We start from the raw sequence: 922746 nt of genomic DNA, 5'->3' as shown, positions 1-922746 counted from the left end.
GCTGGACACCGTGCGCGACTTCGTCGACCTGCGCGACATCGCCGCCGCGGTCCGCGCCGCCGCGCTCGCCACCCGCCTGCCGCACCGGCTGTTCAACGTGGGCAGCGGGCGGCCGGTCGGGGTCCGGGACGCGGTCACCTGTCTGGCCCGGGCCGCTGGTCACAGCGGCGAACTCGGTACGGGGGAGTTTTCCCCGACGGTGAACCGGTCCGCCGCCGTCCCCTGGATGTGCGCGGACATCAGCCGTGCCCGGCAGGTGCTCGGCTGGTCACCCAGCTACGACCTGACGGACTCGGTGAAGGCCCTGCTTGCGGATCACCACGACGGTGGCCCCCACAGCCGCAGATAGCGGCTGACCATCGCGTTGGTCTGCCGCGGCACCTCGAACTGGAAGAAGTGGCCCGAGCCCACCACCTGGCCGATCACGGCCTCGGGCACGAGCTCCCGGAGCCGTCCGTAGTCGGCGAATGGTGCCGGGCCACCGATGTAGAGCAGCCGGCGTCCCCACGCGGTCAGCGCGGCGTCGCCACCGGCCTCGACGAAGTCGGCGAGACCGTCGAGGGTGGCGGCGGCGACGGTGTCACTCGGCCGCAGCATCTGGTCGATCGTCCAGTCGACCAGCCGGGGGTCCGACTCGGGAATGAAGAACGACCGGATGATGTCGATCCGGGCCTGGCGCGGGTCCGCGCCGCGGATGGACTCCGCCAGCGCGGCCACCTGCTCCGAGGTGCCGGGCGGCACGGCCACCGACGCGTCCAGCAGCAGCAGCGCCGCGACCCGGTCGGTCGCCTGCGCGGCCGCGGCCAACGACCAGACCCCGCCCATGCTGTGCCCGATCAGCACGACGTCGTCCATCTCGAGTTCGACCATCAGGTTCCGCAGGTCGGCACCGAGTTCGGGAACGCTGAAGCCGCGGTCTCCGGCGGGGCTTGCACCGTGTCCCCGCATGTCCACCGAGATGATCCGCCGCCGCCAGCTGGCCAGATGGGCGGCGAGTGGCTTCATGAACCGGTGGTTGCAGCACCATCCGTGTACGAGCAGAACGTCCTGTCGGCCGCGGCCGGTCTGCCAGTAGCGCATCCCGGCGGCCGTGCGGTCGTGACTCACGTTGGCCTCCTTCGCTTCGGCACATGCCGTGCCCCCGATACGGCCTGTAATCATTGTGCCTCATCTGGTTACTTTCGGCATCCGTGGTCTACCGTCCGTCTCCTGTCGGTCACGGATCACCCGCCCTGGGTGATCCCCTGCGGGTGGTGGACGGGTCATGCTGGCGCCAGGTGGACCGACGGAGGACGACTGAGGGGAGCGGCGATGACCGACGTGATCGGTCAGTTCTTCGACGGTCTCCAGGCGCGCGGCGACGGTCGACTGCCGCCGCCGGTCAGCGGCACGATCCGGTTCAACCTCACCGCCCCGGACGGCGGTATCCGCAGCTGGTCGGTGACGTATGGGGACGGCCATGCCGTGCTCGAGCACGACCCGGAGCAGGTCGACTGCACCATCGACACCTCGGAGGAGACCTTCCAGGCACTGATCGAGGGCCGGGAGAACAGCATCTCGTTGCTGCTGCGCAACGGCGTGTCGGTCCGGGGCGATCTGCCGCTGTTCCTGACCTTCCGCCGACTGCTGCCGCTGCACGCGGACAGCGCCGGGGCGATGTCGAGGGCCCGGCCGGTCGCCGAGCCGGTCGGCGCCCGGCCGGCCACCGCGAAGCCGGTCAGCATCCTCTACGGGAACCTGTTCATGGTCAGCGATCGCCGGGGCGACATCGAACCGGTGCCGTCCGCACCGTTCGGGTTGTTCTTCTACGACACCCGTTTCCTGTCCCACTGGCGGCTGACCGTCGACGGGCAACGGATGAACACCCTGTCCATCGACGACCTGCAGTACTTCGAGTCGCGGTTCTTCCAGGTGCCGGGCGAGCCGACGCACTACGTGGACGCCACCATCTCGGTGTTCCGGCACCGCTGGATCGGCGACGCGTTCACCGAGCAGATCGCCGTGTTCAACCACCGGGAGGAGCCCGTCCGGCTGAGCCTGCGCATCGACGCGGGGGCCGACTTCGCCGAGGTGCTGGAGGTCAAGGACGGTTACCACACCGAGCGCGAAATCGAGGTCACGGCCGAGCCCGACGCGCTGCGGTTCCGCTACGAGCGGGGCACCTATTTCCGTGAGACGATCCTGTCCAGCAGTGTGCCGGCCCGCATCGATCCCGGCGGCTTGACCTTCGAGTTGGCCCTCGACGCCCACGACACCTGGTGCACCGATCTGACGGTGAAGACCTTCGTCCGTGGGGCCGGGAACCGCGATCTGCGCGAGAGCCTGCGCAGCTACGCCGAGCGGCCCAAGCCCGAAGTGCACCGGGAACTCGACGAGTGGATGGCCCGAGCACCGAAACTGACCTGCGACCATGAACCGCTGCGGGAGGCGTACCGGCAGAGCGTCGTCGATCTGGCGGCGCTGCGCTACAAGGGCGTCAACTTCCGTGACATGCTGCCAGCGGCGGGAATGCCCTGGTTCATGACGTTCTTCGGCCGGGACAGCCTGATCAGCTGCCTGCAGGCGCTACCGTTCCTGCCCGCCACCACGGTGCCCGCGTTGGCGATCATGGCGTTGGCGCAGGGCACCCGCGAGGATCCGTTTCGGGCCGAACAGCCTGGCAAGATCCCCCAGGAGAGCCGGTACGCTGAGGCAGCGCTGTTCAACGAGGTCTCACACGCCGCGGACTTCTCCGCCGCCGACACCACACCGTTGTTCATCGTGCTGCTGGACGAGTACGAACGGTGGACCGGCGACACCGCGCTGGTGCGCGAGATGGAGTTCGAGGCCCGCGCGGCGCTGGACTGGATCGACCGGCACGCGGATCTGGTCGGCACCGGCTACGTCTGGTACGGGCCGCGGCCGACCCGTACCGGGGTGCTGAACCAGAGCTGGAAGTGCTCGCCGGGCGCGGTCAGCTTTCAAGACGGGCGGGAGGCGACCTTCCCCCAGGCGACCTGCGAGATCCAGGGCTACGTGTACGACGCGCGGTTGCGTGGCGCCCGGCTGGCCCGGACCTGCTGGGGTGACCACGCCTTCGCGGACCGGCTCGAACAGCAGGCGGCCGAGCTGCGGGACCGGTTCAACCGGGACTTCTGGATCGCCGACCGCGGCTACTACGCCCATGCGCTGCAGGCCGACGGCAGCCGGGTCGACGCGCTCACCTCCAACATCGGTCATCTGCTGTGGAGCGGCATCGCCGAACCCACCAAGGCACGGTCGGTCGTGCGGCATCTGATGAGTCCGCAACTGTTCGGCGGCTGGGGGATCCGCACCCTCGCCACCGAGGCGCGGCGGTTCAACCCGGTCGGCTACCACACCGGCTCGGTCTGGCCGTTCGACAACTCGCTGATCGCCTGGGGACTGTGGCGGTACGGCTACCGGGAGGAGGCAGCCCGGGTGGCCGGGGCGGTGCTGGAGGCGTCGCAGTACTTCGGGGCCCGGCTGCCCGAGTGCTTCGCCGGCTACGACCGGTCGTTGACCAAGTACCCCGTCCCGTACTCCGCCGCGGGCAGCCCGCACGCCACCTCGGCCGGCGCGACGCTGCTGTTCCTGCGGGTGCTGCTCGGTCTCGACCCGTACGACGGCGACCTGATCATCGACCCGGCCGTTCCGGAGGGGATGGGGCACATCGAGCTGCACGACATCCCGGGACGCTGGGGCCTGATCGACGCCTTGGGCCGGGGCCGGCGTGACCTGGCCCGGCCGCGTCGCCGCACCCGCCGTCCCGGTGATCCGCTGCGGGCAGCGCTGTGACCTCGCCGCCCGGCACCGCTACCACGACCTGGCGCAACTGGTCCGGTGGGTTGACCTTCGAGCCGGCCACGGTGGCCCGGCCGGAGTCGGTCGCCGCGCTGTGCCGCGTTCTGCGCGACGCCGCCGAGCAGGCGGTGACGGTACGGCCGGTTGGCGCCGGGCATTCGTCTGCGCCGCTCGTGCAGACCGGGGACGTCCTGCTCAGCCTGGACCGGCTGCCCGCCGGGGTACTCGAACCGCCGCACAACCGGCAGATCTGGGTCGGTGCCGGCACCCGGCTGCACGACCTGGGCCGCCAGTTGCGCCACCACGGACTCGCGATGCCGAACCTCGGCGACGTCGACACCCAGGCGTTCGCCGGTGCCGTCTCGACCGGCACCCACGGCAGCGGCCTGGGCCTGCCGAACCTGTCCGCCCAGGTGACCGGGGTCCGACTGGTCACCGCCGCCGGACAACCGGTGCAGATCGACGCCGACAGCGACCCCGACCTGTTGCCGGCCGCCCAGGTGTCGCTCGGCGTGCTGGGTGTGTTCACCGCGCTGCGGACCCGGCTGGTCCCCGCGTTCCAGGCCCGGCGGCGGGAGTGGGGCCTGCCGGTGGAGGCGTGCCTGACCACGTTCGACGAGCTGCTGAAGGTCAACCGCAACGTCGACTTCTACTGGTATCCGCGGCGTGACGACGCGCACCTGCGGACGGTGAACCCGGTTACCGACGATCCCGGCCCGGACAGGCTGCCCGGCAGCGGCTGCACCGAGGAACGGACCGGCTCCAGCGACGCCGCGCTGATCAAACGGCGGTCCCTGCGTTTCCACGAGATCGAGTACTTCGTTCCGGCCGCGGCCGGTCCGGCCTGCTTCCGCGAGGTCCGGCACCGGATCCGGACCCGGCACCGGAAGCACGCCGCCTGGCGGGTGCTCTACCGGTACGTGGCTGCCGATCAGGCGTTCCTCAGCCCGGCGTACGGTCGGGACAGCATCACCATCTCGGTGCACCAGAACGCGACGCTGCCGTACCGCGAGTTCTTCGCCGATGTGGAACCGATCTTCCTGGCCCATGATGGTCGGCCGCACTGGGCCAAGATCCACCGGCTGGAAGGCCGGGATCTGCTTGCCCGCTACCCGCAGGCGGACCGGTTCCTCGCCGTCCGTGAGCGACTCGATCCCGACGGGCGGTTCCTCACCGACTACCTGCGTCGGCTGCTGGGCCTGTGACCAAGCTGCTGATGGGCTGGTGACCGGGCTTGCGGGTCCGGCCCATCCGGCGGGCCTAAGATTGCCCCGTCCCGCAACCGGGTAGCAGGGGCACCGTCCGCCGCATCGACGGGCCACGAAACCCCGCCGCGCCACGGGCGGGCAGGAACTGGAGTGGGGAGCCGTGCGACCGACCGCAGCCAGCAACGAACCGTCCACCGACCTGCCGGGCGGCACACCACCCGGCACGCCACCCGGGACGTCGCGCCGGGCGTTGATCGCCGTCGCCGTCGTCGCCGCCCTGCTGGTGGCGGCGACGATCGTGGCGGTGGTGGTGAACGCAGTGGGCTCACGCCCGGCCACCGACGGCGACGTGGCGTGGACGGTGCAGACACCGCGCGAGGGGTGGACCGAGGCGCGGCTGGAGATCCCCGACGGTGCACCAGAGATTCAGGTGGTAGCCGCCGACCTCGGTGATCAGCTGCTGCGGGCGGAGACTCCGGTCGGCGGCGCGGCCGCGCCGGAGGTGACCACCTCCGACGGCGTGGTCCGGGTCGGACTGACCGATACCGGGTACGACGGTGCCGGCGAGCTGCGAGTCACCGTCCACAGCGATCTGCTCTGGTCGGTCCGGGTGTTGGGCGGGGCGACCAGCACCCGGGTCGATCTGACCGGTGCCCGGGTCTCCCAGGTGGACGTCGCAGGCGGCGCCAGCGCGTTGGACCTGGCGCTGCCCGAGCCGTCCGGCACGGTCGTCGTCCGGATGTCCGGCGGCGTCAGCACCTGGCGGATCGAGTTGCCGGAGCGGACGCCGGTGCGGATCCGGCTGGGCTCCGGCGCGGGCAGCGTCGACCTGGACGGCGAGCGGCGCGACGGGGTCGCTGGCGGCGAGTCGGTGATCTCGACGGACTGGGACGAGGCCACCGACCGCTACGACATCGACGCCGTCGCCGGGGTCGCCGACCTCACGGTGACCCGACGGTAACCAGGGTTCCCCGCCGGCCGGGGCGCCGCCTTGGTGAACGGCGCTGGCCGGCTCAGCGGCGCGTCGGAAGGTCCTGTCGTTCAGCGGCATGCGCGCCGAGCGTCGGTGCGCCGCCGTGCAGGAGCGCCTGAGCGGTGCGGACGGCAGTCTCCGGGGCCTCCTCCGGCGCGGGGAACGCCGGCAGGTGCCGGTCGGCCCGGCCGGCGAACAGCGCCACCTCGTAGGCCACCGAGTCCATGTCGGAGCCGGCGTCGAAGACGGCTGCGATGATGGCACCACCGGGTGTCGCGGCGATGAACAGGAACGCCGTACCCATCTGGACGACGATCTGCCGGACCCGGCCGGTGTCGGCGTGCTGACCGACCGCGACGGCGAGGGCGCGCAGACCCGCCACCAGGCCGGACAGCTGTTCGCCCAGCTCGTGGTCGACCCCTTTGGACCAGGCCAGAAGGATGCCGTCGGGGGAGAGCGCCACCGCCTGTTGCGCCTGCGGCACCCGGTCCACCAGGTCGTCCAGCAGCCGGGAGACGTCACCAGTGGTGACCACGGGGTATGCCATGGAGGGTCTCTCTTTCGGTCGGTGCGCGTTCCCGGCCAAACAGTACCCTCGACCCGACCCGTCAGTGCGTAACGGCACGAATCACCGGAATAGATTTCTGATCCATGGTGGAGGCGCGGGCCGCGCCTGCGGCGAGTGGGACGACGAGCGGGGTGCCGCTGGCCGGGTCCTCGATGACCATCACCCGCAGCCCGAACACCTCCCGGACCAGCTCTGGAGTCAGGATCTCGCCCGGTGCGCCGCTGGCCAGCACCTGTCCGTCCTTCATCGCGACCAGGTGTCGGGCGTAGCGCGCGGCGAGATTGAGATCGTGCAGCACCATCACCACGGTGCGGCCGCCCTCCCGGTGCAGCCGGTCCACCAGTTCGAGTACGTCGATCTGGTGCGCCAGGTCGAGATATGTGGTCGGCTCGTCGAGCAGCAGGATGTCGGTGCCCTGGGCGAGCGCCATGGAGATCCAGGCCCGTTGCCGCTGGCCGCCGGAGAGCGTGTCCACCGGATGTTCGGCCAGGTCGGTGAGGCCGGTCCAGGCCAGCGCCTGGGCGACGACCTCCTCATCGGTCCGGGACCACTGGCGCAGCCAGGTCTGGTGCGGCTGGCGGCCACGTGCGACCAGGTCGGCCACGGTGAGCCCGTCCGGCGCGGTCGGAGCCTGCGGCAGGATGCCGAGTCGGCGGGCGACCTCCCGGGTCGGCAACCGCTGGATCCGCTCGCCGTCGAGGAGTACCTCCCCGGCGGTAGGCCGCAGCAGCCGGCCAAGGGCGCGGAGCAGGGTCGATTTTCCGCAGCCGTTCGGCCCGACGATCGCGGTGACCGATCCGTCGACGATGTCCAGGTCCAGGTGCGGGACGACCACCTGGTGGCCGTACCCGAGCCGCAGGGCCCGGGTCCGTAGCCGGGGTGCATTTCCGGTAGGTCGGGTTTCGCGCGGTTCGGGTCCGGGCACAGTCACCGGCAGTTCTGCGAGGTCGGTCATGGGCTGCTCCTCGGCGTCGGTCGGCGAGTCCCGCGTTCCATGAAGGGTAGCCTTACCGAAGCTCCGGTTCCACATCGAGGCCGGGTGGTGCATCTCCACCGGCTAGGTACTTCTCGGTAATGGCGGTGGCGCGGTCGCCGACGTCACACCGCAGACGGTGATCACTACCGTGCCCGCTGGGCCGTCAGCCTGGGCGGTGGCCGGTACGCGCGGGTGAGCGCGACACCACGTTGCGGGGTCGTCGCATGACCGTCGCGGTACGGCAGGATGGGCGACGGAGACGCCCGTACCGCGACGACGACTGCCGGAGACGCCGTGACCACCGACACCCGCCCGCAGACCGCCACGCCGGACCTGTTCGCCGTACCGGCCGGCCTGGAGACTCCCAATCTGCTGCTCGACCTCGACGTCCTGGAGCGCAACCTCGATGAGATGGCCGCGCTGTGCCAACTGCATCAGGTGGGGTTGCGGCCGCACGCCAAGACCCACCGGGTGCCCCGGCTTGCGTCGATGCAGCTGGATCGTGGGGCGGACGGCATCTGTGTGGCGAAGCTCGGTGAGGCCGAGGCGTTCGCCTCGGCCGGGGTGACCCGGATGACAGTGGCCTATCCGCTGGTCGGCCGGGACAAGGCCGAACGCGCCGTACGGTTGGCGCAGCGCTGTGAGCTGACCGTCGGCGCGGACAGCGTCGCCGGTGCCCAGACGCTGGGGGAGGCGTTTGCCGCTGCCGGACGGCTGTTGGACGTACTGCTGATTGTCGATAGTGGTCTGGGCCGGTGTGGGGTGGCGCCGGCGGATGCGGCGCGGGTCGCCTGGGACATCGCCGAGCTGCCTGGCGTCCGGTTGACCGGGGTGATGACGTACGAGGGATCGGTGTACGCGGCGACTGACCGTGCGGATCTGACCCGGCGGTCACAGGAGGCGGCCGGTGTCATGGTGGATACCGCGGCCGCGATCCGGTCGGCCGGGCTGACCCTGTCGACGGTGTCGCTCGGTGCTTCCGCTTCCGCCCGGACCGTGGTGGCCGAGCCCGGGGTGACCGAGATCCGGCCCGGCATCTACGCCTTCAACGACCTGGGGCAGATCGCGCTCGGTAATGCCACCGTGGCGACCTGCGCGGTGCGGGTCCTCGCCACCGTGGTCAGTCATCCGGAGCCGCACCGTGCCTGCATCGACGCGGGGTCGAAGACGTTCGGCCAGGACGGCCTGCCGGCGTCGGCGCATCTCGATGCCTACGGCGGCCACGGGCTGCTGGTGGGGTTGCCCGGGTGGCGGATCGACCGGCTTTCCGAGGAGCACGGTTGGCTGCGGTGGGCCGGTCCGGGGCAGCCGAGTCCGCTCACGGTCGGGCAGCGGGTGCAGGTGGTTCCGAACCACGTCTGCATGGTGTTCGCCGGCCTTGGTGAGGTGACGGCGGTACGCGGCGGCGAGGTGGAGGCGGTCTGGCCGACGATCGGGCCGGGCGCCTCGAGGTGACCAGAGGTAGAAGCAATCGACATGTAGTTGCAAATCCCTTGCAATAACGCATACTGGTCCGGACCGCTGAGCCCGCGACCGGAGGGTGGACGATGGCTGTCTACACCTTGCCCGACATGCCGTACGACTACGGTGCCCTCGAACCCGCCATGTCGGGGGAGATCCTCGAGCTGCACCACGGCAAGCACCACGCCGCGTACGTCAAAGGCAGCAACGACGCTCTCGACCAGCTCGCCGAGGCGCGCGACAAGGGTGACTTCTCGACGTTGGTCGGCTTGGAGAAGACCTTCGCGTTCAACCTCTCCGGCCACGTACTGCACTCGATCTTCTGGAAGAACCTGTCGCCCGACGGCGGTGACCGTCCGGACGGCGAGTTGTCCGCCGCGATCGACGAGCACTTCGGCTCGTTCGAGGCGTTCGCCGGGCAGCTCTCCACGGCCACCAAGGGGGTGCAGGGCTCGGGCTGGGGCGTGCTCGCCTGGGAACCGATGAGCCGTCGGCTGATCGTCGAGCAGGTCTACGACCACCATGGCAACGTCGGCCAGGCCACTACTCCGGTCCTGGTCTTCGACGCCTGGGAACACGCCTACTACCTGCAGTACCGCAATGTCCGTCCGGACTACGTCGACCGCCTGTGGGATCTGGTCGACTGGAGCGACGTCGCGGCCCGATTCGCCGCCGCCAGCACGGCAGGCAGCCCGATCGATTTGCCATGAGCGGCGGCGACAGCCGGGCCTTCGCCGAGTCGGCGTTCGTGGCCGCGCAGCGCGCCGCCGGGTTCATCGCCGCCCGCCAGCGCGGCGATCACGACGGCGCGGCGGCGCTACTGGCGGAGTTCCCCGACGAGGCGACCCGGACCGGCGGCTTCTGCCTGCTGGCCGAGTTGGCGTTGGCGCTGGTCCGGGTGCAGACCGGGCAGAGCATGGACGACCTGGTGCAGGAACTGTCCCTGCACCTGGCAGCCACGGTGGCCGACCCACCGTCCGAGCCACCAGCGGCGGCCTGACCAGCCACCAGATCAGGTCAGACCGCCCCGGTGGACCCGTTGTTGCTGACGATCGGGGTGCCGGGCGGGTCGTCCGGCGAGGCGAGGCTGCCGTCGCTGTCTGCGGCGAGCAGGTCGGCCGGGGCAGCGCCACGCTGCCGACGCGCGCCGACCAGCGGCCGGTGCGGCTCGCAGAGCGCGGCCAGCTCGTCGACCAGATCGTCCGGCCGGCCGTACGGGTCGAGCAGGTGCACGTGCACCGGGTCCAGCGCCGGCACCGGGACCTGGGAGATCAGCGGGTGCAGTGGCCGGTTGTCCGGCTCGCCGGCACCGAGCAGGTCCTCGTGCAGCTTCTCGCCGGGCCGCAGCCCGGTGTAGATGATCCTGACCGGATTGTCGTACTGCTCGGCGATGCTGCGGGCGACGTCGGCGATCCGTACCGGATCACCCATGTCGAGCACCAGTGACTCGCCATCGCGGCCGATCGCGGCTGCCTGGATGACCAGTTGCACCGCTTCCTGGATGGTCATGAAGTACCGGGTCACGTCCGGGTCGGTGACGGTGATCGGCTTGCCGGCCGCAGCCTGGGCGAGGAACGCGTGCAGCACCGAGCCGCGGCTGCCGAGCACGTTGCCGAACCGGACACTGAGGAACGTACCCTGGTTGGCGCCGGCCGCGAAGGCGGTGAGCCGCTCGGTGATCCGCTTGGAGAAGCCGAGCACACTGGTCGGGTCGGCGGCCTTGTCGGTGGAGATGTTCACGAAACGCTCCACACCGGATGCGGCTTCCAACAGGGTCTGGGTGCCCCACACGTTGGTCTTCACGGCCTCACCCGGGTGACGTTCCAGCAGCGTGAGATGTTTGAGCGCGGCGGCGTGGAAGACCACCTCGGGGCGACGGGCGCGCATGATCTGCCGGATCGTGTCGCTGTCGCGCAGATCGGCGAGGATCAGGTCCGGGCTGTCCAGCAGTGCCCGGCCGCGCAACGACAGTTGTACGGCGTGCAGCGCGGACTCGTCGCGGTCGAGCATCATCAGCTCACCGGGCTGGAACCGCTGGATCTGTCGGCACAGCTCGGAGCCGATCGAGCCGCCGGCCCCGGTGACCAGCACCCGTTTGCCGGTCAGATAGCCGGCGATCGAGTCGAGGTCGGTGTCGATCTGGTGCCGACCGAGCAGGTCACTGAAGTCGGGGTCGCGCAGGTCGGTGACGGCCGGCTCGTTCTCCAGCAGTTCGCCGACCGACGGGACCACTTTGAACCGGGCACCGGCCTGGTTCGCGAGGTGGCGTACTTCCCGGATCAGCGCGGCGTCGGCGTTGGCGACCGCGGCGACGACGGTGGTGGCACCGGTACGGGCGGCGACGGCCGGGATGTCCTGCCGGCTACCCAGTACCGGTACCCCGCTGAGCCGTAGCTGCCGCTTCGCCGGGTCGTCGTCGAGCAGCCCCACCGGCAGGTACCGCCCGCTCGGCTCGTCCAGCATCGCCCGGAGCAGCGACTGCCCGGCGGCACCGGCACCGAACAGCAGCACCCGCTGGATGTCCCGGCCGGCGGGTCGGCGGCGGCGTTGCCGGTGCAGCCGGCGCAGGTACCGGACGCCGAGCATCTGGACGAGCGCCAGGCAGCCACCGACCAGCGGTGCGCTGGCCGGCACCGGCCGTTGCGGCGCGGCGAGATCGAGCAGCAGCAGCAGGGCCATGGTGGCCAGCACGCAGCGGGATACCACCCACACCTCGTCGAAGCTGCCCAGCCGGTACCGGTCCCGGTACAGGTAGTTGAGGTGACCGGCCACCGTGTGCAGCACGATCGCTGCCAGTGTGACCAGGAGCAGACCGTTGAGGTGTGTTCCGGCGAGGGCGAACTCGTAGCGGGTCCAGACGGCGACGATCAGGCCAGCGCACCAGGCGCCGAGGTCCACCAGCCACATCGGTGCGACGGCGCGTTCCCGGTTGCGGCGGGTGGTGGTGTCAGCGGGTCGGGTCGATGTCTGCATTCCAGCCCCGTTCAGTCGGTGTACGGGCATCCGCCGGGTGCGGCCGGCGGTGCCTGCGGTCTCGTTCACTCCGGATGGGTAGCGCGGCAATGCCACTATTTGACCAGAAAACCACTTTTGGCAGTGCAGATTGGTACAAGATGGTGCTGACCATGACGGAGCAGTATTTTTGGGAGGCCGTACCGATGGAACTGCGTGACTACTTCGACGCGGTGCGGAAGCGATGGTTCTGGGTACTCGCCGCCGTGACCGTCGCGGTCGGCGCCGCCGTGCTGATCAATGTCCGGACCACCCCGCAGTACGCCACCTCGGTCACCTTCTTCGTCTCCACCTCCAGCAGCCAGGGGGTGACCGACGCATACCAGGGCGGACTCTTCTCCCAGCAGCGGGTCAAGTCCTACAGCGGCCTGCTCACCAGCAGCCGGCTCGCCGAGACCGTGGTCGACCGGCACAGCCTCGGCCTGACCGCCGGGGAGGTGCAGTCGCGGGTCAGCGCCCGCCCGGTGCCGGATACGGTCCTGCTGCAGGCGACGGTGACCGACAGCTCACCGAACCGCTCGGAGCAGGTCGCCGAGGCGATCGTCGCTGAGTTCGTCCGCCTGGTAGAGCAGTTGGAGACATCCCCGGGTGCCGATCAACCGGCGATCAAGGTCGAGGTGATCGCCGGCCCGCTACTCAACCCGGCGCCGGTCTCGCCGCAACCGGTGCGCAACATCAGCCTGGGCCTGTTCCTCGGGCTGCTCAGCGGGGTCGGCCTGGCGCTGCTGCGCGGGATGCTCGACAACACCGTGCGCACGGTCGATCAGCTGCGCGACGTCACCGCGACCGGGGTGGTCGGCACGATCCCGTTGGACAACGCGGCCCGACGCGACCCGCTGATCATCGGCCGGCAGGCGCACTCGCCACGGGCCGAGGCGTTCCGCCAACTGCGGACCAACCTGCAGTTCGCCGACGTCGACAAGCCGGTGCGCAGCCTGGTGGTGACCAGTGCGATGCCCGAGGAGGGCAAGACCACCACCGCGACGAACCTGGCATTGACCTTCGCCGAGGCAGGCAACTCCGTGCTGCTGGTGGAGGCGGACCTGCGCCGGCCGCAGGCCACCTCCTACCTGAACATGGAGGGCGCGGTCGGGCTGACGAACGTGCTCGCTGGGCAGGCCGAGCTCGACGACGTACTGCAACCATGGGGGGACAGCGGCATGACGCTGCTGCCCAGTGGCTTCATCCCGCCGAATCCGAGCGAGCTGCTCGGCTCACAGCAGATGGCGGACCTGCTCGCCACGCTGCGCGCCCGGTTCGACGTGGTCATCGTGGACACCGCGCCGCTGGTGCCGGTCACCGACGCGGCGCCGATCGCCGCCCAGGTGGACGGCGTGATCGTGGTGGGACGGTGCGCCAAGACCACCGAGACGCACCTGCGGGCGGCGGTCGCCGCGCTACGCGCGGTGGACGCTCGGCTGCTCGGCTGCGTGTTGAACATGACGCCACACCGCAGTGGTGCCTACAACTACTACTACCACGAGCACGGCCGTCGGCGTCGGTCCGCGAACCCGGCCGGTCCGGCCCGGCAGCGTCAGGCGGTCGCGGTTCCCGACACCACGAAGGCCGCCGAGGATCAGGCGACGGCGGACGTTGGCGTACCGGTCAAGACTTCGTGATGACGTCCAGCAGGATGTCGATGGTCTGGTCGATCTGGCCGGCGCACATCCGGAAGTCCCCGACCGGCCGCAGCACCGGGTCGGCGAGGTCGTCCTGCTCGGCGGAGACCGGCTGTACCCGGCTGCGGGCGGCCGCCGCGGCGGCCACCAGCGACCTGGCCCGGCCGGCGGCGTCGGGTGCGGAGGTAGCCGGTGGCAGGAGTGCGGCCTGGGCCAACCGTCCGAACTGGCGGACGGTGAAGGTGCGGGTCAGCGCGGCCGGGGCCAGCGCGACGCAGTACGCCCGGTGCCGGCGGCTGGCGGTCAGCACCAGATCCGCGCGGGTCAGCATGGCGGCATCCACCTGCCGGCTGGCGAACCCGTCCGGATCAGCCTGGCGTTCTCGCAGAACCTGCTCGGTATACGGATGCATCGGCCGGCCGGTCAGCGCTTCGATGCCGGCGCTGTACGCGGCGACGTCGGCCCGGTCCGCGCCCAGCCGGGTCTGCACGGCATGCCGGGTCAGCCGTTCAGCAAGCGGCGAGCGGCAGATGTTCGCCCGGCACACGAACAGGATGGTGAACCGATCAGTGGTCATCAACGCCAGCCAATCCGATGTCTCCGCGACCGGCCGCCGGACCGCGCCGGCCAGTCGGTCGCAGCCACCGACCCGGCCACGACCTGGTCAGCCTAGCCCGCGACCAGGACATTTCTCCGGAGCCGCGCGATGACCCGGCAGATCTACCTGTCCCCGCCGGACGTCGGCGTGCTCGAAGAGGAGTTCCTGGTCCGGACGCTGCGCTCCGGCTGGGTCGCCCCGTCCGGCCCGGAGGTCGACGCCTTCGAACAGGAGATGGCCCGACGGGTCGGCGTCGCTCACGCGGTCGCGGTCAACTCGGCGACCGCCGGCCTGCACCTGGCCCTGCTGGCACTCGGGGTCGGGCCCGGACAGGCGGTGGCGGTCCCCACCCTGACCTTCGTCGCCACCGCAAACGCCATCGTCTACACCGGTGCCCAGCCGGTCTTCGTCGACTGCGACCCGCAAACCGGCAACATCGATGTCGATCTGCTGGCCGAGGTGCTGACCCGGCGGGAGCCCGGTCAGCCGCCGGTACGCGCGGTGGTGCCGGTCGACATGTTCGGCCGCTGCGCCGACTACGACGAGATCGTCCCGTTGTGCGCGGCGTACGGCCTGCCGGTCGTGGAGGACGCGGCGGAGGCGCTCGGTGCCGGCCTGCACGGTCGTCCCGCCGGCGGCTTCGGCCAGGCCGGGGTCTTCTCCTTCAACGGAAACAAGATCATGACGACCTCGGGGGGCGGGATGGTGGTCACCGACGACGAGGCGATCGCCCACCGGTGCCGCTACCTGGCCAGCCAGGCACGCCAGCCGGTGGCGCACTACGAACACACCGACATCGGCTACAACTACCGGCTGAGTAACCTGCTCGCCGCGCTGGGCCGGGCACAACTGCACCGTCTCGACTCGATGGTCGCCCACCGCCGGGAGACCCGCCAGCGGTACGCGAAGACCTTCGCCGGCGTTCCGGGGGTGCGCCTGCTCGGCGATCTCGGTGACGAGGCGGACCTCGGCGGCAACGCCTGGCTCACGGTGATCATCGTGGAGCCGGCCGAGGCCGGCTGGGACGCCGCCGAACTGGGCCGCTACCTCGCTGATCAGCGGATCGAGACCCGGCCGGTCTGGAAACCGATGCACCGGCAGCCGGTCTTCGCCGCCGCGCCGCGGATCCTCACCGGGGCGGCGGACCGGCTCTTCGCGACCGGACTGGCCCTGCCCAGCGGCTCGTCGTTGACCGACGAGCAGATCGGCCGGGTGCTCGCGGCGATCGAGGCGTTCCTCGACGGACACCGGATCGGCCGATGAGCGCCCGGGACCTGGTGATCGTCGGCTGCGGTGGGCACGGCCGTGAGGTGTTCGGCATCGTCGAGGCCGTCAACCGGGCCGGTCCGGCACCGGCGTGGCGGGTGATCGGATTCGTCGACGACGATCCCAGCCCGGCCAACAAGGACCGCCTCGACCGGCTCGGTGCCGTGCTGCTCGGCGCCGTGGACTGGCTGATTGGGCAGGGCGACCCGCCGGCGTACGTGATCGGGATCGGCCTGCCGGCGTACCGCCGGGCGGTAGGCCAGCGGATCGACGCCGCCCGGCCGGCGGCGGAACCGCTGGTTGCCGCCACCCTGATCCATCCCAGCGCCACGGTCGGTCTGGACAGCCGGATCGGCGCGGGTTCAGTGCTGTTCGCCGGTGCCCGAGTGACCACCAACGTGGCACTCGGCCGGCACGTGCACATCAACCAGAACGGCGTGGTCGGCCACGACACGACCGTCGCGGACTACGGCTCGGTCGGACCGCTGGCGGCTGTTTCCGGATCCTGCACGTTGGACGAGGCCGTCCTGGTGGGGACGACCGCGGCGGTTCTTCAGGGTCGCCGGGTCGGGGCCGCAGCCACGGTCGGTGCCGGCGCGTGCGTCGTGCGTGACGTGCTGCCCGGCGCGGTGGTCAAGGGGGTGCCCGCCCGATGAAGGTCCGTTGGCGGTCGCGACGGGTGCCGCCGGTATCGAGGGAGGTGTCAGGCATGCGGGTGGTCGTGATACTCAAGACAGCCGAGGGCGGCCGGTGGATCGTGCCCCAGGTCGAGGAGCTGCGTCGGCGCGGCAACGAGGTGACGGTCGTGCTGCCTGCCGGTCCGGGCCGGTTGCGCGAACAGTTGTACCGGGCCGGGGTGCCGATGATCGACTCGCCGTTCCGGTTTCGGTTCCGCCCGACGTTGGCCACGGCCATGCAGCTGTGGTCGCTGCGTCGGCTGCTGCGTCGGCTGAGGCCGGACGTGGTGCACTACCACCACTACCACGCGGCGCTGGCGGTCCGGTTGGGCCTGCTCGGGCTCGACGTCGCCAGGGTCTTCATGGTGCCGGGTCCGCTCTTTCTGGAGTCGACGCCGATCCGCGCTGCGGAGCGCCTCCTGGCCCGGCTGGACGACCTCGTGATCGCCGGCAGCACGCACACCGCCGACCTCTACCGGTCGATGGGCCGTCGTGGTGACGCGCTGGCGGCCGTGCCGTACGGGGTGGACACCCGGCTGTTCCGCCTGCCGGACGCCGCCACCCGGGCCGCCGCACGTCGCCGGCTGGGTCTACCGGCAGACGTCTTCGTGGCGGTCATGGTGGCGTACGTGTACGCACCCAAGTCGATGGTGCACCGGGGGACCGGTATCAAGGGTCACGACGTGCTACTCGCGGCGTGGCGGTCGTTCGCCCGGGACTGTCCCCGCTCCCGGCTGATCCTGGTCGGTGGGGGTTGGGACGCGTCCGGTGAGGAGCACCGGCGGGACCTGCTACGACGTTTCGACGTGACGGCCGATCCGACCGTCGACTGGTTCGCCGGCGTCATCGACGTACGGCAGTATTACGCTGCGGCTGATGTCAGTGTCAGCCCGTCGCGGTCGGAGAACCACGGAGCGGCGCTGGAAGCCGGAGCCTGCGGGGTGCCCTCTGTCGTGTCCGACGCCGGCGGACTGCCGGAGACAGTCAACCGGGACAGCGGTTGGGTGGTCCCGACCGGTGACGTCGAGGCACTCGCCGCCGCGCTGCGCGGCGCACACGCGGAGTTCCGGTCCGGTCGGCTCGCCCGGCGTTCACCGGCGGCACGGGAACACATCCAGCGGCGGTTCGACAGCGGTGACTGTGCCCGGGCGGTAGCCGACCTGGTCGAGACGATCGGCGGGCGCCAGCCGGTGTCTCGCCGCCGGTCGGCCGCAGCGCCGGTCGGGTGACCGGCGCGGACCGCTGCCGACCGGCGCCGCGCCGGCACCTGACTCTGACTACCGCCTTGTAGGGAGCACAGTGGAGAACTTGCCAGGTTCCGCGATGGGCACCGTCGCGGTCAGTACCCAGAACCGGTTCCAACGCACACCGGACGGTGCGGTGTGGACCGTGCTCGGGCCGACGCACGGCTTCTGGACCCGGTACCTGTCGGCCTTCGACCGGGTCCGACTGCTCGCTGAGGTCACCGACGTACCGCTACCGCCGACCGGCGCCGCCCGGGTGGACGGCGCGGGAGTGGAAGTCTGGCCGCTGCCGTGCGGTCGCGGGCCCCGCGGTCTGCTGCCGGGTCGTGCGGCGCTGCGCAGGTCGTTGCGGTACGGGGTAGACGACGTCGACGCCGTCATCCTGCGGAGCCCGTCACCAGCCGCCAACCTGCTCGCACCGATCCTGCGGCGCTCGCACCGTGGCTACGCGGTCGAGGTCGTGGCGGACCCGCAGGACATGTTCGACGGCCCGGTGGCGACGTACCTGGTGCGCCGCTGGCGCGCTCACCGGGCGGCGCGCCAGCTGCTGGAGCAGTGTGGGGACGCTACCGCCGTGGCCTACACCACCGGGACATCGCTGCAGCTGCGATGTCCGCCGGGTCCGCACACCGTCGCCGCCGACTACCCGGACGTCGACCTGCGGGCCGACGCGTTCGTCTGCGAGCCACGCGAACCGGCGGCGTCCGGCGGTCCGGTGACGCTGATCTCGGCCGGGACGCTCGACCGCTCCCGGCACGGCGTCGACGTCGTCCTGGCGGCGATGCGTCGGCTGGCAGATGACGGCATCCGGGCGGACCTGGTCCACCTGGGCGACGGCCGGTCCCGGCCGCAGCTCGAACGCCGCGCGGCCCGGCTGGGACTGACCGACCGGGTCGTCCTCGCCGGTGAGCGTCCCGCCACCGAGATCCGGTCCTGGCTGGACGCCGCCGACGTGTTCGTGTCGCCGACTCCCGCCGGCGCGTACTCCCCGGTAGTGGTCGAGGCGATGGCCCGGGGCCTGCCGGTGGTCGCCGTCGCGGCGGTGGGCCCGCCGGACCTGTTCGAGGCGGACTGTCTGGTCAGCACCGGTGATCCGGCGACGCTGGCCGAGGTGGTCCGGCGGCTGCTGACCCAGCCGCAGCGGATGGTCGAGGTGGCGGCGGCCGGTCTGGTCCGGTCCCGCGGCTACCGCACCGAGCTCGTGGCGCCCCGGCGGGCGATGTTCTACCGTGTCGTCCGGATGGCCGGTCGCCCGATGCCGGTGGCACCGGCGGCCCGGGCGCGGGAACACGCCCCGACGAGCTGACCGCGTCAGCGCCCCGCCGCCCAGGTAGGCGGCGGGCCGGTCACAGCAGTTCCGTGCCGGCGGTGGCGGCCAGCCTCCGGCGGGTGTCCAGCACCAGTGGCGCATCGCTGAGCAGGGAGTAGTCGATGCCGTCGTGGTCGGTCAGCACGACCACCGCGTCAGCGGCTTCGACCTGGTCGACGGTGAGCGGCACCGCCCGTACGAAGGCTGGCATCTGCTCCGGGCGCAGGTGTGGGTCGACGACATGCACCTGCGCGCCGGCCAGGTGCAGCAGTTCGGCGACGCGGACAGCCGGGGACTCGCGACAGTCGCCACTGTTGCGCTTGTACGCCAGCCCGATGAGCAGCACCCGCGCGCCCCGCAACGCCCGGCTGCGCCGGTTCATCGCGCTGGTCAACCGTTCCACGACGTACATCGGCATGTAGTTGTTCACGTCGTTGGCGAGTTCGACGAACCGGAAGTTGCGGCCGAGGGTCCGCTTGACCTCCCAGGACAGGTAGGACGGGTCGACCGGCAGGCAGTGTCCACCGACGCCCGGTCCGGGGGTGAACCGTAGGAAGCCGAACGGCTTGGTGCTGGCGGCGTCGATCGCCTCCCAGATGTCGATGCCCAGCATGTGCGCGTACACCGCCAGCTCATTGACCAGGGCGATGTTGACGTGTCGGAAGGTGTTCTCCAGCAGTTTGGTGGTCTCGGCCTCCCGGGTGCCGGCGACCGGCACGGTCCGGTCCACCAGACCGTCGTAGAAGGCCTGCACCGACCGCAACGACTCGGGGGTGGTCCCGGAGACCACCTTCGGAGTGTTGACGAAGGTCCATTCGCGGTTGCCCGGGTCGATGCGCTCCGGGCTGTACCCGAGGTGGAAGTCGAGCCCGGCCTGCAGACCGCTGCCTTTCTCCAACAGCGGCCGGAGAAACTCGTCGGTGGTGCCGGGGTAGGTCGTCGACTCCAGGATCACCGTCGCGCCGGGAGTGAGCTGCTCGGCGAGCGACCGGGCCGCCTGCTCGATGTACCGCAGGTCGGGTGCGCCGTCGTGCAACGGCGTCGGCACGGTGATCACCGCGGTGTCAAATCCTGCGGCTGCGGCGTAGTCGGTGGTCGCGGTGTAGCGGCCGCTGCCCAACGCGGCGTGCAGCTCGGCGTCGGTGACATCCTCGACGTACGAGATGCCCGCGCGCAGCATCCGGATCCGCTCGGCGTCGGTGTCCAGCCCGACGACCAGGTGTCCGACCGCTACGGCGCGCATCGCCACGGGCAGGCCGACGTACCCCTGGCCGACGATCACCACCGGTGTGTTCGCCATGTCTCCCACTTTCTGAAACTAATAACCGACATAAGCATTCAACCATCCCAAGTTGTCTCTATACCCCCAAATCCGGTTTTGCTGGGTCGGCTGAAATTCGCTCGTGCCGGCGTGGCGGCCCGCCCGACAATCGCCCGATGACAGCGACCACCGAGATTCCGTCACTTCCTGCTGGATACACCCAGCGGCCAGCCGGGCCCGATGACGCACCCGTCGTCTTCCAGTTGATCGCCACCTGCAACACCGCGGTCATCGGCCGACCCGACTACACCCTCGACGAAGTCGCTGACGAACTCGCCGAACCGGACTTCGACCCGACACGGGACGGTTGGCTGGTGCAGGACCCGGATGGCGTGACGGTCGGCTGGGGTTGGGCGTGCCGCAAGGGGAGTAGCGACACCGTCGACATCGATGCGTACCATCTCGACACCGAGCCGGCGGTCGGCGACTGGCTCTGGTACCAGGCCCAACGTCGCGCCGTCGCGATCGCCGCCGAACTGGGCCATTCCCGGGCCGTGCTGGACGTCGGCTGCTACCGGGAGGACACCGCCACGGCCGGACGGCTGGCCGAGCTCGGCTTCTCAGTGGCGACCGTGTTCAACCGACTGTTCGTCCCGCACGACGCGGCGAGCCCGAGGGCCGACCCCGGGGAACCCGACGGTGTGCGGATCCGCAGTACTGGTGACGATCCCGAGGTCCGTCACCAGGCATGGACGGTGCACCAGGCCGCCTTCGCCGACCACTTCGGTTTCGCGGCCAAGGCCTACCCCGACTGGGTCCGGCATCTCGAGTCGCACAGTGACCACGACTGGTCGCTGGGTGAGGTCGCATACCTGGACGGCGTCCCGGCCGCGATTGTGTTGCGGTCGCATGCCTTCGTGGCCGACGAGCAGAGCGGCTACATACGGCTGCTCGCGGTCCGACCTGAATGGCAGGGGCGTGGCCTGGGTCGCCTGCTGCTGCGCCGGGCGTTCGCCGCCGACGCCGCCGACCAGCGGCGGGGCACCTTCCTGCACGTCGATACCGACCCCCGGCGGCCGGCGTTGCGCCTGTACCTTTCCGAGGGCATGCGGCCGGTGCAGATCATCGACGCTTGGCGACGGACCGTCCCGGTGACGCCCTGACCGGGTGACGTACCCGACTCGACAGGCTGGACCCGTCGACAGGCTGGACCCGTCGACAGGCTGGACCCGGCTCACCGCTCGGCCACCAGCGCGGCCACCGTCCGCCGCATGGCCTGCTCGAACAGCTCCCCGTCGACGACGGCCAGCGACGCGGTCATCGACACCACGACCAGCGTGGTGTCGACCTGTATGACAGCCAGTGCGGTCGTCGCGGTGACCCGTCCGGCACCGCGGCCCAGCGTCCGTACCAGATCCATCCGCCAGGCGCGGTCGCCGACGGCCGGTGCCGCGCGGGGCAGCGACTGGACCCGTAGCCCGGATCGTCCGTCGGTGAACTCCCGACAGGCCGCGCCGGCCCGTTCGACTGCGGCGAAGACCATCTCCACCGGCCGCGTAGAGGACATCGCGTCCGGCCGGTACGACACGACGTCGATCTGCAGGGTGGTCCGGCCGAGCCCACCGCCGCCCGGTGCGGCAAGCGTCGCGTAGCGCGCCACGCCCCGCCCGGTACGTCCGGCGGCCGCCCGGCGCAGATAGTCGTTGACGATCGACGGCTGACAGCCGGCCGGTCGACTCCCAGCCGGTGGTGGTGCCGGGAGCGGATCCGCCCGCCACGCCGGGCCGAGCACGGGTTCGACGGCTCGGGCGGCCCGGTCCGCGGCGGTCGTGTCGATCGGGACGGGACCGGCGGCCCCCGGGCCATCCGGACGGGCACGGCGGGTGCGGTCCGGGTCGGATCCGCCGCGCGGGTCGGATCCGCTGTCCGGGACGGCGGGCGACGGCTGGACCAGCAGCGGCGCGGCGAGATTCGGCGCGGCCGCGGTGCCCACCGGGAAGGCGAGCAGACCGGCGACTACTCCGGCCAACATCGCCGGGACGGCAGCTGTGCCCCGCGATCCGGTCGCGCCGGGCCGTCCAGCGGTCAGCGCCGGCAGCAGGCCGGCCAGGACCAGTAGAGCGGGTGCCAGTGCGGCGCCGGCGACCAGCCGATCTCCCGCGGCGGGTGCCAGGTGCCACAGGACGGACGCCCCGGCCTGGCCCCCCGCACCGGCGATCACCCCGGCGGCTGGCACGGCGCACCAGGCCGCTGCCCGGGTGCCGCGCGTCCCGTCCGGGCCGCGGCGTAATCCGACAGTCAGGACGGCGACGGCGGCGGCCAGCAGCAGCACGCGGGTCGTCGATCCGGCAAGCGGGCCGGGCCCTGGTCCGGTGAACGCGGGTCCGGTGAACGCGGCCGCTGCGGCCAGTGCGGCGCTCACCGAGGCCAGTAGCCACGGCCAGCCGCGCAGCACGGCGCGGCGAGCGCTCTGGCCGGAGGCGATCCGGTCCAGTTCGGCGCGGACGAGCGGGTCGAACACCACCGGAACCAACGGCTGTCGGACCGCCGCCGCCGGCAGCACGACCGCCGCCCGCTGGCCGGGACCGGCGATGCTGTCCGTCCGATGGCCGCCGATCCGCAACCGGGGCCGGTGGGAACCGACCAAGCTGTGCTGCCGGCAGAGTTCCTCGAAACGCGCCTCGGCCATCGGACGGGCCGGGGGTAACCGGGCGATCCAGCGTTGGGCGCGCACCGTCGTGACCAGCGTCCCGGCCAGACCACTGCCGAGCGCGATCGCCGCACCGGAGGCCATCAGGGCACCGACGGCCCAGGTCACCTCGGTCAGGCACATCGTCTGGTCGCCGGCCGAGGGCGGGCAACGGGTCAGCACGTCCAGATACGCCAGCCCGATGGGACGGTACGCCAGGGCCAGCATCCCGCCGGTGGCCGCGCCGAGCGCGGCGAGTGCGACCGCGACCAACAGCAGCGGCCACGTCCTGCCACACCTGGGCGTCATGCCGACAGACCCCCGCACATAGCCATTCGTACCGGATCGTGTACCGAGCGTAGTCATGATGGGGGATTCCGGCCCGCTGGTCCAGCGTGACCTGCGGAGACCGTCAGATGGGGTAGCCTCGGAAACACTGTGGAAGGCGGCGACGGGGTCAGCAAGCGGGCCGGTGACGAGCGGGTCGGTGACGAGCGGGTCGGTGACGAGCGGGTCGGTGACGCGCAGCGCAACCACGTCGTCGAGCTGCTCGCCCAGGCGCTCGGTGAGGGCTATCTGGACCTCACCGAGTACGAGCGGCGGCTGGTCGAGGCGACCGCGGCGACAACGTCGGGGGAGCTCGTCGCGCAACTGGCCGATCTGCCGCGGCGGTTCGACTGGGACCCTGGTACGCCGGTCGTCGGTTCGTCCGTCGCCGATCGGGCCCGAGTCCGGCGTACCTCTGCTGCGTTGATCATGGCCGTCGCGTCGCTGCCGTTCGCCGCCTGCTACGGCGCTGGCGCGGTACCGGCTGTCGCGGCGATCGTTCTGGCGGGTCCGGGCCGACGGGTTCCAGACCAGCGGGGCAGGGCGCTGGCAGCGATCGTGATCGGCTCGGTCGGCGTGGTCGGGTCCGTCCTGAGTGTCCTCCTGCTGCTCGTCGTCGGCTGATCGCCCGGCCGTCTCCCGGTAAAGTGCCATCTATGGGCCGGCCGGGCCCGGTCGTCGCGGACAGATGTGATCGTCGATGGCATGCGCCCGTCACGAACGGCCCGACATGCCGGGGTCCTCCTTGTTCTGCTGCTGTGTCTGACTGCCTGCAGCGCGACCAGCGCGAAATGCCGAAACAACAGGAGGACTTCCCAATAGGCTTCGAGCCGATTGGCACCGAGGTTCGTCGATATTACGTGGGGTGACGGCCTGTGGTGTGACCAAGGTGGGCGTGTCGTTTGTGGAAACGGCGGCCGGCGACGTCTGGATCATCTGGGTTGTGTGGACTCAAACGATCGACGGCCGGCCGCCGCGCTGTGAGCGTATGACCGGACTGGACTCCGATCAACTGGACTGGCTGTACGAGCAGGTGGACGCGCTGGTCGACTGGGACCTGCCGGTGGGGCGCCCTCGGGCGTTGCCGCTGTACACGGCGTTGGTGCTGGTGTTGTTCGGGCTGCGGCACAATCTGGCGCCGGACGTGATCGGTGAGGTTTTCGGCTGCGGTTCGACGACCGTGGAGCGGTATCAGGAGGAGCTGGAGCCGCTGGTGGACGTGGTGTTGACCCCGCTGTACGAGCAGGTCCGTGACCAGGCCCGCCGGGACGCGGTCCTGGTCGATGGTCTGGTCGCGCCGGTCGGGGAACGCGACGACGTCGACGGGCTGTTCTCCGAGAAGAAGGGCTTCTGTGGGCAGAACGTGCAGGTGGTGGCCAATCTCGCCGGGCGGGTGGTCGATGTGGGTGACCCGTGTCCGGGTGGCATGCACGACCGGAAGGCGTTCGACGTGTCCGGGATCGCCGCCGGGTGGGCCGGCCACTACGCCCCCGGCGGGCCCGGGATGATCGGTGACAAGGGGTACCAGGGTGCCGGCATCGTGAGTCCGTACAAGAAGCCTCGGGGTCGGGAGTTGACCGGGGTCCGACGCGCGTGCAACACCGCACTCAACCGGCTCCGCGCCGCCGTCGAACGCGCGATCGCCCATCTGAAGTGTTGGAAGGTTCTCAAGACCGGGTTCCGCAGATCGTTGGAACACTTTCCTGCCACATTACGTACGGTAATGAAGTTGGAGATCTTTCGCGTTTACGGATTACGTTGAGAAAGCCCGGTAATAGTTTCGGGAAGTCCTCCAGTTGTACGGTCGCCGTCAAGACAACCGAAACTGCAAGCGTGGAGATTCTCGATCACCAGATGGAATTCCGGGATCTCGTCGCCGGATCGGTGACCGTGGTCTACGCCGGACAGCCCTATTACATCCCGGTCGGGCAGACGGCGGGGGTCGGTCCGCTGACCGTGACGGTGACCTCGGCGGAACCGGGTCGGGCGCAGCTGGTCATCGCCGCGGACCAGCACAGCGGCGCGGATGCCGCTCGTGGTCACCGTTGAATCCAGAGACGCAGTTCCTGTGGGTCGAGGCAGGCCAGTACCGCTTCATGCAGGATCATGCTGGCCGCCCGCGCCAAGGTGAGGTCGAACTGTCCGGTGCGGCCGTCGGGTAGCCGCAGCGCGACCGTGCCGGTACGCCGGTCCACGGCACAGCGCAGCGGTAGTTCGGCAGGCCGGCCACCCGGCGATCGGACCAGGACCCGCAGCTCGACCACGCCGTCGGAGACCCGTCGATCGACCATGGGCCCGCTGGCTGGTGGGGCGGGTCGACCGGCCGGCTGCGGCCGGACGCGTGCCGCCGGTTGGCGCTGGGGACGCCGGGGCGGATCGCGTTCCGGACGGCAGGTCGGTGTCGTGGTGCGTCCGTTCGGTGGGCCCGGCACGGTCGCGGGCCTCGCCGCTCGGGTGGCACGCACGGGTTCGGGTGGTGGCCGCCGGTCGGCGCGGGGTGCCAGTTCGGGGCGGCCGAGCACCACGGTGTCCACGCCGGTGCCCTCCGCGCCGGTGACCCGGTACCGGACGGTGACCGCGGTGTCGGACAAGTTGAGCACCACTCCGGGCCGCCAGGCCCCGGTACGGTGGATCCAGATCGGATCACCTCGTCGGTACGCCGTCACGGTACCCGCCGTACCGGCTGGTGGCGCGAGCTGCGGCCCGTGCCGCTCACCGGAACTCGTACCGCATTATTGGGAACTGCCTCTGATCGCCGGGACAGGTCGTGACGTTGCTCGGCCGACGATACTTCCCCGGTGACCGGGCGCGGCAGGGGTCGATGCCTGGTGCCTATTCGGATATTGCGGACCAGGAGGTGGGGGATGCCGAGTCGCGTCGTCTTCCCGACGATCAGGGAAGATGTCGGGCGCTCCGCCGGATATCGCAAGGCTCCTGCCGCGTTGCCGAGGACCGGATCGACATGACTCGGTGTGAACGCGCTTTCGAGGCTCATGCACTGTCGCGTTTCTCCGAACCGCTGTGACCTCGCCGGTGGCGTGCACCGATGTACCGGCCGATGGTTGATGGTGCGACCGGCACCGCCCCCGATGAAGTGGTCTGGCGACTCTCCGTGACGTTTCGTGGGTGGCTGACGCCGGTCAGGCGGGAGTTCGCTGGTCGCGCGGCGCCGAGGGGCGGCGCGTACGGCCTCGGCGGTCACGGGAATGTAACCCAGCCTCCTAGGAAGCAGTAGGGACTGTGTCGGCGGCCATCTCCATCGGACGTGAACGTCCATCAGCTACTCACCAAGGGAAGTGTCCGCAGTGGAACGTAAGAGCTGGATCGGCCGACCGGCGGCTGAGGTGCAGCGGCTGGGCGGGAGCGCTGCTCAACCACCCAGTAGACCGCGGTGCATCGCCGGGCCGGCCGTAGCGCCGCTGATCAGTGGCGTGCGGCGATGCCGTCCAGGAAGAGGGTGGTGCAGTCGGTGATGAGCCGGTTCAGCGAGTACTTGCCGCCCGGCCTGAACCATCGCACGGTGAGCCAAACCGCATCGCGGGTGAGCCGGTAGAAGGTTTTTGGGTCGATGTCGGAGCGCAGGGTGCCGTCCCGGCGTCCGGCGTCGATGACGGTGAGCCAGACGCTCTCCACCTCCTTGGCCACGCCCTTGAGATAGCCGAACCGGGGCAGGCCACGCAGGTAGTTCGCGTCGTTCTGGTAGATCTCGGTGGCGTGCGGGTGGCTGGCGGCGCACTCGAGCGAGGCCCGGATGAGTTGCCGCAGCTGGTCGTCCGGCCCGTCCGGCCCGTCGAGGATCTGCTGGTAGCGGGCGCGTAGGTCGGCGAGGTAGCTGGAGATGATCTCGTCGACCATCGCCTCTTTGGATTCGAAGTGGTGGTAGAGGCTACCGGACAGGATGCCCACGTCGTCGGCGATCTCGCGGACGGTCGTGCCGGCGACGCCTCGGCTGGCGAACAGCGCGCCAGCCCGGTGGAGTATGTGCTCTCGTCGGCTGCGGGAAGTCACCATTGTCTCCCTGGTCGTGTAGCGGTGAAGCGGACACTTGCTTGGCACCTTCCGCGACGAGCCAGCCTGGCGGATCCAGCCGGATTCGGCAGTCAACCATGGTGGCTCTCTGACCAATGTGATCGGTGACCGGGTGGTCATCTTGAGGGGCGGAGGAGGTACGTCCGTCAGTCTAGGACCCAGGCAAGACGATTAACCGTATGCGTCGCGACCTAGTCCAGTGTGTCCTGATCGGCGTTTGCGACGCTGTCCTGAGACTCAGGTGTACGGTCAGCATGGACGGTCGGATCCGGGCGGCGTCCGCCGCGACCGCGGATGGGCACGCCCGAGAAGTGCAGTCGCCGGTGCACGTAGCTGTACGACACGCCGAGCTCAGCGGCGATGCGCCGGATCGGCGCTCCGGCGAGGTACCGGCTGACGATCTGGGCGTTCGTCGGACGCTCGGCGGGCGGGGTGGCCGGCATAGCTGCTCCCTGGCCGGTTCTGGACGGTGTCGTCGTTGCGGATGCTCCCGGACGAAGCCGGAGGCTGGTCCGTCGTCACCATGTCCCGCCAGCGGGAGCGGAGGTTGACCGGCCGGGTTGTCAGATCAACGGCACCCGGGCCGACGGATCAGGCCGCCCGGTCCCGGCGGTGGCGGATGCTGGCCGCGCCGCCCCGGACCACCCGCAACCGTGTCGGGTTGGTCGCCGGTGGCTCGTCGTCGAGTTCGACGCGCCAGCGTGACCGGGTGCGGCCAGCGTCCCCCGGTGCCGTGTCCGGGTCGCCACCGCGTCGGCGCAGCGCCAGGATGAGCAGATATCCGGCGACGACCAGGCCGTGGCTGAGCAGCCGCGGATAGTCGACCCGCCCGGTGATCACGTCGTTGACCGACAGCAGTGCCAGCACCGCGACGAACGCGGTCAGGGTCGGCAGCATCCCGGCCGGCCGGGTGCGCCGGACGGCGATCCACACGAAGCCGGCGCCGAGTGCGACGTTCCAGGCCGCGGACTCGTGCCACAGGTGGTTGGGGGCGGTTCCACCGACCGGATCGGGCACATGCAGATGGCCGTCGGCGACGCCGCCGATCTGGGCGGCGCCGAGCAGGAACTGCGCGATTCCGAGTACGCCGAGGGCGTACCGCAGCAGCAGGGCGACCCGGGCTGCGGTCAGCCGTCGGGGTGGCGCGAGTGCGTCGAGCACCGACTCGTCGACGGTGCCGACCGGTTCCGGGCCGGTACGCCGGGCGAGGTTGGTGACCATGTCGGCGTCGGCGTACCAGGCCCGGCACCCGGCGCAGCCGGTCAGATGGTCCCGCGCCGCAGCCGACTCGGCGGCGTCGGTCTCCCCGTCGAGTTCGGCCGACAGCAGCTCACGAAAGTCCACGCACCCCACATGTCAATAGTCGGCCCGTCCGCCGGGACGGTTCCCACCGGGGTGGCGCCCGGCCGGGCAGGCGCCACCGGGCGGGTGGACTATGGCGGGGGAGGCTTCCCGGATACCCTTTCAGTCATGCCGCACGCCGCACCGGACGACGCCCAGATCACCCGTTGGGCCCTCGCGGCCCGCGACGGTGACCGGGCGGCCGCCACGTCGTTCGTCCGGGCCACCCAGGGTCAGGTGCAGAGGTTCCTCACCCATCTGGTGGACACCACCGAGGCGGAGGACCTCGCCCAGGAGACGTTCCTGCGGGCGATGCGGTCGTTGCCGCGCTTCGCTGGGCGCTCCAGCGCGCGTACCTGGCTGCTGTCCATCGCCCGGCGGGTCGCCGTCGACCATATCCGCGCCGTCGTGGTGCGGCCCCGGGTCGCCGACCTGGCCGACTGGCAGGCGGTGGCCGAGGCTGCGGTCGCCGGCCCACGCTTCGAAGAAGCTGTGGCGCTGCGTCAGTTGCTGGCCGGCCTGGCAGCCGACCGCCGGGAGGCGTTCGTGGCGACCCAGGTGCTCGGGTTGAGCTACGCCGAGGCCGCCGAGATCTGCGACTGCCCGGTCGGGACGATCCGGTCCCGGGTCGCTCGGGCCCGCGAGGACCTGGTCGCCGCAATGACGGAGTCGGGGCGGCAGTCCGGCCGGCAGCTACGAGCGATCAGCTGATCCCTCGTGCCCCTGTCCCGCGGGGCAGAGTCGGCGGCGACGTTCGTCCGCCAGTCCTGATGGTCTCGCGGCACCCGCCGGGCTGAACCCGGCGCGTTCGACCCCCGCCGGCCACCCCTGCGCGTCCGGGTCCTGCTGGCCCGGCCGTTCGTCGCGGGCTTGTTTCAGCGTCGACCTCTTGCGTTAACAAACGTGAAGTGCAAGGCTTCGTCAACACCAACGAAGACGTCGACGGAGGCCAGCATGCAGAAGGCCCACACCAGGTTGTGGCGTCACGCGGCGGTGATTGGCGTTGCGGTGATCCTGACTGCCGCCTGCTCGTCAGGCGGTGACACGGACCCGGACAGTAGTCCATCGGATGGCACTGCCAACCCCGACGCCACCTTCCGCTTCGCAGACACCCTGCCAATCGACACCCTTGACCCGCACAAATCACCCGGAGCCGGCAACAACGTCTGGCTCTTTCCCGTATATGACCGGCTCATCCACCTCAACTCGTCGGCCGAGCTCGTCCCCGGCCTGGCGACCGAATGGTCCTTCTCCGATGACGGCCGCACCCTGTCGCTGACCCTGCGGGAGAATGTCAGCTTCCACGACGGCACCGCGTTCGACGCCGCCGCCGTGCAAGCCAACATCGACCGGGCGAAGACGGTGGAAGGGTCGGCCGTCGCCAGCGAACTCGCCGTCATCGACTCGGTCGAGATCGTCGACGACACACACGTCGACCTCAAACTCAACGCCGTCAACAGTGCCCTGCCCTACATCCTGACCGACCGTGCCGGAGCCATCGCCAGCCCGGCGGCGTTCGACGCCGACCTGGCCCGCAACCCGGTGGGCACCGGGATGTACCGGGTCACCGAGTACCAGCCGAGCTCCAGCGCGACATACGAGCGCAACCCCGACTACTGGGACCCGGACGCGGCCGCCGCCGCCCGGATGGAGTTCACCAGCATCACCGACTCCCAGCAGCGGCTCAACGCGCTGCGGACCGACTCGATCGACGCCACCATCCTGGACGCGGCGAACGTCGCCGCGGCCGAGTCGGCCGGTCTGGTGGTGGACTCCGCCCCGGTGCTGCAGTTCTACCACCTGCAGCTCAACCTGTCCCGCGAGTACCTCGACGACGTGCGGGTACGGCAGGCGATCAACCATGCGATCAACCGTGAGGACCTGGTCAGCGGCCTGCTGTTCGACCTCGGCGAGCCGGCGGTCCAGCCGTTCCCGAGCGGGTACTTCGCCCACGACGAGTCTGTCGCCGACCTGTACCCCTACGATCCGCAGCGGGCCCGGCAGCTGCTCGACGAGGCCGGCGTACCCGAGGGCCACACCCTGGAGTTCATCAACCAGAACGCCCCCGCGTACACCCAGCTGACCGAGGCACTGCAGGCACAGCTGGCGGAGGTGGGTCTCAACGTCGAGATCACCCAGACGGTCAACTTCGCCAACTCGTTCTACGTCGAAGGCCAGGGCGACGCCGGAGCGATCAACTGGACCGGCCGGCCGGATCCGTCACAGACGGTCGGGCTGGTCTTCGCCGAGAACGGCTTCGCCAACCCGGGTAAGGTGACCACGCCCGAGGTGACCGCCCTCTACCAGGACCTGCTGGCCACCACGGACGAGACGCAGCGGCAGGAACTGGCCCGGCAACTGTCGGCCCAGATCACCACCGACGCCCTCGACGTCGTCCTCTACTTCCCGTACAGCAACGTCGCGTACAGCGACAAGGTGGTGGGCCTGGAGAACTGGCTCTCCGGCAAGCTGGAGTTCCCCGGCGTCGGCGTCGCCGACTGATCGTCGTCGTGCCGGGTGGGCGGCCGCGGCCGCCCACCCGGCACGACCCGGACCAGACATGGTGAGGACATGATCCGACTCGTCGGCCGGCGCCTGTTGACCATGGTGCCGCTGCTGCTGTTCGTCACGCTCGTGGTGCACGGCATCGCGATCTTCGTCCCCGGCGACCCGGCGGTCCGGATCGCCGGGGAGAACGCCACTCCCGAACAGATCGCTCTCACCCGGGACCGGCTCAACCTCGACGAGCCCTGGCCGGTGCGGTACTGGCGGTGGCTCACCGACGCGGTCCGGGGCGATCTCGGCAACTCGATCTTCAACAACGACTCGGTGACCCAGCTGATCCTGGAGCGGATGCCGGTGACCCTGGCGTTGACCCTTGCCGCGCTGGTCGTCGCGGTTCTGTTCGGCGTACCGGCCGGCATTCTCGCCGCCCTGCACCCGAACCGCTGGCCGGACAAGCTGGTCCGGGCCATCGCCACCGTCGGCATCGCTTTTCCCGGCTACTGGCTCGGCCTGCTGCTGATGCTGGCCTTCTCGATCCGGCTGGGCTGGTTCCCGACCATCGGCTACACGCCGATCAGCGAGGACCCGGCGGGCTGGCTGCGCCACATCACGCTGCCCGCCATCGCGTTGGGTGCCTCGGCCGGCGCGGAGGTGGCCCGGCAACTGCGCCGGTCGATGCTCGACACCCTGCACCGCGACTTCGTCCGTACCGCCACCGCCAAAGGGCTGCGCTACCGGGCGGTGCTCGGCAAACACGCCCTCAAACACGCCGCCGCGCCCGTGGTGACCGTACTCGCCACCCAGGTGGCGCTGCTGCTCGGCGCCGCCGTGATCATCGAGCAGACGTTCACCATCCCTGGGGTGGGGGCGCTCGCGGTCAGCTCGGTGATCGGCAACGACCTCACCGTCGTGCAGGGCATCGTGGTGGTCAGCACCGTCGCCATCGTGCTGGCCAACCTGCTCGCCGACGTCGCCCAGGCATGGCTCGCCCCGAAGACCCGGTGATCCGCACCCGCCCCGACCCACATCCTTCGGACCAACAGGAAGGGAGGCGACCGTGACCGCCACCGCGACGCCGGCCGTGGACACCTCGTCGACACCGTTGCAGCGCCGCCAGCGCGGGCGGTTCCTGCGCCGGTTCGCCGGGCACCCGGGTGCGCTGCTGGCCGCCGGATACCTGCTCGTCGTGGCACTGCTCGCCGTGTTCGGTGGCCGGCTGACGCCGCACGACCCGCTGGCGCAGAATCTCAGTGCGGTGCTGCAGCCACCCACCGGCGGGCACCTGCTCGGCACCGACGATCTGGGCCGGGACCTGCTGAGCCGGCTCATCGTCGGGGCCCGGCCGTCGCTGCTGGCCGTGCTGCAGTCCCTCGCGGTCGGGGTTGGCTTCGGAGTGCCGATCGGGCTGCTCGCGGTGCTGCTGCCGGCGTTGCCCGGCGGCCTGCTGATGCGGATCGTCGACGGGGTGATGGCGTTTCCGCCGCTGCTGCTGGCGATCGGCGTGATCGGCGTGCTCGGCCCGGGGCTCAGCCAGGCGATGATCGCCGTCGGTGTGGTGTTCGTGCCGCGGTTCGCCCGGCTGACCCGCACCAGCGTGCTGCAGGTCTACCACGAGACGTACATCGACGCCTCCCGGGTCATCGGCACCCCGCTGGGCCGGCTGGTCCGCTGGCACGTGCTGCCGAACATCACCGGCCCGGTCGTCGTGCAGGTGGCGGTGGCCAGCGGGTTCGCCATGCTCGCTGAGGCCGGTCTGAGCTTCCTCGGGCTCGGTGTCCAGCCGCCGGACGCGAGCTGGGGCGCGCTGCTCGGCCGGGCGCTGCCGTACATCGACACCGCCTGGTGGCTGGCGGTCGCCCCCGGCGCGGTGATCACCCTGACCGTGCTGGCCACGAACGTGCTCGCCGACGGTGTCGGTGACTCGCTCGGCCGCGAATCCAGGAGCCGGTGATGAACACACCCGCCAAAAGCACCGAGCCCGCCAAAAGCACCACCCAGCCGGTGCCGGCCACCGACGCCGTGCTGCAGGTCACCGACCTCACCGTCGCGGTGGGTACCGCCGTCGGTGGCTGGACCGACCTCGTCCACGAGGTGTCGTTCGAGGTGGCCGCAGGTGAGACCGTGGGGCTGGTCGGGGAGTCGGGTTGCGGCAAGAGCACCACCGCGCTGGCGTTGATGGGGCTGCTGCCGCCCCGGGACCTGCGGGTCGGCGGCGGCACGGTCCGGCTCGACGGGACCGACCTGTACCGGTTGTCCCGTCGGGGCTGGGAGGACGTCCGCGGCGACCAGATCTCCATGATCTTCCAGGAGCCGATGTCCAGCCTGCACCCGGCGTTCACCATCGGCGAGCAGATCGCCGAGTCGGTGCGCCGGCACCGGGGGCTGTCCCGCCGGGCGGCCGCCGACCGGGCGGTCGAACTGCTCGACCTGGTCGGTGTGCCGGACGCCCGGGCCCGGGCCCGGGCTTACCCGCACGAGTTCTCCGGCGGGATGCTGCAGCGGGTGTTGATCGCCATCGCGCTGGCCTGCGAGCCGAAACTGCTGGTCGCCGACGAACCGACGACGGCCCTGGACGTCACCGTACAGGCGCAGATCCTGGATCTGCTGCACGAGATGCGCGACCGGTTCGGGCTGGCCGTCCTGCTGGTCACCCACGACCTCGGGGTGGTCGCCGAGGTGTGCGACCGGGTGGTGGTGATGTACGCCGGCCAGGTCGTCGAGGAGTGCGACATCGACACCTTCCTCGCCGGTCCCCGCCATCCGTACAGCCGGGCATTGCTGGCCGCCGCGCCGGACGCCACCGTCGACGGCGAACTGACCTGGATCCCCGGTGCCCCGCCCGGCCCGGACGAACTGCCGTCCGGCTGCCGGTTCCAGCCGCGCTGCCGGTACGCCCACGACGCCTGCCGCAGCGGACCGATCGTGCTGCGCCGTACGGCCGACGGCCACGCGAGCCGTTGCCTGCTCGACCCGGAGGCGATGACCGATGAGTGACCTGCTGCGCCTTTCCGACCTGCACGTCACGTTCCCGGGCCGGTCGCTGCTCGGCCGCCGGGCCGCGCCGGTGCAGGCGGTACGCGGCGTGGACCTGACCGTGGCGCCGGGCGAGACGGTAGGACTGGTCGGCGAGTCCGGCTGCGGCAAGTCCACCCTCGGCCGTACCGCAGTCCGGCTGATCCGCCCCACCCGGGGTCAGGTGCTGTTCGAGGGCCGCGACATCGGGGCGATGTCCAGCCGTCAGCTGCGCCCGCTGCGGCCCCGGTTCCAGATGGTCTTCCAGGACCCGTACTCGTCGCTCGATCCGTCGATGAGTGTGCTGGACAGCCTCGCCGAACCACTGCGGGTGCACACCGGCGACGGGCACGCCGAGCGGGCCGCCCGGGTGGCCGCGGCGCTGCGTCAGGTCGGGTTGGACGAGCGGCACCTGTACCGCTACCCGCACGAGTTCTCCGGCGGGCAGCGGCAGCGGCTCGCGCTGGCCCGGGCGATGATCCTCGACCCCCGGCTGATCGTCGCCGACGAGGCGACCAGCGCGCTGGACGTGTCGACTCAGAACCAGATCCTCATGCTGTTGCGGGCGTTGCAGCGGGAACGGGGGGTGGCCCTGCTGTTCATCAGCCACAACCTGCTCGCCGTACGGCATGTCGCGGCCCGGGTGGCGGTCATGTACCTGGGTCGGGTGGTGGAGACCGGGCCGACCGCCCGGGTGTTCGCCGCACCGGCCCACCCGTACACCCGGGCGTTGCTCGCCGCCGTGCCGGGCGTGGCCCGGCGCCGCCAGCGCGGCGTGCGGGCCGCGTCGCCGGTCGGTGAGCTGCCCAGCCCGGTCGCGCCGCCGTCCGGCTGCCCGTTCCATACCCGCTGTCCGCTGGTGCTGGACCGCTGCCGGGTCGAGATGCCGGCGGCGGTGCCGGTGGACGACGGCGGTCACGTCTCGTGTCACCTGCAGACCGACGGTCCGACGCTCGGCGGCCGGCCGCTGCCGGCGTCGCTGGCGGCCGGCGTCGGACCCGCGACCGCGGCCGGGTGACGCGGCACCGGTCCGCCGACAGAGTCGGCGGACCGGACCGGTCGCGAAATGCCGGTCAGTGGCCGCGGGCGATCCACTCGTCGAGGTGCGGCCGTTCGGTGCCGATCGTGGTGCTGTCGCCGTGTCCGGTGTACACGATCGTGTCGTCCGGCAGGGTGAACAGCCGGTCGCGGATGGACGCGACGATCGTGCCGAAGTCGCTGTAGGAGCGGCCGGTGGCTCCCGGGCCGCCGGCGAACAGCGTGTCGCCGGTGAACACCACGCCCAGCTCGGGCGCGGACAGGCAGCAGGCACCGGGGCTGTGCCCCGGGGTGTGCAGGATCCGCAGCGTGGTGCCGCCGACGGTGAGCTGCTGACCGTCGGCCAGCGCGGCGTCCGGGGGCCGGTGCGGGTGGACCTGGTCCCAGAGCACCCGGTCGGCCGGATGCAGCAGCACCGGTGCGCCGGTCTCGTCGGCCAGGCGCGCCGCGACCCGTACGTGGTCGTCGTGGGCGTGGGTGGCGACGATCGCCCGGACGGTACGCGCGCCGACGACGGCGCGGATCGCCTCGACGTCGTGCGGGGCGTCGATCACCACGCATTCGGTGTCGTCGCCGACCACCCAGACGTTGTTGTCGACGTCGAAGGTCTGCCCGTCCAGGGAGAACGTCCCGGACGTGACGGTGTGGTCGATCCGGGTGGTCATCAGAACACCACGACCGAGCGGAGCACGTCGCCGTGGTGCATCTTGTCGAAGGCCTGCTCGACCTGGTCGAGCGGGATCTCCTCGGTGACGAAGGCGTCGAGGTCGAGGCGGCCCTGCCGGTACAGTTCGGTCAGCATCGGGAAGTCGCGCGACGGCAGGCAGTCGCCGTACCAGCTGGATTTGAGCGCGCCGCCGCGACCGAACACGTCCAGCAGCGGCAGTTCGACGCGCATCTGCGGGGTTGGTACGCCGACCAGGACGACGGTGCCGGCCAGGTCCCGGGCGTAGAACGCCTGTTTCCAGGTTTCCGGGCGGCCGACCGCGTCGATGACGACATCGGCGCCGAACCCGCCGGTGAGCTCCTGGATCCGTTCGACCACGTCGGTCTGCCGGGCGTCGACGGTGTGGGTGGCGCCGAAGCCGCGCGCCCAGTCGAGTTTCCGAGGGTCGGTGTCGACGGCGATGATGGTCGTCGCACCGGCCAGGGCGGCCCCGGCGATCGCGCCGTCGCCGACGCCGCCGCAGCCGATGACCGCGACGGAGTCGCCTCGGCCGACGCCGCCGGTGTTGATCGCGGCGCCCAGCCCGGCCATCACTCCGCAGCCGAGCAGGCCGACGGCGGCCGGCCGGGCCGCCGGGTCCACCTTGGTGCACTGGCCGGCGTGCACCAGGGTCTTCTCGGCGAAGGCGCCGATGCCCAGCGCGGGGGAGAGCACGGTGCCGTCGGTCAGTGTCATCTTCCGGGTGGCGTTGTGGGTGGCGAAGCAGTACCAGGGTCGGCCCCGGACGCAGGCCCGGCAGGTGCCGCAGACGGCGCGCCAGTTCAGCACCACGAAGTCGCCGGGGGCGACGTCGGTCACCCCGTCACCGACCTGTTCGACGATGCCGGCCGCCTCGTGGCCGAGCAGGAACGGGTAGTCGTCGCTGATGCCGCCGTCGCGGTAGTGCAGGTCGGTGTGGCAGACACCGCAGGCCTGCACCCGCACCACCGCCTCGCCCGGGCCGGGGTCCGGTACGACGATCGTGGCGACCTCGACCGGCGTACCGGTGCTCCGGGAGATCACACCCCGGACGTGTTGGCTCATCGGAACCCTCCTGAAACGTCGTCGTCACACAGGTTCGGTCCGAACCTACCGCCGGGCGGGCCGGCGCGGAACCGTCCCGCCCGGCGTATCCCCTGGTGGTGACGACTACCGCTGGTCGGCGGCCGATTCGACCAGGTGCCGGAGCCGGCCGAGGAAGGCGGCGCAGTACGCGCCGTCGAAGACCCGGTGGTCGAACGAGGCGGTCAGCACGGCGACCCGGCCGACGTCCAGTCGGGGCCGGCCGCCGTCGCGGACGACGACCGGCCGGTCGGCGACGCTGTCGAAGGACAGGATGGCGGCCTGCGGCTGGTTGATCACCGGGACGGTGAACAGGGTGCCGGACCGTCCCAGGCTGGAGAGGGTGAAGGTGCCGCCGGTCATGTCGGTGACGCCGAGCCGGCGCTGGTGGGCGCGGGCGGTGACGTCGGTGATCCGGTCGTGCAGGGTGGTCAGGTCGAGTTCGTTGGCGCGGTGTACGACCGGCACGACCAGGCCTTCGTGTCGCAGGTCGACCGCGATGCCGAGGTTGACCTGCTCGAAGACCCGGATTCCGGCCTCCTCCCAGCTGGCGTTCGCCATCGGGAACTCGGTCAACGCCTGCGCGGTGGCCCGGGCCAGGTAGGCGAGCATCCCTGGTGGTCGGTCGCCGCGGGTGGCCCGGTCGGCTTCGACGGCGTCGAAGCGGACCTCGACGGCCATCGCCGCGTGCGGGCTGGTCGCCAGGGACCTGACCATGTGAGCGGCGATCCGGCGGCGCAGCCCGTCCGGGCGGACCAGTTCGCCGGGCCCGCGGGGGTCGGCGGGCGCGGCTACCGTCGTCCCGGTCCCGGTCCCGGCCGCGGTGTTGGTTTCGCTCCCGGCGCCGGTCCGGCCGGGTGGGCTGGTCACGGCGTGTCGCCGACGATGACGCCGAGGACGGTACGGACCTCGACGACGTCGCCGGGCTGGGCGGTGATCCGCAGTGTGCCGCTGGCCGGTGCGGCGAGCACCTCGCGGGCCTTCTCCGCCTCCACCTCGACCAGGTCGGTGCCCTCCTCGACCCGGTCGCCGTCGGCGGCGTACCACTGCATCACCTCGGCCTCGGACATGCCCATGCCGAACTGCGGCAGACGCACCTCGGTCTCCATGTTCACCTCTCTCCGAGCGTGCGGCGTACCGCCGCGACGATCTTGTCTGTGGACGGGTAGATCTGCTTTTCCAGCGCCGGGCTGAACGGCACGTGGATGTCGTCGGTGGTGACCCGCCGCACCGGTGCGCGCAGCACGTCGAACGCCTCCTCGACCAGGTGGGCGGCGATCTCGCTGGCGGCGCTGCAGGTGCGGTTGGCCGGGTCGACGACGACGGCGCGGCCGGTTCTGGACACCGAGGCGACGATCGTCGACCAGTCCATCGGGACCAGGGTGCGCGGGTCGACGACCTCGACGGAGATGCCGTCGGCGGCGAGCTGGTCGGCAGCCTCCAGAGCGAGTTTCACCCCGCCGCCGATGCCGATCACGGTCACGTCGGTGCCGGCCCGGGGGACCGCGGCGACGCCGAACGGGACCAGATGTTCGTCGTCGGCCGGTGCCGGCCCTCGGCCGCGGCGGCCCCACAGGTTGGCGTCCTCGAAGCACAGCACCGGGTTGTCGTCCCGGATCGCCGTCTTGAGCAGGCCTTTGAGGTCCGGTCCGTTGCTCGGCACGATGATCTTCAGACCGGGCACGTTCATGAACATCGGGTAGGGGCGGTCAGCGTGGTGTGCCGCGGTGCCGCCGTGGTAATACAGTGCCTGCCGGTACACCACCGGGAGCCGGGCCTGCCCGCCGAACATGTAGCGGCTCTTGGCCACCTGGCTGATGAACTGGTCCATCGCGCCGAACATGAAGCTGGCCACGGTCAGATCGACGATCGGCCGTAGGCCGGCCATCGCGGCGCCGGCGGCCATCCCGACGCTGGCCGCCTCGGACAGCGGCAGGTCGCGTACCCGGGCCGGGCCGAACTCGGCGAGGAAGCCGGCGGCCGCGCCGAAGACGTTGGCCCGCAGGTCCTGGCCCATCAGGATGACCCGTTCGTCGCGGGCCATCTCCTCCTGCTGGGCCTGCTGGATGGCCTGCAGGAAGCCCAGTTCGGCGCTGCGGCGTCGGGTCGGTGCCGACGCGGTGCCCGCGCTCACGCGCCCGCTCCTTCCGGCTCGTGGTACAGGTCCCGGTACGCCTCGGCCGGCTCCGGGTAGGGGCTGCGCCGGGCGAACTCGACCGCTTCGGTGATCTCGGCGTCGACCTCGGCGCGTACCGCGTCGATCCGGGCCGGGTCGGTCCGCCCGTCGGCGAGCAGCCGGGCGGTGAACAGGCTGATCGGGTCGCGGTCGGCGCTCCACGTGCCGACCTCGGCGTCGTCGCGGTACGCCTCGCGCAGCTTCAGCCCGTACGCGTGTTCGTGGAACCGGTAGGTCTTGGTCTCCACGATGCTGGGTCCGTCGCCGGCGCGGGCCCGGGCGACCGCGGCGGCGACCGCCCGGTACGTGGCGGTGACGTCCTGGCCGTCGACCACCACCCCGGGGATGCCGTAGGCGAGCGCCCGGGTGGCGATGTCCGGTACCGAGGTGAGATCGTCGGCGCGCACGCTGACCGCGTACCCGTTGTTCTCACAGAGGTAGACGACCGGGAGCTTCCAGACGGCGGCCAGGTTGAGCGACTCGTGGAAGACGCCTTCGTTGGCGGCGCCGTCGCCGAAGAAGCACAGGCAGACCCGCCCGTCGCCGAGGACATCGGCGGCGAGGCCGGCGCCGGTGGCGACCGGGATGGCGGAGCCGACGATGCCGGACTCGCCGAGGCTGCCGACGGAGAAGTCGGCCAGGTGCATGCTGCCGCCCTTGCCTTTGCAGACGCCGTCGGCGCGGCCCAGCAGTTCGGCCATCAGCCGGTCCAGCCGGGCACCCTTGGCGATCGGGTGCCCGTGCGAGCGGTGGTTGCCGGTCATGTAGTCGTCGACGCCGGTGGCCAGGCAGGCGCCGACGATCGCGGCTTCCTGGCCGATGCTCAGGTGCACCATGGCGGGTAGTTCGCCGGCGTGGAACAGGTCGATGGTGGCTTCCTCGAACCGCCGCACCCGCAGCATCCGGCGCAGCATCTCCACCGCCAGGTCGGCATCGATGTCCGCCAGGTCGGGGTGGATGTCGGCCGGGTCAGGGTCCACGTCGACCGGGCCGGGGTGGATGCCCGCCGGGTCGGGTGCCCGCTGCGTTGCCAGCTCCATCTCGCTCTCCTCTGGGTTGGGTCGGCGGTCGCGGACCGCGGCGTCGCCGCAGGTCGGGTACGGACCGGGCATCGCGTAAACACTAGTGTTAACACAGTTGGCCGCCGTTCGGAACGCCCCGCCGGGGTTGAATTGGATTGTCAGCACTGCTGTTGACGCAGGGTCCGGTGCGATGCTAGCCTTCCGTCAACATCAGCGGTGACGTGCATGTCATCGAGTCCGCCTGACCGGGAACCCCGAGGATGTTGGAGGCGAGGTAGATGGTGGTCGACACCCCGATCCGCCCGGCCCGGATCAATCCATTCACCGCGGAGCGCTTCCGGCACGTGATGGGTCACGTGCCCACCGGCGTGACGGTGGTCACCGCGATGACCAGGCAGGGGCCGGTCGGTCTGACCGTCGGCTCGTTCGTCTCCGCGTCGCTCGACCCGCCCCTGGTGGGCTTCCTGCCGGCCCGCACCTCGAGCACCTGGCCGCTGATGGTCCCGGTCGGGACGTTCTGCGTCAACGTGCTCGGTGAGGAGCATGAGCAGTTGTGCCGCGGCTTCGCCCGATCCGGTGGTCGCAAGTTCGACGGCGTCGACTGGCGGCCCGCGGCCGAGACCGGATCCCCGGTGATCGACGGCGCGCTCGCCTGGTTCGACTGCGTCTTCGAGCGCTGCCACCCGGCCGGCGACCACCTGTTCGTACTGGGCCGGGTGCGCAACCTCGACGTCCGCGCCCAGGGCCGACCGCTGGTCTTCTGCCACGGCCGGTACCAGCAGCTCGCGGCACCCGACGCCGCCCCCGATCCGTCCACTGGAGGCTGAAGCCCGATGCGTGTAGGGATGACCTGCATCTTCGAAGGTCACGAGAACGCGACCGACGAGGAGATCTACCACAACGAGCTGCGGCTCGCCGACCTCGCCGAGCCGCTCGGGTTCGACGCCATCTGGGGCGTGGAGCACCACTTCACGTCGTACACCATGTGCCCCGACGTCCTGCAGTTCCTCACCTACCTGGCCGGGCGCACCGAACGGGTGCAGCTCGGTTCCGGCGCGGTGATCCTGCCTTGGCACGACCCGGTGCGGGTGGCCGAACAGGTCGCCGTGCTCGACATCATCTCCAACGGCCGGTTCGTCTTCGGCATGGGACGTGGCCTGGGCCGCATCGAGTTCGACGGGATGCGGGTGCCGATGGGCGAGTCGCGGGAGCGCTTCGTCGAGGCCGCGCAGATCATCATGCAGGCCCTCGAGACCGGCGTGCTGGAGTACGAGGGCAAGTACTACAACATTCCCCGGCGTGAGCTGCGGCCCCGCCCGACGCGCAGCTTCCGGGACCGGCTCTACGCCGCCGCCGTCTCCCCGGAGTCGGTACGGATCATGGCCGACGTCGGCGCCGGCATCCTGATCAACCCGCAGAAGGACTGGATGGAGGTGGCCGACGACCTGGACGCCTACCGGGCCACCTTCAAGGAACTCAAGGGCGTCGACGCGCCGGCCCCGCTGGTCACCGGCTGGGTCTGCTGTGACGAGGACCCGGTCAAGGCCCGCGACATGGCCCAGGAGTACATCGGCGGCTACTACGAGTACGTGCTCAACCACTACGAACTCGGCGGCCGGCACTTCGACACCACGATGGGCTACGAGTACTACCAGAAGCTGGCCCGGTCCATCCAGAAGCACGGCTCCGACCGGGTCGTCGACAACTTCATCGAACTGCAGATCTGGGGCACCCCGGAGCAGTGCTACGAGCGGATCGTCGACATCCGGTCCAAGGTCGGCAACGACGGGTTCAACGGGGTCTTCTCGTTCGCCGGCATGTCGCCGCAGACCGCCGAGCACAACCTGCGGCTGTTCGCCGCCGAGGTGATGCCCCGGCTCAAGGCGCTCGAGCCGGCGCAGGTGACGTCGTGACCTCCTGGACACCCCGGGTGGTCACCGGCGGCCTCGACTTCCCGGAGGGCCCCAGCCACCTCGGCGACGGCGCGGTCGCCGTGGTCGAGATGCAGGGCCAGCGGCTGACCCGGGTCGGCGCAGACGGGAGCCGGTCCACCCTCGGTGACCTCGGCGGCGGCCCCAACGGCAGCGCGCGGGGTGCCAGCGGCGCGGTGTACGTGGCCAACAACGGTGGCCTGTCGGCCACCCGGACCGGCGGATACTGGCACGCGCCCGAACCGTTCGACGGCCGCGTGCAGAAGGTCGCCGCCGACGGCACCGTCAGCACGGTCGTCGCCGACCTTCCCGGTCCGGCCCCGCACCGGCCCAACGACCTGTGCTTCGGCCCCGACGGTCGGCTGTACGTCACCGACTCGCACAACTGGGAGAACCTGCGCGACCTCAAGCCTGGCCGGATCGTCGCGGTGTCCGCCGACGGCACGGTGCAGCAGGTCGCCGAGGTCCCCGCGATGCCCAACGGCATCGCGTTCGGCCCGGACGGACGGCTGTACCTGGCCCAGTCGCTGACCCGGCGGATCCTGGTGTTCGACCACACGCCCGGTACCGGGCTCGGCGACCCGCAGGTCTTCGCCAAGCTGCCGGCCGGCTCACCGGACGGCTTCTGCTTCGACACCGACGGCAACCTGTACGTGTGCGGCAGCGTCGGGCATGTCGTCGTGGTCATCGGACCGGACGGCTCGGTCCGGGACACCATCGACACCCCACCCGGCGCCCAGCCCACCAACTGCTGCATCGGCGACGGTCAGCTGTACGTCACCTTCTCGATGACCGGCGAACTGGTCGCGTACGACCTGGGCGTGGCGGCGTACCCGTTGCACGAGGGAGACATCGGATGAAGTTCGCCCTGATGTACGAGATCGCGGTGCCCCGCCCGTGGGACGACCGCAGCGCCTACGTGGCGTTCCAGAACGTCCTCGACCAGATCGTGCTCGCCGACAAGCTCGGCTTCCACAGCGTCTGGACCGTCGAACACCACTTCCTCGACGAGTACTCGTTCTCGTCGGCGCCGGGCGTGCTCTACGGCGCGATCGCGGCGAAGACGAAGAACATCCGGATCGGGCACGGCGTACGGCTGCTGCCGTTCCCGTACAACCATCCGGTGCGCGCCGCCGAGGCGGCCGCCACCGTCGACGTGCTCTCCGGCGGCCGCCTGGAGTTCGGCACCGGCCGCTCCGGTACCCGTACCGAGCTGGAAGGGTTCGGCATCGACCCGACCGACACCCGGCCGATGTGGGAGGAGGCCCTGGAGGTCATCATGGGCTGCTGGACCCAGGAGGAGTTCTCCTGGGACGGCGAGCATTTCAAGCTGCCGCCGCGCGGGGTGGTGCCCAAGCCGATGCAGCGCCCGCACCCGCCGCTGTGGGGTGCCTCGTCCAGCGCCGACAGCCACGAGCTGATCGGCGAGAAAGGGCTGGGGCTGTTGTCGTTCTCGGTGGCCGCCGCACCGGAGACCCTGGTCAAACGGTTCAACCGGTACCGGGACGGAATCCGGCGCGCCAAACCGGTCGGGGCGTACGTCAACGAGCAGATCGCCACCTTCACCCAGGTGCACTGCGCCCAGACCACCGAGGAGGCGTACGCGGCGGCGCGGGACTGCTTCGGCTGGTACGTGCAGACGTCGCTGAAGTCCGTCGCCGAGCTCGGCGACTGGAAGGACGGCGCGCAGTTGGGCAGCTACGAGTACGCCAGGAAGCTGCTCGGCGGGATCGACCTGGACTCGCTGACCTTCGACTACCTGCTCGACAACGACGCGGTGATCGTCGGCAACCCCGATCAGTGTGTCGAGATGGCCAAACGGTACGAGGCGGTGGGGACCGATCTGCTGCTCTGCCTCGTCCAGCCGTACAACATCCCGCACGAGAAGGTCATGAAGTCGATCGAGCTGCTGGGCAAGCACGTGCTGCCCGAGTTCTCCTAGGTACCGAGGGGGTGGCTGATGTCCACGCAGCGCACCAGCCGGGCGGCGGACTGGGTCCGGCTGCATGCCCGGAACACGCCGGGTCGGGCCTGCTTTGTCACTGACACCGACTCGTACTCGTTCGCCCAGGTGAACAGCCGGGTCAACCGGGTCGCCAACGAACTGCGCCGGATGGGTGTCGGCAAGGGCGACCGGGTGGCGCTGTTCGCCACCGACTCGCACTGCTACATGGAGACCCTGCTGGCCTGCATGAAGCTCGGCGCGGTCTACGTGCCGCTGAACTTCCGGCTGGCCCAGCCGGAGCTGCAGATGCTGCTGCGTACCGCCGAGGCGAAGGTGCTGTTCTTCAGTGAGCGGTACGCCGCCATGGTCGAGTCGGTCGACGTGCCGACGCTGCGCTACACGGTGTCGTACGAGAAGACCGCGGCGGCCGACCGGGGGTACGAGGAGCTGGTGGCCGCCGGTGACGACGTCGAGATCGACACCCCGTTCGGCGACGATGAGATCATGTGCCTGGCGTTCACCAGCGGCACCACCGCCCTGCCCAAGGGCGTGATGCACCACCAGCGGATGACCAAGCATCTGGTGTTTCAGTGCATCCTCGAGCGGCGGCTGCCGGCGGACTCGTTCCACTACTCGCCGGCGCCGCTGTACCACGTCGCCGGGATGGGCTACGTGCTGGCCGGGGTGGCCCGCGGTTTCCCGTCGCTGATCCTGCCGGCGTTCGACCCGGTCACCGTCCTCAAGTGGCTGCGCCGCGATGTGCTCAACGGCGTCTTCCTGGTCCCGACGATGATCGACATGCTGCTGCAGCAGCCGGACGTGCGCGACGCCAGCTACGACCGGCTGCTGTCCATCGCGTACGGGGCGGCGCCGATGTCGCCGACCCTGCTGCGCCGGGCGATGGACACGTTCCGGTGCGACTTCATGAACATGTTCGGCGCCGGCACCGAGGCCGGTCTGCAGACCGTGCTGACCCCGCAGGACCACCGCCGTGCGGTGGCCGGCAACGAGCATCTGCTCGGCTCGATCGGCAAACCGGGCATGGGTGTCGACCTGCGGCTGTGCGACGACGACCTGAACGAGGTCCCGGACGGCACGGTCGGTGAGATCGTCACCCGGTCCGACGCGGTGATGGCCGGCTACCTCGGCATGCCGGACGAGACCGACCGGGTGCTGGTAGACGGCTGGTTCCGCGGCGGTGACATGGCCTGGCGCGATGACGAGGGCTACCTTTACCTGTCCGGCCGCAAGAAGGACATGATCATCAGAGGTGGGGAGAACATCTACCCGATCGAGATCGAGCAGGTGCTGTCGGAGCTTCCGACGGTGCAGGAGGTCTCGGTGGTCGGGGTGCCGGACGAGCGGTGGGGCGAGATCGTCCGGGCGCACCTGGTGCTCAACCCCGGTGGCGCCTTCGACGAGGACGCCGTCCGGGAGTACTGCCGGACCCGGCTCGCCGGGTACAAGATCCCGGCCGTGTTCCGGGTCGAGGAGGCGTTGCCCCGCAACGCCAGCGGCAAGGTCCTCAAGCGGACGCTGCGTACCCGATGACCACTGTCCGACGCGCTGCGCTATCATCAACGCTACTGTTCATAGATCGACTCTGGTCGGTCGTGCTGGAGGAGTGTGGCGCCCGTGGCGACCCGGGAACGCAACCGGACGGCAGCCAGCGACATCGCTCGTCGGCGGATGGAGCGCAGGCTGGCCAGCGGCCGCAAGTCCGACGCCCGCTGGCAGGAGGTCCTGGACGGGGCGGCCCGGGTGTTCCAGCGGCTCGGCTACGCCCAGACCACCCTGGAGGACGTGGCCACCGAGGTCGGCATCAACCGGGCCACGCTCTACTACTACGTCGGCACGAAGGAAGAGCTGCTCGTTTCGCTGCTGCATCAGCCGATCGAGCAGATGCGCGTGGAGCTGGAGCAGATCGTCGCCGAGCCGACGCCGCCCCGGGAGAAGCTCGCCCGAGGGCTACGGGCCTACGTACACGCGATGGAACGCCGCCCGGAACTGTTCATCTTCGTCGGCGAGAACATCCACAAGGTGATGACCGGCGACGAGGTGACCGACATCCAGCGCAACGCCGACCTGTGGGGCCGGCTGTTGACGAAGGTGATCACCGACGGCGCGGCCAGCGGCGAGTTCCGCTCCGACGTCGACCCGAATGTGGCAGTGCTCGGCATCGTCGGGATGTTCAACTGGACCTACCGCTGGTTCGACCCGGACGGGCCGCGCAGCCTGGCCGACTTCGGCGAGATCTTCATCGAGCTGGCCTTGTCCAGCCTGGCACCGAAGTCCTGACCGCCGGCCGGTGCCGCGCCGCGGCGTCCGGCAGCAGACCGCCCCGGGCGACCGGGGCCGGCCGGTGAGCCGGGCCGCACCGGCACCGGCCACCGGCGGTGGCCGTCCGACCGGTCCCGACCTGACCGACCGGGTGGCGCTGGTCACCGGCGGCGGGTCCGGAATCGGCGCGGCGACCGCGTACCGGCTGGCGGCGGCCGGTGCCCGGGTGCTGGTCGCCGACCGTGACCTGACGGCCGCCGAGTCCGTCGCGGCGGCGATCGGCCCGGCCGCCGTGGCGCATCCGGTCGACATCGCCGACGCCGACTCCGTCGCGGCGATGGTCGCCGCGGTGGTCCGCCGGTTCGGCCGGCTCGACGTCGCGCACAACAACGCCGGGGTGACCGGTGTGTTCGCCGACACCGCCGACTACCCGGCACACGTCTGGGAGCGGGTGCTGGCGGTGAACCTCACCGGCACCTTCCACTGCCTGCGCGTCGAGATCGCCCAGCTGCTGGCCCAGGGCGGCGGCGGGTCGATCGTCAACACCGCGTCCGGTGCCGCGTTGCGCGGGGTGCCGGCGTCGGCCGCGTACGTGGCCAGCAAACACGGCATCGCCGGACTGACCAGGACGGCTGCGATCGAGTACGCCGCCGCCGGTATCCGGGTCAACGCGGTCTGTCCCGGCCTGGTCCGCACGCCGATCGTCCGGTTCGACACCACCGCGCTGGAGGCGACACACCCGATCGGGCGGGCCGCCGAGCCGCAGGAGATCGCCGAGGTGGTCTGCTGGCTCGCCTCGGACGCCGCCAGCTACGTCACCGGGGCGTTGCTGCCGGTCGACGGCGGCCTGGTCGCCGGGCTGGCCCGGCCGTGACGGACGCCGATCCGCAGGTGCTGCGCACCGGTCTGCTCGCCGGCCGGACCGCGCTGGTCACCGGTGCCGGCACCGGTATCGGCCGGGCGGTCGCGCTGCGGCTGGCCGGCCTCGGTGCCCTGGTGGTCGGTGTCGGGCGGCGGCCGCAGCCACTGGCCGGCACCGCCGGGCTGGCCGCACCGGGCCGTTTCGTCGCCCGGCCGCTGGACGTGCGTCGTCCGGAGCAGGTCACCGACCTGATCGCCGAGGTCGGCCGCCGGTACGGCCTGGACATCCTGGTCAACAACGCGGGCGGGCAGTTCGTCGCCCCGGCCACCGGGATCTCCCCCCGGGGCTTCGCCGCGGTGGCCGACCTGAATCTGACGGCGGTCACCCGGCTGACTGGCGCGGCGCATCCGTGGCTCGCCGCGCGTGGCCACGGTCGGGTGGTGAACGTGTCGCTGTCCGTGCCGGAGGCCGGCATCGCGGGCCTGGCCCACTCGGCCGCCGCCCGCGCCGCAGTGCTGGGCCTGACCCGGTCACTGGCCGACCGCTGGTCCGCCGACGGGATCCGGCTCAACTGCCTGGCGCCGGGCACCGTGCTGACCGACGGGGTACGCCACGAACTCACCGACGCCGCGCTGGCGGAGGTGCTGCGCCGTACGCCGCTGGGCCGGGCCACCACCCCGGACGAGGTGGCCGAGCTGGTCGCCTTCCTGGCCGGACCGGCGGGGGAGTGGATCACCGGCCAGCTGATCGCCCTGGACGGCGGCGCCACGCTCGTCGGCGCCGCCGGTGCGCTGCTGCACCACGGCTGAGGTGTCGTCAAGCGCGCTATGGGCCACCGGCGCCGCTGGACTGACGCCGACCCGGCGGTGCCACCGTCAGATGACGCCGCCGGCCCGCAGCCGTGCGTACCGCTCGTCGGTCATCGCGAGCAGACCGCGGTAGATCTCGTCGTTGTGGGCGCCGAGTGCCGGGCCGGTGTGCCGGACCACGCCGGGGGTGCGGTCCAGCCGGGGGAACACGTTCTGCATCGGCACCGCGCCCAGCGCCGGATCGTCGACCGAGACGATGGTCCGGCGGGCCTGGAAGTGCGGGTCGGTGAGCATCTCCGGCGCCCGGTAGATCTTGCCGACCGGTACCGAATGGGCGATCAGCGTCTCGGTGAGGGCGTCCACGCTGAGGGTCCGGGTCCAGTCGGCGATCTGGGCGTCCAGCTCGGCCTGGTGCCGGCCCCGGGCGGTGTGGCTGGCGTACCGCTCGTCGGTGCCGAGCTGCGGGCGGCCCATCGCAGCGGCCAGCCGCCGGAAGACGGTGTCCTGGTTCGCGGCGATCAGCACCATCGCGCCGTCGCTGGTGGGGTAGACGTTCGACGGTGCCACGTTGGGCAGGATCGGTCCGCTGCGTTCGCGGACGAAGCCGGCCAGCCCGTACTCGGGCACCAGGGACTCCATCAGCGCGAGGACCGCTTCGTAGATCGCGGCGTCGACGACCTGGCCGGTGCCGGTGCGGTCCCGGGCGCGCAGCGCCAGCAGGGTGCCGAGGGTGGCGAATGTCGCGGCGAGGGAGTCGCCGAGGCTGATGCCGACCCGGCTGGGCGGGGTGGACGGATCGCCGACGACGTACCGCAGGCCGCCCATCGCCTCGGCGATCGCGCCGTAGCCGGGTCGCTCGGCGTACGGTCCGTGCTGGCCGAACCCGGAGACCCGGACCATGACCAACCCGGGGTTGATCCTGGTCAGCTGGTCGAAGCCGAGTCCCCACTTCTCCACGGTGCCGGGCCGGAAGTTTTCCAGCAGCACGTCCGCGTCGGCCAGCAGATCGCGGGCGATCTGCTGGCCGTCCCCGGTGCGCAGGTCGAGGGTGATCGACTTCTTGTTGCGGGCGATGATCGGCCACCACAGCGACCGTCCGTCGGACTTCTCCCGTCCCCATTCGCGCATCGGGTCGCCGACGCCCGGCGGCTCGATCTTGATCACCTCGGCGCCGTGGTCGGCGAGAAGCTGCCCGCAGAACGGGCCGGCGATCAGGGAGCCCATCTCGATGACCCGCACTCCGGCCAGTGGCGGTGCGGTGTCCGGGGTGCCGTCCGGCGGCGCGTGCGTCATGTCTGATGTTATACAGTCCACGTAAACGTTGACGCAACAGCAGGGAGTGGTCATGGTCGAGATCGTCGAGGTGGCGCCCCGGGACGGGCTGCAGAACGAGGCCACCCTGCTGCCGACCGGTGACAAGCTCGAACTGGTCCGCCGGGCGGTCCGCCACGGTGCACGGCGCATCGAGGTCACCGCCTTCGTCCGCCCGGACCGGGTACCGCAGATGGCCGACGCCGAGCAGGTGGCCGCCGGTCTGCCCGACCCCGGCCCCGGGGTGCGCTACACCGCCCTGGTGCTCAACGAGCGCGGCTACCTGCGGGCCCGCGACGCCGGTTTCACCGAGGTCAACATGGTGGTGCTCGCCACCGATACGTTCAGCGGACGGAACCAGGGGATGCCGGTGACGGCGGCGCTGCGGGCGATGACAGCCGTCCGCCGCCGGGCCGCCGCCGACGGGGTACGGGTCGCGGTGACGGTCGGGGCGGCGTTCGGCTGCCCGTTCGAGGGCGAGGTCCCGGTCGCACGCCTGGCGACCGTGCTGCGCGCGGTGCTCGCCGAATCACCGGACGAGCTGGTGCTGGCCGACACGATCGGGGTGGCGGTGCCGACGGACGTGGAGGAGCGCTTCGGCCTGGCCGCCGCGCTGGCCCCCGGCCTGCCGTTGCGGGCGCACTTCCACGACACCCGCAGCACCGGGGTGGCCAACGCGGTGGCGGCGGTGCGGTCCGGGGTCACCGCCCTGGACGCCAGCCTGGCCGGGATCGGCGGCTGCCCGTTCGCGCCGGCCGCCACCGGCAACGTGGCCACCGAGGACCTCACCTACACCCTGAGCCGGATGGGCGTCGACGTGGGCCTGGACCTGCCGACGGTGTTGGACGACGCCCGTTGGCTGGCCGCCGCGTTGGGCATCACCGCCCCGGGCCGGCTCAGTCGGGCGGGGCTGTTCCCGTCACCGGTCTGACCGGGTGTCCTCCGCCGGGGCCGGTGCGAGCAGTGGCAGCAGGTCACGGGCGTAGCCAGCGGCGTCGGCGGCGGGCAGCCGCTGCGCCGCGTCCAGGGCCCGCAGCGCCAGCCCGGCGCCCGGGGAGTCGGCCCAGGACCGGGCCAGCTCACCGGCCCGGTCGGCGCACTGCGGGTCGACCCCGGCGACCAGACCCCAGTCCAGTGCGGTGGCGGCGCCGAGGAACCGGCCGGTGAGCACCAACTGCCGGGCCCGTCCCGCCCCGACCCGCCGGGTCAGCAAGCCGGCCAGGTCGCTGGCGAGCAGTGCCCCGCTGTCCGGGTCGCCGGCGGTGAAGGTGCTGGTCGGTGCGGAAAGCACGACGTCGAAGTGCAGCAGCGCGGCCAGCCCGGCGCCGCCGACCGGGCCGGTCACCGCCAGGACGGTCGGTGCCGCCGCCCGGCGCAGCGCGGCGCGCAACCGGGCGGCGGCACCGCCGGCGGCGACCTGGTCGCCCCGCGGGTCCAGCGCCTCCCCGGCGACCTCCACCAGGACGGCGGCCAGCCCGGTCTGCCGCGCCGCGTCGCGTACGGCCGTGGCCAGGTCGGCCAGGTCGGCGCCGGCGCCGACCGCGACGGTGGCGATGTTCATCTCGGTCCCTTCGTCACGGATGCTCCGCACCCCGCGGATGGTGCTCACCGGCCCTGGAACCGGGGCGGGCGCTTGTCCAGGAACGCGGTGATCCCCTCGGTGCGGTCCGCGGTGCCGAGCAGCCCGGCCAGCATCGCGCGTTCCAGGTCCAGCCCGGCGCTGAGCGGGGTCTCCTCGGTCGCCCGGACTGCCGCGCGGGCCTGTCGGGTGGCGATCGGGCCGAACCCGGCCAGTTCCCGGGCGACCTCGACACCGACCTGCACCACCCGCTCGCGCGGCGCGACCCGGTGGACCAGGCCCAGGTCCCGGGCCCGCCAGGCGTCCACGGTGCGACCGAGCAGGACGACCTCGGCGGCGACGAACCGGCCGGCGACCCGGGCCCAGCGTTGGGTGCCGCCGGCGCCGGGCATGATGCCGAGCCGGATCTCCGGCTGGCCGAACACCGCGTTGTCCGCCGCCACGACCAGGTCGCAGGCGAGGGCCAGCTCGCAGCCGCCGCCGAGGACCGGTCCGGCGACGGCGGCGACCAGCGGGGTGCCGACCGACATGATCCGCCGCCACGCACCGACCCGGGGTGAGTCCAGGTACCGGGCGGTGTCGAGGGCGAGCAGTTCCCGCACGTCGGCACCGGAGGCGAAGGTGTGGCTGCCGCCGGTGAGCACGATCGCCCGGACCTGCGGGTCGGCGTCGGCCGCCGCCAGGGCGTCCACCAGGCCGTGCATCGTGTCGGTGGTGAGCGCGTTGCGCCGGTCCGGCCGGTTGAGCCGGACGACGGCGACGGCGTCCTCCCGCTCGGTGAGCACCGCCGGTGCCGGCGGCGGTTGTTCGGCTGCCGGCCCGGTCGGGTCTGCCACTGTCCCTGTCGGGTCTGCCACTGTGCGACCTCCTTGACACGTCGGACCCCGCTCGGCAAGCTGGTCGACATCTACGTTGACGTTATCAACGCGACCGGTGGTCGGGAAGTACCGGCGGAGACTTCGGAAAGGATCCGGGATGGGCGTGCTGTGGGAACCGGAACTCGACCAGGTCGGGGCCAGTTGGCTGGCCACCGCCCGGACCCTCGCCGCCGAGAAGTTCGCCCCGCTCGCCGCCGAACTCGACCGGGACCAGCGCTACCCCTGGGAAAACGTCGCCGCCTTCGTCGAATCCGGGTTGACCGGCATCTTCGTGCCGACCGAGTACGGCGGCGCCGGGCTGAGCATGCAGGCGGTGTGTGCGATCACCGAGGAGGTCTCCCGGGCCTGCGCCGCCACCGGCGCCATCCTGGCCGCGTACGAACTCGGCGCGGTACCGCTGCTGCTGGCCGGCACCGACGAGCAACGCCGACTGGTCCTCGGTGACCTGCTGCGCGGCCGGGCGGTCAGCTTCGCCCTCAGCGAGACCGGCGCCGGCAGCGACGCCGCCGCGATCACCACCACCGCACTGCCCGACGGCGACGGGTTCCGGCTGCGTGGCGAGAAGATCTACATCGGCAACGGCGGCGCCGCACAGCACTACGTGGTCTTCGCCAAGACCGATCCGGACGCCGGGGCGCGGGGCATCACCGCGTTCCTGATCGACAAGGACACCCCGGGCGCGGTCATCGACCGCTACGAGGACAAAATGGGCATCCGGGGCACCCGGACCAGCAACCTGAAACTCGACGCCCGGGTACCGGCCGACGCGATCCTCGGCGAACGTGGCCGCGGACTGCGGCTCGCGCTGCGCACCCTCGACCTGGGCCGGATCAGCGTCGCCGCACAGGGGCTCGGCATCGCGGCGGCCGCCTACCAGCTCGCCACCGCAGAGGCCGCCCGCCGCAGCCGGTTCGGCCGCCCCCTGCTGGAACACCAGGGGATCGGCTTCCGGCTCGCCGACCTCGCCACCGAGCTCACCGCCGCCCGGCTGCTCACCTACCAGGCCGCCCGCACCTACGACGACGGCGCGTCGGTGTCCACCATCGGCGCCATGGCCAAGCTCTACACCAGCGAGGTCGCCCATCGCGCCGTCGACCTCGCCGTTCAGGTGTACGGCGGGGAAGGCTACTGCAAGCCATGCCCGGCCGAGCGGCTCTACCGCGACCAGCGGGTGCTGGAAATCTACGAGGGCACCTCGGAGATCCAGCGGATCGTCATCGCCCGGGCCATCGGCGCCGACCAGGCGGAGCCGGTCCGGTGACCGCCACGCGGGCCAGCTGCCTGGCCGCCGGCGCGCTCACCGGCCGTACCGTCGGCTGGGTCGCCGGCACACCCACCCCGGCGCTGACCGCGGCCCTGGCCGGCCTCGGCACCCGACCGCCGGAGGCCGACGAGGCCGCGCCGGACCTGGTCGTCGCCGACCTGCGCGACGGCGTCGCCCCGACCACCGGCGACGCCGCAGCCACCCTCACCACCGTCTTCGCCGCCGCCCGCGCCGGATACGACCTGCTCACCGGCGCATCCGGCGGCGGCCTGCTGCTGATCGCCGCCGACGCACCCGGCCCGACCGGCGCGGCGCTGCACGCGGGCCTGACCTCGCTGACCCGGACCCTGGCCACCGAATGGGCGCCACAGCGCATCCGGGTGAACTGCCTGCTCACCCCGGCAGTACCGACGGCACCGCCGCTGGCCGACCTGATCGGCTACCTCGCCGGCCCGGCGGCCGCCCTGCTCACCGGGCAGCTGCTCACCCTGACCCCGGCGGCCGCCCGACCGGGGAGGACCGCATGATCGGGCACCGGCCGGTACGCCGCTGGTGGTCGGAGTGCGAGACCTTCCCCCGCGACCGGCTCGCCCAGCAGCAGCTCACCGCGCTGCGCCGCCAGCTCAGCTACGTCTACCAGGCGAGCACCCTGCACCGGCGGCGGATGCTCGACATCGGCTGGCACCCGGCCGACCTCACCGACCTGGACTCGTTGCGGAACCTGCCGATCATCGACAAGGCCGACTACCTGGACGGGCTGCGCGAGGACCCGCCGTGGGGGACCACCCGGGCGGCCGATCCGGAGGCGGTCCAGCGAGTCCACTTCTCCTCCGGCAGCACCGGCGACCCGGTACCGGTGCTGTGGACCGGCCCCGACCTGGACCGCTGGGCCGACCTTTACGCGCGGATGGCGTACGGGCAGGGCATCCGCGACCGGGACGTCTACCTGTGCCTGTTCAGCTATCCGTGGTTCGTCGGCGGGCTCGGCGCCACCGCCGGCTACCAGCGGATCGGCGCGACGGTCGTGCCGGGCGGATCCGCCGACACGCACCGGCAGATCGACACCATCTTCCGGTACGGCGTCACCGCAGTCGGCGGGACGCCGTCGTTTCTGCTGCACCTGGCCGAGGTCGCCGAGCAGAGCGGACGGCCACTGCGTGACTGCCCGGTACGCCGGGTCATGGTCGGCGGTGAACCCGGCGGCGCGGTGCCCGCCACCCGGGCCCTGATCGAGCAGGCCTGGGGTGCCCGCTGCTTCGACGGCTACGGCTGCCTGGAGTTCCAGCCGGTGGCCTGGGAATGCGAGGAACAGGCCGGCGGGCACCTCGCCGAGGACTTCGTCCACGCCGAGGTGCTGCACCCACGTACCCGCGAACCGGTGCCCGACGGCACGACCGGCGTCCTCGTCCTGACCCACCTGGACAAGCAGGCCACTCCGCTGGTCCGGTTCTGGACCGGTGACCTGGTGGTGCGTGACAGCACCGGGTGCGGCTGCGGCCGCACCCACGCCCGGTTGGCCGGCGGGGTGCTCGGCCGGGCCGACGACATGCTGGTGGTCCGGGGCGTCAACGTCTTCCCCAGCGCGGTGGAGCAGGTCCTGCGGGAACACCCGGCCGGCCGGGGCCAGTACCAGATCGTGCTGGACGCCGACGTCACCGACCGGCACAGCGGATATCTGACCGGGATCAAGGTCGAGATCGAGGTGCCCGACGGCACCGCGACCGCCACCGCCGAACTGACCGCGGCGCTGCGGCAGGTGCTGCGGGTCCGCGCCCAGGTGGTCGCGGTCGCGCCCGGCAGCCTGCCGCGCCACACCCACAAGGCCCGCCGCGTCGTGCGACGCGGCGGCGGGACGGAGCGAACGTGAACCGGCACGTGTATCTCATCGGCGCCGTGCGTACCCCGCACGGACGCTACGGCGGCTCGCTACGCGCGGTGCGGGCGGTGGACCTGGGCGCCGTCGCGGCGAGAGCTGCCCTGGACCGGGCCGGCCTGCCGGCCGACGCCGTCGGCGAGGTGGTCGCGTCCAACTGCCGCCAGGCCGGCAACGGCCCCAACCCGGGCCGGCAGATCACCCTGCGGGCCGGCCTGGCGCAGCGCACCCCGGCGCAGACCGTCAACATGGCCTGCGCCTCCGGGCTGAAGGCCATCCAGTTGGCCGCCCAGTCGGTCGCCGCCGGCGACACCGGGGCTGCCCTGGTCGTCGCCGTCGAGTCGATGAGCACGATGCCCTACCTGGCCGACTCCGGGCTGCGCTGGGACGGTGTGCGACGCGGCGACATCACCCTGGTCGACGGCTGGCGCGACGGCGGTACCGACCCGGTCTGCGGGCTCAACATGGGCCAGACCGCCGAACGGATCGCCGAGCGGTACGGCATCGGCCGCGTCGACCAGGACGCCTGGGCCGCCCGCAGCCACCAGCGGGCAGCCGCCGCCTGGGCGGACGGCCGGTTCACCGCCGAGACGGTGCCGGTACCCACCGCCGACGGCGCGTTCGAGCGTGATGAGACGTTCCGTACCGACAGTACGCCGCAGCGACTCGCCGGACTGAGGCCGGCGTTCGTCGACGGCGGCACGGTCACCGCCGGCAACGCCAGCCAGATGGCCGACGGCGCCGCCGCCGTGATCGTCGCCGACGCGGCCACCGTCGAGCGGTACGGCCTGACGCCCGCCGCCCGGCTGGTGTCGTTCGCGGCGGTCGGCGTCGATCCGACCGAAATGGGGGTGGGGCCGGTGCACGCCGTGCCCCGCGCGCTGGCCGGGGCCAACCGCTCGACGGCCGACGTGGACCTGTTCGAGATCAACGAGGCGTTCGCCGCGCAGATCGTGCACAACGTCCGCGAACTCGGCCTCGCCGAGGACCGGGTCAACGTCAACGGCGGCGGTATCGCGCTGGGCCACCCGACCGGGCAGAGCGGCACCCGGATCGTCGTGTCGCTGGTGCACGAACTCGCCCGCCGCGACGCCACCACCGCAGTGGCCAGCCTCTGCGTCGGCGGCGGCCAGGGGGTCGCCGCCGTACTGGAAAGGGTCAGCTGATGGCGACGGTGAACGAACTGTCGGTGGTGGTCGTCGGGCTCGGACCGATGGGCCGCGGCATCGCCCGGGTGTTCGCCCAGGCGGGTGCGCGGGTCAGCGTGGTCGACGCCGACGAGTCCAGCACCCGCGACAACGCCGAGCTGCTGCGGCGCGAGGCGCACCGCGACGACCGGCCGGTGCCGGTCACCGCCACCGCCGACCTGACCGCCGCGCTCGACGGTGCCGACCTGCTCGTCGAAGCTGTCGTGGAGGACCTGGCGGTCAAACGTGACCTGCTCGCCCGGGTCGCTGCGGCCGGGTCCGCCGACCTGGTCGTGGCCACCAACACGTCCTCGTTGAGCGTCGCCGAACTCGGCCGGGCCTTCGGCGACCCGACCCGCCTGGTCGGGTTGCATTTCTTCAACCCGGCGACCCGGATGCGGCTGGTCGAGGTGGTCGCCGGTCCACAGACCGCGCCGCAGGTCGTCGACCGGGCACAGCGGTGGGTCGCCGGCCTGGGCAAGACTGCGGTGCGCTGCGCCGACACCCCCAACTTCGTGGTGAACCGGGTCTGCCGGCCGCTGTACTACGAGGCCCAACTGCTGGTCACCCAGGGCGTGCCGGCCCCGGTGGTGGACGCGGTGGCCCGGGGCGCGCTCGGTCACCGGATGGGGCCGCTGGAGCTGCTCGACTTCACCGGGCTGCACACCCACCTGGCCTCCTCGGAGACCGCGCTGCGGGAGTTCGGCGATCCGCGCTACCGGCCGATCCCGCTGACCCGGGCGCTGGTCCGCGCCGGGCTCACCGGCCGGGGTGCCGGCCGCGGCTACTACGACTACGCGGCCGAACCACCCGCCGCCGCGCGAAAGCGGGTCGTCCGGCCGGCACCGGCCGGCGGCGGTCCGGTCGTGCTCACCGGGCCGGCCGCCGACCGGCTGCACGGCGTCGCCGGCCTGATCGGTGACACCGCCGACGCACCCGCCGACGCGGTCCTGCTGTACGCCTCCGCCGGTGATCCACGCCGGTGCGCCGCCGAGATCACCGACCTGGTGGCCGCCGGCCGGACCGTCGTGCTGGACAGCTCCAACGCCGGCTGGCTCGACGTCGCGCCGCCCGGGGTGGGCTGGCTGCGGCTGCACCCCACCGCCGACCGGGTCTTCGCCGAGGTGGTCCACGACGACGTCGCCGCGGTCACCGAGACCGCCGCGGTCACCGCCGTGCTCGCCGCCACCGGGGCCTCCTCGGTCCGGCTGCCCGCCCTGCCGGGCCTGGTCGCCGACCGGCTGATGTACACCATGGCGAACGAGGCCGTCACGGTGGTCGAGGAGGGCACCGCGACCGCGGCAGCGGTGGACACCGCGCTGCGACTCGGGATGAACCATCCGGTCGGACCGACGGAGTACGTCGACCAGGTCGGCGCGGACCGGGTGCTCGACGGTCTCGTCGCGCTGGCCCGGTTCACCGGCGACCCCCGGTACCGGCCCGGCCTGCTGCTGCGTCGACAGGCGGCCGGCGCCGCCCGCCGCCGGTCATGACGCGGCCCGCCGACCGGCTGCGCCGGCCCACCCTCACCCTGGCCGAGGCCGTCACCCGCTACGTCGCCGACGGCGACTGCGTCTACCTGGGAAACTTCGGCGCGCAGCTGTTCAGCGTCGGCCACGAACTGATCCGGCAGCGCCGCCGCCGGCTGCACGCGGTCGTCGCCTCCGGCGGCCTGCTGCTCGACCAGCTGATCGGCGCCGGGACGTTGGCCGCCGCGACGTTCGGGCACTGCTGGAGCCCGGTCGGGCCGGACCCGGCGTGGAACTTCCGCCGGCTGGTCGAATCGGGTGACCGGTCCGTCGCGCTGCGCGAGGTCAGCCTCGGCATGCTGAACGCGGCGTTGACCGCCGCTGCCTGGCGGGTGCCGTTCATGCCGGTGCCGTCGACGCCCGGCACCGGGTACACCGACGGCGGCTGGTCGGGTGGGCTGCTCGGCACCGCCGACGGCGACTTCGGCCCGGCCACCGTCGTGCGGGCGGTCACCCCCGACGTCGCATTCGTGCACGCCGACCTGGTCGACGAGCGAGGCAACGCGGTGATCCGTACCCCGCTCGGTGAGGTGCCCGCCGCCTGCCAGGCGGCGCGGCGGGTCGTCGTGGTCGCCGAGGCCGCCGCCAGCGTCGAGCAGGTACGCGCGGCCGGTGCCACCCTGCCCGGCCTGCTGGTGACGGCGGTGGTGGCGGCACCCGGCGCGGTACACCCGGACGGCGCACCGGGCCGTTATCCGCGCGACGTGGCCGCCTACCAGGCGTACCTGGCGGCGGCCCGGACCAGCGACGGGTTCGCCCGCTGGCTGGCCGACGAGGTGGCGGTGCCCCGGTGAGCGTCGTCGACTTCCTGGTCCGGGCGGCCGGTGAGTTCCGCCGTGGCGGTTACGTGTTCACCGGCTTCCACTGGCCGGTGCTCGCCGCCCGGCTGGCCCACCACCTGCCCGGGGAGCCGTTCGCCGAGGTGTACGAGGCGGGGGCGGTGTGCGACGGTCCGGCCACCACCGTCGCGACCAGTACCACCGACTACCACGCGTACGCTGACGCGGTGGGCTGGCGCGGCACCAGCGCCGACGTGCTGCTCTGTCTGGTCGCCCGCTGCGACCGGGTGGTGCTGGACGCGGCCAACGTGGACCTCGCGGGCCGGATCAACGCGAGCATGATCGGCGTCGGTCGGCCGCCGAAGGTCCGGCTGGCCGGCGGGGGCGGCGCGGCCGACGCCGCCGCTGCCGCCCGCGAACTGGTGCTGCTGCACGGCGGCGCCGATCCGGCCCGGCTGGCCGACCGCGTGCAGCACGTCACCGCCGCCCCGGGGCCGGCCACGTCGGTGCGGCTGCACACCCGCTGGGGAACCCTGCACCTCGGCACCCGACCCCGGCTGGTGGAACTGGTCGACACCGCCGGCACCGCCGAGTTCCTGCACCGGTTGACCGAACTCGGCGTGCCGGTCGACGGTGCCCGGCCGGCGGCACCGGTGGCGCCGGCCGCCCGCCGCGCCGCGCGGCGGACCCTGACCGAGGCGGCCCGCCGCGGCTACCGGGTGGCCCGGCAGGCGTCGACCGACCAGACAGGACCCGGCCACCCGGTAACCGACGACGGAGGGCAGCGTTGACCGACGATCTCCAGGAACTGCGCCGGCAGGTGCGCGACCTCGCCGACCGATGGCGGGCGGCCGGCCGCTTCCAGCCGGTCTGCGACGCCTGGCTGCGTGGGCACGACATCGAGTTCAGCAAGGAGATGGCCCGCCGCGGCTGGATCGGCATCACCTGGCCGGGCGAGTACGGCGGCGGTGGCCGGTCGAACCTTGCCCGGCTGGTGGTCACCGAGGAGTTGCTGCGGGCCGGTGCCCCGGTGGCCGCGCACTGGATCGCGGACCGGCAGATCGGCCCGGCGATCCTGCGGTACGGCACTGCGCAGCTGCGCCGGGAGTTCCTGCCCCGGATCGCCGCCGCCGAGGTGACGTTCTGCCTGGGGATGAGCGAGACCGAAGCCGGTTCCGATCTGGCGGCGGTGCGCACCACCGCCACCCGCGACGGTGCCGGCTGGCGGATCACCGGCGCCAAGGTGTGGACCAGCCACGCGCACCGCAGCAGCCACGCCTACGTCCTGGCCCGCACCGGCGGCGGTGCGCGCCGCCACGACGGGCTGACCGAGTTCGTCGTCGACCTCGCCGCTCCGGGCGTCACCGTCCGGCCGATCATCGACCTGCAGGGCGAGCACCACTTCAACGAGATGATCTTCGACGACGTGCCGGTCCCGGACCGCTGGGTGATCGGCGAGGTCGGCCAGGGCTGGCGGCAGGTGACCGAGCAGCTGTCGTTCGAACGCGGCGGACTGGAACGGGTGATGAGCACCTACCCGCTACTGGAGGCTCTGGCCCGGTCGGTGAGCGACGGAGCCGAGCCGGCCGCCGTCGAAGCGGTCGGCGAACTCGCCGCCCGGTTGTCGGTGCTGCGCCGGATCGCCTGGGAGATCGCCGCCGACCTGGACGCCGGCGCCGCCCCGGTGCATCGGGCGGCGCTGCTCAAACACCTCGGCACCACCTTCGAACGGGAAGTGACCGAGACCGCCCGTTGGGTCACCGGCGTCCGGCCGGATCCCACCGGCGACGGCCTGCCCGCGCTGCTCGCCCAGGGGATCCTCGCCGCTCCCGGGTTCTCCATCCGCGGCGGCACCACCGAGGTGCTGCTGACCCTGATCGCCCGAGGGGAGGCGGACCATGTCCGGTGACGAACCGACCGACGAGGTGATGCTGCGCCAGATCGTCGCCGAAGCGCTGACCGGTGTCGCGGCCGGGTCGCTGTGGGCCACCGCGCGGGACCTCGGCTGGCTGACCGTCGGCGTTGCGGAGCAGGCCGGCGGTTCCGGCGGCACCGTCCACGACGCGGCCGCCATCGTGCGGGCGGCTGCCGCCGTCGCCCCGGAGCTCACCCTGGTCGAGGCGATGCAGGCCAGCTGGCTGCTCGGCGAGGCCGGCTGGCTCGACCCGGACCGCGACGAGCGGTACGCCGTGGCGCTGCCCGACCCGGCGGAGGCGATCACCCTGCACACCGGGCTGACCGGCTCGGCCACCGGTGTGCCGGGGGCGCAGGCAGCATCCGCGCTGCTGGTCGGCGCCGTCGCGGCCGACGACGGCCGGCCGTTGCTGGCCCGGGTCGACCCGGCCGCCGACGGGCTGCACGTCACCCCGGGTACCAACCTCGCCGGCGAACCCCGGGACCGGGTCGCCCTGCGGGGCTGCGTACCGCTACGGGTGGCGATGACCGCACCGCACGTCGCCGACGTGCGGTGCCGGGAGTCGCTGCTGCGGGCCGCCGCGCTGCTCGGCGCCGTCGAACGGACCTGCCAGTTGACCATCGAACACGTCCGGGTCCGCACCCAGTTCGGTCGGCCGTTGCTGGCCCAGCAGGCGGTGGCGCACGCGGTGGCGACCATGGCGGGGGAGCGGGAGCAGAGCCGGGCGGCGCTGCGCGGCGCCCTGGACGCCTGGGACGGCGACCACGCGGCCAGCCGGGTCGCCGCCGCCCGGGTGGTCCTCGGCCGGGCCGCCACCACGGTGGCCCAGCTGGCGCACCAACTGCACGGCGCGGTGGGCATCACCCGGGAACACCCGCTGCACCGCAGCACCGGCCGGTTGCTCGCCTGGCGCGACGAGCCGGTCGCCACCCGCGTGGCGTCCCATACCCTGGGCATGGTGGTCGCCGACGGCGGCGACCTGTGGCAGTGGACCGTGACCGATCGGATCGGGAGCTGACGTGGAAACCCTTTCGTTGCGTACCGCCGACCATCCGGGCGTGCGGGTGCTGACCCTCGACGATCCCGACCGGCGCAACGCGATCGGCACCGTGATGAAGCGGGAACTGGCCGAGACGGTGTCCACCGTCGCCGCCGACCGCGACGCCCGGGTCCTGGTCGTCACCGGCGCCGGCACCGCGTTCTGCTCCGGTGCCCACCTCGACGAGATCTTCGGCGGCCCGGTCCGGCCGGTCAGCCAGACCCGCCGCGACCTGGAGGACATCTACCGCAGCTTCCTTGCGGTGCGCGACCTGGACCTGGTGACCATCGCCGCCGTGCAGGGACCTGCCGTGGGCGCCGGCCTCAACCTGGCGATGTGCTGCGACCAGCGGATCGCCGGCTCCCGGGCCCGGTTCGGGGCGACGTTCACCCGGATCGGCCTGCACCCCGGCGGCGGCTGCACCTATTTCCTGGTCGACGCGCTCGGCCCGCAGCGGGCCATGCAGATCCTGCTGGACGGCGCGATGCTCGACGCCGCCCAGGCCCACGAGCTGGGCCTGGTGCTCGACGTGGTCGACGATCCGCTGGCCGCCGCGTTGGCCGCCGCGCACCGCTACGCCGACCTGGACCCGCATCTGGTACGCCACGTCAAGCAGAGCGTCCGGATCGCCGCCTCGTCCGGCCTGGACGCCTCGGTGCAGTACGAGGCGTGGGCCCAGGCCGCGTCGGCCAGCGATCCGGCGGTCCTGGCCACGCTGCTCGGCGACCGGCGCTGAGGCGGACCGCCGCCCGGGGCGTCAGGCCACCCCGATCGGTCCTTCCCTGGGCCCCTCCTCCTGCGCCGGCTGCACCGCCAGCGACGGGAAGTCGGCCAGGTCGCCGTCCGGTTCGGCATCCCACTCCGGGAACACCAGCTCACTCTGCAAATAGAGGCAGAGCAGCTGGGTGAGGTGCCGCAGCCCCTCCAGGTGGGTGCGTTCGTGTCCGTGGGTGGCGTCCACCCCGAAGCCGAGCAGTGCCACCCGGGCGTGCGCCCCGGCCTCGACCGCCGCCGCCACGTCCGACCGGTAGTAGTCGAAGACGTCGCGGACCAGGTCCACGCCGTGATCGGCGGCAAGCCCGGCGAGCTTACGGGTCAGGTGGTAGTCGAACGGGCCGACACCGTCGCCCATCGCCAGGGTCGCGGCGTCCTCCCGGGACTGCTGGCCGGGGGCCACCACCGCGGCGTCGACCGAGACGATCTCGGCCACGTCCGGGTCGAGCCCGTGGCTGGCGCCGTGCCCGACCTCCTCGGTGCAGGTGATCAGCAGGTGGGCGGTGACCGGCGGCTGGCGGCCGGCGTCGACCATCGCCTTCACGGCGGTCAGCACCGCCGCCACCCCCGCCTTGTCGTCCAGGTGCCGGGACTTGACGTATCCGCTGGGCGTGATCGTCGGTGCCGGCAGCATCGCCACGAAGTCGCCGACGTCGATGCCGAGCGCGCGGAGCCCGGCGATGTCGGTGACCGGCTCGTCGACCCGCACCTCGACCTGCTCCCAGCCGACCCCCTGCAGGTCGACGTCCTCGTTGTAGCGGTGGCCGCTGGCCTTCAACGGCAGCACCTGGCCGGTGATCACCCGGTCCAGGCTGTCGGTGTAGACCCGCACGTGGGCGCCTTCGGCGAACCGGGCGCTGTGGGTGCCGATCTGCTTGAGCTCCAGCCGGCCGTTCTCCTTCAACCGTTTGACCATCCCGCCGATCGTGTCGGTGTGCACCACGATCGCCCGGTCCGCGCCGGTGGTCCGCGGCCCGCACAGCGAGGCGCTGAGCGCGCCCCGCCGGGTGACCGTGAACGGGATACCGAGAGCGGACAGCCGTTCCCCGACGTACTGCTGCACATGGTCGGTGCGACCGGACGGACTGGGGATGTCCAGCAGCTCCAGCATCACCTGCTGCAGGTAGTCGAGGTCCAGTTTCAGGGGGGCGGGGGGGTTCGGGTCGGCCGGCATGCCAAGACCGTACCGTCGCCGATCACGGCGTTGCCGGCGCCCCGCCGGGGCCGGGCGGGCTCCACCGCCGCTGCTGCGCGCTGGTGCCCGGGAACAGCAGGTCGATGAAGCGTTCCGCGGTCGGCTGCGGCTCGTGGTTGGCCAGTCCGGGCCGTTCGTTGGCTTCGACGAAGACATGGTCGGGCTGATCAGGAGCGGTCACCAGCAGGTCCATGCCGGCCACCGGGATGGCCAGCGCCCGGGTGGCGGCCACGCACGCCGCCGCCAGGTCGGCGTGCAGCCGGTCGGTGACGTCGTGGATCGTCCCGCCGGTGTGCAGGTTCGCGGTCCGCCGTACGGTCAGCACCTCGCCGGCCGGCAGCACGTCGTCCATCGTGTGCCCGGCCTCGGTGACCACCTCCCGGGTCAGGTCGTCCAGCGGGATCTTCGACTCGCCGCCGGTGGCCGCGGCCCGCCGCCGGCTGTGTCGCCGGATCAGCTCGGCCACCGTGTGTACGCCGTCGCCGGTCACCGCCGCCGGGCGGCGGACCGCAGCGGCCACCACCTCGTGGTCGATCACCAGGACCCGCAGGTCCTCCCCCTGGTGCCGCTGTTCGATCAGCACCTGCGGGCAGTGCCTGCGGGCCAGGTCGACGGCGGCCCGTAAGGCGGTCGGGTCGGTGACGCCGACGGTGATCCCGGTGCCCTGCTCGCCGCGGGCCGGCTTGACCACCACCTCACCGACCTTGGCGAGGAACGCCTCGTCGTCGGCGTCGCCGGTGGCGGTTCGGCCGTGCGGCACGGCCAGCCCGGCGTCGAGCAGCACCCGCCGGGTCACCCGCTTGTCGTCGCACCGGCTCATCGCCACCGCCGAGGTCAGCTCGGACAGCGACTCGCGGGTGACGATGCTGCGGGCACCGTTGGTCAGCCGTAGCTCGCCCCAGGACGCGTCGACCACCTCGACCCGGATGCCGCGGCGCATCGCCTCGTCGGCGACGATCCGGGCGTACGGGTTCAGCTCGTCGTAGCCGTCCGGCATGCTGGCCAGGAAGAGCCGTTCGTTGATCGGGTTCTTGCGTTTGACGCACAGCGTCGGCGTGCGTTCGAATCCGAGCCGTTCGTAGAGGCGGATCGCGCCGTCGTTCTCCGCCAGCACGGACAGGTCGACGTAGACCCGGCCGCGGTCGGCGAGCCGGCCGGCGAGCTCCAGCAGCAGCGCCTGACCGGTGCCGGGCGGTGCGTGCAGCGGGTCGACGGTCAGGCACCACAGGCTGGAGCCGTTGTCCGGGTCGTCGAAGACCGCCACATGGTCGATGCCGGTGATGGTGCCGACGACCTGCCCGGTGACGGACTCGGCGACCAGGTGCACGAAACGTTCGGTCGCGGCGTTGTCGACCAGGATGTCGACCGGGGCGGTGACCATCCCGTTGTGGGCGTATATCCGGTTGACCGCGTCGGCGTCGGAATCGTCGCGCAGCGGCCGGATCCGCAGCCCTGGTTCCGGCGGCTGCGGCTCGCGTACCTCGGTGAGGTCCAGCCGGAAGGTCAGCGACGGGTCGATGAACAACTCGTCCGGCAGCCGCGACACCAGCACGTGCGGATCGGGCAGGTAGATGCAGATGTCGCGGGAGCCAGCGGCTTCCGAACGCAGCACGTCGGCGACGTCGGAGGGGTCGGCGAACGTCTGACCGAAGACCAGCCGGCCCCAGCCGCACTCCAGGATGACGTCGGCGCTGTCGGTGGGTTTGGCCGGCGGATCGCCTGGGACGACCGGGTCGCCACCTGGGCCGATCCGTTCCCGCCGGGGGGCGGGGGAGTCGGGGCGGGGCAAGCTCGCGTCGTCAGTCAATGCCATGGTTCTGCAGCCACATCTCCAGCAGTCCGAGTTGCCACAACTTGTTGCCCCGCAGCGGGGTGAGTTCGGCGTTCGGGTCGCGCAGCAGCCCGTCGACGTACCCGTCGCGGAACAGCCCGCGCCGACGGGCCGGCGGCGCGTGCAGGGCGTCGCGCACCCGGTCGAGCAGCTTGCCCTCCAGGTGGGTCAGCCCGGGTACGGGGAAGTACCCCTTCGGCCGGTCGATCACCTCCCAGGGCAGCACCCGACGGCCGATCTCCTTGAGCACCCCCTTGCCGCCCTGGGCCAACTTGAGCTCGGGCGGGCAGGTGGCGGCGAGTTCGACGAACTCGTGGTCGAGGAACGGGACACGGGCCTCCAGCCCGTGCGCCATCGTCATGTTGTCGACCCGTTTCACCGGGTCGTCCACGAGCATCACCGTGGTGTCGATCCGCAGCCCCGCGTCGACCGCGTCCTGCGCGCCGGCGCGGCCCAGGTGGGCGGCGGCGAACTCGCGGGCGGGATCACCGGCGGCGAGGTACTCCGGGTTGAGCACCTGGGCGAGACCGGCGGCGTCGCGGTCGAAGAAGGCCGTGGCGTAGGTGTCCAGTGCCTGGTCACGGCCGACCCGGGCGAGTGGCGGGTACCAGTGGTACCCGCCGAGGATTTCGTCTGCGCCCTGGCCGGACTGCACCACCTTGAGGTGCTTGGCGACTTCCTGACTGAGCAGGTAGAACGCGACGCAGTCGTGACTGACCATGGGTTCGCTCATCGCCGCGACGGCGGCCTCCAGCGGCGGCACCAGGTCACGGGCGGCCACCCGGATCTGATGGTGGTCGGTGTCGAACCGCTGCGCCACCAGGTCGGAGTAGACGAACTCGTCGCCCTCCCGTCCACCGACCGCGTCGAAGCCGATCGAGAAGGTGGCCAGACCACGTTGGCCCTGCTCGGCCAGCAGCGCCACGACCAGCGAGGAGTCGAGCCCACCGGAGAGCAGGACGCCGACCGGCACGTCGGCGACCATCCGGCGCTGCACCGCAGTGGTCAACGATTCGAGCAGAGCGTCCTGCCAGTCCTGCTCCGACCAGTCGGCGCGGCGCGGGTCCCGGCCGAACGGCGGATCCCAGTAGCGGCGCTCGTCCACCCGGCCGTCGGGCTGGTAGACCCGCACGGTGGCCGGGGGCAGCTTACGGATGCCGTTGAGGATCGTCCGCGGCGCGGGGACCACACTGTGGAAGCTGAGGTAGTGGGCGAGGGACACCGGATCGATGCCGGTGTCCACACCGCCGCCGGCCAGTAGCGCCGGCAGGGTGCTGGCGAACCGGACCACGCCGGGGCGTTCGTCGACGTACAGCGGCTTGATGCCCAGCCGGTCGCGGGCCAGGACCAGCCGGCCGCTGTCGCGCTCGGTGATCGCGACGGCGAACATGCCGACCAGGTGGTCGACGAAGTCGACGCCCCACTCGGCGTAGGCCTTGACGACGACCTCGCTGTCGCCCGAGGAGAAGAACGTGTGACCCCGTGCCTGCAGCTGCTCGCGCAGCTCACGGTAGTTGTAGATGCAGCCGTTGAAGACGCCGGTCAGGCCGGCGGCGGAGTCGACGATCGGTTGGTTGCTGGCCGCCGACAGGTCGATGATCTTCAGGCGCCGGTGTCCGAAGGCCACACTTCCGTGTGACCAGGAACCCCCGTCGTCGGGCCCCCGGTCACTCATTGTCGCCGCCATCCGCTCCACCGCACCAATATCGGCGCGGGAACCGTCGCGGCGCAGCTCACCCGCAAGTCCGCACATGCGTACCCATCCTGCCAGACCGTTGCGGCATCGCCCAGTTGACGGCCGGATCCGGTGTCCCGACCAGTGCCCCGGAGCGCGTCCCGACCAGTGCCCCGGAGCACGGACGATCCCGCTCGGTGCCCTGTGCCGGGTCTCGCTACGCTGACCCGGCGACGGGGCGGTTGTGTGACTAATCAATCAAATAGTTGGTGGGTGCCGTGGTGGCCCCGGAGTTCGTTCCGACGTACGGTTCGCGGTAACGTTTGGTCGGTTTTGATGGCTGGACGGTGGATAGCTCCATCATCCGGCTGGCGTGGGTGCTCCGTCCCGGTTCGGGACGGATGCCGACCGGGGAGGGCTAGTTGCTGACCACGCTTGAGGGACACCACCTGCGGGCCTGCGTCCTTGGCCAGTTCTGGCTCATCCGTCAGTTGGAGCGCCGGGGCGCCGGCCTGGATCCGATCGCCCTGTTCGGGGTGGTCGAGGGGACCTTCGTGACGGTCGTCGACCAGTTGGGTCGTAGCGGGTTCCCACTGACCGAGCTGCGCTGCTTCGCCGACACCGCGGTACGGCTGACCGCCGCCGGCCGGGAACCGGTCTCCGCCGACGAGGTGATCCGCATCGTCGGCTACCAGTTCGGCGAGCACGTCGACGTCGCCGACATCGAGGCCCGCCGTGCCGTGCCGGTACGCCGGGCGGTGATCGGTACGGCGGTACGGCGGTTGCGGCTCACCCTGCACGATGTGGACAACCTCCTCCGTCGGGGGGAGAGTCTGGCCTCCCAGTGGGGGTTCGCCGCCACCACCTACCACCCGGGTCCGTTGACCGCCTGCTACCTGCGGGTCGCGGAGGCCCGGTGGGCGAGTCGGCAGTCGCGACGCAGCCGGCACACCCAACTGGGCCGGGTGCTGTGACCGTACGGTCAGCGCCCCACCGGCAGGTCGGACGGCGTCGCGTGGTCGGCGGGGAAGCCGAACAGCCCGAGTAGCCCGGTCGCCCACAGCTGCCGTCGGGTGAAGCTGCTGATGTTCTCCAGCTCGAGCCGGCTGCCGCTGACCCCGGCAGCCTGGTGACAGGCGACCAGGCTGCCGATCCCGGTCGAGTCGATGAAGCTGACGCACGTGAGGTCCAGCACGATCCGCTCGGGTGCGGACCGGGCGAGCAGCGCGGTGACCGCGTCGCGGACCTCGCCGGCTGTGGCGAGGTCGAGTTCACCGTGCAAGGCGAGTCGTACCGTGGTGCCCTGGTAGCTCCTGGTGATGACGAAATCCACGTCGTACCTCCGGTCGGGTGGCGACGGGTGCCGGGGAGGGAGGATCCTGAGGCATTGACATGTGCCGATATCCGCTGATGCGCGCGGTGTGTGAGCCGTCACGTTACGGTATGTGCGGCTGATGTGCCAGCCCCGTTTCGGACTGTGCACCAACCCGGTCGACCACTGTGAGCGATCATCTCGTCCGGGCCCGCCGGTGCGGTCGTCCCGGTCCGACCGCACCGGCGTAGGGCCACGGTCCGGGTCAGCTCTGCGCCGGCAGGGGCGTCTGCGGGCTGACCGTCGGCGACGGCAGGGTCGGGTTCACCGTCGGCTCGGGCGTGGCGGTGCCCGGCGTGGTCGGGTCAACCGTGGGGCTCACCCCGGGACTCGGCGAGGTCGGCAGCCCGAGCTGCGCCGCGAGGTTCTGCAACGCCGCGTACAGGTCCTCGAGCACCGGTCCGGCCTCCTGTGCCAGGTTCACCACCCGTTCGTCGGAGCCCTGCGCGATCTCGGCGTTGTTCACCTCGATCGCCTGGGCGTACCCCGCCAGCTGGCTCTCCACGAACGCCGTGTCGAACTCGGCACCGGACAACCCGTCCAGTCGGGTGACCACGTCCTGCTGCTCCTGGGTGGGCGAGTCGGGCAGGGTGACGTCGACCTCACCGGCCACCCGGGTGACCTCCTCGTCCAGCCGGGTGTGGTCGGCCACCATGTCACCGCCCAGGTCCTTCACCGCCTGGTCGGCATCCTGCTTGTCCTGCGCCAACTGGCCGATCTGCACAGCGGCCAGATTGACCTGGTGGATCGTACGCAGGTAATCGCTGTCCTGCTCGGACGGTGCCGTCGCGTGCGCGGCCGCCGGGATCAACGCGACGGCGGTCAGCCCCGCCAACAGACCCAGCCGGGTCACTACGGTCCTTCTCATCGTGGTTCCTCCTCGCTCAGCGCTCGTCGGGGCACCGAGATACCCGGCACCCCGGACGCCATGCCCGCCGGCCGGGATGAGCGCCGCCGGCCGACGGGCGGATGATCCGCCACCCTCGGTCGGGCTAGCCCGACCCGCCGCCGGCATACCGCCGCCCGTACCGGGTAACCGGACGATGACCGACCAGATCACCGGGAGGCATCGTGACCAACGTCCAGCAACCGGAGATGCGTCGCAGCGGGGACAACCCGCTGGTCCAGGAGAGCAAGGGTCCCGACGGAGCCGACCGCCGGCCCGGGCGCCGTGGCGGCGGCAACCGGCCCGTCCCGGCCGGCCAGGTCTCGCCGTACGGTCCTCACCCGCCGGTCGCCGACGACGACAGCGAATCCGACGACCAGCCGGACTGACCACTCCGGTCGGCCCCGGCACCATGCAGACGTTCCTGCCGTACCCGGACTTCGCGGCCAGCGCCGCCGTGCTCGACGCCCGACGACTCGGCAAACAGCGCGTCGAAGCGTTGCAGGTGCTGCGCGGCCTGACCGTGCCCGGGTACGGCTGGCGTCACCATCCGGCGGTCCGGATGTGGCACGGCCACCTGGAGGCACTGGTCCGGTACGGACTGACGGTCTGCGCCGAATGGACCCGGACTGGCCGGGCCGACACCGTCGCCGACACCCTGCGCCGTGAATTCACCGCCGCGACCGGCCGCACCCTGGTCCGCGACCAGGCCGAACTCGGCGCCGCCACCGCGCTGCCGGCCTGGCTCGGCCGAGCCGACCTGCACCTGTCGCACCGCGCCGCACTGGTACACAAGGACCCCGACCACTACCGTCCCCGGTTCGGCGACCTCGCCTCCGTACCGTACGTGTGGCCGTGCCCACCGGCGGTACCGCCGCCGATCGCCCCCGCCCCGTCCGGCGAAAAAGGTCCGTGGTCGGATTGAACCGTTCGGCCTCGTCCGCCGAACCCCTTACCGGTGGATCAGGATCCGGCGGCAGCGGCCGCCGACGTACGGGAGGCGAGGCTCATGGTCAACTGTCTGCGCGCGAACGCCGTCCGGATCGGCGCGGTGCTGTCCGGTCCGGTGCTGGCGGTCGCGCTGTCCGGGCCGGCGGTGGCCGCGGCCGGCATCGGCCTGGAACCGACCCAGGCACCTCGTGGGGCCGGCATCCAACTCACCTTCGAACTGCCGCAGGAACGGCCGGACGCACACACCACCGAGGTGCGCCTCGACCTGCCGGCGGACCTGCCCATCGCCGAGGTCTACCCGATGTCGGTCGACGACTGGGCACCCCGGATCATCAACCGGACCCTGCCGGAGCCGCTGCCCGGCCTGCACGGTGGCCTGATGACCGAGGCCACCGAGAGCATCATCTGGCAGTTGGTCGCCCCACCCGCCGCCGAACCGGCGCCGGTGCTGCTGACCGTGTCGGTCGGACCGCTGCCGGACGCGGACCGGATCGACTTCGCGGTGACCCAGACCTACTCCGACGGCACCGTGGTCCGCTGGGGCGGCTTGGACGCGCAGCGGCCCGGCCCGGTGCTGACCCTCGGGCCGGCCGACCCGGCAGCGGCCGGTCACGGAGCCCAGCACGGCGGCCCGGCACCGGCCGCCGCCCAGGATTCACCGGCGCAGGTCGCCGCCGCGGGCTCGGACGACGCCGCCGGCACTGGGATGGGACTGCTGCTGGCCGGCCTGGCCGGCGGAGCGGCGATCGGCGCGGCCGTCGTCTGGTGGCGCAGCCGCCGCCACCACCGCAGCGTCCCGGCGGACCCGACCGGGGCCGGCGCCGCCGACGACGAGGGTGAGGGCGAACTGGTCGTCACCGGCGGCACGACCCCCTGGCGGCTCACCGAACAGTGACCGCTGCCGTCCCCGGTCTCCCTACCGCAGACCGGCCCGCCGCCGCTCAGCGCACCGGCACGGTGGTACGCACCGTCGCTTGGTCGATGTCGGACAGCCGGATGGTGAAGCGCAGCTCCCACTCGCCCGGCACCGGGAACGCGACCGCGCCGACCGCGTGGTTGTCGTCCACCCCCAGCAGCAGGGTGGTCACCGGTTCGACGTCCTGTGCCGGCAGCGAGGTGGTCATCGTCCACTCCTCGACCCGTACCGGCGCGCCCTCCGGCGTGTACACGTAGGCATGCACCGTGTTGTGCTCGCCGAGCTGTACCGGGTAGATGTCGAACTGGAGGGTGTACAGCGAGCTGGTCAGCGTCTGGGCGAAGGTGTCCTGCCCGAGGGCCTGGGCCTCGACGACGGCGGTACGGGCCGGTGTCGTCTGCACCAGTACCGCGCTGGCCCCGAGCGCCACCACGGCCACCGCGACCTCGACACCGACCAGGCCGGTGAGTCGCCGCACGTGCGACGCCCGCCATCGCCCGACCAGCCGTCGCGCGTACCCGGCGGTCAGTAGCAGAACCGCCACCAGCGCGATCTTCACCAACACCAACCGCCCGTACGCGGTGCTGGCCAGTGCGGTCGTGCCGCCGGTCTCCATCAGCGCCTGGACGGCACCGGCCAGCAGCAGCCAGCAGACCGCCACCGTCGCCCACCGGGACCAGACCGGCAGGATCCGGCCCAGCACGCGGGGGTGGGTGCGGCGCAGCAGGACCGCGCCGAGGGTCACCAGCCCGCCGATCCACACCCCGACTGCGGCGATGTGCACGGTGTCGGCGGCGATACTGACCGGCGGCACCGGCGCAGCCACCGCGTGACCGGTCAGCGGCCAGGTGACCAGCCCGGCCAGGCCCAGCCCGACGAGGGCCAGCCCGCGACGGGTGCCGCCGATCCCGGCGAGGGCCGGTGACACCAGTGCCGCCACCGCGGCCAGGACCACCAGCCGGCCGAGCAGCGCCAGCCCGTACCCGCTGTCCACGACGGCGGCCAGGTCCCCGGCGGAGACCTCCAGCAGACCACTGCCGGTCGAGTACGGTGCCTGCAGGTACAGTCCGGCCACTGTGGCCAGGCCGATCAGCCCCAGCCCGGTGCCGACCATGAGCTTGCCGGGCCGGCGGCTCAGCCGGGGCGGCCACAGCAGCGCCAGCAGCAGCGCGGGCCCGACGGCGAGCAGCACCCCGGCGTAGCCGACGTACTTCGCGGTGGTCACGGCGATCGCGACCGGCAGTCGCTGTCCGCCGTCGCGCGGCTCGGGCACGGTCGCGGACGGCGCTCCCACCGAGTACGTGTAGCCGCTGCCCACCGGGTGACTGTCCGCCGAGATCACCCGGTAGCTGACCAGGTAGGTGCCGAGCGGGCGGTCGGCGACCCGGACCGGGACGGTGACTGTGGTCCCGTTGGTTCGTGGCGTTCCGTCGTCGATCCGTTTACCGTCCGGCGCCAGCACCTGCAGACGCCCGGTGACCGGGCGGACCGGTTCGCTGAACGTCAGCACCACTTCCCGGGGCGAGTTGCCCAGCACCGATCCGGGGGCTGGCTCCGCCGTGACCAGCACCGCGTGTGCGGCCGCCGGGCCGGCGGGGGCGACTATTACCAGCATGCCGCCGAGTAGCAGTGCCACGGCACCGGCTGCGGCGTGCCGGGCCCACCGGGCGGCTCGTCGTTGTCTCACCCCTGGTAGTTCGGTGCGGACGGGGCAACGGTTCATCGCGATCGACTCCGGGCGGGTCGTGGGCGTACCGACCGCCGGTGACGTCGGTCGTTTCGTGGGCCGAGCGCCAGGAACGGACGCGTGCGTGCCGGGAGGAATCGTGGTCGACCGGGCCGGACGTGTGCAAGCCGACCGCCGGTGGCCGTCCGGTCCGCCCCGGCCAGATCCGGATGGTCGTCGATCGGGCCCGACCCGCCGGGTCAGGGCAGCGGTGCCAGCGGGGTGCCGTCGGCGTCGCGGACCAGAATCGCCTCGACCGGGCATGATTCAGCAGCGTCGACGACGGTGTCAGCCGGGTCGATGTCGGACGCGGTCGGCCGCGACACCCCGTCGACCAGGCTGAAGTGTCCCGGGGCGGTACCGGCGCAGATGCCGGACCCGACGCACCGTTGCCCGTCGACGCTGACCTGCCAGGACCGCTGGTTCATCGCCACCTCCGGGGAACAGCCACGGCACGGGCTGCAGGGGACTGGGACGGCTCATCTCCGATGGACGGCACGGTCGGGACGGCGCGGCCCGCGTCGGGCCCGGGGAGGAGGATCACCCCCAGGTCACCGGCATCGCGCTCAGCCCGCGCACCAGCAGGCCGGTCTTCCACACCAGCTGATCCTCGGGTACGGCCAGCCGTAGCAGCGGCAGCCGCCGCACCACCGCCTCCACTGCCACCTGCAGCTCCATCCTGGCCAGTTGGGCGCCGAGACAGTGGTGTACGCCGTGACCGAAGCCGACGTGCGGGTTGCCGGTCCGGGTCAGGTCCAGCCGGTCCGGGTCGGTGAAGACCTCGGGGTCGCGGTTGGCTGCCGACAACGACCCGATGACGGGTTCACCGGCCCGAACGAGTACTCCGCCGACCTCGACGTCCACGGTGGCGTACCGAGCGAACGAGGAGGCGGCGCCGAGCGGGACGTACCGGGTCAGCTCCTCGACGGCGCCCGGTACCAGGGCCGGGTCGGCGCGCAGGGCGGCGAACTGGTCCGGCTGGGTGAGCAGGACGTAGACGAAGTTGGGGATCTGGGTCACGGTGGTCTCATGGCCTGCGGCCAGCAGCCCGGCGGCGAGCTGCACGAGTTCGGCCTCGGTGAGCCGGCTCGCGTCGGTGTCCCGGGCGTGGACCATGGCGCCGAGCAGGTCGTCGGTCGGGTGCCGGCGGCGCTGTTCGACCAGTCCGGCGATGTAGCCGTGCAGGTTTTCGAGATACCCCCGTACCTGGTCGGGGGAGAGCGACGTGGTGGAGACGACGGCTTCGCTCCAGGTGTGGAAGTGTTCCCGGTCGGCGTAGGGCACACCGAGGAGCTCGCAGATGACCCGGACCGGCAGCGGTGTGGCGAACCGTTCGACGAGGTCCGCCGGCGGCCCGTCGGCGACCATGTCGGTCAGCAGTTCGTCGGCGAACTGCCGGGTCTGTGGTCGGAGCTGTTCGACCCGCCGGGCGGTGAACGCCTTGGCGACCAGCCGCCGTAGCCGAGTGTGTTCCGGCGGGTCCATCGACAGGATTCCGCCCTCGATCTGTCGGGGAGTGATCCGTGGTTCGTCGCGGCCGACGCTGGCGGCGCGGGAGAACCGGGCGTCGCCGAGGACGAACCGGACGTCGGCGTGCCGGGTGGCCAGCCAGGCTGGTTCCCCGAACGGCAGCTGGACCCGGACCAGCGTCCGGTCCTGCTGCAGCTGCCGGTAGGTATCGTCGAGGTGGAGGCGGTCGGGCGCGGAGAAGGGGTAGCTGCGGGGTTCGGCGGCCCGGAGCTCGGACATGGTTTCACCTCCTGGCAGCCGGGCGCCCACCGAAGGCGACGACCGGCACGGGACATTCCGATACTAGAGAAGTCTCTCGATTGATCGCAGCTCCGGCGGCGTTTCCGGACGACTCAACCTAGCGTCCTAGCCTGCTCTAGGGAGTGTGCCGACCCCGCACACACGAAACAGCACCAACGACGTCACACAGACCGCAGCAGTACCTGGTCAGCTCCGCCCGGCGGCATCGTCGGGCTGGGCATGGGAGAACAGCACCGGGGTCACCGGTCGGGCCCGGGAAGGCTCGGGGGTCGTCGGCGGAAGGTTGCTCGCCCGGGACTCCGCCGGCTGGTGTTCGCCGGTGAGTACCAGCAGCTCGTAGGCCCGTTCAGCAGGCAGCCGGCCGGTGACGATCGCGATCCGCAACGGCACCGGCGGGGTTCCGGCGACGACGGCGACGGGCAGATCGAGCACCCTCGGGTCGACCTGCCGACCGGCGAGGTGCCCGGCGGCCGCCGGGGGCAGATCCCGCCAGGGGCGGACGGTCTGCTCGGTGAATCCGTGGCTGGCCCACTGGTCAGCCTCCGCGTTGACCCGGTCGGCGACGTGCTGTGGCACCACGTCACGACCGCCGAGGTCGTCGCTGAGCAGCGCTCGGGCGAGCGGGCTGAGCTGGTCGACCGGGTACCACCGGGTCCGCTGCGTACGACGGCGGGAGATCTCGCCGGGTGAGGCGTCGGCCGTGGACCGGTCACGCCGGGCGTCTGGGTCAAGGTGGGCCGGCATGTCCACCATCCAAGCATGATCGACTGCCGTCCCATGGCAAGGGGTCGCAGGTAGCGGGGATGTCGGACCGGGTGGGCCGGGGTTTGCCGGCGACCCGTGCGGGTAGCCGGGCCGGGTGGCCGAGCAGCGGCAGGCGGTGGCACCGACGGCGGGCGTCGGGGCACCGCTCGACGAACGTTGGGAGTACGGGTACCTGTACTTCGTGCAGACGGTGGCACCTGCCGAAGGGGGTAGGCAGCCGGCCGCCGGGCCGACGGTCACCGTGGTCGCTGACGGCGCGGGGCACCGGTGTCAGGTGTTGACCGGCCGACGGCTGGAGGTGCTCAACGAACTGGGTGGCCAGGGCTGGATCGTCAGCGACGGCCTGTGGAGCCCGGAGCGGGCCCGGTGGCTGGCTGAACTGGTGGACGGGGTGGACGGGGTGGAGCGGATGGTCGGTTACTGGCAGTCGTTCATGCGTCGCCGGGTGGCTGTCGGCAGGGACGGCCACGGTGAGTCGGCAGGTGGTGGGTGAGGGGCGCGTTATAGTGGCGCTCGCCAGGTGACAGTGCCCCTTGGGGGACCGTCGGGCTCGTTCGCCGCCGCTCGTTTCCGGTCCGGTGGGACAGGCCGGTCGGAGCGGGGGAGAGGAAGTGTCGGTGTCGCGTCCGTCCGCGCAGTCCGCGTCGACGCGGACCGATGTGGCGAGCCAGGTCTTCACCATTCCTAATCTGATCAGCTTTGTCCGTTTACTAGGTGTACCTCTGTTTCTGTACCTGTTTCTGGTGCATCGTGCTGATATAGCGGCGCTGCTGGTCCTGGCCGTCGGCGGGACCAGCGACTGGGTGGACGGGTTCGTCGCGCGCCGGATCCGTCAGGTGTCCCGGCTCGGTGAACTGCTGGATCCACTCGCCGACCGGCTGTACATCCTGGCGACGTTGCTGGCGTTCACCGCCCGCGAGGTGATGCCGTGGCAGTTCACGGTGGCGTTGCTCAGTCGCGAGGTGCTGCTGGCCGGCTGCCTTGTCGTGTTGCGCCGATTTGGCTACGGACCACCGCAGGTGCACTATGTAGGAAAGACCGCGACTTTCGTACTTTTGGCGGCGTTTCCCATTCTGTTGCTGTCGGCAGTGCTGGGATTCACCACGGCGGCGACGGTGGCGGCCGCGGTCGGATGGGGTCTGGCCTGGTGGGGTCTGGTGCTGTACTGGATCGCGGGCCTGCTGTACGTACGGCAGGCCGCAGCGTTGGTCCGGGCCGCCGGGGCAGAAACGGAGCGGGCATGAGCGAGGCGGACCGCAGCGGTTCCGGCCCGCACCGTGGATACGCGCCGGACTTTCTGACCGAACTGTTCCGGGCGCCGCTGGATCCCGGCTACACGGACGCGGCGGCCCGCCGGTCGGTGACCGGACCACCGCAGGGTTGGCGGCGGGTGACGGCACGGGCGGCGATGGCCCTGTCGATGGCCGCGGTCGGCTTCCTGGTGGTGCTCGCCTACCAGAAGACGGTGGCGGACGAACCGAGCCGGTCGCAGGCACGGGCCGGCCTGGTGGAGCAGGTGACCCAGCGCCAGACGGAGACCGACGAGCTGCAGAATCGCGTGGACGCGTTGCGGGACGAGGTGGCCCGGGAGCGCGACACGGTGCTGGACGGGGCCCGGGCGGCGGACCTGCGCGACCTGGAAGCCGCCGCCGGGCTGGCCCGGGTCACCGGGGACGGGGTGGTCGTCGAGTTGGCGGACGCGCCGGAAGTGGTGGATCCGGTGACCGGTGAGGGCTCGGTCAGTGAGTTGGGTCGGGTGTTGGACCGGGATCTGCAGGACGTGGCCAACGCCTTGTGGAGCGTCGGCGCCGAGGCGGTCGCGGTCAACGGCAGACGGCTGACCGCGACCTCGACGATCCGGGCGGCGGGCAGCGCCATCCTGGTCGATTTCCGGCCGGTTACCGGCCCGTACGAGGTGTCGGCGATCGGCCCGGAGTCGATGGTCGACGCGTTCAGGACCAGTCAGGCGGCCGCGGTGCTGCGGGCGGTCTCGGCTGATCACGGGTTGTCGTTCGGGGTCCGTTCGGCTGATGATCTGATGTTGCCGGCGGCGAGCGAGCCGCAGCTGCGGTACGCCCGCGCGCCGTCGGCGTCGGCCAGCCCGTCCGGGACGGGTGGCGCCGACCCGTCCGTGACCGCCTCGGGAGGAGGCCCTCGATGATCGCCGTGTTGGCGCTGCTCGCCGGAATGCTGCTGGGGATCTACTTCGACCCGGTGGTGCCGGCGGTGCTGCAGCCGTACCTGCCGATCGCGGTGGTGGCGGCGTTGGACGCGGTGTTCGGCGGGGTCCGGGCCAAGTTGGACGGGATCTTCGACGACAAGCAGTTCGTGATCTCGTTCATCTCGAATGTTCTGGTGGCCGGTCTGATCGTGTATCTGGGCGATCAGTTGGGGGTGGGCGGGCAGTTGTCCACCGGTGTGGTCGTGGTGCTCGGGGTGCGGATCTTCGGCAACGTGGCGGCGATCCGACGGCATCTGTTCCGGGCGTGAGGCGTGGCTGATGGTGGAACGTAGGAGTACCGGTACGGGCTGGCCGGACGCGGTGCCGACGCGGTCGCCGGGTGCGGGTGGGCGGGTTCCGGCCGGGTCCGGGGAGCATCTGGACACCGCCGGGGTGCCATCTCCGGACGGTCCGGACGGTTTGGGCGCTGGGGTCGACGGTGGGGTGGACGGGTCGTCGGGTGCCGGCGTGGGTCGGAGTTCCCGGCGGGTGTCCACTGCCGGGCTGATGATCGTGGGTCTGCTGGTGCTGCTCGGGTTCACCCTTGCCGTTCAGGTTCGCAGCACGTCGACGGATCCGACGTTGGCGGCGGCCCGCCAGGAGGATCTGGTGCGGATTCTGTCGGATCTGGAGGCCCGGGAGGAGCGGCTGCGGCAGGACATCGCGGAGTTGGAGGCGAGTCAGCGGCAGTTGACCTCTGGTGCCGAGGGCCGGGCGGCGGCGTTGGAGGAGGCGTCGCGTCGGGCGGACGAGCTGGGGGTGCTGGGCGGCAGTCTGCCGGCGCAGGGGCCGGGCCTGCGGGTGCGGTTCGTCGCCGGTCGGGAGCCGATCCGGGCGTCGGAGCTGTTGGACGCGGTGCAGGAGCTGCGGGGTGCGGGTGCCGAGGTGATGCAGATCAGCGGCGGGGACGGGCGGTCGGTGCGGATCGTGGCGAGCAGCTACCTGCTGGACGTCGACGGCGGTGTGGAGGTGGACGGCGTGCGGTTGACCGGCCCGTACGAGGTGCTGGCGATCGGGGAGCCGTCGACGATGCGGACGGCGTTGAACATTCCGGGTGGGGTGGTGGCTTCGGTGTCCGGTGACGGCGGTACGGTGATCGTCGAGGAGCGCGACGTGGTCGAGGTGTCGGCCTTGAGCGATCCGAGCCAGCTGCGGTACGCCCGCCCGGTCTCCTGATCGGACGGGGTGTCGTCGGTGGGCGGGTTGTCAGTGGTGGTGAGTGGTGCACAGACCGAAGGACCGGCCGTGATTCCAGAGGATCTGCGGTATACCGCGGAGCATGAGTGGGTGGCGGGCGACGCCGCCGGTCCTGTGCGGGTGGGTGTGACCCATTTCGCGCAGGAGGCGTTGGGCGACATCGTGTTCGTCGAGTTGCCTGCGGTCGGCGCCGAGGTGACGGCGGGCGAGCCGTGCGGTGAGATCGAGTCGACGAAGAGCGTGTCGGAGATCTACGCGCCGTTGACCGGCACGGTGGTGGCCCGTAACGAGGCGCTGGTGGACGCACCGGAGACGGTCAATGCCGACCCGTACGGTGCCGGTTGGCTGGTGCAGTTGGCGCCGGTTGATCCGCAGGCGGTGAGCGGGTTGCTCGACGCCGCGGCGTACCGGGAGCTCACCGAGCGCTGACCCGGCGGGGGCGGCGAGGTATCGTGTGCCCGCGAGTCTTGTTGACCCTTGTTTTCGGCGCTGGCTAGGCTCGCCCAGTCGACCGAGAAGCCAACAACAGTTGAGCGTTGCGGAATTTGCCGTCCTGGCACGGGGGAGCTTGCGCCTTGCGATCGTTCAAGGTCTGGTGGCCGACCCGACACACCCGACGCCGACCGAACAGATCCGTGAGGTGGTCCATGACGCGCCCAGACGACGAGTTCCCCCCGCTCGACGTCACGTCGACGTTGAACCTCGGTTCGCTCGACGAAGTGCTGGAGGGGCCGGACGCCGACGTGGTGCCGAGCCGGATGTCGGGTTCGTTGCCGCCGGGGATGGCGTTGCTGGTGGTGCGGCGGGGCCCGAACGCGGGGGCCCGGTTCCTGCTGGACCATGATGTGACGACGAGCGGCCGGCATCCGGACAGTGACATTTTCCTGGATGACGTGACGGTGTCGCGGCGGCATGCGGAGTTCCACCGTGACGGCGGTACCTTCACGGTGCGCGATGTGGGTAGCCTGAACGGCACCTATGTCAATCGTGAGCGGGTGGAGGCGGCGACCCTGAGCAACGGTGACGAGGTCCAGATCGGTAAGTTCCGGCTGGTCTTCATCGCCGGTCCGCGGCCGGACGAGGAGGCCGGCCGCGGTTGACGTCCGGGGCGCGGACGGAGGTGGCTTCGTGCGCGGTGTGTGGCTGACGCCGGTCGGTGAGCCGGGGGTGTCGTGGTGAGTGAGCAGGCGGCGGCCCGGGAGGACGTGGCCGGTTCGTCGTTGATGAGTATCGGCGAGGTGCTGGCCCAGCTCCGCCCGGAGTTTCCGGACACGACGATTTCGAAGTTGCGGTTCCTGGAGGCCGAGGGCCTGGTGGAGCCGCGGCGGACGCCGTCGGGTTACCGCAAGTACAGCTGGGACGATCTGGACCGGTTGCGTTTCGTCCTGACGGCGCAGCGGGACCAGTATCTTCCGCTGCGGGTGATTCGTGAGCAGCTGGCGGCGCGGGACGCCGAGTCGGCGGCGGGCCGGTCGCGTCCGACGTTGGTGGCGGTCGGTCCGTCCGGTGAGGTGCCGGGCCGGTCGCCGGTGCCGGCGCAGGGGCAGCCGGCGCAGTCCCGGTTGAGCCGTACGGAGCTGCTGTCCCGCAGTGGTCTCGAGTCGGTGACGTTGACCGAGGTGGAGCGGCTGGGTCTGGTGGTCGCGGTGGCGCCGGGCTGGTACGACGCCGATGCGCTGGTGATCGCCACGGCGGTGGCGGGGCTGCTGCGGCATGGCCTCGAGGTGCGTCATCTGCGGGCGGTACGGGCGGCGGCGGACCGCGAGTCGGGTCTGTTCGCCCAGTTGGTGGCGCCGTTGGCGCGGCAGAGTGATCCGGCTGCCCGGGCTCGGGCGGCGGAGACGGCGCGGGAGCTGATCGGGTTGTCGCAGCAGCTTCACGCGGCGCTGGTGCGGGCGGGTCTGCGGGGGGCGCTCGGCCGGTGAGGTGACTGGCGGCACCGGACGGTGGCGCTGTGGTCCGTGTACCGTGCAGGGAGGGCCGGAGCGGGTTTGGTGACGACGACACGGAGGCGGCGGTGCGTGAGCTGAGCGTGGTCGGGGTGCGGGTGGAGTTGCCCACCAACCAGCCGATCGTGCTGCTGCGTGAGGTGGACGGGGACCGTTACCTGCCGATCTGGATCGGTGCGGTGGAGGCCACGGCGATCGCGTACGAGCAGCAGGGCGTGAAGCCGGCACGGCCGTTGACGCATGATCTGTTGCGGGACGTGCTGGCCGCGGTGCGGGCGCCGCTGCAGGCGGTGGAGATCACCGAGTTGAAGGACAACGTCTTCTACGCGGACCTGGTCATCGGTGACAGTGTGCGGGTGTCGGCGCGGCCGAGCGATTCGATCGCGTTGGCGTTGCGGGTCGGTGCTCCGATTCGTTGTGCTGAGCAGGTGCTGTCCGAGGCGGGCATCCTGATTCCGGATGAGCAGGAGGACGAGGTCGAGAAGTTCCGGGAGTTCCTGGACCAGGTGCGTCCAGAGGATTTCGCGGGCTGACCGCTGCCGGCGGGTGTCATCCCGTGGCGTGGCAGCCCGTACGCGGCGTGTCGCGGCCCGGGTTGCCTGGTACGGCCCGCTGCCGGCGTTAGGCTGGTCCTGTCGATCGGCTCATGTTCCGTCCTGGTGTGGGCCGCCCTGACGGGGAGGTTTCCGTATGCCCGCACAGCGAGAGCCGGAGCCGGGGTCGTCTGATGATGTGGACGGTGCCGGTTCGGACGCCGACGCCGTCGGCTATCGCGGAGTGACCGCCTGCCACGCGGTGGGGATCAGTTACCGGCAGTTGGACTACTGGGCGCGGACGTCGCTGGTGGTGCCGAGCGTGCGTGACGCGACAGGTTCGGGTTCGCAGCGGCTGTACTCGTTCCGCGACCTGGTGGTGCTGAAGGTGGTCAAGCGGCTGCTGGACGCCGGTGTGTCGCTGCAGAACATCCGTAGGGCGATCGAGACGTTGCGGTCCCGCGGGGTCGGGGACCTGGCGGGGATCACCCTGATCTCGGACGGGACGACGGTGTACGAGTGCCGTTCCCCCGAGGAGGTCGTCGACCTGTTGCAGGGCGGCCAGGGGGTGTTCGGGATCGCGATCGGCGGGGCGTTCAAGGAGATCCAGGGATCGTTGTCGCAGCTTCCGGCGGAGCCGGCGGTGACTTCCGAGCCGGAGGTGGTGGCGCCGGTGGCCGGAGGCGACGAATTGGCGGCGCGCCGGGCGCGCCGCCGCGCCGGCTGAACGGCGGCGCTCGGGTCGACACGGCCGGAGCTGGCTTCGTGATCGACGTCACCGCCCCGCAGAGCAGGTGCTGCCGGTAGCGTGGAGACCGCCGTACATCCCGTGTGGGAGAGACCGTCCGCTACCCGGTGGGCGGCGCCGAAGGGGCAAATCCTCCCCGGAACCTCTCAGGCAGAAGGACCACACGGGTTGGCGACTCTGGAGGCGGCGGCGCCGACAGAGGGGGAGGTTGCCTGCCGACCTCGTCCCGGGAGCCGCCTGGTGAGTGCCTCGTCCCTGTTCGTCGACCGTCACGTCGGCGTCGATCCGGTCGCCCAGCAGCGGATGCTGGATGTCGTCGGGTACGCCAGCGTCGCTGATCTGATGGATGCCGCCATTCCCGAGGTGATCCGCTGGCGGGGCCGGCTGGATCTGCCGGAGCCGGTCAGTGAGCCGGAGGTGACGGCCGCGTTGCGGCGGCTGGCCGACGCGAACACGGCGGCGGTGTCGATGATCGGGGCTGGCTACCACGGCACTCACACGCCGGCGGTGATCCGCCGCAACGTGCTGGAGAATCCTGCCTGGTACACCGCTTACACCCCGTACCAGCCGGAGATCAGCCAGGGCCGGTTGGAGGCGCTGCTGACGTTCCAGACGATGGTGTCGGATCTGACCGGTCTGGCCACGGCGAACGCGTCGATGCTGGACGAGGCGACCGCTGCGGCGGAGGCGATGACGTTGACGCGGCGGGCGTCGAAGGCGCGCAGCGACGTGTACGTGGTGGACGCCGACACGTTGCCGCAGACGGTGGCGGTGCTGCGGACCCGGGCGGAGCCGCTGGGTGTGCAGGTGCGGGTGTGTGACGTGCGGGCCGGCCTGCCGGACGAGTTCTTCGGGCTGCACCTGCAGTTCCCGGGCGTGTCGGGGCGGCTGCGGGACGACGCCCCGCTGGTGGCGGCGGCGCACGCGGCCGGGGCGCTGGTGACGGTGGCGGCGGACCTGTTGGCGTTGACACTGCTGCGGCCACCGGGGGCGTACGGCGCGGACGTGGCGGTCGGCACCACGCAACGGTTCGGGGTGCCGATGGGGTTCGGTGGTCCGCACGCCGGTTACCTGGCGGTGCGGTCCGGTCTGGAACGGATGCTGCCGGGCCGGCTGGTCGGGGTGTCGCGGGACGTGGCCGGTGACCGGGCGTACCGGCTGGCGTTGCAGACCCGGGAGCAGCACATCCGCCGGGAGCGGGCGACCAGCAACATCTGCACGGCGCAGGTGCTGCTGGCGGTGATAGCCGCCATGTACGCGGTGTACCACGGCCCGCAGGGGTTGACGGCGATCGCGCAGCGTACCCATGCGATGGCGGCCCGGTTGCGGGCCGGTCTGGCCGCCGGCGGGGTCGCCGTGGCGGACGGGCCGTTGTTCGACACGGTGACCGCGGCGGTGCCGGGTGGGGCCGCCGCGGTGGTGGCGCGGGCGGCGGACCGGGGGGTGAACCTGCGGCTGGTGGACGCCGACACGGTGGCGGTGGCATGTGACGAGACCACCACCGGGGAGCATCTGGCGGTGGTGTGGGCGGCGTTCGGGGTGGCCGCGTACGCGGGGGAGACGCCGGCGCTGATTCCGGCCGGGTGGCGGCGCACCGGGGAGTTCCTCACCCACGAGGTGTTCCACGCGTACCGCAGCGAGACGGCGATGCTGCGGTATCTGCGGCGGCTCGCCGACGTCGACTACGCCCTGGACCGGGGGATGATCCCGTTGGGGTCGTGCACGATGAAGTTGAACGCGGCGGTGCAGATGGAGCCGGTCAGCTGGCCGGGGTTCGCCGACGTGCACCCGCTGGCGCCGGCCGGGCAGACGGCCGGCTACCGGCAGCTGATCGGCGAGTTGGAGCGTTGGCTGGCGGAGGTGACCGGCTACGACGCGGTCAGTGTGCAGCCCAACGCCGGGTCGCAGGGGGAGTTGGCCGGTTTGCTGGCGATCCGCGGCTTCCACCGGTCCCGGGGGCAGGCGCGGCGGGACGTGTGCCTGATCCCGTCGTCGGCGCACGGCACGAACGCGGCGAGCGCGGTGATGGCGGGCATGCGGGTGGTGGTGGTCGGCTGCGACGCCGACGGCAACGTCGACGTCGACGACGCGGCGCGGCTGATCGCCGTACACGGTGACGACCTGGCGGCGATGATGGTGACGTATCCGTCGACGCACGGCGTGTACGAGGACGGCATCGCCGAGTTGTGTGCCCGGGTGCACGACGCCGGCGGGCAGGTGTACGTCGACGGGGCGAACCTGAACGCGTTGCTGGGATTCGCCCGGCCGGGCCGGTTCGGGGCCGACGTGTCGCACCTGAACCTGCACAAGACGTTCTGCATTCCGCACGGCGGCGGCGGGCCGGGGGTGGGGCCGGTCGCGGTGCGGGCGCATCTGGCGCCGTTCCTGCCGGGTGATCCGGTCGGCGGCGACGATGCCGACCGGCCGGTGGTGTCGGGCGCCCGGTACGGTTCGGCCGGGATTCTGCCGATCCCGTGGGCGTATCTGCGGCTGATGGGTGTCGACGGGCTGGTGCGGGCGACCGGGGCGGCGGTGCTGGCGGCCAACTATGTGGCGGCGCGGCTGCGGCCGCATTTCCCGGTCCTGTACGCCGGCAACAAGGGCCTGGTGGCGCACGAGTGTGTGCTGGACCTGCGGGCGTTGACCCGGGCGACCGGGGTGACCGTCGAGGACGTGGCGAAACGGTTGATCGACTACGGGTTCCACGCGCCGACGATGTCGTTTCCGGTGTCCGGCACGCTGATGGTGGAGCCGACCGAGAGTGAGGACCTGGCCGAGCTGGACCGGTTCTGCGACGCGATGATCGCGATCCGGTCGGAGATCGACGACGTCGCGGCGGGCCGGTGGCCGGTGGCGGACAGCCCGCTGCGGCAGGCGCCGCACCCGGCGGCGCTGGTCACCGCCGACGAGTGGGCGCTGCCGTATCCGCGGTCGGTGGCGGCGTACCCGGCGGGGCCGGGGCAGCGGACCGGGAAGTACTGGCCGCCGGTACGGCGGGTCGACAGCGCCTACGGGGACCGGAATCTGCTGTGCGCGTGTCCTCCGCCGGAGGCGTTCGCCGCCGGCGGAGTACGGGTCGGGTCGGCTCGCCGGTGAGCCTGCGGTGGCCGCGGCCGGTCAGGCGGCGAGGGCGTGCCGGGCGGGGCCGCGGTGCGGGGCGATGCTGCTGCCGTCGGGAAGCAGCTCGCCGGTGTCCTCGAACACGATGACACCGTTGCAGAGCAGGCTCCAGCCCTGTTCGCGGAAGCAGGCGACGACGCGGGCCGCTTCCCGGTCGACGGCGTCAGCCGAGGGACAGATCGGTTGGTGCTGGCACATCGGGATCTCCGGGAACTGTGGGGGGGTGCTGTGTCATGGTTCACATGACCAGTGATGAACGTTACCAAGCCGAACGACACCGTTCCGGGCAGGTGACGGCCCGCGGGACCAAGAATCCTCCCTTCGGCCGAGGCATGTCCGACCGGTTGGCGTGGAAACGCTCCCACACATCCTAGGCCCCGGCCGCCACCCGCCGTCGGCTCCGACGAACGGTGCGGCCCCCGCCACCCGCACCAGGCCCCGCCCCCGGATCCCCGCCCCGGGTAGCCTGACCGCCATGACCATGCGCCCGATCCGGATCATCGGCGACGCCGCGCTGCGCACCCCCGCCGAACCGGTCACCGACTTCGACGACACCCTGCGCGCACTGGTCACCGACCTGATGGACACCCTGCTCGGCGCCCCCGGCCGCGCCGGCGTCGCCGCCCCGCAGATCGGCGTCAGCGCCCGCGTGTTCGTCTACGACGCCGACGGCCACCGCGGCCACGTCGTCAACCCCCGACTCGAACCCACCGGCGACCTGTCACCCGACGACACCGACACCGACGACGAAGGCTGCCTGTCCATCCCCGGCCTGTACTTCCCGACCACCCGGGCCCGCCGCGCCACCGTCCACGGCGTCGACCAGCACGGCCAACCCGTCACCGTCACCGGCAGCGGATTCCTCGCCCGCGCCCTGCAACACGAAACCGACCACCTCGACGGCCGCCTCTACGTCGACACCCTGCGCGGCGACACCCGCCGCCGGGCGCTACGTGAGATCCGCGCCGCCCGCTGGGCCCGGCGCTGACCTTCAGCCCGACCCCGGCACCGTCACAACCGGCCGGCACCGTCACACCACCACCATCCGCGGGTACGGATGCCGCAGAAAATCATGATGCGAAATGTCCCACCCGTACGCGCCGGCCCGGCCGAACACCACCACGTCACCCACCCGCAGCCGCCCCACCACCTGCCCCCGGCACAGCACGTCGCGCGGCGTACACAACTCACCCGCCACATCCACCGCCACCGCCGCCACCTGCGGCCGGGCGAACGGATACGGCCACCGGTCCACCGGCACCACCCCGAACGGATGGTCGTACCCCCACGCCGCCGGCAACCGGAAATGGTGCGTACCGCCCCGCACCACCGCGAACCACCGGCCCTGCGTCCGCTTCAGATCCACCACCTGCGCCACGTACCAGCCGGCGTCCGCCACCAGCAGCCGGCCCGGCTCGAACACCAGCCGCACCCCCGACGGCACCGCCAACCCCGCCAACCCGGCCCGAAACGCCGTCACATCGAACCGCCGCACACCCCGGTAGTCCACCCCGAACCCGCCGCCCACGTTCACATACTCCAACCCCACCCCCCACCGCCGCGCCGCCGCCACCGCCCAGCCCACCGCATCCACCACGAACCCCGCATGCGCCACCGCATCCACGTTGTTCGACACCGCGTGCAGACTGAACCCCACCAGCCGCACCCCCGGCAGCTCCGCCGCCACCTGCACCACCGCACCCAGATCGGCCTCGTCCACCCCGAACTGCGTCGCCGCACCCGCCATCCGGTGACTACCCGCCAACCCGCCACCCGGCCGGTTCACCCGCAGCGCCGCCACCGCCGGCACTCCCGCCGCCCGCGCCACCAGATCCAGCCGCCGCAACTCCAACACACTCTCCACGTTCACCACCGCACCCGCCGCCACCGCCGCCGCCAACTGCCCGTCCGTCTTCGCCGGCCCACCGAACACCAGCTGACCGGCACCCGCCGCCACCGCCGCCGCCAACTCGCCACCCGACGCCACCTCGACCCCGTCCACCGCCGCCGCCAGCTCCGCCACCACCGCCGGATGCCCGTTCGCCTTCATCGCGTACAGCAGCACCGAACCCGCCGGCAACGCCGCCCGCACCCGCGCCGCCACCGACCGCAACACCGCCCGGTCGTACACGTACGCACACACCGGCTCGTCACCGGCGGCCAACTCCGCCACCACCGCCGCCACCCGCGGCGGCACCACCACCGCCGGCACCGTCACCGAACCCCCACCGGCGGACCACCATCGAACCCGGCGTCACCGACCGGGTTCCGCACCGGCACGTACACGTCCCCGGCACCGGTCAACCGCATCCGCACCAACGCCTTGTGCGCCACCATCGGCGCCGTCCACGCCCGATGATCGTCGGCCGCCCACCCCGCGGCGACCCCACCAGCCGACCGCAACCCGTCGTACACCTCGTCCACCACCTCCCGCACCACCCGCCACGCCGCCGCCTCGTCGACCCCCCACCCGGACACCAGCCCCAGCACCACCTCACCCAGATGCGCCTGCAACGCCGTGTACCCCAACTTCGCCCGCATCACCGCCGCGTCGTCGGTACCCACCACCGAACCCGCCGCCAACCCCACCTCGACCCCCGCCCGCGCCAACCGCGGCAACAACAACCGCAGACCCGCGAAGTCCCGCACCACCAACCGGAACGGCACCCCGCCCCGGAACGTCGGCAGACAATTCTGCAGATGCGCCTCCAACGCCACCCCGAACCGGCTCGCCAACCGCAACAACGGCGGCAACACCACCCGCGCGTACGCCCCCAGGAACCCCAACCCGGCCGCCGCCCCCACCAGCCCCCGCACCCCACCGAAATCCGCCACCCGCCGCCCCAACTGCGCCGCCGTCACCAACGCCACCCCCGGCACCGCCACCTCACCCGGCACCAGCCGCCCCGCCAACCCGTCCCGCACGATCACCGACATGTCCCGCCCCGACCCCACCCGCACCGCCGACCCCGCCACCTCCGGCAACAACACCAGCCGCCGCGCCGCCACCTCGTCGGCCGCCACCAACGACGCCAACACCGTCGACAACGCCGGACCGTTGCGCACACTCGCCACCGAGATCGTCCGCCGCGTCGACGTCACCTGAATGTCCACCGACACCTTCAGATACCGCCGCGCACCGTCCCGCCCAGCCGGCAGCAGCACCGTACGCACCGCCGCCGTCGGCACCGCCGGCACCACCCCCGGCAACAACCGCACCAGCCCCCGGTCCACCAGATCCGCGTACCGCGACGACACCACCGACCGCTGCCACACATGCACCGGCTGCACCACCCAACCCGGCTGCGCCACCGGCACCTGCGGATACCAGCGCGCCAACTCCGCCGCCACATCCTCACCCACATGCAGATCCCGGCGCACCGCCACGAACCCGACCCCCGTCGCAGGCGACTCCACATCGTGCGCCACCACATCCGCCACCGACCACCCCAACCGGGTACGCCCGCACGGATGCAGGTTGTGCCCCGTCACCGCCAGCCGCTCGGCCCACACCCCCCACCCGTCCGGATCATCCGGACCCCGCGCCGGACCAGGCCGCGCCGCCGCCACCGCCAGATTCACCACCGCGTCGGTCAACTCCGCCGCCAACGCCCACCCCCGCCGCCGCGCCAACACCGACACCGGCAACACCGCCAACGGATCCGCCACCGACCCCGCGTCGGCCACGAATCGGTCGAACCCGTGCCACCGGCCCGCGCCCCGCCACGCCCGGCGCACCCCACCCACATCCTCCCGGCACAACGCGTCCACCAACCGCCCACCGACCACCCCCGCCGCCCACGGCACCGCCTCCCGGAACCCCGCCACCAGCTCCGGCGCCACCCGCCCCAACCCGGCCACCGCCGACGCCACCGCCGCGTCCACCCCGACCACACCCAACCCGCAACCACACGACCGGCCACCGGACAGCACCCCCACCGCCGACCCGACGCCGCTCACCACGCACCCGCCAACGGACTCGCCACCCACGCCCACCGCGGCGTCAACGGATCCGACGCCAACCGCATCGACAACATCGCCTTCACCGGCCACCGCCCACCCAGCACCGCCGACGCCACCGACCCCCGCACCGCCGCCGGCAACCCCGCCACCACGTCCCGCGCCACCACCGCCACCGCCCGCCACAACACCTGCGGCTCCACCCCGAACTCCCGGGCCAGCACCGCCACCGGCTCACCCAACGCCGTCCCCACCGCCGCCACCGCCGTCACCGCCACCTCCGCCGGATCCTCGGCCACCACATCGCCGTACACCGCCGGCACCGGCACCCCCGCCGCAGCCAGCCGCCGCACATCCAACCGCACCCCACCCACGTCCCGGTACCACACCCGCACCAGCCGACCGCCGCGCCACACCAGCAGAACGTTCTGCCCGTGCGCCTCCAGCCCCACCCCCCGACCCAGCAACTCCACCACCGGCCCCAGCACCACCCGCGCCAACCGCGACACGAACGCCACCGGATCACCGCCGTACCCCGCCCGCACCAGACCCGCCACCACCGACGGACCACCCGGCACCCCCACCGGCGCCGCCAACGCCGCCACCGGCATCACCTGCACCCCCGGGCCCACCCGCGGTACCCGCCGCCGTACCACCGCCAACGACCGACACAACCCCCCGTCGACCACCACCGCCCCCGCAGCCACCTCCGGTAACACCCACAACCCCGGCACCCGCCGCGCCAACCGCGCCACCAACGCCGTCACCACCGGACCGTTACGCACCGCCGCCTCCGACACCGTCCGCACCGCACTGGTCATCTGCACATCCACCGCCGTCTTCCACTGCCAGCCCCCGCCCGACGACACCGGCTCCACCGTCCGCAACGACAACAACGGCCGCACCCGCACCACCCGGCCGGTACGCCGCAACCACCCGTACCCGCCCAGCACATGATCCCGCTGCCACGGATGCACCGGCAGCAGCGGCGGCAACCCCGAACCCGAACTCACCCACCGGTCACCCGGCACCGCCACCAACTCAACCTCCACCACCGGCCGATGCTCCGGCGCGTACGCCAGCACCTCCTCCGTCGACATACCCACCCGGGTCCGGCACCCCGGATGCACCGGATGCCCATCCACGACCGCCTGCTCCCAGCCGAGCGCCGACCGGACCAGACCCCCGCCACCACCCGCCACCACCCGCGCACCCCGCGCCAACGCCAGATTCGCCACACTGTTCGCCAGCTCAGCGGCGACCGCCCCACCACCGGGCCACCCCAGCACCGACAACAACTCCGCCGGATCCGCCACCGCCCGGTCACCGGCCGGCCCCACCACCGACACCCCCAGCCCCGGGCCCGCCGCCGCGAACAACTCCGCCGCCTCCGCCGGCCCCACCACCCGCCGCCCGTCGACCAACCCCAGCACCAGCCGTCCGTCAACCACCCGACGGTCCGTCACCTCCGGCACCGGTTCACGGCCCAACGCACCCCACAACCGGGCCAGCACCGCCGCCCGTGCCCCCGGCACCGCCGCCGCCACCGCATCCACCAGCTCCGGCCGGCACCGCCGCACCGCCGCCACCGTCGCCGCCACGTCCGGACACTCCACCGACGACACCGCACCTCCCACGGACCTCGGCCTGCACCGCCCACAGCCAACCGGCACACCACCGGCACGGCCGGCACGCCTCACCGCCCCCGACGCCGCCGCAGCCACACCCCGCACCAGCCCACCGCCACGAACACCAGCGCGCTGCAGCACAACGCCTTCACCACCATCCCGCCACCCTGCCACACCACCCGCACCCCGTAAGGTGCCCGTGTGCGCATGGCCACCTACAACCTGCTGCACGGGCGGTCACCCCACGACGGGCACATCGACCCCGACCGGATCACCGCCACCATCGCCGACCTCGACGCCGACATCTGCGCCCTGCAGGAAGTCGACCACGCCCAACCCCGCAGCGGTCACCTGGACCTGACCGCGCTGGCCGCCGCCGCGCTCACCGCCGGCACCCACCGGTTCGCCGCCGCCCTCGTCGGCACCCCCGGCAGCACCTACCGGGTGCCCCGTCACGACCACGACGGACACGGCGAACCCCGCTACGGGGTCAGCCTGATCAGCCGGTACCCGGCCCGGCACTGGCGGACCATCCGGCTCGGCCCGGCCCCCGTACCCGCACCGGTCGCCGTCGGCGGCCCCGGCCCCCGGCTGCTGCTCCTACGCGACGAACCACGGGTGTTGCTCGCCGCCGTCCTCGACACCCCGCACGGCCCGGTCACCGTCGCTGCCACCCACCTGTCGTTCGTCCCCGGCTGGAACCTGCGTCAGCTGCGGATCGTCACCCGTGCCCTGCGGGCCATGCCGCCACCGCGGCTCCTCCTCGGCGACCTCAACATGCCGGCCGGGGTGGCCGCCGCGGCCACCGGCTGGCGGCCGCTGGGCCGGCTGCCCACCTACCCGGCCGCCCGGCCCCGGATCCAACTCGACCACATCCTGCTCGACCCGCGTGACGCGCCGCCCGTGCTGACTGCCGTGACCGCCGTCGCCGCACCGGACGTCCCCGTCTCCGACCACCGCCCACTGACCGTCACCGTCTCGACCGCCACCCGGTAGCCGCGCTGGCCCCGACCGGTTCGGGGCCAGCGCCGTCACCGCCGGTTCAGGCCGGCCCGACGACTTGGCGCAGCGACCGGTTCGACCGGTTGGCCCGCGCCGCCGCCCGCTGCTGGTCGGCCGTCACCTCGATGTAGTTCTGGCTGGCCGTGAGGCTCGCATGGCCCAGCAGCCGCATGATCTCGGCGGCGTTCGCCCCGTCCTCGGCCAACCGGGTGGCGAACGTGTGTCGCAGCGCGTGCAGCTGCGCACCCCGCGGCACCCGCTCGGTGATCCCGGCCCGCCGGAAACACGACCGCACCAGGTACTGCAGGCCGCCGCGTCGCAGGGCGGCACCGCGCCGGTCGACCAGCAGCGGGCCTCCGGGGCGTACCGACCGGGGGCCGAACCGTCGCCGCCGGCTGGCCAGGTAGCCGTCGACGACGACGTCGACGGCCGCTTCCACCGGGACGGTCCGCAGCCGACCGCCCTTGCCGGCCACCTCGATCCGGCGTTCACCGGGACGTCCCGCGACCGAGCCGACCCGCAGCCCCAGCAGCTCGCCGAGCCGCAGACCGGCGCACAGCGCCAGGGCGACCACCAGCAGGTCACGCTCCGGCCACGGGTCGCGCTGGCGGGGGTCGGTCCGCGCGGCGGCGGCCAGCAGCGTCTCCGGGGTCTCCTCGCCCCGCAGTGGCTTCGGTAGTGGCACCGGGGCCCGGGGGCGGCCCACGGCGGGCATCGGGTTTCCGGGGGCGACGCCGTCGGCGACCAGGAAGTTGAACCACGAGTTCCACGTCGACCAGGCCCGGTGCACCGACGCGGGGGAGCGGGGGGCCGCGAACCGGGCGAACGCGGCGCGGAGCCGTCGTTGGTCGAGCGCGTCCAGCGGTACGTCGGTCCAGGGCAGGGGAGTCGGTTCGGTGGAGTCGCCGATCAGGCGTAGGACGGCGACGAGGTCGCGGCGGTAGGCGTCCAGGGTGTGCGGGGAGGGTTTGCGGGAGGCGCGGTCGGCGAGGAAGTCCTCGACGAGCCGTACCGCCACCAGATCCACAAATTGGTGCATAAGGGATATTATGCATGTTTTTCGGATTGCCGCCAGAGCTGTTCGAGGGGGGCTGCGGCCGGCAAGGGGGGGGCGGCCAAAGGAGCGGATCGGCGTCCCAGCGTCCACCGGCGCCCGTACCGGTCCGATGACACCTCGGATGCGAGGCGGAAAGCGGACGTGTCACCGACGGCGCGCCGGTGGCGTCGCCGCCCGCAGGGAGTGACGGACGTCCGGTGACGGGGGGTGCGGGAAGGATGCACCCGACCCCGGCGAGGTCACTTCAGGCCGAACCGAGCCGGCCAGTCGCCTTCGTCCAAGCCTCTAGTTGACATAATGTATATTATCGACCTGATATCGGCGGTGTCCCGGAACAGCCGTCCCGGGCAGACCCGGTGTCCACGCGCGGACGCCGCCGCTCACAGTCCGCCGGCGACGCGGATCACCGTCCCGGTGGTGTACGACGCCTCGTCGCCGAACAGCCAGGCGACGGCGCCGGCGATCTCCTCGGGTCGCCCTGCCCGGCGCAACGGCACCGCCGGCGCGATCCGGGCCGGCCGGTCCGGTTCGCCGGACAGGGCGTGGATGTCGGTCCAGACCGTGCCCGGCGCGACGCCGTTGACCCGGATGCCACGCGGGCCGAGTTCCTTGGCCAGGCCGACGGTGAGCGTGTCGGTGGCGGCCTTGACCGCGGCGTAGTGCACGTACTCGCCGGGGCTGCCGAGGGTGGCGGCGGCGGACGACACGTTGACGATGGCACCGCCGCTGGTCATCCGGCGGGCGGCCTGCTGGGCACACAGGACGTAGCCGACCAGGTTGACGTCGACGACCCGGCGAAGGTCGTCGACGGTGAGGTCGACGAAGGGTCCGATCCGGCTGGTGACGCCGGCGTTGTTGACCAGCCCGGTGACCGGTCCGAGTTCGGCGGCCGTGTCGAACAGGGCGGTGACGGAGTCGGGGTCGGTGGTGTCGACGGCGACGGTGACGGCGCGGCGGCCGAGCGCTTCGACGTGGTCGCGTACCCCTTCGGCGGCGGCGACGTCGGTCCGGTAGCCGACGACGAGGTCGTGTCCGGCGGCGGCGAGGCGGCGTACGGTCGCGGCCCCGATTCCTCGGCTGCCGCCGGTGACCACGGTGACCGGTGTCATCCCGGCACTCCTCTCCCCTGCTGTCCGTGTCGGGTCTGGGCCCGCCGGTGACGTTACCGGCGGCGGTGGCGGGCAATAGACATGGTGTGGCGGGTACGCGGGCGTTGGTGCTGGGCAGCGGCGGGGTGACCGGGGTGGCCTGGCAGCTCGGGGTGTTGTCCGGGCTGGCGCGGCTGTACGCGGGGCAGCTGGTGCCGGCGTGGTCGTGGCCGCGGCGGCGGTTGTGGGTGACGGCGGTGGACGCGGACTCGGGGGATTTCGTGGTGTTCGGCGGTCCCGGGTGCGGGGCGGATCTGGTGGATGCGGTGTCGGCGAGTTGTGCGGTGCCGGGGGTGTGGCCGCCGGTGCGTATCGGTGGTCGGCGGTTCGTCGACGGTGGGATGCGGTCGGCGACGAACGCGGATCTGGCCGCCGGGTTCTCGTCGATGGTGGTGTCGCCGGACCGGGGGGCGCGGCGGGCGATCGGGCGGCGGCTGCTGGATCCGGCGCGGCGGCCGGGGGCGGCGCGGGCCGGGTACCGGCAGGGTCTGTTGGCGGCTGGCCGGGTGCGTGGGGTGTGGGGTGGTGCTGTCGGGTCGGGGTGATCGTGGGTGGTGGGGTCGCGGTCGACGGTGTCGGCGGCGGCTGGTAGGAAGGTCAGCACTCAAACAGGTGTACGGAAAGGGTGTCATGGCTGCCGCGGGTGCTGTTGCGGGTGGGTTGTCGGATGAGGAGCTGGGGGTGATCCGGGAGGCGGTGTCCGCCGGCCGTAAGCCGAAGGTGATGTTCACCGAGTCGGCGGGGCAGATCGCCGGTCAGGTCGGCCAGGTGGTGGGTCTGGGTGACCCGGCGGTGTCCGACGAGTGGGTGGTGGTGCGGTTCGGCCGTGACGAGTTGCCGTTCTCCCCCGGTGATCTGGTGGTGGCGCCGCGGGGCGCGGCGGGTCGGCGGGCGGAGTCGAAACCGGAGCCGGAGCCGGTGGAGCCGGTGGCGGAGCCGGAGTTCAAGTTGGGTGAGCCGCCGGTGGTGCCGGTGGCGCGTCGGGAGGACACGGAGGGGTCCACGGTGGATGCTGGTACGGAGAAGCCGGTGCGGCGGGCGGCGAAGGCGGCCAAGCCGAAGGCGCCGGCCGGGTTGACGGTGACGTTGGCGTACACCGACGGTGAGTGGACGGTGGCGGCGACGCAGGGGGCGAAGGCGTTGGCGAAGCCGTACGTGGTGCGGCCGGCCGAGGCGTTGAAGATGGTGGCGTTGGTGGACGTGCCGGGTGTCCATGAGGCGGTGGAGCAGATCCTGGCGGCGGAGCGGGCCGAGGCGCAGCGGCAGGCGGAGAAGTTGCGGGCGGAGCTGGCTGAGGTGGAGGCACGGTTGGCGGAGTTGCCGGAGGTCGGTTGACGTCGCCGCGCACCGTCGGCGCCCGGCGCGGGGTGGTTCACGGGTGTCGGCGGTGCGGCGGTGGCCTCGCCGGCCGGCTGCTGGGTGGTGGGGTCAGTGGCTGGGTTGGTCGGTGACGCTGACGCGGCGGCGGAAGATCCAGTAGGTCCAACCCTGGTAGAGCAGGACGACGGGGGTGAGCGCGGCGGCGACCCAGGTCATGATGGTCAGGGTGTAGGGGGTGGATGCGGCGTTGGTGGCGGTGAGGGTGCCGGCGGGGTCGGTGGTGGAGGGTAGGACGGTCGGGAACAGGGCGGCGAACAGGGCGGCGACGGCGAGGCCGATGGCGGCGGCGGTGCCGGTGAAGGCCCAGCCTTCGCGGCGTACCTGGTTGGCGGCCAGCCCGGCGGCGAGGGCGAGCGCCGCGGTGACGGCGAGCGCGACGGCGGTGGGGTTGGCGCGGATGGTGAGGGTCCAGGCGAGGAAGGCGCCGGCGAGGGCGACGGCGGCCAGCCCGGTCCAGCCGGCGACGCGGCGGGCGCGGTGGCGCAGGTCGTCGGTGGTCTTGAGGGCGAGGAAGACGGCGCCGTGGGTGATGAACAGGGCGGTGGTGGTGGCGCCGCCGAGCAGGGCGTACGGGTTGAGCAGGGTGGTCAGGGTGCCGGTGTATTCGTGGTCGGCGTCCAGCGGTACGCCGGCGACGATGTTGGCGAAGGCGACGCCCCAGAGTGCGGCGGGGATGACGGAGCCGGCGAGGATGGCGTTGTCCCAGCGGGTGCGCCACTGGGTTTCGGGGCGTTTGTCGCGGTATTCGAGGGCGACGCCGCGCAGGATGAGGGCGATGAGGATGAGCAGCAGCGGTAGGTAGAAGCCGGAGAAGAGGGTGGCGTACCACTCGGGGAAGGCGGCGAACATGGCGCCGCCGGCGGTGATGAGCCAGACCTCGTTGCCGTCCCAGACGGGTCCGATGGTGCTCAGCGCGGCGCGTCGTTCGGGTTCGGTGCGGCCGATGAGGCGGGCGAGGACGCCGACGCCGAAGTCGAATCCTTCGAGGATGAAGTATCCGGTGAACAGGATGGCGATGAGCCCGAACCAGACGGTGGTGAGTTCCACGAGGGGTCTCCGGTGGGTGGTCAGTGGGTGGCGGCTAGGGGCCGGTCAGTGGTGGTGTCGTCGGTGTCGTCCGGTGGTGGCGGGTCGGTGAGGTCGGGTAGGCCGTTTCGGGCGTAGCGGATGAGGAGTTTGACTTCGATGACGGCGAGGGTGGCGTAGGTGAGGGTGAAGGCGGTGAAGGAGGTGAGGACTTCGGTGAGGGAGACGCTGCGGCTGACGCCGTCGCGGGTGAGCATTTCGCCGAAGACGATCCAGGGTTGGCGGCCCATTTCGGTGAAGATCCAGCCGAAGGTGTTGGCGAGCAGGGGTAGGACGGGCAGGGTGAGGCTGGCGCGGAGCAGCCAGCGGCCGGTGGGGGTGCGGCCGCGGCGGGTGGCCCAGAGTGCCCAGAGGGCGATGGCGGCGGTGGCGAGGCCGAATCCGATCATGAAGCGGAAGCTCCAGTAGGTGACGGGGATGATCGGGGTGTAGCTGCCGGGGCCGTACTGGGCGGCGTACTGGGCCTGCAGGTCGTTGATGCCCTGGACTTCGCCGGTGGGGTCGCCGGTGGACAGCCAGGACAGCAGGTACGGGATCTTGAGGGTCCAGATCTCGCGGCTGCCGTCGAGGGTGCCGACGGTGACGACGGAGAAGGACGCGGGGCTTTCGGTGGTGTAGAGGGCTTCGGCGGCGGCCATTTTCATGGGCTGGACCTGGGTCATGATCTTGCCTTGGATGTCGCCGGTGCCGATGACGGCGGCGGTGGCGAGCAGGGTGGTCCAGGCGCCGAGTTTGGTGGCGGTGCGGAAGGCGGGGGTGTCGGGGCCGTCGGGGTGGCGGACGAGGTGCCAGATGGCGACGGCGAGGACGAGGGCGCCGGCGACCATGAAGCAGCCGGCGAGGGTGTGCGGGAAGGTGATGAGGGTGACCTTGTTGGTGAGTACGGCGATGAAGTCGGTGAGTTCGGCGCGGCCGGTGTCGGGGTTGATGCGGTAGCCGACGGGGTTCTGCATCCAGGAGTTGGCGGCGAGGATGAACCAGGCGCTGATGATGCTGCCGAACGAGGCGAGCCAGATGGTGGCGAGGTGCAGTGCCTTGGGGAGTCTCCCCCAGCCGAATATCCAGAGTCCGAGGAAGGTGGATTCGAGGAAGAAGGCGAGGAGGGCTTCGATGGCGAGTGGTACGCCGAAGATGTCGCCGACGAAGCGGGAGTAGTCGCTCCAGTTCATGCCGAACTGGAATTCCTGCACGATGCCGGTGACGATGCCCATGGCGAAGTTGATGAGGAAGAGTTTTCCGTAGAACTTGGTGAGTTTGAGGTAGCGGTCGTCGCCGGTGCGGTGCCAGGCGGTCTGCAGGATGGCGACGAGGAGGCTGAGCCCGATGGTGAGTGGGACGAACAGGAAGTGGTAGACGGTGGTGACACCGAACTGCCAGCGGGCTATGTCGAGCGCGTCCACGGCTCCCCCATCTAGATACTACGAAGCGTAGTAAATACTACAACCTGTCGTTCTGGCGGCCAGGGTCGGAGGTCCCCTCTCCCCCGGGACGTCCGACCCGGGCAGGCGTCCCGACGGTGGGATCCACCGACCGGCCCGGCTGTGCGACGATCGACGGTCGATGGACGACACCGCCGCCCCGCCGCCCCGCTGGCGGGCCCCGCTGCTGTGGCGGGCGCTGCAGGTCACCGCCCGGCTGGTCGTCGCACTGGTCGCCCGGCTACGGGTCAGCGGCGACGTGCCCGACGAGGTACGCGACGGCCCGCTGATCCTGGCCGCCAACCACATCAGCCCGTTCGACCCGGTCGTGCTGGCCGCCGCCTGCCAGGTGCGGCGGGTCGCGCCCCGGGTGCTGGCCACCGGTGGGTTGTTCCGGGCGCCGCTGGTCGGCGCGGTGATGCGCCGGGCCGGGCACATCCGGGTGGACCGGCGGACCAGCACGGTCGCCGAGGCGTTGGGGTCGGCCGCGCGGGCGGTGGCCGACGGCTCGGTGGTCCTGGTGTACCCGGAGGGGCGGATCGGGCTGGACCCGCAGATGTGGCCGGAGCGCGGCAAGACCGGCACTGCCCGGCTCGCGTTGGCCAGCGGCGCGGTGGTGGTGCCGGTGGCGCAGTGGGGGGCGCACGCGGTGCTGCCGTGGGCGGCGCCCCGTGGCCTGGTCCGGGCGGTGCTGCGGTCGATGCTGCGCCGTCCGGTGGTCACTGTCCGGTTCGGGCCGCCGGTGGACCTGTCCGGGATCGACCCGGCCCGCCCGGGTGCCGCGCAGCGGGCGACGGTGCGGATCGTGGACGCGATCACCGACACCCTGGCCGGGTTGCGGCCCGACGAGCCGGCGATGCCCCGGCATGTCGACCCGACCCGGCCGGTGGACCTGAGCCGGCGGCACCGGCGCGGCCGGGATGACGTGGTGCCGGACGGGGCGACCGCCGACGTGCTGGCCGACGACGACGCCGACCAGGCCGATCCGGCGCCGGACGCGACCTGACGCCGGACGCGACCGGCCACGAGTTGGTGGCGGCGGTGTCGGTGGTGGTTCAGCGTGCGGGTCGTTGCCGCAGGTAGGCGAGGACGGCTTCGCGGGTGGTGCGGACCCCGAGGGCGGCGCGGGCCTGGGCGATGCGCCGGTTCGCGGTACGCAGCGACAGGAACTCGGCCGCCGCGGCGGCGGCGATGGTCTCGCCGTTGGCGAGCCGTTCCAGCAGGGCCCGCTGCTCGGGTATGAGGGTGACGGTGTCGGTGGCCGCCGCGGCCGGTGGTTCGGCCTCGGCGTGGCGCAGCACCGGCCCGAGGCGGGACAGGTCGTCGAGCAGGGCACGGCCGAGATCACCGGCCGGGTCGCAGATGGCGACGACGGCGGCGCCCCGGGCGGCGGCGAGGAGCACCAGGGCGACGGTGTCGGTGTCCGGGACCCGCCCGTACAGGGCGAGCCGGGCGGTGGTGAGGTCCCAGGTGGGGTCGGTGACGGCGAACCCTTCCCGGGTGGTCCAGCCGTCGCGGGCCAGCCGGCGCAGCACCGTGGTGGCGTCGGCGGCGCTGTCGAGGACGTAGCGCGGCGGGTCGCTCATCGGTCGGGCTCCATCGCCAGGGCCGCAGCCTCGGTGCGGGTACGGGCACCGAGTTTACGCATCCCGGCGCGGACGTGGGTTTCCACGGTCTCGGTGGAGATGCCGAGCTGGTTGGCGATCCGGCGGGTGGGTTCGCCGCGGGCGACCAGCCGCAGCACGTCGCGTTCCCGCACGGTGAGCAGGTCGCCGCTGCGGGGGCCGCGTTCGTCGCGGCGTACCGCGTGCCGGCGCAGGGCGCGGCGGACCCGGCCGAGCAGGACGACCAGTCCGGCGTGCTCGGCGAGGGACTCGGCGGCGAGCAGGGCGGGTACGGCCCGAGCGGGGTCGGGTTCGTGCAGGCCGTGGGCGAGCAGGCAGCGGACCTGTTCGCGGACGGCGACGTCGCGCCAGGTGTCGGCGGCGTGGGCGAACAGTCGTGGATCGCCGGCGGTCCAGGCGGTGACGGTGGCGGCGGCCGGCGCCGGCAGCGTGACCGGTGTGGCGGCCGGCGGTGTGGCGGGGTGGGCGCCGTCGTGGGCGGCCCAGTGGGCGGTGATCCGCCGAAGTCCGTCGACCAGCGGCGGTACGGGGAGGTGGGGTGCCCCGGCGGTGGCCTGGTCCGGTTGGCCGTCGAGCCAGGCGGCTTCCCGGGCCACCCAGTCCAGTACGGCGGTGGCGGTGTTCGGGGTGCCGGGGGCACCGGTGAGCCGGGCACGGGCCGGGGCGAGCAGGCCGCTGTCGGCTTCGAGCAGGCCGGCGGCGGCGACGGCGTAGTCGTGGGCGGCGGCCGGCAGGGTGCGGTCGGTCAGGTCGGCGGCGGCGCGCAGCAGGGCGTCCCCGGCGGCGGGCAGCGGGTCGCTCTGGTCGGCGGTCTGCGCGCCAGTGCCGGCCGTGGCCGGGCCGGTCGGGTCGCCGCGCAGGGCCAGGCACCACAGCCGGGCGGCGGTGAACCGGACCTGCCAGCTGTAGGCGAGGTCGGCGGCGCAGGCGGTGGCGGCCGCCGCTGCGGCCTGCGCGGCCTCGGTGAGCCGTCCGTCGCCGGCGAGGGTCTGCACCAGATGCCAGGCCGTCCACCGGGCGGTGAGCAGGTCACCGGCGGCGCCGGCGGCCGCTGCGGTGCCGGCGAGGGCGTACTCCCAGCCGGGTCGGCGGCCGGCGGCGGCGGTGGCGGCGAGGGCGGCGCGCAGCCCCAGGTGGGCCGGTTCAGGTCCGTGCCGGCGGGCGATCGTGGTGGCGCGGACTGCGGCGGAGGTGGGGTCGGTGGCCAGGTCGGCGAGCAGCAGGACCCGGTCGCGGGCGGCGACCACCGGTGGTGGCGCGTCGTCGGGCACCGGTGCGGCGGCGGTGCGGGCGGCGGTCGGGTCGCCGGCCTGCAGCAGCGCCTCGGCGCGTAGCACGGCGGTGTCGGGGGTGGGCAGGGCGGTGCCGGTGAGCAGGTCGGCGGCGCGGCGGGGCCGTCCGGCGGTCAGCGCGGCGCGGGCGGCGGCGAGGCGGACCGGTTCGGTGGCGTCGGGTTGCGCGCTGGCGAACAGCAGCAACTCGGCGCGGGCGCCGCCGGTGGCGGCCGTGTCGGCGGCGGTGACCGCGCGCTGGTAGGCGGCGCTGGTGTCGCCGGCGGCGGCGAGGTGCCGGGCGGCGGCCAGCGGGTCGGTGACGAGGTCGGCGAGGCGGCGGTGCAGGGCGCGGCGGGCCGGGTCGTCGAGCAGGCCGGCGGCGACGGCGGCCTGGTACGGCGAGGTCGGGGTGACCAGTCCGTCGTCGCCGGTGTGGACCAGGTCAGCGGCGGTGAGTTCGGTGACGCCGTCGCCGAGCAGACTCGCCGGGGCGCCGTGGCCGAGCAGGCCGAGGGCCGCGAGTGCGGTGCGGGCGGGGCGGGTGAGGCTGGCCAGTGCGGCGGCGACGGCGTAGCCGACCTGGTCCAGTTCGGCACCGCCCGGGGTGCCGCCGACGGTGGGTGGGGTGCCGGTGCGGGCGGCGTGGCGGGCCAGCGCGGTGGCGGCGAGCGGGTTGCCGCCGGCGTGGCGGGCCACGGCGGCGACGGTCGCCGGGTCGAGCGTGGGTGCGGCGCGGCGGATCAGGCCGGCGAGGGTGTCCGGGTCGGGTGCCGGCACCGTCAGCCAGAGGCCGGTGTCGCCGCGCAGCGGGTCGAGGGCGGTGTCGGGCAGCTGGTGCGGGGTGCGCAGGGCGACGACGACCCGGCAGTGCCGGGCGATGCCGGGCAGGGCGGCGACGGTCGCCGGATCGGCCCACTGCAGGTCGTCGAGGACGAGCAGGCCGTGGCGGACCCGGGAGCGGACGGCTTCGGCGAGCAGCGCGGTGTCGTGGCCGGGCAGCCGTACCCGCAGGGCGTGGCTGAGGGGGAACGCCGGGACGTGGCCGAGGGCGGCGAGGCCGCCGCCGGCGTGGACGGGCCCGGTGGTGGCGGCGGCGACGCGGCGTAGCAGGGTGCTGCGTCCGCTGCCGGGTGGCCCGGTCAGTATGACGATCCCGGGGCGGGTCAGCCGTCGCGTGGCGGCTGCCACGGCGTCGGCGACGGTCCCGGTGGGGACGCTGCCGCTGGCGGTGGTGCCGTCGGGTCGGGTGCGGGCGGGGTGTCCGCCGGCTGGGTGCCGCACTTGTCCTCCTCCCCCGCTACGGCTCGTGGCCTCGCCGGGCGAGGTTGGCACGAACATGGGATCCTGCGCCGGTGAGGATATTCGTACGGTGGATGCCGGTGGTGGGCGCACCACCGGGTGCCGTGCTGTCGGGAGGACGACCAGCGAAATGAGTGTGTGCCGCCGTCGGATGCCCGTCGTCGCCGTTGACCGGGCGGCGGGGGGTCGGCTGTGAACGCCGGCCCGTTGAGTGGCCGGGTCGCCGCGTTGTGTGACGAGGTGGGTCCCCGGGTGGGCGCGGCCGCCGGCGGTGAGGTGCTGCGGGTGCGGCGGCGGTTGGACGAGCCGCTGCGGGTGGCGATCGCCGGCCGGTTGAAGGCCGGCAAGTCGACGCTGGTGAACGCGTTGATCGGGCGGCGGGTGGCGCCGACGGAGGTGGGTGAGTGCACCCGGGTGGTGACCCAGTTCCGGTACGGCACGGCCGACCGGGTCGACGTGGTACGCCGGGACGGCACCCGGGTGAGTCTGCCGCTGGATCCGACGGGGGTGATTCCGCAGCGGTTGGGGGTGCCGCGGGCGCAGGTCGCGTTCGTCGACGTCACGTTGACCAGTGACCGGCTGCGGGAGTTGACGGTGATCGACACGCCGGGGTTGTCGTCGACCAGCGTCGGGGTGAGTGAGTCGGCGCGGCGGTTCCTGTTCGCCGGGGCGGGCGCGCCGGCCGGTGCCGGGGGCGGCGGCCCGGTGGTGGACGACACGGCGCCGTTCGACGCCGGTATCGACGACGACTCGGTCGGCGCGGTGTCCGGGGCCGAGGCGATCGTGTACGTGTTCACCCAGGCGGTACGCGACGACGACGTGCGGGCCTTGGAGGCGTTCCGGTCGGTGTCGGCGCGGCTGTCGAGCAGTCCGATCAACTCGGTGGGGTTGTTCAACAAGGTCGACAAATTGGTGGCCGGTGGGGCGGATCCGTGGCCGGTGGCGGCGCCGTTGTCGGCCGACCAGACCCGGGTGCTGCGGCGGGTGGTGTCCGACGTGGTGCCGACGGTGGGGCTGTTGGCGGAGACGACCGAGGCGGGCCGGTTGACGGCGGCCGACTGTGAGGCGCTGCGGGCGTTGGCCGGGTTGCCGGCGGCGCAGCGGGCGGTGCTGCTGGCGTCGGTGGACCTGTTCGTGTCGCGGGAGGCTCCGGTGCCGCGCAAGCAGCGTGAGCGGCTGCTGGCGTTGCTGGACCTGTACGGGGTGGGGTTCGCGGTGGCGCAGCTGCAGGCGTCGCCGCAGTTGGCGTCGGGGGATCTGGTGCGGGCGTTGTACGCCGCGTCGGGTTTCGCGCGGCTGCGGCACACGTTGGACGAGGCGTTCCGGTGGCGTACCGACGCGATCAAGGCCGGGTGGGCGTTGTCGTGTCTGGAGAAGGTGGCCAGCCACACGGCGAATCCGGGTGACCGGGAGTTGTTGCGGGACGCGGTGGAGCGGCTGCTGCACCAGCCGGAGTACCACCGGCTGCGGCTGTTGGAGGTGGCGCAGCAGGTGACGACGGGCGCGGTGGAGCTGCCGGAGCCGATGGAGCGGGAGTTGACCCGGTTGGCGTTGTCGGCGGATCCGCGCTGGGTGCTGGAGTTGCCGGCGGCGTCGGCGCAGGAGTTGTCGGCGGCGGCGGTGGAGGCGGCGACCCGGTGGCGGGTGTTCGCGGTCGCCGGGGCGTCGCCGGCGCAGTCGCGGGTGGCGTTGGTCGCCCACCGTGGGTTTCATCTGCTGTCGCAGCAGGTGCGGGCGGTGTCTCGGTGAGCGGCGGCCCGGCGGCGTTGGGTGCGCTGCTGTCCGGGGCGGTCGACACGTGTCTCGGGTTCGTCCGCACCGTCGACGCGGAGGCGGCGGCGGAGATCGACGCGCAGCGGCGCCGGGAGGTGACCCGGCCGTCGGTGGTGGTCGTCGGTGAGACGAAGCGGGGCAAGAGTTCGCTGGTGAACGCGTTGATCGGGGTGACGGGTCTGTCGCCGGTGGACGCGGCGGTGGCGACGTCGGCGTACCTGGAGTTCGGTCACGGGGCGACGACGTCGGCGCAGGCGTTCGTGCCGGGCCGCGACGAGCCGGTGCCGGTGCCGGTGGACCGGTTGGCGGACTGGGCGACGGTGTCGGCGGCGCTGCCGGACGGGATGCGCCCGCCGCGACGGATCGCGGTGACCTGTCCGGCGCCGCTGCTGCAGTATCTGACGCTGGTGGACACCCCGGGTGCCGGCGGGTTGGATCCGGCGCACACCGAGATCGCGTTGGACGCGGTGTCGCGGGCGGCGGCCCTACTGTTCGTGGTGGACGCGTCGACGCCGTTGACCCGGCCGGAGCTGGACTTCCTCATCGAGGCGAGCAAACGGGTCGACGTGGTGGTGTTCGCGTTGACGAAGGTCGACGCCTATCCGGGGTGGCGGACGATCCTGGCTGACAACCGGGCGCAGTTGCAGGCACACGCGCCGAGGTTCGCGTCCGCCGCCTGGTTCCCGGTGTCGGCGCGGCTGGCCGAGTTGGCGTTGACGCTGCCGGCGGAGGCCGCCGGTGAGCTGGTCGGTGAGTCGCGGGTGGCGCCGCTGCAGCACGCGTTGGTGGGGTTGGCCGGCAACGGGCATCTGCTGGCCCAGGCGAACGTGCTGCGGACGGTGCGCAGCGAACTGGTCCGGCTGGATCTGGCCGCCGGTGAGCGGGTCGCCGCCTGTGACCCGGATCCGGCGGAGGTGGAGCGGGCGAAGCGGGACCGGGCCGGGTTGGCGGCGCGGAAACGGACCGAGGCGCGGCAGTGGTCGTTGGCGTTGAACACGGAGACGCAGCGGGCCCGGGTGGAGGCGACGGGGCGGCTGCGGACCGCGGTCGGCGGGTTGCAGGAGCAGTTCCTGACCCGGATCGACGCGGCCCGCGGGGACGCGTTGAAAGCGCTGCCGGGCGAGGTGGACCGGGCGTTGCACGCGTTGTCGCTGCAGCTGTCGCATGATCTGCGGTTCCGGTTCCACAAGGTCGCCGAGCGGACGTTGGCGCAGGTGTTCGGGCCGGCCGAGCTGCAGTTCGTGCTGCAGCGGATCAACGGCACGTTGCGGCACGCGTTGGCGACCCGGCCGCGGCGTGACGGCGGCGGCGGTGACAACGTGATGGTGGCGTTGTCGGCCGGTGGGATGGCGTTCATGGCCGGCCGGGGGGTCGCGGCGGGCGCGTCGGCGTTGGGTGCCGGGGCGCTGGTCGGTGGTGGGCTGCTGATCCCGGTCGCCGGTCTCGGTCTGGGGTTGGCCGCCGGCGCGTTCATCCTGTTCCGGCGGCGGGTCGCCAGCGACCGGCAGCAGGCCCGGGTGTGGCTGCGGGAGGTGCTCGGCGAGGCGCGGGCGGCGTTGACCGACGAGTTGGCGCAGCGGTTCACCGACCTGCAGTACGCGTTGACGGTGGCGTTGGACGACGCCGTGGAGCGGCGGTTGGCGCAGTTGGACGCGCACATCGCCGACATCGACGCGGCGTTGGCGCGGGACAAGGCGGACCGGGCGCGGCGGCGGTCGGCGGCGCAGGCCCGCCGCGACGCCGTCCGGGCGCGGGTGAAGCAGGTCGACGAGGTGCTGGCCCGGGCCCGGGTGTTGACCCCGACAGCGGAGGCGGTGCCGCGATGACCAGCGAGTTCGGTGACTGGACCGGGGACGACCCGACCGGTGACGACGCCGACACCGCCGACCTGGGTGGTCCGGTCGACGACGGGTCGGGCGGCCCGGCCGTGGAGGGGTTCGGCGCCGCCGACCCGGTGGAGGGGTTCGGGGCGGCCGACCCGCCGGCCGGCGACGACCTGACCGGCGACATCGCCGACGACGGCAAATACGGCGACGGCGGGTACGGCGGGGGTGACGCGGTGCCGGCGCTGGGCTACGGCGACGACCTGTCCGGCGCGGACCCGGCGGAGCCGGTGGACGCCGGGTTCGGGGCGGAGCCGGCGGCCGAGCAGGGGTTCGGGGCGGCGGACCCGGCGCCCGGGGTCGACCCGGACGTGCCGGCGGGGGCCGACGGGTGGCCGGAGGCAGAGTTCCCGCCGCTACTGGACCCGGCGGGGGTGCCGACGCCGGTCGACGGCTGGCCGTGGGCGGACCCGCAGCTGCTCGGCGACGGCGGCCCGGTCGGTGCTGTGTCGCCGCACGTCGACCCGGTCGACCCGGTCGACCTGGCCGGCTACGCGGGGGTGGACGCCGTCGGCGGTGACCTGTGGGCGGTGTTGCTGGGCAGCGACGACCCGGCGACCAGCGCGCTGGCCCGGTTCTGGTCCTCCGGAAGCTGACCAGGCGGGATCAGGGTGTCGCCCGGCCCGGTAGCTGCCCGGTTGGCCGGCGGGGCGGGGTCAGTGCGTCGGGGTCGGTGCCGCCGCCGGCGGCACGGCGCAGGCGGCGGTACCGCCGGGCAGCCGGTGCCGGTTGTCGGCGATCCACCGGTACACCGGCCAGGCCAGGGCGGTGACCGGGCGCAGCCCGAGGACGGCCCCGGCGGCCCGCCACAGCGGGTTGCTGGTGCGCAGCAGCGCGGCGATCGCCGCCGGCCCGGCGGCGGAGCGGCTCTTGTCGGCCGGCACCCATTGCACGGCGGTCACCGCCTGGTCACGGGTCAGGCCCAGCGCGGCCAGGTCGGTCCACTGCCAGGGCACGACGGTGGCGTCGTTGGGCACCCGACGTTCGATGAACCGGACGCACATGGTGCAGAACGCGCAGTCGCCGTCGTAGACGAAGGTGCCTGAGGGTGCGCTGGCGTCACTCATACGATCATTGTCCCGCGTCGGCGCCAGCCGGTGCCACCGGATGTGTCCGATCCCGCACAGCCGGCGCGTCGGGGCCGGCCCGACGCGCCGGGCCGCCGCCCGGCCCGCGATCGTGGCCACCGTCACCGTCCGGGCGGTCCGGGCCGGGGGCCCGGCGGCGGCCGGCCAGCCGCCGCGCCCACACGATCGGCCGGACCCTTTCCAGCGGCAGGAACGCGCCCATCGCCACCAGGTGCGGGGCGAACGAGATGGAGATCGTCGCGAACGACAGCAGATGGAACGAGTAGAAGAAGCCGATCACCGCGTACCGCAGCCGCCCACGGGTCAGGAAGACCAGCGGGCTGAGCGCCTCGAACACGACGATGCCGATCTGGGCGGCGATCAGCGCGTACGGCACGGCGGCGATCAGGTCGGCGAGCTCCGAGCCGCGACGCAGGAACGCGCGGGCCAGGACGCTGCCGGTCAACCAGCCCCAGCCGCCGAAGCGGATCTTCGCGTACGCGGAAAAGAAGTAGGTGCAGACGACGGCGATCTGGATCATCCGCAGTGACCAGCCGGCGGCCTGGCTGGGCCGGTGGTCGCCGTGGCGGGCGGCGCCGACGGTGGGCAGCACGGCGAGCGCGACGAGGAACGCGAACCGGTCGTGGTCGACCTTGCCGTAGCTCATCGCGACGACCATCCACGCGAAGTAGAACGTGAACACGGACCAGCCGAGTGTCCGCGGGAACCGGCCGGTCGCCGCCAGCGGCGCCAGTAGCAGCAACGACCACCAGATGAGGTCGACGGCGACACCGGTCGGTGCCGGCAGGTGCAGGAAACGGGCGAACGCCAGCGGCTCGTACAGGTCGGCCGGCACGTCACCGCGGGTACGCACCCACGACGAGTAGACCAGCAGATCGAACACGATGAACAGGTAGGTGACGGTCCGCAGCGCGGCGACCCGACCGAGCGGGGCGGCGGCGAACAACCAGCGGCTGATCACGGCCGCTGCCAGACGGCGCGGGTTTCGTCGTGCCACTGCCCGGTGAGGGAACTGTTGCGGATCTCGTGGAGCCGTACGATCACGGTGACCCGGACGATCGGCGGCGCGTCGGGGTTCATCCGCGCGTAGCTGTCGGCGATCAGTTCGAGCCGTCCCGGGTCGTCGACGTAGGCCGCTTCGAGTCCTTCCACCTCGGCGCGGCGTACCCCGGCGTTGTGTTCGTTGAGCACCAGGGTCCGTCCGGTGGCGTCGACGCCTTCGACCCGGGTGTCCGGCGCCGGGTCGTTCGGGCCGTTGACGCCGGCGTACATGCTGAACGGTCCAAACGGGAAATGGTCGTCGGTGCCCCACAGTGTGCCTGCGGTCAGCAGTGCGAACACCACGATGGTGGCCGACGCACGGACCAGACGGCCGGTCGCCGTCAGGGTGTCGGTCTGCACCGGCGCACTGTACCGGACCGGCCGGACCGGCCGGGGCCGCGCGGGCGGGGTGTCGGTCTGCCCGGAGGTGGGGGTTTCCAGCGTCCACATCGTGTCCGACGCCGCCGGAGCTGATCCGCGCGTGCGGGGAGAAGCGGTGGGGACGTCACCTGGCCGGCCAGTGGCCGGGGCGGGTCAGCGTCGACGGTAGCCGGGTGCGGGGGTCACCGGCGGCGGAGTCCAGCTGCGGCTGGGTCAGGAACAGCACGTCGGTCAGGTCGGCGCCGTCGAGCCGGGCCCCGCGCAGGTCGGCGCCGGCCAGGTCGGCCTGGGCGAGGACGACCCCGCGCAGGTCGGCGCCGATCAGGATCGCCCCGCGCAGGTTCGCGCCCCGCAGGTTCCGCTGACGCAGGTCCCGGCCGGCGAGGTCCACGCCGCTGTGGTCCCGGCCGGTTCGGCCGTGGCGGCGACGCAGGGCGGTGCTGGCCCGCCGCAGCAGCGCGGCCACCTGCCGCCAGTGTCCGGGCAGGTCCAGGCCGCGCAGCGCCGCCGGGTCGGCGGCGGTCAATGCGGTGGTGTGGTCGGCGGCGGCGCGCAGGTCGTCGCGCAGCGGTCCGGCCGGGCAGCGGACGGCTGCCTCGGTGAGATGCCACAGGGCTTCGTGGAGTTGGCGCTGCACCGCGAAGACCGCGAACATGTCGGCGGCGATGTCCGGGTGCTGTCGCCAGTCCCGGCCGCCGAAGGTGACCTGCACGGTCTGCTGCCCGGCGCCGAAGCAGTCGTACGTGGTGCAGCCGGCGAAGCCTCGGCGTCGCAGGTCACGGTGGATACCGCAGCGGAAGTCGGCGTGCAGGTTCGGGCATGGCCGGCCGGCGGGTTTGTCGATGGCGAAGTCGGCGGAGGCGGCGAACGCCGGCGCGGTGCAGCACAGCGCGGCGCAGCGTGCGCAGTCGGCGCGTAGCGCCGGCTGCCCGTCGGAGGGGTTCGTCATCGGTGTCCTCAGAGTCACAGCAGCAGCACGACCATGACGACGACGGCGATGCCGACCATGGTGGCCAGCGCGGCCACCAGGACCGGGCCGTGTTCGTCGTACCAGGGACGGCCCGGCGTCGTCGTCGGCTGCGCCGGCATCGGCATCAGGTGTGGTGACACCGGTGCCGGCGCCATGAACGGTGCCGGTGACGCCGGTGGCGGCATCGGCGGTGCGGCCGGCGAGGTCGGCCCGGCCGCGGGTGTCCCGGCGATGTGCGGCGGCGCGGTGGCGACACGCGGCATCGGGGCCGGGGGACGCGGGCCGGGCAGGCCGGTGCGGGCGGCGGCACCGACCCGTAACGCGCCGTCGGCGACGACGGTCTCCGGCTGCTCCAGGGTGGTCGGTGCCACCCCCAGTTCGGTGTGGATCAGCTGCGCGGCGAGCGGGATCCGGCTGGAACCGCCGACCAGGAACACGCCGACCAGGTCAGCCGGGGCCAGCCCGGCGGCAGCGACCGTCTGCGCCAGACACGTCACGGTACGGGCCAGATGGTCGCGGATCAGCGACTCCAGTTCGTCGCGGGTGACGTGGGCGGCGATGTCCAACGCCGGCAGGTGCACGTCAGCGCTGACCGTACGGGACAGCATCTCCTTCGCGCCGCGGACGTCGTCGTAGAGCAGGGCGCGGGCCCGCCGCGACCCGGTGTCGGACGGCGCGACCAGACCGTTCCACACGGTCGTGCGGCTGGGTGAGTAGACGCCGCCGAGATGTTCGACCAGCGCCTGGTCGAAGTCGAGGCCGCCGAGTTCGGCCAGGCCCTGCTCGGCGAGCACGTCGAACCCGGTGGCGGTGCGCCGGACCACGGCGGCGTCGAAGGTGCCGCCGCCCAGGTCGTAGACGGCCAACGCCCGGCCGGGCGGTACCGCCGCGCCCAGCGCCGACGTGTAGTAGGAGGCGGCGGCGACCGGTTCGGCGATCAGCGTCGGCCGGGGCAGCCCGGCGGCGTACGCGGCCTGGACGAGGACCATCCGCCGCCGCTCCCCCCACCGCACCGGATGGGTCAGCCGGACCTCGTCGACGCCGCCGAGTTGGCGGCGGGCCTCGGCGGCGACGTGCCGCAGCAGGGCGGCGACCAGCTGCGGTACCGGAACGTCGGCGTCGCCGAGCAGCACCGTGCCGTCGTCGACGCGGCGTTTCGGGTTGGGTTCGAACCCGGACGGGTCGATGCGGGCCCGGCGGTGCGCGTCCGCGCCGACGAGCAGCCGCCCGTCGGCGTCGCGGTACACCGCCGACGGCAGCAGCGGGGTGCCGTCGAACAGCAGCGGCCGGACCCGGCCGTCGCCGCCGCGTACCACCGCCACCGTGTTCGAGGTGCCGAAGTCGATGCCGAGTGCCCGCATGGGGGCACCCTACTGCCGGCGGCGCGGCGGCCCGCGCCGGCCGCCGGCCGGTGAGCGGTCGGCGTCGCGCAACCTGCCGTACGCCCGCAGGTTGCCGGCGGCGGGCATACTGCGCTGCGTGTCGCACCGGTTCGCGTACCTGGACTCGCCGGCTCCGATCGCGTTCGCGCACCGGGGCGGCGCGGCCCGCGGTGACGAGAACACCGCCGAGGCGTTCGGCCGCGCCGTCGGGCTCGGCTACCGGTACGTGGAAACCGACGTACACGGCACCGCCGATCAGGTGGCGGTGGTGTTCCACGATCCGACGCTGGACCGGGTGACCGGCGACCGGGGCAGCATCGCGCGGCTGCGCTGGGCGGACCTGGCCACGGTGCGGGTGGGTGGCGCGTCGGTGGTGCCGCGGCTCGACGATGTGCTCGACAGCTGGCCGCAGGTGCGGTTCAACATCGACGTGAAAGCCGACGGCGGGGTGGAGCCGACGCTGGCGGCGGTCGACCGGTGCGCCGCCGCCGACCGGGTGCTGCTGGCGTCGTTCTCCGATCGGCGGCTGCACCGGCTGCGGACGTCGACCGGCGGTCGGGTGGCGACGTCGCTGGGCATGCAGGCGGTGACCCGGCTGCGGGTCGGGTCGTTGACCGGCCGGCGGCTGCGGCTGCCGCCGTCGGTGGTGGCCGCGCAGGTGCCGGTGCGGTTCAACCGGGTACGGGTGGTCGACGCCCGGTTCGTGGCGTACTGCCACCGGCTCGGGTTGCAGGTGCATGTCTGGACGATCGACGAACCCGCCCAGATGCACGAGTTACTGGACCTCGGGGTGGATGGCATCATGACCGATCACGTCGAGGTGTTGCGTGACGTGTACCTCGCCCGTGGCCACTGGCCGCCCGACCGGCGGGTCGACGCGGACCGTACCGCCCGCTGACCGACAGTGAAGGATCCGATGGCCGACCCCACCGAGCCAACCAGCGGGCCACCTACCGGGCCCGCGCCCGTACCGCCCGCCGCGGCGCCGCCCGGTGCCGCACCGTCGAGCACCCGGCGGGAACGCACCGGCTGGTACTTCTACGACTGGGCGATGTCGGCGTTCTCCACCACCGTCATCACCGTGTTCCTCGGGCCGTTCCTGACCACGGTCACCAAGCAGGCGGCCGGCTGCGCGGCCGACGCCGACGAGTGCGCCGGGTCGGTGTACCCGCTGGGCATCGAGGTGGCGCCGGGGGCGTACTTCCCGTACCTGGTGTCGCTGTCGGTGGCGTTGACGGTGCTGGTGCTGCCGGTGATGGGCGCGCTGGCCGACCGGTCGATGCACAAGAAGCGGCTGCTGGCGGTGTCGGCGTTGCTCGGTGCCGGGGCGACCGTCGCGATGGTGTTCGTGACCGGGGACCGCTACCTGCTCGGCGGCGGGCTGTTCGTCCTGGCCAACATCGCGTTCGGCGCCAGCGTGGTGGTGTACAACTCGTTCCTGCCGCAGCTGGGCGGCCCCGACGACCGCGACCGGATCTCCAGCCGGGGCTGGGCGCTCGGCTACCTCGGGGGCGGGCTGCTGCTGGCCGTCAACCTGGTGGTGGTGCAGTCGTTCAGCGTCGACGGCGACGCGCAGCGCACCCTGGACCTGGCCCGCTGGTCGATCGTGTCGGCCGGGGTGTGGTGGGCGGTGTTCACCCTGGTGCCCCTCGCGTGGCTGCGGGAACATCCGGCGGTCGACGCCCGGCCGGGCGGCAACGTGCTCACCGACGGGTTCAAACAGCTGGGCCGTACGGTGCGCGGGCTGAAGACGTACCCGTTGACGTTGTTCTTCCTGCTGGCGTTCCTGGTCTACAACGACGGCATCCAGACGGTGATCGCGTTGGCCAGCCAGTACGGCACCGAGGAGCTGCGGCTGGGCCAGTCGACGCTGATCGTGACGATCCTGCTGGTGCAGTTCCTGGCGTTCGGTGGGGCGCTGCTGCTCGGGGCGGTCGCACAGCGCATCGGCGCGTGGAAGACGGTGCTGGGCAGCCTGGTGCTGTGGACCGGGGTGATCGTGGCGGCGTTCCGGCTGCCGGCCGAGGCGCCGGCGCAGTTCATGGCGCTCGGCGCGGCGATCGGGCTGGTGCTCGGCGGCTCTCAGGCGTTGAGCCGGTCACTGTTCAGCCAGCTGATCCCGGCCGGTAAGGAAGGCGAGTACTACGGCTTCTACGAGATCAGCGACAAGGGCACCAGCTGGTTGGGGCCGTTGGCGTTCGGGCTGGTGTTCCAGCTGACGAACTCGTACCGGGTCGGTCTGGTCTCGTTGTTGATCTTCTTTGTGGTCGGGTTCGTGCTGCTGCTGGCGGTGCCGATGCGCCGGGCGATCGTCGCCGCCGGCAACACCCCGCCCCGGGTGCTGTGACCCGAAGCGGGGCGGGGTGTCGCGGTGAGCGTCACAGGATCGGCTGCGTCGCCTCGATCTGCGTGATGGCGGTGCGGGTGGCCGCCACGAAGTCCCAGAACAGCGTGTTGGTGGTGTTCTTGCGCTGGGAACGGGTGTTGGTGCCGAACATCGCCGCCCGCAGCGGAGTGGTCAGCTCCAGCTGGGCGCCCATGCCGAGCAGCGTCCGGTTGACGATGTTGTCGGTCGACGTGCCGGCGATCGCCGGGATGCCGGTGGCGTCGAACGCGCTGATCCCGGCCGCGGTGTAGGCGGAGATCAGCGCGGCGCGGAACGCCGCGTTGCGTCCGCCGACGGCGACGGCCTGCGCGTTCGACGGCAGCCCGGCGGTGCCAGGGGTGCAGCCGTGCAGGGTGACGACGTTCAGCGCGCCGGCCGCCACCGACAACGCCGGGACGTCGTCGCAGTGGCTGGCGGTGACGTGCAGTTCGCTGTTGCCGGACGAGCGGATGCCCTCGAACATCCAGTAGTCGTACGTCGGGCCGGCCGGTGGGGTCGCCGCCAGGTTCGCCGGGTGGTAGCCGGCGATCGCCAGGCACAGCTCCGACGTGCCGCCTTCGATGCCGCCGCCGTGCGGGGCGATGATCGCGGTACGCGGCAGCGGCGTCGCGGTGGCGTCGGAGTTGTCGAGCAGCGGATGCCGGCGGTAGCGGCGGGCGTAGTCGACCCCTTCGGCCAGGTTCGGATCCGAGTACAGGTCGGTGTTCGAGGTGTAGATGTCGGCGGCGGCCGCCGGGGTGGCCGGCAGCGTCGCCAGGGGTCCGGCGACCGCCGCGGTGGCGAGCAGGCCGAGGACCGTCCTTCTGCTGGTGTTCACGAGGTGTCTCCTCAGATGTGGTTGCGGTTCGCCCTCCGGTGTCGGGCGAGGCACACCGTGTCACGACCGCCGACTGCACCGCGAACCATTTGCCGACCGGGTTTCCGTCCGCGCAGGCACCATTCGGCTGAAAAATGCAGCGGTACGGTGCCATTTGCACCGAAGAATCGTCGGATCAGCGACACATTCGGTGTTCGTGACCCGACATCGACAACAGGCCACCAGTCAGCGACTGGCCTTGCCGTACGGAGTGGTTCAGACGGTGAGCCCGCCCGGTCAGCCGGTGAGCCCGACCGCCAGGGCGACCACGCCCAGCAGCGGCGGCAGCCCCTGGATGAGCGCGGCGCCCAGCATCGCCGGCCGGGAGAGCACCAGGACCAGGCTGGCGGCGAGCATCGTGCCGGTGCCGGTGAACACCAGGGTCGCACCGACGGCGGTGGCCCCGGTCGCGACCACGACGATGCCGGCGCCGGCCGCGACCGCCAGGAACAGGTTGTAGAAGCCCTGGTTGAACGCCAGCGACCGGGTGGTCAGGGCGTCCTGTTCGCTGCGGATGCCGAACACCGCACGGGTACGCGGCGCGGTCCACACCACCGACTCGAGGTAGAAGATGTAGCCGTGGATCAGCGCCGCCACACCGGCGAGGACCAGCCCTGCGACAACCACGGTGTCCCCGCTCCCACGAGACGTGTACCGACCGGACGCAATCTATCGGACCTGCCACGTCGTAGGGTGGCGGCCATGGAACGCACGCCGGAACGACAGTGGCTCGACGCGCTCAGCGACGTGCTGCTGCGCTCCCACCTGTTCCAGCCCGACGAGCTCGGCGGCGCATTCGCCGACGTGATGGCCACCCTCGGCGTGCACGCCACCATCTACCTGGCCGACGAGGAGCAGCACACGCTGCGGCCCGTACCGGTGCCGGGCCGGGCCGACCCGCAGCCGCAACCGGTCGAGGGGTCCGTCGCCGGACGGGCCTTCACCCTGGTCGAGTCGATCCCGGCGCTGAACGCGCCGGCGTGGTGGATTCCGATGGTCGACGGCACCGACCGGCTCGGCGTCATCGAGTACGTCTTCGACGATGCGGCCGACGCTGCCGGCCCGCACACCCGCCGCCGCTGCGAAACCGTCGCCGGACTGATCGGGCATCTGATCACCGCTACCCGGCCGAAAGGCGACCATCTGCGACTGGTCGGCCGGTCCCGGTCGGCGACCGTCGCCGGGGAACTGCTGTCGCAGGTGCTGCCGCCGCTGACCGCCGCCACGCAGCGGATCACCGTCAGCGCCGTCCTCGAACCCTGCTACGACGTCGGCGGCGACGGCTTCGACTACGCCATCGACGGCGACCACGCCTTCCTGGCGATCTTCGACGCCGTCGGGCACAGCCTGAAAGCCGGCCTGGCCTGCACGACGGTGATCGCCGCCGTCCGGTCGGCCCGCCGCTGCGGCCACGACCTGGTCACCCAGGGCCGCACCGCCGACGCCTCACTGACCGACCAGTTCACCGACGCCCGGTTCGTCACCGCGTTCCTCGCCGATCTGGACCTGGAGACCGGGCTGCTGCGGTATGTCAACGCCGGGCACCCGAGGCCGCTGCTGCTGCGCGGCGGAAAAATGGTCCGCGAGCTGCGCGCCGGCCGCCGGCTGCCGCTGGGCATCCCGGACACCGCCGCCCGAGTCGGCGAGGAGATCCTCGAACCCGGCGACCAGCTGCTGCTGTTCACCGACGGCGTGCCCGAGGCCGGGGTGCGCACCGGTGAGCCGTTCGGTCTGCGCCGCCTGGTCGACTTCGCCGAACGGCAGGCCGCCACCGGGCTGCCGGCCCCCGAGGCGGTACGGCGGCTGGCCCGCGCCGTCGCCGACCACCGGGGCGGCCCACCCGACGACGACGCCACCCTGCTGCTGGCCGAGTGGTCCCGCACCGCCGCCGTCCGGGTCCTGCCCACCCCGCTGTGACACCTGCACCGTAAGGCATCCGACACCGCGCCGGTCCGACCCTTCTGGCGGTACGGCTCTACTGTGGTGCCCCGAGGATGGCTTTCGGCGGACGGCGGGACACCCGGGTGATCAGGCATTGGAAGGCGGCGACGCCGGCAGCGGCGGGCGCGGCGGCCCTGCTCGCCGCCGCCGTACTGCTGCTACCCGGTCGGGCGTGGTCAACGCTGGGGCGGCTGGTCGTCGGCCACTGGCTGGTGCTGCTGCTCGCCGTGGTCGGGGTGACTGGGCTGGCCGTCGGCGGGGTGCTGTGGCGGCGGTCGCGGCCGGCGGGCGAGTCGTCGGCGGCACCCGTACCGCCGCAGCGTCCACTGCGTCCGCTGCCGACCTGGATGATCGTGGCCGGCGCGCTGGTCGTCGCCGGCATCACCTGGGCGGCGGTGTGGGCGCTGCAGACCACCGTCCCGGCCGGTGTCGGGACGCCGCTGGAGGCGGCGCAGCTGCGGGTGGAGACGATCCGCACCGGCCTTTCAGTCGGCGCGGGTGCCGGTGCCGCCGCCGCGCTGCTGCTGGCGTTACGCCGCCAGCAGGTCACCGAACGGACCCAGCAGGCCACCGAGTACGACGCGGGCGAGAAACGGGTCACCGAGCTGTACGTCAAGGCCGCCGAGCAGCTCGGCTCCGACAAGGCACCGGTACGCCTGGCCGGCCTGTACGCCCTGGAACGCCTCGCGCAGGACAACCCGGTGCACCGGCAGAGCATCGTCGAGGTCATCTGCGCCTACCTGCGCATGCCGTACACCCCGCCGACCGAGGAGCAGTCAGATCGGAGCAGTGCCGAGCCCGACGCGGCGGAGGCCACGGACACCGCCGAGACGCCGAATCAGCCGACGCGACCTGACCCCCGCGAGGAACGCCAGGTACGGCTGGCCGCACAGCGCATCCTCGCCCGCCACTTGAGACCGAAGACGGCGGACCGCAAGCTGAGCCCGACCTACTGGAACGGAGTTGCCATCGATCTGACCGAGGCGACCCTCCTCGACGTCGACTTTAGCGACTGCGACCTGAACAATGCCCGGTTCAGCGGAGTGAAGTTCACAGGCACCGCTTGGTTTCGTCGCGCTGCCTTCACCCGACTTTCCTTATTCGCCGGCGCGACCTTCACCGGAGACGCCAGGTTCGACAGGGCGAAGTTCATGGGTGGCGCATGGTTTCACGGATCCACTTTCATTGGCGATGCGTACTTTGACGGTACCGGTTTTTCGGGTACCGCGTGGTTTCAGGGCGCGACTTTCGAGTCTCGGCAAACGTTCTTTCACGCTGTTGTCGGCGGGGGAGATCGGCTAGATGACCGGTGGCCCGCAGGCTGGCGGGTCGATCTCCGCACGCGGCGGGTGGTGCGCGTACCAGCGGGAGAGGAATGACGGCTGCCGCCGTCTCCCCAGCTGTAGCGGATCCGACAGAGCAGCGGTCTGATCCACTGGCGGTGCGGGTCTACTGTGGTTGCCAACTCGGACGGACGGAGTGGCGGCATAGTGGACATCGACCCGATCGCGGCGGCGACCGGTGCCGCGTTGATCCAGGCGATCGCGACGGACGCGTGGGAGAAGGCTCGTGACGGGACGGTCGCGCTGTGGCGGCGGGTACGCCCGCAGCAGGCCGACGCCGTCGACGCCGAGCTGGCCGAGGTACGCGAGGAGGTCATGGCCGCTCGCCGCGACGGTGACACTGACGCCGAGCGGGGCCTGGTCGACGACTGGCAGCGCAAACTGCAGCGGCTGATCCGCCAGGATCCGGCGTTCGCCGCCGAGCTGCGTCGCCTCCTCGACGACACCCTCACTCCCCTGCTGCCGCCTGCCAACCAGCAGCAGGCGGGCAGCATCACGATGACCGCCAACGCCAAAGACAACGCCCGCGTCTACCAGGCGGGCCGCGACCAGCACATCACCGAGCGGTGACCCGAACGGACATCCATCTGCGCGGCGAGGCCAGCGGCCACGGGCAGGTGTTCCAGGCCGCCGGTGACCAGCACATCACCATCTACGAGCAGCGGCCGGCGTACCGGGTGGAGCGGTGGCAGCCGCAGCGGCCACCGGACCCGCGTACGTTGGTCGACCAGCCGAGCATGTTGCTCGCCGCCAACAATCAGGTGGTGCCGTTCACCGCCCTGCGTGACGCCGACCGCGCCGAGTTGGCCGCCTGGCGCGACGACCCGGCGCGCGGGGTCGCTGTGCGGCTGCTGCACGGGCCGGGCGGGCAGGGCAAGACCCGGCTCGCGGCCCAGTTCGGCGCAGACAGCATCGCCGCCGGCTGGGCGGTCGCGGTCGCCCGGCACCGCAGCCAACTCGCCGCCGACGACCCGCCCGAGGCCACCGAGGCAACCGGGCGTGGCCTGCTGGTGATCGTCGACTACGCCGAACGCTGGCCCGCCGAAGACCTGCGGGATCTACTCAAGGACCGGCTGCTGCGCCAGGGTGTACCGACCCGGCTGCTGCTGCTCGCCCGCCCAGAGTCGACGCTGTGGCCGCATCAGCACGACCTGACGACGCTGGGGTACGCGGCCGACGTCGTGGCGCTGACCCCAGCCACCGACAGCCCCGCAAACCGACAGCGGATCTTCACCGAGGCCGCCAACCGGTTTGCGTACGCGTACGGCATCGACGGCCCCTCGATTCAGCCGCCGGCCGATCTGGCCACCGGGGAGGCGTACCGGCAGATCCTGGTGATCCACATGGCGGCGCTGGTCGCGGTCGACGCCGCCGCGCGTCAGCAGACCGCACCGACCGGCGATCGGGACCTGTCGGCCTACCTGCTGCGCCGAGAGGTCGACCACTGGCACAAGCTGTACGAACAGCGGGCCAGCTTCGTTACGACCCCGCAGGTGCTGAGCCGTACGGTGTGCACGGCGACGTTGACCCGGCCGCTCGACTACGACGGCGGTGTCACCGCGTTGACGACGGCCGGCGTGTGCGCGCTGGACGCCACCGACCAGGTCCTGACCGACCATGCGGTCTGCTACCCGCCGACGGAGCCGGACAAGGTGCTAGAGCCGCTGTATCCGGACCGGCTCGGCGAGGACTTCATCGCGCTACGACTTCCCGGCCACGGGGTGGCCGGTTCCCCGACCGACCCATCCTCCGACAGGGCAATCACCCGGCTGATCACCGGGATCGACTCTGACGGTGCTGGTCAGCCGCCTTGGTCGGCAGCGGCGTTGACGGTGCTGGTCGAGACCGCGATCCGCTGGCCGCACGTCGCGTCCCGGCTTCTCTCCCCGCTGTTGCGTGAGCGCCCCGAGTTGGCGGTCGCCGCCGGCGGCACCGTCCTGGCGCGGATCGTCGACATCGACACGCTCGACATCGCCGCGCTAGAAGCGATCGAGCCACATCTGCCGCAACAACTGCATGTCGGCCTGGCCATCGCCAAAGCCGCCATCACGAAGCGACTGACGTCGCATCGGCTCGCCTCCGCAGATGAGCCAACGCGGGCGAGGTTGCTTGGCACTCTCGGCACTCGGTTGTCGGAGGCAGGCCGGCGGGAGGAGGCCCTGACCGCCACCGACGAGGCCGTCACGATCCGCCGCCGCCTCGCCCGGACCAACCCCGCCGCCTACGAACCCGACCTCGCCACGTCGCTGAACAACCTCGGCAGGGATCTGTCGGGTGTGGGTCGGCGGGACGAAGCATTGACCGTCACCGACGAAGCCGTCACGATCCGCCGCCGCCTCGCGCAGGTCAACCCCGCCGCCTACGAACCCGACCTCGCGAAATCGTTGAACAGCCTTGGTGTCGATTTGTCCAGCGCGGGTCGGTGGGACGAAGCCCTGACCGCCACCACCGAAGCCGTCACGATCCGCCGCCGCCTCGCCCGGACCAACCCCGCCGCCTACGAACCCGACCTCGCCACGTCGCTGAACAACCTCGGCAGGGATCTGTCGGGTGTGGGTCGGCGGGACGAAGCGTTGACCGCCACCGTCGAAGCCGTCACGATCCGCCGCCGCCTCGCCCGGACCAACCCCGCCGCCTACGAACCCGACCTGGCCATGTCGCTGGACAACCTCGGCAGGGATCTGTCGGGTGTGGGTCGGCGGGACGAAGCGTTGACCGCCACCGTCGAAGCCGTCACGATCCGCCGCCGGCTCGCGCAGGTCAACCCCGCCGCCTACGAACCCGACCTCGCCACGTCGCTGAACAACCTCGGCATCCAGCTGTCGGGTGTGGGTCGGCGGGACGAAGCGTTGACCGCCACCGTCGAAGCCGCCGACATCTACCGCCGGCTCGCGCAGGTCAACCCCGCCGCCTACGAACCCGACCTCGCCATGTCACTGAACAACCTCTCCGTCGACCTGTCGAACCTGGGCCGACGTGACGAAGCGTTGACCGCCACCGTCGAAGCCGCCGACATCTACCGCCGGCTCGCGCAGGTCAACCCCGCCGCCTACGAACCCGACCTCGCCATGTCACTGAACAACCTCGGCATCCGGCTGTCGAACCTGGGCCGACGTGACGAAGCGTTGACCGCCACCGACGAAGCCGCCGACATCTACCGCCGGCTCGCGCAGGTCAACCCCGCCGCCTACGAACCCGACCTCGCCATGTCACTGAACAACCTCGGCATCCGGCTGTCGAACCTGGGCCGACGTGACGAAGCGTTGACCGCCACCGTCGAAGCCGCCGACATCTACCGCCGGCTCGCGCAGGTCAACCCCGCCGCCTACGAACCCGACCTCGCCATGTCACTGAACAACCTCTCCGTCGACCTGTCGAACCTGGGCCGACGTGACGAAGCGTTGACCGCCACCGTCGAAGCCGCCGACATCTACCGCCGGCTCGCGCAGGTCAACCCCGCCGCCTACGAACCCGACCTCGCCATGTCACTGAACAACCTCGGCATCCGGCTGTCGGGTGTGGGTCGGCGGGACGAAGCGTTGACCGCCACCGTCGAAGCCGCCGACATCTACCGCCGGCTCGCGCAGGTCAACCCCGCCGCCTACGAACCCGACCTCGCCATGTCACTGAACAACCTCGGCATCCGGCTGTCGAACCTGGGCCGACGTGACGAAGCGTTGACCGCCACCGACGAAGCCGTCACGATCCGCCGCCGGCTCGCGCAGGTCAACCCCGCCGCCTACGAACCCGACCTCGCCATGTCACTGAACAACCTCGGCATCCGGCTGTCGAACCTGGGCCGGCGCGACGAAGCCCTGACCGCCACCACCGAAGCCGTCACGATCCGCCGCCGGCTCGCCCAGGTCAACCCCGCCGCACACGAACCCGACCTCGCCGGGTCGCTCTGGACCGAAGCCTGGGTACGGGCAGCCCACCAGTACGAACTGCCTGAGGCGTTGACCGCCGCGACCGAGTCGGTCGAGCGCTACGAGAAGCTGTACCAGCAAATCCCAATGGCGTACGTCGGGGACCTGGTCGGGGCGTTGGGGACGTTGGCGGACGTACTCGACGGGCTTGGTCGCGGGGACGAGGCAATAGCGGTCAGGGCTCGCCGGGACGCGCTGACAGCCGAGCAATAGCTTCGGACTCGGCGACCTGGTCCGGCCAGCGGAGGAACCGGCGGTACAGGTCCGGTGGGCTGAGCTGCTCGGCGTCGCATTCCAGCAGGTCGTCGATCGCCTCGTACATCAGGGTGGCGAGGTAGACGCACATCCCGACCCGGTCGTTCGCCCAGTCGGCGGTGATCTCGATCTTGGCGCTTTCGCACGGCCATTCCGTACCGCACTCGCGACAATTCCAGTGGGGGCGGGACGCGATGTGCATCAGTGTGCCCCGTTCACTCGGGCACGCTGTCCGCGCGTCAACAGGCCGGCGACCCACACGTACGCGGTGGGTTGGTTCCATCGGGGGCCGCGATCCCACTGCGGCGACTGGTTTGGCGGCCGATCCGTCGGCTTCGGACGCGGGACCGGCGTGTTGTGCAGGTACGGGGCGATGGTCGACGGCAGGTACTTGTCGGGGCATGGCCAGCGTATTCCGCAGCGGCAGTACCGGCCGAGTCGCCGCCAGTTCCGGGCGTGTCGCGGTGCGAACCGTATCGCGCCGTCGCGTGTGGACCTCAACCGCATTTGTCAACCCTTCTCGCAACACATTTCCCATGATCACTGAACTCTTCCTTCACATCATGCTTATTCGCCATCTGGCTCAGCGCAATCTCGCACCGGTAGGTTCGGACCCAACATCCACCCACCATTACGCGACACGAGAGGACGGGGTTTCGTGGACGACGCCGGCAGCACTGTCCCGCGCAGGCAACTGGGTCGATATCTGAGAGAGCTTCGCGAAGACGCACATGTCACGGTCGCCGCAGCGGCCAAGGCACTCGAATGGTCGCCGCCGCGCATCTGGCGCTACGAGGGCGGCCAGGTGCCGATCCACCCGAACGACGCCGAGGCGATGTGCCGGCTCTACGGCGCGCCCCCGGAAACGATCACGACGATGCGTAATTTGGCCCGCGAGACCAAGTCACGCGGCTGGTACCACGCCTACGACCACGCCATCACAGAATGGTTCAAGCTGTACGTCGGCCTCGAAGCCGCCGCTTCGACGATCCGCAAGTACGAGCCGAATGTCATCCCCGGTCTGCTCCAGTCCCTGGAGTACATGACGGAGATCATCACCACCGGAAACCCCGACCTGAGCCAGGCCCAGCAGCAGGCACGCATCGAAGTGCGGTCCAAGCGGCAGAAGCTGCTCGCCCGCGTCGTCCCACAGGCCCCCGATCTCGACGTGGTGATCGGCGAGGCAGCCCTTCGCTGTCCGACGAAGGATCGGGCCGCGATGGCGCGCCAACTGCGGCACCTCGCCGCCGTCGCCACCCAACGCCACAACGTGACCGTCCGGGTCCTCCCCTTCGCCGCCGGACTTCCGAGCAGGCCAGAGGTCGGGTCGTTTTCCATCCTGACCTTCCCCAAGGTCAGCGTCCGCCCGCCCGAGCCGACCACCGTCTACTCCGACGGCCCGTGTGGTGCCGTCTACCTCGACAAACCCATCGAGATCGAGACCTATGAGGGCATCTGGTCGTCACTCAAGCAACACTGCCTCACCCCGCTAGAATCGACCGAGTTCATCACCCGGATCGCCAAGGAGTACGACGATGAAGGCTGACGGCGTCTGGCGTAAGTCCACCCGGTCCGGTGCCGACGGTGACTGTGTCGAGGTGGCCGGCCACCCGTACCGCGTCGCCGTCCGCGACAGCAAGGACCAGACCGGCCCGGTCCTCACCTTCGACACCGCCGCCTGGCAGCACTTCGTCGACACGGTGAAGACCCCACACTGACCCCGCACCACTCCCGATCAACGATGTAGCCCTGGTCCGCCGGCTGTCACGCAGCGGCGGACCAGGGCTACACACCGCTTAGATCAGCCCGCGAGTACAGCCAGCGAACGCGAGCAGCCGTAAGGAACGGTCAGGCGGAGGCCAGAGCTTCGTGCAGCTCGACCGCAGCAGGCAGGGTGGGCCAGCGGTGGGTCAGGATGCGGTCGAGGGTGTGCAACTCGGCGGAGATGCGGGCCGACCCGGTGTCGCGTGCGGTCGCCACGCAGCGCAACCCGAGTGCGGCGGCGCGTTCGGGTTCGGGCTCTGCGGTTGCCAGTACCGCGTTGGCAAGTTTTGCGAGCTGGTGGCCGGTATCTCGGTGCAGATGCGTCTGTGTTGCCGCGATCTGGCGTTCCAGGATGGCCACAGCGATCTCGGCCCGCCCGCACGCCCGGTAGCCGGAGGCGGACTGTTCCTCCAAGGTGGCCAGGTTGTAATGGTGCAGGTAAACGGGCGCGTCCTCGTTGACGTCGTCGGGATGCTCGCGTAGGAGCTCTGCGGCCAGGTCGAGGCGGTCTTGGAAGGCCTCGGCGTCGCGGCACAGCGCCCAGCCGCGGGCTTCCTGCTGCGCGGCCAGAGCGTGCAGCTTGGGGCTGACCGGGCCGGGTACCTTACGCGCGGCGGCAGCCAGATCCACGACGCCCACCGGGTCGGCGTCGGCCAGCGCGATGTTGGACTTGCGAATGAGCATGTAGGCAACCATCTGGTAGTCGCCGACGGCTTGAGCCCAGTCGCTGGCCCGATCCGACCACCACATCGCAGCGGAGGTGTCGCCAGCGTCCTGGTGGAGCCAGCCGGCGAACTCGGCGTACTGCGCGAGCAGCCGTAGCGTCGGCTCGGTAGTGCCAGGGCGGGTGTGGCGGCGCAGCTCGTCGAGGACCTGGATCTGCGCCATGACTGGGCCGAGCAGTTGGCGAGGGCCGAGCATCTTGTCGGCGGTGAAATGCTGCTCCAGCAAGGTGTGGAAGTAGTCGAGCACCTGGGGATCGACCCGGCGGGGAGCGCGCAGCACCTTCGACACCCGCTCTGCGGCGTCGACGTCAGCGACACCGGCAGGCACGACCGCGCGCAGCGCGCCGCTGGCGAGGAGCTTGCCGAGGTCGCGTCGGGACAGGCTCACTCGTACGGTCCTTCCGTCCGGTGTCTGCAGCTGCAAGGTCACGCTATCGCCATCATCGACGTGTAGCCCACCGGTCGGCAGGGTCAACCGACCTGTCGCCCGGACGGTTTCGGCGTCGGGGTTCAGCGAGTGCAGCAGGGCAAGCAGCCCACCCGTGCCGAGGGCGGCGTCAAGGGCGGGCACGTACTGCGCGTCGATGAGGTGTTCGCCGCGTTCGACGCGGCTGATGCGGCTGTAGTCGTAGTGCGTGGCCTGGCCGAGTGCCCGCAGCGACAGGCCAGCCTCGGTGCGCAGCTGGCGCAGCGCCATACCGAAAACCTGCCGGACGGCGTCGCCAGCGTCCATCCCCACCACCATCGGGTGCCAAGCGGATTTGTCGCTGCCGATGTTGCCGCAACACCGCAGGTGTTCACAACCCGGCACCCAATGGTGACGCTAAGCATCAGACCGGCGGCGGACACCGCGCCGCCAAGACGCTCTCGCCGTGCTCGCCCGTCTGTTAAGGAGTCCCTGCCGTGGAGACCTTTGAGACCGCCCGCCTGGACCGCTACTTCCGCGCCGTCACCCACACAGGCAACCCGGCGGGTGCCGACACCCGCTCGCTGGTGATCACACATCTGCTGGCGGACCGGCCGCCGTTCATCCGCGCGGTCGACCGAATCACGCCGGTGGCCGGGGTGCTGCCCAAACCCAAGAGCGTGCACCGCGCCGCAGCCCGTACGGTGGGCCTGGCCTACTCGGTCGATGAGCTGTCCCGAGACCGGTTCGCCGACCCGGATGCTGCGTGTGCCTATCTGGAACAGCGCGCCGCCGGCAAGGCAGTGATACTGCTCGACGTGGGCGGCTACTTCGCTCCGGTGCTGGCCGAGCTGTGCGATCGGTTCTCCGGTCGGATCCTCGGCGTGGTAGAGGACACCGAGAACGGCCATCGCCGCTACCTCGAACTGGGCAAGCCGCCGTGTGCGGTCTACTCGGTGGCACGCAGCCCGCTCAAGCAGTCCGAGGATCACCTGGTCGGTCAGTCCGTTGTGTTCTCCACCGAGGCGCTGATGCGCTCGCGCGGGGACATTCTCCCCGGTCGGGCCGCGACCGTCGTCGGCTTCGGCAAGCTGGGATCCAGCATCGCCCGCACCCTGCACGCCAAGGGTGTGCGGGTCACCGTCTACGACGCCGACCCGGTGCGCGCCACGCAAGCCCTCGCGCAAGGCTTCCATGTCGCGGCCAGCCGCCCGGCGGCGCTGGCGACGGCGGGAATGGTCATGTGCGCCACCGGCAACCTGGCGCTGCGTGGCGAGGACTTCACCGGCCTGGCCAACGGCGCCTACCTGGCCTCGGTCACCTCCAGCGAGGATGAACTCGAACTCGACACCCTGACCGGGGTGTACGAGCAAAGCGTGGTAGCCGAGCACGTCACCCGCTACACCACCGTCGGGCACTACTTCTACCTCCTCTCCGGCGGCAACGCGGTCAACTTCCTGCACGGTGCCTCGGTCGGAGCGTTCATCTTCCTGGTACAGGCCGAGATCCTCGCCGCTGCCACTCGGTGCGCCAGCGGCGAGGTCGAGCCTGGCTACCATGAGGTGCCCGAGGCCGACCGGCAGCGCATCGCCGGAATCTGGCTGGCCCACTTCAACCCTCCGGGGGCACACCGATGATCGACGCCGACCACATCGCCGCGACCGTCACCGGCTATCTGGATCGCCATCCCGACGAGGTCGGCCGGCTCGCCCCACTGACCGCCGCCCTGCGCAAGCCCGGCGACCTGACCTCCCGCGCGACGTTCACCGGGCACGTCACCTGCTCGGCGCTCGTCCTCGACGCGGACCGGCGGGTGCTACACATCCGGCACAACGTGCTCAACACCTGGCTGCGCCCCGGCGGACACCTCGAACCCGACGACCCGACCCTGGTCGGGGCCGCGCTGCGCGAGGTCGCCGAGGAAACCGGCATCAGCAGCACGGCGCTGACTCTGCTCGACGAGACGCCGATCGACATCGACGTCCACCCGATCCCGGCCAACCCGGCCAAGGGCGAACCCGACCACCAACACTTCGACCTGCGCTACGCCTTCGCCACCACCGCCCGGGACGTGACGTTGCAGGCCGAGGAGGTTCACGACTTCGCGTGGCTGCCCGCCACCGAGATCACCCCCGCCGTTTTGGCCGAGCGGATCGCCGCAGTCGACAACCCGTACTGATCGAGCGAATCCCGCCGTGCCCGGCCTGTCGTGCAGGCCGGGCACGGCGGCATCTGGCAGACTCCTTCGCGGCTCGATGATCGAAGACCGCGAGGGCGACAATGCAGCGAACCGATTGGGACCACCTGACGGCCCCGGTTCGCGCGGCGATCGAGCACCGCACCAGCACCGTCCGCGCCGCCCGTACCGCTGAGGCTGGCAAGAACTCCGCCATCGCCATCCTGCTGAGCACCACCGATGGGCCCATCTTCGTCAAGGGCCTGCGCACCGACGACCCCCGGGTCGCCAGCCAGGAGCGCGAAGCAGCGGTCAGCACATACGTCAGCCCGCTCTCCCCCGAACTGCTGTGGCAGACCGAGGTGGACGGCTGGAACCTGCTCGGCTTCCAGGGCGCCCCCGGCCGACACGCTGACTACGCACCCGGCTCCCCCGACCTGCCGAAGGTCGTCGACACGATGCAGCGCCTGGCGTTGCTCTGGTGTCCCGACCTGCCCCAGCTCAAACGGGCCGAGCGGCGATGGGCGGCGTACGTCGAGCCAGCCGATCTGTCCCTGCTGCGCGGTGACACCCTCCTGCACACCGACTACAGCCCGGACAACGTGCTCATCGACGGGGACGCGGCCCGCCTGGTCGACTGGGCATGGCCGACGCTCGGCGCCGGGTTCATCGACCCGAGCTGTCTGATCGTGCGCCTGGTCTTCGCCGGGCACACCCCGGAGCAGGCCGAAGCGTGCGTAAGCCCAGCGCCAGCTTGGACCAGCGCCCCGACCCGGGCCGTCGACGTCTTCGCGTCCGCCCTCGCCCGAATGTGGGCGCAGATCGCCGCCGCCGACCCGAACCCCTGGAAGAACGGCATGGCCAAGGCTGCCCTGGCATGGGAAGCGCACCGCCGCGCCAGGTTGCGAATGACAGAGAGTAGTGAGTCTTGACCATCGGGTGATTGGCCGGAATGATCTACCCATGCCGGCCGATCGTCATTTGTCGATGGGAAGACAATGAGGACTGTTATCCGCCGGCTTGGCCGGATGCTCGCCGCCTGCGCCCTCGTCGCCGCCACCGCCCTCGCGGGCGTTGTCGTAACAGGTGGCGCGGCCCACGCAGACGGCTGCTACACGTGGGGGCGCACCCTCTCCCAGGGGATGTCCGGCAACGACGTCAAGCAGCTGCAGATCCGCGTCTCGGGCTACCCGGGCTACGGCGCGGTGCTCGCCCTCGACGGCGTATACGGACCCGCCACCCGGTCCGCCGTGATCCGCTTCCAGCAGGCCTATGGTCTGTCCGCCGACGGCGTCGCCGGCCCGCAGACCTTCAACAAGATCTACGCGCTCCAGGACAACGACTGCACTCCGGCCAACTTCAGCTACGCCGAGATGAACAAGTGCAACAGCAGCTGGTCCGGTGGCGCGGTGTCCGCCAGCACCGCCAAGTTCAACGCCCTCGTGTCAATGTGGAAACTGCAGGCCATGCGGCGGGCGCTCGGCAACGTACCGCTCTATGTCAGCAGCGGCTTCCGCAGCTACTCCTGCAACAGCGCGGTCGGCGGCGCCTCCAACAGCCGGCACCTGTACGGCGACGGCGTCGACCTGGTCGGCTCGCCCTCGTTCTGTCGGATCGCCCAGCAGGCCCGCTACCACGGCTTCAGCAACATCCTCGGCCCCGGCTACCCCGGCCACAGTGACCACACTCACCTGGGTGCCACGTCGAGCCGGTCCTGGTCGGCGTCGAGCTGCGGCATCTGAGGGTCGCTACCCACGGGGACCGAGAACTCTCCGCGCGACGGGGAACCTGTTCCTGCCTGACCGCCGGTGGCCCGATCACCGGCGGTCAGGGCCGCCCGGTGCCGGGGCCGCGAATCACGCGCCGACCGGACACAATGAACAGATGGACACCGTCGCGCAACTGACCATCGTCCGCCACGGGCAGAGCACCGCGAACGCGGCCTTCGCCGACGCCCACGCCCGAGGTCTGGCCGACCACGGCCTCACCGGCCGCGACGCCGACATCGAGCTGACCGCGCTCGGCTGGCAGCAGGCCACCCACCTCGGCCGCTGGCTTGCCACCCGACCCGCCGACCAGCGGCCCGACGTGGTCGTCTGCTCCCCGTACCTGCGGGCCCGTCAGACCTGGACCCGGGTGGCCGGCACCGCCGCCGCGCTCGGCGCGCCCTGCCCGGAGGCGGTCATCGACGCACGGTTGTGCGACCGGCTGATGGGTGACCTCGAACTACTCACCCCACTGATGATCACCCAGCGGTTCCCGGCCGAAGCCGCCCGGCTCGCCGCAGACGGACCGTACGCCTACCGCCCGCCCGGCGGTGAAACGTTCGACGACGTCGTCGCGCGCGTCAAGGCCGTCCTGGCCGACCTGGACCGCGACCACGCCGGCCGGCGCGTCCTGGTCGTCGCCCACGACGCGGTGGTCATCGCGGCCCGCCATCTCCTCGACGGCCTGCCGTTCACCGAACTCGACGCGATCATCGCGAGCACGCCGGTCGCCAACGCGTCGATCACCCGCTACGTCGACACCGGCGACGGCCTCGAACTGGTCGAGTTCGCCACCACCGCCCACCTGCCGCCGTGACTTGTGCTGCCGCTCAGGCCGACCGGCGGCGCCAGCTGTCCAGCACGTGGCCGGGATGTTCGCGCAGGAACCGCCGCCGGACCTCGACGTACCGGGTCGGCGTGAGCCCGGTGAACGCCCGGAACTCATGGCCGAAATGCGCCTGGTAGAGGTAGCCGGCGCCGCTGGCGAGCTCGGCCCAGTCGACCGGCCCGGCCGGGTCGATCGCGAACACGGTGGCGGCGAAGCGGTAGGTGCGGGCCAGCCGCTTCGGCGTGCCGCCGACGAGATCCTTGAACCGCCGCGCCAGATGGGTGCTGCTGACACCGGCCGCCGTGCCCAGGTCGCCGATCGCCACCGCAGGTCAACGTCAGCTACGCCGAACTGGCCAACATGCAACAGAACCTGGTCCGGTGGCGTGATGTCCGCCAGCAGCGGCGAGTTCGGCCTCGATCAGATCAGCGGCCCGGTCAGCGCCCCCAGCCGACCGGGCCTGCTGCTTCAGGTCGGCGCTGCGGGCCGCCACGGCGAGGTCCGCTGTGAGGGCGAGCAGTGTCCCGCGTAGCTCCGCCGCGGTGACGGTGGCCGGGTCGACGACCCGGGCGACGCCCAGGCCGGCCAGTTGCTCCGCGTTCGTGAACTGGTCGACCGCCTGCGGTACGGCGATCATCGGGGTCCCGCAGTAGAGGCCTTCGCTGCTGCCGCCCATGCCGGCGTGAGTGACGAAGGCGTCGGCCTGCTCCAGTACGGCGAGCTGCGGCACCCACGGGTGAACCTCGACGCTGTCCGGGACAGGACCGAGCTCGGCGGGGTCGACGTGGCTGCCGATCTGCAGCACGGTGTGCCAGCCGGGCAGGTCACCGAAGGCGGCGACGCACCGGCGGTAGAACTCGGCCTGCCGGGTGAAGGCGGAGCCGAGGGAGACCAGCAGTACGTTGTCGACACCGTCCGGGCGGACCCAGGTCCCCTGGTGGGAGCGGTCGCCCAGGACCGGGCCGACGAAGCTGTAGACGGACCGGTCCACCCGGTCGGCGTTGGGCTGGAGCGCCTCCGGTGGCAGCACGAGGCTGCGCGTCGGCCGGCCCTGGAACGCCATGCTGTCGGTGACCGACGAACCCTCCGAGGCCAGCCACTGCTCGAACCGCCGGTAGTAGTCGGCGCCGCGCGGATCGGCCCGCATCGCGGCGACGGCGGGCGCCATCTCCTGTTCGTAGCCGTTCCAGGCCACGAACGTCGACGACAGCTGGACGGCCGGGATGCCCCACTGCTCGCCGAGCAGCCGGGCCGGTGCGCCGGCGATGTCGTAGAGGAACAGGTCGGGCCGGTCGTCGGCGTACGCGGCCCGCAGTTGCGGCAGCATGGCGATGGCGTCGTCGAGGAAGAGCGTGAGCTGCTCGATCGGGTCGTCGGTCCCGGAGCCGCCGTCGCTGGGCAGCGTCGTTTCGTACGGTTTCAGCTCGGCGCCGGTGCGCTCGATGATCTCGGCGAAGGCGGGGTCGTTGGCGTAGGTGACCCGGTGGCCGCGCCGCACGAGGGTGCGGATGATCTCCAGGCTCGGGTTGACGTGGCCGTGGAACGGGATGCTGACCATGGCGATGTGCGGCACGGGAACCTCCGGTGACCTGAGACGAGACGTTTCGTCTCGTGAAGAGAGAAGCACGGTGTCCCGAGCGCGTCAAGACGAGACGTACCGTCTCGCGATAGGCTGTCGTGGTGACCCCACAGCCCGCCCGGCGCAGCGAACAGTCCCGCCGCGCGATCCTCGCCGCCGCCCTGGCGCTGCTGACCGAGCAGGGCTACGCCGCCGTCACCGTCGAGGCCATTGCCGCCCGCGCTGGGGTCGGCAAGCAGACCATCTACCGCTGGTGGCGCGGCAAGGGCGGGGTCATCCTGGACGCCCTCACCGACAACTTGCCGGAGGTCCTCGCCCTGACCGACACCGGTGACCTGCGGGCCGACCTGCGCGAGATGTTCCGGGCCACCGTCGCCGAGTTCGCCGATCCACGGCTGTCCGCCACCACCCGCGCCATCACCATCGAGACACTCGCCGACGAGGAACTGGCCGACCAGGCGCGCGACCGGTTGCTCCGCCCCCAACTGGACATGGTCCACACTCGGCTGGAGGCCGCCCGCGACGCCGGCCAGGTCCGCTCCGACGCTCCCCTGGACCAGGTCGTGGAGCTGCTGTTCGGCCCGCTCTACCATCGTTGGCTGCTGCGCACCGGACCGCTGACCGACGAGTACGCCGACAGCATCGTCGACCTCGTCGTCGCCGCCGTCACCCCCGCCGGTGCCTCCACCGGCACCGCTGCCAGCACCCGCTGAGGAGTACGCCATGACCGATCCGTACGACACCGGGATGCTCGACGTCGGCGACGGCCACCAGGTCTACTGGGAGGTCTGCGGCAACCCCGACGGCGTACCCGTCGTCATGTTGCACGGCGGGCCGGGCAGCGGATGCACGCCCCGGCACCGCCGTACGCTCGACCCCGACCGCTTCCGCCTCGTCCTGTTCGACCAGCGTAACTGCGGACGCAGCACCCCGTCGGCGGCCGACCCGGCCACCGACCTGAGCGCCAACACCACCGCCCATCTCGTCGCCGACATCGAACGGCTGCGCGCGTATCTCGGTGTCGAGAGCTGGGTCGTGTACGGCGGCTCCTGGGGTGCGACGCTGGCGCTGGCGTACGCGACGAACCACCCCGACCGGGTACGCGGCATGATCCTCGTCGCGGTCACCATGACCCGCCGCTGCGAGGTCGACTGGCTGTACCGGGGTGCCGGCCGGTTCTTCCCCGAAGCGTGGCAGCGGTTCATCGCCCACGCCGGCCTGCCCGGCTACCGGCTGCCGACCGACAGCGAGCCGCCGATCGAACCGGTGCTGCTGCGCTACGGCCAACTGCTCGCCGACCCCGACCCGGCGGTACGCCAGCGGGCCGCCGACGAGTGGTGCGCCTGGGAGGACGCGCTGATCTCCGAGGAACACAACGGCAACCCGGGCGCGTACTCCGACCGGGAGCTGCGGCAGCGGCTCACGATGACCCGGATCTGCGCGCACTACTTCGGCAACGGTGCGTTCCTCGCCGACGGCGAGATCCTGCGCAACGTGCCGAAGCTGGCCGGAATCCCGGGGGTGCTGATCCACGGGCGTACCGACGTCAGCGGGCCGGCGATCACCCCGTGGGAGATCGCGCAGGCCTGGCCCGACGCGCGGCTGCACGTCATCGGCGACGCCGGCCACACCGGCACCGCCACGATGCGGCGCGTCCTGGCCGACGCCGCCGACACGATGGCCCGTCAGGCAGGGGGGCGGCTCAGTGAGTGAGGTTTCGGACCTCGGTCCCGCCACAGCGCGTCACCATCGGCGAGGAACTACCTGGAAGCGGCCGAAGATCGGAATCCCCTGGCAGACCAGGGTATGCGCCACTCTTCGTGCCCGAGTGATCACTATACGTAAATAGAACTCTTCCCCGCTGGCATCGACGTTTTCTAATATTCGACCCACTGGTGCCACGGACGGCACCGTCCGGTTTGCCCCGAGAGGCCAGGGGCAACCAAATCGGAAGATGGGTGAGCAAATGAGCGAATCGTACGGGCAGCGGCCATTGAGTCGACGCGACGTGGTGCGAGGTGCGGCGGTCGGCGGGGTCGCCGCCGCAGCGGCCGTCGGCAGCACCTTCCTCCCGGAATCCCCGGCGGCGGCGGCCCCGCCTGTCAAGCCGATGCCCGCGCCCCCCGCGCAGCCGGTGGCGGCGACGGCACCGACGACCGGGCTACTCGGTCTCGGCAGTTGGCTGGGCACAGCCTTGAAGGTCGCGAACGTCGCCGCGCAGGTGCTGCCCACCGCGCTCAGCACGCAGCAGGGCAACGCGATCCCGCCGCCTTTCCAGGTCGGGGACCTCCAGTTCGAATGGGGCAGCGTCGATGGCGGCAACCTCGAGCTGTACGTCAAGAACAACACCGACAACGACATCGGGCTGTCCTACTCGGTCACCCGAAGCGGCCAAGACGCCAGCCTGTCTCTTCACCAGCCGGTCAGGGCCCATCATGCATTCAGATGTCGGACCGAAATGAGCACCTTCATCAACGGACAGGTCGCTGCGGCGCCGACGCCGCTGGTTACCCTCTCCAACGCCGCCAGCGGCCGCAAATTGTGGGCCGTCGCCAGATCGGTGGGCATAGGGGTCGGCATCAACCTGCTGAGTGGCATGGTAGGGACGTTTGTCAAGGATTTGGGCAGTCACAACTTCAACTTCACGCTCGAGACGAACGACTCGGGAACTCCGGCTAGCGTGGAGGTCGCGGCGACCGACAAGAACGGCAACACCGTCAACGCCAAGCAAACGTCTTCGGGTCCGACGGCCGCCCCCGACTCGACGATTACCATCCCGCTTCCACCCGGGGTGGATCTCGACCCCGTAGTCGCGGAAATGCAGCTGATAGTCGAGCTCGAGGAGTCGGACTACCAACGGCTCGTCGCCGATCGGCTCGACCGACTGATCGCCATCTGACGATCCGGTGCGGGTGCACCTGACTTGCCGGATGTGGGTATCTCCGCCAGGTTTCCAGCAGAGTCGGGTGCACCTTTCTGGCGCGCGGCGGCGACGGATCGCAGAGTTCAGCCAGTGCGGCGGCCCGGGGGGGTCGGGCTGCGCAGCTTTGCGAGTCACTCTGGCGGACCGCCCGCCAGATGCGGCACGTCCGGATTCATGGGGATGAGCCGGGATTCGGCGACGTGAGTGAGGATTTGGCGGATTCCGCTCGTCGTCGCGTCCAGCGGAGCGGTGTTGCCGACGTCTGTCGTGAGGTGTTGACATCGATCGCGCACCCCGGCAGTCTTTTGCGCAACTACCTGAGGGTCGTCGATGTGTCCCTCAAGGATGGTGCCAATGCGTTGTGCCTCAGGACATCTGGATCCGGGGTCGGCCCGGCCGTCTGCTCTCTACGGATCGGAGATCTGATGCGTGTCGCCCTGCTCACCACCACGCAGCATGGCCACCTGAACCCGTACGTTCCCGTGGTCAACGCGCTTCAGGCCACCGGCTGTGACGTCGCGCTGCTGTTGTTGTCGGCTGATGGTGGCGTGCTCGACGAGCAGCGCGGCCAGGCCCTGGGCAAGGCGGAGGTGCACGCGGTCGGGCAGGTCGAGATGGCACCGTGGAGCGACGATCCGGCGAAGATCGGCCCGATGCTGCAGTCGTCGCCGGTGGCCGGGCAGACAGCCGACGTGCTGCGCGCGACGGCACCGGATTTCGTGCTCGTCGACTCGCTGCCGGTCACAGCGTCGGCCATGGTCGGCGCGCACGCATCCGGCGTGCCGTACGGAATGATCTGGGCCAATCTGGGCGGAGTGTGCCCGGCCGAGCATCGGCGGGGCCGCTGGCCGTACGACGAACAGGTCGGCGACTATCTGACCAGGCACGGGGTGTCGTGGTCGACCCGGACCCATTCGGCGCGTTCGCCGGTCCTCAATCTGATGCCGACGATTCCCGCCCTGGTCGGCGACGACGCGGTCACCGACGACGGGGTACAGCTGGTCGGACTACCCGGGGCGGCGGGCGCCCGCGGCGACGAGGTCACCTTCCCCGGCCTGGACCGGATCGACCCCGACCGTCCGCTGGTGTACGTCTCCTTCGGAACGATCTTCTACCGGCGGCCGGACCTGCTGCGTACGGTGATCACCGGGGCTGCGGCGACCGGCGCGCAGGTGGTCGCGTCGGTCGGGGACCTCGCCGAGGAGCTGGCACTGCCCGACGACGTGCTCACCGCCCCGTACCTGCCGCAACGTGAGGTGCTCGACCGCGCCGACGTGTTCATCACCCACGGCGGATACAACTCGGTGGCCGAGTCGATCCGGGCGCAGACCCCGATGCTGGTCATCCCGCTGGCCGTCGATCAGCCCATCCAGGCGTCCTTCGTGGGCAGCGCCGGTTTCGGGACGGCGCTGGAACCGGCCGGTGTCACCCGGCAGACGGTCGCCGACGCGGTCACCGACCTGCTCGACCCCGCCCGGGACTACCGGGCCCGGCTGCGCGCCGCGCAGCCGCAGTGCGGCGACTCCGCCGCACGCACCGCCGAGCTGGTCGTCGGCACTGTCGAGACGATGCGGAGCGAGGGCGAGCGGTGACGATCGAACTGCAGCGGCCGGTCGGCGACCCGATCGTGGTCGACGACCCCGAACGTCTGTCGTTCCGGGTGGATCGCCGCGCCTACACCGACGACGACCTGGCCGCACGGGAGATGACCAGGATCTTCGACCGCTGCTGGCTGTACGTCGGACACGAGTCGGAGGTGCCCGAGCCGGGCTCCTATGTGACACGTGACGTCGGCGGGCGGCCGGTGGTGATGGCGCGTGGTTCCGACGGGGTGCTCCGGGTGTTCGCCAACAGCTGCCCGCACCGTGGGGCGCTGGTCTGTTCGCAGCCGGCCGGGCAGGCCCGGTCGTTCCGCTGCCCGTACCACGACTGGACGTTCTCCAACCAGGGCGACCTGGTCGGCGTCCCGATTCCGGACGGGTACGGGCCCGGTTTCCGCAAGGCGGACTTCGGCCTGGCACGGCACCGCAGCGACAGCTACCGGGGTTTCGTGTTCGTCACCTTCGACCCGGAGCAGCCGCGCACCCTGACCGAGTACCTGGCGGGTGCGACGGAGTACCTCGACCTGATCGACGACCAGTCGGAGGTCGGGATGGAGGTCATCCAGGGTGCGCAGCTGCACGGCGCCCGGGCCAACTGGAAGCTGATGATGGAGAACAGCGTCGACATCTACCACTTCCGGGCCCTGCACAAGCGGTACGTCGGCTACATGGAGTCGCTGGGGTCGGTGCCGCCGCGACGCCGGGGCGGCTTCGGCCGCGCCCTCGGGCTGGGGCACGGCGCCAACGAGCTGCCACCGGCGGCGGCCCGCCCGCTCGCCTACTGGACGCCGATGTTCGCCGCCGACGTGCGGCCCCGGATCGAGGCGACGGCCGCCCGGTTCGTCGAGCGGTTCGGTGCGCAACGCGCCGAACGGATCACCGGCACCAACCGCGCGGTGCTGATCTTCCCCAACCTGATGATCATCGACGCGATCGCGATCACCATCCGCAAGATCGACCCGGTCGGCGCCGACCAGATGGCCATCACCTCGGTCGCCCTGGCCCCCCGCGACGAGGACCCCGACATCCGGGAACTGCGCAAGAGCCACTACCTGACGTTCCTCGGCCCCGCCGGCTTCGCCACCCCCGACGACATCGAGATCATCGAGTCGTGCCAGCGGGGGTACCTCAACCGCGCGGTCCGCTACTCGGACCTGTCCCGCGGCATGAACAAAGCGGTCCCGGAGACCACCGACGAGCTTCCCGCCCGCGAGTTCTGGCGGCAGTGGGACCGGCTGATGCAAGGGGCGTGACCACGATGATCACCGAGCTGACGGTCGACGACGCGGCCCAGGTGCGGCTGTGGCACCAGGTGAGCCAGTTCCTCTTCCGGGAGGCGCGGCTGCTCGACGAGTGGCGGCTACGCCAGTGGTACGACGAGATGCTGACCGCCGACATCCGCTACTCGGTGCCGGCCACCGACGTGCGCGGCGAGCCGGCCGACGCGCTCGGGCTCATCGACGACGACGCCGCCCGGCTGCGCCAGCGCATCGAACAGCTGCTCAACGGCGAGGTGTGGTGCGAGAACCCCCGGTCGCGGACCAACCGGATGATCACCAACGTGGAGATCCTGGCCGACCGGGGCACCCACCTCGACGTGGCGGCGAACGTCGTCGTGCACCGGTTCGGGCACGGGCGCTCCGACGCGTACGTCGGCAAGTACCGGTTCGAGCTCGTCGTCGACGGCGGGACGTTCCGGGTCCGCCGACGGCTCGTCGTGCTCGACCACGAGACGTTGTACGAGCACGGCAAGCTCAGCATCATCCTGTGACCGGACAGTGACGGCGGCCGCCCCGGGCAGCGCCCCACCCGTCGCCGCCACCGCGCCGCCGGGCCTGCCCCGCGAGGTCTACGTCCTCAGCGTCGTCGGTGGCTGCGTCATGCTGGGCCTTGGGCTGGTGCTGCCGGTGCTGCCGGTCTACGCGGCGACGTTCGGGGCCGGACCGGCCCAGATCGGCGTACTCGTCGCCCTGTTCGCGTTGCTGCGGCTGGCCGCCAGCCCGTTCTGCGGCCGGCTCGCCGCCCGGTTCGGGGAACGGCGGGTGCTCGTCGCCGGCCTGCTGCTGTGCGCGGTCTCCTCGGCCCTGACCGCGTTCGCCGGAACGTACGGGCAACTGCTCGTGTTCCGCGGCCTCGGCGGCGTCGGCTCGGTGCTGTTCTCGGTGTCCGCGCTGGCGACGCTGCTGGCGGTCGCCCCCGCCGACCAGCGGGGCCGGGCCAGCGCCGTGTTCGAGGCGGGCTTCCTGCTCGGCGGCATCTGCGGGCCGGCACTCGGCGGGCTGTTCGCGCTCATCACCCTGTCCGCGCCGTTCATCGCGTACGCCGTGCTGCTGCTGGCCGCCACGGTGCTGACCCTGGCGGTGCTGCGTACCGGTCCACGCGCCGGCACCCAACCGGGCCGTGCCGTGGTCCGACTGCCGGTCCTGCTGCGGGACCGGCGCTACCTGGTGGCCTGTACGGCGGCACTGGCGCAGGGCTGGGTCCTGTTCGGACTACGCAGCGCGCTGGTCCCCACCGTGGTCGTCGGGTGGGGACACGACGTGACCTGGGTCGGGTGGGCGTTCACCATCTCCGCCGTCGTCCAGGCGCTGCTGATCATGCCGGCCGGTCGGGTCGTCGACCGGGCCGGCCGGCGACCCGCCATGATCGCCGGCACCGGGCTGGCCGCCACGGCGATCACCGCCCTGGTGTTCGTGGACACCTACGCCTGGCTCGTCGTCGGACTCTGCGGGTATGCGGCGGGATCGGCGCTGCTCAACGCCGCACCGGCGGCGCTGATCGGGGACGTCGTCGCAGGCCGGGCCGGCAGCGGCGTCGCCGTCTTCTCAATGTGCACCGACATCGGTGCCGTCGTCGGACCGGTCGTCGTCGGGCTCGTCGCCGAGCAGGCGGGCGTCGCGGCCGCCTTCGGCAGCGGCGCGGCGCTGCTGGTCGTCGCCTTCGCGGCGGCGTGGACGTTGACCACGGTTCGACCGATGACCACTGTCCCACCGACCCGAAGGAGTTGACCGATGGATCAGCCGACTGCCCGACGTGACCGAGGCGAGGCCATGTTCCAGCAGGTCTTCGGGCGCGAACCACGCCCCGGTTCCTACCCGGAGTTCCTGCAGCTCACCGTCGACCACCTGTTCGGTGAGATCTGGACCCGCCCGCACCTGAGCGTCGAGGAACGTGAACTGGTCGCGTTGAGCGCGGTCACCCTGGCGCGCACCGACTGGGAGCTGCGCGGCCACATCGGCGCCGCCCTGCACCTCGGAATGTCGCGGGAGAAGATCATCGAAGTCATCATCCAACTGGCCTACTACGGCGGCTGGCCGGTCGCCAACAACGGGCTGCGGGTCGCTCAGGAGGTCTTCGCCGAACTTGACGCCGCTACCGGCAGGGACACCGACGTTGACCGGTGAACCGTCGCCCCTCGACCCGGCCGAGAAGGTCGACCTGTGGCGGCAGCGGTTCTTCGAAGCCCAGGCCGCCGCTGAGGAGTTCATCCTCGGAGAACACGGCGAAGAAGGCCTGGCCGCGTGGATCCAGGCGAACTCGCGCATCACCGCCGACCTGCTGCGGGCGCAACGGCCGGCCGGGGTGTCCGCCACCGACCACTTCATGACCCGGCTGCAACGTCAACTGCTGCTGTACGACTCGGCGGTGACCAGTGAGCCCCAGCCGTCCGGCACCGTGCTGCGCAACGCCGACTGCGGGATCCTCCGCTACCGCAGACGGGCCGCCCGCGCCGGCGTCGTGCTGACCTTCTCGTCACCGTGCCCGTACTGCCAGGAACTCAACACGGCGATCGCCGCCCGCTACGTGGAACCGGACGTCACAGTGTCGTGCGACCAGGCCGGCGACGGGTGCACCTGGCGCGCGGAGTCCGCTCACCCACCGGAAGACGACGACGCGGCCGGGTCGCCGCAGCGTGGCCGGACCGGCGACTGAACCACCGGCAACGCCGTCCGCGCGTGTGCCGGCGACCGGCTGACGTCGAGCGTCATGCCGAGCTGCCGGCCCACCGCCACACACAGGTCGACCGCGGCCGTACGGGTCAGGTCCTGATGCTCGCCCTGGGTGACGCACGCCGACGCCACGTTCCTGTTCCGTAGCCGCAGGTACCACGGGAACAACGAACCCAGCGCGGGCTCGGTCAGCATCGTGCGCGAATGCACGATCGTCCCCACCAGCAGGTTGCCGAACGGGCGCTGCCCGGCGTTCATGAAACTCTTCAACCGCTCCTGGAAGATCTTCAACACCGCCGGTACGTTGCCCGCGTACACGGGCATCGCGAGCAGCATCGCCTGCGCGCCCTCGGCCAGGTCGACGACCTGCGCGAAGTCGTCGTCGAGTGTGCACCGTCCCACCTCGGGGTCCAGGCAGGTGTCCTCGCCCTCGCACATCGCGATGCGATGGTCGATCAACCGGATCCGCTCGATCCGCGCGTCGCCCACCTCCCGGACGACACCGCTGATCGCCGCCTCGAGCAACGCGTCGGTCAGCGACGGCAGACGCTTCTGTGTGCAGGACAACGCGATGATCTTCACCCGAGGGGCCTCCCCTGTCCGCTCAGCGCCACGGTGGACCGGCCGCCTGACCATGCGTACGTGGCCGCTCACCGAGGCAGCCCCAACCTACCGGGCCGCCTGCCCGCGCGGGTCAGGGCGCAAACCTCGGCCAGGTGGAGAAGCCGTGGCGAATCTCGTTGACCTGTGTCGCGGTCAGCCCATAGATCTCGCGGAAGACGGCGTCGTCCATCCGGTCCAGCCGCTGCATGGCATCGGTGAAGTCCTCCTCGGTCAGACCAGAATCCGCCTGCCGGGCGAGCTCGATCAGCCGATCCCTGGAGTAGCGGGCGAGGGCGGCGGCAGTATCGATGTAATCGCGAGGGGCAGCCCGGGTAGCGAGTGCCACCACCTTTGTGGCAACCACGTCATCAAGGTGCAGCACCGGCCCGATCTGCATCATGACCGGCTGGTGATGCCGGTCAAACCGCACCATTTGCAGCCGCACCGTCTGGTCCCCGCGCCGCACCTCGCACTCGACGAGATCATGCTCGAAACCGTCGAAGACGTCGCCGAGGTCGGCTGAATCCGTGACCGCCTCGACGTGCAGTCCAGCACGACTCAGGGTCGACATCACCAGGTCGGCAGCTGCGGTGACCCCACCGGACTGGTCCGTGAACAGGTCGACGTCTTCGGTTGGCCGGTCCACCACGCCGTATGCGATCAGCGCGTGTCCGCCCGCTAACGCGAAGCCGTGTCGCTGGGCCACGGCGAGCGCCAGCCGTGCCACCTCGGCCTGGAACTCCTCTGATGTCACGCGGCGGCGGGCTGGTGGGCGCTGCGCAGCTGCGGGTGCCGTTGCTCCCAGGCCTGTCTGACGCCACGTGGAACCCACAGGTCCAGCCAGAGCCGGACCAGCGTCGGGCCGTGCAGCCAGGTGACCAGCTCGACCGGGGTGACCGCCTCGACCAGAACGGTTTCGTACATCCACCGCAGCAGTGCGGGGTTGTCGAGATTGACCCGGCGGTCGGGCTGCCAGTGCAGCCGATGCGGCAACTCGACGACGCCACTGACTGGTCCGCGCAGCTGCGCGAGGTCAGCAACGACTGCCGCGCGTCGACCCGGCCGAGCCAGGTACGGCACGATGCCACCCTCGGCTTCGCTGCGTCTCACGTCATCCAGGGTAGCGGGCGATCCCGCCGCGAGCCGGCCTTACGGTGTCGACACGGCGGACCTGGGCCGGTTGTCGGCGGTGCCGAACCAACGGGGCAGGTGGTGGAGCAGATCCTGCTGGTCGTCGCCGACCCACGCCACGTGGCCGTCGGGGCGCAGCAGGACGGCGGGTACGTCCAGTTCGTCGCTGGCGTCGACGACGTGGTCGACCCGGTCCGCCCAGCCGGTGACCGACAGCCGGCCGGCCTGGTCGAGCAGCAGCCCTCGGCCGCCGTGTGTCAGCTCGTAGAGGCGGCGGCCGCCGGTCAGCCGGATGTCGCGCAGCCGCCGGCCGAGCAGGTCATGGGCCGAGCCGCCACCGACGTCCCCGTCCTCGCCGCCGACGTCGTAGCGGATCCCGATGGCGGTGACCTTCTCGATCAGGCGACGGCTGACCTCCTCGATGTCCATCAGCTCGGCGAGCAGCCGGCGCACCGCCTGCGGGCCCGGCTCGGTGGACAGCAGCTCCATCTGCGCCCGGGTGTTGTCCAGCACGGCGGCGGCCACCGGGTTTCGTTCGGTGTGGTAGCTGTCGAGCAGCCCGTCGGGTGCCCAGCCGGCGACCTCCGCCGCGAGTTTCCAGCCCAGGTTGACCGCGTCCTGGATGCCGAGGTTGAGGCCCTGGCCGCCGAGCGGCGGGTGGATGTGCGCGGCGTCGCCGGCCAGCAGCACCCGGCCGACCCGGTAGCGCTGCGCCAGCCGGGTGGCGTCGCCGAACCGGGACAGCCAGCGCGGTGAGTGCACGCCGAAGTCGGTGCCGGCGGTCACCCGCAGTTGCCGGGCGAACTCCTCGATGGTCGGTGCGACGCTACGGTCGGCGGCCACCCCTGCGGCGGGCACCACCAGCCGGTACACGCCGTCGCCCAGCGGCGCGGCCCCGAACCGTTTCTCGGTGGCGCGGACCTCGGCGACCACGGCGGCGACGGTCTCCGGCGCTACGGCCACCGTCATCTCGCCCAGCAGGGTGTCGACCCGGGTCGGTTCGCCGGGAAAGGCGACGCCGAGCAGGTTGCGCACCGTGCTGCGGCCGCCGTCGCAGCCGACCAGGTAGCGCGAACGCAGCCGCGTCCCGTCGGCCAGTTCCGCGGTCACCTGACCGTCGTCCTGGCGCAGGCCGACCAGTTCGCAGCCGCGCCGGATCTCGGCACCGAGTTCGGCGGCGCGTTCGGTCAGCAGGCGGTCGGTGACGGGTTGCGGGATGGCGAGCACGTACCCGTGCGCGGTGTCCAGCCGGTCCGGCGCGGGTTTGTCGATGCCGGCGAAGCCGCCGAACGGATACCGCTGGCCGTACGCGAGGAACCGGTCCAGCAGGCCGCGCTGGTCCATGATCTCGATGCTGCGGACATGCAGGCCGCCCGCGCGGACGTGGCTGGTCGGCTCCGTGTCCTTTTCCACGACGAGTACGGATACGCCGTGCAGCCGTAACTCGCTGGCCAGCATCACACCGGTCGGCCCGCCGCCGGCAATGATGACGTCGAACATTCGGTTCCCCCATTTCTGCGATCAGCCATCCGGGCAGCGTCGATCAGCGGACACACGTACGTGAATCCGAGTTTTCGCAGCTGATGGCTTCGGTCGCACATTCTGCGCCGCGACCCGGGTCTTGCCGCAAGACCCCCGATGCGATATACGTTGAATACGGCGAGGAACGGTTGCTCTCAGCCAGGTCGAGATCCGGTGGCGACCCTCGTCAAATGCAGCGCCGCCAGCCAGACGGCGGTCACCGGCAGGGTGATCGGTAGGAGCAGCGGCAGCCACCAGCCGACCAGGACGGCCGCGACGGGCACCACCAGACAGACCGCCAGCACCACCGTCGTGGACGCCGGCCGGACGTAGGACGTGACCAGCGGAATCGCGACGAAGACGAGCACCGCGCAGACGACTGCCGCGACACCCCAGAAGGTCTGTCGCGTCGCCGAAGCGGTGAACGCCGCGCTGACCCATGCCAGCGCGGGCAGCGCCACCACCGCGACGGCCAGCCACAACGTATGCCGGGCGACACGGGCAACCGTGGACGCGTCGGCCCGCCGACTGATCAGCACCGACGCGACCGCCACGACGGCAACACCGCCGAGGCCCGCGAACACCAGCGCGGGAAGGACCTTGCCGGTGCCGTCGGGGCACTGCAGCGGCACGCCGGGCGACACGTCCCCACCGGCCGGGCGGCACCCGATCCGCAGCGCGGACAGCACCAGCAGTCCGACGCCGCCGGTGACGGCGCCGACCAGTACTGCGGCGACCCCGGTCGCGACGTACCAGACGGGCAACTGCTCCACACCGGACCGGAGCCGAGGCCGAGGGTGCGACATCCTGGTATTCTCCCAGTCCCGGTCCACTCAGGTGCCGGTCTGCCGGAGGTCGACTACGGTCGGCCGTCGAGGAACATCCGCAGCCGGGTCAGGGTCTGTTTGTCGTCGCCGGGCACGTGCCCGTTGACCGCACGGCACACCCAGCCCAGGCGCAGCGCCACCCGGGTCGCGGCCACCAGGTCGCCGGTGAACCGTTCGGCGTACGGCGCCAGGTAGGCGTCCCGGAACGGCGCGGTGTCGACCGAGTCCCGCACGTCGTCAAGTCCCCACGCCAGCCCGCCTTCGAGGGCGACCGACAGGGTGAAGAACGGGTGCGACACGCAGGCGTCACCCCAGTCCATGATGAGGTGGCGGCCTTCGCGGACGAAGACCTGCGCGTCGTGCAGGTCGTCGTGCTGCAGCAGCTCCGGCAGCCCGTACTGCGCCAGCTCGGCGCACAGCTCGGCCACCATCGGCGCCGCGTCGCGGAATCGTCGGCCCGCGCCGACCTCGTCGACGATCCGTTCGTACGCCTGCGGCAGGGTGGCCAGCCGCCGGTCGGGCACACCGAGGGCGAGCAGGTCGTCGACGTCGTCGGCCACGTCGAGCTGCACTGCGGCGTACAGCGGCAGGACGTCGTACCACCGGTCCAGACTCTGCTCGCGCTGCGTCACCACCCGCAGCGTCTGCCCGGCGTCGGCCATCAGCATCCACCCGGTGTCGAGGTCGGCGGCCAGCGGCGGCGGCACCGCGTCGGGGCGGCGGGCGGCGATCCGTGTCACGACGGCCGCTTCGTGGCGCAGCGAGTCGGCGTTGGCCTTGAACCAGACGTCACCGGCGGCGGTCGGCACGCGCAGCACCGTCGACCACGGGTAGACGTGCGGTTGCAGGACCGGGCCGGTCCGGGCCGTCCCGAGCTCGTCGAGCCGGCCGTCGATCCAGTCCCGCACCCGGGCCAGCCACTGCGGATCCCGCCACCGTCTGTCGTCCACAGCCGGTGATGCTAGTCAGCCGTCGATGCCGGCCGACACTCGTTTTGGCCGGCCGGGCCAGCCGGCAATGTGGGATCAGTCGTGGTCGGGGGCGCCGGTCAGGTGGTGGTCTGCGGCGCACAGGGCCTCGGTGACCAGGCTGCGAACGTGGCCGCCGCGCGCCCGGTAGAGCACCCGGCGGCCGTCGCGGCGGCTGGCGACCAGGCCGGCGAGCAGCAGTTTCGCCAGGTGCTGCGACACGGCGGGGCGGGCGGCGCCGACCGCCGCCGCGAGGGTGCCGACGTCGTGTTCACCGTCGCGTAGCTGCCACAGCAGGCGCAGCCGGGTCGGGTCGGCCAGCATCTTCAACGCGGTCACCGCCGTGTCGACCTGCGCGCCGGTCGGTGGCTGCTGCCCATCGGTGGCACCTGCAGCGTTGTCGCGTGCGTACATGAGCACGTATTCTGCCATCGCCATGGACCACGACCACCACCGTCACGACCACCACCGTCACGACCACCACCGTCACGACCACCACCGTCACGACCACCACCCGCACGGTCACCGGCATCCGGTGCGGCGGGCCTGGTGGCGACGGGCGCTGCACCGGCTCACCCCGCACACCCACGACACCGCCGCCAAGGTCGACGACTCCCTCGAAGCGTCCCGCGACGGACTCCGCGCCCTGTGGATCTCCCTGGCGGTCCTCGCCGCCACCGCCGCCGCCCAGGCCGTCATCGTCGCCGCCTCCGGCTCGGTGGCGCTGCTCGGCGACACCCTGCACAACGTCACCGACGCGCTCACCGCCGTACCGCTGGCCATCGCGTTCCTGATCGGCCGGCGCGCCGCCACCCGCGCCTACACGTACGGGTTCGGCCGCGCCGAGGACCTCGCCGGCATCGTCATCGTGGTCGTCATCGCCGGCTCGGCGATCGCCGCCGGCGCGACCGCCGTCGACCGGCTGATCCACCCGGCGCCGATGAGCCACGTGCCGTGGGTGGCCGCCGCCGGGGTCGTCGGGTTCGCCGGCAACGAGATCGTCGCCCGCTACCGGATCCGGGTCGGTCGGCGCATCGGTTCGGCCGCGCTGGTCGCCGACGGGCTGCACGCCCGTACCGACGGGTTCACCTCGCTGGCGGTCGTCGCCGCCGCCGGGGGCGCGGCGGTCGGCTGGCAGTGGGCCGACCCGCTGGTCGGCCTCGCCATCACCGTCGCGATCGGGTACGTGCTGCGCGACGCAGCCCGCGAGGTGTACCGGCGGCTGATGGACGCCGTCGACCCGGCCCTGGTCGACACCGCCGAAACGACCCTGCGCGCGGTGCCCGGCGTCCGCGACGTGACAGCGGTACGGCTGCGCTGGATCGGCCACCGGCTGCACGCCGAAGCCGACCTCGTCGTCGACGCCGACCTGAGTCTGCTCGCCGCGCACGAGGTGGCCGCCGACGCCGAACACCAGCTCACCCATGCCGTGCCCCGGCTGGTGTCGGCGACCGTGCACACCGACCCGGCCGGACACGCCGGTGCGCACCACCACGTCACGTTGTCGCACCGCCGCCGGGCCGCGATGCTGCGGTAGAAGCTGTCAGCCGGTCACCTTGGCGACGAACGCGGCGACGGCGGCCAGGGTCCGGGCGGTCTTCTCCTGCAGGGTCAGTGACTCCTGCAGTCTGGCCCCCGGGCCCGGGTCCTTCTTGCCACGCACGTACAGCGAGCAGGCGAGGTCGCTGTACAGGTAGGTGCCGACCGAGTCGCCCTGCTGGCCGGCCCGGCCCGCCTTCGGGGCGACCATCAACGACACCCCGGCCTGCGGCGCGGTCAGGCAGATCGAGCACATGTTGCGCCGCAGATGGCGGGCGGCCGCGTCGGGGCAGCGCAACGCGACCGCCGCGGGCCGGCCCGCCAGCTCGGTGACCAGGTAGGCGCGGGCCGGCGACTGCGGATCACGCCAGCCGAGGAAGTCCAGATCGTCCCACGGCCGGCCGGCGAGGTCACGCGGCACGTACAGGCGTTTCGTCTCCCCCTTGGTGCAGTTGACGAACGCGGCGCGGATCTCCTGCTCGGTCAGTGGTGTCATACCGGGCAGGCTAGTTTTGCCTAAAGGTATTAGGCAAACGCATAATCGGTGTCGGTTCGACGGAGGAGGCGGGTACGGGTGGCACGGGCCGGACTGAACGCGCAGCGGCTGACCACGGCCGGCGCGGAGCTGGCCGACGAGATCGGCTTCGACCAGGTGACCGTCTCCGCGCTGGCCCGCCGCGTCGGCGTCGCCGTGGCCAGCCTGTACGCGCACGTCCGGGGCTCCGACGACCTGAGGACCCGGATCGCCCTGCTCGCCCTGGCCGAGCTCGCCGACCGGGCCGCCGACGCCGTCGCCGGCCGGTCCGCCAGGGACGCGCTGGCCGGGCTCGCCGGCGCCTACCGCGACTACGCCCGCGAGCACCCGGGCCGCTACGCCGCCGCCCGGCTGCGGCTCGACCCGGCCACCGCCGCCGCCAGTGCCGGTGACCGGCACACCCGGCTGCTGCGCGCGGTGCTGCACGGCTACCGGCTGCCCGAACAGGAACAGACCCACGCGGTACGGCTGATCGGCGCCACCATTCACGGCTACCTCGACCTGGCGGCCGCCGGCGGGTTCAGCCACAGCGCACCCGACCCGCAGGACAGCTGGCCCCGCATCCTGGACGCCCTCGACGCGTCGCTGCGCCACTGGCCGGCCGACTGACTACGCCGGCCCGGCCGATGCCAGTTGCTCAGCCGCGGTCAGACCAGGTCGAACCGGCGGGCCCAACCGGTCAGGTCGGCGACGGTGACGTTGCCGCCGCAGACCACCAGGCCGAGCCGGACGTCCGGGCCGACCCGCTCGATCACCCGGCCGGCGGCCGGCAGCAGACACCCGGCCGCCGGTTCCGCCCACACCTTGGCGTGCTCGGCCAGGTCCAGGCTGCCGCGCACCGCCTCCGTGTCCGACACCACCAGCACGTCGGTGACCAGTTCGGTGACGTGGTCGTAGGTCAGCTGCGACACCGTCGGCGCGCTCAACGTCGACACGATCGACGACAGTTTCACCGGCACCGGACCGCCGTGCCCGCAGGCCTGCGCCATCGCCGAAGCGCCGTCGGTCTCCACCCCCCAGACCCGGACACCGGGCCGGTGGGCGCGCAGCGCGGCGGCCACCCCGGATATCAACGCGCCGCCACCGACGCTGACCAGCACGTCCGTCGGCGCCGTCCGCTCGTCGACGAACGCGTCGGCGGCCAACTCCAGCCCGACGGTGCCCTGCCCGGCGACCACCACCGGGTCGTCGAACGGATGCACCATCGCCAGCCCGTCGGCCTGCAACCGCGCCGTCAGGTCGAACGCCTCCGCCATCGTGTCGACCACCCGCACCGTCGCCCCTGCCGCGGAAGCGACCTCCACCGCCCGCTGCGGCGCGGAACGCGGCATCACCACCGTCGCCTTCACGTCCAGGGCCTGCGCCATCACCGCCACCGCGATGCCGTGGTTGCCGCCGCTGACCGCCACCACGCCGGCCGCCCGCTGCCCGTCGTCGAGGGTCAGCAGCTTCGCCGCCGCGCCCCGCGCCTTGAACGACCCGGTCCGCTGCAGCAGCTCCAGCTTCGCCGTCACCGGTACGCCGAGCAGCCCGGACAGGCCGGGGCTGGGCACCGTCGGTGTCCGCACCACATGGTCGGCGATCCGCCGCGCCGCCGCCTCGATCTGCGCAACGTCGATGATCATTCGGTCCTCCCCGCAGCGTCCGTCGACAACGCCCCAGTATGCCCGGCCGCGCCGACGCGGCCCCGCCAGACCGGAATCGGTGCGATCAGCCCGCCGGTGCCGCCCCGGCGTCCGGGTCACGCAGCTCCCAGCGGGTGTAGCTGAAGTGCAGGGTGCGAGCCAGGACGTCCGGCGGATGCTCGACGGTGATCATCGCGGCGGTCGTCCGGCCGCCGGTGAAGCAGATGTCGGTGCCGACCGGCAGCCCGTACAAGCCGTTGATCATGTCGTCCCAGGTCTGCGCTGCGGCGTCCAGGCAACGGCGTACGGTGTGCTCGCCGATCACGTCGAGCACCGCCAGCTCCCCGCCGTCGAGCGCGGTCACCCGGTCCGACCGCTGGGACAGGAACAGATCCCCACCCGGCAGGTGCTCCCCGCCGACCTGCCCGCTGTCCAGGTCGATGCTCTGATGGTCGCCGAGCACGACGCCGCTGCCGCTGCCGACCTCGACCCACCCCGGTGCGCCGTTCACCGTCGAGTTCATGTCGTGTAACGCCGACGCGGTCACCCCTACCGCTGCGGCGACCAGCAGCGCCGACAGGATCACCGGCAGCCGGACGGACCTACGGGCAGCCGGCTCGGCCACCGGTGCCGGTGCGTCGGTCGGCGCTGCTGCGTCGACGGCTGCACCGGCCGGCCACCGCGTCGACGACCACAGCCCCCAGACCTGCACCGTCAGCGCCGCCACACCGAGGAACATGGCCAGCACGCCGGCCCACTGGTCGGCCCGGTCGAGGCCCTGCGCGGCCAGGAACGCCACGAGACCGACCAGAACAGCAGCCAGAACACCGCCCACGGCGATCGGCACGGGGCCGGGACGGCGGGGCACCATGTCGCCATTGTGGCAGGTCCACTCGCCACGGCCCGGGGAGGCGGCACCGGTCAGCGTCGGGCACGTGGCCGGAAGTCGCCCACAAATGGGCAATGGCACGGTGTGCAGCGCCGCCGCCAGCGGCGATGATGATCGCCGTCCTGACCGGACATCTCACGTTCACCAGATCGCAGGAGGACTGTGTGAGGGATATATCCACGCCGATCAGACAGATCGGCTCCGTGCTGGCCGCCACCGCCGTACTGGTCGGTGGTCTGCTGGCGAGTCCGGCGGCCGCTGCCGCCGGGCCCGCTCCCGAGCTCGACGGTGAGGCGGCGCTGGCCCTGGCCGACCGGCTCGGTGACCGGTCCGCCGGGGCGTACCAGGACCAAGCCACCGGTGACCTGGTCGTGACCGTGACCGATGAGACGGCCGCCCGGGTGGTCCGGGCCGCCGGCGGGGTGGCCCGCACCGTCGAACGTGGTGCCGACGACCTGGCCCGGGTCACTGGTGCCCTGTCACGGTCGGCGGCTGTGCCGGGAACCAGTTGGTACGCCGACCCGGTCAGCAACCAGGTGGTGGTCTCGGTCGACGCGACTGTCACCGGGACGCGGCTGGCGTTGGTGGAGGCGGTCGCGGCCCGCTTCGGCGACGCGGTCCGCGTCGAACGCGTCGCCGGCACGGTGGAGACCACCGCCGCCGGCGGCGACCCGATCTACTCCAACGGCCGCTGCTCGCTCGGGTTCAACGTGTACGACACCGCCGGCCGGCCGGGTTTCCTCACCGCCGGGCACTGCACCGAATCGCGGACGCAGTGGATGGTCGACGGGGTCGCCGACGCCGGCACCACGGTGGCCAGCAACTTCCCCGGTGACGACTTTGGCCTGGTCCGCTGGGTCGACACCACGGTCAACCGGCCCGGGGCGGTCAACCTGCACGACGGGACGCTGCGGGACATCACCGGCGCCGGCAACCCGTACGTGGGGCAGACGGTCAGCAAGAGCGGCAGCACCACCGGGGTCACCACCGGCCCGGTCGTCGCGGTCAACGTCACCGTCAACTACTCGGCGGGTCCGGTGACCGGGCTGTTCCAGACCAGCCTGTGCGCGGACAAGGGCGACAGCGGGGGCGCGGTGTTCGCCGGCAGCACGGCGCTGGGTCTGCACTCGGGAAGCAACCGGGCCGAGTGCCGGGCCTACCACCAGCCGGTGGCCGAGGCGCTGTCGGCGTACGGGGTCAACGTCTACTGACCGTGGCCTGAGTGGGCGGCCCGACGGCCGCCCACTCAGCCGGGCCCGGTCACGGACAGCACCCGCACCTGATGGTCGGCGGTGACCACCGCGACGGTGTCGCCGCCGACCACCGCGTGCGTCACCCGGCTGGCCGCCAGGTCGACGCCGACGTCGACCGGCGCGGTCCGTCGACCGGTCGCCGCGTCCCACACGGACACCTGCGGCACCGCCGTGCTCGACGCCGTGTCGACCCGGTGGCTCAGCACCACCACCTGGCCGCCGGCCACCGCCGCCACCGACCGAGCGTCGTCGGCGGCGGTGATCTCCCCACCGGCCTCGTCGAGCAGGCAGAAACCGTCGACCGTACCGAACGACTGGTCACCGAAGACGAGCCCACCCGGCACCGCGTACCAGTTGTCGTCGTCGCCGAACTCGGTCGGGCGGTTCCATTTCTCATCGCCGGTGCCGATGTCGACCGCGATCGTGCGGTACGTGCCGCCGTCGACCGCCGCGCACACCAGTCGCGCCCCGCACGGCTTGACCAGTTCGATCGTGTCGCCGGCCGGTAGCGGCACCTCCCACGCGCGGGTGAACCCGTCGAGGTCGTACGCGGCCAGCGCAGCCCGGCCCGGCGACGCCTCGTCGGAGAGTTTGCCGATCGCGAGCCCTTCGTAGACGGTCCACGCGTCGTGGTCCAGCGGCAGGTCACCGCTGGCGATCGGGTCGCCGTCGCCGGTGTCCAGCACGAACCCCCGGCCGCTGCCCTCACTCAGCTCGACGACGCGACCCGGCTCGGCGTGCCGGTTGTCCCGCAGCCCGTACCCTGCGGTCGGCAGCACCCCGGCGTCCTCGGCACCTTCCGTGCCGGTCCACCGGGTCGCCGCCCGGATCCGGGACGCGTCGAGGACCAGCAGGTCGTCGTCGGGGGCCTCGCGCCGCCACCGCTGCTCGCCGGTGGTCAGGTCGATCCGGGCGACCGCGTTGTCGAAGATGCCGTCCTTGATCTCGACGATCACGTCGGTGCCCAGCCGGACCACGTCGGTACGGTCCTGCCAGCTGCGTTTCCACCGCACCGTGCCGTCGGCGGCGTCTAGCACGACCCGCATGTCGTTGCCGCCGTCGGTCGCCGAGTCGGCGGCGTCGACGACGAGCAGCCCACCGGCGGCGGTGAGCCGCACCTCGGTCGGTTCGACGTCCACGGTGGTGGTCCAGGCCGGGTCGCCGCCGCCGGCCGGTACCGCGGTGACGGTGGTGCCGCCGACGGCGACCGCCGCGTACACGGCGAGGTCACCGGCGACGGTGACCGTCGACCCGCCGGTGCCGGCGGGCAACGTCACCTGGTGGACCTCGGTCAGGTCGCCGGTGGTGTCACCGGTCCCGTCACCGTCGCTGAGCAGGCCGCCGAACAGGTTGGTGTCACGGGGCCCGCCGCCGTCGCCGGTGAACTGGTCGAGCAGCCAGCCGTTGGTCAGGCCGATCCCGACGGCAAGCGTCACCGCCACGGCGGCGGCGACCGCCGTGACCACCCGGCCGCGACGGCGCCGACGCGCTGGCGGCAGATCGCCGCCAGCCGCCGGTGTGGTGGGGCCGGGCACCGGTGGGCCCGGCTGCACGAGGTGCGGCGCGGTCGGGCCCGGCCCCGCCGGGGCGGCGGTCGACGGTGCCGCGCCATCCGCCGACGGCGTGTGGTGCAGCGCACCGAACGCCACCGGCAGCTCCGGCTGCTCCGGCACCGACGGGGCGACCCCGAGCCGGGCGTGCAACCGGCTGGCGACCAGCGGCATCCGGCTCGCCCCGCCGACCAGCAGCAGCCCGGCCAGCCGCGCCGGGTCGACCCCGGCCAGCTGCAGCACCCGGCGGGTCTCGTCGACCGCCCGGTCGACCAGCGGCCCGGCGATGCGGTCCAGCTCCTCCCGGGTCAGATGCATCGGGTCGTCGCGCCCGGGCACCGTCACCGGTGCCGCCGAGGCCCGCGACAGCATCTCCTTGGCGGCCCGTACCTCGGACCAGAAAGCGAGCCGGTCACGGCGGTCGGCGGCGGTCACCGGCCGGCTGAGCCGCTGCCACAGCTGCGGGTCGCGGACCGCGACCAGGTGACCGAGGTGGGCGACCAGCGCCTCGTCGACGTCGAGCCCGCCGAGGTCGTCGAGCCCTCCGGTGGCCAGCACCCGCAGCCCACCGGCGCCACCAACCGCAGATTCGTTGCGGACCACCGCCACGTCCAGGGTGCCGCCGCCGAAGTCGAACACGGCCAGCGTGCCGCCCGGCGGTACTTGGCGGCCCAGCACCCGGACACAGTAGGTGGCGGCCGCGATCGGCTCGTCGAGCAGCCGCACCGGGCCCAGTCCGGCCGCCGTGGCGGCCGCGCGCAGCAGATCCCGACGCGGGGTGCCCCAGTCGGCGGGGCAGGTCAGCACGGTGCCGCCGGCCGGATGCACGCCGGCGGTCGCGGCCTCGGCGGCGACCCGGCGCAGGGTCACCGCCAGCAGCTGGGCGACCGGCAGCTCCCGGTCACCCAGCAGCACCGAGCCGTCGTCGACGCGCCGTTTCGGGTGCGGCTCGAACCGGTGCGGCTCCCCGGCGGCCAACCGCTGCGCGTCACGTCCGCTGTGGACACCACCGGCGGCGTCGATACAGACCCCGGAGGCCAGCAGCGGAGTACCGTCGAACAGCAGCGGCCGAGGTGGCTCGTCGCCGCGGCGGACCACCGCGACGGTGTGCGTGGTGCCCAGGTCGACGGCGAGCCGTACCGGTCCGTTCACAGTCCTGATGTCCTCTCCCGGGATGGCGCCGACGTGCGTACGCCGCCGGCGGGGATGCTATCGGCCGGCCGCCACCGAGGTGTCGGCACCGAGCTGCTTCAACACCCGGGTACGCAGCGTCTCGTACTGTTCGCGGCAGCGGCGCGGCGGACCGTCCGGCCGGTCGACGACCGTCCCGCCGCTGATCCGCTCGTGCGGGCCGAACTGGTCGCGGGTCAGGTCGATCTCGACCACGCCGAGCCGGTTCCACCAGTGCCGGCCGGTCCGCCGCCCGCCGGCGCTGACCTCCCCGACCAGCAGCTCACCGCCGAGCAGGTCGTGCAGCACCAGCGCGGTGACCCCGCACTGGCCGCGGGCCGGGTTGCCGGTGTGCCAGTCGGCCAGGTCGGCCGGATCGCAGGTGTCGGCGGACCAGGCGGTACGGATGACACGTTCGATGTGGGTGAGGGTCCAGGTGCGGGGGAACATGGCGGCAGATCCTGCCACAGTGGTCCGACATCGCCGCCCGGCCCGGGCCCGACCCGGCATCGTCGCCTGACCCGCCATCGCGACCCGGGCCGCCGGTGCCGGCGGTAACGGCTAGTAAGCTGCCCGGTCGTGACCGACGACAGTCAGCCGAGGACAGCCGGGCCGGGTGGCGGCGACCAGTCCGCGTTGGCGACCGCCTGCCTGGCCGCCGGTGACGGGCGGCTGCGGCACGGGGCGGCGTTGAAGTTCTTCTGGGGTCCGATGGACTGCGGCAAGTCGACGCTGGCCCTGCAGATGGACCACAACCACGCCCGGCAGGGCCGCCGGGGTCTGGTGCTGACCCGCAACGACCGGTCGATGGGGCCGCAGGTGACCACCCGGATCGGGCTGGCCCACTCGGCGATCGAGGTCACCGACGACCTGGACCTGGTGGCGCTGGTGCGCGGCCGCTGGGCGGACGGCACCCGGGTCGACTACCTGATCTGCGACGAGGCGTGTTTCTACACGGTCGACCAGGTCGGGCAGATGGCCGACCTGGTCGACGGCTATGACGTCGACGTGTTCGCGTTCGGGCTGGCCAGCGACTTCCGGTCGGTGCTGTTCCCGGCCGCGCAGCGGCTGTTCGAGATCGCCGACGAGGTGTGCCGTATCCAGGTCGAGGTGCTCTGCTGGTGCGGCCGGCAGGGCCTACTCAACGCCCGTGTGGTCGACGGTGTGGTGGCCCGCCACGGCGAGCAGGTGGTGATCGGTGACACCGTCGACCACTCCGACGTGCGGTACCAGGTGCTGTGCCGGCGGCATCACCGCACCGGCGACCTCGGCCCTGGCTAGCCGACCGCGTCAGCCGGCGGCGGGTCCGGGTCGGCGGCGGCGAGCAGCGCGGCCTCCTGATCCGCGCCGAGCCCCAGCGGCGGCAGGTCGGTACGCAGCGCCGGACGGTGATCCACGCTGGCCAGCCAGGCCCAGGTGTCGGCGACGGTCTCGGCCACCGGCCGGCAGCGCAGCCCGGCGGACAGTGCCCGGGACACGTCGCCACGGTGCAGCGCGTCGTGCAGCTCGCCCGGGGGCAGCCAGACCGGCAGCTCGGTCCAGGGCGCGACCCCGGCGGCGGCCACCGCCGCCGGGTCGACCCAGCGCAGCCGGGCGGCCGAGCTGGTTACCCGTACACAGGCCGCCAGCAGCTCCCCGATCGTGGTGTGGCCGGGCCGGCTGACCACGTTGTACGGCCCGGACAGCCCGGCTGCGGCCGCGTCGAGCAGCCAGGCCGCCAGGTCCCGGGCGTCAACGTACTGCAGCGGCAGGTCGGGCGGCCCGGGTGCGGGCACGTCGCCGCCTCGGGCAACGCGGTGCAGCCACCACGGCAGCCGGCCGACGTCCTCGTACGGGCCGAGGATCAGCCCGGCACGCGCCAGCAGCGCCCGGTCGCCGAAGGCGGCGACCGCGGCGAGTTCACCGCCGCGTTTGGCGCGGGCGTAGGGGACGTCGCCGTCGTCGGCGGACCCGTCGACCACCGGCCCGGTTTCGTCGAGCCCGGCCGGCGGCGGGTACGCGTACACCGAGCGGCTCGACACGTACGTGTAGTGCCCGACCCGGTCGCGTAGCAGCCGGGCCGCGTCGCGGACCACCGACGGCGCGCCGGCCCAGGTGTCGACGGCCAGGTCCCAGTCACCGGTGCCCAGCGCGGCGAGGCCGGCGACGGCCGTCCGGTCGCCGACGACCACCTGCGCGCCGGCCGGCGCCGGCCGGTGGCCGCGGTGCAGCAGGGTGACCGCCCAGCCGCGGGCCAGCGCGTCCTCGACGACGCACCGGCCGACGAACCCGGTGCCGCCCAGCATCAGCAGTCGCATACCACCACTGTGCCGCCCGGCCCGACGACGCGGAAGACCGTCACGCTGCCAGCGAAACCCACCACAGGTTACTGTCGGGTAGTAACGGCTGTGCGTGGCGAGGAGGATCGATCATCGTGGACCGGTACGTCCAACCTGTGCCCGCCCCCGGCGACCCGTACCGCACCGACTGGCTGCTCGACCGGTGGCTGCGCCACCGGCTCGACCCGGCCACGCACACCGCCTCCCGGCCCCGGCTGGCCGCCCTCGCCGCCGACGTCACCGGCCCGCTGCGGGCCGCGCACACCGACGCCGAGCAGCACCCGCCCCGGCTGGTCCGCTACGACCCGTGGGGTCGGCGCGTCGACCGGGTCGACACCTGCGCCGGCTGGCAGCGGCTACGGGCCGCCGCCGCCCGGCACGGCCTGGTCGCGCTGCCGTACCGCGCCGACACCCGCGCCGCGTTCGGCCCGGACGTCCGGGTGGTGCAGCACGCCCTGCTGCACCTGTACGCGCCGGAGTCGGCGACGTTCTCCTGCCCGGTGGCGATGGCCGACGGGGCCGCCGCGCTGCTGCGCCACCCCGACGTCGACCCGGCGGTCCGCGACACCTGGCTGCCCCGCATCACCACCACCGACCCCGCCGCCGCGATCACCAGCGGGCAGTGGATGACCGAAGCCCAGGGCGGTTCCGACCTGTCCGGGTCGACCACCGTGGCGCGCCCCGCCGCCGACGGCGACGGTTGGCGGCTCACCGGCGAGAAGTGGTTCTGCTCCGCGGTCGACTCGGCGGTCGCGGTCGCCCTGGCCCGCCCGGTCGGCGCCGCCGACGGCAGCCGTACGCTCGTGCCGTTCCTGGTGCCCCGCTACGCCGCCGACTCGCCGCTTGCCGCCACCGGCACCGACCCGTACGCGCCCGCCCCCGGCGTTCGGGTGCACCGGCTCAAGGACAAGCTCGGCACCCGGGCGCTGCCCACCGCCGAGGTCGGCCTGCGCGACGCGTACGCGCTGCCCCTGGGCGACCCCACCCGGCCCGGCCTGGCCCGGGCGATGACCCTGGTGGTGGTGACCCGGCTGCACAACGCCTCCGCCGCGGCCAGCGGGATGCGCCGCGGTCTGGCGTACGCGCACGCCTACGCCACCGCCCGCCGGGTCGCCGGCGGCCGGCTGGTCGACTCCCCGGCGCACCGTGGCCTGCTCGGCGCCCTCGCCGTCGACGCCGCCGGCGCGTTCGTCCTCGCCGGCCACGTCTTCGACCTGCTCGGACAGGTCGAAGCTGGCGCCGACGGGCGGAGAACACCCGACGGACCGAATGCCACCGGGGCGGACCCGGCGGCCGAGCTGCGGCTGGCCGCGCCGCTGGCGAAGCTCGCCACCGGCCGGCTCGCGGTCGCCGCCGCCAGCGAGTACGTCGAATGTTTCGGCGGCGCCGGCTACGTCGAGGACACCGGGGTGCCCCGGCTGCTGCGTGACGCCCAGGTGCTGCCGATCTGGGAGGGCACCACCACGGTGCTGGCGTTGGACGCGCTGCGGGCGGTGACCCGCGAAAAGGCCGCCGGGCCGCTGCTGGCCCGGGTCGACCGGGCGGCCGCCACCGCCGCCGACCCCGAGGTTGCCGCGGCGCTCACCGACGCCGCCGGGCGGCTGCGCATGGACCTGGCCCGGGTCGCCGCCGACCCGCGCGGGGCCGACACGGCGGCCGGCGCGCGCCCGCTGGCGTTGCGGACGGCGTACACGCTGGCCGCCGCACTGCTCGTCGACCTGGCCGACGGGCCCAGCGCCGACAGATCCGGCCGCGACGCCGACGCGACGGACGCCGACGGCGGAGCGGCCGGTCGCGACGATGCCGACGCCGCCCGGGTGGCGGCCCGGCTGTGGACCCGACGCTGGCTGGTCGGCGCCGACATCGCCGCCGACGCCCACCGGCACTTGGAACTGCTCAGCCGGGGTTGAGTCCCGGCGACCGGGCATCGTAGCGCAACGTCCCGAATTGTCCACCAATGCCGTGTGTCGGCGCGCGCGGCGCCGCCGACGGGTGCACGATCTGTGACATGGGTTCGCTGGAGATCGGTCCGGGCGTGTGGGCCGTCACGATCGTCGTCATCATCGCGCTGCTCGCCCTCGACCTGGCGGTCGCGGCGATCCGACCGCACGCCGTCGGCTTCGGTGAGGCGGTCGCCTGGTCGGTGTTCTACGTCGCGGTCGCCGTCGTGTTCGGCCTGGTGTTCATGGCCTGGGCCGGCGGCGACTACGGCACCGAGTACTTCGCCGGCTACCTGGTGGAGAAGAGCCTGTCCGTCGACAACCTGTTCGTCTTCGTCATCATCATCAGCACCTTCGCCGTTCCCGAGGAACACCAGCACAAGGTGCTCACCTTTGGCATCATCGCCGCGCTGATCATGCGGGCGATCTTCATCGCCGCCGGCGCCACCCTGCTGAACCTGTTCTCCTTCATGTTCCTGGTCTTCGGCCTGCTGCTGATCTTCACCGCCGTGCAGCTGTTCCGGCACCGCAACGAGGACCCGCAGGTCGACGACAACGTGCTGGTCCGCGCCACCCGCCGGGTGCTGCCGGTGACACCTGACTACGTCGACGGGCGGCTCGTCACCCGCCTCGACGGTCGCCGCGTCGTCACCCCACTGTTCATCGTGCTCATCGCGATCGGCAGCACCGACCTGCTGTTCGCCCTCGACTCGATCCCCGCCGTGTTCGGCGTCACCCAGCAGCCGTACATCGTCTTCGTCGCCAACGCCTTCGCCCTGATCGGGCTGCGGGCCCTGTTCTTCCTGGTGAAAGGCCTGCTGGACCGGCTGGTCTACCTGTCCACCGGGCTGGCTCTGGTGCTCGCGCTGATCGGCGTCAAACTGGTGCTGCACTGGGGCCACACCCTCGACGACCGGGTCCCCGAGGTGCAGACGCCGGTGTCGCTGGGACTGATCCTGGTGATCCTCACCGTCACCGTCGTCGCCAGCCTGGTCAAGGTCCACCGGGACCCGACCGCCCGCGCCCACGCCGGTTCGCTGCGCGGCCACGACGACCAGCAGCGGCAACGGTGACCTGCCGGATCGGGTGAGACGCTCAGCCGGACGTGGCGGCGCGGGCGGTCCGCGCCGCCACGATCCGGTACGCCGGATCCCGGTCCAGGTTGTACCGGTCCCGGTCGTACCGGCGGGTGGTCCGCGGATCGGCGTGACCCATCGCGTCCTGCACGTCCTCCAGCGGCACCCCTTCGGCGCGGGCGGTGGTGGCGAACGCGTGCCGCAGCGAGTGCGGCGACAGCCGGTCCCACGCCGGCAGACCGGCGGCCCGGGCCAGCCGCCGGACCAGCCGGAACACGGCGTGCCGGTCCAGCCGCGCGCCGCTGGCGGTGGCCAGCAGCGGGCCGTCGAGGGCGTCGGCCGCGACACCGGCGGCCCGGGCCCGGACCGCCAGGTACGCGTCGAGCGCCGCCGCGGTGTCCGGCGCCAGCGCCCGGCGGCGGGCCCGGCCGCCCTTGCCGACGAACCGGACGCTGCGGTGCCCCCGCTCGTCGCCGACGTCGGCGACGTCCAGGCTGACCAGTTCACCGACCCGCAGCCCCAGGTCGGCCAGCAACGCCAGCACGGCGAGGTTGCGCGGACCGCTCGCCCCGGTGTCGGCGCGGGCCGCCGCGAACAACGCGTCGACCTGGTCGGGGCTCAACCCGACGGTCGCCGAATGGTCCCGGTCGATCCGCGGCCGGTCCGCGTCGGTGACCGGGTTGGCCGGCACCGCCCGCAGCCGCACCAGGAACGCGTACCAGCTGGACATGGCGGACAGTTTCCGGGCCACCGTCGCCGGGGTCAGCAGCCGGCCGCTGCGCGGATCGACGGTGGCCTCCAACGTCCGGGCGTAGGCGTTGACGTCCAGGAACGACGCCTGCAGCGGGTCGAGCCCGGTGGCGGTACACCACGACAACCAGCCGGTCACGTCCCGGCGGTAGGCGGCCCGGGTGTGCTCGGACAGCCGACGGTTACGCAGCCACGCCTCGGTGAAGTCGACCGGGGCGGTGGCGGCGGTCAGGCCGCGGTCGACCGGTCGGGGGACGAGACCGGGGGTGGTGGGGCGACGCATCGCAGCAGGATGCCAAAGCCGGCGCCGCCGACGACGCCGAAACGCCGTACGTGATCTTTCCGCGCTGTAGGTGACCTCGGCCGGCCGGCCTGCGGCGGCCGCGACCTGCGGTGCGGCGCGGTCAGGACATCCGGACGATCTGGCCGGTCACGTAACGGGCCTGGTGCGAGGCCAGCAGGGTGACGACCTCGGCGACGTCCTCCGGGCGGGCGATGCGGCTCAGCGGACTCGAACCGGTGATCTGCTTCTCCACCTCCGGCGTCACCCAGCCGGTGTCGGTGACCGGCGGCTGCACCATGTTCGCGGTCACCCCGTACGGGGCGAGTTCGGCGGCGGCCGACATGGTGTAGTTCTCCTGCGCGGCCTTGGCCGCCCCGTACGACACCTCCTCGGGGAAGCCGTGCGGGCCGCCGGAGGTCAACCCGACGATCCGCCCCCAGCTGGCCTTGCGGGCCAGGTGCCGGCGGGCGAACTCGGCGATCAGCAGCGCCGGGGCGCGGGCGTCGACGGCGAACTGGCGGTCGAAGGTGCCGGCGTCGACGTGGGTCAACGGCCGGCCGAACCGGTCCCGGCTGTCCGGCCGGAACGTGTCGCTGAGCCAGCCACTGGCGTTGTTGACCAGGATGTCGACCGGGCCGAACGAGGCCGCCGCCTCGTCGAACAGCCGGGCCGGGGTGGCCGGGTCCGCCAGGTCCGCCTCCACGGCCACCGCCTTGCCACCGGCGGCGACGATCCGGTCGACGACGCTGCGGGCGTCCTGGGCACGGACCCGCCCGTACTGGGCGGGAAAAGACGGATCGTCGGCGTAGGGGGACGGGTCCATCCGCAGGTACGCGGCGAGCACCGCGGCGCCCTGGGTGGCCAGGGCGAGCGCGATCGCCGCGCCGATGCCCTGGTTCGCGCCGGTCACGATCGCGACGTGCCCGGTCAACCGGGGGTCGATCATCTTCCCAGGATGCCCGGCCGGCGACACCGGCGCGAGGCGTTTCCCGGCTTGTCCCCCGCCGGGCACGACGAGTCCCCGCCCGGCGCCGGGCGGGGACTCGGTCAAATGGGTTTCAGTTGCTGAGCTGCCGGCGGCCGTCGTCGCCGACGCTGATCGAGACCCGGCGCGGCTTGGCGCGCTCCGCCACCGGGATCCGCAGGGTCAGCACGCCGGCCTCGTAGCCGGCCTCCAACTTGTCGGTGTCGAGGGTGTCACCGAGGAACAGCTGCCGGGTGAACGTGCCCATCGGTCGTTCGGCGGCGACGAGTTCGACCTTGTCGCCGGAGGGGCGGTGGCGCTGGGCGCGCACCGTCAGCACGTTGCGTTCCACGGTGCACTCGATGCTGTCCGGGTCGACGCCGGGCAGGTCGAACGCGGCGTAGAACCAGTCGCCGTCGCGGTAGGCGTCCAGGTGCATGACGGCCGGACGGGTGGTGGTGCCGAAGAACTGCTCGGCGATCCGGTCGATCTCCCGGAACGGGTCGGTGCGCATCAACATGGTCGGACCTCCTCACGGGTGCGGGCTTCTCGCAACTCGCTACCTCAAGTTGAGCCCCACAGACTCAACTTACTTATAGCTATAGCGCGCAACTCTGGCGCCCGTCAAGTTGTCCCGTACACGGGACAAACCGGTGGACCGGGTCGACGCCGGACGGCAGGATCACCCGCCGTGCCCACCCCCGCCGACACCCCACCCGAGCAGCCGTTGACCGGCGGCAACGTCGCCGCCGCCGTCGTCCGGGTCGGCGACACCGTCCGACGGCCCGCCGGCGCGTGGACCCCCGCCGTGCACGCCTTCCTCACCCACCTGCACGACGTCGGCTTCGACGGCGCGCCCCGACCGCTCGGCATCGACACCACCGGCCGCGAGGTGCTGACCTACCTGCCCGGTACGGTCCCCTGGCCGGACCGGTTCGACCTGCTCGGACCGGACGCGGCCCTGCGTCGGGTCGGCCGGCTCGTCCGCGACCTGCACGACGCAGCCGCCGGCTTCACCCCGCCGCCGGGCGCCGTCTGGCGACGGCTCATCCCACCCGACGGCACCGACCTCGTCGTCCACCACGACCTCGCACCCTGGAACCTCGTCGTCGGCGACCGGTGGGCCTTCATCGACTGGGACACCGCCGCGCCGGGCACCCGGCTGTGGGACCTCGCCTACGCGGCCAAGGCGTTCGTGCCGCTGACCGCCGACCCCGCCTGGCAGCGCCCCGACGCCGCCCGCCGGCTACGGACCCTCGTCGACGCGTACGGCCTCGACGAACGCCAGCGCCGTACGCTGGTGCCGCTGCTCGCCCACCGGGCCCGGTCGATGCACGACTTCCTCGCCGCACAGGCCGCCTCCGGCGCCATGCCGTGGACCCGGCTCTGGAACGAAGGCCACGGCGAGACCTGGCGTCGCGACGCCGCGTACATCCGGGCCCGCGAACGTCAATGGACCCGTGCCCTGCTCGGCTGATCCAGTGCAGGCTGACACATCGCAGTCACCGCCGGTACGCCCGCACCAGCACCCGCCGCGAGTACGCCACGAACACCCCCTCGGCGCAGATCCTGCGGTGCAGCGCCGCCAACCGGGCCCGGTAGCGGTCCACCGTGAAACCCGGCACCGTCCACACCACCTTCCGCAGGAACACGACCACCGCGGCGATGTCGAAGAACTCCACCCGCAGTGACTCCATCCGCAGGTCCACCACGTCCAGGCCGGCCGCCGTCGCCGCGTCCCGCACCCGGTCCGGACGCTGATCGGCACGCGGCGGCACCGACACCCCCAACGCCGCCCGCAGCTCACCGACCGAGTCCGGGCCGATCTGCTGGGACAGGTACGCCCCGCCCGGCACCAGCACCCGCGCCACCTCGGACCAGTCCACCACCGTCGGATGCCGGCTCACCACCAGGTCGAAACAACCGGACCGCAACGGCAGCCCGCCGTCCTGCGCGGCGCGCACGACATGCACACCCAGCGGCGCCAGCCGCCGCCGCGCCACGGCCACGTTCGGCGGCCAGCCCTCCGTCGCCACCAGCAGCGGCGGCACCGACTCGACGCCGGCCAGCACCTCGCCGCCACCGGTCTGCAAATCCACCGCCCGCCGGGCACCGGCCATCTGACGGCCCAGCAGCCGCGCGTACCCCCAGGACGGCCGCTGCTCGGTGGCCCGGCCCGCGAACCAGGAGAAATCCCAGCCCGCCACCGGCACCGCCGAAGCCTCGGCGATCAGATCGTCGAACGTCGACACCGGACGAGTCTGACCCGCACCGGGCGACCCGGGCCACCGAAAATCAGTCCGGCCCACCCGCAGCCGACCCGGCTGACGCCGCCCCGTCACGCAGATAGCCGTCCAGTTCGGCGGCACCGGCCAGCATCGCCCGACCCCGCGCGGACAACCGGTCCCGCCAGACACGCAGCGTCGACTCCAGCGGGGCGACGCCACCGGCCGCACGGACCTGGGTGATCAACGGCGCGATCTGCGCCAGCAGATGGCCACCCCGGCGCAGCTGGTGGATCAGCATCACGTCCCGCACGTCGGCGGCGTCGTAGACCCGGTACCCGGTCCGCCGGTCCCGGTCCGGCCGGACCAGACCGGCGGCCTCCCAGGCGCGCAGGGTGGCCGGGCGCAGACCGAGCCGGGCCGCCAACGGGCCGATGAACATCCCGCCACGCTCGGGCGCGACCGGCGCCAGATCACGCAGCGCTACCTCGACCGCCTGCACGGTACGCCGGTCGTCGACCAACTGGCCGTGACTGTCGTCGACGAGCCGCAGCGCGTCGTCGACCGCACCCCGGTTCACCGCCCGCATGATCGACGTCGCCGTGGCGTGACCGTGCCCGGCGACCAGCGCGACGAACGCCCGCAGTGCCCGCGCATGCACCGGCGTGTAGACCCGGTAACCCGCGGCGGTCCGCGCGGCCGCCGGCAGGACACCGGCCTGCTCGTAGTTGCGCACAGCCTGAGGGGACAGACCATGCTCCCGCGCCAGGTCCACCGGCCGCACAGCTACCCCACTGTTTGAGACTTGACGAAGCATCCCAGCGCCGAACGCACACAAACCTTACACCGTTGTTTCAACGATACCGTTGAAGGAATGGATATCACGGACACCGCCCGACCCGTTGACGGCACAGGCATCTCGGTGTTGCTGCGGTCGCTGCCCACCCGGCCCCTGCTGCTCGGCCTCGGCGAGGCCCGGCACTTCGTGGAGGAACTCGGCCAGCTACGCAACGACATCTTCCGACACCTCGTCGCACACGAGGGCTACCGGTCGATCGCCGTCGAAAGCGACTGCCTGATGGGCCTCGTGGTCGACGAGTACGTCACGACCGGCACCGGCACCCTCGACGACGTCATGCGCCACGGCTTCAGCCACCAGTTCGGCACCTCACCGGCCAACCGCGACCTGGTGAGCTGGATGCGGGCCTACAACGACGACCACGACGAAAAACTACGGTTCCACGGCTTCGACGGCCCCCTGGAGTACTGGGCGGCCAGCCCACGCCCGGCACTCACCGGCCTGCACGACCTGCTCGACGACCCGCCGCCCGGCACCCGCGACACCCTCGACTCGCTGCTCGGCCCGGACGACCGCTGGTCCGACCCGGCCACCGTCACCGACCCGTCCCGGTCGATCGGCCGGTCCACCGACGCCCAGCAGCTCCGGCTGATCACCGACGACCTGCTGGCCCTGCTCGACACCCAGGCGCCGCAGCTGGACGCCGCCGACCGCGAACGGGCCGAACTGTACGGGCGTACCGCCGTCGGCCTGCACCGCTACCACCACGCGATGGCCGACCCGTCCCCCGCCAGGATCGCCCGGCTGTCGGCGCTGCGGGACGCGATGATGGCCGCCAACCTACGGGCCGTCGCCGACCACGGCCCCGCCCTGGTCTTCGCCCACAACCTGCACCTGCAGCGCAACCGCAGCGTCATGTCGCTCGGCGACCAGCAGCTGCGGATGTGGGGCGCGGGCGCGATCCTCGCGGCCCGCCTCGGTGACCGCTACGCCTACCTGGCCTCCGCCCTCGGTACCCTCGGCGACGACACCCCACCGCCGGACACCGTCGAAGGCGCCCTCGCCACGCTGCCGTGGGACACCTGCCTCGTCGACGCCCGCCGACTGGCCCGGACCCTCACCGCAGCCGTACCCCGGGTCAGCACCGACTTCGCCTACTTCCCGCTCGACCCGGCGCAGCTCGACACGGTCGACAGCGTCGTGTTCGTCAACCACGTCCCGCGACCGGGCACACCGGCGTGACCACCCGCTAACTCCTGCCGTCCCGTCGTCGGTGGTGTGCGCCAGCGCGACGGTGTGCCGCGCGCAGCAGATCACGCACCACCGCGTCGGTGCGGGGGCCGGGGTCGACCACCGCCAGCCAGCCGCCGGCACCGTACACGGGATGGGCGAACAGGGTGTCGGCGGCGGCGGGATCGACCCCGGCCGGGGCGGCCCCGCGAGGCTCATGCCCGGCGTGCCGCAGGAAATCATCGCGTCCGGCGGCGATGTTGAGCCGGAACACACCCGGCCGGTCCAGGCGCGACATCGCGTCGCCCGGGTAGTCCTTGGTCACGATCGTGGCGAACGGCTGCCGCCTGGTCGGGACCGTGCCGTCGGGCGAGACGTAGAAGAACGTGTCGCCCCAGCTGATCGGCGGCGTGCCGTCGCCGGACGCCGGTCTGAGGGTCAGTACGTCGCCGAGGCCGGCGACGAACGCGATGATCTCGTCCTGGGTCATACCTGAAGCGTTACATTGCAGTGCTTATGGAGACTTCACGATCCCGAGAGCAGGTATCCGAAGCGGAAGGTCTCCACTCGCCTCGAATGCGCACCGTCGACGTCGCCCGGCGGGCCGGGTACGGCGTTCAGCAGATCCGCAACCTCGAACGCGACGGTGTCCTGCCGCCGGCGGCCCGTACCGCCACCGGCCACCGGGTCTTCGGGGAACTGCACCTGCGGTGCGCGCTGGCCTACCGGGCCCTGGCCGCGGCGACCGGACCGGCCGAGGCCCGCAGGATCGTCCAGGCCGCCCACCGCCGCCCAGCCGACGGGATGCTCGCCCTGCTCGACGCCGCCCACGCCCGGCTGCACACCGAACGCGCCGACCTGCGACAGGCCCAGCTGGCCGCCCGGGCCATCACCGCCGAACCCATCGACGACGTACGCGACTACGACGCGATGAGTATCTCCGAGCTGGCCGCGGCCCTCGGCGTACGCCCGTCGACGCTGCGGCACTGGCACGCCGAAGGACTCGTCGTGCCCGACCGCGACCGACCGGGCGGACCCCGCCGCTACACCCCGGCCCAGGTCCGCGACGCCCGCGTCGTGCACCAACTACGCCAGGCCGGCTACCGGGTCGCGCCGCTGCGGGCCCTGATGCCGCGACTGCGCTCCGCCGGCCGGTCGGCCGACATCACCGCCGCGTTGGCGGTCCGCGACGCCGACCTCACCACCCGGTCCCGGGCCCTGCTCGACGCCGCCGCCGCACTGGCCACCGTGCTCGCGCTCACCGCCGCCCCGGGCAACGCCCCCGCAGCCGACCGGTCGGTTCCGGCCGACCGACTACGATCGGTGTCGCCGCGACATGCACGTTCCGGGAGCAGCCGTTGACCGTCGACGCCACGCTCGCCCGCATCAACGACGGGGTGCAGCTGCACCACCAGCGTGGCCAACGGGACGCCGCCCGTGACCGGTTCGCGCGGATCTGGGACGAGATCGGCGGGCAGGACGGGGATCCGCTGCACGTCTGCGTTCTCGCCCACGCGATGGCCGACGTGCAGGACGACCTGCACCAGGAGCTGCTCTGGGACCAGCGGGCCCTGGCCGCTGCCGACCTGCTCACCGACGCCCGGGTGGCGCAGGCCGGGGTGACCCTGCCGGTTGCCGGCCTGTACCCGTCGCTGCACCTCAACCTCGGCGAGTGCCACCGCAGACTCGGTGACCTCGACCGGGCCCGGGAACACCTGCGGCACGCGCAGGCGGGCGTCGACGCCCTCGGCGACGACGAGTACGCCCGGCTGATCAGAGCCGGCCTGGACCGGCTGACGCAGCTGCTGGCGTCCGCGTAGGAGCATGCAGCTTACGGACGTCAATGAAGAACGTGACCGGATTACCGCTGAGCTCACTCCGCGCGCTGACCGATACGCAGGACGCTCAGCCTCGATCCACCGATGAAGGTTGGACCGGTAGGACCCCGGATGTAGAAAGTGCCCTCTGAACTGGAAGGATAGGAGTTCTGACGCTTCTATCACCCGGTTCGAGAGGGCACCTCGCAGGTGAGACTACGCCATGACGCGCCGGTGGCGCGCGCGACGTTCGACGACCCGAATCTGGTGTCGTGCGCCGGCCTTGTTCCGGTGATGCGCCTTGCCGAGCAGGCCGGCCTGCACGACGCGGTCGCAGACCGGGTCAGCCTGCCGACCGACAAAGGTGCCAACCCGGCCGGGAAGGTCGCCACGATCGTGGCCGGGATGCTCGCGGGCGCGGACAGCATCGACGACCTCGACGTCGCCCGACACGGCGGCATGCGCTCACTGTTCGGCGGCGTGTACGCGCCATCGACACTCGGCTCGTTCCTGCGCACCTTCACCCACGGCCACGTCCGGCAGTTGCAAGCAGCTGCCCGCGACACCCTGATCGGCCTCGCCGCCCGGGTGCCGATCCTGGCCGGCGCGGACGTGCTGACCTTCGTGGACATCGACTCGATGCTGCGCCGGGTCTACGGCAGACAGAAACAAGGCATCGGGTTCGGCCACACCAAGATCGGCGGCTACAACGTGCGGCTACGCGGCTACAACCCCCTGGTCGCGACGGTGTCGACACCACTGTCCGCGCCGGTCGTCGCGGCCACCCGGCTACGCGCCGGTAACGCCGGCTCCGGCCGGGGAGCCGCGAGCATGATCGCCGAAACGATCACCACCGCCCGATCCTGCGGCGCGACCGGCGAGATCGTGGTCCGGGCCGACTCCGCCTTCTACGCCAAGGCGGTCATCGCCACCTGCCGACGCCACAAGGTGCGGTTCTCGGTCACCGCCCGTGTCGACGCCAAGGTCCACACCGCATGCGACAGCATCGGCGACGACCAGTGGACCGACATCCGGTACCCGCAGGCCGTCTGGGACGAGGAAGAACAGCGGTGGATCTCCGACGCGCAGATCGCCGAAACCGAATACACCGCGTTCGCCGGCACCCGGCAGCAGGTGACCGCCCGGCTGATCGTGCGCCGCGTCCGCCGCGACGACCCCGCCCAAGCTCCCGGCCAGGAAGAGCTCCTGCCCATCTACCGCTACCACGCGGTACTCACCGACAGCCCGTACACCCTCGTGCGGGCCGAAGCCCAGCACCGCCAGCACGCGGTCATCGAGCAGATCAACGCGGACCTGATCGCCGGCCCTCTGGCGCACCTGCCGTCCGGCCGATTCTCAGCGAACGACGCCTGGCTGACCTGCACCGCCATCGCCCACAACCTCACCCGCGCCGCCGGGCACCTCGCCGCCGGCACCTGGACCACCGCCCGAACCGCGACCATCCGCACCCGCATCATCACCGTCGCCGCCCGCCTCGCGCACCGGGCCCGCACCATCCACCTGCACCTCCCCGAGTACTGGCCCTGGCAGGCAGCGTTCGACAACCTGTTCACCGCCGTCCGCCCGACACCCGGCTGACCACAGCCACACCGACGCCCGACCAGGCGGCCCGACCACAGGCCACGAACCCCCGCCCCAACCCCCGAACGACAACACCCGGAGCAAGCCGACCACGTAATCGGCGATTCGCCGCGCCCCGAAATCTCCCAATACCGAAACTATTCAACCGAGCTCAAGACAAACCGCGCCGGTGGATCGAGGCTCAGGTACCGGCGTGCCGCTCGGTCGCCCATGCGGGTGCGGATGCGCTCGGCGATGGCGTCGAGCAGCGGCTCGCGGACATCGCGATCGAGCCTGCGGTACGGCGACTGCGAGCGCAGGAGGTCGGCAAACCCGTCGCCGTCGAACCACTGAACGGTGGGGTACCAGCGCACGATCGTGGGGCCGAACAGGCCGCCAGGATCGTCGACCAGTCCCCAGCCCTCGTCGGTGCTGCGCACGTCGCCCTCAATCGGCGGACGGCCCCAGTCGGGATTCCCGGGGGAGAACCGCTCGTGGAGATCGGCGGTCTCGGCGTACACCTCCGGCTCGCCGGGCCGGCAGATGACGACGTGGCCGAGCAGCGCCATCCAGCCCCCGGGGTGGAGCACCTCGTGTGCCCGCCGCCAGCCGATCGCAGGATCGACCCAGTGCCACGCTGAAGCTGCCACGAGGAGGTCGAAGCGTCGACCGCGGTCGTCCCACTCCTCGAACGTCGACGACTCGACGGTGACGTTGCCGAAGGTGGCGAGCCGTTGGCGAGCAAGCGCGGCCATACCTGCGCCCGGCTCGATGGCGGTCACCGAACACCCGAGTGCCGCCAGCGAACGCGTCGCCTGACCGGTACCGCAGCCCACCTCAAGCACAGGCGACCTCTCGCGTATGCCGGTGATGGTGACGAGGTCGGCGAACAACGGGGCGGGGTACCCCGGCCGGACCCTGTCGTACAGCTCCGGCACCTCGTTGAACACTTGACCGAGGCCACGTCGATCCGCGCCTGCCACCGCACCACCCTCGCCGAGACCGTCGCCGACGTGCCGATTCTGACCGACGGGCGCCCGCCACACGAGCTGACGCCAGACCAGGGGCGCCCGGGCACCACATAACTGTCATTATGGTGTGCCGACTTCCGGCGCCCGAGCTTCGGCTCGGATTATTGAATAGCTGTTACCGGTAATCCAATAATCCGGCTGCGGGGTGCGGAGGAGCCCGGTGAGCGTGAACCGCCATACTGGTCCGCCATGGACCTGGACGACTACCAACGCGGCGCCCTGCGCACCGCCGCGCCGCGCGACAAGAAGAACGAACTGCTCCACCTGGTACTGGGACTCGTCGGCGAGTCCGGCGAAGTCGCCGAAAAGTTCAAGAAATGGGTCCGAGACCACGACAGCGACGAGTCCAGGCTCGACCGGGCCGACATCACCAAGGAACTCGGCGACGTCCTGTGGTACTTGGCGACCCTCGCCGCCTACCTCGACCTCTCACTGAACGACATCGCGACCGACAACCTGGCCAAGCTGGCCAGCCGCCAGAACCGTGGCGTACTCGGTGGCAGCGGCGACAACCGCTGACCCGGCCCGTCCACCGTACGGCCCGCGCCCAGGCCGTACGATCAGCGCATGGTCACCCGGCTGGCGTGGGTCTCCGCCCACGAGGCACGCGGACACGACGAGGACGAACCGCTGGCCCTGCCGGCGCTACGGCAGGCCGGCGTCGCCGTCGACGTGGTGGTGTGGAACGACCCCGCAGTGCGGTGGGCCGACTACGACCGGGTTGTCCTGCGCTCGACCTGGGACTACCCGCAACGGCTCGGACAGTTCCTCACCTGGCTGGAAACCGTCGAACAGGTGACGGATCTGCGTAACCCGCTACCGATGCTGCGGTGGAACCTGGACAAGCACTACCTCGCCGACCTCGACCGGGCCGGCGTACCCGTCACACCGACCACGTTCGTCGAGCCGGGACACCGTCCACACTTGCCCGCCGGCGACTTCGTGGTGAAACCGGCCGTCGGCGCGGGAAGCCGGCACGTCGCCTCGTACCGGCCGGCACAGCACGACGAGGCGTACGCCCACGTGCGCCGACTGCACGCCACCGGCACCAGCGTGCTGGTCCAACCACGACTCACCTCGGTGGCCGACGACGGAGAATGGCCCCTCGTCTTCTTCACCGGCAGGTACAGCCACGCCGCGAACAAACGGGTCGTGCTGCCGCACACCGACCCAGTCGACGACCTGTTCGCGCCGGAAACCAGCACGCCGCATGTCGCCGACCCGGAACAGATCGCCGTAGCGCGTAAGGCCGTCGACGCCGTCACCGACTCGTTCGGCGTCCCGCTCTACGCCCGGGTCGACCTCGTCCGCGACGACCACGGCCGACCATGCGTGCTGGAACTGGAACTGGTGGAGCCCTCCCTGTTCCTGCCCCAGACCACACCGGCCGCGCTCGAGCGTCTCGTCGCGGCCCTGCAGGCCGACTGACGCCCGCATCACCCTCCGCCGGTCCGGTCGCCCGGCAGATCCCGCACCACCCGCGCCGGGTTGCCGACCGCGAGCACCCCGGCCGGCAGGCTCCGGGTCACCACCGACCCCGCACCGACCACCGTGTCCCTGCCGATCTCCACCCCAGGCAGCACGATAACCCCGCTGCCCAGCCACACGTTGTCGCCGATCCGGACCGGCTCAGCGGACTCCCACTTGTCCCGGCGTGACCCGGCCGCGAGCGGATGTGACGGCGTCAACAACTGCACGTTGCAGCCGATCTGCACATCGTCACCGACGGTGATAGCCGCCGCATCCAACGCCACCAGACCGAAGTTGACGAAGGTACGCGACCCGACGCTGATATGAGCGCCGTAGTCGACCCGCAGCGGAGGCCGTACCTCGGTGCCCTCCCCCACCTCGGCGAACAGCTCGACGAGCAGCGCTCGGCGCCGCCCACCGTCACGCGCCGACGTGCGGTTGTACGCCTCGGTCAGATCCATCGCCCGCAGCGACATCTCGACCAGCTCCGGATCGTCAGCACGGTACAGGGCACCAGCGACCATCCGTTCCCGCATCGACCGCCCGTCACCGCCAGAGCCCACCAGCCGACCGTACGCCGCACAGCCGGAACACACCCGGCGAAGCAGCCGAAGGCACACCTGCGGCCACCACCACGGCGGTACGCGTCAGGCCGGCAACTACACTTCGGCGGCGATGGACACCCCGCCGCCGGACACCGAGACCACGACCCGGCCCTGCGCACACTGCGGCGCACCCGTACCGCAACGGGCAGCCGCCGGCCGCCCCTTCCGGTACTGCCGCGACAACGACGGAGCCTGCCAACGCGCCTCCCGCGCCAACCGGATGCGCCGCCGCGACGCCCCCGGCCTCGCCGGCCAGATCGCCCGCAGCTGGGAACTCGTCGACCGCCTCGACCAGATGGTCGGCACCCTCACCGAGACACTGCACGCCGAACTCTCCCCGGCCGGCGTCGACCGACGCGTCGCCGAAGTCCGGGCCGAAGCCGCCGCCACCCTCGCCGCCGCCCAGGCCGAACGCGACGACGCGCGGCAGACAGCCGAAGCCGCCACGACAGCCGCAACCCAGGCACAACAGATTGCCGCGCAGGCCGCCGCCCGAGCCGAAACCGCCGAGACGCGCGCCGAAACCGCGACCGCCGAAGCCGCGGCGGCCCGCCAGCAGGCCGCGCACGCACGGACGGAACAGGCCGCCGCGCAGCAACGGGCCGCCGCCGCCGACGCACTGCTGCGGCAGGCCGAACACGACCGCGACACCGTCCGCGAACAACTGGACCAACTGACCCGGCAACGCGACGACGACCGACGCGTCATCGACGAACTCACCCGGGAGGCCGCAGCGGCCACCGCCGCAGCAGTCGACGCCAGCGAAGCCGCGCGCACCGCCGACGACCACCGCCAGCAGGCCGACATCCGCGCCGACCGGGCCGACGCGCAAGCCGACGCCGCCCGGGCAGACGCCGCCCAGGCGCACGCAGAAACCGCCGCCGCGCGCGAGGCGCTACACCAGGCGCGCGCCGACATCGACCAGTGGCAGCGGCGGGCCGATGCGGCGCAGCACGATACCCACACCGCCCGCGCCGACGCCGACACCGCCCGCGCGGAGACCGCCGCCGCCGTCGCCCGCGCCGACCAAGCCCGACACACCGCGACAGAACTCGCCGCCGCGCTCGACACCGCCCGAGCCGAACGTGACAACGCCCAGGCCCGGGTCACGGAACTGTCCCGCCAAGTCAGCGACCTCGCCACGGCGCTGGCAGCGCTCAGCACCGCCCACCGGCCGGTCGACAACCACCCGGCGGCACCCGCACAGTGACCTACATCGCATCCACATCGTCACCGATGTGCCAGACTTCGTTAACGCCATGTTTCACCCCGGCGGCGACGGCGTCCGCGCACCGGTGACACGGCAACAGCGAGCATCGGCCGGATACGCTCGCACACGTCCGGGCGCGGGCCTGCCGCTACCAGGCAGCGCCCGTCGACAGCGGGAATCGCCCGCCCCGTACACATCGTTACACCTGAAGACCAGCACCACGACCGAGGGGATAGCCGATCATGGGCGAGCGCATGCTGCGCGGAAGCCGTCTGGGAGCAGTCAGCTACGAGTCCGACCGCAACACGGAACTCGCGCCGCGCCAGACCCGCGAGTACCTCTGCGCCAAAGGCCACCAGTTCGAGGTCCCGTTCGCCGTCGACGCAGAGGTGCCGGTGACCTGGGAATGCAAGTTCGACGGCAGCGTCGCCCGGCTGGTCGACGGCAGCGAACCGGAGCAGAAGAAGGCCAAGCCGCCACGCACCCACTGGGACATGCTCCTGGAACGGCGGTCGATCGCCGAACTGGAAGACATCCTGGCCGAACGTCTGCAGGAGGTCCGCAACCGGCGCGGCGGCGTCTGACCACCCGCCCCGCCCGACCGGTGGGCAGACCAGACACCGACGCCCCTGACGCCGCACCCCGGCGTCAGGGGCGTCGTCGCGCTCCCGGCCCGGCGTGCCCACTCACCGCGGCGGGTCGACGATCTCCCCTTCGATCGTCGGACCGGCCGCGGCAGCCCGCTGCGCGGAACCGTCCGCAGACCCCGCCGGTGGCCGGTCCGCCGCCGGCGGCGGATACACCCGCACCCGGCGCGGCCCGAACATCTCCCCGGCCGCCGCCGACGACATCCGCCGCTCCGCAGCGACCTGCACCCGCCGCCGCACCACCCGCCGCACCTGCGGCACCGCCAACACACCCCCGAACACGCCACTGACCAGCCCCGGCGTCGCCAACAACACACCAGCGACCAACCCGAGCAGACCGTCACTGACCTGCTCGCCCGGCGGACGACCGGACTGCGCCGCCGCCCGGAAACTCCGCCACGCACGCATTCCTTCCCGACGCAGCAGCGCCATACCCGCCAGGGAAGCGGCCAGCACCAGCAGCAACGCCCACCCGTAGCCGATCTGATGGGCGATCAGCAGGAAAACGGCGACCTCCAGAACCAGACCAGCCGCCAACGCCAACGGGATCAACCGCACTCCCCGGCGCATGTCACCTCCTGCGAACGTGGCGTCACGTCACCTGTCCAGCATGACACGCGCCGTCGTCACGGCCAGCGCGCCGAAGCCGTGTCGCGACGCCGGCCGGTCAACCCGTCCCGGCGGGCCCGAACCCCCCAGACGGTCACCCGCCACAACGCCTCCCGCACGATCGACGCGCTCATCTTGCTCGCGCCCTGCTCCCGCTCCGCGAACGTGATCGGCACCTCGACGATCCGGAACCCCTCACGGTGTGCCCGCCAGGTCAGCTCCACCTGGAACGAATAGCCCTGCGACGACACACTCGCGTAGTCGATCTTGTCGAGCACCGCGGTCCGGTACACCCGGTAACCACCGGTCGCGTCCCGCACCGGCATACCCAGCGCCAACCGCGTGTACAGGTTCGCCCCCTGCGACAGCACCCACCGGTGCCGGGGCCAGTTCACCACCTCACCGCCCGGCACCCACCGGGAACCGATCACCACGTCGGCGTCCCGCGCCGCGTCCAGCAGCTGCGGCAACTGCTCCGGAGCATGCGACCCGTCAGCGTCCATCTCGACCACCGCGTCGTAGCCACGCTCCCGCGCCCAGCCGAACCCGGCGACGTAGGCCGCGCCGAGACCCTGCTTACCCGGCCGGTGCAGCACATGCACCTGGCCGTCGGCCGCAGCCAGCTCATCGGCGACCGCCCCGGTACCGTCCGGCGAGTTGTCGTCGGCGATCAGCACGTCGACCTGGGGCACGGCGTCGCGGATCCGGGCGGTGATCAGGCGTACGTTCTCCGCCTCGTTGTAGGTGGGGACGACCACCAGCACCCGACCGACACCCGGGTAGCCCTCCGGGCCACCGCCCGCCGACACCGCCTCGCTCACCGTACCTCCGTATCCGAACTGACCACCCGCCGCCGCAGCCACACCGCGGCGACCAGCACCGCGCCGGCGAACACCACCAGCACCGCTTCGGGCCAGAAACCCATCCGAGTCGCAAGAGTACGCGTCGCCCCGAGCTCGAGCTCACTCACCACGGCGGCCGCCGTGTTGAACCGGGTCGGCTGCGACACCCGCCCATTCTGATCGACAAACGCTGATATGCCAACGGTCGACGCCATCAACCCGGCCCGACCATGCTCCACCGCCCGCAACCGCACCATCGCCAACTGCTGCGCCGCCTCGGCCTCATTGAACGTCGCGTTGTTCGTCTGCACCGCCAACACCTGCGCACCACCGGTCACCGTGTCACGGACCAACCCGTCGTAGGCCACCTCGAAACAGATGATGCCGCTGACCGCCACCGGACCCACCCGCAGCACACCCGGCTGCGAACCGGCCACGAAATCCGCCCGGACCAGATCCACCTGATCGGTGACCATCCGCGCCAACCGCCGAAACGGCACATACTCCGCGAACGGCACCGGATGCCGCTTCACGTACACCTGCTCGACGTCGCCACCGGAACCCGGCTCCCACACCAGACTCACGTTGCGCACCTCCCCGGCACCGGGCCCGTACGCCAACGCACCCACCAGGATCGGCACCCCGACAGCCGCCGCCGCCTCATCGATACTCGCCGCCGCCCGCGCGTCACGCATCGGATCCACGTCGCTGGCGTTCTCCGGCCACACCACCAGATCCGGCGCCGGCACCTCACCAGCCGCCACCCGCCGCGCCAACCCGACCGTGCCCTGCACATGGTTGTCCAACACAGCCCGCCGCTGAGCGTTGAAATCCAACCCCATCCGCGGCACGTTGCCCTGCACGACCGCCACCACCACCGAACCCGACGACCCGCCCCCCACCGGCACCAACCCACCCACCAGCAGCACCAGCACCGCCACCCCGAAACCCCCGGCCACCAGCGCCAAACCCCGCCACGAACGCCAGGAACGCCACACCCCCACCGCCACCGCCCCACCGGCCACCGCCACCACGAACGTCACCAACGGCGCCCCACCCACCGCCGCCCACGACAACACCGGCGAATCACCCTGACTGAACGCCAACCGCCCCCACGGGAACCCACCAAACGGCGTCCGACCCCGCAACGCCTCCTGCCCCACCCACAACAACCCGGTCACCACCGGCCACAGCACGCCCCGGCGACGATCCACCACCGGAGACACGAACGCCGCCACCGCACCCAGCAACGCCAGGTAACCGGCCTGCAAGCCCGACAACAACACCCACGGCAAACTGCCCGTGTGCAGATTCGTCCAACTCAGCAACGGGGCGAAGAACACCACCCCGGCCACGAACCCCAGACCCGCACCCGCCCGCAACCGACGCCGATGCACCGCCACCGACAACGCCGCCACCCCCACCGGGGCCGCCCACCACCAGCCGTACGGCGGAAAAGCCACCAACAGCGCCGCACCCGACAACACCGCCAGACCGATCGCCCACGGCAGCCCCAACGGGCCGTCCACCGCCGCGAGCGCCACCGGCCGCGACCGCTCCGGCACCACCGCCGCATCCACCATCGCCACGTCGAGTCCCACCCGCCAGGCCACCACCCGCGGCAGCCACCGAACCGTCCGACGAAGGCTACCGGCAATCCCGCCCATCCGACGACGACAGCGACAGCCACAGCCGGCGACGCACCGGCCGCCAAACGAGAAATCGGGGCGCGGCCGATCCGGCCGCGCCCCGCGCTCCCAGGCCCCTCCCCCGCCGATGCGGCAGGACGACCGTACGGTGACCTTCGGACCGGCCAACCGGGAACTGGCTGCCCCCGACGGACCGTTGTCTACTGGCCCCGCACGACCACCTGCCCGTACACCGGAAAGTCGCGGCCGGTTCGCGCCGCCTCGCCGACCCTCGCCCACTGGACCTGGCCGATGCGGACACCACCCGTGGCGATCCACGAGCGGCACAACCACACTGCGACAACAGTCGCTCGGCCAGCGGACGAAGAAACGAAGCGAACAACAGCCGCTTCCCGTGGTAGGACTCAAAGACGGTACGCGGGCCACCCCCGGTGCTGTCAACCCGGCCCAGGGACATCGACCACCGCCACCGGCGTGTCATCACCGGCGTGTCACCGGCCGCCCCCGCTCACCCCACACCGGCCGCCGCCCGATCCGCCGCCACGAAGATCTCCCGACCCCGCAGCACCGTCCGCAGACACCGCGGCAGCGGCGTCGGATCCGCCGGCCCGCGCAGCGCCGGATCCTCTGCCACCAGGACCGGCAGGCCGTCCACCGACACACCTGCCGGCGTCTCCCACACCGCGAACGTCGCCGCCGCCCCCAGCGCCAACGCCCCCTCCTGCGCGGTCTGCACCACACCCGGCGGCAACGCCCGCCAACCGCCCCTGGTGTGCGCGGCGAACGCCGACCGAACCGCCAACCGCGACGCCGGATTGAAATGCGAAACCGCGGCCCGCACAGCACCCCACGGATCCAGCGGCGTCACCGGCGAGTCCGAACCGAACGCCAACGTGACGCCCACCCCGTGCAACGCACCGAACGGATTCGACGCCAACGCCCGGTCCACGCCCAGCCGGGCCGCGTACATCTGACCCTCACCACCCCACAACCGGTCGAACGCCGGCTGCACGCTGGCCACCACCCCGAACTCGACGAACGCCCCGATCACCCGCTTGTCGACCAACTCGACGTGCTCCACCCGGTGCCGGCCGGCCCGCAACCGCTCCACCCCGACCTCGCCGGCCGCCACCGCGAAGCCGTCCACGACCGCCGCCACCGCCGCGTCACCGATCGCGTGGAACCCACCCTGCACCCCCGACCGGACACAGTCCACCAGATGCGCCGCGACCTGATCGGCGGCCAGGAAACAACTGCCGCAGCCGCCGCCGTCGACGTACGGCTGCGACAGGTACGCCGTCCGCGACCCCAACGCGCCGTCGGCGTACAGGTCACCACCGGCGGCCACCGCGCCCAACTCCCGTGCCCGGGCCGCCCCCAGAAACTCCCCCCAGTACCCGTACACCTCCGGCAGGCCGTCGCCCGACATCGCCAACACACCGACGAAGTCGGACTCCGACGACGTCTGCGGACCGCCGCACTCGTGCACCGCCGCGATACCCACCCCGGCCGCCGCAGCCAACGCGGCCCGCTGCGCCGAGGTGCGCTGCGCCGGCGTCAACGACCCGAACGCCAACGCCCGCACCCCGTGATGGTCGTCCTCCCGCACCCACCCTGGCGGATCGGAGCGTTCCGCCAGACCCGGCACCGCCGCCAACATCTCCGACGACACCAGCGCCGAATGGATCGACGCCTGGGACAGGTACACCCGCCGTCCGCCCGACGCCGCCGACAACTGCCGCGCGTCCGGCGGCACCGGCCGCTGCCACGTCGACTCGTCCCACCCGTGCCCCAGCACCACCGCGTCCGGCGGCAGCCCCGCCGCGAAGCCGGCCACCCGGTCGACCAGCTCGGCTGGCGAACGCACCGACGACAGATCCAGGCCGGAAAGCACCAGACCGGTGTCGGTCGCGTGCACGTGCGCGTCGACGAAGGCCGGGGTCACCAGCGCGCCGGCCAGGTCGACCACGACATCCGCCCGGGGCGCGTCCGCGTCCGTACCCAACCAGCCGATCCGGCCGTCACGCACCAGCAACGCCGTCGCTCCCGGCACCGCCGGGCAGTACAACCTGCCGCCCCGGTACAGCACCGCGGGCGTCCCGGCCTCCGAACCCACCGTACGAGTCGTCATCTGCTCAGTCTGCTCCCCACCTGCGCGGGAGACGACAGCTGCCCACCGGAGCCGCCGATCGGCAACCGAATCACCACCTCGCACCTAGCAAGACCGGAAGACTTACGGCAGACTAGTCAACACACAGGAAATTATCCAGGAGTGCGGTACGCCCCACCGGACGCACCGAGCCAGGAGGACCGATGCCGCAACCCACCTCGGCGGACAGCCCAGGAACCACCCCGACGCTGCCCCAGCCGTACGAATACCAACGCCGCGAACTCGTCGAACCCGACTGGACCCGACTACCCGGCTGGCGCGACGTCACCCCCGACCAGTGGCAGTCCGCCCAGTGGCAACGGGCCCACTGCGTCAAGACCGTCGCCCAACTGCACGCCGTCCTCGGCGACCTCGTCGGCGACGACTTCTACGCCGAACTCGACGCCGACCAGAGCCGACACGCCACCATGTCCATGCTGGTCACCCCGCAGATGATCAACACGATGGTGCCAGCCAGCGCACCCGACACCGACTCCCTGCGGGCCGACCCGATCCGGCGCTACATGCTGCCGCTGGCCAGCGACCGCCGGACCGACTGGCCGTCCCACCCGTACGCCAGCCGCGACTCCCTGCACGAACACGACATGTGGGTGGCGGAAGGACTGACCCACCGCTACCCGACCAAGGTCCTCGCCGAACTCCTCGCCACCTGCCCGCAGTACTGCGGGCACTGCACCCGGATGGACCTGGTCGGCAACTCCACCCCGACCATCGACAAACTCCGTCTGACCCTCAAGCCCACCAACCGCTACCAGGCACATCTCGACTACCTGCGCGGGCACCCCGGAGTCCGCGACGTCGTCGTCTCTGGCGGCGACGTGGCGAACCTCCCCTGGCGGCATCTCGAAAGCTACCTGCAGAGCCTGCTGGACATCGACAGCATCCGCGACATCCGGCTGGCCACCAAGGCACTCATGGGCCTACCCCAGCACTGGCTGCAGCCCGATGTCGTGACCGGCCTGGAACGCGTTGCCCGCACCGCCGCCAGCCGCGGCGTCAACCTCGCCATCCACACCCACGTCAACCACGTGCAGTCACTCACCCCGCTGGTCGCCCGAGCCGCCCAGACCGCGCTCGACGTGGGCATCCGCGACGTGCGCAACCAGGGTGTGCTGATGCGCGGGGTCAACGCCGACCTGCACAGTCTGCTCGACCTCTGCTTCGCGCTCCAGGGCGAAGCCGGCATCCTTCCGTACTACTTCTATCTCTGCGACATGATCCCCAACGCCGAGCACTGGCGGGTCCCGGTCTGGACCGCGCAGCAGCTGCAGCACGACCTGATGGGCTACCTGCCCGGCTACGCCACCCCCCGGATCGTGTGCGACGTGCCACTGGTCGGCAAGCGCTGGGTGCACATGCTGACCGAGTACGACCGGGAGCACGGCATCTCGTACTGGACCAAGAACTACCGCACCTCGCTCGACGGCACCGACGACGACCTGGGGCGGCGGTACCCGTACTACGACCCGATCGACACGCTTCCGGAGTCCGGACAGCGGTGGTGGTCCCGGCAACGGACGACCACCACCGGCTGATCCGGCCCGCTGCTCGTCAGCCGCTGAACGCGTCCCGTACGTTGCGGCCGGCGTCCTTCGCGTGCTCCCCCGCGTCCTTGGTCCGGGCCTTGCTCGCCTCGGCGGCGCCCTCGGCCCGCATCTGCTCGTTGTCGGTCGCCGCGCCGTAGCGCTCCTTCGCCTGGCCCTTGAGCTCCTCGGCCTTGTTGCGCGCCTTGTCGGTCATGCCCATGGTCGATCACTCCTATCGCGCTACTGACCGGACGGTTTCCGTCCGTGCTTCCTGCATGCCCGGCGTCGTGGGCTTCAAACGGTGCGGCAGTCAGAGTGGTCGCTGGGCCGTTGAGGTGCGGGATGGTGTTGATCACAACGCCTAATTCGTCCTAGGACGATAGGAAGTGGCATTCCGACAGGCGTGCCGAGAGGACGCCGGGCGACAGACTCAGACGAGTTTCGGCGGACGCGACTCGTACGGGGTGGACAGCACCACCGTCGTGCGAGTGGTGACGTTCGCCGCCGTGCGGATTTCCTGCAGCAGCCGTTCCAGATCCGCCGGGCTCGCCACCCGGACCAGCAACAGGTAGAAGTCCTCCCCCGCCACCGAATAACAGGAATCGATCTCGGCCAGATGCGACAGCCGTTCCGGGGCGTCGTCCGGCTGGGACGGGTCCAGCGGCCGGATCGCGACGAACGCGCTCAACGGCAGCCCCACCGCCTCGAACGACACCCGGGCGGTGTAGCCGTTGACCACCCCGCGCTGCTCCAGCCGGCGCACCCGCTGATGAACCGCCGACACCGACAGGCCCACCCGCTCGGCCAGCTCGGTGTACGACACCCGGCCGTCGGTGGTCAGCGCGGCGACGATAGCGCGATCGGTCTCTTCCACGGCGAGAAACCTACCGTCACCGGGCCAGCGCCCGGGAGATCACCACCCGCTGGATCTGGTTCGTCCCCTCCACGATCTGCAGCACCTTCGCCTCCCGCAGGTACCGCTCCACCGGATGGTCGGCCGCATAGCCGTACCCACCGAGTACCTGAACCGCGTCGACGGTGACCTTCATCGCGACGTCGGTGGCGAACAGTTTCGCCTTGGCCGCCTCGACGGCGTACGCCCGACCGGCGTCGCGCAACCGGGCCGCGGCCAGGGTCACCGCCCGAGCGGCCGACACCTGGGTGGCCATGTCCGCCAACAGGAACCCCAGGCCCTGCAGATCGATGATCGGCCGGCCGAACTGCTCCCGCTCCCGGGCGTAACCGACCGCGTGGTCGAGCGCTGCCTGGGCCAGCCCGACCGCACAGGCGGCGATCCCCAGCCGGCCGGCGGCCAGCGCGGACATCGCCACACCGAAGCCGGAGCCCGCCGCACCCACCAGGTGGTCCGTCGGCACCCGGGCCTGGTCGAACACCAGTTGGGCGACCGGGGAGGAGCGCAGGCCCATGGTGCGCTCCGCCGGCTGCGGCAGCACGCCGGTGGTGCCGGCCGGGACGAACAGACACGAGATGCCCCGCGTTCCAGGTCCGCCGGTGCGGCAGAAGACGTTGTAGAAATCGGCCACCGCCGCATGGGTGATCCACGCCTTCGTCCCGGTCACCACGTAGTCGTCCCCGTCGCGAACCGCCCGGGTGGTCAGCGCCGCCGCGTCCGACCCGCCCTGCGGCTCGCTGAGGCAGTACGCACCCAGCAGCTCACCGCCGAGCATCTCCGGCAACAGCTTCCGTTGCCGGTCGGTGCCGTACTCGGCCACCGGATAGCAGGACAACGTGTGCACGCTGACCGCCTCGGCGACCGCCAACCAACGGCTGGCCAGCACCTCCAGCACCTGCAGATACACCTCGTAGGGCTGGCCCGCACCGCCGTCGGACTCCGCGAACGGCAGGCCGAGCAGACCGGCCCGGCCGAGGGTGCGGACCACCTCCCGGGGGAACTCGGCCCGCGCCTCGAAATCGGCGGCCCGGCCGGCCAGCTCCCGGTCGGCGAGCTCGGTGGCCAACTCGATCAGGTCGTATGCCTCGGGCGTGGGCAGGACGCGTTCGACGGTCATGGTGGTGCGCTCCAGGGTGGTGAGCGGGCCGGCGCCGGCCCGCAGTGGCGGGCCGACGGTGCCGATCGACACCCAGCAAGCTTAACGTTCGTTTGGCCGCGTCCCGTCGTGGTCCAGCCCCAGGACGCAACCCATCACCGTGCGGGTCCGCGCGACATCGGTGAGCAGCGCGGTATGGTCAACGACCTGATCCACCGCCCCCAGCACCGGCAGCGCCCGCAGCTCGCGGTCACCGATCGCCGACCACAGGGCCCGAGCGAACCTGGCCGCGTCGAGTACCAGGAACGGCCGGTCCCGGAACGGCCGTACCGTCGGCTCCACCGGTGCGGCCAGCGCGAGCTGGTTGGTCCGCACCGCCAGCAGCTCGTACGCCTGGCACAGCCGCCGCTGCCGCACGCTCCACCCGGTCGCCGACAACGCCGCGGCCAACGTCGCGCACAGCCCGTCGTCGTCCGGCAGCCGGGCGAACGCGCTGCCCAGCCACTTGTGGTACGGCGGATAGCAGCGGCCGACCAGCAACGCCAGCCGCATCAGGTCCCGCACGATCCGGGCGGTCACCACCGCGCCGCCGATCTCGTCGCCGACCTCCCCGCACCGGCCGACGAACGGCTCCTCGCCGGCCACCCGGGCCCAGGCCGCGGCCAGCACGTACCGCCAGATGTCCGGTGGGTACCAGGCGAGAACCGCACGACGACCGGTAAGCCCACCGACCGGCCCGGCCGACCGGGCCACCACGTCCGGCAGAGCGTCGTGGAACACGTCCCCGGCGGTGAACTCGGCGAGCCGCTGAGTCGGGGTGGCGAGCCAGTCCAGCCGGCCCGGCCCGTCGGCCGGATCGAAGCCCAGCACCCGGTGGCACCAGGCAGCCACGTCCGTCACCGTCACCCCGTGCCGGGCACCGTCGAGCGCCGGCACCCCCAGACTGCGGTCGGCGTCCGGCGCGAACCTGGTCGGGAAACCCAGAAAGGTCGCCGGCATCTCCTCGGCGACGGCGGCGCACACCTGGTCGGCCAGGCCGGCGTCGGCGCGGTCGAGGAACACCTGTACCCGTGGGCCCCAGTCGTGGTCGCGGGAGCGTTCCGTGTCGAACCCGAACAGCTCCGAACCGGTGTCCATCCGGGCTGCGGCGTAGCGCAGCCGGGGGAACCGGGCGGCGATCGCCGGCGCCACCACCGCGTGGTGAAACCGGCGGCTCAGCTCCAGGCCGGGCAGGAAGCTCATGTCGGCAGCCTGCCGCACCGCCCCGCCGGCCGTGCCGGACAACCGGCGGTGTCACCGGGCTGTGCGAGGCTGTAGCGCGTGAACCGATCCGACCCCCTACTGGCCGTCGACGCCCCGAGCCTGTACTTCCGGGCGTACTTCGGGGTGCCCGAGTCCGCCGCCCGCACCGCCGATGGCGAACCGGTCAACGCCGTACGCGGCTTCCTCGACATGCTCGCCGCACTGATCACCCGGCGACGGCCGGGGCGACTGATCTGCGCCCTCGACCACGACTGGCGGCCCGCCTGGCGGGTGCGGTTGCTGCCGTCGTACAAGGCACACCGGGTGGCACCCAGCGGCGGGGAGATCGTCCCGGACACCCTGGTGCCGCAGCTGCCGGTACTGCTGGACGTGCTGTCCGCGCTGGGGGTGCCGGCCATCGGCGCGGCCGGCTACGAGGCCGACGACGTGCTCGGTACGCTCGCCACCCGCCAGGCCGGCCCGGTCGAGGTGGTCTCCGGCGACCGGGACCTGTTCCAGCTGGTCGACGACGACCACCCGGTCCGGCTGCTCTACGTCGGTCGGGGCGTGGCCAAGCTGGAGGACTGCGACGGCGCGGCCGTCGAGCAGCGCTTCGGGGTGCCGCCCGCCGGGTACGCCGACTTCGCCGCGCTGCGCGGCGACCCGAGCGACGGCCTGCCGGGAGTGCCGGGCGTCGGCGCCAAGACCGCCGCGCGGCTGCTGCAGCGGTACGGCGATCTTGCCGGGCTGGTCACGGCACTGGACGACCCACGGTCCGGGTTCGCTCCCGGTCTGCGGGCCCGGCTGGCCGCCGCCCGCGACTACCTGGCGGTCGCGCCGACCGTCGTGCGGGTGGCCAGGGACCTCGATCTGGCGGTCGAACCGGTGCGGCTGCCGGCCGCACCGGCCGATTCCGACCGGTTGATGGGTCTGGCCGCCCGGTGGAACCTCGCGGGCTCCTGCCGACGCCTGGTCGACGCGATGGCGCTGGGCGACGGTGGGTCCGGCGGCGCGGACGCTAGCGGGTCAGGCGTTGAACCCGTTGAACCCGCCTGACCCACTCGACGCGTTCTGCTCACCGCCGGTGTTCGGGCCGCTGGTGTTCGAGCCACTGCGCAGCGGGGTGAACCCGTTCGGTCGGGGCGGGGGCGGCGGTGGGGTGCTGCGCCGCTCGGCGATCCGCGCGTCGAGGTACGCCGCCGCAGCCCGGTCCTCCTCCGTCGGGGCCGACAGCACCGCGTACACCAGGCCGATCACCACCAGCAGCACCGCCACGCCGATCGGCACCAGCAGGGTGGCCGCGGTCGCCCCGTTGAGCACGCCGGTCGGTTCGTGCAGATGCACCGACATCGCCGTCATGCCGGTGAAGTGCATACCGTTGACCGCGACACCCATCAGCAGCGCGGACCCGGTCATCGCCAGCGGCCGGCGGACCGTGACCGCCAACCACAGCGCCACCGTCGCCGCGATCACCGCGATCACCACGGAAAGCGTCACCCGGCCCGAGGCGTAGCCGATGTCGCCGTTGAGCCGCATGGCGGCCATCCCGGTGTAGTGCATCGCGGCCACGCCCAGGCCGGTGATGACCCCGCCGAGCAGGATCTTCGCCAGCGACGGCCGGCCGAAGCCGACCAGGAACAGCCCGAAAGCGACCGCGGCGATCGCGATCACCGCGCTGGCGATGGTGATCGCGATGTCGTAGCGGATCTGGGTGCCGGCCACGCTGAAGCCGAGCATCGCCATGAAGTGCATGGTCCAGATGGCGGTGCCACCGATCGCGAAGGCCGACAGCGACAGCCACCAGGCGCGCCGGCCCGGGGTGTTCGACTCACGGACCCGCACGGCGCAGATCAGTCCGAGAAACGAACCGAGCACCGACAGTGCGTAACTCAGTGTGGGTGTGATGAAGCCGTACTCAAAATGATTGATCTCTGCCACGTCCGCCCCCTCAGGCCCAAGCCACAGGCTGGTACTCCCCGGACCGATGGTGAGCAGCCAAAAGGGTCTTCGCAAGCGATCGTTCGGTTGTTTTGCCAGGCCGTGTCGACATCGTGACACACCACCGGTACCAGCGACTACGTCACGCACCCCGACCATCGACCGGCAGTCACCCCGTCGCCTGGTAGGCCAGTACTCCGCGCTGCAGCGCGGACACCGCCTGCGCGGCCGTCCGCGCCAGCTGCGGCGACGCACCCCGGGCCTGGGCCAGCTGCCCGAGCATGTCGGCGACCTGCCGGGCCCACCGGACGAAGTCCCCGGCCGGCATCTCCCCGTCCAGGCTGTCCCCGCTGGCCAGCACCTTGGCCAGCGGCTCGCCCCGGGCCCACCGGTAGATCGGCCAGACAAAGCCGAGATCCGGCTCCCGGGTCGACTCCAGGCCGGCGGCCGCCTCGTCGGCCTCCAGTCTGGCCCAGATCGCGGTGGTGGCGTCCACCGCCGCGGCGACCGCCCCCCGCGGCAGCGCCGCCCGCTCGTCGACGTCGCGGCGGGCCTCGTACACCACCACCGACACCGCGGCGGCCAGCTCCGCCGGCGCCAGACCGTCCCAGACACCTCGGCGCAGGCACTCGGCGACCAGCAGGTCGGTCTCCGTCCAGATCCGGGCCAGCATCCGCCCGGCGTCGGTCACCGTACCGTCGGATGTCAGGTAGCCGCGGTCGGTCAGCAGACCGCAGACCCGGTCGAAGGTCCGGGTCAACGATCCGGTCCGGCCGGCCACCCGGGCCCGCAGCTCGTCGGTGTCGCGGGCCAGCCGGTGCCGTCGTTCCGCCCAGCGGGCATGCTCCTCCCGGTCCGGACAGCTGTGGCAGGGGTGCCGACGCAACTCGGCGCGCAACTGGGTGATCCGGTCGTCGTCCCGGTCACCGCGCGCACGCCCCCGGCGGCGAGCGCCGTGGCGGCCCAGGCCCGTCCCGGCCACCGCCGCCGCCAGATCCCGCCGGGCCGCCGGTGACCGGTGGTTGAAATGCTTCGGCACCCGGATCCGGGTCAGCACCTCCGCGGGGACGGTGAAGTCGCCGACCGACACCCGGCCCGCCCACCGGTCCTGGGTCAGCACCAGCGGGCGGGGCTCGCCGAACCCACCCGCCCCAGGATCCAGCACCACAGCCAACCCGGCCCGCCGACCCGACGGCACCCGGATGACGTCACCGACCCGCAGCCGCTCCAGCGAGTCGACCGCCGCGGTGCGCCGCTGCTGCTGACCCTGCCGGGCCAGCTCCCGCTCCCGGTCGGCGATCGCCACCCGCAGATCGAAGTACGCGTCGAAGTCGCCGAGGTCGCAGCGCGCCTCGACGCCGTACGCCTCGATGGTCTCGGTGTTGCGCTGCGCCTGCCGGGCCAGGCCGACCACCGATCGGTCCGCCTGGAACTGGGCGAAGGACGACTCGAGCAGTTCCCGGGCAGCGTCGAAACCGACGGTGCCGACCAGGTTGACCGCCATGTTGTAGGACGGTCGGAAACTCGACCGCAGCGGGTAGGTCCGGGTCGAGGCGAGCCCGGCGACGTGCCGTGGATCGACCTCCGGCGACCAGACCACCACCGCGTGGCCCTCCACGTCGATACCGCGCCGGCCGGCCCGACCGGTCAGCTGGGTGTACTCGCCCGGGGTCAGGTCGACGTGCGCCTCACCGTTGAACTTGACCAGCCGTTCCAGCACCACGCAGCGGGCCGGCATGTTGATTCCCAAGGCCAGCGTCTCGGTGGCGAACACGGCTTTGATCAGGCCTCGGACGAACAGCTCCTCGACGACCTCCTTGAAGGCCGGCAGCATGCCGGCGTGGTGCGCGGCGAGACCGCGTTCCAGCCCGTCCAGCCAGCCCCAGTAGCCGAGCACCGACAGGTCCTCGGCCGGCAGGCTGGACAGCCGTGACTCCACCAGCCGACGGATCTCAGCGCGCTCGTCCGGGGTGGTCAGCCGGAGCCCGGCGGCCAGACACTGGGCGACGGCGGCATCGCACCCGGCCCGGCTGAACACGAACAGGATCGCCGGCAGCAGGCCCTCCCGCTCCAGGCGTTCGATCACGTCCGCCCGCAGCGGCGGACGCCAACGCGGGCCGCGACCACCGGACCGGCCCCAGCCCGGCCCGTGGGTACGGCCGTCACCGAGTTCCAGCCGGCGCAGCATCTCCCGGCTGTAGCGCAGCAACTCCGGATGCACGTCGTGTTTGCGGGCCGCGTCGGCGTCGTGGAACAGGTCGAACATCCGCCGCCCCACCAGCATGTGCTGCCACAGCGGGACAGGACGGTGCTCGCTGACCACCACCTCGGTCTCACCGCGGACGGTGACCAGCCAGTCGGCGAACTCCTCGGCGTTGGACACCGTCGCGGACAACGACACCAGGACGACCGACGACGGCAGGTGAATGATCACCTCCTCCCAGACCGCGCCCCGGAACCGGTCGGCCAGGTAGTGCACCTCGTCCATCACCACGTAGGCCAGGCCGTCCAGAGTGGCCGAATTGGCGTACAGCATGTTGCGCAGCACCTCGGTGGTCATCACCACCACGGGCGCGTCGCCGTTGATCGCGTTGTCCCCGGTCAGCAGTCCCACCTGGGCGGCACCGTACCGGTCGACCAGGTCGTGGTACTTCTGGTTGGACAGTGCCTTGATCGGGGTGGTGTAGAAGCACTTGCGCGGCGGGCCGCCGGCCGGCGCGGCACCGGCGCGCAGCGCCAGGTGGACCGCGAACTCGCCGACCACCGTCTTGCCCGCCCCGGTCGGCGCGCAGACCAGCACCCCGCTGCCCCGTTCCAGGGCCTGGCAGGCGGCCCGTTGGAAGTCGTCCAGGTCGAAGCCGAGATCGAGGGTGAACTCCCCGAGCGCGGGAAAGGCGGCGGCCTGCGCGGCCCGGCGGCGCGCTGCGGCGTACCGCTCGGCGGGGCTCGACATACCGCAAGATTAATCGCAGCCGGCCGGTGGCGTCCCGGTCAGGGGTCTCGTCACTCCTGAGCGCCGAGGGTCGAGCAGCGGCTGCGTCCACGCGGGTTAGGGCAACCTACCGGGCCGCCGAGCCGGCTCGATAAGGTGCAGGCGTGCCGGATCATCCCGAACGCCCCCGCCCCGACGTATCCGCCGGTCCCGGGTACGAACCGGCCGACCGGCCACGACGCCGCCCGGTCGAGGCGGTCCTGTTCGACTTCCACGGCACACTGGCCCAGGTCGAGGACCCGGTCCGCTGGGTCACCCAGGGTGCCGAGGCGTGCGGGGTGACCCTGGACCGGGGGCGGGCTACCGTCCTCGCCGACCGGCTGCTGACCGCCGGCCGGGCCGGTGGGCCACTGCCCACCCGGGTGCCCGCGCAACTGGCCGAGGTGTGGGCCGACCGCGACCTGTACCCGCAGGCGCACCGGGCCGCGTACACCGGGCTGGCCGCGACGGTCGACAGCGGGGTGGACGGCCTGGCCGACGCCCTCTATCAGCGGCTGCTCGGCCCGGACGGGTGGCTGCCGTACGCGGACACCGCCGCGACGTTACGGGCCCTGCACGCCGCCGGGGTGCCGGTCGCCGTGGTCAGCAACATCGGCTTCGACATCCGCCCGCACTTCGCCGCCTGGGGCCTGGCCGACCTGATCGGCGCCTGGGCGTTGTCCTACGAGGTAGGCCGCTGCAAACCCGACCCGGCGATCTTCCTGCGGGCCTGCGGGATGCTGCGGGTCGATCCGGAGCGGACGCTGATGGTGGGCGACACCCCGGCCGACGCCGGCGCCGTACGGGCCGGCTGCGCGGCGCTGGTGCTGCCGGCGGCCGACCCGGGTCGGGCCAACGGACTCGCCGCCGTGCTCGACCTGGCCACCGGCGAACCGGACCGGTGATCACCGCAGCAGCCGCACCGCTCCCGGTACGGCGGTGACGGTCACCGGCAGCGGCCCGAGCCGTTCACCGTCGGCGTAGCAGACCAGATCCGGCGCGTCGATCGTCACCTGACGGGCCCGGAGGCTGCGCACCATCGGATGGTCGACGTGGCTGCCCCGACGGACCTGCGGTTTGATCCGGATCAACGTACGGCGGGAGACCGGCCCGGCCACCACCACGTCGAGCAGGCCGTCGGTCGGGTCGGCCGCCGGGCAGATCCGCATCCCGCCGCCGTAGCTGGCGCAGTTGCCGACCGCGACCAGCACCGCGTCGAACTCGTCCGGCTCGCCGTCGCACACCATCCGGTAACGGCGCGGCCGTAGCCGCGCCAACTCGACCAGGACCGCCAGGTCGTAGCGGCGCGGCCCGGACGGCCAGCGCATCCGGTTGGCCCGCTCGTTGACGACCGCGTCGAACCCGGCGGCCAGCACCGCGCCGAACCACCGGTCCGGCCGGCCGGGCACAGACACCCGGGCCAGGTCGACGGACCGGCTCCGGCCGGCGCGCAGGGCGGCGGCGATCACCGCCGCCGCCCGGGCCGGATCGGCGGGAAATCCGGTGCCGGCGGCGAAGTCGTTGCCGGTGCCGGTCGGCACCGGCCCCAGCGGGACACCGGTGCCGGCGAGCGCCTGCAGGGCGAGGTGCACGGTGCCGTCGCCGCCGACGGTCACCACCGCGGCCGCACCACCGTCCACCGCGGCCCGGCAGGCGCTCGCCGCCTGGTCGGCGGTGCCGGCGGTCAGCAGCCGCACCGGCCGGCCGGTCGCCGCCAGCAGGTCGCGGACCAGCGGCAGGACTGCCGCCTGCCGGCCGTGACCGGCCGCCGGGTTCGCCAGCACCGCGACCGCGCCGGGCACCTCGGCGGACGGACCGCCGGACGGACCGGTCACGTCATGTCGTCGTAGCGACGCTCGATCGGCAACGGTTTCGGCACCGGCTGGGTCGGCACGACCGGGGTGACCGTCTCGGTCCGCTCCGCGACCGCGACCGGCTGCGGGTCGTCGTCCAGCGGCGACGCCTCGTCGTCGTCCAACCCGGCGTACACCTCCTTGCCGCGACCGCGACGCTTGTCGTTGAGGAACGCCACCCCGACCGCGACGAAGTACAACAGCGCCAGGCACAACGCCAGCAGGGTCATCCCGAACGGGCCGGGGTCCGGGGTGGCGACCGCCGCGAACGCGAAGCAGACGAAGACCACCGCTCGCCACCAACTGAGCAGGCGTCGCGCACTGACCACACCGGTGAAGTTGAGCATCAGCAGCACCAGCGGGAACTCGAACGCGACCCCGAACAGCAGGATCATCGTGGTCACGAACGAGATGTACCGGGTCACCTCGAGCTGGGTGGACAGCCCGGTGACGCCGGCTTCCAGCAGGAACGCCAGGCCCTTGTCGACGACGAAGTAGGCGAGCATCGCACCGGCCAGGAACAGCGGTGCCGCGATCGAGACGAAGACGTACGCCCACTTGCGTTCGTGCCGGTGCAGACCAGGGGCGATGAAGGCCCAGAGCTGGTAGAGCCAGACCGGTCCGCCGACGATCAGCCCGATCCAGAGCGCCAGCTTCAGCTTCAGAACGAAGCCGTCGACCGGGGACAGCTGCAGGAAGTCCCGGCAGGAGCCGTCGGCGGTCACCTCTCCGGTGTCGGGCAGCTGGCAGTACGGCTGCTTGAGCAGCTGGAACGCCGGATCCGCGAGGAAGTAGCCGACGATCAGGCCGGCGACGACGGCCAGCGAGGCCCAGAACAGCCGGGTACGCAGCTCACGGAAGTGCTCGATCAGGGTCATCGAGCCGTCGGAGGCACGGTCGAACTTGCTCGGACCGCGCCGACGCAGGGCGAAGCCCACGGCAGGAGACCTTTCCGGTCAGTTGGCGTCGCGGACGCGCTGCGGCTGATCGGCCGCCGGGGCTGCCGGCGCCGGCGGCGGCTGGTAGCCCGGCTGATGCACGCTGGTCGGCTCGATCACCGGCTCGGCCTGGTACGGCGCGCGGCCGTGCTGGGCGTCGGCCTTCTCCGCGAGGTCCTTGTCGTCGTCGGCGAGGCTCTTGGTCTCAGCCTTGATGATCCGCAGGGAGCGGCCAAGCGACCGCGCCGCGTCCGGCAGTCGTTTGGCGCCGAAGAGCAGGATCAGCACGACCACAAGTACGGCGATGTGCCACGGCTTCAGGGCTTGCATGGCATAGCTCCAGTCGGTGCGTCGGGTGGTGATGAGCCCATCGTACGTGCGTTCGCGGGGTCCGCCACCTGCCAGACCGGGTCAATCTGGCCTGGTCGGTGAAGTCTCAACCACAATCAACTGACCCGTCAACCACAGCGGGCACAACGCTCGCCGGCACCGCGCGGGCAGTGGCCGAACAGCCAGATTGGCGTGTCCGGCTGGTCAGCCGGACCTGTCCGGCCGGTCCCCGGGCCGTTCGGGCCGTGGACCCGTCGCCAGGCTCTGCTCCAGCTGCGCCAGCCGCAGCTGCAACTGCTCGGCCTGCGCAGCCAACGCCTCCGCTTCGCCCTGGCGGCGCTGCAGGGCGAGCGCGGCACGGCGTAGCGCCGGCAACCGGGTCAGCACCGGACGGACCGCCCCGACGAGCACCAACAGCGCGCATCCCAGCACGGCGAGAACGATCCAGGTCAGCACCCGAGCAGACTAGCCGCTAGCGGACAGGTCCGCAGCCGGCGCAGCGCCGGGTACGGCGTACGCGGCAAGCGCGGCGGACGCTGCCGCGTGCACCTGCGCGACCAACTGTGCCGGGGCGACCACCGTGACGTCCGGGCCGAGCCCGAGCACGAACCGGCGGGCCCAGGCCAGGTCGGTGACCCGCATGGTGACCAGCCACTCGCCGTTCGATTCGACCCGGACGTCCTCGCACGGGTAGTACTCGGTGATCCACCGGCCGCACCGGCCGACCCGCAGGACCACCGACGGTAGGCCCGGCGTCGGTTGGAACGCGGCCTCCCGGGGTTCGTGCCGACCGGCCTGCGGCGGTACGGCGGCCGGCTGGTCGAGCTCGACCAGGGCGTCGACCCGGTCGGCCCGGAACAGCCGGACCGCCTCGGCCCGCCGGCACCAGGCCTCCAGATAGCCCCGACCGCCGATCATGAGCACCCGGATCGGGTCGACGACCCGGTCGGTGGTCTCGTCGCGGGCCGCCGTGTAGTAGGTGATCCGTACCGCCCGGCCGCTCTGTGCCGCCGACCGCAGCCGGTCCAGCCGGGCCGTGTCTCCGGGCAGGCGTACCGCGACCGGGGCGCCGGCCGACTCGCCCGCCGCGTCCTCGATCTTGGCCAGTGCCCGCTCGACGGCGTCCCGGTTGGCCAGCCCCGGCGTCTCGGCCAGCATCCGCAGCGCCACCACCAGGGCCAGGGCCTCGTCCGGCGTCAGCCGCAACGGTCGGTCGATGCCGGCGTCGTAGGTGATCGTCACCCGGTCGCCGTCGAACGCCATGTCGATCAGGTCGCCGGGGCCGTAGCCGGGCAGCCCGCACACCCACAGCAGCTCCAGGTCCTCCCGCAGTTGACGCGCGGTGGTGCCCAGGTCGGCGGCGGCCTGGGCGATCTCCACACCCGGCCGGGCCAGCAGGTAGGGCACCAGGTTGAGCAGCCGGGCGAGCCGGTCGGCTGAGGCCCGCGAGCCGGTCGGTCGGGACGTGGTCACCCCCGCACCTCCGCACCGGCCGGCTGGTGCGCCACCACGATCTCCTTCAGCCGCTGGATCACCAGCTCGCGCAGCTCCGGTGGATCGACCACCCGCACGTCGGCGCCGTACCTGGCCAGCTGGCCAGCGAGCGCCTCCGGCTCGGCGTAGCGCAGGGTCAGCCGGTCCCCGTCCGGGCCCGGGACGCAGGACTCCGCGCCGCGCCGCAGGCCGGCGGCCCGGCCCGGCCCGGCCAGCACGGTGGCCACCCCGGTACGTTCGACCGGGTCCGACCAACGGGCGACGTGACTGATCAGGTCGACGCCGGTCGGCGGGGAAAAACTGCCGGCCCGACCGGTGAGCCGCACCGCGCCCACCACCCGGGACAACCGGAAGCAGCGGGTAGCCTCGCGGTCCTGGTCGTGGCCGACCACGTACCAGCGACCCCGCCAGCAGACCACTCCCCAGGGCTGCAGCCGCCGCCGGGTGGGGGTGTCGCCGCTGGGCACCCGGTAGTCGAAGGTCACCGGACGCCGGTCGCGGGCCGCGGCGGTCAACGCGGCGAATGCCGGGTCGACCGTGACCACCGGTTCCACCCCGAGTGTGGCCTGCGGATCCACGTCGATGCCGGCGGCCCGCAACTTGGCCAGCCCGGACGAGGCGGCGGCGGCCAGCCCGGCGTGCTGCCACAGCCGGGCGGCGATGCCGACGGCGGCGGCCTCCTCCGGCTCCAGCGGGATCTCCGGCAGCGCGTACTCGCGGTGGGCGATCCGGTAGCCCGGTTCGCTGTCGAAGGCGCTGGCCGCACCGGTTTCCAGCGGCACGCCGAGGTCCCGCAGCTCCGCCTTGTCCCGCTCGAACTTGCGCTGGAAGGCCTCGTGGTCACGGACGTCGGACGGATCGTGTTCGTAGCCGGGTACGGTCGCGGCGATCTGCGCGGCGGTCAGGAAGCGCCGCGTCGACAACAGGCAGATCACGAGATTGACCAGGCGTTCGGTCCGGTTGCGGGACACGGCACGACGCTAGCAGTGTCGGCGGGGCAGCGACCGCCCCGCCCGGCCGCTGTACGGGGGTGCAGGTTAGCGTGCCCGGCATGGTGCGATGGCGTGACGGCAGGGTCACCGCGGTCCGGCGGCGGTGGCGCGGGGCGGTCGAACTGGACGTCGTGGTCGACGGGGAGCCGGTACGCGCGGTGGCCTATCCGGCGCTGGTCGGCGAACCCGAACCCGGCGACCGGGTGCTGCTGAACGTCTCGGCACTGCTGATGGGGCTCGGCACCGGCGGATACGCCCTGGTGGTGGCGGTGCCGGACCGGCTGCCGCCGGACCCGCCAGGCGGGCGGGACCGCTCCGACGGGCATCTGGTGAAGGCCCGCTACACCCCGCTGCAGGCGATCGTGTGCGGGGTCGACGAGGAGGCGTCACCGCACCGGCAGGTGCTGGCCGACGCCGAGGACCTGGCCGGGATGCCGGTGGTCACCGCCGACCTGCACTCGGCGCTGCCGGCGATCGTCGCCGGCGTCCTCGCCGACCGGCCCCGGCTGCGCGTCGGGTACGTGATGACCGACGGCGGGGCGCTGCCCGCCGGCTTCTCCCGGACCCTCGACGGGCTGTCCGCAACGCTGGCCGGCACGGTCACCGTGGGCCAGTGCTTCGGCGGCGATCTGGAGGCCACCACCGTGCACAGCGGGCTGCTGGCGGCCCGGCACGTGCTGGCCGCCGACGTGACGGTGGTCTGCCAGGGTCCGGGCAACCTCGGCACCGGCACCAGATGGGGCTTCTCCGGCGTCGGGGTGGGCGAGGCGGTCAACGCCGCCGCCGTACTCGGCGGGCGACCGGTCGGCGCGCTGCGCATCTCCGCCGACGACCCGCGGCCGCGCCATCGCGGCCTGTCGCACCACAGCGGCACCGCGTACGGCTGGGTGGCGCTTGCTCCGGCGGACCTGGTGGTCCCGGCGGACCTGCCGGCGGAGATCGCCGACGAGGTCACGGCCGCGCTGCGTCAGCTGGTCTCCCCTATCGGCCGGCACCGTGCGGTACGGGTCGCCACCGACGGTCTCGACGCGGCGTTGCGGGCCAGCCCGGTGCCGCTGCGCACCATGGGCCGGGACCTGGCCGGCGACCACGCGTACTTCCTGGCCTGCGCGGCCGCCGGCCGGCACGCGGCGGCGCTGGCCGGCGGCGACCAGTGACCCGACAGCGCTGGCCGGCGGCGACGGCTGACCCGGCGGCACCGGCTCAGCTGACGATGATCAGAACCGCCCAGACACCCAGGATGAGCGCCAACGCCGTGGCGAGCACCCAGGTGGGCACGGTGTACTCGCCGCGCCGGTTGCGGGCGATCTCCGCAGCGATCTTGTTGCGCCGCCGCTCGAGCCAGGTCTCGGTCCGGGGAAACGGACTCGGCCGGCCAGCGGCGGACGGCGGCGGCGGCGGCGGCGCGGGATCGTCGCGGGTGGGGTCAGCCATCGTCTGGGAGCCTACCGTCACATGCTCGCGATCAGCCGCTCCACCCGCTCGTCGTAGGCCCGGAACGGGTCCTTGCACAGCACGGTTCGCTGGGCCTGGTCGTTCAGCTTGAGGTGGACCCAGTCGACGGTGAAGTCCCGCCGCTTCTCCTGGGCGTGCCGGATGAACTCCCCGCGCAGCCGGGCCCGGGTGGTCTGCGGCGGTGTCTCCTTCGCCTCGAAGATCTCCGGATCGGTGGCCACCCGGTCGACCTGGCCGCGCCGCTCCAGCAGCGCGTACAGCCCGCGGCCACGGCGCAGGTCGTGGTACGCCAGATCCATCTGGGCGACCCGCGGGTGGGACAGCGGCAGATCGTGCTTGCGCTGGTAGCGCTCGATCAGCTTCAACTTGGTCACCCAGTCGATCTCCCGGGCGACCGGATCCAGGTCACCGGTCTCGACCGCCCGCAGTGCCCGGCCCCACAGCTCGACGACCCGTTTGGCGGTCTGGTCGCTGCCCCGGCGTTCGACGAACTCGGTCGCCCGGGCCAGGTACTCCTGCTGGATCTCCAGCGCGCTGACCTCCTTGTTGGAGGCGAGGCGGATCTTGCGCCGGCCGGTGATGTCGTGGGAGACCTCGCGGATCGCCCGGATCGGGTTCTCCAACGACAGGTCCCGCATGACGACGCCGGCTTCGATCATCCGCAGCACGATGTCCGCGCTGCCGACCTTGAGCAGCGTGGTCACCTCGTTCATGTTGGAGTCGCCGACGATGACGTGCAGCCGGCGGTACCGCTCGGCGTCGGCGTGCGGTTCGTCGCGGGTGTTGATGATCGGCCGGGACCGGGTGGTCGCCGAGGAGACGCCCTCCCAGATGTGCTCGGCCCGCTGGGACAGACAGTAGACCGCCCCGCGCGGCGTCTGCAGCACCTTGCCGGCGCCGCAGATGAGCTGCCGGGTGACCAGGAACGGGATGAGCACGTCGGCCAGCCGGCCGAACTCGCCGTGCCGGGACACGAGGTAGTTCTCGTGGCAGCCGTACGAGTTGCCGGCCGAGTCGGTGTTGTTCTTGAACAGGTAGATCTCGCCGGCGATGCCCTCGTCGTGCAGCCGCTTCTCAGCGTCCACCAGCAGCCCTTCGAGGATCCGCTCGCCGGCCCGGTCGTGCGCCACCAGGTCGGTAACCGAGTCACACTCCGGCGTGGCGTACTCCGGGTGGGATCCGACGTCGAGGTAGAGCCGGGCCCCGTTGCGGAGAAAGACGTTGCTGGACCGCCCCCAGGAGACCACCCGGCGGAACAGGTAGCGCGCCACCTCGTCCGGCGACAGCCGCCGCTGGCCGCGGTAGGTGCAGGTGACACCGTACTCGGTTTCGAGCCCGAAGATTCGCCGTTCCATGACCAGACATTAGCCGCCCCGAGGGCTCCGTGGTCAGTCTCGGGCGACCTGTCGGACGAACTACGCCCGACAGGTCGCTTTCGCGCAGAGTTATTGGCCAGATGCGTATGGCGACTCGGCGGCGGAGAGCCGGGCAGTGAACTCCCGACAGCGGCCGTAGTCCGGCAGCAGGCCGTCGGCGCGGGCCTGGGCCAGTGTCGGGGCCGCGTCGTCGCGGGCGGACAGCTGTGGCGCGGCGACCGGCCAGTCGATGGCCAGGTCGGCGTCAAGGGGATGCACACCGTGCTCGGCGCGCGGGTTGTAGGTGGTCGAGCAGAGATAGTTCAGGGTGGCGTCGTCGGACATCGCGCAGAACCCGTGCCCGAGTCCTTCGCTGAGGTAGACCGCGCGGCGGTCCACGTCGTCTAGCCGCACCGCCGTCCACCGGCCGAACGTCGGTGAACCGACCCGCAGGTCGACGATCACGTCGACCACCGCGCCCCGTACGCAGCTGATGTACTTGGCCTGACCGGGCGGCACATCGGCGAAGTGGATGCCCCGGACCACGCCGCGCGCCGAGACCGACAGGTTGCCCTGGGCCAGCCGCAGCGGATGCCCGACCGCCCCGGCCAGGTGATCGAAGCGGTACCACTCCATGAACAGCCCACGCGGGTCACCGTGCTGCTGCGGGGTGACCTCCCAGGCGCCCTCGATCTCGAGCTCCCGGATCTTCATCAGGCCTCCTCGGCCGGACCGGCATCGGACAACCGGTGGTCGTGGCGCTCCTCGAGCAGGCTCAGCAGGTAGCTGCCGTAACCGCTCTTGGTCAGCGGCTCGGCGAGTGCGCGCAGCTGACCGTCGTCGATCAGTCCGGCGCGCCAGGCGGACTCCTCGACGCAGCCGATCTTCATGCCCTGGCGCTCCTCGATCACCCGGACGAACTCAGCGGCCTGCATCATCGAATTGAACGTGCCGGTGTCCAGCCAGGCCGTTCCCCGGTCCAGCACGGTCACCGACAGCTGACCGGCCCGTCGGTACGCCTCGTTGACCGCAGTGATCTCCAGCTCGCCGCGGTCGCTCGGTTTCAGCCCCGCAGCGATCTCCACCACCTGGTTGTCGTAGAAGTACAGTCCGGGCACCGCGTAGCGCGACCGAGGCCGCTTCGGCTTCTCCTCGATCGACAGGACCCGGCCGGCGGCGTCGAAGTCGACCACGCCGTACGCCTCGGGGTTGGCCACCGGGTAGGCGAAGATCAGGCCGCCGGTCAGGTCGGCGTGGTCGGACAACTTCCGGCCCAGACCGATGCCGTGGAAGATGTTGTCGCCCAGGATCAGCGCGACGGACTCATCGCCGATGAAGTCCGCGCCGAGCACGAATGCCTGGGCGATGCCTTCCGGCCGGGGCTGCGCCCGGTAGCTCAGTCGCAGCCCGAACTGCGCGCCGTCGCCGAGCAGTCGTCGGAACTGTGGTTGATCCTCCGGTGTGGTCACGACCAGGATCTCCTGGATGCCGGACATGATCAGGGTGGCGAGCGGGTAGTAGATCATCGGCTTGTCGAAGACCGGCATGAGCTGTTTCGACACGGCGCGAGTGATCGGCCAGAGCCGAGATCCGGTACCGCCGGCGAGTAGGATTCCACGCACGGCGGGAGCCTACCGGCCTAACCACCCACAGCAACCGTCAACGGGCTCCCCGTACGGGCCGGCCACGGATGTCGGACCCTTCGTCCGACACCTGCTGGGCCGGTCGTGCACCAGTCCATTGCCGGTCCCGGCGGGGACATCGTCGGAAAGCCGTCACCGGCGATCCCCCGGTCGACGGTGCCGGTGTCCCGTAGACTCCCGGACCTGTGAGAGTCCTCGTCACCGGCGGTGCCGGCTTCATCGGTTCCGAATTCGTCCGGATGCTGCTCACCGATCCGAACGCCCCGGTCAGTCCGGCTACGGTCACCGTGCTGGACAAGTTGACCTACTCCGGCAATCTCGCCAACCTGGCCCCGGTCCGCGACGACCCACGGCTGACCTTCGTCCAAGCGGACATCTGCGACGCCGCCGCCGTCGACCGGGCACTCGCCGGACACGACATGGTGGTGCACTTCGCCGCCGAGTCGCACGTCGACCGGTCGATCACCGGTGCCGCGGAGTTCGTGACCACCAACGTGGTGGGCACCCAGACCCTGCTCGACGCGGCGCTGCGCCACGGGACGAACCGGTTCCTGCACGTCTCGACCGACGAGGTGTACGGGTCGATCGACGAAGGGTCGTGGACCGAGGACTGGCCGTTGGCGCCGAACTCGCCGTACTCCGCTTCCAAGGCCGGCTCCGACCTGCTGGCCCTGGCCTACCACCGAACACACGGCATGGACGTGGTGGTGACCCGCTGCTCCAACAACTACGGGCCGTACCAGTTCCCCGAGAAGGTGGTCCCGCTGTTCGTCACCAACCTGCTGGACGGCGGTACGGTGCCGCTGTACGGCGACGGCGGCAACATCCGGGACTGGCTGCACGTGCGGGACCACTGCGTGGGCATCGGGCTGGTCGCCGCCGGCGGGCGCGCCGGCGAGGTGTACCACATCGGCGGCGGGACCGAACTGACCAACAAGGAGCTCACCGCCCGGCTACTGGACGCCTGTGGGGTGGGGTGGGAACGGGTCGTCCCGGTCACCGACCGCAAGGGGCACGACCGGCGCTACTCGCTGGACATCAGCAAGATCTCCCGCGAGCTGGGCTACGCCCCGAGTGTCACGCTGGACGAAGGACTGGCCGACACGGTCCGCTGGTACCGGGAGAACCGGTCCTGGTGGGAGCCGCTGAAAAAGCCCGTGGCGTCGTCGTGACCGCGGCCGACCGGTGGCTGGTCACCGGTGCCGGTGGGATGCTGGGGCAGGACCTGCTGGCCGCATTGGCCGACCACCGGGATACCCGGTCGGTGACCGCGCTGACCCGTACCGATCTGGACATCACCGACCCGGCGGCGGTCGCTGCCGCAGTCGACGGGCACCAGGTAGTGATCAACGCCGCAGCGTGGACCGACGTGGACGGCGCGGAGGAGGCTGAAGACGCCGCCACCGCCGTCAACGGCACCGCCGTGGCGCATCTGGCCCGGGCCTGTGCCGACAGCGGTGCGCGCCTGGTGCACGTCTCCACCGACTACGTGTTCGCCGGCGACGGCACCTCCCCGTACCCGGAGGACGCCCCGACCTCGCCGGTCAACGGGTACGGCCGCAGCAAGCTCGTCGGCGAGCAGGCCGTCGCCCGACTGCTGCCGGAGCGCGGCTACGTGGTGCGGACCGCGTGGCTCTACGGAGCGCACGGACCGAACTTCGTCGCGACCATGCTGCGGCTGGCCGGTGAGCGCGAACACCTCGACGTCGTCGACGACCAGCATGGTCAGCCGACCTGGTCGTACGCCCTCGCCGACCAGATGGTCATGCTGGCCGGGGCAGCGGTCGCCGGCACCGCCCCGGCCGGGATCTACCACGCGACGGCGAGCGGGCAGACGACCTGGTGCGGGCTGGCCCGGGAGGCGTTCGCACTGCGCGGCCTCGACCCGGCGCGGATCCGCCCCACCACCAGTGCCAACTTCCACCGGCCCGCCGCCCGGCCGGCGTACTCGGTGCTCGGACATCGGCGTTGGGCGCTCGCCGGGCTACCGGTCATGGCAGACTGGCGGAGCATGCTCTCCACCGCGTTGCGCGACCCGGCGTTCGGCGGCTGACCTCCACGGGCCACCGGACCAGTCGGCAGGACAGGCACGCCGCGCCAGAGGCGGCCCGGATTTCCCAGGCCCAGGAGAGAAACCGAAATGTCGGAAATAAACCCTGAACCCAGTACGTCGTCCGGCCTGCCCCGGGTCAGCGCCGTCGTGTTGGCCTGGGGCGCGGAACCGCTGCTGCGCCGATCGGTGGAAGCCCTGCTCGCCTCGGTGAAGGTCGGCGTCGACGTGGTGTTGGTCGACAACGGATGCACCACCGACGATGTCACCGTGCTGCGGGAGGTTCCCGGCGTCACGGTGGTCGGCGACGGCAGCAACATCGGCTTCTCCGCCGGCTGCAACGTCGGCGTGGCCGCCGCCGACGGCGAGTACGTGGCGTTGGTCAACGGCGACGCGGTGGTCGAGCCGACCACCCTCGCCCGGCTGGTGGACGAGCTCGCCGACCCGGGCATCGGCATCGCCGCCGGCGCGGTGCGGCTGGCCGACGAGCCCGACCTGCTCAACTCCCGCGGCAACGAGGTACACGTGCTCGGGCTGAGTTGGATCGGCGGGTTCCGCGAGCGGGAGACCCGCACCGAGCCGACCGAGACCGCCGGTGCCATGGGCGCCTGCCTGGTGACGCGGCGGGCGCACTGGGAGCGGCTGGAGGGTTTCGACCCGCACTACTTCGCCTACCACGAGGACGCGGACCTGTCGATCAGAACCTGGCGAGTCGGTCTGCGAGTGGTCAACGTGCCGGACGCGGTGGCGCTGCACCGCTACGAGTTCAGCCGCAACAGCTTCAAGTTCTACCTTGTCGAACGCAATCGGGTGATGTTCGTGGCCACGACGTGGGGCGCCCGGTCGCTGGTGCTGCTCGGTCCGCCGCTGCTGGCCCTGGAGTTGGCGATGCTGGTGCTGGCGGCCCGGCAGGGCTGGCTGGCCGACAAGGTCCGCGGCTACCGGTGGCTGTGGCAGCACCGCAGCCACCTGCGGCGACGCCGGGCACGGCTGCAGGCCGAGCGGACCGTCCCGGACCGGGTCTGGATGCGGGTCCTCACCGACCGGCTGGACACCCCGCTGATCGACCCGCCGGGCAGGACGGTGTTCAACGCCGTGCTGTCCGCGTACTGGCGGACGGTGCGGCGCTGGGTGTGACGCAGCCGGGCCGAAACGCCGCCCTGGTGCGTCACACCCAGCGCCCGGTCAGTCCTGTTCGGTGGTGCCGGAGTCGCCGGCGGCGTCCTCCAAGTCGGCGGAGGCGGCCGAGGAGGTCGGTTTCTCCGGCGTCGACTCGGGCACCCGGGGACCGCCGGACCGGCCCGCCTCTGCCGACGAGGGCTCGTCCGCCGAGGCGGCGGCACCCCCGTCGAGCAGCGCGGTCAACGCGGCACCGGTGATTCGACGGAAGGTCCGGCCACGGCGGCGACGGTCGAGCACCGCCACCTCCAACTGGTCGGCGGCGATGCTGCGGGTCGCACCGTTCTCGCCGCCCACTTCGGCCAGGGCCCGCACCGCGAGCCCGACGGCGTCGGACAGCGACATGTCGGCCCGATGGTCGGTACGCAGCACACCGGCGATCGTCTCGGCGTGACCGCCCATCGCCATCCACCCCGGCTCGTCGGTGACCGAGCCGTCGTAGGTCAACCGGTAGATCTCGTCAGCGGCCGGCTCCAGCCCGACCTCAGCGACGCAGATCTCCACCTCGAACGGCTTCGACTGCTCGGTGAAGATCGACCCAAGGGTCTGCGCGTACGCGTTGGCCAACGCCCGCCCGGTCACGTCGCGACGGTCGTAGCTGAGGCCGTTCAGGTCGGCCATCCGCACCCCCGCCCGGCGCAGATTCTCAAACTCGTTGTACTTGCCGACGGCGGCGAACCCGATCCGGTCGTAGATCTCGCTCACCTTGTGCAGGGCGCTGGACAGGTTCTCGGCGACGAACAGCACACCGCCCTCGAAGCTCAGCACCAGCGCGCTACGGCCCCGGGCGATGCCCTTGCGGGCAAGCTCGGAACGGTCCCGCATGATCTGCTCGGGCGAGGCGTAGAACTGCATTGCCACGGCGGCGGCTCTCCTTCGACCAGGTGGTAACGACTACAGCGGACGAGACAAGTCGGCACTCGCGGGTTCAGCCGCCCGGATTCTCGGTACGCGCGGCGACGACCGCCTCGGCGATCTGGGCCGACTCGGCATCGGTGAGCCGGTGGGTGCCGGCCGCCGTCGCGGTCATCACCACCGGGAAGATCCGGCGGGTCAGGTCGGGGCCGCCGGTGGCGGTGTCGTCGTCGGCGGCGTCGTACAGCGCCTCCACCGCGAGGCGGACCGCGTCGGCGCTACTCAGCCCGGAACGGTACCGCTTCTTCAGAGCCGCTTTCGCGAACAGCGACCCGGAGCCGATCGCGTCGAAACCGGTGGTCTCGTACGGACCGCCGGTGACGTCGAAGCTGAAGATCCGGCCGGCCTCGGCCGGATCGGTAGCGGCCAGGTCGAACCCGGCGAACAGCGGTACCACGGCCAGCCCTTGCAGCGCGGCACCGAGGTTGTTGCGGATCATCGACGCGAGGCGGTTCGCCTTGCCGTCCAGGGAGAGGACGGCGCCCTCCATCTTCTCGTAGTGTTCCAGCTCGACCTGGAACAACCGCATCAGCTCGATGCCGATGCCGGCGGTGCCGGCGATGCCAATCAACGAGTAGGCGTCAGCGGGATGCACCTTCTCGATGTCCCGGTTGGCGATCAGGTTGCCCATCGTCGCCCGGCGGTCACCAGCCATCACCACGCCTTCGGCAGTGACGAGCGTGACGATCGTCGTGGCGTGCGGACCGACGTCCGCGGACAGCCCGGGCGGCAGTGGGCGGCGCCCCGGCAGCAGATCCGGTGCGGCCGACGCCAGGAACTGGGTGAAGGAGGACGTTCCCGCGTTGGTGAACACGTCCGGAAGGCGTCCGGATGGATCGAATCCCGCTGCCACGTGGTCCCTCTCTGCAGAACGTGATCGCCTGACCGGGCCGCCGTGCCGGCACGGCGCCGGTCGAGGCCACCGGTGTGTTGGAGCAGACTAGCGTGCGCACCCGCTGGGTGCGATCTTCACCGCCGGCGAGCTACTCGCCGCCCTTCTGTACGTAGCCGCGGACGAACTCCTCGGCGTTCTCTTCCAGCACCGAGTCGATCTCGTCGAGCAGGTCATCGACGTCCTCGGTGATCTCAGCGTGCCGCTGCGCGGCCTCCGGATCCGTCTCGGTGACCGTCTCGTCGACTTCCTCGGCCCGGCGGGACTTGCCGGACTGGGACTGACCGCCGCTGTCACGGGTAGCCATCAGGTGCCTCCTCCACACGATCGCCTAGGTGAAACTTACCTCGCGGTGGCGACGGAACCGGCCGGCGTCGGCCACGTTCGCGCCAAGCGAACCTGGCCGGCTCAACCGCCGGTGAGCACCTCCAGCAGGTCCTTGGCGCTGGCGCACCGGTCGAACAGGTCGCCCACGTGGGCCTGGGTCCCCCGCTCCGGCTCCATCATCGGCACCCGGACCAGCGACTCCCGGCCTACGTCGAAGATGACCGAGTCCCAGCTGGCGGCGACCACCTCGGAGGCGTACTGCGCCAGGCACCGGCCGCGGAAGTAGGCCCGGGTGTCCGGTGGCGGCTCGACCATCGCGGCGCGGGTGGCGCCGTCATCGAGCAGGGTACGCATCGCTCCCCGACCCACCAGGCGGTGGTAGAGGCCCTTCTCCGGCCTGACGTCGGCGTACTGCAGGTCGACCAGCTGCAGTTTCGGCGAGGCCCAGGTGAGCCCTTCCCGCTCCCGGTAGCCGTCGAGCAGCCGCAGTTTCGCGACCCAGTCCAACTCCTGCGCGCAGGACAGCACATCCCGTCCCAGCCGGTCGAGCACGTCCTCCCAGCGGTCCAGCACGTCAGCCGTGGCCTCGTCGAGGTCGGTGCCGTACCGGTCGTCGACGAACGCCCTGGCCCGTTCGTAGAACGCCCACTGCAGGTCGAGCGCGGTGAGCCGACGGCCGTCGCGCAGCCGCATCAAATGCGCCAGGGACGGATCGTGGCTCACCGCCTTGAGCTCGGCCACCGGGTCTGCGATGCCCAGATCGGCGCCGAGCGCCTTCTCCTCGATCATGGTCAGGATCAACGAGGTGGTGCCGACCTTCAGGTAGGTGGAGATCTCCGAGAGGTTGGCGTCGCCGATGATCACGTGCAGCCGGCGGTACTTGTCGGCGTCGGCGTGCGGTTCGTCCCGGGTGTTGATGATCGGCCGCTTCAGAGTGGTCTCCAGGCCCACCTCGACCTCGAAGAAGTCGGCCCGCTGGGAGATCTGGAACCCGGCCTGGGAGCCGTCCTGGCCGATACCGACCCGGCCCGCACCGCAGACGATCTGCCGGGTGACGAAGAACGGCGTCAGGTACGCCACGATGTCGGCGAACGGCGTCTGCCGACGCATCAGGTAGTTCTCGTGGGCGCCGTAGCTGGCGCCCTTGTTGTCGGTGTTGTTCTTGTACAGCTGAATGGGGTGCGAACCGGGGATGGTCGCCGCGCGGCGGGCCGCCTCCGCCATCACCCGCTCCCCCGCCTTGTCCCACCGGACCAGGTCCAGCGGGTTGGTGACCTCGGGGGTGGAGTACTCGGGGTGGGCGTGGTCGACGTAGAGCCGGGCGCCGTTGGTGAGGATCACGTTGGCCAGGCCGAGATCCTCGTCGGCGAGGGCCTCCGCCGGATCGTAGGCCGCCCCCGAGTAGGTGAAGCCCCGGGCGTCACGCAGCGGCGACTCCTCCTCGTAGTCCCACCGGGCCCGACCGCCCCGGTTCAGCTCGGGTCGGGCGCCGTAGGCGTTGACCACCTGGGAGGAGGTGACCATCGGGTTGGCTCCGGGCTGGCCGGGCACGGAGATCCCGTACTCCACCTCGGTGCCCATGATCCGCCGCACACTCATGCCGTTACCTCATCGCTTCCGTCGGCGCCCGTCATGTCGAGCGTAGTCCGCGCACCGACGGAACCGGACGTTGGCGTGTCCGCGTGGTCACGCGGGGGCGCGTCGGACACCGGTCCCGTGGCGCGCATGGACCGCGCCGCGGGACCGGTGTCCCTCACCCCGAGGCGGGGTGCGGGACACCGGACCGTGGTCAGAGGTACTGCCCGGTGTTGCTGGCCGTCTCGATCGACCGGCCGGCCTCCGCGCCCTTGCCGCCGGAGACGAGGGTACGGATGTAGACGATCCGCTCCCCCTTCTTGCCGGAGATCCGGGCCCAGTCGTCCGGGTTGGTGGTGTTGGGCAGATCCTCGTTCTCCCGGAACTCGTCGACGCACGCGTCGAGCAGGTGCTGCAACCGCAGACCCTTGCGCCCGGAGGTGAGGAACTCCTTGATCGCCATCTTCTTGCCCCGGTCGACGATGTTCTGGATCATCGCGCCGGAGTTGAAGTCCTTGAAGTACAGGACCTCCTTGTCCCCGTTGGCGTAGGTCACCTCGAGGAACCGGTTCTCGTCGGTCTCCGAGTACATCCGCAGCACCACGGCGTCGATCATGGCTGCCACGGTGGCCTGCGGATCGTCGCCGTGCTCGGTGAGGTCGTCCGGGTGCAGCGGCAGCCCGGTGAGGATGTACTTGGAGAAGATGTCCTTGGCCGCCTCGGCGTCCGGACGCTCGATCTTGATCTTGACGTCCAGCCGGCCGGGCCGCAGGATCGCCGGATCGATCATGTCCTCCCGGTTGGAGGCACCGATCACGATCACGTTCTCCAGGCCCTCGACCCCGTCGATCTCGCTCAGCAACTGCGGAACGATGGTGTTCTCCACGTCCGAGGAGACACCGGAACCGCGGGTCCGGAAGACCGAGTCCATCTCATCGAAGAACACGATCACCGGAGTACCCTCGCCGGCCTTCTCCCGGGCCCGCTGGAAGATCAGCCGGATGTGCCGCTCGGTCTCACCGACGTACTTGTTGAGCAGCTCAGGGCCCTTGATGTTGAGGAAGTAGCTGGTGTGCTTCTCCTCACCCCGCCGCTCGGCGATCTTCTTGGCCAGGGAGTTGGCCACCGCCTTGGCGATCAGCGTCTTGCCACACCCGGGCGGACCGTAGAGCAGGATGCCCTTCGGTGGACGCAGGTGGTGCTCACGGAACAGCTCCGCGTGCAGGAACGGCAGCTCGACCGCGTCCCTGATCTGCTCAATCTGGGCGTGCAGGCCGCCGATGTCGGTGTAGTCGACGTCCGGCACCTCCTCCAGCACCAGCTCCTCGACCTCGCTCTTCGGGATCCGCTCGTAGGCGTACGCCGACCGCGGCTCGATCATCAGCGAGTCGCCGGCCCGCAGCGCGCTGCCAACCAGCGTCTGCGCCAGGTGCACCACCCGCTCCTCGTCGGCGTGCGAGATGACCAGAGCGCGGTCACTCGGCTCGCCGGTCGGGTTGTCGAGGAGTTCCTTGAGCATCACCACCTCACCGACCCGCTCGTACCCGAACGCGTCGACCACGTTGAGCGCGTCGTTGAGCAGGACCTCCTGGCCGCGTTGGAGCTCGTCGGCGTCCAACGATGGGGAGAGCGCCACCCGCAGCTTCCGGCCGCCGGTGAAGACATCCACCGTGCCATCCGCGTGTCGGGCCAGGAAGACGCCGTACCCGCTGGGCGGTTGCGCCAGCCGGTCGATCTCCTCCTTGAGCGTGACGATCTGGGCCCGGGCTTCCTTGAGGGTCGCCACGAGCCGTTCGTTGTTCTCGGTCAGTCGGGCCAGCTGCGCCTGCGCTGCCGCCAGCCGTTCCTCGAGCTGCCGGACGTGTCGGGGGCTTTCGGTCAACTTGCGCCGCACCAGAGCGAGTTCCTCTTGAAGAAACGCGACCTGGGTGGAGAGATCGTGGGCCTCCTTCTCCCACCGTGCGGCGCGCGAATCCGCGTCGTCGCTGCGTGCCACGTCCCACCTCCCCGGGGGCTAAAACGTACTGCCCTAACACTAGCCGTTTGCCGGACGTTTCGAACCCACGCAACACAGTCGTCCCACAACCTTGATCGCCCGGGCACGTCACAAGCGGCCGACGGACGCCTGGCCGGCCGGTCCCACGGCGTGTCGGGTACCGTCGGGACGCGAGGACGGGCACGACCCAGGGAGGTGCGCGGTGACGACCCCGACCGAGACCCGGTCCCCCGGAGAGCCGGGCGAAACGGCATCAACCGACACGGAGCTGCAGGTCTGGGTCGACCAGGACCTCTGCACCGGGGACGGGCTGTGCGTGCAGTACGCCCGGGACGTCTTCGAGTTCGACATCGACGGACTCGCCTACGTCAAGGACGCCTCCGGCGAACTACAGGTCGCCGAGGGCGCCCGGGTCGCCGTCCCCGAACGGCTGCGGCTCGACGTGATCGACGCGGCCAAGGACTGTCCCGGCGAGTGCATCCACGTGGTCCGCGCGGACGACCAGGCCGAGGTCAGCGGACCGGACGCCGGTTAGCCACCCGGTCTACCGGTACGGCTTGCTGCCCGCCGGTACGGCCAACCTGCCCCACGGATGTGTGACCCACGTCACAGTAGCGGACGGCCCACCACCGAGGCGACCACCCGGGCGAACTCCTCGAGCCGCGCGATCTGCCCCGAACCACCGTCGTCGAGCGTCTTGCCGAACCGCAGCGCGTCGTGCCGGGGGCCGAGATGCTCTTCCGGTTGTGTCTCGTCCTGCGAACTGAGCAGCAGGTAGACGTCGACGCTGTCCACCCGGATCTGCCCGGTCGGCGTACGGGTCAGCCGGCGACGGCAGCCGACCTCGGTGACCGTGGACAACGGCACCACCCGCAGCGACGACGTCATCGACCCGACCGGCCCGTCCCCCGGCGGGACGTCCTCACCGTGCCACAGGACCATCCGGCTGCCGTCGCAGATCGCCACCTCCTGCCAGACCCCGTTGACCTCGTTGACGAACCGCTCGAGGGTGAAGGCGAGAACCTCGGCACCCGCCAGCACGCCACCGAGCGCCTCCAGCGCGACGTCCGGATCCCGCAGGTACGCCCGGCTGGCCGCGTCCAGCTCCGGATAGGGCGACCAGTCGGGGAAGACCGCCGGCAACTCGCCACCACCGAACGCGGGCCGGCTCATGCCGAACCCGTCCCGGCCACCGTGCCCAGCGACGCCGCCGGCCCTTCGGCCCCGTTGGGTGACGCCGGGCCGGCGGCGTCGGACGGCACTGGTGCACCGGCGTGGTCCCGGCGGCGCGCCGCGTACGCCTCCGCTCCCTTGCTCGGCTTGCGCCGCCGCGGCGGCGCGCTCACCCCCGGCGCCAACCGGCGGGCCGACACCAGGAACGCGGTATGCCCGATCATCCGGTGGTCGGGCCGCACCGCCAGCCCGTCGACATGCCAGTCCCGCACCAGCGACTCCCACGCCCGGGGCTCGGTGAACCCGCCGTCGGCGCGCAACGCCTCGACCAGTTCGCTCAGCTGCGGCGTGGTGGCGACGTAACCGACGAAGACCCCGCCGGGCAGCAACGCCCGAGCCACCAGGTCCAGCACCTCCCACGGCGTCAACATGTCCAGGATGATCCGGTCGAAGCCGACATCCGGGCAGGATGCGACATCACCGACGTGCAGCCGCCACGCCGGGTGCGGGCCACCGAAGAACGCCTGCACGTTGGCCCGAGCCACCTCGGCGAAGTCCGCCCGGGCCTCGTACGAGTGCACCTCACCGTCGGTGCCGACGGCGCGCAGCAGCGAACAGGTCAGCGCGCCCGACCCGGCACCGGCCTCCAGCACCCGGGCCCCCGGGAACACGTCACCCATCGCCACGATCTGCGCGGCGTCCTTCGGATAGATCACCTGGGCCCCGCGCGGCATGCTCAGCACATAGTCGGCCAGCAGCGGACGCAGCGCGAGGTACGCGGTACCGCCGGCCGACGTCACCACGCTGCCTTCGGGCAGGCCGATCAGCTCGTCGTGCGCCAGGGCACCGCGATGGGTGTGGAACGACCGGCCGGCAGCGAGCGTGACGGTGTGCATCCGCCCCTTCGGGTCGGTCAACTGCACCCGGTCGCCCGGCTGGAAGGGGCCGCGCCGGGTGGAGATCGGCGTGGTACTGACGTCGCCGGATGCCACGGCGGTCGGCGGAGGGGTCACGGGCTCATCTTTCGGTTCGGTTCCAACAACTGCGCCAGATCGGCGACGTGCAGCACGCCGATCACGTCCTCGCCCCGGGTCACCAGGTACTGCGCGCCCGGATGTTCCTGCACGGTACGGACGACCTGCTCGCCGGTGAGGTCGACCGGGATCCGGCGTACCCCGTCGATACCGCGCGCGACGGTGTCGACCGCCACCCACGGGCGGCGCTCCGGCGGGACCGCCGCGGCCGCGGCCCGGTCCACCAGCGCGACCAACCGGCCGACCGAGTCCGTCACCGCCAAGGCCGGCTCCCGGCCACCCGGCTGCGCCGGGTGGGGGCCGGCGACCCGACGCTGCGCCTCGGCCAACGGCGTGCCGCTCGGCACCGGAAAGACCGGCTGGGCGAGCATCGCCAGGTTGACCAACGGGAACCGGCGGCCGATGCGCGCGACCCGGATCGACTGGCCGGCACCCTGCCAGAGGGTGAACGCCACCAGCAGCATGAAGATCAGCCCGAACGGGGACAGGATACCGGCCACCGTGAGCAGCACCACCAGGCCGGCGGTGCCCGCCGCCACGGCCCGACCGACCCAACCGGCGGCCTCGGTGCCGACGTGGCGGTCCCTGGTCACCGCCCAGACCGCGGCACGCAGCGCGCGCCCGCCGTCGAGGGGCAGCCCCGGCAACGCGTTGAACACCGCCACCAGCAGGTTCGCCGCCGCCAACTGGAACGCCAACTGGTCGATCAACGTACGGTCCGGCAGCAGCACGGTGGCCACCACCGCGACCAGGCCCAGGACCAGCGACACCGCCGGACCGGCCAGCGACACCAGCAGGTCGACCTTGGGGGTCGGGGCGTCCCGGTCCATTTCGGTGTAGCCGCCGAGCATCTCCAGGGTGATCCCGCGAACGCCGATGCCGTAGCGGCGGGCGGTCAACGCGTGACCCAGCTCGTGCAGCAGCACCGAACCGAGCAGACAGACCACGAAGCCCAGGCCGACCGCGTACCGGGCCGGCTGCGGCACGTCCAACTGGGTACGGACGAACTCGCCGTACAGCACGGTGACCAGGATCGCGAGGAACAGCACCGAGGTGTGGAGGTGCACCGGGAAGCCGAGCACCCGGCCGAGGCTGATCCCCGGCCGCCGGTCGGGGCGCCGGTCGGGGCGTTTCGCGGTGTCCTCCATCGGGTTGATGCTACGGAACGCCGTACCGCCCGGCGCGCACGGTTTGTCGCCGAGCCGCCGGCCGGATTGTCACACCGGTGCCATACCCTGCGTGCCATGACGGCGGAAACGGTGCACGGCACGACGATCGGTCCGGACGGCGCACCCGAGGTCGAACCACCCCGGCTGGCCACCTTGTCGCCGTCTCGGGCGGCCGATTTCAAGACCTGCCCGCTGCTGTACCGGTTCCGCAGCATCGACCGGCTACCCGAGCGGACCACCGTCGACCAGGCCCGGGGCACCCTGGTCCACGCCGTCCTGGAACGGTTGTTCGATCTGCCGGCCGACCAGCGCACCCCGGCCGCGGCCGCCGCCCTGGTCGCCCCGCAGTGGCAACGGCTGCTGGACACCGACCCGACGCTGGCCGACGTCGTCACCACCGGGCCGGCGGAACCGGCGTCCGACGAGCCGGCGCCCCGCCCGGAACTGGACGAGTTCCTGGCCGCCGCCCGGCACCTGCTCGACGGCTACTTCACCGTCGAGGATCCCCGCCGGCTGGAACCGGCCGAACGGGAGAGCCTGGTAAACGCGGTGGTCGACGGACAGCTGCTGATCCGCGGCTACATCGACCGGCTGGACGTCTCCCCCGGCGGGGACCTGCGGGTGGTCGACTACAAGACCGGCGGTGCCCCGCGCGAGGCGTTCGAGTCCCGGGCGCTGTTCCAGCTGAAGTTCTACGCCCTGGTGCTGTGGCGCACCCGCGGCGTCGTCCCCCGGGTGCTCCGGCTGCTGTACCTGCGCGACGCCGAGATCTGCGACTACACCCCGGACGCCGAGGAGCTGCAGCGGTTCGAACGCACCGTCCTGGCGCTGTGGCGGGCGATCCTGCAGGCCACCGAGAGCCGGGACTTCCGCCCCAAACAGAGCCGGCTCTGCGACTGGTGCAGCTACCAGACGTACTGCCCGGTGTACGGCGGGACCCCGCCGCCCTTTCCCGACCTGGCGCAGGACCCGGTCTCCTCCTGAGGGAGGAGAACAGGTTCGCACCGTGGTGGGCGCGACGCCACCGCCGTACCGGATACCGTCGCGGCATGGAGACCACCGAGCCGGACCGGTCCACCGGACCACACCGGTCCCGGTGGTGGTGGCGGTGGTGGCGTAGGGCCCGGAGCACCGGCACGACCGGGCCGGTACCGTCGGTGCTGGCCCGCGACGGTCTGCTCGCCGCCGCGGTCATCCTGGTCGATCTGGCCCTGCACGGGCTCGGCCCGGCCGGCCAGCCGAGTCCCGGGCCGGACCTCGGCTGGCCGGCCGTCGTCGGCTGGAGCCTGATCGCGGCGGCGCCGATCGCGGTACGTCGGGTCGTCGTCTGGCCGGCCGTGCTGGCCAGCGCCGCGCTGGTGGCCGTCCCGCTGCTGACCGGCCACGAGCCGGTGAGCATGGCGCTCGCACTGGTGATCCTGACCTACACCGCGGCCTGCTGGCTGGCGCTGCGCCCGGCGGTCGCCGCCGCCGCCGTACTGTGGCTGCCGGTGCTGACCGTCAACGCGGTGCTGCCACAGGGCACCGAACTGCCGGGAATCTCCCGGATGTACCTGCTGTTCGTCAACGGGCTGACCATGCTGGTCGCCTTCTTCATCGGGCGGACCGTGCACGCCCGCCGGTCGGCGACGCGGACGCTGGCCGAACGCGCCCGGGTAGCCGAGGAGAACCAGCGGGCCGCTGCGGACCAGGCGGTCGCCGACGAACGGCGACGGATCGCCCGGGAGCTGCACGACGTCGTCGCCCACCACGTCAGCGTGATGGGGGTGCTGGCCACCGGTGCCCGACGGGTACTGCACCGCGACCCGGCCGCCGCCGACGAGGCGCTCGGCACCATCGCCGACACCAGCCGCAGCACGTTACGGGAGATGCGTCGGCTGCTCGACGTCCTGCGCACCGACGCCGAACCGGCCGCCGCCGAGCTCACCCCGCAGCCAGGGCTCGGCGGCATCGAGTCCCTGGTCGAGCAGATCCGCGAGGCCGGTCTGCCGGTGACCCTGCGAATCGACGGGGTACCCGGGGACCTGGATCCCGGTGTGACGCTGACCCTCTACCGGATCGTCCAGGAGGCGCTCACCAACGCGCTCAAGCACGCCGGAGCGGCAACCGCCGAGGTGCGGCTCAGCTTCGGCGTCTACTGGCTGATCGTCGAGGTCTTCGACACCGGCCGCGGTCCCGGTCCGGACCGCGGCCGGGTCGGGCACGGTCTGGTCGGGATGCGGGAGCGGGTCGCCCTGTACGGTGGCACGCTGCGGACCGGCCCGCGCCCGGGCGGTGGCTTCCGCATCTACGCCAAGCTGCCGATGGAGCAGCTGGGGGCGGCTACCCGACAAGGAGCACCGTGAGCGAACCCGGCATCGCCGCGCCGTCCACCACCCGTCCGGTGCGGATCCTGCTCGCCGACGACCAACCGCTGCTGCGCACCGGATTCCGGATGGTCCTCGGCGCCGAGGACGACCTGGACATCGTCGGCGAGGCGGCGGACGGAGCGGAAGCCGTCGACCTGGCCCGCCGGCTCCTGCCCGACGTCGTGCTGATGGACATCCGGATGCCCCGGATGGACGGGGTGGCGGCGACCCGGGCGATCGTCGACGCCCGGCTGCCGGTCCGGGTCCTCATCCTCACCACTTTCGACCTCGACGAGTACGTGGTGGGGGCGCTGCGCGCCGGTGCCAGCGGCTTCCTGGCCAAGGACGTGCCCGCCGAGGACCTGGTGGCCGCCATCCGGACAGTGGCGGTCGGTGAGGCCGTGGTGGCCCCCCGGATCCTGCGCCGGCTGTTGGACAAGTTCGCGCTCACCCTGCCCGACCCGGACGCGGCACCGCCGAAGGCGCTGGATGTGCTCACCGAACGGGAACGTGAAGTGCTCATCCAGATGGCCCGAGGGCTGTCCAACGCCGAGATCGCCACCACCCTGTCGGTCAGCGAAACCACCATCAAGACCCACGTCGGACACGTGCTGACCAAACTCCGGCTGCGGGACCGGGTCCAGGCCGTGGTGCTGGCGTACGAGTCCGGCCTGGTCCGCCCTGGCGGATGAGTCCGACCTGAGCCTGCCCTGGCGGATGAGTCCGGCCCGTTGGGATCATCCTCAGGTCGGAGGAGCGCCCCCGTCGTGGACGGAGTGGTGAACCGTACCCGGGCAGGACCCAGTCACAGCGCCCGGAACATACCGTTGGCGACAGACAACAACGGTAGGAGCCTCCGACGTGACAACGACGACAGCGACCGGACCGGCTGCCCGGGCAGCCGACGTGTGGAAGGTGTACGGCACCGGCGAAGCCCAGGTGATCGCCCTGCACGGCGTCACCCTCGACCTGGAACCCGCCCGCTTCACCGCCATCATGGGGCCGTCCGGCTCCGGCAAGTCCACCCTGATGCACTGCCTCGCCGGGCTCGACACCGTCACCCGCGGCACCATCACCATCGGCGACACCACAGTCACCGGACTCAACGACACCGGGCTGACCAGACTCCGCCGGGACAAACTCGGCTTCATCTTCCAGCAGTTCAACCTCCTCCCCACGCTCACCGCCGAGGAGAACATTCTGCTGCCCATGGCTATCGCCGGCCGCAAACCCGACCCGGCCTGGTTCGACACCGTGATCGACACCGTCGGCCTGCGCGACCGCCTGCACCACCGACCCACCCAGCTGTCCGGCGGCCAGCAGCAGCGGGTCGCCTGCGCCCGCGCCCTCGTCGCCCGCCCCGACGTCGTCTTCGCCGACGAGCCGACCGGCAACCTCGACTCCCGCGCCGGCGCCGACGTCCTCGGGTTCCTGCGCAACTCGGTACGCGACCACCAGCAGACCATCGTCATGGTCACCCACGACCCGGTCGCCGCCTCCTACTCCGACCGCGTCGTCTTCCTCGCCGACGGCCGGATCGTCGACGAGCTACAGCAGCCGACCGCCGAGGCGGTCCTCGACCGGCTGAAGGGCCTCGACGTCGCGGCGATCGAGCAGGAGCAGGCCTGATGCTGCGCGCCACGTTGAAGAGTCTGCTCTCCCGCAAGCTGCGGCTGGTGCTGTCCGGGGTGGCGATCATCCTCGGGGTGCTGTTCGTTTCCAGCGCCACGGTGCTCACCGACAGCTTGAGCAGCCGCTTCGAACGGCTCTTCCAGACCGTCAACGCGGACGTCGCCGTTCAGGTGCAGGCGGCCGATACGGCCGGTCAGCAGGCGGAGCCGCCGCTGCTGACCGACGCTGACCTGGATCGCATCGCCGCTATCAACGGGGTGGCGTCGGTCACCGGTGACGCCAGTTCGACCGGGGTGATCCCGTTCCGGGCCGCCGACGGCAAGGCGGTGCCGAGCCAGGCACCGCAGCTGGGCATCGGCCTGACCGCCGCCGGCGACGACGACGCGCTGCTCCAGGTCGCCGAGGGACGCACGCCCAGCGCCGACGACGAGGTCGCGGTGACCCGGTTGACCGCCGAGCAGGCCGGCGTCACGGTCGGCGACCGGCTCCGGGTGTACGTCTCCAGCGCCTACCAGGCCAGCGAGTACGACGTGGTGGGCCTGCTGGAGTACAGCGGGGGCAGGTCCACCCTCGGCGGCGAGACACTGGTCGCCTTCACCGTGCCACAGGCACAGCAGTTGTTCTACGGCGAGACCGGGGTGTTCGGCGCGGCACAGTTGACCGCCGACCCTGGCGTCACCGACGACGAGCTCAAGCGGCTGGTGGCCGACGGGCTGCCGACCGGGTTCGAGGCGGTGACCGGCGCGGAGCTCGCCGACGAGCAGGCGTCCCAGTTCACCCAGCTGCTGACCTTCGTCAACTGGTTCTTCCTCGGGTTCGCGCTGATCGCGTTGCTGGTCGGCATGTTCCTGATCTTCAACACGTTCAACATCCTGGTCGCGCAGCGGTCCCGCGAGCTGGCCCTGCTCCGGGCACTGGGTGCCAGCTGGGCCCAGGTCACCTCGGCGGTGCTGATCGAGGCGCTGGTCGTCGGCGTGATCGCGGCCACCCTCGGCCTGGCGGCCGGCATCGGCGTCGCCGCCGGCCTGCAGTTCCTGGCAGTCGACGCGCTGTCGCTGCCCGCTGGCGGGCTGATCGTCTCACCGGTCGCGATCCTGGCGTCCTACCTGGTCGGTGTACTGATGACCATGGTCGCGGCGTTGATTCCGGCGATCCGCGCCTCGGCGGTCCCGCCGGTGGCCGCGATGCGCGACGTGGTCCGCCCGGACCGGTCGCTGACCGGGCTCACCATCACCGGCGGGGTGGTCACCGCGCTCGGCGCGGGGCTGCTGGCCGTGGGTCTGATCGGTGTCTCCGGGCTGACCGCCGTCGCGCTCGGCGGTGGCGTGCTGCTGTCGATCATCGGCGTGGCGCTGCTGTCGCCCGCCCTCACCCGTCCGGTGGCCGGCACCGTCGGGCGCCTGGTCAGCTGGGGTACGGCGACCGGTCTCGGCCGACGCAACACGCTGCGCAACCCGCGGCGTACCGCCGTCACCGCCGCCGCCCTGATGATCGGGGTGACCCTGGTCAGCACCATCGCGGTGATCGGGTCGTCGTTGAAGGCGACCACCACCGACCTGGTGGAGAACGGCCTCGGGGCCGAGATCATCATCTTGACCAACGGCCAGCAACTGCCGACCGGGCGGGAGGGCTTCGACCCCGCACGCCTCGACCAGGTAGCCGAGATCGACGGCGTGACCGGCACTGTCGCGTACCACATCGCGGTGCTGACCGCCGACGGCCGCCCCAACCAGCTCATCTCCGCCACGGACCTGTCACAGGCCGGCCCGATGTTCGCCTTCGAGACCGTACAGGGCCGCCTCGACGCCGGCGACGGCGAAACGGTGGTGGACGTGAACACCGCGGAGTCCAACGGATGGACGGTCGGCGACGACATCGTCATCGACATGCCACGTGGCGGCGAGCGGACCTACGAACTCGTCGGCGTCTACCGCACCGCGCTCACCGCCGGGCTGATCCTGCCCGAGTCCCAGGTGCAGTACCTCGCCGGGCCGCTGGCCTACCAGGGGTTCGTCGCCACCACCCCGGACGCCGACGTGCAGCGGATCGTCGCCGAGACCGAGGCGCTGATGGCCGACTACCCGTTGGTGACGGTCGGCGACCGCAGCAGCTTCGTCGAGCAGCAGAACCAGCTGGTCGACATCCTGCTCAGCATCTTCTACGTACTGCTGGCCCTCGCCGTGCTGGTGGCCTTCATCGGGATCGTCAACACGCTGGTGCTGAGCATCTACGAACGCACCCGGGAACTCGGGCTGCTACGCGCGGTGGGGATGAGCCGACGCCAGGTCCGCCGGATGGTCCGCGTCGAGTCACTGCTGATGGCCGTCTTCGGTTGTCTACTCGGCGTGGCGTTGGGCGTGGCGCTCGGACTGGCCGCGTCGTTCGCGATGCGCAGCCAGGACGTGCTGTCTGTGGTCAGCGTGCCGGTCGGCCAACTTGTCGGGTTCGTCGTCGCCGCCGCGCTGGCCGGCGTGGTCGCCGCCTGGTGGCCGGCCTGGCGGGCGTCCCGGTTGAACGTACTGCAGGCGATCTCGCACGAGTGACCGGCCAGGCCGGTTGACGGGCAGCCCGGAGCGGGCTGCCCGTCAACCGGCGGCGACGGGCAGATCGGCCCGGTACGCGGCGAGCAGCGCGGTCAGATCGGCCACGGTCACGTCGCACAGGCTCGCCCGTACCTGGACCCGGTCCGGCACCGGAAACACCGCCTCGGCCGGCACCGCGAGCACCGCCGCCCCGGCGGCGTGCGCGCTGGCCACCCCGGCCGGGGAATCCTCGACCGCCACGCAGTCCACCGCCGACACGCCGAGGGCGGCCGCAGCGGCCAGGTACGGGGCCGGATCGGGTTTGGTCGCCGGCACCTCGTCTCCGCAGCACACCACGTCGAAGTTGTGCCGCCCGATGGTGTGCAGCGCCACGTCCACCAGGGCGCGCTCGGTCGAGGTGACCAGCGCGGTGCGGAGGCCGGCCGTCCGTACCGCCCGGACCAGCTCGAACGCGCCCGGCCGGGCCGGGACGCCGGCGTTGAACAGGGCGGTGACCCGACGGGTCAGCCAGGCGGCGCCGGTCGCCGGATCCCGCCACGGCTGGCCCAGGTCCTCATGCAGCAGCCCCATCGTGGTGGCCATGTCCGAACCCACCATCGCCAACCGCGCCTCGGCGGACAGCTGCCCGCCGTAGTGCACGGCCAGCTCCCGCAGGGCCACGTCCCAGAGCTTCTCGCTGTCGATCAACGTTCCGTCCATGTCGAACAGGACGGCGGCGGGTGGCGGGGTGTTCAGCGGAACCTCCCTGGTCGGGACACGACGGGTGTCCCCCGATCCTGCCTGATCGCAGCGTCGTCGCCCAGCCGGCGACGCGACAGCGCAGCGGGCAGGCTGCCTCGGCCGGCGTCGGTCAGGTCAGGTCACACCCGGCCAGCGACCGGTCGTACCCGTTGAAGAACGCCGCGATCCGCTGATCGGCGGTGCCGTGCGAGCCCTCCTCGAACCACGGCTGGTCGGGATCGTCCGCCACGGTCGCCAGACCGCGTTGGAACTCCTCCAGGTCACCGTCGTCGAGCTGCAGCGTGCCGTCGCGTACCGAGTCACCGAGATAGGCCCCGGCCAGGCAGTCGGCGGCCAGCTCCCGCTGGATGCTGAACCGGTACTCCAGGTCCAGCCGCACCTGGATGCCGTGCGCGTATTCATGGCCGATGAGGTAGAACAGGAACGAGTCGCCGACCGTCTGGAACACGTCGAATGCCCAGTTCGCGTCGTAGGCGATGAACTCGGACCCGCTGGTCAGGCAGTAGACCGCGTTGTTACTCGGAATGAGCTGGTCGCCGCAGCTCAGTTCGCCGTCGCGCTGGTAGGCGATCGCCTGCCCGATCGGCTCGAACGACGCACCGAACCCGGCGAACCGCTGCGACCAGTACTCGTCGGCGAGAGCTTCGGCACCCGCGATGTCCTGCTCGAACTCCTCGACCGTGTCGGTGCCGTCGAGCGACCCGTCGGCCGCCCCGGTGGCACCGCCCCCGGGCACCGCCGGCTGGTTGGGTTCACCCGGCCCGGCGTCGGGCAGCGGCACCGCGGCGCAGGCCGCCGCCGCGACGACGGCGGCACACAACGCCACCAGCTGAAACCGGCTGCGGACACGGTCGCCGGGCTGGCGCATACCGGCCTCCTCGCTCAGTTGTCGGACGGCGACGCGTGGCCGTCTGCGGTCCATGCTGCCCCAGTTGCGCAATACGTACGGCGGCGGTGCGCGGATCAGGCCGCCGGCGGAGCCGGCGCGGCCACCGGGCCGGGTCGTCGACCGGCACGTAGGCTGACAGGGTGAGGCACGACAACTACCCCGCACCCAGACGTCGACGAGTAGTCGCAACGACCGCGAGCGCGCTGCCAGGTCGCAATGACGGCGAGGAGGCCCGGTGACCGAGTTCGACGGTCTGCCGGTGCTGCGGTCACCGGTGGCAATCGCCGCGTTCGAAGGCTGGAACGACGCCGCGGACGCCTCCACCGCGGCCGTCGAGCACCTGCAGGAGGTCTGGCAGGCCCGAGAGATCGCCGCGCTGGATCCGGAGGACTTCTACGACTTCCAGGTCAGCCGGCCGACCATCACCGGCTCCAGCGGCGACGCGCGCCGCATCGAGTGGCCGACGACCCGGTTCATGGTGGCCAGCCCGGAAGGCACCGACCGGGACGTGGTGCTGATCCACGGGATCGAACCGAGCATGCGCTGGCGCACCTTCTGTGAACAGGTCCTGGAGCTGTGCCACAGCCTGGAGGTCAACCGGGTGGTGCTGCTCGGCGCTCTGCTCGCCGACGTGCCGTACACCCGGCCGCTGCCGATCAGCGGGACCGCCTCGGAGAAGGAGGCGGCGCAGCGGCTTCAGCTCGTCCCGACCCGGTACGACGGTCCCACCGGGATCGTCGGGGTGCTGCAGGACGCCTGCGCCCGCGCGGAGGTGGACGCGGTCTCGTTCTGGGTGCACGTGCCGCACTACGCCAACAACCCACCCTGCCCGAAGGCGACACTGGCGCTGCTGCACCGGGTAGAGGACGTGCTCGACCTGCCGGTGCCAATGGCCGACATGGCTGAGGAGGCGGCGAAGTGGGAGGCCCGGGTGCGGGCCACCGCCGAGCAGGACGCCGAGCTGGGCGAGTACGTTCGCGAGTTGGAGGAACGGGTCGGCGACGCTGGTATCCAGCCGCTGACCGGTGACGAGATCGCCCAGGAGTTCGAGAAGTACCTGCGCCGCAGGGGCGGGTCGGCCGGCCCGACAGCCGGCTCGTGGTGACCGGCCGGACGGATACCCGACCCGGATCTATCGGCTAACTGACAGCTCCGTCAGTCGGACGGCCCTTTACCGGAAAATGTCCGGATGCTAACCCCCACCCCTCTTATGCGTCTGGTGACCGGTTTCTGGAGCTTCAAGACCCTGGCCGCCGCCGTCGAGCTGAACCTGTTCACCAGGCTCGCCGGCGGCCGGACCATCACCGTCGGGCAACTGTGCGACGAGTACGGGCTGGCTGAGCGCCCGGCGGATACCCTGCTCGCCGCCTGCGCCTCGCTCGGACTGCTCACCAAGCAACCCGGCTCCAACAGCTACCGCAACGCACCGATCGCGGAGGAGTTCCTGGTAGCCGACCGTCCCTACTACTTCGGCGGTCAGGTTCGCTACTGCGACGAACGCACCTACCTACCGTGGCACCGCATCGGTGAGGCGCTGCGTACCGACCGGCCACTGACCTGGGATCCGGACACCCAGGAGTCGATCTTCGCCGACGTGGACCCGCGGATCCGGAACCTGTTCCTGGAGGCGATGTACGCCGCGTCGATCTTCACGGCCCGCGCGCTGGGCGACGCCTACGACTTCAGCGCCCACCACCGGCTACTCGACCTGGGCGGCGGGTCGGGCGCGTATCCCATCGAGTTGTGCCGGCGCTATCCGCATCTGCGGGCGAGCGTCTACGACCTGCCACACGTCGTGCCGGTCGCCGCGGAGAAGGCCGCCGCCGCCGGTCTGGCCGACCGGATCGACACCGTCGCCGGTGACTTCTTCACCGACGAGAAGCTGCCGCAGGGACATGACACCATCCTGCTCAGCATGATCCTGCACGACTGGGACGAAGCGACCAACCGGGCGCTGCTGGCCCGCTGCCACGACGCGCTGCCGTCCGGCGGCACGATCGTCGTCTGCGAGTTGCTGCTCAACCCCGAACGCACCGGTCCGCCCGAGGCCGCCCTGATGGGGATGAACATGCTGGTGGAGACGGAGGGCGGGCGCAACTACTCGGAGACCGAGTACGCCGACTGGCTGGCCGATGCCGGCTTCGGCTCCATCCGTACCGTCGTCTTCGACGCCCCCGGTGCGAACGGTGCGCTGATCGCCCGCAAGCGGTGACCGCCGCCGGGCGCTGATCGCGCGGGACGGCCGGGTCGGCTGCCCGTCACTGACTGTTCCGATGGTGTGGACTCGTCGGTAGTCGGGCTGGACACAGCTTCTTTGTTGTCCTAGGATGCTAGGTATCCTTCTCGGAAAGGACGGTCAGTTCGCAGATGCAGGTCAATCCTGGAGCCGCCGAGGTTCCACACCGCCAGATCGCCGATCTGATCCGGGAGCGGATCCGGCGCGGCGAGTGGGCGCCCGGCGAACGGCTGCCCGCCATCCCCGCGCTCGCCGAGATGTACGGCGTGGCCAAGCAGACCGCGCAGCGCACCGTCGATCAGCTCCGCGTCGAAGGACTGCTGATCACCAAGCCGGGCTCCGGCACGTTCGTCCGGGGCACCCGACGCCGGCTCAACCGACTCGCCCGTGGCCGGTACGGCGGACACCGTGGATACCACGCCGACCTGGCGGCGCGCTACCGGCAGCAACTGACCGAGGTCGGCCGGGCTCCGGCGGTGCCCGAGGTGGCCGACGCGTTCGGCGTCACCGACGGTACCGAACTGATCGTCCGCCGCCACCTGGTCCGCGCCGAGGACTCACCGGTCGAGGTGGGAGCGTCCTGGTTCCGGGTGGCCGACGCCGCCGGCACCAGTCTGGAGCGGGCCGAGCCGTTCGGCCGGCCCACCTACCAGGAGGCCGAGGAGGTGACCGGTCGACGGTACGTCTGGGCGCGCGACGTACTCAGCGCCCGCCAGCCCAGCCGGCAGGAGGCGCAGCTGCTCCGGATCCGTCCGGACACCCCGGTGCTGCATCTGCTGCACGTGGCCTACGACGGCGACCGGCGACCGATCGAGGTGGCCCAGGCGACCTGGCCCGGCCCGGTGACCACCTTGACCGAGGAGTACCGGGTCCCGGAACCCATGCCTGATCCGGACCCGGATCCCGGTCTCGTACTCGGCTGACCCGGTGTTTCTTTCGCCTTACTTTGTTTTTCATTCAAACTATTGACAGAAAAAATCGAGGCATGTGAATCTCGGGACGGGACTGTCGCGAGGGTCGCGCGGCATGGCGGGACCGGGCTACCCGCCATCCGATCCGGCGGGAACGCCTGTCCCGGCGACCCCGCCACCGCCGTCCAACCTCTGTCCGGGAGCAGACATGCCTTCCCTCACCGCCACTTCATGGGCACCGCTGCGCCGGGTGCTCACCGTCGCGGCAGCCGCCGCACTGCTGTGCACCACCGCGCTCGCCGACGTGGCCACCGCACACGGATCGTCGATCGATCCGCCGTCGCGCAACTACGGGTGCTACGAGCGCTGGGCCAGTGACTTCCAGAACCCCGCGATGGCCACCGAGGACCCGATGTGCTGGCAGGCCTGGCAGGCGGACTCCACCGCCATGTGGAACTGGAACAGCCTCTACATCGACGGGGTCAACGGCCAGCATCAGGCCCACATTCCCGACGGCCAACTGTGCAGCGCTGGCAACACCGGCGGGGTCCGGTACGCCGCACTGGACGAACCCGGCAACTGGCGAGCCGCCAACGTCGGCACGAACTTCACCGTCACCTACCACGACCAGGCGCTGCACGGCGCCGACTACCACCTGGTGTACGTGACCCGGCAGGGATTCAACCCGCTCACCCAGCGGCTGCGCTGGAGCGACCTCGAGCTGGTCCGGACCACCGACGGCGCGGACCCCGGTGAGGGCACCCGGACCAGCAACCCCAACCTCAACGGCGTGTCGGTCGACATCCCGGTCAGCGCACCCGGCCGGACCGGACGGCACATCGTCTACCTGATCTGGAAGGCCAGCCACGCCGACCAGACCTACTACTTCTGCAGCGACGTGAACTTCGGCGGCACCGGCGCGCCCCCGCCACCGACCACGCCTGCCCCGACCACCGCACCGACTACCCCGGCACCCACGACCGCACCACCGACCACCGCACCGCCCACCACCCCGGCGCCGGGCGGCTGCACCGCGACCTTCTCCGTCGTCGCCAGCTGGCAGGGCGGCTTCCAGGCCGAGGTGCGGGTGACTGCCGGCGGAACGCCGATCAGCCGCTGGACGGTGAGCTGGACGAACCCCAGCGGGCAGCAGGTGACCCAGGCCTGGAACGCCACGATCGACAGCGACGGTTCGACCGTGACCGCCACCAACGTCGCCTACAACGGCAGCATCGGATCCGGGGCATCCACCAGCTTCGGTCTGATCGGTTCGGCCGCCGGAACCCCCGTCGCACCGACCCTGACCTGCACACCGAACTGACCCGTGCACCGGTCGGGTCCGACGGCGACGCCGGACCCGACCGGCCCCGCGACGCAGGTGCGGTCGGCCGGGTCAGTCGCGCAGGCGCACCCCGAGCAGGGCATCGCAGGTCTCGGCCATCAACGTCGGGGCCTGCGGGTCCGCGCCGGTACCGGCGAGCGCGTGGTCGGCCCACTCGTCGATCAGGGCCAACGCACCCGGGGTGTCGAGATCGTCGGCCAGCCGGCCCCGGACCCCGGCGAGCAACTCCGCGCCGGACGGCCCGGCAGCGGACCGGGCGGCCTCGCGCCACCGGTGCCACCGTTGCTGACCGGTTTTGAGCGTGTCATCGGTCCACTGGCGATCAGCCCGGTAGTGCCCGGAGATCAGCGCCAGCCGCAGAGCCATCGGCGGTACCCCGTCGCCCCGCAGCCGGGAGACGAAGACCAGGTTGCCCCGGGACTTGGACATCTTCTCCCCGTTGAGGCCGATCATGCCGGCGTGCGCGTAGTGGGCGGCGAACGGGCCGGTGCCGGTGAGCACCTCCGCGTGCGCGGCGGAACACTCGTGATGGGGGAACAGCAGGTCGTTGCCGCCGCCCTGGACGTCGATCCGGTCACCCAGCAGACCCAGCGCGATCACCGCGCACTCGATGTGCCAGCCCGGTCGGCCGGGGCCCAGCGGACCGCCGTCCCAGGCCGGCTCACCGTCGCGGGCGCCGCGCCACAGCAGCGGATCCAGCGGGTCACGTTTACCCGGACGCTGCGGATCACCACCCCGCTCGGCGGCGAAGACCAGCATCTGCTCCCGGGACAGGTTCGACTCGTAGCCGAACCGCGGCGCGGCGGCCACGTCGAAGTACACGTCACCGGTGCCATCGGCAAGCCGATAGCCGGCGCCGCGGTCGAGCAGGACGCCGACCCGCTCGGCGATGGCCGGAATCGACTCCACCGCGCCCACGTAGTGGTCCGGCGGGATGATCCGCAACGCCTCCATGTCCTCCCGAAACAGCGCGGTCTCCCGCATCGCGAGGACCACCCAGTCCTCCCCGTCGCGGGCCGCCCGCTCCAGCAGCGGGTCATCGACATCGGTGACGTTCTGCACGTACCGCACCCGGTGCCCCGCGTCCCGCCACATCCGCTGCACCAGATCGAACGCGAGCATGGTCGCGGCGTGCCCGAGATGGGTGGCGTCGTACGGGGTGATCCCGCAGACGTACATCGTCGCCGGGTCGACCGGCCGGGTCGGTGCCACCGACCGCCGAGCGGAGTCGAACAACGCCAACGGCACACCGGCGCCGGGCAGCCGGGGCACCTCGTGACCGGTCCAGGAGTCCATGGCGCCACCCTATCCAGCGGTGCCGGCGGCACCGGAGAATGGCAGATGAATCACATCGGCGGCCAAGGGATAGCGCTACGTGTCGCCGGCGGCGACGGAAAGCACCCGGCCTCGATCAGCCCGTCGACCCGCCCGGCCAGTTGGGTGATCTCGGCCTGGGTGAGCAGCGACGCCAACTGCCCGCCCAGCGTCGCGTCGATCGCCGTACGCAGCTGACGCAACGCCGACCCGGCCTCCGGCGGCAACGGGCGCCCGGACCAGCCCCACAAGACCGTACGCAGCTTGTCGTCGACGTGGAAGCACAAGCCGTGGTCGACGCCGTACACCTGGTTGTCCGGTCCGGCCAGTACGTGCCCGCCCTTGCGGTCGGCGTTGTTGACCACGATGTCGAACACCGCGAGCCGGGCCAGCCGCGGATCGTCGGCATGCGCCAGGGCGTACGGCTTCCCGTCGGTGTCCCGGGCCGCCGCCACCGGCAGCCAGTCGGTCGGCACCTGGTCGGCCGCGACGAAGTCGACCAGCGGCACGGATCCGTCCGGCTCGTCGATCCACAGCTGGCAGGCGCCCGGACCGATCGGACCGTCACGCAACACCGTAGGCGGCACCAACGGCCACCCGAGCGCCTGCGCCACCAAATGGGCGGCGACCTCCCGGCCGGCCAAGGTGCCGTCCGGGAAGTCCCACAGTGGGCGTTCCCCGCGAACTGGTTTGTACACGCACCGGATCGCCGTCCCGTCGGCCTCGATGACGGCCCGCAACGTCGTGTTCGATGCGTCGATCAACTGGCCTTCGAGCCGCATCGCGCCGGTACGGAGCAGTCGCAGCACAGTGGCGTCCCGGTCCACCGCCGGCTGCCGGCCGGTCTCCGTCACCTCAGCGGTGGTAGCCGTTGTGCCGCGGGCAGAGGTGGCCGCGCGGGTCCAGCGGTTGACCACAGAGCGGACAGGGTGGACGCCCGGCGGCCACCACCCGGCGTGCCCGGTCGATGAAGCCGCGGGCCGCCGCCGGGGTCAGCCGGACCCGGAGCCGGTCCAGACTGGCGTCGACCTCGTCGTCATCGTCGTCGTCATCGTCGTCGAGCAGGCCGTCGTCGTCGCCGGCTTCGAGCCCGGTCTCCGGCTCACCGGCGGCGATCGCCTCGATGACAACGGTGGTGGTGTCCACGTCGAAGGCCAAGCCGAGCGTGCCGACCCGGAACTCCTCGTCGACCGGCGTTTCCAGCGGTTCGTTGTCCGACTGCCCGGTCGGTAGTTCCGGCACATCGACACCGAACCGTCGCTGCGCCTCGGCCAGCAGCTCCTCGAGCTTCTCGGCCAGCAGCGACACCTGGACCTTCTCCAGGGCGACGCTGACCACGCGACCGCCACCCCGGGCCTGCAGGAAGAACATCCGCTCCCCCGGCGGCCCGACGGTCCCCGCGACGAACCGCTCCGGCGGCTCGAAGGCATGCACCTGGTGGGTCATGTCATCGACCCTATCGGGCGGCCGGGTCGATCCGGTAACGCACCGACCCGATTGACCGGTACGCTCACTGCCGGTCACGTCCGCCGGCACCGGCGCCGCCGCCGACGGCGGCATCGGAATCGGCCGACCCACCCCGACGCCGTGGCCGACGCCGCTTCGCCGGCACCAGCCCGGCCAAGTCACCGCCGGTGTCGTTGAGCCGTACCAGGAACGGCCGGGTCGTCGTGTACCGGATCACCGTCAACGAGGCCGGATCGGCCACGATCCGCTGGAACAGGTCCAGGTGCAGGCCGAGCGCGTCGGCCACGATGGCCTTGATCACATCGCCGTGGGTGCAGGCCAGCCAGAGAGCGTCGGGCCCGCGTTCGGCGTCGACCACACCGTTCCAGTGCCGCACCGCGGCCACCGCGCGGGCCGCCACGGCGGCCAGCGCCTCCCCACCGGGGAACACCGCGGCGCTCGGATGCTCCTGCACGACCCGCCACAGCGGCTGTTTCACCAGTGACCGCAGCGACTGACCCTCCCACTCGCCGTACCCACACTCGATCAACCCGTCGTCGATCACCGGGGTCGCCCCGGGGACGGCCAGCTCCACGGTCTGCCGGCAGCGGATCAGCGGGCTGCTGACCACCTGTGCCCACGGCACCCCGGCCAGCCGGGCACCGACCGCCCGGGCCTGCGCCTGGCCGGTCTCGTCGAGCTCGACCGGCTGCCGGCCGGCCAGGCCGCCCTCAGCGTTGGCGGTCGTCCGACCATGTCGCAGGAGTACCAACGTCGCCACCGGACCAGCCTACGGGGGGCGGCCGCGCGCCGGCCGGCGGCCGACCCGGTCACAGCGGTCGGGTCCGGTCAGGTGGCCGAGATGGTTCCGGTGACCAGCAGCGCCATCACCAGGGAACCGAGCGCCACCCGGTAGAGCACGAAGGCGTACAGGGTGTGATGCGCGACATAGCGCAGCAACCAGGCGATCGCCGCGTAGCCGACCACGAACGCGATGGCGGTCGCCACCACCATCTGGGCCGCCGTGGGCGCCCGGCCCTGCGGGTCGAACACGTCGGGCAGGCTGAACAGCCCGGACATCACCACCGCCGGGATGGCCAGCAGGAAGGAGAACCGCGCGGCCGCCTCCCGGGTGAGGTTCAACAGCAGTCCAGCGGTCAGCGTGCCACCGGACCGGGAAACGCCCGGGATGAGCGCCATCGCCTGGGCGAAACCCATGATCACGCCATCACGCAGAGTCAACCGCTGCAGGGTACGGGTCTGCCGGCCGAGGTACTCCGCGACGGCGAGGATCAGCGCGAACACGATCAGCACGGTCGCGGTGATCCACAGGTTACGCAGACCGTCGCGGATCTGATCCTTGAACAGCAGGCCGATCACCCCGATCGGGATCGACCCGACGATGACGTACCAGCCCATCCGGTAGTCCGGCTCGCCGCGTACCGAGGGATTCCAGATGCCGACGACCCAGGTCCGGGTGATCCGCCAGATGTCCTTGGCGAAGTAGAGCAGCACCGCGGCCTCGGTGCCCAACTGGGTCACGGCGGTGAACGAGGCGCCCGCGTCCGCCTCGAAGAACAGCGCCGAGGTGATCCGCAGATGTGCCGACGAGCTGATCGGCAGGAACTCGGTGAGCCCCTGCACCACGCCGAGCACAATGACCTCGATCCAGCTCACCGCCCCACCCCGGCCACGTCGAGGGCCCGCGCCACGGTCCGTAGCGTCGCCAACCGCGCCTCGGTGTCGGCGTCGAACAGGCTGACCGACAGGGTGGTCACGCCTGCGGCGGCGTACTCGCCGATCCGCCGCGCGATCCGGTCCGGCGGACCCAGCAGCGCAGTCTGGTCGATGAACTCCAGCGGTACGGCCGCTGCGGCGTCCCGCAGCCGGCCGGCCAGATAGTGGTCCTGCACCTCGTCGGCGGCGGCACCGAAGCCCATCCGGGTGGCCAGCTGGTGGTAGAAGTTCTGGGTCCGGCTGCCCATCCCGCCGACGTACAACGCGGCGTACCCGCGCAGCAGGTCGGCGCAGGCGGCGACGTCGTCGCCGACCACCACCGGCACGGCCGGCACCACGTCGAAGCCGGTGAGGTCCTGACCGGTGCGGGCCCGCCCGGCGGCGATCAACGCCAGTTGGTCGGCGGCGGTGCGGGGCGAGAAGAACACCGCCAGCCAGCCGTCGGCGATCTCGCCGGCCAGTTCGAGGTTGCGGGGGCCGACCGCGGCCAGGTACACGGGGATCCGCGACCGGGGCGGCCGGAAGTTGAGCTTCAACGCCTTGCCCGGGCCGTCGGGCAGCGGCAGGGTGTAGTGCGTGCCCGGGTACTCGACCCGCTGGCGTCCGACCGCGAGCCGGACGATCTCCACGTACTCGCGGGTCCTGGCCAACGGATGACCGAACCGTACGCCGTGCCAGCCCTCGGAGACCTGCGGACCGGAGACCCCCAGGCCGAGCCGGAACCGGCCACCGGACAACGTGTCGATGGTGGCGGCGGTCATCGCGGTCGACGCCGGGGTGCGGGCCGGGATCTGCATCACCGCCGAGCCCACGTCGATCCTGCTGGTCTGGCCGGCCAGCCAGGCGAGCAGGCTCGGCGAGTCGGACCCGTACGCCTCGGCGGCCCAGACCACCGTGTAGCCGAGCCGCTCCGCCTCCTGGACGAGCGCCAGTTGGTCGGCCGGTGAGCCAGCGCCCGTGAGGTAGCCGAGATTGAGTCCGAGTCGCACTCCCAGTCATCCCCCATCCCCCGCCAGGCGGGGCGTCGACGGCGCTGCCGGGGCAGCGGCCGTGGCCAAGCCGCACCAGGGTACGCAATCGTCCGCCACCATTGGACAACCGGCCGGTCGACTCGCCGACCGGCCGGTGCCGGTCGGCAGCAGACGTCGGCGGGAGTGAGGATGTCCGTACCGCCAGGATCTGCTTAAGGTGCATCCATGCAGCAGCGACCGCTCGGCCGCAGCGGGCTGGCGGTCTCCCGGCTCGCGCTCGGCACCATGACCTGGGGCCGGGACACCGACGCCGACGATGCCGCGGCGCAACTGAAGAGTTACCTGGACGCCGGGGGCAATCTGATCGACACCGCCGACGTGTACGGCGACGGCGACGCCGAGGCGGTGATCGGTTCACTGCTGGACAGCATGGTGCCCCGTGAGGATCTGGTCATCGCTACCAAGGCCGGGTTGCGGCCGGGCGGGCCACGGCGGCGTGACACGTCCCGTTGGCATCTGCTGCGTACCCTCGACGCCTCGTTGCGGCGGCTCGGCACCGACTACATCGACCTGTGGCAGGTACACGGGTACGACCCGGACACCCCGATGGAGGAGACCCTCGGCGCGTTGGACACGGCGGTGACCAGCGGGCGGGTCCGGTACGTCGGGGTGTCGAACTTCAGCGGCTGGCAGACCGCCCGGGCAGCGGCCTGGCAGGCCGCGGTGCCCGGCCGGGCCGCCGTGGTCGCCGCACAGGTCGAGTACTCGTTGCTGCAACGGGGGATCGAACGGGAGGTGCTGCCCGCCTGCGCCGCGCTGGGGCTGGGCGTACTGCCCTGGTCACCGCTCGGCCGCGGGGTACTCACGGGCAAGTACCGGCACGGCCGCCCGGTCGACTCCCGGGCCGCGTCGCCGCATCTGGAACTGTTCGTCGCGACCTACCTGGAGCCGCGCTGCTCCAGCATCGTCGAGGCGGTCTCGACGGCCGCCGCTGGCCTGGGGGTGGCACCGCTGGAGGTCGCGCTCGCCTGGGTCCGGGACCGCCCCGGGGTCACCGCGCCGATCCTCGGGGCACGCACGGCGGGGCAACTGGTCGGGGCGCTGCAGGTCGAACGGATGACGCTGCCCACGGAGATCACCCGGGCACTCGACGACGTATCGGCGCCAGCGGTCGGCTACCCGGAACACGACGGGTGACACGGCCCTGGGGCCGACGGGTGACACGGCCTCCGGAGGTGGCCGGCGGGTGACACGGCCCGGGGGCCGGCGGCAGGATGGTGGTCATGGACTACGAGTACGCGCCGCTGCGGTTGCCGCCGAATGTCGACCGGTTGACCGCAGCCGCGCAGTTGGCGATTCAGGCCGAGTTCTCTGGCTGGGAGCTTGCCCGGGTGCGGCTGTTCCGTGACGGGACGCGCCAGGTAGTGCTCCGGCGCAGGATCGCCCGGCAGCCGCAGCCCGGGCTCAGTACGTAGGTGGTGTACTCAGCGCAGGCCACCGCCGGCCGGGGCGCCGCTGGCCGGTGAGTCGTCGCCGTCGTCGTCCGGCAGGTAGGCGTGCTCGTCGAGTCGGCCGACGATCTCGTCACCGGGAACCGACCGGAACGGTCCGTCGACATCGCCGTCGCTGAACGCCTCCGGATCCAGCGGCGTGGTGACCTCGTGCACCATGACCACGCCGTCGAGCGGTTCCAGCTCCGGGATGTCCAGCGCGCCGAGTGAGCCGTCGCCGGCCTGCAGCAGTTCGAGCACCGCCTCTCCGACACCACCGACCGGCTCGGCCTCCTCGGCGGACGGGCTGCCCTGGCGGCGGGCCGCGTCGGCGATGCGGACCAGCGCGGCGACCGACGGCACCCGGTAGTCACGACGCTGGCGTACCGAGACGACCTGCGGATGCGGGTCGGCCGGCTCGTCGCCGTCGACGCCGCCGGCACCGACGCCGAACCGTTCGTCCGCCTCCTGCGGATCGATCGATTCGACGTCCCAGGGTGTCACCTCGCCGAAGGCGTCCAGCAACTGCTCGTCGTACGCGTACGACGCGTTGTTGAGCGTCACGTACGCCTGCCAGACGGCGTCGTCGTCGATCCGGCCGTCGGCGGCCTTGACCGTGGCCAGATGTGCCCGGGCAGCCTGGAACACCTGCTCCAGCGCGGCGTCGAGATCGGTGTGCTGGTCGGTCATGCGGATGAAATTCCTTTCACCGTCGATGGGGGCGCCGGCGGTCAGCTCTGGCGCAAGAAGCGGTCGAGCACATGCACGCCGAACTGTAGCCCCTCGACCGGGACCCGCTCGTCGATGCCATGGAACAGCGCAGAGAAGTTCAACTCCGCCGGCAGCCGTAGCGGGGTGAACCCGAAGCATCGGATGCCGAGTTGGCGAAACGCCTTGGCGTCGGTGCCGCCGGAGAGCATGTACGGCACCGTCCGGGCACCCGGGTCGGCGTGGCGCAGCGCGGCGGCCATCGCGTCAACCAGCGCACCGTCGAAGGTCGTCTCGATCGCCGGCTGCCGCTCCACGTGTTCGATCTCCACGTCCGGGCCGATCAGCTGGCGGAGCTCGGCCAGGAACTGGGTCTCCTGGCCAGGCAGCACCCGGCAGTCGATGGTGGCACTGGCTCGACCGGGGATGACGTTCTCCTTGTATCCGGCGTCCAGCCGGGTCGGATTGGCGGTGTTACGGACCGTGGCACCGATGATGTTCGCGATCGGCCCCAGCTTGGCGATCGTCGACTCCGGGTCGTCCGGGTCGAACTCGATGCCGAGCAGGTCGGAGACCTCGGCCAGGAAGTCCCGCACGGTCGGGGTGACGACGATCGGGAAACGGTGTCGGCCGACCCTCGCCACCGCCTCGCACAACGCCGTCACCGCGTTGTCGTCGTGCATCATCGAGCCGTGTCCGGGACGGCCCCGGGTGTGCAGCCGCAGCCAGTTGATGCCCTTCTCCGCCGTCTCGATCAGATACAGCCGCAGGTCGTCACTGACCGTGTAGGAGAAGCCGCCGACCTCGCCGATCGCCTCGGTGCAGCCGTCGAACAGCCCGGGGTGCCGCTGCACCAGGTGGTGGGCGCCGTACCGGCCGCCGGCCTCCTCGTCGGCGGTGAAGGCCAGCACGATGTCGCGCGGTGGCCGGGTCCCGCTGCGCTGCCAGTCACGGACCACGGCGAGCACCATCGCGTCGAAGTCCTTCATGTCGATCGCCCCACGGCCCCACAGGTAGCCGTCGCGCAACTCGCCGGCGAACGGCGGGACCGACCATTCGGAGGCGTCGGCCGGGACCACGTCGAGGTGGCCGTGCACGAGCAGCGCCCCGCGGGACGGGTCGGTACCGGAGATGCGGGCGACCAGGCTGGCCCGGCCGGGTGCGGACTCGACGATGGTGCTGGTGACGCCGACCTCGGCGAGCTGGTCGGCGACGTACTCCGCGGCGACCCGTTCACCGACGCTGGTCAGCGGGTCACCGGTGTTGGTGGTGTCGATCCGCAGCAGGTCGCGGCAGATCCGCACGACCTCGTCGGTCGGCGCCGGCGGCGGGGAGGGTGCAGTCATGCGGTTCTTCTTACCAGCCGTCCGGCCGCTGCCCCAGCCCCGCCGCGGCACGCCCCACGGTTTCCGACGTCGGCGTGGTGGGTACCGCCGCATACGCCGGGCCGGCACCCGCACGGTTGCCGGCCACAACGGCCGGGCCGTACGAGAGCCCCGGTCCGCACCGAAGGAGACGATCGTGTCGGTAGGCCTTCCCCCCATCCCCGAACTCGGCGACGACCTGCCGCACGATCCGGGCGGACCGCGGCTGACCACACTGCTCGTCGAGGAGCACCGCCGCGTCGAGCAGCTCTGCGAGCAGCTCGACGCGGCGGCCGACCCGGACCGGCGGCGTCAGATCGCGGACGTGCTGGTCGCCGTGGTGAGCCGGCATCTGTCGGCCGAGGAGCAGTACCTCTACCCGGCCATCCGGGCGGCCCTGCCCGACGGAGGCGCGCTGGCCGACCGGGGCATCGCGACGGACCGCCCGTTGCGCGACGTGCTCAGCTCATCCGACGTGGCAGCGGCCGGGACACCGGCCAGGGTCGCCGCCGCCTGGCGGCACCACCGTACGGTCGTCGAGCAGCAGCTGCTGCCAGGGCTACGGGCGGCGGCGACCGACGAGGAGCTCGTCCGGCTGGGCAACCGCGCGGAGACAGCCGAGGAGGCCGCACCGACCCGGCCGCATCCCGACGCCCCGCTGCGGCCGCCGTGGAACCGGGTGGTGGACCCGGCGCTGGGGGTGCTGGACAAGACCCGGGATCTGCTGTCCGGCCGTACCACCTATCCCGAGGATCTGACGGCGACGCCGGTCGACCGCGACGGCTAGTCCGGAATATCCGATCAGTTCTGTTCCATATTGATGTCGGAGAACGTTTCCCGCATCGAAGGTCTTCCCGTCGATCCCGTTCTGGTCCTACCGTCACGTTATGAACCTGGAGCTGCGGCACCTGCGGGTTGTCTGCGCCATCGCGGAGACGGGAAGCGTCACCAAGGCGGCCTCCATGTTGGGGTTGGCGCAGCCCGCACTCACCGCGCAACTGCAACGGATCGAACGGACCCTCGGTGGGCCCTTGTTCGAGCGCGACCGGCGGGGCGCCCGGCCGACCGCACTGGGCGAACTGGTCCTGGCCCGGGCCCGGGTGCTGCTGCCGGCGATGAAAGGGCTGCAGGACGAAGCGGCCCGGCTGGCCGGCACGGGCAGCGTGATGAGCAGGTTCCGGCTCGGCGGGGTCAACAGCCCGATCCTGGGTGGCCTGGTACACCGGCTCGCCGCCGACCAGCCGCAGGCGCAGATCAGCACCTACGCCTCCTGGTACGTCGACGAGCTCGCCCAGATGGTGCTCAGCGGTCGACTGGACTACGCGCTCACCGGGGTGTGCGGCGATGCCACCCCGTCGGCTGAGTTCGGCCTGGCGTGGCGGGCGGTCGCCGTTGACGCGATCTTCGTCCTGTTGCCCGAGACCCACCCGCTGGCGCACCGCCCGGAGATCGATCTCGGCATGCTCGCCGACGAGCAGTGGGTCGCCGCGCCCGGCGACGGATGCTTCGGCGACTGCTTCGCCGCCGCCTGCGCACGGTCCGGGTTCACCCCCCGCAAGATGTACGAGACCGACATCCGCGGCTGTGTCGACCTGGTCGAGTCCGGCGAGGCCATCGCCCTGTGCCAGGCGACGTTCCGGCCGATCAGCGGGCTGGTGACCCGACCGTTGGCCGGCGCGCCGCTGCGCTGGCGGCTGCTGCTGGGCTGGCACCCGGACGCGACCGCCGCCGCCCTCGCCGACCGGGTGTTCACCCACGCCACCACGGCGTACACCGACTCGCTGGGGCGCAACCCGCAGTATCTCGGCTGGCTCGCCGACAACCCCGGATTCGGGGCGCAGAGCCTGGCCGGGATCCCGGTTTCGGACGGCTGACCGGGCTGACCGGTCCTGCCTCGCCCCGACCGGCCCCGCTCCGCCCCGACCGATCGCTGTGACGGTATGAGCCAGCTGGTATCTGCCTGCTGACATAGACCGCCATTAAGTTGACAGCAACTCGACGTTACCCCGAACACCGACATCCGGGCCCGACGGCGCACCACGACCGGCGGACCGTTCGGGCTCCGGCCCCCGTCGGTATCGGAGACGTCGGGGTGCCACGTGCCTCCGGCCGGCCCCGCCAGGCGATCCCTGGCCCCCGCCGGAGTCACTTCCCGTTCAATCGTCAGGGGAGCAGATGAGACGAGCACTGATCGCGGCCACCGCAGCCGCCGTCCTGCCACTGGGCGCGGCCGGTCTGGCCGCGATGCCCGCCATGGCAGCACCCAGCGCCGGGCCGGTCGCCCAGCCGGCCGCCGACGCCGCCGCACCCGGAATGCTCGCGGCGATGCAGCGTGACCTGGGCCTTACCGCAGACCAGGCGCGGGTCCGGATCGCCAAGGAGGCCAGCGCCAACAAGAAGGAAGCGATGTTGCGCGCGACCCTCGGCACCGACTTCGGCGGGGCGTGGCTGTCCCCCGACGGCGGCACGCTGACCGTGGCGGTCACCGACTCGGCCCAGGCCGCCGCGGTGACCGCCGCCGGCGCGAAGGTCAAGGTGGTCGACCGCAGCGCGGCCGAACTCGACCGGGTCAAGGCCAAGCTCGACCGCACCGCGGCGAAGGCGCCGGCGACCGCCGTCGCCGGCTGGTACGTCGACGTGGCCACCAACGCCGTGGTGGTGCTGGCCCGCGACGACGTCTCGGTGGCCGAGAGCTTCGTCGCCGGCAGCGGTGCCGCTGCGGACGCGGTACGGGTCGTGCGCACCGATGAGACGCCGACCACCCTGTACGACGTCCGGGGAGGCGACGCCTACTACATGGGCGGGCGCTGCTCGGTCGGCTTCTCGGTGACCGGCGGGTTCGTCACCGCCGGGCACTGCGGCAGCGTGGGCACCGCCACCCAGGGCTACAACCAGGTGTCGCAGGGCACCTTCCGTGGGTCGTCGTTCCCCGGCAACGACTACGCCTGGGTACAGACCAACTCGAACTGGACGCCGCAGCCGTGGGTGAACAACTACAGCGGCGGCAACGTCACGGTCGCCGGCTCGGCCGAGGCGGCGGTCGGCGCGTCGGTTTGCCGGTCCGGATCCACCACCGGTTGGCGCTGCGGCACCATCCAGGCCAAGAACTCGACGGTGAACTACCCGCAGGGCCGAGTGTCCGGCCTGACCCGGACCAACGCCTGCGCCGAGCCCGGTGACTCCGGTGGGTCGTGGCTCTCCGGCCAGCAGGCCCAGGGCGTCACCTCCGGCGGTTCGGGCAACTGCTCGACCGGCGGCACCACCTACTTCCAGCCGGTCAACGAGATCCTCTCGGTGTACGGCCTCACGCTGCGGACCGGCGGTGGCGGCAACCCGCCGCCGACCACCCCGCCGCCGGGCGGCGGAACCTGCAGCGGCTACCAGAACACCTACACCGGTTCGCTCTCCTCCGGCGGCACCCAGATCCAACCCAACGGCAGCTACTTCAGCGCCGGCTCCGGCACCCACCGGGCCTGCCTGGACGGGCCGACCAGCCGCGACTTCGACCTGTACCTGCAGCGGTGGAGCGGCAGCAGCTGGGTCAGCGTGGCCAGCGGCACCAGCCCCGGTCCGGACGAGACGCTGACCTACAGCGGTTCCTCCGGCTACTACCGGTACGTGGTCCACGCGTACAGCGGTTCGGGCAGCTACTCGCTCGGCATCACCCGGCCGTAGCCGTTCGTCTCCCGGCCGAGCCGGTCGGGCCGGGAGACGAACCGGCAGAGCCACGCCCCGACGGCGGGTACCGGGAACGGGACCCGCCGTCGGCGTGCGCCAGGTGGAAGTGACTGGTCAGCCCGCCGTGTCCGCGTCGACGCGCAGCGGATCGTGCCCCAGGTCCAGCAGCGCCCGCCGCCACCGGTCGTCCGCCGCGCCCGCCGCCGGGCGGCGGGCGAGCAGGTCCCGGATCTCCTCGACGACCCGCGCCATCACCTGCCGGTCCGGTTCGGTCAGATCCACCCGCCGTTTGCCCAGCACCGCCAGTACGGCACCACCCGGCTGCGGCAGGTCGACGCCGGGTCCGACGAACGCTTGTTCGCCGGACGCCTCGGTCAGCAGCCAGTCACGCAGCTGTTCCGAACTGATGTTCACGTACGCGTGGAACTCGTTCCACAACTGGTCAGTGTCGGTGTCGGTACGCCGGTGCGCCGCCATCGACAACCTCCTCACTTTGACGGTCAGTCGGGGGGCTCGGTGCTGCTCACCGGGTCGTCGGAGTCGGCCCGGGTCTGGGTACCGGCTGGTTCCGGGCGCACATCGGTGTCCGCCAGGACGGCGCCGGGTCCGGTCCCGGTGTCCAGCGGGCTGTTTCGGGCCAGCACCTCGTCGGTCTTCGCGGACTTCTCACGTTGTTCCTCAGGTTGACTCATGGTCGTCTCCTCCCTTCGGCTGGGCTGTCGACGTCGAACCGCAGACCACCGTCCCGCGCGTCGACGGTGACCCGTTGCCCCGCCGCCAACGTGCCGTCGAGCAGCAACCGGGACAGTTGGTTGTCTACCTCCCGCTGGATCGTCCGACGCATCGGCCGCGCGCCGAACTCCGGCTGGTATCCGGCTTCGGCTATCCAGTCGGCCGCCGCATCGGTGACCTCCACGGCGATGTCCTGGGCGTGCAGCCGCCGGCGGGTCTCCTCCAGCAGCAGGTCGGTGATCTGGCGCAGCTGCTGCTGGGCCAGTTGCCGGAAGATGATGATCTCGTCGATCCGGTTGAGGAACTCCGGCCGGAAGTCCTCCTGCAGCCGGCGCAGCAGGCGCTCGCGCAGGTCGTCGTCAGGGCTGTCGCCGTCCGTCCCACCAAAGCCGACACTGCGGCCGCCGCCGGTGATCAGCTCCGAGCCGAGGTTGCTCGTCATGATCAGAACCACGTTACGGAAGTTGACCGTCCGGCCCTGGCTGTCGGTCAGCCGGCCGTCGTCGATCAGCTGCAGCAATACGTTGAACACGTCGACGTGCGCCTTCTCGATCTCGTCGAGCAGCACCACCGCGTACGGTCGTCGGCGAACCGCCTCGGTCAGCTGGCCCGCCTCCTCGTAGCCGACGTACCCGGGCGGTGCCCCGACCAGCCGACTTACCGTGTGCCGTTCCTGGAACTCGCTCATGTCGAGTCGGACCATCCGGTCGGCGTCACCGAACAGGGCCGCCGCGAGGGCCCGGGCCAGCTCCGTCTTGCCGACGCCGGTGGGTCCGAGGAACAGGAAACTGCCGACCGGCCGGTCCGGGTCTCCCAGCCCGGCCCGCGAGCGCCGGACCGCCTCGGCGACCGCGGTGACCGCGTCGTCCTGGCCGACCACCCGTTGGTGCAGTTCGCCCTCCAGCCGCAGCAACCGGTCCCGCTCCTCCTCGGTGAGCTGGCTGACCGGAATGCCGGTGGCCCGGGATACCACCTCGGCGATCTCCTCGATGCTGACCTGGGGCACCCCGGCGCTGTCCGGGCTACGGGCCGTCTCGATCCGTCGTTGCACCTGCGTCAACTGGTCCCGCAGGCCGGACGCCCGTTCGTACTGTTCGTCGGCGACTGCCTGGGCCTTGTCCCGGTGCAACTGCTCGAGCTGCCGTTCCAGGTCCCGTACGTCGGCGGCCGGTGTGCGGGTGCGCAGCCGGACCCGGGCCCCGGCCTGGTCGATCAGGTCGATCGCCTTGTCCGGCAGGAACCGGTCGCTGATGTAGCGGTCGGCGAGTTCCGCCGCCGCCAGCAGCGCGTCGTCTGTGAACCGCACCTGGTGATGCGCCTCGTAGCGGTCCCGCAGACCGTGCAGGATCGCGATGGTGTCCGCCACGGTGGGCTCGGGCACCAGGACCGGCTGGAACCGCCGGGCCAACGCGGCGTCCTTTTCGATGTTGCGCCGGTACTCGTCCAGAGTGGTCGCGCCGACCACCCGCAGTTGGCCTCGGGACAACGCAGGTTTCAGCATGTTGCTGGCGTCCATCGACCCTTCGGCGCCGCCGCCGCCCGCCCCGACCAGGGTGTGCAGCTCGTCGAGGAAGACGATGAGGTCGTCGCCGTGGCTACGGATCTCGTCGATGACCTTCTTCAGTCGTTCCTCGAAGTCGCCACGGTACCGGGTACCGGCGACCAGCCCGGCGAGATCCAGCTGCACCACCCGCTTGCCGATCAGCGTCTGGGGTACGTCCCCGTCTACGATGCGCTGCGCCAGTCCTTCCACGATCGCGGTCTTGCCGACCCCGGCCTCCCCGATCAGCACCGGGTTGTTCTTGGTCCGCCGGGACAGGATCTCCACCGCCTGCTCGATCTCCTCACCCCGGCCGACGACCGGGTCGATCGCACCCTGAGCGGCGAGTTCGGTCAGATCCTGCCCGTACTGGTCGAGGGTCGGGGTCCCGCGGGCCGTCCGCGGCTTGGCCGCACCGCCGCGTTCCGCGCTGGCGTTCTGCAGCGACCGGGGTTCGACGTGGCCGGCCGCGAGCATCCGCCCGGCCGCCGACTCCGGGTTGACCGCCAGCGCCATCAGCACGTGTTCGGGTCCGATGTAGGTCGCGCCGGTGGCCCGGGAGAGCTGGTGCGCGTCCAGTAGTGCACGTTTCGCCGCCGGGGTCAGCGAGAGGTTGGCCGGTACCTCGCCCCGGCCGGCCGCCGGTCCGCCCAACTCGGCGAGCAGCCCGTTCGGGTCGGCCCCGGCCCGGCGGACCAACTCCCGCAGCGGTTGACGCTGCAACGCCGCCCAGAGCAGGTGATCGGTGTCCAGGTCGCTGGTGCCGGCCTGGGCCGCCCGGCGGGCGGCGGCGGTGAGCAGGTCACGGGCGTCGCCGCTCATCAGCCGGGTGATGTCGACCCGGTGAACCGGCAACCGGGGTTCGCCGCCGGTGAGAAACCGGGCCAGCAGGTCCTCCCAGGGATCGGTGCCGAGCCCTCCTGGGCCGTACGGTCCGTCACTCATCTACGCGCCCCCTCGCCGTTTCGCCCCCGCCGGCTGTGAACCGGACTGTGGCTACCCGGGCCGCCCCGGGCCAAACGTCCCGGTCGACGAGCGACGTCCGAAACCACCCCGCGTGCCGTCGAGGTACCGGCACGTGGGTCGGGATTGGTGCGGCCGGCCGGGGCGCCGGGTCCACGGCCGCGCATGCTGGCAGGCTTGCCAGATGCGGACTCTGCTGATCGTGGACGGCGCGAACGTGGTCGGCTCCCGACCCGACGGTTGGTGGCGCGACCGGATGGCGGCGGCCGCCCGGCTGCGTGATCAACTGGTCGGCGTCGCCGACCGGGGACTCCCCGAGCTGACCGGCCCGCTGGAGGTGGTCCTGGTGGTCGAAGGGGCGGCCCGTGGTCTGCCGCCGACCGACGGGGTACGGATCGGCGTGGCTCCCGGGTCGGGAGACGATCTGATCGTCGAGATCGCCGCCGAGGGCGGACCGGACCGGCGGGTGGTAGTCGTCACGGCCGACCGCCGGTTGCGGGACCGGGTCACCGAAGTGGGCGCACAGATCCACGGACCCCGATGGCTGACCAGGCAGCTGACCGGTCCGGTGTCGGACTTCTGACCGGTATTCAGCCTGAATACCTGATCCGCCGCCGACAGTTGCCCAGCTCACGCAGGCCAAGCGCCGACGGCCGGACGGTCGCTGCGGACCAGCCTATCCGCGGGACCAGACAGCCGGGCAGCAATCACCCACCAGCGGTAAGCTCTAATAGAGCCTTCCAGCCCCTTGAGGAGGTTTCGCCCGTGGCGAGTGTCGCCGAGGTCAAGTCCGCCATCGAAGCCGCGATCATGCAGGTGTCGGAGGGCCAGGCTGCCGTCCAGGCCGCCAGCGAGAAGATCGCCGAGGCGCAGCAGAGCCTGGCTGCCGCCTTCGAGGGCAGCGGCCACGAGGCGGTCGGAGCGGCCCAGGCCGCCCTGTTCCAGGCCAGCTCCGAGCTCGAGGAGTGCCTCGCCGCCACGCTCGCCGCCGTCGAACAGGCGCAGACGTACTCCGCGACGCTGTAGTCACCAATGTCCCTCGCCGAGAATCTCGCCGCCCGGGTCCGGGCGGCCACCGACGACCTGCCGGTGGGCCAGCTCGCGGTCGCGGTGCAGCGGCTGCGCGCCGCGACCGAGCTGCTCATCTGGGTCCGCCAGGAGTCGGCGGACCCGCTGGCGGTGCCGCAGCTCGCCGGCGCCACCGAACACGCGGAGCAGGCCGGACACGCGATGCGGGTCGCTGCGCAGTCAGTGGACGACTACCTGGCGGCGATCGGCTTCGGCGCCGGCCCGGCGTCGGGGGGCGACGGCGGGTGGCGGGCGGCGCTGGACAGCGACCGGGACCCGACGGCGGCACCGGGCAGCACCGGACGGGCGAGCGCGCCTGCCGCGCCCGAGCTCGGCAACTGGTGGGCCGCCCGGGTCGCGGAGCTGACCGACCGGGAGTCCGGGGTCAGGCCAGGGCCGGACGCCGCGACCGACACGCCCGGGCCGGAAGCCGCGACAGACACCGCCGAACTGCTGCGCAGGGTCGCGACGGCGGTCCGTCGGGAGGACCGGGCCGGACTGCACCGCGACCTCGCCGCGGCGGCCGCGCCGACCGGGCTGAACCTCGCCGCAGTCACCCCACCGCTGCTGCACCGCCTCGCCGGGGACCTGCTGGACCACGAGCCGCAGGCCGAGGACCTGCGTCGGCTCGCCTCCGCCACCACCCGACAGGTACGCGAGCTGCTACCCGGCATGCCGGATTCGGTGCTGTCGACCCTGCTCGCCCGGATCTGCCGGGTGCCGGCCGACGAGCGGCGCGGCGAGGTTCACCGGGCCGACGGTGAACAGGCCGGGCAGCCCCCGGCTCCGCCGCACCCGGCCGACTCGGCGGTCGCCGGCGCGGTACTCACCGGCGTACTGCTACGGCTACTCGACCGCGAGCCGCAGACGCTGCGCCCGGAGCAGCCCCGACCGCTGCGGGGGCGCGATGCCTGACGCGCGGGCCGAGCTGGTAGCCGCGGTCCGCCGGGCGCTCGGTCGTGCCCGGGCGGCGGCCCGCAACCGACTCGACGACGTCGAACAGGACATCGCCGCAGCGGAACAGCAGCTCAAACGGGTACGCATGGCAGCCGAGCAGGTGCCGCACCGAGCCGCGGTGCACCGCGACCGCCGGTTCGCCGACCTCGCCGAGCAGTACCGCGATCAGATAGCGGTGACCGCCCGGCGAGCCGTCGCGGCGGTTGACCGGGCGGCACCGGGAGCCGCCGCCGCTGACTGGGCCCGGTGGCATCCTGCTCCGGCGACGCGCACGGAAGCGCCAGGAGCTGCCCGGATCGGCCTGACCGGGCTGGCCGGAGGTCCCGCCGTACCCGCGCTCGTCGCGGTCCTGGACCACGGCCACGTGGCGCTGGACGGCGCCGACCGAGCGGGGTGTGACGCCGTGCTGTCCGCGCTGCTGCTGCGGATCCTCGGCCGTACCGCGCCCGGCACCGTCCGGCTGACCGGCTACGACCCGGAACAGCTCGGTGGCGGCCTCGCCGGTTTCGCCCCGCTGGCCGGACCCGGCCTGCTCACCTTCGCCGGCCCCGGTGGGTTGAGCCGGCACCTGGACGAGCTGGTCGACCACATCCGCCGGATCAACGAGACGGTGCTGGCCGGGGAGTTCCGATCGCTGAGCGAACTGGCGACGGCCACCGGCCGACGGCCCGAGCCGTGGCGGATCGCCGTCCTGCTCGGCGGGCCCGGGGAGGAGCTCTCCCGGCACGAACGGGCTCAGCTGGACCGGATCACCCGCGCCGGTGCCGCCTGCGGCGTCCATCTGATCGTCCGCGGTGTCGGGCTCAGCGCCGCGCCCACCGTGACCACCGTGTCGGTCTCCGGCGGCACGGCTCGGGTCAGCGGCTATCCGCAGCTACCGGTGCGGATCGACCCGCCGCCGCCGGCCGAGCTGGTCACTCGTACCTGCCGGGAGATCGCCGCCGCAGTCGCCGCCGGCCCGGTTCCGGCGGTATTCAGCGATCTGCTGCCCGAACAGGAATGGACCGAGGACGCCACCGCCGGGCTGACCGCGCCGGTCGGCGACAGCCCACAGGGCCGGCCGGTGACGGTGACGTTGAGCGACTATCCGCCACATGCGCTGATCGGTGGGCCGTCCGGCACCGGAAAGACCAACCTGATCTACGCCTGGATCGGTGCCCTGGCCGCCCGCTACTCCCCCACCGAGCTGGAGTTCTATCTGCTGGACTTCAAGGAGGGGGTGTCCTTTGCCCGGTTCGCGCCGGGCCGGCGGGACCCCAGCTTCCTGCCGCATGTCCGGCTGGTCGGGGTGAACGTCAACACCGACCGGGAGTTCGGTCTGGCGATGCTGCACTTCCTCGGTGCGCAACTGCGGCAGCGGGCCGACGCCGCCAAACGCCACGAGGTGACGAAGCTGGCGGAGCTGCGCGCCGAGGACCCACAGGGCCGGTGGCCGCGCATCGTGGCGGTGATCGACGAGTTCCAGGTGCTGCTCGCCGGCAACGACGCGCTGGCCACCGAGGCCGCGACGTTGCTGGAGGACCTGGCCCGGCGGGGCCGGTCACAGGGTATCCACCTGATCCTGGCGTCCCAGGACGTCTCCGGTATCCAGGCGCTGTGGGGGCGTACCGCGCTGATCGCCCAGTTCGCACTACGGATCGCGCTACCAAAGGCGCGCCGCGTCCTGCCGGAGACCAACACCGCAGCGGAGTCCCTGCCCCGCCATCACGCCGTGGTCAACGCCGAGTCCGGGGCAACGGAGGCCAACCAGATCGTCCGGGTTCCGCCGGCCAGCGACCGGGACACCTGGCAGGAGCTGCAACACCGGCTGTGGCGACGGCGGCCCGTCGACCTGCCCACGCCGCGGCTGTTCGACGGCGACGTGGTGCCCCGGCTGGCCGAGGCACCGGACTACCAGGCGCTGGTCGCCGACGACGACGGACCGCGCGTACCGGTGGCGTTGCTCGGCGAGACGATCGACGTACTGGCCCGCTCCGCCCGGCTCAGCCTGGCCCGGGCACCCGGACGCAATCTCGCGGTACTGGGCACCCGGGTGGACGAGGCGTGCGCCCTGCTCGACGCCGGTGCCCGGTCGCTGGCCCGGCAGTACCCGCCCGGCGCGGCGCGGTTCGACGTCGCCTGTCTGGACCCGGACGCGGAGGCAGCCGCCCACCGGCTACACGCGGCGTTGCCGGCCGGCACCGGACTGTACGACCTGGATACCGTCGGCGGGCTGCTCGCGGACACCGCCGACCGGCTCTCCGGTGACGTGCTGGACGGTCCGGTCCGCCCACACTTCCTGGTGCTGTACGCGGTCGACGCCGCCGCCGGACGGCTGGCGGCGAAGTTCGCCGGCCGCTCCGGCCTGGACCGGCTCCGCCGGGTGCTGCACCTCGGGCCGGAGCGGCACACCCACGTGCTGGGCTGGTGGCGCGGGGTGGCCCGGATGCGCGACGATCTCGGCGGGGTCGGCTCACGGACCGACCAGATTGGCGCCTGGGTGGCGTTGGACGTGCACGGCTCCGACCTCGGACCGCCGCTGTACCCCCGGGCCGGCGGCCCGGCCTGGTATCCCCGGCCGTGGCGGGCACTGTTCTTCGACCGGACGGTGCACCGCAGCGCCGAGGTCATCATCCCGTACGGGCTGACCTGATGGACGCCTCCTACCCCGAGCTGATGCGCCGGCTCGCCGAACTCGCCGCCGCGCTGCAGAACCGCCGGGACGAAGCGCAGCACTGGTACGCGCAACGGTGCGACGGCGCGCAGACCGCGGTGGCCGAGGTGGAGGCCGACCTGGCGGAGCTGCACCAGCTCCACGATCAGGCAAGCCGGGAGCTGGCGGACGTCGACCGGGCGGCCGCCGACATCTGGACCGAGGTCGGTCACCGGTTCGGGCCGGTGGCCGGACGGCTCGGCGGCCTCCCGCCGCCACTGCCGACGCCCCCGGGTACCGCCGTCGACGACGATCCGGAGCACTGGCTCGCGGCCGCCCGTGCTTTGGTCGAGCGGTCCAACGACGTGGGCCCCCTGCCCCGGTCGGCGTATCCGGTGCTGGCGGTGTTCGGCGCCGCCGGAGCCGCCGCCGCGTTCGGGCTGTCCACCGCCGCGCGGTGGGCTGGCCAGCGCTACGGCGGCGACCTGGCGGTCGGGATGCCGGTGATCGCGCTCGTGGTCACCTTGGTCGGTCCGCTACTCGGGCTGGGTCCAGCGAAGGCGCTGGCCGACCGCCGGCACGCGGTGCTCGACCTGCGTACCGTGTCGATCGTCCTGGTCGCCGGCCTGGCTGCGACCGCCGCCCTGCTGACCGGGCTGGGCTGACCCGCCGACGCCCGGCCCCGGTGGATCAGCCGGCGGAACGACGCCCGGCCCCGGTGGGTCAGTCGGCGACCGCGACCGCTTCGCGCAGCAGACGGCGGGCCAGCACCAGCTGGTCGGCGGTGGTGTCCAGCCCGGGCAGATCACCAACCCGGACACCGGCGGTGTCCAGCACCGTCCGCAGGGCCGGAACGCACCTACCCGGAAACTCCACCGTACGGTCGAAGATCTGCAGGGTGACCCGGTCGTCCGACTGCGAGGTGAGCCGCCAGCGCAACCCGGGTCGGTGGCGGATGACGTCGTCGACGGTCAGCGTCCGGATCCGGTCCACCTGCTGCAGTGGGGGCAGTGGGGCCGGGCGGACCGCCGACCAGGCCCGACGGCGCATCCGCGCCGCGACCTGGCCGGGCTCGACGGAGGCCAACCAGTCACGCAGTACCGCCACCGTTGCGGTCAGCTCCGAGGTGACCCCGGCCGGTTCGCCCGGGTCGGCGCCGAACGGCAGCGAGGTGCGCAGCCGAGGCTCGGTGACGGCGAGCTCGAGCAGCGCCTCGACCAGCGAATAGCGGGTGAACGCGCGGACCCCGACGGTGAGGTGGATCGAGCTCTCCTGCTGCGCGGTGGCGCTGTGCAGCCAGCCTCGGGGCAGGTAGAGGGCGTCGCCAGGGCCGAGCACGACGTCCAGCGCAGGTGCGGCCTCGGACCGGGCGGCTACCTCGTCGGCCCGGCCCGACCAGGTCTGCTGGGGCAGCGGATCGATCAGTACCGGATCGTGCACCCGCCACCGCTTGCGGCCCTCGGTCTGCAGGACGAACACGTCGTGGGTGTCGTAGTGGGTGGCGAACCCACGGCTGCCGGCCGGGGTGAGGTAGGCGTTCGCCTGCAACGGCTGGCCCAGCGTGGTGGACAACTCGCCGACGAACGAGATGATCGGTGGCCAGAGCCGGTGCAGGCCCTGCAGAACCAGGGTGGCGCCGTCCGCGTACAGGCCCAACACCCGCTCGTCGAGCACCTGGTCGTCAATCTCGGCACCGGCGCCGGCACCGCCGGTGTAGGTCGGTTCCGCGAACACCTCGCCGTCCCGGGCCACCCGGAGGAACGGGGTACGCAGACCGTGCCGGCTCAGCAGTTGGTCGGCCGCGGGGCGATCGAGCAGATCGGTGAATCCGGCGGGGCCGGCCAGGTCGACGGCGCGGGACAGCAGCGGTCTACGCCCCCAGTAGACATCCGCGAAGGTCGCCGGGTCCACGGCAACACACCGGGTCAGTGCCGCCGGGCGGCGGGACGGGTCCGCACCGCCCGGCGGGCCCGGTGACGTCGCGGCGATCCGCAGCCGGTCGGGGAGTCCAGGTCCGCCGGTGCCGGCACCGCGTGACACGGTAGGCAACTGGGTCAACGCCGGTTCGCCGCGCCGTCGGCACCACCGTCCCGGCCGGCCGGATTCGCCCCACCATCGGCCAGGCCCTCCTGCGCCTTCGGACCAGCGCCACCGTCGGCACCACCGTCCCGCCCAGCCGGATTCGCCCCACCATCAGCCGGGCCCTCCTGCGCCTTCGGACCAGCGCCACCGTCGGCACCACCGTCCCGCCCAGCCGGATTCGCCCCACCATCAGCGGGGCCGTGACCCGCTGCGGGCCCGGTGCTACGGATGTCGTCGTCGTCGAGTGTCATGGCTGCCCCCTGCGGGTCGGTCGACACGCGCCGGTTCCGCGCCGGCACGGTCCTGCCTGCGGGTGGTACCCGGGGCGAATCGTCACTAACCTCGCGGGCACCCGGACCGGCTTCGGATCACAGCTCCTGGTACGGCGCGCAGCTGTCCCGCACGACCAGCTCGGTGGCGAGCTCCACCCGCGGTGTCTCCAGCGGTTCCCCCTGCGCCAGACGCAGCACCGTCCGCGCTGCGAGCAGCCCCATCTCGGCCAGCGGCTGGCGCACCGTGGTCAGCGGCGGCGACGACCACTGCACCTCGGGCAGGTCGTCAAAGCCGACCACGCTGACGTCGTCCGGGACCCGCAAACCGCGTTGCCGCAGGGCCTCGTAGGCGCCGAGGGCCATCTGGTCGCTGGACGCGAAGATCGCACTGGGTGGTTCGTCGAGGTCGAACAGCGCGGCCGCGCCGGCAAAGCCGGACTCATGGTAGAAGTCGCCGGGGACGACGTACTCGGGGCGCAGCGGTATTTCGGCCGCCTCCAGCGCGGCCCGGTAGCCGTCGAGCCGGGCCCGGCTGCACAGCAGCCGGGGCGGACCGGCGATGAAGCCGATCCTGCGGTGTCCCAGGGAGATGAGGTGTTCCGTCGCCCGCAGTCCGCCGGCCCAGTTGGTCGCCCCGATGGTGGGAATGTCCAGGCTCGGGACGCCGGCCGGGTCGACCAGCACCATCGGAACGTTGAGCCGTCGCAGTTCGGTGTGCAACGGCGGAGCAAGTTCGCTGGTGACCAGGATGACACCATCGGTGGCCCGGGTACGCAGGTTCTGCAGCCACTGCCGGGTCGACGCGGACCGGCGGTGGATGGCGGAGACGACGGTACCGACCCCGGCGGCGTGCGCGACATCCTCCACGCCGCGGATTATCTCCACCGCCCACGGGCTGTCCAGGTCGTTGAAGACCAGGTCGATCAGGCTGGCACCGGCGCGGGACCGGGTCGCCCGCCGCCGGTAGCCGTGCCGACGCAGCAGCTCCTCGACCCGTTCACGGGTCTGCGGGGCGACGTCGTTGCGACCGTTCAGCACCCGGGACACGGTCGGCACGGAAACACCGGCTTCCTGGGCGATCGCGGTGATCGTGATCCTGCGTCCTTCATCGACCGTCACGGCAGCAGCTCCTTCGTCGAGGCTTCAGCGTACGGCCGAACCTTCCGCCAGCCGGTCCGGCTCCGTACGCCGAGTCCGGGCCCTATCTTGCCGCAGTTGGAAAACGCTTGGCATCGACCCGGCCGGCAGTGTGTCGCCGATGCCGACGACCGGGTCGACCACACCACCGGCCGGAACTTTCCGGAAAATCGGGCGGCGGTGGCCCAAACGGCAGCCGGACGGGGCGCTTGCGGCCCCCACGATGCGGGAGCATACCCGGACACTGCCAGCAAATTGTGGGGCGCCGGATCTCGACGGGGCTGCAAGTTTCCGGAAACATGTCGGAAAACAGGGCGCGACGGTCCGGCGACGCCGGGATCAGACTGGCGCGGCGACGATCGACAGGAGGCTGCCGGTGAGCGGCAAGGACTACGCCCTGAACGAAGGGCCGGCCCAGCCCGGTCCGGCCGGGCAACCGGACGTTCACGCCGCCGCGGCGGCCACCGGGCGGGCGGCCGGGCCGCCCGCCGACGACACCCCCGACCGGTCAGCGCCGTGGCGCGATCCCACCCTGGCGGTGGAGGAACGGGTGTTCGACCTGCTCAGTCGGATGTCGCTGACGGAGAAGGTCGCACAGCTGTACAGCTATTGGCGGGGCGCCAATGCTTCGATCGACGACATGGCCCCGTTGCAGCATGACCTGGTCGACGAGTCGGTCGACTGGGCCGGCCTGCTGCACACCGGCCTGGGGCAGTTGACCCGGCCGTTCGGCACCACGGCGGTGACTCCAGCCGACGGCGCCGGGGCGCTGCTCCGGCTGCAGACCGAGATCGTCGCCGGTAACCGGTTCGGTATTCCCGCGCTGATCCACGAGGAGTGTCTGACCGGGTTCATGACCTGGGGCGCCACCGTGTACCCGACCCCACTGGCCTGGGGTGCCAGCTTCGACCCCGACCTGGTGGCGCAGATGGCCGGACGGATCGGGCAGGACATGCGGTCGGTCGGGGTGCACCAGGGACTCGCCCCGGTGCTCGACGTGGCCAGGGACCCCCGTTGGGGTCGCACCGAGGAGACCATCGGCGAGGATCCGTACCTGGTCGCCACGATCGGCACGGCGTACGTACGCGGGCTGGAATCGGCCGGGGTGGTGGCCACCCTCAAGCACTTCGCCGGTTACTCGGCCTCCCGGGCGGGGCGCAACTTCGGGCCGGTGTCGGTCGGCCCGCGAGAGTTCGCCGACGTCCTGCTCCCACCGTTCGAGATGGCCGTCCGGAACGGCGGCGCCCGGTCGGTGATGCACTCGTACGCGGAGGTGGACGGCGTCCCGGCGGCGGCAGACGGCGGTCTGCTCACCGATCTGCTCCGTGGCCGCTGGGGGTTCACCGGCACCGTGGTCGCGGACTACTTCGGCGTGTCGTTCCTGGAGCTGCTGCACCGGGTGGCCGACGGTCCCACCACCGCCGCCGCCCTGGCGCTCAACGCCGGGGTCGATGTCGAACTGCCGGCGGTACGGTGCTACGGTCCCCCGCTCGTCGAGGCGGTCCGGCAGGGCACCGTACCGGAGTCGGTGGTCGACCGGGCCGTCACCCGCGTGCTGCGGCAGAAGTGTGAGTTGGGGTTGCTCGACCCGGACTGGGATCCGGTGCCACCGGCGCTGGCCGGTGCGTACCGCACAGGCGAGGCGGGCGGGCCGTCCCCTGGTCCGGGGATCGACCTGGATTCGCCGGCGAACCGGGACCTGGCCCGGCGGCTGGCCGAGGAATCGGTGGTGCTGCTGGCCAACGACGCCGTCCTTCCGCTGCCTGAGCGGGGCCGTATCGCGGTGGTCGGGCCGCTGGCCGACTCGGTCACCGGGCTGTTGGGCTGCTACACGTTCCCCAGTCACGTCGGTACCGTTCCGGCCGATGTCGGGGACCAACCCCAGATGGGGACCGTCCTGGCCGCGCTGCGGGCCGAGCTGCCCGCAGCGGCCATCGAGCACGTCGTCACCGGCCCGGTGGACGGGCAGGACACCCCGGGCATCGTGGTGGCCGCGGACGCCGCGGCGCGGGCCGACGTCTGCGTCGCGGTGGTTGGCGACCGGGCCGGGCTGTTCGGCGCCGGGACCTCCGGCGAGGGCTGCGACGCTACCGACCTGGAACTGCCCGGACGGCAGGGTGAGTTGATCGAGGCGTTGGTGGCCACCGGCACTCCGGTGGTGCTGGTACTGCTGACCGGACGCCCGTACGCGCTCGGCCGGTACGCCGACCGGCTGGCCGGGGTGGTGCAGGCGTTCTTCCCCGGCGCCGAGGGGGGCGGAGCGGTCGCGGGTGTGCTCAGCGGCCGGGTCTGCCCGTCCGGCAGGTTGCCGATCGGGGTTCCTCGGCAGGCCGGCGGTCAGCCGACCAGCTATCTCAGCCCGCTGCTGGGACACCGGACCGAAGTGAGCAATGTCGATCCCGGTCCGCTGTACCCGTTCGGCCATGGTCTGTCGTACACCTCGTTCGAGTGGTCGACACCGCTGGTCGACGGGGTCGAGCACGGCCGGGGTGCGGCTCCGGCGCAGATCGGCACCGACGGCACGCTGCGAATTCGGCTGCGGGTACGCAACACCGGTGACCGCGCGGGCAGCGAGATCGTCCAGCTGTACCTGCACGACCCGGTGGCGCAGGTCACCCGACCGGTGATCCGGCTGGTCGGGTACGCCCGGGTGCCGTTGCAGGCTGGCCAGGCGCGCTGGGTCGAGTTCGACTTCTCCGCCGACCTGTCGTGTTTCACCGGGCGGGACGGGCGCCGGGTCGTCGAGCCCGGCGATCTGGAACTGCGGCTGGCCGCGTCGAGCACCGACGTCCGCCACCGGGTCGCGGTCCGGCTGGTCGGCGCCCAGCGGCAGGTCGACCACCGACGCCGGCTGGCCACCGAGGTGACCGTACGGTGACGGGGGTGCCGCTGCCCGCTGCGGTGCGGGCAGCGGCGTCAGTCGCTCAGCAGATCACGCAGTTCGACCGGTACGGTGGCCAGCACGTCGTCCCACTCGCCGGAGCTGACGTGCCGTCGAAGCACCCGGCTGACCGTCCGGATCACCTGTTCGGGGCCGCCCTCGACGTCGAACGGGAAGTCCCGGCGCACCCGGGCGACGAACTCGGCACGGTCCAGCTTCATCGGGGCCGAGGTGGCGTCCCAGCTCTCGTAGTACAACCCGCGGACCAGCAGCGGCAGTTGCGCCGCGAGCTGCACCACCTCGGCCAGTGGTAGCCGGTCGCGCAACGTGTGCAGCACGGCGGCGAGCGCCGAGTAGGACTGCTGGCGACGCTGCGCCGGCCAGCCAAGTTCGTGCTCGATCTCGCTGAGCAACCGGTTGGTCTTGTCCACTGTAGCGTCAATGGCAGTCAGCTGGGCAGTCGTCATCTTCGTGCTCCCTCGTCGGTTCGTGGTGCCGGTGATCCGGGGGGCGCTGGTGATTCCACCCGGCCTCGGTCAGGCCGCCCGCCGCTCACGGGACTGCTTGCAGGTGACGCAGGTGGTGGCCGAGGGATAGATCTCCAGCCGCTCCACCGGAATGGCTACGGCGCAGCCCTCGCAACGCCCGTAGTCGCCGGCGGCGAGACGGGCCAGGGCATGCTCGAACTGGGTGCGACGCTCCAGGATGGTACGGATCAAAGACTGGGCTGCGTCCCGCTCGGCGGTCTTCGTGCCGCTGTCGGCCTGGTCGTCACCGGCGGTGTCGCCCCCTTCGACCAGCCGCAGCACCTGGCTCTGCGTCATCGCCTGCTCGTACTCAGCCGTCAACTCCTGGTACCGGCTGGTCAGCGCGGTGCGGATCCGATCACTGTCGATGGTTCCCGGTGCACCTACGGTTCCCGGCCCGCCGAGTCCCGGTCGCCGGTTCACGTCATGCGTCAGCATGCGCCCATCCCCCTTCAGATCGAGTACGGCGAGCCACGACCGGCTTGGACTCCGGCACACCGGGTCGCCGCGAGATCCGCCACTTACCCGTCGCCGACGGCCGGCAAACCCCGTCCGACCCCTGGCCAGCCACGCGCCTTCGGGCCTCGCCGACGCCGGCCGGGGGCCGCCGGCAGTGCGGTCCCGGCAGTGCGGTCCCGGCAGTGCGGTCAGCCGGCGGTGTCGATGCTGATCCGGACGTCGTCGGCGAGCCGGTAGCCGACGCCGTACACGGTGGTGATCAGGGGCGAGTTGCCCACCTTGCCGCGGAGCCGGCGGATGTGCACATCCACGGTACGCACCCCGGTGTGCTCGTAGCCCCACACCGCAGCGAGCAGCTGCAGCCGGGTGAAGACCCGGCGAGGGTTCTCCACCAGGTGCAGCAGGAGATCGAACTCGAGTCGGGTCAGCAGCAGTGGCTCGCCGTCCAACAGGACGGTCCGCGACGCGACCATGACGTGCAGTGCCGGCACGGCGACCGTGGTGGTCCGCCCTGACCGGGTGGCGGGGTCGGCGAACACCCCGCCGGCCGCTGACGTCGGACCCGGCGCGTCGCGGCCGGCGACGATCTGGTCGAGCACCGCGCCGGGCTGCGCCCGGGCCGCGTCGGCCGCCGGCATCTCCACCGTCGCCTCACCTCGTTCCACCAGCTCCCGGGCGGCCTCCAACAACCGGCGGGCGGACGACGAGAGCGCCTCCTCGCCGGCGGTGAGCGGAATCGACACGGTGACGGTCACGGTCGCCATCGCCGGGCCGGTCCCCCGCCGGGGCGCGGCGGGCGGACGGGCCGCACCAGACGGTGGCAAACCGGACCAGCCGGCGCGCGGCGAGGCAGGGCTGACCGACATGGTCCTCCTAGACAGTTCCGGCCGGAAGCGTGCATCCCCGGCCGCCGGCCGGTGTCCGTACGCAACGGTAGCCGGGTGGGACGCGGCAGCCGGCACCGGACACAGGGGACGACCCGGTGTGCCGGCGGCTGCGCACGAACCGATGCTGCCGTTCACACGCTCCCGGGTCAATACCGGACTGCGTTGCAGGAATGTGATGATTGACAAGCGCACCGTAATCGATTGCTCGCTCTGGATACCCGACCTCGGTGCTAGTGGCGAACCGGCAGGATGATCACATGCGCGCCATCGTCGCCGGATTCGCCGCGATCTGGTCGGTCACCCTGATCGGGTACCTGATCGGCCGTTTCGAGCTGCTCGGCCCGGACGGCACCGCCGTCCTGGCCCGGCTGACCTTCTTCATCGCGACACCGGCGCTGTTGTTCACCACCCTGGCCGGCACGTCCCCGACCGAGGTGTTCACCCCCGCGTTCCTCGCCTACCTGGCGAGCACCGTGGTGGTGGCGGCCGGCTACCTGGCACTAGCCGGTTGGCTGTGGCACCGGCCGGCCGGCGACGTCACCATCGGCACGCTCGGCGCGTCCTATGTGAACGCAGCCAACCTCGGCATCCCGGTAGCGGCGTACGTGCTCGACGACGTCTCGGTCGTCGCGCCGGTGCTGCTGTTCCAGGTACTCGTCGCGGCACCGGTGGCCTTCGCCGTCCTGGATCTCACCGCCGGCGACCGCCGCCCGTCCGCCCGTCGGCTGCTGTCCCTGCCGGCCCGCAACCCGATCATGATCGCCTCGGCGGCGGGCCTGGCGCTGGCGGTCAGCCGCTGGCAGCCACCCGCCGAGCTGCTGCGGCCCTTCGAGCTGCTCGGTGCGGCCGCCGTACCGCTGGCCCTGCTGGCCCTCGGAATGTCCCTGCCCGGAAGCCGGCCGCTGGCAGCCGACCCGCAGGCCCGGGAACGCTACACCGCTGTCGCCCTCAAGGTGCTCGGCCAGCCAGCGGTGGCCTACCTGATCGCCCGACACGGTTTCGGCCTCAGCGGCACCGCGTTGCTCGCCGCAGTGGTCACCGCCGCGCTACCGACGGCGCAGAACGTCTTCATCTTCGCCACCCGGTACCAGCGCGGTCAACGCCTCGCCCGGGACTCGGTGGTGCTCTCCACGGTCGCCACCGCCGTCACGCTGCTGCTGATCGCCGCCGTGCTCGGCTGACGTACCCCAGCGGGCGCGAACCTGGCCGGCGTACCCCGACGACTGACGCTCACCTGCGGCGAGCGCCGCCGCGAACACGACCGGATCACCCGGGTCGCCGGTGAGCGCCGCTCGCGCTGTCGCGTCCGGCGTCAGGAACACGAGCGTGGCGGGACAACTGCCGCCGGGACGACCCCGCCAGGCCGCCGCCTCGACCTTTGCCTGCCCGCCGTCGGCCAGAACCATCACCGCCGCCGCGCTGGCCGCCAGGTCCGGGTTGCTCGTCGAACGGACCGCGCCGCTGATGTACCGGCGGCCGTCCACCGCCACCGGCCCGATCACCCCCGGCAGCGCGCAACTCGCCGCGACCGCCCGCGGCAGGGCGATGCCGGCCGTCGAATCCCACGCCACCAGCTGACCGCTGTCCGCGTCGACTGCGGTGACCAGCAGCCGGGGTGCGCTGGGCCAGCGGTGGTCGCGCAGCAGGTCCGCCGTGGCGCAGATGGTGGCGTCCGGCGGGTCGGCGGCGAGCGCCAGCCGACCGAGCTGTACCCGGGCCTGCGACGACGTGGCACCGCCGGCGCGCAGGCTCCGGCGGGTCTGGTCAACCAGTTCGTAGTCGGTCTGCCGGGCAACCACCGGCCAGGTCCCGGCCCGCCGTACGGTGCGCACGGCCGCAGCAGGGCCAGCGGCGCCGTAGACCAGCGCCGCCACCAGGGCACCGGTCGACGTCCCCACCACCAGATCCGGGGTGCGCAGTCCGGCGCCCGCCCGGTCGAGTCCGGCGAGCATCCCCAACTGCCAGCCGGCCCAACCGTCCCCGCCAGCGCCGAACACCACGGCTCGTCCCGTCACCGTCACCCTCCGACGCGTCGACCTCGACGACGGGACCGCCGTTGCGTTCCAACCACTACGGTCCTGCCGGCGGCACCGCCACCGAGCACAACGCGCCGAAGCCGAACGTTCAGCGACCTATGGATGAACGTTCGGCGAACTAGCCAGACGCGGCGGGTGGTGGGACCGCGGTCCGACCACCCGCCAGCTGCCTCCGTCTCACCAGCGCGGCGTCACCAGCTGAGGTACCAGGGCTGGGTCTGCACGTTCAACTCCGGGAACCGGACCAGCTTCGCGCTCGCCGTACGCCAGTCCTTGAGGTCCAGCACATCCAGACCCTTCTGGATGTCGCTGGAGTAGATGTAGCCGTTGTAGTAGTACGCCGACCATGGTCCACCGGTGACCATCCGGGTGTCCGAGTACGGTCCCCGCTCCCAGTAGGCGATCTCCTGCGGCCTAGCCGAGTTGGTGAAGTCCCAGACCGAGATACCGCCCTGGTACCAGGCCTGGACCATGATGTCACGGCCCAGCACCGGAATCAGCGAACCGTTGTGGGCCACACAGTTCTCGGTCGACCCGTTGGTCCGTGGAATCTTGAAGTAGCTGCGAAACACCAGCGTCCGCGCGTCACCCGTACCGGTGATGTCGTAGATCGCGCTCGCCCCCCGCTCGGGACCGATGGTCGGGTTGCAGGTCGCCGCCCCGCCGCCGCCGAGTTCGTCGGTGAAGACCACCTTGGTGCCCGAGTTGTTGAACGTCGCCGAGTGCCAGAAGGCGAAGTTGGTGGTGTCCCGGACCTGGTGGACGACCCGGGGTGCCTCCCGGTCGGAGATGTCCAACAGCACGCCGTCGCCCATGCAGGCGCCCGCCGCGAGATCCTTCTGCGGGTACGCGGTGATGTCGTGGCAGCCGGTGGTGGTGGCGCTGCCGTTGCCGCCCGGGTTGCCGCCGTCCGGGAAGATCGCCGGAGTGGCCACCACGGCCGCGTCGGTCGGCTTCTTCAACGGCACCTTGACGATCGAGATCAGGTCGTGCGGTGGCTGGCAGTCCGGGAAGTTCGTCGACGGGTTGTACGACGAGACGTAGAGATAGACGAAATTGCGGCTCTTCGCCGGCACCAGGGTGTGGGTGTGTGAGCCGCAGTTCGTCTCGACGGACTTGACGTAGCGAGGGTTGCTCTTGTCCCGGATGTCGAAGATCTTGATGCCCTCCCAGGACTCCTTCACCGACGCGGACTGGGAGGTGCTGGCACAGGAGTCGTCACTGCGCGACGAGTCTGTGGACAGGAACAGCAGGTCACCGTGGACCGACACGTCGTTCTGCCCACCCGGGCAGACCACCTGCGACACCAGCCGCGGCCGTCGCGGGTTGGCGATGTCGTAGATCACGAAGCCGTTGTAGTTGCCGACGAAGGCGTACCTGCCCTGGAAGGCGAGGTCCGAGTTCAACGAGGACTCGGTGTCGAACGGCGCGGGCTTGGGCAGGCTGGCGATCTGACGCAGGTTCCGACTGCTGTCGATCTCGTCGACACCGAGTCCGGGGTCGTCGGTCCCCGCCGCCGATGCCTGGGCCAGGCACAACTCGACCGCCAGCGCGTCGGCGGCGTCGGCGCAGTCGACGTCGAACGGGGTCCCTGCATGACTAGGTGTCGCCAACGCGGTGCTGCCGAACAGGACGGCGATCGCCGCCACTGCCACGGTCCGGAGCTGCCGCGGCCCTCGTGGGGAACGTCTGATCATGTGCGGCACCCTTCGAAAGGGATTGATGATGCTGCGACGATACCGCCGAGTTGCCGACATCGATGTGACAGTAATCACATCGATACATGGAGTTAGCCGGATAGCATCGCGACCGTCCACCTCGGGAGGCCCGATGTCCCGACTGTCACTCGGCCGGCACCGACGGCTACTGGCACTCGCCCTGATACCGGCCGTGGTCGTCGTCGCGATGGTCGTGCTGCGGACCACCGCAACGACCTCGGCCACGACCACCACCGGCGACGCAGCGACCGAGCCGGCGGGAACATCCACCGGCGCAGACGGGACCACGAACGCACCGCCGGTGATCCTGCCCGGCCGGCCCGGCGAGCCGGCCGAGCTGCGCCCCGCAACGGACGTGACCATCGATCCACCGCAGTACAACGCGCTGGACACCTGGTACGTCCAGATGATGATCCCGCATCACACCCAGGCCGTGCAGATGGCAGCGCTCGCCGCCGACCGCAGTGCCGACCCAGGGGTACGGGCCTTCGCCGACCGCATCCGGGCAGGACAGACCGCCGAGATCGCCGTACTCCGGCAGTGGCTGCGGGACCGGCGGTTACCGGCCGGTGGACACGACCACGACACGATGCCCGGGATGCAGACCGAGCAGGCCGTCCGGGAGCTAGCGGCTGCCCGGGGGGCCGAGTTCGACCGGCTCTTCGTGGCGATGATGACCGACCACCACCAAGGCGCCGTCGAAATGTCCGACCGGGTGCTCACCGGCGGCAGCGACGTGACCGTCGAGGAACTCGCCACCTCGATCGCCGCCGAGCAGGCCGTCGAGATCAACCGGATGTGGGACCTGCTGGACAGCTGAGCCGGCACCCAACGGTCGTGCGCGACCCGGTCGCGCACGAGGAGTCAGCTACCGGCGGGCCAACGCGTCCAACCCGTCCGACCGGCGGCCGCGCTCGTCGGCGGCCGCTACCTCCCCGACGTGGCGCAGCAGAGCCGTACCGTGGCGCAGCCCCGCCACCCCCACGCCGAGGCCGACCAGCTCCACGATCAACAACGGGACGCCGGCCAACGACGTCGGACCGGAGGTACGGATCAGGCCGGCGAGCAGGAACAGCCCGCCCATCGCCGTACTGATCAGGTTGAACCGGACCAGCGAGGAGCGGACCGGACCGGACGGCTCGTCCCAGAGATCGACCAGACCCACCGCCACGGTCAGCGCCATCGCGGCCAGCCCGGCGACCAACGTCCAGTAGCCGACCTCACCGAACAGGTCGGGTGCCCCGGCCAGCACCGAGATGTCGAACAGGGCCGCACAGACGAAGAGTCCGAACGGCAGGGTCACCAGCATCGGCTGGATCGGCTGGCCGGGCACGCGGAGTTGCGCCTGCATCGCCCTCACGCCCTTCCCACTGGTCACACCGGTCACACCACCCGTGCTACCCGATTATCTCCCGCCGCGAACCCACCCGCCATCACCGCTGCTGGCTGTCGGTCCGCAGCACCGACGCCACCAACCGCTCGGCGACCTCCGGCAACGGCATCGCGGTCGCCTCGGCCGCTTCGCGCAGCACCGCGAGCGCCTCCCCGGCCGGGCACCGCCGCTGGGTCATCACAATGCCGATCGCCGGGCCGATCACGTCGCCGTACTCCGGCCGATCGCCGTCGGCCCCGCCCGCCGCCGCGTCGCGACGCCGGTCCCGGACCGCCGCGAGGAGCAGTCCGGCATGCTCGGCGAGGAGCAGCGCGGTCAGCTGCTCGCCAGCGCCGAGCGCTCCATCCCGGTCCGCGTACAGGTTGACCGCACCGATCGACTCGTCGTCGACGTCCACCGGCGCGCTGAGCACGGTACGGATCCCCCGGTCGACCGCTGCCCGGCTCCACTGCGGCCAGCGCGACGAGTCGGTGCCCGGAGCGGCCAGCACGATCTCGCGGTCCCGGATCGCGGTCATCGCCGGCCCGTCGGAGGCGTACTGAAGCTCATCCAGGTCCTTGACCAGTGGATCGGACGCCGCCACCGAGGCCGCCCGCCCGGCCCGGAGAAAACAGACGCTCGCGTACGTCACCCCGGGCAGCGCGGACCGGGTGGTGCGGGCGAGATGCTCCACCGCCTGATCGAAATCGGTGCACCGGATCATGCCGGCGGTCAACTCCCGTAGCAGGGCGGCGGTCTCCAGTACGGCCAGCCTGCTGTCCGCCGGGTCGGCAGGTGTCAACGCGATCGCACCCCGGCCGCGCTCAGCGGCGGCCGCTGCCACTGAGCCGGCGGCCAACGGACGAGATCAGCCGGTCCAGCTCGGAGCCGAACGGGTTGTCGTGCACCAGGTAGGTCCAGGTCGCACTGGGCCGCACCAGTTGGGCCTCGTCGGGCTGCCAGTCCTCGTCGAACTCGGTCTGTTCGAAAGTCGCGACGGTGCGGGCCTCGATCTCCGGGATCAGCTGGTTGAACGCGGGCACGGCCGCCCGGTGGAACTCGTCGAGTGGATCGAGCCGGCCGAGTGCCCGCAGATGCACGCCCTCGCGCACCTCGGACAGTTCGGCGAGGTGTTCGGTCCAGAGCCGGTCCAGGTGGTAGAGGGCGATCGAACGGGCGGCCCGCGACAGCAGATCCTCGTCCATCTCGGCGCACCGCTGCGGGAACCGGTCCATCAGCATCAGCGCGGCCACCTCGGTGGTCAGCAGCCGCTCACGCCGCTCCGCGAGCGCCTTGCGCTGCTGTTCGATCACCACGCTGTAGCGCCAGGTGTTCCGGTGGATCTCGTAGTCGACACCCTCGGCGATCCGCTGGGCGTGTTCGATGGCGAAGTCCACCTGCTCGTCCTGGACGATGCCGTCGGGCGTCATCCGCGGCGAGGGTGGGATCGCGTCCGGGGCGTGCCGGACGACCAGGTCGTCCTCCAGGCTGACGAAGAACACCGAGCCACCCGGGTCGCCCTGGCGACCGGCCCGGCCGCGCAACTGGTTGTCCACCCGCCGACTGTCGTGCCGGCCGCTGCCGATCACGTACAGCCCGCCCAGCTCGGCGACCTGGTCCCGGTCGGACTGGTCGCTGCCGCCGAGGCGGATGTCCACGCCGCGCCCGGCCATCTGGGTGGAGACCGTCACCGCCCCCAGCGCACCGGCTTCGGCGATGATCGCGGCTTCCTCGTCGTCGTTCTTGGCGTTGAGCACCACGCAGGCAACGCCGGCCTCGCCCAGCGACGCCGCCAGGCTCTCCGACTCCTTGACGTCGAGGGTGCCGATCAGAACCGGACGCCCGGTGGCGTGGGCCGAGCTGATCTCGGCGACCAGCGCCTCGTCCTTCTCGGCGCGGGTGGCATAGATCCGGTCCGGCTCGTCGGTCCGTACGCACGGGGTGTGTGGCGGGATCACCGCCACCTCCAGCTTGAAGAACTCGCGGAGCTGGTCGCCGACGAGGACCGCCGTCGCGGTCATCCCGCACAGGGTGCGGTACGCCGCGACGAACGCCTGCACGGTGATGGTGCCGAGCACCTCGCCCTCGGCCGTGGCGTTCAGACCCTCCTTGGCCTCGACCGCCGCCTGCAGCCCGTCCGGCCATCGGCGGCGCTGCGCCACCCGGCCGCGCATCTCGTCCACCAGCTCCACGGCGCCGTCGCGGACGATGTAGTCGACGTCGCGGTGCAGCAACGCGTGGGCGTGCAGGGCGACGTGGATCGCGGACAGCTGCCCGACGTTGTCGTCGGCGTACAGGTCGACGCCGTCCAGCTTGGCCTCGACCGCGGCCAGCCCGGCGGAGGTGAACGCGACGCTGCGGCCGTCGTCGGCCACCTCGTAGTCCCGGCCGGCGCGCAGCCCGCGTACCAGTGTGGCGGCGGCGTGCACCGGGTCCTGCTCACCGACGACTGCCCCGGCCAGCACCATCGGCACCCGGGCCTCGTCGATGAGGATCGAGTCGGCCTCGTCGACGATCGCCGTGGACAGCGGTGGCTGGACCCGGTCGGCGATGTCGGTGACCAGCTGGTCACGCAGGAAGTCGAAGCCGGCCTCGCTCACCGACACGTAGGTGACGTCCCGCTGGTACGCGGTGCGCCGCTGCTCGGGGCTGCTGGCCTCGGTGACCCAGCCGACGGTCAGCCCGAGCAACTGGTAGACCGGCGCCATCCACTCGGCGTCGCGGCGGGCAAGGTAGTCGTTGACCGTCAGCACGTGCACCGGGCCGTTGCCCCGCCGCACGTGCCCGTAGGCGGCGATCGTGGCGGTCAGGGTCTTGCCCTCACCGGTGGCCATCTCCGCGACCTTGCCGGCCAGCAGGGACATCGCGCCGAGCAGTTGCTCGTCGAACGGCCGCTCGCCGATCGCCCGCCGGGCAGCCTCCCGGCCGACCGCGCAGAGGCCGACGAACTCGTTGGCCCGGCCGGCCTCGGCGGTCAACTCGGCGTCGTCGAGCGCCCGCAGGTCGTCCTCCCGGTCGGCGATGTCGGGGAGCAGTTTCGCCAACGGAGCGAGGTCGACCGTGCTGCCCGGCCGCTGGAGGAAACGCCGGAACCGACTCTTCAGACGCTGCGACACACCCATGACCGTCAACGCTACGCGACGCGTCCGGCTCGCGGTGCCCCACCCGCCCCAGGACACTCAGCGATGGCGGCCGAACCCCGATCGGACGACGCATACCGCCCGCCGGGTGGGGTAGCCAGCAGCTGATCGAGTGTCGTCACGGGGGTGGATCATGGGGTACGCGCGAACGGCCGTCGCTCCCACGGTTGCGGACTGGACCGCCCGTCGCACCGGGACGGCGGGCCGGTGGACGCCCTGGGAACTGGCCATGGCCAAGGCCAGGACCGGCCGGCGGGTGAGCGTCGTACTGCCGGCCCGCAACGAGGAGGCCACCGTCGGCGCCATCGTCGAGTCGATCGTCGGGAACCTGGTGGACCGGGTGCCGCTGGTTGACGACGTGGTGGTGGTCGACTCCCGGTCCGACGACAGCACGGCGGCCGTGGCCGCCGCCGCCGGCGCCCGGGTCGTCGGCCAGGACGAGATGACCCGGGGGCTGCCGCGGCTGGAGGGCAAGGGTGACGCGCTCTGGGCCGGGCTGGCCGCCACCGACGGGGATCTGATCGCCTTCGTCGACGCCGACCTGCGGGAATTCCAGCCGGCCTTCGTGACCGGGCTGCTCGGCCCGCTGCTCACCGACGAGTCGGTCAGCTTTGTCAAGGGCTTCTACCACCGGCCGCTGGTGCGGTCAAGTGATGTCGAGGCGGATGCCGGTGGCCGGGTCACGGAGATCATGGCTCGACCGCTGTTCAACCTCTTCTGGCCGGACCTGTCGGGATTCGTCCAGCCGTTGGCCGGCGAGTACGCCGGCCGACGCGATGTGCTGGAACAGATCCCGTTCGTCTCCGGCTACGGGGTGGAGACCGCGATGCTGATCGACCTGCTCGACGTCTGTGGGCTGGACTCCCTGGCTCAGGTCGATCTCGGCGAGCGGCGGCACCGGCACCAGAGCACTGAGGCGTTGGGGCGGATGTCCGCCCAGATCCTGTTGACCGCCTGGTCTCGGCTCTACCGAAAGGGCTGGGTGATCTCGGAGCGTCCGCCCGGCGGCCTGCTCACCCAGTTCCGGCGCGGCGAGGCCGAGGCACTGAGCAACCTGGAACGCGAGATCGTCGTCAGCGACGTGTCGGTCCAGGAACGGCCTCCGCTGGGCCAGCACCGGCGGGCGCTGGCGACCACCGCAGCCGCCGGCTGACGACGCCGAGCCCGGCCGGAACCGCCGACCGGGCTACTTGCTTCCCGCACTCGGCTTGGTGGCGTGGAACACGATCAGACCGACCACCAACCCGACCAGTGCGATGGCACCGGAGTTCGACGTGTCGTCCCCCGCTCCGGAGATGCCGAAGGCGAACGTGCCCGCGCCTGCGACGATTGCCGCGACCAGGCGGTTTCCACGTTGTTTCACGGTCGGCACGCTATCGGCGCCGGTGACGCCGTCAGCGCCAGCCGGCACCGGTTCCCCCGATCGGGGTAGCGGGGCGGGGCCGGCTCAGACCACGGCGAACAGCGGTGCCAGGCCGGCCACGGTCAGGCTGCGTCGCACATAGGGCTGGGGCCGGGCGAACCGTAGCCGTACCGCCGCCCGGCGGGCGGCCTCGTGGCTGGCCAGCAACGCGGCGATGCCGGCTGCGTCGACGAAGCCGACGCCGTCCAGGTCGACCAGGACCTCGGCGTCGGGGCCGGCGGCCCGGACCGCGTTGACCAGTCCGGCGCGGACCCGTTCGGCCGCCTCCCGGTCGAGTTCGCCGGTCAGGCCGATCTCGGTCCGGCCGTCGACGCGCCGCACGGAGACGGTCAGCGCGACGTCGGCCGGCTCCGGCTGGGCGATCCCGGACTCCCACCGGGGCGGGGCGTCGGTCAGCATCGCCTGGCGCAGCCAGGTCAGGGTCCGGGACAGCAGCCGGGAGACATGCATCTGGGAGATGCCGAACTCGGCGGCGATGTCCGACTGGGTGTAGTTGCCGTAGAAGCGCATGGCGAGAATCCGGCGTTCCCGGGCCGGCAGCCGGTAGAGCAGCCCGCTGACCGTGAGCCGGTCGTCGACGGACTCCAGGTCGGCGTCGAGCGCGCCGAACATGTCGCCCAGCTCGGCGGGTCCGTCGTCGCCGACCGGCCCGTTCAGCGACGCGGGTGTGTAGCCGGCGGCGGATTCCAGGGCCGCGAGGATGTCCTCTTCGGAGGTGTCCAGTCGCTCGGCGAGTTCGGCGACGGTCGGCGACCGGGACAGCTCGCTGGTCAGCACCGCGGTCGCCTGGCTCACCTCGATGGTGAGATCCTGCAGCCGGCGGGGCACGTGCACGCCCCAGGTCCGGTCCCGGAAGTGGCGTTTGATCTCTCCAGTGATGGTCACCGCCGCGTAGGCGGTGAACGAGCCACGGTCTGGGTCGTAGCGGTCCACCGCCTTGACCAGCCCGAGCCGGGCGACCTGCTCGAGATCCTCCAGCGGCTCGCCGCGACCGCGGTAGCGCCGGGCCAGCCGACCGGCGAACGGCAGGGCCAGCTGGACGAGCTCCTCCCGCAGATCCCGGCGCCGATTCTCAGCCTGATCGGCGAATCGGGCCGCGTAGGACAGAGCTGCTCCGTCGAGGTCCTCCAGCGCGTGTTCCGAACGAGTTACCGTACGCCTTTGTCCGGACATTTCGCCCCTCCCCGGTGATCCGGCCCTGAGCTCCGCATTCCGGCACATTGCTCGGGTCGCGAGTCCGGTCCAGCACCGGACGGACGCCCTCACTAAGCCGGACCCTACTGGCAGTGACGACGCCACCCGATCCGAATGCCATGAAAATTCCACGCCGAGGACGGCGGCCGACGCACCGGCAGTGCGCTCAGCTGGTGACCGGATCGGAATACCGCAGCACGGCGCCGACCCCGCCGGCCAGATCCGCGTCACCGGGACCGACCAGCACTAGATCGGCGTCGGTGGCCGCCAGCGCGCGCAGCAGCGCCGCGTCGGCGCGGACCTCGCAGGGCTCGTCCACCGCCATGACGGCCAGGTCGGCCGGATCCAGGGCGATCTGGGTGGGCTCCGGACCGATCCAGACCCGCTGGGTCGAGGAGGGGTCGTCGACCAGCAGCAGCGTGTCGACCTGAGCCCGCTGCAGCGCGTCGACCACGGCGGGCAGCCCATCGCCCCGACCCTGTTGCGCGCCGTAGCGGTCAAGTGCCCGGTCGGTGTGCTCGGCGGCCACCGCGGCGATGGCCTGGATGGTGGCCTCGGTCAACGGCTCGGGGTCGGCACCCACCGCCCGCGACCCGGCATCGGTCTGCACCGTACGCGACTGCCAGCGCCTCGGCAGCTGGCCGACCAGGAGCTGGCGTGCGTCCGGGTCGCCGGCGACCACCAGCACCTCGGCCCCGATCTGGTCGGCCAATGCCGCCGTCGCCGCGGCGCTGGCACCGGCGTTGCGCCGCCACGACACCTCGGCCGCCCGCTGGAACCGGGCCTGGGACCAGGCCCCCGGTTTGACCTTGCGGATCGGGTGGGCGGCCGGACCGTCGACGCCGGCCTGCCGGGGCAACCCGCCGGCGCTGACCGCGTCGATCTCGGCCCCGGTGCGACTGACCAGGACCCGCAGCCAGCTGATCTCCTCGCCCCGCTGGGCGACCAGCGGCATCGCGTGCGGCAGCGGGCCGACCGTGGCGAGGTCATGCGGGGGCGGTGCCGGCAGGTAATTGTGCAGCACCACGTCGCCGCTGGCGGCGCTGAGCGCGAGGCCGTACTCACCGGCGCGGGGCACATGCCGGGTCACCGCCGCGCCGAGCGCCGCGACCGTCGCCGGATCGGCGCCCTGCTGGTTCAGCTGATCACGCAGCGCCCGCCAGCGCAGTTCGAGCGCGTCCACCGCGTCCTCGGTGTCGTGTGAGGCGTCCAGGTAAACCGACGCCCACGGTCCGGGCCGGGCGTAGAGCGGCCGCAGGAAGGACAGATCCATGACGTACCCCCTCCTCTCTCCGCCGGCATACCCGGAGAGCTCGACTAATCACCTCAAATCAACCACCACCTCCCCCATGAACCCATTCATTCACGGCATTCACTCGACCACCTCGATACAATGCGTGAACAAACGCAAACATTGGGTGGTGATGGATGGATCCCGAACTTTTCCCCGAGCGAGCCGTCCACCGGCCCGGGCCGATCATCACCGGACACGTGGTCCGGCTGGTCGGCGGCTACTCCCGGCCGATCAAAGTCGGTCAGCCCATCCTGATCGGGGTCCTCGCGGCGGCCGGGGTGATCCGAGCGCTCGGCGCGGTGCTCGCTTCGATCCGCCTGGCCGGAAGCGGCTCCACCGCCGCTCGCCGCAAGTGGAAGGAGCTGCGCAATGGGCCCGAGTTCCTGGTGACCCCCCTGCACATCCGGGACACCGCCGGGGTGCTGTGCGAGATGGAGATCCACGGACATGTGCCGCAGAGCGCCCTCGACCCGGCCGACCACGTGCAGGTGACGGTACGCCGGCAGAAGGATCCCGAGCTGCCGCCCCGGGTGGAACGCATCGTCAACCTCACCACCGGCCAGTTCCTCACCCCACGGACCCCGACCGTCTGGTCGCACCTCGGTCCGGCGCTGCTGTTCCAGGCGGTCCTCGGACTCCTCTTCCTGGTCGCACTCGCCGGGCTGATCGTCGTTCTGGCCTGAGGTTCTGGCCTGAGCGTTCTGGCCACCACCCGGAGACCCGCTCCGGTTCCGTCCTCCGTCAGACGGAGGAACCCCGACAGCGAGGTACTTCGTGAGACGGAGACAACTGCCCCCCGACGGGGTGAGGGTGACCGGCGTCGGGTGAGGGATCATGGGACGATGACGCGCCAAGGGTGCCGACGGGCCCGGTCGTGACCGACTTACTGATCTCCGTGGCCTTCGCTGTCGCCTCGGCCCTCGCGTACGCCCTCGGCGCCGTGGTCCAGGAACGGCTCGCCGTCCGGCTCGGGGCCCAGACCCCCTGGCGGGCGATCGTCCGGGCGCTGCTAAGGGCCCGGCGCTGGTGGCTGTCGGTGGCGTTGAACGCCGCCGGCGCCCTGCTGCACGTGGCGGCGCTCGCGTACGGCCCCCTGTCGGTGGTACAGCCGCTCGGCGTCCTGACGCTCGTGCTGGCCCTGCCGATCGGCGCCGCATTCACCGCCCGGCGGGTCGCCGCCCGGCAGTGGGTCGGTGCCGCGGCGACCGTACTCGGTCTGCTCCTGCTGCTCAGCCTGACGGTGCCGGGCAGCGGCGACGGGATGACCGCAGCGGACGGCACCGTCCTGATCGTGGCCAGCGCCGTCGTCCTCACCGCGATGATCGCCGGCACCGCGGCACTGCGCCGCCCGGTGCCCCGGAGCCTGCTGTACGCCACCGGCGCCGGCATCGCGTTCGCCGTCGCATCCGCGCTGACCCACGCGGTGACCCGCGAGTACGCCGAACGCGCAGCGGCCGCCCTGATCGGCCCGACCGTGCCGGCCATCGCCGCGATGGCCATCGCCGGGGTGCTGCTGTCACAGCTCGCCTACCGCGGCGGCGGCCTCGGCGCGCCGCTGGCCACGGTCACGCTGGCCAATCCGGTCGCGTCGGCGGTGATCGGGGTGGCCCTGTTCGGGGAACGCTTCGCCGACGGACCGCTCGCGATGGTGCTGCTGGTGTGCGCCTGCGGCACCGCCGGTGTCGGGATCCTGCTGCTGGCACCGCCGGCGGCGGTGACCGACACCGCCGACCCGGTGGACCCGGCGGACCCGGCCCCCGACCGGCCGGGACCGCTGGCACTCTGCCGCCGCTGACCGCCGGCCGGCCGGGCATCAGGGGCACCGGCGACCCGGGGCCGAGTGTCTTCGGTCACCTCCGGTACCTACGGGATGCGGATCCGGTCCGGATGTCGTTTCCTTGAGTACGGCGGCACCACGCACCGCAGCGTGGCAGCCCGCCCGCCACCGGCCGTCGGCCACCTCTTCTCACTCGCGCCACGGCCATCGGCCACCGCTCGACCTCGTCGCGCAGCACCAGATCACCGCCGCAACACCCTCTCACCGCCTGTCCTGCCGTCACCGGCGCCGGCGCACCCGCACCTGTTCGAATGGATGGAGAAGATCGCGATGCCCCTGCGGGTCGGCGACCAGTTCGCCAACGCACTGGTCACTCAGGACGGCCTGTGCCGTCCGGTCCCGACGTCCCGACCGCACCCGCCGCTGCCGGCCGCCGGCGACGCCGCCGCCGACGGACGCCGCCGGATCCTGATGCTGTCCTGGGAGTACCCACCGGTGCTGGTCGGTGGACTGGGCCGACACGTACACGCCCTCTCCGTCGCCCTGGCCAACGCCGGCCACGAGGTCACCGTCGTCACCCGCCACGCCCCCGGCGCCCCCCTCGAGGAATACGCCGACGGCGTCCGCATCATCCGCGCCGCCGAAGACCCACCCCTGTTCCCCCTCGCCACCCCCAGCCTCCTCGCCTGGACCATGGCCTTCAACCACACCCTCACCCGCGCCGCCCTGCGCGCCACCCAGACCGCCGAATACGACGTCATCCACGCCCACGACTGGCTCGTCACCCACACCGCCATCACCCTCACCGAACACCTCGACATCCCCCTCGTCGCCACCATCCACGCCACCGAAGCCGGCCGCCACCAGGGCTGGCTCCCCGACGAGATGAACAAGTCCATCCACTCCATCGAACACTGGCTCGGCCACGAGTCCGGCCGGGTGATCACCTGCTCGGCGTACATGCGCGACGAGGTGCTGAGCCTGTTCGGGGTGCGCCCGGACCGGGTCGACGTGGTGGCCAACGGGGTGGACGCCCGCCGCTGGCAGGTGCCGACGGACGCCGTCACCGCCGCCCGGGCACGGTTCGCCGGCGACGGGCCGCTGGTGTCGTTCGTCGGCCGGCTGGTCTACGAGAAGGGCGTCCAGCACCTGATCGCCGCGCTGCCCCGGCTGCGCCGCCAGCACCCGAACGTCCGGCTGGTGATCGCTGGCGACGGTCCGTACCGCGCCGAACTGGAGGCCGACATCGACCGGCTCGGGCTACGCGACGCGGTCACGCTGCCCGGCTTCCTCGGCGGCACCGACCTGCCGGCGTTGATGGCGGCGTCGGACTGCTTCGCGGTGCCCAGCGTCTACGAGCCGTTCGGCATGGTGGCGTTGGAGGGCGCCGCGGCCGGCGCGCCGCTGGCCGTGTCGGCCACCGGCGGACTCGCCGAGATCGTCGAACCCGGGGTCACCGGAATGACCTTCCAACCCAAGGATCCGGACGGACTGGCCGACGCGGTCGGTACCCTGCTGGCCGACACCACGCTGGCCCGGCAGGTGGCCCGACAGGCCCGCCGGATGGTCCACGACCAGTACGGCTGGGCGGCGATCGCGCACCGCACCGCGGCGACCTACTCCGCCGCGATCGTCCAGTCCTCGGCGTTCGCCACCGAACGGGCGGCCGCCCGAATGGCGCACGGAAAGGCCACTATCGTCATCCCGGACGGAAACCTCCTCGCCGGCGCGGGGAGCAGATGACCGCTACCCGGGAGGCTGCCCTGACCGAGACGATCGGCGACATCGACCTGCACCTGTTCGCCGAAGGACGCCACGAACAACTGTGGCGGATGCTCGGTGCCCACCCGCTGCCCGGCGGATGCCGGTTCGCGGTGTGGGCGCCGAACGCCCGCCGGGTCCGGGTGATCGGCGACGGCCCCGGCTGGGGCCCGTACGAAGGCCAGGAGTTGGACCGGCTCGGATCCGGTGGCCTGTGGGCCGGCTTCGTGCCGGGCGTCGTCGCCGGGCAGCGGTACAAGTACCGTGTCCAGGGGGCCGACGGCTCCTGGGCGGACCGGGCCGACCCGATGGCGCAGGCCACCGAGGTGCCGCCCCGGACGGCCTCGGTGGTGTACCAGTCCGGGTACGTCTGGCAGGACGCGGACTGGTTGCGCAACCGGCGCGGTGACCACCACGCCCGGCCGATGTCCGTCTACGAGGTGCACCTCGGCTCGTGGCGACCCGGGCTCAGCTACCGGGAGCTGGCCGACCAACTGGTCTCCTACGTGTCGGACCTGGGCTTCACCCACGTGGAGTTCATGCCGGTGATGGAGCATCCGTTCGGCGGCTCCTGGGGGTACCAGGTGACCGGCTACTACGCGCCGACCTCCCGGTTCGGCACTCCGGACGACTTCCGGCATCTGGTCGACCGACTACACGGCGCCGGTATCGGGGTCCTGTTGGACTGGGTCCCGGCGCACTTCCCCCGCGACGCCTGGGCCCTGGCCCGGTTCGACGGCACCGCGCTGTACGAACACCCGGATCCGCGCCGTGGCGAGCACCCTGACTGGGGCAGCCTGATCTTCGACTACGGCCGCCGGGAGGTACGCAACTTCCTCGTCGCCAACGCCCTGTACTGGCTGGAGGAGTTCCACATCGACGGGCTACGGGTCGACGCGGTCGCCTCGATGCTCTACCTGGACTACTCGCGAGGGCCGGGTCAGTGGCTGCCCAACGACTCCGGCGGCAACGCCCACACCGAGGCGATCGAGTTGCTCAAGGAGCTCAACGCGACCGCGTACCGGCTCAATCCGGGCGTCGTGATGATCGCTGAGGAGTCCACCGCCTGGCCGGGGGTCACCAGACCCACCGACTGGGGCGGGCTCGGCTTCGGGCTCAAGTGGAACATGGGCTGGATGCACGACACGCTGAGCTACCTGGCCCGCGATCCGGTGCACCGCAGCCACCACCACGACGAGATGACCTGGCCGGCGGCGTACGCGCACACCGAGCAGTTCCTGCTGCCGATCAGCCACGACGAGGTGGTGCACGGCAAGGGCTCGCTGACCGCGAAGCTGCCCGGCGACCGGTGGCAGCGGCTGGCCGGACTGCGCGGGCTGCTGGCCTACATGTGGGCGTTCCCCGGCAAGCAACTGCTGTTCATGGGCAGTGAACTCGCCGACGAGCAGGAATGGAGCGAACAGCGCGGGCTCGACTGGTCGCTGGCCGCCGATCCGGCGGTCGGCGGGGTACGCAACCTGCTCCGGGACCTGAACGCGGTCTACCGGCAGTGCCCGGCGTTGTGGGAGCTGGACGTGACACCGGACGGGTTCGGGTGGATCGACCACACCGACCGGGCGGCCAACGTCATTTCGTTCCTCCGGCACGCCCGCGACGGTAGCGTCCTGGCCTGCGTGGTCAACTTTTCCGGGGTGCCCCGGCACGGATACCGGATCGGACTGCCGCAGCCCGGCCGCTGGCAGGAGACGATCAACACCGACGCCGAGTGGTACGGCGGGTCGAACGTCGGCAACCTCGGGGCCGTCACGGCGGACGGTGCGCCACTGCACGGTCAGCCGGCGTCCGCCGTCGTGCAGGTCGGGCCCTTCGCCGCGGTCTGGCTGCGCCCGGACCCGGTGAGGCGGACCAACGACGCTGGTGGCCGACCGGCGGCCGACCACGCGTCCGACCCGCGCACCGACTGACCCGTCCGACGCCATCGGCGGGGTCGCCTGCGGTCGCAGGCGACCCCGCCGATGTGGTTCAGCGCTGGTCGACCGGGACGAACTGACGCTCCTGCGGACCGACGTAGAGCTGCCGGGGCCGGCCGATCTTGTTGGTCGGGTCGGCGATCATCTCCCGCCACTGCGCGATCCAACCGGGCAGTCGGCCCAGGGCGAACAGCACGGTGAACATTTTCGGCGGGAAGCCCATCGCCTTGTAGATCAGCCCGGTGTAGAAGTCCACGTTCGGGTAGAGCTTGCGGGAGACGAAGAAGTCGTCGGCGAGCGCGATCTCCTCCAGCTGCATCGCGATGTCCAGCAACGGGTCCGGCTTGTCCAGCCGGCCCAGCACATCCTGCGCCGCCTGCTTGACGATGGCCGCCCGCGGGTCGTAATTCTTGTAGACCCGATGGCCGAAGCCCATCAGCTTGACCCCGGCCTCCTTGTTCTTCACCCGCCGGACGAAGTTCTGGACGTCGCCGCCGGAAGCGTGGATCTCCTGCAGCATCTCCAGCACCGCCTGGTTGGCACCGCCGTGCAGTGGCCCGAACAACGCGTTGACCCCGGCCGAGACCGAGGCGAACAGGTTGGCGTTGCTGGAGCCGACCAGCCGCACCGTCGACGTCGAGCAGTTCTGCTCGTGATCGGCGTGCAGCACGAACAGCATGTCCAGCACCTGCGCGATGACCGGGTCGGCCTGGTACTCGGTGGCCGGCACACCGAACGTCATCCGCAGGAAGTTCTCCACGTAGCCGAGCGCGTTGTCCGGGTAGAGCAGCGGCTGGCCGATCGACTTCTTGTACGCGTACGAGGCGATGGTCGGCACCTTGGCCATCAGCCGCACGGTGGAGATTTCGACGTGGTCGGTGTCGAACGGATCCAGGCTGTCCTGGTAGAAGGTCGACAGGGCACTCACTGCGGAGGAGAGCACCGCCATCGGGTGCGCGTCCCGGGGAAAGCCGTCGAAGAACCGGCGCATCTCCTCGTGCAGCAACGTGTGCAGCCGAATCCGCTCACTGAAAGCGGCCAACTCGTCACTGGTCGGCAGCTCGCCATAGATGAGCAGGTAGCTGACCTCAAGGAAGGACGCCTTGCCGGCCAGTTGGTCGATGGGGTAGCCCCGATAACGCAGGATTCCGGCATCGCCGTCGATGTAGGTGATCGCCGACGCGCAGGAGGCGGTGTTGACGTAGCCCGGGTCGAACGTGACGTGACCGGTCTCCTTCAGCAGCGCCCCGACCTCGATCCCGGGCGGACCTTCGATAGCCGGCTGCACCGGCATCGACAGTTGGCCACCGGGATGGTCCAGCTTCACATCCGTCATATGGTCCCTCACTTCGCCGGCAGATCTTCGTCGAGTGCCTCATTTCTTACCGTAATCCTGCGGTGGTGCGCTGCCGCAGCGAGCAGGTGAGGGTGAGGGATGCGTCACCCGATCCAGTGGCCGGACACCACGAAACACCCCAGAAACGGATGAAAGCACCAGTCAGTCGGTGCGCCGCCGCAGCTCGGTACTGTCACCGACCACCTCGAAGATCTCCACCCGGTTGTCACCGGAGCGCCACAGCGACTCGTCGGTGATCAGTGCGGCGAACCGCCGCCCTTCGGCGTCCGGGGCCAGTGCCGGCACCACGGTGGCGATCCGCCCGTTCACCGCCACCGCGAGCGGAGCGCCGGTCGTCACCCGGTCGGGCAGTTCGCCGTACGCCAGCGCGGGCAGGTTACCGCTTGCCGGGTCGACGTCGGTGTAGCTGTCGGCGTTGCTGATGGTGGCGCGAACACCGTCGTCGGTGACCGGCAGCTCGGCGACCGGGCGACCGACCAGCTCCGGCACCAGCGGCGCGGGTAACGGCGGACCGGCCTGGCCGGTGGTCAGGGCGGTGAACGTCGCCGGGCCCGGCACCGTCACCGGCTGACCCGGAACGTCCCGGAACTGCTTGTCCGCCCGTTCCCGGGGCGGGCAGCTGCCACATCGGCCATCGACCTCGAACGGCAGGTCGATGCCCGCGTGCGCCGCGATGGTCGGCAGCAGGTCGACATGCTCCCAGTTACGGTCGTCGACCCGACCGGTCTGCTGGCCCGGCTCCTTGACGAAGGTCGGCACCCACAGCACCTCGGCCGGCGCGGCCCGCACCGCACCCATGCCCCGCCCCTGCTCCCCGAGGGTGAAGCTCACCCCGTGGTCGGCGGTGACGACGAGCAGCGCGTCGTCGTAGCGGCCGCTGGACCGCAGCGCCGCCAGGGTCTGTCCGATCAGTCCGTCGGTGTAGCCGAGCTGGGCCAGGTGCCGCTGACGGGCCAGCTCCACCCAGCCGGCACCTTCGTTCGGGAAGTCCTCGGGAGCCTCGTAGCGGACACCGGACGGCAGGTAGCTCCACGGCGCGTGCGGCATCAGCAGGTGGAGAAAATGCAGCGTTGGCCCCTGGTCCGGGGTTGCCAGCCCGTCGATGAACGTGGTGAACCGGGCTGGCTGGTTGTCGTCGAGTGCGTCGAACCGGAACCTGGGGTCGGTCGGAGCGTCGCCACCAGCCGGGGCCGCGCCGGTGAGGCCGGCGTCGCGACGGGTCGGCTCGCGGAAACTCGCCGTCGGGTCGTCGTGACTTTCCACCGGCGACAGGATCTGGCCGAGCAGGGCGGCCGTTTCCTGGAACAGCACCGGCAGGGCCGCCGTGGCGGACTCCGTCTCGCAGCGACTCGGCGCGCAGAGCTCGGTGATGCTCTCCTGCGCCCGGATCTGGTAGGTGCCGCCGAGCGCGCTGAACAGGTTGTCCGGGTGCTGGGAGTAGTGGGGTGCCACCTCGCGTTCGGGATACCGGCCGGACAGCATCGCCGGCAACGCGTACGGGGTCCAGCCGCTGACCGCGGTGGCGTTGCGGTACCAGGTCGAGCCGGCGGCCAGCTCGGCGAAGTTGGGGTAGCGTTCGGCGTCGATCCGCCCGTCCGGGCCGAGCAGCGACAACAGCGGCAGCTCGTCGAGGATCAGCACCACCACCGGTGGATGCTCGCCGTCGCCGGTAGCCGTGCCGGGCCCGGCGCTGGTCCGCTCGCTGCCGAGCACCACCGCCGAGGCCGGCGAGGTGAACACGAACAGCGTCACGAAGACCGCTGGTCCGACGGCGGCCAGCCGCAGCAGCTGCCCCAGCCCACCCCAGCGCCGGTAGGCCCAGGTCACGGCGGCGCCGGCCAGCAGCGCGGCGGCCAGCAGCGACACACCTCGGATCGGCAGCAGATGCTTGCCGACCTGTACCGCCAGGGCGACCAGCAGCAGCCCGACCGTCACCAGGTGGGCGGACCGGCGGACCGGCGGACCGGCCAGTCCGATCAGCGCGCCGGGCAGCCAGCAGACCAGGGGCGGTACGACCACGTAGAACGCCACCAGCAGCAGGATCTCGGCCGTCCCGGCACCGTGGAAGAGGAAGAAGTCCGGGCTGCGCCCGACGACGTCCAGCAACGGCTGCGCAACGACCAGGCCGCACAGTGCGACGATCTCCAGCAGCCGACGCAGCTCCGTCGCCCGGCGGGTAGGCGGGGCCGGTGCCGCCGCGGCGGTACCGGATTCCGCGTCAGCCACGCGGGACCCCGGCGTACAACGTCCGGCTGCCGGACGGGAGTTCCTCCCGTCGGGTGATCTCGTACCGTTCGGCGAGCAACCGCTCGAACTCCGCCCGGTGGTAGTCGGGGAAGAGGCCGGCGGGTTTGTTCGCGAGCAGTTGCCGGGCCATCGGATCGTCCGGGTGGACGAACTCGATGATCATCTGACCGGTGCCGCCGCCGGCCGGAAGCAGGCCGGTCAGCCAGTCCAGGACCCGTGGCAGCGGCACGTTGCGCCCGATCGCCAGGTGGTGGATGACCGCCAGGGCCAGCACCGTGTCCGCCTGGGCCCGGGCGGTGAACGACGTACGCTCGTCACCGGCCCAGCCACCGCCGGGCGACGGGTCGGCGAGGTCCATCAGGATCGGCAGGATCCGCCGCTGCCCGTCAGCGCGCAGCCGCCGGTACAGGTGGTCGACGACCGCCGGGTCGCTCTCCACGGCCACCACCTGCTCGGCGTGGGCGGCGGCGATCCGGGAGTACGTGCCGTCGTTGGCACCGAGGTCGAACACTGTCCCCGGGCGGTGTGCGGCGAGTTCGGCGTCGACGAAGGCGGTCTTCGCTGTCCGGTCAGCGTCGGAGTACGTACAGGTCTGCTGGTAGTCGACCCAGTGGCTGCCCGGCGGAGCCCAGTCCAAACGGTCCACCAGCTTGGCGACGGCCCGAACCGTGGCCCGGACGAGTTCGGTGGAGAAGCCGGCGTCGCGGATCTCCGCCCGCACCGATCCGGTACTGGCCGAGGCGTGCCGGGTCTGCATCGCGTCGTGCAGGTGGATGTGCTTGAACACACCGGCCCGCCACCGCCGGGCACCGCGGAACAGCCGCCGCATCTGGCCCGATTCGATGCCGTCGATGCGCGCCCGCAGCAACGGCTGGAAGTCCAGGCCCAGATGCGCCTGCAGCATCAACGGATAGAGCATGGTCTGACAGAACTGCCGGTAGCCGGCCCATGGTTCACCGGCAGCGGCCGGCTGGAACGAGCCCACGTCGATGAAGACCGGGTCGACCCCGCGCCACTGCAGGTTGTACGCCGAGCCGTCGGTCATGGTGACCCCGTCGGCGAGCGCCGCCTCCAGCACCTCCAGGTGCAGGCGGGCGGCGTCGCGCAGTTGGGCGAAGGACCACTCGTAGGGGTACGACACGAACGGCACCCGCTCGTGTCGCAGCACCGTCGTCCACCGGTCGGCGACCACCGCGGGCAGGTCCCCCGGCTCGACGGTCTCGGTGGCGACGACCTTACCGGCGGCCATCAGCGGCGCCAGGAAGGCGCTGTCCCGGACCGCCGCCCAGTCCCTCGCGGCCTGGGGTCCCAGGCCGCGGAGCACCGCGCCGTCGGCGTAGAAGATCCGGTTGTCCGGGTCCCGGAACGAGCCGGGCTCGTCACGGGGGGTCGAGGTGGTCGATTCGGAGATCATCGGGGCCGGGCCGCTCAGTCCTTCTTGGTGGGCTGCTTACGGAACCGGCTGACCAGCCGGCGCCAGTAGAGCTTGGTCGCGACGACCATGCCGGCGGCGCCAGCCACCACCGCTTGGACGATCAGGCTGCCAGATCCGGCATCCAGGTAGGCCAGGTTCTCCACGCCGGCCACCTCCCAACTGTGTCGAGTTCGTGCGGTACGTCCGTCAACTGCGGCCCGGGAGGGCCGACGCCACCGAGGGTTGTCCGGCCCGCCATCTTACGGACAGCTGCCGTACACCACCCTACGCGGCCGACCCTCTGGACACCGCCAGCCCCACCGGCACCGGCGTATCCCGACGATCGGAAACGGACCCGAGCTTGCGCGGTTTTGGTGGCATTTGTCACCTTTTCCGCCAGTGGTGCGCCCGGCTCGTCCACAACTGGTGGACGAACCGGGTGCACCGACCGGGTCAGATAACGGTTCGGCAACGGCACGAAGGCTCCCCCGCTCCGCCGCCCGGAGCCGGACCGCCACCCCACCCCGACCTGCTAGCCGACCCGCCGGCCAGCATCGCCGGAGCCGGCCGAGCCGAGAATCGACGGGAGGTCCCCGGGGTACAGCACCGCCAGCCGCGCGGTGGCCCGGGTCAGCGCCACGTACAGATCGTTACGGCCCCGTGGCGAGTCAGCGAGGATCGCGGCGGGGTCCACCACCACGACCGAGTCGAACTCCAACCCCTTGACCTGCGCGACCGTCAGCACCACCACCGGCGACTCGAGATCGGGCTGCTCGCCGGACGCGACCCGGTCGACCGCCGACCGTACCGGCTCCACCAACCCGTCGTGCCGGCCAACCGGGACGATCACCCCGAGCCGGCCGTCGCCGACCGCGGGCAGTTCCGCCAGGATCAGCTCGACCAGCCGGTCGACGAGCTGGCCGGCCCGGGGCACCCGCTCCCACCGAACCGGCACGCCCGACTCACGGACCGCCCGGGGTACCGAGGCGGCGGGATCGATGGCGCCGAGCACCCGACCAGCCACCGCCAGGATCTCGGCCGGAGTGCGGTAGCTCACCGTCAGCTCGGCCAGCCTCCAGCGGTCCGCCACGTACGGCCGCAGCAGTTGCGCCCAGGAGGCCGCGCCGGCCAACGCCCCGGTCTGGGCCACATCCCCGACGATCGTCATCGACCGGTTCGGGCAGCGGCGCATCAGCAGGCGCCACGCCATCGCGGACAGTTCCTGGGCCTCGTCGACGACGACGTGACCGAAGGTCCAGGTACGGTCCGCCGCCGCCCGTTCGGCAGCCGTCCGGTGGTCACCGGCCACCTGCCGGGTCGCCAGCGCCTCGGCGTCGAGCAGGTCGGTCGCGCCGAGAATCTCCGGCTCCGCCTCGTCCTCCACATCGATGGACTCCGACCCGCGCAGCACGTCCAACGCTCCCTCGGCGTACTCGAGCCGCTGGCGGCGCTGAGCCTCGGCGAGTGCCTGCTGCGCGCTGTCGTCGACACCGAGCAACTCGGCCGCCTCGTCGAGCAACGGTACGTCCGCCGAGGACCAGCCACCGCCTGGGGCGCGGCGCAGCGCGTCGCGTTCGGCGGGATCGAGGTCGGGGGCGGCGGCCGCGAGCCGCTCGGGCGAAGCGAAGAGTTCGGTGAGCAGCCGCTGCGGAGTCAGCACCGGCCAGAACCGGTCCAGGACCGACCGCAGCGCCGCATCGGCGCGCAGCTCCCGTCGGATCTCCGCGAGGTCGGCCTCGGCCAGCACCTGCGGGTCACCGGGGGCGTCGCCGCCGCCGAGCGGATCGTCCGCGTACGGGTCGATGCCGATCTCGTCGGCGATCTGGTCGGCCAACGCGTGCACGATCTCGGTGTCGAACAATGGGCGGGCCAGGTTGTGCAGCCGTCCCGACCGGCGGGTACGTTCGCGGGCCTCGGCGCAGATCTGCGCGGTGATCCGCAACTGGTGGCCGTCCACCTCGACCAGCACCGGCTCGTCCGGCACCTCCTGCCGGTCCCGGATCGCGGCCGCCACCACCTCGGCCATCGCCGCCCGACCCTTGATCTCCGCGACCCGGTCCGGTTCGGTCCGGGTCGCGCGCACCCCGGGATACAGCTCCCCAGGGGTACGTAACAGCACCCCGGTCTCAGCCAACGACGGCAACACCTGAGCGATGTACCGCAGGAAGGTCGCGTTCGGCCCGACCACCAGCACGCCTCGGCTGGACAGCTCCCGGCGGTGGGTATAGAGAAGGTAGGCGGCACGGTGCAGCGCGACGGCGGTCTTACCGGTACCCGGGCCGCCCTGGACCACCAGCGCCCCGTCCACCGGTGCCCGGATGATCTCATCCTGTTCGGCCTGGATGGTCTGGACGATGTCCTTCATCCGCCCGGTACGACCGGCGGTGATCGCGGCGAACAGCGCCGCCTCACCGGTCAGCGTGCTCGTCCGGTGGTCCCGGGCGAGTTCCAGATCGAGCAGCTCGTCGTCGATCGCGGTGACGGTCCGCAGCCGGCTACGGATGTGCCGGCGGCGGCGGACGCCGTCCGGCGCCGCTGCGGTCGCCAGGTAGAAGGGACGGGCGGCCGGGGCCCGCCAGTCGATCAGCAACGGCTCGTAGTCGCCCTGTTCGTCGAAGAGTCCGATCCGGCCGATGTAGCGGTGTCCCTCGTCGGTCAGATCGAGCCGACCGAAACACAGTCCGTTCTCCACCGCGCTGTACTGCGCTATCCGTTCGGTGTGCAGCGCCACCGTGGCCTCGCGTTCGGAGCGCGCCTGCGGCGTGCCACCGGTCTGCCGCAGCGCGGCCACGAGCCGCTGCTGCGCCATCCCCCGCAGGGCGTCCAGTTGTTCGTGCAGCATGGTGACGTACTGCTGCTCCGCGGCGAGGTCGGCGGCCCGGTCCAGGTCCTCGGGCCGGTCGGTGTCCGTGACGGTCTGGTCCACACCGTTGATGTTGTCACGCCCAGGTGCCTGCACCGCACTTGACAAGTGTGCCCCCTTGCTGTTAGCTGTCAGAGTAAGACGCCGCAAAGGCGTCTTTCTTCTTGTGGTGATCCGTTGACGAAACGTCAACGATAGCCGCTGGTGGTCGCCACCGCTTTCCTCGCTTGCCCGGCCCCGCCTCGCCGCCGGCCCGATCTCGGTGTCGCCGACCGACCAGCCAGGTCACCCCGCGTTTCGCCGGGTCACCCACGGGTACGCAGCCGCCGGGCAGGACGCGGAGGAGGCGTGATGGGTGCTTCGGAACCCTGGGTCCACCAGGCTTCGGCAACCGCCGAAGCGGGTCGGGTCCGTACCGACGACGGTGAGTTCTCCAGCCGGCTCGCCTCCCCGTTGGCCCCGCACGGCGGCGGCCTCACCCCGGAGCAGTTGCTGGCCGCAGCGTTCGCGTCCTGCCTGCACCACGCGGCGGTCGAGGCGGCCTCCGAGATCACCGACGAGTCGCACACCGTCGAGGTGCACGCCGAGACCCGGCTACGGCGCGACCCCGACGGCCGGTACCGCGCCGACGTGCGGGCCAGCGTCGCCTCCTGCGGGCTGACCGTCGAGCAGCTTTCCGCGTTGGCCCGACGGGCCGACCTGCTCTGGCCGTTCTCCGGACAGGACAGCGCGCGGCACACCGTCGACGTCGTCGCCGCCAGAGCGGACGACGACCGCACCGCGACGGAGCACCGCCATCCGGTCGGTAGCGACGGTGCCCCGGTCCGGATGCCGCCGCGATGACCCGGTTTGACTCGCTGTCACCCTGATCCGGCCCGACGCAGCCGCGGCATCCGGACGATGTTCGCCCCCGGATGCAGGCTCGGGGCGAGCGCGCCGACGACCCCGTCGCGGCCGCGACGCAGCATCGAGACCAACTCGTCAACGTCGGCGGCGGCCGGACCGAACAAACTGCCCTGACCGGCGGCGCAGCCCAGTTCCCACAGCGTCCGTCGCTGCCCGGGGGTGGACACGCCGTTGGCGACCACGGTGTGTGCGAGGTCGCGACCCAGGCCGACCAGCGACCGCAGCGCCGCCGGCGAGTTCTCCGGCACCGCGAGCAGCCGATGGTCGACCTTCACCAGGTGCACCGGAATGCGTAGCAGCGCGGACAGCGGCGCGTCGGAGGTGCCGAATCCGGCGAACGCGATCCGCACACCATCGTCGTGCAACTGGTGCAGGGCGCTCAGCGCCATGTCCGGGCAGCTGATCCCGGTCGTCTCGGTGAGTTCGACGATCAACTGGTCGGCTGGCACGCGGTGCATGTCCAGCCGGTTTCGCACGTCGGCGGGGAATCCGGGATCCAGCAGGCTCCGCGCGGAAATGCCGATGGACACGGGAAGCACGAAGCCGGCGTCCCGCAGCAGCCGGGTGGCGGCGAGTGTCCGGTCGAACATCCCCCGGGTGAACTCGGCGAGCCAGCCGGAGCGCTCGACCAGCGCGAGCATCCCGGCCGCCGGCTGGTCACCCAGGTCGGTGTTGCCCCATCGCACCACCGCCTCGGCGGCGACCGCCGATCCGCTGCCGAGATCGACGATCGGGTCGAAGCCGACCGCGTAGTGGTGACCGGCCAGTGCGGCGGGAAGCTCACCGCGCAGGGCCAGCCGGTCCGGGTCGGCGGTGTCCCGGCTACGGTCGTACCTGGTCAGCCCGCGGCCGCTCTCCTTGGCCTGGTACATCGCCACGTCCGCCCGCCGCAGCAGCTCCTCGGTGCTGGCGTTGCCGTTCGCCGTGGCCAGTCCGGCACTGGCCCGCAGGCTGATCCGGATCCCGTCGAGGTCCATCGGGTCACGCAGCACCTGCAGGATCCGTGCCGCCTGGTGCTCGGCGCGGGCCGGTGCCGCGTGTCCGGTGAGCACAATGGCGAACTCGTCGCCACCCAGTCGGGCGACGAGGTCACCGGCGGCGGCCCGGTCCAGCCGCCGGGCGACCTCCACCAGAACCTGGTCACCGGCGGAGTGCCCGAGCGTGTCGTTGACCTCTTTGAAGTGATCAAGATCGATCAATACCAGGGCGGTACGCGGCAGGCTGCGCCGGTCGGCCAACGCCGCGGTGAGTCGTTCCCGCAGGTGTCGACGGTTCGCCAGGCCGGTCAGCGGATCGTGGGTGGCGTCGTGCTCGTGCCGGGACGCAAGATCGATCACCTGCGCGTAGGCGATGGCGTTGCGGATCGCGGTGGTCAGCGCCGCACCGAAGGTACGCAACGTGTAGCGCTCGCGGTCGGACAGACCCGCGCCGGCGAGGGCGAGCCGCAGCGCACCGGCGGCCTGCACGGCGTCACCGGTGGCACCGAGCGGTACCGTCACCAGGTCACCGTCGACACCGGGCCCCGCATGATCCACCGGACCGTCGTACCGTAGGCCGTGCTCATCGCCCCGCACCAGGCGTCGCTGCGGGCCGTGCTGGAACTCGATCTCGACGATTCGGGCCGAGAAGAGCCGCGCGGCTCCGGACGAGGCGGTGCGCAGTACCGCATCGAGGTCCACGTTGTTGAGGGCGTCGGTGGTCTCGGCCAGCTGCCGCCAGGCAGACCGTTCCTCGGCCAGATGCAGCCGCCGTCGAAAGCTGGAGTGCAACAGCAGGACCGCCAACGGGGTGGCCACCAGCAGGCGGGCGTCGACCGCCACCACGACCACCGTGGCCAGGGCGAGCAGCAACGTGGCGACCTTCACGCCGGCCCGCATCCGAGCGCCCCGGCGCACAACCCGCTGCCAGGACGTCCGATCCGCCAGCGCGACCACCGGCACCGGCAACGTCTCGTCGACCGCCGCGTAGGCCAGCGCCGCGACGCAGAGCGAGACGACGGTGACGGTCCAGGACCGGGATAGGTGGCTGGTGCCGCCCAGCACCGGCGCGAGACCGGCCCACGTCGCGGCCGCCGCCGCAGCCAGGGCGCCGATCGATTCCTTGGCCGTGGCAAACGCCACCTTGACCGGCGCCGACCGGGCGACGGAACGCCCGACGGCCACGCCTACGGCCGTGCACACGACGACCCAGTGCACCGGCAGCACCGCGACCGACACCAGCACCGCGGCACTGGTCGGCGAGATGCCCTGTGGGGTTCGGATCCGGATCGGTACGGTGCAGCCGCTCGCCACGGCGACGAGGCTGGTGAGCACCAGGGGGTAGTAGAGGGCGGGGAGGCTGGGCGGTGCGCCGATCCCGGACACCGCCCATGCCATCGCCACCAGGCCACAGCAGACGATGAGCCCGACGAGCGGCGTCAGTCGCCGATTCACCCCGTCGCCACGCACCGTCGTCGTCGCCTCACTTCTCGTCTGGACAGCTTCATCCACATGAGCCTCGCGTTAGCGTCTCATAACTCACCGTCCATCGAACAGGTCCGGGATCACAGCCAATCGTTGTCACGCATGTCGCCACCTCCTCAATCCCTGGGATACACCCGAAGGATAGGGAAGATAAGTTGCGCTTGGTATAGCTAAATGTCTTTTGCGCCAGTACGCGATTATTATTGCGTTAATTACTTTGCGCCCGTTTTTGGGAACAGTCGGTGAACACGTTCGCGACTAGTGCCACACAAGGGACAGATCGATCAACCGCCAGCCATCGAATCCGTCGGCCCCGCCAGTGAAATCACCTTCGATCGCAGGGGTCAAGGGCTCGCCGGCCGTCGAGCAGAAATTGATAGGCCTGAGGAAAGTCACGCAATGTGCCCGCAAATGCACTCAGAGTACGTCGCATACCCGTCACCGGGACGCCGCGGGACCCGAGTACCTCCGCCGTCCAGTCGACGGCCTCGACGAACAACGTGGAGTCGTCCACGTAGACCGCAGCGGAAAGGAAATCCACCAGGTGACCGAGATCGACGACCGTCGCGTCCCACTGCCCGGTGGTGTAGCCGGCCGTCGACGGTTCCCGGTGCCGCAGATCGTCCAGCGCGACGTCGATGATCTCCGCGCGCCTGCTAACCAGCGCGGCGTACTCCTCGCCGCCGAGCCGGCTGGTCACCCCGACCGTCCGGGCCAGGTCACCGCCGGAGTCGGCGAGCAGATCCGCCGCGGTCCGAGCGTCCGGAGCCCACGCCACCCCCATCGCCCGGGCCCACCGGCCGTCGGGTCCGAAGCCCCGGCCACCGACCAGGACCGGCACGTCGGCCCGCTGGCAGGCCTGGACGGTGCGATGCGCCTGCGGCAGACGCATCGGCAGCGCGCAGGCCAGTGCCACCGCCACCGGGTCGTGCCGGTGCAGATAGGTCATCAGGTGCACGGCCGGCACACTGGCGCCCAGAAAGGTGACCTGCCAGCCACGCAGCCGCAGGACCTCGGCGACCAGTCGGGGAGGCAGCGCGTGCCACTCCCCGTCCATGCAGGCCACGATCACCCTGCCGCGGTGTGGCCGGGGTGCGGCCCGGGTAGTGACCGCTGCGACCATCAACTCACTGATGTGCGTCGCCGCGTGCTCCTGGGCCACCGACCACTCGTTGCGCTGCCACCATCGGCCGACCTGGACCTGGGCCGGCGCGATCAGATCCAGCAGTACCGACTCGGCCGGGACCCCGGCCTCCAGCAACTCGTCGGCCAACGCCAGCGCCGCGACCTCGTCTGCGGCCGCCAGGCAGGCCAGCAGGGCCGGGTACGCGCCACCTACCTCGACCGCTGACGGGGCGACCACTACCGTCGGTTCTCCGGTCCCGGGTCGGGCACGACGGGCAGACGCCGGTCCCGCTGCTGGTGGCCGGCCGGCTCAGCGCGAATCGCGAGCACGGCGATGTCGTCGTGCTCGCGGCCGGCCAGCCAGTCCCCCGCCAACTGCTCCACCCGTTCGGCGAGTGCCGGCGCCGGCATCTGATGACACCCCTGCAGCGCCTGGGTGAGCCGGTCGAGACCGTACTGCTCGATGCCGTACCGCCCGCCACGGGCCTCGGTGACCCCGTCGCTGTAGAGCAGGCACGTCTCACCGGGCGCGAGGTCGACGGTCAACTGACCGATCCGCGGTTGCGGGACCACGCCGATCAGCATGCCGCTGAGCGGCACCGTCTGCACCGTCGCGTCGCCGCGCAGCACCAACGGCGGAAGGTGACCACCACCGGCCAGGGTGAGCGTCAGACCACCGTCGCGGGCCGGACGGGCCGACCCGAGCACCATCGTCGCGAACCGGCCCTGCCCCTGGGCCTGAGTCGTCTCCAGGACCGACTCGTTGAGCAGCCGGAGCAGTCGTCTCGGATCGGTCTCGACACTACGCAGCGCCTGCAGCGCCTGGCGTACCTGACCGGTGAACACCGCCGCTTCAACGCCTTTACCGGAGACGTCGCCGAGAAAGAACAGCACCTCGCGCTCGGGCAGGTCGAATGCGCCGTAGAAGTCGCCGCCGATACGCAGCGACGACGGGGCCGGCCGGTACGCGGTGCCCCACTGCACACCCGGCACCGGTCGGGGCACCGCCGGCAACAGGCTAGCCTGCAGGGTCTCCGCGATTTCCGACTGGTGGCGGTACAGCACCGCGGCGTCGAGCGCGGAGCCGGCGCGGGCGGAGAACCCCCGCAACAGGTGCAGATCGGCGTCGTCGTACCCGACCGGACCGGGTCGGGCGACCAGCAGCACACCGGTCGGATGCGTGCTGCCCGGCAGGGCAGCGACCCGTACGGCGAAGTCCCGGCCCGGCGGCGGGAACAGCCAACCCAGGTCGACGAGTTGCTCGGCAAGCCAGTCCAGGGACGTCGCCTCGACGCCACGCAACGCCTCGGTGAACGCCGGCGGCAACTCGTCCACCGCGATCGTGCCGCCGTCGACCGGTGGTTTCCCACCGGTACCCGGGTCGCTGGCCCGCCACCAGTGGGCGCGACCACGGCGGGGTGCGACCACCAGCACCGCGAACTGTCCCAGCGTCGGCACCGCGAGCCGCACGGCGGCCCGAGCCGCCCGGTCCTCATGCAGTGGGTTGCCGAGTTGCTGGCTGGCGTTGGCCAGGAACATCCAGCGGGCCCGCTCGGCGAGCAGGGCGTCGGCGCGTGCGGTGGGCTCGGTCGTATCGTCGACATACCAGGCGATCCGGTCGTGCGCCAGGGGAACCCGGCGCAACCGCAGCCGATGCCCGTGGTGGGTCAGCTCAGCGGTAGCGGAGCTGTCGAAGGTAGCCAGGTCCAGCCCGGCGATGCCGCTGGCGGCGGCCACCTGTCCGAGAACCAGCTCCGGAAGCAGCCGTCGGGCGGTGGCGTCCAGCTGCCGGACCACCCCGGCACCGTCGCAGATCAGCAGCCCCTCGCGGAAGTTGTCGACGGTGGCCTGACCGGGCGGTCCGCCGGGGGCTGCGGTGGACGGCGTGGTCGGCTCCCCGTGCCGCAGTCGGGGATCAGCCGTGGCACCGAACGGGACAGCTCCGGAAGCCGCCGTCACCGTCGACTCGGGTGTGCAGACCCGCCCGTCGCCCGGTTCCCAGTCCGTGACTTCGGCGGTGCTCACCAGCCAGGCCTCACTCCCTTGTTCCGGTCGACCGGCCCGGACAGGCGCACCGGGACCGTTACTCGTGCTCCACCCTACGCGGCTGGTCACGAACCGCCACCCGGGCGGTTGTGCAGTCGCCGGCCGTGGACCGCCCGACGTCGGGGTTGGTGCGGGCAGCGGCCCAGCCGCCCGCACCGGCCGGATCAGCCGTCGACCACCAGCGGCAACAGGTCGTGCTCCAGTCGCTGCGCCGGCTCCGGTTCGCCCTCGGTCGGCACCGCGAGCGACATCGCGTACTTCCACCGGTGGTAGATCCGCTCGTACCGGGACGCCATCAGATCCGGCGAGAACGACAACCGTACGTGCTCAGCGCACACCTGCGGGTCCAGTTGCCCGACCCGCTCGATGGCCTCCGGCAGCTCGGCCGGGTCGGTGCAGACCATCCCCGTCTCGCCGTGTCGCACCACCTCCGGCACCGCACCCCGGTTGAGGGCGACGACCGGGGTGCCGCAGGCCATCGCCTCCAGCATCACCATCCCGAACGGTTCCTCCCAGCGGATCGGCATGAGCAGACACCGGGCCTCGGTGAGCAGTTGCCAGCACCGCTGCCGGTCGGGGTTGACCAGCAGCTCGACGTCGGGGCCGAGCATCGGCTGGACGACGTCCTCGAGATAGCGTCGCTCGGACGGCTCGGTCGCCTTGCCGGCAAGAACAAGCGGCGCACCGGCCGTACGGCAGGCCTCGATCGCCAGGTCCGGGCCCTTGTCCGCCGCGAACCGCCCGAGCCACAACACCGGGCCATCGGCCGGCACCGGCTTGGGCCGAACGTCGGCGGCCAGCCCGTTGTGCACGGTCGCCGCCCACGGCAGGCCGCTGCCCACTCGGCGCTGCGCGTAGGAGATCGCCACCAACGCGACGGCCCGGTCGATACCGCGCAGATACTCGCCCAGCTCGCCGTCCGGCGAGTTGTGCACGGTGACCACCGTCGGTACCCGCCGACGGGCGGCGGCGAGCGGACCGACGGTGGTGTGGTCGTGCACCACGTCGAAGGTGTCGTCCTCAATGAGCCGGTCCACCCGGGCCAGGTGCACGAGTTCCGGCAGTGAGTGACCGAGCCGGTCGGCCTGCAACTCGCGGACGGTACTGACGAAGTTCGCGGCAGTCCCGGTCCGGCTGCCGGCTCCGAACAGCGTCACCTCGTTGCCCCGGGCGACCAACGCGTCGACCAGAGCGGCGCAGACCTGTTCGACGCCGCCGTAGCCGGGCGGAGGTAGCTCGTAGTAGGGCGGCACGATCATGGCAATCCGCAGCGGCTTGTGCTGCTCGGTGTGCGTGGACGGAACGTCGTTCACGGCGCACCCCCTGCGCTGAGCCGACACTACGGCCGGATGTGCACCGGGTACCCGGTAGGGAGGGACAAAAACTGATATGTCAGCGCGGAGCGGGCCTGCCGGCCGGAGTCCGCCAACGGGCAGAGTCCCTCGCCGACGAAGTCGGACAACCGAGCATGTTTCTCCCCGGTCCGTGGCCCGACGCCGGTGCCGACCCGGATGAGCCGAGGTCACTCGACCGGAATGGTCCGCTGCGACGATGGCGCGTTAGAACCGGACAGGTCGGGGAACGCCACCCGCGAAACACAGTCAGGGCCGGCGGGGCGCGCAGGCAGCTCCGGCGGCACAGCGACGGGAGTGGCGGATGCGCACAGCCGGACAGGAAACCGTAGCGGGACAGCATCGCGCGCTCCGGCCGACCGCTCCGACGAACCTCGATCCGGTGCCACTGCTCGGATCGAAGACCGCCCCGCCGGATCCACCGGCTGGTCTGCTGGACCGGCCACGACTGACCGCCCGGTTGGAGGTCGGTACGCGTGGCCCGTTGACGCTGCTGGTCGCACCGGCCGGGTGGGGCAAGACCGCGCTGCTGGCCGGCTGGTTCGTCGGCCGACGGGCCAGGGGCAGTGCGATCTGGCTGACCTTGGAGTCCACCGACCGCGGCGACCGGTTCTGGTCGTACCTGCACGCGGCGCTCGCCGCCGAGACGGCCCGCCGGGACCCGGACCGGCCCGCACCGCCCGCTCCCGGCCGTGCCGATCCCGAACTCTTCCTGCCCCGGTTCGCGTCGGTGATCTCCGCCCAGCCGGAGCCGGTCCTGCTGGTGCTGGACGACGCGCACACCATCACGGATACCGAGGTGGTCCGGGGAATCGAATTTCTGCTGCGGCACTGCCGTGGGCGACTGCGTCTGGTGGTGGCCGGCCGCACCGAACCGGCGCTCGCGCTGCACCGGTACCGGTTGACCGGTGAGCTGACCGAGATCCGGGCCGCCGAGCTTGCGCTGACCTTGACCGAGAGTGCCCGTCTAGTCGACGCGCAGGGTCTCGGCCCGGCCACCGACCAGATCCGCGAACTGCACCACCGGGCCGAGGGGTGGCCGGCCGGGGTCCGGTTGGCCGGTCTGGTGTTGCAGGCCGGCGAAGGACCCACGACGGTACGGGAGTACGTCGGTGCCGATCCCGATCCGGCCGCCGACTACCTGTCCGCCGAGGTGCTCGCCGGGCAGGCCGCGCTGACGCGTCAGACGCTGGTCCGTACCTCGGTGCTGGACCGGGTCTGCGGGTCCCTGGCCGACGAGCTGACCGGGCGGGACGACGGCGAGGAGCAACTGGCCGCAGCCGCCCGCGATGCCGCCGGCTTCATCGTCGCCGCAGGCGGCGACCCGACCTGGTACCGCTGTCACCGGATGCTCAGCGACGTGCTGTACGCCGAGTTGAGCAGCCGGTTCCCTGACGAGATCCCGCGGCTGCACGAGCGGGCGTACCGGTGGCATCGCGCTCACGGCCGGCCACTGGCGGCGGTCCGGCACGGGCTGGCCTGCGGTGACCTGTCCGGTGCCGGCCGACTGGTCGACGAGCACTGGCCCGAACTACTGCTCTGCGGTCACGAGGACGCCCGGCACACCCCGTTGCCCACCGGCCTGGACCCCGGCCATTCGGGCCTGGCGTTGGCTGCCGCCGTCGACCGGTTGGAGACCGCTGGCCGGCCGGCGGCCGGGCCGCTGCCCGATGTCTGCCGCCAGGAACCGACCAGCGTCGCCACCCGGATCGTGGTCGCGATCGATGGGAGCCGGTACGACGAGGCGCTGAGCTACGCCGACGAGTTGCTGGCCGCCACCGGCCTGGCCGCGACGACCGCAGGTGCATCGGCCGGGGGCACGCTGACCCAGGGTGAGCGGGCAGGCGCGGTGGCGACGGCGATGCTCGGAACCGTCCGGTTCGGTCGCGGCGACCTGGCAGGCGCCGAGGCGGTGCTGACCGGTCTGGTCACCGCCCCGGCAATCGACGGGTACGGCTGCCCGACCCGGTACGCCGCCGGTCAACTGGCGCTGCTGCACGCTTGGCGGGGTGAGCTGACAGCCGCGGACCGCACCGCTCAGCAGGCCCTGGCCACCACGGCCTGCCCGGGGCGGCGGTGTGCCGGCCACGCCGCCGCCGCTCATCTTGCGCTCGCCCTGGTCGCCCTGTACCGCGACGAACTGCCCGACGCGACCCGGCAGTTGGATCTGGCCGCAGCGCTGGTCGTGCCCGGGACACCGGGAACGGTCACCGGGCTGCTCCCGGTGGTCCAAGCCGCGCTTCGACAGGCGGAGGGGGACTTCGCCGCGGTCGCCGACCTGCTGACGACGGCGCCGATGGACCGGGAGCCGCCCGACGGTCAGTACAGCCGGCTGCGCCGGCTGGCCCTAGCCGAGGCCCGGATGGCCTGTGGTGATCTCGACGGCGCCCGGGAACTGCTGCTGGACGGGAGCCACGACGAGCGAGCACCGGCGGTGGCGATCGCACTGGCCCGGCTGCAACTGCTCGCCGACGGACCGGCCGACGCGCTGGCGGTGCTTCCCCAGTGGTCGGCGCCGGACGGTGGATCACCGGCGGACCCGCTGGTGATGCGGCCGGAACGCCAGCCGGTGACCCTGCTGGAACGGTTGACCGCCGGGCTGGTCGCGGCCGTCGCCACCCATCGGATGGGTGACCAACGCCAAGCCCGCGAGCTGCTCGAACAGGTGCTCGACCTGGCCGCCCCGGACGGTCACCGGCTGGTGTTCAACCACGCCGGCTCCCCCGCGCGGGAGCTGCTGGTCGAGCACCTCGACTCACCGACCCGGCACCGGAACCTTGTCAACGATCTCGTCGACGGTGCCGGTCGGCGACACGCCGATCGGCACCGTCCGGCACCGGCGCTGGCCGAACCGCTCACCGACCGGGAACTGACCGTACTGCGGTACCTGCAGGGGACGCTGTCCAACGGGGAGATCGCCGCCGAGCTGTTCCTGTCGGTGAACACAGTCAAGACCCACGTCCGCAACATCTACCAGAAGCTCGGTGCCCCCCGCCGCCGGGAGGCCGTACGCCGGGCACGTGAACTACGTCTGCTCTGAGTCCACCGGCAGCCCGGCACGACGACATTCGTTGGAGGAAAATTGACCGCCGCGACGGTGCGTACGGACGAGGAGATCCAGCGTGACGTCCTCGAGGAACTCAAATGGGACGCCCGGGTCCAGCCCAACGAGATCGGCGTGACCGTGCTGGAGGGCGTGGTGACACTGCTGGGCTGGGTCGACAACTACGGCAAGAAGTGGGCGGCGGAGCGCACCACCCACCGGGTGCGCGGGGTGACCGCGGTCGCGAACGACATCGAGGTACGACTGCCCAGCTCAGCGGAGCGGACCGACGCCGATGTCGCTGGCGCCGCCACCCGGGCGCTGGAGTGGGACGCGTTCGTTCCGATCGAACGGCTCGAGGTTACCGTCGCTCACGGGTGGGTCACGCTCAAGGGCGAGGTCGAATGGGAGTTCCAGCGCCGAGCGGCGGAGCGGGCGGTACGCCGGCTCTCCGGGGTACGCGGGGTGACGAATCTGATCGCCGTCCGTCCCCGGATCAACCCTTCGGCACCGGAACTGCGACGCAGCATCGAGGACGCGCTGGTGCGCAGCGCCGCCACCGACGCCCGGCAGGTCACCGTCGACACCGACGGTGGCCGGGTCATCGTCAAGGGGGTGGTCCGCTCCTGGCTGGAGCGCGAGGAGGCGGAGCGGATCGCCTGGTCGGCGCCGGGAGTCACCGCCGTGGAGAACCGGATCACCGTGGAACCCGGTAGCTGACCGGGGCGGCGGACGGAGGTCACCGGGCCGTGTGGGACGAGCAGTTGGGTCGGGCAGTGGCGACGGTGGTCGTCGCGGTCGGTGGCTCGCTGGCCCTGGCGTGGCTATCCGGCAGGGTGGTCCGGCACGCGGCGCGCGGCCGGGTCGCACCGTTCCTCAACACCCTGCACCGGGAATGTCACCGGCCATGGAGCGCCACGCTGCTGGTCACCGGATTGCTGCTCGCGGTGCCGTTCAGCGGGATCACCGGCGAGGTCCGTGACGAAGCACTGCACATCCTGCTGCTCGCGCTGATCTACGCCGGCGCCTGGCTGGTGATCCGGATCCTGTTCGTCTTCGAGGACACCGCGTTCCGCCGGCTGCCGGTGGACATGGCGGACAACCGACGGCGGCGACGCGCCCGTACCCAGATCGGCCTGCTCCGCCGGCTCACCGCGGTGATCATCAGTATCGTCGCGCTGGCGGCGACGCTGATGACGTTCTCCCAGCTCCGGGCGTTGGGCGCGTCTCTGCTCGCCTCGGCCGGCGTGGCCGGGGTGGTGGCCGGCCTGGCGGCCCAGTCGGTGCTCGGCCACGTGTTCGCCGGGCTGCAGCTCGCCTTCAGCGACGAACTGCGCCTCGACGACGTCGTGGTGGTCGACGAGGAGTGGGGCCGGGTCGAGGAGATCCGGCTCACCTATGTCGTGGTACGGGTCTGGGACCAGCGCCGACTGATCCTGCCGACGTCCTACTTCACCACCACCCCGTTCCAGAACTGGACCCGCAACGAGGCGCAGGTGCTGGGCAGCGTGATCCTGCACCTGGACTTCACCGCCGACATCGACGTGCTGCGGGCGGAGGCGCACCGCATCGTCGACGCCTCAGCGCTGTGGGACCGTCGGGAGTGGGTGATGCAGGTGGTCGACGCAACCGAGACGACCATCTGCATACGCCTGCTCGCCTCGGCGGCCGACGCGCCCAGCTCGTGGGACCTGCGGTGCGAGCTACGCGAGGGTCTCTTCACGTTCCTCCGCCGGCACCATCCCGACTGGCTGCCCAGGGCCCGCAGTGAGCTGGCCGCTCCGGTCGAAGAGGAGGAAGCACTGCCGCCGGCCCGGCACGCAGCCACCGGCCCGTCGACCGGCCGGGCGGGCACGACCCGATTGGGACGACCCGGTGCCGGCGGACCGGACCCGGGAAGCAGCCGTGGCACCGGACCGCGCGGACGGGCGGCCCGCGCCGCCGGCACCCGGCAGTTTGGCAGTGCTGCGGCGAACCGCCGACAACGGACGATCGACTCGGCGGCGGCTGATTCACCGCGCCCCGGTGACTGAACGCACGGCCCGGCAACGGAACACGCGGCCGGCCGGTTGATCAGTTAGTCACGTTCGGTGCGACCAACGGCATCGGCAATCGCCGGAACGAACACGACGGCGACCTGTCGCAGCTCCGCGGCGAGCGTCCGCAGCCGCTCCACCGGGGCGTGCTCACGCAACGCGCCCCCGGCGTCGTCGAGAAGCATCCGGGCCCGGGTGCGCTCGTGGGCGGGTACTCCGGTGGCCGGTCCGGTCAGTTCCTGCTCGACCAGCTCGATCAGTGACTCCAGATCCCCGGCGGGGTCGGTGGCGGCGGCCACCGGCCCGGCGTCGCCCGCCGGCGACCGTGGCTCGACGATCTCGGTCACCACGATCGACTGACGGCTACCGCCGTCGGCGTCGCGCGCTGAGATCGTCACCATTCCGTCGGCGTCCGTGTCGATGGTGACCTCGATCCGGGGCACCCCGCGCGGCGCCGGCCGGATTCCGGACAACCGGAACCGCCCGAGAACCCGGTTGTCCGCCGCCCGTCGGCGCTGGCCCTGCCGGACGACGACGTCGACGCTGGTCTGGCCGTCCTCCGCGGTGGAGAAGATCTGGGTCCGGCGGACCGGGATGGCGGTGTTGCGCTCGATGATCGTCGCCATCGTCCCGTCGTGTGCCTGCAGTCCGAGGGCGAGCGGCGTGACGTCACGCAACCGGGCGGGTCCGCCCGTACCGATGAGCAGCCCGGCCTGCACTGCGGCGCCGAGCGCCACCACCTCGTCGGCGTTGATCAGCAACTGCGGCTCCTGACCGTCGGCCAGCCGGCGCAGCAGGTCGCGCACCGCCGGAATCCGGGTCGCACCACCGACCATCAGCACCTGGTCGAGGTCCGCCGGGGCGACCCGCGCGTCCCGCATCGCCTGCTCCACCGGATTGCGACAGCGTTCCACCAGGTCACCGGTGAGTTCGTCGAACGACGGCCGGTCGATCAGGGTCCGCAGGTGTTTGGGACCCGCGGCGTCGGACGCGACGAACGGCAGGTTGACCTCCGCCTCGGTGACCGCGGACAGTTCCTCCTTGGCCCGCCGTGCCGCCTCGATCACCCGCCGCCGGGTCTGCGGATCCGCCGCCAGGTCGATGCCGTGGTCCCGGTGAAACTCGGCGACCAGGTGCTCCACCAGGCGGTGGTCGAAGTCGTCACCGCCCAGGTGGGTATCGCCAGCGGCGGCGCGGACCTCGACCGTGCCGTCACCCGCGGTCAGCACGCTGACGTCGAAGGTCCCGCCGCCGAGATCGACCACCAGGATCGTCTGCCGCTGACGCAGGTGCAGCCCGTAGGCCAGCGCGGCAGCCGTCGGCTCGTTGATCAGGCGCAGGATCTCCAGGCCGGCGAGTCGGCCGGCCTCACGGGTCGCGGTGCGCTGGGCATCGTCGAAATGCGCTGGTACGGTGACCACCGCCCGGTCGATCCGTTCACCGAGCGTCCTGGCCGCCTCGTCGATGAGGCTGCGCAGCACCAGCGCACTGATCTCCTCCGGGGCGTACCGGCGGCCCTTGACGTCGAACCGGGCCAGACCGCCGTCACCGACCACGTCGAACACCACCTCGGCGGCCTCCCGGCCGACCTCGTCGTAGCGCCGTCCGGCGAAACGTTTGGCGGAGTGGACGGTACCGTGCGGGTTGAGCACCGCCTGCCGGCAGGCGGCGTCACCGACCAGCAGGGCGCCGGCCTCGGTGAACGCCACCACCGACGGAGTGGTCCGCGACCCGGTCGCGTTCGGTACGACCGTGGGCCGGCCCCCCGAGACCGCGGCGATGACCGAGTTGGTGGTGCCCAGGTCGATTCCCACTGCGCGCGGCATGACCGTCCCCCCTCGTACCGGCGTCCGGCGCGGACCGGTTGAGCTGTTAGTGATCGTGGCAGCCGCCCGGATGACGCCGCGTCACCCGGGTGGAGTGAGCTCGGCCCGGTGACAGCCGGGCGCGCGACCGGGCTCCGGTCACCTGATGTCCGGCGGGCAGGCGTGGACCGGCCCGGGGCCGGGTACCGCTGCCGCCATGACCGACGCACCACGGCTCCCCGACTACGTCGACGGCCTGGACTTCCCGCTCTCCCGCGAGGACCTGCTCCGGCGGGCCCAGGAACTCGGCGCGGACACCGCGTTGCTGCAGGCGTTACGGGCGCTGCCCGCCGAGCGGTTCGTCGACGCCGAGCAGTTGCTGGCCGAGCTCGGCCGACCTGGTTGAACCTCCGACGCACGACGGGCGGTGCGGACGTACCGCGTTTCGTCCGGTCGACGCCGGGTACCGGCGTCGGGTGTTCTACGCGGAATTCTCCAGCGCCCGGCACCGGTTGCACGACGGCTACCTGACCACCACCGCCATCGATCTGCTGGCCGCCGATCCCCGACTGCGTGACCTCGACGTCGAGGTCCGGTTCGACGGTGGCGTCGCGCATCTGACCGGCGACGTCGCCGACGAGGCGGCGCTGCGTCGGGTCCGCGAGGCGATCGGACGGTTGGCGGGGGTGCACGGGGTCTGGGACCGCGTCCGGGTCGCCGGCGCCGAGCCGGTGATCCTGGACATCGGCTGCGGCGACGGCCCGCAGTACCCCGGCAACATCGGCCTGGACCAGCGACCGGGCAAGGCGGTGGCGGTCGTCGCCGATCTACGTGACGGCCTGCCGGTGCGCGACAACGCAGCGGATCAGATCTTCGCGGTGCACGTGCTGGAGCACCTGCCCGACTACCTGCGCCTGATCGACGAGTGCCACCGGGTACTGCGTCCCGGCGGTGTGCTGCATGTGCTCTCGCCGTGGTGGCGGCATGTCAACGCGGTCGCGGATCCGACCCACCTGCGGTTCTTCGACCTGCAGACGATCAAGGGCGTCTGCCAGCAGCCGGGGACTGCTGGACGCTGGTATCCCCAGCACGCCTCCTGCGACGGGGCCACGGTCTTCGCCGATCTGGTCGCCGCCCGTGCGAACGATCCCGACCCGTCACCCGGTCATCTCGCCCGGTTCTTCGACTAGGGCGTGTATCAAAGTCGGTCACAGCCACTCGTTGATCGCCGCGACCTGCACGGTCGCCTCGTACCGGACCGCGAGCTTGTCGTAGCGGGTCGCGACGGCACGGTTGCGCTTGAGCCGGTTGATCCCGCACTCGACCGCGTGGCGCTGCTTGTAGATCTCGGGGTCGAAGGCCGGCGGCCTGCCGCCCTTCGACCCCTTCTTCCGCCGGTTGGCGTCCTGGTCGGCCTTCGACGGGATCGTCGCGGCGACACCCCGTCGACGCAGGTAGGCACGGTTCGCCTTCGACGTGTACGCCTTGTCCGCCAGCACCCGGTCCGGACGGGTCCGGGGCCGACCGGCCCCGAGCCGGGGCACCCGGATTCGGTCGAGGACCGTCGTGAACTGCGGGCTGTCGCCACGCTGCCCGCCGGTCAGCACGATCGACAGCGGTTTCTGTCCCTGTTCACAGCCCAGGTGCAGTTTCGTGGTCCGTCCGCCACGGGAACGCCCCAACGCGTGGTCGTCGGGTTCCGACCCGGTACCGCCGGGTGGTTCGGCCTGCAGATCCCCCTTTTACGCGCTCCGGCGGCGTGCTGGTGCGCTCGGCTGATCGTGGAGTCCACGGACACGTCCCAGACGATCCGTCCCGCCGCGTCGGCCAGGGCCTGCAACGCGGTCAGGATCCGTGCCCAGGTCCCGTCGCGCTGCCACCGGCGGAACAGGGCGTACGCCGCAGCCCAGGAGCCGTAGTGGTCGGGGATGTCCCGCCACGGGGCGCCGGCCCGGGTCCGCCACCGGATCGCGTCGATGAGCTGCCGTTTCGTTGATGCGGGCGGTCGGCCCGGTCGGCGTGCGGTGGGCAGGAGAGGCTCCAGGACTGCCCACTGCGCGTCCGTCAGGTCGTGCCGCCTCGTCACCGCTACGCTGGTCACGAGGTCTCCGTGTTGATGGTTCGTCTTGGTCGATAAGCCGTCTACCGGAGACCTCGCTGTTTACCGGGCAGCGACACGCCGAAAGTCGTCACCCGCCCACGGCCGACTTTGATACACGCCCTAGTCGCCGACGGGGCACGTTCGATCCCGGCTGGAACGGGCTGTGCCCGTTCCAGCCGGGAAGGCCGACGCGTCGAACTGGAAGGGCCGCCGCGTCGGACGGACCGCTGGGAGACGCCGTCGGCGGCCGGGTCAGACCCGGTCGGCGACCGACGCGTAGGCGTTGTAGACGGCGGTGTCGAAGTACGGGCTCTTGTTCCACCCAGTGCTCGGGTTCAGCGTACTCATCACGCCGTTGACATAACCGAGGCTGCCGTCGTAGTTGCGCAGCCACGGCGCGCCGCTGGACCCGCCGGTGAAGCCGCACCGCAACTGGATGCGGTTCTCCAGCAACGGCCAGAATCCGGGCCGGCTGGTGGTGCCCCGGCAGTACTGCTGCCAGCCACCGTCGTACGGCGCCGCCGCCGGGTAGGCCAGGATCGTGACGTACTGCTGGTAGTTGTAGTTCCAGGACAGGCCGTTGCCGCCGACGACGTTGACGACCCGTTGGCCGGCGGCGCTGGGCCGGACGGTCACAAAGCCCACGTCACGGTCCAGGTTGCTGTTGTTCGCCCAGGCGGTGAAGGTGGTCAGGTACTTCGCCGACCAGGTGCCGTACGGCCGGGCCCCGTAGTTGTAGCGCGGGACGAAGGTCCAGTTCTGCATCCAGGTGCCGCCGCTGCCGCCGTGTACGCAGTGCCCGGCGGTCATCACCAGCAGCCGGGAGGCGCTGTTGACCGTCGCCGCGGAGCACACGTAGTCGTAGCCGTTCACCGGGTTGCGGAAGAAGACCTTGCCGACGCTGGCCGAGGCGTTGACGGCCAGCGCGCCGTCGGATGCCGCGCTGTCGCTGGCGGACTCGCCCGCGCCGGTGGACTGGCCCGCGGCGGCCGGTGCCGCCGGGACCGGCCGGTGCGGGGCTACGGGAGCGACGGTGCCGGCCGGTTGCCGCCCGGGTTGCGGCGCGGTGCCCCGGCGCGCCGGCGGCGACAGGTCACGGAGCAGTTGGTCGGCGGGCCGGGCGTCGCGCATCCGCTGCGGGGTCCAGTAGTCCCGGACCCGCTGCGGATCGGCGGCGCTGCCGCTGTGCCGTCCGTCGAACACCGGAGCCTCGGCGGTGGTGACCGCACCGAGACCACTGTGTGGTGCCGCGGCGGCTGGTCGCGGTGCGACCAGCGCCACCGTGGCGAGCAGCGTCGCGAGCGCGACGACCCCGGACCGGCGCAGGTGTGGTGAGGACATGCGGTGGCCTTTCGTCGGTGGGTGCATCTGAGTCGATGCGATACCCCCACAGCATGTAACACGTACGGGACAAAGTCAGCACCGGAACGCGTCCGCATGACTACCTGGAGTAAGTCCCACAGCTGATAGACACCACCCAGCTGGATAGCTATGTAGAAGCGGAATCACAACTGGCACTGAACGTGGTTGCCGATGACCCGCGTACGTGACACTCATTCACTCAGCCCGGTGGCGGCACCAGCCCGCCGGCCGCCAGGACCAGCCAGGTGAGTTCCGGATGGACGATGTCACTGTGCGCGCCGGCCGGTGGCCCACCGCGACGCACGACGGCGGTGGCGTCCACGTTGTGGACCCGCCGGTGCTCAAGTCGGTTGCCGCCGTGGCCTGCCGCCGCCAGCGGCAACGACCGGGCACCGACGCCGGTGGCACCGTGGAAGCCGAGTGCCCCCCACCGCTCGGCGAGCGCCGGGGCCGCTGCGGCGTCATCCCCGGCGGCCAGCGAGGCGAGCGGATAGAACACGCCCAGGGCTGAGTCGTTGGTCGAGAAGCAGACCGAGACCGGCCCGTCGATCCGGGCCGGCAGGCCGGCCAGGGCACCGGACCGGACCGGATCGAACGGCAGCGCCGGGGCGAAGGCGAACCGGGAGAACGCCCCTTGCAGCAGGGTCAACGACCGCACCGGGCGAACCGCGCCGCCGACCGCCGGCTGCGCCGCGTCGGCGGCGAAGCTGACCAGCCGGGCCCCGAAGCTGTGCCCGACCAGGTGGATCCGCACGGACGGCGCCACCGTGGCGAGCCGGGTCAGCAGCGGCCCCAGGCCGACCCGCCCGACCCGGCCGGCCCGGCCCTTCATCTGCCAGTAGGTCAGTTGCCGCAACGCCTCCTTGGCCCCGTACCAGATCCCGCGCAGCGGGTCCGCCAGCCCGGCCGCGCCGCCGACCGCCGCCGCGTCCAGTGGGGTGTGGCAGCGCCGCAGCTCGTCGAGGAAGCGGGCGTACAGCGTGACCGGGTCCACATCGAGCATCGCGGGCAGCGCCGGTGCGGGCCCGACCGGAGCCGGATTGTCCGCAGCTCTGCCGGCCCCAGCCAGCTCCGGGCGGGTCGGTACTGAGTCGCCCTCGTCGCCGCAACCGTCGGCGGTCACCATCGCGAACTGGCGGAGCTCGTTGGCGAAGGCTCGCACCCGGGGCCGGGTGGGCGAGGTGCGGAGCAGGTGTGCCATCCGGTCCAGGGCCGGCGCGCCAGCGGGGAAGGTGGCCCGCAGCACGTTCAGCGTCTCGTCGTCCAGACCCGCCGGTCGGGGACGGTCCGGGCCGCGACGCCGGCCGACCGGACCTGCCCCGGCAGCTGCGCCGCCGAGCCCGGCCGGACCGGGACCGGGCGATGCCGCGCCGGCTGGCTCGAAGTCCGGTGCTGGCTCGTCGGGCCACCGGCGTGCCGGCCAGTGCACGCCGACCAGCCCGAGACTCTCCGCCCATGGTCCCGCCCGCCGCGCCTGGCCGGCGAGCAGATTGAAGAAGGCGGCGTAGAGCGCGTCAGCGACATCCCGATCGTTGTTCCAGCCGTGCGCGAGCACCACCAGATCGGTGACACCACGGGCACGGGCACCGGACAGCAGCGCGGTCACCGACACCGGGTCCGGATCCCCTGCGGCGTCGAAGCACAGCTCCCACCACGGGAGACCGCCGATCCGTCGGTCCGTCATCGGTCCCCTTTCCGCCGCCACCGGTGGTCACACCGACTGCAGTGCCCGCATCAGGTCCACCAGCCCATGGCCCTGGAAGTGCCGGTCGCGGCCGAGCGGCACGGCAGTGTCGAGCAGGATCTGCTTGACCCGCTCCGGCTGGCCGATGAACTCCCGACGCACCGACAGGAACGCAGCGACCGCACCGGAAACATGTGGCGCCGCCACGCTCGTACCGGACTCCTCCAGGTAGACCGCCATGTGCGGGTCCGGGCCGCCGTCCTCGGTCGTGGTCAGCCGGGCACCCGCCGCGCAGGAAACGATCCGTTCGCCGGGAGCGACCAGGTCCGGCTTACGGCGGCCGTCGCCGGTCGGCCCCTTCGAGGAGAAGTAGGACACCCCGTAGGTGTGCGGCATGTCGCGGTGTGTCGACCCGACCGTGATCGCGCGTTCGGCGTTGCCCGGATCGTTGATCGTCGCACCCAGCGCGAACCGCGACGGTACGCCGAACGGCGCGCCAACCGCGCCGTACCCGGAGTTCCCGGCGGCGGTCACCACGATCACCCCGGACCGGACCAGTTTGTCCACTTCCCGGCAGAGCGGGGACTGACCACATGCAAACCACTCCGGATCGAACTCGTACCCGACGCTGAGGTTGACCCCGTGGATGCGCATCACCCGGTCGCTGCGCGCGTTGACCTCGCGTACGTAGGCCAGCGCGGCGATCACCCGCGACACCCGTTCGGTGAGATCACCTCCACCGTGCAGCACCTTCAGGCTGACCAACCTGGTCAGCGGCGCGACACCGACCATCGAGGCCGGGTCGACCACCGGGCGGGACACCGGGACCGGCACGGCCGGATCGTCGATGTCGTAGCGGTGCTCGATCACCCGTACCGTCCGCTGCGGATGTCGGCGCACCCAGTCGTCCACGCCGCCGGCGATGATCCCCGCGACGTGGGTACCGTGGCCGCTGTCATCGGTCAGCGCGTCGCCCGCCCGGGGTCGCGCCCCGGGCGGGAAGCTGCGGTGCAGGTCGCGGACCTCGGGTGCGCTGAGCGTCGCGTAGCTGGCGAAGTGCGGGTGCCGGGCGTCGATGCCCGAGTCGACCACCGCCCAGACGATCCGTTCGCCGGTGGCGTTGAAGGTCCGCCGGGCGGCGTCCGCCTTGATGGTGGCCGCCGAGACGTCGATCTGCGGCCGGACCGGGAAGTCCGGCCAGATCCGGTGCACGCTTCGCTGATCCGGATCGCCGACAACGGTGTCCGCCGCTACCAGCCGCTTCATCTGGTTGACGCTGAGTTCCCCGACGACGTACTCGCCGGCCAGTGGCCGGGGGTGCCGACCCGCGGTGACCCGGAACCAGAGTCCGGCCAACTGCTCGGTGGCGCGCTGCGGCCCACCGGCGAAGTGCAGGTTGACCGCGACCAGCACCGGCACCGGCTCGTCCGGACCGACTGGGAAGCCGAGGCGCTGCCGCCCGGTGACCGCCCGCAACGGATCGGTGATCACCCCGGGCGCGGCGAGCGGCGCTGGACGGTCCGGACCGGGCGCACCGGTGGTGTCGTTGCCGCCGGTGGCGGCCGGCCCGTCCGAGGCCGGCACGGCCGACGGCCCGTGGCCGGCCAGCAGCGTAGCCCGTGCCCGACCGGCGTCGGTCAACGACCAGGTCCGGCCACCGGTGACCAGATTGGCGACGCGCAGCCGGTCCAACGCCTGCCGGACCCGGTGGTGCCACTGCGGTTCGCCGTCGCGGTCGGCACGCTCGGCGTCGCCGAGCCGGTCACCGTACCGGAAGGCCACCTCGCGCAGCACCGTGACGAGACCGGGAGCGGCCCGGGGGCGGCCGGCGAGCGCGATCAGCGTACGGCTGTCCCAGTCATCCGGCTGCGTCACGGCGGTCCCCTCCCACCAGCACCGCTGACGGCCGATCGACGACCACAGCGGCCATCTCAAGCATAGAGCGACGAAACAACTACTCAAAGTGACAGATCAGCCCCCTTCCGGACCGGCCACCGGCCCCGAAAACAGGAAACCCACTCAGCTACGCATCGCCCGGCCCTACGGTGAGAAGACGAGAGCCAGCGCTGACCGTCATCCCCCCGGGGCGGACCGACGCCAGGGAGGTGACGCCCGTGCTGGAGCGTCCGGCAGCCACCATCAGCTCGGTACGGCACCGCCGGATGGCCCACGCCCGGCATGCCTGGGCCTACGACGGCCACGCCCATCTCGAGGTCAGCACGGACGACCATGGTCGGGCGATCGCCGACGTGCAGCGACTGGAACAGGCCCTGCACGAGGTCGACGGAGTGCACTGGGCGGCCTGGAACGGCGCGCTGGGCCGGATGGTGGTCCGGTTCGACCCCGAGGTGATCGGCAACTCCCGGCTCGTCGCCGCGCTCGCCGCCGCGGAGCGGCGCGTCGCCCCGCAAGCAACCGGCACCACGCACGTTGATGCCGGCCTCGGCAACGCCGTGTCACTGGCCGGTGATCTGATCGGCGCCGGCGTCGGAGCCGTCGGCAAGGTGCTCCGGCTGCCCGCACTACCCAACGAACTCGCCGCGCTGCCCGCTGCCTTCGAACACGTACCGCAGCTGCGTTCCTGGTTGCGCCGTACCCTCGGCCCGGTCGGCGCCGACCTGGGCCAGGCGCTGTTCAGCACCGCCGTGGCAGCGGCCTCGCAACGCCCGCTGACCAGCCTCACCGATGCCGTACTGCGGGTCGCGCTGATCGCCGAGGATTCCGCCTACCACAAGGTGTGGGCCGCCCGGGCCCACGAACTGCATCCCGACCCGGACAGCAGTCGCGCACCGGCGCTGCCGGCGCCGGCCCGCCCTCGACCGTTGCCGGACGGCCCGATCGAGCGGTACGCCCAACGGATGAGCACGCTGACCCTGGTCACCGCCGGAATGCTCACCATGCTGCCGGGCGGCCGGCAGCGTGCCGCCCGGGTCACCGCAGTCGCGTCCCCGCGCAGCGCCCGGACCGGCCGTGACGCCTACTGTGGTGAGCTCGGCCGGATCCTCGCCCGGCGGGGCGTGGTGGTGCGGGAAGCCGCCGCGCTGCGCCGGCTGGACCGCGTCGACACCGTGATCATCGACGCCTCGGTGCTGCTCACCGGCCGCACCCTGGTCACCGCGGTGGTTCCGATCAGGGGTACCGAGGAGCAGGCCCGCCGGATCGCTGCCCGGCTGCTCGATCCCGCCACCGACCCGGGGGACGGCCGTGACCAGCCCCGACCGACCACCGGCGGACCGGACGGCGGCGAGGCCACCGACGGATGGGCGTTGACCGCTCCGCACCGGCTCACCCATGCGTTGCCAGCCGACCTGCTGGACCGGCTCGGCCGCGGTGACCCGCCGGACGGCGACCGGGCCGGGACTTCCGGCGGCGACCTGCTGGTGCTGACGCGGCACGGGGGGCCGATGGCCCTGGTACGCGCCGAGGCCGAGCTGGACCCGCTGGCGGAGGCGCTCACCACGGCAGCCCGCCGGGTCGGCCAGTTGCTCATCGCGGGCCGCAGCCGGGCCGGCCGCAGTCCGGCGACCGGCCCGACCGGCAGCATGCTCGCCAGCCGCTGCCAGGCGGCGGGGACGGTGGCCGGGGGATCGAAACTGGCCGCCTCATTACGGACGTTGCAGCAGGCCGGCCACGGGGTCGCCCTGATCGCCGCCCGCAACGACGTCGCCCTGGCCGCCGCGGACTGCGGAATCGGGGTGGTCCAGGCCGCCGCCCGCCGCCCGCCGTGGGGTGCCCACCTGATCTGCGCGCCCGGGTTGGAGACCGCCTGGCTGGTGCTGGAGGCGACGGCGCTGGCCCGTTCGGTGAGCACCGACAGCGCCCGGCGGGCCATGCTCGGCTCCGTCGCCGCCGCCGCGCTCGGCGTGCTCGACGGTAGCCCTCGTGGCGGCTCGCGGTCGCTACTGATCGACAACGTGGCTGGGCTGGTCAACCTGGCGATCGGGCACCGGGCGGCCCACGGGCTGCGCGGGCGGGCGACACCCGCGCCGCGCAGCCGGGCACCCTGGCACGCCATGCCGGTCGATGAGGTGCTCACCCGGCTCGGCTCCTCGACCGAGGGGCTCAGCGACGTGCAGGCCCGGCAGCGGCAGGCCGAACAGTCAGGTGGCCAACCCGACGACGGGCCAGGACGGGGCCTGTGGCAGGCCACCGCAGCCGAGCTGGACACGCCACTGACCGGTCCGTTGGCCGCAGGCGCTGGGGTGTCGGCGATGACCGGATCGACCGTGGACGCCGTCATGGTCCTCTCGGTGATCATGGCCAACGCGCTACTCGCCGGGGCCCAGGAGATGGCGGCCGGGCGGGCGCTGCGCCGGCTGCTCAGCGCCGGGGCCCTGCGGGTGCGGTTGCAGCGCGACGGCGAACAGCACGTCCGCCCGGCGGAGGACCTGGTGGCCGGTGACCTCATCTGTCTGGAAGCGGGCGACTCGGTGCCCGCCGACTGCCGACTGGTCACCGCCAACGGCCTGGAGATGGACGAGTCGAGCCTCACCGGTGAATCGGTCCCCGTGGCGAAGACCGTCGACGGCACCGGAGCCGACGCGGTCGCCGACCGGACCAGCATGGTGTACGCGGGCAGCACCGTGGCCGCCGGCACGGCCACCGCCGTCGTGGTGGCGACCGGCCGGTCGACCGAGGCGGGCAGCTCCATCGACCAGGTGCAGGACGAATCCCCACGCGGCGGGGTGCAGGCCCGGCTGCGGCAGATCACCTCGGCGTCGGTGCCGACCGCGCTCGCTGCCGCTGCGGCGACCCTTGGCAGCGGGCTGCTGCGGGGCCGGCTGGCCGAATCGGTCGGGTCCTCGGTGGCCCTCGCCGTCGCCGCCATCCCCGAAGGACTGCCGTTCGTCGCCACCGCCGCCCAGCTCAGTGCGAGCCGGCGGTTGTCCCGGCACAACGTGCTGATCCGGGATCCCCGGGCGATGGAGGCGCTCGGCCGGGTCGACGTGATCTGCTTCGACAAGACCGGCACCCTCACCCAGGGATCGATCCGGCTGCAGAGTGTCTGCGACGGCCGCCGAACCGAGCCGGTCGACGCGCTGGGCTCCGACCTGCGACGGATTCTGTCGGCGGCGCTGCGGGCCACTCCGGTTCCGGACGGCGATCAGAAACTGCCCCACCCGACCGACCAGGCGGTGGTCGACGGCGCGTACTCGGCCGGGGTGGGCATCCGGGAAGGCGCCGACGGGTGGGAGCCACTCGCCGAGTTGCCGTTCGAGCCGGGCCGGGGCTTCCACGCGGTGCTCGGTACCTGCCCGGGTGGTGCCGTCATCAGCGTCAAGGGCGCCCCGGAGACGGTGCTGCCGCGGTGCGCGACCTGGCGCCGCGCCGACGGAGTGGTGCCGCTGGACGACGCCGGCCGCCGCGAGATCAACCTGGCCATCGACGGGCTGGCCCGCAGCGGTTTGCGGGTACTCGCCGTCGCCGGTCGGGTCGCATCCGGTCGCCGGGATCTCGACGACGACCGGATCGACCGGTTGGAGCTGCACGGGTTGCTCGGCCTGGCCGACCCGCCACGCGACACCGCCGCCGACGCCGTCCGGCGGTTGCGCCGCGCCGGGATCACCGTGGTGATGCTGACCGGTGACCATCCGAGCACCGCCGAGTCGATCGGCTCGCAACTCGGCCTGCTCGACGGCAGCGCGGTGGTCACCGGGGCGGACCTCGACGCCGCCGGACCGGACCAGCTGCCCGAACTGGTGTCCCGGACAGCGGTCTTCGCCCGGGTCAGTCCGGCCCACAAGGTCGCCGTGGTCAGGGCGCTGCGCCAGGCCGGCCGGGTCGTCGCGGTGACCGGTGACGGCGCCAACGACGCGCCGGCGATCCAACTCGCCGACGTCGGAATCGCCCTCGGCGATCACGGCACCAGCGCCGCCCGCCAGGCGGCGGACATGATCGTGGTCGACGGCCGGATTGAGAGCATCGCCGAGGGCGTGGCCGAGGGGCGGGCGATGTGGGTGTCGGTGCGCGAGGCTCTCGCCCTGCTGCTCGGCGGCAACCTCGGGGAGATCCTCTTCTCGGTCGGCAGCTCGCTCATCTCCGGCCAGCAGGCACTCAACCCCCGGCAGATCCTGTTCGTCAACCTGATGACCGACCTGCTGCCGGCGATCGCCGTGGCGTCGCGCCCACCACGGAGGATCAGCGCCGACGAACTCGCCCGTGAGGGACCGGAGTCGTCGCTCGGCGCCAGCCTCAACCAACAGGTCGCCCGGCGGGCAGCGGCGACCGCGCTGGCCACCACCGGAGGTTGGCTGGCCGCCCGGTTCACCGGCACCCCCGCCCGCGCCGGCAGCGTGGCACTCGCCGCGCTGGTGGCCGCCCAGTTGGCGCAGACCGCGGTCGCCGCGAAGGGTGATCCGACTGTGCTGGCGGCGGCCGGGGTGTCACTCGGGGCGTTGTTCGGGGTGGTGCAGACGCCGGTGGTCAGTCAGTTCTTCGGCTGCCGTCCGCTGGGACCGGTCGGCTGGTCGATCGTCGGCGGTTCGGCGGTCGCCGCGGCCGGGCTCGGGCTGCTGCCGCTGGAACGGATCGAACGGCTCCGCCGGACCCGACTGGGCCGGTTGACAACGGACGTCGCCCACCGGGGTGCCGGTCACCGGGTACGCCGGGCCGTCCGCCCGGTGCGCCGGCTGCGCCCGACCGGCCCCGACGCCCCGGCCCCGGTCTGACACCCGGATTCGTCGACCTACGCCGCCGCGCTGATCTGGCGTTCGAAGCGCTGCCGCAGCCCGTCCGCGCGTTGCGGGTCGGCGAAACCCTTGAACGCCTGGTCGACGAACTCCGCCGGGATCATCGCCTCGACCTGGGTCCGAAAGTCCTGATCGAGCTGGGTGACGGTCAGCTCAGGCGGATCGGTGAGCCGGGCCACGATCGGGCCGGCGTTCATCCGGGACAGCAGGTACGGCGTGCCCGGCGTACCTGTCGCGCACAGGTAGTAGCCGTAGGCCGTGCCCACCTCGTCGGATCGGGCGGTGGCCGGGTCCAGTCGCCAGACCTCCGCGGTGCACAGCATCCGTTCGTCCGGGTTGACCTCGTGACCGTGCGCCGCGTGCTCGTCCGCGGTGGACTGCTCGATGGTGGTCGCGATCCGCAGCGCGGCGTCGTCGCGCAGTTGTGCCTCGGTCAACACCGGCGCCGCAGCCGCGGTCGAGTAGTGGAAGCCTCCCGCGAGCAGCATCAGCACCAGCAGCTCCGGTACCAGCCACCACGCCGCGACGCGTCGCCGCGACACCCGAGGCGAATCGACATCTTTCAACACCACAGCAGTGTCTCAGCAGCCGGCCGGGAAGGGAAGCCACCGGCTGCGCCGGTGGCGACGCGGCACGGCCGGCGGCTGCGGTCAGTGGCCGCCCTTGCCCTCGCCGAGCCGCAACGCCAGCGCCGGACACATGTTGACCGCCTTGCGGGCACCCGGTTCCAACCACACCGGCACCGGGGACGGCGGGAAGGCCGGATAGCCGTTCGCGTCGAGCCGGATGAACTCCGGAACCACGTGTGCGCACAGGCCGTGCCCGTCGCACCGGGTCCAGTCCACACTCAGTCGCTTGGTGCCGCCGGACGGCGCGTCAGCCGGCAGCGGGAGGACACCCTTGACCGGCTTGCCGCAGCCGTCGCCCTGGGCATGCGCGGCCAGATCCTCGGTGAACACCTCCAGGGCCGAGATGGCGAACCGGGACGTGCCGTCCGGATGGCTGCAGGCGCCTCGGCCCTTCACCACACTCGCCGCCGCCCGGACCATGTCGACCGCCGCGCTGCCGATGACCAGGGAGTCGACGGTGCGGGCCAGGTCCGGCAGGCCGAGCCGACAGGGCCCGCACTGCCCGGCCGACTCACCGGCGAGGTAGTGCACCACCCGGGCGACCTCGCCCATCGGACAGGTGCTGCCGCCGAGCGGGATGGTGATGCCGGCGCCGATCGTGCCACCGACCTTGGTGAAACCTTGCCGGGACACGTCGACCACGGACACCGCCTCGGGGGTGATCCACTTGCCGTGGAACCCACCGATCAGCAGCCCCGGGCCGACCGGCGCCTCGCACAGTTCCAGGATGTCCCGCAGCGGGGTCCCGGTGGGGCACTCCACCACGGCCGGACGGGCGGCGGACCCGCCGATGGTCAGCAGCACCGTCCCCGGTTCGTCGGCCAGGCCGACCGCGCCGTACTCGTAGGGGCCGAGCCGGGCGGCGATGGCGAGCTGGGAGTACGTCTCCGCGTTGGACAGCAGCGTCGGCAGACCGGACACCCCGGAGTCGCTGGCCCGGACCTTGACGCCGGGCGGGATGTGCGGCAGACCGTTGATGCCCCGGACCAGCGCCCCGCCCTCGCCGGAGATGAACCGGTGCGGGACGGTGACGATGCTGGCCGGCACCGGCATCCGCCGTTCGGCCAGCGCCGCCGACAGCGACGCGCCGCCGACGCCGTCGTCCGCGACACCGATGACGATCTCGTCGGCCTCCAGCGCGTACGCGGCCAGCGCGGCACCGTCCAGGATCAGATGCGGGGCCCGGGTGAGCAGCACCTTGTCCTTCCAGCTCGCCGGCTCCCCCTCGGTGGCGTTGACCACGACGACAACCGGCTTGTCCTGCTTGTCGGCTGACTCGAGCACCGCCTTGACCTTGCGGTGGAACGGGAAACCGGCACCGCCCCGTCCCCGTAGGTCGATCGCTTCGGCCAGCCGCATCAGGTCGTCGACCGACAGTGGTCCGACCCCGCCGTGCACCTGTTCGTGCGCCCGCAGATCGAGCCGACCGAACTCCTCGAACCCGGCGGTCAACCGGGGCGGGCCGACGGTGGCGACCGGCGGGACCGATGCCGTGCTCAATTCGCCTCTCCTCGAAGCTGCGTCCAGTACTCGTCGTCGGAGTCCTCCGCGTCCCGACGTCGCCGGGACCGCCGGCTGCCCGCGGACTCTGCCGCAGCCGCCCGCTGGGCCCGCCGGGAGGCCAGATCGACCAGCGTCGGGGTGTCGTCTGCCGGCAGGTAGTCATCCATCTCCCGGTCCACCGGAGCCGGATCGGGCTCGGCCCGGTAGCGCGCCGCCCGACCACGGGCCGGCTCGGCGGAGACCGGGCGGTCGTCGAACCGGCCACGTGGACCGGCGCCGGAGACCGGCCGGTCGTCGGCGAACCGGCTGCGGGCACCGGCGCCGGAGACCGGCCGGTCGTCGGCGTAGCGGCCCCGGGAGCCGATGGTCTCCGCCACCGAACGCCGGGGCTCGTAGCCACCGTCGTCGGCGGCCTGGCGCCGCCGACCGCCGTCCGGCTCGGCGTAGCGCCGCTGGTCCGGCTCCTCCGCGTAGCGCCGGCGGGTGCCGGCGTCGTCCTCGGCGTACCGGCCCCGGCCGGTCTCCTCCTCGGCGTAGCGACCGCGGCCGGAGTCGGACCGGCGGTACTCCCGGGAGTCCTCGGCGGCGGCCGGACGCGACCGCGGTGCGGGTCGTCCCACCTCGGGTACCCGGTACCGGTCGGCGGACCGGGTGGAGGCGCCGCGCCCGGCACCGGCCGGCGCCCACGAATCGATCATGTCCGCACCACGGTCGCCGAACGACGCGAAGCGGGCGGTCGCCGGTTCCAGGCTGATTCCGTCGTCCCGGCCGCTCCGACGGCGTGACGATCCGGACCCGGACCGGGAGTCGTCGGCCATCTTGCCGACCGGCTTCATCGAGGTGCCGGTGGCCTGCGACACGAACGGCTTCTTCTTGCCCACGCCGGTGGCGAACCGCACCAGCAGGGCGATGACCACCAGCACAAGGCAGATCACGTAGCTGAGCGTCACCCAGGTCGCCGGGGGTCGGCCGGTGCCGAGTCCGTGCATGATCCCGATCGGCCAGGCGACATAGGCACCGCTGTGCAGCGCCCGCCACAGCCACGGCGGGCCCACACCGACCCACCGGGCCCGCGCCAGACCGGTCCACATGATGGCGAACATGAGGTACGCCGCGAGGGTACCCATGCCCACGTAGATCGCCTGACCGCCGCCCAGGAACGGGATGAACGCCCCGACGGCGGAGACCGCACCGGTGGTGATCTGCGTGATGACGTGCAGCACCAGGAAGGTGATCGCCATGATCCCGGTGGTGCGGTGCGCCGACTGCAGCAGCACCCGGTGCCGGGGCAGCAGCACGATCCGGTCGGTCGCCAGCAGCCCGACCATCACCGTGATGCTGAGCGCCACCAGGGCGAAGACGCCACCGAAGAAATCCAGGAAGAAGAACGCGTAGACGTACGCGACCCGGCCTGCCGACGTGAGCATCGCCAGTGCCCAGAAGGCCGCCAGCACCGACGCCGAGAGAATCAGGACCGAAAGGCGGGACGGCTGTCGCCCGCCGGAGAGTTCGGTCCTGGGGCCGGCGGGTCGCTGGTTCTGGTTCGTCCGCGCCATCTGCTCCTCGATCTCCACTCGGTGCCATCCGCACACCCGCACCGGCCGGACTCATCCGCCCGGTCCACCGCGAGTGCCCTGCCCTTGGCTTGGCGCCGGAGAAACCGTACCGCTTCCCGGTCGTTTCGCCCGCTCCAGTGCCGTCCCTCTGCATCTACGTAGTTGAGGCGTCGACGGATGAACGGCGCCGGGATTTGATTGTGAGGTCACTGGTCTGCCGGAATCATCCCGCTACCTACCACTCAATCCACGTGCAGAAACGCGCTCACATCCACACAAAGTCACCGCGTGGTCACAAAAGATTCTAAGCCGAAATTAAGATGCCCCTCCGGCGACCGCGAGGAGGGCGGCGCCGGAGGGGCTGGTTCCCGGGTGAGCGGCGGGAACCTGTCTGTGTCGGCCGTCAGTCCTCCCGCAGTTCGCAGGTGGCGAGCTGGTCGAGGCCGGCCGGACGCTGCCCCTGCCGACCGATCGAAATCGCGATCCGCTCGATCGCCGCCGTCCGCTTACTCGCCAACGGACCAAGAATCGCGTTGTCCACGAAGTTCGGACCACCCTGACCCTGACTGCTCACCAACCGCGCGTTGGCCTCCGCAAGCTGCGTCTCCAGCGCCCGCAGATTCCGGTCCACCTCGGCCCGCGCCGCCGCCGGCACCGCCGGCAACCGGTCCACCACGCTCGGACAGACGATCGTCCCGACGCCGTCGGCGGCCGGAGCCTCGGGCGCGCCGGCCGGCGGGGTGGTCGCCGCGCCGTCGTCGACGCCGCTTCCACCGGTCTGGCCGGCGGCGACGAGTTCGCAGGTGGCGAGCTGGTCGAGGCCGGCCGGACGCTGCCCCTGCCGACCGATCGAAATCGCGATCCGCTCGATCGCCGCCGTCCGCTTACTCGCCAACGGACCAAGAATCGCGTTGTCCACGAAGTTCGGACCACCCTGACCCTGACTGCTCACCAACCGCGCGTTGGCCTCCGCAAGCTGCGTCTCCAGCGCCCGCAGATTCCGGTCCACCTCGGCCCGCGCCGCCGCCGGCACCGCCGGCAACCGGTCCACCACGCTCGGACAGACGATCACTCCCACGTCGTCTGCGGCAGAGGTGTCGGCCGCTGCGAGGCCGAGGCCGGCCCCCATGATCACAGCCGCCAGGCCGACCGTGCCGGCCACCTTCCACCGCCGGGAGTTCAACGGCGAGGGACCGACCGGGTGGTCGACCCTCCGCCGGGGAGAACGCGAGTACATGGGACTGACAACCCAACCCTTCTGGGGACAGTTGCCGGTAGCCGCGCCGCTCGATCGACGGCGTCCCGGTGGGCCGTGCGGCCCGTGTCCGGCGGCGCCCCGAGCGTGAGGCCACCAGACACTGTCGGAGGATGTTCGGTGAGGCGTCGACGGTTTCCGCCGCTGTCTCGACCATGCATACGGCGGTCCGACGGGGACGGTTCAACCCGGTCGACAGATCATCCGATCGACGGGCGCCGGGGCAACGGACCGGGTCAATGGAACCCGGGGCGACCGGACCGCGACCGGGGCGGACCACCGGGTCCGTCGCCGACGGCCGGTTTCGAAGGTGGGGCGACGCAGCCGACTCTTGCGGGAGACCGACGTTAAGGCGCGCCGCCCCGCCGACACACACTACTCGCGCACCCTGCGAAAAGGATTACTGGACGCGCTGTAGCGGACTAGCAATTGCTTGGTTCGACAGTCGGTACGGCACCCCGTTGCTGAGTCGCGACTCAGCGCAGCCGATCCGGCACCAACCGCACCGACACCGGACCTGCCAGCGCCGGCACGGGCGCGTCGGGACCGCCGACCGGCGCCCACGGTGCCAGAATACGACGGGTGACGACATCTGCTGCCGGGCCGGAGATCAGCGACGCGCTGCGCGACTTCTGGCGCGAACGGCACCTGTGCACGCTGACCACGCTGCGCCCGGATGCAAGCCCGCACGTGGTTCCGGTCGGAGTGACCTTCGATCCGGACAGCGGCGTCGCCCGGGTGATCACCTCCACCCGGTCCCGCAAGGCCGCACACGTGCGGGCCGCCGGCGCGACCGGGGCCCGGGTGGCCGTCTGCCAGGTCGACGGCAAGCGATGGTCGACGCTGGAAGGCCTGGCCCGGCTCCACGACGATCCGCCGACGGTCCGTGACGCGGAACAGCGCTACGCCCTGCGGTACCGGGTACCGCGCCCCAACCCGGAGCGGGTGGTGCTGGTCATCACGGTCACCCGCCGGCTCGGCAACGTCTGATCCGGGCGACGTCACGCGGATCACCGCCGACGGGGTGGCCATGTCGAGCAACGCGGCGAACCGATACCGTCGGACGATGCCCCCCAGATCCGGACCGGCTGTGGTCACCGTCGTCGGTATCGGCGCCGACGGATGGGACGGGCTGTCCGGCGCCGGCCGGTCGGCGCTGCGCGCCGCGACCGCGCTGCTGGGCAGCCGCCGGCAGATCGAGCTGATCCCACCGCCCGAACGGCCGGCGGCCACCGGCACCTGGCCCACCCCGCTGCTCGCCCACCTGCCCCGGCTGCTCGACGAACACCGCGGGCAGCACCTCGCGGTGCTGGCCAGTGGCGACCCGATGCACTACGGCATCGGCGGCACCCTGGTCCGGCTACTCGGCCCCGACCGGGTACGGGCGGTGCCCCACCCGTCGGTGGTCTCGTTGGCCTGCGCCCGGCTCGGCTGGCCGGTCGAGGAGGTCGACGTGGTCAGCGCCGTCGGCCGCCCGGTACAGCTGCTGCACCCGCTGATCCACCCCGGGCGTCGGCTGCTGGTGCTCAGCGCCGGCACGACCACCCCAGGTGAGGTGGCCGGCCTGCTCACCGCCCGGGGCTACGGACCCAGCCCGCTGACCGTACTGGAACAACTCGGCGGCGTCCGGGAACAGCTGCGGACGGCCACCGCCCAGGACTGGGGCGGCCTCGATGTCGACCCGCTCAACGTCGTCGCGGTGGACTGCCGGGCCGAGCCGGGCACCCCGCCGCTGCCCCGGGTGCCAGGGCTGCCCGACGACGTCTACCAGCACGACGGCCAGCTGACCAAACGGGAGATCCGGGCGGTCACGCTGGCCCGGCTGGGTCCCCTGCCCGGGCAGCTGCTCTGGGACATCGGGGCCGGATCGGGCAGCATCGCCATCGAGTGGTCCCGTGCCCATCCGCAGTGCCGGGCCGTCGCCGTGGAGCACGACCCACGGCGGGCTGAACGGATCGCGGCGAACGCGGCGACACTCGGCGTACCGGGCATCACGGTGGTCGCCGCGGCCGCCCCGCAGGCACTGGTCGGTCTCGACCCTCCGGACGCGGTCTTCGTCGGCGGCGGGGTCACCACCACCGGGCTGCTGGACGCCGCCTGGTCGGCGCTTCGGCCCGGCGGCCGGCTGGTGGCCAACGCGGTGACCATGGAGTCCGAGGTGCTCCTCGCGGACTGGTATGCCCGCCACGGCGGCGACCTGACCCGGATCGCGATCAGTCGGGCAGCGCCGGTCGGCGGCTTCACCGGCTGGCGGCCGGCGATGCCGGTCACCCAGTGGGTGGTGCACCGCCGGTGACCGTCCACTTCGTCGGGGCCGGCCCCGGTGCCGCCGACCTGATCACCATCCGTGGCCGCGAGGTCATCGCGACCAGCCCGGTCTGTCTGTACGCCGGCAGTCTGGTCCCGATCGAGCTGCTCGCCCACTGCCCGCCCGGGGCCCGGCTGGTCGACACCGCCCGGCTGACCCTGGACGAGATCGTCGCAGAGATGGTCGACGCGCACGCCGCCGGGCACGACGTCGCCCGGCTGCACTCCGGCGACCCCTCGCTGTTCAGCGCCGTCGCCGAGCAGATCCGTCGGTTGGACGCCGCCGGGGTGCCGTACCAGATCGTGCCCGGCGTGCCCGCGTTCGCCGCGGCCGCCGCCGCGCTCGGCCGGGAACTGACCGTGCCGGAGGTCGGCCAGACGGTGATCCTGACCCGGGTGTCCGCCAGCTCCACCGCCATGCCGCCGGGCGAGGACCTGGCCACCCTCGGTGCCAGCCGGGCCACCCTGGTGCTGCACCTGGCCGTGCAGCGCATCGACGAGGTGGTGGCCGACCTGCTGCCGCACTACGGCGCGGACTGTCCGGTGGCGGTGGTGGCTCGGGCCAGCCGGCCCGACGAGGTGGCGCTGCGGGGCACGCTGGCCGACATCGCCGGCGCCGTACACGCCGCCGGCATCGTCCGTACCGCCGTGATCGTCGTCGGCGCGGTGCTCGGCGCGGCAGGTTTCCCCGACAGCCATCTGTACAGCGCCGACCGGTGCCGGCAATGACCGGTGACCGCACCGGCTCCAGCCCGGGCGGCGGGCCACGGGTGCTCATTCTCGGCGGCACCACCCAGGCCCGTCAGCTCGCCGCCGCGCTGTCGACCGATCCGCCGGCGCGGGTGGTGACCTCGCTGGCCGGCCGGGTGGCCCGGCCTCGGCTGCCGCACGGCGAGACCCGCATCGGTGGCTTCGGTGGACCGGACGGGCTGGCCCGCTGGCTACGGGACGAACGCATCGGCGCGGTGGTGGACGCCACCCACCCGTTCGCGAACCGGATCTCCACCTCGGCGGTGACCGCCTGTGCCCAGACCGGCACACCGCTGCTGGTGCTGCGCCGGCCGGGCTGGACGGCCGGACCGGGCGACGTCTGGCACCGGGTGCCGGACCTGACCGCTGCCGCCGCCACGCTGCCCGCACTGGGCAGCCGGGCGATGCTGACCACCGGCCGGCAGAGCCTGGCCGCATTCGCGCCGCTGAGTGGCGTCTTCTTCCTGATCCGGACGGTGGACCCGCCGCAGCCGCCGCTGCCCGCCGACCGGGTGCTGCTGCTCGATCGTGGGCCGTACACCGTGGACGGCGAACGGACGCTGATGCGCACGCACGCCATCGACGTGCTGGTCACCAAGGACAGCGGCGGCGACGAGACGTACGCCAAGCTCGTCGCCGCCCGCGAGCTCGGACTGCCGGTGCTGATGGTCGACCGGGCCGCCGCGCCACCCGCACCGACGGTCAGCGATGTCAACGCCGCCGTGACCTGGCTGGCCGGGCTCGGCGCGGCGGCAGGTGCTCAGCCCGGGTAGTGCCGTGGCGTGAAGACCACCGGCGCCGCGTCCCGGCCGTGGTTGACCTGGGTCGCTGACGAACCGACGATCAACAGGGTCCGCATGTCCACCGTGGCCGGGTCCAGATCGGCCAGCGCCACCACGTCGACGCGTTCGCCGGGGCCGCCGATGTCGCGGCCCGCCACCACCGGGGTCTGCGCCGACCGGTGCTCCAGCAGCAGATCCCGCGCCCGGGCCAACTGCCAGGTCCGGCTGCGCGACGCGGGGTTGTAGATCGCGATAACCAGGTCGGCGCGGGCGGCGGCGAGCAGCCTCCGCTCGATCACCGGCCAGGGTTTGAGCCGATCCGACAACGACAGCACGCAGTAGTCGTGCCCGAGCGGTGCCCCCACCCGGCTGGCCACCGCCTGGGCGGCGGTCACCCCGGGCAGCACCCGGACCGGCACGTCCTTCCAGCGGGGCTCGGCGGCGACCTCCAGCACCGCCGTGGCCATCGCGAACACCCCGGGGTCGCCGGAGGAGACCACCGCGACCCGGGCTCCGTCGGCCGCCAGCCGAAGCGCGTGCGCGGCCCGCTGCGCCTCCACCTGGTTGTCCGACGGATGCCGGCGTTGCCGGGGGTTGGCCGGCACCCGGTCCAGGTACGGTCCGTACCCGACCAGGTCGTCGGCGGCCGCGAGAGCGGCCTGGGCCTGCGGGGTGATCCAGTCCCGGCCGGCCGGTCCGAGGCCGACCACCACCACCTCTCCCCGGCCGGACCGGGCGTTGTCGGCGGCGCTCGCCGCGACGGTGCCACCGCGACGGCTGGCCAGCAACGCCAGGGAGAAGTACGGCACCGTCGCCGGGTCGACGTCGGCCAGCGGCTCGACGCGTTCCCCCCCGGTGCTGGCCCGTTCGACGTACCACGCGTCGTCGAGCCGGCCGGCGGCGGTCAGCGCGTCGCGTACCGCCGGGAAGGTCCGGCCCAGCTTGAGCACGGCGGCGGCGTCGGTCTCGGCCAGCCGTCTAGTCAGCTCCGCCCCGGACAGGGTGCCGGGCAGGACGGTGAGCACCTCGTCGGCCTCGACCAACGGCCGGCCGAGTGCGGCGGCGGCACCGCTCATCGAGGTGACGCCGGGCACCACCTCGGTCGGGTACCGGTCGGCCAGCCGCTTGTGCAGGTGCATGTAGGAGCCGTAGAACAGCGGGTCGCCCTCGGCGAGCACGACCACGGTCCGACCAGCGTCGAGATGGGCGGCGAGCCGCCGCGCGCAGTCGGCGTAGAACTCGTCCATCGCCGCCCGGTAGCCGCCGGGATGGGTGCTGCGCTCGGTGGTCACCGGGTAGACCAACGCCTCCTCGATCTGTCCCGCGCGCAGGTACGGCTCGGCGATGGACCGGGCGACGCTGCGACCGTGCCGGGCACTATGGTGCACGATCACGTCAGCCGCAGCGATCAGCCGGGCCGCCTTCACGGTAACCAGTTCCGGGTCACCCGGGCCGAGCCCGACGCCGTAGAGCTGACCCGGTCCGCCGCGACGCGCGTTCAACGCCCCACCTGTCCCTCGTCGTCGTTGGCGATCGCGTTGAGTGCGGCGGCGGCCATCGCGCTGCCACCGCGTCGTCCCCGGACCACCAGGTGTTCCAGTCCACCATGGTCGATCAAAGCCTGCTTGGACTCGGCGGCGCCGATGAAACCGACCGGTACGCCGAGCACCGCCGACGGCCGGCCGGCACCGGCGTCGACCAGCTCCAACAGCCGGAACAGCGCGGTCGGTGCGTTGCCGACGGCGACCACCGCGCCGTCGAGGCGGTCGACCCACAGCTCGACGGCCGCGGCGCTGCGAGTGGTGCCCAGCCGGTCGGCCAGCTCGGGCACCCGGGGGTCGGACAGGGCGCACAGCACCGGGTTGTCGGCCGGCAGCCGGCGCCGGGTGATGCCGGCGGCGACCATCGTGGCGTCGCAGAGGATCGGCGCGCCGGCCCGCAACGCGCCCTGGGCGGCAGCCACCACCTGCGGCGAGAAGACCAGGTCGTCGACCAGGTCGACCATTCCGCAGGAGTGGATCATCCGCACCGCGACCCGGGCCTGCTCGGCGGTGAGTCGGCTCAGGTCGGCCTCGGCACGGATGGTGGCGAACGACTGCCGGTAGATCTCTGCCGCGTCGCGGATATGGTCCATCATTGCTCCTCACGTGCGGTCTGGACGGCCGCACCAAGGGCGGCCCCGGTCGGGAGGCGGATGCTGGTCCGGTCGGGGGCGTCGATCTGGTACCCGTCACCGGTGGCGGTCACCCGGACCATCGGACCGGCCGGACTGCCGCAGCCACGCTCACAGCCGATCCAGTGCACCGGAAGGCGGTGACGACGCCCCGGTGCTGGCACACCGCCGGTCGGGGCCGGCCGCCCGGTGTGCGTCGCTGCCGCGTCGGCGCGCACGTCGGCCCGGGACCGGGCACAGCCCGGCAGCCCGGCGCAGGCGGTCACTCCGAGCCACGGCGAGTCGGGGTCGGTAACCAGCCCGGCGCGGGTGAGCCGGTCCGCCCAACCGGCGGGGTCGGTGACCCGGGGCAGCACCACCCCCCGCCACGGCGTGATCCTCAGCTGCGGCGACGCGGCCGCGAGCAGGTCGACCTGGTCGACTGTCAAGCGTCCCAACGGGACCGCCACGACGAGGGCGAAGTCGCCGTCGGGACGGTGCCGCACCCCGACCTGCGCGACGGGGCCGCCGGCCGGCGTCAGTGGTTGCCACCGCCGCGCGGTACGCCGTACCCCGGGTGCGGTGCCGGCCCGGATCACGACGCGGTCCAGCGCTGCCGGAGTCAGGTCATCGAGGCGCCACGCGCTGCCGGCCGCTGCGTCCGGATCGTCCAGGAAGGCACGGGCGGCGGCGACCGCGACCCGTACCGCGTCGGCGGGCCGGGCCCGCAGCCCGTGGTCGGCACCGGCGAGCAGCACGGTCACCTCGTCGTCCGGTCCGGGCAGCAGACCGACGTCGGCTCGGGCCGCGACGGTGTCGCCTCGGCCATCGTCGATGGCGAAGAGGAACCGCCCGGAGAGCCGGGCCAGGTCCGGCTCCGCGCAGATCGCCGCGTCGAGGGCGCGGACCTGCGCCCCGACGTCCCAGGCCGCCGGGGTGTCGATGTCGGCGAGGGCGGAGCCGAGGATATTGCGGACCCGTTCGTGCGCGGTCGACGGTAGCAGCCCGGCCGTACGCAGCCGGGCGGCGAGCGGTCCGGTGGCGGCGGCCGCGACCGCGCGCACCTGGACGTTTGCCCGGCTGGTCAGTTCGAGATGTCCATCACCGTGGTCGCGGGCGACGGCGGCCAGCAGCCGCAGCTGGGCGGCGGTGAGCAGCCCTCCGGGGCAGCGGATCCTGGCCAGCAGGCCGTCGGCGGCCGGGTGCAGTTGCACGGCACCGGGGCAGGCATCGGGTGCGCCCCGGGCGGGCGGCGATGGCAAGGCGGGCACCCGGCGGATACTACGGGTCGTCCCCGGACGGCGGCCGCCGCACAGCGAATACATCACACCTTGACGAAACGTCCGCCGGTCGTGACAGTGTTCGGTAGCCAGACGCGGCGACAAGCGGAGGAAGTCCGGTGTGAATCCGGTGCGGTCCCGCCACTGTCACCGGGGAGCAGACCCCACCGACGGCCACGGTCCCCTCAGTCGGGTGCCGGAAGGCCGGGGCGAGCGTTGATCCGGGAGCCAGGAGACTCCGGTCGCCGCGACCGACGACCCGGGGCGCGGACCCCGAGGGAGGACCGGGCGTCCGATGATGCTACTTTTGTCCACTTCAGATACTGATCTGTTGAGTGGACGGGCCAGCGGTGCCGACTGGCGCCTGGCAAACCCGACCCGGCTGTCGGTCGACGACCTTCCGCAGCTGCTGTCCGGCGTCGACCTCGTGGTGGTCCGGCTGCTCGGCGGCCGCCGGGCCTGGCCGGACGGGATGGACGCACTGCTGGCCGACGGCCGCCCCGTGGTGGTGCTCAGCGGTGAGCAGGCACCCGACGCCGCCCTGATGGAGCTCTCCACCGTACCGGCCGGGGTGGCCGCCGAGGCGCACGCCTACCTGGCCCACGGCGGCCCACCGAACCTCGCCGAGCTGCACCGGTTCCTGTCCGACACGGTGCTGCTCACCGGGCACGGCTTCGCCGCGCCGCAGCCGGCTCCGGAGTGGGGCGTACTGGAGCGCACGAGCGTGCCGGCGGCACCGGGGCGGCCGACCGTGGCGGTGCTCTACTACCGGGCCCACCACCTGGCCGGCAACACCGGCTTCGTGCACGCGCTGTGCGACGCGGTCGACGCCGCCGGCGGTCGGGCAGTGCCGGTCTACTGCTCGTCGCTGCGCTCGGCCGACCCGCAGCTGCTGGCCACCCTGCGCCAGGCCGACGCCCTGGTGGTGACGGTGCTGGCCGCCGGCGGGACCAGACCGGCGACCGCCGGCGCCGGGGGCGACGACGACGCCTGGGACGTCGGCGCCCTCGCCGAGCTGGACGTGCCGATCCTGCAGGGGCTCTGCCTGACCAGCTCGCGGCAGACCTGGGCGGCCAGCGACGACGGACTGTCCCCGTTGGACGCGGCCACCCAGGTGGCCATCCCCGAGTTCGACGGCCGGCTGATCACCGTGCCGTTCTCGTTCAAGGAGATCGACGCCGACGGGCTGTCGGTCTACGTCGCCGACCCCGAGCGGGCCGCCCGGGTCGCCGGGATCGCGGTCCGCCACGGCGCGCTGCGGCACATCGCGGCGGGCGACAAACGGATCGCGGTGCTGCTGTCGGCGTACCCGACCAAGCACGCCCGGATCGGCAACGCGGTCGGCCTGGACACCCCCGCCAGCGTGCTGGCGCTGCTGCGGACGTTGCGCGAGGCCGGCTACGACGTCGGGCCGCCGGACGGTCCGGACGCGGTCCCCGGCCTGGCCGACGGCGACGGCGACGCGTTGATGCACGCGCTGATCGCCGCCGGCGGGCAGGATCCGGACTGGCTGACCGAGGATCAGCTGGCCGGCAACCCGGTGCGGATCCCGGCCGCCGACTACCGCCGCTGGTACGCGGAGTTCCCGGCCGAGCTGCGCGAACAGGTAGAACGGCACTGGGGTCCGCCACCGGGCGAGCTGTACGTGGACACCTCCCGCGACCCCGACGGCGAGATCGTGCTCGCCGCGCTGCGCGCCGGCAACATCGTGCTGCTGGTGCAGCCGCCGCGCGGCTTCGGGGCCAACCCGGTGGCCATCTACCACGACCCGGACCTGCCGCCGAGTCACCACTATTTGGCCGCGTACCGGTGGCTGGAGCACGGCTTCGGCGCGCACGCCGTGGTGCACGTCGGCAAGCACGGCAACCTGGAGTGGCTACCGGGCAAGACGGTCGGGCTCAGCGCCGGCTGCGGGCCGGACGCCGCCCTCGGCGACCTGCCGCTGATCTACCCGTTCCTGGTCAACGACCCCGGTGAGGGCACCCAGGCCAAACGCCGGGCGCACGCCACCCTGATCGACCACCTGGTGCCGCCGATGGCCCGGGCGGAGAGCTACGGCGACATCGCCCGGCTGGAGCAACTGCTCGACGAGCATGCAAACATCGCCGCCCTGGACCCGGCGAAACTGCCGGCGATCCGGGCGCAGATCTGGACCCTGATCCAGGCCGCCCGGCTCGACCACGACCTCGGTCTGGACGACCGGCCGCACGACGCCGAGTTCGACGACTTCCTGCTGCACGTCGACGGCTGGCTCTGCGAGGTCAAGGACGTGCAGATCCGCGACGGGCTGCACGTGCTCGGCTCGGCACCGGTCGGCGCGGCCCGGGTCGACCTGGTGCTGGCGATGCTGCGGGCCCGCCAGATGTGGGCCGGGCAGGTGGCCGCGCTGCCCGGCCTGCGGGAGGCGCTGGGCCTGGACGAGTCCGGCACCGACCGCGATGGCACCGACGCGGCCGAGGCGGTCGCCCGGGAACTGGTGGTCGCGATGGAGGAGCACGGTTGGCGACCGGACGCCGCCGCCGAGGTCACCACGCGCGTGCTCGGCGGTGGCGACGACGGGCGGGCCACGCTGGTCACCCGGATTCTGGAGTTCGCGGCGACCGAGGTGGTGCCCCGGCTGGCCCGCACCACCGACGAGCTGGCCCACGTCGTGCACGCCCTGGCCGGCGGGTACGTGCCGGCCGGGCCGAGCGGGTCACCGTTGCGCGGGCTGATCAATGTGCTCCCGACCGGGCGCAACTTCTACTCGGTGGATCCGAAGGCGGTGCCGAGCCGGCTGGCCTGGGAGACCGGTCAGGCGATGGCGGAGTCGCTGCTGGCCCGCTACCGGGCCGACACCGGCGACTGGCCCCGTTCGGTGGGACTGTCGGTGTGGGGCACGTCGGCGATGCGTACCGCCGGAGACGACATCGCCGAGGTGCTGGCGCTGCTCGGCGTACGGCCGGTGTGGGACGAGGCGTCGCGGCGGGTGACCGGCGTCACGGTGGTCCCGACCGAGGAGCTGGGCCGGCCCCGCATCGACGTGACGGTACGGATCTCGGGTTTCTTCCGCGACGCGTTCCCGCATGTGGTGGCCATGTTGGACGACGCGGTCCGGCTGGTCGCCGCGCTCGACGAGCCCGACGAGGTGAACTTCGTCGCCGCGCACGCCCGCGCCGACCTGGCCGCCCACGGCGACACCCGGCGGGCCACCATGCGGATCTTCGGCTCCAAGCCGGGGACGTACGGTGCCGGGCTGCTGCAGCTGATCGACAGCCGCAACTGGCGCGACGACGCCGACCTGGCCGAGGTTTACGCGGTGTGGGGCGGCTACGCCTACGGCCGGGACCTCGACGGCGCGCCGGCCCGCGACCAGATGGAGTCGGCGTACCGGCGGATCGCGGTGGCGGCGAAGAACATCGACACCCGCGAACACGACATCGCCGACTCCGACGACTACTTCCAGTACCACGGCGGGATGATCGCCACCGTCCGGGCGTTGACCGGGTCGGCCCCGGCGGCCTACGTCGGTGACAGCACCCGGCCGGAGGCGGTGCGCACCCGCGCGCTGCACGAGGAGACCGCCCGGATCTTCCGGGCCCGGGTGGTGAACCCGCGCTGGCTGGCGGCGATGCGCCGGCACGGCTACAAGGGGGCGTTCGAGCTGGCCGCCACGGTCGACTACCTGTTCGGCTACGACGCCACCGCCGGGGTGGTGGCCGACTGGATGTACGACAAGCTGGCCGAGACGTACGTGCTCGACGAGGTCAACCAGCGGTTCCTGACCGAGTCGAACCCGTGGGCGCTGCACGGGATCACCGAGCGGCTGCTGGAGGCGGCCGACCGCAAGCTCTGGGAATATCCCGACCCGGCGGTGCTCGACGGGCTGCGGGAGGTGTTCCTGCGTACCGAGGGCGACCTGGAGGACCGCGCCGGTTGACCTGGACGGTGCGGTGCGGTCGGCCGGGCGCGCCGGCGGTGCCGCGCGTAAGGTCGAGGCATGAGTGCGGCGGCGTCGGGGAGCATCCGATACGACGGGACGACGGTCGCCGGCGCGCAGCCGGAGAGCGTGCTGCTACCCGGCCACGACGTGCCGCTGGGCCGCTACACGACGGTCCGGCGGCTGCTGCCGCAGCGACCCCGGCGCATGGTCGGTGCCTGGTGTTTCGTCGACCACTTCGGGCCCGACGATGTGGCCGGGCGGCCCGGCATGCAGATTCCGCCGCACCCGCACACCGGGCTGCAGACGGTGACCTGGCTGGTCGACGGTGAGATTCTGCACCGGGACAGCCTGGGCAGCGTGCAGTCGATCGTGCCGGGACAGCTCAACCTGATGACCGCCGGGCACGGCATCGCCCACTCGGAGCAGTCGCCGCCGGCCCATCCGCCGGTGATGCACGGCCTGCAACTGTGGGTGGCGTTGCCCGAGTCGGCCAGGCACGGCGAGCCTCGGTTCGAGCATCATGCCGCGTTGCCGCAGGTGGGTGCCGGTGACGCGCAGATCACCGTGGTGGTCGGCGAGTACGCCGGCGTCCGGTCCCCGGCCGAGATGGCGAGCCCGATCGTCGGAGCACAGGTCGACATCGACACCGATGCGCCCGTCGCGCTGACGCTGCGCGACGATTTCGAGTATGCCCTGCTGACGATGTCCGGCACGGCCCGGGTCGACGGGATGGAGCTGGCCCCGGGCGGGCTGCTCTACCTGGGCGAGGGCCGGTCGGCCACGACGGTGACCACCGACGGCCCGGCCCGGCTGTTCCTGCTCGGCGGGGAGCCGTTCGACGAGCCGCTCGTGATGTGGTGGAACTTCGTCGCCCGCAGCCACGAGGAGCTGGTCGCCGCCCGCGACGGCTGGGCGGCCGGCAGGCGGTTCGGCACGGTGACCGGCTGCGTCGACGCCCCGCTGCCGGCGCCGGAAATGCCGATCACCCGGATCAAGGCCCGCGACCGGCACGGCCGTACCGTCGGCTGACCGTCGCACGATCGGTCGACTTCGTCGATGTATCGAAATTCTTCGTTCACAATCTTTACTGTTAACTATCTTTACGCTAACTTCGTCGGCAACGGCCGGCCGCCCCACCGCCACCCACGACGTGCGGAGCGCCCCCATGCGACGACGAATTCTCCTGCCCCTGCTCGCCACCGGCACCATCCTCGGCACCCTGCTGGTCGCCACCCCGGCCAACGCGCACGGCTACATCTCCTATCCGCCCAGCCGGCAGGCGATGTGCGCGCAGGGCCGAGTCGCCAACTGTGGCCCGATCGTGTGGGAGCCGCAGAGCGTCGAAGGCCCCAAAGGACAGCGCACCTGCCACGGCGGGGTGAGCCGCTTCGCAATCCTCAACGACGACAGCGTCAACTGGCCGGCCACCGCGGTCGGCGGGGCGGTCACCTTCACCTGGACGCTGACCGCCCGACACGCCACCAGCACCTGGGAGTACTACGTCGGCGACAACCGGATCGCCGTGTTCGACGACGGTGGCCGACAGCCCGCCGCCACCGTGTCGCACACCGTGCACCTCGGCAGCCGCACCGGCCGACAGAAAGTGCTGGCGATCTGGAATGTCGCCGACACCACGAACGCCTTCTACTCCTGCGTGGACGTCCAGATCGGGGCCGGGCCCGGCCCGTCGCCGACCCCGCCACCGCCGTCACCCACTCCGACGCCACCGCCGCCGACCACCGCGCCACCGACCACCGCGCCGCCCGGCCAGCCCGGTGGCACCTGGGCCGCCGGCACTGCGTACCAGGTCGGTGCCGTCGTCAGCTACGCCGGCGTCGACTACCGGTGCCGGCAGGCACACACCGCGCTCGCCGGCTGGGAACCGCCGAACGTACCGGCACTGTGGCAACGACTCTGACCGGTCGGTGCATGATGTACACATGTCGCAACCGCTCGGTCGGCCGTTCTGGCGGTTCTGGAGCGCCGCCACCCTCGCCAACATCGGTGACGGGATCCGCCTCGCCGCCCTCCCGCTGCTGGCCCTGTCGCTGACCGGCGACCCGCTCGGGCTGGCCGTCGTCGCCACCGCGCAGACCCTGCCGTGGCTCGTCGCCGGGCTGGCCGTCGGCGCGCTCGCCGACCGGGTCGCGCCGCGTACGCTGCTCGCCGCCGCCGACACGGTGCGTGCCCTGCTGCTGGCGGTCCTGGTGGCGACGGTGGCCACCGGCACCGCCACCATCGCCCTGGTGGCCGTCTGCGCGTTCGGTCTCGGCGTCGGCGAGGCGGTACGCGACACCGCCGGCCAGGTGGCGGTGCCGAAGCTGGTGCCGGCGGCCGCGCTGGAGCGGGCCAACAGCCGGCTCACCGCCGGCACCATCGTCGGCAACGAGTTCGTCGGCCCACCGGTCGGTGCCGCGCTGTTCGTCGTCGGCGCGGCCGTACCGTTCGCGGCCAACGGGGCCAGCCTGGCGCTCGCCGTGATGCTGGTGCTGTCGCTGCCGCTGGGCCTGGCCCGTACTCCCACGGCTACGACTGCCGCCACGACCGCCGCCACGACGGTCGGCCCGAGCATCCGGGCCGGGCTGCGTTGGCTCGCCCACCACCGGACGCTGCGCGCCCTGGCGCTGGTGGTCGGGGCGGTCGCCGCCGCCGACGCCGCCTGGTTCGCGATCTTCCTGCTGTACGCCCGGGACGTGCTCGGTGTCGGCGCGCTCGGCTACGGCCTGCTGCTGTCCACAGGGGCCGGTGGCGGGCTGGCCGGCGCGTTCCTGGCCGACCGGCTGGTGGCCGGCCGCCGGCACCGACTGGTGCTGGCGGTCTCCCTGGCGGTGACCGCCGGGGTGCCGGCGCTGCTCATCGCCGTACCGCAGATCTGGGTGGCGGTGTTAGTGACCGTGGTGTCCAGCGGCGCGTTCGCGGTGCTGAACATCTGCGCGGCGGCACTACGGCAGCGCACCGTACCGGACGGATTGCTGGGGCGGGTGACGGCGGCGTCCAGGACGCTGATCTACGGTGCCGCCGGCGGCGGCGCACTGCTCGGCGGCGCACTGGCCGCCGGGGTCGGATTGGCCGCCCCGTTCGGCTTCTCCGCGCTGGTCGCCGTGGTCGCCACCGCCGGCTGGTGGCTGGCGACCCAGGACGACGCACCGTCCGCCCGTCCCGCCTGAGCGCCGGCTCGGGCGGCTGCCGACGGCGGCCCGTACCGGTCCTGGACACGATGTCCGAGGGCGGTCGTTGACCGGGCGGTGCCGCAGGCGCGACGGCGCGGTAACGGTGCAGGGGCCACCATTGCGGCCATGTCAGCAGCAGGTTCGGTGCCGAAGCGGCAGTTCCGGGGCCTGTGGCTGGCCACGGTCGCCAACCTGGACTGGCCGAGCCGGCCCGGACTGCCGCCGGACGCTCAGCAGGCGGAGCTGCGTGGCTGGCTCGACCTGGCCCGGCAGTTGCGGTGCAACGCCGTCGTCGTGCAGGTACGCCCGAGCGCCGACGCGCTCTGGCCGTCGCCGTACGAGCCGTGGTCGGCGGTGCTCACCGGGCAGCAAGGCACCCACCCCGGCTACGACCCGCTGGGTATCTTGGTCGACGAGGCGCACGCCCGCAACCTGGAGCTGCACGCCTGGTGCAACCCGTACCGGGTCGCCAACCACGCCGACCCGACGCGGCTGGTCGCCGACCACCCGGCCCGCCGCCACCCGGAATGGGTCATCACGTACGCCGGCCGGCTCTACTACGACCCGGGCCAACCGGCGGTACGGTCGTTCGTCCAGGACGCGATGCTCGACGCGGTCACCCGCTACGACGTCGACGCGCTGCACTGGGACGACTACTTCTACCCGTACCCGGTCGCCGGGGAGACCTTCGCCGACCAGGCCAGCTTCGCCGCGTACGGGGCCGGCTTCGACAGCCTCGCCGCGTGGCGCCGGCACAACGTCGACCTGCTCGTCGCGCAGATGAGCGACCGGCTGCGGGCGGTCAAGCCGTGGGTGCGCTTCGGCATCAGCCCGTTCGGCATCTGGCGCAACGCCGGCACCGACCCGCTCGGTTCGCGGACGAACGGGTTGCAGTCCTACGACGCGATCCACGCCGACAGCCGCCGCTGGGTGCGCGAACAGTGGATCGACTACATCGCGCCACAGCTGTACTGGCACATCGGGCACCCGGCCGCCGACTACGCCGAACTGGTCCGCTGGTGGTCCGCGACGGTGTCGGGCACCAGTGTGGAGCTGCTCGTCGGGCAGTCGACCTACCGGGTCGGCGTCGCCGGGCAGGACCCGGCCTGGCAGGACCCGGCCGAGCTGAGCCGGCACCTGACGCTGCACCACAGCTACCCGCAGGTCCGCGGCGACCTGCAGTTCAGCGGCAAGGACGTACGCGCCGACCGGCTCGGCGCGGTCAGCCGGCTGGTCGCCGACCACTACGCCCGGCCCGCGCTGGTGCCGGTCGCGGCCGGGCGCGGCGGCGAGGCGGCCCCGGGCAGCACACCGCCACCGCCGGCGATCACCGCCGCGACCCGCACCCCGACCGGGGTACGGCTGGACTGGCTCGCCGCCACCGGCAGCACCGTCCCGACGGCGTACGCGCTCTACCGCTGCCCCGGCACCGACGCGGCCGACCCGACCGCGTTCGACGACGCCCGCCACCTGCTGGTGACGGTACGGTCCACCGGCGCTGGTGGCTCCTTCACCGACACGACGGCGGCGCCCGGGTCGGCGTACACCTATCTGGTCACCGCACTGGACCGCCAGCACCGGGAGAGCCCGACCGGGCCGGCGCGGGTGCTGGCCGCCGGCAGCGACGCGTTCAGCGTGATCGTCGACAACCGCACGCCGGACGGGTTCACCGCCAGCGCCGCCTGGGGCACGTCGAGCTGGTCGGCCGGACGGTACGGCACCGACTACCGGTTCACCAGCCCGCAGCCGGTCAGCGACCCGGCCTGGTTCACCGTCACCGTGCCGACGGCCGGCAGCTACCGGGTCGAGGTGTGGCATCCGGCGGCGTCCGGCTACCACCCGGCCGCGCCGCACCTGGTGCAGACCACCACCGGGTTGGTCAGCCGGCCGGTGGATCAGCGCACCGGCGGCGGCCGCTGGCGGGAGCTGGGTGTCTTCGCGCTGACGGCGGGGCGGCGGCCGGTGGTCGGGGTGAGCCGGTGGGCACCGGCCGGCGGCCACATCGTCGCCGACGCGGTACGCCTGACCCGGGTGGGCTGACGCGCGGTCGTACACTGCCCGCCGTGGCATGGCAGGCGTATGAACAGGGACTGATCTGCCTCGGGCGTCGCGATGTCGCCGCCGCCCGGGCCCACCTCGAATCGGCCGGGGCGGACCCGCGGGCGCTGCTGTTGTTGGGGCAGTTGGCCGGCGGCGGCGACGGCGAGCCGGCCGACCACTCGCGGGCGCGGCGGCTGTACGCGCGGGCCGCGGCACTCGGCAGCGCCGACGCCGCGTACAACCTGGCGGCGCTGTACGCCACCGGGCGTGGTGGCGATCGCGACGACGCGGCCGCGCTGACCTGGTACCTGCGCTCGGCCGAGCTGGGCAGCGCCGACGCCCGCCGGATGGTCGGCCTGATGTACGCCCACGGTCAGGGTGTGCCCGCCGACGACACCGAGGCCGAGCGGCACTGGCGGGCGGCGGCCGTCGACGGCCAGGCACCGGCGATGCGTGATCTGGGTGCGCTGTACGCGCAGCGCCGGGACGATCCGGCCGAGGCGGCGTTCTGGTACCTGGAGGCCGCGAAGTCCGGCGACACCACGGTCGGCCAGGAGCTGGCACGACTCGTGCCCCGGCTACGCGAACGGACGGCGGCCGATCAGCGGGCGCGGACCCTGCTCGGGGTGATCCTGGCCTTCCATCTCGACGATCCCACCGCCGCGGTGCCGCTGCTGACCGCTTCGGCGGGCCAGGGCGACCCGGTCGCGCAACGGACGCTCGGGTTCCTGGTCGAACGCGGCATCGGCGCCGACCGGGACGCACACCGGGCCGCCGAGCTGTACCGGTCGGCGGCGGACGCGGGTGACGGCCCGGCCGCGTTCAACCTCGCGGTGCTGCACCCCGACTCCCCCGAGGCGGTGACGTGGCTGCGCCGCGCCGCGACGAACGGCGTCGTCGAGGCGTACCCACGGCTCGGTGACCGGCTCAGCGAGCAGGACCTCGACGAGGAGGCCCTGCGCTGGTACGTCCGTGGTGCCGACGCTGGCGACAAGGGCAGCATGCTGGCGGCGGCCTGCTGGTACCGCGACGGCTTCGGCGGTCCGGTCGACCTGGTGCAGGCGCTGCGCTGGTGCCTGGCGATGCTCGATGTCGGCAGTGGTGACGGCATCCACGAGGCCCACGGTTTCGTGGCGCAGATGAGTGTGGACGACATCCACGAGGCCGGTCGGTTGTCCGGCCGGCTGACCGAGGCGGACCTGCTCGCGCAGCGGTCAGCTCCGCCCGGCGGCGAGGAACTCGTGGGCACCACGTAGCCGGGTGGTCAGCCGGGCACGGGTCCGGGCGCAGTCCAGCCGCAGCTCGGCCGGTCCGGGAACACCGCTGGCGGCACGTCGGCCGGTGGGCAACGCCGTGGGGTCGAGGCCGTCCCGGCGGGCGATGAGCACCCCCAGGCGGTGCCGGCTGATCGCGTCCGGACCGGCGACGTGGTGGATCCCGGGGTACGGCGACCCGGCGAGTTCGCGCAGCGCAGCGGCGAGGGCGACGTGAGCACCGCCGTCGGCGGTGCTCGCCCAGTCGCTCTGGCGGTAGGCGGCGTTGACGATCACGTCGGGCCGGGCCGTGGCGGCGACACGGGCGACATCGTCACGGATGCGGATGTCGAGCGCGTGCCAGTCGACTCCGGCGCCGAGATCACCGCTGGGCGGACGGCGGTGGAAGGTCGCGGCCACCCGGTGCCCGGCACACCGCGTCTGACGAACGATCTCCCGGCCGAGGAACCCACTGCCACCCACCACGAGAAGCCTCACCCGACCACGGTAGGCCCGGCGGTCCGCCCGCGCGTCGTACGCTACGTCGGCCGGTCGAGGCCGGCGCGCACCCGGCCGGTCTCGTACGCCCAGATCGCGACCTCGACCCGGTTGCGGACGCCGAGCTTGGTCATCAGGGCGGCGAGGTGGCTCTTGACCGTGCTGAGGCTGATGTAGAGCTCGCCGGCGATCTCGGTGTTGGTGCGGCCACGGGCGACGGCGACGAGCACCTGCTCCTCGCGGTCGGTCAACGGGTCGAGCGGTTGGCGGGCCGGTGCCACCGGACCGGCGGCGGCGAAGGCGCTGAGCAGCCGGGTGGTGACGGCCGGCGCGATGAGCGCGTCACCGGCGGCGGCGGCCCGGACGGCCTGGGTGAGCAGCGCCGTGCCGGCGTCCTTGAGCAGAAATCCCCGGGCACCCGCGCGCAGCGCCGCGTAGACGTACTCGTCGAGGTCGAAGGTGGTGATGACGACCACGGCGAGCGGGTCGGCGACACCGGGGCCGGCGAGGCGACGGGTGGCCTCGATGCCGTCGACATCGGGCATCCGGATGTCGAACAGGCACACGTCGGGACGCAACCGGTGGGCGAGGTCGACCGCCCGGCGGCCGTCGGCCGCCTCGCCGACGACCTCCATGCCCGGCTGGGCGTCGAGAATCATCGTCAGCCCGGTCCGCACGATCTCCTGATCGTCGGCGACGACCACCCGGATGGTCACGTCCCGGCCCGGCCGGTCGGGGCCTGGCGGGGCAGGGCCACGGCGACGGTCCAGCCCCGATCGGGGCGCGGTCCGGCGTCGCAGGTGCCGCCGAGCAGGGCCGCCCGCTCGGTCATGCCGACGATGCCGAAGCCGCCGGTGGCGGCGGGCCGCGCCGTGCCGGTGTCGCCGTCGTCGCTGACCCGCAGCCGCACCGCGTCGGCGTCGACGTCGACCCGGACCTCGATCCGGGTGGCGTGCCGGGCATGCCGGCGGGCGTTGGTCACCGACTCCTGGGCCAGCCGGTAGACCGCGGTGGCGACGGTCGACGGGATGTCGTCGACGTCGCCGTGCAGGGTGACGTCGACAACCGGTCCGGGCTGCGCCCGGCTGGCGAGTCGGGCGACATCGCCGATTCCGGGGTTCGGGGTGAGGTCCGCCGGAGCCAGGTGTCCGGCGGGTTCGCCGCGGCGCAGGCCGCGCACCATCAGCCGCATCTCGGCCAGGGCGCGGGTCGCCTCGGCCTCGATCACCGCCAGCGCGTCGAGGGCCGCCGCCGGTCGGGTCGGTGCCACCGCGATGCCCGCCTGGGCGCGGATCGCCATCGCCGACACGTGGTGGGCCACCGTGTCGTGCAGGTCGCGGGCGAGGCGTTCCCGTTCGGCCGACTTGGCCTGGTCGAGTTCGCGGGCCCACAGCGTCGCCCGGTACCGCAGGGCGGTGGCCACGGCCATCGCGGCGGACACCACCACCGTCCCGCCGACCAGGTCGGCGAGGTCGAGGTGGCCGACCGCCGCCGACAGGCCCATCTTGGCCAGGATGATCGCCGTGCCGGCCACGATCTGCCGGCCGGAACCCCAGCGGTACAGCGCGTACGGCAGGATCAGCAGGTAGACACCGGTGACCAGCTCCGGTTCGTGGCCGGCCAGCAGCGCGGCGACGGCGGTGACCGGGAAGGCGACGGCGACCATCAGCAGCGGCCGGGTCCGGCGCCACCACAGCGTCGGCGCCAGCACCAGGGCGACGATCAACGAGTACGCGGGTGACACCAGGTCGGTGCGCAGCAGCCCTTCGAGGGTCGCCGCGACCCAGACCACGCCGAGCAGCACCCAGTCCCGCCAGACCCGTGTCGGCGGGTCGGCGACGGCGGGCTCGGCCCACAGCGACCGCAGCAGCGCACGCACACCGCGATCGTACGCAGCGGCCAGCGACGGCGTACCGGCCAGAAGTACGACGAGCGGCCCCGTCCAACGGCCGGGACGACGCCGGCCTGCGTGGCGATGACCATTGGCCGTGCCGCCGCCACGATCGAGCCATGCTCACACCCGTACCGAATCCACGGTCGACGCCGCAGTCCACCGCCCACACCGTCGCGGGCCGATCCTCTCCCGCCAACTGGCTGATCCCCACCGGGTTGGTGCTGCTCAGCCTGGTGCCGGTGGTCGCCGGCAGCCTGCGACTGGCCGAGCTGGTCGGCGGGCCGCCCATCGTGCCCGACGGCGACCGGGTCACCGCTGCCCCGGTGGCGCTGGTGACACACATCGTCAGCGTCACCGTTTTCAGCCTCGTCGGCGCGTTCCAGTTCGCGCCGGGCCTGCGGCGACGCCACCCGGCCTGGCACCGGGCAGCCGGACGGGTACTGGTGGTCGGTGGGTTGCTCACCGCCGGTACCGGCCTGTGGCTGACCCTGTTCCTGCCGCCGGCGGCGGCGGTCGACAGCGAGCTGCTGGTCGCCATCCGGGTGGTGGTGAGTGTGGCGATGGCGGCGTGTGTCGGGGTCGGTTTCCTCGCGGTCCGGCGCCGCGACTTCGCCGCGCACCGGGCCTGGATGATCCGGGGTTACGCGATCGGGATGGGTGCGGGCACCCAGTTCTTCACCCAGCTGGCCTGGCTGGCCGTGGTCGGCCCAGTGACGGCGTCGGGCCGGACCGGCACCATGGCCGCCGGTTGGCTGATCAACGTGGTGGTGGCGGAATGGGTGATCCGGCGTCGCGCCGCCGGCGGGCGCCGGCGGCACGACGCGGTACGGGTCAGCTGATCCGCTCAACCACGACCCGCCGGATGACGAACTTGCCCGGCTCCCGGACCTGTTCGAACGCGGCGTCGTTGAGCAGGACGCAGCTGCCCGACGGGCTGGTCACCGTGACGGTGATGCTCCGGTCGTTGTCGAGGTTGGTCACCTTGAGCACGGTGCCGATGGGAAAGGTGCCGCTGGAGGCGGCCGGGGCGGCGTCCTCGTTGAACAGGGTGACCGTCGATCCCGCGCAGACGACCTCGCCGGGTGCCCCGGTGTCCGGTGCGGCGGCGTCGCCCGTACCGTCGGGCTGCTCCGGCGCGGGCGTCGCGGCCGGCGCGCCGACGCCGACGTCGGCGGTGCAGCCGGCGGCGGCCCGCCGCTGCTCGATCAGGTCGACCACTGCCTGCCGGTTGGCGATCCGGTCGTTGGACAGGGCGTCCGGGTTGGCCCGCTGCTCGGCGATGAAGGTCAGGTTGTTCCGCAGCGCGGTGTCCAGGCCGTCGCAGTTCTCCCCCGCGTTGCCGAGCCCGGTGCCGACCGCCAGTCCGCCGCCGAGCAGGGCTGCCGCCGCCACCCCGACGAAGACCTTACGCGCCCGCCCACTCCTGATATCCCACCCGTACATCCACCGCTCCTCTCGGTAGCCGCTGCCCGAAACGCAGCTACCTGGCCATACGCGGGTGGATGGTCGACGGATCTGTCCGGAACCTCAAGTTTCTATTAAGGATCTTCACAGAATTCACGGACAGTCACATCGCAAGGCCGTCCGACGACACGGCGCCGCCGGCTCCGTCGCACACTTTCCCCGGCGGCGCCGTGGCCTACCGGACCGCTGGGGCACGGACCACCAGACGATCCAGCAGTTCGCGGCTGGCGGCGGCGACGGCCGCCACGGCGGCGTCGAACGCCTCCGCGTTGTGGGCGGCTGGTTGCCGGAAACCAGAGATCTTCCGGACATACTGCAGCGCGGCGGCCTCAATGTCGGCGTCGGTCACATCGGCGGTGTACGGCTCACGGAGCGTCTTGATGCTTCGGCACATGCGCTCCATACTGCCGCAGCTCACGATGGCAGGCAGCCCGAGCCCGGCCGGACGACCCAGGCCAGCTTGACGAGCCAAGCTAACGACATTAGCTTAAGCATTATGACATGTAGCCAGCCGACGCGGTCCGGCAGCCGACGTGCCTAGGGCAGGGCTCACCCGGGGCGGCCTGGTCGACGCCGCGATCGCCCTCATCGACGAGCAAGGCCTCGACGCGCTGTCGCTCAACGCGGTGGCCGGCCGGGTCGGGGTCGCCACACCGTCGCTCTACAAGCACGTCACCGGCGGCCTCACCGAACTGCGGGCGCTCATCGCTGCCCGGCTCATCGGTGAGTTCGCCGACGAACTCACCCGCCACACCCTCGGCCTCAGCCGGGACGCCGCCGTCGCCGCCTTGATGCACGCCAGCCGGGACTACGTCCGCCGACATCCCGCCCGGTGGGCGGCGATGCCCGCCGACCCGATCCGCGACCCGGTGACCGTCGCCGAAGGAACCAGGCTGCTGGAGGTGTTCCTGGCCGTGCTGCGCGGCTACGGACTGCAGCGATCGGCGGCGGTGCACGCCGCCCGCTGCCTACGGGCGATGATGCACGGCTTCGTCTGCCTGGAAATCGACGGCGGCTTCGGCCTGCCCGAGGACGTGACGGAGAGCTACGAACGGCTGATCGCCATGTTCACCGCCAGCTTGCCGCGGGACTGACACCGTCCGCCGCGCGGCCGCGACCAGGCGGGTCGCGATCTGCGGCCGCGCCGCCCAGTGCAGGTGCAGGTACGATGCGTGCACGCCACCGACGACGAAACCCTCCGGCGCCGCGCCACGCCACCCCCAGGCCGGTGCCGCACCGGCCCGCGGCGTCACCTCGGTACGGTGGAACTCGTGGCCGGTCAGCCGGGCCCCCTCCGGTGCCAGCACGCTGTCGGACAGCGCCACCGCATCGCGGTAGCCGAGCGTCAACCGGGACGTCATCCGCGCGTCCGCCGGCAGCACCCCGCACATCGGCGCCTCGTCGAGGGTGCGGCACAGCCACAGCAGGCCGGCGCACTCGGCGACGATCGGCGCACCGGCGGCCGCCAACGCCGCCACCTGCCGCCGCAACCCGGCGTTCGCGGCCAGCTCGGCGGCATACACCTCGGGAAAGCCGCCGCCGACGACCAACGCCACAGTCGCCGCGGGCAGTCGCTGGTCGCGGACCGGATCAACGGTACGCACCTCGGCACCGGCGGCCGTCAGCAGCTCGACGGTCTCCGGATAACCGAAGCTGAACGCCGGTCCACCGGCGACGGCGACCACCGGCCGGTCACCGCTCGCCGCTGCTGGCGCGTCCTCGCCGGAACCGGCGTCCGCATCCCGTACGGCAGCCGCCGACGACCAGGGTTCGACCGCCAGCGGGGGCGCGGCACCCGCCACCGCCGCCACCGCAGCGAGATCCACCGACGCGGCGACGAGCTCCGCCAGCGCCCCGACCGCCGTACGCGCCTCGACGGCGCGTTCCACCGCCGGCACCAGACCCAGATGCCGCGACGGGGTGTCGACCGACGGATGCCGACGCAGCACCCCGAGCACCGGGGCGCCGACCTCCGCACAGGCGTCCCGCAGCACCTGCTCGTGCCGGTCGGAGCCGACCCGGTTGAGGATCACCCCGGCGATGTGGACCTGACCGAACGACCGGAACCCGTGCACCAGTGCGGCGATCGACCGGCTCTGCCCGGCCGCGTCGACGACCAACAGCACCGGGGCGGCCAGCAGCGCCGCGACCTGGGCGGTGGAGCCGACGTCGGCGCCGCCGACCCGGCCGTCGTAGAGTCCCATCACGCCCTCGATGACCACGAGGTCAGCCCCAGCGGCGCCGTGGGCGAACAGCGGCGCGACGCGCTCCTCACCGACCAGCACCGGGTCCAGGTTGCGGCCCGGCCGGCCGGCGGCGAGCGCGTGGTAGCCCGGATCGATGTAGTCCGGGCCGACCTTGAAGCCGGCGACCCGGACACCCCGGGCCGCGTAGGCGGCGAGCAGGCCGGTGGCCACCGTGGTCTTGCCGTGCCCGGATCCGGGTGCGGCGATCACCACCCGGGGTACGGCTACCACTCGATGCCCTGCTGGCCCTTGCGTCCGGCGTCCATCGGATGCTTGACCTTGGTCATCTCGGTCACCAGGTCGGCGAGATCGATCAGCTCCGGGGCGGCGTCCCGGCCGGTGACCACCACGTGCTGGCTGCCCGGCCGGTCCCGCAGCACCGACACCACCTCGGCGACGTCGATCCAGCCCCACTTGATCGGGTAGGTGAACTCGTCCAGCACGTAGAACCGGTACGCCTCGGCGGCCAGGTCGCGGCGGATCTGGGCCCAGCCCTCGGCGGCCTCGGCGGCGTGGTCACGCTCTGTGCCGGGGCGCTGGATCCAGGACCAGCCCTCCCCCATCTTGTGCCAGGTCACCGGCGCTCCCCGGCCGGACTCGCCGAGGGTACGCAGGGCCGCCTCCTCGCCCACCTTCCACTTCGGAGATTTGACGAACTGGTAGACGACCACCGGCCAGCCGGCCGCCCAGGCCCGCAAAGCCATGCCGAAGGCCGCTGTCGACTTGCCCTTACCGGGCCCGGTGTGCACCGCGAGCACCGGCTGACGCCGCCGGGCCCGGGTGGTCAGCCCGTCGTCGGGGACATGTTCCGGTTTACCCTGTGGCATCAGGCAGCCCTCCCGCCGGCGAGGCCGACCCGAAGTGCGGCGCCAGGCTGGTTCGTAGCGGTCGACCGGTTGACGGCCCCCGGGTGCGGCACCACCGCCGACAGCGCCTCCAGCGGCAGCCATTCGGCATCGAAGCCGGTAGCGAGCCGCCGAGCCAGGCCCAGTCGCACCGGACCGGACTCGCAGTCGAGTACCACCATCGCGGTGCCGGCGAGCAGCGGCGCCAGGGCTATCGGATTCGGCCCGCTGGTCGACCGCCCGTCGGTGACCAACAGGACCAGTGGCCGACGGCGTGGCTCGCGGCGGCGCTCGGCGGCGACGGTGGCGGCGGCGGCCCGCAGCCCGGCGGCGATCGGGGTACGGCCACCGGTGCGCAGCTGCGCCAGCTTGGCGACGGCCACCTCGTGGCTGCTGGTCGGCGGCAGCACCACGTCGGCGGCGGCACCCCGGAAGGTGATCATCCCGATCCGGTCCCGCCGGTGGTAGGCGTCGCGCAGCAGCGACAGCACGGCGGTCTTGACCACGGTCATTCGCTGCCGGGCCGCCATCGACCCGGAGGCGTCGACCACGAACAGGATCAGGTTCGCCTCCTGGCCGACGTAGCGGGCCTGGCGCAGGTCGGCGGGGGTGATCCGGCGGGCGCCCCGGGATGCGGCAGCGCGCACCGTGGCCGGTAGATGCACCGTCGACGGTCGTCCGGTCGGTGATCCGGAACCGACCACCCGGCCCCGGTCGGCGTGGGCCGCCGAACGTCGGCCGGGCGTCGCGCCGGCCCCGAGCCCGGGTAGCCGCAGTGTCCGGGGCCGGTACGCGGGCCCGGCCGCCGCCGGAGCCGGACCGCCCGGCGGTACGCCGTCCGGCTGCTCGGCACCGTCCGCCGGCCCACCGGCGTCCGGCGTAGCTGGCTCGGGCGGCGGGCCGCCGTCCGGTGGTGGCGGACCGGGTGACGGGCCGCCATCCGAGTCGGGCGGACCCTGCGACGGACCGGCGTCCGGTGGTGGCGGATCCGGCGGCGGCGCAGGACCGGGATCGTCGTCGCCGCACTCGTCCCGCAGCACCTCGTCGAGGCGCTGCTCGTCGGCGCCGGGCGGGTCGAGCGGGTCACGGCGCCGCCGGTGCGGCAGCGCCAGCCGGGCTGCGTCGGCGACTTCAGCGGCGGTGACCGCCGTCTGACCGCGCCAGGCGGCCAGCGCGACGGCGGCGCGGGCCATCACAATGTCGGCCCGCATACCGTCCACCTGGTACGCCAGGCAGATCCGGGCGATCCGGTCGATCTCGGCATCGGGCAGCGTGACCGCAGGCAGGGCCGCCCGCGCATCGCGTACCCGCAGCGCGAGCTGGTTGTCGGTGGACCGCCAGCGATCCGCGAACGCCACCGGGTCGGTCTCGTACGCCAGCCGCCGGCGCACCACCTCGGCCCGGTCGGCCACCTCGGAAGGTGCGGCCACCGACACCATCAGCCCGAAGCGGTCCAGCAACTGTGGACGCGGCTCGCCCTCCTCCGGGTTCATCGTGCCGACCAGCAGGAACCGGGCGGCGTGACTGACCGACACCCCGTCGCGTTCGACGTGGGCCCGGCCCATTGCCGCCGCGTCCAGCAGCAGGTCCACCAGATGGTCCGGCAACAGGTTGACCTCGTCGACGTAGAGCAGGCCCCGGTGCGCGGCGGCGAGCAGCCCTGGCTCGTAGGCCTTCACGCCGGCGCTGAGCACCCGCTGGATGTCGAGCGTGCCGACCACCCGGTCCTCAGTGGCGCCGACCGGCAACTCGACCAGGGCGGCCGGGCCGCGGCGTGCGGTCACCGGCGCGGTGTGCGGCCCATCGGGGCAGGTTGGGTCCGGGGCCGCCGGGTCGCAGCCGAACCGGCAACCGAGCACCCGGTCGACCTCCGGCAGCAGCCCGGCCAGCGCGCGGACGATCGTCGACTTCGCGGTGCCCTTCTCACCCCGGATGAGCACGCCGCCGATGCCGGGGTGCACCGCGGCGAGCAGCAGGGCCTGCCGCAGGTCGGGCAGGCCGACGACGGCGGTGAACGGGTACGGCGTCATGGCAGGGGCCGACAGGTGTGCATGGTGAATCCCTCCCGCGGGTGTCCACGCCCGCGTACCGGTGGACCAGCGAGCGGCCGGAGTCTCCTGGCTGCCGGATCGACGTCGCGTCCCGAGCCTTCCCGCCGTTGGGGCAGTGGCTGTCTCACGGGGACGCGACTCACCGGTCACAGTGGCGGGACCGCCCCGGATTCGCACCGGGTTCCTCCGCGCACCGCTCGTGCCGGTCATGCTCCCCCACCGACGGTCCACCGTCAATGTGGCGCCGGTCCCGGTGCCGGCCACGGCCACAGCCATTGCCCGGCCGGTCACGACGGCGGTACGCTGCGCATGCCACGGTGTTCGGGAAGCCGGTGTGAGTCCGGCGTGGTCCTCGCCACTGTGACCGGGAAGTGTCCGTTCCACCATGCCACTGGGCCGACGACGGTCCGGGAAGGCGGGACGGCTGCGACGATCCGGGAGCCAGGAGACCGGCCGTGGCACGCACCGCATCGCCACGAGGCATGGACGAGAGGATTTCCTGGCATGACTGCACCTTCTGTCGGCGGCGAGGTCACCACCACCGCCATCCGCGTACCGCTCGCCGGTTGGTTGCTGGCCGCCGTCGCGGCGGTCGTCATCTACCTGGTCGCGCAGGACAACGGGCTGGTGCTGGCCGGTGCCGCCGAGTTCGTGCACGAGTTCACCCACGACGGCCGGCACGCCCTCGGCGTACCGTGCCACTGAGCGGGCGGCCGGCTCCGATGAGCACCTACCCGTTCGGCGCGGTGCTGGGCCGCGGCCTGCTCGCCGGTGCGGCCGCCGGCGTGGCAGGCGCGGTGGCGGCCCTGCTGATCGTCGAACCGCAGATCGAGTCGGCGCTGGTCGTCGAGGAGGCCCGCGCGGCGACCGGGACGGCCGGACACAGCCACGACGAGGAGTTGGTCGGTCGGGCCATGCAGGTCCTCGGCGGGCTGGTCGCCACCGTCGCGGTGGCGCTGTGCCTGGCGTTGATCGTCGCCGTGGTCTTCGCGGCGACCCGGCACCTGCTGCCCGGCCGCGACGACTTCCGCCGCGTGGGGCTGCTCGCCGGGCTCGGCTTCGTCGTGGTGGCGCTGCTACCGGCGATCCACTTCCCGGCCAACCCGCCGGGCGTCGGCGACCCGGACACCGTCAACCAGCGCACCGGACAGTATCTGTCGTTCATCATCGCCGCAGCCGCCGTCACCTGGCTGGCGCTGCTGACCCACCGGCGGCTGACCGGCTGGGCGCGGCCGGCTCCCTACCGGACGGTGGTCGCGGCGGCGCTGGCCGTCGTCGGGTACGCCCTGCTGCTGGCGCTCTGGCCGGCCACCGGGGTCGACGTGCCCGCCGATATCCCGGCGGCGCTGCTGTGGGAGTTCCGGCTCGCCTCGCTGGCGCAGCTCGCCACGATGTGGACGGTCCTCGGGGTGGTGTTCGGACTGCTGCTCACCCCGGCCCGGACCGGTGACCGGCGGCCCACGCTCGCCAACGTCGCGTGACGGTTGAGGACGGCGCGACGGGAGCGGAGCACGGCCCGGCGGGACCGGCAGCCGGGCACCCCGCCCGGGTGACCGTCTGCCGGGGCTGCTGCTGCGGCACCCGCCGCAAACACCCGGACGTCGACCATGACCGGCAGCTCGACATCCTGCGCGCCGCCGGGTCGGTACGGGTGTCCGACTGCCTCAACGCCTGTGACCGGTCCAACGTGGTGGTGGTGCAGCCAGCGGTGTTGGCCCGCCGACTGGGTGCCCGCCCGGTGTGGCTCGGCGGGGTGCTCGACGAGACGGCACTGTCGATTGTCGTCGACTGGATCGCCGCCGGCGGGCCGGGCCTGGCCGCACCGCCGGACCGGCTCGCCGGGCTGCGCTTCGCCGCCCCCCGCTGGGGAAAATCCGCCCCGACGTCCTGACCGCCGTAGTGCCGTCGCTTGCCGGCCACCACGATCCGGCGGCCGACAAGCGACGCCCCCGAACGCGCGCCTGCCCGGATCACGGTCACCTATTGGCGCCCGGTTCGACAAGGTACGGCGCGAACCGATTGCACAATCGTGCAACCGTCCGGCGCCGTGGCCTTCTCTCCTGCGGCATATCTGTGCTGAGCTGACCGGCGTGACACGGGGAACGGGGACCATCAGGACGCACGGCCCGACCGCGGTTGCACAACTGACCCGGTGGGGCGCCTCACCCGATGCCGATCTGGTCTACCGGGCGCTGACCATGTTCGGTGCCCGCAGCAGCGGCCAGCTCGCCCACGAGCTGGGGCTGACCCGCAAACGCGTCAAGGTCGCGCTCGACGAACTGAACGGCCTGGCGGCGGCGGTGCCGACCGCTGCCGGCTGGCGGCCGCTGCCAGCGGGTCCGGTCATCGCGCGGCTACGCCGGCCCGCTCGGCCGGTACGGCGGCAGGACGTCTGGCGCCAGCATTTCCGTACCGTGCACGGCATCGACCTGCCCGGCCCGGACGACCCGGCGGTACGCAGCCTGGGCAGCCGGACCGCCGCCCGCGACCGGGTGCGGCGGCTGGTCGCCGCCGAACGACACGAACACCTGGCCATCAACACCGAAGTGATCAGCGCGGCGGCCTCGGCGGAGGCGATCCCACTGGACCGCAGCCAACTGGACCGGGGCATCCGGGTACGGGTGCTGCAGCGGCCGCCCACCGTCGACGACCACAGCGTCGAGCATCTCGCCCAGCTTGACACGGCCGACCCCGAACGGGTCCGGGAGCTGCCCGACCCGCCGATCAAACTGCTGGTCTACGACCGGCGCGTCGCGCTGTTCCCCGTCGATCCGCTCGACTTCGAGGCCGGATACGTCGAACTGGTAGACCCGGTCGCGGTCCGCCAACTGTGCGACCTGTTCGACCGGCTGTGGGCGCGGGCGCGCCGGTCCGGTCCAGGAGGGAGACCTGCGATCACACTGACCCCCCGTGAGCAGGCGCTGGTCGCACTCCTCGCCGCCGGGCACACCGACGCCTCCGCCGCCGAGGAGCTGCGACTGAGCCTGCGCACCGTCGCGTACACGATGCGCAACCTGATGGACCGCCTCGGCGTGGAGAACCGCTTCCAGCTGGCGATCCTGCTCGGCGCCACGGGTGCGGTCGCCCTGGCTCCGCCCACCCGTACCGCGGCACCCCGCTCGTCGTCCCACGCGGAAACGTCCGCGCCGGAGGAGGAATCCCATTGACCCCCACACCTCGCCGGACCGCCGTGATGGCGGCCGCGACGATCCTGATGGCAGCTACCCTGGCGTGGCTGTCGGCCACCGGCGTGTCCGCCACGCCGGTGGCCGCAGGTACGCCGACGCCGTCATGGGCCGCTTCGCCGATCCCCACCAGCGATCCGACCATCACGGACTGGTGGACTCCGGCTGGCTGCGCCACCGGCCAGTTGAGCGGCCTCGTGGCGGACCCCGACCTCGGTACGGTGCTGCCGGGCGAGGCGACGCTCTGCACCACCTACACGGACAACTACCGGTTCGGGGTCGCGGTGTTCCGCCCCGACGACAGGCCGGCCTTCGTCTTCCGCGCCCAGTTGGTGCCGTACCACCCGACCGACGCCTCACCGGTGCGGATCGTGTTTCCGGGCGGGGTGCCACCGGTGAACCGGGGCGTCTGTCTGATGCGCTCGGAGCAGGTCCGCCTGGCCTGCGTCGAACTCGTCGGCGAGCCGGACGGCACGGTGGCCGCCCGGCCGATCCCGGTCGACGATCCGCTGGTCGACAGCCTGGTCGTGTTCGACGGGGAGGAGATCAGGAACCCGACTCCGGGCTGCGCGAACTGCGTGGCGTTCCCCGAGGAACAGTGACCGCCGGGGCCGATGGGCAGGCGGGACAGGTCCGGCTGCGGCAGCGTGCCGCAGCCGGACCGGGGACGATCAGCGACCGGCGGTGCCGTAGTAGGCGGTGCGCATGATCTCCTGCATGTCGTCGAGCATCGGCATCCGCGGGTTGGCCGGGGCGCACTGGTCCTCGTACGCGTTGACCGCCTGCTGCGGCAGGCTGGCCAGGAACGACTCCTCGTCGACCCCGACCGCCTGGAACGACGGCTCGATGCCGACCGCGTCACGCAACCGTTCGACGGCAGCGGCGTACGACTCGACGCCTTCGGCGGGGGTGGCCGCCGGCAGGCCGAGCATCCGGGCGATCTCCTGGAACCGTTCCGGTGCCCGGTAGTTCTCGTACTTCGGCCAGCCGGACAGCTTGCCGGGCCGCGCCCCGTTGTAGCGGATCACGTGCGGCATCAGGATCGCGTTGGTCCGACCGTGGGCGATGTGGAACGTCGCACCGAGGGTGTGCGACATGGCGTGCACGATGCCGAGGAAGGCGTTGCCGAACGCCATCCCGGCGATGGTGCCGGCGTTGTGCATCTTCTCCCGGGCCTCGGGGTCGGCGGCACCATCGCGTACCGCCCGCTCCAGATAGGCGAAGATCAGCCGGATCGCCTGCAGGGCGAGCCCGTCGGTGTAGTCGTTGGCGTACACCGACACGTACGACTCGGTGGCGTGGGTCAACGCGTCGAAGCCGCTGTCGGCGGTCACCACCGCCGGTAGATCGGCGGCGAGCACCGGGTCGATGATCGCCACGTTCGGGGTGAGCGCGTAGTCGGCCAGCGGGTACTTCTTGCCGGTCACCGTGTCGGTGATCACCGCGAACGGGGTGACCTCGGCCCCGGTGCCCGACGTGGTCGGGATGCAGACCAGCTTCGCCAGTTCTCCCGGGGCCGGGAAGGTGAACGCCCGCTTGCGGATGTCGAAGAACTTCTCCCGCATGTCGGCGAAAACCACGCCGGGGTGTTCGTAGCGCAGCCACATCACCTTGGCCGCGTCCATCACTGAACCGCCGCCGAGGGCGATGATGGTGTCCGGCCGGAAGTGGCGCATCTGTTCGGCACCGGCGTCCACGGTACGGATGCTCGGCTCCGGTTCGACGGTGTCGATGATCTGCAGCGCGACCCGTTCGGACCGGCCCTGCAGCACGGTGAGGATCCGGTCGACGAACCCGAGCCGGGTCATCGTCGCGTCGGTGACCACGGTGACCCGGTGCACGTCCGGCATGTCGGCCAGGTAGCGGATCGCGTGCGGCTCGAAGTAGATCTTCGGCGGCACCTTGAACCACTGCAGGTTGTTGGTGCGCCTCGCCACCCGTTTGATGTTGAGCAGGTGAACGGCGGTCACATTGCTCGACACCGAGTTCCGCCCGTAGCTGCCGCAGCCCAGCGTCAACGACGGCGCGATCGCGTTGTACATGTCACCGATCGCGCCCTGCGAGGCCGGCGCGTTCCAGATGATCCGTACCGCCTTGACCCGCCGGCCGAACTCCTCGGCGAGCGCCGCGTCGCTGGTGTGGATGACCGCGCTGTGGCCGAGGCCGTGGAACTCGACCATCTGCTCGGCGTACCGGATGCCGTCGGCGTGCCCGTCGGCGCGCAACACCGCCAGCACCGGGCAGAGCTTCTCCCTGGTCAACGGTTCGGCCGGGCCGACCTGGTCGACCTCGACCAGGATGATCGACGTGTCGGCCGGCACGGTGAACCCGGCCTGCTGCGCGATCCACACCGGGGACTGCCCGACGACCATCGGGTTGAGTTTGGCTCCGGCGCAACCGGTTGAGCCGGCGGCGGCGCCGAACAGCAGCTCCTCCAGTTGGCGCTTCTGCTGCGGGGTGGCCCGGTGCGCGTGCAGCTTGGCGAACTCGGCCATCGCCGGTTCGTAGATGTCGTCGTCGACGATGACCGCCTGCTCCGAGGCGCAGACCATGCCGTTGTCGAACGCCTTGGACAGCACCACGTCGTTGACCGCCCGGGCCAGCTTGGCGGTCCGCTCCAGGTAGGCGGGGACGTTCCCGGCGCCGACGCCCAGCGCCGGCTTGCCCGCCGAGTACGCGGCCCGCACCATGCCGTTGCCACCGGTGGCGAGGATCAGCGCGACCCCGTCGTGGCGCATCAGCGCCCCGGTCGCTTCGACCGACGGGTGCTCGATCCACTGGATGCAGTGCGCCGGCGCGCCGGCGGCGACCGCCGCGTCGCGGACCACCCGGGCCGCTTCGGCGCTGCACTGCTGGGCGGCCGGATGGAAGGCGAAGATGATCGGGTTGCGGGTCTTCAGAGCCAGCAGGGCCTTGAAGATGGTCGTCGACGTCGGGTTGGTGACCGGGGTGACGCCGCAGATCACACCGACCGGCTCGGCGATCTCGACGATGCCGCTGATGTCGTCACGGCCGACCACGCCGACCGTCTTCAGCGCCGCCATGCTGTGCGTGACGTGTTCGCAGGCGAAGATGTTCTTCACCGCTTTGTCCTCGAACACGCCGCGGCCGGTCTCCTGAACCGCCAGCCGGGCCAGGTCGCTGTGTCGGCCTAGCGCGGCGACCGACGCCTTGCCGACGATCGTGTCGATCCGCTGCTGGTCGAATTCGGCGTAGTCGTCGAGTGCCTTCGACGCCGCCGAGACGAGAGCGTCGATCGCGACCTCTGTCTCGGCCGGCGCCGCCGGCTTGGTGTGCACCTGGACGACTGCGGTCATGCCGATCACCTCGTTCGGTCGGCACCGGCGGCACCCTGCCGCCGGTGCTCGACCTCATCGTCACTCGGTACGGTGATCGAACACTGCCGCCGTACGTCCCCGATCGCCGGGACCTAGGTCACCCCACGTCGGTCCACTCTGGCTGTCGGGCCGTACCCGGTCAGGTTGCGGAGCGGGCCGCCGCCAGCTCCCGGGCCTTGGCCGGCCAGGTCGGCAGGCTGGCGGTGGCCCGTACGCCGGCGGCGCGTACCGCCGCGCGCAGCGCCGCCTCGTCGGTCGCGCCCAACTGCTCGTACGTGCGGATCCCGGCGGACTGCAGGGCGGCGGCCATCTTCGGCCCGATGCCCTCGATGCGTCGGAAGTCGTCCGCCGGCCCCGGGTCGGCGAGCGGCTCGGCAGCAGTGGACGGGTCGGCAGCGGGCGGGTCGGCAGCGGGCGGGTCGGCAGCGGGTCCAGCAGCGGCAGGCTCAACGGCGGCGGCAGCGGGCTCAACGGCGGCGGCCGACGTCGCGGGAGCAGGATCGGCGGCCGGCGCCGGCTCGGGGTCGACCGGCTCGGGGTCGACCGGCTTGTCGGCGGTGGGCTCGACACTGACCGGCTCGGCCGTGGCGATCGCGGCGGGCCCGGCGGGAACCTCGGTGGCGGGCTCGGTCTTGACCGGATCGGCCGGCGATGCGGGTTCCGGCCGGGCCGGTTCGGCCGGCGACGGCTCCTTTGAGGTAGCAGTCGGCGGCTCGGCCGCGGCAGTTGCCTCGGGCTTCACCGAGGCGTCCTTGCCGGCGGCGGACCGGCGGCTCATCACGAGCCACCCCGCGACTGCACCGAGCAACACCACGACCAGCAGAATCAGTATGTTTCCGAGGGACCAGTCCACGGCAAACCTCCAGCACCAAAAGTCAGAATCGCGAAAGGGTCTCGTTGTGGCCTTGTCGCTGTCAACCTACGGGCAGTCGCAAGGCGCTTCGAGGGCAGGTCGGTCCCGCTACTCTTCGCCAACCACAGTGGGACGGTGCGTGCCACCGAAGAACGGGGAGCGCACTCCCTGCGGGTGCAGTTCAGCCGGGTCCACGTCACCTGAATCGACCCGCCCGGTGACCGCGCGTACCAACGTCGGCCGGTCCCATCGACGCGCCGCCCGCAGCGGCGCCAGGGTGGTGCCCGCCGACAGCGCCACCACCAGGTCCGCCGCCGGGGCGGTCAGCCACGACGCCATGCCGAGGCCGTCGGCCAGGTCGACCCCGTGGACCGCGAGCTCGACGACCCGGGTGGCCTGGAAGTCGGTCAGCGTCATCAGGTCACCGTGCCGGGTGACGACCAGGCGGTCCGGCGGCTGCGCCGCGACCCGAGCGGTGGCGGTCGCTGCCCGCGCCGCCAGCTCGTCGACAGCGGCGGTAACCGTCCGAGCCGCCGCCCACCGCTGAGCGTCGGCGATCCGCCCACCGTCCGCATCGGGACGGAACCGTGCGTCGGGCGCGTAGTAGCCGACCGCGTCCACCGGGCCGTCGGGGCCGGCGGCGGGTGCGCCGTCGTCGAGCATCTCGACGGTACGGGAGAGCGCGATCACGGTGTGCGCAAGCAGTTCCTTGACTGTCCACGGCGTGCATCTGGTCGGCCGGTCGAAGTCCGCCTCCGATACGGCCCGTAGCGCGTCGACCGCCGCTCGACTCTCGACGGCGTAGGCGAGGGCCACCTCGCCGGACCGCCAGATCCGCTGCACGACCCGGAACCGTTCGGCCACCACCATCGTCCGGTCGTCGACGGTGAACGTCTCGTCACCGAGAGCGGCCCGCATCGGCGCCGACTGCCAGAAGTCGATGTGCGCGCGGCGCCAGCCGGCGACGTCGGTGAACCCTTCACCTTCGTCGACGGCGTGGGTGAGGTCCACCTCGGCAAGTGGGACCACCCGTACCTCGGTGGTCTCCAGCACCGCGCAGGGCCGGTCCGCCGAGTCCACCAGAACGGACCGGTCCCCCGCGACCGGCAGCGGGCCGTTGTCGTGCTCGTACTCGCACAGCAGCCCGGACGTGGAAGTCTTCGCACCGGTGAGGATCGCCGCGACCAGCCGGTCGCGCAGCGGCCCGGGGAACGCGAACTGGGCCTTCGGCAGGTCGTTGAGGTGGTGCGGCAGGTTCTGACCGCCACCACGGTCCGCCTCGGTCGCCACAGCGGCAGTGTACTGGCGGCGGTGCCGCCTGGTCCCGCTCACGATCGTGTGCCGCCGGCCGACGACCGTCGCGCAATTGACGTGACGGCACACGACCAGGTACGCCACGATGTGCCGGTGACGATGTCAGACGCGCGTACCGTATCGCTGCACCCGATGACCCAGAGCGAGTACGACGTACGGATTCCCGCACTGGTGGCGGGTTATGCCGGTGACCTGCTGCGGTCCGGTCGGGCCACCACCGAGACGGCACTGATCGAGTCCCGCCGCCAGCACGCCGAGTTGCTGCCCGACGGGCTGGCCACCGAGCGGATGCTGTTCCTCGTCGCGCGGGAGACGGGCACCGACGACGCGCGGCCGGTCGGCTGGATCTGGGTCGGGCTGCCGGATCCGGCAGAGCCGGAGCGGCCGGCCTGGATCTACAACATCGAGGTGGACACCGCCCACCGCGGCACCGGGTACGGGCGGGCCATCCTGGCCGCCGTCGAGCCGGTGCTGGCGGCGCGCGGAGTCACCCGGCTCGGGTTGAACGTCTTCGGAGACAACCTGGTGGCCCGCCGGCTGTACGAGTCGACCGGATTCACGGTCACCGCTCAGCAGATGGTCAAGCCGATCGGTTCCGCGCCGCAGGAGTCGGCGTAACGAATCCGGCGTACCGCTGCCGGCACGACTTCACGAAGCTTGTATCTCGAGCCGCTTGAGATCGCATAGTGGACGCCGTGGAGATGAACGAGCTGTACCCCATCGGGGATGTCGCCCGACGTACCGGTCTGAGCGTCAGCGCCGTCCGGTACTACGCCGACGCCGGTGTCGTCACGCCGGCAGCCATTTCCCCGGCCGGCCACCGGCTGTACGACGTGTCGGCGATCGCCCGGCTGGAACTGGTTCGAACGCTTCGGGAACTCGACGCCGGGCTGGACGAGATCCGGCGGGTGCTGGCCGGCGAGGCGACGCTGCGCGAACTGGCCGCCACCCACCTGGCTCTGCTGACCGAGCAGGAGACCCGGCTGCGCAGCCGCCGCGCGGTGCTGTCGACCATCCTGCGACAGGACTCCACCGCCGAGCAGGTGACGCTGATGCACAAGCTGGTCGGTATGTCGGACGAGGAACGCGATCGGCTGATCGACGAGTTCTGGGCCGAGGTCTCCGCCGGCTGGGAACCACCGGAGCAGATGATGCGCTGGTGGCGGGCGGCCCGACCGGAACTGCCCGAGCATCCCACCGCGGCCCAGCTGGAGGCATGGATCGAGTTGGCCGATCTGCTCCGGGACGGCGAGGTCCGACAGGCCGTGCGCCGCGAGTTGCACCAGGTGTGCACCACCGGGGCCGGGCCGCTGATGACCTCATCGCCGATGCTGGACCGGATGGAGGCGGCTATGCCGATCGGCCAGGCGGTGATGGACGCGGCGCGGGACCGGGTACCACCGGACTCGCCGCAGGGGCGGAAGATCGCCGACCGGTGGATGGGCTGGCTGACCGGCGTATTCGCGACACCGGACAGCCCGGGTCTGCCGGACACCCCCGAGTTCCGGATCCAGACGGCCGACCACATGCTCGCCGGCGCGGAGTGGGACCGTACACCGCCGGATCCGCAGGGACCATTCGACCGGTACATGGCGCTGGTCACTGCCGTCAACGGCGTGGAGCCGGAACGGTTCCCGTTCGAGTGGCTGGCCGAGGCGCTGCGCGCATCCGCCCTACCGGTCTGCTGATCGCGGCGGCCATGCCCGGATTGGAGACTGGCATCATGCTGCTGAACGGGAAGCCCGTCGATCTGGATCACCTGAGGATCCTGGGTCTCACCAACTACGGTCACTTCACGTCCATGCGAGTGGACGCCGGCCGGGTGCGCGGACTCGCACTTCACCTCGACCGGCTGACAAGGGACTGCCGCGCGCTCTTCGGCGCGGAACTCGATCAGCACGAGGTTCGCAGCTATGTCCGTCAGGTTGTGGGTTCCGCCGAGTCGACCGTCGCCAGGGTGACGGTGTTCGACCCGGACCTCGACCTGGGGTATCCCGCCAGCGCATCACGCCCTCAGGTGCTCGTCACCACGCGAGCGGTGTCGTCGGTCCCACCGCGACCGCTGGTGCTCGCCACTCGCTGCTACGAGCGGGACGTACCAGCCGTCAAGCACCTCGGCCTGTTCGCGACGATGTTCCACCGCCGACAGGCTCAACTCGCTGGGTTCGATGACGTGCTGTTCGTGGACAGGGAGGGTTTCATCTCCGAGGGGGCGACCTGGAACGTCGGCCTGATCGAAGGCGACGAGATCGTCTGGCCACAGGCACCGGTGCTGCCGGGAATCACGATGGCATTGATCCAGCAGGTACGCGCAGGGCTCGAGCGCCGCGTCGACGTGTCGGAGCTGAATCGCTACACCGCAGCGTTCACCACCAACGCCGCGGTTGGCGTCCGGGCTGTCACCGCGATCGACACCACCCGATGGTCCGATATGACTCCGCTGGTCGAGCAGATTCGCAAGGACTACAGCGCCATCCCCGGCGAACCGCTCTGACGCGCTGCACGTCGGTACATACACCTGCCCCCGGGCAGTGCGGCGCTGCCGCATCCTCCATGTTGCGATCTGCCGGCGCCGCACTGTGACCCGGGTAACACCCTGTCATGCCGGGTCGGGGTGTCTCGTCTGTGGTGGTGAGGACGACGAGTGGAGACCACCCGATGACGACCCGTACCGAACGGCGGCGGTAGCCGGCCATGCCGCCCACCGAATCTACGACGACCTGCGCCCGTGGGCGTTCACCATCGCCTACCGGATGCTCGGCAGCGTCAGCGAGGCCGAGGACGTCACGCAGGAGACGTTCCTGCGGATGCACCAGAGTGCGCTGCGAGAAGATTCGCGCGCGCCGACCGCGCTACCACACCACCCGGCGGCAACGCGACGAGCCGGCCCGGCGGTTGCGGCACCTGGGCCCGGTCGGCGACCCCACCACCGTGGTACGTGCCGCTCGCGACCGATCGAAAGGACAACCATGAATCTCGTACTGTGGATCGTCACCGGCTGGCTGGCCGTCGTCATGCTGGTCAGCACCGGGAAGGTGCTGGTGCCCCGGGAGAAGCTGGCCTCGATGGGTCGGGCCGGGGAGTGGGTGATGGACTTCAGCCCTCGCGCGCTGTGGGTCATCACGATCCTGGAGCTGTTGGCGGCGGCAGGGCTGATCCTGCCGGCGGTGCTCGGCATCGCCCCGGTCCTGGTGCCGGTGACCGCGGTCTGCGTCGCGGTGCTGTTCACCGGTGCGGCGACCATGCGGCTACGACGCGGCGAACGCCTGACGGTCCTGCCCGACCTGGTCTATGCCGCGATGGCCGCCTTCGTCGCCTGGGGCCGGTTCGGTCCCGCGCCGTTCACCGGCTGAGTTGATCCGACTCCGCCGGGCCGGTCCGCCCGGCGGAGTCGGAGATGCTCAACCCGTCGGTACGGCGATCCGCAGGCTCAGCGCGCCGTGCAGGTCGAGCCAGACGTCGGCCGGGCCGCGTACCAGTCGCAGCAGCACCCCGGTGCAGTGCGGGCAGCGGGCGACCAGGCCGGGCGCGTCGGAGTAGACCATCAGGGCGGCGAGCGGGCCGGCCCGCCCACAGCTGGCGCAACGGCCGGTCGCGGTGGTGACGTCCACCGCGAAGATCTCGGCCAGCGGACCGGCCAGCGCGTTACCGTCCAGGTGGTGCTCGTCGGGCAGGTGCTGCTCGTCCGTCAGGTGACGTCCGTCGGGCAGCACCGACGTCACGGGCTGGTCGGTCATGTCAACCTCCGGTGGGTCCGAATCGTTCGGTGCGGACGCGGCGGGGGTCGTGCCCGAGGGCGATCAGGATGTCGGCGACCGTCTCCACGAAGCCGGTCGGCCCGCAGACGTAGCAGGCCGGTTCGAGCATCGCCGGCCAGCCGTCGGTGTTGACCCGGGAGACTCCGATCCGGCCGACCTGGCCGGGCCAGCCCTCGGGTGCCTCCCGGGTGTAGACGTAGCTGACGTCGAGACCGGCGTCGTCGCGGGCGCGGCGGCGCAGCTCGTCGGCGTAGTAGACGTCGGCCGGGGTACGCACCGAGTAGATGAGCCGGAACGGGACCCGGCTGCCGGCGGCCCGTCGGGCGCGGATCATCGCCATCAGCGGCACGATGCCGGAGCCGCCGGCGATCAACAGCACCGGATCGGTCGTGTCGGGTCGCCACACGAACCAGCCGCCGACCGGTCCGCGGATCTCCACCGGGTCACCGACGGCGTACGGGCCGGCCAGGTAGCCGGAGACCTCGCCGTCGGGCACCCGCTGCACGGTCAGCTCGACCTGGTCGCCGTCGGCCGCGTTGGCGACCGAGTAGCTGCGCTGGGCCTGGTAACCGTCGGCGGCGGTGAGCCGCACGTCGACGTGCTGGCCGGGCAGGTGTCCGGGCCAGTCCGGCACGTCGAGCAGCAGGGTACGGGCGGTCGTCGTCTCGTCGCGAACGGCGGCGAGGCGGGCCACCCGCCAGCTCAGTCGCCCTGGTACCGCTGCTCGCGCCATGGGTCACCGTAATCGTGGTAGCCGGCGGTCTCCCAGAAGCCGGGTTCATCGTCGGTCAGCAGCCGGATGCCGTGCACCCATTTGGCCGACTTCCACAAATAGAGGTGCGGCACCAGCAGCCGGGCCGGGCCGCCGTGCTCCGGGCTCAGGTCGGCGTCGTCGTAGCGGTAGGCGATCCATGCCTGCCCGTCGAGCAGGTCGGCCAGTGGCAGGTTGGTGGTGTAACCGCCGTACGAGTGGGCGAGGGCGTAGTCGGCGCTGGTGTCGGTGTCGGCCAGCAGGGTGTCGAGGGAGACGCCGTGCCAGCGGGTACCGAGCTTGGACCACTTGGTCACGCAGTGCAGGTCGACGGTGACGTCCTCACTGGGCAGGTCGAGCAGCTCCGGCCAGCTCCACCGCTGCTCGGTGCCGTCCTCGGTGGTGACCACGAACTGCCAGCCGGCGACGTCGATGCGCGGGGTCGGGCCGGCGGACAGCACCGGGAAGTCCTCGGTCAGATACTGTCCCGGCGGCAGAGTGACAGCGCCGGGAGAACGTGGACGGCCCTGGAACCCGGGCGACACGATACCCATCGGACCGTCGTACCACCTGGCCGGGCGCTTCCGCCAGCGTCGGCGGGGATTGCACCCGTCCGAGGTGCCGGGCCGCGCGCACCTGTCAGAGGTCGAACAGGTCCCGCATCGCCTCTTCCAGGCGGGCCATGCTGGCACCGGTCACCATGCCGACCCGTTCCGCCCCGGAGCGGCCGGAGATACGGCGCATCCGGTTGACCACGACGACTCCGGACAGCGGGTCGGTCTCGGCCAGCGGCACTACGAACGGCGGCAGGCTGGTGGCGCCGCGCTGGCGGACGATCGGCGCGCAGTACGGGGCGGCCCTGGGTCGCTCGTTGTGTGTGTCGCCGGACAGCACCACCACCCGGTAGCGCAGGTCGGAGCGCTCGCCGACGGTCCAGATCTCGCCGCGGTTCACGCCGCGTCAGACAGGTCGGACCAGCCGGACTCCAGCGTGTCGGCGAGTTCGTCGAAGCCGTCCAGTTCGTCGCGGACCTCCGGGTTGGCGGCCAGCCACTCCTCGTGTGCCCGGGCGGCGTCGCGGCGCGCTTCCCGGCGGGCGGCCCGGTCGATCCAGTCGGAGAGCGTCATCCCGTCCCGTTCGGCAGCGGCCAGCGCCCTGGCCAGGGTCTGCGGTCTCAGCCGCAGGGTGACCATCTCTGCCATGTCGCGATGGTACGACCAGGGCGGCCGGTGCGCTGCCCCGGCCCGGCCCGGGTCGGTGGGCATGTCGCGGAGTTGTAACGTTCAAGTCAGCCATTGACGCACATGTAACTGACTCCTAACCTACGTTGACAAGCGCTTCCTGTGGCCCCTAACACATGGTTACGCACCTGCTGGTCGGCTCGGATCCGGAGGTTTCTGATGGCAATATTGAAACGATTCACCAGGTCGCTGGCCATCGCTGCCGCCCTCTCGCTGGTCGCCACCGGCACCGTCGCCTGCGGCGACGACACCGAGTCGGGCAAGGTCGCGCTGCGCTACTCCTGGTGGGGCAACGCCGATCGGGCCGACCTGATGCAGCAGGCGATCGACCTGTTCGAGGAGCAGAACCCGGGCATCACCGTGACGCCGAGCTTCCAGGAATACGAGGCGTACTGGCAGAAGCTGACCACCGAGACCGCCGGCGGCAACATGCCGGACGTCCTGCAGATGGACTTCTCCTACCTGCGCGAGTACGCCGACCGGGGAGTACTCGGCGGTCTCGACGAGCACGTCGGCACCGACCTCGTCCTCGACGACCTGCTGGCCGGGTTCGACGGCGCCGGCACGGTAGACGGCACGCTGTACGCGGTCCCGGTCGGCGGCAACACCTGGAGCATGTTCTACAACCCGGCGCTGTTCGAGCAGGCCGGGGTGCCCGCGCCGGCGATCGGCTGGACCTGGGAGGACTACCACACCGCGATGGCCACCATCAAGGCCGAGACCGGCACCTACGGCGGCGGCAACTACACCGGGGTGATCTACAACCTTGAGGCGCAGCTGCGTCAGGAGGGCGGGGCGTTGTTCACCGAGGACGGCCGCCTCGGCTTCAGCAAGGAACGGCTGGCGCGGTTCTGGCAGCAGGGCATGGACCTGATCGAGCAGGACGTGGTCCTGCCGGTGGAGACCGCCGTCCAGATCAAACCGGCCTCCCTGTGGGTCGACGACCTGGCCGCCTCCGACCTCAGCTGGGACAACTTCCTCACTCGGTACGCGGGCGAGACCGACACCGAGATCAGGCTGGGCCCGGTGCCCAGCAACAACCCGGGACAGCTCGGGCAGTACCTCAAACCGGCGATGCTGCTGAGCACGTCGGCCGGCACCGAGCACCCGGAGGCGGCTGCCAGACTGATCTCCTTCATGATCAACGACCCGGAGGTGGGTCGGATCTTCGGCGGCAACCGTGGCCTGCCGGCCACCAACGCCCAGCGGGACGCGGCCGAACTCGACGGGCCGCTGGCCGCCGTGGCCGCCTACGAGGAGACCATCGCCGACCAGCTCACCCAGGCACCACCGGCGCCTCCGCGCGGTGCCGGCAGCATCGAGGCAGCGTTCATCCGGATCAGCGAGGAGCTGCACTACGGGCGGATCGGCGTAGCAGAGGCGGTCGACCAGCTCTTCGCCGAAGCCGAGGAAATCCTCGAGCCCTGATCCGTACGCGGTGACCAGCCCGAGGAATCCGATGACAAGCTCCACCGTCGACTCCGCCCGGCCCGCGGCAGCCGGCCGCCGTAGACCGGCGACGCCGCCATCGGGTCGCCGCAACGGCGACCCGATGGCCGGTTACCTGTTCCTGTCCCCCTGGATCGTCGGCATGCTGCTGCTGACGGTCGGCCCGATGGCGGCCTCGCTGTACCTGTCGTTCACCGACTACAACCTGTTCACCACGCCGGGATGGGTCGGGCTGGACAACTACCGCCGGCTCTTCGATGACGACCGGTGGCTGCAGTCGGTCCGGGTCACCGCCGGTTACGTGCTGCTCGCCGTACCGTTGAAGCTCGCCGCGGCGCTGGCGGTGGCGATGCTGCTCAACCAGCGCCGCCGCGGCCAGGGTTTCTACCGGGCAGCGTTCTACGGGCCGTCGTTGATCGGCGCCAGCGTCAGCGTCGCCATCGTCTGGAAGGCGCTGTTCAGCGACGACGCGGTGGTCGACCGACTGCTGAGCTCGGTCGGCTTGGACAGCGGCGGGTGGGTCGGCAATCCCGACTTCTCGCTGCTCATGCTGGTGCTGCTGGCGGCCTGGCAGTTCGGCGCACCTATGGTGATCTTCCTCGCCGGGCTCAAGCAGGTGCCGGCCGAGCTGTACGAGGCAGCCGAGGTGGACGGCGCCGGCCGGGCGCGTCGGTTCTGGTCGGTGACCCTGCCGATGATCTCACCGGTGCTGTTCTTCAACCTGCTGCTGGAGACGATCAACTCGTTCCAGATCTTCACCTCGGCGTACGTCATCGGCGGCCGCAACGGCAGCCCCGCCGGCTCGACCCTGTTCTACACGGTCTACCTCTATGACCGGGGCTTCACCGACTTCCGGATGGGATACGCCTCGGCGATGGCCTGGATGCTACTGCTCGGCGTGGGGCTGGTGACCGCGATGCTGTTCCGGACCGCCCGTGGCTGGGTCCACTACTCGGGAGACGACCGATGACCCCCGCGTCTCGGGCGGCGGGTGCCGCCACCCGGCGGCGTCGCCTCGGCAGCGTCGGCTGGCATCTGGCGGCGGTGGCGCTGCTGGCGGTGATCCTCTACCCGGTGGTCTGGGTCGTCTCCGCCTCGTTCAAACCGTCCGGGTCGATCGTCGGCAGCCTGGAACTGCTTCCCCAGGACCCGACGCTGGGCAACTACCAGCGGGCGGCCGAGGGCATGGCCGGTATCAGCGTGCTGCGGTTCTTCTGGAACTCGGCGGTGCTGGCGGTGCTCGCCGTGGTCGGGACGGTGGCGTCGTCGGCCCTGGCCGGCTACGCCTTCGCCCGACTACGGTTCCGTGGCCGTACCGTCCTGTTCGTACTGATGATCTCGACCCTGCTGCTGCCGTTCCACGTGCTGATCGTCCCGCAGTACGCGGTCTTCCAGAAACTCGGTCTGGTCGACACCTACGTGCCGCTGCTGGCCGGCAAGTTCCTCGCCGCCGAGGCGTTCTTCGTCTTCCTGATGGTCCAGTTCATGCGCGGCATCCCGCATGAGCTGGACGAGTCGGCCCGGATCGACGGCGCTGGGCCGTGGGGCATCTTCTGGCACGTGGTGCTGCCGTTGTCCCGGCCGGCAATGGTCACCACGGCCATCTTCACCTTCATCTGGACCTGGAACGACTTCCTCGCCCCGCTCATCTACCTCAGCACCCCGGACAAGTACCCGTTGCCGTTGGCGCTGCAGCTCTACATCGATCAGACCACGCTGTCCGACTACGGTGCGTTGATGGCCATGTCGATGCTCGCGCTGCTGCCGGTCATCGGGTTCTTCCTGTTCTTCCAGCGTCTGCTGGTGGACGGGGTCGCCACCTCGGGGTTGAAGGGATGAGCGCCACCGGCCGCGACGACCTCGCCACCACCGCCGGAGCCGGTGTGCGTGGCGCCCGCTTCGTGTTGTTCGGTGAGACCCTGCTGGTCGGAGTGCTGGTGCTGGTCAGCTTGCTGCCGCTGGTCACGCTGCTGGCAGCGCTGGCCGCCGGGTGCGCGCAGCTGCGGGCGTACGTCGACGACACCGGCAGCACCCGGCTCGGTGCCTTCGGCGTACGGTTGCGGGCCGCGCTGCCCGGCAGCTGGCCGTGGTCGCTCGCGGCGGTCGGGGCCGGGCTGCTGCTGTACTTCGACGCGGCGGTGGTACGCACCGGCCAGTTGCCCGTCGGTGAGCTGGTCGCAGCGGCCTGCCTGCTCACCGCGGTCGGCCTGGGCGCCGTACTGTTGCGGGCCGCCGCTGGCTGGCACCCGGGCGCGGCCTGGCCGGCACTGCTGCGCGCCGCGGTGCACACGCTGCGGTCCGACCCCGGCGGTACGGTGCTGCTGACGCTCGCCCTCACCGGTCTGGTCCTGGTCACCTGGCAGCTGGTCCCGCTGGTGGTGCCGATGACCGGCTGTGTACTGCTCGCCGCGGTCGCGGTGCACCGCCGTCGGGCGGCACCGGCCGAGCGCGGCTGACTGACTGGTCGTCGGATGGACAGCCGACGGTCAGTCGTGCAGCTGGGCGAGGTGCCGCATCTTGTTCATCGCGTCCAGCGCGGCGACCTTGTACGCCTCGGCGAGGGTCGGATAGTTGAACACGGCGTCGACGAAGTAGTCGACGGTGCCGTTGCAGCCCATCACCGCCTGCCCGATGTGCACCAGTTCGGTGGCGCCGGTGCCGAAGATGTGCACGCCGAGCAGTTGCCGGCTGTCCGGGGCGACCAGCAGCTTGAGCATCCCGTACGAGTCGCCGACGATCTGCCCGCGGGCGAGCTCCCGGTAGCGGGCGACCCCCACCTCGAAGGGCACCCGGTTGTCGGTGAGCTGGTCCTCGGTGCTGCCGATGAAGCTGATCTCCGGGATCGTGTAGATGCCGATCGGTTGTAGCTGCGGCATGCCACGGGCTGGTTCACCGCAGGCGTGGTGGGCGGCGAGCCGGCCCTGCTCCATCGAGGTGGAGGCCAGGGCGGGAAAACCGATGATGTCCCCCACCGCGTAGATGTGCCCGGCCGTGGTCTGGAAGTTCTCGTTGACCTGGATCCGGCCCCGGGTGTCGGCGGTCAGGCCGGCCCGCTCCAGATCGAGGTCACCGGCGACGCCCTGGCGCCCGGCGGAGTACATCACCGTGTCGGCGGCGATCCGCTTGCCGCTCTCCAGCACCGCGACCGCCCCGCGCTGGTGGCGCTGCACCGACGCCACCTCCTCACCGAAACGGAAGGTGACCGCGAGGTCGCGCAGATGATACTTGAGCGCTTCAACGATCTCCAGGTCGCAGAACTCGAGCATCCGGTCCCGCCGCTCCACCACGGTGACCTCGGTGCCGAGCGCGGCGAACATCGAGGCGTACTCGATGCCGATCACCCCGGCGCCGATCACCAGCATCGACTGCGGCACCTGTTCGAGGTTGATGATGCCGTCCGAGTCGATGATGGTCCGCTCATCGAAATCGACGCTGGCCGGGCGGGCCGGGCGGGTGCCGGCCGCGATCACGATCTTCTCGGCGGTGACCTTGTTTCCGTGGCCGGTCGCATCGGTCACCACCACGGTGTGCGCGTCATCGAACCGCGCCGTGCCGGTCATGATCCGTACCCGGTTGCGGGTCAACTGGCTGCGGGTCACGTCGATCTCGCGCCCGATCACGTGCTGGGTCCGGGCGGCCAGGTCACTGACCGTGATGTGATCCTTGACCCGATAGCTCTGACCGTAGACCTCGCGCTGGTTGAGGCCGGTCAGGTAGAGGACGGCCTCGCGCAGGGTCTTGGAGGGGATGGTGCCGGTGTTGATGCACACGCCGCCGAGCATGTGCGCGCGCTCGACGACCATGACGCTCCGGTCGAGCTTCGCCGCGGCGATCGCCGCCTTCTGTCCACTGGGGCCGGATCCGATCACGAGCACGTCGACGTCATACACCGGCCCAGTCTGACAGGCCCGGGTTTCCGGATGCTTACGACCACCCCTGTCCGTCCGGACGACCTGGGGCGATGGACGGGTTGCCTTCCGCAGCGAAAAGCCTACTATGGGGCAGCACATGAAGGCGACGTGTATGAATATATGACGGCACAGGCGTTGATGTCCGCTATGCCGTAGGCCACCGCTTCCCTCGCCAGTCGGAGCTCCGCCCGCCCAGTCGGACCTGAAAGGCACTACCGTGAGCCACCCCTACCGCACCGCTGCTGACCACTCCGGATTCTCCCCCTCCCGCCGCTCCCGCCGCCGGCCCGTCTGGCTGTGGATCACCGCACCGGTCGTGCTGGCCGTCCTGGTCATCGGGATCGGCGCGCTGACCAGGGGCGAGCAGTCGCAGGCGACGCCGACGCCGACAGTCGACGAGAGCACATCGCAGACCCCACCGGCCGACACCGAAGGCTGGCAGGCATGCCAGGACCTGCGTGAGATCAGCGCAGCCGAGCTCGACCACGACGTCAATCGGGAGATCGGCCGGCAGGCACAGGCGTCGACCGACGCCACGCTGGCCGCTCGTGGAAAAGACCTGGTGGACGCCGCCCGGGCCGCCGCCGACCAGGAGCCGATCGAGGGGAACCTGACGATCTCGGCCGCGCAGGTCGACCTGCGCGAGGCCTGCGACCGGGCGTTCGGCCCGGCCTGACCCCGCGACACGGTGCCGGCCGGCCGAGGGCTAGCCGGCCGGGGCCGGCCGGCGCCACGTGTCGAAGGCGATTCGCACCGCCTGTTCCACCGCCGCGATGCCGGCATCCAGCGAGTCGTGGTGGTCGGACAGCACCGCCACCAGCCAGTCGTGGTCGTCCTCGACGATCCGCCCGATGCTGTTGACCAGCCAGCGTCCGTCATGATCGTCGACGGTGTCCCAGCCGTTCTTCACCCAGGTACGGGAGCCGGTCGTACCGGCACCGGCCGGCACCCCCCACCGCTGTCCGTCGACCACCCGGCCCATCAGGTCCAGCACCAGGCCCCGGTCCGCCGATCGCAGCGGGCTCTCCTCGTCGACCAGCACTCGGAGCAGCCGGACCTGGTCGGCTGAGGTGGTGACGGTGGTTCCCCAGGCCGACCTCGGTCGGGTCCGGGTCAGGCCGAGCTCGGTGTTGACCCGGTCCAGTCCGGAGACGCCGCCGATGGCGGCGAAGAGTTCACTGGCCGCCGCGTTGTCACTGGCTGTGATCATGGCCTCGGCCCGGTCGCGTTGCACGGCGGTCAACGGGATCCCGTCCCGGTCCAGCAGCAGGGCAGTGAGAATCTCCACCTTGACGATGCTCGCCGTCTGGAACTGGAGCTCGTCACCGGTACGGAACCCGGCCCCGGTGCCGCGCTCGACAGCCGCGAAGCTGAACTGGCCGGGCAGGCCGGCGGCGTACCCGCGTACCTGTCGGGCCGCCAGCGCCGCCCGGCGGCGCTGCTCCGCCACGATGTCCGGGGTCGGCACCGCAGCGGTCGGCACGGCCACCACCGTACCCGGCCCGCCAGCGGCCACCCGACCGCCGGTCACCGGCAAACCGGCGGCAGCCCGCCACCCATAGCCGAGGCCACCTGCGACGAGCAGGCCGAACAGGCCGAAGCCGAGCAGTGACCGACGAGATGTCCCGCCACGGGAGTCGGCGCGTCGGCCGGACGTCGCGGTACGCCGGCCGGGGTGCCGGGCGTCCGTCGCGGTACGCCGGGCAGGGTGCCGGGAGTTCCCGGACCGGCCGGACCGACCCGCGAGGCGACCACTGGCCGGGCCTTCTCCGATGATCACGTACGCCCCCAGATCCGGTGCTGTCCGCTCTGCCGCCGGTGGTACGGGCATCGCACGGCGGTCGTTCAAATCGACGGCTCAACGGGGGGCGTGTCCGGGTGCGACCGGGTGCAACGCATAAGGTGGCGGGCATCCTCCCGATGACGGACAAGGCGGATCGACGATGGCGGACACGGCTGCGGTTGGCACGCTCGGCGCTGGCGACCATGCCTGTCTCACCTTCTCCGACCAGGAGGAGCGACTGGACCTGGTGGCGGCCTTCGTGCGTGGCGGGCTGCGGGCCGGGCAGAAGGTGGTCTGCTGGACCGACTCGGTGAGCCCGGACGAGCTCGCCGGTGAGCTGCACGACCGCGCGGTACGGCCTGGCTCGGCCCTGCGCCGGGGCCAGCTGCGCATCGCCTCGGCCACCGAGTCGCTGCTCGGCGGGGCACCGGCCGACGCCGGGGCGATGGTGCGGACGCTTGCGCGGGAGGCGCGCCAGGCCAGCGACGAGGGGTACGCCGGCCTGCGGGTGACCGCCGACATGTGCTGGGCGACCCGCCCGGCCGCCGCAGCCGATCAACTGGTCGAGTTCGAGACGCTGGTCGCCGACCTGTTCGCACACGGCCAGCTCTGTCTGATCTGCCAGTACGACCGGGAGCGGTTTGACGCCGTCACGCTGGCGTTCGCCGCCCGGGCCCATCCCCGGACCGTCGCCGCTCAGGTCTACCTGGAGCATCCGCTGCTGCGGGTCTGCCGGCAGTACAGCCCGGCCGGCCTGCGCATCGCCGGTGAGCTGGACTACCGGCACAAGGATGTGCTCGAGCTGGCGCTGGCCGAGTCGGTACGGATCGACCGCCACCTGCACATCAACCTGACCGGGCTGGACTACATCGACGGCGCCTGCGCCGGGATCATCCTGGCTGCCGCACGGGCGTTGCCGAGATCGCGCCGGATGACGGTGTCCTGCCGACGGCTGGTCGGTACCGTGCTGTCCCTGGTCGGCGCGGATGACGTGGCTCAACTCCGGGTACAGAGACGCCATGAGCAGCCCTGATCCCACCTCGCTCGGCATCGGGGGACGGCCGACGGACACTCCGTCCCCGGCCGGTGCCGTCGACCAGCCGTTCGACCGGGACGGTCTGTACGGCCTGCGGGCTACGCTCAGCGCACACGCTCCCGGGCTGGACATCTCGGCCGAGCAGACCGAGCATCTGCTCATCGTCGCCGGGGAGCTCGCCACCAACGCGATACGCCACGGCGGCGGCAGTGGCCGGCTCCGGTTGTGGCGCCGTGGCGACATCCTGTACTGCCAGGTCAGCGACGACGGGCCGGGGATGCGTGACCCGCAGGTGGGAACCGTTCCGCCGGACCAGGCGCGGGCCGGTGGTCGGGGGATCTGGATCTGCCGGCAACTCTGCACCGAGTTGATCATCGATCGTGCCGAACCGGGGCCGGGGGCGGTGGTCACCGCGGTGATCAGCCTGGCCCGGCCGGCCGGCCGGTGACCGACGGTGCGGGGGCGCTGGTGCTGGTGTCAGAGGGCCAGGACCGCGACCACGGCGAGGTAGCCGCCGAACAACAGGGTGCCTTCGAAGCCCAACCGGCCCCAGCCGCGGACCTGCCGGGCCAGCAGCCCACCGAGCAGCACCGTGGTCATCAGTAGCGCGGCAGAGGTGAGGAACAGTTCGTCCGGACCGGCCGCGTGGTAGATCGACCCGGGGCGGTAGAAGACGTCAGCGACCACCAGGTTGAGCGCGTCGAGGCAGTTGCCGCCGAGGACGGCGGCGACCGCGAGGGTCACCGCGCCGCGTCGTACCGCCGCGATCGCGGTGATCGTCTCCGGCAACGCGTTGACCAGGCCCATGAGCACCCCGCCGACGAATCCGGCCCGTAGCCCGGTCGCCTGCACCAGACTCTCGGCGGCGAGTGCGGTCAGCCAGCCGCTGGCGGCGACGGCCAGCCCGATGAGAGCGAACCGCACCCACAGCCGACGCAGTGGACGGTCATCGAGGAGACCGTGGCTCTGCGGCAGATCCCGGCGGGTCTCGTTGGTGTCGACGGCTTGCCAGTAGGGCGTAACGTCGGTGGAGTGGACGATCATGACGCCGCCGAGGTAGCAGCCGACCATGATCATCGAGACCGGGTGGACGCCCGCCACCGCGCCGTCCGGGGTGTAGGTGGCCAGCAGCGCCAGGGCCAGCAGCGCCAGCAGCAGGCAGCCGAAGAGCAGGTTGGACAGCGAAGCGGCGGCGTGTTCGAGGTTGACCCGCCGGTAGAACAGGTCGGCCACCGCGATTGCGGTGGTCTGCGCGGCGATGCCGCCGACGGCGTTGCTGTAGGCCAGTTGCGGAGCGTCACTAACTGCGGTCACCGCAGTCATCACGATCCCGGACAGCGACGTCGCCAGACCAAAGAAGACCGCACCGAAGACCGCTTCTCCCCAGCCGGTCCGGTCGGCGAGCGCGTCACCCACGGCGACGAGCCGGATCCCACCCGCCACCGTCACCACTCCGGCGATCGCGAACGCGGCTATCGACCAGGAGACAGGCCAGCCCGCCGTCACCAGGAAATCCGGCATAGGCGCATTTTTTCACATTGTCCGGCAGTCACATGCGATATCACCGGACCACGCCGACAACCGCCCACGACAACCCGTCATGATCGATCAGGATAAACTGAACACCTGCCATGATATCCACACTGGATGCCCTAAATGCCGGTACCGGCAGGGCACGGTCCGTCAACCGAGAACCGAGAGGAATGTACGTGGTATTCAAGAAGATGCTGGGCGCTCTGGGAATCGGCGCTCCCAGCGTCGACACGGTGCTACAGAACCCCAACGCCCGGCCGGGCCTTGCCCTCACCGGGCAGGTGAACATCACTGGTGGCAGCCACGACGTGCAGCTGGACCAGATCACAGTCAGCTTGGTCACCCGGGTTGAGGTGGAGGCCGGCGGCGAGGACCACAACGCCCTGGCCGAGTTCCACCGGTTCCCCGTGTCCGGCGGCATCCACCTGCGCGAAGGCCAGCAGTTGTCGTTGCCCTTCCAGTTCCCGGTGCCGTGGGAGACCCCGGTGACCGACCTCTACGGGCAGCGCCTGCACGGCATGACCATGGGTCTGCGGACCGAGGTCGCCATCCCGGGGGCGATCGACCGAGGCGACCTCGATGCGGTGCACATCTACCCGCTGCCGTTGCAGGAGCGCATCCTGGAGGCGTTCGCCCGGCTCGGCTTCGCCTTCAAGGGCGCCGACCTGGAGTACGGGCGGCTGCACGGCGTGCCCCAGACCCTGCCGTTCTACCAGGAGATCGAGTACTACGCCGCACCCCAGTACGCCGGCGGCATCAACGAGGTCGAGCTGACCTTCGTGGCCAGCGAGTACGGCATCGACGTCGTGCTGGAGTTCGACAAGCGCGGCGGTCTTTTCCGGCCGGGGCACGACTCGTACGGCCGCTACCGGGTCAGTCACACAGACGCCGACCAGGTGGACTGGACCGCCCAGGTCGACACCTGGGTCCGCCAGGCGCTCTCCCAGCGCCAGTCGCTGATCGGCGGATACGGCGCGCCCGGTGGGCATTACGGCGGGCACCACGGCGGGTCGGGAATGGGTGGGGTCGTCGCCGGCGCGGTCGGCGGCGCCGCGCTCGGCTTCGCCGGCGGGATGATCGCCGGCGAGGTCTTCGACTCGTTCGGCGGGGACGACGACTCGGGTGAGGAGTTCGAGGAGGAGTGACCATCAGCCGGGCGTTGGTGCTCCGGTCGGGGCACCGACGCCCGGCGACGCGGCGATGCCACCAGGTCACCGCGGTACCCGGCACACAATCGAGAGAGATCCGACCCGCGCCCAAATTATCCACTGCGGACACCCACCACCGATGGTTCGGCAATTCGACTGGGTCATTCGACAGCTGACGTTGCAATGCTGAGCGACATAGACGTAGGTTGAGGTCAGCCGACCGACGTACACGGCCAACCCGTTCCGAGCGGCGGCATTCGGTACGACCGGCGAGGGTGACGACTTTGCGTATCCGGGTCCTCGGTCAGGTCTGCGCCTGGCGCGACGGTGAACAACTGGATCTCGGACCAACGGCTCAACGAGCCATCCTGGGACTGCTCGCGATCGCGGCCGGACAGCCGGTGCGGGCGGCAGAGATCTCGGCCGCGGTCTGGGCCGACCGGCAGCCGCCACCGACCGCCCGGAACGTGATCCAGACCCACATCAAACACCTGCGGCGACGGCTCGAACCCGACCGGCCGCCCCGCGCTCCGAGCACGGTGCTCCCCCAGGTCGGGGACGGCTACGCGCTGCGGCTACCCGCTCCGGAGATCGACGCGGAGGTCTTCCGCCACCGGCTCGCCGCAGCGGCCGGTCTGCAGCGCAACGGCGAACTGAGTCGTGCGGCTGACGAGCTCGAACAGGCCCTCCGGCTGTGGCTCGGCCCGCCGATGGCCGACATACCGACGTTGGCCGAGCATCCCCGGGTCGTCGCGTTGCTCGAGGAGCGGCACACCGCCCTGGCACGGTACGGCGACATCATGATCGCCGCCGGGCGGGCCGCCGAGGCGGTGACCGCTCTGGAGGAGGCCGCCGCCGCACAGCCGCTGGACGAGGCGGCACAGGCCCGACTGATCCGGGCGTACCACGCCGCAGGACACCGTGCCCGGGCGTTCCACGCGTACCACCGGGTGCGCCGGCACCTGACCGACGAGCTCGGCGTCGATCCCGGGCCGGAGCTGACCGCCGCACACACCGCGCTGCTGCACGACGAGGAGCTGACCGCCGCCCCAGATGCCCGACCCCCGGGCGGCGAAACCGTCCGGGCAACGCCCGAACCGGCACCGGCCCAGCTGCCGGCCGACATCCCCGACTTCACCGGCCGGGTCACCGAGCTGGCCGAGCTCGACCAACTGCTCGACGACGCCCACGGGTGGACCGACGACGTGGACCGGTCGCCGGTGGTGACCGTCGCCGCGGTGTCCGGCACCGCCGGCGTCGGCAAGACCGCGCTCGCCGTCCGCTGGGCGCACCGGGTCCGGCACCGGTTCCCCGACGGCCAGCTCTACGTCGATCTGCAGGGCTACGACGCCGAGCAGCCCGTCTCCCCGGGCCAGGCGCTCGCCGGCTTCCTGCGGGCCCTCGGCGTCGCCGGTCCGGACCTGCCGCTGGACCTCGACGAACGGGCGGCCTGCTACCGCAGCCTGGCCGACGGACGGCGGCTGCTGGTGGTGCTCGACAACGCGGCGTCGGCGGAGCAGGTCCGGCCGCTGCTGCCCGGCTCGCCGTCCTGTCTCGTCCTGGTCACCAGCCGGGACTCGCTGGCCGGGCTGGTCGCCCGGCACGGCGCCCGCCGGGTCGGCCTCGATCCGCTGCCGCTGGCCGAGGCGGTGGCGCTCATCCACCGGCTGATCGGTGCCCGGGCCACCGTCGAACACACCGCCGCAGCGGTCCTCGCCGCGCACTGCGCCCGTCTCCCGCTGGCCCTGCGGGTAGCCGCGGAACTGGCGGCTACCCGCCCCACCGCGCCACTGGTCGAACTGGTCCGCGAACTCGCCGATCAGCACCGGCGCCTCGATCTGCTCGACGCCGGTGGCGACCGGCGCACCGGCGTACGCGCGGTGTTCTCCTGGTCCTACCTGCATCTGCCGGCCGACGCCGCCCGCGCGTTCCGGCTGCTGGGGCTGCATCCCGGGCCTGATCTGGAGCCGCACGCCGCCGCCGCGATCACCGCCACCTCGGTGCCCGACGCCCGACGGTTACTCGAGCTGCTCGCCCGCGCCCACCTGATCGAACGTGGGCCCGGCCACCGCTACGGGATGCACGACCTGCTCCGGGCGTACGCCGTGGACCTCGCCGGCCAGCAGGATTCACCGGTCGACCGGCACCGGGCGATGACCGTCCTGTTCGACCACTACCTGCACACCGCCGCAGCCGCCATGGATCTGCTCTTCCCCGCCGAGCGACACCGGCGGCCGGCGGTGACCGGCCCGAGCGTCGCGGCGCGGCCGCTGCCCGACGCCGCCGCAGCCCGGACCTGGCTGGAGCAGGAGCGGGCCAACCTGGTCGGCGCCGTCGTGCACACCGCCGGGAACGGCTGGCCGGAACATGCCCGGCGTCTGGTGCTCACCATCTTCCGCTACCTGGAGGGTGCCGGCCACTATCCGGACGCGGTCACCGTGCACCACCACGGTCTGCTCGCGGCCGAGATCATCGGTGACCGGGACTCGCAGGCGCACATGATGACGAACATCGCCGTGGTGTACGGGATGCAGGGGCACCGGCAGCTGGTGGCCGACCATCTCCAGCGCGCGCTGGTGCTCTACCGGCAGACCGGCGAACGTGCCGGAAAGGCCCGCGCACTGGGCAACCTCGGCGTCTTCCACGGCCAGCAGGGCCAGTACGACCAGGCCACCGCCCATCTGCGGGAGGCACTCGGTCTGCTGCGGGAGGCTGGTGAGGCGCACGGCGAGGCGATGGCGCTGGGCAACCTCGGCTGGATTGCCGTACTCCAGGGCCGTTACTCCGAGGCGGCCGAGCACCTGTCCGACGCAATCGCCCTGTGCCAGCGGATCGGGCACCGGGTGGGGTTGGCGTTCGCGCTGGACTCGCTGGGCCAGTTGCATGCCCGGCTGGGCAGCTTCCGGGCCGCCGCCGACCATCACGGGCAGGCCCTGGAGATCTACCGGGACACCAGTCAGCCGATGGGTGCGGCGTCCGCGCTGGTCGGACTGGCGGACGCGCTGATGGCGGTCGGTCACGCCACCGCGGCCCGGGACCACTACCGGCAGGCGCTGTCGATCTCCGCGCAGATCGGCGACCGGACGCAGCAGGCCCGGGCGCACGCCGGCCTGGCCCGTGCCGGGCAGCGGTTGGCCGACACCGACCGCAGACGACCGGTCACCGGCCCGGGCAACACCCCCGACGACGTATGGGACCACTGGTGCCACGCGCTGGCCCACTTCAGCGCGATCGGCGCTCCCGAGGCCGAACAGATCCGGGCCCGGCTGGATGCGGCGGACCGCGAGCGGACCGACACCGGGCCCGGCACCGCCCCGATCGCGGTCAGTGGTCCGGACACCCCGGTCACGGTCAGTGGTCCGGACACCCCGGTCACGGTCAGCGCACCGGCACCGGGTCGGTGAGCACGGCGCCGGTCGCCCTTCGCCGCCGGTGCAGGTACTGGGCGAGGAGCAGCCCGCCGGCTCCGACCGCGATGTCGCTGCACACACAAACCAACCGGCTGGCCAGCACCACGGTGCCGGCCAGCGGCAACGGCATCACCGACGCGAGAGCCAACGCGAGCACCGCTTCACGCACCCCGATACCGTCCGGCGCGACCATCACCAGCAACCCGGTGACGGTGGCCAGCGCGAACCCGGCGACGCAGATCAGGTACGACCGGCCGGCCGGTGCCCCGGCGACGACTGCCAGCAGCCACAGGTGATGACCGGAGATGATCCACGACAGTGCCTGCGCCAGGATGGACCGACGCACCCCACCGGCCGAGGCTCGGACCTGCGGCTCTGGCCGGCGCAGCACCCGGGCGGCCAGCCGGATACCGCGATCGAGCAGGTCGGGCCGGATCAGCAGGACGGTAACCGGCAGCGCGGCGGCGGCTATCCACCACATCCCGCCGCCGGCGACCGAGGGGCCGGCGGCGATCCCCACGGTAAGCCCGGTGAGCGCGACGATGCTCCAGCTGAGCAGGAACACCGAGGCCAGCCGGACCGGACCGACGTCGACAGCCTTGCCCATCCGAACCAGCACCGGCAACGCGACGAAGCGCCCGGGCACGAACTTGACGAGGAAGCCGACGAAGAAGATCCGGGCCGCCGTCCAGGTGTCGACCCGGGCGCCCAGGTCGACGAAGAGCGCCCGCCAGGACAGCACCCCGAGGACCAGTCCGACGCAGTTGACCGCGAAGGCACCGCCGACGGTGAGGTAGACGGCGACCGGGTCGAGAGACCCGGCCAGCTCGCGAACCGGTGCCCAGTCCTGGGTCCGCAGCACGGTGATCAGTCCGACCACCAGCAGGGCGATGAACCCGACGACGAACACCCGGTTCGCCACCCGCAACCAACGACCCCACCGGCCGGATGACGGCACGGCGCTCTGTGGACGGCCCGGCACCGTTGCACCGGCCTCGTCGGTACGGCCGGTCACCGGCCCGTCTCCGGTGCCGTCGTCGACCGGGCCGGCCGGCGGCGGGTCGAGCGCACCAGGCCGGCGGCGAATCCGACCGTCATCCCCGCGAGTTGGGTGGTGTGCATCAGGAAGTGCATCGCGACGAAGTACACCAGGAACCGGTTTCCCTTCCGGCGCCGGACGAAGCGGAACAGGGCCCCGTCCACCAGGGTGAAGGCGGTGAAGGTGGCTGCCGGGACCGCCAACAGCCAGCCGGCGACGGCGGCCAGTGGCAGGGTCACGGCCGTCGCCGCGCAGCACAGCATCGCGGCCACCGCACCGACGTCGACGCCCGAAGCGGGGCGCGCGGACTCGGGCCGGTGCCCACCGGTGCGGTGCACCCGACGCCGGTCGTCAGCGGCGAGCACGCCGACCAGCAACGCCCCGTAGCTGACCGCTCGGCGGACGTGTTCGGCCAGGAACGGCCGCAGCCGGTCGACGTCGTCGTGCCGGCCCACCACGTCGGCGCTCATCCGGATCTCGTACCGGGCGGGCAGTCGGGTGCCGAACTCGATGTCCTCCGCGTCCCGCAGCCGCTCGTCGAAGCCGCCCACGTCGTCGAACGCCTGCCGCCGGATCGCGGTCAACGCGAACAAGGTCGCGTCCGCGACACCGTCACGCTGCCGCCGCCAGTAGTGCTCGAACAGGGTCTTGTAGACCTCCACCGGGCCGTCGGCGGCCAACGGCTCCGCGTCGTAGATGCCCTGCACGACCGCGCACCCGGGATGCTCCCGAAGGACCCGCAGCGCGTTGCCGATCGCGTCCGGCGCCAGCGCGATGTCGGAGTCGACGAAGAACAGCACTTCACCGATGGCAGCCGCCGCACCGGCGTTGCGAGCGGCGGACACCCCCTGGTTGGTGGGCAGGCAGATCAACCGGCAGGGCAGTCCGGCGGCGATCTCCCGGGATCCGTCGGTGCTGGCGTCGTCGACCACGATCACCTCGACCGGCTGGCGGGTCTGGCGGTACACCGCGCGCACACAGTCGGCCAGGGTCTTTGCCTTGTTGTACGTCGGAATCACCACCGACACCGTCGGGTACCCGGTCACCACGACACCCACAGCGACTGCGGCCGGTGGTCGGACATGCCGCGGGCGTCGCCGAACTCGTACCGGTGCACGGTGACTCCGGCGGAGACCAGTGCCCAGTCCAGTCGCCAGGACGACACCTGTTCGGTGGGCCACGACGCGAGGTAGACGGACCGGCTGACCGACTCGGCGTCGCGCAACCCGGACGGCAGGCGGCGCAGGTCACCCATTGCCGGACTGGTGTTCAGGTCCCCGGCCAGCACCACCGGGTTGTCGTTGCCCGCCACGTCGGCGGCCAACGCCCGGAACTGCGGTACCCGACGCTGATGCTGTTCCCGGATCGTCCGGTGGAACTCCCGGGTGAACAGGCCGGGGCCGCCGGCCCACAACGGTACCGGCAGGTGCGCGTTGTAGGTGGACAGTACCCGGTCGCCGACCCGCAGATCGGTACGGAGCACCTGGTAACGCCAGAAGTCGGTGAAGCCGTCCGGGGCTGGGGGAAGCCCGTCGGCCACCAGCGGCGTCTGGTCGACGATCGGGTACCGGGACAGGGTGACGAGCTCGCCGATGACCGCCACCTGAAAACCCGGCATCTCCCGGCGCAGCCGGTCGAGGTCGTCGATCGGCACGATCACGCCGTCGACCTCGGCGATGTACTCCTGCAGCAGGTAGACGTCGGCCCGCTGGTCCCGCAGCAGCTGGTAGAAATCGTCGGCCCGGTCGGTGGTGTGCCAGTATCCGGTGTTCCAGGAGACCACCCGCAGCGCGTCCGGCGGCACCTGCGGCGCCGACCGCAGCGGTCCGGGCAGGTTGATTCCGGCCAGTCCGACGCCGGCCAGCAGCGACACGGCGCACATCAGCGCCGCCGGGCGGCGGGTCCGCCGGCAGCCGGCCGCGGCCGTGGCGAACAGCAGTGGTACGGCGACGAACATCACCGGCGGCATCAGCTCGGCGAGCACCCACCACCAGACTCGGCCGCTGAGCAGCCGGTGGGCCAGCACGTACGCCAGCCACGCCGCCGAGCCGGTCAGGAACACCCGGCCGAGCCAGCGGCGCCACCAGCGTCCCCACGGGCCCGGCCCTGGCTCTGGCTCTGCTGCGCCGCCGCCGGTGGCCGCCGTCGCCTCGGCTGCGGCAGCCTGAGCGGTCATACGGTGGCCTCCGCGGGGAAGGTGCTGTCGTAGAGCTGCCGGAACGGCCGGGACACCAGCCACTGCAGCGTACCGACCGCCACTCCCGCCGTGATGGTCACATTGACCAGGAAGTGCACCGCGACGAAGAAGGCCAGGAACCGGACTCCGCGCAGCCGGTGCGCCAGAGCGTACATCGACCAGTCGGCGGCGAGCGACGCGACGAACAGCCCGACGGGCACCACCGACCACAGCGGGCCGAGCAGCACCGGCAGCGCCACCGCCGGCACCGCGGCGGCCGCCGCCAGGCTGCCCCAGGCCCGCGACGCCGTCTCGAAGCCGGTGGCGAACCGGCGGGCCCGGGCGTACAGCGGGATTCGCAGCCGGGCCCGGTGAAAGAGTTTGCGCAGCAACGGCACCAGCTGGTGGTCGTGGTCGTGCCGGCCACGGACCCGGGAGGTCAGCCGGAGCTGGTGGCGACGAGACAGCCGGTAACCATAGTCGACCTCCTCGGTCTGCTTCAGCGCCGGATTGAACGGCCCCACCTCCTGATAGACGCGGCGCCGGATGGCGCACATCGCCGGGAACAGGAAGGTGACGTTGCCTTCACCGCTGGCCGACCAGTGGTGGTACTGCAGCCCTCGGTAGCGGGCGACGGCGGTGTCGTGCAGCAGCGGCTCCGGGTCCTCGATGCCGCAAACCGCGCCGACCCCCGGCTCGGCCTGCAGAATGGCCACCGCCTCGGCGACCGCGTCGGGGGCCATCGCCACGTCGGCGTCGACGAAGAACAGGATCTCGCCGCTGGTGCTGGCGACGCCGATGTTGCGGGCCCGACCGCAGCCGCCGTTGTCGGCCAGCGCGATCACCCGTACGCCCTGCGCCTCGGCGACCGCCACCGAGTCGTCGGTGCTGCGGTCGTCGACGACCAGCACCTCGATCGCCGGGTAGGTCTGGTCGGCGATCGCCTGCAGGCACACCGCCAGTGAGTCGGCGTAGTTGTAACTCGGCACGATCACCGAGACCAGTGGAGTCGACATGTCACACCGCCTCGGCCGGCTTGTCGTAGAGCCGCCGGAACGCCCGCGACGTGAGGTAGCTGGCGAAGCCGACGGCCGCGGCGACGCCCATCACCACGTTCAGCAGGAAGTGCATGGCGACGAAGTAGCCGACGAACAGCGGGTTGCGGCGGGCCGCGACGAACCGGTACATCGGCCAGTCGCAGGCGACGAAGCCGGCCAACGCGGCCACCGGCAGAACGCTCCACCAGGGACCGAACAGCAGCGGCAGTACGGCGGTCAGCACGGTGAGCAGTGCGGCGACGCTGCTCCACGCCCGTGGGCCGCTGCGCAGCCCACCGGGGAAGGTGGGGTTCTGGGCGTACATCGGAATGTGCAGCATGGTGCGGGTGAAGACCTTGCGGATCATCACCCGCAGTTCGTGGTCGTGGTCGTGCACGCCGCGCACCGCCGGGGTCAACCAGATCTCGTACCGGCTGGCCAGTCGGAACCCGTAGTCGGCGTTCTCGGTCTCGCGCAGCCGCGGGTTGAACGGCCCGATCTCGGCGAACACCTCGGCCCGCATCGCCAGCAGCGCGGTGTACATGGTGTAGATCCGCCCCTCGTCGGCGATCAGCCAGTAGGACTGCTGCATGCAGCGGTACTCCTCGACCAGGCTGTCGCGGATCAGCGGCACCGGGTCGTAGTTGCCGCACACCGCACCGATCTCCGGCCGTTCGGTGAGCAGCGCCACCGCGTTGGCCACCGCGTCGGGTTTGGCGGCCACGTCCGAGTCGACGAAGAACAGGATCTCCCCGTTGGCGTTGGCAGCGCCGAGGTTGCGGGCCACCGAGGGACCGCCGTTGACCGGGGTCTGCACGACCCGCACGCCGTACGACTCGGCCACCGCCACCGAGTCGTCGGTGCTGCGGTCGTCGACAACGATGATCTCCAGGTGGGGGTACGTCTGGGCGCGCAGCGCGGACAGACACAGCCCCAGCGCCCGGGCGTAGTTGTAGTTCGGCACGATGACCGACACGAGCGGGTCAGGCATAGGAAGAGACCACTTTCGAGAAGGATTCGCTAGGACGACGGGTACTGGGCGGCGAGCAGGGCGATACCGACGCTGGCGGCGAGCAGCGCGGCGGCGACGACGATCAGGCGGTCCCGCAGTACGGTCCGGACCGGGTCGCCGCCGCCCCGACGGACCAGCACCGCCTGCAGGTAGCGGGAGATCCCGAACAGGACGAGCGGTACGGCGCTCAGCAACAGGGCGTTGCGGTACACGCCGACCGGCGCGTCCGAGTGCAGGTAGAGCAGGAAGCCGATGACCGCGACGGTGGCGTTCACGGTGAGCAGTTGGTCGGCGAGGTTGAGGTTGTAGCCGCGCAGCGCCGGGCGGTGCGCGGCACCGTCGACGGCGAGTTCCTGCCGGCGTTTGCCGAGAATCAGCAGCAGACAGGTGGCGAAGACGGTGGTCAGCAGCCAGGCCGAAACCGGGCCGGCGGTCGCCGCGTAGCCGAGCAGCACCCGCAGCACGAAGCCGGCGGCGACCACGCAGATGTCGACCAACGGGACGTGCTTGAGCCACCGGCTGTACGCCAGGTTGAGCACGAGGTAGCCGGCGACCGGCCACCAGGCCAGGGCGGGCCCGGCGACGACGCCGGCCGCCAGGGCGGCGGTGAGCGTGGCGGCGAACACCCAGGCGGTGGCCGCAGAGACCCGGCCACTGGCCACCGGTCGGGACCGTTTCGACGGGTGGCCGGCGTCCAACCGCCGGTCGGCGACGTCGTTGACCACGTACACCAGCGACGACGCCAGGGTGAACAGCAGCACCGCCCAACCGACCCGGCCCAGCGCGGCGGCGGTCCAGACCGGGGCGTCCAGCAGCGCGATCGGAACGGCGAGCAGGTTCTTCGGCCACTGCTGCGGCCGGGTCAGCGCGGCAAGGTCGGCGGTGGTCCGCACCATTCGGGCGGCCGCGCCGCGCGCCGTCCACCCGGACCGCCCGGTCCGGGTCGGGTGGGCGCCCGGCGGCGCCACCGGTGTCGGGGACACCGATGTCGGCTCGGCCGCGACCTCGACAGCGGGCATCGGCACCTCCTGGCTAGAAGAAGACCTTGGCGGCGGCGAGCACACCCTGCCGCCACGGGTCTCGGCTGGTACGGCCGCTGGCACCGGCCGGCGGACCACTCGCCTGCTGCCCCTGCCACCACCGGAACGTCTCGAGCACCGCGTCGCGGTTGCTGTATCGAGGGCTGAACCCGAGTCGTCGCCGGGCCCGACCGATATCGACGTAGGAGTCGTCCATCAGCTTGTGTAGCAGCCGGCCGTACACCGGGGACAACTTGGTGCGTTCCAGCAGGCCGAGGGCGGCGAGGGCGGGCCGGGCCGGCAGTGCGACCACCCGCTTGCCGTGCCCGGCGGCGTCCAGCACCGCCTGAAAGTCCTCCCGCAGCGTGCCGAACTCGGCGGCGCCGATGTTGTACGTGTCGTTGGCGACCTCGGCCGGTGCCTGCAGCACGGTGACCACCGCTTCGACCAGGTCGGCGACGTGCAGCATCTGGATCCGGACCTGGCCGTCGCCGAGCACCGGGAAGTTACGTCCCTCCTGGGCCCACTGGAACAGCATCGAGAACAGCCCCATCCGGCCGGGGCCGAGGAACGTCTTCGGCCGCAGCACCGGCAGCACCAGGTCGGCGTCACGGTAGCCGACCGCCAGCCGTTCGGCGTCCGCCTTGGCGGTGCTGTAGGGGTCGACCGGCGCGTACGGGTGCTCCTCCGGTGTCGGCACCTGCCGGGGCAGCCCGTAGACCGCGGTGGAGGAGATGTAGACCAACCGGGGCACCCGTGCGGCACGCACCGCGTCGAGCACCGCCCGGCTGCCGTCGACCACGATGGAGCGAATCTGTGCCGCCGGGTAGCTGGGCAGCGCGGCGGCGCAGTGCACGACCGCGTCGGCGCCGGTCAGCGCCTGCCGCAGCGCGGCCGGGTCCCGCACGTCGCCGGTCAGGTGCCGGTAGCCGGGCGGGGCGGTGCCCGGTGCGGGTTCCCGCAGGTCGAGTCCGACCACGTCGACGCCGTCAGCGACCAGCCTTGCCACCACCGACGAGCCGAGCATGCCGGCCGCTCCGGTCACGGCGATCACCACAGCGAGCCGACCTTCTGCGCGACGAACCGGGTCAGCAGCCGGGTGAGGCCCTGATCGAGGACCTTGTCCAGGCTGTCCAGGAAGTACTCGACGTCGTCGTCGGAGGCGACCAGCGGCGGGCCGACCACCAGTGGGCTGGCACCGTTGAGGGTGTAGTAGGAGTAGATGTCGTGGTCGCGGTAGAGCGCGTTGATCACCGCGCAGGTGACCACCTTGGTCCGCAGCTGAGGATCCCGGGCCAGGCCGGCGGGTGCCAGCTTCGCGGCCAGGTCCAGTACCCGCGGACCGCCGTCGATGAACACCCCCCAGAGCGCACCCGAGCCGGCGACGTCGGAGACCGCGTCGGGGTGCTGTTTGGCGATCCGGCGCAGGCCGGGTGCCAGCAGCTGCTCGATCCGGCGGGCCCGGCCCGGGTAGTCGTCCTCGACGGCGATGTTGACCGCTTCGATCGCGGTGGCGCATTCCTCGCCGAACCCGTAGTAGGTGGTCGAGGTGGAATGCATCAGCGCGTCCATCGGGTTGTCGTACGCCTTGCGGAAAATTCCTTCCCGGGCGACGTACGCCGAGATCGACGACTTGCCGCCGCCGAACGACTTCGATGTGGTCAGCACGTCCGGCAGGAGTCCCGGATAGCGCATAAAGTAGAACAGGCTGCCGGTCTTTCCCCAGCCGGTGTAGATCTCGTCGAAGATGAGCACGATCTTGTGCTCGGTGCACAGGTCACGCAGACCGCGTAGAAACTCCTCCGAGCACCAGCGCATGGTGGACGCGCTGAACGGCTCGATCAGGATGGCGTAGACGTCATCGGGATGCGAGGCGACCGCAGCGCGTACCGATTCGAGATCGTCATAGCCGAAGGTCACGACACCGGAAATGCCGGGAAACTTGAAATGGTTCTGCGCTCCGCCGGTCAGACTGCCGGAGCCGAGGAGTTTTCCGTGGAAACTGATGTCCGCGCGCAGGATGGTGTTGCGTCGCCCACCGTGGTGCTTGTAGGCCAGCTTGACCGCGCCCTCGACGGCCTCGGCGCCCGAGTTCGGCAGGAAGGACATGTTCAGGTCACCGGGCAGCACCTCGGCCAGATTGTGGGCCAGCGCGGCGACGTACGGCGAGAAGTAGGTCTTGTGCACCTCCATCCGCTGCCGCTCGGCGAACCGCTGGCGCGCCGCCAGGATGCGGGGATGGTTGTGTCCGTGGTTGAGAACTCCGACCCCGCCGGTGAAGTCGAGGATGCGACGGCCGTCCCGTAGGTACAGGTAGGCGCCTTCGGCCCGGTCGACCAACTCCCGACCGAAACCAAAGGACGTCATCAGCCCGACCTGGCTCCGGTTGACGTACCGCCGGTACAGATCGTGCACCTGCTTGACGGAGAGCTCGTCACAATCATCGACGGTGAACAGATCAGACACCTATCGACCCTTTCTCCAGAACTCACGGGTGACACCGCATCGGACACGGAGCACCGCCGGGAGCCCTTGCAATTGTGCCGACCGGCACTGAACGACGACTGTAAGGTGACTGGAGCCGCACTGGACGACGAGCTACAGCCAATTGACCACCATCGTGACTACGACTATCGTCTCGGCAGTCACGGTGACACACTTCCCGGCGGTCCCGACATTCGACAAAGGTGGTGTCCGTGCCCCCGCACGTATCGGTCGTCATCCCCGCCTACAACAGTGAACGGACCCTGTACGCCTGCCTGAGTGCGGTGTATGGACAGACCCACCCGCCGGTGGAGGTGATCGTGATCGACGACGCGAGCACCGACCGGACCCGGGAGATCGCCCGGCGGTTCCCGGTACGGCTGCTGCAGACTCCGGTCAACAGCGGGCCGGCCGCCGCCCGCAACCGCGGGATCAAGGCGAGCACCGGCGACGTGGTCTTCTTCGTCGACGCCGACTGCGCGCCGACGCCGACCGCGGTCGCCACCGCGCTGCGGATCATGGCTGACGAGCCGGACATCGACTGCGTCCACGGCGTGTACCTCACCGAGCCGTTGTACGACGACGGCCCGGTCGAGGCGTACCGGTTGCTGCACGCCCACTACTGGCGGGTGCGCAACACCGGCCGGGTACGCACCGCGATCTTCGCGCTGTGCGCGGTCCGTCGCTCGGTCTTCGACGACATCGGGTTCTTCGACGAACGGCTCCGCGCCTCCGAGGACGTCGAGTTGAGCGATCGGATGGCCGACCGGCACGGCATCTGGTTGTCCGCCGACGTGACCTGCCGGCACGACGACGACAGCCGGCTCTGGCCGATGCTGCGCAAGCAGTTCGGCCGCTCGCAGATGCTGGTGCCGGTGGCAGTACGGGAACGGGGCCCGGCCGGGCTGCGGGCCAACCGGCCGGGCGGGGTACTGGCCGCCGCCGCGGTGCTCGGCACCCTGCCGTTGGCCGTGCTGACTCCGGTGCTGCTGGTCCTGCCAGGGCTCGCCCTGACCTGGTTCGTCGTCGCCGACCCCGGGCTGGCCGACTTCGTCCGCCGGGAACGGGGCACCGCATTCCTCGCCCTGTTCCTCGGCCTGCACTTCCTGGTCCACCTGGCCATCGTCTGCGGCGGCACAGTCGGCGGGGTGCGCTTCCTGCTGGACTCGGACTTCGGACCGACCCATCGACTGGCCCCGGGGACGAGCCGGTGAACCAGCTGCCGATACTGCGGGCGAAAGCGCTGGAGGCCGGCTTCCTCGGCGTACGGACCTTCCACCGGCTCCGGCCGGTGTCCCCGTCGGCGCGGCGCAGCTGGCCGGTGTTCCGGGTCGGGGCCGGCACGGTCGCACTCACCGTCGACGACGGTCCAGACCCCCGATGGACTCCCGCGCTGCTGGATCTCCTCGCCCGGCACCGGGTGCCGGCGACGTTCTTCCTGATCGGCGACCGGGTCGCCGAGCATCCGGAGCTGGCCCGCCGGATTGTGGCCGCCGGTCACCGGATCGGCAACCACTCGCTGCGCCACCCGATGCCGTTCGCGGCGCTCGACGCCGACCGGTTACACCGCGAGATCCACCATGCCCAGCAGCGGATCCACGACGCCACCGGGGTCGCCACCCGGCTGTTCAGGGCACCGAGCGGCGGCTGGTCGGCGCGGGTGCTGGCGGCCACCGTCGACGCCGGGCTGACCCCGGTCGACTGGACGGTCAACTCCAGCGACTGGAAGGAACCCGGCGTCGGCCACATCACCCGTACCCTGTCGCGCGCCGGCTCCGGTCACGTGCTGCTCTGCCACGACGGCGGTGGTGACCGCTCGCAGACGGTCACCGCGCTGGGCACCGTGATCCCCCGGCTGCTGGACCGCGGGCTGCGGTTCGTCCCGGTCCCCGACCGCCCTACCGCCGCCGAGGAGGCGTGATGGCTCACCCGTTGTTCCGGCTCGCCGCCCGGGCGCTCAACTGGCCGCTGACCGTCCTGGTCCGCCCGTACCCCCGGGTGAACGCCGTGATGTGGGACCTGCAGTACGCGCTGGGGTTGTGGCGGTATCTCGACCAGGGGCGTGACCGCGCCCCGCTGGAACTCGCTCAACGGGTCACGCCGCGACCACGCATCCTGGACCTGGGCTGCGGTACGACCGTCAATCTGGCGCTGCCGCCCGGCGGGTACCGGCACTACCACGGTGTCGACATCAGCCGGGCGGCGATCCGCCGGGCCCGCGCGCTGCGCCGGCCGGACACGTCGTTCGAGGCCGCAGACCTGTTGACGTACCGCACCGACGAGCGCTACGACGTGGTCCTGTTCCGCGAGGTGCTCTACTACTTCAGCGTCGACGACGCGGTCGGTCTACTGCACCGCGCGGCCGACCTGCTGCGACCGGGCGGGCGGGTACTGGTCTGGGTGTACGACGGGACCACCGACGCCGGCCGCGAACTGCTGTCCCGGGCCCGTAGCTGCGGGCTGCCGGTGCACGATGAGCTTGTCGGTGGGGCGGCCGGCGCGGGCAGCGTGCTGGTGCTGGGTGCCGCCGATCCGGCGCGCAGTGGCCGGTCGTGACCGCCCGCGACGCCCTACCGACGGACGTGTCCCGCGCAGGGGCCGCGCCGGTGGGCGACCGACGACCGGCGGTACGCAGTTGGCTGTTCGCCGGCGCGTTCGCCGCCGCGCTGGGCGTCGCCGCCGGCATGCTGCACCACACCACCGGCCTGTTCTGGGGGGACCTGGCCGCGTACCGGGCGGGTGCGGTCGCCGCCGCCAGCGGTGACGGGCAGCTGTACCAGGCGGTCCACCGCACCCCGGACGGCATCGCGCTCGGCTTCACCTACCCGCCGTTCGCCGCGTTGCTGATGCAGCCGCTGGCCGTGGTCGCGATGCCGGTCGCCGTCGCGGGGTGGACGTCGGCGAGCGTGGTGGTGCTGGTCGCGATCATCCGGCTGACCCTGCGGTGGATCGGGCCGCCCGCCCGGCTGGGGCCGCTGTGGACGGCTGGTGCGCTGGTCGGCGCGTTGCCGATCTTCGCGGTGACCGGTCACCTGCAGGTCGGCCAGGTAGGTCTGCTACTAACCTGGCTGGTGCTGGTCGACCTGGTCGCCGGCCGGGGCGGCCGATGGCACGGGCTCGGGATAGGTGTCGCCGCCGGGATCAAGCTCACGCCGCTGATCTTCATCGGCTACCTGGTGCTGACCAGGCGGCTGCGGGCCGCCGCCACCGCGACCGTCGCGTTCGCCGCCACGATCGGCGTCGGCTTCGCCTGGCGGCCGACCGACTCGAACTGGTTCTGGACCGGCGGGCTGCTGGACACCGACCGGGTCACCGGGGATCCCCGGACCATCCTGAACCAGTCGTTGTCCGGCGCGGTGACCCGGGTGCTGGACGAACCGCGGCCTGGTCTGCCGTGGCTGGTGGTCGCGGTGCTGGTCGGCGCGGCCGGGATGACCGTCGCGGTCCGCTGCGCGCGGGCCGGCGACGAACTGCTGGCGGTGCTCGCCTGCGCGGCCACCGGGCTGCTGGTCTCCCCTGTCTCCTGGCACCACCACTGGGTGTGGTGGGTGCCGGCGCTGCTGGTCCTCGTCGGTGACCAACGGTGGTACGGCCGCAGGTCGACGATTCTCACGGCCGCCGCCGGCTGGCTGGTCCTGGTGGGCAGCACGAGCTGGGTACTGGCCAGTCCGGGCGGGTGGGACCTGCACTTCTCCGGGCTCGGGCTGATCTACAGCAACCTGTACGTGCTGCTGGCGCTCGGTGGGCTCGGGCTGCTCGGCTGGCGGGTACGGCCGGGCCGGACCGGACCCCGGCGGCGGGCGGCGGCAGCGGTGGGGCCGGCCGAGGCAGCTGCGCCGGGGCCGCGCGAACGCATCGATGTCGATACGCTGTCGAACAGTCAACAGTGACCCGACCGGAGAGGTTCGCAGTGCAGACACGACCGTTTGGTTCCACCGGGATGCGGGTCAGCGCCATCGGTCTCGGCGCCTGGCAGCTGGGCCGCTCGCCGCACTGGCCGGACGGGCCGGACGAGGCCGAGGCGGTACGCATCGTGCACACCGCGCTCGACAACGGCGTCACCTTCATCGACACCGCACCCGGGTACGCGGACGGCCACAGTGAACTCAACATCGGCCGGGCCCTGGCCGGCCGACGGCGGGACGAGGCGGTGATATGCACCAAATTCGGCTATCTGCCCGACGGCACCGAGAACTGGTCGGCCAGCGAGATCGAGGCGTCGGTGCAGCGCAGCGCCCGCCGGATGAACGTCGACCACGTCGACATCGTGGTGCTGCACAATCCGCCGCCGGAGATCCTCGACGGCAGCCGCAGCGACCACTACGAGGTGCTGCAACGGCTGCAGGACAAAGGCATCATCCGGGCGTACGGCGCTTCGGTGGACTGGAGCGCCGATCTGGACCTGGTGCTGTCCACCAGTGCGTCCACCGCGTTCGAGGTCCGGTTGTCGGCGCTCTACCAGGAGCCGTGGCCGGCGGTAGGCCGGGCCCGCGACCGAGGTGCCGGCACGATCGTCAAGGTGCCGCTGGAATCCGGCTGGCTCTCCGGCCGGTACCACGCCGACAGCGTCTTCGCCGGTGTACGGGACCGCTGGTCGCGCGAGGACGTCGCGGTGCGCGCCGCCCTGGTGGACGAGTTCCGGTCGCTGCTGCCGGCCGGCGTCGGGGTGCTCGCCGGCGCACTGCGTTTCCTGCTCAGCTACGACGCGGTGTCGACGGTGATCCCGGGAACCAGGTCGGTCGCCCAGCTCACCAGCAGCATTGCCGGTGCCGCCGACGGCCCACTGCCGGCGGACACCGTCGCCGCGATCCGGGCCTGGCACGACCGCCGGCTGGCCGCCACCCCGCTGGGCTGGTGACCGGTCGGGGTCGGTGATCGGCCGCCGGTACCAGACCGGCCGCCGGTGATCAGCCGCGTTCCAGCAGGTGACCGATGACCTGCGGGGCCAGCATCACCGGGGTGCCCGAACTGTCCCGGCGCGGATCGAGCTGCGGCAACGCCACCGACTCCCCGGACGGGGTGGCACCGACCGGGCGGGAGCCCACCCAGGCCAGCTCCAGCCCCGACTCGCCCTTGAGGAACCGCTGCACCCGGACCCCACCGGTGGCCCGGCCCTTCGCTGGATACTCGGCGAACGGCGTGACCTTGACGTTGTGCCCGGTGGAGGTGACCACCATCGGCTCCCCGTGGACCGGGTCGTCGGTCCGTACGGCGGCGAAGAACAGCACCCGGGCATCGGCCGCGAGGTTGATCCCGGCCATGCCGCCGCCCTTGAGCCCTTGCGGACGGACCAGCTTCGCGGCGAACCGCAGCAGCGAGGCGTCAGTGGTGACGAACACCAGGCTCTCGGTGCCGTCGGTCAGCCAACTGGCCCCGACGACCTCGTCGCCGTCGCGCAGACCGATCACCTCGAACTCGTCGGCGCGTACCGGCCAGTCCGGCGCGCAGACCTTCACCACGCCGTGGCGGGTGCCCAGCGCGAGTCCCGGCGCGTCCCGTTGGGTGGCCGGGGCCAGGCCGACGACCTGCTCACCCGCGCCCAACGGCAGCAGTTCGGCGACCGGCATGCCGCCGGACAGCGACACCGTTCCGGAACGCTGCGGCAGCACCGGCAACGGCAGGACGTCGGTACGGACCGCCCGGCCGGTGCTGGTGATCAGCAGCACCTGGCCACGGGCGGTGGCCGGCACCACGGCCTGCACCGCGTCGTGCCGGGCCCGGCTGTTGCGCCGGGCGTCCTCGACCGACTCCTCGCTCTCGGCGACGGTGCGGGCGACCAGCCCGGTGGCGGACAAGATGACCTGGCAGGGGTCGTCGGCGACCTCCAGCGGACCGGCCGGGACCGAGGCGGCCAGCACCTCCTTGAGGTCGCCGTCGACGAGAGTGGTCCGCCGGGGGGTGGCGAACTGCTTGGCCACCTTGGTTAGCTCGTCGGAGACCAGCTTCCGCAGCGCCGCGGGGTCGTCGAGGATCCGCGACAGCTCGGCGATCTCGCTACGCAGCCGGTCCTGCTCGGCCTCGAGCTCGATCCGGTCGAACCGGGTCAGCCGGCGCAGCGGGGTGTCCAGGATGTAGCCGGCCTGCACGGCGGTCAGCCCGAACTCGGCCATCAGCGCGTCCCGCGCCGCCTGCGCGTCGTCGCTGCCGCGGATCAGCCGCACCACCCGGTCGATGTCGAGCAGGGCGATCAGCAGACCGTCGACGAGATGCAGTCGGTCCTGGCGACGACTCCGTCGGTAGAGGCTACGTCGGGTGACGACGTCGTACCGGTGGGCCAGGAAGGCTTCCAGTAGCTCCTTCAGCCCGAGCGTACGTGGCTGCCCGTCGACCAGCACCAGGTTGTTGACGCCGAACGACTGCTCCATCGGGGTCAGCCGGTAGAGATCGGCGAGCAGCGCCTGCGGGTTCACCCCGATCTTGCATTCGATGACCAGGCGGGTGCCGTTCTCCCGATCGGTCAGGTCCTTGACGTCGGCGATGCCCTGCAGCCGTTTGGTCTTGTTGACCTCTTCGGTGATCTTCTCGATGATCCGCTCGGTGCCGACCCCGTAGGGCAGCTCGGTCACCGTGATCGCCTGCCGCCCACGGCTGCCCTCGAGCAGACCGATCTGCACCTTGGCGCGCATCCGCACCACCCCACGCCCGGTGGCGAACGCACGCCGCACCTCGTCGAGGCCGAGCAGCAGACCACCGGTCGGCAGATCCGGGCCGGGGACGAACTCCATCAGCTTGTCGAGACTCGCGTCGGGATGACGGATCAGCCAGCGGGTGGCCGCGACGACCTCACCGAGATTGTGCGGGATCATGTTGGTCGCCATCCCGACGGCGATCCCGGACGCCCCGTTGACCAGCAGATTCGGGAAGGCCGCCGGCAACACCTTCGGCTCGGTCAGCGAGCCGTCGTAGTTGGGCTTGAAGTCGACGGTCTCCTCGTCGAGCTCGCCGACGAGCAGCATCGCCGGGCGGGACATCCGCGCCTCGGTGTAGCGGCTGGCCGCCGGACCGTCGTCGGGGGAGCCGAAGTTGCCGTGCCCGTCGACCAGCGGCACGTTGAGCGAGAAGTGCTGCGCCATCCGGACCATCGCGTCGTAGATCGCGGTGTCGCCGTGCGGGTGGAACTTGCCCATCACGTCGCCCACCACCCGAGCCGACTTGACGTAGCCCCGGTCCGGGCGGTGCCCCTGCTCGCTCATCGAGTAGAGGATCCGCCGGTGCACCGGCTTGAGCCCGTCCCGGGCGTCGGGCAGGGCCCGGGCGTAGATGACCGAGTAGGCGTACTCCAGGTAGGAGTCCTGGATCTCGGTCTCCAGCGGGTTGTCCAGGATTCGGGCGCCGGCCTGGTCGAACGCGGACAGGTCGACCCCGGACTGCTTGCTCTTGCTGCGTGCCATCTCTACGTTTCCAGCGCTTCCTCGATCGAGCGGGTCCTGCTCAGGCGTCGATGCTCTCCTGGTCGACCCGGCCGGCCGAGTCGATCAGCCAGTTGCGGCGCGGCTCGACCTTCTCCCCCATCAGCAACTCCAGGGTGCGGTCGGCGACCTCCACGTCGGCCAGGGTGATCCGGCGTACCGAGCGGGTCGCCGGGTTCATGGTGGTCTCCCACAGCTCGTCGGCGTCCATCTCGCCGAGGCCCTTGAACCGGGGCACCGGGGTGACGACCTGTCGCCCGGCCCGCTCGATGCGCCGTACGGTCTGCTCCATTTCGGCCTCGGTGAAGGTGAAGATGGTCTCCGCGTTGCGGCCCTTGGTGGTGATCTTGTGGAGCGGAGGCATCGCCGCGTACAGCCGGCCGGCCTCGATCACCGGGCGCAGGTACTTGGCGAACAGGGTGATCAGCAGGGTCCGGATGTGCGAGCCGTCCACGTCCGCGTCGGCCATCAGGATCACCCGGCCGTACCGCATGGCGGCCAGGTCGAAGGTGCGCCCGGTGCCGGCCCCGAGGACCTGGACGATCGCCGCCACCTCGGCGTTGCGCAGCGTGTCGGCCAGGTTGGCCTTCTGCACGTTGAGGATCTTGCCCCGGATCGGCAGCAGTGCCTGGTACTCGGCGACGCGGGCCATCCGGGCCGAACCGAGCGCGCTGTCGCCCTCCACGATGAACAACTCGCTGCGTTGCAGGCCGGTCGACCGGCAGTCGACCAGCTTCGGCGGCATGGACGCCCCTTCCAGGGCGGTCTTGCGCCGAGCGGCGTCCTTCTGCTGCTTCTGAGTCAGCCGGACCCGGGCCGCGTCGACAACCTTCTGCAGCACGGTCCGGGCCTCGGTACGGGTCCGACGATCCTCCACCCAGGACTTGATGTGCCGCTCCACCACCGTCTGGACCACCCGGGTGATGCCCGCGGTGGAAAGCTCGTCCTTGGTCTGCGAGGTGAACTGGGGCTCCGGTATCCGCACGTGCACCACGGCCGTCATGCCTTCGAGGACGTCGTCGACGGTCGGCGGATCCTCCTTGGGCTTGAGCAGGCCACGGCTGTTGCGTACCGCGTCAACGACGGCCCGGGTCAACCCGCGTTCGAAACCCCGCCGGTGGGTGCCGCCGTGCACGTTACGGATGGTGTTGGTGAAGCATTCGACGGTCCGCTCGTAACCGGTGCCCCAGCCGAGGGCGACCTCCACCTCGGCCCGGCGCTCCACGTCCGACTGCATCACCCCGTTGGCGTCGGCGGCGTTCTCCTTGTAGGTGCCGGTGCCGGTGATGAACAGCGTACCGCTGACCGGTCGGTCCCCGGTCGGGGTGAGGAACTCCACCATCTCGACCAGCCCCCGGGGATGGTGGTACACCTCCTCGACCAGCTCGCCGGAGGTGGCGTCGCGCAGCACGTAGGTGACCCCGGGCACCAGGAAGGCGGTGTTACGCAGCCTGGTCCGCACGGCCGCCACGTCGAGTGCGGCGCCGACGTCGAAGTAGCGGGCGTCGTACCAGTAGCGGATGGAGGTGCCGGTGGCCTCGCCGCGCTTCATCCGGCCGACCGCCCGCAGCCCCGACTGCCTGGTGAAACCGGCGGCCGGGCCAGGGCCGTCGAAGACCCCCGGGACGCCCCGCTGGAACGACATCTCCGACACCCGGCCGGCCCGCTTGACCCGTACGTCGAACCGTAGCGAGAGCGCGTTCACCGCCGACGCGCCGACCCCGTGCAGGCCGCCGGACGCCTTGTAACCGGAGCCGCCGAACTTGCCGCCGGCGTGCAGCCGGGTCAGCACCAGTTCGACCCCGGACAGCCCGGACCGGGTGTGTACGTCGGTCGGGATGCCCCGGCCGTCGTCGTCGACCTGGACCGAACCGTCGGCGTGCAGAGTCACCTCGACCCGGCTGGCGTGGCCGGCGACGCCCTCGTCGGTGGAGTTGTCGAGAATCTCGTTGAGCAGATGGCCGACGCCCCGGCTGTCGGTGGAGCCGATGTACATGCCGGGCCGCTTGCGGACGGCCTCCAGCCCTTCCAGGTGGGTGAGGTCGTCTGCTCCGTACAGCGTCTCAGATTGTGCAGTCAACGCGTCGAACTCCCGGTGCCGGCCAACGGTGCCCCACCTCACCGATGGACAGGACCGGCCGGCAGGGCAACGACGGTGGCCTGCGAGCCACCGTCCGACGAGCGTAACCGCAGCCACCGACAGCGCCGCGCCGGGCCGGTACCGGGGTGTCGCCGGGCCCGCGCTCCCGGTCGCCGCACGCGGACGGGGCCGGTACGCGGGACGTCCCGCGTACCGGCCCCGTCCTGGGGTGGTTGCCGTCAGCCGGCGCTGCAGGTCGGGGTCATCCCGCTGCCGGTGCCAGTGCCCTGGAAGCCGAACTGGGTCGACTGCCCGGCACCGATCTGGCCGTTCCACGGTGCGTTGCTGAAGCGCACCGTGCCGCTGCTACCGCTGGCCTGCGAGTTCCACGCGTTGGTGACGGCCGCCCCGGACGGCAGGGTCATGGTGACCGTCCAACTGCTGGTCGAGGCGGACCCGGCGGTCACCCGCACGTTTGCCACGAAGCCACCTGGCCACTGGTCGAGCGAGATCACCGCGGCTGAGCAGTTGCCACCACCCGGCGGCTGCGAGGTCGGCGGGGCCGTGGTGGGCGGCGGAGCCGTCGTGGGCGGCGGGGCCGTGGTCGGCGGCGGGGCCGTGGTCGGCGGCGGGGCCGTGGTGGGCGGCGGGGTGCCGCCGGCGTTGAGCGCGGCGAGGGTCGAGTCGTACGCCTGCTTCTTGTTGCCGTTGCACTCGAACAGCAGCGGGGTGCCGCCGCTGCGCCACGAGTCGCAGTCCCGGATGCCCCAGGTGGTGATGCCGGTGCAGCGGGACACCGCCAGGCAGTCCTGCACCACGTTGCGGTAGGTGTTGGCCTGGCTGCTGCCGGAGCCTTCGATGTCGAGCTCGGTGATCTGCACGTCGACGCCGAGGGCGGCGAAGCTGGACAGCGTGGTGCGGTAGTTCGACGGGTACGGCGAGCCGCTGTTGAAGTGCGACTGCAGGCCGACGCAGTCGATCGGCACGCCGCGCTGCTTGAAGTCGCGGACCATGTTGTACGCGGCCTGGGTCTTGGCCCAGGACCAGTTGTCGATGTTGTAGTCGTTGTAGCAGAGCTTGGCGCCGGGGTCGGCGGCGCGGGCGGCCCGGAACGCCGCCTCGATCCAGTCGTTGCCGGTGCGCTGCAGGTTGGAGTCGCGTCGGGCACCGCTACCGCCGTCGGCGAAGGCCTCGTTCACCACGTCCCAGGAGTGGATCTTGCCTCGGTAGTAGGAGGCGACCTGGGTGACGTGGTTGAGCATGGCCTGGCGCAGCGGAGCGCCTTCCATCTGCTGCATCCAGCCGGGTTGCTGGGAGTGCCAGGCGAGGGTGTGGCCGCGGACGGCCATGCCGCGGGAGATGGCGTGGTTGACGATCCGGTCGCCGTTGCTGAAGTTGAACTGGCCCTGCTGCGGCTCGGTGGCGTCGAGTTTCATCTCGTTCTCAGCGGTGACGCTGTTGAACTCCCGGTTGAGGATGTTCACGTACGTCGAGTCGCTGAGCTTGTTGGCCGCGACGGCGGTACCGAAGTACCGGCCGGACTGCTCCGCGGCCGCGCCGAGCGTGGATTCGGCGGCGCTGGCGGAGGTCGCGTACAGCAGCGCGGTACCGGCGGCAAGGGCGACCACCGCGGCGGAGGCCAACGCGGCCCGCGGTCCCCTTCTCCTCGGTCTGCTGGCGGATAGATGGGTCATGGTGATGGTTGCCTCTCGGTGCGGAGTGTGGTCGCCAGGTAGACCTCGACCACACATCGACTTTGATCGAAGTGCTGTTGAGCGATGTTAACGGAAAACTTCCGGTAACTCAATGACCAAGACCGATACCGGGCGACCCGCTGCTCGACCAGCGATCCGGAGGATGGCAGCACGGCGTCGGCACCTGATGGCGAGACCAGAGGTACCGAAATTTTCGGAAAAGATCCGGGCAGATCCGGACACCGCGCGCAACACCGTCAGCGGCACCGTCGCGCTACGGGTCGGCGGTGCCGGCCGCGCCCGGACAATGCGGCATGGACACCAGCCGGCCGGCTGCGACTCGCCCGGCCGCTGTATGGAACTCTGTCAGATGAGCGCCCCGGGAGGAAGCACCTTGACGGACTCGACACCGGTCACCCTGCACGACGTCCGCGACGCGGCCGCGCGGATAGCCGGCGCCGCGCACCGCACCCCCGTGCTGCGCTCGCGCACTCTGGACGCCATGGTCGGCGCCGAGGTCTTCGTCAAGTGCGAAAACCTGCAACGGGTCGGGGCGTTCAAGTTTCGTGGCGCCTACAACACGATCTCCCGGCTGTCACCGGCCCAGCTGGCCCGAGGCATCGCCGCGTACTCGTCCGGCAACCATGCCCAGGCCGTCGCGCTGGCCGCCCGGGAGTTGGGCAGCACCGCAGTGATCGTGATGCCGCAGGACACGCCGGCGGCCAAGACGGCGGCGGTCCGCGGCTACGGGGCCGAGATCGTCACCTACGACCGGTACACCGGTGACCGGGTCGCCATCGGTACGGCGTTGGCCGCCGAACGGGGACTGGCCCTGGTCCCACCGTACGATCACCCGCACGTCATCGCCGGGCAGGGCACCGCAGCGCTCGAGCTGGTCGAGGAGGTCGGCCCGCTCGACGCGTTGCTGGTGCCGGTCGGCGGCGGCGGGCTGGCGGCTGGCACCGCGGTCGCGGCGAAAGGACTGCTGCCCCGGATCCGGGTGGTCGGCGTCGAACCGGCGGCCGGCGACGACACGTTGCGATCGCTGGCCGCCGGCCGGCGGGTCACCATCCCGGTGCCGCGCACGATCGCCGACGGGCAGGCCGCCGAGACGCCCGGTGAGCTGACCTTCGCGATCAACCAGCAACTGCTCGACGACATCGCGCTGGTCGACGACGACGAGATCCGGATGGCGATGCGGTTCGCCTTCGACCGGATGCGGATCGTCGTCGAGCCCAGCGGCGCGTCCGGGCTGGCCGCCCTACTGGCAGGTCGGCCGGTATCGACGCTACGGCGGGTCGGCGTGATCGTCTCCGGCGGCAACGTCGACACCCGGCGCTTCGTCGACCTGCTGTCCACCGCCGGGTCGCCCCCGGCCGGCTGATCCCAGGTAACTCACCCGACGCGGGTGATGCGGGCCGGTCTCGGCCCGACCTACGGTGCACCGGGGACGTCACACGGCGTGAGGAGGTGGGGCCGGATGGTCGGCACTGTCGAGGACGCGCTGGATCGGCTGGCCCGCGACGCAAGCTCGGTCCTGACCCGGCTGCCAGCCCGGCTGAGCGGCACCATTCGCTTCGACGTACACGACGAGAGCAGGACGACACATTGGTTTGTCACCCTGGGAACCGGGAAGGTCCAGGTGTCGTCGACGGGGCCCGAGCCGGATTCGATCGTCCGCAGCGACCGGGTCTGCTTCGACCGGTTGGCCCGGGGCGAGGACCGGTTCATCCCCCTGCTGTTCCGTAACGCGGTCGTCGTCGAGGGAGATCTGGGGCTCGCGGACCAGCTCTGCCGGGTCCTTTTCGGCCGTGTCCCGTCCGGGCTGCATCCAAGGGACTTCACCCGGAGAGGTGGCGCCGAGAATGAACGAGAAGACAGTCAGCATCCTTGACGGGAACACCTTCGTGGTGACTGACGAGCGCGGCGACGTCACCGCCTCACCGGACCTGCCGACCGGCCTGTTCTCGTTCGACACGCGCTTCCTGTCCACCTGGGTGCTCCGGATCGACGGCCACCGGTTGAATGCGCTCTCCCAGGACGACCTGCACTTCTTCGAGACCCGGTTCTTCCTCGTGCCCGGCCGGCCCACCCACTACATCGACGCCAAGCTGTCCGTCATCCGGGAGCAGTCGATCGGCACGGCGTTCGTCGAGCGGCTCACGGTGCTCAACCACGACATCGCGCCGGCCGTCCTGACCCTGCGAGTCGACATGGACACCGACTTCGCGGACCTGTTCGAGATCAAGGACGTCCAGCACAAGCGCGGCACGAAGTCGGTCCACCACGACGAAGGTCGGCTGCGATACAGCTACCGGCGGGAGACGTTCCAGCGGGACACCGTCATCTCCAGCACGCTCGCGGCCCGGATCGACGACGACGGCATGACGTTCGACGTCAGCCTGGAGCCGCGCGGTCAATGGCAGACCGAGCTCCGGGTGGAACCGGTGATCAACGGCGGCGACACCGCGTCGCCGACCATCTGGGGGGCCTACCGACGCCGGGCCCGACCGCAGGTGCGCCAGGAGCTCGAGCACTGGATCGACCGGGCGCCGCAGCTGCTCGCCGACAATCCCAACCTCACCACGGCGTACGAGCGCAGCCTGATCGACCTTGCCGCGATGCGGTACGCCTCGCTGACCGCCACCGGGCCGATCCCGACCGCCGGACTGCCCTGGTTCATGACGCTCTTCGGCCGGGACAGCATCTTCATCAGCCTGCAGACCATGCCGTTCCTGCCCCGGCTCACTCCCCCGGTGCTGCGGCTGCTCGGCTCGTTGCAGGGCGGCAGCCTCGACGACCTGCGCGAGGAGGAGCCCGGCAAGATCCTGCACGAGTTCCGGTACGGCGAGTCGGCGGCGTTCGAGGAGCAGCCACACACTCCGTACTACGGCTCGGCCGACGCGACTCCGCTGTTCGTGATCCTGCTCGACGAGTACGAACGGTGGAGCGGCGACGTCGAACTGGTCCGCGGGCTCGAACGCCAGGCCCGCGCCGCGCTGCACTGGATCGACGAGTACGGGGACCTGGTCGGCAACGGCTACGTCTCCTACTGGCGACGCAACACCCGCAATGGCCTGGAGAACCAGTGTTGGAAGGACTCCTGGGACGCGATCTCCTACCGTGACGGACGGCTGTCCGCACTGCCGAGGGCAACCTGCGAGCTGCAGGGCTACGCCTACGACGCCAAGATTCGTGGCGCCCGGCTGGCCCGCGAATTCTGGAACGACCCGGCGTACGCCGACCGACTGGAGCGGGAGGCGGCCGACCTGAAGCAGCGGTTCAACCGCGACTTCTGGGTGGCCGACGGCGAATACTACGCGCTCGCTCTCGACCCGGACGGCACCCCGGTCGACGCGTTGTCGTCGAACATGGGGCACCTGCTGTGGAGCGGCATCGTCGAGCCGGACCGGGCCGGCAAGGTGGCCGAGCATCTGCTCGGGCCGGCGATGTTCTCCGGCTGGGGGGTACGGACGTTGGCCGAGACCGAGGCACGGTACAACCCGGTCGGCTACCACGTGGGGTCGGTCTGGCCGTTCGACAACTCGATCATCGCGTGGGGGCTGCGCCGGTACGGGTTCCGGGAGGAGGCCGCCCGGATCGCCGAAGGGATGATCGAGGCGTCCGGGTTCTTCGACGGACGGCTGCCGGAGGCCTTCGCCGGCTACCGGCGCGAGTTGACCGGATATCCGGTCGAGTACCCGACGGCGTGCAGCCCGCAGGGCTGGTCGGCGGGGGCGGTCCTGCTGCTGCTGCGGACCATGCTGGATCTCACCCCGTACCAGGACCATCTGGGCGTCGACCCGCATCTCCCGCCGTCGATACCTCGGATCGAGCTGCTCGACGTGCCCGGCCGGTGGGGCCGGGCGGATGCGCTAGGCCGGCGGGCTGAGAGCCACCAACGGCAGCACACCGGGCTGCTCGCCCGGCTCGGACGCACCGACAACGGCTGATTCGGGGCGGTCACGCCCCGGGCCGGGTCATTGCGCGTGACGGGTACGTTCGACAAGTGCCGCGCCGCGCCGCGCGGCCGCACCGGCGTCCACCGACAGGTCCGGGTCATCCGCCGGACGCGGTACGCACAGCAGCAGCGCCGCCGGCTGGACCGTCACCCGCAGCGTGGCGCCGGGTTCGATCAGGTCGCCGTCGAGCTCGCGGGGTTGGTCGCGGTCACTGACCACCGACACCTCGCGCCCCCGGTATACCTGCATCCGCGGCACCCGTCGCCGGCCCCGCACCAGTGCCCAGGCCAGCGCGAGCCAATGCCGCAGCGTCCGTGGCGTCAGCACGGCGACGTCGAGCAGACCGTCGTCGGGTTCGGCGTCGGCCAGCAGGGTCATCCCGCCCTGCAGCCGGCCGACGTTGGCCACCAGCACGGTGCGGGCCCGGGTCCGTACCGCCGGCTGGTCGTCGATCTGGACCCGCACCGGCATCGGCCGGTCCCGCAGGTGCCGCACGGCGCCGGCAACGTACGCCGGCCAGCCGATCCGTGCCTTGGCCTGCTCGGAGGTGGCGGCCAGCATGCTCGCGTCGAACCCCATGCCGGCCATCACCACGAAGCAGCGGTCGTCGTCGAGCCGACCGACGTCGAGCCGGCGGGTCTGCCGTTCCACCGCGACCTCCAGCCCGGCCGCGAGGTCGGTCGACAGCCCCAGGTTGGCGGCGAGCAGGTTACCGGTGCCGGCCGGCAGGATGGCGAGCGCCACGTCGGTGCCGACCAGGCCGGCGACGCACGACATCACGGTGCCGTCTCCGCCGCAGGCGAACACGACGTCGACCCCGGCCGCGGCCGCGTCCCGGGCCTGCGTCCGCCCCGGTTCGGCTGCCGTCGTCTCCAGCCAGATCGGTGCCGCCCAGCCGGCTTCGGCCAGGGTCGCGTCGACCGCCGCTCGCAGGCCGTCGAGGTCAGTGACCTTCGTCGGGTTGACCACCACGGCGGACCGTACCGGCGCTGTCTGCTTCTGCACCAGGTCAGTGTGGGCCACCGGGGTCGGCGCGGACCAGTCGACGCCGGTCCGCGCCGCCGGTGGGCGGTGTCTCCGTCGGCGGCGACACCGCCCACCGGGTCAGCCGGTGACGCGGAAGGTGGCGTCGGCGCGTGCCTGCGCGTCGGCGATCGGGTCGAGGCGCAGTTGGTAGCCGTAGTGCCGGATGTAGCGGTCCGGGAAGTTGTAGGACTGGAACGACGACCATCCGGCGTCGGCCAGGCCGGCGACCCGGCGGAAGGTGGCGTCGGCGGCGAAGACCGCCGAGCCGTCGTCGGGTGCCAACTCGAAGTCGTACGCGTAGTGCCGCAGGTAGTGGCCCGGATAGTTGACCGATTCGATCGAGACGTACCCCGAGCCGCCAGTCAGGCCGGGCACCAGCCGGAACTGCGCGTCCTGGGCCGGGCTGACGTTGGCGTCGATGCGCACGTCGAAGTCGGCGTGCCGCACGTAGCGGTCCGGGTAGTTGTACGACTGGATCCGGTTCACCGGGGTGGTCGCGCCCCAGCGGGCAAGCACCCGGGACTGCTCGGCCGCGGTCAGGTTGAGGATCGATCCGTGCCGCTTGCGGCTGCCGCCCATGCTGTAGTCCGACCGGGTCCGGAAGTTGCCTGTGCTGCCCAGGTTGGTCGAGGTGACCGGCAGGTAGCCGCGGCCGGTGGCGTACTGGTCAAGCCAGAGTACCCACTCGTTACGGCCGTTGAACTGGGCCCACATCGGGCCCTCGACCACGTTGCCGCCGCCGGTGCCGTTGGAGATGCCCAGGTGCGACAGGTTACCGAGGGTCGTCCAGTTACCGAGGATCGAGTTGCTCGCCTCGATGGTGATGTGACCGTCGGCCGACGCCCGGTAGTAGCGGTAGCCGCCGACGCTGTTCGGGACCTCGATGATCTGGGTGTCGATGATGCCCTGGCCGCTACCCCGATCGATGTAGAGCTGCGGAGTACCGATGGTACGGAAGTCGCTGGTCCGCGCGTACCAGATGCGGTGCTTGGTCACCCCGTTGCGGGCCGAGTTGGTCGCCCAGTAGACGACGTAGTCACCGGTCGCCGGGTTGTAGATCGCCTCCGGTGCCCAGGCGTTGCCGGCGCCCGCGATACCGCTGGCGACGTTGAGCAGCCACGGTGCCGACCAGTTGACCAGGTCGGTGGACTCCCAGACCACGATCGAGGTGCTGCCCCGGTTGGCGGCGTCGTTCCACGACGTTCCGCTGGCGATCCGCAGATCGGTGGCGATGATCCAGTACCGGTCGCCGGCCGGTGAGCGGACCAGGACCGGATCCCGCACACCACGTGTGCCCACTGTGGATATCAGGACCGGGCTGCCGTTGTTGAGGTCGGTCCAGTGCAGCCCGTCGGTGCTGTGCGCCAGATGAATCTGCTCGCCGTTGGCCGACTCACCGGTGAAGTGGGCCATCAGGTATCCGGTGAACGGATCGAGGGCGGCAGCCGGTCTCGCTGCGGTCACCGACCATGAGGTGAACAGCAGGCAGGCGGCGGCGAGGATGGCGCTGAGCCGGGCAAGGGTTCTCGGCATCGGGTCTCCTTCTGTCGGAGTTGGTCGGGTCCGGCCAGTGCCGGCGGTCCGCTGCCTACCGGGCTGGTGCGATGCGAACTCACCGGCTGGGCACGATCGGGCGGATCGTGCCGTCGGCGGCAAACTCCATCGGGTCGATGACGACCTCCCGGTTGGTGCCGTCGCCGGCCGGTACGGCGAAGCGGTGGTAGGCGATGTGCCAGGTGTCGCTGTCCGGGGCGCGGACCACCGAGTGGTGCCCGGTGCCCCGGATCCCGTCGGCGAGTCGCTTCTGCAGCACCACGCCACGGTTGGTCCACGGCCCGAGTGGGGACCGGCCGGTCGCGTACGCCACCCGGTAGTCCTCGCTGCGGGTGTCGTTCTCCGACCACATGAAGTAGTAGGTGCCGCCGCGGTTGAAGACGAACGGCGCCTCGTTGTAGCCGGACGGCGTGATGACCCGCACCTGTGCCGGGTCGAACGACACCATGTCGGGGTTGAGCGGGACGACCCGGGCGGCCCCCTGGCCCCAGTACAGGTAGGCGCGTCCGTCGTCGTCGGTGAAGACCATCGGATCGATAGCCTGGCCGGAGTACTGGCCGCCACGGATCAGCGGCCGGCCCAGCGCGTCGCGGAACGGTCCCACCGGCGAGTCGGCGACCGCGACACCGAGATGTTTGACCGTGTCCCCACTGGCCGCGCCGCCAGAGAAGTACAGGTAGTAGCGACCGTCGCGGTGTGCCACCGCTGGCGCCCACGCCGAGTTGTCGGCCCACGACACGTCCGGTTCATGGTCGAGGATCACCCCGTGATCGGTCCAGTTGACCAGGTCCGGCGAGGAGAACGCCTTGTAGTAGGTGGTGGACCAGCCGGCGTATCCGTCCGTGGTCGGATACAGGTAGTACCGGCCGCCGAAGGTGGTGAGGTGTGGATCGGCGAAGAGCCCTGGGATGACGGGTCCCGCAGGTGGGGACGGTGCCCACGGGGCGGCGATCCGGAAGGAGCTGTCCGCCCGGAAGATCTCGGTATCCTGGTACGCGTCGAGCCGCAGCGTGAAGTCGCGGTGCCGGACGCGGTGCGTCGGGTAGTTGTACGCGGCCAGCGCGATCGTTCCGGCGACGACGCCGTCGATTGGGCAGAAGGTGGCGTCGCTACGGAACGCGGCATCACCGGTGTTGGTGTCGACCCGCAGCTGCCAGTCCCGGTGGCGCAGGAAGAGCCCGTCGCGGGTCTGCAGCGAGTAGCAGTCCGGCGAAGCCAGTCCGTTGACGATCACGAAGGTGGCATCGAGCCGGGTCTGCTGCGGGCTCGACGTACCCACCGGATCGAGTCGGACCCCCTGGTCCTGGTGGCGCAGGAACCGGCCGGGGTAGTTGACCGACTCCAGCGACGCGGCACCGGATGGCAGGGTCGCCGCGGTCGCCATCGAGTGGGTGTCGCCGCCACCGGCTACGGTGTCGCCGGCGACAACGGGCAGACCGGCACAGACCAGGGTGGCGAGCACGAACGCCGAGCCGGCATGCATTCGGACCCTCCTATGTTAGCGCTAACAGAGCACCTGATGTGATTGCCATGCGATTGCCGGATTGAATCGACAGTGTTAACTGCCCGCAGGGTCGATGTCAATGGGTCGCGGGCCGGCGGCGGGTACCCGTGTCCGCAGGGGAGTCGGCCAGCGGCTCCCCTGCGCTGCTTAAGCTGGTGCATGCTCGATGAACTCGTCGCACGCGCCCACCGGCTTGTCCCCCGCCATGGCCGACTCGTCCTCGGCATCACCGGCTGTCCGGCAGCGGGCAAGTCGACGCTGGCGGCGCTGCTGGTCGCCGGGCTGCGGCAGGTCGGGGTCCCGGCGGCGCTGGTGCCGATGGACGGCTTCCACCTGTCCGACGCGGCGCTGGACCGGCTCGGCCGGCGCGACCGCAAAGGTGCCATCGACACCTTCGACGGCGACGGCTACCTCGCCCTGCTGCACCGGCTGCGGACCGAACGACACCGGACCGTCTGGGCGCCGGGTTTCGAACGCGACCTCGAACAGCCGGTGGCCGGCACCATCGCGGTCGACCCACCGGCACGCCTGGTCGTCACCGAAGGTAACTACCTGCTCGCGGACACAGAGCCCTGGCCGGCGGTGCGCGCGCTGCTGGCCGAGGTGTGGTTCTGCCAACTCGACGACGACGTACGGCGGGACCGTCTCATCCGCCGGCACATCGAGTTCGGCAAATCACCTGCTGCCGCCCACGCCTGGGTAGCCACGGTGGACGACCCGAACGCCCGGTTGATCAAGGCCGGCCGGGACCGAGCCGACCTCGTCGTCGACATGACCGCGTTGGGGCCGGCCGACGGTAACGCACCGCGCCCGGCCGACCGGCCCCGGCCCGGTGGGCGCTAGCAGGACGGCTGCCCGCCGCGCGCTAACAGCACGACTGCCCGCCGCGCCGGTCCGGCGGATCCTCGGTTCCGCCGGAGGAGGGAACCGCCGCCGAGCCGTCCGCCCGGGCCAGCAGGAACAACGGGAGCAGCACCGCCGCACCGGCGCTGACCGCCAAGACCGGGTACCCGACGGTGCCGAGCACCATTCCGGCACCGACACTGGCCACCGCCGAGGCACCCCAGGCGATCGCGTCCACGCCGCCCTGGACGTGCTGGCGGTCGGCGAGTGTCAACGACTGGGTGAGCAGACCGCTGCCGCCGACGAAGGTGAGGTTCCAGCCGGAACCGAGTAGGAACAGCGCGACGTACAGCTGCGCGCTTGCGGCCGCCGGCACCAACGCGACCATCGTGGACAGAGCGATCAACCCGACACCGGCGAGGATCGCCGTCCGTGCCCCGAACCGGTCGACGATGTGCCCGGACAGCGGCGCCAGCAGGAACATGCCGAGCAGGTGTGCGCTGACCACCGCACCTACGGCGCCGAGGCCGTGACCGTGCATGTCCATGTGCAGCGGCGTCATCGTCATCACGGCGACCATCGACACCTGGCCGGCGGTCATCGACACCACCGCGGTACGGACCACCGGACGTCGCCACACTCCGGGCGACACGGTACTGGGCCCCGGGGCACCATGCCGCGTGCCGGCCCGGGTCGTCGGCAGGGTCGCCGACGCCGCTGCCGCGGCACCCGCACCGACCAGCGCCAGGAGGTACGGCCCGGCGAGCGGCGGCAGACCCAGCCCGGCGGAGAACCGCGCGAGTGGCGCGATCAGGTTGGGCCCGGCCAACGCACCGACCGTACCCGCCCAAACGACGACGCCGACCGCGAAGCCCTTGCGGTCGGGCGGGTACAGGTCCGCCGCGCAGTACCGGGACAGCTGCGCTCCACCGTTGCCGACACCGAGCAGCAGCATGCCGACCATCAGCGGGCCCGCCGCGTCGGCCAGCACGGCGCCGCCCGCGACGACCGCACCGACGACCGCGATCAGGTAGCCCAGCACGAGCGCGGAACGGCTGCCGCGTCTGGCCAGCACGGCGGCCAGCGTCAGGGTGCCGACGGCGGAGCCGACGATCCCGGCCGCGTTCGGTATGCCGCTCCACAGCGGGCTGAGCAACTGCGCTCCGACGAGGGTGCTCACCGTGCTCGCACCGATCATCGACACGTTGGTCACCGCCGCGCCGGTGAACAGCGCGGCCATCGGACGGTGTCGGGTCCGGCGGGCCTCGACCGCTGCGGGCAGCATGGTCAGCCGGGGCTCTCGGCGACTATGCCCCTGGGCGCTGGCACAGACATGCGTTGACCTCTTCTACGAGACGTCGGCTGTGGCGGGACGTTGTCAAGATTCTTTACGGCGGGCGGCTGCGGTGCTTCTCCGGCGTTGCCCGGCCGACGTGCCGGGGTACAGCCGACGGGCGGGCCATCGGGGTCGCCGATGGCCCGCCCTGCGCTGGGCCGGCCGGCTCACGGCGTACCGTGGCCGGAGATGCCCGGGTCAGAGGTGTCAGTTCGGGGCGTGGACTCCGGTCGCCGCGTAGTCCTTGATGGATCCCCGCACGTACATCTCGGTCCCCGTGTTACCTGATAGGTACTGTTCGATGGAGCCGGGGAACGGCGTGGTGGAGGCGTTGCGTCCGTACACGTCGGTGTAGACCGTGGACGGACCGCTGTTGCGCACTGAGAAGGTGCCCGGCCGGTACTCGCGCAGAGTGCCCTTGAACGGCGAGCGCGGATCGTTCCAGGCGACCTGTTGGCCGGTCTGCTGGGTCACTTGTCGAGCCTCGGCGCAGTAGTCGCCACCGGCCAGGTCGGTGTAGCACAGGTCCACGATCCGGCCCATCCTGTTCGGCAGGCTCGGGTCGTAGTACCGGGATGGATTGACGACGTAGAACAGCGGCGCGAGGTGAAAGTCCAGCCCGGAGCCCGTCACCTGCACGTCGGAAAACCAAAAGTCGTCCATGTCGGAAACCGTGAACGGCACCGGGTTGGGGTAGAGCGGGTCGAAGTGGGTACGGCCTTCCCGGATCGCGTCGATACAGCCGGTCTCGGCGATCAACCGGCCCAGCGATCGGGTGTCCGACGGCGAGTCCGCCGGCACCGGGGGTGCGACATTGATGAAAGGACGACCGAATCCGGGGCATTCGCTTGGGCTGAAGCCGCCGGGTCGACCGAGCGGGATCATCGCGTTGTACCGGGCCTCGGTGACCGGACCGCCGTTGCTCCCGACACAGCGCTGGTTGAACAGCAACTCGTGAACGTTGTTAGTGAACGCGTCCGGCGAGTGGGTGCCCTGGTGGAACTTCAGCAGAATGTCACAGACGGCGATCGTGGGCCCCTGCGGCGGGAAGAAGCTGGTGCCGTTGTCACCCTGGATGACGTTGCTGTTGTTCACCACCAGCACCTTGTGCCCGACGTGGTCCTCGTGGCGGTGACTGTGGTCGGGCATGTTGTCCAGCATGACCTCGCTGGTGTACCCGAAGGCGGGCCAGCCGGCGGTGCTGTACAGGTCCGAGGTCCGCGGATCGTCACCATGCTCGTGGCCGAAGTAGCAGCCGCTCGGGTCCCGGGTCGGGTGCCAGGTTGGGTAGACCTTGCCGTCGGGGCCGTACGTCCAGTACCGGGCGTGAATCTCGACCGAGCACTCGCCGGCTCGCGGCAGGTAGCCCTTCTCGTTGGCGGTGGCGATCAGTTCGTACGCCCGACTTTTGGGCGCGCTCGCCGGTGGCAGCGCAGTGCCCCAGGTCGGGTCGCCGGGCGGCATGGTCGGCGGCGGGGTGGTCGGCGGCGGCGCGGTCGTGGGCGGTGGGGTGGTGGGATCGGTCGGCGAACCCGTACAGGTGGTGCCGTTGAGCGCGAAGCTGGTCGGCGCGGCGTTGCTGCCGTTCCACGAACCGTTGAAGCCGAACGTGGTGGTCGCCCCGGTGGCGATGTTGCCGTTGTAGCTGGCATTGCGGGCGGTGACCTGTCCACCGCTCTGCGACACCGTCGCGTTCCATGCCTGGGTGATCTGCTGACCGTTGCCGTAGCTCCAGGTCAGCGTCCACGAGCTGACCGGGTCACCGAGGTTGGTGACGGCCACGTTGGCGGTGAAGCCACCCGGCCACTGCGAGGCGACGGAGTAGGTGACGCCGCATCCGACGGCAGCGTACGCGGCCGTGACGGCCACTCCGCTTCCGCCGACGACGGCTGCCACGGTCACGGCTGACCACAGCCGGGACCGGTACCGGTGTAAGCGCATGTGCTGGCTCTCCTCCACTGTTGTGCGGACGGATCGACAGGGCGCGCTGTCACGTACGGTCGACCACCCCGGGCAGCCCGAAGTACGAGGTGTCCCGGTGTGGCGCGGCACGGGTGGCACCGGGCAGCGCGGCGTGGTGGATCGTCCGACGGGAAGACAGCGAACGCACCATCGATAGATGTCTATCTATATTACGCTTGGCTCACGCGCTGTCAACTGGATACGCTGTCAACTGTCGATGTAAGGTTGATCATCTTTGGAGCAGCCGAACCTCGCCTACCCGTTCTCGGGCCCGCGCAGACCGAACGCGTACGTAAGCTGCGCGCCGCCATCGACGACGACGCCCTCGGCCACGAGCTCGAAGCCCTTCCGGCACCCCGGGTACGGGCACTCGCCCCGGATATCTGTGCCGCACTGGACATCGACCTGCGGAACCGTTTCGCAGCAGCGGGATGGACGGCGCGGCTCGACCACTTCCACGCACGAGGTGTCCCCCAGTGGGGGCCGAGTGGTCGGTACGCGGATGTCCTGACCGACGCGGACATCGACGGCGTCAACATCGTCGCAGGCAAGGAGGGTGAGCTCTCCGACGCGGTCCTGGTCCTCGCCCACCACGACACGGTCCCGGGTACCGGCGGCGCCGACGACAACGGCACCGGCATCGTCGGGCTACTGGAGCTGGCCCGGCTGCTCGGTGAGGCGCGATTCCGCCGAACGGTGCTGCTCGTCGCGGTCGACCACGAGGAACTCGGCTTTCACGGTGCCCGTCACCTGGTGCGGCAGATGTTCGCTACCGGGCGAGAGGTGGTCGCTGCCTACGTGTTCGAGATGCTCGGATTCGCCAGCACCGAGCCGGGCAGCCAGCAGCTGCCGCGCGGACTCGACCTGCTCTACCCCGGGCAGGTCAGCCGAATCCGGCGCAACGGACAGCAGGCGGACTTCGCCGCAGTGCTCTACCAGCGGTCCAGTCGGACGATGGCGGCCCTGTTCGCAGCCGCGCTGACCCAGCTGAACGGCCCGACCGGCGCCGTCCTGCTTCGCGCGCCCACCGACCTGCCGGTGCTGGGGCCGCTGCTCGGCCGGTTCGTACCGTTCACCCAGCACTTCGCGCGCAGCGATCACCTGCCGTTCTGGGACGCCGGTCTGCCCGCGGTCCAGATCACCGACACGGCCAACTTCCGCAACCCGCACTACCACCAGGCCGGCGACGTGCCCGACACGGTGAGCATGACGCAGGTGGCGGACGTGGTCGCAGCCACCGCCCTGGCCGTGGAGATCCTGGCGGAGCGGCTCGGCTAGCTGGAACTGGCGCCCGCGAAGCCCGGACGGCATCCTGACACCCATGACATCGATCACCGCAGGTGCCTGGATTCGCCGGTACCACTCGGCGGCGGCGGACGCGCCGCGCCTGGTCTGCTTCCCGCACGCCGGCGGCAGCGCCAGCTTCTACTTCCGGCACTCAGCGGCCCTGGCCCCCGCCGTCGCGGTCCTCGCCGTGCAGTACCCCGGCCGCATGGAGCGCCACGACGAGCCCTGCACCGGTTCCGTCGCCGACCTCGCAGACGGGATCTTCGAGGCGCTCGCCGCCCTGCCCGATCTCGGCGACGACGTCTCCCTCTTCGGGCACAGCATGGGCGCGACGGTCGCCTTCGAGGTGGTGCGACGGCTGGAGGACCGGCTGGGGCACATCCCTCGCCGACTCTTCGTCTCCGGACGCCGCGCTCCGTCCCGGCGTCGCGAGGAACGCGTACACACCCTCGACGACGACGGACTCGTCGCCGAACTGACGGCACTCGACGGTTCCGACAGCCGCGTCTTCGCCGACCCGGAGATGCGGGCGCTGCTGCTGCCGGCGATCCGCAACGACTACCGCGCGATCGAGACCTACCGGTGCACCCCGGACGTCACAATCTCCGCCCCGATTACGGTCCTGACCGGGACCAACGATCCGACGACCACCCCGGACGAGGCCGACGCGTGGCGAGGGCACACCACCGCAGGCGTCACCGTCCACACGATGACCGGCGGGCACTTCTTCCTCAACGAGCACCGCCCAGCCGTCCTCGACATCGTTGCCCGGTTGCTGTCGGCGCGCGATGGTGCGCCCCACCGGTGACCGATGACCGGGAGACGGCCGCTGGCTGTACCGCTCGCGAGACGGCCGGAGGAGATGATCTCAAGTCTACGTGAACGATTCCTACGTAGATACCTCAACTCTCGATGGCTGCTCACCGGAACCGGGTGCGTCCACCCAGCCGGCGAGCCCGGCCACGGTGGGCTGCTCGAAGAGCGTCTGGAACGGCACCGCCACTCCGGTCGCCGCGCGGATCCGGCTGATGAGCCGGGTCGCGCTGAGCGAGTGCCCGCCGAGGGCGAAGAAGCGGTCCTCGACGCCAGCGGCGGCCACGTCGAGAATCTCCGCGAACGCCACGCAGAGCAGCTCCTCGGTGGGCGTGGCCGGCGGCGGGACGCCGTCGACCGCGTGGAGGTCGCGCAGCAGGTCCTCGTACCGGTATCGCTGGTGCCGCAACGCCTCCCGCACCGTGCGGGCCGTGCGGGCGGACGTACTCGCCGACCGGCTCGCACGGGTCGATCCGCAGCGGCAGCGGCAGCACGTTGGAGGTCATGCCGATCGCGGCCAACTCGCGCTGCCCACACGACCGACGGCGGGCACGCCGAGCACCACGTCGCGCGAGCCGGTAACCCGCTACTCGTACAGCCCGGCGGCCGCGATGGCGAGCCCGCCGAGGCCCGTGCGCACCCCGCTCGCGGCCGCCCGCAACGCGGCCGTCGTTCCGGCGTCGACCTGCCGGGCGTGCCGCGCGATCTCGTCCGGCAGCCAGCTCTGCCGCCGCCCGCCGGCTCCGGGCGGCTCGGGCAGGTCCGCCAGGTGCACGGACCAGAAGGCACGGTCGCGGTCGCGCAACGCGGAGTCGCGGTACGCGCGGTCGGCGTCCATCAGCGCGGAGACCGGTTCGAGCCCGCTGGCCGGCACCCGCCCGCCGACCAGCGCGTCGTACACGCGAGCCACCGCCTCGGTGAACTGCGAGAGCCCGTAGCCGTCGACGACGAGGTGGTGCAGCCGCTGGTACCAGAGGAAATGGCCGCCGCCTAGCACGAAGAGCGTGTGCGCGAAGAGCGGGGCGTCGAGAAGGTCCATCGGCCGGCCCAGGTCGGCCCGCATGGCCGCGTGCGCCGCCGCACCGGGATCGGGCTCGCCGCTCAGATCCACCATTCGCAGGTGCGTGTCGGGTACGCCGGCGAGATACTGCCGGAGCGCGCCGCCAATCACCGTGAAACGCAGCCGATACGATTCGGCATCCGACGCCCATCGTTCGAGATTCCGTTCATCCACCCCGGCGCCGTCCAGCAGCGTCGGCGTGATGTCGCAAAGCCATCGGCATGACTCTGCGACATCACGCTCAATCGGCGACCGTCCCGGGCGGAATCAGGGGCGGATGCAGATCATGGTGAAGTCGTCCCAGGCGATCTGGGCCCAGTAGGGGTCAAGGAGCCCGGTGGAGGTAAACGGGTAGGCGTACAGGCTGATTTCAACTGCGTTGGTGTTCGCCGTGAAATAAAGGGAGACCGAAGTCCATCCGCTGTTCGCGGGGAGGGTCCGGGACACCGAGCCGAGGCTGGTGCCGGTGCTGGCACGTGCGGCCCCGATCCGCACTCGCTGGCTGGTCGGCGACAGGTTGCGGACGTAGACCGTTGAGCCGCACGTCTGCGCCGTCGAGCTGTACGTGAAGGTACGCCGAGCCTCACCCGGGGAGTCAGCGCTCATGCTGTTCTCCTGCATCAGTACACCCCAGCTTCCGCTGCGGACCGCCGACGCCTGGTTCGTGCGGCCCACCCAGTGACCCCAGTTGATGTACTGCCACGCTGGCTCGCCGGCCTCCCAGCTGACATAGTGAGTGGTCACTGCGGCCTGGGCGGGCGCGACCGCCCCGACCACGCCTACCAGCGCCAGGGCGACGACGGTGCCGATCCGGCTTGCCCAGGTGCTCCTGCGGCGGACACGGCCCTGGCTGGCTCTGTGTGCCATGCGACTCTCCTTGAACTGTGGCCACTATGGGTGAAGATCCGCGGTGATCTTCGCGTTGGTGATCAAAACCGTACGGCTGTGCATCGTCGACATTCGTGAGTAGTGGGCACTCAACTTCGGCCGGACGCGGTACTCACGTCCGCGCCTACCGGCGACCCTGGCTCATCAGACGTGCGGGTAGGGTCTACTGTGGGAGGTAGCCGGTGGAGGGATCGCGAATGACGGACGCAGCGGCGGTGATCGACCGGGCGGCGCCGTTCGTCGGCCGCGAGGCACAGCTGGCTCGACTGATCGATACGATCACCGGATACCCGGGCGCGGCGATCGTGACCGGGCCACCGGGTGTCGGCAAGACGCGCCTGGCTGAGGAGGCACTGCGGGTGTTGGCCAGCCGTGGCTGGCGCTGCCTGCGCGGGTATGCGGTGGCAGCCGGGCGGGACATCCCGCTGGCCGCCCTCGCCGGCATCGTCCCGGCCCTGCCCCCGATAGCCGCCGGCGGGCCGGCGGGTTTGCTGGCCAGTGTCGTCACCGCGCTGAACTCGCTCGCCGAGTCCGGTCGGACCGTCCTGTTCGTCGACGATGTGCACCAGCTTGACAGCGTGTCGTCGGTGGCGCTGCACCAGGCGGTCCGGGCCGGATCGCTGGCGCTGCTGGCCACGCTGCCCACCGGGGCCGAGGTGCCGGAAACCATTGGTGCCCTGTGGCGATCCGACCGGGCAGCCAGGATGGACGTTGACCCGCTCGACGCGGCGGACCTCGAACAGGTCCTGGTCGGCTGGTTGGGTGGCCCGGTGGCCCGCGGAACGCTGGACCAGTTGCGGCGGGCCACCGCGGGTAACCCGCTCTACCTGCGTGAGCTGGTGCTGGCCGCTCACGACAGCGATGCGCTGACCCGCGACAACGAGCTGTGGCAGCTACGCGAGGTGCCTGCGGCGGCTGGCCGGCTCGACGATCTTGTCCGGTGCCGGCTGGCTGGGCTCGACTCCGCCGGGCGTACCGCGCTCGAGGTGCTGGCCCTGGCTGAGCCGGTCGGCGTCCGGCTGCTGCACGACGTGCTCGGCGGTGACGTGGTGGAAGCCCTTGAGCAACGTGGCCTGATCACTGTCCGAGCCGACGGCCGCCGATGGGAGGCGCAGCTGGCCCACCCACTGTATGGGGAGATCCTGCGCGGCAGGATCCCCACCACCACCCGTCTGCGGTGGTACCGCCGGCTCGCCGACGCCCTCGAAACGTACGGCGTGCGCCGGTGGAGCGACCTGCTGCCGTGGGCCGTGTGGCGGGTCGACGGGGGCGGCCCGGCGGACTCGGCGCTGATCGCCGCTGCCGTGCGGGAGGTCGCCGACCAGCCCGCCGACCCGCGTTTGCGGGAGCGGCTGGCCCAGGCGGCCTGGGAGTCGACCGCCGACCTCGACGCCGGGCTGCTGCGTTGTCGAGTGCTCATCGAGCAGGGGCGCACCGGCGCAGCCCTGACTGCACTGGAGGACGTGGCAGCGCACGCCGGTGACGACCACGCCCGCCGGGACGTGGCGACCGCCCGGTCGTGGTTTCTCGGCTGGTGCCACGGATCGGTCGCGGACGCGTTGTGGCGCCTGCGTCAGGACACGGCGGCGCTGGCCGACCCGGTGTCACAGGTGACCCTGCGGGTGGATCGGGCCAACCTGCTGGCCTGCGCCGGCCGGCCCCGCCACGCCGCCAGACTGGTGGCCGACGTGGATCTTGCCGACTCACCCGAGTTGACGGTGCGGGTCGCCGCTGTCCAAGGGGTGGCGCTCCTGCTCTCCGGCCAGCTCGACCAGCTACGAACGGCACTGGCCCGCGTGGTCGCCCCGCCGGTGAGCAGGTGCGCCATGTATCCGGCCGAGTACGCCTCCGGCGCGCTGCCGGTCGACGTGTGGGCGTACGACGGGATGATCACTCAGGCCCGGGAGACCGGCCACGAGGTGTTGGCCCGCACCTACGCCCTTGGCGACCGGGTCGCCCACGCTTCCGCGTTGACCAGCCTTGCCCTTGCCGAGATCACTGCCGGCGCGCTCGGTACCGCCCGGCGCTATGTGGCTGAAGCGCTTCCGGTGCTGCGCGAGTACGGGGTACGCCACCATGAGGGGCGGTGCCTGGCCGCTGGGCTGCTCGCCGCCACGTATCAGGGGGATGAGGCGGCGGCCGACCGGTTCGAGGGCCGGCTCGGCGAAATCTGGCCGGCCCTCGCGCAAATCGAGCTGTTCCGGTTCGAGGTGGACCGGGCGCGTGCCTGGCGGTGGTGGCAGCGGGGCGAACCCGGGGCCGCTCACGCGCTGCTGGCCGCAAGTGCCCGGCGCTGGAACCACCGGGGCGGCCTGCTCCCAGCGGTGCTGCTCGCCAGCGATCTAGCCCGGATGGGGGAACCCACGACTGCGGCCCAGCTGCTGCTGGCGGAACCGATACCGGCGCGTTGGGGGCTGGGCGCGGCGTTGGCGGACCTGGTCCGGGCATTGGCCGCGCCCAGCGCGGCGGACCTGGAACGAGTCGCCGCGATCATGGCCGAGCTGGGATGCCACCTCTACGCCGCCGAGGCGACCGCCGCAGCGGCGGTGGCTCGCCGCCGGGCAGCCGGCCGGACGGGCACCGGCGTCCGCCGTGGCGAGGCGGACGCCGCCGCCCGCGCGAAGGCCCGGGCAGCGGTGGCAGCCAGCCGGTGCGACCAGGCGCGCACCCCGCTCCTGGCCACGGTCGGCGACCGCCCGCACCTGACCAGACGGGAGCGGGAGATCGCCGCGCTGGTGGCGCGAGAGCTCTCCAACCAGGCGGTCGCCGAGCAGCTTGCCCTGTCGATACGCACGGTGGAGAACCACCTTAACCGGATCTTCGCCAAGCTCGGCGTTCACTGCCGAGCCGAACTTGCCGACGTGCTGGGGCAGGGCAGGCGCGACCAGCTCTGACCCGAATCCGCGCAGACAAGGCGGCGGTGGCCAGGCCGGCCCGCTACCACTGCAGCGTCTGGACCTCCGTGTACTCCAGCACCCCTTCGAAGCCGAACTCCCGACCGATGCCGGAGCGGCCGAAGCCGCCGAACGGCAACCGTACGTCGGTGACCACCCCGTCGTTCACGCTCACCCGGCCGGCGCGCAGCCGCTCGGCCACTGCGACCGGGCCGAAGATCTTCTGCCGGGCGATCGGGTCGTCGTTGCCGACACCTCGGTCGTCGGCTTCCAGCAGGCCGGTACCAGTTTGAAGGTGCTCGACCTGCCCCGGCCACGCTCCTTCGACGTAATGGAGTCGCCGGCTGCGTCCCGGTTGGCCAACCGCATCCGGGGTTACCTGCACGCACGATTCTCGCCGTACATCATCGCTTCCCAGAACTTCCCCAAGATCGCGCTGGCGACCGTGCTGGCATTCTCCCCGATGTTCGTCAACCTGCGGATCCGAGAGGCCAGCGTCGGGCGTCTCGACCGGTTGCTCCGCGAGATCGCCAAGGACCATCCCTGCGCAGCCAAGGACATGGAGGTCGTCCTCGGCCAGATGTTCGCCCTCGCCGTCCGACACAGCGCCTTCCCCAGCAACCCCGTACGCGACACCGGCCGGCTCCGTAAACCCCGCCGCACCATCGTCGCCCTCACCGGCGAGCATCTCCACGCCGTCCGCAGCTGGCAGCAACCGGCTCCCGCCGAACCCGGACCACGGCACACCGGCGACCTGGCCGACGTCGTCGACCTCATACTCGCCACCGGCGCCCGCATCGGTGAGATCCTCGCCCTGCGCTGGGAAGACCTGAACCTAGCCGCCGCCCGCCCCACCCTGACCATCTGCGGCACCCTGGTCCACGTCAAAGGCCAAGGCATCCTCCGGCACCCCTGGACCAAAAGCGACGTCGGCTACCGCATGCTAGTCCTCCCCCGGTTCGCCTTCGGCATGCTGATGGCCCGCAAAATCACCGCCGCAGACAACCCCCACGACGCGATCTTTGCCTCCCGGCGCGGCACCTGGCTCTCCCCAACAACGTCCGCCGCCAATGGCGTCAAGCCCGCGCCGACACCGACCTCGAATGGGTCACCCCACACACCTCCGCTAGACCGTGGCCACCCTCATCAAGGAGGAAGCCGACACCAAGAGCGCCGCCGCACAGCTTGGCCACTTCAGCGAAGAGGTCACCACCACCTACTACATCGCCAAAAGCGTCCAAGCCCCAGACGTCTCCGACGTCCTGGAACGCCTCGCCGCCAACCCGAACCGGCAGCACACATCCCCAGGGCCCAACGATGCACACCGATGACAAACTTGAATGCCGCACCCGGTAAACGGGGATTTCGGGGGGCGGTTCAAAACTTCATAGAAGAAAGTCAAAGCCCTGACCAGCGTTCCCGCTGGTCAGGGCTTTTTCTCTGTCGGGACGGCCGGATTCGAACCGACGACCCCTTGACCCCCAGGACGCTTCGTCACACGTCCACGCACGTCACACACGCCATCCGCAAGATCAGACCGTGTCATCGACGGTACGACGATCATCATCGCGCGCCCCGTGTGGTCCCTGCCTGGTCCCCCGGTCGCTGACACCCCCGGTGACCGCAGCACGCGGTCTTGAGAAAGTGTGGACGCCGGTGAAACCGCCGGGCATCGAACCGACCTGGCCTGCGTCGGCGATGACGACTTCCCTGCTTCGAGACCGCCGTATATGGTACGGGGCACGACTCTAAGGAGAATGAGTCGCAGTTGGCGGCCGCAGCAGGGCTGAAGCGCAAAGGAGAAGACTCATGAGCTGGCCGAGCATGTTTTTGGACCCACTAATAATGACGCTCTTGATTGCTTTTTCGGTCGCATACTGGACAATCGCTATCATTTTTCTTAAGCGCTACAACAGATGGATCAAAGTCAGGAGCTTACATAGGCAGTTCTTCCGTGCAGTGGAAAATGTTCTTCGCAATGCCGAACCCAATCAGGTGCTAGCACAACTTAAGCGGCATCACGAGTCATACTCAGCCATTATGCAGTCTATGGATGAGAATCCCCGAAGCTTCACTGGCGACCTGTGGTACATCGTTGAATGCATGGATGCAAACGGCTTGAAGGTATTTCAGAAACTTTACCGAGTAAACATGGGTGATGACCAACGCAATGCGCTCGCCGACCTGGTAGCAAGATTGGACGATCAGGACCCGTTTGCACATGTTCCGGCCCCCTGGAGTGCTCGGATCAAGAACATTGCGATCGCACTGAAAAACTCGGACGCCAATGGCGGAACTACCGCCCTCACTGAACTCGCAGACGAACTAAAGCAGCGAGAAGAACTCCTCAGAAAGACGCAAGAACGACGCGATAAGAAGAATTTGCGACTCCAATGGGCCGGCATTATTCTCGGCATCGTCTCCTTCGCGGTCGGAACCGTCCTGACCATCGCATTGACGTGAAACTGATCCGAGTCGCTCCGTCCGCCGTTTACCCATAGGTATAAGCCCTCAGACGCTTCGAGGTCCGCTACCCCTGTCCGGCAGGCTCCGGTCACGGTCCGTGACTTGCGAGCGGGCTGGGGCGGTGCACATGAAACGGTCCCGCACCGCCCCACCAACGGCCCTCGCTCCCCACTCTTCCTCGCTCGCCCCAGGGGCAACGACATCGACAACTACCACCGTCACGTTGTCGTGACCCCCGTTGTCGAGGGCAAGTGCGACCAGGTCATCCGCGACAACCTCCGTGGGGACAGACGAACTCAGGGCTTCGTCTATCAACTCATGAGGAACGTAGGAGCTAAGTCCGTCTGAGCACAGCAAAATGCGGTCACCCAACTCCAAGTTGATGGCCGTAAGGTCAGCCGATCGCCCTTCAGCGCGGCCATCAATGAAGCGAGTAATTCGCTCCGGAAGCATCGGGACCAAGTGAGCACCTGACACCAAATTGCTATAGACGTGGTCCTCGGTCACTCGGATAAGTTTGCGCCGCAAGCCGGAGCCTCGTAACAAATACGCTCGCGAGTCGCCAAGGTTAACCAGTACCGCGTTGCCCCCAGAATGGAGCAACGCGACCAGAGTGGTACCCATCCCCGCAGCCTCGGGCGCGTTCCGCACCGCTCGCTGCACCGCCAGACCAGCAGCGTCGACGGCTTTTCCGGCAGCGTCAGACAGCTTTGCCGGTTCAATCGGAAGGTCGTACGACGAGAGCGCCTCCATTACGGTTGCGCTAGCCAAGTCGCCCGCTACATGACCACCGAGACCATCGGCTACGGCGTAGAGCCAGTCACCGACATAAAAGGAATCCTCGTTGCGTGACCGGACGTATCCGACGTGCGTCCGACCGGCCGCCCGGCATGTAACAGTCGCACCCGTCATGCACGCACCTCACTGTCAGATTCGTCCGGCCAAGGAACCTGTGCACCAGCGTCCCGACGAAGCACATGCACAGTCTCTACCCGATCGCTCGCTACAACATACTCTGTGACTTCGACCGGCTTGCCGTCAGATCCCGATGTCCCAACACGGACAATCTCCAATACAGGCAGGCTGGTCGGAATCTCCAAAAGCCCGGCCTCATCCTTCCGAGGCATTCGAGCACGATGGATCTCCATCCATTGGATCGGCCAATGGCCGGCCTTCTCAATGCGATAAAGCCATTCACCAGCGGCCGGGTTTGCGTCGACATCAGATACAATATCTGCCACCCGTGGATGAATCCAGGATGTGTTGATCTGAAACGGTGCCTCCGACGCAGGTCCCGTCACTCGGAATCGACGCAACACCCGCGACCCCGGTTCAACCCCGAGAAGTTTGGCCAGTCGCGGGTTATCCAATCGGGCCGGTTCGTTTATAGCCTCGCCGTGACGAATCCAGACCTCCTGACTGCTCGCGGATGGGAACGAGTATCCGGTGGATTGCTCGTTGCGCTTGACGAGGTCCCCGCGTGGTCGCCGGGGTCGCATAGTGCCGTGGCGCACCGCGATGCCTCGGCCCTGCACCGCCCACACATAGCCCTCCGTCTCCAGGGCTGCGATCGCCCGCCCCACCGTGTCGCGGTTGGCTCCGTACTCCACCGCGAAGTCGTCTAGGCGGGGCAGCCGGGCACCGGGTTCCCACTCACCAGCTTCGATCCGTTCGCGAATTTTGCCCGCTATGTCCAGATAGCGTGAGTGTACGGGCAAGGTCAACACCCTCCTACGAGATTGTCCCAAGACAACTCTTGACAACGTGACGTGATTGTCCCCAGACTATCCGCAGCGATTGTCCCAAGACAATCCCGGTCGGCGGCCCTGCAGGGAAGGCGGCACCTAGCGGTGCCGCGCGCCCGCATCCACCGAGACCAGTGGCTCATTGACAATTACAGATGGCCGTCGCCTCCGCTGGTAAGGCGACCATGCGCGGGGCCAAAGGTGCCCGCGTGACCAGGCATCTCGCCTGGTTTCGATCTCCCCACACCCGGTGTCCCCGGGATTCCCAACCTGCCTACCTGACCGCGAGGTGAGCCGCATGACGTCAATCGCGTCATCTGTTCGTGTTTCGTTTCGGAAGTCCGCTGTGTGGCGCACCTGTGGCCGCTGCGGAGCGCTTTCGCCGGTGGCTCCCGACGAGTCGACGTGCCGTGGCTGTTCGGGTGTGACCTGCCGCCGGGCACGTCGCTGACCTTGAGAGGAATGTCGACCCTTCATGTCCTCCGACCTGTCCGACCTTGCTGGCCCGTCTTCGGCTGACCTGTCCGCGATCGAAACCGAGTGGGCGCTGATCGCGGCTGAGCTTGACTTGCTGGACGCCGAGATCGCCGGGCTGGCCGCTGATGGCGGTCCGTCCGTGTTGGACCGCCGCCGGTTGCGGCGTGCCGAGTCGCGAGTGATGCGTGTGGCAGCCGTTCTGGGTGTCACCTCGGTGGTGCCCATGTGGCTGGCCGCGTGATGGCTCTGCCCCGTTCCCGACACCGGGGACGGCCCTCATACATGCCCCAGGGGCGCAACCGCTTGGCCTGGAAAACCGTGGTTGCGCCCCTGGTTCGACCACGGACTTGGAGGTCCGCTGGAATGTTCAACCGTACCCGTTACAACCGCGACGCGTGCACCTGCGACAACACTGGCCGGTGCGGCTGCTGCCCGTCGATCGCGGTGACCGCGACCCGGGAAGCCCGCCTGTCCGCCGACAGCCCTGGTCAGCGGGCCGCTGACCGGATCGAGCGCCGGACGAAGGTGGCCGGCGATGGCTGACCGGGAGTGGGAACGCCGCAAGACCCGTGAGGCGATGGCCGCTGACGCTGACCGGTGGGGTCAGCCGGAGCTGGCCGACAAGATCCGGCGCTGCGAACAGACGTCGCGCAGCTACCGGCAGGCATGGCGCAACGCCAACGACGAGCAGTCGCGCCGCTGGGCCGAACTCGACGACTGACAGGGGTGGACTCTTCATGACGACGACACGTAAGTCCCGCCGGGCGGTGATGGCCGATCTGCTGCTGTTTGCCGCGCCGGTCGGAATCGAGGACATCGGAGACGGACGGCTATCCGTCTACTTCGACACGTTCGCCGAGCTGCGCGAATGGCTGACCGCCGCTGGCCTGGACACCCCCGACCTGCTGACCCACCATCACAACGGTCGGACAGCCGACGACGGACGGCGCTATCAGTCGCTGTCGGCCTGGCCGACATGGCACGGCTGGGAGGTCTTCGCCCGCGCGGTCGAGTACCCCGACCTCGCGGCGCTCGACGTCGACACCACCGACCAGCTGACCGCTCTCACCGAGGCCACCTGATGACCACCCCGGAACAGATCCGCTACACCGTCACCCACTGGCAACTCACGCCGGTGAGGAGGAACATCCAATGACCGCGCCACCGAGTGTCTACCCGCCCGCCGTGGCCGACCTGATGCCGGCCGCCCGGGACCTGACCGCCCGACTCGGCACACTGCCCTCCCAGAACCGCATCAAGACCGAACTACGCGTCGGCCACCGCAAGGCCGGCGCGATCCTGGACAGCCTCCGCGCCGACTTCGCCCCGCCCTCCACCGACCCGCCGGCACCGGCCGTCGACACCACCAGCGATGGGCCGGACCCGGTTCCGGACACCACGCCCACTGTCGGCATCACCCCGGTGCCGCCGGTTCCCGCCACAGATACCCTGCCGCCGTCGTCGCCGCTGCCCACGGTTGCCGCAGAACCAGTTCCAGAGATCACCCCCACCGTGGCGACTACCCCCGACGGCGCTGCACCGCGCCGCCGCCGGCCGGCCCCCGGCCGAGTGTGGGCGTACGTCGGCGTCGCCCTCGGCGGGGTGGTGTCGATCGCGGCGAACGTCGCCCACACCTACCTACCGAAACCGCCGCCCGGCGCGCCGGACGGCTGGACCGCCCCGGTCGACTGGTCCCCGTCGCCGCTCGCCATCGCGATCAGCGTGTTCTGGCCGATCGCACTGTTCGTCGCGGTCGAGATCCTGACCCGCATCGCCTGGGGCGACGGCTTCTGGTGGTTCCTCGCCCGCGTCGTCGGCGTGCTCCCGGTCGCCCTGGTCGCCGCCGTCGTGTCCTACCGGCACCTGTCCGGACTGCTGGCCCACTTCGGGGAAGACCCGATGACCGTCGCCATCGGCCCCCTCGCGGTCGACGGACTCATGGTCATGGCGTCCGCCGCCCTCATGGTCACCAGCCGCAACCGCCCCGGCGACCGGAAAGGACAGCGGTGATGCTCGTACCTGATCCGGTCGGGGATAGCCACTGGGGTCGGGCGGTGACCTGCGACTGTCGCACCGCCGGGCAGGAGTGTCACTGCTACTCCGACGACTACGCCGGCCTTCCCACCACCTTCGACGAACTGTGGTGGGAAGACACCACCGAGGCGGGTCCGGCGCTTCTCGACCAGCCGACCGGTACGGAGGCCACTCGATGACTTCGTGTCCCGGCTGTGGCCGGCCGACCCAACCGGCCCCGCCGCCGGTCGGTGGCCGTCCGTGGGGTGACCGGCCCGCGCCGGTCCACGCCGACGACGGCACCCCCGCCTGCACCTGATGACGCCCGGCGGCACAGCCCAACGGCCTGCAAACCAGTGCTGTGCCGCCGGCCCCAACCCCGATCAGCCCGAAGACCTCTCGGGAGGAATCCCCATGTTCTCAAACACTGACACCGCCGGCCGGCTGGCCCTGGTCGCCGCCGTCTACGTCGCCCTCTACACCGCACACCAGGTCGCCGACCACTGGGTGCAAACCCAGTATCAGGCCGACACCAAAAACCAGCCCGGCTGGCGGGGCCACCTCGCGTGTGCCGCGCATGTCAGCACCTACCTGCTGACCGGAGTGACCGCGCTGGCGCTGCTGACCGCCGCGACCGGGTGGCAGCCCGACCCCGTGGCGCTGCTGACCGGTACCGCCATCAACGGCATCAGCCACTACATCGCCGACCGGCGCACCCCACTGCGGCGCATCGCCGAGTGGTGCGGGTCCGGTGACTTCTACCGCCTCGGCGCACCCCGCCCCGACCACGACGACAACCCCTCCCTTGGGACCGGCGCGTACGCGCTCGACCAGTCGTGGCATGTCGGGTTCCTGTTCCTGTCCGCCCTGGTCATCGCCGTCTGACGGTCCCCTTGCCGACCCGGCCCCGGTGGTCGGGTCGGCAAGGGGACCGGCAGACCGCCGGAGATGGAGGACAGAACCATGACCGTCGTCGACTACCTGCTGTATCTGCTGTGGCGCAGCGTTGCTCTGCCGATGCCGGTGTTCAGTAACGCCGCCCGCTACCACGGCCGTCGAGGCGCTGTCCGCTACTGGCGGGAACGCATCGCGTGGCCCAACTCCATGTACTACCTGCGGCGCGCGGAAACCCGCCGCCGCTGACCGGCAGGACTGACCAGCGCGGGCCGGAACCCGGCACGGTCCCGGCCCGCCATCCCCAACAGAGGAGACACCAGCATGACCGAACAGCAGCAGCGTCGGACGTTGTTTGCCGCGCCTGACGCGCTCACCGACTCCCACGCCCTCATCGAGTGGTGTGAGATCACTCGGGGTGTGCTGCACGCCGGGGCGCTCGAGCTGGGCATCTGCGCCAGCGAGTTGGAGGCCCGGTTGCGGCGGGCGTCGCTCAACCCGATGGGCGGTCTGTCGGCCAGGGCCAGGGCACGGAAGGTGGCCCGGCCGGTGCAGCAGGCCGGCGAGGCGCTGGTCATCGCGTCGCAGTACGTGATCACCGCCAGCAACTCGTTCCTTGCGGCGTACGCGCCGGAGCTGGACGCCGCCGGCTTCGCCGCGAAGCCGCGACCCGAGTTCAAGTTCAAGGCCTGAGAGAAGGGGTGCCCGTCGTGAAGACCCGACTCCCGCGCAACGCGCGCATCAACAACGCGGACGGTGCCACCGTGCACACGGTGAAGCTGCCGCTGTGGCCGTACCTGGTCACCCCCGCTGGCGCGGTCGGCCTGTGGGCCGGGTCCGGCGGCGGGCACCTACTCTGGGCCGATCAGCCCGGTTGGCCGGCGGCCGGTATCACCGTCGCCGGGGCCGCGTTGACCGGGCTGGTCTGGCGCGCCGCCGCCGCCCGGGGCGTCGTCCGCCGCTGGACGTCGACCCTCGTCACCGGCGGGGCGTCGTTCTGGGCATTGGGCAGTGTGCTGGCCGGGCCGTGGGAACGCCCATGGTTGGACATGTGGCTGATCGGCGGGGTCACCGCGTCGGTGGCGATGGCGTCGCTGCGGCTGCTCGCCGCCGCCCGGGGCGAAGACATCGAACCGGCCGGCGGTGGCCTGTTCGATGCCGTCAAGAGTCTGAAGGACGCCCGGATCAGCCGGCCTCGTGTCGACGGGGCACGGGCCAGCGTCGATGTCGAGCTGGCCGACGGCGGGACCATGAAGGAACTGGCCAACGAGCGGGACACCATCGCCAGCGTGTTGGACGTCGGCCCGAACGCTGTCCGAGTGGTGCCCAACCCCGACAGCGTGAAGCGGGGGCGAATCACCGCCGTACCGGTCGACCAGCTCCGCACGATCAAGCCTTGGCCGGGTCTGACCGCCCCGGGTGGCAGCATGGCCGACCCGATCGACCTCGGGGTGACCGAGGACGGTGACCCGCTGCTGCTGCACCTGACCGGTGACCACGACGCCGAACGGGTGTCGACTCACGTGCTGGTCGTCGGAACGTCCGGGGCCGGCAAGACCGAGTTTCTGCTCATGCTGGCCGCTGAGACGCTGTCACGGCGGGACGCCGAGTTGCACATGGCCGACCCCCGGAAGGGTGCGCAGCTACCCGACTGGGTACGCACCGGAGCGGTCCGGCTGGCCAGCACCCCGACGGAGGTCACCGACCTGATGGCCGACATGGTCGGGGACATCGCCCGACGGGCCGGGCAGATCGGCGGTCACGGGCACAAGCAGTGGACCGCCGGCTGTGCGAAGTGCCCGCCGTACCGGGTCACGATCATCGACGAAGCGGCCGGGGCGATGGACTCCGTCATCGTCGACCTGACCGAGTCGGCCCGGTCCGCCGGTATCAGCATCGTCCTCGGGTTGCAGCGGGCCACGTTCGACCGGTTCCCGACCAGCGCCCGGTCCAACATCGGCGCGGTGTTCTGCTTCGGCGTCAAACGGCCCGAGGACGCCGAAGCCGCCCTGTCCGAGGCCACCATCGACGCCGGGGCCGCGCCCTGGTCGTGGGGCAACACCCGGCCCGGCTATCTGTACGCCGAGATCCCCGACGTCGAAGCCGAACGCTGGTCGATGCCGTGCCGGGCCTACTTCGCCGGTGAGGACACCCGTACCGCCGCCGTCACGCCGTTCCTGCCCGGCGGCACCCCCGCCCCTGCCCGTGAGGAGAAGCCCGTGCACGACGACGACCAGGCCGACGAGCAGCCGGCCGAACGCAACGGCGCTTACGACGTCGACGCCCCGCCGGACCAGGTCGATCCGGCACAGCCCATCACCGTCCCGGCCGGCCTGCCCCGGATCCCGTTCGGAGCACTGCGGGAACCGCCGATGGGCACCCAGGAAGCCCGTGACTTCCTGCGGCAGTACCTCACCGACGCCGCCGAGGCCGGGATGGAGCGGATTCGGCCGGCCGACCTGACCGACGTCATCACCGCCACCGGCAAGGGGTCGAGCTGGCTCCGCAAGGAGCTGGACCGGCTCAGCGAACCCGGCGTCAACCAACTGTTGGTGAAGACCGACCGGGGCGTATGGCGCATCCGAGTCCCCGAACCAGTGTGACAGACAGTAACTGACAGGGCTGGTGTGTGCTCGATGCGTACCGTGCGCACACCGGCCCGAAAGTCCCTTACAGAGGGGCGTGTGCACGACATGTGCACACCTGATGTGCGCACCGTGCACACACCACCAGTCATGACAGAGAGTGACACATGAATCGTGACCACCTACTGGGGTTCGGTGTCGGCATCCTGGTCGGCGCACTCGCGGCCTGGGAAGCCGCCCGCCGATGGGAACGCGCCGCATGGGCGCTGTGGTGGACCTCCACATGGGCCAGCGAAGCGCTGCGTCTCACCGGCCGCGCCGCCGGCTGGCTCCTCCTCACCGCCGCCATCCTCACCGTCGGCGGGGTGCTGATCTGGTGGGCGCTGTAACCCACCAGACCCGACACGCCACGTTCGACCCGACCGGAAGGCCTCCGTCTGATGACCCAGCCGGACACCCCACCGCAAACGTCGACATGCCGCCACTGCGACACCCGCATCACCCGCCACACCGTCGCCGCCCAATGGCGCGACACCGCCACCATGTCCGGAACCTGTACCAACGCCTTCTACCACCAACCCGTCAAGACACCATGACCGCACCGGCCCGGCGAATCCAACGCCGTAGAACAGCCGGATGGCGAATGCCCACCGGGACGGTCTACGTCGGCAGGCCAACCCGATGGGGCAACCCGTACACCGCCGATCCGACCGACCCCGCCGGCCGGGTCAAAGCGGTCAACCGCTACCGACTCTGGATCACCACCCGACCCGACCTCATCGCCGCCGCGCGGGCAGTGCTGGCCGGCCGTGATCTGGCGTGCTGGTGCCCGCTCGGCGCACCGTGTCACGCCGACGTCCTTCTCACTCTCGCCAACACGAACCCTGCCGACCAGGCCGACCCGAGGACCACGACGACGAAGGGCTGACCGATGCTGACGATCACCGACCTGTTCTGCGGTGCCGGTGGCTCCAGCTCCGGCGCGGTCCAGGTGCCCGGCGTGCGTGTCCGGATGGCCGCCAACCACTGGCGACTCGCCGTCGACACCCACAACACCAACCATCCCGACGCCGACCACGACTGCGCCGACATCTCACAGACCGACCCGCGCCGCTACCCGGCCACCGACATCCTGTGGGCCTCCCCGGAGTGCACCAACCACTCCCAGGCCAGAGGCGCACGCCGCGCCGACCGGCAACCCGACCTGTTCGACCAGACACTGCCCGACGACGCCGCCGAACGGTCACGGGCGACCATGTGGGACGTCTGCCGGTTCGTCGAGGCGATGAAACTCCGGGGCCGACCGTACCGGGCGTTCGTCGTCGAGAACGTCGTTGACGTCCGACAGTGGATGTACTACGACGCCTGGGCCACCGCGCTACGGCACGCCGGCTACTGCCTGCACTTTGTCTACCTCAACTCGATGTTCGCCCAGGCCATGGGCGAAGGCGCACCCCAGTCCCGCAACCGCTGGTACGGCCTCGGACACAACGACGGTGACCGCTGCCCCGACCTTGACCGGTGGACCCGCCCCCAGGCGTGGTGTCCCCACTGTGACCGCACCGTCCGCGCGGTGCAGGCGTGGAAACGCCCCGACTCGCCGTGGGGCTGCTACCGGCAGCAGTACGTCTACCGCTGCCCGACCCCCCGCTGCCATGCCGAAGTCCACCCCGGGGTGCTGCCAGCAGCCGCCGCGATCGACTGGACACTGGCCGGCGAACGCATCGGCGACCGGACCCGGCCCCTCGCGGCGAAGACCGTCGCCCGCATCGAAGCCGGCCTGAAACGGTACGCGACACCGCCGTTCCTCACCCTGTTGCGCTCCGACCGGCCCCGGACCGTCGCCGTCGACCAGCCGCTGGCGACCATCGTCGCCGACGGGTCGAACCACGCCATGGTCGGCGCCGCCGGAGACGCCGAAGCCCTGGTCGTGCCGATGCGGGCCAACAACACCGCCAAACCCGCCGCCGTTGCGCCGCTGGACACCGTCACCGCCGCCGGCAACCATCACGCCCTCGTCATGCGGAACATGACCGCACGCGGCGACCAGGGCCAGATGTCCACCCCCACCACCGAGCCGCTACGCACCCAGACCGCGTCGTCGGTGCAGTCTCTGATCCGCTTCGATCACCTGTTGGTGCCCTACTACAGCAACGGCGCGGCCCGACCCGTGAACCAGCCCGCCGGCACCATCACCACCGTCGACCGCAACGCCCTCGTCAGCGCTGACATCACCGTCGACGACTGCACCTTCCGGATGCTCGAACCCCACGAGATCCAGGCCGCCATGGCCTTCGACGCCGGCTACCAGGTCCTCGGCAACAAACGCGAACGCGTCCGGCAACTCGGCAACGCCGTCACCCCACCCGCCGCCCGCGACCTCATCGCCGCCCTGGTCGAGGCCATCACCGGCGACCAGATCGCCCTTCCTGCTGTCTGAAACCTGCCCTCCCCACCGCCCGGCCGGGCACGGTCCGCGTCACGTTTGCCGACCCTGCCCGGCCCCTGTCGTGCCCGCCATCCAACCCGTTTCCTCCAGATTGGAGCCCTGTCGTGGCCAACGACACCGCCCTGACCATCGTGGGCAACCTGACCGCCGACCCGGAACTGCGCGTCACCCCCTCGGGTGCGTCGATGTGCCGGTTCACCGTGGCGTCGACACCCCGGATCTTCGACCGGGAGACCAGCCAGTACCGGGACGGAGAGCCGCTGTTCATGACCTGCACCGCGTGGCGTGAGCTGGCCGACCACGTCGCCGAGTCCCTGACCAAGGGCGCTCGGGTCGTGGTGACCGGACGTCTGCGGCAGTCCCGCTGGGAAACCCCCGACGGCGACAAGCGGTCGGCGTACGGGCTCGACGTCGAGGACATCGGCCCGTCGCTGCGGTTCGCCACCGCGACCGTGAAGAAGATGACCCGCACCAGCGGGCCGGCGGCGATGGCACCGAACGACCCGTGGGCGGTTGCCGGACCGACCAACCAGCGGGTGCCGGTCGGTGTCGGCGCAAGCGAGGTCGAACCCCCGTTCTGACCAGCAAGCGGCCCCGGAGTGTGACCCGCCGACTGACCGGCGGGTCACACCCCGGGCTGCGTCCGTCCCTGCCACGAAGGAGGCTTCATGGCTGCTCGCGCCCTGCTGGCCGACCCGACCACGCTGTTCGACATACCCGACACCCACACCGACAGCGGCCGGGCGCGCGGGTTGCCCGCCCTCCTGCGCGACACCCGACCGGTCGACGACGCCACCACAGGTGACGGGTTCGGCTGGTTCGCCGACCTGCTGACACCGACACCACCGCCGGCCTGTGTCCGCTGCGGACACCTACACGTCTACCGAGCGCCGGCCGGGTTCGTGCTGGCCTGCCCGGTCTGCTTCCCCACGGAGGCGACAGCATGACGCCCGTCTACCACCGGCACGTCACTGGCCAGCCGGTACAGGTCGTGGCCGACCCCGACCCGGACACCTTCGAACGCTTCGCCCGGTCCGCGACCCTGTTCGGGCTCGACGTCGAGACCACCCCGGTCGACGACGACGGACCCCGGTTCTTCCACCCCTCGTTCCGCGTCCGCCTCGTGCAGATAGCCACCGCCGATGAGGCGATGGTGCTCGACATCGCCGACCCGCGACAGCGGCGCATGGCCGCCGCACTGCTGGCAGACCCCCGGTGCCGATTCGTCACCCACACCAACTTCGACACCCTTGCCGTGTGGTCGGCGTTCGGCATCGCGCTCGGCCAGCGGGTCGTCGACACCCACCTGTTGGCCTGCCTCATCGACCCCGGAGAGACCGCCGATCACGGGCTGAAGACCCTCACCGCCCGGTGGATCGACGACGGCCTGAAACAGGCAGAGGACGACCTCCACGCCTTGTTCGCCGCGATCGCACCACCCGGTACGCGGACCCGACGGGCCGTCGTCGACCACGGCTGGACCCACGTCCCCGCCGACGCAGCACCGTACGTCGTCTACGCCGGGCTGGACGCCATCTACGTCCGCCGGCTTCTCGACATCCTGATCCCCCTCGTCGCGGACCTCGGATATCTACCCAAGGCGGAAATGTGGCTGGCCGCGCAAACCACCGCGCTGACCATCCGGGGCATCCGACTCGACACCGACTGGACGACCACCCTCGCCGCCGACGTCGAACGCGACCACCAGACCGCCCGTACACGGCTGGAGGCGTTGACCGGGTTGCCGGCCGCGAGTCCCCGCCGGGTCGACTGGCTCACCACCCGAGGCGTCACCTTCACCGCCCACACCGACAACGGCCGGCCGTCACTGGCCAAAGACGCCCTACCCGACCTGATCGACCGCTACCCGACCGGTGAGGTCGCCACCATGCTGCGGCTGTGCCGCGACGTGGCCGCCACGTCGAACCTCGTGACCAACCTGCGGAAGATCCCCCGCTACGCCGACCCGACCGGCCGGGTCCACCCCGACTACAAGACCCTCGCCGCCCACACCGGACGCATGTCCGTGAAGTACCCCGCCATGCAGACGTTCAAAAAGAACGACCCCCGGCTACGCGGCTGCTTCGTCGCCGACCCCGGTCACGTCCTGGTCGGCTGCGACTTCACCAACGTCGAACTTCGCGTAGCCGCCGCCCTGTCCGCCGACCGGGAGATGGTCCGCGTCTTCCGCGACGGACAGGACATCCACAGCAACACCGCCCGCATGCTGTTCGGCGACACCTTCACCAAAGACCAACGACAGATCGCCAAAGCGCTCAACTTCGGCACCGCCTTCGGCGGCGGCGCGCCCGGCCTCGCCCGGCAAGCCGGCCTGCCCATCGACAGCGCCCGCCAGGCCGTCACCCGCTTCCGCAAGGCATACCCCGGCATCACCGCGTTCGGCACCGCCATGGCCGGACGCACCATCGTGCGCAACGCCGCCCGACGACGCATCCCCGCCAACGCCGACCGCTCCTACGCCAACTCCAACTACGCCATCCAATCCACCGCCAGAGACCTGCTCGTCGAAGCCCTCTACCGGCTCAGTACCGGCGGATGGCACCACACCCTGTGGGCACTCATCCACGACGAAATCGTGCTCCACGTCCCCGCCGACGCCGCCACCGAGGCCGCTCAGGCACTCAACCAGGCCATGACCACCACCTTCCGAGGCGTGCCCATCACCGCCGACGCCGACATCATCGGCACCCGCTGGGGCACAACCCCGTGACCCGCCCCTGATAGGCCGCCGCGAAGCGGCGACTCACCGCTACGCCGCTACGCGGCGGCGGCCGGGCCGAATCCCGCACGACATCACCACCGCCACCCCGAACCGACACCCCATCGACAAGGGGGCGTACCCGCATGCCCGACACCCGACTCACCGCCGCGCTCGACTACACCGCGCGCGGCTGGCCCGTGTTCATCCTGGGCCGCACCCGCCGGCCGCTGGCCAACTGCCCCGCCTGCCGCACGGCGGACCCTGACCACGACCCCGCCGGATGCGCCTGCCTGACCTGTCACGGCTTCTACGCCGCCACCCGCGACCCCGACCGGCTACGAGCCATGCTCGCCGCACATCCGGGTGGGCTGCTCGCCATCCGCACCGGCGCGACCGCCGACCTGGTCGTGGTTGACATCGACCCGCGCAACGGCGGACGACTCGACCCCGATCTGATGCCGCCCACCGCCGCCGTCCGTACCGGTGGAGGCGGCTGGCACCTGTTCTACCGCCATCCCGGTGGCATGGTGCCGTCCCGGCCGCTGCCAGGCCGGCCAGGCGTCGACATCAAGGCCGATCGCGGCTACGTCGTCGCCCCACCATCGCGGCATCCCGAGACCGGACGACCGTACGTGTGGGTCCGCCGGGGGCCGGCCGTTGAGATGCACCCCGCGCTGCGCGCGGCCACCGGCGCACCCGCTCCCACCGCACCCACCAGGCCCCGCCAGCCCGACCAGATGGCCACCAGCGGCACCGCGCGCAGCGCGGGGGGCATCTCATCCCCCGCCGCGCTCCTGGCCGCACTCGTCAACGCAGTCGAAACCGCCCCCGAAGGCCGCCGCCGCACCACCCTCTACGGCTCCGCGCGAGGTGCCGCCCGCATGGTCGCCGCCGGAGCCATCAGCGACGACGCCGCACGGACCACCCTCACCACCGCCGGCCGCAACGCCGGTCAAACCGAGCGGGACATCCACGCCGCGATAGAAGGCGGATTCCGAGCCGAAGGAGTCACCACCTAGCCACCCCGCCGATCGAAAGGAACACCTCGCATGACGCGACCCACGCCCCAGATAGACGCCTCCCCGCCGCCAGACGGAGCGGCGATACTCGACGCCGTACACGCCGCGATCAGCCGATACGTCATGCTGCCCAACTCCGAATCAGTCGATGCCGTCACCCTGTGGATCGCCGCCACCCACGCACAAGCCGCCTGGGCACACGCCCCCCGACTCGTCATCCGCGCACCCGAGAAACGGTGCGGCAAATCCCGACTGCTCGACATCGTGGAAGGCACCTGCCACGACCCACTGATCACGGTGAACGCCTCACCCGCCGCCGTGTACCGGGCCATCGGAACCGGCCAGCCGCCGACCCTACTCGTCGACGAAGCAGACACCCTGTTCGGCGGAAAGAACGCCGACGCCAACGAGGACCTACGCGGCCTACTGAACGCCGGCCACCAACGCAACCGCCCCGCCATCCGCTGGGACGCCGCCACGCAACGCCTGGAGAAGATCCCCACCTTCGCGATGGCGGCACTGGCCGGCATCGGCGCCATGCCCGACACCATCGAAGACCGCGCCATCGTCATCCGCATGCGCCGCCGCGCACTCGGCGAAAAGGTCGCACCCTACCGCCACCGCCGCGACGGCCCCGCCCTGCGCACCATCGCCCAACGGCTAACCGCATGGCTTCACGCCCACCTGACAACGCTCGAAGCCGCCGAACCCGCCATGCCCGTAGAAGACAGAGCCGCCGACACCTGGGAACCCCTCATCGCCGTCGCCGATCTCGCCGCCGGCACATGGCCGGCACGCGCCCGCCACGCCGTCACCACACTCACCGCCGAAGCCAACGACGCCGGCAACGTCTCCCACCGGATCCGACTCCTCACCGACATCCGCACCGCCTTCACCACCCTCGGCAACCCACCCGCCGCACCCACAGCCGACCTTCTCACCGCACTCAACAGCGACCCCGAAGCGCCCTGGGCCGACAGCGGACCCAACGGACTCACCGGCAAGAAACTCGGCGACCTCCTACGAGAATTCGACATCCGATCCGACACGATCCGCTTCCCCGTCGGCCAAGCCAAGGGCTACACCCGCGACGCCTTCACCGACGCCTGGCAGCGCTACTGCCCCGAACCCGAAACCCCGTCCACCGGGGTATCCGTACCACCCGTACCAACCTCATCCCCGCAGGTCATCCCCGGTACGGATCACCCCACCGGTACGGATCAACCCGTACCAACGACACACCCCCGGTACGCATGAATCCGTACCACACATCAATCCGTATCACCCCTGACCAGCCAAAACAAGCTTGGTACGGATGGTACGGATACCCCACCCGCCCCATCCCGTCATCTGCCTCGATGCTGCCCGAAGGAGGCGAAGTGATCACGCTCCCTACGAAGCCGCTGATGTCGACTGAGGAGCTTGCCACGCTGCTCGACGTTGACCCGTCGACCATCCGGCGATGGCGCACCGCCGTTCCTCACCAGGGACCGCCGTTCATTCAGATATCCGACCGAGTAGTGAAGTACGCGACGGAAGACGTTGCCGATTGGCTGTCGTCGCGCCGCGTCTATCCGAAGGCAGCATGATGGCGACACACCAACCACCGATCGGCGTACGGCTCGCATCCGACGTCGAGCACCGGCCCGGCCGCGATCGCCCGTACCGTGCGCGCGTCCGGTGGACAGACCCGACGACCAAACGCCGCCTGTCAAAGTCGGAATCTCACGCGCTGCCGGAGGAGGCACAAGCCTGGATCGATGCGTTGGTTAGCGCGGCGCGCGGCGGTGTTGACCCGCTGGCCGCGACGAAGAGCCTCGCCGAGTACGGCGAGGCTGTGATGCGGCTGGCACTGCGTGGCTTGGAAAGCAAGACGCTCGATCCGTACCTAGCCGGTTGGCGTAGACGCGTCGTGCCGACTCTCGGACACATTCCAGTTCGGATGGTCAGCAACGGCGTGGTCGACCGGGCCGTGCACGGATGGATCTCGGACGGCTACAGCCGATCCACGGTGAAGAACTCGGTCGCCATTCTTGTCCGCGTCATGGAGCAAGCCGTCAGGGACGGCATCATCACCCGCAATCCCGCACAGGTGACCGGCTGGCAACGCGAGTACCGCCGCGCCGAAGACGAACTCGACGACCCGCGCTCCCTCGCACTACCCGACTGGGAAGCCCTGACGGAGCTTGCCGCCGCCCTGGTCCACCGGTCCGCCGGCAACTACCCGGGATGGGCTGACGTAGTGATATTCGCCGCGTGCACCGCTGCCCGGATCGGCGAGGTGGCCGGCGTACGCGCCGAGGACATCGACCGGACAACGTGGATGTGGACGGTGCGACGGCAGACCACGCCCGGCCCCGGTGGCCTGATCGACAAGGGCACCAAGGGCAAACGCGCCCGCACGGTGCCACTGATCGAGGAAGTACGGCCAATCGTGGCCCACCGCCTGGACGCCGCGAGCAAGCCCGATTCCCGGCTGTTCACCGGTCCACGCGGCGGACGGATCAGCACCGCCGTACTTCGAGACGCAACCCACTGGGATGAGGTGGTTACCAAGCTCGGCTACGAGCATCTACGACGGCACGATCTACGGCATACCGGGCTCACCTGGATGGCTGACGCCGGGGTTCCGGTGCACGTGCTCCGAAAGATCGCCGGGCACGGATCGCTGACCACCACGCAGCGGTACCTACACCCCGACCGGCAGACCATCGCCGATGCCGGAACGGCACTCAGCGCGCATCTGAAGGCCCGTCGGTCCCCAGGCGGTCCCCAGCTACGCGCGGTCTAGATCAGCAATCTCCTACCGGAGCACAATGCGTTAGAAGCCGCTGACCAGGTCCTATCCCCTGGTCAGCGGCTTCTTTAGCAAGTGTCGGGACGGCCGGATTCGAACCGACGACCCCTTGACCCCCAGTCAAGTGCGCTACCAAGCTGCGCCACGTCCCGCTCTCGCCGGCAGAGCGCCGGCGACAGCCGGTACAGCGTAGCGCACCGGTCGGCCAGTACACCGCGGCCCCCACCCGACAGCCACGACAGCCACAGCAGCAACGGGTGTCAGCCGTGGGCCTTGCCCCGCCCGCCGGGACCCACCTGCTTGCGTGGGCGCACCGTGACCTCGATCGGAGTGCCTTCGAAGCCGAACTCCTCTCGCAGCTTGCGCTCGACGAACCGCTGGTAGCCGGCGTCGAGCGGGCCGGTGGTGAACAGCACGAACCGGGGCGGTGCCACGCCGGCCTGGGTGGCGAAGAGGATGCGCGGTGCCCGGCCGCCGCGTACTGGGTGCGGGGTGGCCTGGACCAACGCGGTGATCCACTGGTTGAGCTGGCCGGTCGGGATCCGGGTCTCCCAGCTGGCCAGCGCGGTCCGCAGCGCCGGGGCGAGCCGCTCCACCGACCGGCCGGTCCGGGCGGAGATGTTCACCCGGATCGCCCACGGGATGCGCCGGAGGTCCCGCTCGATCTCCTTCTCCAGGTAGTACCGCCGGTCGGCGTCGACCAGGTCCCACTTGTTGAACGCGATCACCAAGGCCCGGCCGGCCTCGACGACCATCGACAGCACCCGCTGGTCCTGCTCGCTCAGGACTTCGCTGGCGTCGAGCAGGACGACCGCCACCTCGGCCGCTTCGATCGCGCCGGCGGTGCGCAGGCTGGCGTAGTACTCGGTGCCGCTGGCCCGGTTGGCGCGCTTGCGCAGCCCGGCGGTGTCGACGAACTGCCACGGTTCACCGCCGATCTCGACGATGCTGTCCACCGGGTCGACGGTGGTGCCCGCGACGGAGTCGACGACCGCCCGCTCCTCCCGGGCGAGCCGGTTGAGCAGGCTGGACTTACCCACGTTCGGCCGGCCGACCAGAGCGACCCGGCGGGGGCCGCGCGGCCCGCCCGGCTCGGTGATCGGCGGCGGATCGGGCAACGCGTCGAGGACCGCGTCGAGCAGGTCGCCGGACCCGCGACCGTGCAGCGCGGAGACCGGGTACGGCTCCCCCAGGCCGAGCGACCACAGGGCGGCCGACTCCAACTCGACGGACATGTTGTCGGCCTTGTTGGCGACCAGCAGGACCGGCTTGGCGCTGCGTCGCAGCATCTTGACCGCGGCCTCGTCGACATCGGTCGAGCCGACCGTCGCGTCGACGACAAACAGGACGACGTCGGCAGTAGCCACCGCAGCTTCGGCCTGGGCGGCGATGGCGGCGGCCCGGTCGCGGGCGTCCGGCTCCCAGCCGCCGGTGTCGACGACAACGAACTGCCGGCCGGACCAGTTGGCGTCGTACGGCACCCGGTCCCGGGTCACGCCCGGGGTGTCCTCCACCACCGCCTGCCGGCGGCCGATGATCCGGTTGACCAGTGTGGACTTGCCGACGTTGGGACGCCCGACGACGGCGACCACCGGGACCGGGGCAGCCGGCCCGGTCCGCTCGTCCGGGACCGCCTCGGCGCTCACCGGGTCGTCCGGGCTACGAGCAGCTCACGGAGCCGGTCGACGACCTCGTCGATGCCCATCCCGGTGGTGTCCAGCTCGACCGCGTCGGCGGACTGCTGCAACGGGTCGGCGGCCCGGGTCGAGTCGAGCCGGTCGCGGCGGGCCAGCGCCGCCGCCGTCGCCGCCACGTCGGCGGCGGTCTCGGCGCTGCGCCGCATCGCCCTGGCCTCGGCCGAAGCGGTGAGGTAGACCTTGAGGTCGGCGTCGGGTGCGACGACGGAGCCGATGTCACGGCCCTCGACGACGATCGGGGCCGGCTGGTCGATCAACGCGCGCTGCTCGGCGACCAGCCGTTCGCGTACCGCCGGCACGGCTGCCACCGCGGACACTGCGGAGGTGACCTCCTGGCTGCGGATCTCGACATCCACCGCGACGCCGTCCGCACTGATGCGCGGTGCCGCCGGATCGGTGCCGACGGTCAAGGTGACGTCCGACGCGACCTTGACGACCCCGGGCGTGTCGTGCGGATCGACGCCGGACCGGAGCACCGCCCAGGTGATCGCCCGGTACATCGCCCCGGTGTCCAGATAGCGGGCGCCCGTCGCGATGGCCAGTCGCCGGGAAACGGTGGATTTGCCGGATCCGGACGGACCATCCACCGCCACCACGAAGTGCCCGGTCCGTACCTGCTCAGCCACCGTCGGTTTCCTCTCTTCCGTACCACCGGCCCCGGCAGTCCCGGGAGCATCCACGAGGGCACCCGCCGAGTGCCCGCTTTCCGGGTCCATCATGCCTGGTTAGTCACTGACGGCCGCGAAGAGGGCGGCGACCTCCGCGTTGTTCAGCCGCCGGGTCCGCCCCGGCCGCAGGTCACCAAGCCGGATCGGCCCGATTGCGGTCCGCACCAGTCGCGAGACCGGGTGCCCCACCTCGTCGAACAGCCGACGCACGATGTGGTTGCGCCCCTCGTGCAGCACCACCTCGACCTGCGCGGTGCGACCCAGCGTGTCCAGCAGGGAGTATTTGTCCACTTTGGCCGGCCCGTCCTCGAGATCGACACCGGCGAGCAGCCGGCGGCCGACCGCCCGGGGCACCGGGCCGGCAATCTCGCACAGGTACGTCTTCGGCACCCCGTACGACGGATGCATCAGGCGATGCGCCAGCGTGCCGTCGTTGGTCAGGAGCAACAGTCCCTCACTGTCCGCGTCCAGCCGGCCGACGTGGTAGACCCGCTGGTCGACCCGGTCGAGCAGGTCCGACAGCGCGGTACGCCCCTTTTCGTCTGCCATGGTAGAAACGACGCCGCGGGGCTTGTTCATCGCCAGATAGGCGAGCCGGTGGTCGGCGACGACCCGTTCGCCGTCGACGTGGATGACCGCCGTACGTGGGTCGACCTTGTCGCCAAGCTGGGCGACCCGTCCGTCGACGGTCACCCGGCGTCGAAAGATCAGATCCTCGCAGGCCCGCCGCGAGCCGACCCCGGCGGTGGCGAGCACCTTCTGCAGACGCTGGACACCGCTGTCGTCATCGCTGGGCATCGGCAATCTCTTCCACGTCGTCGGGCAGGAACGGCGCGAGCGAGGGTAGTTCCTCGACGCTGTCCAACCCCAGTTTCTCCAGGAACAGCGTCGAGGTGCGGTAGAGGTAGGCGCCGGACTCCGGCTCGCTGCCGCACTCCTCGATCAGGCCACGGGACAACAGGGTACGGATCACCCCGTCGCAGTTGACACCCCGGATCGCGGAGACCCGACCACGCGTCACCGGCTGCTTGTAGGCGACCACGGCGAGGGTCTCCAGCGCGGCCTGGGTCAGCCGTGCCGACTGCCCGTCGAGCACGAACCGCTCCACGTACGGTGCGTACTCCGGACGGGTGTAGAGCCGCCAGCCGCCGGCTACCCGGCGCAGGTCGAAGCCGTGACCGGCCGCCGTGTAGCCGGCGGAAAGGTCGGCGAGGACCGCCGCGATCCGGTCGGTGGGCTGCTCCAGCACCTGGGCCAGGACCACCTCAGCGACGGGTTCGTCGATCACGAGCATGATTGCTTCGAGCGCGGCGCGCAGCTCGCCGTCGTCGAGCAACGCCAGCGCCTCCGGTCGGCCCGGCGACGGCTCAACCACCGGGGCCGGCTCAGTAGCTGGTGCCGGCTCAGCGACCGACACCGGTTCGGGCTCGGGAGCCGGGACCGGTTCAGGCTCGGGAGCCGACACCGGCTCAGGTTCGGGCGCGGGGGCCCGCTCCGCTGGTACGGGGGCCCGCGCCCACGGTGGCACCCAGGCGGCCGCCTGCTCGGCGAGCGAGTCGGGCTGCTCGTCGGTGCTCACGAGGTCTCCTCATGGACGGTGTCCGGCTGGGCGGGCGGTGCCGCCGCAGCGTCCCGTTCCTCCGGGTGGCCGGCGTACTCGTCGATGGTGAGCTCCCCGCCGCCGTCGGCGCCCCCGGTCCAGCGTACGCTCAGATCCCCCAGGGCCTGCTCCTGGCTGAAGCCGACCAGACCCTCCCGGTAGAGCTCCAGCAGCGCGAGGAAGCGTGCGACGACCTCCAGGGTGGACTCGCAGTCCAGGCACAGCGTCTGGAACGTCGCGGTGCCCATCCGGCGCAGCCGGTCACGCAACAGAGTGGCGTGCTCCCGCACGCTCACCCGGATCTGGTGCACGTGGTCGATGGAGACGACCGGTGCGACGCGTGGCGTCATCGCCCTGATCGCGAGCTTCGCGAGCCGCTCCGGACCGATACCGAGCACCAGCTCAGGCAGCGCCTGCGCGTACCGCTCCTCCATGGTGACCGAGCGGGGATAGCGGCGGGCCCCGGCGGTCTCCAGCTCGGCGATGTGCGCCGCGGCCTCCTTGAACGCCTTGTACTGCAACAGCCGGGCGAACAGCAGGTCCCGGGCCTCCAGCAGAGCCAGATCCTCTTCGTCCTCGACCTGGGCTGCCGGCAGCAGCCGGGCGGCCTTGAGGTCGAGCAGGGTCGCCGCGACGACCAGGAACTCACTGGCCTCGTCCAGGTCCCAGTCGTCGCCCATCGCCCGGATGTAGGCGATGAACTCATCGGTGACCTGGTGCAACGCCACCTCGGTTACGTCCAGCTTGTGTTTACCGATGAGCTGCAGCAACAGGTCGAACGGGCCGGTGAAGTTGTCCAGCCGGACGGTGAATCCGGTGCTCTCGCCGGGCAGGGCCACCCCGGCGGCGTCACCGGAGCCGGGTGCCCTCTCGGCCACCTGCCCAGCTGTCGCGTCGACCGTCGGAGCGCTCACCCGTCGACCGTAGTCCACCTGCTCGACGAGCTGCACCGCAGGTTAGCGCTCCGCCTGGTGCGCGATGACCTCACGGGCCAGCTGCCGGTAGTTGCGGGCCCCGGACGAGGCCGGGTCGAGACTGGTGATCGGCGCGCCGGCCACCGTCGACTCGGGGAACTTCACCGTCTTGGTGATGACCGTCTGGTAGACCTTGTCGCCGAACGCCTCGACCACCCGCTGCAGCACCTGCCGGCAGTGGGTGGTACGGCTGTCGTACATCGTGGCGAGGATGCCTTCCAGCTCCAGGTCGAAGTTGAGCCGCTCGCGAACCTTGTCGATGGTGTCCAGCAGCAGCGCCACCCCGCGAAGGCTGAAGAACTCGCACTCCAGGGGGATCAGCACACCGTGCGCCACGGTGAGCGCGTTGATCGCCAGCAGACCGAGCGAGGGCTGGCAGTCGATCAGAACGAAGTCGTACTCCTTGCGGATCGACTTGAGCACCCGGGCCAGGGCCATCTCCCGGGCGACCTCGTTGACCAGCTGGATCTCCGCGGCCGACAGGTCGATGTTGGCCGGCAGCAGGTGCAGACCGGCGACGTCGGTCTTGATCAGCACGTCCTCGGCGGTGACGTCGTCCTGCATCAGCAGGTTGTAGACCGACAGATCGAGGTTGTGCGGGTTGACCCCGAGCCCGACCGACAACGCGCCCTGCGGGTCGAAGTCGACCAGCAGCACCCGGCGTCCGTACTCGGCCAACGCGGCACCGAGGTTGATCGTCGTGGTGGTCTTGCCGACGCCGCCCTTCTGGTTGGCCATCGCGATGATCCGCGCCGGGCCGTGCCGGTCGGTCGGCATCGGCTCGGGGATCGGCTTGCGCATGGTGTAGGCGGTCGGATCGGCGGGACCGAGCTCCGCGCTCAGATCGAGCCCCGCCTGTTGTTCGCGGAGCGTCGAGGTCCACGCCTCGGCACGGTCACTGTTGCCCGCCATGTCCTGTGCGCCCCCTCCCGACGACTGCTCGGCGCCGGAGCCGACCGGCGTCTGCAGCGGCGTCGCCGCTGCGGGGCCTTCGCCTGCCGCCGTACGAAAGCCGCGCCGTTGCCCGACTGTACGCCACCCGGCCGGGGTGCGGCGGACACCGGTCCGGCGTGTCGACCCGGCTTGACCCGGGTACGCCCGACGTCCTCACCCGCACCCGCCTATGGATCAACCGTAGGCACGCGGAGCGGGTCAATGACGGGCCCGCGGATGGGAGGTGGCGTAGACCTCCCGGAGCCGGTCGACGGTCACCAGAGTGTAGACCTGAGTGGTGGTCACCGACGCGTGCCCGAGCAGTTCCTGGACCACCCGTACGTCCGCGCCGCCGTCGAGCAGATGGGTGGCGTACGAGTGCCGCAGGGTGTGCGGGGAAACCGGATGCGCCCCGCTCACCGGCAGCCCGGCGCGTTCGGCGGCGCGCCGTAGCACCGTCCACGCGCTCTGCCTGGACAGCTGCCCGCCCCGCGCGTTGAGGAAGACGGCCGGGCTGCCCCGGCCCGCCGCCGCGAGGGCCGGCCGCACCCGGGTCAGGTACGCCCGCAGCGCGTCGGCCGCGTACCCGCCGACCGGGACCACCCGCTGCCGGCCGCCCTTGCCGCGGAGCAGGACCGCCCCGGTGGCCAGGTCGAGGTCGTCGACGGCGGCACCGACCGCCTCGGAGATCCGCGCCCCGGTGCCGTAGAGGAACTCCAGCAGCGCCCGGTCGCGTACGGCCAACGGCGGCACCGGACCGTCCACCGCGCCGGCGGCGGCCAGCAGCCGTTCGATCTGGTCGAGGTCCAGCGCCCGGGGCAGCCGGCGCGGCGGGACGGCGGGACGGACGTCGCGGCCGGCGTCGGAGTCGGCGTGTCCCTCCCGGACAGCGAACCGGTGCAGCCCGCGGATGGCGCTGGCGGCCCGGGCGGTGGACGCGGCCGACAGCGGCGGCTGCCCGTCGGCGCCGGACCGCAGCGCGGCGAGGTGCCCGGTGATCTGCGCCGACCCCACCTTGGCCAGCTCGTCGATCCCCAGGTTCGCCAGCGTGCCGAGGTATCGGTCCAGGTCGCGCCGGTACGACCGGAGGGTGTGCTGGGACAGCCCGCGTTCGACGGTCAGGTGGTCCAGGTAGCTGCGGACAGCGTGCCGCAGCGCGGGGGCCGGCGGCACCGTCGGCGGCGGCACGGCGCCGGTCAGCCCAACGCCTCGGCCAACGACCGGCTGCTCAGGCCGTGTGCCTCGGCCACCGGGCCGGAGGTGATCTCGCCGTCGTGGGTGTTCAGACCGGCGGCGAGAGCCCGGTCGTGGCGCAGCGCGTCGCGCCAGCCCCGGTTGGCGAGTTCGAGGGCGTACGGCAGGGTGACGTTGGTCAACGCGTACGTGCTGGTGTGCGGGACGGCGCCCGGCATGTTCGCCACGCAGTAGAAGACCGAGTCGTGGACCGGGTAGACGGGTTCGGCGTGGGTGGTGGGCCGGGAGTCCTCGAAACACCCTCCCTGGTCGATCGAGATGTCCACGAGCACACTGCCGGGCTTCATCCGGGACACCAGTTCGTTGGTGACGATCCTGGGTGCCTTCGCCCCGGGCACCAGGACCGCGCCGATCACCAGGTCCGCGTCGATCACCGCCCGCTCGACCTCGTAGGTGTTCGACGCGACCGTCTTCATCCGCCCCTGGTGGATCGCGTCCGCCTGCCGCAGCTTGCTGATGTCCCGGTCGAGCAGCAGGACGTCGGCGTGCATCCCGAGCGCGATCGCCGCCGCGTTCATCCCGGACACCCCGGCCCCGATGACCACCACCTTCGCCGGGTAGACGCCGGGGACCCCGCCCATCAGCACGCCGCGCCCGCCGCCGGGACGCATCAGGTGGTACGCGCCGACCTGCGCGGCCAGCCGACCGGCGACCTCGGACATCGGGGCGAGCAGCGGGAGGGACCGGTCTGCGTTCTCCACCGTCTCGTACGCGATTCCGGTGACCCGCTGCCGCAGCAGGGCGTCGGTGCACTCCCGCGACGCCGCAAGATGCAGGTAGGTGAAGAGCACCTGGCCGGGACGCATCCGGTGGTGTTCCTCGGCGACCGGCTCCTTCACCTTGAGTACCAGGTCGGCGCTTGCCCAGACATCGTCGGCGCTCGGGGCGATGCTCGCTCCGGCGGCGGCGAACTCGTCGTCGGTGATGGAGGATCCGACGCCGGCGCCAGTCTCCACCGTCACCTGGTGACCGGCCCGGGTGAACTCGTGCACCCCGGCCGGGGTGATCGCCACCCGGTACTCGTGGTTCTTGACCTCGCGGGGAATGCCAACCTTCACGTCGCCGTCACCTTTCCGCGGGCCACGCTGCCCGAACTCGTCTCCCGGCGAAGTCTAGATCCGGTCGACGGGTCCGACAGCCCGCACGTTGACAGTCGATGGCGGCGTGGCTTGACGGTGTGTCATCCTGCGCAACCACCGGTCAGCTGGCCACACAGAGTGAAGGTCCGAGACCACCAGGTAGCACCCGTTCACGGTTTTCCCAGGATCCGGACCTTCGCTGCGACGACCTGGACCAAGGTCACTACATTGCCGCTTCATGACCTTTCCTCAGCATCCTGGCGCCGGTGGCGTCTCCGACAAAAGCAAGATCATCGCCGGCGTCCTCGGCATCCTGCTGGGCGGCTTCGGCGTCGGCCGGTTCTACACAGGCCATACCAAGATTGCCGTACTCCAGCTGGTCGTCAGCGTCGTCACCTGTGGCCTCGGTTCGCTCTGGGGCCTGATCGACGGGATTCTCGTCCTCGTCAACGGCGGCACCGACGCCCAGGGTCGGCCGCTGCGCGACTGACCACCCGACTACTCGGCGACCACGGCGGATCCGGCCGGTCGCCGAGCGGCGATTACGACAAGCCGAACGGCGGTCGGGCGGACGACATCCGCCCCGGCCGCCGTTCGGCATACACCGGGTCAGCGCGCTGCGCCGCCGGGCGGGCGCGAGGCAGGCTCGGTGGCGGCGCGCAGCGCTGCCCACCCCGTCTGCCGGGCGCAGGCGGCAGCCAGCAGACCGGTAACCGCCGGACCGTTGGTGATCTCGCCGGCCAGCACCATCCGGACCGCCTCGTCGAGATCGACCAGGCGGACCTGCAGCTCTGCCTCCTCGTCGTGGCGGTGGTGCCGGTCCTGCTCCGGCACCGGGGTGAGGTCCCGGGCGAGGAAGATCCGGACCGTCTCGTCCGAAAATCCCGGCGACGGGTGCACATCGACGAGCAGGTCGAGCCGACCGGCGGTCAGGTCGGCCTCCTCGACGAGCTCCCGGCGGGCGGTGGCGGGCAGTTCCTCCCCGGCGACGTCGATCAGGCCGGCGGGTAGCTCCCACAGTTGCCGGCCCACCGGGTGGCGGTACTGACGGATCAGCACCACTCGTCCGGCCTCGTCGAGCGCGACCACTGCGACCGCGCCGACGTGCCGTACGTAGTCGCGCCTGGCCGCACCGCCGCCCGGCATCGTCACCTCGTCACTGACCACCGAGAAGACCGGGCCGGAGAACCGGTCGGTCCGCGACAACACCTGGTAGACGTGACCACCCGAGCCATCTTCGGCGTCCGGCTCATGGTCCCGCATCAGGCCCGGCCTCCGGGGGCCGGCGCCAGATCCACCGGCAACTGGTCGGCCTCCGAATAGGTGATCACGGCACCGACGAAGGCGTGGAACAACGGATGCGGCCGGGTCGGACGGCTCTTCAGCTCCGGATGGGCCTGGGTGGCCACGAAGAACGGGTGCTCAGCCCGGTCCAGCTCGACGAACTCGACCAGCCGGCCGTCCGGCGAGGTACCCGAGATCCGCAACCCGGCTTTCTCCAACACCTCCCGGTACGCGTTGTTCACCTCGTAGCGATGCCGGTGCCGCTCGTTGACCTCGGTCGCCCCGTACGCCTGCGCGACGATCGAGCCCTCGGCCAGCAACGCCCGGTACCCGCCCAGCCGCATCGTGCCACCCATGTCCCCCTTGCCGGCGACAATCTGCTCCTGGTCGGCCATGGTCGCGATGATCGGGTGTTCGACCTCCTCGTCGAACTCGGCGGAGTTGGCACCGGCCAGACCGGCGCCGTTGCGGGCCACCTCGATCGCCATGCACTGCAGGCCGAGGCAGAGCCCGAGCACCGGGACACCGTTCTCCCGCCCGTACCGGGCCGCGCCGATCTTGCCCTCGATGCCCCGCACCCCGAACCCGCCCGGAATCACGATCCCGTCGACCCCGCTGAGCGCGGCGGCGGCACCGTTCGGGCTGACACACTCGTCGCTGGGCACCCACCGGATCTGCACCCGCGCCCGGTGCCCGAACCCCGCCGCCCGGATCGCCTCGGTCACCGACAGGTACGCGTCCGGCAGGTCGACGTACTTGCCGACCAGCGCCACGGTCACGGTGTGTCGCGGATGGTGCACCCGCTCCAGCAGGTCGTCCCAACTGGTCCAGTCCACGTCCCGGAAGGACAGGCCCAGCCGGCGCACCACGTAGGCGTCGAGGCCCTCCCGGTGCAGCACCTTCGGGATGTCGTAGATGCTCGGCGCGTCGGGGGCGGCGATGACCGCCTCCCGGTCCACGTCACAGTAGAGCGACAGCTTGTGCTTCAACTTGTCCGGGATCTCCCGGTCGGAGCGGCACACGATCGCGTCCGGCTGGATACCGATGCTGCGCAGCGCGGCGACCGAGTGCTGCGTCGGCTTGGTCTTGAGCTCGCCGGACGGCACCAGGTAGGGAACCAGCGACACGTGCAGGTAGAAGCAGCGGTCCCGGCCGACATCGTGGCGGACCTGGCGGATCGCCTCCAGGAACGGCAACGATTCGATGTCGCCGACAGTGCCGCCCACCTCGGTGATCACCACGTCGGGGATCAGCCCGTGCTCGTCGGGCTCCCCCATCGCCCGGATCCTGGCCTTGATCTCATTGGTGATGTGCGGGATCACCTGCACCGTGTCGCCGAGGTACTCGCCCCGGCGTTCCTTCGCGATGACCTCGGAGTAGATCTGACCGGTGGTCACGTTGGCCTTGCAGGACAGGTCACGGTCGAGGAACCGCTCGTAGTGCCCCACGTCGAGATCGGTCTCGGCGCCGTCGTCGGTGACGAACACCTCACCGTGCTGGAAGGGGTTCATCGTGCCGGGGTCGACGTTGAGGTACGGGTCGAGCTTCTGCATCACCACCCGGAGTCCGCGGGCGCTGAGCAGGTTGCCCAGGCTGGATGCGGTCAACCCCTTGCCGAGTGAGGACGCGACGCCCCCGGTGACGAAAATGTGCCGTACCGTCTGTGTCGAAGGGGCCAAGGCGTGCTCCCGTGGGTCGTCTGACTGGTCGTGCAGACCGGCGCGTCACTGATGAAGCTGCTGGCGCGATCCACGGGACTCCACGGTAACACCTGCCGAAACAGCGGACCCGCTGACCTCGTTGGGTGCCTTCGCCGGGGTCTGCTCGGCCGAGCCCGCCGAGCCCGCCGGGCCGGTCAACGGTCTGGTCCGGTCCGCCGAGTGCCCGAGCACCCGCAACGCCACCAGCGCGGCCAGCGGCACGGTCACCGCCGCCGCCGCACCAGCCACGTCCAGCGCCGAACCCGCGAGTCCGCCGCCGATCACCGAGGACACAGCGATGCCGGCCATCGCCGCCCGCACCGCCGGGTAGATGCCGAACAGCCGTTTCAGCCCGCCCCACGGCTGCAGCAGGGCGAACCACACGAGTACCGCGGCGACCAGCGCCAGCACCGTCAACGGGCTGCTCAGCAGGGCCGACATGTTGGCCGCCGAGGAACGGTGCAGGGTGAGACCGCCGGTGCCGTCGGCCAGTGCGGTGAGGAACCGTCCCAGGCTGCCCCGTTCGGTCTCCGGCCGCTGCAGATCGAGCAGTGCGAAGCCGGCGGTCACCAGCAGACCCGCGATCGTCGCCCACGCCACTCTGGGCACGCTCAGCCAACCACCGGTGCTGATCGCCGCCGTGATCGCCACCCCGGCGGTCAACGCGATCGCTCCCACCGGGTCGGCACCCAGGTAAGGGCTGCCGACCAGGATCACCGCTGCACCACCGATGGTGACCACCACCGTCACCCGCCAGCCACGCCGGACCCGCTGGGCCAGGCAACCGGCGGCCAGCAGGGTGCCGGCGATCAGCATTCCCAGCCCCACTGTGCCGAGCCCGGCGTAGCGACCGCCTTCGGAGGCGGAGTACCCGGTGACGCCGTTGAGTTGCAGCCGGGCCCCGGTCAGCACGTCGGCGGCGACGACCGCCGCCGCGATCGTGGCGACCAGCATCATCGGGGCGAGCGTGTGCCGGTAGGAACGGCTGAACCGGACCGCCGCCGTCGCGGCGGCGACCGCCAGCACCGTGGTCACGGCCAACGCAGGGCCGGGCTGGCCACTGCGCCACCAGGGCACCACCTCGGCCAGCAGCGCCGCCGGGATGACGAGCGCGGCCGCGATCAGCAGCACCTCCATGACGGCGTTGGCCCGTCGGGTGACCGGGTCCGGGCCGGGCCGCCCCGCGGTGCGTCGGACCCGGCGCAGCAACGGTACGACTGCCACGGCGAGGACCGTGTGGAACCCGGTGAGCAGGCCGAAGAACCAGACCGCGGCGCGTCGCTGGGCGCGGGCCTCCCGGTCGGCGTCGGCCGGGTACGCGATCGCCGTCGCGAGGTCCTCCGGCCGGCCGGGTGCCGAACTCGCCGGCTGGCCGATGAACAGCCCGTCGGGTTGGTCCCGGTCGAGCACGTGCAGCGCGGTCGGCGCCAGGTCCACCAGCTGCAGGTAGCCGTCCCGGCCGGTGGTCGGCGACGTCATCCAGCCGGCGTCCCAGCCGGGGCCGTCGGCGATCGCGACGTGCAGCCGGGTCGGTGCGCTGGTGTCGGCCAGCCCGGCGACCAGCACGAGTGAGCGCTGCGGGCGGGCCGCCAGGACCCGCGCCAGCGTCGCGTCGGCCTGCCGGGCGGCGGCGGCCCGTTCGGTCGGGTCGGAACCGGCGACCACTCCGGCGTCAACCACGCTCAGCACGCAGGAGGCGAGCAGGTCCGCTGGGTCCTGCGGGAGTTCCGGCTCGTAGCGGTCGACCCGGCCGAACGGCCGGGCGGCGGTCAGCGCGGCACCCGGCCCGACGGCCACGGTGCACCGCACCGACTCGGCCAACGCGCCGGGCACCGCGCCCCAGGCGAGACGTTCCTGGTTGAGGCGTACGGTCGCGGGCTGCGACGTCAGGTATCCGCCGATGCCGTCGGGTTGCTCGACGGCGATCTGCGCTGGCGGGCAGGTGCCGTCGCCGGCGGTGCCGTCGTAAGCCGCGTAGTTGCCGGCACCGAGGGTGACCCAGCCGTCGGCCGGACAGGTCGGCCGCTGCGCGGACCGCACCGACAGTGAGGCGATCGAGCCCTGCTCCGCCAGCCGCCACAGCGTCGGCGTCGTCCGCCGGTCGATGTCGTCCCAGCGCAGGCCCGGAACTCCGACGATCACCACGTAGTCGGCGCTGCGGCCGGAGGTGCCCACCGCCGGCCGGTCGGCCAGTGCCGCCACGCCGGCGGCCAGCAGCACCGACATCAGCAGCAGCGGCACGACCCGGTGACGCATCAGCCGCTCCCGTCCACGGGTCGGTCGTCGCGGTCGGTCGGCCCGTTGCGGCGGCCCGGCACCGACTGACCGCCGGCTACCTTCCGCCCGCCGGTGACGCCCCGCCCGTCGGTCAACTCCCGGTAGACGGCGCGGACCAGGTCGAGACTGTCCGCGTCGGTCGGCCAGCCGGCGGCCTGCCGGGGTCCACGATCGGCCAGGTCGGCCCGCTGCTGATGGTCGCTCAGCAACTCGCGCACAGCGCCGTCCAGTGCGGCCAGGTCGCCGGGCGGAATCAACCGGCAGGCGTCTCCGACCAGTTCGGGCAATCCGCCGACCGCGGTCGCCACCAACGGTACGCCGGCCCGCAGCGCCTCCTGGGCGAACAACTGTCGAGCCTCCCAGTCGCTGCTGACCACCGCCAGGTCGGCACCGAGTAGCAGGTCGGCCACGTCATGACGGTGGCCGAGCAGGGTGACCGGTGCCCGTACCGCCGAGATCTGCGCCGCCAGGGACAGGTAGCTGGGCCCGGTTCCGGCGATCACCACCTGCGCCGGTGGGGTCAGTTCGCGCCACCCGGCGGCGGCGTCGACCAGCAGGTCGTAGCGCTTCTGCGGGTGCAGCCGGCCGACCGAGAGCACCAGGGGTCGATGGGCGCCGACACCGAACTCCGCCCGAACCGCGGCACGGCTGCGTCTCGGCGCGGGTAACTCCGGCGCCGCCACCGGGCCGAGCCGGGCATCGGACGCGCCGAGCGCCAATGCCCGCTCGACGAGGTCGGCGGAGGCGCCGAGGGTCACCTGGGCGGCCCGCGCCACCCTCCGCTCGACCAGCCGCGCGAGCCGCCCCCGCAGTCCACCAGCGAGAATGCTGTTGTGCCAGGTCACCACGATCGGCGCGGACGGTCGGGCGAGCGCCGCGACGAATCCGGCGCGTAGTCCGTGCGCGTGCACCACGTCGGCCCCGTCGGCGAGGACGCGGCGGATCGCGGTCACCGCGCGGGCGTCGGCCAGGGTCGGGTTGGCCGGGATCTCCACCGGGACGAACCGGGCACCGGACGCGGTGAACCGGAACTGCTGTTCGACAGCGAGCGGACCGCACACGGTCACCCGCGCCCCGCCCGACACCAGGCCGCGGCTCAGGGATGCGACGTGCTGGCCGATACCGCCCGTGCTGGAGCCGATCAGCAGCAGGACCGCACCCCTCCAGCGGTCGTCCGTCCGATCACTCACCGCGACTCCGTCCCCTTCCCGTCCCGTCGCCGGCCGGCCGCCAGCCGCCAGGTCCGGCGCACCGCACCAACAACCATCGGCCGCAGATCGTGGCGGTCCGCAGGCAGGGCCACCGCGAGAAAGACCGCCAACCCGGTCGCCCCGGACAGCATGCCCTGCAGCAGCACGCCGGGCACGGTCGGGGTGGTCGGCCCCGGCCCGGTCAGGTACGCCACGCCGGCGCCCGCAGCCGCCGCAGCGGCACTGGCCACCAGACCGGTCGCCGTCGCCCGGCCGAGTCCGGTCAGCACCGCGCCACCGCCGACCCGGCGAAGCGCCACGACCAGCAGCAGCCCCATCACCAACATGCCGAGCGCGTTGGCCAGCGCCAAGGCGAGGACCCGGTCGCGGTCCGGCAGCACCAGCGACAGCACCGGCGCGGCGACCAGCACGCAGCTCCAGCCGCCGGCCACCGCTGCGGCGGCAGGCGCCGGGCGGCCGGCCGCGTACAGCGCCCTGGAGCCGATCGCGAACATACCGTAGCCAATCAGGCCCGGAGCGAAGCCGGCGATGCCGGCCGCCAGCGTCCCGGCCTGCCCGGCCGGGACCAGAAAGGCCGCAGCCGGAAGGCAGATCGAGACCAGGACGGCCGCGCCGAGACAGCAGAGCAGGACCACGCCGCGTACGGCCGGACCGAGGTTGGACCGGTACCCGGCGATGTCCCCGTGGCTGTGGGCTGCGGCCAGGGTCGGGTACGCCGCAGTCGCCAGCGGCACCGCGAGTACCGACCAGGGCAGCAGGAACACCGTCTGGGCCAGCGTGAACAGAACGACGCTGCCCTGCGGCGCGCCACCGGCGAGGCAGAGCCAGACCGCGACCAGTATGGCGAGCTGCTGCGCGCCGACGGTGACCGCGCCGGCCGCCGCCAGCCCGCCGACCGCGTCGCGGGCCGCGCCAACGAACCGTAGGCCGGGTCGCAGCCGCAGACCCAGCGGGCGCAGCGGCACGAACAGGCACAGCGACAGCACGGCCACTCCGCCGGTGGTACCGGCGGCCAGCAGCAGCTGGCCTGACGCGCCCACCCCGGGCAGGTCGGCCAGCCGTCCCTCGGTGGCGGCGAAGGTCAGGTAGGTGCCGATCACCGTGACGCTGGACAGCAGCGGGGCGATCACCGGCCAGGCGAACCGGTGGTGCGCCTGCAGCACTCCGGTGAGCACCACGGCGATCCCGTACAGCGGAAGTTGCGGGGCGAACAGCCGCAGCATCAGGGTGCCGGCGTCGATCTGCGCGGGACCGGCGTCGGCGTCGAGTAGCCGCACGATCGGCCCGGCCGCGAACGCGAGCAGTACCGCGAGCGGGATCAGCAGGGCCAGCGTCCAGGTGAGCAGCGCCGACGTGGTCGCGGACACGGCGCTACGGTCACCGGCGGCCACCGCACCGGCGAGCAGCGGCACCACGAGGCTGGCCAGCGCTCCCCCAGCGACGATCTCGAAGATGATGTTGGGGATGGTGTTGGCGGCGAGGTAGATGTCGCCCAGCGCGGTCGGCCCCACCGACCAGGCGAAGACTGCGGTACGGCCGACCCCGGCCAGCCGGCTTGCCACGGTGAGCACCGCGATCAGCGCGGCGGCACCGGCGACCCGGGTGCCGACCGCCGAGTTGGTCATTGCCGCGTCCTGGTCAGGGTGTCCGGCGGCCGAGGGCGTCGAGCTCACGTAGGCCGGGGGTGCGTGCGATCACCTGGGTGAAGCTGACCCGCTCGCTCGCTGCGGTCAGCCCGGCGAGCACGGCGAGCACGGCCGCGCGGCCGGCCGGCCCGGTACGCTGCGCGACGGCGACCCCGAGCAGGGCACCCAGCGCGTTGGCGCCGCAGTCGCCGAGCATCACCTGCTCGTCGAGATCGTCGCGGAGCAGCCCGAGCACCGCGCCGCTGGTCCCCGCGGCGGTGCCTGCCGTCGGGCCGGCCAGCAACGGGGCGGCGATCAGCAGCCCGGCCTTGGCCGCCCGCCCGGGACGCAGGTCCAACAGATTGACCAGGTTGGCGGTGCCGGCGATGACGCCGGCACCGAGCAGCACGTCGGCCGCCCGGGTGACCGGTCGGCGGGCGGTGTCCCGGCGATCCGCGGCGAGCAGCGCGGCCGCAGCGGTGGCGGCGGCGCCGACCCCCACGATCTTGACCAGCCCACTGGTCACCCGGCCGGACCGCAGCGCCGAGAGATGCCCGGCGAAGCCCTTGGCCGCCCGCTGGTCCGGTCGGGCGCCGACGATGTCGTCGTAGAGCCCGACCGCTCCGGCACCGGCACCGGCGACCAGGGCCGCTGCGGCGGCAGGCGGGCTCGCGGCCCCGAACGCGGCGGCGGTCGACGCGGCGGCAGCGAGGGCAGGGCCGCCGGCGAGGCTCACCGAACGGCCCCGGAAGTTGGTGCGCTCCAATGCGCCACCGGGTGCGATCCGCTTGGCGGTCCGCAGTGCGACGCGGGCGGCGACGGCACCGGCGGCACCGAGCAGCAACAGGCCCAGCGGGCCACGATTCGGCATCAGGGGTTTCACTCCGTCGACAGGGTGCTATTCAGGACGTTTCGGCATCAACGACGTGGCACCCGCGCCAAGCCCGTAATGCCCGGCCTGATCGAGGGTGAACTGCTCGGCCACGGCGAGCGCCGTCACCGCCTGGCCGGCGGTCGTGTTGCCGTTGTCGACGGTCGAGATCGACTGGGTCAGCGTGGGGTCGTTGCGGACCGCGGAGATCAGGTTCCCGTCGCTGGAGCCGGTCCCGGCCACCACGACCTGGCTGACCCGGTCGAACTGCACCACCATGGTGACCACCGCGGCGTCCTTCTTGGCGGCGTCCCGGTCGACGTACGGCTGCCCGCTGACCACGACGACCGCCTCAGCAGGTCCGGTGACCTCCTGTTCGACGGTGATGTAGCCGGCGTCGCCGTACGCGTCGAGCAGCGCCGCCAGGTCCGCCGGTTCGACTGCCGGCGGCTCCTCTCGGTCGACCAGCGCGCTGGCCAGCAGCGCGCTGGAGGTCTCCACCCCGTCGCTGTTACCGGGCAGTCCGGCAGTGGGGATGGTGGGGCGGGCCGCCGCCGTAGCGAGCTCCAGCAACTCCACGCTGTTGTCCGGGTTGACGAACTTGTCCTGCACGTCGATCCGGCCGGTCAACGTCGCTCCGGCGAGGTCGAGCGCGGCCATCACGCCTTCGGCATGGTCCCGGCCGCTGGGCAGACAGATCACCAGCAGCCGGCGACCGGCGAGCTTGTCGGCGAGCAGGATCGGCGCGGCCTCGGCGACGAAGTCCTCCTCACGGTTGACCTCCTCACGCAGCGAGTTGACGGTTTCCCGCAACTGCGTGTTGTCCTTGCGGAGCGCATTCACATTGTCGCTCAGAGAATCGGCAACCGGGCCGTTCAGCGCAGCGGTGCCGACCACGAGGCCGATCGCCAAGGCGAGGAACACCGCGGTGAGCGACACCACGTGGTAACGGAAGTTGATCACACTTGCCGCCTTCTCCGATCCGTCTGCGCTGACCAGTAGTTTCGTCCGCGCTAGAAGAGCTGACCCAACTGGAAGACGAAATTGTCCCACCACTCGGATGCGACCCCGAGATAGGCCTTACCGACCGTGGAAACCGCCACGGCGGACGCCATGGCGGCGATCGCGGAGAGCACCAGCAGCAGCAACGACGAGCCGGAAATGCTCTGCCGGTACAGCCGGCTCACCCCTTTGGCATCGACCAGCTTACCGCCGACCTTCAACCGGGTCAGAAAGGTGGAGGCCATCCCGCCCCGCCCCTTGTCGAGAAACTCGACCAGCGTGGCGTGGGTACCGACCGCGACGATCAGCGACGCGCCCTTCTCGTCGGCGAGCAGCATGGCGAGATCCTCGCTGGTCGCCGCCGCCGGGAAGGTCAACGCCTCCACCCCGAGTTCGCGGACCCGGTCCATGCCGGGCGCCCGGCCGTCGCGGTAGGCGTGGACGACCACCTCGGCGCCGCAGCGCAGCACGTCGTCGGTGACCGAATCCATGTCCCCGATGATCATGTCGGGGGTGTAGCCGGCCTCGACCAGCGCGTCCGCTCCCCCGTCCACACCGATCAGGACCGGTTTGAACTCCCGGATGTACGGCCGCAGCACGTCCAGGTCTGCCTTGTAGTCGTAACCCCGGACCACGATCAGGCAGTGCCGGCGGGCGATCCTGGTCTCGATGTCCGGTACGCCGACCCCGTCCAGCAGCAGGTCTCGTTCCTGTTTGAGGTACTCCATCGTGTTGGCGGCGAACGCCTCCAACTGGACCGAGAGTCCTTCCCTGGCCTCGGCCATCGCCTTGGCGACCGAATCCGCGTCCTGGCGTACCCCGGACGCCACCCGGTCGTCGCCGACGAAGACCTCGGCGCCGTCGACCCGTACCGTGTCGCCCTCGCGAATCTTCTCGAACGCGTCCTCACCAAGGCCGTCGACCAGGGGGATACCCGCCTGGATCAGCACCTCCGGACCGAGGTTCGGGTACCGACCGGAGACCGACGGCTTGGCGTTGAGGACTGCGGCCACGCCGACGGCGACCAACGAGTCGGCCGCGACCCGGTCCAGGTCCACGTGGTCGATGACCGCGATGTCACCTGGCCGGAGCCGACCGGCAAGGCGCTTCGTCCGGCGGTCGAGCCGTGCCGTGCCGGAGATCGTTCCGGGCTCGGGACTACGAGCTCGGCGCAAGGTGGGTAGACGCATCCCTACCATCCTGGCATGTTGGGCGGTGAACACCGACACGACATGCCCGCTGTGCCACTACCGGCAGGTCAGACACACCGGGCCGACTCCGGCAGGTCAACCCCGTCGATCGCGAGCGGCGACCGCGAGCAGCTCCTCCGCGTGCGCGATACCCAGATCCGAGTCGGGTAGCCCGGCGAGCATCCGGGCGAGTTCCCGCGCCCGGTCGGTGTCCTCGACCACCCGCACGCCGCTGGTCGTCACCGCTCCCCCGGTGTCCTTCGCCACCACCAGATGCCGGTCGGCGAACGCCGCCACCTGCGGCAGGTGCGTCACCACCAACACCTGATGGCTACGGGCAAGCCGGGCAAGCCGACGACCGATCTCCACCGCGGCCTGCCCACCCACCCCGGCGTCGACCTCGTCGAACACCAACGTCGGCGGGCCGCCGGCTCCGGCGAACACCACCTCGATGGCGAGCATCACCCGGGAGAGCTCGCCGCCGCTGGCACCCCGCTGCAACGGCAGTGGCGGCGCACCCGGATGCGCCAGCAACCGCAGCTCGACCTCGTCGGCACCGTCCGGGCCGACGCCGGCGTCGACACCGTCGACGGTCAGCGTCGGTTCGCCCCGGCCCGCCGGCCGGGCGAGCACCGCGACCTCGATCCGGGCGTGCGGCATGGCCAGCCCGGCCAGCTCCACGCTCACCAACTCGGCGAAACGCGCCGCCGCCTGCCGACGGGCCGCCGACACCCGGGCCGCCAGCTCCGCCACCTCGTCGGCCAGCCGGGCACGTTCCCGGTCCAGCTCGTCCAACAGCTCGTCGGAGGTGTCCAACTCGGCCAGCCGGGACCGGGCCCGCTCCGCCCAGCTGATCACCCCGTCCACATCGTCGGCGTACTTGCGGGTCAGCCCGCGCAGCGCCATCCGCCGCTCGTAGACCACCTGCAGACGCTGTGGATCGGCATCCAGTGCCGCGAGGTAGCCGGACAGTTCCGCCGCCACGTCGCCGACCAGCGTCGCCGCCTCGGTCACCCGGGCCGCCAGTTCGCCGAGCGCCGGGTCGACGCCGGCCTGTGCCTCCAACGACCGGCGGGCGGTGCCGAGCAGACCGGTCGCGTCCGGCGTGTCGTCGGCCGGTTCGGTGCCGCCGGCAAGAGCGAGGGCGGCCAGCTGGGCGGCGGTACGCAACCCTTCGGCGTGCTCCAACCGTTGCGCCTCGGCCTTGAGCGCGGCCTCCTCGCCCGGCTGCGGATCGACCCGGGTGATCTCGTCGAGACCCAGCCGGAGCAGGTCCGCCTCCTGGTTGCGCTCGCGGGCGTTGCGCCGCCGGTCGGCCAGATCGTCGCTGACCTGGCGCCACCGACCGTACGTCTCCCGCATGGCCGCGAGCAGCTTGTCGTGGTCGGCCCCGGCGAACCGGTCCAGCGACGCCCGCTGCTCAGCCGGGCGCAGCAGCCGCAACTGGTCGGACTGCCCGTGCACGGCGACCACCTGGGCACCGATCTCGCTCAGCACCGACACCGGCATGCCGCGGCCGCCGACGTGCGCCCGGGACCGTCCTTCGGCGGTCACCGTACGGCTGAGCAGCAGGACATCGTCCTCGTCAGGCTCGCCTCCGGCGTCGGCGACCCGCTCGCGCACCACGGCTCCACTGGCACCGACCAGCCGCAGCCGGCCCTCGACGACCGCCCGGCCAGGGTCCGCTCGGACCCGCCCGGCGTCGGCCCGGCCACCGAGTAGCAGCCCCAGCCCGGTCACCACCATCGTCTTGCCGGCCCCGGTTTCACCGGTGATCACGTTCATGCCGCCGGTCAACGGCAGCGTGGTGTCGTCGATGACGCCCAGCCCGGTGATGCGCAGCTCTTCCAGCACAGCCACCGACAGTAGTAGCGGGCCGCGACGTTGACTACCCGGGGCGGTCAGCGCCGGTTGCCCCGCCAACCGTTGACCGGCAGATCGAACTTGGCGACCAGGCGGTCACTGAACGGGCGCGGATGCAGCCGGACCACCCGCACCGGCAGGTCGCCCCGTTGGACTGTCACCCGCGCACCGGGCGGCAGATCGTAGACCCGCCGGCCGTCGCAGCACAGCACCGCGAACGTGGTGTACGGGTCGACGGTGATGACGAAGGTGGAGCTCGGCGCGGTCACCAGCGGCCGGCTGAACAGCGCGTGCGCGCTGATCGGCACCAGCAGCAGCGCCTCGACCTCGGGCCACACCACCGGACCGCCGGCCGAGAACGCGTACGCGGTCGACCCGGTCGGCGTAGCGCAGACCACCCCGTCCGCGCCATAGCGCGACAATGGTCGGCCGTCCACGTCGACCATCAGCTCCAGCATCTGGGCGCGCTGCCCCTTCTCGACACTGATCTCGTTCAGCGCCCACGAGTCGATGGTGACGCCGTACTCCAGCTCGGCCCGCACGTCCAGGGTCAATCGTTCGTCCACTGTGTAGTCGCGGGCCACCACCTGCCGGACCGCCCGGTCCAGATCACCGATCTCGGCCTCGGCCAGGAACCCGACCTTGCCGAGGTTGATCCCGAGCAGCGGGGCCTTCGCCGGACGGGCCAGCTCCGCGGCGCGCAGGAAGGTACCGTCACCGCCGAGCGCGAACACGATCTCCACCCCGTCGGCAGCCGCCGGACCACCGACCGGCTGCACTCCGGGCAGATCCAGATCGTCGGCCTCCTCGGCGACCACCCGTACCTCGAAACCCGCCTCGATCAGGTCGGCGGCGACGGTCCGGGCATGGTCGGTGCTGCGCCGCCGACCGGTGTGGGTGACCAGCAGCGCCGCTCTGGCACCGCGGGGGGCCATCGGCGCCCCGCCGGTCGGGACTGTCGCGTTCACCGCGCTCCACCTTCTTCCGTGGCCGGACCGGCGTCGACGATAGCCCGCACCCGGAGCGGGTCGACGGGCGGCGCGTCGGCCCGGAACCAGACGAAAAACTCGACGTTGCCCCGCGGGCCGGGTAGTGGGCTGGCGACCACCGCCGAGACGCCGAAGCCAAGCTGGGCACCGGCCTGCGCGACAGCGAGCACCGCCTCGGCTCGCAACTGCGGATCGCGCACCACCCCACCGGAACCGACCCGCTCCCGGCCGACCTCGAACTGTGGCTTGACCATCAGCAACAGATCGCCGTCCGGCTCGGTACAGGCGACCAACGAGGGAAGGACCAGCCGCAGCGAGATGAACGACAGATCCGCCACGGTCAACCCGACCGGGCCGTCGATCCGGTCGGCGGTGAGGGTACGGACGTTGGTCCGTTCGTGGACGCGTACCCGTGGATCGCCCCGCAGCGACCAGGCCAGCTGTCCGTAGCCGACGTCCACCGCGACCACCTCGGCCGCGCCACGCCGCAGCAGCACGTCGGTGAAGCCGCCGGTCGAGGCCCCGGCGTCCAGGCAACGCCGACCGGCGACCGCGACTTCGGTGCCGGTCAGGGCGCCGATCAGCTTGTGCGCACCCCGGGAGACGTACCCGTCCGCCGGGTTCCCGCCGAGCAGCCGGACTGCCTCCGCCGGATCGACCATCGCTGCGGCCTTGGCGGCGGCGACGCCGCGCACTTCCACCCGCCCGGCCGCGATCAACTCGGCGGCCTGTTCACGGGACCGCGCGAGTCCGCGGCGGACCAGCTCCACATCGAGGCGGTTACGGCGTGCCATGCGACTCCGGGGAGGATCTCGGCCGGTCAGGCCTGGTCGATGGTGGCGAGAGCTTCCTGCAGGGTGCCGTGCGCCGCTTCGTACTGGGCGATCTGGTCGGCCGGCGGCAGACCAGCGGCGTTACGGACCGCCTCGATGGCCGCGTCGACCGCCGGGTGCCCGGTCCGGGTATCGGTACTGCCGGCGGTAACGTCCGTACCGTCGACCTTGCCGCCCACCGCCGCGGTGCCCGGCGCGGCGGCCGCGCCGGGTGGGGTCGGCGAGACCCGGCCACCGGGTGGGGGCCCCGGCACCGGGCCGGTCACCGCCCACCCGCCGAGCCGTCGACGGATCTGCGGCCCACCGTCTTGCTGGCCGGGGACTTCTTGGCGACGGCCTTCTTTGCCACTGCCTTCTTCGCGACCGTGTTTTTCGCCGCGGCTTTCTTGGCCACCGCCTTGCTGGCCACCGCTGGTTCGGCCCCGGCCCCCTGCGCCGGTTGTCCGGTGGCTGCGGTCGCCGGCTCGCCCGTCGCGTCACCGGTGCTGCCCCTCCCCGGACCGGCGGACGGCGGAATCGCGGCCTCGGCCGTGGCGGCGGCCGCCGAAGCGGCGGCCGCCCGGCTCCGGGCCCGCTCCATGTCGGCCTCCAGCCGGTCGATCCGGGCCCGCAGCGCCACGACCTCCTCGGCCTTGACCAGGCCCACTGCGCCGAGCGCCCGGTCCACCTCCGCTCGCACCAGCCGGGTGAGTGATTCACGGTTCGCGGTGCCGGCCGACAGCAGGTCCTCCGCCACCGCCTGCAGCTGGGCGGCGGTCGCCCCGCCCTTGCCGACCAACGACCGCGCAGTCTGCTCGGCCTTCTTCCGGGACGCCTCGGTCAGGCCGAGGGCCAGTTCCAGGTACGCCCGCCAGGCGTCACGCATGGTCCGACTCCTTCACCGCGGAGAATGTTCGGTTGACACGCTACCGGGACGCGACGCCGCGGTGCGGTACGGTGCCTGTGCTGAACACCGGTGGTGCGACCACCGGTCGCGGTGCCCGGCCCGGGCACCGCGACCCACCGCGAAGCCCGGGAGGTGCGATTGTGGCCAGCGTCGACGAGTGTCGGCAGGCACTGCGGGAGCTCGCCACCCGGCTCGAGGGCAACGCCGACCAGGTACGCGAACGAGTCAACCTGGACCGTACCCTCGCCTGCCGGATCACCGATCTCGGCGCCGCGTTCCACGGACGGCTTACCGACGGTCGTCTCGTCGACCTCGCCGACGGGGACGACCCGAAGGCCAAGATCGCCATGAACATCGGCAGTGACGACCTGCTCGCGCTGGTCCGTGGCGACCTCGACGTAGGTCGCGCGTTGGCGGCCCGACGGCTGTCGGTCAGCGCCAGCCCGTTCGACCTGCTGAAGCTCCGGAAGCTGCTGTGAACCGACCCGCTCCGTGGCCACGTCCGCGTCCACCGGCCCGGCTCACCCGGCGACCCGGTCCCCGGTCAGCGTAGGCTGCGACCCGGCGTCGGACCACCCCAGCACGTCGGGTCACGCCAGCGCCAGGACACGCAGCGCCGACTCGGCTGCGGCGGACTCGCATCGCACCTCGGTCACCGGGTCGCCCTGCCATGCGTGCTGGCAGAGCACCCGCAGCGCCTGCACGCTGTCACCGCCGGTGCCGTCGAGGACGAGCACCGCCGGGCCGTCGCGGTGCACCTGCCACCCGACACCGTCCGTCGGCCCGTCGTCGATCGGTCGGGCGGCGTCGGTCGCGAACAGTCCGGCGAGGTCCGCCGCCAGGTACGTCGGCCGGCGTGCCGGCGGGGCGGCCAGCAGTTCCCGAGCGTCGCTGATCCCGGTCAGCACGAGCAGACTCGCCATGCCGGCGCGGTTCGCCCCTTCGATGTCGGTATCCAGCCGGTCACCGACCACCAGCGGCCGCTCGGCACCGGCACGTCGAGCGGTACTGACGAACAAACCCGGTTCCGGTTTGCCGACGACCTGGTCCGGCTCCCGGTTCAGCGCCGTGCGCAGCGCGGCGACCAGCGAGCCGTTACCGGGCAGCGGTCCCCGGGCACTGGGCAGGGTCCGGTCGGTGTTCGTCGCCACCCAGTCGGCGCCGCCCCGGATCGCCACCGATGCCTCCGCCAGATCGGCCCACCCAATCCCGGGGCCGTACCCCTGAACCACCACCGCAGGCTTGTCATCGGCCGACGCGACCAGCGCCAGCCCGGCCTCGGTGAGCTCGTCACGCAGCGCGTCCGCGCCCACGACCAGCGCCTTGGCACCTGGACCGTACTGCTGCGCCAGCAGCGCGGCGGTCGCACCGGCCGACGTCACCACCTCGTCGGCAGTGGCCGGCACCCCCATGCCACGGAGCAGCCCGGCGACGTCGGCCGAACGCCGGGAGGCATTGTTCGTCGCGTACGCGACCGGCAGGCCGGCCCGCCGCAGCCGATCCACCGCCTCGACCGCCCCGGGGATGGGCCGGTCGATCAGGTAGATCACCCCGTCGAGATCAAAGATCACCAGGTCGTATGCGGCGGACAGCCCGCAGCGCCCAGCGGTGGCGTCGTCGGTTCGGGTCATCGGGGCCGGTCTTCTTCCGCGCTGCGGGGAGGTGAGCTGCCGGGGTGTGACGTGGCGGCCGGCTCGTCGTCGGCCTCGCCGTCCGGCTCGTCCGGCTCGTCCTCGGTCAGCAGTACGCCGTCGATCTCCAGAAGGCGCTCGGTCGCGTCAGTCGCCGCCTCCTCGTCGGCCTCGGCCGCCCGGGCGAACCATTCCCGGGCCTCGTCCTTACGCCCAGCGCTGAGCAGCGCGTCGGCGTACGCGTAACGGAGCCGGCAGACCCATGGCTCGGCGGACTCCACGGTCAACTCCCGGACCTGCAGCATCGCCACCGCTGCGGCCGGCTGCCCCAGGTCGCCACGCGCACCTGCGGCGACCATCAACAGCTCGACGGCGGCGGCGGGGTCCAGGCCGGCGCGATCCGCGCCACGGTAGATGTCGATCGCCCGCTCCGGCCGGCCGAGGGCGCGTTCGCAGTCGGCCAGTACGGCGAGGTGCGTCTGACGCCCGGTCATCCGGTGATAGGTCCGGAGTTCGGCGACGGCGGTCTGCCACTGCCCGGCCCGGTACGCGGCCAAGCCGACAGCTTCCCGTACCGCCGCGATGCGGGCGGCGAGCCGACGTGCCGCCAAGGCGTGGGCGAGCGCCGTCTCCGGCTCCTCGTCGAGCAGCTGCCCAGTGGCGACGAGGTGCCGGGCCACCGTGTCGGCCACCGGTCGGGCCAGTCCGAGCAGTTCGGCCCGGATCTCGGTGTGCAGGTCGGTGGCGAGGATATCGTCGGACAACTCCGGCGGCGGCGTACGTTCGGCCACGCGGTCGGCACCGTCCTCGTCGCGCCGACGGTATGGCGCGGCGGAGGCCTCCGCGGAACGGTCCGACGATGCCCGTCGGAAGGGCCGGTCGGTCGGACCGTCCGTACGCCTGCGGAACTGCCCCGGCGCGCCGTCGACACGGGACCGGGCGGCCTCACCGGAGTGCGGGCGCCGATCCTCGGACCGAGGGCTTCTCCGGTCGGCCGGTCGGCCGGTGGTCGGAAAGCTGCCCGACCGGCGATCACCGTGGGAACGGTCGCGCCGCTCGTCTCCCTGCCCGGTACGTCGGTCACCACCCCGCTGATCGAAGCGCCGGTCCTCCCGTCCCCGCCCGGCATCGAACCGACGCTCACCGTCAGCACGCTGCGCGCGAGGTCCCCCAGCCCGGGATCCGCCACGGTCGGGCCTGCGCTCGCCACCGTCCCCACCCGTGGTCCGGCGGTCGCCGCGGAAGCCTCGGTCCTCGCGGGGCCCACTGCGGCGGCCGTCGTCGGACCAGCTCCTGCCCTCCCCGCGGAAGCCGCCGTTTCTGCCCCCCGCAGCGCCACCGGGTTCCCCTTGGCCGCCCCGGCGGTCGTCGTCACGGCGGCGGGCCGGCTCCCAGTCGCCGCGTCGGTCCCGGTGTGGCCGTGATGCGCTGTCGTCGCGCCGACGGAACCCACCATCGTCACGCCGACGGAACCCGGACGGTTCTCGGCCGGTGCCGGACTCGTCACGGCGCACGTAGCCACGGTCACGACCGCCGGCCCTGCGGTCGTCGGGCTGTCGGCGGTCACTGTCCCAACCGCCTCGGCGGCGGTCACCGTCATTACCGGTGGCACCAGCCCGGCGTTCACCGGCGAACGGTTGCCGGCGGTCGGAACGGAACCGCTCCGCACCGCGCTCACCACCCCGCTCACCACCGCGCCGCCCGGTGTCGTGGTCGTCCCGGCGCGGGGTCCGGTCGCCACGGTCGTCTCGGCGCGGTGTCCGGTCGCCCCGGCCGCCGCCGTAGCCGCCGGCACGACCGGGTCGTTCGTCGGCGCGGCGAGGTCGGTCGCCATCCTGCCCAGTTGGGTTCACGACTCCATCCTCCCTGATGCCGCCCAACCGAAGTACGGCGGGCAGACACAGTTGAGGGCCGCTCCCCGCAGGGAGCGGCCCTCAACTGTAAAGATGTCCGGCGGTGACCTACTCTCCCACACCCTCACGAGTGCAGTACCATCGGCGCTGGAGAGCTTAGCTACCGGGTTCGGAATGTAACCGGGCGTTTCCCCTCCGCCATAACCGCCGTAACCCTAACAACAAACCAAACACAACACGGTGTCCGTTTGCCCAGAATCACACAGTGGACGCGTACATCTTCGAAGTCAAGTCCTCGGCCTATTAGTACCGGTCAACTGAACCAGTTACCTGGCTTACATCTCCGGCCTATCAACCCAGTCATCTACTGGGAGCCTTACCCCACAAAGTGGGTGGGACACCTCATCTTGAAGCGAGCTTCCCGCTTAGATGCTTTCAGCGGTTATCCCTTCCGAACGTAGCCAACCAGCCGTGCCCCTGGCGGGACAACTGGCACACCAGAGGTTCGTCCGTCCCGGTCCTCTCGTACTAGGGACAGCCCTTCTCAAGTATCCTACGCGCGCGGCGGATAGGGACCGAACTGTCTCACGACGTTCTAAACCCAGCTCGCGTACCGCTTTAATGGGCGAACAGCCCAACCCTTGGGACCTGCTACAGCCCCAGGATGCGACGAGCCGACATCGAGGTGCCAAACCATCCCGTCGATATGGACTCTTGGGGAAGATCAGCCTGTTATCCCCGGGGTACCTTTTATCCGTTGAGCGACACCGCTTCCACACGCAAGTGCCGGATCACTAGTCCCGACTTTCGTCCCTGCTCGACCTGTCAGTCTCACAGTCAAGCTCCCTTGTGCACTTACACTCAACACCTGATTGCCAACCAGGATGAGGGAACCTTTGGGCGCCTCCGTTACCCTTTAGGAGGCAACCGCCCCAGTTAAACTACCCACCAGACACTGTCCCTGAACCGGATCACGGTCCGAAGTTAGAAACCCAAATCAACCAGAGTGGTATTTCAACAACGACTCCACCGATACTGGCGTACCAGCTTCACAGTCTCCCACCTATCCTACACAAGCTAATTCGAGTACCAATGTCAAGCTATAGTAAAGGTCCCGGGGTCTTTCCGTCCTGCCGCGCGTAACGAGCATCTTTACTCGTAATGCAATTTCGCCGGGCCTGTGGTTGAGACAGTAGGAAAGTCGTTACGCCATTCGTGCAGGTCGGAACTTACCCGACAAGGAATTTCGCTACCTTAGGATGGTTATAGTTACCACCGCCGTTTACTGGCGCTTAAGTTCTCAGCTTCGCCCCGAAGAGCTAACCGGTCCCCTTAACGTTCCAGCACCGGGCAGGCGTCAGTCCATATACATCGAATTACTTCTTCGCATGGACCTGTGTTTTTAGTAAACAGTCGCTTTCCCCTGGTCTCTGCGGCCATACAACGCTCCACCCGCAAGGGGCTTCACGTCTCCGGCCCCCCTTCTCCCTAAGTTACGGGGGCAATTTGCCGAGTTCCTTAACCACAGTTCGCCCGATCGCCTCGGTATTCTCTACCTGACCACCTGTGTCGGTTTAGGGTACGGGCCGCTAGAAGCTCGCTAGAGGCTTTTCTCGGCAGCATAGGATCACTGACTTCACCTGAATCGGCTCGGCATCACGTCTCAGCCTCACGCACCACGGATTTACCTATGATGCAGCCTACACGCTTACCCCGGCACAACCACCGGCCGGGATCAGCTACCTTCCTGCGTCACCCCATCGCTTGACTACTACCCGCCAGGTTCCCGCGCTCCCTCAGATCAGTCCGAAAACCTCACCAAGTTCGGGCAGTTAGCACAACGAGGTTCATCATGGGCGCTCCTTCGCGGGTACGGGAATATCAACCCGTTGTCCATCGACTACGCCTCTCGGCCTCGCCTTAGGTCCCGACTCACCCAGGGCGGATTAGCCTGGCCCTGGAACCCTTGGTCATCCGGCGGAAGGGTTTCTCACCCTTCTTTCGCTACTCATGCCTGCATTCTCACTCGTGCCGCGTCCACAGCTGGGTCACCCCGCTGCTTCACCCCCGGCACGACGCTCCCCTACCCATCCACACACCTGCACCAACCCCCGAAAGAGTCAGCGAAGTACACGCGTGAATGCCACAGCTTCGGCGGTGTGCTTGAGCCCCGCTACATTGTCGGCGCGGAACCACTTGACCAGTGAGCTATTACGCACTCTTTAAAGGGTGGCTGCTTCTAAGCCAACCTCCTGGTTGTCTAAGCGACCCCACATCCTTTTCCACTTAGCACACGCTTAGGGGCCTTAGCTGGTGATCTGGGCTGTTTCCCTCTCGACTACGAAGCTTATCCCCCGCAGTCTCACTGCCACGCTCTCACTTACCGGCATTCGGAGTTTAGCTGATTTCGGTAAGCTTGTAGGCCCCCTAGACCATCCAGTGCTCTACCTCCGGCAAGAAACACGCAACGCTGCACCTAAATGCATTTCGGGGAGAACCAGCTATCACGGAGTTTGATTGGCCTTTCACCCCTAACCACAGGTCATCCCCCAACTTTTCAACGTTGGTGGGTTCGGCCCTCCACGCGGTCTTACCCGCGCTTCAGCCTGCCCATGGCTAGATCACTCCGCTTCGGGTCTAGAACATGCGACTCAAACGCCCTCTTCAGACTCGCTTTCGCTACGGCTACCCCACACGGGTTAACCTCGCCACATGCCACTAACTCGCAGGCTCATTCTTCAAAAGGCACGCCGTCACCCCTAAAGGCTCCGACGGATTGTAGGCGAACGGTTTCAGGTACTATTTCACTCCCCTCCCGGGGTACTTTTCACCATTCCCTCACGGTACTCGTCCGCTATCGGTCACTAGGAAGTATTTAGGCTTACCAGGTGGTCCTGGCAGATTCACGGCAGATTTCAGGGGTCCGCCGCTACTCGGGAACATCCACAGAAGACCAGAAGTTTTCACCTACCGGACTATCACCGTCTACGGCTGGCTTTTCCACACCATTCAGCTAACAACTGGCTTTATCACTTCTCGACCGAATGTCAGTCCGATCAGCAGAGTCCCACAACCCCGACCACGCAACCCCTGACAGGTATCACACGCAGCCGGTTTAGCCTCATCCGCTTTCGCTCGCCACTACTCACGGAATCACTATTGTTTTCTCTTCCTGCGGGTACTGAGATGTTTCACTTCCCCGCGTTCCCTCCACACACCCTATGAGTTCAGGTGCAGGTGACACCACATGACTGATGCCAGGTTTCCCCATTCGGACACCCTGGGATCACAGCTCGGTTGACAGCTCCCCCAGGCCTATCGCGGCCTCCCACGTCCTTCATCGGCTCCTAGTGCCAAGGCATCCACCGTTCGCCCTTGACAACTTGACCACAAAGATGCTCGCGTCCACTGTGTAATTCTCAACAAACGACCAACCCGCAACCCCCAGCCCCACACCAGCACCACCACACACGATGGCCGGTATGCAAGACCAGGCCGCGCCTGGCACCAGAGACAACAACCCACCACGTGGCCTGTTCCCTCAGGACCCAACAGGATGCCCAACATCCACACCAGCCGCACCAACACCACCCTCCACACCCCCACCCGAAAGCAGAAGCAGTACTAGCAGCATCAGCCGTTGCCGACACGAACTCACCAGTGTCTCCGCCACATGAGCACCCCCACCCCACACTCGGAGGCGGCAGGCTCCCTACCCGACCTTCGCCGGGAGAGCGCTCCTTAGAAAGGAGGTGATCCAGCCGCACCTTCCGGTACGGCTACCTTGTTACGACTTCGTCCCAATCGCCAGCCCCACCTTCGACAGCTCCCTCCCACAAGGGGTTGGGCCACCGGCTTCGGGTGTTGCCGACTTTCGTGACGTGACGGGCGGTGTGTACAAGGCCCGGGAACGTATTCACCGCAGCGTTGCTGATCTGCGATTACTAGCGACTCCGACTTCACGGGGTCGAGTTGCAGACCCCGATCCGAACTGAGACCGGCTTTTTGGGATTCGCTCCACCTCACGGTATCGCAGCCCATTGTACCGGCCATTGTAGCATGCGTGAAGCCCTGGACATAAGGGGCATGATGACTTGACGTCATCCCCACCTTCCTCCGAGTTGACCCCGGCAGTCTTCGATGAGTCCCCGCCATAACGCGCTGGCAACATCGAACAAGGGTTGCGCTCGTTGCGGGACTTAACCCAACATCTCACGACACGAGCTGACGACAGCCATGCACCACCTGTGACCGCCCCCGAAGGACCCCACATCTCTGCAGGTTTTGCGGCCATGTCAAACCCAGGTAAGGTTCTTCGCGTTGCATCGAATTAATCCGCATGCTCCGCCGCTTGTGCGGGCCCCCGTCAATTCCTTTGAGTTTTAGCCTTGCGGCCGTACTCCCCAGGCGGGGCGCTTAATGCGTTAGCTGCGGCACAGAGAACCGGAGAGGCCCCCCACACCTAGCGCCCAACGTTTACAGCGTGGACTACCAGGGTATCTAATCCTGTTCGCTCCCCACGCTTTCGCTCCTCAGCGTCAGTATCGGCCCAGAGACCCGCCTTCGCCACCGGTGTTCCTCCTGATATCTGCGCATTTCACCGCTACACCAGGAATTCCAGTCTCCCCTACCGAACTCTAGCCTGCCCGTATCGACTGCAAGCCCACAGTTGAGCTGTGGGTTTTCACAGTCGACGCGACAAGCCGCCTACGAGCTCTTTACGCCCAATAAATCCGGACAACGCTCGCGCCCTACGTCTTACCGCGGCTGCTGGCACGTAGTTGGCCGGCGCTTCTTCTGCAGGTACCGTCACTTACGCTTCGTCCCTGCTGAAAGAGGTTTACAACCCGAAGGCCGTCATCCCTCACGCGGCGTCGCTGCATCAGGCTTCCGCCCATTGTGCAATATTCCCCACTGCTGCCTCCCGTAGGAGTCTGGGCCGTGTCTCAGTCCCAGTGTGGCCGGTCGCCCTCTCAGGCCGGCTACCCGTCGTCGCCTTGGTAGGCCATCACCCCACCAACAAGCTGATAGGCCGCGAGCCCATCCCAAGCCGAAAAACTTTCCACACACCACCATGCGGCAGCATGTAATATCCGGTATTAGCCCCGGTTTCCCGGGGTTATCCCAAAGCCTGGGGCAGGTTGCTCACGTGTTACTCACCCGTTCGCCGCTCGAGTACCCCGAAGGGCCTTTCCGCTCGACTTGCATGTGTTAAGCACGCCGCCAGCGTTCGTCCTGAGCCAGGATCAAACTCTCCAACAAAAACTTGTGAAGAAATCAAACCCGGCATATAAAATGCCAAGGAATCACCAACCAGAAAACCACCACAAACGCGGCAGTCAACCAGCCGGGAACCAAACAAACTTTGGCACTGGCTTATCAAGCACCCTGTTGAGTTCTCAAAGAACAAACACACACCAGCAGAACCACCCACACCAAGCAGGTAACCCTACCAGGGCCATCCGTCCCACCCGACTTCCGCCGGGCACTTTTACTACCTTACTCCGACTCTTTTGCCCCGTCAACCCGGGTTTTTCCGGATCGTGGTGCTTCGTGCCGGTTTGACCACCTGGCCGAGCGCACGGTGTAACCCGTGTGTCCGTACCCGGTTTTGCAGGCCGGCCGCGACGTTTCCGTCGGCTCGCCCGGTGCCCTGCGGTCATCAACCCTAGCCGGTCGGTCTCGCCGCTCCAAATCGGCCCCGGCGCTGCCGGTGCGACCCTCGCGACCCCGCCCGCCAGCTCCGTTCGGTGCGAACACCCGGACCTGGAGGTTGTCCCACAGTTCCGACCGGTCACCTCGGCTGCGATTGCGGCTCCGGTGTTTCCGTCCGTTCCCCTGCGGGCAGAGAGAAAGTTACGCGCCCGCCCGATCAGTCGTCAAATCGAGCGAGCGCGTCCCACGTCACAACGTCGATCGACGCCTATCTGACCAGCTCAACCCCGGCAAACGTGCGCTTGCCGCGGCGTAGCACCAGGAACCGGCCGTACAGCAGGGCCTCGGCCGCAACCACCGCCTCGACGTCCGACACCCGCTGATTGTTGAGGTAGGCGCCGCCTTCGGCGATCGCCCGGCGTGCCTCGTTCAGACTGCCGACGAGTCCCGACTCCTTCAGCAACGTGGCCACTGCCGGCATCTCGCCGGTCACGGTCAGCAGGCCCGCCTCACGCAACGCGGCGTGCAGTGTCTCCGGAGCCAGTTCGTCCAGTGACCCCCGGCCGAACAGGGCCTGGCTGGCTGCCACCGCCTGGGCAGCCTCCACCGGACCGTGCACCAGGGCGGTGAGCTCCTCAGCCAGCGCGCGCTGGGCGATCCGCGCAGCCGGCCGGGCCGCTGACTCCCGCTCCAGTTCGGCTATCGTCTCGCGATCCTGAAAGCTGAAGTAGCGCAGGAACCGCCCGACGTCGCGGTCGTCGACGTTGACCCAGAACTGGTAGAAGGCATACGGGCTGGTCAGCGCGGCGTCCAACCAGACCGCGCCGCCCTCGGTCTTGCCGAACTTGGTGCCGTCCGACCGGGTGACCAGCGGCGTGGTGAAACCGTGCACCGGGCCGGCTCCACGGCGGCGTACGTAGTCGACCCCTGCGGTGATGTTGCCCCACTGATCGGAGCCGCCGAACTGCAGCAGGCAACCGTGCCGCCGGTGCAGCTCGAAGAAGTCGTTCGCCTGCAGCAGCTGGTAGCTGAACTCGGTAAAGCTGATGCCGCTGTCCAGCCGGGCCCGGACCACCTCACGGGCGAGCATCCGGTTGACCGGAAAGTGCTTGCCCACGTCCCGGAGAAACTCGACGACCGACATCGGCCCGGTCCAGTCCAGGTTGTTGACCGCCCGCGCCGCGACCGGCCCGGTGAACGAGACGAACGGCGCGAGCTGGTCGCGGATCCGGTCGACCCAGCCCGCCACCACCTCGGGCGGATTCAGGTTACGCTCACCCCCCTCCTTCGGGTCCCCGATCTGCCCGGTGGCCCCGCCGACCAGCAGCAGCGGCCGGTGTCCGGCGAGTTGCAGCCGACGGGCGGTGAGCACCTGGACCAGGTGGCCCACATGCAGGCTGGGGGCCGTCGGATCGAAGCCGACGTAGAAGGTGGTCGGGTCGCGCAGCTGCCGACCCAGCTCGGTCACATCCGTGGCATCCTGGATCAGGCCTCGCCAGCGCAGTTCGTCCAGCACGTCGGGCGTACCGGCCGGGTCTTGTTCGTCCGTCACGGCGCGATTGTCCCTCATCGCGGACCAGCACGGACATCCGGTTTCCGACCTGCGGCGCAGGTCGCCCCGAACCCGTGAACCCATCGGGACCTGTCGTTGACCGGGCCAGGCCGGGCGGCCCCGGGCCGGGTCGGGCGGCCCGCCGGGCAGGGCCGCCCGACTCTGCCCGGCGGACCGCCGGACGGGGTGCAATGAGAGTGCCGGCAGGGCTATCGAGCGCCGGCGGAGGGAGCCGACGGTGAACACCATCGAGTCGATGACCGAGCAGCGTGACAGCCGTCACCCGGTCACTGTCGGGCCGACCGAATCGATCCGTCTGCCGGCTGAGCGGCCCGGGCTGACCGTGCGGCACGTCGACGGCGAACGGTACGCGGTGCAGGTCCGTGGCCACCAGATCATGGTCGACCAGCCGGTCAGCGGCGGCGGCTCGGACAGCGCACCAACGCCGGTCGAGTTGTTCGTCGCCGCGCTCGCGTCGTGTGTGGCGTACTACGCCGGCCGCTACCTGATCCGGCACGGCCTGTCCCGGGACGGGCTCGCCGTCGGTGCCCGGTACGTGATGGCGGCCGACCGGCCGGCCCGGGTGGCCGCGGTGCGGATCGAACTGAGCGTTCCGGACGGACTGCCGGCCGGACGCCGGGCGGCGCTGCTGGCCGTCGCCGCGCACTGCACGGTGCACAACACGTTGCTCGACCCGCCCGAGGTGGAGATCGAACTGGCCGCTACCTGACCTGCGGCGAGGACGCCGGATCGGCCGGTGTCGGCGGCGGCACCGGCCGGCTGAGCGGGGTTCACGTGGTCGATCACCACGCCGTGCCCGCAACGGGCGGCTGTGGCAGGGTGGCACCGTGGCGATGACACCCGTGAGCCCGGCGGCGCGTGGCGCCCACCGAGCCGTCCGGCTCGAGGATGCCATCCACGCCCTGTTGGAACGCCGGCTACGGCGACGAGGTTGGGATCTGACGCTCATTCCGTACACCGGCTACGGTGCGCCGGGCTGGGTCCGGGTGATGGCCCGGGTGCTGCTGGGTCGGCCGGATCCCCCACATCGGCGGGCGAAGAAGGTACGGGGCTGGCGCAGTTTCGCCACCCTGCCGGTCAAGGACGCGCCGGTGGTGATCGAAGCCGGCGGCAAGCGGCACGAGGTCCAGGCCGACCGGGGCGGGTTCGTGGACACCGTCGTGCCAGCCGATCTGGAGCCCGGCTGGACATCGGTACGGCTGCACAGCGGTGACTCCGAGCCGGTCGACGCGCCGGTACGTATCGTCGACCCGCAGGTCCGGTTCGGCATCATCTCCGACATCGACGACACGGTCATGGTGACCGCGCTGCCCCGGCCGATGCTGGCGGCGTGGAACACGTTCGTGTTGGACGAGCACGCCCGGGCCTCGGTCGCCGGGATGGCGGTGCTGTACGAACGCCTGGTCACCGCGCATCCCGGTGCGCCGGTGCTCTACCTGTCCACCGGTGCCTGGAACGTCGCGCCGACCCTGAGCCGGTTCCTGTCCCGGCATCTCTACCCGGCCGGCCCGCTGCTGCTGACGGACTGGGGTCCGACCACCGAACGGTGGTTCCGCAGCGGTCGGGAGCACAAGCGCGCCAGCCTGGCCAGGTTGGCGGAGGAGTTCCCGCAGATCCGCTGGCTGCTGGTGGGCGACGACGGGCAGCACGATCCGGAGATCTACGCCGAATTCGCGGCGCAGCACCCGGACAGCTTGGCTGCGGTGGCGATCCGTCGGCTCTCGCCGACCCAGGCGGTCCTGGCCGGCAATCTGCCGGCACCGGCCGGTGAGACCTCCAGGGCTGCCGGGCCGGGTGGCCGGCGGTGGTTGTCCGCGCCCGACGGCGCCGGCCTGGCGCACCTGCTGCGCGAGGCGCGACTGCTGTGACCGGCTGCCGGAGCCGGCGGCTCAGCTGACCAGCGGCTCAGTCTGGGGGCGGGGTGTCCGCCGGTCCGGCTTCGACGACCCGCTGTCGGAGCCGGTCGCGGATCTCCTCTGCGGTGTAGGCCCGACGGCGGCGTTCAGCGCGGACGACGACCGCTCCGGTCGCGGCGACCCCGACGAACGCGGCCAGGCCCATTACCTTCCACCAACGCATCCGCCTAGGGTAGTCGGGTGACCGGCGAACCACTCTCCCTCGACGCGGCGGTCGAGCTGACCCGCACCGGTGACCTGTGGCTGTTCCGCGGGCGCACGATGCCCGACCGGGCGATCCAGATGACCACGAACAGCCCGGTGAACCACGTGGGGATGGCGGTGGTGATCGAGGACCTCCCGCCGCTGCTGTGGCACGCCGAGCTCGGTCGGTCGCTGCCGGACATGTGGTCGGGCAGCCACCACAGAGGGGTGCAGCTGCACGACCTGCGCGACGCGGTCACGGTCTGGGCGCGGCGCTACGGTCAGCGGGCCTGGCTGCGGCAGTTGGAGCCGCCCGCCGACAGCGCGATGGAGGATGCCGTGCTACGGACCGTCGCCCGGTTGGACGGCACCCCGTTCCCGTCCACCGCCGCGCTGGCCTGGCGGTGGCTACGGGGTCGTGCCCCGTCCGTACGGCGGGCGCCGCTGGCCGGCGCGGTACGCGAACGGTTGGCCAGCTGGTTGCCGCCAGTTGGTCGGGGTACGGGTGGCGCCGAAGCAGCCGAGGGGTCGGGTGGCGCCGGACCGTCGGCTGACGGTGCTGCCGGCCGGACGGATCTGGAGAGTGTCTACTGCGCCGAGGTGGTCGCGGTGACCTACGAGGCGATGGGGCTGCTGCCAACAGGCCGGCGAACCAACTGGTACGACCCGGGCCGGTTCTGGAGCGGTGACCGACTCCGGCTGAGCGACGGTGCGCAGCTCGGTGTGGAGATCGCGGTCCGGGTTCCGTCGGCGACCGTCGGACGGCGGGCCGCCGACCCATCGGGATGACCAGCGCCGACGACCGATCTGCAAGCGATCAGCCGGCTGGCGGGTCCGGCCGGGACCGATCCGCCCGGTGGGAACGGCGACTGGCGGTGCCGGTGCTGGTCGCGGCGCTGGCCTCGGTTCCGGCGGTGTTCCTCACCCTCACCGGCGGGGCCCTGGCGACGGTCGGTGAGGTACTGCACTGGGCGAGCGGAGCGGTGCTGGTCGCCGAGACCGCCGTACTGCTGGCCTTCTCCGCCGACCGGCTGGCGTGGTTGCGGCGCAACCGAGGGCTGGTGACCCTGACCCTGATCGTGGTCCCGGTCACCATCCTGGCGTTGGGGCCGCTGCAGGTGTTCCGGTTGATCTACACGGTAGGCACGTTACGGCTGGTCCGGGCCCGGCGGATCGTGCGCGCTGTGCTGGTGCTGCACGGCCGGTTCGGACCGAGCGGGCCGTGGGCGACCGCGTTCGCCCTCGGCGCCGGAGTACTGGTCGCCGCGTTCGTGGCGATCACGTTGGTGGATCCCACGTCCCGCTCCCGGATGCTGTTGCAGGACTGGTTCGGCTGGACCGGCAGCGGTCACGCGGTCGCGGTCTGCCTGGCCGGAGCGATCGTGTTCGGTGCCACCTGGGTGGCGCTGCGCAACCGTCGCCAGTCCGGGCAGAGCGACGACGCGGCGTCGGAGTAGTCCGTGCGCCGTCGGAGTAGTCCGTGCACCGTCGACGCAGGGCGGCCGGCCGCCGCCACTCCCGCGAGGGACAATGGTCGGGTGAGACCGTGGCTGCAGCTGACCAGCACTGACCTGATCGCCCAACTACCGGCGGGTGAGGACCAGCAGGTGCACTTTCCGGAGGCTCTGGTCGAGGCGGTGATCGACGAGTACACCACGCCCGGGCAGGCGGTGCTGGACCCGTTCGCCGGCTATGGCACCACACTGGTGACCGCGGCGCGGATGGGTCGACGGGCGACCGGCGTCGAACTGCTGCCCGACCGGGTCGCGCTGATCCGGCAGCGGCTCGCCGGGGCGGCCGGTGCCGAGATCGTCGACGGTGACGCCCGGAAGTTGATCGGTCTGGTCGACGGGCCGTTCGACCTCTGCCTGACCTCACCGCCCTACATGGACGCGACGGACCATCCGGAGAACCCGCTCAACGCCTACGAGACCCTCGACGGTGACTACACCAGCTATCTCGACGAGATCGGTGACGTGTTCGGTCAGGTCGCCCAGTTGCTGCGGCCGGGCGGCCACGCCGTGGTCAACGTGGCGAACATGCGGGTCGACGGTCGGGTGACCACCCTCGCCTGGGACGTGGGTCGGGTGATCCGCGCCCATCTCACTCTGCTTCAGGAGTCGTTCCTGTGTTGGGACCACCAGCCCGACTGGCTGACCGGCGATTACTGTCTGGTCTTTCAACGGCCGAGCTGAGCGGGCGGTTCTCGGCGTCGGCACGGTCGCCGTCACCCGCACGGTCGCCGTCGTCCCGCGAGGATCGGCGCAGCCGTACACCACTGATGGCGTGGTGGTCGACGGAGGCGACGGTGATGGTCCAGCCGTCGACCCGGACCGACTCGCCCGCGTCGGTGGGAATGTGGCCGAGCCGGGCCAGCACCAGACCTGCCACGGTCGTGTAGTCGCCGTCCGGGCGGCCGGGCAGGTCGACCCCGATGTCCGGCAGGTCGTGCACGGGGAAGGTCCCGGGGACCAGCATGGTGCCGTCCGGCTCGGTGCGTACGGCGCGGATGTCCCGGTCGGTCTCGTCGTAGATCTCGCCGACGATCTCCTCCAGTACGTCCTCCAGGGTGACGATGCCGTCGACGGCACCGCGTTCGTCGACGACCAGCGCGATGTGCTGGCGGTGTGTCTTGAACCGCCGCAACGCGTCGACCACCGGCAGGGACTCGGGCAGCAGCATGGGCGGGCGGGCCACCGCGTCGACCGGCCGGTCATCGGGTACGCCGACCAGGTCGCGCAGGTGGATCACGCCTACGGTGTCGTCCAGCATCCCGTTACGGACCACCGGCGCGCGGGAGTGCCCGGAGGTGGCCAGCACGATCCGGGCCGCCTCGGCAGACGTCCCGCTGTCCAGGGTGAAGACCTCCAGCCGGGGCACCAGCACCGCCCGCAGCCGCCGGTCGGCGATCTCCAGTGCCCCGGAGATGATGGTCTGCTGTTCGGCGGTGAACGCCCGGTGACCGGTTACGATGTCGCGCAGTTCGTCCGGGCTGATCTCGTCGCGGGTCGCCTTCGGGTCGCCGCCGACGAGGCGGACCACGAGGTCGCTGGTGGCGCCGAGCGCCCAGACCGCCGGCCGGGCCAGGCTGGCCATCATGTCGAGGGGCCGGGCCACCGCCAGCGCCCACCGCTCGGCCCGCTGCATGGCCACCCGCTTCGGGGCCAGTTCGCCGAAGACCAGTGTGACGAAGGTCAGCACCAGGGTGATCAGCACGATCGCCACCGGCTCCGCAGCCCGGCCGAGCACGTCCAGCACTGGCACCAACGGCTGGGCCAGCGACACCGCAGCGGTGGCCGAGGCCAGGAACCCGGCCAGGGTGATGCCGATCTGAATGGTGGCAAGGAACCGGTTCGGGTCCTTGGCGAGCTTGGCCAGGACCCGACCCGTCCGGCGGGACCGTTCCAGCCGCTGCAGCTGGCTGTCGCGCAGCGACACCAGGGCGATTTCGCTACCGGCGAAGACCGCGTTCAACACCACCAGGATCCCGACCAGCGCGAGTTGTGTTCCGTACCCCTGCACGTACGCACCTTCCATCGCCGCCGTCGTGACCCGGATTCCGTCGCCGGTGTGCTGCGGCCTGCTTTGCCCACCCGGGCCGAATGCGAATCCTGCCATCCTTTCGGACTTCCGGGCCGGTCGGCCCGCCGGTCACCTGCCATCCGCCGTCGCTGTGCCCGGCCGGCGGGCGAAGACCCCTAGCATTTTCTCAGCAAGACTTCGTAATGTCGGTTCACATGAGCTGGAAGCATCACCTTGCCGTACGGATCGCCCGGTCGACCGGAATGCAGATCACCCGCCGGGGCGGCCGTCCCGCCTTCGTCCGCCGCCCGCACCGGCTGCTGCGCCAACCGGTGTTCATTCTGTCGTCGGTCCGGTCGGGGTCGACACTGCTGCGAATGATGCTGAACAGCCACTCTTCGCTCTACGCTCCGCACGAGCTGCATCTGAGCAAGTTGCGGGTGGAGTTCAGTGACCACTACATCACGGACAGCATGGGCGAGTTGGGCTGGGACGCTCAGGAAATCACCCACCTGCTGTGGGACCGGGTGTTGGACGCGGCGTTGCAGCGCAGTGGCAAACAGGTCCTGGTCGAGAAGACTCCGCACAACGTGTTCATCTGGCCCCGGATCGCTCAGGTGTGGCCGGACGCGCGGTTCGTGTTCCTACTGCGCCACCCGGCCGCGATCCTCGACTCGTGGACCAGGGCCCGGCCCCAGCAGACGCCGCAGGAGGCGGCCGAGAGCGTCGGCCGGTACCTGACCAAACTCGCCGAGGCACGCCGGGTACTTCCCGGACACACGGTCCGCTACGAGGATCTGGCGGCCGATCCGACGACCGAGACCCGGCGCATCTGCGAGTTCCTCGGTCTGGAGTGGGAATCGGACATGGTGGAGTACGGCCGGTTCGACCATGGCCGGATCAAGGCCGGGCTGGGTGACTGGACCGGGCGGATCCGTACCGGCACGGTCCAGCCGCCCCGGGAACTGCCGGCCGACGTGGCGCTGCCGGGTCCGCTGTTCGAGGTTGCCCAGGGCTGGGGCTATCCGGCCCGGCGGGACGGCTGAAGGCCGAGGTGCACTGCGGCGGTGGCCTTGCGGAACGCCTCGACGGCACCGACCGGATCGCCGGTGTCGGCCAGCACGTCACCGAGCTCGGCCCAGGCCCGGGACGCCTGTCGCGAGGCGCGCAGCCCGCTGAGGGTCGCGGCGGCGCCGGCGAACATCTCCCGGGACTCGGTGATGTCGCCGGCGGCGGCCAGCGCGGCGGCGAGCGCGGTCTGCGCCCGGGCCCGCTCCAGGTGTGCCTGCCCGCCGAGCTCGGCCAGCGACCGCCGGGCGCTGCGCACCGCGCCGGCCACGTCGCCGTCCAGCAGCAAGGTGCGGGACAGTTCGGTCAGTACGTAGCCGCGGTCGATCCCGCCGCCGACCTCGGTGAGCTCGCGCAGCGCCCGTTCGAACGCCGTGCGGGCCTCGCCGACGCGGGGTGGGGTGTGGCTGAGCAGGATGCAGCCGTACGCGGTGAGCAGCCGGGCGGCGCTGCGTCGGTCGCGGTCCTGGCGGAAGAAGGCCAGCGCCTCCTCGGCGAGTTCCAGGGCCTCCCGGTAGCTGCCCTGTTCGCAGGCGACCTGGCTGGCGTTCCAGAGCACCGCTGCCCGGGCCCGGGGTGAGCCGATCCGGTCGGCGCGCTGCAGGCCTTCGCGCAGCAGCCGTTCGGCCTGTCGCAGGTCGCCCAGCTCGGAGTGGGCGGCGGCGACCGTGGCGAGCAGCCGGACCGCGTCCTCGGACTCCCAGGCACCGAGGCGGTCGACGCGGTCCAGGGTGCCCATCCCGACCTCGATCACCCGCTGCAGTTCGCCGAGCTCGTAGAGGCACCGGATCCAGCTGATCACCATGCCGAGCGAGGCGACGAACGCCGGGCCGTCGGGGTTGTCGCGCAGCAGCGACTCGTACTGCTGGGCGGCTTCGGCCAGCCGGCCCTGCTCGGCCAGCGCGCGGGCCAGGCCGAGCTGCGCCTCGGTCCGGGTCAGCGGGTCCGGCGCGGCGGTGGCCAGGACGCTGCTGAACTGTCGTTCCGCCTCGGTCGGGTCCCCGGCTTCGATGGCGAGCCGACCGTACGACAGGGTCAGCGCGGCGGGTCTGGTGGCGACCGCGTCCGCTTCCCCGGCGAGTTCGGCCACCGAGCAGCCGAGGGTCTGCGCCAGTTCGCGCAACACCTCCGGCTTGGGTGACCGGCGCCCGGCTTCGAGCAACGAGATGTAGCTGACCGACAGGCTTCCCCGGGCCAGCTCCCGCTGGGTCATGTTGCGCGCGACCCGCAGGGCTCGCAGCCGCCGGGGGAAGTCCGGGTGAACTTGTTGACTCATGTCCGGCCCCCTTATTTACTGCACGGAGGTTTATACCACCTGTCAAGGAGGGGCGATGAAGTTGTCTCGCGTGGCGTTCGCCGTCGCGCTCGTCGCCGTGTTGGCCCTGGCTGGGGTCGGCGGCGCGGCGGGACCGGGCGGTCAGTCCGGGTCAAGTCCGCGCGGCTGGCCGTCCTGTTGCGGCATCGAACACTAGATCTTGTCAACTCATTGACTGGCTGACAGTCAACTGCCTACTCTTCCGGAGTCAACAGCTCCGGAGGTCGCCCGTGTCCGAGCCCTCGTACCACCCCGGTCCACGGCTCTCCCAGCAGGAGACCGCAGTCCTGGTCGCCTACCTGTCCGGGCTGACCATGGTCGCCTCTGCCCGTCGCGTCGGCGTCGGTCTCGGCACCGCCAAGCAGTACCTCGAACGGGTCAAGCGCAAGTACGCCGCCGCCGGCCGCCCGGCACAGACGAAACTGGAGCTTGCCCGGCGGGCCGTCGAGGACGGCCTGCTGCCGTGGGCGGAGCGGCCGTCGCGTCGCGCCGGCTGACCGCCTGCCGCCGCACCCGTCTCCCGTCATCCGATCGCACCGGTCGCCCGTCATCCGGTCACGTTCGGCGCCCCGGTCCGGCCACCGCGCGGCCGGGGAGCGGCCCGGCGGTACGCGCTGACCGTCGGCTCGCCGGCCAGCCAGAAGCGCCATGGCGTGTGCGAGGCCGCGCCCACCCCCACCCGGGGGCCGGTGCGGACAGCCCCGGCCGGGATCGGCACCGGCGATGGCGTCAGCGACAGCGGGCCGGTGCCGTCGAGCACCGACGTACCGTTCGCCGTGCCGTCCAGCCCGAGCGCGGCCATCAACCGGGCCGGACCACGGGCCAGGTCCCGGTCCGGCACCCGCAGGCCACGGCGGCGCCGGACAGCCCCGTGACCGGCGACGATCTCGCCGGCCCGCAGCAGCACCGCCGCTGCCTGTCCCGGCGGGCCGGTGACCACGTTGCCACACCAGTGCATGCCGTAGCTGAAGTAGACGTACAGCTGCCCGGGCGGCCCGAACATCGGGGCATTACGCGGCGTACGGCCCCGGTGGGCGTGCGAGGCGGGGTCGGCGCCGACCCCGGCGTACGCCTCGACCTCGGTGAGCCGGACCTCGACATCGCCGACGGCGACCCGGCAGCCCAGCAACGCGCGGGCCGCGACGTCGACCGGTCCGGCGAGCACCGTCGCGAGATCGCCGACCTGCGCGGGTGGTCTCATGGTGCCAGCACAGCACAGCGACCCAGCACACCACCGCCCGGGAGCGACCGATGAGTCCCGCCGACACCCCGCCACCGCCGTACTACCTGGTGGTCTTCGCCTCCACCCGCACCGACGACGACCACGGCTACGCGGCCACCGCCCGCCGAATGCTGGAACTCGCCGACGCGCAGCCAGGCTTCCTGGGCGTGGACAGTGCCCGGGACCCCGACGGGGTCGGCATCACCGTCTCCTACTGGCGTGACGAGGAGTCGATCGTCGCCTGGCGTCGACACGTCGAGCATCTGATCGCCCAGACCGATGGCCGGGCCCGGTGGTACGCCAGCTTCGCGGTGCACGTGGCTCGGGTGGAGCGGGCCTACCGGTTCCCGCCGCCCACCCGGTGACCCGGACCCGGCCGGTGACCCGGATCCGGCCGCCGGCCAGGTCAGCGGGGCACCACCGACTCCGCCGCCCACTGCCGCCACCCGCTCAGTTGCTCCGTCACGGCAACCAACTGGTCGGCCACCGGACCGGGGCCGGTCGAGCCCGGCGTGGTCCGCACCGCGAGCGCCGACCGTACCGAGAGCACGTCCCGGACGCTGGCGTCCAGGTGCTCGCTGACCAGCCGCAGATCGTCGTCGGAGACCTCGTCGAGCGCACACTCCCGGGCCGAGCAGAGCGCCACCAGCTTGCCGGTGACCTCGTGCGCGTCCCGGAACGGCACACCCTTACGGACCAGCCAGTCCGCCACCTCGGTGGCCAGGGTGAACCCGGCCGGGGCGGCGGCGGCGAGCCGGTCCACCCGTACCGTCATGGTGGAGATCATCCCGGCCAGGGCCGGCAGCAGCAGTTGCAGGGTGTCGACGGCGTCGAACGCCGGCTCCTTGTCCTCCTGCATGTCCCGGTCGTAGGTCAGCGGCAGCCCCTTGAGCATGGTCAACACGGCCACCAGCCCGCCGACGAGCCGGCCGGACTTGCCCCGGGCCAGCTCGGCGATGTCGGCGTTCTTCTTCTGCGGCATGATCGACGACCCGGTGGCGAAGGCGTCGTCGAGCTCCACCCAGCCGAACTCCTGCGAGGTCCAGAGCACCACCTCCTCCCCCAGCCGGGACAGGTGCACCCCGACCATCGCGGTGACGAAGAGGAACTCGGCGGCGAAGTCCCGGTCGGCGACCGCGTCCATCGAGTTGGCGAACGAGGTCCGGAATCCCAGCTCCTTGGCGACCGCGACCGGATCCAGCGGAAGGCCGGAGCCGGCCAGCGCGCCGGCGCCCAACGGCGACACGGCGGTACGGGCGTCCCAGTCGCGCAACCGGTCCAGGTCGCGCAGCAGCGGATGGACGTGGGCGAGCAGCCAGTGCCCGAACGTCACCGGCTGGGCGTGCTGCACGTGGGTCATCCCGGGCGCGGGGGTCTCCAGGTGCCGCTCTGCCTGCTCGACCAGGGCAGCGGCCAGCTCGACCAGCTGTGCGGCCAGGCCACGGGCGTGGTCGCGCAGGTACAGCCGCAGGTCGGTGGCGACCTGGTCGTTGCGGGACCGGCCGGCACGCAGCTTGCCGCCGAGCGAGCCGAGCCGCTCCAGCAGGCCGCGTTCCAGCGCGGTGTGTACATCCTCGTCGTCCACGGTCGGCCGGAACGACCCGGAGGCGCAGGCCGCCTCCAGGTCGTCCAACGCGGCCAGCATCCGGCCCAGTTCGTCCGGGTCGAGCAGGCCGGCGGCGGCCAGCACCCGGGCGTGCGCCCGGGAGCCGGCGATGTCGTACGGGGCCAGCCGCCAGTCGAACTGGACGCTGACCGACAGGCGGGCCAGCGCCTCGGCCGGCCCGCCGGCGAAGCGGCCACCCCACAGGCTGGTGCGGTTCGGGCTGGCGGTGTTCTCGGTCAGGCTCTTGTCGTCCACGGCGACCATTGTCGGGGTCAGGCTCCCGAGCCGGGCAGCCGGGTTTGCCCACCGGGGCCGGCGAGCCGGGTGTCGCGGGCGGTGGCCAGCCGGCTGGACAGCCCCCACAGCTGCACGAAGCCCTTCGCCTGGCTCTGGTCGAAGGTGTCACCGGTGTCGTAGGTGGCCAGGTTGAAGTCGTACAGACTGGCCTCGGAACGCCGGCCGACGACGACCGGCCGGCCGCCGTGCAGCACCATCCGGATCTCGCCGGTGACGTGCCGCTGCGTCTCGTCGATGAACGCGTCGAGGGCCTGCTTGAGCGGGGAGAACCACAGGCCGTCGTAGACCAGCTCGCCCCAGCGCTGGTCCACGGTCCGCTTGAACCGGGCCACCTCGCGCTCCACGGTGACGTTCTCCAGCTCCTGGTGGGCGGTGATCAGCGCGATCGCGCCCGGTGCCTCGTACACCTCGCGGCTCTTGATCCCGACAAGCCGGTCCTCGACCATGTCCAGCCGCCCGATGCCCTGCGCGCCAGCACGCCGGTTGAGCTCCACCACCGCCTGGTACGGGGTGACCGGCTCGCCGTCGACCGCCACCGGCACGCCGGCGTCGAAGGTGATGGTCACCTCGTCGGCGTCGCGCGGCGCGGCCGGGTCGGCGGTGTACGCGTACAGGTCCTCGATCGGGGCGTTCCAGATGTCCTCCAGGAAGCCGGTCTCCACCGCCCGGCCCCACAGGTTCTGGTCGATCGAGTACGGCGACTTGTGCGACACGTCGATCGGCAGCCCCTTCTCCTCGGCCAGCGCGATCGCCTTGTCCCGGGTCCAGGCGAAGTCGCGGGCCGGGGCGACCACCTTCAGCTCCGGCGCGAGCGCGCCGATGCCGACCTCGAAGCGAACCTGGTCGTTGCCCTTGCCGGTGCAGCCGTGCGACACCACGGTGCCGCCGTGCTTGCGGGCCGCCGCGACCAGATGCTTGACGATCAGCGGCCGGCTCAGCGCCGACACCAGCGGGTACCGGTCCATGTAGAGGGCGTTGGCCCGCAGCGCCGGTAGGCAGAAGTCGGCGGCGAACTCGTCCCGGGCGTCGACCACCTCGGATTCGACGGCGCCGCAGTCCAGCGCCCGCTGCCGGATGACGTCCATGTCCTCGCCGCCCTGGCCGACGTCGACCGCGACGGCGATCACCTCGGCGCCGAGTTCCCCGGCGAGGTACGGAATGGCGACCGAGGTGTCCAGGCCGCCGGAGTAGGCGAGTACCACCCGCTCAGTCATGATGTCGTGCTCCTCGTTGAATGTGCGTATCGGGATAATCAGGTGGTGGTCGGGCGGTTCGGCGGGGGTGGTCGGGCGGTTCAGGTGGTGGTCGGGCCGGGCGGGGTGGCGGCCCAGGTGGAGAGCTTTCCGGCCAGGTCGGCACCGCCGGCCGGGTCGCGGGCGACGACCAGGATGGTGTCGTCACCGGCGATGGTGCCGACCACGTCCGGCAGCCCGGACCGGTCCAGCGCGCTGGCCAGGAACTGCGCCGCACCCGGTGGGGTACGCAGCACGCAGATGTTGCCACTGGCGTCGACTCCGGTGAGCAGCTCGTGCAGCAGCCGGACCAGGCGGGCCGGGGCCTGCTCGGCGGGGCGCAGCGTCGGGTTGCCGTCCTCGGGAATCAGGTAGACCGCTGGGCCGCCGTCGCGGCCGCGTACCTTGACCGCGCCGAGTTCCTCCAGGTCCCGCGACAGGGTCGCCTGGGTGACCTGCATGCCGTCGGCGGCGAGCAACTCGGCCAGCTCGGTCTGCGACCGGACCGCCCTGGCCCGGATCAGCTCGGTGATCCGGGCGTGCCGGGCGGTCCGGGTCGCCGGCCCGGTCACGACGGCCCGTCCTGCTGGCGCAGCAGCCAGGTGAGCAGTGCCTTCTGCGCGTGCAGCCGGTTCTCCGCCTGGTCGAACACGGCGCTGCGCGCGCCGTCGAGCACCTCGTCGGTGATCTCCTCACCCCGGTGGGCGGGCAGGCAGTGCAGCACGATCGCCTCCGGCGCGGCGGCGTCGAGCAGATCCTGGTTGACCTGGTACGGCCAGAACGGAGTACGCCGGTCCCGGCCGTCGGCCTCCTGGCCCATCGACGTCCAGGTGTCGGTGGCCAGCACGTCGGCGCCGTCGACCGCCTCCTTCGGGTCCCGGATGACCTGCACCGACCCGCCGGTCCAGGCGGCGATCTCCCCGGCCCGGGAAACCACCGACGGGGACGGGTCGTGCCCGGTCGGCCCGGACACCCGCACATGCATCCCGGCGGTGGCCCCGGCAAGCAGGTAGGAACTCGCCATGTTGTTCGCGGCGTCGCCGATGTACGCCAGGGTCCGTCCGGTGGTGGCGCCGCAGTACTCCCGCACGGTCAGCAGGTCGGCGAGCAGCTGGCAGGGGTGGAACCCGTCGGTGAGCGCGTTGACCACCGGCACGCTCGCCCCTGCCGCGACCTCGGCGAGCCGGTCGTCGCCGAAGGTACGCATCACGATCGCCGACACGTACCGCGACAGCACCCGACCGGCGTCGGCCAGGGTCTCCCCGCGACCGAAGTGGGTGGCCTGGGTGTCCACCACGATCGGGTTGCCGCCCAGCTCGGCGATGCCGACATCGAACGACAGCCGGGTCCGCAGGCTCTGCTTGTCGAACAGCACCGCGACCGAGCGGGGGCCGGCCAGCGGCCGGTGGCCGTACCGGTCCGCCTTCATCGCCGCGGCCAGATCCAGCACCGCCGACTGCTCGGCCGGGCTCAGGTCGTCGTCGCGCAGCAGGTGCCGGATCACGACGCCGCTCCAGTGGTCGCCGCGGCTTCGGCGGCGGCGGTGAGGACCGCCGGCAGCGCGGCCAGGAACTCGTCGGCCTGCTCCGCGGTGAGAATCAGCGGCGGAGCCAGCCGGATCAGATCCGGCTGGGCCGGATTGACCAGGAACCCGGCGTCGCGCAGCCCGGCCGCGACCGCAGCCGAGACGGGCGCGGTGAGCACCACGCCGAGCAGCAGACCGGCGCCCCGTACCCCGGCGATGAGCGGGTGGCCGAGCGACTCGACGCCCCGGCGCAGCTGCTCGCCGACCCGCTTGACGTGGTCGAGCAGCCCTTCGGCGGCGATGGTGCGCAGCACGGCGAGGGCGGCGGCGCAGCAGACCGGATTGCCGCCGAAGGTGCTGCCGTGACTGCCCGGGGTGAGCAGCGCGGCCGGAGTGCCCACGCCACCGACCCGGGTGTCTGCGAAGGCGATGCAGGCACCGATCGGCAGCCCGCCGCCGAGACCCTTCGCCAGGGTGACGACGTCCGGGGTGATCCCGTCGGCCTGGTGGGCGAACCAGTGACCGGTCCGTCCCACCCCGGTCTGCACCTCGTCGAGGGTGAGCAGGGCACCGTGCCGGCTGGTGATCTCCCGGGCGGCGGCCAGGTAGCCCGGCGGCGGCACCACCACGCCGGCCTCACCCTGGATCGGCTCCAGGATCACCATGGCGGTGCGGTCGGTGACGGCGGCGGCGAGCGCGTCGATGTCGCCGTACGGCACGTGGCTGACCTCGCCGGGCAGCGGCCGGAACGGGTCGGCCTTGGCCGGCTGCCCGGTCAACGCCAGGGCGCCCATGGTCCGGCCGTGGAAGCCGTCGTGGGTGGCGACGACGTGGGTCCGACCGGTACGCCGGGACAGTTTGAACGCGGCTTCGACCGCCTCGGCCCCGGAGTTGCAGAAGAACGCCGCGCCGGGGCGTCCGGTGAGGGCGAGCAGCAGTTCGGCCAGGGCCACCGGCGGTTCGGCGACGTAGAGGTTCGAGACGTGTCCGAGGGTGCTGATCTGCCGGGTGACCGCCTCGACGACCGCCGGGTGGGCGTGTCCGAGCGAGTTGACCGCGATGCCGCCCAACAGGTCGAGGTAGCGTCGGCCGTCCTCAGCGACGACGGTCGCGCCCTCGCCGCGCACCAGCGCCAGCGGCGGTGTGCCGTAGTTGTCCATCAACGATGCGGACCAGCGGTCCCGCAGCGAGGCCATTCAGGACTCCCCGTCGTTCGTCGGATCGGTGACCATGGTGCCGAAGCCCTCCGAGGTGAAGACCTCCAGCAGGGTGGAGTGGGCCACCCGGCCGTCGACCACGTGCGCGGCGGGCACCCCGCCGCGTACCGCCCGCAGGCACGCCTCCATCTTCGGCACCATGCCGGCGGCCAGGGTGGGCAGCAGGTCGGCCAGGTCGTCGGCGGTGATCCGGCTGATCAGGCTGCCGGTGTCGGGCCAGTCGGCGTACAGGCCGGGCACGTCGGTGAGGACGACCAGCTTGCGGGCCCGCAGCGCGACGGCCAACGCCGCGGCGGCCGTGTCGGCGTTGAGGTTGTGCAGTACGCCGTCCACGTCGGGTGCGACCGTGGAGATCACCGGGATGCGCCCGGCGGCGATGATGTCGGCGACCGCCGACGGGTTGACCGTGTCGACGTCGCCGACCTGGCCGACGTCGACCGGCTCGCCGTCGACCCAGGCGGGCCGACGGACGGCGGTGAACAGCCGGGCATCCTCACCGGACAGTCCGACGGCGTACGGTCCGTGCTCGTTGATCAGGCCGACGAGTTCCCGGCCGACCTGGCCGACCAGCACCATCCGGACCACGTCCATCGCTTCCGGTGTGGTGACCCGCAGGCCGCCCTTGAACTCGCTGGCGATGCCGAGCCGGCGCAGCATGCTGGAGATCTGCGGGCCGCCGCCGTGTACCACCACCGGGCGGATACCGGCGTACCGCAGGAACACCATGTCGGCGGCGAAGGCCTGCTGCAGCTGCGGGTCGATCATGGCGTTGCCGCCGTACTTGACGACCACGGTGGCCCCGTGGAAGCGGGCCAGCCAGGGCAGCGCCTCGATCAGGGTGGCGGCCTTGGTCTGGGCGACACTGAGATCGCGGCTCAGCGTGCTGTGCGGCGCGGTCGGCCGGGTGGTGTCGGTCATGTCGAGTACGCCGAGTTCTCGTGCACGTACGCGTGCGACAGGTCGTTGGTCCAGATGGTCGCGGTGGCGGCACCGGCGTGCAGGTCGATCCGGATGTGCACCTGCCGGCCGGTGAGGTCGACCTGGTCGCGGGGTGCGGCGGCGGCCCCGTCCCGGCAGATCCACACGTCGTTGATCGCCACGTCGAGCTGGTCGGGGTCGAACACCGCGCTGGTGGTGCCGACCGCCGCGAGGATCCGCCCCCAGTTGGGGTCGTTGCCGAACAGCGCCGTCTTGACCAGGTTGTTGCGGGCCACCGCCCGGCCGACCTGCACCGCGTCGGTCTCGCTGGCCGCGCCGACCACCTCGATGGCGACCTCCTTGCTGGCGCCTTCGGCGTCGGCGATCAGTTGCCGGGCCAGGTCGGCGCAGGCGGCGGTGACCGCGGCGGTCAGCTCCCCGGCCGACGGGGTGACCCCCGAGGCACCGCTGGCCAGCAGCAGCACGGTGTCGTTGGTGGACAGGCAGCCGTCGGAGTCGACCCGGTCGAAGGTGGTGCGGCAGGCTTCGCGCAGTGCGGCGTCGAGGTCGGCGGGGTCGGCGAGCGCGTCGGTGGTCAGTACGCAGAGCATCGTCGCCATGGACGGGGCGAGCATGCCCGCGCCCTTGGCCATCCCGCCGACCCGCCAGGCCGGTCCGCCGGTGCCGGCCGGGCCGGCGTCGACGACGGTGGTCTTCGGCCGGGTGTCGGTCGTCATGATCGCCTCGGCGGCGGCCGGTCCGGCGTCGGCGGAGAGCCCGGCGACCGCCGCCGTCACTCCGGCCAGCAGCTTGTCCATCGGCAGCCGTTCGCCGATCAGCCCGGTCGAGCAGACCGCGATCTCACCGGCCCCGACGTCCGTGCCGCCTGTCGCGCTGAGGGTCGTGGCGACGTGTTCGGCGGTGGCGTGGGTGTCCTGGAACCCGGCCGGGCCGGTGCAGGCGTTGGCCCCGCCGGAGTTGAGCACCACCGCGCGCAGCCTGCCGGCGCGCAGCACCTGCCGGCTCCACCGCACCGGAGCGGCCTGCACCCGGTTGGCGGTGAACACCCCGGCGGCGGCCGTAGCGGGTCCGTCGTTGACGACCAGGGCCACATCGGCCACGCCACTGGCTTTGAGCCCGGCGGCCACCCCGGCCGCCCGGAACCCGTTCGGCGCGGTCACCGTCATGGCGCGATCCCCAGAGCAGTCAGGCCGGTGGTCTCCGGCAGGCCGAGCATCAGGTTGGCGCACTGCACGGCCTGGCCGGCGGCGCCCTTGCCGAGGTTGTCGACGGCGCTGGTCACGATCACCCGTCCCGAGTCGACGTCGGTGCCCACCTGCAGGTGGCAGGCGTTGGATCCGAGGGTCGCGGCGGTGGCCGGCCAGGTGCCGGCCGGCAGCAGGCGGACGAACGGTTCGTCGGCGTAGGCGACGGTCAGCGCGTCGCGCGCGGCGGCCGGGTCGGCGGTGCCGCCGGCCGGGCGGGCCGTCACCGTGGCCAGGATGCCGCGCGGCATCGGAGCCAGCACGGGGGTGAAGGACAGGCTGGTCGCGCCGGTGGCCTGCTTGATCTCCGGGACGTGCTGGTGGGCGCCGACCTTGTACGGCGACAGGCTGCCCATCACCTCACTGGCCAGCAGGTGGGTCTTGGCGGACCGGCCGGCACCGGAGGTGCCGCTGGCGGCGACCACCACGACATCGTCCGGGGCGACCACCCCGGCGGCGATCAGCGGCGCGAGCGCCAGGGTGGTGGCGACCGCATAGCAGCCGGTGGCGGCGACCCGGTCGGCGGCGGCGACCCGGTCCCGCTGGCCGGGCAGTTCCGGCAGCCCGTACGTCCAGGCACCGGCGTGCTGGCCGCCGTAGTAGCGGGACCAGGCGGCGGCGTCGGCCAGCCGGTGGTCGGCACCGAGATCGACGACCTTGACGTCGGCCGGCAGGGCGGCGGCGAGCGCGGCCGACTCGCCGTGCGGCAGGGCCAGGAATACCAGGTCCGCGGCGGCGAGGTCGGCCGGATCGGTGGCGACGAACACCAGGTCGAGGCCGGCCAGGTGCGGGTGTACCTCGGCGACCGGCGCGCCGGCCTGGCTGTGCGCCGTGGCGGCGACCAGGTCCAGCTCGGGGTGCCCGGCGATCAGCCGCAGCAGCTCTCCCCCGGCGTACCCGCTCGCGCCGACGACGGCGACCCGGATGCCCATACCCACCTCCGCATTTCTATGCGGAGGACGGTATCAGGATGCATCCGGGCCGACAAGACCCATTCCAGCCGGTCAGGTGTCGACGACCTCCACGTCGCGCCAGAAGGCGACCCGGTCCCGGACCATGTCAGCCGCCGGCAGCGGCTGCGGGTAGTACCAGACCGCGTCGGCACTGCGCTGACCATCGCCCTCCAGCGAGTAGTAGGACGCGTCACCCTTCCACGGACAGTGGGTGTGGGTGTCCGATTCACGTACCAGGTCGTCACGCAGCGACGACCGGGGGAAATAGTGGTTTCCCTCGACGACGACCGTGTCGTCGCTCTCGGCGATCACGAGCCCGTTCCAGATGGCCTTCGGCATGAGATCCAGCGTAGCCGCCTCCCGGCCCGGCACGATCGATGTCGAGGTGCGGACAGTCGATCCACAGCTGTCCATTGTCGGCTAAGGTCGACACACCGACCCTGGTACGCGAGGCACCTTCGGGCTTCTCCACCGCGGAGTCGGCGACAGTGTGGCAGCCAGCGATCGAGACGGCTCCTGCCTAGCATCGGCAGCATGGACCGGGCAGATCACCGACGGAGCCGTGCGGGACCCGACGAGGCGGTGGGAGCGCACATGGCGGAGGACCGAAGCGTCCTGGCGATCTTCGTCGACGTGCGCGGATTCACCCGATGGTCCGAGACCAACGAGGTCTTCATCAACCTCGACCAGTTCATCGCCGGCTTCTTCACGATCCTGCGTCGACGCTTCCCCGGCACGTACAGTCTCAAGCCGCTCGGTGACGGTGCTCTGCTGGTCTGTGAGATCCCGGAGCGCAACAGCCCACGCGAGCTGGCGTCGATGCTCTCCCGGGTGCTGGCCATCGTCAACCGCGTCGACGCCGACTTCGCCCGACACTGTGTCGAGTTCGCCAACCGGGTCGGCCACCGCACCGATCTGCGGCTCGGCTGGGGAGTCGTCCGCGGCAAGGTCATCCGCACCGGCGACGACTGGGCCGGGCACAACCTCAACAAGTGCTCACGGCTGTGCGCCGAGGCCCGCCCGTTCGGCATCGTCATCGACCGCGACGACTTTCCCGAACTGCCCCGCGACGTACGCGGCATGACCAGCCAGATCCGCCGGCTGCGCGGCATCGGCGAGGTGCCGGTCTGGGTGAGCCACGAGATCGCCTCGCAGTTCGTGCCCCGGGAACGACTGCGCGAGACGCCCGAGGTCCATGTCGCCGGGATCTGCTTCACCGAGGATCACAGCGGCGGCATCCGACTGCTGCTGGCCCGCCGGTCGGCCGAGCGGGCGCTGTTCCCCGGCCTTCTTGAGGGATGCGGCGGACAGTTGCGCTACTCGGAGACGTTCACCGACGGCGTACGCCGGCACTTCCAACAGGAGATGGGCCTGGACGTCGAGGTCCGCGAGGATCTGCACTGCTTCTATACGATCCGCGAGGCCGACGTGCCGGTGATTCCGGGCATTCGGTTCCTCTGCCGCCGGGTCGGGCGCGGCGAGCCGTCCTCAGGTAACCACTCGGAGCTGCGCTGGATGAGCGAGGACGAGTTCGCGGCGACCCCGGCCACGGAGTTCGTCGGAGGGTTGAAGGCCGAGGTGCTGGAGCTGCTCACCCGGTACCGGCAGGCCAGTCAGCGGTGAGCACGGGCCGCGCTATCCGGACGGTGTCACACCGAGCAGGATCAGCAGGCCGGAGACGGCGCCCAGGAGCGCGACGACGAAGCCCAGACCTTCCCGGACGTGACGGGTCACGACGGGAACCCGGCTCGGCGGCACCCCGGTGGCCGTGCCGGCCTGCCGGGTGCCGGTCCGGGCCCGTGGCTGGGCGCCGAGCAGCCGCTCGATCTTGTCGAGGCGGTGCAGGTGACAGCCGATCAGCAGACCTGACCCCAGGTACGGACAGTCCCCGTCGTGCCACAGCCACTCACCGCAGCGCACCGGAACGGCGAGCACCGCGTACGGCAGCCCGACCGTGAGCGTGAGGAACCATCCCCAGCGCGGCTCGCCGCCGGTGAAGGCAGCGACGGCCAGCAAGGTGATCGCCGCTCCGGCGACGAGACGTGTCCTGCGCCATCGGGGCATCGCCTGATCCTAGTCGGAGGGTCGACCGGCGGACCCCGGGTCCGGCAACCGCGCAGCCGGATCCGGTGTCCGCACAACGGCTCGCCGTACCGACCGGATCCGATGCCGACGGCGACGGGTGCCGCGACCAGTCACCACAGATATCGATTCTGCTCTATTGTTGACGGTTGGTCCGCCATCCGGTCGGACCGACCGAGGAGGAGGTGGGCGTGCGTCCCAAGGAGAATCACACCGGCCCGGCTGCCCTGGCCCGGCGTCGCACCCGATCGGCCGGCGCGGCGGCCCTGGCCGGCGTCGCGGTCCTGGCAGTCACCGTGACGTCGGCGTTGGCCGCGACCACCGGCGACACCGCCTCCACCAGCCCTGCCGGCCCTGACCGGCACCCGGCCACCTGGGTCGCCGCCTGGGCACCCAGCCCGGTCGAGGGCAGCACCATCCCCTGGTCGGACTGCCCGGCCGGGGACGGGCTGGCCGACCAGACGGTGCGCAACGTCGCCTTCGTCAGCGCCGGTGGCCGGGCTGTCCGGGTACGGATCACCAACACGTTCGGCACCCGGGCGCTGACCGTCGGCCGGGCCTCGGTCGCCGTGCAGCACGACGGCGCGACCGCCGTGCCCGGCTCGATGCGGGAGCTGACCTTCGGCGGCAGCCACGAGGTCACCGTGGCCGCCGGCGGTCGGGCACTGAGCGACCCGGTCCCGCTGCGGGTCGCCGCGCTGAGCACCCTGCTGGTCAGTGTGTACGTACCGGAGCCGACCGGACCGGTGACCAACCATCCGTTCACCGCCCAGGGCAACCATCTGGCGGCGGGCGACCGGGCCGCCGCGCCGACCGCCGACGGGTACGCCGACACGCCATGCTGGATGCTCGTCGACGGAATCGACGTGCAGGCCGATCCCCGGGTCGTCGGCTCCGTGGTCGCGCTCGGCGACTCGATCACCGACACCGGCAACACCACCGGCAACGCCAACCGGCGCTGGCCCGATTACCTGGCCCGTCGCCTGCACGACCACCGCGGGCCCACCCTGTCGGTGGTCAACGCCGGACTCGGCGGCAACCGGCTGCTCGCCCCACGTGACGGGGAACCGTACTGGGGGGGTGCCGGCGCTGGCCCGGCTGGAACGCGACGTCTACGCGCAGACCGGAGTCCGGGCGGTGATCCTGCTGGAAGGCACCAACGACATCGGCTACAGCGCCCCGGCCGCCGACATCATCGCCGGCTACCGGCAGGTGATCGCGCAGACCCGGGCCCAGGGGCTGCCGATCCTCGGCGGCACCGTGCCACCGTTCGGTGGATCCTTCCTGGACACCCCCGAGCGGCAGGAGATCTGGCGCGACGTCAACCACTGGATCCGCACCAGCGGTGCCTTCGACGGAGTGATCGACTTCGCGGCGGCGCTGGCCGACCCGGCCGACCCGACCCGGCTGGCGACCCCGTACGACAGCGGTGACCACCTGCATCCCAACGACGCCGGCTGCGCCGCGATGGCCGACGCCGTCGACCTCGGCGCGCTGCTACGACGCTGACCGACGGTCACCGGCGTTCCCGACCCGGTCCACCTGTCGTCGCGGCGGACCGGGTCGGGACCCGCTGTCGGTCGGTCAGGCGCCGCGCAGCGTCGCGCCGAGCCGGGAGGCGGCCTCGGCGACCGCGCCGTCGCGGGCCGCCACCGCCTCCTCGACGGTCAGCGTCCGGTCTGGAGCCCGGAACACCAGCTTGTACGCCAGGGACTTACGCCCGGCGCCGAGCTGCTCCCCGGCGTACACGTCGAAGAGCCGGACCGATTCGAGCAGCTCGCCCGCCCCGGCCACCAGCGCGGCGCGGACCTGCGCCGCCGGGGTGGTCTCGTCGACGACCAGCGCCACGTCGATCAACGCTGGCGGGAAGCTGGAGAAGTCCGGTGCCGGCACCACCGGAGCCGCCGGCACCGCGTCCAGGTCCAGCTCCATCGCGCAGGTACGCCGGGGCAGTTCCAGCGCGGCGACCGCCGCCGGATGCAACTCACCGGCGTGGCCGACCACCACCCCGTCGACGAGCAGTTCGGCGCAGCGGCCGGGATGCCAGGGCGCGTACTTGCCGGCGCGGACCTCGACCCGGTCGGCCGCAACGCCGGCGGCGTCGAGCACGGTCCGACCGGCTTCGACGGCGTCGGCCCAGCTGGCCGGCCGTCCCGCGCCCCACCAGCCGCCCGGCTCAAGCTCACCGGCCAGCACCACCGCGACGTGCCACGGCTGGTGCGGTACGGCCGCGTCGGCGGCGGCGAACACCTCGTCGGCGGGCCGGTCGTCGACGCCCATCGGCGGCGGTGCGGCGGCACCCGGCCGGGGTTGGAACACCACGCCGATCTCGTAGAGGGCGACGTCGCGCTGCCCCCGGCCGATGTTGCGCCGCAGCGTCGCCAGCAGCGGCGGCAGCAGGCTGGTCCGCAGCAGCGGGTCGGTGTCGGCCAGCGGGTTGGCCAGCCGGACCGCGTCGCGGCGCGGGTCGTCGGCGGGCAGCCCCAGGTCGTCGGCGACCTGCGGGGAGACGAACGGGTAGCAGAGCACCTCGACGTGACCGGTCTCGGCCAGCGCCCGCGCCACCGACCGGCGGCGGCGTTGGTCGGCGGTGAGCCCCCGGCCGGCCGGGGCGGACGGCAGGGCGCTGGGCACGTTGTCGTAGCCGTCCAGCCGGACCACCTCCTCGACCAGGTCGGCCGGGTCGGTCAGGTCGGGCCGCCAGCTCGGCGGGCCGACGACCAGCGGCGCCGTACCGTCGTCGGCTGCCGACGCCGCCGAGGTGGCGGTGGCCACGCCGGTGGCGACGGCACTGGCGCTGGCCACCCCGGCGGTCAACCCGGTGGCGACGGTGCAGCCGACCGCCTCCAGCAGGTCGACGACCCGCTGCGGCGGGTACGCCACCCCGACCCGGCGGCTGGGCAACCCGGCGTCGAGGACGATCGGGGCTGGCGGGGCGACGTGGTCGATGTCCAGGATCTCCGCGCCGGCGGAGCCGCCAGCGTGTTCGGTGAGCAGTGCGACGGCGCGGTCGATGGCGACCAGCGGCAGCGCCGGGTCGACGCCGCGTTCCCACCGTTTGGCGGCCTCGCTGAACAGCTTGTGCCGCCGGGCGGTACGCCCGACCATCACCGGATCCCAGTGCGCGGCCTCGAACAGCACGTTGCGGGTGCCGGGCACCACCTCGCTGGTCTCGCCGCCCATCACCGCGGCGAGCGAGATCGGTCCGGTGTCGTCGCAGATCACCATGTCCTCGGCATCGAGAACCCGTGCCACCCCGTCCAGGGTGGTCAGCTTCTCCCCCGCGACGGCGCGACGGACCACCAGCGGCCCGGCGAGCCGGTCGGCGTCGAAGGCATGCATCGGCTGGCCGAGTTCGAGCATCAGGTAGTTGGTGATGTCGACGGCGAGACTGATGCTGCGGACCCCGGCGGTGGTCAGCCGGCGCACCATCCAGGCCGGCGACGGCACGGTCGGGTCGATACCGCGAACCATCCGGGCGGCGAACCGGTCGCAGCCGACGGTGTCGCGGACCTCGACCGGGTACGCCGGGGTGTCGGTGGCGCCGGGTGCGTCGATCGCCGCCGGGTCCCGCCACGGTACGCCGAGCGCATGGGCGAGTTCCCGGGCGATGCCGCGCACCGACATGGCGTACCCCCGGTCCGGGGTGATCTCGACCTCGACCACGACGTCGTCGAGGCCGACGACGGGCCGGGCGTCGTCGCCCGGCGCGGCGGTGACGTCCGGGGTCAGCACGATGATGCCGGCGTGGTCGTCGCTGACGCCCAGCTCCCGGGCGGAGCAGATCATGCCGTTGGAGTTGCGCCCGTAGGTTTTGCGGGCACCGATAGCGAAGCCGCCGGGCAGCACCCCGCCGGGCAGGATGACGACGACCTTGTCGCCGGGGGCGAAGTTGGTGGCGCCGCAGACGATCTCCTGCGGCTCACCGGTGCCGTTGGCGGTGCCGACATCGACCCGGCAGAACCGGATCGGCTTCTTGAAGCCGGTGAGTTCCTCGATCTCGCGGACCTCGCCGACGACGAGGGAGCCGGTGACGGTGCCGGCCAGGTCGACGATGGACTCGACCTCCAAGCCGAGCCCGACCAGGGCGTCTTCGAGCTGCTGCGGTGTCAGGTCGGCCGGCAGGTCGACGTGTTCGCGCAGCCAGGAGAGTGCGATCCGCATGTCTCAGGCCTCCATCCCGAACGCGCGGGTGAACCGCACGTCGCCTTCCACCATGTCGCGCATGTCGCTGATGCCGTGGCGGAACATCAGGGTGCGTTCGATGCCCATCCCGAACGCGAATCCGGAGTAGACCTCCGGGTCGATGCCGCAGGCGCGCAGCACTCGCGGGTTCACCATGCCGCAGCCGCCCCATTCGACCCAGCGTGGGCCGTCGCGGTGTTGCGGGAACCAGACGTCGAACTCGGCCGACGGCTCGGTGAACGGGAAGTAGTGCGGCCGCCAGCGGGTCCGCGCGTCGGCGCCGAACATCGCCTGGGCGAAGTGGTCGAGGGTGCCCTTGAGGTGCGCCATGGTGATGCCCCGGTCGACGACGAGCCCTTCGACCTGGTGGAACACCGGGGTGTGGGTGGCGTCGAGTTCGTCGGTGCGGTAGACCCGTCCCGGGCAGACCACGTAGATCGGCGGGGTGCGGGTCAGCATGGTGCGGGCCTGCACCGGTGAGGTGTGGGTGCGCAGCACCAGGCCGGGCAGGTCGAGGTGGAAGGTGTCCATCAGCCCACGTGCCGGATGGTCGGGGCTGATGTTGAGCGCGTCGAAGTTGGTCCACTCCAGCTCGGCCTCGGGGCCTTCCGCGATCTCGTAGCCCATCCCGACGAACAGGTCACCGATGCGTTCCATCAGGGTGGTCAACGGGTGCCGGGCGCCGCGCGGGCGGCGGTCGTACGGCAGGGTGACGTCGACGCGTTCCTCGGCGAGCACCCGCCGAGCCCGTTCGGCTTCGAGTTCGCCGCGCCGGGCGTCGTACGCGGTCTGCACGGCGGTACGCGCCTCGTTGACCCGCTTGCCGGCGTCGGACTTGGCGGCCGGCGGCAGCGCGCCGATTTCCCGGCGGGCCAGCGAGATCGGGGCGCGGTCGCCGAGGTGCTGGGGTCGCAGCGCGGTCAACGCGTCCAGGTCGGCGGCGGCGGCGAACGCCTTCTCGGCGTCAGCGACCGCGCCGGTGAGCGCGGCCGGGTCGAGCAGTGCGACCTGTTTCGGATCGTATGGGTCGTTGCGGTAGGTCATGGCGTGCGGGCACTCCCTCGCGGCGTGCGGTCACCGGGGCCGATGACCGGCAAGAGTCTACGGACGCGCGGCGCTGCCGCAGCCCGCCGGTGGGGTGCGCAGGCAGGAAGGGTCGGTCAACCCTGCCGCCCGCCGGAACCGGCGGGCCGGGTAAACAGCCGATGAGGTGGCACACCGCAGCCGGGCCGCCGGTCGCGGCGCGTCGGCTGGGCGTCGACGCGCGCCGGGTAGCTGCGGACGCTCATCGCGTGGGCCTTCCTGGGCGCTGTGCTCTGGCCGAAGTGTACAGGCAGACGGCTGCGGCGGCAGCCAGGTTCAGGCTCTCGGCGCGGCCGTGCAGCGGCACCCGGACCCGGGCGTCGGCCCGGTCGGCCAGCTCGGCCGGCAGGCCGTGCGCCTCGGTGCCGAACAGCCAGGCGGTCGGCGCGGCCAGCGCGCCCGAGTCGGCGAGGTCGTCGAGGTCGGTGTCGCCGTGGCCGGTGGTGGCGAGCACCCGCAGGCCGGCGGCGCGCAGTTCGTCGACGACGTGTGCCGGGTCGTCGTGGCGGACCACGTCGACGTGGAACAGGCTGCCGGCGCTGGCCCGGACGCACTTTCCGTTGTACGGGTCGACGGCGGCGCCAGCGAAGACGACGGTGCCGGCACCGGCGGCGTCGGCGGTGCGCAGCACGGTGCCTGCGTTGCCGGGGTCGCGGATCTCGACCAGCACGGCGGCCAGCGCGGGCCGGCGGTGCAGCGCGCCGTCGAGGGTGACGTCGAGGTGGTCGCAGACGGCGACGACGCCCTGCGGGTTGACGGTCTCGGCCAACGCGGTGAGCGCCGCGTCGTCGACGGTGGAGACGTCAACGCCGGCGCTGGCCGCCGCGACGGTCAGGTCGGTGTGCCGGGTACGCCCGGCGGCGGTGGTGAACAGTTCGCGGACCAGGCCGGGCACGGCGAGCGCCTCCCGGACGGCCTGCGGGCCTTCGGCGAGGAAACGCCGCGTCGCGTCGCGGTCGCGGCGCCGGTGCAGCCGCCGGGCGGCCACGATCCGGGGGGTACGGGTGGTGAACGCCGGCTGCCGGTGGTCGGCCCCGCCGCCGGTGATGGTGGTGGCCGGGACACGGTCGAGGCGCCCGGCTGGCCGTGGTGCGGTCATGCCGGACGCCTCGATTCGTGCCACGTGCGGGTCAGGGTCGCGCCGGTTCAGGCGGCCTGGGCCGCCGCGCCGCCGGTGCCTTCGGCGGCGACCGCCGTGCGGGCCACCTCCACCAGGGCGGCGAACGCGGTGGCGTCGTTGACCGCCAGGTCCGCGAGGACCTTGCGGTCGACCTCGACGCCGGCCAGCTTGAGGCCCTGGATGAGGCGGTTGTAGGTCATCCCGTTGGCTCGGGCCGCCGCGTTGATCCGGGTGATCCACAGCTGCCGGAAGTCGCCCTTGCGGTCGCGACGGTCCCGGTAGGCGTACTGCATCGAGTGCAGCACCTGCTCCTTGGCCTTGCGGTACAGCCGGGACCGCTGGCCCCGGTAGCCGCTGGCGTCCTCCAGCAGGGTACGGCGCTTCTTCTGGGCGTTGACGGACCGCTTGACGCGTGCCATTTCACCTACTCCTTCGGGTCAGTGGCGCGCGTCAGCGGCCGAGCAGCTTCTTGATGCGCTTGACGTCGGCCGGGGACACCTCGACGGTGCCGGTGAGCCGGCGGGTCCGGGTGGAGGGCTTGCCCTCCAGCAGGTGGCGCTTACCCGCCTGCTCGGCCAGGATCTTGCCACGGCCGGTCACCTTGACCCGCTTGCCCATACCGGTGTGGCTCTTCATCTTTGGCATGTGTCGCGTCTCTCCCCTGTCACTCGCCGGTGTTCCCGGCGGGTCCGGCCGTGGCGGCCGGTGGTGGTGCCTCGACGGCACCGGATTCCCGGTCCCGGGAGGCTCCGCCGCCCCGGGCCGCCGTCGCGGCGGCCGCAGCGGCCTTGGTGGCCCGGTGCGGGGCCAACACCATGATCATGTTCCGGCCGTCCTGCTTCGGTGCGGCCTCGACGTACCCCAGGTCGGAGATCTCCGATTCGAGCCGGCGCAGCAGCCGGTAGCCCAGCTCCGGCCGGCTCTGTTCCCGGCCCCGGAACATGATCGTGACCTTGACCTTGTCTCCGGCCTTGAGGAACCGCACCACGTGACCCTTCTTGGTCTCGTAGTCGTGCGGGTCGATCTTGGGTCGGAGCTTCATTTCCTTGATGACGGTCTGCTGCTGGTTACGCCGCGCTTCGCGCGCCTTGAGTGCGCTCTCGTACTTGAACTTGCCGAAGTCCATGAGCTTGCACACCGGCGGACGCGCCATCGGCGCAACCTCAACCAGGTCCAGGTCGACGTCCGCGGCCAGCTGCAGGGCGCGCTCCAGCGGGACGATGCCCACCTGCTCACCCTCAGGGCCGACCAGTCGGACCTCACGTGCCCGGATCTGCTCGTTCACGCGTGGTTCGACGCTGATGGGGCCTCCTCGAGTCGGTAATCTCCGTGGTGCCGTCGCACCCCGGGCCGGCCCCCGGTTGGGGACGCCCCGGGAAAGCAGAAGGCCCTGGCACATGCCAGGGCCTGCTCGACCGGTCGGTGACGCCGTCGACGGCGTCGGCCCGGTGGCGGACGGACCGCCGTCGGGAGACCGGACCCGCCCGCTGGATGGTGGTCCGCGGTACGGGTGGGAGCAGGCGCTCCGCTTTCGCGACTGCCTCCGCCCGGCTGCCGGCTCGCGCCGGCGCCGCCGGTCGAGGGCAGCGTGGTCGACGCGACAAGACTACCAGGCTCCGGCCATAGCCGTACGCCCGGCCGGGTGTCAACCCACGGTGTCAGCCGACGGCGGTCACGATCAACCGGCGGCGGTCGCCGCGCGACCCGCCGCGTGCAGCCGGCGCAACTCCCGGACCGCCTCGACGGCGTGTTCCCGGTCGACGGACTGCAGCGCGAGCATCGGCACCAGCTCGTCGTCGGCCAGCTCCAGGCTGGCCCAGGCGGCGTCCCGGTCGAAGCGGACCGCCGTGACCAGCGACCACGGCAGCTGGTAGGTGCGCAGCACGTTGCGCACCCGTACCCCGTCGGCGTCGGCTTCGACCCGGGGCCGGGTGAACAACAGGATCACGGCGGCCCCCACCAGGCCGAGACCTACCATGGCGGCCTGGTCACCACGCTGGAAGCTGCCCAGATTCGCGCCGGTGGACCCGCGCAGGCCGAAGCTGACCGCAGTGAAGACCAGCAGCAACGCGGCGGCCAGCGACCAGCACATCACCCGCAGCCGGCGGGCACGCACCACCAGCGGCGGCCCGGTCAGCTCGGCGGTCAGCTCGGCGGTCGGATAGGTCGGCTCGTCTGCCACCCGGTCAAGTCTGCCACCGCACCGTCGCGGCCGACCGGCCGGGACCGGCGGGCACCCCGGCCGGACACCAGCACCGCGACGATGATCAGCGCGGCGCCGGCGATGAGACCCGGGCTGACGCCGGGACCGCCGGGGACCAGGACGTCGATCAGCAGCGCCCCGACGAGCTGACCGGCGACCACCCCGAGCCCGGTCCGCAGCACCCCGACCGACCGGACCCCGACCAGCAGCGCCACCACGATGCAGACACCGAACAGCCCGCCGAGGTAGAGGTACCACTCGCCCGGCCACACCCGGCCGGCCGCCGCCCGGTAGCCACCGAGCAGGCCGGCCGCGACCAGCACCAACGGCGTACTGACCACGAAGTTCGCCACCGTGCCCATCGCGGTGGTGCTGGCCGCCGAGACCCGGCCGTTGAGCGCCGACTGGACCGACACCGCCAGCCCGCCGGCCACCGCCAGCGCGATCACCCCGACCGCGAGCTGCCCGACCGGCCGGCCGGCCTGGGCCACCACCACCGCGCCGATGCCGAGCAGCGCCCCGACCAGCCGGGGCATGGTGACGGCGAGCCGGCCGGCGGGGGCCAGCCCGACCCGGTCCACCGCCAGACCGCCGAGGCTGTTGCCGGCGACCTGGGCGATGGTCAGCACCGCCACCCCGAGCACCGGCACCGCGTAGGCGGCGGCGGTGACGAAGAACGCCCCGCCGACCCCGCCGAGGTAGGTCCACCAGGGCAGCCGGGCGGCCCGCAGGGTCCGCAACCCGGCGCGCATCGACGGCAGGAGCAGCAGCCCGACAGCGACCAGCAGCGATCCGCCGATGTTGTTGACCACCGCCCCGATGGCGGCACTGCCCATCCGGGCACCGAGTTCGGCGTTGACCGAGCTCTGCGACGCGGACGCCACCCCACCGAGCCCGGCGACGGCCAGCGCCAGCCAGGGCGGCAGCACCCCGGCGAGGCGGCGCGGGGTCAGCTCGGGCGGATTGCTGGCCGGCGTGGGGCCCGGTGGTGTCACCCGGTCACTCTGACAGCCGGCCACGACAGTGCCTGCGACGGCCCGCTCGGGGTGTCACGTGAAGTCGATCCGGTAGGTCCGGATCCGGGTGCCGTCCTCGCCGGTGACCTCCACGGTGGCGGCCCGGCCTTGCGCGTCCGCCTGGGTCACCGTGATCTCGGCGTACGGGTCGACGGCGGTCGCGGTGACGTGCGGCAGCCGCGGGCCGGCCGGTACGGCGTACCGCGTCGTCGCCGGATCGAAGCCGGCCAGCGGCACCCCGTCGAGCGCGATCGCGGCGGCGTCCGCCTGCGCGGACGTCCCCGGCACCGCCACGGCGACCTCGATCTCACTGAGGGTGATGTGCCGATCCGGGTACGCGGTGAGGATGATCCGCACCGCATCGGTGACGGCCGTGACCGGCACCTCGACCACCGGCGCGGTGGGGGTGCCGACGGGTACGTCCACCGGCCCGCCGGCGTCGACCCAGTCGCCGTGGTCGTCGCGGACCTGGGCCCGCAGACCGCTGGCGTAGCTGTCCGCGCCGTCGCGGTAGAAGTGCACGGCCACCCAGGCGACGGAGTGTTCCCGGGGCAGGGCCACGGTGAGCGTGTCGGTGGGGTTCTTGGCCCCCGGCCGCCAGTTGGACCAGGCCTTGTCGGTGCGGTCGCCGTTGGTCAGGCCCACGGTCGAGTAGCCCGGCTCGGTGAAGGTGGCGTCGATGCCGCTGACCGCGGTCGGCGCCTCGACCGGCGGGGTGACCTGGACTCGGACCGTCGCGGGCAGCTCGGCACCGTCGCCGGCGTCGGCCCGGCCGGTGACGGTGACCACCCCGGGCTGGTCGAACGCGCCGGGCGGCGCGGCGTCCCACCGCACCGGGCGGTCGACGGCGAGGCCCTGGCTGGACAGCGCGGTGACCGTCGCCGGCAGGTCCGGCCGGCCACCGACGAACGCCTTCGCCCGGGCCGGTTCGGTGGCGGCGAGCGTGTCGACGACGACGTTCGCGCGGGCGAGGTGGGTGCGGCCCTGGGCGTCGGTGACCCGACCGCTGACGGGGACGGTGCCGGGCTGCTTCCACCGCACCGGGGCGACGTCACGCCAGGTAACCGGGAGCGGGCCGCCGGGGCCGTCGCGGTGCAGCGCGACGACGCTCGCCGGCAGCGTCGGCGCGGTGCCGGGCGTGGTGAACAGGTCGACCGGTTCGAGCCCGACGACCTTCTCGTCGAGGATCCGCCAGCGCTGGTTGGCGCCGGAGTTCGGCAGCCAGACGGAGACCGCAGCCCCGTCGTGGGTGGCCTGCCCGCTGACGTCGAGCAGCCGGCCGGTGGCGACGTTGACGAAGGTGTACGTCCCGTCGCCGGTGGTGGACAGCATCCACTGGGCGGCCGGGGCGGGTACGCCGTCGGCCGGCACGATCGCGGCGGCGCCGTCGACGACGGCGAGGCGGCGCTGCCCGTCGACGGTGCCGACCGCGTACCGGGCCTGGTTGTCGAAGCCGTCGGTCAACCGGGTGAGCTGCCACAGTTGGGCGGGATCGTGCGGCGTGCCGGTGCGGATGACCGGCGCGTCGCCGGCCGGGGTGAGCGACCGGCCGCTGGGTACACCGTCGATCCGGTAGACGTGGTCGTCGCGGATCAGGGACTCGTCGAGCAGCACGCCGGAGACGCCGTCGATCAGGAAGGTGGTCACCGACCGGGCCGGCACGTCGAGCCGGGCGGTGCGGTCGGTGACGGCCACCGGGGTGCCGGTGCGCAGCGCGCCGGCGGCGCTGGTGACGACCGGGGTGACGGTGGCGTCGGGCGCGACGACGCGGAACGCCGACAGGTCCAGTGCCACGGTACGGGCGTCGGTGCTCGCGTTGACGTGCACCACGGTGGCCCGTTTGCCGGTGGCGATGGCGGCGACGCTGTTCGGGTCGTCGACGGCCATCAGCCGGTCGCCGGGGCGGATGTGGTGGGTGAAGTTGCGCAGCGTGTCGAACTTGGTGTTGGTGTGGATCGGGCAGGTCTGCAGGGTGTCGGCGGCGGTGCAGTCGAACGGCACCTGGATGCTGCCCCAGTTGGAGCCGAGCGGGAACTCGCCGCCGGGCGCCATGTTGTCGTAGTCCTCAACCGGCTGCCACAGCACCCAGGCCGACGGCTCCAGCTCCCGCAGATCGTCGACGACGTGCTGGGCGATGCCCAGACCGGGCAGCATGCTGGTGAAATCCTGCCCGCCGCTGCCGTAGGAGCCCTCCACCTCGCTCATCCACAGCGGTTTGCCTTCGGCCTTGGCGACGTCGCGCACGGCGGTGCGCTGCCCGGTGCCGTAGGTGTGCACGTTGAGCTGCGCGATCCGGTCGCGCACGTCGGCGCCGTAGGCGTTCCAGTTGGTCAGGAAGGTGCCTGGGTTGGTCTCGTCCATCGCCGAGATCACGGTGTCGCTGCCGGCGGCCCGCAACGCGGCGTCCACCGCGTCGATCACCTGCTGCTGACTGGCCGGACCGGCGTGGGCGCCTTCCTGGCGACCACCGACCGGCTGGCCGTCCGGGCCGAGCCGGGTCGACCAGTACGGCGTGTTCGGTTCGTTGAGCGGGTCGATGGTGGCGACGTCGATGCCGTGGGACCGCTCCAGGTGTTCGGTGACCCGCACCAGATAGGTGGCGAAGTCGTCGACGGTGTCCGGGCGGATCTGGTCGGCGGTGGCGTCGAAGCCGCCGGAGACGTAGCCGCTGACCGTCTGGAACCACGGTGGCGAGTTGCTGAACGTCTCCCAGTGGGTGACATCGGCTTTGATCCGGTCGACCCACCAGCGTTGCGCCGGGTCGGCGGCCCAGTTCCAGTGCGTCGGGTCGTCCGGGTCCCACCAGTCGCGGTCGTCGCGGGTGGTACCGGCCGGGGCCTGCCACCAGCCGGGTACGGCACCGCCGGGTCGCAGGTAGTCGGGCACGTCCGGGGCGTTGCCGCCACCGATGTTGTACCGGGCGATGTTGAGGCTCAGCCCGTCGTCGCCGAAGAGCAGTTCGGCGAGCCGGTCGCGGATCTCGTCGGGGTAGCTGCCGGTGGCGTTGGCGAACCAGACCAGGCTGGTCCCCCAGCCCTGGAACTGCTGCCCCCGGTAGGCCGGGTCGGGTCGGACGGTGACCACCGTGGCCGGGGCGTCGGCGACCGGGTCGGGTGCGCCGGCGCGGGCGGCTCCGGTGGCGGGATCCCCGACGGCCGCGACACTGGCGGCGAGGGCGACGGCGCACAGCGCGGCACCGGGTCGGCGGGCCGGCTTGAGTCCTGGCACGGTGGACGGCCTCCTTCGGCGTACGATCAGGGCCAATGTTTACGTAAACATCGGCCCCGATCGTGGCACCGCCGCCCAGCAGCGTCAACCCCCGCTCCCGGCGAACCAGGCTCAGGACCGGGGGCAGGACAATCGCGAGCCGGGATCAGAACGGGAAGCGGCTGATGTCGCCCTGCATGGTGAGCCACTGGGTCTCGGTGAACGCCTCGATGTTGGCGGCCGGTCCACCGAACCGGCCACCGGTGCCGGAGGCACCCACCCCGCCGAACGGTGCCACCGCCTCGTCGTCGACGGTCTGGTCGTTGATGTGCACGATTCCGCTGGGGATCCGGTCGGCCAGGGCCATCGCCTTCATCACGTCCCGGCTCAGGATGCCCAGCGACAGGCCGTACTCGGTGTCATTGGCCAACGCGACCGCCTGGTCCAGGTCGGCGAAGGTCGCGACCGGCGCGACCGGGCCGAACACCTCCTGGGCGAACGCCGGGGTGCTCGGGGTCGCGTCGGCCAGCACCGTCGGCCGGTAGAACAGCTCCTCGTAGGTGCCACCGGCCGCCAACCGGGCCCCGGCGTCGACGCTGGCCGTGACCAGCGAATGGATCTTGTCCCGCTGGTGTTCGTCGATGATCGGGCCGAGCGCCACCTGCCCGGCCGCCGGATCCCCGACCGGCAGGTGGTCGGCCTTGGCCGCCAACTGCTCGACGTACCGGTCGGCGATCCGCTCGTGCACCAGGTGCCGGCCGGTGGCCATGCAGATCTGCCCCTGGTGCAGGAACGACCCCCAGGCGCCGGCCGAGACCGCGAGGTCCAGGTCGGCGTCGTCGAGGACGATCAACGCCGAGTTGCCGCCCAGCTCCAGATGGGCCCGCTTGAGATGGCGGGCGGCGGCCTCGCCCACCTTGCGCCCGGCGGCGGTGGAGCCGGTGAAGCTGACCACCCGCACCCGGGGGTCGGCGATCAGCGACTCGCCGACGGCCGCCCCGCCGGGCAGCACGTGCAGCAGCCCGTCGGGCAGACCCGCCTCCTGGAAGACCCGGGCGATCGACACCCCGCCGCAGACCGCCGTACGCGGATCGGGCTTGAAGACCACCGCGTTGCCCAACGCCAGGGCCGGCGCGATGGACCGGATGGACAGGATCAGCGGGAAGTTGAACGGTGCGATGACGCCGACCACCCCGGCCGGCAGTCGACGCGCCAGACTCAGCCGGGGCTGCCCGCTGGCCAGGATCTCACCGGTCGGGTGCGACGGCAGGGTGGCCGCCTCGTAGCACTCCTGGGCGGCGGTGGTGGTCTCCACCTCGGCCTTCGGCGGCACCGAGCCGGCCTCGCGGATCAACCAGCCACCGATGTCGTCGGCGTACTGCTCGAACAGTTGACCGGCCCGGCGCAGCACGGCGGCCCGCTCCAAATAGCTGGTGGCGGCCCAGTCGCGCTGCGCCTGCGCGGCCCGTACGCAGGCCCGCGTCACGTCGTCGGCGTTGCCGAGACCGACCCGACCGATCTCCTGCCGGGTGGCCGGTGACATGACGGCCATGGTGCCGCCGGCCGCCTCGGTCCAGCCGTCGCTGAAGATCATGCCGTGCCACATCGTCGTGTCGAGTAGTGCCATGAGGAACCTCCGGCCGGTCGGGAATCCGAATCCTCCCTACCTTCCCGCACCAGCACCGGATCCACCTCAGGAACCGGCGTCACCCGTACGAGGAGTTGAGCCGCGACCGGACACGACGACGGCGAGCAGGATCAGTGCCGCACCGACCAGCAGGCCGGCACCCGTCGACGGGCCACCGGGGACGAGCACGTCGATCAGCAGCGCGCCGACGAGCTGCCCACCGAGCACGGCCAGCCCGGTGCGCAGCACACCCACCGACCGGACCCCGACCAGCAGGCCGATCATCACCAGCACCCCGAACAGGCCGCCCAGGTAGAGGAACCACTCCCCCGGCCAGCCGCCGCGCGTCGCGGCACCGAACGCGCCGAGCAGCGCCGCCGTGCCCAGCACGAACGGGGTGGCCACCGCGAAGTTGACCACGGTGGCGGCGGTGGTGGAGCTGGCCGCGGCGACCCGCCCGTTGAGCGCCGACTGCACCGCGACCGCGAGTCCGGCGACGACGGCGACGGCGACCAGCCCGACCGCCAACTGTCCGACCGGGCGACCGACCTGGGCGACGGCTACCGCGACGACGCCGAGCACCGCCCCGGCGATCCGGGGGCCGCTGACCGCGAGCCGGCCCGCCGGAGCCAGCCCGGTCCGGTCCACGGTCAGCCCGCCGAGGCTGTTGCCGGCGACCTGGGCGATGGTGAACACCGCCACGCCGAGCACCGGCACCGCGTAGGTGGCGGCCACCACGAAGAAGCCACCGCCGATCCCGCCGAGATAGCCCCACCAGGGCAGCCGGGCGGCCCGCAGGGTCCGCAGCCCGGCCCGCATCGCCGGGAAGAGCACCAGCCCGAGGGCGATCAGCGACGAGCCGACGATGTTGTTGACGATCGCACCAACCGGCGCGCTGCCCATCCGGGCCCCGAGTTCGGCGTTGACCGCGCTCTGCGACGCGGACGCCACCCCACCGATCCCGGCGACGGCCAGCGCCAGCCAGGGCGGCAGGACCCGCCGCGTGGTCGCGGTCAGAGGCGGCAGGCGTGGATGTCGGTGACCAGGATGGCGCGGGCACCCAGGTCGTACAGCTCGTCCATGATCCGGTGCACCTCGGCACGGCGGACCATCGCCTGCACCGCCACCCAGCCTTCGCGGTGCAGCGGCGAAATGGTCGGCGACTCGATGCCCGGGGTCAGCGCGGTCGCCTGCTCCAGCAGGTCGGCGCGCACGTCGTAGGCGAGCATCACGTACCGGTGGGCGACCAGGACGCCCTGCAGCCGGCGGATCAGCTGGTCGGCCTGCCCGGTGGTGGCGGTACCGGCCGGGTGCACCAGCACCGCCGAGGAGCGCAGGATCGGCTCGCCGACGGTGACCAGCCCGGCCTGACGCAGCGTCGCACCGGTCTCCACCACGTCGGCGATGACGTCGGCGACGCCGAGCCGGATGGCGTTCTCCACCGCGCCGTCGAGCCGGACCACCTCGGCCTTCAGCCCGTGTTCGCCGAGGTAGCTCTCGACCACCCCGGGGTACGCGGTGGCGATGCGCCGCCCGGCGATCTCCTCGGGCACCCGGGTCAGGGTCTCGGGTCGGGCCGCGAACCGGAACGTCGCCCCGCCGAAGTCGAGGTCGAGCAGTTCCTCGGCCGGGCTGGCCGAGTCGATCAGCAGGTCCCGGCCGGTGATGCCGAGCTCCAGTTCACCGGTGCCGACGTAGGTGGCGATGTCGCGGGGCCGCAGGTAGAAGAACTCGACGTCGTTGGCCTCGTCGCGGCAGACGAGGTCCTTGGGGTCGGTGCGCTGGCGGTAGCCGGCCTCGCGCAGCATGTCGGCGGCCGGTCCGGAAAGGGTGCCTTTGTTGGGTACGGCGATGCGCAGCATCTCGGTCTCGCTCCTGATCGATCGACGGTTCACGGTCGCAAGGGCGGGTCAGAGATGTCGGTAGACGTCCTTGAGTTCCAGTCCGGTGGCCAGCATCAGCACCTGCGCCTGGTAGAGCAGCTGGGAGATCTCCTCGGCGGCCCGGTCCGGGCTCTCGTGCTCGGCGGCCATCCACGCCTCGGCGGCCTCTTCGACGACCTTCTTGCCGATGGCGTGCACCCCGCGCTCCAGCGCGGCGACCGTCGACGAGCCGGGGGTCCCGGCCGCCGCCTTGGCCTGCAGCTCGGCGAACAGCTCCTCGAACGTCTTCACGGTGCCCGATTGTGGCAGCCCGGTGACGGGCGGGTCGGCACCGGGTCCGCACCGGTCCATCTGCTGATCACGGTACGGCGGTCGGGCGGGTCGCCAGGTGACGTCAGCGTACGGTGACCGCCGCGTCGACGAGGTGCCGTTCGCCTTCGCCCTCGACCATCGACTCCTCGTACGCCTCGATGGTGTAGTCGCCCGGCGGCAGGGTCAGCTCGGCGAAGCCCTCGCCCCGGCCGGGCGCGCCCGCGTCGAGGGTGACGTACCGCTGGTGGACGATCTTTTCACCCTGGCGGACCCGCAGCTGGGCGGTGGCCTCGTGGACGCTGCCGGCGAGGTGCACGGTGAAGGTCCGCCCGACGGTGTCGCCGTGCTGCGGGTCGATCAGCCAGAGCATGGCCAGGGTGTCCAGCGCGGCCCCCTTGGTGATCTCGTCGCGGGTGTCGACGTGACCCCACAGCCGGGGCACCGGTTCGCCGTCGAGCAGCAGCCGGATCCTCGGGTCGCCGCCGGTGACGCCGGCGACGGTCCAGGCGAGCTGCTGCACCGCGGCGGCGGCCCCGGCGGCGTCGAGGTTGGCGACCCCGGCTCCGGTGATGTTGACCCCGACGATGTCGTACTGGGTCCACACGGTGGCCACGGTGGCCCCGGCCGGCCACAGGGTGCGGTAGTCGGGGTCGGCGAGCCGGGCGGCGGTGAGCATCTCGCCGAGCGCGGCCCGCAGTTCGGCGACGACACCGGTGCCGGTCAGCTGGAACCGGTGGAACTCGCGGTAGAGCCGCAGCCCGTCGCCGTCGGCCGCACCGACGTAGTAGACCGGCAGGGTCGCCACCGGGGTGCCGGCCTGCTGCCCGGCGGCGCCGGCGGTCGGCGGACCACCGGTCGCCGGGCCGGCGCGGTCGGTCGACCCGTCCGTCGGCCCGCTGGTCGGTGCCCCGCTGGTCGGGGCCGGGCCGACACTGGCCGCCCCGGACGGCGGGCCGGGCTGCGGCACCGGCGGCAGGCAGCCGACCACGCCGACCAGGCTGGCGGCGACGGTCGCGGCGGCGGCACCGAGCAGGACCGCCGGCATCCGGCGCCGCCGGTGGGCGTCGATCTTCCCGCGGATCGCGGCCAGCCCGTCGGGTCGTACGTCGGTCCGGTCGGCTTCGGTGTGCAGCGCCCGCCGCAGCAGGTCGGCGGTGCGGGCGTCGCCGGGCTGGTTGTCGTGGTCGGTGTCCATCACAGGCCGTCCAGGCTGGTACGCAGCGCGGCGATGCCGCGTGCGGTGTGGCTCTTCACCGCGCCCCGGCTGACCCCCATCGCGTCGGCGATCTGCGCCTCGGACAGGTCGGCGTAGTAGCGCAGCACGATCGCCTCCCGCTGGCGGGGCGGTAGGGCGCGCAGCGCGGTGATCACGTCGGCGTGGCGGAGCTGGTCGAGGGCGCCGGCTTCGGCGCTGGGTGCGTCGGGGTCGGGCCGGGCGGCGGCCAGGTGGGCCTGCACGACGCGTCGGTGCCGGATCGCCGACCGGCACCGGTTGACCACGGTGACCCGCAGGTAGCCGAGTGCCTTGTCGGCGTCGCGGAGCCGCCACCAGCGGCTGTGCAGGGCCACGTAGGCGTCCTGCACGATCTCTTCGGCCATGCCCGGTTCCCGTAGCAGCAGGGTGGCGAGGCGCACCAGCGGGCGGTAGTGCGCGGCGAACAGGCGGGTGACCGCCTCGTCCGCCGCCCACGTCGACGTCTGTGCCCGCTGTCGTGGCATCGTCCTCCCCGAGCCCAGGTCGGTGACCAGTTCGGGTGTCACGCCACTACGACGTGTCACCAGCGCATCTGGTTTACCGCGTGAGCGGCGGGAACGTGACGGGTCGGACCGGGTCAGGGCGCTGGATCGCGGGGTCGGGTGCCGGTTCGAGGGAGCGGGCTCAGCCCACCGGTACGGCGTGGACGGCCCGCAGGGCCAGTGCGGCATCGAGTACGGCGACCATCGACGACCAGCCCTTGTCCTCGGCAGAGCCGGGCAGCCCGGCCCGGTCGCGGGCCTGGTCGATGGTCTCGACGGTGAGCACGCCGTGCCCGACCGGGGTGGACTCGTCGAGTGACACCCGGGTCAGGCCGTCGGTGACCGACCGGCACACGTAGTCGAAGTGGGCGGTGGCGCCGCGTACCACCACGCCGAGGGCGACCACCGCGTCACAGCGCCGGGCCAGGGCCTGGGCGACGACGGGCAGCTCGACGGAGCCGGCGACCCGGACCACCTGCACGCCGGCGACGCCGCAGGCGTCGGCGGCGGCCAGCGCCCGGGTGAGCATCGCGTCGACCAGGTCGGTGTGCCAGCGGGCGGCGACGACGCCGACGGTGAGGTCGGCGGCGTCGACGGTGGAGACCCCGGGTTCGCCGAATCCGGCCATCAGGCCCGCCCTCCGGACAGTTCGCCGACCGGGTCGAGGCCGTCGAGCAGGTGGCCCATCCGGTCCCGTTTGGTACGCAGGTAGCGCACGTTCTCCGGATGCGGGTGGACGGTCAACGGTTCCCGCCCGATGACGTTCAGGCCGTACCCGGTCAGCCCGGACACCTTGTCCGGGTTGTTGGTGAGCAGCCGGATCGACCGGACCCCGAGGTCGTGCAGGATCTGCGCGCCGGTGCCGTAGTCGCGGGCGTCGGCGGGCAGGCCGAGCTCCAGGTTGGCGTCGACGGTGTCCCGTCCCTGGTCCTGCAGCTGGTAGGCGCGCAGCTTGTGGGCCAGGCCGATGCCGCGGCCCTCGTGCCCGCGCAGGTAGAGCACCACGCCGCGGCCTTCGGCGGCGACCCGGGCCAGGGCTGCGTCCAGCTGCGGGCCGCAGTCGCAGCGCAGCGAGCCGAACACGTCCCCGGTGAGGCACTCGGAGTGCACCCGGACCAGCACGTCCCGGCCGTCGTCGAGGTCACCGTGGACCAGGGCGATGTGTTCGGCCGGGTCGTGGGCGACCCGGTAGCCGACGGCGCGGAACACCCCGTACGGCATCGGCAGCCGGGCCTGCGCGACCCGCTCGACGTGGGTCTCGGTCCGCCGCCGGTGGGCGATCAGGTCGGCGATGGTGATCAGGGTGAGCCCGTGGTCGGCGGAGAACTTCTCCAGGTCGGGCAGGCGCATCATGGTGCCGTCGTCGTTGACCAGCTCGCAGAGCACCCCGGCGGGGTGCAGCCCGGCGAGGCGGGCCAGGTCGACGGCGGCCTCGGTGTGTCCGGGCCGCTGCAGCACACCGCCGACGCGGGCGCGCAGCGGCACGATGTGGCCGGGCCGGGACAGGTCGGCCGGGCCGGCGTCGGGGTCGGCGAGCAGCCGCAGGGTGTGTGCCCGGTCGGCGGCGGAGATGCCGGTGCTGACGCCTTCCCGGGCGTCGACGGTGACGGTGTACGCGGTGCCCCGCCGGTCCTGGTTGGTGTGGTACATCGGCGGCAGGTCGAGCCGGTCGCACTCGGCCTCGGGCAGCGGCGCGCAGATGTAGCCGGAGGTGTGGCGCACCATGAACGCGACGAGTTCGGCGGTGGCGTGTTCGGCGGCGAAGATCAGGTCGCCTTCGTTCTCCCGGTCGGCGTCGTCGACGACCACCACGGCCCGGCCGGCGGCCAGGTCGTCGAGGGCCTGTTCGACGGTGCCGAACCCGGCGGCGGTCACGGGCGGACCCCGCCGACGGACCGTGCCCCGTCCAGTTGCTTCGCCACGTACTTCGCGATCACGTCGACCTCCAGGTTGACCAGGGCCCCGACCGGTTTCCGGCCGAGGGTGGTGAGTTGCAGAGTGGTGGGGATCAGCCCGACGCCGAACCAGCCGGCCGTGCCGGACCCGCCGGCCGCGGCCCCGGCCGGCGCTGGGGCCGGGGCCGTGGCGTCGCCGTCGGACACCTCCATGACGGTCAACGAGACGCCGTCGACCGCGATCGAACCTTTCTCCACGACGTACCGGTCAAGGCCGGTGGGCAGGCTGAACCGGACCTGCTCCCAGCGGTCGCCGGGGGTGCGCCCGACGACGGTGGCGACCCCGTCGACGTGGCCCTGCACCAGGTGTCCGCCGAGGCGGGTGGCGAGGGTGGCGGCGCGTTCCAGGTTGACCGGGTCACCGGGCCGCAGTGTCCCCAGTGAGCTGCGGTCGAAGGTCTCCTTCATGACGTCGACGGCGAACCGTTGCCCGTCGACGGAGACGACGGTGAGGCAGACGCCGTTGACCGCGATGGAGTCGCCGTGCCGGGCGTCGGCGGCGACCAGTGGGCCGTGGACGGTGAGCACGCCGCTGTCGCCGTGCCAGTCGAGCGGGCCGGCCTCGCCCAGCTCCTCGATGATGCCGGTGAACATCGACTCAGCCCTCTTTCTGCCGGGGTACGGCGGTGATCCGCAGGTCGGGGCCGACCTGGGTGACGTCGACGATGGTCAGGTCGATGGCGTCGGCGATGGTGCGCACTCCGGCGTCGGCGAGCGCGGCGGGGCCGGCGCCGAGCAGTTTCGGGGCGAGGTAGCCGACCACCCGGTCGACCAGGCCGGCGCGCAGGAACGCCCCGGCGAGCACCGGGCCGCCTTCGAGCAGCGCGGAGCGGATGCCCCGGTCGTAGAGGGCGGTCAGCAGGGCGGTCAGGTCGACCCGGCCGCGGTGGTCGGCACCGACGTCCGCGGTGGTGACGATCCAGGTGCCGGCGGCGGCGTCGCGGACCCGGGCGTGGGCCGGGGTACGCCCGGAGCTGTCCACGATCACCCGCAGCGGCTGCCGGACAGCAGGGCCGGCTGCGTTCGGGTTCCGGACGGTGAGCCGGGGGTCGTCGGCGAGCACGGTGCCGACGCCGGCGATGATCGCGTCGGCGGTGCCGCGCAGCGTGTGGACGTCGGCGCGGGCCGCCTCCGAGGTGATCCACATGCTGGTGCCGTCGGCGGCGGCGGAGCGGCCGTCGAGCGTGGCGGCGTACTTCCAGATGATGTAGGGGCGGCGCCGGCGGACGGCGGTCAGCCAGGCGATATTGGCGTCCTCAGCCTCGTCGGCGCGCAGCCCGACCTCGACGTCGATGCCGGCGGCGCGCAGCGTCTCGGTGCCGCCGGCGGCGATCGGGTTGGGGTCGGGCACGGCCAGCACGACGCGGGCGAGGCCGGCGTCGACCAGGGCGGTGGAGCAGGGTCCGGTGCGCCCGACGTGGTTGCACGGTTCGAGGGTGACGACGGCGGTGCCGCCGCGGGCCCGGTCGCCGGCCTGGGCGAGGGCGGCGATCTCGGCGTGCGGCCCGCCGGCGTAGGCGTGGAAGCCTTCGCCGACGACGTGGCCGGCGGTGTCGAGCAGGACGCAGCCGACGATGGGGTTGGGGCTGACCGAGCCGAGGCCACGGACCGCGAGGTCGATGGCGCGCCGCATCGCCTCGTCTTCGGAGAGGATCGCCATGGCCGTTTCTCTTCTCCTCGCCTGCCGGGGTGCGCGGCGGGCGGGAGGTGCCGGGCCCGGTGGGGGTGGCCGGCGACAGCGTGGCGGCGGCGGAACGCCTCGGCGCGCGGCCACGACGGACCGGCCCCGGGGCGCTGCACGGGTACGGCGGTGCCGGTCGGCACGCCACACCTGAGCGTCCGTTCCGCGCGCTGTCTCCCATCCGGACTGTCTGGGCCGGTCCGTGCCAGGTCGGCACGGTCTGGCCCAACCGTCGGCTCCGGAGTCTCACCGGATCCACCGGGCGTCGTCTGCGACGACGACCGGGTCGCGGGCTGGCCACGGCTTGCGCCGTGGATCACCGCCGGTTCGGAATTTCACCGAGTCCCGCCAGCGCGTGGTGGGTGCTTCTCCGAGTGTTACACGGCACACGGGGATCATCGCCAGAGACGCGACCGACCTCACAACTGTCGGATACCCGACAGCAGGTCGGTCGTCGGCCCGTTCGGGCAGGTCAGCTGGTGGACAGCCGGCGGTCGACCGCGATATACGACCCGGGCTGGCTCTTGGCGACCGACTTCATCTCGTTGGCCACCGTAATGATCTCGCGGGGGTCGCTGAACCGGCGGCTGCCCGCCGACACCGCCACCCCGACCGAGAGGGTGACCAGAGCCGCCTTCTGCAGGTTGCCGCGCCGGTCCTTGACCTCCACGTAGCCGCGCCGGGCGTCGGACGGGTCGTAGAGCTCGTCGGCGGCCTTCTCGAAATCGAGGATCGCCTGCTCGATGATCGGCCGCACCTGTTCGGGCGCGCAGACCACCACGAAGTCGTCGCCGCCGATGTGGCCGAGGAACGCCGGCGGCAGCCCGATCGACACCACCGCCCGGTGCATGCACCGGGCCAACGCGGAGATGAACTCGTCGCCCCGGGCGAAGCCGTACACGTCGTTGACGCTCTTGAACCGGTCGATGTCGACGTAGCCGACGGCGTAGTCGGCACCGCTGCGGACCCGGTCGGTGATCTCCCGGCTGACCCGGGTGTTACCCGGCAACCCGGTCAACGGGGACACCTCGCGGTACTCGCGGTTGCGCCGCAGGGTGGAGCTGACCCGGGCGATCAGCTCCGAGGTGTCGAACGGCTTGACCAGGTAGTCGTCGGCGCCAGCGGTCAACCCGACGACCTTGTCGACGGTCATCCCCTTGGCGGTCAGCATGATGATCGGCAGCGCGGCGGTCATCGGGTCGGCCCGCAGCCGCCGGGTCAGGTCCAGGCCGCCGATGCGGGGCATCATCAGGTCGACCACGGCCAGGTCGGGGCGGTGCCGTTCGATGATCTCCAGCGCCTCCTGACCGTCGTGGGCGAGCATCACGTCGAAGCCGTGCAACCGCAGGTTGACCTCGACGAACCGGGCGATGTCGACGTCGTCGTCGACGACCAGGATCAGGTCCGGCCGGGACTCGGCCCCTTCCGGGCTCACCACCGTGGCGCGGTCCGCTCGGCGATCTGCCGCAGTGCGCGGACCGCCTCGGCGGGATCCTCGGCGCCGTACACGGCGGTGCCGGCGACGAATGCGTCCGCGCCGGCCGCGGCGGCCTGCTCGATGGTGTCTGCGGCGATTCCGCCGTCGACCTCGATCCGCAACTCCAGGTGGCCGCTGGCGACGTGCCGGCGGGCCGCGCGGACCTTGTCCAGCATCTCCGGGATGAACCGCTGGCCGCCGAACCCGGCCTTGATCGTCATGATCAGCAGCGTGTCGAAGCTGGGCAGCAGCTCCAGGTAGTCCTCCACCGGGGTGTCCCGGTCGACCGCCAGGCCGGCCTTGGCCCCGGCCGACCGCAGCTCCTTGGCCAGCGCCACCGGGTCGTCGCAGGCCTCGGCGTGGAAGGTGACGTTGTACGCGCCGGCGTCGGCGTAGCCCGGTGCCCAGCGGCGCGGGTCGGTGATCATCAGGTGCACGTCGAACGGCAACGAGGTGGCCGGCAGCAGGCTCTGCACCACCGGCAGCCCGATGGTCAGGTTCGGCACGAAGTGGTTGTCCATCACGTCGACGTGCAGCCAGTCCGCCGCACCCTCGACCGCGCGGGCCTCGTCGGCCAGGCGGGAGAAGTCGGCGGCCAGGATGCTGGGCGCGATGAGCGGCGCTGGTGCGGTCACCGCGCCAGTCTACGAACGTGAGCAAGCGTTCCACACCCGCCTTGACCATCGCCCGCCCGACGGGTGGTCCGGTGGTCGGACCTGCCGACGCACGGTCGGCGGTCGGCGGACACTCCGGCCTGCGACCAGACGTCACAGCTGGGTGAGCCGACCCAACAATCCGCACGAATGCGCTATTGACCGCCTTTTGCCGACATCACACAACGGGGTCGAGGTGGCTCGAATAACACCATGATCTACCAACGGCAATGCAAAATTTCTGATTGTAGCTGCGCCAGCACCTTCGGTAAGGTAGCCGCCATGACCGACACGCGTCGCGTCGACGCAGATCCGGCTGCCCGCAACAGATCGAGGCCAGTTCCACGGCTCAGCTTCCGGGAAAATCTCGCCGGGATGCGGGCTATGCGCCGGGACCAGCTTGCTTTTCTGCAGGAGGCGGTCCGTAACCACGGCGACATCTTCAGGATACGTCTCGGTGGTATGCCGATGGTAGTTATCACCAACCCGGAGCACATCCACCACGTCCTGGTCGACAAGCACGCCAACTACGACAAGGAGAACTTCCTCTGGCGTACGGTCCGGGCGATCCTACGGGAAGGGCTGATCGGCAACCGGGGCGACGAGACCTGGCAGCGCAACCGCCGGCTGATGCAGCCGACGTTCAACAATGCCAGCGTGGCCCGGTTCGCGCCGAACATGACCGGCCTGACCGCGGACATGATCCACCGATGGGCACCGGAGGCCGCCTCCGGTCAGCCGGTCGACGTCGTCGGACCGCTCACCGACCTGGCGCTGAAGATCGTCCTGCGGTCGCTGTTCGGCGTCGAGCCCGACGAGCGCAGCCACCGGTTCGAACGCGACTTCCTGGAGGTCAACCGCCGGCTCGGCGACTTCCTCCGGTTCCCCTTCCCGCCGCTGAGCTGGCGCACCCCGTCCCGCAACCGGATCCGGGCACTGACCCGGGAGCTGGACGGCTTCGTCCGCTACCTGATCGACACCCGCCAGCACGAGAACGACGGCGACCACCGGGACCTGTTCAGCCTGCTGCGACACGCGGTCGACCCGGTCACCGGCACCGGGCTCACCCCGGAGCAGCTCTCCAACGAGATCCTGGCGATGATCGTCGCCGGGTACGAGACCACCAGCAACTCGATCTCCTGGGTGTACTACCAGCTGGCCCGCCACCCGCAGGTGCAACAACGGGTGCACGACGAGGTCGACACGGTCCTCGACGGACGGGTGCCGACCTTCGACGACCTGACCCGGCTGCCGTACACCCGGATGGTCATCGACGAGACGCTGCGGCTGTTCACCCCCGCCTGGCAGACGATGCGGCGGGCGGTGACCGACGACGTGATCGACGGCTACCTCATCCCGCAGGGCACCGAGGTGCTGATGAACCTGTTCCTGCTGCACCGGCACCCGGACTTCTGGCCCGACCCGGACCGCTTCGACCCCGACCGGTTCACCCCGGCGGCGGTCGCGGCCCGGCCCCGGCACGCCTACCAGCCGTTCGGCAGCGGTCCCCGGCACTGCATCGGCAAACACTTCGCCCGTACCGAACTGCACCTGATCACGGTGATGCTCGCCCAGGCGTTCTCGGTCAGCCTGCCCGAGGGCGCACCGCCGGTCGGCTTCGCACCGCTGGTCACGCTGCACCCGGCGGGCGGCATGCGACTCCGACTGCACCGCCGCTGACCTGCGGCATCGCTGACCTGCACTGCCGCCCCGCGCCCCGTCGCTGGTCGGTCCGTCGCGTCGACCCGTGGAAAGTGAGAAGAGCATGTCCCCGCAGGTACGCAGCCGCGCCCCGGGCGGCACCCGGGAGATTCCCACCGTCACGCCGGGCAGCGGCGTCGGCGGCACCCTGGCCTTCAAACGCGACCAGCTCGCCTTCCTCGGCCGGGGCGTCGACCGCTACGGCGACATTTTCCGGTTCCGTCCGCTGGGCATCCCGATGGTGCTGGTCAACCATCCCGACTACATCCGTCACGTGCTGGTCGACGAGGGCGAGAAGTACGACAAGAACGCCGTCCTGTTCAAGGTCGTCCGGCCGGTGCTACGCAAAGGTCTCATCGCCAACCCGGACATGGATCTGTGGCGACGGCAACGGCGGATGATGGCGCCGCACTTCACACCCCGTACGGTCAGCTCTTTCACCCGGAACATGACCGACGAGGCCGAACAAATGCTCGTCCGGTGGGAACGGAATTACGGCCGGGGCGGCACCCTGGACGTCACCGACGAGATCGGCCAACTCGCCCTGCGAATCGTCAACCGGTCGCTGTTCAGCGCGCAGGTCGGCGACATCGCGCAGGCCTTCGAACGGGCATTCGGCGAGGCCAACGCGATCCTCGGCGCGTTCTTCCGGTTCCCGTTCCCGCCGCTGAGCGTGCCGACCCCCCGGCACCGCCGGCTGCGGGCCGCGATCGCCGACATGGACACCTTCGTGTCGACGTTCATCAACCGCCGGCTACGCGAGGAGGTGCCCACCGGCGAGGAGACCGACCTGCTCACCCTGCTGCTGCACACCGTCGACGAGACCGACGGCCAGCGGATGGACCTGGAGCAGCTGCACCACGAGGTGCTCAACATCTGCATCGGCGCCTACGAGACCACCACCAACACCCTGTCCTGGGCGTTCTACCTGCTCGCCCGGCATCCCGAGGTGGAGGCGAAGCTGCACGCCGAGGTCGACTCGGTGCTCGCCGGGCGGACGCCGACCTTCGAGGACCTGCCCCGGCTGCCGTACACCCGGATGGTCGCCGACGAGACGCTGCGCATCTACTCGCCGGCGTACCAGTTCATGCGCCGGGCCAGCTCAGCCGACGTGATCGACGGCTACCGGGTGCCGGCCGGCACCAACATGCTGATCAACAGCTACCTGCTGCACCGGCACCCCGACTTCTGGGACGACCCGGAACGCTTCGACCCGGAGCGGTTCACCCCGGAGCAGGTGGCGCGCCGCCCGAAACACGTCTACGTGCCGTTCGGCAGCGGCCACCGGGTCTGCATCGGCAAACACTTCGCGCTGTCCGAGCTGGTCCTGGTGCTGGCCACGGTGGCCCGCCGGCACCGGCTCGTACTGCCACCGGGCGCACCCGAGGTACGGCCGGAGGCGCTGATCACCCTGCACCCCAAGGGCGGGGTCCACCTCAACCTGGAGTACCGGTGACCTTCACGGACGACACAGCCAGCCAGCTGACCCTCGACCCGGTCCAGCGGACCCTCGACCGTTTCCCGTACCAGCTCAACCCGCACGTCGAACAGGCCCGCACACACCTGACCAGCTGGGTACGCGACACCGGACTGGTGCTGCGTGAACAGGCCCGCGCCCGATTCGACCACGCCGACTTCGGCTGGTTCGCGTCGATGGTGTACCCGACCGCGGACGCGGCGCACGCCGAACTGATGGCCGACTGGTTCGCCTGGCTGTTCCTGGTCGACGACCAGTTGGACGACGGTGCCGACGGGCGCAGCCCGCAGCATCTCGCCGAGGTGATGGCCGCCATGCGGCGGGTGCTGTCCGCCGACGACTTCGGCGCCGCCGACGCGCGGCGCCGGGACCTGCCCCGGGCGGTGTCCTCGCTGGCCGACCTGTGGCGGCGTACCGCGCCGGACGCCACCGCCCGCTGGCGGCGACTGTTCGTCCGGCACCTGGAACAGTGTCTGACCACCGCCGCCACCTGGGAGGCCGGCAACCGGCTCGCCGGCATCGTGCCGGACGAGGCCACCTACATCGAGAAGCGCCGGCACACCGGGGCGATCTACGTCTGCATGGACTTCATCGACGTCGTCGAACGAATCGACATGCCCGACGAGGTGTACGACAGCGCGCCGTTCCGTACCGCGCTCGACGCCGCCTGCAACGTGGTCTGCTGGACCAACGACATCTACTCACTGGACAAGGAACGCGCTCTCGGCGAGGTGCACAACCTGACGTACATCGTCGGCTACCACCATGGGCTGGACCGCGACGCGGCGGTGCACCGGGTGACCCGGGCAATCGACGCCGAAACCGACCTGTACCTGGCCGCGCAGGCGCAGCTGCGGCGGACCTTCCCCGGCCGGGCGGCGGTGCTGGAGCCGTACCTGGCCGGGATGCGCAGCTGGATGCGCGGCAACGTCGACTGGTCCAGCCGGACAAAGCGCTACCAGCCGACGCAGACGACCACCGAACCGGCACCGCAGGAGTATCTGGAGGCCACGTTGCTCGGGAGCCAGGGTTGACCGCCGCGACCACCGCACAACGCGACGCCTGGGCGCGGCTGGCGGCGACGCGGACGTTGATCGGGCCGCAGCTGCGCCGCGCCGTCGACCGGCTCGCCGAGCCGATCCACACCGTCGCCGGCTACCACTTCGGCTGGTACGCCGCCGACGGCAGCCCGGCCGACGCCGGCTGGGGCAAGGGGCTGCGTGGTGGTCTGGCGCTGGCCGGTGCCGAGGCGGTCGGCGCCCCGGCGGACCGAGCGGTGCCGGCGGCGGTCGCGGTGGAGCTGGTGCACAACTTCACCCTGCTGCACGACGACGTGATGGACGGCGACCGGACCCGGCGGGGCCGGCCCACGGCCGGGGCCGCGTTCGGCGACGCGCAGGCCATCCTGGCCGGTGACGCGCTGCTCGCGCTGGCCTTCGACACGGTACGCGGGCAGGCCGCCCCGGCCGCCGCCGAGCTGTGCCAGGTGCTGCTGGAGCTGGTGGCCGGGCAGAGCGCCGACGTGGCGTTCGAGTCGCGTACCGCCGTGGGGTTGGACGCCTGTCTGGCGATGGCGGCCGGCAAGACGGCGTCGCTGATCGGCGCCGCCTGTGCGGTCGGCGCGATCAGCGGCGGCGCCGCCCCGGACCGGGTCGACGGCCTGAAGGGGTACGGCCACCACCTGGGGATGGCGTTCCAGCTGGTCGACGATCTGCTCGGCATCTGGGGCGACCCGGCGGTGACCCGCAAGCCGGTCGGTGCCGACCTGCGGCAGCGCAAGAAGTCGCTGCCGGTGGTGTTCGCGATGGGCAGCGGCACGCCGGCCGGTGCCGAGCTGGCCTCGCTCTACGCGATACCGGGCGGGTTCACCGACGGGCAGGTGGCCCGGGCCGCGCTGCTCGTCGAGCAGGCCGGCGGCCGGGACTGGGCGGAGCGGGAGGCGGACCGGCACCGGGCGGCGGCGCTCGACCGGCTGGCGGCGGCCCGGCCCGAAGCCGACGCGGGTACGGTGCTCGCCCAGTTCGCCGACCTGGCCGCCCACCGGGACCGCTGAGCGGCAGCACCGTCGGTCCGAACCTCAGTAGACAGCTGTCGCGGGCCCGGTCGGTCGGCGGCCGGCCCGGTGTCGTACCGTCGTCGGCTTGAGTGGACAACGGGGAGGCGGCAGGGTCATGGCGCGACGGTGGGGTGTCCGGGCGAGGCTGGCGGCGCTGCTGACCGCCGCGTCACTGATCACGACGGCCGGCTGTGTGCCGCTGACACCGGGCGTGGACGGGGATCTGGTCGACGGCTGGGCCGCGTTCGACGAACCCGTCCACTTCACGCCCGAGGCCGGCAGCTGCCACGACGATGATCGGCGTGTCATCGACTGGGAGAGCTACCGTCCGGTCGGCTGCGTTCAGGTCCATCTGGTGGAGACCGTGCACGTCGGAACGCTCGGCGACGACCCGGCGGTGCCGTTCGACGAGGACGGCGCGGCGGACGGCCTGATCCCGGCCCGGCGGGCCGCTCGGGCCGAATGTGACCGACGGGTGAACGAGTTCCTTGGCGGCCCCTGGCAGACCGCCCGGCTGCGGATGACGGTCGTGACGCCGTCCGACGCCGCCTGGACTGGCGGGGCCCGCTGGTTCGGGTGCGACGTCGGCGTCGTCGACAGTCCCGGCGGACCGCTCGTCCTCTGGTACGGCACCATCGAGGGCGCGCTCGACGTACCCGGTCATCCGCTACACCTGACCTGCTACGACTCGGCGGCGGTCGGTGTCGACGACGAGCCGCTGACCGAGCCGCTGGACTGCGACACCGCGCACCAGGCCGAGTTCGCCGGCACGTACGTGGAAGACAAACTGGGGTACGACGAGGTGGAGTCGAACGACGAGCGGGTCCACACCCGGTGCCGCAAGGTGGTGGCCGACTACGCGAAGGTGCCGAACAACGGCGACCTGCAGTACCGGGTGGGCACCATCTACACCTACTCCGACGTCCTGGACTGGGCGGAGGGCGACAAGACGATCCGCTGCTTCGCCTGGCGGGCCGACCCGCTGTTGACCGGCTCGGTGCGCGACGGCGGCACCAGCGCCCTGCCCATCCAGTACCAGTAAGGCGGCAGCCGACAGTGACCCGACAGCTACCAGTGCCCCGGCCGCCGTTGCTGACCAGGATGGTCGCGCTGCTGGCCGCCGCGTCGCTGGCCGTGACGGCCGGCTGTGCGGCACCGCCGCCGGGGACTGACGGCACCCTCACCGACGGTTGGGCCGGGTTCGGCGAGCCGACCATCTTCGTCCCGCAGGCCGGCACCTGCCACCGCGACGAGGCTGCCTCGGGCAGCGGCAGGTACTACCGTCCGGTCGACTGCGACGAGTTGCACCTGGTCGAGACGGTCCACGTCGGCACCTTCACCGGTGCCGACGCGCAGCGGACGACCGCCCCGGTGGGCAATGTCCCGGCCCGCGAGACGGCCCGCGTCGAGTGCGATGCCCGGGCCGCCGAGTTCCTCGGCGACATCTGGCAGCACGGCCTGCTCGACATGACCGTGCTGATGCCACCGCAGGCGGCCTGGAGCGCCGGGGCCCGCTGGTTCCGCTGCGACCTGATCGAGATCAGCAGTGTGTTCCGGGGCACGGTGCTGCCCCGGACCGGAAGTCTGCGCGGCACGCTGGCCGACGGGGGCGCGCTTCGGCTGGGCTGCCACGTAGTGCGGTGGGGCGACGACCACCTCGAAGCGCTGGAGCCGGTCGACTGCGCCCGGCCGCACCACGGCGAGTTCGTCGGCGCGTTCGACGGCGGCGCCCTGCCCAGCAGCTGGCCCGGGGACGAGGCGATTCAGGAGAGCTGCCTGCTGATGATCGCCGACTACGCGGACCTGCCGGTCGACGAGGACCTGCCCTACCGGGTGGCCACGTTCTGGTTCCGGACGGGGAACCCTTCGGTGTGGGAAGGCGACCTGCGGGTCCGCTGCTTCCTGTACGTACCGGACTTCACCACCCCGCTGGTCCGCTCCGCCAAGGGCGGCGGTCCCGACCTGTTCCCGGTCTGGTAGCCGCTCACGATCCCTGACCCTCCGGCGCACCCGCCCCCCGAACAGGCATAGTGCTATTCTGCTAGCAACCTAGCAGAATGGGAGTCGGCGTGATCGAGTTCAGGTTGGACCGCCGGTCCGGCGTCACCCCGTACCTGCAATTGGTGCAGCAGGTACGCCAGGCGGTACGGCTCGGCTGGCTGCAGGAGGGCGACCGGCTGCCGACCGCCCGGGAGGTCGTCGCCGCACTCGGCATCAACCAGAACACGGTGCACAAGGCGTACCGCGAACTGGAACGCGACGGCGTGGTGCAGTCCCGGCCCGGCGTCGGCACCTTCGTACTGGCGTCGCTGTCGGCCCGCCGCGCGGCCCGGGACCCGGCGATCCGCACCCAGCTGGCGGCCTGGGTCGCCACCGCCCGCGCCGCCGGCCTGGACGACGACGACCTGCGCGCCGTCCTGGCGGCCGAACTGGCCGAGAACGCCTCGCCCCGGACGACGGACGACCAGCCGGGGCGGACCGGATGACCACGTTGGAGACCACCGGCCTGGGCAAACGGTACGGCCGCAGTTGGGCGCTGCGCGACTGCACGCTCGCCGTACCGGCCGGCACGGTCACCGCGCTCGTCGGCCCAAACGGTGCCGGCAAGACCACCCTGCTGCACCTGGCGGTCGGCCTGCTCACCCCCACCACCGGGCAGGTCCGGGTCGGCGGACGGCCACTCACCGGCGGCGGCCACGACCTGGCCCGGGTCGCGTTCGTCGCCCAGGACAAGCCGCTGTTCGCCGGGTTCACCGTGGCGGAGATGCTTCACTTCGGCCGGGCCACCAACCCGGCCTTCGACACCGGCGGGGCGCGGGCCCGGCTCGACGACTACGGCATCCCGCTGCGGCAGCGGGTCCGCACCCTCTCCGGTGGGCAGCGCACCCTGGTCGCGTTGGCCCTCGCCCTGGGCAAACGTGCCGAACTGCTGCTGCTCGACGAACCGCTCGCCGACCTGGACCCGTTGGCCCGTACCGAGGTGATGGGTGCGCTGATGGCCGCCGTCGCCGACACCGGCGCCACCGTGGTGCTCTCCTCGCACATCCTGGCCGACCTGGTCGACACCTGCGACTACCTGCTGCTGCTCAACCGTGGTCGGCTGCAGGTCGCCGGCGGCTTCGACGAGCTGATCGAGGCGCACCGGGTGCTGACCGGGCCGGCCGAGCTGGCGCAGCGGCTGCGGGCGGCGGACCCGCCGCCCGTACACCTGAGCGTCACGGCCCGGCAGACCACCGCGCTGGTCCGGCAGGCGTCGACAGTGGTACGCGGTGAGCCGGCCACGGTACGCGGGGAGCCGGCCAGCCACGACGGCGGGCAGGTGCCCGGCCTGGAGGAACTGGTGCTGGCGTACCTGCGCAACCCGGACGCCGTCTGCCTGCCCGCGCCCGCACTCGTGACGGCCGGTCAACCGGCGGGGAAGGACGTCCGATGATCTGGCTCGCCTGGCGTCAGCAGCGGTTCCCGTTCATCGCCGCCGCGATCCTGATCTGCCTGTACGGCGGGCTGACGGCGGCCGCCCACGTCGACGCCGAGTTCGTCACCATCACCCAGCTGTTCGCCGGCTACCTGACCATCGGGGTCTGCATGTTCTGGGGCGTGCCGCTCGTGGCCCGCGACCTGGAGCAGGGCACCCACCGGCTGGCCTGGACGCAGAGCCGGCCGCGCGGCCACTGGCTGGCCGCCCGGCTGGCGGTGGCGGCGGCCGGGTCGCTGGCCGCCGCCGCCGTGGTGACCGCCGTCGTCACCTGGGGGTTGCCGACCGCCGACGGCGACCCGATGCGCTGGTTCGCCTACGAGTCACACGATTTGGTCCCGCTCGCCCGGGTGCTTTTCGCCCTCACCCTCGGCGCGGCGTTGGGTGCGGTGACCCGCAACACGCACGTCGCGATGGCGCTCAGCGTGCCGGTACTGGGCATCGTCCAACTGGGCGGCGCACGCGCGGTACGCGAGGCCACGTCGTGGACGTACTGGCAGTTGCAGGTCGCCGAGTCCGGCGTCTACCTGGGCGCGGCGGCCGTGCTCACCGCAGTCACGTTCCTCGCCGTCCACCGCCGGCCCTGACCCACGTGACGCCCGCACCGGTCCCCGCGCCCCGCTGGCTCTGATGAGCACACCGGTCAGTACAGGTCAGTAGATCCAGCTGAAGTCCAGCTCGTCGATGGTGTTGCCGACGTGGACCTCAGCCAGGAAGCGGCGCATCAGGCTGCCCGGGTCGGCGGCGTCCTCGATCTGGATCAGCACGCCGCGTCCGTGGGCGACGACGGCGTCGAGCACTAGGCGTTCGAGCTTCTCGGCGTTGACCGGGCCGGGCCGGCAGCCACACGGCGCGCCGTACGCCCGGCCGCTCAACGTCTGCAGGCAGACCAGCCGACGGTCGCAGCCAGCGCAGGTCAGCAGCCCGTCGAGGGAAAACTCGGACCGACCCGCGCGGTCGACGCGGGACATGCCGGTCGGCGGTACGTGTCCGCCGCTGGTGGTGCGCTCGCTCATGTTCGCAACCTCCGTCACGAGATACCGGATTCCGTGAATTCACCCTTGTGGCGGACCACAATTCCAGCCCGCGTACGGCAGACTCAATCGTGGACGCCGGCTCGTCTCCACTGTGATGTGGCGATTTCGGCGACCAGCCCGACCAGCGGTTTCCTTTTGAAACATTGGCGCGGGTGGCGGGTGTGTCGGACGAAAGGAAGGTGAAGCGATGCCGGTCACCGGACCGACTGTGGTGCGCCGTCAGCTGGGGCGGCGGCTGCGCCGACTGCGGGAGGAGGCGGCCCGCACCGAGCAGGAGGTGGAGCGGGCCAAGGTCTGTTCGCGTACGACGTTGTGGCGCATCGAGAACGGCAAGTTCCCGGTCAAGATGAACACTGTTCGCGGTCTCTGCTGGTTCTACGGTGCCGACCCGGAGACGACGGACGCGCTGACCCGGCTCGCCGGGGCCAGCGACGAGCACGGCTGGTGGGAGTCGCACGGCGACGCCGTACCGGACTGGTTCCGCCTGTACGTCGGCCTCGAAGCCGCCGCCACCGAGATCGGGGTCTATGACCCCGAGGTGATCCACGGCCTGCTGCAGACGCCGGATTACATGCGCGCGGTGTTCCGCGCCACCTATCCGGATGCGCCGCAGGAGAAGATCGAGCGGCTGGTATCGCTGCGGCTGGACCGGCAGATTTCCTACTACGACCGCGAGCAGCCGGCCCGGATCGTCGCGATTCTCGGGGCCGGTGCGCTCGTCCGCGAGGTCGGCGGCCCTGCGGTGATGGCCGAGCAGCGCGCCCACCTGGCCAGCCTGGGCCGACGGGTACGGGTGGAGGTCCGCGTCCTGCCCTGGTCCGTCGGCGCTCACCCGGCGTTCTCCGGCCAGTTCATCTTGCTCGACTTCGCCGACCCGGATGACCCGGACGTCGCCTACGTCGAGTCTCATATGGGTGCTCGTTACCTGGAGCGTCCAGAGGAGTTGGCGGAGTACCGTCGAATTTTCCGGCTGATCCGTGGGCAGTCGGTCCCGATCGAGGAGCATCTGCGATGAAGCCTGACACCCCCTGGTTCACCTCCAGCCGCAGCGCCGGCAACGGCGGAGCGTGCGTCGAAGCCCGTCGGCACGCCGGACAGGCCGAGGTACGCGACAGCAAGGACCGCACCGGCCCCACCTTGACCTTCACCACCTGGCAGTGGGGCACCTTCACCACCGCCCTACAGACCGGCACCCTCCCCCACTGACCACCGCCGATCGCCCTGTCCCCCACCCCCATCCCTGGGGTGGGGGACGCTCGTCCTCCTGACACTGGTGACGCGTGAACGTCCTTGATCTCAACCGAACCTGGGACGAAGCGAAGTACTTCGCACTGGGCCAGACACCTGACCGGACCGAGCTGGTCGACGGTCGTCTGTGGATCAGTCCGGCACCGAGCAAGCGTCATCGGCAGCTCTCGTTCCTGCTGATGTCCGCGCTGTATCCGGCGGCCCGGTCTGCCGGCCTCAAGGCGTACGAGGCGATCAACGTCAGATTACGTACCGATCGGATCGTGATCCCAGACCTCGTCGTCGCAGACACTGGCAACGAGGGATCCGTTACCGACCCGGCTGAGGTTGTGCTGATCTGCGAGATCACGTCTCCGAGCAACGCCGCCGCCGATCGACTGCTCAAGATGCAGTTGTACGCCGCCGCCCGAATCTCATGGTATCTGCTGGTTGAGCCCGAGTTGCCGGGATCGACAGCAGTGACACTCCGGCTCTTCCGGCTCGACAACGAGCACTACGTCGAGCACGTGACCGCGACCAAGGGCGACGTGCTGACCACCGATCAACCGTTTCGGTTCACGCTCGACACGGCCGCACTGCTCGACGAGTAGACACCCGGCCGGGCGTGCGATGGCTGTGGCTAGGTTCGGACTGGATCGGTCCAGACGGTGCCTCGTGCCTGGTATTCGAGGGCTTCCTCTACCCGGATGGCGACGTCCGCACCCAGCAGGCGCTTCACCAGGTGCAGCCCCAGGTCCAGGCCGGAAGTGATTCCGGCGGCGGTGACGAGGTCGCCGTCGTCGACCACGCGGGCGTTCTTGACAATGCCGCCGCGCGAGGTCAGCTGCTGCTTCGCGACGGTGTGCGTGGTGCAGGGGCGGCCGTCGACCAGGCCGGCCACGGCGAGGAGCACCGCGCCGGTACACAACGACGACATGATGAGCCTCGGCCGGGGAGCCGCCGCCAGCGCGCTGGGCAGCGCCCCGTTTTCGATCTCCGCCCAAATACCGGGCTCGCCGGGTCGACCGCCACCGGGCACGATGATCACGTCGGCCGTCTCGGGCTGCCAACCGCGCTTGACCCGTACCTCGGTGCCGAACGCTGCGGTGACCAGGCGTGGCCGACCGTACACCATGTAGTTGACGTCGATCTCTCGCTCGCTGTACCAGCCGGCCAGCGAGAACACTTCCTTTGGGGCGATGAAGTCCTGCTCCTCGACACCATCGAACATTACGATCCGTACCCGCAAGGGTCTGTTAGTGTCACGCGGCGGCGCGGCCATCGCCGCAGCCGCAACCGGTCCGCCGGTCAGCGCTCCGACGCCCACCGCCGCCCCACCCGTCAACATCGCCCGTCGCTTCATCTACGTCCCTCCGTCACCAAAGCCAGCAGATAGATAGTCGGCGATCGACAGGTGATGGTTCCCGACAGATGGCTCGTCGAGTTTCGGCTGATACGCGAGCCGTCTATGGCCAAACAGCGCCGAGTGTAGGAGATAATGGCCGTATGGCGCAGCCACGGACGTTGTACGAGGACGGCCGGCCCTACACCGTGCCGGGGTCGCTGGAGGAGCTGACCGGACCCACCAAGGGTGTGGTCGAGCTACCGCTGCGCCTGGACTGGTCGGAGCAGGGCCGATATGACCTGTCAGACGCACGCCAGCGGAATCTGATGTACGAACGGGTCATCCGCGAGTCGATGCAGGTCGAGGACCTGCGCGCCTACCTACACGGCCCTACCCTGCGTCGTGTATGGCACCAGCTCTGGCTGCCCCGCAGAGTCCGATGGCTGTGGGAGTCTCGATTCCAGACTCTGGCAGGCGCTGCCTGATCATGGACCCGTTTCACCAACGACTCGCGCGAGTCGCGCTGGGTGCTGCGGCCAGATTCGGGTTCTGCCTGGCCGGCGGGTACGCCGTACAAGCTCACGGCTTCGTCGACCGGATGTCCAAAGACGTGGACCTGTTCACCACGATGACTGCGGCCTCAGACTTCCCAGCTGCGGTTGCCGCCGTAGCGGCGGCGCTGCGCGCTGATGACCTTGACATGACCGTCGAGCGGGAGGGCCCGTCCTTCGCCCGGCTCTCGGTAACCGACGTTGAGACCGCAAGCACCAGCACTGTCGAGCTGGGAATCGACTGGCGCGCATATCCGCCAGTCCAGCTCGCGATCGGTCCGGTCCTTCACCCGGCAGATGCGGTGGCGAACAAGCTGTGTGCGCTCTTCGGACGCGCCGAGGTACGTGACTACATCGACGTATATGGCGTGTTACGGGACGGACGCTACTCTGGCAGCGAGATGCTGCGCTTGGCTGCCGATCACGACCCAGGCTTCGATCGGCAGGTCTTCGCGGAAGCGCTCCGTGCAGTGCGCCGCTTCCCAGATTCGGCGTTCGACCCCTACCGGTTGAGCCCCGACGAGATCGTCACGCTGTGCAATCATTTGCTGGCCTGGGCCGACGAAATTACCTGCCTCAACCAGTAACACCTATTCCTGCAGCTTGGATCGGGCCCTCCGACCAGCGCGGCGGAGCCGCCATCGCGGCTTGCCGCCAGCCACCGCCACGACACTCACCTACCGCGCCACCCCAGCACCGCGACTTCAGCGGAAGCCGGCCGCCAGGAACGCTCCGAGGCCGAGCAGCGCCAACGGCAGCGCCGTGGCGAGGCTGAGGATCCGGTTGCGGGTGGTCCGACCAGCCAGGACGATCACCAGTACGCCGAGCACCGCCCGGACCACGACATGTGGGATCTGCTCGCTGCCGTAGCTGGGATCGCCGACTCGGGCCGCCTCCAACGCCGCCTCGGTGAAGCACACCGCTCCCGGCAGGGCCGTACCGATGGTTTGCCGCCAGCCTGAGCCGCGTGCCCAGACACCGCCGACACCGAAGACCACTCCGGCGAGGACCCCGAAGGCCATCCAGAGCAGAGAGGTCGGCGCCCACAGCAGCGACCAGTCGTCGCCCTGGATCAGCGCCGCCGCCACGTAGTAAGCGGGTACGGCGATCACCAGTCCGGCGGCCGCACCGACAGCGGCCCGCAGCCATCCGGTACGGACCCAGTAGCCGAAGAAGAACGCGGCGACCGCCCACACCGCAGACGAGTTGCCCAGGTCGGCAAGGGGCCACCAGGGAAAGAACTTGATCCATACGAAGTCGACGAACCCCAGCAGGAAGCCGCCGACCACAGCGACGCGCGCAACGCGCCGATTGTCCGGGTACATGCCGCCGGACCTTACCGTGCCGCGGGCGCGGGCGCTCCTCGTGCATCGGGGCTCTTCGAAGTTAAGCGGGGTTGAGGTGTCCGCGGTGGCGGCGGGTGGTGGCGGCGCGGGTGCGTAGCCGCTGGTTTTCGGGGTTACGGAATCCGTAGGCGTCGCGGGCGACGGTCTTGATGACCCGGTTGGTTCCTTCGGAGCCGGCGTTGGTGATGCCGGTGTGCAGGAACGCGAGGATTTCCGGCCACCAGGTCTCGATCGTGGTGGCGAGCCGGTGGAGTTCGAGCAGGTCAGAGTCGGCGCAGCGGGTGTAGAAGCGGTGCAGCAGCCGGGCGGTGGTTTCCCGGTTCGGGTGGGTGCGGGCGAGCGCGAGTAGGTCGAGCAGGTCTTCCTTGGCGTTCCAGGCCGTCAGGATCGGTGCGCCGATCTTCGCCGGCAGGTTGCTGAGGGTGTCGGCCAGCCGGTCGACGTGCTCGGCGCGCATGCGGGCTGCTGACCTGGTCAGCCGGTTGCGTTGCTGCCACTCCGGGTCGGTGGCCCGGCCGCGCCGGCCGCGGTGTGTGACTGTCGTGCGGCGGCGGACCTCGGTGACGGCCCGGTTGGCCAGCTGGACGACGTGGAAGTGGTCCACGACCAGCGTCGCGTGCGGCAGCGCCTCGCGGACGGCGGCCTTGAACACGGTACACATGTCGATCGCGACGGCCTGGACGTGTTGGCGCCAGGCGGCGGGGCGTTGGGTGAGCCAGTCGGTCACCGCCTTGCTGGTCCGGCCTTCGACCTGGGCGAGTAGACCCTGCCCGCCGACGAGATCGCAGAAGCCGACGTGCCAGCGGTCGACGGTGGTGCTCCACGACGCGGTGACCTCGTCGAAGATCCAGCGAGGTTTGCCTCGGCGGACCTCGTCGATGCCCAGCACGCTCACCGGTTCGGGCTCGGCTGGCAGCACCGCTGCGGTGTGCGCGGTGAACGCGGCCGCGACGACTGGCCAGGACATGCCCAGATCACGGGCGGCCTGCACGATCGTTCGGTTGCCGTCGGCGACCGCCGCGCCGGCCGCCTGCCGCAACCGGACGGTGATCCGTGCCCGTGCCGGGATCTGTGGCACGTGTTCGGTGAACGACGTGCGCGGGCATCCGGGCTGATCGCAGTACCAGCGGCGTTCACGCCACCGCAACCGGGTGGTGCGTCCGGCCACCGGCAGATCCCGGGGCCGGGTGAACACCCAGCCCTTGACCCGGGCGGCCCGGACACCGCACTGAGGGCAGCATTGTGCCTGCTCGCTACCGGTGGACAGGTGGACGATGGGGGAACCATCCGGGTGCAGCTCGACCCGATCCACCACCAGGCCGTCCAGGCCCAGCAGGCGGGTCGTATCGTTGACCATGCTCGCAGCTCTTTACTTGTGATCATCCGAACTCGACACTCAGATGATCCCCCAAGGGCTGCGAGCCCTCATCTCCGGGCCGGATCGATCAGCGCACCCCGCTCAACTTCGAAGAGCCTGCATCGGGCAACACCGAGCCGCCAGACGGCTTCTGACCCGGTTAGCGAGACTCCGCCACAGCATCACGATCATCGTTGACGAGTCTCTATACGCCCTTGGGCGTGACGTGGCTTCTGACCCTGACACACAATTTCATAGCACGTCGAGATAAGGCACCGTTTCTATACGCCCTTGGGCGTGACGTGGTTTCTGACCCGTCGACCGAAACGATCGCGATCAGGGCCTGAGCGAACGTTTGTTTCTATACGCCCCTGGGCGTGACGTGGTTTCTGACGGGCGACCTCAAGACGCAGGAGACGATGAGCTACGGGAACAAGTTTCTATACGCCCTTGGGCGTGACGTGGTTTCTGACCAACATCGCCTCGTCGGTGGTGATGGGCATCGGCACCCGGCTCGGCGGGTTTCTATACGCCCATGGGCGTGACGTGGTTTCTGACTGTCGGAGGTGGAGGCCGTGGTGCGTCGGGAGCTGACCCACGTTTCTATACGCCCTTGGGCGTGACGTGGTTTCTGACTCTCCGCCTCCCTGGGCCCTCCGCCGCTCACGGCGCGAGCGTTTCTATACGCCCTTGGGCGTGGTTTCTGACCGCGTGTCCGGTGTCAGGCAGACGACAGGCCGAACGTTAGTTTCTATACGCCCTTGGGCGTGACGTGGTTTCTGACAAGCTGGCCCGTGCCGTCTGCGACTCGTTCACCGACGGTTTCTATACGCCCTTGGGCGTGACGTGGTTTCTGACACCTGAACGGTGTCGCGGTAGTGCAGCTGTGGCGGCAGGTTTCTATACGCCCTTGGGCGTGACGTGGTTTCTGACAGGTAGGGAGCGGACGATGATCCTGTTGAGCACCAAGTTTCTATACGCCCTTGGGCGTGACGTGGTTTCTGACCCGTGAGGCGCGCGACGCCATGCTTGCACATGACTTCGAGGTTTCTATACGCCCTTGGGCGTGACGTGGTTTCTGACCCGCAAGCCGCTGGTGGTGGTGCCGAACCACCTGATCGAGGTTTCTATACGCCCTTGGGCGTGACGTGGTTTCTGACTGCCCACGTGTCGGCGTTGTTGGCCTCGCTCTGCACGGTTTCTATACGCCCTTGGGCGTGACGTGGTTTCTGACTAGATGAAAACGAGAGAAAGGATATTAAAATGTTTGGTTGGCCAAAGTTTCTATACGCCCTTGGGCTTGACGTGGTTTCTGACTGGCACGCAAGACACTGGAGGACTTCCCGAAACTATTACCGGGCTTTCTCAACGTAATCCGTAAACGCGAAAGATCTCCAACTTCATTACCGTACGTAATGTGGCAGGAAAGTGTTCCAACGATCTGCGGAACCCGGTCTTGAGAACCTTCCAACACTTCAGATGGGCGATCGCGCGTTCGACGGCGGCGCGGAGCCGGTTGAGTGCGGTGTTGCACGCGCGTCGGACCCCGGTCAACTCCCGACCCCGAGGCTTCTTGTACGGACTCACGATGCCGGCACCCTGGTACCCCTTGTCACCGATCATCCCGGGCCCGCCGGGGGCGTAGTGGCCGGCCCACCCGGCGGCGATCCCGGACACGTCGAACGCCTTCCGGTCGTGCATGCCACCCGGACACGGGTCACCCACATCGACCACCCGCCCGGCGAGATTGGCCACCACCTGCACGTTCTGCCCACAGAAGCCCTTCTTCTCGGAGAACAGCCCGTCGACGTCGTCGCGTTCCCCGACCGGCGCGACCAGACCATCGACCAGGACCGCGTCCCGGCGGGCCTGGTCACGGACCTGCTCGTACAGCGGGGTCAACACCACGTCCACCAGCGGCTCCAGCTCCTCCTGATACCGCTCCACGGTCGTCGAACCGCAGCCGAAAACCTCACCGATCACGTCCGGCGCCAGATTGTGCCGCAGCCCGAACAACACCAGCACCAACGCCGTGTACAGCGGCAACGCCCGAGGGCGCCCCACCGGCAGGTCCCAGTCGACCAGCGCGTCCACCTGCTCGTACAGCCAGTCCAGTTGATCGGAGTCCAGTCCGGTCATACGCTCACAGCGCGGCGGCCGGCCGTCGATCGTTTGAGTCCACACAACCCAGATGATCCAGACGTCGCCGGCCGCCGTTTCCACAAACGACACGCCCACCTTGGTCACACCACAGGCCGTCACCCCACGTAATATCGACGAACCTCGGTGCCAATCGGCTCGAAGCCTATTGGGAAGTCCTCTGCTGGTGCAACAGCTGGTCGAGATTATCGAGTTTCTATACGCCCTTGGGCGTGACGTGGTTTCTGACCCGGCAGCACTGCAGCCAAGGTGCCGACCGCCGAGCTGATCTCGTTTCTATACGCCCTTGGGCGTGACGTGCTTTCTGACGATCGACCAACACGGAGAGTGAGGCATAGACGATCATGAGTTTCTATACGCCCTTGGGCGTGACGTGGTTTCTGACAAGGTGTGCACCAGGTGCAGCGTGGTCAAGGCGCTGGACGGTTTCTATACGCCCTTGGGCGTGACGTGGTTTCTGACGTCGATCAAGGCCCTGACCAGCAATGTCACGGATGTCACGGGTTTCTATACGCCCTTGGGCGTGACGTGGTTTCTGACCGGGTGAGTCGGATTTGACCGTTCGGCCTATTGACAGAGTTTCTATACGCCCTTGGGCGTGACGTGGTTTCTGACCCAGCAGCAGACCGCGTGCCTTGTCGTCAAGGACTCGACCAGTTTCTATACGCCCTTGGGCGTGACGTGGTTTCTGACTTTGTAGACGAGTTCGTCACCAAGCTGGAAAACAGCGACGTTTCTATACGCCCTTGGGCGTGACGTGGTTTCTGACACGGAGAGCGACCCGTACGTTCAGTGCTTCCAGATTCAGTTTCTATACGCCCTTGGGCGTGACGTGGTTTCTGACTTCACGCGCCTCATTGAGCATCAACAACGCCCCCAAAGTTTCTATACGCCCTTGGGCGTGACGTGGTTTCTGACGATCAAGATTGAGTCGAGATCGACCTCACCAAGCGTGAAGGTTTCTATACGCCCTTGGGCGTGACGTGGTTTCTGACGCACAGCGGCCTGATGAGCGGCGTACGCCCCCTCGTAGGGTTTCTATACGCCCTTGGGCGTGACGTGGTTTCTGACTGTGGGACAACCACGGCAAGCCTGGTGGCTTCCTGGGTTTCTATACGCCCTTGGGCGTGACGTGGTTTCTGACCGGACAGTTGCCAGGTGGTCGCCGCGCCCTGCGCGGCGGGTTTCTATACGCCCTTGGGCGTGACGTGGTTTCTGACATCCGCGCCTGTCGGGTCGCCCTGCCCCGGATCCCCTACGTTTCTATACGCCCTTGGGCGTGACGTGGTTTCTGACGTGAGGCTTAGCGGCTACGGGTAGGGGCTTAGGCCCGGGTCGGTTTCTATACGCCCTTGGGCGTGACGTGGTTTCTGACCCTACCCGCTCTGGCGCGGCCGTGACCAGCACAGATGCACGCCCTCTGCACGGCGACCTCCGCAGCTCCACATTCGACGGGTGACGCCGGTCACGTTCCTGAACGTTTCCGCAGCTCAGGGGCTTGCACGGCGTACCGCCGATTTTCATGATCGCCTAACCAAGCCCGACTCGTCCGCCATCCGACCTACCGTGCGCCCTCCGTACCTTTCGTCACAGCACCACCCAGTAGGGTGGCTCCGGGTCGATCCGATGCTGGCCGATCACCACCAGCTGATCCTGACAGCCAGCGCAGATCGGCACGATGTGAATCGTATCCGTCTCCACGTCGATCATCCCCTCCAACCGGGCAGCGAGTCGCGGCAACCGTGCCCGGTCGAGCTGGCAGAGGAAGACGCTGCGCTGAATCCGTTCGCCCCACTGGTGCAGCGCCGCCGCCACCCGCAGCCGGCGACTGTCCCGCGAGATGTCGTAGCACACCAGCACCGTCGTCAACGCCACTCCAACCCGTCCCACGGCACGTCCCGCTCCACCCACGCGGCCAGCCGCTGCGCCTGCCGGTGCAGGTGACGACGGATCGACCCGGTGAAGCCAGGCAGCGCACTGCGGGTCACTGTCGCCATCCGCTGCTCGTACGCGTCGATCAGCACCGCACGCCCCTCCCGGTTGAGCAGCACACCGGCCCGGTCGGTCTCCTCGCTGCCGTGCTCCAGACCCAGCCGGCCGGTGCGGGCCAGATGCAGCACCACCTGGTCCACCACGTACGGCCGGAACTCCTCGATCAGGTCCAACGCCAGGCTGGGCCGCCGGTCCGCCGGGGTGTGCAACAGCCCGATCGCCGGGTCGAGGCCGGCCGTCGTCAACGCGGTCACCGCCTCGCCGAGCAGCAGCGTGTAGCCGAACGACAGGGCCGAGTTGATGACGTCCAGCGGCGGCCGCCGCGACCGGGTGGCGAACCGCAGCGGTGCCGGCAGCAACGCGCCCAGCGCCGCGAAGTAGGCACGGGCCGCCGCGCCCTCGGCCCCCATGATTTCGTCCCGGCTGGTTGCGCCCGCCACGGTGTCAATCGACCGGATGATCCCGAGGATCGCGGCGTCGACCTGGTCGTGCCGTTCCTGCCGGCGGCTACGGTGCAGCAGCACCGCCTGCTTCGACAGCTTCGCCGTCACCACCGCCCGGCCGAACGTCACCGCACGCCCCGGGTCGTCCGAGGCACCCAGCAGCGCCCGCAGCCGCTCCACCCGACGGGTGCCCGACCCGGCCAGGTGGCCCAGATACTGCCCACGCCAGGAGGCGAAGACCACATCGACGTCGCCGCGTAGCGCCCAGTTGCGGGCACCAGCCGACAGCCCCACCGGCCCGCACAGTGCCAGACCGCGCACGTGACCGGCCGGCACGCTCAGCAGGGTGACGCCGTCAGGTGAGTCGACGACCAGCCGGCCGGCCGCCACCCGTACCGTCGCGCCCGGCACCCCGACGTAGATCACCTTGGTCGGCGCGCGATCCCCGTCCGGCGACCCGATCCCGCCGTACGGGTCGATATCGCCCAGGTCGACGCCGAAGCTCACCGCCGGACCGCCCCGTCTCCTACCGCTGCCACCACCCGCCGTTATCCGGTCGTTGGCCGAGTTAGCAGACCGACCTGCGGTGCTGTGTCCGGGCGAGCAAGCGTGGTGAGATCAGGCGATGATGCGACCTCTGCTCGACGCCGGACACCGGCTGTACGCCCGCCGGCTGCGCGCCCAGCTCACCGCTGGCGAGCTGCCCCGCCACCTGGCCATGGTGATGGACGGCAACCGGCGATGGGCCCGGCAGATGGGTTTCGACGACCCCAAGGTCGGCCACCGGCACGGCGCCGAACACCTCGACGAGGTGCTGAGCTGGTGCGCCGAGATCGGCATCCGGCACGTCACGGTGTTCGTCGCCTCCGTCGACAACGTTCGCAAACGCGCCTCCGACGAGGTCGACAACCTGATGGGCATGATCGAGACCGTCGTCGCGGATCGGCTGACCCGCGACGGCAACATCTGGCGGCTGCACCTGGCCGGCCGGCTTGAGGTGCTGCCCGACTCGACCCGGCACGCGCTGAAACTCGCCGAGGAGGCCACCCGGCAGCGGGAGACCGGCCACCATTTGACCGTGGCCATCGGCTACGACGGCCGCGAGGAGATCGTCAACGCCGTACGGTCGCTGTTGGACGACCAGGCACGGCGCGGGGCGACGCTCGACGACATCGCGCAGCGACTGACCGCCGACCAGATCGCCGCCCACCTGTACACCAGTGGGCAACCGGACCCGGATCTGGTCATCCGCACCAGCGGGGAACGCCGGGTGTCCGGCTTCCTGCTGTGGCAGGCCGCCCACTCCGAGCTGCACTTCTGCGACGTCTACTGGCCCGGCTTCCGCAAGATCGACCTGCTCCGGGCGCTGCGCTCGTACGCCGCCCGCAAGCGGAAACCCTGACCGCTACCGCCAGGTCGGCTCCAGGCGGACCAGGCCGAAGCCGCGGCCGCGCTGCGCACCGACCCCGCTGTACGGTGCCAGCCGCATCAGCCGGTCCACCGCGCCGACCAGGGCGGTCGGCCCGTCGCAGACGTAGCGGATGCGGCCCAGGAAGCCCGACACCGTACGCCCGTTGACCTTGACCACGTCGCTGGTGCCGTCGATGTCGCTCACCCACAGCGCGTCCCGGTCCGGCCGCTCCCCCGGCCCGCCACCGCCCGGCCCGCCGACACCCGGGAGTGGAAGCACCAGCTCCGGCAGCCCGGCCGGCGCGTTCGCCCGCCACACCGCACGCAGCCCGGCCACCACCGACCACGGGTCCGGCCACGGCGTGAACCCGTTGCCGCGCCGGAACGTCGCCGGGGTCAGGAACCGCAGCGACCACGCCGCGTCGCCGGACGGCCGGGCCAGCTCCAGCCACGACACCCCGGCCACCTGCCGCGCGCCGGTGACCAACGCGCCGACCTGACCACCGAACCGGATCACCGCCCCCGTCGCCGCGCCGGCCCGCAGCTTGTCGACCAGGGCGTCGTCGAGCAGGCCGACCTCGACCAGGGTGCCGGCGGGGTGGGCCACCGGCGGGCTGACGCTGTACGCCTTCGCGTGCGACCGGTGCGCCGCCTCGTCCACATCGAACCAGCGGGACACCACCGCGTGGACGTGTTCGAGCCGCACCCCGGCCGGATCGACCCCCGGCACCACGAACTGCCACCTGCTCGGCATCACGCACTCCCCTCCGCCCGGCGAACACTCGAACGTAGGCCAGCCGATCCACCCTCGACAAGCCAGGATCGTCGTCGGGGCGGAGGTCGAGACAAGATCAAGTGAAGGCCGGATACCTTTAACCAGCGGTTGTCAGGTATCTGGCCTTCACTTGATCTTGCGCATCCTGCAGGCCGGCCACTGCAGGCCGGTCAGCGACGCGGGTTGGTCGTCGCGGGTTGGTCGGTCAGGCGGGTTGGTTGAGACGGGCCAGGTGCTCGGCCGACAGTTCGAGGTCGGCGGCGGCCGCCGAGTCGCGGATCGTCTCCGGGCGCGACGCCCCGGGGATCGGGATCACGACCGGTGCCTTCGCCAGCATCCAGGCCAGGCAGACCTGCTGCGGGCTGACCCCGTACTCCTTCGCGACCTCGGCGAACACCGCGAACCGCGACCCCAGATCGGCGGCGCTGCCGATGCCGCCGAGCGGGCTCCACGGCAGGAACGCGATACCCAGCTCAGCGCAGAGCGTCAGCTCCGGCTCGCTGGAGCGGAAGGCCGGGGAGAACTGATTCTGTACGCTGACCAGCCGGCCACCGAGGATGTCGTTGGCGAGCCGGATCTGCTCCGGGTCGGCGTTGGAGATGCCGGCGAGCCGGATCTTCCCGGCGTCGAGCAAATCCCGGATGGCGCCGATCGAGTCCGCGTACGGCACGGTGGGGTCGGGCCGGTGGAACTGGTAGAGGCCGATCGCTTCGACGCCGAGCCGTTTCAACGACGCCTCGCAGGCGCTCTTCAGGTAGTCGGGTGAGCCGTTCTTGGTCCACGAGCCGTCGCCGGGGCGCAGGTGACCGCCCTTCGTGGCGATCAGCACGTCGGACGTGTCACCGCCGAAAGTCGCCACGGCGCGGGCGATCAACGACTCGTTGTGGCCGACGTCGTCGGCGTACAGGTGGTAGGCGTCGGCGGTGTCGATCAGGGTGACACCGGCGTCCAGCGCGGCATGGATCGTGGCGATCGACCGCTGCTCGTCGGGCCGGCCCTCGATCGACATCGGCATGCCGCCAAGGCCGATCGCGCCGACGCCGACGTCACCGATGTGGCGGGTGTTCATCAAGTCTCCTCTGCGGGACGGTCCAGGGGCGTGCGATGGTCAGGCCGCCGCATCGCCCGGGTTCCACCCTCTTACCCCGTGGTTAAGCTGTCCAACAGAAGGATCCGATCCCGGCGATCAGTTTTGGTGATGAATCGTGGAGCTGCGTCAGCTCGAGTACTTCGTGGCGGTCGCCGAGGAGCGGCACTTCACCCGGGCCGCTGAGCGGATGCACGTCGCGCAGTCCGGCCTGTCGGCCTCCATCCGCTCGCTGGAACGTGAGCTGGGGGCCAGCCTGTTCGTCCGCAACACCCGCAGCGTCGAGTTGACCAACGAGGGTCGGGCGCTGCTCACCCAGGCCCGGCACGCCCTGGCCAACGTCGCCGCCGCCCGGGACGCGGTGGCCGCGGTCCGGGGGCTGCTGCGCGGCCGGCTGGCGGTCGGCACCCTGCAGTGCCTGGGCGCGGTCGACCTGCCGGCGGCGCTGGCCCGGTTCCACGCCGCCCACCCCGGCGTCGAGATCCGACTCCGCCAGGGCGGGTCACCGGACCTGGTCGAACGGGTCCGCACCGGCGACCTCGACCTGGCGTTCGTGTCGACGCCGGCCAGCGCACCGGCCGGCGTCACGCTGGCCCCGATCCGGGCCGAGCCGATGGTGCTGGCCTGCGGGCCGGAGCATCCGCTGGGCGATCGCGCCAAGGTCGACCTGGGCGAGCTGTCCGGTGAGACCTTCGTCGACTTCTCCCCGGGCTGGATCAGCCGGGACGTCGTCGACCAGGCGTTGACCGTCGCCAGTGTCGATCGCCGGGTCGCCTTTGAGGTCAACGACGTGCACTGGCTGCTCGACCTGGTCAGTCACGGGCTGGGCGTCGCCGTCGTACCGCAGTTTTTCACCACCAAGCGGACCGCCGCGCGCTTCGTGCCGATCACCGACGCGCCGCACTGGAACGTCGCGGTGGCCACCGCGAGCGGCCGGCACCCGAGCACCGCCGCGACCGCACTGCTGTCCATCGACGGCCTCCGCCCGCGCCCCTGACCGGGGTGGCCGTTCGCCACGCCACCCGATCGAGCACGCCACCCGATCCAGCACGCCACCCGATCCAGCACGCCACCCGATCCAGCACGCCACCCGATCGAGGGAACCCACATGGTTGTCTCGGAGCCGATTTGACGACAATGGCGGTTCCCTCGACTTCGCGCAGCAAAACGTTCCGGGCTCGGAAGCCCCAGCCTCCGTCGCATACTGTCGGTCGTGGAAGCCACAAAACCGACATCCCCGGTCATGCCCGCCGCACCGGGCATGAAGGTCTCTCGCCTCGAGTTGTTCTACGACCTGGTCTTCGTGTTCGCCTTCATCCACGTGACCACTGCCTCGGTCGAGGATCTCGAACCGTTCGGACTGGTGGCGATCTTTCTGCTCCTGTCGGTGCTCTGGCTGGTCTGGTCCCGGTTCGCCCTGCTGGGAAACAATCTCCGGGCCGACTGGGGAATGATGCCGATCCACGGCTTCACCATCATGGCGATCGTCTTCATCGCGGTGGCGACGCTACCCGGCATCGGCAACGAACCGCCGCAGGCACAGCCCGGCGTTCCACAGGTCATTCCCGGCGAGTTCATCTTCCCCACCTGCTACCTGCTGATCTGGTTGCTGGAAGCCGCGGCGCTGCGCGTCGCCGCGAGGAGGCACCCAGAACTGCTGGGCACCTGGTGGCGGGACACGCCGGTGCTGGCCACCAGCACCGCGCTGCTGTTCGTCGCCGCGGTGCTACCGCTCCTGGGGTGGCCCGGCGAGGGCGTCGCCACGCTCCTGCTGGTCTGGACGCTCGGCGTCGGTATCGCGTACCTGACCACCGTCCGCCTCGAACCGTTCGCCGTGGTCTCCGCCGGGCACTGGACGGAACGGCACGCGCAGATCGTCCTCATCGGGTTCGGTGAGGCGCTGCTGTCGCTCGGGCTCGGCTCCGGTGCCTCGATCGGAGCGCCGGGAACCGTACCGGTGATCACCGCGACGTTGCTCGGCATCGCCCTGATCTGCGCCCTGTGGTGGGCGTACTTCGACACCCGGTCGTACGCGGCGGAGCAGGTGCTGCACCACACCCACGGGCTACCCCGTGACCGGCTCGCCCGCGACGGTTACACCCTGCTGCATCTGCCCATGCTGTTCGGCATCATCCTGCTCTCCCTCGGGTTGAAGCAGACGTTGGCCTTCCTTGCCGGAACGTCGTCGACCGGCGACGATGCCCCGCTCGAGCCGATCCACCTGCGCGCACTGTACGGCGGGGTGCTGCTCTACCTGGTGGCGTTGTCGGCGTTCCAGCTGCGGACCGTCCGCAGCGTCGCCGCCAGCCTGTCCGTACCCGTCCTGCTGCTCACCGCGCTGCTGCCGGTGGTCGACCGCCTCCCGGCGTTCGCGGCGCTCCTGCTGCTCACCGCGATCACCGTCGCCGGTGTCGCCGCCGACAGCCGGCGGTCCGGGGCCTCACGGCACCGGCTGCGCGAACACCGGCTCGCCGAGCAGCAGGCCCTGGAACGGGAGGAGAGTGACTGGCGACGGCGCCACGGCTGACGGCGTGGCCCACGCCTGTGGTGTGCGCCGTGGCCGTACCGTCCTTCACCGAGGGTGATCCTGCTGTCCGGCTGCGATGGTACGGATGACGCCGACCATGTCGAGGGCCCCGTCGCCGCGCCGGACCGCGTCGGCGTAGAGCACGCGGCACAGCTCGCTGAGCGGGACACCCGCCCCCGCTGCGGCTGCCGCGTCGACGATGAGCTCGGCGTTCATCCGCACATCGGCGATGGCCGCCTGCGCGGTGAGGTCGTCGCCGACCAGCTTCGCCGTCTTGACCCGGGAGATCGGGGAGGACATCTGCCCCGCGTCGAGGATGCCACGCAGCAGGTGCCGGTCAAGACCGTGCCGGTCGGCGAAGTGGAACGCCTCGGCGAGACCGGTCACGAGGGCGATCAGGAACACGTTGACGGCGAGCTTCATCGTGATCCCGGACGGCACCGGCCCGCAGACGGTGACCTGCGCGCACATCGGGTCGAGCAGCGCGACGGTACGCCGGACGACGTCGGGGCGGCCCGCCACCATCGCGACCAGTTTGCCGTCCTCCGCCGGGCGGCGGGAGCCGGAGACCGGGGCCTCGACGTAGTGTCCGCCGGCACGTTCGACCTCGTCGGCCAGCGCCTTGGAGTACCCGGGGGAAAGGGTTCCCATGTTGACGATCGTGCGTCCGGCGACGAGGCCGGCGATCCCGCCGGGCACGTCGCGCAGGACCTGGTCGACGGCGGCTTCGTCGCGCAGCATCACGATCACCGTGTCGCACTGCGCGAACACCTCGGGGACGTTCGCTGCGGTACGGGCACCGGCCGCCGCGAGCTCGTCGTCGGACTTCGGGGTACGGCTCCACACGGTCAGCCCGACGCCGCTGCGGGCGAGCCGGCGGGCCATCGGCAGCCCCATGATGCCCAAGCCGAGGAAGCCGACCCGGCCCGTCGAGGCGGGTGGCCCAGCTGGCGGGGCGGTGGCGCCGGCCCGCGCTGGCTTGTCGCGCAACGGCTTGACGAACCAGTGGTGCGCGTACGGCTGGTCGTTGAACGGGGCGGCCTCGTCGTACCCGGCGGCCCGGTACAGGCCGATCGCCTCGGCGAGGGACCGGTTGGTGTCCAGTCGCACGACGTCCGCCCCGAGCGACACCGCCGCGTCCTCGGCCGCGGCGAGGAGCCGCCGTCCGATCCCCAGCCCGCGCAGCTCGGACGACACCCAGAGCCGGCGAATCTCCGCTGACGTGTCGTCGACCTTGGTGACGCCGACGCATCCGACGGGACAATCCTTCAGCGTCGCCAGCAGGAACGTACCGGACGGGAGACGCAACTCGTCGTCGGCGGTGGGCACTGCCCGGTCCGGTCGGAATCCGCCGTCGAACCGGTCGTCGAGTGTGCGGTGGTACGCGTGGACCGCCCACCGTGCCGGATCCGAGGCCGGATCGGCGGCGGCGATCGTGACCGCCGACGCGGTGAACAGGCGACGTACGGTCTCGGTCGCGGCGGCGAGCTCGTCGCGTTGGCGCTCGGTCAACGGCGCCAGGATCGTCCCGACCAGTTCGTCGGAGAGCCGGTCCAGCACCGCCAGCTCCGCCAACCCCGACGCGGTGAGCGTCGCCCGGCGGACCCGGCTGTCGTGTTCCGAAGGGGACACGACGACCAGCCCTTCCTGCTCGAGTGCGCGCAGCTGCCGGCTGGTGTAGCCGGAGTCGAGCCCGAGGCGGCTGCGCAGCTCACGGACCTCGATGCCGGCGGTGCCGATCTCCCATAGCAGACGGTCGAGGCTCAGCGGTCGGTCGGTTGTCAGGTAGCGGTCCTCCAGCACGCCGAGTCGTTCGGTGACATCGCGGTTGAACGCGCGGATGGTCTGGATCCGGGACTCCAAGCTCATAATCTCTGACTATAGTCAGAGATTATCCAGCCGCCAGTAGCTGGCGGGTGTCGCCTGGCTGGCGGTGACCGGTCGGGCAGCCGTCAGGTGGGACAGAAGCCAGGTGGGACAGCAGTCAGGTGGGACAGCAGTCAGGTGGGACAGCAGTCAGGTGGGGCGGCCCAGGTCGAGCTGCGGGATCGTGAACTGCGCACCGAGCTGGAAGTAGATCGGCCACACGTGCCGCGGCCAGCGGTACTGCCGGGCCGACCAGATGCCGAGCCCGACTGAGATCTCCTGCGGCAGTTGCGCGCCGAGCAGGACGATTGCCTCCGGCGCGGCGGCGGCCTGATCCGCCACCCACTGGGCCGCCGCCGCGACGATCGCCGGATAGTCCGCCCACCGGTGCTCGGTCTCGCCGGGCGGCGGCAGGTAACGCCACTCCCGCAGCTCCGTCGACATTGTCGCCGGCAGTCCCAGCCCGACCGCGTCGTGCAGCTCGAAGACGACCGGTTCGCGGCTGCCCGCCGCCGCGTCGTCGTGGGCGGCCCGGTCGGTGACGTCCACCGGCAGGCTCGGCAGCAGCCCGAACCGGTTGTGGTTGGTCCGCAGCACCAGCAGCAGCACCTCCGGCACCGGTTCCAACGCGGTCCCCGGCGCGGTGGCCGGCTCCGGTCCGGCCGCCGTACCCGGCTGACCGTTCCGGCTGATCTGCAGCCGCACCTGGTGACGTCGCACGTTCAACTCGCCGAACAGCCCGTCGCCGGGGCGCTCGATCTGCTGCTGGAACGAATGTCCGTCGTCCTGGACCGGTCGCGCCCGCACCGGGCCCTGGCGGCCGAAGCTGTCCCGCTGGCGGACCCGCACCGCCCGTCCCCGGCTGAGCGTCGTCGTCCGCTGTCCGAACGCGACCGCCACCGGCCACGGTGCCCACATGAACAGCGACCGGTCCAATGCGGCGTCCCGGCCGTCCGGGTCGTGGTTGGCGACCTGGAAGTGCCGGACCACGGCGTCCATGTCACGACCCCAGCGGGTCGCCTCCTCGCCGTGCGGCCACACCGCCGTCCGGTCGAAGCTACGCAGTGGCGGCACCGGCCGGAACACCGCGAACTGGTCCCGTACCTCGCTCAGGAAGCCTTCCTTCTGCTCCGGGGTCCACTCGGCGGCCGTCTCGTTGACGACGTACGCGATGCCCCGGGTCTCCCGCAGCCGGTTGCGCCACCACCACAGCGCCGCGCCACCGGCGACCGCCGCCACCCCCAGACAGAGGAAGACGACCAGCCACCAGACCCGGTCCCGCCCCTGCGACCAGCCCTCGGCGGCCAGATCAGGCGCGATCCCGCCGGCCGCGCTGAACGCGGCGGTGCCGACGGTGAAGAAGACGCCGATGAGCCCGGTGCCGGCCGGACCCGCCAGCCACCTCGCGAAACGTGCCACATCGACGGTACGGCGGGCGCGTTGCGCCACGGTCGGCCGATTCCGCTCTACCTCAGACAAGGTCACCTCGCCGCTTTTCCACCGGTACGGTCAGCCGACCGTAACCACTGGACCGGCGTACGCAATCCCCCGGCCGGATCTTCCGTCGCTGACGGGGCGGAAGATGGGCGAGATCACACCGGTCCGACCGGATGCCCGGTCGGACCGGCTGCGGCCAGAAGCGCCGCGGGCGCTCCGACGCCGGAGTGCGGACGCTACAGCGGCCAGAGGATTGTCGGCAGGCCGGTGCCGGTCACCACGAACCCGATGGCGACGGACTGCCCCGGCGCGAGGGATCCGTTCCAACTTGTGTTGATCAGCGTGTAGTGCGGAGTGGTCGTCGCCACCTGGGTACTCCACGCACTGGAGATGGTCGACCCGGCCGGCAGCGTGAACGCCACCTCCCATCCGGTGATCGGCACGGTGAAGTCGTTCGTGACCACGATCTCGGCGACATAACCGGTCGACCAGGAACTTGTCTGGGTAAATGTTGCCGTCGTCGCCTGCGCCGACGGCGCGAAGAACAATGTCGCGGAAACACCGATTGCCAGTGCCGCGACGAAGCCGAGCAGCTTCCGCATTGATACCACCACCATCCACTAGTTCTGCCAAGTGACATGACCCTACGACTTTACATAGCCACACTTCAATGCCATTTCTTGCGGCATAAAGCGATGCGCGAATCGCATGACAGACCGGGCCACCGTAGGAAATATGCGAGTTTCACCCACGTATTCCGTAGGGTACCGAAAGCCCGTCGGGAGTCGGCTGCCCACCAAACAGCCAGTTTGAACGATGGGCGTCTATGATGAGTAGGCGGGAGCGGCAGTGCTGACAGTCCGAGCCGAGGGCAACGGCGACGGAACCAGACCGTCCCGCCCGGATCGCGCCGGGCGGAGGAGAGGAAGCCTGATGAGGCTCGCCCCCCGTGGCAAGATCCCACCGTCCCAGTTGCGTCGCGGAACCGGCGCGGCGGCAGCACTCGCCGCGGTGACCGCTGCGGTCACCGCGGCGGGCGTCCTGACCGCCCCACCGTCGATGGCCGCCACGCCCGACATCACCGTCAACACCGGCTCGTCGTACCAGACGATCGACGGGTTCGGTGCCGCCACCCCGATCTTCAGCAGCGGCGGCGACCAATGGACGACCAGTGAGACCCAGACGCTCGTCGGCATGGGTCAGGGGCAGCTCGGTCTGTCGATCGTCCGGACCGTCGTGTCACCGACGTCGAGCGAGTGGAGCTGGCCGGTGAGCAGCCTGCGGACGGCCAAGTCCTACGGCTCCGACGTCAAGATCCTCGCGTCGCCATGGACGGCTCCGGCGCACTTCAAAACCAACAACAGCCGGGTCAACGGCGGCAAACTCAGGACCGACTACTACGACGACTACGCCGCCCACCTCAACGACTACGTGCAGTACATGAAGGGTCAGGGCGTCACCATCGACGTCACCTCCATCCAGAACGAGCCGGACTGGCACCCCGACTACGACTCGATGGACTGGACCGGCACCGAAATGCGCAACTTCGTCCGCGACCACGGTGCCGCCGTCCGGGACACCGAGCTGATGGTCGGTGAGTCGCTGAGGTTCAACCGCGCCTACAGCGACCCCACGCTGTACGACGCCGCCGCGCGCAACAACATCGGGTACGTCGGCGGCCACCTGTACGACACGGAGAACAGCGGAAACCTGTCCCCCTACCCGCTCGCGAACCAGTACGGCAAGAACCAGTGGATGACGGAGTGGAACCTGCACGCCGCCGACGGAAACGGCTCGAACATCTGGGGGGACCCCAGCAACACCGCTGTCTGGAACGAGACGCTGGACGACATCATGCGGACCGTGCACAGGTCGATGGAATCCGGTTGGAGTGCGTACATCTGGTGGTATGGCCGCCGATTCTATTCCTTCATCGGTGACGGCGAGTCACAGTACGGCACCACGAGGGGCGCGCCGCTGCGACGCGGCTACGCCTTCTCCCAGTACGCCAAGTACGTCCGGCCGGGTGACCGACGGGTCGCCCTGTCGAAGAGTTCCCGGGTCTCCGGCCTGGAGGTCACCGCCTACCAGGGACGGGGCAAGACCACTCTGGTGGTTCTCAACCGATCCAACAGCGCCGTCAACGACGCCGTCGTCCAGATCCCGCAGAACATCTCGACGGCCGAGTACACCGTCACCTCCCGCACCCAGAGCGCCCAGCCGCAGCCGGTGAGCGTCAGCGGCGGGCAGGTCACGGTCGACGTACCCGCGCGGAGCATCTCCACGATCACCCTCACCGAAGGGACTGCACCGCCGACCACCGCACCACCGACTACGGCACCACCCACCACCGCACCACCCACTACGGCACCACCGACTACGGCACCACCCACTACCGCACCACCGACGACCAACCCGCCGGCCGGCGCCTGCCGGGTGACCAACGCGGTCGACGCGTGGAACTCCGGCCTGGTCGACAACATCACCATCACCAACACCGGCACGGCAACGGTCAACGGCTGGTCGCTGAGGTTCACCCTCGCTCCCGGGCAGACCATCACGTCCGGTTGGAACGCCACCTACGCCCCGAACAGCGGTCAGGTGACCGCGACGAACGTCAGCTACAACCCCACCATCCCACCCGGAGGATCGGTCAGCATCGGCTTCCAGGCCACCCACACCGGTAACAGCTCCGCGCCCAGCGGGTTCACCCTCAACGGCGCCGCCTGCGGCTGAGCCCGGCGCAACGTGCCTGAGCCGTACACCGGCCACCTGCGACGACGGGACAGCACGGCCGGTGTACGGCTCGGCGGTCACGACAACGAATCCATCCGGAGGTCGGACATGGACCGGTAATCGATCTAGCTTACTGTCAGCGCAGCGTCCACCCCGGGCCTCGCCCTTCGGCACCGGGTCAGGTCGCACTGACCGAAAGGGAATCGATGCGCTGGCTTCAGACATCACGACGGCGCCTGCTATCCGCCGCCGTCCTCATAGCTCTGCCCGCCGCCCTGGCGGTGGCCCCGTCACCGGCCACCGCCAGGCCGCTGCTTCCGCCCAGCGAAGCGGCGTTCGACACGCAGCTGCTCGCCAAGGCCACCCCGGACGAGTGCTTCGCCGGTATCGGCCTGCCCTACCCGGCCGGCCCGCCGTGCGAGTCCGGCCAGGCCAAGGTCAACCAGGCGTACGTGTGGTCGCTCGCCCAGGCCAACGACCGGCTGTGGTTCGGCACCGGGTCGAACGTCAACTGCATCGTCACCGGGGCGACGCTCTCCCTGCCGAATCCCCGGATGACCGACGACTACGTGTGCGAGTTCGCCGAGAGCCAGGTCGCCAAGGAAAATCCGATCATGCCGGTCAGCGTCGGTGACCACCGGCAGCCTCGGGCGTACGTCTACGACCTGGCCTCCGGCACGTTGACCGAGAAGACCAGTGACATCACCTCCGCGTCGCCCGACGATCTGTCCCGGCTGCGCCGCACGCTGGGTCTGCGGGCCGGCGGTACCCATCAGGGCGTGGTGCTGCTGGCCGGGCCAGCGCTCGGGGCCACGGTGAGCATGTTCGCCTTTGACACGGTGACCGGGGACTATCTCGGCTCGGCCAACTTCACCCAGTACGGCAACATCCGCAACTTCCTCGTCGCCGACGACGTGCTGTACGCCGGCGTCGGTGTCGGCCCCAACGGCCGCGACGGCGGGCACATCCTGCGCTGGGCCGGTGACCGTACCGACCCGTTCAACTTCGTCGAGGTCGGGCAGTTGCCGGCACAGGTCGCCGACCTTGAGCTGCACGACGGCCGGGTCTTCGTCAGCACCTGGTCGGCCGCTGGCAGCGGGTCGGCCGGCACGCGTACGGCCGAGAGCGGGCGGTCCGGCCGCATCGGTGTCACCGACGAGCCAGACCCGGGCATCGCCGGGGTGTGGATGAGCCCTCCGCTGGCCGACGCCGAGCCCGGTCTGACCCCGGACGACACCGCCGGGTGGACGCAGGTGTGGAGTGCCGCGTCCTACGAGCCGGATCCGGTAATCGCCGGCTCGTACGGGCTCGGCGCGCTGGCCTCGTACCGTGGATACCTCTATTGGGGCACGATGCATGTGCCGATGAAGTCGACCGCGATGGTGGCCGAGGCGTACCCGCCGGTGGACGAGCTGGCGGCCCGCACGACGCTGGAGCGCTCGCAGCGGGCGGTGAGCATCTTCCGGGGCAAGCGGTTCGGCACCGCGACGCAGCGGGTCGATCTGTTGTACGGCGAGGCGGTGCTGCCGGTGTACGACGCCGACGCGGACGACGGCGCCGGTGCCTGGCGGTGGGCGCTGACCGGCTACCGGCCCCGGTACGGCCACATGGGCTTCGGCAACATCTACAACAACTACACCTGGACGATGGCGGTGTCCGGTGGCCGGCTGTTCGTCGGCACGATGGACTGGAGCTACCTCGCCAAGGACCTGCTGCCGCAGACCGCGGCCGGGATGGGCTATCCGGCGGCGGCCGCCGCGTCGACCGCCGGGCCCGACCCGATCACCATCGATCCGCAGCTGTACGGCGGTGACCTGTGGATGTTCGGCTCGAATCTGCGGCCGGCCACGGCGGTCGACACGCAGGGACTGGCCGGCAACTACCTCAACTACGGCATCCGCACGATGGTGGCCGACGGATCGACGTTGTACCTGGGCATGGCGAACCCGATGAACCTGCGGACCGATCCGACTGACGACGTGCCGGAGGGCGGCTGGGAGTTGATCAAACTGACCCCGGCTGCTTCCTGACCACGACTGAGTCACTCCTCAGTGGGCGCGCACTGCTCTACCTCGGGCGGTGCGTGCCCACTGTCGGTGGGCTACCTGACTGTTCGCTCATGCCGGACATGCGCTGGCAGTCGAGGTGCGCGGATCGCGGAACAACCGACGATGGAAGTGGAGTGCGTCGATGCATCGCCCTAGGCTTTGGCGGTCCCGCCCCCGTACCGATGGAGGCAGAATGGCCAGCATCCGACGCACACTCGCCGGCACCGCCGCGGCCGGCACCATGGTCGACAACGAGCTCTGGACGCCGCGGCGTTGCGAGCGGACCGTCTTTGGAACCGCGGTGTACTGGTTCTCCTAAGCAGACTGAGAGCGGCCGGTGGCTGCGCCAGCGGCACCGAATCCGACACCGCACCCCGGCGACGCCGGGCCTGGCCCAGCAGGCCCGGCGGACACCCACCGACAACGCGGCGGCTAGGATTCCGCCCGGCAGAACCACGTACCCACCGACTGGGAGTTCATTTCGTGCACACTACATTGAGGACCGCACTGCTGGCGGCCGTCTCGGCGGCGGTTCTCGCCGTCACCGCTTGTGGCGGCTCATCAGCCACAACGGACGAAGGCGGCACCGAGACGTCGAACGTCCTGGCGCAGCTCGCCAGCGACGCCACCGGCTCGTTGCAGAAGACCGTGGAGACCACCACCAGCGCCAACTCGGCGGCGGTGACGATGACCGGCACCAGCGGTGGGGATCCGGTCGACGTCAGCGGCGTCATCAGCTTCGGCGACTCACCGGCCGCCGAGCTGACCCAGGTCGACCCCGAGGACGGCGAGATCACCGTACGGGTGATCGGCACCGCGTTCTACGTGAGCATCCCCGAGGCCGACCAGGCGTCGATGGACGGCAAGAAATGGTTCAAGATGGACCTCGCCGCCCTCGGCCAGACCTCGGACGACCTGGCCCAACAGCTCGAAGGCCTGGACCCGGTGCAGAACGTCCGGACCCTGCTGGAGGGTGCGGAGGTCACCGTGGTCGGCGAGGAGACCATCGACGGCGTGCCGACCGTGCACTACACGTCGGTCACCCCGGTGGACAGTTACCTGGAGCAGTTCGAGGCCGGGATCCGCGAGGGCATCGAGGAGCAGCTCGCCACCGCCGAGATCACCGAGGTCGCCGTCGATGTGTGGGTCGACGAGCAGTACCAGCCACGTCGGGTGAAGCTCGTCATGGGCACGATGAGCGACATGACGATGAACTACACCGACTACGGCAAGGCGGTCACCATCGAGGCCCCGCCGGCCGCCGAGACGGCGGACTTCGCCGAGATGATGCAGGACCTGCAGGACCTCGCCGACGAGCTCGGCGGCTGACCAGCGACGCGAGGCGCGACAGCGACGGCGACGGACCGACCGGGACCCGGGTCCCGGTCGGTCCGTCGCCGTTTCGGCTAGAGGTTCAGCGTCCAGCTGTCCAGGTAGCCGGTGTCCAGGCTGGCCGAGTCCTGCACCCGCAGCTTCCAGGTGCCGTTGGCCACCTCACCGGACAGGTCCCGGGTGTAGGTCTCGAAAATGTTGTCGGTGCTGCCGCCGGACCGGCTGCGCAGCACGTTGATGCTGCCGTCCGGGGCGATCAGCGACACGGTCAGGTCACCGATCCAGGTATGGTAGATGTTCACCTCGATGGTGCTGGTCGAGCTGGCGTTGCCGGGGCAGCCGGTGATGGTGATCGAGCTCTCCACCGTACTGTTGTCGTTGATCGCGACGTCGGTCGAGTTGGTCTGCGAGCAGCCCGGCGGGCCGTTGACGGTGAGGGTGAACGGCGCCGACTGGGCCGTCTCCGGCCCGGTGCCGACCACGGTCAACGGGAAGACGCCGGTGGCGGCCCCGGTGGTGGTGGCGATGGTCAGCGTCGCCGACCCGCCGGAGGTGACCGAGGACGGGCTGAAGGTGGCGGTCGCACCGCTCGGCAGTCCGGTGACGCCGAGGGTGACGGTGTGCGGGGCACCGATCGTGGTGGTGGTGCTGACCGTCGCGGTCACCGAGTCGCCCGGGTCGACCGCGCCGCTGGTCGGGGTGACCGCGAGGGTGAAGTCCTGGGTGGGCGGCTCGAAGTCGCCGATGTACAGCAGCTTGTTCGGTGATCCGCTGCCCGGGTTGCTGACCGCGTTGCTGGTGGCGTCGTCGACCAGCAGGTCGCGGATCTGCTGCGGGGTGTAGCCGGGGTTGGCCGCCAACGCCAGCGCTGCCGCCCCGGCGACGTGCGGGGCGGCCATCGAGGTGCCGCTGATCGTGTTGGTGGCGCTGTTGCTGGTGTGCCAGGCGGAGGTGATGCTGCTACCCGGGGCGAAGATGTCCAGGCAGGTACCCCAGTTGGAGTAGCTGGCCCGGGCGTCGGTGCTGGTGGTGGCACCGACGGTGATGGCGTCGGGGGTGGCGGCCGGCGAGTAGTTGCACGCGTTGGCGTTGCTGTTGCCGGCGGCGAGCGAGTAGACCACCCCGTCGGCGATGGAGCGGGTCACCGCGTCGTTGACCCCTTGGTCGAAACCGCCGCCGAGGCTCATGTTGGCGACCGCCGGTTCGCCGGCGGCGTGGTCGGCGGTGACCCAGTCGATGCCGGCGATGACCCCCGCGTAGGTGCCGCTGCCGCTGCTGTTCAGCACCCGGACGCCGACCAGGGTGACGCCCTTGGCCACTCCGTACGCGGTGCCGCCGACGGTGCCGGCGACGTGGGTGCCGTGCCCGTTGCCGTCGTCGGCGCTGCCGCCGTCGACCGCGTCGAAGCCGGTGACGGCCCGCCCGCCGAAGTCGTTGTGGGAGAACCGGATGCCGGTGTCGATGATGTACGCGGTGACGCCGGATCCGGAGTTCGGGTAGGTGTAGCTGTTGTCGAGCGGCAGCGCGGTCTGGTCGATGCGGTCCAGGCCCCAGGACGGGGTGGGGGTCTGGGTCGCGGCGAGGGTGACGGTGCGGTTCTGCTGGACGTAGTCGACCGCGGGATGGGCGGCGAGGCGCTTGGCGGCCTTCTCGGTCAGCCGGGCCTCGAAGCCACGCAGCGCGGTCGAGTAGGTGCGCGCCACCGCGCCGTCGTGCTTCGCGGCGAAGGTACGGGCGGTGCGCCCGACCGCCCCTCTGTCCACCTTGTCCTCGTCGAAGACGACGATGTACGAGCCGGCGACGGTGTTCTCACCGCCCGCGTAGAGGATCTGGCCTTCCGCTGGTTCGGCGTTGGCCGGTGCGGCGAACGCCAGCGCGGCGGTCGCTACCGCGACAGTGGTGAGCCCGAGGCGCCAGCGGCGCCGGGATGGCCGGGAGAGTGTCATCTCCCGCCTCCTTTCAATGCACGGCAGGCCGGTTTGTGACAGGCCGACCGGTGACCGGGTACCTGACTGACACAGATGTTAGGCCTAAAACAGATTGATGTAGAGATATGTGATTCTGTCTCGCGTTCCCGTACGCTGGCACCTTTTGCCAATACCGCTCGAACTCCGGATCCACTCAACATCACATTGATGTCCGTCGTCATAAAGTTGACGCTGACCAGACTGGCATCAGTCGCCACCCGGTCGGTGGCCGGTCAGAAAATTGGAAGTGCCCGACTTCGGCCCGACTTCGGCCCGGAACCGGCCCGGAACCGGGCCGCGTCGGGTCAGAAATCAGCCGACCGAAGGGTGTACGCCGGCAGCGTGCAGCACGGCGTGATTGTTCTCCCGCAACTGGGCGAACGCCTCGACTTCGTCGACGAACGTATCCCGCCGTACCGACGCCAAGCTGCCGGCGATCACCGCCGCCAGGTCGACGTCGGCCCGGTAGACGTACGACGCGTTGCCCTGCAGGGTGGCCTGCCAGGCCACCGGGTCGCCGGTCAGCCAGGCCGTCGCCACCCCACCGGGATTACGGACGGTGATCCGCTCACCCGCCCCGGCCAGGCCGAGCCGCGACCAGACCGCCCGGGAGGCGACGACGCCCGAACCACACGACGGGGTCAGTCCGGCGCCCCGCTCGTACGTCTGCACGTAGATCTCGCCGTGGTCGAGCGGGAACACGAACGACAGGTTCGCCCCGCGCGGCACCAGGTCAGTGGCGGCGGTGATCCGCTCCCCGGTAGCGACCAGCTCGGCCTCGTCGAACTTCTCCACCACCGCGACCAGGTGGTCGTTCGGTACGGAGAGCGCGGTCAGTCCGTACGTGGGGTGCAGCGCAGGCAGCGGGGTGTCGACGTGCGGCTGCGCCATGGCGACCACCGGCTCGGCGGGATCGAAATCCACCTTCGGCATCTCGACCGCGGTCTGCCGGACTCCTTCCGGCGTCGACTCGGCCCGCAGCACCACGAAATTGCTGTCCCCGGCCCGGACCACCGCCCGCTCGGCGTCGCGGGTGTCCAGCACCAGCCGCCCGACGCAGCGCATCCCGTTGCCGCACAGCTTGGCGAACGAGCCGTCCGGGTTGAAGAACGCCGCCTGCGGCACCGCTGGACCGAGATCGACGAAGTAGACGCCGTCACCGCCGCCGAGCGGCTTGGACCGGTCGCAGAGCTGGCGGACCAGGTGCGGCACGTCCGCCTCGGCGGCGTAGTCGCCCGGCCGGCCCTCGACGACCAGGATGTCGTTCTGCGAGCCGTGCGCCTTCAGGATCGGCAGGCCTGACCTCATCCGTACGCACTCCCCCGCTGTCCCTCGCCGCCGCGACCGGCCGACACCGGCGACCAGTGTACGGCTGCGCCACCGGCCGCCGCCGAGTGTCCGTACCGCCGGCCGGCGGCCGGTCGGCCGGCGCTACCTGCGGCGACGCCGGCGATGTCGGTCGGGACGGGTAGCGTGCGCCACCGTGAATGCCGTCGCGACCTACCGGTATCTGAACCCGTCCGCCCTGGCCGGCCGGGCGCTGACCCTGCAGACCAGCGGCGGCCCGGCCGCCAACCCCCGGTTCTTCACCGGATTCCTCACCCGACCGGTGGCGGCCGCAGCCGGGCTGCTGGCCGTCGCCGAGGTGGCCCGCACCCGCTACCACCGGCCCGTCGACCCGGCCAGCCTCGACCCGGTGGTCACCGGCGGCCGCGACCGGCTGCGGTTCGAGTCCTTCTCCGGCTGCTGCGGGGTGTACGCCCGGCTCGACGTCACCCCGGACGGGCTGGACGGCGACATCGTCGCCCACGGCACCACCAACGTGGACGTCAACCCGCCGCTGCGCGACGCCCTGGCCCGCGTCGGCGGCCTGGACCCGTTGCATCTGTCGGTCGGCCCGGACGATCTGACTGTGTCTACGATGGACTCCTTGGTCGTGGAGCGGAAGGTGCCGCTGCCCCGCCGCTGGCTACGCGGCTTCGCCGAGGTGCAGGTGATCGCGGCAGGGACGGACCTGCGGGCGGAGATCCCGGCCGCCGAGGCGGCGACGTTGCTGCGCCGGCTGCCCGGTGCCGGCGACCGGTCGGTGCTGTGGGCGGTGCCGACCGGCCGGTCGCTGCGCCTGACGTCGCGCGCCGCGCCGGGCGCGGTGTGCCTGTCCGGCGCGGGTCGGCTCGCCGCGCTGCGGGGCCTGCTGCGGCACGCGTCGGCGCTGCGGGTGTACGGACCGCCGGTGGCCGCCGGCGCGGCACCGGTGGCCAGCGTGTGGGAGCTGGACCTGGCCGGGATGAGCCTGTCGGTGACCCTGTCACCGGAGCCGGCCCGGGGCTTCTCCGGCGAGGGCGGCGTCCTGCCCGCCCTGGCCGGCGACGAGGTCGCCGACGACGCCGAGCTGATCGGCGGACTGCTCGACTGGGATCCGAGCATCGACGTCGGCGCGCTGGCCGAGGCGTCCGGCCTGGCCGCTGCCCGAGTGCGCGCGGCGCTGACGCTGCTCGGCACCGCCGGTCGGGTCGGCTACGACGTCACCCGGGCCGGCTACTTCCACCGGGTGCTGCCCTACGATCCGGGCCGCGCCGAGCGGGACAATCCCCGGCTGACCGCGGCCCGGGCGCTGGTCGAGGCCGGTGCGGTGACCGCGGACCCGGACGGGGCGACGGTACGCGCCGGCGACGAGGTCTACCGGGTGCGGCAGCTGCCCGACGGCACCCGCACCTGCACCTGCGCCTGGTGGGCGCGGCACCGGGGCGGGCGGGGGCCGTGCCGGCACGCCCTCGCCGCCACGATGGTCACCACCCCGGTGGGGGTGACGGCGTGACCGAGGCGAGCGACACGGTCCACCGTCTCGTCAACGGCGACATCACCACCGCCGTGGACACCATCTCCGGGCTCGACGAGGAGCAACGCCGTCAGCTCGGCACCGAGCTGACGGCGTACGTGCGTCGGCACCGCGACGAGTGGTGGTTCCGCTGGCAGGCCACCGCGTTGGCCGTCGCGGCGGTCGGCTGCCTGCCGACCGCCGCCCAGGCCGCCGAGGTGCTGGGGCGCCGCAACATCTCGCTGCTGTCGACGCCCGCGGCACCGGTCATCGAGGTGGCCCGACGCCGGGGGGTCACCTGGCTGACCGACCTGGCGTACCGGCTCGCCGGGCGGATCGACCGCGAGTCACCCGGCGACAACTGGTGGTTCATCGCCGACCTGCTTACCGCCGAACAGGCCGCCCCACCGACCGACGACCTGTTCGTCCTCGGCTGGGCGGTGACGGCCAGTCGACCCCGCGACCACGAGTGGGGCGAGGCACTGGTCGACCGGATGCGCCGGCACCCGTTCCTGGACGTGCTGGCCCCCCGGATGTTCGACGTCGACGGGGTCGGCGTTCAGTGGGCGTGGACCGACCAGCAGTCGGACGGTCGGTCGGGAATGCCGCTGGCGTTGGCGCAACTGGCCGCCGAGGGGCGGCTGGACCGCACAATGCTGCTGGACGGCGCGCTCAGCCGCATGCTGCGCGGTGAGCGTCCGGCCGCGCTGCGGGTTTTCATCGGCCTGCACGACGCACTGGTGCCGACCGGCGACGAGGTGCGCGACCGGCTCCCCACCTACTTGCGGCTGCTCGCCGACGGCCCGTCGACGGCGGCCGCTCTGGCCCAGCGGACGCTGCGCAAGCTGCCGGACATCGACCTGGGTGCGCTGCTGGACACGGCGCCGGCCGTCCTGAGCCGGCCGGAGAAGGCCCTGGTACGGGCCCAGCTGAGCTGGCTCGATCAGCTGGCCCGCCGGAATCGCGCCCAGGCGGCGCGGATCGCCGCGGTGCTGGCCGTCGCCGCCGATCACCCGGCGGTCGACGTCGCCGACCGGGCGGCCGCGCTGGCCGCGAAACACGGCCACCGGGTGGCGGCGCCCGTCGAGGTCCGCCACGTCGGCGACGCCCTGCCCCCGGTGCCACCGCCAGCGGCGGCGCCGCCGCCGATCACCGACCCGGACGAGCTGGCCGAGGAGATCGCCGCGCTGTTCGGCGGGTCGTTGACCGACGCGCTGGGCCTGGAACGGATCCTCGACGGCCTGATCCGGTCGGCCACCGCCGACCGGGCCGCCACGGTGGCGGCGCTGACCCCGGTGCTCGACCGGGCCGGCGTGCTGGCCTGGTCCTCGCGACCCGAGGAGAGGTTCGGTGGGCTCGGCGGCGTGCTGCGGATCCTCGCCGGCAGCGACGACCCGGCGCCGCCACGGAGCTGGCAGGTGCTGCTGTCCACTTGGGGCCAGCAGCAGGCCTCCGGTCAGCGGCCCACCGACCCCCAGCAGGCGGTGCTGCGCCGGCTGCGGCGCACCCGGGTCGCGGAGATCGGCCGGGCCGTCGCCGGGGCCGGGACGGCGGAGCTAGCCGGGGCCGGGACGGCGGAGCTAGCCGGTCCCGGGGCCGTGGGCCTCGTCGCCGCACCGTCGCTGGCCACCGGGGCGGTGGCACCGGAGGAGCTGTTCGACCGGCTAGTCCGCCTCGGTGAGCGGCAGCCGTGGCCGGCGGACCTCACCCAGGCGCTGCTGCGGTTGCCGGCCGTCGTCGACGAGCCGCTGGCGGCGAAGGCGGCGGCGTTGGGCACCCCGGCCGGACAGGCCCTGGCCGACTGGCTGCGCTGCGGCGGGCTGCCCCGGCCGCACTACCGGGTGGTGACGGCCGTCCGTCGGCGCCGGCAAGGCAGCTACGACTACTGGCACGACCGGTTGCCGACGCGGCGTCGGGTCGTCGAAGCCTCGGTACCGCACGGGATGGCCGACCAGTACGGTCTGCTCAACGTCCCGGCCCGCCCGGTCGACATCGCGTCGAGCGCCGACGAGCGGCACTGGCCGGCGCAGCTGCCCGGCTACCGGGGGCTGGTCGCCGCGTACGTTCTGCCGTTGGTCGCCGGCAGCGCGGACCTCGACGAACCGGGCGGCGGCGAGCTGCTACCGATGCTCGCCGAGTGCACCGGCGAGACCACGCCGGCGCTCGACCTGGCGGTGGCGTACGGGCTGGCCGCCCGGCACGAGGCCGACCGGGTGGCGGCCGTCGACGCGCTGCTGATGCTGGCCGCCGCCGGTGGGCTCGACGCTGTGGCGGTCGGTGGTCACCTCGGGGCGCTCACCGCCGACAAGATGATCACACTGTCCCGGGTCGTCCAGCCGTTGCGGGACGCGGCGGCGGCCGGGGCGCCGCTGACCACCTGGCGGATCCTCGCCGCCGCGCTGCCCCCGCTGCTGACCGTCCAGCCGGCGCCGCGCGGGCTGCCGGACCTGCTGGCGCTGGCCGCGCAGACCGTGGCGGTGACCGGCGTACGCATAGACGTGCCAGGGCTCGCCGACGTAGCCGCCCGGGGCGGCTCCAGCCGGCTGGTCACCGAGGCCCGGCGGCTGGTCGCCGCCGCCCGTTAGCCTGTCGGACCGTGGGGAACCCTCGGGTCTGCGCCCGCCGGCGGAGCGGCTGGGTCCGGCGGGGCGCCATCGGCGGGCTGGCCGGTGCCGTCGCGTCCGGGCTGGTCCTCACCTTGATCTGGTTGGACGTCTGGGGCCACGAAGGACACCGTCCGGAGTGGTCCGAGCTGGTCACGGCGGCTGTCGTCGTCGCGGCGGTCGCCGCGGTGGCGACGCCGTCAGGTCGGTGACGGCTGCCGCCGCCGGGTTCGTTCTCGGCCTGGCGCGGCGGCGGGTCACGTCGTCGCCGTCGGCCCGGTGACCGGGCCGACGGCGACGACCGGCACCGCCGGTCGCGATCGGTACCTGTTCGTCGCCGCCGGGTTGGTCGGGCTGGTCGGGCTGGTCGCGTTCCCGGAGTTCGTCCGGGTCGGCGCCGAGCCGGCCACCGTCCGCTTCCTGCCGGCCACCGCCGTCAGCCTGCCGGCCGGGCAGCCGGTCACGGTCGACCTGCCGACCGGGCGCACTGCGATCTTCCGCACCTACGGCCGGCAGCTGTCCACGCAGGAGTGCCGGGTCATCGGTCCGACTGGTGCGGAGCTGCCGGTCACCGCGCCGACGGTGGCGTTCACCGACAACAGCGACAGCGTGGTGACAGCGCTGCTGGGCACCATCGAGGTGCCCAGCAGCTCGTCGGTGTCGGTGACGTGTCAGAGCATGCCGGGTCATCGCTACCAGATCGGGCCGGCACCGGCCGTCGACGGGCCACTCGGCCCGCTGCTGTACGTGCCGTCCTGGGTGTTGCGGTCGGTCGGTGCGCTACCCGGGTTGGCGTTGACGGCCTGGGGCGCCGTCGCGCGTTGGGGTCAGTCCTCGGCCCGCCAGCGGTAGTACTCCTTGGCGACCGCGTCCACCGGGCCGCGCCAGGCGTCCTGGTTGTACGGGCTGATGTACGGGCTCAACTCCTCCATGATCTTGCCGAACTTCGGCTTGTCGTGGATCCGCGCGTCGTCGGCGGTGTGCGGGACCGAACGTTCCAGCAGATGCACGTAGACGTCGTCGATCGAGTAGAGCCAGCGTGCGGTCACGCTCATCTCGACCGGCAACGTGCCGGCGTCGGATTCGGTGAAGATCCGGGCGACGTTGTCCTCGGCGCCGGGCTTGATCCGCCCGACGATCACAGTCAGATGCCGGCCGGCCGGGTCCGGGCCGGTCCCCTCCGCCGGGCTGCTCCCCTCCGCAGCCCAGCGGTAGAACTCCTTGGCCACCGAGTGCGACGGGTTCTGCCAGTTGCGCGGATACGGGGTGACGTACGGGCCGATCGCCTCGGCGATCTCCTTGAACGCCGGCAGGCCCCGGGTCTGCCCGGAGACCGCCGGGTCCTCGTTGCGTTCGACGATGTGGATGTAGAGGTCGTGGTGGGACAGCAGGATGCGCCCGATAACGCCGAAGTCCTGCGGCCGGGTGGCCTTGTCGTAGTGGCCGAAAGTCTTGGCGATCTTGTCCTCGCTGCCCGGCACCATGCGGCAGACGATCACGTTGCGGAAGACCATGACAACTCCTCACAGAACGGTGGGGATCAGCCGGGTCGGTTCGCCCGGTGACCGGTGGCAGGTCAGCCGGCGGCGGTGAACCGGACCGGCAGCTCGAGCAGCCCGCGAAACGGCGAGGCCGCCGGGAGTCGGCGCAGTTCGGCGGCGGGTACGGCCAGCCGCAGGTCCGGCAGCCGGCGCAGCAGCCCGCCGATGCCGGTCCGGGCCTCGATGCGGGCCAGCGAAACGCCCAGGCAGTAGTGCACCCCGTGGCCGAAGCCCAAATGGGGTCCGCGTTCGCTGGTCACGTCGAGGCGGTCGGGGTCGGTGAAGTGGTCCGGGTCGCGGTTGGCCGAGTTGAGCACCACCCCGACCGCTGCCCCGCGGGGGATGCGGACACCGTCGTACTCGACGTCCTCTGTGGCCACCCGGGGGCTGGCGATCGGCAGCGGGCCGTCGAAGCGCAGCAGTTCCTCGACGGCCACCGGCAGCAGCTCGGGCCGGGCCCGCAGCAACTCGTACTGTCCAGGGTTGGTCAACAGGGCCAGCATGGCGTTGCCGATGAAGTCGGCGGTGGTCTGGTGACCGGCGAACAGCAACAGGAACGCGGTGGAGACCAACTCCCGTTCGGTGAGCACCCCGCCGTGGTCGCAGGCGTCGATCAGGGCGGTCAGCATGTCGTCGGCCGGCGTCGCGCGTTTGGCCCGGACCAGCCCGGTCAGGTAGTCGTGCAGCTGCGCCTGTACCTGCTGCACCGCCGCCCGCTCCTGGTCGGGCGGGCGGCTGGCCGAGCCGGAGGTCCGGATCACCTGGGTCCAGCCGAGCACCTGTTCGTGGTCGGGTTTCGGCACGCCGAGCAGCTCGCAGATCACCACCATCGGCAGCGGTACGGCGAACTCGTGCATCAGGTCCGCCTCGCCTCTCGGCGCGAACTTGTCGAGCAGGTCGTCGACGACCTGGCCGATCCGGGGCCGCAGGGCCTCGATCCGCCGGGGCGCGAACGCCTGCGACACCAGCCGCCGCAGCCGACTGTGCTCCGGCGGATCCGAGTTGAGCATGTTCTTGTTCAGGCCCTCCGAGTTGGGCCCGAAGAACCGCAGGTAGTGGCCTTCCGGACCGTACAGGTCCTTGGACAGCCGCGGATCGGTCAACGCCGCCCGCGCGTCGTCGTAGCGGGTGATCAGATAGGAGTCGAACCGGGGTGAGGCGACCAACCGGACCGGGCACTGCGCACGCATCCGGGCGTAGGTGGGGTACGGGTCGGCGGCGTACCCGTCGGTGTAGAACTCCGCCGCCGGGACGGCCTGCTCAGCGGACCCGACCGGCTCGGCCGGTCGCGGATCGGCGGTCATCGCGGCTCCTCTCGTTCGCTCGGCACGCTGTGCAGCACCTGGTAGGTGTGCCGCTGCGCGGATTCACGCAACTCCCGGATCACCCGCAGCAGCCGGTCGCGCTGCGCGCTGCGGCCGAACGCGTCGAGGCGTTCCCGGTCCGCCCAGTCGGTGATGATCAGGTAGCTGCGGGGGTCGTCGGCGTCGCGGACCAGGTCCTGGCGCAGGCAGCCGTCGAGGGTGCGGATCTGATCGGCGATCGACCGCCACTCGGTCTCGAACCGCCGCTCGCACCCGGGGCGGGTCCGCATCGACAGCACGGCACGGACCGGACCCGGCACCGGCTCCGCCCGGTTCATCTGGCCTGTCTGGTTGATCTGGCCTGTCTGGCTCTGGGAAGCGGCGGTCACCGGACACCGCCGTTGAACACCAGGTGCAGGTGGTGGCGTAGTGCCTCGACGTCGATCGGCTGGCTGCGGAAACCGACGTACCCGTCCGGCCGGATCAGGTAGGCGGCGGCACCGGCGGTGCCGTACCCGGCCCGGAACCCGCCGGCGTCGTCGTGGAGCACCGGTGGATGGTCCGCCGGCGGGGCTGGCGTGTCCGGGCTGAGCAGCAGGTAGACCTCGACTTCGCCGTACGTCCGCTCCGGCAGGTCGGCGCTGAGCTTGTCGATGGCGGCCAGAGTGGCCTCGTCCGCCGTCCGGTCGGCGTAGAGCAGCAGGGTGTGCCGGGTCCCCCGGGTCAGCTCGTGCAGCCGCAGCGGGTGTCCGACACCGCGTCGACGCAGGCCGGACACGTCGGGAGCGCGCTCCCCCGGGGCCGGGCCGGTCCGCAGCGCGTCCACTGTGGCCAACGACTCGCCGACCAGTGGACTGTCGGCGTAGCTGACCAGCATCGACATCTCCTGCAGGAACTGCCGTTCGAGGTCCTCGCGCTCCAACTCGTCGGTGAAGGCCAGCCGCACCGCCCGCCCGACGACTTCCTCCCCCTGTGGCCGGCGCTCGATCTGGTAGCTGTCCAGCAGGCCGGGCGCGGCGACACCACGGACCGCCAATGCCAGCTTCCAGGCCAGGTTCCAGGCGTCCTGGATGCCGGTGTTCATACCCTGACCGCCGGCCGGCGGATGCAGGTGTGCGGCGTCGCCGGCGACGAAGATCCGTCCGTCGCGGTAGCGGTCGACGATGCCGTGACTGATCCGGAAGATCGACGACCAACGTAGGTTGGACGCGGTCGTCCCGGCCGGGGCGAGCTGGTCCAGCACCGCCTGCACGTCGGCGAGAGTCGGTTCGCCGAGTTCGGCGCTGAACCCGGGCGGTGCGTTCTCGCCGCGGGTGGCGGCAAAGTAGCGCGGTGGCGCCATGGTCGCGATCCGGTAGCGGGATTCACCCCGCAGCGGTACGCAGACGAGCATGTTGTCCAGCTGGCCGTCGGTTTCGTGGATGAACCGAAGCAGGTGGCCGGCGGGCATGTCCCAGTCGACGTCGACGTCGCCGAGCATGAACAGTTGCGGGAATCGGCCCAGCCCGCCGGTGAAGGTGAGGCCGAGCAGTTGGCGTACCCGGCTGTGCGCGCCATCGGCGCCGACGAGGAACTTGGCGCGGACCGTCTCGGTGCCGCCGTCGGCGTGGGCGAGGTTGGCGGTGACCCCGTCGTCGTCGCTGGTGAAGTCGACCAGTTCGGTGCCGCGCCGGGGCCGTACGCCGAGCGTGGCGAGCCGGTCGGTGAGGATCCGTTCGGTCTCGTACTGCGGCAGCCCGAGGTGCGCGTACGGCAGCCCTGGCAGTTCCCAGCTGCCCCGGTGTACCTGGTGCCCGTTGATGAAGACCGCCTGACCGACCAGCCAGCTGCCGGCGTTCATGGCCTCCCGGTCGACGCCCTGGTCCGCCCAGATCTCCATGGTGCGGCAGTGCACCCCGATCGCCTTGTCGGCCTGGTCCGGCGGGCTGGTCAGTTTGTCGATCACCTGGCAGTCGACGCCCCGCCGGGCCAGTTCGATCGCCGTGGTCAGCCCGGTCGGTCCGGCGCCGACCACCAACACGTCCGTGGTGGTGTGCCGGGCGGTGGGTCGGGTCGCGACCGGCTGGACGGGCCGCTGGTCCGGGTCGAATGCGCGGAACACCCGTGGCCGGATGCCGACCAGGAACTCGGCGATCGGTCCCGCTTCGGCCCGCTCGTGGTCGGGGTCGTCGATCCAGCGGCGGAACAGCTCCGCACCGCGCCACTGCGCGAAGATGTGGTGCACCGATGATCCGGGTTCGCGTAGCAGTTCCTCCCCCAGGTAGCCGGGTACCGCGGCCATCCGGGCGACGACCTCGGCGTGGCCGCGCTGGAAGTCGGCGACCCGGTCGGCCGGTACGTCGACCGTCACGTCCACGTACATCAGCGAGTCCGGGTCCGGCCGACCGCCCATCACCCGGTAGCTGTCAGGGGTCACCGGCTCGCAGGCGGCTTCGACCACACCGGCGAGGTACGCGGCGACCGGACCGTTCTCGTAGTGGCGCCGGGCCGCCTCGTCGGTCCACTCGGCGACCATCACGTAGGTCGACGGATCGTCTGCGGCGACGAGCAACTGCCACAGACGGTTGCCGGCGCCACCGCCGACCCGATCGGCAGCGGCTCGCCACGCGGCTTCGACCGTCTTCGCGGATCCGCGGCGGGCGCGGATCCGCAGCATCGTCCTGATCATGTGGGCTCCCTGACGGCTCACGCGACACTGGTTGGCGGGCCGGGTGACGACCGGGCATCGCGGAGGTCGTGCGGCCGGTCCGTGCTGCGGTCGACGATCTCTGACGAGCCGTCACGCGGTCGTCACCGGTGGCGGGCGAACCGGGTCCGGCCGGTGACGCTGCGGCGACGCCCCGTCCGGTCAACCGACTGAATGCGTTTCACCCTCATTTTGCGTTCCGATTTCACCGACTTTCGGAAAATCGCCCCTCCAGTGGAGACAAAACACCACAGAAATCAGCCCTCCGTAGCCGACTTCACGCTGTCTTCCGTGCTACAAACTCTTCTGGCACCAGGCAGTTCAGTGAAATGCGAAAGGGGCAACCTCGTTGAGGATCATTCGATTTTCCACAGGCGGCAGAGGCGGGGCCCACCGCGCCGTCGAACCGCGCTCGGTCGGCAACCGGAAACGGAGGATCGTCCTCGGTTCGGTGGTCGCTGCGGCCCTGCTGGGCGGTGCCACGATCGCACCGCAGGCGTACGCGACGACGACCTTCGACGGGCCGGGTATCCGCACCGACGTGGTGGACGCGATCACCGGCGAGCCGGTGGCCGACATCTGCGTATTCGCCGTTCCGGTATTCACGTTCAGCTTTTCCGACGTCTGTCCGACCCGCAGCGACTCGCGGGGCCGGGTGAATGTCTCGGTTCCCGGGCCGGGTTCCTACAATCTGTTCGCGCTGCCCGACTCGGGTAGCCAGTACGGTGCCCAGTGGGTCAGCCAGGACGGTGGCACCGGCACCCAGAAGGATGCACGGTGGTTCACCTTCTCTGCCGACGAGGTGCGGCCCGGACCGACGATCCGCCTGGATTCGCGCTCGGTGATCACCGGCACCGTGCAGGGCGCCGACGACGAGACCCTGACGAACGGTACGGTCGGCCTCGTCGCGCCGGTCGCCGACGGCTCGCGGGATCCGCGCTACTCACCGGTCGACGACAAGGGTTCGTTCGTCATCGACTGGCTGGGACCGTACGAGTGGCCGCTGCTGTTCAAGGCGGACGGCTACCCGTACCAGTGGAGCGGGCACGTCGGCAACCGGCTGCGCGCCGACCTGGTAGCGGCGGACGTCAACGCCCCGCCGTACGCGTACCAGTTGGAGGCCGGGACCTCGGTGAGCATCGAGATCGCCGACCCGCCGCAGGGTCCGGGCCAGCTGGTGCTGCTCAACGTCAGCACAAAGGACCCGGTGGGGATCGTCGAGCTGGCCGACGGGGCGACCGGCGCGTCGCTCATGATCCTGCCGCGACAGCAGGTGAAGATCCACTGTATCTGCAGTGGTGAGCACCGCTGGCACGGTGGCACTGACTTCAGCAGTGCCACCGGCGAACCAATTCGTACCAACGGTCCGCAGACCATCACGTTCGTCCAACCTGCCTGATCCGCCGCCAGTTGTCCGACTGCGGCCCAATGCTCCACGATGGAGCATTGGGCCGCTGTCCACTGAATCAGCAGGTCACGATTACTGTAGAGAGTCATTTGACTACATGAAGTACACTTAGCTGTCTACGATCTTCCAACCACGGGGAGGGCGTACGACATGCGGTGGTGGATAAGGCTGGTTCTGACGGTCGCGGTTCTGACGACAGCGGCGGGATGCGCGCCCGCTGTCCGGTCCGACATCGGCGATGGCGACCTGACCAATGACTGGGCGGGGATCGCCACACCGAAAGTGTTCGTTCCACGGGCCGGCGAGTGTCATCCGGTCGCCGCCGGCACCGTCGGCCAGGGCACCGAATACACACCCGTCAGCTGCGGACAGTCTCATGAAGTGGAGACGGTCTTCGTCGGGATCTTCACCGGGGTGTACGGCGTACCAGACCATTCCCCCGCCCCCGGCTCGTCCAGCCGGCGGGCCGCCCGCACCGACTGCGACCAGCGGGTCCGCGAGTTCCTCGGCGACGACTGGCAGGCTGGCCGGCTCCGGCTCGAAGTCGTCGTCCCGTCCACGACGGCCTGGAACGGCGGCGCCCGGTGGTACCGGTGCGACGTCGGCGAGGTGGTCAGCATGCAGGACCGCACCTTCGTCGCCCGCACCGGCAGCCTCGCCGGCACCCTCGACCAGCCGAGCCCGCTGCGCTGGGGCTGCTTCAACCCGAGCGCCAACGCCGCCGGCGACGTCGGAATCCTCGCGCCGGTGGCCTGCACCGAACCACACCAGAGCGAATTCGCCGGCCTGTACCTGGAAGCCGACCTGCCCTACGAGGAGTTCGCCGCCAACGCCGACCAGGTACACGAACGATGCCGCCGGGTCGTCGCCGACTATGCCGACCTACCCGTCGACGACGACCTGCGACACCGCTTCGGCACCATCTACGACTACCCGTTCAAGGACGAGTGGGACGACGGCAACCTCGCCGTACGCTGCCTGCTCTGGCGCGACGAGCCACCGCTGACCCGCTCGGTACGCGACGGCGGCGCCGACGCCCTGCCGGTCCGTCAGGGCTGACCGACCCGACGCAGCAACGCCACGAACATCGCGTCGGTGCCGTGTCGGTGCGGCCACAGCTGCACCGACGGCCCGGCGCCGAGACCCGGCATACCCGCCGGCAGCAACGGTCGGGCGTCGACGAAATCCACCGGTACGCCGGACCGACGGGCCGCCTCGGTCACCGACACGTGCGTCTCCACCCGGTGCGGCGAACATGTCACGTAGGCCACCACGCCGCCCGGCCGGACCGCCCGCAGCCCGGCGGCGAGCAGCTCGCGCTGCAACCGGGTCAACGGCGGCAGGTCCGACGGCTGACGCCGCCAGCGCGACTCGGGACGGCGGCGCAGCGAGCCGAGCCCGGTGCACGGTGCGTCCACCAGCACCCGGTCGAACGCCGCCTCGGGCAGCTCCGTCCCGGCCCCCACCTGACGACCGTCGGCGACCTGCACGGCCACCGGCAGCCCGCGTACCGCCTGCTCCACCAGCCGGGCCCGGTGCTCGGCGACCTCCACCGCGGTCACCTCGGCGCCGCGACCGGCGGCCAGCGCGCCGAGCAGCGCCGCCTTGCCCCCCGGCCCGGCACACAGGTCCAGCCACCGCCGGTCCGAACCGGACACCTCGGCGTCGGCCAACGCCGCCGCCACCAGCTGCGATCCTTCGTCCTGCACGTGCGCCCGGCCCTGACGGACCGCCGGCACCTCACCCGGCGCCCCGCCGGGCAGATAGACGGCGTACGGCGAGAACGCGCCCGGCGCCCCGCCGGTGGCATCCGCCAACTCGACCGCGTCGACCCGGCCCGGTCGGGCGCACAGATGCACCGGTGGCGGTTCGTTGTCCTCGATCAGCAGCCGGGTCGTCTCGGCCAGGCCGGCACCCGGATCCTCACCGAGCGCCTCCGCGAACGCCCGGACGATCCACGGCGGATGGTGGTAGGTCACCGCCAGGTGACCGACCGGGTCGGCCAGCTCGTCCGGGGCCAGCTCGGCCAGCCAGTCGTCCAGGTCCCGGGTGGCGATCTCCCGCAGTACGGCGTTGGCGAACCCGACCGCCCCCGGCGCCACGTCGTGCACCAGATCCACCGTGGCCGACACCGCGGCGTGCGCCGGAACCCGGGTACGCAGCAGCTGGTACGCGCCCAGCCGCAGCGCGTCACGGGCCGGCGGATCGATCCGGTCCACCTCCCGCCCGGCCGCCCGAGCGATGATCAGATCGAGCGTGCCGACCAGCCGCAGCGTGCCGTAGACCAACTCGGTGGCGAAAGCGGCGTCACGCCCCCGCAGCTCCCGGTCCCGCAGGATCGTCGGCAACACCAGATTGGCGTAGGCGTCATCGCGGTACACCGCCGCGACGGCATCGTACGCCGCGTCCCGCGCCGGGTCGGCCCGCCGACGATGACCACGCTGCCCGCGGTCACGCTGTCCACGCTCGCCCCGGCCGTTCGCGACTGCGGGGCTCACTCGCTGCGCTCGTTCACTCCTCGCGCTCACCATGACCACCCTCCGCTCGCGACTGCGGGGCTCACTCGCTGCGCTCGTTCACTCCTCGCGCTCACCCGAAGAACTCGCCGGTGGTGATGCGGGCGCCGCGCGCCCAGTCCGCTGCCGACATGGCCTTCTTGCCGGCGGCCCGGACCTCGCCGAGCGCGACCGGCACGGTGGCCGTGCCGACCAGCAGGCGGTTACGTTCGGCCAACGCCTCCCCCGGCTTCAACTCCGGGCCGTCCGGCACCGGCCGGACCGGCCCGAGTTTGACCCGCTCGTCGCGGAACGTGGTCCAGGCGCCCGGCGCCGGGGTGCCGGCCCGCACCCGCCGGTCCACCGCGAACGCCGGATCGGTCCACCGCACCCGGACGTCGTCGACGGTCAGCTTCGGGGCCAGTGACACCCCGTCACCCGGCTGCGGCACCGCCCGGGCGGTGCCGGCGGCGATCCCGTCGAGCACCGCGACCAGCAGCTGTGCGCCGCTGGACGCCAGCCGCTGCAGCAGGTCGCCGGCGGTATCCGTGTGGCCGACCTGGTCGGTCACCGTGCCGAACACCGGGCCGGTGTCCAGACCCTCCTCCAGCTGGAACACGCTCGCGCCGGTCACCTCGTCGCCGTGCAGCACCGCATGCTGCACCGGAGCCGCCCCGCGCCAGGCCGGCAGCAGGGAAAAGTGCAGGTTGATCCAGCCGTGGGTGGGGATGGCCAGCGCGGTCGGCGGGACCAGGGCACCGTAGGCGACGACTGGTACACAGTCCGGGGCCAGCTCGGTCAGCCTGCTGAGGAACTCCGGCTCCCGTGGGCGCTGCGGGGTCAACACCTCGATCCCCCGCTCGTCGGCCCAGGCGCCGGCCGCGGAGCGGACCAGCCGGCGGCCCCGCCCGGCAGGGGCGTCCGGCCGGGTGACCACCGCGACGAGGTCGTGGCCGCTGGCGGCGATCGCGTCCAACGCGGGGACGGCGACCGCCGGAGTACCGGCGAAGACAAGTCGCATCGCCGTCACCCGCCCAGACCGAACGGGCTGGTCGCCGCACCCGGCCGGAACAGGCCACCGGGCGAGCGGTGCGGGCTGACCTTCACCGTCGGCGGCGCAGCGGCGTCGTACCAGTCGGCTTCGCGGATTGCCTTCATCGCCTCCTTGCGGGTGGCGGCGTCGAGCCGGTCCAGGAACAGCACCCCGTCGAGGTGGTCCGTCTCGTGCTGGACGCAGCGGGCCAGCAGACCGCTGCCGACGATCTGCATCGGGTCGCCGTACTCGTTGAAGCCCTTCGCGACGACGTTCTGTCGACGTTTGGTGTCGAAGTAGAGCCCCGGGATGGACAGGCAGCCCTCCGGGCCGTCCTGTTCCTCCTCGTCGGGGAAGTCCAGCACCGGGTTGACCAGGTGGCCCAGCAGGTCGTCGACGTGGAACGTGAATACCCGCAGCCCGACACCGAGCTGCGGCGCGGCGAGGCCGGCACCGTTCTGATCGGTCATGCTGTCGGTCAGATCGGCGACGAGCCCCCGCAGCTCGGCGTCGAAGTCGACCACGGGCTCGGCCGCAGTGCGCAGCACCGGGTCGCCGAAGAGTCGGATGGGCTGGACGGTCACGCGGTCAGGCTCCTTGTCGTGGGCAAACGGTGCCTCCAGTCTACGGGCGTACGCCGGACGCCGTGACGGACGCGGTAGACACTCGGGGCGACCGTGACCGTGAAGCCGGGAAGACGGTATTGACGACGTGGTGATCCGGCCGTAATACTCCGTTCCTGTTAACGTTCACATCGATGATGTCGGTTGGGCCGGAGTCAGGGCCGTGGCCGGGCGATCAGGAGGCAGCCCATGTTCCGACGATCCGCACGACCCGGGCTGGCCGGCAGCGCACTGCTGGTCGGATCGCTCGTCGCCGCCGGGGTCGCGGCCGCCGGGCCGAGCCTGGCCGACCCGCCGCGGCCGGAGCCGGAGTACACGATCACCGTCGACCCCGCCAGCGCCGGCGTGCCGATCAGCGACACCATGTACGGCGTCTTCTTCGAGGACATCAACTACGCCGCCGACGGCGGCCTCTACGCCGAACTGGTCCGCAACCGGTCCTTCGAGTTCCTGCCGGTGGACAACCAGTCCTTCACCGGGCTGACCGCTTGGACCCCGGGCGCCGAGGCCGGCGGGTCCGGCACCGCGGCCACGGTCGACGACGACAGCCGGCTCAACGACCGTAACCGCACCTACCTGCGGCTCGACCTGGACAACAGCGACGGCGGACGGTACGGGGTGACCAACTCCGGCTACAACAGCGGGATCGCGGTCGAGGCCGGTAAACGCTACGACTTCTCGGTCTGGGCCCGTACCGACGCCGCCGGCAACCAGCTGACCGTCCGGCTGGTCGACGCCGACGGCCGCCGACTCGCCGAACCGCAACGGTTACGCGTCCACGGCGACGAATGGACCAGGTACACCGCCACGTTCACCGCCCACCGGACCTCCGACCTCGGCCGGCTGGTGGTGCTCGCCGGTGGCACCGGCACCGTACGGCTGGACATGGTGTCGCTGTTCCCCCAGGAGACCTTCCGGGGCCGGGCCAACGGCCTGCGCAAGGACCTGGCCCAGAAGATCGAGGCGTTGCGGCCGGGCTTCGTCCGCTTCCCCGGCGGCTGTCTGGTCAACACCGGCAGCATGTACGGCTACGACGCCGGGTCCGGCTGGGAGCGCGCCCGATCCTTCCAGTGGAAGGACACCGTCGGCCCGGTGGAGACCCGGGCCACCAACGCCAACTTCTGGGGCTACAACCAGTCGTACGGACTGGGCTACTTCGAGTACTTCCAGTTCGCCGAGGACATCGGCGCGATGCCGCTGCCGGTGGTGCCGGCGCTTGTCACCGGCTGCGGTCAGAACCAGGCCACCGTCGACGAGGAACTGCTGGCCCGGCACATCTCCGACACCCTGGACCTGATCGAGTTCGCCAACGGCCCGGTCAGCTCCACCTGGGGCGGGCTGCGCGCCGAAATGGGCCACCCCGAACCGTTCGGCCTCACCCACGTCGGTGTCGGCAACGAGGAGAACCTGCCCGACGAGTTCTTCGCCAACTTCCGGCGCTTCCGGGCCGCGATCGAGGCACAGCACCCGGAGATCACGGTGGTCAGCAACTCCGGACCGGACGACCAGGGCGCCACCTTCGACCGGCTGTGGCAGCTCAACCGGGCTGACGGGGTGGAGCTGGTCGACGAGCACTACTACAACAGCCCGGCCTGGTTCCTGCAGAACAACGACCGCTACGACAGCTACGACCGCGCCGGGCCGAAGGTGTTCCTCGGCGAGTACGCCTCGCAGGACAACAAGCTGTTCAACTCGCTCGCCGAGGCGGCCTACATGACCGGGCTGGAGCGCAACGCCGACATCGTCGAGATGGCCTCGTACGCCCCGCTGCTGGCCAACATCGACCACGTCCAGTGGCGGCCGGACCTGATCTGGTTCGACAACGACGAGTCCTGGGGCACCACCAGTTACCAGGTGCAGAAGCTGTTCATGACCAACGTCGGTGACCGGACGGTGCCCAGCGAGGCCACCGGGCCGACCCTCGGCACCCAGCCGATCACCGGACGGATCGGCCTGTCCACCTGGGCCACCTCGGCGACGTACGACGACGTGACGGTCACCGCCCCGGACGGCACCGTGCTGTTCAGCGACGACTTCTCCACCGGGGCGGGCCAGTGGACGCCGGTCGCCAACCGGGGCAGCTGGTCGGTGGTCGACGGCGCGTACACGCAGAGCGACACCGCCGCGCTGGACACCATGGTCGCCGCCGCCGAGATCACCGCCACCGACTACGACCTGTCGCTGACCGCCACGAAGAACGCCGGAGCGGAGGGCTTCCTGATCGGGTTCGGGGTCAAGGACGCTGGCAACTTCTACTGGTGGAACCTCGGTGGCTGGAACAACACCCAGGGCGCGGTGGAGAAGGCCACCAACGGTGCCAAGGAGACGCTGATCGCCAAGCCGAACCAGGTCACCACCGGCACCACGTACGACATCACCGTCAAAGTGCGTGGCGACAGGGTCACCCTGCTACTGGACGGCGAGGTGTGGGGCGAGTTCGTCGACGACCAGGTCACCCGCCCGTTCGCCCAGGTCGTCACCCGCGACGACGCCACCGGCGACCTGCTGGTCAAGGTGGTCAACGCGCAGGAGAAGGCGGCCGTGACCCGGATCGACCTTGGCGACCTGCCGGTCCGTTCGCATGCCCGGATGACCGTGATCAGCGGCGACCCCGGTCAGCAGAACACCCGGTCGGCCGAGCCGATCCAGCCGGTCACCACCCAGCTCACCGGCGTGGCATCCAGCTTCACGCACACCTTCGAGCCGTACTCCGTGACCTTCATCCGTATCCGCACCAAATAACTGAGGTGGCCCCCATGACGTACGAGGTGAACCGGCGCGCTCTGCTGCACGGCGGCCTGGGCTTCGCCGCTGCCGGCCTGACCGGTCTGGCCGGTGGGCTGACCGCCGGCGCCGGACGGCCGGACCCGGCCGCCGCCGCACCGACCGCCGGCAACACCCCCGGCCCGGTCGGCGCACCCACCGACGCGCAGGTCTACGGCGTACCGACGATCGACCCGCTCGTCAACCAACGCGCCGATCCGTTCGTCACCTACCCGGTCGCCGGCATGTACTACTTCACCGGCTCGGTGCCGGAGTACGACCGGATCGTGGTGCGCGGCGCGTCCACCATCGCCGGGCTGGCCACGGCGGCCGAGACGGTGATCTGGCGGCGGCCGGCCAGCGGCCGGATGGGCGGCCACATCTGGGCACCGGAGCTGCACCGCATCGACGGCAAGTGGTACGTCTACTTCGCCGCCGGCGACTCCGACAACGTGTTCCGGATCCGGATGTACGTACTGGAGTCCCCACTGGACGACCCCCGGGACCCGACCGGCTGGCAGCTGCGCGGTCAGATCGTCACCGAGTGGGACAGCTTCGCCCTGGACGCCACGACGTTCCACCATCACGGCCGGCGGTACCTGGTCTGGGCCCAGGGCGAGCCGGAGATCGCGGTCAACTCCAGCCTCTACATCGCCGAGCTGGCCAACCCGTGGACCCTGAAGACCAAGCCGGTGCGGATCGCCACCCCGACCCGCCCATGGGAGGTGCAGGGCTACGCGGTCAACGAGGGCGCGGCGGTGATCGTCCGCAACGGACGGGTGTTCATGACGTTCTCGGCCAGCGCCACCGACTCCCGCTACTGCATGGGCCTGCTCACCGCCGACGCCAGCGCCGACCTGCTCGACCACCGCTCCTGGACGAAGACCCCCGACCCGGTCTTCGTCACCAACGAACAGACCAGCCGGTACGGCCCCGGACACAACTCGTTCACCGTCGCCGAGGACGGCAAGACCACCGTGCTGGTCTACCACGCCCGTGACTACCGGGACATCACCGGCGACCCGCTGTACGACCCGAACCGGCACGCCCGGGTGCAGAAGCTCTACTGGGACGCCGACGGTAACCCGCTGTTCGGCGTCCCGGTCGGTGAGGGCGGCCCGATCGTGCGGCTCTCCCCCGCCGACACCACCCGCGACGCCTTCGTCCGCCACGTCGGCGCGACCGTGCTGGTCGACACCGACTCCCAGCGGCTGGCCGACACCCAGTTCCGCGTCGGTGCCGGGCTGGCCGGGGCGGACACCGTGTCGATCCAGTCGGTCGACCTGCCCGGACATTACCTGCGGGCGGTCGACGGCACGGTACGCCTCGACCCGGCCGCCGACGGCGCCGAGTTCGCCGCCCAGGCGAGCTTCCACCGGATCGACCGGGTGAACGGACGCATCTCGCTGCGCCTCGCCGGGGTCCCGTCGGCCTTCGTACGCCACGAGAACGGGCAACTGACCATCGGTCCCGCCGCCGGCGCGCAGTCGGCCTTCCGGCTCAGCTGAGCCCACCGTCAGCACCGAGGTGTCACACGGTTCCGGAAGGGCGGACCACTGTGCTGGCTCCCGGAAACCCACGGTGCCTCCGCGAACGTGATGCCACAGGTGCATCTTGATGCACCTGTGGCATCAGGCCCAAGCGGCACCCCCGACCCTGGGGAGTCAACGGTGCGCTCACTCTCCGGTGGCCCTGTGCCAGGGCTGGACGGCGTCGCGAGCTAGAGCAGGTCGAGCGGGTCGATCTGGATGCGTACCGGCTGACCGGCGCGGCGGGCGGTGCGGGTGCCGGCCGCCACCCGCAGCTGCCGGGCCAGTTCGGCCGCCTGCGACCGGCGGACCCGGATCAGCATCCGTTCCTGGCCGTCGGCCGCCGGCACCGGACCGAGCAGTTCGGCGCCGTCCGGCATCCGCAACGCGGCCAGCAGTTCGGCCACCGCCTCGGCGGGGCCGGTCACGCTGGCCATCCGGGCTGCTGGCGGGAAACCAAGCTCCCGCCGGTCGGCCAGCTCGCGGGCGGCGAACCAGCCGGGGTCCCAACGCAGCAGTGCCTGCACCGGGGCGAGCCCGCCGTCGGCGATCACCACCACCTGGCCGCCGTCGGCCGCCGGCCGGGCCAGCGCGGCGGCGGACAGCCAGCGGCGTAGTGCCTCCTCCGCCGCCCGCAGGTCGGCCCGGGTCAGCAACGCCCAGGTGTCCAGCAGCAGTACGGCGCCGTAGCCACCGGCGGCCACCGGCTCGGCCCCGGGGGTGGCCACCACCACTGCCGGTTCGGCCGGCACCGAGGTGAGCACCTCGTCGCGGCCGGAGGTCCGCACCGTGGTGCCGGGGAACGCCCGGCCCAGCTCTTCGGCGGTACGCCGGGCACCGGTGACCGCCGCCCGTAGCCGCCGCCCGTGGCAGTGCGGGCAGGCGTATCCGGCGGCCGGCCGGCCGCACCAGCGGCACTGTGCGGTGGCGGTCGCCGCCGGCAGGGCCAGCGGGCCGGCGCAGTGCTGACAGCGGGCCGGGGCCCGGCAGTCCGCGCAGGACACCGCCGGCAGGTAGCCGCGCCGGGGCACCTGCACCAGCACCGGCATCCCGGCCTGCAACGCCGTACGGGCGGTGGCGAAAGCAAGGCTGGGCAGCCGGGCGGTGGCGGCACCGGCGTCGCGGGCCAGCTGGGCATCGTCGCCGGCCGGGGTGACCCGTGGGGCACGTCGCCGGACGGTCGCCCGGGCGGCGATGATTTCCCGGGCCCAGCCGGTCTCTACCAGCTGCTGCGCCTCGCCGGAGCGGGCGAAGCCGCCGAGCAGCGCCGCGACCCCGCCCAGCTGTGCCCGGGTGAGCAGTACCTCGCGGGCGTGCGGGTAGGGCGCACGCGGTTCGGCATGCACGTCGTCGCCGTCGTCCCAGATGGCGACCAGACCCAGATCGGCGACCGGGGCGAACATCGCGGCCCGGGTGCCGACGACCACCTTGACCAGGCCGTGTCTCGCCGCGAGAAACGCCCGGTAGCGCCGGGCCGGGCCGAGCGCCGCGGTCAGCACCACGTGCCGACCGGCACCGAGGACCCGGCGCAGGGCCGCGTCGAGCCGGTCGACGTCGCGTCCGTCCGGTAGCACCGCGACCGCGCCCCGGCCGGCCCCTACGGTGGCGGCGATCGCCTCGGCGTACCGCGCCGGCCAGTCCTCGCCAGGCAGCGGCGCCCAGACGGCGCGGGCCGGCCGGCCGTCGGCGACGGCCCGTAGGAACGCGGGTCCGGACGGGTACGCCGCCCATCCGGCGGCGTCGGTCGGCACAGCGTCGGGTGGCACGGTGGCGGGTGGCGCGGCGTCAGTCGGCGCGGCGACGGGACCGGGCTCGGGCACGGGCCCGCTGGGCTCCTGCTCGACGCGGGCGTGTCGCGGCGGCACGGCCAGCCGCAGCACGTCGGCCAGGTGCCCGGCGTACCGGTCGGCGACGGTGCGGGCCAGAGCGGCGATCTCGGCGCTGAGTACCCGTTCCGGTGAGACCAGCTTGTCGAGGAAGGCGAGCTTGCCGTCGTGACCGGAGGCGGCCACCCGGTCCAGCACCCACCCGGCCACCAGCTGGCCGGCGAACCGGACCCGGACCCGGGTGCCCGGCTGCACGCCGTCGTCGAGCTCCGCCGGGACCAGGTAGTCGAACGGCCGGTCCAGGTGCGGCAGCGGCACGTCGACGCAGATACGCGCGACCGGCAGCCGGTCGGCCGGCTGCCGGTCGTGTCCCGCTCGGGTGCTCACCGGGCCATCCTGCCCGGCCGCCGGGGTGGCCGGCGACCCGCCACCCCCGGCGGTACGGTCAGCGGCGGTGGGTCAGGCTCCGGCGGCGGACTTCAGGTCAGCGGCCCGGTCGGTGCGCTCCCAGGCGAACTCCGGCAGCTCCCGACCGAAGTGGCCGTACGCGGCGGTCGGCCGGTAGATCGGCCGCAGCAGGTCCAGGTCCCGGATGATCGCGGCCGGCCGCAGGTCGAACACCTCGCCGATCGCCCGTTCGATCCGGTCCACCGGCACGTTCTCGGTGCCGAACGTCTCCACGAACAGGCTCACCGGGTGGGCCTTGCCGATCGCGTACGCGACCTGCGCCTCGCACCGCTCCGCCAGCCCTGCCGCCACCACGTTCTTGGCCACCCAGCGCATCGCGTACGCCGCCGAACGGTCCACCTTCGACGGGTCCTTACCGGAGAACGCGCCGCCACCGTGCCGGGCGTACCCACCGTAGGTGTCCACGATGATCTTCCGGCCGGTCAGGCCGGCGTCGCCCATCGGTCCGCCGATCTCGAAGCGCCCGGTCGGGTTGACCAGCAGCCGGTAGCCCTCGGTGTCCAGACCGAGGCCCTCCAGCTCGGGGGCGATCACGTGCTCGCGGACGTCCGGGGTGAGCAGTGACTCCAGCGAGATGTCGGCGGCGTGCTGGCTGGAGACGACCACGGTGTCCAGCCGCACCGGCCGCAGCCCGTCGTACTCGACGGTGACCTGGGTCTTGCCGTCCGGCCGCAGGTACGGGATGGTGCCGTCCTTGCGGGTCGCCGACAGCCGCCTCGCCAGCCGGTGTGCCAACGCGATCGGCAGCGGCATCAGCTCCGGCGTCTCCGAGCAGGCGAACCCGAACATCATGCCCTGGTCGCCGGCGCCCTGGGCGTCGAGCGTGTCGTCGGCCGACTCGCCGACCCGGCGCTCGATGGCGGTGTCGACGCCCTGGGCGATGTCCGGCGACTGTGCGCCGATCGACACGCTCACGCCGCAGGACGCGCCGTCGAACCCTTTCTTGGAGGAGTCATAGCCGATCCCGAGGATCGTCTCGCGAACGATGGCCGGAATGTCCGCGTACGCCTGGGTGGTGACCTCCCCGGCGACGTGCACCTGGCCGGTGGTGATCAGGGTCTCGACCGCGACCCGGGACCGGGGGTCCTGGGCCAGCAGCGCGTCGAGGATCCCGTCGCTGATCTGGTCGGCGATCTTGTCCGGGTGGCCCTCCGTGACAGACTCGGAGGTGAAGAGACGGCGTGCCACGGTACTCCTTGAATCCGAAAGCAATGGTTCCCGGCAGTCTAGTCATCCACGTTGGGGTCTGGCGCCGTGCCGACCAAGGAATCCGGCGGTGCGCCGACCGACGTAGCGGAGCTCACTGCGACAGTCGGGCCACTACCAGATCCCATATGTCGTCGGCGAGCTGCTCCTTGCCGCGTTCGTCGAGCACCGCGACCGGACCGTCGGCGTCGAGCACTGTGGCCGAGTTGGCGTCCGCGCCGAACACCCGGTCGACACCCACCTGGTTGGCGACGATCAGGTCCGCGTTCTTGCGCGCCAGCTTCGCCCGGGCGTTGGTCAGCAGGTCACCGGTCTCCGCGGCGAACGCGACGAGGAGCTGTCCGGGTCGCTTTGCCGCGCCGAGTTCGGCTGCGATGTCCGGGTTGGTGACCAGTTCGATCACTGGCGGTCGCCCGCCGTCGTCTTTCTTGATCTTCGTGGGTACGTAGCTCGCCGGCCGGAAGTCGGCCGGCGCCGCCGCCATCACGACCACGTCGGCTTCGGCCGCCGCGGCGAGCGTGGCGACCCGCAGCTCCTCGGTGCTGCCCACCCGGATCAGCCGGACACCGGCCGGATCGGGCAGCGACACGTTCGCGGCGACCACCGTCACCTGCGCGCCACGGGCGACGGCGGTACGGGCGAAGGCGTACCCCTGCTTGCCGGACGACCGGTTGCCGAGGAACCGCACCGGGTCGAGCGGTTCACGGGTGCCGCCGGCGGTGACCACCACCCGCCGGCCGGTGAGGTCGGCGCTGACGAGGCCGGCGGCTGCGCCGACGGACCGGGCCAGGACCCGGCGGGCGACGGCGAATATCTCCCCGGGGTCGGGCAGCCGGCCCTTGCCGGTGTCGGACCCGGTCAGCCGACCGGTCGCCGGCTCGATGACCAACACACCGCGACGGCGCAGCAGCGCGACGTTGTCGGCGGTGGCCGGATGCTCCCACATCTCGGTGTGCATCGCCGGGGCGAGCAGCACCGGGCACCGGGCGGTCAGCAGAGTGTTGGTGAGCAGATCGTCGGCGAGCCCGTGCGCGGCCCGGGCGATCAGGTCCGCCGTGGCCGGGGCGACCAGCACCAGGTCGGCCTGCTGGCCGAGCCGCACGTGCGGCACGTCGTGGACGTCGCTGAAGACGTCGTCGGCGACCGGCTGACCGGACAGCGCCGACCAGGTCGGCGCACCGACGAACCGCAACGCGGCCGCAGTCGGCACCACCTTGACCTGGTGGCCCGACTCGGTCAGCAGCCGGAGCAGCTCACACACCTTGTACGCGGCGATCCCGCCGCCGACGCCGAGAACGACCCGGGGCGGGACGCGGTCCGGCGTACCGGCGCTCAGGGCTGGTCGGTGGGCTCGGCGGTGAGCAGGTTGGAGTTGATCTCCCGCATGGCGATGGAGAGCGGCTTCTCCTGGGGCGTGGTCTCGACCAGCGGTCCGACGTACTCCAGCAGGCCCTCACCGAGCTGGCTGTAGTACGCGTTGACCTGGCGGGCACGCTTGGCGGCGAAGATCACCAGGGCGTACTTCGACGAGGTCTTCTCCAGCAGCTCGTCGATGGGCGGGTTGGTGATGCCTTCCGGGCTGGCAATGGATCCCACGGGATGCAACCTCTGTGTCGTCGGGCTCTGTCGCTGGGTGCTGTCAGGCCGGGCGGTGTGACTGGGCGTCGGTCAATAATGACGAACCGAGCAATCCTACCAGCTCGGTTGCGGCTCGCTGGACCTCGTCGTTCACCACCGTGACGTCGAACTCCCGCTCGGCGGCCAGCTCCTCGTCGGCATGCTCCAGCCGGCGACGGATCGTCTCCTCGTCGTCGGTCCCCCGACCGACGAGGCGCCGTTTCAGCTCCTCGACGCTGGGTGGCGCGAGGAAGACCAGCTGGGCCTCGGGCATCGCCGCCCGCACCTGCCGGGCACCCTGCAGGTCGATCTTCAGCAGCACCGGCTCGCCGGCGCGTAGTCGTTGCTCGACCGCCGAGCGCGGAGTGCCGTAGAGGTTGCCGGCGAACTCGGCCCACTCCAGCAGCTGCCCGGTGGCGGCCATCCGCTCGAACTCGGGTCGGTCGACGAAGTAGTAGTGGACGCCGTCGACCTCGTAGTCCCGCATCGGGCGGGTGGTCACCGAGACGGACAGCCAGATCCAGGGCGAGCGCGCCCGGATCAGCTCGATCACGCTGTCCTTGCCGACCCCGGAGGGGCCGGAGAGGACCGTGAGCCGAGCTGCCGGGCGCGCGTCGTCATACATGGTCACTGCTTGTTTCTACACCCTGCCGCGAATCAGTTCGCGGCGAACTCCCCGAGCAGGGCCTTGCGCTGCTGGTCGCCGAGGCCACGGAGGCGACGGCTGTCGGCGATCTTGAGCTTCTCCATGATCTGGGTCGCCCGGATCTTGCCGATGCCCGGCATCGCCTGCAGCACGGCGGAAACCTTCAGCTTGCCGACAACGTCGTCGGACTCCGCCCGGTCGAGCACGGCGGCGAGGGTGGTCTTGCCCTGCTTGAGTTGCTCCTTCAACTCAGCACGGGCCTTACGGATCTCCGCGGCCTTCTCCAGCGCGGCTGCGCGCTGTTCGGGGGTCAGTGACGGGAGCGGCACCAGTTCTCCTCAGGTCCCTATCGCGACGGGCGGATCGCACCGCCGCTCTGTGAAACGTGGTGTGGCCGGGAACCAAAGGGGCATGTGGTTCCCAGCGCGGGGAAAACTAGCGGTCAGCGACGTTTTCGGCAACGTGGCCGCACCACGATCACGCGGGGGTGATCGATCGCTCACTCAGATCAGAACCCCGAGAGCCTCCCGACACTTAACAAGCGTCTGTTCGGCTGCGGCCCGCAACGCCGACGGATCCGGGCCGGCGTTCAGCACCTCGCGGGAGTACGACGGAAGGACTGCGGAAAGCGCTTGCCCGAACACTGTCCGCAGGTCCTCGGGCCGTCCACCTTGCGCACCCAGCCCGGGGGCAAGCATTGGGCCATTGACATGCGACAGTTCATGGCCGGTGTCACCAACGGTCGCACCGACCACCAGACCGAAACTGCCAATCGGCTCCGCACCTACGTTGAGCTGCGAAATCTCATCGATCACCGTCTGAGCGACGGTGCGTCCATCGGACAGCCGGGCGTGCTGCACGGCCCGCCCCTCGGGATTCGAGGTCAGCGCGACCACGAAGACGCCGCCGCCGTGCCGGCCGGCGAGATCGAACATCGGAGCGAGCGCCCCGACGCCCAGATACGGGTTGGCCGTGACCGCGTCGACCGCCAACGGGCTCGCCGGATCGAGGTAGGCGGCGGCGTACGCGGCGACCGTCGAACCGATGTCGCCGCGCTTCACGTCAAGCAGGACGAGGGCTCCAGCCTCGCGAAACTGTCGGATAGTTGACTCTAGGACACCGATGCCCGCAGCCCCGAATCGTTCGAAGAAGGCCGATTGAGGCTTCACCACCGCGGCCACGTCGCCGAGCGCGTCGACCGCCGTCGCGGCGAACCGGGCCAGCCCGTCGACGTCGGCCGGCAGCCCCCACCGGGTCAACAGCTCCGGATGCGGGTCGACACCCACGCACAGCGGGCCCCGGACGCTGACGGCCCGGTGCAGTCGCTGACCAAAGGTCTCCATCGGCTCTCCCTTCCTCAGCGGTACCGCCGGGCGGACCTCAGCGCGGTACCGCGACGGCCGCAGCCGCCATCGCGCGGGCGATCCGCGCGATGTCATCGTCGTCCGCCGGATAGGGCGGCATGGTGTAGATCAGGTCCCGGAACGGCCGCAGCCACACCCCGGCGTCCACCGCCGCCGCAGTCGCCGCCGCTAGGTCGACCGGCCGGTCCAGCTGGACCACCCCGATCGCGCCGAGCACCCGGACGTCGCGCACCCCGGGCAGCGTCGCGACCGGAGCCAGGCCGTCGCGCAGCCCGGCCTCGATCCGCCGTACGGCGACCTGCCAGGCCGCGACGGACCCGGCCGCCGTCGGCGCGGCGGCGCGCAGCAGTCCGATCGAGGCGTTGGCGACCGCGCAGGCCAACGGATTGCCCATGAAGGTCGGCCCGTGGGCGAGGACCCCGCCGGCGGAGATCCCGGCGGCCACCTCCGGGGTGCACAGCGCGGCCGCCAGCGTGAGGTAGCCACCGGTCAACGCCTTGCCCAGGCAGAGCACGTCCGGTGTCACCCCGGCGTGCTCGGCGGCGAAGAACGCGCCGGTACGGCCGAACCCGGTGGCGATCTCGTCGAAGATCAGCAGTACGTCGTGCGCGGCGGTCGCCTCGCGCAGGGCGCGCAGGTACGCCGGATGGTGGAACCGCATGCCGCCGGTGCCCTGCACCACCGGCTCGACGATCACCGCGGCGATCTCGTCCGCGTGCCGGGCCACCGCGTCGTCCAGCTCGGCCAGGTACCGCTCGTCCGGCGCCGCCGCGAAGTCGCCCGGCGGGGCGGACACGAACACCTGCGCCGGCAGCACTCCGCGCCACAGGTGGTGCATCCCGCCCTCTGGATCGCAGACGCTCATCGGGTGGAAGGTGTCCCCGTGGTAGCCGCCGCGCCAGGTGGCCAACTTGCGCCGGCCGGGCCGACCCTGGCCCAGCTGGTACTGCAGGCCCATCTTGATCGCGACCTCGACGCTCACCGAGCCCGAGTCGCAGAGGAAAACGTGCTCCAGGCCGGGCGGGGTGATCTCCACCAGGGTCTGCGCGAGGCGGACCGCCGGCTCGTGGGTGAGCCCGCCGAACATCACATGCGCCATCCGACCCAGTTGGTCGGTGACCGCCGCGTCCAGCACCGGGTGCCGGTAGCCGTGCACGGCGGCCCACCACGACGACATGCCGTCGACCAGTTCCCGCCCGTCGGCCAGCCGCAGCCGGACCCCGGCGGCGCTGTCGACCAGAAGAGGCGCCATGGCCGGGGGCAGCGCGGCGTACGGATGCCAGACGTGCCGACGGTCCAGCTCCCGCAACCGATCGGCGCGGTGGCTGTCGCCGGGCACCGGCAGCTGTGCGCTCGTCGGTTCCGGGCCCGCCGGACGCGGTGCGCTCATCGGCCCCGGGCCTGCCGGGCGATCGCCCGGACCAGCCCCGGACCCCGGTAGATGAAGCCGGTGTAGAGCTGCACCAGGCTGGCACCGGCGTCGAACATCCGGGCCGCGTCGTCCGGGTCGAGAATGCCGCCGACCCCGATGACCGGCAACGCGCCGTCGGTCTCCCGATGGACGAAGGAGACCACCTCGCGGGCCCGGCCGGTCAACGGACGGCCGGACAGCCCGCCGGCCTGCTCCGCCTGACCGACGTCGGCGGCGGCCAGGCCGGATCGGGACAGGGTGGTGTTGGTGGCGATCACCCCGGCCGCGCCCCGGGCCAGACAGACCTCCAGCAGTTCGGCGATGGCCGGCTCGGCCAAGTCCGGCGCGATCTTGACCAGGATCGGCCGCTCCCCCACCAGCGCGGCCAGCAGGGTGTCGAGGTACTCACGGTCCTGCAGCTGCCGCAGTCCCGGGGTGTTCGGCGAGGAGACATTGATCACGAAGTACTGGCCGTAGCCGCTGAGTGCCTTGTACGCCGACAGGTAGTCGTCAACCGCCTCCTCGATCGGCACGACCTTCGACTTGCCGAGCGAGATGCCCAACGGCACCGGGCGGTCGGCGTGCGCCGGATGCGATCGGCCGAACCCGGCCCGCTCGTCCAGCCGGCCGAGCACCGCGAGCCGGTCGGCGAGCGCCTCGGCGCCGGCGTTGTTGAACCCCATCCGGTTGATCACCGCCTCGCTGGTCGGCAACCGAAACAGCCGGGGTCGGGGGTTGCCCGGCTGGGGACGCGCGGTGACCGTACCGACCTCGACGAAGCCGAAGCCCAGCGCCGGCCAGGCGGGCAGCGCCAGGCCGTCCTTGTCCATCCCGGCGGCCAGGCCGACCGGGTTGGGGAAGTCGACCCCGAAGACGGTACGCGGCGCGGCCACCGCGTACCGGGTGCGCAACGCGGCCAGCGCCACCCGGCTGCGGGACAGGGCGGCCAGCCGACGCAGCGTCCATTCGTGGGCGGTCTCGGCGTCGCCGCCGCCGAGCCGGAACAACGCCGACCGGGCCAGCCGGTACCCGCCGGAGCGGGTCACCGGGCGGCCTGCCGGCCGGTTGTCTCCGGGCGAAGCGCCGCGTGCAACTGCTGCAGCGGCCGGACCGCCATGTCCCCGTTGATCAGCGCCTCGATGCCCATCACGGCGGCGGCGACGCCGGGCACGGTGGTCACGCACGGGGTGTCCGCGTTGACCGCCGCGCTGCGGATCTCGTACCCGTCGGAGCGGGCGCTGGCACCGGAGCCCTGCGGCGTGTTGATCACCAGGGCGATCTCGCCGGAGGCGATCAACGTCACCGCGTCCGGTTCGCCGTCGCCGGACTCCTCCCAGTGTTTGCGGGTGAGTTCGCAGGCGATGCCGTGGCGGCGCAGCACCTCGGCGGTGCCGGCGGTGGCGACGATGTCAAACCCAAGATCGGCCAGCCGCTTCACCGGGAAGATCATCGCGCGTTTGTCCCGGTTGGCGACCGACACGAAGATCTTTCCGCTGGTCGGCAGGGAACCGTACGCGGCGGCCTGCGACTTGGCGAAGGCGTTGCCGTACGCCGGGTCGATCCCCATCACCTCACCGGTCGACTTCATCTCCGGGCCGAGCAGCGAGTCGACGCCGTGGCCGGCACGGGTACGGAACCGTTTGAACGGCAGCACCGCCTCCTTGACCGCGATCGGCGCGTCCGGGGGCAACGTGCCGCCGTCGCCGGTGGCCGGCAGCATGCCTTCGTCGCGCAGCTGCGCGACGGTGGCCCCGAGCATGATCCGGGCCGCCGCCTTGGCCAGCGGCACCGCGGTGGCCTTGGAGACGAACGGTACGGTCCGCGAGGCGCGCGGATTGGCCTCCAGCACGTACAGCACGTCGTCCTTGAGCGCGTACTGCACGTTGAGCAGCCCGCGCACCCCGACGCCGCGGGCGATCTGCTCGGTGTAGTGCCGGATGGTGGCCAGGTGCGGGGCGGCCAGGGTGATCGGCGGCAACGCGCAGGACGAGTCGCCGGAGTGGATGCCGGCCTCCTCGATGTGCTCCATCACTCCACCGAGGTAGACCTCGCCGGTGGCGTCGCACAGCGCGTCCACGTCGATCTCGATGGCGTCGTCGAGGAACCGGTCGACCAGCACCGGGTGCTCCGGCGAGATCTCGGTGGCCCGGCCGATGTAGTCGCGCAGCGTCGCGTCGTCGTAGACGATCTCCATGCCGCGCCCGCCGAGCACGTACGACGGGCGAACCAGCACCGGGTAGCCGATCTCGTCGGCGATCGCCTTGGCCTGCTCGAACGACACGGCGGTGCCGTGCGCCGGGGCGCGCAGCCCGGCGCGGGCCAGCACCTGACCGAACGCGCCCCGCTCCTCGGCCAGGTGGATCGACTCCGGTGGGGTACCGACGATCGGCACCCCGGCGTCGGCGAGGCGCTGCGCCAGCCCGAGCGGGGTCTGCCCGCCGAGCTGAACGATCACCCCGACCACGCCGGGGCCGCCCGCGGCCCGGCCGGCGGCGTCCTCGGCCTGCCAGACCTCCAGCACGTCCTCGAAGGTGAGCGGTTCGAAGTACAGCCGGTCGGCGGTGTCGTAGTCGGTGGAGACCGTCTCCGGGTTGCAGTTGACCATGACGGTCTCGTACTCGGCGAGCGCCATCACCGCGTGCACGCAGGAGTAGTCGAACTCGATACCCTGGCCGATCCGGTTCGGCCCGGAGCCGAGGATGAGCACCTTCGGCCGGTCCGACGGCGCGACCTCGCTCTCCGCGTCGTAGCTGGAGTAGTGGTACGGCGTACGGGCGGCGAACTCGGCGGCGCAGGTGTCGACCGTCTTGTAGACCGGACGCAGACCGAGCCGGTGCCGCAACGCCCGTACCCCGTCCTCGCCGGCCAGCTCCGGACGCAGCGCGGCCACCTGCCGGTCGGACAGCCCGGCCCGCTTGGCCCGGCGCAGCAGCGCGGCGTCGAGCACCGGCGCGGCCTCGATCTCGCCACGCAGCTCGACCAGGCCGGCGATCTCCTCCAGGAACCAGGGGTCGATGCCGCCGGACGCCTCGGCGACCTGGGCGACGGTGGCGCCCAGCCGCAGCGCCCGTTCGACGGTGTAGAGCCGGCCGTCGTGCGGGGTGGCCAGCTCGGCCAGGGTGGACTCGAGGGTGGCCCCGGCCGGATCGGGCACCGTCCAGAACCCGGCGGCCCTGGTCTCCATCGAACGCATCGCCTTGTTGAGCGCCTCGGTGAAGTTGCGGCCCAGGCTCATCGCCTCGCCGACCGACTTCATCGTGGTGGTCAGCTCCGGGTCGGCGCCGGGGAACTTCTCGAACGCGAACCGGGGGATCTTGACCACGACGTAGTCGAGGACCGGCTCGAACGCCGCCGGGGTCTGCTTGGTGATGTCGTTGGGGATCTCGTCGAGGGTGTAGCCGATCGCCAGCTTGGCAGCGATCTTGGCGATCGGGAAGCCGGTCGCCTTGGAAGCCAGCGCCGACGAACGGGACACCCGGGGGTTCATCTCGATGACGACGAGTCGGCCGGTCTGCGGGTGCACCGCGAACTGGATGTTGCAGCCGCCGGTGTCGACGCCGACCTCGCGCAGCACCGCGATGCCCATGTCGCGCATCTGCTGGTACTCGCGGTCGGTGAGAGTCATCGCCGGGGCGACGGTGACGCTGTCGCCGGTGTGCACCCCCATCGGGTCGATGTTCTCGATCGAGCAGACCACGACCACGTTGTCGTTGCGGTCGCGCATCAGCTCCAGCTCGTACTCCTTCCAGCCGAGCACGCTCTCCTCGATGAGCACCTCGTGCACCGGGGAGGCGGCCAGCCCGGCACCGGCGATGCGCTCCAGGTCCGCCGGGGTGTGCGCCATGCCCGAGCCGAGCCCGCCCATGGTGAATGACGGTCGGATCACCACCGGCAGCCCGAGTTCGGCGACGGTGTCGTGCACCTCGGCCATGCTGTGGCAGACCCGGCTGCGCGGGGTCTCGCCGCCGGCGGCGGCGACGATGTCCTTGAACAGCTGCCGGTCCTCGCCGCGGCGGATCGCGTCGACATCGGCTCCGATCAGCTCCACACCGTACTTGTGCAGCACGCCGGCGGAGTGCAGGGCGACGGCGGTGTTCAACGCGGTCTGCCCGCCGAGGGTGGGCAGCAGCGCGTCGGGACGCTCCCGGGCGATGACCAGCTCGACGAACGCGGGCGTGATCGGCTCGACGTAGGTGGCGTCGGCGAACTCGGGGTCGGTCATGATGGTCGCCGGGTTGGAGTTGACCAGCGACACGCGCAGCCCTTCGGCGCGCAGCACCCGGCACGCCTGGGTGCCGGAGTAGTCGAACTCGCAGGCCTGGCCGATGATGATCGGCCCGGAGCCGATCACCATGACATGCTGCAGATCTGTCCGCTTAGGCATGTTTTCCCTCGATCAGCTCGACGAACCGGTCGAACAGGTAGTCCGCGTCGTGCGGACCGGCCGCCGCTTCCGGGTGGTACTGGACGGTGAACGCCGGCACCTCGTGGGCCCGCAGCCCCTCGACCACGTCGTCGTTGAGGCACACGTGGCTCACCTCGACGCCGCCGAAATCGGTGTCGATCACCGTGTTCAGCGGGGCGTCCACGGCGAACCCGTGGTTGTGGCTGGTCACCTCGACCTTGCCGGTGGTGCGGTCGAGCACCGGCTGGTTGATGCCGCGGTGGCCGTAGCCGAGCTTGTAGGTGCCGAAGCCGAGGGCCCGGCCGAGGATCTGCGAGCCGAAGCAGATACCGAACAACGGCGTACGCCGGGCCATCACCTGCCGGGCCAGCTCGACCGCGTGGTGTGCGGTGGCCGGGTCACCCGGCCCGGGTGAGAAGAACACCGCGTCCGGCCCGGTGGCCAGGATCTCGTCCAGCGTCGAGGTGGCCGGCAGCACGTGGGTGGTCACCCCGCGCTGGGCCAGCCGGCGCGGCACGTTGCGTTTGATGCCCAGGTCCAGCGCGGCGACGGTGTAGCGGTGCTCACCCTGAGCGGTCACCGTGTACGGCTCGACGGTGGTCACCTCGGCGGACAGGTCCGCGCCGACCATCTGCGGCGTCTGCCGGACCCGGTCCAGCAGTTCCTGCGGGTCGTCGGTCAGCGTGGAGACACCGACCCGCATCACCCCCCGGTCGCGCAGGTGCCGGGTCAGCGCCCGGGTGTCGACCCCGCAGATGCCGACCACACCCTCGGCAGCGAGCCGATCCTCCAGGTCACCGGTGGACCGCCAGTTCGACGGGCGGCGGGCCGGGTCGCGGACCACGTACCCGGCCACCCGGATCCGGTCCGACTCGTCGTCGTCGACGTTGACCCCCGTGTTGCCGATGTGCGGCGCGGTCTGCACCACCACCTGCCGGTGGTAGGACGGGTCGGTCAGCGTCTCCTGATAGCCGGTCATCGCGGTGGTGAACACCGCCTCGCCGAAGGTCTCCCCGACCGCGCCGTAGCTCTCGCCGGGGAAGACCCGGCCGTCCTCGAGCACCAGCAGCGCCGGAACCCGCCGACGGGGTGGTGCGGTAGTGGCGGTGTCGTTCATCGCACGGCCTTTCCGTCGAGCACTGTCGCGTCGCCGCGCAGGAAGGTGGCGACCACCTGGCCGGGCAGCACCATCCGCGCGTACGGGGTGTTGCGGCTGCGGCTGGCCGACTCGGCCGGGTCGACGGTGCGGCTCGCGACCGGGTCGATCAGGGTGAGGTTCGCCGGAACGCCCGGCGCGGGGTCGTGTCCGTGCCCGGTCAGCCCGGCGATCCGGGCCGGGGCCCGGGACATCCGCTCGGCGATCAGCTCCCAGTCTGGTACACCGTCGGCGTGGTGCAACGCGGTCGTGAGCAGCACCACGGACAGGGCGGTCTCCAACCCGAGCATGCCGGGCCGCGCGTACGCCCATTCGCACTCCTTGTCCTCCACCGCGTGCGGGGCGTGGTCGGTGGCCACGATGTCGATGACGCCCTCGGCGAGCGCGGTGCGCAGCGCGGCGACGTCCTCGCCGGTCCGCAGCGGCGGGTTGACCTTGAAGACCGGGTCGTAGCTGACCGGCGCCTCGTGGGTGAGCAGCAGGTGGTGCGGGGTGACCTCGGCGGTGATCCGGACCCCACGGGCCTTCGCCTGCCGGACGATCTCCACGCTGCCGGCGGTGGACAGGTGGCAGACGTGCAGCCGGCTGCCGACGTGTTCGGCGAGCAGCGCGTCGCGGGCGATGATCGCCTCCTCGGCGACGGCCGGCCAGCCGGTCAGGCCGAGCCGGGTGGAGACCTCGCCCTCGTGCATCTGGGCGCCCTCGGTCAGCCGGGGCTCCTCGGCGTGCTGGGCGACGACACCGTCGAACGCCTTGACGTACTCCAGGGCGCGGCGCATCAGCCGGGGGTCGGCGACGCAGTGCCCGTCGTCGGAGAAGATCCGCACCGCGGCGGCGGAATCGGCCATCGCGCCGAGCTCGGCGAGGCGCTCGCCGGCCAGACCGACGGTGACCGCGCCGATCGGCTGCACGTCGACCAGCCCGGCCTGGCGGCCGAGCCGCCAGACCTGTTCGACGACACCGGCGGTGTCGGCCACCGGGGAGGTGTTCGCCATCGCGCAGACCGCGGTGTAGCCGCCGAGCGCGGCGGCCCGCGATCCGGTCTCCACCGTCTCGGCGTCCTCCCGGCCGGGTTCACGCAGGTGGGTGTGCAGATCGACCAGACCGGGCAGGGCGATCAGGCCGTCGGCGTCGAGCACCTGCGCACCCGGCGCGGTCAGCCCGGAGCCGGCGTCGGCGACCACGCCGTCGCGCAGCAGCAGGTCGACGGGGTCCCGGCCGAGGACCCGGACGCCCTTGATCAGGTACGCGCTCACAGCGAGGTCCTTTCGTCGTGCGCCTGGGGGCGGTGGTGCCGGTGAAATGTGGGTGACCGATGCGCCGCATCAGCCGCGGCCGCCGAGCAGCAGGTAGAGCACGGCCATCCGGACGCTTACCCCGTTGGCGACCTGTTCCACGATCGTGGAGCGGGGCGAGTCGGCGACCTCGGCGGAGATTTCCATGCCCCGGTTCATCGGTCCGGGGTGCATCACGATGGCGTGTTCGGGCAGCCGGCGCAGCCGGGCCCCGTCCAGGCCGTACCGGCGGGCGTACTCACGGGCGGACGGGAAGTAGGAGTCGGCCATCCGCTCGTGCTGCACCCGCAGCATCATCACCACGTCGGCGGTGGGCAGCACGGCGTCGAGGTCGTAGCCGACCCCGACGCCGGGGGCGAGCGCGGTGGCGATGTCGACCGGGATCAGCGGCGGCGGCCCGACCAGGGTCACCTTGGCGCCGAGGGTGGTCAGCAGCAGGACGTTGGACCGGGCCACCCGGCTGTGCAGCACGTCGCCGACGATCACCACGTGCAGGCCGGCGAGCCGGCCCAGCCGGGCCCGCATGGTGTACGCGTCGAGCAGTGCCTGGGTGGGATGCTCGTGGGTGCCGTCGCCAGCGTTGACCACCGACCCGTCCACCCAGTTGGCCAGCCGGTGCGGGGCACCGGAGGCGGGGTGGCGGATCACCACCGCGTCGGCCCCCATCGCCTGCAGGGTGAGCGCGGTGTCCTTGAGGCTCTCGCCCTTGGAGACACTGGAGCCCTTGGCCGAGAAGTTGATCACGTCGGCGGAGAGCCGTTTGGCGGCCGCCTCGAACGAGATCCGGGTCCGGGTGGAGTCTTCGTAGAACAGGTTCACCACGGTGCGCCCCCGAAGGGTGGGCAGCTTCTTCACCTCGCGGCCGGCCAGCGAGGCGAGTTCGACCGCGGTGTCCAGGATCCGGGTGGCGTCCGCCGCGTCCAGATCGGCGCCGGACAGCAGGTGCCTGATCATCGCTGGTCCCTCCCCCGCTGCGGGCCGTCCGCCGCCTGGGCCGCGCCGGGGGAACTGAACAGCCGTACCTCGTCGGTGTCGTCGGTCTCGGCGAGCAGCACCTTGACGTTCTCGGTGAGCGCGGTGGGGATGTTCTTGCCGACGTAGTCGGCGCGGATCGGCAGCTCCCGGTGGCCCCGGTCGACCAGCACCGCCAACTGCACCGAACTGGGCCGGCCGAGGTCGCTGATCGCGTCCAACGCCGCCCGTACGGTCCGACCCGAGTAGAGGACGTCGTCGACCAGGATGACCCGCTGGCCGTCGATGCCACCGGCGGGCAGTTCGGTGGGCCCGACCGCGCGGGTGGCCTTCAACCGGAGATCGTCCCGGTAGAGGGTGATGTCGAGCACACCGACCGGGACGGCGACCCCTTCGAAGGTACGGATCCGGTCGGCGAGACGGCGGGCGAGCGGCACGCCCCGGGTGGGAATTCCGAGCAGTACGGTGCGTTGCGCCCCGTTGGTCTTTTCCAGCACCTGATGGGCGATCCGGTCCACGACGCGTTGAATGTCGGCGCTGGTCAGGATGCTCTTAACAGACGGTGGCATCGTCGCCGATGATTGGGTGGCCGACGGGTAGGCCACAGCGGACCCCCTTCCCCGCCTCACGGGACGGGTCGTTAAAGGACGTCTTGGGTGCCGCCGGCCAGCACCCGGCTGGTCAGCGGTCACGCCGAACGTTACCAGCGTCCCGTTGCCGAGCCGATGTGGGGCGCTGAGTGTCGCATCAGTAAGACGAAATTTGGGGCAAGTCGTCACGATCTTGTTCACTGGTAGCTATTCACCACTTGACCGCGCTTGCGAACCGCCGTACCGTCACGCTCCGTAGCGATCGCTGGGGAAAGCCCCGGGCAAAGCACTGGGAGAGTCCGTATGCCCTCTGAGTACGCCAAGTCGTTGGGCGCCCGCCTGCGCTCCATCCGTCAGCAGCAGGGGCTGTCCCTGCAGGGGGTGGAGGAGAAGTCGAACGGGCGTTGGAAGGCTGTCGTCGTCGGTTCCTACGAGCGTGGGGACCGGGCAGTCACCGTCTCCCGCCTCGCCGAACTGGCTGACTTCTACCGGGTACCCGTGTCGGAACTGCTGCCGGACGGCAGTGGGGTACGTCACGAACCCACCAGCAAGATCGTCCTGGACCTGGAGCGGCTGTACGACGAGGTCGGCGAGGACCTCGCCTACGTCGCCCGGTACGCCCGGGCGATCCAGCAGCAGCGCGGTGACTACAACGGTCGGGTGTTGTCCATCCGCGCCGACGACCTGCGGGCGCTGGCGATCGTGTACGACTCGTCGCCGTCCGGCCTCATCGAGCGGCTGAACGAGCACGGCGTACTGGTCGCCGACCCGCGGGCGTTCTTCGCCTCCTGACGGCTGCGCACCCAACCGCCGACGGGCCCGATCCAGCTGGATCGGGCCCGTCGGCGGTGTCGCGTGGCACCGGCGGTCGTGGCGGTGCCCGCCGTGGCGGCGGGAGCCGCTAGTGCGGGGTGTACTCGGCGATCCGGTCCAGCAGACCGTTGAGGAACCGCGGCGAATCGTCAGTTGACATCTGCCGGGCCAGCTCGACCGCCTCGGTGATGGCCACCGGGTCGTCGATCTCGTCGACGTAGAGCAACTCGTAGACGGCGATCCGGGCCAGGTTGCGGTCGACCACCGGCATCCGGTCCAGCGTCCACCCCTCGGCGTAGCTGCCGATCAGCTCGTCGATCCGGTCCCGGTGGGCCGCCACCCCCTCGACCAGACCGACCGCGTAGTCGAGATGCTCCGGACGCGGGGACAGCCGGGCCAGGTAACCGACCAGCACCTGCGCCGGCGGCAGATCGCGCATGTCCGCCTCGTAGAGCACGTCCAGGGCCCGTTTACGCGCCTTACGGCGCGCCGGCATCGAGGTCTTCGGCCCCTCGGCCATCAGGCTCGGCCGAGGTAGCGGCCGTCGCGGGTGTCGACCTTGATCTTCTCGCCGGTGGTGACGAACAACGGCACCTGAACGGTGGCGCCCGTCTCCATCGTGGCCGGCTTGTTGCCGCCGGTCGACCGGTCACCCTGCAGGCCCGGCTCGGTGTAGGTGACCTCGAGGACCACGCTGGTCGGCAGCTCGACGTACAGCGGCACCCCTTCGTGGGTCGCCACGATCGCCTCGGCCTCGGGCAGCAGGTAGTTGGCTGCCTCGCCGACCGTGCCGCCGGGCACCATGATCTGGTCGAAGGTCTCCAGATCCATGAAGACGTAGTCCTCGCCGTCGGCGTACAGGTACTGCATGGTCCGCTTGTCGACGGTCGCGGTGTCGACCTTGGTGCCCGCGTTGAAGGTCTTGTCGACCACCTTGCCGGAGAGCACGTTCTTCAGGGTGGTGCGCACGAAAGCGCCGCCCTTGCCGGGCTTGACGTGCTGGAACTCCACGACGGCCCACAGCTCGCCGTCGAGGTTGAGAACCAGCCCGTTCTTCAGGTCGTTGGTGGTCGCCATTTCCTGCCTTGATCATCAATGTGCGGACGGATCTGCCAAGTCTATCGGGCCGGACCCGGCTCAGCCGGGACGGCCCGTGGCCAACCGGGCGACGTGCAGCAGCGCCAGCCGGTAGCCGTCCACCCCGAGCCCGCAGATCACCCCGGTGGCGACCGCCGACACCACCGAGTGGTGCCGGAACTGCTCGCGGGCGTGGATGTTGGAGATGTGCACCTCGACGAGCGGTCCGCGTAGCAGCGCGCAGGCGTCCCGGACCGCGTACGAGTAGTGCGACCAGGCACCCGGATTGAGCACCACGGCGGCCTCGGCGTCGGCCGCCGCGTGCAGCCAGCTGAGCATCTCGTGCTCGGCGTCGGTCTGGCGCACCTCGACGTCGAGCCCGGCGTCCCGGCCCACCTGCTCACACATCGCCACCAGGTCGGCGTAGCTGGTCAGCCCGTACACGTCGACCTGACGGCTGCCCAGCCGGCCCAGGTTCGGGCCGTTCAACACGTACGTCCGCACGCCCCGCCACCTCCCGTCACGCCGCCACCTCCCGTCACGCCGCCACCTGCCGGTACGCCTCGGCGAGCAACGTGTCAGCCGGGCCGTCGAGGATTCCCGGCCGGGCCAGCGCGTCGAGCACCACCAACCGCAGCCGGCTGCCCCGGGCCTTCTTGTCCACCCGCATCGTGGCCAGCAGCTCCGGCCACGCCTCGGCCCGGTAGCTGGTGGGCAGCCCCAGGGCGGCGAGCACCGACGCGTGCCGGTCGGCGACCGTCGCGTCGAGCCGGCCGGCCAGCCGGGCCAGGGTCGCCGCGTAGACCAGGCCGACCGACACCGCATGCCCGTGGCGCCAGCGGTAGCCTTCTACCTTCTCAATCGCGTGGGCCAGGGTGTGCCCGTAGTTGAGCACCTCACGCAGCCCCGACTCGCGCAGGTCGTCACCGACCACGTCGGCCTTGACCCGCACGGCGCGCTCGATCAGCTCCCGCACCTGCGGCCCGGTCGGGTCGGCGGCCGCCGCCGGATCGGCCTCGATCAGCTCCAGGATCGCCGGATCGGCGATGAACCCGCACTTGACCACCTCGGCCAGCCCGGCGACCAGGTCGACCGGCGGAAGGCTGGCCAGCAGATCCAGGTCGGCCAGCACCCCGGCCGGCGGGTGGAATGCGCCCACCAGGTTCTTGCCAGCCGCCGTGTTGATCCCGGTCTTGCCGCCCACCGCCGCGTCGACCATGCCGAGCAGGCTGGTCGCCACCGGCACCCAGCGGACCCCGCGCAGCCAGCAGGCGGCCACGAAACCCGCCAGGTCGGTCACCGCGCCGCCGCCGACCCCGACCACCGCGTCGGTACGGGTGAAGCCGGCCGTGCCCAGCTCCGCCCAGGCCCGCCCGGCGACCTCGAGAGACTTGCCGGCCTCGGCGTCCGGCACCTCGACCAGCAACGGTTTGACCCCGGCCGCGGCGCAGCCGGCGGCGATCCGGTCGGCCTGGCCCTGCAGCGGAGGCGCGTGCAGCACCGCCACCCGGTCCGCGCCGGGCAGCAGGTCGGGCAGCGTGTCGAGCAGCCCCCGACCGACCAGTACGTCGTAGGGTCGGTCGCCGGGCACCGGGATGCAGGTCGTCGAGTTCATCGGCGCCGAGCCTAGTACCCGGGCCGGTCGGCCGGTGTGCGCAGCAGGGTGGCGATCTCCTCGGCGACCTGTTCCGGGGTACGGCCGTCGGTCGCCACCCGGTGCGTGGCCACCTGCTCGTAGAGGGGGCGACGCTGCTCGAGCAGGTGTCGCAGCGTGGCCCGCGGGTTGATCGCCAGCAGCGGTCGGCCGGCGTCGAGGCCGACCCGGCGGACCGCGTCGGCCAGCTCGACGCCGAGGTGGACCACGGTGTGCCCGGCGAGCGCGGCCCGGGTCTCGTCGGCCAGCACCGCACCGCCGCCGAGCGCGAGCACGCCGTCGAAGCCGCCCAGTGCCGCCTGGACAGCCGCCCGTTCCAGGGCCCGGAAATGCTCTTCGCCGTCGTCGACGAAAATCTCCGGGATCGGCTTGCCGGCCGCCGCCACGATGTCGGTGTCGGTGTCGCGGAACTCGCAGCCGAGCAGCCCGGCCAGCGCCGTACCGGTGCTGGTCTTGCCCGCACCGGGTGCACCGACCAGTACGCAGACCGGGGCCATCAGCAGATCACCGGAGCCATCAGCGGATCACCAGGTGGTCCAGGTACCCGGCGACGTTGCGGCGGATCTCGGCGACCGAGTCACCGCCGAACTTCTCGGTGGCCGCCTCGGCCAGCACCAGCGCCACCATCGCCTCGGCCACCACCGCGGCGGCCGGCACCGCGCAGACGTCGGACCGCTGGTTGATCGCGGTCGCCGGCTCCCCGGTGACGACGTCGACGGTCGACAGCGCCCGGTTCAACGAGGAGATCGGCTTCATCGCGGCCCGTACCCGCAGCGGCTCGCCGGTGGTGATGCCGCCCTCCAGTCCGCCGGCCCGGTCGGTCACCCGGCGCACCCCGGCCGCGGTGGGGATGATCTCGTCGTGCGCGACCGAGCCCCGCGACCGGGCCTGCTGCCAGGCGTCGCCGATCTCCACACCCTTGACCGCCTGGATCGACAGCACCGCGGCGGCCAGCCGGGCGTCGAGCTTGCGGTCCCACTGCACGTGGCTGCCCAGCCCTGGCGGTACGCCGTAGGCGAGTACCTCGACGATGCCGCCGAGGGTGTCGGCGTCGGCCTTGGCCGCGTCCACTTCGGCGACCATCCGGGCGCTCGCCTCGGGGTCGAGGCAGCGCAGCGGGTCGGCGTCGACCCGCTCGGCGTCCTCCGGGCGGGGCTGCAGCCCGGGTTTGGCGGCCACCGAACCGAGTTCGACCACGTGCGACACGATCTCGATGCCCAGTGCCTGCCGGCACAGCGCCCGGGCGACTGTGCCGACGGCGACCCGGGCGGCGGTCTCCCGGGCGCTGGCCCGCTCCAGGATCGGCCGGGCGTCGGTGTGGCCGTACTTCTGCATCCCGGCCAGGTCGGCGTGCCCCGGTCGGGGCCGGGTCAACGGAGCGTTGCGGGCCTGCCCGGCCAACTCGTCCGGGTCGACCGGGTCGGCCGCCATCACGGTGCGCCACTTCGGCCACTCCGAGTTGCCCACCCGGATCGCGACCGGGCTGCCCAGCGTCACCCCGTGCCGCAGGCCGCCGACGATCTCGATCTCGTCCTGCTCGAAACTCATCCGGGCGCCCCGGCCGTAGCCGAGCCGGCGCCGGGCCAGCTCGCGGCCGATCTCGGCACTGGTCACCTCGACGCCGGCGGGGACGCCTTCGAGGAGTGCGACCAGCGCGGGGCCATGGGATTCACCTGCGGTCAGCCAACGCAACACGTCGGAAAGTGTGGCACGGCGTGGTCGGGGCCCGGTGACCCACGTCGCCCGCGTCCCGCCCTCCGGACACCACCGGAGCTGACCTAACGTACGGTTGGTCGGGTCTCGGGGGGGTGGGTTCGTGCCGTACGACATCCGCCGCCGACCAGCGGTGCTGCTCATCCTGCTCGGCGCGGTCACCGCGGTGGGGCCGCTGTCGATCGACATGTACCTGCCGGCGTTCCCGGCGATCAGCGACGACCTCGCCGCCACCCCGGCCCGGGTGCAGCTGTCGCTGACCGCGTGCCTGATCGGCGTCGCGTTCGGCCAACTGGTCGGCGGGCCGGTGAGCGACCGGTGGGGGCGGCGGCGTCCGGCGCTGGCCGGCACCACCGGTTACGTCGTCGTCTCTCTGGCCTGCGCGCTGGCCCCGAACGCCGAGGCACTGGCCGGGTTGCGGCTGCTCCAGGGCTTCGCCGGCGGGGTGGGGGTGGTCGTCGCCCGTGCGGTGGTGCGCGACCTCTACTCCGGTGCCGACGCGGCCCGGTTCTTCTCCCGCCTGCTGATCATCTTCGGGGTGGCACCGATCGCCGCGCCGGTGCTCGGCGCGGCGGTGCTGCGGGTGGCCTCCTGGCGGGGGATCTTCGTCGCCCTCGCGGTGGTCACCGCGCTGCTCACCGTCGTCATGGCCCGCTGGCTGCCGGAGACCCTGCCGCAGGAGCGCCGCAACCCGGACGGTCTGGCCGGCGCCGCCCGCGCGGCCCGGCTGGTGCTCACCGACCGAGCGTTCGTCGGGTACGCGTCGACCCAGGGTCTGGCGTTCGCCGGCATGTTCGCCTACATCTCCGGATCGCCGTACGTGCTGCAGGACGGGTTCGGGCTGTCGCCGACCATGTTCAGCCTGGTGTTCGGGGCCAACGCGGTCGGACTGATCGTGCTCGGGCAGGTCAACGCCCGGCTGGTCGGCCGGTACCGGACCCGGCCATTGTTCGTCGGCGCGTTGACCGCCGGAGCCGGCGCTGCGGCGCTGCTGGTGGCCGGCGCGACCACCGGTCAGCTGTGGCTGATCCTGCCGGCGCTGGCCGGCTACGTCGCCACGATCGGGATGCTGATGCCGAACGGGACGGCGCTGGCTCTGGAGGAGCACGCCCGGCACGCCGGCACCGCCGCCGCGCTGCTCGGCGCGGTCCAGTCCGGGATCGCCTCGCTGGCCGCGCCGCTGGTCGGGCTGGCCGGCACGGTCAGCGCCACCCCGATGGCGCTGATCATCCTCGGCGCGGCCGGGCTGTCACTGCTCGCCGTGTCGACGCTGACCCGTGACCGGGCCCGCTGAGCGCGCCAGCTCGGCCGACCGCGCTGCGGACAGCGCGGCCCGCATCGCCGGCACCGGGGCGGCGACCCCGGTGAACTGTTCGAACTGCCCGACCGCCTGGGCCAGCAACAGGTCCAGGCCGGAGACCACCCGGCAGCCGGCGGCCGCCGCCGCCGAGGCCAACGGCGTCGGCCAGGGATCGTAGATCGCGTCGAAGCACACCGTGCCGGATGCCCACGGCAGTTGGTCGGCATACGGGTCGGCGGCCCCCTTCGGCAGCGTCGACACCAGCACGTCGGTACCGGCCGCCACCGTCGCGGTGGCCGCCAGGTCGGCACCGGTCATCGACACGCCGAGCGCGCCGGCGACCGGAGTCAGCTCGTCGACCGCCGCCGGTCGTCGGGCCGCCACGGTGACCGAGGCGGCGGCCAGCGCGGCGGCGGCCGCCAACGCGGCCCGGGCGGTGCCGCCGGCGCCGAGCACGGTGAACCGGGCACCGGTGCCGACCCCGGCGTCGCGCAGCACCGCGACCATCCCCGCCACGTCGGTGTTGTCGGCGAACCAGCTGCCGTCGGCCCGGCGTACCAGGGTGTTGGCCGCCCCGACCGCGGTGGCCACCGACGAGGCCCGCCCGGCCAGGGCGAGCGCCGCCTCCTTCAACGGCATGGTGACCGACAGCCCGGCCCACTCCGGGCCGAGGCCGGCGACCAGGCCCGCCAGCTGCGCCTCGGCGCATTCGATTGCGGTGTAGCTCCAGCCGGTCAGCCCGGCGGCCTGGTAGCCGGCGTTGTGGATCACCGGCGACAGTGAGTGCCCGATCGGCATGCCGAGCACTGCGGCCCGCCGCCGGACGGCGGTGGACGGTCGGGGGGCGGACACCTCAGAGGATGCCGTTCTGCTCGGCGATCTCGATGTTCTGGTTGTGCTGTTCGAGGGTCTCGGCGAACGCCGAACGGCCCTCCTTGTCGATCGCCACGAAGTAGACCCAGTCCTCGTCCGGCGGGTTGATCGACCCTTCCAGGGCGGCCTTGCCCGGGTTGTTGATCGGCGTGGGCGGCAGCCCGCTGTGCGCGTGGGTGCTGTACGGATTGCTCTCGTCGTACAGCTCCTCGCGGGTCATGTCCTTGGACGCCTTGGTCTCCTGGCCGGTCAGCTCCCAGTAGTAGTTGACCGTCACATCGAACTGCAGGCAGCTGCACGGGAAGGTCTCGCTGTACACCCGGTTGTACGCCACCCGGGAGACCTTGGCGAGGTCCTCGGCGATGCCGGCCTCGGCCTGGGCCAGCGACGCGACGATCAACGCCTCGTACGGGCTGATCCCGCCGCGTTCGGCCTGTACCCGGTCGGCGTACTCCATCTCGCCGGTGACGGTCAGGAACCGGTTGACCATCACCCGGAGGATCTCCGGGGCGGTGACGTCGGGATCGAAGTCGTAGGTGTCCGGGAAGAGGAACCCTTCGGCGGAGACCGTCACCTCCTCCCCGTCGGTACGGGTCATCCACCACTCGGGCACGCCCAGGGCCAACGGGTCCTCGGCGGCGGTGGCGAACTCCTCCGCCGGGATGTCCGTCGACTCGGCCAGCAGCTGGTAGATCTGCTTGGCGGTACGGCCCTCCGGGATGGTCACCCGGTTGGAGACCTTGTTCTCCAGGTCGAGCAGCAGGCCGAGCGCGGTCGCCGCGCTCATCTCCAGGCGCAGCGTGTAGAAGCCCGGCTGGATGTTCTGGCTGCGGGAGTTGTCCCGGGCCTCGTTGACGAACGCCTTGGTGCTCTTGACCACGCCGGCCTCGACGAGGGTGTTGCCGATGTCGGTGGCGGTGTCGCCGGCCCGGACCTGGACCACCACCTCACCGGTGCCGCCGCCGTCGTAGTCCGGGGTCGCGAAGTAGCCCTGTACCCGGTCGAAGCCGTACCAGACGCCGCCGCCGAGCACGCCGAGCAGCAGCACGGTGACCAGCAGCGCGGCGGCGGTCTTGCCCCGGCCGCCACCGCCGGACGACTTCTTGCGCCGCGCGCCCCGACGGTGCCGGCCCTTGTCGGCCCGGTCCTCGAAGGCGAGGTCCAGTTCGTCGATCATCACTTCTGCCTCCGCTGCGCGTCCAGCCAGCTCTGCAGGATCTCCACGGCGGCCGCCTGGTCGACCACCGCCCGTTGGCGTCGTCCTCGGACGCCCCGCTCGGACAGCCTACGGCTAGCGACCACCGTCGACATCCTTTCGTCGGTCGTCAGGACTGAAATCGGCGATACCGCCACTTCGAGTAACCGTACGTATGCGCTGACCGCGTCGGCGGCCGGTCCGTGGCGACCGGCAAGGTTCACCGGCAGACCGACAATAACCACACTGACCTCGTACTCATGGACTATCTGGACAATTTTCGCGATGTCCGTAGGCATGTCGGCCGGTGTCGTCGCGCCGCCGGTCGACAGGTCCCGCCGCACCGTCAGCAACGGGGTGGCGAGTATGCCGTCCGGGTCGCTGATCGCCAGACCGACCCGGACCTGCCCCACGTCGACACCGAGCCGGCGCCCACGGACGAATCCGCTCACCTCGTACCGCTCATCTCAGGCCGTCTCGGCGATCGCCTTTTCGACCGCGACCAGCAGGTTCGCCGCCTCGGCCGCCGGCAGCCCGCCGCCCTGCGCCAGGTCGGCGTTGCCGCCACCCCGGCCGTGCAGCGCGCCCTTGACCAGGTCGGCGGCCGACACCCCGCGTGACTTGCCGGCCGCGTTGACCGCCACCACCAGGGCCGCCTTGCCGTTGGCCCGGGCCGTCACCGCGACCACCGCCGGCCGGGCCGGGTCGATCTTGCCCCGGATCTCCTGCGCCAAGGTCCGTACGTCGTTGCCGGCCGCGCCCTCGGGCGCCTCGGTGCCGACGTAGGCGACCCCGCGCACGTCACGCGCCTGGCCGGCGATCGCCGCCGCGCCGCCGAGCACCAGCTGCGCGCGCAGCTTCTCCAGCTCCTTCTCCGCGTCGCGCAGCTGGGTGACGGTCTGCTGGACCCGGTCCGCGACCTGGTCGGCCGGCACCCGGTACAGCTCGGCGAGCCGCGCCACCAGCAGGTGCTCGCGGGCCAGGAAGTTGAACGCGTCGATGCCGACCAGCGCCTCCACCCGGCGCACGCCGGAGCCGATCGACGACTCGGAGAGGATCTTCACCACACCGAGCTGACCGGAGCGGGTCACATGCGTGCCACCGCACAGCTCCCGGGCGTAGTCACCGACCTCGACCACCCGGACCTCGTCGCCGTACTTCTCCCCGAACAGCGCCATCGCGCCCAGCCGGCGCGCCTCCTCCTGGGAGGTGATGAACGCGTTCACCTCCAGGTCGCGCAGCAGCACCTCGTTGACCTGCTGCTCGATGTCGTGCAGCACCGACGGCGCGACCGCGCCGGGAGTGTTGAAGTCGAACCGCAGCCGGCCCGGCGCGTTCAGCGACCCCGCCTGGGTCGCCGACTCGCCGAGAAAGTTGCGCATCGTCTGGTGCACCAGATGCGTCGCGGTGTGCGACCGGGAAATCGCCCGCCGCCGTGGGATGTCGATCTCGGCGTAGCCGGACTCCCCGGCGCGCAGCTCGCCGCTGACCACCCGGGCCCGGTGCACGATCAGGCCCGGCACCGGCTGCTGCACGTCGAAGATCTCCACCCGGCCGGCGCCGACGGTGAGCAGGCCGGTGTCCGGCTGCTGGCCGCCGCCCTCGGCGTAGAACGGGGTGCTGTCCAGTACCAGCTCCACGACGTCGCCCTCACCGGCCGCGGGCAGTGCCGCACCGCCGGCGCCGAGCAGCGCCCGGACCCGCGACTCGCGGGACACCTCCGCGTAGCCGGTGAACTCCACCGGCCCGCCGCTGTCCAGCACCCCGCGGTACGCGGACATGTCGACGTGCCCGGTCTTGCGGGCCTGCGCGTCCGCCTTCGCCCGGGCCCGCTGCTCGGACATCAGCCGGCGGAAACCGTCCTGGTCGACCGAGAGCCCCTGCTCGGCGGCGATCTCCAGGGTGAGGTCGATCGGGAACCCGTAGGTGTCGTGCAGCTGGAAGGCCTGGTCGCCGGAGAGTTTGCCGCCGCCGGCCGACCTGGTCTGGGCGATCGCCGTGTCCAGGATCGTGGTACCGGCGCGCAGCGTGGACAGGAAGGCGTCCTCCTCGGCGTACGCGTACGAGGAGATCCGCTCGAAGTCGGCGGCCAGCTCGGGGTACGACGGCGCCATGCAGTCCCGGGCCACCGGCAGCAGCTCCGGCAGAGCGCGATCCTGCCAGCCGAGCAGTCGTACCGAGCGGATCGCCCGACGCATGATCCGGCGCAGCACGTAGCCGCGGCCCTCGTTGGACGGGGTCACCCCGTCGCCGATCAGCATCAACGCGGTCCGCACGTGGTCGGCGATCACCCGCAGCCGTACGTCGTCGGGGTGCGACTCGCTCGCCGCCTGGCCGGAGCCCGCGCCGTAGCGCTTACCGGTCAGCTCGGCCGCCCGGTCCAGGATCGGACGTACCTCGTCGATCTCGTAGAGGTTGTCCACCCCCTGCAGGATCGACGCGATCCGCTCCAGGCCCATGCCGGTGTCGATGTTCTTCTTCGGCAGGTCGCCGACGATGTCGAAGACCTCTTTGCTCTGTACGTTGGTGATCTCGTACTGCATGAAGACGAGATTCCAGAACTCCAGGAAGCGGTCCTCGTCGACCTCCGGCCCGCCGTCCGGCCCGTACGCCGGACCCCGGTCGTAGTACAGCTCCGAGCACGGCCCGGCCGGCCCGGGGATGCCCATCGACCAGAAGTTGTCCTTGTTGCCCCGGCGCACGATCCGCGCCGCCGGCACGCCGGTACGCCGCCAGATGTCGGCCGCCTCGTCGTCGTCGAGGTAGACGGTGACCCAGATCCGCTCCGGGTCCATGCCGAACCCACCCTGCTCCACCGGTTTGGTGGACAGGTCCCAGGCCAGTGGGATCGCGCCTTCCTTGAAGTAGTCGCCGAACGAGAAGTTGCCGTTCATCTGGAAGAAGGTGCCGTGCCGCGACGTCTTGCCGACCTCGTCGATGTCCGGGGTACGGATGCACTTCTGCACGCTCGTCGCCCGCTGGTACGGCGGGGTCCGCTGACCGAGGAAGTACGGCACGAACTGCACCATGCCCGCGTTGATGAACAGCAGGTTCGGGTCATCGATCGCGGGCAGCGGAGCTGACGGCACCACGGCATGGCCGTTGGCCTCGAAGTGCGCGAGGAACCGCCGCTTGATCTCCGCCGTTTTCACCGAACGTCCTCCTGGGGGAATATCTCCACGTCACCGACGCTCGGGGCGCCCCGCAGGTCGGCGAACTGGTCGTCGAACGCCACGCCCTCAGCGAACGCGGCCTGGATCTGCTGCTCGCGCTCTGCCATGCCCTCACGCACGTCCTCCACGAAGGTACGGACCGACTCGACGAGACCACCAGCGGATTCCGACAGCGAGGAGGCGATCCCGGACGGTGTGTAGGACTGGGCGGTCCGGGCCAGTTTGCGGACCACCACCGCCCCGACGGCGATGCCGACACCGAGCCAGAGCAGGCGTTTCATGACGGCGTCCTCCCGGTCATCCGGCGTTGCGCCGGGCTGCCCGGCGCCGCTGCTTGAGTTCCGCCCGTACGTCGCGCTCCTGCTCGGCGTGCCGACGGGCGGACGCGGCGCGCCGGACGCCGTACCCGAAGGCGGCGACCTTGACCAGCGGGTTGGCCGCCGCCGCCGAGACGACGGTGGCGAGGTTCGCCACGTTGGCGGTGACGTTCTGCGCGTGACCGGTCATCGTGTCGATCTTGGCGAGCTGGATGTTGACGCCGTCCAGCGTGGTGTGCACCTGCCCGAGCGCGGTGTTGACGTTCTCCATCGAGGTGTTGACCTGGCCGAGCAGTGGACCGGTGCGGTCGTTCAGGTCGTTGATCGCCCTTGTCGCCGCGTCCACGGTGTGCCGCAGCCGCAGGATCGGCACCGCGAGCACCAGCACGAGCATCAGGAACGCTCCGGCCGCCACCAGCGCCGCGATCTGTCCACCGTCCATGCCTGTGTCCTCCTCTGTCACGACGCCTCGCCGCCGCTGCTCACCTGACGGCGGTCAGCGCGCGCCGCACCACCGTGCAGACCCTACCGTCAGTGATGGTCGTCCGCTCACGACGGTTCGACCTCCAGGTCCAGCAGCGGGTCGTCGGTGAAGACCGGATCCGGATCCTCACCGGTGAGCGACGGATCGGTGCTCGGCTGTGGCTTCATCCGGTCGTCACCGATCGCGTTGCGTACCTTGATCGACACGACCGAACCGGTGCAGGTCTCGGCCTCGGTGACCGGCGGTGCGTCGGCCGATTCCCCGTCGGTCGACCCACCGTCGGTCGACTCGCCGGATGGCGGCTCCACCGTCGGCCGCTGCAGTAGCAGGTCGTCCGAGCAGGCCGGCGGCCGGACCCACAGGTCGAGGGTGAGTTCGTCGCGGGTCCAGCAGTTGTACTGGCCTTCGACCGGCTGGGACGGGCACAGCTCAGCGTCCCACGGCAGCCACCCGGCCTCGGTCAACGCCGCGGTGTAGACCTGGGCGGTCTCCTCGGTACCGCGTTCGGAGGTCATCGTCCGCTCGCGGAACCGGCAGTCGATGAGGCACCAACGGCTCCCGCTGACCGCGTCGGTACGCTCCTGCGCCGCCCACTCGGGCACGTCGAGTCGGTCAAGGGAGTTGAAGACCGGGTCGCGGGTCGCCGCCCGAATGCCGAAGTAGAGCGGGAGGGCGGCCAGCACCACGACGGCGACCATGATCAGGGCCATCGCCCGCAGCCGACGCTGCTGCAGGTTCGGGCCACCCTGCTCGGAACCCGACTGGTCGGCACCGGACTCCTCAGGGCCGGAGTGCTCGGATCCCGACCGGTCAGGGCTATACGGCCCGGACCGGACCGGTGAGCCACCCCCACCGGACACCGGGGCGACCCCTCCCGGGACCGGCGCGGCTCCCGGGACCGGCGCGGCTCCGCCGGACACCGGGGCGAGTCCGCTCGGCGGCACCGGCCCACCCGGCCGCACCGGCACCGACGCCGACCGCGCCACCGTCGCCCCGGCGCCGGAGACCGGGCGGGGCGGGGCGGGCGTCGGCCGATCGTGGTGCGGCGGTGCGGCGGCACCGGCAGGTCCGCCGGACACCGGCCGGCCAGGTGCCGGCGCGCCGGGCATCGTCGCGACGCCACCGGGCCCGGGTTGAGCTGGTCGGCCGGGGTGGCTTGGGCGGCCGAAGGTGCCGGCCTCGTTGGGACGGCCCGGCGGGTCGGATCGACCCGGCTGGCCGGGGCGGATCGGACCGGTGGCGTACGGGTCCCGTCGATCGGTGGCCGGCGGCCCGGTCACCGGTGGCCGCGGCCCGCCACCGGCACCGGTCGGCACCGGCCCGGCTGCCGGGACCGTCGCCCGGCCGGGACCAGGGCGGGTGGCGGTCGGCGGGCCGGCCGGATGGACTGGCGGCGGTCCTGCCGGGCGGGTTCCCGGACGGGGCGGCTGGTCGGTGCCCGGGTCAGGCTGCGGACCACGGGCCGGTGGCACGGCACCGCCCGGCCCAGGGACCACGGGAGCGGCCAGGGGGCCGCCGGGGCCACCCCGGGATGGCTGGCCGGGGATCGGCGCGGACCGCGCCGGGCGAGGCCCGCCCGAGGTCGGCCGGGCCGGCTCGAACGGCTGGCCGGCCGAGGCATGCCGGCCGGCCGACGGCCGCGATGGTGCCGGGCCGTCCCCCTGCCGGGTCTGACCCGCCCGGTCCGCCCCGGCGGCCGGGCCACGTTGCGGCGTCTCCGGGCGGCGCTCCCAGCCGTCGCTCTCGTCCGCCGGTTCCGGGGCGCGTCGACGCCCGCCGGACGGCCTGACCGGCGGAATGATCCGGGTCTCGTCGCGCCCATCGGCGCCGGGGCCGGACGTTGGTCGGGTCGGGGTGCCCGGCGCTGGACGGGGCCCGCCGAAGGCGTCGGCGGATGGCCGCTGCGGCGCGGACGGCGGCAACGGCGGTGCGTTGCCCGACTGCGGCACGACCGTGTCCGCCGCTGGCAGGCGTTGCGGTGGCCGCTGGTACCGGCCCGGGGTCGGGCTCGGCCCACCCGAGACCGGGGTCGGGCTCGGCCCACCGGAGACCGGGGTCGGCCCGCCCGGGGCAGGGCTGACGGGTCGGGGTCGGGGTCGGGGTTCGGACGGTTTCGCGCCAGCCGGGGACACCGGCTCGGCCGGCCCTGGACCGGTGCGCGGCTGCGGACCCGGACCCGGCCGCGGGCCGGTACCCGACTGCGGAACCGGACCCGCAGGCGGCTGCGGATGTGGACGGGACGGGACGGCGGACCGGGAAACCGCCGAGCGGGACGGCGGGCCGTCCGTCGAGGAGTCGCCGGATGCTCCGACGCCACTGGGTCCGATGTCGATCCGCTGTTCCTTGGCGGTCCGCAGATCGTCCAGCCAGCCAGTCTCCTCGCCGCTGACCTCTTCCTCGACCGGTGCCCGGCCCCACCGACGGCCCTTCGGCTTGCCCTCACGACGCTCGTCGGGGTGATCGGGGCGGTCAGAACCGCGCGCTCTCACTGCTGTACCTCCCCGGCAGCAACGCTGCCGCTGTCATCGGGCACCGGACCAGCCTCGGACGCTGGGACGGATGGATCAGGTTCGGCGGCACCAGCGGACGAGCCGGAGCCGGTGCGTCCAGCGGACGCGCGGGTGTCGGGCGGCAGGCCGCGCACGATCCGGCGGAGCACCGGCAGCCGCGCGGAGACCGTCCGCTCGGCGCCGTGCTCGGTCGGCCGGTAGTAGTCGACACCGGCGAGCTCGTCGGGCGGGTACTGCTGGGTGACCACCCCCCGGTGGTCGTCGTGAGGGTAACGGTAGCCGCCTCCGTGGCCGATCCGCCGCGCGCCCGAGTAGTGGCTGTCCCGTAGATGTGCCGGCACCGTCCCGCCCCGGCCGGCCCGTACGTCGGCGACAGCCGCCGTCAGCGCTGCGGTGGTCGAATTGGACTTCGGGGCGGTGGCCAGGTGGATCACCGCCTGGGCGAGGTTGAGTTGTGCCTCCGGCAGCCCCACGTACTCCACGGCGTGGGCGGCCGCGGTCGCCACCGACAGCGCAACCGGGTCGGCCATCCCCACGTCCTCGCTGGCGAAGATCACGATCCGTCGGGCGATGAACCTGGCGTCCTCCCCGGCGACCAGCATCCGGGCCAGCCAGTGCAGCGCGGCGTCGACGTCCGAGCCACGCATGCTCTTGATGAACGCGCTGGTCACGTCGTAGTGGGCGTCGCCGTCGCGGTCGTAGCGCACCGCAGCGACGTCGATCGCCCGCTCGGCGGTACGCAGGTCGATCTCCCCGGTGTCGGTCGCGGTGGCCGCCGAGGCCGCCGCCTCCAGGGCGGTGAGCGCCTTGCGCACGTCGCCACCGGCCAACCGGACCAGGTGGTCCTCGGCCGACGGGGACAGCCGTAGCGAGCCGCCGAGTCCACGTTCGTCGGTCACCGCGCGCCGGAGCAGGTCACGGACCGCCTCGTCGCCGAGCGGCCGGAGGGTGAGCAGGACACATCGCGACAGTAATGGCGAGATGACCGAAAAGTGGGGGTTTTCGGTGGTTGCCGCCAGCAACGTCACGGTACGGTCCTCGACCGCCGCAAGCAGCGAGTCCTGCTGGGTCTTGCTGAAGCGGTGCACCTCGTCGATGAACAGCACCGTCGGCAGCCCGCCGGTACGCCGTTGCCGTCGGGCCTCGTCGATCACCGCACGGACGTCCTTGACTCCGGCGGACAGCGCCGACATCGCCACGAAGCGACGGTCGGTGGCCCGGGCCACCAGGTGGGCGATCGTCGTCTTGCCGCAGCCCGGCGGCCCCCAGAGGATGACCGACATCGGCGCGGTACCGGTCACCAGCTGCCGCAGCGGCGCGCCCGGGGCCAGTAGATGTTCCTGGCCGACCAGCTCGTCGAGGCTCGCCGGACGCATCCGTACCGGCAACGGCGCCGAAGCGGACGGGCCGGAGCCGGAGTCTCCCGCCACCACGCCGCCGGCCGGCGACGCATCGCGGCGCTGCTCGGCGGTGGGGTAGGAGAAGAGGACGTCGGACTCCATCAGCAAGACAGTACCGGCCCGATCTCGGACGCCGGAAATGCACCGAGATCGGGCCAGTGAACAGCCGGGTCAGCTGCGCCGACGGCGCCGGGACCAGCCGCCGCCGGTGCCGCGACCGACCCCGGCGAAGAACAGGGCCAGGCAGAGCAGGCCGATCAGCACCATGGTGTTCCAGTTGAACAGGTCGGGCGCACCGAGATCGGTGTCGAGCAGGTCGAGCAGCAGGGCGAAGCCGAAAACGACAGCCGCAGCGATGGCGAACATCAGATCCTCCTGGGGGGTTCAGTCGGTCGGCCGTTCCATACCCAACGGCCGCGCCGGCCAATCCAGCTTGGACCAGGCGAGACCAGGTACAGCGGTGCGGCCGCGGCCAGCACGGCCGCACCGACCAGCATTGCCAAGCTGACGGTGGTAGCGCCGGCGATGGCCATCAGCACCACCCCGCCGAGCGCTCCCGCCGGGTGCGCGACCATCGAGTTGAGCGAGAGCACGCTGGTCCGGTGCCGGCCGTCGACCTGCCGGTGCAGCAGGCCCATGTGCACCGGGTTCGACGCGCCGTGGATGGCGTAGCAGGCCAAGAAGGCGGCAACCACTCCGACCGGTCCGGCGAACAGCGCCATGCCCGCGACGGTCGCCCCTTGCAGGACGCGGAATGCGACGGCGGTCACCGGTGCGCCGAGTCGCCGGGTAATCGACGGCACCAGCGCGGCGCCGCCGGCCGACGCCAGCCAGGCGAAAGCACCGACCGGACCGAGCAGCGCCGCCGCCCGGTCGGCGTCGCCGGTCACCTCCGCCAGGCGTACCGGCATCAGGGTCTCGAAGGAGATCATGCCGAAACCCCAGAACAGCTCGACCGAGATCAGGGCGAGCAGGATCCGGGAACGCCGCAGCAGCGCCAGCGCGTCCCGCATCACGGACGGCACCTGCCGGATCGACGCGCCGACCGTCGACACCCGCGCCGACCGTCCCCCGGCGACCGGCACTGCCCCAGCCGGCCGCGCCTCGACCAGCAACCACGCCAAACCGACGAGGCCGACGACCTGGAGCAGCGCTGCGACGAGCACCGGCCCCGTCAACGCGCTGACCGGACCCACCGGGCCGAGCGCCACGAGCCCACCGCTGGCCAGCGCTGCGGCCGCGATCGCGAGACCGAGCACCACTCCCCCGTGGCTCAGCCCGCCTTCGTACCGCGCGTCGGGGTCGGCGGCGAGCGTGGCGTCGACGTACCAGGACTCCAGTGGCCCGCTCTCCAACGCCCGGTAGACGCCCTGCAGCAGCATCACCACGACGAACAGGGTGAAGGAGTCCGCGACGACGAGCAGCGACAGCGACGCCAGGTTCGCCACCGCCGCGCCGATCAGCACCGGCTTGCGACCGACGGCGTCGGCCAGGCCTCCGGTCGGCAGCTCCAGCAGCAGTACGGCCAGCCCTTGCGCCGCGACGACCAGGCCGATCTGCGCCAAGGTTAGCCCGCGTTCCAGCATCAGCAGCACCCAGACGGGGATCAGCAGCCCGACGGGTGCCCAGCGCAGGCCGTGCAGGATCAGATAACGCCGGTGGACCTGACGGGCGGTCAGCGTTCTCACGACCCACCCCCGGCAGAGCCGCCCCGGTCGCCGTTGACGACGCGGGGAAAGCCGTAGGTGTAGAGCATCACCTGCTCGGCAGCGCCGTGACCGGGACCGGGGTCGGTGCGGTAGCGCTCGACGACCGCGTGCAGGTCGGCGTTGAGTCGGCTCAGCTGGTCCGGGGTGAGGGTCAGGATGTAGTCGGAGTACTCGGCGGCGTCCCGCCACTCGGTGGAGTAGCCGTCACGGGCGGTGTGCCAGTCCTCGGCCAGCCGGACGAACTGCTGCACGAAGTAGCTGTTCAGCCAGTCGGCGGCGGCCCGGGCGTCCGGGTCGGCGTCGAACGAGGTGGCTCGCCAGGACGAAACCTTGTGCACCGAGCGCCACCACCGCTCGCGTCCGGTGCCGCGGGCCGGCTCCTCGCGTACCAGCCCGACGTCGGCGAGCTTGCGCAGGTGGTAGCTGGTCGCTCCGGTGTTGGTGCCCAGCTCGTGGGCGAGTGCGGTGGCGGTCGCCGGACCGTCCAGCCGCAGCGCGCCCAGCAGCCGTAACCGCAGCGGGTGGGCCAGGGTGCGGACCTGGTCCCCAGTTAGCCAGACCGTCGACTGCTGCTCATCCATGAACTGCACAATAACTCTGCAAATAAAGTTTGCACAATATCTGTGCATAACTTCTCTGGAATCGGTGCAGGCATGGGCCGCAGACGTACGTGGGCCCGGGGTGCACGTGCACCCCGGGCCCACGACCGGAAGACAGTTACCCGGTCAGGACGGCTCCACCAGGGCTGCCACCCCGGCCGTTCCGGCTGCCGGGGTCGGCGCGACACCGGCCGGCGGCTTCGGCTTGGCGTCCACCCCGGCCTCCGCGCGCTGCTGCGCGGTGATCGGCGTCGGTGCCTGGGTCAGCGGGTCGAACCCGCCGCGCGTCTTCGGGAACGCGATCACCTCACGGATCGAGTCCACGCCGGCCAGCAGCATGCAGATCCGGTCCCAGCCGAACGCGATGCCGCCGTGCGGCGGCGGGCCGTACTTGAACGCCTCCAGCAGGAAGCCGAACTTGTCGGCCGCCTCCTGTTCGCTGATGCCCAGCAGGTCGAACACCCGCCGCTGCACGTCGGCCCGGTGGATACGGACCGAGCCGCCGCCGATCTCGTTGCCGTTGCAGACGATGTCGTACGCGTAGGCGAGGGCCTCGCCGGGCGCGCCGTCGAACCGGTCCAGCCACTCGTCGGTCGGCGAGGTGAACGGGTGGTGCACCGCCGTCCAACCGCCCTCCTCCGTCGGCTCGAACATCGGCGCGTCCACCACCCAGCAGAACGCCCACGCGCTCTCGTCGAATAGGTTGGCCCGCCGGGCGATCTCGATGCGGGCCGCGCCGAGCAGCTCCTGCGCCTCCCGCCGGTTGGTCGAGGCGGCGAAGAAGATCGCGTCACCGGGCTTGGCACCGACCGCGTCGGCCAGCCCGCCCAGGTGCTCGGCCGACAGGTTCTTCGCCACCGGGCCGCGCGGCTCGCCGGTCTCCGCGTCCAGCACCACGTACGCCAGGCCCCGCGCGCCGCGCGCCTTGGCCCAGTCCTGCCAGCCGTCGAGCTCCTTGCGGGTCTGCGCGGCACCGCCGGGCATCACCACCGCGCCGACGTACCCGCCGGCGTCGATCGCCCCGGCGAACACCCGGAACGCCGTCCCGCGCAGGTAGCCGGTCAGCTCGGTCAGCTCCACGCCGTAGCGCAGGTCCGGCTTGTCGGAACCGTACCGGTCCATCGCCTCGTGCCAGGTGATCCGCGGCACCGGACCGGTGACCTCGTGCCCGGCCAGCTCCCGCCACAGCGCGCCGACAATCGACTCACCCAGCTCGATCACGTCGTCCTGGGTGACGAAGGACATCTCGATGTCCAGCTGGGTGAACTCCGGCTGCCGGTCGGCCCGGAAGTCCTCGTCCCGGTAGCAGCGGGCGATCTGGTAGTAACGCTCCATGCCGGCGACCATCAGCAGCTGCTTGAACAGCTGCGGCGACTGCGGCAGGGCGTACCAGGTGCCGGGCTGCAGCCGCACCGGGACCAGGAAGTCGCGGGCCCCCTCCGGGGTGGACCGGGTCAGCGTCGGGGTCTCGATCTCCACGAAGTCGCGGTCGTGCAGCACCGTACGGGCGATCTGGTTGGCCCGCGACCGCAGCCGCAGCGCCCCGGCCGGACCGCTGCGCCGCAGGTCCAGGTAGCGGTACCGCAGCCGGACGTCGTCGCCGGCGTCGACCTGGTCGTCGATCGGCAGCGGCAGCGGCGCGGCCTCGGACAGCACGGTCAGTTCGGTCGCGGTGACCTCGATCTCGCCGGTGGCCAGCTCCGGGTTGTCGTTACCCTCCGGGCGGCGGTCGACGACGCCGGTCACCCGTACGCAGAACTCGTTACGCAGCGCGTGGGCCAGCTGCATCTCCTCGCGGAACACCACCTGCACCACGCCGGAGGCGTCGCGCAGGTCGACGAAGATGACCCCGCCGTGGTCGCGCCGGCGGGCCACCCACCCGGCAAGCGTCACCGTCGTGCCGGCGTGCGTGGCGCGCAGGCCGCCGGCGTCATGGGTACGAATCACGGCACGGAACTCCTCATCGCGGGTACGGGACTGCTTTCGCATTGTGTCAGCCCGTCCGGTACCGGTCCGCGCCGATCCCGACCCCGTCGGCACGTACCATCACCGGGCCCGACACCATCACCACCGCTCGCCGCCGGTCCCGGAGTTCACATGCTGCTGCTGAGTTTCGCCGCCGTCCTGCTGCTCGCCGTGCTGGTGTCGGCACTGGCCCACCGCACCATCCTGTCCACGGCGGCGTTGTTCCTGGTGGCCGGGTTCCTGCTCGGGCCGCAGACCACCGGCGTGCTGGACGTGCAGGCCGACTCGTCGATCGTCAACACCCTCGCCGAGCTGGCGCTGTTCGCCGTGCTGTTCACCGACGGGATGCGGGTCGGCTGGCAGGACCTGCGCTCGGCCTGGCGGCTGCCCGGCCGGGCGCTGGGCTGGGGGCTGCCGCTCACCCTGGTGATCACCGCGGTGCTGGCCCACTACGTGGCCGGGCTGGGCTGGGCGGAATCGCTGCTGATCGGCGCGGTGCTGGCCCCGACCGACCCGGTGTTCGCCGCCGCGCTGGTCGGCAACGAGAAGGTGCCGTACCGGCTGCGGCATCTGCTCAATGTCGAGTCCGGGATCAACGACGGCCTCGCGTTGCCGTTCGTGATCCTGTTCCTGGCGATCGCCACCGGCTCCGGCGACCTGCACCTCGACGAGCTGGCCACCGAACTCGCCGTCGGCCTGGTCATCGGGGTCGCCGTCCCCGCGCTGGCGATCGCCCTGGAACGGACCCGGTGGTTCGCCGCGTCGGCCCTGTACGCGCCGCTCAACGGGGTGGCGATCGGCCTGCTCGTGCTGGCTCTCGGGCAGGCCACCCACGGCAACCTGTTCCTGGCCGCGTTCGCCGCCGGCAGCACCATCGCCACCTTCGGCCCCCGCCAGCGGGCCGCGTTCGAGCATTTCGGCGAGAGCGTCTCCGAGCTGCTGAAGCTGGCCGCCCTGCTGGTCTTCGGCGCGCTGATCTCGATCGAGTTCCTCGGCGAGATCTCCTGGCCGGGATGGGTCTTCGCGGTGCTGGCCATCTTCGTCGCCCGGCCGGTGGCGCTGGCCATCGCCTTCATCCGCTCCGGGTTGACGCCCCGGGAACAGGCGGCGGGGATGTGGTTCGGGCCGAAGGGCTTCGCGTCGGTGGTGTACGGCCTGATCGTGCTCAAGTCCGGCATCGACGCCGCCGACGAGGTCTTCCATCTGGTCGCGCTGACCATCGTGATCTCGATCCTGCTGCACTCGTCGACCGACGTGGTGATCGCCAACGCCTTCGACGACGAACGGGAGACACCGGCCTGGCACGAGGCTCTACGCCGTCGGCGCGGTCGCGACGACGCCGGCGACCCGGCTGGCTCGACGTAGGTACGGTCCGGGCCGGGTCGCCGGTGCACAAGGGACGGCAGCCGAATTCCCTGGCCGGGTGACTAGCTCGGGATGTTCCAGGCCGTCGCCGCGATCGTCACTCGCCCGTCCGCGGCCACCCCGGTTATCTCAACCAGCACCATCCGCCGCGGATCTCCGCGGCTTTCCGCGACCTCGAACGAGGTGACCAGGCACAGCACGACGCCTTGGCGGACCGGCACCGGGGTGTCATTGCCGAGCGGGGACAACTGGATCCGCTCGGCACATTCCTGCGGTGTCAGGTCCGGCTGCTCGGATTCGCTCCCCTCGACACCGTCGCCCAGCGCCAGTTAGTCGGGCTCGTTCTCGTAGCTGGACCGCAGGCTGAGGTCGGAGCCGATGGAGGCGACGTTCGCGCGCGGCTCGTCGAGGTCGACGTTCATCGAATTACCGTCGTACGCACGAAGGGTGAGCTCACGGCGGACGTACAGCTCGGTGTACACCGTTTGCTCGTCGAGCGGCGGTGGACCGGTGAGGTTGTCGTCGAGGACGGAGTCCGTCAGCTCCGGAGCCGGCGGGTCGGTCTGACCCGGTCCTGCGGTACCGGGAGTGGCTGTGCTGCCATCGCCACCAGTGGCGGGGATTGGGCTGACCGCTGACCGGTCGGGGCCGAGGGCGATGTCCTTGGCATCCCTCGCCTGGTCGAGCGCACGCCAGGCCAGCAGAGTCGATCCGCCGGACAGCAGCAGGGCAAGCACCGAGACCGTGAGCGCGAGAAGCAACCCGCCACGCACGGCCAACCCCCGCCCGCCACCGGGCCCGGTGGCGGGCCCCCGGCCGCCGGCACCCGGATCGACACCGGTCGGTGGTCCGCCCGGCGAGGGCGGCGGCGCAGCAGAACCTGAGCCCGCTCCAGCAGTTGGCATCGGACCTCCAAGAATTGATGTCGGGCAACGTGGCGGCGCCGCCGTCCGGACCCTGGACAACCACAGCTCGGCGGCCATTGCACCCAACGACGCGGCACCCGATTGACTGGCAATGATCGAACAACGCCATAATGCCATGACGGCTCAATCAGGTTCCTCTGCCTACACAAGAGGGATGTCCGAATTGACAGGAAAGACGACCGCCCGTGCGGATGACACCACTCGCGACCCCGGTCGCCGGTATCGCGTCACTGTGGAGCGGGTCGCTGCGGCTATCGGCGCGGCGAGCCTGGTCGTCGCGCTACTGGCCTGGCTCTTTCCGAATGGCGACGGCACCCCCAGTGCAACTCCGTCCACTTCGGTCAGCTTGGATGGCTCACGACCGACTGGTGGCGCCTCTGCTGGAACCCCGACCGGGACCGACCATCCAGAGCAGGGCGCCTTCCACTATCTGGCCGACCTGCAGCCGCAGGCAGGCGGGGGTAATCTGACCGGACTCCCCCGCGATCTGCGTGACACACCCGGACTCGACCGGGTCGTCATGATCGAATGCCCGAGCAATCAGAGCAACGACAAGATGCGGGAAGTCACATACCAACTGCTCGGCAGGTACGACAGTTTCGCCACGACCGTGCGCCCGCACTTCACCAGTAGACCGGACGCGCTCATGCACGTCGAGGCGTTCGTCGGCGAACGGGCCCGCGACGGCAGCCTGGTCTGGACGCTGGGCGGCGGGCAGTACGAGGCGACCGCTGACGAGCCGGCCCCGTTGACGGCCGTAGTCGAGGGTGCGGCCGAGATGACAATCCGGGTGCGGTGCGAGCTGCCGGACGGGGTGGCGATCCTGGTAGACGCCGCCCTGTACGAATGACCGCTGCCGCCCCGCCTGTGCAGGTGAGGTCACCGACCCAGTGAGTCAGATACGCGTACGTAACGTGATTGAAATGTCAGAATGCCAGCATCTGGCACGACCCAGGTCTCGATCGCTCATGGAGGTCCGGCTTGTTTCTCACCCGGCACGAGCAGGAGCGACTGCTCATCCACGTCGCTGCCGACGTGGCCTGGAAGCGCCGTGAGAGGGGCATCCGGCTCAACCACCCGGAGGCGACCGCGGTGATCACCGCCTTCCTGTTGGAAGGTGCCCGGGACGGCCGCAGCGTGGCGGAGCTGATGGAGGCCGGGCGCACCGTGCTCGGCCGCGAGGACGTGCTCGACGGAGTGCCGGAGATGCTCCCCGAGGTGCAGGTGGAAGCCACCTTCCCCGACGGGACGAAGCTGGTCACCGTACACGAGCCGATCTCCTAGGAGCGAGATTGACTGCACCATCCACGCCGTCGGGCACCGACGGCGGCACAGTCGTTCCCGGTGAACTGATCCCCGGTGACGGACCGGTCACCCTCCATTCCGGCCGTCCGGTGCTGGCCCTGCCGGTGGTCAACACCGGCGACCGGCCGGTGCAGGTCGGCTCCCACTACCACTTCGCCGAGGCCAACCCGGCGCTGGACTTCGACCGGTCCGCCGCGTGGGGTCACCGGCTGGCGGTGCCGGCCGGCACCTCGGTGCGTTTCGAACCCGGCGTCGACCGGGAGGTCGCCCTGGTGCCGTTCGGCGGCCGGCGGATCGTCGCCGGGCTGCGCGGCGAATGCGCCGGCGAGCTGGACGGACGCGGCCGGACTGACGCTGCGGGCACCGGACGCGGCCCGGCCGACCAGGCGGACACCGGCGCGACGGGAGGCACGGCGTGAGCACCCTGGACCGACGGCGGTACGCCGCCCTGCTCGGCCCGACCACCGGTGACCGGATCCGGCTGGCCGACACCAACCTGCTGATCGAGGTCGAGGAGGACCGTTGCGCGCCGCCCGACGCCGACGGCACCCCGGCGTACGGCGACGAGGTGGTCTTCGGCGGCGGCAAGGTGATCCGCGAGTCGATGGGCCAGTCCCTGGCGACCCGGGCCGAAGGAGCACCCGACACGGTGATCACCGGCGCGGTGGTGCTCGACCACTGGGGCGTCGTCAAGGCCGACGTCGGCATCCGTGACGGCCGGATCGTCGCGCTCGGCAAGGCCGGCAACCCGGACACGATGGACGGGGTGCACCCGGACCTGGTGATCGGGCCGGGCACCGAGATCATCGCCGGCAACGGCAAGATCCTCACCGCCGGGGCGATCGACAGCCACGTACACCTGATCTGCCCGCAGATCCTGGAGACAGCGCTGGCCAGCGGCGTCACCACCATCATGGGCGGCGGCACCGGGCCGGCCGAGGGCAGCAAGGCGACTACGGTCACCCCCGGCCCGTGGCACCTGGGCATGATGCTCGCCGCGCTCGACCCGTGGCCGGTCAACGTGCTGCTGCTCGGCAAGGGCAACACGGTCAGCGAAGAATCCATGTGGGAGCAGCTGCGCGGCGGCGCCGGCGGCTTCAAGCTGCACGAGGACTGGGGCACCACCCCGGCCGCGATCGACGCCTGCCTGCGGGTGGCCGACGCCTCCGGCGTGCAGGTGGCGATCCACACCGACACCCTCAACGAAGCCGGGTACGTGGAGTCCACCCTGGCCGCGATCGCCGGCCGGTCGATCCACGCGTACCACACCGAAGGGGCCGGCGGCGGGCACGCGCCGGACATCATGCGGGTCGCGGCCGAGCCGAACGTGCTGCCGTCGTCGACCAACCCGACCCGCCCGCACACCGTCAACACCCTCGACGAGCACCTCGACATGCTGATGGTCTGCCACCATCTGAACCCGAGCGTGCCGGAGGACCTGGCGTTCGCCGAGAGCCGGATCCGGCCCAGCACGATGGCCGGCGAGGACATCCTGCACGACCTCGGCGCCATCTCGATGATCGGCTCCGACTCGCAGGCGATGGGACGCATCGGCGAGGTGGTCATGCGGACCTGGCAGACCGCGCACGTGATGAAGGCGCGCCGTGGCGCGCTGCCCGGCGACGGGCCGGCCGACAACATGCGGGCCCGACGGTACGTCGCCAAGTACACGATCTGCCCGGCGGTGGCGCACGGCATCGAGGGTGAGGTCGGCTCGGTCGAGCCGGGCAAGCTGGCCGACCTGGTGCTGTGGGATCCGGCGTTCTTCGGCGTACGGCCGCATCTGGTGATCAAGGGCGGCATGATCGCCTGGGCGCAGATGGGCGACGCGAACGCGTCCATTCCGACCCCGCAGCCGATGCTGCCGAGGCCGATGTTCGGCGCGTACGGCACCGTGCCGGCCGCCACCAGCCTGGCGTTCGTCGCGCCGGCGGCGATCGACGCGCTGCTCGGTGACCGGCTCGGCATCCGCCGCCGGCTCGCCCCGGTCGCCGACACCCGGCGGCGGGGCAAGGCCGACATGCCGCTGAACGACGCCACCCCCCGGATCGAGATCGACGCGGACACGTTCACGGTGCGCATCGACGGGGAGACAGTCGAGCCAGCCCCGGCGACGGAGCTGCCGATGGCGCAGCGCTACTTCCTGTTCTGACAACCGGCGATGATCACCTGTCCCGCCCGGACCCGCCGATGAGCGGGCTCGCCACGCTGCTGGTGCTGGCCGACGGCCGGCTGCCGGCCGGCGGGCACGCCCACTCCAGCGGGCTGGAGGCGGCCATCGTCGCCGGTCGGGTCCGCGACCTGGCCGGCGTGGCGGCGTACCTGACCGGCCGGCTCGGCACCGGTGGGCGTACCGCCGCCGCGTTCGCCGCGGCTGCCACGGCCAGCGCAGCCGCAGCCGCCGACGGGGCGACCGCCGACGGGGCCGGCCCTGGCCGGCTGGACGCGCTCGACGACGGTATCGACGCCCGCACCCCGTCACCCGCGCTTCGCCGCGCGTCGCGGGCGCAGGGTCGGGCGTTGCTGCGCGCCGGACGCGGCATCTGGGCGTTGCCGGCGGGCGGCCCCCGGGACCGCCACCAGCCGGTGGCGCTCGGCATGGTCGCCGCCGCCGCCGGCCTCGGCCCGGCCGAGGCGGCGCTGGCCGCCGCGTACACCGCCGTCACCGGACCGGCCAGCGCCGCCGTGCGGCTGCTCGGCCTCGACCCGTACGCGGTGCACGGCCTGCTGGCCCGGCTCGCGCCGGACATCGACGCGGTCGCCGCCGGGGCGGCCGCCCTGGCCGACCGGCCGGTCGACGACCTGCCCGCCGGCTCGGCCCCGATCCCGGAGGTCGACGCCGAACACCACGCCACCTGGGAGGTGCGTCTCTTTGCGTCCTGAACCACACACCCACGTCCACGGCGGGTCCGCCGAACCGCACGCGCACACCGACGGGGAGGTGCCGCACACCCACCCCGATCCGGGCGTCGACCCGCACCCGCCCCGGCTGCCGGACGGTTCCCCCGCGCTGCGGATCGGCATCGGCGGGCCGGTCGGCTCCGGCAAGACCGCGCTGGTCGCCGCGCTGTGCCGGGCACTCGCCGACGAACTGCGGCTGGCCGTGGTCACCAACGACATCTACACCACCGAGGACGCCGACTTCCTGCTGCGCAACGGCGTACTGCCGGCGGAGCGGGTCCGGGCGGTGGAGACCGGTTGCTGCCCACACACCGCGATCCGCGACGACATCTCCGCCAACCTCGACGCCATCGAGGACCTGTCCGAGCAGTTGGGCACTCTCGATCTGGTGCTGGTGGAGAGCGGCGGGGACAACCTGACCGCCACGTTCAGCCGGGGCCTGATCGACCAGCAGATCTTCGTGGTCGACGTGGCCGGCGGCGACAAGGTGCCCCGCAAGGGCGGGCCGGGGGTGAGCACCGCCGACCTGCTGGTGATCAACAAGACGGACCTGGCGCCGCTGGTCAACGCCGACCTGTCGGTGATGGAGCGCGACGCCGCTGCCCGCCGGGGCGAGCTGCCGACGGTGTTCCTGTCGCTGGTGCAGGACCGTACGGCGAAGCCGGTGGCCGACTGGATCCGAGGGCTGCTGCGGGCCCGCGCCCAGACACCGGCGGAGGTCGCCGGCTGATGCGGGCCCACGCCCGGCTGGTCGCCGAGGTCGACGCCGCCGGGCGTACCCGGCTGGTCTGCCTGCGCGGCGAGCCGCCGCTGGTACTGCGCCGCACCGGCCCGGCAGCGGCCGCCGCCGACGGCGGCGAGGTCCAGGTGCATCTGGTCGGCGCGGCGGCCGGCCCGCTCGGCGGCGACGATCTGCGGCTGGACGTCGAAATCGGGCCGGGGGCGCGGGTGTGTCTGCGTACTGTCGCGGCGTCGCTGGCGTTGCCCGGACCCGGCGGCCGGCGGTCGAACCTGGAGATGCTGGTCCGGGTCGCGGCCGGCGGCGAACTGCGCTGGCTGCCGGAGCCGCTGATCGCCGCCGCCGGCTGCCACCACCTGTCCCGGTCGGTGGTGGAGCTGGCCGACGGCGCGGCCCTGGTGTGGCGGGAGGAGCTGGTCTGCGGGCGCGACGGTGAGCCGTCCGGCGATGCCCGGATCGACACCACCGTCCGGTACGCGGGCCGCACGGTGCTGCGTACCGACCTGGCGGTGGGGCCGCGCGCCGACGGCTGGGCCGGGCCGGCGGTGCTCGCCGGGGCGAAGGCGACCGGTTCGGTGCTGGTGGTACGGCCGGAGTGGGCGGCCGGCGGGCCGGCGGCGGCCGCCCCGCTCGGCCCCGGCGCGGCCCGGCTGCCACTGGCCGGCGGGCCGGCGGTGCTGGTCACCGCGACCGGCCCGACCGCCCGCGGCGTTCGCGCCGAGCTCGACCGGGCCGAAGCGGACCGAGGTGAACCGGACCACGCCGAACCAGACCGGGCCGCACCAGACCGGGCCGGGGCTCAGCCGCCGACGTAGGCGGCGAGGTGCTCGCCCGTCAGCGTCGAACGGGCCGCGACCAGGTCGGCCGGGGTGCCCTCGAAGACGATCCGGCCGCCGTCGTGACCGGCACCCGGCCCCAGGTCGATGATCCAGTCGGCGTGCGCCATGACCGCCTGGTGGTGCTCGATGACGATCACCGACTTGCCGGCGTCGACCAGCCGGTCGAGCAGGCCGAGCAGCTGCTCGACGTCGGCCAGGTGCAGGCCGGTGGTCGGCTCGTCGAGGACGTAGACGCCGCCCTTCTCCGCCATGTGGGTAGCCAGTTTCAGCCGCTGCCGCTCGCCGCCGGACAGGGTGGTGAGCGGCTGGCCCAGAGTGAGGTAGCCGAGCCCGACGTCGGCGAGCCGACGCAGGACCGCGTGCGCGGCCGGGGTGCAGGCGTCGCCGGCCGCGAAGAACTCCTCGGCCTCGGCCACCGACATCGCCAGCACCTCGCTGATGTCCCGGCCGCCGAGGTGGTACTCCAACACCGCTGACTGGAACCGCCGGCCCTCGCAGTCCTCACAGACGGTGGCGACGCCGGCCATCATCGCCAGGTCGGTGTAGATGACCCCGGCACCGTTGCAGGTCGGACAGGCACCCTCGGAGTTGGCGCTGAACAACGCCGGCTTGACCCCGCTGGCCTTCGCGAACGCCTTGCGGATCGGGTCGAGCAGCCCGGTGTACGTCGCCGGGTTGCTGCGCCGTGAGCCACGGATGCCGGTCTGGTCGATCGACACCACCCCCGCGTCAGCCGGGATCGACCCGTGCAGCAGCGAACTCTTGCCGGAGCCGGCAACCCCGGTCACCACGACCAGCACACCGAGCGGGATGTCGACGTCAACGTCGCGCAGGTTGTTGGCGTTCGCGCCACGGATCTCCAGCGTGCCGGTGGGCTCGCGGACCGACTTCTTCAGGCTGGCCCGGTCGTCGAGGTGGCGGCCGGTGACGGTGACGCTGGCCCGCAGCCCGTCCACGGTGCCTTCGAACATCACCTCGCCGCCGGCGGTGCCGGCACCGGGACCGAGGTCGACGACGTGGTCGGCGATCGCGATCGTCTCCGGCTTGTGCTCGACCACCAGCACCGTGTTGCCCTTGTCCCGCAGCCGCAGCAGCAGGTTGTTCATCCGGGCGATGTCGTGCGGGTGCAACCCGATGGTCGGCTCGTCGAAGACGTAGGTGACGTCGGTCAACGACGACCCGAGATGCCGGATCATCTTGGTGCGCTGCGCCTCGCCGCCGGACAGGGTGCCCGCCGGGCGGTCCAGGGAGAGGTAGCCGAGGCCGATCTCGACGAACGAGTCGAGGGTGTGCCGCAGCGCGGTCAGCAGCGGAGCGACCGACGGCTCGGCCAGATCCTGGACCCACTCGGCGAGGTCGCTGATCTGCATCGCGCACGCGTCGGCGATGTTGATCCCGTTGATCTTCGACGACCGGGCCGCCTCGTTCAGTCGGGTGCCGGCGCAGTCCGGGCAGGTGGTGAAGGTGATCGCCCGTTGCACGAACGCCCGGATGTGCGGCTGCATCGCGTCGACGTCCTTGGCCAGGAACGACTTCTGAATCCGCGGGATCAGGCCCTCGTACGTCACGTTGACGTTGTCGACCTTGATCCGGGTCGGCTCCTTGTAGAGCAGGTCGTGCAGCTGCGACTTGGTGAACTTGCGGATTGGTTTGTCCGGGTCGAAGAAGCCGCAGCCGCTGAAGATGCGCCCGTACCAGCCGTCGACGCTGTAGCCGGGAATGGTCAGCGCGCCCTCGTTGAGCGACTTGCTGTCGTCGTACAGCGCGGTCAGGTCGAAGTCGGTGACCGACCCCCGGCCCTCGCAGCGCGGACACATGCCGCCCAGCCGGGTGAAGGTCTGCTTCGTGGTCTTGCTGGCGCCGCGTTCGACGGTGATCGCCCCGCTGGCCCGCACCGAGGCGAGGTTGAAGGAGAACGCGTTGGGCGGGCCGACGTACGGCTGCCCGAGCCGGCTGAACAGGATCCGCAGCATCGCGTTGGCGTCGGTGGCGGTGCCGACCGTGGACCGCGGATCACCGCCCATCCGCTCCTGGTCGACGATGATCGCCGTGGTCAGCCCGTCGAGCACGTCGACCTCAGGCCGGGCCAGCGTCGGCATGAACCCCTGCACGAAGGCGCTGTACGTCTCGTTGATCAGGCGCTGCGACTCGGCGGCGACCGTGCCGAACACCAGCGAACTCTTGCCCGAGCCGGAGACCCCGGTGAACACCGTCAGCCGGCGTTTCGGGATCTCGACGCTGACGTCCTTGAGGTTGTTCACCCGCGCGCCGTGCACCCGGATCAGGTCGTGACTGTCGGCGGGGTGCGGGGTGGACGGCCGCTCCCCCGACGCGGTGGCCCTGCTCATCGGAAATCCCTACCTATCGAGTCTGCTGGATGCGGATCAGGTTGCCGGCGGGGTCCCGCACGGCGCAGTCGCGGACCCCGTACGGCTGCTCGGTCGGCTCCTGGACAATGTCCGCGTCGCCGGCCTGCAGCCGCTCGAAGACCCCGTCGAGGTCGCTGGTGGCCAACAGGATGCCGGCGTAGGTGCCCTTGGCCATCATCTCGGTGATGGTACGGCGCTCGTCGTCGGTGATGCCGGGGTCGACACCCGGCGGGTGCAGCACGATCGCGGTGCCGGGCTGGTCGACCGGGCCGACGGTGAGCCAGCGCATCCCGTCGTAGCCGACGTCCAGGCGCAGCTCGAAGCCGAGCAGGTCGCGCCAGAAGGCCAACGCGGCGTCGGCGTCATCGTGCGGAAGGAAACTGGAGTGAATCGTGATGTCCATGCCGGTCACGCTAGTTGCGCCGCCGGGACCCGCGCTTCTCGATTCCTGATCGGTCTGGTGACCTGTTTTGCCAGGCAGGCGGGCATCTCCGGGCGGGCGGAGCCGGCCCGGCGCCGGTAGACGCTGGGCGGGACGCCGACCAGCTCGGTGAACCGGGTGCTGAACGTGCCCAACGAGGAGCAGCCGACCGCGAAACAGACGTCGGTGACGCTCAGGTCGCCCCGGCGCAGCAGCGCCATCGCGCGTTCGATGCGCCGGGTCATCAGGTACGCGTACGGCGACTCGCCGTACGCACGCCGGAACTCGCGACTGAGGTGCCCGGCCGACATGTGCACGCCACGGGCCAGGGCCTCGACGTCGAGTGGCCGGGCGTACTCCCGGTCGATCCGGTCGCGCACCCGGCGCAGCCGCGCCAGGTCGCCCAGGTGCTGGTCCTGTCTCACGCTTCCTACCTCACGCTGACGGTCACCCGCGCGATGCTGCCACAGCCCACCGACATCGCCCAGCCCACCGACATTGAGAATTGGTTCATGGCCAACGGAGCGAGCCCGACGCGCCGGGCGTTGACCGCCGACGACGTCGAGCGCTACCTCGCAGCGTCGTTCGACCCGCCGCCACGGGTGGTCGACTGCGCGCCGCTGGACGGCGGCTGGTTCGCCGCCGTCTGGTCTGCTGAGCTGGCCGACGGACGCAGCGTCGTGTTGAAGGTCGGACCACCCCCGCAGGTGCCGGTGCTGCGCTACGAACGCGGGATGATCGCCGCCGAGGCCGGGTTCCTGCGGCTGGTGGCGGCACATGCGCCGCAGGTGCCGGTACCAGCTGTACTGCACCACGGAGTCGACCCGGACGCCGGTGACTGGCTGGTCACTGTCCGACTACCGGGCCACAACCTGCCGGCTCTCGCCGAAAGCGCGGACCCGCCCGATGACAGTGCGGTGCGGCACGACCTCGGGGTGGCGTACGCGGCGTTGCACCGGATCACCGGCGGGCGTTTCGGCTACGACGGCGGCCGCGCCGCAGCGGCGACCTGGGCGGCGGCGTTCACGGCGATGGTCGAGGAGCTGCTCGCCGACGCCGCCGACTGGTCCGTGCGGCTGCCGGCGTCACCTGACCGGTTCCGGTCGCTGCTCGCCCGACACGCCGGGCTGCTCGACACGGTACGCCGGCCGGCCCTGCTGCACTGGGACGGCTGGGACGGCAACGTCCTCGCCGCGTCGGACCTCGACGGCGTACTGCGGATGACCGGCCTGGTCGACGGCGAACGATACCTCTTCGGCGATCCGCTGATGGACCTGGTCGCCCCGCTGCTGTTTCGTCGGGCCGAGCAGGAACCGGAGCATCCGTTCCTGCGCGGCTACCGGGCCGCCGCCGGCGACGCGGCGGTCGACCTCGACGACGATCGAGTACGCCACCGGCTGGCTCTCTACCGGATGCACCTGTATCTGGTGATGCTGGTGGAGATGCCGAGCCGGCACCTGACCGGCCCGGAGCATCAGGGGCAGGTCGAGCTGCTGACCGGGCTGCTGAACGAGGAACTCGCCGCGTTGTCCTCGGCCGGAACCACGCCCTGACCGGTTCAGGCGCCGTCGCGGGCAAGCTGGGGCTGGCGGGCGTCGTACCTGTTGGCGACGCGGACGAGGGTACGCAGCATGATGCGAACGAACCGGTCGAAGCCTCGGTCGGGCAGCAGCCGTCGGGCCGCCAGGATCACCTTGGCACCACGACCGACGGGGTAGCGGGTCCGTGGCCGGCGGGCACGCACCGCTCTGGCGACGGCGTCGGCGACCACCGAGGGCGGCGACGCCGGTCCGCCGTCCTCGACGGCGAAGATGGCCGCGCTGCGGGCCGCCTGGTCGGCGTACGGGCCGTGCCCCGACGTGGCGAGCAGGTGCTGACCGGCGATGACCGGCCATTCGGTGGCGATCGCACCGGGCTGGATGACGACCACGTCGATGCCGAGCGGGGCGAGTTCCATCCGCATCGAGTCGCTGAGTCCTTCGACGGCGAACTTGGTGGCGTGGTACCAGCCGCCGAGCGGCTCGTAGAGCTTCCCGCCGACCGACGAGATGTTGACGATGCGTCCGCTGCCCTGGCGGCGCATCTGCGGCAGCACCAGTTGCGTCAGCCGGGCCAGGCCGAACACGTTGACGTCGAACTGGCGGCGGGCCTCGTCCATCGGCACCTCCTCGACCGCGCCGAACGAGCCGTAGCCGGCGTTGTTCACCAGCACGTCGACCCGACCGGATTCGGCCAGCACCTGCTCGACGAGGTCGACCAGCGCGGCGTCGTCGGTGACGTCGGTCCGGACGGGCCGGATGCCGACGTCGGCCAGCGGGGCGATCCGGTCGAGCCGGCGGGCGACGGCGTAGACGTCGTAGCCCATGGCTTGCAGTTTGCGGGCGGTGGCCTCGCCGATGCCGGAGGAGGCGCCGGTGACGATGGCGACCTTGTCGCTCATGATCTCTCCCTGTGGGTAACCAACTAGATGGTTACATCATCCGCGCCGTAGCTCACATCTGTCAACCAACCAGTTGGTTTCGGGTAGGCTGGCGGCATGGCCCGCGACTCCACCGCCACCAAGCAGCGGATCCTCGACGCCGCCACCGTCGAGTTCGCCGCCCACGGACTGGCCGGCGCCCGAGTCGACCGGGTGGCCGACCGCGCCGGCGCCAACAAGCAACTCATCTACGTGTACTTCGGCAGCAAGGAACGACTCTTCGACACCACACTCGCCACCCACCTGGAGCGGTTCATCGAGGCGGTGCCGTTCGACGCAGACGACCTGCCCGGCTACGCCGCCGCGATGTTCGACTTCGGCGTCGCGCACCCGGATCTGCTCCGACTGCTGCAGTGGCACACTCTCGAACGTCCCGGCGAGCTCGCCCGGATGGAGCAGAACCATCAATCGACGCGACGCAAACTGGCTGCCCTGGCCGAGGCCCAGGCCGCCGGCCGGGTCGACGACACGCTCCCGCCCGCCGAACTGCTCGCCGTCGTCCTCGCCGTCGCCCGGTCTTACGACGATCCGGCACCGACGTCGGTCACCGCGCGCCGGGCCAGCGTGACCACCGCCGTACGCCGACTCGTCACCCCCGGCCCGCGCCCGTAGAGCCGGCTCGTCATCCCCGGCCGGTAACCGTCGAGGTGAGGCTGACGCACGTCAAAATCGAGAATGAGGTGCGTCAGCCTCACCTCGACGCGTCGCGGCAGAGGATCTCGCCGTGCAGGATGGCGAACCAGCCGTCGGGCGCGTCGGCCCAGCGGAGCCAGCCGGCGGAGAGGCGCTGCAGGTCGGCGGGGGTGGCGGTGCCGGCTGCGATGATCTGCCGGGCCATCTCGGAGGCGACGATGCGCTCCGACCACATGGTCCCCCACCAGCGGCGGTCCTCGTCCGTGGCGTAGCACCAGGCGGAAGCACCGGGCGTGACGTCACTGAACCCGGCGGCCAGCGCCCAGGAGAGCAGGCGGCGGCCGGCGTCCGGTTCGCCGCCGTTGGCGCGGGCGGTCGCCCGGTAGAGCGCGAGCCATTCGTCGAGCTCGGGTACGGCGGGGTGCCAGGCGAAGCGGTCGTAGTCACTGTCGCGGGCCGCGACCACTCCCCCGGGCCGGCAGACGCGGCGCATCTCGGCGAGCGCGCGGACCGGGTCGGCGACGTGCTGCAGGACCTGGTGGGCGTGGACCACGTCGAACGCGTCGTCGGGGAACGGCAGCTCGTGTACGTCGGCCGTGGTGAAGTCGACAGTGGTGACGCCCCGGGCCCGCGCCTCGGCGCGGGACAGTGACAGCGCTTCGTCGGTGACCTCGGTGGCGGTGACCCGGCCGGGAGCGACGAGCGCGGCGAGGTCCATCGTGATGGTGCCGGGACCGGCGCCGATGTCGAGCAACGCCTGGCCGGGCCGCAAATGCGGCAGCAGGTACGCGGCCGAGTTCTCGGCGGTACGCCAGCGGTGGGAGCGCAGCACCGACTCGTGATGACCATGCGTGTATACGGCTGCCATGCCCCGACGATAGGCCGGCCGTCTCGTAATTCGGGAGCACTTTCCCACATCTTGAGCACTACGCGCCACAGAGATGCCACGCCGGCGTACGGGGATGTCGATCTCCACTAGGGAACCGCAGTGGCACGCGGCTCAGCTGATCTTGGGCGGCCGGTTCTCCTGAATCCACCGCTCGACATCGGCCTTCAGCCACACCGGACCTTGCGCCAGCCGCGCTACCGGATCGGGGAATCCCTTGGACCGGCTGACTACGTACGCCCGCTGCTTGCTCACCGGCTTCTCGGGCGTGCCCAGCATCGCGCGCAACTCCGAGGTGCCGACCAGGTCCACTCAACAGACGCTAAGGAGTTGCCCTAGGGCATTGCCTTTAGGCAACTGATGCTTCACGCTATCGGGTATGACTGGCAGGGGCGGCGGCCGTGGGGCCGCGACGTACAACGGAAGAACAGCCCGGGTGGCGGGCACCAACGCGCAGGCGGGTGGGACGGCGCTGCTGCGGCGTCAGGTGGGGCGCTGGTTGGCGGCGCTGCGCCACGAGGCGGGGCTGTCCCAGGACACCGCCGCCGACAAACTGCACCGGGGCAGCGGCACCCTGTGGCGGATCGAAGCCGGTGACCTGCGGATCCGGTGGACCGCAGCGGACATGTCGGCGCTGTGCCAGCTGTACGGGGCCGACGACGGGACCACCGAACGCCTGCTCGCCCTGGCGGCGGAGATCGACCGCCCCGCCCGGGGTCGCTGGTGGCACGACGAGCTGACCGGGCCGCCGGTCGACGCCGACCCGTACCCGACGTTCGAGCAGTCCGCGACGCTGATCCGCTGCTACGCCCAGGCAATGATCCCGGACCTGCTGCAGACCCCCGGGTACGCCGAGGCGCTGCTGCGCTGCTCGGCCGGTCTACGCGGCGACGACGACATCGCCGCCCGCCTCGACCAGCTGGCGGCGCGGCAGCGGCACCTGCTGACCCACCCGCATCCGCCGGCGGTGCAGGCGATCGTCGACGAGGGGGCGCTGCGACGTACCGTCGGCGAAGCCGAGACGACGCGGGCGCAACTCGACCACCTGCGGGCACTCACGATCAGACCGGGGATCTCGGTACGGGTGCTGCCGCTGGCCGGCGGCGCGCACGCCGGCATGACCAACTCGTTCACCCTGCTGCGCTTCGCCGCCGCCACGGCAGTCCCCGGCCGGCAGCCGGCCGGGTCGGGGCTGGTCCGGCTCGGCACCCTGACCGGGACGATGTACCTCGACCAGCCGGCGCACGTCGCCGCGTACGAGCGGGTCTGGTCCGACCTGGCCGCCCGCGCGCAGCCGATACCCGACGGCAACGGGTCAGCAAAGTGACCGAAACCACAAGCGCGTCTACTCCGGGGTGACTCACCAACGGTGAGGCGCACCTAGGGTTCCGCCGCCGCCGGGCAGCCAGAGACGGGCAGCCGGGGACGGGACAGGTCCGAGAGGTGCAGACGTCGGACCCGCCGGCATGGCGGGGGTGGCGTTCCACGGCGGGACAAAAGCCCGGGAGGCAGCCGAATGTCTGGCTGTGCCTCAGCCAGGCCCTCATTCGGAGGTGCCCGTGGGCTTCCACCACCACCACCATCATCATCAGCACCGGGACCAGCAGCCCAGCGACCAGCCCGAGCTGCACGGCAACTACGGCCCGGAGGCGGCGTACGCGGTCGCCCGCGAGGCCGAACTGCCCACCACCAAGTGGGAAGAGGAGATCGCCCGGGGCCCGGAGTACGGCCTGCCCGGTGCCGACTCGATCGTCGACAAGCGGATCCCGACGTTCTCCCGTGGCGAGCTGCCGCACTTCGCCGGGATCAACACCTTCCTGAAGGCACCGTACGTCGAAGACGTGCGCCGCTGCGGCGAGTACGACGTGGCAGTACTCGGCGCACCGTTCGACGGTGGCACGACGTACCGCTCGGGGACCCGGTTCGGGCCGCAGGGCATCCGCAAGATCTCCGCGCTGTACGGGCCGTACTCGTTCGAACTCGGCGTCGACCTGCGTGAGTCGATCACGATCGCCGACCTCGGTGACGTCTTCACCATCCCGGCGAACATTGAGAAGACCTTCGACCAGATCTCCAAGGCGGTCAGCCACGTCTACTCCTCCGGGGCGTTCCCGGTGGTGCTCGGCGGTGACCACTCGATCGGCTACCCGACGGTGCGCGGCGTCGCCGAACACCTCGACGGCAACCTGGGCATCATCCACTTCGACCGGCACGTCGACACCCAGGAGACCGACCTCGACGAGCGGATGCACACCACCCCGTGGTTCCACGCCACCGACATCCCGAACGTGCCGCCGAAGAACCTGGTGCAGATCGGCATCGGCGGCTGGCAGGCACCCCGCCCCGGGGTGAAGGTCGGCCGGGAACGCGGCACCACGATCATGACGGTCACCGACTGCGTCGAGATGGGCATCGAGGCCGCCGCCGAGAAGGCCCTCGAAGTCGCCTGGGACGGAGCCGAGGCGGTCTGGTTGTCGTTCGACGTGGACTGTCTGGACGCCGCGTTCGTGCCCGGCACCGGCTGGCCCGAACCGGGCGGCTTCCTGCCCCGCGAAGTCCTCAAGTTCATCCAGCTGATCGCCGAGAAGCCCCTGGCGGGCATCGAGGTGGTCGAGTGCTCGCCGCCGTACGACAACGCCGACATCACCTCGCTGATCGCCACCCGCGTCATCTGCGACACCCTCGGCTGCCTGGTCCGCGCCGGGCACCTGCCGCGTCGCTGAGTTTTGTTGAGCCACAGCGATCCCCTACTCCACCCGGAGGACATACAGATGCGACGTACCGCCGGATCGTCCCGCCGATCCCCCACCCGGGCCCTGATCGCCGCCGCGTGCGCGGCGACGCTGCTGGTGAGCGCCGCCGGCTGCGGCGGTGATGACGGTTCCGCCGACGACGGCGACGGCTCGACCACCGTACGGCTGGGGTTCAGCGCCTGGCCGGGCTGGTTCCCCTGGCAGGTCGCCGAGGAACAGGGTCTGTTCGAGGAGAACGGGGTCGACGTCGAGTTGACCTACTTCGACAGTTACACCGACAGCCTGACCGCGCTGGCCACCGGCAACCTGGACGCCAACAGCCAGACCCTCAACGACACGCTGTCGTCGGTCAGCGGCGGCGCGGCGCAGACCGTGGTGCTGGTCAACGACAACTCGACCGGCAACGACCAGATCATCGCCGCGCCGGGGATCGACTCGGTGGCCGACCTGGCCGGTAAGCGGATCGCGATCGAGGAGGGTACGGTCGACCACTACCTGCTGTTGTTGGCGTTGGCCGAGGCCGGGCTGAGCGCCGACGACGTCGAGATCAGTCCGTTGCTGACCGACGCGGCCGCCGCCGCGTTCCTGGCCGGGCAGGTCGACGCGGTCGGGGCGTTCGCCCCGTTCACCACGACCGCGCTGGGCCGCGAGGGCAGCACCGCGATCGTCACATCGGCGGACTTCCCCGGGGCGATCCCGGACCATCTGGTGTTCGACTCGGAGTTCGTGGCCGACCATCCGGAGCAGGTGCAGGCGGTGGTGGACACCTGGTTCGACACCCTGGACTGGATCGCCGCCAACCCGGACGAGGCGGTCGAGATCATGGCGGCGCAGGCCGGGGTCAGCGTCGAGGACTACCGCACGTACGACGCCGGGACGACGATCTTCGACCTGGCCGACAACCAGGCGGCGTTCGAGCCGGGCGACACCCCGGCCAACCTGGACTTCCAGGCCCGCTCGATCGCCGAGTTCCTGGTGGAGACCGGTCTGGTCGACGAGGCACCGCCGCTGGACGGGCTGCTCGACGGACAGTTCGTGGGGGCGGTGTCGCCGTGACCGTCGCCCCGGCCCAGGCGACCGCAAACGGCGGCCCGGACGACACCCACGGGACCGCGACCAGCGATGCGGACGCGGACCGGGCGTCGTGGGGGCCGCTGCCGCGGCGGCGTCCGGCCCGCCCGGTGCCGGCGCTGCTGGCCATCCGTACGCCGATCCCGGCGGCCGGCCGGTGGACGTTGACGGTCGCCTCGATCGTGGTGCCGCTGGCCGCCTGGCAGATCGGCAGCGTGCTGGTCGACGGGCGGCCGGACTTCCTGCCGTCGCCGCTGGAGTCGGTGGCGGCCGGGGTGGAGATGGCCCGGACAGGTCAACTGTGGACCGACACCGCCGCGACCGTCGGCCGAGTGTTGCGCGGTTTCGGCCTGGCGGTGGCGGTGTCGGTGCCGCTCGGCCTGCTGATGGGCAGCTTCCAGGCCGGCCGGGCGGCGTTGGAACCGATGATCGGCCTGCTGCGCTACCTGCCGGCCAGCGCGTTCATCCCGTTGCTGATCATCTGGTTGGGGTTGGGTGAGCCGTCCAAGGTGGCGTTGATCTTCATCGCGACGGTCTTCTTCAACACGCTGATGACCGCCAACGTTGTTCGGACCGTGCCGGCCGGGCTGATCGACGTGTCGTACACCCTCGGTGCCCGACGGTTCGAGGTGCTGCGCAAGGTGATCGTGCCGCATTCGCTGCCCGGCATGATCGACTCTATCCGGGTGAACGCGGCGGCCGCCTGGAACTTCGTAGTGGTCGCCGAGCTGATCAACGCCCAGTCCGGGCTGGGCTACCGGATCGTCCGGTCGCAGCGGTTCAACCAGCTCGACAACATCTTCGCCGTACTGATCGTGATCGCCCTGATCGGGGTGGCGATCGATCTGGCGTTGCGGACCACCCGCGACCGGGTCGGGAGGTGGGCGGTATGACCGCGACCGAAGCCGCCGGCACAGACGCGGGCGCGGTGCCGGCCGCCGACGCACCGCTGGTGCGGCTCGACGGCGTCGGCAAGGACTTCCGGACCGCCGGGGGCGGGTCGCTGCGCGCGCTCGACGGCGTGGATCTGGCGGTACGCCGAGGCGAGTTCGTCTGTCTGGTCGGCGCTTCCGGGTCGGGCAAGTCGACGCTGTTGTCGCTGATCGCCGGGCTGGCCACGCCGAGCCGGGGCACCGTGCTGCTCGACGGCGTGCCGGTCACCGGGCCGGGACCTGACCGGGGGCTGGTGCTGCAGAGCGGCGCCGTCTACCCGTGGCGGACGGTGGAACGCAACGTCGCGTTCGGGTTGGAACTGCTGCCGATCAGCCGGGCCGAACGGGCCCGGCGGGTCGCCTGGTATCTGGCTGAGACCGGGTTGACCGGGCTGCGGCACGCGCTGCCCAAGCAACTGTCCGGCGGGCAGCGCCAACGGGTGGCGATCGCCCGGGCACTGGCCTGCGAGCCACAAGTGCTGCTGCTCGACGAGCCGTTCGGTGCTCTCGACGTGCAGACCAAGGAGGACATGCAGCTGTTCGTCCGCCGGGTGTGGGCCGACACCGGCACCACGGTGGTGATGGTGACCCACGACGTCGAGGAGGCGGTCTTCCTCGGTCAGCGGGTGGTGGTGCTGGCCAGCGACCCGGGTCGGGTCGCCGCCGACCTGCCGGTGGAGTTGCCGCCGGACCGCGACGGGGAGCCCCGGGAGCTGGCGGTCAAACGGCTGCCCGAGTTCCTGGCGCTGCGCGCCGAGGTGGAGGACCAGGTCCGCGCCTACCACCAGCGGCACGCCGCAGCGGCCGGCTCGGGCGGCTGACGGGCCGCCCGCTCCGGCGGCGAGCGTTCAACGGCTCACGGTGGCGTCACTGCCAGCGGAAGAAGCGGGCGGCGACCAGCGCGCTGACCACGGTGGCGACGGCCAGGGCGATCAGGTGTCGCGGCTGCGGCGGCTCACCCGCCCAGGCCGCGCCGACCGCCTGCACGGCGGCCCCGAACGGCAGCGCCTCACCGACCGTCGCCACCCGGTCCGGCAGGTTCTGCGTCGGCCCGAACAGGCCACCGGTCGCGCCCATCGCGAAGAAGGCTGTCAAGCCGATCGCCACCGAGGCGTTGCCGCTGGGCGCGACCGCCGCCACCAGCATCCCGACGGCGTACATGGCCGCAGCGGCGAGGGCGACGACGGCCACCGTACGGCCGGGGTGCTCCGGTGCCCGCACGCCGAACGCGACGACCGCGACCCCGAGGGCCAGCCCGACGCCGACCGCTGTCTGCAGCAGGCTCATGACCACCTGCGCGGCGAGGACCATCGCCGGGTGGGCCGGGGTCACCGCCAGCCGGCGCAGCACCCCGGTGCGCCGGTAGTAGGCCAGGAAGCTCGGCATGTTCACCACTCCGATGGTGGCGATGATGACGGTGAACACCAGCGGCAGCACGTACACGTCGAGCACGGTGCGGCCGCCGGGCAGGGTCTGACCGCCGGGCACACTCACCGCGTTCATCACCAGGATCAGCAGCGGCAGCCCGATCGGGACGACCAGGCCGGCGGTGTCGCGGACCACCATCCGGCACTCGGCGGCGACCAGCGCGGCCCAGGCGCGCGGTCCGGGCCGGCGGACGACGATCTCCGGCGCGGTCACCACGGCTCCTCCTCGCTGTCGCGTGCGGTGCGCAACGGCTGGCCGGTCAGAGTGAGGAAGGCGTCGTCAAGGGTGGTGCACGGTGCTGCTGTCCCCGTGTCGGCGGCGATGCGCCCGGCCCGCGCGATCAGTCCGGCCGGGCTGTCGAGAGCGATCAGCCGGCCCCGGTCGATCAGCGCGACCCGGTCACAGAGCCGCTCCACCTCCTCCATCAGGTGGCTGACCAGCAGCACCGTCACCCCGTCGTCGCGCAGCTGTCCGACCACCGCCCAGATGCGTCGACGGGCCTGTGGGTCCAGCCCGGTGGAGAGCTCGTCGAGCAACGCCACCCGGGGGTTGCCGACCAGCGCCAGGGCGATCGACAGCCGCTGTTGCTGGCCGCCGGAGAGCTTCTCGAACCGGGTGTCGCGGCGGTCTGCGAGACCCAGCAGGTCGATCAGCTCGTCGGGGTCGGCACCGTCGGCGTAGAAGCTGCGGTAGAGCCGGACCAGTTCCCGGACGGTCAGCGCCGCGTGCAGCGCGGCGGACTGCAGCTGTACGCCGAGCACCTGACGCAGCCGGGCCCGGTCCCGCCATGGGTCGAGACCGAGCACCCGGACCTGCCCGCGATCTGGTCGGCGCAGCCCGGCGATCGTCTCCACGACGGTGGTCTTGCCGGCCCCGTTGCGTCCGAGGACGCCGATGATCTCCCCCGGTTCGACGGTGAGGCTCAGCGAGTCCACGGCGACGGTCGCCCCGTACCGCTTGTGGATGTCCTCGACGGTGATCGCCGGCATCGACGTACCTCCTTTGGTGCGATGTCCGTACGCTATGGCCGCCGGGCGGGTCGGCGGATCTGCCGGTGGTCACGGCCGGTGGGGGTGACTTCCGGCAGGGGCGGTACGCCGGCCGGGCCGCCTAGCATGACGAGGGTGAGCCGGATGGATCCCCGACCCTGGTCCGGGGTGGTCGGTGTGCTGACCTGCCTGGCGGTTGGCGTACCGGTGCTGGTGTTGGGTCGCGGCCCGGCCGCCGGCGCCTTTCTCGTCCCGGTCTGGCTGTGGTGGGTGTGTTTCGCCGGCTTCGTCGGGGCGTTGGTGGTCTGCACGCTGCTGGTGGACCGGGTCCGCGACGCCGGCACCGGGCTGGTGTTCGGCGCGCTGGTCGGTCTCGGGGTGGCGCTGGTGCTGATGGCTCCGGCGTTCGGCTGGACGCAGATCCTGCTGGTGTTCGGCGCGGCGGTCAGCACCTACCTCAACCGGCTTCCGGTGACGGTCACCGTGATCGGGCTCAACACCGTCGTGGCCGCCGTGGCCGCGTATCTCAGCTCGGGCTCGGTCGCCCAGGGGTTGCTCAACGCGCTGCTGTACGCCCTGCTGCAGGTGGGTGTGGTGTTGTCGGTACGGACGTACCTGCGGGAGTTGGCGACCCGGCGCAAGCTCGCCGAGGCGCACACCGAGTTGCGGGCGGCGACCGCGCTGCTGGCGCAGGCGACCCGGTCGGACGAGCGGCTGCGGATCGCCCGCGAGTTGCACGACCTGATCGGCCACCAGTTGACGGTGCTGACTCTGGAGCTGGAGGTCGCCGCGCACCAGAGCAGCCCGCCGGCGGCCGAGCACGTCACCCGGGCCCGGAAGGTGGCCCGGGACCTGCTGGCCGACGTCCGTGCCACCGTGGGCGAGCTGCGCCGGCACGCCCCTGACCTGCGCGAGGCCCTGCAGCGGATCGTCGCGGAGCTGCCGGAACCGGCCGTGCATCTGCGGGTCGCCGACGGGATCACCGTCGACGAGGAGCGGGTCACCGCGCTGGTCCGCTGCGTGCAGGAGGTGGTGACCAACACCATCCGGCACGCCGACGCGGCCAACCTGTGGATCGAGATCAGCGACGACGGCGGGACGATCCGGCTGTCGGCCTGGGACGACGGCCGGGGTGTCGGTGGCCGGGTGCAGCCGGGCAACGGGCTGATCGGGCTGCGGGAACGGGTCGAGGCGCTCGGCGGACGGGTGTCGTTGGATGGCGGGCGGGGCTTCCGGATCCAGGCCGAGGTGCCGTCGGCATGACCGGTGGCCGTGTAACCGATGACCGCATGCCTGACGGCCGAGTGATCAACGTCTGCGTCGTCGACGATCAGACCCTGGTCCGGCAGGGCATCCGCAGCCTGCTGGAACTGGCCGACGACGTCGTCGTGGTCGCCGAGGCCGACGACGGGCAGACGGCAGTCTCGGCGGTCGAGCGGCACCGCCCGGATGTGGTCCTGCTCGATCTGCGGATGCCGGGCCAGGACGGGATCTGGGCGCTGCGGACGTTACAGGAACGTGGGGTCGACGTACCGGTGCTGGTGTTGACCACGTTCGACGACGACGAACTCGTGCTGCGGGCGTTGCGCGCCGGGGCACGGGGCTACCTGCTCAAGGACGTCACCCTCGAACAGCTGATCGGCGCGGTCCGCACGCTCGCCGCCGGTGGCACGCTGATCCAGCCGGCGATCACCGACCGGCTGCTGCGGGCGGTCGCCGCCGGTGACGTGCCGGTCGCCGTGGACCGCGACGCCCCGCCGATCCAGGAGCTGACCGATCGTGAACGTGAGGTGCTGCGGCTGATCGCGACCGGCTACAGCAACCGGGAGATCGCCGAGGCGCTGTTCCTCGCCGAGGGCACCGTCAAGAACCACGTGTCGGCCGTACTGCTGAAGTTGGGCACCCGCGACCGCACCCGCGCGGTGCTGCGCGCCCTGCACCACGGCCTGCTCGGCTGAGCAGAAAGCGACCCGTTCAGGCCGGGCCGACCAGGTCCCACCGGTTGCCGGCGATGTCGAGGAAGACCACGACCCGGCCGTACGGTTCGGTGCGCGGCGCGGTCACGAACCGCACGTCGTGGTCGGTCATCCGCTGGTACGCGGCGTCGAAGTCGTCGACCCGCAGGAAGAACCCGACCCGGCCGGCGGCCTGGTTGCCGACCGCCGCCCGTTGGGCGTCGCCGTCGGCGCGGGCCAGCAGCAGACCGGTCTCGGCACCGGGCGGGCGCACCACCACCCACCGTTTGGGGCGGCCGTCGTTGGTCGTCGACGGGGAGTCCTCGACCAGTTCGAATCCGAGGACGCTGGTGAAGAACGCGATGGCCGGGTCGTAGTCGTCGACGACGATCGCGGTGAGCGAGATGTGCACGCCCGCAGCGTAGGCCGTCAGGCGTCAGGCGTCAGGCGTCAGGCGTCAGGTGCCGGGGCTGCGGGGGTGCGCAGGCGGGCACCGGGGCCGGGGCGGGGCAGGGCGTCGCGGGGGCCGGCCAGGTCGTGGCCGGCGGCGCAGCGCATGGTCACGCCGACCTCGGCGCCGCAGTCGCGGTGGGTCACGGCCAGCGCCGAGCCGTCAGGGTCGGCGCAGTACCGGTCACCCCACTGCAGCAGGGCGATCAGCACCGGCCACAGGTCGAGACCTTTGCCGGTGAGGCGGTACTCGTAGCGTTGCCGCTCCCCCGGCTCCTGGTACGGGTGCCGACGCAGCAGGCCCTGGTCGACCAGCATGGCGAGCCGGTTGGTCAGCACCTGGCGGGGAACGCCGGTGCGTTCGCGCATCTGGTCGAAACGCCGTACGCCGTTGAAGACCTCGCGGAGCACGACGATGGTCCACCGCTCGCCGAGGATCTCCATGGTGCGGGCGATGGTGCAGTTGTCGATGGACCAGTCGAGTGCGGTAGGTCTCACCGTTACCTCTCAGTGCGCTCTAGTGAGCACACGGTTGGTAGTCCCGCCTTGCGGTGGGACGGTCCCGGTCTGACCGGCGTTGCCGTGCCGGGTTCACGCTTCGCAGCCACCTGCCCGCGTACGCGGGTCTTCTGGTCGGCTCCACGTGCTGCCACCGGGCCACTCCCGGCGGTGTCGTACTCAACGGCCAGGGCGGCCAGGTTACGCGCGGCGTTGTGGTCGCGGTCGATGACCAGGCCGCACGCCGCACAGCGGTACTCACGCTCGGACAGGGCCAGCTTGGTTTTCACCGCGCCGCAGCCCGAGCAGGTTTTCGAGGAGGGGTACCAGCGGTCGGCCACGAGCAGCCTGCCGCCGTTCCATCCGGTCTTGTACGCCAGTTGCCGTCGCAGTTCGGCGAATCCGGCGTCGGTGATGTGCCGGGCGAGCCTGCGGTTGGCCAGCATCCCGGCCACATGGAGGTCTTCGGCCACGACCGTGCCGTGCTCGCGGGTCAGTCGGCTGGTGAGCTTGTGCAGCCCGTCGCGGCGCAGACGAGCGACCCGGGCGTGTGCCCGACCGAGGCGGGCGGATGCGCGCTGCCACCGGTTCGACGGACGCCGGCCGGTACGCCGGTCCGGGCCTTGCCGGCGCGACAGGGTCCGGCCGAGTGCCCGCAGCCGGGACCGCGCGCCGACAAGGTGTCGCGGGTTCGGCACCAGTTCGCCGGTGGACAGCACCGCGAGATGCCGGATACCGACGTCCACACCCACCACCGAGTCCGGTCGGGCCGGGCTGCGTTCTGCGCGCTCGACTTCGACGGTGAACGCGACGTGCCAGCGCCCGCCGTCGCGTCGCACGGTCGCGGACATGATCCGGGCGGTGCCGGCCTCTACCCGGCGGGCGAGTTTGCGCGTGGACTCGTGCACCTTCAGCTGGCCCAGTCGGGGCAGCACCACATGTCTGCGGTCCGGCTCGACGCGGATCGCGCCGGTGGTGAACCGAACGCTCGGCGTCGACCGACGGCGGGACCTGAACCGGGGAAACCCGACCAGACGGCCGGCCCGCGTACCCGAGCGGGAACCGGCCCAGTTGGCCAACCCGCGGGCCAGGGCATCCAGGCCGGTGTTGAACGCCTCCTTGGACACCTCCGGCCACCACGGCGCCACGGCAGGCTTGGCCGCGTTCCACGCCTTACGCATCGCGGGCAACGACCACGACACCGCCGGGGTCAGCCGATCGTCGCCGACACCGTACGAACGCTCGGCAGCCCGCTGGTCCATCACCGCCTTCACCCGCGCGAGCGCCCAGTTGTACGCCACCCGCGCCGCCCCGGCATGCGCCAGCACCGCGCGTTCCTGGCCCGGGGTGAGGTCCAGAGCGAACCGGTACGCCTGAATCGTCTTCACACCGGCCCACCCGCTCCGGTGGCAGCTTCGACAGCCCGACGGGCCCGGTCCGCCGCCCCTCGACGCCCGTACAGGCGAGCACACAACGAGGTGAGGACCTCCGTCACGTCACCGACTAGGTCGCCGTCCACCCCGGCCGGGTCGACAACCAGCAGGCGCCGGCCCTGCGCGGCAAGCGCCGCCTCGACATACTCGGCACCGAAGCGGACGAAACGGTCCCGGTGTTCCACCACGATCGTCGACACAGCCGGGTCACGGAGCAGAGCCAGGAACTTCCCGCGATGCCCGTCCAACCCGGACCCCACCTCAGTTACCACCCGAGACACCGACAGTCGCTGGCTGGTTGCCCACACCGTGACCCGGGCGACCTGCCGATCCAGGTCCGCTGTCTGGTCCGCGGACGACACCCGGGCGTACACCACGACCTGCCCAGCGGCAGTCGTGGCAGCAGCGAGCGGGTCACCGACCATGATCAGGCGGCCGAGCCGGTACGTGGGAACGGGCAGCGTCCCGGCCGCGTACTGCCGACGAGCGGTGATGTACGCGATGCCCTGCGACGCCGCCCACTCCTTCAAGTTCACATCGAACACCATAGCAGCCTCAAGATCACCAAAGATGCCCAGGACGGCAGCAGATAACTACCCCGACCAGGCTAGGTCTCGTTGACAGACCTAGCAACCGACTGCCAGTCTGCGTCCATGACTCAGACTCAGCAGCCGTCGCAGTCGGACGCGCAGCCGCAGCGGGACGCGGCACAGCGCAGCCGCACCTTCTCGTGGACCGACCCGGCGGAGGTACGGCTGGCGGCGTTGAACGGCCTCGACGGGCTGGGCCAGCTGCGGGCGATGGCGTCCGGTGAGATCCCGGCCCCGCCGGTGATGGTGATGCTGGGCCTCGAAGGGTTGGAGCCCGAGCACGGCCGGGTGGTCACCGTGCTGACCCCGCAGGAGTTCCACTACAACGCCCTGGGCACGGTGCACGGCGGCATCCTCTCGACCCTGCTGGACACCGCGGCCGGCTGCGCGGTGCACTCGATGCTGCCGGCCGGGACGAGCTACACCTCGATCGACCTGAACGTGAAGTTCCTGCGCCCGGTGACGCTCGCCTCGGGCACGCTGCGCTGCGAGGGCACCGTGGTGCAGCGCGGGCGGCGCACCGCGTACGCCGAGGCGAAGCTGACCGACGCCGCCGGCCGGCTGGCCGCCCACGCCACCTCGTCCTGCCTGCTGTTCGAGCTCCCGCCGACGACCTGAGACCGCCCAGCCGGCCGGGTCACACCGACAGCAGTTGGCGCACCGACTCGTCGCGCAGGTCCGCCTTGTCGCCGGCCCGGACCACCTCGCCGGCGTCGAGGATGACGAACCGGTCGGCCAGCCGCAGCGCCAGTTCGAGGTACTGCTCGACCAGCAGGATCGCCAGCCCGGCCTCGGTGTGCAGCCGTTCGATCGCCTCCTCGATCTCGATGATGATCGACGGCTGGATGCCTTCGGTCGGCTCGTCGAGCAGCAGCATCTTCGGCCGGGTGACCAGGGCTCGGGCGATCGCCAACTGCTGCTGCTGGCCGCCGGAGAGGAACCCGGCCCGGCGGCGCAGCAGCCCGCGCAGCGCCGGGAACAGGTCCAGCGCCTCGTCGACCGCCGACTTGTCGGTCCGCGCCGCCTCGACCGCCACCTGCAGGTTCTCGGCGACGGTCAGCTGCGGGAACGTCTCGTGGCCCTGCGGGACGTAGCCGAGCCCGAGCCGCACCCGTTCGTGGGTACGCAGCTTGGTGATGTCGCGGCCTTCGAAGATCACCCTGCCGGCGCGCACCGGCAGCACCCCGGTGATCGCCTTCAGCAGCGTGGTCTTGCCGACCCCGTTACGGCCCATCACACAGACCAGGGCACCGACCGGTGCCTGCAGGTCGACCCCGAACAGCACCTGGGCCCGGCCGTACGCGACGTCGAGCGACTCGACGGTCAACATGGCGGTCACGACGACGCCTCCTGGACGAGAGGTTCGGTGGTTTCCTCCCGGGCCCGGCCGAGGTAGACCTGCTGGACGCGCGGGTCGGCCTGCACCTGCGCGACGGTGCCCTCGCAGAGCAGTTTGCCCTCGTGCAGCACGGTGACGGTGCTGGCGAACCGGCGCAGGAACTCCATGTCGTGCTCGATCACCATCACGGTGTGGTCCTTGGCGACCTCGCGCAGCAGCTCACCGGTGCGGTCCCGTTCGCTGCGGCTCATCCCGGCCACCGGCTCGTCGAGCAGCAGCAGACTGGGCTGCTGCACGATCAGCATGCCGATCTCCAGCCACTGGCGCTGCCCGTGGGAGAGCACCCCGGCCGGTCGGTACGCCAGGTCGGCCAGACCGGTCGTGTCCAGCGCCCGGGACACCTGGTCGGAGACGCCGCGTCGGCGGCGCAGCAGGCCGGCCAGCGGCCGGCGGAAGCTGGCCGCCAGGTCGAGATTCTCCAGGACGGTGAGCTGCTCGAAGACCACCGACGTCTGGAAGGTCCGGCCGATGCCGAGCCGGACGATCCGGTGCTCGCGGCGCCCGACCAGCTCCTGGCCGTTGAACCGCACCGAACCGGACGCCGGCCGGGTCCGGCCGGTGACCACGTCGATCAGGGTCGTCTTGCCGGCACCGTTGGGGCCGATCAGGAAGCGCAGCTCCCCCGGTTCGACGGTCAGGTCGAGGTCGCTGATCGCCCGGAAGCCGTCGAAGACGACGTCGAGGCCGCGTACCTCCAGTTTGCCGCTCACGGTTTCGCACCTCCGACCCCGACGGTGGTCTCCGCCGGTCGCCCGGCGGCGTCGGCGGCCGCACCGTCCGTGGCGGCCGCCGGGGAGACCGGTGCGGCTGGTCCGGCACGGCCGGGCCAGCGGTGCCGTACCGCCGCCCAGCCATCGGCGAGCAGCCCGGCGAGGCCGCGCGGCGCCCACATCATCACCGCGATGAACAGGCCACCGAGCAGATAGAGCCAGCCGGACGGCCACTGCTCGCTGAGCACCGTACTGCCGTAGTTGAACAGGATCGCCCCGCCGACCGCACCGACCAGCGAGAACCGCCCGCCGATGGCGACCGCGACCAGCATCTCGATCGACGGTACGACGCCGAGGTCGGCCGGGCCGAGGATGCCGACCACCGGCACGAACAGCGCGCCGGCGAGGCCGGCCATGGCCGCCGACAGCGCGTACACGATGGTCTTCACCACGGCCGGGTCGTAGCCGAGGAATCGGACCCGGTCCTCACCGTCGCGGATGGCGACCAGCAGCTTGCCGAACCGGGAGTGGGTGAGCTGCCAGGCGGCGAGGAACACCAGGCCGAGCGCGCCGACGGCGACGTAGTAGACGATCCGTTTCTGTGTCGGGTCGTACAGGTCGAGGCCGAAGAAGAACTGCACATTGGTCAGGCCGTTGGTGCCGCCGGTGAGGCCCTGCTGGCCGACCAGCAGGATCACGAACGCGGCGGCCAGGGCCTGGGACAGTACGGCGAAGTAGGCGCCGCGCACCCGTTGGCGGAACACCAGGGTGCCCAGGATCAGCGCCACCACGGTGGGCAGCACCACCACCATGACCAGGGCGAACGCCGGGTTGCGGAACGGCCCCCAGATGGCGGGCAGGGTCTCCACGCCGCTCCACACCATGAAGTCGGGCAGGTTGCCCTCACCGGCGTCGGTGAGTTTGAGGTGCATACCCATCGCGTAGCCGCCGAGGCCGAAGAACACGCCCTGACCGAGGGTCAGCATGCCGCCGCGCCCCCAGGCCAGGTAGATGCCGACCGCGACGATCGCGTAGCAGAGGTACTTGGCCAGTAGGTCCAGCCGGAACGGGCTGAGCACCAGCGGTGCCACGACCAGCAGCAGCACGCCGACGGCGACGAAGCCGACCGGCCCGGGCCAGCGGACGGCCGGGCGGGCGGCGAAGCGGGCCGCCGGCCGTGCAGCGGGGTCGGTCGTCCGGGCGGCGCTCATGTCAGCGCCCGGGAACGGAGGACGAACATGCCCTGCGGACGGAACTGGAGGAAGGCCACGATCACCGCGAAGACCACCACCTTGGCCAGGCTCGCATCGGTCCAGAATTCGACAAAGCTGTTGATCACGCCGAGGGCGACCGCCGCGATCACTGCCCCGCGCAGCTGTCCGAGCCCTCCGGCGACGACGACGAGGAACGCGTCCACGATGTAGTAGGTGCCCAGCGACGGCCCGACCGGGCCGATCAGGGTGAGCGCCACCCCGGCGACGCCGGCCAGGCCGGAGCCGATGAAGAAGGTGAGCTGGTCGACCCGCTGGGTGGCCACCCCGGTCACCGCGGCCAGCTCGCGGTTCTGCATCACCGCCCGCATCCGTCGGCCGTAGGACAGTTTGCTCAGGTAGAGGGAGATCGCCACCACGCAGCCGACCGCGAGGGCCATGATGAAGATCCGGTTGTACGGCAGCTGTACGCCGGCCACGTCGATCCCGCCGGTCAGCCAGCCGGGCGCGGTGACCTGCACGTTGGGCGCGCCGAAGATGTCCCGGGCCAGCTGCTGCAGGATCAGGCTGACCCCGAAGGTGAGCAGCAGGGTGTCCAGCGGCCGACCGTAGAACCGCCGGATCACCAGACGTTCCAGGATCAGACCCATGGTGCCGGCGATGAGGAACGCGACCGGCAGGGCGGCCGGGACGGCCTGCGCCCCGACCAGCCCCTGCATCATGTACGCGGTGTAGGCGCCCGCCAGGATGAACTCCCCGTGGGCCATGTTGATGACGCCCATCTGTCCGAAGGTGAACGTCAGTCCCAGCGCGATCAGGAGCAGCACCGCTCCGATGCTCGCGCCGATGACCAGTTGGTTGAGTACCGCCATGGCGGGCACCTCCCTCCGCTTGCTACCGGCCTGTTACGACAGGCCTTCGGCCCAGTCGTAGCCGGTCAGGTACGGGTCCGGCTTGATCGGTTCGCCGGAGTTCCACACCTCCTGGATCTGGCCGTCGGGCTGCACCACGCCGATCCTGGCCGTCTTGAAGACGTGCTGGTTGTCGCCGTCGATGGTGACGGTGCCTTCCGGTGCCTCGATGCTGATCCCGCCGGCGGCCTCCTTGACCGCCTCGACATCGGTGCTGCCGGCCGCCTCGACCGCCGCCGCCCACAGGTAGACCGCGTTGTAGCCGGCCTCCATCGGGTCGGAGGTGACCTTCTCCGCCCCGTACTTGGCCTTGAACGCCTCGACGAAGGCGGTGTTCCGCTCGCCCTCGGTGGTCTGGTAGTAGTTCCAGGCCACCAGGTGGCCGGCGACGTTGTCCGGGCCGATGCCGACGACCTCCTCCTCGGCGACGCTGACCGACACGGTCGGCATCGTCTCGGCGGTGACGCCGACGCTGGTCAGCTGCTTGAAGAAGGCCACGTTGCTGTCGCCGTTGAGGGTGTTGAACACCGCGTCGGGCTGGGCCTGCTGCAGCTTGTTGACCACGGTGCTGTACTCGGTGTGGCCCAGCGGGGTGTACTCCTCGCCGACGATCTGCATGCCGTTGGCCTCGGCGTACGCGGTGATGATCTTGTTGGCGGTACGCGGGAAGACGTAGTCGCTGCCGACCAGGAAGATCGTCTGGTGGCCCTGCTCGGCGAGGTAGTCCAGAGCCGGGACGATCTGCTGGTTGGTGGTGGCCCCGGTGTAGAAGATGTACTCGGAGCTCTCCAGCCCTTCGTACTGCACCGGGTACCACAGCAGCGCCTTGTTGCGTTCGAAGACCGGCAGCATCGCCTTGCGGCTGGCCGACGTCCAGCCACCGAAGACGGTGGCAACCTTGTCCTGGGATATGAGCTTCTGCGCCTTCTCGGCGAAGGTGGGCCAGTCCGACGCGCCGTCCTCGACGACGGGTTCGATCTGCTTGCCCAGCACGCCACCGGCGGCGTTGATCTCCTCGATCGCGAGCAACTCTGCGTCGCGTACGGTGACCTCGCTGATCGCCATGGTGCCGCTCAGCGAGTGCAGGATACCGACCTTGATGGTGTCGGAGTCACCGCCGCCACCGGCCGAGGACGTGGGGTCCTCTGCGCAGGCGGTCGCGGCAACCAACGTCGACAATATACAGAGTGCGGCGAGGCCGCCCCGGAAGCGTCGTGGCATCCAACTCCCCTTCAGCCGAAGTCGTGGTGCCACGAAACGTAGGGAGGCCGAGTTTCATAAATCTTGACCCATCGATTTCCAACGCGTTAAGCCCGTCTCACAACGAACCTGAACGGCTGTGCGGTCGACAGACCGGACGGACACGGTGGACGGGCCACACACGACGAAGGTCCCGTGGCCGACCAGCCGCGGGACCCGTATCTCATCGTTCGCGAAGTGCCGCGACAGGACTCACCGGCCGCGGGCGCGCCGCTCCTCCCGCCGGGCCTCGAACCGGGACGCCGTGGTGTCCAGTTGGGTCATCTGCGCGGCGATCTGGTCCCGGGCCGCCTCGCCGTCGGCGTCCAGCCCGGTGACGTTCCAGATGTCCCACTGGCGCAGCACCGGCGCGAGCACCTCGTCGCGGTGCTGCCGCAGGTCGTAGATGCCGGCCATGGCGATCGCCACCGACTTTCGGGCGAAGCCCTCGATGCCCACGCCCGGCATCTGGAAGTCGGCGACCACGTCCGCCACCGCCCGCATCGCCTGACTCGGCGCCAGTTCGAACGCCGCGCCGAGCAGGTTGCGGTAGAACATCATGTGCAGGTTCTCGTCGGCGGCGACCCGGGCCAGCAGCCGCTCGCAGAGCGGGTCACCGGTGGCCCGGCCGGTGTTGCGGTGCGAGATCCGGGTGGCCAGCTCCTGGAACGACACGTACGCCAGCGAGTGCAGCACCTCGTCGTCGTGCTGGTTGGCGTACCCGTTGGACATGTGCACCATCCGGGCCCGCTCCAGCGCGACCGGATCCACCGCCCGGGTGACGGTGAGGTAGTCCCGGATGGCGATGCCGTGCCGACCCTCCTCGGCGGTCCACCGGTGCACCCAGGTGCCCCAGGCGCCGTCGCGACCGAACAGGGTGGCGATCTCGCGGTGGTACGAGGGCAGGTTGTCCTCGGTGAGCAGGTTGACGATCAGCGCGGTACGGGCGACGTCCGGAATCTGCGTGTCCTCCGGCGACCACGGTTCACCGCCGAGCAGGCCGTCGAAGGTCCGCCCGTCGCTCCACGGCACGTACTCGTGGGGAAACCACTCCTTGGCCAGGCCGAGGTGCCGGTCAAGGTTCTCGGCGACCACCGGTTCGAGCTCGACGAGCAGCGCGGTCTGGGACATCGGGGTGGTGGTGGCGACGGTCAACGACGTTCTCCCTACCGGGGGTAACCTACGACTGCGTAACTTACGCAACCGTAGGTTATGTCGCGCCGCGCCGCCACTTTCCCGGATGATCTTGCGGCTATCGCTGCCGTATGTCCGCTATGTCGACCGGCCGGTCACCACCGGCTGGCGGTCCGCCGACGGCGGTGACCAGGCGTCGGCGGCCGCCGGCACCTGATCCCCCGAACGGATGTCCTTGACGCTGTCCGGCTCTCCGTCGACCCCGAGGAACCAGACGTACGGGATGTCACGGCGCTGCGCGTACCGGATCTGCTTGCCGAACTTGGCCGCCGACGGCGACACCTCCGTGGCGATCCCCCGCCGACGCAGCGCGTCGGCCACCCGGTTGCCGGCCGGCCGGTCAGTCTCTGCCGGCAGCGCCACCAGTACGCAGGTCGGCACCGGCCGGGAGATGGCCAGCGCGTCGGCGCCGAACAGCAGCCCCAGCAGCCGGGACACCCCGATCGAGATGCCGACGCCGGGGAAGCGGTCCGCCCCGGCCGAGGCGAGATCGTCGTAGCGGCCACCTGAGCAGATCGAGCCGAACCGCTCGTACCCCTGCAACTGGGTCTCGTAGACCGTGCCGGTGTAGTAGTCCAAGCCACGGGCGATGCGCAGGTCGGCGACGCACAGGCCGGGCGAGTGCGCGGCGGCCGTCTCCAGCACCGCGACCAGCTCGGTGAGCCCTTCATCGAGCAACGGGTGCTCGACGCCGAGGCCGCGTACCGCGTCGGCGACCGAGACGTCCGGCGCGGAGATCTCCGCCAGCGACAGGCAGGCCTTCGCCTGGCTGTCGCTCGCACCGGCCGTCTCGGCCAGCAGCTCAGCCACCCGCTGCGGGCCGGCCTTGTCCAGCTTGTCGATCGCCCGCAACGCGGCGTCCGGATCGGTCAACCCGATCCCCCGGTAGAAGCCCTCGCAGACCTTGCGGTTGTTCACCTGGATCCGCACCGGCGGGATCGGCAGGCTGGCCAGCGCGTCGCCGATGACCAGCGGCAGCTCGGCCTCGTGGTGCGGGGCCAGCTCGTCGCGGTCGACGATGTCGATGTCGGCCTGCAGAAACTCCCGGTAACGGCCCTCCTGCGGCCGTTCGCCGCGCCACACCTTCTGGATCTGGTAGCGGCGGAACGGGAACTGCAGTTTGCCGGCGTTCTCCAGCACGTACCGGGCGAACGGCACGGTCAGGTCGAAGTGCAGCCCGAGGGCGTCGTCACCGGCCTGCGCGTCCGGATCGGCCTGCAGCCGGCGCAGCAGGTAGACCTCCTTCGAGGTCTCCCCCTTGCGCAGCAGCTGGTCCAACGGCTCCACCGCGCGGGTCTCCAGCGGCGCGAACCCGTACAGCTCGAAGGTGTGCCGCAGCCGGTCGATGACGTACTGCTCGATCATCCGCTGCGGGGGCAGCCACTCCGGGAAACCGGAGATCGGCTTGGGCTTGCTCATCAGGTGCGTCCTTGTCACAGTCCGGTACGGCGGGCCGGGGCGGCGGTGCAGCCGCCGGCGGCCTCGTGCAGGTGGGGCGCGGCCGCGCGGGCGACCTCCTGGAGATAGGGGTTGCTCATGCGCTCCCGGCCGATGGTGGTGGCCGGGCCGTGGCCGGGCAGCACCACGGTGTCGTCGGCCAACGGCAGGACCTTGTCGCGCAGGCTGGTCAACATCGTCGGCATGCTGCCGCCGGGCAGATCGGTACGGCCGATCGAGCCGGCGAACAGCACGTCACCGGAGAGGCAGACCTGCTCGGCCTCCCACGGCGAGCCGGCGCCGGGCAGCCGGAACAGCACCGAGCCTCCGGTGTGGCCGGGAGCGTGGTCGACAGTTATCTCCAACCCGGCGAGCACCAGCGTGGCACCGTCGGTCAGCTCGGCCACGTCGTCCGGTTCGCTGTACGGCAGCCGGCCGCCGAACATCGCCGCCAGCTCCGCCGACAGGCCCTTCGCCGGGTCGGCCAGCAACTCCCGGTCGCCCGGATGCACGTACGCGGTGATGCCACGCGCCCCACAGACCGGCGCGACCGAGAAGGTGTGGTCAACATGGCCGTGGGTGAGCAGCACCGCCGCCGGATGCAGCCGGTGCTCGGCCAGCACCTGGTCCAGCTGGTCGAGCACCCCGATGCCGGGATCGACGACAACGCACTGCTCGCCCGGCCCGGCGGCCACCACGTAGCAGTTGGTGCCGAACGCCTGCGCCGGGAAGCCGGTGATGAGCACGCCTCTCCTCTCGGTAGGCCGGCCCGCGCGGGCCGCCGGAATCGTCTCCTCGTCGAGCCTAGCCGCCATGACACGCCGGGCCGCCAGGGCACACCCGCCGGCCCCCGCCCAGGCCGTGACGGCAGCGATGATCTCCGATTGGATACGGAGCGGACCTCGTACAACATTTTCCCAGCCGATACCCGTACACTCTTGCGGGCGTGTGGCGTGGCGCTCCGCAATGGCGCCCGGGTCCGGCACGCCCTCCGCAGGACACGTACCGACCCGCCGCACGGCGCAGGGATGATCAGGAAAGGGGAGCGCGGGTGGCCTCCAGCAGGGACCGGCAGCGCAAATTGGCGCGGGCGAAGCTCGACCGGCAGATGGCCCGGCGTGCCGCCGCGGCCCGGCGCAAGCGGCGGATCCGCGCCGGCGTGGGCGCCGGCCTCGCACTGCTGCTCATCGCCGGCGGCTCGGCCTGGGCGCTCGGCGCCTTCGAGGGCGAGCCGGAGACCCCGGAGGCCGCCGGCATCTGCACCTGGACCCCGCAGGACACGGCCGCCAACAGCAACCTCACCGACGTCGGCATGCCGGAGACCACCGACCCGCCGAACCGGGGGGTCCAGCCGATGACGATCACCACCAACCAGGGCGAGCCGATCACCGTCGAGCTCAATCTGGCCGCCGCGCCCTGCGCCGCCGCCAACTTCGCCCACCTGGCCAGCCGCAACTTCTTCGACGACACGACCTGCCACGAGATCACCGACGAGGGCGCGATCCTCTGCGGCGACCCGAGCGGCACCGGACAGGGCGGGCCGACGTACTCGTACTTCAGCGAGAACGTGCCGGTCTCGCCGCAGCTGGACCCGTCGGCCGACCCGACGGAGGCGCTGGCCGACCACCCGCCGCTCTACCCGGCCGGTACGGTCGCCGCGGTCGGCGTGCCGCAGGGCACCAACGGCAGCCAGTTCAAGATCTTCTTCGAGGACTACACCACCGAGTTCCCCTCGTACCCGATCATCGGGAAGGTGACCTCGGGGATGGACACGGTCGAGGCGATCGGTGCTCTCCCACTGGTGAACAACGCCGCCGGCGCCCAGGTGAAGCCGGAGACCGACGTGGTCATCCAGAGCCTGACCGTCGGCGAGCCGATCGGGGCCGACGAGACCGAGGCGACCCCGTCGACCGACCCGAGCACCTCGGCACCGGCCACCACCGACCCGTCGGCCACCGAGCCGGACGCGGAGGGCACCGACGGCACCGCCGGCCAGTCCTGACCAGACCAGACAACCCGAATCCAGGAGGATCCACCGTGACGTCGACCAGGGAGCGGCAGCGTGCCGCGGCTCGGGCCCGCCTCGAAAAGGAGATGGCCCAGCGCGCCGAGGCGGCCCGCAAGCGCCGCCAGTTGCAGGCCAGCATCGGTGCCGGCGTCGCCCTGCTGCTCGTGGCCGCGGGCACGGTGTGGCTGGTCGCCAGCCTCGGGGACGACGAGACCGGGACCACGCCCCAGGCCGACGGTGCCGACGCCGGCGTGACCTGCGTGTGGAACGAGATCCCCGCCGAGCAGCGCCGTGAGACGACCGTGGACGTCGGCGTGCCGCCGACCACCACGCCGCCGGACACCGGCACCCAGGTGATGACCCTGGACACCAACTTCGGTGAGATCCAGGTGGAGATGGACCTGTCCGAGGTGCCGTGCACGGCGGCCAGCTTCAGCCACCTGGCCAGCCAGCAGTTCTGGGACAACACCAAGTGCCACCGGATGTTCCCCGGCATGCTGCAGTGCGGTGACCCGAGCGCCAGCGGCGAAGGCTACCGGGACACCGACGGCACCGGCGGGCCCGGCTACCAGTTCGCCAACGAGAACCTGCCGGTCGACGACCGGCCCGCCTACCCGGCCGGGGTGGTGGCGATGGCCAACAGCGGCCCGGACACCAACGGCAGCCAGTTCTTCTTCATCTACCAGGACGTCGAGCTCAGCCCGGACTACACGGTGCTCGGCCGGGTCATCGAGGGCCTCGACGTCATCCAGGAGGCCACCGAGGCCGGTCACGACGGCGCGTTCGACCCGTCCCCCGGCGGCGGCCACCCCAACAACGACATCCTGATCAACTCGTTGACGGTGAGCGAGCCGCAGTAGTCCACCTGAGGGCTCGGCGGCCGGCAGCGCCGCCGAGTCCGCTGAGCCGGTACCAGTGCGCCAGGGCATCACCCGATGCCCTGGCGCATTGTTGTCAGGTGCCGGAGGTGACCCGGTAGGCGTCGAAGACGCCGTCGACCTTGCGGACCGCGTTGAGCAGATGGCCGAGGTGCTTCGGGTCGGCCATCTCGAACGAGAAGCGGCTGACCGCCACCCGGTCCCGGGTGGTGGTCACGGTCGCCGAGAGGATGTTCACCCGTTCCTCGGAGAGCACCCTGGTCACGTCGGCCAGCAGCTTGTGCCGGTCGAGCGCCTCGACCTGGATGGCGACGAGGAACGTCGACGCCGAGGTCAACTTCCAGCTGACCTCGACCAGCCGTTCCTGCTGCACCTTGAGCTCGGCCGCGTTGAAGCAGTCGTCGCGGTGCACGCTGACGCCGCCGGACCGGGTGACGAAGCCGAACACCGTATCCGGCGGGACCGGGGTGCAGCAGCGGGCCAGTTTGATCCAGACGTCGGTGACACCGCGTACCACCACGCCGGGGTCGGCGCCGTTGTGCCGCGCCCGGGGCGGGCGGGTCGCGACGGCCGACTCGGCCAGGTCCTCGGCGGCCCCTTCCTCGCCGCCGAGGCTGACCATCAGCCGCTGCACCACCGACTGCGCGGACACCTGGCTGTCGCCGACCGCCGCGTACAGCGCGGCGACGTCGGCCAGGTGCAGGTCGCGGGCGATCGCCATCAACGAGTCGGTGGTGAGCATCCGCTGCAACGGCATGCCCTGCTTGCGCATCGCCTTGGCGATCGCGTCCTTGCCGGTCTCGATCGCCTCCTCACGGCGTTCCTTGTTGAAGTACTGCCGGATCTTGGTGCGGGCCCGGGGGCTCTTGACGAAGCCCAGCCAGTCCTGGGTCGGGCCGGCGGTCGCCGACTTGGAGGTGAAGATCTCGATGACGTCGCCGTTGGACAGCGTCGACTCCAACGGCACCAGCTTGCCGTTGACCCGCGCCCCGATGCACTTGTGCCCCACCTCGGTGTGCACGGCGTAGGCGAAGTCGACCGGGGTGGAGCTGGTCGGCAGCGGGATCACGTCGCCCTTGGGGGTGAAGACGTAGACCTCCTGGCTGGACAGGTCGAACCGCAGCGCGTCGAGGAACTCGCTCGGGTCGCTCGCCTCCCGCTGCCAGTCGAGCAGTTGCCGCAGCCAGGTCATCTCGTCGATGTGCGCCGGCGGGCCGACGACGGTGGCGCCCTTCTGCTCCTTGTACTTCCAGTGCGCGGCGATGCCGAACTCGGCGGTGCGGTGCATCGCGTACGTGCGGATCTGCATCTCCACCGGCTTGCCGGTGGGCCCGATCACCGTGGTGTGCAGCGACTGGTACATGTTGAACTTCGGCATCGCGATGTAGTCCTTGAACCGGCCGGGGACCGGCTGCCAGTTCGCGTGGATCACGCCGAGCGCCGCGTAGCAGTCGCGGACCGTGTCGACCAGGATGCGTACGCCGACCAGGTCGTAGATGTCGTTGAAGTCCCGCCCCCGGACGATCATCTTCTGGTAGATCGAGTAGAGGTGCTTCGGCCGGCCGGTGACCTCCGCCCTGATCTTCGCGGCGCGCAGGTCGACCTGCACCTTCTGGGTCACCTTGCGCAGCTGGGTGTCGCGTTGCGGCTGGTGTTCCCCGATCAGCCGGTTGATCTCCTCGTACCGTTTCGGGAACAGCGTGCCGAAGGCCAGATCCTCCAGCTCCCACTTGACGGTGTTCATACCGAGCCGGTGGGCCAGCGGCGCCAGGATCTCCAGGGTCTCCTTGGCCTTCTGCTCCTGCTTCGCCTTGGGCAGGAAGGTCAGCGTCCGCATGTTGTGCAGCCGGTCGGCGAGCTTGATCACCAGGACCCGGGGGTCCTTCGCCATCGCCACCACCATCTTGCGGATGGTCTCGGCCTTGGCCGCATCGCCCAGCTTGACCCGGTCGAGCTTGGTGACCCCGTCGACCAGCAGTGACACCTCACCGCCGAAGTCGGCGCGCATCTCGTCCAGGGTGTAGTCGGTGTCCTCGATCGTGTCGTGCAGCAGCGCGGCGACCAGCGTCGTGGTGTCCATGCCGAGGTTGGCGAGGATGGTGGCGACCGCCAACGGATGCGTGATGTACGGATCGCCGGATTTGCGGTACTGCCCGGAGTGCCACTTGGAGGCCATCTCGAAGGCCCGCTGCAGCACCCGTGGGTCGGCCTTCGGGTGGCTCTGCTGGTGGGTGGCGATCAGCGGTTCCAGCACCTCGGGGATGTGCGGCGCCTGCCAGGGGGCGTTGAACCGGGCCAGCCGGGCCCGTACCCGACGCCCGGTCGGCGCACCGTTGAACGCGAAACCGTTGCCGGGCGCGGCCGCGCCAGGGTGGTCGCCCGCACCATTCGCCGCCGCAGCTGTCGCACCGTTCGCCGCCGCAGCTGTCGCACCGTTCGCCGCCGGGGGTGCCGCGCCGTTCGCCGCCGGGGGTGCCGCGCTGCGCTCACCGGCGACGTCGGGGCCGCCCGAATTGACGGCAGAGCTGGGTGCCTCGTCGTTGGTCACGCCCGCAGTGGGGTTGACCTCGCCAGTCGGATGCACAGTGCCCTCCATGGAAGGAGCGACGACGTCGGGGGACACCGGCCTCCCTCACCTCTGCCGGAACTCAGCCGACCGTATCGGGCTGAGCTGCTACCGCGCTAGCCAGGAGACAGCGCCCCTGACTGACAGGGACCGCAATATTACCCGTCCGGACGGTGCTGTGCCCGGCGGCCGAGCTGCTCGGTCGGCCGGCTCACACCCGCCACACGGCGTGCACCGACCGTGGCGCGAGCCGGTCCCGCCCGGCGAGAAAACCCAGCTCCAGCAGGACGGTGAAGCCCACCACCGTGCCACCGGCCCGGTCGACCAGGTCCAGGGTAGCGGCGGCGGTGCCGCCGGTCGCCAGCACGTCGTCGACCACCAGGACCCGCTGACCGGCGGTGAAGGCGTCCTGATGCACCTCCAGGACCGCCTCGCCGTACTCCAACGCGTACGAGGCGGAGAACGATGCCCGGGGCAGCTTGCCGGCCTTGCGGACCGGGACCACCCCGGTGCCGGTGGCGTACGCGATCGCCGCTGCCAGCACGAAACCCCGCGCCTCGATGCCGGCGACCACGTCGAAGGAGTCCGCTCCGTGGTGGGCGATGATCCGGTCGGTGATCTCCCGGAACGCCGGCCCGTCGGCGAACAGCGGCATCAGGTCCTTGAAGACGATGCCAGGTTTGGGAAAGTCCGGTACGTCGATGACCCGACTCGCCACCAACGCGGCCGTCTCGGCCCCACTGTCCCCGACGAGCACTGCCTCGGTCTCCGTCACCTTGCGCCCTTTCCGTGCCGGATGGGACCGGTGGTGTTCCGGCGGCGACAGTGCCTCCGGAACACCACCGAGGGAATCGTCAGCGACGCTTCGCGCCGCTGGGGCGCTTACGGCCCCCGCCGCCGGGTCGGCCGCCGCGACCGCCGCCGGACTGGCGCTTGCCGGCCGGCCGGGCACCGGCCTTCGGCGCGGTGCCGGCCAGAGCGGCGTCCGCCGCAGGCTCGGCGCCGACCGGCTCGTCGGCCGACGTCGTGGTCGAGGCACCGGCGCTGGTACGCGACCGCTTCGGTGCCTTGTCCCGCTCCGCCAGGGAGGACCGCTTGGCCTGCACCCGCTGGGTGTGCAGCTTGTACTTCGGCTCCTGCTCCTTGAGCACCGTCACCAGCGGCGAGGAGAAGAAGATCGAGGTGAAGAAGGCCGCGCCCATACCGACGAAGAGCACCAGGCCGAGGTCCTTGAGCGTGCCGGCGCCGAGCAGACCGGCCCCGATGAACAGCAGACCACCGACCGGCAGCAGCGCCACGATCGAGGTGTTGATCGACCGCATCAGGGTCTGGTTGACCGCGAGGTTGGCGGCCTCGCCGTACGTCTGGCTGCTGCCGCCGGTGACGCCCCGGGTGTTCTCCTGGATCTTGTCGAAGACCACCACGACGTCGTAGAGGGCGAAGCCGAGGATGGTCAGGAAGCCGATGATCGTCGACGGGGTGACCTCGAAGCCGGAGGCCGAGTAGATGCCGGCGGTCAGCAGCAGGTCGAGCACCAGACCGGCGACCGCCGCGATCGCCATCCGCGCCTCGAAGCGCAGCACCAGGTAGATGGTGACCAGCACCATGAAGACCAGCAGACCGAGCAGCGCCCGTTGGGTGACCTGGCCGCCCCAGGCACCGCTGACCCGGCTGTCGCTGATCGCCGACTGCTCGATGCCGAGCCGCTCGGCGAGACCCTGCTTGAAGGCTTCGGTCTGCTCGGAGCTGAGCTCAGCGGTGCGGAACAGGTAGGTGGTGCCGCCGACCTCCTGGCCGGAGACCACCTCGAGCGGCTCCTCGGTGTCCAGCTCGGCGAGCTCGGCGTCGAGGGCGTCCTCGGCCTGCGGCAGGGTGCCGACGCTCGCCGGCACCTGGAACTCGTTGCCGCCGCGGAAGTCGATGCCGAGGTTGAAGCCCCGGATCGCGACGCTCGCGATCGCGAGGACCACGACCACCGCGGCGATCACGAACCAGGTGTTGCGCCGCTTGACGATCGGGAGGTTGGCCTCACCCCGGTAGAGGCGTCCAGCGAAACCGCTCATGTCAGGCCTCCTTGACGCGCGGGTTGCGGATCGGGGTCTCGTCCTCGGTCTTCACCGCGCGGCCGAGGCCGCTGACCCGGGGAGACAGGAATGCCTTGGTCCGGGCCAGCATCGACATGATCGGGTGCCGGAACAGGAACACCACGACCAGGTCGAGCACGGTCGCCAGGCCGAGGGCGAAGGCGAAGCCCTTCACCGTACCGACCGAGACGATGTAGAGCACGACCGCCGCCATCAGGGTGATGGCGTTCGCCGAGATGATCGTCCGCCGGGCCCGCAGCCAGGCCCGGGGTACGGCGCTGCGGGGACTTCGACCCTCGCGTATCTCGTCCTTGAGGCGTTCGAAGTACAGCACGAACGAGTCGGCCGCCACACCCAGCGAGACGATCAGACCGGCGATCCCGGCGAGGGTGAGGGTGAAGCCGATCTGCCGGCCGAGCACCACCATCGCACCGAAGACCAGCAGCGCCGACAGGATCAGGCTGAGGAAGATCACGATGCCGAGCATCCGGTAGTAGAAGAACGAGTAGACCGCGACCAGCAGCATGCCGATGCCGGCGGCGAGCAGGCCGGCCCGCAGGTGCTCGGTGCCGAGGGTGGCGGAGATGCTCTGCGCCTCCTGCGCCTCGAAGGTCAACGGCAGCGCACCGTAGCGCAGGTTGCCGGCCAGCTCGTTGGCGGTGGCGAGGGTGAAGTCGCCGGTGATCTGCGAGTCGCCGGTGAGCACGCCCTGGATCTCCGGCGAGGAGATCACCTCGTTGTCGAGGACCACCGCGACCCGGCACTTGCCGTCCTGGCCGAGCGCGCTCGCGTCGCACTCCTGGTCGGTGTTGTTGAACGCCTCGCGGGTCAGCTCGGTCCAAGCCCGCTGGCCGGAGCCGGTGAAGTTCAGGCTGACCACCGGCTGGCCGGTGGTCTGGTCCAGCACACCGCTGGCGTCGCTGACGTCGGTGCCGACCACCTTTGCCTCGTCCAGCAGGTACTTGACCAGGCCCTCGCAGGCGACGACCTGCTGGGACTCGTCGCGGATCGAGCCGGCCTGGCGCAGCAGGAGCTTGTCGCAGGTCACGTACGGCACGTTGAACTGCACACCGGCCGGCAGCACCCGGATCTCCGCCGGGGTCAGCTCGCCGAACGGGGCCAGGGTCTCGGCCAGCGTCGGGTCGGCGCTGAAGTCGGCCGGCGCCTGCAGGCCGGTCGCCGCTGCCCAGGCCGCCTCGCCGACCTTCGCCTGGACCTCGGCGAGATCGGCCGGCCCGTCGGCGTCCGCATCGGCGGCGGGCGTCGGGGAGGCGCTCGGGCTCGCTTCGGGGCTGGGGCTGGCGTCGGGGCTGGCGGAGTCGGTCGGATCCGGCTGGGCCATGCCGCCCTCGCCACCGGCGGCCGGGCTCTGCTCGGCCTCCGCCTGCGGCGACGACTCCGCACCTGGCGACGCCTCGGCGTCGGGCGAGGCACCGGGCGACGGCGACGCGTCGGCACCCTCCTCGCCAGTGCCCTCGCTCGGCGTGGGGGACGCCTGCGGCTGGATCGGCTCACCCCCGTCGGTGGCCTTGAGCACCTTGCGGAACCGCAGCTCGGCCGCGTTACCGATCTCGGTGAGGTCGCGGTTCTGGCCGGGCAGCGAGACGACGATGTTGCGGTCGCCCTCGGTGACCACCTCGGCCTCGGAGACGCCGAGGCTGTTCACCCGGTTCTCGATGATGTCGCGGGCCCGCTCCAGCGAGGCGGCCGGCGGCGCGCTGCCGTCCTCGGTGGTCGCTTCCAGGGTGACCCGGGTGCCACCGATCAGGTCCAGGCCGAGTTTGGGCTCCAGCCGGTCCTGCCAGCTGCCGCTGGCTCCGGCGAAGAACACCATGAGGTAGAGGACGGCGAAGATGAGCCCGAGTGCGGCGAGTTGCCGCCCGGGGCGCATCTGTCCCTGAGGTGGTGCCACGGCGGTCCTGTCTCCCTGCGCGGTTCGGCCGCTGGTGCCCCGGGCGGCAGCGGTTGGTGCCACTGGTGCGAGCGGCGGTGGGGTGGTCGTCGTACCAGCCGCGACCGTCTGGTCGAGCGGTCGTGACCGGCAACACAACGATCAGTATCGTCGATGTAACTCGGGTCTGACGACCCGGGGTGGCTCAGTCTTTGGTCGGCACCTCGTCCGCCGGGGCGGACTCGGTCGTCGCGCTGGCGTCGGTCTTCGGCACCACCCGGGCGATCGCCGGTCGGGCGTAACGCTCGTGCACGCCGGGCGAGACCTCGAGCATCACCGTCTCGTCGTCCATGCTGGACACGGTGCCGTACAGGCCGCCGATGGTGACGACCTCGTCGCCGGCGCTGATCGACGACTGCATCTGCTCGGCTTCGCGGCGCCGCTTCTGCTGCGGCCGGATCATCATGAAGTACATGACGACAAAGAGCAGGCCGATCATCAGGATGGGCATGAAGCTGGCGCCGCCCGCGCCCTCTTGCGCCAAGAACACAACAACAACCTTTCGTCAGCCACTCGCGACGCCGTTACGCTCTGCGGAGGCGGGATCTCACGTGCCGTACAGACCGCGGCGAGTCTAGTCGCTGTGACTGTGAACTCCGTGATCGGCACGGATCACGTTCAGATCACGAGATAATCTAAGCCTCATCTGCGAATAAATCCGGCAGATTGGACACCGCGCCGCCGGCCGTACCGGACCGGGACTGAACACCCGGCACAGCCGGGCCGCCGAGCGTGCCCGGCGGCGGCACCCGGCCGAAATGCCGCCAGGTCGCCTCGGTCGCCACCCGCCCCCGGGGGGTACGGGCCAGCAGCCCCGCCCGCACCAGGAACGGCTCGCAGACCTCCTCGACGGTGTCCGGCTGCTCCCCCACCGCCACCGCCAGGGTGGACAACCCGACCGGGCCGCCACCGAACGAGCCGATCAACGCGGTCAGCACCGCCCGGTCCAGCCGGTCCAGACCCAGCTCGTCGACGTCGTACACGGCCAACGCCGCCCGGGCGGTCTCCCGGTCGACCACCCCGGCGGCCCGTACCTCGGCGTAGTCGCGGACCCGGCGCAGCAGCCGGTTGGCGATCCGCGGGGTGCCCCGGGACCGGCCGGCGATCTCCGCCGCCCCGTCCGGCGTGATCGGCACCGCGAGGATCCCCGCCGACCGGGTCAGCAGCACCTCCAGCTCGGTCGACTCGTAGAAGTCCAGATGCGCGACGAACCCGAACCGGTCCCGCATCGGCCCGGTCAGCAGACCGGCCCGGGTGGTCGCACCGACCAGGGTGAACGGCTCCACGTCCAGCGGGATCGCCGTCGCGCCCGGCCCCTTGCCGACCACCACGTCGACCCGGAAGTCCTCCATCGCGCTGTAGAGCAGCTCCTCGGCCGGCCGGGCGATCCGGTGGATCTCGTCGATGAACAGCACGTCGCCCTCGGCCAGGCTGGTCAGGATCGCCGCCAGGTCACCGGAGCGCTCGATCGCCGGCCCGCTGGTCACCCGGATACCCGAGCCCAGCTCGGCGGCGACGATGTTGGCCAGCGTCGTCTTGCCCAGCCCCGGCGGGCCGCTGAGCAAAATGTGGTCCGGCGGCGCGCCCCGGCCCATCGCGCCCCGCAGCAGCAGGTCCAGCTGGTCGCGGACCCGGTGCTGGGCGATGAACTCGGCCAGCCGGCGCGGCCGGACGCTGACCTCCGCGTCGCGTTCGGCGTCGCTGGCGTACGCCGATACCAGGCCCTCGACGTCGCCACTCACCGGCTCTTACCCAACAGCCTGATCGCCTGCTTGAGCAGCACCGGGACCGGCGGCGGCGGACCGTCCAGGCTCTCCGCCACGGCGGCCACCGCCTGGTCGGCCTGCCCGGCGGTCCAGCCCAGCCCGACCAACGCCTGCCGGACCTGCTCCGGCCAGGCCCCGGCGGTCACCCCGGCCGCGCCGTCGGCGCCCACCGACACCGGCCCGACCCGGTCCCGCAACTCCAGCACCAGCCGCTCGGCGCCCTTCTTGCCGATCCCCGGCACCCGGGTGAGCGCCGCCGTGTCGGCGTTCGCGATCGCCTTGCGCACCGCGTCCGGGGTGAGCACCGACAGCACCGCCTGCGCCAGCCGGGGCCCGACCCCGCTGGCCGTCTGCAGCAGCTCGAACAGCTGCTTCTCGTCGTCATCGGCGAAGCCGTACAGGGTGAGCGAGTCCTCGCGGACCACCAGGCTGGTGGCCAGCCGGGCCGGGCCGCCGGGGCGCAGGTTGGCCAGGGTGCCCGGGGCGCAGTGCACCGCCAGGCCGACCCCGCCGACCTCGATCACCGCGCTGTCCGGCGCGACCGCCAGCACCACCCCGCGCAGACTCGCGATCATCGGGCACCTCCGCTCCGGGCCGCCCGCTGTGCGGCGGCCAGCCGGTCATGCGTACCACCTCGCCAGATGTGGCAGATCGCCAGGGCGAGCGCGTCGGCGGCGTCCGCCGGGCGGGGCGGGCGGTCCAACCGCAGCAGCCGGGTGACCATCGCGGTCACCTGGGCCTTGTCGGCCTGACCGGAACCGGTCACCGCCGCCTTCACCTCGCTCGGGGTGTAGGTCCGCACCGGCAGCCCGGCCCGCGCGCCGGCCAGCACGGCCACCGCGCTGGCCTGCGCGGTGCCCATCACGGTACGCACGTTGTGCTGGCTGAACACCCGCTCGACCGCCACGCTGTGCGGCTGATGCTCGGCGACCAGCGCGGTCAGCCGCTCGTCGAGGTGCAGCAGTCGGTCCGGCAGGTCGTCGCCCGGGTCGGTCTGCACCACGTGGTACGCGACCAGCCGGCACGGCCGGCCCGGCACGCCCTCCACCACGCCGACTCCGCACCGGGTCAACCCCGGGTCGACACCGAGCACCCGCACCGCCGATCCTCCCCCAGCCGACACCACCGCCACACGTACGTGTGTTCGACACCCTAGCCAACCGGCAGCGGGCCGGGACAGCCGACACGCGTACCGGAGCCACCCGGCCGGTACGTCAGTTCAGCTGTACGTCGATGACCGCGTTCTGGCTCAGGTCGACCGCGTACTCCAGGCGCAGGCCGGTGGCGCCGGCCGGGACCTCGAACGGGACGTACCCCTCGACCGAATCACCGGGCGCGAGGGTGACCGCTTCCGGAGCTTCCCCGACCTCGGCGTCGTAGAAGGACGGTGCGTAGGTCTCGTCCGACTCATCGAGGAGGAAGAACTGCACAACGTTCGACTCCCAGGGGTCGGCGTCGACGTTCTCGATCTTGACCTGGAGGTACAGCACCTCGTTGCCCTCGCCGACCTCCCAGAACGAGGTGGCAGCGGCGGAGGTGCCGAACGATTCGACGGTGAGCCTGCGGCCGTTGAGTTCCTCGGTGAACGGTAGTGGATCCGTCGCCGCGGTGCGGGTGTCACCGCCGGCATCGGCGCCGTCGGCCGGCTCGTCGGCCTGCGATGGCGCCGTTGTCTCGTCGACGCTCGACGACGGCGTCCCCTCCGTCGACGAACAGCCTGTGGCGATGAGCCCGAGAACGCCGAGCACGGCGATCTGGGCAACTGCGGCAGCGAGTTTCCTGTTGGCCATCGTGTCCTCGTTTCCGGCTCTGTTTGCGACTGGGTCTGCGCACCCGAACCACGACAGTGGAGAGCCGCCGGCTCAAGTGATCTTTGACGTCCCCGTGAAGCTAGGAGACGTTGTCAAACCGCGCGGCACCGAGCGGCAGGCAGTCGTGGCCACGTTCGCGTATCCCGGCAGCGAGGGCGTGCAGCGCAAGGCTCCGGTGTCGACCAGTTGGTCTCACCGGTCGAGTCCATCGAGGCGGTCGAGGTGGAAGCCACCGGAGGCGGCGATCTCCTGCAGGTCAGTCAGTGCCTGTCGCCGCCGTTCACGGCTTGCTTTCACCACCTGTCGGAGAGCATCGGTCACCGTCTCCTGCTCCGTGGTCGTGCCCAACGCGGCAGCGGCTTCCGCCAACAGTTTTTCGTCAAGATGCAGTTGCGTCTCGGCCATGCGCATCTCCCAGGGAAAGGTTCTCCGCGCGGCCGGCAGGTGCACGTTGTGCCCGTGCCGGCTCTCGGGACCCAACAGTGCTCCGACGGCTTGATGCCACAGGTGCATCAAGATGCACCTGTGGCATCAAGCTCAATGAGTGCTAGGCCCCGGGGCGTCCGCCCGGATCTCCCATCCGTTCCTCCGAGTGGAGGGCGGTCCAGCGGGACCACGCGAGCTCGACCGGGCCGGGTCGGCCCTTCGGGACAACGGGGATGTGACCCGAGAGGGCTGCCGGGTACCCGGCGACCGGTGAGCTGTGGGAGCGGTAAGGCGGGACGCCCCGGGGCGTTCAGGAAGGACCCGGAGGCGTCGGGTCCCGAGGAGGGGCAGAGGAAACGATGGGACTGCCCGTCGCGAGTCGCTCGCGGCAGTAGGCGCACACCGGGGCGGGCGTCCTGGTGACCGCCCCGGGCTGGCGCAACGCGTCGCGGTACGCCCGCACGCTGGTGATGCTGCCGTGCCGTCGTGGGTCGTCGCTGACCTCCCGACCGTAGAGCGTCACCCACGAGAACCACTCCGGGGACGGCCATACCTCCTCAACCCGGAGCCGGACCGGGCGGTCAGCGTCCACGTGGTCACACTGCCGCAGCGCCACGAGATCCCCCGGGCACACCAGAGCTTCGTCGTCAGGCATCCTCCGACGCTCCGTACGACTCGGCGGACTCGTCACGGCCGTCGTGCGGGTAGCCGGCGGGCATCAGCCCGGAAAGATGCAGTACGGCGCGGATCCGCCGGGCACTACTGGGGTCCCAGCGGTCCAGGATGGCGATCGCCCGCCGAAACGGACGGCAGGGGCCGGGCACGCCGCCGCACCGGTGGCATTCTCCGGTGGTCCGGTTCGGGATGTGGGTGCGGGCGGTCGAGTTCGCGTCGTGGACCGCCCGGGACAGTTCCGGGGACCGGGCGGCCACCGAGGACTCTGCCGACCTGGGCGGAGCGGGCGGGAAGGCTTCCGTGCTCTCCGTGCTCGACGTGTCGTTCGGGTCGTGTTGGAAAGATCGATATCGCGCGAGGCGTGGTTCACCACCGATTCCGTCGTTCCTGATCATCCGTACCCCCTCGGGTGGAGTCGACCGGGTTGCACTTCCGTCGATTTCCACCCTGGACTGTTCCCGGTGGTGAGCGGAAGATGGTTACTGGGGCCGCATAGCGCAGTACGGACTTGAAGAGTCCGTGACGGAGATTGAGGAACGTGAGGGACTTGTGTTTGCCAGCGAATATCTGATATCGGAGTTGCGCCGCACGCGCGAAATGCTGGGTCTGACGCAGGAAGCGTGGGGCGCACGTGTCCGGTTCTCAGCGCAGCACGTCAGTTCGATCGAGCGCGGGATCAGGGCCGTATTGCCTGACTACGTGGCTGCTGTCGATCGAGCGTTCGGCACGAACTTCTCCCACTTCTACCGGGAGTACGTGGTGGCGGACTCGTCACCGATCTGGTTGCGACCATGGCTCGACCACGAACGCGAGGCGACGACGCTTCGCTACTTCCAGCTGGCGGTCATCCCCGGCCCACTCCAGACGGAGGCGTATGCACGCGCGATCATCGGCACCACCCGATCAGGTGCTGCAGCAGACGATGCGGTCGCGGCCCGACTGGCTCGCAGGGAGATCATCACCCGCGAAAACAACCCGCCCCGGGTCGTCGCCATCCTGGATGACGCGGTGCTTCGCCGGCCGGTCGGCGGCATGACAGTCATGCACGAGCAGTTGACCACACTGGTCGACGCGATCGAGCGGCCCAACATCAGCGTATTCATCGTCCCGGCCCATGTCGGCGCGTACGCCGGATTGGACGGACCGGTGGAACTGGCGACGACCCACGGGCGGACTGTCGGAGTGAGAGATGCGCCCGGTGCTGGCGATGTGGTGGAGGACCCCGCCGGGGTGGACCTGCTGGAACATCAGTGGGAAGCGATCCGGGAGTATGCTCTGCCGCAGGACCAGAGCCTCGACCTGATCATGAAAGCAGTGGATACATGGACGTGACCACTCCGAGCTGGCGCAAGTCGACCCGCAGCAACGGCAGCAGCAACTGCGTCGAGGTCGCCGACAACCTTCCCGGCCGCGTCCACGTCCGGGACACCAAAAACCGCGACGGTGGCACCCTGACCTTCCACCCGGCCGCCTGGTCACACTTCGTCGAACTGGCCAAGGCACCCAACTGAGCCCAGCGGAATCAGCGAGTGGAGGGCTGGGGTACGTAATTCTCGCGGAATTACGTACCCCAGCCCTCCACTCGCGGCCGTTCGACGGCTGCTGCCGCAGGGGGCACGACCTGCGGAGGTGCCACTCAAGGGCGGGCGGTCAGGCGACCCGCTCCTGAGCCAACTGCGGCACGAAGCGGGCCACAGTCTCGAAGTCAGCATCGTGGTGAAGCACCGTCAACTTCAGACGAATCGCGGTGGCGATCACAAGATGATCGGCCACCGACACCCCTTGATGGGCGCTGTGGCTGGCGAGTTCAGTCCGCACGGCCCGTACGATCTGCCAGGCGTCGTCCGGTATCGGGACCCAGGGGTAGAGGTCGCGTAGCCCGCGTTCGGCCTGTTCGTACGCCTTCGCATCCGCGATGGTAAGCACTTCCACGAGCACCGGATCGCAGACCGCGATCAGGCCACGCGCAGCCAGGTCGTTCCAGTGCGGGTCGACCTGGCGGCGCAGCATCCGAACCAGGGCACTCGTATCGACCAGATACCTCACTGGTCGAGTTCGTCAAGCTGATCGAAGTGAAAACCCCCGGAGTCAGCAATCTCCTGAAGGTCAGTTAGTGCCCGCCGCCGACGCTCGCGGCTGGACTCCACCGCCTGCCGGAGCGCCTCTGTCACCGTCTCCCGCTTCGTGCCTGTGCCCAGCGCGGCGGTGGCTTCCGCCAGCAGGTCCTCATCAAGATCCAGCAGAGTCTTGGCCATGAGATACACCTCCCGGCCGATAATATATCGCAGCTGAGCGTATATCCCAGGCGACGAGGAGGTCAGCCGACGGCGGCCATGATCTCGTCGGAGACGTCGAAGTTCGCGTAGACGTTCTGCACGTCGTCGCAGTCCTCCAGGACGTCGATCAGCTTGAAGATCCGCCGGGCACCGTCCTCGTCCAGCGGCACGTTCATGCTCGGCACCAGGGAGGACTCGGCGGACTCGTAGTCGATGCCGGCGTCGACCAACGCGGTGCGTACCGCGACCAGGTCGCCTGGCTCGCTGACCACCTCGAAGGCCTCGCCGAGGTCGTTGACCTCCTCGGCACCGGCGTCGAGGACCGCGAGCATGACGTCGTCCTCGGAGTGCTCGCCCTTGGGGACGATCACCACGCCCTTGCGGGAGAACAGGTACGACACCGAGCCGGCGTCGGCCAGCGAGCCGCCGTTACGGGTCAGCGCGGTACGCACCTCGGTCGCCGCCCGGTTGCGGTTGTCGGTCAGACACTCGACGAGCAGGGCGACACCGTTCGGCCCGTACCCCTCGTACATGATCGTCTGCCAGTCGGCGCCGCCGGCCTCCAGGCCGGAGCCGCGCTTGACCGCGCGGTCGATGTTGTCGTTGGGTACGGAGCTCTTCTTCGCCTTCTGGATGGCGTCGTACAGGGTGGGGTTGCCGGCCGGGTCACCCCCGCCGGTCCGGGCGGCGACCTCGACGTTCTTGATCAGTTTGGCGAACATCTTGCCGCGTTTGGCGTCGATGACCGCCTTCTTGTGCTTGGTCGTCGCCCACTTGGAGTGGCCGGACATGTGCACCTCCGTCGCTTCCCACCTGCGGGGTCAGCCTGCCGCGACGGCCATCTCCACGAACAGTCGGTGCACCCGACGGTCGCCGGTCAGCTCTGGGTGGAAGGCCGTGGCGAGCAGATTGCCCTGCCGAACCGCGACAATCCTACCTGTGGCCGCTCCGGCGGCTACCCGGCCCAGTACCTCGACGTCCTCGCCGACCCGTTCGACCCATGGCGCGCGGATGAAAACCGCGTGGAACGGCGGGCCGTCGACACCCTCGATGGCCACCGGAGCCTCGAAGGAATCCACCTGCCGGCCGAACGCGTTGCGCCGGACCGCCATCGAGATGCCGGCGAAGGACCGCTGGTCAGGCCGGCCGTCGAGGATCTCGTCGGCCAGCATGATCATGCCGGCGCAGGACCCGTACACCGGCATCCCGGCGGCGATCCGCTTGCGGATCGGCTCCAGCAGGTCGAACTCGACCGCCAGTTTGCTGATCGTGGTCGACTCGCCGCCGGGCACCACCAGCGCGTCGACCTGCTCCAGCTCCTCGGGACGACGGACCGGGCGGGCGGTGGCACCGCATTCGGTCAGCGCCCGCAGATGCTCGCGGACGTCGCCCTGCAGCGCCAGCACGCCGACCCGCACCCACGCGTCGGGAACCGGCTGGGCCGCGCCGGTCACCAGCCGCGCTCGGCGAGGCGGTGCGGCACCGGGATGTCGTCGACGTTGATGCCGACCATCGCCTCGCCGAGCCCACGGGAGACCTTGGCGAGCACGTCCGGGTCGTCGTGGAAGGTGGTGGCCTTGACGATCGCCGCCGCCCGCTGGGCCGGGTTGCCGGACTTGAAGATGCCGGAGCCGACGAAGACCCCCTCGGCGCCGAGCTGCATCATCATCGCCGCGTCCGCCGGGGTGGCGATGCCGCCGGCGGTGAACAGCACCACCGGCAGCTTCCCGGTCTCGGCGACCTCCCGGACCAGGTCGTACGGGGCCTGCAGCTCCTTCGCCGCGACGTACAGCTCGTCGGGCGACAGGGAGGTCAGCCGGCGGATCTCGGCGCCGATGCGCCGCATGTGGGTGGTGGCGTTGGAAACGTCGCCGGTGCCGGCCTCACCCTTGGACCGGATCATCGCGGCGCCCTCGGTGATCCGGCGCAGCGCCTCACCGAGGTTGGTGGCCCCGCAGACGAACGGCACGGTGAACGCCCACTTGTCGATATGGTTGGCGAAGTCGGCCGGGGTGAGGACCTCGGACTCGTCGACGTAGTCCACGCCGAGCGCCTGCAGCACCTGGGCCTCGACGAAGTGCCCGATCCGGGCCTTGGCCATCACCGGGATGGAGACCGCGTCGATGATGCCGTCGATCATGTCGGGGTCACTCATCCGGGACACGCCGCCCTGGGCGCGGATGTCGGCGGGCACCCGTTCGAGGGCCATCACCGCGACCGCCCCGGCATCCTCGGCGATCTTGGCCTGCTCGGGCGTGACCACGTCCATGATCACGCCGCCCTTGAGCATCTCGGCCATGCCGCGCTTGACCCGGGCGGAACCGGTGACGGAGGCGGGCGCGACGGCACCCGGGGTGGCGGCCTGAGCAGCGGGGGTCTCGGACACGACGAATCGGCTCCTCGGCGAAGTACGCGACAGGGGTACGTCTGGGATGCTACGCCCGCCGGCAGGGTCCACCGACAGCCAATCGACAACCCGGTGGCCTGCCCTGTGGCCCAGATCACCGGCAAAACAGACCCAGGTCACCGGCGGGTCGGCGCGATCACCGGCGGGTCGGATCCACCACCCGCGCCAGCGTCGGATCGTCGATGTCGAAATAGCGGGGTTCGTCGTGCCGGCGGCCGAAGCGCAGCAGCCGCACCAGCGGCCGCCGACGGGCCAGCAACGCGTCGCGGACCAGGTCGGTGTGCAGTTGACGGGCCAGCACCAGCCGGCGGCTGGCCACCACCACCGCCTCGGTCGCCGGATCCGGGCTGGTCAGCGCCGTTGCCCGCAACTGCCGGGTGAGGTCGTTCTCGGCGGCCTCACGCTCCTCCGGGGACGCGGCGTCCAACGCGATCCGGGCCGCCGCGTACAGCTCCACCGCGTACTTCTCCTCGGCGAGCACCGCGGCGGCCGCCGCCCGGCGCAGCAGGTGCGCGTCGAGCGCCCGGGCGGCCGCCGCCACCCGGACATGCAGCCGGTCCACCCGGGCCGCGGTCCAGGTGAGGTACGCCGACAGCAGGACGACCGCGACGCTCACACCGACCACCCACCGCATTCCCGGCATCGTAGTGCCGCCGGCGTAGGCCCCGTGGACCCGATCATGGTGGCTCCGCCCACTCCTGGTAGAGCACCCGCCCGTCGGTGGCCTCGATCGCGGCGGCGTACACCTCCAGCACCTGGCGGGCCACCGCGGGCCAGTCGAAGGTCGCCACCACCTGCCGGGCGTGGCCGGCGAGCGCTTCCCGGCGCGGCGCGTCGTCCAGCAGCCGGGCGACCGCCCGGCGCAGCGCCACCGGGTCACCGGTGGGGAACAGTTCCCCGGCCCGGCCGTCGTCGAGCACCCGGCGGAACGCGTCCAGGTCGCTGGCCACGACCGCCGCGCCGGCCGCCATCGCCTCGGTGAGGATCATGCCGAACGACTCACCGCCGATGTTCGGCGCGACGTAGAGGTGCACGCTGCGCAGCATCCGGGCCTTGTCCGGCTCCGACACCAGCCCGAGGAAGGTCACCCGGTCGCGCAGCCCGGCCGGGACGGCGGCGTACAGGTCGTCGGGCCGGCCCGGACCGGCCACCAGCAGCCGCAGCCCCGGGCGGTCCGGGGCCAGCGCGACGAACGCCTCACGGAGCAGACCGAAGCCCTTGCGCGGCTCGGTGAACCGGCCGAGGAAGCCGAGCGTGCCGCCGGTGCCCGGACCACAGTCACCAGGCCAGCCAGGCAGCGGCTCGGCGTTGGCGTACTTCGCCACCGCCACCCCGTTGGGGATCTCCACCGCGCCGCCGTCGAGGTGTTCGACCTGCACCCTGCGGGCCAGCGCCGACACCGCGATCCGGGCGGTGATCTTCTCCAGCACCAGCTGCAGCATGCCCTGCGCGGCGGCCAGCGCCCGGGATCTGGTCATCGCGGTGTGGAAGGTGGCCACCACCGGACCCCGGGCGCAGAGCACCGCGAGCAGGCTGACGCTGAGCGCGAACGGCTCGTGCACGTGCAGTACGTCGAACTGGCCACGGTTGAGCCAGCGCCGGACCCGGGCGGTGACCACCGGGCCGAAACTCACCCGGGCCACCGAGCCGTTGTACGGCACCGGCACCGAGCGGCCGGCGGCCACCACGTACGGCGGCAGCGCGGCGTCCTCGTCGGCCGGTGCCAGCACACTCACCTCGTGGCCGAGATCGATCAGCGCCTCAGCGAGGTCGACGACGTGGTTCTGCACCCCTCCGGGGACGTCGAAGGAGTACGGGCACACGATGCCGATCCGCACGGTGGCCCCCGCTCATCCCGGCCCGGTGGCCGCGCTGCCCGACCGGTCCCGGTCGGGGTCGGGCCGCTCGTCCAGCCACAGCCGCTGCATCATGTGCCAGTCCTGTGGGTGGCGGGCGATACCGACCGCCAGCCGGTCGGCGATCTGCTGGGTCAGCAGGCGGACCCGCACGTCCAGCGGGCCGACCGACGGGTCGGGCAGCGGCACCGGCCCGTCCAACGCGCCGTGTGCGCGGTCCGGCTCGAACCACATGGTGGTGACGTAGAGCGGGGCACCGGTACGCAGCGCGAGCAGCGCCGGGCCGGCCGGCATCCGGGTCCGGCCGCCGAAGAAGCTGACCTCGACGCCCCGGGCGGACAGGTCACGGTCGGCCAGCAGCGGCACGACGTGGCCGGCGTCGAGCCGGTCGAGCAGGACGTCGAACGGCGGCCGGGGACCGCCGGTGGCCGGGATGATCTCCATGCCGAGTCGTTGCCGGACGGCGACGAACCGGTTGTAGACGCCTTCCGGTCGCAGCCGTTCGGCGACCGTGGTCAGCGGCCAGTCGTTGGCCGCCACCCAGGCACCCGCCGCGTCCCAGTTGCCGGCGTGCGGCAGTGCCACCACCGAGCCCCGGCCGGCGGCCACGTTGGCGGCGAGCATCTCCCCACCGGCCAGGTGGAAACCGGCGAGCCGCTGCTGCCGGCTGAGTGACGGCAGCCGGAACATCTCCATCCAGTACCGGGCGTACGAACGAACCGCGTCCCGGGTGAGCTGGTCGAACTCGGCCGCTGGCAGATCCGGGCCGACCACCCGGCGCAGGTTGGCGGCGAGCCGGCGCACCGACGCCGCGCCGCGCCGGTGCGCCCGGTCTGCGCCGACGCGGAACAGGGCGGCGGCGGCCGGCCGCGGCAGCGTCCGGATCAGCCGCCAGGCCGCCGCGTAGCCGAGCTCGACCGGGGTCACGCGTCCACGCCCTGCGCCGCCTGCCGGGAGCCCGCCGCGGCGGCGGTCTGCTGGTGGACGTGGGCGATCCGCTGCCAGATCGTCACCAGCGACAGCGCGGCGAGCAGCCAGAGCGCGGCCGGCAGCCCCCAACCGACACCGAGGCCGCTGAGCAGGCCGCCGACGCCGACCAGGATCAGCCGCTCGGCCCGTTCGGCGACGCCGACGTTGCAGGTCATCCCGAGCCCTTCGGCGCGTGCCTTCACGTAGGACACGATGCCGCCGGCGACCAGGCAGATCAGCGCCGCGACGGCACCCGCCCGGTTGCCGCTGACCGCGAGCCAGTACGCCACCGAGCCGAAGATCGCCCCGTCGGCGATCCGGTCCATGCTCGAGTCGAGGAACGCGCCGAAGGTGCTCGATCCGCCGCGTAGCCGGGCCATCGTGCCGTCCAGCACGTCGGTCAGGGCGGACAGCGTGACGATCACCAGACCGGTGATCAGGTGGCCGCGGGCACCGAAGCCGACCGCCCCGACGAGCACACCGACGGTGCCGGCGACCGTGACCGCGTTCGGCGATATCCCTGCGCCGAGCAGTCCGCGGGCTACCGGCTCGATCACCCGGGTCATGCCCGCGCGGACGGACACTCTGAAGATCTTCGCCATGGCGGTCCCACGATAACGGTCGACGGAAAGGGTCGGCACGGTGGCCACGAACGTGAACCGGTGGCGGTCACCTCGCGCGCCGGACTTGTGTACGGCGCGTCGCGGGTGTGGGATCGACACGTGAACGTGAGCGAGCTCACCCGGGCACGGTTCACGTTACCGAGCAGGTCCCGCCCGCCTGAAGATGTCGCCGCGGAATCACCCCGCGGTCATCCTCTGCGGTCCCGGCCGAAGCCCAGCCGGCTTCGGAAAGCCCAGCCGGGCCCGCAGCGCGGTCGCCCCACCCAGTCAGGCAGCCAGGAGGTGCGCAGTCATGGCGCAGAAGAACCACGACAGGGGGCCGGTCGGGTCCGTTGCGGTGGTCACCGATCCCGAACGGATCCGCAACGTGGTGCTGGTCGGGCACTCCGGTGCCGGCAAGACCACGTTGATCGAGTCGCTGCTGGCCGCCACCGGGACGATCAGCCGGGCGGGGCAGGTCCCGGACGGCACGACGGTCTGCGACCACGACCCGGCCGCCGTACGCCAGCAACGCTCCGTCGCGTTGAGCTGCGCGCCGCTGTTCCACCGCGACGTCAAGGTCAACCTGTTGGACACCCCGGGGTACGCGGACTTCGTCGGCGAGCTGCGGGCCGGGCTACGCGCCGCCGATGCCGCGCTGTTCGTGGTCTGCGCGGCGGACGGGATGGACGCGGCCACCGCCGCGCTGTGGGAGGAGTGCGCGGCGGTCGGCATGCCCCGGGCGGTGGCGCTCACCCGGCTCGACCATCCGCGCGCCGACGTCGACGAGACCGTCGCGTTGTGTCAGCGGGTCTTCGGCGACAACGTGCTGCCGCTGCACCTGCCGATGCTCGCCGACGACGGGGTGGGCATCGCCGGGCTGCTGGACCTGCTCGCCCGGCAGGTGCTGGACTACTCGACCGGCCATCCCCCGCAGGTGCGGGAGCCGGACCCGGAGCACCTGCCGGCGATCGCCGAGGCACGCGACGAACTGATCGAGGGGATCATCGCCGAGAGCGAGGACGAGACCCTGCTCGACCGGTACCTCGCCGGCGAGCAGCTCGACCCGAAGATGCTGGTCGACGACCTGGAGACGGCGGTGGCCCGGGGTCACTTCCATCCGGTGCTGCCGGTCTGCGCCCACACCGGGGTCGGGCTCGACGCGCTGCTGTGGCTGTTGACCGCCGCGTTCCCGGCACCGCCCGAGCACACCCTGCCTGCGGTGACCGGGCTGGACGGCACGCCCCGGCCGCCGCTGGGCTGTGACCCGGCCGGTCCGCTGGTCGCCGAGGTGGTCCGGACCACCGTCGACCGGCACGTCGGCCGGGTGTCGCTGGTCCGGGTCTTCTCCGGCACGCTGCGCACCGACCGTACCGTGCACGTGGCCGGGCACGGCCTCAGCCAGCGGGGCCACCCGGACCACGACGCCGACGAACGGGTGGCGCACATCTACAGCCCACTGGGTGCCCAGCTGCGGGAGGTCGAGGTCTGCGTCGCCGGGGACATCTGCGCGTTGACCAAGTCGGGCAGCGCGGAGACCGGTGACACCATCTCGGCGGCCACGGATCCGCTGCTGGTCGAGCCGTGGGAGATGCCCGAACCACTGCTGCCGGTGGCGGTCGTCGCCCGTACCCGGTCGGATGAGGACGCGATGGCCCGCAACCTGGGCCGGCTGGTCGCCGGTGATCCGACGCTGCGGCTGGAACGCAACGCCGAGACCCGCCAACTGGTGCTCTGGTGCATGGGCGAGGCGCACGCCGACGTGCTGCTGGACCGGCTGCGCTCCGGCGGCGTCGAGGTGGACGTCGAGCCGGTCCGGGTGCCGCTGCGGGAGACGTTCACCGCGCCGACCCGGGGGCACGGACGGCATGTGAAGCAGTCCGGCGGGCACGGACAGTACGCGGTGTGCGACATCGAGGTGGAGCCGCTTCCGGAGGGCAGCGGCTTCGAGTTCGTCGACCGGGTGGTCGGCGGGGCGGTGCCGCACAACTACATCCCGTCGGTGGAGAAAGGCGTACGGGCCCAGATGGACCGGGGCGTGGTGAGCGGACATCCGGTGGTCGACCTGCGGGTGTCCCTGGTGGACGGCAAGGCACATCCGGTCGACTCGTCGGACGCGGCGTTCCAGACCGCCGGGGCGCTGGCCCTGCGGGACGCGGCCACCACCGGCCGGCCGACGCTGCTGGAACCGGTCGATGCGATCATGGTGCGGGTGCCGAACGGTGCGGTCGGGTCGGTGCTCGGCGACCTGGCCGGCCGACGCGCCCGAGTGCTCGGCACCACCAGCGACGACGACTCCGGCGACCGGACGGTGATCCGCGCCGAGGTGCCGGCGACCGAGCTGCTGCGGTACGCGGTGGAGCTGCGCTCGATCACCGGAGGTGCCGGCACGTTCCGCCGGGCGTTCGCCCGCTACGAGCCGGCACCGACCAGCCGGTGACGGCCGGGCCGGGCGTGGCCGGTCAGTTGGCCGGCCAGGCCCCGCTGAACAGGTCGCGGGTGTCGGCGAGCAGTTGCGGCAGCACCTTGGTACGGCCGATCACCGGCATGAAGTTGGCGTCCCCGCCCCACCGGGGCACCACGTGCTGGTGCAGGTGGGCGGCGATGCCGGCACCGGCGACCCCACCCTGGTTCATCCCGATGTTGAAGCCGTGCGCGCTGCTCACGGCGCGGATCACCCGCATCGCGGTCTGGGTGAACTCGGCCAGCTCGGCGGTCTCGGCCCGGTCCAGCTCCGGGTAGTCGGCGACGTGCCGGTAGGGGCAGACCAGCAGGTGACCCGGGTTGTACGGGTAGAGGTTGAGCACGGCGAACACCCGCTCGCCCCGGGCCACCACCAGACTCTGCTCGGCCGGCCGGCCGGGGGCCAGGCAGAACGGGCAGCCGGTCGGCGAGTCGTAGCCGCCGTCGGGCCGGTCCGCGCCGGAGATGTACGCCATCCGGTGCGGTGTCCAGAGTCGTTCCAGGCCATCCGGGCCCGGTTGTCCGGTCGTGCCAGTCACCCCATGATCGTACGCTCGGCCGACCGGACTCACCCGACGGCGACCCGGCTCACTGTCCGTCGGACCCCGGCTGACTGTCGGACCCCGGCTGACTGTCGGGTACGGTCGCGGTCGGGTTGACGTTGGTCCGGGACCGCACCACGTCGACGACGTGGGCCACCGCCTCAGCCAACGGCACTCCGTTACGCTGTGAACCGTCACGGTAGCGGAAGGAGACGGTCCCGGCCGACACGTCGGCGTCGCCGGCGATCGCCATGAACGGCACCTTCTGCTGCTGGGCGGTGCGGATCTTCTTCTGCATCCGGTCGTCGGAGAAGTCCACCTCGGCCCGGATGCCCTCGGCCCGCAGCATGGCGACGAACTCGGCCAGGTAGTCGCCGTGGTCGGTGCGGATCGGGATGCCGATCACCTGCACCGGGGCCAGCCAGGCCGGGAACGCGCCGGCGTAGTGCTCGGTGAGGATGCCGAAGAACCGCTCGATCGAGCCGAACAACGCCCGGTGGATCATCATCGGCTGCTGCCGGGTGCCGTCGGCGGCCTGGTACTCCAGGCCGAACCGCTTCGGCTGGTTGAAGTCCAGCTGGATGGTGGACATCTGCCAGGTCCGGCCGATCGCGTCGCGGGCCTGCACCGAGATCTTCGGGCCGTAGAAGGCGGCGCCGCCCGGGTCGGGCACCAGCTCCAGACCCGAGTCGATGGCCGCCTGCCGCAGGGTCTCGGTGGCGTCGGCCCACTCGGCCGGGTCGCCGATGAACTTGTCCGAGTCGTCGCGGGTGGACAGCTCCAGGTAGAAGTCGTCGAGTCCGTAGTCCCGCAGCAGGTCGAGCACGAAGGCGAGCAGCGAGCGCAGCTCACCGGGCATCTGCTCCCGGGTGCAGTAGATGTGCGAGTCGTCCATGGTCAGCCCGCGCACCCGGGTCAGCCCGTGCACCACGCCGGACTTCTCGTAGCGGTAGACGGTGCCGAACTCGAACAGCCGTAGCGGCAGCTCCCGGTACGACCGCCCCCGCGACCGGAAGATCAGGTTGTGCATCGGGCAGTTCATCGCCTTGAGGTAGTACTGCGCGCCTTCCATCTCCGCCGGCGGGAACATGGTGTCGGAGTAGTACGGCAGGTGCCCCGAGGTCTCGAACAGCTGGGACTTGCTGATGTGCGGGGAGTAGACGAACTCGTACCCGGCCTGCTCGTGCCGGCGGCGCGAGTAGTCCTCCAGCTCCCGACGGATGATGCCGCCCTTGGGGTGGAACACCGCCAGCCCGGAGCCGATCTCGTCCGGGAAGCTGAACAGGTCAAGGTCCGCGCCGAGCTTGCGGTGGTCGCGGCGGGCGGCCTCGTCGAGCAGTTTCAGGTACGCCTTGAGCGCGTCGCGGGTCGGCCAGGCAGTGCCGTAGATCCGCTGCAGCTGCGGGTTGCGCTCGGATCCCCGCCAGTACGCCGCCGCGCTGCGCATCAGCTTGACCGCCCCGATCAGCCGGGTGGACGGCAGGTGCGGGCCCCGGCACAGGTCCGACCAGCAGGTCTTACCCGAGCTCGGGTCAAGGTTGTCGTAGATGGTCAGCTCGCCGCCGCCGACCTCCATCACCTCGCTGGCGTCGAAGTCGGCGGTGCCCTTGACGTCGACCAGCTCCAGTTTGTACGGCTCGTCGGCGAGCTCCGCCCGGGCGGCGTCGAGGTCGGCGAACCGCCGCCGCCGGAACCGCTGCCCGGACTTGATGATCTCCTGCATCCGCTTTTCCAGCTTGTCGAGGTCCTCGGGCTGGAACGGCCGGGCGACGTCGAAGTCGTAGTAGAAGCCGTTGGTGATCGGCGGGCCGATACCCAGTTTGGCCTCCGGGAACAGGTCCTGCACCGCCTGCGCGAGCACGTGCGCGGTGGAGTGGCGCAGCACGGCGAGCCCGTCCGGGGAGTCCAGGGCGACCGGCTCGACGCCGGTGTCGGCCTCCGGTGACCAGTCCAGGTCGCGCAGGGTGCCGTCGGGGTCGCGGACCACGACGATCGCCTTCGGGCCGTTCACCGGCAGACCGGCGGCGGCGATCGCGTCCGCGGCCGTGGTCCCGGCCGGGACCACGACGGGTTCGGCCTGGGGACTGGCTGCGCTTGCGGACACGACGGGCTCCTCACGGTCGATGAATCGGTGCGTATCGGTGTGTACGGATGGATCGGTGGATCGGTGGTCCGGCACGGGCCGGCGACGGTGCTCCGGTGGCCGGGGCGGGCCCGGCCGGCCATGATGCTATCGCCCCCCGTCGGCGTGACCGGGCGTCGGTCCTGTTGCAACGCCTGACGTCGACCCGGTTCCGGCGTTAGATTGACGCCGTGGCTGCCACCGACATGGTCGGCGCTCTGCGGCGCCGATACGACTCATTCTTCGCCAGCCGGCGGCCGGTGCCGTTCGCCGTGCTGGACGTCGCCGGGATAGAGCACCGCTTCGGCCCGGGCGATCCGCAGTTCACCATCGCCGTACGCCACCCCCGTGGCGCCCGGGCGCTGGCCGCGTTGGACCAGTTCGCGGTCGCCGTGGCGTACCTGCAGGGCTGGCTGGACGTCGAGGGTGACCTGTCCGCCGCGCTGCGGATGCGGGCGTTCTTCACCGATCTGCATCCGGTGGCCCGGTTCTCCGGCGTGTTCACCGGGCTGCTGCACGGCCGGCGGGAGGACGACCGGCGGGCGATCTCCCACCACTACGACTCGGAGTCGGAGTTCTTCCTGACCTTCCTCGACACCCGGCACCGCTGTTACACGGAGGGGGTGTTCGCCGCCGACGACGAGCCGCTCGAGGACGCGATGACCCGCAAGATGGACCTGGCACTGGAGGCGATCGGGGTCAAGCCGGGTGACCGGGTGCTGGAGGTCGGCGGTGGCTGGGGTGCGTTCGCCGAACACGCGGCCCGGCACGGCATCGAGGTGACCACCACCACCCTGTCCAAGGAGTCGGAACGCTACCTCGTCGACCTGTTCGAGCGGGAACAACTCGACGTACGGGTGGTGCGTCAGCACATCTTCGGCTTCACCGACGAGCGTCGCTACGACGCGATCGTCAACATGGGGGTGACCGAGCACCTGCCGGACTACCGCCGCAGCCTGCGCAAGTACGCGGAGCTGCTCAGGCCCGGCGGGCGGGTCTATCTCGACGCGCTGGCGATGCGGCGCAAGCACGTCGCGTCGGCGTTCATGAAGCGCTACATCTATCCGGGCCGGTCCGCGCCGCTGCTGCTGCACCAGTACCTGCGGCACGTCGCCCGCTCCCCGTTCGAGTTGTGCAGCATCGCCGACGACCGGCACAACTACTACCTGACCTGCCGGGAATGGGCCCGGCGGCTGGACGCTGCCCGGGACGAGGTGGTGCAGCGCTGGGGGGAGCCGATGTACCGGCGGTTCCGGATCTTCCTGTGGGGGTCGGCGGCCGGCTTCGACACCGGGCTGGTGCAGGCGTACCGCTGGGTGTTGCGGCTGCCCTGAGTCATCGTCGGTAGCGGCGGCTCAGCGATCGGCGTCGACCGGACCGCGGCGTACGTCGGACTGCGCCGCCGTGCGCGGTGACCGCGGTCACCGCCGACTTGCCATGGGCAGTACGGTCGTGAGGTGGCTACGGTGCTCCTGGTCGAAGACGACCACGTTGTGCGCGGCGCCATGTTGCGCTCGCTGGCCGACCGCGGGCACGCGGTCCATGCGGTCGGCACCGCCCTGGACGCGTTACGCCGGGTCGCCGCGGAAACCCCCGACCTGGTGGTTCTCGACCTGGGTCTGCCGGACCTGGACGGCTCGGACGCGTTGCGGATGCTGCGCGGCATCACCGACGTGCCGATCATCATCGCCACCGCCCGCGACGACGAGCAGGCGATCGTCCGGCTGCTGCGGGCCGGGGCCGACGACTACATGGTCAAGCCGTTCACCGGTGCGCATCTGGACGCCCGGATCACCACGGTGCTGCGCCGGGCCGGCCGGGCGAGCCGGTCGGTGCCGCCCGCCGTGCACCAGGTGGGTGGGCTACGGGTCGACGTCGGCGAACGCAGCGCCACGCTGGACGGCGAGGCCCTGGCGCTGACCCGCAAGGAGTTCGACCTGCTGGCCTATCTGGCCGCCCGCCCAGGTCGGGTAGTGTCCCGCCGGGAGCTGTTGGAGGAGGTATGGCGGCAGCCGTCGGTCGGCGAGGACCAGACCATCGACGTGCATCTTTACTGGCTTCGCCGCAAAATGGGCGAATCCGCAGCGAAGCCGCGCTACCTGCGCACCGTGCGGGGGGTCGGCTTCCGGCTGGTGGTACCGGACTGAGGTTGGCGCTGGCCTACCTCGGGGCCGGCATGGCATCGATCATCGCGTTGGTCTTCCTGATCCCGCTCGGCCTGCAGCTGCAGCGGGAAACCCGCGAGCAGGCACTGGCCGACGCGGCCCGGCGTGCCGCGGTGGTGCGCGGCGCGTTGGCGGTCAGCAACGACCCGGAAGGGGTCCGCCGGGCCGTGGCCGGTCTCGGCGAGAGCACCGACCGCCAGCCGGTGGTGCACGGACTCGACCCGGCCGGCACCGTACGGGCGACCAGCCAGCAGGTCACCGACGCCGCCGCCGGCACCGGGCCGACGGTGGTGGCCACCGACGGCGGGGTGCTGCACCTGGAGCCGGTCACGGTCGGTGAGGCGGTCACCGTCGTCGAGGTCTTCGTCGCCGACGGCGAGCTCAACCGGGGTGCGGCCGGCACCTGGCTGCTGCTGGTCGGCATCGCCGCAGGTCTGGTCGTCTGCTCGGTCATCGTCGTGGACCGGATCGCCGCGCGCGCCGTCGCCGCGACGAAAGGGCTGGTCGACGCGGCGATGGCGGTCGGTGACGGAGATCTGGCGGTACGCATCCAGCCGGACGGGCCGCGCGAGCTCGCCGAGGCCGGGTACGCGTTCAACCGGATGGCGGACCGGCTGGTCACCTCCCGGACCGACGAACGTGAACTCGTCGCCGACCTGTCCCACCGGCTACGCACCCCGCTGACCGTGCTGCGGCTGGACGCCGACGCGCTCGACTCCGACGACACCAGCGTCGGCTCGTTCAGCGAGGCCGAGCTGGACCGGCGGCGGACGATCCGCCGGATCCGTCAGGCGATCGTCACCCTGGAGGGCGAGGTCGACGTTCTGATCAACACGACCCGCAAGACGGTCACCCAGGAGGTCGGCCAGGGCAGCTGCGACGTCGCCGAGGTGGTCCGCGACCGGATGGTCTTCTGGTCGGCGCTGGCCGGCGACCAGAACCGGCCGTACAACGTGATCGGCGCGCAGCTACGGACCCCGGTGCCGGTGCCCCGAGCCGAGCTGGCGGCCGCGCTCGACGCGGTGCTCGGCAACGTGTTCCGGTACACGCCGCAGGGCACCGCGTTCGAGGTGGCGGTGTCCCGCCGGGACGGGTACGTGGCGATCCGGGTCGACGACGCCGGGCCGGGCATCGCCAATCCGGACCGGGCGCTGCGGCGCGGGGCCAGCGACCAGGGCTCCACCGGACTCGGCCTGGACATCGCCCGCCGGGTGGCGTTGCAGGCGAACGGGTCGGTCAGCCTGGACCGGGCCCGGCTCGGTGGGGCGAGCGTGGTGATGCTGCTCGCCGACGCCGAAGCCGCCCCGCCCCGCCCGGTGAGCCGGTTCGGGCTGGTCGGCCGGCTGGCCCGGGAACGCGACCGGGAGCGGGAGCGGGGCCGCACCCGTCGCCGGCCGACGCCGCGCTGACCGGCAGATCACGGCCGGGTCTTCGCCGGCACAAGTATTCCTTAGGTCTGGGTTAACGTCGTTCCGCGCGCCCTGCGCCGGGTGGCAGCATCTGCTCCGAACCCATCGGCGTTCCTGGACGACTCACCCGCAGTACCGTCCCGAATCCCCAGTCCAGGGACGCTTGCGCGCGGCGGGGCCCGGTCCCCAACACCGATGTCCCGCCGCGCGCCCACCCTGGACAGAGGCAGGTCGACGTGTCACCGTCAGCCGCTGCGCCACCGCCGGCCGCTGAGCCACCGTCGGGTACGTACGCCGTCGGGTCACCGCCAGCTGGGTCACCCACCGCCGACGAGGACAGAGCCACGCCGATCACCGCGCGGCAGGTGCTGCGCTGGGTGGCGGTGATCGCCGCGCTGGTGGTTGCGGTCCTCGCCTGCTGGCAGGACCCGGGCTACGCGACCTGCGCCAGTAGATAGCCCGGCGCAGGCGGCGGCTCAGCCGGCCGACGCCAGGTAGCCGTCGATCTCGTCCCGCAGCCGCCGCTGCTCGGTGGCGGGCAGGAACGAGGCGGTTACCGCGTCGCGGGCCAGGCCGGCGAGTTGCTGCGGGCCGGCCTGCAGCAGGGACGCGGCCACCGCGTACTCCTGGTTGAGGCTGGTGCCGAACATCGGTGGGTCGTCGGAGTTGATCGTCACCAGCAGGCCGGCGGCGACCATGTCGGCGAGCGGGTGCGCGGACAGTTGCGGCACCGCACCGGTGCGCAGGTTGGACGTCGGGCACACCTCCAGCGGAATCTGCCGCTCCGCCAGGAACGCCATCAGCTCCGGGTCCCGCACGCTGGACGTGCCGTGGCCGATCCGTTCGGCGCCCAGCTCGCGCAGCGCGTCCCAGACCGTCTCCGGCCCGGTGGTCTCGCCAGCGTGCGGCACCGAATGCAGCCCGGCCGCCCGGGCCTGGTCGAAGTACGGCTTGAACTGGGGCCGGGGGACGCCGATCTCCGGCCCACCCAGTCCGAAACTGATCAGACCGTCCGGGGCCTCGTCGAGGCAGATCCGCAGCGTCTCCTCGGCCGCCGGCAGCCCCGCCTCCCCCGGTATGTCGAAACACCAGCGCAGCTCGATGCCGAAGTCGGCGCGGGCCCGTCGCCGGGCGTCCTCGATCGCCGCGCAGAACGCGGGCGCGGGAATGCCGCGCCGTACGTGCGAGTACGGCGTCACCGTCAGCTCGGCGTACCGGACCTGCTGGGCGGCCAACTCGCGGGCCACCTCGTGGGTGAGCACCCAGACGTCCTCGTCGTCGCGGACCAGATCGACCACGCTCAGGTAGATCTCGACGAAATGGGCGAAGTCGCGGAACACGAAGTAGTCGGCCAACGCGGCCTCGTCGGCGGGGACCGGGGACCGCCCCTCGTGCCGCTGGGCCAGCTCGGCGACGATCCGCGGCGACGCCGACCCGACATGGTGCACGTGCAACTCGACCTTCGGCAGCCCGGCGATGAAGTCCGACAGTACGGGCGGAGCCTCCGACAGCGTGGGCGGAGACGACGGTTGCTGGCTCACCGTGGCGTTCGACCTCCTCGGGGAACGGACATCCCCGGCGGGGGCCCGGCTGCGCCGAGCGTACCGTTCGGGCGGTCGTCTAGGCTCGCCCGGTGGACAAGCGTACGTTTCCGCGGCTCGGCCGCACAGTAGGGGCAATCGGTCTGGGTGCCTGGCAGCTCGGCGCCGACTGGGGGACGGTCACTGAGGACGAGGCGGCGGCGACGCTCACCGCCGCCGTCGAGGCCGGCACCACCTTCCTGGACACCGCCGACGTGTACGGCGACGGGCGCAGCGAACGGATCATCGGCCGGTTCTTGCGGGAGTCGGCCGGCGACGATCTGTTCGTCGCCACCAAGATGGGACGCCGGGTAGCGCAGCACCCGTCCGCGTACGTACTGGACAACTTCCGGGCCTGGACCGACCGGTCCCGGGCGAACCTCGGGGTGGACCGCCTCGACCTGGTCCAGCTGCACTGCCCGCCGACCGAGGTGCTGCGCACCGACGCGGTCTACGACGCGCTGGACACCCTCGTCGCCGAGCAGCGAATCGCCGCGTACGGCGTGAGCGTGGAGACGGTCGACGAGGCACTGGCCACGATCGCCCGGCCGGGCGTGGCCAGCGTGCAGATCATCCTCAACGCGTTGCGGCTCAAGCCGCTGGAGCGGGTGCTGCCGGCCGCTGCCGCCGCCGGGGTCGGGATCATCGCCCGGGTGCCGCTGGCCAGTGGCCTGCTCTCCGGCCGGTACGACGAGAACACCAGCTTCGCCGCCGACGACCACCGCACCTTCAACCGGGACGGCTCGGCGTTCGACGTCGGTGAGACGTTCTCCGGGGTCGATTTCCACACCGGATTGGCCGCCGTGCGTCGGCTCGCCCCGCTGGTACCGCCGCAGGCCACCATGGCCCAGTTCGCGTTGCGCTGGATCCTGGACCAGCCCGGGGTGACGGTGGCGATCCCCGGTGCCCGCAACCCGGCCCAGGCGAAGGGGAACGCGGCGGCCGCGGAGCTCACCCCGCTGGACGACGCCACCCAGCGGGCGGTGCGGGAGATCTACGACGACCTGGTCCGGCCGCAGGTGCACCACCGGTGGTGACCCGCCGCCCGGCGCTGCGCACGAACTGGGGCCCAGTCGCGCACGAGCGAGGGCCCCGTTGTTCCGGCCGGAACAACGGGGCCCTCGTCACGACCTTCGCGGGTCGGTGCCAGCCCGACCGCCGGACGGCACCGGCGACCGAGGTCAGATCGGGCGGACCTGCTCGGCCTGCGGACCCTTCTGGCCCTGGGCGATCTCGAACTCGACCCGCTGGTTCTCCTCCAGCGTGCGGTAGCCGCTGGTCTGGATGGCCGAGAAGTGGACGAACACGTCAGCACCCCCGCCGTCGACGGTGATGAAGCCGAAGCCCTTGTCTGCGTTGAACCACTTCACGGTTCCCTGCGCCATGTGTATCTCCTTCTGAAACTGGCGGCCAAGCACGCCGTGCGGCCGGTTGGCCGTTTTCGAGCAGCGGCGCCTGAGGTGGCCCCCGGTGAAGGAGGACTTCTCTCAACCCACGCTGTCTCGCAACAGCGTGGACAGCAAACCACGTACGCAAAAACTTCGCACAGCCTACCTGACGAACGTCTCCGACATGTGACCTGAGACGCCGTTCACGCCCTCGTGGCGTGCCCGAATCTGGTCGTCGCCCGGGCCCGGTCCGGCCGGGTCGCCGCGCCTCTGACCAGCGGTGGCGGCGCTCACGACGGCCAACGGCCGGTGAGCCGGCGCACCCCGGTCGCGCCGCCGCGGTCCACAGCGGCCCGGACAACTGAGAAGATCGCCCCCTGCAGTGCGGCCGCGGCCAGCACCTCGCCCCAACCACGCTCCTCGTCGATGGCGTTGGGCGCCTCGTCGTCGCCGGCGGCAAGCTTCCACACCTGCCGGAATATCGCCCCGGCCAGGGCACCCGCCGCCAGGCCGAGCACCAGGCCGACCGGCCGGTAGGCCAACTTGTTGACCGGTTTGCTCACCCGCGCCTCCCTCTCCTCGTCAACCACACCAATACCACCGTCACCACCGTGCCGGCCACCACCAGGGCCGGGACCGCGACGGTACGCCGGTCGGGCCGGCGCGCCGTGGCCGCCGCCTGACGGGCCGAATCCCGCAGCCGCAGCCGGGCCCGGTCGGCCCCCAGCCGCAGCCGGCTCTTCACGTCGGTCTTCGCAGCCAGCGCCTGCACCGTCTGGCCCAGTTCGGCCCGGGTCTGCCGGATCTCGGCCCGGAGCAGGTCGAGATCGCCGGTGCCGTTGCCGGACCTGCCGTTGTGCGACGTCACGACTGCCGCCCCCGCTTCATCGCCGCGCCGAGAACTGTCACGTCCGCCCGTACGCTGTCCGCCGCCGCCGTCGGCACCGGCGGCGCCGCCTGGCGGACCTGTCGTCGCCCGGCGAGCGCCAGCACGCCTGCGACCAGGAACAGCAGCACCGCGACGGACAGGGCGGCCAGCCACGGCGGCCAGGCCTGGGCGAGCAGCAGGACACCGGCGGCGATCAGCACACCGAGGCCGTAGAGCGCGACGACCCCGCCACCGCCGAACAGCCCGATACCAAGTCCGGCGTGCTTGCCCTTCTGGGTCAGTTCGGCGCGGGCGAGTGCGAGTTCGTCGCGCACCAGTCGCGATATCTGCTCACCGGCCTGCTGCACGAGTTCCGCGGTGGACCGCTCGGCCGGCGGCCGGTGCAAAGTGTCGGCCATGGTGCCTCCTTTCCCGCTGTTCGCCGCTGTATGCCCGGCCCGGACCTCGGTCAATCCTGCTGGCGGCGATCAGCAACGACGGGTTCCTCGGGTCCGACGAAGACCGACGCGCGGGCGTCGCCCTCGGCGTCACCGCCGAACAGTCGGGCGTCGTCGGGTACCTCGTGCCCGTCGGCAGCGGTGGTCATGACCGGCGCGACCGGGTGACGGCCGTTGCGCTGCCCGCCGGTGACCGACCGGCGCCGCACGTCCAGCCAGTCCAGCAAACTGTCCCCGTCGCCGACCTCGGCCCGCCACCGGGGCAGCGCGGTCGGTCGGTGTTCGCGGACCCAGCTGACCAGGTGTTCGCGGACCTGGCACCGCAGATCCCACAGACTCGGCGAGTCAGCGGCGCTGACCAGTGCCCGCAGCCGGACCGTGCCGCCGGTCGCCTCGGTCACCTGCAACACGCAGACCCGGCCGTCCCACAGGTCGGTTCCCTCCACCAGCCGGCGCAGTTCCTCGCGCATGGCCTGGACGGGGACCGACCAGTCCAGGTCGAACTCGGCGGTGCCGAGCACCGCGGCCCTGGTCCGGGTCCAGTTCTGGAACGGCGTGGTGGTGAAGTACGAGGTGGGCAGGATCAGTCGCCGGTCGTCCCAGATGTGCACCACCACGTAGCTGAGCGTCAACTCCTCGATCCGGCCCCACTCGCCCTCGACCACCACGACGTCGTCGATGCGCACCGCGTCGCTGAAGGCCAGCTGCAGACCGGCGATGACGTTGCTCAGCAGGCTCTGCGCGGCCAGCGCACCGACCACACCGATCACTCCGGCGGAGGCGAGCAGGCTCGCGCCGACACCGCGTACGGCCGGGAAGGTCATCAGCATCACCCCGACGGTGAGGATGACGATCACCGCGATGGTGACCCGGCGCAGCATCACCACCTGGGTGTGCAGCCGGCGGGCGTGCCGGTTGTCCGGCACGTCGGTGCGGAACCGGGCCAGCGTGGTGTCCTCCATGGCCAGCAGCAGCGCCCCGACCAGCCAGGCACACGCCGCGATCATCGCAAGGACCAGCAGGTGCAAGGTGGTACGCCGCCACGGCTCACCGACCGCGTAACCGGTCGAGAAACGGACCGCGAGCTGAATGGCCGTCACGGTGGCGGCCGCCAGCGTCGCCCGGTGCGCGTGGGTCGAGACCTCGGCGAGCAGTACGGAACGTCGGCCGAGACGCCGGACGACCCGGTGGCCGATCGCCACCACGGTCACCGCGAGTACCGCCGCCGCGACCGTGACGAGCACCGTCCAGACAACCGGATGCACGAAAGAATCCTCCTTCACATCGCCATCAACAGTGACAAAACGTCAATGATGCCGGGCGAAGGCGGGTCCTGCCATGGGCGGTATGTCATACCTTCCGGTAGCGGGACTGGGCGAAGCAGTAGACACCGAAGGCCGCGAAGCCGGCCGCCACCAGTGCCAACAGGACAGACCCGAACGCCTGCTCGCGCAGGGTGTGCAGGGCTGCGTCCAAGCCCCGGGCCTGCTCCGGGTCGAACTGGACGGCAGCGGTCATCACCAGCGCCCCGGCGGTGCCGTAGGCGACGCCCTTGGCGACGTAGCCGGCCGTACCCAGCCGACAGACGACCGTCCGCACCCTGGCACTCATCGCCCCGGTCCGCAGCTGTTCGGCGAACCGCCGGGTGACGCCGTTGACGACCATCCCGGCACCGAGGCCGACCACCACCAGGCCGACGAACCCGACCAGCCACCGACCGCCGGGGGCGGACATCACCCGTTCGCTCAGCGCCTGCTGCTGGTCGGCGGTGTCGGCGTTGGCGTCACGGAACACCTGGACGGCGGTCCAGGCGAAGGACAGGTAGACCACGGTCCGACCGACCGACAGGACCCGCTCGAACGTCCGCTTGTTGCCCCGCTCGGTACGGTGCCCCACGGCGGCCTCGATACCCTGCCACACCGCCATCGCGGCCAACCCGACCGCGACGGCGATCAGCAGCACCCCGCCGAGCGGCTGCGCGGCGAGGGTACGCAGCGCGCCGGACTGGTCCCCGTCGGCGGCCGGGCGACCGAAGGCGATCTGCAACGCCAGCCAGGCCACCAGCAGGTGCACCAGGCCGTACCCGAGGAAGCCGGCTCTGGCGAGCAGCTCCAACGATCGACTGTTACCAACCTGATGAGCGGTGCGCTGCGCATCCCTGGTGTTCGGCATGGCGCTCCATATGACCGGTCAGCGCCACCGCCAAACGTGCCCGACCGGCGGTCAGCCCAGCTGCCGGGCGACCCGGATCGCCACCTCCGAGTCGGTCACCCGCTCGAGACTCACGTCGAATCCGCCGACCTCGGTGGCCTGCTCGCCGACGGTCAGGGTGACCTGCTCGCCGGCCACCTCGACAGTGACCCGGTCGCCCTCGGCCCCGATCAACCGGGCCTCGACGCCGAGAAAACTGGCGCTGGCCTCGACTCCCCGGGAGAAAGTCACCGTGCAGGCGTCCAGCCCGCAGTCGGTGCTGGCGCCCTCGGAGCTGCAACCGGCGAGCAGCGCCGCGCCGAACAGCAACCCGGCGGCCAGACCGGCGACGCGGGAGATGGCGCCGGCCCGCCGGCCGGATCTGGTGGATCGGAAGGCGCGGGAAGCCGATGACAGCAGGGGTGCGATGGTCACCGGACAAGCGTACTTGGCGCTCGTGACGGTGCCCCGGAGCATCGGCCCGCCGCCGTGCCCACCGCCGGCCTGCCGCCGCGCCAGTGCCGGCCTGCCGCCGCGCCAGTGCCGCCCTGCCGCCGCGCCCACCGGCGGGTCGACGGTTAGGCTCGAAGCCGTGCCGGCCTGCCGATGAGTCGGCCTTGACCATGTCGGCCCCTGACCGAGGAGGTGTCCGACCGTGACAGTGCTGGTGGAGGACAACCCGGCGCGGAACCGGTTCGAGATCCTGATCGACGACGGCCTGGCCGGGTTCGCCAGCTACCGGCCGGGCCCGGCGGCGGTGACCGTGACGCACACCGAGATCGATCCCGCGTACCGGGGACGGGGTGCCGGTGACGCCCTCGCCCACGGCCTGCTCAGTCAGATCCGCGACCGGGGCGAACAGGTAATTCCCCAGTGCTCCTTCATCGCCGCGTACATCGACCGGCATCCGGAGTTCGCCGAGCTGGTCACCGGTGACTGAGCGGCGCCGGCCCGGCAGGACGCGTACGGCGGTCGCGGTGGTCGGCGTGCTGGTGCTGGCCGCCACGGTGGTGGCGGCGGGCGGCTGGCTCGGCTGGTTCAGCGATCCGACGATCTCCGACGCGCCCGAGGCGTCGGCCGACGTCGAGGTCGTCGCGACCGGGCTCGCCGCGCCGTGGGATCTCGCGTTCCTACCGGACGGCACGGCCCTGGTGACGGAGCGGGACACCGCCCGGTTGCTGGCCGTGGACGCGCAGGGCAACACCCGGGAGATCACCGGGGTCGACGGGGTCGTCCCGGACGGGGAGGGCGGCCTGCTCGGCGTGGCGGTGTCCCCGCAGCATGCCACCGACGGCTGGGTCTACCTCTACTACACCGGTGCCGAGGACAACCGGGTCGTTCGGTTCCGGCTCGGGCCCGACGGCCCGACGACGCCCCCTGAGCCGGTGCTGACCGGGATTCCCCGGGCGCCCACCCACAACGGCGGCCGGATCGCTTTCGGTCCGGACGGGATGCTGTACGTCGGCACCGGCGACGCCGGCGAACGGGGAGCCGCGCAGGACCCAACCGGGCTGGCCGGCAAGATCCTGCGGGTGCGGCCGGACGGCACCGTCCCGGCAGACAATCCGCTTGCGGGATCACCGGTGTTCAGTTTCGGCCACCGCAACGTGCAGGGACTGGCCTGGGATCCGGCCGGGCAGCTGTACGCCAGCGAGTTCGGGCAGAACCGGCACGACGAACTGAACCGGATCGAGGCCGGCGGCAACTACGGCTGGCCGGAGGTCGAGGGGGTGGCCGACCGGGCGGAGTTCATCGATCCGGTGGCCACCTGGGCACCCCGGGACGCCTCCCCCAGCGGTCTCGCCCACCACCAGGGCCGGCTCTGGCTGGCGTGCCTGCGTGGCCAGCGGCTGTACCGGGTCGCCCCGGACGGCACCGACGCCGAGACGTTGCTCAGTGGCGAGTACGGCCGGCTGCGGCACGCGGCGGTGGCGCCGGACGGCAGCCTGTGGGTGCTCACCTCGAACCGGGACGGGCGCGGTTCACCCACCGGCGACGACGACCGGATCCTGCGGATCAGCGGCTGACCGGTCCGCCGTAGGGTCCGGCCCGGTCGGGCCGGGCAGCACCGTCGGACCTGGCACCGTTGGACCCGACCCGGTCGGACCCGGCGTGCCGGTCCTGGCCACCGGCGTCTGCCAACCGGCCAGCCGCTCGGCGGCGGCCCGGCTGTTCGCCCAGCTCGCCCCGTAGGTCGACAGGTGGACGTCACCGGCGACCCGGACCGGTACCCCCATCTCGACCACGACGGCGTCGGGTCGGACGGCGAGCGCGCGGTCGACCGCCACCGACATCCACCGATGCCGGTGCAGGTCGCGGACCACCAGGACGAGGGCGTGGTGACGGGCGGCGAGCAGCGCGGTGTCCAGCGGCTCAACCGGTCGGCCAGGAACGCCGGCTGCCGTTGACGGACCCGCCGACGCGTCGAGATCCCGCTCGGTCAGTCGGACGGTGAGCGTCCCGGGCCGCAGCGTGGCCAGGGCCTGGCCGATGCCCCACGGGGTCTCGGCCCCGATGGCGATGTTGTGCGGCGGCGCGAACTCCACCACGTACGCGGGTCGGGTCAGCGGCAGCCGGGTCGCGGCCCGGATCCGCAGCGCGCGCCGGGCAGCGGCGAGCCCGATGGCGGACCGCACCGGACCGGTCGGCGGTCCGGCGGACGCCAGCGTGGCGGACCCGCTGCCACCCGGTACGGGTCCGTTGCCGTCCGGTCGGCGGTGCCGCACCGACCAGTCCGCCAGTTGCCGGATCCGCTCCGCCGCCTCGGCCAGCCGCTGGGCCGGCAGCTGTCCGGTGACGACCGCGTCGACGATCGCGTCGGTCAGTCGCCGGACGGTCTCCTCGTCGGCGTGTTCGCCGCCCACGCAGACGGCGTCGACCCCGGCGGCGAGCGCCCGGACGGTCGCGCCGGCCAGACCGAAGCGCCGGGTCACCGCCCGCATCTCGATTCCGTCGGTGATCACCGCGCCGGTGAACCCGAGCCGGTCCCGCAGCAGGTCGACCAGGACGGCACGGCTGAGGGTGGCCAGGTTGGCCGGGTCGATCGCCGGGACGAGCAGGTGTCCGGTCATGATCGTCCGGGTGCCGGCGGCGATGGCGGCCCGGAACGGGGTCAGCTCCACCGCGTCCAGCCGGATCCGGTCGGCGTCGATGCGCGGTACGGCGGCGTGCGAGTCCACGTTGGTGTCGCCGTGTCCGGGGAAGTGTTTGGCGCAGGCGGCGACTCCGGCGTCCTGCAGCCCGCGGATCCAGGCGGCCGTGTGCCGGGCCACCAGGTGTGGATCGTCGCCGAACGCGCGTACCCCGATCACCGGGTTGTCCGGATTGGAGTTGACGTCGGCAACCGGGGCGTAGTTGACGGTGACTCCCGCGCCGGCCAGCTCCAGACCGAGATCATGGGCGACCTGCCGGGTCAGTTCCGGGTCGTCGACCGCACCGAGGGCCAGGTTGCCGGGTCGGGAGCTGCCGTTTCCGGATTCGATCCGGGTCACGTCACCCGCTTCCTCGTCGATGGCGACCAGCACGTCCGGCCGTTCGGCGCGCAGCGCGGCGGTGAGCGCGGCGACCTGTTCGGGGTCGCGGACGTTCCGGGCGAACAGCACCACGGCACCCAACCCGTCGGCGACCCACCGGCGCACCCAGTCCGGTGGGCTGGTGCCGATGAACCCGGGCTGCAGCACGGTGGCCGCCATCCGCCGCACACTGGGACTGGAATCGACCATGCGGCTCATGTTCACATCACGGATAGTTTTAGTCAATAAACCTTCCTATTAACCGGGACCCGCCCTGCGGCGACGACGCCGGTCCGCCGTACGGCACGGTCTGTCGCCGGGCGGCCCCGGTGTGACACAGTGCGTAAGTGGTTCCGTTCGTCCAGTACGCCGCCGAGGAGACCAGCTGGCAGGACATTCCCGGTGTCCAGGTGGTCGGTGCCGTCCTCGGCATCCTGCTCCTGCTCGCCGCGCTACGGGCGATGTTCGGCAAAGGGCGGTGAGCGGAAACGGTGAGACCGGCTCGGCCGACGGTCGACCCGGTCACCGGGGCGGCTGGCCCGTTTGGCCGTGGTCCGCGCCGGGTAACCACGACTTCCGATGGAGCTGCCCCTGCACTCACCCCGACTGCGCCGTGCGGCACGCCAACGCTTCGGCTGGTCGGCGTTGCGGCCCGGTCAACTCGGCGCGATGCGGGCCCTGCTGAAGGGCCGCGACGCCCTGGTGGTGCTGCCCACCGGCGCCGGGAAATCGGCCGTGTACCAGATCCCGGCCACCATGCTGCCCGGCCCGACCGTGGTGATCTCTCCGCTGCTCTCGTTGCAGCAGGACCAGATCGCCGCACTCAATCAGCGCGGCCAGGCAGAGCTGCGGGCGGTACGGATCAGCTCCGCGGAGAGCCCGGCCCAGCGACGGGCAGCGCTCGACGACATCCGCGAGGGTCGGGCCCGGTTCCTGTTCACCACACCGGAACAGCTGTGCGACCCGGACCGGCTGGCCGAGGTACGGCGGCTGTCTCCGGCGCTGGTCGCGGTCGACGAGGCGCACTGCGTCTCGGCCTGGGGGCACGACTTCCGACCCGACTACCTGGCCGTCGGACACCTGGTGGAGCAGTTGGGCCGCCCTGCGGTGGTGGCGCTGACCGCCACCGCCTCGCCGCCGGTGCGCGACGACATCGTCCACCGGCTCAGGCTCACCGATCCGCACCTGGTGGTGGCCGGACTCGACCGGGGCAACCTGTTCCTCGAGGTGGCCCACTGCCCTACTGAGGACTACCGGTGGCGCCGGCTGGTCGCCCTGCTCGACGCCGAACAGCCGCCCGGCATCGTCTACGTGCCGACCCGGCGGGCCGCGGCGGACCTGGCCGGTCAGCTCGCGGCCGCCGGCTACCCGGCCCGCTGCTACCACGCCGGCATGTCGGCCACCGCCCGGCAGCAGCTGCACGACGAGTTCCTCGCCGGGCAGGTGCCGATCATGGTGGCGACGTCCGCGTTCGGCATGGGCATCGACAAACCGGACGTACGGTGGGTGGCGCACACCGCGCTGCCGGACTCGCCCGACAGCTATCTGCAGGAGATCGGGCGCGGCGGCCGGGACGGCCGGCCGGCCCGCGCGCTGCTGTTGTGGCGGGCCGAGGACATCGGTCTGCAGCGGTACTTCACCACCAGCCCGCCCGACCACGACGAGTTGCGCGACGTCGCCGAGGTGCTGGACACCGAGCCGGCCACCCGCGCCGAGCTGCGCCGCCGCACCGGGCTCGGCGCCCGCAAACTGAGCCAACTGCTCGCCCTGTTGGAGGAGGTGGGCGCGGCCCGTACCGTCGCCGGCACCCAGACCGTCCGTCCGTTCTACGCGCCGGACCCGGCGCGGGCCGCCGCCGACGCGGTGGCGGCGGCCGGACGTCGCCAGACCGTGCAGCGCTCCCGTACCGACATGATGCGGGCCTTCGCCGAGGCGACCGGTTGCCGCACCCGGGCGCTGCTTGCCTACTTCGGGGAGCATGTCACGGACGTCTGTGGCCATTGCGACAGCTGCCACGCCGGGACCAGCACCGCTGACGACGGCGCCGCCGGCCCGTTCCCGGTACACAGTATGGTGCGACACGCGGAATGGGGGGCCGGCCTGGTACTCGGGTACGAACAGGACCGGATGACGGTCCTCTTCGACGGTGTCGGCTACAAGACGTTGTCGGTGCCGGTGGTCAGCGACCAGGGTCTGCTGGCCGCCGAGCAGCGCTGAGGATCGCCACCGTCGGACACCGGTCCGACGGGCAGCAGGTTGAGAGGGGCAAGAGCGTGACGGAACTGCCGGTGTACACCGAACTCGGGTTCTCCGACGAGGAATGGGGACTGCTGGTCGGGCTGCCGCAGGCGGTGCTGAACGCGGCCAGCGCGGCCGAGTCCGACGGTGGACGGCGGACCCGGGCGGAGAACGCCGCCGGGCTGGAAACGATCAGCGCCGGGCGGGAGTCGGCCAGCCCGCTGGTCACCGCGATCGCCGGTGAACTGGTCAGCCGGGTCGGCGATCCGGAGACCGGCGAGGAACTGCCGGTGATCGAACCGGCCGACCCCCAGGCGCTGATCGCCGACGTGCTGGGCCGCGCGGGTACGGCGGCCCGACTGCTCGCCGACCGGGTGGATGACGGCGAGGCCGGGGCGTACAAGCACTGGCTGGTCGGCATCGCCGAACAGGTGGTCGGCGCCGCGAGCACCGGCGGGGTGCTGGGCATCGGCGGCGAGACGGTGACCGAGTCGGAGCGGCGGTTCCGCGACCGGCTCGCCCACGTGCTCAACGACTGAACGGGAGGGCTCCCGGTGGGCGGGCGGTTGACCACCGCCAGTACGGTCTGGGATCGCGGGCCGCACCGGCCCGGTGGACACCCCTCTCCCGGGAGCATCGATGGAGCTTCTGACCAGCCCCGAGTTGTGGATCGCGTTCGCGACCCTGCTACTGCTGGAAGTCGTGCTGGGCATCGACAACGTCGTGTTCATCTCGATCCTCGCCGGTCGGCTGCCCGAGCACCAGCAGGCCAGGGCCCGCACCATCGGGCTGTCGCTGGCCCTGGTCACCCGGCTGCTGCTGCTCGCCTCGTTGTCCTGGGTGATCGGGCTGACCGCACCGCTGTTCGAGGTGTTCGGGCAGGAGATATCCGGACGTGACCTGATCCTGCTGCTCGGCGGGGGCTTCCTGCTGGTCAAGGCGACCTACGAGATCCACGAACACCTGGAGGGCGCGGACCACGGGCGCAGTGGTAAGACCGCGTCGTTCGCCGGAGTGATCGCCCAGATCCTGGTGCTGGACGTGGTGTTCTCGCTCGACTCGGTGATCACCGCGGTAGGCATGGTCGACCAGCTGTTCATCATGGTCGCCGCCGTGGTGGTCGCGATCGTCATCATGCTGGTGTCGGCCGGGGCGGTCAGCGGGTTCGTCAACCAGCATCCGACGGTGAAGATGCTGGCCCTGTCGTTCCTGCTGCTGATCGGTGGCAGCCTGATCGCCGAAGGGCTCGGCCACCACATCCCCAAGGGGTACGTGTACGGGCCGATCGCGTTCTCCGTCTTCGTGGAGTTCCTCAACCTGCGGCTACGGTCGCGCAAACAGGCGGCGGCACCGGTCAGCCTGCACCCGACGTTCGTCAAGGAGCAGCCGGTGGCGGCCGGCGGTACGGACAGCGCCGACCGGACCGACTCAGCGTAACGGGAGCAGTCGGCGGACCGCCTGCTCGGCGGCCGTCCGGCTGGGCTCGCCGGTGCCGAGCCGGGCCACCCGCCCCCGGTGGAACGACTCGACCACCCGGGGGTCGACGTAGGAGGCGCGGGCGACCGTTGGTGTGTTGCCGAGCAGCTCCGCGACGTCCCGCATCACCGCGGCCACCGTCCGCCGCCGAGCCGCCGCCGATCGCGGTACCCCGGCGGCCGCCAGCCGGGTCGCGGCGAGCACGGTGGCATGCCAGGTACGAAAGTCCTTGGCCGTCATCTCGGTGCCGCTGGCCTGACGCAGGTACTCGTTGATCTCGTCGCTGTGCACGTCGCGCCAGCGCCGGCCGTCCCAGTAGCAGAACAGCCGCTGCCCGTCGTGTCGGCGGCGGCGCAGCGCCCGCAGCACGGCGCACACCTGCGCGTCGTCGATTCGCCGGACCTGGGCGACGCCGCCCTTGGCCGGGAACTCGAGGACCACGCAACCCCGCTCGAGCCGGGCGTGTCCGGGCCGCAGCGTCGCCACCCCGAAGGTGGGCTCGTCGCCGGCGGCGTACTGGTCGTTGCCGATCCGGAACATCCCCAGATCCAGCAGGCGCACCAGGGCGGCCAGCACCCGTTGCCGGCCCAGACCCCGGCCACGCAGATCGGCGTCGACCCGGTTCCGCAACCGGGGCAGCCGGTCCGCGACCCGCCGCACGTGCTGGAACTTGGCGACGTCCCGACGGACCCGCCACTGGGGGTGGTAGAGGTACTGCCGCCGGCCGGCCGCATCCACGCCGACGGCCTGGATGTGACCGGACGGGTGCGGACAGATCCACACGTCCCGCCAGGCGGGTGGGATCACCAGCTCACGCAGCCGCTTCAGCTCCGCCGGGTCGGTGACCGGCTGGCCCCGGGTGTCGAGGAAGGCAGTCCCCCGGCCCCGGCGACGGCGCCGGTATCCCGGCCGGTGCGGGTCACTGCGCCGCAACCGCATCGCGTTCCACCTCGCCGATCGCGGCGAGCACCTCGTCGACACAGATGGCGACCATCGACGGGTGCCGGTCGACGGCCGGTCCATCGACGGCCGGCGCAGGGTCACCGGCAGCGGAGTCGCCGGCTGCGGGGACGGCTGCCGGCTCCTCGACCCCGGCGGACAGCAGCGGGTAGTGGACCACCCGGTGCCGTGTCCGGTGCACCGGTGGGCCCCAGCGGGCCGGCGACGTGGGACCGAACAGCAGCACCGACGGTACGCCGAAGGCCGTTGCCAGGTGCCCCGCGCCGGTGTCGGCGGCGACCAGCAGACGGGCGTGCGCCAGCAGGGCGGCGAACTGGTACAGGTCCATCCGCCCGGCGCAGACGGCGGTGCCGGGCAGCCCGGCGCCGGTGGCGACCGCCTCAGCCAGCGGACGCTCGGGTGCCGACCCGGTCACCACCACCCGGTGTCCGGCGGCGGTCAGCCGACCGGCCAACTCAGCGAACCGGTCGACCGGCCACCGGCGGCGCGGCGCCGCCGCACCGGGGTGCAGTACGGTCACCCCGACCGGCACCCGGTCCGGTACCGGACGGGGCAGCAGCAGGTCGGTGGGGTCACAGTCGACGCCGTACCAGGTGAGTAGCCGGCACCACCGCGCCACCTCGTGCTCGTCGTCGCGCCACGGTGGGCCGTCGTGGTGTGCCGCCGCCGGACACCGGTACGCCCACAACCGGCCCGGCCGCGTCGCGGCGAGCAGCCGGTGCGACTGCGGGCCACGGCCGTGCAGGTTGACCGCCCAGTCCGGGCCGCTGTCGAGCGGCGGCTCCGCGTCCAGCCCGGACAGCGGCACCAGCTGGTCCACCGCGCCGGTCAGGCCGGCCAGCGGGGCGAGCCAGGCCGGCGCGGCCAGGGCGATCGTCTCTGCCGGGTAGGCGGCCCGCAGCCCACGCAGCGCCGGCACGGCGGTGGCCAGGTCACCGATGCCGAGGGCGCGCAGCACCAGGATCACGGGTAGGACGTCTCCCGGTCCGCGCAGATCACCATCTCGCGCACCGCGCAGCCGGCCGGCTGCTGCAGCGCGAACAGCACCGCCGCCGCCACGTTGCCGGGGTCGTTGAGCGCGGCGTCGGCCGCCGGCCGGTACCGGGCCTCGCGCTCGTCGAAGAACGCGGTCCGCATCCCGCCGGGCACCAGCAGGGTGACGCCGACGGTGCCGGCGAGTTCGGCCGCCAACGCCCGGGTGAACCCGACCACCCCGAACTTGGCCGCGCAGTACGCGGTGGCGTCACCGACCGCCTTCATTCCCAGGGTGGAGGCGATCGTCACCACCGATCCGCCGGCCGAGGTCAGCCAGGGCAGCGCCGCCCGGATCACCGCCGCGGTGGCCAGCAGGTCGACCGTGACGACCCGTTCCCACACGTCGGCGGGGGTGTCGGCGAGGCGGCCCGGCACGTCCATCCCGGCCGCGGTGACCACCGCGCTCAGCCCGCCGGTCTGCTCGGCGAGCCGGTGGGTGGCGGCCTCGGCGGCCCGGGTGTCGGCCAGGTCGCAGTCGAGCCAGGGCACCCCGTCCGCTGGCGGCTGCCGGTCGATGACGCACGGCCGGTAGCCGGACTTGGCCAGCAGGTCGACGACGGCTGCGCCGAGACCGCTCGCGCCGCCGGTGACCAGCACCGCCGGGCTGCCGGGATGGTTCGTCACGATGATTCCTCCACAGTGGTGGTCGACGGAACGGGCCGCCCGGCACGGGCGGCGGCGATCATGCCGGTGGTGGAGCGTCCGTCGAGGTACGGCACGATCGCCGTCTGCCCGCCCCATCGGCGTACCACTTCGGCCTCGGGAAGGTCCGGCTCGGCGGTGCCGCCACCGGCGTAGTCGCCGCCTTTGACCCAGATGTCCGGCCGCAGCCAGCTGAGCACCGCGTGCGGGGTGTCCTCGTCGAAGACGACCACCGCGTCCACGCAGCCCAACGCCACGAGCAGCCGGGCCCGGTCGTGCTCGCCGACCACCGGCCGCTGCGGCCCTTTCAGTCGGGCCACGCTGGCGTCGGAGTTGACGCAGACGATCAGGCAGTCACCCAGCTGCCGGGCGGCCTGCAGCGCCGACACGTGCCCGGCATGCAGCAGGTCGAAGCAGCCGCCGGTGGCCACCACGGTGCCCCCGGCGGACCGTACCCGGGCGGCCAGTGCCCCGGCGGCGCGCGGACCGACCTGCTCCACCGACGCCGCAGCCAGTGCCCCGGTCTCCACCGGCACCGCGGACTGGTCGGACCCGGCCAGCAGTCGCCGCAGCCCAGCCGTACCGCCGTCGGCGACGTACCGGGACGCCTCGGCGACCGCCGCCTGGACCGCCTCGGACACCACGGCTCCGGCGGCCAGCGCCGTCGCCGCGGCGGTGGCGAACCGGTCCCCCGCGCCGCAGGTGTCCCCGTCGGTGCTGATCGGCGTCGGCACCATCAGCGGCACGCTCCCGGCGTGGCACAGCAGCGCGCCGTCGCCGCCCATCGTCACCGCGACCGCCCCGGCCCGCCAGCGGCGCCGCAGCTCGTCGGCGCCCCGCGCGGCGGTGGCCACCCGGGTGTCCCCGACCGGCTGCCCGGTCAACTGGCGGACCTCGGCCTCGTTGGGGGTGATCAGCCGGGCACCGGCGACCGCCGCCGGGCCGCGCGGGTGCGGGTCCCACACCACCGGTGCGCCGGTCGCCGCCAGCGCCGCCCGCAGGCCCGGCAGCCGCGCCACTCCCCGGCCATAGTCACTGACCACCACCGCCGCAGCCGCCGCGAGCACCTCGGCGGTGGCCGGCGGCAGATCGCCGTGCACCCGGCCGTCCCCGCCCCGGTCCAGCCGCAGCAGCACCTGGCCCCGGGTCCGCAGCCGGATCTTCTCGGCGGTCGCGCCACCCAACGGCAGCGGATGCAGGTCCACGCCGGCCGCTGCGAGCAGCGCCGCGAGCCGACAGCCGGCCGGGTCGGCGGCGAGCGCGCTGACCAGCACCACCGGGTGTCCCTGCCCGGCGGCGAGCGCCGCGGCCAGCCCGGCGCCACCGGGCCGGTCGGTGACGTACCGCTCGTCGAGCACCGGCGCGGCGGCGTCCGGGCAGACCCGGGTCACCGCACCGTCGACGTCCCGGTCGAGCAGGGTGTCGCCGACCACCACGATCGGGCCGGCGGTCACCGGACACCGCCGCGGACGTCCACCGGCAGACCGGCCGTCACGGCGGGCGCCGGGGACGCACCGGCGGGGAGGTCGACCGCGTCGGCGGGGACGTCGACCGTGCCGGCGACGGCGTCGACCGTGCCGGCGAGACCGAGCACGCCGGGCAGTGTCTGGTCGACGTAGCCGCACAGCAGGTGCGCGGTGACCAGATGCAGCTCCTGCACCACCTGCGGATCGGCCGCCGGCACCGCCAGCACCTCGGCGCACGCCTCGGCCAGCGGGTTCGGCACCGGGCCGGTGCACGCCCAGCAGCGCAGCCCGACGTCACGGCCAGCCCGGGCCGCGGCGAGCAGGTTGCCGCTACGTCCACTCGTGGACAGCAGCAGCAGGATGTCGCCGGGGCGGCCGTGGGCCCGTACCTGCCGGGCGAAGACCTCGTCGAAGCCGAAGTCGTTGCTGATCGCGGTGAGTGAGGAGGTTTCGGCGGTCAACGCGATCGCGGACAGCGGCGTCCGGTCGTCACGCAGCTTGCCGACCAGCTCGGCGGCGAGGTGCTGGGCCTCGGCGGCGCTGCCGCCGTTGCCGGCGATCAGCAGCCGGCCGCCGTGACCGAGCGTCCAGGCCAGCTCGGCACCCCAGCGACCCAGCCGGGTGGCCACCTGGCGGTACGGCAACAGCGCCTCAGCCAGCCCGGCGAGGTGGGTGTCGATGAGCGAGTTCACGTCGGACATCTCAGGCCACCACCCGGCTCGGCTGCCGCACCCCGCTGACCGTGCCGTAGATCGCGGTCAGCTGCGCTGCGGCGCGCTGCCACGAGTAGCACTGCCGCGCCCGGTCCAGCGCGGCGGTGGCGTAGGCGAACCGCCGGACCCGGTCGTTGAGCAACCGGCGCAGTGCCATACCGAGCGCCCGTGGGTCCCGGGGCGGCACCAGATCGCCGGTGAGGCCGTCGACGACGGTGTCGGTCAGCCCGCCCACGGCGGTGCCGACCACCGGCACGCCGCAGGCCATCGCCTCCAGCGGGGTGAGCCCGAACGGCTCGTACCACGGGGCGGCGACCAGCACGTCGGCCGACCGGTACCAGGACGGCATCTGTTCCCGGGGCACCCCGCCGACCAGCCGGACCCGGTCACCCACCCCGCACGACTCGGCCAGCTGGCGCAGCTGCCGGGCCTGCGGGTCGGTGTCCAGTTCGGCGGCCGGCGGGCCACCCACGACGACGCACTCCGCGTTCGGTACGAGTTGCATGGCCCGTACGACGTCCTGGAAACCCTTGCGGGCGACCAGCCGGCCAACGGTCAGCACCCGCAGCCGGCCCTCGTCGCGCGGCACGGCCGGTCCGTCGGGGGCGAAGGTCTGCTCGTTGACGCCGGACGGCACCACCGACAGCCGGCCCCGGGGCACCCCCATCCTGATCAGCTCGGCGACCTCGTCCTGGGACTGCGCGACCACCCGGTCGACGCTGCGGCCCAACGCCCGCTCGTAGCCGATGCGGCGGGGCGGACTGGTGTCCATCGCGCCCTGGTGGCGACGCTTGACCGTGCCCAGCGCATGGTAGGTCTGCACCACCGGCACCCCGGTCAGCCGGCCGGCGTGCATGGCGACGAGCCCGCTCATCCAGAAGTGCGCGTGCGCGACCGCCGGGGTCCAGTCGTGGCTCCACTGTCCGGCCAGCCACCGACTGAACTGCGCCATGTGCGGCAGCAGGTCGTCCTTGGCGATGTGCTCGGCCGGGCCGGCCGGCACGTGCACCACCGCGACCCCGTTGTCCAACTGCACCAGTTCCGGCAGGTCCACAGCGTCCCGGCGGGTGAACACCCGGACCTCGTGGCCGTCGGCGGCGAGCGCGGTGGACAGCTCCGCGACGTGCGTGTTCTGGCCGCCGGCGTCCACCCCGCCGAGCGCGGCGAGCGGGCTGGCGTGCTCCGAGATCATCGCGATGCGCATAGCGCCTCCTCCAGCAGCTCGTCCCAGTCCGCGAGGAACCGGTCCAGTCCGTATCGGTCCTGCGCCGCGCGCCGCGCGCCGTCGCCGAGCCGGCGGGCCGCGTCCGGCTCGTCGATCAGCCACTGGGCGGCGTCGACCAGGGTCTGCACCCGGGTGGCGAGCACCCCGGCCGACGGTGGTACCGCAGCGACCGCCTCGGTGGTGCCGAGGACGATCACCGGCATGCCCATCGCCATCGCCTCGATCAGGCTCAGGCCGAGTGAGGTCCACCGGCACAGATGCAGGTACGCGCGGCGGCGGGCCACCTCGGCGTGCATCGCCGACTGCGGCACGTCGTCGTGGACGGCCAACTGCCCGGCCGCTGTCCCGCCGAGCGCCTCGGGCAGCCCGGCGACTCCCATCCCGTACACGTCCAGCGGGGCGACCCGGGCGAACCGGGGCATCAGGTCGGTCCCGGTGACCCGGCGGCGGCGTACCGGCTCATTGGTGACCACAGCGAGCCGGTCGAGTTCGCCGCTGTAGCGGGCGGCCGGGGCGACGATGCCGTGCTCGATCACCCGGGTCCGGGTGCCGCCGGTGTCCCAGAACAGGTCGTTGAAGTGGGTGACGTGGACCACGGTGAGGTCGTCACGGTCGGCCATCGGATGCCGGCTGGTCGGCACGTCACCCTTTGGCGTGTTGTGCTCGACGTAGACCGCCGGCACGTCCCGACCAACGGTACGGCCGAGCCAACTGGTGGCCAGGTCGAGCTCCTCGGGGCGTTGCAGGATCACCAGGTCGACCTCGGCGGCGGCGAGCTGCCCGGGGCGGATCTCGGTGACGCCGTCCGGCCACGGGTAGGTGCGCGCCCGGCCCAGCCCGTACGGTCCCCGGTCCGGGGTGACCGGCACCAGGTAGTGGTGCTTGCCGTGGACGAACGCGGTGGTCCACGACCCGTGGACGTGCCAGAGGAAGATGTTCATCCGGCCGTCCCGCAGATCAGTTCGACGGCCTCGACGACGCTGTCCGGGGAGACCGTCGACAGACACGGATGGCCGGGCACCGGGCACCGGGCGGCCCGGGTGTTGCGGCAGCCGGCGACCGGGTCGCCGAGCCGGACCCAGGGCACCCGGTAGGGGCCCCACTGGCCGAACGGCACCGTCGGCGCGAACAGGCTGACCACCGGGGTGCCGACCGCCGCCGCGAGGTGCGCCGGCCCGGTGTTGCCGACGACCAGCGCGCCGGCCTGCGCGATGATCGCGGCGAGCCGGGCCAGCGAGGTCTGACCGCCGAGGTCGACACCGGACCGACCGGCGACCCGACGGCTCAGCGCCTGCTCGCCGGGTCCGCCGGTGACCACCACCCGGTGCCCGGCGGCGTGCAGCGCGTCGACGAACGCGGCACACCGCTCCGGCGGGCAGGCGCGGGACTCGACGGAGGATCCCGGGTGCACCACGACATAGCCCGGTGGTCCGGCCCGGTCCGGTCCCGACCGGGGTGTCGGCCCGGCGGCCGGCCGCAGACAGCCCGGGCGTAGCCGCAGCACCGGTTCGTCGTCGCCGGGCAGCGCGAACCCGGCGGCGGCGGCCAGCGACAACGCGCGTTCCGGCTCCGGTACGCCCGGCGGCACCCGGTGGCGCACGTCGAGCAGGGAGCCGGGGTAGTCGTCACTGATCGCCGCGATCCGGTCCACCCCGGCCTGCCGCAGGAGCAGCGCCAGCGGCAGCGGCGACTGGTGGAAGGAGGTGAAGATGATCGCCTCGTCGGCGCCGACCTCGGCCAGCCGGTCCGTCAGCCGGGTCAGGTCGGCCGGATCCACCGGACCGGGATCCGGGTCGATCCACGGCAGCGGCCACTCGATCAGCTCGCCGACACCGGGCAGCAGTTCGGCGGCGGCCCGGCCCCGCGGACCGCAGAGCATGACCACCTCGTCCGCCCCGGCCGCCACGGCGCGGATCGCCGGCCCGGTGACCAGTACGTCGCCGACCGAGTCGGAGCGCACGACCAGGACCCGGCCGCCGCGCCGGCCGGGCCCGTCGGGGGCGGTCGCCCGGTGCCGACGCAGGATGAGATCGGCGGCGCCGGCCAGGTCACCAGCGACGGCGGGAGCGGCGGCCGTCTCCTGCGGTCGGGTCGTCTCGGTGGGTATCAGGATGCCGGTCGCGCCGGCGGCGCCGGCGGCGACGATGTCCCGGCCGATGTCGCCGACCACGACGCACCGCCCGGCGGTGGTGTCCAGTTCCCGGGCGGCGGCCAGGACCATGCCCGGTGCCGGTTTGCGGCACCGGCAGCCGTCGCCGTCGTCGTGCGGGCAGATCTGCCAGGTGTCGAACGGGCCGAGGAGTTCCTCGATCCGGTCGTGCACCCGACGCATGTCGTGGGCGGTGAAGTGGCCGCGGGCCAGGCCGGACTGGTTGGTGACGACACCGAGCCGCAGGCCAGCGGCGCGGAGCCGGTCAAGCGCGGCGCGGGCACCGCGTACCGGGCGGACCAGGTCCGGGTCGCCGTTGTACGGCACGTCGTGCACGAGCGTCCCGTCACGGTCGAAGAGCACCGCGTCGAACAGCCCGCGGCCCCGACTGATCAGTTCGCTTCGCACCTGGCTCCGTTTCCCGGGTGCGGGGCGAGTAAACCAACCACGGCGTTCGTCCGGTCCGCACCATTTCGCCGGTGGCCGGGTTAGCGTGCCGCCCGCGGGGTACCCGGCTGATCGTGGCTGTCGTGCAGCGGGTGATCCCCGCCCCGCCGGACCAGGTGTTCGCCGTGCTGGCGAACGGCTGGTCGTACAGCGACTGGGTGGTCGGCACCGTGCACATCCGCGACGTCGACGAGCACTGGCCGCAGTCCGGGGCCCGGCTGCACCACACGGCCGGTCCCTGGCCGCTGTCGTTGTCCGACACCTCCACGGTGATCTCCTGCCAGCCGGGCGACGAGCTGACGTTACGGGCCGGGCTGTGGCCGCTCGGCGAGGCGACGATCGTGTTCCGGCTCGCACCGACCCCGGGCAACGGCACCCGGGTCACCATCGCCGAGTCGTTCACCGGAGGGCCGCTGCATTGGATCCGTACGAAGCTCGACGATCTGGTCCTGCACCACCGCAACCGGGAGACGCTGCGCCGGCTGTCCGACATCGCCACCCGGCAGACCGTCGGGTGACGCCGGCACGCCACGGCCGTGGGCCCGACGGACGGGTCCACGGCAGCAGGGCCCAGTCAGGGCAGGCCCTGCCTGGGCAGGTCAGTGGACGGGTGCCGGACGGCACCCGCAGGGAGGTGATCGGGATGAGCCAGACCGTGATGATCACTGGCGCGAGCGCCGGCATCGGACGTGCCACCGCCCAGCGGTACGCGCGCCGCGGCGCCCGGCTCGGGTTGCTCGCCCGAGGAGCGGCCGGCCTGGCCGCAGCCGCCGCACAGTGCCGTGAGCTGGGTGCCGAGGCGGTGGCCACGTACCAGGTGGACGTCGCCGACGCAGCAGGGGTCGACGGGGCCGCTGACGACCTGCACCGGCGCAACGGCGGCCTGGACGTGTGGATCAACAACGCGATGGTGTCGGTCTTCGCCCCGACCTGGGAGATCAGCGCCGACGAGTTCCGACGGGTCACCGAGGTCAACTACCTCGGCACGGTGCACGGCACGCTGGCGGCGCTGCGACAGATGCGCCCGGCCGGAATCGGCACGATCGTGCAGGTCGGGTCGGCGCTGGCGTACCGGGGCATCCCGCTGCAGTCCGCGTACTGCGCCAGCAAGCACGCCATCCAGGGATTCAACGACTCGCTACGGGCCGAACTGCTCCAGGCCAGCCCCGAGATCAAGCTGTCGATGGTCCAGCTGCCGGCGGTGAACACGCCGCAGTTCTCCTGGGTACGCACCCACCTGCCCCGACACCCGCAACCGGTACCGCCGATCTTCCAACCCGAGGTGGCCGCGGCGGCGATCTGCTGGGCCGCCGACAACGGCAAGCGGGAGGTCAACGTCGGTGGCCCCACCCTGCGGGCCCGGCTCGCCGACGTCATCGCCCCCGGGCTGCTCGACCGGCTACTGGCGATCCGGCAGGTCGGCTTCGACTCCCAACAGACCGACGAGGTCATCGACCGGGCCCGCTGGCGGGACAACGTGGACGCCCCGGCCGATGCCGAGGTCGATCACGGCGCGCACGGCGCCTTCGACGACCAGGCACGTCGGCGGTCGCTGGCGTTGTGGGCCGTGACACACAAGCAGACCGCCACCGCCGCGGTCCTGGCCGCCGCGCTCGGCACCGCTCGGGCGATGGTCGGCAACGGGCCGGCCCGGCTGCGGTCAGCGGTCCGTCGACCGGTCGGGCGGGCAGCGTGACTGTCTGACACCACCGCCGCCCGTTGGGCCGCCGGTCGCCGCCGTCGAACCGGCGGCCGTGGCACACAAGGGGGATACAGCCCGCCCGCCCACCGATGCATCATCGATCGCAGAGGACGATCATGGGGCGGCGGCGACCGTCGCGCCCAACCAGGAGGTGGCGGTCGATGACAACCGATTCGAGCTGGGACGACTACCTGACCAGCGACACCAGCGCCGACACCGGCACGACGGATTTCGCGGGTAGCTCGACCACGCTGCCCGAGCCGGTCGCCGGCGCGGTGGAGACCCATCTGGACCAGGCCGTGGCCGACCAGGAGTGGTCGGACTGGCACGCCGACGTAAGCGATTCGTGGAGCCAGTCCGCCGACGGTCACCTACAGGACGCGGCGGACAGCGTCGCCGCCGGCTTCGACCCGACCGCCTCACTCGAGGCGGCCGACCGGCAGTACTCGCTGGCAGCCGACGAGGCCGGTACGGCGAGCGACTACGCGGCCGCGACGGACTACAGCGTCGACGCCGCAGCCGCCGAAATCAGCGCGTACGACAGCACCAGCGGTTACGACACCGGCAGCAGCTTCGACACCGGCAGCAGCTTCGACACCGGCAGCAGCTTCGACACCGGATTCGGCGCGGAATGACCTGGGCAGACAGCAACGGCAGGGCACCGGCCAGCGGCAGCGGCGATGATCGGCAGGCCGGGCAGCTCACCGCCGGAGCGGAGCGGACCGTCAGCGCTCCACTCGCCGTCGTGCGGCAGCATCTTCTCGCCGTCGTACGGAACCTGGGTTTCCAGCTCACCGCCGAGCAGCTCACCGTCATCCAGGCGGTACGCGGTTCCAAGCTCGGTGCGGTCACCTTGCAACCGGCCCGGATGCCGGTGCAGTTGCAGATCGGCCTGGAGGCCGACCCGGCCGCCTGCCGGGTCACCGTCCAGGTGAGCGACCGCTGGCCGGCCAAGGTCGGCCGTAACTGGGGTGCGACCGCTGTCTACCAGGACGTCTTCGGGTCCGTCCTGGCCACCGTCGACGCCGCTCTGGCCCGGCTCGACCCGGCGGCCGCCAGCGGCTTCGCCGGCTGGTGGCGCAACACCGGGACCGGGGACGTCGCCGCCATGCAGAACGCCGCCGGGTGGGCGGCCCAGGCCGGCTCGTTGATCTCCCGCCACACCACCCGGTTCCTCGACGGGTCCGACCCGGCAAAGGGTGCCCCGGTGAGCCGGACCGGGGCGGGCACGTTCACCTTCGTCGCTGCGGATACGGTCGCCGAGGTGCCGACCCAGCTCGCCGACGGGATGCTGACCGTCGGCACCCTGATCACCAGCCGGCCCGGACAGATGCCGGCGAATCTGGTCACCCAGATCCAGGGGCTGGTGTACCGGGTCGAGGAGTACATCGCGGCGGCAGCCGCCCCGGCCGGCGCTTCGACGCCGTTCCGGTTCACCGTGGACCCGGCCGACGTGCCGGTCGTGACGTTCCTGCATCAGCAGGCCCAGCTACGGGAGATGCTGCCGGTTCGGACGCTGTTGATCTGCACGACCTGCAAGCTGGAAAAGATCGTCAACCCCGAACTGGAGCGACTACAGGAACGCAACCGCCGTACCCGCGACCTGGCGACCACGGTGAGCGCGGTGATCAGTCCGTTCGTGCTGGCCGGGCGGCTGGCCCAGACCAAGGGTCCGGCCTTCGCCTGCCCACGCTGCCAGGGTCTGTCAGCCGACGAGTCGGTGGTGACCTTCTGCCGGCAGTGCGGCGACCGGTGTACGGAGTCAGCACTGCGGTCCTGCAACAAGTGCTCGTTCGACTTCCGATCGCTGCTGCCAAAGGCCCCGCTGTGGGTCGCGCCGACCGACGTCGCGCCGACCGGTCGGGACCAGTCCGCCACGCCCGCTGTCACGCCCGCTGTCACACCGGCGACCGAGCCGGCGACACCGCCGACAGCGACAGCGTCACCACCACCACCGACAGCAACGGCGTCACCACCACCACCGGCGACCCGCGCACCGGCAGCTCCGGCACCGACCCCGACACCGGTCGAGGAGTCCTGGCCGCGTCCCCCGGGCCAGTGACCCCGAGGGTTCCAGCCGGAGATCCGACACCCGCCCCGGGGCCTGTCCGCGTCGTGCAGGGCGACCCGCCCGATTACTCTAGGTAGTCAGACGTGGACGGGGTCGGTCGTCGCCGACCGCCCGGCGAGCGGGAGGGCAGATGGCGTACTACCTGGCACCGTCGCTGCGAATACTGCGGAGTGAGATCGACGCCCGGTGGCCGGACCGGGACCGCAGGTCCGACGGCTGGATCGGCGACGCCGCGCACGCGGCCCGGACCTCGGACCACAATCCCAACGCGCGGGGCAGTGTCGACGCGATCGACGTCGACCGTGACGGCATCGACGTACCGACGCTCCTGGCCGCGTTCCAGACCCACCCCGCAGCCCAGTACTGGATCTTCGATCGGCAGATCGCCAACCGGGCCACCGGTTGGAGCCGACGGGCGTACACCGGGAGCAACCCGCACACCGGACATGTCCACCTGTCGATCCGGCAGAGCGCCGCCGCGGAGCAGGACACCACCGGGTGGGGTCTGCTGCCCGGCTCGGTCGGCCCGGTACCGTCGGCGCCGGCCCCATCCGGTCCCCCACCGGTGCCGGCACAACCATCCCGGCGTCGCCGGGCCCGGATGGTCATCGACTGACCGGTCGGCCACTCGATTCGGCCACCGGCTCAGCGGTAGACCGCGCGCTGCGCCGCCGACACCACGGCCCCGTACATCCGCCCGGTGACCGCGCGGTCGCGGGCCAGCGCCGCCCGCGCGGCGTTCGACCCGGGCGCGCCGTGCACCCCGCCGCCGGGGTGCGCCGACGCCGAGGCGAGAAAGAGCCGGTCGACCGGGGTGTCCGCGCGGCCCAGGCCGGGCACCGGCCGGAAGAACAGCTGCTGGTACGCGGCCGAGGTGCCGCCACCGACCGCTCCCCCGACCAGGCTCGGGTTGTGCTCCTGCAGGTCTACCGGACCGGCAACGTCACGGGCCCGGACCAGGGCACCGAAGCCCGGTGCCTGCCGGTGCAGCACCTCCTCCATCCGCGCGACGTGCTCGAGGATCTCCTCGGCGTGCCACGAGGTGCGGTGCGGCAGGTGCGTGTACGCCCACAGCGACTCGGTGCCCGCCGGTGACCGCTGCGGGTCGGCGGTGGTGAGCTGACCGAGCAGCAGGAACGGGTCGCGGGGCACCTCGTCGCAGGCCAGCGCGGCGGCGTACCGGGTCAGTCCGTCCAAATCGGCCCCGAGGTGCACGGTGCCGGCCCCGGCGACCGCCGGATTGCGCCACGGCATCGGGCCGGCGAGCGCCCAGTCGACCTTCACCGTCGACCCGTCCCACCGGAACCGGTGCAGGTCGTCGACCATCCTGGTGGGCAGCCACCGGTCACCGACCAGGTCGAGCAGCAGCGCCGGAGCGGGAACGTCGGCGAGCACCGCCCGCCGGGCCTGCCACAGCCGGCCGTCGACGGTACGCACGCCGACCGCCCGGCTGCGGGCGATCAGCACCCGGCCGGCGGCGGCGCCGGTGACCAACCGCCCGCCCCGGGAACGCAGCCGGCCGACCAGCGCGTCGGTGATCCGTTGCGCGCCGCCCGCCGGCACCGGCCAGCCGATCTCCTGACCGAGCATGGTCAGCAGCCAGCCGTACACGCCGGACGCGACATCGTCGGGGGCCAGGTCGGTGTGCAGCGCGCAACCGGCGAGCAGCGCCGGACCGCCGGCACCGGCGAAGGTCTCCCGGCCGAGCTGGCGGACCGGCAGTAACAGGCGCCGGGCCAGCCGCAGCGATCCGGCGCTCCGGAGCCGGCGCAGCAGCGCGGTGCCGGCCCGCACCGGCGGGAACGGGGTGAACAGCGCGTCGATCAGCGGTGCCGACACGGCCCGCCACTCGGCGTACGCCGACAGCCAGCGTTCGCCGTCGCCGTCGGCGAATGTCTCCAGCGACTCGGCGGTCCGCCGGGGGTCCAGGTTGACCACCGCAGCCCGGTCGTCCGGAAGCAGGTGAGCGAAGACGTCCGGAGCGTGCCGCCAGCGCAGCCCGAACTCGGCCAGCCGCAGCTCCCGCAGCACCGGCGAAGCGAACCCGAGCGGATAGAACGAGCTGTACAGGTCGCTGAGATAGCCGGGAGCGGTCACCTCGGCGGACCGGACCGCGCCGCCCGGCGCCCCGGCCGCCTCCAGCACCAGCACGTCCCAACCTGCGTCGGCGAGCAGGTTGGCGGCGACCAGGCCGTTGTGTCCGGCGCCGATGACGACCGCGTCCGCCGTCTCCACATCCGTGTCTGCCATCTCCGCGCGGCTACCCCGGCCGGGCGCAGCCAAACGTTTACCGGCGCGGCCTTCGGGAACGACTGCCGGATGTACGACGTGGAGCAGTTCATCGACGGCGTGTGGGGGCGGTTCGGCGACGGTGCCGAGATCGTCGTCGAGGACCCTTCCGAGGGCACCCCGGTCAGCCGCAGCCCGGTCGCCACCGAGGCGAACATCGGCACGGCGGTGAAGTCGGCCCGCGAGGCGGCACCGGGGTGGGCTGCGACACCGGCGGCGGAACGGGCCGCGGCGCTGCGGCGAATCGCGGACGCTCTGGCCGCTGCCACCGACCAGGTGGCCGAGGCGCAGAGCGCGGAGATGGGCAAGCCGTTGGCCGGGGCCCGGGCCGGGATCGCCGCTGGCGTGGCGACCCTGCGGCAGTACGCCGAACTGGGTCCGGTGCACCGGGGTCGGGCGCTGGCCGGCGACCCGGCCGCCCTGGATCTGATGGCGTACGTGCCGCGTGGGGTGGTGGCGGTGCTGACACCGTGGAACGACCCGGTGGCGGTGGCTTGCGGGCTGCTCGGCGCGGCACTGGTCACCGGCAACACGGTGGTGCACAAGCCGAGTGAACGCTGCCCGGCGACCGGCGCGCTGCTCGCCCGGATGGTCGCCGACGAGGTTCCCGACGGGGTCTTCGCCCTGCTGACCGGCGACGGGGGCGTCGGTGCCCGGATCGCCGCCTCCGACGGGGTGGACCTGGTCGCCCATGTCGGGTCGACCGACGCCGGGCGGGCGGTCGCCGAGGTGTGCGCCCGAACCGGGGCCAAGGTGCTGCGGGAGAACGGCGGCAGCGACGCGCTGATCGTCGACGAGGGCGTCGATCCGCGGTGGGCCGCGCAGCAGGCGGCGTCCGGTGCGTTGGCCAACTCGGGCCAGGTGTGTGTCAGCGTGGAGCGGATCTACGTGCACAGCACGGTGGCGGAGCCGTTCGTCGAGGAACTCACCGGGCACTGCTCGGGGATGCGGTTGGGGCCGGCCCGTGACCCGTACACCGAGCTGGGTCCGTTGGTGGACCGCCGACACCGCGACCGGGTGCACGCCCAGGTCTCGGCGGCGCTGGCGGCCGGGGCGACGGCGCGGTGCGGCGGCCGGATCCCGGACGGGCCCGGTGCCTTCTACCCGCCGACGGTGCTGACCGGGTGCACCGACGACATGGCGGTGATGCGGCAGGAGACGTTCGGCCCGGTCGCCCCGGTGATGACGGTGGGGTCGTTCGACGAGGCGCTGTCCCGGGCGGCGGCTTCCCCGTACGGTCTGTCGGCGACCGTGCTGACCCGTTCCATGGGCCACGCGCAGCGGGCCTGGCGTGAACTGCCGGTGGGCACCGTGAAGATCAACTCGGTGTTCGGCGGAGCGCCGGGCGGTGCCGCGCACCCCCGGCGCGGCAGCGGGGAGGGCCTCGGATTCGGACCGGAACTGCTCGACGAGATGACCGTCGTCAAGGTGCTGCATCTGCAGGCTCCGGGTGGACCGGACGGCCGTTGGTGAGCAGTCCGGCCCGGCCGGCGCGGTTACGCGAGATCCGGTTGACGACGTGGCGCGCCGTGCTGGTCGGCAGCGGACGCCGGTTCGTCCGGGACAACTGCGTGGACTGGGCCGCCGCGTTGACCTACTACGGGGTGCTCGCGTTGTTCCCCTCGTTGATCGTGGTCGTCGCGCTGGTCGGTCTGGTCTCGGAGGGTGAGCGCACGGTGGACACCGTGGTCGGCCTGGCCGAGGAGCTCGGAGCCGGGGCGGTGGTGGGCGACGAGGGTTTCGTCGACATCATCGACGGGGTGGTCGACCAGCGCAGTTCCGCCGGTGTGCTGCTCAGCTTCGGTCTGGTGGCCGCGCTGTGGTCGGCGTCGGGCTACGTACGGGCGTTCACCCGCGCCGCGAACGCCATCTACGGGGTGGCCGAAGGTCGCCCCTTCTACCGGTTGCAGCCGCAGCAGCTCGGGCTGACCGCCGCCGGGCTGGTACTGCTCGCGCTGGTCGCTGTGATGCTGATTGTCAGCGGCCCGGTCACCGACGCGCTCGGTGACCGACTCGGCCTGGGCCAGGCCCCGCGTACCGCCTGGAGCCTGCTCAAATGGCCGGTGCTGATCGCCATCGTCACGACACTCTTGTCCCTTCTGTACTGGTTCGCCCCCAACGTTCGCCAGCCGAGGCTCCGCTGGCTGGCCGTCGGCGGCGCGGTGACCCTGCTGCTGACGGCGCTGGTTTCCGCCGGATTCGGCACCTACGTCGCGTACTTCGGTTCGTACGACGTGACCTACGGCAGCCTCGGCGCGGTGATCGCGTTCCTGGTCTGGCTCTACCTGACCAACCTGGCGGTGATGCTGGGCGTCGAGATCAATGCGGAGGTGCAGCGCCGCCGGGCCGCCCAGGCCGGCGAGTCGGAACCGGCCGACCCGGTGCTGCCGCCACGTACGCCGGTTTAGCCACGCCGGTCACGGGTAGTCGAACAGCTATGGAACGCGGCAACAGCAAGCACAGTCCCCGGGTGGACGACAGCATGGCTCACGACACCCGTGGGACCACGCAGGGCACCACCGGAGGCCGGGCCGAGGAGTGGCACGAGGCGGAGCCCCCGGGCGAGGACCAGCCGGAGCCGGCCGCGATTCCGGCCGGCGACAACCGCTCCGGTACGCCGCAGGGCATGACCAGCGAGGAGGTTGAGCAGCGGAGCAGGCTGGGCCGCTACATCAACCTCTCGGCGCTGCCCGGGGACCGCAGCACGCTGCGCAACAGCGCGCTGGAGAACGAGGCACCCGACGACGTGCTCGACGAGATCGATCAGCTGCCGCCGGGTCGCACGTTCCAGACGGTGTCCGAGGTGTGGGCCGAGCTCGGCCATGCCAACGAGACGACCCGCTGGTGACCGCGCCGCCTGCGGCCCAGCGGGATTCAAGGAGGGACTTCAGATGGGAGCAGTGACCGAGTACGTCGACGTCGCGGTGCCGGTACGCGCCGCGTACAACCAGTGGACGCAGTTCGAGGAGTTCCCCCAGTTCATGGAGGGTGTCTCCGAGGTGACCCAGGTGTCTGACACGTTGACGCACTGGACGACCGAGATCGCCGGGGTGTCGCGCGAGTTCGACGCGAAGATCACCGAGCAGATTCCCGACGAGCGGGTCGCCTGGACCGCGACCGGTGGGGTGAAGCAGGCCGGTGTGATCACCTTCCACCGCCTGGACGACGCCCACACCCGGGTGACCGCACAGATGGAGTTCGACCCGGAGGGGGCGGCGGAGCAGGCCGGCGACAAGCTCGGCATCGTGGACCGCCGGGTCAAGGGCGACATGAAGCGCTTCAAGGACTTCATCGAGAGCCGGCACGGCGTGGAGACCGGTGCCTGGCGTGGCGAGGTCCCCCGGCCGCAACCGTGACAGTTCAACCGACCACCGAACCTCAAACAGCGCCCGCCGGCCGGCGGTGAATCCTCCCGAGCCGGCCGACCGGTGGGCCTGACGGCGGGGCGGGTGGGCCGAAACCGGCCCACCCGCCCCGGCCGCGTCCGCCGGCCCCTGTTTGGCGACAGCCCGGCCGGGTAACCCGAGCGACATGACTAATTCCGCAGACGACGTCTGGCGCGACGAGGACCGGCTGCCGGTCCGTGAACTGGAGCGGGCTGTCGCCGCACCGGCGGGCGACGGTGAGGTCGACGACATGACCGGCAACGACGCCGCGGCCGAGGAGGAGTTCGGCCACGGCGCGGAAGCGGTGGACCGTACCGCAGGCCGCCCGGGCGGACCGGCGACGACGGACCCCGAGCGGCCGTACCGGCCGTCGACCACCGGCCGAACCGGTCCGCACTGACGGTCCCCGGAACGACAGGTACGGACGACGGCCACGGCTGGTCGCTGAGTGCGGCCGGACCGGGTCGCTGACGCATCGGTCAGCCATCCTCGGCCGATCGGCTGACGGCGGTGGGAATCATCCGAGCGAGACTTTTCGGATGCGCCCCACCGCCCCCGGATTCCTCACGCCGCGCCAGCGACGCTGGGCCTGGCTCGGCTTCCTGCTGACCGCGATCCAGGCGCCGGTCTCCGCCTACCTGCTGCCGGACGGCTCCTGGTTGTTCAGCGTCTGCGTGGCGCTGATGGTCGCCACGGTGATCATCGCCGACGACGCAGCCCGCCGCCGCCCGGCCCCGGCCGACAACCGACGCGTCGAGTAGCCGGGCGGGCACAGTACATGAGTCCATTTCCCGCTGCCCCGCACGGCCTGCTGGCCGCCCCGGCCGCCCGAAGGGCGGCGCAGACCTCGTTGGCCGATTTGCACGCCTCGCTCGGTGCGGCCGGCCTGGCCGCCGCCGCGGTCCTGCCCGGCCTGCTGGCCGAGCTGGATCAGCACGCCGCTGCGGTCCGGGACCGGCTGTTCGCGGATCTGCGTCCGCTCAGCCCGGTGACGTTGGCCCGGTACGCCGACGGGGTGCGCGACGCGGCCGCCGAGGCCGGCTGGCGCCCCCGGGTGGTCGGGCCGACCACCCAGTGGACGACGGTCGACTGGGTGACGTTGCGGCTGGTCGCCGTCTGCCAGCTGGCCGGGATCAGCGGCGCGGCCCCGCGCTGACCCCGGCCCCGTACTGGCGGCTTCCTCGACCCGCCCGGACGGATCAGCCGCGGGAGGTCCCGCCCGGTCCGGTCATGCCCCCCGGCCGGTTGGCACCCGGCCCGGCCGTGCCCCGGCCGCTGGCCGCCTCACGACCACCGGACATCGCCGGTGCCTGCTGGGTCTGCGGGATCACCTGCGTCGGTTCGTTCATCCGGCCGCCGGCGTCGTCCCGGCCGGCCTGGTACGCCTGGGCACTGTCCCGCACCGCCTGCGATTCCTCCGCCATCCGGGTGAGCCAGCCCTCCCACCGTTGCTGCATGGGTCGGACCAGGCCACCGCCGACCCCGACGATCAGCACGCCGGCGATGGTGGCGAGCACCGCGATCAGCACCGGGGTGGTGACCGTGGTGGCGATGCCGACCTGGTTCAGCGCGGCGATGACGCCGAGCGCGACGATGAACACCGACGCGGCGGTGGCCAGCAGGCGGCCGTAGGAGAGCCCACCGAGCGCGCCCGACACCAGGTCACGTACCGCGGTTGCGATGGCGGCGGCGACGACCACGATGACGATCGCGACGAACGCCCGCGGCAGCCACGCCACGACCGCGCTGATCAGGTCGCTGATCGGGTTCGGTCCCCAGACTCCGAACGCGAACTGCAGGGTGAACAGCAGCACCGCGTAGTACGCCAACCGGGCCAGGATGTCACTGGCGTCGTACCGGGTCCGTTCCAGGGCCTTGCCGATGCCGCCGCGCTCCACCGCCCGGTCGAACCCGACCCGTTCGAGCGCCTTGTCGACGCCCTTCAGCACTGCCCGTGCGATCAACCATCCGACCACCAGAATCGCGATGAACGCGATGGCCCGGGGCACGAAAAGTATCACGGACCGCCACATGTCAGTCAGCGCGTTGCCGATGTCGACCTGCGCCGACGCGTACGTCGAGGACATCCGGTCCCCCCTTTCCGGCTCATCTACCGATGCGTCGCCTCGTTGTCGTACGGACGCGCTGCATCGCCTACCGCCGGCCCGCATACCCACCTAGCGCCGGTCCACGCCACCCGCCGACAGCAGCCCCCGGATAGGCTGCCACCCATGGCAGGCACCGCCGGGCAGACCCGGGACACCCCGTCGGGGGTGCCGGCTGCGCGTTCAGCCACCCCGGCCGGCACCAACCCGGACAGCGCCGTACCGGCCGGCACCACCTCGGACAGCGTCGTACCAGCCGGACTCGTCGACCGGCACGACTGGGCGGGCACGCCGCTCGGCCCGCTGAGTGGTTGGGATCCGGCGGTACGGGCAGCGGTCGAGCTGGTGCTCGCTTCACCGGTGCCGATGGCCCTGGTCTACGGCGACGACTTCCTGATGATCTACAACGACGCCTACGCGGAGCTGCTCGGTGCCAAGCACCCGGAGGCGTTCGCCCAGCCCGCGGCTGCGGTGTTCGCCGACGCGTGGCACCGGCCGGGCGTCGGCGACGTGGTCGAACGGGTCTACCGCACCGGCGAGCCGTTCCTCGAGTCGGAGGCCGTGGCGCCGTTCGGTACCGGTGAGTCAGGCCCGTTCGGCGGCACGGCCTTCACCCGTGGCTACTCCGCGGTGCGGGACAGCGACGGGCGGATCGTCGGAATGCTCTCGGTCGCGACCGAGACCGGCACCATCACCCACCGGCTGCAGAGCCTCAGCGAGCTGACCTCGGCGTTGGCCGGCACGCTCACCCTCGACGACGTCGCCCGAGTCGCGCTGCGGTACGGACTGGCCTCGCTCGACGTCGACCAGGTGGCGCTCGGCATCGACGACGGCGGCGGATGGCGGGTGGTCCGCCGGGTCCGCGGTGAACTGCTCGACGAAGCCGACGAGCGACTGCCGCCGGTGTGGCGCCGGATCCCCCGGGACGCTCCCACCCCGTTGGCCACCGTCGCCGGCACCGGTGTCCCCCGGTTCGCCGGGGAGGGCCGGCCGCTCGCCCGGTACGCCACGGACCGGCACGACGAGCTGGTGACGGCGCTCGCCGCCCTACCGCTGCGGGCCGGATCGCTCCGCGGTGGGATCACCTTCGGGTACCGCGAGCCACATTCGTGGGCGCCGGCTGAACGGGCGCTGCTTTCGGCGGTCGCCGAGCTGGTCACTCAGGCGGCCGAGCGGGCCCGGCGGTTCGAGACCCAGCATGGTACGGCTCAACTGCTGCAGCGCAGCATGCTGCCGGAGCAACTGCCGGATCTGCCGCTGCTGCGGTTGGCCGCACGCTACGACCCGGGGGTGGACGGCAATTCGGCCGGCGGGGACTTCTACGACGCGTTCCGGCTGCCCGATGGCGGGCTGGCCGTGGTGCTCGGCGATGTCGTCGGGCACGATGTGCGGGCAGCGGCGCTGATGGGCCAGGTCCGGGCCGCGCTGCGCGGGCTCGCGCTGGCCGACCCGGAGCCGACGGCGGTGCTGAACGGGCTGGACCGGCTGGTGCACAGCCTGGGCGCGGAGAGCCGGAACGAGGAGCTGTTCGTGACCGTGCTGTACGGGATGCTGGATCCGGCGACCGGCGGGTTGACGGTGGCCAGCGCTGGTCATCCCGCTCCGCTGATCCGACGCTGGTCGTCGACCACGGCGAGCGCCGAGTTCGTCCCGGTGCCGCCCGGGCCGCCGCTTGGTCTGGCCGGGCCACGGCGGCCGACCCGGGTCGAGCTGCGCCCCGGCGACACGCTGCTGATGTTCAGTGACGGCGTGGTGGAACGACGCGGTCAGGATCTCGGCATCGGGATGTCAGCTCTGGCCGCAGCCGTCGCCGAGACCAGCACCAGCGATCCACGCAACCTCTGCGCGGTGGCCAGTGCGGCGGTGCCGGGCACCACTGACGACGACGTGGCGGTGCTCGCGGTGGAGCACGCGGCCGCGCCGAGCCGGTCGGCGGGGCTGCTGGTTCCTGCCGAGCCGATCGCACCGAGCCGGGTGCGGCACTGGTTGGCCGACCAGCTGGCCGGGTGGCAGGTTCCGGAATCGGTGATCGGTCCGGCGGTGCTCTGTGCCAGCGAACTGACCACGAACGCCCTGCTGCATGCCGGCACCGAGGCGCGGGTGGAGATCGATCTCAGTCAGGAGCGACTACTCGTCTCGGTAGCTGACAGTGGCACCCGGGGCACGGCCAGTCGGGCACATGTCGACACGTTGAGTAGCCGTGGCCGGGGTCTGGGTCTGATCGAGCAGTTGAGCGACACCTGGGGCACCGACCCCTCGGTACGCGGTTCAACCGTGTGGTTCGAGATCATGTTGCCAATCAACTCGTAACCCCTATGTTTACCCATAGTGATCTCAATTGGGCCATTCGGCCGAGTCGCGGCAGGCGTCTCCGTGGCGTACGGTAACTGACTACGCCAATAGGATAAACGACGCGAAGAGGTACAAAGCGGTGCGAATCAGAGGCTACGCCACGGGAACCCCCTGCTGGTCCGAACTACGCACCAGCGACACCGCGGGTTCGAGCGACTTCTACCACGAACTGTTCGGTTGGAAGCCGGTCGACCTGCCGAACAGCACCGGCGCCGAGTTCCACCTGCGGGACATGGCCGTCGCCGGGCTCGCCCCCGCCCTCGCCGCAGGCCAGCCGGCGGCCTGGCTGACCTACCTCGCTTCGGACAACCTGGCCGCGACGGTCGAGAGTGTGCACCGGGCCGCCGGATCGACACTCTCGCCGCCCGCCCAGGTCGCCGAACGGGGCCACTGCGCCCTGATCGCCGATCCACAGGGCGCCGTGTTCGGGCTCTGGCAGCGGGGCGCATTCCCCGGCGCACAGGTGACCGGTGAGCCCGGCGCTACCTGCTGGAACGAACTCGCCACCCGGGACTTGGCCGGCGCGGTGTCCTTCTACGGCTCGGTGTTCGGGTGGACCACGCGACCCAGCATCTACAGCGAAGGGTCCGGATATCAGGAGTGGTTGCGGGAGACCAGCGAGGTGGCCGGGCTGATCGAGATGGGCGAGATGTACCCGCCACAGGTCCCAGCGCACTGGCGGACGACCTTCGAGGTCGACGACTGCGAGGCGGCTGTGCAGCGCTGTCAGGCACTCGGCGGGACGGTCTCCTTCGGTCCGTACCAGGCCGGTCCGGGCGCCTACGCCCAGTTGGCCGACCCGTTCGGTGCCGCGTTCGGGATCATCGCGTTGCGTCCGGAGTTCCGCACGCCGCTGGACTGACCCGGGCTACCACCGGGTCAGATATTTCACTTTATGCCACCTTTGGAACGATTGGCGTCACAGGCTCTTCACATATCAGCAACATCCCCGTACGGTGGTCGATATCCATGGGAGCGCTTCCACTGAACGCTCTCAATATATCGTCCCTACCCGGAGGGAGCACGCATGCGCAGAAGATCTGCGCTCACCGCAGGCACCGCCGCCGTCATGGCGTTCACGGTGGCCACTGCGGTCGGTGTCGGGCTGCTGCAGCCCACGGCCGCCGAGGCAGCCGAATCAGCCTTCTACGTCGATCCGGACACCTCGGCCGCCCGCTGGGTGGCGGCGAACCCCGGTGACTACCGGGCGAACGTCATCCGCGACCGGATCGCCTCGGTGCCGCAGGGCCGCTGGTTCACCCAGTACAACCCCAACGAGGTCCGCAACCAGGTCAGCGCCTTCGTCGGTGCCGCCGCAGCGGCCGGCAAGATCCCGATCATGGTCGTCTACAACATCCCCAACCGCGACTGCAGCAACCACAGCAGCGGTGGCGCGCCCAACCACAGCGCCTACCGGCAGTGGGTCGACCAGGTCGCGGCCGGGCTCGGTAACCGGCCCGCGTACATCGTGCTTGAGCCCGACGTGCTCGCCCTGATGGGCACCTGCATGAACGAGTCGCAGCAGGCCGAGGTACGCGCCTCGATGGCCTACGCCGGCCGGGCGCTCAAGGCCGGATCGTCGCAGGCCCGGATCTACTTCGACGCCGGAAACTCGGCCTGGCACCCCCCGTCGATGATGGCCAATCTGCTGGTCGGTGCCGACGTGGCGAACAGTGCCCACGGCATCTCCACCAACGTGTCCAATTACCGCAGCACCAGCGAGGCGACCAACTACGTCAAGGCGGTCATCAACGCCACCGGCGCGAACCACCTCAACGCGGTGATCGACACCAGCCGCAACGGCAACGGCCCGCTCGGCTCCGAATGGTGCGACCCGGAAGGCCGGGCCATCGGCACGACGAGCACCACCAACACCGGGGACAGCAAGATCGACGCGTACCTCTGGGTGAAGCTGCCAGGCGAGGCTGACGGCTGCATTGCCAACGCGGGCCAGTTCGTGCCGCAGCGGGCGTACGAGCTGGCGATCGCGGCCGGCCCCCTGCCCACCACCGCACCGCCGACCACCGCACCGCCGACCACCGCACCCCCACCCACCACGGCACCCCCGCCGACCACCGCTCCGCCGCCCACCACGAACCCGCCGGCCGGCGCCTGCAGCGTCAGCTACACCACGAACCAGTGGCCCGGCGGCTTCACCCGGGATATCCGGATCACCAACACCGGTGGCTCGGTCAGCAGTTGGACCCTCGCCTTCACCGCCGGATCCAACGTCAGCCTGAGCAACGGCTGGAACGGCGACTGGTCCCAGTCCGGCAGCCAGATCACGGTCCGCAACGCTGCCTGGAACGGATCACTGGCCTCCGGTGCCACCGTCAGCATCGGCTTCCAGGGGACCTTCTCCGGTAGCACCCTGCCGCCGCTGAGCAACATCACCCTCAACGGCGCGGCCTGCGCGAGCTGACGCACAACGAATCAGGATCCGCAGGCACACTTCGGCCCCGCCCGGTACCGGGCGGGGCCGAAGTCCGTGCGGGGACCGGGTTACCCGGGCGGCTCACGGGGCACTCCTGCCGAAGAGAGGAGGCCAAATATGACCAGATCCACGACGCGTACGGATAATCCGTCGCCGGGCATGTTCGGCGACACCGCCAACTTCCCGGCCAGCAACCTGCCGGCCGGACCAGCCGGACCAGCCACCGCGCCCGGCGCCGCGCCGCAGGACGGCGGTCCCGCGCGGACCAGCGTGACCGTCGCCAGCTATCCGGACTACGCCTCCGCGCAGCGCGCCGTCGACCGGCTGTCGGACAACCGGTTCCCGGTGGAACGCACCGCCATCGTCGGCACCAATCTACGGCTGGTGGAGGAGGTCACCGGCCGACTCACCACCGGCCGGGCGGCGTTGGCCGGCGCGGGAACCGGTGCCTGGTTCGGGCTGTTCATCGGCCTGCTGATCGGCATCTTCGCGGTGGTGAACTGGCTGGGCATCATCGTCACCGCCGTGGTGATCGGTGCGGTCTGGGGTGCCGTGTTCGGTGCGGTGGCGCACGCCATGACCGGTGGCCGGCGGGACTTCTCCTCCCGCAGCCTGCTACAGGCCAGCCAGTACGGTGTGACGGTCGACGCCGAATACGCCGACCGGGCCCACCAGGTGCTACGGGAGTCGACCCAGCCGGCCGGACACCCATCCCGTTGACGAGGACCGGCCCCAGCAGGGAAATCACGAGCGGCGGGGCGGGACAGCACCCAGGGCGCTGTCCCGCCCCGCCGCGCTGCGGCACCCCATTACCTGCCGGCGCCTCCGGCACCCCATTCACCTGCCCGCGCCTCCGGCACCCCACCACTTTGCTCTTCCCAGGAGGGTGTTTGGGCGGGGCCGGCCGGGTACCCGGTTGCTGCGGCGACACCCGTAGGTGGCACGGCTCCGGGATTCACGGACGAGACCTGCTGCCTACCGTCATTGTCAAGATGCCAGGGCAGCAGGCTGAGGAGGCACGATGAGCACCGAAATCGTCACCCCGGATCCCCAGCAAACCTACTCCGACCAGACCATCCAGAGTGAACAAGGACTGCTCCTCGCGGTCCTGGTGATGGTGGTGCTGGGGGTGCTCGGGGTGTTCCTGGTCTCCTGACCCGCCGTGCCCGGCCGGCGGCACGCCGACGAGGCTCAACGTGGCGGCTGCTGGCCGGCGCCGTGCGGAACGTCTGCCGCCGGCACCACCCCCAGCCGGCCCGCCTGGTAGTCCTCGAACGCGGCGAGCAGCTCCGCCCGGGTGTTCATCACGAACGGCCCGTACCGGGCGATGGGTTCCCGGATCGGGCGACCGCCCATGACGTACACGTCGAGCCGCGGTGCGCGGCTGTCCTGCCGGGCGTCGGCAGCGATCCGCAGCGTGTCGCCCGGCCCGTGGACAGCCAGTTGGCCGGTGCGCACCGGCCGCAGCTGCGGGCCGACGGACCCCCGGCCGCCCAGGACGTACACCAGAGCGTTGAAGTCGGCCCGCCAGGGCAGGTCCACCTGCGCCCCCGGCTGTACCGTCAGGTGGCTGATGGTGATCGGGGTGTGGGTGGAGCCGGGACCGTCGTGCCCGGCGACCGAGCCGGAGATCACCCGGATCAGTGCTCCGCCGTCCGGGGTGGTGAGCAGGGCGACCTGGTCGCCTCGGATGTCCTGGTAGCGGGGCGGTGCGAACTTCTTCGACCGGGGCAGGTTGACCCACAGCTGGAGGCCGTGGAAGAGTCCGCCGCTGGCCACCAGGTGTTCCGGTGGCGCCTCGATGTGCAGCAGTCCGGAACCGGCGGTCATCCACTGGGTGTCCCCGTCGGTGATCGTGCCGCCGCCACCGTGCGAGTCCTGATGGTCGAAGATCCCGTCGATGATGTACGTGACCGTCTCGAAGCCGCGGTGCGGGTGCCAGGCGGTGCCCTTCGGCTCGCCCGGCGCGTACTCCACCTCACCCATCTGGTCCAGATGCAGGAACGGGTCGAGCTCGGTCATCGACACACCGGCGAATGCCCGACGCACGGGGAACCCTTCGCCCTCGAAGCCGCTGGGGGCGGTGGTGACCCGGCGTACCGGCCGGATCGTGCCGGTGGCCGGGTCGTGGGCCGGCACCCGGGGCAGCACGAGTACGTCGTCGACGGTGATGGCGGGCATCGGGGTCCTCGATTCCAAACTGCGGTACACGTGGCTCTGCCGGTAGGTGGGGTGGGTGTGTGGTGGTCACCGACCCCGACCAGGTCACCGGTTGCAGCGTACGCTCTGATCAAGGGTTCAACCATCTGCCGGACGTGACGGGGGTCGCCCTCGGCAGCCGGTGCGACGATTGCGTCCGACGGGTACCAATGGGCGATGGGTGACCAGAGAACGACCCCGGCGGCAGGAGAGATCGGCTGCCGGCTCAGCTACCGCGTCGAGGCGGCAGCCACACTGGTACTACAGGTCACGGCGCACCGGCCGGCACCGCCGCCCCGGTTGGTGGCGGGTACCGCGGACGGCGACGACGTTGCCGTGACGGAGATCGACGGGAGCTGGGCCGCCGGCGGCTGTCAGCATCTGGTACGGGCACCGGTCGGAGATCTCACGATCTCGTACCGCGCCACCACGCTGCCGCCTCCGGCGTCGGACCGGGCCCCGGCGGCGGCCGGGTCGGCGGTCAGTCAACTGGACCGCATCATCTACACCCGGCCGAGCCGGTACTGCCCATCGGACCGGATGACAGGATTCGCGGCTGCCCGGTTCGCCGGCTACCGCGACGCCGTCGACTCCGTCCGGGCGATCTGCGACTACGTCCACAGCCGGACCTCGTACATGGCCGGGGTGAGCGGGCCCGGCACCGACGCCGCCGAGACGTTGCTGAGCGGGGCGGGCGTCTGCCGCGACTACGCGCATCTGACGGTGGCGCTCTGCCGGGCCGTCGACATCCCGGCGCGGGTCGTCGCGGTCTACGCACCCGGCCTGGCTCCGATGGACTTCCATCTGGTCGCCGAGGCCGCCGTCGGTGACCGGTGGTACGTCTGGGACGCGACCCGGCTGGCGCCCCGGCCCAGCATGGTGCGGATCGCGACCGGCCGGGACGCGGCGGATGTCGCCTTCGCGACCGCCCTCGACGGCGTGTCGGAGCTGGCCGGGATGTCCGTCTTCGCGGTCGCCCCGGGCGACCTACCGGTCGACGATCATGAGGCGCTGGTGACGCTTCATTGACCGTGGACGGGGTAACCGACGGCCGGAAACGGTGCTCACAGGCGGAAAAATGTCCGACTTCATCTATTATGGGCGATAAATACATCGTACTTTCGGCTAGCTTTTGATTGACCGACCAGGTTAGTGTTGGAGGCCGAAAGACCCTAGCGGACGCATCAAGACGCACCACTTTCCATATCCGCGGACGAGGTGCAGGGAGGACCACCATGACCGCGACACTGACCGGACACCGCACGGTGACCGAGCCGACGACAGTAGCCGAACTGAATACAGTGGACCGGACCAGGACAGTGGACCGGGCGGTGACCACGCCGGCCACACTGGACCAGCGGACGACCGCACCGGAGGACAGCGCGACCGAGCTGCTGGCCGCGATGGCGGCGCTGCCGACCGGGCACCCGTCCCGGGAGGCACTGCGCGACCGGGCCATCGAGGCGTGGCTCCCGCTGGCCCAGCACCTCGCCCAGCGTTACAGCGGCCGGGGTGAGCCGACCGACGATCTCGCTCAGACCGCGGCCGTCGGCCTGATCAAGGCCATCGACAAGTTCGACCCCACGCGCGGCGTCGACTTCGCCGGCTACGCGATCCCGACGATCATCGGTGAGCTGAAGCGGCACTTCCGGGACCGGACCTGGGACATCCGGGTGCCCCGCCGGCTGCAGGAGCTACGGCTGAGCATCTCGGAGGCGAACAGCACCCTGCTGCAGACGCTGGGCCGGTCGCCGACGGTCGCCGACATCGCCGCACACCTGCGGATCACCGAGGAGGAGGTGCTCGAAGGCCTGGAGGGTGCCCGCGCGTACAACGCGGTGTCGCTGTCCACGCCGACCGGCGACGGCGAGCGCGCCACCGAGTTGGCCGACATGCTCGGCGCCGAGGACCGCGAGTACGAGCTGGCGGAGCTGCGGGTCGCGCTCGGCCCGGCGCTGGCCACCCTCGACGAACGCGAGCAGCGCATCCTCACCCTGCGCTTCTACGGCAACCTGACCCAGTCGCAGATCGCCGATCAGATCGGCGTGTCCCAGATGCACGTGTCGCGGTTGCTCGCCAGGGCACTGACCAAGCTCCGCGGACAGTTGCAGTCGACGTACTGATCGGGCCGATCGGTGGGTCGGGCCGCGTTGCCCGGCCGCCGGTCGCGACCCACGCTGCAGGCTTCCCACCGGCTGCGGCCGGCCCCGACCTCCCGGGCCGGCCGCAGCCGGCGGCTCGGCAACCGTTACCCGGCGATGTCGCCGGTGACCTCGGTGATGTCGCCGATGACCACGGTGATGTTGTCCGGACCACCGGCCCGGATCGCCAGGTCGACCAGCCGCTGCGCGCCCGCCTGCGGGTCCGCGTAGGTGGCCAGGACCTCGGCGATGCTCTCCGCCCGTACCACGTTTGACAGCCCGTCGCTGCACAGCAGCCAACGGTCGCCGGTCTGCGGCTCGAAGACCTGGTAGGCGGGGTTGACGTTCTCCCCCTGCAGCGCCTGGGTGACTACCGCCCGACGCGGATGGCTGGCGGCCTGCTCCGCAGTGATGACGCCCTCGTCAACCAGCATCTGCACGAACGTGTCGTCCCGGGTGACCTGCTCCAGCGCGCCGCCCCGCAGCAGGTACGCCCGCGAGTCGCCGATGTGGGCCAGGGCGATCGCCGCGCCGGACCTGGCGAAGAGCAGGGCGGTCAGTGTCGTTCCCATCCCCTCCCGCGCCGGATCCTCGGCTATCGCCTGACGAATCCCGGCGCTGGCGGTCTCGACCGCCGCCTGCAGCCTCGGTACCAGTTCATCGTCCGCGACGGCCGCATCGAGCGGTGCGATCGCCTCGATCGCGATCTTGCTCGCCAGATCCCCGGCGGCCATCCCGCCCATGCCGTCGGCGACGGCGACGAGCCAGTCGCCGGCGTGCACGGCGTCCTGGTTCCCGCTCCGGATCAGGCCGCGGTCGGTCACCGCCGCGGAACGCAGCTTCAGGGTCATGGCTGGCAGCCTGCCAGGAACAGGGCCGAAATGTCTCTAGTAGATCAGCATGCAGATGTTAAAGATCATGGAGAATTGCGGTCAGGGGACGGACATAAGCTGAAAAACACCGCAAATCAGACGTCCGACGCCGGTCGCACGGCCCGCCGCGCATGACGTGATTGACACTCCGGTAACGCCCTGGCAACATCGTCTCAGATCAATGGGAGCGCTCCCAACTCTGCCCTCCGGCGCGGCCCGGGGAGGACCGACGTCAGGTCCGGTCCTCGGACGCCCCGGCCCGGGCAGTCCGACCCACGCGCGGAAGGAACCCCGTGACCCGATCCAGACGACGCCGGACGGTCGCGCTGCTCGCCGGCACCAGTGCCAGCGTCCTGGCGTTGACCACCCTGACCGTGACGACGGCGTACGCCGAGGAACGCGAACATATCGTCAACGGCACCTTCGACGACGGAACAGCCCCCTGGTGGGGCACCGAGAACGTCGCCCTGGCCGCCACCGACGGCCAGCTGTGCGCCAGCGTGCCCGGCGGCACCACCAACCCGTGGGACGCCAGCATCGGACACAACGGCATCGAACTCATCGACGGTGCCGCGTACCGCCTGGCCTTCACAGCCGCCAGCGACGTCCCCGCGACCGTACGGGCGAACGTCCAGCTCAACGCGGAGCCCTACACCACCGTGCTCAGCCGCGAGCTGGACCTCGGGCCGGACGGCGAGACGGTCACCTACGAGTTCACCGCGAATCTCGACTCACCCGACGGCACCCTCACCTTCCAACTCGGCGGCGGTGCCGCCGACTACACCCTGTGCCTGGACGACGTGTCGCTGATCAGCGACGACAGCGCCGGTCCTCCGCCCGGCGGGCCGGAGCAGATCACCAACGGCGACTTCAGCAACGGCACCGACGGCTGGATCAGCTACGGCACCGGCGGCACCGGGGTGGTCGACGGACAGCTCTGCGCCACCGTCCCGACCGGGCTGGCCAATCCGTGGGACGCCGGCATCCTGCAGGAGGGCCTGCCGCTGATCGCCGGCGAGGAGTACACCATCGGCTTCACGGCGTCCGCCGAACCGGCCGCCGCCGTACGGGCGGTTGTCCAGCTCGGCGCCGACCCGTACACCGGCTATTTCGGCCGCGACCTGGCGCTGACCGCCGAACCGTCGCGGGTCGAGGCGACCTTCGTCGCCAGCGAGGACACCGAACGGGCCCAGCTCGCCTTCCAGGTCGGTGGCAACGCCGACGAGTACACCTTCTGCCTGGACGACGTCTCGCTGCGCGGCGGCGAGGAGGAACCGCCGTACGTGCCGGACACCGGCCCACGGGTGCGGGTCAACCAGGTCGGTTACCTGCCCGGCGGGCCCAAGAACGCCACCGTCGTCACCGACGCCACCGAGCCGCTCGACTGGCAGCTGCACGACGCCGACGGGGCCGTCGTGGCCAGCGGCACCAGCACCGTACGCGGGCTGGACAGTGCCTCCGGCGAGCAGACGCACAGCGTCGACTTCTCCGCGTACCGGGGCACCGGCACCGGGTTCACCCTGGTCGCCGACGGCGAGACCAGCTACCCGTTCGCCATCTCCGGCGACATCTACCAGCAGCTGCGCTCCGACGCGCTGCAGTTCTTCTACATCCAGCGCAGCGGCATCGCCATCGACGGCGACCTGGTCGGCGAGGAGTACGCCCGCCCGGCCGGCCACGTCGGCGTCGCCCCCAACCAGGGCGACATCGACGTGCCGTGCCAGCCCGGTGTCTGCGACTACCGGCTCGACGTGCGCGGCGGCTGGTACGACGCCGGCGACCACGGCAAGTACGTGGTCAACGGCGGCATCGCCACCTACCAGTTGCTCAGCGCGTTCGAGCGGACCAAGACCGCTCCCAGCGCCGACGGCGGGGCCGGGCTGGGCGACGGCACTCTGCGGGTGCCCGAGCGGGACAACGGCGTGCCGGACGTCCTCGACGAGGCCCGCTGGGAGCTGGAGTTCCTGATGCGGATGCAGGTGCCGGCCGGTGAACCGCTCGCCGGAATGGCCCACCACAAGATCCACGACCGGAACTGGACCGGCCTGCCGCTGCAGCCGGAGGACGACCCGGAGCTGCGGGAGCTGCATCCACCATCGACCGCGGCCACGCTGAACCTGGCGGCTGTCACCGCTCAGTGCGCCCGACTGTACGCCCCGTACGACACCGCGTTCGCCGACCAGTGCCAGACGGCGGCGACGACGGCGTACGCGGCGGCCAAGGCCAACCCGGACCGGCTCGCCGACCCGGCCGACGGCAACGGCGGCGGCGCCTACAGCGACGGTGACGTCAGCGACGAGTTCTACTGGGCGGCGGCCGAGATGTACCTGACCACCGGCGAGCAGAGCTACCTCGACGACGTCACCGCCTCGCCGCACCACACCCGGGACGTCTTCGACGCGACCGGCTTCGGCTGGGGCTCCACCGCCGCGCTCGGCCGGCTCGACCTGGCCACCGTGCCGAACGGGCTCGCCCCGCAGGAGCGGGACCGGATCCGCGCCTCGGTGGTGGCCGCCGCCGACTCCTACCTCGCCACCCTGGCCGACCAGGCGTACGGGCTGCCGATGCCGGGCAACCGGGGCGCCTACTTCTGGGGTGCCAACAGCAACATCATCAACAACGCGGTGGTGCTCGCCACGGCGTACGACATGACCGGGGACAGCGGGTACCGCGACGGTGCCGTGCAGGCGATGGACTACATCTTCGGCCGCAACGCGCTGAATCACTCCTACGTCACCGGCTGGGGTTCGGTGTACCCGCGCAACCAGCACAGCCGCATCTTCGGCAACCAACTAGACCCGGACCTGCCGATCCCGCCGGCCGGGTCGATCGCCGGCGGCGCCAACGCCGGCCTGGACGACCCGTTCGTCCGGGACCTGCTGGAAGGCTGCGCGCCGATGTTCTGCTACGTCGACGACATCGAGTCGTACGCGACCAACGAGGTGGCGATCAACTGGAACTCGGCGTTGAGCTGGATCGCCTCCTTCCTGGCCGACCAGGGCGACGCGGTGCCGGCACCGGCGCCGTTGAGCTGCCGGGCCGAGTACGTCAACTACGGCGAGTGGGCCGGCGGCGGAGGCTTCACCGCCCAGGTCGACATCACCAACACCGGGGACGCCACGGTCGACGGCTGGACGGTCCGCTTCGCGTTCACCGGTGACCAGCGGCTCCGGGAGGCGTGGATGGCCGAGGTCGGCCAGAGCGGGGCGACGGTGACGGCCCGCAACGAGACCTACAACGGCCGGCTGGAGCCCGGCGAGACGGCGATGTTCGGGCTGAACGCCACCACCGCCGGCGGGGCCAACCCGGCACCGGAGCTGATCACCGTCAACGGGGTGGCCTGCTCCTGAACATGTGCTGGTGGCTGGCCCGCCGCTGCGCCGCGAGCGGCGGGCCGGCCACCAGTCGGCCGGCCCGCCGCTCGCCGGGCCGGCCGGCGGACGGGCCCGCCCGTCCCCGTCGCCCTCGGGCGGCCGACGCAGGGCCGCCCGAGGGCCGGACGGATCGTCGCCAGCGGATGGTGGCTATTGGACGGCTGCGGGTCAGCTCCTGCATCGCCTGCGCCAACAGCTCCTCCAGCGCGACGCCGAGCGCCCGGCAGATCGATGCCAACATCTCCGAGGACGGTTCCTTGCGTCCGCGCTCCAGCTCAGACAGGTACGCCGTGGACAGGCCGGCGGTTCGGGCGACGTCCTGCAGGGTGCGGCCCTGGTCCTGCCGGAGCCGACGCAACACCCGCCCGATGACCTGTCGCAGCAGCATCGAAAGTCTCCGTCCAGGCTCGCCCGGTCAGCTGGGGACGCCACCGGTGGACAGCTGTGCCGTGGTGGCGATCACCTGGTCGATGATGCCGTACTCGCGGGCCTGCTCGGCGGTGAACCACCGGTCCCGGTCGGAGTCCCGCTCGATCTCCTCGCGAGTGCGTCCGGTATGGAACGCGATCCGCTCGATCGTCGTCCGCTTGATGTGCAGCATGTTCTCGGCCTGGATGGCGATGTCGGCGGCGGTGCCGCCCATTCCGCCGGACAGCTGGTGCATCATGATCCGGGTGTGCGGCAGGGCGTACCGCTTGCCGGGCGCACCGGCGCAGAGCAGGAACTGGCCCATCGACCCGGCGAGACCGAGGCCGACGGTCGCCACGTCGTTTCCGATGTAGTGCATCGTGTCGTAGACGGCCATGCCGGCACTGATCACGCCGCCCGGTGAATTGATGTAGAGGAATATGTCGCGCTCGCTGTCCTCGGCCGCCAACAGCAGCATCTGCGCGCAGATCGTGTTGGCCGAGGTGTCGTCCACCTGGGTGCCGAGAAAGATCACCCGCTCCTTGAGCAGCTGTTGGAAGACCTGGTCGCCGAAGCCGGTGGTCGCGCCGTCCGCAGCCATCGCGGGACTGGTGTGCCGCATCAGTGACGCCCTCTCGATCACGGTGATGATGGCTACCAGCATCGACCGGTGACGGACCGAACCGCTGCCCTTTCTGCTGACAGGAGATCTGCTGTGAGCAGAAAGCCGTCGGCGGCCATCCACTGTGGGTACGGCCCTTCGGTCGGACCGAAGGGCCGTACCCGGGTCTCAGTCGAGCAGTTCGGCCACCGTGCCGGCGGCCACCGTACGGCCGCCCTCACGGACCGCGAAGCCGAGCCCGACGTCCATCGCGACCGGCTTGCCCAGCTCCACCGTCACCTCGACGGTGTCGCCCGGCATGGCCATCTCGCCGTCGGCGAGCCGCACCGACCCGACAACGTCCGTGGTACGGAAGTAGAACTGCGGCCGGTAGTTCGCGAAGAACGGCGTGTGCCGGCCTCCCTCAGCGGTGGTCAGGACGTACAGCCGGGCCCGGAACCGTTGGTGCCCGGTGACGCTGCCCGGCACCGCCACCACCTGGCCCCGCTGCACCTGGTCGCGCTTGACCCCGCGCAGCAGTACGGCGGCGTTGTCGCCGGCCTCGGCGATGTCCAGCGATTTGCCGAACGTCTCCAGCCCGGTCGCCACGGTCGACAGGGTCGGACCGAGCCCGACCACCTCCACCGGGTCGCCGAGCCGCAGGGTGCCCCGCTCGACCGCGCCGGTCACCACGGTGCCCCGGCCGGAGATGGTCAGCACGTTCTCGATCGGCATCAGGAACGGCTCACCCAACTCGCGGGGCGGCACCGGAACGTACCGGTCGACCGCGTCGAGCAGCTCCACGATGGAGTCCACCCAGCGCGGGTCGCCCTCCAGCGCCCGCAGCGCCGACACCCGGACCACCGGCACCTGCTCACCGGGGAACCCGTACTCGGTGATGAGGTCGCGGACCTCGAGCTCGACCAGGTCGAGCAGTTCCGGGTCGTCGACCGCGTCGGCCTTGTTCATTGCCACCACCAGGTACGGCACCCCGACCCGACGGGCCAGCAGCACGTGCTCGCGGGTCTGCGGCATCGCCCCGTCGAGCGCGGAGACGACCAGGATCGCCCCGTCCACCTGCGCCGCCCCCGTGATCATGTTCTTGACGAAGTCGGCGTGGCCCGGCATGTCCACGTGGGCGTAGTGCCGGGTCGCGGTTTCGTACTCGACGTGCGAGATGTTGATGGTGATGCCCCGCGAGACCTCCTCCGGCGCCCGGTCGATGCCGTCGAAGGACACGAACCGGTTGGCCGCCGGGTCCCGGTCGGCGAGAACCTTGGTGATCGCGGCGGTCAGGGTGGTCTTGCCGTGGTCGACGTGACCCATGGTGCCGATGTTGAGGTGCGGCTTCGCCCGCACGAACTGACTCTTGGCCATGATGATCTTCCAGGGTGGGAAACGAGCTGGCGGACGACGAACGCGGGCGGGTGCCAGACCGCCCGACCGCGTCAGAACCACGCCGCCCGGCGCGCCCAGTGACGGGCGGCGCCGGAAGGACCGGGCCACCCTCCTCCGTGGTTCTGCCGCAGCGGGAGGAGGGTCAGCCTCGGGTATCAGCCAGCCACGCGCACACGACGGCGGCGCCCGGCAGGTGAAGACCTGCGGGCCGCACAGCGCCGACGGTGCCGAACATGGCGGTCACGCTAGCCGGCAACGCCGGGCGGGGCCACCGAATTCCGGCCGGCCTCAGCCCACGTTGGGACTGGCAGCGTGCCCTTCAGCCGGACGGGTGCAGGCTCTCCAGGCCGGTTCCCAGGTCAGTCGATGGTCCGGCACGGCGGTTGGTCGCTGGTCCAGAGGCACCAACCGGACGATATCGGCACGTACGTCGTCACCTGCCCCAGATCCTCGCTGGCATCCGTGCACACGTTGACGTTGCGCATCCGGCCCTCCGTAACCTGCATCCGCACCCCGTAGATCGCGTACCCGGTCTGCCCCGCTTCGATAGTCATGGTTGTGCTGTTGCCGATGCTCGTGGTCACGGATTCGCTCACCGCTCTGTTGATCTCGGCTCGAACGGCGGCCACGACCGCATCGCCCTTTGCCTCGAAGCTGAGTTCCGTGTTCACCTCTACGGTCTCGGACTTGGTCGAGGTGAACGTGACCTCGACCGGGCTGCCTGTTGCGTTCTCGTTGTGCTCCTGGCTGACGACCTTCCAGGCAATGCCGTGGTCTTTCAGATCGTCGTAGTTGACACTCCCGGTGCAGTCGACAGGTGCGGCTGCCTCCGCACAGGACGACTCCGCACAACGGAGGGTCGTGTCGGTGGACGTGACATAGACGTAGAACTCCCCGGGAGAGTTGCCGCAGACGTGGTTCTGGGGCGGATCGCATGGAACCGGCTTGCCGTCCACGAGAAAGTATCGGCAGTGGACTCCCTGCAAGGTGCAGGGGACGCCGGTGGGAGTGGTGGAGGCTACGCCGCAGCCGCCCAGGGTGCCGGCGATCAGAGCGCTGAGGGTGAGAGCGAGCGCGATTTTCTTGCGTGGCATGGGTTGTCGACCTCGCAGTTTCCCCGGGGCAGGATTCCGGTAAGGTCAATCATCGGTCATCCGCTCGATACTTCCTGCCGCAGCAGGTGGCCGTACAACCTCTTTGGGCAATATGTCTGTTCCGTGGTACGGCGCAGTTGTACGTAACCGGCCGTCAGTGAGGTATCCCCAGGCGGAAAGGGCGACATCGCATCTGTCGGGCAATATTCACCGACAGACGGCTCGTGAAGGCTTACTCGAAGAGTGAATGCCGTACGCCCGGTTGCTCCCGCCGGCGGGCCCGGCGGCGACGCTGCACGACGACCAGGTCAACCACGGCGATCACGGCCAGCACCCACAGCACGATCGCGCCGGCGGTCAGGTCGGCCCGCCAGGCGAGCACCCCGAGCACGGTGCAGAAGACCAGCCCGAAACCGGCCATCGCCAGTCGCAGATTCAACGCGCTGTAGGCGTGACCGACGGTCCCCCGGGCCCCCTTGGGCTGCGACTTTGTGGCCATCCCCGGGCTGTACCCGGCAGACACCGGGCCGTAACCTCGCCACCGACGCCGGCCCGCACCACCAGGTCGGGCTGAGCACCCCTACTCATCCGGACCGGTCCGGTCCGGCAGGAAGCTGAGCAGATGAACGTTCCGTCGCCACCGGAGTGGCCCGTACCCCGGGTCGGGATCACCGGGGTCGGCGTCAGCCTGCCCGACCGTACCCTCGCCACCGCCGACCTGCAGGACCGGATCGCTGCCGCCAGCGACGTCGTGCTGCCGCCCGGCCTGTTCGCCACGATGACCGGGATCAGACAGCGTCGGGTCGCCGCGGACGACGAGTACGCCTCGACCTTCGCCGTCCGGGCCGCCCAGCGGGCGCTCGCCGCCGCCGGGCACACCCCCGACGACGTCGACCTGCTGCTGTTCGCCTCGGCCAGCCGGGACCTGGTCGAGCCGGCGACCGCGCACATCGTCCAGGCCGAGCTGGGCGGCTCGGCGCACGCGGTCGACGTCAGCAACGCCTGCAACAGCTTCATCAACGGCATCGACCTGGCCAGGTCGATGATCGTCGCCGGTCGGGCGCGGCGGGCGCTGGTCGTCACCGGCGAGACCCCGACCCGGGTGATGCGTCCCCGGCTGGAGAGCATGGCGCAGGCCCGGTCGTCGTTCGCCGGCTACACGTTCGGCGACGGCGGGGCGGCGGTGCTGGTCGAACCGGTCCGGCGCGGCGGGATCGTCGACGTCGACACCGAGACCCGGTCCGGGCACTGGTCGGTCGGTGGCATCTTCGGCGGTGGCTCCCGACATCCGCGCGGTGACGAGCACACCTACTTCCACGGCGACGGGCACGCCCTGCGGTCGGTCTTCGAACGGATCGGCACCGACATCCTCGACCGGGTGCGGCGGCGCACCGGCTGGGACTGGGTCGACTACGAGCGCGTCCTGGTGCACCAGGTGAGCGTGCCGTACCTGGAACGCTTCATCGAGGTCACCGGAGTGCCGAAGGAGAAGCTGGAGGTCACCGTCGACGAGCTGGGCAACCTGGCCAGCGCCACGCTCGGCGTACAGCTGGCCCGGGTCGACGCCGGGCTGCGCAGCGGTGACCGGGTGCTGGCGATCGGTCTGGGTGGCGGGGTCAGCGTGATGACGATGGTCTGGGAGAAGCCGTGACCCGGGCGGTCGAGCAGCCATCCGCCGCACCGGCGGCGGTCGGTGACGGACCGCTGTGGGTGGTGGTGCCGGCGTACCAGGAGCAGGCCCGCATCGGTGCCACACTGGCCGCGCTGGCCGACCAGACCGACCGGGACTTCACCCTGGTCGTGGTCGACAACGGCTCCACCGACGGCACCGTCGCCGTGGTCGAGCGGTTCGCCGCGGCCGCGCCGTTTCCGGTCCGGCTGCTGCGGGAACCGCAGAAGGGGGTCGGGGCCGCGGTCGACACCGGTTTCCGGTACGCGATCACGCACGGCGCCCGGTGGCTGGCCCGTACCGACGCGGACTGTCTGCCGCGGCCCGGCTGGGTGGCGGCGGCACGTGCCGGCCTGGCCGACGGGGCCGGGCTGGTCTGCGGTGCGATCCGGGCCCGCCGCGACGAGCACGGCCCGGTCGGCAGGGCCGGATTCCGGATGCTGGTGCTGCTCGCCGCGACGTTCGGGCGGCTGCGCCCGGCGCACCGACGCACCGGCGGCTACCTGGCGCCCTACCGGATGCACGCCGGCAACAACATGGCGGTCACCGCCGAGCTGTACCAGGCGTGCGGCGGCATGCCGCGCCGGCCGTCGCCGACCGACCGGGCCTTCCTGAACCGGGTACGCCGCACCACGTCGGCGATCATCCACCGCCGGGACATGGTGGTGGAGAACTCGACCCGGCGGCTGCGGGCGTACGGCCTGCGCCGCACCGCCGCCTGGTACCTGGACCGGGGTGCCGGCCCGTTGACCGAGGACCCGCGGTGACTCCGCCGACCGGGAAGGACCACGGCTGATGCTGGACCGCCTCGCCACGGTACTGCGCGCCGACCCGCACCGCCCGGCGGTGCTGACCGCCACGGCGCTGACCGGCCGGTCCCGGGTCCGGGCCACCGCCGGTGACCTGACCGGTCTCACCGACCGGTACACCGCCGCGCTGGCCCGGCACGGGCTCGCCGCCGGGGACACCCTCGGTCTGGCGGTACGCCCGGGCCCCCGGTCGCTGGCGGTGTTGCTGGCCGCGTACCACCTGGGGGTGCGGGTGGCGGTGCTGGACCCGACGGCCGGCCCGGATGTGCTGACCGCCCGGCTCGCCGTGGCAGAGCCGGCGTTGGTGCTGGCCGACTCGGCGGCGCAGGCGGTGGCCGGTTGGGCCGGCCCGCTGGCCCGCCGCGCGCACCTGGCGTTGCCGGACCTGACCCGGATCGCCCCGGTCCGTACGGTCGGCCGCCGGTTGCCCGGCTGCGCGCCGACGCTGCCGGCGGGCGTCGGCCCGCTGCCGGCGGCGTTCGACGGTGACGGCGACGCGGTGATCGTCTTCACCTCGGGGACGACCAGCCGCCCCCGGGCGGTGGTGCACACCCGGGCCGGGCTGGCTGCCGGGATGCGTGCGGTGACCGGGCTGGTCGGCCCGCAGCCCGACGTGCCGGTGCTGGGCGGCACGTTCTTCGTGCTGGTGCCGGCGTTGGCGGCCGGCGCGCCGGTGGCGTTGCCGGCCCGGTCGCCGGCGCTGCTGGCCCGGCAGCTGACCCGGCTGCGGCCGCAGGCGACGTATCTGACACCGCCGCAGCTGCGCGCGGTGCTCGACCACTCGCCCCGGCTGACCGGGCAGGTGTTCAGCGGCTCGGCCCCGGTCAGCGCCGCCCTGCTGGGCCGGGTCCGCCGGGCCGGCGCGGACCGGGCGTACGGGGTGTACGCGCTCACCGAACTGTTCCCGGCCGCCGCCGTGGAGGAGGCCGACAAGCGCGGGTACGCCGCCGACGGGGACCTGGTGGGCCGGCCACTGCCGGGGGTGGCCGCCCGGGTCGACGACACCGGGCAGGTCTGGCTGTCCGGTCCGGGACAGGCGGACCGGTACCTCGGTGAACCGCCGATGGCCGAGGTGGCCACCGGCGATGTCGGCCGGCTCGACGGCGACCGGCTGGTGCTCGCCGGCCGGTGCAAGGACATGGTGCTGCGGGCGGCGGAGAACATCTACCCGGGGCTGTACGAGCCGGCGTTGCACGTGCCGGGGGTGGCGCTGGCGGTGCTGGTCGGCGTGCCGGCCGACGACGGTGACGAACAGCTGGTAGCGGTGGTGCAGCCGGAGCCGGGCACCGACCGGGCCCGGCTGCGGGCCGCGCTGCGGCCGGTGCTGGACCGGATGGGGTCGGCCCGCCCGGACCGGGTGGTGTTCGCCCGGGTTCCGCTGGCCGGGCGGTCCCGAAAGCCGGACCGGCGGGCGGCGGCGCGGGTGGCCCGCGATGGTTGAACCGCGCCCGGCCCGGCGGGGCCGCCGCCGGGACCGGCGGGTCTACCTGGGCAGCCATCCGGTGCTGTTCGCTCTGTTGGCGGCGACCCGACACGCGCCGGTGCGCCGGATCGGCCGCATCGTGCTGGTGCACGACGCGGCGCCGTTCGCCGACGCGCTGCGTCGGGTCCCGTTGGACCGCTCGGCCGAGCGGACCACCGCCGGGACGGCGCGACGGGCCACCGGCGGCGACGGGTTCCTGTTCGACCAGGACGGCGCCGGGCACCGACAGACCCGCCGGGGTGCCGCGTCGGTGTTCGGCGCCGACGGGGTCGCCCGGCTGCGGCCGGTCTGGTTGGAGGTACTGCGGCGGCGGCTGGCACCGCTGGGCGACGGGGCCGAGGTGGATGTCGTCGACCTGGTGGCCGAGCTGTCCGGGGCGAGCACCGCCGCGATGCTGGACGTGTCGGTGCCGGCGCACGCGTTGACCGCCGCGGCCCGGTCCGCTGCGGCGCTCGCCGCCCGGGGGCATCTGCCCGGGCTGCGCTGGCCGGGCCGGGCCCGCCGGGACCGCGCCGCCACCGCGTCGGCCGCCACCGAGCTGACCCGGCTCCTCGGCGGGCCGGCGGACGAGGCGGCCCGGGCCGGCATGCTGGCCGTCGCCTCGATCAACACGACGGTGGCGGCGATCCCTCGGGCCGTCGCCTGGTGCGCCGACGACCGGCTGTGGCCGGCGGCGGACCGCGCCGATTCGCGGACGGTGCTGGTGGCGGAGCTGCTACGGGTGACCGCGCCGAGCCCGGTGCTGCCCCGGGTGGTGGCCGGTGCCGCCGAACTGGCCGGCACCGGGTTGCGCGCCGGCGACCGGCTGCTGCTGGTCGCCCGGCACGCGGCCCGCGCCGGTGCGCCGCACCCGGATCCGGACGCGCCGGTGCCGGCGGCGGTCGGGCATCTGGTGTTCGGCACCGGCCCGCACCACTGCCCCGGTGCCCGGCTGGCCCACGCCCAGCTCGACGACGTGCTCGCCGAGCTGGCGCCGTACCGGCCGGTGGTGACCGGGGCGCGGGTGGACCGGCGTTCGGCGCTGCCGGGCTGGGCCCGGCTGACGGTCCGGGCGACCCGGTGAACACCCGGCTCACCGGGCTGCGGGTCGCGGTGACCGGGGCCAGCGGCTTCTGTGGGTCGGCGGTGGCGCGGGCGGCCGCCACGGCCGGCGCCGAGGTGGTGGCGATAGGCCGCCGGCCCGGCCCGGTGGGCCGGCACGTGCCGTGGGACGCCGGCCGGGAGCTACCGGACCTGCGGGGCGTCGACGTCGTCGTGCATCTGGCGGCGGCGGTCGGGGATCCACCGGCCCGCGCGGCGGCAGAGGCCGTGTACCACGCGGTGAACGTGGCGGGCACCGCCCGACTGCTGCGGGCGGCGGCCGACCGGCCGGTGGTCTGGGTGAGCAGCGCCAGCGTCTACCGGCCGGGTCGGCACGGCGGCGCGATCCGGGAGGATCACCCGACCGACGGCCAGCGCACCGGGTACGGGCGGACCAAGGCCGCCGGGGAGCGGCTGGCGCTGGCGGCCGGTGCGGTGGTGCTGCGGCCCCGGGCGGTGTACGGGGCCGGCGACCCGCATCTGCTGCCCCGGTTGCTGGCCGCGGTCCGGCGGGGTCGGGTGCCGGTGCCCGGTCCGGACGTGGCGATGAGCCTGACGGCGGTGGAGAACCTGGCCGACGCCTGCCTGGCGGCGCTGCGCTGGCCACCGGGACCGTACAACGTGGCCGACGCTACGCCGTACTCGCGCGACGCCGTGGTCACCAGGGTGCTGGCGGCGGCCGGGCGGCCGGCGCGGCCGCTGCGGGTGCCGGTGCCGGTGGCGCTGGGCGCGGCGGCGCTGGCCGGCGGCGCGACCCGGCTCGGGGTGCCGGGCACCGGGCGGCTGACCCGGTACGCGGTGGAGCAGTTGGCGTACGGCACGGTGCTGGATCTGGGTCGGGCGTACGCCCAGGGGTGGGTGCCCCGGCGGGCGCTGCCCGATTTCCTCGCGGAGCTGTCGACCGGCGCGGCCCGGTAGCTGTCGTCCGATCCACGCCGACGCATATAGTTACCCTGCCGTCGCTTTCCGTCTCGCTGGAGGTCCGGATGCACCGACGTTGGGTGGCCGGCGCCGCCGCTGTCTGCGCCCTCGTGGCGCTGGCCTGCGAAGCTGGCGAGGACGGCGACGGGCCGGGCACGCCGGCACCGCCGCCACCTGGCACCGACCTGCCGTCGTCGATGGCGGCGCTCGGCGACTCGATCACCGCCGGGTACGGCTCCTGCGTCGTACTGACCAGTTGCCGGCGCAACTCGTGGTCCACTGGCGACGGTTTCCGGGTGGAGAGCCTCTACCAGCGGATCGCCGAGATCAATCCCGCTATGGAGGGGCAGGAGCACGACTTCTCGGTGCCGGGGGCCCGGGCGGCGGCGCTGGCCGACCAGGCCGCGTCGGCGGTGGACGTCTCGGCCCAGTACGTGACGGTGCTGATCGGCGCGAACGACGCGTGCCGGGCGACGCCGCAGGACATGACCTCGACGGCAGCGTTCCGGGACGACGTCGACCGGGCCCTACGGGTGCTGGGCGACGGGCTGCCGCAGGCGAAGGTCCTGGTGTTGAGCATCCCCGACCTGTACCGGCTGTGGGAGATCGGGCACGGCGAGGAGCGGGTGGTGCGGGCCTGGGACCGTGGCGTGTGTCCGTCGCTGCTGGCCGACGCCACAGCGACCGACGAGGCCGCGACACAGCGCCGGGCAGCGGTACGCGACCGGGTCGCGGCGTACAACCGCGAGCTGGCCGGGGCCTGCCGGGCGTACGGCGACCGGTGCCGGTTCGACGACGGCGCGGTGCACGGCACCCGGTTCACCGTGGACCAGCTGAACCGGCTGGACTACTTCCACCCGGACACCGACGGACAGAACCTGCTGGCCGAGGTGGCGTACGCCGCCAGCGGCCTGGCCGGGTGACCAGGGCCGCTGGCGGCGTACGACGTCGAAGGGCTTGACCGGTGTTCCGGGTCGGTCGGCGGGGCGGGCGGAACGGGACAGGCGGTGCTCAGCGGGCCGCGAGCACCGCGGTGACGACGGCGTCGGCAGCGGCCTCGTGCTGGGCGTAGTGCCCCGGGTACGCCGAGACCTGCACCGCCTGGGCGGCGACGGTCAGTGGCAGCTGTTCCCAGCCGGCCACCCGCTGCAGGGCGAGATAGAACTGGGTCGCCGAGTAGGTCGGGTTCATCAGGTCGGCCACCGCACCCCAGCCGGTGCTGGTGCGCTGCTGGAACAGCCCGACCGAGTCGTGGTCCCAGCCGGTGCCCTGGTGCGGGTAGTTCTTGGACTCCGGCAGCACCTCGCTGGCCCGGTTGAGCAGGGTCGACTCCTGCATCGCGGTGGCCACCGCGATCACCATGGCCCGGCGCGGCAGCTGCAACGCCAGGCCGGCGTCGACGATGGCCGTGGCGTTGTCCATCTGCACCTGGGACAGCCCGGCGACCGGGGCGACGGTGGTCGGGGTCGGCTCCGGGGCGGGCTCGGCGGTCTCGGTGGGCTCCGCCTCGGCGACGTCCGGGTCGGCCGGTGGTTCGGTGGTCTCAGCGGCCTGGACTGCCGCGGCAGCCGCCGGTTCCCCGTCGCCGGGCTCGGGTCGCTGGGCCCGGGAGGCACCCTCGGCCGCGTCGGCCCGGCGCTGCAGGTCGGCCTCGGCGGCGGCCGGAGCCGGCCCGGTCGCCTCCGGCGCCTCGGCGGTCGATTCGACCGCCGCGACCACGCCGAGGGCGCAGACGACAGCGACGGCCAGCGCCGTCCGGGCATTGGGGCGGTGACGCAGGGTGGCTCCGAGCGATTGGAAGGTTGGCCGGGCGGAGTGTGGGTACGACAGGGCGGGCAGCCGGTTGCGAAGGCGCTCCCACCGGGCGATGGCCCGGGTCGCGCCGGTCGGCATGGCGTCCGAGGGGACATCAGCCGAACGGTCATCGCGACGCAGGGTGGCGTCCTCGCTCCTTGTGGTGTCGTCATCAGGCATTCGACGAGGCTAGGCAGGCCGAACCCCGATTACCTAGGGTGATTTTGTGATGGGCGCCACATTCTCTCGTCGGATAATCGGACGATCCCTCAGCGGCATCGGCACGACTGACCGATCGCGTCAAACCACCGGTAAACGAAATTTCGCTCTTCACTGTTTACTGCGGCATTTATCACCTGTTAATCGACCGCCTCCCGTCACCACCCCACCACTCCCCCGTCTGGCCGGCCGGATCATCCGTCCCGCCGGATGCGGCATCCCCCGGACAGACAGCAGCCGACCAGCGACTGTTGACTTGTCGTGTCCGCTACTGAACCGCGAGTAGTCCACCGTGTCGGATCGACGCCCGGAAACCGGAATGCGCCGGCATGGGACTAGCGTTGCCGCAATTGGAGATGCCGTACCCGCCGTACCGTTCTGAGGAGGTTGCGCCCGGTGCTCGACCCACACGAGCTCTACGACGTCGTCGACGAGGTGCCCGAGCTCGGTCAGCCGGTGCTGATCCAGGCGATGACGGGTTTCGTCGACGCCGGCAACGCGACCCGACTCGCCCGTGAACACCTGCTCGCCTCCCTCGAGCACGAGGTCGTGGCGACCTTCGACATCGACCAGCTGCTCGACTACCGGTCCCGCCGGCCGGTGATGCTCTTCGTCGAGGACCACTGGGAGCACTACGAGGAGCCCCGGCTCGAAGTCCACCTGATGCGTGACGACGCCGGCACGCCGTTCCTGCTGCTCGGTGGCCCCGAGCCCGACCTGCAGTGGGAACGGTTCACCGCTGCGGCGATCGCGGTGAACCGCCGGTTCAACGTCGGCACCACGATCGGGCTGAACGCCATCCCGATGGCGGTGCCGCACACCCGGCCGACCGGGGTCACCGCGCACGCCAGCCGTCGCGAGCTGATCAGCGGCTACGAACCCTGGCTGCAGCGGGTCCAGGTGCCGGGCAGCGCCGGGCACCTGCTGGAGTACCGCCTCGGTCAGCAGGGCCACGACGCGGTCGGCTTCGCCGTGCACGTCCCGCACTACGTGGCCCAGGCCGAGTACCCGGCCGCCGCCGAGCTACTGCTCAACTCCGTCTCCCGGACCACCGGTCTGCTGCTGCCCACCGAGCAGCTGCACAGCGCCGCCGAGGCGGTCCGGGAGGACATCGACCGGCAGGTCGCCCAGACCGAAGAGGCCGGATCCCTGGTCAGTGCGCTGGAGGAGCAGTACGACAGCTTCACCCGGGGTCGGTCCGGCACCAATCTGCTCGCCGAGTCCAGCGGCCCGCTGCCGACCGCAGACGAGCTCGGCGCGGAGCTGGAGCGCTTCCTCGCCGAGCAGACCCGGCCCGGGGACCTGCCCGGCTGACCGGCCCAGAGGCGGGCCGCCCCGGGTGACCCGCCCGGTCCGGTGCAGCCGGTCGACACTGTGGCACGCTGGCCGGGTGCGGATCGCCACCTGGAACGTCAACTCGGTCAAGGCCCGGCTGAACCGGCTGCTCGGCTGGCTGGCCGACACCGGCCCGGACGTGGTGTGTCTGCAGGAGACCAAGTGCACGGCTGCCGCCTTCCCGACCGCCGAGGTCGGTGACCTCGGCTACGCGGTGGCGGCGCACGGCAACGGACGCTGGAACGGCGTGGCGGTGCTGTCCCGGGTCGGGCTCGACGACGTGCGGACCGGGTTCGACGCCGAGCCCGGCTTTCCGCTGCCGGAGGCCAGATCCGTCGCAGCGACCTGCGCCGGGGTCCGGGTCTGGTCGGTGTACGTGCCGAACGGGCGCAGCCCCGACTCGGCGCACTACACGTACAAGCTGGACTGGCTGGCCGGGCTGCGCCGCGCGCTCGCCGCGGAGGCCGCCACCGATCTGCTGGTCTGCGGCGACTTCAACGTCGCGCCCACCGACGCCGACGTGTGGGACCCGACGGTCTTCGCCGGCTCCACCCACGTCACCCCGGCCGAACGGGCCGCGCTGGCCGACCTGCTCGCCCTCGGCCTGGTCGACGTGGTGCCGCAGCCGATGAAGGGCCCGCACCCGTACACCTACTGGGACTACCGGGCCGGGATGTTCCCGAAGAACATGGGCATGCGGATCGACCTTGTCTACGCCAGCGGCACCGTCAACCGGCGGGTCCGGGCGGCCTACGTGGACCGCGACGCCCGCAAGGGCCCGACCCCGTCCGATCACGCCCCGGTCGTCGTCGACCTGGACTGAGCCGCCACTGCCGGCTCGCCGACTCCGGGTCACCGCTGCCGGTCGCCGTGGCTGACGGGGTACGCCAGCCACGGCGACCGTATGGCCGGACCGGGTCAGTCGGCCGGGTCGGGTCAGCGAGACTCGACCTGGCTGCGGTCGTCGGCCCACAGCACGTGGAAGCTGCCCTCGGCGTCGACCCGGCGGTAGGTGTGCGCGCCGAAGAAGTCCCGCTGCCCCTGGATCAGGGCGGCCGGCAGCCGGGGCGCGCGCAGCCCGTCGTAGTAGGCCAGCGCGGAGGCGAACCCGGGAGCCGGCACCCCGATCTGCGCGGCGGTCGCCACCACCCGACGCCAGCCCAGCTGGGCCCCGGCCAGCGCCTCGGCGAAGTACCCGTCGGTCAGCAGCGTCGGCAGCTGCGGCGCCGCGTCGTAGGCCGCCCGGATCTTGTCCAGGAACGCGGCCCGGATGATGCAGCCGCCGCGCCAGATCCGGGCCACCGCGCCCAGATCGATGTTCCAGTCGTACTCGGCGCTGCCGGCCTGGATCTGGTGGAAGCCCTGCGCGTACGCGACGATCTTCGACGCGTACAGCGCCTGCTCGACGTCGGCGATCAGCTCGTCGGCCGACCCGGCCCAGCTCTCCACCGGGCCCGGCAGGTCGGCGGCGGCGGCCCGGATGTCGGCGTGGCCGGACAGCGACCGGGCGAAGACCGCCTCGGAGATACCGCTCACCGGCACCCCGAGGTCGAGGGCACCCTGCACGGTCCACCGGCCGGTGCCCTTCTGGCCGGCCTGGTCCAGCACGACGTCGACGAACGGCTTGCCGGTGACGGCGTCGTTGTGGCCGAGCACCTCGGCGGTGATCTCGATCAGGTACGAGGAGAGCCGACCGGAGTTCCAGCTGCGGAACACGTCGGCGATCTGCGCCGGGGTGAGCCCGCCGGCGCGGCGCAGCAGGTCGTACGCCTCACCGATCAGCTGCATGTCGGCGTACTCGATGCCGTTGTGGACCATCTTGACGAAGTGGCCGGCGCCGTCCGGGCCGATCCGCACGCAGCACGGCGTGCCGTCGACCTTGGCCGAGATGTCCTCCAGCAGCGGGCCGAGCGCGGCGTACGACTCGGCCGAACCACCGGGCATGATGCTCGGCCCGTGCAGGGCGCCCTCCTCGCCGCCGGAGACACCGGTGCCGACGAAGTGCAGGCCGCGTTCCCGCAGCTCCGCCTCCCGCCGGCGGGTGTCCAGGAAGTGGGCGTTGCCACCGTCGATGATCATGTCGTCCGGCTCCAGCAGGGGCGCGAACTCGTTGATCACCGCGTCGGTGGCGGCACCCGCGTTGACCATGATCACCACGCGGCGGGGCCGTTCCAACGACGCTACGAAATCGGCGGGGCTCTCCGCTGGCAGGAAGGTGCCCTCGTGGCCGAACTCGGCCATCATCTCCTTGGTCCGGCCGACCGACCGGTTGTGGACCGCCACCACATGGCCGTGCCGCGCGAGGTTACGGGCCAGGTTACGGCCCATCACCCCCAGACCGGTGACCCCGATCTGCGCCGTCTGGCTCATGAATCCTCCTCGGTGCTGCTGGGTGTGCTGGCTATCTTTCCGCCTTCCGGATGGCGGGACACTCCGGGGCGGCCGGCGGTGGTGGAGGCTCGTCCGCACGGGCCGCCCCGGAGTGGGACCGCAGCGGGCACGACCAGAGGTACGGCGTCCGCCCGGCAACGGTTCACCGGCCGACCCGCGGGCAGCCGTCACAGGCCCCGCTGACGCCTCAGCTGTCCCTGGTCTGCACCAGGGAGGCGAACACCACGATGTTGTCCGCGTACCCGATGCCGTTGCCGAGCCACTCGCCACCGCAGGTGATCAGCCGCAGGCCGGGCCGGGCGTAGTCGCCGTACACCTGCTCAACTGGCAGTTCGTCCTTACCGAAGTGCTCGACCGAGTTGACCTCGAAGACGGCCACCACCCGGTCCCGGCGGGTCACCTCGACGGTCGCCCCCGGCTCGATGTCGGCCAGATCGTGGAAGACCGACGGCCCGTCCCGGGTGTCGGCATGCCCGACGATGATCGCCGGCCCGAACTGGCCGGGCGTAGGCCCCCCGTCGTACCAGCCGGCCTGGTTGTGCCGGTGCAGCGCCGGTACGGCGATCGACCCGTCGTCGGCGAGCCCGACCGAGTGCACCGGGGCGCGGATGTCGAGCGACGGGACGGCGATCCGGATCGGCCGGCTCGGATCCAGCACCGGGAACTCCCGGGGCGGCGGATTGTTGCCGCCGGCCAGGATGTCCCGCCAGTTGCCGTCGCCGCCGGACCCGATCGCGAAGAGCCCGACCAGCACCAGCACGATCGCGGCCGGCCCGGTCCAGCCCCGGCCACCGCCCTTCGCCACGGCCCGTCCCCTCCCCTGCCGCGCGCCCGGTCAGGCCGACCGGCGCCGACGCAGAGTCAGTACGCCGAGCAGCGCACCGGCGCCCAGCGCGACCACACCGACCCCGGTCAGCAGGCCGTCGGCACCGTCGTCACCGGCGGTGCCGCCGAATCCGGTGGCCGGGCCACGGCTGGGCCGGGTCGGATCCAGCACGTACAGCGTGGTGGCCGCAGAGCGGTCGTCCGGGCAGGTCAACCGCACCCGGTAGCTGCCGGCTTCGGTCTCGGCCGGCACGGTCACCGCCGCGGTGAGCTCGTCGAACTGCGGACGCACCTCGACCGTGCCGAACGCGTCCGACTCGACGGTGGCCGGCGCGGTGTTGTCGGTACAGCTGGCCCGGATGCCCACCAGGTAACCGGACTCCACCGTGCTCGGATTGAGATCGACGAACACGTCGGCGGCCCGGGCCGGGGCCGCGCCGAGCAGCCCGGCGACGACCGCGAGGGTCACGCCGAGCCCTGCGGTGGCCAGTGAACGGCGTACGGACATCGGTCACCATCCTCTCCGCGACGCTGCCGGGATCCTCTCACCACGCAGCCCTGGATGACACCCCGGACACGCTCGGTGTCGGAGATAGGCTGTCGCCACGTGAGCATCCGCACCTACCACCCGCGCCGGGGACGGCTCAGCGGTCGACACCACGACGCGCTCGACCGGCTGTCCGACGCGTACCGGACGGTCGTCGCCGAACTGCCGGCGCCGCTGGACCCGACGGCGTTGTTCGGTCGTACGGCGCCGGTGGTGCTCGACATCGGCTTCGGCATGGGCGACGCCACCGCGACGATGGCGGCGGCCGACCGGGACCGCGACTACCTGGCCGTCGAGGTGCACACCCCGGGCATCGCGAACCTGCTGGCGCTGATCGAACAGCACGCGCTGACCAACGTCCGAGTCGCCACCGGCGACGCCCTCGACCTGGCCCGCCGCTGCCTGCCCGAGCGCAGCCTGGACGCGGTGCACGCGTTCTTCCCCGACCCGTGGCCGAAGGCCCGCCACCACAAGCGCCGACTGGTCCGGCCCGAGCACGTGGCGCTGCTGCGCTCCCGGCTGCGGCCCGGTGGGCGCCTGCACTGCGCCACCGACTGGGCACCGTACGCCGAGGCGATGCTGGCCACCCTGACCGCCGACCCGCAGCTGCGCAACCTGCACGACGGGTACGCGCCCCGGCCGGCGTACCGGCCGGAGACGAAGTTCGAACGGCGCGGGGTCCGCGCCGGACGACCGGCGCTGGACCTGATCTTCGAACGCGTCATGGGTACGCCCGTCGGCTGACGACGGTCACCCACGTTGGCGGCCGGCGGCGGCGACAGGCAGGATGGACAGACATGACACAGACCGCCCCGACCCTGACCGACCTGCTGCCGCGCGGCGCGGACCCGGACGCCGTCTACGAGGCGTTCGCCGGCTGGGCGGCCGGCCGGGGCCTGGAGCTGTACCCGCACCAGGACGAGGCGCTGATCGAGATCGTCTCCGGGGCGAACGTCATCCTGAACACCCCGACCGGTTCCGGCAAGAGCCTGGTCGCCACCGGCGCGCACTTCGCGGCCCTGGCCGACGACCGGGTCACCTTCTACACCGCGCCGATCAAGGCGCTGGTGTCGGAGAAGTTCTTCGCGCTCTGCGAGATCTTCGGCGCGTCCGAGGTGGGGATGCTCACCGGTGACGCCAGCGTCAACGCCGACGCGCCGATCATCTGCTGCACCGCCGAGATCCTGGCCAACCTGGCGTTGCGCGACGGGTCCGCCGCCGACGTCGGCCAGGTGGTGATGGACGAGTTCCACTTCTACGCCGAGCCGGACCGGGGCTGGGCGTGGCAGGTGCCGCTGATCGAGCTGCCGCAGGCCCAGTTCGTGCTGATGTCGGCGACGCTCGGCGACGTGACCCGGTTCGTCGACGACCTGAGCCGGCGGACCGGGCGGGCCACCGCCGTGGTCTCCTCGGCGCAGCGGCCGGTGCCGCTGATGTTCACCTACGCGACGACGCCGCTGCACGAGACCCTCGAAGAGCTGCTCAGCACCCACCAGGCCCCGGTGTACGTGGTCCACTTCACCCAGGCGGCGGCGCTGGAACGGGCCCAGGCGCTGATGAGCATCAACGTGTGCACCCGGGCGGAGAAGGACGCGATCGCCGCGGCGATCGGCAACTTCCGGTTCTCCTCCGGCTTCGGGCGCACCCTGTCCCGGCTGGTCCGCCACGGCATCGGGGTGCACCACGCCGGCATGCTGCCCAAGTACCGTCGGCTGGTGGAAACCCTCGCCCAGGCCGGGCTGCTCAAGGTCATCTGCGGCACCGACACCCTCGGCGTCGGGATCAACGTGCCGATCCGCACGGTGCTGTTCACCGGCCTGTCCAAGTACGACGGGGTACGCACCCGGCTGCTCAAGGCCCGCGAGTTCCACCAGATCGCCGGGCGGGCCGGCCGGGCCGGGTTCGACACCCTGGGCACCGTGGTGGTGCAGGCCCCGGAGCACGTCATCGAGAACGAGAAGGCGCTCGCCAAGGCCGGCGACGACCCGAAGAAGCGGCGCAAGGTGGTCCGCAAGAAGCCGCCGGAGGGGTCGATCGGCTGGGGCAAACCGACCTTCGAACGGCTGGTCGAGGCCGAGCCGGAGCCGTTGACCTCCAGCTTCCGGGTCAGCCACGCGATGCTGCTCAACGTGATCAGCCGACCCGGCGACGCGTTCGCCGCGATGCGGCATCTGCTCACCGACAACCACGAGGACCGGGCGGCGCAGCGCCGGCACATCCGCCGGGCGATCGCCATCTACCGGGCGCTGCGCGCCGGCGGGGTGGTCGAGCAGTTGCCCGAGCCGGACGCCGAGGGTCGCCGGGTCCGGCTCACAGTGGACCTGCAGCTCGACTTCGCGCTCAACCAGCCGCTGTCGCCGTTCGCGCTGGCCGCGATCGAACTGCTCGACGTGGAGTCGCCGACCTACCCGCTCGACGTGCTGTCGATCATCGAGGCGACGTTGGACGACCCCCGGCAGATCCTCTCCGCGCAGCAGCACAAGGCGCGCGGCGAGGCGGTCGCGCAGATGAAGGCCGACGGCATCGAGTACGAGGCCCGCCTCGAACTGCTCGACGAGGTCACCCACCCGAAGCCGCTGGCCGAGCTGCTGGAGATGGCGTACGAGACGTACCGGCAGGGGCATCCGTGGGTGGCTGACTACGAGCTGGCGCCCAAGTCGGTGGTCCGCGACCTGTACGAGCGGGCGATGACCTTCGTCGAGTACGTCAACTTCTACGGACTGTCCCGGTCGGAAGGTCTGGTGCTGCGTTACCTGGCCGACGCGTACCGGGCGCTGCGCCAGACGGTGCCCGACGACGCCAAGACCGAGGAGCTGATCGACCTCATCGAGTGGCTGGGTGAGCTGGTCCGCCAGGTCGACTCCAGCCTGATCGACGAATGGGAGCGGCTGCGCAACCCGACCGACGACCCCGAGGCCGCGGTGGTCGCCGACGACCGGCCACCGGCGGTCACCGGCAACCCGCGGGCGTTCCGGGTGCTGGTCCGCAACGCGCTGTTCCGCCGGGTGGAGCTGGCCGCGTTGCGCCGCTACGACGAGCTCGGCGAGCTGGACGCCGACTCCGGCTGGGACGCCGACGCCTGGGCCGACGCGCTGGAGCCGTACTTCGACGAGTACGACGAGATCGGCACCGGGCCGGACGCCCGGGGGCCGGCGCTGCTGCTGATCACGCAGGAGCGGGAGCGTTGGCTGGTCCGGCAGATCTTCGCCGACCCGGCCGAGGACCACGACTGGGGGATCAGCGCCGAGGTGGACCTCGCCGCCTCGGACGAGGCGGGCAGCGCGGTGCTGCACGTCACCGCCGTCGGTCAGCTCTGACCGTCCGTCGTCGGTCAGCTCTGACTGTCGTCGTCGGTTTCCCGCGCCGCCGCCGGCAGGTGGGTGTCCGGCCACAGGCCGGCGTACTCCAGCACCGACCTGACCCGGCGGGCCCGGACCGGATCCCAGCGGTCCAGGACCGCGATCGCCTTGGCGAACGGTTCGCACATGGCCGCAGCGCCGCACACCCGGCATTCGCCGACGCGGCTCGGCAGGTGGGTGGTGACGATGTCGCGGGCCCGGAGCACGACCGACTCGGTCGTGCTGCGGCGCACCGACGGCGAGCGGTTCGGGTTCGGCCCGGCCAGTCGGCCGCGCGGCGGCGTACCGATCGAGGTGTACCGGGCCAGGCGCGGCGTTCCGCCGATGCCGTCGTTTCGCATTTCCGTTCCTCCTGGGTGGAATTGTCGCCCTGAGCGGGCCTCACTTGCTTCCACCCTGGACTGTTCGGACCGACCAGCGGAAGATGGTCGGCGACCGAGCGTAGCTGCCTGATGACTGGCACAAGATCAGATGGGCCAGTCGCGGCAAATTGAGGGATGTGAAGATATTGTGAGCGGGAGCGAGTATCTGGTAGGTGAGCTGCGGCGCGTCCGCGAAATGCTCGGCCTCACCCAGGAAGCGTGGGGCGAGCGCATCCACTTTTCGACGTCGCACGTCGGCTCGATAGAACGCGGCGAACGGCCCGCACTGCCCGACTATCTGGGCGCGGTGGACCGGGCATTCGGCACCGCGTTCGTGAAATTCTATCGCGAATTCGTCGTCGGTGAACGCGCCCCGGTCTGGTACCGGCCGTTCATCGAGCAGGAGGGCAAGGCGACGCTCATCCGGGTCTTCCAGCCCCTCGCGCTGCCCGGACTGCTGCAGACCGAGGCGTACGCCCGGGCGGTGCTGCTCGCGTACGGCGAGCGGGGCGAGGCGATGGACGTCGCGTTGGCCACCCGGCTCGGCCGTAAGGAGATCCTCTACCGGCAGCCCGACTCCTGCCAGCTGGTCGCGGTCATTGACGAGAGCGTCCTGCACCGGCGGGTCGGCGACCCGTGCGTGATGCACGAACAGTTGACGGCGGTGGTCGCCGCCTGCGAGCAGCCGAACATCAGGGTCCAGGTGGTGCCGGCCGACGCCGGGGCGTACCCCGGGCTGGACGGACCGTTCGTCATCGCCACCGTGGACGGCAGATCCGTCGGCTACCTGGAGGGGTACCTGCAGGGCCGGGTGATCGAAAATCCGGACGACGCGACCAGCCTTGAACGCACCTGGGAGAGCATCCGCGACTACGCTCTATCTGGCCCGCAGAGCCTAGATCTGATCATGAGGACGGCTGAGAGATGGACATAAGCACCGCGCCCCGGTGGCACAAGAGCACGCACAGCGACAGCACAAGCTGCGTGGAGGTCGCCGAGAACCTGCCCGGGCGGGTGCTGGTCCGGGACACCAAGGACCGCGACGGCGGCACCCTGACCTTCGCACCGGCCGCCTGGTCGGCCTTCCTCGACCTGGCGACGGCCGACCGGACGGACACACGTTAGCCGTGCTGCGCCGTGGCGTGCCGCGCCGCGACCAGAGCTGAGTGATCACTTGCGCAAAATTCGGCCGACACGCCGGTAGCTGCCCTGCAGCACGTCAAGTGATCATGACGGTGACCTCACCGGGCCCGCCCGGCGATCGGGACGGACGCCTCGGCGGCAAGAACGGCGTCGGCCGGGCCCAGTGAGGTCACCAGCAACTCCCGATCGTCCGGCGCTGCCACTGAATTCGCGACGATGAACACCCCGTCGTGGACCACGGCGCGGACGGCCACGCCTCCCCACGACCGCACCAGGACCGCATGCGCGTCCGGCAGGGGAACCGTCCCCACGTACGCCTCGAACACCTCGGCGACGGTGAACCGATCACCCCCGCCCCCGGCGCCGATGAATGCCTCGTGCTCGCCGTCGGCCAGGCGCTGCACGTACCAGCTGCCCGGTTTCACCCAGAGCCGCAACGCGCGGTCGTCACCAAGGTCGACGGTGTCCACGATGACGTGACCGGCGGGTGGCCGCCACGACTCGGCCGGCTCCGGCTCGTCGCGCGGCACCAGGCTGACGACCACAGCCAGCGCCAGCGCGACACCGGCGAGACCGGCGACGGTACGGATGTTGCCCCGGGTCGCCGAGCTGTCCATCTGTCGATACTGTCATCCGGCACTGGCTGGTGAAGACCCGTCAGGGCCGGCCCTCGGCACCGGCCGTCTCGGCCAGGAACGGGAGCATCAGTGCGACCACCTCGTCGGGGAACTGGGTGTGCGGGTAGTGGCCGGCTCCGTCGATCATCGCCACCGTACCCAGGCCGGCAGGCAGCGCCGCGACGATCGCCTCGCCCTCGGCACGCGGGTCGGCCCAGTCCGGGTCGATCGTCCCTTCGATGGTCAGTACCCGGCAGCGGACGTTGCCCAGTTGCGCACCGGCGTCGGCCGGGCTGGACTGGCCCATCTTCTGCAGCACCTTCATCCGGCCGGGCTCACGCAGGCGTGCCTCGGTCCTAGCCAGCTGCTCGGCCCAGTCGGCCGGCCGCTGCCCGGGAAAGGCGACGTCGAGGTAGCGCAGCCACTGCCTGACGCTTCCGAACACGCCGGCGCCCAGCAGCCGGCTCATGCCCTGCCGGTACCGCTTGACGCGCAGGTCACCGAGGCTGATCGACTGTTTGCGGGTGAACGGCGCGAGCTCGACCACGGCGGTGATCAGCTCGGGTGCGGTGGCGGCGGCGATGGTGGCCGCCCCGCCGGAGATCGAGTGCCCGACCAGCACGGCCGGACCGCCCAGGTGCCGGATCAGCGCAACCAGGTCACCGGCGATGTCGGTACGGGAGTACGACGGCCAGCCGATGCTGGACTCGCCGGTGCCCCGCAGGTCGGTGGCGGCGACCCGGTAGCCGGCCGCGACCAGCTGCGGGACGACGAACCGGTACGCCGTGCGGCTCTCGCCCATGCCGGGCGCGAGGACCACGAGTGGGCCGTCGCCGGTGACCTCGTAGGCGATGCGCCCGCCGTCGAGGGACAGGTACGCGGTCATCGCAACCTCCAGACAGCAAGCTAGCTTAGATAGCCCAAAAGCTAACACCATTAGCCGACCTTGTCAACCGAAGGGCGAGGCGGCGGCAGCTGTCAGATCACGGCGAGGGCCTTGGTGATGTTCCACTCGGCCAGGTCCAGCATCCACTGGCGGTTCGGGAAGTCCGTGTCCGCGATCCGCAGCGGTCCCTCGATCAGCGACAGGACCTGGGCATACCGGTAGAGCTCCAACCGGTGGAGGTCGAGGTCGACTGGACGCAACGCCGGGTACGCCGCACCGAAGCGCATCTGCAGCCATGCGTGCTCCCACTCCACATCAAAGTACGTCAACCCCTCGATATCGACCATGGCGGGTTCGCCAGCGGGTGTGACGAGCACGTGGTCCGGTCCGAGCTCGCCGTGTACCAGCCCGTACTCCTCGCGCGCGGTGACCGCCTGACGCAGGCGACGGACATGGTCGGCGATCCGTTCGCGTGCGTCAGCGAGCCGGGTGTCGCGGACGGCTGCCGCGTCGAGGTGCCTCAGCGCTCGGTCCGCGACAATGTCCTCGGTGCTGCGGGCCTGCGGTGCCTCGCCCCGGGCGATGGCAGAGAGTTTGCCGTAGTGCGGGCCGAGTGTGGTGTGCATACGACGCAGGGCGTCGCCAAGTGTGGACAGTGGTGTCGCGGCTACGGCCGGGTCCTGTTCCATGAGAGCTTCGAGGGTCACCGCGCCGAGGTCCTCGACCAGCGCAAGGTCAGCATGGAGATAACGGCTGTCGCGGTCGAGCGTCAGCAGCCGTGGTGTTCGCACGCCCACGGCAGTGAGGGCCGCGTGGTTGGCGGCGAACAGTTCGGCGCCCGACGCGTCGGTGAACGGATCGTCTGGGACGGCTGGCACCGGGGGCCAGTAGTTCTCGCCGGCCGCCCACAGGTAGAGGATCGCTGTCGTCTGGTCGTCGAGCCGGAGCCGGTAGACGCCCTTCTTGCTGCCACCGGTCAGTCGGTCCAGGCCGACAAGCCTGCGGTCGGCGCCCAACTGGTCCGCCACCAGGTCACGAAGGTCGTCAGGTCGCAGGAACACCCGTGCCACGATCGCTCCCCTCAGGTCGCCCGGCGATGCTTCCGCACGTGGCGGCACCACGCAATCGAGTTGCCAGTTCCCGGCCGTCGGATCGGCACACGACCTCGGCGCCGTCGATCGGACCAGCAGACCACCGACGGGCAGGACAGTCGGCGCAGCGTGATCAAACACTGGGCGCAGCGTCACTTCTCGATTAGAATGGGTGTACTAATCCGGCTCCTGACCTGGGAAGGAACGCCGTGATCGCACCCCCTCCTGCCACCGCTTCGACCCCCACCGCAGCACCGACCAACCCCGCCCCCGTCCCGTACGCGACCCTGCTCGGTTTCACCCGTTATGTCGGGCAATCCGGGCCGGCCAAGGCGACCTTCGTCGGCGGGCTGCGCCGGCAGCGGGTCAGCCGCTCCGGGTTCAACCCGCACGGGCAGCTGGTCAAGGCGCTCAAGGCCGACATCCGGTTCCGCACCGGCGGCAGCCACCTGGCCGCCGTGGTCGGGCAGGTCGCCCAGCGCTGGCAGCCGCTGTACGCGACCCTCACCCCGGGCGCGCAGCGCTACCTGGAGTCGCTGGGTGACCTGAGCCAGGTGGAGCTGGCGCAGACCCACGACGCGCTCGGCATGGTCGGCAACCTCCCCGTCAAGATCAACCCACACTTCGGCCTGCGGTACGCCGACGGGCACGCCGAAGCGGTCCGGATCCACTTCGACGACCAGCCGCCCAGCCCCGACGCGTACACCGCGACCCTGCACCTGATGGCCCGACACATGGACCAGGTGCTGCCGCACGCCGAGCCGGTCCTGGTCGACCTGCGGCGCGGCACCACCTTCCGGCGCCCGGACGTCACCTCCCGCCCCGACCAGGTGGAGCGCTGGCTGGCCGGTGAGGCCGCCGCGTTCACCGCCATCTGGTCCACCGCCGGCTGAGCCGTCCGGCGCAGCGCCTATTGATGCGAGCGCAGGGTGCGCCGGGGGTACGCCGCCACGTGCGGCGTATCCTCGGCCACCGGTGAACCTGTGGACCGAACTTCGCGCCGGTGCCGTCCTGTTCGAGGACGACACCGCCCTGGTGCTGAACAAACCTCCCGGTGTGTCGGTGATGGGCGAACGGCACGGCACCGACCTGGCCCGCCTCGCCGAAGAGGCCGGTGAGCCGGTCTTCCCGGTGCACCGCATCGACAAGAACACCTCCGGGGCGATCCTGTTCGCCAAACAGCTGCGCCACCACGGCGACCTGACCCGGCAGTTCAACCGCCGTACCGTCGAGAAGGTCTATCTGGCCGTGGTGTCGGCCGCCGCCACCGATGCCGATGCCGCTCGCGCGCCGCTGCCCGACGTCGGCGTCGTCGACCTGCCGCTGAGCGTGGGCCGCAAGAACCGGGTACGGGTCGCCGGCAACCGAGCCGACATCGGCTTCGACGCCACCACCGCGCGCTGGTCGCTCGCCGCCGGGGCCAAGTTCGACCACGTCAAGAGCTATCCGTCGCAGAGCCGGATCACCGCCGTCACCGCTGGGTCCGACGGGGGCACCACCGGATCCGGTACGGCGGCAGCCGACGCCACGCACCGGCTGCTCGCCGTCGCGCCGCTGACCGGCCGGCGGCATCAGATCCGGGTGCACCTGGCCTGGATCGGCCACCCGATCGTCGGTGACCCGCTGTTCGACCGGGCCGCCGCCGCCAACGGGGTACGCACGTATCTGCACGCCTGGCGACTCGGCTTCGACACCACAGCCGGCAAGCGGGCCGACGTGACAGCGCCGCCGGACCCAGACTTCTGGCAGCCGGTGTCCGGCGGCGCACCCGCCCGGACCGAGCTGGACCGGGCGTACCAGCGGTTGCGCGGGTCCGGCTGACCTGGCGGACATCCGCGCCCCGCTGGCCCGGCAGCGCGTCCGGCGGCTGCGGCGAAACCGTCCGGTGGGGCGCTGCCTCTCCGGTGGCGGGTCAGCTGGTCCAGCCGCCGTCCGAGGTGATGACGGCGCCGTTGACGTTGACCGCCTCGTCGCTGCCGAGCCAGGCGACCAGGGTCGCGATCTCGTCCGGTGCGGCGGTCCGGGTCACGTGACCGGCGAAGGACTTCGACAGTCGCTCGTACGCCCATTCGACCTTCGGTTGGGCGCTGCGGCCGATGTTCGTCTCCACCCCGCCGGGGCAGACAGCGTTGGTCCGGATGCCGTCCGCGCCGTACAGGAACGCCGTCGAACGGGTCAGGCCGATCAGGCCGTGCTTCGACGCCACGTACGCGGACCCGGCGACCGAACCGGTCAGCCCACCGATCGAGGCGATGTTGACAATCGCCCCCTTGCCGGCCACCTTCATCAGCGGAAGCACGGCCCGGGTCAGCCGCATCGGGCCGGTCAGGTTGACCGCGAGCACCCGGTCCCAGGTGGCGTCGTCGAGCTCGGTCACCGGCAGGAAGAAGTCCATCACGCCGGCGACGTTGGCGAGCAGGTCGATCCGGTCGCCGGGCAGCCGGGTGACCAGTTCGTCGATGTCGGCCTGCACGGTCACATCGGCGGTGACCAGGTCGGCGGCGTGTCCGGCGGCGGCAAGCAGCTTGCCGGTGCCGTCCAGCCCATCGGTGTCGACGTCGCAGCCGACCACCGTCGCTCCCTCTGCAGCCAGCCGCAGCGCCACCGCCCGGCCGATGCCGGATCCGGCGCCGGTGACCAGCGCGACCTTGCCCGCGTACCGCTGCTCGGTCATGGGTTCCACCTCCTGTGGCGGCGGCCCGGACCGGTCGCCCGGGCCCGCCCACGTCCACCCTTTCCCGGTGGGATCCCGGGCAACCAGGCCCAAGGTCACGACCTTTCGGGTCGACCGGCTCAGCCCCGACCCTCGCGACATTGATCCGCGTAGTCGAGGGAACCGTCATTGTCGTCAAACCGGCCCGGAGACAACCATGTGGGTGCCCTCGACCGTGGCCACTCGACGCAGGCTCGCGCTGCCACGACCACCGCCAAGATCAGTTAAACGGCATGCTTGGTCGAGGCGACGAAGCGGGACCAGGCCGACGGGGCGAAGGTGAGCGTCCCGCCGGCGCGGTCCTTGCTGTCCCGGACCAGCACCCGGCCGGGCAGGTTGTCGGCGACCTCGACACAGGCACCGCCGTTGCTGCTGCTACGGGTGGACGTGCGCCACACCGGCTCGCTCATGCTCATCGATCACTCTCAGGATCAGATCACGGGACTGGTTACAGGGCAGTGCCCGCGCGCAGATCATCTCCCAGGCGAGCACCAGATGCCGGAGCTTGTCGGCGGTCTCGCAGACCCGCCCCGCCATCTGGTCGTCAATGTACGCCGCCGTTGCGCCGTCCGGCAGGGTCGCCAACACGAACGCCCCGGCCAGTCCCGGATGCAGCCCGGCGGAGAACGGCAGGACGCGCACGTGCACGGTCTGCCGGTGGCCGATGTCGACCAGATGCTCCAGCTGGTCCTTCATCAGCGCCGACGGACCGACCCGCAGCGCCGCCTCGCCGATGATCGCGGTCAACGGCACCGGGTGCGGGTGTGCCCGCTCCAGCGCCGCCGTCTGCCGCTCCAGCCGCTCCCGGGTCATCTCCTCGATCTGCACCTCCGTGTGCGTGCCGGCGGAGATGACCTCCCGGGCGTACGCCTCGGTCTGCAGCAGCCCCGGGATGAGCGAGTGCTCGAACCAGCGCAGCTGCACCGCCCGGGACTCGTTCAGCTTCCACGGGCGCATCCACGGAGCGACCGCCTCGCCGCGTGCCTGTTCGGCCAACCGGCGCAGCTCGTCGCCGGTGCCGAGCACCCGGTCGAGGCTGACCGCCAGGTCGTCGGGCGGCAGTGAGCGCCCCGTCTCGTAGTGGCCGATCTGCGATCCGGTCACGTGCACCTGTGAGCCGAGTGCGTCCTGCGACAGTCCTTTCTCGGTCCGCCGCAACCGCAGGATATGCCGAAATTCATTCACATTCGCCATCTGTTCCCCCACGCCGGTGAAGTAGTGACCCTATTACCGCCACACATCTTCCTGGCCGGGCGACGGATAGTCCAGGGTGGAAGTCAGACCCGGAGGGAATGACCGGCAAGCGTTCCCTCCGGGGCACCCGAATCGCACTCTCCACGTAGGAGGAACAGTGCCCAGGAACGACGGAATCGGCGGGACACCCCGACTCGCCCGGTACACCTCGATCGGTACGCCACGCAATGTCGACCCGACACCGAACCGGCCTCCGCTGCCGAAGCGGACTCCTGGGCAGATCGACCCGGACCGCGACTGGCCGTTCCAGCTCAACGGCGCTCAGCCACGCTCCGCCGCGCTGGAGGCGGCGATCCGGCAGGCGAACGAGACGGCTCGTACGCATATTCCGAATCGGACCACCGGCGGGTGCCACCGGTGCGGCGGGGTGGTCGCGCCGTGCCGGCCGTCGCTACGGGCGCTCGCCATCCTGGACCGGTGGGACCCGAGCTCGGCGCGACGGGTCCGGGCGGTGCTGCAACTCTCCGGCCTGATGCCGGCCGACCACCCACACGACGACGCCGACGACAATGACGACGGCTGTTGAAGCGTCCCAGACGGATACCCGGGGCGTTCACGCGGCGGTACGGTCGTTGGTATGTCCGGCAAGCAGCTGTACGACTTCATCGGAGCCGGTTACACCGTTACGCGGCGGACCGAGCCACGGATCGCCGCACAAGTCTGGGCTGCGCTCGGCGAAGCGCGGACGGTGTTGAACGTCGGGGCCGGCACCAGCTCCTACGAGCCCACCGACCGGGCCGTAACCGCAGTGGAGCCATCGGCGCTGATGCGGGCACAGCGTCCCGCAGGTGCGGCACCCTGCGTGGCCGCAACCGCCGAGCGCCTTCCGTTCGCGGACCAGTCCTTCGACGCGGCGATGGCGTTCGCCACCATCCATCACTGGCCGGACCCGATCGCCGGCCTGCGTGAAATGCGACGGGTGGCCCGCCGGGTGGTGGTCTTCACCCACGACACCAGCGAATCCGGCTGGCTGCATCGCTTCTGGCTGACCCGCGACTATCTGCCGGAGGTCGCCGACTCTCTCGTCGGCCGGCCGTCCATGACCGAGCTGGCCGACGCGATCGGGGCACGCGCAGAACCCGTGCTCGTTCCGTGGGACTGTGTCGACGGTTTCTTCGAGGCTTACTGGCGCCGACCCGAGGCATACCTCGACGAGCAGGTCCGTCGGGGGATCTCCGTCTGGGGCAGGGTCGGGCCCGAGGTCGAGCAGCGGGCAGTGCGCGACCTGCGTACTGACCTTGACTCAGGTCGGTGGGCCGACCGCAACCGTGATTTGGCCGCGCTCGACGCCGCTGAGCTCGGTCTTCGCCTGCTCGTCACCTGACCCCCGGTCCAGCTGGCTGGAACGCGGCTGCAGCGGACCGCGCACGCACACGGGTGTCACCGGATCCGCTGTGGCGGACCCCGGTGACACCCGTCAGGCCGGGGTGGGAGTCAGCAGGAACTCGTACGCCGCGTCGTCGGTGCCCTCCGCGTGGTCGTACCGTCGGATGTCGGTGGTGTACCAGCCCGGTGGCACGCTCACGCGGCGGTGTCGCGGATGGCCCGGCGTCCAGCGGGTGAGGTAACCGACGCCGCAGAGCAGCAGGGAGCCGGTCTCCGTACCCAGGACTCCGCCTGGCGAGGAGGGGGCAGGTGCGGGCCACGGCGCAGCATCCGCGACGTGCCGCACCAGTACGGTGTAGTACCCGACGTCCACACCCATCAGCGGGATCGCGATGCCTGCCCGGACGACCGCGTCACCGGCATCTGTGGTGGTGAGCAGCTCCAGCAGGTCGCGGCCCGCACTGTCGGCACCGAGGTGCCGGTCGAGGCGTGCGGGGTCGAGCAGCACGAACCCGTGAGCCTCGGGAAAGCAGCCGGTGAGGCGGACGGCCGGAAAAGCCATGGCGTCGACGCTACCTGCGCTCCGGCAGATCCACGCTCCCCAGCACCGGCTGGCGTGGGCCGCTACACTGGCCGACAGCGCGTCGGGGATCGCGCCGAGACTCGCCGGAAGGTTCGAAGCCACCCCAGGTCCGAGGTTCGAGCGACGGACACCGCAGCTCTGAATCCGCCCGTGCGAGTCCGGGTCGCAGAGCGAGGTTCCCGTGAAGACGCTCCCCGACAACCCACACCTGCACCACCTGCGGCAGCAGGCCAAGGAACTGTTGGCCGGGCTGCGTGACGTCGATCCGACCGCGACCCTGGCCGACGCGCAGACGACGCTGGCCGGTCAGTACGGCTTCCGTACCTGGCCGGAGCTCAAGGCCGAGGTCGACCGGATGCATGGGCGGGCCGACACGGCCGATCCGTCCCTCGCCCGGGCGGTCGCCGACCGGTTCGGCCTCGGCACCGTCGTCGGCCCGATGCGCTCGCTGGCCCGCCCGGACGACATCGGCCGCCGCTGGTCGATCACCACCGACCGGGGACGCTTCACCGTCCGTACGATGGACACCTGGCTGCCGATCGTCGACGCCGACACCGACGTCGCCCTGCAGCTGGCCGCCGCAGCGGCCGGTGTGCTGCTGCCGACCCCGGTACGCAGCCGCACCGGTGAGATCATCGAGTCGATCGGTGGGCACCGTTGGCGGGCGTACGAGCAGCTGCCCGCCGGGCCGCCACTCGCGCCACCGGTGAGCGCGGCCGTCGCCCACTCGGTGGGCGGCGTGCTGGCCGCGATCCACGGGCTCGAACTGCCGGTGGACCGGATCAGCCCGTGGCACGCCGCCCGACTGAGCCAGCTCAGCTGGGCCGACCTGGCGGCAAGGGTCAACAGCTCCACCGCCAGCAACGCCAAGGCCGGTGACACCAGTTGGCCTGCGGCACTGCAGGCGGCGGTGCCCGACCTGGTCGACCTCGACAGCATCGGCCGGGACGAACCAGTGCCCGAGCCGGTGCTGACGCACAACACGCTCGGACCGGCACAGACCCGGCTCGACCGCGACGGTCGACTCGTCGTGCTCGGTTGGGAGCATGCCGGTGGTCAGCCGCCGGCATGGGAGTTGGCCAACGCGTTGCTGGACTGGACCGTCGACCCGGCCGGTCGGATCAACGTCACGGGCGCGCGGGCGCTGGTTGCCGGCTACCAGGACCGGGCTGGCCGGCTGCCCGCGCTGGAGCTGGCAAGCTTCCGGGGCGCGCTGACCAGTCTCGCGAACTACGTGTTCGATCAGGTGCAGGCGGCGTCGGCCCGCGACGCCGCCGACCCGAAACCCGAGGATCGGCGGTACGCCGAGCGCAGTGTGCGACACGTGCTGTCCCGGCTTCCGACGCGTGCGACGTTGGAGCAACTGCTGAACGCGGTGGCCTGAACCAGGGACAGGGGTGGCCGGAACCAGGGGCAGGTGGCTGGAAACCCAGGCGACCGGGCGCGCAGCGGCGGGTATCGTGGTCAGCGCCATGAACCCGCCCTCCGCCGCGCGCTCCGCCCCTGAACTGCTGAAGCTCCTCCCCGAGCTGACTCTTCGTGACGAACGGCGGCTGCACCGGCGCCTCGACGGGGTGCGCAAGGTCCGCGATCCGCAGGCCCGGCAGGCGGCGCTGGACGAAATCGCCACCGCGATCGCGTCGGCGCAGCAGGCGGTGCAGCGGCGGCGGGACGCGGTGCCGCAGGTCAGCTACCCGGCCGGGCTGCCGGTCAGCGAACGCGCCGACGACATCGCGGCGGCGATCCGCGACCACCAGGTGGTGATCGTGGCCGGCGAGACCGGCTCGGGCAAGACCACCCAGATCCCGAAGATCTGCCTGGAGCTGGGTCGTGGGGTGCGCGGGCTGATCGGGCACACTCAGCCGCGTCGGCTGGCCGCCCGTACCGTCGCCGACCGGATTGCCGACGAGCTCGGCACCACCCTCGGTGACGTGGTCGGCTACAAGGTCCGGTTCACCGACCAGGTCGGCGGCCAGACCCTGGTGAAGCTGATGACCGACGGCATTCTGCTGGCCGAGTTGCAGCACGACAAGATGCTGCGCCAGTACGACACGTTGATCATCGACGAGGCGCACGAGCGCAGCCTGAACATCGACTTCATCCTCGGCTACCTCAAACAGCTGCTGCCCCGCCGCCCCGACCTGAAAGTGGTCATCACGTCGGCGACGATCGACCCGCAGCGCTTCGCCGACCATTTCAGCGAGCCGGGCCGGCCACCGGTGCCGGTGGTCGAGGTGTCCGGGCGGACCTATCCGGTGGAGGTGCGCTACCGGCCGCTGCTGCGCGAGACCGGCGACCCGGACGACCCCGACGCCACCCCGGGCACCGTGACGCTCGACCAGGTCGACGGGATCGGCGCGGCCGTCGAGGAGCTGGCCGGCGAAGGCCCCGGCGACATCCTGGTCTTCCTCAGCGGCGAGCGGGAGATCCGCGACGCCGCCGACGCGTTGGGCAAGCTCGTCGCCAACCGGCCCCGGCTGCGCGACACCGAGATTCTGCCGCTGTACGCCCGGTTGTCCGCCGCCGAGCAGCACCGGATCTTCCAGTCGCATCCGGGCCGGCGGGTGGTGCTGGCGACCAACGTCGCCGAGACGTCGCTGACCGTGCCGGGCATCAAGTACGTCATCGACCCGGGTACGGCGCGGATCTCCCGCTACAGCAACCGGCTCAAGGTGCAGCGGCTGCCGATCGAGCCGGTGTCGCAGGCGTCGGCCAACCAGCGTAAGGGCCGCTGCGGGCGTACCTCGGACGGTGTCTGCATCCGGCTGTACGACGAGGCCGACTTCGAGTCCAGGCCGGAGTTCACCGATCCGGAGATCCTGCGCACCAACCTGGCCTCGGTGATCCTGCAGATGACGTCGATCGGGCTGGGCGACATCGCCGCGTTCCCGTTCGTCGAGCCGCCGGACCGCCGGCAGATCACCGACGGCGTCGCGCTGCTGCACGAGCTGGGCGCGATCGAGCCACCGTCGCCGGGCCTGCCGCCCCGGTTGACCCAGGTGGGCCGACGGCTGGCGCAGCTGCCGGTGGATCCCCGGCTGGGCCGGATGGTCCTCGCGGCCGAGGGCAACGGCTGCGTCGACGAGGTCGCGGTGATCGCCGCCGCGCTGTCCATCCAGGACCCCCGGGAGCGGCCGGCGGAGCAGAAACCCCAGGCCGACCAGGCACACGCCCGGTTCGCCGATCCGGAATCCGACTTCGTCGCGCTGCTGAACCTGTGGCGCTACCTGCGGGAGCAGCAGCGGGAACGGTCCGGCAGCGCGTTCCGGCGGATGTGCCGGGCCGAGTTCCTCAACTACCTGCGGGTCCGCGAGTGGCAGGACATCCACAGCCAGATCCGGCAGGTGCTGCGGTCGATGAACGTACCGGTCGACCGGGGCGGTGAGCCGGCCGCGCCGACCGCCGTACACCAGTCGCTGCTGGCCGGTCTGCTGTCGCACGTCGGGGTGAAGGATCCGGCCAAGCCGGAGTACCTGGGCGCCCGGGGAGCCAAGTTCGCGGTCTTCCCCGGCTCGGCGCTGGCCCGCAAGCCGCCCCGCTGGGTGATGGCCGCCGAACTGGTCGAGACGTCCCGGCTGTGGGCCCGTACGGTCGCCAGGATCGAACCCGAGTGGGTCGAGGCGCTCGCCGGCCACCTGGTGAAACGCTCGTACAGCGAGCCGCACTGGGAGAAGAAACAGGCGGCGGTGATGGCCTACGAGAAGGTCACCCTGTACGGCGTACCGCTGGTCGCCGGCCGCAAGGTGACCTTCGGCCGGGTCGATCCGGCGCTGAGTCGGGAGCTGTTCATCCGGCACGCCCTGGTCGAGGGCGACTGGCACACCCCGCACCGGTTCTTCCACGACAACCGGGCGTTGCTCGACGAGGTCGGCGAGCTGGAGGAACGGGTCCGCCGCCGGGACATCGTGGTCGACGACGAGACCCTGTTCGAGTTCTACGACCAGCGGCTGCCCGCCGAGGTGGTCTCCGGCCGGCACTTCGACTCCTGGTGGAAGAAGGCCCGCCGGGACCGGCCCGACCTGCTCACCTTCGACCGGGACATGCTGGTCAACCAGGGCAAGGGCCGCATCGACCCGGCGGACTTCCCCGACGAGTGGCACTCCGCCGGGATGGCCCTGCCGTTGACGTACCGGTTCGAGCCCGGCGCCGGGACCGACGGGGTGACCGTCGACGTGCCGCTGGCGATGCTCAACCAGGTGTCCGACGACAGCTTCGACTGGCACGTGCCCGGGGTGCGGGAGGAGCTGGTCGTGGCCCTGATCCGGTCGCTGCCGAAGCAGCTGCGCCGCAACTTCGTGCCGGTGCCGGACTTCGCCCGCGCGGTGCTGGCCACCATCACGCCCGGCTCCGAACCGCTGCTGGACGCGCTGGGCCGGGAGCTGCGCCGGCTGACCGGGGTGGTGGTGCCGCACGACGCCTGGGACCTGACCAAGGTGCCGCCGCACCTGCGGGTCACCTTCCGGGTGGTCGACGAGCACGACAAGCCGCTGGCCGAGGGGAAGGACCTGGCCGCGTTGCGCCGTGAGCTGACCACCGAGGTACGCAAGGTGGTGGCGGCCGCCGCGCCGGACGTGGAGCGGCGCGGGCTGCGCGAGTGGACCATCGGCGCGTTGCCGCGCAGCGTCGAGCAGGACCGGGTCGGCTACCGGGTCACCGCGTACCCGGGTCTGGTCGACGAGGGTGCCAGCGTCGCGGTCCGGGTGTTCGACAGCGCCGCCGTGCGGGACCGGTCGATGTGGGCCGGCAGCCGGCGGCTGCTGCTGCTCACCCTGCCGTCCCCGGCGAAGTTCGTCTCCGGCCGGCTGTCCAACCAGGACAAGTTGGCGTTGAGCCGCAACCCGTACCGCAACGTCGTCGAGCTGCTGGACGACTGCGCCGGGGCGGCCGTGGACCTGCTGATGACGCAGGCGGGCGGCCCGGCCTGGGACGCCGACGGCTTCGCCGCGCTGCGCGAGCAGGTCCGCGCCGGGCTGGTCGACGTCACGGTCGAGATCGTGTCCCGGGTACGCCAGGTGCTGGCGGCGGCGTACGCGGTGCAGCAGCGGCTCGGCCGTACCACCGATCTCGCGCTGGTGGCCGCGCTCAGCGACGTCCGCGAGCAGCTCGCCGCCCTGGTCTACCCGGGGTTCGTGACCGCCACCGGGTACGCCCGGCTGGCGGACCTGCCGCGCTATCTGACCGCGATCGAACGCCGGTTGGAGAAGCTGCCGCAGAATCCGCGCCGGGACCGCGACCAGCAGGCCAGGATCGACACGGTACGCCGGGAGTACCAGCAGATGCTCGACGGGTTGCCGCCGGCCCGGCACAACACCGAAGCCGCCCGGCGGATCCGCTGGATGATCGAGGAGCTGCGGGTCATCGTGTTCGCCCAGGCGTTGGGTACCCCGTACCCGGTGTCGGAGCAGCGCATCTACCGGGTGATGGACGAGGCCGAGCAGGCCGAGTGAGTCGGTCAGTTCCGTTGCAGGGTGAGCACGGACAGCCCGGCGACGGCGTCGATGTCGTACCGGTCGGTCGCGCCCGCCCAGCCCTGGCCGGTGAAGACCGCACCGGGGGCGATGCCGTCGTGGCTGCGGGTGTCGATGGTGGCGCTGGCCGCCCCGGACCCGAACCGGACCTGGGCCGGCGGCCCATCCGGAGCGTTGATCAGGAACTGGTTGGCGCCGCCGGTCATCCGCACCGGCAGGGTGCCGTCCGGCGCGGGCAGGGACAGCTCGATGCGGGCCGCCCCGCCGACGATGTCCACTCCGCTCAGCTCGGCACCGGTCAGGTCGATCGAGTGTTCCGCGACGCCGCCGGTGAGCCGCAACTGCCAGCGCACCGACGAGTGCAGCTCGATGTCGACGACACCGGGTCCGGACTGGTCGTTCGGCACCAGGTGCAGCTTGATCCGGTTGCCGTCGGCGATCACCCGTGGTTGCACGTCCGCGTCGATCGGGGTCCGGACCCGGTACAGGTCGCCGCCGAGATCGGCGGCCCGGATGTTGACCGTCGTGGTACCACTGACCAGGTCGAATTCAGCCTGCTGTAGTTCGCCGAGCGGGCCGGTCACCAGGCGTTCAGTGGCGGGTTCCGGGTCGACGGCGGCCGGGTCGACCACACCGGGATCGTTGGCCGGCGGCGGGGAGTCAGCGACCGTGGTGTCCGATGTGGTTCGCAGCGCGTCGACGACGCCGGCCCCGACCAGCGCGGCGACCAGGAACAGCGCCACCAGTCCGGTGACGACCATCGCGAGTCGGCGCGGACTGCGACCGGTCGGCCCGGACATGTCGGGTTCCGGGTCGAAGAACGGCACCGCCGGGGTGACCGGTTCCGGTCGGTCCAGTTCCCGGGCCAGCCACGGCGGCGGCGGCAACAGGCGCGGCGGCGCGGTCACCGGCTCGTCGTGGCCGAGATGGTCCGTGCCGGCGTCGTGGCCGAGATGGTCCGTGCCGGCGTCGTGGTCGAGACGGTCGGTGTGGTCGGTGTGGTCGAGCTGCTCCGGCTGCTCGTCGTCCGGTTCGCGTGGCTCGCCGGGAGCGGGACCAGGCCAGACCGTACCGGGCCGCTGCACTGGGCCGAGTTCGATCGCGGCTGGTTCGCCCCCCTGTGCCGGTCGCTGCATGACTGCCCCTCCTCGGCGTTCGCGGGCACGGCGCACCGTTGCCCGTACAGCAGTACGCAGCCGGACGCTCCGCGGATCGGTGCCGGTGCCGAAAAGTTCGGCCGCCGGCGCGGCCTGACCTTGGGCTCAGCGGTCGCTCATACTCGTTGGCAGGGCTCGCGTCCACCCCCGCCTACCGGCGCGGGCCCGGAGGGCAGTAATGCACATTCAGATCGAAACGAGCATCCCACCCGAACTGTCCGAAGCGACCTGGCAGTTGTACACGACGGCGTTCGACGAACTCCGGGTCACCGCGGTCCAACGGCACGTGATGGACCGGTCCGAATTCGACCAGGTACTGGGCGACCCCCGGGTGCTGAAATACCTGGGGCGGGATGCCCGGTCCCCCGATCTGCTGACCGCGCTCGCCACCTTCACCAACGAGCTGGAGTCGATGCCGCTGATCTCGCCGGACTACTTCGCCCACCGCTGGCCGGATCTGTACGCGCAACGCCGGATCTGGTACATCGGCTTCTTCGCCGTCCATCCGCAGTACCGAGGCAGCGGCATCTTCGAGTCGGTGATCGCCGACATGTGGCAACGGGTGCAGGACAGCGACGGGGTCGCGGCGTTGGACATCTGCCGCCGCAACGACCAGATCGGCCTGGGCAGGGCCATCCATCAGACCTTGGAGTCGTTGACCGAGGGAGCGCGGGCGACCCGGCTGGACGAGCAGACGTTCTGGCTCTACGAGTTGCCGCCGCGCCCCTGAACCTGCCCGGCAGCCGGCACCGCCGGCCCGTCCACCGGGTCGGCGGGTCGGCTCGCCCACCGTCGGGCGAACTCAGCCGGGCCGACCGGCTCTCCCCACAGCCTGCCCTGCCCGAACAGCACGCCGAGGACGGCCAGCACGCCCTGCTGCAGCGGGGTCTCCACCCCCTCGGCGACCACGGTCAGGTGGAGGGCGCTGCTCATCGCCACCACCGCCCGGACGATCTCCTCGTCCTTGGCGCTCTGGCCGAGGCCAGCGACGAACGCCCGGTCCACCTTGACCCCGGTGACCGGATGCTTGCGCAGATAGCCCAGTGCGGAGAACCCGGTGCCGAAGTCGTCGACGACGATCCGGATCCCCCGCTGCCGCAGGTCCGCCAGGACCTGGCCGGTGACGCTGGTCGGGTCGATCATCACCGACTCGGTGATCTCCAGGACGACGACGGAGGCCGGCACCCGGTGCCGGTCGAGCGCGTCATCCAACGCCCGGATCAGACCCGGGTCACGCAACTGGCGGGGCGACACGTTCACCGACATCCAGAAATCCGCCGTCACCGTGCCGACCGCCCGCCACTGCGCCAACTGCCGCACCGACCGGTCGAGCACCCAGCGTCCGATCGGGCCGATCAGCCCGGTGTCCTCGGCGATCGGGATGAACACCGCCGGTGAGATGTTGCCCCGGCCCGGATGTTCCCAGCGCAGCAACGCCTCGGCGCCGATCAGGCCGCCGCTTTCCAGGTCGACGATCGGTTGAAAGGCGATCCGCAGATCGTCCTCGCTGAGGGCGATCCGCAGGGCCTGTTCGATCTCCACCCGCTCGCGGACCCGCTCGTGCATCGACGCGTCGAACATCACCCAGCGGCCGCGACCATCCGCCTTCGCCTGGTACATGGCCGTGTCGGCGTCACGCAGCAACGCGTCGGCGGTCACCGGCGGATCGTCACCGGCGCCACCGTCGTCGAGCTGGGTCCCGGCGATCCCGACCGAGGCGGTGATCACCGCCTCGACCTGCCTGATCCGCAGCGGTTCGTGTACACAGTCGATGATCCGGTCGGCCAGCGCCACGGCCTGCGCGCGGCTGCCCAACTGAACCACGACGAACTCGTCCCCGCCGACCCGGGCGACCGTCGCCGCGGCCGGCAGCGCCGCCCGCAGTCGGGCCGCCACCTGCGCGATCAGCTGGTCGCCAGCGTGGTGCCCCCACGAGTCGTTGACCAGCTTGAAGCCGTCGAGGTCGAGGAAGAACACCCAGACCCCGGCGTCCGCTGGCCGACCGATGGTGAGCAGCCGGCGCACCTCGGCGGCGAGCATCAACCGGTTCGGCAGTCCGGTCAGCGGGTCGTGGGTGGCGCGGTGTTCGTAGCGCCGTTGCGCGGCGGCGTACCCCTGGACCGCAGAGACCGCCCGCATCATCAGCAGCACCACCATGGCGGCACCGCCCACGCCGAGTGCCAGCCGGTCGGCTGTCGACCGGCCGGAGACGAAGACGGTGAGCAGGAACGGCGCGGCCAGCGCCGGGCCGATCAGCAGCAGCCGCTGCCAGGACCACGCCTGCACCGGTAACCGGGCCGCCTGACCGAGGTCGACCACCGAGGGGTGCAGGGCGGCGGCACCGATCAGCAGAAAACCGAGCAGGAACGGCAGATCCAGCAGCCGGGATCCAGTGAGCTGACCGGAGACTCCGATGATGGCGTAGAGCACGTCGCCGACCACCAGCAGACTCATGGAGGCGACCAGCAGCAGGTAGCTCGGCCGCCGTACGGCGGTGGTGAAGGCCAGGCTGACCAGCAGCAGGATCAGGATCACGTCGAAGATCGGATACAGCGCGGCCAGGGCGGAGACCAGGGGCGGACGGTCGGCGATGCTGCCCGCCGGCACCGCCAGCAGCAGTACGGAGCACAGCGCCGCGCCGATGAAGACGATCAGACCGTCGATCACCGCGTGCGAGGGCAGCCGGCCCCGGGTGCGCAGCAGGCCGGCCAGGCCGAGCAGCATGAACAGGTAGCCCGGCACGGTGGCGGCGTCGGCGGTCAGCGCGTACGGCCCGTCCTGCTCGACCGCCCACGGCCGGGCCAGCGCTCCGGTGAGGAAGCACACACAGGCGACGGCGAGCATCCGCCAGGCCCAGCGAGGCTGGGCCCGGTGCCAGCGGGGGCCCAGGGTCACGGCGAGCGCTCCCCCCACCCCGGCAACGGTGAAGGCCGGTCCGGCGACCATCGGCGTGTCGAACGCCGCGTAGAGCGCGGCGGCGACGACACCGAACGCCAGGAACACCAGTGCCGGCAACGACGACGACAAGGCCCGTCCCGTCCCCGGCGCCGCGGGTCGCGTCACGATGGCCCCTGCGCACATGTCATTCACCGGCTGATTCGTCGAACAGGCCGACACCATACCAAGGCGACGGGGCGGTCAGCCTGGTCAGGCCGGGCCCGCCACGGCGGAGCCGATCGGTCGCGGCTGATGATCGCTGCCACACCGCCGACCAATCGTCCGCTTGGGGTACGGCGCGGATGGAGATCGCTGGTTTGAGGTACGACGCCGGTGGATATCGTTGGCCCGGTGCCTGCCACCCCTCCCTCGCCGGGCCGGCTGCCGTCGCTGACCGGGCTGCGGTTCGCTGCGGCGCTGCTGGTCTTCGGCGTGCACGCCTACTCGTTCATCCCATTGGCCGACCCGCAGGACAGTCGGATCGCCGGCATCCTGTTCAACGGTGGTGACCTGGGCGTCTCGTTCTTCTTTGTGCTGTCCGGCTTCGTCCTCACCTGGTCGGTCCGCCCCGGTTACCGGCCGGGCCGGTTCTGGTGGGGACGCCTGGCACGGGTCTACCCGGCCCATCTGGTCGCCCTGGTGCCGGCCGTCGTCGGCTTGGTGCTGACGGCACGGCTGCCGGACATCTGGCCACGGCTGCTCGCCTTCTCGGCGCCGCTGGTCCAGGCCTGGCATCCGTCGGACGTGTACTACCTGGGCATCAACCCGGTCACCTGGTCGCTCTCCTGCGAGATGGCGTTCTACCTGGCGTTCCCCCTGCTGTACGCGGGACTGCGCCGGCTCGGCACGACGGCGTTGCGGGTCGGCGCCGTCGCACTGCCGACCGCCGTCTGGTTGATGCCGCTGGTGGCCGACCTGCTGGTCGCGGCGGAACACCGCCGCTGGTTCGTCTACATCTTCCCGCCGGTTCGGATGCTGGAGTTCCTGCTCGGCATCGTGCTCGCGCTGCTGGTGCGGCGCGGCGCCTGGCGAGGGCCGGGACTGCCGGTCGCCACCGCCCTGTGGGTGGCGAACTATCTCGCCGTCGAGTGGCTGCCGGCGCAGGCCCGGGACACCGCGGCGACGATCGTGACGATCGGCCTGCTGGTCCCGGCAGCGGCACTGGCCGATCTGCACGGCCGGCGATCCTGGTGGCGGCACCGGGTCGCGGTCCATCTCGGCGAGGTGTCGTACGGGTTCTTTCTGCTGCATCTGGTGGTGATCGTGACCGTCATGCACCTCGTCGGCCGGGACCGGGAGTGGACCGCCTGGCAGGCGGTCGGGTTGGCGCTGACGTTCCTGGTCGGGTCCTACCTGTTGGCGGTGCCGCTGCACCGGTGGGTCGAGCTACCGGCGATGCGTCGGCTCAGGCCGACTTCGCCGGCAACGCCGCCCGGACCGCAGGCCGGACCGCAGGCCTCTCCGCCGCCCGGACCGCAGGCCAGACCGCAGGAGCGGGACCGGCAGCAGACCGGGCCGGATCCCCGGCGGGACGCTCTCACGGGTTGACTACGCTCGCCGACGGGGCGGCACCGCCCGCCGCCGACGGGAGGCACCATGGACAGGCCATTGGGTGGGTTCGACGCACAGCTCGGCGTACGTGCCGTAGCGGTGTCCGCACAGCGGGTGGAGCTACGGCTGCCGGTGACCCCGGCGCTGCACCAGCTGTTCGGAATCGTGCACGGCGGGGTGTACTGCGCCCTGGTGGAGAGCGCGGCGAGCCTCGGCGCGGCGACCTGGCTCGGTGACGAGGGCCGGGTGGTGGGGGTGGCCAACCAGACCGACTTCCTGAAGGCGGCCTCCGGCGGAGAGCTGATCGCCGTCGGCACGCCGGTCCACCGCGGCTACAGCCAGCAACTGTGGCAGGTCCAGATCACCGACAGTGACGGTCAGCTGATCGCCCGGGGTCAGGTGCGGCTGCAGAACCTCCGGCCGGGAGGCGGCCGTCGCTCCTGACGCCGCCCGCCCAGTCACGACAGCCCGCCCATCGCTGCGGTGATCCGGCGAACCGGACACCTCTCCGGCCCGTACACACTGGCAGGAGGCGATGAGACATGGGCATCATGGTCAACCCTGCACGCCGTGACACGACCGGTTCCGACCTCTACATCCTGCGCGGTCTGCTGTGGTGCGGCGACCGCCTGTTGATTCCGGCCAGCACCGACGACGGCACCCGCCACTACGCCTGCCCCGACACGGAATGTGACCGTTCCCTGATCAACGCCGAGGAGATCGAACAGCAGGTGTGGCAGCGGTACGTACAGCTGAACGCCGACGCCGCCGACGTGGTCAGTCGCGACCAGCGGCGGTCGGCGCTGGTCGGCGTACTGGCCCGGGTCACCGTCGGCACCAGCCTGGTGGGCCTGGACTACGGCTGGCGGGACTGACCGCCGCCGGGACCGGCACTCACCACCGGGACGGGCCGGTCACCGCACGAACGCTCGGTCACAGCACGAACGCGTCGGTCCACAGCTGCCCGGACCGGCCGGTCAACGCGCCCAGCAACGCAACCGCTTGGCCGTCGGTGAGTGAGGCGACGTAGTCGATGATCGCCCGGCCCTGAGCGGCGGCGGCCAGGCCGTCCACCCGACCGCGGCCCGGGGCGCCGGTCAGGCCGTCGCGCGGGGTACCGCCCGCCCCGGACGGGGTGTCGCTGCCGACGGTCGCGGCCAGCTCGGCCTCGGCCAACTCGACCAGGTCGTGCAGCCGGCGGGGCAGCCGCCCTTGCTCGTCCGGGTCGGTCACCCAGGCGTGCAGCGCGTCGACCAGGGTGGCCAGCAGATCGGCCTGACCACGCTGGTGCAGCGCCAGGTCCGGCCGGGCGAGGACGAACCGGTGGTGCACGAACTTGAGCACCTGCACCTCGTGCCACTGGGCGGTGGCCAGCAGCACGTGGCCGGAGCGTACCGGCGGGTCGGCGGTGACGCCGATCGCGCCGACCAGCCGCCGGGTCCAGCGCGCGGAGAACGTGCTGATGCTCTCCTCCGCTTCGATCGACCCGTCGAACGGCACCATCAGCAGGCCGTCAACCAGCTCCTGACGGACGTGTTCGACGGCGGCGGCGAACGCCTCGTCGGAGGCGATCCAGCTGTCCTTACGGTGCAGCTGGCGGCGGAGCCGCTCGATGGACCGGCCGGGGCGGTGCGCGCTGGCGGCGATCTCCGCGTCGGTGAGCTCCCGCAGCTCGGCGGCGGACCGCTGCCAGGTGACGAGTTCACCGGCGACCGGGCCCTGCTGCAGTACGCCGACCCGGTGGAAGTCCTCCACGTCGTGGATGGCGTACGCGATGTCGTCGGCGATGTCCATTATCGACGCTTCGACGGTCTGCTGCCACGGCTCGATCACCCCGGCGAACGGTGCCCGGGCCTGCCGCAGGTCGGCCGCCTCGGTGGTGTAGGCGCCGAACTTGACCGACCCGACCGCCGGATCGTCGGGCGCGACCGCGGCACCACGGGGCGCCGGGCGCAGCAGGCTCGGATGCGGCTGCGGATAGGTGCGCCGGGTCCACGGGTACTTGAGCATGGCGGCCCGCACCGCCGCGGTCAGGTCCAGACCGACGGCCGCCTCGCCCCGGATCTCGGTGCTGGTCACGATCCGGTAGGACTGGGCGTTTCCCTCGAAACCGTCCGGCAGACCGAGCCGGTGCCGGGCCACCCGGTCCAGCACCCGTTCCCCAAGGTGCCCGAACGGCGGGTGGCCGAGGTCGTGGGCGAGCGCCGCCGCCTCGACCACGTCCGGATCGCAGCCACCGAGCTCGTCGAGCAGGGTCCGGTGCCGTTCGTCGGCCGTCAGCCGCTCGGCGACAGCCCGGCCCACCTGGGCCACCTTGAGGCTGTGGGTGAGCCGGTTGTGCACCAGCAGGCCGGAGCCGCCCGGGCTGATCACCTGGGTCACGCCGCCGAGCCGGGCGAAGAACGGTGAGGAGACGATCCGGTCCCGGTCGGCCCGGAACGGACTCGCCGCCAGATCGCTGGCGGCGGCGGCCCGTCGGCCGGACAGGCGGCGGGCGCGGAGGTCCCCGGCCGGCGGGGTGGCCGACCGGACTGCTGCTGGTGCCGGGTCCACCAGCAGACGCTAACCCGGCGCCGGTGCGATACCTGGTCCGGGGTGGCATTTCGGCGCTGTCGAAGGAACATTCACCGGTTTCCAACAAAGGAATGGCTTGAGCTGATTGGTCCGGCGTCGTAAGGTTCCGCTTCAGCAAGGTCATCCATCCTTGCCGGGCCGTTCCCGCGGCCCTGCTCGGCTCGCGCACCAGAAACCGCCGCAGGGGACGACTCGATGCGCCGTGCTCGAACTCCGACGGAGTTGACGCTGACCGAGGAGTTCTTCCTGGTTGCGCTCGACGACAGCACCGGCCGACCGATGGTCGGCCGGGATCTGCTCGGTGCCGGGCTCGCCGGCACCGCGATCGCCACGCTGATCCTCGCCGGTCGTGCCGAGGTCCGCGACGGCCTGCTGGTGCCGGTCGACGGGCAGCCGCTCGGTGACCCGGTCGCCGACCCGCTGCTGGCCGAACTGCGGCTGGAACAACGCCAACCGGTGCCGGACTGGATCGCCCTGATGCGACCAGGGCTGCCCGGGGTGGTCGCCGAGGACCTGGAGACGCTCGGCGTGCTGCGCACCGAACAGGTCCGCCATCCGGTGACCCGCCGAATGACGACCCGGTTCCCGGCGATGGATCCGGTCCGTGCGGTCGGCCCCCGGGTCCGACTCGGCCACGCCCTCGGCCGGGTCGTCCCGCTGGACGCCCGGACCGCCGCGCTGGCCCAGATCGTCCGCGCCACCGGCACCGAAGGCTGGTTCGTGACCATGTACGGGGCGACGGTGCGGCGGCAACTGACGGCCACCGCGAGCCGGCTCGACCCGCAGCTGACGGCGGTGGTCGACGCGATCAACCACCCGGTGCCACGGTCCCGGCTGGCGGTGCGGCTGTGGCCGCAGCGGGACACGTCGATCGCCTGGTGACCTGCGCCGTCGACCGGGTCGCGTGGTGGCGCGACACCGACCGCCGGTAGCCGGCAGAATGCTCCCCGGACCACCCACCGTGGTCCCCGGCACCGGCCGCACGACGGGTGCCGGGCCACAGGCATCGGGCCGGGCGGGAGCACCCCCGTCCGGCAGCCGGGGAGTTGGAGCGGGGCACGCGACGTGACCACAGCGATTGATCAGCGGATCGCCGAAGAACTGGGAGTACGGGCCGGGCAGGTGGCGTCCGCCGTCGAACTGCTCGACGGCGGCGCGACGGTGCCGTTCATCGCCCGGTACCGCAAGGAAGCCACCGGGATGCTCGACGACGCGCAGCTGCGTACCGTGGAGGAGCGGCTGCGTTACCTGCGCGAGCTGGACGAGCGCCGCGACGCGATCCTGGAGTCGATCCGCAGCCAGGGCAAGCTCGACGAGGCGCTGACCGCGCAGATCATGGCGGCCGATTCGAAGGCCCGGCTGGAGGACATCTACCTGCCGTACAAGCCGAAGCGGCGGACCAAGGCGCAGATCGCCCGCGAGGCGGGCCTGGAGCCGCTCGCGGATCTGCTGCTCGGCGATCCGGGTCAGGACCCGCGGACCGCGGCCGCCGGCTACGTCGACGCCGACAAGGGTGTGGCCGACGCGGCGGCGGCGCTCGACGGCGCGCGGGCGATCCTGGTGGAACGCTTCGCCGAGGACGCCGACCTGATCGGTGGGCTGCGGGAGCGGATGTGGTCGCACGGCCGGCTCACCTCCCGGGTACGCGAGGGACGCCAGACCGAAGGGGCCAAGTTCGCCGACTACTTCGACTTCGCCGAACCGTTCACCAGGCTGCCGTCGCACCGCGTGCTGGCCATGTTCCGGGGCGAGAAGGAACAGGTTCTCGACCTGACCATGGAGCCGGAGGAGGTGCCGGCCGACGCCGTCGCCGGGCCGAGCAGCTACGAGCCGATCATCGCCGGCCGGTTCGGCATCAGCGACCAGGGTCGACCGGCGGACAAGTGGCTGGCCGACACGGTCCGCTGGGCGTGGCGTACCCGGATCCTGATCCACCTCGGCGCCGACCTGCGGATGCGGTTGTGGCAGGCGGCCGAGGACGAGGCGGTCCGGGTGTTCGCCGCCAACCTGCGGGACCTGCTGCTGGCCGCGCCGGCCGGCAGCCGGGCCACGATGGGTCTGGACCCGGGTATCCGGACCGGGGTGAAGGTGGCGGTGGTGGACGCCACCGGCAAGGTGGTAGCCACCGAGACGGTCTACCCGCACGAGCCGCGCCGGCAGTGGGACGCTGCCATCGACACGCTGGCGAAGTTGGCCGCCGCGCACCGGGTGGACCTGGTGGCGATCGGCAACGGCACCGCGTCGCGGGAGACCGACAAGCTGGTCGCCGACCTGATGGCCCGGCACCCCGAGTTGCAGCTGACCAAGGTGATGGTCTCCGAGGCCGGCGCGTCGGTCTACTCGGCCTCGGCGTACGCCTCTCAGGAGCTGCCGGACCTCGACGTGTCGCTGCGCGGCGCGGTCTCCATCGCCCGCCGGCTGCAGGACCCGCTCGCCGAGCTGGTCAAGATCGACCCTCGGTCGATCGGCGTCGGGCAGTACCAGCACGACATCTCCGAGACGAAGCTGTCCCGGTCGCTCGACGCCGTGGTCGAGGACTGCGTCAACGGGGTCGGGGTGGACGTGAACACCGCGTCCGCACCGCTGCTGACCCGGGTCTCCGGCATCGGTGCCGGACTGGCCGAGAACATCGTGCTGCACCGCGACACGCACGGGCCGTTCCGGTCCCGGGAGGCGTTGCGGACGGTGGCCCGGCTGGGGCCGAAGGCGTTCGAACAGTGCGCCGGCTTCCTGCGCATCCGCGACGGTGACGACCCGCTCGACTCGTCCAGTGTGCACCCTGAGGCGTACCCGGTGGTCCGTCGGATCCTCGCCGACACCGGCAGTGACCTGCGGACGCTGATCGGCGACACGAAGACGTTGCGCCGGATCCGGCCGGAGAAGTTCGTCGACGCCGTGTTCGGTCTGCCGACGGTCACCGACATCCTCGCCGAGTTGGAGAAGCCGGGCCGCGACCCGCGTCCGGCGTTCCGTACCGCCACCTTCGCCGACGGCGTGGAGACCCTCGCCGACCTGCGGCCCGGCATGGTGCTGGAGGGCGTGGTGACCAACGTGGCCGCGTTCGGTGCGTTCGTCGACGTCGGGGTGCACCAGGACGGTCTGGTGCATGTGTCGGCGATGTCGAAGACGTTCGTCAAGGATCCCCGGGACGTGGCCAAGCCCGGTGACATCGTCCGGGTGAAGGTGCTCGACGTGGACGTCGCCCGCAAACGGATCTCGTTGACGCTGCGGCTGGACGACGAGCCGGGTGCCGGCCGCGCCCCGGGTCAGCGGGACGGCGCGGACGGCGGCCGGGGCGGCGGCCCCGGCCGGGGCGGGCAGCCCCGGCAGCAGGGCCGCGACGGCAAAGGCGGCCGAAGCGGCCAGGTCGGCAAGGACGGCCGGGGCGGCAGAGGCGGCAGGGACAGCCAGCGCGGCGGGGGCCAGCCCGAGGGTGCGCTCGCCGACGCGCTGCGCCGGGCTGGTCTGGCCTGACCGACCCGTACGTGAGGGGTCGGGGCGGTATCCGCCCCGACCCCTCACCGGTCAGGCTCCTCGCCGGTCAGACGCTCGACGAGTAGGTGAGGAAGAAATTGTTCGGTGTCTGCGCGCCGGCGGCGTTGAAGCAGATCACGTTGCGGACGAACACCGTGTTGCCGGAGAGGATCCACGGCGTCTGCAGGTTGCAGTAGTCCGGGGTGGTACCGAAGGCGGTGACCTGCACGGTGGTTCGCTGGAAACCGACCGACGGCAGAGTCACCAGGTACTGCCCGACGCCCGAGACCATGATGGTGTTGACCCCGCCGGCCGAGTTGAAGTCGGTCGGCCCGCCCAGCCCCGGGCTCCACAGGTAGGCGAACCGCGTCGGCGGCACCGAGCCGAAGACCGGCCGCTGCCGATGGTAGGTCAGGTTGAACCAGGTGTCGGCCATCGATCCGGCGGCGTCGAAGCAGAACACGTACGCCAGGATGGTGCCGCCGCTGGAGGTCCACCGGGCGATCTTGCACCGCCGGGCGACGTTCGGGTGCTCGGCGGTGGCCTGCAGGTTGCCGTCCAGCAGGGCGGTGCCGAGTCCGTTCAGTTTCACCTCGTAGAAGCCGGTGCCGAGTTGGGTGACCACGTTGCCGGCACCGGCCGAGTTGTACGACGACATCAGCGCGCCGAGCGGGTTCGCCTTGACGTAGCCGAACGCGTCCGACCCGGGTGGCAGCACCCCGGAGGCGGAGGTGTAGTCGACGACGAAGCGGGAGTTGTCCGGCGCTCCGCCGGGCCGGTAGCACTGGACGACGACGATCTGGTCGGTGCCGGACGGGAAGTTCTGGAACACCTGGCACCAGCGCGGTGCGTTGTCGACCGCGGTGACGTGGGCGACGCCGTTGGCCGAGGCGGTCAACGGGAACCGCACCCGGTAGCGGCCGAGGCCGATCTGGTCGACGGTCGCCCAGAGCGCGGGCGCGGTGGCCTTCCAGCCGCCCCACTGCCGGGTGGCGTCGAGGACGGTGCCGGGTGCCGGGGTGGGCGTCTGCAGGTAGGCGAAGCCCCAGCGGTCGGGCACGGCTGCCTGGGCCGGCGCGGCGGTGCCGGCCACGGCGGCGGTGGCGGTCAGCAGCGCGGTGGCGAGCAGGGCGATGCCGCGGCGGACGAAGCCGCGGCCGTTGTGGGATCCAGTGCGGACAGACACTGGTCCACCTCCATTCATGAGGAGCGATGTGGAGTCAGCCTAATGAATACACAACGTGCCCGTACAGTTATTGACCGTGATCTGATTTGATGCGGCATCCGGTCCGGTTCGCAATCCGGGAATCACCCGCCAGCAGCGACTTTTACCTGATCCGTACCGGAAACTGATGCGGCCGTTTTCCGGTCCCGCCATGATGGGCGGGTGACCGCAGCACCGCAGCCGGACCGGGGACTGGTGCTCGTCGTCGAGGACGAACAGCCGATCGCCGACCTGATCCGGCTGTACCTCACCCGCGACGGGTTCGGCGTACACGTCTGCGCCGACGGGGACAGCGGGCTGGCCGCCGCCCGACGGCTGCGCCCGGTGCTGGCCGTGCTGGACATCGCGCTGCCCGGCATCTCCGGCACCGAGATCTGCCGGCGGCTGCGCGCCGACGACGACTGGACCCCGGTCATCTTCCTCACCGCCCGTGACGACGAGGTCGACCGGGTCGTCGGCCTGGAGCTGGGCGCCGACGACTACGTCACCAAACCGTTCAGCCCTCGCGAACTGGTCGCCCGGGTGCGGGCCATCCGCCGCCGCAGCCTCGGCACGCCCGGCGGTCAACCGGTCCGTACCGTCGGTGGCGTCACCCTCGACCCGGCCCGGCGCACCGTCACCGCCGACTCCCACCCGGTCGCCCTCACCTCCACCGAGTTCGACCTGCTGGACCACCTGATGCGCCGCCCCGGACGGGTCTACACCCGCGAGGAGCTGCTCGCCTCCGTCTGGGGGTACGCCGCCCACGCCGGCACCCGCACCGTCGACGTGCACGTCGCCCAGGTGCGGGCCAAGCTCGGCACCGCCGCCACCGTGATCCGCACGGTACGCGGCGTCGGCTACACCGCCGATGGTTGAGCCGCAGCGGCCGTGGCCCGGGCAGCGGTCCGGCTGGCGGCGGCTCACCGGCACGCTCACCGCCCGTACCGTCGGGGTCGCCTGCACGGTCGCCCTGCTGTCGGTGCTGGTCACCGCAGCGGTCGCCATCCCACTCGGGGTCCGGGGCACGGAACGCGGCGCCCGCGCCTCGCTGGCCGCCAAGGCCGACCTGGTCGCGGCGGCCGTCACCGACGCGCCGGCCGGCACGCGGACGGCTCTCGCCGGCCGGCTGACCGGCGAACTGACCGACCAGGGCATCGAGGTGCTGCTCGTCCGGCCCGGCGAGGCGGCGCCTCGGCAGCTGCCCGGCCAGGTGGTCCGCCGGCTCGCCGCCGGTGCGCCGGTGACCAGCCGCCGGCCGGCCCGCGTCGACGGCCAGCCGACCCTGATCGAAGGACGGCCCACCGGCAGCGGCACGGCGGTCGTGCTGCTCCAGCCGGTACGCCCGGGAGTCGGCCGCCTGGTCTGGAGCAACCTGTGGCTGGCGTTGGCCGCCGGGCTCACCGCCGGCCTGATCGCCGGGGTGCTGCTCGCCGCCCGGCTGTCCCGGCCGATCCGGGCCGCCGCCCACGCGGCGCAGCGGCTGCGCGCCGGGGACCGCACCGTACGGGTACCGCTGGATCCGCCTGTCGAGGCCGAGCAGTTGGCCCGCGCGCTCAACGACCTCGCCGCCGCGCTCGCCGTCAGCGAGGCCCGGCAACGGGACTTCCTGCTGTCCATCTCGCACGAGCTGCGTACCCCGCTGACCACGCTGCGCGGGTACGCCGAGGCGATCGCCGACGGCGTCGTGGATCCCGACGGTGCCGCGCGTACCGGACGGATCATGCTCGGCGAGGCGCAGCGGCTGGACCGTCTGGTCGGCGACCTGCTGGCGCTTGCCCGGCTGGAAGCCTCCGATTTCGCCCTGGAAATGGTCGACGTCGACCTCGGCGCGCTGCTCACCGACGCCGTCGACGCCTGGCGCCCCCGGTTCGCCGGCAACGGGGTGACGGTCGTCCTGACCCCACCGGCGACACCGGTGACCGTCCACACCGACCCGGGACGGCTCCGGCAGGTCGTCGACATCCTGCTGGACAACGCGCTGCGGGTAGTGCCGGCCGGCGGCACCGTACGGCTCGGCGTACCGCCGGAACCGGCCGCCGGGCAACCGGGCTCCGCCACCGGCCAGCCGGACTCCGTCGCAGTGCAGCCGGACTCCGTCGCGGTGCAGGTGCACGACGACGGACCGGGGTTCACCGACGACGACCTCGCGGTGATCTTCGAACGCGGTGCCCTGCACCGCCGGTACCGGGGCGAACGGTCGGTCGGTACCGGGATCGGGCTGGCCCTGGCCGCCGGGCTGACCCACCGTCTCGGCGGACGGATCGCCGCTGGCCACTCCCCCGGCGGCGGCGCCGTCTTCACCGTACGGCTGCCGCGCCGACCGGCCCGGTAGCTCGGCTGCCTCCGTCGGACCGACTGCGCCGCCGGACGCCTTACCTGATCCGAACATCGACCTGACGGTGGCTTCGTGTCGGTGGTCGATGCTGACCACATGAGAAAATCAGTTGGCACCAAGGCATTCACCGGCGCTGCAGCCGGCGCGGTCGCGTTGCTGACCCTCACCGGCTGCGGGTTCGGCGGCTCGTCCGACGGCTCCCGCACCGCTGCGGATCCGCTCCCGGTCGCTGCGGTCGACACCGTCGACTACAGCGACTTCGGTCTCGCCGGCGACGACCGCCCCGGCTGGTGGGACGGCCGCCGTGGCCCGTGGGGGCGACCCGGCCCACGTGCCGGCTGGCTGCGCGGTCTCGGGGCGGGCGGTGCCGGTCTGCACGGCGAGATGACCGTACAGACCGACAACGGACTGCGGACGCTCGTCGTGCAGCGCGGCACGGTCGGCTCCATCGACGGCACCACGATCAGCGTCGAGTCGGCGGACGGCTTCGTGCTCGACTGGACCTGCACCGACGAGTGCCGGGTGATCGACGACGGCGACGAGGTGGAGCTGTCCAGTCTCGACGTCGACGCCGAGGTCGGCGTACACGGGCTGCGCGACGGCCAGGACCTGCTCGCCCGGATCGTACTGCGACCCGAGTCGGACTGACCCGCACGTCGCAGTGACCCCGGTAGTGAACCGCACCTGCTGGCACGCGGCCCACGCGGCGGACTCCGGTCCCACGGCTCCGCGTGGGTCGCGGTCCGTACGGGCGGCAAGGGCCTGAGCCGCGCGGCGGACGGCACCCGCGTCGCGGCGGCCCTTACAGCGTGATCTGCCAATTCTGCTGCAAAAACGCGCGCAGCGCCGCGATGCCCGGATCCACCGCCGCCCGGTACGCCCCGGACCTCTTCTCCAAAACGTCCCGGACCTCCGCATTGCCTAGCGTGGCGACGTTGTTGGTGAGATTCGTGACCTCGTACAGGTAGACGTTTCCGTTTTCGGTCTTGCCGTGCAGGACATGCCCGTGCTCGTGCCAGATCACCGCTGAGCGGTAGGCAACCGTACCGTCGAAGACCCCTTCCTGGATCACCAGCGTGTCGATCGCGACGGTGCCGATGATCCCGTCCCAGTCCACGTCGCCCTCGACGTACTTGCGGACCTCGGGCGCGTCCATCTGCTTCTTCACCCAGTTCACCTGAATCGCCGACTTCAGACAGATGGCCGGGTTATCGGCCGTGCCGACGGACATCGACTGCGGGACGACGACGATGTTCACGCCGTTGGCGACCTGCCCCAGAATGGTGCCCGCCTGCTGCAGCATGGCATTGCTGATCATGTGCCGAACTCCTGTCTCGATCGGTGTGGACAACCCGGTCCGCCCACGAGAAGCCACAACACCCAACGGGCATCAACAAAGGGGGTTGATGCGGAGTGAACAGACCGGATGGATTCAAATAGTGGTCGACCCGGACGTCGGGCGAATTCTGAATCCTCCTTGACAATAGTCGAACGGCGACCGTGGTCACCACGGTCGCCACGGTCCGGATCACGACAAGGGCGGGATTCCCGGGCCGGCCGAGGCGGCATCGACGGCCCGCTACAGCATCCGACGTGCGGGATACGCTCCGACGATGCGGGTGAGCGGGCACGCTGCGGCGGCGGGCACGGCGATGCCGATCGCCACGCCACGGCTGGTGGGACGGTCCGGTGAGATGGCGGCGCTGGCCACGGCGCTCGCCCGTCCCCCGGCGGTGGTCCTGCTGGAGGGTGAGGCGGGGATCGGCAAGAGCCGGCTGGTGCGGGAGACGTCGACCACGGCGGACGGCCCACGCCCCGGCACCCTGCTGGCGGTCTGCCCACCGCTACGCGAGTCACTCACTCTCGCGCCCATCGTGGACGCGCTGCGCGACGTCCGGCCACGGCTGGCCGGGGTACGGCTGAGCGCGTTGGCCGGGGCACTGCGCCCGCTCGTGCCGGAATGGTCGGCCGAGCTGCCACCGCCACTGGACCCGGTGGACGACGCCACCGCGGCCCGGCACCGGCTGTTCCGGGCGTTGGACGAGCTGATCCGTGCGCTCGACGTCGACCTGCTCGTCGTCGAGGATGCGCACTGGGCCGACGAGGTCACCCAGGAGTTCCTGGTGTTCCTCGCCGCCCGACCGGCCCCCGGTGGGCCGAGCCTGCTGGTCACCTACCGCCCCGAGGAAGTCGACGACCGCTCGCTGCTGCTGCGGCTGTCCCGGCCGGCGTCCGGTGGCGGCGCCCGGCTGCGGATCACCCTGGCGCCGCTGGACGTGGCCGACACGGCGGCGATGGTGTCGTCGATGCTGGACGGCAATCCCATGTCGACCGAGTTCGCCACCTTCCTGCACCAGCGCACGAGCGGCGTGCCGCTGATGGTCGAGGAGTCGGTACGCCTGCTGTGTGACCGGGCCGACGTGGTGTTCCGGGACGGACGCTGGGTGCGGTTGAGCCTGAGTGAGCTGCAGGTGCCGGCGTCGGTGCGGGACTCGACCCGGGAACGGGTCGGCCGGCTGACCCAGGCCGCCCAGCGGGTGCTGCGCGCCGCCGCCGTACTCGGCGAACCCGCCGACGAGGCCACCCTGGCTGCCACCGCCGGCCTGCTGACCCGGGCCTGCCGGGCCGGGCTGACCGAGGCGGCCACCGCCGGTCTGCTGGACAGCGACGAGCGTGACCACCCCGGCGGCGGTCGGTGGCGGTTCCGGCACGCCCTCGCCGCCACCGCCGTCTACGAGGCCATCGCGCACCCCGAACGGCGTACGCTGCATCTGCGGGCCGGACAGGCGGTCGAGGGTCTGGATCCGCCGCCCGTCGCCCAGCTGGCCCGACACTTCCGCGAGGCGGGTGACGTGGCACGCTGGGCCCGGTACGCGCAGGCCGCCGCCGATCGGATGATCGCCTCCGGCGACCACACCACCGCCGCGGTCACCCTCGACGAACTGCTGACCGTCGCGGAGCTGGCAGCACCGGACCGGGCCCGGATCGCCCGTACCGCCGCGGTCGCCGCGCTCGGCCGTCGCGAGCCGGTCGACGACGTCTACCACCGGGTGGTCGCCACCCTGCGTGCCGTGCTGGAGTCGACCGAGCTGACCGCGCGGCAGCAGGCCGACATCCGCAACCCGCTGGGCCGGCTGCTGATCATCGGCGGCGAGGCGCAGGCCGCGCTCACCGAACTCGGCCGGGCGGTGGAGCACCTCGCCGACCCGGTGGAGGCGGCCCGCGCGATGACCTACCTCGGTTGGGCGTACGCCGGCCCGTGGCCGGCCACCACCCATCTGCGGTGGCTGCGCCGGGCCGCCGAGCTGATTCCGCGGATCCCGTCCGCCGCCGACCGGATGTCGCTGGCCGGCAACCGGGCGGCGGCGCTGCTGATGCTCGGCGAGCCGCAGGCCTGGGAGGTGGTGGCCGGGCTGCCTACCGACGGCGCGTCGGCGGCCGAACGGCGCGACATCGCCCGGATCCACGCCAACGTCGGCACCGGGGCGCTGATCTGGGGCCGGTACGCCGAAACCGGTCGGCACCTGTCGGTGGCGCTGGCTCTCGCCGACGCCGAGGGTCTGGTCCGGCTGCGCTACAACGTCCTGGTGGAACAGGCCAACCTGGACTGGTTCACCGGCCGGTGGGACGGCCTGGCCGACCGGGCCGCCCAACTGGCCGAGGCGGACCGGGACCGGCCGGGCGTCTATCTGGCGAGTCTGCGGCTGGCCGGACGGCTGGCCGCGGCCACCGGTCAGCTACGCCACGCCGAGCAGCAGTTCCAGGTGGTGCTGGACGAGGCGGCCCGGCGCGGCGCGGTCGACGACACGGTGGAGCCGGCCGCCATGCTGGCCCGGCTGTGGCTCGACGACGGGCAGGCCGACCGGGCGTTGCGGGTCACCGATGGTCCGATCGGGGCGGTCGCCGCCAAGCGGGTCTGGGTGTGGGCCACCGACATCGCGCCGGCGCGGGTGGCGGCGCTGCTCGCCGCCGGACGACCGGACGAGGCGGCCGACCTGGTGCGCCGCTTCGCCAGCGGGCTACGCGGCCGGGCCGCGCCGGGCCCGGCGGCCGCGCTGGCGGTATGCCAGGCGGGACTCGCCGCCGCCGCTGGTGACCACGACCGGGCGGCGGCCGGCTTCAACCGGGCCGCCCGCGCGTGGGCGGCGCTGCCCCGCCCGTACGACGCGCTGCTCGCCCGGGAACGGCAGGCGCTGGCATTGCTGGCCGCCGGGCGGGTCGAGCCGGGACGGACGATCCTGGGCGAGGTGTACGACGGGCTGACCGACCTCGGCGCGCGCGGTGCCGCCGACCGGGTGGCGCGGCGGCTGCGCGAACACGGCGGGGAGGTGCCGCGCCGGTGGCGGGGCGGCCGCAAAGGGTACGGCGACCGGCTGTCCCCGCGCGAGCTGGACGTGGTCCGGTTGGTGGTGGCCGGGCACACCAACCGGGAGATCGGCCGGATCCTCGCCAAGTCGTCGGCCACAGTGGATCAGCAGCTGCGGTCGGCGATGCGCAAGCTGCGGGTGTCCAGCCGTACCGCGCTGGCGGTCGCCGCCGTGGAGGCGGGCGTCCTAGCGGCGGACGGCTGAAACGGCCCGGCAACCCGGTCGAAACCGGATCGGGCACATCGACCGCGACCGGTCGATTCTTTGACGTATCTGCTGGATAGCTAACGATCCGCCGGCTCAGCAGCATGACTTGCATGCACGAGCCACCACGGCGGTCAACGGATGAACCCGCGCCCGAATCCGACCCCGAATCCGACCGACCCGTACCCGGCGGACCCGAGGCGGGCGCGGACGCGGCACCCGACGGTGGCACCGGTACCTGCGCGACCTGCAGCGCGGAACGCCGTGACCCGTACCAACCCCTGTGAAGGGCACGGCGTGCCCACCCGCGTGGCCGATCCCACGGAAGGAACCCCCAATGAGACCCATCGCACGAGCGTTGTCGCTGGTGCTGCTGGCCGGTGTGGCGTTGGCCGCACCGAATCCGGCGGCGGCGGCACCCCGGCCCGGCCCCGATCCGGGCGGTGACCCGGCGCGCGGCGTCGCCGACAAGATCCAGCCCGAGCTGGAGCGGTCGCTGCAGTCCGACGGCAGCACCGACCTGTGGATCCGGTTCGCCGAGCGGGCCGACCTGGCGCAGGCGCGGCAGATCGACGACTGGACGGCGCGCGGCGAGGCGGTCGCCGAGGCGCTGCGGACCACCGCTGCCACCAGCCAGACCAGCGTCCGACACCTGCTCGACACCGAGGGCGTGACCTACCAGGCGTTCTGGGCCAGCAACGCGATCTACGTACGGGACGGATCGTCGATGCTGGCCCAGGAGCTGGCGGCCCGGCCCGACGTCGAAGGCCTCTACCAGCCGGTCGAGTACCAGCTGATCGAGCCGACCCCGGACGAGCCGGCCCGCGACGACGCCGACGGTGCGGGTGAGCGTGGGACCCAGGCCGAGGACGTCGAGTGGGGCATCGCCAACATCAACGCCGACGACGTGTGGGAGCAGTTCGGCACCAAGGGCGCCGGCATCACCGTCGCCAACCTCGACACCGGTGTCCAGTTCGACCACCCGGCGCTGGTCGCCCAGTACCGGGGCAACCTGGGCGACGGCACGTTCGACCACAACTACAACTGGTTCGACGCGGACAGCAGGTGCAGCGCGGCACCGTGTGACCGGGGCTCGCACGGCACCCACACGATGGGCACGATGGTCGGCGACGGCGGCACCGGCAACCGGATCGGCGTCGCGCCCGAGGCGAACTGGATCGCGGCGAACGGCTGCTGCCCGAGCGACGCGGCGCTGGTCGCCTCCGGCCAGTGGCTGCTGGAGCCGACCGACCTGAACGGGCAGAACCCAGACGCCGGCAAACGGCCACACGTGATCAACAACTCGTGGGGCAGCCGCCAGCCGTCGGTGGATCCGTTCATGGAGGACGTGATGCTGGCCTGGGACGCCGCCGGCATCCTCGGCATCTGGTCCAACGGCAACAGCGGTGAGCTGGGCTGCCAGTCCGGCGGCTCGCCGGGCACCCGGACGATCAACTACTCGGTCGGCGCGTACGACGTCAACAACGACATCGCCTACTTCTCCGGCCGTGGACCGGGCCAGGACGGCGAGTTCAAGCCGAACATCTCCGCGCCAGGGGTCGCGGTGCGCTCGTCCGGACCGGGCGACAGCTACTACAGCGAGAACGGGACCTCGATGGCCGCCCCGCACGTCGCCGGCACGGTGGCGCTGCTGTGGTCGGCCGCGCCGTCGCTTATCGGCGACACCGACGCGACGAAGCGGCTGCTGGACCAGACCGCGATCGACACCGCCGACCCGCAGTGCGGCGGCACCGGCGCGGACAACAACGTGTACGGCGAGGGCCGTCTCGACGCGCTGGCGCTGCTGGAGGCGGCACCGGTCGGTGATACCGGCACCCTGTCCGGGGTGGTCACGGACGCGGCGACCGGCGCGCCGGTCGAGGGCGCGACGGTGACCATCGGCGGCGAGACGGTCCGGGAGCGGGTCACCGCGGCGGACGGCTCCTACTCGGCCCGGTTGACCGTCGGGACATACCCGGTGACGGTCACCGCGTTCGGCTACGCCGAGCAGAGCACCGAGGTGACCATCACCCTGGGCGGGACGACGATCGAGGACGTCGCGCTGACCGCGCTGCCGACGATGACGCTCAGCGGGCTGGTCCGGGACGGCTCCGGGCACGGCTGGCCGCTGTACGCCAAGGTCAGCGTGGCCGGCACCGAGGTCAGCACCTTCACCAACCCGTTCAACGGCCGGTACCGGCTGGTCCTGCCGGCCCACGCGACGTACACCCTGGTGGTGGAGCCACAGTACGACGGCTACGGCACCGTCGAGCAGCCGGTGCAGGTGCACGGCGGCAACCGGACCATGGACGTGGCCGCGCCGGTGCAGCGGTGTGCCTCCGCACCCGGCTACGCCTTCTCCGCCGGGATCGGGATCCTCGGCGACGAAGCCGGAAAGATCGGCACCTTCCTCGACGACCAGGGCGTCCCGACCACCGAGGTCGGCTGGGACACCGACGTGTCCGGCTACGACGCGATCATCGTCAACCGGCCGAGCAACCCCGGCGAGGAGACGTTCCTGCGGTTCCTGGCCGACACCGACGCGGCCGGCGTGGGTGTGCTGTTCCTGGACACCTGGTCCAACGTGGGTGGTAACGGCATCTACATGCTCAACCAGTACACCGGTAACCCGGGGACCCGCAGCAGCGGCATCGTCTACGACACCGAGGGCGACCTGTCGTACCAGGTGATGCAGGAACACCCGGTGGTGGAAGGGTTCCCGCTCGGCGGACGGATCGCCTTCGACGAGACGGACAACTACTCCAAGTACTACGGCTTCTTCGACGCCTACGGCGGCGAGGGGCGGATGGTGGTCGCCAACGCCGTCACCTCGGAGGTCGGCAGGGTAGGCGTCGGCATCGGGGTGCAGCAGCGGACGAACAACCGGCACGTGCTGCTGTCGATGCACGCGGCCAGCTACAACACCGGGCCGCAGACCTGGCACGACGACAGCGCGAGGGTTTTCAGCAACGCGGTGGACTGGATCGCCGAGACCGAGTTCGAGTGTGTCAAGGTCGAAGGTGGGCTGGCCGTCGGCTTCGTCCGGGACGCCAACACCGGCGCCGGGCTGGCCGACGCCGAGGTGACGCCGGTGGACGGCTCCGTCGGCACCCGTACCGTCGCGACGCCGCAGGACCCGGACCTCGACGACGGCTTCTACGCCCTGTTCTCCCCCGCCGGCCGGCACCGGATCACCGCTTCGGTGAACCAGTACGCGGAGCTGACCCGGTGGGCCGAGGTCACCGAGGACTGGACCACCCGGCACAACTACAAGCTGGCCGCCGGGCAGCTGACCGTCACCGGTACGCCGGTCGAGGCGACCGTGCCGCTCGGCGCAACCACGACCGCCGAGGTCACCGTCACCAACACCGGCGGCGCGCCGGCCGAGGTGGAGCTCAGCGAACGGGCCGGCGACTTCGAGATCCAGCGCGCCGACGGTTCGCGGGCGGCGTCGCGCCAGATCGCGGCGGCTCCGGGAGCACCGGTCCGCCGGATTCCGCTGGACGCGCCGATCGAGCAGCTCGCCGGAGCCGCGCCGGCGACGGCGGCGTTCGGGCCGGGTGCCGCACCGGCGGCAACCCCTGCGGCTGAGCCGTGGCTCAGCCTGCCGGGGCTGCCCCGGACGGTGATGGACAACAGCGCGGTCACCGTCGACGGCAAGCTGTACTCGTTCGGCGGGGCCAGTGGGTCGTCGCTGGCGGAGGTGTACGTCTACGACCCGGCCGCCCAGGCCTGGTCCCGGCTCGACGACATGCCGTACGGTGCCCGCAGCCAGGCCGCCGAAGGCGTCATCGGCGGCAAGGTCTACCTGGTCAGTGGGTGGAGCACGCTGAACACCGACACGCTGATCTTCGACCCGGCCACCGGCGGGTGGAGCACGGGCGCCGACGTGCCGGCCGCGTCGGCCGCCGCCGGATCGGCGGTGCTCGACGGTCAGCTGTACGTGGTCGGCGGTTGCACCACGACCAGCTGCGCTCCGTACAGCGACCAGGTGTTCCGCTACGACCCACGGGCCGACGCCTGGGAGACCGTCGCCAACTACCCGATGCCGATCGCCTGGCAGTCCTGCGGCGCGGTCGCCGGGCGGATCGTCTGCGCCGGTGGACTGTCCAACAGCCAGCCGGTGACCGCCAGCTACTCCTACGACCCGGCCAGCGACGCGTGGACGGAGGTGGCGGACCTGCCGGTGAACCTGTGGGGCTCGGCCTACCAGGCCGCCGACAACCAGCTGCTGATCTCCGGTGGCGGCACCGGCACCCAGGCGATCACCAACGAGGGGTACGCCTACGACCCGGCGACCGACGCGTGGTCGAGCCTGCCGGCGGCGAACAGCCCCGGTTTCCGGCCGGGCAGCGCCTGCGGGCTCTACCGGGTCGGCGGATCGGCGATCTCCGGATTCCAGCCGACCAACACAGTGGAGCTGCTGCCCGGCTTCGACCAGTGCGGGTCGATGACGGACACCGAATGGTTGACGGTGGACCCGGGCAGTGCCACGATCGCCCCCGGCGAGAGCCTAACGGTGACGCTGACTCTGACGGCCGAGGTGGCCCAGCCGGGCACCTACACCACCGGTGTCACCGTCTTCGAGGACACGCCGTACGCGGTGGACACGGTGCCGGTGACGATGACCGTCACCCCGCCGGACACCTGGGGCAAGATCAGCGGTACGGTCTCCGCCGTGGGCTGCGACGGCGACCGGACCCCGATCACCGGGGCGACGGTGCAACTGAGCACGTGGACGATGGAGCTGCCGTTGACCACCGACGCCGACGGCGGCTACGCCCACTGGCTCGACCACCGGCACAACCCGGTCACGATGATCGTGGCCAAGGACGGCTACATGCCGCAGACCCGCCAGACCCAGGTCACCGCCGGTGACGTACAGGTCGAGGACTGGGCGCTGCGCCAGGTGTGCGGCCGGTCGGCGGGGGCGCTGGAGACCAGCTGACCCGTGACCCGGCTCACCGGTAGATGACCCGTCGACGGTGAGCCGCCCCGAGCGTACGCCCCGAGGTGACCCCTCGGGGCGTACGCCATTGTCGGCCGGCTCACCGGCTCACCGGCTCACCGGCTGTCCTGCTCGCCGCCCGGCGGCGGACCAGCGCGGGCAGCCACGGCAGCACGGCGACGACGCACAGCAACGCCAGCAGCGGCAGCCGCCACGTCCAGGAGACACTTGCCGGCGGCGGCTTACCGGCGGCGGCGACCCACGGCCGCGCGGTCTTCGACCAGGCCAGGAACGCATCACCGATCGGCATCAGGCCGAACGCGTACCGCCGGGTGGTCGGGGTGTCGACCGGCAGGCCGGCGAAGTCGCCGTAGCTGGCCAGCGCGCCGGCCAACGCCGCGTCGCCGTGCACCTGGGCCGCGCCGAGGGTGACCACGGTGGCGGACAGGCTCACCCCCAGCGGTAGCGGCCCCGAGTCGACGTCGGCCGGGCCGCTGGTGCCGGACCGGTACTCCAGCACCGCCGGGCCGAGCCGCAGCGGTGAGGCCACGAACTCGTCCCGGAAGGTCAGATACTGCTCGCGGGCGAACGCCGTGTCGATCTCCGGCAGGAACCGGTGGATCAGGCTCTGCGAGGTGCCCCGGGCCACCTCGGCCGGCGCGCCGGTCACCGGATCGACCCGGTGTGGCAGCAGGCCGGTGGCCGGGTCGAGACGCTGCCGTACGCCGGCCAGCCAACGCGCCACCGTACCGTCGAAGCGGTCCGGCAACAGACTGTCGTGCAGCCGCAGCGACGCCACCGCCACCGTGGAGTCCACCGGCCAGGCCTGCCCGTGGTACGCCGGCAGGTACGGCGACCCGGTCGTGTCCAACGTGGTGTCGAAGGCCGTGCCGAGGTCCGCCGCGGCCCCGGTGAACCGGGCCAACTCGGCCGGGTCCCGACCGTCCGGTGGTTGCAGGCTCAGCACGCCGCCGCGCAGCCAGTTCGTCCAGCCCTGGTAGAACACGCCGTACGCCGGGGTCAGGTCGGCGGAAAACGGTGCCCGGCCGGCCGGTGACTCAAGTCTGGTCAACGCCCACCGCGCCTCGGCCAGCGCCTCGGTCCGCCCACCGGCCGGGGCGCGCAGCCCGAGGTCGACCCAGGCCAGCCCGTACAGGGCGTGGCTGAAGAAGTAGCCCTCCGGGAAGAGTTGCTGCGCCTGTTCACCGGCCCCGTCGTCCAGCGCCGCCCGCAGGAAGGTCAGCTGACGCCGTACGCCGGGCGGTTCCGCCTCAGGTCCGGCGGTGGCCGGTGCGACCAGACGCACCGCACCGACCACCGCCGCCGACCCGACCAGTACCGCGACCACCACCCGCAGGGCCCGGCCGACGCCCGAGGTGGACGACGGGCCGGACCGACGACGTTGCTCGATCATGGGCCCATCCTGTCAACCGTGCGGGCCCGCCCGGACTGGGCCTCAGCTGAGCGTGCAGGCCGCCGACACCGCAGCGTCGCCGACGCCGGAGGCAAGGAACCCGAAGCTGGCCGAGCCGCCGGCGGGCAGGCTGCCGTTCCAGCTCACGTTGCGGGCGGTGACCATCGAGCCGGTCTGGGTCACGCTGGCGTTCCATGCCTGGTTGACCTGTTGGCCGCCGCCGAGGGTGAGCGTCGTGGTCCACGCCGACGTCGCCGCCGACCCGGCGTTACGCACACTCACCTCACCCTGGAAGCCGCCGTTCCACTGGCTGACCACCCGGTAGGTGGCGGTGCAGTCCCCGCCGGCCGGTGGGGTGGTCGGCGCGACCGTCGGCGTCGGGGTGACCGGTGGAGTGGTCGGCGCGACCGTCGGCGTCGGGGTGACGGTGCCGAGGAGTCGCGCGATCGCCGGCGCGAACCGGTCGGCCATCTTGCGGAACCCGGCGTCGTTGGGGTGTACGCCGTCGCCGGTGTCCGTCGCGGCGTCGAATCCGGTCCACAGGTCCACCACGGCGATCGGTGACCGGGCGGTGGTCAGGCCGGTGGCCCAGGTGGCGATCCGGTTGTTGAGCGTCACCGTGTCGGCCGGGCAGGTCGTGCAGCCGTGATGCGGGATGATCTGCGCGACCAGGAGCTTCATGTCCGGGTTGTTCGCCCGCATCTGCCCGACCAGTTTGGTGAACGCGGCCATGATGGTGTCCATCGACTGCCAGCCGCCCCACAGGTCGTTGGTCCCCAGGTGCATCACGACGATGTCCGGTGCCGCCGCGTTCAGCCACGGCGGCAGTTGGTTGTTGTCGGCGATGCCGACCGCCGAGAAGCCACCGTGGCCCTCGTGGTCGGGGTCGTAGGAGAAGCCGTAGTTGCAGCTACCGCCGTCGGAGGCGCTGCCGACGAAGTCGATGTCGGTGTGCCCGGCGCTGCGCAACTGGTCCCAGACGAGGGCCCGCCAGCAGCCGGGGCCGGCGGTGATCGAATCACCGAGCGGCATGATCCGGACCGGGTCGGCGGCCGACGCCGCAGGCGCCGCCGTCACCGCCAGGCCCAGGGCCATGGCGAGGGCGGCGAACAGCGAGCACAGGAGAGCTCTTCGTGGCATGGTCTGCGTTCCTTTCGGGGTCACACTGGACCTGCCGGTCACCCGAGCGGTGACCGCAGGTGCCGTGGAAGGACCGTCGATGGGAGCGCCCCTCCAGCTTTGTTTAGCTTCCCGACTAAGTCAAGCAACACGTCCCACCGGCTACCGTGGTCGCTACGACGGTCGCGGGTCCGACGACACGGGCCGCCGCACCTGGCGACGTTCGGCACCGGAGGATCGCCATGAACCTCGAACTGTTCCTGTCGCTGTTCATTCTCAGCCCGCTCGTCCTCGGGATCTGGCTGAGCGTCCAGCGCACCCGCAGACTCTGGCGGAGCACGCGCGCCACGGCGGCCCTGGTCACCTCGGTCAACGAGCGTGGCTGGAGCTATCAGCAGCATGACCGCGAGTTGCTGAGCCGGTTCGGCAGCTTCCCGATCTCGGCGCCGACGACCTGCGACGCGATCACCGGACGCCACCGGGGGCGGCCGTTCTGGTGTTTCGAGCTGCGGGAAGTCAACGACTGGGGCAACGTGCAGGCGTGCCTGCGGGTCTTCGCGGTGGCCGTGCGGCAGTCCGGCCCGACCGTACAGGTGACGAAGACCGGTCAGGAGAGCAATCGGTACGATCTGACCGACACGACCGAGTTCGCGACCGGCAACTCGCACATCGACGCCTGGTTCCGGGTCACCACCGACGACGTCGCGTTCGCCCGTGCGCTGCTCAACCCGCAGATCGGGCGTTGGCTGGTGGAGCATCCGGACCGCTCGGTCCGCCTCACCGGTGACGCGCTGGTGACCTGGCAGGAGCGCCGGCTCACCGCGCCGTCGATCGAGCCCGCCCTGGATTACCTGTGCGATCTGGCCGACCACCTCCCCGACTGAGCCGGTACACGAGTCGGTGTTCGCGATCGATCCGGCGGGACCAGAATCCGGACAGCTCGCCACGAAGGGGCTCCGGTTTGCCGATGCACTCATACCCGTTACGCATCACGTCGACGATGAGGTCGTTGATGCGTTTGATCAATTTTGTACCTGAAACGGCGGCTCCGGTCATGCCCGACGATCGGGTCGGCCCCTCAGCGCGTCGGCGATCATGCGGTGGCCCTGGGCTTCGAACCGGTCGTCGCCCACCCGGTAGGCCCACGCGGCGGTGCCGATCGCCTCCCGGACCTGGGTGCGGTGCCATGCGTCGGCCGTACGCGGGTCGGTGCCGTAGCCGTCGAGGAACGCCGTTTCGAGGGCCGGAGTACGACGGAAGTCGTTGACGGCCAGCCGGGCGAAGTCGGTGTACGCGGGGCGCAGCGCCGCGCGGCCGAAGTCGATGACACTGACCACGCCACCGTCGACGAGCCAGTTGCGCGGATGCCAGTCGCCGTGGGTGGGCACCAGGGTCGCCGACGGCGTCGGCCAACTGGCGATCTCGGCGCGCAACCGCCGTACCGTGTCGTCGTCGATCCGGTGCGGGCCGGCAAGCCAGGACAGCGACTTGTCGTTCTCCCGCCGCTCGTGGTCATCGTCGGTGACGGCAATCTGGGCGTGCAGCATCGCCAGCAGTTCGCCGGCCTGCCGGTGGACGTCCGGGTCGTCGGCGTGCCCGCTGCCCAGCGCCAGCTCACCCGGCAGGAACCGGGTGACCAGGAGCTTCGCCTCGGCACTGCCGTACGCCAACGCCGGCGCGCGGCCGATCCTGGTCCACGGGCGCAGCCAGTGCCGGTGGGCGTGCAGTTCGCGGGCGAGGTGATGGTCGCCGTCACCGCCGGCCTTGACGATGAACCGCGACCCGGCATGCGTCACCTCCAGGACGGTGGTCGCCACCAGGCCCCAGCTGTGGTCCCGCTCCACGCTCGCGCCGGGCAGCCAGCGGTCCAACAACGACCGCTGCTGCCCGGTGAGTGTGCCGAGCGCCGGGTCCACAGCCCCGGATCCTACGGGCGGGCGCGCTGATCTACGGACAGGCGGTCACGTCGACAGCGATGGGCTGACGACTGTCCGAGTGCGTTGCGCTGTGTCGCACCCGAGCCTGCCGAATGCCGGGGCTTGTCAGTTCGTGCAGAGCGCGCTGACCGTGACGTTGTAGACGTGCCAGGATCCGTCCGGCGCGGTGAACACATTGCTGGCATTCGTCGCCCAGTTCGCGCAGGCCACGCCGACGGCGAGAATGTCAGCGCGAGCAGCCTGGGCCCCGTTCTGGATCGCGCTGGTCGAGGTGGCACCGCTGCCCTGCCGGGTAGCCGAGCGGGCAACGGTGTACGACGGTGGCGGCGGGGCCGGTACGCAGTAGCCGGTGGCTGTCGCCTCGTAGACGTACGCCGAGCCGTCGGGCGCGGTGTAGAGGTGTCGCGGCGTAGAGACCGTGACATTGCTGCAGGTCTCGCCGAGGTTTGCGGCGAGCGAGGTGAGCGCCGCGCGGGCGTTGTTCGCCGCGTTCTGCTGGCCGGCGGCCGGGCTCGGCCCCCATCCGGTGGATGTCGCCGACCGCCACGTGGCAGCCTGCGCCGCTGTCGCCGGGAGCACGAAGAGCCCCACGGTGACAGCCAGAGCGACAGCCGTCAGCCGACGGAGCGACCGACTGATCAGTCCACCCATTCGCCTGTCGAAACCATTCATGCGTTTGTCCCTTTCCGACCGTTAATCATTGCTTAGCCTCGATGTCTACGACGCCATCTCTGTGATACTAGTCAATGTCTGGGGAATCTCGAACAGACGGAGATGACTCGTCTCGGCCAACCCTCCCGGCAACCTGGCCGACGGCTGGCACACCGATCACCTCATAGGTGACCGAGCCGGTCCACGGTTGACCTCGAGCGCGCTCCAGGTGCAATCCTGAGTCGCAACAGGATCATCGGAAGGAGCACATGACGATGGAACAGCGGCCTCTCGGCAGCGTCGGACCGGTCAGCGTCCTCACCCTCGGTGGGGGCGGGCTGGGCCAGGTCTGGGGCGTCACCGACCGGGACGAGGCGGTGGCGACCGTACGGGAGGCGGTCGACGCCGGCATCGACCTCCTCGACGTCGCTCCCGGCTACGGCGACGGCGAAGCGGAACGGGTGGTCGGCGCCGCCTTCGACGGCAGCCTGCCGGCCGGCGTACGTGTCGTCACCAAATGCGGGCTCGGCAACCCGGCTGCCGGTGACGTCGCGGCCCTGCTGGAGAAGTCCCTCGACGACAGCCTGCAACGGATGCGGCTGTCGTTCGTCGACGCACTACTGCTGCACAACCCGATCGTGGCGCAGGCCGCGCCGGGCACCACCGGGGTGACCTCCGCCGGCCTGTTCGCCGAAGCCGTCCGGCCGGCGTTCGAGGACCTGGTACGCCGTGGCCGGATCGGCGCGTGGGGGATCACCGCCGTCGAGGAGCCGGACGTGATCATCCGGGTGCTCGGCGATCAGCCGTCCCCGGCGGTCGCCCAGTGTGTGACGAACCTGCTCGACTCCCCCGGCGATCTGCTGATGCCCGGCGGCGAGGGCTCCCGGCCGCGCGACATCCTGTCGGCCGCCGGCCGGCACGGCGTCGGGGTGATGGGCATCCGTGCGGTCGCGGCCGGGGCGTTCACCGACGCCGTCGACCGGGACCTACCGCCGGAGCATCCGACCATGGTCGACTTCCGGCGAGCCGCGCCGCTGCGCGAACTCGCCCGCGAGCTGGGCGAATCCGCCGCGTCACTGGCCCACCGGTACACGCTGTCGATGCCCGGCGTCGACACTGTGGTCCTCGGCGTGAAGAACCGGACCGAGCTGCGCGAATGCCTGGCCGCGGCGTCCGCCGGTGTGCTGCCGGCCGACCTGATGGCGACCATCGAGGCCCGCGTCGGCGCTCAGATATCCAAGTAGTCGGGCGGCACCGTGTCGGTGAGCCACACCCCGTTCGCGCTGCGGTAGAACTGGTGCCCGGCACGGGCCATCGCCGCCGCGTCGACGGTGAGGACCACGACGCCACCGGCCCGCCGGGCACCGACCCGGCGGGCCGTGTCGGTGTCCGCCGACAGGTGTACGTGGTGGCGGCGGGCCCGGTGCAGCCCGGTGGCCCGGATCGAGTCGAGCGCGGCCGCGCTGGTGCCGTGGTAGAGCCGCTCCGGCGGAGGCAGCGCGACCAGCCCCAGGTCGATCGGGACCGAATGCCCCTGGTTCGCCCGGATCTGCTCAGTGCCGTCGGGGTCGCGGCGCAGTGCGAACCGTTGCTTGCTGTCCCGCTTGACGACGGTGTCCAGCTGCAGCCGGGTGATCCGTAGCGCGTCGAGCAGGTCCGTCACCCGGACCCAGCCGGCCGGGTCCAGTTCGAGATCGAACCGGTCGGGCGCGTGACGCAGCGCCAGCGACATCCGTTTGCTCAATTTGACCAATACCTTGTCGTTCATACCGGCATTGTCGCCGTACGGCGCACCCGCCGGCATCGACATTGCCGCCAGCCGAGCGCGCCCCACCAGAGCATCACCGGTAGATGCAGGGCATAGCCGAGCTGTTCCGCAGCTGCCGACGGGCCGTCAGTCCCGGTGGTCCAGGGCAGGACCACAGCGGCGGCACCGGACACTGCGACGGCCACCCCGGCACGGCGCAGCCCGGTCGACAACGCGATGCCGGACGCGGCCGCCAGGGTCGCGGCGACCCAGAGCAGCCCGGCCAGCAGCCCACCGGCCAGCACGGACAGGTGGGCGCGGGGACGGTCGGGTCGCGCGGCCAGCAGCAGACCGGCGGCGAGCAGGGCGAGCCAGCCGATCACGTCGAGGGCCAGCTCGATCAGGTGCAGCTCGACCCGGGCGTGCACCGCCGTCAGCACGGCGGCCGGGTCGGCCGGGTTCAGGGTCAACCCGGATGGCACGACAATGCCGACACCGGCGAGCATGGCAAGCAACGATCCCAGCAGCAGTACGCCCGTCAGCCGGGCGGCGGAATCGCCTTCAACGGCACTCATGGCGGCACGCTAGAACCCTGCCGCAGGGGCAGAGTCAAGACTGCGGGGGCAGGAGGACACCGGCGTGTGGCGGATCGGTGAGGTGGCGCGCATGGTCGGGGTCTCCGAGCGGACCCTGCGGCACTACGACAAGGTCGGGCTGCCGCTGCGCCGGATCGCCGACCTGCTGGACGCCCCCGACGCCCAGCTGCGGCAGGCCCTGGTCGAGACCGTGGCAGCGCTCCGCGACGACATCGCCGCCCGTACGGCGACGGTGGTCGCCGCCGAGGACCACCTCGCCGGTACGGCGTCGGTGCTGCCGCAGGTCGCGCGGGTCGGTGCCCGCCGGCTGCGGGTACGGCACGTACGGGTCGCCGATCCCGCCGAGCTGGCGGCGCTGTGTCGACAGCAGCCGCCGACGGTCCTGCTGACCTGGCTCCGTGGCCGACCAGGGACGGGTTTCCGGGCGGCGGTGACGACCGACGGGCCCGGCGAGCGGCTCGACCTGCCCGCGCGTACCGTCGTCCGGGCCGTCGTGCCGCCGACGACCGGCGTGGTCCGCGCCGGACTCGACCTGTTCGCCTGGCTGCCCCGCCAGTACCTGACGGTCGCCGGTCCCACGACGGAGGACCATCTGGTCGACGGCGACGGTGCCGCTGTCACCGTCCTGGAGATCCCGGTCGCGGCCCGCCCGGACCGGCCGACCCTCCCGCACCAGCACGCCCGGCCGGCTCGGTGACCGGGGCCGAAGTGTCAGCCGGGTGTGATTACCTACCGCTATGCCGCATCCGATCATGTTCGACGACGCCGACCCGCTGCTCGCCGAGGTACGCCGGCTCGCGCTGACCTTCCCCGACGCCGCCGAGAAGATCTCGCATGGGCATCCGGCGTTCTACACCACCAAGGTGTTCGCCTACTACGGCGGCTCGGTAAAGGTCGACGGCGTCTACCAGCAGCATGATCACTCCGTACTGGTGCTGGTGGACCCGGACGAGCGGGCGGCGCTGCTGGCCGAGCCGCGCTGCTACGCCCCGGCGTACCTGGCCGCCTCCGGGTGGGTCGGGGTGGACCTGGCCGACGACACCGACTGGGCGGAGATCGGCGAACTGCTCGACGCCAGCTACCGGCGTACCGCCGGGCCCCGCCGGGTCGCCCGGCTCGACGCACAGCCGACCCGATAAGACACAAGACCCGACAGCACCCGATATCGATCACACAAACTATCCGGAATTTATCCGATCTCCATCATGGACTCCGATCCGTCGTACTGATAGAGGTAGGGGTGGCATTCGACGCACCGCCCCACCATCAGCAGATCGGGGATCCGACAATGCACGAGGTGCACCGCATCATTCGCACACTGCGCACCGAGCGCGGGCTTTCCCAGCAGCAGCTCGGCGCGTTGATCCAGCTCAGCGCGTCGTCGATCGGCAGTTACGAGAACGGCCGTCTGGTCCCGGTGCAGCAGAACGCGAAGATCCTCGACGACGTGCTGGGCAGCGGCGACCGGGTGCAGCGCGCCAGCGCCGAGGCGCGCGGGATGTCGTTCGCCGGTTTCCTGCGCCCGTGGGCCGAGCTGGAGGAGCGGGCCACCCTGCTGCGGTCGTTTCAGCTCGCGGTCGTCCCGGGCCTGTTGCAGACCCGGGAGTACGCCGAACGACTGCTGCGCGTCGGCCCGGTCGACGACGTGCCGACCCGGCTGGCGAACCGGCTCACCCGCCAGCAGGTGCTCACCCGCGCCGACGACCCGGCCGAGTTCATCGCCGTCATCGACCGCAGCGTGCTGCACCGCCAGGTCGGCACGCCGGAGCAAATGGCCGAGCAGCTGCGCAGTCTCGCCGAAGCGGCGGCGCGCCCCAACATCTGGGTGCACGTGGTGCCGGGCAGCGCCGACGCCTACCACGGGCTCAACGGGTCGTTCGCGATGGCGACCGTGGACGATCACGTGTTCGGCTACGTCGATTCCCACTTCGGCGGCGACGTGATCAGCAACCCGGCCGACGTGCAGATATTGGAGCGGTCCTGGGAGGGTGTCCGCAGTTATGCTCTGCCTGTCGAGGAGTCCCACGACATGATCCTGAAAGCGGTGCAGACATGGAGCTGAGCACCACCCCTCGCTGGCGCAAGTCGACCCGCAGCAACCCGGCTGGCGGTGACTGTGTCGAGGTCGCCGACAACGTTCCCGGCCGGGTCTACGTCCGCGACACCAAGGACCGCGACGGCGGTACCCTGACCTTCGCCCCCGCCGCCTGGTCCGCCTTCGTCACCCTGGCCAAGACCACGTCCGTACGCTGACCGGCTCCGCCAACCACCGGCGGTAGCGCCGCAGCGACCGGCGTCGCTGGAGCTGCTCCTGGATGAGGGAAACGACCGGGTCCGCCCGGCCGGGGTCGGCGGATCCTCGCCCGACCTGGCGGAGCCGGCAGTGCACGACGGCCTGGGTGGCCGCCGAGACCAGGTGCTTGTTCTTCCATCGCGGGCCCAGGGCCGTGACCGCTGCTTCCTCGCCGCGCAGCCAGCGCCGCGGCAGCTCCGGGTCCACAGCGAGCGCCGTCGCCACTCCGACGACCGCCGTGCCCTGGGCGCGTACCCGCTCGGCGACGGCGCGGCGGCGGACGCCACCGGTCAGCATGACCGGCACCGGGGCCTGCGGGATGATCGTCGCGGCGGCGTCGAGGAAGTACGCCTCCCGGGCGAGGGTGTGTCCGTCCGCCGGGTAGCCGTTGGTGGCCAGGCTCTCCACCGACCCTCCGGAGAGTTCGACCAGGTCGACGCCGGTGTCGGCGAGCATGCCGACGACCTGCCTGGCGTCGTCCGGGTCAAAGCCGCCGCGCTGGAAGTCGGCGGTGTTGAGCTTGACCGCGACCGCCGCGCCGTCGGGCAGTCGACGCCGGACCTCGGTGACCACGTCGATCAGCAGCCGGGCCCGGTTGCGCAGTTCACCTCCCCAGTGGTCGGTCCGCCGGTTGGTCAGCGGGGAGAGGAACTGACTGATCAGGTAGCCGTGGGCGGCGTGGATCTCCACCCCGTCGAATCCGGCCTCGACGGCTCGCTGCGCGGTCCGGGCGAACCGGGCGACGACTTCGTCGATCTGTTCCGGCGTCATCGCGGTGGGCTGGGCGAAGAAGCGGGACAGCCGCCCGATGCTGACCGGTATGTCCGACGCCGACCAGGCCAGCCCTGGCATGTCCGCGTAGACGACCCGGCCGGGGTGGTTGATCTGCATCCAGGCGCGGGCGCCGCCAGCGGTGGCCGCCGCCGCCCAGCGTCGAAACGGTTCCAGCGGGGTACGGTCCACGAGTACGACGTCGGAGGGGTCGGCGAGGGCCCGCTCGTCGACCATGACGTGCCCGGTGATCAGCAGCCCGGCTCCGCCACCACCCCACCGCCGGTAGAGCGTGACGAGTTCGGGCCCAGGGAGCTGGCCGTCGACGGCCAGGAACTCCTCCATCGCCGCCTTGGCGATCCGGTTCGGCAGAACCTGCCCGCTGCGCAGTGCCAGCGGTTCGGCCAGTTGGGACATGGTGTGACTCCTCAGCGCCAACGTCATACTTCGAGACTCGAAGCGGTTCAGACCGTAATAGTTCGAGACTCGAAGCGCAAGTGGTACCGTCGACGGGTGAACCACACGGACCTCGTCGACGCCATCCGCGCGAACCACGAGATCTTCATGACGACCAGCGACCGACTCGAACCCGCCCTGGCCGCCCACGGGCTGACCAACGCGACCGCCCAGGCGCTCTGGGCGATCGACCCGACCGCGCCGGCACCGTCGATGAAGGCGCTCGCCGAGCGCTTGTACTGCAACGCCCCCAACCTCAGCTTCATCGCCAACCAGCTGATCGAGCGCGGACTGGTCGAGCGCAGCGTCGACCCCACCGACCGACGCGGCCGGGTGCTCGCCCTCACCGACAAGGGCCGACAGGTACGCCAGGAGATCATCGCGGCGACGCTGGAGGCGAGCCCGTTCGCCGACTGCCCGCCACAACTGCTGCACGAACTCGCCACCCTGCTCCAGCAGGTCGCCGCCGGGCACCCGCCGGCAGCAACCTGACCCTGGCCGAGACATGACACCTACGACCTAACCCACATCACTGGTTAGCGTGACGATCAACAAGATGACAGTCAGCGAGCACCTTCTCTACGGACTTGTCGTAGAACCGGAAACCAGACAGTGTGACCGATGTCAATATTCGCGGAGAAAGGCGGGGAACATGCGACTGACGAGGAAGATCATCTCTGTACTCAGCTTGACGGCCATTGCCCTGTTCGCACCTGCGACTGCACTGGCCGTCAATGTTTCATCGAACGACGGTTCCGGCGTACAGAACGTCAGCACCTGGTATTCGGACGGTGCCACCCTGACCGGCAACCTCCGATCGACCTCGGGAAACGCAGTTTACTACTCGGGACAAGTGGCCATCAACAACTGCGGCGACTCCACCTACGGCCGCTACACCAGCAACACCACGTCAACGACCGCTGTGACCCGAGGCGGCACGATCAGCGCGAGCATCGGCCTGTGGCCCTGCAGCTTCGAAGGCGTGAAAGCACGGGTCTGCCGGGACATCAACAACCTGCCGGACACATGCGGCTCTTGGTCCACGACAATCAGGCCCTGACCGGATTCAGTCTGGCTGATCCAGCAACGGCGAGACACCACCCGCCGAGTCAACAGTAGCCCATGACTCCACGGTTCGCTCCGACAGGCAGAGCTCGTGTCGGCTGGCCACTCAGATCGGCTAAGATGGCATTCTTGCGGGCCAAGTTGCGTCCGCCTGCCGCGACCTCTCGGCAGGCGGACGTGTGGCGTTTACTGCAGGCGATGCTGCACCGCCGCCGAAGGGTTCTTCGCAGCTCAGACAGATCCGGGCCAGCACCAGTATTCGGGGGCAGCATGCTCGAGGTTGATCAGATCGGGTTCCGGTACGGCTCCAAGCCAGTGCTCAGGGGCGTCAGTGCGACCTTCGAGCCGGGGGCGACCGTGCTCCTCGGCAGAAACGGCGCTGGCAAGACGACCCTGATCCGAATCCTGGCCGGTGCGGCCGTCCCGAGCGGCGGGCAGGTCCGGCTGAACGGCTCAGCTCAGGGCAGCCACAGCCGGGCAACCCGCGCCGTGCTGCGGCGCATCGGGTGGCTCCCGCAGACGTTCGGATTCCCGCCCCGAATGGCCACCGCAGAGTTCGTGGCGTACGCGGCCTGGCTGAAAGAGGTACCCGGCAGACAGCTGACCAGGCAGGTGGCTGACGCGTTGGCGACCACGGGCCTCAGCGACCAGGCACGGAATCCTCTACAGACGCTCTCCGGTGGGCAGCTACGTCGGGCCGGGCTGGCGGCGGCACTCGTCGCCGAGCCTGAGGTTCTCGTCCTCGACGAGCCCACAGCCGGCCTGGATCCCGAGCAGCGGGACGCGTTCCACGGCCTGGTCCGACGCATTCGATCGGAGCGGGTGGTGGTGATCGCTACTCACCTGCTGGAGGACGTGGAGGCGCTGGCTGACCGGGTCGTCGTCATCGACCGGGGTAGCGTCCAGTGGACGGGCACCATCGACGATCTGGCCGGACTGTCGCAGCAGCAGGGCCTGTCGGCGCTCCGCGAAGGGTTCCAGATCGTACTCGACCGGGCCGTGTCATGATCGTCTCCCGCCGTCTCGCAGCGGGACGGATCGCCCTCTTCCTCGGCGTCGCGGGGATCACCATCATCCAGGGCATCGCCTCGGTGGCGTCGAAGTCGCAACGGTGGTCCGGCCATTGGGCGAACAGCAGCGTCGTGATCGGCTGGGCAGGAGTGTGGGGCGCGTGCATCGCTGCCGGAGCCACCGCCCTGATCCTCGCGGCACCCCGCAGCCGAGGGTACGACGACCTGCTGCGTGCGTCGTCCCGCTCCCAGGCTCGGATCCACCTCGCCGGCCTAGTCACGGTGGCGGCCGGGAGTTTGGCCGGCTACGCCGTGGTGACTGGATACGTTGCCGCAGCGACCGCGACGAGCGCGACGCACGGTGGACTCGACATCATCGAACTGCTCCCGACTGCCGCGTCGGTGCCGCTGGCGGTGGGAATCGGCGCCCTCTTCGGGCGGCTGGCTCCGCCGAGGATCGCTCCGGTCGCGGCGGCCGTCGCCCCGTACCTGATCTACATGGCTGTGGTGTACGCCGAGGCGTACAGCGGCCAGATCGCGTACATGGATCTTTTATGGACAGATCAGGTGGATCGCACCTACCTCAGGCTTCCGGCTGAGCTTCTGGTGTCCCGTGCGGTGCTCTGGATGATGCTCGGTGTCGCTCTTCTCGGCTTGTCGCTCCACGCGTTACGCCTCGCCTACGCCAGCGCCGTCGTAGCCAGCTTGTCCGCCGCCGTGGCGCTACTCTCCCTCGGTACGCGGATCGAAGTGCCGGCGGCGTACGCCGCCGCCTGCTCGGGTGAACAGCCACGGGTCTGCGTCGACCGGGCACACGACCACATTCTGCCCGAGTATCAACGGGAGATCGTCACATCCGTACAGCCGGTGCAAGGTCTGGAGCTGTCCACCATGGTCGTCGTGATGGACGAACACCTCGCCGCCCCGGGGGCGGACCTTCCCGGGTCCGGTCCCGACGCCCGGCGGGTCATCGTGCCCATCGTGAAGCGCAACACCTCGCCCGCGCACGAGATCGACTCTGCGACGCTCACCGCCAACGTCGGGTTCGCACTTTTCCTTGCGCCCTGCATGGCGAGGCCGACGGCAGCCGACGACGTCGGGCTGACCACCGCTGCCGCGCTCTACCACTGGTGGCTCACCAGCCACGGTCTGCCGACCGACGGCACGAACTTTCCCGGCGAGCCGAGCCTCGACTCGATCCTGATCGAGAACGAGGAGGCGGCGCGTACCGCCGGCAGCTTCGTCCGGTTGGTCGAGGAGGAACGACAGGAATGGTTCAGCGAGTCAACCGAGTCGGTTCTGACCTGCACGGCCGTTCCGGCCCGGTGAGCCGTCCGCACCTAACCTCAGCTGCGTTCGCTCTCCGCGCGTTTGCGACGGCGCGGGGCGTTACCGTCCGCGGGCTCGTCGGCTACATGCTGATCTGGCTGTTCATCGCAGCCGCATCACGGTTCACGGTCTCGGCCACCGGCCTGCAGTTCGCCCCACCGGGCAGCGCGGCGTTGGACACGGTCGCCGTGATTCTCCTGCTCCTGCCAGCCGGTGTTCTCGCCGGCACGTTGACCTCCCGGACACCGCATCTGGAGGCGACCCGGTCCCGCAGCAGTCAGCCCGCACACGCGATCTGGGTGGTCGGCATCACCGGTGTCGGTCTGCTGAGCCCATGGCTCGCCTCCCCGTTGGTCCATCCGTCCATCGACATGGTCGCCTTCTTCACGACCTGGTGCACAGTGCTGGGCCTCTGGTGGGCCATCGCCCGCATCGGGCCGACGGTTCTCGCCCTGAGCTGTACGTTCATCGTGCTCGCCGGATTCAGCACACCGGGACTCGTACCATGGCACCTCAACATCGTCTACAACGTGGAGATCGGCGGCAGCGCCGCGCTCGTGGCCACAACCGCCCTCGGCTCAGGCACGATCCTGCAGGCACTACTCAGCCCGCCCCCGACTCGAGGAAGCGGCGGGCGTTGCCGCCGCGCACGGCGGCCCGCTGGTCGGCGGTGAGGAAGCCCGCCTTGTCGATCACCGCGCCGACCGGCCGCTCCCCCAATGGGTACGGGTAGTCGCTGCCCAGCAGCACCCGGTCGGCACCCATCGTGTCGACCAGCAGCCGCAGCGCCGCCGGGTCGAACACCACCGAGTCGACGTAGAACCGGTCCAGGTAGTGGCTCGGCGGGTGCGCCGAGCGGCCACGTACCACGTCGCCCCGGCGGTGCCAGGCGTTGTCGGCGCGGCCCAGCCAGAACGGGAAGCTGCCGCCGCCGTGCGCGAAGCAGATCCGCAGCGCCCGGGGCAGTTGGTCGAATCCGCCGCCGAGGATCAGCGCCAGGATCGACAGGTGGGTCTCGGCGGGCATGCCGGACAGCCAGCGCGCCATCCACCGGTCCAGCCGTGGCCCGTCCGGCATGTCCCACGGGTGGACGAACACCGGCGCGCCGACGTCGGCGCAGTGTCGCAGGAAGGCGACGATGCCGGCGTCGTCGAGGTCACGGTCGCCGACGTGGTTGCCGATCTCCACCCCGGCGTGGCCGGCGGCCAGGCAGCGGTCCAGCTCGGCGCAGGCGGCGTCCGGGTCCTGCAACGGCACCTGGCAGAACGGGATCAGCCGACCGCCACCGGCGGCGGTGACCTCAAGGGTCAGGTCGTTGAAGATCCGGGCCACCTTGACCGCCTGGTCGGCCGGGCGATCGTAGGCGAAGAACACCGGCGTCGGGGAGACCACCTGCACGTCCACCCCGTCGACGTCCATGTCGGCCAGCCGGGTGGCCGGGTCCCAGGTCTGCGGGCCGACCGGCCGGAACTCCGTCTGGCCCACCATGATCATGGCGGCGCGTTCGGAGTCGACCCGCAGCCACGGCCAGCCGGTCCCGCCACACGTGGCAGCGAGATCCGGCCAGCCCTTGGGCACCAGGTGGGTGTGGACGTCGATGGTCTGCCCGGCGTCGGTCACGGCGACGATCAGCCCTTGCCCGGATGCAGCGCGCCGCACTTGTCGCAGGTACGCGCGGACTCGTCACCGTAGAAGGCGGTGAAGACCGGCGGCAGGTCGGCGACGATGTCGCGCACCTGCAACTCCACCTCGTGCACCAGGTTGCCGCAGTCGAGGCAGTACCACTGGAACTTCTCCAGGGTGCCCTCCTCGCGGACCCGTTCGATGACGACCCCGATCGAGCCGGCCTCCGGGCGTTGCGGCGAGTGCGGTACGAATCCGGGCAGCACCCACATCTGGCCTTCGCGGATGTGCACGGTCTGCGGCCCGTCGTCGGTCATCAGGTTGACGTGCATGTTGCCTTTGACCTGGTAGAAGAATTCCTCGTACGGGTCGACGTGGAAGTCGGTGCGCTGGTTGGGGCCGCCGACGACCTGCACGATGAAATCGTCGCCGGTGGGGAACAGCTGCTTGTTGTTCACCGGCGGCTTGAGCAGATGCTCGTTCTCACTGACCCAGTGCGGGAAGTTGACCGGTTCGGCGATGTCGCTCACGGGTGTCACTCCTTCCGAGTGGGGGCGTCGGCCGGTGCCACGGCGACAGCCTGGATCTCGATGAGCAGGTGCGGGTGGGGCAGTTGGTGCACGGCGACGGTGGTGCGGGTGGGTCCGGTGTGGTCGAAGTGTTCGGCCCAGACCTGGTTGTAGCCGCCGAAGTCGTTCATGTTGACCAGGTACGTGGTGACCGAGACCAGATCGGTCAGGCCGGCACCGGCGGCAGCGAGCAGGTCGGCGATGTTGGCGATCACCGCGCGGGTCTGTTCCCGGATGTCGAGTGTGGTGGTGCCGTATTCGTCCACGCTGGCCCCGGCGATGGTGTTGTCGGGGCGGCGGCTGGACGTACCGGAGACGAAAATGAACCCACCGGCGACCTTGACGTGCGGGAACGCCCCGCGTGGGGTGGCCTTGCCAGCGACCAGGTGCGCGGTCATCGCGTACCTCCGGTGGTGGTGAAGGCGGCGGTGCCGAGCCCCTGGACGGTGGCCCGGACGTGGGCGCCGGGTGGGAGGGGGACGGCGGCGGTGGCCGCGCCGGCCAGGAAGATCCACCCGGCCCGCAGGGCCGGGCCGTGCCGGTCGGCGAGGGCGATGCCGGCGGCGAGGGCCCGGCGCGGGTCGCCGAGGATCGCGGCGGTGGATCCGGTCTGCACGGTGTGTCCGTCGATGTCGAGGAGTACGCCGAGGTTGTCGACGCCGTCCGGGACCGGCTGCCACGGTCCGACGGTGAACAGGGCGGCGGACGTGTTGTCGGCGATCACGTCGGGCAGCGAGAAGGTGAAGTCGCGGTACCGGGAGTCGATGACCTCCAGCGCGGGGGCGACGGCCCGTACCGCGTCGGCGAACGGCATCCCGGGGGTGGGTGGCCGGTCCAGCAGGAAGGCGATCTCCGGTTCGACCCGGGGGTGGATCAGTCCGGAGATGTCGACGCTGCCGCCGTCGGGCACCTGCGTGGTGTCGGTGAGCTGGCCGAGGATCGGGGAGTCGACGCCGACCTGGGCCATCTTCGCCCGGCTGGTCAGGCCCATCTTGGCGCCGACGAGGCGTTCGCCCCGGCCGGTGCGGCGGGCGATCAGCGCCTGCTGCACCGCGTAGGCGGCGTCGACGTCAACGCCGTGGGCGTCGGCGAGCTGCGGAATCGGAGTGCCGGTGACGGCCGCCTCGTCGAGCCGGGCGGCCAGCTCGGCGGCGTCGACCTTCACGCTGGTCACTGCACACCTCCGTGGGCGGTGTTCGCGGCGTCGGCGAGGTCGAGGGCGACGTCGGTGATCATGTCTTCCTGGCCGCCGACCATCCGTCGCCGGCCGAGTTCGATCAGGATGGACCGCACGTCGAGGCCGTAGCGGTCGGCGGCGCGTTCGGCGTGGCGCAGGAAGCTGGAGTAGACGCCGGCGTAGCCGAGCGACAGGGTTTCCCGGTCGACCCGCACCGGCCGGTCCTGCAACGGCCGGACCAGGTCCTCGGCGGCGTCCATCAGCGCGAACGTGTCGCAGCCGTGCTTCCAGCCGTGCAGGTCGGCGACGGCGGTGAAGACTTCGAGGGGGGCGTTGCCGGCCCCGGCGCCCATGCCGGCGAGGGAGGCGTCGACCCGGGTGGTGCCGTGCTGCACGGCGACGACGCTGTTCGCCACGCCGAGGGACAGGTTGTGGTGGGCGTGGATGCCGATCTGCGTGCCCGGGTCCAGCACCTGCCGGTAGGCGTCGACCCGCTGCGCGACATCCGTCATCAGCAGCCGGCCGCCGGAGTCGGTGACGTAGACGCAGTGCGCCCCGTACGACTCCATCAGCTTGGCCTGCTGCGCGAGCCCTTCGGGGGTGTTCATGTGCGACATCATCAGGAAGCCGGCCACGTCCATGCCGTTGTCGCGGGCCCAGCCGATGTGCTGGGCGGCGATGTCGGCCTCGGTGCAGTGGGTGGCGATCCGCACACTGGTGACGCCGAGGTCGCGGGCCGCTTTCAGGTCGTCGATGGTGCCGATGCCGGGCAGCAGCAACGTGGTCAACGTCGCCCGGCTGATCGACTCGGCGGCGGCGGTGATCCAGTCGGCGTCCGACGCCGCGCCGTGGCCGTAGGTGACGGACGAGCCGGCCAGGCCGTCGCCGTGGGCGACCTCGATCGCGTCGACCCCTGCGGCGTCGAGCGCGGCGGCGATCGCCCGGACCTCGTCGACGGTGTACCGGTGCCTGATGGCGTGCATGCCGTCGCGCAACGTGACGTCCTGGATGTACAGCCGGGTCATCACCGCACCCCTTCCCGGAGGGCGACCAGACGTTCGGCGGTGCGCAGCGCCGCCGAGGTCATGATGTCGAGGTTGCCGGCGTACGCGGGCAGGTAGTGCCCGGCACCGGACACTTCGAGGAACACCGACACCTGGACACCGGTGAAGTGGCTGCCCAGGGCCGGCACGAAGGTGTCGACCGGATCGAACTGCACGGCCTGTTTGAGCCGGTAGCCGGGCACGTACTCGGCGACCGATGCCACCATGGCGTCCACCGAGTCGGCCACCCGGCCGGTGTCGACGCCGGCCGGGATCAGGCAGTAGACGGTGTCGCGCATCAGCAGCGGCGGATCCGCCGGGTTCAGCACGATGATCGCCTTGCCCTTGCCGGCACCGCCGACGACCTCCAGGGCGCGGGCAGTGGTCTGGGTGAACTCGTCGATGTTCGCCCGCGTCCCAGGGCCGGCCGAGCGGGACGCGATCGAGGCGACGATCTCCGCGTAAGCCACCGGGGCCACCGCCGCGACGGCGGCGACGACCGGTACGGTGGCCTGCCCGCCGCAGGTGACCATGTTGACGTTCGGCTCGGCCAGGTGCGCGTCCAGGTTGACCGGCGGCACCACGTACGGGCCGACCGCGGCCGGCGTCAGGTCGACCACGGTCCGGCCGTGCGCCTGCAGGATCTCGTTGTTGCGCCGGTGCGCGCCGGCCGACGTGGCGTCGAAGACGAGTCGCACGTCGGCGAACTCGGGCATCGCGACCAGGCCGTCGACGCCGTCGGCGGTGGTCGCCACGCCGAGGCGGCGGGCGCGGGCCAGCCCGTCGGATCCCGGGTCGATGCCGACCATCGCCACCATGTCCAGCGACTCCGACAACCGCAGCACCTTAATCATCAGGTCGGTACCGATGTTGCCCGACCCGATCACCGCCACCCCGACACCCACTACGACCCCTCCCCTGACTCGCCGTCGGCCGACCGGTCGGCCGGTTTCGCGCTGAATCTGGTCCGCACCGTGCCGAGCCCGGCGATGCGTGCCTCGTACGCCGCTCCTGGGGTGACCGGCACCATCGGGCCGAGCGCGCCGGAGAGCACGACGTCGCCGGCCCGCAGCGGATCCCCGGCGGCGGCCATGGTCGAGGCCAGCCAGGCGACGGCGTGCACCGGGTTGCCGAGGCAGGCGGCACCGGCACCGACCGACACCGGCTCACCGGCGGATTCAAGGACCATGCCGCACTCGCGCAGGTCCGCCGAGGCGGGCGGCACCGGCCGGTCACCGAGCACGAACAGCCCCGACGAGGCGTTGTCCGCCACCGTGTCCACGATGGAGATGTCCCAGTCGGTGATCCGGGAGTCGACGATCTCGATCGCCGGTAGCAGGAAGTCGGTGGCCCGCAGCACGTCGACCACGGTCGCCGGCCCGTCCGGCAGGTTGGCTCCGAGCACGAACGCCACCTCCGCCTCCACCCGAGGTTGGATCAGCCCGCCCAGGTCGACCTCGTCGCCGTCGGGCACCGCCATGTCGGCGAAGAGCACCCCGAAGTCGGGCTGGTAGACGCCGAACGCGGCCTGCACCGCCGGCGACGTCAGGCCGATCTTCGCGCCGACCCGGCGGCGGCCCGCGCCTGTCCAGCCGGCCACCAACTCCCGCTGCACCGCGTACGCGGCGGCCACGTCACCGACCGGCAGCAGCCGGTCCCGTAGCGGCGCACACGGCACCCCGGTGTCGTTTGCCCCGGTCAGCGCCGCGACAGCCGCCCCGATGTCCACAGTCATGACATGTCCACACAGACGTTGGTCAACTCGGAGTAGAAGTCCAGCGAGTGCACGCCGCCCTCCCGGCCCACCCCGGAGGCCTTCACTCCGCCGAACGGGGTGCGCAGGTCCCGCAGGAACCAGGTGTTGACCCAGACGATGCCGGCGTCCAGCCGGGCACCGGCCCGGTGCGCCCGCCCCACGTCGCGGGTCCACACCGTCGCGGCCAGCCCGTAGTCGGAGTCGTTGGCCAGCGCGAACGCCTCCTCCTCGGTGTCGAACGGGGCGATGTGACAGATCGGGCCGAACACCTCCTCCCGCACCAGCCGCGCCGACGAGTCGAGCCCGGTCAACACGGTCGGCTGCACGTACGCGCCCCCGTCGCGGGCGTCGCCGAAGGCCGGCACACCACCACCAGCTCGTACGTCGGCGCCCTCGGCGCGGGCCAGATCGTAGTAGCCGAGCACCTTGTCTCGGTGGCCGTGGGAGATCAGCGGCATCGTCGAGATCGTCTCGTCGGCGGGCCAACCCCACCGGGCGTCGCGGGCGGCAGCCGCCAACCGGTCGACGAACTCGTCGAAGACCGGCCGCTGCACGTACAGCCGCTCGGTGCATAGACACACCTGGCCGCCGTTGGTGAACGATGAGCGCACCGAGCCGGCGACGGCGGCGTCCAGGTCGGCGTCGGCGAAGACCAGCCCGGCGTTCTTGCCGCCGAGCTCGAACGAGACCGCCTTCACCCCGTCAGCGGCCGCCCGCATGATCGCCGACCCGGTCGCCGACTCACCGGTGAAGGTGATCGCATCCACCCCCGGGTGGGTGGTCAGCCACTCCCCCGCCGCGCCCGGCCCGAAGCCGTGCACCACATTGAACACCCCGTCGGGCACGCCGACCGCCGCCATCACCTCCGCCAGCAGCGTCGCCGACGCCGGAGTCTCCTCACTCGGCTTCACCACAACCGCGTTGCCGCACGCCAACGCCGGAGCGACCTTCCAGGTCAGCAGCAGCAGCGGCAGGTTCCACGGCACGATCACCGCCACCACGCCCACCGGCTTACGGACCGCGTAGTTCAACGCCCGACCACCCGACGGCGTCACCGTCGTGAACGACTCCGTCGGCGCGGTCGCGGCGATCTCCGCGAACGCCCGGAAGTTCGCCGCCCCGCGCGGAATGTCCAGGGTTCGGGCCTGGCTGACCGGTTTGCCGGTGTCCGCCACCTCGGCGGCGACCAGGTCGTCGAACCGGCGGTCCAGTTCGTCGGCGACCGCCCGCAACACCGCCGCCCGGTCCCGCTCGCCCATCCCACCCCACGGACCGCGCAACGCCGACCGCGCCGCCACCACCGCCGCGTCAACCGTCGAGGAGTCAGCCTCCGCCACCTCAAACACCGTCTCCCCGGACACCGGCGACACCTTCGCAAACCGCTTCCCCGCGTCGACGAACCGGCCGCCGACGAAACTGCGCAGCAGGCCGGGACCGTCAGCGGCCGGCCGGCCGACGTACAGGTCGGGGTGCCACAGGGTCATGAGCGTCCCTTCCGGACGAGCCGGTGGACGGCGGCGCCGAGTGCCCCTACTAACAGCGCCGCCGTCCCGGCCACCGCCGCCGCCAGCACCTGGTGCTGGCGGCGGACCCGACGCCTGACCTCGGCGTACGGGATGGTGGTGAAGGAGACCATTTCGTACCGGGACACGTAGCGCCCCGGCAACGCCCGTTCCAGGGCGTGTTCGACCTTGCGGAAGGTCTGGAACGTCGGAGAGGCGACCTTGTCGCGCATCTCGACGAAGTTCGCCAGGGCCATCTGGGCGATCGCTTCGGCGTTGTCCTGGCGGCGGGACTGGTACAGCGGCAGCGCCGCCGCCCAGTCGCCGCCGGTGTCGTCGAGGCAGCGGTCCAGCTCGACGACGTCCTCGAAGGCGCAGTTGGCACCCTGGCCGTAGAACGGCACGACCGCGTGGGCGGCGTCGCCGAGCAGCGCCACCCGGCCGCCGACCTGCCACGGGTCGCAGCGCACCGTGCCGAGCAGACCGACCGGGTTGTGCTGGTAGTCGTCGACCAGGTCCGGTGCCAGCGGCGGCACGTCCGGGTAGTGGGTACGGAAGTGCCGTTCGATCGCCGCCGGGCTGCTCAGCGAGGCGAAACTCGACGTACCGCCGGTCGGCCAGAACAGTGTGCAGGTGAACGACCGGTCCGGGTTCGGCAGGGCGATCATCATCGAGGTGCCGCGCGGCCAGATGTGCAGCGCACCGGGGTCGAGGGCGTAGTCGCCGCCGACCGCCGGGATGGTCAGCTCCTTGTACCCGTAGTCGAGGAAGTCGAGGCTCTCGTCGACCAGGCCGTGGGCGAGCAGTTGGCCGCGTACCGCCGAACCGGCGCCGTCGGCGCCGAGCACGACCTGCGCGTCCGCGCGGACCGTGCCCTGCGGGGTGTCGAAGGTCAGCTCGCCGGTGTCCGGGTCGAGGCCGACGAGCCGGTGGTCGAACACGACGGTGACCCCGGGCGCGGCCTCGGCGGCGTCGAGCAGGGCGTTGTTGAGCGCGCCCCGGCTGATCGAATTGATCGCCCGCTGCCCGTCGGCGCTGTACGGCTGGAAGTCGAGTTCGCCGTCGACCGGGTGGATCATCCGGCCGGGCATCGGCAGCGCGTCGGCGAGCACCTGGTCGGCCAGGCCGATGCGGCGCAGCGCGTCCAGGCCGCGTTCGGACAACGCCAGGTTGATCGACCGGCCGCGTTCGGCGGTGCCGCGTCGCGGGTCGGGTCGGCGCTCGTAGAGGGTGACCGGCAGGCCCCGGCGGGCCAGGAAGCAGGCGAGCAGGCTGCCGGCCAGGCCGGCGCCGACCACCGCGACGGGTGCGCGTTCAGACATCGTCGCCGCCTTTCGCTGGGAGGGTCGCGGCGAGCGCCCGGGCGGCCCGCCAACAGTCGTGGTACGTGGAGTACAGCGGCACCGGGGCGAGCCGGACGATGTCCGGTTCGCGGGCGTCGGCGATCACCCCGTGTTCGTGGCGCAGCCGGGCGGTCAACGCGTGTGCTCCGCCGCCGGTGGCACCCGACCCGCCACCGATGCGCAGCGACAGTTGACAGCCGCGTCGGGCCGGATCCCGTGGGGTGACGACGCTGACCGGCCGGCCCGGCAGGGTCTCGTCGAGCAGCTGTTCGAGGTAGCCGGTGAGCCGTTCGCTGCGCTCGCGCAGCGCCGCCATGCCGACCTTGTCGAAGATCTGCAACGAGGTACGGACCGGACCCATCGCGAAGATCGGCGGGTTGGAGATCTGCCAGGCGTCGACGCTGGCCGGTGGCCGCGACACCGGGGTCATCTCGAACCGGGTGGCCGGCTCGGTGCTCCACCAGCCTTCGAAGCGGGCCAGGGTCGGATCGCCGTGGTGGCGTTCGTGCACGTACGCGCCGGCCAGCGCCCCAGGCCCGGAGTTGAGGTACTTGTAGGAGCACCAGGCGGCGAAGTCGACGCCCCAGTCGTGCAGCCGCAGCGGCACGTTGCCGGCGGCGTGCGCCAGGTCCCAGCCGACGATCGCGCCGGCGGCCCGGCCGGCGGCGGTGATGGTCGGGATGTCCAGCAGCTCGCCGGTGAGGTAGTTGACCCCGCCGAGCAGCACCAGCGCCACCCGGTCACCGTCAGTGCGCAGGTAGTCGACGACGTCGGCGGTGCGCAGCGTGTCCTCGCCGGGGCGCGGCCGCAGTCGGACCACCGTACGGTCGGGGTCAAGGCCGTGGAAGGCGGCCTGGCTGCGCACCGCGTAGCTGTCCGACGGGAACGCCGAGTCCTCGATGACGATCCGGGTACGGTCGCCGGACGGCCGGTAGAACGACACCATCAACAGGTGCAGGTTGACCGTCAGCGAGTTCATCACCACGGCCTCGCTGGGCAGGGCGCCGACCAGTCGCGCGGCGGTGTCGGTGAGCAGTTCGTGGTACGGCAGCCACGGCCGGCCGGCTTCGAGGTGGCCTTCGACGCCGAGCCGGGCCCAGTCGTCGAGGTCGTCGAGCAGCTCGGCGCGGGTGGCCTTCGGTTGCAGGCCGAGGGAGTTGCCGGCGAAGTAGGCGACGTCGGGGTGGTCGCCGCCGGTGGCCGGCGGGATGTGGAACAGGTCGCGGTGCCCGGGGTCGGCGGCGTCACGGCGACGGGCGTCGTCCTCTGTGAACATGCGGCAGCCTCTCACATGCTGGTCCGGGCGGACCAGATCTCGGGGAACACCACCCGGTTCATGCTGCGTTGCAGCCAGGCCAGTCCGGCGGAGCCGCCGCTGCCGACCTTGGCGCCCATGGTGCGCTGCACCGCCTTGAGATGCTTGTACCGCCAGTCGCCGAACTGCTCGGCGACCTCGGTCAACGCCTCGCCGAGCTGCCGCAGATGGTTGTCCGGAGCGTTGACCCGGTAGACCTCCACCCAGGCGGCCTCGACCGCCGGGTGCGGTTCGTGTTCGACGGCGACGTCGCGGCCCAGCAGGTCGGCCGGGATGTCGTGGCCGGCGCGGGCGAGCAGGGCGATCACGTCGTCCCACAGGCTCGGCGTGTGCAGGGCCTGCTCCAGCTCGGCGTACACCTCGGGTTGCCGGCGGAACGGGCGGATCAGCGACGGGGTGCGGATACCGAGGATGAACTCCAGCTGCCGGTACATCGCCGACTGGAAACCGGAGCCCTCACCGAGCAGGTTGCGGAACCGGTTGAAGTCGGCCGGGGTCATCCAGCGCAGCGTCTGCCAGGAGGCGTTGAGGCCTTCCAGGTGCAGGGCGGCGCGGCGCAGCGGGGCGAGCGCCTCCCACACCCGGTCGGCGCGGATCAGCCGTTGGGCGTCGCGCAGCTCATGGCGGGTCAGCCCGAAGTACAGCTCCATGATCTGGCTGACCATCAGGAACGACATCTCGCCGGGGTCGTCACTGAGGGTGCGCTGCAGGCTGTGCAGGGTGCTGGCGTGCACGTAGGCGTCGTACGGCACCCGGTCGCCGAACTCCAGGGTCGGCTCGCCAGCGTTGGCGGCGGCGCGGGCGTCGCGTTCGGCGGCGTCCACCGGCCGGACGGCCGGTGGGCTGGCCACGTCGGTGCTGTTCACGTCGGCTGCCCTCCCTTTGCTGTGTCGCCCATGATTGCCGACTTGCGGTCCGCGGCTGAATACCGGATCAACGGCGGTACGCGGTCGCGACCTGCAGGTCCGTGGCTAGATTTGGGTGGTCGGTTAACGAAGGGAAAGTGTCCGTGGACGAGATGGATTGGGCGCTGCTGCGTGAGTTGCAGGCCGATGCCCGACTTTCCTTCAGCGAGCTGTCCCGCCGGGTGCACCTGTCGCCGCCGGCGGTGGCCGAACGGGTACGCCGGCTGGAGGAGTCCGGGGTGGTCAGCGGCTACCACGCGCACGTCGACCTGACCCGGGCCGGCTGGACGGTGATCGCGCTGATCCGGATGTCCTGCTACGGGTCGCACTGCATCCTGCGCGACCCGCAGGTGCCGACCTGGCCGGAGATCCTGGAGATCCACCGGATCACCGGGGACGCCTGCTCGATGTTGAAGGTGGCGGCGGCGTCGATGGACGCCTTCGAGGACGTGATCGACCGGCTCGCCCCGTACGGTCAGCCGTCCAGCACGATGGTGCTCTCCACCCCGCTGGGCTGGCGTCCGGTCACCGCCGCCGACTGACCCTGCTTGTCAGTCGACTGGACGTCGACAGAGCCCCGATTCTGTCAATTTTCGCCGGATACTGCGGTATGGTTGCGGGGTCATGCGCTAGGAGGCAGGTGCTGTGCTGATCCGTTTCGAGGCGGCGAACTTCCGCTCGATCCTCGGACCGGTCGAGCTGTCGATGGTCGCCGTCGACCGGGACCGGCCGGCGGTGCAGCGGATCGACAGCATCGACGAGAGCCTGCTGCCGGTCGCCGCAATCTACGGTCCCAACGCCTCCGGCAAATCGAACGTGGTCGCCGCGCTCAGCTGGCTACGCGACGCGGTCGCCGACTCGCTGCGGTTCTGGGACGACGGGATCCCGGTCGAGCCGTTCGCGTTCGGCGACGGTCCGCGACGCCCGTCGGAGTTCACCGTCGAGCTGATCCTCGGCGGGGTCCGCTTCGAGTACGTCGTCGAGCTCGACACCGACGCGATCCGCTACGAAGGGCTGTTCCACTACCCGGAGCGTAAGCGGCGTCGGATCTTCGAACGCGAAGGCGACGAACTGACGCTGCAACGGGGCCTCGGCCACCTGTCGGGCACCCGTGAGCTGCTGACCGCCCGTACCCTCGCCTTGTCAGCTGCCCGGCGGTTCCGCGAGCCCCTCGTCTCCGGCCCCGCCGAAGAGTTGCTGAGCATACAAACGTTGGAGCCAGGGCCGCGTCGCCGCCCGTACGTTCGGCAGACTCCTCATCTGGTGACCCGACACTGGTTCGAGGATGCCGCCGGGGCACGGCAGGAAACCCTGCCCGGGCTCGAGGACCTGCGTCCGGACCGGGCTCAGGCGTTGGCCCTGCTACGGATGGCCGACCTCGGCATCGAGGACGTGGTGATCGACGACGGCGCGGCGGTGTCCGGCCAGGATCCGCGGTCCTCGGCCCGGCGACGGCGGATCCGGCTGCTGCACCGTACGGGCGACGAAGCGGTCCCCTTGGATTTCGGTGCCGAGTCGGAGGGCACTCGTACCTGGTTTCAGCTTATCGGCCCGGTGCTGACCGCGCTGAAAGCTGGTTCCCTGCTGCTGTTCGACGAACTGGACGCAAGCCTGCACCCGACACTGTCCATGCAGCTCATCCGGCTGTTCACCGACCCCGCGACGAACCCCTCGGGAGCACAGCTGATCTTCACGTCGCACGACACCAGCCTGCTCAATCACCTGAACCGGGACGAGGTCTGGCTGACCGAGAAGGCAGCTGACGGCGCGACCCGCCTCGGCGCCCTCGCCGAGTTCGCCGGCGAACGCGTACGCCGGTCACAGAACCTGGAGAAGGCTTACCTGCACGGACGGTTCGGCGCGCTACCCGACGTCGACCGCACCGAGATCCTCCAGGCACTCGGACTGATCGGCTGACCGGTGGCAACTAACCGATGCCAGGATCGGAGGCGATCGTGACGACTTCACCGCCGCAGGGGCCGTGGGTGCCGCTGGACCGGGCCCGACAGCGGACCAGCATCAAGTGGCGGCTCTACCCGGCTGACGTGCTGCCGGTGTGGGTGGCGGAGATGGACGTCGACCCGGCCGGACCGGTCGTCGCGGCGATCGACGCGGCAGTGCGAGCCGGGGACATCGGCTACGCCACCGGGGCCGGCTACGCCGAGGCGGTCGCCGGGTTCGCGGCGACGCGGTGGGGGTGGGACGGTCTGGACCCGGCGCGGACGGCGATCGTGCCGGACGTGATGCTCGGCGCGGTCGAGATGCTGAAGCTGGTGACCGGGCCGGGCGACACGGTCGTGGTCAACCCGCCGGTGTACCCGCCGTTCTACGGGTTCCTGCGCAACCTGGACCGGCCGGTGCGGGAGGCCCCGCTCGGGTCGGACGGCCGGCTGGACCTTGACGCGCTGGCCGAGGCGTTCACCGCCGCCCGCGCGGGTGGCCGCCGGGCGGCGTACCTGCTGTGCAGTCCGCACAACCCGACCGGGACGGTGCACACCGCCGACGAGCTGGCCGCCGTCGCCGAGCTGGCCAGCCGGCACAACGTACGGGTGGTGGTCGACGAGATCCACGCCCCGATGACCGCCTCGGGCGTGACGTTCGTGCCGTACCTGTCGGTGCCCGGCGCGGACGACGGCCTGACGCTGATCTCCGGCTCGAAGGGCTGGAACCTGGCCGGCTTGAAGGCCGCCCTCGCGGTCGCCGGGCCGGCCGCCGCAGCCGACCTGGCCCGGCTGCCGGAGGAGGTCGGCCACGGGGTCAACCATCTCGGGGTGATCGCGCACACGGCGGCGTTCCGCGACGGCGGCGACTGGCTGGACACCGTACGGTCGGCGGTCGACGCGAACCGGCGGCTGCTGGCCGATCTGCTCGCGGACCGGTTACCGCAGATCGGGTACGCACCCGGTGAGGCGACCTTCCTGGCCTGGTTGGACTGCCGGGCGTTGGGGCTCGGCGACGACCCGGCGGCGGTGTTCCGCGACCGGGGGCGGGTGGCGCTGAGCGGCGGGCTGGACTTCGGCGCGGGCGGGGTCGGACACGCCCGGTTCAACCTGGCCGCCGCGCCGGAGACGATCACCGAGGCGGTACGCCGGATGGCTGCCGCCCTCGACTGACCGTCGCCAGGTCCGCCGGCTCGTTTGCCCTGACACCGACGTCAACGTTTAGCGTGACGGTGGGTCCGAGGCTGGCCGGGGAGGTCACATGTTGATCGGTGAGCTGGCGCGGCAGGCCGGGACAAGCGCCCGGACGCTGCGCTACTACGAGGCGCAGGGGCTGGTCCGGCCCCGGCGATGCGCCAACGGCTACCGCGACTACGACGATACGGAGCTGCGGGTGGTCGGCGAGATCCGGTCGTTGCTCGCCGTCGGTTTCGGTCTGGAGGACATCCGCCCGTTCGTGACCTGCCTGCGGGCCGGCAATCCGTCCGGCGACATCTGCCCCGACTCGATCTCGGTGCTGCGGCGCAAGCTGGCCGAGGTCGATGCCGGACTGGCGCGGCTGGCAGGTGTCCGGGAACAGCTGCGGTGCCAGCTCGACCGGGCGCGGGCGGATCGGCGGCGGCGGTGAGGTTCGCGGTCAGTTACAGCACCCCGCTGCACGGCACCGACCCGGACCGGCTCATCGGGTACGCCCAGCACGCCGAGGCATGCGGGTTCGAAGGCTTGTACGTGCCGGAACACGTGGTGCTGTATCCAGGTGCGACGGTCGGGGCGGTCGAGATGCCGCCGTCGCTGCCGTACGCGGATCCGTTGGACCTGCTGGCCTTCGTGGCGGCGGCAACCGACCGGCTGCTGCTCGGCACCGGGGTGCTGCTGCTGCCGTACCACCATCCGGTGGTGCTCGCCAAGCGGCTGGCGACGATCGACGTCCTGTCGAAGGGCCGGATGCGGCTGCTGACCGTCGGACTGGGCGGCCTGCCCGGTGAGGCGACGGCGGTGGGGGTCGACTTCGGTTCCCGTGGCCGACGTGCCGACGAGGCGATCGATGTGCTGCGGCTGCTGTGGGGCGGTGACGCCGACGGCGTGTCGTTCCACGGCGAGTTCTTCGACTTCGAGCAGGTGTGCAGCTTTCCGAAGCCGCACGGTGCCACCGCGTTGCCGATCCATGTGGGTGGTTCGAGCCGGGCGGCGGCCCGGCGGGTCGGGCTACGTGGCGACGGCTACTTTCCCGGTGGGATGTTGACCCCGGACGAGCGGGTGGCACAGTGGGAGCTGGCCCGGTCGGTCGCGGCGGAGGCCGGCCGTGACCCTGACGCGCTGGAGTACACCCGGTGGGGGTCGACTGAGCTTTCGGCGCAACGGGTCGAGGCGTACGCGGCGCAGGGGGTGACCCGGATCGTTGTCGGCAGCGGCGCCGACACCCTGGCGGAGCAGCGGGACGACCTGTCCGGTCTCGCCGACCGGTTCGGTCTACGCCCGTCGGTGGGGTGATCAGCGGCTCAGCCGACAGTAGGGTTTCCGACGCTTCGATTGATTATCGACTATCGATGGCGCATGCTCGTCTCCACTTTGGAGACGCCGGCCGCCCCGGCCGGAGCGTCTTCACCATCGAGGAGGCGCCACCATGCTGAGCCGTGCCCGAAAACTCCGTCCCGCCCTCGCGTTGCCCGTCGCGGCGACGCTGCTGATCACCATCGCCGCCGCGCCCACCGCCGCAAGCGCCGCCGGCACGACCGACGCCACGTCCGCCGCCGACGACCGGCAGTACGTCGCGTTGGGCGACTCGTACTCGTCCGGGGTGGGCGCCCCGCCGTACACCGACGGCGACTGCAAGCAGAGCACCCACTCGTACGCCGCCCAGTTCGCCCGGAACAACCCGCGCCTGTCGTTCGGCTTCTCGGCCTGCAGCGGCGCCACCACCGACGACGTGATCGCGCACCAGCTCGGCTTCCTCGGGCCGGACACGACGCTGGTGACCATCACCGTCGGCGGCGACAACCTCGGCTTCACCACAACCTTGAAGACCTGCATCGAAGCGCTGCTCGACAGCACCTGCGAGGACGCTGTGAACAAGGCCCGCGCATACATCAAGACGACGTTGCCGGGCAAGCTGAAGCAGGTGTACGGCGACATTCTCGCCGCCGCCCCGAACGCCAAGCTGATCGTCCTCGGCTACCCGCAGCTGTTCGCCCCGTCGTTCTGCTTCGAAGCGCCGCTGGACGCGAACCGACGGGGGTGGATCAACCACGCGGCGGTGCAGCTCAACGAGGCCATCGGGAACACGGCGAAGACGTACGGCGCGTTCGCCCCGGTCGACGATCTGTTCAACAAGCACCGGGTCTGCGACGACGACCCGTGGCTCAACGGCATCACCGCCATCGACGACGCGTTCCACCCGAACCTCGCCGGCTACACCGACGGCTACCTCAAGGCGCTCGACGCCGTCCTCCATCCGGTCACCGCCACCCACTGACCCGGACCGGACCCGCCTCACCACCGCGAGGGCCGGCGAGGCGAACAGATGACCCGACCGGGCGGCGCCTACAGTCCGCGTCCAATCATGATCCAGTGATAGTTGGGAAGCTGACCAAACCCGCGACCTGCGGGAAAACATGCGTCCCGACAGGCCCATCAACCACAGTGGGTGGTTTGTGCGGGACGACTTGTCCGCGAGAAGGGGAGATTGATGAGACGCGTCCTGCTCCGCCGAACCGTCGCCGCTGTGGCCGCAGTCGTGGTCACCCTGCCCCTGGGTGCTCGACCCGTCCAGGCGTTCGACTTCACCGCAATCATCGGTGCGGCGAAAGCCGCCTACGAACTGTACAAGGAGTACAAGGAGGGCGACTCACTGGACGAGGCGACCACCAAGATCATCGACACCATCAACGAGGCGAAGACCGCGATCCTGGCCCAGGTCGACCGGCTGGCGACCGCGCAGGCCAAGTCCTGCGCCCGCAGCGCGATCATCGACTTCAACGACATCGAGAACTTCAACCAGACGACCCTGCAGGCGTACGCGCGGGACACCACCGCCTGCGTCACCCTCATCGACAGCCTGCTCGAAGTCGTCACCGAGAAGGCCTCCGCCGACCAGCTCGGCTTCACCCTGAACACCGTCGGACCGCTGGCGCTGACCGCTCGCGCGCACGCCGGATTCAGCACCTCGTCACTGCTCGGACAGGTCATCGACAGCAACAACACCGTGCTTAGCACGCTGAAGCCGACCTGCTCGACCGCCATCAAAGGGCTCAATGGCATCCCGCAGAACGGCGCGGTCTACACCTGGGAGACCAGGTGCACCGCCTACGACGGCAAGACAGTCAGCACCAGCAAACGCATCGCGTACCCGCCGACGACCAACCCGTTCGACGTCCCCGGCACCACGAACATCGTGATGGGCCACACCAGCCACGCCCAGGCCACCGCCGTACTGCCGGTCCTGCGGGCAACCCCCGCCTGACCGCCGTCCGTGACGGAGCGTGCCGCCCCGGCCATCGCCAGGGCGGCACGGCTCAGGCCGGTACTCACCCGCAGCCGCCGCACACTGACGAACGCTGACCAGCACCTATACTCCGCTCCGTCGATATACCAGAACATCGATCACCGTCCGATACCGGGCAGTGGCACAGCGGTCACGAGGTGAAGTTTTCTTGCGGGTGCAGGTGCTGGGCCCAGTACGCGTGTGGCGTGAGCAGCAGGCACTCGACCCCGGGCCGACCGCCCGCCGGGCGGTGCTCGGTCTGCTCGCGCTCGCCGGCGGGCAGCCGCTGCCCCGCTCGGAGCTGGTCGACGCGCTCTGGCCGGATCAACCGCCACCGGCGACGTCGACCAACGTCATCCAGACCCACGTCAAACACCTACGCCGGCTGTTCGAACCGGACCGCCCGTCCCGGGCCCCGAGCCTGCTGCTGCCCCAGATCGGTGACGGATACCTGCTGCGGACCTCGGCCGTCTCGGTCGACCTGCTGCGGTTTCGGCACCTGGTCGCCGCCGCGTGGCCCGGCGCAGCCACACTGGAACGCGACGCCGAACTACTCGGCGAGGCGCTGCGGTTGTGGCAGGGTCCGCCGCTGGTCGACGTGCCCACGTTGGCCGGCCACCCAAAGGTGGTGGCCCTCGACGGTGAGCTGCAGGCCGCGTTGACCCGGTACGGCGACCTGATGATCGCCTGTGGCCGGGCGAGCGCCGCACTACCCTGGCTGACGCAGGCCGCCGCCGCGAAGCCGCTCGACGAGGCCCGCCAGGCGCAGCTGATCCGCGCGTACCGGGCCAGTGGGCAGCGGGCCGAGGCGTTCACCGTCTTCCACGACACCCGGGACCGGCTCGCCGACGAACTCGGTGTCGATCCCGGCCCCGAGCTGGTCGCCGCGTACACCGATCTGCTGCGGGCCGACGCGCCGGCCGGGGCGCGTACCGCCGGGGAACAGGTCTGGCCGCGCCGGTGCCGCCACCCGGACGCGACCGCGCCGGTGCCGGCGCAGCTGCCGGCCGACGTCGCCGGGTTCACCGGCCGCGCCGCCGAGCTCGGCTGGCTCGACCGGACGATGGGGGCCGCCGGACGCGACGACACTGATCCGGGCGCGGTGATCTGCGTCCTGTCCGGCACTGCGGGAGTGGGCAAGACCGCGCTGGTGGTGTGGTGGGCGCACCGGGCCCGCGACCGGTTCCCGGACGGGCAGCTCTACATCGACCTGCGGGGATACGACCCGGAGCAGCCGGTCGAGCCGGGTGCAGCACTGGCCCGGTTCCTGCGGGCGCTCGGCGTGGCGGACGCCGACATGGCGTTGGACGTCGACGAACGCGCCGCCCACTACCGCAGCCTGATGGACGGCCGCCGGATGCTGGTGGTGCTGGACAACGCGGCGGCGGTCGAGCAGGTACGGCCGCTGCTGCCCGGTGCCGCCTCCTGCCCGGTGCTGGTGACCAGCCGAGATCCGCTGGCCGGGCTGGTCGCCCGGGAGGGAGCCGGCCGGCGTGGGCTCGGCCTCCTGCCGATCGACGACGCGGTGGCGCTGCTGCGGCGGCTGGTCGGCGACCGAGTCGACGCCGAACCGCAGGCCGCAGTGACGCTGGCAACGCAGTGCGCCCAGCTGCCGTTGGCGTTGCGGGTCGCCGCCGAGCTGGCGACCGCCCGCGCCGAGCTGAGCCTGACCCGGCTGGTCGACGGGCTCACCGACCGGCGGCGACGGCTCGACATGCTGGACGCCGGCGGCGACCGGCGCACCGGCGTACGGGCGATCCTGTCCTGGTCGTACCAGTATCTGCCGGCCGAGGCGGCGCGCGCGTTCCGGCTGCTCGGGCTGCATCCCGGGGTGGACGTCGACGCGGCGGCGGTGGCCGCGCTGGCCGGGACGGATCCGCTGACTGCGGATCAGCTGGTCGACCGGCTGTGCCGGGCGCACCTGGTGGAGCCGGTCGGGCCGGACCGGTACGGCATGCACGACCTACTCCGGGCGTACGCGGCGGAGCTGGTCACCTTCACCGATCCGCCGGAGGTCCGCGACGCTGCCGTGACCCGGCTGTTCGACTACTACCTGCGTACCGCCGCCACGGCGATGAATGCGGTGCACCCGGCCGAGCGTCACCTGCGGCCGACGGTGCCGCCGACCGGGCCGGACGGTGATCTAACGGAGGTGCGAGCCGCGCCGCTGACCACGCCGGACGGTGACCCGGGGGCCGCGCGGGTCTGGTTGGAGGTGGAGCGGGCCAACCTGATGGCGGTCACCGCGTACGGTGCGCGGCACGGCTGGGCCCGGCACGCCGTACGGTTGACCGCGCTGCTCTACCGGCATCTGGAATGCGGCGGCCACTATCCGGACGCGATCACCATGCAGGGTCACGGGATTGCCGCCGCCCGCGCGGCAGCCGACCTGGCCGGTGAGGCGAACCTGCTGACCAACCTGGCCGTCGTGCACGACCATCAGGGGCGCCGCCAGCAGGCGGTGGCGCACCTCCGGCAGGCGTTGACGCTCTACCGTGACGTCGACGAGCCGGCCGGTGAGGCGCGGACCCTGGGCAACCTCGGTGTGGTGCTGGGTGAGCTGGGCGACCGGCGTTCGGCGATCTGTTACATCGGCCGGGCGCTGGCACTGCTACGTACGCTCGGTGAGCAGCACGGTGTGGTCCGGGCGCTCGGCAGCCTGGGTCAGCTGTTCACGGTCGAGGGCCGGCTCGGCGACGCCGCCGGGCAGCTGCGCGAAGGGCTGGTGTTGTGCCGCCGCACCGGCGATCGGGTCGGCGAGGCGATGCTGCTGAACTACGCCGGTCAGTTGCACAACCGCCGTGGCGCCCACCGTGCCGCGGCCCGCTGCCATGCCCTGGCCCGGTCGATCGCCGCCGACACCGGGTCGCGTGGCGTCGAGGCGCTGGCGTTCGACGGGCTCGGTGCGGCGGCGCACGCGGCCGGGCAGCGGGCGCAGGCGCACGGCTACTGGCGTCGCGCGCTGGCGATCTTCACCGAGCTGGGTGCGCCGGAGGCGACGGCGATCAGCGCCCGATTGTCGGCGGAGCCGCCGCGATCGTCCGCCGTGATCCGTGATCATGCGCCGCGCTTCGGTCGTGTCCCGTGATCCAGTCGTGGTCCAACCGTGGTCCAGACGATCTCGCCAGACTGGCCGCGCTCCGCTGACCTGCGGGGTCACCGCTGGCCACCCTGGCCGCCAGTTGAAGGAGATCCTGTTGAAACAGATGCGTTACCGCCGTTGGCTGGCTGCGGCCGCCGCGGTCGTGGTCACCGTACCGCTGGGGGCCCGACCGGCGCAGGCGTTCGACATCTCGTCGGTCATCGCCGCCGCCAAGAGCGCCTACGAGCTGTACAAGGAGTACAAGCAGGGGGCGTCGCTCGACCAGTCGACCACCAAAATCATCAACACCATCAACGGCGCCAAGGTGGAGATCCTCGCCCAGATCGACCGGATCGCCACCGCACAGGCCAAGGCCTGCGCGCGCAGCGCCATCATCGACTTCGACGACATCAAGACCTTCACCCAGGACAACCTCCAAGCGTACGCCCGGGACACCACCGCCTGCGTCACCCTGATCGACAGCCTGCTCGAAGTCGTCACTGACGAAGCGTCGGCCGATCAGCTCGGCTTCACCCTCAACACGGTCGGCCCGCTGGCCCTGACCGCTCGGGCGCACGCCGGGTTGAGCACCAGAGGGCTGCTCGAACTGACGATCGGTAGCAACAACACGGTGCTGTCCGCCCTCGCCCCGAACTGCACCACCAACCTGCTCGGGCTCACCGGCTTCCCCCAGGTCGGCAAGATCTACCGGTGGGAGACCAGGTGCGTGGCCTACAACAACGTCGTCGCGGTCACCACCAAGAAGATGTACTACCCGCCGACGAGCAACCCGTGGGACATCCCCGGGACCACCGCCACCGCGATGCGCAACACCAGTCATGCCGAGGCGCGGGCCGTGCTGCCGATCCTGATGTCGACGCCGAGCTGACCGGCTGAGCGTCGACCGCAGTCGACCACATCGATCCGGGCGTTCCGGGCCGGCGTCACCGCCGGTGCGGAACGCCCGACCACGCGGGCCGTGACCAAAGCTGTTTGATACCCAATTCCGCAGCTCAGCACGGGTGCGGACCTGGTGGCGACGGGGCCGGCGCTGGTAGCGTGGCGCGACCGTGACCGAAGGGAGAGTCGGGTCGTGCCACGCGTCCTCGTGATCAACCCGCTCGGCATCGACGTGCACAACGAACACGACCGGCAGACGGCGCAGCAGGCGGTCGGCCCGGACACCGAAATCGTGGTCCGCAACCTACGCGAGGTGCCGCCGAGCGCGTACATCGCCGCCGACGACCTGCTCTACAGCCCGCTGCTCGGCGCGGTGCGCGCCGGCGCCGACGACGGTTTCGACGCAATCGCCGTCGCATGCGCCTCCGACCCAGCGGTACGCGAGGCGAAAGCGCTGGTGCCCGTACCGGTGACCGGGCCGTTCGAGGCGGCCACCCGGATCGCCGCCGCGTACGGCCGGTTCTCGGTGCTCTACCCCGGCGTCGTCTCCGGCCCCAACGAGCAGCTGCCGCAGGACGCCAACTGGGTGCGCCGGCTGGCCCGCGAGTACGGCTGCCTGGACCTGCTCGCCGGCGCGGCACCGGTGCCGGTGCAACGCCCGCACCGCGAGGTTACCCCGGGGCTGACCGGCGAGGCCGCGCTCACCGAGGCGGCGGCGGTCGGCACCGAGGTACGGCAGCGGATGGCCGAGGCGATCGGCACGCACGGCCCCGAGTTGGCCCGCCGCGCGTACCTCGACCAGGAGGCCCAGGCGATCTTCGTGGCCTGCACCTTCTGGTCCGGGCAGCTCGACCCGCTGCGCGCGGCAGTGCCGGTCCCGGTGATCGACCCGATCCACGCCCTGACCCGCTACGCCGACCTGCTCGCCCGCACCCGCTGACGTCAGCCCGCCTGCGAGTCGAGCAGGGACTCTACCCACAACTCCCACTCATACGTTCAGCCTCCCCTGGCTTCGTCGGCCGTCCGCAGCAGGCGGCGGCGGGACGGTGGTGAGTTCGGCCGCACTTGGGGCACCAGCGGCTCTTGACCCGGAATGAGAACGGCCCGGCGAGATAGCCGAGCGGTGCGGCCCCCAGACAACCTTGCATCTTCCGTAGACGAAACAAACGAAGGTAGTTACGACACTTTCGAGGAGGCAGGGATCATGGTGGCATCTGCACTGAAGGAAGAGACGTATCTACCCCAGCGCAACGAGCAGCTCGCTCAGGTCCATGACTTCCTGCGGGCTCACGAACAGGCAGGCAGGGGGTCAGCGCTGCCGCGATACTTCCTCGTCGGAGCCACGCCGGGCGATCGGGTGGAGCTGCCCGCCGAGATCTACGCAGCGCTTCGACAGGTAGTCGACGCCTTGCAGCAAGGCTTCGCGGTGACTGTTGCCCCACAGACCTTGACCTTGACCACCCAACAGACGGCCGATCTACTCGGCATCAGCCGCCCCACGGTGATCAAGCTGCTCGACGAGGGCCAGATTCCGTTCGAACGGGTGGGCACCCACCGCCGTATCCGACTACCGCACCTGCTCGCCTACCGCGAACGCCGCCGAGCCGAGCAGTACGCCGCCCTCGAAGCCACTGCGGTAAGCATCGACGACGAAGAGGACCCGGACAGCGTAATCACTCGACTACGGACCGCACGCCGGGCGGTCGCACGGCGACGGACCGGACCATCAGAATAGGACGATGTTCGCCGCTCTTTTGGACACTTGCGTGCTGTGGCCGAGCCTACAATGGGCTTCCTCCTGTCCCTAGCGATCGAAGGTCTGTACCGACCGGTGTGGAACACCGTCATCCTCGATCCCCGACCGAGTTTGCGGCGAACACCGTCGCGCTCGACCCCACCCGAGCCTGGGCGGCTCTCACCACGATCGCGGGCCGCTCCGGCAGAACTGGTCAGCTCCGTACCGCGGCACAGATCTTGGACTTGCTCGACTCCCGCTACGGCATGTAGGAAGCGGTAGATCTGATGCTCGACGTGTCGGCCGGCGGATAGCTGGCCGACACGAACCGTGGGCCGACATCTCCATCGATCTGTCCCGCACCGGGTTACCTGGAGACATCAAGAATCTGGGAGAAACACCAGCGGTCTCGACGTCGCTCTACACGGAGCTCGCGCTCGACGCACTGAAGTCGGAAACCAGCTAGCCGACTCTCCATCAACCCGGAGCTTGACACCACGACGGTCAGACACCCGGCATGAAGGCCACCGTACGGTCGTCGACGAGCACCGGCGCGCTGGACGAGTACTCCAGGCCGCCGGTGCCGGTGGCGTTCTCGACGCCGATGGTGGCACCGACGCCGCGCTCACCCGGGCTGGCCGGGTCGATCCCGGTGTAGTTGACCTGGATCACGCCCAGCTCACCGAGCACGACCTGGAACGTCATCCGCTCGTCGGGGTCGACGGCGCGGCGTACGTCCCGCCATTCGACGACGAACTCGCGGAACGGCGCGAAGCCCCGCGTCGCCGTCACCACGCTGGCCTGCCCGTCAACGATCAGGTCGTCCCAGAACGCGGCGACCATCGCATCAGGTCCGCCGACGGTGGGGATGCCGGCCGGTGTCGGATGCGAGCCGCCGGGGTCGGTGAAGGTCAGGATGCCGTTGGTGTCCACCCAGGCCGAGTCGTAGGTCTGGCCGTAGAAGGTGACCGGGAACGGTAGGGCGGTCTCGGTGACCTCGTCGTCACCGGTGAGGGCGAGCGCCGTGCCGGACACCGGCGTGAACGGCTGGGTCAGTTCCTGGCAGAGGCTGCCGTCCGGGCTGGCCACCGGGGACAGGAACAGCACGACGTCGGCGATATCGGGGACGGTGATCTCCGTGCTGGCGACGGTTCCACAGTCACCACCGCCGGAGCTCGCGGTCACGGAATACTGCCCCGGGTCGACGTCCGCGAAGCTGAAACCGCCGTCGGCGCCGGTTGAGGTCTGCCGACCGCCCGGCTCCAGGGTGACCGTTACGCCGGCACCGACCGGCATGAAGTCCGTTCCGTACACGGTGCCGGTGACCGTCACGGGTGCGGGCAGCACCTGCAGGGTCACGCTCGTGAGCGGGCTGGTGAGGCCTTCGGCGGTCCGGCTGCCGACGAATACCGGCACGTCACCGAGTGCCGTCGGAGTGACGGACACGGTGACCGAGCCCCCGGGCACGTCCGGCACGGCGTTCTGGTTCAGAATGGCCGAGCCGACGCTGTAGCGGAACTGGGTCACGTTGGTGTCACCGCCGGCGTCGAAGGTCACCGGGACGGAGGTGCCCAGATCGACACTGGCTCCGTCGGGCAGACTGACCTGGGGCGCGAACGGGCGGGCCTGCTCGCCGATCTCCGATGTGGAGAGCGCTCGCTGGTAGACGCGGACGTCCTCGAGCTGGCCGAAGAACTGGTCGGTGGCCGCGCCGGCCCGGAGCGCCTGCCCGATGGTCACCGGCCCGGTGGCGGCGACGCTGCCGGCGAGAGTGGCGGTCGCGTTCTGCCGAACGCCGTTGATGTGCAGCTGCATCGCGCCAGAGGGGTTGTGGTAGGTCGCCGCGAGGTGGGTCCACCGGCCGGGGACAGCGGCGGTGTCGGAGTCCATGCTGATCAGCGTGGCGGCGGCGGAGTCGCCGTCGGCCATCGTGAAGCGCCACCGGTCGGCGGTCGCGTCGTAGCCGATGGAGGCGACCGAGGTGGTGCTGCCGTCGACCGTGACGACGGTCTGTGCGGTGCCGGCCGCATCGAGTTTGGCCCACGCCGACAAGGTGAAGGTCAGGTCGGTACGCAGGGTGAGCGCGGCTCCAGTCGTCGGGTGCGGCCAGGTGACCGGTCCGGTGGTGGCCGCGTGGTCGCCGGCTGAGGTCAGTGACAGGGCGGGACTGCTCCGTCCTGGCGCGGTGGTGGCTCCGACGACGGTGAGGGGGTTGCCGTTGCCGGTGTCGTCGTCGCCGACGGCACCACCGTCGTCGAAGCCCCAGTGCGCGGCCGGCGCGTTGCCGCTGGCGACCCGGAACTCATACTCCACCACGGTGGAAACCAGCCCTGCCTGGTCCTTCGACCAGACCCGCAAGGTGTTGAAGCCGTCTCTGCTCGGCTGGAGCTCGAGCGTGGCAGAGCCGTCGGCGGCGGCCGGCACCACCGGCGCGGAGCCGGGGCCGATGCCGCTGTCGAGGGTGTAGGCGTAGCCGACGATGCCGGTGGCGTCGGCCGGCGGGCTGATCGTGAAGATTCCCGGGATACCGACCCCGCCGACCGGCGGCTGGTTGGGGGTCATCGGCGGATAGTCGGCCGAGGTGACCACCGACGGTGGCTGTGGTGCGACGACGTCCACGGTGAACCGGCACGGCTTCGACCAGCCCCCGGTCGACGTGCCGTCGCTGGTGCGCGCGCGGAGCAGGTAGGACGCGCCGTGCTCCAGCGCCGCTGCCGTCGGCACCGTAGCGGAGGCGAAAGACGGATTGCCGGTGCTCTGCTGCACCTGCTGCATGGTGTGCGGGGGCTGACCGACCCGCCGCCAGGAGAACGTGGTGGTGAGCGACTGCTGACCGGCGTCCGCGTCGCTGGCGCGGGCGGCGAATGTCGGTGTCGTCGTGAGCGTCCAGACTCTGCCGGCGCCCGGCTCGCAGGCCCGGCCGTGCACGGTGAGCTGTGTCGGGCGGTCCGGTGCCTGGTTGGCTGCGGCGACCGCTGGTGCGGCCGGCACCAGGGTGACCACCAGCAGGGTCGCCACGCCAGCAGCGAGGCGCGGCGGCCAACCCGACAGTCCCTTGAGTACCCGGTCTGCGTCGAACGTCAACTGGCGCCTGCCGTACGGCACGTCCACCCCCGCGATGTGTAAATGTGAATGCTGGAGCAGCCTAGCCACCGGACACCAGCTTCCGTCAATCCCGTTCTCCGCAGGATTTCACGTCAAGGAAGACGATCGACACGCTGTGTAGTCAAGCTCGCGGTCGGCGGGTGTGCGCTCGTCAGGGTGCGCATTAGCCGTCTACGACGTCCGGTCGGGGTTCCGGTTGGGGCAGTTAGTTCGATACCATCGAACAAGAATCGGCGCGGCCCGGCGGGCGGTCCGCGCGGGGGGTCACGGGAGGTCCGGTGCGCAGGTCTGATCGCGTCGTCGCCGACGGCGACGCACGCCAGGATCTGGTCGGCGCCCGGATGCGCCAGTTCCGCAAGGAGCAGGGGCTGACCCTGCGCGGTCTGGCCAGCCGCGCCAACCTGTCGATCGGGTTCCTGTCCCAGGTCGAGCGGGGTGTCTCGTCGATCGGGCTGACCGCGCTCAACAGCGTCGCCGCCGCCCTGGACCGGCCGGTCGCCGAGTTCTTCAGCGCGGAGCCGACCGAAACCGCCGAGGACCCGCAGGGCAGCCTGCCGGTGCACTTCACCCTCACCCGGGCCGACAACGGTGCCACCGAGTACGTCTCCGGTCAGCAGACCTACCGGATGCTCTCCGACCGCGGCCCCAACCTGGTGCTGGAGCCGATGCTGGTGCACATCGCGCCGGGCGGGCGTCGCGAGGAGGCGTACGGGCACTTCGGCGAGGAGTTCGCCTACGTGGTCAGCGGCGAGCTGCTGTACGAGGTCGACGGGGTGGAGCACCGGCTCTACCCGGGCGACAGCCTGCACCTGCGGTCCAGCACCCCGCACCGGTTGTACAACGACACCGACCAGGTGACCACCGTCGTGTCGGTGGTCACCCCACGGCTGTTCTGACCGCCGCACTGCCCACTAGTGGGCAACATGTTCACTGACACGTAATAATTTCGGGACGGCTGACCGGATCCGGCCCGTCACCGGCCCAGGACCCGGTCCACCTGCGTCATCGTCGCCTGCCAGATCGGCGCGGCCGGGTCGATCACCGAGAAGTGGTCGCCCGGCTGCTCCAGCCAGCCCGGGTCTTCCCCGGCGGCCCGCGCCGCCGCCACGTACCGGCGGTTGAAGTCGATCAGGTCGAGGTCGTCGCCGGCACCCTGGACGATCAGCTGCGGCACCCCGATCGGCAGCCGGGCCATCGGATCCGAGGCGGCGTACACCTGCGGCACGATGTCGTGGCCACCGCCGAGCGCGGCGGCGACCGCGCCGGTGCCGACCTGGCGCCGGTCCCCTTCGGCCAGGTCGAGCACCCCTGCCAGGGAGACCGCCAACGCCACCGGCACCGGGCCGCCGTCGGCGGCCAGCCGCACCGCCAACTGCCCGCCGGCCGAGTGACCGAACACCGCGACCCGGTCCAGGTCGAGCAGACCGTCCGGCACCGCGCCACCGGTCAGCTCCGGCAGGTTGGCCAGCACCGCCAGCCCGGTCGCCACGTCGGCGGTGGTGGCCGGCCAGCCGTGCCGGTCCGGCCGGCGGTACTCCAGGTTCCACGCCGCGTAACCCCGGTCGGCCAGGTCGACGGCGAGCGCGTCCATCAGGTCCGCCGCCCAGATCGACCGCCAGAAGCCGCCGTGCAGTAGCACCGCAACCGGCAACGGCCCGGCGGACACCTCAGACGGATCGGCCGGTAGCCGCAGCTCGCCCCACTGTTCCGGGTCCGGGCCGTACGCGATCCGCCGCGCCGGGCGGCGCAGCCGGTGCACGGCGTGCCGGATCGCCCAGGCCAGCCCCCACACTCCCCGGCCGGACAGGTGGACCGATCCAGGGTCGGTCGCCTGCGGGTCGGTCACCTGCGGGTCGTAGTGGACGGTACGTCCCGCCCAGCGGCCGTCGGCGGCCAGCAGCGCCCGTACCGCCGGGTCCGGGCCGGGCAGCAGCACCACCGCGCGTCCGCCGACGCTGCCGACCCCGTCGAGCAGGCCGCGAACCTCGTCGGCGTCGGCGGCGACCACGAAGTCGCCGACCACGCCGAGGCCGGCCGCTTCGGCGACGACCAGGCCCCGCAGCAGTTCCGGGTCGACGGCCAGCCCCGGGCCGGCGACGACGAGTACACCGTCGACTGTCATCGGGAAGCCTCCCTACGTAGCAGCGGCAGCACCGCGCTGCCGAGCAGCTCCACGCCACGGTCGTCGGTGAGCCCGTGCGGAGTGCCGAACTCGACCCGACGCACCCCGGCGTCGATCAGCGCCTGCGCCTGGGCGGCCACCTGCTCCGGGGTGCCGGAGAAGGCGAACCGGTCCAGCAGATCGTCGGGCACCAGCTGGCCGGCGTCGACGTCGCGTCCGGCCGCCACCAGCGACTTGACCTGCGCCAGCAGCTCGTCCGGCACGGTGACGGTCGAATCCAGGTCGGCGACCACCGCCAGGTACATCGCCACCTCGGCGCGGGCCTTCGCCCGCGCCGCCGCGCCGTCGGTGTCCACCACGGTCACCGCGCCGAACACGATGCCGACGTCGTCGACGGAGCGGCCGGCGGCGTCGGCGCCGGGACGCAGCCGGTCGCGGATCACCGGCACCATGTCCGGGTTGGCGCTGCCACCGACCTTGATCTCGTCGGCGATCCGGCCGGCGAGCGCGGCACCGCGTGGCCCCCACGCGCCGAGCAGCAGCGGCGGGTCCGGACGGTGCACGGCGTACCGCAGGGCGGTGTCCGGCGCCAGCCGGAACACCTTGCCGTCGAATCCGGCGGTGTCGCCGCGCAGCAACCGACGGATCACCTCGGCGGCCTCGGCGAGCACGGTCAACGGACGCGGCTGCTCGATGCCGACCGCGCCCAGCCAGGTGCCGCGGGCCAGCCCCAGGTAGGCCCGTCCGCGCGAGGCCAGGTCGAGGGCGGCGAGCTGGCCGGCGATCTCGTACGGCGCCATCGAGTACGGGTTGAGGCAGGCGGTGCCGAGCCGGACCCGCTCGGTGGCGGCGGCCATCTCCAGCAGCGGGAAGATCGGCGGCTGGTACATCAGGTCACCGAAGACGCTCAGTACGTCGAAGCCGTACGCCTCGGCGGCACGGGCAAGCCGGGCGTAGTCGCCGGCGCGTTTGTCGCTCTGCAGTCCGAGTCCAATTTCCACAGCCACGCGAACCTCCGATGATTCAGGTCAGGTCGGCCGAGTTCATCCGCCGCTTGCAGGTCCGTTCGACCCGCATGACCAGGCCCTCCTCCGGGTCCGGGCAGGCGAACAGGGTGTCGCGTTCCAGCCAGTCCCCCGGCGGCATGTCGCGCTGCTTGGCGGCCAGGAACGGCAGCACCGACGCGAGCGCGTACACGCAGAAGTGTTTCCCTTCCGGGATCTTCAGGTGTGCGCTGTCGGTGAGGTCGAAGTGGTCGCCGACGGCCATCCCGCAGACCGACCGGCCGGCGATCCGGTCCACACTGACCCGCAGGTCGTAGACCTCCATGTCACCGCCGGCGGTGATGTCGCCGCCGTCGGGGCCGGCAGTCTGATCGCTCATCGTTGCTCCCTCGGGTCGATCCGGACGATGATCTTTCCGGTGGTGCGCCGGTCGGCCAGGTCGGCGAGCGCGGCCGGGGTGCCGGCCAGGTCGACGACCCGGTTCACCGGGGGCCGGACCGTGCCGGCCGCGATCAGGTCGAAGATCCGCCGGTACGCCTGAGCGACCGCGTCCGGCCGGGTCCACGGGTACGTCGAGCCCCAGGAGAGCCCGATCAGAGTGTGGTTGCCGGCGATCAGCCGCATCGGGTCGACAGGCGGCGGGTTGCCACCGGCGGCGCCGACCGCGACGAGCCGGCCCTCGAACGCCAGGCAGTCCAGCGACCGGGTGAACACGTCACCGCCGACCGGGTCGACGACGACGTCCGCGCCGGCGCCGCCGGTAGCGTCGCGGACCGCCGCGACGAAGTCGCCGGCCAGGTAGTCGACGGCGACGTCGGCGCCGTTGTCGCGGCACAGCGCGGTCTTCGCCGGCCCGCCGGCGGTGCAGATCACCCGGGCACCCCGGGCGGCGGCCAGCTGGGTGGCGGCGATGCCGACGCCGCCGGCTCCGGCGTGCACCAGCACCGTCTCACCGGGCCGGACCGCGGCGCGGTCCAGCGCGAACCAGGCGGTCTGGTAGGTGACCGGGACGGCGGCGGCCACGACCGGGTCGATGCCCGCCGGACGCGGTACGGCGAGCGCCGCGTCGATGGTGACGGTGTCGCCGAGCGCGCCGTGCGGCAGCGCCGGACAGGCCACCACGTCGGTGTCGGCGAGCGCCTCGGCATCGGCACCGGTGGCCACGACCCGGCCGGCCAGTTCCACGCCGGGGGTGAACGGCGGCGCCGGGCGGACCGGGTACTCGCCCCGGCAGAGCATCACGTCGAGGAAGTTCAGCCCGACCGTGGCGACGGCGATCCGGATCTGGCCTGGGCCGGGTGGTGGGTCGTCGGGCAGGTCGGCGACGGTGAGCACCTGGTCGGGTTCGCCGTACCCGGTGGCGACGAGGCGTCTCATGCCGGGCCGCGGGCCGGTTCGAGCGCCGGTTCGCGGGCCGGTCCCGCCGGGTGGCGGACCAGTTCGGAGTGGTGGTGCACGATCCGCCAGCCGTCGCCGGTGCGGCGCAGTACGTCGGTGACCCGGCTGTGTTCGGCCGGCCCGCCGCCGGCTGGCACCGCGACCAGCACGTAGCGGGCCACCGCGGCGTCGCCCCACACGTCGATCCGCACGTCCTCGGGCGCCAGCCGGTCCAGTACCGGCCGGGCCCCGGCGGCGTCGCGCTGGGACCGGTAGGCGTCCAGCTGGTCGCGGGTGCGCAGCGGGCCGGGCAGGTGGGTCTCCCAGGTGGTCACGTCGGCGTGCAGGTGCCGGTCGAAGCGGACCCGGTCGCCGGCGAGGAACGCGTCGTACATGTCGCCGATCGCGGCCGCGATCTCGGCGGTCTCCTGCTCGGACATTCTGCTCCTCACGTCGTTCACCAGGCGGTCCAGCCGGTGCGGTCGTCGCGGACCACCCGGCCGTCGGACATCACCCAGCGCACCCCCCGGAACGCCGACGTGTCGGCGGTCGGGTCGGCGTCCATCGCCACCAGGTCGGCGTACTTGCCGGTCTCGACGGTGCCGAGGTCGGCCTCGGCGCCGAGCCAGCGGACCGGGCCGAGAGTGCCGGCGTACAGGGCGCGGGCCGGGCCAATGCCGCTCTCCGACAGGTACTCCAGCTCCCGCACCGAGGCGTTGGTGCCCTCGAACTGCCAGAACGGCGGCATGTCGCTGCCGAGCAGCACCTCCACCCCGGCGGCCAACGCCATCGCGTAGCTCTCCAGGTGCCGGGGCCCGGCACCGAGCGAACGGCACTGCATCCACTGCGGTACGCCGAGTTCGTCGAAGAACTCCTTGCACCGGGTGACCAGCAGGGTCGGCACCAGCGCGGTGCCGCGCCGCGCCATCCGCGCCGCCACCTCCTCGGTGAGCTGGTAGCCGTGTTCGACGCAGTCCAGCCCCAGCTCGACGGCCTCGCCGATGACCGGTGCCGGGCCGGCGTGCGCGGTGACCTTGCGCCCCCAGGCGTGCGCGGTGTCGATGACGGCGGCCATCTCGTCGGGGAACAGCTGCCGGGTGTGGATCGACTCGTGTTCGCCGGCGATCCCGCCGGAGATCATCACCTTGATCAGGTCGGCACCGGCCCTGATCTGGCTGCGCACGCCGCGCCGGAACCCGTCGGCCCCGTCGCATTCCAGGGTGTCGGTGCTCTCGTGGCCGTGCCCGCCGGTGCAGACCAGCGCCCGGCCGGCGGTGAAGATCCGTGGCCCGGTGACCCGGCCGGCGGTGATCGCCCGGCGCAGCGCGAAGTCGGCGTGGTCCTTCTCGGCGACGCAGCGGACCGTGGTCACCCCGCAGAGCAGGGTGCGCCGGGCCCCGTCGGCCATGTAGAGGGCCAGCTCGTGCGGGGTCATGTCCTTGACGCTCTGCCCACCGGTGCCGGGCAGCGACAGCGACAGGTGGGTGTGCATGTTGGTCAGCCCCGGCGTCAGGTACGCCCCGCCGAGGTCGACCTCGGTGACGTCGGCCTCGGCGCGGGCGGCGGCGGTCACCTCGGTGGCCGGTCCGACGGCGGCGATCCGGTCGCCGCGTACCCAGACGGCGGCGTCGGCGACCGGGCCGACGCCGTCAAGAATGCGGGCGTCGACGACGGTGCAGTTGGTCAGGACGGTGTCGACCGGCCCGGGGTGGGTGGCGGCGCTCATGCCGGCTTCCGCTCGTCAGATGTGGTCATCGCGGGCCTTTCTGCGGGTGCGGGGACGGGTACGCCGTAGACGTCGCGGGCTGCCGCCGGTGACACGTAGCCTTCGGCGACGTCGGCGCGGACCGCTTCGGGGTCGCGCCGGCGCGGGTCGCCGTGCCCGCCGCCACCAGCGGTGAGCAGGGTGACCCGGTCGCCGGGTGCGACCGGCGTGCGTTTGGTGCTGACCCGCCGTTCCCGGTCGGTGCCGGGGTGCACGATCACCTGGATCGGGTCGGGCCGCCCGCCGCCGGCCAACGCCCACGGCGCCGACCTGGTCTTCTTCACCACGGACAGGAACTCGCCGGCGGTGGCGAACCGGATGTCGCGGCGCAGCCCGGGTCCGCCCCGGTGCCGGCCGGCACCACCGGAGTCGGTGCGGATCTCCAGCCGTTCGAAGAACATCCCGGTCCGGGCTTCGAGCACCTCGACCGGGGTGTTGCGGGCCTGGGTCTGGCACAGGTGGTTGGCCGGGCCGATGCCGTCGTGGTCGGGCGAGGCGCCCCAGCCGACCGGGTCGTTGTTGCTGACCGCGTACAACTGGCCGGTGTCGGGGTGGGTGCCGACCATCATGAACCCGGGCACGTCGCCACCGGACGAGGCGGCCAGCCGGTCCGGCATGCCCTGGGCCAGCGCCCGGTAGATCAGCTCCATCGCCACCGTGCCGGTCCACTGGGTGAACGTGGCGGCCGGGTAGACGGCGTGGAACAGGCTGCCTGGTTCGGCGACCACCCGCAGCGCGGTGAAGTGCCCGGCGTTGGTCTGCTCGGTCGGCGTGGTGAGCGCCTTGAACGCGACCCGGGCGGTGGCGATGGTCGACCCGTACGGCAGGTTCACCGGTCCGGCGACGGCCGGTGACGACCCAGTGAAGTCGACGGTGCAGGTGCCGTCGGCGATGGTGACGGTGACCTGCATCTTGATCGGCTCGTCGGTGATGCCGTCGTCGTCGAGCCAGTCGACGGCGGTCCAGGAGCCCTGCGGCAGCGCGGCGAGCGCGTCGGCGGCGGACGCCTGCGCGGCGGCGATCGCGGTGTTGACGACCGTGGTCACGGTGGCCAGGCCGAACCGTTCGACCAGCTCGATCAGCCGGCGCTCACCGGTGCGCAGCGCCGCGACCTGGGCGTGCAGGTCGCCGATGACCAGTTCCGGCATCCGCGAGTTGAAGCGGATCAGCTCGATGATCTCGGGCACCGGCTCGCCCCGGCGGAACACCTTGGTGCCGGGGAAGATAACGCCTTCCTGGTGCATGTCGGTGGAGTCGAGCACGTAGCCCGGGTCCTTGGCACCGAGGTCCATCCAGTGCGCCCGCACGCACAGGAACCCGACGAGAGTGCCGTCCCCGGCCGGCCCGTCACCGCCGGCACCGGCCGACTCCGGCAGGAAGACCGGGGCGAACAGGGTGGCGTCGTAGGCGTGCGCCGCGTTCCAGTACGGGTAGTTCAGCAGCACCACGTCACCGGGGTGCAGGTTTTCCCGACCGACGTACTCGACGCCCTTGCGGATCGAGTAGTCGTTGGCGCCCAGGAACCGGCTCAGCCCGGTGGACTCGGCGACCAGCCGCAGCCGGGCGTCGTAGATGGAGATGCCGAAGTCGTACACCTCGTAGATGACCGGGTTGAACGCGGTGCGCACCAGCGCGGAGCGCATCTCCTCGGCGGCGGCCACCAGGTAGCTGCGCACCACCTCGGTCGCCGCACCGTCCACCCTGGAAGTATCAGTCATCGACGTCGACCCCGTACACCTCGCGGGCGGCGGCCGGCGACACGTAGCCCTCGGCGACGTCCGCGCGGACCGCCTCGGGGTCGCGGTCGCGCGGGTCGCCGTGCCCGCCGCCACCGGCGGTGAGCAGGGTGACCCGGTCACCGGGCACCACCGGTGTCCGTTTCGTGCTGACCCGCCGTTCCCGGTCGGTGCCCGGGTGCACGATCACCTGGTTCGGGTCCGGCTGCGCGCCGCCGTCGAGCGCCCAGGGCGCCGACTTCGTCTTCTTGATCACCGACAGGAACTCGCCCGGAGTGATGAACCGGATGTCGCGCCGCAGTCCCACGCCGCCCCGGTGCCGGCCGGCGCCGCCGGAGTCGGTGCGCATCTCGAACCGTTCGAAGAACATCCCGGTCCGGGCTTCCAGAACTTCGATGGGGGTCATCCGGCCGGTGCTGCCGGAGACGTGGGTGGCGGCGTTCATCCCGTCGTGTTCCCGGGTGCCGCCCCAGCCGACCGGGTCATTGTTGCTGACCGCGAAGAGCTGGCCGGTGTCCGGGTGGATGCCGACCATCATGAACCCGGGCACGTCCCCACCGGATGAGGCCGGCAGCCGGTCCGGCATGCCCTGGGCGAGTGCCTTGAGGATCAGCTCGACGGCGACGATGCCGGTCCACAGGGTGAACGTCGGCTGCGGGTAGACGGCGTGGAACAGGGTGCCCGGCTCGGCCCTGACCCGCAGCGGCGCGATGGTGCCGGCGTTCGACGGCTGGTCCGGTGAGGTCAACGATTTCAGGATCACCTTGCAGATCGCCTCGGTCGCCCCGTACGGCATGTTGATCGGGCCGGGTACCGCCGCCGACGAGCCGGCGAAGTCGACGGTGAAGGTGCCGTCCGCGATGGTGACGGTGACCTGCATCTTCACCGGCTCCTCGGTGATGCCGTCGTCGTCGACCCAGTCGGTCGCGGTCCACGAGCCCTGCGGCAGCGCGGCCAGGGCGGCCCGGCTGCGGGCCTCGCCGTCGGCGATGATCGCCTCGACGGCGGCGGCCACCGTGGGCCGGCCGAACTTCGCCAGGATCTCCAGCAAGCGCCGCTCCCCGGTGCGCAGCGCGGCGATCTGCGCGTGCAGGTCGCCGAGCACCTCGGCCGGCATCCGCGAGTTGAACCGGATCAGCTCGTGGATCTCGTGCACCGGCTCGCCCCGGGACACCACCTTGGTGCCGGGGAAGATCAGCCCTTCCTGGTGCATGTCGGTGGAGTCGAGCACGTAACCCGGGTCCTTGGCACCCAGGTCCATCCAGTGCGCCCGCACGCACAGGAACCCGACCAGGTCGCCGTCGGCGTCCGGATTGGCGTCGTCCGGGTCCGGCATGAACACCGGGGCGAACAGGGTGGCGTCCGAGGCGTGCGCCGCGTTCCAGTACGGGTAGTTCAGCAGCACGATGTCGCCGCGGTGCAGGTTCTCCCGGCCGACGTACTCGACCCCCTTGGCGAGCGAGAAGTCGTTGGCGCCGAGGAAGAACGTCAACCCGGTCGCCTCGGCGATCAGCCGCAGGTCGGCGTCGTACATCGACATGCCGAAGTCGTGCACCTCGTAGATGACCGGGTTGAACGAGGTACGGATCAACGTGGCCCGCATCTCCTCGGCGGCGGAGATCAGGTAGCTGCGCACCACCTCGGCGGTGGCTCCGTCCAGCGTGCTCACTTCGCCTCCTCCAGGGTCACCAGCAGGTAGCCGTGCGGGTCGACCTCGACGTACTGCCCGCTGGGCACCACCGTCGTGGAGGTGCCCTCGTCGACCAGGGCCGGCCCGGCGAACCGGTCCCCCGGCGCCAGCTTCGCCCGGTCGTAGACGGCGAACGACGCCACCTCGCGGGTGCCGAAGTCGAAGGCGTCGCGGTGGCCGAGCAGCGCCCGGGTCGGGTCGCCGTCGCCGGCCGGCGGGCGGACCAGCTCCGGGCGGGTGGTCCGGCCGATGCCGCGCACCCGCAGGTTGAGGATCTGCAGCCGGTTGCTCATCGCGTGGCCGTACCGGGTGCGGTGCAACTCCTCGAACGCGGCCCGGACCGCGTCGCGGTCCAGCTCGGCGCCGACGGTGACGATCAGGGTGTGTTCCTGACCGAGGTAGCGCAGCTCCAACTGGCGTTCCAGCACCGCCGAGCCGGCGTCCACGCCCTGCTCCACCAGGGAGCCCACCGCCTCGGCCTCGACCTCGACGAACATCGCCGCCAGCGCGGCCAGGTCGACGCTGCCCTCCGGGGCGTCGGCGTCCAGGGTGGCCAGCACGGTCCGGGAGAAGTCGTCGACGATGTCGGCCGACAGCATCCCCCAGGCGGAGAAGCCGGACGGGGCGAACGGCACCACCACCTCCCGGATGCCCATCTCGCGGGCCAGCAGCGGGGCCAGCAGCGGGCCGGCGCCGCCGAAGGCGAGCAGTGAGAACACCCGGGGGTCGTGGCCACGTTCCACGGTGATCTGCCGGACCGCGCCGACGGTGCGGGCCAGCAGCACGTCGTAGATACCGGCTGCGGCGGCGGTCGGGCTCAGCCCCAGCGGGGTGGCGATCTGCTCGTCGAGCGCCGCCTGCGCCGCCTTGGCCTGCAGACCCATGGTGCCGGCGAGGAACCGGTCCGGGTCGACGTAGCCGAGCACCACCGAAGCGTCGGTGACGGTCGGCCGCTGCCCGCCCCGGCCGTAGCAGACCGGCCCCGGATCGGCGCCGGCGCTCTGTGGACCGACCTTCAGCAGCCCCCGGTCCAGCCAGGCGATGGAGCCACCGCCGGCGCCGATGGTGCGGATGTCGTACGTCGGGATCAGCAGCGGGAAGTGTTCCAGCTGCGCCTCGTACGCGGCGACCGGGCTGCCGGCCTCGATCACGCAGGCGTCCAGCGACGTCCCGCCGATGTCGAAGGTGAGCAGGTTGTCCCGGCCTAGCGCGCCGGCCAGGTAGGCGGCGCCGACGATGCCGCCGGCCGGGCCGGACAGCACGGTGTGTGTCGGCGACTTCTTGGCCGTCGTCGAGGTCATCGACCCGCCGCCGGACCGCATGATCAGGAACCGGCCGGCGAAGCCCCGGGCGGCCAGCCCGGACTCCAGCTCGTCGACGTAGCGTTCGAAGATCGGCCGGATGTACGCCTCCAGCACGGTGGTGCTGGTCCGCTCGTACTCGCGGTGCTCGCGCACGATGTCCGTCGACACCGAGACGCTGACCTGCGGGTACGCCTCGCGGATGAGCGCGGCGGCGGCGCGTTCGTGGCTGGGGTCGACGAACGAGTGCAGGAAGCAGACCGCGATCGACCCGACCCCCTGCTCCTCGACCAGGGTGCGGGCGGCGGCCCGGACACTGTCCGGGTCGAGTTCGGTCACCACCCGACCCCGGTAGTCGAGCCGGCCGGTGACCCCGGCGGTGTACCGCCGTTTGACCAGGCTCTCCGGCCGTTCGTACTGGAAGTCGTACATGTGGTCGGCGGGCACGTTGCCCCGGCCGAGCAGGAAGACGTCCCGGAAGCCCTCGTTGGTGATGATGCCGGTGGCCCCGCCCCGGCGCTCCAGCACGGCGTTGAGCCCGAGCGTGGTGCCGTGGATGAACAGCTCCACCTGGGACAGGTCGGTGCCGAGCGCGGTCACCGCGTCCAGCACCCCTTCCCAGGGGCGGGCCGGGGTGGTGGACGCCTTGCGGAACCGGACCTGGTTGGTGCGGGTGTCCAGCTCCATCGCGTCGACGAAGGTGCCGCCGATGTCGACGGCGAGCCGGATGTGCGGTGCGGGCATCGTCTCAGGTCACCTTTCGGATTCGGTCAGCAGGTCGGGGATCTCCGGGGCCCGCCAGCAGGCCGCCCGGCTGCGCCCGTACGGCCGCAGCTGCTGCTGTTCGGTGCGGCACCGGGGGGTGACGAACGGGCAGCGGGCGGCGAGCGGGCAGCCGGCGGCGGCGTCGGTCTCGTCGAGGTCCTTGAGCAGGTCGACCCGGCCACCGCCGAACCCGGCGCCGAGGCTGGGCGCGCTGGACAGCAACGCCCGGGTGTACGGGTGCGCCGGGCTGGTGAAGACCTCGTCGACCGGCCCTTCCTCGACGATCCGGCCCAGGTAGAGCACGATCACCCGGTCAGCGAAGCCGCGTACCGTGGCCAGGTCGTGGGAGATGAACACGCTGCCCCGGTCGCGGTCGGCGGCGACGTCGCGGATCACCTCCAGGATCTGCGCCTGCACGGTGACGTCCAGCGCCGACGTCGGCTCGTCGAAGACGATCAGGTCGGGGTCGCCGACCAGGGCGCGGGCGATGCCGACCCGCTGCGCCTGCCCGCCGGAGAGTTCGTGCGGGCGGCGGCCGAGGATCGACCGGTCCAGCTCCATCCGGTCCAGCGCGGCACCGACCCGTTCGGCCCGCTGCGGTGCCGGTACGCCGAGCGCGCGCAGCGGTTCGGCGATGGCGTCCGCGACGGTGCGGCGCGGGCTGAGCGCGCCGAACGGATCCTGGAACACCAGCTGGGCGCGGGTCCGCAGGGTGCGCAGCGCCCGGCCGCGCAGCTCGGCCATCCGGGCGCCGCCGATCTCCACGGTGCCGCTGGCCGGCTCGACCAGCCCGAGGATCAGCTTGGCCAGGGTCGACTTGCCGCAGCCGCTCTCCCCGACCACGCCGAGGGTTTCGCCGGCGGCGACGGTCAGGTCGACGCCGCGCAGCGCGTGGTGCCCGCCGCGGCCGAACCGGCTGCGGTAGACCACGTGCGCGTCGTCGATGCGCAGCACGGTCCGCTCGGCCGGGCCGACCGGCTCGGCGTCGGCCCTCGTCGCGTCGGCTCTCGTCGCGGTGCGCACCGGCGATGCGACGACGGCCGGGTCGGTGACCAACGGCCCGGTCTGCGGGTGGAAGCAGGCCAGCGTCCAACCGGCCGTGCCACCGGGCACCGCCCCGGTCGGCGGACGCTGCGCGGCGCAGCGGTCGGTGGCATGCGCGCACCGGGAGACGAACGGGCAGTCGTCGGGCGGGGCGGTCAGCAGCGGCATCCCGCCGGCGGTGGCCCGCACCGGGCGGCCGTCCACGTCGGGCACCGAGGCGAGCAGCGCCCGGGTGTACGGGTGGGCCGGGGCCCGCAGCACCTGCGCCGCCGGCCCGCTCTCCACGACGGTGCCGGCGTAGAGCACCACCACCCGGTCGCAGACCTCGGCGATCGAGGCCAGGTCGTGCGAGATGAGCAGCACCCCACGCCGGTCGGCGTCGGCGGCCTGGCGGAACTGCCGCAGGATCTCCCGGGCCAGGGTGACGTCCAGGCCGGTGGTGGGTTCGTCGGCGATCAGCAGGCCGGGCGCGCAGCCGGTGGCCAGCGAGATCATCACCCGCTGCGCCATCCCGCCGGACAGTTCGTGCGGGTACGCGTCGAGTCGCCGCTGCGGGCTGCGGATACCGACCGCCGCGAACAGTTCCCCGGCCGCCTGACGGGCCTGCTGCCGGGTCATCCCCTGGTGGGTGGTGAGCCGGTCGGTCAACTGCCGACCGACGGTACGGGTGGGGCTGAGCGCGCCGCGCGGGTTCTGGAAGCAGATCGCCGCGCCGTTGCCGCGGTGGCGGCGCAGCTGCTCCGGGCCGAGCCGCAGCACGTCGACCGGGCCGCCGGTGTCGCCGTCACCGGCGGCACCGTCACCCGGCCCGCCGCCGGGGTCGGCGGTGGCGTCGCCGCCGTGGAAGCGGACCCGGCCGGTGGCCTGAGCGCCGCCGGGCAGCAGGCCGACGATCGAGCGGGCCACCATGGACTTGCCGCCGCCGCTCTCGCCGACCAGGCCGACCACCTCGCCGCGGTCGACGTGCAGGCTGACCCCGCTGAGCGCGGCGACCTGCCGACCGGGCCGGCGGATCAGCACCGACAGGTTCTCGATGGCGAGCAGGTCCCGGGTGATCGTCGTCGGGTCCATCGCGGTCACCGCCGTTTCGCTTCCGCGCGTTCCTGCAGCCCTTCGCCGAGCAGGCTGAAGCCGAACACGCTGATCAGCAGGAACAGACCGGGCGGCACCGAGGTCCACCAGCGGCCGGCGACCACGTCCGGCGAACCGAGACTGATCATCGACCCCCATTCGGCGGTCGGCACCGAGATGCCCAGCCCGAGGAAGGACAGCCCGGCCAGGGTGAGCATCGCCCAGCCGCAGCCCAGCGGGGCGATCACCCGCACCGGGGTGAGGCTGTTCGGCAGCACGTGCCGCCACAGCACCCCGAGGTGCGACGCCCCTGAGGTGACCGCGGCGTCGATGAACGGCAGTTCCCGTACCGAGCGGACCTCGGCCCGCACCAGCCGGGCATAGCCGGGGGCGTTGACCAGGGCGATGGTCAGGATCAGGTTGACCGTGCCGCCGCCGAGCAGGGCGGCCACCGCGAGCGCCAGGATGAAGGTGGGGAACGCCTGGAAGATGTCGAGCAGCCGCATCAGCACGTCGTCGATCCAGCCGCCGAAGTAGCCGGCGACCAGGCCGAGGGTGGTGCCGGCGAGCACGGCGAGGGCGACCGCGGCGACCGCGATGCCCAGGTCGAGCCGGCCGGCGTGCAGCAGCCGGCTCCACACGTCCATCCCGTTGATGTCGGTGCCGAGTGGGTGGCTGCCGCCGGGCGGCAGCAGGGTGCCGGCCGGGTCGATCTCCTGCGGACCCCAGGACGACAGCAGCGGTGCGGCGATCGCGGCCAGTGCCACCACCGCGAGGATCGTCGCGCCGACGGAGATCAGTACGGTGGCGAACCGGCCGCCCCGGGCGGTGCCGGCGGCCACCACCGGGGCGGCGTCGTCGGCGCTGTCCGCCGGTCCGCCGGCCGCGCGCAGGTCAACCATCAGATCTTCACTCTCGGGTCGAGGATCGCGTGCACCACGTCGGCGATCAGGAAGACGAGGACGTAGCAGACCGCGATGAGCAGCACGGAGGCCTGCACCACCGGGAAGTCGCGGTAGAGCAGCCCGCGCAGCGCCCACTGGCCGAAGCCCTGCCACGAGTAGACGTACTCGATCAGCACGGTCGACCCGACCGCGGTGCCGAAGACCAGGGCGGCCAGCGACGGCAGCCGGACCAGCGCGGAGCGCACCAGGTAGCCGCGGCGCAGCAGCCGGTCGCGCAGCCCGTGCGCGGCGGCGGCGGTGTACGCCTCGGAGTGCAGCACCTCCAGCGCGGAGGCGCGCACGCTGCGCAGCAGCGGGGCGACCACCACGATCGCCAGGGTGGCCACCGGCAGCGCCAGGTGGGCCAGCGCGGAGGTGAACGCCGGCCCGTTGGCGGTCAGCGCGGCGTCGATCAGCTCGGCGCCGGTGATCGGGGTGAGGTCGGTGTCCGGGTCGACCCGGCCGCTGGGTGCCGGGAACCACCCGAGCATGCTGTAGCCGACCAGGACCAGCACCAGGCCGAGCCAGAACTCCGGCACCGAGTTGCCGATCAGGGCCAGCACCCGGATGCCGTGGTCGGCGGCCCGGTCGGCGCGGCGCGCCGACCAGATGCCGCCGACCACGGCGATGAGCACCGCCACGGCGACCGCCAGCACCACCAGTTGCAGGGTGGGGCCGACCCGCAGGGCCAGCTCACCGGCGACCGCGTTGCCGCTCTGGATCGACGTGCCGAGGTCACCGGTGAGCAGCCCGCCCAGGTAGTCCAGGAACTGCTTCCACAGTGGCTGGTCCAGTCCGTAGCGGGCCCGGGCGGCGGCGGCCTCGACCTCGGTGGCGTTCGGGCCGAGGATGGTCCGGATCGGATCCCCGGGGAGCACCCGGACCAGGACGAAGGTCGCGACGACCACGCCGAGCAGCACCGGTACGAGCTGCAGCAGCCGGCGGGCGACGAAGCGGGCGATGCGCATGAGGGGTGGGTGCCGGAGTCGGTCAGGCCGAGGCGCGGAGGTAGCGCAGCCGGGCCAGTCCGTCCATCGGCTGGACCCAGCCGCTGACCTCCTCGCGTACCGGCAGGTTGAAGTTGGGCTGGCAGAGGATCGCCCAGGGCACGTCGGCGGCCAGGATCTCCTGCACCCGCAGCCAGAGTTCGTTGCGCTCGGCCGGGTCGACGACGGTGTGCGACCGCTCGTAAATCTCCTCCAGCTCCGGGTTGACGTAGTTGGAGTAGTTGAGGTTGGCGCCCTCGACGAAGCTGGTGGCCAGCATGTACTCGACGTCGTTGACCCACAGCTGGCCGGCGGTGATCTGCAGCGGGATGTTCTTCTGCTGCCGCCGCTCGGCCAGGGTGGCCGGGTCCAGCGAGACCAGTTCCAGCTCGATGCCGACCTTGCGGGCCTCGCTCTGCACCAGGACCGCGATCTGCTGCTGGGTGTCGTTGTCGGTGGCGTAGACCAGCTCGGAGCTGATCTGGTCGACCCCGGCGGCGGCGAGCGCGGCGCGGGCGGCGTCCGGGTCGTAGCCGTACGGGTAGCCGCGCTCGTCGTAGCCGGGCATGTCCAGCGGCACCAGGCTCTTCGTCGGGCGGGCGTCGCCGCCGTACACGTTGTTGATGATCTGGTCGTACGGCACCGCGTGGGCGAGGGCCTTGCGGACGTCGACGTTGTCGAACGGCGCGGTGGTCACCGACATCTGGATGGCGACCTGCTCGTTGCTGGCCGCGGAGATGACCTTGACGCCGTCGGTGTTCTTCAGGTCGGCGATGTCGCGTTGGCCGATGCCCAGCGCCACGTCGATGTCGCCGGCCTCCAGCTGGAGTCGCTGGTTGGCGGCGGCCGGAACCACCGAGATCCGGATGGTCTTGGTCTGCGCCGGGTCGGGGCCCGGGTAGCCCTCGTTGGCGGCGAGCACGATCTCCTGGCCCTGCACGGCCCGCTCGACGTTGAAGTAGCCGCCGGTCGGGGCGTTGTTGGCGAACCACTCGGTGGCCCACGGGTCGGCGTCGGTGGCGTGCTTCTTGGCTTCCTCGGAGTCGAAGACGTACAGCGAGATCGCCTGGATCTGCCGGGTCAGCGCGCTGGGGAACGCCTGGGTGAACTGCACGGTGTAGTCGTCGACGACGGTGACCTGGTCCGGCTCGGTCAGGCCGATGGTCCGGTAGATGCCGGCGACGTTGGCCTGGGCGGCGAACGCCCGGTCCTTGGACCACTTGACGTCGGCGGCGGTCATCTCGTTGCCGCTGGCGAAGGTGACGCCCCGGCGCAGCTTGAGGGTCCAGACGGTCTGGTCCTCGTTGGGTTCGAACGACTCGGCGAAGGTCGCCACGATGTTCTCGGTGTCGAGGATCCGGGAGCCGTCGACCTCGGTGACCCCGTAGTCGATCATGTACGGGAAGACGTTCTTGTACAGCATGAGCGCGATCGGGTCGAAGCCGACGAAGTCCTGGTCCCAGCTGCTCAGGTAGCTGGAGACGGCGATGCGCAGGGTGTCGGCGGAGGTGCCCGGGGAGGCGTCGTCGGAGCCGTCGGTGCCCGAGCCGGAGGCACAGGCGCCGGTGGCGAACAGGAACGCGCCGATGCCCCCGAACTGGAGCACCGACCGGCGGGAGAGGGCGGGCGAGGCGGATCCGCCCCGCGGAGAGGTACCAGCCATGGGAGAAGTCCTCCGTCGTGAACGGCGAGGGTGACCTTGCATTCAGGTAGCTGTGCGTTCAGGTAGCGGGTCGGGCGACGAAGCGGGCCGCGAAGTGCGGCGCGCCACCCCCCGTGTTCTATCAGGCTGAACGTTCGTGAACAAGAGGTGAAACCCGTTCACCGAGACTATCTCGGCATGTGGCGAGGCAGAGCAGCCAAAAGGCCGAGGCCACCAGCGCAACTTTGTTCACAAGGTTTCACACACCTGATACACAGCACCGATCCGACCACCCGCAGGTGATCGACAAAAGTTGATGCTGGGCCTAAGCTGCCAGATTGACCTCTGGTAGCGCTCCCAAGCCGTCCCCTGCCGGAGGCGCACCGAGAGGAGGAACGGTCATGCGCCGCTCTACCGCGAGCGTACTCGTCGGGGTGGCCGCCCTGACACTCGTCGCCGGCTGCACCCCGCCCCCGACGGGGTCCCCCGGTACCCCGTCCGTCCCGGGGGTCGACACGCCGACGGAGACCCGCGAACCGATCCAGGTCAACGTCGCCGAGGCGCTCGACGTCGCCCAGCAGGAGTTCGACCTGATCGCCAGCGGCGACTGGTCGGGCGCCTGGCAGCTGTGGACCGCCGAGGCCCAGCAGTCGGTGCCGGAGGACGTGTTCGTCGAGACCAACGAGACGTGCCCGGTGCAGGACGGCGTCGAGTTCCAGCTGCAGGAGGTGACGCCGGTCAACGAGACGGCCGTCGACCTGACCTGGCGCCGCGACGACACCGTGGGCAACAGCTCACTGCGGTTGGAGCAGGACGCCTGGCGGTTCGACCCGGGCGGCGGCGTGCTGGTCGAGTACGCCTCGGGCGCGGCCGACGCGATCGCCGAACGCCGCGCGGCCGGCGACTGCCCGTCCTGACCTGAGAGGCGGTTGCCCGGTCCGGTGGCAACGGACCCCGACCGCGCTCCGGACCGGGCAACCTGTCGCGGCTCACCGCCTTGCGCGGCGCCGCTTGTTCCGGTGCAGCGCGTCCCCGGCCTGCCGCAGCAGCTTCGAGGTACGCGACGACGGGCCCCTGCGGGACTCCACCACCGAGCTGAGCTTGCGCGCCCCGGCCGCCGCCAGCGGCACGGCGACCGCGACTACCGCCCAGCGCTTGATCATCCTGCCGACCATGGTCGCCTCCTTCGGTCCGGCGTCGGCACCCGGCAGACACATACCCAGCGGCCCGCTCCGCTAAGCCTGGCCCGGACCCGAGCAGGCGCCCGAACGCCCAGGTGAGCCGGCCACGCGATAGGTTGGACATCGACAGAGGCCGGTCGCCGGGCGACACCGCGGTGTCCGACGTTCCGGGCAGTGCACTCTGATCGACACGGGCTCACGCGGGAGACATCTGGTGGTGCACGGAACATCCGCTGACGTCGTGGTGGTCGGCGGTGGGGTCGCGGGCCTGACTGCGGCACACGATCTCCGTCGGTCCGGTCAGCGGGTACTGGTTCTGGAGGGTGGCGAGCAGATCGGCGGGCGGGTCCGGAGCGTGGCCGTCAACGGCCATGTGGTCGAGGCCGGGGCCGCCTTTGTGACACCCTTTTACGCATCGACGCTGCGGCTGATGGATGAGCTCGGGGTGTCAGGGCGGCTGTCCGAGTACAACCAGGGCACCTATGTCGTGCGCGACGGTACGCTGCGCCCCATCCTCCCCGGCTCGAAGCTGCTGGCGGGCAGCGCCGTCGGCGCGTCGGCCAAGCTCCGGCTGTGCCGCTTCGCGGGCGGGCTCGCGGCCCGGTGGCGTGCCCTCGACATCGCCGACCTGGCCCGCGCCGACCACCTGGACATGATGTCCTGCGCGGACTTTCTACGTCGGCGGGCCGGCAGCGAGAACCTCGAATACCTGTTCGGGCCGCTGCTGCGGGGCATGCTCTACTGGGACGCGGAGACGACGAGCTATCCGGTCCTGCTGGCGATCCTCAAGGCCCACGCGACCGCCGGTGCCTCCCGTCGCATGCGTGGTGGCCTGGCCCGGTTCCCGCAGGCACTGGCCACAGGGGTGGAGGTCCGAACGGGTACCACTGTCCGGCGGATCAGGCGCGAGACCTCGGGAGACTTCAGCATCGAGGCCGACACCGGCGATGGGATCACGACGTACCGGGCGCCCGCGGTCGTCTGCGCCACCACGGCGGGCGAGGCGGCGACGATCCTGCCGGACCTGCCCGAGCCGGCCCTCGCCTACCTCCGGTCCATCTCCTACGGTCGCACCGCCGTACTGACGTTCGCGGTCAGGGCGGCCAGCGCGGCGTTTCCCGATGGTTCCGTGCTGTTCCCCGCCGCCGAGGCGCCCGAGATCGCGGCCGTCAACGCCTATCTCAGGCTGGCCCCGGCCGACGGCGCGGATGAGGAGAGGCTCGTGCACGTGTACCTGTCGGGCGAGGGTTTCGATCGGCACGCCGGCCGGCCCGACGACATCCTGGCAGAGGCGGTGGTCGGCCGCCTCCGCGAGGCGTTGGGCCCGGTCGACTGGCTGCGCGGTGCCGAACTGCGCAACGTGCAGCGGTGGGAGCGCGCCCTGCCACGTTTCGACGTGGGTCACGTCCGCCGCACCCGGGAGTTCACCGACGCGCAGCCGGCCCTGCCGGGCCTGGCGTTCGCGGGCGACTACCTCGGTGGACCTTACCTGGATGGCGCCGTACGCAGTGGCCTGGCCGCAGCGCGCCAGCTACGCCCGGCGGTGTCGGAGAAGGAACCGGCCTGACCGGGCCGGTCGAGGATCCCGCTGTGCCCGGTCATCCGTCGGCGAGTCCACCGATGAGGGCCGACTCGACAGAGACGTCGACCATCCATTCGAGAGCCGTCCGGAACGGTGACGGCGCGGCCAGATCGAACAGCATCCGGTTCGCCTGTCGGCCCAGATCGGTGACGTGCGAGTCGTACCGTTCGGCTACGGCCGTACGCGTCAGCTCGCCCCGCAGTTCGGTGCGGGCGGCCAGGTCGAGGCGGGCCCGCTCGCTCAGCCCGCGGATGTGTTCCTGGCGGTCGGCCGGCGCGCCGACGAGCGCGTGGGCGAGCAGCAGTGTCCGGGTGCCGTTGGCGAGATCCTCGTCGTCGCAGACGTCTTTGCGCACCGACCTGCAGTCGTTGGCCAACTGCCGCAGTACACCGTACCGGCGTCCGAACTCCCGCCAGCCGGCCACCGCCGCAGCGTCGACGCCAGCCAGGAGGGCGGTCATCGCGAGGTCCCGGCCACACGCGGAACCGGACTTGCCGGAATAGCTGCGCAGCACGTCGGTGAGCGAGTCCGCATCGATGACCGAGGAGATATCGGCCAGTTGGCCGTTGGCAGCATCAAGGTTGCCGTCGGTGAGGTGACCGATCCACGCCATCCGCACCTGCGCCGTCAGGTCCTGCCGCGCGATCAGCGCCGATGGCAGCAGGGTCAGGCAGGCGATGCTCGCGATCATGGCTTCGTTCGCAGACATGCCGACCCGTTCGGCATCGAAATGACCGTCGTTGAGGTCGTCGAAGATGTCGGCACCGGTCCACCACAGCCGCGACAGGACGCAGACCGGCACCGCGGGAAGGGCGTCGCCGGTGATGGCTCCGAGGACCGGCAACGGAAGCAGCCGATGGATGCTGACGTTCTTGTAGTCGGCCACCAGCAGCCGGATCACCGAACCCGCCAGCTGCGGATTGTCCTTGCACACCTCGTCGACGAACGCGGTCGTCTGCTCGACGACGTCCGCCCGCTGCGCCGACAGCGCCTCGTACGTCGGTGGCGGATCCGTGATTCCTCGCACGGCGGGCTCCTCCTCGGTTGGTCGACGCCCCGGCCCCGTCCCTCGACGGCAGGAGCAGACTACGGAACCGATTCGCCCGAAACTTGAGGAAATTCTCATGGAATGATGAGGACGCCCGGGTGGATGATCCGACCCAACACGCTTTGACGTGACGGGAATACGGCCTGATAGTCAACCGGACCGCCGAGCATCTGCCCTGCGGGGTCGACAGCTGGTCGGCTGGCAGCTCGGGTCAGCCGGTGATGGGCAGGCGGCGCACGGTCGGCGCGGCCCCAGGCGGATCGCCGCTGACCGGGCCCGGATCGACCACCAGGAACAGCTCCAACCGGTTGGCGCCGGCGACGAACAGTCGCTCGTCCGGGATCAGCCCGACGAACCGGAGCTGACCAGCACCGTCGCGGGCCGCCTGGACCACGGTGCCGACCTGCCCGTTCAGCGCGACCGCGACCGGGGCGCCGACCGGCACCGACTCCGGCAGGGTGCCATGCACCAGCGCCGGGATCTTGCCGCGCTCCGCCCGGACGTCCTGGTACTCGGACAGATTCGTCACGGTCGCCGGCGGACCGGTGCCGACCACCGTCAGATCGTCGACCGCCGCGCCGATCAGGTCCGCCGCCGGCAGCGGCGGGAACACCGGCCGGGCGCTGGAACCCGCCCGTACGGCGGCGAAGTGGGCCGGACCGTCGATCGTCACCGGCTCGCCCGGTCGCGGGTCGAACCGCTTGTCGGTGCTCTCCCGCTCGCCGCGCAGTGCGGAGATGCCGTCGGTACGCCACGGCACCTGCACCCCGGCGTGGTCGGCGACGGTCGGCAGCAGGTCGACCTGCTCCCAGTTGCGGTCGTCGATCCGTCCGGCCTGTTGGCCGGGTTCCTTGACGAACAGCGGCACCCAGGCGAGCTCGGCGGCGGCGGCGAACTGGCCGTCCATCTCCCGGCCGGTGATCCCCTCGCTGAAGCTGCCGCCGTGGTCGGAGGTCACCACGATCAGCGCGTCGTCGTAGAGGCCGTTCGCGCGCAACGTGTGCAGCGCCTCGCCGAGCAGCAGATCCGTGTAGCCGACCTGCTGCAGATGCCGCTGATGGGTGAGCCGGGCCCACCAGGGTCCGTCGTACGGCAGCCCGCCCGGACCGTCGTACCGCATTCCGCTCGGCAGATAGGTCCACGGCGAGTGGGGCATCAGCAGGTGCAGAAAGTGCAGCGCCGGGGTGTCCCGGGGCTGCAGGGAACCGAGGAACTCGGTGAACCTGGCCGGCTGGTTCTCCTTCAGCCGGCTCATCCGGAACTCCGGGCCGACGTCCGGGGACTTGTCGTTGGCCCGGATGTCATCGGCCACTGTCGGCTCGCGGAAACTCGCCGCCGGATCGTCCAGCGAATCGTCCGGTGAGATCAACTGGCCGTACAGTGCCGCGGTTTCCCGCAGCATCACCGGCAGGCTGCCCCGGTCCTGTCCGGGACGCCCCCGGCAGTGCTGCGGCGGGCACAGCTGGGTGACATTCTCCCAGGCCTCGATCTGGTAGGCCGGTCCGAGCAGGGTGAACAGGTTATCCGGATGCTGCGAGTAGTGCGGGGTCAACGCCCCGGTCGGGTACCGCCCGGTCAGCATCGCCGGCACGGCGTTGACAGTCTTGCCGCTCACCGTGGTGGCGTTGCGGTACCAGGTCGAGCCGGCCGCCAGCCGGGCGAAGTTCGGCACCAGCTCGGCGTCGATCTCACCCCGCTCGTCGAGCAGCGACATCAACGGGAACTCGTCGAGGATGATCATGACGATCGGCGGATGGGGACCGATGCTGCGCACCGGCGCGCCGGACGCCCCCCGGCCGAGCAGCACCGCCGACGACGGCGAGGCGAAGACGAACAGCAGCACGAACGCCAGCGGACCGACCGCGGCGACCCGCAGTACCTGCCGGGCGACCGTCGACCTGGCGAACCCCGCGAGCAGCACCGTGGCGACGACGACGGCGAGCACCACCAGCAGCGGGCCCCGCACATCGATCAGCGTCTTACCGATCTGCACGATGAACAACACGGTCAGACCGCTGAGCTGGGCCAGATGGGTCCACCGCCGGGCCGTCGACCCAGCCAGCCCGGTCAACCAGCCGAGACCCCACAACAGCACCGGCGGAACCAGCACGATCACCGCGACCAGGGTGAGAACGGCGGCCGGTCCGGCACCGTGAAAGAAGAAGAAATCCGGGCTGCGACCGATCACGTCGAGCAGCGGCTGGGCCACCACGAGCCCGCAGAGTGCGATCAACTCCACCAGGTAGGACCAGCCGGACACCCGTCGGGGGTCCGGCTTCGGGTCGTCGGCACCGGCGCCGGGCTGCGTCTGGGTCACCGTGCACTCATACCACATCAGGCCATGTCGAATGCCGGCGCAGTCGACCGTACGGCTGGCGCGCGGAAAGGTGTGCGTACCAAAGGAGAACTTAACATCTATGAACCTAGATTGGCCGTGTTCATCATGGCATGATCAGCCGAACGTCGTCCTTTGCTTTCAATCAGTCACCAATCGACCCGGTGGACCCTGCGGTCAGGTGGCGGAACGGAGATCGTGTGCAGGGTGATCGCATGACGGGTCCGACGCCCCGACCGGGTGTCTCTCCCGCCCCGATGCGTCCGGTCGCGGCGCTACGCGTCCTGCCCGGTCTGGTCCGCGACCCGCTGCGGACCCTCGTCGGGCTCGCCACCGACGCCGACGGCGGCATCGTCCGGCTGTCCGCCGGACCGGCCCGGCTCTACCTGGTCAGTGATCCCGCCCAGGTGGCGCACGTGCTGCGGGACAACGCGACCAACTACCTGCGCGACGGCCGGGGCCTGCTCTGGCGGCCCATCCTGCGATTGTTCGGCGACGGCATCCTCAGCGAGGGTCCGGTCTGGTCGGACAGCCGCCGTACGCTGCAGCCGCTGTTCACCGCACGACGGCTGGACGCCCTCACCGACGACCTGGCCACGGCGATCGCGGACGCGACCGGGCCGCTAGCCGACGCGGCCCGGCACGGACACACCGTCGACATCGGCGCCGAACTGGCCCGGCTGGTCTGCCGCGCCATCGTCCGGGTCATGTTCGCCGACCGGTTCACCACCGACCAGGCGCTGCGGATCGCCGCGGCCCAGGACACCATCGCCACCGCCGTACTGCCGAGGCTTCTCCTGCCGTTCGTGCCCAACTCGGTCCCGCTGCCCCGCGACCGCGCGTTCCGTCAGGCCGTACGGACCATCGACGACATCGTGCTGCCGGTGGTACGACAGGCCCGGGCCGACGGCGACGACACCGACGACGTCGTCGGGACCCTGGTCCGGGCCCGCGACCGTGACGGCCGAGCCTTCGACGAGGCGCAGATCCGCAACGACACGGTGGCCATGTTCGCCACCAGCACCGAAACCACCTACGGCGTACTGACCTGGCTCTGGCCGCTGCTGCACCGCCTCCCGGCGGTCGCCGACCGGCTGCAGCGGGAGATCGACGAGGTGGTCGGCGCCGGACCGGTCCGCCGCGACCACCTGCCCCGGCTGCGCTACACCCGGATGGTGCTGGACGAGCTGCTGCGGCTGTACCCGGTCGCCTGGCTGATCCCACGTACCGCGCTCGCCGCCGACGTGATCGACGGGGTCCGCATCGAGGCGGGCGCGCAACTGGTGGCGAGCCCGTACCTGACCCACCGGCTGCCCACGGTCTGGCCGGACCCGGAGCGGTTCGACCCCGACCGGTTCGACCCCGACGGTACGGAAGACCCCGGCACCGGTCCGTCGGCGGCGGCACGGCGCCGGCAGCGGTACGCCCACTTCCCGTTCGGCGGCGGGCCGCACCAGTGCCTCGGCCAGTACCTGTTCTACCTGGAGGCGTCGCTGATCGTCGCCACGATCCTCAGCCGGTTCCGGGTGCGGGTGACGGACGGACGGCTGCCCACGCCGCAGGCCGGTGCGTCGGTACGGACCGACGCCCCGGTACGGGTCCGGATCGAACCGGCCGCCCTCTCCCGGACGCTCTGATGCACACGGTGTCCTCATCGGCCGCGGCGAACCTGCAGAGCGCGGCCGAGAACGGCCGGATCTGCGCGATCGCGATCCACGGTCAGCGTGACCTGGCTGAACACACCCGGGCCTACCCCGGTCTGTTCCCGGCCCGCCCGTTCGACCCGGCGGTCAGCGCCGCGATCTCGCTGGCCACCGCGTTCGCCGCGCCCTGGTGCACCCCGGAGCAGCTACGGCTGGCAAACCGGGCCGCGCTGTGGGTGTTCGCCGCCGACTGGTTGATCGACTACCGGGCCACGACCGACGACGAGATCGTCGCCCTCGTCGACCGGTGCCGTGCGGTGGCGCACGGCGCCGCGACCGGACCCGACGACGAACTCGGCCGGTTCCTCGCCGACATCGTCGCCGAACTCGACCAGGCACCCGCCTTCGCCGCCCGACGGGACCGCTGGTGGGCCGAGCTGGACCGGACGCTCACCGCCATGCACCGGGAATGGCGGTGGAGGGCGGCCCGCCGCGCCGCCCCGGCGGAAGCCGGCCCGACCTTCGCCGACTACCTCGACAACGCCGACAACTTCGGGTCGACCTTCGTCAACGTGACGCACTGGCTGCGTCTGGGCGACGGCCCGACGCTCGCGCACCTGACCGAGCTGATCACCGTCAGTCGGGAGGTGCAGCGGGTGCTCCGACTGGTCAACGACCTTGCCTCGATCAAGCGGGACACCACCTGGGGTGACCTCAACGCGCTGCTGCTGACCGCCGACCGGGGTGTCGTGGAGGACCAGATCGGACATCTGGTGGACCGGTGTCGCGACCTGCTGCGGCCGTTGGAGATCCGCTGCCCCAACCAGGCCGCCTACCTGTCCCGGCAGCTGGGGTACACCAGCGGCTTCTACCGGGTCACCGATTTCTGGGGCGAGCTGTGACGGTCACCGGAAGCCGGGCCGCGCCCAGTGGCGGGCCCGCCACGACCGGCCCGGTCCCGGGTCGTGCCCGACGGTACGTCGGCCCCGTCACGGACAGCTGGGACCGGGCCGCGCAGGAGATCGTGGACCGGCTGCCCGGTCAGCCCTGGGGCCACACCGACGTCTCCGTCTATGAGACCGCCCGACTGGTCAGCCTCGCCCCCTGGCTGACCGGGCACCGGGCCCGGGTGCGCCATCTGCTGGCCAGCCAGCAGCCGGACGGCAGCTGGGGCGGTCCGGGCGGCTACGCGCTGGTCCCGACGTTGAGCGCCGTCGAGGCGCTGCTCGGCGTCACGCCGCTGCCCGACGCGACGATGCGAGGGCTGACCGCCGCGCACCGGATCCTCGCCGCGACGACCGGCGGAACACTGCCCGACACCCCCGCCGCCGACCTGATCGTGCCGGCGCTGGTCGACCGGATCAACCAACGGCTACGGCACCGCCCCGGCCCGCCCGCGAACGACCCGGCACCCGACGCCCTACTACGGCTGCGGGGTGAACTCGACTCCGGCCGGCTCGACGCGGTACGCCGGCTGTCCGCCGGTGGCCGGCCGGTGCCGACGAAGCTGCTGCACGCGTACGAGACCTTCGCCCACCAGGCGGCGCCGCAGAGCCGTCCAGCGGTGGCGCCCGTGCCGGCCCACCCACTCGCGGGGTCCGGGACGGGCCAACGGGCCGGCACGGTCGGCGGTTCGCCGGCCGCCACCGCAGCCTGGCTCGCCACCATCGACCCGATCCGCACCGAGGTCGACTCGGCGCCCGCGCGCCACTACCTGGAAACGGTGGTACGCGAACACCACGGTCCGGTGCCGTGTGCCACGCCCGTCGCCGTGTTCGAGCGGGCCTGGGCCCTGACCACCCTGCTGCGCGCCGACGTCGCCATGCTGGTGCCGCCCGAACTACCTGGATCCCTGCGTGCGGCGCTCACCCCGGCCGGAGCGGCGACCGGGGCGGGCCTGCCGCCGGACGCCGACACCACCGCCGTGGTCCTGCACTGTCTCGCGCTGCTCGGACAGCCAGCCGATCCGGCGGTGCTGCTCGGCTTCCGGGCCGGCGACCACATCGCCACCTGGCCGGGTGAGGACGGCGCCTCGGTGACCACCAACGCGCACGCCCTCGACACCCTCCAGGCGGTCGGGGGTGGCCGGCGCGCCGCCGACCTGGATGTGCTCCGCCGGTCGATCAGCACCTGGCTGTGCGACCAGCAGCAACCCGACGGCTCCTGGCAGGACCGCTGGCACGCCTCGCCGTACTACGCGACCGCCGCCTGCGCGTTGGCGTTGTCCGCCGCCGGCACCGGGGCCCGGCCGGCAGCCGCCGTGCTTCGCGCGGTGGACTGGGTGCTGCGTACCCAACGGCCAGACGGCTCCTGGGGGTGCTGGCACGGCACCGCCGAAGAGACCGCGTACGCGGTACGGATCCTGCTCGCCACCACCGACCCGCCCAGCGACCGGATGCTACGGGCCGCCCGCCGGGGTGCCGCCCATCTCGTACCGTCCACCGCCGACCAGGGGCCGGCCCTCTGGCACGACAAGGACCTCTACCAACCGATCACAGTGGTCGCGGCAGAGATCGTGGCCGCCGGCAAACTCGCTCACCGGGCACGCGTCACCGGCGTCAACAGGCACGCTTGAGCACCGGACCGCGACGCTGCTAGCGTGCGCCGTGCCCATGCGCTCATGAACAGGCGCGGCGCAGTCCGCGTATGTACGGCCAGGAGTAGCAGGCAGATGACGAGACATTCGCAGGTCAGGCCGGGGACGGTGTAATGGTGTCACGCGGATTTCACCTGCGTACCAAGATTGTCGCGCTGCTACTGTCACTCAGCGCACTGTGGGCATTCGCCGCATGGGTGACCCTGCGCGACGGCCTGAATTTGTTGTGGGTGCAGACCTACGACAGCCAGATCTACCAGCCGAGCGAGCCGCTGCTGCTCGGGCTGCAGTCCGAGCGGCGCCTGGCGATGGAATACCTGGCCGGGCCGACCGACGAACGCCGCAGCGAACTGGCCGAGCTGCGCGAGGCGAACGAACGGCTCGCGGACGAATTCCAGGCATCCGCCCAGCACTGGTGGGCGGACCTCGCGGCCGGCGCCGAGCTGGAACAGCAGGTCGCCGACACCGTGCGGTGGCTGACCGAGTTGCGCGTCACCCGCGACGCCGTCGAGGCACGGGAAGTCGACCGGGGCAGCGCACACGAGGCCTACACCAACACGATCGCCGCGTTCTTCCAACTGTTCGGTGCACTGGGCAACCTCGACGAACGCGACATCGCCGACGACACGGCGACCCTGACCGATCTCAACCGGAGCCAGGAACTGGTCGCCCAGCAGGATGCGCTGATCGCCGGTGTGATCGTCGCGAAGCGGTTCACCGCGGCCGAGCACACCCGGTTCGTACAGTTGGTCGGCGCACAGGAATTCCTCGTCGACGCCACCGTGGTGAAACTGCCGGAACCGGACCGGGCCCGGTACGCGGAACTGGTCGACAGCGACAGCTACGAACGTTTCCGGAACGCGCAGCAGCGGATCGTCGCGAGCGGGCCGTCCTCCTCGTCGGCACCGTTGACCGAGGCGCAGTGGCGGCCCGCGGCCGACACGACCATGTCCGATCTACACGCGATCGTGCTGGCCGGCGGCGACGACCTCGTCGACCGGGCCGTGCCGGTGGCCCTGCTGGTACTGCTCCGGCTGCTGCTCGCGGCCGGTCTCGGCATGCTCGCGGTCGTCGCGTCGATCATCATGTCGATCACCACCGCGCGGGCGATCGTCGCCCAGCTCGAACGGCTCCGGGACGCGGCGCACCGGCTGGCTGAGGAGCGGCTGCCGAGCGTGGTCGACCGGCTCGGCCGGGGCGAGGAGGTCGACGTGGCGGCCGAGGCACCGCCGCTGGAGTTCGGCAACGACGAGATCGGGCAGGTCGGCCGCGCGTTCAACCGGGTGCAGGAAACCGCCGTACGCACCGCCGTGGAACAGGCCGAGCTGCGGCGCAGCGTACGCGACGTGTTCCTCAGCCTGGCCCGCCGGACCCAGGCGCTGGTCCACCGGCAGCTCACCCTGCTCGACTCGATGGAACGCCGGGAGGAGGACGCGGACAAGCTGGAGGAGCTCTTCCGGGTCGACCACCTGGCCACCCGGATGCGGCGCAACGCGGAGAATCTGATCGTGCTCTCCGGCTCGACCCCCGGCCGGACCTGGCGCCGCGACGTGCCGATGGTGGACGTGGTCCGGGGCGCCATCGCCGAGGTCGAGGACTACACCCGGGTGACCGTCGCTCCGATCGGGCAGGTCTCGTTGGCCGGCCGGGCCGTCGCCGACGTGATCCACCTGCTCGCCGAACTCATCGAGAACGCGTTGTCTTTCTCCCCGCCGCACACCACCGTCCAGGTCAAGGGACAGTTCGTCGCCAACGGCTACGTGGTGGAGATCGAGGACCGCGGGCTGGGCATGAGCGACGACGAGCGGGCCGCCGCAAACGAACGGATCACCGAGCATCCGGAGTTCCGGTTGTCCAGCACCGTCCGGCTCGGCCTGTACGTGGTCAGCCGGCTGACCGAACGCACCGGCATCCGGGTGCATTTGAAGGAGTCGCCGTACGGCGGATCCACCGCTGTCGTGCTGATCCCACGGGAACTGGTGGTGCCGGGCGACGAAGCCACCGACCCGGATCTGCGCTCCAGCGGCCGGCTCGCAGCGGCGGTGCCTGCTGCGTCCGACACCGTCGAGACGCTGCCCCTGGCGGCCGCAGCCGGCCCGGGTCGGGCCGTCGAGCGGCGTTCCACCGTGCGGGCGGTCGCCCCGGTGGCCGCCACCGCCCGATCCGAGCCCGTACCGGCACCGGACGGCGACACACCGGCGACAGCGACCGGGGCGACACCGCCAACCGCACCGACAACGGCGACGGCCGCATCGGCGGGACGTCCGGCCGGGCCGGTGGAGCCCGAGCCTGACCGCGTCCGGGCCGCCCCGCCAGCCGGGCCACACACCTCGACGTACACCCCGTCCGGGCTACCGGTCCGAGTACGCTCCGCAGCCGCCGGATCCGCCGGTGGACCGGGTGCGAACCGGCCCGACAGGTCGCAGCGGGACAGGCACCCGGACGGCGAACCGGCCGATCCCCCCGCCCGCCCGGCCGAGCAGGTACTGCGGATGATGAGCGCGTACCAGAGCGGTACGAGGCAAGGTCGGTCGGACGCGGCGCGACTGCCCGACGCGCCGCCGCCCGAGGATTCTGCGGCGGCGCCGCAACGACAGTCACCGGCCACCGCACCGGTCAGCGACGACCGGAACCCACCATCGGCGTGAGCCTCAGCGCTAGGGCTGGCACGAACAGGAGAACCACTGATGCAGCAGACCGCCTCGATCGCGGACCTCACCTGGTTGCTCGACGATCTGGTCGGTCGGGTCAAGCAGGCCGAGCATGCGATCGTGCTTTCCGTGGACGGCCTGTTGATGGCCGCCTCGGCCGGCCTGGGACGCGACGACGGCGAGCACCTCGCAGCACTGGCCGCCGGAATCCAGAGCCTCGCCCGCGGCGCCGGCAAACGATTCCGCGGTGGACCGGTACGACAGACCATCATCGAGATGGAGTCCTCGTTCCTGTTCGTCACGGCGGCCGGGCATGGCGCCTGTCTCGCCGTACTGGCCAGCGAGGAGACCGACGTGGGACTGATCGCCTACGAGATGGCGATGCTGGTGACCAGGGCCGGCAAGTACCTGGCCTCCCGCAGCCGCCCGGCCGAGAACCACACAGAGAAGTGACCCGGCGACGATGAGCCAGTCCGACGAATCCGGTGAGGACCGGTGGATCGACGACCACGCCGGGCCGGTGGTCCGGCCGTACGCGATGACCGGCGGCCGCACCCGGCCACGCCGCGGCCGGTTCGACCTCATCTCGTTGGTGCTGGCCAGGCCACGGACCCCACCGGGGGAAGCCGGTCTCGGCCCGGAGCACCTGGCGATCCTGGACCGCTGCCGCGAGCCGCTGTCGGTGGCCGAGGTCGCGGCCTACCTGGACCTGCCCCTCGGCACCGTCCGGGTCCTCCTCGGCGACCTGCTCGAACACGCACTGGTCGAGGTACAGGAACCCCGTTCGGCGTCGAACCCGACTGACGACAGCGTATTCGAGGCGGTTATCAATGGACTACGAGCGCTCTGATCCGGCCGGCACCAGGCCGATCGCGCCGACCGCGGTGAAGGTGCTCATCGCCGGCGGTTTCGGGGTGGGCAAGACGACCCTGGTCGGTTCGGTCAGCGAAACCCGGCCACTGCGCACCGAGGAACTGCTCACCGAGGTCGGGGTCGCCGTTGACGACGTCTCCGGCGTGGAGGAGAAGTCCACCACCACGGTGGCGATGGACTTCGGCCGAATCACCATCAGCGAGGACCTGGTTCTCTACCTGTTCGGCACCCCCGGCCAGGAGCGCTTCCTCTTCGTCTGGGACGAGCTCGCGATGGGCGCGCTCGGTGCGGTGGTTCTCGCCGATACCCGGCGGCTGGCCGACTGCTTTCCGTCCATCGACTACTTTGAGCAGCGGGGCACCCCGTTCATCGTCGCGGTCAACTGCTTCGACGGTGCCCGGCAGTACGCGCTCGGCGAGGTCCAGTTGGCGCTGAACCTCGATCCGGACGTGCCGGTGGTGCTCTGCGACGCCCGGCAACGGCAGTCCGGCAAGGAGGTCCTGGTGAAGCTGCTGGAACACGCCCGGGATCACTCGCGCCGGTCGGCCGCAGTCGGATAGCCGCCCCTGACAGCCCCTGGCCCAGCCGACCTCCGGCACCGGCCGGCGGGACTTCCGGCCCTGCCGCCCTGCCGGGAAATCCCCTGACAATCGATGTGTCGGAGAGAGCGCCGGACACCGACACCGGTCAACGACAGGGGAGGGATCGAGATGGCACGCACCACACACCCGGCACCAGCCACCACCGACAGGGGATTCGCCGCCACGCCAGCCGAGGCCCGGTTCGGCGAGGTCGTCTGGGCAGTGACCAGACTGGCCCTCGGATTCGTCTTTCTCTGGGCTTTCCTCGACAAACTCGCCGGCCTTGGCAAGTCGACCCCCAGTGAGCGCGCCTGGATCAATGGCGGATCCCCGACCACTGGGTACCTCAGCAACGTGGAGGGCCCGTTCAGCGGATTCTTCAGCGGCATGGCCGGTCAGGCCTGGGCCGACTGGTTGTTCATGGTCGGCCTGCTCGGCATCGGCGTGGCGTTGATCCTCGGCGTCGGAATGTGGGTCGCCGCAGTATCCGGCTCGTTGTTGCTGACCCTGATGTGGCTGGCGTCGCTGCCGATCGCCACCAACCCGTTCCTGGACGACCATCTGGTCTACGGCCTGGTGCTGCTCGGTCTGGCCGCGACGGGCGCCGGCCTTCGGTACGGTCTGGCCAGCTGGTGGCGAAACCTGCCGCTGGTACGGCGCAACGCCTGGCTCCGCTGACCCCGCTAGCTCCGCTGACCCACCCGGGTCGGTCGACCGTCACGGCCCCGCTGAGTTCACTCAGCGGGGCCGACCGCTGTCCGCGCAATTCGACGGCAGGGAACGCACATGAGCGCCGGCTGCGGTGATCACCGCAGCCGGCACCCACGTCCATCAAACGGCAGCTACCGAGCATCCGAACCGGACGCTCACCGCTCCTGCGGTCGTCGCCTGAACCAGGCGATCGTCACTGCCCCTCTATCCTAGAGAGCCGCCGTCGGTTCGGTAATGGATTGTGGGCCATCCCACGTGGCGGGGGCGGCCAGTGCCCGCGGACCGGATGATCAGTGACCCCGCCGGGCAGCATTGACCGCCGCGCCCGGATGCCGGTTTTCCTCGACCGACCACCCCCTGGCCAGCGCCAAATGGTGTCCGGAACGAGATCCGGAGCCGGCGAACGCCGACCGCCTGACCACCGACAATGGCCGAAGTGTTGCGGAATCGATGGCCAATGCGTCAGACTCAATTCCGAACACGGCCGTATCCCGAGGAGTGAGCATCTGTGGCCAAGAAAGTCATTACTCTGCTGACCGACGACCTCGACGGCAGCGAGGCCGACCGGACGGTCGAGTTCTCGCTGGACGGTGTCACTTACACCATAGATCTGTCCGAGAAGAACGCCGGCAAGCTGCGCAAAGCCCTGGACACGTACATCGCCGCCGGCACCCGGGTGAGCCGCAGCAGCGCCGGCGGTCGAGGCGGCCGCGGGAGCTACTCGGCCGCGCCGGCCCGCTCCGACCGCGAGCAGAACCGCGCCATCCGCGAATGGGCGGCCAAGAACGGCTACCCGGTCTCCGAACGCGGCCGCATCCCGGCAAACGTGATCGCCGCCTACCACAAGGGCTGACCACCCGTCGGGCACATTCCCGGCAGAGGTGCCCACGCGTCACTCGGGCAGCTAGGTTATCGGCGCCGGCGGCGCCGCCGGATGATTTTGTCCAGCGGCAGGGCGGACATCCGCCGGCGCCACCGCCCCCTTGGCCGGATGGCCGGGAGGCACGCGATCAGTCGAACGACACATGGTCGAACGCGAACTCGCCACTCATCTCGGCACGGCGGGACAGCAAGGCCCGCAGCTCGCCGGCCAGCTCGTGACGCTTACGCAACTGCGGCTCACCGAGCTCCAGTGTCGTCAACCGCTCCCCAATGGCCGCCGCCGCCAGGTCTTCAGCGAATCGGCCGGGCGCTATCCCGCAGTGCAGCCGGTGCGGCCAGATCCGTACCCTTTCGAACAGCAGCCCGCCCTCACCGGCAGTCAGCCAGGCCCAGCCCTCCGCGCCGCCGTCCTTCCACTCGACGTGCAGGCCACGTAGGAGCGGATCGGACAGCTGCCGGCTGACGAAGGCCTCCACTGCCCGGACGCGTGCCACCGCGCCCAGATCGTTGACCTGGCCGGTCCGACCGTCCGGCAACCGGCCGACGATGTCCCGGTAGCTGATCTCCCCGACGATCTCGCCGGACCGCAACCCGGCCGCGCTCTGCTGGAACGTCCGTGCGTCGAGCACGTACTCCACCACCCGCCGGCCCGGACCGGTCGCCGTCAGCGCCGCCGACTCGATCCGCAGCACCGCCAGGCCCACCGCCTCGCACACGGCGTCGGTCATTCGTTCGTCGCGGCGCTGCTCGACGGTCCGTACGGCGGGGTCGACGAAGTCGGCCACGAAGACCGGACGGTAGTCGTCGGCGCCACAGACCACGAAATCGAACCGGGCCCGAGTGGCCACACTCCACTGCCGGGTGGTGACGCCCGGCGGACGTCCACCCACCAGCTGCCCGAGCCGCCGGCCCGGCACGATGACACAGCCGGCACGGTCGAACAGCTCGCCGCGCCGAACGCCCGCAGCGTGTTCCGCGAGGCTGAGAACCGGGCGCAGCCAGGGCTCCCGGACGTCGTTGTCGTTGGTCAAGGTCATGTCCTTGGCTTCCTCGCCACGCCGCGACCGGCGAGGCCTGCCCATGCTAGACGCCCGTCGGCCAGGGGTGGACGGCGGCGGTACGTGTGGGTCAGCGCGGCGACAGCGGCACGCGGTCAGCGTCGCCGACGCGCCGGCTGGGCGGAGGTCAACCGCAACGCGAGCTCCGGACAGTTCGCCACGGCACGGTCGGCGTGCCGGCGCAGCTCCGCAGGCACCGCCGGCTCCCGGCTGCCGTCCCGGGAGATCGGAAAGCCCCAGTCGTCACGGGTCAGCAGCTCAGGTAGCAGCTCGATACAGAGACCCCGACCGTCACAGCGAGCCCAGTCGATCTGCAACCGTGCACCGTGCGGATCGTTCACCTGTCGTCACTCCTAACGGCGCCACCCGGTGAAGACCCGTGTGTGGACCCTCTTCACGCTGACATCCTCTCCGCCCTGAAGCTGAAGGACGGAGCTGCACGAGACACACTGTACCGTGTTGGTCTATGACTGAACACGAAGGCATCCGTACCGGCAGACATTGCGTTTTCGCGATGCATGCCCATTTGGTCTTCGTGACGAAGTTCCGGCATGAGGTGTTCGGCGATCGGCACCTGGCCCGCATGGAGGCGATCATGCGGGACGTGTGCCGCGACTTCGAGACGGAGCTGGTCGAGTTCAACGGCGGACACAACCATGTCCATCTGCTGGTCGACTTCCCGCCCAAGGTCGCCGTGACCCGGCTGGTCAACAGCCTCAAGGGCGTCTCCTCGCGCCGCCTGCGGCAGGAATTCCCCGACCTCGCACGCCACTACTACCGGGCCAACAAACTCTGGTCGGGCTCGTACTTCGCCGGGTCCGTGGGCGGTGCACCGCGCAGCATCGTGCGGCAGTACATCGAGCAGCAGAACCGCCCCGGTTAAGGCACTACTCGGGCCTGACGGCCCGCCCAGCGCGGGCTCTCACCCCCGCCCTGAGGGCCGGAACGCTGGGCCCGCAACTCGATAGCCGTCGGAGTCACCGTACGGCGGAATGGCACCGGCCTCGGGCGGTCGCTGGTCGACGAAGTCGCCGTCGGCGCCAGCGTCGGGCAGCCAGCTCGGCGGGTCCGCCGGCTGGAAGACCGATCCCGGCTTGCGGTACATGTCCAGCAGGCTGGACGGTACGGAGGCGGCGGCCCGGCCGCCGACGTAGGAGCCGACCGGGTGCACTGTCTGACCTGCTGCCGCAGGCGGACGGTCCCACATCGGCCCGGTCGGCGGACGGACGGCTGCCTCGTCGGTTGTGGGTCCCGACCGCCGGTGCGATCCGCCGGGGGCCCGCCCCCCGGGTCGAGGAGCGTCGTCGGTGGCCGGCCGACGCGACCGGGGCCGCACCCACAGCAGCAGGCGCCAGCCGAGCGCGCCCAGCACGGCCGCCAGACATCCGGCGTTGACCGCCGCCATCCAGGTCTGGCCGCTGTCCGTGCCGGTTCCGACCGAGTGGCCGAGCGCGGCCGGCCAGGCGGCGTACGCCAGCCAGTGCAGCGCCCGCCACAGCCGCACGCCGATCCGCCGACGCAGCAGACTGGTCACCACCAGCACCAGCATCACGTCACTGGCGAGCGTGCCCAGCCCCATGTACAGCGGACGGTACTCGGCGCCGAACGGCACGAACAGGTCGTACACCCGGAGCTTGGCGTACGGGTCGAAGAGCAATGTGACCACGTGGACCGTCAGCAGCCCGACCGCCAGCAGCGCCGCGTTGCGGTGGACCAGGCTCACCGCGAACCGGGGCAGCCCGAACACCGGCCGGCCCGACCGGCTGCCCACCCCCAGCACCACGACCACCGACAACAGGACGAGCGCCATCACCCCGGTGCCGCGCGCGACGAACCACCCTGCCTCCGTCACTGTGTCTCCTCCTCCGCGGACCAGCCTCCGACGGTCCGCACCGTGCCGTCCCCGGCCACCAGCCGGGCCGGTGCCCCGAGACCTGCGAGCCACCGATCAGCGGCCGCACCGCGTACCAGCGCCGCCGTGCTCAGCGTGTTCGCCCGCACGCAGCTGTACGCCGCCACGGAGACGCTGCGCCACACCCGGCCCGCCGGCGTACCGGTGCGCGGGTCGACGATGTGGTGCATCGTGGCGTCTCCGGCGGTCCACTGCCGGCTCACCGTGCTCGAGGTGGCCACCGCGCCACCGGCCGGCAGACCGATCACACACGCCGGATCCGACGGACGGTCCTGCACCCGGATCCGCCAACGCTCGTCCGGGGCCGGCCCCGCAGTGGCGATGTCGCCGCCGAGGGCGACCAGCACACCGACCCGGCACCGGCGGGCGACGTCCCGGGCACAGCGGTCGGCCGCCCAGGCCTTTGCGGTCGCGCCCAGGTCCAGCTGCACCCCGTCCGGTACGGTCAGCTCGGTCCCGTCGAGCCGGACCTGACGCCAATCCGCAGTCGGCGGGACGGTCCGCGCCACGGCGGGCCGGCCATGCAGAGTCACCCAGCGCAGATCCTCGTCGTAGCCCAGTCGGCACAGCGCCGACCCGACGGTCGGGTCGACGTCGCCGTCGGTCTCCCGGGCCGCCCGCAGCGCCACCGACACCAGACCGGCGAGCAGCGGGCTGATCCGCACCGGCGTTCCTCCGCTGCGGCACGCCCGGACCAGTTCGGAGTCGGCGCGGAACCGGCTGCAGGCGGCGTCGACGGCGGCCAGCACGTCGTCGACGATCGTCCGGGCCGCCGGCACCGCCGCAGGGTCGCTCACCACCACCCGGGCCAGCGTCCCCCACACCTGCCACTGTGCACAGTCTGGCCCGACCGGGATGGTCTCCAGCAGCGGCATCGCCTCACGACCCGCCGGAGGTGGCCTGGCCGGGTTCGCCACCACCGCCGGTCACCGGCGGAAACTCCGCCGTCGGCGGGGCCTGGTCGACCGGCTGGTCCGGCTCGGTCGCGCCGTCCGGGGCAGGTTGTCCGTCGCCGGCCGTCGCCGCCGGATCGGTACCCGCCTCACCCGGGGCGGGTTGCCCGTCGGCGCCGGCCGGCTGCGACGCGGTTTCGCCCGGCACGCTGCCCGCCGGAGTGTTCGCGTCCTGGTCCGCCGTGTGATCGGCGTGCGCCACCACGGCGACGCCGAGCGCGCCGGCGATGCTCGCCACGGCCAGCCCACCGGTGATCATCGTGACCCGCCGCAGCCCCAGCTCCCGCTCCCCCACGTGGCCTCCCGAATCGCCGTACCCGGCGGACCGCCCGCCGTCAACCCGGGATACGGCTCCGACGGATGCCCGGTTCAACCGACCGGGCACACACCCCCGGCGGGTTCGTCAGGTTTTACCGGCGGCGGATTTACAGCGCTGATGATCAATGACACCGTGTCCACAGCGGAGGGCAACCGCCCCTGCCACGGGTGGCTGGCCGGACCGGCGACCACCTGTCGTCAACGGAGGGAAACTGGATGTCGACAAGGACAACGACGAGGTCCACAGCGGCAACCCTGATAGCGGCGGCGGCGGCGCTGCTGATGATCGTCGCCGCGGCACCCGCCAGTCAGGCGGCGACGCCGCACTTCTCGCATCTCGATCCGGGCGGTGCGCCGGCGCTCACCGAGAAGGTCCCGGTCAACGTGGTCTTCCTCGGCTACAGCCGGACGCAGGTGGACCGGTCGGCGTACCTCGACGAACTGCCCCAGCGCTACGAGCCGGTGGTCCGCTCCCGGCTGTGGTACGACCAGGTCGAGAAGCTGGGCCTGACCTACACCTACGACTACCACGTCCGGTACGCGAACAAGCGGTACGAGGACCGGTTCTTCGCCGAGTTGCAGCGGCTGGCCACACCCGCACCGCTCACCGCCTATCAGGAGCTCTACAACGAGCAGCAGGGCAACGTCGCCACGATCACCGACAACCACCACATCGACGCGCCGAGCGTGGAGCGGTGGCTGGCCCTCAACCCACCGGCCGGCGTCGACACCCGACGCAACACCGTGTTCTTCATCAACTGGTTCGGCCGGTCGGACTTCAAGTTCCACGTCTACACCAAGACCGACGAACCTGATCCGGACACCGGGCACAACTTCGGCGCCGAGCGGGACAGCCGGAAGATCTCCGCGTGGGGCGGCACCACCACCGACGACGAGGAGAATGGTCTCGGTTCCACCCGCCGGGTGTGGTTCCACGACCTGTCGGCCGGGCCGGAGTCGTGGACCGAGAACTGGAACGTCGACGATCCCGATCTGGACGGCAACGGCGTCGAGGACTACCGGATGCCGCCGGTCTGGGAGTACGCCGCCGACGGCTACCGCTCCCCCGACGCGCTCACCGGCGACCTCGCTCTGATCACCCGCTACGTGGCGATCAACCTGCTGTTCACCACGTCGCCGCTGTACCCGGCGGAGCTGCCGAGTGCGGCACCACCGAAGTCGATCAACATCGACAGCAACGTCTACGAAGGCTGGGACGGCGTCGACGCCTCGGTCCGCTACATCGACGAGGAGCTACTGCAGCTGGAGTTGCGGGAACTGCGGTGGCGCAACGTGCTGGACTACGACGGACAGAACCTCGCGTTCGAAGGTGACGCCGAACGCTGCTACTACGCCGTGCTGCTCGACGACGAGTCCTGCTACCCGGAGCTGGGCTACCCGCCGTTCGCCAACTTCTATCTGCAGAACAGTTTCGAACTCGACCGGGTGCTCGACGATCAGGACCGGGTCGACTACGAACTGCCGGTGTTCAGCTATGCGTTGCCGGCCGGCACCCCGGTGCCGGCGCTGGGCTTCGCCGACGACAACTACACCGACGGTACGCAGTCGTACGTCTTCGCGTTCGTCTCCCCGGAGATCGTCGACAGCGGCTACGGGCTGACCACCACGCTGATCCACGAGGTGGGACACCACCTGGGCATGAGTCATCCGCACGACGGCTACGACAGCGAGACCGGCGTCGACTACGGCCCGGAGGATGACTTCTTCTTCGCCTGGTCCGGCGACCAGGTCAACTCGATGATGAGCTACATCGACCTGAACTGGGACTTCAGCCAGTTCGACCGGGACAACAGCGACCGGTTCCTCACCGCCACGTACAACGAGGCGGCGAACCGGCTCGCCGAGTCGGTGCTGGACGGTCCGCACCCCGGCCGGGCCCACCGTGACCTGCGGGCCGCCGACCGGCTGATCGGTGCGGCCGAGCACGCGCTCGCCCGGCACGACTACCGGCGCGCGCTGGTCCTCGCCGAGCAGGCGTACGGGAAGGTCGTCGACGCTGCCGGGCGCGCCGGAGTGCCGGCGGGGACCGTGGCCGAGCAGATGTCTGCCCGGGCGCAGCAGGCCCGGACGGCGTCCGAGGTGACCGGACCGCACGAGTTCATCGACACGCTGGGCCCCGACAGCCCGCGTAGCCAGCCCTGACCAGCAGGTAACAGCAGACCAGGAGCCGGGCGGCCTGGGCCGCCCGGCTCCTGGTCTGCTCGCGAACCGCCGTTGCTCTCCCGGTGTCCGTCCGACGGGTGGGCCGGAGCCGTGCCGGGTGAACCGGCGCACCACCTGTAGAGCATCCTAGGACGAGTTCACCATACGGTCAGGCGGTGCAGTCCGGGCTGATCGCCGCCGGAGCCCGACTGGTCGCCACCAACAGGCCGAAGGTGGTCGTCCCGTCCGGTTCGACCATGCCGTTGTACGAGACGTTCCGTACCTCGACGGCCGACCCGTCGCCGCCGGCCTGTCCACCCCAGATCGACAGGATCCGCTCGTCACCCGGCCACTGCCAGGACACCTGCCAGCTGTCGATCGACTCGGCGCCGATATTGCGAACGGTGACCGTGGCGATGAACCCACCGACCCAGCTGGCATCCACCACGCTGGACGCGACGCAGCCCGTCACCGGCAGGGTTCGGGCGGGTCCACCGAGCACGTAGGTGTCTCGCCGACCGTCGGCGTCGGTGAACCGGAACCAGTACTCGGTGTCCGGCGTCAGCCCGTCGATCGTGATGTCGCCGTTGGGTTCCGGCCCGGACACGTTCGCCGCCACCGGGTCGCGCCACTGCTGGGCGTCCGTCCGACTGGCGAACAGAGTCACCGTGACCGGCGGAAGTTGACATCCTCGCCGCCCTAAACGGCGGCGATTCCAGCCACGCCGCGCGTGACACGCGCGGCGTTCTGGTGGGTTACCGTTTCACCGCGCGGTGCCGGGACGGGTCCCGGTCCTACCCGCGCTCCACGGTCGTTGAAGTCCGCCTGCCCGGCGGCCTTGATGTTGATCGCGGCGTTGACATCCCGGTCGTGGTGACTGCCGCACGGACAGACCCACGACCGGACGTTCAACGCCATCTTCTCGTTGATCCGGCCGCAGTCCGAGCACATCCGGGTGGACGGGAGCCACCGGTCCACCCGGGCGAACGTGCGTCCGTATCTCGCCGCCTTGTACTCCAGCATGGCGACGAACGACGACCATCCGGCGTCGTGGACGGACTTGGCGAGCCTCGTGCGGCCGAGACCGACGACACACAGGTCCTCGACGTACACCGCTTGATTCTCGCGGATGATCGTCGTGGACAGCTTGTGCTGCCAGTCCCGCCGGGTGTCGGCCACCCGGGCGTGTGCCCTGGCGACCTTCACGACGGCCTTCCTACGGCGGTTGCTGCCCCGCTGTTTGCGGGACAGGGCCTGTTGCAGCCGTTTGAGCTTGCGGGCCGCGCGGCGCAGGAACCTGGGTGCGGCGACCTTCGTGCCGTCGGACATGACCGCGAAGTGCGTCAGCCCCAGATCGATCCCCACCTCGGCGTCCACCTCGGGCAGCGGCTCGTCCGTGGCCCGCACGACGAACGAGGCGAAATACCTTCCGGCGGCGTCCCGGATGACCGTCACGGACGACGGGTCCGACGGCAGTATCCGGGACCAGCGGACCGTGAGGTCGCCGATCTTCGGCAGCCGCAGACGACCGTTGTCCAGGACCGTGAACCGGGAGTTACGGGTGAAGCGGATGGCCTGCCGGTTGTCCTTGCGGGACCGGAACCTCGGCGGTGCGACCTGGCGGCCTTTACGCCTGCCCGACACGGAGTGGAAGAAGTTGCGGTAGGCGGTGTTGAGGTCCGCGAGGGCCTGCTGCAACACCACCGCCGACACCTCGCCCAGCCACGCCCGTTCCGGGGTCGTCTTGGCCCGCGTGATGACCCGCTTCGACAGTTCGGCGTCCGAGATGTACGGCAGGCCCTGCTCGTGGGCGGTCTGCCGGAGGCGCAGCCCGTCGTTGAACACCACCCGGGCGCATCCGAACGCCCGGGCCAGCGCGATCTGCTGGCCGGGTGTCGGGTAGACCCGGAACTGGTACCGGAGCTGCACGAACCACACAATATCATGTTGGTCTATGGCGGAATTTGAGGGTATCCATACCGGCAGGCACTGTGTTTTCGCGATGCATGTTCATTTGGTTTCGTGACGAAGTTCCGGCACACGGTGTTCGCCGCCCGGCACCTGACCCGCATGGAACAGATCATGCGGGACGTGTGCCGCGACTTCGAGGCCGAGCTGGTCGAGTTCAACGGCGGCCACAACCATGTCTACCTGCTGGTCGACCACCCACCCAAAGTCGCCGTGGCCCGCCTGGTCAACTCACTCAAGGGCGTCTCGTCGCGCCGCCCGCGGCAGGAGTTTCCCGACCTCGCACGCCACTACTACCGGGCCAACAAGCTCTGGTCGGGCTCGTACTTCGCCGGCTCCGTCGGCGGCGCGCCACCAAGCATCGTGACGCAGTACATCGAGCAGGAAAACCGGCCAGGTTAGAGCACTGCTCGGGCCCTGGCGGCCCTCCCAGCGTGGGCCTTCACCCCCGGGCCTGGAGGCCGGAGCACTGGCCCGCATTCCGGTAGCTCACGGTCACACTGGTCTGGGTCACGCCGGCGACCAAGCCCGTCAGCGGCAGTGCGGGCGGGCACGCCGGGGTCGCTGTCGGGGTGGAAACGGTCGCGGGCCAGGGCTCGGCCTGCGCCGGGCCGGCCCAGCCCGCGACGGTCACGATCGAGGCGGCGAGCAGGGCACCGATCCGGTACAGCATCAAGGAACTCCTTCGCTCTGGCCGGGCGTCGGCCGCCGTCAGGACGACGGCGGCCGACGCCCGGGGCGTCAGGTCAGGTCACAGCGGCGGGTACGCGTTCGCCATCAGCTCCTGGAACTGAGCCGAGAACCAGTGCCCGGAAACCGGCGCGTCCGGCAGGGCACCACTCATGTTGTTGTTGTTCCGCGGGTTACCCGTGTACGTCGGGTCACACATCCGGTCGAAACCCTTACCCTCGTCGTTCGGGATCTCCGAGCTCGAACCGTCCGACTCACCCGGCGGCTTGATCCACACGTACGCGTCGATACCCGAAGCGGGCGCCGCCGTCGGACGCTCACCCAGACCCGCACCCGACTGGTTACACCAGTTCCCCTTCTGGAACCGCCGGTCGATCCGCGACTCGTCCACCCGGGTGTCCACATCACCGGCGCTGCTCGGACCGGTCGGACGGTCCGGACCGCCCCAACCGTTACGCGACGTGTCGATCAACATACCCACACCCGACGGGAACCCGGCCTGCACCAACCGCTGCCGGAACGCCTGCGCGAACGACAACTCGTCGTTGTAGTTGTTCCAGTCGATCCACGTCGACGGACGCGTCGTCGAGTCCACCGTGATGTACGGCTCCTCCAACGCCGAGTAGTTCGCCGTGTTCGTGATGAACCCGTGCACATCCGACGGCGACGCACCCGACGCGTTCGCCGCCTGCGCGATGAGCTGCGCCGTCGGCCCGAAGTTGTCCTCCCAGCCGATCCAACCGTGGTGCCCGGCGTCGATGTAGTTGTACACGTTCGGCACATCCGCCAACTGCGAAATCGCGTAACCGACACCCGTCACGTAGTTGCCGTTCGCCAACATCACGTCACACTCAGGCGTCGCCGTCGCCCGCGAACCCACATTCGTCACCAGGTTCGGCAGCGAGTCGATCTCGATCACCGCCACGATCCGCAGATTCCGGTACTCCGCCCGACCCACGATCTCCGCGATCGGATCAATGTAGTCGTCCCGGTACGCGTCGATCTCGTCCGGACCCAACTCACCGTTGGACGCCAACGCCGCGCAGTCCCGACCCGGCAGGTTGTAGATCACCACCTGGAACACCAACGGACGACTACCGTTCGCCGCGTCCTGCCGGACCGCCTCGTCCAGATGGTCAGCCAGACCCATGTCACCGGTCGTCGGGCTGTTGTTGCCGTAGATCGCACTCGTACGGTCCAGCCACACACCCGTCGGCTCGTCCGCGATCCGGCTACCACCCGGCTCAGCCGCCGCGTTCGCACTCCAGATCGGGTTCACGTACACGTCCGCACCCACGTACGGGTTGTCCACCCGCGGCCCACCCGTCGGTGGTGGCGTGGTGACCGGTGGGGGCGCTGTCGTGACCGGCGGAGGTGCCGTGGTGACCGGCGGCGGCACGGTGGTGACCGGCGGCGGAGTCGTCGGGCCGGTGCCACCGTTGCACGCCACCCCGTTCAAGGTGAACGCGGTAGGGCTGGAGTAGCTGCCGGTCCACCGCCCGTTGAAGCCGATCGAGGTGGACGCCCCGGTACCCAGGTTGCCGTTCCACGAGGCGTTGGTCGCGGTGATCGCGCCGGAGCTGCCGCTCCAGTTCGCCGACCAGCCCTGGGTCAGGGTCTGACCGGACGGCAGGGTGAAGCGCAGACTCCAGCCGTTGACCGGATCCTGCCGATTGTTGATGGTGATGTTGGCGGTGAATCCGCCGGCGCCGGAGCCTTCGTTCCAGGTGTTCGCCTGATAGGTGACGTTGCAGACCACCGCGGCGTGGGCGGCGGTGGTGGGGACGATCAGGGCTGCGGCGACCAGTGCGGTAGCGCCGCCGACGGCCAGCAGATTACGGCGTACGGTGCGTCTCGGGACGGATGGCATCGCGTTCTCCTACAGATCCGCAGGGCTGCCACCACGGGCCGGAGTGTCGGTCTGAACCGGCTTGCGACCGGATCTGCCTCGGACGGTGCGGGCGCACGGTCGAGGACGGTCGACGTGGTGGGCTGGGGAGAGGAGTGCCCGGCGCCGGATGGTGGTCACCCCCGGCGGTCCCCTCGGTCTGAAACGAGCCGCTCGCGTTGGCTCCCGGTGCGGCTGAGGCGAATTGTGGCACGCGACAATGATCGATACAATCACCGGTTCGGCCCGGCCCGGACGGAGTTAATCCGTCCGGCCGGGTTGACGTCGTCTGCGAGCATGATCGCCGTGACCAAGCTGAACCAGATCATCGCGGTGGAGAAGGGCGTCAAGAGCAAGTCCTTCGCGGAGTTGACCGAGGCGCACCACGCGGTGCAGAAGCAGCCGCTGCTGTCCGGCATCTCCCGCACCTACCAGCCGAAGGACGAGGAGGGTGAGCAGCTCCCGCCCGAGTCGACCCGGGTGCAGGTGCACGCCGAGCAGGTGCTGCGGGACGTGGCGAAGACGCTGACCCGGCTGTTCGACGTGACCGCGACCAAGGACTGGGCGAACACCCGGGCCACCGCCGATGTCGTGGTCGACGGCCGGACCCTGGTCACCGCCGCACCGGTGTCGTACCTGCTGTTCCTGGAGAAGCAGCTGGTCGACCTGCACACCTTCGTCAAGAAGCTGCCGGTGCTGGACGCGGCCGAGTCGTGGAGCCGCGACGAGTCGACCGACTCCTGGCGTACCGATCCGGTGCGTACGGTCAAGACGAAGAAGGTGCCCCGCAACCATGTCAAGGCCGAGGCGACCGACAAACACCCGGCGCAGGTCGAGGTCTACTACGAGGACGTACCGGTCGGCTACTGGACGACGGTGAAGTTCTCCGGTGCGCTGCCGGCCCGGCGGGTAAACGAGTTGCTGGACCGGATCGCGGCGCTGCAGACCGCGGTCAAGTTCGCCCGCGAGGAGGCCAACGGCGTCGAGGTCACCGACCAGCGCATCGGCGACGCGGTCTTCGGCTACCTGTTCGGGTAGTCGCAGACCACCTGCCGGTGGATACGATCACAGTCTCCCCGGACTGAGCCCCGGGGTGGCCGTCAGCCGGGTTCGCACCGGCTGACGGCGGAGGAGCACCAAGCTGAAGCTGACGACGAATCTGACGAAGCGGTCCCAGTGCGGGTTCGAGTCCCGCCCCCGGTACCAGCCACACCGGGGTGGCCCAACTGGTAGAGGCAGCCGCCACACACTCAGGCTCTCGCTCCACGCTCAGCATTCGCCGCCGGTCGTCAGGTCGAGGAGGGACGGACAGGGACAGCTGGATGCTGGTTCGATTCCAGCTCGCGCCTCCACCGCGGCGCGGTAGTTTAAGGGCAAAACCCGGCGTCATAAAGAGTGATCTGTCCCTTTTAAAGGTACTGGCGACAGCAAATGGGCGGCAGCCCAGAGGCCCGGAGACAGGACAGCTCTCCGGGCCTCGCCATGTCCGGACGGGACCCGCTGGGCACACCATCGACCAGGTCAAGACCGACCCCGGCCAGAATGTTGATCGACGACAGACAATTTACAACCCGGTCTGGTGGGCCGTATCGTCCACATCATCGGACGACAGCACGGGGGATGTCTGAAATGATCGATTCCGGCCTGCCACGGACCAGCCTGGCGGACAGCCACGTACTCGCGGCCCAGCAGTGGGTCAACGCCACCTACGCCGGTGCGCCGGGATACCTCAGCTGTCCGGAGGACGGGCGCACCGGCTGGCCGACCGTACTCTCGCTGACCCAGGGGCTGCAGTACGAGCTCGGCATCTCGCCGACGGTGCAGAACTTCGGGCCTGGCACCCTCGCCGCGGTCCGCACGCGTAACCGGCTGCCAGCCGAGGAGACCAACACCAACCTGGTCCGCATCTACAACGCCGCGCTGTGGTGCAAGGGCTACTGGGCCGCCACTGATCAGGGAGTCTGGACCGCCGACTCGGAGGACTCGTTCAGTCAGCTCTACGTCGACGCCGGGCTGTCGTACGCCGATCTGTCGGCCCGGCGGGCGATGTGGCCGCACGTCGCGCGGGCGATGCTGCGGATGGACCAGTTCCGCCTGGTGCCGCAGGGTGACAGCACCGTCCGGGGCATCCAGCAGCGGTTGAACTCGCGCTACGTGGCCGGCATCGGCATCCCCGCGATGAGTCTGGTGCCCTGCGACGGGATCTACTCCAGGGACGTGCAGCAAGGGCTGATGATGGCCATCCAGTACGAGGTCGGCATCCCGCTGGGCTCGATCAACGGCAACTTCGGGCCGGGCACCCAGGCCGGGCTGCGTGGGGTCGGCTCCGGCCGGCTCACCGGCGATCTGCGGCACCTGTTTCGGTCGGCGTGCTACGTCAACTCGCCGACCTTGCTGCCGGGCGATCCACAGCTGCCGCTGGCGTACCACCCGCAGGACATCGACACCGATGTGGAGACCGCCACCCACCTGGCGTGGCTGCGCGCCTTCCAGCGTTTCTCGCAGATCCCCGAGAGCGGCACCAACGACTACACCACCTGGGCCCAGCTGCTCGTCTCCTGCGGCGACACCGGCCGGCCCGCCACCGGCTGCGACTGCATCACCGAGATCACCGCAGCCCGTGGCGCGCAGCTCGTCGCGGCCGGCTACCGGATCGTCGGGCGCTACCTCGACGAGCATCTGCCGCCGTCGGACCCGTACTTTCTAAACAAGGCGCTCAAGCCCGGTGAACCGCAGACCATCCTCGACGCCGGGCTGCGATTCTTCCCGATCTTCCAGTACAACGGCACCCAGCTGGGCAACTTCACCTACCCCAAAGGGTACGACCAGGGCCGGATCGCCCATCAGAAGGCCGTCGAGCACCGGATCCCCGCCGGTACCTGCATCTACTTCGCGGTCGACTTCGACGCCCTGGACGTCGACATCGACGGCGGGATCAAGCCGTACTTCCACGGGGTGAAATCGGCGCTCGCCGAGATGGGCGACCGCTACCACTTCGGAGTCTACGGCTCGCGCAACGTGTGCAGCCGTGTCTCCCAGGAGGTCGGCGCACGGTGGTCGCTGGTTTCCGGGATGTCCTGGGGCTACTCCGGCAACCTCGGCTTCCCGCTGCCGGCGAACTGGGCGTTCAACCAGATCCGGGAGTACGAGTTCGCGTCCGGCTGGGGACTGGACCACGACGTATGGCGGGACGGAGCCGATCCCGGGGTCGCCGCGCTCGTTTCCGGCCAGTGAGTCGCGCTCGTTCCCGGCCAGTGAGTGAGGAGCCCGAGATGATCAGCAGACGTGTCCTGCTCGGCGGCGCCGTCGGCACCGGCGTGCTCGCCCTGACGCCCGCTGACGCCGCCCACGCGGCCGAGGTTGCCGAGGCGCGGAACGAAATCCACGAGGTGTCCGCAAACGGCTGGCGGATCGATCCGGCCGCCATCGCTGTCCACCGGATCGAGGGTTCCACCGTCTCGGTAGCGCTGCGCCGAGGTCCCGCCGCGGGGGTGCTGCTGCACGTCGCCCGCCGCTGGCACTACGAGATCGGCCCGGTCGACACCGGCGAAGGCGGCGGCGTCGCCGGCTACGCTGCCGACCGCGTGGTGCGCACCGCCGTCGACTCCAACTACCTCTCCGGCACCGCGATCGCCCTGCACCCGACCGCCTATCCGCTGGGCGGTAGTGAGTCGCTGTGGCCGCACCAGGAGGCAGTCGTACGGGACATACTCGCCGACTGCGAAGGCACCCTGGTCTGGGGCGGTGACCTGTCGCCGGCGACGGCCTCGCACTTCCACGTAGCCGCCCGGCCCGGTGACCGGGCCCTGGCCCGGGTCGCCGCCCGGCTGGGACCCGGTGTCCACGTTGCGCGCCGGACACCGGCGGTCGTCGCCGGGTAGGCGCCCGCCGGCGTAACCGGTCGAGGGTGGCCGGTCGCACCGGCCACCCTCTGTCATCGGGTACGGGGGTCAGTCAGTTCACGGGCAGGGCTGCCAGGCCAGGTGGTACATCGTCTCGATGCTGCCGTCCGTCGAGTCCATGGTCAGAAAGCTAACGTCCGTCGACGATCCCTTGCTCAGGCGCAACTCGGTGTTGATGTTGAGGTTGCGGATCTCGCCACACGGATGCCAGACCACGGAGGCGATCGGCACCTCGTCGCTCACCATCCAGTTGTCGTCCAGCGGAGCCGGAATCGGATGGCTGCTGAAGGTGCCCTGAGTCATTCCCTGGAAGTAGTAGTTGGCCCGTTGCGTGGCGATGGCACCCGGGCTGAGCAGCCCGTAGCCGCGGTAGTCCACCTTCACGATCGCGAAGGTGTAGCCCGCCGGCGCGTGCACCAGCACGTTGAGCTGACAGTTCCGGCGACCTTCGGTGACTGAGATACCCGGACCCGCCTGCACCAGGTAGTCGCTGTAGATGGTGGTGAAGGCGGTGTTGTCCGGCGAGACGGCGACGTCGGCCGTACCTGGCCGACAACCAGAACCCGCCATCGCGACCAGATCGATCACAACCTGGTCATCCGGTGGGTCATCCAGGATCCCCTTGGCAGACGCGGATGCGCCCGAGATCAACGATGAGGCGAGCAACGCAAGCACCACGCCGCCACGCGTCAGCAGTTTGCGCATGAAACCTCCTCCGATGTGTGATGCGACGATGCGTGCGCAACAATCTACGTACAGACATTGATGCTTGTCAACGTAAATTTAATTGCCACAGGGGTTTTGTAAATTGATCACACGCCACCTCGCCGCCGACCATCCCAACCCAGCCGGCAGAGCAGACGGCGGCCGCACCAACCGCGCAAATCGCCTATACCATGACAAGAGGTTGACCCAATTGCCTCCAATGACCAGCTAGTTGATCCCGCCGAAACGGGCACACGACATACGACCTGGGCAGAATCAATATCAACATATCGACCCTGGCAGATACTTGCATGAATCGATGTTCGTCGCTATCATCCTTTCGCAGGACGCCCCGCCGAAACACTCTGGACCCAATCTCCCATGATCCAAAGGGCCCAGCAGACAAAGATCCACGGCGCGGTTGTTCCGCAAAGTCGTGTGTGCCCCAGCCGTCATAACCTGAGCCCCGAGGGGAACGGAATGAAAAGAAGCCTCACCGGCGCGAGACACGGAATGTCCGCCGCACTCGGCACAGTTCTCGCGCTGACTCTGACCGCTCCGGTCCATGCCTCCCCGGCGACGTCGAGCGCCGTGCCGGACAGCGACATCACCGTGGAGGTGGTGGCCGCCAGTGGTTCAGGCTGCGCGCCCGGCACGGCCAGGGTCGTTGCCAACCCCGACAACACCGGCTTCCGGATCCGCTACTACGACTTCCTCGCCACCGTCGGTGACGGGGCCGACCCGACGGACAGCCGGAAGAACTGCCAACTCGGTGTGCTCGTCAAGGTGCCGGCGGGCTGGACCTTCGCGGTCGCCACCGCGGACTACCGGGGTCGGGCCCGGATTCCCAGTGGAGCGACCGGCCGGCAACGAACGAACTACTACTGGCAGGGCTCGTCCGACAACAGCCGTACCGACGCCACGTTCGGCGGACCGTACAACGGCTTCTGGGCCACTGCTGACCACGCACCAGTGCTGGTGTACGTCCCCTGTGGGCAGCAGCGGGTGCTGAACATCAACACCGAACTGCGAGTGGACGCCGGTACCTCCAGCGGCCAGGCCAGCATGTCGATGACCACGACCGAAGGCAACGTCGACACACTGTTCAACCTGGACTGGGTCAGGTGCTGACCACCTGATCCGCCAGTCAACGCCGGGCGCGGGCAGATCGATGCCCACGCCCGGCGCTGTCGTACGCGGAACCGGACTCGGACCCGGAGCGAGCAGCACGGGCAATCCGGTCAGCGTCAGCGAACTGGTCAGCGCCAGCGTCGACCCGGTGGGCACGGAGAAAGCCGTCGACCGCCGTCGACCAGGGAAAGCCCTCCGCCCGGCGGCGGGCCGCCGCGCGTCGCGCCGCCACCGGTCGGCCGGCAAGTTCGCAGATCGCGTCCGCGTACTCCTGCCCGCCGCCGGCCACCGCCAGCCCGGCGTCTCCGATCACCTCCGGCAGCGCGCTCTCCGCGGCGACCACCACCGGGGTGCCGCTGGCCAGGGCTTCCAGGGCAGCCAGCCCAAAGGTCTCCACCGGCCCGGGTGCGATCACCACGTCGGCGCCGGCCAGCAGCCGGGCGACCTCGTCGCGGTCGCCGACGTAGTTGGCGAAGTGCACGGTCAGCCCGGCCTCGACAGCGTGTGCGCGCAGACCCGCCTGACGAGGGCCGGTGCCGACGATCACCCCGACGGCGGGTACGCCCCGATCGCGCAGCGCGGCCAGCGCCGCGAGGACCCGCTCGGGGCACTTCTCGGCGGACAGCCGGGCGCAGTGCAGCACCAGCAGCTCACCGTTGGGCGCGTACTGCTCGCGTACCGCCTCGTCGTGCCGGCGGGGGTGGAACTGGTCGAGATCCACGCCGAGCGGCACCCGGGCCAGGTTGTCCGCCCCGATCCGGGTGAACTCGCGCGCGGCCCACTCGGTGGTGCACACCACCCGGTCGTATCCGGCGGCGGTCGCCGCGTTGAGCCGGTCGGCGATCCGCTCGGTGATCCGGTCGGTCAGCTTCGCCGGGCCGGCGGATCGGACACCGAACGGCAACCGCAACAGGCCGTCGAGCGTCTCGTGGGAGACCATCAACGCGGGTACGCCGTGCCGCCGCGCCCACTGCCCGGTCCACCGCAGCGTGGTGCGGTCGGAGACCTCCAGCCGGTCCGGGGCGAGCTCGGTGAGCAGGCGGCGTACCCGGGAACGGCCAAGCAGCACCCGGTAGCCGCCGGTGCCGGGCACCGCCGGCCCGGCGATGGTGATCACCCGCCCCTGTGCGGTGTCCTCATCCGCGTCGGCCGCCCCCGGCACCACCAGCACCGGCTCATGGCCGGCGGCCAGATAGCCGGTGCCGAGTTCCCGCAGCGCGGTCCGTAACCCACCGGAGCTGCCGGTGATGAAATTCGCCAGCCGAACGATCCTCATGATGCCGTCACCATCCGGCCAGCATCGCAACCGCCGGGCGGCGGGCAGGGCACACGACCGTGACGTGTCGGCGAACTGTGCCCGACGGCTATCTTCGTCGTCGTCGGGCACCGGCGGGCGACGGCCCGGTCAGGACCAGCCGTAACCGGCCCGCAACGCCTGGCACACCCGGTCGAACCGGCCCCGGTCGAGGATGGCACCCTCACGCCGGATGCTGTCCTCCCGCATGGTGAGCACCCGGTCGAGCCGGATCCAGCTCGGCCGGCCGTCGTCGCCCCAGGTGCCCAGCGACAGCCAGTGCCGCTGCCCGTCGCGGTCGGACTGGCTGGACAGCATCAGCCCGAACAGGGTGCGGCTGCGCCGGCCCACCACCAGGACCGGACGGTCCTTGCCCTGCCGGGGGTCGTCCTCGTACGACACCCAGGTCCAGACGATCTCGCCGGGATCGGCGTGCCCGTCCAGCTCGGGTGCGTACGACAGTTGCCGCCGCTGCAACGCGGCCACCTGCCGGCGCCGGGCCAGCTTGGCCGGTGTCGGGCGCCGTTGCGCCGGTACGCGTTGACCGGCCAGCCGGCCGACGGTCGCGGTCACGCCCTGCCACAGTTTTCCCACGACCGACGACCCTATCGGTAGGCGCCCGCGGCGGTGCGCGACGGGCTCGACCCGCCGCGCACCGCAGGTCAGCTCCCGGTCTGTCGGATCGTGGTCAGCCAAGCATGCCGATGACGGTCCGGGCCTGGTGGGTCAGTGCGGCTGCGGCGGCCGGGTCGACCCGGTCGCGCCGGTGCGGATGCGCCAGATGGTGCACGAAGCGTCGCACGGCCTGCGTCGCCTGGTCGGCGCGGCCCCGGTCGAGGTGCCACTGCGCCTGGTGCAGCGCGGCGGACAGCCGGTGGGTGACCGGTCCGGAGATCGCGCCGTCGCGCCGGAATCCGTCGTACGCGGTCCGCAGCGCGGGCAGGCTGCCCGGTGTCCAGAGGTCCGGCACCGGGACCTGGCTGAAGTCGGTGTCGGCTGCCAGGTAGAAGCCGGGGTACGACGGCTGGTTGTAGGTGGTCTGCTGGCGGGCCACCTCGGCGCGGTACTGCGGGTCGTGCATCAGGGTGTACATCTTGCGGTCGGTCACCTCGGTGCTCAGGTGGATCCGGATCGCGGTGCTGTCGACCGTCCGCAGCAGCAGTTCCTCCCGCCAGTCGCCGAAGACGTCCGCGACCAGGCCCGGGTTTCCCTTGGTGTAGTTGTTGGTCCGGGTGCCCTCGGCGGTGAGCAGCCGACCCCGACGCCAGTCGTCGATGGTCGGGGTCTGGTCGATCGCGCCGTCGACGATCTGGGTGGTGCCGTCGGCCGCCCACCGGATGCTCATGTTGGTGCCGGGGATCTGCGAGCCGAGCGGCTCGCCGGCGGCGGTGTGCAGGCCGAGTCCGCTGACCGCCCACACCTCGTGGCCGGGGTGCTGCGGATCGATGTCGCCGATCATGCCCCGGCCGGTGTCCACTCCGGAGTACCCGCCGAAGATCACTTCACCGGTAGCGGCGTCGAGCAGGCCGTGCCCGTACGGCGCCCACCGCCCGCCCTCGAAGACCAGGTACGCCTCCAGGCCGGGGCGGCGCGGGTCGATGTCGGTGACGTGCATGGCGTCGCCGTGGCCGAGCCGGGCCATGGTGCCCGGTGCCGCGCTGTCGGGTGGCAGCGGCGCGAACGCGCTGTACAGCAGGCTGCCGTCGTCGTCGATGGTGGCCGCGCCGTAGACGATCTCGTGCCGGCCGTCGCCGTCGACGTCGGCCGCGCTGATCGAGTGCTGCCCCTGGGTGGTGATGGTGGCGAACTCGCCGTCGGTGCCGTCGCGGCCGTGCGGCGAGTCGTCGAACGGGTTGGTCATCGGCGTCCAGCCGCTGTCGACGTACCACTGCTCGGTGAGCTTGCGCCCGTCCCACCCGTAAGCGACCAGGGTGGAGCGGGTGTAGTAGCCGCGGGCGAAGACCGCCGACGGCCGGCGGCCGTCCAGGTAGGCCACCGCGGCGAGGAACCGGTCGACCCGGTTGCCCGGCTCGATGCGCGACATCGCGTAGTCGCCCCACATCAGGCCGTCGTCGTGCCGGCCGGGCTTGTACCGGATCGTCTGCAGTTCCCGCCCGGTGGCGCCGTCGAACACGGTGAGGTACTCGGGGCCGTCGACGATGAAGCCTTCGAAGGCACGCAGGTTGTTGCGAGTGCTGCGGGCCGGGGCGTAGACGTCGATGAAGTGGTCGGCGAGGGCCTGCGCGTCGGCCCGGGACAGCGGATACTCGTACGCCGGGTCGATGCCGAACGCCGCCTCCAGGGTGGCCGGCCAGTTGCCGGCGACCACCTCCGGGTGGGCGTGCCAGCCCTGGAACATGTCGACCAGGTGGTCGTGGTAGTCGGCGGCGGACATCCGGTAGTCGTCGCGGTGCGAGTAGCCGGCCCGCCGGTCGGACTCCGGCATGGTGACGTAGCGTTCGTCGGCGACCCGGCCGTCCGGGCGGTAGCTGATCGTCCTGGTGCCGGGGGCGGTCTTGAGCATCATCTCCGAGCGGCCGTCGCCGTCGAAGTCGTAGACCAGGAACTGGGTGTAGTGGGCACCGGCCCGGATGTTGACCCCGAGGTCGATGCGGTGCAGCAGGGTGCCGTCCAGCCGGTACGTGTCGAGGTAGACCGGTCCGGTGTAGCCGACCTGGGAGACGTCCTTGGAGTTGGACGGGTCCCACTTGACGACGAACTCGTACCGCCCGTCGCCGTCGACGTCGCCGACGCTCATGTCGTTGGCGGAGTAGGTGTACGCCTCACCGGCCGGGGTGACCCCGTCGGCGGGCCGACGCAGCGGCAGGTCGTGGTAGGCCTGCGACCACGGGTGCACCGGGTCGCTGCGGTCGACCTCGACGCCGTCGACCACGGCGGCGACCTGGTAGCTGGTGCCGGTCGCGGGGTCGGTGTCCAGGTAGTTGGTGCTGTCGGTGACGGTGGCCAGCCGCCGGCCGTCCCGGTAGACGTGGAAGTCGGCACCGGTCATGCCGGTGGCACCGTGGCCGGTCACCTCGTGGCCGAGCAGTCGCCAGCTGAGGAAGACGCCCTGGTCGGTGGCGGCGGCGACCAGGCCGCGGTCGAGATGTTCGAGTTGGACGGCGTCAGGGTGGCCGCCTCCGGGCGCGGCGCCGGCCGGTACGCCGAGGGTCAGCGCGCAGACGGTGGCGAGCAACGCCACGGCGGTGGCTGGACGGTGCGGACGGCGACGTCGGGTACGACGGTTCATACCGGAATCTCCTCGGTCGACGGGCGGCGCGGCTCTGGCCGACCGGCCGGCCCGGTGCCGGTTTCAGGCACCCGTGACAGGTTCAATGAAACGATACAAGCCACTGAAGGCTATGGATACCTCCACTGGTGTGTCAAGGCAAGCTGTCACAGCCTGAACCGTTCCATTCGGACCGCGGACCGACTCGTCGCGGACCACGGTCACCTGAGGTCATCGAGTTGTGACCCCTGCGGCGATCGACTAGGGTCGGTGCACCGATCCGCAGCCAGTCGCGGCATCATCCGGCGGCACCACGCAGTTGGCGATGTGCACCAGCCCCGACGTGCACCATCCCGTCGACGCAACCCGGCCCGTCAAGCCCGTAACGGCGACAACGAGGTAGGAGACAGACGGTGAATCCCTCCCCAGCGTTCCCGCACCGGCGGCGATCCGCGCGTACCACCCGGTCGGCCGGACGCGCGACGAGCCTCGCCGCCGTCGCGGCGCTCGCGCTGGCCGGCTGCTCGGCCGGCGAGTCCCTGGAGACCGACGACGGGCCGGCCAGCTCCGACGGCACCCTGGTGGTGGCCATCTCCAGCGAGCCGGACAGCCTGGACGTGCACGTCTCCACCGCGTCGCCCACCTTCCTGGTAATGGAGAACGTCTACGACACCCTGGTGGAGCCGGCCCCCGACCTGAGCTTCCAACCCGCGCTGGCCACCGAGTGGGAGGTCAGCGAGGACCTGCTCACCTGGACCTTCCAGCTACGCGACGGCGTCACCTGGCACAACGGGCGGGAGTTCACCGCCAGCGACGTGGTCGCCAGCTTCGAACGGATCACCGACGCGGAGACCGCCGCGAACGCCTGGCGGTTCGAGACCGTCGACGAGGTACGCGAGGTCGACGACCGTACGGTGGAGTTCGTCCTCAACCAGCCGACCCCCAACCTGCTGGCCAACATCGGCGGGTTCAAGGGGATGGCGATCGTCGCCCCCGAGCTGATCGACGGCGACGGGCTGACCACCGACGCGATCGGCACCGGGCCGTTCCGGTTCGTCAGCTACACCCCCGGTGACCGGATCGTGCTGGAGGCCAACCCGGACTACTGGGGCGACGGTCCGTACGTCGACCGGGTCGAGTTCCGGTTCGTCTCCGAACCGACCACCGCGCTGACCAACCTGCGCACCGGGGCGGTGCACCTGACCAACAACGTGCCGGCCCAGGAGATCGCCACCCTGCGCGACGACCCCGACGTCGAGCTCGGCCAGCAGGCCAGCAACGACTACTGGTACTTCACCTGCAACTTCGACCGGCCGCCGTTCGACGACATCGACGTACGCCGGGCGCTGTCGTTCGCCATCGACCGCGAACAGGTGGCCCAGGCCGCCTTCTTCGACGCCGCGACGCCGGTGCAGTCGGCGATGCCGCCGGGCAACTTCTGGGCCACCGACTACGCCCCGTTCAGCCACGATCCGGACCAGGCCCGCGAGCTGCTCGCCGACGCCGGCGTCACCGACCTCACCGTCGACCTGATGCTGACCAACGAGTACCCGCACACCCTGGCCGCCGCCGAGGTGATCGCCAGCCAGTGGGGCGACGTCGGCGTCAACGCCGAGATCCGTACCCTCGACTTCGCCAGCTGGCTCGACGAGCAGGGCAACGGCAGCTACGACTGCTACGTCCTCGGCTGGCTGAACAACCTCGACGGCGAGTACGCCTACTACGCCCAGCACCACTCCGCCGGCTCGTTCAACTTCCACGGCTACGCCAACCCGCAGGTCGACCAGTACCTCGACCAGGCTCGGGCCAGCGTCGAGGACACCGAACGGCGCGACCTCTACCACCAGGCGGCCAGGCTGATCATCGACGAGGTCAGCTACGGCTACCTGTACAGCCCGCAGGCCACGCTGGCCTGGGCGCCGCAGGTGTCCGGCGTGGAGATGCACCCGGACGGCAAGACCCGGCTGCGGACCGTACGGTTGACCGACTGAGCCGGCGCGATGGCGCGTTTCCTACTGTGGCGGGCGCTGCAGACGGTCGTCGCGATGCTCGGGGTCAGCGTCGCGGTCTTCCTGATCGTCCAGCTGGTGCCCGGCGACCCGATCCGGCTGGCCCTGGGCACCCGCTTCGACGAGGAGCTGTACCAGGCGATGCGGGCCCGCGCCGGGCTGGACCAGCCGCTGTTGACCCAGTACGGCGGCTGGCTGGCCCGCGCGGTCACCGGTGACCTGGGGGTCAGCTTCCGCAGCGGTGAGCCGGTCACCCGGCTGCTGCTGGCCCGGCTCGGCCCGACCAGCCTGCTCGCCGGCGCGGCGCTCGCCGTCGCGCTGGCGATCGCGCTGCCGTTGGGCATCGTCTCCGCGGTGCGCTCCGGGTCACTGGTGGACCGGATCGCCACCGGGTTCAGCCAGCTGTGGATCTCGGTGCCGGACTTCTGGAGCGGGATCATGTACATCCTGCTCTTCGCGCTGCTGCTGGGTTGGCTGCCGGCCTCCGGTTACGTGTCGCCGTTGGACGACCCGGTCCGGGCGGCCCACCACCTGGTGCTGCCGGCGATGACCGTGGGGCTGATCTCCGGTTCGGTGCTGACCCGGTTCGTCCGCTCGGCGGTGCTGGAGGCGCTGCACCAGGACTACGCCCGTACCGCCCGGGCCAAGGGGCTGTCCCGCTGGCAGACGGTCCGCCGGCACGTGCTGCCCAACGCCTGGATCTCCATCGTGACCGCCGTCGGCCTGCAGCTCGGTTTCCTGCTCGGCGGAGTGGTGATCGTCGAGGTGATCTTCGAGTGGCCGGGCCTGGGCCGGTTGGCGTACGACGCGGTCGTCCGGCGTGACTACAGCCTGCTGCAGGGCGCGGTGCTGGCCATCGCGCTGATGTTCCTGGTGGTCAATTTCCTGGTGGACCTGCTGTACGGCTACCTCGACCCGCGGGTACGGCGCCGATGACCCGCCGACTGTTCCTGCTGCTGGGCAACCGGCTGGCCCTGGCCGGGCTGCTGGTGCTGGCCGTGCTGGCAGCGGTCGCCGTGGTCGGGCCGTGGCTGGCCCCGTACGACCCGAACGCGGTCGACGTGCCCGGCCGGCTCGCGGGCCCGTCGTGGGCGCACCCGTTCGGCACCGACAATCTCGGCCGCGACGTGCTCAGCCGGGTGCTGGTCGGAGCCCGGGTGTCGCTCCAGGTCGGGTTCGTCGCGGTGGGCATCTCGCTGACCGCCGGGCTGCTGATCGGGCTGGTCGCCGGCTTCTACTCCGGCGCGGCGGACGCGCTGCTGATGCGCACCATGGACGTGCTGTTCGCGTTCCCGGCGATCCTGCTGGCGATCGCGGTGCTGGCCATCCTCGGGCCGGGCATCACCAACGCGATGATCGCCATCGGCATCGTCTACACGCCGATCTTCGCCCGGATCGTGCGGGCCGCGACGCTCGTCGTCTCGGCCCAGTTGTACGTCCGGGCGGCCCGTGCCGTCGGCGCCGGCGACCTGCGGATCCTGCTCCGCCACGTGCTGCCGAACATCGCCGCGCCGGTGATCGTGCAGACGTCGCTGAGCCTGGCGTTCGCGATCCTGGCCGAGGCGGCGCTGTCGTTCCTGGGTCTGGGCGTGCAGCGACCCGATCCGGCCTGGGGACGGATGCTCGCCGAGGGCCGCGACTTCGTCAGTCAGGCACCATGGATGGGCATCTTCCCCGGCCTGGCCATCTTCGCGACCGTGCTGGCGTTCAACGTCGTCGGCGACGGGCTGCGCGACGCGCTCGACCCACGGCAACGGTCGGTCATCGAGTCGAGGGGGCAGGGCTGATGGCCGGCGACCCGGTGCTGTCGGTACGGGACCTGACGGTGCGCATCGGCACCCGGCGGGGTGTGGCGAGGGTGGTCAACGGGGTCAGCTACGACGTGCACCCGGGTGAGACGCTGGCCATCGTCGGCGAGTCGGGGTCCGGCAAGTCCGTCGGCGCGCTGGCGGTCCTCGGCCTGCTCGACGAGGCGGCCACCGCCACCGGGCAGGTGCTGCTGGACGGTGTGGACCTGCTGGCCGCCGGTGAGCGACAGCTGCGGCGGATCCGTGGCAACGAGATCGCGATGGTCTTCCAGGACCCGATGACCTCCCTCAACCCGGTGAAGACGATCGGGTCGCAGCTGGTCGAGCCGATTGAGCTGCACGGCGTGGCCACCGGCGCGGCGGCCCGCGACCGGGCGGTGGAGCTGCTCGAACAGGTCGGGCTGCCGGACGCCCGGGACCGGCTCGGCGACTACCCGCACCGGTTCTCCGGCGGGATGCGCCAGCGGGTCATGATCGCGATGGCGCTGGCCTGTGAGCCGAAGGTGCTGCTCGCCGACGAGGCGACCACCGCGCTGGATGTCACCACCCAGGCGCAGATCCTCGAGGTGGTCGCCGGGCTGCAGCGACGGCTGGGCCTCGCGGTCGTCTGGATCACCCATGATCTGGGGGTGGTGGCCGGGATCGCCGACCGGGTCGCGGTCATGTACGCCGGCCGGATCCTGGAGCAGGCACCGGTGGACGAGCTGTACGCCGCGCCCCGGCACCCGTACACGATGGGGCTGCTGGCGGCGGTGCCCCGGGTCGGCGCCGACCGGCCGCGCCGGCTGACGACGATCCCCGGCCAGCCGCCGGATCCGACGGCGCTGCCGCCGGGCTGCGCGTTCCATCCACGTTGCGGCTACCGGCACGACCCACGGGCGGCCACCGAGGTGCCGCCGCTGCGCACGGTCGGCCCGGACCACCGCGTGGCCTGCTTCTACGACGTCGTCGGTGGCACCGCCACCGGTACGGACGGTGGAGATGGCTGAGCAGCCGCTGTTGAGCGTGACCGACCTGCGGGTGCACTTCCCGATCGCCGGTGGCGGGCTACGCCGCCGGCAGAATGCGGTGGTCCGGGCGGTCGACGGGGTGAGCTTCACCGTGGCGGCCGGCGAGACGTTGGGGCTGGTCGGCGAGTCGGGGTGCGGCAAGAGCACCACCGGGCTGGGCCTGCTGCGACTGGTCGAACCCACCGGTGGGCGGGTCAGCGTGCGGGGCACCGAGGTCACCGCGCTGCGCCGGCGGGACCTGCGGGCGATGCGCCGGCACCTCACGATGATTTTCCAGGATCCGTACGCGTCGCTGGACCCCCGGATGACGATCGGTTCGGTCGTCGCCGAGCCGTTGGCGGTGCACGGTCTGCACCGGGGGTCGCGGGCCCGCCGGCACCGCGTCGGTGAGCTGCTGGAACTCGTCGGCCTCGACCCGGACCACGCGCACCGGCACCCGCACGAGTTCTCCGGCGGGCAGCGCCAGCGGGTGGGCATCGCCCGCGCGCTGGCCTGCGAGCCCGATCTGATCGTCGCCGACGAGCCGATCGCCGCGCTCGACGTGTCGATCCAGGCGCAGATCATCAACCTGCTGGAGGACCTGCGCGACGAGCTCGGGTTGGCGTACCTGTTCATCGCCCACGACCTGGCCGCGGTCGGGCACCTCAGTGACCGGATCGCGGTGATGTATCTCGGCCGTATCGTGGAGGTGGCCGACCGGGCGACGCTGTTCGCCCGGCCGGCGCATCCCTACACCCGGGCGTTGCTGTCCGCGGTGCCGCTGCCCGACCCTGTCGCCGAGCGGGCCCGGGAACGGATCATCCTGCGGGGTGCCGTGCCGTCTCCCGCCGACCCGCCGAGTGGCTGCAACTTCCGGACCCGCTGCCCGGCGGCGTTCGACCGGTGCGCCGTCGACGATCCGGTGCTGACCGCACGCGGCGACGGCCACCTGGCCGCCTGCCACCTGTCGGACGACGGCACCGGCTGAGCAGCACCTGGATCGGTGGGTGTCGGGCGGGGTGCCGGACGGCCCGGTACCGGCTCAGTCGACGCGGGTCGCGGCCTCGGCCTCGGCCAGCCGACGCCGCAGATGTTCCCGGTCCGGTTCGGTGCCGGCCAGGTCCACCGCCTGCCGGTAGGCGTCGGCCGCGTCGGCGTGCCGGCCGAGCCGGTGCAGCAGATCGGCCCGGGCGGCCGGCAACGGGTGGTACGACCGCAGGCGCGGATCGGCGGCCAGCTCGTCGAGCAGGGCCAGCCCGGCTGCCGGGCCGTCGCGCATGGCCACCGCCACCGCCCGGTTCAACGCCACCACCGGCGACGGTGCGACCCGCAGCAGTACGTCGTAGAGGGCGACGATCTGCGGCCAGTCGGTGCCGGCGACGTCGGGCGCCTCGTCGTGCAGCGCGGCGATGGCGGCCTGCAGCCCGTACGGGCCGGGCGGGCCGCCGGTCAACGCCGTGCGGGCCAACGCACAGCCTTCCCCGATCATTGGTCGGTCCCACCGACGCCGGTCCTGCTCGTCGAGGAGCACCGGCACCCCGTCCGGGCCGGTCCGGGTATGTCGGCGGGCGTGCACCAGCAGCAGCAGGCCGAGCAGTCCGGCGGTCTCCCGTTGCGCGGGCAGCAGCCGGTGCAGGATGCGGGCCAGCCGGATGGCCTCCTCGGCCAGGTCCAGGCGTTGCAGGCGGGGACCGGAGCTGGCCGCGTACCCCTCGGTGAAGATCGAGTACACCGCCTGTAGAACACCGGGTAGCCGCTGCGGCAACTCGTCGGCACCGGGCACCCGGAACGGGATCCGCGCGTCGCGGATCTTGCGTTTCGCCCGGACGATCCGCTGGGCCATGGTCGCCTCCGGCACCAGGAAGGCCCGGGCCACCTCGGCGGTGGTCAACCCGCCGAGGCAGCGCAGGGTCAGCGCCACCCGGTCCTCCTCGGTCAGCGCCGGGTGGGCGCAGGTGAAGAACAGGGCGAGCCGGTCGTCGGGCAGGTCCCGGTCGACGTCCGCCGCCGGAGCCGGGTCGGCCCGGTCCGCCTCGGCCTGCAGCACCGCGATCCGCAGGGCCAACGTCCGGTCGCGGCGGATCCGGTCGACGGCCCGGCGGCGAGCCGTGGTCAGCAGCCACGCGCCGGGGCGGGTCGGCACCCCGGAGATCGGCCAGTGCGTCAGCGCCGCCTCGATGGCCTCGGCGGCGGACTCCTCGGCCAAATGCAGGTCACCGAAGCGGCGTACCAGGGTGGCGAGCAGCCGGCCGTGTTCCTCGCGGAACACGGCCGCCACCGACGCGCGCACCGCCGTCGGGTCCGTTTCCGGGCCCCGGGCGGCCGGCTGGTTCTGCGGCTCGCCGCCGACCATCCGGTGTCAGAGCCCGAACTCGGCGATCGGACGCACCTGCACCGATCCTCCGTCCCGGGCGCCGGGCGAGCGGGCCGCCCAGTCCAGCGCGACGTCCAGGTTTGGTACGTCGATGACGTCGTACCCGCCGAGCACCTCACGGCTCTCGGCGAACGGACCGTCGGTGACGATCCGTTGTCCGTCGGCGTCGACCTTGACCGAGGTGCAGGTGGTCAGGTCGGCCAGGGCGTTGCCGCTGACCCAGATGCCGGCGTCCTTCATCTGCTTGTCGTAGGCCATCCAGTCCTCGACGGTGCACTGCGCCCCGGGCTGGTCCGGGCTGTCGGTCGGCGGGCTGACGAACAACAGCATGTACTTCATGTCGGGCTCCTCGCAGGTAGTGGCGTTGCCGTACGCCTTGACGACGATCGGCGGGCCGCCGGATCGACAGCTGATCCGGCGAATCCTGCCGTGACCGGCGACCTACTCGGAGTCGGCCAGGATGGCGTACAGCTTGCGGCGGGTCTCGTCGAGTACGGCCAGGGCCCGCTCCCGCTGCTCGGCGGTACCGTTCATCATCACGTGCCGCAGCGCGTGCAACGTCTGCATACCGGATTCGCGTACGTCGTGCCAGCTCTCCACGGTTTCCGGGGCGAACTGCGTCCACGGCGCCTGCTCGGCGGCCTGCTCGGCCTCGGGGCGGCCGGCGTCGGTCAACGCGTACTGCCGGCGGCTGCCGCCGGCCGCGTCCACGGTCCCGACGATCAGCCCTTCGTCCTCGAGCAGTTGCAGGGTGGGGTAGATCGATCCCGGGCTCGGTCGCCAGGCACCGCCGGTACGGGAGTCGAGTTCCCGGATCATCTCGTACCCGTGCATCGGTCCTTCGACGAGCAGGGCGAGTACGGCGGCGCGCACGTTCGGCCGGCGCCGGCCGCGTCCGCCGCCCCGGCCCCGCTGCGGGCCGCCGCCGCCCGGCCCGGCGCCGAAGCCGGGACCGAAGCCGGGACCGAAGCCGGGACCAAAGCCGGGGCCGGGACCGGGGCCGAACGGCGGGAAGCCGAATCCGCCCCGCATCCAGGCCTGCGGTCCGCCGTGGAATCGGTGGTGGAACCTCATGTCTGCCTCCTACGATGTCTTGCCGATACTCTGACGATATATCGCCAACCCGTCGACGACAACACGAGTGCGCCTGGCGGGCGCAGGGCCCGCCAGGCGCTGGGGGTACAGTCGCTTTTCATATAATTAACTGCTGATTGTCGCTTTCGTGGTCAGCTGCGGGCACCAAGGTTCGGGTAGCTGTGCGGCCGCAGGAAGGCAGAGCTCCGGATGCCGCCATCGGCGTCGCGTGGCCCGATCAGCAGCGACGGGTCCGTGCTGACGAGATCGGCGGCGCTCCAGGAACTCTTGATGTTCCACGAGTTGCCGGTCGCCGTCGAGTTGCCCAGCGACACCCCCGCACCGTTGCCGATCGCCAGGTTGCCGGTCAGCCGGGACGTGGAGTTGGCGAACTTGAAGCCACCGTCACCGTTGCGCCAGGCGCTGTTGCGCTCGACGGTGATGGTGCCCGGGTTGCCGTTGTCGATGAAACCGCCGACCGCGTTGTCGAACGCGAAGCTGTTGCGAATGGTGTGGTTCGCCGGCGGGTCGGGATCGCCGCCACCCATCTTGAACCCGTTGCCGTCACCGGAGTAGCCCGGCAGGTCCCACCGGTTGAAGCCGTTGCCCCAGGCCGCCGAGTCCTCGATCAGAATCGGCGAGGTGAACAGCCAGGCGTCGAAACCGTCGTCGGAGTTGTTCCACAACCGGGCACCGCGCACCACGTTGCCGCTGCCGGAACCCTCCTTGATGGCCAGGCCGTCGGCGCTCTCGCCGTTCTTGCGCGGATCCCGGTTGCCGTACGAGTCGAGGTCGATCACCTGGTTGTTGCTGGCCGCGCCCTGGATCTGCAGGCCGGACTCGTAGTTGTCGCGGGTTACCAGCCGTTCGAAGACGTTGTTGCTGCAGTCGCGGCAGAAGATCGCGTACGGTCCGTGCGCGATCTCCAGGTCACGCACCCGCCAGTAGTCGGCCTCGATATGCAGCACGCCGCGTTCGAGGTTCGGGATGCTGCCGCCGACCGGAGCCGGCGTATGCGGCAGATTCTCCCCGTCGAGCACCACCCGTTCACCGTCGTAGCTGGTGATCGTGTAAGGGTTGGCCGCAGTGCCGTCCTTCATGATCCGCACATTGGTGCCGAACTGGTAGGTGCCCCCGCGTAGCGTGATCGTAGTGCCCGGGGTCGCCAGCGCCACGGCACGCGCCAACGTCGCCAGCGGGGCACCCACCGTACCGGGGTTGGCGTCGTTGCCGTTGGTCGCCACGAACAGTGTGTCCGTCGGTGGGGGCGCCGTGGTCGGCGGAGCCGTGGTCGGCGGAGCCGTGGTCGGCGGGGTCGGCGGAGCCGTGGTCACGGGCGGGCTCGTCGGGCCGGGACCGGTGCAGACCGTGCCGTTGAGAGTGAACGTCGACGGAACCGGGTTCGACGAGTCGTTCCACGTACCGTTGAAGCCGCCGCCGACGGTGGCGCCGGTCAGGATCGACCCGGTGTAGCTGGCGTTGCGGGCCACGACGGTGCCGCTGGCCGGATCCGCGGTGAACCCCCACGACTGGGTGATCGTCTGGCCGGCGGCGAATGTCCAGCTCAGCGTCCATCCGTCGATCGGCTCGCCGTAGTTGGTGATGGCGAGGTTGGCGCCGAAGCCACCCGGCCACTGCGCACCGATGGTGTAGGTGACCTGGCAGCCGCTCGCGGCGCTGGCCGACAGCGTGGTCACCACGGTCATCCCGGCGGTGGCAGCCGCGGTGACCAGAGCCACCACCGGCCACGCCGCCCGACGCGGGTATCGAGACATGGAAGCTCCTGATCAGTCGACCGACGTTCGCCGGTGGGCGCGCACGTGTCGGGCGCGCCCACCGTGAACCGGGATCAGCGGTAGGTGAGGTCCGACGATGAGTAGAGACAGTTCGTGCTGTCCGGGCCGGTACCGACCTGGCTCGGCTCGTCGCCGCTGCTGTTGCCGTTGTACTTGCGGCAGATCACCATCGACCGACTGGAGTCGTTGACGATGGTGACCCCGCTGAACCGGGCGGTGTCTCCGTAGTTGACGTTGATGCCGGCGACGGTGCCGCCCGGCCGGGTCAACGTCACGTTGCGGATCACCACGTCGCGCTGATGCTGGGTGGAGCAGTTCCCACAGGAGCGGTAGAAGGTGCCGAAGTTGCTGGCCTGGAAGTTCTGGATGGTCAGCGTGCCCGGACCGTTGTGCTGGAAGACCTTGTCACTGGCGGCCCGGGCGCCACCACCGTCGACCAGGAAGCTCGGGTTGCCGCTGCCACGGAAGGTCGCGGCGTCCTCGCCGACGTCCTCCCACCACACGTTGCGCAGCGTGCACGGTCCCGAGCAGTGCACGCCGTCGCCGGCCGGCGCGCCGATGATGACGTTCTGCAGGGTGGCTCCGGCCGCGAGCTGGAACACCGGGTCCTGGCTCTCCTCCTGGCCGCCGTCACCAATGCAGCAGTAGCGACGCATGCCACCGTCGAGCGTCCCGGAGACCTGGATCGTGCCGTTGACGTTGACCTGCCCGGTCGGGGTCGGCCAGGAGGTGCTCGGCGGTGGGGTGGGGTTGCCGCCGCCGACGGTGTTCAGTTGCCACTGCTGGTTCCAGCCGTTGAGGTCGCTGTACCCGGCGAGGGTGCCGCCGTCGGCGGTGGACCACCCCCAGACGTCGATCACCTTGTTGCTGTGCCGGTTGACGAAGCGGACGTATCCGCTGTCGGAGTCGGCGAGGCGGAAGTGCTGGCGGGTGGTGCCGTTGTCGGCGTTCTGGACCAGTGCGGTGCCGTCGTTGGCGTCGGGTAGTTCGAGGTACTTGCCACTGTGCACGGAGCGGATCTTGTAGTAGCCGCTGCCAGCGTCGACGAAGCGCCACTGCTGGACGGCGAGGTCGTTGCGGGTCCACTGGACGATGGGTGCGCCGTCGTTGGTGGCCCAGTTGTAGAGGTCCATGGCTTTGTTGCTGTGGCGGTTGACGAAGACGTAGGTGGCGTTGGTGTCGACGGTGGCGGCGGATGCGGTGGTGACGCCGATCGCGCCGATGGCGGCGGTGGCGATGGCGGCGGTGGCGCCGGCCAGGATCGCCATGCGATGCCGGCGTCGGCGGCCGCCGACGCCGGCATCCACGGGTTGACTCATGGTGCGTTACCTCCTGGGACGGGTCACGTGGCCCCGCGTCCACGTGCATGAAAGCGCTTTCCAGACATCGTATTGATAGGTTTCAATTCCGTCAATGTCCGGTCGGGGGTCGTCCGGCCGGGTCGAGCCGACCGGGCGACCCGGCGACGCCGGTCAGCCGCCGATGGCGGCCTGCGGGCCGGAGTAGGTCGACACCAGGCTCGGCACGTCCGACGCCGGGTGCAGCGTGTAGGAGTAGAAGCTGCCCGGGTTGAACGCGCTGCCCCGCGACGTCACCCGACCACTGCGCCAACTGCTGTTCACGGTGATGTTGCCCCGCTGGACGAGCTCGCCCGCCTCGACGTAGTACGGGTCGCGGACGTTGTCGTAGTAGCTGTTCTCGATGACCGCCTTGGTGTAGCCGCGCACATAGTTGCCGTACCCGGTGACGTTCTGCAGGTAGTTGTTGTACATGTGCAGGTACGCCAGGTTGTCCGCACTCGGGTTCCGCGAGTTGGTGCCCCGGAACCAGTTGTGGTGGATGGTCATCCGGGCGGTCACGTTGTCGGTCCAGCCGATGCCGAACGTCTTGTTGTTGTCGAGGAACTGGTTCCACGACACGGTGATGTTCGTCGCGTCCTTGCGGCTGTCCAACAGACCGTCGTTCATCCGGGTGAGCCGGTTGTGGTCGATCCAGATGTTCGAGGCGGTGTCGATCTGGATGGCGTCGTAGTCGTAGGCGTCGTCACCCGGGTCGTCGTCCGGCATCAGAGTGTCCCGGATGGTCAGGTTCCGGATGATCACGTTGCTCACGCCCGTACCGATGAAGAAGCCGCCGCTGACGATCTCGCCGCCGGTGCCCACCCCGACGATCGTCTTGTTCGACGCCACCCGCAGCTCGGTGCCCCGCGGGCTGATGGTGATCGCCCCGGCGACCCGGATGACGTACGGCTCGCTGGCCGTCACGTACCGGTTGAGGTCGGCCTGGTTGGTGACGGTGACGGTCTGACCGCTGGCACCGCCGGTCGTGCCCTGGGCGAACCCGTCCGGGGTGTTGCCGTACGGCGCCCCCGGGTCCCCGCCGCCGATCTTGTGCAGTTGCCACTGCTGGTTCCAGCCGTTGGTGTCCGTGTACTGCGAGATCCGCCCACCATCCGCAGTAGACCACTCCCACACATCCAACGCCTTACCACTGTGCCGATTGATCAACCGCACAAAACCACTGTCCGAATCCACCACACCGAAATGCTGCCGCGTGTCCGAACCCGCAACCTGCTGCGTCAACTCCGCACCATCCTGCGCATTCGCCACCTGCAACACCTTGCCCGAATGCCGCGACCGCACCTGGTAGTAGCCGTTACCCACCGGCACGAACTGCCACTGCTGCACCGCGAGATCATTACGCGCCCACTGCACGATCGGCGCACCATCATGCGTCGCCCACTCGAACAGATCCACCGCCTTACCACTGTGCCGCGACGTCAACACGTAGTACGCACCCGTGTCGATCGTCGCCGCGTACGACGGCGACACCGACACCACCACCGTCGACACCACCGCCACCGGCAACGCCACCGCGACCACCGCCACGGCCGCCCACCGACGCGTACGACGGCTGAGAGTTCCCAACATGGAAGGACCCTTTCTACGAAACGGACGAGGACAATTCAGCCGACCGGATTCCAGCCGTCGGTGCCAGCCAGGTAGCGCTGCGGCGTGTAGTCGGCGGCCTGGGCGTCGGTGAGCTGCGGACGGTTGCCGCCGGAACCCGATCCCGGCCCGTTGTTGCGGTACTCCCGGAACCGGGCGTTCTGCCAGGTGTTGCTGGACATGTTCGTCCACGGCTGACCAGTGTCGATATGAGCCCCGAGGGTCGACTCCCGGTAGAGCACCTGTGCGTCCGGACCCCACGGCCGGCCCAGACTGCTCGATCCGGCCGCCGCCGAGCTCGTCAGGTTGCAGCGGTAGAACAGGAATCCGTACTGTCGCGACGCGGGCGTACGCGCCGCGGTAATCGGGCCACCCGTGGCCCGCTTCTCGTGGATCTGCGAACTGTGCATCACGGCGACACCGTCGCCGAAGATGAAGTCGACGGTGCCCTCGACGTAGGAGTTGCGCACGTACGACCGTGCGTTGCCGCCGACCAGGAAGGTGTCCTGGTCGCCGAGAAGCCGGACGTCGCGAAGCACGGACCGGTCCGCGTTGAGATGCAGCGCGACGGCCTGATGACCCGGCTGACTGGCGTTGGCCGCCTCGTCGAAGTCGTTGGCGATGGTCAGGTTCGTCGCGGTGAACCCGCTGCCGGCCACGGTCATCGTGGCGCTGCCGACGGTGCCGTAGGTACCGCCGTCCGGCCGGGTCGTCCCGGCCGAGTGGTTCTCGACGATGACCACCTCGGACGGCCCGGTACCGAGCCCCTGCAGGTGCAGATTGGTCTTGTTCGACGGTATCGACACCACCCCCCGGTAGCTGCCTGGCCTGATCGCGATGGTGACCTGGGCCCCGCTGTTGCTCGGCGCGGCGTTCACCGCCGCCTGGACGGTGGTGTGCTGGCCGCTGCCGTCGGCGGCGACGACGATGGCACCCGGCGGCACGTCGGATCCGATCTTGTGCAGTTGCCACTGCTGGTTCCAGCCGTTGGTGTCCGTGTACTGCGAGATCCGCCCACCATCCGCAGTAGACCACTCCCACACATCCAACGCCTTACCACTGTGCCGATTGATCAACCGCACAAAACCACTGTCCGAATCCACCACACCGAAATGCTGCCGCGTGTCCGAACCCGCAACCTGCTGCGTCAACTCCGCACCATCCTGCGCATTCGCCACCTGCAACACCTTGCCCGAATGCCGCGACCGCACCTGGTAGTAGCCGTTACCCACCGGCACGAACTGCCACTGCTGCACCGCGAGATCATTACGCGCCCACTGCACGATCGGCGCACCATCATGCGTCGCCCACTCGAACAGATCCACCGCCTTACCACTGTGCCGCGACGTCAACACGTAGTACGCACCCGTGTCGATCGTCGCCGCGTACGACGGCGACACCGACACCGCCACCGTCGACACCACCGCCACCGGCAACGCCACCGCGACCACCGCCACGGCAGCCCACCGACGGGCGGGCCCACCTCGGTTCCTGAGTCTCTGCACGGTCTTCCTTCCTCCTCGACGCGGGCCGCGCGAGCTGCCGGACGAAGCAGCAGGCGGTCACGCAACGCACATGCCGCCCTGGACGGGTGCGGCTTTTAGGTAGACGTCACAACTAACTCGGGGATAACAGAAACCGGCGAAGAACTTCGATACATCCACCACCAGCAGGGAGTTTGTAGCGCAAGTTGACCTTCTTTACAGACAGGCATCGCTATGCAACGATCGGTTCAGGTAAGATGTCGACCAGCGAGGCAACGGTGCACGGATGACGCACAGTAGCGCCGAGGCTGAGTTGGGACTGCCCGCCCTGGTGCTCGACGCCCAGGCCGGCGACCAACAGGCACTCAACGAGCTCATCGCCGGACACCTGCCGTTGATCTACAACATCGTCGGTCGGGCTCTGCACGGACACGCCGATGTGGACGATCTCGTGCAGGAGACCGCGCTCAGGCTGATCCGCGGGCTACCGTCGCTGCGGGAGCCGGGCCGGTTCCGCGCCTGGGCGGTGTCGGTGACCTACCGGCAGATCCAGCAGTACCTGCGGGAGCGCAAGCGTGCGCTGCTCCGCGTCCGGGACGACGCCACCCCCGCCGAGCTGGCCGACCCCGACGACGTCGCCGAACGCACCGTCGGTGAACTGATGCTGACCGGGCAACGACGCGAACTCGCGGAAGCGGTTCGATGGCTCGAACCAGACGACCGCCGGCTGCTCGCCCTCTGGTGGCAGGAGGTCAGCGGCGAGTTGACCCGCAGTGAACTGGCCGCCGCGCTCGGCGTCCCACCGCCACACGCCGCGGTACGGCTGCAACGCCTGCGCGACCGGCTCGACGCCACCCGGACGGTGGTCCGCGTACTGCGGGCCGCCCCCCGCTGCACCGGGCTGCGCGACCTGCTGCACGGCTGGGACGGCAGCACCGACGGTCGTTGGCGGAAACGACTGATCCGGCACTGCCGGACCTGCGACCGGTGCGGCATCCACCGAGTCGGCCTGGTCGCGCCCGAGGAGCTACTGCCCAGCGTCGCGCCCCTGCCGTTGCCGCTGGCGCTGCTGGAAGGCGTACGGATCGCCTGTGAAGCCGCCGCACCAGCGACGCTGACACCGGCTGCGGCCGGCGGGCAGTCGATCGGGCAACTGGTCCTGACCCAGCTGAACGGGTTGTTCCAGCAGAAGGCGGCGGCGGTGGCCACGGCCGTGGCCGTCGCCGCCGGCGGCGGGTTCGTCTACGCCGTGCAGGAGAAGCCGCTGCCCGGCGGCGGTGACGCGAGCGCGGTCGCCAGCCCGACCGCAGCCCGCCGGGCGGCGGTCCCGGCCGTCCCGGCGCCGGTGGCGAGCTCACCGCCGGCATCCGCTACGGCGGTACCGACGTCGCCACCGGCCGTGTCCCCGGCCGACGGGGTGACCAGCGCCGACGTGTACGTCGCGCCGGACGGCTCGGACGACGGCGACGGCAGCCGGCAGCGGCCGTACGCCACCCTCGACAAGGCGGTGTCGGTCGTCGAGCCGGGCCAGACCATCGCGCTGCGCGGGGGTACGTACCGTCCGAGCGATCCCGTGGTGATCGACGTCAACGGTGCACCGGAACGCCGGATCACGCTCAGTAACTACGCCGGGGAGTGGCCGGTCATCGACGCGAGCGGGGTCCCGGCGGACAAGTGGATGGTCACCCACCGGGGCAGTTTCTGGACCGTGCAGGGGCTGGAGGTGATGAACTCGGGCAGCCACGCGTACGTCTGTGTCTCCTGCCGCGACAACATCTTTCGGCGACTGTCGATGCACCACAACGCCCGGTCCGGACTGACCCTGCGTGACGAGGGCACCACCGGGAACCAGGTGCTGGACAGCGACTTCCACACCAACTACGACCCGGCGGAGGCCGGCGGCGCCGGCGTCGGGCTGGCGGTCAAGTTCGGCGACGGCACCGGCAACGTCGTTCGCGGCTGCCGCGCGTTCGGCAACGCCAGCGACGGCTTCGACGTCGGCCACTTCGCCGACCCGGTGCTGCTGGAGGCCAACTGGGCGTACGGCAACGGAGTCAACCGCTGGGCGGTGGCCGACTGGCACGGCGCGGCCGACGGTTTCCGGCTCGGTGGCGGCAGCCCGGCACCGGCCGCCGGGCACCTGTTGCGGGACAACGCCGCCTGGGACAACACCGGTCACGGGTTCGCCGACGGCGGCAACGCCGGCGCCCTCGACCTGACCGGCAACACGGCGTTCCGCAACGGCGGCGCCGGATTCCACCTGCCGGTCCCGCAGGCGACCCTGGTCGACAACGCCGCCGTCGGCAACGGCACGGACGGCGACAACGGCGACGTGCAGCTGAGCGGCGGCCGGTCGCAGGGCAACACCTGGGACGGCGGATCCTGGTCGGTGGAGTCGTTCCGGTCCATCGACCCGGCCAGTGCCCAGGGCCCGCGCCGGCCCGACGGACGGCTACCGGAGACGACGTTTCTCACCAGCGACACCGACATCGGCGCGTCGATGCTCGCGCCGTAGGGTCACCCGGCCCGGCCGGCGGCGGCGTACCCTCGTCCACCGCCGCCTCGGACGCGCCGACGGAACGTGGGATGGGCCAGGACGAAGGCCGTGACCGACGCCATCACCGCGGCGCCGATCAGTACCGGCAGCGGGGCCCAGACGGCGTACAGCGCTGTGCTGGCGGTCGGCGCGAGCACGAAGGTGAGCCCGTTGGTGGCACCGATCACCCCGGCCAGCCCGCCCTGCTCGTCGCGGCGTACCGCCAACGTCGGACCGGCGACGTAGCCGGGCATCGCGATGCCGAGACCCAGCCCGATCATGGCCATCGCGGCGACCAGGAACCCGACGTAGGTGTCGGGCACCAGCAGAACGAACCCGACCAGCCCGACGGCCCCGCCGACTCGCAGCAGCGTCGCCGGCCGCCAGCCGCTGCGCGGCACCACGACGGTCTGCGCGAACGCCATCCCGACACCGGCGGCGAGCAGCGCCGCACCGGTGATCAGACCGGTGGCCTCCGCGTCCAGGCCGAACCGGTCCTGGACCAGGAACCCGCTGACCACCTGGACGAAGCCGAGCGCGGTGAACATGCCGAACCCGGCGAGCAGGTACGGCCACACCCGGGCGTCGAACGGGCTGACCCGGACCGGCTTCTCGATCAGCTCGGTACGGCTCTCCCGGCGCAGCCGCACCGCGACGACGGCCAGGCCGACCGCGAGCAGCACCGGCACCACCACCAGCGGAGCCATCAGCCCGAAACCGGCGAGCAGCCCGCCGACCAGCGCACCGGCGACCATCGCCCCGCCCTGCACGGCCCCGATCCCGGCCATCCCTCTGACCCGGGCGGACTGGTCGACCGTGACATCGGCGATGTACGCCTGCGCGGTCGGTGGCACAGCGGCCATCGCGGCGCCGAACCCGACGCCCCGGAACACCACGAACAGCAGGAACAGCGTGGTGCCGGTGACGACGCCCCGCATGCCGAGGTCGGCGAGCAGGGCGAACAGCGCCATCGTCAGGGTGGCCAGGGCGAACGCGGCGATCAGCACCGGCTTGCGGCCCCACGACTGGGACCGGCGGCCCCACAGTTGACTGGTGACCACCACCATCAACGCGGAGATGCTGATGGTCACCCCGACCTGCCACTCGGCGAGGCCGATCTCGCGGGCCAACGGGGCGATGATCGGGTTCATCGACATCTGGCCGAGGAAGACCAGGAAGACCGCCCCGAGCAGCAGCGGGATCTGCGGCCGCGGGACCCCGGCCGGCCTGTCGACGGGGACCGTGCCGGGTGAGACCATCCGGCCACGCTAGCCACCGGTGATCATCGGCACCAAGGACGCCGGTCACACCTGCCGCCCCGGCTGTCACCAGCGACGATGGCGGTAGCCGTCACACCTGGCAGCCCTGGTCCGGGAGGTAGTCGAACCAGTCGAAGCGGACTGTACCGGCGGCGGCGTACATGCCGATCACCCGGCCGGTGAAGCCTCCGGCGACCTCGGTCGACAGGTAACGGCCGTCGAGCTCGGCCAGTACGGTGAACCCGCCGTCGGCGTCTTCGAAGCCGAGCCGAACCACGTCCGGCCCCTGCCGGGGATGCCCGGTCGGCACCGCGACGACGTCGGCCCGCAGCACCACCGGCCCGGGCGGCACCGGCCGGCGCTCCAGTACCGGCCGCAGCGGGCCGATCCGGGCCGAGGCGTACACCTCGCCGCCGCCGACCTCGACCGCGTAGTGGTGGGTCTCGTCCATCCGTACCGCCAGCCCGCCCCGGCCGTCACCGGGGTCGATCAGGGCCCGTACCTGGCAGGACAGGTGCTGCTGGCGGCGGCCGACGAAGGTGACGTCGGCGGCGTCGAGCGACAGGCCGCGCGCCTGCAGGGTCAGCCAGCCCGGCGGCCGGGTCGTTGACCACACGTCGTCAGGCCGGGACCGCACCGACAGCCACCGTGGGTGCAGCCGCTCCGCGTCGAAGTCGTCCCGCGTGGGTAGTGGCGTCACCGGCACCGCCGGCCAGCCCGGCGCGGTCATCCGCTCGGTGAGCGCGCCGACGACCGGCCAGTCGTCGACCCAGTCGACCGGGGCGAGGAACGTCTCCCGGCCGAGCACGTGCCAGCCGGGGGTGCCGCCGCGTGGCCGGACCCCGAGCAGCACCAGCCACCAGGAGCCGTCCGGTGCCTGGACCAGGTCGCCGTGGCCGGTGTTCTGGATCGGCCGGTCGGTGCTGCGGTGGGTGAGGATCGGGTTGGCCGGGCACGGCTCGAACGGGCCACCCGGCGCCGGGCCCCGGGCGACGGAGATGCCGTGGCCGCGTTCGGTGCCGCCCTCGGCGATCAGCAGGTACCAGTAGGCACCGATCCGGTACAGGTGCGGGGCCTCCGGCGCCTGGGCGCCGGGGGTGCCGGTCCACAACCGGCGGGTCGGCCCGAGCGTGGCACCGGTCCGCGGGTCGATGCGTACCTGCCCGACGCCGGCGGTCGTGCACCAGCAGTTGCCGTCGTCGTCCCAGGCCAGGTCGGGGTCGATGCCGGCCACGCCGGCCAGCGGCACCGGGTCGGACCACGGCCCGGCCGGGTCGACGGCGGTGACCAGCAGGTTGCCGCCGCCGTCGGCCACGTTGGTGGTGATCAGCCAGAACCGGCCGTCGTGGTGGCGCAGGGTGGGTGCGTACACCCCGCCGGACGACAGGGTCGACGCGGGGATCGCCAGCTGCCCGGGACGGTCCAGCACGTTGCCGATCTGGGCCCAGTTGACCAGGTCGCGGCTGTGGAAGATCGGTACGCCGGGGAAGTACTCGAAGCTGGAGCAGGCGAGGTAGTAGTCGTCGCCGACCCGGCAGACACTCGGGTCCGGATGGAAGCCGGGCAGCACCGGGTTGGTGAACCCGCCGTCGATCCATCCGTCCACTGTCATGTCGGCCTCCCCGGTCCGGTGTGCGGTGGATGCACCGTACCCGGACCGGGGTCGGACCCGGGCCGGGTCAGCCGTCGTCGTCCCCGCTCGCGGTGGCACCGCGGGCCGGCAGCGCCACGGTACGCGGCAGCAACTGCGCGGTGAGCAGGGTGGACAGTGCCGAGGTGTCACCGCCGCCAGCGCCGTCGGTGCGGACCACCACCGGCTGGGGGGCCTTGCCGGCGAGCGCGGCGCCCACTTCGAGCCGGCGCAACGCCAGCTCGTACTGCAGCACCGCCCGGTTGTCCCGGTACGCCTGGGCCAGCCGGCGCTGTGCCTTGGCCTCGTTCTCGGCGGCGATCAGCCCGCTGCGGCCCCGGGTCTCGATCTCGAACCGGACCCGCTGCGCGTTGGTCTCCTGCTCCTCCAGCAGCTGCGCGACCTGCTCGCGGGCCTTGTTCAGGGCCGCCTTGACCTCGACGAACCGGGCGTCGCGCACCTTCTTGGCCCGCTCGATGTCCATCTGCAGGCTGTCGATACGCCGTTTACGGGTCAGCCCCCACTCCTGCTCGTACGCGGCGTGCTCCTTGGCGACCCGCTCCCGGGTGGCCAGGTGCTGCTGGTACTGGGTGGGCAGCTGCACGTCGGGGATGTTGCAGCCGGTGATCCGCACGCCGTAGCGGGACAGCTGCCGGTTGAGCAGTTCCTGCATGTCGGCGACGTCGGAGCCGCGCAGGTCGTACGCCCGTTCGGTCTGCACCTGGCGGGCCCGCTGCCGGATGGCGTCCTGTACGGCGCTGGACAGCACCAGGTCGAAGTTGCCGGCGCCGATGGTCCGGACGAACAGCACCGCGTCGGTGATCCGCAGCTTCATGAAGAACTCAATGGAGCGCAGCGGCACGTTCTCCCGGGTCGGGCAGGCCATCACCGGCGCCGAGTACGGGATTTCGGTGGCCACGTCGACGACGAAGTCGACCCGTGACCACGGATGCCACAGGTAGTGCCGGCCCGGTTCCAGGGTGCGCACGACCGCCCCGTAGCGGGTCAGCACCCCGTGAGTGCCCTGTTCGATCTCCACAATGGATGACCGCCACCACCAGAGCGCGCCGAGCAGCAGCAGCACGACGCCGGCGAGGTAGCTGGCCGTGGCGAGGGCACCGTACGCGGCGCCGATCAGCCCGTCGGCACCGTTCAGGGTGAACATCACGCCGGACAACAGGGCGAGCAGACCGAGCCAGAGCGGCACCATCCACCCCAGCCGCCGCCGGTGCTTGGGGATCACCACCGGTACGAGGCTGCCCGCGTCACCGCCGCGCAGCAGCTGGGCGAGTTCGCTCCACGGCGCCACCGCCTCGGAGATGACCGACCTGCCGCCGCTGAGTTTGCTCATCACCGCTGTGCCTCCGGGTCGTCGTCGGTCGGCTCCGGCGCACCGGGGGCCGGGGAAATGCCGGCGTCGGTGCCCGGCACGGTCGGCTGGTCGGCCGCACGGAGCGCGGCGATCTCCGGCTCACGTTCGGCGATCCGGGCGGCGACCTCGGCCAGCCGGGTGCGCATCGCGGCCATGTCGGTCTCGCTGAACAGGTCGGCACCCCGCTCACCGACCAGCTCACGGGCCAGCTTCAGCAGGTCCACCCCGACCGCGCCGTTCGGGTCGGTGGAGCCGCCGATGCGCACCAGCCGGGGCAGGTGGTCGGCGACCTCCTCCAGGGTGTCCAGCACCTCCCGCTGGTAGCGGTAGTCGAGGATCTCCGGCGCTTCGGCGGCGGTGACCGCCCGGATGTCCAGGGCCTGCGCCTCCAGCAGGGCGGCGTTGGCCCGTGCCTCGGACTCGGCCAGCACGTACCGTTGGCGGGCCAGCGCCTCGGCGCGGTTGGTCTCCCGCTCCACCGCGGTGTCCATCTGCGCCTGGTACTGGGCGATCTCGGCCTGGATGCCGGACAGGGTCTCGTGCAGGGTGGCCAGCTCCTTGGTCAGGTCGCCCTCGTCCTGCTCCTTGCGCAGCTGCAGCGCGTACTGGTGGGTGTAGGCGTCCTTGGCGACGCGCACCATCTCGGGCGCGGCGAGGTCCATCCGGTACTCCCGGTCGGACGGCTCGGCGTGGGTGATGTTGGCGTTGGTCAGCTCGACCGCCGGGAGGAACTGCTGGTTCAGCTGTTCCAGCAGGCGGCCGGTGTCCTCGCCGACCATGTTGTAGATGTCGGCGGCCTGCTGTTCGTAGATCAGGCTGCGGATGGTCTCGCTGACCGCGTTGCTGAGCTTCTCCTCGAAGCCGCGGACCGCGCCGAGGGTGTAGACGAACTCCACCGGGTCGCTGATCCGGAACTGGATGAACAGGTCGATGGACGCTTTCACCCCGCCCTTGGTCGGGGCCTCGCGCACCGGGGCGTTGAACGGGTATTCGCGGGTGGTGTTGACGATGTACGACACCCGCTTCCACGGGTTCAGCAGGATCACCCGGCCGGGGCCGACGACCTGCTCCAGTTTGCCGAACCGGGTGATCAGCGCGGCGCAGCCGTCCGGCACCATCACCATGCCCTGGCGCCACCAGACGAAACCGACGGCGAACAGCGACAGCAACCAGTAGTGGATGCCGAACAGCGGGTTGAGCAGCACGTTGCCGCCGGCGACCGAGACGACCGCGGAGCCGAGCACGCCGAGCACCAGCAGCAGCGACACCGGCAGCATGGTGACCAGTGAACGACCGCGCGGGATCACCATCGGGCAGATGACGTGCGCCGCCCCTCCCTCGCCGCGCCGCTGCTCACTGCGGTTGAGCACCTCGCCCGCGTCGTCCAGCGGCACCCGGCGCTGCTCCATCACGGTGTCGATGCTGCCACCGAGGTCGCGGGCCGCCGGGAAGTCGACCGGATCCATCCCGTCCTCGGCCGGCTGACCTCCGCCCGCCCCGCCAGCCCCACCGGTCACGGCACCGCCACGGCGGCGCAGTTCGGCCATGGCCATCTGGCGAGGATCGTTACCTTCAGCTATCGCGTAGGCGGCGTTGCGTATACCTTGTTGGACCCGTGACACGGTTCCCCTTCCGCAGATCTCAGTCGGCGCCCGGCTCGGCCAGCTCGGCGCACCGGTCCCGCGAAATGCTAGCCACCCAGGTCAACCGGGGTGACGGCTACGCCGGGTCGGGCACCGACGCCGGGCGCACCGACAGCAGCAGGTCGGCGACGGGCAGCCGGTGCCGGGCGGCGCGTTCTCTCGTGGCGAGCGGCTCGTCGAGCTCGATGGTGACCGCCCGGCGGCCGACTGCGACGACGACCAGCGGGGTGAGCGCCGCCGTGGGCAGCAGCGCGGCGACCCGGTCGGCGTCGAAGCCGGCGAGCTGGTGCACGGCGAGCCCTTCGTGCTGGGCCTGGATCGACAGGTGCGCGACCGCCTGTCCGGTGTCGTAGGCGGCCCACGGGCGGCTCGCGCCACTGTCGGCGACGGTCTGCGCGGCCACCACGATCAACGCGGCGGCGGCGTGCGCCCAGACCCGGTTCCCCGGGTCGAGAGCGGCGAGCAGGCTGGCGTGGGCGGCGTCGCCACGGCGGACCACGCCGAACCGCCAGGGTTGACTGTTTCCGCAGCTGGGTGCCCAGCGGGCGGCTTCCAGCAGCGCGGTCAGCTGCCGGTCGGTGAGCCGGTGCTCGGGGTCGAAGGCGCGCGGGCTCCACCGGTCGGCGAGTAGCGGGTGCAGTGGCTCGGCCGTGGTCGCGGTCTTCGGGGCGTCGGACACCAGGTGCTCCTGTCAGGATCGAGGTCGAGGTCGAGGTCGAGAGTCAAGTGTCGAGGATCGGCGGTCGGCGGTCGGCGGTCGGCGGTCGGCGGTCGGCGGTCGGCGGTCGGCGGTCGGTACGACCGTACGACGATCCACAGGTGACCGGCGAACCATTGCATCGATTCATGTCGCTTTTACGCCTAGTCTGGATCGACACACGTGGTGCCGTACGTCCGCGACGCCACACCCAGCCACCCCGAAGGAGGCAGCCGATGCCTGCCGCACCCCGCCCCGGGGAACACCCCCGCCGTTGGCGGCGGCGCCTGGTCCGCACCGCCTGCGCCGCCCTGTCCGTCCCGCTCATGCTGGTCGCCGCGCTCGCGCTGGCCGCCCCACCGGCCGCCGCCGCACCGGTCACCGTCACCAATGCCACCCAGTTCACCGACACCACCGGCGCCGGCGTCCACGCCCACGGCGGCGGCATGATCAAGGTGGGCGGGTACTACTACTGGTTCGGTGAAAACCGCCACGACGACCACACCTTTCGGTACGTCTCCGTCTACCGGTCAACCGACCTGCGCACCTGGGAGTTGCGCAACCACGTGCTGCGGCAGTCCAGCAGCCCGGAGCTCGCCGTCGCCAACATCGAACGACCCAAGATCCTCTACAACCCGGCCACCGGCAAGTACGTGCTTTGGATGCACTGGGAGAACGGCGTCGACTACGGCCAGGCCCGGGTGGCGGTGGCCACCTCAGACACCGTCGACGGCAACTACACGTACCTGGGCAGTTTCCGGCCGCTCGGCTACGACTCACGGGACATGACCGTGTTCCGCGATGACGACGGCACCGCGTACCTGATCTCCTCGACCCGGGTCAACGCGGACCTGAACATCTACCGGCTGACCGCCGACTACACCGGCGTCGTCGCCCTGGTGCAGACCCTGTGGCCCGGCAACTACCGGGAGGCGCCGGCCATGTTCAAACGCAACGGGGTCTACTTCCTGGTCACCTCCGGCGCCACCGGCTGGCAGCCGAACCAGGCCCGGTACGCCACCGCTGCCAGCGTCACCGGCACCTGGACCGCGCCGACCGCGTTCGGCGACAGCATCACCTATGGCTCCCAGCCGGCCTACGTACTGCCGGTGCAGGGCACCGCCACGACCTCGTACCTGTACCTCGGTGACCGCTGGGCCAGCGCCTGGGGTGGCCGGGTCAACGAGTCCCGTTACGTCTGGCTGCCGCTGACCTTTCCGTCGAACACGTCGCTGAGCATGAGCTGGCATCCGCAGGTCAGCGTCGACACCGCCACCGGGCAGGTCACCGGCATCGGCGGCGGGTACGCCTACGAGACGCTGCGGGCCCGGCACAGCGGCAAGTGCCTCGACGTGCTCAACGAGTCTACTACGGACGGTGCCGGCGTCGCCCAGTACGGCTGCCACAACGGCGGCAACCAGCACTGGCAACTGCGTGACCTGGGCACCGGCTACCACCAGCTGGTGGCCCGGCACAGCGACCGCTGCCTGACCGTGTCGAACGGCGCCACCGCCGACCACACCGCCGTCGCCCAGTACGCCTGCCAGGCAGGCCGCACCGACCAGCAGTGGCAACTGGTCGACGCCGGCTCCGGCTACCAGCGGATCGTGGCCCGGCACAGCGGCAAGTGCCTCGACGTCGCCGGGTACTCCACCGCCGACAGCGCCCGGGTGATCCAGTACACCTGCGGCACCGGCGGCAACCAGCAGTGGCAGCGGGTCGGGGTCTCCTGAGTCTGCGCCGTGTCCGCTGCGGGACCGGAATCAGTCCCGCAGCGGGTACGGGATGAAGGTGCTGCGGTTCTCGTCGACGTCGAGCCGCCGGCTGATCGGTGGCGCGGCCCGCTGCGGGCAGGTCATCCGTTCGCAGGTCTTGCAGCCGGGGCCGATCGGGGTGGCGGCGTCGGCGGCCTGCAGGTCCATCCCGGCCGAGTAGACCAGCCGACCGGCGTGGCGGGTCTCGCAGCCCAGGCCGATCGCGTACACCTTGCCGGGTTGACCGTAGCCACCGTGGTGGCGGATGACGGTCCGGGCGATCCACAGGTAGCGCTGGCCGTCCGGCATCGCGGCGACCTGGGTGACCACCCGGCCCGGCGAGCCGAACGCCTCGTAGACGTTCCACAGCGGGCAGGTGCCGCCGGTACGGGAGAACGGGAACCCGGTCGCCGACTGACGCTTGGACATGTTGCCGGCCCGGTCGACCCGGACGAACGAGAACGGCACCCCGCGCGAGCGGGGCCGCTGCAGGGTGCTCAACCGGTGGCAGACCGTCTCCCAGCCCATCGCGAAGTGCTCGGTGAGCAGGTCGATGTCGTAGCGGCGGGTCTCGGCGGCGGTGAGGAACCGCTCGTACGGCAGGATCAGCGCGGCGGCGAAGTAGTTCGCCAGGCCGACCCGGGTGAGGATCTGCGTCTGGATGTCGCCGAACCCTTCCTCCTCGATGATCTCGTCGATCACGTCGGCGTACTCCAGCAGGGCGATCTGCGCGGCCATCCGGATCGCCTCCTGCCCGGGTCGCAGCGAGGTGGACAGGTGCAGGGTGCGGGTCTGCGGCCGGTAGCGGTGCAGCTCGCCGCCGAGGGAGTCGGCGTCGTCGCGGGAGATCCGTACGCCGTGCCGTTGCGCCAGCCGGTCCTGCAGCGCCGCCCGCGCCTCGCCCCGGCGGATGCCGATCTGGTCGGACAGCCGCTCGGCGGCCTCGTCGACCGCCGGGACGTAGTTCTGCCGCCGGTAGAAGAACTCGGTCACCTGGTCGTGTGGGCTGTGGCCGATCCGCTCCCGGTCGCCGACGAGCTCGGAGAGCTGCTCGTCGGCCTGCTGGTAGCGGCGGTGCAGGTCGAGCACGGCCTCGGCCACCTCGGGCAGCCGGGAAGCGAACTCGGTCAGGTCGCCGATGCCGGTGCGGGAGCCGAGCGCCTCACGCAGCCCGGCGACGAGTCGCGGGGTGTCGTGTGGGGCGAAGCTGGTCGGGTCGACACCGAAGACCTCGGTGATCCGCATCAGCACCGCGACGGTCAACGGCCGGGAATCGTGTTCGATCTGGTTGAGATAGCTCGCTGATATGTTGAGCTGCCGGGCCAACTCGGTCTGACTGATTCCCCGGTCCTCGCGCATCCGGCGCAGTCTGGCACCGGCGAAGGTCTTGGCGATCGCCCTCACCTCCACGCTCGTCTCCGCTGCGATCCGCCCACGTTAACACGCACCAGGCCAGCATTAGCAGGGCTGCGAAGAGGTGCTTTCGCAAGTTGGCAAAATGGGCCGACGACTTTTCAATAATTGGCTTCTTCCGTCTCTCGACCAGTCGACGACGGCATGTGACCGTTGGTCGCACGCCACCCGAAGGAGACGACGATGCACACCGCAGTGGAGACCGTGCCGGGCGCAGTGGATCAGTTGCGACACGAATGGGACACCGACCCGCGCTGGCACGGGGTGCGGCGCAGCTACCGCCCCGCCGACGTGGTGCGGCTGCGCGGCGCCATCACCGAGGAACACACCCTGGCCCGGCACGGGGCCCGGCGGCTGTGGCAGCTGCTGCACAGCGAGGACTACGTCCACGCCCTCGGCGCGCTCACCGGCAACCAGGCGGTGCAGATGGTCCGGGCCGGGCTGAAGGCGATCTACCTGTCCGGCTGGCAGGTGGCCGCCGACGCCAACCTTGCCGGGCACACCTACCCCGACCAGAGCCTCTACCCGGCGAACTCGGTGCCGGCGGTGGTCCGCCGGATCAACAACGCGCTGCTGCGGGCCGCGCAGATCAGCACCGCCGAGAGCGGCGCGGACGGCGCCGGACCCGACAGCGCCGGGCCGGGCGGCGCGGGCGGCCCGGCCACCGACTGGCTGGCCCCGATCGTGGCCGACGCCGAGGCCGGCTTCGGCGGCGTGCTCAACGCGTACGAGCTGATGACCGCGATGATCGCGGCCGGCGCGGCCGGGGTGCACTGGGAGGACCAGCTGGCCGCCGAGAAGAAGTGCGGCCACCTCGGCGGCAAGGTGCTGGTCCCGACCGGCGCGCACATCCGTACCCTCGAAGCCGCCCGGCTGGCCGCCGACGTGGCCGGCGTGCCGAGCGTGGTCATCGCCCGCACCGACGCGCAGGCCGCCACCCTGCTCACCACCGACATCGACGAACGGGACCGGCCGTTCGTCACCGGTGAGCGCACCGCCGAGGGCTTCTACCGGGTGCGCAACGGCATTGAGCCGTGCATCGCCCGGGGCCTGGCCTACGCGCCGCACGCCGACCTGCTGTGGATGGAGACCAGCACCCCGGACCTGGAGATCGCCCGCCGGTACGCGGAGGCGATCAAGCGCGAGTACCCGGACCAGCTGCTGGCGTACAACTGCTCGCCGTCGTTCAACTGGCGCAAGCACCTCGACGACGCGACCATCGGCAAGTTCCAGCGGGAGCTGGGCCACATGGGGTACAAGTTCCAGTTCATCACCCTGGCCGGCTTCCACGCGCTGAACTACTCGATGTTCGACCTGGCCCGCGGCTACGCCAGTGACGGGATGAGCGCCTACGTGTCGCTGCAGGAGCGCGAGTTCGCCGCCGAACCCGCCGGCTACACGGCGGTGAAACACCAGCGGGAAGTGGGTACCGGCTACTTCGACCTGATCTCGACGGTGCTCAACCCGGCCGGCGAGACCACCGCGCTGCGCGGCTCGACCGAGGAGGAGCAGTTCGCGTGAGGTACGAGATTCTCGGTCCGATGGCCGACCGGTTCGACGAGGTGCTCACCGCCGAGGCGCTGGAGTTCCTGATCGCCCTGGACGGCGAGTTCGCCGCCCGGCGGGTGGCGCTGCTGGACACCCGCCGCGCCCGGCGGGCCCGGTACGCCTCCGGCCAGCTGCCCGACTTCCTGCCGGAGACCGAACACATCCGCACCGACCCGACATGGCGGGTCGCCCCGCCCGCACCCGGGCTGCTCGACCGGCGGGTGGAGATCACCGGACCGACCGACCGGAAGATGACCGTCAACGCGCTGAACTCGGGCGCCAAGGTGTGGCTGGCCGACTTCGAGGACGCCACCAGCCCGACCTGGCGCAATGTGATCGGCGGGCAGCTGAACCTGATGGACGCCCTGGACCGGCGGATCGACTTCACCGACGAGCGCGGCAAGCGGTACGCGCTGGGCGACGACCTCGCGACGATCGTGGTCCGTCCGCGCGGCTGGCACCTGGTGGAGAAGGGCATCGTGGTGGACGGTCGGCCGATCTCGGCCAGCCTGGTCGACTTCGGGCTGTACTTCTTCCACTGCGCCCGCCGACAGCTCGACGCCGGTGCCGGGCCGTACTTCTACCTGCCGAAGTTGGAGAGCCACCGCGAGGCGCGGCTGTGGAACGACGTGTTCGTCCTCGCCCAGCGCCGGCTCGGCCTGCCACAGGGCACCATCCGGGCGACCACGCTGATCGAGACGATCACCGCCGCGTTCGAGATGGAGGAGATCCTGTACGAGCTGCGGGAGCACTCGGCCGGGTTGAACGCCGGCCGGTGGGACTACATCTTCAGCGTGATCAAGAACTTCGGGCAATGGCCGGACTTCGTGCTGCCGGACCGTGCCGAGGTGACCATGACGGTGCCGTTCATGCGGGCGTACACCGAACTGCTGGTGCGGACCTGCCACCGACGCGGCGCGCACGCCATCGGCGGGATGGCGGCCTTCATCCCCAGCCGGGACCCGCAGGTCAACGAGGCCGCGCTGGGCAAGGTGCGGGCGGACAAGCAACGCGAGGCCGGCGACGGCTTCGACGGTTCCTGGGTGGCCCACCCGGGCCTGGTGCCGACCTGCCGGGAGGTCTTCGACGCGGTGCTCGGCGAGCGTCCGCACCAGGTCGACCGGTTGCGCGAGGAGGTGGCGGTGACCGCGACCGAGCTGCTGGCGGTGGACAAGACGCCCGGCCAGGTGACGGTGGCCGGGGTGCGCGCGAACGTCGCGGTGGCGTTGCGGTACGTCGACGCCTGGCTGGGCGGTGCCGGTGCGGTGGCGCTGTGGAACCTGATGGAGGACGCGGCGACCGCCGAAATCGCCCGCTGTCAGGTCTGGCAGTGGCTGCACCACGGCACCCCGTTGGCCGACGGCGGGTGCGTGACCGAGGACCTGGTCCGGTCGCTGCTCGCCGAGGAGCTGGCCGACCTGGTCGACGGGCGGGACGGTCCGGACCGCGACCGCGCCGAGGGGGCGGCCCGGATCGTCGAGGAGACGGCGCTCGGCGAGGACCTGCCGGCGTTCTTCACCACCGAGGCGTACGCCCGGCACCTCTCCCCCGCCGGCGCGGTGGACCGGCGCTGACGCCACCCCCGCAGTCGTCGCGGGTCACCGACGCGCCGCCGGGTCCCGGCGGCGGACCGGCAGCTGGTACGGGCTCAACGGCGCGCCCGTACCGGCTGCCGGTGGACTTCTGTCCTCATCGGCCACCCGTCCGCCGGCCCGAGGTAGGCGGACGGGTGGCCCGGTCACCCCGTTCGTCGGGAATCGCACCGACCCCCCGCGCGTCGCGTTGCGGTCACCTCGAGTTCGCCGGAAACATGCGGCCCTTCTCCGACCGGAAGGAGCCGCAGTGGAGGTACTGAACAAGATCTGGCGACGTGTCAGCGGGAACGACCCGGCGCCGGACGGACGTCGACTCGGGCCCAACGCGACCGCTCTGGTTCCCCGGCCGCGCTCCGCGCCGTCCGCTGTCGGTTTCGCGGTGGTCGATGTCGAGACGACCGGCCTGTCCACGTCGCGGGACCGGGTGGTCGAGGTGGCCGTCGTCGCCACTGACCTGTCCGGGCAGATCGTCGACGAGTGGACGACGCTGGTCGACCCGCAGGGACCGGTCGGCGCCACCCGGATTCACGGCATCACCGCTGCGGAGGTCAGGCGAGCGCCACGGTTCGGCGAGATCATCGGGGAACTGAACGCCCGGTTCGCAGGCCGCGCCCTGGTTGCCCACAACGCGCGGTTCGACCTTGCCTTCCTCGCCAGCGAGTACGAAAGGGCAGGTTGGACGATACCCGCCTGCCCACATCTGTGCACTCTGGAAACGAGCTGGGCCTACCTCCCCGAGTTGCACCGTCGCAGGCTGGCCGACTGCTGCGAGCAGATCGGCGTACCGCTCACCGACGCACACTGCGCGCTGGCGGATGCCCGGGCAAGCGCCGCGCTGCTGCGGTCGTACCTTGCCAGCGACGCCGGCCACTCCGGGCGGCCTGGCCACATCCGGGTGCCCGCCAGTGCCGTTCACGTCGAGTGGCCGCAGATTCCACGACTGCCGGTCGAGGTGGCCCACCGGCGTGCGACCGGCCCTGCCGCCGTGCCGGCCCCACCCGGCGCGCTCGCCGCCCTGCTCGACGATCTGCCGATGTCGTCGGCCGTCGAGCCAGGTGTCGCCACGAGTACGACCGCGTACCTGGAACTGCTCGCCCAGGTGCTGGAGGACGGCGTGCTCACCGAGGACGAGGCCGCCGCCCTGGCCGACCTCGCCGGCGCCTACTCGCTCACCCGGCCCCAGGTCGAGGCCGCACACCGGGGGTTCCTGCTCGCGCTGGCGCACCGGGCGGTCGCCGACGGTACGGTCACCCGCGACGAACGGCAGGAACTGCTCGCTACCGCCGGGCACCTCGGGCTGCCGGAGAAGATCGTGAAGACCGTGCTGGACGACGCCCGGGCCGCCCTCGACGAACAGCGGGGGCAGCTCTGCCGCCCGCTCCCGACGAACTGGCCGCACGGCGAGCCGCTACGCCTCGGTGACGGCGTCGCCTTCACTGGTTGCGACGATCTGGTCCGCGCCCGCCTCGAAGGCCGGGCGAGAGCGGTCGGCCTGCGGGTCACCGGATCCGTGTCGGGCAGAACCGCGATCCTGGTCACCGACGGTTCGGCTCCGTCGACCAACAAGTCGGCGGCCGCCCGGCGGCTCGGCACCCGGATCGTGCACCCCGACGTCTTCGCTGAGCTGATCGAGTACGTTCAGCCTGCCACGACGCCGAACCGTTCCGGTCAGGCCGCAACGTCCTAGCTACGGCCGGCAGAGGCCAACCGGGACGCGGGCATCACCTCACCGGATCGGGGTACCTGTCGAGCTTGATGCCACAGGTGCATCAGCATGCACCTGTGGCATCAGGTCCCCGTCGGCGGATCATCAGAGTATTCTTCACGAAGGGGACGCCGAATTCGAAGATCAATTCCAGGGCGGCCTCACCTCGTCTCCGGTATCTGCGAATATTCGCGTTTGCCGAACAGATCCACCTACTGGCAACATCGATAGAGTGAGTCCATCGTCGATGGTGTCGCCCGCCGGTCTCCGTTTCGCCGAACCCGCCGGTCCACGTCTCGCCGAGAAGGTCGGCTGAGAGATGGGCGGGTCGCCGGACGCCATCGCCACCCAGCCCTGGGACGCCGAACACCCGGTACTGGAGATCATCCGGAAGCGGCGCGCCTCCGGCAGCCGGCCCGGTGCCCGCGATCACGGTGACACGGCGAAGGTCGGCCTCGCCGTCGAGGGTGGCGGGATGCGGGGAGTCGTCTCCGCCTCGATGCTCGCGGCACTGGAGGACCAGGGTTTCAGCGACGCGTTCGACGCGGTGTACGGATGCTCGTCCGGCGCGGTGAACAGCGCCTATTTCCTCGCCGGCGGGACCTGGTACCCCGTCTCGATCTACTACGACGATCTGACCAGCCGCCGATTCATCGACTTCGCCCGCGGCCTCCGTGGCGGGAACGTCCTCGATCTCGACTACGCGTTCGGCGAGGTCGTGGAGATCATCAAGCCGCTCGCCTATGATCGTGTTCTGGCGGCCGATACCCCACTTCATGTGGCTATTACCGATGTCGATGCCATTCGTACCCGGTTGATATCCGACTTCACCGACCGCACCGACCTCAAGGCCGCGCTGCTCGCCTCCGCCTGGCTGCCGATCGCCGTACGGGGAACGGCGCAGTTCCGGGGCTGGCGGGCCCTCGACGGTGGCGTGGTCACCGCCCTACCGTTCCGGCTTGCGCTGCGCGACGGATGCACCCACGTACTCTCCCTGAGCACCCGTCCCATGCGCAGCGGAAACGGCGGGCTCGGCCTGCAGCACCGGTACACCCACCGCTACCTGGAGAAGATCAAGAAAGGGCTGGGCACCGCCTACCTGGCGTCGGTCCGGCAACGGCTCCGCGACCAGGTCGACCTCACCGCCCGGCGCGACGTCGCGAGCCGCCTGGCGCCGTACGTCCTCGACCTCGCCCCGTTGCCGGAGGACACCGAGGTCAAGCGGCACGAACTGCGCTCGCACCTGCTGATCAGCGCGGCGCGCCGGGCGTACTCCCTGATGTACTGCGCGGTCGAGGGACGGCCGGCGGATCTGCTCCGGTCGGGGCGGCTGCACGCGGTGCCCCGCCTGATGGTCGTGGACCAGCGCTGATGGCCGCCCGGCCGACCCTCGATCAGTTGGTCGAGGAGCTCTCCCGACCGCCCGGCCCGGCTGGGCCGGACCTCGACCGGTTGGCGAAGCTGCTGCTGCCGGCCAGCGGTGCGACGGCCGCCGGAGAGACGGCGGGCGCACGGCGGACGACTGCGACGAACCGACCCACGGCCGACGACCTGGCCTCCTGGCGGGCTCTGCTGCGGGACGTTCCGTTCGACCGGCGGTCCTTCGACGACCGGTTCCGCCCGGGCAGCTGGACCGCAGTCCTCGACGGTCTGGCGCGGCACTGCGACCGGCTCGCCGACGGTGCCGCCGACCTTCCGGTACCGCGTCGGCAGACGGTCGGATTTCTGGCCCTGCTGCTGATCACCCTGACCGGCCTGGCCGAGTCGAGTGACCGCCGGACCGCCACCGCACCGGCCCGGGCGGGTGCCGTCGACGGCGACGCGCCCCCGCCCGGTCACGACTGTCCCGGCGTGTGCGGGCGCCTCGTCCGACAGCGGCCGGTACGGGAGACGATCCGCGAACTGTACCGACCGGTCGCCGGACCGCTGCCGGACGAGGGCGGTCAGGACGCCATCGCAGAGTCCGAGTGGGCCGACGGGATCGACTTCGACACCCTCGAGTTCCACGAACACGGCACCACCTCGATGATCCTGCGCGGGTCCGGCACCCGACGGGGCGGGCTGCGTCGACCGTTCGCTCTCAAGTTGATCCTCTACCCGTACCTGCGGATCCCGCGCATCGCGAGCACGACCAGGGCATACGCCGGGCTCTACGATCTCGCCGGTGTCCAGGCGGAACACCTGGTCGCGGTCTGGGCCAGCTCGCACAGCTGGATCCTGATGGACTTCGTCGCCGGGCGTGGGCTGCACGAGGTGTGGCGGGAGCGCACCGCGCGACGCCGTACCGCTCGACGCGTGCGGCCCGGACGGCGGGCGACTCCCGGCGACGATCAGGGCCTCGGTGAAGCCTCGGTCGACCGGTTCGTGCTCCTGGCGGACCTGCGGGACTACGGCACGGCTGCCTTCCTGGCGCTCGCGGAGCTCGACCGGTTCCTCAACGCCGACAACCACCCCGCCGAGCCGACCCGGCGGGGGCACGGCGACCTCGCTCCATCGAACATCATGGTGACCTACCGGGACGGCCGGCCCGTTTTCCGGTTGATCGACATCGGCGCGAACTACCTGTACACGTACGCCTTCGGCGCGCTCGAAGGCCCGGACGGACAGTTCGTCGCTCCCGAGGTCAAGGCCGATGGGACGGCCGGTGACAAGTCCGACGTCTACTCGCTGGGCAAGTTGCTGACCATGTTCGGTGGCGGGGAACCGGGCGATGTCGTTCCGGACGAGTTCTACGCCCACGCGCCGCTGCTGGCCCGGTTCATCGAGGACCTCATCGACACCCACCCGGACCACCGGCTGCTGCTGTTCTCTCCGGACGCCGCACCCACCGGGCAGCACGCCGCAAGCGACCAGGAACGGCGACCGGCACCGGAGATCTCCCGGTACGCCCGACTCCACGCCGCCTTCACCGCCGAACTCGACGCCGAGGCGGCCCGGACGCCGCCGACGGACGGCCACCTGGTCCGTGGCACCTGGGAGCTGTTCCAGACCCGGCTGACCCTCGGACTGTTCCGGCCGCTCGCCGGAGCCCCCGGCCAGTTGCGCCGCATCTACCGGACCCGCCGGGGTGAGCCGGGTGCCGCCAGTCGCTCGTCAGCCCTCGCGGCGGCCCGGTTGCTGGCCTGGTCCTGGCTCTCCTCGGTGGCCTGGGCGGTGACGTTCTCCATCACCCTGATCTGGATCGTCCGGCAGCTCGACTGGTCCTGGGGCAACCGGTTGGTGGAGGCGCTGCAACAGATGGTCGGTGGCTCGGAGGACCGTTTCCCGGTCCTCGACTCGCTGCGCGCTCCCGGATACTCGATGCCGGACATCGAGGCGAACGCGCCCGCCCTGCTGGTCGGTCTGACGTATGCGATGGTGTCCGCGAAGTACTACCACAACATCTTCGCCGGCATGAATCCGCTGGCCGCCGGCTGGCTGGCCGGCGGACTCACCATCCGAGCCGCCCTCGCCCAGTTCGCCATCCGGATACAGACGGTCACCGGTGCCGCGCTGGTGCTGCCGATCGTGCTCTACGACCCTCGGCTCTGGCCGATCAACAGCGCCATCGGCCAGAGCCTGTCACTGTTCACGAACAGCGCGACGCTCCTGTTCGCCCGGCGTGCCCTCACGGATGCGCGTCGACGGGGGTTGAGCACCGTGCCGTCGAGCGACGCGAAGGTCACCGGGCTCGCGTCGTTCGCGGAGTGGACGCCGACCTCGCTGTTCTACGCGGGGATCGTCTGGACGATCGGCCTCGCGGTCTACCAGGGCGCGCTGCAGGACGTGTACGTGTACGCCCTGTCCGTGGCGTCGATCAACCTCTTCCTCTTCTACATGATCAAGTGTGGGCGTGGGGCGGCCGAGGTCAGGACCGCGCTCACCCGGGCCACCGGGGCGGCCGAGCGACTACGGTGCCTCGCCCTCGCCCGCCGCGACGACCATCGACCTTAGCCGAGGTCGACTCAACCGGTCGCGCCCCAGCGCAGCGACAGACCGGTGACCGCCCGCTCGGTACGGATCTCCATCATGCTGCCGAGGATGGTGGCCCGGTCGACGACGACGGCGGTCGTGTCGACGGCGTAGGTGATCCGGTCGCTGACGAACACGGCGCTGCCGGCCGGTTCCTTCAGCAGGGGCGCGACGACGGAGTCGAGCAGACCGGGGTGAACTGTCTCGGTCGCCCTGGCGACCGAGATGCCGATGTCGGCGAGAGCGCCGTACAGCGACTCGGCGGTGAAGTCCCGGCCGCGAAGCCGGTCGGCGTGCGGTTGGCGTACCCAGGAGACCTGGTGGATCGCGGGGCGGCCGGCGAACTCACGCAGTCGCTCCAGCCGCAGCGCGTGCTCACCCGGCGCGATCCGCAACTGGGTGGCGGCGCGAGCCGACGCGCGCCGCACCGACCGGGCGAGCACGGTCGTGCGTACCGCGTGGCCCTGTCTGACCAGGTCGTCGGCGAAACTGTGCAGCGAGCCGAGTTCGTACGCCAGGTGCGGCGGGGCGACGAAGGTGCCCCGGCCGGGCTGTTGCACGATCAGCCCGTCGTCGCTGAGCCGGCGCAGGGCCTGGCGCAGGGTCATCAGGGTGACGCCGTAGGCCGCGCTCAGCTCACGTTGTGGGGGCAGCGCATCGCCGGCGGTGTACTCGCCGCCCCGGATCTTCGCCGCGAGGTCGGCGGCGATGGCCTGGTACCTCGGGGCGGGTCCAGGGCTCGCGGTCACGGTCGTCTCGCTCCTGCTCGGTCACGCTCTGGTCCACTGCCCACCGCCCGGAGGCAGGTCCTGGTCGAGGGCACGGCGCATCCGGGCGAGGTAGCTGCCGACATCGTACGGGCTGGCTCCGTCCAGCACCCGACGCATCAGCGCGGCTCCCACGACGACACCGTCGGCGGTGCGGGCGACGTGCGCGGCCTGCTCCGGAGTGGAGATGCCGAATCCCACCAGGACCGGCCGGTCCGTGGTGGGCCGTAGCCGGTCGACAAGTGCCCCGGCGGAGGCGGCGACCGTGGTCCGCTCACCGGTGGTGCCCATCACCGACACGGCGTAGACGAAGCCCCGGCTGCGCTCGGCGATCTGTGCCAGCCGGGGCGGCGGGGTCGTCGGGGCGGCCAGCAGGACCAGGTCAATGCCGGCGGAGGCGGCCGAGCCAGCCAACTCGTCGGCCTCGCCGAGCGGCAGGTCCGGCACGATCAGGCCGCTGACTCCGGCCTCGCGCAGCGCGGCACAGAACCGCTGAGGGCCGGCGTGCAGGATCAGGTTGTAGTAGGTGCTGGCAACCAGCGGCACGTCGGTCGCGGCACCGGCGAGGTCGTCGAGGATGCCCCGGGTCGTCGCCCCGCGCGCCAGCGCCCGGTGGGTCGCCTCCTGGATGGTGGCACCGTCCAGGGTGGGGTCGGAGAACGGCAGACCGACCTCGACCAGGTCGGCTCCGGCCTCGACGAAGGCCCGCAGCTGGTCGAGCCAGGTCGTGGTGATCCCACCGGTGACGTACGGCATCAGCAGTTTGCGCCCGGCTGCCCGGCGCCGCCGCAGCCGGTCTTCGAGCGTCATGCCGGGTCACCGGGGGTCGGCGTGCCCTTGCTGGTCGAGACGTCCTTGAGCGTCGAGACGTCCTTGTCGCCGCGCCCGGAGAGGGTGAGCAGGACGGTCGCGCCGGGCGGCAGTTCACCGGCGCCGGCCGCGCGGACCACCCAGGCGAGCGCGTGCGCCGATTCCAGAGCCGGGACGATTCCCTCAGTACGGGCCAACCGGACCACGGCGGCGGCCGCTTCGTCGTCGGTCACCGTCTCGTACCGGGCCCGACCAAGGTCACGCAGGTGGGCGTGCTCGGGCCCGACGCCCGGGTAGTCGAGTCCGGCGGCGATGGAGTGCGCCTCGACGATCTGCCCGGCGTCGTCCTGCAGGAACCGGGAGCGGCATCCATGCAGGACGCCGACCCGACCGAGCGTCGCACCGGCGCCACCGGCCGCCTCCACCCCGACCAGCCGGGCGGACGTGTCGACGAAACCGGCGAAGGTGCCGGCGGCGTTGGAGCCGCCGCCGACGCAGGCCACGACGTAGTCCGGCACCGCAGTGGCCAACTCGCGGGCGCACTGGCCGCGTGCCTCGTCGCCGATGACCCGTTGGAAGGTCCGCACCATCCACGGATACGGGTGCGGACCGATCACCGAGCCGGCGCAGTAGTGCGCCTCGTCGGTACGCCCGACCCAGTGGCGCATGGCCTCGCTGGTGGCGTCGGAGAGAGTGCGGCTGCCGGCGCCGACCGGGACCACCTCGGCACCGAGCAGTTGCATCCGGAACACGTTGAGCGCCTGCCGTTCAATGTCCCGCTCGCCCATGAAGACGGTGGCGCGCAGGCCCAGCAGCGCCGCTGCGGTGGCGGTGGCGACGCCGTGCTGCCCGGCGCCGGTCTCGGCGATCAGGTGCGACCGGCCCATCCGGCGGGCGAGCAGTGCCTGGCCGAGCACGTTGTTGATCTTGTGGGAACCGGTGTGGGTCAGGTCCTCCCGCTTGAGCATCAGGTGGACGCCGAGTTCCGCTGACAGGCGTAGCGCCGGCGTGAGCGGCGTCGGACGGCCGACGTGCACCGCCAGCAGGCCGGTGAGGCTGTCCCGGAACTCCGGGTCCGACCATGCCTGCCGGAACGCCTCCGCCACCTGCCGGCAGGTCTCGACCAGCGACTCCGGCACGTACCCGCCGCCGTAGTGGCCGAACCGTCCGGTCGGACCGGGGTCACCCATCCCGGCAGTCCTGGACCTCTGCAGTACGTCGGTCACGATGCCACACCTCTCCGTCTGTCAGCCGTCCGAGTCATCCTCGGCAGCTCTATAACTATCACGACCTGTTCTAGAACTCTAGGCAGTTTGCCACGGCGCTGCGCCCGGGGCGGTCGCTGTTACCGCTCACAACGCCCCCGCTCGACGGACCGACCCGATCGGGCGGACGGCCGGCGAGCTCCCGACCCTCTTGGGCCGATCTCGGCCGACACGACTTGACGACCACCTTGTTATCGATCACAATCGATGCCTTGGGTGACACCTGCGACTCACCGGGCGGGCCGCTGGTCGAACCCCCAGATCGGGTCGTCCGCCCAGGGCATGCCGAGCGCCGAGCCGGGATCCGGCCAACGCCCGAGCCGGCGGAGACGACCAACCGATACGTCGATCGCATGTGCCAGCGTGCGCATCCCACCTGTGCCATGAATCCAAGGAAGTGGCAATGTCAGGAACTCGATTCTTTCCCGGACCTCTCCTGCTCGCGGCGTTTGTCGCGGTGGCTGCGGCCGGCACGACACTCGGCCGCGGCTTCGACAGCGCAGATCTCGACAGCACCAGCACGACAGTGGGCGCCGGCGCGGTGTCCGCCACGGACGTCGGCGCTGCCGCGGCGAGCGCCGGATGCGGCCGGACACCGACACTGGGTAACGGCACCCACACGGTCCAGAGCAGCGGCCGCAGCCGCAGCTTCATCCTGCGACTGCCCGCCAACTACGACAACACCCGTCAGTACCGGCTGATCATCGCGTACCACTGGCGCGGCGGCACCGCCAACGACGTCAACTCAGGTGGCAGCAGCGGCGCCGCCTGGGCCTACTACGGCCAGCAGCAACTGTCGAACAACAGCGCGATCCTGGTCGCTCCGCAGGGGATCGACAACGGCTGGGCGAACCCCGGTGGCCAGGACGTCACCTTCTTCGACGACATGATCCGGCGGATCGAGAGCGACCTCTGCGTGGACACCACCCAGCGCTTCGCCCTCGGCTTCAGCTGGGGCGGCGGGATGAGCTATGCGCTCGCCTGCGCCCGGCCGAACGAGATCCGGGCCGTGGCGGTCATCTCCGGCGGGCTGATCAGCGGGTGCAGCGGTGGCACCCAGCCGGTCGCGTACTTCGGACTGCACGGCATCACTGACAACGTCCTGCCGATCTCCATGGGACGGTCACTGCGCGACACGTTCGTCCGCAACAACGGCTGCACGCAGCAGAGCCCCCGGGAGCCCGCGCAGGGCAGCCGGGCACACATCACCACCGCCTACCAGGGCTGCCGCTCCGGATACCCGGTGCAGTGGGCCGCGTACGACAACGGGCACACCCCCGGCCCGGTCGACGGCACCTACACCGAGAGCGGCGTCAACACCTGGACCAAGGGCGAGATCTGGCAGTTCTTCTCCCAGTTCCAGGGCGGCCAACCGAACCCGACCACGCCGCCGCCCGGCCCGACCACGCCGCCGCCCGGCCCCACCACTCCCCCGCCGGGCCCGACCACGCCGCCGCCGGGCAACGGTGGCTGCACCGCGACCGTCTCGCTGAACTCCTGGACCGGCGGCTTTGTCGCCACCATCCGCATCACCGCCGGCTCCGCCGGCACCAACGGGTGGACCGTCACCATGACCCTGCCCGGCGGGGCCAGCGTCACCAACACCTGGAACGCCAGCGCCAGCGGGAGCACCGGCACCGTCCGGTTCACCAACGTCAGTTACAACGGCCGGCTCAACCCCGGCCAGGTCACCGAATTCGGCTTCCAGGGCAACGGCAGCGGAACCGGCATGACCCCCACCTGCACCGCGAACTGAACCACCGCTGGCCCGGCCCCGACCCGTCCCGGGGCCGGGCCAGCGGTCCGTCCGCCGGCGCATGAGCGGCGCTAGCGGTCAAGCAGCGAACGCAGCACCTTGATGATCTCCTCCGGTGCCTCCTCGGCCATGAAGTGTCCGGCCGAGGTGGTGCGGTGCTCCAGGTCATCGGCCCAGGTACGCCACAGCGCGGCGGCGTCGAACCCGAGTGCGGCACCCCAGTCCTGCTGCACCACGGTGACCGGCATGACCAGCCGGTTACCGGCCGCCCGGTCGGCCCGGTCGTGTTCGATGTCGATGTCGGCCGAGGCCCGGTAGTCGGCGACGATCGAGGTGACCGCCTCGCGCGAGGCGCGCAGGTACTCCGCCCGTACGTCGGCGGGGATGGCCTGCGGGTCGCGGGTCCACAGGTCGAGGAAGTAACCGAAGAAGGCGTCCGCGCTGGCACCGATCATCTGCTCGGGCAGGCCGGGTGGCTGGGCCATCAGGTACAGGTGGAACGCGACCGCGGCGGTGGCGCCGTGCAGGACATCCCACATGTCCAGGGTCGGCAGCACGTCGAGCGAGGCCAGGTGGCTGATCCGGGTGGGATGGTCCAGGCCGGCGCGGATGGCGACCAGGGCGCCGCGGTCGTGGCCGGCCAGGGCGAAGCGTTCGTGGCCGAGCTCGCCGGCGAGCGCGACGATGTCGGCGGCCATGGTCCGCTTCGAGTACGTGTCCCGGTCGACCGCCTCGGGTTTGTCACTCGCGCCGTAGCCGCGCAGGTCCGGCACGATCACCGTGTGGTCGGCGGCCAGGTCAGCGGCGACGTGCCGCCACATGGCGTGGGTCTGCGGAAAGCCGTGCAGCAGCACGATCGGGCGGCCCGTACCGCTGACCGCCACGTTCAGTGCCACGTCGCCGTCGACCGCGACCCGCCGGTAGTCGAAGCCGGGGATGGCAAATGTCATGATCGTACCCTTTCTTCTGGTCGGTGCCGGAATCCAGCGTGCCGGGCCCGGATGAGCAACCGATGAGCGCGATACGTTGAGCGCAGGCGCAGAAGGGCGGTCCGGTCAGTGCAGGTCAGCTTCGGTGTCCTCGGCCCGGTCGTCGCCTGGGACGACGTCGGCGCGCCGATCGACCTGAAAGGGCCGAAGCACCGGGCGGTGCTCGCCCGGCTCGTCGTCGCCCGGGGCCGGGTCGTCCCGGTCGACCGTCTCGTCGAAGACCTGTGGCCGGAGCCCGCCCCGGGCGCGGTGAGCGCCGTACGAACCTTCGTCGCGGCGTTGCGGCGCGCGCTGGAGCCGCAGCGTCCGCCGCGATCGGCGGCCCGGTTGCTGGTCACCGAGGGCCCGGGGTACGCGCTGCGGCCGGCGCCGGAGACGGTCGACGCCTGGCGGTTCGAGGACACGGTCGCTGCCACGCCCTCGGCTGCCCCACACCCGGCGCTCGACCAGCTCGATCGTGCGCTGAGCTGGTGGCGCGGGCCCGCGTACGCCGGATTCGACGACGAGCCGTGGGCGCAGGTCGAGCGTTCCCGTCTCGATCAGCTCCGGCTCAACGCCGTCGAGCAGCGGGCCGAGGCGCTGCTGGGCCTCGGGCGGGCCGCCGACGCCGTACCGGATCTCGACGCCCACGTGGCCGGGCATCCGTGGCGGGAGGAGGCGTGGCGGCTGCTGGCACTCGCGCTGTACCGGGCCGGCCGCCAAGGCGATGCGCTCGCCGTCCTGCGCCGGGCCCGCCGGCTGCTGCTCGACGAGCTGGGCATCGATCCGGGCCCGCGACTGCGGCACCTGGAGGCCGACATCCTGCGCCAGACCGAACGGCTCGACAACGGTCCGGGGCCGGCCGCGCCGGAACGGCTCTGGGCGGAGGCCACGGCGGCGTACGACCGGAGCGTGCCGTCCGCTTCCAAAGCCCGGCTGGAGTCGACGGTCGGTCTGCTGCGCAGTCTCGCCGTGACCGGGGCGAGCGGTCTCGAAGCGGCACGGGAACAGCGGATCACGGCCATCACCGTGGCCGAGCAGTTGGCCGACCCCGAGCTCGCCGCCCGGGTGATCGGCGGGTACGACGTACCCGCGATCTGGACCCGGCCCGACGACCCGGCGCAGGCGGCGCAGATCGTCGCGGCCGCCGAACGGGCCCTGGCCGCCGCTGGTCCCGGCCTGTCTGACGCCACCCGGGCCCGGCTGCTGGCCACGGTCGCGGTGGAGTCACGCGGCACGCATGCGGCACGCGGACCCGAGGCGGCCCGGGAGGCGGAGCGGATCGCGCGCCGGCTGGGCGACCCGACCCTGCTGGCCTTCGCGCTCAACGGCGTGTTCATGCAGACCTTCCACCGGACCGGTCTGGCCGCCGAGCGGGACGAGATCGGCGCCGAACTGGTCGCGCTCTGCTCCCGGCACGGTCTGGCGACGTACGAGATCCTCGGTCATCTCGTCCGGTTGCAGGCCCGCAGCGGGCTTGCCGACTTCGCCGCCGCCGACCGGCACGCCGCCGCCGCGGACCGGCTCGGGCAGCGGCACGACAGACCGCTGGTCGGGGTGTTCACCGGGTGGTACCGGGCGCTGCGGCTGGCCGCGACCGGGTCGCCGTCGGCCGCCGCCGAGGCCGCCTACCGCGACGCGGCGGCGCGGCTCGCCACCGCCGGCATGCCCGGCGTCGAGCAGGGCCTGCTCCCGCTGGCGCTGCTGTGCCTGCGGGTCTGGCACGGCGAGGCGATCCGCTTCGACGACGACACCGACTGGGGTCCCTACCGGCACTGGGCGCGCCCGCTCCTGCTGCTGGTGCGGGACCGGCCGGCCGAGGCCGCGACGGCGCTGCGGCAGACCCCGGACCCACCGCGCGACCTGCTGACCGAGGCGCTGTGGTGCCTCACCGCGCGGGCCGCGATCGCCCTCGACGACCGTACAGCGATGCGCCGCGCCCGAACCGCACTCGCACCGGCCGTCGGCGAGCTGGCCGGGGCCGGCAGCGGCATGCTCACCGTCGGCCCGGTCGCCCGTCACCTCGACGACCTCGACGCGGCGCTCGGTCGGTGAGACGCTCCCGGCGTGACCGGTCCCGGTGCCCGGTCGGCGCTCAGTCGAGAACGTCGAGACGGACCAGCGCGTCGCGGGCAAGCAGGAACCCGACGATCCCGACGATCCACGATAGGGCGTTGTTGCTGGCCATCCAGTCACTGATCCGGCCCAGCAGTGGTGTCAGGCGGCGGCCACCGGCGGCACGCAGCACCAGCAGCCCCACCGCCGGAATGATCATCAGCAGGCAGTAGCCGGCCATCACCAGCGCCAACTGTCCCGGCGGGAGCCCCGCCGTGGTCAGCAGCCCGATGGCGGCCAGATACGGCAGCATCGTGGTCACCTCGACCGCTGCGGCGGCGAGCGCCAAGCCGACCAGCCCGGACACGCCGGCGGTCAGCGCCCGCTGCCGCCAGCGCTGCAATCGGCCTACCCGAGCAGCTGGCTTGTTCTTGCGGTCCAGCCGGAAGCTCCAGAAGAACAGCGCGACGCCGACGACCAGTTGCGTCCACCTCACCGGCCGGGCGTCGAGTAGGCGGCTGACCTGCGGCAGGAACGCTTCGGCGCCCGAGGCGACGGCGACGCCGATCAGGAAGTAGAAGGCTGCGACGGTGCCGAGGAAGACCAGGATCCGACCGGCACGGATCCGCCCCGGGTGCAGCAGCAGCCAGATCGGGATGAGCAGCGTGCCGAAACTGGTGGAGTCGATCAACGCGAGAACGACCAGTGACCCCAGAAGCGCAAAGTCCATTGCCGTACGGTGCCGGCTGCGGTCAGGTCGGCGCGTCGGCCGAAAGTTGTCCGGCCCCGGCCCGCGTACATCCTTCGACGGACGCGGCATCGCACCGGCCGTGATGGGATGGACCGCGTGACGGAGGCAGGACTGCGGCAACGGCTGGCCGAACGCTGGCGGGGCAGCACCCAGCTGCAGGACAACCTCACCGCCGTGACCACCTTCGCCGTCGGTGTGGTGCTGAACCTGGTCGGGCTGACCGACGTCTGGCACGACCTCGACGTGCTGGACGGGCACCTTGCCGGTCCGACGCAGGGGTGGTGGCAGTCGGTCCTGCTGGCCGTCGGCTGCCTCGCGATGCTGGGCAAACGCCGGCGTCCGATGCGTGCGTTGGGCGTCGGTGCCGGCGTGGTCGCCGCCGATGCCATCCTCGGCGGCAGTATCGCGATCGTTCTGGTCCTGTTCGACCTGCTCTTCTCGGCAGGGCAGTTCGCGTCCGCCCGCGCCCGTGCCGCGGTGACGACCGTCGTGTTCGTGCTGATCGGCACGGCGAGCGTCGTCGGCGGCCTGGCCATCGGCGAGTTCCGGGCCGCGGTCTTCATCGGTCTGCAGCTGACCACACTGCTGTTCGTGCCGTTGTGGTGGTCGGCGAACCTCCGCCAGCAGCGCATGCTGGGCGTACTCACCGCCGAGCGGACCGCCCGGGAGGCAGTGCTCGCCGAACGTGCCGCGGTGGCCCGGGACCTGCACGACGTCATCGCCGCCCACCTGTCCACAACGGCGATCCACTCCGGAGCGGCACTCGCGCGACCGCCGGACGCCGAACACGATCGGGCGGCGCTGCGGGCGGTGCGCACCAGCAGCCTCACCGCGCTGGAGGAGATGCGGTCGATGATCTTCCTACTGCGGGCGGACGGTTTCCCGGCCGCCGACGCCACCGCACCCGGCGGCCTGGACCGCCTGCCGGAGCTGGCGGATGCGGCTGAGGCGGGCGGCCTGCGGGTCGACCTGAGCATGGCCGCCGTACCGCAGGTCCCCGCGCTGGTGGGGCACGCCGCCTACCGGATCGTTCGTGAGGCGTTGACGAACGCTGGCAAACACGCGCCGGGATCCCAGGTACGGGTCGAGGTGGCCGAGGCGGCGGATCATGTCACCGTGACGGTCACCAACACCCTGATCCGGGCCGTCGACCTCGGCCATCCCACGCTGAGCTCCGGCACCGGTCTGGCGTCGATGCGTGAGCGCGCCGCCCTGCTGGGCGGTGCCCTGAGCGCGGGCCGTGACGGCGACCACTGGCGGGTCCGGGCGACACTGCCCCGGCACCCGACGGTCGAGGTGCCGGTGGCGCGGCCGGCCGGAGGGCTACGGTGACGGCGGCCCGGATCCGCGTCGTCCTCGCCGACGACCACGCCGCGATCCGCGCCGGACTACGGCTGATGCTGGAGCAGGCCGCCGATATCGCCGTCGTCGGCGAGGCCGCCGACGGTACAGTGGCGATCCGGCAGGCGGGCGCGCTGCGCCCCGACGTCGTGGTCATGGACATCCGGATGCCCGGCACCGACGGCATCGCCGCGACGCGGGCGATCACCTCGGCGGGAGTGGCCGACGTGCTCGTCCTGACCTCCTTCGACATCGACGAGTACCTGTTCGGAGCACTCCGGGCGGGAGCGGCCGGTTTCCTGCTGAAGTCGGTCGAGCCCGTGGCTCTGGTGGACGCGGTCCGCCGGGTCGCGGCTGGCGACGGGGTGATTGCGCCCGAGGTGACCCGTCGGCTCCTCACTGCCTTCGTCTCCGCCGCCGTACCTGAGGTGTCATCGACGCGTCCCTCGTTCGACGCGCTCACCAGCCGGGAACGCGACGTGCTCGCCGCGCTCGGCCGCGGGCTGTCCAACGCCGACATCGCGGCATCGTTGGCGATCACCGAGGCGACCGCGAAGACCCACGTCTCGCGGGTGCTGGCCAAGCTCGGTTGCGCCTCGCGGGTGCAGGCCGCGATCCTCGTCAAGGAGGCCGGGCTGACCTGACGTGTTCGATCCCGCGATGCGGCACCGGCGTGCGGTGAATCCTATCGACTGCACACGTACGCTCTGCCACACTCCGGACATGGACCACCCCCCGATGAACACCACGGCGCCGCGTCACCTGCCCACCGCCGAGCTCACCGCCGGGCTCACCGAGGTGGCCCGCTCCCCACGCGGCTCCGGCACGTTGGACCTCATCGTCCGCCGGCCGGCCGTCGACGAACGGGAACTGCTCGCCGAAGGGACGCTCGACATCACCGACGGGCTGGTCGGCGACGGCTGGGCGCAGCGCGGCAGCTCGGCCACCGGCGACGGTTCGGCGCACCCGGACCGGCAGCTCACCGTGATGAACTCCCGGTTCGTCCGGCTGGTCGCCGGTGACGACCCGCAGCACTGGGGGCTGGCCGGCGACCAGCTCTTCGCCGATCTCGACCTGCACACCGACGCACTGCCCGCCGGCACCCGGCTGGCGGTCGGCGACGAGGCGGTCATCGAGGTGACGGCCGAGCCGCACAACGGGTGTGCGAAGTTCGCCAACCGCTACGGGCGGGACGCGCACAAGCTGGTCTGGAGTGAGCAGGGTCGCCAGGCCCGGCTGCGTGGCCTCTACGCCCGTGTCGTGGTCGGTGGCGTCATCCGGCCCGGCGACCAGATCCGCGTACTCGGCCCGGCCGACGCCACCGAGGGAACCGCTATGGCCCTCAACCCGCCGGTTTAAGGGTCATACCGGTTCCCTCGTCGTCAGACACCGGTCGTCAGCCCGAGCGCGGATCTCAGCGGTCCGCCTCGACCGCCCACCGACCCGCCGCTTTGAAGTCACCGACGTCGAGGTGTGCCCGCACCGCGTCCACCAGGTACGCCGCCCGATGCTCCGCTGGCGTCGACATCGGCCTCCTCGGCGTCGGTACCGGCGACCTGCTGCTGGTCCGCGCCCTGCGCTGACCCGCGCCCTGCGCCGACCGCCGTCCTGCCGGTTCCATCCACGCTGGGGTTGGCCTCCGCGCTCGAGTTGAAGGCCAGATACCCTATCTGCCGCTTGCGAGGTCGCTGACCTTCAACTCGTGCACCAACTCGTGCGCCCAGAGCCCGCTGACGGCGACGGCGGCCGGAATGCCGTCCACCACACCACGTCCGGCGACGCGGGCCGTGCAGACCGCCGAGGAGATCGTCGCCTTCCTGCCCGGGTCGCGGTGCACGAGTGTCGGTTCGCGGCCGGCGCGGTACGGGCACAGGCAGCGGCGAACCGCTGGGGGCGGGCCGGCGACGTCGACCGGCACGAACTGGTGGTGACGCACGACTTCGTGATCGGCTGGGCGGTTCGGCACGCGCTGGATGCGCCGTACTGTCGGTGGCTCGGGTTGAACCAGTTCAACTGCGGGTGACGATCGTGCAGTGGCGCAGCGACGCTCCGCCGACCCTGGCCATCTTCAACGAGATCGGCCATCTGCCGCCGGGCGAGCGAGGCCAGCCGCCGGTGGAGTTGCTGACCTGAGCCGCCTGGCTGTTGCCTGGCTGTGGGCGTAGGTCATGCGGTGGATCTAGAAGGATTTGGCCGGTATATCGACCATAATCCTTCTAGATCACTGTTCTGGGCTGGTCGTGGTGGCCTGCCGGGCCTGCGGGCGGGGAATGATCGCGGGCTGCGTACGATTGATGCTCGGACGGATGAGTCGACCGGGCGGCCGCGTCAGCGGGGGGATATATCCCCTGTTGGCGAGGAACGTCCGGACTCCACAGGGCAGGGTGGTTGCTAACGGCAACCCGGGGCGACCCGCGGGACAGTGCCACAGAAAACAGACCGCCGGGCGGTGAAACGCCCGGTAAGGGTGAAACGGTGGGGTAAGAGCCCACCAGCATCCCGGGTGACCGGGATGGCTCGGTAAACCCCACCCGGAGCAAGGCCAAGAGGGCCGGTGTCGCGAGACGCCGACCTGCGCAGGCGTTCGAGGGCTGCCCGCCCGAGCCTGCGGGTAGGCCGCTGGAGCCTGCCGGCGACGGTAGGCCTAGATGGATGGCCGCCCCCGCTGCGCGACCGGGCAACCGGCGCGTACGGGACAGAATCCGGCGTACAGGTCGACTCGTCCGTCCCACCCCAGTTCAGAGCCACGCGCGTACCTGCGGCTGCGTCAACAGGGCGGGCATCGACGTTCGCGCCTAGGTCCTATCGTCGGTGCCGTGTCCGACATCCTGCAGATCGGCTCCCTCGCCGTCCCCGTTGGTGCCCTCGTCGTCTACGCGGTCGGGTTCGTCGCCCTCTACTGGGTCATCCGCCTTGCTGTCCGACACGCCATCCGAGACGCCGACCGACGTCGGTCAGGCGAACGGCGGTAGCGTCGAGATGCCTTTGGTCGGTGACACCCGATACGGACAGCGGCGACCCCCTCGCGGTCGGCACCAACGCACGGATCATGACCCACGCACCGATCAGCAACGGCCACACCCGACAAGCCGTCACCCTCGCGCAGGCATCCGCCGCCGCCCGGCTCGATGACCGCGACGCTATGACCGCGACGCTGCCACCACCATGCTGGACGAGGCGACGCCGGCACCGCCATCACCTACGCCCGCCAAGTATGGATCGGCAAGATCACCCTGACCGAACGCAAAGCAGCCCTGTTCGTCGACGTCGCACCGGCCTACGTCCAGTGGGGACGACGCGAGCAAGGACTGTCGGCACTACGGACCGTCACCGAGTTCGCCGCCACCGCCAGCGCACTCGACTCATCGCCGCCCCTGCCGTCTCGCCAGCGGCGTCGCCGACACCTACCCGCTCACCTCGACCGCCGAACTGATCGGACGCGGCGTCCCCACCGTCGTCGTGCCGTTCGTCAATGCCGCACTGGCCGCCCGTGCCCCGTACCAACGCTCCATCGCCGGACTGCGGGCCGAAGGCGTCCGGGTCATCTCCGGCCCGGACGACGACTGGACACCACACCCGCCAGGCACCGGCACCGGCACCGGCACCGGCCGACGAACCGTGTTCCCGTGGAGGAAGGCGTTTCAGCTCGCCACGCAGATGCGCCTGAGAAGGTTGAGCAGTTGACGACGAACACGACACCGCTGGCGCGGTGGAGTCAGCCCTGCCAGACGGCCTTGACGTTGCAGAACTCGCGGATGCCGTGCACCGACAGCTCCCGGCCGTACCCGCTGGTCTTGATGCCGCCGAACGGCAGCTCCGGGTAGGACACCGTCATCCCGTTGACCGTGACGCTGCCGGCCGCCAGCTCGTCGACGCAGCGGCGCTGCTCGGCCGGGTCGTCGGTCCACACGACCGAGCCGAGCCCGAACGCGGTGCCGTTGGCCACCTCGATCGCCTCGTCGAGTGAGTCGACCGGGTAGATCACCGCGACCGGGCCGAACGCCTCCTCGGCGTACAGCCGCATGGTCGGGTCGACGCCGGTGAGCACCGTCGGCGGGTAGAACCAGCCCGGCCCGTCCGGCAGTTTCGCGCCGGTCAGCACCGTCGCTCCCCGGGCCACCGCGTCGTCGACCAGGTCGGCCACGTCCTGCCGGGTCTGCGCGGTGGCCAGCGGCCCGACCTCGGTCGCCGGATCGGCCGGGTCACCGACCACCAGCGCGGCCATCCGGGCCACGAACTCGCCGGTGAACTCGTCGAGCACCGCCCGGTGCACGATGAACCGTTTCGCCGCGATGCACGACTGCCCGTTGTTCTGGCAGCGGGCCCGCGCGGCGACCGCCGCCGCCTGAGTCACGTCCGCCGACGGCAGCACGACGAACGGGTCCGAGCCGCCCAGCTCAAGCACCGTCTTCTTCAGCGCCTGCCCGGCGGCGGCGGCCACCGCCCGCCCGGCCGCCTCACTACCGGTGAGGGTCACCGCCGCCACCCGGGGGTCGCGGATCACCCGGTCCACTGCCGACGCGCCGATCAGCAGGCTCTGGAACGCCCCGGCCGGGAACCCGGCCCGGGTGAACAGATCCCCCAGGTAGATCGCGGTCTGCGGCACGTTGGAGGCATGCTTGAGCAGGCCGACGTTGCCGGCCATCAACGCCGGTGCGGCGAACCGCAGCGCCTGCCAGAGCGGGAAGTTCCACGGCATCACGGCCAGCACCACGCCGAGCGGTTCGTAACGCACGTACGCGCTGCGCGCGCCGACCGCCGCCGAGTCGACCGGCTCGTCGGCGAGCATCCGTTCGGCCTGGTCGGCGTAGAACCGGCAGCCGGCCGCCGACTTGCGCACCTCGGCCAGCGCCGCGCCGATGGGTTTGCCCATCTCCAGGGTCATGGTGGCGGCCAGGTCGGCGGCGTCGGCGTCGAGCAGGTCGGCGGCGGCCCGCAGCCAGGACGCCCGCTGGGCGAAGCTGGCGGCCCGCATCGGTGGCCGGGCGGCCGCCGCCGCCGCGAGGGCCTGCTCGATCTCGTCGCCGCTCATCGACGGGTACGTGCGTACGGTCTCGCCGGTGGCCGGGTTCACGGTGGCGATGGGCATGGTCAACGGTTCCTGTTCGTCGTCGGGTTCGTCGTCGAGCGGAGGGTTTCCAGTTCGGCGCGTACGGCACCGAGCAGCGCGTGGGCGGCGGCCGGGGTGATCCGCGCCGGGTCGTGGACGATGCCGACGGTGCTCACCGCGCCGATGGCCAGCATCGGTTGACCGTCGTGGCGTACCACGGTGGGTCGCTCGACGGGTGCTCCGACGCTGACCACCGCCGCCAGCCCGGCCGGCAGCTGCGGGACCTCGTGCAGCAGGCCGGCGGCGGCGCTGTCGCACAGCGCGACAGCGGACGCCGGTCCGTCGCCGGCGGCGGACGCTTCCTCGGCGAGGCCGTCCGGGTCGGCGAGGCGGCGGGCGACGGCCGCCGGGTTGAGGTCCCCGGCGTCGCGCAGCACCCGTACGCCACGGGTGCCGTCCGCGCCGTCGACGAGCACCGCCAGGTGCCGCCCGTCGGCGACGGCCAGCGGGGTGCGCCGCAGCGCCCGCAGCAGCGCGACGGCGGCGAGCGGCCCGACCGGACGATCGTCGACGGCTCCGAGCTGGGCTTCGACCAGCGCGGCTGCCACCGTACGGCCGGAGCCGGCCGGCGGCACGACGGCAGCGGCCGGTACGGCGGCGGCCGGTACGGCGGCGGCCGGTACGGCGGCGGCCGGTACGGCGGCGGCCGCAGCTGCCGACGGGGTGACCGGCCGGCCGCCGGCGGCGGCGAGCACGTCGGCGGGGCGTACCCGACCGGCCGGGCCGCTCCCGCGCAGACCGGCCAGGTCGACACCGTGTTCGCCGGCGAGCCGTCGCACCCGGGGGCTGTGCTGCTGGCGGGTCACGACTGCAGCGCCTTCTCGATGGTCTGCCCGATGCTCTCCACCGACGGGATGACCAGGTCCTCCAGCGAATCGGCGGACGGCAGCGGAATGTGCGGGGTGGTGATCCGCTGGACCGGCCCGTCCAGGTCCCAGAACGCCTCGTCGGCGGCGATCGAGGCGATCTCCGCGCCCCAGCCGAGCAGCCGCGGGTTCTCCTCGACGGTGAACAGCCGCCCGGTGCGGTGCACCGAGTCCAGGATGGTGGTCACGTCCAGCGGCACCAGCGACCGCACGTCGATGACCTCGACGTCGATGCCCCGCCCGGCGAGTTCGTCGGCGGCCTGCAGCGCCCGGGGGACCATCAGGCCGAGGGCGACGACGGTGGCGTCCCGGCCCGGTCGGCAGATCTTCGCGGTGCCGAGGGTGTCGACGATCTCCCCGTCGGGCACCTCGGCCCGCCCCGCGTACAGTCCCTTGTGTTCGAAGAACAGCACCGGGTCGTCGCTGCGGACGGCGGCGGCCATCAGGCCGACCACGTCGGTCGGGGTGGACGGGCTGACCACCTTCAGACCGGGTACGGCCATCGCCCAGTTCTCCACCGACTGCGAATGCTGGGCGCCGAACCGCAGGCTGCCGCCGTTGCCGGACTTGATCACGAGCGGCAGGCTGACCTGGCCGTTGGTCATGTACCGGGTCTTGGCGATCTGGTTGACCACGATGTCCCAGCAGACCGCGAAGAAGTCGGAGAACATGATCTCGGCGACCGGACGCAGCCCGGTCATCGCCGCACCCATCGCCGCGCCGAGGATGGCCTGCTCGGAGATCGGGGTGTCGACGACCCGGCGCGGCCCGAACCGGTCGAGCAGCCCGGCGGTCGTCTTGAACACCCCGCCGGCACCGGCAACGTCCTCGCCGACCAGCACCACCCGCTCGTCGCGGTCCATCTCCTGGGCGATGCCCCGGGCGACCGCCTCGCGGTAGCTCAGTTGCGCCATGACGATCCTCCATCCGCCCACAGCTCGGTCATCGCGCTGCCCGGTGGGGGCAGCGCACCGGCGCTGGCCTGCTCGGTCGCCTCGTCGACCGCGTCGGCCACCTCCTTGTCGATCCGGTCCAGCTGCGCCGGGTCGACGCCGAGACGTCGCAGTCGGCCCCGGTAGATCGCCACCGGGTCGTACGCCTGCCAGGCCGCTACCTCGGCCGCCGGCCGGTACTTGCCCGGGTCGGCGCGGGAGTGCCCGCCGTGGCGGTAGGTGACCGCCTCCACCAGCGACGGTCCCGCACCGGACCGGGCCCGGGCCAGGGCGGCCACGGCCGTCTGGTAGACCTCGTCGGCGTCGTTGCCGTCGATCTCGATCGGTGTCATCCCGTACGCCGCCGCCCGGTCGGCGGCCGGCCGGCGCACCGCGGTGATGTCGCTGGTCACCGTGTACTCCATGTACAGGTTGTTCTCGCAGACGAACACCACCGGCAGCCGGTAGACGGCGGCGTAGTTGAGCGCCTCGTGGAACGCCCCGATGTTGGTGGTGCCGTCGCCGAAGAAGCAGACCGCGACCTGTCCGGAGCCCCGGTACTGGGCGGACCAGGCCGCGCCGTTGGCGATCGTCAGATGCGCGCCGATGATCGCGTACGAGCCCAGCATGCCGTGCTCGACGCTGGTCAGGTGCATCGAGCCGCCCTTGCCGCCGAGCAGGCCGTTGGCCCGGCCGAGCAGTTCGGCCAGCACCGGGGTCATCCCGACACCCCGGGCCAGGGTGTGCGCGTGACCCCGGTAGGTGGCGAAGCTGTAGTCGTCGGCGCGCATCGCCACACCGAACCCGGCGGCGATCGCCTCCATCCCCAGCGACAGGTGGCTGGTGCCCTTCACCAGCTGCTGCATGAACAGGTCGTACGCCCGCTTCTCGAACTGGCGCATCTCCTGCTGACGCCGGTACAGGTGCAGCCGGGTGTCCAGGTCGATCGGCGCGCTGTCGTGCCGGGTCACGTCGCCCGGCGGCAGAACGGCGTCGTGCTCGCCGTACGGGTGGTGTTGCAGCGGCAGGGTCATCGGTCCACTCCGTCCGCACCGGGCCGGTTGTTGATGTGCGACTGGCTGTGCCGCTGCAGCGGCAGCGCGCCGCCGGTGGTGAAGTAGCGCTGACCGGCGACGAGCAGTTGCTCGGCCGGGAACTTGGTGATCACCTCGGCTCCGTCGGCGGTGACGACCAGCTCCTCCTCGATCCGGGCGGCGCCCCAGCCGTCGGCGGCCGGCCAGTAGGTCTCCAGCGCGAAGACCATGCCCTCCTCGATCAACTCCGGGTGCTCCAGTGAGACGAGCCGACTGAAGATCGGCTTCTCCCAGATGGACAGTCCGACACCGTGGCCGTACTGCAGGCCGAACGCGGCCTCCTCGTCGGCGAAGCCGAACTCCTGCGCGGTCGGCCACACCGAGACGATGTCGGCGGTGGTCGCGCCCGGCTTGACCAGCTCGATCGCCTGGTCCATGTAGTCACGGCAGCGCTGGTAGGCGTCGACCTGCGCCCGGGAGGCACTGCCCACCGCGAAGGTGCGGTAGTAGCAGGTGCGGTAGCCCATGAAGCTGTGCAGGATGTCGAAGAACGCCGGGTCGCCGGGGCGGATGAGCCGGTCGCTGAACACGTGCGGGTGCGGCGAGCAGCGTTCCCCGGAGATCGCGTTGACTCCTTCGACGTGTTCGGAGCCGAGGTCGTAGAGCTTCTTGGCGACCAGCCCGACGGTTTCGTTCTCCCGTACGCCGGGGCGCAGGAACGCGTACAGGTCGTCGTAGGCGGCGTCGACCATCGACGCGGCCGTGGTCAGCAGCGCGATCTCGTCGGGGGTCTTGATCCGCCGGGCTTCCAGGAAGACCTGCTGGCCGTCGACGACCTCGATGCCTCTGGCCCGCAACGCGGTGAGGATGGGCAGTTCGAGCATGTCGACGCCGAGCGGGGCGTCGGTCAACCCGTACCGGTCGAGTTCGGCGTAGATCTTGTCCGCGACCGCCTCGGCGACGCCTGCGTCGGGGTGGAAGGCGCCGCGCAGCACCGAGATGCCGGCCCGGGAGCCGCTGGTGCCCTGCGCGGCGGCGGCGATCGGCCGGCCCTCGCCGTCGGTCGCGCCCCGGTAGTCCAGCCACGGCGCGTACAGCTCGTGGTGGCGGGCGGCGGAGCCGAAGTCCCACAGCACGGGTTCCCCGCCGCGCGGCAGCAGCGCGAACCGGATCAGCTTGTCCATCGCCCAGGTGCCGATGTGGGTGGCGGTCATGTAGCGGATGTTGTGGAAGTCGAAGGTCAGCAGTGCCCCGACCGACGACGCGTCGAGTTGGCGGCGCAGCCGCGCCAGCCGCTCGCGGCGCAGCCGGGCCGGGTCGACCCGGGCCTCCCAGTCGACGACGTTCAACCCGAAGGTGGCGGTGCTCATCGGGCACTCCTTTCCTGCGTCTGGTGGTCGGTCAGGCCGGCGGCGGCGGCCTGGATCTCGTAGAGGGCGAGCAGGTCCTGCGCGCCGTAGCCGTGGCCGACGGCCTGCTGCACCAGCTGGTGCACCATGGACACCACCGGCATCGGCACCTCGTGGTCGCGGGCGGCGGCCAGGCCCAGGTCGAGGTCCTTGCGCAGCAGTACGCCGGTGAAGGTGGGCGTCCAGTCCCGGTCGGCCAGATCGGGGGTACGCTGGCGCACCCATTCGGAGCCGACGACGGCGTTGCCGAGGAAGTCGAGGAACGCCCGACGGTCGGTGCCGGCCTTCTCGACCAGGGTGGTGACCTCCACCAGCGCCTGCGCGAGCGCGCCCAGGTAGAGGTTGTGGGCCAGCTTCACCAGCCGGGCCTGCTCCTGCTCCCCGGCGTGCACGACGATCCGGCCGACGGCCCGCAGCAGCGGCTCGACATCGGTGAAGGTGTCCGCCGGCCCGGAGGCGACCAGACAGGCCCGGCCGGAGCCGACCACCTCCGGGTTGCCGCTGATCGGCGCGGCGAGGAACGCCACGCCGGCCCGCGCGCAGAGTTCGCGGGCGGCGGCGGAGGCGTCGACCGCGACGGTGGAGCAGTCCACCACGGTCCGCAGTCCTGTGTCGGCTGCGGACAGCAACCCGTCGCCGGGGTCGAGCACGGCGAGCAGGTCCTCGGAGGAGGAGACCGACACGAACACCACCGGGCAGGCGGCCAGGTCGGCGAGCGTCGCCACGCGTACCGCTCCCTGCTCGACGAGCGGGCCGGCCTTGGCCACGGTGCGGTTCCAGACGGTGACCTGGTGGCCGGCGTCGATCAGCCGCCGCGCGATCGCGGTACCCATCCGCCCGGTGCCCAGTTGGCCGACCTTCATCGCGGTGCCGTCCCGGTGTCGTCCGGTCCGGCCCCGGCCGACCGCGGGTCGACCCGGACTCCGGCGCAGAGTTTCCGGTCGAGGTACTCCCAGTCTCGGTTGAACCGGTAGGAGTGCTGGGCGGGCGGCTGCGGGGACTGGGTCTCGATCCACCGGGTCCGCCTGTCGGTGCGGTTGTAGAAGGCGTGGTCGCAGCCGGAGCCGGTCCACAGCACGTCGCCGGGTTCGAGGCTGACTTCGACGCCGCCGGCCACCACCGCCTCGGTGCGCCCCTCGGTGAACACGTACGCCTCCTCGAACGGGTGGTCGTGCGGGTGGGCGACTGCGGTCGGCTGGTACTCGACCATGAACATGGTGTGCAGCTGCGCGCCGACCCGTTGGTCGGCGAGCATCCGGATGCCGATGCCGCTGTACGCGAGCAGCGCGGTGGCCATGCTGGCGGACACCTCCGGGGCGTTCGGGTCACTGCCCCGGGCCAGCCGGCGCAGGTCCATCGAGCCGCTGTCGAAGCGGAAGAAGTACCGGTTGCGGGGATCGCGCAGGTCGACCCCGCCGAGATCGCCGCCGCCGGTGAGCTCACCGGGGACGAAGAAGGTGTCGCGGCGGTGGTCGCCGGGCAGCAGCCGCACCGGCGCGGACGTCTCCAACCACCGGGCACCGGCGCGCCCGGCGGTGAGCTGGTGCGCCACCGCCACCGGCACCAACGCGCAGTCGTCGGCCCGCAGGGTCAGCCGCTGGCCGAGCATGGTCAGGGTCAGTTCACCGGACCAGATCCACAGACTCTTCTCGTACGAGTGGACGGTGGCCGCGACGGCGCCGCCCGGGTCGAGGATGCCGGTGCTCATGGTCATGTGGTGCGAGCCGGTTTCCCGACCGATCAGGTCCTGGCGTCGGAAGCCGGTGCTGTGCTCGGCGTACCCGGGCGGCGTGACCGCCCGCTCGTCGTCCATCCGGGTCACGTGGTACAAGTGCTGATCCCCGTACATGTGCTGATCCCCCTTCTTCGTACGCGGGCCTGCCGGCCCCGGTCGGGCCGGCCGGCCTCAGTCGGCGGCGAGTGCGACGACGGCCCGCCGACGCCGCCGGTTGCGCAGCAGCGGCAACGACGCGGCGGCCACCACCAGGACGCCCTGGATCCAGAACTGCCAGGCGAGGCTGAACGACAGGAAACTGATCGCGCTGGTGACGGTCTGCAGGAACAGGGCGGCGGCGACGGTGGCCAGCGCCGACCCGGAGCCGCCGAAGATGCTCGCCCCGCCGAGCACCACCGCCGCCACGGAGGCGAGGGTGAGCGCCTGGCCGACGGCGGCGTTGCCGACCCCGGTCTGTGCGTACAGCACCACTCCGCCGAGCGCGGCCAGCGCGCCGGCGATGGCGTACCCGGTGAGTTTGGTCCGGGTGGTGTCGACGCCCATCCGCGCGGCCCGCACCGGGTCGGAGCCGGTGGCCCGCAGCGCCCGGCCGAGGCGCGAGCGGCGCAGCAGCAGGTGCCCGGCGACGCCGGCGGCGACCGCGACCAGGAACGTCAGCGGTACGCCGGCGATCGTGGTGCCGAGCAGGGTCCGCAGCGCGCCGCTGGCCGCCCCGCCGGGCAGTGGCCGCAGCAGCTGCGCCAC

850 protein-coding genes, 1 tRNA gene, 3 rRNA genes, 1 other RNA gene, 17 pseudogenes, 3 CRISPR repeat arrays and 5 riboswitches (2 of these 880 running past the window's edge) are annotated in these 922746 nt (G+C 71.5%); of the genes and pseudogenes, 399 read left to right on the top strand and 473 right to left on the bottom strand.

Translation table 11 applies throughout. The annotated features are described in order from the left end of the window. Positions 1 to 349, top strand: the 3' end of a protein-coding gene (locus tag ACN27J_RS05175) for an NAD-dependent epimerase/dehydratase family protein (RefSeq protein WP_421364083.1). The gene continues 560 nt to the left of window position 1, outside the view; 349 of the gene's 909 nt are visible here — the last part of the coding sequence; the start codon falls outside the window, past its left edge; the stop codon is at positions 347 to 349. Here ACN27J_RS05175 and ACN27J_RS05170 read toward each other — a convergent pair. Further along, positions 316 to 1107: an alpha/beta fold hydrolase gene (locus ACN27J_RS05170; RefSeq protein ID WP_421364081.1), complete on the bottom strand. Its 792-nt coding sequence runs from the start codon at positions 1105 to 1107 to the stop codon at positions 316 to 318. The genes ACN27J_RS05175 and ACN27J_RS05170 overlap by 34 nt on opposite strands. Positions 1108 to 1311: 204 nt before the next feature. On the opposite strand from ACN27J_RS05170, the gene ACN27J_RS05165 reads away from it, so the two are divergent. From ACN27J_RS05165 to ACN27J_RS05155, 3 genes are all read left to right on the top strand, one after another. Beyond that, a complete protein-coding gene (locus tag ACN27J_RS05165; RefSeq protein ID WP_421364079.1) occupies positions 1312 to 3795 on the top strand; it encodes a glycogen debranching N-terminal domain-containing protein in 2484 nt (827 codons plus the stop codon). Beyond that, complete coding sequence (locus ACN27J_RS05160; protein WP_421364077.1) at positions 3792 to 5006, top strand: D-arabinono-1,4-lactone oxidase; 1215 nt, start codon at positions 3792 to 3794, stop codon at positions 5004 to 5006. Before ACN27J_RS05165 ends, ACN27J_RS05160 begins: the two co-directional genes overlap by 4 nt. Positions 5007 to 5169: 163 nt before the next feature. Continuing rightward, positions 5170 to 5970, top strand: coding sequence for a hypothetical protein (locus ACN27J_RS05155; RefSeq protein WP_421364075.1), 801 nt, complete (start codon positions 5170 to 5172; stop codon positions 5968 to 5970). Positions 5971 to 6022: 52 nt separating this feature from the next. On the opposite strand, the gene ACN27J_RS05150 is transcribed toward ACN27J_RS05155, so the two are convergent. Further along, on the bottom strand, positions 6023 to 6529 hold the full coding sequence (locus ACN27J_RS05150; protein ID WP_421364073.1) for a roadblock/LC7 domain-containing protein: 507 nt from the start codon (positions 6527 to 6529) through the stop codon (positions 6023 to 6025). Positions 6530 to 6590: 61 nt separating this feature from the next. Next, on the bottom strand, positions 6591 to 7505 hold the full coding sequence (locus ACN27J_RS05145) for an ABC transporter ATP-binding protein (RefSeq protein WP_278169270.1): 915 nt from the start codon (positions 7503 to 7505) through the stop codon (positions 6591 to 6593). Between the two features lie 315 nt (positions 7506 to 7820). On the opposite strand from ACN27J_RS05145, the gene ACN27J_RS05140 reads away from it, so the two are divergent. The 3 genes from ACN27J_RS05140 (at position 7821) to ACN27J_RS05130 (ending at position 9987) form a co-directional block, all read left to right on the top strand. Further along, a complete protein-coding gene (locus ACN27J_RS05140) occupies positions 7821 to 8981 on the top strand; it encodes an alanine racemase (RefSeq protein WP_421364071.1) in 1161 nt (386 codons plus the stop codon). 92 nt (positions 8982 to 9073) lie between these two features. Then, positions 9074 to 9697: a superoxide dismutase gene (locus ACN27J_RS05135; RefSeq protein ID WP_421364070.1), complete on the top strand. Its 624-nt coding sequence runs from the start codon at positions 9074 to 9076 to the stop codon at positions 9695 to 9697. Then, complete coding sequence (locus ACN27J_RS05130) at positions 9694 to 9987, top strand: superoxide dismutase (RefSeq protein WP_421364068.1); 294 nt, start codon at positions 9694 to 9696, stop codon at positions 9985 to 9987. The genes ACN27J_RS05135 and ACN27J_RS05130 overlap by 4 nt, the downstream gene beginning before the upstream one ends. 17 nt (positions 9988 to 10004) lie before the next feature. Here ACN27J_RS05130 and ACN27J_RS05125 read toward each other — a convergent pair whose 3' ends face one another. Next, the gene (locus tag ACN27J_RS05125; protein ID WP_421372115.1) at positions 10005 to 11894 is read right to left on the bottom strand and encodes a polysaccharide biosynthesis protein; all 1890 of its coding nucleotides are present in this window, start codon (positions 11892 to 11894) and stop codon (positions 10005 to 10007) included. 218 nt (positions 11895 to 12112) lie between these two features. Here ACN27J_RS05125 and ACN27J_RS05120 point away from each other — a divergent pair, with 218 nt between their 5' ends. After that, entirely contained in the window at positions 12113 to 13618 is a 1506-nt protein-coding gene (locus ACN27J_RS05120; RefSeq protein ID WP_421364067.1) for a polysaccharide biosynthesis tyrosine autokinase, read from the top strand. Here the strand turns inward: ACN27J_RS05120 and ACN27J_RS05115 are convergent. Further along, positions 13605 to 14195, bottom strand: a complete 591-nt coding sequence (locus tag ACN27J_RS05115) for a low molecular weight phosphatase family protein (RefSeq protein ID WP_421364065.1) — start codon at positions 14193 to 14195, stop codon at positions 13605 to 13607. The two genes, ACN27J_RS05120 and ACN27J_RS05115, sit on opposite strands and share 14 nt — an antisense overlap. Before the next feature lie 129 nt (positions 14196 to 14324). Here ACN27J_RS05115 and ACN27J_RS05110 point away from each other — a divergent pair, with 129 nt between their 5' ends. The 4 genes from ACN27J_RS05110 (at position 14325) to ACN27J_RS05095 (ending at position 18709) form a co-directional block, all read left to right on the top strand. Further along, the gene (locus tag ACN27J_RS05110) at positions 14325 to 15479 is read left to right on the top strand and encodes a DegT/DnrJ/EryC1/StrS family aminotransferase (protein WP_421364063.1); all 1155 of its coding nucleotides are present in this window, start codon (positions 14325 to 14327) and stop codon (positions 15477 to 15479) included. Further along, complete coding sequence (locus ACN27J_RS05105; RefSeq protein ID WP_421364062.1) at positions 15476 to 16138, top strand: NeuD/PglB/VioB family sugar acetyltransferase; 663 nt, start codon at positions 15476 to 15478, stop codon at positions 16136 to 16138. Before ACN27J_RS05110 ends, ACN27J_RS05105 begins: the two co-directional genes overlap by 4 nt. A gap of 53 nt (positions 16139 to 16191) precedes the next feature. After that, positions 16192 to 17388: a glycosyltransferase family 4 protein gene (locus ACN27J_RS05100; RefSeq protein WP_421364060.1), complete on the top strand. Its 1197-nt coding sequence runs from the start codon at positions 16192 to 16194 to the stop codon at positions 17386 to 17388. 79 nt (positions 17389 to 17467) lie between these two features. Continuing rightward, a complete protein-coding gene (locus ACN27J_RS05095; RefSeq protein ID WP_421364058.1) occupies positions 17468 to 18709 on the top strand; it encodes a glycosyltransferase family 4 protein in 1242 nt (413 codons plus the stop codon). A gap of 40 nt (positions 18710 to 18749) precedes the next feature. Here ACN27J_RS05095 and ACN27J_RS05090 read toward each other — a convergent pair whose 3' ends face one another. Beyond that, the gene (locus ACN27J_RS05090) at positions 18750 to 20012 is read right to left on the bottom strand and encodes a nucleotide sugar dehydrogenase (protein WP_421364056.1); all 1263 of its coding nucleotides are present in this window, start codon (positions 20010 to 20012) and stop codon (positions 18750 to 18752) included. A 137-nt stretch (positions 20013 to 20149) separates the two neighbouring features. Here ACN27J_RS05090 and ACN27J_RS05085 point away from each other — a divergent pair, with 137 nt between their 5' ends. Then, complete coding sequence (locus ACN27J_RS05085; protein WP_421364054.1) at positions 20150 to 21136, top strand: GNAT family N-acetyltransferase; 987 nt, start codon at positions 20150 to 20152, stop codon at positions 21134 to 21136. Between the two features lie 71 nt (positions 21137 to 21207). Here ACN27J_RS05085 and ACN27J_RS05080 read toward each other — a convergent pair whose 3' ends face one another. Further along, positions 21208 to 22971 carry a hypothetical protein gene (locus tag ACN27J_RS05080; protein WP_421364053.1) on the bottom strand — a complete coding sequence of 588 codons (1764 nt, stop codon included), beginning with the start codon at positions 22969 to 22971 and terminating at the stop codon, positions 21208 to 21210. Positions 22972 to 23100: 129 nt separating this feature from the next. On the opposite strand from ACN27J_RS05080, the gene ACN27J_RS05075 reads away from it, so the two are divergent. The 3 genes from ACN27J_RS05075 to ACN27J_RS05065 all read left to right on the top strand — a co-directional run bounded on the left by ACN27J_RS05075 (position 23101) and on the right by ACN27J_RS05065 (position 25038). Beyond that, positions 23101 to 23613, top strand: a complete 513-nt coding sequence (locus ACN27J_RS05075; RefSeq protein WP_421364052.1) for a DUF1707 SHOCT-like domain-containing protein — start codon at positions 23101 to 23103, stop codon at positions 23611 to 23613. A gap of 271 nt (positions 23614 to 23884) precedes the next feature. Then, the gene (locus tag ACN27J_RS05070) at positions 23885 to 24751 is read left to right on the top strand and encodes a transposase family protein (RefSeq protein WP_421362034.1); all 867 of its coding nucleotides are present in this window, start codon (positions 23885 to 23887) and stop codon (positions 24749 to 24751) included. A 71-nt stretch (positions 24752 to 24822) separates the two neighbouring features. Continuing rightward, positions 24823 to 25038: a hypothetical protein gene (locus ACN27J_RS05065; protein WP_421364050.1), complete on the top strand. Its 216-nt coding sequence runs from the start codon at positions 24823 to 24825 to the stop codon at positions 25036 to 25038. On the opposite strand, the gene ACN27J_RS05060 is transcribed toward ACN27J_RS05065, so the two are convergent. The 4 genes from ACN27J_RS05060 to ACN27J_RS05045 all read right to left on the bottom strand — a co-directional run bounded on the left by ACN27J_RS05060 (position 25029) and on the right by ACN27J_RS05045 (position 28362). Next, positions 25029 to 25655, bottom strand: coding sequence for a hypothetical protein (locus ACN27J_RS05060; RefSeq protein ID WP_421364049.1), 627 nt, complete (start codon positions 25653 to 25655; stop codon positions 25029 to 25031). The genes ACN27J_RS05065 and ACN27J_RS05060 overlap by 10 nt on opposite strands. Before the next feature lie 757 nt (positions 25656 to 26412). After that, positions 26413 to 26997, bottom strand: a complete 585-nt coding sequence (locus ACN27J_RS05055) for a TetR/AcrR family transcriptional regulator (protein ID WP_421364048.1) — start codon at positions 26995 to 26997, stop codon at positions 26413 to 26415. Positions 26998 to 27209: 212 nt separating this feature from the next. Next, positions 27210 to 27461 carry a helix-turn-helix domain-containing protein gene (locus ACN27J_RS05050; RefSeq protein ID WP_421364047.1) on the bottom strand — a complete coding sequence of 84 codons (252 nt, stop codon included), beginning with the start codon at positions 27459 to 27461 and terminating at the stop codon, positions 27210 to 27212. 148 nt (positions 27462 to 27609) lie between these two features. Next, positions 27610 to 28362: a zf-HC2 domain-containing protein gene (locus ACN27J_RS05045; RefSeq protein ID WP_278169224.1), complete on the bottom strand. Its 753-nt coding sequence runs from the start codon at positions 28360 to 28362 to the stop codon at positions 27610 to 27612. A 126-nt stretch (positions 28363 to 28488) separates the two neighbouring features. On the opposite strand from ACN27J_RS05045, the gene ACN27J_RS05040 reads away from it, so the two are divergent. From ACN27J_RS05040 to ACN27J_RS05015, 6 genes are all read left to right on the top strand, one after another. Next, on the top strand, positions 28489 to 29070 hold the full coding sequence (locus ACN27J_RS05040; protein ID WP_421364046.1) for a sigma-70 family RNA polymerase sigma factor: 582 nt from the start codon (positions 28489 to 28491) through the stop codon (positions 29068 to 29070). Between the two features lie 243 nt (positions 29071 to 29313). Further along, complete coding sequence (locus ACN27J_RS05035) at positions 29314 to 30861, top strand: ABC transporter substrate-binding protein (RefSeq protein ID WP_421364044.1); 1548 nt, start codon at positions 29314 to 29316, stop codon at positions 30859 to 30861. A 69-nt stretch (positions 30862 to 30930) separates the two neighbouring features. Next, positions 30931 to 31869 carry an ABC transporter permease gene (locus ACN27J_RS05030; RefSeq protein WP_421364042.1) on the top strand — a complete coding sequence of 313 codons (939 nt, stop codon included), beginning with the start codon at positions 30931 to 30933 and terminating at the stop codon, positions 31867 to 31869. A 52-nt stretch (positions 31870 to 31921) separates the two neighbouring features. Beyond that, positions 31922 to 32815, top strand: coding sequence for an ABC transporter permease (locus ACN27J_RS05025; RefSeq protein WP_421364040.1), 894 nt, complete (start codon positions 31922 to 31924; stop codon positions 32813 to 32815). Then, on the top strand, positions 32815 to 33858 hold the full coding sequence (locus ACN27J_RS05020) for an ABC transporter ATP-binding protein (protein WP_421364038.1): 1044 nt from the start codon (positions 32815 to 32817) through the stop codon (positions 33856 to 33858). The genes ACN27J_RS05025 and ACN27J_RS05020 overlap by 1 nt, the downstream gene beginning before the upstream one ends. Further along, positions 33851 to 34894 carry an ABC transporter ATP-binding protein gene (locus tag ACN27J_RS05015; protein ID WP_421364036.1) on the top strand — a complete coding sequence of 348 codons (1044 nt, stop codon included), beginning with the start codon at positions 33851 to 33853 and terminating at the stop codon, positions 34892 to 34894. Before ACN27J_RS05020 ends, ACN27J_RS05015 begins: the two co-directional genes overlap by 8 nt. Positions 34895 to 34949: 55 nt before the next feature. Here ACN27J_RS05015 and ACN27J_RS05010 read toward each other — a convergent pair whose 3' ends face one another. The 6 genes from ACN27J_RS05010 to ACN27J_RS04985 form a co-directional block, all read right to left on the bottom strand. After that, positions 34950 to 35579 (bottom strand): MBL fold metallo-hydrolase, encoded by a 630-nt coding sequence (locus tag ACN27J_RS05010; RefSeq protein WP_421364034.1) that lies wholly within the window; start codon positions 35577 to 35579, stop codon positions 34950 to 34952. After that, on the bottom strand, positions 35579 to 36664 hold the full coding sequence (locus ACN27J_RS05005; RefSeq protein WP_421364032.1) for an S-(hydroxymethyl)mycothiol dehydrogenase: 1086 nt from the start codon (positions 36662 to 36664) through the stop codon (positions 35579 to 35581). The genes ACN27J_RS05010 and ACN27J_RS05005 overlap by 1 nt, the downstream gene beginning before the upstream one ends. A gap of 105 nt (positions 36665 to 36769) precedes the next feature. Then, on the bottom strand, positions 36770 to 37552 hold the full coding sequence (locus tag ACN27J_RS05000; RefSeq protein WP_421364030.1) for a 2-oxo acid dehydrogenase subunit E2: 783 nt from the start codon (positions 37550 to 37552) through the stop codon (positions 36770 to 36772). Beyond that, positions 37549 to 37791: a biotin/lipoyl-containing protein gene (locus ACN27J_RS04995; RefSeq protein WP_421364028.1), complete on the bottom strand. Its 243-nt coding sequence runs from the start codon at positions 37789 to 37791 to the stop codon at positions 37549 to 37551. Before ACN27J_RS04995 ends, ACN27J_RS05000 begins: the two co-directional genes overlap by 4 nt. A 2-nt stretch (positions 37792 to 37793) precedes the next feature. Next, the gene (locus ACN27J_RS04990) at positions 37794 to 38816 is read right to left on the bottom strand and encodes an alpha-ketoacid dehydrogenase subunit beta (RefSeq protein ID WP_421364026.1); all 1023 of its coding nucleotides are present in this window, start codon (positions 38814 to 38816) and stop codon (positions 37794 to 37796) included. After that, the gene (locus ACN27J_RS04985) at positions 38813 to 39970 is read right to left on the bottom strand and encodes a thiamine pyrophosphate-dependent dehydrogenase E1 component subunit alpha (protein WP_421364024.1); all 1158 of its coding nucleotides are present in this window, start codon (positions 39968 to 39970) and stop codon (positions 38813 to 38815) included. Before ACN27J_RS04985 ends, ACN27J_RS04990 begins: the two co-directional genes overlap by 4 nt. A 188-nt stretch (positions 39971 to 40158) precedes the next feature. On the opposite strand from ACN27J_RS04985, the gene ACN27J_RS04980 reads away from it, so the two are divergent. The 8 genes from ACN27J_RS04980 to ACN27J_RS04945 all read left to right on the top strand — a co-directional run bounded on the left by ACN27J_RS04980 (position 40159) and on the right by ACN27J_RS04945 (position 47707). Next, positions 40159 to 40707 (top strand): flavin reductase family protein, encoded by a 549-nt coding sequence (locus ACN27J_RS04980; RefSeq protein ID WP_278169209.1) that lies wholly within the window; start codon positions 40159 to 40161, stop codon positions 40705 to 40707. Between the two features lie 6 nt (positions 40708 to 40713). Next, complete coding sequence (locus ACN27J_RS04975) at positions 40714 to 41793, top strand: LLM class flavin-dependent oxidoreductase (protein WP_421364023.1); 1080 nt, start codon at positions 40714 to 40716, stop codon at positions 41791 to 41793. After that, the gene (locus tag ACN27J_RS04970) at positions 41790 to 42671 is read left to right on the top strand and encodes an SMP-30/gluconolactonase/LRE family protein (RefSeq protein ID WP_421364022.1); all 882 of its coding nucleotides are present in this window, start codon (positions 41790 to 41792) and stop codon (positions 42669 to 42671) included. Before ACN27J_RS04975 ends, ACN27J_RS04970 begins: the two co-directional genes overlap by 4 nt. Next, positions 42668 to 43753, top strand: coding sequence for an LLM class flavin-dependent oxidoreductase (locus ACN27J_RS04965; RefSeq protein ID WP_421364020.1), 1086 nt, complete (start codon positions 42668 to 42670; stop codon positions 43751 to 43753). Before ACN27J_RS04970 ends, ACN27J_RS04965 begins: the two co-directional genes overlap by 4 nt. Before the next feature lie 18 nt (positions 43754 to 43771). Continuing rightward, a complete protein-coding gene (locus ACN27J_RS04960) occupies positions 43772 to 45307 on the top strand; it encodes a class I adenylate-forming enzyme family protein (protein WP_421364019.1) in 1536 nt (511 codons plus the stop codon). An 84-nt stretch (positions 45308 to 45391) separates the two neighbouring features. Beyond that, a complete protein-coding gene (locus tag ACN27J_RS04955; protein WP_421364017.1) occupies positions 45392 to 46054 on the top strand; it encodes a TetR/AcrR family transcriptional regulator in 663 nt (220 codons plus the stop codon). A 10-nt stretch (positions 46055 to 46064) separates the two neighbouring features. Then, complete coding sequence (locus ACN27J_RS04950) at positions 46065 to 46910, top strand: SDR family NAD(P)-dependent oxidoreductase (RefSeq protein WP_421364015.1); 846 nt, start codon at positions 46065 to 46067, stop codon at positions 46908 to 46910. Then, positions 46907 to 47707, top strand: coding sequence for an SDR family NAD(P)-dependent oxidoreductase (locus ACN27J_RS04945; RefSeq protein ID WP_421364013.1), 801 nt, complete (start codon positions 46907 to 46909; stop codon positions 47705 to 47707). The genes ACN27J_RS04950 and ACN27J_RS04945 overlap by 4 nt, the downstream gene beginning before the upstream one ends. Before the next feature lie 66 nt (positions 47708 to 47773). On the opposite strand, the gene ACN27J_RS04940 is transcribed toward ACN27J_RS04945, so the two are convergent. Next, positions 47774 to 49000, bottom strand: coding sequence for a CaiB/BaiF CoA transferase family protein (locus tag ACN27J_RS04940; protein ID WP_421364011.1), 1227 nt, complete (start codon positions 48998 to 49000; stop codon positions 47774 to 47776). A gap of 52 nt (positions 49001 to 49052) precedes the next feature. Between ACN27J_RS04940 and ACN27J_RS04935 the strand changes: the two genes are divergently transcribed. Further along, positions 49053 to 49949, top strand: a complete 897-nt coding sequence (locus tag ACN27J_RS04935; protein ID WP_421364009.1) for a hydroxymethylglutaryl-CoA lyase — start codon at positions 49053 to 49055, stop codon at positions 49947 to 49949. Here the strand turns inward: ACN27J_RS04935 and ACN27J_RS04930 are convergent. Further along, positions 49938 to 50609, bottom strand: coding sequence for an enoyl-CoA hydratase/isomerase family protein (locus tag ACN27J_RS04930; RefSeq protein WP_421364007.1), 672 nt, complete (start codon positions 50607 to 50609; stop codon positions 49938 to 49940). The two genes, ACN27J_RS04935 and ACN27J_RS04930, sit on opposite strands and share 12 nt — an antisense overlap. 14 nt (positions 50610 to 50623) lie before the next feature. Further along, positions 50624 to 51454, bottom strand: a complete 831-nt coding sequence (locus tag ACN27J_RS04925; protein WP_421364005.1) for an enoyl-CoA hydratase-related protein — start codon at positions 51452 to 51454, stop codon at positions 50624 to 50626. A gap of 118 nt (positions 51455 to 51572) precedes the next feature. On the opposite strand from ACN27J_RS04925, the gene ACN27J_RS04920 reads away from it, so the two are divergent. From ACN27J_RS04920 to ACN27J_RS04875, 10 genes are read left to right on the top strand one after another with little or no spacing between them, the layout of a single operon-like run. After that, complete coding sequence (locus ACN27J_RS04920) at positions 51573 to 52736, top strand: acyl-CoA dehydrogenase family protein (protein WP_421364004.1); 1164 nt, start codon at positions 51573 to 51575, stop codon at positions 52734 to 52736. Then, positions 52733 to 53266, top strand: coding sequence for a hypothetical protein (locus tag ACN27J_RS04915; protein ID WP_421364002.1), 534 nt, complete (start codon positions 52733 to 52735; stop codon positions 53264 to 53266). The genes ACN27J_RS04920 and ACN27J_RS04915 overlap by 4 nt, the downstream gene beginning before the upstream one ends. Further along, positions 53263 to 54606, top strand: coding sequence for a phenylacetate--CoA ligase family protein (locus ACN27J_RS04910; protein WP_421364001.1), 1344 nt, complete (start codon positions 53263 to 53265; stop codon positions 54604 to 54606). The genes ACN27J_RS04915 and ACN27J_RS04910 overlap by 4 nt, the downstream gene beginning before the upstream one ends. Next, complete coding sequence (locus tag ACN27J_RS04905; protein ID WP_421364000.1) at positions 54603 to 55778, top strand: thiolase family protein; 1176 nt, start codon at positions 54603 to 54605, stop codon at positions 55776 to 55778. Before ACN27J_RS04910 ends, ACN27J_RS04905 begins: the two co-directional genes overlap by 4 nt. Continuing rightward, positions 55778 to 57292, top strand: a complete 1515-nt coding sequence (locus ACN27J_RS04900; protein WP_421363998.1) for a 3-hydroxyacyl-CoA dehydrogenase NAD-binding domain-containing protein — start codon at positions 55778 to 55780, stop codon at positions 57290 to 57292. The genes ACN27J_RS04905 and ACN27J_RS04900 overlap by 1 nt, the downstream gene beginning before the upstream one ends. Further along, on the top strand, positions 57289 to 58122 hold the full coding sequence (locus tag ACN27J_RS04895) for a CoA-transferase (protein ID WP_421363996.1): 834 nt from the start codon (positions 57289 to 57291) through the stop codon (positions 58120 to 58122). Before ACN27J_RS04900 ends, ACN27J_RS04895 begins: the two co-directional genes overlap by 4 nt. Beyond that, positions 58119 to 58898, top strand: coding sequence for a co-chaperone HscB (locus ACN27J_RS04890; protein ID WP_421363994.1), 780 nt, complete (start codon positions 58119 to 58121; stop codon positions 58896 to 58898). Before ACN27J_RS04895 ends, ACN27J_RS04890 begins: the two co-directional genes overlap by 4 nt. Next, positions 58895 to 60016 carry an acyl-CoA dehydrogenase family protein gene (locus ACN27J_RS04885; protein WP_421363992.1) on the top strand — a complete coding sequence of 374 codons (1122 nt, stop codon included), beginning with the start codon at positions 58895 to 58897 and terminating at the stop codon, positions 60014 to 60016. Before ACN27J_RS04890 ends, ACN27J_RS04885 begins: the two co-directional genes overlap by 4 nt. Beyond that, complete coding sequence (locus ACN27J_RS04880) at positions 60006 to 61040, top strand: acyl-CoA dehydrogenase family protein (protein WP_421363991.1); 1035 nt, start codon at positions 60006 to 60008, stop codon at positions 61038 to 61040. Before ACN27J_RS04885 ends, ACN27J_RS04880 begins: the two co-directional genes overlap by 11 nt. Before the next feature lies 1 nt (position 61041). Then, on the top strand, positions 61042 to 61797 hold the full coding sequence (locus ACN27J_RS04875) for an enoyl-CoA hydratase (RefSeq protein ID WP_421363989.1): 756 nt from the start codon (positions 61042 to 61044) through the stop codon (positions 61795 to 61797). A gap of 21 nt (positions 61798 to 61818) precedes the next feature. On the opposite strand, the gene ACN27J_RS04870 is transcribed toward ACN27J_RS04875, so the two are convergent. The 3 genes from ACN27J_RS04870 to ACN27J_RS04860 are packed head-to-tail and all read right to left on the bottom strand — an operon-like array spanning position 61819 to position 66614. Then, positions 61819 to 63009 (bottom strand): osmoprotectant NAGGN system M42 family peptidase, encoded by a 1191-nt coding sequence (locus tag ACN27J_RS04870; protein ID WP_421363988.1) that lies wholly within the window; start codon positions 63007 to 63009, stop codon positions 61819 to 61821. A 22-nt stretch (positions 63010 to 63031) separates the two neighbouring features. Beyond that, a complete protein-coding gene (ngg, locus tag ACN27J_RS04865; protein ID WP_421363986.1) occupies positions 63032 to 64843 on the bottom strand; it encodes an N-acetylglutaminylglutamine synthetase in 1812 nt (603 codons plus the stop codon). Next, positions 64830 to 66614, bottom strand: a complete 1785-nt coding sequence (locus tag ACN27J_RS04860) for an N-acetylglutaminylglutamine amidotransferase (protein WP_278169179.1) — start codon at positions 66612 to 66614, stop codon at positions 64830 to 64832. Before ACN27J_RS04860 ends, ngg begins: the two co-directional genes overlap by 14 nt. A 344-nt stretch (positions 66615 to 66958) precedes the next feature. Here ACN27J_RS04860 and ACN27J_RS04855 point away from each other — a divergent pair, with 344 nt between their 5' ends. Next, positions 66959 to 67510, top strand: coding sequence for a hypothetical protein (locus tag ACN27J_RS04855; RefSeq protein WP_421363985.1), 552 nt, complete (start codon positions 66959 to 66961; stop codon positions 67508 to 67510). A gap of 8 nt (positions 67511 to 67518) precedes the next feature. Here ACN27J_RS04855 and ACN27J_RS04850 read toward each other — a convergent pair whose 3' ends face one another. Together ACN27J_RS04850 and ACN27J_RS04845 are read right to left on the bottom strand one after the other, a co-directional pair. Next, positions 67519 to 67869: an STAS domain-containing protein gene (locus tag ACN27J_RS04850; protein WP_421363983.1), complete on the bottom strand. Its 351-nt coding sequence runs from the start codon at positions 67867 to 67869 to the stop codon at positions 67519 to 67521. A 244-nt stretch (positions 67870 to 68113) separates the two neighbouring features. After that, positions 68114 to 68776: a DUF4142 domain-containing protein gene (locus tag ACN27J_RS04845; protein ID WP_421363982.1), complete on the bottom strand. Its 663-nt coding sequence runs from the start codon at positions 68774 to 68776 to the stop codon at positions 68114 to 68116. 203 nt (positions 68777 to 68979) lie between these two features. Here ACN27J_RS04845 and ACN27J_RS04840 point away from each other — a divergent pair, with 203 nt between their 5' ends. Genes ACN27J_RS04840 through ACN27J_RS04830 form a run of 3 tightly spaced genes read left to right on the top strand, consistent with a single transcriptional unit; the run spans position 68980 to position 70640 of the window. Beyond that, positions 68980 to 69183: a hypothetical protein gene (locus ACN27J_RS04840; protein WP_278169175.1), complete on the top strand. Its 204-nt coding sequence runs from the start codon at positions 68980 to 68982 to the stop codon at positions 69181 to 69183. Between the two features lie 23 nt (positions 69184 to 69206). Further along, positions 69207 to 69719, top strand: coding sequence for an MSMEG_6728 family protein (locus ACN27J_RS04835; RefSeq protein WP_421363980.1), 513 nt, complete (start codon positions 69207 to 69209; stop codon positions 69717 to 69719). Between the two features lie 33 nt (positions 69720 to 69752). Beyond that, on the top strand, positions 69753 to 70640 hold the full coding sequence (locus ACN27J_RS04830; RefSeq protein ID WP_421363979.1) for a DUF1775 domain-containing protein: 888 nt from the start codon (positions 69753 to 69755) through the stop codon (positions 70638 to 70640). 46 nt (positions 70641 to 70686) lie between these two features. On the opposite strand, the gene ACN27J_RS04825 is transcribed toward ACN27J_RS04830, so the two are convergent. The 4 genes from ACN27J_RS04825 to ACN27J_RS04810 all read right to left on the bottom strand — a co-directional run bounded on the left by ACN27J_RS04825 (position 70687) and on the right by ACN27J_RS04810 (position 74910). After that, the gene (locus ACN27J_RS04825) at positions 70687 to 72276 is read right to left on the bottom strand and encodes a copper resistance CopC/CopD family protein (protein ID WP_421372114.1); all 1590 of its coding nucleotides are present in this window, start codon (positions 72274 to 72276) and stop codon (positions 70687 to 70689) included. Positions 72277 to 72587: 311 nt separating this feature from the next. Further along, the gene (locus tag ACN27J_RS04820; protein ID WP_278169169.1) at positions 72588 to 72815 is read right to left on the bottom strand and encodes a ferredoxin; all 228 of its coding nucleotides are present in this window, start codon (positions 72813 to 72815) and stop codon (positions 72588 to 72590) included. 112 nt (positions 72816 to 72927) lie between these two features. Next, positions 72928 to 74136 carry a cytochrome P450 gene (locus ACN27J_RS04815; RefSeq protein WP_421363977.1) on the bottom strand — a complete coding sequence of 403 codons (1209 nt, stop codon included), beginning with the start codon at positions 74134 to 74136 and terminating at the stop codon, positions 72928 to 72930. A gap of 207 nt (positions 74137 to 74343) precedes the next feature. Next, positions 74344 to 74910, bottom strand: a complete 567-nt coding sequence (locus ACN27J_RS04810) for a hypothetical protein (protein WP_421363975.1) — start codon at positions 74908 to 74910, stop codon at positions 74344 to 74346. Positions 74911 to 75016: 106 nt separating this feature from the next. On the opposite strand from ACN27J_RS04810, the gene ACN27J_RS04805 reads away from it, so the two are divergent. The 11 genes from ACN27J_RS04805 to gcvP all read left to right on the top strand — a co-directional run bounded on the left by ACN27J_RS04805 (position 75017) and on the right by gcvP (position 84666). Continuing rightward, positions 75017 to 75415, top strand: coding sequence for a hypothetical protein (locus ACN27J_RS04805; RefSeq protein WP_421363973.1), 399 nt, complete (start codon positions 75017 to 75019; stop codon positions 75413 to 75415). A gap of 118 nt (positions 75416 to 75533) precedes the next feature. Further along, positions 75534 to 76166 (top strand): CDP-alcohol phosphatidyltransferase family protein, encoded by a 633-nt coding sequence (locus tag ACN27J_RS04800; protein ID WP_421363971.1) that lies wholly within the window; start codon positions 75534 to 75536, stop codon positions 76164 to 76166. Then, positions 76163 to 77083 (top strand): DUF881 domain-containing protein, encoded by a 921-nt coding sequence (locus tag ACN27J_RS04795; RefSeq protein WP_421363970.1) that lies wholly within the window; start codon positions 76163 to 76165, stop codon positions 77081 to 77083. The genes ACN27J_RS04800 and ACN27J_RS04795 overlap by 4 nt, the downstream gene beginning before the upstream one ends. After that, positions 77080 to 77412, top strand: a complete 333-nt coding sequence (locus ACN27J_RS04790; protein ID WP_123601612.1) for a small basic family protein — start codon at positions 77080 to 77082, stop codon at positions 77410 to 77412. The genes ACN27J_RS04795 and ACN27J_RS04790 overlap by 4 nt, the downstream gene beginning before the upstream one ends. A 10-nt stretch (positions 77413 to 77422) precedes the next feature. Beyond that, positions 77423 to 78319: a DUF881 domain-containing protein gene (locus ACN27J_RS04785; RefSeq protein WP_421363968.1), complete on the top strand. Its 897-nt coding sequence runs from the start codon at positions 77423 to 77425 to the stop codon at positions 78317 to 78319. Positions 78320 to 78388: 69 nt separating this feature from the next. Next, on the top strand, positions 78389 to 78769 hold the full coding sequence (gene gcvH / locus ACN27J_RS04780) for a glycine cleavage system protein GcvH (RefSeq protein WP_421363967.1): 381 nt from the start codon (positions 78389 to 78391) through the stop codon (positions 78767 to 78769). Positions 78770 to 78987: 218 nt separating this feature from the next. Further along, positions 78988 to 79440, top strand: a complete 453-nt coding sequence (odhI, locus tag ACN27J_RS04775) for an oxoglutarate dehydrogenase inhibitor Odhl (RefSeq protein WP_123601610.1) — start codon at positions 78988 to 78990, stop codon at positions 79438 to 79440. 123 nt (positions 79441 to 79563) lie between these two features. After that, positions 79564 to 80265: a MerR family transcriptional regulator gene (locus ACN27J_RS04770; protein WP_421372113.1), complete on the top strand. Its 702-nt coding sequence runs from the start codon at positions 79564 to 79566 to the stop codon at positions 80263 to 80265. Between the two features lie 92 nt (positions 80266 to 80357). Further along, positions 80358 to 80822 carry a bifunctional nuclease family protein gene (locus ACN27J_RS04765; protein WP_123604662.1) on the top strand — a complete coding sequence of 155 codons (465 nt, stop codon included), beginning with the start codon at positions 80358 to 80360 and terminating at the stop codon, positions 80820 to 80822. 157 nt (positions 80823 to 80979) lie between these two features. Next, positions 80980 to 81549 (top strand): MerR family transcriptional regulator, encoded by a 570-nt coding sequence (locus ACN27J_RS04760; protein ID WP_278169158.1) that lies wholly within the window; start codon positions 80980 to 80982, stop codon positions 81547 to 81549. Positions 81550 to 81644: 95 nt separating this feature from the next. Beyond that, a riboswitch (glycine riboswitch) is annotated at positions 81645 to 81742 on the top strand. Positions 81743 to 81810: 68 nt separating this feature from the next. Continuing rightward, positions 81811 to 84666, top strand: coding sequence for an aminomethyl-transferring glycine dehydrogenase (gene gcvP, locus ACN27J_RS04755; protein ID WP_421363964.1), 2856 nt, complete (start codon positions 81811 to 81813; stop codon positions 84664 to 84666). Between the two features lie 21 nt (positions 84667 to 84687). Here gcvP and ACN27J_RS04750 read toward each other — a convergent pair whose 3' ends face one another. Further along, a complete protein-coding gene (locus ACN27J_RS04750; RefSeq protein WP_278174506.1) occupies positions 84688 to 84888 on the bottom strand; it encodes a DUF5999 family protein in 201 nt (66 codons plus the stop codon). A 277-nt stretch (positions 84889 to 85165) separates the two neighbouring features. Between ACN27J_RS04750 and def (ACN27J_RS04745) the strand changes: the two genes are divergently transcribed. Beyond that, positions 85166 to 85678, top strand: coding sequence for a peptide deformylase (gene def / locus ACN27J_RS04745; RefSeq protein WP_421363962.1), 513 nt, complete (start codon positions 85166 to 85168; stop codon positions 85676 to 85678). 42 nt (positions 85679 to 85720) lie between these two features. Here the strand turns inward: def (ACN27J_RS04745) and ACN27J_RS04740 are convergent, their stop codons facing one another. The 4 genes from ACN27J_RS04740 to ACN27J_RS04725 all read right to left on the bottom strand — a co-directional run bounded on the left by ACN27J_RS04740 (position 85721) and on the right by ACN27J_RS04725 (position 90487). Next, the gene (locus tag ACN27J_RS04740; protein WP_421363960.1) at positions 85721 to 86908 is read right to left on the bottom strand and encodes an alanine racemase; all 1188 of its coding nucleotides are present in this window, start codon (positions 86906 to 86908) and stop codon (positions 85721 to 85723) included. Beyond that, positions 86905 to 88650 carry an IucA/IucC family protein gene (locus ACN27J_RS04735; protein WP_421363959.1) on the bottom strand — a complete coding sequence of 582 codons (1746 nt, stop codon included), beginning with the start codon at positions 88648 to 88650 and terminating at the stop codon, positions 86905 to 86907. The genes ACN27J_RS04740 and ACN27J_RS04735 overlap by 4 nt, the downstream gene beginning before the upstream one ends. Beyond that, positions 88647 to 90275, bottom strand: a complete 1629-nt coding sequence (locus ACN27J_RS04730) for an IucA/IucC family protein (protein WP_421363957.1) — start codon at positions 90273 to 90275, stop codon at positions 88647 to 88649. Before ACN27J_RS04730 ends, ACN27J_RS04735 begins: the two co-directional genes overlap by 4 nt. Before the next feature lie 71 nt (positions 90276 to 90346). Continuing rightward, complete coding sequence (locus ACN27J_RS04725; protein WP_278169149.1) at positions 90347 to 90487, bottom strand: hypothetical protein; 141 nt, start codon at positions 90485 to 90487, stop codon at positions 90347 to 90349. Between ACN27J_RS04725 and ACN27J_RS04720 the strand changes: the two genes are divergently transcribed. Then, positions 90480 to 91274, top strand: coding sequence for an endonuclease/exonuclease/phosphatase family protein (locus ACN27J_RS04720; protein ID WP_421363955.1), 795 nt, complete (start codon positions 90480 to 90482; stop codon positions 91272 to 91274). The two genes, ACN27J_RS04725 and ACN27J_RS04720, sit on opposite strands and share 8 nt — an antisense overlap. A gap of 46 nt (positions 91275 to 91320) precedes the next feature. On the opposite strand, the gene ACN27J_RS04715 is transcribed toward ACN27J_RS04720, so the two are convergent. Then, positions 91321 to 92319 carry a tyrosine-type recombinase/integrase gene (locus ACN27J_RS04715; RefSeq protein ID WP_421363954.1) on the bottom strand — a complete coding sequence of 333 codons (999 nt, stop codon included), beginning with the start codon at positions 92317 to 92319 and terminating at the stop codon, positions 91321 to 91323. A gap of 398 nt (positions 92320 to 92717) precedes the next feature. Next, positions 92718 to 93446, bottom strand: a complete 729-nt coding sequence (locus tag ACN27J_RS04710; RefSeq protein ID WP_421363952.1) for an SDR family NAD(P)-dependent oxidoreductase — start codon at positions 93444 to 93446, stop codon at positions 92718 to 92720. Positions 93447 to 93532: 86 nt separating this feature from the next. Here ACN27J_RS04710 and ACN27J_RS04705 point away from each other — a divergent pair, with 86 nt between their 5' ends. Together ACN27J_RS04705 and ACN27J_RS04700 are read left to right on the top strand one after the other, a co-directional pair. Next, positions 93533 to 94030 (top strand): patatin-like phospholipase family protein, encoded by a 498-nt coding sequence (locus ACN27J_RS04705; RefSeq protein WP_421363951.1) that lies wholly within the window; start codon positions 93533 to 93535, stop codon positions 94028 to 94030. Positions 94031 to 94115: 85 nt separating this feature from the next. Further along, positions 94116 to 94820 carry a hypothetical protein gene (locus ACN27J_RS04700; protein WP_421363949.1) on the top strand — a complete coding sequence of 235 codons (705 nt, stop codon included), beginning with the start codon at positions 94116 to 94118 and terminating at the stop codon, positions 94818 to 94820. A 93-nt stretch (positions 94821 to 94913) separates the two neighbouring features. Here ACN27J_RS04700 and cydB read toward each other — a convergent pair whose 3' ends face one another. Both cydB and ACN27J_RS04690 read right to left on the bottom strand, forming a co-directional pair. Beyond that, the gene (gene cydB, locus ACN27J_RS04695; RefSeq protein ID WP_421363948.1) at positions 94914 to 95912 is read right to left on the bottom strand and encodes a cytochrome d ubiquinol oxidase subunit II; all 999 of its coding nucleotides are present in this window, start codon (positions 95910 to 95912) and stop codon (positions 94914 to 94916) included. 20 nt (positions 95913 to 95932) lie between these two features. Next, a complete protein-coding gene (locus ACN27J_RS04690; protein ID WP_421363946.1) occupies positions 95933 to 97351 on the bottom strand; it encodes a cytochrome ubiquinol oxidase subunit I in 1419 nt (472 codons plus the stop codon). Positions 97352 to 97511: 160 nt separating this feature from the next. Between ACN27J_RS04690 and ACN27J_RS04685 the strand changes: the two are divergent. Beyond that, a pseudogene (locus ACN27J_RS04685) lies at positions 97512 to 98285 on the top strand (lysophospholipid acyltransferase family protein); the annotation flags it as partial. 139 nt (positions 98286 to 98424) lie between these two features. On the opposite strand, the gene ACN27J_RS04680 reads toward ACN27J_RS04685, so the two are convergent. Together ACN27J_RS04680 and ACN27J_RS04675 are read right to left on the bottom strand one after the other, a co-directional pair. Further along, positions 98425 to 98955, bottom strand: coding sequence for a LuxR family transcriptional regulator (locus ACN27J_RS04680; RefSeq protein WP_421363944.1), 531 nt, complete (start codon positions 98953 to 98955; stop codon positions 98425 to 98427). Next, positions 98952 to 101549 (bottom strand): helix-turn-helix transcriptional regulator, encoded by a 2598-nt coding sequence (locus ACN27J_RS04675; RefSeq protein WP_421363942.1) that lies wholly within the window; start codon positions 101547 to 101549, stop codon positions 98952 to 98954. The genes ACN27J_RS04680 and ACN27J_RS04675 overlap by 4 nt, the downstream gene beginning before the upstream one ends. A gap of 210 nt (positions 101550 to 101759) precedes the next feature. Here ACN27J_RS04675 and ACN27J_RS04670 point away from each other — a divergent pair, with 210 nt between their 5' ends. From ACN27J_RS04670 to ACN27J_RS04660, 3 genes are read left to right on the top strand one after another with little or no spacing between them, the layout of a single operon-like run. Then, entirely contained in the window at positions 101760 to 103316 is a 1557-nt protein-coding gene (locus ACN27J_RS04670; RefSeq protein WP_421363940.1) for a dynamin family protein, read from the top strand. After that, a complete protein-coding gene (locus ACN27J_RS04665; protein WP_421363938.1) occupies positions 103313 to 105166 on the top strand; it encodes a dynamin family protein in 1854 nt (617 codons plus the stop codon). The genes ACN27J_RS04670 and ACN27J_RS04665 overlap by 4 nt, the downstream gene beginning before the upstream one ends. Continuing rightward, complete coding sequence (locus ACN27J_RS04660; protein WP_421363937.1) at positions 105163 to 105819, top strand: hypothetical protein; 657 nt, start codon at positions 105163 to 105165, stop codon at positions 105817 to 105819. The genes ACN27J_RS04665 and ACN27J_RS04660 overlap by 4 nt, the downstream gene beginning before the upstream one ends. Positions 105820 to 105879: 60 nt before the next feature. Here ACN27J_RS04660 and ACN27J_RS04655 read toward each other — a convergent pair whose 3' ends face one another. The 5 genes from ACN27J_RS04655 to ACN27J_RS04635 form a co-directional block, all read right to left on the bottom strand. Continuing rightward, positions 105880 to 106290, bottom strand: coding sequence for a thiol-disulfide oxidoreductase DCC family protein (locus ACN27J_RS04655; protein WP_278174505.1), 411 nt, complete (start codon positions 106288 to 106290; stop codon positions 105880 to 105882). 4 nt (positions 106291 to 106294) lie between these two features. Continuing rightward, positions 106295 to 107272 carry an MFS transporter permease gene (locus tag ACN27J_RS04650; RefSeq protein WP_421363935.1) on the bottom strand — a complete coding sequence of 326 codons (978 nt, stop codon included), beginning with the start codon at positions 107270 to 107272 and terminating at the stop codon, positions 106295 to 106297. After that, the gene (locus ACN27J_RS04645; RefSeq protein WP_421363934.1) at positions 107269 to 107712 is read right to left on the bottom strand and encodes a hypothetical protein; all 444 of its coding nucleotides are present in this window, start codon (positions 107710 to 107712) and stop codon (positions 107269 to 107271) included. The genes ACN27J_RS04650 and ACN27J_RS04645 overlap by 4 nt, the downstream gene beginning before the upstream one ends. Positions 107713 to 107857: 145 nt before the next feature. Then, positions 107858 to 108682, bottom strand: a complete 825-nt coding sequence (locus ACN27J_RS04640) for a pentapeptide repeat-containing protein (RefSeq protein ID WP_421363933.1) — start codon at positions 108680 to 108682, stop codon at positions 107858 to 107860. Between the two features lie 14 nt (positions 108683 to 108696). Further along, complete coding sequence (locus ACN27J_RS04635) at positions 108697 to 110064, bottom strand: Hsp70 family protein (protein WP_421363930.1); 1368 nt, start codon at positions 110062 to 110064, stop codon at positions 108697 to 108699. Between ACN27J_RS04635 and ACN27J_RS04630 the strand changes: the two genes are divergently transcribed. Then, entirely contained in the window at positions 110063 to 110983 is a 921-nt protein-coding gene (locus ACN27J_RS04630) for a glycerophosphodiester phosphodiesterase (RefSeq protein WP_421363928.1), read from the top strand. The two genes, ACN27J_RS04635 and ACN27J_RS04630, sit on opposite strands and share 2 nt — an antisense overlap. A gap of 18 nt (positions 110984 to 111001) precedes the next feature. Beyond that, positions 111002 to 112432 carry an MFS transporter gene (locus ACN27J_RS04625; RefSeq protein WP_421363925.1) on the top strand — a complete coding sequence of 477 codons (1431 nt, stop codon included), beginning with the start codon at positions 111002 to 111004 and terminating at the stop codon, positions 112430 to 112432. A 31-nt stretch (positions 112433 to 112463) separates the two neighbouring features. On the opposite strand, the gene ACN27J_RS04620 is transcribed toward ACN27J_RS04625, so the two are convergent. After that, positions 112464 to 113288, bottom strand: a complete 825-nt coding sequence (locus tag ACN27J_RS04620; RefSeq protein WP_421363923.1) for a poly-gamma-glutamate hydrolase family protein — start codon at positions 113286 to 113288, stop codon at positions 112464 to 112466. Between the two features lie 276 nt (positions 113289 to 113564). Further along, positions 113565 to 113954, bottom strand: coding sequence for a DUF1304 domain-containing protein (locus ACN27J_RS04615; RefSeq protein WP_421363920.1), 390 nt, complete (start codon positions 113952 to 113954; stop codon positions 113565 to 113567). Positions 113955 to 114029: 75 nt separating this feature from the next. Here ACN27J_RS04615 and ACN27J_RS04610 point away from each other — a divergent pair, with 75 nt between their 5' ends. Beyond that, a complete protein-coding gene (locus ACN27J_RS04610; RefSeq protein WP_421363918.1) occupies positions 114030 to 115244 on the top strand; it encodes a PP2C family protein-serine/threonine phosphatase in 1215 nt (404 codons plus the stop codon). Positions 115245 to 115302: 58 nt separating this feature from the next. Here the strand turns inward: ACN27J_RS04610 and ACN27J_RS04605 are convergent, their stop codons facing one another. Continuing rightward, complete coding sequence (locus ACN27J_RS04605) at positions 115303 to 115653, bottom strand: hypothetical protein (protein ID WP_421363915.1); 351 nt, start codon at positions 115651 to 115653, stop codon at positions 115303 to 115305. Between ACN27J_RS04605 and ACN27J_RS04600 the strand changes: the two genes are divergently transcribed. From ACN27J_RS04600 to ACN27J_RS04590, 3 genes are all read left to right on the top strand, one after another. Next, the gene (locus tag ACN27J_RS04600; RefSeq protein WP_421363912.1) at positions 115622 to 116647 is read left to right on the top strand and encodes a pentapeptide repeat-containing protein; all 1026 of its coding nucleotides are present in this window, start codon (positions 115622 to 115624) and stop codon (positions 116645 to 116647) included. The two genes, ACN27J_RS04605 and ACN27J_RS04600, sit on opposite strands and share 32 nt — an antisense overlap. Positions 116648 to 116758: 111 nt before the next feature. After that, positions 116759 to 117181 carry a hypothetical protein gene (locus ACN27J_RS04595; RefSeq protein ID WP_421363909.1) on the top strand — a complete coding sequence of 141 codons (423 nt, stop codon included), beginning with the start codon at positions 116759 to 116761 and terminating at the stop codon, positions 117179 to 117181. After that, a complete protein-coding gene (locus ACN27J_RS04590; RefSeq protein WP_421363906.1) occupies positions 117178 to 120750 on the top strand; it encodes a tetratricopeptide repeat protein in 3573 nt (1190 codons plus the stop codon). Before ACN27J_RS04595 ends, ACN27J_RS04590 begins: the two co-directional genes overlap by 4 nt. On the opposite strand, the gene ACN27J_RS04585 is transcribed toward ACN27J_RS04590, so the two are convergent. Further along, positions 120713 to 120994, bottom strand: coding sequence for a flavin reductase (locus ACN27J_RS04585; protein WP_421363904.1), 282 nt, complete (start codon positions 120992 to 120994; stop codon positions 120713 to 120715). The genes ACN27J_RS04590 and ACN27J_RS04585 overlap by 38 nt on opposite strands. 456 nt (positions 120995 to 121450) lie before the next feature. Between ACN27J_RS04585 and ACN27J_RS04580 the strand changes: the two genes are divergently transcribed. After that, on the top strand, positions 121451 to 122338 hold the full coding sequence (locus tag ACN27J_RS04580; RefSeq protein WP_421363901.1) for a helix-turn-helix domain-containing protein: 888 nt from the start codon (positions 121451 to 121453) through the stop codon (positions 122336 to 122338). Next, positions 122328 to 122510: a DUF397 domain-containing protein gene (locus tag ACN27J_RS04575; protein ID WP_289212847.1), complete on the top strand. Its 183-nt coding sequence runs from the start codon at positions 122328 to 122330 to the stop codon at positions 122508 to 122510. Before ACN27J_RS04580 ends, ACN27J_RS04575 begins: the two co-directional genes overlap by 11 nt. 130 nt (positions 122511 to 122640) lie before the next feature. Here ACN27J_RS04575 and ACN27J_RS04570 read toward each other — a convergent pair whose 3' ends face one another. Further along, entirely contained in the window at positions 122641 to 124014 is a 1374-nt protein-coding gene (locus tag ACN27J_RS04570; RefSeq protein ID WP_421363898.1) for a helix-turn-helix domain-containing protein, read from the bottom strand. Between the two features lie 170 nt (positions 124015 to 124184). Between ACN27J_RS04570 and ACN27J_RS04565 the strand changes: the two genes are divergently transcribed. From ACN27J_RS04565 to ACN27J_RS04545, 5 genes are all read left to right on the top strand, one after another. Beyond that, positions 124185 to 125324: an adenosylhomocysteinase gene (locus tag ACN27J_RS04565; RefSeq protein ID WP_421363895.1), complete on the top strand. Its 1140-nt coding sequence runs from the start codon at positions 124185 to 124187 to the stop codon at positions 125322 to 125324. After that, on the top strand, positions 125321 to 125866 hold the full coding sequence (locus tag ACN27J_RS04560; protein ID WP_421363892.1) for an NUDIX hydrolase: 546 nt from the start codon (positions 125321 to 125323) through the stop codon (positions 125864 to 125866). Before ACN27J_RS04565 ends, ACN27J_RS04560 begins: the two co-directional genes overlap by 4 nt. A 101-nt stretch (positions 125867 to 125967) precedes the next feature. After that, a complete protein-coding gene (locus tag ACN27J_RS04555; RefSeq protein ID WP_421363889.1) occupies positions 125968 to 126795 on the top strand; it encodes a hypothetical protein in 828 nt (275 codons plus the stop codon). A gap of 66 nt (positions 126796 to 126861) precedes the next feature. Next, a complete protein-coding gene (locus ACN27J_RS04550; protein ID WP_421363886.1) occupies positions 126862 to 127605 on the top strand; it encodes a D-Ala-D-Ala carboxypeptidase family metallohydrolase in 744 nt (247 codons plus the stop codon). Positions 127606 to 127747: 142 nt separating this feature from the next. Continuing rightward, complete coding sequence (locus tag ACN27J_RS04545) at positions 127748 to 128446, top strand: histidine phosphatase family protein (RefSeq protein WP_421363882.1); 699 nt, start codon at positions 127748 to 127750, stop codon at positions 128444 to 128446. 13 nt (positions 128447 to 128459) lie between these two features. On the opposite strand, the gene ACN27J_RS04540 is transcribed toward ACN27J_RS04545, so the two are convergent. Continuing rightward, entirely contained in the window at positions 128460 to 128783 is a 324-nt protein-coding gene (locus ACN27J_RS04540; protein ID WP_421363880.1) for a helix-turn-helix domain-containing protein, read from the bottom strand. A 12-nt stretch (positions 128784 to 128795) separates the two neighbouring features. Beyond that, a pseudogene (locus ACN27J_RS04535) lies at positions 128796 to 130075 on the bottom strand (macrolide family glycosyltransferase); the annotation flags it as partial. Positions 130076 to 130138: 63 nt separating this feature from the next. Between ACN27J_RS04535 and ACN27J_RS04530 the strand changes: the two are divergent. The 9 genes from ACN27J_RS04530 to ACN27J_RS04490 all read left to right on the top strand — a co-directional run bounded on the left by ACN27J_RS04530 (position 130139) and on the right by ACN27J_RS04490 (position 138494). After that, positions 130139 to 130750 (top strand): TetR/AcrR family transcriptional regulator, encoded by a 612-nt coding sequence (locus ACN27J_RS04530; protein ID WP_421372112.1) that lies wholly within the window; start codon positions 130139 to 130141, stop codon positions 130748 to 130750. A 10-nt stretch (positions 130751 to 130760) separates the two neighbouring features. Continuing rightward, positions 130761 to 131750: a prolyl aminopeptidase gene (gene pip, locus ACN27J_RS04525; RefSeq protein WP_421363878.1), complete on the top strand. Its 990-nt coding sequence runs from the start codon at positions 130761 to 130763 to the stop codon at positions 131748 to 131750. Positions 131751 to 132003: 253 nt separating this feature from the next. Next, the gene (locus ACN27J_RS04520; RefSeq protein WP_421363875.1) at positions 132004 to 132936 is read left to right on the top strand and encodes a twin-arginine translocation signal domain-containing protein; all 933 of its coding nucleotides are present in this window, start codon (positions 132004 to 132006) and stop codon (positions 132934 to 132936) included. 449 nt (positions 132937 to 133385) lie between these two features. Next, positions 133386 to 134552 carry a glycosyltransferase gene (locus ACN27J_RS04515; RefSeq protein ID WP_421363872.1) on the top strand — a complete coding sequence of 389 codons (1167 nt, stop codon included), beginning with the start codon at positions 133386 to 133388 and terminating at the stop codon, positions 134550 to 134552. Continuing rightward, positions 134549 to 135814: an aromatic ring-hydroxylating oxygenase subunit alpha gene (locus ACN27J_RS04510; RefSeq protein ID WP_421363869.1), complete on the top strand. Its 1266-nt coding sequence runs from the start codon at positions 134549 to 134551 to the stop codon at positions 135812 to 135814. The genes ACN27J_RS04515 and ACN27J_RS04510 overlap by 4 nt, the downstream gene beginning before the upstream one ends. A 5-nt stretch (positions 135815 to 135819) precedes the next feature. Next, positions 135820 to 136332 carry an aromatic-ring-hydroxylating dioxygenase subunit beta gene (locus ACN27J_RS04505; RefSeq protein WP_421372111.1) on the top strand — a complete coding sequence of 171 codons (513 nt, stop codon included), beginning with the start codon at positions 135820 to 135822 and terminating at the stop codon, positions 136330 to 136332. A gap of 7 nt (positions 136333 to 136339) precedes the next feature. Next, positions 136340 to 137569, top strand: coding sequence for an MFS transporter (locus ACN27J_RS04500; protein WP_421363867.1), 1230 nt, complete (start codon positions 136340 to 136342; stop codon positions 137567 to 137569). A gap of 3 nt (positions 137570 to 137572) precedes the next feature. Next, complete coding sequence (locus tag ACN27J_RS04495; RefSeq protein ID WP_421363865.1) at positions 137573 to 137965, top strand: carboxymuconolactone decarboxylase family protein; 393 nt, start codon at positions 137573 to 137575, stop codon at positions 137963 to 137965. Beyond that, positions 137955 to 138494, top strand: a complete 540-nt coding sequence (locus ACN27J_RS04490) for a hypothetical protein (RefSeq protein ID WP_421363864.1) — start codon at positions 137955 to 137957, stop codon at positions 138492 to 138494. The genes ACN27J_RS04495 and ACN27J_RS04490 overlap by 11 nt, the downstream gene beginning before the upstream one ends. Here ACN27J_RS04490 and ACN27J_RS04485 read toward each other — a convergent pair. The 7 genes from ACN27J_RS04485 to ACN27J_RS04455 form a co-directional block, all read right to left on the bottom strand. Continuing rightward, positions 138434 to 139093 (bottom strand): flavodoxin family protein, encoded by a 660-nt coding sequence (locus ACN27J_RS04485; RefSeq protein ID WP_421363862.1) that lies wholly within the window; start codon positions 139091 to 139093, stop codon positions 138434 to 138436. The two genes, ACN27J_RS04490 and ACN27J_RS04485, sit on opposite strands and share 61 nt — an antisense overlap. 112 nt (positions 139094 to 139205) lie before the next feature. Further along, entirely contained in the window at positions 139206 to 139841 is a 636-nt protein-coding gene (locus tag ACN27J_RS04480) for a nucleotidyl transferase AbiEii/AbiGii toxin family protein (protein WP_421363859.1), read from the bottom strand. A 23-nt stretch (positions 139842 to 139864) separates the two neighbouring features. Next, a complete protein-coding gene (locus ACN27J_RS04475) occupies positions 139865 to 140224 on the bottom strand; it encodes a hypothetical protein (protein WP_416594298.1) in 360 nt (119 codons plus the stop codon). 39 nt (positions 140225 to 140263) lie between these two features. Next, positions 140264 to 141745 (bottom strand): rifampin monooxygenase, encoded by a 1482-nt coding sequence (gene rox / locus ACN27J_RS04470; protein WP_421363855.1) that lies wholly within the window; start codon positions 141743 to 141745, stop codon positions 140264 to 140266. Between the two features lie 176 nt (positions 141746 to 141921). After that, positions 141922 to 142572: an adenylate cyclase gene (locus ACN27J_RS04465; RefSeq protein ID WP_421363853.1), complete on the bottom strand. Its 651-nt coding sequence runs from the start codon at positions 142570 to 142572 to the stop codon at positions 141922 to 141924. A 53-nt stretch (positions 142573 to 142625) separates the two neighbouring features. Next, complete coding sequence (locus ACN27J_RS04460) at positions 142626 to 143543, bottom strand: aminoglycoside phosphotransferase family protein (RefSeq protein ID WP_421363850.1); 918 nt, start codon at positions 143541 to 143543, stop codon at positions 142626 to 142628. Positions 143544 to 143618: 75 nt separating this feature from the next. Further along, complete coding sequence (locus ACN27J_RS04455) at positions 143619 to 143975, bottom strand: ArsR/SmtB family transcription factor (protein ID WP_421363847.1); 357 nt, start codon at positions 143973 to 143975, stop codon at positions 143619 to 143621. Between ACN27J_RS04455 and ACN27J_RS04450 the strand changes: the two genes are divergently transcribed. Then, complete coding sequence (locus ACN27J_RS04450; RefSeq protein WP_421363845.1) at positions 143974 to 145098, top strand: cation diffusion facilitator family transporter; 1125 nt, start codon at positions 143974 to 143976, stop codon at positions 145096 to 145098. The two genes, ACN27J_RS04455 and ACN27J_RS04450, sit on opposite strands and share 2 nt — an antisense overlap. 6 nt (positions 145099 to 145104) lie before the next feature. Here the strand turns inward: ACN27J_RS04450 and ACN27J_RS04445 are convergent, their stop codons facing one another. Further along, complete coding sequence (locus ACN27J_RS04445) at positions 145105 to 145596, bottom strand: FBP domain-containing protein (protein WP_421363843.1); 492 nt, start codon at positions 145594 to 145596, stop codon at positions 145105 to 145107. 78 nt (positions 145597 to 145674) lie between these two features. On the opposite strand from ACN27J_RS04445, the gene ACN27J_RS04440 reads away from it, so the two are divergent. Beyond that, positions 145675 to 146244 carry a TetR/AcrR family transcriptional regulator gene (locus tag ACN27J_RS04440; RefSeq protein ID WP_421363842.1) on the top strand — a complete coding sequence of 190 codons (570 nt, stop codon included), beginning with the start codon at positions 145675 to 145677 and terminating at the stop codon, positions 146242 to 146244. 38 nt (positions 146245 to 146282) lie between these two features. Here the strand turns inward: ACN27J_RS04440 and ACN27J_RS04435 are convergent, their stop codons facing one another. Further along, positions 146283 to 147260 carry a threonine/serine dehydratase gene (locus ACN27J_RS04435; protein ID WP_421363840.1) on the bottom strand — a complete coding sequence of 326 codons (978 nt, stop codon included), beginning with the start codon at positions 147258 to 147260 and terminating at the stop codon, positions 146283 to 146285. Between the two features lie 85 nt (positions 147261 to 147345). Then, entirely contained in the window at positions 147346 to 148131 is a 786-nt protein-coding gene (locus tag ACN27J_RS04430) for a hypothetical protein (protein ID WP_421363838.1), read from the bottom strand. A 182-nt stretch (positions 148132 to 148313) separates the two neighbouring features. Here ACN27J_RS04430 and ACN27J_RS04425 point away from each other — a divergent pair, with 182 nt between their 5' ends. Then, positions 148314 to 149360 carry a S1 family peptidase gene (locus tag ACN27J_RS04425; RefSeq protein ID WP_421363836.1) on the top strand — a complete coding sequence of 349 codons (1047 nt, stop codon included), beginning with the start codon at positions 148314 to 148316 and terminating at the stop codon, positions 149358 to 149360. Positions 149361 to 149395: 35 nt separating this feature from the next. On the opposite strand, the gene ACN27J_RS04420 is transcribed toward ACN27J_RS04425, so the two are convergent. Next, the gene (locus tag ACN27J_RS04420; protein WP_421363834.1) at positions 149396 to 152104 is read right to left on the bottom strand and encodes an Hsp70 family protein; all 2709 of its coding nucleotides are present in this window, start codon (positions 152102 to 152104) and stop codon (positions 149396 to 149398) included. Between the two features lie 57 nt (positions 152105 to 152161). Then, the gene (locus ACN27J_RS04415; RefSeq protein WP_421363831.1) at positions 152162 to 152572 is read right to left on the bottom strand and encodes a YunG family protein; all 411 of its coding nucleotides are present in this window, start codon (positions 152570 to 152572) and stop codon (positions 152162 to 152164) included. Positions 152573 to 152758: 186 nt separating this feature from the next. Here ACN27J_RS04415 and ACN27J_RS04410 point away from each other — a divergent pair, with 186 nt between their 5' ends. Further along, on the top strand, positions 152759 to 153403 hold the full coding sequence (locus tag ACN27J_RS04410; RefSeq protein WP_278174501.1) for a thymidine kinase: 645 nt from the start codon (positions 152759 to 152761) through the stop codon (positions 153401 to 153403). On the opposite strand, the gene ACN27J_RS04405 is transcribed toward ACN27J_RS04410, so the two are convergent. After that, complete coding sequence (locus ACN27J_RS04405; RefSeq protein WP_421363829.1) at positions 153400 to 154419, bottom strand: NAD-dependent epimerase/dehydratase family protein; 1020 nt, start codon at positions 154417 to 154419, stop codon at positions 153400 to 153402. The genes ACN27J_RS04410 and ACN27J_RS04405 overlap by 4 nt on opposite strands. A gap of 116 nt (positions 154420 to 154535) precedes the next feature. On the opposite strand from ACN27J_RS04405, the gene ACN27J_RS04400 reads away from it, so the two are divergent. After that, entirely contained in the window at positions 154536 to 156350 is a 1815-nt protein-coding gene (locus tag ACN27J_RS04400) for an acyl-CoA dehydrogenase family protein (protein ID WP_421363826.1), read from the top strand. Between the two features lie 98 nt (positions 156351 to 156448). Further along, positions 156449 to 157453: a TerC/Alx family metal homeostasis membrane protein gene (locus tag ACN27J_RS04395; protein ID WP_421363824.1), complete on the top strand. Its 1005-nt coding sequence runs from the start codon at positions 156449 to 156451 to the stop codon at positions 157451 to 157453. Between the two features lie 22 nt (positions 157454 to 157475). Here the strand turns inward: ACN27J_RS04395 and ACN27J_RS04390 are convergent, their stop codons facing one another. The 3 genes from ACN27J_RS04390 to ACN27J_RS04380 all read right to left on the bottom strand — a co-directional run bounded on the left by ACN27J_RS04390 (position 157476) and on the right by ACN27J_RS04380 (position 159973). Next, complete coding sequence (locus tag ACN27J_RS04390; RefSeq protein ID WP_421363822.1) at positions 157476 to 158489, bottom strand: tyrosine-type recombinase/integrase; 1014 nt, start codon at positions 158487 to 158489, stop codon at positions 157476 to 157478. 121 nt (positions 158490 to 158610) lie between these two features. Next, entirely contained in the window at positions 158611 to 159435 is an 825-nt protein-coding gene (locus tag ACN27J_RS04385; protein WP_421363819.1) for an SDR family NAD(P)-dependent oxidoreductase, read from the bottom strand. Between the two features lie 112 nt (positions 159436 to 159547). Then, positions 159548 to 159973, bottom strand: coding sequence for an Hsp20/alpha crystallin family protein (locus tag ACN27J_RS04380; RefSeq protein ID WP_282230728.1), 426 nt, complete (start codon positions 159971 to 159973; stop codon positions 159548 to 159550). A gap of 171 nt (positions 159974 to 160144) precedes the next feature. Between ACN27J_RS04380 and ACN27J_RS04375 the strand changes: the two genes are divergently transcribed. Beyond that, positions 160145 to 160930, top strand: coding sequence for a phosphotransferase (locus ACN27J_RS04375; RefSeq protein WP_421363816.1), 786 nt, complete (start codon positions 160145 to 160147; stop codon positions 160928 to 160930). A 25-nt stretch (positions 160931 to 160955) separates the two neighbouring features. On the opposite strand, the gene ACN27J_RS04370 is transcribed toward ACN27J_RS04375, so the two are convergent. Continuing rightward, positions 160956 to 161705 carry a methyltransferase domain-containing protein gene (locus tag ACN27J_RS04370; RefSeq protein WP_421363814.1) on the bottom strand — a complete coding sequence of 250 codons (750 nt, stop codon included), beginning with the start codon at positions 161703 to 161705 and terminating at the stop codon, positions 160956 to 160958. A 43-nt stretch (positions 161706 to 161748) separates the two neighbouring features. Beyond that, a complete protein-coding gene (locus ACN27J_RS04365; protein ID WP_421363811.1) occupies positions 161749 to 162495 on the bottom strand; it encodes a TioE family transcriptional regulator in 747 nt (248 codons plus the stop codon). A 57-nt stretch (positions 162496 to 162552) separates the two neighbouring features. Between ACN27J_RS04365 and ACN27J_RS04360 the strand changes: the two genes are divergently transcribed. Then, positions 162553 to 163719: an erythromycin esterase family protein gene (locus tag ACN27J_RS04360; protein ID WP_421363809.1), complete on the top strand. Its 1167-nt coding sequence runs from the start codon at positions 162553 to 162555 to the stop codon at positions 163717 to 163719. A gap of 7 nt (positions 163720 to 163726) precedes the next feature. Here ACN27J_RS04360 and ACN27J_RS04355 read toward each other — a convergent pair whose 3' ends face one another. Then, on the bottom strand, positions 163727 to 164197 hold the full coding sequence (locus tag ACN27J_RS04355; protein WP_421363806.1) for a DUF6194 family protein: 471 nt from the start codon (positions 164195 to 164197) through the stop codon (positions 163727 to 163729). A gap of 86 nt (positions 164198 to 164283) precedes the next feature. Between ACN27J_RS04355 and ACN27J_RS04350 the strand changes: the two genes are divergently transcribed. The 3 genes from ACN27J_RS04350 (at position 164284) to ACN27J_RS04340 (ending at position 167123) form a co-directional block, all read left to right on the top strand. Beyond that, positions 164284 to 165069: a MerR family transcriptional regulator gene (locus ACN27J_RS04350; protein ID WP_421363803.1), complete on the top strand. Its 786-nt coding sequence runs from the start codon at positions 164284 to 164286 to the stop codon at positions 165067 to 165069. Continuing rightward, entirely contained in the window at positions 165066 to 165527 is a 462-nt protein-coding gene (locus tag ACN27J_RS04345) for a hypothetical protein (RefSeq protein WP_421363800.1), read from the top strand. Before ACN27J_RS04350 ends, ACN27J_RS04345 begins: the two co-directional genes overlap by 4 nt. Positions 165528 to 165734: 207 nt before the next feature. Continuing rightward, a complete protein-coding gene (locus ACN27J_RS04340) occupies positions 165735 to 167123 on the top strand; it encodes an IS1380 family transposase (RefSeq protein WP_421363798.1) in 1389 nt (462 codons plus the stop codon). Between the two features lie 140 nt (positions 167124 to 167263). Here the strand turns inward: ACN27J_RS04340 and ACN27J_RS04335 are convergent, their stop codons facing one another. Next, the gene (locus tag ACN27J_RS04335) at positions 167264 to 168055 is read right to left on the bottom strand and encodes a class I SAM-dependent methyltransferase (protein WP_421363795.1); all 792 of its coding nucleotides are present in this window, start codon (positions 168053 to 168055) and stop codon (positions 167264 to 167266) included. A gap of 270 nt (positions 168056 to 168325) precedes the next feature. Between ACN27J_RS04335 and ACN27J_RS04330 the strand changes: the two genes are divergently transcribed. Together ACN27J_RS04330 and ACN27J_RS04325 are read left to right on the top strand one after the other, a co-directional pair. Next, on the top strand, positions 168326 to 168655 hold the full coding sequence (locus tag ACN27J_RS04330) for a nucleoside triphosphate pyrophosphohydrolase family protein (RefSeq protein ID WP_421363793.1): 330 nt from the start codon (positions 168326 to 168328) through the stop codon (positions 168653 to 168655). A gap of 48 nt (positions 168656 to 168703) precedes the next feature. Continuing rightward, the gene (locus ACN27J_RS04325) at positions 168704 to 169564 is read left to right on the top strand and encodes an ATP-grasp domain-containing protein (RefSeq protein WP_421363790.1); all 861 of its coding nucleotides are present in this window, start codon (positions 168704 to 168706) and stop codon (positions 169562 to 169564) included. An 8-nt stretch (positions 169565 to 169572) separates the two neighbouring features. On the opposite strand, the gene ACN27J_RS04320 is transcribed toward ACN27J_RS04325, so the two are convergent. Next, positions 169573 to 170169 carry a sugar O-acetyltransferase gene (locus ACN27J_RS04320; protein ID WP_421363787.1) on the bottom strand — a complete coding sequence of 199 codons (597 nt, stop codon included), beginning with the start codon at positions 170167 to 170169 and terminating at the stop codon, positions 169573 to 169575. A 112-nt stretch (positions 170170 to 170281) separates the two neighbouring features. On the opposite strand from ACN27J_RS04320, the gene ACN27J_RS04315 reads away from it, so the two are divergent. Next, entirely contained in the window at positions 170282 to 171421 is a 1140-nt protein-coding gene (locus ACN27J_RS04315) for a serine/threonine protein kinase (protein WP_421363784.1), read from the top strand. Positions 171422 to 171663: 242 nt separating this feature from the next. Then, positions 171664 to 172005: an RNA polymerase-binding protein RbpA gene (locus ACN27J_RS04310; RefSeq protein ID WP_123601539.1), complete on the top strand. Its 342-nt coding sequence runs from the start codon at positions 171664 to 171666 to the stop codon at positions 172003 to 172005. A gap of 102 nt (positions 172006 to 172107) precedes the next feature. Here ACN27J_RS04310 and ACN27J_RS04305 read toward each other — a convergent pair whose 3' ends face one another. The 4 genes from ACN27J_RS04305 to ACN27J_RS04290 form a co-directional block, all read right to left on the bottom strand. Further along, a complete protein-coding gene (locus ACN27J_RS04305; protein WP_421363781.1) occupies positions 172108 to 172638 on the bottom strand; it encodes an FxsA family protein in 531 nt (176 codons plus the stop codon). 56 nt (positions 172639 to 172694) lie between these two features. Then, positions 172695 to 173498 carry a polyprenol monophosphomannose synthase gene (locus tag ACN27J_RS04300; protein WP_421363778.1) on the bottom strand — a complete coding sequence of 268 codons (804 nt, stop codon included), beginning with the start codon at positions 173496 to 173498 and terminating at the stop codon, positions 172695 to 172697. After that, the gene (lnt, locus tag ACN27J_RS04295; protein ID WP_421372110.1) at positions 173495 to 175102 is read right to left on the bottom strand and encodes an apolipoprotein N-acyltransferase; all 1608 of its coding nucleotides are present in this window, start codon (positions 175100 to 175102) and stop codon (positions 173495 to 173497) included. Before lnt ends, ACN27J_RS04300 begins: the two co-directional genes overlap by 4 nt. Before the next feature lie 574 nt (positions 175103 to 175676). Next, entirely contained in the window at positions 175677 to 177299 is a 1623-nt protein-coding gene (locus tag ACN27J_RS04290; protein ID WP_421363775.1) for an amidohydrolase, read from the bottom strand. Positions 177300 to 177481: 182 nt separating this feature from the next. Between ACN27J_RS04290 and ACN27J_RS04285 the strand changes: the two genes are divergently transcribed. Continuing rightward, entirely contained in the window at positions 177482 to 178873 is a 1392-nt protein-coding gene (locus ACN27J_RS04285) for a KamA family radical SAM protein (RefSeq protein WP_421363773.1), read from the top strand. A 16-nt stretch (positions 178874 to 178889) separates the two neighbouring features. Here the strand turns inward: ACN27J_RS04285 and ACN27J_RS04280 are convergent, their stop codons facing one another. The 4 genes from ACN27J_RS04280 to ACN27J_RS04265 form a co-directional block, all read right to left on the bottom strand. Continuing rightward, positions 178890 to 179078 (bottom strand): CsbD family protein, encoded by a 189-nt coding sequence (locus ACN27J_RS04280; RefSeq protein ID WP_370461437.1) that lies wholly within the window; start codon positions 179076 to 179078, stop codon positions 178890 to 178892. 216 nt (positions 179079 to 179294) lie between these two features. After that, positions 179295 to 179738 carry an Lrp/AsnC family transcriptional regulator gene (locus ACN27J_RS04275; protein ID WP_421363770.1) on the bottom strand — a complete coding sequence of 148 codons (444 nt, stop codon included), beginning with the start codon at positions 179736 to 179738 and terminating at the stop codon, positions 179295 to 179297. A gap of 16 nt (positions 179739 to 179754) precedes the next feature. Next, positions 179755 to 180894, bottom strand: coding sequence for an acyl-CoA dehydrogenase family protein (locus ACN27J_RS04270; protein ID WP_421372109.1), 1140 nt, complete (start codon positions 180892 to 180894; stop codon positions 179755 to 179757). 81 nt (positions 180895 to 180975) lie between these two features. After that, positions 180976 to 182115 (bottom strand): DUF4037 domain-containing protein, encoded by a 1140-nt coding sequence (locus ACN27J_RS04265; protein WP_421363767.1) that lies wholly within the window; start codon positions 182113 to 182115, stop codon positions 180976 to 180978. Between the two features lie 78 nt (positions 182116 to 182193). Here ACN27J_RS04265 and ACN27J_RS04260 point away from each other — a divergent pair, with 78 nt between their 5' ends. Continuing rightward, positions 182194 to 183171 (top strand): 5'-3' exonuclease, encoded by a 978-nt coding sequence (locus tag ACN27J_RS04260; protein ID WP_421363764.1) that lies wholly within the window; start codon positions 182194 to 182196, stop codon positions 183169 to 183171. On the opposite strand, the gene ACN27J_RS04255 is transcribed toward ACN27J_RS04260, so the two are convergent. Beyond that, positions 183142 to 184053: an MHYT domain-containing protein gene (locus ACN27J_RS04255; protein WP_421363762.1), complete on the bottom strand. Its 912-nt coding sequence runs from the start codon at positions 184051 to 184053 to the stop codon at positions 183142 to 183144. The genes ACN27J_RS04260 and ACN27J_RS04255 overlap by 30 nt on opposite strands. 169 nt (positions 184054 to 184222) lie before the next feature. Further along, entirely contained in the window at positions 184223 to 187006 is a 2784-nt protein-coding gene (locus ACN27J_RS04250; RefSeq protein WP_421363759.1) for a DEAD/DEAH box helicase, read from the bottom strand. A gap of 143 nt (positions 187007 to 187149) precedes the next feature. Between ACN27J_RS04250 and ACN27J_RS04245 the strand changes: the two genes are divergently transcribed. After that, entirely contained in the window at positions 187150 to 187929 is a 780-nt protein-coding gene (locus ACN27J_RS04245) for an HAD family hydrolase (RefSeq protein WP_421363756.1), read from the top strand. Here the strand turns inward: ACN27J_RS04245 and ACN27J_RS04240 are convergent, their stop codons facing one another. The 6 genes from ACN27J_RS04240 to ACN27J_RS04215 form a co-directional block, all read right to left on the bottom strand. Then, positions 187930 to 188859, bottom strand: coding sequence for a diacylglycerol kinase family protein (locus tag ACN27J_RS04240; RefSeq protein WP_421363754.1), 930 nt, complete (start codon positions 188857 to 188859; stop codon positions 187930 to 187932). Beyond that, a complete protein-coding gene (gene tatC, locus ACN27J_RS04235) occupies positions 188856 to 189815 on the bottom strand; it encodes a twin-arginine translocase subunit TatC (RefSeq protein ID WP_421363751.1) in 960 nt (319 codons plus the stop codon). Before tatC ends, ACN27J_RS04240 begins: the two co-directional genes overlap by 4 nt. Positions 189816 to 189833: 18 nt before the next feature. Next, entirely contained in the window at positions 189834 to 190145 is a 312-nt protein-coding gene (gene tatA / locus ACN27J_RS04230; protein WP_421363748.1) for a Sec-independent protein translocase subunit TatA, read from the bottom strand. A 204-nt stretch (positions 190146 to 190349) separates the two neighbouring features. Beyond that, positions 190350 to 190601, bottom strand: a complete 252-nt coding sequence (locus tag ACN27J_RS04225; protein ID WP_421363746.1) for a hypothetical protein — start codon at positions 190599 to 190601, stop codon at positions 190350 to 190352. A gap of 9 nt (positions 190602 to 190610) precedes the next feature. After that, entirely contained in the window at positions 190611 to 191618 is a 1008-nt protein-coding gene (locus tag ACN27J_RS04220) for a helix-turn-helix transcriptional regulator (RefSeq protein ID WP_421363743.1), read from the bottom strand. Then, positions 191615 to 192610, bottom strand: a complete 996-nt coding sequence (locus ACN27J_RS04215; protein ID WP_421363740.1) for a helix-turn-helix transcriptional regulator — start codon at positions 192608 to 192610, stop codon at positions 191615 to 191617. The genes ACN27J_RS04220 and ACN27J_RS04215 overlap by 4 nt, the downstream gene beginning before the upstream one ends. A gap of 80 nt (positions 192611 to 192690) precedes the next feature. Here ACN27J_RS04215 and ACN27J_RS04210 point away from each other — a divergent pair, with 80 nt between their 5' ends. Then, positions 192691 to 193788, top strand: a complete 1098-nt coding sequence (locus tag ACN27J_RS04210) for a DUF3866 family protein (protein WP_421363738.1) — start codon at positions 192691 to 192693, stop codon at positions 193786 to 193788. A 46-nt stretch (positions 193789 to 193834) separates the two neighbouring features. On the opposite strand, the gene ACN27J_RS04205 is transcribed toward ACN27J_RS04210, so the two are convergent. The 4 genes from ACN27J_RS04205 to rfbA all read right to left on the bottom strand — a co-directional run bounded on the left by ACN27J_RS04205 (position 193835) and on the right by rfbA (position 197063). Further along, on the bottom strand, positions 193835 to 194065 hold the full coding sequence (locus ACN27J_RS04205) for a hypothetical protein (RefSeq protein ID WP_421363735.1): 231 nt from the start codon (positions 194063 to 194065) through the stop codon (positions 193835 to 193837). Positions 194066 to 194082: 17 nt separating this feature from the next. Further along, on the bottom strand, positions 194083 to 195441 hold the full coding sequence (gene pafA / locus ACN27J_RS04200; protein WP_421363732.1) for a Pup--protein ligase: 1359 nt from the start codon (positions 195439 to 195441) through the stop codon (positions 194083 to 194085). Positions 195442 to 195531: 90 nt separating this feature from the next. Continuing rightward, positions 195532 to 196155, bottom strand: coding sequence for a dTDP-4-dehydrorhamnose 3,5-epimerase (gene rfbC, locus ACN27J_RS04195; protein ID WP_278169026.1), 624 nt, complete (start codon positions 196153 to 196155; stop codon positions 195532 to 195534). Beyond that, the gene (gene rfbA, locus ACN27J_RS04190; protein WP_421363729.1) at positions 196155 to 197063 is read right to left on the bottom strand and encodes a glucose-1-phosphate thymidylyltransferase RfbA; all 909 of its coding nucleotides are present in this window, start codon (positions 197061 to 197063) and stop codon (positions 196155 to 196157) included. The genes rfbC and rfbA overlap by 1 nt, the downstream gene beginning before the upstream one ends. Positions 197064 to 197269: 206 nt before the next feature. On the opposite strand from rfbA, the gene rfbB reads away from it, so the two are divergent. From rfbB to ACN27J_RS04175, 3 genes are all read left to right on the top strand, one after another. Then, the gene (gene rfbB, locus ACN27J_RS04185; protein ID WP_421363726.1) at positions 197270 to 198256 is read left to right on the top strand and encodes a dTDP-glucose 4,6-dehydratase; all 987 of its coding nucleotides are present in this window, start codon (positions 197270 to 197272) and stop codon (positions 198254 to 198256) included. Beyond that, positions 198253 to 199137 carry a dTDP-4-dehydrorhamnose reductase gene (rfbD, locus tag ACN27J_RS04180; protein ID WP_421363724.1) on the top strand — a complete coding sequence of 295 codons (885 nt, stop codon included), beginning with the start codon at positions 198253 to 198255 and terminating at the stop codon, positions 199135 to 199137. Before rfbB ends, rfbD begins: the two co-directional genes overlap by 4 nt. Positions 199138 to 199224: 87 nt before the next feature. Continuing rightward, entirely contained in the window at positions 199225 to 200271 is a 1047-nt protein-coding gene (locus ACN27J_RS04175; protein WP_421363722.1) for a glycosyltransferase family 2 protein, read from the top strand. A gap of 48 nt (positions 200272 to 200319) precedes the next feature. Here ACN27J_RS04175 and prcA read toward each other — a convergent pair whose 3' ends face one another. The 5 genes from prcA to arc form a co-directional block, all read right to left on the bottom strand. Beyond that, positions 200320 to 201174 (bottom strand): proteasome subunit alpha, encoded by an 855-nt coding sequence (gene prcA, locus ACN27J_RS04170; protein ID WP_421363719.1) that lies wholly within the window; start codon positions 201172 to 201174, stop codon positions 200320 to 200322. Positions 201175 to 201241: 67 nt separating this feature from the next. Then, a complete protein-coding gene (gene prcB / locus ACN27J_RS04165; RefSeq protein ID WP_278169020.1) occupies positions 201242 to 202081 on the bottom strand; it encodes a proteasome subunit beta in 840 nt (279 codons plus the stop codon). Between the two features lie 130 nt (positions 202082 to 202211). Further along, positions 202212 to 202427, bottom strand: coding sequence for a ubiquitin-like protein Pup (locus ACN27J_RS04160; protein ID WP_123601515.1), 216 nt, complete (start codon positions 202425 to 202427; stop codon positions 202212 to 202214). Positions 202428 to 202528: 101 nt separating this feature from the next. Next, the gene (gene dop / locus ACN27J_RS04155) at positions 202529 to 204046 is read right to left on the bottom strand and encodes a depupylase/deamidase Dop (protein WP_421363717.1); all 1518 of its coding nucleotides are present in this window, start codon (positions 204044 to 204046) and stop codon (positions 202529 to 202531) included. Positions 204047 to 204236: 190 nt separating this feature from the next. Continuing rightward, positions 204237 to 206018, bottom strand: coding sequence for a proteasome ATPase (gene arc / locus ACN27J_RS04150; RefSeq protein ID WP_123601513.1), 1782 nt, complete (start codon positions 206016 to 206018; stop codon positions 204237 to 204239). A 268-nt stretch (positions 206019 to 206286) separates the two neighbouring features. Here arc and ACN27J_RS04145 point away from each other — a divergent pair, with 268 nt between their 5' ends. Continuing rightward, positions 206287 to 206553 (top strand): ferredoxin, encoded by a 267-nt coding sequence (locus ACN27J_RS04145; RefSeq protein ID WP_421372108.1) that lies wholly within the window; start codon positions 206287 to 206289, stop codon positions 206551 to 206553. 71 nt (positions 206554 to 206624) lie between these two features. Here the strand turns inward: ACN27J_RS04145 and ACN27J_RS04140 are convergent, their stop codons facing one another. The 3 genes from ACN27J_RS04140 to ACN27J_RS04130 are packed head-to-tail and all read right to left on the bottom strand — an operon-like array spanning position 206625 to position 209307. Further along, positions 206625 to 207191 (bottom strand): hypothetical protein, encoded by a 567-nt coding sequence (locus ACN27J_RS04140; protein WP_282230681.1) that lies wholly within the window; start codon positions 207189 to 207191, stop codon positions 206625 to 206627. Then, a complete protein-coding gene (locus tag ACN27J_RS04135; RefSeq protein ID WP_421363714.1) occupies positions 207188 to 208204 on the bottom strand; it encodes a tRNA (adenine-N1)-methyltransferase in 1017 nt (338 codons plus the stop codon). Before ACN27J_RS04135 ends, ACN27J_RS04140 begins: the two co-directional genes overlap by 4 nt. Continuing rightward, positions 208201 to 209307: a site-2 protease family protein gene (locus tag ACN27J_RS04130; protein ID WP_421372106.1), complete on the bottom strand. Its 1107-nt coding sequence runs from the start codon at positions 209305 to 209307 to the stop codon at positions 208201 to 208203. Before ACN27J_RS04130 ends, ACN27J_RS04135 begins: the two co-directional genes overlap by 4 nt. Before the next feature lie 162 nt (positions 209308 to 209469). On the opposite strand from ACN27J_RS04130, the gene ACN27J_RS04125 reads away from it, so the two are divergent. The 5 genes from ACN27J_RS04125 to ACN27J_RS04105 all read left to right on the top strand — a co-directional run bounded on the left by ACN27J_RS04125 (position 209470) and on the right by ACN27J_RS04105 (position 215917). Next, complete coding sequence (locus ACN27J_RS04125; protein WP_421363711.1) at positions 209470 to 210378, top strand: RecB family exonuclease; 909 nt, start codon at positions 209470 to 209472, stop codon at positions 210376 to 210378. A 65-nt stretch (positions 210379 to 210443) separates the two neighbouring features. Further along, on the top strand, positions 210444 to 211739 hold the full coding sequence (locus ACN27J_RS04120; RefSeq protein WP_421363708.1) for a sensor histidine kinase: 1296 nt from the start codon (positions 210444 to 210446) through the stop codon (positions 211737 to 211739). Then, positions 211736 to 212434 carry a response regulator gene (locus ACN27J_RS04115; protein WP_278169015.1) on the top strand — a complete coding sequence of 233 codons (699 nt, stop codon included), beginning with the start codon at positions 211736 to 211738 and terminating at the stop codon, positions 212432 to 212434. The genes ACN27J_RS04120 and ACN27J_RS04115 overlap by 4 nt, the downstream gene beginning before the upstream one ends. Before the next feature lie 169 nt (positions 212435 to 212603). Next, positions 212604 to 213371 carry an ABC transporter ATP-binding protein gene (locus tag ACN27J_RS04110; RefSeq protein WP_123601506.1) on the top strand — a complete coding sequence of 256 codons (768 nt, stop codon included), beginning with the start codon at positions 212604 to 212606 and terminating at the stop codon, positions 213369 to 213371. Next, a complete protein-coding gene (locus ACN27J_RS04105) occupies positions 213371 to 215917 on the top strand; it encodes an ABC transporter permease (RefSeq protein ID WP_421363705.1) in 2547 nt (848 codons plus the stop codon). Before ACN27J_RS04110 ends, ACN27J_RS04105 begins: the two co-directional genes overlap by 1 nt. Before the next feature lie 42 nt (positions 215918 to 215959). Here ACN27J_RS04105 and ACN27J_RS04100 read toward each other — a convergent pair whose 3' ends face one another. Further along, positions 215960 to 216652: an HAD family hydrolase gene (locus ACN27J_RS04100; RefSeq protein ID WP_421372105.1), complete on the bottom strand. Its 693-nt coding sequence runs from the start codon at positions 216650 to 216652 to the stop codon at positions 215960 to 215962. 115 nt (positions 216653 to 216767) lie between these two features. Then, positions 216768 to 217526, bottom strand: a complete 759-nt coding sequence (locus tag ACN27J_RS04095) for a neutral zinc metallopeptidase (protein WP_421363702.1) — start codon at positions 217524 to 217526, stop codon at positions 216768 to 216770. Positions 217527 to 217782: 256 nt separating this feature from the next. On the opposite strand from ACN27J_RS04095, the gene ACN27J_RS04090 reads away from it, so the two are divergent. The 4 genes from ACN27J_RS04090 (at position 217783) to ACN27J_RS04075 (ending at position 222015) form a co-directional block, all read left to right on the top strand. After that, positions 217783 to 218652, top strand: a complete 870-nt coding sequence (locus ACN27J_RS04090) for a PAC2 family protein (protein WP_278169012.1) — start codon at positions 217783 to 217785, stop codon at positions 218650 to 218652. 84 nt (positions 218653 to 218736) lie between these two features. Next, entirely contained in the window at positions 218737 to 219759 is a 1023-nt protein-coding gene (locus tag ACN27J_RS04085) for a methyltransferase (protein WP_421363699.1), read from the top strand. Positions 219760 to 219914: 155 nt separating this feature from the next. After that, a complete protein-coding gene (locus ACN27J_RS04080; protein ID WP_421363696.1) occupies positions 219915 to 220706 on the top strand; it encodes a GntR family transcriptional regulator in 792 nt (263 codons plus the stop codon). Positions 220707 to 220902: 196 nt separating this feature from the next. Further along, the gene (locus tag ACN27J_RS04075) at positions 220903 to 222015 is read left to right on the top strand and encodes a lytic polysaccharide monooxygenase (RefSeq protein ID WP_421363693.1); all 1113 of its coding nucleotides are present in this window, start codon (positions 220903 to 220905) and stop codon (positions 222013 to 222015) included. Positions 222016 to 222087: 72 nt separating this feature from the next. Here the strand turns inward: ACN27J_RS04075 and mshC are convergent, their stop codons facing one another. The 6 genes from mshC to ACN27J_RS04045 all read right to left on the bottom strand — a co-directional run bounded on the left by mshC (position 222088) and on the right by ACN27J_RS04045 (position 227522). Next, positions 222088 to 223332 carry a cysteine--1-D-myo-inosityl 2-amino-2-deoxy-alpha-D-glucopyranoside ligase gene (gene mshC / locus ACN27J_RS04070; protein WP_421363691.1) on the bottom strand — a complete coding sequence of 415 codons (1245 nt, stop codon included), beginning with the start codon at positions 223330 to 223332 and terminating at the stop codon, positions 222088 to 222090. A gap of 50 nt (positions 223333 to 223382) precedes the next feature. Further along, on the bottom strand, positions 223383 to 224204 hold the full coding sequence (locus tag ACN27J_RS04065; RefSeq protein WP_421363689.1) for an SCO1664 family protein: 822 nt from the start codon (positions 224202 to 224204) through the stop codon (positions 223383 to 223385). 1 nt (position 224205) lies between these two features. Further along, the gene (locus ACN27J_RS04060) at positions 224206 to 224796 is read right to left on the bottom strand and encodes a DUF3090 domain-containing protein (RefSeq protein WP_421363686.1); all 591 of its coding nucleotides are present in this window, start codon (positions 224794 to 224796) and stop codon (positions 224206 to 224208) included. 64 nt (positions 224797 to 224860) lie between these two features. Then, entirely contained in the window at positions 224861 to 225577 is a 717-nt protein-coding gene (locus tag ACN27J_RS04055; protein ID WP_278169006.1) for an MSMEG_4193 family putative phosphomutase, read from the bottom strand. A 68-nt stretch (positions 225578 to 225645) separates the two neighbouring features. After that, positions 225646 to 226473 (bottom strand): undecaprenyl-diphosphate phosphatase, encoded by an 828-nt coding sequence (locus ACN27J_RS04050; RefSeq protein WP_278169005.1) that lies wholly within the window; start codon positions 226471 to 226473, stop codon positions 225646 to 225648. Continuing rightward, positions 226470 to 227522, bottom strand: coding sequence for an LLM class F420-dependent oxidoreductase (locus ACN27J_RS04045; RefSeq protein WP_421363683.1), 1053 nt, complete (start codon positions 227520 to 227522; stop codon positions 226470 to 226472). The genes ACN27J_RS04050 and ACN27J_RS04045 overlap by 4 nt, the downstream gene beginning before the upstream one ends. Positions 227523 to 227729: 207 nt before the next feature. Here ACN27J_RS04045 and ACN27J_RS04040 point away from each other — a divergent pair, with 207 nt between their 5' ends. Further along, a complete protein-coding gene (locus ACN27J_RS04040) occupies positions 227730 to 228701 on the top strand; it encodes an aldo/keto reductase (protein WP_421363681.1) in 972 nt (323 codons plus the stop codon). A gap of 86 nt (positions 228702 to 228787) precedes the next feature. Further along, the gene (locus ACN27J_RS04035; RefSeq protein WP_278169002.1) at positions 228788 to 228979 is read left to right on the top strand and encodes a DUF5703 family protein; all 192 of its coding nucleotides are present in this window, start codon (positions 228788 to 228790) and stop codon (positions 228977 to 228979) included. Between the two features lie 9 nt (positions 228980 to 228988). Here ACN27J_RS04035 and ACN27J_RS04030 read toward each other — a convergent pair whose 3' ends face one another. Continuing rightward, positions 228989 to 229684 carry a hypothetical protein gene (locus ACN27J_RS04030; protein WP_421363678.1) on the bottom strand — a complete coding sequence of 232 codons (696 nt, stop codon included), beginning with the start codon at positions 229682 to 229684 and terminating at the stop codon, positions 228989 to 228991. 41 nt (positions 229685 to 229725) lie between these two features. Next, positions 229726 to 231048, bottom strand: coding sequence for a M20/M25/M40 family metallo-hydrolase (locus ACN27J_RS04025; RefSeq protein ID WP_421363675.1), 1323 nt, complete (start codon positions 231046 to 231048; stop codon positions 229726 to 229728). A 175-nt stretch (positions 231049 to 231223) separates the two neighbouring features. Between ACN27J_RS04025 and ACN27J_RS04020 the strand changes: the two genes are divergently transcribed. From ACN27J_RS04020 to ACN27J_RS04010, 3 genes are all read left to right on the top strand, one after another. Continuing rightward, the gene (locus ACN27J_RS04020) at positions 231224 to 231853 is read left to right on the top strand and encodes a hemerythrin domain-containing protein (protein ID WP_421363672.1); all 630 of its coding nucleotides are present in this window, start codon (positions 231224 to 231226) and stop codon (positions 231851 to 231853) included. A gap of 100 nt (positions 231854 to 231953) precedes the next feature. Beyond that, positions 231954 to 232940, top strand: a complete 987-nt coding sequence (locus ACN27J_RS04015; RefSeq protein WP_421363669.1) for a LysR family transcriptional regulator — start codon at positions 231954 to 231956, stop codon at positions 232938 to 232940. 301 nt (positions 232941 to 233241) lie between these two features. Continuing rightward, positions 233242 to 234741 (top strand): S1 family peptidase, encoded by a 1500-nt coding sequence (locus tag ACN27J_RS04010; RefSeq protein WP_421363666.1) that lies wholly within the window; start codon positions 233242 to 233244, stop codon positions 234739 to 234741. Between the two features lie 117 nt (positions 234742 to 234858). Here ACN27J_RS04010 and ACN27J_RS04005 read toward each other — a convergent pair whose 3' ends face one another. Genes ACN27J_RS04005 through ACN27J_RS03995 form a run of 3 tightly spaced genes read right to left on the bottom strand, consistent with a single transcriptional unit; the run spans position 234859 to position 237961 of the window. After that, entirely contained in the window at positions 234859 to 235221 is a 363-nt protein-coding gene (locus tag ACN27J_RS04005) for a DUF3140 domain-containing protein (RefSeq protein WP_278168994.1), read from the bottom strand. A gap of 23 nt (positions 235222 to 235244) precedes the next feature. Then, complete coding sequence (locus tag ACN27J_RS04000; RefSeq protein WP_278168993.1) at positions 235245 to 235436, bottom strand: hypothetical protein; 192 nt, start codon at positions 235434 to 235436, stop codon at positions 235245 to 235247. Then, positions 235433 to 237961: an ATP-dependent Clp protease ATP-binding subunit gene (locus tag ACN27J_RS03995; protein ID WP_421363662.1), complete on the bottom strand. Its 2529-nt coding sequence runs from the start codon at positions 237959 to 237961 to the stop codon at positions 235433 to 235435. Before ACN27J_RS03995 ends, ACN27J_RS04000 begins: the two co-directional genes overlap by 4 nt. A 202-nt stretch (positions 237962 to 238163) precedes the next feature. Here ACN27J_RS03995 and ACN27J_RS03990 point away from each other — a divergent pair, with 202 nt between their 5' ends. From ACN27J_RS03990 to ACN27J_RS03970, 5 genes are all read left to right on the top strand, one after another. After that, entirely contained in the window at positions 238164 to 238562 is a 399-nt protein-coding gene (locus tag ACN27J_RS03990; RefSeq protein ID WP_278168990.1) for a hypothetical protein, read from the top strand. Between the two features lie 182 nt (positions 238563 to 238744). Next, on the top strand, positions 238745 to 239005 hold the full coding sequence (locus ACN27J_RS03985) for a hypothetical protein (RefSeq protein ID WP_278168988.1): 261 nt from the start codon (positions 238745 to 238747) through the stop codon (positions 239003 to 239005). Positions 239006 to 239011: 6 nt separating this feature from the next. Next, positions 239012 to 239962, top strand: coding sequence for a hypothetical protein (locus tag ACN27J_RS03980; protein WP_421363659.1), 951 nt, complete (start codon positions 239012 to 239014; stop codon positions 239960 to 239962). Beyond that, a complete protein-coding gene (locus ACN27J_RS03975) occupies positions 239955 to 242636 on the top strand; it encodes an FtsK/SpoIIIE domain-containing protein (protein ID WP_421363656.1) in 2682 nt (893 codons plus the stop codon). Before ACN27J_RS03980 ends, ACN27J_RS03975 begins: the two co-directional genes overlap by 8 nt. Next, entirely contained in the window at positions 242636 to 243301 is a 666-nt protein-coding gene (locus ACN27J_RS03970; RefSeq protein WP_421363654.1) for a hypothetical protein, read from the top strand. Before ACN27J_RS03975 ends, ACN27J_RS03970 begins: the two co-directional genes overlap by 1 nt. Before the next feature lie 58 nt (positions 243302 to 243359). Here the strand turns inward: ACN27J_RS03970 and ACN27J_RS03965 are convergent, their stop codons facing one another. The 3 genes from ACN27J_RS03965 to ACN27J_RS03955 all read right to left on the bottom strand — a co-directional run bounded on the left by ACN27J_RS03965 (position 243360) and on the right by ACN27J_RS03955 (position 246109). Further along, the gene (locus tag ACN27J_RS03965; protein WP_421363652.1) at positions 243360 to 244676 is read right to left on the bottom strand and encodes a cupin domain-containing protein; all 1317 of its coding nucleotides are present in this window, start codon (positions 244674 to 244676) and stop codon (positions 243360 to 243362) included. 14 nt (positions 244677 to 244690) lie between these two features. Then, positions 244691 to 244969 carry a BatC protein gene (locus tag ACN27J_RS03960; protein WP_421363649.1) on the bottom strand — a complete coding sequence of 93 codons (279 nt, stop codon included), beginning with the start codon at positions 244967 to 244969 and terminating at the stop codon, positions 244691 to 244693. A 117-nt stretch (positions 244970 to 245086) separates the two neighbouring features. Beyond that, a complete protein-coding gene (locus tag ACN27J_RS03955; protein ID WP_278168982.1) occupies positions 245087 to 246109 on the bottom strand; it encodes a LacI family DNA-binding transcriptional regulator in 1023 nt (340 codons plus the stop codon). A 394-nt stretch (positions 246110 to 246503) separates the two neighbouring features. On the opposite strand from ACN27J_RS03955, the gene ACN27J_RS03950 reads away from it, so the two are divergent. Next, positions 246504 to 249005 carry a beta-glucosidase family protein gene (locus tag ACN27J_RS03950; RefSeq protein WP_421363646.1) on the top strand — a complete coding sequence of 834 codons (2502 nt, stop codon included), beginning with the start codon at positions 246504 to 246506 and terminating at the stop codon, positions 249003 to 249005. A gap of 38 nt (positions 249006 to 249043) precedes the next feature. Here ACN27J_RS03950 and ACN27J_RS03945 read toward each other — a convergent pair whose 3' ends face one another. The 3 genes from ACN27J_RS03945 to ACN27J_RS03935 form a co-directional block, all read right to left on the bottom strand. Continuing rightward, positions 249044 to 249475, bottom strand: coding sequence for a DUF2267 domain-containing protein (locus tag ACN27J_RS03945; protein WP_421363643.1), 432 nt, complete (start codon positions 249473 to 249475; stop codon positions 249044 to 249046). A gap of 69 nt (positions 249476 to 249544) precedes the next feature. Next, entirely contained in the window at positions 249545 to 249973 is a 429-nt protein-coding gene (locus tag ACN27J_RS03940; RefSeq protein WP_421363640.1) for a TraR/DksA family transcriptional regulator, read from the bottom strand. A 209-nt stretch (positions 249974 to 250182) separates the two neighbouring features. Then, entirely contained in the window at positions 250183 to 250860 is a 678-nt protein-coding gene (locus ACN27J_RS03935) for a winged helix-turn-helix domain-containing protein (RefSeq protein ID WP_421363637.1), read from the bottom strand. 278 nt (positions 250861 to 251138) lie between these two features. On the opposite strand from ACN27J_RS03935, the gene ACN27J_RS03930 reads away from it, so the two are divergent. Continuing rightward, complete coding sequence (locus tag ACN27J_RS03930; RefSeq protein ID WP_421363634.1) at positions 251139 to 252062, top strand: AEC family transporter; 924 nt, start codon at positions 251139 to 251141, stop codon at positions 252060 to 252062. Between the two features lie 264 nt (positions 252063 to 252326). Here the strand turns inward: ACN27J_RS03930 and ACN27J_RS03925 are convergent. Continuing rightward, positions 252327 to 252878: pseudogene (locus ACN27J_RS03925) on the bottom strand (patatin-like phospholipase family protein); the annotation flags it as partial. Positions 252879 to 253108: 230 nt separating this feature from the next. Continuing rightward, entirely contained in the window at positions 253109 to 254614 is a 1506-nt protein-coding gene (locus ACN27J_RS03920) for an LVIVD repeat-containing protein (RefSeq protein WP_421363632.1), read from the bottom strand. A 133-nt stretch (positions 254615 to 254747) separates the two neighbouring features. On the opposite strand from ACN27J_RS03920, the gene ACN27J_RS03915 reads away from it, so the two are divergent. After that, a complete protein-coding gene (locus ACN27J_RS03915; protein ID WP_421363629.1) occupies positions 254748 to 255455 on the top strand; it encodes a DUF305 domain-containing protein in 708 nt (235 codons plus the stop codon). A 48-nt stretch (positions 255456 to 255503) separates the two neighbouring features. Here the strand turns inward: ACN27J_RS03915 and ACN27J_RS03910 are convergent, their stop codons facing one another. The 3 genes from ACN27J_RS03910 to secA2 form a co-directional block, all read right to left on the bottom strand. Next, positions 255504 to 255986: a DUF2231 domain-containing protein gene (locus tag ACN27J_RS03910; RefSeq protein WP_421372103.1), complete on the bottom strand. Its 483-nt coding sequence runs from the start codon at positions 255984 to 255986 to the stop codon at positions 255504 to 255506. Between the two features lie 82 nt (positions 255987 to 256068). Beyond that, positions 256069 to 256809: a GAF and ANTAR domain-containing protein gene (locus ACN27J_RS03905; protein ID WP_421363626.1), complete on the bottom strand. Its 741-nt coding sequence runs from the start codon at positions 256807 to 256809 to the stop codon at positions 256069 to 256071. 22 nt (positions 256810 to 256831) lie between these two features. Beyond that, positions 256832 to 259129: an accessory Sec system translocase SecA2 gene (gene secA2, locus ACN27J_RS03900; RefSeq protein WP_421363623.1), complete on the bottom strand. Its 2298-nt coding sequence runs from the start codon at positions 259127 to 259129 to the stop codon at positions 256832 to 256834. A 151-nt stretch (positions 259130 to 259280) separates the two neighbouring features. Here secA2 and ACN27J_RS03895 point away from each other — a divergent pair, with 151 nt between their 5' ends. Further along, entirely contained in the window at positions 259281 to 260300 is a 1020-nt protein-coding gene (locus tag ACN27J_RS03895; protein WP_421363620.1) for a glucosyl-3-phosphoglycerate synthase, read from the top strand. 33 nt (positions 260301 to 260333) lie between these two features. Here the strand turns inward: ACN27J_RS03895 and ACN27J_RS03890 are convergent, their stop codons facing one another. From ACN27J_RS03890 to ACN27J_RS03880, 3 genes are all read right to left on the bottom strand, one after another. Further along, complete coding sequence (locus ACN27J_RS03890; protein ID WP_158632101.1) at positions 260334 to 260510, bottom strand: hypothetical protein; 177 nt, start codon at positions 260508 to 260510, stop codon at positions 260334 to 260336. An 84-nt stretch (positions 260511 to 260594) separates the two neighbouring features. Next, positions 260595 to 261743 (bottom strand): SigB/SigF/SigG family RNA polymerase sigma factor, encoded by a 1149-nt coding sequence (locus tag ACN27J_RS03885; protein ID WP_421363618.1) that lies wholly within the window; start codon positions 261741 to 261743, stop codon positions 260595 to 260597. 187 nt (positions 261744 to 261930) lie between these two features. Then, positions 261931 to 263037 (bottom strand): Vms1/Ankzf1 family peptidyl-tRNA hydrolase, encoded by a 1107-nt coding sequence (locus ACN27J_RS03880; protein WP_421363615.1) that lies wholly within the window; start codon positions 263035 to 263037, stop codon positions 261931 to 261933. 155 nt (positions 263038 to 263192) lie between these two features. Here ACN27J_RS03880 and ACN27J_RS03875 point away from each other — a divergent pair, with 155 nt between their 5' ends. The 4 genes from ACN27J_RS03875 (at position 263193) to glgB (ending at position 268521) form a co-directional block, all read left to right on the top strand. Beyond that, complete coding sequence (locus tag ACN27J_RS03875; protein WP_421363612.1) at positions 263193 to 263741, top strand: hypothetical protein; 549 nt, start codon at positions 263193 to 263195, stop codon at positions 263739 to 263741. Positions 263742 to 263932: 191 nt separating this feature from the next. Next, positions 263933 to 264853 (top strand): DMT family transporter, encoded by a 921-nt coding sequence (locus ACN27J_RS03870; RefSeq protein ID WP_421363609.1) that lies wholly within the window; start codon positions 263933 to 263935, stop codon positions 264851 to 264853. Positions 264854 to 265150: 297 nt separating this feature from the next. Further along, entirely contained in the window at positions 265151 to 266578 is a 1428-nt protein-coding gene (locus ACN27J_RS03865; protein WP_421363607.1) for a glycosyltransferase family 4 protein, read from the top strand. Further along, positions 266575 to 268521 (top strand): 1,4-alpha-glucan branching protein GlgB, encoded by a 1947-nt coding sequence (glgB, locus tag ACN27J_RS03860; protein ID WP_421363605.1) that lies wholly within the window; start codon positions 266575 to 266577, stop codon positions 268519 to 268521. The genes ACN27J_RS03865 and glgB overlap by 4 nt, the downstream gene beginning before the upstream one ends. A gap of 58 nt (positions 268522 to 268579) precedes the next feature. On the opposite strand, the gene ACN27J_RS03855 is transcribed toward glgB, so the two are convergent. From ACN27J_RS03855 to ACN27J_RS03835, 5 genes are all read right to left on the bottom strand, one after another. Continuing rightward, a complete protein-coding gene (locus ACN27J_RS03855) occupies positions 268580 to 269863 on the bottom strand; it encodes a citrate synthase (protein WP_123601467.1) in 1284 nt (427 codons plus the stop codon). Positions 269864 to 270025: 162 nt separating this feature from the next. Then, positions 270026 to 272110: a sulfatase-like hydrolase/transferase gene (locus tag ACN27J_RS03850; RefSeq protein ID WP_421363603.1), complete on the bottom strand. Its 2085-nt coding sequence runs from the start codon at positions 272108 to 272110 to the stop codon at positions 270026 to 270028. Continuing rightward, the gene (locus ACN27J_RS03845) at positions 272103 to 273545 is read right to left on the bottom strand and encodes a methyltransferase (protein ID WP_421363602.1); all 1443 of its coding nucleotides are present in this window, start codon (positions 273543 to 273545) and stop codon (positions 272103 to 272105) included. The genes ACN27J_RS03850 and ACN27J_RS03845 overlap by 8 nt, the downstream gene beginning before the upstream one ends. 14 nt (positions 273546 to 273559) lie before the next feature. Next, the gene (locus ACN27J_RS03840; protein WP_158632100.1) at positions 273560 to 273718 is read right to left on the bottom strand and encodes a hypothetical protein; all 159 of its coding nucleotides are present in this window, start codon (positions 273716 to 273718) and stop codon (positions 273560 to 273562) included. Positions 273719 to 274077: 359 nt separating this feature from the next. Then, entirely contained in the window at positions 274078 to 276387 is a 2310-nt protein-coding gene (locus tag ACN27J_RS03835) for a HelD family protein (protein ID WP_421372102.1), read from the bottom strand. A 372-nt stretch (positions 276388 to 276759) separates the two neighbouring features. Between ACN27J_RS03835 and ACN27J_RS03830 the strand changes: the two are divergent. After that, positions 276760 to 277158: pseudogene (locus ACN27J_RS03830) on the top strand (OsmC family protein); the annotation flags it as partial. Positions 277159 to 277268: 110 nt separating this feature from the next. Here the strand turns inward: ACN27J_RS03830 and ACN27J_RS03825 are convergent. From ACN27J_RS03825 to ACN27J_RS03810, 4 genes are all read right to left on the bottom strand, one after another. After that, entirely contained in the window at positions 277269 to 279746 is a 2478-nt protein-coding gene (locus ACN27J_RS03825; RefSeq protein WP_421363600.1) for a putative bifunctional diguanylate cyclase/phosphodiesterase, read from the bottom strand. Positions 279747 to 280101: 355 nt separating this feature from the next. Beyond that, positions 280102 to 281139 (bottom strand): cobalamin B12-binding domain-containing protein, encoded by a 1038-nt coding sequence (locus tag ACN27J_RS03820; protein ID WP_421363598.1) that lies wholly within the window; start codon positions 281137 to 281139, stop codon positions 280102 to 280104. Next, positions 281139 to 282926 (bottom strand): PP2C family protein-serine/threonine phosphatase, encoded by a 1788-nt coding sequence (locus tag ACN27J_RS03815; protein WP_421363596.1) that lies wholly within the window; start codon positions 282924 to 282926, stop codon positions 281139 to 281141. The genes ACN27J_RS03820 and ACN27J_RS03815 overlap by 1 nt, the downstream gene beginning before the upstream one ends. Before the next feature lie 185 nt (positions 282927 to 283111). Continuing rightward, complete coding sequence (locus ACN27J_RS03810; RefSeq protein WP_421372100.1) at positions 283112 to 284206, bottom strand: glycosyltransferase family 4 protein; 1095 nt, start codon at positions 284204 to 284206, stop codon at positions 283112 to 283114. A gap of 475 nt (positions 284207 to 284681) precedes the next feature. On the opposite strand from ACN27J_RS03810, the gene ACN27J_RS03805 reads away from it, so the two are divergent. Genes ACN27J_RS03805 through ACN27J_RS03795 form a run of 3 tightly spaced genes read left to right on the top strand, consistent with a single transcriptional unit; the run spans position 284682 to position 289375 of the window. After that, positions 284682 to 287339, top strand: a complete 2658-nt coding sequence (locus ACN27J_RS03805) for a LuxR C-terminal-related transcriptional regulator (RefSeq protein WP_421363595.1) — start codon at positions 284682 to 284684, stop codon at positions 287337 to 287339. 42 nt (positions 287340 to 287381) lie between these two features. Continuing rightward, on the top strand, positions 287382 to 288062 hold the full coding sequence (locus ACN27J_RS03800; RefSeq protein ID WP_123601459.1) for a BON domain-containing protein: 681 nt from the start codon (positions 287382 to 287384) through the stop codon (positions 288060 to 288062). 29 nt (positions 288063 to 288091) lie between these two features. Then, positions 288092 to 289375 carry a mechanosensitive ion channel family protein gene (locus ACN27J_RS03795; protein WP_278168953.1) on the top strand — a complete coding sequence of 428 codons (1284 nt, stop codon included), beginning with the start codon at positions 288092 to 288094 and terminating at the stop codon, positions 289373 to 289375. A 44-nt stretch (positions 289376 to 289419) separates the two neighbouring features. On the opposite strand, the gene dnaK is transcribed toward ACN27J_RS03795, so the two are convergent. Further along, positions 289420 to 291204 (bottom strand): molecular chaperone DnaK, encoded by a 1785-nt coding sequence (gene dnaK / locus ACN27J_RS03790; protein ID WP_421363592.1) that lies wholly within the window; start codon positions 291202 to 291204, stop codon positions 289420 to 289422. 196 nt (positions 291205 to 291400) lie between these two features. Between dnaK and ACN27J_RS03785 the strand changes: the two genes are divergently transcribed. Further along, positions 291401 to 291589, top strand: coding sequence for a DUF2795 domain-containing protein (locus tag ACN27J_RS03785; protein WP_278168951.1), 189 nt, complete (start codon positions 291401 to 291403; stop codon positions 291587 to 291589). Between the two features lie 70 nt (positions 291590 to 291659). Then, positions 291660 to 292373 (top strand): methyltransferase domain-containing protein, encoded by a 714-nt coding sequence (locus ACN27J_RS03780; protein WP_421363590.1) that lies wholly within the window; start codon positions 291660 to 291662, stop codon positions 292371 to 292373. A gap of 18 nt (positions 292374 to 292391) precedes the next feature. On the opposite strand, the gene ACN27J_RS03775 is transcribed toward ACN27J_RS03780, so the two are convergent. The 4 genes from ACN27J_RS03775 to ACN27J_RS03760 all read right to left on the bottom strand — a co-directional run bounded on the left by ACN27J_RS03775 (position 292392) and on the right by ACN27J_RS03760 (position 298205). Beyond that, a protein-coding gene (locus ACN27J_RS03775; RefSeq protein ID WP_421372099.1) for an IS5 family transposase occupies positions 292392 to 293269 on the bottom strand; the annotation gives its coding sequence in 2 pieces (ribosomal slippage) (positions 292392 to 292877 and positions 292880 to 293269; 876 coding nt in all). Positions 293270 to 293536: 267 nt separating this feature from the next. After that, positions 293537 to 294625 carry a trypsin-like serine peptidase gene (locus tag ACN27J_RS03770; protein ID WP_421363588.1) on the bottom strand — a complete coding sequence of 363 codons (1089 nt, stop codon included), beginning with the start codon at positions 294623 to 294625 and terminating at the stop codon, positions 293537 to 293539. A gap of 220 nt (positions 294626 to 294845) precedes the next feature. Further along, a complete protein-coding gene (locus ACN27J_RS03765) occupies positions 294846 to 296330 on the bottom strand; it encodes a hypothetical protein (RefSeq protein ID WP_421363586.1) in 1485 nt (494 codons plus the stop codon). A gap of 27 nt (positions 296331 to 296357) precedes the next feature. Further along, positions 296358 to 298205, bottom strand: coding sequence for a S8 family peptidase (locus tag ACN27J_RS03760; protein WP_421363584.1), 1848 nt, complete (start codon positions 298203 to 298205; stop codon positions 296358 to 296360). A gap of 239 nt (positions 298206 to 298444) precedes the next feature. Here ACN27J_RS03760 and ACN27J_RS03755 point away from each other — a divergent pair, with 239 nt between their 5' ends. Beyond that, positions 298445 to 302998 (top strand): HAD-IC family P-type ATPase, encoded by a 4554-nt coding sequence (locus tag ACN27J_RS03755; protein WP_421363583.1) that lies wholly within the window; start codon positions 298445 to 298447, stop codon positions 302996 to 302998. 17 nt (positions 302999 to 303015) lie between these two features. Here ACN27J_RS03755 and ACN27J_RS03750 read toward each other — a convergent pair whose 3' ends face one another. The 4 genes from ACN27J_RS03750 to ACN27J_RS03735 form a co-directional block, all read right to left on the bottom strand. Next, a complete protein-coding gene (locus ACN27J_RS03750) occupies positions 303016 to 303588 on the bottom strand; it encodes a hypothetical protein (RefSeq protein ID WP_421363581.1) in 573 nt (190 codons plus the stop codon). 81 nt (positions 303589 to 303669) lie between these two features. Further along, on the bottom strand, positions 303670 to 305148 hold the full coding sequence (locus ACN27J_RS03745) for an NADH-ubiquinone oxidoreductase-F iron-sulfur binding region domain-containing protein (RefSeq protein WP_421363579.1): 1479 nt from the start codon (positions 305146 to 305148) through the stop codon (positions 303670 to 303672). Then, positions 305145 to 306725 (bottom strand): hypothetical protein, encoded by a 1581-nt coding sequence (locus ACN27J_RS03740; protein WP_421363576.1) that lies wholly within the window; start codon positions 306723 to 306725, stop codon positions 305145 to 305147. The genes ACN27J_RS03745 and ACN27J_RS03740 overlap by 4 nt, the downstream gene beginning before the upstream one ends. A 385-nt stretch (positions 306726 to 307110) precedes the next feature. Then, positions 307111 to 307944 carry a hypothetical protein gene (locus ACN27J_RS03735; protein WP_421363574.1) on the bottom strand — a complete coding sequence of 278 codons (834 nt, stop codon included), beginning with the start codon at positions 307942 to 307944 and terminating at the stop codon, positions 307111 to 307113. 600 nt (positions 307945 to 308544) lie between these two features. Between ACN27J_RS03735 and ACN27J_RS03730 the strand changes: the two genes are divergently transcribed. The 4 genes from ACN27J_RS03730 to ACN27J_RS03715 all read left to right on the top strand — a co-directional run bounded on the left by ACN27J_RS03730 (position 308545) and on the right by ACN27J_RS03715 (position 311792). Then, positions 308545 to 308952, top strand: a complete 408-nt coding sequence (locus ACN27J_RS03730) for a pyridoxamine 5'-phosphate oxidase family protein (RefSeq protein ID WP_421363573.1) — start codon at positions 308545 to 308547, stop codon at positions 308950 to 308952. 76 nt (positions 308953 to 309028) lie between these two features. Next, on the top strand, positions 309029 to 310258 hold the full coding sequence (gene cbiE, locus ACN27J_RS03725) for a precorrin-6y C5,15-methyltransferase (decarboxylating) subunit CbiE (RefSeq protein WP_421363571.1): 1230 nt from the start codon (positions 309029 to 309031) through the stop codon (positions 310256 to 310258). Then, positions 310255 to 310998 (top strand): precorrin-4 C(11)-methyltransferase, encoded by a 744-nt coding sequence (gene cobM, locus ACN27J_RS03720; protein ID WP_421363568.1) that lies wholly within the window; start codon positions 310255 to 310257, stop codon positions 310996 to 310998. The genes cbiE and cobM overlap by 4 nt, the downstream gene beginning before the upstream one ends. After that, on the top strand, positions 310995 to 311792 hold the full coding sequence (locus ACN27J_RS03715) for a cobalt-precorrin-6A reductase (protein ID WP_421363567.1): 798 nt from the start codon (positions 310995 to 310997) through the stop codon (positions 311790 to 311792). The genes cobM and ACN27J_RS03715 overlap by 4 nt, the downstream gene beginning before the upstream one ends. On the opposite strand, the gene ACN27J_RS03710 is transcribed toward ACN27J_RS03715, so the two are convergent. The 3 genes from ACN27J_RS03710 to ACN27J_RS03700 are packed head-to-tail and all read right to left on the bottom strand — an operon-like array spanning position 311780 to position 315224. Continuing rightward, a complete protein-coding gene (locus ACN27J_RS03710) occupies positions 311780 to 313303 on the bottom strand; it encodes a precorrin-2 C(20)-methyltransferase (RefSeq protein WP_421363565.1) in 1524 nt (507 codons plus the stop codon). The genes ACN27J_RS03715 and ACN27J_RS03710 overlap by 13 nt on opposite strands. Further along, positions 313300 to 313938, bottom strand: coding sequence for a precorrin-8X methylmutase (locus ACN27J_RS03705; protein ID WP_421363563.1), 639 nt, complete (start codon positions 313936 to 313938; stop codon positions 313300 to 313302). Before ACN27J_RS03705 ends, ACN27J_RS03710 begins: the two co-directional genes overlap by 4 nt. Next, a complete protein-coding gene (locus ACN27J_RS03700) occupies positions 313935 to 315224 on the bottom strand; it encodes a precorrin-3B synthase (RefSeq protein ID WP_421363561.1) in 1290 nt (429 codons plus the stop codon). The genes ACN27J_RS03705 and ACN27J_RS03700 overlap by 4 nt, the downstream gene beginning before the upstream one ends. A 117-nt stretch (positions 315225 to 315341) precedes the next feature. Further along, positions 315342 to 315472: riboswitch (cobalamin riboswitch) on the top strand. Positions 315473 to 315528: 56 nt separating this feature from the next. Here ACN27J_RS03700 and cobN point away from each other — a divergent pair. The 6 genes from cobN (at position 315529) to ACN27J_RS03670 (ending at position 325621) form a co-directional block, all read left to right on the top strand. Next, a complete protein-coding gene (gene cobN, locus ACN27J_RS03695) occupies positions 315529 to 319152 on the top strand; it encodes a cobaltochelatase subunit CobN (RefSeq protein WP_421363558.1) in 3624 nt (1207 codons plus the stop codon). Positions 319153 to 319212: 60 nt separating this feature from the next. Beyond that, positions 319213 to 320184, top strand: coding sequence for a pirin family protein (locus tag ACN27J_RS03690; protein WP_421363556.1), 972 nt, complete (start codon positions 319213 to 319215; stop codon positions 320182 to 320184). A gap of 136 nt (positions 320185 to 320320) precedes the next feature. Then, on the top strand, positions 320321 to 321073 hold the full coding sequence (locus ACN27J_RS03685; protein ID WP_421363554.1) for a lytic polysaccharide monooxygenase: 753 nt from the start codon (positions 320321 to 320323) through the stop codon (positions 321071 to 321073). 22 nt (positions 321074 to 321095) lie between these two features. Next, complete coding sequence (locus ACN27J_RS03680) at positions 321096 to 322322, top strand: MFS transporter (protein ID WP_421363552.1); 1227 nt, start codon at positions 321096 to 321098, stop codon at positions 322320 to 322322. A gap of 129 nt (positions 322323 to 322451) precedes the next feature. After that, positions 322452 to 324365 carry a family 10 glycosylhydrolase gene (locus ACN27J_RS03675; protein WP_421363551.1) on the top strand — a complete coding sequence of 638 codons (1914 nt, stop codon included), beginning with the start codon at positions 322452 to 322454 and terminating at the stop codon, positions 324363 to 324365. A gap of 23 nt (positions 324366 to 324388) precedes the next feature. Further along, a complete protein-coding gene (locus tag ACN27J_RS03670; protein WP_421363548.1) occupies positions 324389 to 325621 on the top strand; it encodes a tetratricopeptide repeat protein in 1233 nt (410 codons plus the stop codon). On the opposite strand, the gene ACN27J_RS03665 is transcribed toward ACN27J_RS03670, so the two are convergent. Genes ACN27J_RS03665 through ACN27J_RS03655 form a run of 3 tightly spaced genes read right to left on the bottom strand, consistent with a single transcriptional unit; the run spans position 325580 to position 327995 of the window. Further along, the gene (locus ACN27J_RS03665) at positions 325580 to 326116 is read right to left on the bottom strand and encodes a sugar nucleotide-binding protein (RefSeq protein WP_421363546.1); all 537 of its coding nucleotides are present in this window, start codon (positions 326114 to 326116) and stop codon (positions 325580 to 325582) included. The genes ACN27J_RS03670 and ACN27J_RS03665 overlap by 42 nt on opposite strands. A gap of 41 nt (positions 326117 to 326157) precedes the next feature. After that, positions 326158 to 326832 (bottom strand): response regulator, encoded by a 675-nt coding sequence (locus ACN27J_RS03660; RefSeq protein WP_421363543.1) that lies wholly within the window; start codon positions 326830 to 326832, stop codon positions 326158 to 326160. Further along, positions 326829 to 327995 carry a sensor histidine kinase gene (locus tag ACN27J_RS03655; protein ID WP_421363540.1) on the bottom strand — a complete coding sequence of 389 codons (1167 nt, stop codon included), beginning with the start codon at positions 327993 to 327995 and terminating at the stop codon, positions 326829 to 326831. The genes ACN27J_RS03660 and ACN27J_RS03655 overlap by 4 nt, the downstream gene beginning before the upstream one ends. Before the next feature lie 131 nt (positions 327996 to 328126). Here ACN27J_RS03655 and ACN27J_RS03650 point away from each other — a divergent pair, with 131 nt between their 5' ends. After that, positions 328127 to 328849 (top strand): DUF2306 domain-containing protein, encoded by a 723-nt coding sequence (locus ACN27J_RS03650; RefSeq protein ID WP_421363537.1) that lies wholly within the window; start codon positions 328127 to 328129, stop codon positions 328847 to 328849. On the opposite strand, the gene ACN27J_RS03645 is transcribed toward ACN27J_RS03650, so the two are convergent. Then, positions 328842 to 329453 (bottom strand): hypothetical protein, encoded by a 612-nt coding sequence (locus ACN27J_RS03645; RefSeq protein WP_421363535.1) that lies wholly within the window; start codon positions 329451 to 329453, stop codon positions 328842 to 328844. The two genes, ACN27J_RS03650 and ACN27J_RS03645, sit on opposite strands and share 8 nt — an antisense overlap. 196 nt (positions 329454 to 329649) lie before the next feature. Further along, positions 329650 to 329868, bottom strand: coding sequence for a DUF2277 family protein (locus tag ACN27J_RS03640; RefSeq protein ID WP_421363532.1), 219 nt, complete (start codon positions 329866 to 329868; stop codon positions 329650 to 329652). A 139-nt stretch (positions 329869 to 330007) separates the two neighbouring features. Here ACN27J_RS03640 and ACN27J_RS03635 point away from each other — a divergent pair. Continuing rightward, positions 330008 to 330484: pseudogene (locus ACN27J_RS03635) on the top strand (TetR/AcrR family transcriptional regulator); the annotation flags it as partial. Here ACN27J_RS03635 and ACN27J_RS03630 read toward each other — a convergent pair. From ACN27J_RS03630 to ACN27J_RS03620, 3 genes are read right to left on the bottom strand one after another with little or no spacing between them, the layout of a single operon-like run. Next, entirely contained in the window at positions 330443 to 331951 is a 1509-nt protein-coding gene (locus ACN27J_RS03630; protein ID WP_421363530.1) for a cobyrinate a,c-diamide synthase, read from the bottom strand. The pseudogene ACN27J_RS03635 and the gene ACN27J_RS03630 sit on opposite strands and share 42 nt — an antisense overlap. Next, a complete protein-coding gene (gene cobO / locus ACN27J_RS03625) occupies positions 331945 to 332547 on the bottom strand; it encodes a cob(I)yrinic acid a,c-diamide adenosyltransferase (protein ID WP_421363528.1) in 603 nt (200 codons plus the stop codon). Before cobO ends, ACN27J_RS03630 begins: the two co-directional genes overlap by 7 nt. Beyond that, positions 332547 to 334595: a VWA domain-containing protein gene (locus ACN27J_RS03620; protein ID WP_421363527.1), complete on the bottom strand. Its 2049-nt coding sequence runs from the start codon at positions 334593 to 334595 to the stop codon at positions 332547 to 332549. Before ACN27J_RS03620 ends, cobO begins: the two co-directional genes overlap by 1 nt. 80 nt (positions 334596 to 334675) lie before the next feature. After that, positions 334676 to 334803, bottom strand: a riboswitch (cobalamin riboswitch). Between the two features lie 111 nt (positions 334804 to 334914). After that, positions 334915 to 335088: riboswitch (cobalamin riboswitch) on the top strand. A gap of 32 nt (positions 335089 to 335120) precedes the next feature. On the opposite strand from ACN27J_RS03620, the gene ACN27J_RS03615 reads away from it, so the two are divergent. The 5 genes from ACN27J_RS03615 to ACN27J_RS03595 all read left to right on the top strand — a co-directional run bounded on the left by ACN27J_RS03615 (position 335121) and on the right by ACN27J_RS03595 (position 338403). Next, positions 335121 to 335321 carry a CbtB domain-containing protein gene (locus tag ACN27J_RS03615; protein ID WP_278168918.1) on the top strand — a complete coding sequence of 67 codons (201 nt, stop codon included), beginning with the start codon at positions 335121 to 335123 and terminating at the stop codon, positions 335319 to 335321. Positions 335322 to 335338: 17 nt separating this feature from the next. Then, positions 335339 to 336097 (top strand): CbtA family protein, encoded by a 759-nt coding sequence (locus tag ACN27J_RS03610; RefSeq protein ID WP_421363524.1) that lies wholly within the window; start codon positions 335339 to 335341, stop codon positions 336095 to 336097. 68 nt (positions 336098 to 336165) lie between these two features. Next, positions 336166 to 336507: a hypothetical protein gene (locus ACN27J_RS03605; protein ID WP_421372097.1), complete on the top strand. Its 342-nt coding sequence runs from the start codon at positions 336166 to 336168 to the stop codon at positions 336505 to 336507. A gap of 199 nt (positions 336508 to 336706) precedes the next feature. Continuing rightward, complete coding sequence (locus ACN27J_RS03600) at positions 336707 to 337783, top strand: LuxR C-terminal-related transcriptional regulator (RefSeq protein ID WP_421363522.1); 1077 nt, start codon at positions 336707 to 336709, stop codon at positions 337781 to 337783. Further along, positions 337780 to 338403, top strand: a complete 624-nt coding sequence (locus ACN27J_RS03595; protein ID WP_421363520.1) for a hypothetical protein — start codon at positions 337780 to 337782, stop codon at positions 338401 to 338403. The genes ACN27J_RS03600 and ACN27J_RS03595 overlap by 4 nt, the downstream gene beginning before the upstream one ends. Before the next feature lie 69 nt (positions 338404 to 338472). Here ACN27J_RS03595 and adhE read toward each other — a convergent pair whose 3' ends face one another. The 4 genes and pseudogenes from adhE to ACN27J_RS03575 all read right to left on the bottom strand — a co-directional run. Further along, positions 338473 to 341118 (bottom strand): bifunctional acetaldehyde-CoA/alcohol dehydrogenase, encoded by a 2646-nt coding sequence (gene adhE / locus ACN27J_RS03590; protein ID WP_421363517.1) that lies wholly within the window; start codon positions 341116 to 341118, stop codon positions 338473 to 338475. A gap of 160 nt (positions 341119 to 341278) precedes the next feature. Then, on the bottom strand, positions 341279 to 341917 hold the full coding sequence (locus ACN27J_RS03585; RefSeq protein ID WP_421363516.1) for a hypothetical protein: 639 nt from the start codon (positions 341915 to 341917) through the stop codon (positions 341279 to 341281). A gap of 183 nt (positions 341918 to 342100) precedes the next feature. Next, entirely contained in the window at positions 342101 to 342856 is a 756-nt protein-coding gene (locus ACN27J_RS03580; protein WP_421372096.1) for a maleylpyruvate isomerase N-terminal domain-containing protein, read from the bottom strand. Further along, positions 342833 to 343246: pseudogene (locus ACN27J_RS03575) on the bottom strand (ASCH domain-containing protein); the annotation flags it as partial. The pseudogene ACN27J_RS03575 and the gene ACN27J_RS03580, both read right to left, overlap by 24 nt. Before the next feature lie 159 nt (positions 343247 to 343405). Here ACN27J_RS03575 and ACN27J_RS03570 point away from each other — a divergent pair. From ACN27J_RS03570 to ACN27J_RS03550, 5 genes and pseudogenes are all read left to right on the top strand, one after another. Next, complete coding sequence (locus tag ACN27J_RS03570) at positions 343406 to 343924, top strand: GNAT family N-acetyltransferase (protein WP_421372095.1); 519 nt, start codon at positions 343406 to 343408, stop codon at positions 343922 to 343924. A 77-nt stretch (positions 343925 to 344001) separates the two neighbouring features. Further along, on the top strand, positions 344002 to 344994 hold the full coding sequence (locus tag ACN27J_RS03565) for a MerR family transcriptional regulator (protein WP_421363513.1): 993 nt from the start codon (positions 344002 to 344004) through the stop codon (positions 344992 to 344994). Between the two features lie 35 nt (positions 344995 to 345029). Further along, on the top strand, positions 345030 to 345800 hold the full coding sequence (locus ACN27J_RS03560; protein ID WP_421363510.1) for an aminotransferase class IV family protein: 771 nt from the start codon (positions 345030 to 345032) through the stop codon (positions 345798 to 345800). 37 nt (positions 345801 to 345837) lie between these two features. Beyond that, a pseudogene (locus ACN27J_RS03555) lies at positions 345838 to 346128 on the top strand (sigma factor); the annotation flags it as partial. A 147-nt stretch (positions 346129 to 346275) separates the two neighbouring features. Then, positions 346276 to 346659 (top strand): DoxX family protein, encoded by a 384-nt coding sequence (locus ACN27J_RS03550; RefSeq protein ID WP_421372094.1) that lies wholly within the window; start codon positions 346276 to 346278, stop codon positions 346657 to 346659. A 48-nt stretch (positions 346660 to 346707) separates the two neighbouring features. Here the strand turns inward: ACN27J_RS03550 and ACN27J_RS03545 are convergent, their stop codons facing one another. The 5 genes from ACN27J_RS03545 to ACN27J_RS03525 all read right to left on the bottom strand — a co-directional run bounded on the left by ACN27J_RS03545 (position 346708) and on the right by ACN27J_RS03525 (position 349017). Continuing rightward, positions 346708 to 346980: a DUF6510 family protein gene (locus ACN27J_RS03545; RefSeq protein WP_421372093.1), complete on the bottom strand. Its 273-nt coding sequence runs from the start codon at positions 346978 to 346980 to the stop codon at positions 346708 to 346710. Positions 346981 to 347044: 64 nt separating this feature from the next. Further along, on the bottom strand, positions 347045 to 347797 hold the full coding sequence (locus ACN27J_RS03540) for a ferredoxin reductase (protein ID WP_421363508.1): 753 nt from the start codon (positions 347795 to 347797) through the stop codon (positions 347045 to 347047). After that, positions 347767 to 348369, bottom strand: a complete 603-nt coding sequence (locus tag ACN27J_RS03535; RefSeq protein ID WP_421363505.1) for a sulfite oxidase-like oxidoreductase — start codon at positions 348367 to 348369, stop codon at positions 347767 to 347769. The genes ACN27J_RS03540 and ACN27J_RS03535 overlap by 31 nt, the downstream gene beginning before the upstream one ends. An 85-nt stretch (positions 348370 to 348454) precedes the next feature. Further along, positions 348455 to 348769, bottom strand: coding sequence for a type II toxin-antitoxin system PemK/MazF family toxin (locus ACN27J_RS03530; RefSeq protein ID WP_278168906.1), 315 nt, complete (start codon positions 348767 to 348769; stop codon positions 348455 to 348457). Further along, complete coding sequence (locus ACN27J_RS03525) at positions 348766 to 349017, bottom strand: hypothetical protein (protein ID WP_421363502.1); 252 nt, start codon at positions 349015 to 349017, stop codon at positions 348766 to 348768. Before ACN27J_RS03525 ends, ACN27J_RS03530 begins: the two co-directional genes overlap by 4 nt. 198 nt (positions 349018 to 349215) lie before the next feature. Here ACN27J_RS03525 and ACN27J_RS03520 point away from each other — a divergent pair, with 198 nt between their 5' ends. From ACN27J_RS03520 to ACN27J_RS03505, 4 genes are read left to right on the top strand one after another with little or no spacing between them, the layout of a single operon-like run. Next, positions 349216 to 350484, top strand: a complete 1269-nt coding sequence (locus ACN27J_RS03520; protein WP_421363499.1) for an ABC transporter substrate-binding protein — start codon at positions 349216 to 349218, stop codon at positions 350482 to 350484. Between the two features lie 31 nt (positions 350485 to 350515). Then, positions 350516 to 351475 carry a carbohydrate ABC transporter permease gene (locus tag ACN27J_RS03515; RefSeq protein ID WP_421363496.1) on the top strand — a complete coding sequence of 320 codons (960 nt, stop codon included), beginning with the start codon at positions 350516 to 350518 and terminating at the stop codon, positions 351473 to 351475. Further along, positions 351472 to 352344 (top strand): carbohydrate ABC transporter permease, encoded by an 873-nt coding sequence (locus ACN27J_RS03510; RefSeq protein WP_421363495.1) that lies wholly within the window; start codon positions 351472 to 351474, stop codon positions 352342 to 352344. The genes ACN27J_RS03515 and ACN27J_RS03510 overlap by 4 nt, the downstream gene beginning before the upstream one ends. Next, a complete protein-coding gene (locus ACN27J_RS03505; protein ID WP_421363492.1) occupies positions 352341 to 352961 on the top strand; it encodes a hypothetical protein in 621 nt (206 codons plus the stop codon). The genes ACN27J_RS03510 and ACN27J_RS03505 overlap by 4 nt, the downstream gene beginning before the upstream one ends. 30 nt (positions 352962 to 352991) lie before the next feature. On the opposite strand, the gene sthA is transcribed toward ACN27J_RS03505, so the two are convergent. Next, entirely contained in the window at positions 352992 to 354395 is a 1404-nt protein-coding gene (gene sthA, locus ACN27J_RS03500; RefSeq protein ID WP_278168900.1) for a Si-specific NAD(P)(+) transhydrogenase, read from the bottom strand. A gap of 238 nt (positions 354396 to 354633) precedes the next feature. On the opposite strand from sthA, the gene ACN27J_RS03495 reads away from it, so the two are divergent. Continuing rightward, positions 354634 to 355092, top strand: coding sequence for a hypothetical protein (locus ACN27J_RS03495; protein WP_421363489.1), 459 nt, complete (start codon positions 354634 to 354636; stop codon positions 355090 to 355092). Positions 355093 to 355122: 30 nt separating this feature from the next. Here the strand turns inward: ACN27J_RS03495 and ACN27J_RS03490 are convergent, their stop codons facing one another. Then, complete coding sequence (locus ACN27J_RS03490) at positions 355123 to 356247, bottom strand: serine hydrolase (RefSeq protein ID WP_421363488.1); 1125 nt, start codon at positions 356245 to 356247, stop codon at positions 355123 to 355125. Between the two features lie 112 nt (positions 356248 to 356359). Between ACN27J_RS03490 and ACN27J_RS03485 the strand changes: the two genes are divergently transcribed. After that, positions 356360 to 357232, top strand: a complete 873-nt coding sequence (locus tag ACN27J_RS03485; RefSeq protein WP_278168897.1) for an MEDS domain-containing protein — start codon at positions 356360 to 356362, stop codon at positions 357230 to 357232. Continuing rightward, positions 357219 to 357683, top strand: coding sequence for an ATP-binding protein (locus ACN27J_RS03480; protein WP_421363485.1), 465 nt, complete (start codon positions 357219 to 357221; stop codon positions 357681 to 357683). Before ACN27J_RS03485 ends, ACN27J_RS03480 begins: the two co-directional genes overlap by 14 nt. Positions 357684 to 357712: 29 nt before the next feature. Here the strand turns inward: ACN27J_RS03480 and ACN27J_RS03475 are convergent, their stop codons facing one another. Next, on the bottom strand, positions 357713 to 358756 hold the full coding sequence (locus tag ACN27J_RS03475) for a sodium:calcium antiporter (protein ID WP_421363482.1): 1044 nt from the start codon (positions 358754 to 358756) through the stop codon (positions 357713 to 357715). Between the two features lie 182 nt (positions 358757 to 358938). On the opposite strand from ACN27J_RS03475, the gene ACN27J_RS03470 reads away from it, so the two are divergent. The 3 genes and pseudogenes from ACN27J_RS03470 to ACN27J_RS03460 all read left to right on the top strand — a co-directional run bounded on the left by ACN27J_RS03470 (position 358939) and on the right by ACN27J_RS03460 (position 363320). Then, positions 358939 to 359913 (top strand): sporulation protein, encoded by a 975-nt coding sequence (locus ACN27J_RS03470; protein WP_421363479.1) that lies wholly within the window; start codon positions 358939 to 358941, stop codon positions 359911 to 359913. Positions 359914 to 360200: 287 nt separating this feature from the next. Further along, positions 360201 to 362060, top strand: a pseudogene (locus tag ACN27J_RS03465) (AfsR/SARP family transcriptional regulator); the annotation flags it as partial. Positions 362061 to 362069: 9 nt separating this feature from the next. Further along, on the top strand, positions 362070 to 363320 hold the full coding sequence (locus ACN27J_RS03460; RefSeq protein ID WP_421372092.1) for a tetratricopeptide repeat protein: 1251 nt from the start codon (positions 362070 to 362072) through the stop codon (positions 363318 to 363320). Here ACN27J_RS03460 and ACN27J_RS03455 read toward each other — a convergent pair. Genes ACN27J_RS03455 through ACN27J_RS03420 form a run of 8 tightly spaced genes read right to left on the bottom strand, consistent with a single transcriptional unit; the run spans position 363295 to position 371976 of the window. Next, the gene (locus ACN27J_RS03455) at positions 363295 to 364341 is read right to left on the bottom strand and encodes a lysylphosphatidylglycerol synthase domain-containing protein (protein ID WP_421363476.1); all 1047 of its coding nucleotides are present in this window, start codon (positions 364339 to 364341) and stop codon (positions 363295 to 363297) included. The two genes, ACN27J_RS03460 and ACN27J_RS03455, sit on opposite strands and share 26 nt — an antisense overlap. Then, a complete protein-coding gene (locus ACN27J_RS03450) occupies positions 364338 to 365411 on the bottom strand; it encodes a glycosyltransferase family 2 protein (RefSeq protein WP_421363473.1) in 1074 nt (357 codons plus the stop codon). The genes ACN27J_RS03455 and ACN27J_RS03450 overlap by 4 nt, the downstream gene beginning before the upstream one ends. Next, positions 365408 to 366541 (bottom strand): endonuclease/exonuclease/phosphatase family protein, encoded by a 1134-nt coding sequence (locus ACN27J_RS03445; protein WP_421363470.1) that lies wholly within the window; start codon positions 366539 to 366541, stop codon positions 365408 to 365410. Before ACN27J_RS03445 ends, ACN27J_RS03450 begins: the two co-directional genes overlap by 4 nt. Next, a complete protein-coding gene (locus ACN27J_RS03440) occupies positions 366538 to 367557 on the bottom strand; it encodes a glycosyltransferase family 2 protein (RefSeq protein WP_421363467.1) in 1020 nt (339 codons plus the stop codon). Before ACN27J_RS03440 ends, ACN27J_RS03445 begins: the two co-directional genes overlap by 4 nt. Position 367558: 1 nt before the next feature. Continuing rightward, positions 367559 to 368569, bottom strand: coding sequence for a glycosyltransferase family 2 protein (locus ACN27J_RS03435; protein ID WP_421363464.1), 1011 nt, complete (start codon positions 368567 to 368569; stop codon positions 367559 to 367561). Between the two features lie 29 nt (positions 368570 to 368598). Further along, positions 368599 to 369609, bottom strand: coding sequence for a UbiA prenyltransferase family protein (locus ACN27J_RS03430; protein ID WP_421363461.1), 1011 nt, complete (start codon positions 369607 to 369609; stop codon positions 368599 to 368601). Between the two features lie 13 nt (positions 369610 to 369622). Further along, a complete protein-coding gene (locus ACN27J_RS03425) occupies positions 369623 to 370666 on the bottom strand; it encodes an NAD-dependent epimerase/dehydratase family protein (protein WP_421363458.1) in 1044 nt (347 codons plus the stop codon). After that, the gene (locus ACN27J_RS03420) at positions 370660 to 371976 is read right to left on the bottom strand and encodes an aspartate aminotransferase family protein (protein WP_421372091.1); all 1317 of its coding nucleotides are present in this window, start codon (positions 371974 to 371976) and stop codon (positions 370660 to 370662) included. The genes ACN27J_RS03425 and ACN27J_RS03420 overlap by 7 nt, the downstream gene beginning before the upstream one ends. Positions 371977 to 372296: 320 nt before the next feature. Here ACN27J_RS03420 and ACN27J_RS03415 point away from each other — a divergent pair, with 320 nt between their 5' ends. The 5 genes from ACN27J_RS03415 to ACN27J_RS03395 are packed head-to-tail and all read left to right on the top strand — an operon-like array spanning position 372297 to position 376951. Then, positions 372297 to 373307 (top strand): glycosyltransferase family 2 protein, encoded by a 1011-nt coding sequence (locus ACN27J_RS03415; protein ID WP_421363455.1) that lies wholly within the window; start codon positions 372297 to 372299, stop codon positions 373305 to 373307. Then, positions 373304 to 374014, top strand: coding sequence for a polysaccharide deacetylase family protein (locus ACN27J_RS03410; RefSeq protein WP_421363452.1), 711 nt, complete (start codon positions 373304 to 373306; stop codon positions 374012 to 374014). Before ACN27J_RS03415 ends, ACN27J_RS03410 begins: the two co-directional genes overlap by 4 nt. Continuing rightward, positions 374014 to 374649, top strand: a complete 636-nt coding sequence (locus ACN27J_RS03405) for a class I SAM-dependent methyltransferase (protein WP_421363449.1) — start codon at positions 374014 to 374016, stop codon at positions 374647 to 374649. The genes ACN27J_RS03410 and ACN27J_RS03405 overlap by 1 nt, the downstream gene beginning before the upstream one ends. 50 nt (positions 374650 to 374699) lie before the next feature. Then, positions 374700 to 375983 (top strand): glycosyltransferase 87 family protein, encoded by a 1284-nt coding sequence (locus ACN27J_RS03400; protein WP_421363446.1) that lies wholly within the window; start codon positions 374700 to 374702, stop codon positions 375981 to 375983. A gap of 20 nt (positions 375984 to 376003) precedes the next feature. Next, on the top strand, positions 376004 to 376951 hold the full coding sequence (locus ACN27J_RS03395) for an aldo/keto reductase (protein WP_421363443.1): 948 nt from the start codon (positions 376004 to 376006) through the stop codon (positions 376949 to 376951). A gap of 49 nt (positions 376952 to 377000) precedes the next feature. On the opposite strand, the gene ACN27J_RS03390 is transcribed toward ACN27J_RS03395, so the two are convergent. The 3 genes from ACN27J_RS03390 to ACN27J_RS03380 all read right to left on the bottom strand — a co-directional run bounded on the left by ACN27J_RS03390 (position 377001) and on the right by ACN27J_RS03380 (position 383276). Further along, on the bottom strand, positions 377001 to 379484 hold the full coding sequence (locus tag ACN27J_RS03390; RefSeq protein WP_421363440.1) for a DNA gyrase/topoisomerase IV subunit A: 2484 nt from the start codon (positions 379482 to 379484) through the stop codon (positions 377001 to 377003). A 40-nt stretch (positions 379485 to 379524) separates the two neighbouring features. Beyond that, positions 379525 to 381582, bottom strand: a complete 2058-nt coding sequence (locus tag ACN27J_RS03385) for a DNA gyrase/topoisomerase IV subunit B (RefSeq protein WP_421363437.1) — start codon at positions 381580 to 381582, stop codon at positions 379525 to 379527. Between the two features lie 239 nt (positions 381583 to 381821). Further along, on the bottom strand, positions 381822 to 383276 hold the full coding sequence (locus ACN27J_RS03380) for an endo-1,4-beta-xylanase (protein WP_421363434.1): 1455 nt from the start codon (positions 383274 to 383276) through the stop codon (positions 381822 to 381824). 394 nt (positions 383277 to 383670) lie between these two features. Between ACN27J_RS03380 and ACN27J_RS03375 the strand changes: the two genes are divergently transcribed. From ACN27J_RS03375 to ACN27J_RS03365, 3 genes are all read left to right on the top strand, one after another. Next, positions 383671 to 384660 carry a threo-3-hydroxy-L-aspartate ammonia-lyase gene (locus tag ACN27J_RS03375; protein WP_421363431.1) on the top strand — a complete coding sequence of 330 codons (990 nt, stop codon included), beginning with the start codon at positions 383671 to 383673 and terminating at the stop codon, positions 384658 to 384660. Positions 384661 to 384756: 96 nt separating this feature from the next. Further along, the gene (locus ACN27J_RS03370; protein ID WP_421363429.1) at positions 384757 to 385170 is read left to right on the top strand and encodes an SCP2 sterol-binding domain-containing protein; all 414 of its coding nucleotides are present in this window, start codon (positions 384757 to 384759) and stop codon (positions 385168 to 385170) included. Then, a complete protein-coding gene (locus ACN27J_RS03365) occupies positions 385142 to 387229 on the top strand; it encodes a glycogen debranching N-terminal domain-containing protein (protein WP_421363427.1) in 2088 nt (695 codons plus the stop codon). Before ACN27J_RS03370 ends, ACN27J_RS03365 begins: the two co-directional genes overlap by 29 nt. A gap of 27 nt (positions 387230 to 387256) precedes the next feature. Here the strand turns inward: ACN27J_RS03365 and ACN27J_RS03360 are convergent, their stop codons facing one another. From ACN27J_RS03360 to ACN27J_RS03350, 3 genes are all read right to left on the bottom strand, one after another. Continuing rightward, on the bottom strand, positions 387257 to 388243 hold the full coding sequence (locus ACN27J_RS03360; RefSeq protein ID WP_421363425.1) for a diacylglycerol/lipid kinase family protein: 987 nt from the start codon (positions 388241 to 388243) through the stop codon (positions 387257 to 387259). A gap of 99 nt (positions 388244 to 388342) precedes the next feature. After that, positions 388343 to 389797, bottom strand: a complete 1455-nt coding sequence (locus ACN27J_RS03355) for a glycoside hydrolase family 43 protein (RefSeq protein ID WP_421363422.1) — start codon at positions 389795 to 389797, stop codon at positions 388343 to 388345. 79 nt (positions 389798 to 389876) lie between these two features. Then, positions 389877 to 391301 carry a family 43 glycosylhydrolase gene (locus ACN27J_RS03350; RefSeq protein WP_421363419.1) on the bottom strand — a complete coding sequence of 475 codons (1425 nt, stop codon included), beginning with the start codon at positions 391299 to 391301 and terminating at the stop codon, positions 389877 to 389879. 180 nt (positions 391302 to 391481) lie between these two features. On the opposite strand from ACN27J_RS03350, the gene ACN27J_RS03345 reads away from it, so the two are divergent. Then, positions 391482 to 392165 carry a nucleoside/nucleotide kinase family protein gene (locus tag ACN27J_RS03345; protein WP_421363417.1) on the top strand — a complete coding sequence of 228 codons (684 nt, stop codon included), beginning with the start codon at positions 391482 to 391484 and terminating at the stop codon, positions 392163 to 392165. 22 nt (positions 392166 to 392187) lie between these two features. On the opposite strand, the gene ACN27J_RS03340 is transcribed toward ACN27J_RS03345, so the two are convergent. The 3 genes from ACN27J_RS03340 to ACN27J_RS03330 all read right to left on the bottom strand — a co-directional run bounded on the left by ACN27J_RS03340 (position 392188) and on the right by ACN27J_RS03330 (position 395614). After that, positions 392188 to 393450, bottom strand: a complete 1263-nt coding sequence (locus ACN27J_RS03340; RefSeq protein WP_421363415.1) for an MFS transporter — start codon at positions 393448 to 393450, stop codon at positions 392188 to 392190. A 258-nt stretch (positions 393451 to 393708) separates the two neighbouring features. Then, entirely contained in the window at positions 393709 to 395442 is a 1734-nt protein-coding gene (locus ACN27J_RS03335) for a cellulose-binding domain-containing protein (protein ID WP_421363413.1), read from the bottom strand. A 49-nt stretch (positions 395443 to 395491) separates the two neighbouring features. Then, entirely contained in the window at positions 395492 to 395614 is a 123-nt protein-coding gene (locus ACN27J_RS03330) for a hypothetical protein (protein ID WP_421363412.1), read from the bottom strand. A gap of 74 nt (positions 395615 to 395688) precedes the next feature. Here ACN27J_RS03330 and ACN27J_RS03325 point away from each other — a divergent pair, with 74 nt between their 5' ends. Beyond that, positions 395689 to 396741 carry a M20/M25/M40 family metallo-hydrolase gene (locus ACN27J_RS03325; RefSeq protein ID WP_421363409.1) on the top strand — a complete coding sequence of 351 codons (1053 nt, stop codon included), beginning with the start codon at positions 395689 to 395691 and terminating at the stop codon, positions 396739 to 396741. 43 nt (positions 396742 to 396784) lie between these two features. Next, on the top strand, positions 396785 to 397558 hold the full coding sequence (locus ACN27J_RS03320) for a thioesterase II family protein (RefSeq protein WP_421363406.1): 774 nt from the start codon (positions 396785 to 396787) through the stop codon (positions 397556 to 397558). Between the two features lie 81 nt (positions 397559 to 397639). On the opposite strand, the gene ACN27J_RS03315 is transcribed toward ACN27J_RS03320, so the two are convergent. From ACN27J_RS03315 to ACN27J_RS03305, 3 genes are all read right to left on the bottom strand, one after another. Then, positions 397640 to 397984 carry a phosphopantetheine-binding protein gene (locus ACN27J_RS03315; protein ID WP_421363403.1) on the bottom strand — a complete coding sequence of 115 codons (345 nt, stop codon included), beginning with the start codon at positions 397982 to 397984 and terminating at the stop codon, positions 397640 to 397642. 165 nt (positions 397985 to 398149) lie between these two features. Continuing rightward, positions 398150 to 398797: a condensation domain-containing protein gene (locus ACN27J_RS03310; RefSeq protein ID WP_421363401.1), complete on the bottom strand. Its 648-nt coding sequence runs from the start codon at positions 398795 to 398797 to the stop codon at positions 398150 to 398152. 93 nt (positions 398798 to 398890) lie between these two features. Then, the gene (locus ACN27J_RS03305) at positions 398891 to 399490 is read right to left on the bottom strand and encodes a hypothetical protein (RefSeq protein ID WP_421363398.1); all 600 of its coding nucleotides are present in this window, start codon (positions 399488 to 399490) and stop codon (positions 398891 to 398893) included. Positions 399491 to 399708: 218 nt separating this feature from the next. Here ACN27J_RS03305 and ACN27J_RS03300 point away from each other — a divergent pair, with 218 nt between their 5' ends. Then, positions 399709 to 402405 carry an AAA family ATPase gene (locus ACN27J_RS03300; RefSeq protein ID WP_421363395.1) on the top strand — a complete coding sequence of 899 codons (2697 nt, stop codon included), beginning with the start codon at positions 399709 to 399711 and terminating at the stop codon, positions 402403 to 402405. 43 nt (positions 402406 to 402448) lie between these two features. Here ACN27J_RS03300 and ACN27J_RS03295 read toward each other — a convergent pair whose 3' ends face one another. After that, positions 402449 to 403093 (bottom strand): aldehyde dehydrogenase family protein, encoded by a 645-nt coding sequence (locus tag ACN27J_RS03295; RefSeq protein WP_421372090.1) that lies wholly within the window; start codon positions 403091 to 403093, stop codon positions 402449 to 402451. Between the two features lie 445 nt (positions 403094 to 403538). On the opposite strand from ACN27J_RS03295, the gene ACN27J_RS03290 reads away from it, so the two are divergent. Further along, complete coding sequence (locus ACN27J_RS03290) at positions 403539 to 403736, top strand: integrase (protein ID WP_421363392.1); 198 nt, start codon at positions 403539 to 403541, stop codon at positions 403734 to 403736. Positions 403737 to 404214: 478 nt separating this feature from the next. Next, positions 404215 to 404868: a hypothetical protein gene (locus ACN27J_RS03285; protein WP_421363390.1), complete on the top strand. Its 654-nt coding sequence runs from the start codon at positions 404215 to 404217 to the stop codon at positions 404866 to 404868. 207 nt (positions 404869 to 405075) lie between these two features. On the opposite strand, the pseudogene ACN27J_RS03280 reads toward ACN27J_RS03285, so the two are convergent. Together ACN27J_RS03280 and ACN27J_RS03275 are read right to left on the bottom strand one after the other, a co-directional pair. After that, positions 405076 to 405783, bottom strand: a pseudogene (locus tag ACN27J_RS03280) (PP2C family protein-serine/threonine phosphatase); the annotation flags it as partial. Further along, positions 405780 to 406598, bottom strand: coding sequence for a GntR family transcriptional regulator (locus tag ACN27J_RS03275; protein ID WP_421363387.1), 819 nt, complete (start codon positions 406596 to 406598; stop codon positions 405780 to 405782). The pseudogene ACN27J_RS03280 and the gene ACN27J_RS03275, both read right to left, overlap by 4 nt. A gap of 493 nt (positions 406599 to 407091) precedes the next feature. Here ACN27J_RS03275 and ACN27J_RS03270 point away from each other — a divergent pair, with 493 nt between their 5' ends. From ACN27J_RS03270 to ACN27J_RS03175, 20 genes are all read left to right on the top strand, one after another. Then, positions 407092 to 407334: a DUF6284 family protein gene (locus ACN27J_RS03270; RefSeq protein WP_421363384.1), complete on the top strand. Its 243-nt coding sequence runs from the start codon at positions 407092 to 407094 to the stop codon at positions 407332 to 407334. Between the two features lie 122 nt (positions 407335 to 407456). Then, positions 407457 to 407636, top strand: coding sequence for a hypothetical protein (locus ACN27J_RS03265; RefSeq protein WP_421363381.1), 180 nt, complete (start codon positions 407457 to 407459; stop codon positions 407634 to 407636). Continuing rightward, positions 407629 to 407814, top strand: coding sequence for a hypothetical protein (locus tag ACN27J_RS03260; protein WP_421363378.1), 186 nt, complete (start codon positions 407629 to 407631; stop codon positions 407812 to 407814). The genes ACN27J_RS03265 and ACN27J_RS03260 overlap by 8 nt, the downstream gene beginning before the upstream one ends. Positions 407815 to 407830: 16 nt before the next feature. Further along, complete coding sequence (locus tag ACN27J_RS03255) at positions 407831 to 408175, top strand: hypothetical protein (protein WP_421363376.1); 345 nt, start codon at positions 407831 to 407833, stop codon at positions 408173 to 408175. A gap of 70 nt (positions 408176 to 408245) precedes the next feature. Next, positions 408246 to 409103 (top strand): DUF2637 domain-containing protein, encoded by an 858-nt coding sequence (locus tag ACN27J_RS03250; protein WP_421363373.1) that lies wholly within the window; start codon positions 408246 to 408248, stop codon positions 409101 to 409103. Continuing rightward, on the top strand, positions 409103 to 409306 hold the full coding sequence (locus ACN27J_RS03245) for a hypothetical protein (protein ID WP_421363371.1): 204 nt from the start codon (positions 409103 to 409105) through the stop codon (positions 409304 to 409306). Before ACN27J_RS03250 ends, ACN27J_RS03245 begins: the two co-directional genes overlap by 1 nt. A 214-nt stretch (positions 409307 to 409520) precedes the next feature. After that, the gene (locus ACN27J_RS03240; protein ID WP_421363369.1) at positions 409521 to 409991 is read left to right on the top strand and encodes a DUF3307 domain-containing protein; all 471 of its coding nucleotides are present in this window, start codon (positions 409521 to 409523) and stop codon (positions 409989 to 409991) included. Positions 409992 to 410069: 78 nt separating this feature from the next. Beyond that, positions 410070 to 410249 carry a hypothetical protein gene (locus ACN27J_RS03235; RefSeq protein ID WP_421363366.1) on the top strand — a complete coding sequence of 60 codons (180 nt, stop codon included), beginning with the start codon at positions 410070 to 410072 and terminating at the stop codon, positions 410247 to 410249. A gap of 75 nt (positions 410250 to 410324) precedes the next feature. Further along, positions 410325 to 410693 (top strand): hypothetical protein, encoded by a 369-nt coding sequence (locus ACN27J_RS03230; protein WP_421363363.1) that lies wholly within the window; start codon positions 410325 to 410327, stop codon positions 410691 to 410693. A 17-nt stretch (positions 410694 to 410710) separates the two neighbouring features. After that, a complete protein-coding gene (locus ACN27J_RS03225) occupies positions 410711 to 412603 on the top strand; it encodes an FtsK/SpoIIIE domain-containing protein (RefSeq protein ID WP_421363360.1) in 1893 nt (630 codons plus the stop codon). 149 nt (positions 412604 to 412752) lie between these two features. Continuing rightward, complete coding sequence (locus tag ACN27J_RS03220) at positions 412753 to 412974, top strand: hypothetical protein (RefSeq protein ID WP_421363357.1); 222 nt, start codon at positions 412753 to 412755, stop codon at positions 412972 to 412974. Between the two features lie 203 nt (positions 412975 to 413177). Beyond that, the gene (locus tag ACN27J_RS03215) at positions 413178 to 413513 is read left to right on the top strand and encodes a DUF4326 domain-containing protein (protein WP_421363355.1); all 336 of its coding nucleotides are present in this window, start codon (positions 413178 to 413180) and stop codon (positions 413511 to 413513) included. Between the two features lie 3 nt (positions 413514 to 413516). Further along, positions 413517 to 415025 carry a DNA cytosine methyltransferase gene (locus ACN27J_RS03210; protein WP_421363353.1) on the top strand — a complete coding sequence of 503 codons (1509 nt, stop codon included), beginning with the start codon at positions 413517 to 413519 and terminating at the stop codon, positions 415023 to 415025. Positions 415026 to 415138: 113 nt separating this feature from the next. Then, on the top strand, positions 415139 to 415615 hold the full coding sequence (locus tag ACN27J_RS03205; protein WP_421363351.1) for a single-stranded DNA-binding protein: 477 nt from the start codon (positions 415139 to 415141) through the stop codon (positions 415613 to 415615). Between the two features lie 87 nt (positions 415616 to 415702). Continuing rightward, positions 415703 to 415981: a hypothetical protein gene (locus ACN27J_RS03200; RefSeq protein ID WP_421363349.1), complete on the top strand. Its 279-nt coding sequence runs from the start codon at positions 415703 to 415705 to the stop codon at positions 415979 to 415981. Then, positions 415978 to 417765: a DNA polymerase gene (locus tag ACN27J_RS03195; protein WP_421363347.1), complete on the top strand. Its 1788-nt coding sequence runs from the start codon at positions 415978 to 415980 to the stop codon at positions 417763 to 417765. The genes ACN27J_RS03200 and ACN27J_RS03195 overlap by 4 nt, the downstream gene beginning before the upstream one ends. Before the next feature lie 134 nt (positions 417766 to 417899). Then, positions 417900 to 418775, top strand: coding sequence for a bifunctional DNA primase/polymerase (locus tag ACN27J_RS03190; protein ID WP_421363345.1), 876 nt, complete (start codon positions 417900 to 417902; stop codon positions 418773 to 418775). Positions 418776 to 419351: 576 nt separating this feature from the next. Next, on the top strand, positions 419352 to 420032 hold the full coding sequence (locus ACN27J_RS03185; protein WP_421372089.1) for a DUF3631 domain-containing protein: 681 nt from the start codon (positions 419352 to 419354) through the stop codon (positions 420030 to 420032). A 122-nt stretch (positions 420033 to 420154) separates the two neighbouring features. Further along, positions 420155 to 420364, top strand: a complete 210-nt coding sequence (locus tag ACN27J_RS03180; protein ID WP_421363344.1) for a helix-turn-helix transcriptional regulator — start codon at positions 420155 to 420157, stop codon at positions 420362 to 420364. Further along, entirely contained in the window at positions 420361 to 421566 is a 1206-nt protein-coding gene (locus ACN27J_RS03175) for a tyrosine-type recombinase/integrase (RefSeq protein WP_421363342.1), read from the top strand. The genes ACN27J_RS03180 and ACN27J_RS03175 overlap by 4 nt, the downstream gene beginning before the upstream one ends. A gap of 84 nt (positions 421567 to 421650) precedes the next feature. Here the strand turns inward: ACN27J_RS03175 and ACN27J_RS03170 are convergent. From ACN27J_RS03170 to ald, 9 genes are all read right to left on the bottom strand, one after another. Next, positions 421651 to 421724: transfer RNA gene (locus tag ACN27J_RS03170), tRNA-Pro, on the bottom strand. A 108-nt stretch (positions 421725 to 421832) separates the two neighbouring features. Then, positions 421833 to 423218, bottom strand: coding sequence for a ribosome biogenesis GTPase Der (der, locus tag ACN27J_RS03165; protein WP_123601320.1), 1386 nt, complete (start codon positions 423216 to 423218; stop codon positions 421833 to 421835). Then, entirely contained in the window at positions 423215 to 423895 is a 681-nt protein-coding gene (gene cmk / locus ACN27J_RS03160; protein WP_421363340.1) for a (d)CMP kinase, read from the bottom strand. The genes der and cmk overlap by 4 nt, the downstream gene beginning before the upstream one ends. Positions 423896 to 423994: 99 nt before the next feature. Beyond that, complete coding sequence (locus ACN27J_RS03155; protein WP_421363337.1) at positions 423995 to 424735, bottom strand: pseudouridine synthase; 741 nt, start codon at positions 424733 to 424735, stop codon at positions 423995 to 423997. After that, the gene (scpB, locus tag ACN27J_RS03150) at positions 424722 to 425516 is read right to left on the bottom strand and encodes an SMC-Scp complex subunit ScpB (RefSeq protein WP_421363334.1); all 795 of its coding nucleotides are present in this window, start codon (positions 425514 to 425516) and stop codon (positions 424722 to 424724) included. The genes ACN27J_RS03155 and scpB overlap by 14 nt, the downstream gene beginning before the upstream one ends. After that, entirely contained in the window at positions 425513 to 426415 is a 903-nt protein-coding gene (locus ACN27J_RS03145; protein WP_421372088.1) for a segregation and condensation protein A, read from the bottom strand. Before ACN27J_RS03145 ends, scpB begins: the two co-directional genes overlap by 4 nt. 78 nt (positions 426416 to 426493) lie before the next feature. After that, positions 426494 to 427423 carry a ParA family protein gene (locus ACN27J_RS03140; RefSeq protein ID WP_123601316.1) on the bottom strand — a complete coding sequence of 310 codons (930 nt, stop codon included), beginning with the start codon at positions 427421 to 427423 and terminating at the stop codon, positions 426494 to 426496. A 240-nt stretch (positions 427424 to 427663) separates the two neighbouring features. Beyond that, positions 427664 to 428632, bottom strand: coding sequence for a site-specific tyrosine recombinase XerD (locus tag ACN27J_RS03135; protein ID WP_421363331.1), 969 nt, complete (start codon positions 428630 to 428632; stop codon positions 427664 to 427666). An 8-nt stretch (positions 428633 to 428640) separates the two neighbouring features. Further along, entirely contained in the window at positions 428641 to 429756 is a 1116-nt protein-coding gene (gene ald, locus ACN27J_RS03130) for an alanine dehydrogenase (RefSeq protein ID WP_421363328.1), read from the bottom strand. A 259-nt stretch (positions 429757 to 430015) separates the two neighbouring features. On the opposite strand from ald, the gene ACN27J_RS03125 reads away from it, so the two are divergent. Further along, on the top strand, positions 430016 to 430267 hold the full coding sequence (locus ACN27J_RS03125; RefSeq protein WP_278168812.1) for a TM2 domain-containing protein: 252 nt from the start codon (positions 430016 to 430018) through the stop codon (positions 430265 to 430267). A gap of 119 nt (positions 430268 to 430386) precedes the next feature. Here the strand turns inward: ACN27J_RS03125 and ACN27J_RS03120 are convergent, their stop codons facing one another. The 13 genes and pseudogenes from ACN27J_RS03120 to ACN27J_RS03060 form a co-directional block, all read right to left on the bottom strand. Then, on the bottom strand, positions 430387 to 431040 hold the full coding sequence (locus ACN27J_RS03120; protein WP_421363326.1) for an NUDIX domain-containing protein: 654 nt from the start codon (positions 431038 to 431040) through the stop codon (positions 430387 to 430389). Then, on the bottom strand, positions 431040 to 432740 hold the full coding sequence (locus ACN27J_RS03115) for a CTP synthase (protein WP_278168810.1): 1701 nt from the start codon (positions 432738 to 432740) through the stop codon (positions 431040 to 431042). Before ACN27J_RS03115 ends, ACN27J_RS03120 begins: the two co-directional genes overlap by 1 nt. 144 nt (positions 432741 to 432884) lie before the next feature. Then, positions 432885 to 435017: pseudogene (locus ACN27J_RS03110) on the bottom strand (hypothetical protein); the annotation flags it as partial. Further along, a complete protein-coding gene (locus tag ACN27J_RS03105) occupies positions 435017 to 436228 on the bottom strand; it encodes a glycosyltransferase family 4 protein (RefSeq protein ID WP_421363323.1) in 1212 nt (403 codons plus the stop codon). The pseudogene ACN27J_RS03110 and the gene ACN27J_RS03105, both read right to left, overlap by 1 nt. Next, on the bottom strand, positions 436225 to 437874 hold the full coding sequence (murJ, locus tag ACN27J_RS03100) for a murein biosynthesis integral membrane protein MurJ (RefSeq protein ID WP_421363321.1): 1650 nt from the start codon (positions 437872 to 437874) through the stop codon (positions 436225 to 436227). The genes ACN27J_RS03105 and murJ overlap by 4 nt, the downstream gene beginning before the upstream one ends. A gap of 13 nt (positions 437875 to 437887) precedes the next feature. After that, a complete protein-coding gene (locus ACN27J_RS03095; RefSeq protein ID WP_421363319.1) occupies positions 437888 to 438745 on the bottom strand; it encodes a hypothetical protein in 858 nt (285 codons plus the stop codon). A gap of 27 nt (positions 438746 to 438772) precedes the next feature. Beyond that, a complete protein-coding gene (locus ACN27J_RS03090; RefSeq protein WP_421363316.1) occupies positions 438773 to 439708 on the bottom strand; it encodes a copper transporter in 936 nt (311 codons plus the stop codon). Between the two features lie 50 nt (positions 439709 to 439758). Next, complete coding sequence (steA, locus tag ACN27J_RS03085) at positions 439759 to 440937, bottom strand: putative cytokinetic ring protein SteA (RefSeq protein WP_278168804.1); 1179 nt, start codon at positions 440935 to 440937, stop codon at positions 439759 to 439761. Between the two features lie 96 nt (positions 440938 to 441033). Then, a complete protein-coding gene (gene recN / locus ACN27J_RS03080) occupies positions 441034 to 442791 on the bottom strand; it encodes a DNA repair protein RecN (protein ID WP_421372087.1) in 1758 nt (585 codons plus the stop codon). Between the two features lie 47 nt (positions 442792 to 442838). Then, on the bottom strand, positions 442839 to 443735 hold the full coding sequence (locus tag ACN27J_RS03075) for an NAD kinase (protein WP_278174477.1): 897 nt from the start codon (positions 443733 to 443735) through the stop codon (positions 442839 to 442841). 29 nt (positions 443736 to 443764) lie between these two features. Further along, positions 443765 to 444583 carry a TlyA family RNA methyltransferase gene (locus ACN27J_RS03070; RefSeq protein WP_421363312.1) on the bottom strand — a complete coding sequence of 273 codons (819 nt, stop codon included), beginning with the start codon at positions 444581 to 444583 and terminating at the stop codon, positions 443765 to 443767. A gap of 26 nt (positions 444584 to 444609) precedes the next feature. Continuing rightward, positions 444610 to 444888 (bottom strand): hypothetical protein, encoded by a 279-nt coding sequence (locus ACN27J_RS03065; protein ID WP_421363309.1) that lies wholly within the window; start codon positions 444886 to 444888, stop codon positions 444610 to 444612. After that, positions 444885 to 445487, bottom strand: a complete 603-nt coding sequence (locus tag ACN27J_RS03060) for a phasin family protein (protein WP_421363306.1) — start codon at positions 445485 to 445487, stop codon at positions 444885 to 444887. The genes ACN27J_RS03065 and ACN27J_RS03060 overlap by 4 nt, the downstream gene beginning before the upstream one ends. 161 nt (positions 445488 to 445648) lie before the next feature. Here ACN27J_RS03060 and ACN27J_RS03055 point away from each other — a divergent pair, with 161 nt between their 5' ends. Continuing rightward, positions 445649 to 445987 carry an SCP2 sterol-binding domain-containing protein gene (locus tag ACN27J_RS03055; RefSeq protein ID WP_278168800.1) on the top strand — a complete coding sequence of 113 codons (339 nt, stop codon included), beginning with the start codon at positions 445649 to 445651 and terminating at the stop codon, positions 445985 to 445987. Positions 445988 to 446098: 111 nt separating this feature from the next. On the opposite strand, the gene ACN27J_RS03050 is transcribed toward ACN27J_RS03055, so the two are convergent. After that, positions 446099 to 447139, bottom strand: coding sequence for an HAD-IIA family hydrolase (locus ACN27J_RS03050; protein ID WP_421363304.1), 1041 nt, complete (start codon positions 447137 to 447139; stop codon positions 446099 to 446101). A 26-nt stretch (positions 447140 to 447165) separates the two neighbouring features. Then, positions 447166 to 447819 (bottom strand): annotated as a pseudogene (locus tag ACN27J_RS03045) (Replicase polyprotein 1ab); the annotation flags it as partial. A 357-nt stretch (positions 447820 to 448176) separates the two neighbouring features. On the opposite strand from ACN27J_RS03045, the gene ACN27J_RS03040 reads away from it, so the two are divergent. Continuing rightward, complete coding sequence (locus ACN27J_RS03040) at positions 448177 to 448563, top strand: hypothetical protein (RefSeq protein WP_421363302.1); 387 nt, start codon at positions 448177 to 448179, stop codon at positions 448561 to 448563. Positions 448564 to 449087: 524 nt separating this feature from the next. Here ACN27J_RS03040 and rrf read toward each other — a convergent pair. The 4 genes from rrf to tyrS form a co-directional block, all read right to left on the bottom strand. After that, positions 449088 to 449204, bottom strand: a 5S ribosomal RNA gene (rrf, locus tag ACN27J_RS03035). A gap of 71 nt (positions 449205 to 449275) precedes the next feature. Then, positions 449276 to 452381, bottom strand: a 23S ribosomal RNA gene (locus ACN27J_RS03030). Between the two features lie 356 nt (positions 452382 to 452737). Then, positions 452738 to 454254: ribosomal RNA gene (locus ACN27J_RS03025) — 16S ribosomal RNA — on the bottom strand. Together the 16S, 23S and 5S rRNA genes form the textbook arrangement of a ribosomal RNA operon. Positions 454255 to 454915: 661 nt before the next feature. Next, entirely contained in the window at positions 454916 to 456199 is a 1284-nt protein-coding gene (tyrS, locus tag ACN27J_RS03020) for a tyrosine--tRNA ligase (RefSeq protein ID WP_421363299.1), read from the bottom strand. A 238-nt stretch (positions 456200 to 456437) separates the two neighbouring features. Here tyrS and ACN27J_RS03015 point away from each other — a divergent pair, with 238 nt between their 5' ends. Next, the gene (locus ACN27J_RS03015; protein WP_421363295.1) at positions 456438 to 456929 is read left to right on the top strand and encodes an OsmC family protein; all 492 of its coding nucleotides are present in this window, start codon (positions 456438 to 456440) and stop codon (positions 456927 to 456929) included. Positions 456930 to 457053: 124 nt separating this feature from the next. Beyond that, positions 457054 to 458088, top strand: coding sequence for an App1 family protein (locus tag ACN27J_RS03010; protein WP_278174476.1), 1035 nt, complete (start codon positions 457054 to 457056; stop codon positions 458086 to 458088). A 37-nt stretch (positions 458089 to 458125) separates the two neighbouring features. Here ACN27J_RS03010 and ACN27J_RS03005 read toward each other — a convergent pair whose 3' ends face one another. After that, positions 458126 to 458299 (bottom strand): hypothetical protein, encoded by a 174-nt coding sequence (locus tag ACN27J_RS03005; protein ID WP_421363292.1) that lies wholly within the window; start codon positions 458297 to 458299, stop codon positions 458126 to 458128. Positions 458300 to 458316: 17 nt separating this feature from the next. On the opposite strand from ACN27J_RS03005, the gene ACN27J_RS03000 reads away from it, so the two are divergent. The 3 genes from ACN27J_RS03000 to ACN27J_RS02990 all read left to right on the top strand — a co-directional run bounded on the left by ACN27J_RS03000 (position 458317) and on the right by ACN27J_RS02990 (position 460514). Continuing rightward, positions 458317 to 459108, top strand: a complete 792-nt coding sequence (locus ACN27J_RS03000; RefSeq protein ID WP_421363289.1) for a hypothetical protein — start codon at positions 458317 to 458319, stop codon at positions 459106 to 459108. Positions 459109 to 459194: 86 nt separating this feature from the next. Next, complete coding sequence (locus ACN27J_RS02995) at positions 459195 to 459776, top strand: hypothetical protein (protein WP_421363286.1); 582 nt, start codon at positions 459195 to 459197, stop codon at positions 459774 to 459776. An 81-nt stretch (positions 459777 to 459857) separates the two neighbouring features. Beyond that, on the top strand, positions 459858 to 460514 hold the full coding sequence (locus ACN27J_RS02990) for a TRM11 family SAM-dependent methyltransferase (RefSeq protein ID WP_278168793.1): 657 nt from the start codon (positions 459858 to 459860) through the stop codon (positions 460512 to 460514). Here ACN27J_RS02990 and ACN27J_RS02985 read toward each other — a convergent pair. Further along, positions 460423 to 461841 carry a hemolysin family protein gene (locus ACN27J_RS02985; protein ID WP_421372086.1) on the bottom strand — a complete coding sequence of 473 codons (1419 nt, stop codon included), beginning with the start codon at positions 461839 to 461841 and terminating at the stop codon, positions 460423 to 460425. The two genes, ACN27J_RS02990 and ACN27J_RS02985, sit on opposite strands and share 92 nt — an antisense overlap. Positions 461842 to 462056: 215 nt before the next feature. Here ACN27J_RS02985 and ACN27J_RS02980 point away from each other — a divergent pair, with 215 nt between their 5' ends. Beyond that, positions 462057 to 462887, top strand: a complete 831-nt coding sequence (locus ACN27J_RS02980; RefSeq protein ID WP_421363283.1) for a sulfotransferase family protein — start codon at positions 462057 to 462059, stop codon at positions 462885 to 462887. Here the strand turns inward: ACN27J_RS02980 and ACN27J_RS02975 are convergent. Beyond that, on the bottom strand, positions 462863 to 464185 hold the full coding sequence (locus tag ACN27J_RS02975; protein WP_421363281.1) for a helix-turn-helix domain-containing protein: 1323 nt from the start codon (positions 464183 to 464185) through the stop codon (positions 462863 to 462865). The genes ACN27J_RS02980 and ACN27J_RS02975 overlap by 25 nt on opposite strands. A gap of 55 nt (positions 464186 to 464240) precedes the next feature. Between ACN27J_RS02975 and ACN27J_RS02970 the strand changes: the two genes are divergently transcribed. Together ACN27J_RS02970 and ACN27J_RS02965 are read left to right on the top strand one after the other, a co-directional pair. Then, on the top strand, positions 464241 to 464381 hold the full coding sequence (locus tag ACN27J_RS02970; RefSeq protein WP_421363278.1) for a hypothetical protein: 141 nt from the start codon (positions 464241 to 464243) through the stop codon (positions 464379 to 464381). Positions 464382 to 464454: 73 nt separating this feature from the next. Continuing rightward, the gene (locus tag ACN27J_RS02965) at positions 464455 to 464721 is read left to right on the top strand and encodes a hypothetical protein (protein ID WP_421363275.1); all 267 of its coding nucleotides are present in this window, start codon (positions 464455 to 464457) and stop codon (positions 464719 to 464721) included. A 50-nt stretch (positions 464722 to 464771) separates the two neighbouring features. Here ACN27J_RS02965 and ACN27J_RS02960 read toward each other — a convergent pair whose 3' ends face one another. Next, entirely contained in the window at positions 464772 to 465425 is a 654-nt protein-coding gene (locus ACN27J_RS02960) for a DNA-3-methyladenine glycosylase (RefSeq protein ID WP_421363272.1), read from the bottom strand. Positions 465426 to 465475: 50 nt separating this feature from the next. Here ACN27J_RS02960 and ACN27J_RS02955 point away from each other — a divergent pair, with 50 nt between their 5' ends. Beyond that, positions 465476 to 465811, top strand: coding sequence for an antibiotic biosynthesis monooxygenase family protein (locus ACN27J_RS02955; RefSeq protein ID WP_421363269.1), 336 nt, complete (start codon positions 465476 to 465478; stop codon positions 465809 to 465811). A gap of 41 nt (positions 465812 to 465852) precedes the next feature. On the opposite strand, the gene argH is transcribed toward ACN27J_RS02955, so the two are convergent. The 9 genes from argH to ACN27J_RS02910 all read right to left on the bottom strand — a co-directional run bounded on the left by argH (position 465853) and on the right by ACN27J_RS02910 (position 474798). Then, the gene (gene argH, locus ACN27J_RS02950) at positions 465853 to 467316 is read right to left on the bottom strand and encodes an argininosuccinate lyase (RefSeq protein ID WP_421363267.1); all 1464 of its coding nucleotides are present in this window, start codon (positions 467314 to 467316) and stop codon (positions 465853 to 465855) included. An 8-nt stretch (positions 467317 to 467324) separates the two neighbouring features. Then, positions 467325 to 468563, bottom strand: a complete 1239-nt coding sequence (locus ACN27J_RS02945) for an argininosuccinate synthase (protein WP_421363265.1) — start codon at positions 468561 to 468563, stop codon at positions 467325 to 467327. Positions 468564 to 468643: 80 nt separating this feature from the next. Beyond that, complete coding sequence (locus ACN27J_RS02940) at positions 468644 to 469153, bottom strand: arginine repressor (protein ID WP_421363263.1); 510 nt, start codon at positions 469151 to 469153, stop codon at positions 468644 to 468646. Further along, positions 469150 to 470085, bottom strand: a complete 936-nt coding sequence (argF, locus tag ACN27J_RS02935) for an ornithine carbamoyltransferase (RefSeq protein ID WP_421363261.1) — start codon at positions 470083 to 470085, stop codon at positions 469150 to 469152. The genes ACN27J_RS02940 and argF overlap by 4 nt, the downstream gene beginning before the upstream one ends. Continuing rightward, on the bottom strand, positions 470082 to 471302 hold the full coding sequence (locus tag ACN27J_RS02930; RefSeq protein WP_421363258.1) for an acetylornithine transaminase: 1221 nt from the start codon (positions 471300 to 471302) through the stop codon (positions 470082 to 470084). Before ACN27J_RS02930 ends, argF begins: the two co-directional genes overlap by 4 nt. Then, positions 471303 to 472241, bottom strand: a complete 939-nt coding sequence (gene argB, locus ACN27J_RS02925; protein ID WP_421363256.1) for an acetylglutamate kinase — start codon at positions 472239 to 472241, stop codon at positions 471303 to 471305. It abuts the gene before it with no gap. Continuing rightward, positions 472238 to 473428 (bottom strand): bifunctional glutamate N-acetyltransferase/amino-acid acetyltransferase ArgJ, encoded by a 1191-nt coding sequence (gene argJ / locus ACN27J_RS02920; protein ID WP_421363253.1) that lies wholly within the window; start codon positions 473426 to 473428, stop codon positions 472238 to 472240. The genes argB and argJ overlap by 4 nt, the downstream gene beginning before the upstream one ends. Further along, positions 473425 to 474438 (bottom strand): N-acetyl-gamma-glutamyl-phosphate reductase, encoded by a 1014-nt coding sequence (gene argC / locus ACN27J_RS02915; RefSeq protein ID WP_421363250.1) that lies wholly within the window; start codon positions 474436 to 474438, stop codon positions 473425 to 473427. The genes argJ and argC overlap by 4 nt, the downstream gene beginning before the upstream one ends. A 72-nt stretch (positions 474439 to 474510) precedes the next feature. Beyond that, positions 474511 to 474798 carry a DUF427 domain-containing protein gene (locus ACN27J_RS02910; protein ID WP_421363247.1) on the bottom strand — a complete coding sequence of 96 codons (288 nt, stop codon included), beginning with the start codon at positions 474796 to 474798 and terminating at the stop codon, positions 474511 to 474513. Between the two features lie 255 nt (positions 474799 to 475053). Between ACN27J_RS02910 and ACN27J_RS02905 the strand changes: the two genes are divergently transcribed. Then, entirely contained in the window at positions 475054 to 476082 is a 1029-nt protein-coding gene (locus tag ACN27J_RS02905; RefSeq protein WP_421363245.1) for an NUDIX domain-containing protein, read from the top strand. Positions 476083 to 476094: 12 nt separating this feature from the next. On the opposite strand, the gene ACN27J_RS02900 is transcribed toward ACN27J_RS02905, so the two are convergent. Both ACN27J_RS02900 and ACN27J_RS02895 read right to left on the bottom strand, forming a co-directional pair. Further along, positions 476095 to 476523: a hypothetical protein gene (locus ACN27J_RS02900; RefSeq protein ID WP_421363243.1), complete on the bottom strand. Its 429-nt coding sequence runs from the start codon at positions 476521 to 476523 to the stop codon at positions 476095 to 476097. 226 nt (positions 476524 to 476749) lie between these two features. After that, positions 476750 to 477469 (bottom strand): hypothetical protein, encoded by a 720-nt coding sequence (locus ACN27J_RS02895; RefSeq protein ID WP_421363241.1) that lies wholly within the window; start codon positions 477467 to 477469, stop codon positions 476750 to 476752. Here ACN27J_RS02895 and ACN27J_RS02890 point away from each other — a divergent pair. Continuing rightward, a pseudogene (locus tag ACN27J_RS02890) lies at positions 477408 to 477533 on the top strand (SGNH/GDSL hydrolase family protein); the annotation flags it as partial. The gene ACN27J_RS02895 and the pseudogene ACN27J_RS02890 overlap by 62 nt on opposite strands. A 64-nt stretch (positions 477534 to 477597) precedes the next feature. Next, positions 477598 to 478050 (top strand): GDSL-type esterase/lipase family protein, encoded by a 453-nt coding sequence (locus tag ACN27J_RS02885; RefSeq protein WP_421363238.1) that lies wholly within the window; start codon positions 477598 to 477600, stop codon positions 478048 to 478050. A 75-nt stretch (positions 478051 to 478125) separates the two neighbouring features. On the opposite strand, the pseudogene ACN27J_RS02880 reads toward ACN27J_RS02885, so the two are convergent. The 22 genes and pseudogenes from ACN27J_RS02880 to rpe all read right to left on the bottom strand — a co-directional run. Next, positions 478126 to 479265: pseudogene (locus ACN27J_RS02880) on the bottom strand (phenylalanine--tRNA ligase subunit beta); the annotation flags it as partial. After that, positions 479242 to 480705: pseudogene (locus tag ACN27J_RS02875) on the bottom strand (phenylalanine--tRNA ligase subunit beta); the annotation flags it as partial. The pseudogenes ACN27J_RS02875 and ACN27J_RS02880, both read right to left, overlap by 24 nt. 3 nt (positions 480706 to 480708) lie before the next feature. Further along, on the bottom strand, positions 480709 to 481770 hold the full coding sequence (gene pheS, locus ACN27J_RS02870; RefSeq protein WP_421363235.1) for a phenylalanine--tRNA ligase subunit alpha: 1062 nt from the start codon (positions 481768 to 481770) through the stop codon (positions 480709 to 480711). Between the two features lie 241 nt (positions 481771 to 482011). Beyond that, positions 482012 to 482908: a TrmH family RNA methyltransferase gene (locus tag ACN27J_RS02865; RefSeq protein WP_421363232.1), complete on the bottom strand. Its 897-nt coding sequence runs from the start codon at positions 482906 to 482908 to the stop codon at positions 482012 to 482014. Positions 482909 to 482955: 47 nt separating this feature from the next. Then, the gene (rplT, locus tag ACN27J_RS02860) at positions 482956 to 483348 is read right to left on the bottom strand and encodes a 50S ribosomal protein L20 (protein WP_123601272.1); all 393 of its coding nucleotides are present in this window, start codon (positions 483346 to 483348) and stop codon (positions 482956 to 482958) included. Between the two features lie 31 nt (positions 483349 to 483379). Beyond that, positions 483380 to 483574: a 50S ribosomal protein L35 gene (gene rpmI / locus ACN27J_RS02855; RefSeq protein ID WP_123601271.1), complete on the bottom strand. Its 195-nt coding sequence runs from the start codon at positions 483572 to 483574 to the stop codon at positions 483380 to 483382. A gap of 19 nt (positions 483575 to 483593) precedes the next feature. Continuing rightward, a complete protein-coding gene (gene infC / locus ACN27J_RS02850) occupies positions 483594 to 484214 on the bottom strand; it encodes a translation initiation factor IF-3 (RefSeq protein ID WP_123601270.1) in 621 nt (206 codons plus the stop codon). Between the two features lie 393 nt (positions 484215 to 484607). Then, on the bottom strand, positions 484608 to 485021 hold the full coding sequence (locus ACN27J_RS02845) for a PH domain-containing protein (protein WP_421372085.1): 414 nt from the start codon (positions 485019 to 485021) through the stop codon (positions 484608 to 484610). Between the two features lie 53 nt (positions 485022 to 485074). Next, the gene (locus ACN27J_RS02840) at positions 485075 to 486127 is read right to left on the bottom strand and encodes a DMT family transporter (RefSeq protein ID WP_421363228.1); all 1053 of its coding nucleotides are present in this window, start codon (positions 486125 to 486127) and stop codon (positions 485075 to 485077) included. 54 nt (positions 486128 to 486181) lie between these two features. Next, the gene (locus ACN27J_RS02835) at positions 486182 to 489376 is read right to left on the bottom strand and encodes an Ig-like domain-containing protein (protein ID WP_421363225.1); all 3195 of its coding nucleotides are present in this window, start codon (positions 489374 to 489376) and stop codon (positions 486182 to 486184) included. Positions 489377 to 489521: 145 nt separating this feature from the next. Then, entirely contained in the window at positions 489522 to 490982 is a 1461-nt protein-coding gene (locus tag ACN27J_RS02830; protein WP_421363222.1) for a benzaldehyde dehydrogenase, read from the bottom strand. Positions 490983 to 491048: 66 nt separating this feature from the next. Then, positions 491049 to 491957 carry a DMT family transporter gene (locus ACN27J_RS02825; RefSeq protein WP_421372084.1) on the bottom strand — a complete coding sequence of 303 codons (909 nt, stop codon included), beginning with the start codon at positions 491955 to 491957 and terminating at the stop codon, positions 491049 to 491051. Between the two features lie 38 nt (positions 491958 to 491995). Next, positions 491996 to 492844, bottom strand: coding sequence for an ATP phosphoribosyltransferase (gene hisG / locus ACN27J_RS02820; RefSeq protein ID WP_421363219.1), 849 nt, complete (start codon positions 492842 to 492844; stop codon positions 491996 to 491998). Between the two features lie 48 nt (positions 492845 to 492892). Next, entirely contained in the window at positions 492893 to 493156 is a 264-nt protein-coding gene (locus ACN27J_RS02815) for a phosphoribosyl-ATP diphosphatase (protein WP_282227667.1), read from the bottom strand. Positions 493157 to 493259: 103 nt separating this feature from the next. Then, positions 493260 to 494372, bottom strand: coding sequence for a Gmad2 immunoglobulin-like domain-containing protein (locus tag ACN27J_RS02810; protein ID WP_421363217.1), 1113 nt, complete (start codon positions 494370 to 494372; stop codon positions 493260 to 493262). Then, the gene (locus tag ACN27J_RS02805) at positions 494372 to 494938 is read right to left on the bottom strand and encodes a SigE family RNA polymerase sigma factor (RefSeq protein ID WP_199757527.1); all 567 of its coding nucleotides are present in this window, start codon (positions 494936 to 494938) and stop codon (positions 494372 to 494374) included. The genes ACN27J_RS02810 and ACN27J_RS02805 overlap by 1 nt, the downstream gene beginning before the upstream one ends. Positions 494939 to 495056: 118 nt before the next feature. Next, positions 495057 to 495542, bottom strand: coding sequence for a 6,7-dimethyl-8-ribityllumazine synthase (gene ribH / locus ACN27J_RS02800; RefSeq protein ID WP_421363214.1), 486 nt, complete (start codon positions 495540 to 495542; stop codon positions 495057 to 495059). Next, a complete protein-coding gene (locus tag ACN27J_RS02795) occupies positions 495542 to 496789 on the bottom strand; it encodes a bifunctional 3,4-dihydroxy-2-butanone-4-phosphate synthase/GTP cyclohydrolase II (RefSeq protein WP_421363211.1) in 1248 nt (415 codons plus the stop codon). The genes ribH and ACN27J_RS02795 overlap by 1 nt, the downstream gene beginning before the upstream one ends. Then, positions 496786 to 497463 (bottom strand): riboflavin synthase, encoded by a 678-nt coding sequence (locus ACN27J_RS02790; protein WP_421363208.1) that lies wholly within the window; start codon positions 497461 to 497463, stop codon positions 496786 to 496788. Before ACN27J_RS02790 ends, ACN27J_RS02795 begins: the two co-directional genes overlap by 4 nt. Before the next feature lie 4 nt (positions 497464 to 497467). Then, positions 497468 to 498529, bottom strand: a complete 1062-nt coding sequence (gene ribD, locus ACN27J_RS02785; protein WP_421363205.1) for a bifunctional diaminohydroxyphosphoribosylaminopyrimidine deaminase/5-amino-6-(5-phosphoribosylamino)uracil reductase RibD — start codon at positions 498527 to 498529, stop codon at positions 497468 to 497470. Positions 498530 to 498715: 186 nt separating this feature from the next. Next, positions 498716 to 498907, bottom strand: a riboswitch (FMN riboswitch). A 115-nt stretch (positions 498908 to 499022) separates the two neighbouring features. Then, positions 499023 to 499988: a GGDEF domain-containing response regulator gene (locus ACN27J_RS02780; RefSeq protein WP_421363202.1), complete on the bottom strand. Its 966-nt coding sequence runs from the start codon at positions 499986 to 499988 to the stop codon at positions 499023 to 499025. Further along, positions 499982 to 500662, bottom strand: a complete 681-nt coding sequence (gene rpe / locus ACN27J_RS02775; RefSeq protein WP_421363199.1) for a ribulose-phosphate 3-epimerase — start codon at positions 500660 to 500662, stop codon at positions 499982 to 499984. The genes ACN27J_RS02780 and rpe overlap by 7 nt, the downstream gene beginning before the upstream one ends. 300 nt (positions 500663 to 500962) lie before the next feature. Between rpe and ACN27J_RS02770 the strand changes: the two genes are divergently transcribed. The 9 genes from ACN27J_RS02770 (at position 500963) to ACN27J_RS02730 (ending at position 509976) form a co-directional block, all read left to right on the top strand. Then, a complete protein-coding gene (locus ACN27J_RS02770) occupies positions 500963 to 502360 on the top strand; it encodes a cytochrome P450 (protein WP_421363197.1) in 1398 nt (465 codons plus the stop codon). 67 nt (positions 502361 to 502427) lie between these two features. Beyond that, on the top strand, positions 502428 to 503837 hold the full coding sequence (locus tag ACN27J_RS02765; RefSeq protein WP_421363194.1) for a cytochrome P450: 1410 nt from the start codon (positions 502428 to 502430) through the stop codon (positions 503835 to 503837). Next, positions 503834 to 504892 carry a terpene synthase family protein gene (locus ACN27J_RS02760; RefSeq protein ID WP_421363191.1) on the top strand — a complete coding sequence of 353 codons (1059 nt, stop codon included), beginning with the start codon at positions 503834 to 503836 and terminating at the stop codon, positions 504890 to 504892. Before ACN27J_RS02765 ends, ACN27J_RS02760 begins: the two co-directional genes overlap by 4 nt. Beyond that, a complete protein-coding gene (locus tag ACN27J_RS02755) occupies positions 504889 to 505911 on the top strand; it encodes a polyprenyl synthetase family protein (protein WP_421363189.1) in 1023 nt (340 codons plus the stop codon). Before ACN27J_RS02760 ends, ACN27J_RS02755 begins: the two co-directional genes overlap by 4 nt. 118 nt (positions 505912 to 506029) lie before the next feature. Next, the gene (locus ACN27J_RS02750; protein WP_421363186.1) at positions 506030 to 506956 is read left to right on the top strand and encodes a septum formation family protein; all 927 of its coding nucleotides are present in this window, start codon (positions 506030 to 506032) and stop codon (positions 506954 to 506956) included. Positions 506957 to 506970: 14 nt separating this feature from the next. Beyond that, positions 506971 to 507894, top strand: a complete 924-nt coding sequence (locus ACN27J_RS02745) for a septum formation family protein (RefSeq protein ID WP_421363185.1) — start codon at positions 506971 to 506973, stop codon at positions 507892 to 507894. Between the two features lie 89 nt (positions 507895 to 507983). Next, positions 507984 to 508400: a GntR family transcriptional regulator gene (locus ACN27J_RS02740; RefSeq protein ID WP_421363183.1), complete on the top strand. Its 417-nt coding sequence runs from the start codon at positions 507984 to 507986 to the stop codon at positions 508398 to 508400. After that, positions 508397 to 509347: an ABC transporter ATP-binding protein gene (locus ACN27J_RS02735; RefSeq protein WP_421363181.1), complete on the top strand. Its 951-nt coding sequence runs from the start codon at positions 508397 to 508399 to the stop codon at positions 509345 to 509347. The genes ACN27J_RS02740 and ACN27J_RS02735 overlap by 4 nt, the downstream gene beginning before the upstream one ends. Next, complete coding sequence (locus ACN27J_RS02730; protein WP_421363179.1) at positions 509344 to 509976, top strand: hypothetical protein; 633 nt, start codon at positions 509344 to 509346, stop codon at positions 509974 to 509976. The genes ACN27J_RS02735 and ACN27J_RS02730 overlap by 4 nt, the downstream gene beginning before the upstream one ends. Positions 509977 to 510042: 66 nt before the next feature. On the opposite strand, the gene ACN27J_RS02725 is transcribed toward ACN27J_RS02730, so the two are convergent. Beyond that, positions 510043 to 510405, bottom strand: coding sequence for a hypothetical protein (locus ACN27J_RS02725; protein WP_421363176.1), 363 nt, complete (start codon positions 510403 to 510405; stop codon positions 510043 to 510045). 208 nt (positions 510406 to 510613) lie between these two features. On the opposite strand from ACN27J_RS02725, the gene ACN27J_RS02720 reads away from it, so the two are divergent. The 3 genes from ACN27J_RS02720 (at position 510614) to ACN27J_RS02710 (ending at position 512264) form a co-directional block, all read left to right on the top strand. Continuing rightward, entirely contained in the window at positions 510614 to 511441 is an 828-nt protein-coding gene (locus ACN27J_RS02720) for a DUF5753 domain-containing protein (protein ID WP_421363173.1), read from the top strand. Continuing rightward, positions 511438 to 511632 carry a DUF397 domain-containing protein gene (locus ACN27J_RS02715; protein ID WP_421363171.1) on the top strand — a complete coding sequence of 65 codons (195 nt, stop codon included), beginning with the start codon at positions 511438 to 511440 and terminating at the stop codon, positions 511630 to 511632. Before ACN27J_RS02720 ends, ACN27J_RS02715 begins: the two co-directional genes overlap by 4 nt. A 74-nt stretch (positions 511633 to 511706) precedes the next feature. After that, the gene (locus ACN27J_RS02710; RefSeq protein ID WP_421363170.1) at positions 511707 to 512264 is read left to right on the top strand and encodes a Uma2 family endonuclease; all 558 of its coding nucleotides are present in this window, start codon (positions 511707 to 511709) and stop codon (positions 512262 to 512264) included. Between the two features lie 29 nt (positions 512265 to 512293). Here ACN27J_RS02710 and ACN27J_RS02705 read toward each other — a convergent pair whose 3' ends face one another. Beyond that, on the bottom strand, positions 512294 to 512935 hold the full coding sequence (locus tag ACN27J_RS02705) for a DJ-1/PfpI family protein (protein ID WP_421363168.1): 642 nt from the start codon (positions 512933 to 512935) through the stop codon (positions 512294 to 512296). A 224-nt stretch (positions 512936 to 513159) separates the two neighbouring features. Between ACN27J_RS02705 and ACN27J_RS02700 the strand changes: the two genes are divergently transcribed. Together ACN27J_RS02700 and ACN27J_RS02695 are read left to right on the top strand one after the other, a co-directional pair. Beyond that, positions 513160 to 513483, top strand: a complete 324-nt coding sequence (locus ACN27J_RS02700; protein WP_421363167.1) for a hypothetical protein — start codon at positions 513160 to 513162, stop codon at positions 513481 to 513483. A gap of 2 nt (positions 513484 to 513485) precedes the next feature. Then, positions 513486 to 514136 (top strand): nucleotidyl transferase AbiEii/AbiGii toxin family protein, encoded by a 651-nt coding sequence (locus ACN27J_RS02695; protein WP_421363165.1) that lies wholly within the window; start codon positions 513486 to 513488, stop codon positions 514134 to 514136. A 117-nt stretch (positions 514137 to 514253) separates the two neighbouring features. Here the strand turns inward: ACN27J_RS02695 and ACN27J_RS02690 are convergent, their stop codons facing one another. The 5 genes from ACN27J_RS02690 to cas1 form a co-directional block, all read right to left on the bottom strand. Next, positions 514254 to 514874, bottom strand: a complete 621-nt coding sequence (locus ACN27J_RS02690; RefSeq protein ID WP_421363164.1) for a DUF6518 family protein — start codon at positions 514872 to 514874, stop codon at positions 514254 to 514256. A gap of 61 nt (positions 514875 to 514935) precedes the next feature. After that, the gene (locus ACN27J_RS02685; protein WP_421363162.1) at positions 514936 to 516252 is read right to left on the bottom strand and encodes an ISL3 family transposase; all 1317 of its coding nucleotides are present in this window, start codon (positions 516250 to 516252) and stop codon (positions 514936 to 514938) included. Between the two features lie 201 nt (positions 516253 to 516453). Beyond that, a CRISPR array of direct repeats spans positions 516454 to 516888; the repeat unit is 37 nt; unit sequence GTTTCTATACGCCCTTGGGCGTGACGTGGTTTCTGAC. 110 nt (positions 516889 to 516998) lie between these two features. Next, positions 516999 to 517569: a CRISPR direct-repeat array (repeat unit 37 nt; unit sequence GTTTCTATACGCCCTTGGGCGTGACGTGGTTTCTGAC). 48 nt (positions 517570 to 517617) lie between these two features. Beyond that, entirely contained in the window at positions 517618 to 518484 is an 867-nt protein-coding gene (locus ACN27J_RS02680; RefSeq protein ID WP_421362034.1) for a transposase family protein, read from the bottom strand. Between the two features lie 119 nt (positions 518485 to 518603). Continuing rightward, positions 518604 to 519787: direct repeats of the CRISPR family, unit length 37 nt; unit sequence GTTTCTATACGCCCTTGGGCGTGACGTGGTTTCTGAC. Between the two features lie 212 nt (positions 519788 to 519999). Beyond that, positions 520000 to 520302: a CRISPR-associated endonuclease Cas2 gene (gene cas2 / locus ACN27J_RS02675; RefSeq protein WP_421363160.1), complete on the bottom strand. Its 303-nt coding sequence runs from the start codon at positions 520300 to 520302 to the stop codon at positions 520000 to 520002. Continuing rightward, positions 520278 to 521354 (bottom strand): CRISPR-associated endonuclease Cas1, encoded by a 1077-nt coding sequence (gene cas1 / locus ACN27J_RS02670; RefSeq protein ID WP_421363157.1) that lies wholly within the window; start codon positions 521352 to 521354, stop codon positions 520278 to 520280. Before cas1 ends, cas2 begins: the two co-directional genes overlap by 25 nt. A gap of 118 nt (positions 521355 to 521472) precedes the next feature. Between cas1 and uppS the strand changes: the two genes are divergently transcribed. Beyond that, complete coding sequence (uppS, locus tag ACN27J_RS02665; RefSeq protein WP_421363154.1) at positions 521473 to 522249, top strand: polyprenyl diphosphate synthase; 777 nt, start codon at positions 521473 to 521475, stop codon at positions 522247 to 522249. 3 nt (positions 522250 to 522252) lie between these two features. On the opposite strand, the gene cas6 is transcribed toward uppS, so the two are convergent. Both cas6 and ACN27J_RS02655 read right to left on the bottom strand, forming a co-directional pair. Continuing rightward, complete coding sequence (gene cas6 / locus ACN27J_RS02660; RefSeq protein WP_421363152.1) at positions 522253 to 523011, bottom strand: CRISPR system precrRNA processing endoribonuclease RAMP protein Cas6; 759 nt, start codon at positions 523009 to 523011, stop codon at positions 522253 to 522255. 226 nt (positions 523012 to 523237) lie between these two features. Next, positions 523238 to 524101: an aldo/keto reductase gene (locus tag ACN27J_RS02655; protein ID WP_421363150.1), complete on the bottom strand. Its 864-nt coding sequence runs from the start codon at positions 524099 to 524101 to the stop codon at positions 523238 to 523240. Positions 524102 to 524237: 136 nt separating this feature from the next. On the opposite strand from ACN27J_RS02655, the gene ACN27J_RS02650 reads away from it, so the two are divergent. Together ACN27J_RS02650 and ACN27J_RS02645 are read left to right on the top strand one after the other, a co-directional pair. Then, positions 524238 to 525116: a LysR family transcriptional regulator gene (locus ACN27J_RS02650; RefSeq protein ID WP_421363147.1), complete on the top strand. Its 879-nt coding sequence runs from the start codon at positions 524238 to 524240 to the stop codon at positions 525114 to 525116. A 216-nt stretch (positions 525117 to 525332) separates the two neighbouring features. Then, positions 525333 to 526646, top strand: a complete 1314-nt coding sequence (locus ACN27J_RS02645) for a low temperature requirement protein A (protein WP_421363145.1) — start codon at positions 525333 to 525335, stop codon at positions 526644 to 526646. Positions 526647 to 526691: 45 nt separating this feature from the next. On the opposite strand, the gene ACN27J_RS02640 is transcribed toward ACN27J_RS02645, so the two are convergent. The 3 genes from ACN27J_RS02640 to ACN27J_RS02630 form a co-directional block, all read right to left on the bottom strand. After that, positions 526692 to 528515, bottom strand: a complete 1824-nt coding sequence (locus ACN27J_RS02640; protein WP_421363142.1) for a GNAT family N-acetyltransferase — start codon at positions 528513 to 528515, stop codon at positions 526692 to 526694. A 147-nt stretch (positions 528516 to 528662) separates the two neighbouring features. Next, positions 528663 to 529991, bottom strand: coding sequence for a hypothetical protein (locus tag ACN27J_RS02635; RefSeq protein WP_421363139.1), 1329 nt, complete (start codon positions 529989 to 529991; stop codon positions 528663 to 528665). Positions 529992 to 530185: 194 nt separating this feature from the next. Next, on the bottom strand, positions 530186 to 530551 hold the full coding sequence (locus ACN27J_RS02630; protein ID WP_421363137.1) for a cellulose binding domain-containing protein: 366 nt from the start codon (positions 530549 to 530551) through the stop codon (positions 530186 to 530188). Between the two features lie 331 nt (positions 530552 to 530882). Between ACN27J_RS02630 and ACN27J_RS02625 the strand changes: the two genes are divergently transcribed. The 4 genes from ACN27J_RS02625 (at position 530883) to ACN27J_RS02610 (ending at position 536062) form a co-directional block, all read left to right on the top strand. Further along, positions 530883 to 532685 (top strand): cellulose binding domain-containing protein, encoded by a 1803-nt coding sequence (locus ACN27J_RS02625; protein ID WP_421363134.1) that lies wholly within the window; start codon positions 530883 to 530885, stop codon positions 532683 to 532685. Between the two features lie 281 nt (positions 532686 to 532966). After that, on the top strand, positions 532967 to 534715 hold the full coding sequence (locus ACN27J_RS02620) for a hypothetical protein (RefSeq protein WP_421363131.1): 1749 nt from the start codon (positions 532967 to 532969) through the stop codon (positions 534713 to 534715). A gap of 211 nt (positions 534716 to 534926) precedes the next feature. Beyond that, positions 534927 to 535052 (top strand): hypothetical protein, encoded by a 126-nt coding sequence (locus tag ACN27J_RS02615; RefSeq protein WP_421363129.1) that lies wholly within the window; start codon positions 534927 to 534929, stop codon positions 535050 to 535052. Positions 535053 to 535216: 164 nt separating this feature from the next. Further along, a complete protein-coding gene (locus ACN27J_RS02610; RefSeq protein WP_421363126.1) occupies positions 535217 to 536062 on the top strand; it encodes a hypothetical protein in 846 nt (281 codons plus the stop codon). Positions 536063 to 536139: 77 nt separating this feature from the next. Here the strand turns inward: ACN27J_RS02610 and ACN27J_RS02605 are convergent, their stop codons facing one another. Both ACN27J_RS02605 and dapF read right to left on the bottom strand, forming a co-directional pair. Then, on the bottom strand, positions 536140 to 538011 hold the full coding sequence (locus ACN27J_RS02605) for a S8 family peptidase (RefSeq protein ID WP_421363124.1): 1872 nt from the start codon (positions 538009 to 538011) through the stop codon (positions 536140 to 536142). A 333-nt stretch (positions 538012 to 538344) separates the two neighbouring features. Next, positions 538345 to 539340, bottom strand: coding sequence for a diaminopimelate epimerase (gene dapF / locus ACN27J_RS02600; protein WP_421363121.1), 996 nt, complete (start codon positions 539338 to 539340; stop codon positions 538345 to 538347). 175 nt (positions 539341 to 539515) lie between these two features. On the opposite strand from dapF, the gene ACN27J_RS02595 reads away from it, so the two are divergent. The 4 genes from ACN27J_RS02595 to ACN27J_RS02580 all read left to right on the top strand — a co-directional run bounded on the left by ACN27J_RS02595 (position 539516) and on the right by ACN27J_RS02580 (position 544305). After that, entirely contained in the window at positions 539516 to 540850 is a 1335-nt protein-coding gene (locus ACN27J_RS02595; RefSeq protein ID WP_421363118.1) for an SWIM zinc finger family protein, read from the top strand. Further along, positions 540847 to 543435: a DUF6493 family protein gene (locus ACN27J_RS02590; protein ID WP_421363116.1), complete on the top strand. Its 2589-nt coding sequence runs from the start codon at positions 540847 to 540849 to the stop codon at positions 543433 to 543435. Before ACN27J_RS02595 ends, ACN27J_RS02590 begins: the two co-directional genes overlap by 4 nt. Positions 543436 to 543446: 11 nt before the next feature. Further along, positions 543447 to 543665, top strand: a complete 219-nt coding sequence (locus tag ACN27J_RS02585; protein ID WP_421363114.1) for a hypothetical protein — start codon at positions 543447 to 543449, stop codon at positions 543663 to 543665. Between the two features lie 67 nt (positions 543666 to 543732). Next, complete coding sequence (locus tag ACN27J_RS02580) at positions 543733 to 544305, top strand: hypothetical protein (RefSeq protein ID WP_421363111.1); 573 nt, start codon at positions 543733 to 543735, stop codon at positions 544303 to 544305. Here the strand turns inward: ACN27J_RS02580 and ACN27J_RS02575 are convergent. The 4 genes from ACN27J_RS02575 to ACN27J_RS02560 all read right to left on the bottom strand — a co-directional run bounded on the left by ACN27J_RS02575 (position 544281) and on the right by ACN27J_RS02560 (position 548966). Continuing rightward, a complete protein-coding gene (locus ACN27J_RS02575) occupies positions 544281 to 544967 on the bottom strand; it encodes a TcmI family type II polyketide cyclase (RefSeq protein WP_421363108.1) in 687 nt (228 codons plus the stop codon). The genes ACN27J_RS02580 and ACN27J_RS02575 overlap by 25 nt on opposite strands. A gap of 62 nt (positions 544968 to 545029) precedes the next feature. Then, positions 545030 to 546298: a cytochrome P450 family protein gene (locus tag ACN27J_RS02570; protein ID WP_421363106.1), complete on the bottom strand. Its 1269-nt coding sequence runs from the start codon at positions 546296 to 546298 to the stop codon at positions 545030 to 545032. Continuing rightward, a complete protein-coding gene (locus ACN27J_RS02565; RefSeq protein ID WP_421363104.1) occupies positions 546295 to 546636 on the bottom strand; it encodes a putative quinol monooxygenase in 342 nt (113 codons plus the stop codon). The genes ACN27J_RS02570 and ACN27J_RS02565 overlap by 4 nt, the downstream gene beginning before the upstream one ends. 47 nt (positions 546637 to 546683) lie before the next feature. After that, positions 546684 to 548966, bottom strand: a complete 2283-nt coding sequence (locus ACN27J_RS02560) for an FAD-dependent monooxygenase (protein ID WP_421363101.1) — start codon at positions 548964 to 548966, stop codon at positions 546684 to 546686. A 469-nt stretch (positions 548967 to 549435) separates the two neighbouring features. On the opposite strand from ACN27J_RS02560, the gene ACN27J_RS02555 reads away from it, so the two are divergent. Together ACN27J_RS02555 and ACN27J_RS02550 are read left to right on the top strand one after the other, a co-directional pair. After that, complete coding sequence (locus tag ACN27J_RS02555) at positions 549436 to 550383, top strand: hypothetical protein (protein ID WP_421363099.1); 948 nt, start codon at positions 549436 to 549438, stop codon at positions 550381 to 550383. 159 nt (positions 550384 to 550542) lie between these two features. Next, a complete protein-coding gene (locus tag ACN27J_RS02550) occupies positions 550543 to 551451 on the top strand; it encodes a septum formation family protein (RefSeq protein WP_421363097.1) in 909 nt (302 codons plus the stop codon). Here ACN27J_RS02550 and ACN27J_RS02545 read toward each other — a convergent pair. The 3 genes from ACN27J_RS02545 to def (ACN27J_RS02535) are packed head-to-tail and all read right to left on the bottom strand — an operon-like array spanning position 551442 to position 554504. Next, positions 551442 to 552923 carry an RsmB/NOP family class I SAM-dependent RNA methyltransferase gene (locus tag ACN27J_RS02545; protein ID WP_421363095.1) on the bottom strand — a complete coding sequence of 494 codons (1482 nt, stop codon included), beginning with the start codon at positions 552921 to 552923 and terminating at the stop codon, positions 551442 to 551444. The two genes, ACN27J_RS02550 and ACN27J_RS02545, sit on opposite strands and share 10 nt — an antisense overlap. A gap of 58 nt (positions 552924 to 552981) precedes the next feature. Beyond that, a complete protein-coding gene (gene fmt, locus ACN27J_RS02540; protein WP_278168684.1) occupies positions 552982 to 553908 on the bottom strand; it encodes a methionyl-tRNA formyltransferase in 927 nt (308 codons plus the stop codon). A 5-nt stretch (positions 553909 to 553913) separates the two neighbouring features. After that, positions 553914 to 554504: a peptide deformylase gene (gene def / locus ACN27J_RS02535; protein ID WP_278168682.1), complete on the bottom strand. Its 591-nt coding sequence runs from the start codon at positions 554502 to 554504 to the stop codon at positions 553914 to 553916. 228 nt (positions 554505 to 554732) lie between these two features. On the opposite strand from def (ACN27J_RS02535), the gene ACN27J_RS02530 reads away from it, so the two are divergent. Together ACN27J_RS02530 and ACN27J_RS02525 are read left to right on the top strand one after the other, a co-directional pair. Next, positions 554733 to 557285: an alpha-L-arabinofuranosidase C-terminal domain-containing protein gene (locus ACN27J_RS02530; RefSeq protein ID WP_421363092.1), complete on the top strand. Its 2553-nt coding sequence runs from the start codon at positions 554733 to 554735 to the stop codon at positions 557283 to 557285. Positions 557286 to 557299: 14 nt separating this feature from the next. Beyond that, the gene (locus tag ACN27J_RS02525) at positions 557300 to 558814 is read left to right on the top strand and encodes a family 43 glycosylhydrolase (RefSeq protein WP_421363090.1); all 1515 of its coding nucleotides are present in this window, start codon (positions 557300 to 557302) and stop codon (positions 558812 to 558814) included. A 212-nt stretch (positions 558815 to 559026) separates the two neighbouring features. On the opposite strand, the gene ACN27J_RS02520 is transcribed toward ACN27J_RS02525, so the two are convergent. The 14 genes from ACN27J_RS02520 to pyrR all read right to left on the bottom strand — a co-directional run bounded on the left by ACN27J_RS02520 (position 559027) and on the right by pyrR (position 575806). Beyond that, the gene (locus ACN27J_RS02520) at positions 559027 to 560991 is read right to left on the bottom strand and encodes a primosomal protein N' (protein WP_421372083.1); all 1965 of its coding nucleotides are present in this window, start codon (positions 560989 to 560991) and stop codon (positions 559027 to 559029) included. 129 nt (positions 560992 to 561120) lie between these two features. After that, complete coding sequence (metK, locus tag ACN27J_RS02515; protein ID WP_416597274.1) at positions 561121 to 562317, bottom strand: methionine adenosyltransferase; 1197 nt, start codon at positions 562315 to 562317, stop codon at positions 561121 to 561123. Positions 562318 to 562429: 112 nt separating this feature from the next. Next, positions 562430 to 563671, bottom strand: coding sequence for a bifunctional phosphopantothenoylcysteine decarboxylase/phosphopantothenate--cysteine ligase CoaBC (gene coaBC, locus ACN27J_RS02510; protein ID WP_421372081.1), 1242 nt, complete (start codon positions 563669 to 563671; stop codon positions 562430 to 562432). Beyond that, a complete protein-coding gene (gene rpoZ, locus ACN27J_RS02505) occupies positions 563668 to 563931 on the bottom strand; it encodes a DNA-directed RNA polymerase subunit omega (protein WP_123601182.1) in 264 nt (87 codons plus the stop codon). Before rpoZ ends, coaBC begins: the two co-directional genes overlap by 4 nt. Positions 563932 to 563974: 43 nt before the next feature. Then, positions 563975 to 564577 (bottom strand): guanylate kinase, encoded by a 603-nt coding sequence (gmk, locus tag ACN27J_RS02500; protein ID WP_278174471.1) that lies wholly within the window; start codon positions 564575 to 564577, stop codon positions 563975 to 563977. A 32-nt stretch (positions 564578 to 564609) separates the two neighbouring features. Next, positions 564610 to 564927: an integration host factor, actinobacterial type gene (gene mihF / locus ACN27J_RS02495; protein WP_123601181.1), complete on the bottom strand. Its 318-nt coding sequence runs from the start codon at positions 564925 to 564927 to the stop codon at positions 564610 to 564612. 174 nt (positions 564928 to 565101) lie between these two features. After that, entirely contained in the window at positions 565102 to 565941 is an 840-nt protein-coding gene (pyrF, locus tag ACN27J_RS02490) for an orotidine-5'-phosphate decarboxylase (protein ID WP_421363088.1), read from the bottom strand. A 37-nt stretch (positions 565942 to 565978) separates the two neighbouring features. Continuing rightward, complete coding sequence (locus tag ACN27J_RS02485; RefSeq protein ID WP_421363086.1) at positions 565979 to 567352, bottom strand: adenosylmethionine--8-amino-7-oxononanoate transaminase; 1374 nt, start codon at positions 567350 to 567352, stop codon at positions 565979 to 565981. Continuing rightward, positions 567349 to 568419, bottom strand: coding sequence for a quinone-dependent dihydroorotate dehydrogenase (locus ACN27J_RS02480; protein ID WP_421363084.1), 1071 nt, complete (start codon positions 568417 to 568419; stop codon positions 567349 to 567351). Before ACN27J_RS02480 ends, ACN27J_RS02485 begins: the two co-directional genes overlap by 4 nt. Continuing rightward, entirely contained in the window at positions 568416 to 571757 is a 3342-nt protein-coding gene (carB, locus tag ACN27J_RS02475; protein WP_421363081.1) for a carbamoyl-phosphate synthase large subunit, read from the bottom strand. The genes ACN27J_RS02480 and carB overlap by 4 nt, the downstream gene beginning before the upstream one ends. Further along, positions 571750 to 572895, bottom strand: coding sequence for a glutamine-hydrolyzing carbamoyl-phosphate synthase small subunit (gene carA, locus ACN27J_RS02470; protein WP_421363078.1), 1146 nt, complete (start codon positions 572893 to 572895; stop codon positions 571750 to 571752). The genes carB and carA overlap by 8 nt, the downstream gene beginning before the upstream one ends. After that, the gene (locus ACN27J_RS02465) at positions 572892 to 574190 is read right to left on the bottom strand and encodes a dihydroorotase (protein ID WP_421363075.1); all 1299 of its coding nucleotides are present in this window, start codon (positions 574188 to 574190) and stop codon (positions 572892 to 572894) included. Before ACN27J_RS02465 ends, carA begins: the two co-directional genes overlap by 4 nt. Positions 574191 to 574259: 69 nt before the next feature. Further along, positions 574260 to 575183, bottom strand: a complete 924-nt coding sequence (locus ACN27J_RS02460) for an aspartate carbamoyltransferase catalytic subunit (protein WP_421363073.1) — start codon at positions 575181 to 575183, stop codon at positions 574260 to 574262. After that, on the bottom strand, positions 575180 to 575806 hold the full coding sequence (gene pyrR, locus ACN27J_RS02455) for a bifunctional pyr operon transcriptional regulator/uracil phosphoribosyltransferase PyrR (RefSeq protein WP_421363070.1): 627 nt from the start codon (positions 575804 to 575806) through the stop codon (positions 575180 to 575182). The genes ACN27J_RS02460 and pyrR overlap by 4 nt, the downstream gene beginning before the upstream one ends. A gap of 288 nt (positions 575807 to 576094) precedes the next feature. Between pyrR and ACN27J_RS02450 the strand changes: the two genes are divergently transcribed. Beyond that, positions 576095 to 576583: a transcriptional regulator gene (locus ACN27J_RS02450; RefSeq protein WP_123601171.1), complete on the top strand. Its 489-nt coding sequence runs from the start codon at positions 576095 to 576097 to the stop codon at positions 576581 to 576583. A 109-nt stretch (positions 576584 to 576692) separates the two neighbouring features. Here the strand turns inward: ACN27J_RS02450 and nusB are convergent, their stop codons facing one another. From nusB to aroC, 6 genes are read right to left on the bottom strand one after another with little or no spacing between them, the layout of a single operon-like run. Beyond that, complete coding sequence (gene nusB, locus ACN27J_RS02445) at positions 576693 to 577100, bottom strand: transcription antitermination factor NusB (RefSeq protein WP_278174470.1); 408 nt, start codon at positions 577098 to 577100, stop codon at positions 576693 to 576695. 23 nt (positions 577101 to 577123) lie between these two features. After that, complete coding sequence (efp, locus tag ACN27J_RS02440; RefSeq protein WP_123601169.1) at positions 577124 to 577681, bottom strand: elongation factor P; 558 nt, start codon at positions 577679 to 577681, stop codon at positions 577124 to 577126. A gap of 60 nt (positions 577682 to 577741) precedes the next feature. Then, a complete protein-coding gene (aroQ, locus tag ACN27J_RS02435) occupies positions 577742 to 578185 on the bottom strand; it encodes a type II 3-dehydroquinate dehydratase (RefSeq protein ID WP_421363065.1) in 444 nt (147 codons plus the stop codon). 34 nt (positions 578186 to 578219) lie between these two features. Further along, the gene (gene aroB, locus ACN27J_RS02430; RefSeq protein WP_421363064.1) at positions 578220 to 579296 is read right to left on the bottom strand and encodes a 3-dehydroquinate synthase; all 1077 of its coding nucleotides are present in this window, start codon (positions 579294 to 579296) and stop codon (positions 578220 to 578222) included. A gap of 11 nt (positions 579297 to 579307) precedes the next feature. Continuing rightward, on the bottom strand, positions 579308 to 579832 hold the full coding sequence (locus ACN27J_RS02425) for a shikimate kinase (protein ID WP_421363061.1): 525 nt from the start codon (positions 579830 to 579832) through the stop codon (positions 579308 to 579310). Positions 579833 to 579851: 19 nt separating this feature from the next. Continuing rightward, positions 579852 to 581030: a chorismate synthase gene (aroC, locus tag ACN27J_RS02420; protein ID WP_278168661.1), complete on the bottom strand. Its 1179-nt coding sequence runs from the start codon at positions 581028 to 581030 to the stop codon at positions 579852 to 579854. Positions 581031 to 581151: 121 nt separating this feature from the next. Here aroC and ACN27J_RS02415 point away from each other — a divergent pair, with 121 nt between their 5' ends. Further along, positions 581152 to 582342 (top strand): multidrug effflux MFS transporter, encoded by a 1191-nt coding sequence (locus ACN27J_RS02415; RefSeq protein WP_421363058.1) that lies wholly within the window; start codon positions 581152 to 581154, stop codon positions 582340 to 582342. Here ACN27J_RS02415 and ACN27J_RS02410 read toward each other — a convergent pair. The 12 genes from ACN27J_RS02410 to aspS form a co-directional block, all read right to left on the bottom strand. After that, positions 582298 to 583200, bottom strand: a complete 903-nt coding sequence (locus ACN27J_RS02410; protein WP_421363056.1) for a shikimate dehydrogenase — start codon at positions 583198 to 583200, stop codon at positions 582298 to 582300. The two genes, ACN27J_RS02415 and ACN27J_RS02410, sit on opposite strands and share 45 nt — an antisense overlap. Before the next feature lies 1 nt (position 583201). Further along, positions 583202 to 584398 carry an endolytic transglycosylase MltG gene (mltG, locus tag ACN27J_RS02405; RefSeq protein WP_421363053.1) on the bottom strand — a complete coding sequence of 399 codons (1197 nt, stop codon included), beginning with the start codon at positions 584396 to 584398 and terminating at the stop codon, positions 583202 to 583204. Then, on the bottom strand, positions 584398 to 584868 hold the full coding sequence (ruvX, locus tag ACN27J_RS02400) for a Holliday junction resolvase RuvX (RefSeq protein WP_421363050.1): 471 nt from the start codon (positions 584866 to 584868) through the stop codon (positions 584398 to 584400). Before ruvX ends, mltG begins: the two co-directional genes overlap by 1 nt. 15 nt (positions 584869 to 584883) lie before the next feature. Continuing rightward, positions 584884 to 587568, bottom strand: coding sequence for an alanine--tRNA ligase (alaS, locus tag ACN27J_RS02395; protein ID WP_421363047.1), 2685 nt, complete (start codon positions 587566 to 587568; stop codon positions 584884 to 584886). Beyond that, positions 587565 to 587870: a hypothetical protein gene (locus ACN27J_RS02390; protein ID WP_421363045.1), complete on the bottom strand. Its 306-nt coding sequence runs from the start codon at positions 587868 to 587870 to the stop codon at positions 587565 to 587567. Before ACN27J_RS02390 ends, alaS begins: the two co-directional genes overlap by 4 nt. 16 nt (positions 587871 to 587886) lie before the next feature. Next, positions 587887 to 588348 carry a DUF948 domain-containing protein gene (locus ACN27J_RS02385; RefSeq protein WP_278168655.1) on the bottom strand — a complete coding sequence of 154 codons (462 nt, stop codon included), beginning with the start codon at positions 588346 to 588348 and terminating at the stop codon, positions 587887 to 587889. Between the two features lie 107 nt (positions 588349 to 588455). Next, positions 588456 to 589124 carry a hypothetical protein gene (locus tag ACN27J_RS02380; RefSeq protein WP_421372080.1) on the bottom strand — a complete coding sequence of 223 codons (669 nt, stop codon included), beginning with the start codon at positions 589122 to 589124 and terminating at the stop codon, positions 588456 to 588458. A 1751-nt stretch (positions 589125 to 590875) separates the two neighbouring features. Continuing rightward, entirely contained in the window at positions 590876 to 592402 is a 1527-nt protein-coding gene (locus ACN27J_RS02375; protein WP_421363043.1) for a replication-associated recombination protein A, read from the bottom strand. A gap of 69 nt (positions 592403 to 592471) precedes the next feature. After that, positions 592472 to 592666, bottom strand: a complete 195-nt coding sequence (locus ACN27J_RS02370; RefSeq protein ID WP_123601155.1) for a hypothetical protein — start codon at positions 592664 to 592666, stop codon at positions 592472 to 592474. Then, on the bottom strand, positions 592666 to 593988 hold the full coding sequence (locus ACN27J_RS02365; protein WP_421363039.1) for an MFS transporter: 1323 nt from the start codon (positions 593986 to 593988) through the stop codon (positions 592666 to 592668). The genes ACN27J_RS02370 and ACN27J_RS02365 overlap by 1 nt, the downstream gene beginning before the upstream one ends. Next, on the bottom strand, positions 593985 to 594590 hold the full coding sequence (locus ACN27J_RS02360) for a helix-turn-helix domain-containing protein (protein ID WP_421363036.1): 606 nt from the start codon (positions 594588 to 594590) through the stop codon (positions 593985 to 593987). Before ACN27J_RS02360 ends, ACN27J_RS02365 begins: the two co-directional genes overlap by 4 nt. Positions 594591 to 594734: 144 nt before the next feature. After that, positions 594735 to 596555 (bottom strand): aspartate--tRNA ligase, encoded by a 1821-nt coding sequence (gene aspS / locus ACN27J_RS02355; RefSeq protein ID WP_421363034.1) that lies wholly within the window; start codon positions 596553 to 596555, stop codon positions 594735 to 594737. 150 nt (positions 596556 to 596705) lie between these two features. On the opposite strand from aspS, the gene ACN27J_RS02350 reads away from it, so the two are divergent. Next, the gene (locus ACN27J_RS02350) at positions 596706 to 597938 is read left to right on the top strand and encodes a cation:proton antiporter (protein WP_421363031.1); all 1233 of its coding nucleotides are present in this window, start codon (positions 596706 to 596708) and stop codon (positions 597936 to 597938) included. A 62-nt stretch (positions 597939 to 598000) separates the two neighbouring features. Here ACN27J_RS02350 and ACN27J_RS02345 read toward each other — a convergent pair whose 3' ends face one another. Together ACN27J_RS02345 and ACN27J_RS02340 are read right to left on the bottom strand one after the other, a co-directional pair. Further along, positions 598001 to 598186, bottom strand: a complete 186-nt coding sequence (locus ACN27J_RS02345) for a hypothetical protein (RefSeq protein WP_421363028.1) — start codon at positions 598184 to 598186, stop codon at positions 598001 to 598003. Between the two features lie 81 nt (positions 598187 to 598267). Continuing rightward, positions 598268 to 598711 (bottom strand): hypothetical protein, encoded by a 444-nt coding sequence (locus tag ACN27J_RS02340; RefSeq protein ID WP_421363025.1) that lies wholly within the window; start codon positions 598709 to 598711, stop codon positions 598268 to 598270. 244 nt (positions 598712 to 598955) lie between these two features. Here ACN27J_RS02340 and ACN27J_RS02335 point away from each other — a divergent pair, with 244 nt between their 5' ends. The 7 genes from ACN27J_RS02335 (at position 598956) to ACN27J_RS02305 (ending at position 604624) form a co-directional block, all read left to right on the top strand. Beyond that, on the top strand, positions 598956 to 599714 hold the full coding sequence (locus ACN27J_RS02335; protein ID WP_421363023.1) for a hypothetical protein: 759 nt from the start codon (positions 598956 to 598958) through the stop codon (positions 599712 to 599714). Positions 599715 to 599845: 131 nt separating this feature from the next. After that, positions 599846 to 600148, top strand: coding sequence for an urease subunit gamma (locus ACN27J_RS02330; RefSeq protein WP_123601150.1), 303 nt, complete (start codon positions 599846 to 599848; stop codon positions 600146 to 600148). An 8-nt stretch (positions 600149 to 600156) separates the two neighbouring features. Further along, positions 600157 to 600588 (top strand): urease subunit beta, encoded by a 432-nt coding sequence (locus ACN27J_RS02325; RefSeq protein ID WP_421363020.1) that lies wholly within the window; start codon positions 600157 to 600159, stop codon positions 600586 to 600588. Beyond that, a complete protein-coding gene (locus ACN27J_RS02320; protein ID WP_421363017.1) occupies positions 600585 to 602321 on the top strand; it encodes an urease subunit alpha in 1737 nt (578 codons plus the stop codon). The genes ACN27J_RS02325 and ACN27J_RS02320 overlap by 4 nt, the downstream gene beginning before the upstream one ends. A gap of 38 nt (positions 602322 to 602359) precedes the next feature. After that, positions 602360 to 603052 (top strand): urease accessory protein UreF, encoded by a 693-nt coding sequence (locus tag ACN27J_RS02315; protein ID WP_421363014.1) that lies wholly within the window; start codon positions 602360 to 602362, stop codon positions 603050 to 603052. After that, the gene (gene ureG, locus ACN27J_RS02310; RefSeq protein ID WP_421363012.1) at positions 603042 to 603800 is read left to right on the top strand and encodes an urease accessory protein UreG; all 759 of its coding nucleotides are present in this window, start codon (positions 603042 to 603044) and stop codon (positions 603798 to 603800) included. Before ACN27J_RS02315 ends, ureG begins: the two co-directional genes overlap by 11 nt. Further along, positions 603800 to 604624, top strand: a complete 825-nt coding sequence (locus ACN27J_RS02305) for an urease accessory protein UreD (RefSeq protein WP_421363010.1) — start codon at positions 603800 to 603802, stop codon at positions 604622 to 604624. Before ureG ends, ACN27J_RS02305 begins: the two co-directional genes overlap by 1 nt. On the opposite strand, the gene ACN27J_RS02300 is transcribed toward ACN27J_RS02305, so the two are convergent. From ACN27J_RS02300 to ACN27J_RS02290, 3 genes are read right to left on the bottom strand one after another with little or no spacing between them, the layout of a single operon-like run. Next, on the bottom strand, positions 604609 to 606996 hold the full coding sequence (locus ACN27J_RS02300; RefSeq protein ID WP_421363008.1) for an ATP-binding cassette domain-containing protein: 2388 nt from the start codon (positions 606994 to 606996) through the stop codon (positions 604609 to 604611). The two genes, ACN27J_RS02305 and ACN27J_RS02300, sit on opposite strands and share 16 nt — an antisense overlap. Positions 606997 to 607009: 13 nt before the next feature. Continuing rightward, on the bottom strand, positions 607010 to 607420 hold the full coding sequence (locus tag ACN27J_RS02295) for a VOC family protein (RefSeq protein ID WP_289206572.1): 411 nt from the start codon (positions 607418 to 607420) through the stop codon (positions 607010 to 607012). Between the two features lie 5 nt (positions 607421 to 607425). Then, a complete protein-coding gene (locus ACN27J_RS02290) occupies positions 607426 to 607863 on the bottom strand; it encodes a helix-turn-helix transcriptional regulator (protein ID WP_421363005.1) in 438 nt (145 codons plus the stop codon). Between ACN27J_RS02290 and ACN27J_RS02285 the strand changes: the two genes are divergently transcribed. Beyond that, entirely contained in the window at positions 607846 to 608991 is a 1146-nt protein-coding gene (locus ACN27J_RS02285) for a phosphotransferase family protein (protein ID WP_421363002.1), read from the top strand. The two genes, ACN27J_RS02290 and ACN27J_RS02285, sit on opposite strands and share 18 nt — an antisense overlap. Positions 608992 to 608996: 5 nt before the next feature. Here ACN27J_RS02285 and ACN27J_RS02280 read toward each other — a convergent pair whose 3' ends face one another. Continuing rightward, entirely contained in the window at positions 608997 to 609878 is an 882-nt protein-coding gene (locus ACN27J_RS02280; protein ID WP_421363000.1) for an oxidoreductase, read from the bottom strand. A gap of 96 nt (positions 609879 to 609974) precedes the next feature. Between ACN27J_RS02280 and ACN27J_RS02275 the strand changes: the two genes are divergently transcribed. After that, positions 609975 to 610529 carry a TetR family transcriptional regulator gene (locus ACN27J_RS02275; RefSeq protein WP_421362997.1) on the top strand — a complete coding sequence of 185 codons (555 nt, stop codon included), beginning with the start codon at positions 609975 to 609977 and terminating at the stop codon, positions 610527 to 610529. A gap of 79 nt (positions 610530 to 610608) precedes the next feature. Here ACN27J_RS02275 and ACN27J_RS02270 read toward each other — a convergent pair whose 3' ends face one another. Together ACN27J_RS02270 and ACN27J_RS02265 are read right to left on the bottom strand one after the other, a co-directional pair. Continuing rightward, positions 610609 to 611418 carry a class I SAM-dependent methyltransferase gene (locus tag ACN27J_RS02270; RefSeq protein ID WP_421362994.1) on the bottom strand — a complete coding sequence of 270 codons (810 nt, stop codon included), beginning with the start codon at positions 611416 to 611418 and terminating at the stop codon, positions 610609 to 610611. Positions 611419 to 611550: 132 nt separating this feature from the next. Continuing rightward, complete coding sequence (locus ACN27J_RS02265; protein ID WP_421362991.1) at positions 611551 to 611748, bottom strand: hypothetical protein; 198 nt, start codon at positions 611746 to 611748, stop codon at positions 611551 to 611553. 67 nt (positions 611749 to 611815) lie between these two features. On the opposite strand from ACN27J_RS02265, the gene ACN27J_RS02260 reads away from it, so the two are divergent. The 5 genes from ACN27J_RS02260 (at position 611816) to ACN27J_RS02240 (ending at position 617013) form a co-directional block, all read left to right on the top strand. After that, entirely contained in the window at positions 611816 to 612763 is a 948-nt protein-coding gene (locus ACN27J_RS02260; RefSeq protein ID WP_421362990.1) for a helix-turn-helix domain-containing protein, read from the top strand. Positions 612764 to 612995: 232 nt separating this feature from the next. Continuing rightward, on the top strand, positions 612996 to 614159 hold the full coding sequence (locus ACN27J_RS02255; protein WP_421362988.1) for an agmatinase family protein: 1164 nt from the start codon (positions 612996 to 612998) through the stop codon (positions 614157 to 614159). A 48-nt stretch (positions 614160 to 614207) separates the two neighbouring features. Then, positions 614208 to 615245, top strand: a complete 1038-nt coding sequence (locus ACN27J_RS02250; protein ID WP_421362985.1) for an ABC transporter substrate-binding protein — start codon at positions 614208 to 614210, stop codon at positions 615243 to 615245. Beyond that, positions 615242 to 616153 carry an ABC transporter permease gene (locus ACN27J_RS02245; protein WP_281554500.1) on the top strand — a complete coding sequence of 304 codons (912 nt, stop codon included), beginning with the start codon at positions 615242 to 615244 and terminating at the stop codon, positions 616151 to 616153. Before ACN27J_RS02250 ends, ACN27J_RS02245 begins: the two co-directional genes overlap by 4 nt. Continuing rightward, a complete protein-coding gene (locus ACN27J_RS02240) occupies positions 616150 to 617013 on the top strand; it encodes an ABC transporter ATP-binding protein (protein ID WP_421362981.1) in 864 nt (287 codons plus the stop codon). Before ACN27J_RS02245 ends, ACN27J_RS02240 begins: the two co-directional genes overlap by 4 nt. 46 nt (positions 617014 to 617059) lie before the next feature. Here ACN27J_RS02240 and ACN27J_RS02235 read toward each other — a convergent pair whose 3' ends face one another. Continuing rightward, positions 617060 to 617833 carry an ABC transporter permease gene (locus ACN27J_RS02235; RefSeq protein WP_421362978.1) on the bottom strand — a complete coding sequence of 258 codons (774 nt, stop codon included), beginning with the start codon at positions 617831 to 617833 and terminating at the stop codon, positions 617060 to 617062. Further along, positions 617830 to 618609: an ABC transporter ATP-binding protein gene (locus ACN27J_RS02230; protein WP_421362975.1), complete on the bottom strand. Its 780-nt coding sequence runs from the start codon at positions 618607 to 618609 to the stop codon at positions 617830 to 617832. Before ACN27J_RS02230 ends, ACN27J_RS02235 begins: the two co-directional genes overlap by 4 nt. Positions 618610 to 618753: 144 nt before the next feature. Between ACN27J_RS02230 and ACN27J_RS02225 the strand changes: the two genes are divergently transcribed. Both ACN27J_RS02225 and ACN27J_RS02220 read left to right on the top strand, forming a co-directional pair. Then, positions 618754 to 619872 carry a sensor histidine kinase gene (locus ACN27J_RS02225; protein ID WP_421372078.1) on the top strand — a complete coding sequence of 373 codons (1119 nt, stop codon included), beginning with the start codon at positions 618754 to 618756 and terminating at the stop codon, positions 619870 to 619872. A 41-nt stretch (positions 619873 to 619913) separates the two neighbouring features. After that, positions 619914 to 620567, top strand: coding sequence for a response regulator (locus ACN27J_RS02220; protein WP_421372077.1), 654 nt, complete (start codon positions 619914 to 619916; stop codon positions 620565 to 620567). Between the two features lie 16 nt (positions 620568 to 620583). Here the strand turns inward: ACN27J_RS02220 and ACN27J_RS02215 are convergent, their stop codons facing one another. The 4 genes from ACN27J_RS02215 to ACN27J_RS02200 are packed head-to-tail and all read right to left on the bottom strand — an operon-like array spanning position 620584 to position 623481. Next, on the bottom strand, positions 620584 to 620976 hold the full coding sequence (locus ACN27J_RS02215) for a VOC family protein (protein WP_421362972.1): 393 nt from the start codon (positions 620974 to 620976) through the stop codon (positions 620584 to 620586). A gap of 38 nt (positions 620977 to 621014) precedes the next feature. After that, a complete protein-coding gene (locus ACN27J_RS02210) occupies positions 621015 to 621512 on the bottom strand; it encodes a winged helix-turn-helix transcriptional regulator (protein WP_421362968.1) in 498 nt (165 codons plus the stop codon). A 2-nt stretch (positions 621513 to 621514) separates the two neighbouring features. Then, the gene (gene tnpB / locus ACN27J_RS02205) at positions 621515 to 622900 is read right to left on the bottom strand and encodes an IS607 family element RNA-guided endonuclease TnpB (protein WP_421362966.1); all 1386 of its coding nucleotides are present in this window, start codon (positions 622898 to 622900) and stop codon (positions 621515 to 621517) included. Further along, positions 622897 to 623481 carry an IS607 family transposase gene (locus ACN27J_RS02200; RefSeq protein ID WP_421362964.1) on the bottom strand — a complete coding sequence of 195 codons (585 nt, stop codon included), beginning with the start codon at positions 623479 to 623481 and terminating at the stop codon, positions 622897 to 622899. Before ACN27J_RS02200 ends, tnpB begins: the two co-directional genes overlap by 4 nt. Positions 623482 to 623598: 117 nt before the next feature. Here ACN27J_RS02200 and ACN27J_RS02195 point away from each other — a divergent pair, with 117 nt between their 5' ends. After that, the gene (locus ACN27J_RS02195) at positions 623599 to 624153 is read left to right on the top strand and encodes a PaaI family thioesterase (RefSeq protein ID WP_421362961.1); all 555 of its coding nucleotides are present in this window, start codon (positions 623599 to 623601) and stop codon (positions 624151 to 624153) included. A gap of 19 nt (positions 624154 to 624172) precedes the next feature. Here ACN27J_RS02195 and urtE read toward each other — a convergent pair whose 3' ends face one another. The 8 genes from urtE to ACN27J_RS02155 all read right to left on the bottom strand — a co-directional run bounded on the left by urtE (position 624173) and on the right by ACN27J_RS02155 (position 632382). Then, complete coding sequence (gene urtE, locus ACN27J_RS02190) at positions 624173 to 624865, bottom strand: urea ABC transporter ATP-binding subunit UrtE (protein ID WP_421372076.1); 693 nt, start codon at positions 624863 to 624865, stop codon at positions 624173 to 624175. Positions 624866 to 624870: 5 nt separating this feature from the next. Beyond that, positions 624871 to 625644: an urea ABC transporter ATP-binding protein UrtD gene (gene urtD / locus ACN27J_RS02185; protein WP_421362958.1), complete on the bottom strand. Its 774-nt coding sequence runs from the start codon at positions 625642 to 625644 to the stop codon at positions 624871 to 624873. Beyond that, on the bottom strand, positions 625641 to 626855 hold the full coding sequence (gene urtC, locus ACN27J_RS02180) for an urea ABC transporter permease subunit UrtC (protein ID WP_421362955.1): 1215 nt from the start codon (positions 626853 to 626855) through the stop codon (positions 625641 to 625643). The genes urtD and urtC overlap by 4 nt, the downstream gene beginning before the upstream one ends. Beyond that, complete coding sequence (urtB, locus tag ACN27J_RS02175) at positions 626852 to 627727, bottom strand: urea ABC transporter permease subunit UrtB (protein ID WP_416556786.1); 876 nt, start codon at positions 627725 to 627727, stop codon at positions 626852 to 626854. The genes urtC and urtB overlap by 4 nt, the downstream gene beginning before the upstream one ends. A gap of 33 nt (positions 627728 to 627760) precedes the next feature. Then, positions 627761 to 628987 carry an urea ABC transporter substrate-binding protein gene (gene urtA / locus ACN27J_RS02170; protein WP_421362953.1) on the bottom strand — a complete coding sequence of 409 codons (1227 nt, stop codon included), beginning with the start codon at positions 628985 to 628987 and terminating at the stop codon, positions 627761 to 627763. A 231-nt stretch (positions 628988 to 629218) separates the two neighbouring features. Continuing rightward, positions 629219 to 630136, bottom strand: a complete 918-nt coding sequence (locus ACN27J_RS02165) for an acyl-ACP desaturase (RefSeq protein WP_278174465.1) — start codon at positions 630134 to 630136, stop codon at positions 629219 to 629221. Positions 630137 to 630277: 141 nt separating this feature from the next. Continuing rightward, positions 630278 to 631618 carry a histidine--tRNA ligase gene (hisS, locus tag ACN27J_RS02160; protein WP_421362951.1) on the bottom strand — a complete coding sequence of 447 codons (1341 nt, stop codon included), beginning with the start codon at positions 631616 to 631618 and terminating at the stop codon, positions 630278 to 630280. 14 nt (positions 631619 to 631632) lie between these two features. Beyond that, entirely contained in the window at positions 631633 to 632382 is a 750-nt protein-coding gene (locus ACN27J_RS02155; protein ID WP_421362949.1) for an MBL fold metallo-hydrolase, read from the bottom strand. A 305-nt stretch (positions 632383 to 632687) separates the two neighbouring features. Between ACN27J_RS02155 and ACN27J_RS02150 the strand changes: the two genes are divergently transcribed. Continuing rightward, positions 632688 to 633638 carry a peptidylprolyl isomerase gene (locus ACN27J_RS02150; RefSeq protein ID WP_421362945.1) on the top strand — a complete coding sequence of 317 codons (951 nt, stop codon included), beginning with the start codon at positions 632688 to 632690 and terminating at the stop codon, positions 633636 to 633638. A 35-nt stretch (positions 633639 to 633673) separates the two neighbouring features. Next, the gene (locus tag ACN27J_RS02145; RefSeq protein WP_421362942.1) at positions 633674 to 634504 is read left to right on the top strand and encodes a peptidylprolyl isomerase; all 831 of its coding nucleotides are present in this window, start codon (positions 633674 to 633676) and stop codon (positions 634502 to 634504) included. A gap of 94 nt (positions 634505 to 634598) precedes the next feature. On the opposite strand, the gene ACN27J_RS02140 is transcribed toward ACN27J_RS02145, so the two are convergent. The 11 genes from ACN27J_RS02140 to ACN27J_RS02090 form a co-directional block, all read right to left on the bottom strand. Then, positions 634599 to 637118: a RelA/SpoT family protein gene (locus ACN27J_RS02140; RefSeq protein WP_421362940.1), complete on the bottom strand. Its 2520-nt coding sequence runs from the start codon at positions 637116 to 637118 to the stop codon at positions 634599 to 634601. A 181-nt stretch (positions 637119 to 637299) separates the two neighbouring features. Next, positions 637300 to 637863, bottom strand: coding sequence for an adenine phosphoribosyltransferase (locus ACN27J_RS02135; RefSeq protein ID WP_278168616.1), 564 nt, complete (start codon positions 637861 to 637863; stop codon positions 637300 to 637302). A 79-nt stretch (positions 637864 to 637942) separates the two neighbouring features. Continuing rightward, entirely contained in the window at positions 637943 to 639151 is a 1209-nt protein-coding gene (gene secF / locus ACN27J_RS02130) for a protein translocase subunit SecF (RefSeq protein WP_421362937.1), read from the bottom strand. A gap of 1 nt (position 639152) precedes the next feature. After that, the gene (gene secD, locus ACN27J_RS02125) at positions 639153 to 641084 is read right to left on the bottom strand and encodes a protein translocase subunit SecD (RefSeq protein WP_421362934.1); all 1932 of its coding nucleotides are present in this window, start codon (positions 641082 to 641084) and stop codon (positions 639153 to 639155) included. A gap of 184 nt (positions 641085 to 641268) precedes the next feature. Next, entirely contained in the window at positions 641269 to 641613 is a 345-nt protein-coding gene (yajC, locus tag ACN27J_RS02120) for a preprotein translocase subunit YajC (RefSeq protein ID WP_416556794.1), read from the bottom strand. Between the two features lie 145 nt (positions 641614 to 641758). Continuing rightward, positions 641759 to 642865, bottom strand: coding sequence for a Holliday junction branch migration DNA helicase RuvB (gene ruvB / locus ACN27J_RS02115; protein ID WP_421362931.1), 1107 nt, complete (start codon positions 642863 to 642865; stop codon positions 641759 to 641761). After that, positions 642862 to 643464: a Holliday junction branch migration protein RuvA gene (gene ruvA, locus ACN27J_RS02110; protein ID WP_421362928.1), complete on the bottom strand. Its 603-nt coding sequence runs from the start codon at positions 643462 to 643464 to the stop codon at positions 642862 to 642864. Before ruvA ends, ruvB begins: the two co-directional genes overlap by 4 nt. Then, complete coding sequence (gene ruvC, locus ACN27J_RS02105; protein WP_421362925.1) at positions 643461 to 643988, bottom strand: crossover junction endodeoxyribonuclease RuvC; 528 nt, start codon at positions 643986 to 643988, stop codon at positions 643461 to 643463. Before ruvC ends, ruvA begins: the two co-directional genes overlap by 4 nt. A gap of 115 nt (positions 643989 to 644103) precedes the next feature. Beyond that, entirely contained in the window at positions 644104 to 644679 is a 576-nt protein-coding gene (locus ACN27J_RS02100) for a DUF4352 domain-containing protein (RefSeq protein WP_421362922.1), read from the bottom strand. A 213-nt stretch (positions 644680 to 644892) separates the two neighbouring features. Further along, the gene (locus ACN27J_RS02095; protein ID WP_421362919.1) at positions 644893 to 645105 is read right to left on the bottom strand and encodes a type II toxin-antitoxin system VapB family antitoxin; all 213 of its coding nucleotides are present in this window, start codon (positions 645103 to 645105) and stop codon (positions 644893 to 644895) included. A gap of 668 nt (positions 645106 to 645773) precedes the next feature. Then, complete coding sequence (locus ACN27J_RS02090) at positions 645774 to 646058, bottom strand: hypothetical protein (protein ID WP_421362916.1); 285 nt, start codon at positions 646056 to 646058, stop codon at positions 645774 to 645776. A gap of 262 nt (positions 646059 to 646320) precedes the next feature. Between ACN27J_RS02090 and ACN27J_RS02085 the strand changes: the two genes are divergently transcribed. Together ACN27J_RS02085 and ACN27J_RS02080 are read left to right on the top strand one after the other, a co-directional pair. Continuing rightward, on the top strand, positions 646321 to 647133 hold the full coding sequence (locus ACN27J_RS02085) for a helix-turn-helix domain-containing protein (RefSeq protein WP_421362913.1): 813 nt from the start codon (positions 646321 to 646323) through the stop codon (positions 647131 to 647133). Continuing rightward, complete coding sequence (locus ACN27J_RS02080) at positions 647124 to 647312, top strand: DUF397 domain-containing protein (protein ID WP_421362910.1); 189 nt, start codon at positions 647124 to 647126, stop codon at positions 647310 to 647312. Before ACN27J_RS02085 ends, ACN27J_RS02080 begins: the two co-directional genes overlap by 10 nt. Positions 647313 to 647451: 139 nt before the next feature. Here the strand turns inward: ACN27J_RS02080 and ACN27J_RS02075 are convergent, their stop codons facing one another. The 9 genes from ACN27J_RS02075 to pgsA form a co-directional block, all read right to left on the bottom strand. Next, the gene (locus ACN27J_RS02075) at positions 647452 to 647847 is read right to left on the bottom strand and encodes a PIN domain-containing protein (RefSeq protein WP_421362907.1); all 396 of its coding nucleotides are present in this window, start codon (positions 647845 to 647847) and stop codon (positions 647452 to 647454) included. Beyond that, positions 647844 to 648056 carry a type II toxin-antitoxin system VapB family antitoxin gene (locus ACN27J_RS02070; protein WP_278168596.1) on the bottom strand — a complete coding sequence of 71 codons (213 nt, stop codon included), beginning with the start codon at positions 648054 to 648056 and terminating at the stop codon, positions 647844 to 647846. Before ACN27J_RS02070 ends, ACN27J_RS02075 begins: the two co-directional genes overlap by 4 nt. A gap of 62 nt (positions 648057 to 648118) precedes the next feature. Beyond that, positions 648119 to 648868 (bottom strand): YebC/PmpR family DNA-binding transcriptional regulator, encoded by a 750-nt coding sequence (locus ACN27J_RS02065; RefSeq protein WP_123601103.1) that lies wholly within the window; start codon positions 648866 to 648868, stop codon positions 648119 to 648121. Between the two features lie 30 nt (positions 648869 to 648898). Further along, complete coding sequence (pdxT, locus tag ACN27J_RS02060) at positions 648899 to 649495, bottom strand: pyridoxal 5'-phosphate synthase glutaminase subunit PdxT (protein WP_421372075.1); 597 nt, start codon at positions 649493 to 649495, stop codon at positions 648899 to 648901. Between the two features lie 32 nt (positions 649496 to 649527). After that, the gene (pdxS, locus tag ACN27J_RS02055; protein ID WP_421362904.1) at positions 649528 to 650463 is read right to left on the bottom strand and encodes a pyridoxal 5'-phosphate synthase lyase subunit PdxS; all 936 of its coding nucleotides are present in this window, start codon (positions 650461 to 650463) and stop codon (positions 649528 to 649530) included. 157 nt (positions 650464 to 650620) lie between these two features. Continuing rightward, entirely contained in the window at positions 650621 to 651127 is a 507-nt protein-coding gene (locus ACN27J_RS02050) for a hypothetical protein (protein WP_421362901.1), read from the bottom strand. Positions 651128 to 651161: 34 nt separating this feature from the next. Beyond that, positions 651162 to 652322, bottom strand: coding sequence for a glycosyltransferase family 4 protein (locus tag ACN27J_RS02045; protein ID WP_281554476.1), 1161 nt, complete (start codon positions 652320 to 652322; stop codon positions 651162 to 651164). A gap of 12 nt (positions 652323 to 652334) precedes the next feature. Next, positions 652335 to 653267: a phosphatidylinositol mannoside acyltransferase gene (locus ACN27J_RS02040; protein ID WP_421362897.1), complete on the bottom strand. Its 933-nt coding sequence runs from the start codon at positions 653265 to 653267 to the stop codon at positions 652335 to 652337. Next, positions 653264 to 653911, bottom strand: coding sequence for a phosphatidylinositol phosphate synthase (gene pgsA, locus ACN27J_RS02035; RefSeq protein WP_421362894.1), 648 nt, complete (start codon positions 653909 to 653911; stop codon positions 653264 to 653266). The genes ACN27J_RS02040 and pgsA overlap by 4 nt, the downstream gene beginning before the upstream one ends. Positions 653912 to 654224: 313 nt before the next feature. Here pgsA and ACN27J_RS02030 point away from each other — a divergent pair, with 313 nt between their 5' ends. Next, positions 654225 to 656351, top strand: coding sequence for an elongation factor G-like protein EF-G2 (locus ACN27J_RS02030; protein ID WP_421362892.1), 2127 nt, complete (start codon positions 654225 to 654227; stop codon positions 656349 to 656351). A gap of 22 nt (positions 656352 to 656373) precedes the next feature. Here the strand turns inward: ACN27J_RS02030 and ACN27J_RS02025 are convergent, their stop codons facing one another. Together ACN27J_RS02025 and thrS are read right to left on the bottom strand one after the other, a co-directional pair. After that, entirely contained in the window at positions 656374 to 656850 is a 477-nt protein-coding gene (locus ACN27J_RS02025; protein WP_421372074.1) for an HIT family protein, read from the bottom strand. 112 nt (positions 656851 to 656962) lie between these two features. Further along, positions 656963 to 659020, bottom strand: a complete 2058-nt coding sequence (thrS, locus tag ACN27J_RS02020; RefSeq protein ID WP_421362889.1) for a threonine--tRNA ligase — start codon at positions 659018 to 659020, stop codon at positions 656963 to 656965. 209 nt (positions 659021 to 659229) lie between these two features. On the opposite strand from thrS, the gene ACN27J_RS02015 reads away from it, so the two are divergent. The 4 genes from ACN27J_RS02015 (at position 659230) to ACN27J_RS02000 (ending at position 663070) form a co-directional block, all read left to right on the top strand. After that, positions 659230 to 660372, top strand: a complete 1143-nt coding sequence (locus tag ACN27J_RS02015) for a class I SAM-dependent methyltransferase (protein ID WP_421362886.1) — start codon at positions 659230 to 659232, stop codon at positions 660370 to 660372. A 123-nt stretch (positions 660373 to 660495) separates the two neighbouring features. Continuing rightward, the gene (locus ACN27J_RS02010; protein WP_123601096.1) at positions 660496 to 661185 is read left to right on the top strand and encodes a response regulator transcription factor; all 690 of its coding nucleotides are present in this window, start codon (positions 660496 to 660498) and stop codon (positions 661183 to 661185) included. A gap of 29 nt (positions 661186 to 661214) precedes the next feature. Continuing rightward, complete coding sequence (locus ACN27J_RS02005; RefSeq protein ID WP_421362882.1) at positions 661215 to 662612, top strand: ATP-binding protein; 1398 nt, start codon at positions 661215 to 661217, stop codon at positions 662610 to 662612. A 236-nt stretch (positions 662613 to 662848) separates the two neighbouring features. Beyond that, the gene (locus ACN27J_RS02000) at positions 662849 to 663070 is read left to right on the top strand and encodes a hypothetical protein (protein ID WP_421362880.1); all 222 of its coding nucleotides are present in this window, start codon (positions 662849 to 662851) and stop codon (positions 663068 to 663070) included. A gap of 18 nt (positions 663071 to 663088) precedes the next feature. On the opposite strand, the gene ACN27J_RS01995 is transcribed toward ACN27J_RS02000, so the two are convergent. Next, positions 663089 to 664102, bottom strand: a complete 1014-nt coding sequence (locus tag ACN27J_RS01995; RefSeq protein WP_421372073.1) for an adenosine deaminase — start codon at positions 664100 to 664102, stop codon at positions 663089 to 663091. Positions 664103 to 664245: 143 nt separating this feature from the next. On the opposite strand from ACN27J_RS01995, the gene ACN27J_RS01990 reads away from it, so the two are divergent. Beyond that, on the top strand, positions 664246 to 665229 hold the full coding sequence (locus ACN27J_RS01990) for an aldo/keto reductase (protein ID WP_421362877.1): 984 nt from the start codon (positions 664246 to 664248) through the stop codon (positions 665227 to 665229). A 144-nt stretch (positions 665230 to 665373) separates the two neighbouring features. Here the strand turns inward: ACN27J_RS01990 and ACN27J_RS01985 are convergent, their stop codons facing one another. The 7 genes from ACN27J_RS01985 to ACN27J_RS01955 form a co-directional block, all read right to left on the bottom strand. Continuing rightward, positions 665374 to 665577, bottom strand: coding sequence for a cold-shock protein (locus ACN27J_RS01985; RefSeq protein ID WP_007075740.1), 204 nt, complete (start codon positions 665575 to 665577; stop codon positions 665374 to 665376). Positions 665578 to 665870: 293 nt separating this feature from the next. Next, the gene (locus ACN27J_RS01980) at positions 665871 to 666143 is read right to left on the bottom strand and encodes a DUF4235 domain-containing protein (protein ID WP_123601092.1); all 273 of its coding nucleotides are present in this window, start codon (positions 666141 to 666143) and stop codon (positions 665871 to 665873) included. Further along, positions 666140 to 666448: a DUF3618 domain-containing protein gene (locus ACN27J_RS01975; protein ID WP_278168580.1), complete on the bottom strand. Its 309-nt coding sequence runs from the start codon at positions 666446 to 666448 to the stop codon at positions 666140 to 666142. Before ACN27J_RS01975 ends, ACN27J_RS01980 begins: the two co-directional genes overlap by 4 nt. Beyond that, positions 666445 to 666867: a phage holin family protein gene (locus ACN27J_RS01970; RefSeq protein WP_421362873.1), complete on the bottom strand. Its 423-nt coding sequence runs from the start codon at positions 666865 to 666867 to the stop codon at positions 666445 to 666447. The genes ACN27J_RS01975 and ACN27J_RS01970 overlap by 4 nt, the downstream gene beginning before the upstream one ends. A gap of 50 nt (positions 666868 to 666917) precedes the next feature. Further along, positions 666918 to 668171 (bottom strand): mechanosensitive ion channel family protein, encoded by a 1254-nt coding sequence (locus ACN27J_RS01965; protein ID WP_421362871.1) that lies wholly within the window; start codon positions 668169 to 668171, stop codon positions 666918 to 666920. An 85-nt stretch (positions 668172 to 668256) separates the two neighbouring features. After that, positions 668257 to 669021 (bottom strand): DUF1206 domain-containing protein, encoded by a 765-nt coding sequence (locus ACN27J_RS01960; protein ID WP_421362868.1) that lies wholly within the window; start codon positions 669019 to 669021, stop codon positions 668257 to 668259. 108 nt (positions 669022 to 669129) lie between these two features. Further along, on the bottom strand, positions 669130 to 669456 hold the full coding sequence (locus tag ACN27J_RS01955; RefSeq protein WP_278174460.1) for a hypothetical protein: 327 nt from the start codon (positions 669454 to 669456) through the stop codon (positions 669130 to 669132). A gap of 295 nt (positions 669457 to 669751) precedes the next feature. Between ACN27J_RS01955 and ACN27J_RS01950 the strand changes: the two genes are divergently transcribed. Both ACN27J_RS01950 and ACN27J_RS01945 read left to right on the top strand, forming a co-directional pair. Beyond that, complete coding sequence (locus ACN27J_RS01950) at positions 669752 to 670036, top strand: GNAT family N-acetyltransferase (RefSeq protein ID WP_421362865.1); 285 nt, start codon at positions 669752 to 669754, stop codon at positions 670034 to 670036. Then, the gene (locus ACN27J_RS01945) at positions 670029 to 671123 is read left to right on the top strand and encodes a PQQ-dependent sugar dehydrogenase (protein ID WP_421362862.1); all 1095 of its coding nucleotides are present in this window, start codon (positions 670029 to 670031) and stop codon (positions 671121 to 671123) included. Before ACN27J_RS01950 ends, ACN27J_RS01945 begins: the two co-directional genes overlap by 8 nt. 114 nt (positions 671124 to 671237) lie before the next feature. Here ACN27J_RS01945 and ACN27J_RS01940 read toward each other — a convergent pair. Next, a pseudogene (locus tag ACN27J_RS01940) lies at positions 671238 to 672818 on the bottom strand (glycoside hydrolase family 3 protein); the annotation flags it as partial. 137 nt (positions 672819 to 672955) lie between these two features. On the opposite strand from ACN27J_RS01940, the gene ACN27J_RS01935 reads away from it, so the two are divergent. The 4 genes from ACN27J_RS01935 to ACN27J_RS01920 all read left to right on the top strand — a co-directional run bounded on the left by ACN27J_RS01935 (position 672956) and on the right by ACN27J_RS01920 (position 676283). Then, entirely contained in the window at positions 672956 to 673090 is a 135-nt protein-coding gene (locus tag ACN27J_RS01935; RefSeq protein WP_282230358.1) for a hypothetical protein, read from the top strand. A gap of 97 nt (positions 673091 to 673187) precedes the next feature. Further along, positions 673188 to 674825 (top strand): RecQ family ATP-dependent DNA helicase, encoded by a 1638-nt coding sequence (locus ACN27J_RS01930; protein WP_421362859.1) that lies wholly within the window; start codon positions 673188 to 673190, stop codon positions 674823 to 674825. Positions 674826 to 674881: 56 nt separating this feature from the next. Continuing rightward, positions 674882 to 675385, top strand: a complete 504-nt coding sequence (locus ACN27J_RS01925; RefSeq protein ID WP_421362857.1) for a hypothetical protein — start codon at positions 674882 to 674884, stop codon at positions 675383 to 675385. Positions 675386 to 675485: 100 nt separating this feature from the next. After that, positions 675486 to 676283: a TerC family protein gene (locus ACN27J_RS01920; RefSeq protein WP_421362855.1), complete on the top strand. Its 798-nt coding sequence runs from the start codon at positions 675486 to 675488 to the stop codon at positions 676281 to 676283. Here ACN27J_RS01920 and ACN27J_RS01915 read toward each other — a convergent pair. The 8 genes from ACN27J_RS01915 to ACN27J_RS01880 are packed head-to-tail and all read right to left on the bottom strand — an operon-like array spanning position 676275 to position 684920. Continuing rightward, positions 676275 to 677261: a DNA topoisomerase IB gene (locus ACN27J_RS01915; RefSeq protein WP_421362853.1), complete on the bottom strand. Its 987-nt coding sequence runs from the start codon at positions 677259 to 677261 to the stop codon at positions 676275 to 676277. The genes ACN27J_RS01920 and ACN27J_RS01915 overlap by 9 nt on opposite strands. Continuing rightward, entirely contained in the window at positions 677242 to 678249 is a 1008-nt protein-coding gene (locus ACN27J_RS01910) for a glycosyltransferase family 9 protein (RefSeq protein ID WP_421362850.1), read from the bottom strand. The genes ACN27J_RS01915 and ACN27J_RS01910 overlap by 20 nt, the downstream gene beginning before the upstream one ends. Then, positions 678246 to 678941 (bottom strand): SDR family oxidoreductase, encoded by a 696-nt coding sequence (locus ACN27J_RS01905; RefSeq protein ID WP_421362847.1) that lies wholly within the window; start codon positions 678939 to 678941, stop codon positions 678246 to 678248. The genes ACN27J_RS01910 and ACN27J_RS01905 overlap by 4 nt, the downstream gene beginning before the upstream one ends. Continuing rightward, positions 678938 to 680395 (bottom strand): PfkB family carbohydrate kinase, encoded by a 1458-nt coding sequence (locus tag ACN27J_RS01900; RefSeq protein WP_421372072.1) that lies wholly within the window; start codon positions 680393 to 680395, stop codon positions 678938 to 678940. Before ACN27J_RS01900 ends, ACN27J_RS01905 begins: the two co-directional genes overlap by 4 nt. A 14-nt stretch (positions 680396 to 680409) precedes the next feature. Next, positions 680410 to 681126: a D-sedoheptulose-7-phosphate isomerase gene (locus tag ACN27J_RS01895; RefSeq protein WP_421362844.1), complete on the bottom strand. Its 717-nt coding sequence runs from the start codon at positions 681124 to 681126 to the stop codon at positions 680410 to 680412. Position 681127: 1 nt separating this feature from the next. Then, on the bottom strand, positions 681128 to 682342 hold the full coding sequence (locus tag ACN27J_RS01890; RefSeq protein ID WP_421362842.1) for a glycosyltransferase: 1215 nt from the start codon (positions 682340 to 682342) through the stop codon (positions 681128 to 681130). Continuing rightward, complete coding sequence (locus ACN27J_RS01885) at positions 682327 to 683304, bottom strand: glycosyltransferase (RefSeq protein ID WP_421362839.1); 978 nt, start codon at positions 683302 to 683304, stop codon at positions 682327 to 682329. The genes ACN27J_RS01890 and ACN27J_RS01885 overlap by 16 nt, the downstream gene beginning before the upstream one ends. Continuing rightward, positions 683301 to 684920 (bottom strand): HAD-IIIA family hydrolase, encoded by a 1620-nt coding sequence (locus ACN27J_RS01880; RefSeq protein ID WP_421362836.1) that lies wholly within the window; start codon positions 684918 to 684920, stop codon positions 683301 to 683303. Before ACN27J_RS01880 ends, ACN27J_RS01885 begins: the two co-directional genes overlap by 4 nt. Before the next feature lie 113 nt (positions 684921 to 685033). On the opposite strand from ACN27J_RS01880, the gene ACN27J_RS01875 reads away from it, so the two are divergent. From ACN27J_RS01875 to ACN27J_RS01855, 5 genes are all read left to right on the top strand, one after another. Then, positions 685034 to 685477: an SRPBCC family protein gene (locus ACN27J_RS01875; RefSeq protein ID WP_278168558.1), complete on the top strand. Its 444-nt coding sequence runs from the start codon at positions 685034 to 685036 to the stop codon at positions 685475 to 685477. A 125-nt stretch (positions 685478 to 685602) separates the two neighbouring features. Continuing rightward, positions 685603 to 686655: an SDR family oxidoreductase gene (locus ACN27J_RS01870; protein WP_421362834.1), complete on the top strand. Its 1053-nt coding sequence runs from the start codon at positions 685603 to 685605 to the stop codon at positions 686653 to 686655. A gap of 167 nt (positions 686656 to 686822) precedes the next feature. After that, a complete protein-coding gene (locus tag ACN27J_RS01865; RefSeq protein ID WP_421362831.1) occupies positions 686823 to 687296 on the top strand; it encodes a hypothetical protein in 474 nt (157 codons plus the stop codon). Then, positions 687293 to 688723, top strand: a complete 1431-nt coding sequence (locus tag ACN27J_RS01860) for a hypothetical protein (protein ID WP_421362829.1) — start codon at positions 687293 to 687295, stop codon at positions 688721 to 688723. The genes ACN27J_RS01865 and ACN27J_RS01860 overlap by 4 nt, the downstream gene beginning before the upstream one ends. Positions 688724 to 688862: 139 nt before the next feature. After that, a complete protein-coding gene (locus tag ACN27J_RS01855; protein ID WP_421362827.1) occupies positions 688863 to 689348 on the top strand; it encodes a hypothetical protein in 486 nt (161 codons plus the stop codon). A gap of 29 nt (positions 689349 to 689377) precedes the next feature. On the opposite strand, the gene ACN27J_RS01850 is transcribed toward ACN27J_RS01855, so the two are convergent. Further along, the gene (locus ACN27J_RS01850; protein ID WP_421362825.1) at positions 689378 to 690982 is read right to left on the bottom strand and encodes a phytoene desaturase family protein; all 1605 of its coding nucleotides are present in this window, start codon (positions 690980 to 690982) and stop codon (positions 689378 to 689380) included. A gap of 69 nt (positions 690983 to 691051) precedes the next feature. On the opposite strand from ACN27J_RS01850, the gene ACN27J_RS01845 reads away from it, so the two are divergent. From ACN27J_RS01845 to ACN27J_RS01815, 7 genes are all read left to right on the top strand, one after another. Next, on the top strand, positions 691052 to 692494 hold the full coding sequence (locus tag ACN27J_RS01845; RefSeq protein ID WP_421362822.1) for an aldehyde dehydrogenase family protein: 1443 nt from the start codon (positions 691052 to 691054) through the stop codon (positions 692492 to 692494). Continuing rightward, positions 692491 to 693429, top strand: a complete 939-nt coding sequence (locus ACN27J_RS01840) for a YihY/virulence factor BrkB family protein (protein WP_421362820.1) — start codon at positions 692491 to 692493, stop codon at positions 693427 to 693429. The genes ACN27J_RS01845 and ACN27J_RS01840 overlap by 4 nt, the downstream gene beginning before the upstream one ends. A gap of 29 nt (positions 693430 to 693458) precedes the next feature. Continuing rightward, on the top strand, positions 693459 to 693869 hold the full coding sequence (locus tag ACN27J_RS01835; protein WP_278168550.1) for a DUF2795 domain-containing protein: 411 nt from the start codon (positions 693459 to 693461) through the stop codon (positions 693867 to 693869). Positions 693870 to 693912: 43 nt separating this feature from the next. Continuing rightward, entirely contained in the window at positions 693913 to 694377 is a 465-nt protein-coding gene (locus tag ACN27J_RS01830; protein ID WP_278168549.1) for an SRPBCC family protein, read from the top strand. A 175-nt stretch (positions 694378 to 694552) separates the two neighbouring features. Continuing rightward, positions 694553 to 694807: a hypothetical protein gene (locus ACN27J_RS01825; protein WP_278168548.1), complete on the top strand. Its 255-nt coding sequence runs from the start codon at positions 694553 to 694555 to the stop codon at positions 694805 to 694807. A 139-nt stretch (positions 694808 to 694946) separates the two neighbouring features. Continuing rightward, positions 694947 to 695168 carry a hypothetical protein gene (locus tag ACN27J_RS01820; RefSeq protein WP_278168547.1) on the top strand — a complete coding sequence of 74 codons (222 nt, stop codon included), beginning with the start codon at positions 694947 to 694949 and terminating at the stop codon, positions 695166 to 695168. 17 nt (positions 695169 to 695185) lie between these two features. After that, complete coding sequence (locus ACN27J_RS01815; protein WP_421362815.1) at positions 695186 to 695563, top strand: DUF6401 family natural product biosynthesis protein; 378 nt, start codon at positions 695186 to 695188, stop codon at positions 695561 to 695563. Positions 695564 to 695606: 43 nt separating this feature from the next. On the opposite strand, the gene ACN27J_RS01810 is transcribed toward ACN27J_RS01815, so the two are convergent. Beyond that, entirely contained in the window at positions 695607 to 696494 is an 888-nt protein-coding gene (locus ACN27J_RS01810) for a mechanosensitive ion channel family protein (protein WP_421362812.1), read from the bottom strand. A 144-nt stretch (positions 696495 to 696638) separates the two neighbouring features. Here ACN27J_RS01810 and ACN27J_RS01805 point away from each other — a divergent pair, with 144 nt between their 5' ends. From ACN27J_RS01805 to ACN27J_RS01785, 5 genes are all read left to right on the top strand, one after another. Then, positions 696639 to 698822 carry a SpoIIE family protein phosphatase gene (locus tag ACN27J_RS01805; RefSeq protein ID WP_421362809.1) on the top strand — a complete coding sequence of 728 codons (2184 nt, stop codon included), beginning with the start codon at positions 696639 to 696641 and terminating at the stop codon, positions 698820 to 698822. Between the two features lie 121 nt (positions 698823 to 698943). Continuing rightward, positions 698944 to 699726, top strand: a complete 783-nt coding sequence (locus ACN27J_RS01800; RefSeq protein ID WP_421362807.1) for a VOC family protein — start codon at positions 698944 to 698946, stop codon at positions 699724 to 699726. 165 nt (positions 699727 to 699891) lie between these two features. Continuing rightward, entirely contained in the window at positions 699892 to 701286 is a 1395-nt protein-coding gene (locus tag ACN27J_RS01795; protein WP_421362804.1) for a glycoside hydrolase family 6 protein, read from the top strand. Between the two features lie 129 nt (positions 701287 to 701415). Further along, complete coding sequence (locus ACN27J_RS01790) at positions 701416 to 702018, top strand: general stress protein (RefSeq protein ID WP_421362801.1); 603 nt, start codon at positions 701416 to 701418, stop codon at positions 702016 to 702018. A 301-nt stretch (positions 702019 to 702319) separates the two neighbouring features. Further along, entirely contained in the window at positions 702320 to 702454 is a 135-nt protein-coding gene (locus ACN27J_RS01785; RefSeq protein WP_278168539.1) for a hypothetical protein, read from the top strand. A 35-nt stretch (positions 702455 to 702489) separates the two neighbouring features. Here ACN27J_RS01785 and ACN27J_RS01780 read toward each other — a convergent pair whose 3' ends face one another. Beyond that, positions 702490 to 703479 carry a pirin family protein gene (locus ACN27J_RS01780; RefSeq protein WP_421362797.1) on the bottom strand — a complete coding sequence of 330 codons (990 nt, stop codon included), beginning with the start codon at positions 703477 to 703479 and terminating at the stop codon, positions 702490 to 702492. Positions 703480 to 703674: 195 nt separating this feature from the next. Between ACN27J_RS01780 and ACN27J_RS01775 the strand changes: the two genes are divergently transcribed. Further along, positions 703675 to 704526: a transglutaminase-like domain-containing protein gene (locus ACN27J_RS01775; protein ID WP_421362795.1), complete on the top strand. Its 852-nt coding sequence runs from the start codon at positions 703675 to 703677 to the stop codon at positions 704524 to 704526. Between the two features lie 374 nt (positions 704527 to 704900). After that, a complete protein-coding gene (locus tag ACN27J_RS01770; RefSeq protein WP_416556744.1) occupies positions 704901 to 705620 on the top strand; it encodes a SigB/SigF/SigG family RNA polymerase sigma factor in 720 nt (239 codons plus the stop codon). Between the two features lie 125 nt (positions 705621 to 705745). Here ACN27J_RS01770 and ACN27J_RS01765 read toward each other — a convergent pair whose 3' ends face one another. After that, entirely contained in the window at positions 705746 to 706489 is a 744-nt protein-coding gene (locus ACN27J_RS01765; protein WP_421362792.1) for a PP2C family protein-serine/threonine phosphatase, read from the bottom strand. A gap of 314 nt (positions 706490 to 706803) precedes the next feature. Between ACN27J_RS01765 and ACN27J_RS01760 the strand changes: the two genes are divergently transcribed. After that, entirely contained in the window at positions 706804 to 709860 is a 3057-nt protein-coding gene (locus tag ACN27J_RS01760) for a glycoside hydrolase family 9 protein (protein WP_421362789.1), read from the top strand. Here the strand turns inward: ACN27J_RS01760 and ACN27J_RS01755 are convergent. The 5 genes from ACN27J_RS01755 to ACN27J_RS01735 form a co-directional block, all read right to left on the bottom strand. Next, positions 709838 to 710272 carry a helix-turn-helix domain-containing protein gene (locus ACN27J_RS01755; protein ID WP_421362786.1) on the bottom strand — a complete coding sequence of 145 codons (435 nt, stop codon included), beginning with the start codon at positions 710270 to 710272 and terminating at the stop codon, positions 709838 to 709840. The two genes, ACN27J_RS01760 and ACN27J_RS01755, sit on opposite strands and share 23 nt — an antisense overlap. 27 nt (positions 710273 to 710299) lie before the next feature. Further along, positions 710300 to 710914, bottom strand: a complete 615-nt coding sequence (locus tag ACN27J_RS01750; protein WP_278168532.1) for an ATP-dependent Clp protease proteolytic subunit — start codon at positions 710912 to 710914, stop codon at positions 710300 to 710302. A 168-nt stretch (positions 710915 to 711082) separates the two neighbouring features. After that, positions 711083 to 712270, bottom strand: a complete 1188-nt coding sequence (gene tuf / locus ACN27J_RS01745) for an elongation factor Tu (RefSeq protein ID WP_421362782.1) — start codon at positions 712268 to 712270, stop codon at positions 711083 to 711085. A gap of 380 nt (positions 712271 to 712650) precedes the next feature. Next, on the bottom strand, positions 712651 to 713385 hold the full coding sequence (locus tag ACN27J_RS01740; protein ID WP_421362779.1) for a hypothetical protein: 735 nt from the start codon (positions 713383 to 713385) through the stop codon (positions 712651 to 712653). 232 nt (positions 713386 to 713617) lie between these two features. After that, positions 713618 to 713884: a DUF6343 family protein gene (locus ACN27J_RS01735; protein WP_123601058.1), complete on the bottom strand. Its 267-nt coding sequence runs from the start codon at positions 713882 to 713884 to the stop codon at positions 713618 to 713620. 123 nt (positions 713885 to 714007) lie between these two features. Here ACN27J_RS01735 and ACN27J_RS01730 point away from each other — a divergent pair, with 123 nt between their 5' ends. The 6 genes from ACN27J_RS01730 to ACN27J_RS01705 all read left to right on the top strand — a co-directional run bounded on the left by ACN27J_RS01730 (position 714008) and on the right by ACN27J_RS01705 (position 720270). Next, on the top strand, positions 714008 to 715036 hold the full coding sequence (locus tag ACN27J_RS01730; RefSeq protein WP_421362775.1) for a 3-oxoacyl-ACP synthase III family protein: 1029 nt from the start codon (positions 714008 to 714010) through the stop codon (positions 715034 to 715036). Next, entirely contained in the window at positions 715033 to 715821 is a 789-nt protein-coding gene (locus ACN27J_RS01725) for a glycosyltransferase family 2 protein (protein WP_421362772.1), read from the top strand. The genes ACN27J_RS01730 and ACN27J_RS01725 overlap by 4 nt, the downstream gene beginning before the upstream one ends. Positions 715822 to 715849: 28 nt before the next feature. Next, on the top strand, positions 715850 to 717304 hold the full coding sequence (locus tag ACN27J_RS01720) for a class I adenylate-forming enzyme family protein (protein ID WP_421362769.1): 1455 nt from the start codon (positions 715850 to 715852) through the stop codon (positions 717302 to 717304). After that, positions 717297 to 718409: a cytochrome P450 gene (locus ACN27J_RS01715; RefSeq protein WP_421362766.1), complete on the top strand. Its 1113-nt coding sequence runs from the start codon at positions 717297 to 717299 to the stop codon at positions 718407 to 718409. The genes ACN27J_RS01720 and ACN27J_RS01715 overlap by 8 nt, the downstream gene beginning before the upstream one ends. Then, the gene (locus tag ACN27J_RS01710; protein WP_421362764.1) at positions 718406 to 719344 is read left to right on the top strand and encodes an NAD-dependent epimerase/dehydratase family protein; all 939 of its coding nucleotides are present in this window, start codon (positions 718406 to 718408) and stop codon (positions 719342 to 719344) included. Before ACN27J_RS01715 ends, ACN27J_RS01710 begins: the two co-directional genes overlap by 4 nt. Positions 719345 to 719412: 68 nt before the next feature. Further along, positions 719413 to 720270 carry a GDSL-type esterase/lipase family protein gene (locus ACN27J_RS01705; protein WP_421362761.1) on the top strand — a complete coding sequence of 286 codons (858 nt, stop codon included), beginning with the start codon at positions 719413 to 719415 and terminating at the stop codon, positions 720268 to 720270. Between the two features lie 88 nt (positions 720271 to 720358). On the opposite strand, the gene ACN27J_RS01700 is transcribed toward ACN27J_RS01705, so the two are convergent. Then, a complete protein-coding gene (locus tag ACN27J_RS01700; protein ID WP_421362758.1) occupies positions 720359 to 721321 on the bottom strand; it encodes a hypothetical protein in 963 nt (320 codons plus the stop codon). A gap of 435 nt (positions 721322 to 721756) precedes the next feature. On the opposite strand from ACN27J_RS01700, the gene ACN27J_RS01695 reads away from it, so the two are divergent. Both ACN27J_RS01695 and ACN27J_RS01690 read left to right on the top strand, forming a co-directional pair. Further along, entirely contained in the window at positions 721757 to 722674 is a 918-nt protein-coding gene (locus ACN27J_RS01695; RefSeq protein WP_416595350.1) for a proteasome assembly chaperone family protein, read from the top strand. 76 nt (positions 722675 to 722750) lie between these two features. Then, positions 722751 to 723518 (top strand): exodeoxyribonuclease III, encoded by a 768-nt coding sequence (locus ACN27J_RS01690; protein WP_421362755.1) that lies wholly within the window; start codon positions 722751 to 722753, stop codon positions 723516 to 723518. A 113-nt stretch (positions 723519 to 723631) separates the two neighbouring features. Here ACN27J_RS01690 and gndA read toward each other — a convergent pair whose 3' ends face one another. From gndA to ACN27J_RS01675, 3 genes are all read right to left on the bottom strand, one after another. Continuing rightward, positions 723632 to 725065, bottom strand: coding sequence for an NADP-dependent phosphogluconate dehydrogenase (gene gndA, locus ACN27J_RS01685; protein WP_421362753.1), 1434 nt, complete (start codon positions 725063 to 725065; stop codon positions 723632 to 723634). A gap of 208 nt (positions 725066 to 725273) precedes the next feature. Next, positions 725274 to 725891 carry a class F sortase gene (locus tag ACN27J_RS01680; protein WP_421362751.1) on the bottom strand — a complete coding sequence of 206 codons (618 nt, stop codon included), beginning with the start codon at positions 725889 to 725891 and terminating at the stop codon, positions 725274 to 725276. A gap of 30 nt (positions 725892 to 725921) precedes the next feature. Then, positions 725922 to 726419 carry a hypothetical protein gene (locus ACN27J_RS01675; protein WP_421362749.1) on the bottom strand — a complete coding sequence of 166 codons (498 nt, stop codon included), beginning with the start codon at positions 726417 to 726419 and terminating at the stop codon, positions 725922 to 725924. A 99-nt stretch (positions 726420 to 726518) separates the two neighbouring features. Here ACN27J_RS01675 and trmB point away from each other — a divergent pair, with 99 nt between their 5' ends. Together trmB and ACN27J_RS01665 are read left to right on the top strand one after the other, a co-directional pair. Beyond that, on the top strand, positions 726519 to 727202 hold the full coding sequence (gene trmB / locus ACN27J_RS01670; RefSeq protein ID WP_421362746.1) for a tRNA (guanosine(46)-N7)-methyltransferase TrmB: 684 nt from the start codon (positions 726519 to 726521) through the stop codon (positions 727200 to 727202). A 53-nt stretch (positions 727203 to 727255) separates the two neighbouring features. Next, on the top strand, positions 727256 to 729775 hold the full coding sequence (locus ACN27J_RS01665) for a DEAD/DEAH box helicase (protein ID WP_416595344.1): 2520 nt from the start codon (positions 727256 to 727258) through the stop codon (positions 729773 to 729775). A gap of 14 nt (positions 729776 to 729789) precedes the next feature. Here ACN27J_RS01665 and ACN27J_RS01660 read toward each other — a convergent pair whose 3' ends face one another. Next, a complete protein-coding gene (locus tag ACN27J_RS01660; protein ID WP_421362743.1) occupies positions 729790 to 730158 on the bottom strand; it encodes a hypothetical protein in 369 nt (122 codons plus the stop codon). 169 nt (positions 730159 to 730327) lie between these two features. Between ACN27J_RS01660 and ACN27J_RS01655 the strand changes: the two genes are divergently transcribed. Both ACN27J_RS01655 and ACN27J_RS01650 read left to right on the top strand, forming a co-directional pair. Beyond that, a complete protein-coding gene (locus ACN27J_RS01655; RefSeq protein WP_416595342.1) occupies positions 730328 to 731113 on the top strand; it encodes a helix-turn-helix domain-containing protein in 786 nt (261 codons plus the stop codon). Then, entirely contained in the window at positions 731104 to 731304 is a 201-nt protein-coding gene (locus ACN27J_RS01650) for a DUF397 domain-containing protein (protein WP_416595341.1), read from the top strand. Before ACN27J_RS01655 ends, ACN27J_RS01650 begins: the two co-directional genes overlap by 10 nt. Positions 731305 to 731420: 116 nt before the next feature. On the opposite strand, the gene ACN27J_RS01645 is transcribed toward ACN27J_RS01650, so the two are convergent. The 3 genes from ACN27J_RS01645 to ACN27J_RS01635 all read right to left on the bottom strand — a co-directional run bounded on the left by ACN27J_RS01645 (position 731421) and on the right by ACN27J_RS01635 (position 733895). Continuing rightward, a complete protein-coding gene (locus ACN27J_RS01645; RefSeq protein WP_421362740.1) occupies positions 731421 to 731939 on the bottom strand; it encodes a hypothetical protein in 519 nt (172 codons plus the stop codon). 40 nt (positions 731940 to 731979) lie between these two features. Continuing rightward, the gene (locus ACN27J_RS01640; protein ID WP_421362739.1) at positions 731980 to 732825 is read right to left on the bottom strand and encodes an alpha/beta fold hydrolase; all 846 of its coding nucleotides are present in this window, start codon (positions 732823 to 732825) and stop codon (positions 731980 to 731982) included. Between the two features lie 92 nt (positions 732826 to 732917). Next, on the bottom strand, positions 732918 to 733895 hold the full coding sequence (locus ACN27J_RS01635; protein ID WP_421362736.1) for a phosphotransferase family protein: 978 nt from the start codon (positions 733893 to 733895) through the stop codon (positions 732918 to 732920). A gap of 233 nt (positions 733896 to 734128) precedes the next feature. Between ACN27J_RS01635 and ACN27J_RS01630 the strand changes: the two genes are divergently transcribed. After that, positions 734129 to 734809 (top strand): hypothetical protein, encoded by a 681-nt coding sequence (locus tag ACN27J_RS01630; protein ID WP_421372071.1) that lies wholly within the window; start codon positions 734129 to 734131, stop codon positions 734807 to 734809. A gap of 82 nt (positions 734810 to 734891) precedes the next feature. After that, a complete protein-coding gene (locus ACN27J_RS01625) occupies positions 734892 to 735737 on the top strand; it encodes an RluA family pseudouridine synthase (RefSeq protein WP_421362734.1) in 846 nt (281 codons plus the stop codon). Positions 735738 to 735828: 91 nt separating this feature from the next. Here the strand turns inward: ACN27J_RS01625 and ACN27J_RS01620 are convergent, their stop codons facing one another. The 3 genes from ACN27J_RS01620 to ACN27J_RS01610 all read right to left on the bottom strand — a co-directional run bounded on the left by ACN27J_RS01620 (position 735829) and on the right by ACN27J_RS01610 (position 737814). Continuing rightward, positions 735829 to 736590 (bottom strand): SDR family oxidoreductase, encoded by a 762-nt coding sequence (locus ACN27J_RS01620; RefSeq protein WP_421362731.1) that lies wholly within the window; start codon positions 736588 to 736590, stop codon positions 735829 to 735831. A gap of 263 nt (positions 736591 to 736853) precedes the next feature. Continuing rightward, positions 736854 to 737045 (bottom strand): DUF397 domain-containing protein, encoded by a 192-nt coding sequence (locus tag ACN27J_RS01615; protein WP_421362729.1) that lies wholly within the window; start codon positions 737043 to 737045, stop codon positions 736854 to 736856. Continuing rightward, positions 737005 to 737814, bottom strand: coding sequence for a helix-turn-helix domain-containing protein (locus tag ACN27J_RS01610; RefSeq protein ID WP_421362727.1), 810 nt, complete (start codon positions 737812 to 737814; stop codon positions 737005 to 737007). Before ACN27J_RS01610 ends, ACN27J_RS01615 begins: the two co-directional genes overlap by 41 nt. A 166-nt stretch (positions 737815 to 737980) precedes the next feature. Here ACN27J_RS01610 and ACN27J_RS01605 point away from each other — a divergent pair, with 166 nt between their 5' ends. Both ACN27J_RS01605 and ACN27J_RS01600 read left to right on the top strand, forming a co-directional pair. After that, complete coding sequence (locus ACN27J_RS01605; protein WP_421362724.1) at positions 737981 to 738409, top strand: hypothetical protein; 429 nt, start codon at positions 737981 to 737983, stop codon at positions 738407 to 738409. Between the two features lie 57 nt (positions 738410 to 738466). Continuing rightward, a pseudogene (locus tag ACN27J_RS01600) lies at positions 738467 to 739207 on the top strand (class I SAM-dependent methyltransferase); the annotation flags it as partial. Positions 739208 to 739300: 93 nt separating this feature from the next. Here the strand turns inward: ACN27J_RS01600 and ACN27J_RS01595 are convergent. After that, on the bottom strand, positions 739301 to 739771 hold the full coding sequence (locus ACN27J_RS01595) for a hypothetical protein (protein ID WP_421362723.1): 471 nt from the start codon (positions 739769 to 739771) through the stop codon (positions 739301 to 739303). A 202-nt stretch (positions 739772 to 739973) separates the two neighbouring features. Between ACN27J_RS01595 and ACN27J_RS01590 the strand changes: the two genes are divergently transcribed. Then, entirely contained in the window at positions 739974 to 741176 is a 1203-nt protein-coding gene (locus tag ACN27J_RS01590) for an aminoglycoside phosphotransferase family protein (protein ID WP_421362719.1), read from the top strand. An 88-nt stretch (positions 741177 to 741264) separates the two neighbouring features. Next, positions 741265 to 745239 (top strand): ATP-dependent RNA helicase HrpA, encoded by a 3975-nt coding sequence (gene hrpA, locus ACN27J_RS01585; protein ID WP_421362717.1) that lies wholly within the window; start codon positions 741265 to 741267, stop codon positions 745237 to 745239. A 5-nt stretch (positions 745240 to 745244) separates the two neighbouring features. On the opposite strand, the gene ACN27J_RS01580 is transcribed toward hrpA, so the two are convergent. Next, positions 745245 to 746396 carry a hypothetical protein gene (locus ACN27J_RS01580; RefSeq protein ID WP_421362714.1) on the bottom strand — a complete coding sequence of 384 codons (1152 nt, stop codon included), beginning with the start codon at positions 746394 to 746396 and terminating at the stop codon, positions 745245 to 745247. Between the two features lie 199 nt (positions 746397 to 746595). On the opposite strand from ACN27J_RS01580, the gene ACN27J_RS01575 reads away from it, so the two are divergent. Next, on the top strand, positions 746596 to 747147 hold the full coding sequence (locus ACN27J_RS01575) for a GNAT family N-acetyltransferase (protein WP_421362712.1): 552 nt from the start codon (positions 746596 to 746598) through the stop codon (positions 747145 to 747147). Here ACN27J_RS01575 and ACN27J_RS01570 read toward each other — a convergent pair. After that, the gene (locus ACN27J_RS01570) at positions 747123 to 749480 is read right to left on the bottom strand and encodes a putative bifunctional diguanylate cyclase/phosphodiesterase (protein WP_421362709.1); all 2358 of its coding nucleotides are present in this window, start codon (positions 749478 to 749480) and stop codon (positions 747123 to 747125) included. The genes ACN27J_RS01575 and ACN27J_RS01570 overlap by 25 nt on opposite strands. Before the next feature lie 225 nt (positions 749481 to 749705). Here ACN27J_RS01570 and ACN27J_RS01565 point away from each other — a divergent pair, with 225 nt between their 5' ends. The 3 genes from ACN27J_RS01565 (at position 749706) to ACN27J_RS01555 (ending at position 751780) form a co-directional block, all read left to right on the top strand. Then, a complete protein-coding gene (locus ACN27J_RS01565; RefSeq protein ID WP_421362706.1) occupies positions 749706 to 750902 on the top strand; it encodes an acyltransferase family protein in 1197 nt (398 codons plus the stop codon). Between the two features lie 48 nt (positions 750903 to 750950). Continuing rightward, positions 750951 to 751349, top strand: coding sequence for a PaaI family thioesterase (locus tag ACN27J_RS01560; protein ID WP_421362703.1), 399 nt, complete (start codon positions 750951 to 750953; stop codon positions 751347 to 751349). A 98-nt stretch (positions 751350 to 751447) separates the two neighbouring features. Next, positions 751448 to 751780 carry a zinc ribbon domain-containing protein gene (locus ACN27J_RS01555; RefSeq protein ID WP_421362700.1) on the top strand — a complete coding sequence of 111 codons (333 nt, stop codon included), beginning with the start codon at positions 751448 to 751450 and terminating at the stop codon, positions 751778 to 751780. A 58-nt stretch (positions 751781 to 751838) separates the two neighbouring features. Here ACN27J_RS01555 and ACN27J_RS01550 read toward each other — a convergent pair whose 3' ends face one another. After that, positions 751839 to 753458 (bottom strand): deoxyguanosinetriphosphate triphosphohydrolase family protein, encoded by a 1620-nt coding sequence (locus tag ACN27J_RS01550; protein WP_421362698.1) that lies wholly within the window; start codon positions 753456 to 753458, stop codon positions 751839 to 751841. 216 nt (positions 753459 to 753674) lie between these two features. Here ACN27J_RS01550 and ACN27J_RS01545 point away from each other — a divergent pair, with 216 nt between their 5' ends. Beyond that, positions 753675 to 754361 carry a GOLPH3/VPS74 family protein gene (locus tag ACN27J_RS01545; protein ID WP_421362695.1) on the top strand — a complete coding sequence of 229 codons (687 nt, stop codon included), beginning with the start codon at positions 753675 to 753677 and terminating at the stop codon, positions 754359 to 754361. A gap of 183 nt (positions 754362 to 754544) precedes the next feature. Beyond that, positions 754545 to 756953, top strand: a complete 2409-nt coding sequence (locus tag ACN27J_RS01540) for a Tex family protein (protein WP_421362692.1) — start codon at positions 754545 to 754547, stop codon at positions 756951 to 756953. 67 nt (positions 756954 to 757020) lie between these two features. Here ACN27J_RS01540 and ACN27J_RS01535 read toward each other — a convergent pair whose 3' ends face one another. Beyond that, positions 757021 to 758139: a hypothetical protein gene (locus ACN27J_RS01535; protein WP_421362690.1), complete on the bottom strand. Its 1119-nt coding sequence runs from the start codon at positions 758137 to 758139 to the stop codon at positions 757021 to 757023. A 201-nt stretch (positions 758140 to 758340) separates the two neighbouring features. Here ACN27J_RS01535 and ACN27J_RS01530 point away from each other — a divergent pair, with 201 nt between their 5' ends. From ACN27J_RS01530 to ACN27J_RS01520, 3 genes are all read left to right on the top strand, one after another. Beyond that, entirely contained in the window at positions 758341 to 759036 is a 696-nt protein-coding gene (locus ACN27J_RS01530) for a response regulator transcription factor (RefSeq protein WP_421362687.1), read from the top strand. After that, entirely contained in the window at positions 759029 to 760492 is a 1464-nt protein-coding gene (locus ACN27J_RS01525; protein WP_421362684.1) for a sensor histidine kinase, read from the top strand. Before ACN27J_RS01530 ends, ACN27J_RS01525 begins: the two co-directional genes overlap by 8 nt. 99 nt (positions 760493 to 760591) lie before the next feature. Then, entirely contained in the window at positions 760592 to 761143 is a 552-nt protein-coding gene (locus ACN27J_RS01520; RefSeq protein ID WP_421362682.1) for a hypothetical protein, read from the top strand. Positions 761144 to 761297: 154 nt separating this feature from the next. Here ACN27J_RS01520 and ACN27J_RS01515 read toward each other — a convergent pair whose 3' ends face one another. Continuing rightward, the gene (locus ACN27J_RS01515; protein ID WP_421362680.1) at positions 761298 to 761813 is read right to left on the bottom strand and encodes a hypothetical protein; all 516 of its coding nucleotides are present in this window, start codon (positions 761811 to 761813) and stop codon (positions 761298 to 761300) included. Between the two features lie 295 nt (positions 761814 to 762108). On the opposite strand from ACN27J_RS01515, the gene ACN27J_RS01510 reads away from it, so the two are divergent. Further along, on the top strand, positions 762109 to 765066 hold the full coding sequence (locus tag ACN27J_RS01510; RefSeq protein ID WP_421362678.1) for an AAA family ATPase: 2958 nt from the start codon (positions 762109 to 762111) through the stop codon (positions 765064 to 765066). 337 nt (positions 765067 to 765403) lie between these two features. Then, complete coding sequence (locus ACN27J_RS01505) at positions 765404 to 770014, top strand: S8 family serine peptidase (RefSeq protein WP_421362676.1); 4611 nt, start codon at positions 765404 to 765406, stop codon at positions 770012 to 770014. Positions 770015 to 770114: 100 nt separating this feature from the next. On the opposite strand, the gene ACN27J_RS01500 is transcribed toward ACN27J_RS01505, so the two are convergent. Both ACN27J_RS01500 and ACN27J_RS01495 read right to left on the bottom strand, forming a co-directional pair. Next, a complete protein-coding gene (locus ACN27J_RS01500; protein ID WP_421362673.1) occupies positions 770115 to 771428 on the bottom strand; it encodes a hypothetical protein in 1314 nt (437 codons plus the stop codon). A 42-nt stretch (positions 771429 to 771470) separates the two neighbouring features. Then, a complete protein-coding gene (locus ACN27J_RS01495) occupies positions 771471 to 772568 on the bottom strand; it encodes a cellulose binding domain-containing protein (protein WP_421362671.1) in 1098 nt (365 codons plus the stop codon). A 221-nt stretch (positions 772569 to 772789) separates the two neighbouring features. Here ACN27J_RS01495 and ACN27J_RS01490 point away from each other — a divergent pair, with 221 nt between their 5' ends. Next, positions 772790 to 773431, top strand: a complete 642-nt coding sequence (locus ACN27J_RS01490; RefSeq protein WP_421362669.1) for a hypothetical protein — start codon at positions 772790 to 772792, stop codon at positions 773429 to 773431. Here ACN27J_RS01490 and ACN27J_RS01485 read toward each other — a convergent pair. The 3 genes from ACN27J_RS01485 to ACN27J_RS01475 all read right to left on the bottom strand — a co-directional run bounded on the left by ACN27J_RS01485 (position 773364) and on the right by ACN27J_RS01475 (position 775075). Continuing rightward, positions 773364 to 773603, bottom strand: a complete 240-nt coding sequence (locus ACN27J_RS01485) for a Txe/YoeB family addiction module toxin (RefSeq protein WP_421362666.1) — start codon at positions 773601 to 773603, stop codon at positions 773364 to 773366. The genes ACN27J_RS01490 and ACN27J_RS01485 overlap by 68 nt on opposite strands. Beyond that, a complete protein-coding gene (locus ACN27J_RS01480; RefSeq protein WP_421362663.1) occupies positions 773600 to 774463 on the bottom strand; it encodes a phosphotransferase in 864 nt (287 codons plus the stop codon). Before ACN27J_RS01480 ends, ACN27J_RS01485 begins: the two co-directional genes overlap by 4 nt. A 126-nt stretch (positions 774464 to 774589) precedes the next feature. Beyond that, positions 774590 to 775075 (bottom strand): hypothetical protein, encoded by a 486-nt coding sequence (locus ACN27J_RS01475; RefSeq protein ID WP_421362660.1) that lies wholly within the window; start codon positions 775073 to 775075, stop codon positions 774590 to 774592. Between the two features lie 335 nt (positions 775076 to 775410). Between ACN27J_RS01475 and ACN27J_RS01470 the strand changes: the two genes are divergently transcribed. Next, entirely contained in the window at positions 775411 to 776379 is a 969-nt protein-coding gene (locus ACN27J_RS01470; protein ID WP_421362657.1) for an aldo/keto reductase, read from the top strand. Here the strand turns inward: ACN27J_RS01470 and ACN27J_RS01465 are convergent. After that, positions 776364 to 776903 (bottom strand): RNA 2'-phosphotransferase, encoded by a 540-nt coding sequence (locus ACN27J_RS01465; protein ID WP_421362654.1) that lies wholly within the window; start codon positions 776901 to 776903, stop codon positions 776364 to 776366. The genes ACN27J_RS01470 and ACN27J_RS01465 overlap by 16 nt on opposite strands. Then, positions 776900 to 777457, bottom strand: a complete 558-nt coding sequence (locus ACN27J_RS01460) for a hypothetical protein (RefSeq protein ID WP_421362652.1) — start codon at positions 777455 to 777457, stop codon at positions 776900 to 776902. The genes ACN27J_RS01465 and ACN27J_RS01460 overlap by 4 nt, the downstream gene beginning before the upstream one ends. A gap of 64 nt (positions 777458 to 777521) precedes the next feature. Here ACN27J_RS01460 and ACN27J_RS01455 point away from each other — a divergent pair, with 64 nt between their 5' ends. The 4 genes from ACN27J_RS01455 (at position 777522) to ACN27J_RS01440 (ending at position 779731) form a co-directional block, all read left to right on the top strand. Next, positions 777522 to 778175: a MerR family DNA-binding transcriptional regulator gene (locus ACN27J_RS01455; RefSeq protein ID WP_421362649.1), complete on the top strand. Its 654-nt coding sequence runs from the start codon at positions 777522 to 777524 to the stop codon at positions 778173 to 778175. Between the two features lie 40 nt (positions 778176 to 778215). After that, the gene (locus ACN27J_RS01450; RefSeq protein ID WP_421362647.1) at positions 778216 to 778617 is read left to right on the top strand and encodes an MmcQ/YjbR family DNA-binding protein; all 402 of its coding nucleotides are present in this window, start codon (positions 778216 to 778218) and stop codon (positions 778615 to 778617) included. 158 nt (positions 778618 to 778775) lie between these two features. Next, on the top strand, positions 778776 to 779540 hold the full coding sequence (locus ACN27J_RS01445; protein ID WP_421362644.1) for a helix-turn-helix domain-containing protein: 765 nt from the start codon (positions 778776 to 778778) through the stop codon (positions 779538 to 779540). Then, positions 779531 to 779731: a DUF397 domain-containing protein gene (locus tag ACN27J_RS01440; RefSeq protein ID WP_421362641.1), complete on the top strand. Its 201-nt coding sequence runs from the start codon at positions 779531 to 779533 to the stop codon at positions 779729 to 779731. The genes ACN27J_RS01445 and ACN27J_RS01440 overlap by 10 nt, the downstream gene beginning before the upstream one ends. Here the strand turns inward: ACN27J_RS01440 and ACN27J_RS01435 are convergent. Continuing rightward, on the bottom strand, positions 779700 to 780959 hold the full coding sequence (locus ACN27J_RS01435) for a hypothetical protein (RefSeq protein WP_421362638.1): 1260 nt from the start codon (positions 780957 to 780959) through the stop codon (positions 779700 to 779702). The two genes, ACN27J_RS01440 and ACN27J_RS01435, sit on opposite strands and share 32 nt — an antisense overlap. A 96-nt stretch (positions 780960 to 781055) precedes the next feature. Here ACN27J_RS01435 and ACN27J_RS01430 point away from each other — a divergent pair, with 96 nt between their 5' ends. From ACN27J_RS01430 to ACN27J_RS01410, 5 genes are all read left to right on the top strand, one after another. Next, on the top strand, positions 781056 to 781490 hold the full coding sequence (locus ACN27J_RS01430; RefSeq protein WP_421362636.1) for a MarR family winged helix-turn-helix transcriptional regulator: 435 nt from the start codon (positions 781056 to 781058) through the stop codon (positions 781488 to 781490). A 49-nt stretch (positions 781491 to 781539) separates the two neighbouring features. Then, on the top strand, positions 781540 to 782058 hold the full coding sequence (locus tag ACN27J_RS01425; protein WP_421362633.1) for a hypothetical protein: 519 nt from the start codon (positions 781540 to 781542) through the stop codon (positions 782056 to 782058). A 275-nt stretch (positions 782059 to 782333) separates the two neighbouring features. Next, a complete protein-coding gene (locus ACN27J_RS01420; protein WP_421362630.1) occupies positions 782334 to 783071 on the top strand; it encodes an ATP-binding cassette domain-containing protein in 738 nt (245 codons plus the stop codon). Then, positions 783068 to 784402, top strand: a complete 1335-nt coding sequence (locus ACN27J_RS01415; protein WP_421362628.1) for a hypothetical protein — start codon at positions 783068 to 783070, stop codon at positions 784400 to 784402. The genes ACN27J_RS01420 and ACN27J_RS01415 overlap by 4 nt, the downstream gene beginning before the upstream one ends. 86 nt (positions 784403 to 784488) lie before the next feature. Continuing rightward, on the top strand, positions 784489 to 785076 hold the full coding sequence (locus ACN27J_RS01410; protein ID WP_421362626.1) for a hypothetical protein: 588 nt from the start codon (positions 784489 to 784491) through the stop codon (positions 785074 to 785076). Here ACN27J_RS01410 and ACN27J_RS01405 read toward each other — a convergent pair. Genes ACN27J_RS01405 through ACN27J_RS01355 form a run of 11 tightly spaced genes read right to left on the bottom strand, consistent with a single transcriptional unit; the run spans position 785006 to position 795596 of the window. Further along, positions 785006 to 786061, bottom strand: coding sequence for an amidohydrolase family protein (locus ACN27J_RS01405; protein WP_421362625.1), 1056 nt, complete (start codon positions 786059 to 786061; stop codon positions 785006 to 785008). The genes ACN27J_RS01410 and ACN27J_RS01405 overlap by 71 nt on opposite strands. Continuing rightward, positions 786031 to 786555: a 3-hydroxyanthranilate 3,4-dioxygenase gene (locus tag ACN27J_RS01400; RefSeq protein WP_421362622.1), complete on the bottom strand. Its 525-nt coding sequence runs from the start codon at positions 786553 to 786555 to the stop codon at positions 786031 to 786033. The genes ACN27J_RS01405 and ACN27J_RS01400 overlap by 31 nt, the downstream gene beginning before the upstream one ends. Before the next feature lie 5 nt (positions 786556 to 786560). Then, complete coding sequence (locus tag ACN27J_RS01395; protein WP_421362620.1) at positions 786561 to 786992, bottom strand: RidA family protein; 432 nt, start codon at positions 786990 to 786992, stop codon at positions 786561 to 786563. Continuing rightward, entirely contained in the window at positions 786989 to 787759 is a 771-nt protein-coding gene (locus ACN27J_RS01390; RefSeq protein ID WP_421372070.1) for a 2-keto-4-pentenoate hydratase, read from the bottom strand. Before ACN27J_RS01390 ends, ACN27J_RS01395 begins: the two co-directional genes overlap by 4 nt. A 5-nt stretch (positions 787760 to 787764) precedes the next feature. After that, on the bottom strand, positions 787765 to 788796 hold the full coding sequence (dmpG, locus tag ACN27J_RS01385; protein WP_421362617.1) for a 4-hydroxy-2-oxovalerate aldolase: 1032 nt from the start codon (positions 788794 to 788796) through the stop codon (positions 787765 to 787767). Further along, positions 788796 to 789719, bottom strand: a complete 924-nt coding sequence (locus ACN27J_RS01380) for an acetaldehyde dehydrogenase (acetylating) (RefSeq protein WP_421362614.1) — start codon at positions 789717 to 789719, stop codon at positions 788796 to 788798. The genes dmpG and ACN27J_RS01380 overlap by 1 nt, the downstream gene beginning before the upstream one ends. Beyond that, positions 789719 to 790549, bottom strand: coding sequence for a 2-keto-4-pentenoate hydratase (locus ACN27J_RS01375; RefSeq protein ID WP_421362612.1), 831 nt, complete (start codon positions 790547 to 790549; stop codon positions 789719 to 789721). The genes ACN27J_RS01380 and ACN27J_RS01375 overlap by 1 nt, the downstream gene beginning before the upstream one ends. Then, entirely contained in the window at positions 790546 to 792054 is a 1509-nt protein-coding gene (locus tag ACN27J_RS01370) for a 2-hydroxymuconic semialdehyde dehydrogenase (protein WP_421362610.1), read from the bottom strand. The genes ACN27J_RS01375 and ACN27J_RS01370 overlap by 4 nt, the downstream gene beginning before the upstream one ends. Beyond that, positions 792051 to 793394: an FAD-dependent oxidoreductase gene (locus ACN27J_RS01365; RefSeq protein WP_421362608.1), complete on the bottom strand. Its 1344-nt coding sequence runs from the start codon at positions 793392 to 793394 to the stop codon at positions 792051 to 792053. Before ACN27J_RS01365 ends, ACN27J_RS01370 begins: the two co-directional genes overlap by 4 nt. After that, positions 793387 to 794691, bottom strand: a complete 1305-nt coding sequence (gene kynU, locus ACN27J_RS01360; RefSeq protein WP_421362605.1) for a kynureninase — start codon at positions 794689 to 794691, stop codon at positions 793387 to 793389. The genes ACN27J_RS01365 and kynU overlap by 8 nt, the downstream gene beginning before the upstream one ends. A gap of 11 nt (positions 794692 to 794702) precedes the next feature. Further along, on the bottom strand, positions 794703 to 795596 hold the full coding sequence (locus tag ACN27J_RS01355) for a tryptophan 2,3-dioxygenase (protein ID WP_421362603.1): 894 nt from the start codon (positions 795594 to 795596) through the stop codon (positions 794703 to 794705). Between the two features lie 143 nt (positions 795597 to 795739). Between ACN27J_RS01355 and ACN27J_RS01350 the strand changes: the two genes are divergently transcribed. The 11 genes from ACN27J_RS01350 to ACN27J_RS01300 all read left to right on the top strand — a co-directional run bounded on the left by ACN27J_RS01350 (position 795740) and on the right by ACN27J_RS01300 (position 807772). After that, positions 795740 to 796177, top strand: a complete 438-nt coding sequence (locus ACN27J_RS01350; protein WP_123600997.1) for an Lrp/AsnC family transcriptional regulator — start codon at positions 795740 to 795742, stop codon at positions 796175 to 796177. Between the two features lie 103 nt (positions 796178 to 796280). Beyond that, the gene (locus tag ACN27J_RS01345) at positions 796281 to 797552 is read left to right on the top strand and encodes an AAA family ATPase (protein ID WP_421362600.1); all 1272 of its coding nucleotides are present in this window, start codon (positions 796281 to 796283) and stop codon (positions 797550 to 797552) included. A gap of 17 nt (positions 797553 to 797569) precedes the next feature. Then, entirely contained in the window at positions 797570 to 798748 is a 1179-nt protein-coding gene (locus ACN27J_RS01340) for a MalY/PatB family protein (protein WP_421362597.1), read from the top strand. An 88-nt stretch (positions 798749 to 798836) separates the two neighbouring features. Next, on the top strand, positions 798837 to 799202 hold the full coding sequence (locus tag ACN27J_RS01335) for a MerR family transcriptional regulator (RefSeq protein ID WP_421362594.1): 366 nt from the start codon (positions 798837 to 798839) through the stop codon (positions 799200 to 799202). Further along, positions 799199 to 800065 carry a TIGR03619 family F420-dependent LLM class oxidoreductase gene (locus ACN27J_RS01330; protein ID WP_421362591.1) on the top strand — a complete coding sequence of 289 codons (867 nt, stop codon included), beginning with the start codon at positions 799199 to 799201 and terminating at the stop codon, positions 800063 to 800065. Before ACN27J_RS01335 ends, ACN27J_RS01330 begins: the two co-directional genes overlap by 4 nt. 133 nt (positions 800066 to 800198) lie before the next feature. After that, complete coding sequence (locus ACN27J_RS01325; protein WP_421362588.1) at positions 800199 to 801047, top strand: SGNH/GDSL hydrolase family protein; 849 nt, start codon at positions 800199 to 800201, stop codon at positions 801045 to 801047. Between the two features lie 213 nt (positions 801048 to 801260). Then, positions 801261 to 802034 carry a hypothetical protein gene (locus ACN27J_RS01320; protein WP_421362585.1) on the top strand — a complete coding sequence of 258 codons (774 nt, stop codon included), beginning with the start codon at positions 801261 to 801263 and terminating at the stop codon, positions 802032 to 802034. A 196-nt stretch (positions 802035 to 802230) separates the two neighbouring features. Beyond that, positions 802231 to 805143, top strand: a complete 2913-nt coding sequence (locus ACN27J_RS01315) for a BTAD domain-containing putative transcriptional regulator (RefSeq protein WP_421372069.1) — start codon at positions 802231 to 802233, stop codon at positions 805141 to 805143. Positions 805144 to 805252: 109 nt separating this feature from the next. Beyond that, entirely contained in the window at positions 805253 to 806026 is a 774-nt protein-coding gene (locus ACN27J_RS01310; RefSeq protein WP_421362582.1) for a hypothetical protein, read from the top strand. A gap of 204 nt (positions 806027 to 806230) precedes the next feature. Further along, positions 806231 to 806977: an aspartate/glutamate racemase family protein gene (locus tag ACN27J_RS01305; protein WP_421362580.1), complete on the top strand. Its 747-nt coding sequence runs from the start codon at positions 806231 to 806233 to the stop codon at positions 806975 to 806977. Positions 806978 to 807241: 264 nt separating this feature from the next. Further along, the gene (locus tag ACN27J_RS01300; RefSeq protein ID WP_421362577.1) at positions 807242 to 807772 is read left to right on the top strand and encodes a helix-turn-helix domain-containing protein; all 531 of its coding nucleotides are present in this window, start codon (positions 807242 to 807244) and stop codon (positions 807770 to 807772) included. A gap of 504 nt (positions 807773 to 808276) precedes the next feature. Here ACN27J_RS01300 and ACN27J_RS01295 read toward each other — a convergent pair. Beyond that, complete coding sequence (locus ACN27J_RS01295; RefSeq protein WP_421362575.1) at positions 808277 to 810856, bottom strand: LamG-like jellyroll fold domain-containing protein; 2580 nt, start codon at positions 810854 to 810856, stop codon at positions 808277 to 808279. Between the two features lie 299 nt (positions 810857 to 811155). Here ACN27J_RS01295 and ACN27J_RS01290 point away from each other — a divergent pair, with 299 nt between their 5' ends. Next, on the top strand, positions 811156 to 811773 hold the full coding sequence (locus tag ACN27J_RS01290) for a helix-turn-helix domain-containing protein (protein ID WP_233605752.1): 618 nt from the start codon (positions 811156 to 811158) through the stop codon (positions 811771 to 811773). A 77-nt stretch (positions 811774 to 811850) separates the two neighbouring features. On the opposite strand, the gene ACN27J_RS01285 is transcribed toward ACN27J_RS01290, so the two are convergent. Genes ACN27J_RS01285 through ACN27J_RS01225 form a run of 13 tightly spaced genes read right to left on the bottom strand, consistent with a single transcriptional unit; the run spans position 811851 to position 828345 of the window. Then, positions 811851 to 812999, bottom strand: a complete 1149-nt coding sequence (locus ACN27J_RS01285; protein ID WP_421362572.1) for an alpha/beta hydrolase fold domain-containing protein — start codon at positions 812997 to 812999, stop codon at positions 811851 to 811853. Continuing rightward, entirely contained in the window at positions 812996 to 814006 is a 1011-nt protein-coding gene (locus tag ACN27J_RS01280; RefSeq protein WP_421362569.1) for an LLM class flavin-dependent oxidoreductase, read from the bottom strand. The genes ACN27J_RS01285 and ACN27J_RS01280 overlap by 4 nt, the downstream gene beginning before the upstream one ends. Before the next feature lie 16 nt (positions 814007 to 814022). Beyond that, positions 814023 to 814382: a TIGR04076 family protein gene (locus tag ACN27J_RS01275; protein WP_421362566.1), complete on the bottom strand. Its 360-nt coding sequence runs from the start codon at positions 814380 to 814382 to the stop codon at positions 814023 to 814025. Continuing rightward, positions 814379 to 815380, bottom strand: coding sequence for a zinc-binding dehydrogenase (locus ACN27J_RS01270; RefSeq protein WP_421362564.1), 1002 nt, complete (start codon positions 815378 to 815380; stop codon positions 814379 to 814381). The genes ACN27J_RS01275 and ACN27J_RS01270 overlap by 4 nt, the downstream gene beginning before the upstream one ends. After that, positions 815377 to 815820 (bottom strand): DUF4440 domain-containing protein, encoded by a 444-nt coding sequence (locus ACN27J_RS01265; protein WP_421362561.1) that lies wholly within the window; start codon positions 815818 to 815820, stop codon positions 815377 to 815379. Before ACN27J_RS01265 ends, ACN27J_RS01270 begins: the two co-directional genes overlap by 4 nt. A gap of 17 nt (positions 815821 to 815837) precedes the next feature. Next, on the bottom strand, positions 815838 to 817106 hold the full coding sequence (locus ACN27J_RS01260; RefSeq protein WP_421362558.1) for an amidohydrolase family protein: 1269 nt from the start codon (positions 817104 to 817106) through the stop codon (positions 815838 to 815840). Then, positions 817103 to 818863 (bottom strand): hydantoinase B/oxoprolinase family protein, encoded by a 1761-nt coding sequence (locus ACN27J_RS01255; protein ID WP_421362555.1) that lies wholly within the window; start codon positions 818861 to 818863, stop codon positions 817103 to 817105. The genes ACN27J_RS01260 and ACN27J_RS01255 overlap by 4 nt, the downstream gene beginning before the upstream one ends. Next, positions 818856 to 820550: a hydantoinase B/oxoprolinase family protein gene (locus ACN27J_RS01250; protein WP_421362552.1), complete on the bottom strand. Its 1695-nt coding sequence runs from the start codon at positions 820548 to 820550 to the stop codon at positions 818856 to 818858. The genes ACN27J_RS01255 and ACN27J_RS01250 overlap by 8 nt, the downstream gene beginning before the upstream one ends. Next, positions 820547 to 822616 carry a hydantoinase/oxoprolinase family protein gene (locus ACN27J_RS01245; protein WP_421362549.1) on the bottom strand — a complete coding sequence of 690 codons (2070 nt, stop codon included), beginning with the start codon at positions 822614 to 822616 and terminating at the stop codon, positions 820547 to 820549. Before ACN27J_RS01245 ends, ACN27J_RS01250 begins: the two co-directional genes overlap by 4 nt. A gap of 9 nt (positions 822617 to 822625) precedes the next feature. After that, positions 822626 to 824752 carry a dipeptide ABC transporter ATP-binding protein gene (locus tag ACN27J_RS01240; RefSeq protein WP_421362546.1) on the bottom strand — a complete coding sequence of 709 codons (2127 nt, stop codon included), beginning with the start codon at positions 824750 to 824752 and terminating at the stop codon, positions 822626 to 822628. A gap of 5 nt (positions 824753 to 824757) precedes the next feature. Continuing rightward, on the bottom strand, positions 824758 to 825654 hold the full coding sequence (locus ACN27J_RS01235) for an ABC transporter permease (protein WP_421362543.1): 897 nt from the start codon (positions 825652 to 825654) through the stop codon (positions 824758 to 824760). Then, positions 825654 to 826664, bottom strand: coding sequence for an ABC transporter permease (locus ACN27J_RS01230; protein WP_421362540.1), 1011 nt, complete (start codon positions 826662 to 826664; stop codon positions 825654 to 825656). Before ACN27J_RS01230 ends, ACN27J_RS01235 begins: the two co-directional genes overlap by 1 nt. 22 nt (positions 826665 to 826686) lie before the next feature. Continuing rightward, a complete protein-coding gene (locus ACN27J_RS01225; protein ID WP_421362537.1) occupies positions 826687 to 828345 on the bottom strand; it encodes an ABC transporter substrate-binding protein in 1659 nt (552 codons plus the stop codon). A 380-nt stretch (positions 828346 to 828725) separates the two neighbouring features. Here ACN27J_RS01225 and ACN27J_RS01220 point away from each other — a divergent pair, with 380 nt between their 5' ends. Next, positions 828726 to 829241 carry a hypothetical protein gene (locus tag ACN27J_RS01220; RefSeq protein ID WP_421362534.1) on the top strand — a complete coding sequence of 172 codons (516 nt, stop codon included), beginning with the start codon at positions 828726 to 828728 and terminating at the stop codon, positions 829239 to 829241. Positions 829242 to 829313: 72 nt separating this feature from the next. Here ACN27J_RS01220 and ACN27J_RS01215 read toward each other — a convergent pair whose 3' ends face one another. After that, positions 829314 to 829499: a hypothetical protein gene (locus ACN27J_RS01215; protein ID WP_421362531.1), complete on the bottom strand. Its 186-nt coding sequence runs from the start codon at positions 829497 to 829499 to the stop codon at positions 829314 to 829316. Between the two features lie 220 nt (positions 829500 to 829719). Here ACN27J_RS01215 and ACN27J_RS01210 point away from each other — a divergent pair, with 220 nt between their 5' ends. Beyond that, positions 829720 to 831072: a protoporphyrinogen/coproporphyrinogen oxidase gene (locus tag ACN27J_RS01210; RefSeq protein ID WP_421362529.1), complete on the top strand. Its 1353-nt coding sequence runs from the start codon at positions 829720 to 829722 to the stop codon at positions 831070 to 831072. 31 nt (positions 831073 to 831103) lie between these two features. Here ACN27J_RS01210 and ACN27J_RS01205 read toward each other — a convergent pair whose 3' ends face one another. After that, entirely contained in the window at positions 831104 to 832114 is a 1011-nt protein-coding gene (locus ACN27J_RS01205; RefSeq protein ID WP_421362527.1) for a hypothetical protein, read from the bottom strand. 232 nt (positions 832115 to 832346) lie between these two features. Further along, a complete protein-coding gene (locus tag ACN27J_RS01200; protein ID WP_421362525.1) occupies positions 832347 to 834452 on the bottom strand; it encodes a sulfatase-like hydrolase/transferase in 2106 nt (701 codons plus the stop codon). Between the two features lie 233 nt (positions 834453 to 834685). Here ACN27J_RS01200 and ACN27J_RS01195 point away from each other — a divergent pair, with 233 nt between their 5' ends. The 9 genes from ACN27J_RS01195 to ACN27J_RS01155 all read left to right on the top strand — a co-directional run bounded on the left by ACN27J_RS01195 (position 834686) and on the right by ACN27J_RS01155 (position 844378). Then, complete coding sequence (locus ACN27J_RS01195; RefSeq protein ID WP_421362523.1) at positions 834686 to 836107, top strand: cytochrome P450; 1422 nt, start codon at positions 834686 to 834688, stop codon at positions 836105 to 836107. Further along, positions 836107 to 837015, top strand: coding sequence for a terpene synthase family protein (locus tag ACN27J_RS01190; protein WP_421362520.1), 909 nt, complete (start codon positions 836107 to 836109; stop codon positions 837013 to 837015). Before ACN27J_RS01195 ends, ACN27J_RS01190 begins: the two co-directional genes overlap by 1 nt. Further along, positions 837012 to 838688 (top strand): prenyltransferase, encoded by a 1677-nt coding sequence (locus ACN27J_RS01185; RefSeq protein WP_421362517.1) that lies wholly within the window; start codon positions 837012 to 837014, stop codon positions 838686 to 838688. Before ACN27J_RS01190 ends, ACN27J_RS01185 begins: the two co-directional genes overlap by 4 nt. 134 nt (positions 838689 to 838822) lie before the next feature. Further along, complete coding sequence (locus ACN27J_RS01180; RefSeq protein ID WP_421362514.1) at positions 838823 to 841357, top strand: nitrate- and nitrite sensing domain-containing protein; 2535 nt, start codon at positions 838823 to 838825, stop codon at positions 841355 to 841357. Between the two features lie 39 nt (positions 841358 to 841396). Next, on the top strand, positions 841397 to 841813 hold the full coding sequence (locus tag ACN27J_RS01175) for a roadblock/LC7 domain-containing protein (RefSeq protein WP_421362511.1): 417 nt from the start codon (positions 841397 to 841399) through the stop codon (positions 841811 to 841813). 10 nt (positions 841814 to 841823) lie between these two features. Then, positions 841824 to 842210, top strand: coding sequence for a DUF742 domain-containing protein (locus tag ACN27J_RS01170; RefSeq protein WP_123600961.1), 387 nt, complete (start codon positions 841824 to 841826; stop codon positions 842208 to 842210). After that, positions 842191 to 842793, top strand: a complete 603-nt coding sequence (locus ACN27J_RS01165) for a GTP-binding protein (protein ID WP_278168410.1) — start codon at positions 842191 to 842193, stop codon at positions 842791 to 842793. The genes ACN27J_RS01170 and ACN27J_RS01165 overlap by 20 nt, the downstream gene beginning before the upstream one ends. Positions 842794 to 842943: 150 nt before the next feature. Continuing rightward, positions 842944 to 843492 carry a hypothetical protein gene (locus tag ACN27J_RS01160; protein ID WP_421362508.1) on the top strand — a complete coding sequence of 183 codons (549 nt, stop codon included), beginning with the start codon at positions 842944 to 842946 and terminating at the stop codon, positions 843490 to 843492. Positions 843493 to 844033: 541 nt separating this feature from the next. After that, a complete protein-coding gene (locus tag ACN27J_RS01155) occupies positions 844034 to 844378 on the top strand; it encodes a histone-like nucleoid-structuring protein Lsr2 (protein WP_282230225.1) in 345 nt (114 codons plus the stop codon). 157 nt (positions 844379 to 844535) lie between these two features. Here ACN27J_RS01155 and ACN27J_RS01150 read toward each other — a convergent pair whose 3' ends face one another. Further along, the gene (locus ACN27J_RS01150; protein ID WP_421362505.1) at positions 844536 to 845444 is read right to left on the bottom strand and encodes a DUF2726 domain-containing protein; all 909 of its coding nucleotides are present in this window, start codon (positions 845442 to 845444) and stop codon (positions 844536 to 844538) included. A 116-nt stretch (positions 845445 to 845560) separates the two neighbouring features. Beyond that, positions 845561 to 845806, bottom strand: a complete 246-nt coding sequence (locus ACN27J_RS01145; protein WP_278168406.1) for a ferredoxin — start codon at positions 845804 to 845806, stop codon at positions 845561 to 845563. A gap of 125 nt (positions 845807 to 845931) precedes the next feature. Between ACN27J_RS01145 and tnpA (ACN27J_RS01140) the strand changes: the two genes are divergently transcribed. Beyond that, positions 845932 to 846348: an IS200/IS605 family transposase gene (gene tnpA, locus ACN27J_RS01140; protein WP_421362502.1), complete on the top strand. Its 417-nt coding sequence runs from the start codon at positions 845932 to 845934 to the stop codon at positions 846346 to 846348. A 39-nt stretch (positions 846349 to 846387) separates the two neighbouring features. On the opposite strand, the gene ACN27J_RS01135 is transcribed toward tnpA (ACN27J_RS01140), so the two are convergent. The 3 genes from ACN27J_RS01135 to ACN27J_RS01125 are packed head-to-tail and all read right to left on the bottom strand — an operon-like array spanning position 846388 to position 848625. Next, positions 846388 to 847317 carry a ferric reductase-like transmembrane domain-containing protein gene (locus tag ACN27J_RS01135; RefSeq protein ID WP_421362499.1) on the bottom strand — a complete coding sequence of 310 codons (930 nt, stop codon included), beginning with the start codon at positions 847315 to 847317 and terminating at the stop codon, positions 846388 to 846390. After that, the gene (locus ACN27J_RS01130) at positions 847314 to 848252 is read right to left on the bottom strand and encodes an FAD:protein FMN transferase (RefSeq protein ID WP_421362497.1); all 939 of its coding nucleotides are present in this window, start codon (positions 848250 to 848252) and stop codon (positions 847314 to 847316) included. The genes ACN27J_RS01135 and ACN27J_RS01130 overlap by 4 nt, the downstream gene beginning before the upstream one ends. 4 nt (positions 848253 to 848256) lie before the next feature. Further along, positions 848257 to 848625: a hypothetical protein gene (locus ACN27J_RS01125; protein WP_421362494.1), complete on the bottom strand. Its 369-nt coding sequence runs from the start codon at positions 848623 to 848625 to the stop codon at positions 848257 to 848259. A 239-nt stretch (positions 848626 to 848864) separates the two neighbouring features. On the opposite strand from ACN27J_RS01125, the gene ACN27J_RS01120 reads away from it, so the two are divergent. Further along, complete coding sequence (locus tag ACN27J_RS01120) at positions 848865 to 850811, top strand: hypothetical protein (RefSeq protein WP_421362492.1); 1947 nt, start codon at positions 848865 to 848867, stop codon at positions 850809 to 850811. Between the two features lie 169 nt (positions 850812 to 850980). Here the strand turns inward: ACN27J_RS01120 and ACN27J_RS01115 are convergent, their stop codons facing one another. Together ACN27J_RS01115 and ACN27J_RS01110 are read right to left on the bottom strand one after the other, a co-directional pair. Further along, on the bottom strand, positions 850981 to 851478 hold the full coding sequence (locus ACN27J_RS01115) for a cellulose binding domain-containing protein (RefSeq protein WP_421362489.1): 498 nt from the start codon (positions 851476 to 851478) through the stop codon (positions 850981 to 850983). 32 nt (positions 851479 to 851510) lie between these two features. Further along, on the bottom strand, positions 851511 to 852740 hold the full coding sequence (locus tag ACN27J_RS01110; protein ID WP_421362486.1) for an RNA-guided endonuclease InsQ/TnpB family protein: 1230 nt from the start codon (positions 852738 to 852740) through the stop codon (positions 851511 to 851513). A gap of 25 nt (positions 852741 to 852765) precedes the next feature. On the opposite strand from ACN27J_RS01110, the pseudogene tnpA (ACN27J_RS01105) reads away from it, so the two are divergent. Beyond that, positions 852766 to 853181: pseudogene (gene tnpA, locus ACN27J_RS01105) on the top strand (IS200/IS605 family transposase). A gap of 40 nt (positions 853182 to 853221) precedes the next feature. On the opposite strand, the gene ACN27J_RS01100 reads toward tnpA (ACN27J_RS01105), so the two are convergent. Together ACN27J_RS01100 and ACN27J_RS01095 are read right to left on the bottom strand one after the other, a co-directional pair. Further along, positions 853222 to 853452 (bottom strand): hypothetical protein, encoded by a 231-nt coding sequence (locus ACN27J_RS01100; protein WP_421362483.1) that lies wholly within the window; start codon positions 853450 to 853452, stop codon positions 853222 to 853224. Between the two features lie 78 nt (positions 853453 to 853530). Next, the gene (locus ACN27J_RS01095; RefSeq protein WP_421362480.1) at positions 853531 to 855339 is read right to left on the bottom strand and encodes a glycoside hydrolase family 6 protein; all 1809 of its coding nucleotides are present in this window, start codon (positions 855337 to 855339) and stop codon (positions 853531 to 853533) included. Between the two features lie 324 nt (positions 855340 to 855663). Between ACN27J_RS01095 and ACN27J_RS01090 the strand changes: the two genes are divergently transcribed. From ACN27J_RS01090 to ACN27J_RS01080, 3 genes are all read left to right on the top strand, one after another. Next, positions 855664 to 856395, top strand: coding sequence for a hypothetical protein (locus ACN27J_RS01090; protein WP_421362478.1), 732 nt, complete (start codon positions 855664 to 855666; stop codon positions 856393 to 856395). 591 nt (positions 856396 to 856986) lie between these two features. Continuing rightward, positions 856987 to 858591, top strand: coding sequence for a glycoside hydrolase domain-containing protein (locus ACN27J_RS01085; RefSeq protein WP_421362476.1), 1605 nt, complete (start codon positions 856987 to 856989; stop codon positions 858589 to 858591). A gap of 38 nt (positions 858592 to 858629) precedes the next feature. Further along, entirely contained in the window at positions 858630 to 859238 is a 609-nt protein-coding gene (locus ACN27J_RS01080; protein ID WP_421362473.1) for a hypothetical protein, read from the top strand. A gap of 78 nt (positions 859239 to 859316) precedes the next feature. On the opposite strand, the gene ACN27J_RS01075 is transcribed toward ACN27J_RS01080, so the two are convergent. Then, positions 859317 to 859964 (bottom strand): DUF4360 domain-containing protein, encoded by a 648-nt coding sequence (locus ACN27J_RS01075; protein WP_421362471.1) that lies wholly within the window; start codon positions 859962 to 859964, stop codon positions 859317 to 859319. Between the two features lie 513 nt (positions 859965 to 860477). Between ACN27J_RS01075 and ACN27J_RS01070 the strand changes: the two genes are divergently transcribed. After that, positions 860478 to 861095 carry a DUF4360 domain-containing protein gene (locus ACN27J_RS01070; RefSeq protein WP_421362468.1) on the top strand — a complete coding sequence of 206 codons (618 nt, stop codon included), beginning with the start codon at positions 860478 to 860480 and terminating at the stop codon, positions 861093 to 861095. Positions 861096 to 861111: 16 nt separating this feature from the next. Here ACN27J_RS01070 and ACN27J_RS01065 read toward each other — a convergent pair whose 3' ends face one another. From ACN27J_RS01065 to ACN27J_RS01055, 3 genes are all read right to left on the bottom strand, one after another. Beyond that, positions 861112 to 862371 (bottom strand): glycosyltransferase, encoded by a 1260-nt coding sequence (locus ACN27J_RS01065; protein ID WP_421362465.1) that lies wholly within the window; start codon positions 862369 to 862371, stop codon positions 861112 to 861114. Between the two features lie 129 nt (positions 862372 to 862500). After that, on the bottom strand, positions 862501 to 862983 hold the full coding sequence (locus tag ACN27J_RS01060; RefSeq protein ID WP_421362462.1) for a type II toxin-antitoxin system PemK/MazF family toxin: 483 nt from the start codon (positions 862981 to 862983) through the stop codon (positions 862501 to 862503). 94 nt (positions 862984 to 863077) lie between these two features. Further along, positions 863078 to 865639, bottom strand: a complete 2562-nt coding sequence (locus tag ACN27J_RS01055; RefSeq protein ID WP_421362460.1) for a rhamnogalacturonan lyase — start codon at positions 865637 to 865639, stop codon at positions 863078 to 863080. A 392-nt stretch (positions 865640 to 866031) separates the two neighbouring features. Here ACN27J_RS01055 and ACN27J_RS01050 point away from each other — a divergent pair, with 392 nt between their 5' ends. Genes ACN27J_RS01050 through ACN27J_RS01030 form a run of 5 tightly spaced genes read left to right on the top strand, consistent with a single transcriptional unit; the run spans position 866032 to position 871412 of the window. Then, positions 866032 to 867609 carry an ABC transporter substrate-binding protein gene (locus ACN27J_RS01050; protein ID WP_421362457.1) on the top strand — a complete coding sequence of 526 codons (1578 nt, stop codon included), beginning with the start codon at positions 866032 to 866034 and terminating at the stop codon, positions 867607 to 867609. Between the two features lie 9 nt (positions 867610 to 867618). After that, positions 867619 to 868563, top strand: coding sequence for an ABC transporter permease (locus ACN27J_RS01045; protein WP_278168383.1), 945 nt, complete (start codon positions 867619 to 867621; stop codon positions 868561 to 868563). After that, on the top strand, positions 868560 to 869414 hold the full coding sequence (locus ACN27J_RS01040; RefSeq protein WP_421362454.1) for an ABC transporter permease: 855 nt from the start codon (positions 868560 to 868562) through the stop codon (positions 869412 to 869414). Before ACN27J_RS01045 ends, ACN27J_RS01040 begins: the two co-directional genes overlap by 4 nt. Beyond that, complete coding sequence (locus ACN27J_RS01035) at positions 869414 to 870424, top strand: ABC transporter ATP-binding protein (RefSeq protein ID WP_421362451.1); 1011 nt, start codon at positions 869414 to 869416, stop codon at positions 870422 to 870424. Before ACN27J_RS01040 ends, ACN27J_RS01035 begins: the two co-directional genes overlap by 1 nt. Continuing rightward, positions 870417 to 871412 carry an ABC transporter ATP-binding protein gene (locus ACN27J_RS01030; RefSeq protein ID WP_421362449.1) on the top strand — a complete coding sequence of 332 codons (996 nt, stop codon included), beginning with the start codon at positions 870417 to 870419 and terminating at the stop codon, positions 871410 to 871412. Before ACN27J_RS01035 ends, ACN27J_RS01030 begins: the two co-directional genes overlap by 8 nt. Before the next feature lie 54 nt (positions 871413 to 871466). Here ACN27J_RS01030 and ACN27J_RS01025 read toward each other — a convergent pair whose 3' ends face one another. The 7 genes from ACN27J_RS01025 to ACN27J_RS00995 all read right to left on the bottom strand — a co-directional run bounded on the left by ACN27J_RS01025 (position 871467) and on the right by ACN27J_RS00995 (position 880073). Further along, positions 871467 to 872777 (bottom strand): RNA polymerase sigma factor, encoded by a 1311-nt coding sequence (locus ACN27J_RS01025; protein WP_421362446.1) that lies wholly within the window; start codon positions 872775 to 872777, stop codon positions 871467 to 871469. 6 nt (positions 872778 to 872783) lie between these two features. After that, positions 872784 to 873137: a YciI family protein gene (locus ACN27J_RS01020; protein ID WP_421362443.1), complete on the bottom strand. Its 354-nt coding sequence runs from the start codon at positions 873135 to 873137 to the stop codon at positions 872784 to 872786. Positions 873138 to 873239: 102 nt separating this feature from the next. Beyond that, positions 873240 to 873872 (bottom strand): PadR family transcriptional regulator, encoded by a 633-nt coding sequence (locus ACN27J_RS01015; protein WP_421362441.1) that lies wholly within the window; start codon positions 873870 to 873872, stop codon positions 873240 to 873242. A 152-nt stretch (positions 873873 to 874024) separates the two neighbouring features. Beyond that, positions 874025 to 875647 (bottom strand): cellulose binding domain-containing protein, encoded by a 1623-nt coding sequence (locus tag ACN27J_RS01010; RefSeq protein WP_421362438.1) that lies wholly within the window; start codon positions 875645 to 875647, stop codon positions 874025 to 874027. A 74-nt stretch (positions 875648 to 875721) separates the two neighbouring features. Further along, entirely contained in the window at positions 875722 to 876987 is a 1266-nt protein-coding gene (locus ACN27J_RS01005; protein WP_421362435.1) for a pectate lyase, read from the bottom strand. 153 nt (positions 876988 to 877140) lie between these two features. Then, positions 877141 to 878556 (bottom strand): RICIN domain-containing protein, encoded by a 1416-nt coding sequence (locus ACN27J_RS01000; protein WP_421362432.1) that lies wholly within the window; start codon positions 878554 to 878556, stop codon positions 877141 to 877143. A 77-nt stretch (positions 878557 to 878633) separates the two neighbouring features. Beyond that, positions 878634 to 880073, bottom strand: a complete 1440-nt coding sequence (locus tag ACN27J_RS00995; RefSeq protein ID WP_421362431.1) for a pectinesterase family protein — start codon at positions 880071 to 880073, stop codon at positions 878634 to 878636. 313 nt (positions 880074 to 880386) lie between these two features. On the opposite strand from ACN27J_RS00995, the gene ACN27J_RS00990 reads away from it, so the two are divergent. Then, entirely contained in the window at positions 880387 to 882615 is a 2229-nt protein-coding gene (locus ACN27J_RS00990; protein ID WP_421362429.1) for a sigma-70 family RNA polymerase sigma factor, read from the top strand. Positions 882616 to 882617: 2 nt separating this feature from the next. Here ACN27J_RS00990 and ACN27J_RS00985 read toward each other — a convergent pair whose 3' ends face one another. The 5 genes from ACN27J_RS00985 to ACN27J_RS00965 form a co-directional block, all read right to left on the bottom strand. Beyond that, complete coding sequence (locus ACN27J_RS00985) at positions 882618 to 883895, bottom strand: MFS transporter (RefSeq protein ID WP_421362426.1); 1278 nt, start codon at positions 883893 to 883895, stop codon at positions 882618 to 882620. Positions 883896 to 883986: 91 nt separating this feature from the next. Beyond that, positions 883987 to 885507, bottom strand: a complete 1521-nt coding sequence (locus ACN27J_RS00980) for a glycoside hydrolase family 43 protein (protein WP_421362423.1) — start codon at positions 885505 to 885507, stop codon at positions 883987 to 883989. 67 nt (positions 885508 to 885574) lie between these two features. Further along, on the bottom strand, positions 885575 to 886876 hold the full coding sequence (locus tag ACN27J_RS00975; RefSeq protein ID WP_421362421.1) for an SPFH domain-containing protein: 1302 nt from the start codon (positions 886874 to 886876) through the stop codon (positions 885575 to 885577). Continuing rightward, on the bottom strand, positions 886876 to 888450 hold the full coding sequence (locus tag ACN27J_RS00970; protein ID WP_421362418.1) for an SPFH domain-containing protein: 1575 nt from the start codon (positions 888448 to 888450) through the stop codon (positions 886876 to 886878). The genes ACN27J_RS00975 and ACN27J_RS00970 overlap by 1 nt, the downstream gene beginning before the upstream one ends. Before the next feature lie 166 nt (positions 888451 to 888616). Beyond that, positions 888617 to 889219 (bottom strand): nitroreductase family protein, encoded by a 603-nt coding sequence (locus ACN27J_RS00965; protein WP_421362415.1) that lies wholly within the window; start codon positions 889217 to 889219, stop codon positions 888617 to 888619. Between the two features lie 254 nt (positions 889220 to 889473). Between ACN27J_RS00965 and ACN27J_RS00960 the strand changes: the two genes are divergently transcribed. Then, on the top strand, positions 889474 to 890970 hold the full coding sequence (locus ACN27J_RS00960; protein ID WP_421362412.1) for an RICIN domain-containing protein: 1497 nt from the start codon (positions 889474 to 889476) through the stop codon (positions 890968 to 890970). A gap of 30 nt (positions 890971 to 891000) precedes the next feature. On the opposite strand, the gene ACN27J_RS00955 is transcribed toward ACN27J_RS00960, so the two are convergent. Beyond that, complete coding sequence (locus tag ACN27J_RS00955; RefSeq protein WP_421362409.1) at positions 891001 to 892401, bottom strand: short-chain fatty acyl-CoA regulator family protein; 1401 nt, start codon at positions 892399 to 892401, stop codon at positions 891001 to 891003. 186 nt (positions 892402 to 892587) lie between these two features. On the opposite strand from ACN27J_RS00955, the gene aceA reads away from it, so the two are divergent. The 5 genes from aceA to ACN27J_RS00930 all read left to right on the top strand — a co-directional run bounded on the left by aceA (position 892588) and on the right by ACN27J_RS00930 (position 901185). Next, positions 892588 to 893925, top strand: coding sequence for an isocitrate lyase (gene aceA / locus ACN27J_RS00950; RefSeq protein WP_421362406.1), 1338 nt, complete (start codon positions 892588 to 892590; stop codon positions 893923 to 893925). Then, positions 893922 to 895526 (top strand): malate synthase A, encoded by a 1605-nt coding sequence (aceB, locus tag ACN27J_RS00945; RefSeq protein ID WP_421362403.1) that lies wholly within the window; start codon positions 893922 to 893924, stop codon positions 895524 to 895526. The genes aceA and aceB overlap by 4 nt, the downstream gene beginning before the upstream one ends. A gap of 268 nt (positions 895527 to 895794) precedes the next feature. Then, positions 895795 to 897234: an exonuclease domain-containing protein gene (locus ACN27J_RS00940; protein ID WP_421362400.1), complete on the top strand. Its 1440-nt coding sequence runs from the start codon at positions 895795 to 895797 to the stop codon at positions 897232 to 897234. A gap of 337 nt (positions 897235 to 897571) precedes the next feature. Continuing rightward, positions 897572 to 898624 carry a patatin-like phospholipase family protein gene (locus ACN27J_RS00935; protein WP_421362397.1) on the top strand — a complete coding sequence of 351 codons (1053 nt, stop codon included), beginning with the start codon at positions 897572 to 897574 and terminating at the stop codon, positions 898622 to 898624. Beyond that, a complete protein-coding gene (locus ACN27J_RS00930) occupies positions 898624 to 901185 on the top strand; it encodes a hypothetical protein (RefSeq protein ID WP_421362395.1) in 2562 nt (853 codons plus the stop codon). Before ACN27J_RS00935 ends, ACN27J_RS00930 begins: the two co-directional genes overlap by 1 nt. Before the next feature lie 11 nt (positions 901186 to 901196). Here the strand turns inward: ACN27J_RS00930 and ACN27J_RS00925 are convergent, their stop codons facing one another. From ACN27J_RS00925 to trpB, 3 genes are read right to left on the bottom strand one after another with little or no spacing between them, the layout of a single operon-like run. Next, positions 901197 to 901952: a GntR family transcriptional regulator gene (locus ACN27J_RS00925; protein WP_421362392.1), complete on the bottom strand. Its 756-nt coding sequence runs from the start codon at positions 901950 to 901952 to the stop codon at positions 901197 to 901199. 21 nt (positions 901953 to 901973) lie between these two features. After that, positions 901974 to 902780, bottom strand: a complete 807-nt coding sequence (gene trpA, locus ACN27J_RS00920) for a tryptophan synthase subunit alpha (protein WP_421362389.1) — start codon at positions 902778 to 902780, stop codon at positions 901974 to 901976. Beyond that, positions 902777 to 903970, bottom strand: coding sequence for a tryptophan synthase subunit beta (trpB, locus tag ACN27J_RS00915; protein ID WP_421372068.1), 1194 nt, complete (start codon positions 903968 to 903970; stop codon positions 902777 to 902779). The genes trpA and trpB overlap by 4 nt, the downstream gene beginning before the upstream one ends. A gap of 478 nt (positions 903971 to 904448) precedes the next feature. Here trpB and ACN27J_RS00910 point away from each other — a divergent pair, with 478 nt between their 5' ends. After that, positions 904449 to 905801 (top strand): cellulose binding domain-containing protein, encoded by a 1353-nt coding sequence (locus ACN27J_RS00910; RefSeq protein WP_421362386.1) that lies wholly within the window; start codon positions 904449 to 904451, stop codon positions 905799 to 905801. 71 nt (positions 905802 to 905872) lie between these two features. Here the strand turns inward: ACN27J_RS00910 and ACN27J_RS00905 are convergent, their stop codons facing one another. Continuing rightward, positions 905873 to 906751, bottom strand: coding sequence for an alpha/beta fold hydrolase (locus tag ACN27J_RS00905; protein WP_421362383.1), 879 nt, complete (start codon positions 906749 to 906751; stop codon positions 905873 to 905875). Positions 906752 to 906859: 108 nt separating this feature from the next. On the opposite strand from ACN27J_RS00905, the gene ACN27J_RS00900 reads away from it, so the two are divergent. Next, positions 906860 to 908824 carry a BTAD domain-containing putative transcriptional regulator gene (locus tag ACN27J_RS00900; protein ID WP_421362380.1) on the top strand — a complete coding sequence of 655 codons (1965 nt, stop codon included), beginning with the start codon at positions 906860 to 906862 and terminating at the stop codon, positions 908822 to 908824. 40 nt (positions 908825 to 908864) lie between these two features. Here the strand turns inward: ACN27J_RS00900 and ACN27J_RS00895 are convergent, their stop codons facing one another. Then, positions 908865 to 909554: a GAP family protein gene (locus tag ACN27J_RS00895; protein WP_421362378.1), complete on the bottom strand. Its 690-nt coding sequence runs from the start codon at positions 909552 to 909554 to the stop codon at positions 908865 to 908867. A 117-nt stretch (positions 909555 to 909671) separates the two neighbouring features. Here ACN27J_RS00895 and ACN27J_RS00890 point away from each other — a divergent pair, with 117 nt between their 5' ends. The 3 genes from ACN27J_RS00890 (at position 909672) to ACN27J_RS00880 (ending at position 912275) form a co-directional block, all read left to right on the top strand. Beyond that, a complete protein-coding gene (locus ACN27J_RS00890) occupies positions 909672 to 910907 on the top strand; it encodes a sensor histidine kinase (RefSeq protein WP_421362376.1) in 1236 nt (411 codons plus the stop codon). Beyond that, positions 910904 to 911560 (top strand): response regulator, encoded by a 657-nt coding sequence (locus ACN27J_RS00885; protein ID WP_421362373.1) that lies wholly within the window; start codon positions 910904 to 910906, stop codon positions 911558 to 911560. The genes ACN27J_RS00890 and ACN27J_RS00885 overlap by 4 nt, the downstream gene beginning before the upstream one ends. A gap of 79 nt (positions 911561 to 911639) precedes the next feature. Continuing rightward, the gene (locus tag ACN27J_RS00880) at positions 911640 to 912275 is read left to right on the top strand and encodes an MOSC domain-containing protein (protein ID WP_421362370.1); all 636 of its coding nucleotides are present in this window, start codon (positions 911640 to 911642) and stop codon (positions 912273 to 912275) included. A gap of 307 nt (positions 912276 to 912582) precedes the next feature. Here the strand turns inward: ACN27J_RS00880 and ACN27J_RS00875 are convergent, their stop codons facing one another. Further along, positions 912583 to 912852: a hypothetical protein gene (locus ACN27J_RS00875; RefSeq protein WP_421362368.1), complete on the bottom strand. Its 270-nt coding sequence runs from the start codon at positions 912850 to 912852 to the stop codon at positions 912583 to 912585. Between the two features lie 371 nt (positions 912853 to 913223). Here ACN27J_RS00875 and rnpB point away from each other — a divergent pair. The 3 genes from rnpB to ACN27J_RS00860 all read left to right on the top strand — a co-directional run bounded on the left by rnpB (position 913224) and on the right by ACN27J_RS00860 (position 914600). Further along, positions 913224 to 913642, top strand: an RNA gene (gene rnpB, locus ACN27J_RS00870) — RNase P RNA component class A. 90 nt (positions 913643 to 913732) lie between these two features. Then, positions 913733 to 913888 carry a hypothetical protein gene (locus ACN27J_RS00865; RefSeq protein WP_421362365.1) on the top strand — a complete coding sequence of 52 codons (156 nt, stop codon included), beginning with the start codon at positions 913733 to 913735 and terminating at the stop codon, positions 913886 to 913888. Positions 913889 to 914375: 487 nt separating this feature from the next. After that, complete coding sequence (locus tag ACN27J_RS00860; protein WP_421362362.1) at positions 914376 to 914600, top strand: hypothetical protein; 225 nt, start codon at positions 914376 to 914378, stop codon at positions 914598 to 914600. Between the two features lie 31 nt (positions 914601 to 914631). Here the strand turns inward: ACN27J_RS00860 and ACN27J_RS00855 are convergent, their stop codons facing one another. The 8 genes in view from ACN27J_RS00855 to ACN27J_RS00820 are tightly spaced (at most 57 nt apart) and all read right to left on the bottom strand, a layout consistent with a single transcriptional unit that may run on beyond the window. Then, positions 914632 to 916005: an NADP-dependent succinic semialdehyde dehydrogenase gene (locus ACN27J_RS00855; protein ID WP_421362359.1), complete on the bottom strand. Its 1374-nt coding sequence runs from the start codon at positions 916003 to 916005 to the stop codon at positions 914632 to 914634. Positions 916006 to 916007: 2 nt separating this feature from the next. Beyond that, positions 916008 to 916832: an E3 binding domain-containing protein gene (locus tag ACN27J_RS00850; RefSeq protein WP_421362356.1), complete on the bottom strand. Its 825-nt coding sequence runs from the start codon at positions 916830 to 916832 to the stop codon at positions 916008 to 916010. Beyond that, the gene (locus ACN27J_RS00845) at positions 916829 to 917806 is read right to left on the bottom strand and encodes an alpha-ketoacid dehydrogenase subunit beta (RefSeq protein WP_421362353.1); all 978 of its coding nucleotides are present in this window, start codon (positions 917804 to 917806) and stop codon (positions 916829 to 916831) included. The genes ACN27J_RS00850 and ACN27J_RS00845 overlap by 4 nt, the downstream gene beginning before the upstream one ends. Then, the gene (locus ACN27J_RS00840) at positions 917794 to 918858 is read right to left on the bottom strand and encodes a thiamine pyrophosphate-dependent dehydrogenase E1 component subunit alpha (RefSeq protein WP_421362350.1); all 1065 of its coding nucleotides are present in this window, start codon (positions 918856 to 918858) and stop codon (positions 917794 to 917796) included. The genes ACN27J_RS00845 and ACN27J_RS00840 overlap by 13 nt, the downstream gene beginning before the upstream one ends. Continuing rightward, a complete protein-coding gene (locus ACN27J_RS00835; protein ID WP_421362347.1) occupies positions 918855 to 920228 on the bottom strand; it encodes a M24 family metallopeptidase in 1374 nt (457 codons plus the stop codon). The genes ACN27J_RS00840 and ACN27J_RS00835 overlap by 4 nt, the downstream gene beginning before the upstream one ends. Next, the gene (locus tag ACN27J_RS00830) at positions 920225 to 921130 is read right to left on the bottom strand and encodes an NAD(P)-dependent oxidoreductase (RefSeq protein ID WP_421362344.1); all 906 of its coding nucleotides are present in this window, start codon (positions 921128 to 921130) and stop codon (positions 920225 to 920227) included. Before ACN27J_RS00830 ends, ACN27J_RS00835 begins: the two co-directional genes overlap by 4 nt. Continuing rightward, the gene (locus ACN27J_RS00825) at positions 921127 to 922116 is read right to left on the bottom strand and encodes a cupin domain-containing protein (protein ID WP_421362342.1); all 990 of its coding nucleotides are present in this window, start codon (positions 922114 to 922116) and stop codon (positions 921127 to 921129) included. Before ACN27J_RS00825 ends, ACN27J_RS00830 begins: the two co-directional genes overlap by 4 nt. A gap of 57 nt (positions 922117 to 922173) precedes the next feature. Further along, a protein-coding gene (locus tag ACN27J_RS00820) for an ATP-binding cassette domain-containing protein (protein ID WP_421362340.1) crosses the window boundary here: on the bottom strand, positions 922174 to 922746 show its 3' end. It continues 1995 nt past the right edge of the window; 573 of the gene's 2568 nt are visible here — the last part of the coding sequence; its start codon lies off the right edge, out of view; its stop codon occupies positions 922174 to 922176.

The sequence above is a fragment of the Solwaraspora sp. WMMB762 genome, from assembly GCF_049179115.1.
GTDB lineage: Bacteria > Actinomycetota > Actinomycetes > Mycobacteriales > Micromonosporaceae > Micromonospora_E.
This window is presented reverse-complemented; position numbering and strand designations above follow the sequence as displayed.

Excerpts from the sequence above, each read along its gene's own strand:
- ACN27J_RS01790 (WP_421362801.1), top strand. The coding sequence starts at position 701,416 with ATGACCAGATCCACGACGCGTACGGATAATCCGTCGCCGGGCATGTTC.
- ACN27J_RS01830 (WP_278168549.1), top strand. The coding sequence starts at position 693,913 with ATGGGAGCAGTGACCGAGTACGTCGACGTCGCGGTGCCGGTACGCGCC.
- ACN27J_RS01080 (WP_421362473.1), top strand. The coding sequence starts at position 858,630 with ATGATCAGCAGACGTGTCCTGCTCGGCGGCGCCGTCGGCACCGGCGTG.
- ACN27J_RS01075 (WP_421362471.1), bottom strand. The coding sequence starts at position 859,964 with ATGCGCAAACTGCTGACGCGTGGCGGCGTGGTGCTTGCGTTGCTCGCC.
- ACN27J_RS01825 (WP_278168548.1), top strand. The coding sequence starts at position 694,553 with ATGACTAATTCCGCAGACGACGTCTGGCGCGACGAGGACCGGCTGCCG.
- ACN27J_RS02655 (WP_421363150.1), bottom strand. The coding sequence starts at position 524,101 with ATGAACACCCGCCACATCGGTGACGTCGGCGTCGGCGCGATCGGCCTT.
- ACN27J_RS01505 (WP_421362676.1), top strand. The coding sequence starts at position 765,404 with ATGAGACCCATCGCACGAGCGTTGTCGCTGGTGCTGCTGGCCGGTGTG.
- ACN27J_RS01795 (WP_421362804.1), top strand. The coding sequence starts at position 699,892 with ATGCGCAGAAGATCTGCGCTCACCGCAGGCACCGCCGCCGTCATGGCG.
- ACN27J_RS03330 (WP_421363412.1), bottom strand. The coding sequence starts at position 395,614 with ATGGTGCGTTCGCTGTCTTCCCGTCGGACGATCCACCACGCCGCGCTG.
- ACN27J_RS03645 (WP_421363535.1), bottom strand. The coding sequence starts at position 329,453 with ATGTACGGGTGGGATATCAGGAGTGGGCGGGCGCGTAAGGTCTTCGTC.
- ACN27J_RS01815 (WP_421362815.1), top strand. The coding sequence starts at position 695,186 with ATGAGTCCATTTCCCGCTGCCCCGCACGGCCTGCTGGCCGCCCCGGCC.
- ribD (WP_421363205.1), bottom strand. The coding sequence starts at position 498,529 with ATGGCGATCCTCTCCGAAGACGAGGCGATGCGGCGCGCCATCGACCTC.
- ACN27J_RS01055 (WP_421362460.1), bottom strand. The coding sequence starts at position 865,639 with ATGAACCGTCGTACCCGACGTCGCCGTCCGCACCGTCCAGCCACCGCC.
- ACN27J_RS03995 (WP_421363662.1), bottom strand. The coding sequence starts at position 237,961 with ATGAGTGACGGACCGTACGGCCCAGGAGGGCTCGGCACCGATCCCTGG.
- ACN27J_RS02550 (WP_421363097.1), top strand. The coding sequence starts at position 550,543 with ATGCGGTGGTGGATAAGGCTGGTTCTGACGGTCGCGGTTCTGACGACA.
- ACN27J_RS01240 (WP_421362546.1), bottom strand. The coding sequence starts at position 824,752 with ATGGACCCGACGACGATCACCCGGGACCTGCTCGCCATCGAGAACCTG.
- ACN27J_RS04465 (WP_421363853.1), bottom strand. The coding sequence starts at position 142,572 with ATGTCGCACCCTCGGCCTCGGCTCCGGTCCGGTGTGGAGCAGTTGCCC.
- ACN27J_RS02065 (WP_123601103.1), bottom strand. The coding sequence starts at position 648,868 with ATGTCCGGCCACTCCAAGTGGGCGACGACCAAGCACAAGAAGGCGGTC.
- adhE (WP_421363517.1), bottom strand. The coding sequence starts at position 341,118 with ATGACCGCAGTCGTCCAGGTGCACACCAAGCCGGCGGCGCCGGCCGAG.
- ACN27J_RS04160 (WP_123601515.1), bottom strand. The coding sequence starts at position 202,427 with ATGGCTACCCGTGACAGCGGCGGTCAGTCCCAGTCCGGCAAGTCCCGC.
- ACN27J_RS01740 (WP_421362779.1), bottom strand. The coding sequence starts at position 713,385 with ATGCCACGCAAGAAAATCGCGCTCGCTCTCACCCTCAGCGCTCTGATC.
- ACN27J_RS01555 (WP_421362700.1), top strand. The coding sequence starts at position 751,448 with ATGGGCATCATGGTCAACCCTGCACGCCGTGACACGACCGGTTCCGAC.
- ACN27J_RS03250 (WP_421363373.1), top strand. The coding sequence starts at position 408,246 with ATGACCGCGCCACCGAGTGTCTACCCGCCCGCCGTGGCCGACCTGATG.
- ACN27J_RS02735 (WP_421363181.1), top strand. The coding sequence starts at position 508,397 with ATGACCACGTTGGAGACCACCGGCCTGGGCAAACGGTACGGCCGCAGT.
- ACN27J_RS03420 (WP_421372091.1), bottom strand. The coding sequence starts at position 371,976 with ATGACGTCCTTTGGTTTCGGTCGGGAGTTGGTCGACCGGGCCGAAGGC.
- ACN27J_RS01650 (WP_416595341.1), top strand. The coding sequence starts at position 731,104 with ATGGACATAAGCACCGCGCCCCGGTGGCACAAGAGCACGCACAGCGAC.
- ACN27J_RS01855 (WP_421362827.1), top strand. The coding sequence starts at position 688,863 with ATGGCGTACTACCTGGCACCGTCGCTGCGAATACTGCGGAGTGAGATC.
- ACN27J_RS02945 (WP_421363265.1), bottom strand. The coding sequence starts at position 468,563 with ATGACTGAGCGGGTGGTACTCGCCTACTCCGGCGGCCTGGACACCTCG.
- ACN27J_RS04790 (WP_123601612.1), top strand. The coding sequence starts at position 77,080 with ATGATCGCCGTGTTGGCGCTGCTCGCCGGAATGCTGCTGGGGATCTAC.
- ACN27J_RS03305 (WP_421363398.1), bottom strand. The coding sequence starts at position 399,490 with ATGGCACACAGAGCCAGCCAGGGCCGTGTCCGCCGCAGGAGCACCTGG.
- ACN27J_RS02315 (WP_421363014.1), top strand. The coding sequence starts at position 602,360 with ATGAGCGGGCTCGCCACGCTGCTGGTGCTGGCCGACGGCCGGCTGCCG.
- ACN27J_RS02810 (WP_421363217.1), bottom strand. The coding sequence starts at position 494,372 with ATGGACACCGACCACGACAACCAGCCCGGCGACGCCCGCACCGCCGAC.
- ACN27J_RS01845 (WP_421362822.1), top strand. The coding sequence starts at position 691,052 with ATGTACGACGTGGAGCAGTTCATCGACGGCGTGTGGGGGCGGTTCGGC.
- lnt (WP_421372110.1), bottom strand. The coding sequence starts at position 175,102 with ATGGTGGATGCGGCGGTGGTGCCGGAGCGGTCGCGGCCGGTGGCGCTC.
- ACN27J_RS03945 (WP_421363643.1), bottom strand. The coding sequence starts at position 249,475 with ATGACGACTGCCCAGCTGACTGCCATTGACGCTACAGTGGACAAGACC.
- ACN27J_RS02070 (WP_278168596.1), bottom strand. The coding sequence starts at position 648,056 with ATGGCCAAGACTCTGCTGGATCTTGATGAGGACCTGCTGGCGGAAGCC.
- ACN27J_RS01410 (WP_421362626.1), top strand. The coding sequence starts at position 784,489 with ATGCTGATCTGGCTGTTCATCGCAGCCGCATCACGGTTCACGGTCTCG.
- ACN27J_RS03615 (WP_278168918.1), top strand. The coding sequence starts at position 335,121 with ATGACTGCACCTTCTGTCGGCGGCGAGGTCACCACCACCGCCATCCGC.
- ACN27J_RS04880 (WP_421363991.1), top strand. The coding sequence starts at position 60,006 with ATGTCCGGTGACGAACCGACCGACGAGGTGATGCTGCGCCAGATCGTC.
- ACN27J_RS03715 (WP_421363567.1), top strand. The coding sequence starts at position 310,995 with ATGACCGGTGACCGCACCGGCTCCAGCCCGGGCGGCGGGCCACGGGTG.
- ACN27J_RS01335 (WP_421362594.1), top strand. The coding sequence starts at position 798,837 with ATGTTGATCGGTGAGCTGGCGCGGCAGGCCGGGACAAGCGCCCGGACG.
- ACN27J_RS01515 (WP_421362680.1), bottom strand. The coding sequence starts at position 761,813 with ATGATCAGCAATGCCATGCTGCAGCAGGCGGGCACCATTCTGGGGCAG.
- ACN27J_RS03640 (WP_421363532.1), bottom strand. The coding sequence starts at position 329,868 with ATGTGCCGAAGCATCAAGACGCTCCGTGAGCCGTACACCGCCGATGTG.
- ACN27J_RS03935 (WP_421363637.1), bottom strand. The coding sequence starts at position 250,860 with ATGTCGGTCAGCCCTGCCTCGCCGCGCGCCGGCTGGTCCGGTTTGCCA.
- ACN27J_RS03490 (WP_421363488.1), bottom strand. The coding sequence starts at position 356,247 with ATGCCCGTACCACCGGCGGCAGAGCGGACAGCACCGGATCTGGGGGCG.
- ACN27J_RS03365 (WP_421363427.1), top strand. The coding sequence starts at position 385,142 with ATGAACGAGAAGACAGTCAGCATCCTTGACGGGAACACCTTCGTGGTG.
- murJ (WP_421363321.1), bottom strand. The coding sequence starts at position 437,874 with ATGACCAACTCGGCGGTCGGCACCCGGGTCGCCGGTGCCGCCGCGCTG.
- ACN27J_RS03880 (WP_421363615.1), bottom strand. The coding sequence starts at position 263,037 with ATGGATCTGTCCTTCCTGCGGCCGCTCTACGCCCGGCCCGGACCGTGG.
- ACN27J_RS05135 (WP_421364070.1), top strand. The coding sequence starts at position 9,074 with ATGGCTGTCTACACCTTGCCCGACATGCCGTACGACTACGGTGCCCTC.
- pafA (WP_421363732.1), bottom strand. The coding sequence starts at position 195,441 with ATGGAACGGCGAATCTTCGGGCTCGAAACCGAGTACGGTGTCACCTGC.
- ACN27J_RS04105 (WP_421363705.1), top strand. The coding sequence starts at position 213,371 with ATGCTGCGCGCCACGTTGAAGAGTCTGCTCTCCCGCAAGCTGCGGCTG.
- argJ (WP_421363253.1), bottom strand. The coding sequence starts at position 473,428 with ATGACGGTGACCGCGCCGAACGGGTTCCGGGCGGCCGGGGTGGCCGCC.
- ACN27J_RS03960 (WP_421363649.1), bottom strand. The coding sequence starts at position 244,969 with ATGACACTCGACGACGACGACATCCGTAGCACCGGGCCCGCAGCGGGT.
- ACN27J_RS02295 (WP_289206572.1), bottom strand. The coding sequence starts at position 607,420 with ATGGACATCACGATTCACTCCAGTTTCCTTCCGCACGATGACGCCGAC.
- ACN27J_RS03230 (WP_421363363.1), top strand. The coding sequence starts at position 410,325 with ATGACCGAACAGCAGCAGCGTCGGACGTTGTTTGCCGCGCCTGACGCG.
- mltG (WP_421363053.1), bottom strand. The coding sequence starts at position 584,398 with ATGATCGACGAACTGGACCTCGCCTTCGAGGACCGGGCCGACAAGGGC.
- ACN27J_RS03120 (WP_421363326.1), bottom strand. The coding sequence starts at position 431,040 with ATGCGGGACCATGAGCCGGACGCCGAAGATGGCTCGGGTGGTCACGTC.
- ACN27J_RS01675 (WP_421362749.1), bottom strand. The coding sequence starts at position 726,419 with ATGTCCGTACGCCGTTCACTGGCCACCGCAGGGCTCGGCGTGACCCTC.
- ACN27J_RS04870 (WP_421363988.1), bottom strand. The coding sequence starts at position 63,009 with ATGCCGGCCGACCCGAACCCCCCCGCCCCCCTGAAACTGGACCTCGAC.
- ACN27J_RS04450 (WP_421363845.1), top strand. The coding sequence starts at position 143,974 with ATGAGCACGTATTCTGCCATCGCCATGGACCACGACCACCACCGTCAC.
- ACN27J_RS04010 (WP_421363666.1), top strand. The coding sequence starts at position 233,242 with ATGAGACGAGCACTGATCGCGGCCACCGCAGCCGCCGTCCTGCCACTG.
- ACN27J_RS02605 (WP_421363124.1), bottom strand. The coding sequence starts at position 538,011 with ATGACACTCTCCCGGCCATCCCGGCGCCGCTGGCGCCTCGGGCTCACC.
- ACN27J_RS00830 (WP_421362344.1), bottom strand. The coding sequence starts at position 921,130 with ATGAAGGTCGGCCAACTGGGCACCGGGCGGATGGGTACCGCGATCGCG.
- ACN27J_RS02770 (WP_421363197.1), top strand. The coding sequence starts at position 500,963 with ATGACCGACACGCGTCGCGTCGACGCAGATCCGGCTGCCCGCAACAGA.
- ACN27J_RS01100 (WP_421362483.1), bottom strand. The coding sequence starts at position 853,452 with ATGCTGTACCGGATCGGTGCCCTGCTCGCCGCCTCGATCGTGACCGTC.
- argB (WP_421363256.1), bottom strand. The coding sequence starts at position 472,241 with ATGACCGACACCACCCGGCCGACCGCGCCGCACAGCACGCTGAGCCGC.
- ACN27J_RS01320 (WP_421362585.1), top strand. The coding sequence starts at position 801,261 with ATGAGACGCGTCCTGCTCCGCCGAACCGTCGCCGCTGTGGCCGCAGTC.
- ACN27J_RS03005 (WP_421363292.1), bottom strand. The coding sequence starts at position 458,299 with ATGCGTTGGTGGAAGGTAATGGGCCTGGCCGCGTTCGTCGGGGTCGCC.
- cobO (WP_421363528.1), bottom strand. The coding sequence starts at position 332,547 with ATGCCACAGGGTAAACCGGAACATGTCCCCGACGACGGGCTGACCACC.
- ACN27J_RS03525 (WP_421363502.1), bottom strand. The coding sequence starts at position 349,017 with ATGGCAGAGATGGTCACCCTGCGGCTGAGACCGCAGACCCTGGCCAGG.
- ACN27J_RS02030 (WP_421362892.1), top strand. The coding sequence starts at position 654,225 with ATGGCGCAGAAGAACCACGACAGGGGGCCGGTCGGGTCCGTTGCGGTG.
- ngg (WP_421363986.1), bottom strand. The coding sequence starts at position 64,843 with ATGGCATTGACTGACGACGCGAGCTTGCCCCGCCCCGACTCCCCCGCC.
- ACN27J_RS02930 (WP_421363258.1), bottom strand. The coding sequence starts at position 471,302 with ATGGCCTCGCTGCGGGACCGCTGGTCCGCATCGTTGATGGACAACTAC.
- ACN27J_RS03785 (WP_278168951.1), top strand. The coding sequence starts at position 291,401 with ATGACCGACGCACCACGGCTCCCCGACTACGTCGACGGCCTGGACTTC.
- ACN27J_RS04910 (WP_421364001.1), top strand. The coding sequence starts at position 53,263 with ATGATCGGGCACCGGCCGGTACGCCGCTGGTGGTCGGAGTGCGAGACC.
- ACN27J_RS01700 (WP_421362758.1), bottom strand. The coding sequence starts at position 721,321 with ATGCCTGATGACGACACCACAAGGAGCGAGGACGCCACCCTGCGTCGC.
- ACN27J_RS04435 (WP_421363840.1), bottom strand. The coding sequence starts at position 147,260 with ATGATCATCGACGTTGCGCAGATCGAGGCGGCGGCGCGGCGGATCGCC.
- ACN27J_RS05050 (WP_421364047.1), bottom strand. The coding sequence starts at position 27,461 with ATGCCGGCCACCCCGCCCGCCGAGCGTCCGACGAACGCCCAGATCGTC.
- ACN27J_RS01180 (WP_421362514.1), top strand. The coding sequence starts at position 838,823 with ATGGTGTCACGCGGATTTCACCTGCGTACCAAGATTGTCGCGCTGCTA.
- ACN27J_RS03405 (WP_421363449.1), top strand. The coding sequence starts at position 374,014 with ATGGCTCACCCGTTGTTCCGGCTCGCCGCCCGGGCGCTCAACTGGCCG.
- ACN27J_RS01190 (WP_421362520.1), top strand. The coding sequence starts at position 836,107 with ATGCACACGGTGTCCTCATCGGCCGCGGCGAACCTGCAGAGCGCGGCC.
- ACN27J_RS01470 (WP_421362657.1), top strand. The coding sequence starts at position 775,411 with ATGGAACAGCGGCCTCTCGGCAGCGTCGGACCGGTCAGCGTCCTCACC.
- ACN27J_RS04355 (WP_421363806.1), bottom strand. The coding sequence starts at position 164,197 with ATGACCCAGGACGAGATCATCGCGTTCGTCGCCGGCCTCGGCGACGTA.
- cbiE (WP_421363571.1), top strand. The coding sequence starts at position 309,029 with ATGCCCCCCAGATCCGGACCGGCTGTGGTCACCGTCGTCGGTATCGGC.
- ACN27J_RS02300 (WP_421363008.1), bottom strand. The coding sequence starts at position 606,996 with ATGAGCAGGGCCACCGCGTCGGGGGAGCGGCCGTCCACCCCGCACCCC.
- ACN27J_RS03380 (WP_421363434.1), bottom strand. The coding sequence starts at position 383,276 with ATGACCCATCTATCCGCCAGCAGACCGAGGAGAAGGGGACCGCGGGCC.
- ACN27J_RS02240 (WP_421362981.1), top strand. The coding sequence starts at position 616,150 with ATGACCGCGACCGAAGCCGCCGGCACAGACGCGGGCGCGGTGCCGGCC.
- ACN27J_RS03355 (WP_421363422.1), bottom strand. The coding sequence starts at position 389,797 with ATGCCGAGAACCCTTGCCCGGCTCAGCGCCATCCTCGCCGCCGCCTGC.
- ACN27J_RS02575 (WP_421363108.1), bottom strand. The coding sequence starts at position 544,967 with ATGGTCTTCCGCAACGTGATCGTCTGCCGCATGGTGCCGGGCAGCGAG.
- ACN27J_RS04350 (WP_421363803.1), top strand. The coding sequence starts at position 164,284 with ATGCGCACCGTCGACGTCGCCCGGCGGGCCGGGTACGGCGTTCAGCAG.
- ACN27J_RS01500 (WP_421362673.1), bottom strand. The coding sequence starts at position 771,428 with ATGATCGAGCAACGTCGTCGGTCCGGCCCGTCGTCCACCTCGGGCGTC.
- ACN27J_RS02390 (WP_421363045.1), bottom strand. The coding sequence starts at position 587,870 with ATGAAACGCCTGCTCTGGCTCGGTGTCGGCATCGCCGTCGGGGCGGTG.
- ACN27J_RS01015 (WP_421362441.1), bottom strand. The coding sequence starts at position 873,872 with ATGAGGTTCCACCACCGATTCCACGGCGGACCGCAGGCCTGGATGCGG.
- ACN27J_RS01580 (WP_421362714.1), bottom strand. The coding sequence starts at position 746,396 with ATGCAGCGACCGGCACAGGGGGGCGAACCAGCCGCGATCGAACTCGGC.
- ACN27J_RS05010 (WP_421364034.1), bottom strand. The coding sequence starts at position 35,579 with ATGACCACCCGGATCGACCACACCGTCACGTCCGGGACGTTCTCCCTG.
- ACN27J_RS01525 (WP_421362684.1), top strand. The coding sequence starts at position 759,029 with ATGGTTGAGCCGCAGCGGCCGTGGCCCGGGCAGCGGTCCGGCTGGCGG.
- ACN27J_RS05085 (WP_421364054.1), top strand. The coding sequence starts at position 20,150 with ATGACAGCGACCACCGAGATTCCGTCACTTCCTGCTGGATACACCCAG.
- ACN27J_RS04515 (WP_421363872.1), top strand. The coding sequence starts at position 133,386 with ATGCGTGTCGCCCTGCTCACCACCACGCAGCATGGCCACCTGAACCCG.
- ACN27J_RS04025 (WP_421363675.1), bottom strand. The coding sequence starts at position 231,048 with ATGACTGCACCCTCCCCGCCGCCGGCGCCGACCGACGAGGTCGTGCGG.
- ACN27J_RS04365 (WP_421363811.1), bottom strand. The coding sequence starts at position 162,495 with ATGCTTCGTCAAGTCTCAAACAGTGGGGTAGCTGTGCGGCCGGTGGAC.
- ACN27J_RS01025 (WP_421362446.1), bottom strand. The coding sequence starts at position 872,777 with ATGGTCGGCGGCGAGCCGCAGAACCAGCCGGCCGCCCGGGGCCCGGAA.
- trpB (WP_421372068.1), bottom strand. The coding sequence starts at position 903,970 with ATGGGTGACCCCGGTCCGACCGGACGGTTCGGCCACTACGGCGGCGGG.
- ACN27J_RS02715 (WP_421363171.1), top strand. The coding sequence starts at position 511,438 with ATGAAGCCTGACACCCCCTGGTTCACCTCCAGCCGCAGCGCCGGCAAC.
- rox (WP_421363855.1), bottom strand. The coding sequence starts at position 141,745 with ATGTTCGACGTCATCATTGCCGGCGGCGGGCCGACCGGTGTGATGCTG.
- ACN27J_RS03975 (WP_421363656.1), top strand. The coding sequence starts at position 239,955 with ATGCCTGACGCGCGGGCCGAGCTGGTAGCCGCGGTCCGCCGGGCGCTC.
- ACN27J_RS01545 (WP_421362695.1), top strand. The coding sequence starts at position 753,675 with ATGCGCCGTGCTCGAACTCCGACGGAGTTGACGCTGACCGAGGAGTTC.
- ACN27J_RS03520 (WP_421363499.1), top strand. The coding sequence starts at position 349,216 with ATGGCAATATTGAAACGATTCACCAGGTCGCTGGCCATCGCTGCCGCC.
- ACN27J_RS01325 (WP_421362588.1), top strand. The coding sequence starts at position 800,199 with ATGCTGAGCCGTGCCCGAAAACTCCGTCCCGCCCTCGCGTTGCCCGTC.
- ACN27J_RS02790 (WP_421363208.1), bottom strand. The coding sequence starts at position 497,463 with ATGTTCACCGGCATCATCGAGGAGCTGGGCGAGGCCGGCCCGCTCGAC.
- ACN27J_RS05120 (WP_421364067.1), top strand. The coding sequence starts at position 12,113 with ATGACGGAGCAGTATTTTTGGGAGGCCGTACCGATGGAACTGCGTGAC.
- ACN27J_RS03680 (WP_421363552.1), top strand. The coding sequence starts at position 321,096 with ATGTCGCAACCGCTCGGTCGGCCGTTCTGGCGGTTCTGGAGCGCCGCC.
- ACN27J_RS01130 (WP_421362497.1), bottom strand. The coding sequence starts at position 848,252 with ATGCCGCTGCTGGAGACCATCCCGGTCGGGCCAGACTGTGCACAGTGG.
- ACN27J_RS02910 (WP_421363247.1), bottom strand. The coding sequence starts at position 474,798 with ATGCCGAAGGCCATCTGGAACGGGCTCGTGATCGCCGAGAGCGACGAC.
- ACN27J_RS00905 (WP_421362383.1), bottom strand. The coding sequence starts at position 906,751 with ATGACATTTGCCATCCCCGGCTTCGACTACCGGCGGGTCGCGGTCGAC.
- ACN27J_RS03865 (WP_421363607.1), top strand. The coding sequence starts at position 265,151 with ATGGAGAAGATCGCGATGCCCCTGCGGGTCGGCGACCAGTTCGCCAAC.
- ACN27J_RS04725 (WP_278169149.1), bottom strand. The coding sequence starts at position 90,487 with ATGCGCACACGGGCACCTTACGGGGTGCGGGTGGTGTGGCAGGGTGGC.
- ACN27J_RS04715 (WP_421363954.1), bottom strand. The coding sequence starts at position 92,319 with ATGCACCAATTTGTGGATCTGGTGGCGGTACGGCTCGTCGAGGACTTC.
- ACN27J_RS03260 (WP_421363378.1), top strand. The coding sequence starts at position 407,629 with ATGGCTGACCGGGAGTGGGAACGCCGCAAGACCCGTGAGGCGATGGCC.
- ACN27J_RS01375 (WP_421362612.1), bottom strand. The coding sequence starts at position 790,549 with ATGACTGTGGACATCGGGGCGGCTGTCGCGGCGCTGACCGGGGCAAAC.
- ACN27J_RS03010 (WP_278174476.1), top strand. The coding sequence starts at position 457,054 with ATGACACCCGTGAGCCCGGCGGCGCGTGGCGCCCACCGAGCCGTCCGG.
- ACN27J_RS02360 (WP_421363036.1), bottom strand. The coding sequence starts at position 594,590 with ATGGATGAGCAGCAGTCGACGGTCTGGCTAACTGGGGACCAGGTCCGC.
- ACN27J_RS01195 (WP_421362523.1), top strand. The coding sequence starts at position 834,686 with ATGACGGGTCCGACGCCCCGACCGGGTGTCTCTCCCGCCCCGATGCGT.
- ACN27J_RS01395 (WP_421362620.1), bottom strand. The coding sequence starts at position 786,992 with ATGACCGCGCACCTGGTCGCTGGCAAGGCCACCCCACGCGGGGCGTTC.
- ACN27J_RS01765 (WP_421362792.1), bottom strand. The coding sequence starts at position 706,489 with ATGACCCTGAAGCTGCGTTCCGCGGCGGTGACCGACCGCGGCCTGATC.
- ACN27J_RS01340 (WP_421362597.1), top strand. The coding sequence starts at position 797,570 with ATGCCAGGATCGGAGGCGATCGTGACGACTTCACCGCCGCAGGGGCCG.
- ACN27J_RS03885 (WP_421363618.1), bottom strand. The coding sequence starts at position 261,743 with ATGTCCGGACAAAGGCGTACGGTAACTCGTTCGGAACACGCGCTGGAG.
- ACN27J_RS04325 (WP_421363790.1), top strand. The coding sequence starts at position 168,704 with ATGGTCACCCGGCTGGCGTGGGTCTCCGCCCACGAGGCACGCGGACAC.
- ACN27J_RS02525 (WP_421363090.1), top strand. The coding sequence starts at position 557,300 with ATGACGTACGAGGTGAACCGGCGCGCTCTGCTGCACGGCGGCCTGGGC.
- aceA (WP_421362406.1), top strand. The coding sequence starts at position 892,588 with ATGCACACCGCAGTGGAGACCGTGCCGGGCGCAGTGGATCAGTTGCGA.
- ACN27J_RS00930 (WP_421362395.1), top strand. The coding sequence starts at position 898,624 with ATGGCCGCCCGGCCGACCCTCGATCAGTTGGTCGAGGAGCTCTCCCGA.
- rpmI (WP_123601271.1), bottom strand. The coding sequence starts at position 483,574 with ATGCCAAAGATGAAGAGCCACACCGGTATGGGCAAGCGGGTCAAGGTG.
- ACN27J_RS01010 (WP_421362438.1), bottom strand. The coding sequence starts at position 875,647 with ATGTCTCGATACCCGCGTCGGGCGGCGTGGCCGGTGGTGGCTCTGGTC.
- ACN27J_RS00895 (WP_421362378.1), bottom strand. The coding sequence starts at position 909,554 with ATGGACTTTGCGCTTCTGGGGTCACTGGTCGTTCTCGCGTTGATCGAC.
- ACN27J_RS03285 (WP_421363390.1), top strand. The coding sequence starts at position 404,215 with ATGAGCTGGCCGAGCATGTTTTTGGACCCACTAATAATGACGCTCTTG.
- ACN27J_RS02080 (WP_421362910.1), top strand. The coding sequence starts at position 647,124 with ATGGACGTGACCACTCCGAGCTGGCGCAAGTCGACCCGCAGCAACGGC.
- ACN27J_RS04520 (WP_421363875.1), top strand. The coding sequence starts at position 132,004 with ATGAGCGAATCGTACGGGCAGCGGCCATTGAGTCGACGCGACGTGGTG.
- fmt (WP_278168684.1), bottom strand. The coding sequence starts at position 553,908 with ATGCGACTTGTCTTCGCCGGTACTCCGGCGGTCGCCGTCCCCGCGTTG.
- ACN27J_RS04710 (WP_421363952.1), bottom strand. The coding sequence starts at position 93,446 with ATGACACCGGTCACCGTGGTCACCGGCGGCAGCCGAGGAATCGGGGCC.
- ACN27J_RS04975 (WP_421364023.1), top strand. The coding sequence starts at position 40,714 with ATGCGTGTAGGGATGACCTGCATCTTCGAAGGTCACGAGAACGCGACC.
- ACN27J_RS05080 (WP_421364053.1), bottom strand. The coding sequence starts at position 22,971 with ATGACGCCCAGGTGTGGCAGGACGTGGCCGCTGCTGTTGGTCGCGGTC.
- ACN27J_RS03585 (WP_421363516.1), bottom strand. The coding sequence starts at position 341,917 with ATGAGCCGCCGGTCCGCCGCCGGCAAGGACGCCTCGGTGAAGCCCGAG.
- ACN27J_RS01170 (WP_123600961.1), top strand. The coding sequence starts at position 841,824 with ATGAGCCAGTCCGACGAATCCGGTGAGGACCGGTGGATCGACGACCAC.
- ACN27J_RS01770 (WP_416556744.1), top strand. The coding sequence starts at position 704,901 with ATGGCGGCGCTGCCGACCGGGCACCCGTCCCGGGAGGCACTGCGCGAC.
- ACN27J_RS02685 (WP_421363162.1), bottom strand. The coding sequence starts at position 516,252 with ATGGTCAACGATACGACCCGCCTGCTGGGCCTGGACGGCCTGGTGGTG.
- ACN27J_RS02900 (WP_421363243.1), bottom strand. The coding sequence starts at position 476,523 with ATGCCCCGATGGCGCAGGACACGTCTCGTCGCCGGAGCGGCGATCACC.
- ACN27J_RS03480 (WP_421363485.1), top strand. The coding sequence starts at position 357,219 with ATGAGCAGCCCTGATCCCACCTCGCTCGGCATCGGGGGACGGCCGACG.
- ACN27J_RS01465 (WP_421362654.1), bottom strand. The coding sequence starts at position 776,903 with ATGAACGACAAGGTATTGGTCAAATTGAGCAAACGGATGTCGCTGGCG.
- ACN27J_RS02050 (WP_421362901.1), bottom strand. The coding sequence starts at position 651,127 with ATGCCGGGAATGCGGTGGGTGGTCGGTGTGAGCGTCGCGGTCGTCCTG.
- pip (WP_421363878.1), top strand. The coding sequence starts at position 130,761 with ATGACCGATCCGTACGACACCGGGATGCTCGACGTCGGCGACGGCCAC.
- odhI (WP_123601610.1), top strand. The coding sequence starts at position 78,988 with ATGACGCGCCCAGACGACGAGTTCCCCCCGCTCGACGTCACGTCGACG.
- ACN27J_RS03570 (WP_421372095.1), top strand. The coding sequence starts at position 343,406 with ATGTCAGACGCGCGTACCGTATCGCTGCACCCGATGACCCAGAGCGAG.
- ACN27J_RS04560 (WP_421363892.1), top strand. The coding sequence starts at position 125,321 with ATGATCGACGCCGACCACATCGCCGCGACCGTCACCGGCTATCTGGAT.
- ACN27J_RS01175 (WP_421362511.1), top strand. The coding sequence starts at position 841,397 with ATGCAGCAGACCGCCTCGATCGCGGACCTCACCTGGTTGCTCGACGAT.
- ACN27J_RS01575 (WP_421362712.1), top strand. The coding sequence starts at position 746,596 with ATGCACATTCAGATCGAAACGAGCATCCCACCCGAACTGTCCGAAGCG.
- ACN27J_RS04680 (WP_421363944.1), bottom strand. The coding sequence starts at position 98,955 with ATGAGCGACCCGCCGCGCTACGTCCTCGACAGCGCCGCCGACGCCACC.
- ACN27J_RS04770 (WP_421372113.1), top strand. The coding sequence starts at position 79,564 with ATGAGTATCGGCGAGGTGCTGGCCCAGCTCCGCCCGGAGTTTCCGGAC.
- efp (WP_123601169.1), bottom strand. The coding sequence starts at position 577,681 with ATGGCGACCACCAACGACCTGAAGAACGGGCTGGTTCTCAACCTCGAC.
- ACN27J_RS04545 (WP_421363882.1), top strand. The coding sequence starts at position 127,748 with ATGGACACCGTCGCGCAACTGACCATCGTCCGCCACGGGCAGAGCACC.
- ACN27J_RS05105 (WP_421364062.1), top strand. The coding sequence starts at position 15,476 with ATGAGCGCCCGGGACCTGGTGATCGTCGGCTGCGGTGGGCACGGCCGT.
- ACN27J_RS04985 (WP_421364024.1), bottom strand. The coding sequence starts at position 39,970 with ATGCCCGGTCCGTACCCGACCTGCGGCGACGCCGCGGTCCGCGACCGC.
- ACN27J_RS03435 (WP_421363464.1), bottom strand. The coding sequence starts at position 368,569 with ATGCCTGACCCGCTCGTGTCGGTCATCGTGCCGAACTACAACTACGCC.
- ACN27J_RS04140 (WP_282230681.1), bottom strand. The coding sequence starts at position 207,191 with ATGAGCCGGCCCGCGTTCGGTGGTGGCGAGTTGCCGGCGGTCTTCCCC.
- ACN27J_RS01225 (WP_421362537.1), bottom strand. The coding sequence starts at position 828,345 with ATGGCTGGTACCTCTCCGCGGGGCGGATCCGCCTCGCCCGCCCTCTCC.
- ACN27J_RS03345 (WP_421363417.1), top strand. The coding sequence starts at position 391,482 with ATGCTCGATGAACTCGTCGCACGCGCCCACCGGCTTGTCCCCCGCCAT.
- ACN27J_RS02955 (WP_421363269.1), top strand. The coding sequence starts at position 465,476 with ATGAGTCCCGCCGACACCCCGCCACCGCCGTACTACCTGGTGGTCTTC.
- ACN27J_RS00845 (WP_421362353.1), bottom strand. The coding sequence starts at position 917,806 with ATGGCGCAACTGAGCTACCGCGAGGCGGTCGCCCGGGGCATCGCCCAG.
- ACN27J_RS04390 (WP_421363822.1), bottom strand. The coding sequence starts at position 158,489 with ATGCGTCGCCCCACCACCCCCGGTCTCGTCCCCCGACCGGTCGACCGC.
- cobN (WP_421363558.1), top strand. The coding sequence starts at position 315,529 with ATGATGCTACTTTTGTCCACTTCAGATACTGATCTGTTGAGTGGACGG.
- ACN27J_RS02725 (WP_421363176.1), bottom strand. The coding sequence starts at position 510,405 with ATGAGCGAGCGCACCACCAGCGGCGGACACGTACCGCCGACCGGCATG.
- ACN27J_RS01255 (WP_421362555.1), bottom strand. The coding sequence starts at position 818,863 with ATGACTGATACTTCCAGGGTGGACGGTGCGGCGACCGAGGTGGTGCGC.
- ACN27J_RS03390 (WP_421363440.1), bottom strand. The coding sequence starts at position 379,484 with ATGGCACGCAGCAAGAGCAAGCAGTCCGGGGTCGACCTGTCCGCGTTC.
- ACN27J_RS02385 (WP_278168655.1), bottom strand. The coding sequence starts at position 588,348 with ATGGACGGTGGACAGATCGCGGCGCTGGTGGCGGCCGGAGCGTTCCTG.
- ACN27J_RS03070 (WP_421363312.1), bottom strand. The coding sequence starts at position 444,583 with ATGGCACGCCGTAACCGCCTCGATGTGGAGCTGGTCCGCCGCGGACTC.
- ACN27J_RS01495 (WP_421362671.1), bottom strand. The coding sequence starts at position 772,568 with ATGCCACGAAGAGCTCTCCTGTGCTCGCTGTTCGCCGCCCTCGCCATG.
- gmk (WP_278174471.1), bottom strand. The coding sequence starts at position 564,577 with ATGTATGACGACGCGCGCCCGGCAGCTCGGCTCACGGTCCTCTCCGGC.
- ACN27J_RS04760 (WP_278169158.1), top strand. The coding sequence starts at position 80,980 with ATGCCCGCACAGCGAGAGCCGGAGCCGGGGTCGTCTGATGATGTGGAC.
- ACN27J_RS04845 (WP_421363982.1), bottom strand. The coding sequence starts at position 68,776 with ATGAGAAGGACCGTAGTGACCCGGCTGGGTCTGTTGGCGGGGCTGACC.
- ACN27J_RS03770 (WP_421363588.1), bottom strand. The coding sequence starts at position 294,625 with ATGTCCTCACCACACCTGCGCCGGTCCGGGGTCGTCGCGCTCGCGACG.
- ACN27J_RS03980 (WP_421363659.1), top strand. The coding sequence starts at position 239,012 with ATGTCCCTCGCCGAGAATCTCGCCGCCCGGGTCCGGGCGGCCACCGAC.
- ACN27J_RS02705 (WP_421363168.1), bottom strand. The coding sequence starts at position 512,935 with ATGGCCGCGCCGCCGCGTGACACTAACAGACCCTTGCGGGTACGGATC.
- ACN27J_RS01865 (WP_421362831.1), top strand. The coding sequence starts at position 686,823 with ATGACAACCGATTCGAGCTGGGACGACTACCTGACCAGCGACACCAGC.
- ACN27J_RS03295 (WP_421372090.1), bottom strand. The coding sequence starts at position 403,093 with ATGCTCGCCGGTGAGGGCGACGATGGTGCGGCGGGGTTTACGGAGCCG.
- ACN27J_RS00855 (WP_421362359.1), bottom strand. The coding sequence starts at position 916,005 with ATGCCCATCGCCACCGTGAACCCGGCCACCGGCGAGACCGTACGCACG.
- ACN27J_RS00935 (WP_421362397.1), top strand. The coding sequence starts at position 897,572 with ATGGGCGGGTCGCCGGACGCCATCGCCACCCAGCCCTGGGACGCCGAA.
- ACN27J_RS03175 (WP_421363342.1), top strand. The coding sequence starts at position 420,361 with ATGATGGCGACACACCAACCACCGATCGGCGTACGGCTCGCATCCGAC.
- ACN27J_RS02695 (WP_421363165.1), top strand. The coding sequence starts at position 513,486 with ATGGACCCGTTTCACCAACGACTCGCGCGAGTCGCGCTGGGTGCTGCG.
- ACN27J_RS05145 (WP_278169270.1), bottom strand. The coding sequence starts at position 7,505 with ATGACCGACCTCGCAGAACTGCCGGTGACTGTGCCCGGACCCGAACCG.
- ACN27J_RS04315 (WP_421363784.1), top strand. The coding sequence starts at position 170,282 with ATGGACACCCCGCCGCCGGACACCGAGACCACGACCCGGCCCTGCGCA.
- urtE (WP_421372076.1), bottom strand. The coding sequence starts at position 624,865 with ATGTTGACCGTCGAGTCGCTCGACGTCGCGTACGGCCGGGCCCAGGTG.
- ACN27J_RS04935 (WP_421364009.1), top strand. The coding sequence starts at position 49,053 with ATGGTCGAGATCGTCGAGGTGGCGCCCCGGGACGGGCTGCAGAACGAG.
- ACN27J_RS01735 (WP_123601058.1), bottom strand. The coding sequence starts at position 713,884 with ATGGCCACAAAGTCGCAGCCCAAGGGGGCCCGGGGGACCGTCGGTCAC.
- ACN27J_RS02720 (WP_421363173.1), top strand. The coding sequence starts at position 510,614 with ATGCCGGTCACCGGACCGACTGTGGTGCGCCGTCAGCTGGGGCGGCGG.
- ACN27J_RS02195 (WP_421362961.1), top strand. The coding sequence starts at position 623,599 with ATGACTCAGACTCAGCAGCCGTCGCAGTCGGACGCGCAGCCGCAGCGG.
- uppS (WP_421363154.1), top strand. The coding sequence starts at position 521,473 with ATGATGCGACCTCTGCTCGACGCCGGACACCGGCTGTACGCCCGCCGG.
- ACN27J_RS01215 (WP_421362531.1), bottom strand. The coding sequence starts at position 829,499 with ATGGTCGGCAGGATGATCAAGCGCTGGGCGGTAGTCGCGGTCGCCGTG.
- ACN27J_RS03125 (WP_278168812.1), top strand. The coding sequence starts at position 430,016 with ATGACCTTTCCTCAGCATCCTGGCGCCGGTGGCGTCTCCGACAAAAGC.
- ACN27J_RS03255 (WP_421363376.1), top strand. The coding sequence starts at position 407,831 with ATGACGACGACACGTAAGTCCCGCCGGGCGGTGATGGCCGATCTGCTG.
- ACN27J_RS04570 (WP_421363898.1), bottom strand. The coding sequence starts at position 124,014 with ATGGACGCTGGCGACGCCGTCCGGCAGGTTTTCGGTATGGCGCTGCGC.
- ACN27J_RS04555 (WP_421363889.1), top strand. The coding sequence starts at position 125,968 with ATGCAGCGAACCGATTGGGACCACCTGACGGCCCCGGTTCGCGCGGCG.
- ACN27J_RS00910 (WP_421362386.1), top strand. The coding sequence starts at position 904,449 with ATGTCAGGAACTCGATTCTTTCCCGGACCTCTCCTGCTCGCGGCGTTT.
- ACN27J_RS01275 (WP_421362566.1), bottom strand. The coding sequence starts at position 814,382 with ATGAGCGATCAGACTGCCGGCCCCGACGGCGGCGACATCACCGCCGGC.
- ACN27J_RS01860 (WP_421362829.1), top strand. The coding sequence starts at position 687,293 with ATGACCTGGGCAGACAGCAACGGCAGGGCACCGGCCAGCGGCAGCGGC.
- ACN27J_RS02845 (WP_421372085.1), bottom strand. The coding sequence starts at position 485,021 with ATGTGCTGGTCGCTGGCCGCCGCGTTGCTGCTGGTCTTCACTGCGGTC.
- ACN27J_RS04625 (WP_421363925.1), top strand. The coding sequence starts at position 111,002 with ATGGCCGACCCCACCGAGCCAACCAGCGGGCCACCTACCGGGCCCGCG.
- ACN27J_RS01020 (WP_421362443.1), bottom strand. The coding sequence starts at position 873,137 with ATGAAGTACATGCTGTTGTTCGTCAGCCCGCCGACCGACAGCCCGGAC.
- ACN27J_RS04060 (WP_421363686.1), bottom strand. The coding sequence starts at position 224,796 with ATGACCCACCAGGTGCATGCCTTCGAGCCGCCGGAGCGGTTCGTCGCG.
- ACN27J_RS03240 (WP_421363369.1), top strand. The coding sequence starts at position 409,521 with ATGTTCTCAAACACTGACACCGCCGGCCGGCTGGCCCTGGTCGCCGCC.
- ACN27J_RS04895 (WP_421363996.1), top strand. The coding sequence starts at position 57,289 with ATGACGCGGCCCGCCGACCGGCTGCGCCGGCCCACCCTCACCCTGGCC.
- ACN27J_RS02960 (WP_421363272.1), bottom strand. The coding sequence starts at position 465,425 with ATGAGACCACCCGCGCAGGTCGGCGATCTCGCGACGGTGCTCGCCGGA.
- ACN27J_RS04120 (WP_421363708.1), top strand. The coding sequence starts at position 210,444 with ATGGAGACCACCGAGCCGGACCGGTCCACCGGACCACACCGGTCCCGG.
- ACN27J_RS03920 (WP_421363632.1), bottom strand. The coding sequence starts at position 254,614 with ATGATCAGACGTTCCCCACGAGGGCCGCGGCAGCTCCGGACCGTGGCA.
- urtC (WP_421362955.1), bottom strand. The coding sequence starts at position 626,855 with ATGAGCGCCGCCCGGACGACCGACCCCGCTGCACGGCCGGCGGCCCGC.
- ACN27J_RS04290 (WP_421363775.1), bottom strand. The coding sequence starts at position 177,299 with ATGACGACTCGTACGGTGGGTTCGGAGGCCGGGACGCCCGCGGTGCTG.
- ACN27J_RS05035 (WP_421364044.1), top strand. The coding sequence starts at position 29,314 with ATGCAGAAGGCCCACACCAGGTTGTGGCGTCACGCGGCGGTGATTGGC.
- ACN27J_RS04075 (WP_421363693.1), top strand. The coding sequence starts at position 220,903 with ATGCCTTCCCTCACCGCCACTTCATGGGCACCGCTGCGCCGGGTGCTC.
- ACN27J_RS01235 (WP_421362543.1), bottom strand. The coding sequence starts at position 825,654 with ATGGTTGACCTGCGCGCGGCCGGCGGACCGGCGGACAGCGCCGACGAC.
- ACN27J_RS00970 (WP_421362418.1), bottom strand. The coding sequence starts at position 888,450 with ATGGCCATGGCCGAACTGCGCCGCCGTGGCGGTGCCGTGACCGGTGGG.
- ACN27J_RS02425 (WP_421363061.1), bottom strand. The coding sequence starts at position 579,832 with ATGGCCCCGGTCTGCGTACTGGTCGGTGCACCCGGTGCGGGCAAGACC.
- ACN27J_RS04655 (WP_278174505.1), bottom strand. The coding sequence starts at position 106,290 with ATGAGTGACGCCAGCGCACCCTCAGGCACCTTCGTCTACGACGGCGAC.
- ACN27J_RS01870 (WP_421362834.1), top strand. The coding sequence starts at position 685,603 with ATGAGCCAGACCGTGATGATCACTGGCGCGAGCGCCGGCATCGGACGT.
- ACN27J_RS01705 (WP_421362761.1), top strand. The coding sequence starts at position 719,413 with ATGCACCGACGTTGGGTGGCCGGCGCCGCCGCTGTCTGCGCCCTCGTG.
- ACN27J_RS03200 (WP_421363349.1), top strand. The coding sequence starts at position 415,703 with ATGGCTGCTCGCGCCCTGCTGGCCGACCCGACCACGCTGTTCGACATA.
- rfbC (WP_278169026.1), bottom strand. The coding sequence starts at position 196,155 with ATGAAGATCCGGGAGCTCGAGATCGAGGGCGCCTGGGAGGTCACCCCG.
- ACN27J_RS05090 (WP_421364056.1), bottom strand. The coding sequence starts at position 20,012 with ATGGCGAACACACCGGTGGTGATCGTCGGCCAGGGGTACGTCGGCCTG.
- ACN27J_RS04210 (WP_421363738.1), top strand. The coding sequence starts at position 192,691 with ATGGTGCGATGGCGTGACGGCAGGGTCACCGCGGTCCGGCGGCGGTGG.
- ACN27J_RS03650 (WP_421363537.1), top strand. The coding sequence starts at position 328,127 with ATGCTCACACCCGTACCGAATCCACGGTCGACGCCGCAGTCCACCGCC.
- ACN27J_RS01620 (WP_421362731.1), bottom strand. The coding sequence starts at position 736,590 with ATGACCGAGCAGCGGTACGCGGGCAAGGTCGCGCTGGTCACCGGCGCC.
- ACN27J_RS04030 (WP_421363678.1), bottom strand. The coding sequence starts at position 229,684 with ATGACCGACCAGCACACCGATCTCGACGCCGCGCTGGAGCAGGTGTTC.
- ACN27J_RS02530 (WP_421363092.1), top strand. The coding sequence starts at position 554,733 with ATGTTCCGACGATCCGCACGACCCGGGCTGGCCGGCAGCGCACTGCTG.
- ACN27J_RS04995 (WP_421364028.1), bottom strand. The coding sequence starts at position 37,791 with ATGGAGACCGAGGTGCGTCTGCCGCAGTTCGGCATGGGCATGTCCGAG.
- ruvA (WP_421362928.1), bottom strand. The coding sequence starts at position 643,464 with ATGATCGCGAGTCTGCGCGGGGTGGTGCTGGCGGTCGCGCCGGACAGC.
- ACN27J_RS00960 (WP_421362412.1), top strand. The coding sequence starts at position 889,474 with ATGCCTGCCGCACCCCGCCCCGGGGAACACCCCCGCCGTTGGCGGCGG.
- hisS (WP_421362951.1), bottom strand. The coding sequence starts at position 631,618 with ATGAGCAAGCCCAAGCCGATCTCCGGTTTCCCGGAGTGGCTGCCCCCG.
- urtA (WP_421362953.1), bottom strand. The coding sequence starts at position 628,987 with ATGCCACGACGCTTCCGGGGCGGCCTCGCCGCACTCTGTATATTGTCG.
- ACN27J_RS01665 (WP_416595344.1), top strand. The coding sequence starts at position 727,256 with ATGACACAGACCGCCCCGACCCTGACCGACCTGCTGCCGCGCGGCGCG.
- ACN27J_RS01040 (WP_421362454.1), top strand. The coding sequence starts at position 868,560 with ATGACCCGCCGACTGTTCCTGCTGCTGGGCAACCGGCTGGCCCTGGCC.
- ACN27J_RS03915 (WP_421363629.1), top strand. The coding sequence starts at position 254,748 with ATGTCCCGACTGTCACTCGGCCGGCACCGACGGCTACTGGCACTCGCC.
- ACN27J_RS01730 (WP_421362775.1), top strand. The coding sequence starts at position 714,008 with ATGAACGTTCCGTCGCCACCGGAGTGGCCCGTACCCCGGGTCGGGATC.
- ACN27J_RS04635 (WP_421363930.1), bottom strand. The coding sequence starts at position 110,064 with ATGCGGGCACTCGGCATCGACTTCGGCACCTCGAACACGGTGGCGGTG.
- ACN27J_RS01260 (WP_421362558.1), bottom strand. The coding sequence starts at position 817,106 with ATGAGCGCCGCCACCCACCCCGGGCCGGTCGACACCGTCCTGACCAAC.
- ACN27J_RS02250 (WP_421362985.1), top strand. The coding sequence starts at position 614,208 with ATGCGACGTACCGCCGGATCGTCCCGCCGATCCCCCACCCGGGCCCTG.
- ACN27J_RS03910 (WP_421372103.1), bottom strand. The coding sequence starts at position 255,986 with ATGCAGGCGCAACTCCGCGTGCCCGGCCAGCCGATCCAGCCGATGCTG.
- ACN27J_RS03990 (WP_278168990.1), top strand. The coding sequence starts at position 238,164 with ATGCGGACTCTGCTGATCGTGGACGGCGCGAACGTGGTCGGCTCCCGA.
- ACN27J_RS01895 (WP_421362844.1), bottom strand. The coding sequence starts at position 681,126 with ATGTCCGACGTGAACTCGCTCATCGACACCCACCTCGCCGGGCTGGCT.
- ACN27J_RS04250 (WP_421363759.1), bottom strand. The coding sequence starts at position 187,006 with ATGTCGAGCCCCGCCGAGCGGTACGCCGCAGCGCGCCGCCGGGCCGCG.
- dop (WP_421363717.1), bottom strand. The coding sequence starts at position 204,046 with ATGAGTGTGCGGCGGATCATGGGCACCGAGGTGGAGTACGGGATCTCC.
- ACN27J_RS04965 (WP_421364020.1), top strand. The coding sequence starts at position 42,668 with ATGAAGTTCGCCCTGATGTACGAGATCGCGGTGCCCCGCCCGTGGGAC.
- ACN27J_RS01915 (WP_421362853.1), bottom strand. The coding sequence starts at position 677,261 with ATGCGGTTGCGGCGCAGTGACCCGCACCGGCCGGGATACCGGCGCCGT.
- ACN27J_RS01780 (WP_421362797.1), bottom strand. The coding sequence starts at position 703,479 with ATGCCCGCCATCACCGTCGACGACGTACTCGTGCTGCCCCGGGTGCCG.
- ACN27J_RS05150 (WP_421364073.1), bottom strand. The coding sequence starts at position 6,529 with ATGGCATACCCCGTGGTCACCACTGGTGACGTCTCCCGGCTGCTGGAC.
- ACN27J_RS04630 (WP_421363928.1), top strand. The coding sequence starts at position 110,063 with ATGGGGGCACCCTACTGCCGGCGGCGCGGCGGCCCGCGCCGGCCGCCG.
- ACN27J_RS03735 (WP_421363574.1), bottom strand. The coding sequence starts at position 307,944 with ATGTACTCGCGTTCTCCCCGGCGGAGGGTCGACCACCCGGTCGGTCCC.
- ACN27J_RS03515 (WP_421363496.1), top strand. The coding sequence starts at position 350,516 with ATGACAAGCTCCACCGTCGACTCCGCCCGGCCCGCGGCAGCCGGCCGC.
- ACN27J_RS04455 (WP_421363847.1), bottom strand. The coding sequence starts at position 143,975 with ATGTACGCACGCGACAACGCTGCAGGTGCCACCGATGGGCAGCAGCCA.
- ACN27J_RS01920 (WP_421362855.1), top strand. The coding sequence starts at position 675,486 with ATGGAGCTTCTGACCAGCCCCGAGTTGTGGATCGCGTTCGCGACCCTG.
- ACN27J_RS00975 (WP_421362421.1), bottom strand. The coding sequence starts at position 886,876 with ATGAGCAAACTCAGCGGCGGCAGGTCGGTCATCTCCGAGGCGGTGGCG.
- ACN27J_RS04310 (WP_123601539.1), top strand. The coding sequence starts at position 171,664 with ATGGGCGAGCGCATGCTGCGCGGAAGCCGTCTGGGAGCAGTCAGCTAC.
- ACN27J_RS03875 (WP_421363612.1), top strand. The coding sequence starts at position 263,193 with ATGGATCCCGAACTTTTCCCCGAGCGAGCCGTCCACCGGCCCGGGCCG.
- ACN27J_RS01785 (WP_278168539.1), top strand. The coding sequence starts at position 702,320 with ATGAGCACCGAAATCGTCACCCCGGATCCCCAGCAAACCTACTCCGAC.
- ACN27J_RS03320 (WP_421363406.1), top strand. The coding sequence starts at position 396,785 with ATGACATCGATCACCGCAGGTGCCTGGATTCGCCGGTACCACTCGGCG.
- ACN27J_RS01420 (WP_421362630.1), top strand. The coding sequence starts at position 782,334 with ATGCTCGAGGTTGATCAGATCGGGTTCCGGTACGGCTCCAAGCCAGTG.
- ACN27J_RS02970 (WP_421363278.1), top strand. The coding sequence starts at position 464,241 with ATGAAGTTGTCTCGCGTGGCGTTCGCCGTCGCGCTCGTCGCCGTGTTG.
- ACN27J_RS02260 (WP_421362990.1), top strand. The coding sequence starts at position 611,816 with ATGACTGGCAGGGGCGGCGGCCGTGGGGCCGCGACGTACAACGGAAGA.
- ACN27J_RS05005 (WP_421364032.1), bottom strand. The coding sequence starts at position 36,664 with ATGAGCCAACACGTCCGGGGTGTGATCTCCCGGAGCACCGGTACGCCG.
- ACN27J_RS02270 (WP_421362994.1), bottom strand. The coding sequence starts at position 611,418 with ATGGCAGCCGTATACACGCATGGTCATCACGAGTCGGTGCTGCGCTCC.
- ACN27J_RS04960 (WP_421364019.1), top strand. The coding sequence starts at position 43,772 with ATGTCCACGCAGCGCACCAGCCGGGCGGCGGACTGGGTCCGGCTGCAT.
- ACN27J_RS01450 (WP_421362647.1), top strand. The coding sequence starts at position 778,216 with ATGCCGCATCCGATCATGTTCGACGACGCCGACCCGCTGCTCGCCGAG.
- ACN27J_RS01640 (WP_421362739.1), bottom strand. The coding sequence starts at position 732,825 with ATGACCGCGTACCTGTCCCTCGACGGCGGGCGCATCGCCTACGAGGTC.
- ACN27J_RS04330 (WP_421363793.1), top strand. The coding sequence starts at position 168,326 with ATGGACCTGGACGACTACCAACGCGGCGCCCTGCGCACCGCCGCGCCG.
- ACN27J_RS04640 (WP_421363933.1), bottom strand. The coding sequence starts at position 108,682 with ATGACGAACCCCTCCGACGGGCAGCCGGCGCTACGCGCCGACTGCGCA.
- ACN27J_RS02615 (WP_421363129.1), top strand. The coding sequence starts at position 534,927 with ATGGCCAGCATCCGACGCACACTCGCCGGCACCGCCGCGGCCGGCACC.
- ACN27J_RS00980 (WP_421362423.1), bottom strand. The coding sequence starts at position 885,507 with ATGACAGTGGACGGATGGATCGACGGCGGGTTCACCAACCCGGTGCTG.
- ACN27J_RS05110 (WP_421364063.1), top strand. The coding sequence starts at position 14,325 with ATGACCCGGCAGATCTACCTGTCCCCGCCGGACGTCGGCGTGCTCGAA.
- ACN27J_RS03895 (WP_421363620.1), top strand. The coding sequence starts at position 259,281 with ATGGGGTACGCGCGAACGGCCGTCGCTCCCACGGTTGCGGACTGGACC.
- ACN27J_RS01265 (WP_421362561.1), bottom strand. The coding sequence starts at position 815,820 with ATGTCCGAGCAGGAGACCGCCGAGATCGCGGCCGCGATCGGCGACATG.
- ACN27J_RS04015 (WP_421363669.1), top strand. The coding sequence starts at position 231,954 with ATGAACCTGGAGCTGCGGCACCTGCGGGTTGTCTGCGCCATCGCGGAG.
- ACN27J_RS04305 (WP_421363781.1), bottom strand. The coding sequence starts at position 172,638 with ATGCGCCGGGGAGTGCGGTTGATCCCGTTGGCGTTGGCGGCTGGTCTG.
- secF (WP_421362937.1), bottom strand. The coding sequence starts at position 639,151 with ATGAGCGGTTTCGCTGGACGCCTCTACCGGGGTGAGGCCAACCTCCCG.
- ACN27J_RS03550 (WP_421372094.1), top strand. The coding sequence starts at position 346,276 with ATGAATCTCGTACTGTGGATCGTCACCGGCTGGCTGGCCGTCGTCATG.
- ACN27J_RS02375 (WP_421363043.1), bottom strand. The coding sequence starts at position 592,402 with ATGGAGTCCGACGTCCTCTTCTCCTACCCCACCGCCGAGCAGCGCCGC.
- ACN27J_RS05030 (WP_421364042.1), top strand. The coding sequence starts at position 30,931 with ATGATCCGACTCGTCGGCCGGCGCCTGTTGACCATGGTGCCGCTGCTG.
- ACN27J_RS01560 (WP_421362703.1), top strand. The coding sequence starts at position 750,951 with ATGGACAGGCCATTGGGTGGGTTCGACGCACAGCTCGGCGTACGTGCC.
- ACN27J_RS04360 (WP_421363809.1), top strand. The coding sequence starts at position 162,553 with ATGGATATCACGGACACCGCCCGACCCGTTGACGGCACAGGCATCTCG.
- aroB (WP_421363064.1), bottom strand. The coding sequence starts at position 579,296 with ATGAACTCGACGACCTGCATCCCGGTGCCCGGCGACCGACCCTACGAC.
- ACN27J_RS03855 (WP_123601467.1), bottom strand. The coding sequence starts at position 269,863 with ATGACGGATGTGAAGCTGGACCATCCCGGTGGCCAACTGTCGATGCCG.
- pyrF (WP_421363088.1), bottom strand. The coding sequence starts at position 565,941 with ATGGAGACCTTTGGTCAGCGACTGCACCGGGCCGTCAGCGTCCGGGGC.
- ACN27J_RS01095 (WP_421362480.1), bottom strand. The coding sequence starts at position 855,339 with ATGCCATCCGTCCCGAGACGCACCGTACGCCGTAATCTGCTGGCCGTC.
- trpA (WP_421362389.1), bottom strand. The coding sequence starts at position 902,780 with ATGACGCTCGAAGACCGGCTGCGGCGGCGCCGGGCAGCCGGGCGCAAA.
- ACN27J_RS04265 (WP_421363767.1), bottom strand. The coding sequence starts at position 182,115 with ATGAGCTTCCTGCCCGGCCTGGAGCTGAGCCGCCGGTTTCACCACGCG.
- ACN27J_RS01415 (WP_421362628.1), top strand. The coding sequence starts at position 783,068 with ATGATCGTCTCCCGCCGTCTCGCAGCGGGACGGATCGCCCTCTTCCTC.
- hisG (WP_421363219.1), bottom strand. The coding sequence starts at position 492,844 with ATGCTGCGCATCGCCGTACCCAACAAAGGCACCCTTTCCGGACCGGCC.
- ACN27J_RS01660 (WP_421362743.1), bottom strand. The coding sequence starts at position 730,158 with ATGCGAAACGACGGCATCGGCGGAACGCCGCGCCTGGCCCGGTACACC.
- ACN27J_RS03675 (WP_421363551.1), top strand. The coding sequence starts at position 322,452 with ATGTCAGCAGCAGGTTCGGTGCCGAAGCGGCAGTTCCGGGGCCTGTGG.
- ACN27J_RS01460 (WP_421362652.1), bottom strand. The coding sequence starts at position 777,457 with ATGAGTGCCGTTGAAGGCGATTCCGCCGCCCGGCTGACGGGCGTACTG.
- ACN27J_RS01065 (WP_421362465.1), bottom strand. The coding sequence starts at position 862,371 with ATGAGGATCGTTCGGCTGGCGAATTTCATCACCGGCAGCTCCGGTGGG.
- ACN27J_RS04785 (WP_421363968.1), top strand. The coding sequence starts at position 77,423 with ATGGTGGAACGTAGGAGTACCGGTACGGGCTGGCCGGACGCGGTGCCG.
- ACN27J_RS03930 (WP_421363634.1), top strand. The coding sequence starts at position 251,139 with ATGCGCGCCATCGTCGCCGGATTCGCCGCGATCTGGTCGGTCACCCTG.
- ACN27J_RS00825 (WP_421362342.1), bottom strand. The coding sequence starts at position 922,116 with ATGTACGGGGATCAGCACTTGTACCACGTGACCCGGATGGACGACGAG.
- ACN27J_RS03690 (WP_421363556.1), top strand. The coding sequence starts at position 319,213 with ATGAGTGCGGCGGCGTCGGGGAGCATCCGATACGACGGGACGACGGTC.
- ACN27J_RS00880 (WP_421362370.1), top strand. The coding sequence starts at position 911,640 with ATGGACCACCCCCCGATGAACACCACGGCGCCGCGTCACCTGCCCACC.
- tuf (WP_421362782.1), bottom strand. The coding sequence starts at position 712,270 with ATGGCCAAGAGTCAGTTCGTGCGGGCGAAGCCGCACCTCAACATCGGC.
- ACN27J_RS02230 (WP_421362975.1), bottom strand. The coding sequence starts at position 618,609 with ATGCCGGCGATCACCGTCGAGGACATCCACAAGCGGTACGGGGCGACC.
- ACN27J_RS00835 (WP_421362347.1), bottom strand. The coding sequence starts at position 920,228 with ATGAGCACCGCCACCTTCGGGTTGAACGTCGTCGACTGGGAGGCCCGG.
- ACN27J_RS04125 (WP_421363711.1), top strand. The coding sequence starts at position 209,470 with ATGACGGCGGAAACGGTGCACGGCACGACGATCGGTCCGGACGGCGCA.
- ACN27J_RS01285 (WP_421362572.1), bottom strand. The coding sequence starts at position 812,999 with ATGACAGTCGACGGTGTACTCGTCGTCGCCGGCCCGGGGCTGGCCGTC.
- ACN27J_RS05125 (WP_421372115.1), bottom strand. The coding sequence starts at position 11,894 with ATGTGGCTGGTGGACCTCGGCGCCTGGTGCGCTGGCCTGATCGTCGCC.
- ACN27J_RS03505 (WP_421363492.1), top strand. The coding sequence starts at position 352,341 with ATGAGCGCCACCGGCCGCGACGACCTCGCCACCACCGCCGGAGCCGGT.
- ACN27J_RS04495 (WP_421363865.1), top strand. The coding sequence starts at position 137,573 with ATGGATCAGCCGACTGCCCGACGTGACCGAGGCGAGGCCATGTTCCAG.
- ACN27J_RS01030 (WP_421362449.1), top strand. The coding sequence starts at position 870,417 with ATGGCTGAGCAGCCGCTGTTGAGCGTGACCGACCTGCGGGTGCACTTC.
- ACN27J_RS02565 (WP_421363104.1), bottom strand. The coding sequence starts at position 546,636 with ATGAACCGGGCGGAGCCGGTGCCGGGTCCGGTCCGTGCCGTGCTGTCG.
- ACN27J_RS02830 (WP_421363222.1), bottom strand. The coding sequence starts at position 490,982 with ATGGCACTACTCGACACGACGATGTGGCACGGCATGATCTTCAGCGAC.
- ACN27J_RS04585 (WP_421363904.1), bottom strand. The coding sequence starts at position 120,994 with ATGCACATCGCGTCCCGCCCCCACTGGAATTGTCGCGAGTGCGGTACG.
- ACN27J_RS01850 (WP_421362825.1), bottom strand. The coding sequence starts at position 690,982 with ATGGCAGACACGGATGTGGAGACGGCGGACGCGGTCGTCATCGGCGCC.
- ACN27J_RS01245 (WP_421362549.1), bottom strand. The coding sequence starts at position 822,616 with ATGCCCGCACCGCACATCCGGCTCGCCGTCGACATCGGCGGCACCTTC.
- ACN27J_RS03685 (WP_421363554.1), top strand. The coding sequence starts at position 320,321 with ATGCGACGACGAATTCTCCTGCCCCTGCTCGCCACCGGCACCATCCTC.
- ACN27J_RS00840 (WP_421362350.1), bottom strand. The coding sequence starts at position 918,858 with ATGACCCTGCCGCTGCAACACCACCCGTACGGCGAGCACGACGCCGTT.
- ACN27J_RS02280 (WP_421363000.1), bottom strand. The coding sequence starts at position 609,878 with ATGAGCGACAAGGTCGCCATCGTCACCGGCGCCTCCTCCGGCATCGGC.
- ACN27J_RS00990 (WP_421362429.1), top strand. The coding sequence starts at position 880,387 with ATGACGCACAGTAGCGCCGAGGCTGAGTTGGGACTGCCCGCCCTGGTG.
- hrpA (WP_421362717.1), top strand. The coding sequence starts at position 741,265 with ATGAACCCGCCCTCCGCCGCGCGCTCCGCCCCTGAACTGCTGAAGCTC.
- ACN27J_RS03765 (WP_421363586.1), bottom strand. The coding sequence starts at position 296,330 with ATGACGGACCGACGGATCGGCGGTCTCCCGTGGTGGGAGCTGTGCTTC.
- ACN27J_RS02025 (WP_421372074.1), bottom strand. The coding sequence starts at position 656,850 with ATGGCGTACATCTCCGGCGCGGACCGGCCCGACGGCGGCTACGACTCG.
- ACN27J_RS03940 (WP_421363640.1), bottom strand. The coding sequence starts at position 249,973 with ATGCTGACGCATGACGTGAACCGGCGACCGGGACTCGGCGGGCCGGGA.
- ACN27J_RS04040 (WP_421363681.1), top strand. The coding sequence starts at position 227,730 with ATGCAGCAGCGACCGCTCGGCCGCAGCGGGCTGGCGGTCTCCCGGCTC.
- ACN27J_RS03845 (WP_421363602.1), bottom strand. The coding sequence starts at position 273,545 with ATGATCTCCGAATCGACCACCTCGACCCCCCGTGACGAGCCCGGCTCG.
- ACN27J_RS03430 (WP_421363461.1), bottom strand. The coding sequence starts at position 369,609 with ATGCCCGCTGTCGAGGTCGCGGCCGAGCCGACATCGGTGTCCCCGACA.
- dapF (WP_421363121.1), bottom strand. The coding sequence starts at position 539,340 with ATGAGGTCAGGCCTGCCGATCCTGAAGGCGCACGGCTCGCAGAACGAC.
- ACN27J_RS02545 (WP_421363095.1), bottom strand. The coding sequence starts at position 552,923 with ATGGTGAGCGCGAGGAGTGAACGAGCGCAGCGAGTGAGCCCCGCAGTC.
- ACN27J_RS02560 (WP_421363101.1), bottom strand. The coding sequence starts at position 548,966 with ATGATCAGGACGATGCTGCGGATCCGCGCCCGCCGCGGATCCGCGAAG.
- ACN27J_RS01715 (WP_421362766.1), top strand. The coding sequence starts at position 717,297 with ATGGTTGAACCGCGCCCGGCCCGGCGGGGCCGCCGCCGGGACCGGCGG.
- ACN27J_RS02485 (WP_421363086.1), bottom strand. The coding sequence starts at position 567,352 with ATGAGCGCACCGCGTCCGGCGGGCCCGGAACCGACGAGCGCACAGCTG.
- def (WP_421363962.1), top strand. The coding sequence starts at position 85,166 with ATGACCATGCGCCCGATCCGGATCATCGGCGACGCCGCGCTGCGCACC.
- ACN27J_RS02100 (WP_421362922.1), bottom strand. The coding sequence starts at position 644,679 with ATGGCCAACAGGAAACTCGCTGCCGCAGTTGCCCAGATCGCCGTGCTC.
- ACN27J_RS01300 (WP_421362577.1), top strand. The coding sequence starts at position 807,242 with ATGGTGGCATCTGCACTGAAGGAAGAGACGTATCTACCCCAGCGCAAC.
- ACN27J_RS01270 (WP_421362564.1), bottom strand. The coding sequence starts at position 815,380 with ATGAGACGCCTCGTCGCCACCGGGTACGGCGAACCCGACCAGGTGCTC.
- ACN27J_RS04815 (WP_421363977.1), bottom strand. The coding sequence starts at position 74,136 with ATGTCCGAGCTCCGGGCCGCCGAACCCCGCAGCTACCCCTTCTCCGCG.
- ACN27J_RS02750 (WP_421363186.1), top strand. The coding sequence starts at position 506,030 with ATGGCGCGACGGTGGGGTGTCCGGGCGAGGCTGGCGGCGCTGCTGACC.
- ACN27J_RS04750 (WP_278174506.1), bottom strand. The coding sequence starts at position 84,888 with ATGTGCCAGCACCAACCGATCTGTCCCTCGGCTGACGCCGTCGACCGG.
- ACN27J_RS01365 (WP_421362608.1), bottom strand. The coding sequence starts at position 793,394 with ATGTCTGAACGCGCACCCGTCGCGGTGGTCGGCGCCGGCCTGGCCGGC.
- ACN27J_RS02450 (WP_123601171.1), top strand. The coding sequence starts at position 576,095 with ATGCCCTCTGAGTACGCCAAGTCGTTGGGCGCCCGCCTGCGCTCCATC.
- ACN27J_RS03350 (WP_421363419.1), bottom strand. The coding sequence starts at position 391,301 with ATGCATGCCGGCTCGGCGTTCGTGCTCGCCACCCTGGTCTGTGCCGGT.
- pheS (WP_421363235.1), bottom strand. The coding sequence starts at position 481,770 with ATGACCTACCGCAACGACCCATACGATCCGAAACAGGTCGCACTGCTC.
- ribH (WP_421363214.1), bottom strand. The coding sequence starts at position 495,542 with ATGGCCGGATTCGGCGAACCCGGGGTCTCCACCGTCGACGCCGCCGAC.
- ACN27J_RS01885 (WP_421362839.1), bottom strand. The coding sequence starts at position 683,304 with ATGAACATCTTCCTCTGGCACGTCCACGGGTCGTGGACCACCGCGTTC.
- kynU (WP_421362605.1), bottom strand. The coding sequence starts at position 794,691 with ATGTTCACAGAGGACGACGCCCGTCGCCGTGACGCCGCCGACCCCGGG.
- tatA (WP_421363748.1), bottom strand. The coding sequence starts at position 190,145 with ATGCAAGCCCTGAAGCCGTGGCACATCGCCGTACTTGTGGTCGTGCTG.
- ACN27J_RS03475 (WP_421363482.1), bottom strand. The coding sequence starts at position 358,756 with ATGCCGGATTTCCTGGTGACGGCGGGCTGGCCTGTCTCCTGGTCGATA.
- ACN27J_RS04810 (WP_421363975.1), bottom strand. The coding sequence starts at position 74,910 with ATGGTGGACATGCCGGCCCACCTTGACCCAGACGCCCGGCGTGACCGG.
- ACN27J_RS03460 (WP_421372092.1), top strand. The coding sequence starts at position 362,070 with ATGACCGTCCTGTTCGACCACTACCTGCACACCGCCGCAGCCGCCATG.
- ACN27J_RS01085 (WP_421362476.1), top strand. The coding sequence starts at position 856,987 with ATGATCGATTCCGGCCTGCCACGGACCAGCCTGGCGGACAGCCACGTA.
- ACN27J_RS03075 (WP_278174477.1), bottom strand. The coding sequence starts at position 443,735 with ATGGCCCCCCGCGGTGCCAGAGCGGCGCTGCTGGTCACCCACACCGGT.
- ACN27J_RS04505 (WP_421372111.1), top strand. The coding sequence starts at position 135,820 with ATGATCACCGAGCTGACGGTCGACGACGCGGCCCAGGTGCGGCTGTGG.
- ACN27J_RS04080 (WP_421363696.1), top strand. The coding sequence starts at position 219,915 with ATGCAGGTCAATCCTGGAGCCGCCGAGGTTCCACACCGCCAGATCGCC.
- ACN27J_RS04550 (WP_421363886.1), top strand. The coding sequence starts at position 126,862 with ATGAGGACTGTTATCCGCCGGCTTGGCCGGATGCTCGCCGCCTGCGCC.
- ACN27J_RS03440 (WP_421363467.1), bottom strand. The coding sequence starts at position 367,557 with ATGTCGACTCCACTGGTCTCGGTGATCGTGCCGAGTTACAACTACGCC.
- ACN27J_RS01595 (WP_421362723.1), bottom strand. The coding sequence starts at position 739,771 with ATGGCTTTTCCGGCCGTCCGCCTCACCGGCTGCTTTCCCGAGGCTCAC.
- ACN27J_RS03470 (WP_421363479.1), top strand. The coding sequence starts at position 358,939 with ATGTACGTGGTATTCAAGAAGATGCTGGGCGCTCTGGGAATCGGCGCT.
- ACN27J_RS01435 (WP_421362638.1), bottom strand. The coding sequence starts at position 780,959 with ATGTCCCAACTGGCCGAACCGCTGGCACTGCGCAGCGGGCAGGTTCTG.
- tnpA (WP_421362502.1), top strand. The coding sequence starts at position 845,932 with ATGACTGAACACGAAGGCATCCGTACCGGCAGACATTGCGTTTTCGCG.
- ACN27J_RS02975 (WP_421363281.1), bottom strand. The coding sequence starts at position 464,185 with ATGAGTCAACAAGTTCACCCGGACTTCCCCCGGCGGCTGCGAGCCCTG.
- ACN27J_RS01775 (WP_421362795.1), top strand. The coding sequence starts at position 703,675 with ATGGGTGACCAGAGAACGACCCCGGCGGCAGGAGAGATCGGCTGCCGG.
- ACN27J_RS03485 (WP_278168897.1), top strand. The coding sequence starts at position 356,360 with ATGGCGGACACGGCTGCGGTTGGCACGCTCGGCGCTGGCGACCATGCC.
- ACN27J_RS02165 (WP_278174465.1), bottom strand. The coding sequence starts at position 630,136 with ATGTCCCAGACCGCGCTGCTCGTCGAGCTCGAACCGGTGGTCGCCGAG.
- ACN27J_RS02690 (WP_421363164.1), bottom strand. The coding sequence starts at position 514,874 with ATGTACCCGGACAATCGGCGCGTTGCGCGCGTCGCTGTGGTCGGCGGC.
- ACN27J_RS04405 (WP_421363829.1), bottom strand. The coding sequence starts at position 154,419 with ATGCGACTGCTGATGCTGGGCGGCACCGGGTTCGTCGGCCGGTGCGTC.
- ACN27J_RS01045 (WP_278168383.1), top strand. The coding sequence starts at position 867,619 with ATGGCGCGTTTCCTACTGTGGCGGGCGCTGCAGACGGTCGTCGCGATG.
- ACN27J_RS04430 (WP_421363838.1), bottom strand. The coding sequence starts at position 148,131 with ATGGTGCCCCGCCGTCCCGGCCCCGTGCCGATCGCCGTGGGCGGTGTT.
- ACN27J_RS05115 (WP_421364065.1), bottom strand. The coding sequence starts at position 14,195 with ATGACCACTGATCGGTTCACCATCCTGTTCGTGTGCCGGGCGAACATC.
- ACN27J_RS02865 (WP_421363232.1), bottom strand. The coding sequence starts at position 482,908 with ATGACCGCACCACGGCCAGCCGGGCGCCTCGACCGTGTCCCGGCCACC.
- ACN27J_RS01160 (WP_421362508.1), top strand. The coding sequence starts at position 842,944 with ATGGCACGCACCACACACCCGGCACCAGCCACCACCGACAGGGGATTC.
- ACN27J_RS01005 (WP_421362435.1), bottom strand. The coding sequence starts at position 876,987 with ATGAGTCAACCCGTGGATGCCGGCGTCGGCGGCCGCCGACGCCGGCAT.
- ACN27J_RS04700 (WP_421363949.1), top strand. The coding sequence starts at position 94,116 with ATGGCTGCCGCGGGTGCTGTTGCGGGTGGGTTGTCGGATGAGGAGCTG.
- ACN27J_RS01615 (WP_421362729.1), bottom strand. The coding sequence starts at position 737,045 with ATGAGCATGAGCGAGCCGGTGTGGCGCACGTCCACCCGTAGCAGCAGC.
- ACN27J_RS04205 (WP_421363735.1), bottom strand. The coding sequence starts at position 194,065 with ATGGCTGACCCCACCCGCGACGATCCCGCGCCGCCGCCGCCGCCGCCG.
- ACN27J_RS04835 (WP_421363980.1), top strand. The coding sequence starts at position 69,207 with ATGCAGACGTTCCTGCCGTACCCGGACTTCGCGGCCAGCGCCGCCGTG.
- ACN27J_RS01150 (WP_421362505.1), bottom strand. The coding sequence starts at position 845,444 with ATGACCTTGACCAACGACAACGACGTCCGGGAGCCCTGGCTGCGCCCG.
- ACN27J_RS02370 (WP_123601155.1), bottom strand. The coding sequence starts at position 592,666 with ATGTTCGCCATCGCTGCGGCTGTCGTTTTCGGCTTCGCCCTGCTGCTC.
- ACN27J_RS02335 (WP_421363023.1), top strand. The coding sequence starts at position 598,956 with ATGATCGAACAACGCCATAATGCCATGACGGCTCAATCAGGTTCCTCT.
- ACN27J_RS01440 (WP_421362641.1), top strand. The coding sequence starts at position 779,531 with ATGGAGCTGAGCACCACCCCTCGCTGGCGCAAGTCGACCCGCAGCAAC.
- ACN27J_RS04395 (WP_421363824.1), top strand. The coding sequence starts at position 156,449 with ATGGGTTCGCTGGAGATCGGTCCGGGCGTGTGGGCCGTCACGATCGTC.
- ACN27J_RS01820 (WP_278168547.1), top strand. The coding sequence starts at position 694,947 with ATGCGCCCCACCGCCCCCGGATTCCTCACGCCGCGCCAGCGACGCTGG.
- ACN27J_RS04095 (WP_421363702.1), bottom strand. The coding sequence starts at position 217,526 with ATGCGCCAGCCCGGCGACCGTGTCCGCAGCCGGTTTCAGCTGGTGGCG.
- ACN27J_RS03510 (WP_421363495.1), top strand. The coding sequence starts at position 351,472 with ATGACCCCCGCGTCTCGGGCGGCGGGTGCCGCCACCCGGCGGCGTCGC.
- ACN27J_RS01520 (WP_421362682.1), top strand. The coding sequence starts at position 760,592 with ATGAGAAAATCAGTTGGCACCAAGGCATTCACCGGCGCTGCAGCCGGC.
- ACN27J_RS01810 (WP_421362812.1), bottom strand. The coding sequence starts at position 696,494 with ATGTCCTCGACGTACGCGTCGGCGCAGGTCGACATCGGCAACGCGCTG.
- ACN27J_RS03970 (WP_421363654.1), top strand. The coding sequence starts at position 242,636 with ATGGACGCCTCCTACCCCGAGCTGATGCGCCGGCTCGCCGAACTCGCC.
- ACN27J_RS02225 (WP_421372078.1), top strand. The coding sequence starts at position 618,754 with ATGGATCCCCGACCCTGGTCCGGGGTGGTCGGTGTGCTGACCTGCCTG.
- ACN27J_RS03140 (WP_123601316.1), bottom strand. The coding sequence starts at position 427,423 with ATGGCGGGCAACAGTGACCGTGCCGAGGCGTGGACCTCGACGCTCCGC.
- ACN27J_RS01510 (WP_421362678.1), top strand. The coding sequence starts at position 762,109 with ATGCGGGTGAGCGGGCACGCTGCGGCGGCGGGCACGGCGATGCCGATC.
- ACN27J_RS04820 (WP_278169169.1), bottom strand. The coding sequence starts at position 72,815 with ATGAACCAGCGGTCCTGGCAGGTCAGCGTCGACGGGCAACGGTGCGTC.
- argH (WP_421363267.1), bottom strand. The coding sequence starts at position 467,316 with ATGGTCGCCGTGGACGACAAGAGCCTGACCGAGAACACCGCCAGCCCG.
- ACN27J_RS01220 (WP_421362534.1), top strand. The coding sequence starts at position 828,726 with ATGCGCCGCTCTACCGCGAGCGTACTCGTCGGGGTGGCCGCCCTGACA.
- ACN27J_RS03610 (WP_421363524.1), top strand. The coding sequence starts at position 335,339 with ATGAGCACCTACCCGTTCGGCGCGGTGCTGGGCCGCGGCCTGCTCGCC.
- ACN27J_RS02905 (WP_421363245.1), top strand. The coding sequence starts at position 475,054 with ATGGCGGAGGACCGAAGCGTCCTGGCGATCTTCGTCGACGTGCGCGGA.
- ACN27J_RS03060 (WP_421363306.1), bottom strand. The coding sequence starts at position 445,487 with ATGCGTGACGCCTGGCGGGCGTACCTGGAACTGGCCCTCGGCCTGACC.
- ACN27J_RS03235 (WP_421363366.1), top strand. The coding sequence starts at position 410,070 with ATGACCGTCGTCGACTACCTGCTGTATCTGCTGTGGCGCAGCGTTGCT.
- ACN27J_RS04385 (WP_421363819.1), bottom strand. The coding sequence starts at position 159,435 with ATGATCGACCCCCGGTTGACCGGGCACGTCGCGATCGTGACCGGCGCG.
- ACN27J_RS05020 (WP_421364038.1), top strand. The coding sequence starts at position 32,815 with ATGAACACACCCGCCAAAAGCACCGAGCCCGCCAAAAGCACCACCCAG.
- ACN27J_RS01120 (WP_421362492.1), top strand. The coding sequence starts at position 848,865 with ATGTCGACAAGGACAACGACGAGGTCCACAGCGGCAACCCTGATAGCG.
- ACN27J_RS01485 (WP_421362666.1), bottom strand. The coding sequence starts at position 773,603 with ATGACCGGAGCCGCCGTTTCAGGTACAAAATTGATCAAACGCATCAAC.
- ACN27J_RS03210 (WP_421363353.1), top strand. The coding sequence starts at position 413,517 with ATGCTGACGATCACCGACCTGTTCTGCGGTGCCGGTGGCTCCAGCTCC.
- ACN27J_RS03810 (WP_421372100.1), bottom strand. The coding sequence starts at position 284,206 with ATGATCGTGCCGCCCTACTACGAGCTACCTCCGCCCGGCTACGGCGGC.
- ACN27J_RS05015 (WP_421364036.1), top strand. The coding sequence starts at position 33,851 with ATGAGTGACCTGCTGCGCCTTTCCGACCTGCACGTCACGTTCCCGGGC.
- rplT (WP_123601272.1), bottom strand. The coding sequence starts at position 483,348 with ATGGCACGCGTCAAGCGGTCCGTCAACGCCCAGAAGAAGCGCCGTACC.
- ACN27J_RS04660 (WP_421363937.1), top strand. The coding sequence starts at position 105,163 with ATGACCAGCGAGTTCGGTGACTGGACCGGGGACGACCCGACCGGTGAC.
- ACN27J_RS01835 (WP_278168550.1), top strand. The coding sequence starts at position 693,459 with ATGGAACGCGGCAACAGCAAGCACAGTCCCCGGGTGGACGACAGCATG.
- ACN27J_RS02350 (WP_421363031.1), top strand. The coding sequence starts at position 596,706 with ATGCTGCTGCTGAGTTTCGCCGCCGTCCTGCTGCTCGCCGTGCTGGTG.
- ACN27J_RS03220 (WP_421363357.1), top strand. The coding sequence starts at position 412,753 with ATGAATCGTGACCACCTACTGGGGTTCGGTGTCGGCATCCTGGTCGGC.
- secA2 (WP_421363623.1), bottom strand. The coding sequence starts at position 259,129 with ATGGGTGTGTCGCAGCGTCTGAAGAGTCGGTTCCGGCGTTTCCTCCAG.
- ACN27J_RS02095 (WP_421362919.1), bottom strand. The coding sequence starts at position 645,105 with ATGGCCGAGACGCAACTGCATCTTGACGAAAAACTGTTGGCGGAAGCC.
- ACN27J_RS03190 (WP_421363345.1), top strand. The coding sequence starts at position 417,900 with ATGCCCGACACCCGACTCACCGCCGCGCTCGACTACACCGCGCGCGGC.
- ACN27J_RS02005 (WP_421362882.1), top strand. The coding sequence starts at position 661,215 with ATGGCATCGATCATCGCGTTGGTCTTCCTGATCCCGCTCGGCCTGCAG.
- ACN27J_RS04795 (WP_421363970.1), top strand. The coding sequence starts at position 76,163 with ATGAGCGAGGCGGACCGCAGCGGTTCCGGCCCGCACCGTGGATACGCG.
- ACN27J_RS02625 (WP_421363134.1), top strand. The coding sequence starts at position 530,883 with ATGAGGCTCGCCCCCCGTGGCAAGATCCCACCGTCCCAGTTGCGTCGC.
- ACN27J_RS04085 (WP_421363699.1), top strand. The coding sequence starts at position 218,737 with ATGCTAACCCCCACCCCTCTTATGCGTCTGGTGACCGGTTTCTGGAGC.
- ACN27J_RS03265 (WP_421363381.1), top strand. The coding sequence starts at position 407,457 with ATGTTCAACCGTACCCGTTACAACCGCGACGCGTGCACCTGCGACAAC.
- ACN27J_RS03155 (WP_421363337.1), bottom strand. The coding sequence starts at position 424,735 with ATGCCCAGCGATGACGACAGCGGTGTCCAGCGTCTGCAGAAGGTGCTC.
- ACN27J_RS04575 (WP_289212847.1), top strand. The coding sequence starts at position 122,328 with ATGAAGGCTGACGGCGTCTGGCGTAAGTCCACCCGGTCCGGTGCCGAC.
- ACN27J_RS03300 (WP_421363395.1), top strand. The coding sequence starts at position 399,709 with ATGACGGACGCAGCGGCGGTGATCGACCGGGCGGCGCCGTTCGTCGGC.
- ACN27J_RS01165 (WP_278168410.1), top strand. The coding sequence starts at position 842,191 with ATGGACTACGAGCGCTCTGATCCGGCCGGCACCAGGCCGATCGCGCCG.
- ACN27J_RS01930 (WP_421362859.1), top strand. The coding sequence starts at position 673,188 with ATGGAGCTGCCCCTGCACTCACCCCGACTGCGCCGTGCGGCACGCCAA.
- mshC (WP_421363691.1), bottom strand. The coding sequence starts at position 223,332 with ATGGACTCCTGGACCGGTCACGAGGTGCCCCGGCTGCCCGGCGCCGGT.
- ACN27J_RS01890 (WP_421362842.1), bottom strand. The coding sequence starts at position 682,342 with ATGCGCATCGCGATGATCTCGGAGCACGCCAGCCCGCTCGCCGCGCTC.
- ACN27J_RS04005 (WP_278168994.1), bottom strand. The coding sequence starts at position 235,221 with ATGGCGGCGCACCGGCGTACCGACACCGACACTGACCAGTTGTGGAAC.
- ACN27J_RS03095 (WP_421363319.1), bottom strand. The coding sequence starts at position 438,745 with ATGCCGAATCGTGGCCCGCTGGGCCTGTTGCTGCTCGGTGCCGCCGGT.
- ACN27J_RS01755 (WP_421362786.1), bottom strand. The coding sequence starts at position 710,272 with ATGCTGCTGCGACAGGTCATCGGGCGGGTGTTGCGTCGGCTCCGGCAG.
- ACN27J_RS04285 (WP_421363773.1), top strand. The coding sequence starts at position 177,482 with ATGCCGCAACCCACCTCGGCGGACAGCCCAGGAACCACCCCGACGCTG.
- nusB (WP_278174470.1), bottom strand. The coding sequence starts at position 577,100 with ATGCCGGCGCGCCGTAAGGCGCGTAAACGGGCCCTGGACGTGCTCTAC.
- ACN27J_RS03535 (WP_421363505.1), bottom strand. The coding sequence starts at position 348,369 with ATGGGTATCGTGTCGCCCGGGTTCCAGGGCCGTCCACGTTCTCCCGGC.
- urtB (WP_416556786.1), bottom strand. The coding sequence starts at position 627,727 with ATGGCGGTACTCAACCAACTGGTCATCGGCGCGAGCATCGGAGCGGTG.
- ACN27J_RS01985 (WP_007075740.1), bottom strand. The coding sequence starts at position 665,577 with ATGGCGCAGGGAACCGTGAAGTGGTTCAACGCAGACAAGGGCTTCGGC.
- carA (WP_421363078.1), bottom strand. The coding sequence starts at position 572,895 with ATGAACGACACCGCCACTACCGCACCACCCCGTCGGCGGGTTCCGGCG.
- ACN27J_RS03245 (WP_421363371.1), top strand. The coding sequence starts at position 409,103 with ATGCTCGTACCTGATCCGGTCGGGGATAGCCACTGGGGTCGGGCGGTG.
- ACN27J_RS05165 (WP_421364079.1), top strand. The coding sequence starts at position 1,312 with ATGACCGACGTGATCGGTCAGTTCTTCGACGGTCTCCAGGCGCGCGGC.
- ACN27J_RS00985 (WP_421362426.1), bottom strand. The coding sequence starts at position 883,895 with ATGGTCTCACCCGGCACGGTCCCCGTCGACAGGCCGGCCGGGGTCCCG.
- ACN27J_RS04035 (WP_278169002.1), top strand. The coding sequence starts at position 228,788 with ATGGACTACGAGTACGCGCCGCTGCGGTTGCCGCCGAATGTCGACCGG.
- ACN27J_RS02140 (WP_421362940.1), bottom strand. The coding sequence starts at position 637,118 with ATGGAGGGCACTGTGCATCCGACTGGCGAGGTCAACCCCACTGCGGGC.
- ACN27J_RS04445 (WP_421363843.1), bottom strand. The coding sequence starts at position 145,596 with ATGACACCACTGACCGAGCAGGAGATCCGCGCCGCGTTCGTCAACTGC.
- glgB (WP_421363605.1), top strand. The coding sequence starts at position 266,575 with ATGACCGCTACCCGGGAGGCTGCCCTGACCGAGACGATCGGCGACATC.
- carB (WP_421363081.1), bottom strand. The coding sequence starts at position 571,757 with ATGCCTAAGCGGACAGATCTGCAGCATGTCATGGTGATCGGCTCCGGG.
- ACN27J_RS03195 (WP_421363347.1), top strand. The coding sequence starts at position 415,978 with ATGACGCCCGTCTACCACCGGCACGTCACTGGCCAGCCGGTACAGGTC.
- ACN27J_RS02730 (WP_421363179.1), top strand. The coding sequence starts at position 509,344 with ATGATCTGGCTCGCCTGGCGTCAGCAGCGGTTCCCGTTCATCGCCGCC.
- ACN27J_RS04940 (WP_421364011.1), bottom strand. The coding sequence starts at position 49,000 with ATGACGCACGCGCCGCCGGACGGCACCCCGGACACCGCACCGCCACTG.
- ACN27J_RS04900 (WP_421363998.1), top strand. The coding sequence starts at position 55,778 with ATGGCGACGGTGAACGAACTGTCGGTGGTGGTCGTCGGGCTCGGACCG.
- ACN27J_RS01035 (WP_421362451.1), top strand. The coding sequence starts at position 869,414 with ATGGCCGGCGACCCGGTGCTGTCGGTACGGGACCTGACGGTGCGCATC.
- ACN27J_RS02630 (WP_421363137.1), bottom strand. The coding sequence starts at position 530,551 with ATGCGGAAGCTGCTCGGCTTCGTCGCGGCACTGGCAATCGGTGTTTCC.
- ACN27J_RS03835 (WP_421372102.1), bottom strand. The coding sequence starts at position 276,387 with ATGCTGCACGAACAACTGGACGCCCTGCGGGGGATGGCGCAGCAGCGG.
- ACN27J_RS04920 (WP_421364004.1), top strand. The coding sequence starts at position 51,573 with ATGGGCGTGCTGTGGGAACCGGAACTCGACCAGGTCGGGGCCAGTTGG.
- gndA (WP_421362753.1), bottom strand. The coding sequence starts at position 725,065 with ATGAGCCAGACGGCGCAGATCGGGGTCACCGGTCTGGGGGTGATGGGC.
- ACN27J_RS04280 (WP_370461437.1), bottom strand. The coding sequence starts at position 179,078 with ATGACCGACAAGGCGCGCAACAAGGCCGAGGAGCTCAAGGGCCAGGCG.
- ACN27J_RS03705 (WP_421363563.1), bottom strand. The coding sequence starts at position 313,938 with ATGATGGACCATATCCGCGACGCGGCAGAGATCTACCGGCAGTCGTTC.
- ACN27J_RS03050 (WP_421363304.1), bottom strand. The coding sequence starts at position 447,139 with ATGACCCGAACCGACGACGCCACCGCTGGGCGCTGCGGGCTGTCCGCC.
- ACN27J_RS04380 (WP_282230728.1), bottom strand. The coding sequence starts at position 159,973 with ATGTTGATGCGCACCGACCCGTTCCGGGAGATCGACCGGATCGCCGAG.
- ACN27J_RS01805 (WP_421362809.1), top strand. The coding sequence starts at position 696,639 with ATGGCAGGCACCGCCGGGCAGACCCGGGACACCCCGTCGGGGGTGCCG.
- dnaK (WP_421363592.1), bottom strand. The coding sequence starts at position 291,204 with ATGCCGCGCGCAGTGGGAATCGACCTGGGCACCACCAACTCGGTCATC.
- ACN27J_RS03370 (WP_421363429.1), top strand. The coding sequence starts at position 384,757 with ATGGTCGGCACTGTCGAGGACGCGCTGGATCGGCTGGCCCGCGACGCA.
- ACN27J_RS03335 (WP_421363413.1), bottom strand. The coding sequence starts at position 395,442 with ATGCGCTTACACCGGTACCGGTCCCGGCTGTGGTCAGCCGTGACCGTG.
- ACN27J_RS02640 (WP_421363142.1), bottom strand. The coding sequence starts at position 528,515 with ATGAGCTTGGAGTCCCGGATCCAGACCATCCGCGCGTTCAACCGCGAT.
- ACN27J_RS02460 (WP_421363073.1), bottom strand. The coding sequence starts at position 575,183 with ATGATCAGGCACCTGCTGTCCGGCGCCGATCTGGACGCGGCGGACGCC.
- ACN27J_RS02980 (WP_421363283.1), top strand. The coding sequence starts at position 462,057 with ATGAGCTGGAAGCATCACCTTGCCGTACGGATCGCCCGGTCGACCGGA.
- ACN27J_RS04270 (WP_421372109.1), bottom strand. The coding sequence starts at position 180,894 with ATGACCGTCGAACGCGTCCTGCCCACGCCCGAGGCATACGACCTGATC.
- ACN27J_RS03270 (WP_421363384.1), top strand. The coding sequence starts at position 407,092 with ATGTCCTCCGACCTGTCCGACCTTGCTGGCCCGTCTTCGGCTGACCTG.
- argC (WP_421363250.1), bottom strand. The coding sequence starts at position 474,438 with ATGGGCATCCGGGTCGCCGTCGTCGGCGCGAGCGGGTACGCCGGGGGA.
- ACN27J_RS03185 (WP_421372089.1), top strand. The coding sequence starts at position 419,352 with ATGCGCCGCCGCGCACTCGGCGAAAAGGTCGCACCCTACCGCCACCGC.
- ACN27J_RS03340 (WP_421363415.1), bottom strand. The coding sequence starts at position 393,450 with ATGCTGCCCGCAGCGGTCGAGGCCCGCCGGACCCGACACCGTCCGATG.
- ACN27J_RS04610 (WP_421363918.1), top strand. The coding sequence starts at position 114,030 with ATGGAACGCACGCCGGAACGACAGTGGCTCGACGCGCTCAGCGACGTG.
- ACN27J_RS01070 (WP_421362468.1), top strand. The coding sequence starts at position 860,478 with ATGTCCGCCGCACTCGGCACAGTTCTCGCGCTGACTCTGACCGCTCCG.
- ACN27J_RS01970 (WP_421362873.1), bottom strand. The coding sequence starts at position 666,867 with ATGGCCGACACTTTGCACCGGCCGCCGGCCGAGCGGTCCACCGCGGAA.
- pgsA (WP_421362894.1), bottom strand. The coding sequence starts at position 653,911 with ATGGCGAAGATCTTCAGAGTGTCCGTCCGCGCGGGCATGACCCGGGTG.
- ACN27J_RS03445 (WP_421363470.1), bottom strand. The coding sequence starts at position 366,541 with ATGACCGCTCAGGCTGCCGCAGCCGAGGCGACGGCGGCCACCGGCGGC.
- ACN27J_RS01370 (WP_421362610.1), bottom strand. The coding sequence starts at position 792,054 with ATGACCCTGTGGCACCCCGACCTGTACGTCGGCCGGCCGGCCGCTGAC.
- ACN27J_RS02570 (WP_421363106.1), bottom strand. The coding sequence starts at position 546,298 with ATGACCGCCGATCCGCGACCGGCCGAGCCGGTCGGGTCCGCTGAGCAG.
- ACN27J_RS04175 (WP_421363722.1), top strand. The coding sequence starts at position 199,225 with ATGTCGGAAATAAACCCTGAACCCAGTACGTCGTCCGGCCTGCCCCGG.
- ACN27J_RS04860 (WP_278169179.1), bottom strand. The coding sequence starts at position 66,614 with ATGTGCGGACTTGCGGGTGAGCTGCGCCGCGACGGTTCCCGCGCCGAT.
- ACN27J_RS02700 (WP_421363167.1), top strand. The coding sequence starts at position 513,160 with ATGGCGCAGCCACGGACGTTGTACGAGGACGGCCGGCCCTACACCGTG.
- ACN27J_RS05100 (WP_421364060.1), top strand. The coding sequence starts at position 16,192 with ATGCGGGTGGTCGTGATACTCAAGACAGCCGAGGGCGGCCGGTGGATC.
- ACN27J_RS03215 (WP_421363355.1), top strand. The coding sequence starts at position 413,178 with ATGACCGCACCGGCCCGGCGAATCCAACGCCGTAGAACAGCCGGATGG.
- ACN27J_RS01750 (WP_278168532.1), bottom strand. The coding sequence starts at position 710,914 with ATGCGGCACACCAGTCCCGCGATGGCTGCGGACGGCGCGACCACCGGC.
- ACN27J_RS04000 (WP_278168993.1), bottom strand. The coding sequence starts at position 235,436 with ATGAGTCAACCTGAGGAACAACGTGAGAAGTCCGCGAAGACCGACGAG.
- ACN27J_RS05040 (WP_421364046.1), top strand. The coding sequence starts at position 28,489 with ATGCCGCACGCCGCACCGGACGACGCCCAGATCACCCGTTGGGCCCTC.
- cas6 (WP_421363152.1), bottom strand. The coding sequence starts at position 523,011 with ATGCCGAGCAGGTGGCAGTTCGTGGTGCCGGGGGTCGATCCGGCCGGG.
- ACN27J_RS01720 (WP_421362769.1), top strand. The coding sequence starts at position 715,850 with ATGCTGGACCGCCTCGCCACGGTACTGCGCGCCGACCCGCACCGCCCG.
- ACN27J_RS02305 (WP_421363010.1), top strand. The coding sequence starts at position 603,800 with ATGCGGGCCCACGCCCGGCTGGTCGCCGAGGTCGACGCCGCCGGGCGT.
- ACN27J_RS04980 (WP_278169209.1), top strand. The coding sequence starts at position 40,159 with ATGGTGGTCGACACCCCGATCCGCCCGGCCCGGATCAATCCATTCACC.
- ACN27J_RS03560 (WP_421363510.1), top strand. The coding sequence starts at position 345,030 with ATGCTGCTGAACGGGAAGCCCGTCGATCTGGATCACCTGAGGATCCTG.
- ACN27J_RS03540 (WP_421363508.1), bottom strand. The coding sequence starts at position 347,797 with ATGGCGCGAGCAGCGGTACCAGGGCGACTGAGCTGGCGGGTGGCCCGC.
- steA (WP_278168804.1), bottom strand. The coding sequence starts at position 440,937 with ATGCGTCTACCCACCTTGCGCCGAGCTCGTAGTCCCGAGCCCGGAACG.
- ACN27J_RS04415 (WP_421363831.1), bottom strand. The coding sequence starts at position 152,572 with ATGTTCCCCCGCACCTGGACCCTCACCCACATCGAACGTGTCATCCGT.
- dmpG (WP_421362617.1), bottom strand. The coding sequence starts at position 788,796 with ATGACCCGGCTGTACATCCAGGACGTCACGTTGCGCGACGGCATGCAC.
- ACN27J_RS04825 (WP_421372114.1), bottom strand. The coding sequence starts at position 72,276 with ATGCTGGTAATAGTCGCCCCCGCCGGCCCGGCGGCCGCACACGCGGTG.
- ACN27J_RS02275 (WP_421362997.1), top strand. The coding sequence starts at position 609,975 with ATGGCCCGCGACTCCACCGCCACCAAGCAGCGGATCCTCGACGCCGCC.
- ACN27J_RS03620 (WP_421363527.1), bottom strand. The coding sequence starts at position 334,595 with ATGACGCCGTACCCGTTCACCGCCGTCGTCGGCCTGCCCGACCTGCGG.
- ACN27J_RS01645 (WP_421362740.1), bottom strand. The coding sequence starts at position 731,939 with ATGGACAGCTCGGCGACCCGGGGCAACATCCGTACCGTCGCCGGTCTC.
- ACN27J_RS05130 (WP_421364068.1), top strand. The coding sequence starts at position 9,694 with ATGAGCGGCGGCGACAGCCGGGCCTTCGCCGAGTCGGCGTTCGTGGCC.
- ACN27J_RS01230 (WP_421362540.1), bottom strand. The coding sequence starts at position 826,664 with ATGCGCATCGCCCGCTTCGTCGCCCGCCGGCTGCTGCAGCTCGTACCG.
- ACN27J_RS01490 (WP_421362669.1), top strand. The coding sequence starts at position 772,790 with ATGAACCTCGAACTGTTCCTGTCGCTGTTCATTCTCAGCCCGCTCGTC.